Source organism: Streptomyces venezuelae, assembly GCF_008642355.1.
Lineage (GTDB): Bacteria > Actinomycetota > Actinomycetes > Streptomycetales > Streptomycetaceae > Streptomyces > Streptomyces venezuelae_B.
In genome coordinates this window covers 4,483,537-5,383,239 of record NZ_CP029193.1, presented here as the reverse complement: position 1 = coordinate 5,383,239, position 899,703 = coordinate 4,483,537, and the positions used below count along the sequence as shown (strand labels likewise).

861 protein-coding genes, 4 tRNA genes, 3 rRNA genes, 5 other RNA genes, 6 pseudogenes and 2 riboswitches (1 of these 881 only partly in view) are annotated in these 899,703 nt (G+C 70.4%); of the genes and pseudogenes, 348 read left to right on the top strand and 531 right to left on the bottom strand.

Translation table 11 applies throughout. From position 1 onward, the window contains the following. From DEJ47_RS25165 to DEJ47_RS25140, 5 genes are all read right to left on the bottom strand, one after another. Window positions 1-177: the 5' end (the start) of an ABC transporter ATP-binding protein gene (locus tag DEJ47_RS25165; protein ID WP_150171885.1), read on the bottom strand. It extends 765 nt beyond the left edge of the window; only the first 177 of its 942 coding nucleotides appear in the window; it begins with the start codon at window positions 175-177; its stop codon lies off the left edge, out of view. 108 nt (window positions 178-285) lie between these two features. Further along, window positions 286-2,394: a hypothetical protein gene (locus DEJ47_RS25160; protein ID WP_190415547.1), complete on the bottom strand. Its 2,109-nt coding sequence runs from the start codon at window positions 2,392-2,394 to the stop codon at window positions 286-288. Between the two features lie 165 nt (window positions 2,395-2,559). Then, window positions 2,560-3,036: a DUF6113 family protein gene (locus DEJ47_RS25150; protein WP_223828740.1), complete on the bottom strand. Its 477-nt coding sequence runs from the start codon at window positions 3,034-3,036 to the stop codon at window positions 2,560-2,562. Between the two features lie 2 nt (window positions 3,037-3,038). After that, window positions 3,039-3,962: an N-acetyl-1-D-myo-inositol-2-amino-2-deoxy-alpha-D-glucopyranoside deacetylase gene (mshB, locus tag DEJ47_RS25145; protein WP_150171883.1), complete on the bottom strand. Its 924-nt coding sequence runs from the start codon at window positions 3,960-3,962 to the stop codon at window positions 3,039-3,041. A gap of 22 nt (window positions 3,963-3,984) precedes the next feature. Continuing rightward, entirely contained in the window at window positions 3,985-4,179 is a 195-nt protein-coding gene (locus DEJ47_RS25140) for a hypothetical protein (RefSeq protein ID WP_055569071.1), read from the bottom strand. Between the two features lie 147 nt (window positions 4,180-4,326). Here DEJ47_RS25140 and DEJ47_RS25135 point away from each other — a divergent pair, with 147 nt between their 5' ends. Further along, a complete protein-coding gene (locus tag DEJ47_RS25135; RefSeq protein WP_150171881.1) occupies window positions 4,327-6,504 on the top strand; it encodes a prolyl oligopeptidase family serine peptidase in 2,178 nt (725 codons plus the stop codon). A 19-nt stretch (window positions 6,505-6,523) separates the two neighbouring features. On the opposite strand, the gene DEJ47_RS25130 is transcribed toward DEJ47_RS25135, so the two are convergent. The 5 genes from DEJ47_RS25130 to DEJ47_RS25110 are packed head-to-tail and all read right to left on the bottom strand — an operon-like array spanning window position 6,524 to window position 12,165. After that, the gene (locus tag DEJ47_RS25130; RefSeq protein WP_150171879.1) at window positions 6,524-7,585 is read right to left on the bottom strand and encodes an ABC transporter ATP-binding protein; all 1,062 of its coding nucleotides are present in this window, start codon (window positions 7,583-7,585) and stop codon (window positions 6,524-6,526) included. Then, complete coding sequence (locus DEJ47_RS25125) at window positions 7,572-8,618, bottom strand: ABC transporter ATP-binding protein (protein ID WP_150171877.1); 1,047 nt, start codon at window positions 8,616-8,618, stop codon at window positions 7,572-7,574. The genes DEJ47_RS25130 and DEJ47_RS25125 overlap by 14 nt, the downstream gene beginning before the upstream one ends. A 6-nt stretch (window positions 8,619-8,624) precedes the next feature. Next, window positions 8,625-9,599 carry an ABC transporter permease gene (locus DEJ47_RS25120; RefSeq protein WP_150171875.1) on the bottom strand — a complete coding sequence of 325 codons (975 nt, stop codon included), beginning with the start codon at window positions 9,597-9,599 and terminating at the stop codon, window positions 8,625-8,627. Further along, on the bottom strand, window positions 9,592-10,515 hold the full coding sequence (locus tag DEJ47_RS25115; protein WP_150171873.1) for an ABC transporter permease: 924 nt from the start codon (window positions 10,513-10,515) through the stop codon (window positions 9,592-9,594). The genes DEJ47_RS25120 and DEJ47_RS25115 overlap by 8 nt, the downstream gene beginning before the upstream one ends. Before the next feature lie 18 nt (window positions 10,516-10,533). Beyond that, window positions 10,534-12,165 carry an ABC transporter substrate-binding protein gene (locus tag DEJ47_RS25110; RefSeq protein ID WP_150171871.1) on the bottom strand — a complete coding sequence of 544 codons (1,632 nt, stop codon included), beginning with the start codon at window positions 12,163-12,165 and terminating at the stop codon, window positions 10,534-10,536. Between the two features lie 208 nt (window positions 12,166-12,373). On the opposite strand from DEJ47_RS25110, the gene DEJ47_RS25105 reads away from it, so the two are divergent. Then, window positions 12,374-12,958: a Uma2 family endonuclease gene (locus tag DEJ47_RS25105; protein WP_150171869.1), complete on the top strand. Its 585-nt coding sequence runs from the start codon at window positions 12,374-12,376 to the stop codon at window positions 12,956-12,958. Window positions 12,959-13,019: 61 nt separating this feature from the next. On the opposite strand, the gene DEJ47_RS25100 is transcribed toward DEJ47_RS25105, so the two are convergent. From DEJ47_RS25100 to DEJ47_RS25070, 7 genes are all read right to left on the bottom strand, one after another. Then, window positions 13,020-14,186, bottom strand: a complete 1,167-nt coding sequence (locus tag DEJ47_RS25100; RefSeq protein ID WP_150171867.1) for an ABC transporter ATP-binding protein — start codon at window positions 14,184-14,186, stop codon at window positions 13,020-13,022. Next, complete coding sequence (locus DEJ47_RS25095; RefSeq protein ID WP_398335909.1) at window positions 14,179-15,231, bottom strand: ABC transporter ATP-binding protein; 1,053 nt, start codon at window positions 15,229-15,231, stop codon at window positions 14,179-14,181. Before DEJ47_RS25095 ends, DEJ47_RS25100 begins: the two co-directional genes overlap by 8 nt. A gap of 20 nt (window positions 15,232-15,251) precedes the next feature. Next, window positions 15,252-16,247 carry an ABC transporter permease gene (locus DEJ47_RS25090; protein WP_150171863.1) on the bottom strand — a complete coding sequence of 332 codons (996 nt, stop codon included), beginning with the start codon at window positions 16,245-16,247 and terminating at the stop codon, window positions 15,252-15,254. Then, window positions 16,240-17,166: an ABC transporter permease gene (locus DEJ47_RS25085; RefSeq protein WP_150171861.1), complete on the bottom strand. Its 927-nt coding sequence runs from the start codon at window positions 17,164-17,166 to the stop codon at window positions 16,240-16,242. The genes DEJ47_RS25090 and DEJ47_RS25085 overlap by 8 nt, the downstream gene beginning before the upstream one ends. A gap of 145 nt (window positions 17,167-17,311) precedes the next feature. Beyond that, window positions 17,312-18,952, bottom strand: a complete 1,641-nt coding sequence (locus tag DEJ47_RS25080; RefSeq protein WP_150171858.1) for an ABC transporter substrate-binding protein — start codon at window positions 18,950-18,952, stop codon at window positions 17,312-17,314. Between the two features lie 479 nt (window positions 18,953-19,431). Next, window positions 19,432-21,339 (bottom strand): translational GTPase TypA, encoded by a 1,908-nt coding sequence (typA, locus tag DEJ47_RS25075; protein ID WP_150171856.1) that lies wholly within the window; start codon window positions 21,337-21,339, stop codon window positions 19,432-19,434. Window positions 21,340-21,619: 280 nt separating this feature from the next. Next, window positions 21,620-23,968: an ABC transporter family substrate-binding protein gene (locus tag DEJ47_RS25070; protein ID WP_150171853.1), complete on the bottom strand. Its 2,349-nt coding sequence runs from the start codon at window positions 23,966-23,968 to the stop codon at window positions 21,620-21,622. Window positions 23,969-24,337: 369 nt separating this feature from the next. Between DEJ47_RS25070 and DEJ47_RS25065 the strand changes: the two genes are divergently transcribed. Genes DEJ47_RS25065 through DEJ47_RS25050 form a run of 4 tightly spaced genes read left to right on the top strand, consistent with a single transcriptional unit; the run spans window position 24,338 to window position 28,268 of the window. Then, a complete protein-coding gene (locus DEJ47_RS25065) occupies window positions 24,338-24,649 on the top strand; it encodes a hypothetical protein (protein ID WP_150171851.1) in 312 nt (103 codons plus the stop codon). 43 nt (window positions 24,650-24,692) lie between these two features. Then, a complete protein-coding gene (locus tag DEJ47_RS25060; RefSeq protein ID WP_150171849.1) occupies window positions 24,693-25,529 on the top strand; it encodes a hypothetical protein in 837 nt (278 codons plus the stop codon). 16 nt (window positions 25,530-25,545) lie between these two features. Further along, complete coding sequence (locus DEJ47_RS25055) at window positions 25,546-27,498, top strand: fumarate reductase/succinate dehydrogenase flavoprotein subunit (RefSeq protein ID WP_150171847.1); 1,953 nt, start codon at window positions 25,546-25,548, stop codon at window positions 27,496-27,498. Further along, the gene (locus DEJ47_RS25050; protein WP_150171846.1) at window positions 27,495-28,268 is read left to right on the top strand and encodes a succinate dehydrogenase/fumarate reductase iron-sulfur subunit; all 774 of its coding nucleotides are present in this window, start codon (window positions 27,495-27,497) and stop codon (window positions 28,266-28,268) included. The genes DEJ47_RS25055 and DEJ47_RS25050 overlap by 4 nt, the downstream gene beginning before the upstream one ends. A gap of 344 nt (window positions 28,269-28,612) precedes the next feature. Here the strand turns inward: DEJ47_RS25050 and DEJ47_RS25045 are convergent. Beyond that, a pseudogene (locus DEJ47_RS25045) lies at window positions 28,613-30,067 on the bottom strand (VWA domain-containing protein); the annotation flags it as partial. Window positions 30,068-30,221: 154 nt separating this feature from the next. Continuing rightward, window positions 30,222-31,430: an AAA family ATPase gene (locus DEJ47_RS25040; RefSeq protein ID WP_161235619.1), complete on the bottom strand. Its 1,209-nt coding sequence runs from the start codon at window positions 31,428-31,430 to the stop codon at window positions 30,222-30,224. A 402-nt stretch (window positions 31,431-31,832) separates the two neighbouring features. On the opposite strand from DEJ47_RS25040, the gene DEJ47_RS25035 reads away from it, so the two are divergent. Continuing rightward, entirely contained in the window at window positions 31,833-32,660 is an 828-nt protein-coding gene (locus DEJ47_RS25035; protein ID WP_150171840.1) for a TPM domain-containing protein, read from the top strand. Beyond that, a pseudogene (locus DEJ47_RS25030) lies at window positions 32,609-32,866 on the top strand (PspA/IM30 family protein); the annotation flags it as partial. The gene DEJ47_RS25035 and the pseudogene DEJ47_RS25030, both read left to right, overlap by 52 nt. A gap of 26 nt (window positions 32,867-32,892) precedes the next feature. Here DEJ47_RS25030 and DEJ47_RS25025 read toward each other — a convergent pair. The 7 genes from DEJ47_RS25025 to DEJ47_RS24995 form a co-directional block, all read right to left on the bottom strand. Beyond that, complete coding sequence (locus tag DEJ47_RS25025; RefSeq protein ID WP_150171838.1) at window positions 32,893-35,685, bottom strand: SpoIIE family protein phosphatase; 2,793 nt, start codon at window positions 35,683-35,685, stop codon at window positions 32,893-32,895. Window positions 35,686-35,816: 131 nt separating this feature from the next. Beyond that, a complete protein-coding gene (locus tag DEJ47_RS25020) occupies window positions 35,817-36,233 on the bottom strand; it encodes an ATP-binding protein (protein WP_150171836.1) in 417 nt (138 codons plus the stop codon). A gap of 128 nt (window positions 36,234-36,361) precedes the next feature. Beyond that, the gene (locus DEJ47_RS25015; protein ID WP_150171834.1) at window positions 36,362-36,760 is read right to left on the bottom strand and encodes a (deoxy)nucleoside triphosphate pyrophosphohydrolase; all 399 of its coding nucleotides are present in this window, start codon (window positions 36,758-36,760) and stop codon (window positions 36,362-36,364) included. A 42-nt stretch (window positions 36,761-36,802) separates the two neighbouring features. After that, window positions 36,803-36,988 carry an SPOR domain-containing protein gene (locus DEJ47_RS25010; RefSeq protein ID WP_150171832.1) on the bottom strand — a complete coding sequence of 62 codons (186 nt, stop codon included), beginning with the start codon at window positions 36,986-36,988 and terminating at the stop codon, window positions 36,803-36,805. 319 nt (window positions 36,989-37,307) lie between these two features. Next, window positions 37,308-38,063, bottom strand: coding sequence for a GntR family transcriptional regulator (locus DEJ47_RS25005; protein ID WP_150171830.1), 756 nt, complete (start codon window positions 38,061-38,063; stop codon window positions 37,308-37,310). A gap of 112 nt (window positions 38,064-38,175) precedes the next feature. Next, a complete protein-coding gene (locus tag DEJ47_RS25000) occupies window positions 38,176-39,390 on the bottom strand; it encodes an alpha/beta hydrolase (RefSeq protein ID WP_150171828.1) in 1,215 nt (404 codons plus the stop codon). Between the two features lie 87 nt (window positions 39,391-39,477). Continuing rightward, window positions 39,478-40,707, bottom strand: a complete 1,230-nt coding sequence (locus DEJ47_RS24995) for a DUF4190 domain-containing protein (RefSeq protein ID WP_150171826.1) — start codon at window positions 40,705-40,707, stop codon at window positions 39,478-39,480. A gap of 133 nt (window positions 40,708-40,840) precedes the next feature. Here DEJ47_RS24995 and DEJ47_RS24990 point away from each other — a divergent pair, with 133 nt between their 5' ends. Then, window positions 40,841-42,073 (top strand): serpin family protein, encoded by a 1,233-nt coding sequence (locus tag DEJ47_RS24990; RefSeq protein WP_150171825.1) that lies wholly within the window; start codon window positions 40,841-40,843, stop codon window positions 42,071-42,073. Window positions 42,074-42,086: 13 nt separating this feature from the next. Here the strand turns inward: DEJ47_RS24990 and DEJ47_RS24985 are convergent, their stop codons facing one another. Beyond that, entirely contained in the window at window positions 42,087-43,661 is a 1,575-nt protein-coding gene (locus DEJ47_RS24985; RefSeq protein ID WP_150171823.1) for a S8 family peptidase, read from the bottom strand. Window positions 43,662-44,018: 357 nt separating this feature from the next. On the opposite strand from DEJ47_RS24985, the gene DEJ47_RS24980 reads away from it, so the two are divergent. Together DEJ47_RS24980 and DEJ47_RS24975 are read left to right on the top strand one after the other, a co-directional pair. Further along, on the top strand, window positions 44,019-45,164 hold the full coding sequence (locus tag DEJ47_RS24980; protein WP_317850837.1) for a threonine synthase: 1,146 nt from the start codon (window positions 44,019-44,021) through the stop codon (window positions 45,162-45,164). Between the two features lie 51 nt (window positions 45,165-45,215). Next, entirely contained in the window at window positions 45,216-45,596 is a 381-nt protein-coding gene (locus DEJ47_RS24975) for a hypothetical protein (RefSeq protein ID WP_150171821.1), read from the top strand. A gap of 20 nt (window positions 45,597-45,616) precedes the next feature. On the opposite strand, the gene DEJ47_RS24970 is transcribed toward DEJ47_RS24975, so the two are convergent. Genes DEJ47_RS24970 through DEJ47_RS24955 form a run of 4 tightly spaced genes read right to left on the bottom strand, consistent with a single transcriptional unit; the run spans window position 45,617 to window position 51,530 of the window. After that, on the bottom strand, window positions 45,617-46,909 hold the full coding sequence (locus DEJ47_RS24970) for a sulfate adenylyltransferase subunit 1 (protein WP_150171819.1): 1,293 nt from the start codon (window positions 46,907-46,909) through the stop codon (window positions 45,617-45,619). After that, complete coding sequence (gene cysD / locus DEJ47_RS24965) at window positions 46,910-47,839, bottom strand: sulfate adenylyltransferase subunit CysD (protein WP_190415820.1); 930 nt, start codon at window positions 47,837-47,839, stop codon at window positions 46,910-46,912. A gap of 23 nt (window positions 47,840-47,862) precedes the next feature. Beyond that, a complete protein-coding gene (gene cysC / locus DEJ47_RS24960) occupies window positions 47,863-48,432 on the bottom strand; it encodes an adenylyl-sulfate kinase (RefSeq protein ID WP_150171815.1) in 570 nt (189 codons plus the stop codon). A gap of 5 nt (window positions 48,433-48,437) precedes the next feature. Further along, window positions 48,438-51,530, bottom strand: coding sequence for a non-ribosomal peptide synthetase (locus DEJ47_RS24955; RefSeq protein ID WP_150171813.1), 3,093 nt, complete (start codon window positions 51,528-51,530; stop codon window positions 48,438-48,440). 287 nt (window positions 51,531-51,817) lie between these two features. Here DEJ47_RS24955 and DEJ47_RS24950 point away from each other — a divergent pair, with 287 nt between their 5' ends. Continuing rightward, entirely contained in the window at window positions 51,818-52,996 is a 1,179-nt protein-coding gene (locus tag DEJ47_RS24950) for an argininosuccinate synthase domain-containing protein (RefSeq protein WP_150171811.1), read from the top strand. Between the two features lie 94 nt (window positions 52,997-53,090). On the opposite strand, the gene DEJ47_RS24945 is transcribed toward DEJ47_RS24950, so the two are convergent. Genes DEJ47_RS24945 through DEJ47_RS24915 form a run of 7 tightly spaced genes read right to left on the bottom strand, consistent with a single transcriptional unit; the run spans window position 53,091 to window position 65,533 of the window. Continuing rightward, a complete protein-coding gene (locus tag DEJ47_RS24945; protein ID WP_150171809.1) occupies window positions 53,091-54,074 on the bottom strand; it encodes an aldo/keto reductase in 984 nt (327 codons plus the stop codon). 37 nt (window positions 54,075-54,111) lie between these two features. Then, complete coding sequence (locus DEJ47_RS24940; RefSeq protein ID WP_150171807.1) at window positions 54,112-55,701, bottom strand: condensation domain-containing protein; 1,590 nt, start codon at window positions 55,699-55,701, stop codon at window positions 54,112-54,114. A 12-nt stretch (window positions 55,702-55,713) separates the two neighbouring features. Beyond that, the gene (locus DEJ47_RS24935) at window positions 55,714-58,875 is read right to left on the bottom strand and encodes a non-ribosomal peptide synthetase (protein WP_150171805.1); all 3,162 of its coding nucleotides are present in this window, start codon (window positions 58,873-58,875) and stop codon (window positions 55,714-55,716) included. Further along, complete coding sequence (locus DEJ47_RS24930; RefSeq protein ID WP_150171803.1) at window positions 58,872-59,651, bottom strand: thioesterase II family protein; 780 nt, start codon at window positions 59,649-59,651, stop codon at window positions 58,872-58,874. The genes DEJ47_RS24935 and DEJ47_RS24930 overlap by 4 nt, the downstream gene beginning before the upstream one ends. Continuing rightward, the gene (locus tag DEJ47_RS24925; protein WP_150171802.1) at window positions 59,648-59,899 is read right to left on the bottom strand and encodes an MbtH family protein; all 252 of its coding nucleotides are present in this window, start codon (window positions 59,897-59,899) and stop codon (window positions 59,648-59,650) included. The genes DEJ47_RS24930 and DEJ47_RS24925 overlap by 4 nt, the downstream gene beginning before the upstream one ends. Window positions 59,900-59,939: 40 nt before the next feature. Beyond that, window positions 59,940-62,153, bottom strand: a complete 2,214-nt coding sequence (locus tag DEJ47_RS24920; RefSeq protein WP_150171800.1) for an acyl-CoA dehydrogenase family protein — start codon at window positions 62,151-62,153, stop codon at window positions 59,940-59,942. Window positions 62,154-62,185: 32 nt separating this feature from the next. Beyond that, complete coding sequence (locus tag DEJ47_RS24915; RefSeq protein WP_150171798.1) at window positions 62,186-65,533, bottom strand: non-ribosomal peptide synthetase; 3,348 nt, start codon at window positions 65,531-65,533, stop codon at window positions 62,186-62,188. 206 nt (window positions 65,534-65,739) lie between these two features. Here DEJ47_RS24915 and DEJ47_RS24910 point away from each other — a divergent pair, with 206 nt between their 5' ends. From DEJ47_RS24910 to DEJ47_RS24885, 6 genes are all read left to right on the top strand, one after another. Then, window positions 65,740-66,507 (top strand): sulfotransferase, encoded by a 768-nt coding sequence (locus DEJ47_RS24910; RefSeq protein WP_150171796.1) that lies wholly within the window; start codon window positions 65,740-65,742, stop codon window positions 66,505-66,507. Continuing rightward, window positions 66,504-67,457, top strand: coding sequence for a thioesterase domain-containing protein (locus DEJ47_RS24905; protein ID WP_150171794.1), 954 nt, complete (start codon window positions 66,504-66,506; stop codon window positions 67,455-67,457). Before DEJ47_RS24910 ends, DEJ47_RS24905 begins: the two co-directional genes overlap by 4 nt. Then, on the top strand, window positions 67,454-68,260 hold the full coding sequence (locus tag DEJ47_RS24900; RefSeq protein ID WP_150171792.1) for a class I SAM-dependent methyltransferase: 807 nt from the start codon (window positions 67,454-67,456) through the stop codon (window positions 68,258-68,260). Before DEJ47_RS24905 ends, DEJ47_RS24900 begins: the two co-directional genes overlap by 4 nt. Next, complete coding sequence (locus tag DEJ47_RS24895) at window positions 68,254-70,221, top strand: non-ribosomal peptide synthetase (protein ID WP_161236903.1); 1,968 nt, start codon at window positions 68,254-68,256, stop codon at window positions 70,219-70,221. Before DEJ47_RS24900 ends, DEJ47_RS24895 begins: the two co-directional genes overlap by 7 nt. Further along, window positions 70,218-71,561, top strand: a complete 1,344-nt coding sequence (locus tag DEJ47_RS24890) for an MFS transporter (RefSeq protein ID WP_150171788.1) — start codon at window positions 70,218-70,220, stop codon at window positions 71,559-71,561. The genes DEJ47_RS24895 and DEJ47_RS24890 overlap by 4 nt, the downstream gene beginning before the upstream one ends. Window positions 71,562-71,820: 259 nt before the next feature. Next, entirely contained in the window at window positions 71,821-72,498 is a 678-nt protein-coding gene (locus DEJ47_RS24885; RefSeq protein ID WP_150171786.1) for a response regulator, read from the top strand. Between the two features lie 2 nt (window positions 72,499-72,500). Here the strand turns inward: DEJ47_RS24885 and DEJ47_RS24880 are convergent, their stop codons facing one another. Genes DEJ47_RS24880 through DEJ47_RS24860 form a run of 5 tightly spaced genes read right to left on the bottom strand, consistent with a single transcriptional unit; the run spans window position 72,501 to window position 78,231 of the window. Further along, window positions 72,501-73,586 carry an ABC transporter ATP-binding protein gene (locus tag DEJ47_RS24880; protein ID WP_150171784.1) on the bottom strand — a complete coding sequence of 362 codons (1,086 nt, stop codon included), beginning with the start codon at window positions 73,584-73,586 and terminating at the stop codon, window positions 72,501-72,503. Continuing rightward, window positions 73,579-74,637 (bottom strand): ABC transporter ATP-binding protein, encoded by a 1,059-nt coding sequence (locus DEJ47_RS24875; protein ID WP_150171782.1) that lies wholly within the window; start codon window positions 74,635-74,637, stop codon window positions 73,579-73,581. The genes DEJ47_RS24880 and DEJ47_RS24875 overlap by 8 nt, the downstream gene beginning before the upstream one ends. Window positions 74,638-74,648: 11 nt before the next feature. Further along, window positions 74,649-75,602 (bottom strand): ABC transporter permease, encoded by a 954-nt coding sequence (locus DEJ47_RS24870; RefSeq protein ID WP_150171780.1) that lies wholly within the window; start codon window positions 75,600-75,602, stop codon window positions 74,649-74,651. Between the two features lie 36 nt (window positions 75,603-75,638). Next, window positions 75,639-76,565, bottom strand: coding sequence for an ABC transporter permease (locus DEJ47_RS24865; protein ID WP_150171778.1), 927 nt, complete (start codon window positions 76,563-76,565; stop codon window positions 75,639-75,641). Window positions 76,566-76,620: 55 nt separating this feature from the next. Beyond that, window positions 76,621-78,231, bottom strand: a complete 1,611-nt coding sequence (locus DEJ47_RS24860; RefSeq protein WP_161237664.1) for an ABC transporter substrate-binding protein — start codon at window positions 78,229-78,231, stop codon at window positions 76,621-76,623. A 356-nt stretch (window positions 78,232-78,587) separates the two neighbouring features. Here DEJ47_RS24860 and rsgA point away from each other — a divergent pair, with 356 nt between their 5' ends. After that, window positions 78,588-79,652: a ribosome small subunit-dependent GTPase A gene (rsgA, locus tag DEJ47_RS24855; protein WP_223828496.1), complete on the top strand. Its 1,065-nt coding sequence runs from the start codon at window positions 78,588-78,590 to the stop codon at window positions 79,650-79,652. 212 nt (window positions 79,653-79,864) lie between these two features. After that, window positions 79,865-80,155 carry a hypothetical protein gene (locus DEJ47_RS24850; RefSeq protein ID WP_150171773.1) on the top strand — a complete coding sequence of 97 codons (291 nt, stop codon included), beginning with the start codon at window positions 79,865-79,867 and terminating at the stop codon, window positions 80,153-80,155. A 34-nt stretch (window positions 80,156-80,189) separates the two neighbouring features. On the opposite strand, the gene DEJ47_RS24845 is transcribed toward DEJ47_RS24850, so the two are convergent. The 4 genes from DEJ47_RS24845 to DEJ47_RS24830 form a co-directional block, all read right to left on the bottom strand. Continuing rightward, complete coding sequence (locus DEJ47_RS24845) at window positions 80,190-80,603, bottom strand: PIN domain-containing protein (RefSeq protein WP_150171771.1); 414 nt, start codon at window positions 80,601-80,603, stop codon at window positions 80,190-80,192. Continuing rightward, window positions 80,585-80,869, bottom strand: a complete 285-nt coding sequence (locus DEJ47_RS24840) for a hypothetical protein (RefSeq protein WP_150171769.1) — start codon at window positions 80,867-80,869, stop codon at window positions 80,585-80,587. The genes DEJ47_RS24845 and DEJ47_RS24840 overlap by 19 nt, the downstream gene beginning before the upstream one ends. 309 nt (window positions 80,870-81,178) lie before the next feature. Next, entirely contained in the window at window positions 81,179-82,357 is a 1,179-nt protein-coding gene (locus DEJ47_RS24835) for a tyrosine-type recombinase/integrase (RefSeq protein ID WP_223828495.1), read from the bottom strand. After that, the gene (locus DEJ47_RS24830) at window positions 82,332-82,898 is read right to left on the bottom strand and encodes a hypothetical protein (RefSeq protein WP_150171767.1); all 567 of its coding nucleotides are present in this window, start codon (window positions 82,896-82,898) and stop codon (window positions 82,332-82,334) included. Before DEJ47_RS24830 ends, DEJ47_RS24835 begins: the two co-directional genes overlap by 26 nt. Before the next feature lie 121 nt (window positions 82,899-83,019). Here DEJ47_RS24830 and DEJ47_RS24825 point away from each other — a divergent pair, with 121 nt between their 5' ends. After that, window positions 83,020-83,202: a helix-turn-helix domain-containing protein gene (locus tag DEJ47_RS24825; protein WP_223828494.1), complete on the top strand. Its 183-nt coding sequence runs from the start codon at window positions 83,020-83,022 to the stop codon at window positions 83,200-83,202. 116 nt (window positions 83,203-83,318) lie between these two features. Then, the gene (locus DEJ47_RS24820; protein ID WP_150171763.1) at window positions 83,319-84,278 is read left to right on the top strand and encodes an AAA family ATPase; all 960 of its coding nucleotides are present in this window, start codon (window positions 83,319-83,321) and stop codon (window positions 84,276-84,278) included. 518 nt (window positions 84,279-84,796) lie between these two features. On the opposite strand, the gene DEJ47_RS24815 is transcribed toward DEJ47_RS24820, so the two are convergent. The 5 genes from DEJ47_RS24815 to DEJ47_RS24795 all read right to left on the bottom strand — a co-directional run bounded on the left by DEJ47_RS24815 (window position 84,797) and on the right by DEJ47_RS24795 (window position 94,440). Further along, on the bottom strand, window positions 84,797-86,791 hold the full coding sequence (locus DEJ47_RS24815) for an ATP-binding protein (RefSeq protein ID WP_150171761.1): 1,995 nt from the start codon (window positions 86,789-86,791) through the stop codon (window positions 84,797-84,799). A 207-nt stretch (window positions 86,792-86,998) separates the two neighbouring features. Continuing rightward, window positions 86,999-87,679 carry a M48 family metallopeptidase gene (locus tag DEJ47_RS24810; protein ID WP_223828493.1) on the bottom strand — a complete coding sequence of 227 codons (681 nt, stop codon included), beginning with the start codon at window positions 87,677-87,679 and terminating at the stop codon, window positions 86,999-87,001. Between the two features lie 34 nt (window positions 87,680-87,713). After that, complete coding sequence (locus tag DEJ47_RS24805) at window positions 87,714-90,806, bottom strand: type I restriction endonuclease subunit R (RefSeq protein WP_150171757.1); 3,093 nt, start codon at window positions 90,804-90,806, stop codon at window positions 87,714-87,716. After that, on the bottom strand, window positions 90,803-92,008 hold the full coding sequence (locus tag DEJ47_RS24800) for a restriction endonuclease subunit S (RefSeq protein WP_150171755.1): 1,206 nt from the start codon (window positions 92,006-92,008) through the stop codon (window positions 90,803-90,805). The genes DEJ47_RS24805 and DEJ47_RS24800 overlap by 4 nt, the downstream gene beginning before the upstream one ends. Beyond that, window positions 92,008-94,440, bottom strand: coding sequence for a type I restriction-modification system subunit M (locus DEJ47_RS24795; protein WP_150171753.1), 2,433 nt, complete (start codon window positions 94,438-94,440; stop codon window positions 92,008-92,010). Before DEJ47_RS24795 ends, DEJ47_RS24800 begins: the two co-directional genes overlap by 1 nt. 370 nt (window positions 94,441-94,810) lie before the next feature. Between DEJ47_RS24795 and DEJ47_RS24790 the strand changes: the two genes are divergently transcribed. Next, on the top strand, window positions 94,811-95,185 hold the full coding sequence (locus tag DEJ47_RS24790) for a hypothetical protein (protein WP_150171752.1): 375 nt from the start codon (window positions 94,811-94,813) through the stop codon (window positions 95,183-95,185). Window positions 95,186-95,429: 244 nt separating this feature from the next. Next, entirely contained in the window at window positions 95,430-95,702 is a 273-nt protein-coding gene (locus DEJ47_RS24785) for a hypothetical protein (protein ID WP_100571972.1), read from the top strand. A gap of 75 nt (window positions 95,703-95,777) precedes the next feature. Here the strand turns inward: DEJ47_RS24785 and DEJ47_RS24780 are convergent, their stop codons facing one another. From DEJ47_RS24780 to DEJ47_RS24635, 32 genes and pseudogenes are all read right to left on the bottom strand, one after another. Continuing rightward, window positions 95,778-95,984: a hypothetical protein gene (locus DEJ47_RS24780; protein ID WP_150171749.1), complete on the bottom strand. Its 207-nt coding sequence runs from the start codon at window positions 95,982-95,984 to the stop codon at window positions 95,778-95,780. Window positions 95,985-96,102: 118 nt separating this feature from the next. Then, window positions 96,103-96,324 (bottom strand): hypothetical protein, encoded by a 222-nt coding sequence (locus tag DEJ47_RS24775; RefSeq protein ID WP_150171747.1) that lies wholly within the window; start codon window positions 96,322-96,324, stop codon window positions 96,103-96,105. After that, on the bottom strand, window positions 96,324-96,527 hold the full coding sequence (locus DEJ47_RS24770) for a hypothetical protein (protein WP_150171746.1): 204 nt from the start codon (window positions 96,525-96,527) through the stop codon (window positions 96,324-96,326). The genes DEJ47_RS24775 and DEJ47_RS24770 overlap by 1 nt, the downstream gene beginning before the upstream one ends. 61 nt (window positions 96,528-96,588) lie before the next feature. After that, window positions 96,589-97,419 (bottom strand): helix-turn-helix domain-containing protein, encoded by an 831-nt coding sequence (locus DEJ47_RS24765; protein ID WP_150171744.1) that lies wholly within the window; start codon window positions 97,417-97,419, stop codon window positions 96,589-96,591. Next, window positions 97,416-97,962, bottom strand: a pseudogene (locus DEJ47_RS24760) (DUF6879 family protein). The gene DEJ47_RS24765 and the pseudogene DEJ47_RS24760 overlap by 4 nt, the downstream one beginning before the upstream one ends. Continuing rightward, on the bottom strand, window positions 97,946-98,122 hold the full coding sequence (locus DEJ47_RS36560) for a hypothetical protein (protein WP_190415546.1): 177 nt from the start codon (window positions 98,120-98,122) through the stop codon (window positions 97,946-97,948). Before DEJ47_RS36560 ends, DEJ47_RS24760 begins: the two are co-directional and overlap by 17 nt. A 448-nt stretch (window positions 98,123-98,570) precedes the next feature. Next, window positions 98,571-99,830, bottom strand: coding sequence for a tyrosine-type recombinase/integrase (locus DEJ47_RS36555; protein WP_190415545.1), 1,260 nt, complete (start codon window positions 99,828-99,830; stop codon window positions 98,571-98,573). A 35-nt stretch (window positions 99,831-99,865) separates the two neighbouring features. Then, complete coding sequence (locus DEJ47_RS24750; protein WP_150171742.1) at window positions 99,866-100,048, bottom strand: helix-turn-helix domain-containing protein; 183 nt, start codon at window positions 100,046-100,048, stop codon at window positions 99,866-99,868. Beyond that, entirely contained in the window at window positions 100,045-100,332 is a 288-nt protein-coding gene (locus DEJ47_RS24745; protein WP_150171740.1) for a hypothetical protein, read from the bottom strand. The genes DEJ47_RS24750 and DEJ47_RS24745 overlap by 4 nt, the downstream gene beginning before the upstream one ends. Further along, a complete protein-coding gene (locus DEJ47_RS24740) occupies window positions 100,329-100,565 on the bottom strand; it encodes a hypothetical protein (protein WP_150171738.1) in 237 nt (78 codons plus the stop codon). Before DEJ47_RS24740 ends, DEJ47_RS24745 begins: the two co-directional genes overlap by 4 nt. An 11-nt stretch (window positions 100,566-100,576) precedes the next feature. Further along, complete coding sequence (locus DEJ47_RS24735; protein ID WP_150171736.1) at window positions 100,577-101,005, bottom strand: hypothetical protein; 429 nt, start codon at window positions 101,003-101,005, stop codon at window positions 100,577-100,579. Continuing rightward, the gene (locus DEJ47_RS36550) at window positions 101,005-101,178 is read right to left on the bottom strand and encodes a hypothetical protein (RefSeq protein ID WP_190415544.1); all 174 of its coding nucleotides are present in this window, start codon (window positions 101,176-101,178) and stop codon (window positions 101,005-101,007) included. Before DEJ47_RS36550 ends, DEJ47_RS24735 begins: the two co-directional genes overlap by 1 nt. A gap of 27 nt (window positions 101,179-101,205) precedes the next feature. Beyond that, window positions 101,206-103,425, bottom strand: a complete 2,220-nt coding sequence (locus DEJ47_RS24730) for a DNA cytosine methyltransferase (RefSeq protein WP_150171734.1) — start codon at window positions 103,423-103,425, stop codon at window positions 101,206-101,208. After that, window positions 103,425-103,736: a hypothetical protein gene (locus DEJ47_RS24725; RefSeq protein WP_150171731.1), complete on the bottom strand. Its 312-nt coding sequence runs from the start codon at window positions 103,734-103,736 to the stop codon at window positions 103,425-103,427. Before DEJ47_RS24725 ends, DEJ47_RS24730 begins: the two co-directional genes overlap by 1 nt. Continuing rightward, window positions 103,733-104,092: a hypothetical protein gene (locus tag DEJ47_RS24720; RefSeq protein ID WP_150171729.1), complete on the bottom strand. Its 360-nt coding sequence runs from the start codon at window positions 104,090-104,092 to the stop codon at window positions 103,733-103,735. The genes DEJ47_RS24725 and DEJ47_RS24720 overlap by 4 nt, the downstream gene beginning before the upstream one ends. A gap of 34 nt (window positions 104,093-104,126) precedes the next feature. Beyond that, window positions 104,127-104,194, bottom strand: an RNA gene (locus DEJ47_RS24715) — hammerhead ribozyme type II. A 55-nt stretch (window positions 104,195-104,249) separates the two neighbouring features. Next, window positions 104,250-104,486, bottom strand: a complete 237-nt coding sequence (locus DEJ47_RS24710) for a hypothetical protein (protein WP_150171727.1) — start codon at window positions 104,484-104,486, stop codon at window positions 104,250-104,252. Window positions 104,487-104,599: 113 nt separating this feature from the next. Beyond that, window positions 104,600-105,019 carry a hypothetical protein gene (locus DEJ47_RS24705; RefSeq protein WP_150171725.1) on the bottom strand — a complete coding sequence of 140 codons (420 nt, stop codon included), beginning with the start codon at window positions 105,017-105,019 and terminating at the stop codon, window positions 104,600-104,602. Continuing rightward, window positions 105,016-105,219 (bottom strand): hypothetical protein, encoded by a 204-nt coding sequence (locus tag DEJ47_RS24700; RefSeq protein WP_150171723.1) that lies wholly within the window; start codon window positions 105,217-105,219, stop codon window positions 105,016-105,018. The genes DEJ47_RS24705 and DEJ47_RS24700 overlap by 4 nt, the downstream gene beginning before the upstream one ends. A 48-nt stretch (window positions 105,220-105,267) precedes the next feature. Then, window positions 105,268-105,666: a hypothetical protein gene (locus tag DEJ47_RS24695; RefSeq protein WP_150171721.1), complete on the bottom strand. Its 399-nt coding sequence runs from the start codon at window positions 105,664-105,666 to the stop codon at window positions 105,268-105,270. A gap of 80 nt (window positions 105,667-105,746) precedes the next feature. Further along, window positions 105,747-106,487, bottom strand: a complete 741-nt coding sequence (locus tag DEJ47_RS24690) for a DUF2786 domain-containing protein (RefSeq protein ID WP_150171719.1) — start codon at window positions 106,485-106,487, stop codon at window positions 105,747-105,749. 18 nt (window positions 106,488-106,505) lie between these two features. Next, window positions 106,506-106,574: hammerhead ribozyme type II (locus DEJ47_RS24685), an RNA gene on the bottom strand. Between the two features lies 1 nt (window position 106,575). Further along, window positions 106,576-107,079 carry a hypothetical protein gene (locus DEJ47_RS24680; protein WP_150171717.1) on the bottom strand — a complete coding sequence of 168 codons (504 nt, stop codon included), beginning with the start codon at window positions 107,077-107,079 and terminating at the stop codon, window positions 106,576-106,578. Between the two features lie 17 nt (window positions 107,080-107,096). Beyond that, window positions 107,097-107,162: hammerhead ribozyme type II (locus DEJ47_RS24675), an RNA gene on the bottom strand. Between the two features lie 82 nt (window positions 107,163-107,244). Beyond that, window positions 107,245-107,679 (bottom strand): hypothetical protein, encoded by a 435-nt coding sequence (locus DEJ47_RS24670; RefSeq protein ID WP_150171715.1) that lies wholly within the window; start codon window positions 107,677-107,679, stop codon window positions 107,245-107,247. Between the two features lie 19 nt (window positions 107,680-107,698). Next, an RNA gene (locus DEJ47_RS24665) (hammerhead ribozyme type II) lies at window positions 107,699-107,766 on the bottom strand. A 15-nt stretch (window positions 107,767-107,781) separates the two neighbouring features. Further along, a complete protein-coding gene (locus DEJ47_RS24660; protein WP_150171713.1) occupies window positions 107,782-108,432 on the bottom strand; it encodes a hypothetical protein in 651 nt (216 codons plus the stop codon). A 41-nt stretch (window positions 108,433-108,473) separates the two neighbouring features. After that, window positions 108,474-108,537, bottom strand: an RNA gene (locus DEJ47_RS24655) — hammerhead ribozyme type II. 400 nt (window positions 108,538-108,937) lie between these two features. Further along, on the bottom strand, window positions 108,938-109,222 hold the full coding sequence (locus DEJ47_RS24650; RefSeq protein ID WP_150171711.1) for a hypothetical protein: 285 nt from the start codon (window positions 109,220-109,222) through the stop codon (window positions 108,938-108,940). 1,389 nt (window positions 109,223-110,611) lie between these two features. Beyond that, window positions 110,612-110,878: a hypothetical protein gene (locus tag DEJ47_RS24645; RefSeq protein WP_150171709.1), complete on the bottom strand. Its 267-nt coding sequence runs from the start codon at window positions 110,876-110,878 to the stop codon at window positions 110,612-110,614. A 163-nt stretch (window positions 110,879-111,041) separates the two neighbouring features. After that, on the bottom strand, window positions 111,042-111,851 hold the full coding sequence (locus DEJ47_RS24640) for a hypothetical protein (protein WP_150171707.1): 810 nt from the start codon (window positions 111,849-111,851) through the stop codon (window positions 111,042-111,044). Between the two features lie 23 nt (window positions 111,852-111,874). Then, on the bottom strand, window positions 111,875-112,813 hold the full coding sequence (locus tag DEJ47_RS24635) for a hypothetical protein (RefSeq protein ID WP_150171705.1): 939 nt from the start codon (window positions 112,811-112,813) through the stop codon (window positions 111,875-111,877). Between the two features lie 774 nt (window positions 112,814-113,587). On the opposite strand from DEJ47_RS24635, the gene DEJ47_RS24625 reads away from it, so the two are divergent. The 25 genes from DEJ47_RS24625 (at window position 113,588) to DEJ47_RS24515 (ending at window position 133,799) form a co-directional block, all read left to right on the top strand. After that, window positions 113,588-114,025 carry a hypothetical protein gene (locus DEJ47_RS24625; RefSeq protein ID WP_223828492.1) on the top strand — a complete coding sequence of 146 codons (438 nt, stop codon included), beginning with the start codon at window positions 113,588-113,590 and terminating at the stop codon, window positions 114,023-114,025. 35 nt (window positions 114,026-114,060) lie between these two features. Further along, window positions 114,061-114,348, top strand: coding sequence for a hypothetical protein (locus DEJ47_RS37055; RefSeq protein WP_223828491.1), 288 nt, complete (start codon window positions 114,061-114,063; stop codon window positions 114,346-114,348). Then, window positions 114,345-114,710, top strand: coding sequence for a hypothetical protein (locus DEJ47_RS37050; RefSeq protein WP_223828490.1), 366 nt, complete (start codon window positions 114,345-114,347; stop codon window positions 114,708-114,710). Before DEJ47_RS37055 ends, DEJ47_RS37050 begins: the two co-directional genes overlap by 4 nt. Before the next feature lie 10 nt (window positions 114,711-114,720). After that, window positions 114,721-115,722 (top strand): terminase, encoded by a 1,002-nt coding sequence (locus tag DEJ47_RS37045; protein ID WP_223828489.1) that lies wholly within the window; start codon window positions 114,721-114,723, stop codon window positions 115,720-115,722. Between the two features lie 33 nt (window positions 115,723-115,755). Further along, window positions 115,756-117,171, top strand: a complete 1,416-nt coding sequence (locus DEJ47_RS24615; protein WP_150171704.1) for a phage portal protein — start codon at window positions 115,756-115,758, stop codon at window positions 117,169-117,171. Beyond that, window positions 117,168-118,310, top strand: coding sequence for a hypothetical protein (locus DEJ47_RS24610; protein WP_150171702.1), 1,143 nt, complete (start codon window positions 117,168-117,170; stop codon window positions 118,308-118,310). Before DEJ47_RS24615 ends, DEJ47_RS24610 begins: the two co-directional genes overlap by 4 nt. A 3-nt stretch (window positions 118,311-118,313) precedes the next feature. Continuing rightward, window positions 118,314-118,817: a hypothetical protein gene (locus DEJ47_RS24605; protein ID WP_150171700.1), complete on the top strand. Its 504-nt coding sequence runs from the start codon at window positions 118,314-118,316 to the stop codon at window positions 118,815-118,817. Between the two features lie 77 nt (window positions 118,818-118,894). Then, a complete protein-coding gene (locus DEJ47_RS24600) occupies window positions 118,895-119,956 on the top strand; it encodes a hypothetical protein (RefSeq protein WP_223828488.1) in 1,062 nt (353 codons plus the stop codon). A 71-nt stretch (window positions 119,957-120,027) separates the two neighbouring features. Further along, the gene (locus DEJ47_RS24595; protein WP_150171698.1) at window positions 120,028-120,486 is read left to right on the top strand and encodes a hypothetical protein; all 459 of its coding nucleotides are present in this window, start codon (window positions 120,028-120,030) and stop codon (window positions 120,484-120,486) included. Beyond that, window positions 120,483-120,818, top strand: a complete 336-nt coding sequence (locus DEJ47_RS24590; RefSeq protein WP_150171697.1) for a phage head-tail adapter protein — start codon at window positions 120,483-120,485, stop codon at window positions 120,816-120,818. Before DEJ47_RS24595 ends, DEJ47_RS24590 begins: the two co-directional genes overlap by 4 nt. After that, window positions 120,818-121,186, top strand: a complete 369-nt coding sequence (locus tag DEJ47_RS24585) for a DUF5403 family protein (RefSeq protein WP_150171695.1) — start codon at window positions 120,818-120,820, stop codon at window positions 121,184-121,186. The genes DEJ47_RS24590 and DEJ47_RS24585 overlap by 1 nt, the downstream gene beginning before the upstream one ends. Next, window positions 121,186-121,686: a hypothetical protein gene (locus tag DEJ47_RS24580; RefSeq protein WP_150171693.1), complete on the top strand. Its 501-nt coding sequence runs from the start codon at window positions 121,186-121,188 to the stop codon at window positions 121,684-121,686. Before DEJ47_RS24585 ends, DEJ47_RS24580 begins: the two co-directional genes overlap by 1 nt. A 75-nt stretch (window positions 121,687-121,761) precedes the next feature. Further along, window positions 121,762-122,514, top strand: a complete 753-nt coding sequence (locus DEJ47_RS24575; protein WP_150171691.1) for a hypothetical protein — start codon at window positions 121,762-121,764, stop codon at window positions 122,512-122,514. A gap of 104 nt (window positions 122,515-122,618) precedes the next feature. After that, window positions 122,619-122,957, top strand: coding sequence for a phage tail assembly protein (locus DEJ47_RS24570; RefSeq protein WP_150171689.1), 339 nt, complete (start codon window positions 122,619-122,621; stop codon window positions 122,955-122,957). 50 nt (window positions 122,958-123,007) lie between these two features. Continuing rightward, window positions 123,008-123,328, top strand: coding sequence for a hypothetical protein (locus tag DEJ47_RS24565; RefSeq protein ID WP_223828487.1), 321 nt, complete (start codon window positions 123,008-123,010; stop codon window positions 123,326-123,328). A 3-nt stretch (window positions 123,329-123,331) separates the two neighbouring features. Next, window positions 123,332-127,315 (top strand): hypothetical protein, encoded by a 3,984-nt coding sequence (locus DEJ47_RS24560; protein WP_150171687.1) that lies wholly within the window; start codon window positions 123,332-123,334, stop codon window positions 127,313-127,315. Beyond that, complete coding sequence (locus DEJ47_RS24555) at window positions 127,315-128,163, top strand: phage tail domain-containing protein (protein ID WP_223828486.1); 849 nt, start codon at window positions 127,315-127,317, stop codon at window positions 128,161-128,163. The genes DEJ47_RS24560 and DEJ47_RS24555 overlap by 1 nt, the downstream gene beginning before the upstream one ends. Next, the gene (locus DEJ47_RS24550; RefSeq protein WP_317850860.1) at window positions 128,164-129,372 is read left to right on the top strand and encodes a siphovirus ReqiPepy6 Gp37-like family protein; all 1,209 of its coding nucleotides are present in this window, start codon (window positions 128,164-128,166) and stop codon (window positions 129,370-129,372) included. Then, a complete protein-coding gene (locus DEJ47_RS24545; RefSeq protein ID WP_150171681.1) occupies window positions 129,372-129,674 on the top strand; it encodes a hypothetical protein in 303 nt (100 codons plus the stop codon). The genes DEJ47_RS24550 and DEJ47_RS24545 overlap by 1 nt, the downstream gene beginning before the upstream one ends. After that, window positions 129,674-130,675: a collagen-like protein gene (locus tag DEJ47_RS37420; RefSeq protein WP_150171679.1), complete on the top strand. Its 1,002-nt coding sequence runs from the start codon at window positions 129,674-129,676 to the stop codon at window positions 130,673-130,675. The genes DEJ47_RS24545 and DEJ47_RS37420 overlap by 1 nt, the downstream gene beginning before the upstream one ends. Before the next feature lie 22 nt (window positions 130,676-130,697). Beyond that, window positions 130,698-130,949: a hypothetical protein gene (locus DEJ47_RS24535; protein WP_150171677.1), complete on the top strand. Its 252-nt coding sequence runs from the start codon at window positions 130,698-130,700 to the stop codon at window positions 130,947-130,949. Between the two features lie 79 nt (window positions 130,950-131,028). Continuing rightward, window positions 131,029-132,303 (top strand): tail fiber domain-containing protein, encoded by a 1,275-nt coding sequence (locus DEJ47_RS24530; protein WP_150171675.1) that lies wholly within the window; start codon window positions 131,029-131,031, stop codon window positions 132,301-132,303. Next, entirely contained in the window at window positions 132,300-132,623 is a 324-nt protein-coding gene (locus DEJ47_RS24525) for a DUF2746 domain-containing protein (RefSeq protein WP_150171674.1), read from the top strand. Before DEJ47_RS24530 ends, DEJ47_RS24525 begins: the two co-directional genes overlap by 4 nt. Window positions 132,624-132,687: 64 nt before the next feature. Next, window positions 132,688-133,572 (top strand): N-acetylmuramoyl-L-alanine amidase, encoded by an 885-nt coding sequence (locus DEJ47_RS36545; RefSeq protein ID WP_190415543.1) that lies wholly within the window; start codon window positions 132,688-132,690, stop codon window positions 133,570-133,572. Further along, window positions 133,569-133,799 carry a hypothetical protein gene (locus tag DEJ47_RS24515; RefSeq protein WP_150171672.1) on the top strand — a complete coding sequence of 77 codons (231 nt, stop codon included), beginning with the start codon at window positions 133,569-133,571 and terminating at the stop codon, window positions 133,797-133,799. Before DEJ47_RS36545 ends, DEJ47_RS24515 begins: the two co-directional genes overlap by 4 nt. A gap of 48 nt (window positions 133,800-133,847) precedes the next feature. On the opposite strand, the gene DEJ47_RS36540 is transcribed toward DEJ47_RS24515, so the two are convergent. Next, complete coding sequence (locus tag DEJ47_RS36540; protein ID WP_190415542.1) at window positions 133,848-134,000, bottom strand: hypothetical protein; 153 nt, start codon at window positions 133,998-134,000, stop codon at window positions 133,848-133,850. 279 nt (window positions 134,001-134,279) lie between these two features. Between DEJ47_RS36540 and DEJ47_RS24510 the strand changes: the two genes are divergently transcribed. The 27 genes from DEJ47_RS24510 to DEJ47_RS24395 all read left to right on the top strand — a co-directional run bounded on the left by DEJ47_RS24510 (window position 134,280) and on the right by DEJ47_RS24395 (window position 148,386). Continuing rightward, on the top strand, window positions 134,280-134,735 hold the full coding sequence (locus DEJ47_RS24510; protein ID WP_150171670.1) for a hypothetical protein: 456 nt from the start codon (window positions 134,280-134,282) through the stop codon (window positions 134,733-134,735). 242 nt (window positions 134,736-134,977) lie between these two features. Next, the gene (locus DEJ47_RS24505; protein WP_150171668.1) at window positions 134,978-135,295 is read left to right on the top strand and encodes a hypothetical protein; all 318 of its coding nucleotides are present in this window, start codon (window positions 134,978-134,980) and stop codon (window positions 135,293-135,295) included. Further along, window positions 135,286-136,200, top strand: a complete 915-nt coding sequence (locus tag DEJ47_RS24500; protein ID WP_150171666.1) for a hypothetical protein — start codon at window positions 135,286-135,288, stop codon at window positions 136,198-136,200. The genes DEJ47_RS24505 and DEJ47_RS24500 overlap by 10 nt, the downstream gene beginning before the upstream one ends. A 74-nt stretch (window positions 136,201-136,274) precedes the next feature. Beyond that, complete coding sequence (locus DEJ47_RS24495; protein ID WP_150171664.1) at window positions 136,275-136,736, top strand: hypothetical protein; 462 nt, start codon at window positions 136,275-136,277, stop codon at window positions 136,734-136,736. Continuing rightward, window positions 136,733-136,864: a hypothetical protein gene (locus DEJ47_RS37415; protein WP_263398903.1), complete on the top strand. Its 132-nt coding sequence runs from the start codon at window positions 136,733-136,735 to the stop codon at window positions 136,862-136,864. Before DEJ47_RS24495 ends, DEJ47_RS37415 begins: the two co-directional genes overlap by 4 nt. A 30-nt stretch (window positions 136,865-136,894) precedes the next feature. Beyond that, window positions 136,895-137,329 carry a hypothetical protein gene (locus DEJ47_RS24490; protein WP_150171662.1) on the top strand — a complete coding sequence of 145 codons (435 nt, stop codon included), beginning with the start codon at window positions 136,895-136,897 and terminating at the stop codon, window positions 137,327-137,329. Between the two features lie 66 nt (window positions 137,330-137,395). Continuing rightward, a complete protein-coding gene (locus tag DEJ47_RS24485; RefSeq protein WP_223828485.1) occupies window positions 137,396-138,265 on the top strand; it encodes an AAA family ATPase in 870 nt (289 codons plus the stop codon). Window positions 138,266-138,280: 15 nt separating this feature from the next. Next, window positions 138,281-138,673: a hypothetical protein gene (locus DEJ47_RS24480; RefSeq protein ID WP_150171660.1), complete on the top strand. Its 393-nt coding sequence runs from the start codon at window positions 138,281-138,283 to the stop codon at window positions 138,671-138,673. Then, on the top strand, window positions 138,670-138,816 hold the full coding sequence (locus DEJ47_RS36535) for a hypothetical protein (protein ID WP_190415540.1): 147 nt from the start codon (window positions 138,670-138,672) through the stop codon (window positions 138,814-138,816). The genes DEJ47_RS24480 and DEJ47_RS36535 overlap by 4 nt, the downstream gene beginning before the upstream one ends. Beyond that, window positions 138,816-138,956, top strand: a complete 141-nt coding sequence (locus DEJ47_RS36530; RefSeq protein WP_190415538.1) for a hypothetical protein — start codon at window positions 138,816-138,818, stop codon at window positions 138,954-138,956. Before DEJ47_RS36535 ends, DEJ47_RS36530 begins: the two co-directional genes overlap by 1 nt. Next, on the top strand, window positions 138,953-139,372 hold the full coding sequence (locus tag DEJ47_RS24475; protein WP_223828484.1) for a CHC2 zinc finger domain-containing protein: 420 nt from the start codon (window positions 138,953-138,955) through the stop codon (window positions 139,370-139,372). Before DEJ47_RS36530 ends, DEJ47_RS24475 begins: the two co-directional genes overlap by 4 nt. 25 nt (window positions 139,373-139,397) lie before the next feature. Next, window positions 139,398-139,874 carry a toprim domain-containing protein gene (locus tag DEJ47_RS24470; RefSeq protein WP_150171656.1) on the top strand — a complete coding sequence of 159 codons (477 nt, stop codon included), beginning with the start codon at window positions 139,398-139,400 and terminating at the stop codon, window positions 139,872-139,874. Beyond that, the gene (locus tag DEJ47_RS24465) at window positions 139,871-140,233 is read left to right on the top strand and encodes a hypothetical protein (RefSeq protein WP_150171653.1); all 363 of its coding nucleotides are present in this window, start codon (window positions 139,871-139,873) and stop codon (window positions 140,231-140,233) included. The genes DEJ47_RS24470 and DEJ47_RS24465 overlap by 4 nt, the downstream gene beginning before the upstream one ends. Then, a complete protein-coding gene (locus DEJ47_RS24460; RefSeq protein ID WP_150171651.1) occupies window positions 140,230-140,451 on the top strand; it encodes a hypothetical protein in 222 nt (73 codons plus the stop codon). Before DEJ47_RS24465 ends, DEJ47_RS24460 begins: the two co-directional genes overlap by 4 nt. Beyond that, on the top strand, window positions 140,448-141,635 hold the full coding sequence (locus DEJ47_RS24455) for a hypothetical protein (RefSeq protein WP_150171649.1): 1,188 nt from the start codon (window positions 140,448-140,450) through the stop codon (window positions 141,633-141,635). The genes DEJ47_RS24460 and DEJ47_RS24455 overlap by 4 nt, the downstream gene beginning before the upstream one ends. Further along, window positions 141,632-141,940: a hypothetical protein gene (locus DEJ47_RS24450; protein WP_150171647.1), complete on the top strand. Its 309-nt coding sequence runs from the start codon at window positions 141,632-141,634 to the stop codon at window positions 141,938-141,940. The genes DEJ47_RS24455 and DEJ47_RS24450 overlap by 4 nt, the downstream gene beginning before the upstream one ends. Next, window positions 141,937-142,320 carry a hypothetical protein gene (locus tag DEJ47_RS24445; RefSeq protein WP_150171645.1) on the top strand — a complete coding sequence of 128 codons (384 nt, stop codon included), beginning with the start codon at window positions 141,937-141,939 and terminating at the stop codon, window positions 142,318-142,320. Before DEJ47_RS24450 ends, DEJ47_RS24445 begins: the two co-directional genes overlap by 4 nt. 197 nt (window positions 142,321-142,517) lie before the next feature. Continuing rightward, on the top strand, window positions 142,518-142,781 hold the full coding sequence (locus DEJ47_RS24440; protein WP_150171643.1) for a hypothetical protein: 264 nt from the start codon (window positions 142,518-142,520) through the stop codon (window positions 142,779-142,781). After that, complete coding sequence (locus tag DEJ47_RS24435) at window positions 142,759-143,271, top strand: DUF6879 family protein (RefSeq protein ID WP_190415536.1); 513 nt, start codon at window positions 142,759-142,761, stop codon at window positions 143,269-143,271. The genes DEJ47_RS24440 and DEJ47_RS24435 overlap by 23 nt, the downstream gene beginning before the upstream one ends. A gap of 19 nt (window positions 143,272-143,290) precedes the next feature. Then, entirely contained in the window at window positions 143,291-144,136 is an 846-nt protein-coding gene (locus tag DEJ47_RS24430; protein ID WP_150171641.1) for a helix-turn-helix domain-containing protein, read from the top strand. A gap of 94 nt (window positions 144,137-144,230) precedes the next feature. Next, a complete protein-coding gene (locus tag DEJ47_RS24425) occupies window positions 144,231-144,620 on the top strand; it encodes a hypothetical protein (protein ID WP_223828483.1) in 390 nt (129 codons plus the stop codon). Then, window positions 144,617-145,159, top strand: a complete 543-nt coding sequence (locus DEJ47_RS24420) for an NUDIX hydrolase (RefSeq protein WP_150171639.1) — start codon at window positions 144,617-144,619, stop codon at window positions 145,157-145,159. Before DEJ47_RS24425 ends, DEJ47_RS24420 begins: the two co-directional genes overlap by 4 nt. 149 nt (window positions 145,160-145,308) lie before the next feature. Then, on the top strand, window positions 145,309-145,488 hold the full coding sequence (locus DEJ47_RS24415; protein ID WP_223828482.1) for a hypothetical protein: 180 nt from the start codon (window positions 145,309-145,311) through the stop codon (window positions 145,486-145,488). A gap of 58 nt (window positions 145,489-145,546) precedes the next feature. Further along, window positions 145,547-146,353, top strand: coding sequence for a diaminopimelate epimerase (gene dapF / locus DEJ47_RS24410; protein WP_150171635.1), 807 nt, complete (start codon window positions 145,547-145,549; stop codon window positions 146,351-146,353). Continuing rightward, complete coding sequence (locus DEJ47_RS24405; protein WP_150171633.1) at window positions 146,350-147,441, top strand: ATP-grasp domain-containing protein; 1,092 nt, start codon at window positions 146,350-146,352, stop codon at window positions 147,439-147,441. The genes dapF and DEJ47_RS24405 overlap by 4 nt, the downstream gene beginning before the upstream one ends. A 37-nt stretch (window positions 147,442-147,478) precedes the next feature. Continuing rightward, complete coding sequence (locus tag DEJ47_RS24400; protein WP_150171631.1) at window positions 147,479-148,003, top strand: C39 family peptidase; 525 nt, start codon at window positions 147,479-147,481, stop codon at window positions 148,001-148,003. Further along, a complete protein-coding gene (locus DEJ47_RS24395; RefSeq protein WP_190415534.1) occupies window positions 148,000-148,386 on the top strand; it encodes a glutamate ligase domain-containing protein in 387 nt (128 codons plus the stop codon). The genes DEJ47_RS24400 and DEJ47_RS24395 overlap by 4 nt, the downstream gene beginning before the upstream one ends. A gap of 11 nt (window positions 148,387-148,397) precedes the next feature. Here DEJ47_RS24395 and DEJ47_RS24390 read toward each other — a convergent pair whose 3' ends face one another. Both DEJ47_RS24390 and ychF read right to left on the bottom strand, forming a co-directional pair. Next, window positions 148,398-149,609: a hypothetical protein gene (locus DEJ47_RS24390; RefSeq protein WP_150171629.1), complete on the bottom strand. Its 1,212-nt coding sequence runs from the start codon at window positions 149,607-149,609 to the stop codon at window positions 148,398-148,400. A gap of 298 nt (window positions 149,610-149,907) precedes the next feature. Next, entirely contained in the window at window positions 149,908-150,996 is a 1,089-nt protein-coding gene (gene ychF / locus DEJ47_RS24385) for a redox-regulated ATPase YchF (RefSeq protein ID WP_150171627.1), read from the bottom strand. 401 nt (window positions 150,997-151,397) lie between these two features. On the opposite strand from ychF, the gene DEJ47_RS37035 reads away from it, so the two are divergent. Then, the gene (locus tag DEJ47_RS37035; RefSeq protein WP_223828481.1) at window positions 151,398-151,880 is read left to right on the top strand and encodes a DUF6542 domain-containing protein; all 483 of its coding nucleotides are present in this window, start codon (window positions 151,398-151,400) and stop codon (window positions 151,878-151,880) included. Window positions 151,881-151,893: 13 nt separating this feature from the next. Here the strand turns inward: DEJ47_RS37035 and ppgK are convergent, their stop codons facing one another. Together ppgK and DEJ47_RS24370 are read right to left on the bottom strand one after the other, a co-directional pair. After that, entirely contained in the window at window positions 151,894-152,634 is a 741-nt protein-coding gene (ppgK, locus tag DEJ47_RS24375; RefSeq protein WP_150171625.1) for a polyphosphate--glucose phosphotransferase, read from the bottom strand. Between the two features lie 51 nt (window positions 152,635-152,685). Further along, window positions 152,686-153,678, bottom strand: coding sequence for a 4-hydroxy-3-methylbut-2-enyl diphosphate reductase (locus DEJ47_RS24370; RefSeq protein ID WP_190415531.1), 993 nt, complete (start codon window positions 153,676-153,678; stop codon window positions 152,686-152,688). A gap of 109 nt (window positions 153,679-153,787) precedes the next feature. Here DEJ47_RS24370 and DEJ47_RS24365 point away from each other — a divergent pair, with 109 nt between their 5' ends. The 4 genes from DEJ47_RS24365 to DEJ47_RS24350 all read left to right on the top strand — a co-directional run bounded on the left by DEJ47_RS24365 (window position 153,788) and on the right by DEJ47_RS24350 (window position 157,571). Beyond that, on the top strand, window positions 153,788-155,197 hold the full coding sequence (locus DEJ47_RS24365; protein ID WP_150171621.1) for an APC family permease: 1,410 nt from the start codon (window positions 153,788-153,790) through the stop codon (window positions 155,195-155,197). A gap of 121 nt (window positions 155,198-155,318) precedes the next feature. Beyond that, window positions 155,319-156,566: an exodeoxyribonuclease VII large subunit gene (gene xseA / locus DEJ47_RS24360; protein ID WP_150171619.1), complete on the top strand. Its 1,248-nt coding sequence runs from the start codon at window positions 155,319-155,321 to the stop codon at window positions 156,564-156,566. Window positions 156,567-156,575: 9 nt separating this feature from the next. Further along, on the top strand, window positions 156,576-156,833 hold the full coding sequence (locus DEJ47_RS24355; protein WP_150171617.1) for an exodeoxyribonuclease VII small subunit: 258 nt from the start codon (window positions 156,576-156,578) through the stop codon (window positions 156,831-156,833). A gap of 147 nt (window positions 156,834-156,980) precedes the next feature. Continuing rightward, window positions 156,981-157,571, top strand: coding sequence for a malonic semialdehyde reductase (locus tag DEJ47_RS24350; protein ID WP_150171615.1), 591 nt, complete (start codon window positions 156,981-156,983; stop codon window positions 157,569-157,571). A 76-nt stretch (window positions 157,572-157,647) separates the two neighbouring features. On the opposite strand, the gene DEJ47_RS24345 is transcribed toward DEJ47_RS24350, so the two are convergent. Further along, window positions 157,648-158,166 (bottom strand): DUF4245 domain-containing protein, encoded by a 519-nt coding sequence (locus DEJ47_RS24345; protein WP_150171613.1) that lies wholly within the window; start codon window positions 158,164-158,166, stop codon window positions 157,648-157,650. Window positions 158,167-158,356: 190 nt separating this feature from the next. Here DEJ47_RS24345 and glpX (DEJ47_RS24340) point away from each other — a divergent pair, with 190 nt between their 5' ends. Further along, on the top strand, window positions 158,357-159,388 hold the full coding sequence (gene glpX / locus DEJ47_RS24340; RefSeq protein WP_150171611.1) for a class II fructose-bisphosphatase: 1,032 nt from the start codon (window positions 158,357-158,359) through the stop codon (window positions 159,386-159,388). 94 nt (window positions 159,389-159,482) lie between these two features. Here the strand turns inward: glpX (DEJ47_RS24340) and DEJ47_RS24335 are convergent, their stop codons facing one another. Beyond that, window positions 159,483-159,860 (bottom strand): WhiB family transcriptional regulator, encoded by a 378-nt coding sequence (locus tag DEJ47_RS24335; protein ID WP_150171609.1) that lies wholly within the window; start codon window positions 159,858-159,860, stop codon window positions 159,483-159,485. Window positions 159,861-159,998: 138 nt separating this feature from the next. Beyond that, window positions 159,999-160,649, bottom strand: a complete 651-nt coding sequence (locus DEJ47_RS24330) for a DUF1707 domain-containing protein (protein WP_150171607.1) — start codon at window positions 160,647-160,649, stop codon at window positions 159,999-160,001. 167 nt (window positions 160,650-160,816) lie between these two features. Here DEJ47_RS24330 and DEJ47_RS24325 point away from each other — a divergent pair, with 167 nt between their 5' ends. After that, window positions 160,817-162,484, top strand: a complete 1,668-nt coding sequence (locus tag DEJ47_RS24325; protein ID WP_161238040.1) for a fumarate hydratase — start codon at window positions 160,817-160,819, stop codon at window positions 162,482-162,484. Window positions 162,485-162,536: 52 nt separating this feature from the next. Here the strand turns inward: DEJ47_RS24325 and DEJ47_RS24320 are convergent, their stop codons facing one another. Further along, entirely contained in the window at window positions 162,537-164,114 is a 1,578-nt protein-coding gene (locus tag DEJ47_RS24320) for a ricin-type beta-trefoil lectin domain protein (protein WP_150171603.1), read from the bottom strand. Window positions 164,115-164,236: 122 nt separating this feature from the next. On the opposite strand from DEJ47_RS24320, the gene DEJ47_RS24315 reads away from it, so the two are divergent. From DEJ47_RS24315 to DEJ47_RS24300, 4 genes are all read left to right on the top strand, one after another. Beyond that, window positions 164,237-165,649 (top strand): class II fumarate hydratase, encoded by a 1,413-nt coding sequence (locus DEJ47_RS24315; RefSeq protein WP_150171601.1) that lies wholly within the window; start codon window positions 164,237-164,239, stop codon window positions 165,647-165,649. Between the two features lie 42 nt (window positions 165,650-165,691). Then, window positions 165,692-166,378, top strand: a complete 687-nt coding sequence (locus tag DEJ47_RS24310; protein ID WP_150171599.1) for a DUF402 domain-containing protein — start codon at window positions 165,692-165,694, stop codon at window positions 166,376-166,378. Window positions 166,379-166,494: 116 nt separating this feature from the next. Continuing rightward, window positions 166,495-167,136: a class I SAM-dependent DNA methyltransferase gene (locus tag DEJ47_RS24305; RefSeq protein ID WP_223828480.1), complete on the top strand. Its 642-nt coding sequence runs from the start codon at window positions 166,495-166,497 to the stop codon at window positions 167,134-167,136. Between the two features lie 170 nt (window positions 167,137-167,306). Then, complete coding sequence (locus DEJ47_RS24300) at window positions 167,307-169,337, top strand: ATP-binding SpoIIE family protein phosphatase (protein ID WP_190415528.1); 2,031 nt, start codon at window positions 167,307-167,309, stop codon at window positions 169,335-169,337. A gap of 83 nt (window positions 169,338-169,420) precedes the next feature. Here the strand turns inward: DEJ47_RS24300 and DEJ47_RS24295 are convergent, their stop codons facing one another. After that, window positions 169,421-171,655 (bottom strand): transglycosylase domain-containing protein, encoded by a 2,235-nt coding sequence (locus tag DEJ47_RS24295; protein ID WP_150171595.1) that lies wholly within the window; start codon window positions 171,653-171,655, stop codon window positions 169,421-169,423. Between the two features lie 250 nt (window positions 171,656-171,905). Here DEJ47_RS24295 and DEJ47_RS24290 point away from each other — a divergent pair, with 250 nt between their 5' ends. Genes DEJ47_RS24290 through DEJ47_RS24280 form a run of 3 tightly spaced genes read left to right on the top strand, consistent with a single transcriptional unit; the run spans window position 171,906 to window position 175,458 of the window. After that, window positions 171,906-172,433 carry a PadR family transcriptional regulator gene (locus DEJ47_RS24290; RefSeq protein ID WP_150171593.1) on the top strand — a complete coding sequence of 176 codons (528 nt, stop codon included), beginning with the start codon at window positions 171,906-171,908 and terminating at the stop codon, window positions 172,431-172,433. Then, window positions 172,430-173,116, top strand: coding sequence for an ABC transporter ATP-binding protein (locus tag DEJ47_RS24285; RefSeq protein WP_150171591.1), 687 nt, complete (start codon window positions 172,430-172,432; stop codon window positions 173,114-173,116). The genes DEJ47_RS24290 and DEJ47_RS24285 overlap by 4 nt, the downstream gene beginning before the upstream one ends. Then, window positions 173,113-175,458 carry an FtsX-like permease family protein gene (locus tag DEJ47_RS24280; protein WP_223828479.1) on the top strand — a complete coding sequence of 782 codons (2,346 nt, stop codon included), beginning with the start codon at window positions 173,113-173,115 and terminating at the stop codon, window positions 175,456-175,458. The genes DEJ47_RS24285 and DEJ47_RS24280 overlap by 4 nt, the downstream gene beginning before the upstream one ends. A 99-nt stretch (window positions 175,459-175,557) precedes the next feature. Here DEJ47_RS24280 and DEJ47_RS24275 read toward each other — a convergent pair whose 3' ends face one another. After that, window positions 175,558-176,511 carry a LysR substrate-binding domain-containing protein gene (locus DEJ47_RS24275; protein ID WP_223828478.1) on the bottom strand — a complete coding sequence of 318 codons (954 nt, stop codon included), beginning with the start codon at window positions 176,509-176,511 and terminating at the stop codon, window positions 175,558-175,560. A 131-nt stretch (window positions 176,512-176,642) separates the two neighbouring features. Between DEJ47_RS24275 and DEJ47_RS24270 the strand changes: the two genes are divergently transcribed. Both DEJ47_RS24270 and DEJ47_RS24265 read left to right on the top strand, forming a co-directional pair. After that, window positions 176,643-177,197, top strand: a complete 555-nt coding sequence (locus tag DEJ47_RS24270; RefSeq protein ID WP_150171589.1) for a peroxiredoxin — start codon at window positions 176,643-176,645, stop codon at window positions 177,195-177,197. Window positions 177,198-177,212: 15 nt separating this feature from the next. Further along, window positions 177,213-177,743, top strand: coding sequence for an alkyl hydroperoxide reductase (locus tag DEJ47_RS24265; protein ID WP_150171587.1), 531 nt, complete (start codon window positions 177,213-177,215; stop codon window positions 177,741-177,743). A gap of 101 nt (window positions 177,744-177,844) precedes the next feature. Here DEJ47_RS24265 and DEJ47_RS24260 read toward each other — a convergent pair whose 3' ends face one another. The 4 genes from DEJ47_RS24260 to DEJ47_RS24245 all read right to left on the bottom strand — a co-directional run bounded on the left by DEJ47_RS24260 (window position 177,845) and on the right by DEJ47_RS24245 (window position 182,901). Next, window positions 177,845-179,218, bottom strand: coding sequence for an AI-2E family transporter (locus tag DEJ47_RS24260; RefSeq protein ID WP_150171585.1), 1,374 nt, complete (start codon window positions 179,216-179,218; stop codon window positions 177,845-177,847). Window positions 179,219-179,355: 137 nt separating this feature from the next. Then, complete coding sequence (locus DEJ47_RS24255; protein ID WP_190415526.1) at window positions 179,356-180,093, bottom strand: transglycosylase SLT domain-containing protein; 738 nt, start codon at window positions 180,091-180,093, stop codon at window positions 179,356-179,358. A 391-nt stretch (window positions 180,094-180,484) separates the two neighbouring features. Next, a complete protein-coding gene (locus DEJ47_RS24250; protein WP_150171581.1) occupies window positions 180,485-181,807 on the bottom strand; it encodes a PhoH family protein in 1,323 nt (440 codons plus the stop codon). Between the two features lie 332 nt (window positions 181,808-182,139). Further along, on the bottom strand, window positions 182,140-182,901 hold the full coding sequence (locus DEJ47_RS24245) for an isoprenyl transferase (RefSeq protein ID WP_150171580.1): 762 nt from the start codon (window positions 182,899-182,901) through the stop codon (window positions 182,140-182,142). Window positions 182,902-183,029: 128 nt separating this feature from the next. On the opposite strand from DEJ47_RS24245, the gene mgrA reads away from it, so the two are divergent. Further along, window positions 183,030-184,067, top strand: a complete 1,038-nt coding sequence (gene mgrA, locus DEJ47_RS24240) for an L-glyceraldehyde 3-phosphate reductase (RefSeq protein ID WP_150171578.1) — start codon at window positions 183,030-183,032, stop codon at window positions 184,065-184,067. Window positions 184,068-184,191: 124 nt separating this feature from the next. Here mgrA and DEJ47_RS24235 read toward each other — a convergent pair whose 3' ends face one another. From DEJ47_RS24235 to DEJ47_RS24170, 14 genes are all read right to left on the bottom strand, one after another. Beyond that, window positions 184,192-184,746, bottom strand: coding sequence for a hypothetical protein (locus DEJ47_RS24235; RefSeq protein WP_150171576.1), 555 nt, complete (start codon window positions 184,744-184,746; stop codon window positions 184,192-184,194). Window positions 184,747-185,347: 601 nt separating this feature from the next. Further along, window positions 185,348-186,178, bottom strand: a complete 831-nt coding sequence (locus tag DEJ47_RS24230) for a class I SAM-dependent methyltransferase (protein ID WP_150171574.1) — start codon at window positions 186,176-186,178, stop codon at window positions 185,348-185,350. A gap of 50 nt (window positions 186,179-186,228) precedes the next feature. Further along, window positions 186,229-186,870, bottom strand: a complete 642-nt coding sequence (locus DEJ47_RS24225) for an OmpA family protein (protein WP_150171572.1) — start codon at window positions 186,868-186,870, stop codon at window positions 186,229-186,231. A gap of 4 nt (window positions 186,871-186,874) precedes the next feature. Then, entirely contained in the window at window positions 186,875-187,480 is a 606-nt protein-coding gene (locus DEJ47_RS24220; protein ID WP_150171570.1) for a hypothetical protein, read from the bottom strand. A 32-nt stretch (window positions 187,481-187,512) separates the two neighbouring features. Continuing rightward, entirely contained in the window at window positions 187,513-188,067 is a 555-nt protein-coding gene (locus DEJ47_RS24215; RefSeq protein ID WP_241194251.1) for a pilus assembly protein TadG-related protein, read from the bottom strand. Window positions 188,068-188,120: 53 nt separating this feature from the next. Further along, window positions 188,121-188,339 carry a hypothetical protein gene (locus tag DEJ47_RS24210; RefSeq protein WP_190329637.1) on the bottom strand — a complete coding sequence of 73 codons (219 nt, stop codon included), beginning with the start codon at window positions 188,337-188,339 and terminating at the stop codon, window positions 188,121-188,123. Between the two features lie 287 nt (window positions 188,340-188,626). After that, window positions 188,627-189,517 carry a DUF5936 domain-containing protein gene (locus tag DEJ47_RS24205; RefSeq protein WP_223828477.1) on the bottom strand — a complete coding sequence of 297 codons (891 nt, stop codon included), beginning with the start codon at window positions 189,515-189,517 and terminating at the stop codon, window positions 188,627-188,629. Between the two features lie 36 nt (window positions 189,518-189,553). After that, complete coding sequence (locus DEJ47_RS24200; protein WP_150171568.1) at window positions 189,554-190,501, bottom strand: type II secretion system F family protein; 948 nt, start codon at window positions 190,499-190,501, stop codon at window positions 189,554-189,556. Beyond that, window positions 190,498-191,835, bottom strand: a complete 1,338-nt coding sequence (locus DEJ47_RS24195; protein WP_150171566.1) for a CpaF family protein — start codon at window positions 191,833-191,835, stop codon at window positions 190,498-190,500. The genes DEJ47_RS24200 and DEJ47_RS24195 overlap by 4 nt, the downstream gene beginning before the upstream one ends. Before the next feature lie 41 nt (window positions 191,836-191,876). After that, on the bottom strand, window positions 191,877-192,206 hold the full coding sequence (locus tag DEJ47_RS24190) for a TadE/TadG family type IV pilus assembly protein (RefSeq protein WP_150171564.1): 330 nt from the start codon (window positions 192,204-192,206) through the stop codon (window positions 191,877-191,879). Between the two features lie 83 nt (window positions 192,207-192,289). Then, window positions 192,290-193,912: a CpaE family protein gene (locus DEJ47_RS24185; RefSeq protein ID WP_150171562.1), complete on the bottom strand. Its 1,623-nt coding sequence runs from the start codon at window positions 193,910-193,912 to the stop codon at window positions 192,290-192,292. A 10-nt stretch (window positions 193,913-193,922) separates the two neighbouring features. Further along, entirely contained in the window at window positions 193,923-194,633 is a 711-nt protein-coding gene (cpaB, locus tag DEJ47_RS24180) for a Flp pilus assembly protein CpaB (RefSeq protein ID WP_150171560.1), read from the bottom strand. Between the two features lie 105 nt (window positions 194,634-194,738). Then, complete coding sequence (locus DEJ47_RS24175) at window positions 194,739-195,707, bottom strand: hypothetical protein (RefSeq protein WP_317850836.1); 969 nt, start codon at window positions 195,705-195,707, stop codon at window positions 194,739-194,741. A gap of 217 nt (window positions 195,708-195,924) precedes the next feature. Then, entirely contained in the window at window positions 195,925-197,244 is a 1,320-nt protein-coding gene (locus tag DEJ47_RS24170) for an Nramp family divalent metal transporter (RefSeq protein ID WP_150171558.1), read from the bottom strand. A gap of 272 nt (window positions 197,245-197,516) precedes the next feature. Here DEJ47_RS24170 and DEJ47_RS24165 point away from each other — a divergent pair, with 272 nt between their 5' ends. Then, a complete protein-coding gene (locus tag DEJ47_RS24165; protein WP_150171556.1) occupies window positions 197,517-198,860 on the top strand; it encodes a M14 family metallopeptidase in 1,344 nt (447 codons plus the stop codon). Between the two features lie 73 nt (window positions 198,861-198,933). On the opposite strand, the gene DEJ47_RS24160 is transcribed toward DEJ47_RS24165, so the two are convergent. After that, on the bottom strand, window positions 198,934-199,383 hold the full coding sequence (locus tag DEJ47_RS24160; protein WP_150171554.1) for a phospholipase A2: 450 nt from the start codon (window positions 199,381-199,383) through the stop codon (window positions 198,934-198,936). A gap of 165 nt (window positions 199,384-199,548) precedes the next feature. Here DEJ47_RS24160 and DEJ47_RS24155 point away from each other — a divergent pair, with 165 nt between their 5' ends. After that, the gene (locus DEJ47_RS24155; RefSeq protein WP_223828475.1) at window positions 199,549-203,463 is read left to right on the top strand and encodes a helix-turn-helix domain-containing protein; all 3,915 of its coding nucleotides are present in this window, start codon (window positions 199,549-199,551) and stop codon (window positions 203,461-203,463) included. Window positions 203,464-203,786: 323 nt separating this feature from the next. Here the strand turns inward: DEJ47_RS24155 and DEJ47_RS24150 are convergent, their stop codons facing one another. The 4 genes from DEJ47_RS24150 to DEJ47_RS24135 form a co-directional block, all read right to left on the bottom strand. Beyond that, a complete protein-coding gene (locus DEJ47_RS24150) occupies window positions 203,787-205,277 on the bottom strand; it encodes a GntP family permease (RefSeq protein WP_150171550.1) in 1,491 nt (496 codons plus the stop codon). A 115-nt stretch (window positions 205,278-205,392) separates the two neighbouring features. Beyond that, the gene (locus tag DEJ47_RS24145; protein WP_055570127.1) at window positions 205,393-205,803 is read right to left on the bottom strand and encodes a RidA family protein; all 411 of its coding nucleotides are present in this window, start codon (window positions 205,801-205,803) and stop codon (window positions 205,393-205,395) included. Beyond that, a complete protein-coding gene (locus DEJ47_RS24140) occupies window positions 205,800-206,564 on the bottom strand; it encodes an IclR family transcriptional regulator (RefSeq protein ID WP_150171548.1) in 765 nt (254 codons plus the stop codon). Before DEJ47_RS24140 ends, DEJ47_RS24145 begins: the two co-directional genes overlap by 4 nt. After that, window positions 206,561-207,613 (bottom strand): sugar kinase, encoded by a 1,053-nt coding sequence (locus DEJ47_RS24135; protein WP_398335920.1) that lies wholly within the window; start codon window positions 207,611-207,613, stop codon window positions 206,561-206,563. Before DEJ47_RS24135 ends, DEJ47_RS24140 begins: the two co-directional genes overlap by 4 nt. Before the next feature lie 137 nt (window positions 207,614-207,750). On the opposite strand from DEJ47_RS24135, the gene DEJ47_RS24130 reads away from it, so the two are divergent. After that, window positions 207,751-209,028, top strand: a complete 1,278-nt coding sequence (locus tag DEJ47_RS24130; protein WP_150171546.1) for an amino acid deaminase — start codon at window positions 207,751-207,753, stop codon at window positions 209,026-209,028. 384 nt (window positions 209,029-209,412) lie between these two features. Beyond that, complete coding sequence (locus tag DEJ47_RS24125) at window positions 209,413-211,029, top strand: N-acyl-D-amino-acid deacylase family protein (protein ID WP_150171544.1); 1,617 nt, start codon at window positions 209,413-209,415, stop codon at window positions 211,027-211,029. Between the two features lie 15 nt (window positions 211,030-211,044). Here DEJ47_RS24125 and DEJ47_RS24120 read toward each other — a convergent pair whose 3' ends face one another. Both DEJ47_RS24120 and DEJ47_RS24115 read right to left on the bottom strand, forming a co-directional pair. After that, a complete protein-coding gene (locus DEJ47_RS24120; protein ID WP_150171542.1) occupies window positions 211,045-211,929 on the bottom strand; it encodes a trypsin-like serine peptidase in 885 nt (294 codons plus the stop codon). Window positions 211,930-212,026: 97 nt separating this feature from the next. Then, a complete protein-coding gene (locus DEJ47_RS24115; protein ID WP_150171540.1) occupies window positions 212,027-213,478 on the bottom strand; it encodes a cellulase family glycosylhydrolase in 1,452 nt (483 codons plus the stop codon). A gap of 110 nt (window positions 213,479-213,588) precedes the next feature. On the opposite strand from DEJ47_RS24115, the gene DEJ47_RS24110 reads away from it, so the two are divergent. Beyond that, on the top strand, window positions 213,589-214,128 hold the full coding sequence (locus tag DEJ47_RS24110) for a hypothetical protein (protein ID WP_150171538.1): 540 nt from the start codon (window positions 213,589-213,591) through the stop codon (window positions 214,126-214,128). 11 nt (window positions 214,129-214,139) lie between these two features. Here the strand turns inward: DEJ47_RS24110 and DEJ47_RS24105 are convergent, their stop codons facing one another. The 3 genes from DEJ47_RS24105 to DEJ47_RS24095 form a co-directional block, all read right to left on the bottom strand. Continuing rightward, window positions 214,140-215,561 carry a DEAD/DEAH box helicase gene (locus tag DEJ47_RS24105; protein ID WP_150171536.1) on the bottom strand — a complete coding sequence of 474 codons (1,422 nt, stop codon included), beginning with the start codon at window positions 215,559-215,561 and terminating at the stop codon, window positions 214,140-214,142. A gap of 239 nt (window positions 215,562-215,800) precedes the next feature. Beyond that, entirely contained in the window at window positions 215,801-216,004 is a 204-nt protein-coding gene (locus tag DEJ47_RS24100) for a cold-shock protein (RefSeq protein WP_055568178.1), read from the bottom strand. Window positions 216,005-216,272: 268 nt separating this feature from the next. Further along, the gene (locus tag DEJ47_RS24095) at window positions 216,273-216,614 is read right to left on the bottom strand and encodes a MerR family transcriptional regulator (protein WP_150171534.1); all 342 of its coding nucleotides are present in this window, start codon (window positions 216,612-216,614) and stop codon (window positions 216,273-216,275) included. 137 nt (window positions 216,615-216,751) lie between these two features. Here DEJ47_RS24095 and DEJ47_RS24090 point away from each other — a divergent pair, with 137 nt between their 5' ends. The 3 genes from DEJ47_RS24090 to DEJ47_RS24080 all read left to right on the top strand — a co-directional run bounded on the left by DEJ47_RS24090 (window position 216,752) and on the right by DEJ47_RS24080 (window position 218,125). Continuing rightward, entirely contained in the window at window positions 216,752-217,129 is a 378-nt protein-coding gene (locus DEJ47_RS24090; RefSeq protein ID WP_150171532.1) for a hypothetical protein, read from the top strand. A 146-nt stretch (window positions 217,130-217,275) separates the two neighbouring features. Then, window positions 217,276-217,695 carry an Hsp20/alpha crystallin family protein gene (locus DEJ47_RS24085; RefSeq protein ID WP_150171530.1) on the top strand — a complete coding sequence of 140 codons (420 nt, stop codon included), beginning with the start codon at window positions 217,276-217,278 and terminating at the stop codon, window positions 217,693-217,695. 31 nt (window positions 217,696-217,726) lie between these two features. Next, window positions 217,727-218,125 carry a DUF2267 domain-containing protein gene (locus tag DEJ47_RS24080; RefSeq protein ID WP_150171528.1) on the top strand — a complete coding sequence of 133 codons (399 nt, stop codon included), beginning with the start codon at window positions 217,727-217,729 and terminating at the stop codon, window positions 218,123-218,125. Window positions 218,126-218,204: 79 nt separating this feature from the next. Here DEJ47_RS24080 and DEJ47_RS24075 read toward each other — a convergent pair whose 3' ends face one another. Further along, window positions 218,205-219,056, bottom strand: coding sequence for a serine protease (locus tag DEJ47_RS24075; RefSeq protein WP_150171526.1), 852 nt, complete (start codon window positions 219,054-219,056; stop codon window positions 218,205-218,207). Between the two features lie 220 nt (window positions 219,057-219,276). Between DEJ47_RS24075 and DEJ47_RS24070 the strand changes: the two genes are divergently transcribed. Next, window positions 219,277-220,488, top strand: coding sequence for a pyridoxal phosphate-dependent aminotransferase (locus DEJ47_RS24070; RefSeq protein ID WP_150171524.1), 1,212 nt, complete (start codon window positions 219,277-219,279; stop codon window positions 220,486-220,488). A 103-nt stretch (window positions 220,489-220,591) separates the two neighbouring features. Next, complete coding sequence (locus tag DEJ47_RS24065) at window positions 220,592-221,002, top strand: hypothetical protein (protein WP_150171522.1); 411 nt, start codon at window positions 220,592-220,594, stop codon at window positions 221,000-221,002. Between the two features lie 73 nt (window positions 221,003-221,075). Here DEJ47_RS24065 and DEJ47_RS24060 read toward each other — a convergent pair whose 3' ends face one another. Together DEJ47_RS24060 and DEJ47_RS24055 are read right to left on the bottom strand one after the other, a co-directional pair. Continuing rightward, complete coding sequence (locus tag DEJ47_RS24060; RefSeq protein ID WP_223828473.1) at window positions 221,076-222,821, bottom strand: Ig-like domain repeat protein; 1,746 nt, start codon at window positions 222,819-222,821, stop codon at window positions 221,076-221,078. 217 nt (window positions 222,822-223,038) lie between these two features. Further along, a complete protein-coding gene (locus DEJ47_RS24055) occupies window positions 223,039-224,883 on the bottom strand; it encodes a phosphoenolpyruvate carboxykinase (GTP) (protein ID WP_150171520.1) in 1,845 nt (614 codons plus the stop codon). Window positions 224,884-225,250: 367 nt separating this feature from the next. Here DEJ47_RS24055 and trhA point away from each other — a divergent pair, with 367 nt between their 5' ends. From trhA to DEJ47_RS24035, 4 genes are all read left to right on the top strand, one after another. Further along, window positions 225,251-225,895 (top strand): PAQR family membrane homeostasis protein TrhA, encoded by a 645-nt coding sequence (trhA, locus tag DEJ47_RS24050; protein WP_398335923.1) that lies wholly within the window; start codon window positions 225,251-225,253, stop codon window positions 225,893-225,895. Between the two features lie 112 nt (window positions 225,896-226,007). Then, window positions 226,008-227,609: an MFS transporter gene (locus DEJ47_RS24045; protein ID WP_150171516.1), complete on the top strand. Its 1,602-nt coding sequence runs from the start codon at window positions 226,008-226,010 to the stop codon at window positions 227,607-227,609. A 4-nt stretch (window positions 227,610-227,613) separates the two neighbouring features. Next, window positions 227,614-228,246 carry a TetR/AcrR family transcriptional regulator gene (locus DEJ47_RS24040; RefSeq protein WP_150171514.1) on the top strand — a complete coding sequence of 211 codons (633 nt, stop codon included), beginning with the start codon at window positions 227,614-227,616 and terminating at the stop codon, window positions 228,244-228,246. Between the two features lie 38 nt (window positions 228,247-228,284). Further along, window positions 228,285-229,052 (top strand): Mut7-C RNAse domain-containing protein, encoded by a 768-nt coding sequence (locus tag DEJ47_RS24035; RefSeq protein WP_150175830.1) that lies wholly within the window; start codon window positions 228,285-228,287, stop codon window positions 229,050-229,052. Here DEJ47_RS24035 and DEJ47_RS24030 read toward each other — a convergent pair. Together DEJ47_RS24030 and DEJ47_RS24025 are read right to left on the bottom strand one after the other, a co-directional pair. Next, window positions 229,024-229,341 carry a hypothetical protein gene (locus tag DEJ47_RS24030; protein WP_150171512.1) on the bottom strand — a complete coding sequence of 106 codons (318 nt, stop codon included), beginning with the start codon at window positions 229,339-229,341 and terminating at the stop codon, window positions 229,024-229,026. The two genes, DEJ47_RS24035 and DEJ47_RS24030, sit on opposite strands and share 29 nt — an antisense overlap. Window positions 229,342-229,362: 21 nt before the next feature. Beyond that, window positions 229,363-231,384, bottom strand: coding sequence for a thioredoxin domain-containing protein (locus DEJ47_RS24025; protein ID WP_150171510.1), 2,022 nt, complete (start codon window positions 231,382-231,384; stop codon window positions 229,363-229,365). Between the two features lie 122 nt (window positions 231,385-231,506). Between DEJ47_RS24025 and DEJ47_RS24020 the strand changes: the two are divergent. From DEJ47_RS24020 to DEJ47_RS36520, 5 genes and pseudogenes are all read left to right on the top strand, one after another. Further along, a pseudogene (locus DEJ47_RS24020) lies at window positions 231,507-231,854 on the top strand (Uma2 family endonuclease); the annotation flags it as partial. 47 nt (window positions 231,855-231,901) lie between these two features. Further along, window positions 231,902-232,804 (top strand): CBS domain-containing protein, encoded by a 903-nt coding sequence (locus DEJ47_RS24015; protein WP_223828472.1) that lies wholly within the window; start codon window positions 231,902-231,904, stop codon window positions 232,802-232,804. 105 nt (window positions 232,805-232,909) lie between these two features. After that, complete coding sequence (locus DEJ47_RS24010; protein WP_150171508.1) at window positions 232,910-236,176, top strand: tetratricopeptide repeat protein; 3,267 nt, start codon at window positions 232,910-232,912, stop codon at window positions 236,174-236,176. A 146-nt stretch (window positions 236,177-236,322) separates the two neighbouring features. Continuing rightward, window positions 236,323-236,565 (top strand): chaplin, encoded by a 243-nt coding sequence (locus tag DEJ47_RS24005; protein WP_150171506.1) that lies wholly within the window; start codon window positions 236,323-236,325, stop codon window positions 236,563-236,565. Window positions 236,566-236,732: 167 nt separating this feature from the next. Next, entirely contained in the window at window positions 236,733-236,924 is a 192-nt protein-coding gene (locus tag DEJ47_RS36520; RefSeq protein WP_161236359.1) for a chaplin, read from the top strand. Between the two features lie 82 nt (window positions 236,925-237,006). On the opposite strand, the gene DEJ47_RS23995 is transcribed toward DEJ47_RS36520, so the two are convergent. After that, a complete protein-coding gene (locus tag DEJ47_RS23995; protein WP_150175829.1) occupies window positions 237,007-237,219 on the bottom strand; it encodes a hypothetical protein in 213 nt (70 codons plus the stop codon). Window positions 237,220-237,238: 19 nt separating this feature from the next. Beyond that, the gene (mca, locus tag DEJ47_RS23990; protein WP_150171504.1) at window positions 237,239-238,120 is read right to left on the bottom strand and encodes a mycothiol conjugate amidase Mca; all 882 of its coding nucleotides are present in this window, start codon (window positions 238,118-238,120) and stop codon (window positions 237,239-237,241) included. 115 nt (window positions 238,121-238,235) lie between these two features. On the opposite strand from mca, the gene DEJ47_RS23985 reads away from it, so the two are divergent. Both DEJ47_RS23985 and greA read left to right on the top strand, forming a co-directional pair. After that, window positions 238,236-238,667, top strand: a complete 432-nt coding sequence (locus DEJ47_RS23985; protein ID WP_150171502.1) for a DUF4307 domain-containing protein — start codon at window positions 238,236-238,238, stop codon at window positions 238,665-238,667. Window positions 238,668-238,843: 176 nt separating this feature from the next. Continuing rightward, a complete protein-coding gene (gene greA, locus DEJ47_RS23980) occupies window positions 238,844-239,341 on the top strand; it encodes a transcription elongation factor GreA (RefSeq protein ID WP_150171500.1) in 498 nt (165 codons plus the stop codon). A 66-nt stretch (window positions 239,342-239,407) separates the two neighbouring features. On the opposite strand, the gene msrA is transcribed toward greA, so the two are convergent. Together msrA and DEJ47_RS23970 are read right to left on the bottom strand one after the other, a co-directional pair. Continuing rightward, complete coding sequence (gene msrA / locus DEJ47_RS23975) at window positions 239,408-240,118, bottom strand: peptide-methionine (S)-S-oxide reductase MsrA (protein WP_150171498.1); 711 nt, start codon at window positions 240,116-240,118, stop codon at window positions 239,408-239,410. 81 nt (window positions 240,119-240,199) lie between these two features. Next, complete coding sequence (locus tag DEJ47_RS23970) at window positions 240,200-241,318, bottom strand: hypothetical protein (protein ID WP_150171496.1); 1,119 nt, start codon at window positions 241,316-241,318, stop codon at window positions 240,200-240,202. A 101-nt stretch (window positions 241,319-241,419) separates the two neighbouring features. Here DEJ47_RS23970 and DEJ47_RS23965 point away from each other — a divergent pair, with 101 nt between their 5' ends. Beyond that, window positions 241,420-242,574: a cystathionine gamma-synthase gene (locus DEJ47_RS23965; RefSeq protein WP_150171494.1), complete on the top strand. Its 1,155-nt coding sequence runs from the start codon at window positions 241,420-241,422 to the stop codon at window positions 242,572-242,574. On the opposite strand, the gene DEJ47_RS23960 is transcribed toward DEJ47_RS23965, so the two are convergent. The 3 genes from DEJ47_RS23960 to DEJ47_RS23950 form a co-directional block, all read right to left on the bottom strand. After that, on the bottom strand, window positions 242,575-242,826 hold the full coding sequence (locus tag DEJ47_RS23960) for a hypothetical protein (protein ID WP_150171492.1): 252 nt from the start codon (window positions 242,824-242,826) through the stop codon (window positions 242,575-242,577). Further along, window positions 242,826-243,305 (bottom strand): sigma factor-like helix-turn-helix DNA-binding protein, encoded by a 480-nt coding sequence (locus DEJ47_RS23955; protein WP_150171490.1) that lies wholly within the window; start codon window positions 243,303-243,305, stop codon window positions 242,826-242,828. Before DEJ47_RS23955 ends, DEJ47_RS23960 begins: the two co-directional genes overlap by 1 nt. 64 nt (window positions 243,306-243,369) lie before the next feature. Beyond that, window positions 243,370-243,888 carry a MarR family winged helix-turn-helix transcriptional regulator gene (locus DEJ47_RS23950; protein WP_150171488.1) on the bottom strand — a complete coding sequence of 173 codons (519 nt, stop codon included), beginning with the start codon at window positions 243,886-243,888 and terminating at the stop codon, window positions 243,370-243,372. 156 nt (window positions 243,889-244,044) lie between these two features. On the opposite strand from DEJ47_RS23950, the gene ilvA reads away from it, so the two are divergent. From ilvA to DEJ47_RS23935, 3 genes are all read left to right on the top strand, one after another. Next, the gene (gene ilvA / locus DEJ47_RS23945) at window positions 244,045-245,286 is read left to right on the top strand and encodes a threonine ammonia-lyase (protein ID WP_150171486.1); all 1,242 of its coding nucleotides are present in this window, start codon (window positions 244,045-244,047) and stop codon (window positions 245,284-245,286) included. A 226-nt stretch (window positions 245,287-245,512) separates the two neighbouring features. Next, window positions 245,513-246,520, top strand: coding sequence for an ATP-binding cassette domain-containing protein (locus tag DEJ47_RS23940; protein WP_150171484.1), 1,008 nt, complete (start codon window positions 245,513-245,515; stop codon window positions 246,518-246,520). Then, entirely contained in the window at window positions 246,517-247,380 is an 864-nt protein-coding gene (locus tag DEJ47_RS23935) for an ABC transporter permease (RefSeq protein ID WP_161236355.1), read from the top strand. The genes DEJ47_RS23940 and DEJ47_RS23935 overlap by 4 nt, the downstream gene beginning before the upstream one ends. Window positions 247,381-247,393: 13 nt before the next feature. Here the strand turns inward: DEJ47_RS23935 and DEJ47_RS23930 are convergent, their stop codons facing one another. Continuing rightward, a complete protein-coding gene (locus DEJ47_RS23930; protein ID WP_223828471.1) occupies window positions 247,394-247,912 on the bottom strand; it encodes a hypothetical protein in 519 nt (172 codons plus the stop codon). Window positions 247,913-248,009: 97 nt separating this feature from the next. Between DEJ47_RS23930 and DEJ47_RS23925 the strand changes: the two genes are divergently transcribed. Beyond that, a complete protein-coding gene (locus DEJ47_RS23925) occupies window positions 248,010-248,657 on the top strand; it encodes a ClpP family protease (RefSeq protein ID WP_165283422.1) in 648 nt (215 codons plus the stop codon). Between the two features lie 17 nt (window positions 248,658-248,674). Further along, window positions 248,675-249,286 (top strand): ClpP family protease, encoded by a 612-nt coding sequence (locus DEJ47_RS23920; protein ID WP_150171480.1) that lies wholly within the window; start codon window positions 248,675-248,677, stop codon window positions 249,284-249,286. Window positions 249,287-249,295: 9 nt separating this feature from the next. Here the strand turns inward: DEJ47_RS23920 and DEJ47_RS23915 are convergent, their stop codons facing one another. Both DEJ47_RS23915 and DEJ47_RS23910 read right to left on the bottom strand, forming a co-directional pair. Next, on the bottom strand, window positions 249,296-249,691 hold the full coding sequence (locus DEJ47_RS23915; protein WP_150171478.1) for a helix-turn-helix domain-containing protein: 396 nt from the start codon (window positions 249,689-249,691) through the stop codon (window positions 249,296-249,298). Window positions 249,692-249,777: 86 nt separating this feature from the next. Beyond that, a complete protein-coding gene (locus DEJ47_RS23910; protein WP_150171476.1) occupies window positions 249,778-250,662 on the bottom strand; it encodes a helix-turn-helix domain-containing protein in 885 nt (294 codons plus the stop codon). Window positions 250,663-250,800: 138 nt separating this feature from the next. Between DEJ47_RS23910 and DEJ47_RS23905 the strand changes: the two genes are divergently transcribed. Both DEJ47_RS23905 and DEJ47_RS23900 read left to right on the top strand, forming a co-directional pair. Continuing rightward, entirely contained in the window at window positions 250,801-251,853 is a 1,053-nt protein-coding gene (locus DEJ47_RS23905; RefSeq protein WP_150171474.1) for an NAD(P)-dependent alcohol dehydrogenase, read from the top strand. Window positions 251,854-251,984: 131 nt separating this feature from the next. Next, window positions 251,985-252,371 (top strand): VOC family protein, encoded by a 387-nt coding sequence (locus DEJ47_RS23900; RefSeq protein WP_150171472.1) that lies wholly within the window; start codon window positions 251,985-251,987, stop codon window positions 252,369-252,371. A 9-nt stretch (window positions 252,372-252,380) separates the two neighbouring features. Here the strand turns inward: DEJ47_RS23900 and DEJ47_RS37665 are convergent, their stop codons facing one another. Beyond that, on the bottom strand, window positions 252,381-252,542 hold the full coding sequence (locus DEJ47_RS37665; RefSeq protein ID WP_398335387.1) for a hypothetical protein: 162 nt from the start codon (window positions 252,540-252,542) through the stop codon (window positions 252,381-252,383). A gap of 85 nt (window positions 252,543-252,627) precedes the next feature. Further along, window positions 252,628-255,975, bottom strand: a complete 3,348-nt coding sequence (locus DEJ47_RS23890) for a S8 family peptidase (RefSeq protein WP_223828737.1) — start codon at window positions 255,973-255,975, stop codon at window positions 252,628-252,630. A gap of 257 nt (window positions 255,976-256,232) precedes the next feature. On the opposite strand from DEJ47_RS23890, the gene DEJ47_RS23885 reads away from it, so the two are divergent. Next, the gene (locus DEJ47_RS23885; RefSeq protein ID WP_150171470.1) at window positions 256,233-257,834 is read left to right on the top strand and encodes an InlB B-repeat-containing protein; all 1,602 of its coding nucleotides are present in this window, start codon (window positions 256,233-256,235) and stop codon (window positions 257,832-257,834) included. 78 nt (window positions 257,835-257,912) lie between these two features. On the opposite strand, the gene DEJ47_RS23880 is transcribed toward DEJ47_RS23885, so the two are convergent. Further along, window positions 257,913-259,175: an Ig-like domain-containing protein gene (locus tag DEJ47_RS23880; protein ID WP_150171468.1), complete on the bottom strand. Its 1,263-nt coding sequence runs from the start codon at window positions 259,173-259,175 to the stop codon at window positions 257,913-257,915. A gap of 267 nt (window positions 259,176-259,442) precedes the next feature. Next, entirely contained in the window at window positions 259,443-259,772 is a 330-nt protein-coding gene (locus DEJ47_RS23875; protein ID WP_150171466.1) for a hypothetical protein, read from the bottom strand. Between the two features lie 110 nt (window positions 259,773-259,882). Here DEJ47_RS23875 and DEJ47_RS23870 point away from each other — a divergent pair, with 110 nt between their 5' ends. Continuing rightward, entirely contained in the window at window positions 259,883-260,215 is a 333-nt protein-coding gene (locus DEJ47_RS23870; RefSeq protein WP_150171464.1) for an LAETG motif-containing sortase-dependent surface protein, read from the top strand. On the opposite strand, the gene DEJ47_RS23865 is transcribed toward DEJ47_RS23870, so the two are convergent. After that, a complete protein-coding gene (locus DEJ47_RS23865) occupies window positions 260,209-260,730 on the bottom strand; it encodes a MepB family protein (protein WP_150171462.1) in 522 nt (173 codons plus the stop codon). The two genes, DEJ47_RS23870 and DEJ47_RS23865, sit on opposite strands and share 7 nt — an antisense overlap. A gap of 53 nt (window positions 260,731-260,783) precedes the next feature. Between DEJ47_RS23865 and DEJ47_RS23860 the strand changes: the two genes are divergently transcribed. Both DEJ47_RS23860 and DEJ47_RS23855 read left to right on the top strand, forming a co-directional pair. Further along, the gene (locus tag DEJ47_RS23860) at window positions 260,784-261,602 is read left to right on the top strand and encodes an inositol monophosphatase family protein (protein WP_150171461.1); all 819 of its coding nucleotides are present in this window, start codon (window positions 260,784-260,786) and stop codon (window positions 261,600-261,602) included. Window positions 261,603-261,725: 123 nt separating this feature from the next. Next, on the top strand, window positions 261,726-262,499 hold the full coding sequence (locus DEJ47_RS23855) for a polysaccharide deacetylase family protein (protein ID WP_150171459.1): 774 nt from the start codon (window positions 261,726-261,728) through the stop codon (window positions 262,497-262,499). Between the two features lie 12 nt (window positions 262,500-262,511). Here the strand turns inward: DEJ47_RS23855 and hutH are convergent, their stop codons facing one another. The 6 genes from hutH to DEJ47_RS23825 all read right to left on the bottom strand — a co-directional run bounded on the left by hutH (window position 262,512) and on the right by DEJ47_RS23825 (window position 269,592). Next, on the bottom strand, window positions 262,512-264,050 hold the full coding sequence (gene hutH, locus DEJ47_RS23850; protein ID WP_398335929.1) for a histidine ammonia-lyase: 1,539 nt from the start codon (window positions 264,048-264,050) through the stop codon (window positions 262,512-262,514). A gap of 84 nt (window positions 264,051-264,134) precedes the next feature. Further along, window positions 264,135-265,013 carry a hypothetical protein gene (locus DEJ47_RS23845; protein ID WP_150171457.1) on the bottom strand — a complete coding sequence of 293 codons (879 nt, stop codon included), beginning with the start codon at window positions 265,011-265,013 and terminating at the stop codon, window positions 264,135-264,137. 108 nt (window positions 265,014-265,121) lie between these two features. Next, the gene (locus DEJ47_RS23840) at window positions 265,122-266,288 is read right to left on the bottom strand and encodes a sensor domain-containing diguanylate cyclase (RefSeq protein WP_150171455.1); all 1,167 of its coding nucleotides are present in this window, start codon (window positions 266,286-266,288) and stop codon (window positions 265,122-265,124) included. A gap of 99 nt (window positions 266,289-266,387) precedes the next feature. Beyond that, entirely contained in the window at window positions 266,388-267,185 is a 798-nt protein-coding gene (locus tag DEJ47_RS23835) for an enoyl-CoA hydratase/isomerase family protein (RefSeq protein ID WP_150171454.1), read from the bottom strand. Window positions 267,186-267,262: 77 nt separating this feature from the next. Then, window positions 267,263-268,462 (bottom strand): adenylate/guanylate cyclase domain-containing protein, encoded by a 1,200-nt coding sequence (locus DEJ47_RS23830; protein ID WP_150171452.1) that lies wholly within the window; start codon window positions 268,460-268,462, stop codon window positions 267,263-267,265. Window positions 268,463-268,725: 263 nt separating this feature from the next. Continuing rightward, the gene (locus tag DEJ47_RS23825) at window positions 268,726-269,592 is read right to left on the bottom strand and encodes a biotin--[acetyl-CoA-carboxylase] ligase (RefSeq protein ID WP_150171450.1); all 867 of its coding nucleotides are present in this window, start codon (window positions 269,590-269,592) and stop codon (window positions 268,726-268,728) included. 126 nt (window positions 269,593-269,718) lie between these two features. Between DEJ47_RS23825 and DEJ47_RS23820 the strand changes: the two genes are divergently transcribed. The 4 genes from DEJ47_RS23820 (at window position 269,719) to DEJ47_RS23810 (ending at window position 272,462) form a co-directional block, all read left to right on the top strand. Next, entirely contained in the window at window positions 269,719-271,347 is a 1,629-nt protein-coding gene (locus tag DEJ47_RS23820; protein ID WP_161237081.1) for an acyl-CoA carboxylase subunit beta, read from the top strand. 17 nt (window positions 271,348-271,364) lie between these two features. Next, the gene (locus tag DEJ47_RS23815; RefSeq protein ID WP_150171448.1) at window positions 271,365-271,571 is read left to right on the top strand and encodes an acyl-CoA carboxylase subunit epsilon; all 207 of its coding nucleotides are present in this window, start codon (window positions 271,365-271,367) and stop codon (window positions 271,569-271,571) included. Between the two features lie 82 nt (window positions 271,572-271,653). Continuing rightward, the gene (gene mmpB / locus DEJ47_RS37410; protein WP_263398901.1) at window positions 271,654-271,782 is read left to right on the top strand and encodes a morphogenic membrane protein MmpB; all 129 of its coding nucleotides are present in this window, start codon (window positions 271,654-271,656) and stop codon (window positions 271,780-271,782) included. A 71-nt stretch (window positions 271,783-271,853) separates the two neighbouring features. Beyond that, window positions 271,854-272,462 carry a nucleoside triphosphate pyrophosphatase gene (locus tag DEJ47_RS23810; protein WP_150171446.1) on the top strand — a complete coding sequence of 203 codons (609 nt, stop codon included), beginning with the start codon at window positions 271,854-271,856 and terminating at the stop codon, window positions 272,460-272,462. A 19-nt stretch (window positions 272,463-272,481) separates the two neighbouring features. Here the strand turns inward: DEJ47_RS23810 and DEJ47_RS23805 are convergent, their stop codons facing one another. Continuing rightward, on the bottom strand, window positions 272,482-272,913 hold the full coding sequence (locus DEJ47_RS23805) for a hypothetical protein (RefSeq protein WP_150171444.1): 432 nt from the start codon (window positions 272,911-272,913) through the stop codon (window positions 272,482-272,484). Between the two features lie 373 nt (window positions 272,914-273,286). On the opposite strand from DEJ47_RS23805, the gene DEJ47_RS23800 reads away from it, so the two are divergent. The 4 genes from DEJ47_RS23800 (at window position 273,287) to DEJ47_RS23790 (ending at window position 277,086) form a co-directional block, all read left to right on the top strand. Continuing rightward, window positions 273,287-275,059, top strand: coding sequence for an acetyl/propionyl/methylcrotonyl-CoA carboxylase subunit alpha (locus DEJ47_RS23800; RefSeq protein ID WP_150171442.1), 1,773 nt, complete (start codon window positions 273,287-273,289; stop codon window positions 275,057-275,059). A 287-nt stretch (window positions 275,060-275,346) separates the two neighbouring features. Next, the gene (locus DEJ47_RS23795; RefSeq protein ID WP_150171440.1) at window positions 275,347-276,237 is read left to right on the top strand and encodes a hypothetical protein; all 891 of its coding nucleotides are present in this window, start codon (window positions 275,347-275,349) and stop codon (window positions 276,235-276,237) included. Window positions 276,238-276,242: 5 nt separating this feature from the next. Then, window positions 276,243-276,416, top strand: a complete 174-nt coding sequence (locus DEJ47_RS36515; RefSeq protein WP_161237085.1) for a hypothetical protein — start codon at window positions 276,243-276,245, stop codon at window positions 276,414-276,416. A gap of 52 nt (window positions 276,417-276,468) precedes the next feature. Next, complete coding sequence (locus tag DEJ47_RS23790) at window positions 276,469-277,086, top strand: TetR/AcrR family transcriptional regulator (RefSeq protein WP_150171438.1); 618 nt, start codon at window positions 276,469-276,471, stop codon at window positions 277,084-277,086. 59 nt (window positions 277,087-277,145) lie between these two features. Here DEJ47_RS23790 and DEJ47_RS23785 read toward each other — a convergent pair whose 3' ends face one another. Together DEJ47_RS23785 and DEJ47_RS23780 are read right to left on the bottom strand one after the other, a co-directional pair. Beyond that, window positions 277,146-278,117, bottom strand: coding sequence for a DeoR/GlpR family DNA-binding transcription regulator (locus DEJ47_RS23785; RefSeq protein WP_150171436.1), 972 nt, complete (start codon window positions 278,115-278,117; stop codon window positions 277,146-277,148). Window positions 278,118-278,293: 176 nt separating this feature from the next. Then, the gene (locus DEJ47_RS23780) at window positions 278,294-279,742 is read right to left on the bottom strand and encodes an NAD(P)H-quinone dehydrogenase (RefSeq protein ID WP_150171434.1); all 1,449 of its coding nucleotides are present in this window, start codon (window positions 279,740-279,742) and stop codon (window positions 278,294-278,296) included. A gap of 120 nt (window positions 279,743-279,862) precedes the next feature. Between DEJ47_RS23780 and DEJ47_RS23775 the strand changes: the two genes are divergently transcribed. The 4 genes from DEJ47_RS23775 (at window position 279,863) to DEJ47_RS23760 (ending at window position 284,607) form a co-directional block, all read left to right on the top strand. Then, window positions 279,863-280,300, top strand: a complete 438-nt coding sequence (locus DEJ47_RS23775) for a gamma-glutamylcyclotransferase (protein WP_055568517.1) — start codon at window positions 279,863-279,865, stop codon at window positions 280,298-280,300. A gap of 111 nt (window positions 280,301-280,411) precedes the next feature. Then, window positions 280,412-281,236: a purine-nucleoside phosphorylase gene (locus DEJ47_RS23770; protein ID WP_150171432.1), complete on the top strand. Its 825-nt coding sequence runs from the start codon at window positions 280,412-280,414 to the stop codon at window positions 281,234-281,236. 319 nt (window positions 281,237-281,555) lie between these two features. Beyond that, window positions 281,556-283,220 (top strand): phospho-sugar mutase, encoded by a 1,665-nt coding sequence (locus DEJ47_RS23765; protein ID WP_223828470.1) that lies wholly within the window; start codon window positions 281,556-281,558, stop codon window positions 283,218-283,220. 154 nt (window positions 283,221-283,374) lie between these two features. Next, the gene (locus DEJ47_RS23760; RefSeq protein ID WP_190415524.1) at window positions 283,375-284,607 is read left to right on the top strand and encodes a glycosyltransferase family 39 protein; all 1,233 of its coding nucleotides are present in this window, start codon (window positions 283,375-283,377) and stop codon (window positions 284,605-284,607) included. A gap of 45 nt (window positions 284,608-284,652) precedes the next feature. Here DEJ47_RS23760 and DEJ47_RS23755 read toward each other — a convergent pair whose 3' ends face one another. Then, the gene (locus DEJ47_RS23755) at window positions 284,653-285,288 is read right to left on the bottom strand and encodes a PH domain-containing protein (RefSeq protein ID WP_150171428.1); all 636 of its coding nucleotides are present in this window, start codon (window positions 285,286-285,288) and stop codon (window positions 284,653-284,655) included. 99 nt (window positions 285,289-285,387) lie between these two features. Here DEJ47_RS23755 and deoC point away from each other — a divergent pair, with 99 nt between their 5' ends. From deoC to DEJ47_RS23740, 3 genes are read left to right on the top strand one after another with little or no spacing between them, the layout of a single operon-like run. Then, window positions 285,388-286,326: a deoxyribose-phosphate aldolase gene (gene deoC / locus DEJ47_RS23750; RefSeq protein WP_150175822.1), complete on the top strand. Its 939-nt coding sequence runs from the start codon at window positions 285,388-285,390 to the stop codon at window positions 286,324-286,326. A 5-nt stretch (window positions 286,327-286,331) separates the two neighbouring features. Next, a complete protein-coding gene (locus DEJ47_RS23745; protein WP_150171426.1) occupies window positions 286,332-287,768 on the top strand; it encodes an aldehyde dehydrogenase family protein in 1,437 nt (478 codons plus the stop codon). Beyond that, window positions 287,761-288,648 (top strand): aldehyde dehydrogenase family protein, encoded by an 888-nt coding sequence (locus DEJ47_RS23740; protein ID WP_150171424.1) that lies wholly within the window; start codon window positions 287,761-287,763, stop codon window positions 288,646-288,648. Before DEJ47_RS23745 ends, DEJ47_RS23740 begins: the two co-directional genes overlap by 8 nt. Before the next feature lie 55 nt (window positions 288,649-288,703). Here DEJ47_RS23740 and DEJ47_RS23735 read toward each other — a convergent pair whose 3' ends face one another. After that, entirely contained in the window at window positions 288,704-289,444 is a 741-nt protein-coding gene (locus DEJ47_RS23735; RefSeq protein WP_150171422.1) for a TetR/AcrR family transcriptional regulator, read from the bottom strand. Between the two features lie 89 nt (window positions 289,445-289,533). Between DEJ47_RS23735 and DEJ47_RS23730 the strand changes: the two genes are divergently transcribed. Then, window positions 289,534-290,139 (top strand): NADPH-dependent FMN reductase, encoded by a 606-nt coding sequence (locus DEJ47_RS23730; protein ID WP_150171420.1) that lies wholly within the window; start codon window positions 289,534-289,536, stop codon window positions 290,137-290,139. A 29-nt stretch (window positions 290,140-290,168) separates the two neighbouring features. Beyond that, a complete protein-coding gene (locus tag DEJ47_RS23725) occupies window positions 290,169-291,731 on the top strand; it encodes an MDR family MFS transporter (protein WP_150171418.1) in 1,563 nt (520 codons plus the stop codon). On the opposite strand, the gene DEJ47_RS23720 is transcribed toward DEJ47_RS23725, so the two are convergent. Beyond that, window positions 291,728-292,114, bottom strand: a complete 387-nt coding sequence (locus DEJ47_RS23720) for a hypothetical protein (protein ID WP_150171416.1) — start codon at window positions 292,112-292,114, stop codon at window positions 291,728-291,730. The genes DEJ47_RS23725 and DEJ47_RS23720 overlap by 4 nt on opposite strands. 204 nt (window positions 292,115-292,318) lie before the next feature. On the opposite strand from DEJ47_RS23720, the gene DEJ47_RS23715 reads away from it, so the two are divergent. Then, the gene (locus DEJ47_RS23715; RefSeq protein WP_150171414.1) at window positions 292,319-292,960 is read left to right on the top strand and encodes a uridine kinase; all 642 of its coding nucleotides are present in this window, start codon (window positions 292,319-292,321) and stop codon (window positions 292,958-292,960) included. A gap of 181 nt (window positions 292,961-293,141) precedes the next feature. On the opposite strand, the gene DEJ47_RS23710 is transcribed toward DEJ47_RS23715, so the two are convergent. Next, window positions 293,142-293,867 (bottom strand): SigE family RNA polymerase sigma factor, encoded by a 726-nt coding sequence (locus DEJ47_RS23710; RefSeq protein ID WP_150171412.1) that lies wholly within the window; start codon window positions 293,865-293,867, stop codon window positions 293,142-293,144. Between the two features lie 224 nt (window positions 293,868-294,091). Here DEJ47_RS23710 and afsQ1 point away from each other — a divergent pair, with 224 nt between their 5' ends. The 5 genes from afsQ1 to DEJ47_RS23685 all read left to right on the top strand — a co-directional run bounded on the left by afsQ1 (window position 294,092) and on the right by DEJ47_RS23685 (window position 297,793). Beyond that, complete coding sequence (gene afsQ1, locus DEJ47_RS23705; RefSeq protein WP_030779097.1) at window positions 294,092-294,769, top strand: two-component system response regulator AfsQ1; 678 nt, start codon at window positions 294,092-294,094, stop codon at window positions 294,767-294,769. After that, window positions 294,766-296,304: a sensor histidine kinase gene (locus tag DEJ47_RS23700; RefSeq protein ID WP_150171410.1), complete on the top strand. Its 1,539-nt coding sequence runs from the start codon at window positions 294,766-294,768 to the stop codon at window positions 296,302-296,304. Before afsQ1 ends, DEJ47_RS23700 begins: the two co-directional genes overlap by 4 nt. After that, the gene (locus tag DEJ47_RS23695; protein ID WP_150171408.1) at window positions 296,301-296,900 is read left to right on the top strand and encodes a hypothetical protein; all 600 of its coding nucleotides are present in this window, start codon (window positions 296,301-296,303) and stop codon (window positions 296,898-296,900) included. Before DEJ47_RS23700 ends, DEJ47_RS23695 begins: the two co-directional genes overlap by 4 nt. 52 nt (window positions 296,901-296,952) lie before the next feature. Beyond that, complete coding sequence (locus DEJ47_RS23690) at window positions 296,953-297,501, top strand: VanZ family protein (RefSeq protein ID WP_398335429.1); 549 nt, start codon at window positions 296,953-296,955, stop codon at window positions 297,499-297,501. A 91-nt stretch (window positions 297,502-297,592) separates the two neighbouring features. After that, window positions 297,593-297,793, top strand: coding sequence for a PspC domain-containing protein (locus tag DEJ47_RS23685; protein WP_150171404.1), 201 nt, complete (start codon window positions 297,593-297,595; stop codon window positions 297,791-297,793). A gap of 67 nt (window positions 297,794-297,860) precedes the next feature. Here the strand turns inward: DEJ47_RS23685 and DEJ47_RS23680 are convergent, their stop codons facing one another. Then, the gene (locus DEJ47_RS23680) at window positions 297,861-298,187 is read right to left on the bottom strand and encodes an ATP-binding protein (RefSeq protein ID WP_150171402.1); all 327 of its coding nucleotides are present in this window, start codon (window positions 298,185-298,187) and stop codon (window positions 297,861-297,863) included. A 163-nt stretch (window positions 298,188-298,350) separates the two neighbouring features. Then, window positions 298,351-299,520 carry an adenosine deaminase gene (locus DEJ47_RS23675; RefSeq protein ID WP_150171400.1) on the bottom strand — a complete coding sequence of 390 codons (1,170 nt, stop codon included), beginning with the start codon at window positions 299,518-299,520 and terminating at the stop codon, window positions 298,351-298,353. 102 nt (window positions 299,521-299,622) lie between these two features. On the opposite strand from DEJ47_RS23675, the gene DEJ47_RS23670 reads away from it, so the two are divergent. Continuing rightward, window positions 299,623-300,387, top strand: coding sequence for an alpha/beta fold hydrolase (locus DEJ47_RS23670; protein ID WP_150171398.1), 765 nt, complete (start codon window positions 299,623-299,625; stop codon window positions 300,385-300,387). Window positions 300,388-300,433: 46 nt separating this feature from the next. Here DEJ47_RS23670 and DEJ47_RS23665 read toward each other — a convergent pair whose 3' ends face one another. Continuing rightward, a complete protein-coding gene (locus DEJ47_RS23665; protein ID WP_150171396.1) occupies window positions 300,434-301,405 on the bottom strand; it encodes a LysR family transcriptional regulator in 972 nt (323 codons plus the stop codon). A gap of 63 nt (window positions 301,406-301,468) precedes the next feature. Between DEJ47_RS23665 and DEJ47_RS23660 the strand changes: the two genes are divergently transcribed. Both DEJ47_RS23660 and DEJ47_RS23655 read left to right on the top strand, forming a co-directional pair. Beyond that, complete coding sequence (locus tag DEJ47_RS23660) at window positions 301,469-302,758, top strand: MFS transporter (RefSeq protein WP_150171394.1); 1,290 nt, start codon at window positions 301,469-301,471, stop codon at window positions 302,756-302,758. Between the two features lie 128 nt (window positions 302,759-302,886). After that, window positions 302,887-303,870 carry a sigma-70 family RNA polymerase sigma factor gene (locus DEJ47_RS23655; RefSeq protein ID WP_150171392.1) on the top strand — a complete coding sequence of 328 codons (984 nt, stop codon included), beginning with the start codon at window positions 302,887-302,889 and terminating at the stop codon, window positions 303,868-303,870. Here DEJ47_RS23655 and DEJ47_RS23650 read toward each other — a convergent pair. The 12 genes from DEJ47_RS23650 to DEJ47_RS23595 all read right to left on the bottom strand — a co-directional run bounded on the left by DEJ47_RS23650 (window position 303,781) and on the right by DEJ47_RS23595 (window position 316,398). After that, the gene (locus DEJ47_RS23650; protein ID WP_223828469.1) at window positions 303,781-304,152 is read right to left on the bottom strand and encodes an STAS domain-containing protein; all 372 of its coding nucleotides are present in this window, start codon (window positions 304,150-304,152) and stop codon (window positions 303,781-303,783) included. The genes DEJ47_RS23655 and DEJ47_RS23650 overlap by 90 nt on opposite strands. A 245-nt stretch (window positions 304,153-304,397) precedes the next feature. Continuing rightward, the gene (locus DEJ47_RS23645) at window positions 304,398-305,675 is read right to left on the bottom strand and encodes a thymidine phosphorylase (RefSeq protein WP_150171388.1); all 1,278 of its coding nucleotides are present in this window, start codon (window positions 305,673-305,675) and stop codon (window positions 304,398-304,400) included. Between the two features lie 130 nt (window positions 305,676-305,805). Further along, window positions 305,806-306,210 carry a cytidine deaminase gene (locus DEJ47_RS23640; RefSeq protein ID WP_150171386.1) on the bottom strand — a complete coding sequence of 135 codons (405 nt, stop codon included), beginning with the start codon at window positions 306,208-306,210 and terminating at the stop codon, window positions 305,806-305,808. Beyond that, window positions 306,207-307,469: an ABC transporter permease gene (locus DEJ47_RS23635; protein ID WP_150171384.1), complete on the bottom strand. Its 1,263-nt coding sequence runs from the start codon at window positions 307,467-307,469 to the stop codon at window positions 306,207-306,209. Before DEJ47_RS23635 ends, DEJ47_RS23640 begins: the two co-directional genes overlap by 4 nt. Then, the gene (locus tag DEJ47_RS23630; protein ID WP_150171382.1) at window positions 307,466-308,605 is read right to left on the bottom strand and encodes an ABC transporter permease; all 1,140 of its coding nucleotides are present in this window, start codon (window positions 308,603-308,605) and stop codon (window positions 307,466-307,468) included. The genes DEJ47_RS23635 and DEJ47_RS23630 overlap by 4 nt, the downstream gene beginning before the upstream one ends. Continuing rightward, window positions 308,602-310,176, bottom strand: coding sequence for an ABC transporter ATP-binding protein (locus DEJ47_RS23625; RefSeq protein ID WP_150175821.1), 1,575 nt, complete (start codon window positions 310,174-310,176; stop codon window positions 308,602-308,604). Before DEJ47_RS23625 ends, DEJ47_RS23630 begins: the two co-directional genes overlap by 4 nt. Window positions 310,177-310,388: 212 nt before the next feature. Next, complete coding sequence (locus DEJ47_RS23620; RefSeq protein WP_150171380.1) at window positions 310,389-311,441, bottom strand: BMP family protein; 1,053 nt, start codon at window positions 311,439-311,441, stop codon at window positions 310,389-310,391. Window positions 311,442-311,683: 242 nt separating this feature from the next. Continuing rightward, entirely contained in the window at window positions 311,684-312,805 is a 1,122-nt protein-coding gene (locus DEJ47_RS23615) for a BMP family protein (protein ID WP_150171378.1), read from the bottom strand. A 144-nt stretch (window positions 312,806-312,949) separates the two neighbouring features. Next, complete coding sequence (locus tag DEJ47_RS23610) at window positions 312,950-314,191, bottom strand: M20 family metallopeptidase (protein WP_150171377.1); 1,242 nt, start codon at window positions 314,189-314,191, stop codon at window positions 312,950-312,952. 325 nt (window positions 314,192-314,516) lie between these two features. Further along, window positions 314,517-314,912, bottom strand: a complete 396-nt coding sequence (locus tag DEJ47_RS23605; protein WP_150171375.1) for a GNAT family N-acetyltransferase — start codon at window positions 314,910-314,912, stop codon at window positions 314,517-314,519. Beyond that, window positions 314,909-315,469 carry a cysteine hydrolase gene (locus DEJ47_RS23600; RefSeq protein ID WP_150171373.1) on the bottom strand — a complete coding sequence of 187 codons (561 nt, stop codon included), beginning with the start codon at window positions 315,467-315,469 and terminating at the stop codon, window positions 314,909-314,911. The genes DEJ47_RS23605 and DEJ47_RS23600 overlap by 4 nt, the downstream gene beginning before the upstream one ends. A gap of 29 nt (window positions 315,470-315,498) precedes the next feature. Beyond that, the gene (locus tag DEJ47_RS23595; protein WP_150171371.1) at window positions 315,499-316,398 is read right to left on the bottom strand and encodes a LysR family transcriptional regulator; all 900 of its coding nucleotides are present in this window, start codon (window positions 316,396-316,398) and stop codon (window positions 315,499-315,501) included. Between the two features lie 100 nt (window positions 316,399-316,498). On the opposite strand from DEJ47_RS23595, the gene DEJ47_RS23590 reads away from it, so the two are divergent. Both DEJ47_RS23590 and DEJ47_RS23585 read left to right on the top strand, forming a co-directional pair. After that, complete coding sequence (locus DEJ47_RS23590; protein ID WP_150171369.1) at window positions 316,499-317,935, top strand: MFS transporter; 1,437 nt, start codon at window positions 316,499-316,501, stop codon at window positions 317,933-317,935. 9 nt (window positions 317,936-317,944) lie between these two features. Further along, window positions 317,945-318,391 carry a protein-tyrosine phosphatase family protein gene (locus DEJ47_RS23585; RefSeq protein WP_150171367.1) on the top strand — a complete coding sequence of 149 codons (447 nt, stop codon included), beginning with the start codon at window positions 317,945-317,947 and terminating at the stop codon, window positions 318,389-318,391. Between the two features lie 3 nt (window positions 318,392-318,394). On the opposite strand, the gene DEJ47_RS23580 is transcribed toward DEJ47_RS23585, so the two are convergent. Genes DEJ47_RS23580 through DEJ47_RS23565 form a run of 4 tightly spaced genes read right to left on the bottom strand, consistent with a single transcriptional unit; the run spans window position 318,395 to window position 323,214 of the window. Next, complete coding sequence (locus DEJ47_RS23580; RefSeq protein ID WP_150171366.1) at window positions 318,395-319,504, bottom strand: hypothetical protein; 1,110 nt, start codon at window positions 319,502-319,504, stop codon at window positions 318,395-318,397. Between the two features lie 38 nt (window positions 319,505-319,542). After that, the gene (locus DEJ47_RS23575; protein ID WP_190329415.1) at window positions 319,543-320,496 is read right to left on the bottom strand and encodes an N-acetylneuraminate synthase family protein; all 954 of its coding nucleotides are present in this window, start codon (window positions 320,494-320,496) and stop codon (window positions 319,543-319,545) included. Window positions 320,497-320,509: 13 nt separating this feature from the next. Next, the gene (locus DEJ47_RS23570) at window positions 320,510-321,838 is read right to left on the bottom strand and encodes an N-acylneuraminate cytidylyltransferase (RefSeq protein ID WP_150171364.1); all 1,329 of its coding nucleotides are present in this window, start codon (window positions 321,836-321,838) and stop codon (window positions 320,510-320,512) included. A 26-nt stretch (window positions 321,839-321,864) separates the two neighbouring features. Next, the gene (locus tag DEJ47_RS23565) at window positions 321,865-323,214 is read right to left on the bottom strand and encodes a DUF6716 putative glycosyltransferase (RefSeq protein ID WP_150171362.1); all 1,350 of its coding nucleotides are present in this window, start codon (window positions 323,212-323,214) and stop codon (window positions 321,865-321,867) included. 198 nt (window positions 323,215-323,412) lie between these two features. On the opposite strand from DEJ47_RS23565, the gene DEJ47_RS23560 reads away from it, so the two are divergent. The 3 genes from DEJ47_RS23560 to DEJ47_RS23550 are packed head-to-tail and all read left to right on the top strand — an operon-like array spanning window position 323,413 to window position 326,926. Beyond that, window positions 323,413-324,390, top strand: coding sequence for a glycosyltransferase family 2 protein (locus tag DEJ47_RS23560; RefSeq protein WP_150171360.1), 978 nt, complete (start codon window positions 323,413-323,415; stop codon window positions 324,388-324,390). After that, window positions 324,390-325,763 (top strand): polysialyltransferase family glycosyltransferase, encoded by a 1,374-nt coding sequence (locus tag DEJ47_RS23555; RefSeq protein WP_150171359.1) that lies wholly within the window; start codon window positions 324,390-324,392, stop codon window positions 325,761-325,763. The genes DEJ47_RS23560 and DEJ47_RS23555 overlap by 1 nt, the downstream gene beginning before the upstream one ends. Beyond that, the gene (locus DEJ47_RS23550; RefSeq protein ID WP_150171357.1) at window positions 325,760-326,926 is read left to right on the top strand and encodes an acyltransferase family protein; all 1,167 of its coding nucleotides are present in this window, start codon (window positions 325,760-325,762) and stop codon (window positions 326,924-326,926) included. The genes DEJ47_RS23555 and DEJ47_RS23550 overlap by 4 nt, the downstream gene beginning before the upstream one ends. Here the strand turns inward: DEJ47_RS23550 and DEJ47_RS23545 are convergent. Continuing rightward, a complete protein-coding gene (locus DEJ47_RS23545; RefSeq protein ID WP_150171355.1) occupies window positions 326,904-327,566 on the bottom strand; it encodes a TetR/AcrR family transcriptional regulator C-terminal domain-containing protein in 663 nt (220 codons plus the stop codon). The two genes, DEJ47_RS23550 and DEJ47_RS23545, sit on opposite strands and share 23 nt — an antisense overlap. A gap of 29 nt (window positions 327,567-327,595) precedes the next feature. On the opposite strand from DEJ47_RS23545, the gene DEJ47_RS23540 reads away from it, so the two are divergent. Together DEJ47_RS23540 and DEJ47_RS23535 are read left to right on the top strand one after the other, a co-directional pair. Further along, entirely contained in the window at window positions 327,596-329,062 is a 1,467-nt protein-coding gene (locus tag DEJ47_RS23540) for an FAD-dependent monooxygenase (RefSeq protein ID WP_190415522.1), read from the top strand. 34 nt (window positions 329,063-329,096) lie between these two features. Further along, window positions 329,097-329,567 (top strand): MarR family winged helix-turn-helix transcriptional regulator, encoded by a 471-nt coding sequence (locus tag DEJ47_RS23535; RefSeq protein ID WP_150171353.1) that lies wholly within the window; start codon window positions 329,097-329,099, stop codon window positions 329,565-329,567. 27 nt (window positions 329,568-329,594) lie between these two features. Here DEJ47_RS23535 and leuE read toward each other — a convergent pair whose 3' ends face one another. Together leuE and DEJ47_RS23525 are read right to left on the bottom strand one after the other, a co-directional pair. Then, a complete protein-coding gene (gene leuE / locus DEJ47_RS23530) occupies window positions 329,595-330,257 on the bottom strand; it encodes a leucine efflux protein LeuE (protein WP_150171351.1) in 663 nt (220 codons plus the stop codon). Between the two features lie 95 nt (window positions 330,258-330,352). Next, complete coding sequence (locus DEJ47_RS23525; protein WP_150171349.1) at window positions 330,353-331,933, bottom strand: methylmalonyl-CoA mutase; 1,581 nt, start codon at window positions 331,931-331,933, stop codon at window positions 330,353-330,355. A gap of 135 nt (window positions 331,934-332,068) precedes the next feature. On the opposite strand from DEJ47_RS23525, the gene DEJ47_RS23520 reads away from it, so the two are divergent. After that, window positions 332,069-332,944 carry a L,D-transpeptidase family protein gene (locus DEJ47_RS23520; RefSeq protein WP_150171347.1) on the top strand — a complete coding sequence of 292 codons (876 nt, stop codon included), beginning with the start codon at window positions 332,069-332,071 and terminating at the stop codon, window positions 332,942-332,944. 174 nt (window positions 332,945-333,118) lie between these two features. On the opposite strand, the gene DEJ47_RS23515 is transcribed toward DEJ47_RS23520, so the two are convergent. From DEJ47_RS23515 to DEJ47_RS23495, 5 genes are all read right to left on the bottom strand, one after another. Further along, window positions 333,119-334,300, bottom strand: a complete 1,182-nt coding sequence (locus DEJ47_RS23515; RefSeq protein ID WP_150171344.1) for a hypothetical protein — start codon at window positions 334,298-334,300, stop codon at window positions 333,119-333,121. Beyond that, a complete protein-coding gene (locus DEJ47_RS23510) occupies window positions 334,300-334,965 on the bottom strand; it encodes an RNA polymerase sigma factor (RefSeq protein ID WP_150171343.1) in 666 nt (221 codons plus the stop codon). Before DEJ47_RS23510 ends, DEJ47_RS23515 begins: the two co-directional genes overlap by 1 nt. Window positions 334,966-335,198: 233 nt before the next feature. Then, window positions 335,199-335,396, bottom strand: a complete 198-nt coding sequence (locus DEJ47_RS23505; RefSeq protein WP_150171341.1) for a hypothetical protein — start codon at window positions 335,394-335,396, stop codon at window positions 335,199-335,201. 19 nt (window positions 335,397-335,415) lie between these two features. Continuing rightward, window positions 335,416-336,006 (bottom strand): RNA polymerase sigma factor, encoded by a 591-nt coding sequence (locus tag DEJ47_RS23500; protein ID WP_150171339.1) that lies wholly within the window; start codon window positions 336,004-336,006, stop codon window positions 335,416-335,418. Between the two features lie 114 nt (window positions 336,007-336,120). Further along, window positions 336,121-336,942, bottom strand: coding sequence for a hypothetical protein (locus DEJ47_RS23495; RefSeq protein ID WP_150171337.1), 822 nt, complete (start codon window positions 336,940-336,942; stop codon window positions 336,121-336,123). 340 nt (window positions 336,943-337,282) lie between these two features. On the opposite strand from DEJ47_RS23495, the gene DEJ47_RS23490 reads away from it, so the two are divergent. Further along, window positions 337,283-339,880, top strand: coding sequence for an FG-GAP-like repeat-containing protein (locus DEJ47_RS23490; protein WP_223828468.1), 2,598 nt, complete (start codon window positions 337,283-337,285; stop codon window positions 339,878-339,880). Between the two features lie 21 nt (window positions 339,881-339,901). Here the strand turns inward: DEJ47_RS23490 and DEJ47_RS23485 are convergent, their stop codons facing one another. Next, window positions 339,902-341,491 carry an amino acid ABC transporter substrate-binding protein gene (locus tag DEJ47_RS23485; protein WP_223828467.1) on the bottom strand — a complete coding sequence of 530 codons (1,590 nt, stop codon included), beginning with the start codon at window positions 341,489-341,491 and terminating at the stop codon, window positions 339,902-339,904. Between the two features lie 51 nt (window positions 341,492-341,542). Further along, window positions 341,543-343,759, bottom strand: a complete 2,217-nt coding sequence (locus tag DEJ47_RS23480; protein ID WP_150171334.1) for a hypothetical protein — start codon at window positions 343,757-343,759, stop codon at window positions 341,543-341,545. 273 nt (window positions 343,760-344,032) lie between these two features. Between DEJ47_RS23480 and DEJ47_RS23475 the strand changes: the two genes are divergently transcribed. Next, window positions 344,033-344,422, top strand: a complete 390-nt coding sequence (locus DEJ47_RS23475) for a hypothetical protein (protein WP_150171332.1) — start codon at window positions 344,033-344,035, stop codon at window positions 344,420-344,422. Window positions 344,423-344,436: 14 nt separating this feature from the next. Here DEJ47_RS23475 and DEJ47_RS23470 read toward each other — a convergent pair whose 3' ends face one another. Continuing rightward, window positions 344,437-345,090: an RNA polymerase sigma factor gene (locus tag DEJ47_RS23470; RefSeq protein WP_223828466.1), complete on the bottom strand. Its 654-nt coding sequence runs from the start codon at window positions 345,088-345,090 to the stop codon at window positions 344,437-344,439. A gap of 170 nt (window positions 345,091-345,260) precedes the next feature. Beyond that, the gene (locus DEJ47_RS23465) at window positions 345,261-345,659 is read right to left on the bottom strand and encodes a hypothetical protein (RefSeq protein WP_150171328.1); all 399 of its coding nucleotides are present in this window, start codon (window positions 345,657-345,659) and stop codon (window positions 345,261-345,263) included. Between the two features lie 321 nt (window positions 345,660-345,980). Between DEJ47_RS23465 and DEJ47_RS37025 the strand changes: the two genes are divergently transcribed. Further along, complete coding sequence (locus tag DEJ47_RS37025; RefSeq protein WP_223828465.1) at window positions 345,981-346,496, top strand: hypothetical protein; 516 nt, start codon at window positions 345,981-345,983, stop codon at window positions 346,494-346,496. Window positions 346,497-346,505: 9 nt separating this feature from the next. Here DEJ47_RS37025 and DEJ47_RS23455 read toward each other — a convergent pair whose 3' ends face one another. The 3 genes from DEJ47_RS23455 to DEJ47_RS23445 all read right to left on the bottom strand — a co-directional run bounded on the left by DEJ47_RS23455 (window position 346,506) and on the right by DEJ47_RS23445 (window position 349,419). Beyond that, window positions 346,506-347,078, bottom strand: coding sequence for a hypothetical protein (locus tag DEJ47_RS23455; protein ID WP_150171326.1), 573 nt, complete (start codon window positions 347,076-347,078; stop codon window positions 346,506-346,508). A gap of 105 nt (window positions 347,079-347,183) precedes the next feature. After that, window positions 347,184-347,711 carry a hypothetical protein gene (locus DEJ47_RS23450; RefSeq protein ID WP_150171324.1) on the bottom strand — a complete coding sequence of 176 codons (528 nt, stop codon included), beginning with the start codon at window positions 347,709-347,711 and terminating at the stop codon, window positions 347,184-347,186. 106 nt (window positions 347,712-347,817) lie between these two features. After that, entirely contained in the window at window positions 347,818-349,419 is a 1,602-nt protein-coding gene (locus DEJ47_RS23445; protein ID WP_223828464.1) for a beta-N-acetylhexosaminidase, read from the bottom strand. Between the two features lie 299 nt (window positions 349,420-349,718). Between DEJ47_RS23445 and DEJ47_RS23440 the strand changes: the two genes are divergently transcribed. The 9 genes from DEJ47_RS23440 to DEJ47_RS23400 all read left to right on the top strand — a co-directional run bounded on the left by DEJ47_RS23440 (window position 349,719) and on the right by DEJ47_RS23400 (window position 359,729). Continuing rightward, window positions 349,719-350,255, top strand: coding sequence for a 2-oxo-4-hydroxy-4-carboxy-5-ureidoimidazoline decarboxylase (locus DEJ47_RS23440; protein WP_398335487.1), 537 nt, complete (start codon window positions 349,719-349,721; stop codon window positions 350,253-350,255). A gap of 149 nt (window positions 350,256-350,404) precedes the next feature. Then, window positions 350,405-350,785 (top strand): succinate dehydrogenase, cytochrome b556 subunit, encoded by a 381-nt coding sequence (sdhC, locus tag DEJ47_RS23435; protein ID WP_150171320.1) that lies wholly within the window; start codon window positions 350,405-350,407, stop codon window positions 350,783-350,785. An 8-nt stretch (window positions 350,786-350,793) separates the two neighbouring features. Then, a complete protein-coding gene (locus tag DEJ47_RS23430) occupies window positions 350,794-351,288 on the top strand; it encodes a succinate dehydrogenase hydrophobic membrane anchor subunit (RefSeq protein ID WP_150171318.1) in 495 nt (164 codons plus the stop codon). Between the two features lie 16 nt (window positions 351,289-351,304). Next, a complete protein-coding gene (gene sdhA, locus DEJ47_RS23425) occupies window positions 351,305-353,059 on the top strand; it encodes a succinate dehydrogenase flavoprotein subunit (protein ID WP_150171316.1) in 1,755 nt (584 codons plus the stop codon). Next, entirely contained in the window at window positions 353,059-353,829 is a 771-nt protein-coding gene (locus DEJ47_RS23420) for a succinate dehydrogenase iron-sulfur subunit (RefSeq protein ID WP_150171314.1), read from the top strand. The genes sdhA and DEJ47_RS23420 overlap by 1 nt, the downstream gene beginning before the upstream one ends. Before the next feature lie 123 nt (window positions 353,830-353,952). Further along, window positions 353,953-358,464 carry a DUF6531 domain-containing protein gene (locus tag DEJ47_RS23415; protein ID WP_150171312.1) on the top strand — a complete coding sequence of 1,504 codons (4,512 nt, stop codon included), beginning with the start codon at window positions 353,953-353,955 and terminating at the stop codon, window positions 358,462-358,464. 106 nt (window positions 358,465-358,570) lie between these two features. Then, window positions 358,571-358,915 carry a hypothetical protein gene (locus tag DEJ47_RS23410; protein WP_150171310.1) on the top strand — a complete coding sequence of 115 codons (345 nt, stop codon included), beginning with the start codon at window positions 358,571-358,573 and terminating at the stop codon, window positions 358,913-358,915. Window positions 358,916-358,998: 83 nt separating this feature from the next. Further along, complete coding sequence (locus DEJ47_RS23405; RefSeq protein WP_150171308.1) at window positions 358,999-359,220, top strand: hypothetical protein; 222 nt, start codon at window positions 358,999-359,001, stop codon at window positions 359,218-359,220. A 98-nt stretch (window positions 359,221-359,318) separates the two neighbouring features. Further along, a complete protein-coding gene (locus DEJ47_RS23400; RefSeq protein ID WP_150171306.1) occupies window positions 359,319-359,729 on the top strand; it encodes a VOC family protein in 411 nt (136 codons plus the stop codon). 31 nt (window positions 359,730-359,760) lie between these two features. Here DEJ47_RS23400 and DEJ47_RS23395 read toward each other — a convergent pair whose 3' ends face one another. The 3 genes from DEJ47_RS23395 to DEJ47_RS37020 form a co-directional block, all read right to left on the bottom strand. Next, complete coding sequence (locus DEJ47_RS23395) at window positions 359,761-360,159, bottom strand: ATP-binding protein (protein ID WP_150171304.1); 399 nt, start codon at window positions 360,157-360,159, stop codon at window positions 359,761-359,763. Window positions 360,160-360,312: 153 nt separating this feature from the next. Further along, on the bottom strand, window positions 360,313-361,641 hold the full coding sequence (locus DEJ47_RS23390; RefSeq protein WP_190415520.1) for a metallophosphoesterase: 1,329 nt from the start codon (window positions 361,639-361,641) through the stop codon (window positions 360,313-360,315). Window positions 361,642-361,643: 2 nt separating this feature from the next. Further along, entirely contained in the window at window positions 361,644-361,886 is a 243-nt protein-coding gene (locus DEJ47_RS37020) for an SCO4848 family membrane protein (RefSeq protein ID WP_055566125.1), read from the bottom strand. Between the two features lie 133 nt (window positions 361,887-362,019). On the opposite strand from DEJ47_RS37020, the gene DEJ47_RS23385 reads away from it, so the two are divergent. Then, a complete protein-coding gene (locus tag DEJ47_RS23385) occupies window positions 362,020-363,258 on the top strand; it encodes a D-alanyl-D-alanine carboxypeptidase family protein (RefSeq protein ID WP_263398923.1) in 1,239 nt (412 codons plus the stop codon). Here the strand turns inward: DEJ47_RS23385 and DEJ47_RS23380 are convergent. Genes DEJ47_RS23380 through DEJ47_RS23365 form a run of 4 tightly spaced genes read right to left on the bottom strand, consistent with a single transcriptional unit; the run spans window position 363,249 to window position 366,181 of the window. Beyond that, window positions 363,249-364,229, bottom strand: a complete 981-nt coding sequence (locus DEJ47_RS23380; RefSeq protein ID WP_150171300.1) for a YihY/virulence factor BrkB family protein — start codon at window positions 364,227-364,229, stop codon at window positions 363,249-363,251. The genes DEJ47_RS23385 and DEJ47_RS23380 overlap by 10 nt on opposite strands. Then, on the bottom strand, window positions 364,217-364,699 hold the full coding sequence (locus DEJ47_RS23375) for a GtrA family protein (protein WP_223828461.1): 483 nt from the start codon (window positions 364,697-364,699) through the stop codon (window positions 364,217-364,219). Before DEJ47_RS23375 ends, DEJ47_RS23380 begins: the two co-directional genes overlap by 13 nt. A gap of 11 nt (window positions 364,700-364,710) precedes the next feature. Further along, a complete protein-coding gene (locus tag DEJ47_RS23370; protein WP_150171298.1) occupies window positions 364,711-365,667 on the bottom strand; it encodes a decaprenyl-phosphate phosphoribosyltransferase in 957 nt (318 codons plus the stop codon). Continuing rightward, entirely contained in the window at window positions 365,660-366,181 is a 522-nt protein-coding gene (locus DEJ47_RS23365) for a phosphatase PAP2 family protein (protein ID WP_150171296.1), read from the bottom strand. The genes DEJ47_RS23370 and DEJ47_RS23365 overlap by 8 nt, the downstream gene beginning before the upstream one ends. 176 nt (window positions 366,182-366,357) lie before the next feature. Here DEJ47_RS23365 and DEJ47_RS23360 point away from each other — a divergent pair, with 176 nt between their 5' ends. Both DEJ47_RS23360 and DEJ47_RS23355 read left to right on the top strand, forming a co-directional pair. Continuing rightward, window positions 366,358-367,827 carry an FAD-binding oxidoreductase gene (locus tag DEJ47_RS23360; RefSeq protein WP_150171294.1) on the top strand — a complete coding sequence of 490 codons (1,470 nt, stop codon included), beginning with the start codon at window positions 366,358-366,360 and terminating at the stop codon, window positions 367,825-367,827. A 22-nt stretch (window positions 367,828-367,849) separates the two neighbouring features. Continuing rightward, window positions 367,850-368,605, top strand: coding sequence for a decaprenylphospho-beta-D-erythro-pentofuranosid-2-ulose 2-reductase (locus DEJ47_RS23355; RefSeq protein ID WP_150171292.1), 756 nt, complete (start codon window positions 367,850-367,852; stop codon window positions 368,603-368,605). A 91-nt stretch (window positions 368,606-368,696) separates the two neighbouring features. On the opposite strand, the gene DEJ47_RS23350 is transcribed toward DEJ47_RS23355, so the two are convergent. The 4 genes from DEJ47_RS23350 to trpS (DEJ47_RS23335) form a co-directional block, all read right to left on the bottom strand. Further along, on the bottom strand, window positions 368,697-369,887 hold the full coding sequence (locus DEJ47_RS23350; RefSeq protein WP_150171290.1) for a hypothetical protein: 1,191 nt from the start codon (window positions 369,885-369,887) through the stop codon (window positions 368,697-368,699). 9 nt (window positions 369,888-369,896) lie between these two features. Beyond that, a complete protein-coding gene (locus DEJ47_RS23345) occupies window positions 369,897-371,105 on the bottom strand; it encodes a hypothetical protein (protein WP_150171288.1) in 1,209 nt (402 codons plus the stop codon). A 35-nt stretch (window positions 371,106-371,140) separates the two neighbouring features. Further along, entirely contained in the window at window positions 371,141-371,722 is a 582-nt protein-coding gene (locus tag DEJ47_RS23340) for a 2'-5' RNA ligase family protein (RefSeq protein WP_150171286.1), read from the bottom strand. Window positions 371,723-371,808: 86 nt separating this feature from the next. Beyond that, on the bottom strand, window positions 371,809-372,822 hold the full coding sequence (gene trpS, locus DEJ47_RS23335) for a tryptophan--tRNA ligase (protein WP_150171284.1): 1,014 nt from the start codon (window positions 372,820-372,822) through the stop codon (window positions 371,809-371,811). 89 nt (window positions 372,823-372,911) lie between these two features. Between trpS (DEJ47_RS23335) and DEJ47_RS37015 the strand changes: the two genes are divergently transcribed. Then, window positions 372,912-373,538: an RNA polymerase sigma factor gene (locus DEJ47_RS37015; protein ID WP_223828460.1), complete on the top strand. Its 627-nt coding sequence runs from the start codon at window positions 372,912-372,914 to the stop codon at window positions 373,536-373,538. Window positions 373,539-373,561: 23 nt separating this feature from the next. Here the strand turns inward: DEJ47_RS37015 and glyA are convergent, their stop codons facing one another. Continuing rightward, complete coding sequence (gene glyA, locus DEJ47_RS23325; protein ID WP_150171282.1) at window positions 373,562-374,845, bottom strand: serine hydroxymethyltransferase; 1,284 nt, start codon at window positions 374,843-374,845, stop codon at window positions 373,562-373,564. Between the two features lie 39 nt (window positions 374,846-374,884). Next, window positions 374,885-374,975, bottom strand: a riboswitch (ZMP/ZTP riboswitch). 207 nt (window positions 374,976-375,182) lie between these two features. Here glyA and rocD point away from each other — a divergent pair. After that, window positions 375,183-376,364, top strand: coding sequence for an ornithine--oxo-acid transaminase (rocD, locus tag DEJ47_RS23320; protein WP_150175813.1), 1,182 nt, complete (start codon window positions 375,183-375,185; stop codon window positions 376,362-376,364). A 111-nt stretch (window positions 376,365-376,475) separates the two neighbouring features. Then, on the top strand, window positions 376,476-377,648 hold the full coding sequence (locus tag DEJ47_RS23315) for a serine hydrolase domain-containing protein (protein ID WP_150171280.1): 1,173 nt from the start codon (window positions 376,476-376,478) through the stop codon (window positions 377,646-377,648). A 232-nt stretch (window positions 377,649-377,880) separates the two neighbouring features. Here DEJ47_RS23315 and DEJ47_RS23310 read toward each other — a convergent pair whose 3' ends face one another. Genes DEJ47_RS23310 through DEJ47_RS23300 form a run of 3 tightly spaced genes read right to left on the bottom strand, consistent with a single transcriptional unit; the run spans window position 377,881 to window position 380,149 of the window. Next, window positions 377,881-378,513, bottom strand: a complete 633-nt coding sequence (locus DEJ47_RS23310) for a hypothetical protein (protein WP_150171279.1) — start codon at window positions 378,511-378,513, stop codon at window positions 377,881-377,883. A gap of 42 nt (window positions 378,514-378,555) precedes the next feature. After that, entirely contained in the window at window positions 378,556-379,740 is a 1,185-nt protein-coding gene (locus DEJ47_RS23305) for a glutathionylspermidine synthase family protein (protein WP_150171277.1), read from the bottom strand. Between the two features lie 34 nt (window positions 379,741-379,774). Next, window positions 379,775-380,149: a hypothetical protein gene (locus DEJ47_RS23300; protein ID WP_150171275.1), complete on the bottom strand. Its 375-nt coding sequence runs from the start codon at window positions 380,147-380,149 to the stop codon at window positions 379,775-379,777. A 163-nt stretch (window positions 380,150-380,312) separates the two neighbouring features. Between DEJ47_RS23300 and DEJ47_RS23295 the strand changes: the two genes are divergently transcribed. Beyond that, entirely contained in the window at window positions 380,313-381,158 is an 846-nt protein-coding gene (locus DEJ47_RS23295) for a hypothetical protein (protein ID WP_150175812.1), read from the top strand. A gap of 51 nt (window positions 381,159-381,209) precedes the next feature. Here DEJ47_RS23295 and DEJ47_RS23290 read toward each other — a convergent pair whose 3' ends face one another. Beyond that, the gene (locus DEJ47_RS23290) at window positions 381,210-382,616 is read right to left on the bottom strand and encodes a PLP-dependent aminotransferase family protein (RefSeq protein WP_150171273.1); all 1,407 of its coding nucleotides are present in this window, start codon (window positions 382,614-382,616) and stop codon (window positions 381,210-381,212) included. Window positions 382,617-382,663: 47 nt separating this feature from the next. Here DEJ47_RS23290 and DEJ47_RS23285 point away from each other — a divergent pair, with 47 nt between their 5' ends. Genes DEJ47_RS23285 through DEJ47_RS23275 form a run of 3 tightly spaced genes read left to right on the top strand, consistent with a single transcriptional unit; the run spans window position 382,664 to window position 384,353 of the window. After that, window positions 382,664-383,158: a carboxymuconolactone decarboxylase family protein gene (locus tag DEJ47_RS23285; protein WP_150171271.1), complete on the top strand. Its 495-nt coding sequence runs from the start codon at window positions 382,664-382,666 to the stop codon at window positions 383,156-383,158. A 59-nt stretch (window positions 383,159-383,217) separates the two neighbouring features. After that, window positions 383,218-383,619, top strand: a complete 402-nt coding sequence (locus DEJ47_RS23280; protein ID WP_150175811.1) for a carboxymuconolactone decarboxylase family protein — start codon at window positions 383,218-383,220, stop codon at window positions 383,617-383,619. Then, entirely contained in the window at window positions 383,613-384,353 is a 741-nt protein-coding gene (locus DEJ47_RS23275) for an isocitrate lyase/phosphoenolpyruvate mutase family protein (RefSeq protein WP_150171269.1), read from the top strand. Before DEJ47_RS23280 ends, DEJ47_RS23275 begins: the two co-directional genes overlap by 7 nt. A gap of 58 nt (window positions 384,354-384,411) precedes the next feature. Here DEJ47_RS23275 and DEJ47_RS23270 read toward each other — a convergent pair whose 3' ends face one another. The 7 genes from DEJ47_RS23270 to DEJ47_RS23240 all read right to left on the bottom strand — a co-directional run bounded on the left by DEJ47_RS23270 (window position 384,412) and on the right by DEJ47_RS23240 (window position 392,540). Continuing rightward, the gene (locus DEJ47_RS23270; protein ID WP_150171267.1) at window positions 384,412-385,377 is read right to left on the bottom strand and encodes an ABC transporter substrate-binding protein; all 966 of its coding nucleotides are present in this window, start codon (window positions 385,375-385,377) and stop codon (window positions 384,412-384,414) included. Between the two features lies 1 nt (window position 385,378). Beyond that, window positions 385,379-387,346: an ABC transporter permease gene (locus DEJ47_RS23265; RefSeq protein WP_150171265.1), complete on the bottom strand. Its 1,968-nt coding sequence runs from the start codon at window positions 387,344-387,346 to the stop codon at window positions 385,379-385,381. Beyond that, on the bottom strand, window positions 387,346-388,449 hold the full coding sequence (locus DEJ47_RS23260) for a glycine betaine/L-proline ABC transporter ATP-binding protein (RefSeq protein ID WP_150171263.1): 1,104 nt from the start codon (window positions 388,447-388,449) through the stop codon (window positions 387,346-387,348). The genes DEJ47_RS23265 and DEJ47_RS23260 overlap by 1 nt, the downstream gene beginning before the upstream one ends. Continuing rightward, a complete protein-coding gene (locus tag DEJ47_RS23255) occupies window positions 388,446-389,990 on the bottom strand; it encodes a GMC family oxidoreductase (RefSeq protein WP_150171261.1) in 1,545 nt (514 codons plus the stop codon). Before DEJ47_RS23255 ends, DEJ47_RS23260 begins: the two co-directional genes overlap by 4 nt. 137 nt (window positions 389,991-390,127) lie before the next feature. Then, window positions 390,128-391,657, bottom strand: a complete 1,530-nt coding sequence (locus tag DEJ47_RS23250; protein WP_190415516.1) for an aldehyde dehydrogenase family protein — start codon at window positions 391,655-391,657, stop codon at window positions 390,128-390,130. 101 nt (window positions 391,658-391,758) lie between these two features. Beyond that, the gene (locus DEJ47_RS23245) at window positions 391,759-392,295 is read right to left on the bottom strand and encodes a hypothetical protein (RefSeq protein WP_150171259.1); all 537 of its coding nucleotides are present in this window, start codon (window positions 392,293-392,295) and stop codon (window positions 391,759-391,761) included. Further along, window positions 392,295-392,540, bottom strand: a complete 246-nt coding sequence (locus DEJ47_RS23240; RefSeq protein ID WP_150171257.1) for a helix-turn-helix transcriptional regulator — start codon at window positions 392,538-392,540, stop codon at window positions 392,295-392,297. Before DEJ47_RS23240 ends, DEJ47_RS23245 begins: the two co-directional genes overlap by 1 nt. 79 nt (window positions 392,541-392,619) lie before the next feature. Here DEJ47_RS23240 and DEJ47_RS23235 point away from each other — a divergent pair, with 79 nt between their 5' ends. Next, a complete protein-coding gene (locus tag DEJ47_RS23235; RefSeq protein WP_150171255.1) occupies window positions 392,620-392,958 on the top strand; it encodes a hypothetical protein in 339 nt (112 codons plus the stop codon). A gap of 6 nt (window positions 392,959-392,964) precedes the next feature. On the opposite strand, the gene DEJ47_RS23230 is transcribed toward DEJ47_RS23235, so the two are convergent. Next, a complete protein-coding gene (locus DEJ47_RS23230; protein ID WP_150171253.1) occupies window positions 392,965-393,885 on the bottom strand; it encodes a LysR family transcriptional regulator in 921 nt (306 codons plus the stop codon). Window positions 393,886-394,033: 148 nt separating this feature from the next. Between DEJ47_RS23230 and DEJ47_RS23225 the strand changes: the two genes are divergently transcribed. Beyond that, entirely contained in the window at window positions 394,034-395,419 is a 1,386-nt protein-coding gene (locus tag DEJ47_RS23225) for an MFS transporter (protein ID WP_223828459.1), read from the top strand. 102 nt (window positions 395,420-395,521) lie between these two features. On the opposite strand, the gene DEJ47_RS23220 is transcribed toward DEJ47_RS23225, so the two are convergent. Together DEJ47_RS23220 and DEJ47_RS37405 are read right to left on the bottom strand one after the other, a co-directional pair. Continuing rightward, entirely contained in the window at window positions 395,522-396,511 is a 990-nt protein-coding gene (locus DEJ47_RS23220) for a malate dehydrogenase (protein ID WP_150171249.1), read from the bottom strand. A gap of 442 nt (window positions 396,512-396,953) precedes the next feature. Further along, the gene (locus DEJ47_RS37405) at window positions 396,954-398,699 is read right to left on the bottom strand and encodes an XRE family transcriptional regulator (RefSeq protein ID WP_263398900.1); all 1,746 of its coding nucleotides are present in this window, start codon (window positions 398,697-398,699) and stop codon (window positions 396,954-396,956) included. A gap of 527 nt (window positions 398,700-399,226) precedes the next feature. Between DEJ47_RS37405 and DEJ47_RS23205 the strand changes: the two genes are divergently transcribed. Further along, window positions 399,227-399,550, top strand: coding sequence for a hypothetical protein (locus tag DEJ47_RS23205; protein ID WP_150171247.1), 324 nt, complete (start codon window positions 399,227-399,229; stop codon window positions 399,548-399,550). Window positions 399,551-399,561: 11 nt separating this feature from the next. Here DEJ47_RS23205 and DEJ47_RS23200 read toward each other — a convergent pair whose 3' ends face one another. From DEJ47_RS23200 to DEJ47_RS23185, 4 genes are all read right to left on the bottom strand, one after another. Further along, window positions 399,562-400,263, bottom strand: a complete 702-nt coding sequence (locus tag DEJ47_RS23200) for a response regulator (protein WP_150171245.1) — start codon at window positions 400,261-400,263, stop codon at window positions 399,562-399,564. A 13-nt stretch (window positions 400,264-400,276) separates the two neighbouring features. Further along, window positions 400,277-401,440, bottom strand: coding sequence for a sensor histidine kinase (locus DEJ47_RS23195; protein WP_150171243.1), 1,164 nt, complete (start codon window positions 401,438-401,440; stop codon window positions 400,277-400,279). Window positions 401,441-401,722: 282 nt separating this feature from the next. After that, entirely contained in the window at window positions 401,723-402,232 is a 510-nt protein-coding gene (locus DEJ47_RS23190) for a DUF3017 domain-containing protein (protein ID WP_150171241.1), read from the bottom strand. Window positions 402,233-402,265: 33 nt separating this feature from the next. Beyond that, complete coding sequence (locus DEJ47_RS23185) at window positions 402,266-403,120, bottom strand: bifunctional methylenetetrahydrofolate dehydrogenase/methenyltetrahydrofolate cyclohydrolase (protein ID WP_150171239.1); 855 nt, start codon at window positions 403,118-403,120, stop codon at window positions 402,266-402,268. A 268-nt stretch (window positions 403,121-403,388) separates the two neighbouring features. Here DEJ47_RS23185 and DEJ47_RS23180 point away from each other — a divergent pair, with 268 nt between their 5' ends. Continuing rightward, a complete protein-coding gene (locus DEJ47_RS23180; RefSeq protein ID WP_150171237.1) occupies window positions 403,389-404,012 on the top strand; it encodes a hypothetical protein in 624 nt (207 codons plus the stop codon). A gap of 115 nt (window positions 404,013-404,127) precedes the next feature. On the opposite strand, the gene purH is transcribed toward DEJ47_RS23180, so the two are convergent. Together purH and purN are read right to left on the bottom strand one after the other, a co-directional pair. Next, window positions 404,128-405,663, bottom strand: a complete 1,536-nt coding sequence (purH, locus tag DEJ47_RS23175) for a bifunctional phosphoribosylaminoimidazolecarboxamide formyltransferase/IMP cyclohydrolase (RefSeq protein ID WP_150175808.1) — start codon at window positions 405,661-405,663, stop codon at window positions 404,128-404,130. Between the two features lie 74 nt (window positions 405,664-405,737). Continuing rightward, window positions 405,738-406,400, bottom strand: a complete 663-nt coding sequence (gene purN / locus DEJ47_RS23170) for a phosphoribosylglycinamide formyltransferase (RefSeq protein ID WP_150171234.1) — start codon at window positions 406,398-406,400, stop codon at window positions 405,738-405,740. 259 nt (window positions 406,401-406,659) lie between these two features. On the opposite strand from purN, the gene DEJ47_RS23165 reads away from it, so the two are divergent. Beyond that, window positions 406,660-407,499 carry a hypothetical protein gene (locus DEJ47_RS23165; protein WP_223828458.1) on the top strand — a complete coding sequence of 280 codons (840 nt, stop codon included), beginning with the start codon at window positions 406,660-406,662 and terminating at the stop codon, window positions 407,497-407,499. 2 nt (window positions 407,500-407,501) lie between these two features. Here the strand turns inward: DEJ47_RS23165 and DEJ47_RS23160 are convergent, their stop codons facing one another. Beyond that, complete coding sequence (locus DEJ47_RS23160) at window positions 407,502-409,226, bottom strand: DUF6350 family protein (RefSeq protein WP_223828457.1); 1,725 nt, start codon at window positions 409,224-409,226, stop codon at window positions 407,502-407,504. 152 nt (window positions 409,227-409,378) lie between these two features. Between DEJ47_RS23160 and DEJ47_RS23155 the strand changes: the two genes are divergently transcribed. Beyond that, a complete protein-coding gene (locus DEJ47_RS23155; protein ID WP_190415514.1) occupies window positions 409,379-410,698 on the top strand; it encodes a helix-turn-helix domain-containing protein in 1,320 nt (439 codons plus the stop codon). A 240-nt stretch (window positions 410,699-410,938) separates the two neighbouring features. Here the strand turns inward: DEJ47_RS23155 and sucD are convergent, their stop codons facing one another. The 5 genes from sucD to DEJ47_RS23120 form a co-directional block, all read right to left on the bottom strand. Continuing rightward, a complete protein-coding gene (gene sucD / locus DEJ47_RS23145) occupies window positions 410,939-411,823 on the bottom strand; it encodes a succinate--CoA ligase subunit alpha (protein WP_150171229.1) in 885 nt (294 codons plus the stop codon). 21 nt (window positions 411,824-411,844) lie between these two features. Beyond that, window positions 411,845-413,023, bottom strand: a complete 1,179-nt coding sequence (gene sucC / locus DEJ47_RS23140; RefSeq protein ID WP_150171227.1) for an ADP-forming succinate--CoA ligase subunit beta — start codon at window positions 413,021-413,023, stop codon at window positions 411,845-411,847. A 311-nt stretch (window positions 413,024-413,334) separates the two neighbouring features. Further along, window positions 413,335-414,435, bottom strand: coding sequence for a VWA domain-containing protein (locus tag DEJ47_RS23135; RefSeq protein ID WP_398335534.1), 1,101 nt, complete (start codon window positions 414,433-414,435; stop codon window positions 413,335-413,337). Window positions 414,436-414,961: 526 nt separating this feature from the next. Continuing rightward, window positions 414,962-417,415: a DUF5682 family protein gene (locus DEJ47_RS23125; protein ID WP_223828731.1), complete on the bottom strand. Its 2,454-nt coding sequence runs from the start codon at window positions 417,413-417,415 to the stop codon at window positions 414,962-414,964. A gap of 116 nt (window positions 417,416-417,531) precedes the next feature. Next, the gene (locus DEJ47_RS23120; protein WP_150171223.1) at window positions 417,532-418,686 is read right to left on the bottom strand and encodes an ATP-binding protein; all 1,155 of its coding nucleotides are present in this window, start codon (window positions 418,684-418,686) and stop codon (window positions 417,532-417,534) included. 153 nt (window positions 418,687-418,839) lie between these two features. Here DEJ47_RS23120 and DEJ47_RS23115 point away from each other — a divergent pair, with 153 nt between their 5' ends. Together DEJ47_RS23115 and DEJ47_RS23110 are read left to right on the top strand one after the other, a co-directional pair. Continuing rightward, window positions 418,840-420,264, top strand: coding sequence for an SWIM zinc finger domain-containing protein (locus DEJ47_RS23115; RefSeq protein ID WP_150171221.1), 1,425 nt, complete (start codon window positions 418,840-418,842; stop codon window positions 420,262-420,264). Window positions 420,265-420,371: 107 nt separating this feature from the next. Further along, a complete protein-coding gene (locus DEJ47_RS23110; protein ID WP_150175805.1) occupies window positions 420,372-421,946 on the top strand; it encodes a DUF5691 domain-containing protein in 1,575 nt (524 codons plus the stop codon). A 162-nt stretch (window positions 421,947-422,108) separates the two neighbouring features. Here the strand turns inward: DEJ47_RS23110 and DEJ47_RS23105 are convergent, their stop codons facing one another. Further along, complete coding sequence (locus DEJ47_RS23105; RefSeq protein WP_055569378.1) at window positions 422,109-422,522, bottom strand: cobalamin B12-binding domain-containing protein; 414 nt, start codon at window positions 422,520-422,522, stop codon at window positions 422,109-422,111. A 561-nt stretch (window positions 422,523-423,083) separates the two neighbouring features. On the opposite strand from DEJ47_RS23105, the gene DEJ47_RS23100 reads away from it, so the two are divergent. Further along, window positions 423,084-423,881 carry a lipase family alpha/beta hydrolase gene (locus tag DEJ47_RS23100; RefSeq protein WP_223828730.1) on the top strand — a complete coding sequence of 266 codons (798 nt, stop codon included), beginning with the start codon at window positions 423,084-423,086 and terminating at the stop codon, window positions 423,879-423,881. A 213-nt stretch (window positions 423,882-424,094) separates the two neighbouring features. Beyond that, window positions 424,095-425,528, top strand: a complete 1,434-nt coding sequence (locus DEJ47_RS23095; protein WP_317850835.1) for a M23 family metallopeptidase — start codon at window positions 424,095-424,097, stop codon at window positions 425,526-425,528. Window positions 425,529-425,769: 241 nt separating this feature from the next. Here the strand turns inward: DEJ47_RS23095 and pcrA are convergent, their stop codons facing one another. After that, window positions 425,770-428,292: a DNA helicase PcrA gene (pcrA, locus tag DEJ47_RS23090; RefSeq protein ID WP_150171215.1), complete on the bottom strand. Its 2,523-nt coding sequence runs from the start codon at window positions 428,290-428,292 to the stop codon at window positions 425,770-425,772. A 287-nt stretch (window positions 428,293-428,579) separates the two neighbouring features. Next, window positions 428,580-428,736: riboswitch (cyclic di-AMP (ydaO/yuaA leader) on the top strand. A gap of 6 nt (window positions 428,737-428,742) precedes the next feature. On the opposite strand from pcrA, the gene DEJ47_RS23085 reads away from it, so the two are divergent. Beyond that, window positions 428,743-429,945, top strand: coding sequence for a C40 family peptidase (locus DEJ47_RS23085; RefSeq protein ID WP_150171213.1), 1,203 nt, complete (start codon window positions 428,743-428,745; stop codon window positions 429,943-429,945). A 162-nt stretch (window positions 429,946-430,107) separates the two neighbouring features. Here the strand turns inward: DEJ47_RS23085 and DEJ47_RS23080 are convergent, their stop codons facing one another. Then, window positions 430,108-430,461, bottom strand: coding sequence for a hypothetical protein (locus DEJ47_RS23080; protein WP_150171211.1), 354 nt, complete (start codon window positions 430,459-430,461; stop codon window positions 430,108-430,110). A 195-nt stretch (window positions 430,462-430,656) separates the two neighbouring features. Here DEJ47_RS23080 and DEJ47_RS36510 point away from each other — a divergent pair, with 195 nt between their 5' ends. The 3 genes from DEJ47_RS36510 to DEJ47_RS23070 are packed head-to-tail and all read left to right on the top strand — an operon-like array spanning window position 430,657 to window position 432,526. Continuing rightward, window positions 430,657-430,794, top strand: a complete 138-nt coding sequence (locus DEJ47_RS36510) for a hypothetical protein (protein ID WP_161235163.1) — start codon at window positions 430,657-430,659, stop codon at window positions 430,792-430,794. 13 nt (window positions 430,795-430,807) lie between these two features. After that, window positions 430,808-431,854, top strand: coding sequence for an NlpC/P60 family protein (locus DEJ47_RS23075; protein WP_150171209.1), 1,047 nt, complete (start codon window positions 430,808-430,810; stop codon window positions 431,852-431,854). A 30-nt stretch (window positions 431,855-431,884) separates the two neighbouring features. Continuing rightward, window positions 431,885-432,526 carry a hypothetical protein gene (locus DEJ47_RS23070; RefSeq protein ID WP_150171207.1) on the top strand — a complete coding sequence of 214 codons (642 nt, stop codon included), beginning with the start codon at window positions 431,885-431,887 and terminating at the stop codon, window positions 432,524-432,526. 7 nt (window positions 432,527-432,533) lie between these two features. Here DEJ47_RS23070 and DEJ47_RS23065 read toward each other — a convergent pair whose 3' ends face one another. Together DEJ47_RS23065 and DEJ47_RS23060 are read right to left on the bottom strand one after the other, a co-directional pair. Beyond that, window positions 432,534-433,265 (bottom strand): LuxR C-terminal-related transcriptional regulator, encoded by a 732-nt coding sequence (locus DEJ47_RS23065; protein WP_150171205.1) that lies wholly within the window; start codon window positions 433,263-433,265, stop codon window positions 432,534-432,536. Beyond that, entirely contained in the window at window positions 433,262-434,551 is a 1,290-nt protein-coding gene (locus tag DEJ47_RS23060) for an ATP-binding protein (protein WP_150171203.1), read from the bottom strand. The genes DEJ47_RS23065 and DEJ47_RS23060 overlap by 4 nt, the downstream gene beginning before the upstream one ends. 184 nt (window positions 434,552-434,735) lie before the next feature. Here DEJ47_RS23060 and DEJ47_RS23055 point away from each other — a divergent pair, with 184 nt between their 5' ends. Both DEJ47_RS23055 and DEJ47_RS23050 read left to right on the top strand, forming a co-directional pair. Continuing rightward, window positions 434,736-436,115, top strand: coding sequence for a PspC domain-containing protein (locus DEJ47_RS23055; RefSeq protein ID WP_150171201.1), 1,380 nt, complete (start codon window positions 434,736-434,738; stop codon window positions 436,113-436,115). Next, window positions 436,102-436,353, top strand: coding sequence for a hypothetical protein (locus tag DEJ47_RS23050; RefSeq protein WP_150171199.1), 252 nt, complete (start codon window positions 436,102-436,104; stop codon window positions 436,351-436,353). Before DEJ47_RS23055 ends, DEJ47_RS23050 begins: the two co-directional genes overlap by 14 nt. Here DEJ47_RS23050 and DEJ47_RS23045 read toward each other — a convergent pair. The 3 genes from DEJ47_RS23045 to DEJ47_RS23035 all read right to left on the bottom strand — a co-directional run bounded on the left by DEJ47_RS23045 (window position 436,322) and on the right by DEJ47_RS23035 (window position 439,269). Beyond that, window positions 436,322-436,909, bottom strand: a complete 588-nt coding sequence (locus DEJ47_RS23045) for a DoxX family protein (RefSeq protein ID WP_150171197.1) — start codon at window positions 436,907-436,909, stop codon at window positions 436,322-436,324. The genes DEJ47_RS23050 and DEJ47_RS23045 overlap by 32 nt on opposite strands. Before the next feature lie 157 nt (window positions 436,910-437,066). After that, window positions 437,067-438,332, bottom strand: a complete 1,266-nt coding sequence (locus tag DEJ47_RS23040; protein ID WP_150175804.1) for a hypothetical protein — start codon at window positions 438,330-438,332, stop codon at window positions 437,067-437,069. A gap of 151 nt (window positions 438,333-438,483) precedes the next feature. Beyond that, window positions 438,484-439,269, bottom strand: a complete 786-nt coding sequence (locus tag DEJ47_RS23035) for a class II aldolase/adducin family protein (RefSeq protein WP_150171195.1) — start codon at window positions 439,267-439,269, stop codon at window positions 438,484-438,486. A 178-nt stretch (window positions 439,270-439,447) separates the two neighbouring features. Here DEJ47_RS23035 and DEJ47_RS23030 point away from each other — a divergent pair, with 178 nt between their 5' ends. Further along, window positions 439,448-439,927, top strand: coding sequence for a pyridoxamine 5'-phosphate oxidase family protein (locus DEJ47_RS23030; protein ID WP_150171193.1), 480 nt, complete (start codon window positions 439,448-439,450; stop codon window positions 439,925-439,927). A gap of 83 nt (window positions 439,928-440,010) precedes the next feature. On the opposite strand, the gene guaA is transcribed toward DEJ47_RS23030, so the two are convergent. After that, the gene (guaA, locus tag DEJ47_RS23025) at window positions 440,011-441,597 is read right to left on the bottom strand and encodes a glutamine-hydrolyzing GMP synthase (RefSeq protein WP_150171191.1); all 1,587 of its coding nucleotides are present in this window, start codon (window positions 441,595-441,597) and stop codon (window positions 440,011-440,013) included. A gap of 442 nt (window positions 441,598-442,039) precedes the next feature. Here guaA and DEJ47_RS23020 point away from each other — a divergent pair, with 442 nt between their 5' ends. Then, a complete protein-coding gene (locus DEJ47_RS23020; RefSeq protein ID WP_161235169.1) occupies window positions 442,040-442,327 on the top strand; it encodes a chorismate mutase in 288 nt (95 codons plus the stop codon). 638 nt (window positions 442,328-442,965) lie between these two features. On the opposite strand, the gene DEJ47_RS23015 is transcribed toward DEJ47_RS23020, so the two are convergent. The 3 genes from DEJ47_RS23015 to DEJ47_RS23005 all read right to left on the bottom strand — a co-directional run bounded on the left by DEJ47_RS23015 (window position 442,966) and on the right by DEJ47_RS23005 (window position 445,216). After that, entirely contained in the window at window positions 442,966-443,706 is a 741-nt protein-coding gene (locus DEJ47_RS23015; RefSeq protein ID WP_202456483.1) for a hypothetical protein, read from the bottom strand. A gap of 238 nt (window positions 443,707-443,944) precedes the next feature. Continuing rightward, window positions 443,945-444,691, bottom strand: coding sequence for a hypothetical protein (locus DEJ47_RS23010; protein WP_150171184.1), 747 nt, complete (start codon window positions 444,689-444,691; stop codon window positions 443,945-443,947). A 153-nt stretch (window positions 444,692-444,844) separates the two neighbouring features. Beyond that, complete coding sequence (locus DEJ47_RS23005; RefSeq protein ID WP_202456482.1) at window positions 444,845-445,216, bottom strand: hypothetical protein; 372 nt, start codon at window positions 445,214-445,216, stop codon at window positions 444,845-444,847. A gap of 255 nt (window positions 445,217-445,471) precedes the next feature. On the opposite strand from DEJ47_RS23005, the gene DEJ47_RS23000 reads away from it, so the two are divergent. Further along, window positions 445,472-446,509, top strand: a complete 1,038-nt coding sequence (locus DEJ47_RS23000; protein ID WP_150171180.1) for a hypothetical protein — start codon at window positions 445,472-445,474, stop codon at window positions 446,507-446,509. A 160-nt stretch (window positions 446,510-446,669) separates the two neighbouring features. On the opposite strand, the gene DEJ47_RS22995 is transcribed toward DEJ47_RS23000, so the two are convergent. The 7 genes from DEJ47_RS22995 to DEJ47_RS22965 form a co-directional block, all read right to left on the bottom strand. Continuing rightward, on the bottom strand, window positions 446,670-448,490 hold the full coding sequence (locus tag DEJ47_RS22995; protein ID WP_150171178.1) for a GMC family oxidoreductase: 1,821 nt from the start codon (window positions 448,488-448,490) through the stop codon (window positions 446,670-446,672). A gap of 42 nt (window positions 448,491-448,532) precedes the next feature. Then, complete coding sequence (locus tag DEJ47_RS22990) at window positions 448,533-450,149, bottom strand: succinic semialdehyde dehydrogenase (protein WP_150171176.1); 1,617 nt, start codon at window positions 450,147-450,149, stop codon at window positions 448,533-448,535. Window positions 450,150-450,293: 144 nt separating this feature from the next. Then, the gene (locus DEJ47_RS22985; RefSeq protein WP_150171174.1) at window positions 450,294-452,009 is read right to left on the bottom strand and encodes a serine/threonine-protein kinase; all 1,716 of its coding nucleotides are present in this window, start codon (window positions 452,007-452,009) and stop codon (window positions 450,294-450,296) included. A gap of 82 nt (window positions 452,010-452,091) precedes the next feature. Further along, the gene (locus tag DEJ47_RS22980) at window positions 452,092-453,762 is read right to left on the bottom strand and encodes a serine/threonine-protein kinase (RefSeq protein ID WP_150171172.1); all 1,671 of its coding nucleotides are present in this window, start codon (window positions 453,760-453,762) and stop codon (window positions 452,092-452,094) included. A gap of 114 nt (window positions 453,763-453,876) precedes the next feature. After that, on the bottom strand, window positions 453,877-455,580 hold the full coding sequence (locus DEJ47_RS22975; RefSeq protein ID WP_150175803.1) for a serine/threonine-protein kinase: 1,704 nt from the start codon (window positions 455,578-455,580) through the stop codon (window positions 453,877-453,879). Between the two features lie 144 nt (window positions 455,581-455,724). Next, entirely contained in the window at window positions 455,725-458,118 is a 2,394-nt protein-coding gene (locus DEJ47_RS22970) for a protein kinase (protein WP_150171170.1), read from the bottom strand. Window positions 458,119-458,246: 128 nt separating this feature from the next. Further along, window positions 458,247-460,313, bottom strand: coding sequence for a serine/threonine-protein kinase (locus tag DEJ47_RS22965; protein WP_150171168.1), 2,067 nt, complete (start codon window positions 460,311-460,313; stop codon window positions 458,247-458,249). A gap of 149 nt (window positions 460,314-460,462) precedes the next feature. On the opposite strand from DEJ47_RS22965, the gene DEJ47_RS22960 reads away from it, so the two are divergent. After that, entirely contained in the window at window positions 460,463-461,620 is a 1,158-nt protein-coding gene (locus tag DEJ47_RS22960; protein ID WP_150171166.1) for a serine hydrolase domain-containing protein, read from the top strand. 39 nt (window positions 461,621-461,659) lie between these two features. Here DEJ47_RS22960 and DEJ47_RS22955 read toward each other — a convergent pair whose 3' ends face one another. Beyond that, window positions 461,660-463,369: a glycerol-3-phosphate dehydrogenase/oxidase gene (locus DEJ47_RS22955; protein ID WP_150171164.1), complete on the bottom strand. Its 1,710-nt coding sequence runs from the start codon at window positions 463,367-463,369 to the stop codon at window positions 461,660-461,662. A gap of 227 nt (window positions 463,370-463,596) precedes the next feature. Between DEJ47_RS22955 and DEJ47_RS22950 the strand changes: the two genes are divergently transcribed. Continuing rightward, a complete protein-coding gene (locus tag DEJ47_RS22950) occupies window positions 463,597-464,850 on the top strand; it encodes a nucleotide sugar dehydrogenase (protein WP_150171162.1) in 1,254 nt (417 codons plus the stop codon). A 61-nt stretch (window positions 464,851-464,911) separates the two neighbouring features. Here the strand turns inward: DEJ47_RS22950 and DEJ47_RS22945 are convergent, their stop codons facing one another. The 4 genes from DEJ47_RS22945 to DEJ47_RS22930 form a co-directional block, all read right to left on the bottom strand. Continuing rightward, the gene (locus DEJ47_RS22945) at window positions 464,912-466,036 is read right to left on the bottom strand and encodes a GuaB3 family IMP dehydrogenase-related protein (protein ID WP_150171160.1); all 1,125 of its coding nucleotides are present in this window, start codon (window positions 466,034-466,036) and stop codon (window positions 464,912-464,914) included. 114 nt (window positions 466,037-466,150) lie between these two features. Next, on the bottom strand, window positions 466,151-467,668 hold the full coding sequence (guaB, locus tag DEJ47_RS22940) for an IMP dehydrogenase (protein ID WP_150171158.1): 1,518 nt from the start codon (window positions 467,666-467,668) through the stop codon (window positions 466,151-466,153). A 136-nt stretch (window positions 467,669-467,804) separates the two neighbouring features. Next, complete coding sequence (locus tag DEJ47_RS22935) at window positions 467,805-468,380, bottom strand: sigma-70 family RNA polymerase sigma factor (RefSeq protein WP_055563244.1); 576 nt, start codon at window positions 468,378-468,380, stop codon at window positions 467,805-467,807. Between the two features lie 245 nt (window positions 468,381-468,625). Continuing rightward, window positions 468,626-469,237, bottom strand: coding sequence for a response regulator transcription factor (locus tag DEJ47_RS22930; RefSeq protein ID WP_003948568.1), 612 nt, complete (start codon window positions 469,235-469,237; stop codon window positions 468,626-468,628). Window positions 469,238-469,627: 390 nt separating this feature from the next. Here DEJ47_RS22930 and DEJ47_RS22925 point away from each other — a divergent pair, with 390 nt between their 5' ends. Further along, window positions 469,628-469,957 (top strand): WhiB family transcriptional regulator, encoded by a 330-nt coding sequence (locus tag DEJ47_RS22925; protein WP_150171156.1) that lies wholly within the window; start codon window positions 469,628-469,630, stop codon window positions 469,955-469,957. Window positions 469,958-470,019: 62 nt separating this feature from the next. Here DEJ47_RS22925 and DEJ47_RS22920 read toward each other — a convergent pair whose 3' ends face one another. Then, the gene (locus tag DEJ47_RS22920; RefSeq protein ID WP_150171153.1) at window positions 470,020-470,916 is read right to left on the bottom strand and encodes a LysR family transcriptional regulator; all 897 of its coding nucleotides are present in this window, start codon (window positions 470,914-470,916) and stop codon (window positions 470,020-470,022) included. A gap of 81 nt (window positions 470,917-470,997) precedes the next feature. Here DEJ47_RS22920 and DEJ47_RS22915 point away from each other — a divergent pair, with 81 nt between their 5' ends. Both DEJ47_RS22915 and DEJ47_RS22910 read left to right on the top strand, forming a co-directional pair. Continuing rightward, the gene (locus DEJ47_RS22915) at window positions 470,998-471,687 is read left to right on the top strand and encodes an MOSC domain-containing protein (protein ID WP_150171151.1); all 690 of its coding nucleotides are present in this window, start codon (window positions 470,998-471,000) and stop codon (window positions 471,685-471,687) included. Window positions 471,688-471,696: 9 nt separating this feature from the next. Beyond that, complete coding sequence (locus DEJ47_RS22910; protein WP_150171149.1) at window positions 471,697-472,470, top strand: SDR family NAD(P)-dependent oxidoreductase; 774 nt, start codon at window positions 471,697-471,699, stop codon at window positions 472,468-472,470. Window positions 472,471-472,616: 146 nt separating this feature from the next. Here the strand turns inward: DEJ47_RS22910 and groL are convergent, their stop codons facing one another. From groL to DEJ47_RS22890, 4 genes are all read right to left on the bottom strand, one after another. Then, complete coding sequence (gene groL / locus DEJ47_RS22905; protein ID WP_150171147.1) at window positions 472,617-474,245, bottom strand: chaperonin GroEL; 1,629 nt, start codon at window positions 474,243-474,245, stop codon at window positions 472,617-472,619. 135 nt (window positions 474,246-474,380) lie between these two features. After that, on the bottom strand, window positions 474,381-474,689 hold the full coding sequence (gene groES, locus DEJ47_RS22900) for a co-chaperone GroES (RefSeq protein WP_006347174.1): 309 nt from the start codon (window positions 474,687-474,689) through the stop codon (window positions 474,381-474,383). A gap of 190 nt (window positions 474,690-474,879) precedes the next feature. Further along, window positions 474,880-475,167, bottom strand: coding sequence for a hypothetical protein (locus tag DEJ47_RS36995; RefSeq protein WP_223828456.1), 288 nt, complete (start codon window positions 475,165-475,167; stop codon window positions 474,880-474,882). Then, window positions 475,164-476,084, bottom strand: a complete 921-nt coding sequence (locus tag DEJ47_RS22890; protein WP_150171146.1) for a polysaccharide deacetylase family protein — start codon at window positions 476,082-476,084, stop codon at window positions 475,164-475,166. Before DEJ47_RS22890 ends, DEJ47_RS36995 begins: the two co-directional genes overlap by 4 nt. A gap of 82 nt (window positions 476,085-476,166) precedes the next feature. Between DEJ47_RS22890 and DEJ47_RS22885 the strand changes: the two genes are divergently transcribed. Beyond that, the gene (locus DEJ47_RS22885; protein ID WP_150171144.1) at window positions 476,167-477,411 is read left to right on the top strand and encodes a THUMP-like domain-containing protein; all 1,245 of its coding nucleotides are present in this window, start codon (window positions 476,167-476,169) and stop codon (window positions 477,409-477,411) included. An 8-nt stretch (window positions 477,412-477,419) separates the two neighbouring features. On the opposite strand, the gene DEJ47_RS22880 is transcribed toward DEJ47_RS22885, so the two are convergent. The 3 genes from DEJ47_RS22880 to DEJ47_RS22870 are packed head-to-tail and all read right to left on the bottom strand — an operon-like array spanning window position 477,420 to window position 480,718. Beyond that, window positions 477,420-478,742: an RNA polymerase sigma factor gene (locus tag DEJ47_RS22880; RefSeq protein WP_150171142.1), complete on the bottom strand. Its 1,323-nt coding sequence runs from the start codon at window positions 478,740-478,742 to the stop codon at window positions 477,420-477,422. A gap of 49 nt (window positions 478,743-478,791) precedes the next feature. Beyond that, complete coding sequence (locus DEJ47_RS22875) at window positions 478,792-479,145, bottom strand: YciI family protein (protein ID WP_150171140.1); 354 nt, start codon at window positions 479,143-479,145, stop codon at window positions 478,792-478,794. Between the two features lie 43 nt (window positions 479,146-479,188). Continuing rightward, a complete protein-coding gene (locus DEJ47_RS22870) occupies window positions 479,189-480,718 on the bottom strand; it encodes an MFS transporter (protein WP_150171138.1) in 1,530 nt (509 codons plus the stop codon). Window positions 480,719-480,799: 81 nt separating this feature from the next. Between DEJ47_RS22870 and DEJ47_RS22865 the strand changes: the two genes are divergently transcribed. Beyond that, complete coding sequence (locus tag DEJ47_RS22865) at window positions 480,800-481,516, top strand: TetR/AcrR family transcriptional regulator (protein ID WP_150171136.1); 717 nt, start codon at window positions 480,800-480,802, stop codon at window positions 481,514-481,516. A 32-nt stretch (window positions 481,517-481,548) separates the two neighbouring features. Further along, window positions 481,549-482,136 carry a class I SAM-dependent methyltransferase gene (locus tag DEJ47_RS22860; RefSeq protein ID WP_150171134.1) on the top strand — a complete coding sequence of 196 codons (588 nt, stop codon included), beginning with the start codon at window positions 481,549-481,551 and terminating at the stop codon, window positions 482,134-482,136. On the opposite strand, the gene DEJ47_RS22855 is transcribed toward DEJ47_RS22860, so the two are convergent. Genes DEJ47_RS22855 through tsaB form a run of 4 tightly spaced genes read right to left on the bottom strand, consistent with a single transcriptional unit; the run spans window position 482,133 to window position 484,666 of the window. Next, window positions 482,133-482,390 (bottom strand): hypothetical protein, encoded by a 258-nt coding sequence (locus DEJ47_RS22855; protein ID WP_150171132.1) that lies wholly within the window; start codon window positions 482,388-482,390, stop codon window positions 482,133-482,135. The genes DEJ47_RS22860 and DEJ47_RS22855 overlap by 4 nt on opposite strands. Continuing rightward, on the bottom strand, window positions 482,387-483,493 hold the full coding sequence (gene tsaD, locus DEJ47_RS22850; RefSeq protein WP_150171130.1) for a tRNA (adenosine(37)-N6)-threonylcarbamoyltransferase complex transferase subunit TsaD: 1,107 nt from the start codon (window positions 483,491-483,493) through the stop codon (window positions 482,387-482,389). The genes DEJ47_RS22855 and tsaD overlap by 4 nt, the downstream gene beginning before the upstream one ends. Beyond that, the gene (rimI, locus tag DEJ47_RS22845; protein WP_150175802.1) at window positions 483,486-483,968 is read right to left on the bottom strand and encodes a ribosomal protein S18-alanine N-acetyltransferase; all 483 of its coding nucleotides are present in this window, start codon (window positions 483,966-483,968) and stop codon (window positions 483,486-483,488) included. Before rimI ends, tsaD begins: the two co-directional genes overlap by 8 nt. Window positions 483,969-484,009: 41 nt before the next feature. Beyond that, window positions 484,010-484,666, bottom strand: a complete 657-nt coding sequence (tsaB, locus tag DEJ47_RS22840; protein WP_150171128.1) for a tRNA (adenosine(37)-N6)-threonylcarbamoyltransferase complex dimerization subunit type 1 TsaB — start codon at window positions 484,664-484,666, stop codon at window positions 484,010-484,012. A gap of 134 nt (window positions 484,667-484,800) precedes the next feature. Here tsaB and DEJ47_RS22835 point away from each other — a divergent pair, with 134 nt between their 5' ends. After that, window positions 484,801-485,349, top strand: coding sequence for a L,D-transpeptidase (locus tag DEJ47_RS22835; protein ID WP_150171126.1), 549 nt, complete (start codon window positions 484,801-484,803; stop codon window positions 485,347-485,349). Window positions 485,350-485,352: 3 nt separating this feature from the next. Beyond that, entirely contained in the window at window positions 485,353-485,541 is a 189-nt protein-coding gene (locus tag DEJ47_RS36505; RefSeq protein WP_161235813.1) for a hypothetical protein, read from the top strand. Window positions 485,542-485,763: 222 nt separating this feature from the next. Here the strand turns inward: DEJ47_RS36505 and tsaE are convergent, their stop codons facing one another. From tsaE to DEJ47_RS22805, 5 genes are all read right to left on the bottom strand, one after another. Further along, window positions 485,764-486,300, bottom strand: a complete 537-nt coding sequence (tsaE, locus tag DEJ47_RS22825) for a tRNA (adenosine(37)-N6)-threonylcarbamoyltransferase complex ATPase subunit type 1 TsaE (protein ID WP_150171122.1) — start codon at window positions 486,298-486,300, stop codon at window positions 485,764-485,766. A 50-nt stretch (window positions 486,301-486,350) separates the two neighbouring features. Next, window positions 486,351-487,586 (bottom strand): alpha/beta fold hydrolase, encoded by a 1,236-nt coding sequence (locus DEJ47_RS22820; protein WP_150171120.1) that lies wholly within the window; start codon window positions 487,584-487,586, stop codon window positions 486,351-486,353. Window positions 487,587-487,663: 77 nt separating this feature from the next. Next, window positions 487,664-488,815: an alanine racemase gene (alr, locus tag DEJ47_RS22815; protein WP_150171118.1), complete on the bottom strand. Its 1,152-nt coding sequence runs from the start codon at window positions 488,813-488,815 to the stop codon at window positions 487,664-487,666. A 75-nt stretch (window positions 488,816-488,890) separates the two neighbouring features. Then, complete coding sequence (locus tag DEJ47_RS22810; protein WP_150171116.1) at window positions 488,891-490,336, bottom strand: NAD(P)H-hydrate dehydratase; 1,446 nt, start codon at window positions 490,334-490,336, stop codon at window positions 488,891-488,893. Window positions 490,337-490,384: 48 nt separating this feature from the next. Continuing rightward, window positions 490,385-490,753: a holo-ACP synthase gene (locus DEJ47_RS22805; protein WP_150171114.1), complete on the bottom strand. Its 369-nt coding sequence runs from the start codon at window positions 490,751-490,753 to the stop codon at window positions 490,385-490,387. Between the two features lie 70 nt (window positions 490,754-490,823). Here DEJ47_RS22805 and coaA point away from each other — a divergent pair, with 70 nt between their 5' ends. Continuing rightward, complete coding sequence (gene coaA / locus DEJ47_RS22800; protein ID WP_317850834.1) at window positions 490,824-491,822, top strand: type I pantothenate kinase; 999 nt, start codon at window positions 490,824-490,826, stop codon at window positions 491,820-491,822. Window positions 491,823-491,870: 48 nt separating this feature from the next. Beyond that, window positions 491,871-492,818, top strand: coding sequence for a DUF389 domain-containing protein (locus tag DEJ47_RS22795; RefSeq protein WP_150171112.1), 948 nt, complete (start codon window positions 491,871-491,873; stop codon window positions 492,816-492,818). Here the strand turns inward: DEJ47_RS22795 and glmM are convergent. The 4 genes from glmM to DEJ47_RS22775 all read right to left on the bottom strand — a co-directional run bounded on the left by glmM (window position 492,815) and on the right by DEJ47_RS22775 (window position 496,734). Then, window positions 492,815-494,173, bottom strand: a complete 1,359-nt coding sequence (gene glmM / locus DEJ47_RS22790; RefSeq protein WP_150171110.1) for a phosphoglucosamine mutase — start codon at window positions 494,171-494,173, stop codon at window positions 492,815-492,817. The two genes, DEJ47_RS22795 and glmM, sit on opposite strands and share 4 nt — an antisense overlap. A 131-nt stretch (window positions 494,174-494,304) precedes the next feature. Next, window positions 494,305-494,826 carry a 30S ribosomal protein S9 gene (gene rpsI, locus DEJ47_RS22785; RefSeq protein WP_150171108.1) on the bottom strand — a complete coding sequence of 174 codons (522 nt, stop codon included), beginning with the start codon at window positions 494,824-494,826 and terminating at the stop codon, window positions 494,305-494,307. 42 nt (window positions 494,827-494,868) lie between these two features. Beyond that, window positions 494,869-495,312 carry a 50S ribosomal protein L13 gene (gene rplM / locus DEJ47_RS22780; protein ID WP_150171106.1) on the bottom strand — a complete coding sequence of 148 codons (444 nt, stop codon included), beginning with the start codon at window positions 495,310-495,312 and terminating at the stop codon, window positions 494,869-494,871. Window positions 495,313-495,522: 210 nt separating this feature from the next. After that, window positions 495,523-496,734, bottom strand: coding sequence for a glycosyltransferase 87 family protein (locus tag DEJ47_RS22775; protein WP_150171104.1), 1,212 nt, complete (start codon window positions 496,732-496,734; stop codon window positions 495,523-495,525). A gap of 74 nt (window positions 496,735-496,808) precedes the next feature. On the opposite strand from DEJ47_RS22775, the gene DEJ47_RS22770 reads away from it, so the two are divergent. After that, window positions 496,809-497,675, top strand: a complete 867-nt coding sequence (locus DEJ47_RS22770) for a hypothetical protein (protein WP_150171102.1) — start codon at window positions 496,809-496,811, stop codon at window positions 497,673-497,675. Window positions 497,676-497,690: 15 nt separating this feature from the next. On the opposite strand, the gene truA is transcribed toward DEJ47_RS22770, so the two are convergent. The 34 genes and pseudogenes from truA to DEJ47_RS22595 form a co-directional block, all read right to left on the bottom strand. Further along, window positions 497,691-498,545, bottom strand: coding sequence for a tRNA pseudouridine(38-40) synthase TruA (gene truA / locus DEJ47_RS22765; RefSeq protein WP_150171100.1), 855 nt, complete (start codon window positions 498,543-498,545; stop codon window positions 497,691-497,693). Between the two features lie 142 nt (window positions 498,546-498,687). After that, window positions 498,688-499,176: a 50S ribosomal protein L17 gene (gene rplQ, locus DEJ47_RS22760; protein ID WP_150171098.1), complete on the bottom strand. Its 489-nt coding sequence runs from the start codon at window positions 499,174-499,176 to the stop codon at window positions 498,688-498,690. Between the two features lie 81 nt (window positions 499,177-499,257). Then, window positions 499,258-500,280 (bottom strand): DNA-directed RNA polymerase subunit alpha, encoded by a 1,023-nt coding sequence (locus DEJ47_RS22755; protein WP_016645160.1) that lies wholly within the window; start codon window positions 500,278-500,280, stop codon window positions 499,258-499,260. A 124-nt stretch (window positions 500,281-500,404) separates the two neighbouring features. Beyond that, window positions 500,405-500,809 (bottom strand): 30S ribosomal protein S11, encoded by a 405-nt coding sequence (gene rpsK, locus DEJ47_RS22750; protein ID WP_003948617.1) that lies wholly within the window; start codon window positions 500,807-500,809, stop codon window positions 500,405-500,407. 65 nt (window positions 500,810-500,874) lie between these two features. Beyond that, window positions 500,875-501,255 carry a 30S ribosomal protein S13 gene (rpsM, locus tag DEJ47_RS22745; RefSeq protein WP_127912744.1) on the bottom strand — a complete coding sequence of 127 codons (381 nt, stop codon included), beginning with the start codon at window positions 501,253-501,255 and terminating at the stop codon, window positions 500,875-500,877. Between the two features lie 187 nt (window positions 501,256-501,442). After that, window positions 501,443-501,556, bottom strand: coding sequence for a 50S ribosomal protein L36 (gene rpmJ, locus DEJ47_RS22740; RefSeq protein ID WP_003948619.1), 114 nt, complete (start codon window positions 501,554-501,556; stop codon window positions 501,443-501,445). Window positions 501,557-501,614: 58 nt separating this feature from the next. Next, window positions 501,615-501,836: a translation initiation factor IF-1 gene (gene infA / locus DEJ47_RS22735; protein WP_003948620.1), complete on the bottom strand. Its 222-nt coding sequence runs from the start codon at window positions 501,834-501,836 to the stop codon at window positions 501,615-501,617. Between the two features lie 160 nt (window positions 501,837-501,996). Beyond that, a complete protein-coding gene (gene map, locus DEJ47_RS22730) occupies window positions 501,997-502,833 on the bottom strand; it encodes a type I methionyl aminopeptidase (protein WP_150171096.1) in 837 nt (278 codons plus the stop codon). 97 nt (window positions 502,834-502,930) lie between these two features. Further along, entirely contained in the window at window positions 502,931-503,584 is a 654-nt protein-coding gene (locus DEJ47_RS22725; protein WP_150171094.1) for an adenylate kinase, read from the bottom strand. After that, a complete protein-coding gene (gene secY / locus DEJ47_RS22720) occupies window positions 503,584-504,897 on the bottom strand; it encodes a preprotein translocase subunit SecY (protein WP_150171092.1) in 1,314 nt (437 codons plus the stop codon). Before secY ends, DEJ47_RS22725 begins: the two co-directional genes overlap by 1 nt. A 224-nt stretch (window positions 504,898-505,121) precedes the next feature. After that, complete coding sequence (gene rplO, locus DEJ47_RS22715; protein ID WP_062775150.1) at window positions 505,122-505,577, bottom strand: 50S ribosomal protein L15; 456 nt, start codon at window positions 505,575-505,577, stop codon at window positions 505,122-505,124. A gap of 1 nt (window position 505,578) precedes the next feature. Continuing rightward, window positions 505,579-505,761: a 50S ribosomal protein L30 gene (gene rpmD, locus DEJ47_RS22710; protein WP_005481207.1), complete on the bottom strand. Its 183-nt coding sequence runs from the start codon at window positions 505,759-505,761 to the stop codon at window positions 505,579-505,581. Next, entirely contained in the window at window positions 505,761-506,366 is a 606-nt protein-coding gene (gene rpsE / locus DEJ47_RS22705) for a 30S ribosomal protein S5 (RefSeq protein ID WP_055564834.1), read from the bottom strand. Before rpsE ends, rpmD begins: the two co-directional genes overlap by 1 nt. A 41-nt stretch (window positions 506,367-506,407) precedes the next feature. After that, entirely contained in the window at window positions 506,408-506,791 is a 384-nt protein-coding gene (rplR, locus tag DEJ47_RS22700; RefSeq protein ID WP_055564833.1) for a 50S ribosomal protein L18, read from the bottom strand. 3 nt (window positions 506,792-506,794) lie between these two features. Continuing rightward, window positions 506,795-507,334 (bottom strand): 50S ribosomal protein L6, encoded by a 540-nt coding sequence (gene rplF / locus DEJ47_RS22695; RefSeq protein ID WP_030782548.1) that lies wholly within the window; start codon window positions 507,332-507,334, stop codon window positions 506,795-506,797. 21 nt (window positions 507,335-507,355) lie between these two features. After that, on the bottom strand, window positions 507,356-507,754 hold the full coding sequence (rpsH, locus tag DEJ47_RS22690; protein WP_018528360.1) for a 30S ribosomal protein S8: 399 nt from the start codon (window positions 507,752-507,754) through the stop codon (window positions 507,356-507,358). Between the two features lie 220 nt (window positions 507,755-507,974). Further along, the gene (locus tag DEJ47_RS22680) at window positions 507,975-508,160 is read right to left on the bottom strand and encodes a type Z 30S ribosomal protein S14 (protein WP_003956452.1); all 186 of its coding nucleotides are present in this window, start codon (window positions 508,158-508,160) and stop codon (window positions 507,975-507,977) included. A gap of 5 nt (window positions 508,161-508,165) precedes the next feature. Beyond that, on the bottom strand, window positions 508,166-508,723 hold the full coding sequence (gene rplE / locus DEJ47_RS22675) for a 50S ribosomal protein L5 (RefSeq protein ID WP_062775145.1): 558 nt from the start codon (window positions 508,721-508,723) through the stop codon (window positions 508,166-508,168). After that, a complete protein-coding gene (gene rplX, locus DEJ47_RS22670; protein WP_016645174.1) occupies window positions 508,723-509,046 on the bottom strand; it encodes a 50S ribosomal protein L24 in 324 nt (107 codons plus the stop codon). The genes rplE and rplX overlap by 1 nt, the downstream gene beginning before the upstream one ends. Before the next feature lie 2 nt (window positions 509,047-509,048). Then, window positions 509,049-509,417 (bottom strand): 50S ribosomal protein L14, encoded by a 369-nt coding sequence (gene rplN / locus DEJ47_RS22665; RefSeq protein ID WP_003974257.1) that lies wholly within the window; start codon window positions 509,415-509,417, stop codon window positions 509,049-509,051. A 99-nt stretch (window positions 509,418-509,516) separates the two neighbouring features. Then, window positions 509,517-509,804, bottom strand: coding sequence for a 30S ribosomal protein S17 (gene rpsQ / locus DEJ47_RS22660; RefSeq protein WP_150171090.1), 288 nt, complete (start codon window positions 509,802-509,804; stop codon window positions 509,517-509,519). Further along, the gene (gene rpmC, locus DEJ47_RS22655) at window positions 509,804-510,028 is read right to left on the bottom strand and encodes a 50S ribosomal protein L29 (RefSeq protein WP_006347226.1); all 225 of its coding nucleotides are present in this window, start codon (window positions 510,026-510,028) and stop codon (window positions 509,804-509,806) included. The genes rpsQ and rpmC overlap by 1 nt, the downstream gene beginning before the upstream one ends. Beyond that, window positions 510,028-510,447 carry a 50S ribosomal protein L16 gene (gene rplP / locus DEJ47_RS22650; protein WP_055698227.1) on the bottom strand — a complete coding sequence of 140 codons (420 nt, stop codon included), beginning with the start codon at window positions 510,445-510,447 and terminating at the stop codon, window positions 510,028-510,030. Before rplP ends, rpmC begins: the two co-directional genes overlap by 1 nt. Window positions 510,448-510,452: 5 nt before the next feature. Beyond that, entirely contained in the window at window positions 510,453-511,286 is an 834-nt protein-coding gene (gene rpsC / locus DEJ47_RS22645) for a 30S ribosomal protein S3 (protein ID WP_055564829.1), read from the bottom strand. Beyond that, entirely contained in the window at window positions 511,286-511,633 is a 348-nt protein-coding gene (gene rplV / locus DEJ47_RS22640) for a 50S ribosomal protein L22 (RefSeq protein ID WP_004571827.1), read from the bottom strand. The genes rpsC and rplV overlap by 1 nt, the downstream gene beginning before the upstream one ends. 41 nt (window positions 511,634-511,674) lie before the next feature. Next, window positions 511,675-511,956, bottom strand: coding sequence for a 30S ribosomal protein S19 (gene rpsS, locus DEJ47_RS22635; RefSeq protein ID WP_030782571.1), 282 nt, complete (start codon window positions 511,954-511,956; stop codon window positions 511,675-511,677). Window positions 511,957-511,968: 12 nt separating this feature from the next. Beyond that, on the bottom strand, window positions 511,969-512,805 hold the full coding sequence (rplB, locus tag DEJ47_RS22630; protein ID WP_055564828.1) for a 50S ribosomal protein L2: 837 nt from the start codon (window positions 512,803-512,805) through the stop codon (window positions 511,969-511,971). A 39-nt stretch (window positions 512,806-512,844) separates the two neighbouring features. Beyond that, window positions 512,845-513,264, bottom strand: a complete 420-nt coding sequence (gene rplW / locus DEJ47_RS22625) for a 50S ribosomal protein L23 (protein WP_055564827.1) — start codon at window positions 513,262-513,264, stop codon at window positions 512,845-512,847. Continuing rightward, the gene (rplD, locus tag DEJ47_RS22620) at window positions 513,264-513,917 is read right to left on the bottom strand and encodes a 50S ribosomal protein L4 (RefSeq protein WP_150171088.1); all 654 of its coding nucleotides are present in this window, start codon (window positions 513,915-513,917) and stop codon (window positions 513,264-513,266) included. The genes rplW and rplD overlap by 1 nt, the downstream gene beginning before the upstream one ends. Window positions 513,918-513,925: 8 nt before the next feature. After that, window positions 513,926-514,570, bottom strand: coding sequence for a 50S ribosomal protein L3 (gene rplC, locus DEJ47_RS22615; RefSeq protein ID WP_030782583.1), 645 nt, complete (start codon window positions 514,568-514,570; stop codon window positions 513,926-513,928). A 14-nt stretch (window positions 514,571-514,584) separates the two neighbouring features. After that, window positions 514,585-514,893, bottom strand: coding sequence for a 30S ribosomal protein S10 (gene rpsJ, locus DEJ47_RS22610; RefSeq protein WP_003948644.1), 309 nt, complete (start codon window positions 514,891-514,893; stop codon window positions 514,585-514,587). A gap of 467 nt (window positions 514,894-515,360) precedes the next feature. Further along, window positions 515,361-515,540: a DUF397 domain-containing protein gene (locus tag DEJ47_RS22605; RefSeq protein WP_150171086.1), complete on the bottom strand. Its 180-nt coding sequence runs from the start codon at window positions 515,538-515,540 to the stop codon at window positions 515,361-515,363. Window positions 515,541-515,544: 4 nt separating this feature from the next. Then, complete coding sequence (locus DEJ47_RS22600) at window positions 515,545-515,754, bottom strand: DUF397 domain-containing protein (protein ID WP_150171084.1); 210 nt, start codon at window positions 515,752-515,754, stop codon at window positions 515,545-515,547. Continuing rightward, window positions 515,751-516,630: pseudogene (locus DEJ47_RS22595) on the bottom strand (helix-turn-helix domain-containing protein). The gene DEJ47_RS22600 and the pseudogene DEJ47_RS22595 overlap by 4 nt, the downstream one beginning before the upstream one ends. A gap of 160 nt (window positions 516,631-516,790) precedes the next feature. Between DEJ47_RS22595 and DEJ47_RS22590 the strand changes: the two are divergent. Next, the gene (locus DEJ47_RS22590) at window positions 516,791-517,261 is read left to right on the top strand and encodes an ATP-binding protein (RefSeq protein WP_150171082.1); all 471 of its coding nucleotides are present in this window, start codon (window positions 516,791-516,793) and stop codon (window positions 517,259-517,261) included. 216 nt (window positions 517,262-517,477) lie between these two features. Further along, window positions 517,478-518,422, top strand: coding sequence for a helix-turn-helix domain-containing protein (locus tag DEJ47_RS22585; protein WP_150171080.1), 945 nt, complete (start codon window positions 517,478-517,480; stop codon window positions 518,420-518,422). Window positions 518,423-518,789: 367 nt separating this feature from the next. On the opposite strand, the gene tuf is transcribed toward DEJ47_RS22585, so the two are convergent. The 17 genes from tuf to DEJ47_RS22490 all read right to left on the bottom strand — a co-directional run bounded on the left by tuf (window position 518,790) and on the right by DEJ47_RS22490 (window position 539,092). Next, window positions 518,790-519,983 (bottom strand): elongation factor Tu, encoded by a 1,194-nt coding sequence (gene tuf / locus DEJ47_RS22575; RefSeq protein ID WP_150171078.1) that lies wholly within the window; start codon window positions 519,981-519,983, stop codon window positions 518,790-518,792. 144 nt (window positions 519,984-520,127) lie between these two features. Continuing rightward, window positions 520,128-522,254, bottom strand: coding sequence for an elongation factor G (gene fusA / locus DEJ47_RS22570; protein ID WP_150171076.1), 2,127 nt, complete (start codon window positions 522,252-522,254; stop codon window positions 520,128-520,130). A gap of 39 nt (window positions 522,255-522,293) precedes the next feature. Continuing rightward, window positions 522,294-522,764, bottom strand: coding sequence for a 30S ribosomal protein S7 (rpsG, locus tag DEJ47_RS22565; RefSeq protein WP_003974303.1), 471 nt, complete (start codon window positions 522,762-522,764; stop codon window positions 522,294-522,296). 2 nt (window positions 522,765-522,766) lie between these two features. Further along, window positions 522,767-523,138: a 30S ribosomal protein S12 gene (rpsL, locus tag DEJ47_RS22560; RefSeq protein WP_003948652.1), complete on the bottom strand. Its 372-nt coding sequence runs from the start codon at window positions 523,136-523,138 to the stop codon at window positions 522,767-522,769. Window positions 523,139-523,402: 264 nt separating this feature from the next. Continuing rightward, window positions 523,403-523,819: a hypothetical protein gene (locus DEJ47_RS22555; protein ID WP_150171074.1), complete on the bottom strand. Its 417-nt coding sequence runs from the start codon at window positions 523,817-523,819 to the stop codon at window positions 523,403-523,405. 11 nt (window positions 523,820-523,830) lie between these two features. Next, window positions 523,831-524,589 carry a hypothetical protein gene (locus DEJ47_RS22550; protein ID WP_150171073.1) on the bottom strand — a complete coding sequence of 253 codons (759 nt, stop codon included), beginning with the start codon at window positions 524,587-524,589 and terminating at the stop codon, window positions 523,831-523,833. A 126-nt stretch (window positions 524,590-524,715) separates the two neighbouring features. Beyond that, window positions 524,716-528,630 (bottom strand): DNA-directed RNA polymerase subunit beta', encoded by a 3,915-nt coding sequence (locus DEJ47_RS22545; RefSeq protein ID WP_150171071.1) that lies wholly within the window; start codon window positions 528,628-528,630, stop codon window positions 524,716-524,718. A gap of 96 nt (window positions 528,631-528,726) precedes the next feature. Further along, window positions 528,727-532,212 carry a DNA-directed RNA polymerase subunit beta gene (gene rpoB / locus DEJ47_RS22540; protein ID WP_150171069.1) on the bottom strand — a complete coding sequence of 1,162 codons (3,486 nt, stop codon included), beginning with the start codon at window positions 532,210-532,212 and terminating at the stop codon, window positions 528,727-528,729. A gap of 573 nt (window positions 532,213-532,785) precedes the next feature. Further along, on the bottom strand, window positions 532,786-533,169 hold the full coding sequence (gene rplL / locus DEJ47_RS22530; protein WP_150171067.1) for a 50S ribosomal protein L7/L12: 384 nt from the start codon (window positions 533,167-533,169) through the stop codon (window positions 532,786-532,788). A gap of 110 nt (window positions 533,170-533,279) precedes the next feature. After that, window positions 533,280-533,810, bottom strand: coding sequence for a 50S ribosomal protein L10 (gene rplJ, locus DEJ47_RS22525; RefSeq protein WP_062780303.1), 531 nt, complete (start codon window positions 533,808-533,810; stop codon window positions 533,280-533,282). A gap of 261 nt (window positions 533,811-534,071) precedes the next feature. Continuing rightward, a complete protein-coding gene (locus DEJ47_RS22520; protein WP_223828455.1) occupies window positions 534,072-535,061 on the bottom strand; it encodes a hypothetical protein in 990 nt (329 codons plus the stop codon). A 121-nt stretch (window positions 535,062-535,182) separates the two neighbouring features. Then, on the bottom strand, window positions 535,183-536,076 hold the full coding sequence (locus tag DEJ47_RS22515; RefSeq protein ID WP_150171064.1) for a hypothetical protein: 894 nt from the start codon (window positions 536,074-536,076) through the stop codon (window positions 535,183-535,185). A 157-nt stretch (window positions 536,077-536,233) separates the two neighbouring features. Next, the gene (gene rplA, locus DEJ47_RS22510) at window positions 536,234-536,956 is read right to left on the bottom strand and encodes a 50S ribosomal protein L1 (RefSeq protein WP_055564539.1); all 723 of its coding nucleotides are present in this window, start codon (window positions 536,954-536,956) and stop codon (window positions 536,234-536,236) included. Between the two features lie 89 nt (window positions 536,957-537,045). Next, a complete protein-coding gene (gene rplK / locus DEJ47_RS22505) occupies window positions 537,046-537,480 on the bottom strand; it encodes a 50S ribosomal protein L11 (RefSeq protein ID WP_030782612.1) in 435 nt (144 codons plus the stop codon). Between the two features lie 167 nt (window positions 537,481-537,647). After that, on the bottom strand, window positions 537,648-538,550 hold the full coding sequence (gene nusG / locus DEJ47_RS22500) for a transcription termination/antitermination protein NusG (protein WP_150171062.1): 903 nt from the start codon (window positions 538,548-538,550) through the stop codon (window positions 537,648-537,650). A 77-nt stretch (window positions 538,551-538,627) separates the two neighbouring features. After that, the gene (gene secE, locus DEJ47_RS22495; RefSeq protein ID WP_150171060.1) at window positions 538,628-538,912 is read right to left on the bottom strand and encodes a preprotein translocase subunit SecE; all 285 of its coding nucleotides are present in this window, start codon (window positions 538,910-538,912) and stop codon (window positions 538,628-538,630) included. Window positions 538,913-539,019: 107 nt separating this feature from the next. Next, a tRNA-Trp gene (locus DEJ47_RS22490) sits at window positions 539,020-539,092 on the bottom strand. A 180-nt stretch (window positions 539,093-539,272) separates the two neighbouring features. Between DEJ47_RS22490 and DEJ47_RS22485 the strand changes: the two genes are divergently transcribed. Further along, entirely contained in the window at window positions 539,273-540,499 is a 1,227-nt protein-coding gene (locus tag DEJ47_RS22485) for a pyridoxal phosphate-dependent aminotransferase (protein ID WP_150171058.1), read from the top strand. Window positions 540,500-540,623: 124 nt separating this feature from the next. Beyond that, window positions 540,624-541,658 (top strand): adenosine deaminase, encoded by a 1,035-nt coding sequence (locus DEJ47_RS22480; RefSeq protein WP_150171056.1) that lies wholly within the window; start codon window positions 540,624-540,626, stop codon window positions 541,656-541,658. A gap of 6 nt (window positions 541,659-541,664) precedes the next feature. On the opposite strand, the gene DEJ47_RS22475 is transcribed toward DEJ47_RS22480, so the two are convergent. Continuing rightward, window positions 541,665-542,267, bottom strand: coding sequence for a TetR/AcrR family transcriptional regulator (locus DEJ47_RS22475; RefSeq protein WP_150171054.1), 603 nt, complete (start codon window positions 542,265-542,267; stop codon window positions 541,665-541,667). 88 nt (window positions 542,268-542,355) lie between these two features. Here DEJ47_RS22475 and DEJ47_RS22470 point away from each other — a divergent pair, with 88 nt between their 5' ends. Beyond that, the gene (locus DEJ47_RS22470) at window positions 542,356-542,994 is read left to right on the top strand and encodes an NAD(P)-dependent oxidoreductase (RefSeq protein WP_150171052.1); all 639 of its coding nucleotides are present in this window, start codon (window positions 542,356-542,358) and stop codon (window positions 542,992-542,994) included. A 24-nt stretch (window positions 542,995-543,018) separates the two neighbouring features. Here the strand turns inward: DEJ47_RS22470 and DEJ47_RS22465 are convergent, their stop codons facing one another. The 8 genes from DEJ47_RS22465 to DEJ47_RS22430 form a co-directional block, all read right to left on the bottom strand. Then, window positions 543,019-544,128 (bottom strand): UDP-N-acetylmuramate dehydrogenase, encoded by a 1,110-nt coding sequence (locus DEJ47_RS22465; RefSeq protein ID WP_150171050.1) that lies wholly within the window; start codon window positions 544,126-544,128, stop codon window positions 543,019-543,021. A gap of 37 nt (window positions 544,129-544,165) precedes the next feature. Continuing rightward, window positions 544,166-545,629 (bottom strand): MFS transporter, encoded by a 1,464-nt coding sequence (locus tag DEJ47_RS22460; protein ID WP_150171048.1) that lies wholly within the window; start codon window positions 545,627-545,629, stop codon window positions 544,166-544,168. A gap of 75 nt (window positions 545,630-545,704) precedes the next feature. Then, window positions 545,705-546,262, bottom strand: a complete 558-nt coding sequence (locus DEJ47_RS22455; RefSeq protein ID WP_190415511.1) for a TetR/AcrR family transcriptional regulator — start codon at window positions 546,260-546,262, stop codon at window positions 545,705-545,707. A gap of 110 nt (window positions 546,263-546,372) precedes the next feature. Beyond that, the gene (locus DEJ47_RS22450) at window positions 546,373-546,801 is read right to left on the bottom strand and encodes a MaoC family dehydratase (protein ID WP_150171046.1); all 429 of its coding nucleotides are present in this window, start codon (window positions 546,799-546,801) and stop codon (window positions 546,373-546,375) included. Between the two features lie 4 nt (window positions 546,802-546,805). Continuing rightward, on the bottom strand, window positions 546,806-547,270 hold the full coding sequence (locus tag DEJ47_RS22445; protein WP_150171044.1) for a MaoC family dehydratase N-terminal domain-containing protein: 465 nt from the start codon (window positions 547,268-547,270) through the stop codon (window positions 546,806-546,808). 104 nt (window positions 547,271-547,374) lie between these two features. After that, on the bottom strand, window positions 547,375-547,539 hold the full coding sequence (gene rpmG / locus DEJ47_RS22440; RefSeq protein ID WP_004571794.1) for a 50S ribosomal protein L33: 165 nt from the start codon (window positions 547,537-547,539) through the stop codon (window positions 547,375-547,377). 88 nt (window positions 547,540-547,627) lie between these two features. After that, window positions 547,628-547,700, bottom strand: a tRNA-Met gene (locus DEJ47_RS22435). 47 nt (window positions 547,701-547,747) lie between these two features. Continuing rightward, window positions 547,748-547,820 (bottom strand) — tRNA-Thr (locus tag DEJ47_RS22430). A 242-nt stretch (window positions 547,821-548,062) separates the two neighbouring features. Between DEJ47_RS22430 and DEJ47_RS22425 the strand changes: the two genes are divergently transcribed. Together DEJ47_RS22425 and DEJ47_RS22420 are read left to right on the top strand one after the other, a co-directional pair. Continuing rightward, the gene (locus DEJ47_RS22425) at window positions 548,063-549,358 is read left to right on the top strand and encodes an amidohydrolase family protein (RefSeq protein ID WP_150171042.1); all 1,296 of its coding nucleotides are present in this window, start codon (window positions 548,063-548,065) and stop codon (window positions 549,356-549,358) included. Window positions 549,359-549,488: 130 nt separating this feature from the next. Next, entirely contained in the window at window positions 549,489-550,145 is a 657-nt protein-coding gene (locus tag DEJ47_RS22420; RefSeq protein ID WP_150171040.1) for an NAD(P)H-binding protein, read from the top strand. Window positions 550,146-550,270: 125 nt separating this feature from the next. Here DEJ47_RS22420 and DEJ47_RS22415 read toward each other — a convergent pair whose 3' ends face one another. Further along, window positions 550,271-550,483 carry a hypothetical protein gene (locus DEJ47_RS22415; RefSeq protein WP_150171038.1) on the bottom strand — a complete coding sequence of 71 codons (213 nt, stop codon included), beginning with the start codon at window positions 550,481-550,483 and terminating at the stop codon, window positions 550,271-550,273. Window positions 550,484-550,773: 290 nt separating this feature from the next. On the opposite strand from DEJ47_RS22415, the gene DEJ47_RS22410 reads away from it, so the two are divergent. After that, window positions 550,774-553,494, top strand: a complete 2,721-nt coding sequence (locus DEJ47_RS22410; RefSeq protein WP_190415509.1) for an NACHT domain-containing protein — start codon at window positions 550,774-550,776, stop codon at window positions 553,492-553,494. Window positions 553,495-553,594: 100 nt separating this feature from the next. Here DEJ47_RS22410 and DEJ47_RS22405 read toward each other — a convergent pair. Next, a tRNA-Tyr gene (locus DEJ47_RS22405) sits at window positions 553,595-553,676 on the bottom strand. Window positions 553,677-553,873: 197 nt separating this feature from the next. Between DEJ47_RS22405 and DEJ47_RS22400 the strand changes: the two genes are divergently transcribed. Beyond that, window positions 553,874-554,362, top strand: a complete 489-nt coding sequence (locus DEJ47_RS22400) for a YajQ family cyclic di-GMP-binding protein (RefSeq protein ID WP_150171036.1) — start codon at window positions 553,874-553,876, stop codon at window positions 554,360-554,362. Between the two features lie 92 nt (window positions 554,363-554,454). On the opposite strand, the gene DEJ47_RS22395 is transcribed toward DEJ47_RS22400, so the two are convergent. The 14 genes from DEJ47_RS22395 to DEJ47_RS22330 form a co-directional block, all read right to left on the bottom strand. Continuing rightward, on the bottom strand, window positions 554,455-554,721 hold the full coding sequence (locus tag DEJ47_RS22395) for a GlsB/YeaQ/YmgE family stress response membrane protein (protein ID WP_150171034.1): 267 nt from the start codon (window positions 554,719-554,721) through the stop codon (window positions 554,455-554,457). A gap of 190 nt (window positions 554,722-554,911) precedes the next feature. Beyond that, a complete protein-coding gene (locus tag DEJ47_RS22390) occupies window positions 554,912-555,268 on the bottom strand; it encodes a barstar family protein (protein ID WP_223828728.1) in 357 nt (118 codons plus the stop codon). Window positions 555,269-555,359: 91 nt separating this feature from the next. Continuing rightward, window positions 555,360-555,755 (bottom strand): YccF domain-containing protein, encoded by a 396-nt coding sequence (locus DEJ47_RS22385; RefSeq protein ID WP_150171030.1) that lies wholly within the window; start codon window positions 555,753-555,755, stop codon window positions 555,360-555,362. Next, window positions 555,752-556,615 carry a zinc metalloprotease HtpX gene (htpX, locus tag DEJ47_RS22380; RefSeq protein WP_150171028.1) on the bottom strand — a complete coding sequence of 288 codons (864 nt, stop codon included), beginning with the start codon at window positions 556,613-556,615 and terminating at the stop codon, window positions 555,752-555,754. The genes DEJ47_RS22385 and htpX overlap by 4 nt, the downstream gene beginning before the upstream one ends. 181 nt (window positions 556,616-556,796) lie before the next feature. Continuing rightward, entirely contained in the window at window positions 556,797-558,338 is a 1,542-nt protein-coding gene (locus DEJ47_RS22375) for an NADH-quinone oxidoreductase subunit N (RefSeq protein ID WP_150171026.1), read from the bottom strand. After that, window positions 558,335-559,930 carry an NADH-quinone oxidoreductase subunit M gene (locus DEJ47_RS22370; RefSeq protein WP_150171024.1) on the bottom strand — a complete coding sequence of 532 codons (1,596 nt, stop codon included), beginning with the start codon at window positions 559,928-559,930 and terminating at the stop codon, window positions 558,335-558,337. Before DEJ47_RS22370 ends, DEJ47_RS22375 begins: the two co-directional genes overlap by 4 nt. Window positions 559,931-559,936: 6 nt before the next feature. After that, window positions 559,937-561,946, bottom strand: a complete 2,010-nt coding sequence (locus DEJ47_RS22365) for an NADH-quinone oxidoreductase subunit L (RefSeq protein WP_150171022.1) — start codon at window positions 561,944-561,946, stop codon at window positions 559,937-559,939. Continuing rightward, window positions 561,943-562,368: an NADH-quinone oxidoreductase subunit NuoK gene (nuoK, locus tag DEJ47_RS22360; RefSeq protein WP_150171020.1), complete on the bottom strand. Its 426-nt coding sequence runs from the start codon at window positions 562,366-562,368 to the stop codon at window positions 561,943-561,945. Before nuoK (DEJ47_RS22360) ends, DEJ47_RS22365 begins: the two co-directional genes overlap by 4 nt. Continuing rightward, complete coding sequence (locus DEJ47_RS22355) at window positions 562,368-562,976, bottom strand: NADH-quinone oxidoreductase subunit J (RefSeq protein ID WP_150171018.1); 609 nt, start codon at window positions 562,974-562,976, stop codon at window positions 562,368-562,370. Before DEJ47_RS22355 ends, nuoK (DEJ47_RS22360) begins: the two co-directional genes overlap by 1 nt. Further along, complete coding sequence (locus DEJ47_RS22350; RefSeq protein ID WP_150171016.1) at window positions 562,973-563,536, bottom strand: NuoI/complex I 23 kDa subunit family protein; 564 nt, start codon at window positions 563,534-563,536, stop codon at window positions 562,973-562,975. The genes DEJ47_RS22355 and DEJ47_RS22350 overlap by 4 nt, the downstream gene beginning before the upstream one ends. Beyond that, window positions 563,536-564,504, bottom strand: coding sequence for a complex I subunit 1/NuoH family protein (locus DEJ47_RS22345; RefSeq protein WP_150171014.1), 969 nt, complete (start codon window positions 564,502-564,504; stop codon window positions 563,536-563,538). The genes DEJ47_RS22350 and DEJ47_RS22345 overlap by 1 nt, the downstream gene beginning before the upstream one ends. After that, on the bottom strand, window positions 564,501-565,673 hold the full coding sequence (locus DEJ47_RS22340) for an NADH-quinone oxidoreductase subunit C (RefSeq protein WP_150171012.1): 1,173 nt from the start codon (window positions 565,671-565,673) through the stop codon (window positions 564,501-564,503). The genes DEJ47_RS22345 and DEJ47_RS22340 overlap by 4 nt, the downstream gene beginning before the upstream one ends. Beyond that, complete coding sequence (locus DEJ47_RS22335; RefSeq protein WP_150171010.1) at window positions 565,670-566,290, bottom strand: NADH-quinone oxidoreductase subunit B; 621 nt, start codon at window positions 566,288-566,290, stop codon at window positions 565,670-565,672. The genes DEJ47_RS22340 and DEJ47_RS22335 overlap by 4 nt, the downstream gene beginning before the upstream one ends. After that, window positions 566,281-566,670, bottom strand: a complete 390-nt coding sequence (locus DEJ47_RS22330; RefSeq protein ID WP_150171008.1) for an NADH-quinone oxidoreductase subunit A — start codon at window positions 566,668-566,670, stop codon at window positions 566,281-566,283. Before DEJ47_RS22330 ends, DEJ47_RS22335 begins: the two co-directional genes overlap by 10 nt. 222 nt (window positions 566,671-566,892) lie before the next feature. Between DEJ47_RS22330 and DEJ47_RS22325 the strand changes: the two genes are divergently transcribed. The 5 genes from DEJ47_RS22325 to DEJ47_RS22305 all read left to right on the top strand — a co-directional run bounded on the left by DEJ47_RS22325 (window position 566,893) and on the right by DEJ47_RS22305 (window position 574,561). Further along, window positions 566,893-568,095, top strand: a complete 1,203-nt coding sequence (locus DEJ47_RS22325; protein ID WP_150171007.1) for a sensor histidine kinase — start codon at window positions 566,893-566,895, stop codon at window positions 568,093-568,095. A gap of 265 nt (window positions 568,096-568,360) precedes the next feature. Next, window positions 568,361-569,725, top strand: coding sequence for a sensor histidine kinase (locus tag DEJ47_RS22320; protein WP_150171005.1), 1,365 nt, complete (start codon window positions 568,361-568,363; stop codon window positions 569,723-569,725). Window positions 569,726-570,358: 633 nt separating this feature from the next. Further along, entirely contained in the window at window positions 570,359-571,018 is a 660-nt protein-coding gene (locus tag DEJ47_RS22315) for a response regulator transcription factor (RefSeq protein ID WP_317850859.1), read from the top strand. Window positions 571,019-571,545: 527 nt separating this feature from the next. Then, window positions 571,546-573,477 carry a 2-oxoacid:acceptor oxidoreductase subunit alpha gene (locus DEJ47_RS22310; RefSeq protein ID WP_150171001.1) on the top strand — a complete coding sequence of 644 codons (1,932 nt, stop codon included), beginning with the start codon at window positions 571,546-571,548 and terminating at the stop codon, window positions 573,475-573,477. A 1-nt stretch (window position 573,478) separates the two neighbouring features. Further along, window positions 573,479-574,561, top strand: coding sequence for a 2-oxoacid:ferredoxin oxidoreductase subunit beta (locus DEJ47_RS22305; protein WP_150175796.1), 1,083 nt, complete (start codon window positions 573,479-573,481; stop codon window positions 574,559-574,561). A 46-nt stretch (window positions 574,562-574,607) separates the two neighbouring features. Here DEJ47_RS22305 and DEJ47_RS22300 read toward each other — a convergent pair whose 3' ends face one another. Further along, on the bottom strand, window positions 574,608-575,003 hold the full coding sequence (locus DEJ47_RS22300; RefSeq protein ID WP_150170999.1) for a winged helix-turn-helix transcriptional regulator: 396 nt from the start codon (window positions 575,001-575,003) through the stop codon (window positions 574,608-574,610). Between the two features lie 101 nt (window positions 575,004-575,104). Here DEJ47_RS22300 and DEJ47_RS22295 point away from each other — a divergent pair, with 101 nt between their 5' ends. Together DEJ47_RS22295 and rarD are read left to right on the top strand one after the other, a co-directional pair. Next, complete coding sequence (locus tag DEJ47_RS22295; protein ID WP_150170997.1) at window positions 575,105-575,980, top strand: SDR family oxidoreductase; 876 nt, start codon at window positions 575,105-575,107, stop codon at window positions 575,978-575,980. Window positions 575,981-576,149: 169 nt separating this feature from the next. Beyond that, the gene (rarD, locus tag DEJ47_RS22290) at window positions 576,150-577,166 is read left to right on the top strand and encodes an EamA family transporter RarD (protein WP_150175795.1); all 1,017 of its coding nucleotides are present in this window, start codon (window positions 576,150-576,152) and stop codon (window positions 577,164-577,166) included. 6 nt (window positions 577,167-577,172) lie between these two features. Here the strand turns inward: rarD and DEJ47_RS22285 are convergent, their stop codons facing one another. Beyond that, window positions 577,173-578,252: a hypothetical protein gene (locus tag DEJ47_RS22285; protein WP_150170995.1), complete on the bottom strand. Its 1,080-nt coding sequence runs from the start codon at window positions 578,250-578,252 to the stop codon at window positions 577,173-577,175. Between the two features lie 390 nt (window positions 578,253-578,642). On the opposite strand from DEJ47_RS22285, the gene DEJ47_RS22280 reads away from it, so the two are divergent. The 4 genes from DEJ47_RS22280 to DEJ47_RS22265 all read left to right on the top strand — a co-directional run bounded on the left by DEJ47_RS22280 (window position 578,643) and on the right by DEJ47_RS22265 (window position 582,754). Continuing rightward, window positions 578,643-579,095, top strand: a complete 453-nt coding sequence (locus DEJ47_RS22280; RefSeq protein ID WP_150170993.1) for a VOC family protein — start codon at window positions 578,643-578,645, stop codon at window positions 579,093-579,095. Window positions 579,096-579,145: 50 nt separating this feature from the next. After that, window positions 579,146-580,732, top strand: a complete 1,587-nt coding sequence (locus DEJ47_RS22275; RefSeq protein WP_150170991.1) for a hypothetical protein — start codon at window positions 579,146-579,148, stop codon at window positions 580,730-580,732. A 237-nt stretch (window positions 580,733-580,969) separates the two neighbouring features. After that, on the top strand, window positions 580,970-581,971 hold the full coding sequence (locus tag DEJ47_RS22270) for a M28 family metallopeptidase (protein WP_150170989.1): 1,002 nt from the start codon (window positions 580,970-580,972) through the stop codon (window positions 581,969-581,971). 189 nt (window positions 581,972-582,160) lie between these two features. Next, window positions 582,161-582,754 carry a flavodoxin family protein gene (locus DEJ47_RS22265; RefSeq protein ID WP_150170987.1) on the top strand — a complete coding sequence of 198 codons (594 nt, stop codon included), beginning with the start codon at window positions 582,161-582,163 and terminating at the stop codon, window positions 582,752-582,754. A 90-nt stretch (window positions 582,755-582,844) separates the two neighbouring features. Here the strand turns inward: DEJ47_RS22265 and DEJ47_RS22260 are convergent, their stop codons facing one another. The 4 genes from DEJ47_RS22260 to DEJ47_RS22245 form a co-directional block, all read right to left on the bottom strand. Continuing rightward, complete coding sequence (locus tag DEJ47_RS22260; RefSeq protein ID WP_150170985.1) at window positions 582,845-583,777, bottom strand: ABC transporter permease; 933 nt, start codon at window positions 583,775-583,777, stop codon at window positions 582,845-582,847. Next, complete coding sequence (locus DEJ47_RS22255) at window positions 583,764-584,723, bottom strand: ABC transporter ATP-binding protein (RefSeq protein ID WP_223828727.1); 960 nt, start codon at window positions 584,721-584,723, stop codon at window positions 583,764-583,766. Before DEJ47_RS22255 ends, DEJ47_RS22260 begins: the two co-directional genes overlap by 14 nt. A 207-nt stretch (window positions 584,724-584,930) precedes the next feature. Next, on the bottom strand, window positions 584,931-586,226 hold the full coding sequence (locus tag DEJ47_RS22250) for a LolA family protein (RefSeq protein ID WP_150170983.1): 1,296 nt from the start codon (window positions 586,224-586,226) through the stop codon (window positions 584,931-584,933). Between the two features lie 222 nt (window positions 586,227-586,448). Further along, a complete protein-coding gene (locus DEJ47_RS22245; protein ID WP_150170981.1) occupies window positions 586,449-587,459 on the bottom strand; it encodes a polyprenyl synthetase family protein in 1,011 nt (336 codons plus the stop codon). 316 nt (window positions 587,460-587,775) lie between these two features. Between DEJ47_RS22245 and DEJ47_RS22240 the strand changes: the two genes are divergently transcribed. Together DEJ47_RS22240 and DEJ47_RS22235 are read left to right on the top strand one after the other, a co-directional pair. Continuing rightward, window positions 587,776-589,290, top strand: coding sequence for a peptide MFS transporter (locus tag DEJ47_RS22240; protein ID WP_150170979.1), 1,515 nt, complete (start codon window positions 587,776-587,778; stop codon window positions 589,288-589,290). Between the two features lie 28 nt (window positions 589,291-589,318). Further along, on the top strand, window positions 589,319-591,310 hold the full coding sequence (locus tag DEJ47_RS22235; protein WP_150170977.1) for a CocE/NonD family hydrolase: 1,992 nt from the start codon (window positions 589,319-589,321) through the stop codon (window positions 591,308-591,310). A 15-nt stretch (window positions 591,311-591,325) separates the two neighbouring features. On the opposite strand, the gene DEJ47_RS22230 is transcribed toward DEJ47_RS22235, so the two are convergent. Then, window positions 591,326-592,135, bottom strand: coding sequence for an HAD family hydrolase (locus DEJ47_RS22230; RefSeq protein ID WP_150170975.1), 810 nt, complete (start codon window positions 592,133-592,135; stop codon window positions 591,326-591,328). A 320-nt stretch (window positions 592,136-592,455) separates the two neighbouring features. On the opposite strand from DEJ47_RS22230, the gene fahA reads away from it, so the two are divergent. The 3 genes from fahA (at window position 592,456) to DEJ47_RS22215 (ending at window position 595,098) form a co-directional block, all read left to right on the top strand. Beyond that, the gene (gene fahA, locus DEJ47_RS22225; protein WP_150170973.1) at window positions 592,456-593,745 is read left to right on the top strand and encodes a fumarylacetoacetase; all 1,290 of its coding nucleotides are present in this window, start codon (window positions 592,456-592,458) and stop codon (window positions 593,743-593,745) included. A 316-nt stretch (window positions 593,746-594,061) separates the two neighbouring features. Continuing rightward, window positions 594,062-594,709: a hypothetical protein gene (locus DEJ47_RS22220; protein WP_223828453.1), complete on the top strand. Its 648-nt coding sequence runs from the start codon at window positions 594,062-594,064 to the stop codon at window positions 594,707-594,709. Beyond that, window positions 594,706-595,098, top strand: coding sequence for a GntR family transcriptional regulator (locus tag DEJ47_RS22215; RefSeq protein WP_150170971.1), 393 nt, complete (start codon window positions 594,706-594,708; stop codon window positions 595,096-595,098). Before DEJ47_RS22220 ends, DEJ47_RS22215 begins: the two co-directional genes overlap by 4 nt. A gap of 141 nt (window positions 595,099-595,239) precedes the next feature. Here DEJ47_RS22215 and recQ read toward each other — a convergent pair whose 3' ends face one another. From recQ to DEJ47_RS22140, 15 genes are all read right to left on the bottom strand, one after another. Further along, window positions 595,240-597,279, bottom strand: coding sequence for a DNA helicase RecQ (gene recQ / locus DEJ47_RS22210; protein ID WP_150170968.1), 2,040 nt, complete (start codon window positions 597,277-597,279; stop codon window positions 595,240-595,242). A gap of 176 nt (window positions 597,280-597,455) precedes the next feature. Further along, entirely contained in the window at window positions 597,456-599,105 is a 1,650-nt protein-coding gene (nuoN, locus tag DEJ47_RS22205) for an NADH-quinone oxidoreductase subunit NuoN (protein ID WP_150170966.1), read from the bottom strand. Next, complete coding sequence (locus tag DEJ47_RS22200) at window positions 599,102-600,673, bottom strand: NADH-quinone oxidoreductase subunit M (protein WP_150170964.1); 1,572 nt, start codon at window positions 600,671-600,673, stop codon at window positions 599,102-599,104. Before DEJ47_RS22200 ends, nuoN begins: the two co-directional genes overlap by 4 nt. 5 nt (window positions 600,674-600,678) lie before the next feature. After that, window positions 600,679-602,625, bottom strand: coding sequence for an NADH-quinone oxidoreductase subunit L (gene nuoL / locus DEJ47_RS22195; RefSeq protein ID WP_150170951.1), 1,947 nt, complete (start codon window positions 602,623-602,625; stop codon window positions 600,679-600,681). 14 nt (window positions 602,626-602,639) lie between these two features. Beyond that, window positions 602,640-602,939: an NADH-quinone oxidoreductase subunit NuoK gene (nuoK, locus tag DEJ47_RS22190; RefSeq protein WP_003974374.1), complete on the bottom strand. Its 300-nt coding sequence runs from the start codon at window positions 602,937-602,939 to the stop codon at window positions 602,640-602,642. Then, window positions 602,936-603,775 (bottom strand): NADH-quinone oxidoreductase subunit J, encoded by an 840-nt coding sequence (locus tag DEJ47_RS22185; RefSeq protein ID WP_150170949.1) that lies wholly within the window; start codon window positions 603,773-603,775, stop codon window positions 602,936-602,938. The genes nuoK (DEJ47_RS22190) and DEJ47_RS22185 overlap by 4 nt, the downstream gene beginning before the upstream one ends. Next, window positions 603,772-604,431, bottom strand: coding sequence for an NADH-quinone oxidoreductase subunit NuoI (gene nuoI, locus DEJ47_RS22180; RefSeq protein ID WP_150170947.1), 660 nt, complete (start codon window positions 604,429-604,431; stop codon window positions 603,772-603,774). The genes DEJ47_RS22185 and nuoI overlap by 4 nt, the downstream gene beginning before the upstream one ends. After that, window positions 604,424-605,761 carry an NADH-quinone oxidoreductase subunit NuoH gene (gene nuoH / locus DEJ47_RS22175; protein WP_223828726.1) on the bottom strand — a complete coding sequence of 446 codons (1,338 nt, stop codon included), beginning with the start codon at window positions 605,759-605,761 and terminating at the stop codon, window positions 604,424-604,426. The genes nuoI and nuoH overlap by 8 nt, the downstream gene beginning before the upstream one ends. Before the next feature lie 38 nt (window positions 605,762-605,799). After that, the gene (locus DEJ47_RS22170) at window positions 605,800-608,313 is read right to left on the bottom strand and encodes an NADH-quinone oxidoreductase subunit G (protein ID WP_150170945.1); all 2,514 of its coding nucleotides are present in this window, start codon (window positions 608,311-608,313) and stop codon (window positions 605,800-605,802) included. Beyond that, window positions 608,310-609,674, bottom strand: coding sequence for an NADH-quinone oxidoreductase subunit NuoF (nuoF, locus tag DEJ47_RS22165; RefSeq protein ID WP_190415500.1), 1,365 nt, complete (start codon window positions 609,672-609,674; stop codon window positions 608,310-608,312). The genes DEJ47_RS22170 and nuoF overlap by 4 nt, the downstream gene beginning before the upstream one ends. Continuing rightward, window positions 609,671-610,522 carry an NADH-quinone oxidoreductase subunit NuoE gene (gene nuoE / locus DEJ47_RS22160; protein WP_150170941.1) on the bottom strand — a complete coding sequence of 284 codons (852 nt, stop codon included), beginning with the start codon at window positions 610,520-610,522 and terminating at the stop codon, window positions 609,671-609,673. The genes nuoF and nuoE overlap by 4 nt, the downstream gene beginning before the upstream one ends. Continuing rightward, window positions 610,519-611,853, bottom strand: a complete 1,335-nt coding sequence (locus tag DEJ47_RS22155; protein ID WP_150170939.1) for an NADH-quinone oxidoreductase subunit D — start codon at window positions 611,851-611,853, stop codon at window positions 610,519-610,521. Before DEJ47_RS22155 ends, nuoE begins: the two co-directional genes overlap by 4 nt. Further along, entirely contained in the window at window positions 611,853-612,575 is a 723-nt protein-coding gene (locus DEJ47_RS22150) for an NADH-quinone oxidoreductase subunit C (RefSeq protein WP_150170937.1), read from the bottom strand. Before DEJ47_RS22150 ends, DEJ47_RS22155 begins: the two co-directional genes overlap by 1 nt. Next, entirely contained in the window at window positions 612,572-613,126 is a 555-nt protein-coding gene (locus tag DEJ47_RS22145) for a NuoB/complex I 20 kDa subunit family protein (protein ID WP_150170935.1), read from the bottom strand. Before DEJ47_RS22145 ends, DEJ47_RS22150 begins: the two co-directional genes overlap by 4 nt. A 21-nt stretch (window positions 613,127-613,147) precedes the next feature. Next, complete coding sequence (locus DEJ47_RS22140; protein ID WP_003992243.1) at window positions 613,148-613,507, bottom strand: NADH-quinone oxidoreductase subunit A; 360 nt, start codon at window positions 613,505-613,507, stop codon at window positions 613,148-613,150. 804 nt (window positions 613,508-614,311) lie between these two features. Between DEJ47_RS22140 and DEJ47_RS22135 the strand changes: the two genes are divergently transcribed. Further along, window positions 614,312-615,130 (top strand): C40 family peptidase, encoded by an 819-nt coding sequence (locus DEJ47_RS22135; protein ID WP_150170933.1) that lies wholly within the window; start codon window positions 614,312-614,314, stop codon window positions 615,128-615,130. A 101-nt stretch (window positions 615,131-615,231) separates the two neighbouring features. Here DEJ47_RS22135 and DEJ47_RS22130 read toward each other — a convergent pair whose 3' ends face one another. Together DEJ47_RS22130 and DEJ47_RS22125 are read right to left on the bottom strand one after the other, a co-directional pair. Continuing rightward, window positions 615,232-615,561 carry a putative quinol monooxygenase gene (locus DEJ47_RS22130; protein WP_150170931.1) on the bottom strand — a complete coding sequence of 110 codons (330 nt, stop codon included), beginning with the start codon at window positions 615,559-615,561 and terminating at the stop codon, window positions 615,232-615,234. A 92-nt stretch (window positions 615,562-615,653) separates the two neighbouring features. After that, complete coding sequence (locus DEJ47_RS22125; protein ID WP_150170929.1) at window positions 615,654-616,940, bottom strand: geranylgeranyl reductase family protein; 1,287 nt, start codon at window positions 616,938-616,940, stop codon at window positions 615,654-615,656. A gap of 97 nt (window positions 616,941-617,037) precedes the next feature. On the opposite strand from DEJ47_RS22125, the gene DEJ47_RS22120 reads away from it, so the two are divergent. Then, window positions 617,038-617,589 carry a GNAT family N-acetyltransferase gene (locus DEJ47_RS22120; protein ID WP_223828452.1) on the top strand — a complete coding sequence of 184 codons (552 nt, stop codon included), beginning with the start codon at window positions 617,038-617,040 and terminating at the stop codon, window positions 617,587-617,589. A 129-nt stretch (window positions 617,590-617,718) separates the two neighbouring features. Here DEJ47_RS22120 and DEJ47_RS22115 read toward each other — a convergent pair whose 3' ends face one another. The 6 genes from DEJ47_RS22115 to DEJ47_RS22090 form a co-directional block, all read right to left on the bottom strand. Then, complete coding sequence (locus DEJ47_RS22115) at window positions 617,719-620,268, bottom strand: zinc ribbon domain-containing protein (RefSeq protein WP_190415496.1); 2,550 nt, start codon at window positions 620,266-620,268, stop codon at window positions 617,719-617,721. Between the two features lie 242 nt (window positions 620,269-620,510). Then, a complete protein-coding gene (locus tag DEJ47_RS22110) occupies window positions 620,511-621,206 on the bottom strand; it encodes a demethylmenaquinone methyltransferase (RefSeq protein ID WP_150170927.1) in 696 nt (231 codons plus the stop codon). Window positions 621,207-621,487: 281 nt separating this feature from the next. Beyond that, complete coding sequence (locus DEJ47_RS22105; protein WP_150170925.1) at window positions 621,488-622,087, bottom strand: imidazolonepropionase-like domain-containing protein; 600 nt, start codon at window positions 622,085-622,087, stop codon at window positions 621,488-621,490. Between the two features lie 17 nt (window positions 622,088-622,104). Further along, the gene (mqnC, locus tag DEJ47_RS22100; protein ID WP_150170923.1) at window positions 622,105-623,304 is read right to left on the bottom strand and encodes a cyclic dehypoxanthinyl futalosine synthase; all 1,200 of its coding nucleotides are present in this window, start codon (window positions 623,302-623,304) and stop codon (window positions 622,105-622,107) included. 80 nt (window positions 623,305-623,384) lie between these two features. Further along, window positions 623,385-624,104 carry a prepilin peptidase gene (locus DEJ47_RS22095; RefSeq protein WP_399552235.1) on the bottom strand — a complete coding sequence of 240 codons (720 nt, stop codon included), beginning with the start codon at window positions 624,102-624,104 and terminating at the stop codon, window positions 623,385-623,387. Window positions 624,105-624,133: 29 nt separating this feature from the next. After that, window positions 624,134-627,190 (bottom strand): bacterial transcriptional activator domain-containing protein, encoded by a 3,057-nt coding sequence (locus DEJ47_RS22090; RefSeq protein WP_150170919.1) that lies wholly within the window; start codon window positions 627,188-627,190, stop codon window positions 624,134-624,136. A 466-nt stretch (window positions 627,191-627,656) separates the two neighbouring features. On the opposite strand from DEJ47_RS22090, the gene DEJ47_RS22085 reads away from it, so the two are divergent. Both DEJ47_RS22085 and DEJ47_RS22080 read left to right on the top strand, forming a co-directional pair. After that, on the top strand, window positions 627,657-630,776 hold the full coding sequence (locus DEJ47_RS22085; protein ID WP_223828451.1) for a DUF6531 domain-containing protein: 3,120 nt from the start codon (window positions 627,657-627,659) through the stop codon (window positions 630,774-630,776). A 17-nt stretch (window positions 630,777-630,793) separates the two neighbouring features. After that, window positions 630,794-631,144 carry a hypothetical protein gene (locus DEJ47_RS22080; protein WP_150170915.1) on the top strand — a complete coding sequence of 117 codons (351 nt, stop codon included), beginning with the start codon at window positions 630,794-630,796 and terminating at the stop codon, window positions 631,142-631,144. A gap of 13 nt (window positions 631,145-631,157) precedes the next feature. On the opposite strand, the gene DEJ47_RS22075 is transcribed toward DEJ47_RS22080, so the two are convergent. The 9 genes from DEJ47_RS22075 to DEJ47_RS22035 all read right to left on the bottom strand — a co-directional run bounded on the left by DEJ47_RS22075 (window position 631,158) and on the right by DEJ47_RS22035 (window position 637,795). Next, a complete protein-coding gene (locus DEJ47_RS22075; protein WP_150170913.1) occupies window positions 631,158-631,634 on the bottom strand; it encodes a pilus assembly protein TadG-related protein in 477 nt (158 codons plus the stop codon). Beyond that, window positions 631,631-632,083: a TadE/TadG family type IV pilus assembly protein gene (locus DEJ47_RS22070; protein ID WP_150170910.1), complete on the bottom strand. Its 453-nt coding sequence runs from the start codon at window positions 632,081-632,083 to the stop codon at window positions 631,631-631,633. Before DEJ47_RS22070 ends, DEJ47_RS22075 begins: the two co-directional genes overlap by 4 nt. Beyond that, a complete protein-coding gene (locus DEJ47_RS22065; protein WP_150175790.1) occupies window positions 632,083-632,526 on the bottom strand; it encodes a TadE family protein in 444 nt (147 codons plus the stop codon). Before DEJ47_RS22065 ends, DEJ47_RS22070 begins: the two co-directional genes overlap by 1 nt. A 77-nt stretch (window positions 632,527-632,603) precedes the next feature. Continuing rightward, window positions 632,604-632,849: a hypothetical protein gene (locus tag DEJ47_RS22060; RefSeq protein ID WP_150170909.1), complete on the bottom strand. Its 246-nt coding sequence runs from the start codon at window positions 632,847-632,849 to the stop codon at window positions 632,604-632,606. 85 nt (window positions 632,850-632,934) lie between these two features. After that, window positions 632,935-633,864, bottom strand: coding sequence for a type II secretion system F family protein (locus DEJ47_RS22055; protein WP_161236079.1), 930 nt, complete (start codon window positions 633,862-633,864; stop codon window positions 632,935-632,937). Next, window positions 633,861-634,910, bottom strand: coding sequence for a type II secretion system F family protein (locus DEJ47_RS22050; protein ID WP_150170905.1), 1,050 nt, complete (start codon window positions 634,908-634,910; stop codon window positions 633,861-633,863). Before DEJ47_RS22050 ends, DEJ47_RS22055 begins: the two co-directional genes overlap by 4 nt. 7 nt (window positions 634,911-634,917) lie before the next feature. Further along, on the bottom strand, window positions 634,918-636,228 hold the full coding sequence (locus DEJ47_RS22045) for a CpaF family protein (protein WP_150170903.1): 1,311 nt from the start codon (window positions 636,226-636,228) through the stop codon (window positions 634,918-634,920). Continuing rightward, window positions 636,225-637,061 (bottom strand): hypothetical protein, encoded by an 837-nt coding sequence (locus DEJ47_RS22040; RefSeq protein WP_150170901.1) that lies wholly within the window; start codon window positions 637,059-637,061, stop codon window positions 636,225-636,227. Before DEJ47_RS22040 ends, DEJ47_RS22045 begins: the two co-directional genes overlap by 4 nt. 17 nt (window positions 637,062-637,078) lie before the next feature. After that, window positions 637,079-637,795: a hypothetical protein gene (locus DEJ47_RS22035; protein ID WP_150170899.1), complete on the bottom strand. Its 717-nt coding sequence runs from the start codon at window positions 637,793-637,795 to the stop codon at window positions 637,079-637,081. A gap of 360 nt (window positions 637,796-638,155) precedes the next feature. Between DEJ47_RS22035 and DEJ47_RS22030 the strand changes: the two genes are divergently transcribed. Continuing rightward, the gene (locus tag DEJ47_RS22030; RefSeq protein ID WP_150170897.1) at window positions 638,156-639,070 is read left to right on the top strand and encodes a hypothetical protein; all 915 of its coding nucleotides are present in this window, start codon (window positions 638,156-638,158) and stop codon (window positions 639,068-639,070) included. A 79-nt stretch (window positions 639,071-639,149) separates the two neighbouring features. Next, a complete protein-coding gene (locus tag DEJ47_RS22025) occupies window positions 639,150-640,016 on the top strand; it encodes a S1 family peptidase (RefSeq protein WP_150170895.1) in 867 nt (288 codons plus the stop codon). A 176-nt stretch (window positions 640,017-640,192) separates the two neighbouring features. Here DEJ47_RS22025 and DEJ47_RS22020 read toward each other — a convergent pair whose 3' ends face one another. Both DEJ47_RS22020 and DEJ47_RS22015 read right to left on the bottom strand, forming a co-directional pair. Further along, window positions 640,193-640,834: a hypothetical protein gene (locus DEJ47_RS22020; RefSeq protein ID WP_150170893.1), complete on the bottom strand. Its 642-nt coding sequence runs from the start codon at window positions 640,832-640,834 to the stop codon at window positions 640,193-640,195. Window positions 640,835-640,935: 101 nt separating this feature from the next. After that, the gene (locus tag DEJ47_RS22015) at window positions 640,936-641,493 is read right to left on the bottom strand and encodes a DinB family protein (protein ID WP_150170891.1); all 558 of its coding nucleotides are present in this window, start codon (window positions 641,491-641,493) and stop codon (window positions 640,936-640,938) included. Window positions 641,494-641,853: 360 nt separating this feature from the next. Here DEJ47_RS22015 and DEJ47_RS36500 point away from each other — a divergent pair, with 360 nt between their 5' ends. The 13 genes from DEJ47_RS36500 to DEJ47_RS21950 all read left to right on the top strand — a co-directional run bounded on the left by DEJ47_RS36500 (window position 641,854) and on the right by DEJ47_RS21950 (window position 653,951). Beyond that, a complete protein-coding gene (locus DEJ47_RS36500) occupies window positions 641,854-644,487 on the top strand; it encodes a hypothetical protein (protein ID WP_190415491.1) in 2,634 nt (877 codons plus the stop codon). Next, complete coding sequence (locus DEJ47_RS22005; protein WP_223828449.1) at window positions 644,477-646,042, top strand: hypothetical protein; 1,566 nt, start codon at window positions 644,477-644,479, stop codon at window positions 646,040-646,042. Before DEJ47_RS36500 ends, DEJ47_RS22005 begins: the two co-directional genes overlap by 11 nt. Next, a complete protein-coding gene (locus DEJ47_RS22000; protein WP_150170889.1) occupies window positions 645,982-646,278 on the top strand; it encodes a hypothetical protein in 297 nt (98 codons plus the stop codon). The genes DEJ47_RS22005 and DEJ47_RS22000 overlap by 61 nt, the downstream gene beginning before the upstream one ends. Before the next feature lie 42 nt (window positions 646,279-646,320). Beyond that, window positions 646,321-647,670, top strand: a complete 1,350-nt coding sequence (locus DEJ47_RS21995; protein ID WP_150170887.1) for a putative T7SS-secreted protein — start codon at window positions 646,321-646,323, stop codon at window positions 647,668-647,670. Between the two features lie 13 nt (window positions 647,671-647,683). Continuing rightward, window positions 647,684-648,103, top strand: a complete 420-nt coding sequence (locus DEJ47_RS21990) for a hypothetical protein (RefSeq protein ID WP_150170885.1) — start codon at window positions 647,684-647,686, stop codon at window positions 648,101-648,103. Next, window positions 648,093-648,788, top strand: a complete 696-nt coding sequence (locus DEJ47_RS21985; RefSeq protein WP_223828448.1) for a hypothetical protein — start codon at window positions 648,093-648,095, stop codon at window positions 648,786-648,788. Before DEJ47_RS21990 ends, DEJ47_RS21985 begins: the two co-directional genes overlap by 11 nt. Then, the gene (locus tag DEJ47_RS21980; protein WP_223828447.1) at window positions 648,785-649,414 is read left to right on the top strand and encodes a hypothetical protein; all 630 of its coding nucleotides are present in this window, start codon (window positions 648,785-648,787) and stop codon (window positions 649,412-649,414) included. Before DEJ47_RS21985 ends, DEJ47_RS21980 begins: the two co-directional genes overlap by 4 nt. Before the next feature lie 159 nt (window positions 649,415-649,573). Continuing rightward, complete coding sequence (locus tag DEJ47_RS21975; RefSeq protein WP_150170883.1) at window positions 649,574-650,179, top strand: hypothetical protein; 606 nt, start codon at window positions 649,574-649,576, stop codon at window positions 650,177-650,179. Between the two features lie 192 nt (window positions 650,180-650,371). Then, entirely contained in the window at window positions 650,372-651,046 is a 675-nt protein-coding gene (locus DEJ47_RS21970; RefSeq protein WP_190415489.1) for a hypothetical protein, read from the top strand. After that, on the top strand, window positions 651,037-652,134 hold the full coding sequence (locus tag DEJ47_RS21965) for a hypothetical protein (protein WP_150170881.1): 1,098 nt from the start codon (window positions 651,037-651,039) through the stop codon (window positions 652,132-652,134). The genes DEJ47_RS21970 and DEJ47_RS21965 overlap by 10 nt, the downstream gene beginning before the upstream one ends. 156 nt (window positions 652,135-652,290) lie before the next feature. Further along, a complete protein-coding gene (locus tag DEJ47_RS21960; RefSeq protein WP_150170879.1) occupies window positions 652,291-652,935 on the top strand; it encodes a hypothetical protein in 645 nt (214 codons plus the stop codon). Further along, entirely contained in the window at window positions 652,926-653,426 is a 501-nt protein-coding gene (locus DEJ47_RS21955) for a hypothetical protein (protein WP_150170877.1), read from the top strand. The genes DEJ47_RS21960 and DEJ47_RS21955 overlap by 10 nt, the downstream gene beginning before the upstream one ends. 117 nt (window positions 653,427-653,543) lie before the next feature. Continuing rightward, window positions 653,544-653,951 (top strand): hypothetical protein, encoded by a 408-nt coding sequence (locus DEJ47_RS21950; protein WP_150170874.1) that lies wholly within the window; start codon window positions 653,544-653,546, stop codon window positions 653,949-653,951. Between the two features lie 24 nt (window positions 653,952-653,975). On the opposite strand, the gene DEJ47_RS21945 is transcribed toward DEJ47_RS21950, so the two are convergent. The 5 genes from DEJ47_RS21945 to DEJ47_RS21925 form a co-directional block, all read right to left on the bottom strand. Then, on the bottom strand, window positions 653,976-654,572 hold the full coding sequence (locus tag DEJ47_RS21945) for a hypothetical protein (RefSeq protein ID WP_150170872.1): 597 nt from the start codon (window positions 654,570-654,572) through the stop codon (window positions 653,976-653,978). A 1-nt stretch (window position 654,573) separates the two neighbouring features. Further along, a complete protein-coding gene (locus DEJ47_RS21940; RefSeq protein ID WP_150170870.1) occupies window positions 654,574-655,254 on the bottom strand; it encodes a hypothetical protein in 681 nt (226 codons plus the stop codon). Next, the gene (locus DEJ47_RS21935) at window positions 655,254-656,627 is read right to left on the bottom strand and encodes a hypothetical protein (RefSeq protein WP_150170868.1); all 1,374 of its coding nucleotides are present in this window, start codon (window positions 656,625-656,627) and stop codon (window positions 655,254-655,256) included. Before DEJ47_RS21935 ends, DEJ47_RS21940 begins: the two co-directional genes overlap by 1 nt. Then, window positions 656,627-656,932, bottom strand: coding sequence for a hypothetical protein (locus tag DEJ47_RS21930; RefSeq protein ID WP_150170866.1), 306 nt, complete (start codon window positions 656,930-656,932; stop codon window positions 656,627-656,629). Before DEJ47_RS21930 ends, DEJ47_RS21935 begins: the two co-directional genes overlap by 1 nt. Before the next feature lie 116 nt (window positions 656,933-657,048). Beyond that, window positions 657,049-657,348 carry a WXG100 family type VII secretion target gene (locus DEJ47_RS21925; protein WP_150170864.1) on the bottom strand — a complete coding sequence of 100 codons (300 nt, stop codon included), beginning with the start codon at window positions 657,346-657,348 and terminating at the stop codon, window positions 657,049-657,051. 315 nt (window positions 657,349-657,663) lie between these two features. On the opposite strand from DEJ47_RS21925, the gene DEJ47_RS21920 reads away from it, so the two are divergent. After that, window positions 657,664-662,427 carry an FtsK/SpoIIIE domain-containing protein gene (locus tag DEJ47_RS21920; protein WP_150170862.1) on the top strand — a complete coding sequence of 1,588 codons (4,764 nt, stop codon included), beginning with the start codon at window positions 657,664-657,666 and terminating at the stop codon, window positions 662,425-662,427. Between the two features lie 306 nt (window positions 662,428-662,733). Here the strand turns inward: DEJ47_RS21920 and DEJ47_RS21915 are convergent, their stop codons facing one another. The 3 genes from DEJ47_RS21915 to DEJ47_RS21905 form a co-directional block, all read right to left on the bottom strand. Further along, entirely contained in the window at window positions 662,734-663,084 is a 351-nt protein-coding gene (locus tag DEJ47_RS21915) for a hypothetical protein (protein WP_150170860.1), read from the bottom strand. Continuing rightward, on the bottom strand, window positions 663,081-664,721 hold the full coding sequence (locus tag DEJ47_RS21910; RefSeq protein ID WP_150170858.1) for a serine/threonine-protein kinase: 1,641 nt from the start codon (window positions 664,719-664,721) through the stop codon (window positions 663,081-663,083). Before DEJ47_RS21910 ends, DEJ47_RS21915 begins: the two co-directional genes overlap by 4 nt. Before the next feature lie 199 nt (window positions 664,722-664,920). Next, the gene (locus tag DEJ47_RS21905) at window positions 664,921-665,757 is read right to left on the bottom strand and encodes a menaquinone biosynthetic enzyme MqnA/MqnD family protein (RefSeq protein ID WP_150175786.1); all 837 of its coding nucleotides are present in this window, start codon (window positions 665,755-665,757) and stop codon (window positions 664,921-664,923) included. A gap of 354 nt (window positions 665,758-666,111) precedes the next feature. On the opposite strand from DEJ47_RS21905, the gene DEJ47_RS21900 reads away from it, so the two are divergent. Beyond that, window positions 666,112-666,315, top strand: a complete 204-nt coding sequence (locus tag DEJ47_RS21900) for a cold-shock protein (RefSeq protein WP_006138897.1) — start codon at window positions 666,112-666,114, stop codon at window positions 666,313-666,315. Between the two features lie 152 nt (window positions 666,316-666,467). Here the strand turns inward: DEJ47_RS21900 and DEJ47_RS21895 are convergent, their stop codons facing one another. Beyond that, complete coding sequence (locus DEJ47_RS21895) at window positions 666,468-667,037, bottom strand: helix-turn-helix domain-containing protein (RefSeq protein ID WP_150170856.1); 570 nt, start codon at window positions 667,035-667,037, stop codon at window positions 666,468-666,470. 95 nt (window positions 667,038-667,132) lie between these two features. On the opposite strand from DEJ47_RS21895, the gene DEJ47_RS21890 reads away from it, so the two are divergent. Next, on the top strand, window positions 667,133-667,897 hold the full coding sequence (locus DEJ47_RS21890; protein WP_150170854.1) for an AzlC family ABC transporter permease: 765 nt from the start codon (window positions 667,133-667,135) through the stop codon (window positions 667,895-667,897). Continuing rightward, on the top strand, window positions 667,894-668,208 hold the full coding sequence (locus DEJ47_RS21885) for an AzlD domain-containing protein (RefSeq protein WP_150170852.1): 315 nt from the start codon (window positions 667,894-667,896) through the stop codon (window positions 668,206-668,208). The genes DEJ47_RS21890 and DEJ47_RS21885 overlap by 4 nt, the downstream gene beginning before the upstream one ends. A gap of 12 nt (window positions 668,209-668,220) precedes the next feature. On the opposite strand, the gene DEJ47_RS21880 is transcribed toward DEJ47_RS21885, so the two are convergent. Then, complete coding sequence (locus DEJ47_RS21880; RefSeq protein ID WP_150170850.1) at window positions 668,221-669,990, bottom strand: AMP-dependent synthetase/ligase; 1,770 nt, start codon at window positions 669,988-669,990, stop codon at window positions 668,221-668,223. 130 nt (window positions 669,991-670,120) lie between these two features. Here DEJ47_RS21880 and DEJ47_RS21875 point away from each other — a divergent pair, with 130 nt between their 5' ends. Continuing rightward, window positions 670,121-671,239, top strand: a complete 1,119-nt coding sequence (locus DEJ47_RS21875) for an AraC family transcriptional regulator (RefSeq protein WP_150170848.1) — start codon at window positions 670,121-670,123, stop codon at window positions 671,237-671,239. Here the strand turns inward: DEJ47_RS21875 and DEJ47_RS21870 are convergent. After that, window positions 671,140-674,265 (bottom strand): tetratricopeptide repeat protein, encoded by a 3,126-nt coding sequence (locus DEJ47_RS21870; RefSeq protein WP_150170846.1) that lies wholly within the window; start codon window positions 674,263-674,265, stop codon window positions 671,140-671,142. The genes DEJ47_RS21875 and DEJ47_RS21870 overlap by 100 nt on opposite strands. A 53-nt stretch (window positions 674,266-674,318) precedes the next feature. Then, window positions 674,319-674,816 carry a hypothetical protein gene (locus DEJ47_RS21865; RefSeq protein ID WP_150170844.1) on the bottom strand — a complete coding sequence of 166 codons (498 nt, stop codon included), beginning with the start codon at window positions 674,814-674,816 and terminating at the stop codon, window positions 674,319-674,321. A gap of 188 nt (window positions 674,817-675,004) precedes the next feature. Here DEJ47_RS21865 and DEJ47_RS21860 point away from each other — a divergent pair, with 188 nt between their 5' ends. From DEJ47_RS21860 to DEJ47_RS21850, 4 genes are all read left to right on the top strand, one after another. Continuing rightward, complete coding sequence (locus DEJ47_RS21860; protein ID WP_150170842.1) at window positions 675,005-676,234, top strand: lipase family protein; 1,230 nt, start codon at window positions 675,005-675,007, stop codon at window positions 676,232-676,234. A gap of 115 nt (window positions 676,235-676,349) precedes the next feature. Continuing rightward, complete coding sequence (locus DEJ47_RS36495) at window positions 676,350-676,538, top strand: hypothetical protein (RefSeq protein ID WP_161236066.1); 189 nt, start codon at window positions 676,350-676,352, stop codon at window positions 676,536-676,538. Next, complete coding sequence (locus tag DEJ47_RS21855; protein WP_161236065.1) at window positions 676,535-677,614, top strand: molybdopterin-dependent oxidoreductase; 1,080 nt, start codon at window positions 676,535-676,537, stop codon at window positions 677,612-677,614. Before DEJ47_RS36495 ends, DEJ47_RS21855 begins: the two co-directional genes overlap by 4 nt. A gap of 117 nt (window positions 677,615-677,731) precedes the next feature. Continuing rightward, a complete protein-coding gene (locus DEJ47_RS21850) occupies window positions 677,732-678,286 on the top strand; it encodes a phosphotransferase (RefSeq protein ID WP_317850858.1) in 555 nt (184 codons plus the stop codon). Window positions 678,287-678,360: 74 nt separating this feature from the next. Here DEJ47_RS21850 and DEJ47_RS21845 read toward each other — a convergent pair whose 3' ends face one another. Beyond that, window positions 678,361-679,269: a ScbA/BarX family gamma-butyrolactone biosynthesis protein gene (locus DEJ47_RS21845; RefSeq protein ID WP_223828445.1), complete on the bottom strand. Its 909-nt coding sequence runs from the start codon at window positions 679,267-679,269 to the stop codon at window positions 678,361-678,363. Window positions 679,270-679,471: 202 nt separating this feature from the next. Between DEJ47_RS21845 and DEJ47_RS21840 the strand changes: the two genes are divergently transcribed. From DEJ47_RS21840 to glpX (DEJ47_RS21825), 4 genes are all read left to right on the top strand, one after another. Beyond that, window positions 679,472-680,101 (top strand): ScbR family autoregulator-binding transcription factor, encoded by a 630-nt coding sequence (locus DEJ47_RS21840; RefSeq protein ID WP_150170836.1) that lies wholly within the window; start codon window positions 679,472-679,474, stop codon window positions 680,099-680,101. A gap of 60 nt (window positions 680,102-680,161) precedes the next feature. Continuing rightward, window positions 680,162-680,860, top strand: a complete 699-nt coding sequence (locus DEJ47_RS21835) for an HAD family hydrolase (protein WP_150170834.1) — start codon at window positions 680,162-680,164, stop codon at window positions 680,858-680,860. A gap of 49 nt (window positions 680,861-680,909) precedes the next feature. After that, window positions 680,910-681,698, top strand: coding sequence for an SDR family NAD(P)-dependent oxidoreductase (locus DEJ47_RS21830; RefSeq protein ID WP_190415487.1), 789 nt, complete (start codon window positions 680,910-680,912; stop codon window positions 681,696-681,698). A 208-nt stretch (window positions 681,699-681,906) separates the two neighbouring features. Continuing rightward, window positions 681,907-682,944, top strand: a complete 1,038-nt coding sequence (glpX, locus tag DEJ47_RS21825; RefSeq protein WP_150175784.1) for a class II fructose-bisphosphatase — start codon at window positions 681,907-681,909, stop codon at window positions 682,942-682,944. A gap of 31 nt (window positions 682,945-682,975) precedes the next feature. Here the strand turns inward: glpX (DEJ47_RS21825) and DEJ47_RS21820 are convergent, their stop codons facing one another. Next, window positions 682,976-684,172 (bottom strand): transposase, encoded by a 1,197-nt coding sequence (locus tag DEJ47_RS21820; RefSeq protein WP_150170832.1) that lies wholly within the window; start codon window positions 684,170-684,172, stop codon window positions 682,976-682,978. Window positions 684,173-684,416: 244 nt separating this feature from the next. On the opposite strand from DEJ47_RS21820, the gene DEJ47_RS21815 reads away from it, so the two are divergent. The 5 genes from DEJ47_RS21815 (at window position 684,417) to DEJ47_RS21795 (ending at window position 689,767) form a co-directional block, all read left to right on the top strand. Further along, window positions 684,417-685,016, top strand: a complete 600-nt coding sequence (locus DEJ47_RS21815) for a TetR/AcrR family transcriptional regulator (RefSeq protein WP_150170830.1) — start codon at window positions 684,417-684,419, stop codon at window positions 685,014-685,016. A 75-nt stretch (window positions 685,017-685,091) separates the two neighbouring features. Next, a complete protein-coding gene (locus DEJ47_RS21810; RefSeq protein ID WP_223828444.1) occupies window positions 685,092-686,396 on the top strand; it encodes a sulfotransferase family protein in 1,305 nt (434 codons plus the stop codon). Between the two features lie 57 nt (window positions 686,397-686,453). Next, complete coding sequence (locus tag DEJ47_RS21805) at window positions 686,454-687,824, top strand: sugar porter family MFS transporter (RefSeq protein ID WP_223828443.1); 1,371 nt, start codon at window positions 686,454-686,456, stop codon at window positions 687,822-687,824. Between the two features lie 100 nt (window positions 687,825-687,924). Continuing rightward, complete coding sequence (locus tag DEJ47_RS21800; protein WP_150170828.1) at window positions 687,925-689,103, top strand: acyltransferase family protein; 1,179 nt, start codon at window positions 687,925-687,927, stop codon at window positions 689,101-689,103. Between the two features lie 214 nt (window positions 689,104-689,317). Next, window positions 689,318-689,767: a MarR family transcriptional regulator gene (locus DEJ47_RS21795; RefSeq protein ID WP_150170826.1), complete on the top strand. Its 450-nt coding sequence runs from the start codon at window positions 689,318-689,320 to the stop codon at window positions 689,765-689,767. Window positions 689,768-689,852: 85 nt separating this feature from the next. Here the strand turns inward: DEJ47_RS21795 and DEJ47_RS21790 are convergent, their stop codons facing one another. From DEJ47_RS21790 to DEJ47_RS21775, 4 genes are all read right to left on the bottom strand, one after another. Continuing rightward, entirely contained in the window at window positions 689,853-690,668 is an 816-nt protein-coding gene (locus tag DEJ47_RS21790; RefSeq protein ID WP_150170823.1) for an alpha/beta fold hydrolase, read from the bottom strand. A 106-nt stretch (window positions 690,669-690,774) separates the two neighbouring features. Then, window positions 690,775-692,415, bottom strand: a complete 1,641-nt coding sequence (locus tag DEJ47_RS21785) for an FAD-binding oxidoreductase (RefSeq protein ID WP_150170821.1) — start codon at window positions 692,413-692,415, stop codon at window positions 690,775-690,777. A 76-nt stretch (window positions 692,416-692,491) separates the two neighbouring features. Beyond that, entirely contained in the window at window positions 692,492-693,730 is a 1,239-nt protein-coding gene (locus DEJ47_RS21780) for an MFS transporter (RefSeq protein ID WP_150170819.1), read from the bottom strand. A gap of 82 nt (window positions 693,731-693,812) precedes the next feature. After that, the gene (locus tag DEJ47_RS21775) at window positions 693,813-694,676 is read right to left on the bottom strand and encodes an NADP-dependent oxidoreductase (RefSeq protein WP_223828442.1); all 864 of its coding nucleotides are present in this window, start codon (window positions 694,674-694,676) and stop codon (window positions 693,813-693,815) included. A gap of 243 nt (window positions 694,677-694,919) precedes the next feature. Between DEJ47_RS21775 and DEJ47_RS21770 the strand changes: the two genes are divergently transcribed. The 8 genes from DEJ47_RS21770 to DEJ47_RS21735 all read left to right on the top strand — a co-directional run bounded on the left by DEJ47_RS21770 (window position 694,920) and on the right by DEJ47_RS21735 (window position 702,750). After that, window positions 694,920-696,230 (top strand): sedoheptulose 7-phosphate cyclase, encoded by a 1,311-nt coding sequence (locus tag DEJ47_RS21770; protein ID WP_150170815.1) that lies wholly within the window; start codon window positions 694,920-694,922, stop codon window positions 696,228-696,230. Further along, on the top strand, window positions 696,223-697,029 hold the full coding sequence (locus tag DEJ47_RS21765; RefSeq protein ID WP_150170813.1) for a cupin domain-containing protein: 807 nt from the start codon (window positions 696,223-696,225) through the stop codon (window positions 697,027-697,029). The genes DEJ47_RS21770 and DEJ47_RS21765 overlap by 8 nt, the downstream gene beginning before the upstream one ends. Next, window positions 697,026-697,454, top strand: a complete 429-nt coding sequence (locus DEJ47_RS21760) for a hypothetical protein (RefSeq protein ID WP_223828441.1) — start codon at window positions 697,026-697,028, stop codon at window positions 697,452-697,454. Before DEJ47_RS21765 ends, DEJ47_RS21760 begins: the two co-directional genes overlap by 4 nt. 16 nt (window positions 697,455-697,470) lie before the next feature. Beyond that, a complete protein-coding gene (locus DEJ47_RS21755) occupies window positions 697,471-698,568 on the top strand; it encodes a zinc-dependent alcohol dehydrogenase (RefSeq protein WP_202457088.1) in 1,098 nt (365 codons plus the stop codon). Window positions 698,569-698,661: 93 nt separating this feature from the next. Further along, window positions 698,662-699,447 (top strand): SDR family oxidoreductase, encoded by a 786-nt coding sequence (locus DEJ47_RS21750; RefSeq protein ID WP_150170811.1) that lies wholly within the window; start codon window positions 698,662-698,664, stop codon window positions 699,445-699,447. Window positions 699,448-699,481: 34 nt separating this feature from the next. Continuing rightward, entirely contained in the window at window positions 699,482-700,588 is a 1,107-nt protein-coding gene (locus DEJ47_RS21745; protein ID WP_150170809.1) for a VOC family protein, read from the top strand. A 34-nt stretch (window positions 700,589-700,622) separates the two neighbouring features. Further along, complete coding sequence (locus DEJ47_RS21740; protein WP_150170807.1) at window positions 700,623-701,633, top strand: ketoacyl-ACP synthase III family protein; 1,011 nt, start codon at window positions 700,623-700,625, stop codon at window positions 701,631-701,633. Between the two features lie 76 nt (window positions 701,634-701,709). Next, on the top strand, window positions 701,710-702,750 hold the full coding sequence (locus tag DEJ47_RS21735; RefSeq protein ID WP_150170805.1) for a transaldolase family protein: 1,041 nt from the start codon (window positions 701,710-701,712) through the stop codon (window positions 702,748-702,750). Between the two features lie 16 nt (window positions 702,751-702,766). On the opposite strand, the gene DEJ47_RS21730 is transcribed toward DEJ47_RS21735, so the two are convergent. Together DEJ47_RS21730 and DEJ47_RS21725 are read right to left on the bottom strand one after the other, a co-directional pair. Further along, window positions 702,767-704,308 carry an alpha/beta hydrolase gene (locus tag DEJ47_RS21730; protein ID WP_317850829.1) on the bottom strand — a complete coding sequence of 514 codons (1,542 nt, stop codon included), beginning with the start codon at window positions 704,306-704,308 and terminating at the stop codon, window positions 702,767-702,769. 107 nt (window positions 704,309-704,415) lie between these two features. Then, on the bottom strand, window positions 704,416-705,699 hold the full coding sequence (locus tag DEJ47_RS21725) for an acetyl-CoA C-acetyltransferase (RefSeq protein ID WP_150170803.1): 1,284 nt from the start codon (window positions 705,697-705,699) through the stop codon (window positions 704,416-704,418). A 72-nt stretch (window positions 705,700-705,771) separates the two neighbouring features. On the opposite strand from DEJ47_RS21725, the gene DEJ47_RS21720 reads away from it, so the two are divergent. Further along, window positions 705,772-707,088: a 3-oxoacyl-ACP reductase gene (locus DEJ47_RS21720; RefSeq protein ID WP_150170801.1), complete on the top strand. Its 1,317-nt coding sequence runs from the start codon at window positions 705,772-705,774 to the stop codon at window positions 707,086-707,088. A 263-nt stretch (window positions 707,089-707,351) separates the two neighbouring features. Next, window positions 707,352-708,239 (top strand): MaoC/PaaZ C-terminal domain-containing protein, encoded by an 888-nt coding sequence (locus DEJ47_RS21715; protein WP_150170800.1) that lies wholly within the window; start codon window positions 707,352-707,354, stop codon window positions 708,237-708,239. Here DEJ47_RS21715 and DEJ47_RS21710 read toward each other — a convergent pair. The 6 genes from DEJ47_RS21710 to DEJ47_RS21685 all read right to left on the bottom strand — a co-directional run bounded on the left by DEJ47_RS21710 (window position 708,169) and on the right by DEJ47_RS21685 (window position 713,768). Continuing rightward, complete coding sequence (locus DEJ47_RS21710) at window positions 708,169-708,834, bottom strand: TetR/AcrR family transcriptional regulator (protein WP_150175779.1); 666 nt, start codon at window positions 708,832-708,834, stop codon at window positions 708,169-708,171. The genes DEJ47_RS21715 and DEJ47_RS21710 overlap by 71 nt on opposite strands. A gap of 563 nt (window positions 708,835-709,397) precedes the next feature. Further along, window positions 709,398-710,780 carry a dicarboxylate/amino acid:cation symporter gene (locus DEJ47_RS21705; RefSeq protein WP_150170798.1) on the bottom strand — a complete coding sequence of 461 codons (1,383 nt, stop codon included), beginning with the start codon at window positions 710,778-710,780 and terminating at the stop codon, window positions 709,398-709,400. A 348-nt stretch (window positions 710,781-711,128) separates the two neighbouring features. Next, window positions 711,129-711,434 (bottom strand): DUF4229 domain-containing protein, encoded by a 306-nt coding sequence (locus tag DEJ47_RS21700; protein ID WP_150170796.1) that lies wholly within the window; start codon window positions 711,432-711,434, stop codon window positions 711,129-711,131. Window positions 711,435-711,545: 111 nt separating this feature from the next. Next, entirely contained in the window at window positions 711,546-712,070 is a 525-nt protein-coding gene (locus DEJ47_RS21695) for a GNAT family N-acetyltransferase (protein WP_150170794.1), read from the bottom strand. A gap of 16 nt (window positions 712,071-712,086) precedes the next feature. After that, a complete protein-coding gene (gene mqnE / locus DEJ47_RS21690; RefSeq protein WP_150170792.1) occupies window positions 712,087-713,250 on the bottom strand; it encodes an aminofutalosine synthase MqnE in 1,164 nt (387 codons plus the stop codon). A 62-nt stretch (window positions 713,251-713,312) separates the two neighbouring features. After that, a complete protein-coding gene (locus DEJ47_RS21685; RefSeq protein ID WP_030791839.1) occupies window positions 713,313-713,768 on the bottom strand; it encodes an Lrp/AsnC family transcriptional regulator in 456 nt (151 codons plus the stop codon). Between the two features lie 133 nt (window positions 713,769-713,901). Here DEJ47_RS21685 and DEJ47_RS37400 point away from each other — a divergent pair, with 133 nt between their 5' ends. Further along, on the top strand, window positions 713,902-714,024 hold the full coding sequence (locus DEJ47_RS37400; protein WP_263398899.1) for a hypothetical protein: 123 nt from the start codon (window positions 713,902-713,904) through the stop codon (window positions 714,022-714,024). On the opposite strand, the gene DEJ47_RS21680 is transcribed toward DEJ47_RS37400, so the two are convergent. The 3 genes from DEJ47_RS21680 to DEJ47_RS21670 are packed head-to-tail and all read right to left on the bottom strand — an operon-like array spanning window position 714,021 to window position 717,080. Beyond that, window positions 714,021-714,695, bottom strand: coding sequence for a UbiX family flavin prenyltransferase (locus tag DEJ47_RS21680; protein ID WP_150170790.1), 675 nt, complete (start codon window positions 714,693-714,695; stop codon window positions 714,021-714,023). The two genes, DEJ47_RS37400 and DEJ47_RS21680, sit on opposite strands and share 4 nt — an antisense overlap. Before the next feature lie 25 nt (window positions 714,696-714,720). Continuing rightward, complete coding sequence (gene mqnP, locus DEJ47_RS21675; protein WP_150170788.1) at window positions 714,721-715,623, bottom strand: menaquinone biosynthesis prenyltransferase MqnP; 903 nt, start codon at window positions 715,621-715,623, stop codon at window positions 714,721-714,723. Then, window positions 715,620-717,080 (bottom strand): menaquinone biosynthesis decarboxylase, encoded by a 1,461-nt coding sequence (locus tag DEJ47_RS21670; protein ID WP_150170786.1) that lies wholly within the window; start codon window positions 717,078-717,080, stop codon window positions 715,620-715,622. The genes mqnP and DEJ47_RS21670 overlap by 4 nt, the downstream gene beginning before the upstream one ends. 89 nt (window positions 717,081-717,169) lie before the next feature. Between DEJ47_RS21670 and DEJ47_RS21665 the strand changes: the two genes are divergently transcribed. Further along, window positions 717,170-717,511 carry a PLD nuclease N-terminal domain-containing protein gene (locus DEJ47_RS21665; protein ID WP_150170784.1) on the top strand — a complete coding sequence of 114 codons (342 nt, stop codon included), beginning with the start codon at window positions 717,170-717,172 and terminating at the stop codon, window positions 717,509-717,511. A gap of 6 nt (window positions 717,512-717,517) precedes the next feature. Beyond that, window positions 717,518-718,408 (top strand): annotated as a pseudogene (locus DEJ47_RS21660) (LysR family transcriptional regulator); the annotation flags it as partial. On the opposite strand, the gene DEJ47_RS21655 reads toward DEJ47_RS21660, so the two are convergent. Next, window positions 718,311-719,276, bottom strand: coding sequence for a DMT family transporter (locus DEJ47_RS21655; protein ID WP_223828440.1), 966 nt, complete (start codon window positions 719,274-719,276; stop codon window positions 718,311-718,313). The pseudogene DEJ47_RS21660 and the gene DEJ47_RS21655 sit on opposite strands and share 98 nt — an antisense overlap. 113 nt (window positions 719,277-719,389) lie before the next feature. On the opposite strand from DEJ47_RS21655, the gene DEJ47_RS21650 reads away from it, so the two are divergent. Then, window positions 719,390-720,346, top strand: coding sequence for an isopenicillin N synthase family dioxygenase (locus DEJ47_RS21650; RefSeq protein WP_398335823.1), 957 nt, complete (start codon window positions 719,390-719,392; stop codon window positions 720,344-720,346). 80 nt (window positions 720,347-720,426) lie between these two features. Here the strand turns inward: DEJ47_RS21650 and ccsB are convergent, their stop codons facing one another. The 7 genes from ccsB to hemL form a co-directional block, all read right to left on the bottom strand. After that, entirely contained in the window at window positions 720,427-721,518 is a 1,092-nt protein-coding gene (gene ccsB, locus DEJ47_RS21645) for a c-type cytochrome biogenesis protein CcsB (protein ID WP_150170780.1), read from the bottom strand. Next, window positions 721,515-723,275: a cytochrome c biogenesis protein ResB gene (locus DEJ47_RS21640; RefSeq protein WP_150170778.1), complete on the bottom strand. Its 1,761-nt coding sequence runs from the start codon at window positions 723,273-723,275 to the stop codon at window positions 721,515-721,517. Before DEJ47_RS21640 ends, ccsB begins: the two co-directional genes overlap by 4 nt. A 3-nt stretch (window positions 723,276-723,278) precedes the next feature. Continuing rightward, window positions 723,279-724,043, bottom strand: a complete 765-nt coding sequence (locus DEJ47_RS21635) for a cytochrome c biogenesis CcdA family protein (protein ID WP_150170776.1) — start codon at window positions 724,041-724,043, stop codon at window positions 723,279-723,281. Beyond that, window positions 724,043-724,678, bottom strand: coding sequence for a TlpA family protein disulfide reductase (locus tag DEJ47_RS21630; protein WP_150170774.1), 636 nt, complete (start codon window positions 724,676-724,678; stop codon window positions 724,043-724,045). Before DEJ47_RS21630 ends, DEJ47_RS21635 begins: the two co-directional genes overlap by 1 nt. An 84-nt stretch (window positions 724,679-724,762) precedes the next feature. Then, window positions 724,763-725,986 (bottom strand): hypothetical protein, encoded by a 1,224-nt coding sequence (locus tag DEJ47_RS21625; RefSeq protein ID WP_150170772.1) that lies wholly within the window; start codon window positions 725,984-725,986, stop codon window positions 724,763-724,765. Between the two features lie 226 nt (window positions 725,987-726,212). Then, a complete protein-coding gene (locus tag DEJ47_RS21620; RefSeq protein ID WP_150170770.1) occupies window positions 726,213-726,905 on the bottom strand; it encodes a histidine phosphatase family protein in 693 nt (230 codons plus the stop codon). Continuing rightward, window positions 726,902-728,227 carry a glutamate-1-semialdehyde 2,1-aminomutase gene (hemL, locus tag DEJ47_RS21615; RefSeq protein ID WP_150170768.1) on the bottom strand — a complete coding sequence of 442 codons (1,326 nt, stop codon included), beginning with the start codon at window positions 728,225-728,227 and terminating at the stop codon, window positions 726,902-726,904. The genes DEJ47_RS21620 and hemL overlap by 4 nt, the downstream gene beginning before the upstream one ends. Window positions 728,228-728,562: 335 nt before the next feature. Between hemL and DEJ47_RS21610 the strand changes: the two genes are divergently transcribed. Further along, the gene (locus tag DEJ47_RS21610) at window positions 728,563-729,000 is read left to right on the top strand and encodes a hypothetical protein (protein ID WP_016640275.1); all 438 of its coding nucleotides are present in this window, start codon (window positions 728,563-728,565) and stop codon (window positions 728,998-729,000) included. Window positions 729,001-729,009: 9 nt separating this feature from the next. Here the strand turns inward: DEJ47_RS21610 and DEJ47_RS21605 are convergent, their stop codons facing one another. The 3 genes from DEJ47_RS21605 to DEJ47_RS21595 form a co-directional block, all read right to left on the bottom strand. After that, the gene (locus tag DEJ47_RS21605; protein WP_150170766.1) at window positions 729,010-729,684 is read right to left on the bottom strand and encodes an FMN reductase; all 675 of its coding nucleotides are present in this window, start codon (window positions 729,682-729,684) and stop codon (window positions 729,010-729,012) included. Further along, window positions 729,681-730,784: an LLM class flavin-dependent oxidoreductase gene (locus tag DEJ47_RS21600; RefSeq protein ID WP_150170763.1), complete on the bottom strand. Its 1,104-nt coding sequence runs from the start codon at window positions 730,782-730,784 to the stop codon at window positions 729,681-729,683. Before DEJ47_RS21600 ends, DEJ47_RS21605 begins: the two co-directional genes overlap by 4 nt. 76 nt (window positions 730,785-730,860) lie before the next feature. Next, on the bottom strand, window positions 730,861-731,505 hold the full coding sequence (locus tag DEJ47_RS21595) for a TIGR03086 family metal-binding protein (RefSeq protein WP_150170761.1): 645 nt from the start codon (window positions 731,503-731,505) through the stop codon (window positions 730,861-730,863). An 89-nt stretch (window positions 731,506-731,594) separates the two neighbouring features. Between DEJ47_RS21595 and DEJ47_RS21590 the strand changes: the two genes are divergently transcribed. From DEJ47_RS21590 to DEJ47_RS21570, 5 genes are all read left to right on the top strand, one after another. Beyond that, on the top strand, window positions 731,595-732,440 hold the full coding sequence (locus tag DEJ47_RS21590) for a helix-turn-helix domain-containing protein (protein WP_150170759.1): 846 nt from the start codon (window positions 731,595-731,597) through the stop codon (window positions 732,438-732,440). Window positions 732,441-732,486: 46 nt separating this feature from the next. Continuing rightward, window positions 732,487-733,011, top strand: a complete 525-nt coding sequence (locus DEJ47_RS21585) for a GNAT family N-acetyltransferase (protein ID WP_150170757.1) — start codon at window positions 732,487-732,489, stop codon at window positions 733,009-733,011. A 92-nt stretch (window positions 733,012-733,103) separates the two neighbouring features. Continuing rightward, window positions 733,104-733,439, top strand: a complete 336-nt coding sequence (locus DEJ47_RS21580; protein ID WP_150170755.1) for a YnfA family protein — start codon at window positions 733,104-733,106, stop codon at window positions 733,437-733,439. A gap of 60 nt (window positions 733,440-733,499) precedes the next feature. Continuing rightward, window positions 733,500-734,267 carry an SDR family NAD(P)-dependent oxidoreductase gene (locus DEJ47_RS21575; RefSeq protein WP_150170753.1) on the top strand — a complete coding sequence of 256 codons (768 nt, stop codon included), beginning with the start codon at window positions 733,500-733,502 and terminating at the stop codon, window positions 734,265-734,267. Window positions 734,268-734,269: 2 nt separating this feature from the next. Then, window positions 734,270-734,479, top strand: coding sequence for a hypothetical protein (locus DEJ47_RS21570; RefSeq protein WP_150170751.1), 210 nt, complete (start codon window positions 734,270-734,272; stop codon window positions 734,477-734,479). A gap of 26 nt (window positions 734,480-734,505) precedes the next feature. Here DEJ47_RS21570 and DEJ47_RS21565 read toward each other — a convergent pair whose 3' ends face one another. After that, window positions 734,506-735,699 (bottom strand): RtcB family protein, encoded by a 1,194-nt coding sequence (locus DEJ47_RS21565; protein WP_150170749.1) that lies wholly within the window; start codon window positions 735,697-735,699, stop codon window positions 734,506-734,508. Window positions 735,700-735,879: 180 nt separating this feature from the next. Between DEJ47_RS21565 and DEJ47_RS21560 the strand changes: the two genes are divergently transcribed. The 3 genes from DEJ47_RS21560 to DEJ47_RS21550 all read left to right on the top strand — a co-directional run bounded on the left by DEJ47_RS21560 (window position 735,880) and on the right by DEJ47_RS21550 (window position 739,436). Continuing rightward, window positions 735,880-736,776, top strand: coding sequence for a DUF3558 domain-containing protein (locus tag DEJ47_RS21560; protein WP_317850828.1), 897 nt, complete (start codon window positions 735,880-735,882; stop codon window positions 736,774-736,776). A gap of 144 nt (window positions 736,777-736,920) precedes the next feature. Beyond that, on the top strand, window positions 736,921-737,844 hold the full coding sequence (locus DEJ47_RS21555; RefSeq protein WP_150170747.1) for a DUF3558 family protein: 924 nt from the start codon (window positions 736,921-736,923) through the stop codon (window positions 737,842-737,844). Window positions 737,845-738,083: 239 nt separating this feature from the next. Continuing rightward, the gene (locus DEJ47_RS21550) at window positions 738,084-739,436 is read left to right on the top strand and encodes a DUF2637 domain-containing protein (RefSeq protein ID WP_150170745.1); all 1,353 of its coding nucleotides are present in this window, start codon (window positions 738,084-738,086) and stop codon (window positions 739,434-739,436) included. A 39-nt stretch (window positions 739,437-739,475) separates the two neighbouring features. Here DEJ47_RS21550 and DEJ47_RS21545 read toward each other — a convergent pair whose 3' ends face one another. Continuing rightward, window positions 739,476-739,685 (bottom strand): hypothetical protein, encoded by a 210-nt coding sequence (locus DEJ47_RS21545; protein WP_150170742.1) that lies wholly within the window; start codon window positions 739,683-739,685, stop codon window positions 739,476-739,478. Window positions 739,686-739,782: 97 nt separating this feature from the next. Beyond that, on the bottom strand, window positions 739,783-741,591 hold the full coding sequence (gene lysS / locus DEJ47_RS21540) for a lysine--tRNA ligase (RefSeq protein WP_150170740.1): 1,809 nt from the start codon (window positions 741,589-741,591) through the stop codon (window positions 739,783-739,785). A 156-nt stretch (window positions 741,592-741,747) separates the two neighbouring features. Here lysS and argS point away from each other — a divergent pair, with 156 nt between their 5' ends. After that, window positions 741,748-743,508 (top strand): arginine--tRNA ligase, encoded by a 1,761-nt coding sequence (gene argS / locus DEJ47_RS21535; protein ID WP_150170738.1) that lies wholly within the window; start codon window positions 741,748-741,750, stop codon window positions 743,506-743,508. On the opposite strand, the gene DEJ47_RS21530 is transcribed toward argS, so the two are convergent. Next, window positions 743,486-744,718 carry a PLP-dependent aminotransferase family protein gene (locus tag DEJ47_RS21530; RefSeq protein WP_150170736.1) on the bottom strand — a complete coding sequence of 411 codons (1,233 nt, stop codon included), beginning with the start codon at window positions 744,716-744,718 and terminating at the stop codon, window positions 743,486-743,488. The genes argS and DEJ47_RS21530 overlap by 23 nt on opposite strands. Before the next feature lie 99 nt (window positions 744,719-744,817). Next, window positions 744,818-746,113: a helix-turn-helix domain-containing protein gene (locus DEJ47_RS21525; RefSeq protein ID WP_150170734.1), complete on the bottom strand. Its 1,296-nt coding sequence runs from the start codon at window positions 746,111-746,113 to the stop codon at window positions 744,818-744,820. A 185-nt stretch (window positions 746,114-746,298) separates the two neighbouring features. On the opposite strand from DEJ47_RS21525, the gene DEJ47_RS21520 reads away from it, so the two are divergent. The 3 genes from DEJ47_RS21520 to DEJ47_RS21510 all read left to right on the top strand — a co-directional run bounded on the left by DEJ47_RS21520 (window position 746,299) and on the right by DEJ47_RS21510 (window position 748,139). Further along, on the top strand, window positions 746,299-746,520 hold the full coding sequence (locus tag DEJ47_RS21520; RefSeq protein WP_150170732.1) for a hypothetical protein: 222 nt from the start codon (window positions 746,299-746,301) through the stop codon (window positions 746,518-746,520). 109 nt (window positions 746,521-746,629) lie between these two features. After that, window positions 746,630-747,103 (top strand): carboxymuconolactone decarboxylase family protein, encoded by a 474-nt coding sequence (locus DEJ47_RS21515; RefSeq protein ID WP_150170730.1) that lies wholly within the window; start codon window positions 746,630-746,632, stop codon window positions 747,101-747,103. Window positions 747,104-747,254: 151 nt separating this feature from the next. Next, window positions 747,255-748,139, top strand: a complete 885-nt coding sequence (locus tag DEJ47_RS21510; protein ID WP_223828439.1) for an NAD(P)-dependent oxidoreductase — start codon at window positions 747,255-747,257, stop codon at window positions 748,137-748,139. Window positions 748,140-748,158: 19 nt separating this feature from the next. Here DEJ47_RS21510 and DEJ47_RS21505 read toward each other — a convergent pair whose 3' ends face one another. The 7 genes from DEJ47_RS21505 to DEJ47_RS21475 all read right to left on the bottom strand — a co-directional run bounded on the left by DEJ47_RS21505 (window position 748,159) and on the right by DEJ47_RS21475 (window position 755,831). Beyond that, window positions 748,159-749,139 (bottom strand): zinc-binding dehydrogenase, encoded by a 981-nt coding sequence (locus tag DEJ47_RS21505; protein ID WP_150170728.1) that lies wholly within the window; start codon window positions 749,137-749,139, stop codon window positions 748,159-748,161. A gap of 92 nt (window positions 749,140-749,231) precedes the next feature. Further along, window positions 749,232-750,221 carry a porphobilinogen synthase gene (gene hemB / locus DEJ47_RS21500; RefSeq protein WP_150175775.1) on the bottom strand — a complete coding sequence of 330 codons (990 nt, stop codon included), beginning with the start codon at window positions 750,219-750,221 and terminating at the stop codon, window positions 749,232-749,234. A 127-nt stretch (window positions 750,222-750,348) separates the two neighbouring features. Continuing rightward, window positions 750,349-752,004 (bottom strand): uroporphyrinogen-III synthase, encoded by a 1,656-nt coding sequence (locus tag DEJ47_RS21495; protein WP_150170726.1) that lies wholly within the window; start codon window positions 752,002-752,004, stop codon window positions 750,349-750,351. Continuing rightward, window positions 752,001-752,960, bottom strand: coding sequence for a hydroxymethylbilane synthase (gene hemC / locus DEJ47_RS21490; protein ID WP_150170724.1), 960 nt, complete (start codon window positions 752,958-752,960; stop codon window positions 752,001-752,003). The genes DEJ47_RS21495 and hemC overlap by 4 nt, the downstream gene beginning before the upstream one ends. Next, a complete protein-coding gene (locus tag DEJ47_RS21485; RefSeq protein ID WP_150170722.1) occupies window positions 752,957-754,483 on the bottom strand; it encodes a glutamyl-tRNA reductase in 1,527 nt (508 codons plus the stop codon). Before DEJ47_RS21485 ends, hemC begins: the two co-directional genes overlap by 4 nt. Next, entirely contained in the window at window positions 754,480-755,235 is a 756-nt protein-coding gene (locus DEJ47_RS21480) for a redox-sensing transcriptional repressor Rex (protein ID WP_150170720.1), read from the bottom strand. The genes DEJ47_RS21485 and DEJ47_RS21480 overlap by 4 nt, the downstream gene beginning before the upstream one ends. A 305-nt stretch (window positions 755,236-755,540) precedes the next feature. Further along, a complete protein-coding gene (locus tag DEJ47_RS21475; RefSeq protein ID WP_150170718.1) occupies window positions 755,541-755,831 on the bottom strand; it encodes a glutaredoxin family protein in 291 nt (96 codons plus the stop codon). Between the two features lie 103 nt (window positions 755,832-755,934). On the opposite strand from DEJ47_RS21475, the gene DEJ47_RS21470 reads away from it, so the two are divergent. The 3 genes from DEJ47_RS21470 (at window position 755,935) to DEJ47_RS21460 (ending at window position 759,492) form a co-directional block, all read left to right on the top strand. Continuing rightward, window positions 755,935-756,888, top strand: a complete 954-nt coding sequence (locus DEJ47_RS21470) for an HAD family hydrolase (protein ID WP_150170716.1) — start codon at window positions 755,935-755,937, stop codon at window positions 756,886-756,888. A 317-nt stretch (window positions 756,889-757,205) separates the two neighbouring features. Next, window positions 757,206-758,000, top strand: a complete 795-nt coding sequence (locus DEJ47_RS21465) for an ECF subfamily RNA polymerase sigma factor, BldN family (RefSeq protein ID WP_150170714.1) — start codon at window positions 757,206-757,208, stop codon at window positions 757,998-758,000. A 238-nt stretch (window positions 758,001-758,238) separates the two neighbouring features. Further along, the gene (locus tag DEJ47_RS21460) at window positions 758,239-759,492 is read left to right on the top strand and encodes a DUF5667 domain-containing protein (protein WP_150170712.1); all 1,254 of its coding nucleotides are present in this window, start codon (window positions 758,239-758,241) and stop codon (window positions 759,490-759,492) included. Between the two features lie 126 nt (window positions 759,493-759,618). Here DEJ47_RS21460 and DEJ47_RS21455 read toward each other — a convergent pair whose 3' ends face one another. From DEJ47_RS21455 to DEJ47_RS21405, 13 genes are all read right to left on the bottom strand, one after another. Beyond that, window positions 759,619-760,689, bottom strand: a complete 1,071-nt coding sequence (locus tag DEJ47_RS21455; RefSeq protein WP_150170710.1) for a lysophospholipid acyltransferase family protein — start codon at window positions 760,687-760,689, stop codon at window positions 759,619-759,621. A 14-nt stretch (window positions 760,690-760,703) separates the two neighbouring features. Continuing rightward, entirely contained in the window at window positions 760,704-761,759 is a 1,056-nt protein-coding gene (locus tag DEJ47_RS21450) for an NAD-dependent epimerase/dehydratase family protein (RefSeq protein ID WP_150170708.1), read from the bottom strand. A 175-nt stretch (window positions 761,760-761,934) separates the two neighbouring features. Beyond that, the gene (locus tag DEJ47_RS21445; protein ID WP_003948845.1) at window positions 761,935-762,033 is read right to left on the bottom strand and encodes a 30S ribosomal protein bS22; all 99 of its coding nucleotides are present in this window, start codon (window positions 762,031-762,033) and stop codon (window positions 761,935-761,937) included. 147 nt (window positions 762,034-762,180) lie between these two features. Beyond that, window positions 762,181-762,390, bottom strand: a complete 210-nt coding sequence (locus tag DEJ47_RS21440) for a helix-turn-helix domain-containing protein (protein WP_157869005.1) — start codon at window positions 762,388-762,390, stop codon at window positions 762,181-762,183. Between the two features lie 132 nt (window positions 762,391-762,522). Then, window positions 762,523-763,338 (bottom strand): phosphatase, encoded by an 816-nt coding sequence (locus DEJ47_RS21435; RefSeq protein ID WP_150170705.1) that lies wholly within the window; start codon window positions 763,336-763,338, stop codon window positions 762,523-762,525. A 129-nt stretch (window positions 763,339-763,467) separates the two neighbouring features. Then, window positions 763,468-764,643: an acetoin utilization protein AcuC gene (locus tag DEJ47_RS21430; protein ID WP_150170703.1), complete on the bottom strand. Its 1,176-nt coding sequence runs from the start codon at window positions 764,641-764,643 to the stop codon at window positions 763,468-763,470. Further along, window positions 764,594-765,811, bottom strand: coding sequence for an MFS transporter (locus DEJ47_RS21425; RefSeq protein ID WP_150170701.1), 1,218 nt, complete (start codon window positions 765,809-765,811; stop codon window positions 764,594-764,596). The genes DEJ47_RS21430 and DEJ47_RS21425 overlap by 50 nt, the downstream gene beginning before the upstream one ends. Before the next feature lie 57 nt (window positions 765,812-765,868). Further along, window positions 765,869-766,000, bottom strand: coding sequence for a hypothetical protein (locus DEJ47_RS37395; RefSeq protein ID WP_263398898.1), 132 nt, complete (start codon window positions 765,998-766,000; stop codon window positions 765,869-765,871). Then, window positions 765,997-766,170 (bottom strand): hypothetical protein, encoded by a 174-nt coding sequence (locus DEJ47_RS36490; RefSeq protein WP_190415904.1) that lies wholly within the window; start codon window positions 766,168-766,170, stop codon window positions 765,997-765,999. Before DEJ47_RS36490 ends, DEJ47_RS37395 begins: the two co-directional genes overlap by 4 nt. Before the next feature lie 111 nt (window positions 766,171-766,281). Then, complete coding sequence (locus tag DEJ47_RS21420; protein WP_150170699.1) at window positions 766,282-766,926, bottom strand: HAD family hydrolase; 645 nt, start codon at window positions 766,924-766,926, stop codon at window positions 766,282-766,284. An 86-nt stretch (window positions 766,927-767,012) separates the two neighbouring features. Next, window positions 767,013-767,129 (bottom strand): 5S ribosomal RNA (gene rrf, locus DEJ47_RS21415). Between the two features lie 87 nt (window positions 767,130-767,216). Next, window positions 767,217-770,338: ribosomal RNA gene (locus DEJ47_RS21410) — 23S ribosomal RNA — on the bottom strand. A gap of 311 nt (window positions 770,339-770,649) precedes the next feature. After that, window positions 770,650-772,175 (bottom strand): 16S ribosomal RNA (locus DEJ47_RS21405). Together the 16S, 23S and 5S rRNA genes form the textbook arrangement of a ribosomal RNA operon. A gap of 862 nt (window positions 772,176-773,037) precedes the next feature. On the opposite strand from DEJ47_RS21405, the gene trpS (DEJ47_RS21395) reads away from it, so the two are divergent. Continuing rightward, window positions 773,038-774,048 (top strand): tryptophan--tRNA ligase, encoded by a 1,011-nt coding sequence (trpS, locus tag DEJ47_RS21395; protein WP_150170697.1) that lies wholly within the window; start codon window positions 773,038-773,040, stop codon window positions 774,046-774,048. Here the strand turns inward: trpS (DEJ47_RS21395) and DEJ47_RS21390 are convergent. Continuing rightward, on the bottom strand, window positions 774,003-775,019 hold the full coding sequence (locus tag DEJ47_RS21390; RefSeq protein ID WP_150170695.1) for a GlxA family transcriptional regulator: 1,017 nt from the start codon (window positions 775,017-775,019) through the stop codon (window positions 774,003-774,005). The genes trpS (DEJ47_RS21395) and DEJ47_RS21390 overlap by 46 nt on opposite strands. A gap of 89 nt (window positions 775,020-775,108) precedes the next feature. On the opposite strand from DEJ47_RS21390, the gene DEJ47_RS21385 reads away from it, so the two are divergent. Further along, on the top strand, window positions 775,109-775,696 hold the full coding sequence (locus tag DEJ47_RS21385; RefSeq protein ID WP_150170693.1) for a cysteine hydrolase family protein: 588 nt from the start codon (window positions 775,109-775,111) through the stop codon (window positions 775,694-775,696). A gap of 15 nt (window positions 775,697-775,711) precedes the next feature. Here the strand turns inward: DEJ47_RS21385 and proC are convergent, their stop codons facing one another. The 4 genes from proC to DEJ47_RS21365 form a co-directional block, all read right to left on the bottom strand. Continuing rightward, window positions 775,712-776,536, bottom strand: coding sequence for a pyrroline-5-carboxylate reductase (proC, locus tag DEJ47_RS21380; protein ID WP_150170691.1), 825 nt, complete (start codon window positions 776,534-776,536; stop codon window positions 775,712-775,714). 101 nt (window positions 776,537-776,637) lie between these two features. After that, window positions 776,638-777,375 carry an ABC transporter permease gene (locus tag DEJ47_RS21375; RefSeq protein ID WP_150170689.1) on the bottom strand — a complete coding sequence of 246 codons (738 nt, stop codon included), beginning with the start codon at window positions 777,373-777,375 and terminating at the stop codon, window positions 776,638-776,640. Continuing rightward, window positions 777,372-778,232 carry an ABC transporter ATP-binding protein gene (locus DEJ47_RS21370; protein WP_150170687.1) on the bottom strand — a complete coding sequence of 287 codons (861 nt, stop codon included), beginning with the start codon at window positions 778,230-778,232 and terminating at the stop codon, window positions 777,372-777,374. The genes DEJ47_RS21375 and DEJ47_RS21370 overlap by 4 nt, the downstream gene beginning before the upstream one ends. A gap of 462 nt (window positions 778,233-778,694) precedes the next feature. After that, window positions 778,695-779,234 (bottom strand): EamA/RhaT family transporter, encoded by a 540-nt coding sequence (locus DEJ47_RS21365; protein WP_150170685.1) that lies wholly within the window; start codon window positions 779,232-779,234, stop codon window positions 778,695-778,697. A gap of 148 nt (window positions 779,235-779,382) precedes the next feature. On the opposite strand from DEJ47_RS21365, the gene DEJ47_RS21360 reads away from it, so the two are divergent. After that, complete coding sequence (locus DEJ47_RS21360) at window positions 779,383-781,662, top strand: protein kinase domain-containing protein (protein WP_150170683.1); 2,280 nt, start codon at window positions 779,383-779,385, stop codon at window positions 781,660-781,662. Between the two features lie 54 nt (window positions 781,663-781,716). Here the strand turns inward: DEJ47_RS21360 and DEJ47_RS21355 are convergent, their stop codons facing one another. From DEJ47_RS21355 to DEJ47_RS21335, 5 genes are all read right to left on the bottom strand, one after another. Then, entirely contained in the window at window positions 781,717-782,055 is a 339-nt protein-coding gene (locus DEJ47_RS21355; protein ID WP_223828438.1) for an SH3 domain-containing protein, read from the bottom strand. A 109-nt stretch (window positions 782,056-782,164) separates the two neighbouring features. Then, the gene (ilvD, locus tag DEJ47_RS21350; RefSeq protein ID WP_150170681.1) at window positions 782,165-784,018 is read right to left on the bottom strand and encodes a dihydroxy-acid dehydratase; all 1,854 of its coding nucleotides are present in this window, start codon (window positions 784,016-784,018) and stop codon (window positions 782,165-782,167) included. Between the two features lie 180 nt (window positions 784,019-784,198). Beyond that, on the bottom strand, window positions 784,199-784,834 hold the full coding sequence (locus tag DEJ47_RS21345) for a TetR/AcrR family transcriptional regulator (RefSeq protein WP_150170679.1): 636 nt from the start codon (window positions 784,832-784,834) through the stop codon (window positions 784,199-784,201). Further along, window positions 784,831-785,655 (bottom strand): sugar phosphate isomerase/epimerase family protein, encoded by an 825-nt coding sequence (locus DEJ47_RS21340; RefSeq protein ID WP_190415485.1) that lies wholly within the window; start codon window positions 785,653-785,655, stop codon window positions 784,831-784,833. The genes DEJ47_RS21345 and DEJ47_RS21340 overlap by 4 nt, the downstream gene beginning before the upstream one ends. Before the next feature lie 68 nt (window positions 785,656-785,723). Then, entirely contained in the window at window positions 785,724-786,656 is a 933-nt protein-coding gene (locus DEJ47_RS21335) for a Ppx/GppA phosphatase family protein (RefSeq protein WP_150170677.1), read from the bottom strand. A gap of 71 nt (window positions 786,657-786,727) precedes the next feature. On the opposite strand from DEJ47_RS21335, the gene DEJ47_RS21330 reads away from it, so the two are divergent. Next, the gene (locus tag DEJ47_RS21330; protein ID WP_150170674.1) at window positions 786,728-787,675 is read left to right on the top strand and encodes a hypothetical protein; all 948 of its coding nucleotides are present in this window, start codon (window positions 786,728-786,730) and stop codon (window positions 787,673-787,675) included. Window positions 787,676-787,709: 34 nt separating this feature from the next. Here the strand turns inward: DEJ47_RS21330 and DEJ47_RS21325 are convergent, their stop codons facing one another. Continuing rightward, window positions 787,710-789,566: a BACON domain-containing protein gene (locus tag DEJ47_RS21325; RefSeq protein WP_223828437.1), complete on the bottom strand. Its 1,857-nt coding sequence runs from the start codon at window positions 789,564-789,566 to the stop codon at window positions 787,710-787,712. A gap of 197 nt (window positions 789,567-789,763) precedes the next feature. On the opposite strand from DEJ47_RS21325, the gene radA reads away from it, so the two are divergent. Next, the gene (gene radA / locus DEJ47_RS21320; RefSeq protein ID WP_150170670.1) at window positions 789,764-791,173 is read left to right on the top strand and encodes a DNA repair protein RadA; all 1,410 of its coding nucleotides are present in this window, start codon (window positions 789,764-789,766) and stop codon (window positions 791,171-791,173) included. Between the two features lie 78 nt (window positions 791,174-791,251). Further along, window positions 791,252-792,376, top strand: coding sequence for a DNA integrity scanning diadenylate cyclase DisA (disA, locus tag DEJ47_RS21315; protein ID WP_150170668.1), 1,125 nt, complete (start codon window positions 791,252-791,254; stop codon window positions 792,374-792,376). A gap of 30 nt (window positions 792,377-792,406) precedes the next feature. Here the strand turns inward: disA and DEJ47_RS21310 are convergent, their stop codons facing one another. Then, complete coding sequence (locus tag DEJ47_RS21310; protein WP_150170666.1) at window positions 792,407-793,225, bottom strand: hypothetical protein; 819 nt, start codon at window positions 793,223-793,225, stop codon at window positions 792,407-792,409. 172 nt (window positions 793,226-793,397) lie between these two features. Between DEJ47_RS21310 and DEJ47_RS21305 the strand changes: the two genes are divergently transcribed. Continuing rightward, window positions 793,398-794,159 (top strand): phosphatase PAP2 family protein, encoded by a 762-nt coding sequence (locus DEJ47_RS21305; protein WP_150170664.1) that lies wholly within the window; start codon window positions 793,398-793,400, stop codon window positions 794,157-794,159. A 28-nt stretch (window positions 794,160-794,187) separates the two neighbouring features. Here DEJ47_RS21305 and DEJ47_RS21300 read toward each other — a convergent pair whose 3' ends face one another. After that, a complete protein-coding gene (locus DEJ47_RS21300) occupies window positions 794,188-794,883 on the bottom strand; it encodes a response regulator transcription factor (RefSeq protein WP_150170662.1) in 696 nt (231 codons plus the stop codon). After that, on the bottom strand, window positions 794,880-796,484 hold the full coding sequence (locus DEJ47_RS21295) for a histidine kinase (protein ID WP_223828436.1): 1,605 nt from the start codon (window positions 796,482-796,484) through the stop codon (window positions 794,880-794,882). Before DEJ47_RS21295 ends, DEJ47_RS21300 begins: the two co-directional genes overlap by 4 nt. A gap of 921 nt (window positions 796,485-797,405) precedes the next feature. Here DEJ47_RS21295 and DEJ47_RS21290 point away from each other — a divergent pair. The 5 genes from DEJ47_RS21290 to cseC all read left to right on the top strand — a co-directional run bounded on the left by DEJ47_RS21290 (window position 797,406) and on the right by cseC (window position 802,095). Then, on the top strand, window positions 797,406-798,341 hold the full coding sequence (locus tag DEJ47_RS21290; protein ID WP_150170660.1) for an A/G-specific adenine glycosylase: 936 nt from the start codon (window positions 797,406-797,408) through the stop codon (window positions 798,339-798,341). A 239-nt stretch (window positions 798,342-798,580) separates the two neighbouring features. After that, entirely contained in the window at window positions 798,581-799,120 is a 540-nt protein-coding gene (locus DEJ47_RS21285; protein ID WP_055567865.1) for a SigE family RNA polymerase sigma factor, read from the top strand. A 29-nt stretch (window positions 799,121-799,149) separates the two neighbouring features. After that, complete coding sequence (locus DEJ47_RS21280; protein WP_150170658.1) at window positions 799,150-799,752, top strand: hypothetical protein; 603 nt, start codon at window positions 799,150-799,152, stop codon at window positions 799,750-799,752. Window positions 799,753-799,822: 70 nt separating this feature from the next. Then, window positions 799,823-800,536: a two-component system response regulator CseB gene (cseB, locus tag DEJ47_RS21275; protein ID WP_150170656.1), complete on the top strand. Its 714-nt coding sequence runs from the start codon at window positions 799,823-799,825 to the stop codon at window positions 800,534-800,536. 62 nt (window positions 800,537-800,598) lie between these two features. After that, complete coding sequence (gene cseC / locus DEJ47_RS21270; protein ID WP_150170654.1) at window positions 800,599-802,095, top strand: two-component system sensor histidine kinase CseC; 1,497 nt, start codon at window positions 800,599-800,601, stop codon at window positions 802,093-802,095. A gap of 75 nt (window positions 802,096-802,170) precedes the next feature. Here the strand turns inward: cseC and DEJ47_RS21265 are convergent, their stop codons facing one another. Continuing rightward, complete coding sequence (locus tag DEJ47_RS21265) at window positions 802,171-803,814, bottom strand: MDR family MFS transporter (RefSeq protein WP_150170652.1); 1,644 nt, start codon at window positions 803,812-803,814, stop codon at window positions 802,171-802,173. A gap of 142 nt (window positions 803,815-803,956) precedes the next feature. Between DEJ47_RS21265 and DEJ47_RS21260 the strand changes: the two genes are divergently transcribed. Then, window positions 803,957-804,556, top strand: coding sequence for a TetR/AcrR family transcriptional regulator (locus DEJ47_RS21260; RefSeq protein WP_150170650.1), 600 nt, complete (start codon window positions 803,957-803,959; stop codon window positions 804,554-804,556). A 22-nt stretch (window positions 804,557-804,578) separates the two neighbouring features. Here DEJ47_RS21260 and DEJ47_RS21255 read toward each other — a convergent pair whose 3' ends face one another. Beyond that, window positions 804,579-805,235, bottom strand: coding sequence for a M23 family metallopeptidase (locus tag DEJ47_RS21255; protein ID WP_150170648.1), 657 nt, complete (start codon window positions 805,233-805,235; stop codon window positions 804,579-804,581). A gap of 540 nt (window positions 805,236-805,775) precedes the next feature. Here DEJ47_RS21255 and DEJ47_RS21250 point away from each other — a divergent pair. Beyond that, window positions 805,776-808,892, top strand: a complete 3,117-nt coding sequence (locus DEJ47_RS21250; RefSeq protein WP_150170646.1) for an NACHT domain-containing protein — start codon at window positions 805,776-805,778, stop codon at window positions 808,890-808,892. Here DEJ47_RS21250 and DEJ47_RS37660 read toward each other — a convergent pair. Further along, window positions 808,871-809,038 (bottom strand): hypothetical protein, encoded by a 168-nt coding sequence (locus tag DEJ47_RS37660; protein WP_362640202.1) that lies wholly within the window; start codon window positions 809,036-809,038, stop codon window positions 808,871-808,873. The genes DEJ47_RS21250 and DEJ47_RS37660 overlap by 22 nt on opposite strands. Window positions 809,039-809,089: 51 nt before the next feature. Further along, complete coding sequence (locus DEJ47_RS21245) at window positions 809,090-809,278, bottom strand: hypothetical protein (RefSeq protein ID WP_150170644.1); 189 nt, start codon at window positions 809,276-809,278, stop codon at window positions 809,090-809,092. Between the two features lie 314 nt (window positions 809,279-809,592). On the opposite strand from DEJ47_RS21245, the gene DEJ47_RS21240 reads away from it, so the two are divergent. From DEJ47_RS21240 to DEJ47_RS21225, 4 genes are all read left to right on the top strand, one after another. Further along, entirely contained in the window at window positions 809,593-810,495 is a 903-nt protein-coding gene (locus tag DEJ47_RS21240; RefSeq protein ID WP_150170641.1) for a helix-turn-helix domain-containing protein, read from the top strand. After that, window positions 810,492-810,689 (top strand): DUF397 domain-containing protein, encoded by a 198-nt coding sequence (locus DEJ47_RS21235; RefSeq protein WP_150170639.1) that lies wholly within the window; start codon window positions 810,492-810,494, stop codon window positions 810,687-810,689. Before DEJ47_RS21240 ends, DEJ47_RS21235 begins: the two co-directional genes overlap by 4 nt. A gap of 179 nt (window positions 810,690-810,868) precedes the next feature. After that, entirely contained in the window at window positions 810,869-813,424 is a 2,556-nt protein-coding gene (locus DEJ47_RS21230; RefSeq protein ID WP_150170637.1) for an NACHT domain-containing protein, read from the top strand. A gap of 53 nt (window positions 813,425-813,477) precedes the next feature. Then, the gene (locus DEJ47_RS21225) at window positions 813,478-816,054 is read left to right on the top strand and encodes an NACHT domain-containing protein (RefSeq protein ID WP_150170635.1); all 2,577 of its coding nucleotides are present in this window, start codon (window positions 813,478-813,480) and stop codon (window positions 816,052-816,054) included. Between the two features lie 84 nt (window positions 816,055-816,138). Here the strand turns inward: DEJ47_RS21225 and DEJ47_RS21220 are convergent, their stop codons facing one another. Then, window positions 816,139-818,667, bottom strand: coding sequence for an ATP-dependent Clp protease ATP-binding subunit (locus DEJ47_RS21220; RefSeq protein WP_055564907.1), 2,529 nt, complete (start codon window positions 818,665-818,667; stop codon window positions 816,139-816,141). A 441-nt stretch (window positions 818,668-819,108) separates the two neighbouring features. On the opposite strand from DEJ47_RS21220, the gene DEJ47_RS21210 reads away from it, so the two are divergent. Further along, a complete protein-coding gene (locus DEJ47_RS21210; RefSeq protein WP_150170633.1) occupies window positions 819,109-819,699 on the top strand; it encodes an SCO3374 family protein in 591 nt (196 codons plus the stop codon). On the opposite strand, the gene DEJ47_RS21205 is transcribed toward DEJ47_RS21210, so the two are convergent. The 11 genes from DEJ47_RS21205 to DEJ47_RS21155 form a co-directional block, all read right to left on the bottom strand. Further along, window positions 819,678-820,013, bottom strand: coding sequence for a histone-like nucleoid-structuring protein Lsr2 (locus DEJ47_RS21205; protein WP_150170631.1), 336 nt, complete (start codon window positions 820,011-820,013; stop codon window positions 819,678-819,680). The two genes, DEJ47_RS21210 and DEJ47_RS21205, sit on opposite strands and share 22 nt — an antisense overlap. Window positions 820,014-820,245: 232 nt before the next feature. Then, window positions 820,246-820,797 carry an amino-acid N-acetyltransferase gene (locus DEJ47_RS21200; RefSeq protein ID WP_150170629.1) on the bottom strand — a complete coding sequence of 184 codons (552 nt, stop codon included), beginning with the start codon at window positions 820,795-820,797 and terminating at the stop codon, window positions 820,246-820,248. A 10-nt stretch (window positions 820,798-820,807) separates the two neighbouring features. Next, window positions 820,808-821,248, bottom strand: coding sequence for a BlaI/MecI/CopY family transcriptional regulator (locus DEJ47_RS21195; RefSeq protein ID WP_223828434.1), 441 nt, complete (start codon window positions 821,246-821,248; stop codon window positions 820,808-820,810). 155 nt (window positions 821,249-821,403) lie between these two features. Beyond that, on the bottom strand, window positions 821,404-821,583 hold the full coding sequence (locus DEJ47_RS21190; RefSeq protein ID WP_150170627.1) for a hypothetical protein: 180 nt from the start codon (window positions 821,581-821,583) through the stop codon (window positions 821,404-821,406). Between the two features lie 14 nt (window positions 821,584-821,597). Next, window positions 821,598-822,293 carry a hypothetical protein gene (locus tag DEJ47_RS21185; protein ID WP_223828724.1) on the bottom strand — a complete coding sequence of 232 codons (696 nt, stop codon included), beginning with the start codon at window positions 822,291-822,293 and terminating at the stop codon, window positions 821,598-821,600. Window positions 822,294-822,566: 273 nt separating this feature from the next. Beyond that, window positions 822,567-822,779 (bottom strand): hypothetical protein, encoded by a 213-nt coding sequence (locus DEJ47_RS21180; protein ID WP_150170623.1) that lies wholly within the window; start codon window positions 822,777-822,779, stop codon window positions 822,567-822,569. Window positions 822,780-822,884: 105 nt separating this feature from the next. Continuing rightward, window positions 822,885-823,691: a type III pantothenate kinase gene (locus DEJ47_RS21175; RefSeq protein WP_150170621.1), complete on the bottom strand. Its 807-nt coding sequence runs from the start codon at window positions 823,689-823,691 to the stop codon at window positions 822,885-822,887. Continuing rightward, a complete protein-coding gene (gene nadC, locus DEJ47_RS21170; RefSeq protein WP_150170619.1) occupies window positions 823,691-824,689 on the bottom strand; it encodes a carboxylating nicotinate-nucleotide diphosphorylase in 999 nt (332 codons plus the stop codon). Before nadC ends, DEJ47_RS21175 begins: the two co-directional genes overlap by 1 nt. A 2-nt stretch (window positions 824,690-824,691) precedes the next feature. Then, window positions 824,692-826,407: an L-aspartate oxidase gene (locus DEJ47_RS21165; RefSeq protein WP_150170616.1), complete on the bottom strand. Its 1,716-nt coding sequence runs from the start codon at window positions 826,405-826,407 to the stop codon at window positions 824,692-824,694. Further along, a complete protein-coding gene (panC, locus tag DEJ47_RS21160; protein WP_150170614.1) occupies window positions 826,404-827,414 on the bottom strand; it encodes a pantoate--beta-alanine ligase in 1,011 nt (336 codons plus the stop codon). The genes DEJ47_RS21165 and panC overlap by 4 nt, the downstream gene beginning before the upstream one ends. After that, window positions 827,411-828,370 (bottom strand): Rossmann-like and DUF2520 domain-containing protein, encoded by a 960-nt coding sequence (locus DEJ47_RS21155; RefSeq protein ID WP_150170612.1) that lies wholly within the window; start codon window positions 828,368-828,370, stop codon window positions 827,411-827,413. Before DEJ47_RS21155 ends, panC begins: the two co-directional genes overlap by 4 nt. Window positions 828,371-828,517: 147 nt before the next feature. Here DEJ47_RS21155 and DEJ47_RS21150 point away from each other — a divergent pair, with 147 nt between their 5' ends. After that, entirely contained in the window at window positions 828,518-829,711 is a 1,194-nt protein-coding gene (locus tag DEJ47_RS21150; RefSeq protein WP_150170610.1) for a threonine aldolase family protein, read from the top strand. Here DEJ47_RS21150 and DEJ47_RS21145 read toward each other — a convergent pair. Continuing rightward, a complete protein-coding gene (locus tag DEJ47_RS21145) occupies window positions 829,668-829,895 on the bottom strand; it encodes a hypothetical protein (protein ID WP_150170608.1) in 228 nt (75 codons plus the stop codon). The two genes, DEJ47_RS21150 and DEJ47_RS21145, sit on opposite strands and share 44 nt — an antisense overlap. A gap of 242 nt (window positions 829,896-830,137) precedes the next feature. Between DEJ47_RS21145 and DEJ47_RS21135 the strand changes: the two genes are divergently transcribed. After that, window positions 830,138-831,244, top strand: a complete 1,107-nt coding sequence (locus DEJ47_RS21135; RefSeq protein ID WP_150170606.1) for a DUF5937 family protein — start codon at window positions 830,138-830,140, stop codon at window positions 831,242-831,244. Between the two features lie 41 nt (window positions 831,245-831,285). Here DEJ47_RS21135 and DEJ47_RS21130 read toward each other — a convergent pair whose 3' ends face one another. Both DEJ47_RS21130 and DEJ47_RS21125 read right to left on the bottom strand, forming a co-directional pair. Beyond that, window positions 831,286-831,957, bottom strand: coding sequence for a response regulator transcription factor (locus DEJ47_RS21130; RefSeq protein WP_150170604.1), 672 nt, complete (start codon window positions 831,955-831,957; stop codon window positions 831,286-831,288). 52 nt (window positions 831,958-832,009) lie between these two features. After that, window positions 832,010-833,212, bottom strand: coding sequence for a sensor histidine kinase (locus DEJ47_RS21125; RefSeq protein WP_150170602.1), 1,203 nt, complete (start codon window positions 833,210-833,212; stop codon window positions 832,010-832,012). A gap of 106 nt (window positions 833,213-833,318) precedes the next feature. Here DEJ47_RS21125 and DEJ47_RS21120 point away from each other — a divergent pair, with 106 nt between their 5' ends. Beyond that, window positions 833,319-834,329, top strand: a complete 1,011-nt coding sequence (locus DEJ47_RS21120) for an SAM-dependent methyltransferase (protein WP_150170600.1) — start codon at window positions 833,319-833,321, stop codon at window positions 834,327-834,329. Window positions 834,330-834,351: 22 nt separating this feature from the next. Here the strand turns inward: DEJ47_RS21120 and DEJ47_RS21115 are convergent, their stop codons facing one another. After that, window positions 834,352-835,515 carry an NADH-quinone oxidoreductase subunit D gene (locus tag DEJ47_RS21115; protein WP_150170597.1) on the bottom strand — a complete coding sequence of 388 codons (1,164 nt, stop codon included), beginning with the start codon at window positions 835,513-835,515 and terminating at the stop codon, window positions 834,352-834,354. A gap of 55 nt (window positions 835,516-835,570) precedes the next feature. Here DEJ47_RS21115 and DEJ47_RS21110 point away from each other — a divergent pair, with 55 nt between their 5' ends. Together DEJ47_RS21110 and DEJ47_RS21105 are read left to right on the top strand one after the other, a co-directional pair. Then, on the top strand, window positions 835,571-836,080 hold the full coding sequence (locus DEJ47_RS21110; RefSeq protein ID WP_150170595.1) for a PH domain-containing protein: 510 nt from the start codon (window positions 835,571-835,573) through the stop codon (window positions 836,078-836,080). Between the two features lie 23 nt (window positions 836,081-836,103). After that, entirely contained in the window at window positions 836,104-837,447 is a 1,344-nt protein-coding gene (locus tag DEJ47_RS21105; protein WP_190415801.1) for a PH domain-containing protein, read from the top strand. A 180-nt stretch (window positions 837,448-837,627) separates the two neighbouring features. On the opposite strand, the gene DEJ47_RS21100 is transcribed toward DEJ47_RS21105, so the two are convergent. From DEJ47_RS21100 to DEJ47_RS21085, 4 genes are all read right to left on the bottom strand, one after another. Further along, entirely contained in the window at window positions 837,628-838,782 is a 1,155-nt protein-coding gene (locus DEJ47_RS21100; protein ID WP_150170593.1) for a hypothetical protein, read from the bottom strand. A 163-nt stretch (window positions 838,783-838,945) separates the two neighbouring features. Beyond that, complete coding sequence (locus DEJ47_RS21095) at window positions 838,946-839,917, bottom strand: ABC transporter substrate-binding protein (protein WP_150170591.1); 972 nt, start codon at window positions 839,915-839,917, stop codon at window positions 838,946-838,948. A 106-nt stretch (window positions 839,918-840,023) separates the two neighbouring features. Next, entirely contained in the window at window positions 840,024-840,686 is a 663-nt protein-coding gene (locus DEJ47_RS21090) for an ABC transporter permease (protein WP_150170589.1), read from the bottom strand. Further along, window positions 840,683-841,411, bottom strand: coding sequence for an ABC transporter permease (locus tag DEJ47_RS21085; RefSeq protein ID WP_150170586.1), 729 nt, complete (start codon window positions 841,409-841,411; stop codon window positions 840,683-840,685). The genes DEJ47_RS21090 and DEJ47_RS21085 overlap by 4 nt, the downstream gene beginning before the upstream one ends. A gap of 158 nt (window positions 841,412-841,569) precedes the next feature. Between DEJ47_RS21085 and DEJ47_RS21080 the strand changes: the two genes are divergently transcribed. Further along, complete coding sequence (locus DEJ47_RS21080; RefSeq protein ID WP_150170584.1) at window positions 841,570-842,724, top strand: ABC transporter ATP-binding protein; 1,155 nt, start codon at window positions 841,570-841,572, stop codon at window positions 842,722-842,724. A gap of 13 nt (window positions 842,725-842,737) precedes the next feature. Here the strand turns inward: DEJ47_RS21080 and DEJ47_RS21075 are convergent, their stop codons facing one another. Continuing rightward, window positions 842,738-843,856, bottom strand: coding sequence for an alpha/beta hydrolase (locus DEJ47_RS21075; protein WP_150170582.1), 1,119 nt, complete (start codon window positions 843,854-843,856; stop codon window positions 842,738-842,740). A 259-nt stretch (window positions 843,857-844,115) separates the two neighbouring features. Here DEJ47_RS21075 and DEJ47_RS21070 point away from each other — a divergent pair, with 259 nt between their 5' ends. The 6 genes from DEJ47_RS21070 to DEJ47_RS21045 all read left to right on the top strand — a co-directional run bounded on the left by DEJ47_RS21070 (window position 844,116) and on the right by DEJ47_RS21045 (window position 849,028). Further along, on the top strand, window positions 844,116-845,936 hold the full coding sequence (locus DEJ47_RS21070) for a phosphatidylglycerol lysyltransferase domain-containing protein (protein ID WP_150170580.1): 1,821 nt from the start codon (window positions 844,116-844,118) through the stop codon (window positions 845,934-845,936). Between the two features lie 30 nt (window positions 845,937-845,966). Beyond that, on the top strand, window positions 845,967-846,839 hold the full coding sequence (gene folP / locus DEJ47_RS21065) for a dihydropteroate synthase (RefSeq protein ID WP_150170578.1): 873 nt from the start codon (window positions 845,967-845,969) through the stop codon (window positions 846,837-846,839). Continuing rightward, a complete protein-coding gene (locus DEJ47_RS21060; protein ID WP_150170577.1) occupies window positions 846,836-847,372 on the top strand; it encodes a nuclear transport factor 2 family protein in 537 nt (178 codons plus the stop codon). Before folP ends, DEJ47_RS21060 begins: the two co-directional genes overlap by 4 nt. A 155-nt stretch (window positions 847,373-847,527) precedes the next feature. Beyond that, window positions 847,528-847,887, top strand: coding sequence for a dihydroneopterin aldolase (folB, locus tag DEJ47_RS21055; protein WP_055565731.1), 360 nt, complete (start codon window positions 847,528-847,530; stop codon window positions 847,885-847,887). After that, entirely contained in the window at window positions 847,884-848,495 is a 612-nt protein-coding gene (gene folK / locus DEJ47_RS21050) for a 2-amino-4-hydroxy-6-hydroxymethyldihydropteridine diphosphokinase (RefSeq protein WP_150170576.1), read from the top strand. Before folB ends, folK begins: the two co-directional genes overlap by 4 nt. Before the next feature lie 47 nt (window positions 848,496-848,542). Continuing rightward, the gene (locus DEJ47_RS21045) at window positions 848,543-849,028 is read left to right on the top strand and encodes a DUF3180 domain-containing protein (protein WP_150170574.1); all 486 of its coding nucleotides are present in this window, start codon (window positions 848,543-848,545) and stop codon (window positions 849,026-849,028) included. Between the two features lie 30 nt (window positions 849,029-849,058). On the opposite strand, the gene DEJ47_RS21040 is transcribed toward DEJ47_RS21045, so the two are convergent. The 7 genes from DEJ47_RS21040 to dacB all read right to left on the bottom strand — a co-directional run bounded on the left by DEJ47_RS21040 (window position 849,059) and on the right by dacB (window position 857,975). Further along, the gene (locus tag DEJ47_RS21040) at window positions 849,059-850,063 is read right to left on the bottom strand and encodes an aldo/keto reductase (protein WP_150170572.1); all 1,005 of its coding nucleotides are present in this window, start codon (window positions 850,061-850,063) and stop codon (window positions 849,059-849,061) included. 118 nt (window positions 850,064-850,181) lie between these two features. Further along, window positions 850,182-850,787: a GTP cyclohydrolase I FolE gene (folE, locus tag DEJ47_RS21035; protein WP_150170570.1), complete on the bottom strand. Its 606-nt coding sequence runs from the start codon at window positions 850,785-850,787 to the stop codon at window positions 850,182-850,184. 110 nt (window positions 850,788-850,897) lie between these two features. Next, window positions 850,898-852,922 (bottom strand): ATP-dependent zinc metalloprotease FtsH, encoded by a 2,025-nt coding sequence (ftsH, locus tag DEJ47_RS21030; RefSeq protein ID WP_150170568.1) that lies wholly within the window; start codon window positions 852,920-852,922, stop codon window positions 850,898-850,900. Window positions 852,923-853,102: 180 nt separating this feature from the next. Continuing rightward, a complete protein-coding gene (gene hpt / locus DEJ47_RS21025; protein ID WP_150175769.1) occupies window positions 853,103-853,663 on the bottom strand; it encodes a hypoxanthine phosphoribosyltransferase in 561 nt (186 codons plus the stop codon). Between the two features lie 54 nt (window positions 853,664-853,717). Then, window positions 853,718-854,800: a tRNA lysidine(34) synthetase TilS gene (gene tilS, locus DEJ47_RS21020; RefSeq protein WP_150170566.1), complete on the bottom strand. Its 1,083-nt coding sequence runs from the start codon at window positions 854,798-854,800 to the stop codon at window positions 853,718-853,720. A gap of 232 nt (window positions 854,801-855,032) precedes the next feature. Continuing rightward, window positions 855,033-856,160, bottom strand: coding sequence for a zinc-dependent metalloprotease (locus tag DEJ47_RS21015; protein ID WP_150170564.1), 1,128 nt, complete (start codon window positions 856,158-856,160; stop codon window positions 855,033-855,035). Window positions 856,161-856,475: 315 nt separating this feature from the next. Continuing rightward, complete coding sequence (dacB, locus tag DEJ47_RS21010; RefSeq protein ID WP_398336675.1) at window positions 856,476-857,975, bottom strand: D-alanyl-D-alanine carboxypeptidase/D-alanyl-D-alanine-endopeptidase; 1,500 nt, start codon at window positions 857,973-857,975, stop codon at window positions 856,476-856,478. 133 nt (window positions 857,976-858,108) lie between these two features. Here dacB and DEJ47_RS21005 point away from each other — a divergent pair, with 133 nt between their 5' ends. Continuing rightward, the gene (locus DEJ47_RS21005; protein WP_055701044.1) at window positions 858,109-858,600 is read left to right on the top strand and encodes an inorganic diphosphatase; all 492 of its coding nucleotides are present in this window, start codon (window positions 858,109-858,111) and stop codon (window positions 858,598-858,600) included. A gap of 118 nt (window positions 858,601-858,718) precedes the next feature. Next, complete coding sequence (locus DEJ47_RS21000; RefSeq protein WP_223828432.1) at window positions 858,719-860,392, top strand: threonine/serine exporter ThrE family protein; 1,674 nt, start codon at window positions 858,719-858,721, stop codon at window positions 860,390-860,392. An 18-nt stretch (window positions 860,393-860,410) separates the two neighbouring features. Here the strand turns inward: DEJ47_RS21000 and DEJ47_RS20995 are convergent, their stop codons facing one another. From DEJ47_RS20995 to DEJ47_RS20960, 8 genes are all read right to left on the bottom strand, one after another. After that, a complete protein-coding gene (locus DEJ47_RS20995; protein ID WP_150170560.1) occupies window positions 860,411-861,109 on the bottom strand; it encodes a DedA family protein in 699 nt (232 codons plus the stop codon). Window positions 861,110-861,256: 147 nt separating this feature from the next. Continuing rightward, window positions 861,257-862,015, bottom strand: a complete 759-nt coding sequence (locus DEJ47_RS20990) for a MerR family transcriptional regulator (RefSeq protein WP_150170558.1) — start codon at window positions 862,013-862,015, stop codon at window positions 861,257-861,259. 87 nt (window positions 862,016-862,102) lie between these two features. Then, window positions 862,103-862,882, bottom strand: a complete 780-nt coding sequence (locus tag DEJ47_RS20985; protein WP_150175767.1) for an ABC transporter permease — start codon at window positions 862,880-862,882, stop codon at window positions 862,103-862,105. 8 nt (window positions 862,883-862,890) lie between these two features. Beyond that, a complete protein-coding gene (locus tag DEJ47_RS20980; RefSeq protein WP_150170556.1) occupies window positions 862,891-863,826 on the bottom strand; it encodes an ATP-binding cassette domain-containing protein in 936 nt (311 codons plus the stop codon). An 81-nt stretch (window positions 863,827-863,907) separates the two neighbouring features. Next, window positions 863,908-864,549: a PadR family transcriptional regulator gene (locus DEJ47_RS20975; protein ID WP_150170554.1), complete on the bottom strand. Its 642-nt coding sequence runs from the start codon at window positions 864,547-864,549 to the stop codon at window positions 863,908-863,910. 34 nt (window positions 864,550-864,583) lie between these two features. Beyond that, window positions 864,584-865,135 (bottom strand): DinB family protein, encoded by a 552-nt coding sequence (locus DEJ47_RS20970; RefSeq protein WP_150170551.1) that lies wholly within the window; start codon window positions 865,133-865,135, stop codon window positions 864,584-864,586. Between the two features lie 143 nt (window positions 865,136-865,278). Beyond that, window positions 865,279-866,736, bottom strand: coding sequence for an aldehyde dehydrogenase family protein (locus DEJ47_RS20965; RefSeq protein ID WP_150170549.1), 1,458 nt, complete (start codon window positions 866,734-866,736; stop codon window positions 865,279-865,281). A gap of 77 nt (window positions 866,737-866,813) precedes the next feature. Beyond that, window positions 866,814-867,677: a helix-turn-helix domain-containing protein gene (locus DEJ47_RS20960; protein WP_150170547.1), complete on the bottom strand. Its 864-nt coding sequence runs from the start codon at window positions 867,675-867,677 to the stop codon at window positions 866,814-866,816. Window positions 867,678-867,990: 313 nt separating this feature from the next. Here DEJ47_RS20960 and DEJ47_RS20955 point away from each other — a divergent pair, with 313 nt between their 5' ends. Next, entirely contained in the window at window positions 867,991-868,479 is a 489-nt protein-coding gene (locus tag DEJ47_RS20955) for an ATP-binding protein (protein ID WP_150170545.1), read from the top strand. Between the two features lie 62 nt (window positions 868,480-868,541). On the opposite strand, the gene DEJ47_RS20950 is transcribed toward DEJ47_RS20955, so the two are convergent. The 5 genes from DEJ47_RS20950 to rpmG (DEJ47_RS20930) form a co-directional block, all read right to left on the bottom strand. After that, entirely contained in the window at window positions 868,542-868,781 is a 240-nt protein-coding gene (locus tag DEJ47_RS20950) for a DUF397 domain-containing protein (RefSeq protein WP_223828431.1), read from the bottom strand. Window positions 868,782-869,097: 316 nt separating this feature from the next. Then, a complete protein-coding gene (gene rpsR, locus DEJ47_RS20945; RefSeq protein ID WP_150170543.1) occupies window positions 869,098-869,334 on the bottom strand; it encodes a 30S ribosomal protein S18 in 237 nt (78 codons plus the stop codon). Between the two features lie 2 nt (window positions 869,335-869,336). Beyond that, entirely contained in the window at window positions 869,337-870,542 is a 1,206-nt protein-coding gene (locus DEJ47_RS20940; protein WP_398336551.1) for a CobW family GTP-binding protein, read from the bottom strand. Continuing rightward, window positions 870,542-870,805 carry a type B 50S ribosomal protein L31 gene (locus DEJ47_RS20935; RefSeq protein ID WP_150170541.1) on the bottom strand — a complete coding sequence of 88 codons (264 nt, stop codon included), beginning with the start codon at window positions 870,803-870,805 and terminating at the stop codon, window positions 870,542-870,544. Before DEJ47_RS20935 ends, DEJ47_RS20940 begins: the two co-directional genes overlap by 1 nt. A 5-nt stretch (window positions 870,806-870,810) precedes the next feature. Beyond that, window positions 870,811-870,975: a 50S ribosomal protein L33 gene (rpmG, locus tag DEJ47_RS20930; RefSeq protein WP_150170539.1), complete on the bottom strand. Its 165-nt coding sequence runs from the start codon at window positions 870,973-870,975 to the stop codon at window positions 870,811-870,813. An 81-nt stretch (window positions 870,976-871,056) separates the two neighbouring features. Here rpmG (DEJ47_RS20930) and rpmB point away from each other — a divergent pair, with 81 nt between their 5' ends. The 3 genes from rpmB to DEJ47_RS20915 all read left to right on the top strand — a co-directional run bounded on the left by rpmB (window position 871,057) and on the right by DEJ47_RS20915 (window position 872,195). Beyond that, window positions 871,057-871,293: a 50S ribosomal protein L28 gene (gene rpmB / locus DEJ47_RS20925; protein WP_150170537.1), complete on the top strand. Its 237-nt coding sequence runs from the start codon at window positions 871,057-871,059 to the stop codon at window positions 871,291-871,293. Further along, window positions 871,293-871,598 carry a 30S ribosomal protein S14 gene (gene rpsN, locus DEJ47_RS20920; protein WP_150170535.1) on the top strand — a complete coding sequence of 102 codons (306 nt, stop codon included), beginning with the start codon at window positions 871,293-871,295 and terminating at the stop codon, window positions 871,596-871,598. The genes rpmB and rpsN overlap by 1 nt, the downstream gene beginning before the upstream one ends. Before the next feature lie 66 nt (window positions 871,599-871,664). Further along, on the top strand, window positions 871,665-872,195 hold the full coding sequence (locus tag DEJ47_RS20915; RefSeq protein ID WP_150170533.1) for a hypothetical protein: 531 nt from the start codon (window positions 871,665-871,667) through the stop codon (window positions 872,193-872,195). 58 nt (window positions 872,196-872,253) lie between these two features. Here DEJ47_RS20915 and DEJ47_RS20910 read toward each other — a convergent pair whose 3' ends face one another. The 5 genes from DEJ47_RS20910 to DEJ47_RS20890 all read right to left on the bottom strand — a co-directional run bounded on the left by DEJ47_RS20910 (window position 872,254) and on the right by DEJ47_RS20890 (window position 878,729). Next, entirely contained in the window at window positions 872,254-874,878 is a 2,625-nt protein-coding gene (locus tag DEJ47_RS20910; RefSeq protein ID WP_150170531.1) for an FUSC family protein, read from the bottom strand. Window positions 874,879-874,973: 95 nt separating this feature from the next. Next, a complete protein-coding gene (locus DEJ47_RS20905; RefSeq protein ID WP_223828430.1) occupies window positions 874,974-876,182 on the bottom strand; it encodes an ABC transporter permease in 1,209 nt (402 codons plus the stop codon). Window positions 876,183-876,196: 14 nt separating this feature from the next. Then, on the bottom strand, window positions 876,197-876,871 hold the full coding sequence (locus DEJ47_RS20900; RefSeq protein ID WP_223828429.1) for an ABC transporter ATP-binding protein: 675 nt from the start codon (window positions 876,869-876,871) through the stop codon (window positions 876,197-876,199). A gap of 98 nt (window positions 876,872-876,969) precedes the next feature. Continuing rightward, window positions 876,970-878,046, bottom strand: coding sequence for an efflux RND transporter periplasmic adaptor subunit (locus tag DEJ47_RS20895; protein ID WP_150170525.1), 1,077 nt, complete (start codon window positions 878,044-878,046; stop codon window positions 876,970-876,972). Next, on the bottom strand, window positions 878,046-878,729 hold the full coding sequence (locus tag DEJ47_RS20890) for a hypothetical protein (protein WP_150170523.1): 684 nt from the start codon (window positions 878,727-878,729) through the stop codon (window positions 878,046-878,048). Before DEJ47_RS20890 ends, DEJ47_RS20895 begins: the two co-directional genes overlap by 1 nt. A 154-nt stretch (window positions 878,730-878,883) precedes the next feature. On the opposite strand from DEJ47_RS20890, the gene DEJ47_RS20885 reads away from it, so the two are divergent. The 3 genes from DEJ47_RS20885 to DEJ47_RS20875 are packed head-to-tail and all read left to right on the top strand — an operon-like array spanning window position 878,884 to window position 881,611. Then, window positions 878,884-879,585: a response regulator transcription factor gene (locus tag DEJ47_RS20885; RefSeq protein ID WP_150170521.1), complete on the top strand. Its 702-nt coding sequence runs from the start codon at window positions 878,884-878,886 to the stop codon at window positions 879,583-879,585. Continuing rightward, a complete protein-coding gene (locus DEJ47_RS20880) occupies window positions 879,582-881,063 on the top strand; it encodes a sensor histidine kinase (RefSeq protein ID WP_150170519.1) in 1,482 nt (493 codons plus the stop codon). The genes DEJ47_RS20885 and DEJ47_RS20880 overlap by 4 nt, the downstream gene beginning before the upstream one ends. 38 nt (window positions 881,064-881,101) lie before the next feature. Then, complete coding sequence (locus DEJ47_RS20875) at window positions 881,102-881,611, top strand: GerMN domain-containing protein (protein WP_150170517.1); 510 nt, start codon at window positions 881,102-881,104, stop codon at window positions 881,609-881,611. A gap of 16 nt (window positions 881,612-881,627) precedes the next feature. Here DEJ47_RS20875 and DEJ47_RS20870 read toward each other — a convergent pair whose 3' ends face one another. After that, window positions 881,628-882,794 (bottom strand): DUF2786 domain-containing protein, encoded by a 1,167-nt coding sequence (locus tag DEJ47_RS20870; protein ID WP_150170515.1) that lies wholly within the window; start codon window positions 882,792-882,794, stop codon window positions 881,628-881,630. Window positions 882,795-882,858: 64 nt separating this feature from the next. Continuing rightward, a complete protein-coding gene (locus DEJ47_RS20865) occupies window positions 882,859-883,701 on the bottom strand; it encodes a nitrilase-related carbon-nitrogen hydrolase (RefSeq protein WP_150170513.1) in 843 nt (280 codons plus the stop codon). Between the two features lie 192 nt (window positions 883,702-883,893). On the opposite strand from DEJ47_RS20865, the gene DEJ47_RS20860 reads away from it, so the two are divergent. Continuing rightward, complete coding sequence (locus tag DEJ47_RS20860) at window positions 883,894-885,627, top strand: bifunctional 3'-5' exonuclease/DNA polymerase (RefSeq protein ID WP_150170510.1); 1,734 nt, start codon at window positions 883,894-883,896, stop codon at window positions 885,625-885,627. A 65-nt stretch (window positions 885,628-885,692) separates the two neighbouring features. Here the strand turns inward: DEJ47_RS20860 and DEJ47_RS20855 are convergent, their stop codons facing one another. From DEJ47_RS20855 to DEJ47_RS20820, 8 genes are all read right to left on the bottom strand, one after another. Beyond that, window positions 885,693-888,938 (bottom strand): AfsR/SARP family transcriptional regulator, encoded by a 3,246-nt coding sequence (locus DEJ47_RS20855; protein ID WP_150170508.1) that lies wholly within the window; start codon window positions 888,936-888,938, stop codon window positions 885,693-885,695. A 293-nt stretch (window positions 888,939-889,231) separates the two neighbouring features. Next, complete coding sequence (locus tag DEJ47_RS20850; protein ID WP_399552237.1) at window positions 889,232-891,394, bottom strand: ATP-binding protein; 2,163 nt, start codon at window positions 891,392-891,394, stop codon at window positions 889,232-889,234. Then, the gene (locus DEJ47_RS20845) at window positions 891,303-892,133 is read right to left on the bottom strand and encodes a response regulator transcription factor (RefSeq protein ID WP_150170506.1); all 831 of its coding nucleotides are present in this window, start codon (window positions 892,131-892,133) and stop codon (window positions 891,303-891,305) included. The genes DEJ47_RS20850 and DEJ47_RS20845 overlap by 92 nt, the downstream gene beginning before the upstream one ends. Window positions 892,134-892,332: 199 nt before the next feature. Further along, window positions 892,333-893,130: an SDR family NAD(P)-dependent oxidoreductase gene (locus DEJ47_RS20840; protein ID WP_223828428.1), complete on the bottom strand. Its 798-nt coding sequence runs from the start codon at window positions 893,128-893,130 to the stop codon at window positions 892,333-892,335. Beyond that, a complete protein-coding gene (locus DEJ47_RS20835) occupies window positions 893,120-893,668 on the bottom strand; it encodes a cupin domain-containing protein (protein ID WP_150170504.1) in 549 nt (182 codons plus the stop codon). Before DEJ47_RS20835 ends, DEJ47_RS20840 begins: the two co-directional genes overlap by 11 nt. Before the next feature lie 131 nt (window positions 893,669-893,799). After that, window positions 893,800-894,705, bottom strand: a complete 906-nt coding sequence (locus tag DEJ47_RS20830) for a sulfotransferase domain-containing protein (protein WP_150170502.1) — start codon at window positions 894,703-894,705, stop codon at window positions 893,800-893,802. A 40-nt stretch (window positions 894,706-894,745) separates the two neighbouring features. Beyond that, complete coding sequence (locus tag DEJ47_RS20825; RefSeq protein ID WP_150170500.1) at window positions 894,746-895,537, bottom strand: class I SAM-dependent methyltransferase; 792 nt, start codon at window positions 895,535-895,537, stop codon at window positions 894,746-894,748. A gap of 146 nt (window positions 895,538-895,683) precedes the next feature. Further along, on the bottom strand, window positions 895,684-896,241 hold the full coding sequence (locus tag DEJ47_RS20820) for an adenylyl-sulfate kinase (protein WP_150170498.1): 558 nt from the start codon (window positions 896,239-896,241) through the stop codon (window positions 895,684-895,686). Between the two features lie 301 nt (window positions 896,242-896,542). Here DEJ47_RS20820 and DEJ47_RS20815 point away from each other — a divergent pair, with 301 nt between their 5' ends. After that, window positions 896,543-897,445 carry a LysR family transcriptional regulator gene (locus DEJ47_RS20815; protein WP_150170496.1) on the top strand — a complete coding sequence of 301 codons (903 nt, stop codon included), beginning with the start codon at window positions 896,543-896,545 and terminating at the stop codon, window positions 897,443-897,445. A 32-nt stretch (window positions 897,446-897,477) separates the two neighbouring features. On the opposite strand, the gene DEJ47_RS20810 is transcribed toward DEJ47_RS20815, so the two are convergent. Together DEJ47_RS20810 and DEJ47_RS20805 are read right to left on the bottom strand one after the other, a co-directional pair. Then, on the bottom strand, window positions 897,478-899,037 hold the full coding sequence (locus tag DEJ47_RS20810; RefSeq protein ID WP_150170494.1) for an MFS transporter: 1,560 nt from the start codon (window positions 899,035-899,037) through the stop codon (window positions 897,478-897,480). A gap of 54 nt (window positions 899,038-899,091) precedes the next feature. After that, entirely contained in the window at window positions 899,092-899,454 is a 363-nt protein-coding gene (locus DEJ47_RS20805; RefSeq protein WP_055563924.1) for a YybH family protein, read from the bottom strand. Window positions 899,455-899,703 lie beyond the last annotated feature (249 nt).

The window sequence follows — 899,703 nt, the reverse complement described above, 5'->3', positions numbered from 1 at the left end:
GTCGAGGGTGGAGGACTTGCCCGCGCCGTTCGGCCCGAGGAGCGCCACGGTCTCGCCGGGGCGGAGGGTGAGGGTCAGGCCGTCGACGGCGCGGACGTCGCCGAAGCTCTTGGTCACCCGCTCGAAGCTCACCACGTCGGCGGTGGGGGGTGCTGTGGTCGTGGTCATGCCGACCATCGTCACAAAAGCTCAGGTCACGGCGGCAGTGTCGGATGTGCCGACTCCGGCATGACAGATGTCATGCCGGAGTCGGTGACACACGTGCCACGGGTTGTGCGAGTGGGCTCAGCTCGCGTTCGTCTCGATGACCCCGATGCGCTCCGCGGGCGTCTTGCCGGTCAGCGCCTTGCCCATCGCCTGGGCCACGTCGGTCGGCTGGACCGGCGTCTTGTCGCCGTTGCCGCGCTGGATCAGGACGCCGTCGAACACGTTGCCGTACAGCTTCTTGAGCTCTTCGAGGTTGTAGTGCACCTGGAGGGTGCCGTCCTTGAGCGCCTTCGTCTCCAGGATCTTCGGCAGCGACCTCTCCGGGCCGAAGGGGATCGACTTGGCGCCCGCCTTGATGGTGACGTTGGCGGACATCGCCGGCTTGGCGAACGTGGTCATGAACTTGTCGACCGCGGCCTTGGAGATCGTCGGCTTGCGCGTGGTGACCGGCACCTGGACCGCGCCCGCGCTGCCCGTCTCGACCTGCTTCTCGTACGCCTCGGCGACCGCCTTGGTCGAGGCCTGCGGGTCGATGCCCTTGCCGACCTTGCCGTAGACCGGAACGGCCTTGCCGGGCACGAACTTGACCGTGCCCTCCTGCGCCGTGCCGGAACCGCCCGCGGCGCGCTCCAGGGCGGCCGCGAGCTTCTCCTCGTCGACGGGCATGACCGGCTCGACGACGCGCTGGTTGCCGAAGAGCGAACCGATCACGGAGACGGGGTTGTAGTCGCTGCCCGCGGCCTCGCGGACGGTGGCCTGGCTGTCGAGGGTCAGGCCCGCCTGGTCCGGCTTGAGGGTCACGGTGTCACCGCCGACCGACAGCTTCAGCGGCTTGGTGACACGCTCGTCGAGCGCCGCGTCGAGCTTCTGGACGGCCTCGTCGCGGGTGCCGCCGCCGATGTCGACGCCGAGCACGGTGGTGCCCTTCGGGACGTCGGCGTGGTTCATCAGCAGACCCGCGCCGTACGCGCCGCAGCCCGCGACCACGACGGCGGCCACGAGGAGGACCAGCTTGTTGCGGCCCTTCTTCTTTTTCGCCTTCGGAGCGGGCGCGGCGGGCGGCACGTCCGAGCGGACGGGGTCGGGCAGCTTCGGCGGGGTGTGCGGCACGGGGCCTTCACCCTGCGGTCCCGGCGCGAACGGCGAGGTGTCCTGCGCGGGCGGTACGACGGGGATGCCGCTGGTGAGGGTCTCACCGGAGACGTTGGAGCCCGGCGTGGGGGCTCCGGGGCCGCCGGGCGCACCCGGACCGCCGGGGCCACCCGGGCCGCCGGGCCCGCGGGGCGGCGAGACCGGCCCTGCCTTCTGCGGCGTGAGGATCGCGGTGTCGTCGCTCATGGCGCCGGAACGGGGCGGCCGGGGGCCGGAGTTCGCTGGGGCGCCGGGTCCACCGGGCGCACCGGGGCCACCGGGCGCGCCCGGGCCCTGGGGACGGCCCGGCGACGGGTTCGGGGGCGCCAGCGGGCTGTCACCCGTGACGGGGCCGCCGGTCGGCCCTGACGGGGGCCGGGAGCCCTCGGGGCCTTCGTTGAAGTAGGGCAGGTCGCCGCGGTTCGGGTCGCCCTGCGGGGCGCCCGTGCCGAGGGGGCCCGACGCCACGGCGCCGGACACGTCGAAGGAGCCGGTGCCGATACCGGTGCCGGAGGTACCCGTACCGTTTCCGCTGCCGCTTCCCGTCTCGCTCCGCGGCGGCTTGCGCGGCGCGAACCAGTCGCTCGTCTTCTCCTCCGGGGAGGAGGGAGCACCGCTCTCACCGGAACCGGAGGCGGAGGCGGCCGGAGCGCCGGGCGGACCGGGCTCGGCGCCGTCGCCGAAGCCACCGTCACCACGGCCGCCGTCACCACTGCCGCCGTCCCCACGTCCGGCATCCCCGCGTCCGCCGTCGCCCCGGCCGCCGTCCAGCGGCACGGACTCCCCGCGCGGACCCTCGTCGCCGACGGGCGTGCGCATGACGACCGGCGGGATGGGCCGCGAGCCGGGGATGTTGATCCGGATGCGGGTGGTCAGCGTGGTCTGGGTCTCGGGCTCGCCGGGCCGCTCCTCGGCGGCCTGCCGCCGCGCTCCGTCCCTGTCGCCGTCGGCGGCAGCACCTTGTGCCGGGGAGCCGTACGGCGGCGTCCCCGAGGGGTAGGCGGCTCCACCGCGCCCCTGGGGCCCGGAGGACGAACTGTCAGTTTCACGACTCAAGGCAGGTTCTCCTGGTTGACTCCGCCGCCCGTCTCGACCTCATCCGGGGTCCCCCCGGCCGGAGGTTGGGGGAGGCTCGGCGGCCGCACCACCATACTGGCCGCCGTCGGCACTCATCCCGTGACCGGCGTCAAACCCGTGCGCGACACGGGGCGAAGTGGTACGTCACTTGCCAAGTCGGGCGGCGGGCGCGGTCGGTTGCGGCCCCTGCCCGAGCGTGGCGCACATCACAGCGACGGCCATTCCGCCGAGCAGGTAGCCGTACGAGCCGATCCCCGCGGCGAAGAGGAAGTCGCCCTCGGGCCTGGTGGCGGTGAGCAGCATCACCGCCACCAGCCAGCCGGCCGCGGGCGCAACGGCCCCCGCCCTGGTGCCGATCGCCCGCGACCCGCCGTAGAAGAGTCCGGCGGCGCCGAGGAGCGCGAGCAGCAACCCGGCGGGGAAGAAGCCGCCTTGGACGAGCGCCCCGGCGACGCCGACGACGGCGCCGAGGACGAACAGGAGGGCGTAGGCGCCCAGGCGGCCGGCTCTCAGGGGTTGCGCGAGGAAGCTGCCGCCGGCGGCGGCGCCGGACCCCGCGGCGGGAGGGGCAGGGGGCTTCGAGGCCCCGGAACCGGCCCTCGACGACGCTCGCGAACGCATACTCACTGCGCGGTCACCTCAGCCATGTCCGTCACCCTTTCCACTCCCGCGAACAGATCCGTCTCGCGGGCCGTTCCCTCTGCCGACGCTTCTCCCCGCACCAGCTCGTAGTACTCCACATCGAAGATGGGCTGCGCGAGTTCGTTGGAGAGGATGAAGAGCGGGCCGCTGACCGTGATCTGGGTGACGTGCGCCGCCATCGCCGCGGCCTTGGCGGCCTTGTAGGGGCGGCCGTCGATCTCGGCGGTGATCCGCTCGTCGTCCGTGACGCCGGGCACATCGGCGACGGCGGCGGGCGTGCCGAACGGGGAGTGCCGCAGCGCGCCCGACATCCACCGGAAGCGCTCCTCGACCACGGACCGCGGGGCCCGGTTCCAGTAGATCTTGTCGATCGTGTGGGGCGCGCCGAGGTCGGCGTGGAAGGCCGGGTCGGCGGCGAGGTCGGCCGCGCGCATGGCGACGCGGTGCGCCTGGATGTGGTCGGGGTGGCCGTACCCCCCGTCGGGGTCGTACGTCACGAGGACCTGGGGGCGCACCTCGCGGATCACGGCGACGAGGTGGGCGGCGGCCTCGTCGAGGTCCGCCGACCAGAAGGCGCCGGGGCGGTCGTTCTGCTCGACGCCCATCATCCCGGAGTCGCGGTAGCGCCCGGGGCCGCCCAGGAAGCGGTGGTCGGTGACGCCCACTTCCTTCATGGCGGCCGCGAGCTCCCCGACGCGGTGGGCACCGAGGGAGTCGTCCCGGTCGGCCGCGAGATGGGCGAGCCCGTCCGGGATGACCTCGCCCTCCTCGCCCAGGGTGCAGGTCACCAAGGTGACGTGGGCACCCTCGGCCGCGTACTTGGCCATGGTCGCGCCGGTGGTGATCGACTCGTCGTCGGGATGCGCGTGCACGAGCAGCAGGCGCCGGGCGGGCAGTTCCGTCATGGGACCACCCTACGAGCCCGCGTCAGAACTTGATGTCCCCGATCATGCCCGCCACGTTGGTCGTCAGCTCGTTGATGGTCGGTGCGACGGACGAGCTCGCCAGGTAGAAGCCGAGCAGCGTACAGACGACGGCGTGCCCCGCTTTGAGACCTGACTTCTTGACCAACAGGAAGACGATGATCGCCAGCAGCACCACCGCCGAAATCGAGAGTGCCACGGCGGTCACCTCCAAGTCGTTGTCGTACCCCAGTGCGGACGTCAGCAGGTTCATACCCACCAAGCGCTACGGATCATAACTATCCGTGCGGACGCATGAGTCGGAGCACGGCAGCACAGGGGGGCGCATGAGCCATAGGCTCAGGGGATGACCACCGAGAACCCCGGAATTCCCAGGCCCGACGAGAGCCAGGCACAGCGGCTCTCCTTCCCGCGTCAGCACGCCCGCACCCAGCGCTTCACCCTCGGCGCGCCCCGTGCGTTCACCGTGGCGCCGGATGGTTCACGCGTTGTTTTCCTGCGCTCCTCCGACGGCACCGACCGGGCGAACCGGCTCTGGGTCCTGGACGTGTCGGACGGCGGTGCCGAGCGGGTCGCCGCCGACCCGCACGTGCTGCTCGGCGGCGCCGCCGAGAAGTTGTCCGCGGCGGAGCGCGCACGGCGCGAGCGGAGCCGTGAGGGCGGTGCGGGCATCGTCGGCTACGCGACGGACGCCGCCGTGGAACTGGCCGCGTTCGCCCTGTCGGGGCGCCTGTTCACCGCGGAGCTGCGCGCGGGCACGGCCCGTGAACTGCCCGTTCCGGGGCCGGTGATCGACCCGCGCCCCTCGCCGGACGGGCGTCATGTCGCCTACGTGGCGCGGGGCGCCCTGCGCGTGACGGGCGCCGACGGCGAGGGCGACAGGGCCCTCGCGGCGCCCGAGGCGGGCCAGGAGGCGACGGTCACGTACGGGTTGGCGGAGTTCATCGCGGCGGAGGAGATGGGCCGTTCACGGGGCTTCTGGTGGTCGCCGGACTCGACGCGGCTGCTCGTCGCGCGGGTGGACGACGCGCCCGTGCGGCGGTGGTGGATCGCGGATCCGGCGCACCCGGACCGGGCGCCGGAGCAGGTCGCGTACCCGGCCGCGGGCACGCCCAACGCGGAGGTCGGGCTGTGGGTCCTGGGCCTCGACGGGTCGCGGACCGAGGTGGTCTGGGACCGCGCCCGCTTCCCGTACCTGGCACGTGTGCACTGGTCGGCGGATGGTGCGCCGCTGCTGCTCGTGCAGTCCCGCGACCAGGGCAGCCAGCTGTATCTGGCGGTGGACCCGGACAGCGGGGCCACGCGGATGGTGCACGCGGAAGAAGATCCAGAATGGCTTGAACTTTTCCCTGGTGTGCCGTGCTGGTCGCCCAGCGGGAAGCTCGTGCGGATCGCGGACGAGGGCGGCGCGCGCGTCCTGGCGTGGGGGGAACGGCCGCTGACGGGGCCGCAGTTGCACGTACGTGCGGTGCTCGACGTCACCGAGGAGGACATCCTCCTCTCGGCGTCCGCGGGCGCCGCCGCGGCCGATCCGGAGACCGGTGAGATCCACGTCTACCGCGTCAACGAACTGGGCGTGGAGCGCGTCTCGCGGGAGCCGGGCGTGCACTCGGCCGTCCGTGCGGGCGGCCTCACCGTCCTGGTGTCCGCCACGCTCGACCGCCCCGGCGCGCAGGTGCAGGTGTTGCGCGAGGGCAAGCAGGTGGCGACGATCGCCTCACACGCCCAGCGCCCGGGGCTCACTCCGCGCGTGACCCTCACCGAAGGGGGCACGCGGAACATCCCGTGCGCCGTCCTGCTCCCCACGGATTACAAGGAGACGGACGGCCCTCTTCCGGTACTGCTCGATCCGTACGGCGGCCCGCACGGCCAGCGCGTGCAGCGTGCGCACAACATCTTCCTGACCTCGCAGTGGTTCGCCGACCAGGGGTTCGCGGTGCTCGTCGCGGACGGCCGCGGCACCCCGGGCCGCTCCCCCGGCTGGGAGAAGTCGATCAAGAACGACAAGACCCTCACCCTTGAGGACCAGGTCGACGCCCTCCACGCGCTCGCCGAGCGGTTCCCCTTCGACCTGGGCCGGGTGGCGATCCGCGGCTGGTCCTACGGCGGCTACCTCGCCGGCATGGCCGCCCTGCGCCGCCCCGACGTGTTCCACGCGGCGGTGGTCGGCGCCCCGGTCACGGACCTGCGGCTCTACGACACGCACTACGAGGAGCGGTACCTCGGCGATCCGAACCGGACCCCGGAGACGTACCGGCACAACTCCCTCATCTGGGACGACGGTCTCGTGGAGGCGGCCGAACCGCACCGTCCGATGCTCATCGTGCACGGCCTCGCCGACGACAACGTGGTGGTGGCGCACTCCCTGCGGCTGTCCTCCGCGCTGCTCGCCGCGGGCCGCCCGCACGAGGTTCTGCCGCTCTCCGGGGTCACCCACATGACCCCGCAGGAGCAGGTCGCGGAGAACCTGCTGCTGCTCCAGGTGGACTTCCTCAAGCGCTCCCTGGGCCTGACCGGGGAGTAGGCGGGAGCGGCCCCGCCGGCTACGGCACGACCTGCTTCTCCTCGGCGAAGTGGCAGGCCGAGTCGTGCGCGGCGGGGCTGTCGTCGAGCCGGAACTCCGCCGGCACGGCGAGCAGCGGCACCTCAAGGGCGCACCGCTCCCGCGCCTTCCAGCAGCGGGTGCGGAAGCGGCAGCCCGAGGGCGGGTCGGCGGGCGAGGGCACGTCCCCGGAGAGGATGATCCGCTCGCGGTGCTCGCGCGCCTCGGGGTCGGGGACGGGCACGGCGGAGAGCAGCGCCTGGGTGTAGGGGTGCGTGGGGTGGTCGTAGATCTCGGCGTCCGAGCCGATCTCGACGATCCGCCCGAGGTACATCACGCCGACCCGGTCGGAGATGTGCCGCACGATCGACAGGTCGTGGGCGATGAAGACGTAACTGAGGTCGAACTCGCTCTGGAGCTTCTCCAGGAGGTTGATGACCTGCGCCTGGACGGAGACGTCGAGGGCGGAGACCGGTTCGTCGGCGACGATGATCTCGGGCCGCAGCGCCAGACCGCGCGCGATGCCGATGCGCTGGCGCTGACCGCCGGAGAACTGGTGCGGATAGCGGTTGATGTACTCGGGGTTGAGCCCGACCACGTCGAGCAGCTCCTGCACCTTCTGGCGGCGCGAGCCCTTCGGGGCGACCTCGGGGTGGATCTCGTACGGCTCTCCGATGATGTCGCCGACCGTCATGCGGGGGTTCAGCGAGGTGTACGGGTCCTGGAACACCATCTGGATGTTGCGGCGCACCGCCTTGAGGGCGCGGCCGGAGAGCCGGGTGATGTCCTCGCCCTTGTAGCGGATCTCGCCCGCGGTCGGCCGCTCCAGGTTGACCAGCATCTTCGCGACCGTCGACTTGCCGCAGCCGGACTCCCCGACGATGCCGAGGGTCTCGCCGTGCCCCAGGTCGAAGTCGACGCCGTCCACGGCCTTGACCGCCCCGACCTGCTTGCGGAAGACGATGCCCTGGGTGAGCGGGTAGTGCTTGACGAGGCCGCGGACCTGGAGGATCGGCTCGCGGCCGGCGGGCGTGCCGACGTCGGCGAGCTCAACGTGACGCATCGAGCGTCTCCTTCCAGAAGTGGCAGGCGCTCCTGCGCTCGGCGGTCAGTCCCTCGTACGTCACCCGGGCGAGCGGCGGTTCGTCGGTGCGGCAGACGTCCTGGGCCATGGGGCAGCGGGGGTGGAAGGCGCAGCCGGGCGGGATGTTCATGAGGTTCGGGGGCAGCCCCTTGATCGCGTAGAGCTCCTGGCCCTTCTGGTCCAGGCGCGGGATGGATTCGAGGAGGCCGCGGGTGTACGGGTGGGCGGGCGCCCGGTAGATCTCGTGGACGGGGGCGCGTTCGACGATGCGGCCCGCGTACATGACGGCGATGGTGTCGGCGACGTCCGCGACGACGCCGAGGTCGTGGGTGATGAGGATCAGGCCCATGTTCATCTCGCGCTGGAGCTCGGCGAGGAGGTCCATGACCTGGGCCTGGACGGTGACGTCGAGGGCGGTGGTGGGTTCGTCGGCGATGATCAGCGAGGGTTCCAGCGCCATCGCCATGGCGATCATGATGCGCTGGCGCATGCCGCCGCTGAACTGGTGCGGGTACTGCCCGACGCGTTCCCTCGCGGCCGGGATGCGGACCCGGTCCATCAGCTCGACGGCCTTGGCCTTGGCGTCCTTCCGGGACATGCCCTTGTGCACGACGTACATCTCGCCGAGCTGTTCGCCGACGCTGAGCACGGGGTTCAGGGACGACAGCGCGTCCTGGAAGATCATCGCCATGCCCGCGCCGCGGACCTTGCGCCGCTCGTCCTCCTTGAGCTTCAGGAGGTCGCGCCCCTGGAAGAGGATCTCCCCGGAGGTGATCTTTCCGGGCGGGGTGTCGAGGATGCCCATGACGGCCTGGGCGGTGACGGACTTGCCGGACCCGGACTCGCCGAGGACGGCGAGGGTTTCGCCCGCGTCGACGCTGTAGTCCACTCCGTTGACGGCTCGGGCGACGCCGTCCCTGGTGCGGAACTCGACGTGCAGGTCCCGTACTTCGAGCAGTCTGGACGCCCCGGGTGTGCCGGACGCGGCCGCCTCGGATGCCACGGTTGCCATGGGCGCCTACCTCAGCTTCGGGTCGAGGGCGTCGCGCACCGCGTCGCCGAGCATGATGAACGCGAGGACGGTGATCGCGAGGGCTCCGGCGGGCCAGAGCAGCATGTGCGGGGCGTTGCGGATGTACTGGGAGGCGGCCGAGATGTCGATGCCCCAGCTGACGGTCGGCGGCTTCAGTCCGACGCCGAGGTAGGAGAGCGTGGCCTCCAGGGCGATGTACGTGCCGAGTGCGATGGTCGCCACGACGATCACGGGGGCGACGGCGTTCGGCGCGATGTGGCGGAGCAGCATCCGCGGGTTGGAGGCGCCGAGGGCGCGCGCCGCCTGCACGTAGTCGTTCTGTTTGGCGGTGATGACGGAGCCGCGGGCGATGCGGGAGATCTGCGGCCAGCCGAGCAGCACCATGAAGCCGATCACCGGCCAGACGGTGGAGCTGGTGACCACCGACAGGAGCACCAGGCCGCCGAGGACGACGGGGATCGCGAAGAAGATGTCGGTGATGCGGGAGAGGACCGCGTCCCATGCCCCGCCGAAGAACCCGGCGAGCCCACCGAGGACGCTGCCGATGAGCGCGACGCCGAGGGTGGCGCACACGCCGACGGTGACGGAGACACGGGTGCCGTACACGACCCGCGTGTAGACGTCGCAGCCCTGCTCGTTGAAGCCGAAGGGGTGCCCCGGGGCCGAGCCCTTCTGCGCGTTGCCGAGGTCGCAGTCGAGCGGGTTGCGGGAGGCGATGAGGGAGGGCCAGAGGGAGATGACGACGAGGAACAGGATGATGAGGCCCGAGACGATGAAGACGGGGTTGCGCCGCAGGTCCCGCCAGGCGTCGGACCACAGGCTGCGCGCGGGGGCCGAGGGTCCGCCCTCGGGCCCGCCCGGTGTCTTCTCCAGGGAGGTCGCCTCGCTGGTGGCGAGGTCCATCGCCCCGCCCATGCCGGTGGCCGCGATGGCGCGCTCCGGCTCCTGAGGTTCAGGCATAGCGGATCCTCGGGTCGAGTACGGCGTACAGGAGGTCGACGATGAGGTTGGCCACCAGGAAGACCAGGACGAGGACGGTCACGAAGCCGACGACGGTCTGGGTGCTCTGGCGGAGGATCCCCTGGTAGAGCTGGAAGCCGACGCCGTGGATGTTGAAGATCCGCTCGGTGACGATCGCGCCGCCCATCAGCGCGCCCACGTCGGTGCCGATGAAGGTGACCACGGGGATCAGCGAGTTGCGCAGCAGGTGCCGGGTGATGACGCGGCGGCGCGGGAGGCCCTTGGCGACGGCGGTGCGGACGTAGTCGGAGCGCCGGTTCTCCGCGATGGAGGTGCGGGTCAGGCGGGTGACGTACGCCAGGGAGACGGAGGCGAGCACGAGTCCCGGGATGAGCAGCTCGTTGAAGGGCGCCTCGCTCGACACGGAGGGTTTGATGACGCCCCACTCCACGCCGAGCAGGAGTTGCAGGACGAGTCCGGTGACGAAGGTGGGGATGGAGATGACGACGAGGGTGAGGAGCAGCACCACGGTGTCGACGGGGCGCCCGCGCCGCAGGCCCGTGAGGACGCCCAGCGAGATGCCGATGACGATCTCGAAGACGATCGCCACGATGGTGAGGCGGATGGTGACGGGGAAGGCGGCCGACATCAGTTCGGTGACCTTCTGGCCGTTGAACGCGGTGCCGAAGTCACCGGTGAAGACGTTGCCCATGTACGTCAGGTACTGCTGCCACACCGGCTTATCGAGGCCGAACTCCTTCTTGAGCCGGGTGGCCGTGGCGGGGTCGCACTTGCGGTCGCCGCACAGGCCCGCGACGGGGTCGCCCATCACGTTCACCATCAGGAAGATCAGCAGCGTGGCGCCGATGAAGACCGGGATCATCTGCAGCAGGCGCCGGATCACATAACGTCCCATGGGGCGGCTCCCGGCGTCTCAGTTGACCTTGATCTCGTTGTAGACCGGCACGCTGAACTGGTTCAGGGAGACGTCGGAGACCTTGTCCGAGTAGCCGGCGCTGCCGTTCTGGTACCAGAGCGGGATGGCGGGCATGTCCTTGGCGAGGATCTTCTCGGCGTCCTGGAACTTGCCGATGGCCTTGGTGGTGTCCGTCTCGCCGTTGGCCTCGTTGACGAGCTTGTCGAACTCCTTGTCGGAGTACTTGCCGTCGTTGGAGGGGGCGTCGGTGAAGTAGACCGGCTCCAGGAAGTTCTGGATCAGCGGGTAGTCCATCTGCCAGCCCGCGCGCCAGGCGCCGTCGAGCTCCTGCTTGGAGGCCTTGCTGCGGAAGTCCGCGAAGGTGCCGACGGGGTTGGCGACGCAGGCCTTGTCCTTGCCGAGGGCCTTGTTGATGGAGTTGCAGACGGCGTCGACCCACTCCTTGTGGGAGCCGGTGTCCGCGTTGTAGGTGACCTTGAGGGTGCCGCCGGGGATGCCGCCGCCCTCCTCGACGAGCTTCTTGGCCTTCGCGGCGTCGTAGGTGCAGGCGTCGCCGCAGAGCCCTTCCTTGTAGCCGCCCTTCTCGCCGAGGACCGGTGAGGTCCAGTCGGAGGCCGGTGTGCGCGTCTTCTGGAAGATCGTCTCGGTGATCTGCTCGCGGTTGATCGCCATGGACAGGCCCTGGCGGACCTTCTCCATGCCGTCCTTGTTCCACTTGCTGTCGTAGAACGGGAAGGCGAGGGTCTGGATGATGCCGGCGGGGGTGTTGATGTAGCGGTCGCCGAGGTCGTTCTTGGCGTTCTTGAGCTGCGAGGCGGGCACGTCGTCGACGAGGTCGAGGTTGCCGGCCATCAGGTCGGTGTAGGCGGTGTTGTTGTCGGTGTAGACCTTCATGTCCACACCGCCGTTCCGCGCCTTGTCGTCGCCGGGGTAGCCGTCCCACTTGCGCAGGGACATCTTGGAGCCCTTGGTGTACGAGTCCACGGTGTACGGGCCGTTGCCGACGGGCTTGGACAGCCAGCCGTCGTGGTCGTCGTAGAACGCCTTGGGCAGCGGGGCGAAGGCGGGGTAGCCGAGGGTGTCGGGCCAGGTGGAGAACTTCTGGCTCAGCTTGACCGTGAAGGTCCTCTCGTCGACGACCTTCAGGCCGGAGAGGGTCTTGGCGCTGGGGTCGCCCTTCTCGGGGTGGACCTTGTCGTAGCCCTCGATGTAGCCGAAGAAGTACGCGTTCTTCTGGTTGTTCTCGAGGTTCGCGCCGTAGTTCCAGGCGTCCACGAACGACTTGGCGGTGACCTTCTCGCCGTTGCTGAACTTCCAGTTGTCCTTGATCTTGACCGTGAAGTTCTGCGCGTCCTTGGTCTCGATCGACTCGGCGACCATGTCCTTGGCCTCGCCGGTCTTCGGGTCGTACCGCTTGAGCCCGCGGAAGACCATGTCGAGGATCTTGCCGCCCTGCACCTCGTTGGTGTTCGCCGGCTCCAGCGGGTTCTGGGGGTCGCCCCAGGAGGAGCTCACGATGCCGGAGCCGTCACCACCACCGCCGCCACTCCCCCCGCCACCGCAGGCCGTCGCGGCGAGAGCGACGGTCACCGCACATGCGGCCCACTTGGCGTGCGTGGCTCCACGCATGGAGTCCTCCTGTCCTCGGCTACCGCGATTGCTTACCGCCAAATATCGCCGCAACAGGAATGAACCGCATATTTACCCCACCCGTACGAGTCCGGAACCCATCCGGATGTACGCACCCCGGCACGCGTCCGTCGGCGTCCCCGACTCCTGTAATGCGGACGATCACAAGGGCCCCGCGCCGAGCTGGTCGTGCTCGTACTCTGACGGTATGGACTACGCCAGGATGCGTGCGATCGCAGAGGAGCTCGGGGCCTACGCCGAGCGCTTGGAGGGGAGCTGGAACGTCGAGATCGGACCGTCGGGTCCGATACTGGCCATGATGTGCCCCTCCAAGCGTCACGAGGGCACGGTCCGGCGCATCCGTGACCAGCTGAACAAGCAGCTCCCAGCCACACATCCCGGCTATGTCTGCGAGAACGGCCCCGAGATCGAACACCCCTCCATCGGCCGCATGCGCCGACCGGACGCCGTGGTCATCCCCGAGGCGGTGCTTGACGAAGACGGTCTCGCTGTCGACGCCACGAACGTACTGGCCGTCGTGGAGATCGTGTCCCCGTCCAACCCCGACAACGACTACGGCGAGAAGCTGTCCGAGTACCCGGCCATGGGCATCGGCCACTACCTGATCGTCGATCCCCGGACCGGAACGATCGAAGTGCACTCCGAACCCTGCGCAGGCCGCTACCGGTCCAAGGAGCCGTACATCTTCGGGGATGCCGTGCCCTTCGGCCCCTGGACCGTCGAGACCGCAGCCTTCCGGCGTTACGAGAAGCCGGGTGCGGGCGCGCGCTGAGCAGAACGCCCGTACCCCGCGAACACGAGGTTCGCGGGGTACGGGCGGTTCTGTGGGGCGGTTACGCCGCGTGTACGACGTCCTTCTCTTCGGCGAAGTGGCAGGCCGACTCGTGTGCCGCCGGGGTGTCCTGACCCTTGAAACGCTCGGGGATCGCCAGGAGCGGGATCTCCTTCGCGCACTTGTCCTCCGCCTTCCAGCACCGCGTGCGGAAGCGGCAGCCCGAGGGAGGGTTCGCCGGGGACGGGACGTCGCCGGTGAGGATGATCCGCTCACGCCCCTCGCGGGACTCCGGGTCCGGGACCGGGACGGCGGAGAGCAGCGCCTGCGTGTACGGGTGCGTCGGGTGCTCGTAGATCTGCTCGTCCGAGCCGATCTCCGCCATCTTGCCGAGGTACATCACGCCCACGCGGTCCGAGATGTGCCGGACGATCGACAGGTCGTGCGCGATGAAGAGGTAGGACAGGTTGAACTCGTCCTGGAGCTTGGCCATCAGGTTGATGACCTGCGCCTGGACGGACACGTCCAGGGCCGAGACCGGCTCGTCGCAGATGATGATCTCAGGGTTGAGGGCCAGACCGCGCGCGATGCCGATGCGCTGACGCTGACCACCCGAGAACTGGTGCGGGTAGCGGTTGATGTACTCCGGGTTGAGACCCACCACGTCCAGGAGGTCCTGGACCTTCTGACGGCGCGAACCCTTCGGGGCCACCTCCGGGTGGATCTCGAAGGGCTCCCCGATGATGTCACCCACCGTCATACGGGGGTTGAGGGACGTGTACGGGTCCTGGAACACCATCTGGATGTTCCGGCGGACCGCCTTCAACGCCCGCCCGGACAGCTTGGTGATGTCCTGACCCTTGTAGAACACCTCACCCGCCGTGGCGCGTTCGAGGGTCATGAGGAGCTTCGCGACCGTGGACTTGCCACAACCGGACTCGCCCACGATGCCCAGCGTCTCGCCCTGGTACAGGTCGAAGGAGACACCGTCGACGGCCTTGACCGCACCGATCTGCCGCTTGAACAGGATTCCCTGCGTCAGAGGGAAGTGCTTCACCAGGTTGCGGACCTGGAGGATCGGCTCACCGCGCTCGACGGGCGCCTCGATCGCGGCGACGGCCTCGGTCTCGGTGGCCGCCTCGACCGTTTCCACGTCGGAGACGTTCGGTGTGGCGTCGGTGGGCCCGTCCGTCTTCGAGAGCTTCGAAGCCTTCGTCGGCTCAGCCATGGATCGTCTCCTTCCAGAAGTGGCACGCGCTGCCGCGGCCCGGCAGCTCCGTGCCGTCCTGCTCGGTGACCGGCACGAGCGCCGGGATCTCCGTGCGGCAGATGTCCTGCGCCTTGGGGCAGCGCGGATTGAACGCGCAACCGCCGGGGATCTTGAGCAGGTTGGGCGGCAGCCCCTTGATCGCGTACAGCTCCTGGCCCTTCTGGTCCAGGCGCGGGATCGAGTCGAGGAGGCCACGGGTGTACGGGTGCGCGGGACGCTTGTACAGCTCGTGGACGGGCGCCGTCTCCACGATCCGGCCCGCGTACATGACGGCGATCTTGTCCGCGACGTCGGCGACGACGCCGAGGTCGTGGGTGATCAGGATCAGGCCCATGTTGTACTCGCGCTGGAGCTCCGCGAGCAGGTCCATGACCTGCGCCTGGACCGTCACGTCGAGCGCCGTGGTGGGCTCGTCCGCGATGATCAGATCCGGCTCCAGGGCCAGCGCCATCGCGATCATGATGCGCTGGCGCATACCGCCGGAGAACTGGTGCGGGTAGTCGTTCACCCGCTCCTTGGCCGCCGGGATCTTGACCTTCTCCATCAGCTCGATGGCCTTGGTCTTGGCTTCCTTGCGGCTCAGGCCCTCGTGCACGCGGAACATCTCGCCGAGCTGGTAGCCCACCGAGAGCACGGGGTTGAGCGAGGACAGCGCGTCCTGGAAGATCATCGCGATCTTCCGGCCGCGGATCTTGCGGCGCTCCTCCCCGCTCATCTTCAGCATGTCCTGGCCGCGGTAGAGGATCTCGCCCTGCGGGATCTTGCCGGGCGGCATGTCGAGGATGCCCATGATCGCCTGGGCGGTCACGGACTTTCCGGAGCCCGACTCACCGAGGACGGCGAGCGTTTCGCCGGCGTCCACGCTGTAGTTCACGCCGTTGACGGCCTTGACCACGCCGTCACGGGTGTGGAATTCGACGTGCAGGTCCTTGACGTCCAGGAGCCTGCCGCTCTTCTCCTCGCCCGAACGGGGCGCGGGGAAGGCGTCTTGTTTGAGGTCGATGCTGGTCACGTACGCCTCCCTCAGCGCAGCTTGGGGTCGAGGGCGTCGCGGACCGCGTCGCCGAGCATGATGAACGCGAAGACCGTGATGCTCAGCATGCCCGCGGGGAAGAACAGGGCGTGCGGGTTGTCCCGGATCGCCGTGCTCCCCTCGGAGATGTCGATGCCCCAGGAAATCGTCGGGTCGGCGAGACCGAGTCCGAGGTAGGAGAGGGTCGCCTCGGCCGAGATGTAGCCGCCCAGCGCGATCGTCGCGACCACGATGGTCGGCGCGATGGCGTTCGGCATCACATGACGGAACAGCATCCTCGTGGTCCCGGCACCGAGCGCCCGCGCGGCCGTCACGTAGTCGGCCTGCTTGGCGCTGATCACGGAACTGCGCGTCACACGGGCGATCGAGGTCCAGCCGAGGAACGCGAGGGACGCGATGACGACGTAGACCTTGCGCTCGGTGAAGGCGTTCAGGATGACCATCGTGCCGAGCAGGAAGGGCAGACCGAAGAAGATGTCCGTGATCCGGGAGATGACCGAGTCGATCCAGCCCCCGAAGTACCCCGCGAGCATGCCGAGCAGGCCGCCGAGCAGGGTGACGAGGACCGTCACGCCCACGCCGACCAGGACCGACGCGCGCGTCCCGTAGATGACCCGGGCGTAGATGGAGCGGCCCTGCGCGTCGTAGCCGAACCAGTCGGCCTGGAAGAAGTGGGTCAGTTCCGGCTTGCTCAGGAAGTGGTTGGTCAGGTCACCGTCGCGCGGGTCGGCGCCGGTGAACACTCCCGGGAAGGCGGCGATCAGGAGCAGCAGGACCAGCAGCGACGCCGAGATCCAGAACATCGGCCGGTGCCGGAGCTCGTACCAGGCGTCGCCCCACAGCGAACGGGCCTTGTTGCCCTGACCGCCGGCGGCGTTGCCCTTGGTGGCGGAGACGCCCGCGGCCGCGGTGTCCGCGCCGTCCTCCGGGCGTGCCGTCGCCGGGGAGACCTCGACGGCCGTCTTGCTCACAGGTGCGTCAGGCATACCGGATCCTCGGGTCCAGGACCGCGTACAGCAGGTCGATGATCAGGTTGATCAGCAGGATGACGAGGACGATGATCGTCACCACACCGACGATCGTGGAGCCCTCGCTCGTCTGGATCGCCCTGTAGAGCAGGTTGCCCACACCCTGCACGTTGAAGATGCCCTCGGTGATGACGGCACCTCCGATGAAGCCGCCGATGTCCGTGCCGATGAAGGTGATCACGGGAATCAGCGAGTTGCGCAGCAGGTGGACGCCGACGATGCGGCGGCGCGGCAGGCCCTTGGCCGTCGCGGTGCGCATGTAGTCGGCCCGCAGGTTCTCGGCGAACGTCGTGCGGGTCAGCCGTGCCACGTAGGCCATGGAGAGCATCGCGAGGACGAACGCGGGCAGGAAGAGCTGTGAGAAGTCCGTGGAGTCCTGCACGTTCGGCGGCAGCCAGCCGAGTTCGTCGGCGAAGATGAACCGGGCGAGGTAGCCGAGCACGAACACCGGGACGGAGATCACGAGCAGGGTGAAGACGAGGACACCTGAGTCCACCGTCTTGCCCGCCTTGAGGCCCGCCCACGCACCGAGACCGATGCCGATGATGATCTCGATGATGATGGCGAGACCGGCGAGCCTGAGCGTCACCGGGAACGCCTCCGACATGACGTCGACGACCTCGCGGCCACCGAACGTCCGGCCGAAGTCCCCTTGGAAGAGGTTGGCCATGTAGTCGAGGTACTGGTTCCACACGGGCTTGTCGAGCCCGAACTCATGGCGCAGTGCCGCGACCTGTGCGGGGTCTGCGGCCTTGTCGCCCCACATCGCCCGGATGGGATCTCCGGGAAGGATGTGGACCATGAGGAAAATCAACAGAGTGGTCCCGATGAAGATCGGGATCATCTGGAGCAGTCGCCTGGCGGCGTAGCGCCCCATCATGCCTCCATGCCGTGAGGGGTCGGCGACGGCCTACGCAATCTCCTCAACCGCAGGGTGGGGGTGGAGAGATACGGGCCTGCGCGCCTGCGGTCGGGTGCCGCCGCCCTGTTGGGACGGCGGCACCCGACGACGGTCCCGATGCTTACTTCTGCTTCACCTGAACGTCGGTGAAGATGGGGTCGCCGTCCTGGCCGTAGGGGATCTTGCCGAGGATGTTGGTCGACTGACCGCTGTTGACCTTGTAGAACCACAGCGGGATGGCCGGCATCTCCTTGACGAGGATCTGCTCCGCCTCCTGGTACAGCTTCACGGTCTCGTCGAGCGTGGCGGCCTTGTCGGCCTTGGTGCTCAGGTCGTCGAACTTCTTGTTGGAGAACCCGCTGGTGTTACCGGCGGCCTTGCTGCCGTACAGGTCCCGCATGAAGTTCGAGTTGACGGGGTAGTCGAGCACCCAGCCACCGCGGTACATGGACTTGACCTGCTTGTTGTCACGCGCGTTCAGGTCGGCCTGGAAGGTCGGCTTGGAGTCGCCGACGCACTCGACGTCGACCGACTTGCGGATGCTGTTGCAGACCGCGTCGACCCACGGCTTGTGGTCCTGGTCGGCGTTGAACTGGATCGAGATCTTGTTGCCCGGGACGCCGCCACCCTCCTTGATGAGGGCCTTGGCCTTCGCCGGGTCGAACTTCGCGACGTCGCCGAGGGCGCCGTCCTTGTGGCCGAGCACACCGCGGGCGACGAAGGAGTCGGCCGGGGTACGGGTGCCGTGCAGCACCTTCTTGGTGATCGTGTCGCGGTCGATCGCCATGGACAGACCCTGGATGACCTTGGGGTCGATGTCCTTGAACTGCTTCGAGTAGAACGCCGGGACGATCGACTGGACCGCGGAGTACTCCTGGTCGATCGCGCGGGGGCCGAGGTCCTGCTTGTAGTTCGTCAGCGCGGTGGTCGGAACCTGCTCGATCCAGTCGAGGTTGTTCGAGCGCAGGTCCGAGTACGCGGCGTCGGCCTTCGTGTAGTTCTTGAAGTCGATGCCGCCGTTCTTCGCCGCGTTCGGGCCCTTGTAGCCGTCGAACTTGCGGACCTTGATCAGCTTGTTGTGGTCCCACGAGACGAACTTGTAGGGGCCGTTGCCGATCGGCTTCTGGCCGAACGCCTTCGGGTCCTTGAAGAAGGCCTCGGGAAGCGGCGCCCACACGTCGTAGCCGAGCTTGTACGCGAAGTACGAGACGGGGCTGTTCAGCGTGACGGTGAAGGTGTTCTCGTCCACGACCTTCAGACCCGACATCTTGTCGGACTTCGGCTTGCCCTTCTCGGGGTGGACGTCCTCGTAGCCCTTGATGTCCGCGAACCAGCTGGAGTTGGTCTGGTTGTTCGCGACGTTGGCGGACCAGTTCCAGGAGTCCACGTAGGACTTGGCGGTCACCGTGGTGCCGTCGTGGAACTTCCATCCGGGCTTGAGCTTGATGGTCCAGACCGAGGAGTCCTTGTTCGGCTTGACCGACTCGGCGTTGATGTTCTCGAGCTCGGTGGAGCCGGGCTTGTAGTCGACCAGGCCCGAGAAGACGGTGCGCAGGACACGGCTGCCCTGGCTCTCCTTGGCGTTGGCCGGCTGCAGCGGGTTCTGCGGCTCGCTGAGCTGCGCGGTGACAATGCCCTTCGGGTCCGCCTTGCCCTTGTTCATGTCGTCACTGCTGTCGCTGCCGCCACCGCCGCAGGCGGTCGCCGCCAGAGTGACGGTTATCGCGCACGCGACCCACTTGGCGCTCTTGGCACCACGCATGGGGTTCCTCCTCATGAGTCCACTTGTTCACTACAAGAGGGGGTACGAGAAACCGCGCCGACACCCCTGACGGCGACGATCGAGTACCCCAGTGTGCTCGTGAGTCGGCGCTCCCCACAGCGCGTGACCCATTGACCCGAGCTATACGCGGTCAACTATTAGCCATGAGGTACCGGTCGACCACACCCTTTTGGTCTCGGTTCAATCACACCTGGCCCGTACAACTTCCAAAATCCGGACAAACCGATCCGAGATAGATGGTTGCGAAACGGACGTGTTACACATCTAACGGTCAGTGACGTCCGCATACCGGACACTTGGCGCACAAAAACCGGTTGCCGGGAGACCTCCGCGCGGCGGTGGCGACACCGTACCCGCCAGCGGAAACACCAGAGGCCGACTTCCGTCCAACTCCCTCGGGAGCGGCGGAAATCGGCCTCTCAGGCGGCTGTGTGCCGCCTTACGGCTGCCTCAGTGGGTCAGTTGTGCTTGGCGCGGGACGCGGAGCGGCCGCGCTCCTTCTGGTCCAGGACGACCTTGCGGATGCGCACGGCCTCCGGGGTCACCTCGACGCACTCGTCGTCGCGGCAGAACTCCAGGGACTGCTCGAGCGACAGCTTGCGCGGCGGCACGATCGCCTCGAACGAGTCGGCGGAGGCGGAGCGCATGTTGGTGAGCTTCTTCTCCTTGGTGATGTTCACGTCCATGTCGTCGGCGCGGGAGTTCTCGCCGACGATCATGCCCTCGTACACCTCGGTGCCGGGCTCGGTGAACAGCACGCCGCGCTCCTGGAGGTTCGTCATCGCGAAGGCGGTGACGGCACCGGCGCGGTCGGCGACCAGGGAGCCGTTGTTACGGGTCTTCAGCTCGCCGAACCACGGCTCGTGGCCCTCGTGGATGGAGTGGGCGATGCCCGTGCCGCGCGTCTGCGTCAGGAACTCCGTACGGAAGCCGATGAGGCCGCGGGACGGCACGACGAACTCCAGGCGGACCCAGCCGGAGCCGTGGTTGGACATGTTGTCCATGCGGCCCTTGCGGACGCCCATGAGCTGCGTGACGGCACCCATGTGCTCCTCGGGCACGTCGATGGTCATGCGCTCGACCGGCTCGTGCGTCTTGCCGTCGATCTGGCGGGTGACGACCTGCGGCTTGCCGATGGTCATCTCGAAGCCCTCGCGGCGCATCTGCTCGACCAGGATGGCCAGCGCCAGCTCACCGCGGCCCTGCACCTCCCAGGCGTCGGGGCGCTCGGTGTCGAGGACGCGCAGCGAGACGTTACCGATCAGCTCGCGCTCCAGGCGGTCCTTGACCTGGCGGGCGGTGACCTTGCGGTCCTTGACCGCGGACTTGGCGTCCGCGCCCTTGCCGGTGCCGCCGCGGCCGACCAGCGGCGAGGTGTTGGTACCGATGGTCATGGAGATCGCCGGCTCGTCGACCGTGATCAGCGGCAGCGCGACCGGGTTCTCCGGGTCGGCCAGGGTCTCGCCGATCATGATGTCGGGGATACCGGCGACCGCGCAGATGTCACCCGGGCCCGCCATCTCGGCCGGCTTGCGGGTGAGCGCCTCGGTCATCATCAGCTCGGTGATGCGGACGTTCGAGATGGTGCCGTCGCGCTTGATCCAGGCGACCGTCTGGCCCTTGCGCAGCTCGCCCTGCTCGACGCGGAGCAGCGCGATGCGGCCGAGGAAGTTGTCGGCGTCCAGGTTGGTGACGTGCGCCTGGAGCGGGGCGCTCTCGTCGTACGTCGGGGCCGGGACGTGCTCCAGGATCGTGGAGAAGAACGGCTCCAGGTTGGTGGAGTCCGCCGGGACCGTGCCGTCCTCCGGCTTGGTCAGCGAGGCGATGCCGTCGCGGCCGCAGGCGTAGACGATCGGGAACTCGATCTGGTCTTCGTCGGCGTCCAGGTCGAGGAAGAGGTCGTACGTCTCGTTGACGACCTCGTCGATGCGCGAGTCGGGGCGGTCCGTCTTGTTGATGCACAGGATGACCGGGAGGCGCTGCTGGAGCGCCTTGCGCAGCACGAAGCGGGTCTGCGGGAGCGGGCCCTCGGAGGCGTCGACCAGCAGCACGACCGCGTCCACCATCGACAGACCGCGCTCGACCTCGCCACCGAAGTCGGCGTGGCCGGGGGTGTCGATGATGTTGATCGTGATCGGTTCCCCGCCGTCCTTGGGGTGATACTTCACCGCCGTGTTCTTGGCGAGGATCGTGATGCCCTTCTCACGCTCCAGGTCGTTCGAGTCCATCATGCGGTCGTCGAGGGACTCGGCGGCGTGCGCGGCGAAGGAACCGGCCTGCTTGAGCATGGCGTCGACGATGGTCGTCTTGCCGTGGTCGACGTGAGCGACGATGGCGACGTTACGGATGTCGTGGCGCGTGGCCATAGTGCGGCGTACTCCTGGAGTGAGTGGATGGTCACACGCACCTCTGAAGTACGCGAACCCTGCCGGGCTGGACACGCCACGGCCTCACCCCAGTCTACGTGTCCCTCGCGGAGGCAGCCTCCGCGGGGGCTTCGCAGGGGTGCGGAAAGCCTCGGGAACTCTGGGGAAACAGCAGGTCAATGGGTAGACACGAGCTTGCCCGCCGGGACGGCCGGCGGGCAAGAGAGTTGAGCGGAATCTGAGGCGGGGCGCTGGTGCGAGCGGTGCCGGTCGCGGAGCGTTACTTCGCGGCCGGTCCGCCCGACGGCTTCGCGCCCGGCTTCAGGAAGCCGATGTCCTCGTAGCGCGGGGCCTGGAAGCCGAACGCGCCCGCGTTGGCCAGGTTCGGGCGGGCGGCCATCAGCTGGGGGCGCTGGTAGAGGGGGATGGAGCCCGCCTCCGCCCAGATGCGGGCGTCCGCCTTCTTGACCAGGGAGCGTGACGTTTCTTCGTCCAGCTCGCCGACCGCCTGGTCGAACAGCTGGTCGATGTGGTCCGTGCCGACACGGGTGTAGTTCTGCTCGACGTTCAGCGAGCCGTCCGCGGCCGGGACCGGCTTGGCGAAGATCGGTCGGGCGTCGGTGGCCGGGAAGGCCGAGGCGGGCCACGAGTAGAGGGCGAGGTCGTACTGGCCGGACGCGATGTGGTCCTTGAAGTAGCTCTCGTCGGCGACCTTCGCCGTCTCCGTGCGGATGCCGATCTTCTGCAGCATGCGCGAGATCCGGTCGGCCACCGTGCGCAGCTGTTCCGAACCGTCGCCGGAGGGCAGCACGAAGCGGAGGGTGAGGGGCTTGCCGTCCTTGGCGAGCGGGCCCGCCGCCGCGGCTCCCTTCGCGCCCGACCCCTTGGGGGCGGCGGTGCCCTTCGGGGCGTACGCGCCGGGGGCGCCGCCCTTGGCCTGGTCCCTTCGGTCCTGCCCGGCGTGGTCGGCGGGCTCCTTCTTCTTCTCCTTGTCGGCCTCGCGGCGGGGCAGGCCGAGGACATCGGCCTGGCGGTTCAGGACGGCGCGCTGGTAGGCCGCCGCGGGGGCGGGGGCGAGGACGGTGGTGCCGGTGTCGCCGGGTTTGCCGTCTTCTTCGCCGACGATGTAGGTGCCGTCGCTGTCGCTGTTGCCGCTGCTGCCGCTGTCGTCGCCGTCGCCTCCGTCGGCGGAGTCCTTCGGCTCCTTCCCGGCCTTCTCGTCCTTCGCGTCGGACTCGCCGCCCGCGGTCTTCTCCTTCTCCCCCTCTTCCTTCTCCCCCTTGAGGAGCGCGCCCGGCGTCCAGCCGGCGTCCGCGAGGAGCGCCCGCGCCTCGGCGGTGTCCTGTTCGCCGAGGGCCCCGCTGTTGTCCGCGTACGCCTGCTGCCCGGCGAGGGCGAGATGGCTGCCGACCGGCTCGGCGGGGAGGCCGAGCGGTTTGAGTACGGCCTTCGCGAGCTCCTCGCGGTCCAGGGCGCGGGCGACCGCGCGGCGCACCCGGTCGTCGGCGAGCGGTCCCTCGGAACCGTTGAGGGCGAGCTGCGTGTAGGCGGGCTCCAGGGACTTGCGTACGACGTAGCCGCGCAGCCCCTCCTGCTCCGTCGCGTACCTCTTGACCGCCTTGCGGGTCTTGGCGCGTGCCTCGATCTCCGTGTCGGCGGCCTCCTCGTCGGAGCCGTGGGCGATCGCCCAGGAGCGCAGGGCCCTCGCCGGGGTGATCGCGGCGCCGGGGCCATGGGTGAGCGGACCCTCGCTCCCCTTGTCCCTCGCGGCCTGGGAGATCCGCCCGGCCTCCGCCGCGTCGATCGCGGCGAGATCGACCCGGCCCTCGGCGAGCGCCTCGGCCCGCTCGGCGCGCCCCACCTCGCGCAGCACGATCTTGTTCAGCTTCGCCGGGCTGCCCCACCAGCGCGCGTTGCGCTCCAGCGTCACGTCGCCGGCCTTGCGGTCGGTGCCGCCGAGCGCGAAGGGACCCGCGGTCACCTTCAGCTTGCGGCGCGCGCCGTCGTTGAAGGAGTCGGGCGTGCCCATGATCTGCTTCGGATACAGCGGCGAGAAGAGGGAGCGCCAGTCCGCGTACGGCTTGGCGAAGGTGACCCGCACCTCCAGGTTGTTCGCGCCGCGCTCGATCTTCGCGATGCGGTCGTAGCCCGCGTTGCGTGCCGTCCAGTACGCGCTGTCCCTGCCGGAGAGGGCCCGCCACTGCGCCGCGAAGTCGTCGGCGCCGATCTCCCGGCCGTCGCTCCAGACCGCCTGCTGGTTCAGCTTGTACAGGACGACCTGCTGCGGCTCGCGCTCGACGACCTCCGCGGACTCCAGGAAGTCGGCGTTGCGCTGCGCCCTGCCCTGCGCGTCGAGGCGGAACAGGGACGGCAGGACCGCGCCCGCGACCCGGGCAGTGGCCTCGTCGGCGTCCGCCTGGAAGGAGTTGAACGTTTCCGGCAGCTCGTCGACCGCCCAGTTCATGGTTCCGCCGTCGGCGACCAGGTCCCGGGCGGCGGGGGCGACGTCCTGGCCCGCGACCGGCCGGCCGGCCTCGTCGTTCGAGCTGCATCCGGCGAGGGCGGGCAGAGCCAGCACCCCCGTCGCGAGGAACACGACAGATCGGACTCTGGCGCGGTCGTGGGACATGACTGGTACCTCCGGGGTCCGGGGCTCACCCGGCCGCCCGCTGCCAGGACCGGGCCGGGTTTGATCACGTTTGGGGGTATATGGAGCTGATCACATCTATCGCCCCACTGAAGGGGACGGGACGCGGGGCGCGGGGGAGCCACGGCGCGGGGGCACCCGGATGCCACTCGTGCGGCCCAACGGGGTGGCGGACGGTCGGTCGTGAAGCGGTCGCCGTCGGTCGAGGTCGGCGCGATCGGCACGTGATCCGGCGCATTCACCGCCCCCGATCCGGCAATCACTGCAGATCTCTTCACAAGCCGGGATGTGACGCGCGACACTCGCAGGCGCATGAGCGTTGCCACCGCACCCCCGAAGTGAGGGCAAGTAATGGCTCTGCACGATGAGTTGACGGCCGTACAACGTTGCGTGGACGACCTCGTCCGCACCGTCGGCAGGCTGGAGCAGCAGGCCGGCGACCGGATCGCGGACGTCGATGTGCGCCGGGTGCGCACGGACACCGACCACTTGCGCGAGAGCGTGGCGCTGTTGCGCGCGGCGGTCCCGCCACCCTCCCCCCTCGAACCGCACAAGCCCGAGTTCGTGACCATCCCCGACACGCCGTACGACCGCTCGCTGTGGACGAACACCGGCGATCTCGACGACGAGGGTCTGGGCGGCTGCGACCGCCACGCGCCCTGACGTCCCGCGTACTCCCCGTTCGAGAAGAAGGAGTGGAGCCTCGTTGGCCACCGGCACGGAACCCCAACCGAAGAGCGGACCGGCACCGGGCGGCGGCGTGCGCGACGGCACGCGCGCCGCCATCACGGCTGCCCATCTGCGTACGGACCGCTGGTGGCTGGCGCCCGCGGCGACCACCGCGGGACTGCTCGCCTTCATCGTCTACTCGACGTGGCGTGCCTTCGCGAACGCGGACTACTACGCGGCCCCCTACGTGTCGCCGTTCTACTCGCCGTGCCTCGCCGAGAACTGCGAACCCATGAAGGGCGGCCCCAACTGGGAGATCTTCGGCAGCTGGTGGGGCCTGTCCCCCTCCATCCTGATCCTGGTCTTCCCGCTCGGCTTCCGGCTGACCTGCTACTACTACCGCAAGGCCTACTACCGGGGCTTCTGGGCCTCGCCACCGGCCTGCGCGGTCGCCGAACCGCACAAGAGGTACACCGGCGAGACCCGCTTCCCGCTGATCCTGCAGAACATCCACCGGTACTTCTTCTACGCCGCCGTACCCGTGGCGGGCATCCTCACGTACGACGCCGTCCTGGGCTTCCGCGACGAGAACTACGAGTGGGGCCACATGGGGCTCGGCACGCTCGTCCTGCTCGTCAACGTCGTCCTGATCTGGATCTACACCCTCTCCTGCCACTCCTGCCGCCACGTCATCGGCGGCAAGCTCAAGCACTTCTCCCGGCACCCCGTGCGGTACCGCATGTGGCAGTGGACCGGGAAGCTGACCAACCGGCACATGCTGCTCGCGTGGACGTCGTTGGCGAGCGTGGCGCTCGCCGACCTCTACGTCTACCTGGTCGCGAGCGGCGCCTTCGACGATCCGCGCTTCTTCTGATGGACGGGGCCTTCTGATGTCTCAAGTGGAACGACAGCAGTGGGACGTCGTCGTGGTGGGGGCCGGGGGCGCGGGTCTGCGGGCCGCGATCGAGGCGCGCGAGCAGGGTGCCCGTACGGCCGTGATCTGCAAGTCGCTGTTCGGCAAGGCCCACACGGTGATGGCCGAGGGCGGCATCGCGGCCTCCATGGGCAATGTGAACTCGGGCGACAACTGGCAGGTCCACTTCCGCGACACCCTGCGCGGCGGCAAGTTCCTCAACCAGTGGCGCATGGCGGAGCTGCACGCCCGGGAGGCGCCGGACCGCGTGTGGGAACTGGAGACGTGGGGCGCGCTCTTCGACCGCACTCCGGACGGCCGGATCTCGCAGCGCAACTTCGGCGGCCACGAGTACCCGAGGCTCGCGCACGTCGGCGACCGCACCGGCCTGGAGCTGATCCGCACGCTGCAGCAGAAGATCGTCGCGCTGCAGCAGCAGGACCACAAGGAATTCGGCGACTACGAAGCACGCCTGAAGGTCTTCCAGGAGTGCACGGTCACGCGCGTGCTGAAGGACGAGTCGGGGGACGACGGGGCCGAGGGCGGCCGTGTCGGCGGTGCCTTCTGCTACGACCGGGAGTCGGGCCGCTTCTTCGTGCTCGAAGCGCCCAGCGTCGTCCTCGCGACCGGCGGCATCGGCAAGTCCTTCAAGGTGACGTCGAACTCGTGGGAGTACACGGGTGACGGGCACGCGCTCGCGCTGCTCGCCGGGGCGCCCCTGCTGAACATGGAGTTCGTGCAGTTCCACCCGACGGGGATGGTCTGGCCGCCGTCGGTCAAGGGCATCCTCGTCACCGAGTCCGTGCGCGGCGACGGCGGGGTGCTGCGCAACTCCGAGGGCAAACGGTTCATGTTCGACTACGTGCCCGACGTCTTCAAGGAGAAGTACGCGCAGTCGGAGGAGGAGGGCGACCGCTGGTACGAGGACCCGGACCACAACCGGCGCCCGCCCGAACTCCTCCCCCGCGACGAGGTCGCGCGCGCCATCAACGCCGAGGTGAAGGCGGGCCGCGGCTCCCCGCACGGCGGTGTCTTCCTCGACGTGTCGACGCGCATGCCCGCGGACGTCATCAAACGCCGACTGCCGTCGATGTACCACCAGTTCAAGGAGCTCGCGGACGTCGACATCACCGCGGAGGCGATGGAGGTCGGGCCGACCTGTCACTACGTGATGGGCGGCGTCGCGGTCGACTCCGACACCGCGGCCACGCGCCGCGTGGCGGGGCTCTTCGCCGCGGGCGAGGTCGCGGGCGGCATGCACGGCTCCAACCGGCTCGGCGGCAACTCCCTCTCCGACCTGCTGGTCTTCGGCCGGCGCGCGGGCCTGCACGCGGCCAGGTACGCCGCGGGGCTCACCGCACGCCCCGTGCCGGACGAGGTGCAGGTGGACACGGCGGCCGCGGAGGCGCTGCGGCCGTTCAGCGCCGAGGGCCGGGAGGACGGGGTGACCCCGGAGAACCCGTACACCCTCCACCAGGAGCTGCAGCAGACCATGAACGACCTGGTCGGCATCATCCGCCGCGAGGCGGAGATGGAGCAGGCCCTGGATAAGCTCGCCGAACTCCGGGTACGGGCGCGGCGCGCGGGCGTCGAGGGCCACCGGCAGTTCAACCCGGGCTGGCACCTCGCCCTGGACCTGCGGAACATGCTCCTGGTCAGCGAGTGCATCGCACGGGCCGCCCTGGAGCGCACGGAGAGCCGCGGCGGTCACACCCGCGAGGACCACCCGGCGATGAACCGCGAGTGGCGGCGGGTCAATCTCCTCTGCCGGCTCGCCGACCCGACGGGCGGCCTGGCGGCCACCGATCCCGTACGCGGCCAGATCGACCTCGTCCGCGTGACGACCGAGCCCATCCGCCCGGACCTGCTCGCCCTCTTCGACAAGGAGGAGCTGGTCAAGTACCTCTCTGAAGAGGAGCTGTACGAATGAGTTCGTCGTACGACGCGCGATTCAAGGTCTGGCGCGGGGACCTGAGCGGCGGGGACCTGGAGGACTTCAAGATCGAGGTCAACGAGGGGGAGGTCGTCCTCGACATCATCCACCGCCTCCAGGCCACGCAGGCCCCCGACCTCGCGGTGCGCTGGAACTGCAAGGCGGGCAAGTGCGGTTCGTGCTCGGCCGAGATCAACGGGCGCCCCCGCCTGATGTGCATGACGCGGATGTCGGTCTTCGACCGCGACGAGGTCATCACGGTGACGCCGCTGCGCGCGTTCCCCGTGGTGCGCGACCTGGTGACGGACGTCGGCTTCAACTACACGAAGGCGCGCGAGGTCCCGGCGTTTGTACCGCCCGCGGACCTCGGTCCCGGCGAGTACCGCATGCAGCAGTCGGACGTGGACCGTCCGCAGGAGTTCCGCAAGTGCATCGAGTGTTTCCTGTGCCAGGACACGTGCCACGTGGTGCGCGACCACGAGGAGAACAAGGGTGCCTTCGCGGGCCCGCGGTTCCTGATGCGCGTCGCCGAACTGGACATGCATCCGCTGGACGCGGCAGCGGAGACCGGCCTCGACCGCAAGCGCACGGCGCAGGACGAGCACGGGCTCGGCTACTGCAACATCACGAAGTGCTGCACGGAGGTGTGCCCGGAGGGCATCAAGATCACGGACAACGCGCTGATCCCGCTGAAGGAACGGGCCGTCGACCGGAAGTACGACCCGTTGGTGTGGCTGGGGAACAAGATCCGCAGGAGGACGGAGTAGAGGGGCGGGGTGCCGCCTCGCTGCCTCGGGTGTCTGCCACGCCACCCGTTCCGCGCGGGTCTGCCAGTGGGTGTACCGCTCGGCGAAGGTGACCCGGGCCGTGCTGTCGAGGAACTCGAACGGGACCACGTCCTCCCCTGCCGCGCGGACGTCCTGCCACATCGTGCCGCGCTCGGGGCCGGTCAGCACCAGCAGCGTGTAGGAGGCGCAGCCCTGTTCGCTCACGTGGAGCGCGCCTTCGGTCAGTGACACGTGGAGCGCGTCTTCGGTCAGTGAGTCGAGGAGTTCGTCGTCGCGGCCGTCACAGGCACCGTACGCGCTCCCCCGACCCGCCCCGGGTCGGGTCAGATGACGCGGAAGAGGTCGGCCGCGGCGTGCACATCGGTGAAGTCCTCCACGACACGGAGGTTGTCGCACAGCGCGTCCAGCACCGAACCGGCCTCCGCGGCGGGCGGCGCGCCCACCGCCAGGCCGAAGACCCGGAAGCCCAGCCGGTGCTTGGCGTCGTTCCAGCCGCGCATCCACTCCTCCGTCACGTCGCACTCGTCGTCCGTGAGCATCACGATGTCGCCGCGCGTGCGGGCGGCGGCGTCGAACTCCTCCGCCAGCAGCTCCAGGGCGGCCGACAACGGCTTCTGATAGCTGGTGCCGCCTCCCAGGAAGGTCTCCGCGAAGTCGACGACACGGTCGGCGTCGGCGGCCTCGTCGGCCGGGAAGCGGAAGACCTGGAGCTTGTCGGCGGCGGCGAACAGGATGCCCACGAAGTCCCGCCCACCGTGGCGTGCCTGGTCGAGGAGCGCCAGGGCGCACGCCTTGGCCCACGCCTCGCGGGTGACTCCACCGGGCCCCTCCGCGTACATGGAGTGCGACGTGTCGACGCACGCGATGACGGCGCCCCGCCCGGTGGTCCGCTCGCCCTCGCTGTCGTAGAGCATCAGCTGCCCGGCGGCGTAGCGGGCGGCGAACACCGCGCGTGATGCGGGCAGTCCGAGATGGGCGAGTTCCGAGGGGACGACACGCGAGAGGTCGTCGCCGAGCGTGACACCGATCAGCTCCCCGGAGGTGTGCTCCACCTTGCGGGCGCGCTCCCCGTCTGCCATCTGCCGGAAGCGGCCGATCAGCTCCGCCCACGCGGCGAGGCGGCTGCTGCGCAGCCGTTCGGCGAGCCGGGCACGCCGGTCGAAGGGCATCCGCTCCAACTCCCCGGCCCCGACACCCCATGCCCGCATGAGGGCGGCCTCCTCGCGCACGGCTTCGGCGGCCCGCGCCCCCGCGACGCGCGTGACGGTCCGGATGCCGGGTGCCGCGGCTCCCAGGGCCTGGGCGGCGTCCCGGGCGGCGTCCTCGGCGGCCTGGTGTGCCGTACGTTCGGTGTCCGGTGCCCCGTCGGTCTCCTGCGCCGCGCTCTCCGTTCTGTCCGCCCGCTCAGCCCGTTCCTGGGCGTCCCGGGTGTCGTCCAGCAGGCGGCGCAGCGCGGTGGCCTGTGCGAGTACGGCCATGGCGGCGGCGTAGGGGTCACCGACCGTCTCGCGGTGCAGCTCGGCGAAGGCCGGTGACTCCATCAGGGAGGCGACCACCTGGTGGTTGGCCATCCTGGAGAGGGCCATGTCCGTGCGCTCACGCAACCGGGGCCGGGCCTGGTAGGCCGCCAGGAACACGTCGGCCAGGAGGTCGGCGGCGCACTCGTGTCGTGCGCTCAGCTCATCGGTCAGCTCGCGCAGGGCCGCCGACTGCTCGTAGGTGTCGCGCCAGGTGAGCCGGTCGAACCGGTCCACGACCACGGCGGCGGTGTGCCTCTCGGGAAGGGGAAGGGGAACGGGGACGGGTACCGAGACGGGAACGGGTACCGGGGCGGGATCGGCCCCCGTGACAGGACCGGTCACAGGGACGGGTGCGGGCACCTCGCCGCGTCCGCTCGCCGCCTCGTCCATGGTTCCGTCGGCCCGCGCCCGCTCAGAACCGCGCCTGCACCGCGCTCGCGTCCACGCCGAGCGCCTCGGTGAGGACGCGGGCACGGACGGCGCGCTGGCGGCCGGTGACACGGTCGATGGCGGACGTGGAGCGCCCGGCGTTCGCCGCCTCCTCGCGCAGCTTCTCCAGCCGCTGCCCCGCCGTGGCGAGCTTGTTGTGGGCCTTTTTGATGACCCAGTCGCTCAGCGCCTCGCGCGACTGCCCGGCCATCGCGTCGAGCTGGGCCTCCAACTCGTCGATGGTGTCGGCCAGGTCGAGTGCTTCCTTGGCGTCGGGGTTGACCAGGTGCAGTACCTCGCGCTCGACGGTCGGCCGCTCGGCCGGCGAGTTCCACAGCACGTGCGTGAGCACCGACAGGTCGGTCTCCGCGACCGCCGGGCGTCCGTCGAGGTACGCGGACGCCTGGAGCAGGCCCACAGCCTGCCGCCAACGGCGGTCGGAGGCGACGAGTTCCTTGCGGCGCAGGGCGGCCCGCAACGTGCACACCGCGTCCACGATCGCGTCGGGGACCTCTACGGAGGGGACGCCCTCCGCCACGGCCTCCTGCAACGCGGCCAGTTCGACGGTGGTCCGCCGCGGTGCCGTCGGGCGGCTGACGGCGGAGCGGACCAGGGAGGCGAAGTTCGAGGGGTCTTCGAGGTAGCCGACCTCGATCCGTACGAGGAGCCGGTCGTAGATCGCGGCCGAATCCTCGCCGGTGGGCAGCTCGTTGCTCGCCGTGATGGCCCCGATGAGGGGGCAGTGGATCGGTTCGCCGCCGTTCTCCGGGTGGTAGATCCGTTCGTTGAGGTAGCCCAGCGTCTCGTTCAGCGCCGCCGTGGAGCACTTGAATATCTCGTCGATGAACGCGATGTGCGCGGTCGTGGCGCGGCCTTCGTAGACCTGTCGGTACTCGCCCCGGGCGAGCGCGGCGACGTCGATGGGGCCGAACATCCGCGTCGGCGCGGTGAACTTCGACAGCAGGATCTCCCAGTACGCCGCGCCGTCGATCCGGCCCGTGAGCTCCCTGGCCAGCTCGGACTTGGCCGTTCCCGGCGGGCCGAGCACGAGGGAGTGCTGCCCGGCCAGCAGCGTCACCAGCAGGGTCCGCACGACGTCGGCGCGCTCGAGGAAGCGGTCGGAGAGCTCGTCGCTGATCGCCCGAAGCCGCCCCGCGGTACCCCCGGGGCCCTGCCCGCCCGTCGCCCCCACGCTCAAAGCCCCCGCCTCTCCCAACTCCCGAAATCCCGAACCTCGAACCCTCGAACCCTCGAACCCTCGAACCCTCGAACCTCGGCAAACCGTCAACGGGACGGACCGGAACACAGTTCCCGGAGCCCCCCGGGATCTCCGGAGAAACCCTGCACGCCCGCGCCCCCAGGGTCGGCGGACAGACCCGGCACGCCCGGCGGTGCCCCCGACCGCCACGGCATCTCCCCGTAACTCGACTCGTCTCGGAGTTGCCGCGCCGTGCCCAGTCCCCGCAACGCGCTCAGGCGTGCACCCCGGTACGTCCGGGCGCCGCCCGGACCCGCTCCCGACCCCTCCCACCCCCACCGAAAGCCACCCCTCCCCAGGTCGCGAAGCCCCCCACACCCCCATACGCTCCCAGATGTGACGCCGCCCTCGTCGACAGCCGCACGGGCAGCAGCGGTCGCGGTGGCCGTGCTGCTCGCCTGGTTTCCGCCGCTGAGCGCCTCCCCCGCGGCCGCCGACGCCCCGGTCGCACTCGACCGGCTGTACGACGACCGGCGCGTGCAGCTCTTCGTCGTCTGCGTACGTGACCTCTCCGGGCGTCCCCCGCGGAGCCGGGCGGACGCCACGGCCGACCGCAACGGCCTCGGGCTCGACGACGTGCTGCTCGCCGGGCGCCCCGTGCCCACCCCGTCCGTCACGCCGGGCACGGCGGACCCGGGCGCAGACGTGTCCGGAGCGGACGACTCCGCGACGGGTGACCTCGTCCTCCCCGTGGCGGCGGCGTGCGCCGCCGGGGTCGCCGCCACCCTCGCGTACAGGCGGCGCAGGAAGCGCACCACCACCCGCACGACCCCCGGCGGCGGCTGGGGGCAGGGCGACACCGGCAAACAACCGACCCCGCTCCCCGACCTCGACGCGCAGGCCCGCCTGCTGCTCATGGAGACCGATGACGCGGTCCGCGCCAGCACCGAGGAGCTCGGCTTCGCCGCGGCGCAGTTCGGCGAGGACGCGGCCAGGCCCTTCGCCGACGCGCTCGCGTACGCCCGGACGGAGCTGACGGCGGCGTTCCGGCTCCGCCAGGAGCTCGACGACGCCTTCCCCGAGGACGATCCCACCAGGCGCCGCATGCTGGAGGAGATCGTGGCGCGCTGCACGGAGGCGGGCCGCCGCCTCGACGCGGAGGCCGATCGCGGCGCGATCAGGCGGTGGCCCGCGCGAAGACCGCCCAGACGCAGAACCAGATGATGGACGCGGCCCGGAGCATCGACGTCCTGGACCCGACCGGCGAGCTGAACCGCTTCGAGGAGCAGGTCCGGCGCGAGGAGGCACGGGCCCTCGGCAAGCAGGAGCTGGCCGCGTCCTCGCTCGACGCGCAGTTCGAGGAGCTGGACGCGCTGGGGGACGAGGCGGAGATCACCGCCCGTCTCTCCGCCCTCAAGGCGACCACCTGAGTCCCCGGCCCCCGAAGGACCCTGTGTCAGAACAGGCTCAGCAACGCCTCCGCCGCGTCCATCGGCTCCGAGTCCCCGTCCGGCAGCGCCAGTTCGAACCACACCGTCTTGCCGCGCGGTGTCCTGCGCGAGCCCCACGCCGCGCTGAGCAGCCCCACCAGCTGGAGTCCGCGACCGCCCTCGTCGGTGTCCCGCGCACGGCGGCGGCGCGGCTGCACGAAGCTCGCGTCCCACACCTCGCACACCAGCGTCCGGTCGAGCAGGAGACGCAGCCGGATGTCGCCGTCGCCGTACCGCAGTGCGTTGGTGACGAGCTCACTGACCAGCAGTTCCGCCGTGTCGCAGAGCCGTTCGAGGTCCCAGTCGCGCAGCTGGTCGCAGGCGAGTTCACGGGCGCGGCCGACCGACTTCAGGTCGCGTGGCAGCGTCCAGTCACCGACGTGGTCGGTGGGCAGTCCTTCGACGCGGGCCATCAGGAGGGCGATGTCGTCCTCCCCGTGGTGGGTGTCCAGCGTGTTCAGGACGTGGTCGCAGGCGTCCTCCAGGGTCGTCGGCGCGTCGTTCAGGGCGCGTACGAACGCGTTCAGGCCCTCGTCGAGCGGGTGGTCGCGGGATTCGACGAGCCCGTCGGTGTAGAGCGCGAGCAGGGCGCCCTCGGGGATTTCGACCTCGACGTCCTCGAAGGGTTCGCCCCCGACGCCGAGCGGCATGCCCGGCGGTACGTCGAGCATGAGCGCGGATTCGCCCGGCTCGACGAGGACGGGCGGGAGGTGGCCCGCGTTGGCGAACGTGCAGCGGCGCGTGACGGCGTCGTAGACCGCGTACACGCACGTGGCGAGGTAGACCTCGCTGAGGTCCGCGTCCGCGTCCGCCGCCTTGCGGGCGCCCCTGGTGGCCCGCTGGAGCCCCGCGGGGTTGCCGAGGCCCTGGGCGATCTCGTCGAGGGCGGAGAGCACCTCGGCGGGTTCCAGGTCGAGGAGGGCCAGCGTGCGGACGGCGGTGCGCAGCTCCCCCATGGCGACGGCGGCGCGCAGACCGCGTCCCATGACGTCACCGACGACGAGCGCGGTGCGGTGGCCGGGCAGCTCGATGACGTCGAACCAGTCGCCGCCGACCTCCGTGGCGGCGTTGCCCGGCAGATAGCGGCAGGCGATGTCGAGTCCGGACGCCTCCGGGTCGCCGGGCGGCAGCAGGGAGCGTTGCAGTATCAGCGCGCGCTCGTGCTCGCGGCGGTAGAGGCGGGCGTTGTCGATGCAGACGGCGGCTCGCGCGGCCAGTTCGACGGCGAGCGCCCGGTCGCGCTCCCCGAACGGCTCGCTTCCCTTCGTACGGGAGAACTGGGCGAGGCCGACCACGGTGTCGTGGGCGACCATCGGCACGGCGAGCGTCGACTGGACGAGGCCCTTGGTGAGGCGGCTCGCCGATTCGTCGTCGGCCCCCGTGACCAGGCGGGGCCGGGCCGCGCGGAGGGCGTCGGCGCAGGGTGACGTGAAGGCGAACCGGTGCACGGCGCCCACGTCTATGGGCGCGCTGCCGTCCGGGAACGGGGCGTCGGCGACGGCGCTCGCGAAGGCCACGCGGCGCAGGTCCGCGCTGCCGTCGGCGAGCCCCGGCGGCGTCTCGTCGCCGTCGAGGAGGCCTTGGTACAGGTCCACGGAGGCGAGGTCGCAGAAGCCGGGGACGGCGACGTCGAGCAGTTCCCGCGCGGTGGTCTCCAGGTCCAGCGAGTTGCCGATGCGGGCCCCGGCCTCGTTCAGCAGCGCGAGGTTGCGCCGGGCGTGGGCGGCCTCCCGCGCGGCGGCGTGCCGGCGGGTCACGTCGGTGCCGAGGCCGGCGACGCCGATGGGGCGGCCCGAACCGCTGTGCACGCGGTACAGGTTGATCGACCAGTGCCGTCGGTCGGTGCTGCCGGGTGCGGGTCCCACGATCTGCATGTCCGTCACGGAGTCGCCGGTCTCGAGGACACGCTTGAGGGCGGCGGCCATGCGGTCGGCCTCGTGGCGCGGCAGGTAGTCGTGGACGGTGCGGCCCCGCTGGTCCTCGACGCCCCCGCCGAAGACGGCGGCGAACCGACGGTTGGCGCGCTGCACCTTCAGGTCCGTGCCGAACAGCAGGAAGCCGAAGGGAGATTGGCCGAAAATGGCCTGGGACGCGGCGAGGTCGGTCTCGATCTGCCGGAGCACCCGGACATCGACGACGATGCAGACCGCGGCCCGCTCGCCCTCCTCGGTCACGGTCGGCATCACGTACACCTCGGCGACGCCTTCCAGGCCGCCCGTGCCCCGCTCACGGCCCGTGCGCGGGTCGTCGGGACCGCCGGGCGTCAGGACGTCCTCGGGCAGCCTGAAGGGCACCACGCCCGTCCACTCGCGTCCGTCGAGGATCTCCGCCATCTTGCGGTGGCCGCCCGAACGCAGTTCGGGCGGGACGAAGGCCTCGATGGGGTCCTTGCCGACGGCGTCCCGCGCGGCCACGCCGAACAGGCGCTCGGCGCGCACGCTCCACTGGTCGATGAGGCCGTCGGCCCCGATCGAGAACGACGCGACCTTGATGTAGTCGTAGATCGAACCGGGTGGGTTGCTCTGCCACGTCTCGTCGACCGGCACGTCCACCGCCGGCACGTCGGCGTTCGACACCTCGGCGTTCGACACCTCGGCGCTCGGCGCGTCAGCGTTCGGTACGTCAGCGTTCGGCTCGTCGCCGACCGTCGCGTCCTCGGCCGTCGCGTCGCCCGACGGACCGTCGCTCTCCGTCGCCTTCGCTGGTATCTCGCTCACGCGAACCGTCCCCTCCAGCTCACCGCGTCCGGCACCGGTCACCGCATACGGCTGACCGCAGTATCCAGCACTACGGTGCCGCGCCACACGGCGTTCACGATCACAGCACGGACTCGACGCTTTCCGGCCCGTGCCGCCCTTGTGCAGGACGCCTCTCGCACACTGCCAGTCTTCTAACCCGGCAGCGCCAGCTCGAACCACACCGTCTTCCCCGTCCTGCCCGTACGACCCGGACGTGTGCCCCAGCGCCGTGACGATCGGGACACCAGCTGGAGACCGCGGCCGCCCTCGTCGTCGAGGGCGGCGACGCGCTCCAGGGGCGGGTCGGGGAGTGGATCGGACACCTCTACGAGGAGGGTGCCGTCGGGGTCGACGGGGCGTACGAGGCGTACGCCGATGGGCCCGGAGGCATGACGCAGGGAGTTGGTCACCAGCTCGCTCACGAGCAACACGGTGATGTCGGCGACGGACGTGAGACCCCAGTCGGCGAGCTGTTTGCGGACGGCCGTGCGGGCGGTGCGGACGGCGCCGGGGTCCGCGGGGAAGGCCCACTCGGCGCAGTCGCCTTCGGTGTCGATCACGCCGATCACTTCCAGACCAGTAGCGGAACCTGCCCGGGAACCTGTCCGGTTTCATGGGGTTAATGGGCACATACCCGATATCCGGTCTGCTTTACCGCGTATTGGAGCGCGCTGTGGCACGAACGGCGTACGCCGGGTCAATGCGCGGCGTACGGCAGGGCGAGCGCCGCTTCGACGGCGGGCACGTCGGCGGCCAGCCAGTCGACGGACCACACCTGGTCGGGAGCGAGCCAGCGCAGCTCGTCATGGTCCTCCAGGGGCCTGGGCTCGCCCGACACGAGGCGGGCCGTCCACACCCGCAGGACGTATCCGCCCGGCAGCGGCCACTCTCCCGGGACCCGTCCTGTCGGTTCGGCCTCGACGCCCAGCTCCTCGCGGAGCTCGCGGACCAGCGCGTCCTCGCTCCGCTCCCCCGGCTCGACCTTGCCGCCGGGCAGCTCCCAGCCGCCGGCGAGCTCCGGGGGCGCGCTGCGCCGTGCGGCGAGCAGGCGTCCGCCGTCGTACAGGGCGGCGCCGACCACGATGCGTTCGTTCATGCGGGAGAGCGTACGGAAACCCTGGGCCCGCGCCGGACGTCCCTAGCGGCCGCTGCCGTTCTGGCTCAGTTTCTCGATGGAGTAGAGCTGCTTGTGCCCGCGGTCGTGGAGGCTGTCGGCGATCTTCTGGGCCTCGGCCTTCGTCGCGTACCTGCCCACGCGATAGCGGTTGCCGTTGTCGTCCTGACGTATCACGAACCAGGGCAGCAGAACTGTTCCGTCATTCATTGCGCCCCTCCGTTCGCCACCCCCGGCGCGCCCACGCCTCGGTCTGTAAGGAAACCGCAGTCCGCATATGCCCGAGCCTACGCCCGACCTTTACGCAGCGGATACGACTTTGCACAAGGAGATACGCAAGAGGGCCGCTATCGGCCAAGACCCCGGCTACGCGTGCAACAGGAGGAGCGCAGGGGCCGTGCGGTGACAGCCGAAACCCGCCCCCGCGCGAAGCGAAACGGGGGGCGGGCCGGGAGGAGCGGAGGTGTGCGCGCACGCGCCGATGGGGCGTGCGCGGCGGACGGGGAATGCGGAGGACTGGAGGGCCCGGCTACCTCACGGGCAGGTGATACGCGATGCGGTAGCGGTCGGCCGGCACCACGATGTCGGCCGTTTCCACGGCACGGCCCGATGCGTAGTACGTGCGGTGGACGACGATGACCACGTGCCCGGGGACGCCGCCGAGCGCCGTGAGCTCCTCCGCGAGGCCGGGGCGGGCGCCCACTTCCTCCGCGACGTTGTCCACGATCACGTCGATGGCGGCCATCCGGTCCACCACTCCGCAGCCGCCCAGCGGGCCCTCCTCGGGGAGCATCACGGGTGTGCGACCGGTGACGGCGAGGGGCTCCCAGGAGGTGGAGAGCATCATGGTCTCGCCGGCGTCCCGGAAGACGTACTTGGTGCACATCACGCGGTCGCCGACGCGGATGCCGAGGCGCTCGGCCACCCCGGCGTCCGCCTCGATCTGCTCGCTGCGGGACTCCCAGGTGCCGCGCACGCCGTCGGCGGCCTGCTCCTGGCGGAAGGGGGTCGAGCCGCCGTTCACCGCGCGGTACCCGGTGCGGGCGATCTTGCGCGGGACGGGGCGCTCGCGCACATAGGTGCCCGATCCGGAGCGGCCTTCGACCAGGCCCTCGGCCATCAGGACCTTGCGCGCCTCCAGGGCGACCGTGTCCGACACCCCGTACTCCTCGCGGATTCTGGCCTGCGAGGGGAGGCGGGTGTGCGGCGGCAGCGAACCGTCGGCGATCTTCTTGCGGAGATCACCCGCGACCCGCAGATACGCCGGCTGTTCACCGAAAGTCACTGGCCACTCCCATCAGGTTGACAGACAGCAACAGCCTGGCAACCGTGGGTTGTTGCATGCAACCCAAGGCCAAGGAATCACCCGAAGTGATGATTTCTGCTGGCGCAGGTCTTTACGCAGGACCTTTCCCCGGATATGGCGGACGGCCGACGACCTTGAGGAAACGTTCGGTCGCCGCCCGCGCGATCTGGCTCCCCCATCCTCCCCAGTTCACGTCGAAACAATGGTCGGCCCACGGCAGTTCGACGTACGTCGCCGGAGCGCCGGCCTCTTCGAGGCGCCGGGCCAGCTCGCGCGCCTGCGCGACCGGCACCGCGCGGTCCGCGCTCCCGTGCAGGAGCAGCGTGGGCGGTACGTCGCCCCGGACGAGCCGGGCGGGCGAGCCGAGGCGGTAGCGGGCTGGAGCGGTGGCGGCCGAACCGCCCATCAGGAGCGGGATCATGGGGTCGCGGCGCAGCGCGGTGCCCGCGATCAGGCGCCGCATGTCGGTGGGCCCGTAGAGGGAGAGGACACCGGCGACGGAACTGTCCCGCACCCCGCAGGACGCCGGGACCCTGCCGTCCCCCTCCGTGTAGGCGGCGGCGAGCGCGAGGTTGCCGCCGGCCGAACTGCCCGCGAGGAGCAGGCGGTCGGGGTCGACGCCGTACACCCGCGCGTGCCGCCGCACCCAGCCGACGGCGCACTTGACGTCGCCGATCTGGTCGAGCTGGGTGGCACGGGGTGCGAGGCGGTAGTCGATGTCGAAGACCGACCACCCGCGCGCGTTGAACCAGCGGTTCCACGCGGGGGTCTGGCTGCGGTGGCCCTTGTTCCAGCCGCCGCCGTGCACCCACACGACGGCGGGTCGCGGCGCGTCGGTCCGCTTGGGCGGCGCCCACAGGTCGAGCCGCAACTTCAGCCCCTTGGCGCGGGCCCTGTCACCGCGGCCCACGCGCGCGTAGGTGAGGGTGCGGGCGCGGTCGGGCACCTCGGCGTAGTTGACGCCGTCGAAGTACCGCGCGGGCGCGAGATGGAGCCCCTGCTGTCGCGCGGTGCCGGACGCGGCGGCGTACGGCATCACTCCGTGGACGAGGGCCGCGAAGGAGGCGAGCGCGGCGAGCCCCGCGCACCAGGGGTGGCGTCGCCCCGCGAGCGCGGCGCCCACGAGGCCGAGCAGCCCCGGCGGCAACAGCAGGAGCCCCCAGGAGGTGATGGCACCGGCGGCGAGCACCAGGAGCGGGACGCGGGGCAGCGGGGCGGCGACGAGGACGGCGAGCGCCGCGTTCAGCAGGCCGGTGGTCAGGAGCAGGACCCGGGCCACGGCGGGCGGCGGCACGACGGACGTCACGCCGAAGAACTATCACAGAAGCAGACAAAAGCCCCTTAGGGTGACCGTTCAGGGGTTGCCCGAACGGTCACCCGGGGTGCGGTCCGCTCACGCCTCCTCGCTGTCCCCGCCCGCTCCGTGGTCCTCGTCGAGACCGGTCTCCGGGCCGTCCCACGGAGTCGCGTCACGCGGCGAAGTCGTCCCCAGACGCAGGGACTTGCGAGCGGGGATGGCGCTCTTGTCACCCATTTTCCGGAAGCCCGCCAGGTAGTGCTTGTCGAAGGTGTCGGCATCGGAGGCCTCGGCCGCCTTCGCCCACTCCTTGCGGCCCTTCTCGATCTCGGTGACAAGCCTGTCGATGTGCTTCTGTGTGCCCGTCGGCCAGTCGTGCGCGCGCAACTGCCGTGCCTGTTCGGCGAGGCCCTTGTCGACGCGGGCGGCCCACTTCTTGTGCCCGTCGAGGTCGTCCTCGATCCGCTCCTCGGCGGGCGCCGCGAGGTACTCCTTGCTGAAGGCGCGGTCCGCCTTCACGTAGGCGAGCTGGTCCGCGTCGAGCGTCGTCGCGTCGCTGCGCAGGGAGCCTTCGAGCCGTTCCCCCGCGTCGACGGCACCGAAGATGCACGTCCCGTGGCGGTCACCGTGTCGCCAGGTGGTCCGGTCGGGCATGAAGTAGTAGATCTGGGCGTCGCCGAAGTCCGCCCAGGTGTCCATGACGTACGCCCACTGCAGGTCGGTGCACTTGGACTCCGCGAGGTCGATCATGGCGTCCTCCCCCGGGTACTCCGCACCGGTCACGCGGAACGACGCGAAGACCTCGCCGTCGTGCTTCCCGGCGCAGGGGACCTCGTCCACCTGGGCGGCGTACTCCATGGAGTCGATCTTCCCGTCGGGCGCGTCGAAACAGCCGCCCTTGTCGACCGGGAAACCGGTACCGCTCTGCCGGGACTCGCGGGCCGCGTCCTTGAACCCCTCGGCGAAGTCGCGGGCGGCGCCCGTGGCGACGGAGAGCACGAGCAGGACGACGCCCACCACGGAGAGGATGCCGCCTGCGATCGCGAGGCCCTTGCCGCGCTCGCCCTTCCTCTTGATCTGCGCGAGCCCGACGAGGCCGAGGACGAGGCCCACGGCGGGCACGAAGCAGAAGATCCCGAACACGAGCGACGCGATCGCGAAGCCGTTCACCGGCGGCCGGGAGTACGGCGAGTACGGGCCGGGCCAGGCCTGGTACGGGAGCTGTCCGTGCGGGGGCTGCGGCGGCCAGGGGGCGCCCGGCTGGTCCGGCTGACCCGGTGCGCCTCCAGGAGGGGCGTTCGGGCCGGGGGGCGGCGGTATGTCCACGGGTAACGTGCTCCTGGATTCTGGTACGGGTGGTGCTGGGGTGCCGTCAGCGGCGTCATGCGGGGGTCGTGCAGGCCGCGCAGGGCGTACGGAGAGCCTGGCGCATCGTAATCGGGGTGGGGGATAAAAAGTAATGCGGCGACAAAGCTCGACAACTCGGTCAGCCACGCGGAGCACCGTTCGGGCCGTCAACGACTTGACCGCGAAGTGGGCCGCCACGGCCTCCGCCGACCGCGGCACGGTCTTCTCGGCGCCCGGCGTCTGGCCCCTCCTGGCGTTCCTCGCCGACGGCGCGACCGGCGCGGCCCGCGCGGAGCTCTCCGAGGCGGTGGGACTCCCCGCGGACGAAGCGGCGTCGGGCGCGCGCGAGTTGCTGGCCGCGATGGACCGCGTGCGCGGCATGGACGCGGCCCTCGGCCTGTGGACCAGGCGCACCCTGACCCTGCGGGACGCGTGGCGCGAGGGGGTGCCGGTGGACGCGCTGGGGGTGCTGACCGGTGACCCGGCCGTGGACGCCGCGGCGCTCGACGCGTGGGCGGCGGAGCGGACGGGCGGGCAGATCCCACGGATGCCGGCCCGTCCCGACAAGGACACGGAGTTCGTCCTGGCGAGTGCGCTGGCGCTGCGCACCGCATGGCTCCAGCCCTTCGACGACGGCCTGATGGTCCCCGAAACGGGGCCGTGGCAGGGCCGTTCCCTGGCCGGCCTCCACCGGTCGACGTCGCTGCTCGACCGTGTCGGCGTCGCGCGGTCCGCCACGGGATCCGTGACCGAGTTGAAGGTGCTCGGCGACACCGGGGTCGACGTCCACCTGCTGCTCGGCGAGGACCACATGGGGCCGGGGGCGGTGCTCGGGGCGGGTGTGGACGCGCTGGCGCGCAGAATCCCGGTGGTACCGGGAACCCACATGCCGTACGGCGAGGCCGGCCCCGGTCTGGAGGTCCGCCGGGTGCGCGCCATGTCGCCGCGCCCGGCGACGCTGCACGTCGCCACCGTGCCGTTCACGTCGACGGCGCGGCACGACCTGATGGCGCGGCACGAACTGTTCGGCCTGACCACCGCGAAGGACATGACGGACGCGGCGGAGGGCCACTTCCCGGGGATCGCGGTCGAACCCCTGGCGCTGCAGAGGGGCGAGCAGGCGGCGACCGCGACGTTCAGCGCACTCGGCTTCCGGGCCGCCGCCGTCACGGTCTTCATGGCGTACGGCGCGGGCCTGCCCGAGGAGCGCTACGTCACCACCGACGTGAACGCCACCTTCGACCGCCCTTTCGGCTTCCTCGCCGTCCACCGCACCTCACGCCTCGTCCTCGCGGCGGGCTGGGTCACCGACCCGGAGCCGTACCGCGAGGACGAGCATCACTGAGGTACTTCAGCGGTCAGAACTGCAGACTCCAGGAGTCGATCTTCCCGGTGTCCTGCGCCGCGTTGTCGCTGACCCGCAGCTTCCACGTGCCGTTGGCCGTCTCCGAGGAGGCGTTCACCGTGTACGTGGTGTTGATGTTGTCCGAGCTGCCGCCGGTGCCGTAGCCCTTGAGGGTGTAGGCGGTCCCGTCGGGGGCGATCAGCTGGACCTGGAGGTCGCCGATGTACGTGTGCTGGATGGTCACCGGCACGCTCAGGGCGGCGGGCGCGTTGCCCGGGACCTCGGTCACGGTCACCGGGGACTCGGCGGTGGCGTTGTCCCTGATCGGGTAGTCCGTGTCGTTCGTGAACTTCTTGCCCGGCGGGTTGGTCGTACCCCCGGTGACGTTCAGGAGACGGTTCGGCGAGCCCGAACCCGGACTGGTGACGACGCCCGTCGAGGAGGCGCTGACGAGGGCCGAGGACACCTGGGCCGGGGTCGACGAGGGGTTCTGGCCCAGGTAGATCGCTGCCGCGCCCGCCACGTGCGGGGACGCCATCGACGTACCGGAGATGGTGTTCGTCGCGCTGTCGCCGGAGTTCCACGTCGAGGTGATCGAGGAGCCGGGGGCGAAGATGTCGAGGATGCTGCCGTAGTTCGAGTAGCTCGCCCTCGCGTCGGTGCTGGTCGTGGCACCGACGGTGATGGCCTCCGCCACGCGCGCGGGCGACTTGGTCGACGCGTCGGTCGACTCGTTGCCCGCCGCCACGGCGTAGGTGATGCCGGACGCGATGGAGTTGCGGACCGCCGTGTCGAGCGCGCTGTCGGCACCGCCGCCGAGCGACATGTTGGCCACGGCGGGCTTGACCGCGTTCTTGGTCACCCAGTCGATGCCCGCGACGACCTGCGCCGTGGTGCCCGAACCCTGGTTGTTCAGGACGCGGACGCCGACGATCTTGGCCTTCTTGGCGACACCGTGCAGGGTGCCCGCGACGGTCCCGGCGACGTGCGTGCCGTGGCCGTGGCCGTCCTGCGCGGTGTTGTCGTTGTCGATGGCGTCGTAGCCGTAGGAGGCGCGGCCGCCGAAGTCGGTGTGGCTGATGCGGACGCCGGTGTCGATGACGTACGCGGTGACGCCCTCGCCCGCGGAGTCCGGGTAGGTGTACTTCTGGTCCAGCGGCAGGGTCTTCTGGTCGATGCGGTCCAGGCCCCAGGACGGCGGGTTCGTCTGGGTCGCGGAGGCAGTGAACGTCCGGTTCTGGACGACCGCGTCGACGGCCGGATCGGCCGCGAACCTCTTCGCCTCGGCCTCGGAGAGCTCGACCGCGTAGCCGTTGAGCGCCTTGTCGTAGGTCCGCTCGATCTTCGCGCCGTACTCCTTGGCGAGGGCCTTGCCCGCGGCGGAACGGGCCTTGGGGCCGTCCTTGTCGAGGCTCACGATGTAGCTGTTCTTGATCGCGCCGGGAGTCCCGGCGTTCTCTATCGTGCCCTCCGCCCGGTCCGGCCGGGCGTTCGCCGGAAGGGCGGAGACGACGCCGAGGGCGAGGGCCGCGACCGCTGTCGCGCTGATCCCGGCCAGTCTTCGGCGGTTGTGACGCATCACTGCCATCTGAGGGGTCCTCCTCAATAGGTGGTGCGCTGGTGGGGGAATGGTGCTGTGGTGCCCACACTCACGGGGGAGGCGCGCGGCAGGGTGAAGTCGCACGGCAGGGTCGCGGCGCACGGCAGCATCAGGGCAGGGCCATGACAATCTGTTCATGCGGTTTGCCGAACCTTGCCGATCCCTTGTGGGCCCTTGCCTCCGCCCGGACGAAAGATTGGCTGATCCATAGGAATCCCACAAGGGTCAGGACAGGACGTAACACGCCCGCCACGAACCCCTCATGGCGCCCCGCCACCACAACGCCCTCACCCCCCACCCCCCATACGTCCCACCTTCAACAATCACCCCCCATAACCTGCGCGCATGACAGACATGCCCACGCACACCACAGAGGCGACCGCCCTGCCCGACCGCTGCTGCCCCGCCGACGGGACGCGCGTCCCCGCGGACTCCCTCGCATGGTCGTGCCCGGCCTGCCGCGGCCCCCTCGACCTGGACTTCTCCCCCGCGCCCGCGCCCCTGAAGGCGCTGACGGGCCGGGTGAACTCCCTGTGGCGGTACGCGGAGTGCCTGCCGCTGCCCGCCCCCGCGATCTCCCTCGGCGAGGGCCGCACCCCTCTCGTGGAGCTGGCGGGGCCGATTTCGGCCAAGTTGGACTTCCTGATGCCCACGCTGTCCTTCAAGGACCGCGGCGCGGTCATGCTCGCCGCCCTCGCGCGGCGTCTCGGCCCCGACCGGGTGATCGCCGACAGCAGCGGCAACGCGGGCACGGCCGTCGCCGCCTACTGCGCGCGGGCGGGCCTCGACTGCACCGTGTACGTCCCCTCCGGTACGTCACCGAAAAAGCTGGAGCAGATCACCGCACACGGCGCCCGCCTCCACATCGTCGACGGCGACCGGGAGTCCACGGCACGCGCCGCCCGCGCCGCCGCCGACGAACCCGGCACGTTCTACGCCTCCCACGTCCACAACCCCTACTTCCTCCACGGCACCAAGACGTACGTCCACGAGCTCTGGGAAGACCTCGGCGGCCACCTCCCCGACGCCCTCGTCGTCCCCGTCGGCAACGGCACGCTGCTGCTCGGCGCGGCACTCGCGATCCGGGAGCTGCACACGGCGGGACTCATCGCGCGCCGGCCCGCGCTGTACTCCGTGCAGTCCGCGGCGGTCGCCCCGCTCGCCGAGGCGTGGCGGGCCGGCGCCGACGACCTGGTCGGCGAGAGCCCGACGGCGCCGACCTTCGCCGAGGGCATCGCGATCCCCCGCCCCCCGCGCGCCCGCCAGATCCTGCACGCGGTACGGGCCTCGGGCGGCGGCTTCCTGACGGTGACGGAGGAACAGATCGTGACGGCTCAACGGGATCTGGCCGCACGCGGGTTGTACGTCGAGTCCACGGGCGTCGCCTGCTGGGCGGCCGTGCGGGACGGGGCGCTCGGGGAGCGGACGGCGGTGGTCCCGCTCTGCGGGGCGGGCGCGAAGACAGGGCTCGCGAACGCGGTGGAGGGCTGACGCAAAGCAGGGGGACCTGGACCGGACCTGGAGAAACCCCCGACCGACGAGATGGCGCTGGCGGCCCTCTTCCCGAAGGACGCACACAGCCGCTTCGACCAGGTCACGATCATGCTGGAGGACTCCCCCGCGAGCCCGGACCTGCGGGCGGCCCTGTTCCGGATCCTCGCGGGCACGCCCGGCATGAAGCTGGCGGGCGACGCGCGGGACAGCGAGGGCCGGGCGGGGGTCGCGGTGGAGATCACGCAGAAGTCGTGGGTGAGGATGGGCGAGGGCGCGGGCGACGACCTGACACTCCACACGCAGGACCGCTGCATCATCGCCCCCGACACGGGCCTCCTCCTGGAGACGACGCACAAGACCCTCGGCCGGGCCACCCCGGCGGACCGCTGCACCTGGCTGGAGGTGGGGCCCGCGGAGCGGGTGGAGTGAACGGCGACGGGTGAGTCCGGTCAGTCCGTGACGATGCCCGCCGCCAGCGTGGTCCCGTCGGCCGGGTCGATCAGCAGGAAGGAGCCGGTGTGCCGGGAGTCCGCGTAGGCGTCGAGGGCGACTGGTTCGGCGGTGCGCACCCGTACCCGGCCGATGTCGTTCGCCACCAGCTGCCCAGGGTCGGCGTGGTGCGTCAGGTCGTCCAGGGCGAGCCGTGAGGTGATCTCCTCGACAGTCGCCTTGACCGTGCGGGTGGTGTGCTTGAGCAGGACCCGCCGGCCCGCGGTGAGCGGGGTGTCGGCCAGGTGGCAGACGGTCGCCTCGATGTTCCGGCCGAGCGCGGGGACGTCGTGCGCGGGCACGATCAGATCGCCGCGGGAGATGTCGATGTCGTCCTCCAGGAGGAGCGTCACGGACTGCGGGGCGCTTGCGACGTCGACGCCCACACCGAGCAGGTCGATGCCGCTGATGCGCGATCCGATGCCGGAGGGGAGGACCTTCACCTCGTCGCCGACGCGGAAGGTGCCGGTGGCGATCTGACCCGCGTACCCCCGGTAGTCCGGGTGCTCCGGGGTGCGCGGCCTGATCACGACCTGCACGGGCAGGCGGGCGTGGCGGGCGGCCGACTCACGTCCGGTCGGCACGGATTCCAAATGTTCGAGGACGGTCGGACCGCCGTACCAGTCCATGGCGGCGGACGGCTCGACCACGTTGTCGCCGGCGAGCGCCGAGATCGGGATCGCGGTGATCTCCGGGACGCCGAGCCCCAGGGCGTACGCGGTGAACGTCTCAGCGATGCCGGCGAAGACGGGCTCGGCGTAGTCGACGAGGTCCATCTTGTTCACGGCGAGGACCACGTGCGGCACGCCCAGCAGCGCGGCGATGGCGGCATGCCTGCGGGTCTGCTCGACGACGCCGTGGCGGGCGTCCACCAGGATCACCGTCAGCTCGGCCGTGGAGGCACCGGTGACCATGTTCCGGGTGTACTGCACGTGGCCGGGGGTGTCGGCCAGGATGAACCGGCGCCGGGCCGTGGCGAAGTAGCGGTACGCCACGTCGATGGTGATGCCCTGCTCCCGCTCCGCACGCAGCCCGTCGGTGAGCAGCGCGAGGTCGGGCACGTCCTGGCCGCGGCTCGCGGAGACCTGCTCCACCGCCTCCAACTGGTCGGCGAAGACCGACTTGGAGTCGTGCAGGAGCCGTCCCACCAGGGTGGACTTGCCGTCGTCGACGGAGCCCGCCGTGGCGAACCGCAGCAGGGTTGCCTCCGCGGGGGCCGCCCGGCGGGCGGGCTGCTCGGTGCTGATGGTCATTTAGAAGTACCCCTCGCGCTTGCGGTCTTCCATCGCGGCCTCGGACATCTTGTCGTCGGCGCGGGTCGCGCCGCGCTCGGTGAGCCGGGACGCGGCGATCTCGGTGATGACGGCGTCCAGCGTCGTCGCGTCGGAGTCGACGGCGCCGGTGCAGGACATGTCACCGACCGTGCGGTACCGCACGAGCCGCGTCTCGACCGTCTCACCCGCCTTCGGCCCGCCCCACTCACCCGCCGTCAGCCACATCCCCGCACGCTCGAACACCTCGCGCTCGTGGGCGAAGTAGATCCCGGGCAGCTCGATGTCCTCGCGGGCGATGTACTGCCACACGTCCAGCTCGGTCCAGTTCGACAACGGGAACACGCGCACGTGTTCGCCGGGCGCGTGGCGGCCGTTGTAGAGCTGCCACAGCTCGGGGCGCTGGCGGCGCGGGTCCCACTGCGAGAACTCGTCGCGCAGCGAGAACACCCGCTCCTTCGCCCGCGCCTTCTCCTCGTCCCGGCGGCCCCCGCCGAAGACCGCGTCGAACCGCTCGCTCTGGATCTTCTCCGTCAGCGGCAGCGTCTGGAGGGGGTTGCGGGTGCCGTCCGGGCGCTCGCGCAGCACTCCGCGGTCGATGTAGTCCTGCACGGAGGCGACATGCAGCCGCAGCCCGTGCCGGGCCACCACCCGGTCGCGGTACTCCAGCACCTCGGGGAAGTTGTGTCCCGTGTCGACGTGCAGCAGCGAGAAGGGGATCGCCGCGGGGGCGAACGCCTTCAGCGCCAGGTGCAGCATCACGATCGAGTCCTTGCCGCCCGAGAACAGCAGCACCGGGTTCTCGAACTCACCCGCCACCTCGCGGAAGATGTGCACCGCCTCCGACTCCAGCACGTCCAGGTGCGAGAGCCGGAAAGGGTGACCGCCCCGGCTGTCGGCCCCCTCGGACACGGTCGTCGCGGTCGTCGCGGTCGTCACAGCAAACCTCTCTCACCCAGCAGTGCGTACAGCGCCCCCACCGACTCCTCCACCGACTGCTCGTGGGCCTCGATCCGCAGCTGAGGTGACTCCGGCACCTCGTACGGGTCGTCGACCCCGGTCAGACCGGAGATCTCACCGGCCGCCTGCCGGGCGTAGAGACCCTTCACGTCCCGCGCCGAGCACACCTCGACCGGTGTCGCGACGTGCACCTCCAGGTAGCGGGTGCCTTCCTTCTCGTGGTGGCGGCGCACCGCCGCCCTTCCGTCGGCGTACGGGGCGATCACCGGCACGAGGACCAGTACGCCGTGCGAGGCGAGGAGTTCGGCGACGAAGCCGACGCGCCGCACATGGGTCTCCCGGTCCGCCCGGCCGAAGCCGAGGCCCGCCGAGAGGAACGAGCGGACCTCGTCACCGTCGAGCACCTCGACCCGGCGGCCCTCGGCGCGCAGCCGCGCGGCCAGCCCGTACGCCAGGGTGGTCTTTCCCGCGCTCGGCAGCCCGGTGAGCCAGAGGGTGGTTCCCCCGGTCGCCGGCCCCGCGGCTGTGGTCCCGGTGCCGGGCATCGCGGTCACCACCCCACCGACCGGTAGTAGGCGGCGTACCGGCGGAAGAGTTCCTCGCCGACGGGCGGCCACGTCATGCCGGACGCGGCGGCCAGCTCCCCGGCCCGTTCCCTGGCGACCTCCGCCGGGTCCTGCCGGAAGAGCTCGGCCAGACTCTCCTTGACGTGTGCTTCGTCGTCGGCGGGCGAAGGGAGCAGCGCGAGGACCCGCACCAGGTCGTGGTCGTCCGGTGCCTCGGCGGAGCTGCGGCGCAGCTGTTCGTGGAACACGGAGTACGGCACCTCGGTGAGCCCGAACTCCCGCTGGAACACCGCCATCAGCGCGTCGAATCCGACGGCGTGCGGCTGTACCGCGTGCAGCCAGCCCCTCTCCCCCCGCCGGACGGCGGCGACGACCAGCGCGCTCACCCAGTCCACCGGCGTGTAGTCGGTGGCTATGGGGCTGGCGAACGACATGCCCGTCTGCAGCCACGCCTTGACGAGGAGGTCGTGCAGGCCCCGGCGGCTGGGGACGCCCGTCGTGGAGTGCGGGGTCACCTCCCCGAAGCGGTGGACGGTGATGTCGAGTCCGCGGTCGGCCGCTTCGGCGAGAAGACGCTCGGCCACCCATTTGGACTGGCTGTAGCCGTCGTCGGGGACGAGGTCGTCGTGCACGGGGCCTTCGGGGATCAGCCGTGTCCCGTACTCGCCGTGCGGGAACACGCCCAGGGTGGAGATGAAGTGCAGTTGCTTGCGGCGGTGGGCCGAGGTGAGCCGGAGGATCTCCAGGGTGCCGGCGACGTTGGCGCCCCGGTGGGCCTGGTAGCCGCGTGCGAGGTGGACCATCGCGCCGTTGTGGACGATGGTGTCGGCGTGTCGTGCGAGATCCGTGAACTCCGCTTCCGTGAGACCCAGTCGGGGAAGGCGCAGATCTCCCGGGACGGCCTTGATGCGGTCCTCGTACGCGTCGTCCCAGAGGCGGTACTCCCGCAGGTTGGCCACGACGCGGTGGCGGGCGGTCTCGGGGTTCTCGGCGCGCACCAGGCAGTGCACGTCGGCCGTGGTGCGCTCGAGCAGGTCGTGCAGGAGCTGACCGCCGACGAATCCCGTGGCGCCGGTGAGCAGCACCTCCCGCGGTTCCGACGGTCCGCAAGGGGTACCGAGGGCCACGATGTCCTCGGGAAGCACCGTGTCGGGCGCCAGAAGCGCCAAGCCCTCCCGGGCCGCTTGCTCCTCCGGTGCGTCGGCGCGCGGTGACTGCGCTCCGCCGGCGAGCAGGGCGGCCAGTTGGGGCGCGGTCGGCCGCTCGAAGACGTCCCGGACCGACACACGGATGCCGAAGCGCTCGGTCAGTGCCACGGCGAGGCGCTGCGCGCCGAGCGAATCGCCACCCAGGTCGAAGAAGTCGGCCCCGGGGTCGACGTTCTTGACGGGCAGGAAGTCCTGCCAGATGGCGCGGATCTCGGCCGCCGTCGACTGTTCCGGCGTCCCGGGCCCGTGTTCCCCGTCGTGCTGCCCCGGCCCCGCCTCCGCCGCGGGCTGCGCGGGGGACTCCGCGGCGAGCCGCTGGAGTTCCTTGCGGTCGGCCTTGCCGTTCGGCGTCAGCGGCATGGACTGCAGGACGACGTGCCGACGCGGCACCAGTGCGGGCGGCAACTGGGCGCGCGCGTGCTCCCTGAGCTCCGTCGGACCCGTTTCCGGGGACCGTACGGTGACGAAGGCGACCAGCGCGCGGAGGTCGCCCTCGCCATGGACGATGACCTTGGCCTCGCGCACCTGCGGATGACGCAGCAGCCCCGCCTCCACCTCGGACAGTTCGATGCGCACTCCGCCGATCTTGACCTGGTGGTCGCGGCGCCCGACGAACTGCAGGAGCCCGTCCGGACGCCGGTAGCCGAGATCGCCGGTGCGGTAGAGGCGGTCGCCCGGTATCTCCGGGAAGGGGTTGGGCACAAACACGCGTGCGGTCTTCCCCGGGTCCCTGACGTAGCCGAGGCCGAGGCACTCGCCGCCGATGCAGATCTCGCCGGTCTCTCCCCCGGGGACCGGCCGCATGAGGTCGTCCACGATCACGGCATAGGTGTTGTCGATGGGGGTGCCGATCGGGACGGGGTCGCGGTCGGTGTCGCACACGACGTGGAAGACGCTGCCGATCGAGGCCTCGGTCGGGCCGTAGGTGTTGATGATCGACACGTCCGGCAGGTACGACCGGAAGGCGCGCACGGCGTCCGCGGTCATCTCCTCGCCCCCGATGAGGAGGCGGCGCAGCGACGAGAGGCGCCGGATGAGGTCGGGTTCCGCGTGCAGCAGCTCCACCAGGGTGTTGAAGATGGAGGGGACGAAGTCGGTGGTGGTGACGGCGTGCCGGTGGATGACGTCCACGGTCGCCTCCAGGTCGAGGATGCCCGAGCGCTCGGGGATCACCACCTGGCTGCCGGTCGTGAGGGGCCACAGCATCTGCCAGAGGGACGAGTCGAACTGGTGCCTGCTGTTCTGCAGCACCACCTCGTCGGCGCGGGAACTGAGCCGTCGGCTCATGTACGCGAAGCGGTTGCGGAGCCCCCGGTGGACGTTGACGGTGCATTTGGGCAACCCGGTGGAGCCCGACGTGTAGAAGCCGTACACGACGTCGTCCAGGGTGGCGGCGGGAACAGACGGGGGCTCCGCGCGGGGTGCGAGGTCCAGGGGGTGGACGGTCAGCACCGGGACGTCGACCGGAGGTTCGGGTGCCCGCTGGGAGCGCAGCACCACCTTGGCGTCGAGCGTGGCGATCATGCGGACCACGCGTTCGACGGGGCTGGTGTCGTCGACGGGCACGAACGCCGCGGCGAGCTTCATCGAGGCGACCATCGACAGAAGCAGCTCCAGGCCGCCGTCGACGACGAGCGGCACGAAGTCCCCGCGTCCGACACCGTGCTCGTGGAGCACGTGGGCGACGGCGTTCGCCCGCTCGTCGAGCTCCCGGTACGAGAGGGTCACCGCGCCGTGCGTGGCGGCCGGTGCCTCGGGCGTCAGCGCGACCCGCGTTTCGAAGAGTTGCAGAACCGTATGGTGGTCCGGGTGGTCGAAGGACTGTCCCGCGACGCCACTCTGCGACCGGATTCGATACGCCTCGGACATAGCGGACGCCCCCTTGACGGGCCGCCTTATGGGCGGCCTACTGTGCCCCGAAAGTTCGGGCTCGACCAAATTTCCGGACCGGGAAAGCGAATGACCGTTCTCCCGAGCATTCCGGAACAAGGTAAGACCGCCTTCCGGCGCCGCGATACCTCTCTGCGCTTACCAATCACGTAATCACCGCAATTACAGAGGTGGCCGGGTAATAGGGACACCAACGTTCACGGCTCCCGCCATCATGGAAATTCAGTCTCCACATCTCGACGCATCGTCGCGGGGGTAATGCACAGATGGATTTGAAACAGCTCAAGGGTCTGCGGGTGGGTCTGTTCACGTCCGGCGGGCTTTCCGGCACCGCCGTCGCGGCCTGGCTCGCCGCGAACGACGTCGACGTCACCTGCTACGTCGCGGACATCGGCCAGCGGGCGCCGCTGCCCCCCGGCGAACTCGCCCGCCACCTCGCAGGACTGGGCCTGAAGACCAGGACCGTCGACCTCCGTGCGGAGATGGCGGACATGGCGCTGGACCTGGTGACGTACCAGGCCACGTACGAGGGCGGGTACTGGAACACGACGGGTGCCGCGCGTGCGGTCCTGGTGGCCGGCCTCGGTCCCGTGCTGCGCGAGGAAGGGTGCGACATACTCGCCCACGGGTGCGTGGGAGGCGGCAACGATCAGTCGCGGTTCGCCCGCTACGCCGCCCGCTTCACCCCTGACCTCACGGTCTTCACGCCGTGGACGGCGTCGTGGATGCTGGAGCGCTTCCCGACCCGCGCCGCCATGAGCACGTACCTGAGGGAGCTCGGCTACCCCAAGGAGCTCACGGACTGGGCCGACTACTCGATCGACGGCAACCTCGCCGGCTGCTCGCACGAGAGCGATCTGCTGGAGGACCTGGGCAACCCGCCCGCCTCCGTTGCACCTCTGATGACGGTATGGCCCCAGGCCGCGGCCGCCGAACCGGAGACGTTCACCGTACGGTTCGAGGGGGGCCGGCCGGTCGCGATGGACGGGGTCGGGGTCTCCCCGCTCGACGCCGTCCAGCGGGCCAACGCGCTGGGGGGCCGACACGGCGTCTCACTGCGCACGGTGGTCGAGAACCGTGTCAACGGAACCAAGTGCCGGGGCGTCTACGAGGCTCCCGGGCTCGACGTCCTGAGCCCGTGCCTGGACGCGCTCTACCACGCCTGCCTGGACAAGCCGTCGTCCCAGCTCTTCCGCAGGCTCTCCACCGAGCTGGGGACCGCCGTCTACGAAGGCCGCTTCCACGACACGTACGGCCGGGCCGCGGCAAGCGCCGTCGACCTCCTCGCGGGCGGCGTCAGCGGCACTGTGGAGGCGACCCTGTACCGAGGGAACATCCAGGTCACACGCCTGTTTGAGCTCACGGAGGCCCCGGGCACGGCCCGTCAGACGCGCTTCACCCACGGCGGCCACCACTGGATCACCCAGCCCGTGCACGCGGCCTGAGGAACAGCGGGCCGCACGAGTGAGGGGCGGGCGACACCGGACGACAGCGTCCGGTGTCGCCCGCCCCCCTCATGTGCGCGGCATCAGCCCCCGCTCACTGCGACCACGCAGTGGGCGTGCGGTCCCACCGGTGCCTGCGCAGCTCCGCGTAGAGCTCCGGCGACAGCGGCTCCCGACCGCTCACGCCGAGGTTCGAAGCGACGTGCCGGACACTGCGCATGCCGGGGATCACCGTGCTCACCGCGGGATGCTGCAGGATGAACCGCAGCGCCAGCTCCGGCATCGTCATGCCGTCGGGCACCACGGTCTTCAGCCGGTCCGCGTGCTCGACACTGGCTTCCAGGTTCTCCGGGACGAAGTACGAGGCTCGCCAGTCGTCCTGCGGCCAGGTCGTCCCGCGGGTCAGCGTGCCGGTCAGGGAGCCCTCGTCGAACGGGACCCGGGCGATCACGGCGATGTCCCGCTCCTGGCACGCGGTGAACAGCTCGTCCTCCGGGGCCTGGTCGAAGATGTTGTAGATGACCTGCACCGAGTCGATGAGCCCGGTGTCGAGGGCCTTGAGCACGTTGGTGGGCTCCCAGCGGTTGACGCTGATCCCCACCCCCTTGACGACGCCCTCGTCCCGCAGCCGGCGGATCGGTTCCTGCCAGGCCGCGTCATCGGCCCAGGCGTCCTCCCACACGTGGAACTGGAGCAGATCTATGGAGTCCGTTCCGAGCCCTTCGAGGCTATTCTTCGTGTATTCGAGAATATGGTCCTCGGGAAAGACGTCCTGGAGCCGTGAGTCGCGCCGCGACGGAAAGTTCCGGTCCTTCGGAGGAATCTTCGTCGCTACGTACAGGCGCTTCTCCTCGTGCCTGCGCAACAGGTCACCGAGCAACTCCTCGCTGTGCCCGCGTCCGTAAATCCAGGCCGTGTCGAAGAAGGTGCAGCCCAGCTCGACGCTCTTATCGAGCGCTTCTTGTCCCGTCGCGTCGTCCGCGCCGGTCCAGCCGCCCTCCCCGCCTGCTATGCCCCACATGCCATAGCCGACCTCACTGACCTGCCACCCGAGCCTGCCGAAGCGCCGGTACTCCATGTTCCACTCTCTTTTCTGCTTGTCCCCGAATGATGTCTCAGAGCGTTTCCCGCACGATCGCGGACAGAGCGTTCGTCCACAGTTCCCGCAGCCGCGCGGGCACATCCGCCGCCACCTCCGCCGGGTCCACCCGAATGCTCAGCTCGTAGGCCGTCCGCTCCTGGAGCCGGTTCACCTCGACGAGCACCGGGAAGTTCGTGCGGTCGGCGAAGCTCCACCCGTCCGCGGTGATGCGGCGCAACGACTCCGCGGCGCCGAACACGTGGAAATCCGTGTAGTTGAACATCGCCTCGAACGGCGCCTGCCCCAACTCCTTCGTGACGCGGGCCAGCGGATACGAGCGGTGCGGCAGGTGCTCACGCTCCGCGTCGAAGGCGGCCTGGACCAGCCCCTTCCAGCTGTGGTCCGTCACCTGTACCCGCACCGGGACCACGTTGAGGAACACCCCGAGCACGAGGTCCGCGCCCGCGGTCTCCGGACGCCCGTTCCCGCAGAGCCCCGTCACCACGTCCCCGGCATCGCACAGCTGCCCCATCGCCCAGAGGTGAGCGGCCAGGAAGACGCTCTTCACCGGCACGCCCAGGGCGGCGGAGACCCGCTGCGCCCCGTCCGCCAGCTCCGCCGGAACCTCCTCCACCAGTTCGCACGCGTCGGCGTCCGCCGCCGTGCCGGACGGTTCCGGGAGCGCCAACGGCCGCATGCCCTTGAGCAGTTCGCTCCAGTACGAACGGGAGGCGGTGTCCCGTGCCGCTCGCCGTTCGGCGGCCACGAAGTCCCGGTAGCGGGACGCCGGCATGGGCGCGAGCCCGTCGCCGCCGATCCGGTGGTCGTACGCGATCAGCAGCTCGGTGGCCAGCCGGGCGAAACTCCAGCCGTCGAGGAGGACATGGTGTACCGACAGCGAGAGCCGGAAGGACCGGTCGTCCAGGAGACCGACGTGGATGCGCAGCAGCGGAGCCGCCGTCACGTCGAAGGGCGTGGCGGACTCCCGCCGCCACCACGCGTCCAGGGCCCGGCGCTGCTCCGGCCCTCCGAGGCCACGCAGATCCTCGGTCTCCACGGGGACCGTGGCCGTGGAGTGCACGAGCTGGACCGGCTCCTGGAAGTCGGCGAGCTCGAAGGAGGTCCTGAGGATGTCGTGGCGTGCGACGAGATCCGCCAGGGCGCCCCGCAGCGCCGCCTCGTCCCACGGTCCCGTGACACGCACGCCGGTCAGGTCGTGATAGAGCCCCGCGTCCTCGCTCAACTCGCAGTGGTACAGGATGCCCAGCTGGAGCGAGGACAGCGGATAGGCGTCCTCCACTCCCTGCGGGACGAGGCCGGGATCGAGGTCGGTGAGCGACGTCATCGGCGGCCCCGCGTCCTGCGGGACACCGCCGGCCTCGGCGGGTGTCTCTCCGGGGCCCGCTGCCGCCCGGGCGAGTTCCCCGAGCGTCGGGTGCAGGAACACCTCTTCCACCCCGAACTCCAGGCCTGCCGCGCGCGCCTCGGCGACCAGCCGGATGGCGATGATCGAATCACCGCCGAGAGCGAAGAAGTTGTCGTCCGCCCCGATCGCGTCCCGGCCGAGCACCCGCAGCCAGACGTCCTCCAGCCGCTCGAACATCTCGTCCCGCGATACGTCCATGTCCCCCACCCCTCATGCTCCGTCGTAGTCGATGACGGCCGCGGCGAGCACCGCGACCCAGGAGTCCAGCAGGTTGCGCACGGTGTCCCGGCGGAACAGGTCCGTGCTGTACTCGGCGGTCGTCACCATCTCCCCGTCGACCTCCTCGACCTCCAGCGTGAGGTCGAACTTCGCGCCCCCGTTGTGCAACGGCACGGGTGCGGCCTCGATGCCCGCGAGGCGCGCCTCCGGCCGGCGCGGGCCCTGGTAGGCGAGGGCGACCTGCACGAGTGGCGGCACGGCCAGGCCACGTTCCGTGACGAGGTGCGGCACCAGCCGGTCGAACGGCGCGTACTCGTCCTCGATGGCGTCGAGGACCTGGCTGTGCGTCCTGAGCAGCGCGTCGCGGAAGCCGTTCGTGCCGCGGAAGTCGAGCCGCAGGACGACCGTGTTCACGAAGAACCCGATGACGTCCTCGTGCGCCGGGTCGGCCCGTCCCGCCGTCGGCGACCCGATGAGCAGTTCGTCCTGGCCGCAGAGGTCCCGGAGTACGGACCCGAGCGCGGTGAGGACGACGCTGTACGGGGTGGTGCCCTCCTGCGCCGCGAGCCGGGCGACCGCGTCGCGGAGCCCCGCGGGGGTGGCGCGTGTGACCTGGTCGCCGCGGTAGCTCATGGACCGGGGGCGGGGGTGGTCCGTGGGGAGGGCGAGCGTCGTCGGGGCGCCGCGCAACCGGTCCACGACGCGCCCCACCAGCGCGTCCACGTCCGGGGACGCGGCGAGTTCCCGCTGGGCGCGGATGAACTCGCGGTATCCGTGCGGGTTCGCGGTCGCCGGGGCGGGGCCCTGCCCGGTGCGGTGCGCGTACGCGAGGGCGAGCTCGCGGTCCAGGAGGTCGCTGCTCACTCCGTCCGACACGATGTGGTGCGTGACCAGGACGAGGAGGTGTTCGCCGGGCGCCGTCCCGATGAGCGCGGCACGCAGCAGAGGGGCACACGTCAGGTCGAAGGGGCGGCGGGCGAATTCCTCGGCGTGCTTCAGCGCGGCGGACTCGCCGTCCCCGGACGCCCCGAGGTCGATCACCTGGAGGGCGAGGGGCGGCACGTCGTCGGCGATCTCCGCGACCAGGCGCCCGGACCGGAAGTGGAACGTGGTGCGCAGCCGTTCGTGGCGGCCCACGACATCCCGCACCGCCTGTTCGAGCGCCGCGACATCCAGGTCGCCCCGCAGCCGCAACGCGCTCGGCACGTTGTAGGCGGTGGTCGCGGACTCCTTCAACTGCGCCAGGAACCAAAGGCGTTGCTCGCCGTGCGAGACCGCGTCGGCGGGTGCGGCGCACCGGCGGGCCGCGGCCGGTCCGGAAGCACTGCCGCCCAGGCGCGCCGCGAGATCCCGGACGGTGCGGGCCGCCATGAACTCCCGCGCGGTGATCCGGGTCCCGTGGGTCTGGGTGAGGCGCCCGAGGATGCGGGTCATGTGCAGGGAGTCGCCGCCCAGCGCGAAGAAGTCGTCGGTGCGCCCGACGCGGTCCACGCCGAGGACCTCGCCCCACAGGGCGGCGAGCCGCTCCTCGTCCGGTCCCTCGGGGCGGGCGTAGGGGCGTTCGCCGTCCCTCACGTCCCGCGGCGCGGGCAGGGCCGCGCGGTCCAGCTTGCCCTGGGGCGTGACGGGCAGCGCGGGCAGCGTGACGTACGCCGCCGGGACGGCGTAGTCGGGCAGGGTCCGGGCGGCCGCCTCGCGCAGTCGTCGCGGGTCGGCCTCCCCGACCACGTAGGCGATCAGCCGTACGTCGCCCGACGGGGACCGGTGCGGCACGACGGCGCACTCCCGGACTCCCGGCTCGCCTGCCAGGACCGCCTCCGTCTCCGCGGGCTCGACGCGGTGGCCGCGGATCTTCACCTGGTGGTCGTCCCGGCCCAGGAACTCGATCGAGCCGTCCTGGGTGCGGCGGGCCAGGTCGCCGGTGCGGTAGAGGCGTGCGCCGGGCCGGGCGGCGAACGGGTCGGGAACGAAGCGTTGTGCGGTGAGGCCGGGCCTGCCGGGGTAGCCGCGGGCCACCGCCTGTCCGCCGATGAACAGTTCGCCGGTCGTCCCGGGCGGGCACGGTTCCATCGCGGGTCCGAGGACGTGGGCGTCGACCCCGTCGAGGGGGGTGCCGATCGGCAGCGTGCTGCAGTCCGGGAGCGGGGCGTCGGGCGGGTAGAACGCGGTGGTGGCCGTGATGGTGGTCTCGGTCAGTCCGTACGCGTTGATGACCGGGACGGCACTGTGCCGCCGCCAGGCGGCCAGGTGGTGCGTCCGTGCGGTGTCGCTGCCGATGACGAGGAGGCGCAGGGTCGGCGGCAGGTCGCGGGGAGCACGGTCCAGTTCGGTGCACCACTGGGCCCAGTAGGGCGTGGGCAGGTTCGCGACCGTCACCCGGTGGTCCCGGATGAACTCGGCGAGCGCGTCGGGGGCGACCGTGGTGTCGTCGAGCACGACGACGGCGCCGCCGGCGGCCAGCGTCGGGAAGACCTCCTCGCCGAGCACGTCGAATCCGGGGTTGGTGAACTGCAGGACCCGGTCCGTCTCCGTCAGTCCGAAGCACGCTCGTACGGCCTGGGCGTGGTTGGCGAGGGAGCGGTGCTCGACGGCGACGGGCTTCGGGCGACCCGTGGACCCTGAGGTGTGGATGAGGTACGCGAGTCGCCCCGGGTAGTCGTCGTGGTGCGCGGCGGGACCGTCCCCGGCGGCGGGTGGTGTGGCGTGGGCGTCGTCGGACAGATCCAGCAGGGGGAGCGTGCCGAGGACGTCCGTGGATCCCGCGTCGGGAAGCCGCCTCCTGTCGCTGATCACCAGTCGGGCCCCGGCGGATTCCAGCAGCGCACGGGTGCGTTCCGGCGGCAGTCCGGGGTCGAGCGGAAGGTAGGCGGCACCGGACTTGGCGGCGGCGAGCAGCGCGGTGACGAGCCCGGCGCCGCGCGGGAGACGCACGGCGATCACGGGTTCGTCGCCCGGGGTGTGCGGGGCCGGCGGGCCGTCGCCCCGGCCGGGCTCCCGGAGCATGGACCGCAGGCTCCGGGCCACGGCGTCGGCGCGTGCGTCCAGCTCCGCGTAGTTCACGGGCATGCCGTCGCCGAGTACGGCAGGGGCGTCCGGGGACGCCGCGGCCCGCGCCTCGAAGAGGCGGTGCACCATACGTTGCGCTTCGCTCACTGGATCCGCTCGCTCCTCGGCCGTTCGCAGGCCTGCTCCCGTACGCAGTCGAAGACCTGCCGTGCCTGCTCGTCGTGCAGGTAGAAGTGGGCTCCGGAGAAGCTCCTCCGCCGGAACGTCCCCTCGGTGTACGCCTGCCACTCCTGCATGGCGTCGGCGGTGGCGTCGCCGTCGTCGGTCCCCGACATGGCCGTCAGCGGGGCGGCGATCCGGGTCCTGGTGCGGGGCCGGTAGGCCTCGCCGATCGCCAGGTCCGCGCGCATCGCCGGGAGCAGCAGCCCGACGAGGTCGGGGTCGGCGAGCACGTCCTCCGAGCTGCCGCCCATGGCCCGCATGGCCGCGACGAGTTCCGCGTCACTGGCGTCGGAGCGCATGCCCGGGGTCACGGACGGCAGGTGGGGCGCGGGCGCGCCGGAGACGATCAGGCGCGCGGGCCGGATCCCGTAGGTGCGTTCCAGCTCGACGGCGACCTCGAAGGCGACCAGGGCCCCCATGCTGTGGCCGAAGAGCACCAGTGGCAGGTCCGCGACCATCTGCAGGCAGGCGGCGATGTCGCGCGCGAGCGGCTCGCAGCGGGTGTACGGCGGTTCGGTGAACCGTCCGGCCCTGCCCGGGTACCGCACGGCGCGCACGTCGAGCCCGGGGTCCGCCCAGGCCTGCCACTGCCGGTACGCGCCGCAGGTGCCGCCGGCGTGCGGGAAGGCGATCACCCGGGCACGGGCCTGCGGTTTCCGGGTGCCGGAGAGCCAGCGGCCCGCCATCGGGTCGGCGTTCACGCGTGCCGGACCGCGGGGGCCCCGGCGGCGGTGTCCTGGCGCAGGCTGAGGGGGCGCATGTCGGTCCACACCTCGGCGATGTGGTCGAGGCACCGCGACTCCGGGCCGCTGACCTCCAGCGAGTGCCAGCCCGCGGGCACGTCACGGGTGAGCGGCCAGATCGAGTACTGCTCCTCGTCGTTGACGACCACGCGGTAGTGCGGCTCGCTCTCCGACTGCGGGGCGTCGGCTGCGACGGGTTCGGGCATGGGTCTCTCCTGGGTTCTCGGTCGGGTGTGGGGCTGTGCGTCAGTCGCTGTCGGCCGGCGCGGTCAGGAGCTCGAGGTCGGTCCGACCGGACAGCCTCAGCCGTCCCGCCTCGCGGAACAGGCGCGCCGCCGTCCCCATCCGGACGGCCTCGGTGCGGGCCAGGCGGTAGTAACGCTGCACGGGGAGTCCGGCCGTCAGTCCGCGTACGCCGCACAGGTGCACGGCAGCGGCCGTCACCCGGGCCGCGGTCTCGGCCGCCAGGGCGAGGGCGTCGACCGCGGCCCGCTCGCACGGCCTGCCCTCCTCCGCGAGACGGCCCGCGCGGTGGACGGCGAGGCGTACCGTCTCCGTCTCCGTCGCGGCCCGCGCGAGCGTGAACGACACGCCCTGGAAGTCGTGGAGCGCGCTGCCGAACTGCTGTCGGCGCAGTGCGTACGCGCGGGCCGCCCCGTGGGCGCCCTCGGCCAGACCCAGCAGGTGCGCGGCCTGCCGGAGCCGGGCGCGTGCCGTGACCTGTGTCCACAGGTCTTCCTGGAGCAGGCCGAGCACGGACTCGTGCGGGACGACGATGTCGCCGTCCCGCGCGTCGGGTCGCCGCTCTGTCGGGGCGGCCGGGACGAGTGCGGGCGCGATGCCGTCCGCCGTGCGCAGGAAGAGCAGCCGGTGCGTGGTGTCCGGGGTCTCCGGCACCCCGGCCGGTGCCTCCACGAGCCAGCCGTGCCGGTCCTCGCGTGCCTTCGGCGGGTCGCAGGCGCCGAACGCGTCGGCGGACACGGTGAGCTCGCCGGACCCGACGGCGTCCATGAGGTCCTGGTGCGCGCCGTCCGCCGCGCAGGCCCGCAGCACGTCCGCGGTCAGGGCCGTGGCCCGGTACGGGCCGCCGAGGGCGGCACGGCCGAGCTCCTCGCACGTCACCAGCGACGCGGGCAGCCCGAGATCGAACCCGCCGCGGTCCGCCGCCACCTCGAACAAGGGGGCGCCGAGTTCGACGAGCGCGGGCCAGCCGGGGCAGGACGCGCCGTCGGCCGCGGGCGGGCCCTGGACCGCGTCGGCCCCGCCGTGGTCGCGGGCGGCCGTGACCGCCGCGAAGCGTGTGCGGAACGTCTGGCGCAGCTGACGGGTGAGCGCGTCCTCGCCGGCCTCCCAGGCGGCTGCCACGCCGCCGCCCTCGCCCGAGGCGATGAGCTGCAGCATCATCTCGGAGGTTCCGGCGGAGAAGGTGAGGCCCGGCGCCTCCCGGTAGGCGGCCTCCAGCACGCCGGTGGGCGTCGGCGACGTCATGTTCGCCCAGGCGGCCACGGACCGCGCCAGTTCGCTGGTGACGTACTTCGCCGTCGCCGCGCAGGTGGGGTCGATGTCCAGCCCGTCCGCCAGCTGTCCGAGCACCCGCCAGGCGTGCAGGCGGGAGGCCTCGACCAAAGCGCCGTACCGTCCGCAGCGTTCGAGTTCCTCGGGGTCGAGGCCCCGGGCGAGCGTGGCGGCGTACCAGCGCTCCGCCTTCAGTGAGTAGTCCAGGCCGGTGCGTTCGACGGCGAGCGCCTGGGTGAGCAGTTCCCAGCCCTGCCCGACCGCTCCCACGACGTCGTCCGCCGGAACCCGCACGCCGTCGAGGACCACGCGGTGGAACTGTTCGTCGGCGATTCCGGGGATGGTCTCGCGGCGGACGCCCGGAGCGTCCATGGCGACCATGAAGAGCGTGATCCCCTGGTAGCGGCCCGCGTCCCGGTCGGTACGCGCCGCGCACAGCGCGACGTCGGTGAGGTCGCTCTTGAGGTTGTACGCCTTCACGCCGTCGAGGACGAAGTCGTCGCCGTCGCGCACCGCCGTGGTGCGCAGCCCCGCCAGGTCCGAACCGGCCTCCGGCTCGGTGTAGAGCACGCTCGCGAAGCTCCGGCCCTCCCCGATGGCGGGCAGGTAGCGGTCCTTGAGCCGCTCGGTGCCTGCGTGCAGCAGGAACATCCCGACGATCTGCACCGTGTTGACGTGCAGGGTGTCCGGTACGCCCGCGCGGGTCAGTTCCTCGGCGGCGATCGACGCCTCGACGGTGCCCGCGCCCCGGCCTCCGTACGGCCGCGGCCAGTCGACGGCGAGCAGGCCGCGGCGGCCGAGCGCCCGGTAGAGGGGGCGGACGTCCGGTTCTCTGCTGCCGTCCGTGTCCAGCGCGTCCAGCTCGGCACGGATGTCCGCGCCGCGCAGTTCCTCGCGTATCCCGGCGCGGAACGCGTCCTGGGCAGGGGTGAAGCCGAAGTCCATGCTGCTGCTCTCTTCTCGCTCGTGCGGTCCGCTCAGGCGCGGCCGGCGTGCCCTTGCCCGTCCGTCCACCGCGCCGCGTCGTCGTCCGACATGCTCTCGATGAGGGCGAGCAGGTCGTCGTCGTCAGCGGTGGGGGTGCGCAGCCGGTCCACGGCCTCCGCGAGGTGGGCCACCGTGGGCGACCGGAAGAAGTCGGACAGCGGGACACGGACCTGGCACCGTTCGGTGAGCAGCGTCATCAGCTGGGCGGCCTGGAGGCTGTTGCCCCCGATCGCGAAGAAGTCGTCATGGACGCCGACCCGGTCGAGCCGCAGGACCTGGGCGAAGACCTCTTCGGCCAGGATCCGTTCGGTCTCCGTACGAGGCGGAGTGTCGCCCCCCGCGACCCCCGCGTCCGGATCCGGTGCGGGCAGGGCCCGGTGGTCGACCTTGCCGCTGACGGTGAGCGGCAGGGTCGGCAGGACGACGAAGTACGACGGCACCATGTAGGCGGGGAGTTGGGCGGCGGTGTGGGCCCGTACCGCGGCCGGGTCGACGGCCGCTCCCGCCGCCGGGGCGGTGTAGGCCACCAGGTGCCGCTCGCCGTGCGGGTCCGTCCACGGCACCACGGCCACCTGGCCGACTCCGGGGCAGGTCGCGGTCGCGGCCTCCACGTCGCCGAGCTCGATCCGCAGGCCGCGGATCTTGACCTGCTGGTCCTTGCGGCCCACGAAGACGAGGCTGCCGTCCCGGCGCCTGCGGACCAGGTCGCCGGTGTGGTAGAGGCGGCCGTCGGCGGTGCTGCCGAAGGGGTCGGCGATCACCTTCTCCCGGGTGAGCTCCGGCGCGCCCAGGTATCCGCGGGTCAGTCCCTCGCCGCCGACGAGCAGCTCGCCGACCACGCCGAACGGCACGGGTTCCAGCCGCTCGTCCACGACGTGGGCCACGTGGTTGGCGATGGGCAGGCCGATGGGCGGGGACGCGTCCCACTGGCCGGGGCACTCGTGCACGACCATGGTGACGGTGCACTCGGTGGGGCCGTAGCCGTTGAAGAAGCGGTGGCCGTCGCGGTTCCAGCGGTTGACGAGTTCGCCGGGGAACGCCTCGCCGCCCACGAAGACGATCCTCAGGTCGGGCAGCCGGTCGGGCTCCAGCAGGGCCAGTACGGCGGGCGGCAGGTCCACGAGGCTGATCCGCTCCTTCTCCAGGAGCTCCTGGAGAAGGATGACATCGAGTCGCACCTCGTCGGGGACCAGGTGCAACTGCGCCCCGGTCAGCAGGGCGTTGAACATCTCGCCGACGGAGACGTCGAAGTTCGCCGACGCGTAACCGAGCACGCGGTCGTCGGGGGTGAGGTCGAAGAGGTCCCGCATGGCCTCGACGAACCCCACCACCGAGTGGTGCTCGATGAGTACGCCCTTGGGGCGGCCGGTCGTCCCGGAGGTGTACAGGACGTAGGCCACGTCGCGCGGGGACACGGCGATGCCGAGACCGGAGTCGTCCTGGCTGGCCTGTGGCTGCTCGTCGAGGACAAGCACGTCACCGCGGTCGCCCGGCAGGCCGGCGGCGCACTCCGCGTGCGCGACGACCGTGACCGGCGTCGCGTCGTCGAGGATGGCCGCCATGCGGGCCGTGGGATAGCCGGGGTCGACGGGCACGTAGGCGGCGCCCGTCTTCAGCACGGCGAGGATGCTCACGACGAGGTCGGGGGTGCGGCGCAGGCACAGCGCCACCCGCTCGCCGGGTGCGGCGCCGCGGGCGACGAGCACACGCGCGAGCCGGTTGGCCCGCCGGTCCAGTTCGTCGTACGTGAGGCGTTCCGCGCCCGCGACCAGGGCCACGGTGTGGGGAGCGGCCCGCACCCGCCGCTCGAACGCCGCGGGAACGGACAGGTCGGGGACGGGAAGCGCGGGGCCGTTCCACCGCGTCAGCATGTCCTCGCGGTCCTCTGCCGTGAGCAGCGGTGCCCCGGTCACGGTCAGTTCCGGGTCCGCGAGCACCGCCGTCAGGACGTGCTCGTACTGGACGAGGAGGGCCTCCACGGTCTCCGGGTCGAGCAGGTCGGTGTTGAACTCCGCCTCCAGCACGGTGCCTTGCGGGCGTACGGAGACGTTCCAGCTCAGCTCGAAGCGTGAGGTGCCCGCGTCGAGGCTCTCCTGTCGGACGTCGAGTCCGCCCAGGGAGAGGCCGTCGTCCGCCGTGTTGTGCAGCGCGAACACGACGCCGAACAGCGGGGAACGCGACGGGTCGCGCCGGGGGCGGGCCACTTCCACGATCTTCTCGAAGGGCAGCTCGCCGTGGGCGAACGCCTCGCGCGTCACGTCACCGACCCGGTCGAGCAGCGTCCGGAAGCTCGGGTCGCCCTTCAGGTCGGTGCGCAGCGGCAGCATGTTCACGAAGAAGCCGATCAGCTCCTCCAGTTCGAGCTGGTCGCGGTTGGCCGTGGGCGTGCCGACGACCAGGTCGTCCTGGCCGGTGTGGCGGTGCATGAGCAGCAGGAAGGCGGCGAGGTGGACCACGTACGGAGTGACGCCGTGGGAGCGTGCGAGTCCGGCAACCGAGGCGGTCAGTTCGGGTGCGAGGTTCCTGCGCAGGTACGTGCCGTCGTACGTCACCTCGGGTGGCCTCGGCCGGTCGGCGGGCAGCTCCAGGTGTGAGGCGCCCGCGAGGGTCTCGCGCCAGTACGCGGCCAGCTCGTCGTAGGTGTCGCCGGTCAGCCGGCGGCGCTGCCATTCCGCGTAGTCGCCGTACTGGACGGGCAGCGGCTCAAGGGCCGCGGCCTGTCCTGTGGTCTCCGCGGCGTAGGCGGCCGAGAGCTCCTTGCTGAACACTCCGGAGGACCAGCCGTCGAACACCACGTGGTGGACGACGAAGACGAGGAGGTGGTCGTCGTCGCCCAGGCGGGCCAGATCCGCGCGCCACAGCGGCCCCTCGGTGAGGACGAAGGGGACGCGGGCCCGCTCGGCGGCGAAGCTCCGCGCGGTCTCCTCGCGGGCCTCCTCCCCGGCGGCGGACAGGTCGTGCACCGTCACGGCGTCGCGGACGCGCGGGTCGTCCGTGGCCAGCACGCTCTGGACGACACCGGTGTGCGTGTCGGCGAGCGCGGTGCGCAGCGTCTCGTGGCGCGCGACCAGGGTCCGCAGGGCCCGGCCCAGGGCGTCCGTGTCGAGTGCTCCCCGGATCCGGTAGCCGCTCGCGACGTTGTAGGTGGCGCGGCCCGGTGCCAGCCGGTCGATGAACCAGAGGGTCTCCTGGGCGTAGGACAGCCGGGCGGGTCCTGTCGCGTCGCGCGGGACGAGTGTGTCCTGTGCGGGCTTCCCCGCCCCCGAGCGGAGCTGCGCAAGGAAGGCGGCCCTGCGCCCCTCGGGCAGTTTGGCCAGCCGCTTGACGAGCTCGCTCATGGCAGATCTCCATTCGCCCGGACTTCGGGTACGGTCCGGAACGATAAGAGGCGCCGCGGCGGCTGTCCTCACCCTCGCAGTTCAATACGCGTAAGCACAACGCTTACACGTCGGTGGACCAATGATGAGCGACTGCGTAAAGGGATTCAGTATTCCGCGGACGGGTCCCGAGATTAGTCTGCCTCCTCGAGGAAGAGGAGCCGGACATGAACGACTCACCGCGCGGCGGGAGTTCGGGCGAGCAGGTCATCGCCCTGTGGAGTGCGCCCAGGTCCCGTTCGACCGCGTTCCTGCGCATGATGATGGGGAGGGACGACGTCGCGGCCGTGCACGAGCCGTTCTCCCGTCTCGCCGACTTCGGATCGGCGGAGATCGAGGACCGTACGGTGCACTCCGAGGCGGAGCTGATCGACGCCATCACGACGCTGGGCGGAAAATCACGGCTGTTCTTCAAGGACACCACGGATTTCCACTATCCAGGCGTGCTCGCCGATCAGGATTTCCTGCGGAACGTGTGCCATACGTTCATCATCAGGGACCCGAAGGAAGTCATCGCCTCGCATTTCGCGCTGAATCCTGAGCTTCGGCGTGACGAGGTGGGGTTCGCCAGGCTGCACGAGCTGTTCCTGGCCGTCACGGAGGCTCAGGGCGCCGAACCGGTCGTGGTGGACTCCGACGACCTGATCGAACGTCCGGAGGACACGGTTCGGGCGTACTGCGAGAGCGTGGGTCTGCCCTTCGACGCCACGTCGCTGTCCTGGTCCCCGGGAATGCCGGACGACTGGAAGCTCACGGCGCGCTGGCACCAGGACGCGAGCACCACCAACGGTTTCGTGAAGAGCCGCAAGAACTACCCCGACACCGTCGACAACCATCCCGTGCTCGCCGAGCACTACCGGGCCGAACTGCCCTTCTACACCTACCTCCACGAGCGGCGGCTGCGGCCCCGAGGAGCGGTTCGGGGGGCCGTGTGACCCGGGGCGGCGGCACTCCTTCCCCGGACGCCCGGATCGACTCGCTGTCCCCGGCGCGACGCGAGCTGTACCTGCGGCTGCTCCGGGAGCGGGCGAACGCCCGGCCCGCGCGGGCGGGCGACGTGGGCGACGTGGGCGACGGTGTCGTGGTCCTCCGCGAGGGGGCGCCCGGTCGCACCGATCCGGTCGTGCTCGTTCATCCCATCGGCGGCGGCGTCTTCTGTTACGGGCCCCTGGCCCGGCTGCTCGACGGACCGCGCCCGGTGTGGGCCATCGCCGCCGACACCTCACCATCCGCTGAAAACGGCCGTACCGTCGCGGAGTTGGCGGAGCACTACCTGGAACTCCTCGCCGGACGCGGGGTCCGGCGTCCCGGCCTGCTCGGCGGCTGGTCCTTCGGCGGTCTGGTCGCCCACGAGATGGCACGCCGCCACCCGGCCGGCGTCGAGCGGCCCGTGCCGGTCACCCTGATCGATTCCGCTCCCTGGCCGCCCGGCACCGGAGCATGGTCGACCGCGGAGACCCTGCGCGCCTACATCGACGATCTGGTCGGATCCGGCGGCGCCGACGTCGACGTGGCGTCGCTGCCGGACACCCTCTGGCGCCTCCCGGTGCCCGAAGCCCTGGACCGGGCGTCCCACGAGCTGGCCGAGCGGGGCTTCGACCTCGCCCTCGGAGTGGACGAACTCCGGCGCCGGTACACGGTGTTCGAGGCCATGACCCGCGCCATGCAGCGCCACGCGCCGGGCGAGTACGCGGGGCCGGTGGCGCTCCTGTACGCGACGGCGTCCGGCGTCGGCCCCGGGATGTGGCGCCCGCTCAGCACGGGAGCCCCGCTCGTCCCGCATCCGCTGCCCGGCGACCACTTCAGCCTGCTGACAGGTGGGACCGTGCGCGACGTCGCCCGCCTTCTGCTGCACTCCGTCAACGACCTCTGGGAGCACCGGTGACCGGCACCACAGACGACTACCTCCACGAAGCGGAAATCTACGACGTCCTCTGGGCCGATCTGAACAGCTTCGATCTGCCCTTCCTGCTCTCCATGGCGGCCGAGTTCGGTGGCCCTCTGCTGGAGATCGGCTGCGGCACGGGACGCGTCCTGCTGCCCTGCATGGAGCACGTGGACCGTGCGGTGGGCGTCGACCGCTCGCCGTCGATGCTGGAACAGGGCCGCGCGAACCTGTCGGCGTCCGGGGTTCCCGAGGAGCGGGTCCGGCTCGTCGAGGCCGATCTGCGCTCCTTCGACCTGGGCGAGCGTTTCAACCTCGTGCTCGCGGGCGGGCAGACGATGTTCCACCTGGAGACCGACGACGACTGGCTCGCGGCGCTCGCCACGATCCGCGACCACCTGCAGCCCGGCGGCCGGTTCGTCGCCGGGGTTCCGGTATTCCAGGAGGCCGACTTCAGGGACTACCACAAGAAGCAGCTCTTCGTGGACGAGATCCGGCACCCGCGGACGGGCCTGCGCATCGCCCTGTGGGACTACAGCACCTTCGACTTCGAGAAGCAGTCCATCACCCGCCGCCGGGTCAGCGAGGTCCTGGACGAGCAGGGTCTCGTGATCGAGCGGCGCCACGACATCCGCAAGAACATCTACCGGTTCCCGCCGGAGATGCGGAAGTTGCTCGAACAGGCGGGCTTCCGGATCGAGGCCGAGTACGGCGACTACGACCGCGGTCCCTACACCGAGGAGTCCGAGGACTTCGTGTGGGTGGCCACGGTGGAGGGCCGGAAGGAGGACCAGCCGTGCTGAACGCGTCCACGAATACGGCGGACGAGCCGACCGCCCAGGCGGGTGTGTGCGGGGTGCTGGCCGGGGTGGTGAGCCGGTGGCCGGACCGAGAGGCCGTCTCGGACGGCGTGGAGTCCCTGACGTATCGCGAACTGGACCGTCGTTCCGGTGCGCTGGCGGAGCAGCTGCGGGCGGCGGGCGCCCGGCGCGGAGCGCTCGTGGGGGTCTGCGCCGACCGGGGCGTGGGGCTGATCGTCGCACTGATCGCCACGCTGCGGACAGGTGCGGGCTATGTGCCGCTGGACCCGGGGTATCCGGGCGAGCGGCTGCGGCTGACGGTGGAGGACGCCAAGTGCGTGGCGGTGGCCGCGCCGGGCCGCCTCGCGGGGGAGCTGGCGGGCGCCGCGGGCGCCTTCGTCGACCTCGACGAGCCGCTGCCCGCCGCGGACGCGCGTACACCGGGCACGGACGGCGACGGGAGCGTCGGGGAGACGCCGTTCACCGGGTGCGCGCGGGTGTCCGGCCAGGACACCGCGTACGTGATCTACACCTCCGGTTCCACGGGCCGCCCCAAGGGCGTCCGCGTCAGCCACGACAACCTCCTGCGGCTCTTCACCACCAGCGCCGGGCTGTTCGGCTTCGACGAGCACGGCGTGTGGAGCATGTTCCACTCCGCCGCCTTCGACTTCTCCGTCTGGGAGATCTACGGGGCCCTCCTGCACGGCGGCCGCGTCCACGTCATCCCGTACGCCACCACCCGCGACCCCGACGCCATGTGGAGACTGGTTCGCGACGAGAGCATCACCATGCTCTCCCAGACCCCGACGGCGTTCGCCCATCTCACCCACGCCGCCGCGCGGGCGGGCCACCCGCCCACCTCCCTCACGCACGTGGTGTTCGGCGGCGAGGCCCTGAACCCCGCCCAGCTCGCCGAATGGGCCGCCCACTACGGCACGGACACCCCCGAGCTCGTCAACATGTACGGCATCACGGAGACCACCGTGCACGTCACGCACCACCGGGTCACCGACGCCGACATCCACGACCCGCACCCCCACGGCAGCCCCATCGGAACGCCGCTGCCCGACCTGACGCTCCACCTCCTCGACGAGCACCTCGACCCCGTCGAAGACCTGACCGTCGCCGAGATCTACGTCTCCGGGCCCGGGGTCGCCCAGGGCTACCTGGACCGCCCCGCCCTCACCGCCGGCCGTTTCCTGCCCGATCCGCACCGGCCGGGCGGCCGCCTCTACCGCAGCGGTGACCTGGCCCACCGCACCCCCGACGGCCGGTACCACCACCACGGCCGTTCGGACCACCAGATCAAACTCCGCGGCTTCCGCATCGAGCCCGGCGAGATCGAGCGCATCCTCCTCGCCCATCCGTTCATCCACGCGGCCGCCGTCACCCTCGACCGCACGGACCCCGCGCACCCCCAGCTCGCCGCGTACGCCGTGCTCGCCGACGCCACCCCGGCCGCCCCCGCCACGCACAGAGAACTGCACGACCATCTCGCGCAGCACCTGCCGCCCCACATGATCCCCAGCACCATCACTCCGCTCCCCGCGCTCCCCACCACACCGAACGGCAAGCTCGACCCGGCCCAACTCCCGACGCCCATCCGGGCATGGCATGATGCGGGGCCGGTCGACGGGCCGCGCGACGACATCGAGGCGAGCGTCGCCGAACTGTTCACGGAGGTGCTCGGCGTCCAGCGGATCGGCATCCACGACGGTTTCTTCGACATCGGCGGAGACTCCCTGCTCGCCATTCGACTCATGGCCAGGGTGCGCCGCGTGTTCGGACTGCGGCTGCAGGTCCGTGCCCTGCTCGAAGCACCCACCGTGGCACAGCTCGCGGCAGTCGTGACCGAGACGTTGGTCGCGGAGATGGATCCCGCGGAACTCGAGGCCCTCCTGACCGCGGAGGAAGAGCATGCGGACGGTTCCCACGAAACGGCACCCGAGAAAAGGACGGCATGAGCATTCCGAGCGACAAGGCGACGTCACGGCGCGACAAACGACGGGGGGAACTCCGTGAGCTGCTCGGCCAACGAGAGTTCAGGCTCCTCTACATAGGCCAGACGAGCTCGATCATCGGCGACGCCATCGTGCCCGTCGCACTCGCCTTCGCCGTGCTCGAACTGACCGAGTCGGCCTCGGCCCTCGGTCTGGTGCTGGCCGCACGCGTGGTTCCGACGGTGCTGCTGCTCCTGCTCGGCGGGGTGATCGCGGACCGCATGTCGCGGCGCAGCCTGATGGTGCTGTGCGACGCGGCGTGCTTCCTGTCCCAGCTGGCCCAGGGCGTCATGCTGCTCACCGGCACCGCGTCGCTCCCGTCCATGATCGTCCTTCAGTTGATCGCGGGTTCCGCCGGCGCGTTCTTCCATCCCGCCGCCACGGGTCTGCTGCCAGAAGTGGTCAAGCCCGCGCAACTCCAGCGGGCGAACGGCCTGATGGGCCTGAGCGAGAACACCGCCTACACCATCGGTCCCGCGATCGCCGGTGTCCTCGTGGTGGCCTTCTCCCCGGGCGCGGCTCTGATCTTCGACGCGGCGACCTTCGCCGTCAGCGCGCTGGCGCTCTTCCTCATCCGTCTCGCTCCCGGCGCGGACAAGCCGAAGGCCGGGACCGAGGACGAGAAGTCGTCGTCGATCTTTCAGGATCTCAAGCTGGGCTGGGAGGAATTCCGTTCCAGGACCTGGCTCTGGACGATGGTCGCCTGGGCCGCCTCGTTCCATCTCCTGGTGCTGCCCGCCTGGCAGGTGTTCGGCCCCGCGGTGGCCCGTGACGATCTCGGTGGCGCGTCCGCGTGGGCGATCATCAGTGCGTGCACGGGACTCGGATCCATACTGGGCGGCGTCATCGCGCTCCGTATGCGACCGCGTTTCATCATGCGCGCCTCATTCATTCCCCTGGGCTTGTACGGATTGCAACTCCTGGCCCTTGCACTTGTCGCACCTGTACCGGTGATCGCGGTTTGCGCGGTCATCAGCAACATCGGTCTTTCCATGTTCAACGTTTTTTCGCTGACCGCAATGCAGCAGAATGTCCCCATCGGCTCGATGAGCAGGGTCAGTTCGTACGAGTGGCTGGGAAGCATCGGCCTTCTGCCGGTGGGGCAGGCCCTCGTCGGACCGGCCGGCGGACTGTCGTCCGCCACCTCGGTTCTCGTCGTGGGTGCGGTCTGGATGTTCCTCACACCTGCACTGTTGTTCGTCGTGCGGGATGCGCGGAACCTGGAGGCGGTCCACGAGTCCCACGGAGCGGACGAGGAAGAGGGCGAGATCAAGCCGTCGGCGAGCGTCACTTCCACGCCCTGAAGGCCGCCTTCGAACCCTCTTCCATGAAAGTCAAGCCTTGACCTGGCTACTTCGTTCCGCAATGCTTGAACCTGTCACACCTTTGCAGTTACGAAAGGTGCACACGGGGGAAAACTGGGAGTTCGGTCACGGGGGGCCACACCGCACACAGCCGCGAAATCATTGGGGACGTGTGCGGCTGCCCGAACAGTGCGTGTAGTCATTCCGGCAACGCCGTGCGTATTCCCGTGGAACCCACTCACGGGAGGCGAAATAGAGAATGCCCATAGATGTTCTCGTCTGCGACCAATTGCCGGTCGTGCGGAACGGAATCAGTGCGATTCTGGCTTCCGAAGAAGGAATTCGGGTCATCGACTCAACCGATTCCGGCATACACGCGATGATGATTGCGCGTACGCGCCGTCCGCACGTCATCATCACCAGTCTCGACCTGGTGGGGATCTCCGGCCTGGAAATGGTCAAGCGACTCCACGAGGAGAAGTTCTCGCCCGCCCCTCAGGTCGTCGCCTTCACGATGGACGACAGCGACGAAGTGATCTCCGCGGTCCTGCACGCGGGGGTGACCGGTCTGCTCGTCAAGGAGGTGGACCGCGCCGAGCTGGTCTCGGCGGTCCACTCGGCGGCCCAAGGACAGATGATGCTGGCACCCAGGGTCGCCGAGCGGCTGGTCAACTGGTTCCGGCGGCAGGACAGCAGGCCCGAGGGTCAACTGCAGCCTGTCGCCGCCGCGTTGACGCCCCGGGAGCGCCAGGTGCTGTCGCTGATCGCGAAGGGCCTGTCGACGGAGCAGGTGGCCATCGATCTCGCCATCGGCATCGCCACCGTACGCACGCATGTCTACCGGCTGCGCAACAAACTCGAACTCAAGGACAGGGCCCAGCTGGTCTCGTTCGCCTACCGCTCCGGTGTGATGCAGATGTCGGCGTCCGCGCGGTGACCTCAGGCGGATGAACCTCCTGTCGTGGCACGGCCACTTCCCTGACTGACGAGAACCGTTCTCTCTTCGGCGAAGTGGCAGGCCGACTCGTGTGCCGCCGGGGTGTCCTGACCCTTGAAACGCTCGGGGATCGCCAGGAGCGGGATCTCCTTCGCGCACTTGTCCTCCGCCTTCCAGCACCGCGTGCGGAAGCGGCAGCCCGACGGCGGATTCGCCGGGGACGGCACATCACCGGTGAGGATGATCCGCTCACGCCCCTCACGCGACTCCGGGTCCGGAACCGGCACCGCGGACAGCAGGGCCTGCGTGTACGGGTGCGTCGGGTGCTCGTAGATCTGCTCGTCCGAGCCGATCTCCGCCATCTTCCCGAGGTACATCACGCCCACGCGGTCCGAGATGTGCCGGACGATCGACAGGTCGTGCGCGATGAAGAGGTAGGACAGGTTGAACTCGTCCTGGAGCTTGGCCATCAGGTTGATGACCTGCGCCTGGACGGACACGTCCAGGGCCGAGACCGGCTCGTCGCAGATGATGATCTCAGGATTCAGGGCCAGACCGCGCGCGATGCCGATGCGCTGACGCTGACCACCCGAGAACTGGTGCGGGTAGCGGTTGATGTACTCCGGGTTGAGACCCACCACGTCCAGGAGGTCCTGGACCTTCTGACGGCGCGAACCCTTCGGGGCCACCTCCGGGTGGATCTCGAAGGGCTCCCCGATGATGTCACCCACCGTCATACGGGGGTTGAGGGACGTGTACGGGTCCTGGAACACCATCTGGATGTTCCGGCGGACCGCCTTCAACGCCCGCCCGGACAGCTTCGTGATGTCCTGACCCTTGTAGAACACCTCACCCGCCGTCGCCCGCTCCAGGGTCATCAACAGTCTGGCGACCGTGGACTTGCCACAACCGGACTCGCCCACGATGCCCAGCGTCTCGCCCTGGTACAGGTCGAAGGAGACACCGTCGACGGCCTTGACCGCACCGATCTGCCGCTTGAACAGGATTCCCTGCGTCAGAGGAAAGTGCTTCACCAGGTTGCGGACCTGCAGGATCGGCTCACCACGCTCGGCCGACGTCTCAGCCATGGATCGTCTCCTCCGGGAAGTGGCACGCACTGGCCCGGCCGGCCGGTGCCACGCCGTCCCGCTCCGTCACCGGCAGCAGCACCGGAACGTCCGCGCGACAGATGTCCTGCGCCCGCGGGCAGCGAGGGTGAAAGGCACAACCACTGGGCACACGCGTGAGGTTGGGCGGCAGCCCCTTGATCGCGTAGAGCTCGCGGCCCTTCTGGTCCAGGCGCGGGATCGAGTCGAGAAGGCCACGGGTGTACGGATGCGCCGGGCTCCGGTACAGCTCGTGCACCGGAGCGGTCTCGACGATCCGGCCCGCGTACATGACGGCGATCTTGTCCGCCACGTCGGCGACGACGCCGAGGTCGTGCGTGATCAGGATCAGGCCCATGTCGTACTCGCGCTGGAGCTCCGCGAGCAGGTCCATGACCTGCGCCTGGACCGTCACGTCGAGCGCCGTGGTGGGCTCGTCCGCGATGATCAGATCCGGCTCCAGGGCCAGCGCCATCGCGATCATGACACGCTGGCGCATACCGCCGGAGAACTGGTGCGGATAGTCGCCGACCCGCTCCTCGGCCGCCGGAATCCGCACCCGGTCCATCAGCTCGACGGCCTTGTGCCTCGCTTCCCTCTTGGACAAGCCCTGGTGCACCCGGAACATCTCACCGAGCTGGAAACCGACGGTGAGGACCGGGTTCAGGGCGGAGAGCGCGTCCTGGAAGATCATCGCGATCTTCCGGCCGCGGATCTTCCGGCGCTCCTCCCCGCTCATCTTCAGCATGTCCTGACCGCGGTAGAGGATCTCGCCCTGCGGGATCTTGCCGGGCGGCATGTCGAGGATGCCCATGATCGCCTGGGCGGTCACGGACTTGCCGGAGCCCGACTCACCGAGCACCGCGAGCGTCTCACCCGCGCCGACGCTGTAGTTCACGCCGTTGACGGCCTTGGTCACACCGTCCCGGGTCGTGAACTCCACGTGCAGGTCGCGGACCTCGAGCAGGGGCAGTCCCCTCTCGTCCGTGCCGCGCGGGCTCGGCGCGGGAGCCTTCTCAAAGATGGTCTTCACGTCCTCCTCCTTCAGCGCAGCTTGGGGTCAAGGGCGTCGCGCAGCCCGTCACCGACAAAGACGAAGCCCAGCACGGTCAGGATGATCGCCAGACTGGGGAAGACCCACAGGTGATCGCTGACGCCGATGAACTGGCGACCCTCGGCCAGGATGTTCCCCCACTCCGGGACGCCGGGTGCGACTCCGATGCCGAGGAAGGAGAGGGAGGCCACGCCGACGATCGCGGTTCCGGTGTTGAACGCGGCGTAGATGAGGACCGGGGAGATCGAGTTGGGCAGGATGTGCCGCAGCACGATCCGGGTGTGGCCGGCGCCCAAGGCGCGCGCCGCGGCGACGTAATCGGCCTCGCGGACGGTGAGGATCGAGCTGCGCAGCAGGCGAGCCACCGTCGCCCAGGAGAACAGCGCCAGCGCGACGATGACCGGCCAGACTCCCTGACCGGTCACGAGGATGATGGTGATCGCACCGACCAGCAGCGGAAACGCCAGGAAGACATCGGCCGTCCGCATGATCACAGAGTCGATCCAGCGGCCCGCGTATCCGGCGAGAGCTCCGAGCAGCACGCCGACGCCGCAGGTCAGCGCGATGGATGCCAGTCCGATCAGCAGGGCGAGACGTGTGCCGACGACCAGCCGCGCGAACAGGTCACGCCCCAGTCCGTCCGTCCCGAACCAGTGCTCGGCCGACGGCCCCGCCATCGTGTTGTTCAGATCCTGCGCGTAGGCGTCGTGCGGTGTCAGGAAGGGGCCGAAGGCGGCCGTCAGGGCCAGGACGGTGACGATGACGAGGCCCAGCACGGCAAGCTTGTTGTGCAGATAGGTGCTGCACACGACCTTCCAGTAGGACGTCGCCGGCCCGGCGGTCGTCTCCTCACCCGCCTGCTCCGCCGTTCCGCCCGCGGTGCGCGGGCGCGCCGGTGACGGGACGTCCGGGAGCTCGACCGGACTCTTGATCAGCTCACTCATGGGGTTCCTTCGTCGGGGCCGGTGCCACGGCCGTCGTCAGCTTTCCCGGATGCGCGGATCGAGGGCCGCGCAGAGCAGGTCCACGAGCATGCTGAGTACGACGAACACCGCGACGCCGTACGTCACCACCCCCAGGATGATGGGGTTGTTCTGCTGACGGACCGCGTCGACCAGGGCCAGGCCCACTCCGTCCCAGTTGAAGATCGCCTCGGTGATCAGGGCTCCACCCATCAGCAGGCCGAGGGAGATGCCCAGATACGTGACCACGGGGATGACGGAGTTGCGCAGCACGTGCCGGACCAGCACGACCCGGGGCGGCAACCCCTTGGCGACGGCCGTCTTGATGTAGTCGGCCCGCATCACCTCCACCATGGTTCCGCGCATGAGCCGGGCCACGAGCGCCGCGTCGACGATGGCCAGACTCACCGCCGGCAGCACCAGGGATCGGAGGTCGCCGGTGCTGAGCAGCGGGAACCACCCCAGTTCGACGACGAAGAACTTCTGCAGCAGGAAGCCGATGACGAACGTGGGGAAGCCGATCGCCAGCGTGGAGACGAACGTCGCCGAGACGTCCCAGATGCTGTTCCGCCGCAGGGCCGCGATCATGCCGACCGTCCCTCCGACGACGGCGTTGACCACGATCGCGGCGAGGGCGAGCTGAGCGGTGTTCAGCAGCTTCGGCGCGAGAATCTCGCTCACTTCACGCCGCTGTACGTAATCCTCGCCCAGGTCGCCGGAGAGAAGGTTGACCAGATAGTGGAAGTACTGCTGGTAGAGCGGCTCGCCGAGGCCGAATCGCTCCTTCAACTCGGCCACGACGACCGGGTCATGGGCGTTCTCGCCGCCGGCGAGAGAGCTGGCCGGGTCCCCCGGCAACACGAAGAGGCAGAGGAAGAGAACCACCGTCGTCCCGATGAGGACGAGCACCATCTGTCCGAGGCGCCGGGCGATATAGCGTCCCATGTTGTCCCTACTCCCGTACGCGAATGGTTCTCTGCACTCCCTGTCCGGCTGCCGGTTACTTCCGCAGCTCGATCCCCTCGAAGTACGGGCTCTCACCGAACGACAGGACGTCGAGGCCGGCGAACTTCTTCTTGTCCGCGAGCCGGTACTCGGACCTCTGGAAGGTGGGGATCAGCGCCATGTCGTCCATCGCGACCTTCTCGGCCTGCTTGTAGACGGCGATGCGCTTCTTCTCGTCCTTCGTGGCACGGCCCCGCTCCACCAGTTCGTCGAACTCGGGGTTGTGGTAGCGGCTGCGGTTGTCGCCCATGACCTTTCCGGACTTGTCCTTGGCGATCGAGTTCGAGTGCAGCAAGGGGTAGAGATAGTTGTCCGGCGTCGGGTAGTCGGCGCCCCAGGAGTAACGGAACAGGCCGGTGGCCTCGGCGCTCTGTTCCTTCTCGAGCCCTTCCGTGAAGGTCGTTCCCTTCACCTTCACCTTGAGCCCGAGGGTGTCCTCGATCTGCTTGGCCGCGGCCTGGATCCACTGGTCGTGCCCGACACCGGTGTTGAACACGAGGGACAGTTCGTCCCCCGGCTTCAGGCCCGCCTTCTTCGCGTGTGCCTTCGCCTTCGCGGCGTCCTGCTTGAGGCACGACGTGCACAGCCCGTCCTGGTACGACTTCGGCAGTGCGGGCGGGACGATGGACGAGGCCGGGCGCTGGTACCCCTTGTACAGGCCCTTGGTGATGGCCTGCCGGTCGATGGCGTACGAGATCGCGAGGCGGGCGTCCCGGCTCTTGAGCGGCCCCTGGTCGGTGATCGGCAGGAGGTAGTTCATGCCGTTGACGTCCTGGGACATCCACTTGCCGGCGGGCTTGTACTGCGCCTCGGCCTTGGAGAGCTGCCCCGGCGGCACGTGCGCGTAGTCGAAGATCCCCGTCTGGAAGCCCTGGTACTCGAGGTCGAACATGCTCTGGCTGTTGACGAGCGTGATGTCGATCCCGCCGAGCTTCGCCTTCTTGAGTCCATAGGCGTCATTGCGGACGAGGGAGATCTTCTTGTTGTGGTCCCACTTGCCCGCCATCTTGAACGGCCCGTTCCCGATGGGCAGGTCCGCGAACTCCTTGTCGCTCTTCGCGGCCGCCTCGGGAATGGGGCTGAAGGCCGTGTGCGCCGTCTTCTTGTCGAACTCACAGTCACTCGCGGAGAGGTCGACCCGCAGCGAGGTGGCGTCGGGTGCGGTCAGTCCGCTCATCCGCTTCGCTTTTCCGCTGCGGACCTTTTCGTACCCCTTGATGCCGTCGAGGTGGTACGAGACATCGGAGGCGAGTGCCGGGCTCACCGTACGGTTCCAGCCACGAATCAAGGATTCCGCGTCGACGGTCTCACCGTTGGTGAATTTCGTGCCGCCCTTGATGGTGAACTTCCACTGCGTGCAGTCGTCGTTCGTGCTGGCCGACGTGGCGAGCCGCGGCTCGAGTTCACCCTTCGGATTGACCCGGTACAGGCCGGAGAACAGCACCTCGGAGACGATGAGTCCCGTTGTCTCCGACGCGAGACCGGGGTCGATCGCGGCCGGTTCGGTCAAGCCGAAGCGGAAGGTCCCGCCGTCGGCTGCGGTCCGCTGGGTCTCCCCGCCGCCGCAAGCCGACATGGTCAGAACCAGGGCCCCCACCCCTGCCATCCATCCAGTGACCCTTATTGCACGCATGCAGTTCCCCGTCTCCTCGGTAACCCGCCCCACGGCCGCCAACTATGGAAAGGCCCGACCTCCGGGAACACCCGGACTGACATCACGTTTCTGTTACGCGGCAACACTTCAGGTGCCGAAACGGGAGCAAACGGAAAACACGTCACTGTCGATGAAACGGCGGAGTAATGACGAATGGACGGCCCGGCCCCATATGTTGACCGCACGGCGCGTACGGCGTTCACTCCCCATAAGCAGAGCGATGACAACAGCCGTAATCAGCGGACCTGCCGACGCAATCCGGACCGCGGGTACGCTCGGACGAAACTGCCGTATGAAGGGTGGATTCGTTGACAGAGCCCGAGGCCTCTCACCCACTGGCCGCGTACGGCTGGAACGCCGGGGTCGAAGCCGATTTCGCTCCGTACGCCGCGAAGGGGCTGTCGCCCGGACGGGTCGTCAGGGTCGAACGCGGCCTCTGCGAGGTGGTGACCCCCGCCGCCGACGGACGCTCCACCGTGCTGCTCGGATCCGACCCGAACCCCGTCGCCCCCCGCGACCCCATGTGGGCCGTCTGCGCCGGCGACTGGGTCGCACTCGACCGCGACACCGAACCGCCCGCGATCCGCGCCCTGCTGCCCCGCCGCACCGCCTTCGTGCGCTCCACCTCGACGAAACGCTCCGAGGGCCAGGTCCTCGCGGCCAACGTCGATCACGCCGTCATCGCCGTGTCGCTCGCAGTGGAGCTCGAACTGGAGCGGATCGAACGCTTCCTGGCGCTGGCCTGGGAGTGCGGTGCGCAGCCGATGGTCGTCATGACGAAGTCCGACCTCGTCGACGACGAGCAGACCCTGGACCACCTCGCCTCGGACATCCGCGGCGCGGCCCCGAACGTACCGGTGCTCGCCGTCAGCGCACGGACGGGGCACGGCCTCGACACCCTGCGCTCGCACGTGTCGCACGGCACGTCCGTGCTGCTCGGCCAGTCGGGCGCGGGCAAGTCGACCCTCGCCAACGTACTGGTCGGCGAGGAGATCCAGGAGGTGAGGGCGGCCCGGGACAGCGACGGCAAGGGCCGGCACACCACGACCCGCAGGGACCTGCTCCTCCTGTCGGGCGGCGGCACCCTGATCGACACCCCCGGCCTGCGTGGCGTCGGCCTGTGGGACGCGGCGGACGGCCTGGCCATGCTCTTCTCGGAGATCGAGGAACTGGCCGCCTCCTGCCGCTTCCACGACTGCTCCCACACCTCGGAACCCCGGTGCGCGGTGCTGGCCGCGGTCGAGGAGGGCGAGATCTCCCGACGCCGCCTGGAGAGCTTCCGCAAACTGACCGCGGAGAACGAGTGGATCGGCGAACGCATCGACGCCCGCCAGCGCGAACAGGTACGCCGCGACTGGAAACGCGGGTCGTGAGCCGCCTCGGGGGGCGCCTCACCGGGGCAACGAGACGGGCCCGACTCCGAGGAGCCGGGCCCGTGCCGGGCGCGTTGAGCCGGGGGAAAGGATGATCGGTGTGCGGCAGACGGACCCCGTGTCCGGTCGGCCTGCGCGGCGAAGCCGCGGAACGTAAACCTCTCGCAGACCGACAAGCCAGAGAGGTGCGGCAAAAGCGGTGGGAGGCCGCCATGCAGGAAGCCCGCGCCGACGACGCCCACGCCTGTCGCGTCAAACACCTCGGAGAACAGGCAGACGCCTGGCACAAGGCCAACCACCTGACCGAATACGTCACAGCAGTACGCGACCGCGCCACATCACTGCCGCCCGGACAGGGACGGACCGAGATCGGGGCGTGGCTCGCATTCGCGGACGCGCACCTCCAACACCTCACCGAGTCCGTCTCAGCACCAAAGCTGCCCACGCCGCCGAAGCCCAGCGGCGACGACCTCAAGCCCTTCCTCGGCCACTGGAGCCCCTAGGGGCCCCGCTCCTACTGAGCCGAACCAAGCGAAATCACACCGCCACGAGCCGGACCCGCTCACCGCACAGCTTGGCCATGTCGTCGATATCGGACGTCAGCATGACCACGGGACGGTGCTGCCGCAGCGCCGCCTCGGCGACCGCCGCATCGATCGCGTACTTGTGCCCGTGCAACCCGGCATTCGTCAGCAGCTTCGAGGCCGCCCTCGCCTCCTCGTCACCGACCGGGACGACCCGCAGCCCGGAAAGCACCCAATTCAGGCGGGACTTGTTCGTACGGGCATGGACCGCTTCGATGATGGCGAGCGCACTGATCACGACCTCCATGCCGCGCGAGCGTGCCTCGGCGATCAGAGCCACCACCTGCTCGTCGTCGGCGAGCAGCTTCGAGAGTCCCTCGCTGTCGAGGACCAACGTCCCCTCGTGACTCAGCCTGCGGCGGGCCACTCCGCCTCCTCGGCGAACACTTCGTCGAAGACCTGCCGCGCCCCCTGCCGAGCCTGCTCGGAGACCGGCCCCTTGCGGCTCTCGTAGTCCGCCAGGTACTCGTCCAGGATCTGCCCGCGCAGCTCACGCTCGACCGCCTGGGTGATGAACGCGGAGAACTCCCGTTTCCCCACCCGCGCCCGGATCGCCTCCGCGGTCCCTTCGGGCAGCGACAGGCTCACCCGCGTCGCCGGACCTTCCCCGATGCTGTACGTCGTCTCACCCATACCCCGAGTGTGTCAAACGAGTAGGAAAAGTGCCACGTCCGCACTACCGTCACAGCTCGGTCGGCGCCCCGCTCACACAAATCCCGGCACGGGCACCCCCATCCCAGCACGGGAAAAAAACCAAGGGCCCGACCCCGAAGAGCCGGACCCCACCTGACCTGCACGTTCGCCAGATCAGCGACGTGGTGCTGGATCAGCCGCTACACATTGAAGCGGAACGTTCATGGAACCCCTTTCTTCCCAGTGTTCCCAAGGCTTTCCGCCCCTTCGAGGGGTGCAGGGTCAGCACCGTGTCGTCGAGTCAGCACGTCACGCCGCCACGGCGAGTACCGGCGACGGCCGAAGCGCCTGCTGCATCCCGTCCCGGCACCGGTCCCACGCCTCCGGCACCAGGTGCCCGTACGTGTCGACGGTCGTCTTGATGTTCCGGTGACCGAGCCAGCGGCTCACTTCGTGGATCGGAACGCTGTTCGCGAGCGCGGCCGAGGCGAAGAAGTGGCGCAGGGAGTGCGGGGTGTACTTCGGCTTCTTGTCCGGGGTGACTACGCCCGCCGCCGCGCACGCCTTCCGCCAGTGATAGCCGTACGTCGACGCCGTGGGCATCTTCCCCTTGCCCCGCTCACGCGGCGCGAACAACGCCTCTACGCCGTCGACCTCGACCGTGCCCCAGCGCTTCAGGTGGTTACCGATCTCCCGGTCAAGGAACGTCGGCGTGGGCACGTCCCGGTACTCGTCCGCCGTGCGGTGCTTGAGCGGCACAAACCGCGTCACGCAGTCACCCTGGTTCGCCTTGGCGCTGATCTGCCTACGCAGCCGCAGGAAGCCTTCCCGCTGACAGTCGGAGGTCAGCCCCAGAGCCTCACTGATACGCAGCCCAGCACCCGCCTGGAGCCACACCGTGAGCCGGTATTGATCGGACATGGCGGCGGCGATGGCGTACACCTCCGTGAGCGTCGGTATCTCGTCCGGGTCGACGGCAGCGCCTGCCATCTTGATCGGGGGCACCCCGTCGCACGGGCTCTCGTATATGCGCCGTTCCTTGACGGCGGTCGCCATCATGGCGCGCAGGATGTTCATGCGGTCATTGACTGTCGATGCCGCCAATCCGCCGTTCACCATGGCCGTCTGAAGCTTCTTCACATCCGGGATGGTGACGCTGGCGAGGGTGCGGGCACCGAGCGCGGGAACCAGGTGGTTCGAGATGAAGCCCTGGTAGTTCCGTCGGGTCGACTCGTTCACCTGGTGCTGCGCGAGCCACTCTTCCGCCCACTTGCGCATGGAGATCTGCCCGAGCTGGTGGTCGATGTAGACCCCGGCCCGCTTGTCGTTCTCCGCCTTGACGCCGAAGCTCTCGGCCTCCCGCTTCGTGGGGAACGACTTCTCCCGCTGACGCCCCGTCCGCCCACCGGGCTCGCGGTACCGGACTGTCCACAGGTGCGCGCACCGGGTCTTGTTCCGGCAGTCACACTTCTTCAGTACCTGCGCCACTCTTCATCCCCCTGAGCACCTCGTCGGCCTTCTCCGTCAGCTGTCCGCCCGCCTTGCCCTCGACCTTGGTCAGGAAGCCGCGTTTCCGTGCAGCGCGCAGGTGCCCCTTGAGCGTGGCCTGCTTGATGTTCGTAATCTCCTCAAGCGCCTGGATCGGGGCCCGCTCACCGATCTCGACGACCCGCACATAGACCGCCGAGAGCATGGCCAGGTACCTATCGGTGACCCCTCTGGGCGCGTCGGCGAGCCACCCACGCAGGAGTCCTGCTTCCTCCTCCACGGCCTGGTCAATACCGGTCGGAGCTGCGTCGAGCATCTCCACGAACGATCTGGTGTCGATCTGCCGGAGCACCGTGCTGGACAGGCCGCGGGCGATCTCCTGCGGGTCGCCGTCTTCGTGAGGCTCGATCCGAATCTCCTGCGGCCCACCGCCCACGGAGTCGGCTGGCCGCCACATCGTCACCTTCCATGAGCCGATACGCCGGTGAATCTCGATGCCCGCACGCGACGGCGGACCGTCAGGGCTACGTGTGATCTCCATGCGAGGAACGTACGAACCCATTCAGCCCCAGTCAAGTCTAGAGGTGACACATCCAGCTTTGACAGAACCAGATGCATTGCTCAGGATGATGCCGGTACGACGAACCGAAGGAGATCCGCCTTTGCACGACAACCGCCTGATGACCGTTGACGAACTGGCTGAGTACCTGGGCAAGAAGCCCGCCTGGATCTACAACAACCACCGGATACTCGGCCTCCCGTCCCGGAAGGTCGGCGGCAGCCTGCGCTTCCGCATGTCCGAAGTCGACCGCTGGCTCGACCGGGGATGCCCGGCCTCCGCCTGACCTGCGGACCTCTCATCCGTACCCGACCGAATGGAGGTCACATGATCCCGCCATCCGGCGGGAGACAGCGGCGCATACCTGTGCCGCTCCGCTCAAAGGAAGGACGGCCACGCACGGTGGGAGCCACCAAGGACAAGGGGCGGCAGCTCCACGAAATCGAGCGGGTCCCGTACGAAGACGCGTTCCTGATCGGCGACCTCCTCACCACCCGGACAACATTGCTGGCGGGCGAGCCCAAGGCGGGCAAGACACTGCTCAGCGCGGGCATGGGCATAGCCCTGCTCAACGGCGAGCCGACGTTCCTCGGCCTGCCGGTACATCGAAGAATCGACCACATCGTCTACGGCCTGACCGACGACGGCGCGGCGGAGGAATTGAAGGAGCGGCTGGACGGTGCCGTACCGGACGACTCTGTGACCATCTTCCCCGTCCGGGACGCGCGGGACTCCGGCTACTGGAAGGGCATCTACGAAGACCTCGCGGACATCAGGCCGGGCCTGTTCGTCCTGGACAACATGCTCGGCGCGCTCGCACCGGGTGAGGACATCTCGTCCCCGGTGACAGCGCAACGGTTCGGGCACAGCTTGCGTCCGATCACGGACATGGGCATCCCCGTGCTGGTGGTGACGCACACCCCGAAGGGAACGGCGGAGGGAATGAGCGTCGCGTCCTCTCCCATCGGCGGACGGGCGATCGCGGCCGGCGCTCGCGGCATCATCACCTTGAGGAACTCCGGCAAGCGCGGGCGGCGCATCGAAGTCAAGATGAATCGCGCCCGAGAAGACCTCAACCTCGACGTCACCGTGTACCGGGCCAGCGCGACCAGCGAGGTCCCTGTCTGGAAGCGGGCGAGGCCCCAGATTAAGGCCGTCGACATGCCGAAGGCGAAGCCCTGGGACGAAGTGCTCGCAGCGCGGATCATCGAGGAGCAGCCGGAGGAGACGAACTACAGGCCGCTCGCCCAGCGGTACGCCCCGACGGTCGGCAAGAGCGTGGAGACCATTCGCCCCAAGCTCAGGGATGCCCTGGAGTACGTCGGTGGGCGCTGGACCCTGAGGCGCTCCGAGCCCGCCTGATCTGTGGTGGTGGTGATGCAGCCCCCTTACAGGAAGTGTCACCACCACCAGCTACCTCGCTCCGCTCGGCAAGCCTCGCTCCTCCTTCTACTTACGTAAGTACGTCAGGACATCTGGACACTGGCGGCCTGTGGCCGACCAGCACGCAGGCCACTGGGGGACTACGAAAGCCCGAAGCCTCGAAGCCCGCCTGACAAAGGCAGCGGCTCCCCGAACGAGCAAGACGACTTACGCAAGTACGCGATTGCGTCCAGCGGCGAAGCCGTAAGCCTGTGCAGCGGCGAAGAGCAAGTACGCGAAGCCGCGAAGTGGTCCAACCAGGAAGCGGCCTATCGGCCGTTCTTGATGTAGACGACTGACGAGGCTCGACTCGCGTACTTGCTCTTCGCCGCTGCCTTCCTCGGGGCCGCGGGGGCGGCCCTCTCGTCAGGAGTCCAGGCTCACGTCCAGTTTCTGACGCCGTTGCTCCTTGCCCATGCCCTTCCACCGTTGCCCTTCACCGTCGTAGGGATGGGGCCTCACGAGGTGGTGGCGGCTCCGATCGATCCGCTGTCCCCCGCCCTGGCCGCGGGCACCGTACCGTCACTCACCAGATCCATGACCGTGTCAGTGTGTTCCCTGATCAGATAGTCCATGGCGTGCTCGGTCGACGACTGGTACTCAAGCTGCTCGCTGTAGAAGCGGAGCCGCTCCTGCGCGTCCTCGATAATCTCGCCCCAGGTCCGTACCCAGATCCGGTACGTGGGCTGGTTGACAGCACATCCAGGCATCCGGTCTTGCTGGTGGGCGAGTTGGCGAAGACCGTCGTCCATGGCATTGCCGACGAGCCAGAAGTCCCAGGTTACCTTGGGGTCCCGGAACCGGTCGTCGTTCATAACCGCTTGCGCATAGCTGTTGATCTGCGTGAACTCGGACATGCCGAGGGTAACACTCGACCTCTTGAGTTCGATCACGAGGTGGTGACGCTCCCCTTTCCGCTGCCGGGCAGCACGGGACAGCATGAGGTCGACGATCCCCCGGCTCCCGTCCTCCCTCAGAACGGGGGCCGGTGCGGGTGTGTCCCGATCGAGAAGACGACAGTGCTGTCTCAGCACCTCGGTCAGACTGCGGTCGCTGACGTGCAGTCCGTACTCCTCGCCGAAGATCCAGCACTCGTTCTCCAGGATCCGGTGCAGCTCCGTGCGTTCCTTAACCCGCCCCTTGGCCACGGGGTCGAAGACGAGGTGCTCCAGGGCAGACAGGAAATCGAGGCGTCCGGTTGTCGCGGTCGACGCCTTGATCAGGGCGGACAGCGGCGTACGATCCAGCAGCCGACTGAGTTCTGCCTGCTCCTGCTTGGAAAGCGCGAATAGCTCCTCGGCGATGCGCAGCACTTCGCCCGGTTCGTGGGTCAAGACGGAGCGCAGAAGCGCGAAGGACACCTTCTGGGCCCTCTTGCTCGCCGGCAAGTGCCGGACGACCGCGGTCGCCACGGCGTCAAAGGTCTCGCGCTCCGCACGCTCCTGGTCGTTGGCGGGCTCACCTGTATACGGGTAGAAACCCTCCGCACGCCACGAGTCGACGAGCTCACGACGACGTTCGTCGGCGCGGGAGCGGAAGTGCTCACGCATACGCTCCCGGGCTTCGGCCAGCACCTCGGCAGCGGGCCCCTCCGGTGTCCAATCGGCGAAGGCGAGGTCGCCGACCGAATCGTCCTCGAACCCCGACCAGGACAGGTACGCCGTGAAGTGGAAGCCGGGAGCCTGGATCTCCGGCTTCAGCTGCGCCAAGGACATACCTCGGCCGTCGCAGAGGATCAGAGCCCGGGAGTACGGACGCGACCATTCGATGATCTTCAGCTGGGCCGGCGGGTGAGAACTGCCCGGTGGAGTCGCCACCTCGTACGTATCGACGTGCACTTGCTCCGAAGCCGGGTCCAGCCGCGTCCCGTCATAGGTGATGCAGATGTCCGGGTACGCCTCCAGGTGGAGCGCGAAGGCGGCAGTGAGCGCGGTACGGGCGGCGTCCTCGGTCAGCTTCTGGAGGTCCTCACCGCCGAACGCCTCGAAGACCGTCCCCGTTGCGTCGGCCGTCGGCTCGGGATCGCTGACGTCGAACTCGTCCATAGAGCTGCGGTCGGACTCGATGACCACACGACGGCGGATCCCCTGCGTACCGCTCACGCTGGTCCAGCGCACCTCACTGCCGAGCGCGAAGGCCCGGACACGGCCTCGCCCGTTCTTCCCGTGCAGCACGCGCTTCTTGACCTCGCTGACCTGCGTGCGCTTCTTCCAGGACGTACCGATCTGCTCGAAGTAGTCGCCGCACTTCTCCGCCGCGATACCAGTGCCGTCGTCGATCACGGCGACCCGGTCGACTCCACCGAAGTCGTTGCGCTCAAGCACGACGGTGACAGTCTCGGCGTCCGCGTCGAGAGAGTTCCAGATCAGCTCCTCGACGGCTCCGACGGGATGGCGCAGGCGTGCCAGCTCCTCGACGTGCCCCCGCCCTACGGTCAACCGAAGCTTCGCCATGGGGTCAGCACCTTCCGCGTCATCGTCATCTAATGGGACTGAGGGGAAGCTGAACACCTCCCCCATCTTTAACTCGCATAGCTGATAAACGTCACTCGATATTTTCGAGCAACGGAAATGCGTCCACTGTCCCTACGGGCTTCAGAGCAGACATGGGGCTGTTGCCGTGGAGAAGGCCCCGTCGGACACAAGTAGTCCTCGCTGCATTCAACGCCCCGTCCATAGCTCGTCAGAGAGCGGTGCGTCATTCAGGCGATCACGGCGACTACGCCAGTCCGGCAGGAAGCCATCCATCAGCTGGGCGAAGCGCTGGCCGTGTCCCCGTTCGAGATAGTGGACCATCTCGTGAACGACGACGTACTCAAGGCACTCTGGATGCTTCTTGGCCAGTTCGGAGTTGAACCACAGGCGGCGGGTCTCTCGGTTGCAGGAGCCCCACTTGGTCTTCATCCGGCGGATACCCCACCACGGCACCGAAACCCCGAGCTTGGTCTCCCAGCGCTCGATGAGCGCAGGGATCGCCTGACGGAGTTGCTCACGACACCACCGGTCGAGCAGGTCGCGACGGCGCTCCTCACTCGTCCCGCTCGGCACGTAGAGCACCATTCGGTCGCCGTCGAGTTCTACATGCGGGCGTCCGGGCCGCTCGATGACCTTCAAGCGTCGTCGCACACCCCACACGTAGTGGGACTCTCCGCTGACCATCTCGCGCACGGACTGACGCTCAGCCGAGCGCAGTTGATCCTGCTGACGCTTGATCCACGGCAACCGCTGGATGACGGCCAGGCGGACCTGATCGTCATCCAGCTGCTGAGGCGCGGCCACCCGAACGCGCCCTATGGGGGGGTACACACCGATGTGCAGGTTCTTGATGTCCTTGTAGACCACGTGGACGTCAATGCCCCGGACCGCGAAACGGGCGCTAGTGGTATTCATGCCTTGCCTTCACCAGTTCAAGGAGCTCATCAAGCCGGTCGAAATCGTCGGGCAGCGCTCGCTTCAGCGCGTTCCGAACCTTCCGCTCCCTTAACGGGTTACCCACCCATGCATGCGGCTTCGAGTGGAGCACCGCGGTGTCGACCTCGACAGCCAGTCGCTCATCGGGGAGGAAAAAGTCGACCAAGGCCCGCTTCGCCCCGTTGTTGGCCCAGGCGGGGTACTTGTACGTTTCGTCGGACTCTCCTCTACCGAGCTGCGCGGCAGTCTCCAACAGTTTGGCGAGGTAGTCCTGGTACTCGATCGCGCCCTGGCGCCGCTTCTCGATTATGGCGTCGAGCAGCTCCGACATCTTGTCGAAGTACTTCGGGTTCGTCGCATGCTCTTCAATGATCAGCTTGCGCATGTTGTTGGCGACCGTCTCGGCGACGGCCTCAGGGCTGCTCTTGATTCCCTTTGGCAGCTTGTCGAGGGCCCCGGCACCCAGTTCGACGATGAGTTGAACGAGGCCGGTGTCCTCGAAGTCGGACACGGTCTCGGACGCGTCCGCCTGGATGTAGGTGTCCAGAAGGAACCGCATACCGGCCTCGTACTGCTTGAAGTCAACGTCCTCGCCGGCTCCGAGCTTCACCTCGTCGCGGACATCCGTGTAATGCCGGATCTCAGCGCGGATGTCCTCTGCCTCCTGGCTGGTGTATCCGGCAGCTTCCATGTCGTTGGCCAGGTTGGCGAAGGCCCGCGTGACCGCGGCAACGGCCTTGTAGAGCTCGACACGCTTGGGCTCGTTGGCCTTGAGCTGCTCGGCATTACCGGGATCGGCCGCACAGAAGTACTGCTGGTACTGGAGCGTGTTCCGGGGCTGCGCAACCACCTCGCAGAGCGCGCGGATTCGTTCCAGCGCCTCATCGAGAGCCTCTCGCGCCTTCTCGATCCGGTCAGTCAGCAGGCCCTCGATGTCCTGTGGCTCGTACCCGTCGAGTGCACCAGACGTGTAGTCGGTGATGGCGTCCTGTAGGGAGTTGAACAGGTCGCGGTAGTCGACGATGCAGCCGAACTCCTTGTCGTCTCCGTCGAGTCGGTTGACCCGGCAGATCGCCTGGAACAGGCCGTGATCGCTCATCTTCTTGTCGATGTAGAGGTACGTGGCGCTCGGCGCATCGAACCCGGTCAGAAGCTTGTCGACCACGATGAGCAGGCGCATCCGGCCAGGCTCCTCGACAAACTGTCGCTTGACCTCTTTCTCGAACTCGTCAACCCTCGTCATGGCAGCGTCTTCGGACTCTCCGAAGTGGTCGGCGAGCATCCTTCGATAGATGTCGTACTGACGCAGCTTCTCCGTCTGGCCTGCGCCGGAGTCCTCCTTGGAGATATCTCCGGGACTCGGGGCGTAACTGGTGACGATGGCGCACTTCCCTCGGAAGCCCGCGTTGCAGAACAGCTCGTAGAACTTGCATGCCTGGTAGATGCTCTCGCCCACGAGCATGGCGTTACCGCGCCCGTCCATCAGGCGGGGCTTGGTCTCCATGTCGAGCAGGATGTCCTGCACGATCTGCTTCGCCCGAGGCTCGGAGGAGACGACCTTCTGCATCGTGCCCCAGCGCTTCTTCAGCTCTGCCTTGGACAGATCGGTCATGCCGCGAGTCTTGGCCTCGAACCACTTGTCCACCTGCGCCGGCGATGTCAGGTGCTGGTCGATGGAGCGGGCCTCGTAGCAAAGGTCGAGCACGACGCCGTCCTCGACGGCCTCGTCGAACTTGTAGGTGTGGATGAACGACCCAAATTTCTCGCTGCTGGTGGCCTTGTCCGCCTTGAGCAGCGGTGTCCCCGTGAACCCGATGAACATGGCACCCGGCAGTAGGTCCTTCATCGCGTCGTGCATCTTGCCCGACTGAGTGCGGTGGGCCTCGTCGACGAAGACGAAGAGGTTGCCCTTGGCCTTGAAGCCCCTGGGGATCCTGGCCTTGAGCTCCTTCATGAACTCGTTGCCAGCCTCGGTCCCGTCCCCACCATCCGCCGAGCTACCGAACTTGTGCACGAGAGAGCAGATGAGCCACTCGGCGGATTTGTTCAGAGTGTCCAGAAGGTCCACTCCACTACTGGTGCGATAGATCTGCTCGTTGACGCCGTTGAAGACCTTCTCAATTTGCTCGTCCAGCTCGGTGCGATCGGTGATCAGCAGGACTCGGGCGTCGTCTTGGTGCTCCCGGATCCACTTCGCCAGCCACACCATCGTGAGCGACTTCCCCGAACCCTGGGTGTGCCAGATGATGCCGCCCTCACGTCGACCGATACGTTCCTGCGCGGCCTTGACGCCGAAGTACTGGTTATGACGGCATGCCTTACGAACACCGGAATCGAAGACGGTGAAGTCATGGATCAGCTCAAGTAGCCGCTCCTTACCGCACATCTGGAGCAGTGCACGGTCCAAGGGCTCCCTGACGTCGGAGGGCTCCTTCCACTGCAGCCAGTATTTCTCAGGCGTATCGATGACGCCGTAGCGCAGGCCCTCCACGTCGTTACCGGCGAGCACAAGCTGGACCGTAGAGAAGAACGACCGGATGAATCCGGGCTTCTGATTCCCAATGGTCTGCCGGATGCCCTCGCTCACCGCCACCCGGGAGCGCTTGAGTTCCAGAGTCACCAGAGCCAGGCCGTTGACGTAGAGCACGATGTCGGGTCGCTTCGTCTGCTTCCCGACGATCGTCACCTCCTCGACGACGACGAAGTCATTGGCCTGTGGATCGCTCCAGTCGATGAGCCAGACCGTCTCGTACTGCTCGCCAGCACCCGGCTTGACCTTGACTCCGTAGCGGAGCAACTCATAGACGGCGCGGTTCGCCTCGTACAGATCACGACCACTACCGAGCGCGGCGGCCTTCTTGAGCTGATCGATCGCTTTGCTGACGAGGGTGCTGCCGTAGCCGCGGGCGCGAAGGTTTGACTCCAGTAGCTCGACCTCGATATGCGAGTTACCAGCGCGGCGCTCCCAGCCGCCGAGGTGGCGGTAGCTCAGCTGCTCCTTGAACAACCGTACGACTCGGTTCTGAGCCTCGCGCTCGACCTGCCCGACGTCGCTCATTCGCTGCCCTCCCCCTGAACAGGCAGGCGGGTTCGGCCGCTGAGCAGCGCCTGCATCATGCCCTGTTTCATGGCGACAGCTTTCACAGAACGACGCTTGAGCAGGGAAAGCTCCTTGTCGAAATCAGAAAGGACCGCCCCAATTGCTTGCTGCTCTTCGAGCGATGGAACCATGAACGTGAGCCTGCAGACGTCTGCGCTGGAAACGGCAGGATAGTTGGAGCCCGCAATAATTCGGCTGATCTGAACATCCGCCAGGTGGCTCATGAGGAGCTGGAACAAAAAGCCGGGATCGCTCGATGAACCAGTTCGCACAATAGCGAAACCGGTCGACGCAATCGGATGCTTCCAGTTGCCACGATACAGGGCATGCGACTGCAGATTTGGGCGCACTGTGCCAAACAGGATGTCATGACTCCGAATAACGCGCCTGGCCCGAGAAGGCGCGTCTTTGAATTCCATTTGAGTAGCGCCGAAAATATCGCCTCGTCGAACATCTTCAAGCGAGATGTAATCGACCTTGCGCCTTGGACTGGTTCCGCTCGCGAGAGACTCAGGGTTAACAGTAGAAAGCTCGGAAATTTTTTTCTCAGACCATTTTTCCGAGAATCCGGGAAGGCGCATCCTCCCCTCGAGAAGCTCCCTCATGAGCCCCTGCTTGATAGCCTGCTTCTTCGCCAAAGCCCTATCGAGTGACTTCAGCAGCCCGGAGATGTCCGAGAGCGCGTTCACAATCGCCTGCTGCTCGGGTTGCCCCGGGAGCGCGAGCGGCAGATCCAGCAACGCCGCTTTCGTTAGCTTGTAGCGACTGGCCCCTTGGCGCGTCAGATGCGTAGTGATGTCGCGATGCTCAAAGTACTGTTGAAACCATTCGACGAGATTGACGCCGTCCGAGCCGATGACGTGAGCGTGATTATTGACGTTGAAGCGCCCACTCGCCAGTAGAGTCATGGGGTGAGTGGCGAACTTGAGGAAATTATCACCGTCCTCACCAATCAAGGCAAACGTGCCGTCAAACCTGTACTCGTTGATATAGTCGAGCACCCCTGTCGGACCGTAGTAGGGGTACTGGCCTGACTTATCTCTCCGCCGCTCCCGGCTGATAGGCAATCGGTTCTGGTTGCAGATCTCGTACGCAGAACCGATAGTCGCGCATTTCCAGTCCGCCGGAATTTCCCCGATAATGGAATCCTGCATGGCCATCACTTGACCCCCATGTCAGCCAAGTGGCCAGCAACCCGACTCTCGAACTCGGCGCATTCACTATCGATTTCCCCAAGGGTCTCGGCGTAGCGGTCGCCGAGCTGCTGGATTCGGTTCACCAGGACGAGCGTCAGGGCCTCAGCTTCGGAGGTAACGCGCGCTGTGACCGTGAATTGCCACTTTGCATCCAGGACAAGCGCCTGCACATCCCTCTCGGTAAGGTCGCCGTACTTCTTCAGCGTGGCAAGGCTGAGCGCAGCTTCCGCTTCCTTGGCCGTCTTCTTCGCTACCGCCTCCGCGTTGTACAGCTTGATCAAATGCGACAGAGCTGCCACTTCGTCAGCGTCCGCACCCTCATGCCGTGCTCTCTTCAGCCGTGCTGAAGCCAGTACCTTGTTGATCTTTTCGTCGTCCATCGCTTCCGCTAGGAGCCCGCCCTCAATGGCATGCTCCTCGACGTACTCCTCGACCAGGCGACTCGCTTCCTCCGATACCGACGTGAGCTCATCAACCTCAGCGCGTTCCTTGGCGAAGTAACGCTCAACGATCAGATTCGGCGGGAGGAGATCCATCCTGTACTTCTCGGCGCTGCGGCCAGTGCCCACCACGAGATCAGGGGTCTCGAAGAGTTTTCGGTCCTTGTCGATCACGATCTTGCGCGGCTTGGCGGCTTCGAGCCAGCCGTCGTTCATGACCATGAAGACGTCATCGTGCATGACGTCGTGCCAGTACGTCATGAGCTGTTCGTAGATGTGGTACTCATCCAGCAACGGCACTGGTTTAAAGCGGCTGAGCAGGTCGTCGCCGAGGTCGGTGATGAGGTCGTTCGGCCGGGTAGTCTCGTCGATCGCTTCGAGCTTCTTGCGATGGGCGGCGAACCACTCGGTGGTGAACGCCCGGGCCTCTTGGGTGAACTTCTGGAACTCGGGCGATTCAAGGATCGTCTGCTGAACGTGGCTGACATCGATGGTCAGGTCGCTGTAGCCGGGACGGTTCGGCTGGAACAGCTGACTGCGCAGCTGCGGGAAGGCATCCCAGTAGCCACTGAGCGCGTCGAGGTCACGGTCAGGGATGCCGCCGTACAGGTGCGCGTGGAGGTCCTGGATGTCCTCGGGCTCGGAGGAGTCGATGTATCGGGGGATGTTGAGGTTGTAGTCGTTCTTCGGATCGGCGATCTCCGACAGCGGAACCATGCGCGAGTAGCGGTCGATCGTGGTCTGTCGCGTGAAGACGTCGACGATCTTGTGGATGTCCTGACTGCGGAGGCGGTTCTTGTTGCCGTCCTTGATGAAGCCCTTGGACGCGTCGATCATGAAGACGCCGGTACGGCCGACGGCGTTCTCCTTGTCCAGAACGATGATGCAGGCCGGGATGCCAGTCCCGTAGAAGAGGTTCGCGGGGAGGCCGATGATGCCCTTGATGAACCCCTGCTTCAGGAGGCGCTGGCGGATGTCGGCTTCGGCGTTGCCGCGGAAGAGCACGCCGTGCGGGAGGATGACCGCCGCCTTGCCCGTGCTCTTGAGCGACTTGAGGATGTGCAGCAGGAAGGCGTAGTCGCCGTTCTTCTCCGGCGGCCGGCCGTACTCAAAGCGGCCGTACTCCTGCTCCAGCCCGTTGCTCCAGGACTTGATCGAGAACGGCGGGTTGGCCACGGCGAAGTCGAACGTCTGGAGTGCGCTGCCGTTGGTGAACTGAGGGCTGGTGATCGTGTCGCCCTTGAGGATCTCGGCGTCCTCGTTCCCGTGCAGGATCATGTTCATCTTGGACAGCGCCCACGTGGCGTTGTCCTTCTCCTGGCCGTAGATCGTGATGCCGCGCGAGGTCTCGGCGGCGACCTTCAGGAGAAGCGAGCCGGAGCCACAGGTCGGGTCGTAGACCGTCTGGTCCTGGCGGGTGGCCTTGGTGATGCCGACCACCTTGGCCAGCACACGGGATACCTCGGCGGGGGTGTAGAACTGCCCCTTGCTCTTGCCGGACTCCGTGGCGAAGTGGCGCATGAGGTACTCGTAGGCATCGCCGAGGAGATCGTCGCCCTCGGCTCGAGAGCCTCGGAAGTCAAGGTCGCTGAAGATCGTGACCAGCTTGGACAGCCGGTCCTGGATCTCTTTGCCCTTGCCGAGCTTCTCCTCGTCGTTGAAGTCGGCGAGGTCGATGACGTTACGCAGGTCGTTCGCTTCGGCCAGCCGGCTGATGATCTTGTTGAAGCGGTCGCCGATCTCCTTGTCACCCTTGGCGGCGACCATGTCGTCGAAGGAGCCGCCGGGCGGTACGTCGATGAGACTGTCAGGGTCGGCCTTGGCCTTGTCGGAGACGTACTTCACGAAGAGCAGCGTGAGGATGTAGTCCTTGTACTGGCCGGCGTCCATCCCGCCACGCAGCTCGTCGCAGCTCTTCCAGAGCGAGCTGTACAGGTCTGTCTTCTTGAGGGCCAAGGCTCTTCTTCCCGGTATGTCATGGCGGTCGCGCGGGCCGCCAACCCTGATGCCTGCGGCGTGACCTTACGTCGCGCGGCCGTTTCCAGCCGTCGATGCGAGTTCCACGCAAGCGGCAGCCGAGTCCACCCGGGAAGCGTAGTAGAGAAAGCGGCAGAGCTGCCTTGTATGGGAAGAGAGGCACCTCGCGGCCGACGCCAAGCAGAGCCGCCCGGCGGGCGGGCCACAGAGCGAAGACGGCAGTCGGCTGCGGCGGCCAAAGGATGCACCTTCAAGAAGACGCGAAGACGTACGAGCGCCACGGAACCTGATCGGGCGATGTCAGGTGATTGCCTGACAGGCGAGGGACGGGTCCGGTAGATCTGTGCCCGTGACTGACTCCACGCCCAGCGAACCCATCCCCGAGGACGGCGAGCCCACCTCTTTCGCCAAGGCGAAGGGCTGGGTCAGCAAGCACAAGCCGAAGATCCTCGCCGTGGTCGGCACGGTCGGCGGCGCGGCTCTGGCCGTCGCCGTCCTGGCCGCTAGGCATGCCGAGGAACAGAACGTCGCCGAGGAGTCCCAGGACACCGGGTCGGCCGCCGACTCTGCAGAGGAGAAGGAGCAGCGGAACCCGCCCACCAAGCACAACGTCGCCCCGCACAAGAGACGGCTCGCAGACGGCCGCGAGATCGACGTGTCGGGTTACGAGCGGGGCGGCTCCTCGGAAGACGAGGACGAGGACCCCGGCGAAGCCGCGGCCTGAGCGCTTCTCATTCCTGTGCAGTGCCGACGGATGCCCTGCAGAACGGTTGGATCGCCGCTGACCTGCGGCTTCTATCGCCGCCGGAGGGAGCGCCACAGCTGCCCCGTCGCCCCTGGAACCGTGGCAGAACCCGAGCTGCTAAGACGCGGCGGCCGACGACGGGCCCCTTCGGGGGTCGTACCCCCCACCCCCGCTCTCACCTCTGGCTCTTCACGCCGCCCGAGGCCGTCCGTACGATCCGCGCATGATCAAGCTGACGTGGGCCCTGGTGGCCGAGCACGTGGACGAGTGGACCGGGGACGACGCGGCGCAGGGCGCGGCCGTACTCGAAGCCAGGGTGGGGGCCTCGGTCGAGGCGAGCGGCATGAAGCCGGAGGCCGTGCAGCATTGGCGTACGGACTTCCTGACCCCCGTGGTCACGTCGCTGCGCACGGAAGGCGCGGCAGCTCTCGCCAGGGGAGAATCATGGAGCCGGGCGGCCGGTCCGTTCATGGCCTGCGCATCCCCGCTCAGCTGAACACAGCCCGTCTCGTGAGCCAGGCAGGCTGACCGGCTCGCCGAGTGGCGCGGAGCCTTGGAGCCGCGATGAAGCTCAGGGCTCAGCTGTGCGCCTTGCGGCGCGTTCCTCCTTCTCCCGGAGCATCGCCTGGTAGGCCGCCTCCACCTGTTCCGTCGGGAAGCCGAACCTGTTGAGCACCCACCAGACATCCTCGGCCGTCGGCTCCGGGGCATTGGCCAGCTGTTGTTCGATCCACTCCCCCTTGGTCATCGTCTTCTTCGGCTCGGAACGCTTCGCCATGGGTTTCGTCCTGTTCGATCTCAAACGGAGGCCCGTGTCTGTGTCGCGTGCTGGGGGCCGTCGGCATCGCCTCCAGTGCGTCTGACGGCAGCTGAAGCAAGGGACGCTCGGGTCGTCGTCACCCCGCCCGCACCACCAGAGCGAACGACGTGCACACCCGCCTGAATCCCTCGTGGCTGGTGCGTCCCGTGTGCCCCATGCACTCGATGTCCACGGCCGCCCCGTCCTCGGAAGGCGTCGCCGACCAGTCGCAGCGGAGGCACTCGGCCTCGAACGTCATGTCGGTGTCTGGGTGCTGGGTGATCCGATGCGTGACGTACCGCAGCACAGCGCGGGGCATTACTCGCCCCCGTGCGCGTCCCGCAGGTGTGCGCGCAGGGTCACGTTCATGTCGGACACCTTGGAGTAGTCCCAGACCGACCCGGCGTTGGCCCGTTGTACCGCGAGGCCGGGGCAGTCCCGGCAGCCCGGGACGGGTTCCGGCCGTGCCGGCGGTAGGGAAGAAGCCACCGGCTCCGGCAGCGTCGACGGCTCTCCGTGCATCTCGTATGCCTCCCCGCATCTCGTCGAGAAGGCCATGGTCAGCCGGTCCGAGGGGCCGAAGCTAGGGCGTTTCCCGTTCGCGCAAGAACGCGTCCCGGATGCCCTCGACTAGGTCGCGCATTGCGTCCCCGGCAAGGGACACGGAGGCGAAGCGGTCGAACTTCTCGACGTACAGGGAGACGTCCCGTGGGTCGGTGACGACCACCTCGGCGTGTGTCGTCTCGACCGTCACCACACGGTCGTCCCGGATGACGAAGGAGTGACCGGGCACGTCGCGCTGCGGCGCGTCGAGGGGGACCACGCGCACGTCCACGTTCGGCAGGCGGGACACCGACACGATGCGGTCCAGCTGGCCCGCCATCATCGCGGGCGGAAGGAGACGCCAGCGCAGGACGGGTTCCGTAACCACGAAGTGCAGGGCTTTGCTGGTGTCGTACAGGACGCGTTGCCGCTCGATCCGGGCGGAGACCGTACGGGAGAGCTGTTCGTCCGTGAGGCCCTTCGGCTCCAACACTGCCCGGATGTACTCGGGCGTCTGGAGCAGACCGGGAACCAGGGACGGCTGGAAGAGGCGCAGGAGCGTCATCGAGGACTCCAACGCCCTGATCTGCTCCTGCTTCTTGTGGTAGCCCATGCGCCGAAAGAGGCGCCATGCGGTTGCCTCTGTGGCCTGTGCGCGGGCTACAGCAAGGTACTCGGCCTTGATCTCCGGGGACACGTCCAAAGCCGTGAGGATGCGTTCCACGTCCGCCGTCGCCGGGGCGACACGGCCGTTCTCGATCTTCGACAGCTTGGCGGTCGACATGACTGCGCTGCGTGCGACGGCCTTGGCCTCCTTGCCGGACGCCTGCCGCAGCGCCCGCAGCGCGGCGCCGAGTTCTGCCTGATTCACGCTGCTCCGTGCTTCCCCCACCGCTCGGTGAAGGGCACCGACATGGCCAGGGCGACGCTTCGATACGTCGCGTACTCGGACTCCTCGCCCGTGGGCAACGCCCCCTGTGCCGGGACGAACGTCGGCCCGCTGAACGCGCCGTTCTCGTCGTAGTTGAGCACCACAGGCTCGCGGCCGTCGAAGAGCCAGAAATCGGGCACACCCTCCAGCGGATTCGGGCGGTCGGTCGTGTCGAGGATGTGGAACTCCTCACCCGCCGTCATGTTCGTCTGGTAACCCCAACTCAGCTCGTAGCGGAGGTACGGCGTGAGCGGGCGGGACAGGACGTGGACGCGCACCATGCGCTTGCCGCTCCCCGTCGCCTTTCGTACGCTCTCCAGCCAGTCTGCGTTGTAGTCGGCGGGCTTGGTCTCCCCCCGCGAGGAAGGCACGGAAGGCCGCAGGGTTGCCCGAGTTGCTGTAGTCGTCGAGGGTCTCCAGCCGGAACGCCTCCTCCTGGAAGGTGGAGAAGCGGGCAGCCAGGTCGTTAGATGCGCTGATCACGGATTGCCTTCCGGATGAGGTCCATCGGGATTTCCACCAGGGATTCGCCCTCCGGCACGTCGAGACCGTGTCCCTGCACGATCAGGGTTCCCTTGTCGGTCGCATACAGGGTGGGACAGTCCCCGTTCTCACAGGTGGTGGCCAGCTTCGTCAGCCTCATACGGTGCCCCCTCGTTCCCGTGCTCCGGTGTCCCGTTCATCGTTCCCAGCCGGCGGCCTGCACAACAAGAGGTTCGGGTTTCCAGAACGGGAAACCGGTCCGCCGTCGCTTCGTCCGGGTCAATCCCTTCGGCTGTCCTCCCCTCTCCCACCGGAGCCCCAGGTCAGAGCCTCCGAGAGTCGCCGCCAGGGTCAGCACCGAGTCAGCACACGACCCGGAAACAGCCTGAATCCGTAGGAGAAAACAGGAAGGGGCCAGACCCGATGATCTGGCCCCTGACCTGGGGATTCATGCTCTGACCAGCCACGTTAGCCGATCAAGGAATCAGGCACTACACGTTGAAGCGGAACGTTCAATGCAGAGCTCCGACCTGCGAAAACGTGGCTTCTCAAGATCGCATCCAGCACAGATCCAGCACGGTAGGAACTTAACCAGCACACCCAGCACATCAGGCAGCCGGACCGTACTCGCCGGGCTCTTCTGGAGCCTCGCTCTCGACCTCGATGGGCACCGGCCCGATGGCCTTCTGCATGATCGCACGGCAACGGTCCCACGCCTCCGGGACGAGGTGCCCGTAGATGTCCACCGTGGTCTTGATCGACTTGTGGCCGAGCCACCGTGAGACCTCGTGGATCGGGATGCCGGCCGCCAGGGCGGTCGAAGCGAAGAAGTGGCGGAGCGAGTGCGGGTGGTACTTCGGCTTACCATCGGCGTCCACGAGCCCGGCCAGCCTGCACGCCTTCTTGAAGTGGTAGCTGTACGTGTTGGCGGTGGGCATGGTGCCCTTCCCGCGCTCGCGGGGCGCGAAGAACACCGCGACCTGCCGGGACTTCCCGGCCGCGTTCTGGAATGTGAGCGGGATCGGCTCCCACAGCTCAACGTGGGCATTGATCTCGTCACAGACGAACGGGGCCGCCGGTACGTCGCGGTACTCGCCCTCTTCGCGATGCTTGAGCGGCACCAGGCGGGTCTTGCAGTCGTCGCGGTGGGCCTTTGAGCTGATCTGCCAGCGGACGCGGATCACGTCGTTGCGCAGACATCCGGTGTGGAAGGCGAGGGCCTCGCTCACTCGCAGCCCGGCTCCGGCCTGGAGCCAGACGGTGAGCTTGTACTGCGGCGACATGTGCTCGTGGAGGAGGCGGACCTCGGGGAGGGTGGGGATCTCATCCTCGTCGACCGCGTGGTTGCCTGGCGCGGTCTTCACATCCTTGGTCGGGTCCTCCTGGATGACCTTCTCTTCCTTGGCCGACCAGAACATGTGCTTCACGAGCTTCATGCGGTCGTGGACCGTGCTGGCCGCGAGCTTCTTGCTGATGGCCGCCTTGAAGTGTTCGATGTCCCGCTTCGCGACTCCGGCCATGGTCTTCCGGCCGAGCAGGGGTATGAGGTGGGTGTCGATGAAGCCCCGGTAGTTCGAGTAAGTGGAGTCGCCGATCACCCGGCGGTTCAGCCAGTCTTCCGCGTAGGCTCGAACCGTGATCTTCCCGGCCTGTGGGTCGATGAAGGTTCCGTGGTCCTTGTCGTTCTCGACCTTGGCGGCGAAGGCGTCTGCCGCCGTCTTCTTGGTGAAGCTTTCTTCCCGCTGCCGTGCGGTGCGCCCACCCGGCTCTCTGTACCTGACGGTCCAGTCGTGGCCGCAGCGAACCTTCCCGCAGGGGTAAAGCGGGCTTCGCTTATCTGTCTTGCATCTCTGAAAAACGGTAGCCATGTGGCCCCCTTTCGTGCTGGGGCAGGGCTGTGCCGTTACCCGTAGTGTTCGTCGAGGTACGCGACGATGTCGCGCTCACGGAATCGGAGGAGGCGGCCGACCTTCTGGGGCCGCAGTCCCCACGTCCGGTACTTGTTCTTGACGGTGGTCTCGCTGACCTTGAGCCACGCGGCCACCTCTTCCGGCGTAAGGAGCCGGTTACTGCCGCCCTGGCTCAACGGGCGGGCCTCTCGCCTCGCTGCGCGTCGGTGAGCGAGTGCACTGTCTCCCAGGCCAGTGCTGCCGACTTCAGCGCGCGCTTCTGATCTGCCTTGAGCCTTCGGATGCGGGCCGGCACGAGCGCCGGATCGGAAAGGCCAAGGAGCTTGGCCGCCTCGGCGAGCAGTTCCTTCGGGTCCTCAACCGGGGCGTGGCCGGGCTGGGAGTACACCCGGCACTCCTGACCCGAGACGCCGAGGACCCAGCCCCAGCCGTTCGCGAGCGCCTTGTCGCTGTGCTTCAAGCGGCGGCCCCGGTGTACTCGGCACGGGACTGCGCGGTCAGGTGCCACATCCCGTAGTCGCATTCGTAGTACCGGTTCTCGCGGTACAGGCCGCGCCGGGAGCCCTTGCGGTCGACTGCGCGGTGCCGCATGGCCTGAGCACGACCGAGGGCCTTCTCGGCTGCCCGCTCGTCCTCGTAGGCGCGCTTGTTGCCGCACGGGCAAGTGCGGAACTCAACTGATCTGATACTCACGGCGGTTGTCCTCACTTCTCGAATCGGCTGCATGGGCAGGTGGGTATCTGGCAGGCGCCTCGGGCGGCGCTCGCGGCGGAGTGGGTGAACGGGGCGTGTCCGCACTCGGGGTGCTGGCAGTAGCCCTTCCAGCCCTTCTTGCCGTCGATGTTGGCGAGTGTGACGCCGGGGCTGTTGAGCTTGACGAGTCGTCCTGTGCCGCCGATGGCGAGCTTGGAGGCGAAACTCTTGGCCTCGGCCTCGTTGCCGAACGGCGCCCAGTTCAGCCCGCGGCTTCCGTCACTCCAGGTATGGACGAGGGCCACCCAGTCGCGCATCTGGAGGATGTCGGCGACTTGCTTGATGACCGCTTTGGCCATCTGGTCGGCACTGCTGAAGTCGGGGTCCTCCAGCAGTGCCTTGACCGCTTCGACCTCCTCCTTGCGGGGGGTCAGTCGCATCAGTCGTGGATCTTCACCGGGAAGGCGAAGAAGCGGGACGTGACGGCTGCTCCGACCCCGGTTACGAGGTAGGCGTCTGTGTCGATCTTGCGGGCGGTGTCTTCTTCGGCGTCGGTGAACACGGCTCCGATGGGCAGAGCATTCAGGTCTTCCGGCGTCGTGATGGTGGCCATGGGGCTCCTCCTCTTTCCTGGTTCAACTTACCCCTTCATGGGCACAGGTTCAAGTTTGCCATTCAAGTGCGCAGAGATCACCCGAAGCACCTCCCGGCCCAGCTCCTCGGGGCTACCGGTGTTCTCAAGGACCGCGTCGAAGTCCCACCCATCGAGGGCCGTTTCACTGCTGTGCGATGCCTCGCGGATGGCTGGCTGATCCGGGCGGACGAGCTTGATGACGATGCCGCCGCGCTTCCGGATCTCCTCGGCCTCGTTGGGGAAGCGCACGTCCGTGATCACTGTCGGCGCGTCGGGCTCCAGGTCGTTGAAGAGGGCCCTCACCCACACATCCTCGCCGAGCACGGTCCGGCCGGCCTCGGTCCCGCACCGCTGCATCAGGCCCCGGAGATCCCAACTGAAGTCCTTCACCCGCTCCCACCCGTGCTTGTCGACCTCTTGGGCCAGGCCGTCAGGCTCGGCCGTCTCCACGGTGTCGATCATGGGGTTGAGCGCGTACAGGAAGCGCTTCATGGGGTCGGCGAAGGCTCGGCGCTGCCAGGTGCGTTCCCCATCCAGCGCGGCGAGCGCCTGGGCGGCCGTGTCCTTGCCCGCTCGGGCTGCACCCGCGATGCCGATGAGGGGGGCGGCCGGTCGTACGGTCGGGGGTTCGTCCTGGGTGCTCTGCTCGGTGTCTGGCGCGCGGGCCGGGATCGGGTCGGGCATGGGGGCTTCGAGGAGCTCGACCTCCCACTCCGGGAGCGTCGTCACCCAGTTCTGACGCGTGGGTGCGGCTTCGAGGCGCGGGTCAACGTGCAGTCGGATGACCTTGGTTCGCGTGCCATCCCAGGCGGCCGTCTTGTGCATGGGGTCGGCCACGAGGTAGCCCTCTCGGGTGACGGTGTGGCCTCGGGTGTCGCGGCCGACCGCGCGGACCTTCTGTCCGGCCTTGAGGTCGGTGAGCTTGGCTTTCATGGTCACGGTGTCTTTCTTTTCGTTCGCAGCCACAGGCGCGGCGGGGTGGTTGTAGATCTCGGCGAGGTAGGTGCGGAGCGGCGGTTCCCATGGCACTCCGAGGAGGGCGCCCATCACGGCGCACCCCATCGGAGGGGCGACGACATCGCCGATCTGCTGCGTGCAGGACGAGCGGGAGCCGGTCCAGGGGTAGCCGGGGCGGAAGCCGACCAGGAGCGCGGCCTCGTCGAGCGAGAAGCGCCGGTCTTTGTCGTGCTCCCAGTACCAGCCGCGGATTTTCGAGGTGATGCCGGTCGCGGGCTTGTCCGCGCTCCAGCAGTTGCCGCCCGCTGTCTTGCGGACTCCTCTGGTGTTGACGCGGATGCCTTCGGGCCAGCCGAGCGCTTCGGCGGCCGTGGTGGTCGGGATCGGCTCCTTGGGGGTCAGGGCCTCCATGTCGACGTAGGAGTGTCGGGCCGCCATCAGGAAGACGCGCTTCCTGCGGCTGGCGAGGCCGTAGTCCACGGCATCCAGGACGCGGTACTCCGCGCTGCACCAGTCGGCCGACCACAGTTCCTCGCGTATTCCGTCGAGGATGCTCTCCGGCAGGGCCGAGCTCTGTTCCATGGCCAGCCAGCGGAGGTTGTCCCACTGGGCTGTCAGGGCGAGCGACCAGATCAGCACCTCGGCGATCAGGCCGATCCGCTCGTCCGTCATGTCGGCGATCGGTGACCGGACTTCGTCGAAGGTGAGGAGGGGCCCGGTGAAGCCCGAGTATCCGTCCCAGTCGGGGTTACCGCAGATCAGGCACTCGCCTTCCCACTCGCACGGGCCGCTGTCGTGCCAGTGCCCGAAGGTGGCTTCGAAGGCCATGGTGAACACGTCGAGAAGGAGTTCCTGGTTGCGCGGGTCCTGCCCGGCGCGCTTTCCGGCCGGTGTCCAGCACTGGCACGGCGCGGTGACGATCAGGCCGCGCACCCATCGAAGCGCCGGGTTCCAGGGGTCGAGATCGCGCACGTCCATGGTGATGCGCTGGAATCCGGCTGTCGTCGCGGTGGCCGAGGCGTCGCGGTTCAGCTCTACGCCCACGATGTCGAGCTGGAGGCCGAGCACGTCGCGGATTCCGACCTCCAGCCCTCCGGGGCCGCAGAAGAGGTAGACCACGCGGTCGGGTTCTCCGGGTTCGGGCTCGAACAGCCATCTGGCGGGGAAGGGGGCGGCTATCGCCTCCAGCTCCTCTTGGGATCGTCCGGTCAGATCCGGCTCGATCCTCGGGCCGAGGGCGCCAGCCGTGTCGAGACGGATCAGGGACATCAGATCGTCTCCGAGTGGGCCCAGGTATCAAGCAGCTCGGGCGTGCCCTTGAAGATGGCCTCGACCATGCACATCGGGTCGTCTTCGAAGATCCAGCTCGGCTCGATGGGCGCTTCGGCGTCGGAGGGACCGTTGGGGTAGCTGTCGACGATGCGCTGAGCCACCAGCGGGTAGGCGGCTTCCCGCATGTTTCCGCTGAAGCCGTGCGGCACCTCAACCGTGCAGACCATCGACGGCATGTCGTACGAGACGCCTTCGGAGTCGCTCTCCCAGCGCACGACGAACGTCACGGTGAAGGTGTCGGCGCTCACGCGGCCTCCCCCAGGCCGTAGGTCTCGCGGTGCCGTCGCGGCATGTCGACGGGAGCGTGCCAGACGAGGGGCTCGTGCTCCTGGCGGAGGGCGTGAACGGTCAGGTGCTCGGCGGCCTCGTCCCGGCCGGCCTGGTGGGCGTGGTCGAGTACGGCGGTCAGGAGGGCATCCGGGGCGACCTCGTACGGGGAACCAGCCCACTTGATCTCGTGGCGGAAGTCGATGGTCGGCTGGTGCTGGTAGATGTGCACCGTTGCCTTGCCTCCGCCCCACAGGAGTGTGATCCGGTAGGTGTCGTTCGTGAAGTAGCGGGCTTCGTCGCTGTTGAGCGCGACGGCGCCGTGCGTCGTGGCCATCAGGTACCGTGCCTTTCGTTGGGCTGGCGTGTTCATTTGGCTGGCATCGTCAGGCGGGGGACACCACTCCCCCGCGACCCGGCTCACCACCGGGTTTCGCCCACGGGCACCCCTCCCCACCTCGTATGGGGAGGGGTGCTTGCGTTGAAGCAGACGGTCAGAGGTCCGTGCCGTAGATGTCGGTCACGTCGCGGGAGATGTCGTGCGCGTCGTCGGTGTCGTGCGCGTCAAGCCACTCGTCCTCGTTCTCGTCGAGCCAGTCCTGAAGGGCCTCTTCGTCGTCGGCAATGTCGGCCGGGACGGTGACGGTGGCCTCCACGTCGGTGACCGTGGTCTCCGTGACCTCGAAGCGAACGGTCAGGGTGACGGTCTTGGGCTCGGTTACGGTCGTCACTTGCTCTCCAGTCGGATTCGTACGCGGCAGGGGGCGCAGGTCAGGTCTTCGTCGAGGAGCTCGGGCACGAGGCCGCACCCCAAGCACGGTTCGGTGTTGCGGTCGGTCATGAGCTAGCCCTTCAGCGCGCGGTCGAGGACCGGCCAGTAAGAGGGGCAATCCGAGTCGGGCCAACCGTTGCGCTTGCCCCACTCGCGGCGGGCCTGGGCGGCGCACTGCTCGCACATGAACTGGTCGCCGAGGACGTGCCTCGTCCAGGGGCCCCGGCCGCGCACCTTCCCCCGGCAGGTCTCGCAGGGACCACCACCGCGGATGTGCTGATAGACGAGCGTGGTCTTCCCGTTGAAGGGTGAGGTTGACCAGACGGCCGCGTGACCGTGCTCCTCGGCCCGCTCGTGGGCGAGCTTGAAGGCGTCGCGGTACCCGTAGTCATGGAAGGTGCCCTCGACCTGCTCCATGCGGTCGTGGCAGTAGAGGCCGTGGCTCGGCGCATCCGGGTCAGGGCAGACGTACACGTCGTATCGCCAGCTCACTTCGCTCCCTCCTTCGTGGCGTCCTGGAGGGCGTCGAGGATCTCGGCCATGGCGGGGCTCGGCCGCTCCTCCTCGGGGAGCAGCTCGGCGGGGAGGCTGATGAGGAGCCTGTGCGTCTCCTGGGAGAGAGCGAGCAGGGTGTACCACTCGGCCGTGCCGGGGTCGAAGTCCTCACGCCAGACGGTGACTTCGCGGCACATGCTGAGAACCCTGCGGATGGAGTCCTGGAGGTTTTCCATGTCGGCCTTTCAGGCTTCGGGAGGGGTGTCGTGGGCAATGCAGGTCGACCGGCGGCACGGGCGGCCGAGCGAGGCAATGAACTCGTGGTGGGCATCGAGCCCGGCCTTCAGCCAGTCGTCGCCCTCGACGAACTGGGGGCGCTTCTCGGCCCAGAGCTCTCGGGCCCACTCGATGTCGCGGACCTCGTGAAACTCCGAGGCCCCGTGTTGGCGGATCAGGTCGACCCAGGAGGCCCGAGCGCGGTCGTAGGCGCTGCGGGAGTGGTTGTATCCGGAGGCCGGATCGATGTCCTCCATGGGGACGCCAGACTCCAGGCAGAGGGCTATCCGGGCGTCGGCCATCGACGTGGCGCGGTCCGGGCACCGCAAGTTGGCGGCGGCGTAGAGGATGAGGGTGGCGCGGCGCATGGTGCCTTTCGGGCAGGGGGCCGCCCCGCCAGTGACAGGGCGGCCCAGGGCGTACGGGTGTGGTCAGGCAGGCGTGGGCGTCATGCCGCGATGGATCGGCCGGCACGGGTCCCGACGCGCTTCGCGCCTATGTCGGCCCGGCGACCGGCGGCCGAGCCCTCCTCGAAGGCGGAGGTCCGGCGTGTACGCGGCTTGTACTCGCCGACGCCGCTCGGGTTCGCCTCGTCGGCGGCCCGCTTGGCGATGGCCGCGCGGTCGGCGAGGACCAGGGCGACGGACGTGCCGTGCACGGCCTCGGCCTCTCCCTTGGCTCGCGCTTCGGCGTCCTTGATCCGCTGGACGACGGTGTACGTGAAGCCGCGCAGCCACGCCTTGCGGTGGGTGGCGAGGGTGGTGGACTCCCACCATTCGGGGCGCGTGGCCCGCAGCCCGTTGGACGCCTGGAGCGAGAGGGAGGCGTAGAGCATTTCGGCGCGCTCGATGTCGGACTCGAAGCCGTAGAGCTCGACCGTGTACGTGAAGCGCTTCTCTCCGCGCTTGCGCATCTGGCTCAGGATCGGTTCGACGCTAACCGCCTTGGCAATCAGCCCGGCCAGGAGTCGACGCTCCGAAGCGTACGAACCCTCAATCACGATGGTGCGCTGAATGACCTTGTCGGTAGTCGGGTCGGACGCGGCCAGCATGGCGCGCTCGATTCCGTACTTACCCATCAGTTCGGCGGCCTTGCCGAAGTACGCCTCCGATTCCTCGGGGGTGACTCCGGGGTCCTCCGCCTTGGCGAGAATGGCGCGGATCTTGGCAAGGGTTGCCTCGTTGGACATGTGACTCTCTTTCGTGCAATGCGGCTGGCATCATCAGGAGGCGGACACCACTCCGCCCCGACACCTCCTTCCGAAGGTGTTTCGCCAGTTACTTCGTCGGGGAATAGGCCATCAATTCGGTGAGCCAATTCTTAATGTCTGCAAGGGACTTGGCGTGCCTCGTGGCCGCGTCGGCACCCTGGGCGATGTAGGTACGAGCAGGGCCCTGCACATCCGGGAATTCGCGGTTAAGGCGGTCCGCTTCCACAAGGTCGGCAGCTTGGCGCCGAATGACGGCGACGTGCACGGCCTTGCCCGAGACCGCGACGAATTCGATAGCACGGTCACAGGAATCGATTTCATCGACAGCCCGGCCGAGACGCACGCGGGCGTCACGCATGTCGCTCGCTTCGGCCTTCCGTTCGCGGATTACGTCGAAGATGCCGGACAGAGTGCGCCCGTTGTTCCTCTCCGAGAATCGGCGGTGCTGGTTCCGCAGCTCGATCACGTTGTTCTCAAGCCGTTCGATCTCGATGCGTAGTGCCCGATCGAGCTCGGCGGCGTAACGCGCAACGAGCGCACCGCAGTTGTGACCGTAGGTTTCCGCGTTCATGGTGCCTCTTTCGTGTAATGCGGCTGGCATCGTCAGCACCCGGACACCACTCCGGGTGGACCTCCTTTCTGGAGGTTTCGCCATTGCTTACTTCATGTGTCCTTCCGTTTTTGGGCAGGGCGGAGTGCCGGCCTGGGGATAGACCGGCCCTTGGGATTTCGGGATTCAGGCCCCGATAACTTCGGCCTCTTCGATGTCGTCCGAGTTCTCCGACTCGTCCGGCTCCTTGCCCATCTCGTAGTGCTTCATCCAGAGCTCACCGGCGTCCGGGCGGCCAGCCGCAGCCAGCAGCGCGGAAAGCGCCGACACCTCGCCGTACGACAAGCCATCGGCCTGGTGCAGAGCGGTAAGCGAGTTGTCGAAGGCATCGGCGAACTGGGCAACGGCGCAATTCAGCGCACGGTGCGTCTGGGCCGTCACGCGGGCCTGCACCTCGGCCTCCATCGCCTTGCGTCGCTCCGCTTCGAGGAGCGCCTCCAGGGCGTCGATCTCGTCGAGGGAGTGGTAGAAGGCGTGCAAGGCCAGGCGGCTGACCTCGGCCCGAAGCTTGCGGCGCTGAACCCAGTTCGTAATGAAGGGAATTCGCATTTCATGCCTCACGTGCGGTGTGTTCTGCGTGCTTTGGCTGGCATCGTCAGCACCGGGACACCACTCCCGATGGACACCCCCTTTCAGGGTGTTTCGCCGGTTCAAGTTAGCCTTTCAGGACCGAGAAAGATCGTGATTGTGCGTGACCTCCTGGACGTGGATTCCGTGCGGGTGCATCACTCCGCAATCGGATTCGCCGCACTCGCACTCGTCGCGAAGGATCTGCGCGTGCATCTCGGCACAGCCCTGGGCGTACTGCCAGGCAGACCACAGGGACGTGAACACCGACTCGGCGTCCTTCTCGTACCCCTCGCGCTGCGTCACCCGGACGCGGCCGGACGCTTCGGCCTTGACCTCCCAGTGCCCCAGGAGTTCGGCGACCTCGTTCCAGACACGCACGTCGTGCGCAGGCTCGCATTCGCCCTCGAAGGTGCAACCCGTACCGTCACAGTGGCCCGTGAAGCAGTGCGCGGCTTGCGAGTTGTCGCAGTCGCCGTCTCGGTTGCAGCCCTCGCAGTAACGGCGACCGTAGACCGCGTTACCGCAGCAGTCGCAGTTGTGGGCTCCGCGAACGATCTCCTCGGACTCGTCTTCGAGCAGCTCCCACCCTTCGGGTACGAACAGCTCAACGTCGTCCGGCTCCTCGGAAAGGTACTCCTGGATGTACGTCGTCTGGGTCGCCCCCGGACAACCGGGGTACGGCTGAGCAACGATCAACATCAGGTTGTACGCCGCCTCGGACGGAGGGACGATCTTCGCGTTCATGTTGCCTCGTTTTCGTGTTCGTTTGGCTGGCATCGTCGGCACATCACCGACTCGTCAGGTCACGGGCACCACCCCGTGACGACGCTCGACTTGAGCGTTTCGCCACGAGGGACAGGCCGGCCGCGGGGCAGACCTGTCCCCCAGACCCCGCTACGAGCGGGGGCGGAAACCGTTCGCCGGTACGAGATCGCCGGACTCGGATCGGCGCAGCATGTTCGCCGTCCTCACCTCGATCTCGTCAGCAGGCAGGAGACACAGGCGACACCACCGCTTGAACTCCCCTGGTTTCGGTGCAGGGTTGGCGATCTCAATCACGTCCCCACACCGCGCCATCGGAGCGGACTCCGACACGTGGTCGAGGGTGTGGAGAACGCTCCCCTGGCGTCCCGGCTTGAACCCCACTTCAGACATCTGGACCCATCCCTCATGAGGGGCCACCCTCCCACCTCGTATAGGAGGGCGGTCCTCGTGGTTCAAGTTAGCCAATCAGCCGAAAAGAAGGGCGTCACGGCAGGATCGAGAGCAGGGTGGCCGTCAGCATGTCGGCCACGTCCCGCGCCTCGTCGCGCTCAGCACGGAGCACCTCCTCCTCCAGGATGGAGGCGAGGATGGTCACCGCGTGCGCCTCCCGCTCCTGGCGCAGCTCGGCCCGCGTCGCATCCAGCTCGCGCTGGACAGCGAACAGCCGCTCCGTCAGGTGCTCAGCCTGGACCGCGAAGTCGCAGCCCTGGACATCCGTGACCTTCTTCAGGTTCACACCGGGGTACGCCTTGAACGTGGTGCTGGACATGTGTCCTCTTCTCGTACGGGCCGGGACATGCCGGCCTGGAGATACACCCCACCTCTTGATGGAGTGCTGGCACCCAACCGACCGAAGCCGATTGGGTCTCAGCACACCACCGAGCCGAAGCCCGGCGGGTGCTCACACGTTCGTTGTAGGCAAGGTGTCGGGTGCGGAGTTCTGCCGCAGTCGCGGCCCTCACGCACCTTCGCAGTCATCTATCCATCGCAGCCCAGCCCGCCCCACGTGGGCATTAGAGGCTGGTGACGGGCGCTTTCGCGCTCCAGTCCGCTGCGGAAATTCGCGTTCACTATTGAGTTCTCAAGGGACAGCAGCTTGCTTTCTACTCACCACCCCGAAGGGCCGCTTTCGTCCGCGCCTACCAGGTCTTTCCCCTGGCGAGTCACCGCACTTCCGGCCGCAGTTTCCTGCCACCCGCCCTACTCCTCCCCAGGTAGTCAGCCACCTGAAAGGGGGCCCGCCGATCACCCGGCGGTGGTGCACCCGATGCCCGGATGCTGGCGTGAAGGTCATCCGCTCACCCCCTGGGGGCCTCGCGGTGGCTCCGACCCTAGCGGATCTTCGCCATTTGGTTCAAGTTCGCCTTTCGGCTTCGAGTGAAGCGGACCCCGCGACCCTTGCGAGCCCCGGCCTTCCGCTTCGGTCCGAACCGTATCAGGTCCGGGCCAGTGGTTCAAGTTCGCCTTTCGGCTTCGTTCCCACACTCCCCCGACCCTTACGAGCTGGGGTTTCTGCGGTGAGCCCCGACCCTAGCGGGCCAGTCCTCGTTGGTGCAAGTTGGCCTTTCGGCTTACTCGCAGCGTCCCCACTCCGGTCATTCGCTGGCCGTCCGGGTCCCGCCTCCATGGCTTCGTGTCTCGGTCGGCCGCTGCGGTGTCCGTCGTGGCGACGGGTCAGACATTGGCTTAGTTGAACCAAGCGGCGCAAGCCCGGCGTCCGCGATGTCCGAATAGTCTTCCGCATTGTCCGGATTCATCCTCGCCTCGCCTGCCCGGAATGCCCGGATTCAAGCGCGCCCGGCCCGGCCTACTCATGCCCCGGCCCGGATGAGGCGCGCGTTCCACTGCGCCGCGCGTCGCGCACACGGAAGATGTCCGGTCCACCCGTTCTCGCGCCGTTCTCGTGCGGCTTGGGGGGTTCGCCGGGTGAGTGGGGGTATGACCCCCGGTACGCGAGCGGCCGGACCGCCATGTCTTAGCCGCTCGGATTCTGCCACGGTTACAGGGTCGACCAACGGCCGAGACCCCGGCTGCCACCTGGGCAAACGGGGCCTCGACGGGCGCAAGGATCGGGCCCTTAGGCCGTTTCCTTCGGATCGCCTCGCCGGGCATCCGCTCGATGCGGGCCAACGGAGCGTCAGCCAACGTCACACGTCAATCAACGACCGTCGCACTCGTACTCGTTTCCGCCGAGCTGGTTGCCAAACCAACCGACAATGCCGCTGATCTTGCACATCTCTTCCCTCTCCTCCCACCGCGCGATCTCCTCCTCGGTAGGCCCGTCCTTGGCCGGTCCGAGGGTCTTGCTTGCTCCTGCCATAGGGGCAGGGGAGGAGGCGTGAGCCTGGGCAGGAATCGTGACGGTCGCGGTGGCCGCGAAAGCGATGACGGACATGGCAGCGAGCTTGAACAGCGTGGTCTTCATGACTGAAGAACGGGAGGTGACCGTTGCGGTTACGCGTCGTCTACCCGAAGGCGGTCCTCCCCAGCCTGACACCGCCCGTTCGCCGCACCCAGCACGCCGAGCCCTCACGTGATCCCAAGGGAACGGCCGAGCCCTCTCCGTCCTGCCTCACGCGAGTGCCGGGTCAGGCCGCTCGAACTTCGCCGAGGTACCGATACCCGGACCGCTTCGAGCAGCCGAGGCGCTCCGCGAGCGTCTCGCCGGTGACCTTCTCGCCCTTCGCCTGCATAGAGGCGACAGTGCTCTTGACGACTGCCAGCGGGACGGCCTTCCTGGCGGCGCCCTTCTGCCGGGGCTTCTGCTCCGCCCTCTCGGCCTCTGCCAGGTCGCCGGTCAGCTCGTCGGCGATCTCGTCGAGCTCGGCTGCCAGCTCGTCGGCGGCGGCTGACAGCTCCTCGTACTCGTTGAGGATGCCGTGGCTCTTGGCGACGAGCTGGCGGCCTGCCAGGTCGAGGGCCTCTGCCAGCTCGCCCGCCAGATAGGTGGCCGTCTCCTCCAGCTCGCGCATCTGCTCGGCGGCCGTGACTTCAGCGGCCGGCATCGCTGCCATGTGAAGCATGTGCGCCACGACGAGCGGCGGCACCGCGGATACGGCTGCCACGAGGATCGCCGAGGTTGCCATGTAGCCGCGATCGATCAGGTGCGCCACGACCTGAGCTGACAGTGCCAGGCCGAGGGCGGCCCCGGCGCCGATGGTGGCAGTGACACGGCCGGGCGCCTTGGCACGGCGGCGAATGTCGGAGATGACGGCCGCGCAGGCGGCGTAGGCGGAGACGCACACCGGCATGAGCCACGTCGTCCAGCCGTGCCAGCCCGCCAGTTCTGCCATGCGTATCTCGCCGGGGACGGACATGACGAGGGCGGCGACGAGGACGAGGGGCCTGCCAGCGGTGAAGACGACACGCGCGTACCAGGGCATGTGCATCGAAGACATGGGTTGCCTTTCCGGTACGGGGGTCAGGCCGCGACGGCGGCGCGGCAGAGCGCGCGGCCTCGGCGGGCGGTGTCGAGATCGTCGGTCTGGTCCTCGATGGCAGGGGTGCCAGACAGGAAGGCGGCGGCGCGATCGAGCTCTTCGCGGCAGGCGCCGCACACGGTGCCTCGGCGGCCGAGCGGGAAGGGCGCGGCGCAGACCTCGCAGCGGTCGCGGGTGTCCGGCGCCGGGGGCGCCTTCGGCTGCGGCTTCGCAGGCATCTGGTTCTTCAGCCGGTAGGAGACCAGTGCGGCAGCGCTGTCGACCTGCTCGGGCAGGCGGTTGGTCAGCACGTTGACGATCTTGAGCGGGCTGTGGCCCTCGGCGAGCCAGGCGGCGGCGAGCGGAGCGAGGCGGAGAACCTCGGCGGCGCTGAGCTTCAGGCGGCGGTCGGTGTCGCCGAGCTTCGAGAGCGTCTGGGCGGCACGGCCGATCTCGGCGTCAGCCGTGGCGGCCTGGTCGTCCTTGTTGCCGAAGGCTTCTCCCTCCTCCTCGCCGGCCTGTGCCCGCTCGTCGCCGTCGCTCTCGGCGGAGGGGTCGGGGAGGAGGTTCTTTTCCTGGTTCTTTTCTCCCTTGGGAGAGCCGCCGACGGACCGAGCCCCCGGTTCACCGACCGTCGGAATGTGGTCAGTCGGAAGATCAGAGACGTGCGTCTCGGTGCACCAGAGGCCCGTCTCGGGGGTCTGGAAGCGCTCGCGACGGAGGTAGCCCGCGGCTTCGAGCTGGTTGAACGCCTTGCTGACGAGGCGCTTGCCTTCCTCCACGTCGTCGGTCATGGACTCGACCGTGACCTTCGTGTTGTCGGGGAGGGACAGCAGGGTGACGAGGAGACCGCGAGCAGTCAGGGAGAGCTTCTTGTGCCGGGCGGCCTGGTTGGGCACGACCACGAACGAGTGGTCATGCCGGTTACGATGCACTCGCATTCAGAATCCAACCTTCTGAGTGTGCTTGATCAGGCCCCGGCCGGGTGTTCGCTGCACCAGGCCGGGGCCGCCTGCGTTGCAGGCAGGACCAGAAGGTACAAGTTCGCCTTTCGGATGTCTAGCCGGTTCAACTTCCCCCTTGCGCGGCCCCGCAGGGGGCCGCTCTTCGCCCGCCACCCTCCCCGCCGCCGTGGCGGCTCCGGCTGCCGCCGTCGCCTGTGGCCCAGATCACTCGAACTTCGTTTCCGGAACCAGGCCCCTCGTTCCCTATATATGAGTAGAAGGCAATAAGGATTACTTAGCGCCTTTCTATTGGCGGCCCCGAAGGGGCCGCACCGAGGGAAGTCACAAAAGGCTTGAGGGAGGCGCTATTCCTTCCTGGAGCTCTTCAGATAGGCGTTTTCGCCTGCCTCCGGATTGGCCACAGATTCGTAAGCGGATACTCCGCCGAGACGGTCATCGGTGCACAGCCAGAGACAACTACGGCGTGCGGTGTGCCGAGCTCGCCACGGATGTGGACCACATCATTCCCGGTGACGACCACCGAGAGCCCAACCTTCAGTCACTCTGCGGGTGGCATCACCGGGTCAAATCCTCCCGAGAGGGCGGTGCGGCTAAGGCCGCTGTTCGAAGGCGTCACGAACGCCGATTCCGCAGGACCGAGGATCACCCCGGCCTGATGTGACTGCGCTGGAGCTCCGGGCCCGTGCCCGTCGAGCCCGCGCCGGCCCCCGAGGTTCTCCCCTCCCTCGGGGGCCTTCGACCTGAAAGGAGGTGGGCGAGATCCCTGGCCCCGTACCGAATCGGGAGGCGGATCTCGCCCGCCCCCGAGAGCGTAAAGGTTCCGATGTCCAGCCCGTCACCAAGGGCGTGCTTCGGGAAGTCAAGATTCCTAACGCTGACCGGGACTGGCATCCGATTGCCCGCCGTCTCTGGGACTCCTTGAAGTCCAGCGGCCAAGCCGACTTCTACCAGAACAGTGATTGGGCCTTCGCCTATTCGCTCTGCGAAGACCTGAGCTTCTACAAGAAGTCCGGAAAGAGATCTGGCCAGATGCTTCAGACCATCTACAGCGCATTCGAGAGGCTGCTCGTCGCCGAGGGTGACCGGCGCCGGGTTCGTATCGAGCTGCATGAGCCCGAGCCCGAGGAGCAATCCGCGGCCGTACTCGCCATCGCCGATTACAAGAAGGAGCTGGGGCTCGCCGAGTGAGCCGCTCTCCGAGCGGCCCGACTCCATGAAGGGAGGTGAGTCCCATCTCAGCCCTGACCATAGAACAGATCGACGCTCTCGAACCGACCTTCCTCGGCCCGACGTGGCGGAAGGCGCCGGACGGCTCCTGGGCGCTGCCAGAGCGCACGCTCGGTTGGCAGATCGCCGGATGGTGCGCGGAATATCTGCGCGCCGAGGACGGCGGCCCTTGGAAGTTCACTCGTGAGCAACTGCGCTTCGTTCTCCACTGGTATGCGCTGGATGAGTCCGGCCGGTTCCTGAACCGGAAGGGTGTTCTCCAGCGCCTCAAGGGCTGGGGTTGAACGGCAAGGACCCCCTGCTTGCCGTCATTTCCCTGGTCGAATTCGTCGGCCCCTCCCGTTTTTCACACTGGGACGCCTCCGGTAACCCTGTAGGTGTTCCGCACCCTCAAGCCTGGGTGCAAATTGCCGCCGTTTCTCGCGACCAGACGAGAAATACCATGACGGTGATGCCTTCCCTCATGTCGGACAAGCTGATCGAGACGTACGGCATCAAGGCCGGCGCCGAGCTGATCCGGGCAAATGGCGGCCGTCAACGGCTTGAGGCGGTGACAAGTAGTTATCGCGCCCTTGAGGGGGCGCGGTCTTTAGCGGTCCACGTTTGTTGTGCTCAACGAAACCCATCACTGGGTGCGGGGCAATAACGGGGACAAGATGTATGAGACGATCGACGGAAATGCGACCAAGAAGGACAGTCGCTATCTGGCGATCACTAACGCGTTCCTCCCCGGCGAGGATTCCGTTGCGGAGAAGATGCGCGACGCTTTCGAGAAGATTGTCGAAGGCCGGGCGGCAGATATCGGGTTCCTCTACGACTCCGTAGAGGCTCACCCGAAGACACCGCTGACTCCGGATGCCATCAGGATTGTCCTGCCGAAAATTCGGGGCGACGCTGTATGGCTTCGCGTCGAGACGATTCTTCAAAGCATTCTCGACACCACTCTCTCGCCTTCGCGCAGCCGCCGTATGTGGCTGAACCAGATCGTGGCCGAGGAAGACGCCCTTTACGGCCCGGCCGAGTGGGATGCCCTCCGGGACGAGGCGAAGACGCTGGCCCCCGGCGACGAGATCGTGATGGGGTTCGATGGCGGCCTCCGCGACGACTCGACTTGTCTCATAGCTCTCCGCGTCTCGGACATGTGCGCCTTCGTTCTGGGCCTTTGGGAAAGGCCGGATGGCCCGTCCGGAAAAGATTGGGAAGTTCCCCGTGCCCAGGTCGACAGCGCCGTGCACGACGCCTTCAGCACTTTCGAGGTGCAGGGCTTCTATGCGGACGTTGCCCTCTGGGAGAGCTTCATCTCGGAATGGTCCGAGACGTACGGCGAGGGCCTGGCGGTGAAGGCGCCCGGTAAGGATTCGATCGGCTGGGATATGCGGTCGAGCCAGAAGGCTTCGACGCTCGCGCACGAGCGCCTGATGCGAAGCGTCTTCGACCAAAAGCTGTGCCACGACGGCGACTTGGCACTTCGCCGCCACGCGCTGAACGCGCGTCGGCGCACCAACAACTACGGGATCTCGTTCGGCAAGGAAAGCAAGGACAGTCCGAAGAAGGTCGACGCGTACGCGGCGCTCATGCTCGCGCATGAGGCCCTCTTCGACCTGCGGGCGCGCGGCAAGAAGGTGCGTAAGCGCACCGGTCGCGGCTTTTTCCTTTGAGTCGAACGGCTAACTTGAACCAGGAGGTATCGCGTGACCGACACGTCGCCTGCCGCGCTCGCGCGGCAGCTCCTCGGCATCCTCAACCGGGATGGCGACCGCCTGAAGCGGATCGACGACTACCTTCACGGCCGTCATGACGACCCGTACATGCCGCCCCAGGCTGACGACGAGTACCGGCTCCTCGCGCGCCGGTCGGTGTCGAACTGGCTGCCCCTGCTCGTCGGGACTCCGGCCCAGGCCCTCTACGTCGACGGCTTCCGTTCCGGGAAGCCTGCGGGCGGGCTCCCGGCTCCGGTCGAGACGAGCTCGCCCGAGTGGGAGCACTGGCAGCGGTCCCGGCTCGACGCCCGCCAGGCCGCCATCTACCGGGGCGCGTTGACGTACGGCCATAGCTTCACGGTCACCGAGAGAGGTCGTGCCGGCCAGGTGCGGACGAAGGGGCTGTCCGCGCTTCGTACGGCCGCGCTGTACGAGGACCCGGCGAACGATGACACCCCCTACGCCGCCCTGACCGTGACCGCCTGGCCTGCGGGCGATACGCGCGGCCGGGCTCGCATGTGGGATGCCCAGCACGAGTACACGGTGACGTTCCGCGGCCTGGACGACGAGAAGGGGATCGCGGTTGCGCGGCTGCGCCGCCACGGCGCTTCGGAGTGCCCGGTCACGCGCTTCGCCTCTCTGGTGGATCTGGAGGGGCGGACGCTCGGCGTCATCGAGCCCATGATCGCCTTGCAGAACCGCATCAACCAGACGATCTTCGATCTGCTGGTGGCCCAGACGTACGCCTCCGTGAAGGTGCGCACGGCGACCGGCATGGCCCCGCCCATTCGGCGCGACCCCGAGACTGGGGAGCCCGTTCTCGACGAGAACGGCAACCCCATTCCGCTGCCGATCAACCACAATGCGCGCAGGTTTTTGTTCGCTGAGGACCCGGATGTCAAATTCGGGAGCCTGGACGAAACTCCGCTCGGCGGATTCATCGACAGCGTGGATATGTCCATAAGGCACCTCGCCGCCGTCAGCCAGACCCCGCCTCACCATTTGCTTGGGCAGATAGCCAACCTGAGCGCCGAGGCCCTCCTAGCAGCGGAAACAGCTCTGAGCCGCAAGATTGCAGAATTCCGTACGGCCTTTGGCGAGTCCTGGGAAAGAGTTTTCCGACTGGCCGCCGAATTGACCGGCGGCAGCGGCTCGGAAGACTACAAGGGCGAAGTCATCTGGCGCGACATGGAATCGCGCTCCCTCGCCCAGGCCGCCGACGCGCTCGGCAAGCTCAAGGAGCAGCTCGGCATCCCGGCGAAGGGCCTATGGCGCCGCGTTCCGGGCGTCACCCAGACCGAATACGAGGACTGGGAGGAGCTCGCCGAGGACGAGGACTCGGTACGGCAGCTCTCCACCGCAATCACCCGCGCGACTCCCGATGAAGCGGTACCGGAGGCCGCGTGACGAGCACAGCGCGTCAGGCAGAGGCCGACCAGGTGTCGGCCGCCTTCCATGTCGCCCTGACGCAGATCGGCGTCGAGACCACGGCCGAGGCCCTGTCCTTGTGGGCGGAGGTCCCGGCCGCGCAGCGCGCGGCTACGGCGTCGAGCTGGCTGCGGCGGGCGATCACGCTGGTGATGTCGAAGCGGCGCATGTCGCGCGATCTGGCGCGGGCCTACTACAGGCTCGCGAGGGCTCTACAGACCGGTACGACGGTCGCCGACCCCTACCACCCGGAGCCGTCGCACGTGACGCTCGGCGACCTTCGCCGGGAGTTCGCAGCCCTGGCGGGAACGTACTCACCCCCTGCCCCCCGCCCTGTGGGCGAGGCCGCGACCGCCGAGCGCGGGGAAGCCTCGCCCACACCCTCCACAGAGCCGGACGACGCGAGTTCTGACGGGTCGACGGCGCCCTTGGCCGACGACGTGGAGGCCGAGCTCGACGACGAGCCGGAGGACTGGGAACGCATCCTCGTGGAGGAGCTCGAAGGGCTTCGCGAGGAAGAGGAGCGGATCGAGCGTGAGGCGGAGGACGAACTCCGCGTCGTCCTCGACGCGCTCGGCTCCCAGAACCTCGACCGGCGGGTGTCCCAGGTCGACGACCAACAGCCTGCCCGTGATGCAGATCGTCAGAGGGACGAGGCACACCAGCAGGCCGGCGCCCAGCAGGCAGCCGCCGCTTCCCGCGTCGCAATGAATGGCGGCCGATCAACCACCTGGAATCACATGAAACGCGACCGGCGCGCACTCGGGTACGTCCGGCTTTCGCGTACGGGAACCCCGTGCGGCTGGTGCGCAATGCTGATCAGTCGAGGCCCGGTCTACAAGTCCCGTGAATCCGCCACGTTCAACGACGGCGACAAATTCCACGACAACTGCCATTGCTACGCGATGCCCGTCTTCTCACGACAGCAGTACGGAGCATCCGAACTCTTCGCGCTGAACCGTGAATACGAGGCTCTGTGGCCGGAGGTCACAAAGGGCCACGCCGGTAAGAGCGCCCTCACCGTCTGGCGGCGGTTCATCCGCCAGAAGCAACGCGAACGGCAAAAGGCCGCAGCCCTGGCGGCGCGGCAAGCCACGACCACAGCCCAGGAGGCGTGACCCGTGCCCGAAGAGACCCCCGAGTCGTCCACCCCGGCGCCCCAGAGCGGCGAGACCGAGCAGCCCAAGGGCGAGGTCGAGCAGCCCGCGGAAAAGACCAGTGCGCAGGAAGACGAGCTTCCCGACTGGGCCCGCAAGGAGCTGGCCAAGGTCCGCAACGAGGCGGCCGGATACCGCACTCGGCTGCGAGACGCCGAGACCAAGCTCTCCGAGGCCAAGAGCCCGGAGGAGTTCGAGACCGCCCTTGCCGAGGTGAAGGCAAGGAACGCGGAGCTGGAGCACACGCTCGTCGTAGCCTCCGTGGCCCGGAAGTACGACCTCCCCGAGGAACTCGCCGGCCGCCTGCGCGGCAGCACGACCGAGGAGCTGGAAGCCGACGCGAAGGCCCTCCAGGCGCTCGTCTCCCCGAAGGTCCCCGAGGGCCTGGGCGGCGGCCTCGATCCGTCCGAGGACCCCGACGAAGAGATGGACCCGCGCAAGCTCGCTCGCCGCGCCCGGCGCTTTTAGCGCCTTGAAGAAACGTTTCCCCTAACCCCCGTGCCGCCCGGCCGGGGGTTTTTTAATGCCCCCGGAGGTAGCACCACTTGCCCACCGTCCAGCACCAGGTTGTAAAGCCCCAGAAGCTCGTCAACGCCGCCGTCGGAATGCTGGAGCAGGAGCTCGTCATTCCGAACCTGTTCCAGAAGCAGGGCGTCGACGCGTTCAAGGGTGCCGAGAATGACACCATCTCCATGAAGGTCGAGGGAATTCTTCCCTTCCACGACTACGCATGGCGGAACGACCGGTCGGCGCCGATCCAGTTCGACGAGTACAGCGAACGAACGATCGCCGTGACCTTCGGCGGCAACGTGTATTCCGCCGTCAAGCTGACCGACGAGCAGAACGATTTCGATATCGACAACTGGGCCAAGCTCCTGCGCCCCCAGTCGAAGGCCATCGCCCGTGGCCTTCAGCGTCGGGCGGTCAACACGCTGACCGGCCAGTCGTACAACGTCACCATCGGCAACGCTGGACAGAACCTTCGCGGTGCGCTGATCGAAGCCAGGCGCGTGCTGAACGCTTTCCACGCTCCGCGCGAGGGCCGATACCTCCTCGTCGGTACCGAATTCGAGTCGGCGCTCCTCACCGACGAGAAGCTGAACCTGGCCCAGAACGTCGGCGACAGCGAGGCCGAGTCCGCGCTCCGCACTGCCTCGATCGGCGAACGGTTCGGCTTCCGGATCGTGGTCGACCAGACCATTCCGGCTGACAGCGCCTACGCGTTCGCGTCCTCGGCGTTCATCTTCCTGTCCGGCGCCCCGAGCGTCCCGCAGTCGGTTCCGTACGGCGCGACCACGAGCTTCGAGAACATCGCGCTCCGCTGGGTCCGCGACTACGACCCGCTGTACATGCAGGACCGTTCCGTCGTGAACACGTACGCGGGCTTCCGCAGCGTGACGGACATCCTCGTCGGCTGGGACGCGGCCAACGAGAAGGAGATCATCTCGACCGGCGAGCACTTCGTGCGCGGCATCAAGCTCCAGCTCGATGGCAAGAGCGACTATCCCGAGGCCGCCTCCGAGCTGGCGAAGATCACCGGCGTCTCCGACGCGAAGGTTTGGACCCCGACCGGCGTGAAGCCGGAGGCCGATCCCGCCAACGCCTGATCCCCCGCCTCGTAGGGGCCGGTGCCACACGCGCCGGCCCCTGCTTGGCCTGCCCGAAAGGAGGTCGACGCGTGGCGTACGCGACGCTGGACGAGCTGAAGGGCCGCCTGGATTGGGAGCCCGATGAAGACGAACTCCGCATCGCAGTAACGGCGTTGGATGACGCGTCGGACCTGGCGGCTACCTACGGCCGCGACTGGCCCGAGGACTCGGCCCCCCGGCTGGTGCGCACGCTCGTGCTGAAGTCCGCGGCGAGGTACATGCGCAACCCGAACGGCTACACGCAGTCGAGGGCCGGTGACGAGACGCTTGCCTGGTCGGACGCCCACGGCCGCGACGCCGGGTCGGTGTACTTCACCCGCGAGGAGATCCGCCTCCTGGAGAACCTCGCCGGGAACCGCGCAGGGCTGGCCAGTGTGCCCGTCGTCGCCTGGGGCTCCAAGGCCCGCACGGGCCCCGGTTACGTGCCGGTCGACTACTCGACCGCCGCCCCCTTCCCTCTGTTCCCGGATGAGGTGGGGCCCTGGTGAGCGTCCAGCGGAGGCGCGGCCAGAAGGCGCGCGTCTGGCGAACGGTCGAGGTGGTCGACAACCGGGGCAACACCGTCATCGTGGCCGACCCCGAAGGCCCCATCGAGGTACGCGCCGCCTTCATCCCGCAGCGCTCCTCGAAGGCGGAAGTCCCCGGTCAGCAGCAGATCAACGTGACCCGGATGGTGGTCGACGCCCATCTTGAGGGCGTCTCCCTGTGGTCGCGCGTGGAGTACAACGGCCGGGAGTGGGACATCGTGTCCCCTCCCGCTTACCACCACGGCGACCGTCGTACCCGGCACTGGAGCATCGATATCCGGGAGCGGCCCTGATGGCTTACATGTACGAGAAGACGAACCGGGTCCTCGCCCGGCACCAGGACGTGCAAGACGAGCTGGAGCGGGTCACGTTCGAGATCGCGGTGAAGGCCGAAGAGATCCTTGCCCAGCACCACGTCGACTGGCACTCGCGGATCGAGGTCGAGGAAGGCCGCATCGACAAGTACGTGGTCCTCTCCGACGACGCGGGCCAGAAGGCGGCCCTGAGCATCGAGTACGGCCGCAAGGCGTACACCGTGACCCGCGAGGACAGGGACGGCAACGAGTACGAAGTCGAGGTCCCCGCGACGGACGGCCTCTACGTCCTCGCCACCGCCTCGGGCCTGCCCAAGAAGCGGAAGGGCAAGGTGAGGGTCGACTAGTGGCCGGCATTCCTGACCACATCAAGGCCATCGCCGAACTCAGCCCCGTCGAAGACCTCTTGCTCGTCGTCCTCCGCAAGGGCCTGCCGGGCATCCGGGTCAAGTCGCTCGTCGACCAGCATGAGACGTTTCCGCTCGTCCTGGTCCGCCGAGACCCCAGCTTCGGCGCGTGGGACGGTGACGCCCGTTTCACCGACGCCGCCCGCGTGGTGATCAACTGCTTCGCGGCTGACCCCAACGGTGATGAGGACTCGGCGATCTTGTCCGAGGCCGTCCGTGTCGTGCTGCGGGACGCCTGGCTCAACAACGAAGTCGTTCCCGGCCGGGGCCACATCACCCGAGTCGACATGAACTCTTCCCCACGCCGGGCCTCGGACTGGGCGACCGCGACCGGCCCCGTGCAGTACGCGGACCTGCCCACGGGCGTGTGGCGCTACGAGTCGATTTACGACATCCGTATCCGCAAGCCGCGGAAGCGCCCTTACCCCCTTCCCCACTAAGCACAGCAGACGAAAGGCCCGACCCCTTCCGGGGTGCGGGCCCTTTTTTATGCCCGCACGAAGGAACGTTTCTTCTTGGCGCTCAACGACCTTGCAACTCTCGTCGTCGGCTCCGGCAACTACCTGACGGCCCCCGTCGGTACGCCGATGCCTGACGATCTCCTCGTCCCCACTTCACCGTGGGAGCCGGTCGGCCACACCTCCCTGGAGGATGTCTTCGGCATCACCTCCGAAGGTGGCGAAGCCACCACGATCGGCAGCCTCCAGAACAAGACCCTCCGCACGAAGTACAGCGCCCGCACGGAGACGATGGCGCTGACCTTGCAGCAGTTCGACAAGGCCGCGCTGAAGCTCTACTTCGGCGCCAACGCCCCGACCCTGCCGGACGGCACGATCGGCGTCCCGGCCGACCCGCAGCCGACACAGGCGGCCTTCCTCGCGGTGTTCGTGGACGGCGAGAACCACTTCGGCTTCTACGCCCCGAAGGCCGAGATCTACAGGGCCGACGACATGGCGATTGCCGACACGGAGTCCCTCGCCGGCCTCCCGCTCGGCGTCAAGCCGATGGTCTACGGCAACAACACCTGGACCTACGCCGTGACGCCCCTGGGCGGCACCGTCGCCACTGGCGCGACCGCTGGCACGCCGGGCTCCTTCACCCCGGACGGATCTGTCGCCCCCGCGAACCTCGCTGCCCTGGCGACCGTCACCGCGAGCCCGCTGACGGCCTGGACCTCCGGCCAGTACGTCGCCCTCGGCGACGACTCCAACGCCTACTGGACCGGCTCCGCCTGGGCCTCCGGTACGGCGCCCGGCTCGGGCGCCTAACCCCTCGTCCCGGCGTGAGCGCTGCGGACCCGCTCGCGCCGGGCCCTTCCCTCTCTTCGGTCCGCCTCCCCCTTTCTCGTTCAATTCTGGAGGTCCGCACCCCCATGGCTTCTTACTCCCTCGACGACATCCGCAACGCCGCAGAGGCCAAGTACGGCAGCACTGACATCGAGCTCGGCGGCGAGACCGTCCGCCTGCTCAACCCGCTGCGCCTGACCAAGACCGCGCGGAACGAGCTCACCGCGCTTCAGGAACGGCTCGGTGACGACGGCGCCGATCAGGAGGAGCTTCTCTCCGAGGCGATCCGCCTGGTGGCCGAGCACACGAAGGCGGCCGATCGGCTGCTCAAGGCGGTCAACGGCGACCTCGCGGTCCTCGCGGAGATCTTCGACCGGTACGGCGAGGGCACCCAGGCGGGGGAAGCCTCGGCCTCGCAGGGCTGATCGACCAGTACGGGGAGGGGCTGTATCCCGACCTGCGCTTCTACTACGGCGTGGATCTCGCCGACGTGATCGCAGGCCGCGGGCCCTCCCCGTCCCTGGTCCTCTCGCTCTTGCAGAGGCTTCCCGACACGTCCCTGACCGTCGCCCTCGCGTCGGGCGGCAGGGAGTTCTTCGGCTGGGGCCAGGACCGCCACATGGCAGCCGACCTGTTCGACGCGCTCAACACCAACACCAGGGCCACGGGCCAGTGGGGCAAGGGCAAGGCGCCGAAGATCCCCGAGTACCCGCGCCCGAAGCCGAAGGCCAAGAAGAAGGCCGGCAAGCGGCCCGCCTCGGTGGCCGAGATCTACAAGCGGTTCGCCGGGAGGTAGCCCATGCCCGCCGGGCAGGTCATCGGGCGCGTGTCTGTGCGCGTCCTGCCTGACACATCCGACTTCAAGGAGCAGGCGAAGAGGCAGCTCGAAAAGATCGAGCAGCAGCTCAAGATCACGATCGGCACGAAGGTCGACGCCAGGGGCGCCCAGACGGGCGCGCTGGAAGCGGTGCGGGACATCAACCGTCACAACAAGACGACGGACGCCCGCAAGATCCGCTTCTACACGACCATCGCAACGCACGGTATAGCCACGGCTGTTGACAACGCGCGGCGTGAGCTCCAGAACAAGGCCAACAACCGCAAGGTGTCGTTCGAGGTCGACGACCTCAAGGCCACGGGCAAGGTCGAGCTCCAGCTCGACCAGCAGTCGGCGGACAAGACCAAGCGCGACATCGACGACTGGGTGAAACGTATCTCCCCGGTCAAGGTCGACGTAGAGCTGAACTGGCCTACCGGCGCCTCGGCCGCCGTCTCCACGCGCCTCGCCTACCTGACTCGGCCCCGCACGGTCTCGATCCTTCCGAAGCTGAACAACGCGGCGGTCGCGAAGGTCGCCGCCTCGCTCGCGGCCCTGTCCGGCATCCGCGTGCTGAACAACCTGTTCGAGAAGTTCGGCAACATCCTCAAGAACCTCGACAAGTCGGTTCCGGTCATCGGCTCTCTGGCCTCGGCCATCGCTGGTCTGACGGGCATCGCCATCGCCGGGACGAGCAACCTCTTCGCCCTGGCGGCGAGCCTCGCGCAGATCGGGCCCGCAGCCGCGCTTCTGCCCGGCCTCTTCGGCGGCTTCGCGGTCGGCCTGGGCGTCACGTTCGCCGCCCTGAAGGACTTCAACAAGGTCGTCCCTGAAGTCAAGGAAGCCCTGTCGAAGCTCCAGGACTCCATCAGCAAGAACTTCTGGGACAAGGCCGCTCAGCCCATTCGCGAGATGGTCGACGAGCTCCTCCCGGAGTTCACGGCCGGAGTCAACCGCACGGCCACCCAGCTCGGCGGCTTCTTCGGGGGCCTGGCGACCTCACTCAAGGGCGCGCTCAACCCGGCCCTGAACCAGATGTTCGTCGACCTGTCGAAGAGCATCGAGATCGCCACGACGGGCACTGACGCCTTCGCGAACATCATCGCGACACTCGGCAAGGTCGGCACCAGCTACCTTCCGTCGCTGGCTCAGTGGTTCGTCGACCTCTCGCAGCGGTTCTCCGACTTCCTCTCGCGCAAGGGCGAGAACGGCATCAAGGCCGAGATCGACGAGGGCATTGCCGCCCTGAAGGATCTCGGCGGCATCCTGTCGAACACCTACGGCATCCTCTCGGGCATCGCCCGCGCGGCGACCGAGGCCGGGGGCACGTCGCTCTCGACGCTGAACAAGTCTCTCCAGGCCATCCATGCCACGGTGGACAGCGAGGGCTTTCAGAACGGCCTCACGAACGTCTTCGCTGCCGCGCACGCGGCGATGCAGCAGATCGCCACGGTGTCCGGCCCGGCGGTCGAGAACTTCTTCATCACCTTCGGGCACCTCCTGACCGCCCTCCTGCCGCAGGTCGGCGCGATCATCGGTCAGGCCCTCGCCGCAGTGGCCGACGCCCTCGCCCAACCCGAGGTCTTCAACGGCGTCCTGGCCCTCTTCAACGGCATTCAGAACGCGGTCGGGGCGCTCGCCCCCGCGATGGCCCCTCTTGGCCAGGCGTTCGGCGCACTGATGGAGGTCATCGGGGCCTTCGCGACGATGCTCGGCCCGCTCCTGGCCGCAGCGCTGATCCCCCTGTCCAACGCCTTCGCCCAGCTCGCGCCGATGATCATCCCGATCATCAGCCTTCTCGGCGGCGCGCTGACGGGAGCGATTCAGCAGCTCGCCCCGCTCGTCATGCAGCTCGTCCCGGTCGTCGGGCAGATGCTCAACGCCGCCTTCACGGCGCTTGGGGCAATCCTGCCTCCAGTCGCCGAGCTGTTCATGACGATCATGAGCGCGGTCGCTCCGCTCGTCGCGCAGCTCGTTGCCGGCCTGGCCCCGATCCTGCCCCTGGTGGCCGAGGCGTTCACGGCGATCGTCACGGCCGTTACGCCCGTTGTCGACCTGCTCTTGCAGCTCGTCTCGGCGGTGATCACACCGCTGATCCCGCTGTTCGAGTACATCGTTGCCGCCTGCCTGCCGCCGCTGACCGAAGCGTTCCAGCGGGTCTCGGAAGCGCTTCAGCCCTTCCTTCAGGCGCTGATCCAGGTCGTCAACTTCATCATGCCGATCCTGGTCCCGGCGCTTCAGTTCGTCGCGGACTTCCTGATCGGCTCGCTCGCGATGGCGCTCGACGGCATCGTTGACGTGATCACCGGGGTCCTCGACGTGATCATGGGCGTCTGGAACGTCTTCGCTGGCGTCTTCACCGGCGACTGGTCCCGCGCCTGGGAAGGCGTCAAGCAGATCTTCTCGGGGATCTGGGACATCATCGTCGGCGCCTTCAAGGTGATCATCAACGTCGGCATCTTCGGTGTCCTGAAGAAGGGCATGGGCCTCATCAAGGCCGTCTGGACCGGCGGTTGGGGCGCGATCAAGTCCTTCTTCATCGGGATCTGGAACGCAATCCGCGGTGGCCTTGGCGTCGCTTGGACGGCGATCCGGGGCTACATCGACGATGGCCTCCGCAACGTCCGATCCATCTGGTCGTCGGGCTGGAACGCCGTCAAGTCCTTCTTCTCCGACGCGTGGGCCGCGATCAAGTCCAAGGCGGTCGAAGGGGCCAAGGCGCTCTGGCAGGCCGTGAAGGACGGCGTCACCCAGTCGATCAAGTTCGTCAAGGAGCTGCCCGGCAAGGCGAAGTCCGCCCTGTCGAACCTGGGCTCCACGCTCGTCAACGCGGGCAAGGAGCTGATCAAGGGCCTCATCAAGGGCATCACCAGCATGTTCGGTGGCGTCAAGGAGACCCTCGGCAACCTGACCTCCAAGTTCAAGGACTGGAAGGGCCCGCTCCCGAAGGACAAGATCCTTCTTTACGACGCGGGCCGCGCCATCATCAAGGGCCTCATCCGAGGTCTTGAGTCGCAGTACGACAACGTCAAGAAGTCGCTCAACGACCTGACCGCGAAGATCCCAAAGAACGCGTCCAAGGGACTCAAGGCCCGAGTCAACGCCGACCGCACGCAGCTCCTCAAGCTCCTCGCCCAGTGGGACGGAGTGGGGACCAAGCTCAAGGCGGCCCGCGACAAGCTCGACAAGCTCCGTGAGGAAGCCTCCAACTACGCGGAGCAAGTCGCCCGGAAGGTCATCGACACGGGCGACGTGACCAAGGTGGAGGACACCTCCTTCACCGGCATCACGGCCGCCCTCACCAAGGCGATCGAGCAGGCGAAGCGATTCGCCACCGCCCTGGACAAGCTCAAGAAGCTCGGCCTGAACAAGGAGACCTTCGACCAGATCGCGAGCGCTGGCCCGGATGCCGGCCTGGCTGCGGCGGAGTCGATCGCAGGCGCCGGAGCGGACGGAATCAAGGAGCTCAACAAGCTCCAGGCCGAGTTGGAGAAGTACGCCAACAAGGCAGGCAGCACGGCATCGAATGCCCTGTACGAGGCGGGTGTTCACGCAGCCGAAGGCATCGTGAAGGGCCTCCAAGCTCAGCAGGGCGCCATCGAGAAGCTGATGCTGAAGATCTCCGACTCGATGGTCAAGGCCATCAAGAAGTCGCTCGGCATCCACTCGCCCAGCCGGGTCTTCGCGAAGCTCGGCGGCTTCGTCGGCCGCGGATTCGCCAACGGCATCGAGAGCGAGTCCGGCCGCGTGGCTAAGGCCGTGGACGCGATCACCGCGAAGCCCAGCCGCTCGGACTACGCCAGCGCGGCCCGCTCCGTATCGGCTGCGGTGAACGGCGGCCTCGAAGGCCATACGGGCTCGACGGTGACCAAGGTCCTCAACTACTACGCGGCCCCCGGCTCCTCTATCTCGGCTGAAGAGGATCTGTTCGCGGCGGCCAACCGAGCACGAATGGTGGGCTGGTAGTGACATCACTCCTTCTAGAGACCGAGCGGGACACGCTCGACCTCGGAGAGGTACAGAGCACAGGCGCAGGGTTCCAGGCCACTGCCGGATTGACCGGCATGGGCCTGCCCTCCGTCAACGTCCAGTGGCTCGAAGGGGCCGGAGACGGCGCCCGATGGCGGGGGCAACGGGTCCTGCCCCGTGAGATCGACATGCCGTTGGACATCGTGGGCCGGGACCGGCAGCACCTCGGTCAGCTGATATCCCGGCTCGCTCGGGCCATGGCGGGTGAGATGCGCCTCGTCCTGGTCGACGACTCCGGGCGGCGTTGGTCCACGGTGGTCTACCGGACAGGCGGCGGCGAGATCGACCTCGGGTCCGGAGGGTCGGACATTCAGACCGTGCTCTCCCTCCGGGCCCCGGACCCGTACTTCACAGCGTCAGGTGTGTCCACACAGGCGGTCGGGGGCGATCCGGGAACCACTCCGTTCCTGTCGTCCCTGGCCTCGATGCCCCTGGCAGCATCCCAGGCCATCGGCGAGATGACGCTGACCAACAACGGGGATGCCGACGTCTACCCCGTGTGGGAGGTGTACGGGCCCGGCCGGGATCTCACGGTGAAGTCGCCCACTGGCGAAACGTTGCGCTGGACCGGCTCTCTCACCGCCTCGGAGCGACTGATCATCGATACCCGCAACGGGTCGGTGACGGACGCCAAGGGAGCCAACCGGTACGCCCAGCTCGCGCCGGCCCCTCGCTTCTGGACGATCCCGCCCGGCGTATCGACTGCTGACGTGACTCTGATCGACACCACGGCGGCCTCCAAGATCGTGTGCTCCTGGCGGGCCCGCAGGTGGATGGTGATCTGACTGAAGCTGCAAGACCTCACCGTCGAAGTCCGAGACAAGGCACTGACACGGCTGGGCCTGATCCGCCCCGAAGACCTGGCCCTCTCGATCGAGGACCAGTTCTGCAACGTCGGCACGTGGAAACTGACACTGCCCTCAGAACACCCCCTCGCCGAAGCCCTGCGCGCACCGGGAGCCGGGCTGATCATCACCGGCCCCACCGATGTGCTGATCTCCGGCCCCGTCGTCACCTCCGAGTACGCGGCGACGCCCGAGGACCGGCGCGGTTCCGTCAATTTCGACGGGGTGTCCGACTCGGTTGTCCTGTCGGACATGCTCGCCTGGCCGGAGCCGTCAAACGGCGACGTGTCCACACAGAAGGTCGGCCACGACGAGCGCACCGGCCCAGCCGAGACGCTCATGCACCAGTACGTGGCAGCGAACTGCGGACCGCTAGCTCCCGCCGCGAGACGACGCGCCGGACTCACCATGGGGGCCAACGCGGGACGCGGCCCCACCCTCACCAAGTCGGCTCGCTTCCCCGTACTGGGCGAGCTGCTGACGGAGATCGGCGCGGTGGCTGGCCTCGGCTTCCGCGTCGTCCAGCGCGGCAGCGTTCTCGTCTTCGAGACGTTCGAGGTCGCCGACCGCACCAAGGAAGTCCGGCTCGATGTCGTGACCGGCACCCTCGCCGGACAGCGCGTCTCCGTCTCACCCCCCGGCGTCACCCGTGTGATCGTCGCCGGTCAGGGCGAGCAAGAGGAGCGCACCTTCGTACCGGTCGACTCCGAGTCCTCCGTGACCGCCGAGGGCGTGTGGGGGCGGCGGATCGAACGCTTCGTCGACCAGCGCAACACCAACGACCGAGACGAGCTGACGCAGGCCGGGAACGAAGTCCTCGCCGACTCGGGTGACACCTCCATTGCCGTGCAGGCCGTGCCGGTCGAGGACGCGGCGTCCATGGAGTTCGGCCGGGACTGGGGGATCGGTGACCGCGTGGCGGTCATCGCGGGCGGCCAGGAGCTCGCCGCCACCGTGACCGGCATGGTCATCAAGGCCGACGAGGACGGCTTCCGGCTCGGCGCCACGCTCGGCGACCCCACGGGATTCGACCCCACGGCCCTGGCCGCGAAGCGAATGCAGAGCACCGAAACCCGAGTGTCCGCCCTGGAGCGGCACGCCGAAGGAGGCGGGTCAGATCCCGTCATGAGCCTCATGGGAGCGTGGTAGTGGCCAGCGCGCCAAAAGCCTTCTATCGGGCGGCACTTCCGACCGCCCTCACCGCCGTCTACACCGTGCCGGCCGCTGGCCAGGCCGTCATCACGAACATCGTCGCCACCAACTCCGCGACAACCAGCGCCAGCGTCACCGTCCGACTCGGCGGCGTCCCGCTCCTCGCCAACGTCGGCATCGCGCCGCACGGCGTGCTGACGCTCGACGTGCGCCAGGTACTCAACGCTGGCGACAAGATCGAGGTACAGGGCAACGCCGCACAAGCCCTGACGCACATCAGCGGCGTGGAGGTTTCCTGATGGGACTCTCCGTATGGCCCGCCCCCGAGGACGCCGGAGTCGTCGGCCCCACCGGAGCGACCGGCCCGGCCGGACCGCAGGGCCCGAAGGGCGACACCGGAGCACCCGGCCCAAAGGGTGACCCAGGCATGAAGGGCGACACCGGCCCCGCAGGTCCCCAAGGCGCGAAGGGCGACACCGGAGCGTCGGGCCCAGCCGGGGTACAGGGCCCGAAGGGTGACACCGGGCCCGCAGGACCGCAGGGCGCTCCCGGCCCGCAGGGCGAGAAGGGCGACCCCGGCTCGGTCGACACCGTCAACGGCCTCCCTGGACCGAACCCCGTGCTCACTGCGGCCCACGTGAACGCGGTGCCGACGAGCCAGAGGGGCGCGGCGAACGGCGTTGCCACCCTGGACAGCACGGGCAAGGTGCCGAGCTCGCAACTGCCCCCGATCTCAGATCCGTACGTACCGCCCAGCGAGTTCAGCCCCACCGACCTCGGCCTCAAGGCGTGGGCCTTCGATCCCGTGCTGACGGCCTCAACTCCCCTCTACTGCGGCACCACCCCCCGCTTCGCCGCCGTCAAGGTGGCAGCCTCGACCTCGGTCTCCAAGGTGGTGTGGCACTTCGGCGGCTACGCGGGCGGCCTGATCTCCGGGAGCTGGGCCGCGATCTACAACACGTCGATGGCTCGGGTCGGGATCGCCAGCACCATCGAGTCGGGCAACGAGCCGGCCGAGCAGCACGGCTCTGGCGGTAACGCCTCTTCCACGGCGCTTGACGCGGCCGTGACGCTCGCGCCCGGCATCTACTACGTCGTCTGGCGCTTCAACTACAACACGACCACGGGCGACGGCCCGATGGTCCTCGGCGCGGAGAACACCTTCGGCGCCCCGGCCAACACCTTTGGTCTGAACAACCTGTGGCGCTTCGGCCGCCTCTCCACCTCGCCGACCACCCCGCCGACCACGCTCTCCGGCATCGCCAACGAGAGCAACCGCTTCTGGGTGGCCCTGGCGTGAGCACACACCACGAGGAGCACCAGTGACCGTTTCCGGCGGAACCCTCAACGCCGCACGCGGCGGCGAGGAGTACAAGGCCCCCATCCGCCTCTCCGTCTTGCTGCCAGACGACACGGACCTGTACCCCGACGACCGCCTGACCGACGAGGAGCGCGCGGCCGTCGTTACCGCCGTGCTGCGCGCCGCCGTCTCCGCTCTACCGGAGCGGTTCACGATCGCCTTCGCCCGGCAGACCACGGAGGCGCGCACCGTCACCGAGGTCGCCCGCCGATAGCGCTGCCGCACCGCTTACCGCTGGCCCCCGTAGCTCATGCGCTCGGGGGCCTTCCCCATGCCGCAGGAAGGAACCCTTCTTGGCGATCACCGCCTACCCCTTTGACTCGCAGGCCGTCACGGAGACCCAGTTCAGCTACCTGTTCCGAGAGCTCTCCTCTGGCGTCGCCGCCTCGTCCGACTCGTCCGCGTTCCGTGTCTCGGCTGCCGGGACCTCCATGGCCGTGACCGTGCAGCCCGGCTTCGCTCTCGTTCGGGGGCACGCCGTTCTCTCGACTGCGGTGGAGACGGTGACGATCCCGGCCGCCGACACGGCCACCCGTACCGATGCGGTCGTGCTCCGCCTCGACCCGACCGCGAACACGATCACGCTGGCCGTGCTGAAGGGTGCCCCCGGCTCTCCGTCTCCCTCATTGACCCAGACGGACAGCGGTATCTACGAGCTGCGGCTCGCCTGGGTGACCGTGCCCGGCAACGCAACCTCCATCACCGCCTCGAACGTGGCCGAGGGCCGCCAGTTCACGCGCGGCTACGTCGGCTCCTGGTGGAACTCGACCCGCCCGACCTCACCGCGGCTTGGGGACCTCGGCTTCAACCGCAGCACCTCGGCGTGGGAGTTCTGGAACGGAAGCTCCTGGGCGAACCTCGCCCCGTCCGTCTCGTGGCCGAGCGTCACCGACAAGCCGTCCGTTTTCCCCCCGGCGGCCCACACGCACTCGTGGTCCCAGATCAGCGACGCTCCGAGCACCATCGCCCCGTCTGCGCACAAGCACGCGTGGGGCGACATCACCGGCACGCCCTCGACCTACCCCCCGTCGAGCCACTCGCACTCGTGGAGCTCGATCACGTCGAAGCCCTCCACCTTCCCGCCGAGTTCCCACTCCCACTCGCAGTACCTCACGTCAGGGAGCACGATCTCTTGGGCCAACGGCACCAAGCGCGCGCACGCCTACCACGTGGGCGGGTCCGGCACCTACTACGCCGTGTGGGTCGACGGCTCCGGGGACTTCGGCCGTAACACCAGCTCGATTCGGTACAAGACCAACGTCCGCGACTCCGAGGTGACCTCGGGCGACGTGCTCGCGCTGCGCCCGCGCGTCTACGACCGCAAGGACTACGAGAAGCCGGACGGCACGCCGGTCACCGGCCGTAAGAACGAGTTCGGCCTCATCGCCGAGGAGGTCTTCGAGACCCTCCCCGAGATCGTCTGCTTCAACGAGGAAGGCGAGATCGAGACTGTCCGCTATGACCTTCTCGGCGTGGCCCTCCTGCCCGTCGTGCAGGACCAGGAGGCGCGGATCAAGGCCCTCGAAGAGCGCCTGTCTGCCCTCGAAGGTCAGGTGAGCGCTACGTGACCACCTCGACCTCAGCCGCTCTGATCTCGGCCGCTGGGACGGTGGCCGTGGCCCTGATCGGCGCCCTCGTCGAGCTGCTGCGCCGCCAGCACCGAGTCATGGGGGAAGTCCGCGATCAGGTGTCCAACACGCACACCACCAACTTGCGCGACGACGTGGACCGCGTGATTACCGGCCTCGGCCAAGTGCTCGAAGGCCAGGCGCAGCACAGCCGAGAGATGGCCGGCATCCGCGATGACCTGGCCCACGAGCGGGCCGAGCGTCTGGCGGTCGCCGAACGCCTCGACCGCCACGTCTCCGCCACGTCCGACCACCACTGACCCCACCCCCCTTCGGGCCCCGCATCCGGCGGGGCCTTTGTCATGCCCGAGGAGGCAGCACTTCTTGACCGCGCACATCTACCCGAAGGCGGACGCCACGTCGCAGTGGTACGGCAAGACGTACCCCGGCGACACCATGCCGCACCCGAACGTGATCGTCCTGCACACGACCGAGGGCGGTTCGTTCCCGACGTACGGCGGCGGCGGCTCGGCTCCGAACTTCACGATCAAGGGCGGCGTCGTGCGTCAGCACTTCTACGCCAACCACAGCGCGCGGGCGCTGGTGAACAAGTCTGGCGGCGTCCAGACGAACACACTCAACGTCGTCCAGATCGAGCTCGTAGGCACGTGCGACAAGGGCGGCCCTGGCCTGTACTGGCCGAACGCCTCGGATGCCGATCTGGCGGCCTTGGTCGACCTCGTGAAGTGGCTGACCGACACGTACCCGATCCCGCTGGTCTCCACGTCGAAGCCCTGGCTGTCGTACCCGTCCTCGTACGGGTCGCGGAACGGTCAGCGCATGTCGTTCGCCGAGTGGAACGACTTCCGAGGGATCGCCGGTCACCAGCACGTTCCTGAGAACGATCACGGTGACCCTGGAAACTTTCCGATCAAGCGCCTGATCGAGCTGGTGAAGGCGAAGAAGGCTGGCACGTCGCCCGAGCCGTCGAAGCCCTCGAAGCCCGCGTCCTCGATCGTCGCCCTGAAGGAGGGGGTGAAGCCCGGCGCCACGCACGCACAGGTGGCCGAGCTTCAGCGGCTTCTGATCGCGGCCGGGTACGGCCCGATCCCTGGCGCGGTCACCACGTTCTACGGCAAGAACACGCAGGCCGCAGTGGCGCGCTTCCACAACAAGAACCCTCACCTGAAGACCTCGGGCCGTTCGTACGACCCGGCCATAGGCGCCCGCGGCTTCAAGGAGCTCCAGAAGGAGGCTGGTCGCCGATGAGCAAGATGCAGATGCCCGGCTCCAAGCCGATCAGCCTCGTGAACCTGCTTCCGGTTCGGTACCGCACCCGCGTGGGCGCCGTTCTGGCTGCGGTCGGTGTGCTCGTCAGCATCGCGTCCATCGTGTACGCGGACAGCCCCGAGGTGGCCGTGATCGTCCAGATCCTCACCGCGCTCGGCGTGGTCGAGACGGGCAGTCCCGACCCCGACCCCGGCGACGAGGGCTGACACGAAGAACCCCCTGCTGGTCTCCGCCAGCAGGGGGCTTTCGTCGTTTCACTGCCCGGCGCCCTTTCGCTGGGCCGCCTTCAGCTCCTCGATCTCCTCAAGGGTCATGACCTTGCGCTTGCTGGAGCGCCGACGAGCTGGGGCAGGCGCAGCGCTGGTGCCCTCGGCGTCCGCTGCCGGTTCGGCGGTATGCGCGAGCACGTCCTCGACCGGCGTGGCGTGATCCGGGCATAGGTCGACGACCCTTTCGGTTGCACCTACACGTTCGATTCGATACTTCCGCGTAGGCAAACCGGGCGTTTTGCAGACATTACAGACTGTGACAGTCATCTCGATTTGCCTCTCCGGTACAACCAAGCGCAAGTTCCACGTTGACGAGTCTAACGTGTATGTGTAACCGTAGGTTGGGATAGGCGAGCGTCCTTGGCGCTCAACACCCCGCGCAGCCTGCGGGATTCAAGATCCAAGCCAAGGGGAGACATGCCCGCACCGTCGAAGATCGTCGACGAAGCCGAAGTCGAGAAGTGGTTCCAGCAGAAGAAGACCTACGCATGGATGGTCCAGGAGTACCAGCGGAAGTACAACCGGAAGACCTCCATCTCCATGTGGGGCAACTACAGGCGCCGGCACAGGATGCAGAGACGGATCACGCGCGATGACAACCTGATCCCGTGGGCCGTCGAGGAGAAGCACCGCTTCCGGTACGAGGTGATCATGCTTCGCCTGGAGGCGCGCGTGCGCGATGGCCAGGAGCTCGCGGACCGAGACGCCAAGAAGCTGCGTTCGTGGCTCGCTGACCTGGAGGAAAAGAATGCCGTCGTCCACTACGACCCCGAGACTGAAGAGGGCTTCTTCCTCATCCCACGGGAAGAGCAGGACACCGACATCATCCGCCAGCCCGCAGAGAAGACGACGAAGCGCCGCCGCGCCGACTGAACCGAGAAGCCGTTAACCCCCAGGGACATCGATTCCCTGGGGGTTTTTGCGTTTGCGCCGGTCACGAGGCCACGCGCCGGGCGGGCGCGCGCCCGGTCCGGGTTAGATCCCGGCTCCTCCGCGAGTGTTCGAACAAGCTATCGAACATCCTCCTGTGGGGTGATCCCGATGTCAGATGTGGCGGTTAGGATTCCGCTAAGTAAGGCAAACTTGCACCAAGCACGACAGAGGGGCCAAGTCGAGTGGAGGAGCAGCGCGAGGCAACCACAGTCCTCGCTCACTCGGGGGAAGCCTGGCGGGAGGCCGGGGTTCAGCGGATCACGGAGGGCGGTGCCGTCCTCTGTGTGGACGCCGACGCGTTCGAGTTCCACCTGACCCTTTCGCTGGACTACACAGAGCGCGACTTTCAGTGGGGTGTCGCGCAGGCGGCGGCCCTCGACCTCGCCCTGATACCCGAGACGGAGGAGGAGGCCGAGCTCATAGGCGACGGCCCCGACTTCGTGCGCATCCACTTGGTCCCCACCTGGACGAACCAGAAGGAGCCCCCTATATGGCCCTGACCATCACCGCACTGCCCGCCCCCGCACCGTCCGTTCCGCGTGATGGGTGGGGGCGGCCCCTCGTGGTACCGAAGGAGGGCGGCAAGCCCCGCGGCCTCACCAGGACGACGACGTTCATCGACGCCATCGAGGACAAGAGCGGGCTGATGTCTTGGAAGCAGCGAATGACCCTCGTGGGCGCCGCTCGCGAGGGTTCTCTTTTGCGCGAAGTGGCTAACTTGAACCCAGAGACGCGCGAAGGGAAGGCTCGCCTGGACGCGCTCGCTGAGCGAGCGGTCACGGTGGCCGGAGCGAACGCAAAGCGGGAGCGCGGCACACACCTGCACACGCTCAGCGAGTTCGTAGACCGGGGCGAGCACCTGCCTGCGGGGGTCGCCACTTCCGACGTGGCGGACATGGCGGCCTACAAGATGTCGACCGCGCCGTTCGATGTCGTCGCTGTGGAGACGTTCGTGGTGGTGCCGGAGCTGGGCGTCGGCGGCACCTTCGACCGCATGGTGAGCTACAGCGGCCCCGGCCCGGACGGCGAGCATGTCGAGGGCCTGTTCATCGCGGACTTGAAGACGGGCTCGATCGAGTACAGCCGCCTCAAGATGGCGAGCCAGCTCGCGGTCTACAGCCGTGGCGAGCTGTACGACCACACCCTCTTCCCCGTCAACGACCGGGACAAGAAGGCGCTCGCCGCCTGGAAGCGCCGGGAAGTGCCGGCCGATCTCGCGAGGGCTGCGTACGCCCCGATCCCGGCCGTCTCCCAGGACTGGGGCATTATCCTCCACCTCCCCGCAGGCTCCGGGGAGTGCACGCCCTATTGGGCTGACCTGCGGCTGGGCTGGGAGGCAGCGAAGGCCGCGCAGAACACGCGCTCCTTGCGCGGCAAGAACAGGAGTGCTCTTCGTCCGTTTTGAGTTGTTTTCCATGACCTGAACGTGTAATTTGAACCTGGCGCCGGACGGTTCGGCGCTACACGAGAGGGGTGAGTTTGAGCGACACACAGCGGTCGGTGACCGTGACCATCAAGTCGGGCCCAGAACGCGACGACTGGGCCGCAGCCTTCAAGGGAGCCGCGTACGAGGTGTACGACGACGTGGCCACTTTTTTTGGCTTCGAACGTGAAAGTGTAACCACGCTCAGCCTTCACGAGCTGGTCAGCGAGGCGTCCAAGACGGCTCAGGGCGTCGCGACTGTCGTCCGCGACCTGGGCGCCACCGTCGTTCCCGCCGCGCAGCCTGCGGCGCCTGGCGAGGACCCGTGGACAGCCGCCCAGACGGCCCCGGCCCGCGAACAGGGCTCCGCGGCCTCTCTCCTGGAACAGATCAACGCCTGCGTGACCACGGAGGACCTGAAGAGGCTGTGGGCGCGGAACCAGGACGCGTTCGCCGACCAGGCCGTGATGGACGCGTGGAAGGCGCGAGGCCGAGCCCTCAAGGCGGCCTCCGAGTGAAGCCCCTGGGCCTGGCCCTGGCCGTGGTCTCGCTCCTGCTGGCCGTCTGGCTCTGGACGGCCGCCCCCTGCGAGCTGTGGACCTTCTCGAAGGCGGGCGACATGCCCGCCCGATGCATCAGCCGATAACTCGACCTCAAACACAAGGAGTTCCCCTTAGTGGCACTGAATCTCGCTTCTCTCCCCCAGGCCAACGGCGGCTGGTTCAAGCCAAAGGACAACATCGACGCGGTGGCGATCCTCGTCGAGGTCAAGGACTTCCAGCGCCAGAGGCCCACGCCGAACGGCCCCAAGGACAGCGCCCTGTGCGACATCTCCATCTGGAAGTCGCGCGAGCAGCTCGGCGCTGCCCCGGAAGTCAACCTCGGTCAGCGCATCGAGCAGACGGTTCTTGCGCGCGACCTGGAGACCGTCGTGGGTCAGGCCGTGCTCGTCACCGTCGATCAGGTGCCGTCCAAGAAGCCTGGCGGCAACCCGGCGTGGGTCTGGAAGCCGGTGACGGACCCGGAGATCGTCGCGGCCGTCGTGGCATACGGCGAGAAGCGCGACGCGGCCGTGACCGAGGCCGCCGCAGCGGCGCCCGACTTCGACTGACGCGGAAGGCCGGCACGGGGGCGGCCGTCCTGGTCGCCCCCGCCTCACCCAGAAAGGAGACACCGAGTGCTGACCCCTGGTCGCTCGCTGACGATGCACGCAGAATCCGGCCGCGAGCTGCCGCGCGTGGAGGCGTTCGAGGCGCTGTACAACCTGGGCTGCCGTCCGCGTCACGGTGAAGTCGTGATGATCGCCGGGCGGTCCGGCACCCAGAAGAGCGGGCTCGCTTTGTTCTGGGTCGCCCAGATGAACTTGCCGACCCTGTACTTCAGCGCGGATATGTCGGCCTTCACTGCGAGTAGCCGCCTCGCGAGCATGGCGACCGGCGACACGACGGAGATGGTCGAGGCCGGGATGTCTGCTGGCGGCCGGTATCGCGAGACGTACGTGAACGCCTTGCGGGGCTCGCGGATCACCTTCTCGTTCGGCAGCCCGATCACGTGGCGCGCGGTCGACGAGGAGCTGGAGGCGTACGTCGAGCTCTGGGACGCCTACCCAGAGGTCTTCGTCTTCGACAACCTCATGGACTTCGAAGGCGCGGAAAGCGACTACACCGAGCAGATGGCCGTGATGTCCAACGCGACCGAGCTGGCCCGCGCGACGGGCGCGACCGTGATCATCCTTCACCACGCGTCAGACAAGTCCTGGGAGGCCAAGAGCGATCCGTGGGCACCGCCGAGTCGCGACCAGGTGAAGGGCGGCTTGAGCGAGAAGCCGGAGCTCTCGCTCTCCGTGGCGCTGGACCCGAACAGCCTGGAGTACCGGATCGCGGTGATCAAACAGCGCATGGGCCCGTGCGATCCCACGGCCCGCCGATATGCCTCCCTGCGATGCCACCCAGACGTGACCCGCTTCTCGAAGCTGGAGCGGATGACCCTCTTCAACCCCCCGGAGCCGAAGCCCTGGTCCCCCACGGCCGTGCTCGACAAGGCTTGACCCGAAAGGCTAAGTGTGACCGACATAGCGGCGAGGAACCGCAGGAACCGGCGCGCAGGCGCCCGTTGGGAGGCCGAGTTCCGCGACGAACTTCGCCAGGCCGGATACGACATCGAACGACTGCGGCTGACCGGCACCGAGGACGAGGGCGACCACGTGATTCGCCGCCAGCCGGTTCGGCACCGTCCGTTCCTGATCACCGAGACGAAGAACGCGAAGTTCGAGCCGGGCACCTTCATCAAGGAGGCCCTTCGCGAGCGGGACAACTACGCGAAGCACCGCGACCTCGATCCGCGAGACGTAGACGTGGCTGTGATCGTCCGGCGACGGGGCGCGAGCTGGCGCCACGCCTACGTGCTCAGCACGGTCGAGGAGTTCTTCGACCTCCCCCCGGAGGCCGCCTCGTGAGGCTGTACGAGGAGGTCGAGGAGCAGGCCCGCATCTGCCGCGAACTCGTCGAGCTGCTGGACGACTTCACCACTCCGCAGGGCCTCGACGAACTCGGCTACGACGTCCACGCCCGCTCCTTTCGGGGGGAGCGCGTCGCGTGATGCCGGCCGAGGAGGTCTGCGGGTTCGAGGCGTTCCTCGACTGCCTCAACGATCTCGACTTCGACGGCCAACTCCTCTTGGAAATCGAGGAGTTCTTCGAGATCCCGATGCACGACCTCGACGAATGGATGCTGCCGTGAACCTTGGCCGCCTCCGGGACGGCTTCGAGGACCAGGAGCACGAGAAGCCCACACTCGCCGCCGTCCTCGATCACTACGAAATCGACTACAACCCCGAGCGCACGACGGGCATGGCCCCGTGCCCTCTCCACGACGACAACACGCCGTCGTTCTCGTACCACCTCGACCGCGGATTGTGGAAGTGCCACTCGTGCGGCGAAGGCGGCGACAGCTACACGCTGCTGATGAAGAAGGAGCCCACAGACTTTGCCGGAGCACGAGCCCTTGCGACCTCTCTCGCCCTCGCAACGGGCGATGCTGGAGGAGGCGACGAGCGCGTATCAGGCAGCGCTTACGCCGGACGCCGCGCGGTATCTCCTCGCTCGCGGAATCAGCAAGGACGAGGCGGCTACGTACCGGCTTGGCGTCGTCGCTGACCCTCACCCCGGCCACGAGCGGCAGGTGGGCCGCCTTGCGATCCCGTACCTGGCGCACGACGGGCACCCGCTCACGATCCGCTTCCGCTGCCTGGAAGACCACGACCACCGGGCCTACTGGCACGGGAAGTACAACACCCTGAAGGACGACCCGCCCCGGCTGTACGGGGTGGAGGCGATCCACGCGGCGGGCGACGAGATCCACGTGACGGAGGGCGAGCTCGACGCGATCACCCTCCGCCGCCTCGGTCTCCACGCGGTCGGCGTACCAGGGGCCGCCCTGTGGCAGCCGAGGCACCGCCGGATGCTGGCGGGCTTCTCTCGGGTGTGGGTCTGGGGCGACCCGGACGAGGCGGGGGCCGAGCTGGTCACCCGCGTGTGCAAGTCCCTGCGAACGGCCCGAGGCGTCCGCCTGCGCGATGGCGACGTGACCGAGACGTACAAGGCCGGAGGCGCTGACGCCCTCCTCTCCCTGATCGACGAAGCGAGCAAGACGAAGTGACCGAGACGACCGCGAAGAAGACGACGACCAAGAGGCCGGCGCGGAGGCCCGATCCCGCGACGGCCGTCCTCGCGGAGGTGAAGGCGGCCCGCAAGGCGTACTCCGGCCAGTCCATGCCGGTCGCGGGCGGCCATAACCCGCTGAAGGGCCGGGAGCACCACGAGCGCGAGGCGAATCGGTGGATGGCAGCGGACACAGCCCGCAAATTCGACGGCGTTCCCGGCTGGGACTCCGCCGTCCTGGCGCAGGCGTACCGCACGCTCGCTGAGTGCGAGCCGGAGCACGTCCGGGCCGGGCTGATCCGCCTGGCGGCCCTCGCTGTCTCGGCGGTGGAGTCCCTCGACCGGGAGGCGCCGTGACGACCCGCTGTGACCTGCCTGGGCGTCCGGGCCCTCGGCTTCAAGCGATCTGGGCGGCCCTCGACGGGGCCGAGAGGAAGGCGTTCGAGCGCCACCTCATGAACGACACGGCCGCCGAGGATCTCGTCTGGATTCTCGACCGCTACGGACACCGTGTGTCCGCCTCCACCATCCGCACGTATCGGCGCCGACTGCGCCAGGAAGCGAACGATTCTTGAGCGACCTTCTCGAAGAGCTCCTGTCGAAGCCCGTGGGCCCGACCATCCCGGCTCGCCAGACCGATCCGGACAGGGACTTCACCCGGCAGATCGAGGTGAGCGGCGACGCGGCCGAAGTCACCGTTCGCGGCCCCGAGAGCATGGACCCGCAGGGCAGCGCGGCGGCCTGCTTGAAGGCGCAAGGCCTCGACCCGGCCGACTGGGAGGTGAAGGGCTTCCGGTCGAGCGAGTGGACGATGCCGAACGGCGAGACTGGCGTCTCGGCGCGCTTCCAGTTCGCGAAGAAGACGCCCGCTGACCGGTCCGGCCTGGACGTTGACGAGCTCCTGGCGGCCATCGATAACCACCAGCCTCGACAGCTCGCCACGGCCGAAGAGGGTGACCACACGTTCGTGATCGCGCTCGGCGACATGCAGTTCGGCAAGGCGGACGGTGACGGCCCGGCGGGCACCCTGAAGCGCACGATCGAGTGCATCGACCGCGCGGCCGACCTGTTGGACGTGTACCGGAAGCGGTTCGACATCGGGCACGTCCACATGGGGTGGCTCGGTGATCATGTCGAGGGCTTCGTGTCGCAGGGCGGCTCGAACTCGTGGCGGACCTCGCTGACGCTCACGGAACAGATCCGCCTCACCCGCCGCGTGATGCTGCACGGAGCGCTCACCATGGCGCCGCTCGCCTCCCGCGTGTCGATGGCCGCAGTGCCCGGCAACCACGGCGAGGCCGTCCGCATCGCGGGCCGGGGCGTAACGCGCTACGACGACTCCCACGACACCGAGTCCTTGATCTGCGTCCGCGACGCCCTGGCGCTGGCCCCCGAGCGCTTCGGCCACGTGGAGTTCTACGTCCCAGACACCGACGAACTGACCGTGGTCGTCGACTGCTCGGGCACCACCGTGGCTCACGCCCACGGGCACCAGTGGAGGCCCGGCCGGCACTTCGAGTGGTGGAAGGGGCAAGCCTTCAACAAGGCGTCCGCCATGCACCAGGCAGACCTTCTCCTTGCCGGTCACCTTCACCACGAACACGTGGACACGGACGGCCCGCGCACCTTCCTTCAGCCCCCGGCCATGGAGAGCGAATCGACCTGGTGGCGGCACGCGAAGGGCACCACGGGAGCGCCGGGCCTGATGGTCGCGGTGACGAAGAACGGCCACACCCCCGTGAAGGAAGTGGTCCGGTGAGCGCTTCCCACGACTGGACGCTCCTCGACGACCCGCAGGTTCAGCGCGTGATCGATGTGGTGGCCCGCAAGTTCGGCACGGAGTACGGGCTCGCCCTGGAGCGGGATGACGCCCGGCAGGAAGCCGCGCTCGTCGTCGCCGAGAAGGGCAGCGAAGCACGCCAGATGCTCGCGGCCGGTCCCGGCCTCCTGCACCGCTGGCTGTGTCAGCAGCTCCGGAACGCGTGGCTCACGGACCTTCGCCACCAGTCGCGACACCTGTCCTACGAGGCGGCCCTGAACGGGGCCGAGAAGGGTCTCCTGTGAGTACGTACGACCGCCGGGTCATCGAGCACCTTCTCCCGGCCGTGTGGTCACCCGAAGCCGCGTACGGCATCCGGAACCCGGCCGCCCCGGACGCTGACATGCCGAAGGGCACCGTCGACAAGCGGGCCGCGGATTCCCTCTTCGCCCACCTCGCCGACATCCGCCGAGCCTGGGCGGCCTGCCCGCTCGAACTGGGCGAGCGCCGGGCCCTGTTCCTGCGGTTCGCCCTCGACTGGCCAGACGCCCTGATCGCTGCCCGAGACGGAGTGACCGACCGGGCGGTGCGGTACCGCGTCGAGCGCGGCGTGGGCAAGCTCGCCGCGTGGCTGAACGGCCGGACCTACATCGACGGGTACGACGAGCTGGAGGCCGCCGCATAGGCCAGGACGCGGCGGTGAGGGATCAGATTGGGCCAGGTCACAGCCGTATGCGGCTGATCAACTGCTCGTCCCTCCCGCCTCGTCCGCCTAGGGTCTTCTTCGAAGTCCTGGCAAGTTCTGGCAAGTTCCTCGCCCCACGGCGATGTCGCGGGCAAGCTCAGGCACACAGATCGTCACGGACGTTCGAGGAGGACATCATGGCCCTGGTTATGCTCGGCAAAGACCCGGAGAGTCCTAGCGGCGGATCGCCCACCATCTACCTCGACGATGAGAAGGACACCTACCTCGTTCAGGGGTGGAAGGTGGAGGAGACCGAGCGCCTCAAGGTGATGGACATTCCCGGCCACGAGTCGGTGGTGGAGATCCCCCGGCGCATGGTGCAGTTCTTCATGGAGCTGAGCCAGGAGACCAAGGACGCCGACCCGGAGGTGAAGAAGGATGACGCGGACCCCGACGTTTGAGGAGCTGTTCCGCGACTGCCAGAGGACAGCCGTCCATCTGGAAATGCGCGACGCCTACATGAAGTCCGACCCAGCCTTCGTCGACTGGAAGGCCGGCATGGCTCTCGACCCCGCCGAGCGCTGGGCTGACTGGCACGCGATCGTCACAGAAGCGACCTCGCGGGGCGTCGAGGTCCGGCGGGCGCGCATTGTTTCGACGCCCGTCAGCGAGTACATCCGCTTCGAGTACGAGGTGACCGACGGGCTGAACATCGCCGCCGGGGAAAGCGTGCGCTGGCTCTCGCGCCGCGACGCCACCAGCCTGGCGCTTCCGGGCAACGACTTCTGGCTGTTCGACTCCAGCCTTGTACTCGTCAACCACTTCGACGGCGAGGGCGAGAACATGCTGTTGGAACTGACAGAGGACCCAGAGGTGGCCAAGCTCTGTGACTCGGCCTTCGAAGCCGTGTGGCAGCGAGCGACTCCACACGCAGAGTTCGAGCTGATCTGACAGCTCTAGCCGCATCGACATGACATCACCATCTTCGAGCGTCCAGGAAGCCCGCAAAGCGCTCGGGAAGCGACTGGCCGACATCCGCCTTGCAGCCGGAATCACCAAGCGGGAGTTGGCCAAACGTTGCGGCTGGCACGAATCGAAGGCTTCGCGCTTCGAGAGGGGCACTCGCGCCCCCTCGGAGCGCGACCTTCGCGCTTGGTGCGCGGCCTGTGACGCGCAAAGCCAAGCGGAAGACCTCATCTCGACGGCCCGCGGAATCGAGGGCATGTACGTCGAGTGGCGAGACATGGAGGCCAGCGGCCTCAAGCTGGCGCAGGAGTCTGTGGTTCCTCTCTGGGAGCGCACAGAACGCTTCCGCATTTACTCGCCCTGGCTCATTCCTGGCCCCGTACAAACGGCCTCGTACATCACTGCCCTTTTGACTTCCCTCCGCGACCGTCGAGGAACCATCGACGACGTGCCGGCCGCAGTGAAAGTACGCGTCGAGAAGCAACAGGTCGTCTACGGGAAACACAAGTTCGCCATCATCCTGGAGGAGAGCGTCCTCCGAACCCGCATCGGCGGCACTGACGTGATGGCGGGGCAGCTCGGTTACCTGCTGAGCGCTATGGCGCTGCCGTCCATCAGCATCGGCATCATCCCCCAGGACGCCGACCGCTCGGGCCTGTGGCCCGTCGAGGGATTCTTCCTCTACGACGACGAGCTGGTGAACGTCGAGCTGATCTCGGCCCACCTCACCATCGTCCAGCGGCACGAACTTGCCATGTATGCCAAGACGTTCGCTGAACTGGCCGAACTTGCCGTCACGGGCGCCGCTGCGCGTGAACTCATCACCGCGGCCATCGAATCTCTAGGGTGAATCACTGGCAAGTCCGGGCACACTCGTGGCCCCCCACATGCCCCCTTTCCTAACTTCATTGGCACGGCTCAAAACGTGCCCGGAGGGGGCAGTGATGGCGTTGGCAAGTATCGGCAAGGAAAAGGGACTAGTCGGGAACACGGTGGACGGGCCCCCGGCTGTCATCGACGTTGAGGCGATCTCCTCGCACACCGACTCCGTACTCACCATGCGGATGGACTCCTCGACCCGTGCAGACATAGACGGCGTCACGCCGGCCATCGTCCGGCAGCTCAACTCTCTGCTCGGTGAGGACTTGGGTGCGGAGGATGACCCGCAGGTGCGGGAGCTCGTCCGCAAGGGCAACAACCTGATCGACCCCAAGAACCGGCCGACCGAGAACACTCCGGCTTTCGGGGCGTTCCTCTACCTTCGGGACGCGGCAACGCTCACTCGACGACTCCTCTGGATCTACACCGAACGCAACGGGCTGGGCACGCCGTGAGCGTCAAGGAAGCCCAGATCATCCGAGAGCTCTCGCACTACATCCACGAGCACCAGGACGAGCGGATGGCACTGATGCCGGTGTATGACGCCGCCGTTGACCACTCACGGCGCCGAGCTTGCACCCACGAGCAGCGTTGCCCTCTCGTCGTCACGGGGGCCGTCGTCGTGAACGAGGATGGCCGCGTCCTCTGCCTGCGGAACGGGCCCCGCTTCGCCCTGGCCGAGGCCGAGCCGGAAGACGAGGACGACACGCTCAGCGGTGCCGCTCTGCGCCTGCTGGCTGAGCAGGTCGGTATTCGGGACGTGTGGACCCAACCGGGCGCCGAGGGGGCCTTTCTGGTCGACGTGACCAGGCCGGGACACCACCACTACGGCCCTCGGCTCCGAGTCGGCCTCCGCTACCTGTTCCGCGCGCACTCCGGCGCCGTCTTCCCCTCAGCGATCGAGATGGGCGCAGCCGCCTGGATGCCTCTCTCCGAGATCGGTATCGAGGCGGTTCAAGAGCGCGTCGAGAGCCTCTTGGTCGGAGCCCGATGAGCCACCGTGCCCAGCAGTTCGCTTACATGGCTGCCGTCTTCTTGATCGGTGGCGCCATCGTGTTCGGAATCTGGAGGGACTGAATGCGGTACGTCCACCAGAGCAGCAAGGCTGCGCGCGCTGAGGCGCCGCCTGCCCCAGTCGGGACCGTGAAGACGCACAGCACGCCCAACGAGGTCCGCATCGGCGACTTCGTACTTCTCGACGGCCAGTACCAGCGGATACGGGACATGCGATCCCTGGGCACCGCTTCCGTTCGCGTCCTGCACTTCGCCGGACGGCCGCCCTGGATCATGCGCAAGGCGCGCACCGTCTGCCGCCCCATTTGATCAGCCCGCTCGGGCTTCGTACCAAACACCTTCACCGCACGACGCGAGGAGCTTTGGCATGGAATTTCGCAAGGTCCATGGGGCGGGCAACGACTTCGTCCTCGTCACCAACGCGGAGCCGAGAGACGCCACGGTCTGGGCCAAGACGGCAGAGCGCCTGTGTGCGAGGCGTACCGGCGTCGGCGCCGATGGCCTGGTCATCAGCCGTCCCGCCGAGGACGACACCGACGTGCTCGAAGTCGCCTGCTTCAACGCGGACGGGTCGGCGGCAACGATGTGCGGCAACGCGCTGCGGTGCGTGGCGTGGGTCGCCTACGACGAGAGCTCGGGGTCGACGACCGCCATGAAGCTCCGCATGGCGGGAGTCATGCACGAGGCGCTCGTCGACCAGGCAGCCGTATGGGTCACGGCCGAAGTGGGCGCCATCCAGCCCCGCGTTGTGCAGACGATCATCAACGGCAGGCCGACGTGGTTCGACAGCGCGCACACCGGCACGGAACACGTCGTCGCCGTCGTGGACGACGTGGACGCCATCCACGCGGAAGTGGTCGGCCGAGTCGTGCGGCACCACAAGAACGTGGCGCCGCTCGGCACGAACGTCAACTTCGTCCAGCGCCTCGGCCGCCAGGCGCTCAAGATCCGCACCTACGAACGCGGTGTCGAAGCCGAGACGCTCTCCTGCGGCAGCGGGGCCGTCGCAGCCGTCGTCGTCGCCACCATGCGCGGTCTCGTCGCCAAGCGCGAGGTCATCGTTCACAACCGGGCCGGTGAGCCGCTCACCGTCCGTCCGCACGACGACCGCCCGAATCGGGCCGCCTGGGTTGGCGGGCCGGTCACCCAAACCTTCGAAGGGGTACTCGCATGACCGTCTTTCTCGACTCCAGCTCGAAGCAGGCGGCACACAAGGCCGCCGAGGAGCTCCGCTCGTGGGGGCAGAGCCGACAGGGCCTCGGCGTCGCCCTCATCTACGGGCCGGTGTCCGCCGAAGACAGGCTCTACCACTCCGAGTGCCCCGTCGAGCAGCGGTCCGTGACCGCCCTGGGCGAGGCACTCGAAGAGATCGGCGCTCGGTGGAAGGAGCTGGACCCCACTCAGCCCGACTTCATCCGGGAGCTGGTCTCGTACGACGTGGCCCTCTCGAACCTGCACGGTCCGTACGGCGAGGACGGCCGCCTTCAGGGCCTGCTCGACTACCTTCGCGTGCCCTACTGCGGCAGCGGGGTCGCGGCCTCCGCGGTCGCCGCCGACAAGATCCTCTGCAAGCGGATCATGCTGACCCTGGGCGTCCCGACGCCCGGCTGGCGCGTCTGGTCCGGCGGGCCTGTGAACTGGGGCAGCCGGGCCGTCATGGTGAAGCCTCCCTTCGGGGGGTCCAGCGTAGGCATGAGCCTCGTCCGCGACGTGGCCGAGCTGCCCCGCGCCCTGGCGGAGGCCGCCGGCGAAAGCGGCGACGAGGTGCTCGTCGAGGACTACGTCGTCGGAACCCCCGTAACCGTGGGCATGCTGGAGCTTCCCGGCGGCTCCGTCATGGTCTTCCCGCCGCTGACCACCGAGGCGACCGATGCCGAGTTCTACGACGCCGACGCCAAGCTCGACGTGGACTCGAAGGGCGCCGTCACCGTCCGCGCCGCCGAGCTGGAGACCGTAGCGATGAACCGGATCGCCATGGACGCCCGGACGCTGTGGGAAGGGATCGGACTGCGCGGCTCGGCCCGCATCGACTTCATCGTCACCGAGAAGGGCGACGCGTACGTGCTGGAGGTCAACAGCACGCCGGGCATGTCCCGTGACAGCAACTTCGCGGTCGGGGCGGCGATGGTCGGGCTCACGCACACGGATGTCGTACTGGCGATGCTTCATGAGGCCCTGACCCGGCCGCCGTACGATGTTCCTCTGCCCACTCCCGTGTTCTCCAGCACCACGGTGACGCGGGAGGCTGCCGTCTCCCTGTAGGAGCAATGCCGCTGTGCCGCGCGCCCACGAAGTCCCCATGTGCCGACAGCTCATCACCCCCGCCGAATGGGATCTCCACGGAGGGTGGGCACTGGGAGACAGGATCGAATGGTCCAACCGGGCGTGCGGCCTGGCGTCGCTCCGGATGATTCTCCTGGCCTACGGTCAGGAAGCGCCCACAGTGACGGAACTCCTGAAACTGGCTGTCAAGAACGAAGTGCTGACGCCCCGCGGAGCCCTGCACGCAGGGATCGCAAGCCTGGCCACCGAGCTAGGAGTTCCCTCGACCGCTGAACCCGTCCTCGTCGAGGAACTGCCGGCCAGACTCTATGAAGCACCACTCATCGTGTCCGTGACCGAGCAGTTCCCCGACGATGGACGTTCGGGCGGCCACCTCGTCATCCTGCGCGGATACGAAGACGGCCCAGATCCAACCATCCACTTCCGCGACCCGTCCGCGTGGGGCCAGAGGCACGACAGCGTTCCACTCAGCCGCCTGGCCCCCTCTTACACGGGCCGCGCGATTACCTTCGCTCCCCTGACCAACGGAGAGTTCCGATGACCGAGGCAGACGGTTCGACCGCCACCGGCGTAACCGATGCAGAAGCCCAGCCTGTAGGCGGACGGACGATCGCTGTACTGGGCGAGATGCTGGAGCTGGGCGACGAAGCCGTAGAGGCCCATCGTTCCGTTGGTCGCATGGCTGGCGAGCTGGGCGTTGACATGGTGATCGGCGTCGGCGGGGACATGGTGAAGCAGCTCGTTCTATACGCGGGCGCGGCCGGGGTGCCTGAACTCGCGATGGTCGCCGACAACAAGACCGCCGCAGAGCTACTCGAAAAGATCCTCCTACCTGGTGACAAGGTGCTCGTGAAAGCGTCGCGCGGCGGCATGTTGTGGCAGGTCGCCCAGCGGTTGACTGGGCAGCCCGTCACCGGCTTCTGATAGTCCATCGCCTAGAGATCGCGAGCGTCCGCGAGGTCTTCGACGGCCTCCCGGACCACCTCCTCCTCGGCCCCCGCCCCGTCGCTGGCCTCCAAAACCGCGTCGACAACTTCGTTCACAGCCACTCGTGGAACGTCGTCTGGGTCGTGCACGATCGCCGTACTCTCCGACTTCACGACGCCCGTCTCTGGGTGCTTCACGGTCGTCGTAATCGTGCACGGCTTCCGCTCACCGGGTCGCGACTCCTCGACGGGTACCTCCGCCTCGACGGTGACAGCCACGTCGTCGCTGACCGTCGTGGAGCCCGTGACCGTGACCGTGTCGGTTACCGGGTCAGGCTCGGACACCTCAAGCTCGACATCGGCGCCGTACATGCTCAGGTCTGCCAGGAAGGCACGGAACGGGTTGAAGGGCCCGAGAACATCCTCGATCGGGTCCGGAATCTGGTCCTTGAGCTCCTGCTCGAAGACATCGGCGACTGATGGCTTCTCACGCTTCTCCGGCGGGCGGCCCTGCCCCTTCCCGTCCCCCGCTTGCCGTTCCTCGTCCCGTCGCCCCTGAGTGCCGGCGCCTTCACGTCGCCCCTGGTTCACCGGCTTGCCGCCACCCGCGCTTCGAGCTGGGGCGTCTACCGATGCGTGGTCGACCTCGGTAGGCGCAACCTTCCGGTAGACGGGCTGGCGTGCGCCCCCGTCCGCCAAGACGGTGTCCTCGCCGACAGTCTCAGAATCCGCGCCGTACGCAAGATCGTGCGCCGCTTCCTTCGGCATCCCCCGGCGCATGGCCTCGGCCACAACGGCGCGGCACTGCTCCTCGGTCAATGGGACACCCGCGATGCCGCCGTGCCCGTCGAAGTACGTGGGGACATACCCGTCGCGCTCGTCACCGCTGAAGACCGGCGCGGGCTGCGCCTGCCCCTTCGAGGGGACCGCCTCTTCGCCCGTCTCCACGTTGTTGCCGGGCATGTCGGCCTCAGTGGGCCCATGGTCGGGCACGGCGGCGAAGGGGGTCCTTTTCGCTGCCTGCCCGTGACCGTCCTCGACGACCGCCATGGTTCCCGTGAAGACGACGGCGGTGGCCAGTAGGCCGTATCCGAGAGCCGCTGACGCCCGATGCTCGTGGCCTCGCTCGGGTATGGCGAGCAGGTCAACAAACGCGGACTTCATGCGGCTGGACAAGGCAGTCCTCCCCCTTCGGAACGTCATGTTCCGCCAGTAGAACATGGAACGCCTGTTCGAGAGCAAGGAGTATTTGAGTGCCTTCCGGTCTCATCCTTCAGTCGTACAGAAAGCGGACATAAGGAGGATGCGGACGGCCCGCGAGACGCTCTCCAAGACAGGCAGAGTCACCCAGCACCGATCCAGCACGGTGCAGGTGATGAGGGGTGATGACAGGTGACGAGGTGTCAGATTATCCAGCACCGATCCAGCACGGGAAAAACTTAGGGGCCCAGCCTCGAAAGGCTGGACCCCTTCTGACCTGCATGTTTGCCAGATCAGCGACGTGGTGGTATGTCACCCACTAAACATTGAAGCGGAACTCCACCACATCCCCGTCCTGCATCACATACTCCTTGCCCTCCATGCGCGCCTTGCCCGCCGCGCGGGCCTCGGCGACCGAGCCCGTCTCGACCAGGTCCTCGAAGGAGATGACCTCGGCCTTGATGAAGCCCTTCTGGAAGTCCGTGTGGATGACGCCGGCCGCCTCGGGGGCCGTGGCTCCCTGGGGGATCGTCCAGGCGCGGGATTCCTTCGGGCCTGCCGTGAGGTAGGTCTGGAGGCCCAGGGTGCGGAAGCCCACGTGGGCGAGGGTGGCGAGGCCGGGCTCTTCCTGGCCCACCGACTGGAGGAGTTCGAGGGCCTCGTCCTCGTCCAGCTCCGCGAGGTCCGACTCCAGCTTCGCGTTGAGGAAGATCGCCTCCGCGGGGGCGACCAGCGCGCGCTGGTCGGCCTTGAACGCGTCGTCCGTCAGCTCGTCCTCGTCCACGTTGAAGACGTAGAGGAAGGGCTTGGTGGTGAGGAGGTGCAGGTCGTGGAGGAGCTCCTCACGGCCCGAGCCCTGGACGATGCCCGCGGAGAACAGCGTGTCGCCCTTCTCCAGGATCGCCTGGGCCTCCTCGACCGCCTTGACCTTGGGCGCCACGTCCTTCTTGATGCGCGACTCCTTCTGGAGGCGCGGCAGGACCTTCTCGATCGTCTGGAGGTCCGCGAGGATCAGCTCGGTGTTGATCGTCTCGATGTCGTCCTTCGGAGACACCTTGCCGTCCACGTGGACCACGTTCTCGTCCTTGAAGGCACGGATGACCTGGCAGATCGCGTCCGACTCGCGGATGTTCGCGAGGAACTTGTTGCCGAGGCCCTCGCCCTCGCTCGCGCCGCGCACGATGCCCGCGATGTCGACGAAGTCGACCGTCGCCGGGAGGATCTTCTGGGAGGAGAAGATCTCGGCCAGTTTCGTGAGACGGGCGTCAGGTACGCCGACGACGCCGACGTTGGGCTCGATCGTGGCGAACGGGTAGTTGGCCGCCAGCACGTCGTTCTTGGTCAGGGCGTTGAACAGGGTCGACTTGCCGACATTGGGCAGACCGACGATTCCGATCGTGAGCGACACGTTGCGACTTCCCGTACGTGAGGGCTGTGGGTGGACGGCCCGGAGGGCCGGAGCGACCGTGGGGCGATCCCCCAGTCTACGGCGTGCGTCCGGCGCCCCCGCCTGCCCGTCGCCTCCGCTTCGAACGGATGGCCAAGGTCGGCCCAAGGGCGTGTCCCGTGCCGGATTCCGCGCCGCGCCCCGCCTAGGTTGGTCCAGTGGAGCAACACAGGACGCGTCCCCCTCAGTCCGGCCCAAGGACCACCTCACCGGCCCGGCCCCGCCGGCCTGCCCCGCTGCCCCCACAGGGACGGCCCGCCGCGGCGGGCACGACGTACCGGTCCGCGCCCCGTCCGCGCCGCCCCGTTCCACCGTTCGTCCGGGCCCTGCGCAGGGCCCCGCTGTACCGCGCGCTGCGGCGCATGCCCAACCCCCGTCTGACGGGGCTCGGCAGCGGTCTCTTCTGCACGGCGGTGATGTTCCTGCTCGCCTGCCTGCTGCATCTGATCGGCGACGGTTCCGTCGTCGCGTACGGCGTGCTGTTCGTGCCCGTCGCCGCGCTGACGGCCCTGTGGGTGCGCCCCGCCGACCTGGTCACCGCCCCGGTGGCCGTGCCGATCGCCTTCGCCGCCGGGGTGCTGCCCGTGGCGGAGGGCACGGCCGGGTTCGGCGGTCGGTTCATGGGGGTCGTGACGACGCTGGCGCTCCAGGCCGGCTGGCTGTACGGCGGGACGCTCGTCGCCGGACTCATCGTGACCGTACGGAAGATTCGGCTGATGGTGTCGCGGAGGCAGGGCGCACGGCCCGTGCAGCCGACGCGTCCGGCCCAGGGCGGGGGCACGGCTTCCGCCGGCAACGGCGCCGGGGGCACCGGTACCGCCGGGAAGCGCCTGCCCACCGCCTAGACCGGCGCCGGCGTCACGCCTCCGCCGCCGCCATCGCCGCTCCCACGATCCCCGCGTTGTTCTGCAGCTGCGCCGGGACGATCTCCGCCGAGATGCCCTTGATGAGCGGCAGGAACTTGTGCGACTTGCGGCTCACGCCGCCGCCGATGATGAACAGCTCGGGCGAGAACAGCATCTCCACGTGCGCCAGGTACTTCTGGACGCGTCGCGCCCAGTGCTCCCAGCTCAGGTCCTCGTCCTCGCGCGCCTTGGAGGAGGCCTTCTTCTCCGCGTCGTGGCCGTGCAGCTCCAGGTGGCCGAGTTCCGTGTTCGGGACCAGGCGGCCGCCGGTGAACAGCGCGCTGCCGATGCCCGTGCCGAGGGTGAGCAGGATGACCGTGCCGGTACGGCCGCGGCCCGCGCCGAAGTGCATCTCGGCGACGCCTGCCGCGTCCGCGTCGTTCAGGACGGTCACCTGGGTGCCGCCGAGCCGCTCGGAGACGAGCTTCCGGATGTCCGTGCCGATCCAGCTCTTGTCCACGTTGGCGGCGGTACGTGCCGTGCCGTTCGTGATCACGCCCGGGAAGGTGGCGCCCACGGGGCCCGTCCAGCCGAAGTGCCGGACGACCTCGCACACGCCGTCGACCACGGCGTCCGGTGTCGCGGGTTGGGGGGTCAGCACCTTGTGGCGCTCTTCTGTCAGGTCTCCACGATCCAGGTCAACGGGAGCGCCCTTGATCCCGGATCCGCCGATGTCCACACCGAAGATCTGCATGGCTCCCACCGTACGGCGCCCGCGCCGTGCGCGCGGGGCGGCCCGGCCGCCTCAGCTCTGCGACAGCTGCGCCGCCTCGGCGCGCAGGTCCCTGCGGAGCTCCTTGGGCAGCGAGAAGGTGATGGACTCGTCGGCCGTCTTGACGGTCTCCACGTCGCCGTAACCCCGCTCGGCGAGCCACTCGATGACGCCGTCGACCAGCACGTCCGGCACGGAGGCTCCCGAGGTCAGGCCGACCGTCGTCACACCCTCCAGCCACGCCTCGTCGATCTCGCCGGCGTTGTCCACCAGGTACGAGGCGGCGGCGCCCGCGTCCAGGGCGACCTCGACCATGCGGATGGAGTTCGAGGAGTTCTTGGAGCCGACGACGATGACGAGCTCGGCGTCCTCGGCGAGCTTCTTCACCGCGATCTGACGGTTCTGCGTGGCGTAGCAGATGTCGTCGCTGGGCGGCGAGAGCAGGTTCGGGAACTTGCCCTTCAGGGCGTCGACGGTCTCCATGGTCTCGTCCACGGAGAGAGTGGTCTGGGAGAGCCAGACGACCTTGTCCGGGTCGCGGACCTCGACGTTCGCGACGTCCTCGGGGCCGTCGACCAGCGTGATGTGGTCAGGCGCCTCACCCGACGTACCGATGACTTCCTCGTGGCCCTCGTGCCCGATGAGGAGGATGTCGTAGTCCTCCTTGGCGAACCTGACCGCTTCCTTGTGGACCTTCGTGACCAGCGGGCACGTCGCGTCGATGGTGGCGAGCTTGCGCTCGGCGGCCTCCGCGTGGACGGTCGGGGCGACGCCGTGCGCCGAGAACATCACGATGGACCCCTCGGGCACCTCCGCCGTCTGGTCGACGAAGATCGCGCCCTTCTTCTCCAGGGTCTGCACCACGTACTTGTTGTGGACGATCTCGTGGCGTACGTAGATCGGGGCCCCGTACTGCTCCAGGGCCTTCTCGACGGCGATCACGGCACGGTCCACGCCCGCGCAGTAGCCACGGGGAGCGGCGAGCAGGACACGGCGGGAGCCAGGCGTAGCAGTCATGCCCCCCATCGTAAGGCCGCGTCCAGCGCGTCAAAGATCGCCCGGTTGGGGACACTGGGGACCTGCGTCGATCTACGCGGATCCACGCGGCCTTGATCCACGGAGGCACGGAGGCACGATGTCCGGACAGTCCGCCAGTACGGGAGCCCACGCCGAGCCCGCGGGAGGCGCCGGGTCCCCAGGGGGCGGCGGGGGCGACGGGCTGCGGCGCAGCCTCGGCTTCCGCGACCTCGTCGTCTACGGCCTGCTGTTCATCGCCCCCATGGCGCCGGTCGGCGTCTTCGGGACGCTGGACGCGAAGTCGCACGGCGCCGTCGCCCTCGTCTATCTGATCGCCACGGTCGCGATGGCGTTCACCGCTTTCAGCTACGCGCAGATGGTGCGGGTCGTCCCCCAGGCGGGGTCCGTGTTCGCCTACGCGCGCGCGGGGCTCGGAAAAGGGCCCGGGTTCATCGCCGGGTGGATGGCGATGCTCGACTACCTCCTCATCCCGGCGGTCGCGTACCTCTTCTCCGGCATCGCCATGAACTCGCTGGTCCCGTCGGTGTCCCGGTGGGTGTGGACGGCTCTCGCGGTGCTCATCACGACCGCGCTGAACCTGTGGGGCGTGCGGACGGCGGCGCGGGTCGGGTTCGCGGTGCTGGCCATGGAGGTCGTGGTTCTGCTGGTCTTCGTCGTGGCGGCGGTGGTCGTGCTGGTCAGGGACGGCGCCACGCGCGACTGGCTGTCGCCGCTGACCGGGGACGGGTCGCAGGGTGCGTTCGCGCTGTCGGCGGTGGTCGGCGCGGTGTCGATCGCGGTCCTCTCCTACCTGGGCTTCGACGCGATCGCCTCCTTCGCGGAGGAGGTGACGGGCGGGTCGGCGAAGGTCGCGCGGGCGGTGCTCGTGTGTCTGGCGCTCGCGGGCTTCCTGTTCATCCTCCAGACGTATCTGGTGGCCCTCCTGGAGCCGCTGTCATCGGCCGAGCTCGCGTCGGACCCGGGGAAGCAGGGCACGGCGTTCTACGACTCCGTGGACTCCGCCGCGGGGTCGTGGCTGCACGATCTGGTGGCCGTCAGCAAGGCGATCGGTGCGGCGTTCGCGGCGCTGGCCGGGCAGGCGGCGGCGGGGCGGCTGCTGTTCGCGATGGCGCGGGACCGGCGACTGCCGAAGGCCCTCTCCAAGACGGACTCCGGTACGCCGCGGGTCGCGCTGCTCTGTGCGGCGGTCATCACGCTGGTGGCGGCGGTGTGGGCGGCGCGGCGGGACGACGGGATGGACCACCTGGTGTCGGTGGTCGACATCGGGGCGCTCACGGCGTTCCTGCTGCTGCACGCGAGCGTGGTGGGTTGGTTCGCGCTGCGCCACCGGGACGCTGCGTTCAGCTGGTGGCGGCATGTGCTGATCCCCGTGCTGGGGGCGGCGATCGTGGTGGCGGTCATCTGGGAGGCGTCCGGCTCCGCGCAGGTGGTGGGGGCGGTCTGGCTGGGGGTGGGGCTGGTGGTGCTGCTGGCGCAGGGCCGCAGACGGGAACGGCTGGGGGCCTGAGGTCCCGCCCCGGGTGCGGGTCGGTCGTGGTCACTCGCGCAGTTCCCCGCGCCCCTGAGCGGTGCCTGGCCCCCGTCCACCGTTTCGCGGGGTTGTCCGTGGGGGCCGTTACGCTCGGTGCATGGCTCTCAACACGTCCGCCGACGCGCCGATCCCCGTCGGTGAGGTGTCGCGGCTCATCGGTGGGTGGATCGACCGGCTCGGTGCCGTCTGGGTCGAGGGGCAGATCACGCAGCTGTCCCGGAGGCCCGGCGCCGGCGTCGTCTTCATGACGTTGCGCGACCCGTCGCACGACATCTCCGTGAGCGTCACCTGTTACCGCCAGGTGTTCGACGCGGTCGCGGACGTCGTGTCCGAGGGCGCCCGCGTCGTCGTACGCGCGAAGCCGGAGTGGTACGAGCGGCGCGGGCAGCTGTCGCTGCGGGCCGCCGAGATAAAGCCCGTCGGCGTCGGCGAGCTGCTCGCCCGGATCGAGCAGCTGAAGAAGAGCCTCGGTGCCGAGGGCCTCTTCTCGCCCGAGCGGAAGAAGCAGCTGCCCTTCCTGCCGCAGCTCATCGGGCTCGTCACCGGCCGCGCCTCCGCCGCCGAGCGCGATGTCCTGGAGAACGCCCGGCACCGCTGGCCCGCCGTCCGCTTCGAGGTGCGCAACGTCCCCGTCCAGGGCATCCACGCCGTGCCGCAGGTCGTGCAGGCCGTGAAGGACCTGGACGCGCACAACGAGGTCGACGTGATCATCGTGGCGCGCGGCGGCGGCAGCGTGGAGGACCTGCTCCCGTTCTCGGACGAGCAGCTCGTGCGCGCCGTGGCCTCATGCCGTACGCCGGTCGTGTCCGCCATCGGCCACGAGCCGGACAACCCGCTCCTGGACCACGTCGCGGACCTGCGCGCCTCCACCCCCACCGACGCCGCCAAGAAGGTCGTGCCGGACGTCGGCGAGGAGTACGAGCGCGTGCAGTGGCTCCGCGACCGCGCCCGCCGCAGCATGGACGGCTTTCTGGAGAGGGAGGCCCGCGGCCTCGCCCACGCCTTGGCACGGCCCTGCATGGAGCATCCGCACCGCATGGTCGAGGAGCGCGAGGAGCAGGTCGCCGCGCTCGTCGACCGCAGTCGGCGCACGCTCGGGCACCTTCTCGACCGCGCGGGTTCGGAGCTGACGCACACCCACGCGCGCGTGGTGGCCCTCTCCCCCGCCGCGACCCTCCAGAGGGGGTACGCGGTGCTGCAGAAGCCGGACGGTTCGGTCGTCCGCGCCCCCGGGGACGTGGACACCGGCGACGAGCTGAAGGCGCGCGTCGCCGAGGGCGACTTCACCGTACGGGCCGTAGCGGCGGCGCGAACCGCGCAGAGCGACGACAAGGACGAGAATTAGGGTGGGCGCATGACCAGCACAACGGACGACGTCACCGGCTCCACGGACGCGCTCGGCTACGAGCAGGCGCGGGACGAGCTCATCGAGGTGGTGCGCCGCCTGGAGACCGGCGGCACGACCCTGGAGGAGTCGCTCGCCCTGTGGGAGCGCGGCGAGGAGCTGGCGAAGATCTGCCGGCGCTGGCTCGACGGCGCCCGTGCCCGGCTCGACGCGGCCCTGGCCGGCCCGGAGACGGGCGACGAGGCGGACCCTGAGGATGACGCCTGAGGGAAAACAGCGCTGACCTGCGGTTTGTGAACCGGATCACGCCGATCCAGTTTTGATTGAAAGTTGAACAGTGGCGGCGTACTGTCGTAGTCGCGAGCCCGGTGACGGGTTCCGCAAGACACCCCGTACGTTCAAGAAGGTTGATCCATGTCTCTCGCACTTGACCCCGCCGCCCAGGACCTGCTCTTCCGCGAGGCCCGCACCGCGAACACCTTCACCGACGAGCCGGTCACCGACGAGCAGGTCCAGGCCATCTACGACCTGGTCAAGTACGGCCCGACCGCTTTCAACCAGTCGCCGCTGCGCGTCACCCTGGTCCGCTCCCCCGAGGCCCGCGAGCGCCTGGTGCAGCACATGGCCGAGGGCAACCGTCCGAAGACGGCCGCCGCGCCGCTCGTCGCGATCCTCTCCGCGGACAACGAGTTCCACAACGAGCTCCCCGCCCTGTTCCCGCACTTCCCGCAGGCCAAGGACGCCTTCTTCTCGGAGCGCCCGGTCCGCGAGCAGGCCGCCCAGCTGAACGCCGCGCTCCAGGCCGCGTACTTCATCGTCGGCGTCCGCGCCGCCGGTCTGGCCGCCGGCCCGATGACGGGTTACGACGCGGCCGGCGTCCAGAAGGAGTTCCTGGACGACGACCACACCCCGCTGATGATCGTCAACATCGGCAAGCCGGGCGAGGACGCCTGGTTCCCGCGCTCCCCTCGCCTGTCCTACGAGGACGTCGTCACCACGGTCTGACCGCACGACGCCACGACACGCACGAAGGGCCCCCGGCGCGCCGCCGGGGGCCCTTCGTGCGTGTACGACCGAGCGGTCAGGACATCTTCAGTGACTCCGCCATCTTCGCCAGCTGATCGAAGGACGCCGTGCCCGTGACCACCGTCGTGGCGCCCTCGCCCTCGATCACCAGGGCGTCGTACTTCGAGCCCTCGTACCGCTGCCAGGTGCGGCCGCCGATCTCGTCGGCGGCGTCGGTCTTCGAGGCGTTCTGCGTGACCCTCTTGATGAACGCGGACGGCTTCTCCGTCGACTGCTCGACCGCCACGTACTCCTCGTCCGGGTCGAGGAAACCCAGGTGCCAGGTGTCGTGGTCGGCGCCGTTGAACCGCACGGACGTCGGCTTCCACGCCTTGGCCAGGCCTTCGGGCGCCGCCACCGGATAGGCCGCGGCCCGGCGGGCCGTCAGGAGCTCCACGCGGTAGTCGACCCGCTTCACGGAGCTCTTGGACTCGTTGTGCGGGATGAAGATGTAGATCACACCCGCGGCGAGTGCGATCACCACCAACGACCACAGCATGTTCTTGACGGTCTGAGTGCCTTGTCTTCCTGCCACGCCCCCATCGTCTCAGGCGCGGACCGCGCACCTTCCCCCGCCCTTCCTCTCCGACCCCTCCCCCGGTCCCGCCCTCGGCACCCCGGCCGCTCATGCGTGGGGCCCTCTGCTCATTTTGTCGGCCTACGGATAGAGTCGTTCACAATCCCTCATCCGGCCGTCGTCGTATCAAGCAGAAAGGTGCGCTCCGATGACCGAGCATCATCTCCCGTCCGAGCTCGAGGTCTCCCCCGAGGCTCCCGACCGCAACCTCGCCCTGGAGCTCGTCCGGGTCACCGAGGCCGCCGCCATGGCCGCGGGCCGCTGGGTCGGCCGCGGCGACAAGAACGGCGCCGACGGCGCAGCGGTCAGGGCCATGCGGACCCTCGTCCACACCGTCTCGATGAACGGCGTCGTCGTCATCGGCGAGGGCGAGAAGGACGAAGCCCCGATGCTCTTCAACGGGGAGCGCATCGGCGACGGCACCGGCGCCGAGGTCGACATCGCCGTCGACCCGATCGACGGCACGACGCTCTGTGCGAAGGGCATGCCCAACGCCATCGCCGTCCTCGCCGCCGCCGACCGCGGCGCCATGTTCGACCCGTCCGCCGTCTTCTACATGGACAAGCTGGTCACGGGACCCGAAGCCGCGGACTACGTCGACATCAACGCGCCCGTCTCCGTCAACATCCGCCGTGTCGCCAAGGCCAAGAACTCCTCTCCCGAGGACGTCACGGTCATGATCCTGGACCGCCCCCGGCACGAGGGCATCGTCAAGGAGATCCGCGAGACGGGCGCGCGCATCAAGTTCATCTCGGACGGCGACGTCGCGGGCTCGGTCATGGCCGTCCGCGAGGGCACGGGCGTCGACCTGCTGATGGGCATCGGCGGCACCCCCGAGGGCATCATCTCGGCCTGCGCCATCAAGTGCCTGGGCGGCACCATCCAGGGCAAGCTGTGGCCCAAGGACGACGAGGAGCGCCGGCGCGCCATCGACGCGGGCCACGACCTGGACCGCACGCTCTCGACGGACGACCTGGTCAAGGGCGACAACGTCTTCTTCGTCGCCACCGGCATCACCGACGGCGAGCTGCTCCAGGGCGTCCGCTACCGCGCGGCGACCGCTTCGACGTCGTCCCTGGTGATGCGCTCCAAGTCGGGGACGATCCGCAAGATCGACTCCGACCACCGGCTCTCGAAGCTGCGCGCGTACAGCGCCGTCGACTTCGACCGCGCGAAGTAGGACCGGTCGGCGGTCCGACCCGGACAGCCGTACGTCGATGGGGGCGTCCCGTGCGGGGGACGCCCCCATCGGCGTACGCACACGGAATGGGGCCCTATCCCGCCGCGGCTATCCCCGCGGCGTGCGCCGCCTTCTGCAGTTCGAGGTCGCGCCTGCGGCGCCGGGCCAGGACCACGCGGCGCTCGGCGGCGGTGAGGCCGCCCCACACGCCGTACGGCTCGGGCTGCAGGAGGGCGTGCTCGCGGCACTCGACCATGACGGGGCAGCGGGCGCAGACGCGCTTCGCGGCCTCCTCGCGGGAGAGCCGCGCCGCGGTCGGTTCCTTGGACGGGGCGAAGAAGAGTCCGGCCTCGTCACGGCGGCACACGGCCTCCGTGTGCCACGGGGCGTCATCGTCCCGATCTCGCACTGGCTCACGCTGGGCCGGGACAGCGGCGACCTGCAGAGACTGATGCGGCGACGGTTGCAGCACGGTCTACTCCTGACGACGGCTTCGCGAGCGAGAGACGATGCAGCAAGCTCTACCCGCTGTGTGCGCGCCTATGCACTGAGTTCCGATGTCCGGAAGTCCGGACTCCCCGCGCCCCCTGCGCGCCCCCGCGTACGCCCCTCAGTGCCCGAGGTGCTTGCGCAGCTGCCGGTGGAGGTCGCGGACGAACTTGCCGCGCCTGGGGGTGGCCTCGATGCTGCCCATGACCGCCACGCCGTCCACGAAGACGACGGGGGCGTCCTGGTCCGGGGAGTCGAGCGTGTCCACCTCATAGCTGCCGAGGACGCCCGTGCCGCTGCCGCGCAGCGAGACGTTCTCCGGGACGCGGACCTCGACCGAGCCGAAGATCGCGAACGCCTTGATGACGACCTGGCGGTGCTCGAAGATCGCCTCGCTCAGGTCGATCTCGACGCTGCCGAACACGGCGTACGCGTGGGTGCGCCGGCCCACACGCCAGCGGCCGCGGCGCACCGAGCCGCTCAGCACCGCGACGAGGTTCTCGTCGGCGACCGGCGGGACGACGCCCGGGGACGGGCGGGACGGCGCGGGGGCGGGTCGGCGGGCGGACGGCTGCTCGTGTGCGGCCGGCAGGTCCCGCACCAGCGGCTGGAGCTCGGCCATCGTCTTGGCGCGGTAGACCCCGTCGATCCGCTCGGCGTGCTCGTCGGCGGTCAGGCGGCCCTCGGCCAGGGCCTCCCGGAGTATGTCCGCGGTGCGGTCCCGGTCGGCGTCGGAGGCACGGAGCGCTGAGGGCTGCTTTTCGAGGTCCACACCGGCAGCGTACCCAAACGCGATAGATCGCGACTACCCCTGTGGACAACCCGCTCCGGCCTACTGAGCCTTACCTCACAAACCCGGCCGGGTCAGCGCGCTCTACGCTGGTTGACGCGTCGCCAATGGAGGCCGCGCCGCTGTCTGCCGAGTGAGGAATGGCCGTAATGCCAGAGTTTGAGTACTCCGATCTGCTCCCGCTGGGAGAGGACACCACCCCGTACCGGCTGGTGACCTCCGAGGGTGTCTCCACCTTCGAGGCCGACGGGCGGACGTTCCTCAAGGTCGACCCGGAGGCCCTGCGCAAGCTCGCCGCCGAGGCCATCCACGACATCCAGCACTACCTGCGGCCCGCGCACCTCGCCCAGCTGCGGCGCATCGTCGACGACCCGGAGGCGTCGTCCAACGACAAGTTCGTGGCGCTCGACCTGCTGAAGAACGCGAACATCGCGGCGGCCGGCGTGCTCCCGATGTGCCAGGACACCGGCACCGCCATCGTCATGGGCAAGCGCGGCCAGAACGTCCTCACCGAAGGTGAGGACGAGAAGGCGCTGTCCAAGGGCATCTACGACGCGTACACGAAGCTGAACCTGCGCTACTCGCAGATGGCTCCGCTCACCATGTGGGAGGAGAAGAACACCGGCTCCAACCTGCCCGCCCAGATCGAGCTGTACGCGACCGACGGCGGTGCCTACAAGTTCCTCTTCATGGCGAAGGGCGGCGGCTCGGCCAACAAGTCGTTCCTCTACCAGGAGACGAAGGCCGTCCTGAACGAGGCCTCCATGATGAAGTTCCTGGAGGAGAAGATCCGCTCGCTCGGTACGGCCGCGTGCCCGCCGTACCACCTGGCGATCGTCGTCGGCGGCACGTCCGCCGAGTTCGCCCTGAAGACCGCGAAGTACGCCTCCGCGCACTACCTGGACGAGCTGCCCGCCGAGGGCTCCCCCACCGGCCACGGTTTCCGGGACAAGGAGCTGGAGGAGAAGGTCTTCGAGCTGACGCAGAAGATCGGCATCGGCGCGCAGTTCGGCGGCAAGTACTTCTGCCACGACGTGCGCGTGGTGCGCCTGCCCCGGCACGGCGCCTCGCTGCCCGTCGCGATCGCAGTCTCCTGCTCGGCGGACCGCCAGGCCACCGCGAAGATCACCGCGGAGGGCGTCTTCCTGGAGCAGCTGGAGACGGACCCGGCGCGCTTCCTGCCGGAGACCACGGACGAGCACCTGGGCGAGGAGGAGAACGTCGTCAAGGTCGACCTCAACCGGCCCATGGACGACATCCTCGCCGAGCTCACCAAGCACCCGGTGAAGACCCGCCTTTCGCTCACCGGACCGCTGGTCGTGGCCCGCGACATCGCGCACGCCAAGATCAAGGAGCGGCTCGACGCGGGCGAGGAGATGCCGCAGTACCTGAAGGACCACCCCGTGTACTACGCGGGTCCCGCGAAGACCCCCGAGGGTTACGCGTCCGGTTCCTTCGGCCCGACCACCGCCGGGCGCATGGACTCCTACGTGGAGCAGTTCCAGGCCGCGGGCGGCTCCAAGGTCATGCTGGCCAAGGGCAACCGGAGCAAGCAGGTCACCGACGCGTGCGACGCGCACGGCGGCTTCTACCTCGGCTCGATCGGCGGCCCGGCCGCGCGCCTCGCGCAGGACTGCATCAAGAAGGTCGAGGTCGTCGAGTACGAGGAGCTCGGCATGGAGGCGGTCTGGAAGATCGAGGTCGAGGACTTCCCGGCCTTCATCGTCGTCGACGACAAGGGCAACGACTTCTTCCAGAACCCGGCCCCGGAGCCGACGTTCACGCACATCCCGGTGCGCGGACCGGGTCTGGCGTAGCAACTCGCGGCGGGGCCCCTTCACGCGCGCGTGAAGGGGCCCCGCCGCGTTCTCAGGCGAACCGCTGGTTCGCCGCTCCCGTGCACTTCTGCAGCCGCACCGGCTCCTTGGCCCCCGCGAGGGTCAGGCAGAGCCCGGTGTCGGCGGCGGGACGCACCGTTCCCGCGTCACGGACGAACTTCTGGTTGGCGCCGCCGTGGCAGTTCCAGAGCACGACCGCGGTGCCTTCCTTGTAGGCACTGTCGGGCACGTCCAGGCAGCGGTCCTGGGTGAGGCCGGTGTGCAGCGAGCGCTGCCCACCGGAGGTGCCGTCGTGCCACCAGGTCTGGTTGCGGTTGTCGGTGCAGTCCCAGCCCTGGACCCTGGTCCCGTTGCCGCTCCTGGAGGCGTCGACGTCCACGCAGGTGCCGGTGGCCTCGTTCCTCAGCGGCTTGTACACGTCGTCCCAGGCCACCGGGTACAGCTTCGGGCTGCCCGTGCTCGCGGGGTCGGCGCAACTGCCCTCGCGCCGGTCCGAGTTGTGGATCTGCGTGAGGCAGGACGCGAAGGCGGCGTGGCCGCGGGCGTTGGGGTGGAACGACTGGCGCACCGAGTTGGAGTCCGGCGGGAACGGGTTCGACAGGTCCACGTACAGACCGCGCGCCCAGGTGTCCTCCATGCAGACCTCGTGGCCGTGGAAGAGGCGCGAGTTGTCGAGGTAGGTGGCGCCGGCGTTCCGCGCGGCCCTGCGCATGCCGGTCTCGAAGGCCGGTACCGCGATGTTGCGGCCCCACTCGGTGTCGGAGTCGTAGCCGAGTCCGCCGCAGGCGAGCTTGCCCGGGAACTTCGGGTTGTCGCGGAAGTCGGGGCCGATCGGGCTCGGGTAGCCCATGGCGACGAGTTTGTAGTCGCCCTCCTGGTATCCCGCGTCCTTCATGACGGTCTTCAGGTCGCGGATGGACTGCTCGACCTTGGGGACGAGGGCGTCGACACGCGCCTGCCAGCCGTCGTCGTACTTGCCGGCGCAGGGCCCCTGGAGGAGCAGGTAGCGGGTGACGCAGTCCGTCATCACGGGGGCGAACTGGAGGTCGTCGTTGGCGCCGATGACGAGCAGGATCGTCTTGATCCTCGTGTTGCGCGCCTTGATCGCGAGGTTGTCGCTCTGGACCAGCTCGTCGGCATATTGCTTCTGGCCGCCGATCCTGATGTTGACGGTCTGCGCACCGGAGCAGGCGACGTTGTACGTCACGTCCGCGGGGATGCCGGTGCGGTGGATCGCGGCGTCCGGTGAGCGGTGGCACCAGTTGTCGGGGCCGTCCGTGCCCGGTTCGTACGTGCCGACGCCCTCACCCGAGATCTCGCTGTCGCCGAGCGAGATCAGGCCGGTCTTGCGGTCGGCCATGGGGCGCTCCGCGGGGCTGCCGTAGAGCTTGGTGGCCTCGGCCGCCCGGATCTTCTCCAGCTCGGGCGGCAGGGGCGTCGCGGCGGCGGTCTGCGCCCCGCCGCCGTCCGCCGCCTGGGCGGGCACGGCCGCGGCCGTGCCGAGCACGGCCGCCATCGCGACCGCCGCCGCGAACGAACATCGCAGGCGTCCCCTGCCGCTGCTTCGCCTCCCGCCGCCGCTTCGCCCGCTGCGTCTGTTGCGCTCCATTGCGCCTCCCCGGTGTGGTGTTACCCAGGGTTTTTACTGGTCAGTAGCAGACTTGGGAATACCTGGAACAAGACAAGTGCTCAACTTTCCACGGGGTTTGAGCGGAGAGGTAGGTTCAGCGCATGACCAGCGACGCCAGCGAAGGCCGCACCGGCGAGTACCGGACCGAGCACGACTCGATGGGCGAGGTGCGGGTCCCCGCGCACGCCAAATGGCGTGCCCAGACGCAGCGGGCGGTGGAGAACTTCCCCATCTCGGGACAGGTCCTGGAGCGCGCCCACATCGCCGCGCTCGCCCGGATCAAGGCGGCCGCCGCGAAGGTCAACGCGGAGCTCGGGGTGGTCGACAAGGACGTCGCCGACGCCATCGCGGACGCGGCGGCCGAGGTCGCCGAGGGACGCTGGGACGACCACTTCCCCGTCGACGTCTTCCAGACCGGCTCGGGCACGTCGTCCAACATGAACACCAACGAGGTCATCGCCACCCTCGCGACCGAGCGCCTCGGCCGCGACGTGCACCCCAACGACCACGTCAACGCCTCGCAGTCCTCGAACGACGTCTTCCCGTCCTCGATCCACATCGCGGCGACGGGCGCGGTCAGCAACGACCTCATTCCCGCGCTCGAACACCTCGCCGCCGCCCTGGAGCGCAAGGCAGAGGAATTCTCGGACGTCGTGAAGTCCGGGCGCACCCACCTCATGGACGCGACACCGGTGACGCTCGGCCAGGAGTTCGGCGGGTACGCGGCCCAGATGCGGTACGGCGTCGAGCGGCTCCGCGCCTCGCTCCCCCGCCTCGCCGAACTGCCGCTGGGCGGCACGGCCGTGGGCACCGGCATCAACACGCCGCCCGGTTTCTCCGCGGCCGTCATCGCCGAGGTCGCGCGGACCACCGGGCTGCCGCTGACGGAGGCGCGCGACCACTTCGAGGCGCAGGGCGCGCGGGACGGCATCGTCGAGACCAGCGGGCAGCTGCGCACGATCGGCGTCGGCCTGACGAAGATCGCGAACGATCTGCGGTGGATGGCGTCGGGCCCGCGCACCGGCCTCGCCGAGATCGGCCTGCCGGACCTCCAGCCCGGCTCCTCGATCATGCCCGGCAAGGTCAACCCGGTCATCCCGGAGGCCGCGCTGATGGTCGCCGCGCAGGTCACCGGCAACGACGCGACGGTCGCCGCGGCGGGCGCGGCCGGCAATTTCGAGCTGAACGTCATGCTGCCGGTCATCGCCAAGAACGTCCTGGAGTCGATCCGGCTCCTCGCCAATGTGGCGCGCCTGCTCGCCGACCGCACCGTCGACGGCATCACCGCCAACCGCGAGCGCGCCAGGGAGTACGCCGAGTCGTCGCCGTCCGTCGTGACGCCCCTGAACAAGTACATCGGGTACGAGGAGGCGGCGAAGGTCGCCAAGAAGTCCCTCGCCGAGCGGAGGACGATCCGCGAGGTCGTCCTCGAATCCGGGTACGTGGAGCGGGGCGACCTCACCCTGGAACAGCTGGACGAGGCACTGGACGTCCTGCGGATGACGCATCCGTAGCGACACCGCCTCCCGCGGGAACCGGGCGTCTAGTATCTGTGCATGACAGACCTCGACGGGAAGACGGCGGCCGGTGACGGGGTGGCGCGGTGGGCGCCCGGGGACCACATCCTGTGGCGGTACCGGGAGAACTCCGGGAACCGGGTCCACATCTGCCGCCCCGTCACCGTCGTGCGGGACACCGACGAGCTGCTCGCCGTGTGGATGGCGCCCGGCACCGAATGCGTGAAGCCGGTGCTCGCCGACGGCACCCCCGTGCACGACGAGCCGCTCGCCACCCGCTACACCAAGCCGCGCGCCGTCCGCCGCGACCACTGGTTCGGCACCGGCGTCCTGAAGCTGGCGAGACCGGACGAACCGTGGTCGGTCTGGCTGTTCTGGGAGCCGGGCTGGCAGTTCCGGAGCTGGTACGTCAACCTGGAGGAGCCGCGCGTCCGTTGGTCCGGAGGCGTGGACTCCGAGGATCACTTTCTGGACATCTCCGTGAGCCCGGACCGCAGCTGGCGCTGGCACGACGAGGACGAGTTCGCCGAGGCCCGCAGGGTCGGTCTGATGGACGCGGGAAAGGCCGCTGACGTACGTGCGGCGGGTCGCGCCGCGCTCGACGTGATCGCCGCGTGGGGGGCGCCGTTCTCGGACGGCTGGCAGCACTGGCGTCCCGATCCGTCCTGGGTCGTACCGCCCCTTCCGGATGACTGGGACCGTACGCCCGCGCATGTGTCCTCATGAGACCCTTGATGCGCCCCCGTGGTTCAAACGTAGGATCGTCCTCCGCAAGGGCGCACAGCAGTAACTCCGAGGGTCTGCGCGGTGCCTGACAGGAAGTCATCGAGGGGCGGCAGAACGTGAGCGAGGACCGCAGGGGTCAGGCCGAGGCCTTTGATGCCATCGGGCAGCACTACGACGACGCCTTCCCGCACAAGGAGGGCCAGCTCGCCGCGGGACGCCGGCTCGCGACGGCGCTTCCCGCCGGTTCCCGCGTTCTCGACGTGGGCTGCGGCACCGGTCTGCCGACCGCCCGGCAGCTGACCGAATCCGGCCACTCGGTGCTCGGCACGGACATCTCGACGGGCATGCTTGAGCTGGCGGGAAAGAACGTGCCGGCCGCCGAGTTCCGGCAGCTCGACATAGCCGACCTGAGGGCCGAAGGACCCGGTGGTGTCGGCAGGTTCGACGGCATCGCGTGCTTCTTCGCCCTCCTGATGCTGCCGCGCGCCGAGATCCCCGAAGCGCTGCGGCTGCTGCACGGGCTGCTGCGACCGGGAGGCCTGATGGAGCTGTCCATGGTCGAGGCCGACCTGGACGACGCGGCAATTCCGTTCCTGGGGCACACGATCCGGGTATCGGGTTACCTGGCGGACGAACTGCGGCAGGTCGTGCGGGACGCGGGATTCGAGATCACCGGCGAGGACACGTATGCGTACGCCCCCGCAAGCACCGACGCACCACCCGAGCACCAGGTCTTTCTGCACTGCCGACGCGGCTGAGAGCCTGTCTGTGAACCCCCGTCGTCCGCGCGGAGCGCGGGCGCGGCGGCGGTCGGGGCGTGTGTGCCGGGCGTCGGCGTGCAGCCGGGGTTCGAAGACAGGCTCTCAGCAACGTGCAACGCTGGACGGCGCGCACCGCGCGCAGCCCCGGACGGACGGATTCAGAACGCGTGACGGAGCACCTCACCCCCCACGAGGGTCGCAAGGCACCAGCTGCCCGGCCGACCGCCCCCGCGGATCCCCGCGGGGCGCTGCTGCGTTCCCCGGAGACCTCGGAGGGCGGTGGCAGCACAGCCGTGCCGTCCTCCGATGAGCACACCCAGTCCCCGGCCGCCGAGCCCGACCCGCACCGCCCGCGCCCCGTGCCCGAGAGCGGCGTGCCCTCGCAGCCGGGCCCCGCACCGGTGGGACCGCCGGACGGCGAGGAGCGGCGCTCCGGCCGGCCGAGGCCGCCCGGCGCGGGCCCGGTGGCGATGCGGCGCGACGGCGACCGGCTCCGTTTCGTGGGCGCCGCGACGCGGCGCATCGCCCGCGGCATAGACCTCGACGAGATCGTGATGGGCCTGTGCCGGGCGACGGTGCCGACGTTCTCCGACGCGATCCTGGTCTACCTGCGCGATCCGCTGCCGGTCGGCGACGAGCGGCCCACGGGCCCGCTGGTGCTGCGGCTGCGCCGCTCCGACCGGCTGCGCTCCATCGAGGAGGGCGGCGAGGAACCGGACACCGACGGCGGTGGCACGCTGCCCGCGCCGCAGACGGCGCAGGCCGACATCACCGATGTGATGGGCAGCGCCGAGCTGTGCGAGGTGCGGCCCGGCGGCGCGCTCGCCGAGGTGCTGCGCGGGGTGCGCCCGGTCTTCGCCGACTCGGCGGCGGCCCGCGCCGCGCTGCCCGAACTGCTCGGCGAGGGACGCACCCTGCCGGGCGGGCAGCGGGGCATCCTCGCGCCGCTGCGGGGGCGCCGCCGGGTGATCGGCGCGGCCGTGTTCCTGCGCCGCCCCGACCGGCCCGCGTTCGAGGCGGACGATCTCCTCGTCGCCGCCCAGCTGGCCACGCACAGCGCGCTCGGCATCGACAAGGCGGTCCTGTACGGCCGCGAGGCGTACATCGCCGACGAGTTGCAGCGCACCATGCTTCCCGAGACGCTGCCGCGCCCGACCGGCGTGCGGCTCGCCTCGCGCTACCTCCCGGCCGCCGAGACCGCCCGGGTCGGCGGCGACTGGTACGACGCGATCCCCTTGCCCGGCAGCCGCGTCGCCCTGGTCGTCGGTGACGTCATGGGGCACTCCATGACGTCGGCGGCCATCATGGGCCAGCTGCGGACGACCGCGCAGACCCTCGCCGGGCTCGACCTGCCGCCCCAGGAGGTCCTGCACCACCTGGACGAGCAGGCGCAGCGGCTCGGCTCCGACCGCATGGCGACCTGCCTGTACGCGGTGTACGACCCGGTGTCGCACCGCATCACCATCGCCAACGCGGGCCACCCGCCGCCCGTCCTGCTGCACCTGGGCGGCCGGGCGGAGGTCCTGCGGGTGCCGCCGGGCGCCCCCATCGGCGTGGGCGGCGTCGACTTCGAGGCCGTGGAGCTGGACGCCCCCGCGGGCGCGACCCTGCTCCTCTACACGGACGGGCTCGTCGAGTCCCGTCTGCGCGACGTGTGGACCGGCATAGAGCAGCTGCGCGAGCGGCTGGCCGCCACCGCCCAGTTGACGGGCCCGGACCACCCGCCGCCCCTTGAGGCGCTCTGCGACGAGGTGCTCGACATGCTCGGTCCGGGCGACCGGGACGACGACATCGCGCTGCTCGCGGCCCGCTTCGACGGGATCGCGCCGAGCGACGTGGCGTACTGGTTCCTCGAACCGGAGAACGCGACGCCGTCCCGGGCCCGCAGGCTGGCGCGCAGCGCGCTGGCCCGCTGGGGTCTCGAAGAGCTGACCGATTCGGTGGAGCTGCTGGTCAGCGAGGTCGTGACGAACGCGGTGCGGTACGCGTCGCGGCCGATCACGCTGCGGCTGCTGCGGACCGACGTGCTGCGCTGCGAGGTCGGCGACGACGTGCCGCAGCTGCCGCGGCTGCGGCAGGCGCGCGCCACGGACGAGGGCGGCCGTGGCCTGTACCTGGTCAACAAGATGGCGCGGCGCTGGGGTGCCACGCGGCTGAGCACCGGCAAGGTGGTCTGGTTCGAGCTGAACCGGAGCTGACCGGCACCGGTTCCGTACGCAAGAAGAGGCGCCCCGGACCTTTACGGTCCGGGGCGCCTCTTTCTCGTCTCGGCGACGGGTTCTCAGTCCCTGCTGGGCCTGCCGTCCTCCGGGTCCGGGGGCCCGCCGGTGTCCGTCGGGTCCGGGTCGGCCGTCGGCGTCGGCGTCGTCTTGGTCGGCGTCGGGGTCGGGGTCGGCGACGTGGACGACTTCGTCGGGGTCGGTGTCTTCGACGGCTTCTTCGTCGGCTCGTCGTCGTCCTCCGGCGCCGTCGGCGTGCTCGACGGGTCCTTCGGGGCCTTCGACGACGGGTCAGGGACCGGCGCGATGGCGGCGCCCATGTTCGTGTCGAGGTCGAACGAGCTCGGCGAGCCCATGGCGTCGAACGTGTAGGCCGCCCAGATCTTGGCGGGGAAGCCCGAGCCGTTGATGCGAGGGAAGCCGCCCGCGCCCTTCATGGACACCTGATCGCCCTTGGCGCCCTCGCCGAACAGGCCGACGGCGGTGACGAGCTTCGGCGTGTAGCCGGCGAACCAGGCCGACTTGTTGTCGTCGGAGGTGCCCGTCTTGCCCGCGACGTCCTGCGCGGGGTTGCGGACCGCGCTGCCGGTGCCGTCGTCGACCACGCCGGTCAGGACCGACGTGATGGAGTCCGCGGTGCCCCGCTGGACGACCTGGTCGCCGATCGGGTCCGGCAGGTCGACCGTGCGGTCCTTGTGCTCGACGGAGCCGACCAGGGCCGGGGTGACCTTCTTGCCGTGATTGTCGAGCGTGGCGTAGACACCGGCCATCTCCAGCGGGCTCGCGCCCATGGAGCCGAGGGTCTGGGCGGGCACGGCGGGCAGTCCCTTGACGTCCATGCCGAGCTTGCCCGCCGTCTCCATGACCTTGGGCATGCCCACGTCCACGCCCATCTGCGCGAAGACGGAGTTGACGGACTTGTTCATCGCCTTCTGGACGGTGACGGGGCCGTAGCTGATGTTGTCCTCATTGGGCGGTGCGAAGGCCACGTCGCCGCCCTTGACCGGCCGCCTGCTGGTGCCGTCGTAGACGGTGCTCGCGGTGATCGGCAGGCCTTCCTGCGTCCTGGCGCCGTTCTCCAGGGCCGCGGCGAGGATCAGCGGCTTGAAGGTGGAGGCCGGCTGGTAGTCGCGGCGGGTGGCGTTGTTCGTGAAGTGCTTCACGTAGTCCTCACCGCCGTACATGGCGAGGACCTTGCCCGTTTTGGGGTCGACGGACGCGGCGCCCGCCTGGACGCGTGCGTCCGCCTTGTTCTTCTTGCGGTCGAGCTTGTCGTTCAGCTGCGCGTCGACGGCCTTCTCGAGCTGCTTCTGCTTCTTGGGGTCGATGTTCAGGGTGACGGTGTAGCCGCCGGCCTCGAACTCGGCCTCGCTGAGGTTGCTGTTGCGCAGGACCTCACGCTTGGCCTCCTCCACCAGGTAGCCGATCTGGCCCTCGCGGCCGGGCGGCGCCTTGGGATCCTTCGGCTTGGGGAAGGTCAGGCCCTCGCGCTTGCCGGAGTCCAGCCAGCCCTCCTCGACCATGTTGTCGAGGACATAGTTCCAGCGCTGCTTGACGAGCTTCTTGCCGGTCGGCGTCGCGGCGGCCCAGTCGTACTGGCTCGGGGCCTGGAGCAGGGCGGCGAGGTAGGCGCCCTGCTGGACGTTCAGCTCCTTGGCGTCGACGCGGTAGTACGCCTGGGCGGCGGCCTGGATGCCGTACGCGCCGCGGCCGTAGTAGCTGGTGTTGATGTAGCCCGCGAGAATGTCGTCCTTGCTCTTCTCGCGGTCCACCTTCAGCGAGATGACGAGCTCCTTCAGCTTGCGGCTGACGGTCTGGTCCTGGCTGAGGTAGTAGTTCTTCACGTACTGCTGGGTGATCGTCGAGCCACCCTGCTTGCCCTTGCCGGTCAGCGTGTTCAGGACACCGCGGGCCGTGCCCTTGAAGTCGATGCCCTCGTCCTTGTAGAAGGACTTGTTCTCCGCGGCGACGAAGGTCTTCTGGACGTCCTCGGGAACCTTGTCCAGGTCGACGATTTCGCGGTTCACGTCTCCGGTACGCGCGATGACATCGCCGTTGCTGTACTTGTAGACGTTGCTCTGCATCTTCGCCGCGGCGTTGCCCTTGGGGATGTCCACGACGAGGTAGAGCACGACGAAGCCGAGCATGCCGAGCAGGCAGAACCCGAGGAAAGTTCCGAGGATCTTCTTCCAGGTGAAGAAGCGGCGTATGCCGGTGCGCTTGCCGCCGGACGGGCGCTTGCGCGCTGCCCTGCGGGCCCCGCGCTGCCGCGCTTGTCGTTCTTCGGCTCGGCCCATGACTGAGATTGCTCCGCTTCGGTCTAGTCAACATGCGTACGTCGAGTCAGCTCATGAAGCTAACACCGCACCCTGGGACAAACGTCTGCCGATCCGGTCTTTTGCGGACGTGACAATGAGCACCTGCCCCTCAGGAACCGACGTCCATGGGGCCCGGATGGTTGCCCGGCCTCGCACAAGTGTGCTCCACGACTGGTGTATGCACCGGGCGTATACACCGCACGTATACACACCGTGTAGAGTGCTCCGCATGTCCATTGGCCACACCCTTCTGGGACTCCTGGAGTCCGGCCCCCGGCACGGATACGACCTCAAGCGCGCCTTCGACGAGAAGTTCGGGCACGACAAACCCCTGCACTACGGCCAGGTCTACTCGACCATGTCCCGCCTCCTGAAGAACGGCCTCGTCGAGGTCGACGGCATAGAGGCGGGCGGCGGTCCGGAGCGCAAGCGGTACGCGATCACCGAGGCCGGCATCACGGATGTCCAGCGGTGGCTCGCCACCCCGGAGAAGCCGGAGCCCTACCTCCAGTCCACCCTCTACACCAAGGTCGTCCTCGCGCTCCTCACCGAACGCGACGCCGCCGAACTCCTCGACGTCCAGCGCGCCGAACACCTGCGCCTGATGCGCATCCTCACCGACCGCAAGCGCAAGGGCGACCTCGCCGACCAGCTGATCTGCGACCACGCGCTGTTCCACCTCGAAGCCGACCTGCGCTGGCTGGAGCTCACCGCCGCGCGCCTCGGCAAGCTCGCCCAGGAGGTGCGCTCCGCATGACCCCCGCAGGTTCCCTTCTCGTGGCCCAAGGACTCCGCAAGTCGTACGGCCCCACCACCGCGCTCGACGGCGCCGCCTTCTCCATCCACCCCGGTGAGGTCGTCGCCGTCATGGGTCCTTCCGGCTCCGGAAAGTCGACCCTGCTGCACTGCCTCGCCGGCATCGTCCGTCCCGACGAGGGCTCCATCACGTACAACGGCCGCTCCCTGACCGGCCTCTCGGACGCCGAGCTGAGCGCCCTGCGCCGCAGCGAGTTCGGGTTCGTCTTCCAGTTCGGCCAGCTCGTCCCCGAGCTCACCTGCGTCGAGAACGTCGCGCTCCCGCTGCGCCTGAACGGCGCGAAGCGCAAGGAGGCCGAGGCCACCGCCCGTACCTGGATGGAGCGCCTGGAGGTCGACGACGTCGCCGCCAAGCGGCCCGGCGAGGTCTCCGGCGGCCAGGGCCAGCGTGTCGCCGTCGCCCGCGCCCTCGCCACGAGCCCGCGCGTGATCTTCGCCGACGAGCCGACCGGCGCCCTCGACTCGCTCAACGGCGAACGCGTCATGGAGCTCCTGACCGACGCGGCCCGCTCCACCAACGCGGCCGTCGTCCTCGTCACCCACGAGACCCGCGTCGCCGCCTACTCCGACCGCGAGATCATCGTGCGCGACGGCCGCTCCCGCGACATGGAGCGGATCGTATGAGTGCCTGGACACGCGACCTCGCCATGGGCATACGGTTCGCCGCGGGCGGTGGTCGCGAGGGCTGGATCCGTACGATCCTGACGGCCGTCGGCGTCGGCCTCGGCGTCGCCCTGCTGCTCGGCGCGGCCTCCGTGCCGAACATGCTGCAGAACCGCGACGACCGGTCGGTCGCCCGCACGCCGGCCACCGCGATGGACGGCAAGCCGCCGAAGGCCGACGACACGACGATCTTGGTGCGCGACACCGGCACCGAGTTCCACGGGCGCACGCTGACCGGCAGGTTCCTGAAGGCGGACGGCGACCACCCGGTGCTGCCGCCGGGGCTCGACAAGATCCCCGCTCCCGGCGAGATGGTCGTCTCGCCCGCCCTGCGCGACCTGCTCGACGACCCGTCGAACACGCTGCTCAAGGAGCGCTTCGGCAAGTACCGCCAGACCGGCACCATCGGCGAGGCGGGGCTCATGTCCCCCCTTGAGCTCTACTACTACGTGGGTGCCGACCCACTGACCTCCGCGCACGGCGCCCACCGCGTCTCGGGCTTCGGCCAGGACGACTCCCTGCCCCTCGACCCGTTCCTGATGGCGCTCGTCGTGCTGATCTGCGTCGTCCTGCTCACCCCCGTGGCGATCTTCATCGGCACCGCGGTCCGGTTCGGCGGCGACCGGCGCGACCGGCGGCTCGCCGCCCTGCGGCTCGTCGGCGCGAGCGCCCGCTCGGTGCGCAGGATCGCCGCGGGGGAGGCGCTGTTCGGGGCGCTGCTCGGGCTCGTCGCCGGCGCCGTGCTCTTCCTGCTCCTGCGCGAACTGGTGGGCGTGGTCGACCTGACGAACGTCAGCGCGTACCCGTCCGACATGGTGCCCGCGCCCGGCCTGGTGGCGCTGGTCGTGGTGGCGGTGCCGGTGTCGGCGGTCCTGGTGACGCTGATCTCGCTGCGCTCGGTCGCCATCGAGCCGCTCGGCGTGGTCAGGGGCGGCAAGCAGCGCAAGCGCAGGCTGTGGTGGCGGCTCGTCGTGCCGGCCGCCGGTATCGCCATCCTGCTGCTCTCCGGCCGCATCGACGCCGACATGGGCAACGACGCCGTCAACGTGACCGCGATCGCGGTGGGTTCGGCGCTCGCCCTGATCGGGCTCAGCGCGCTGCTCCCCTGGCTCGTCGAGGCCGCCGTGGGACGGCTGCGCGGCGGTCCCGTGCCGTGGCAGCTCGCCGTCCGCAGGCTCCAGTTGACGTCGGGCACGGCGTCCCGCGCGGTCAGCGGCATCACCGTCGCGGTGGCGGGCGCGGTGGCCCTGCAGATGATGTTCGCGTCCATGCACGACGAGTTCAACCAGATCACCGGGCAGGATCCGACGCGCGCCCAGCTGACGGTGCACAGCATGACCGGCGACGGCCCGCTCGCCCAGCGCATGATCGACGACTTCGCCGGGACGGAGGGCGTCACGAAGGTCATCGGGACCGTCCAGGCGTACGTCACGCGGCCCGGCGGCAAGAACGCCGACGGCATGACGCCGACCACGGAACTGACCATCGGCACCTGCGCGACCCTCCGCGAGCTCGCCGAGCTCCGCTCCTGCGAGGACGGCGACACCTTCGTCTCGCACACGGGCAGCCGGGAGCAGAACGACTGGGTCGACACGACGGCACGCCCCGGCAAGCCGGTCAACGTCGGACCGGACCCCGACTTCAACAAGGGTGCGAAGCCGGTCCTGTGGACGCTGCCGAAGGACACGCCCACGGTTCAGGCCCGGCGCAACCCGTCCGGCACGAAGTTCGACGGCATCTTCGCCACCCCCGGCGCGGTCGACATCAAGATGCTGGACGACGCGAGTACGAGCTCCTGGGTCAAGCTCGACCCGAACACGCCGGACGCCGACGAGCACGTACGCAACGCGGCGGCCCGCATCAGCCCCTTCCTCGGCGTGGACTCGCTGAAGGCGGTGGACCGCGACAAGCAGTACGCGTCGATCGCGCGCGGCCTGCAGATCGGCGCGAGTGTCACGATGGCGCTGATCGCCGCGTCGATGCTGGTGTCGCTGATGGAGCAGCTCCGCGAACGCAAGCGGCTGCTGGCGGCGCTCACCGCGTTCGGCACGCGGCGCTCGTCGATGGCGTGGTCGCTCCTGTGGCAGACGGCGATCCCCGTCGCCCTCGGCCTGGCCCTCGCCATCGCCGGCGGCCTGGGCCTCGGCGTGGTCATGACCCGCATGATCGGCAAGAGCGTCACGGACTGGTGGTCCTTCATCCCCTTGACGGGCGCGGGAGCGGCGATGGTGGCGGCGGTGACGCTGCTGAGCCTCCCACCACTACGCAGAATGATGCGCCCGGACGGCCTGCGGACGGAGTGACTCCCCGAGCGCCCCTGGGGGCCCGCAGGGGCCCTTCCAGGGGCGCGGGGCTGTCACATCCGCCACGTGGGCGCGGTCAGCCCCCACCGGCCCGCGGAATCAGACGACCCGCACCGGCAGGGGCCGCACCGCCTCCTTGAGGGCGGAGGCCAACTCCTCATACTCGGCAGCCCGCGCAGCCCCCGTACGCATGGCGAGCGCGATCCGCCGAGTAGGAGCGGGATCCGCGAAGTACCCCGTCAGGAGCTGGTTGCTGCGCGTGGTCTCCACGCGCACCGCCGTCCGAGGCAACAACGTCACCCCCAGCCCACCCGCGACCAACTGAACAAGCGTCGAGAGCCCCGCGGCCGTCGTCGTGACGGGCGCGTCCGCGCGGCCCGCCTCCCGGCAGATGTCGAGCGCCTGGTCCCGCAGACAGTGGCCCTCGTCCAGGAGCAGCAGGTTCAGCTCCTTCAGCGCCTCGCGCGGAATCCCCTCCCGGCCCCCGAGCCAGTGGTCGAGGGGGGTCACGAGCACGAAATCCTCGTCGAAGAGCGGGAGTTCGGTGACGCCCTGCATGCCGAGGGGCACGGCGAGGAGCAGCAGGTCGAGCCGGCCCGCGGTGAGCCCTTCGAGAAGCGAGGAGGTCTGCTCCTCGTGGACCTGGAGGTCGAGGTCCGGATACCTCTCGTGGACCAGGCCGATCACGGTCGGCAGGAGATACGGCGCGACCGTCGGGATGACGCCGAGCCGCAGGGCGCCCGTGAACGGCGCCTTCACCGCGTCGGCCTCCTCCATGAGCGCCTCGACCTCGTCGAGGACCGCCCCGACCCGCACCGCGAGCCGCTCCCCCGCGGGCGAGAGGAGCACCTTGCGCGTGGTCCGCTCCAGGAGCTGGACACCCAGTGCCTCCTCCAGCGCGGCCACGGCCCCCGAGAGCGCGGGCTGGCTCATCCCGATCGCCGACGCGGCATCGCGGAAGTGCAGATGCTCGGCCACGGCGGCGAACGCGCGCAGCTGCGCCAGGCTGGGTTGTTTGCCACTGGGCTGCTTGCCCCTATTTATGGCTCGCACTGATAGCTACCTCCGATCAACACGACCCACTCTAGCTATTTCCCTAATCAATGCACCCTGTGCCACCATCGACATCAGTCCAACCCCACAGGAAAGTCCTCAAAAGGGACTCTCTCGCGCAAGGAGTACGTGTGCTCACTGTCGGTGACAAGTTCCCCGAGTTCGACCTGACCGCCTGCGTCTCGCTGGAGCAGGGCAAGGAGTTCGAGCAGATCAACCACAAGACCTACGAAGGCAAGTGGAAGATCGTCTTCGCGTGGCCCAAGGACTTCACCTTCGTGTGCCCGACCGAGATCGCCGCGTTCGGCAAGCTGAACGACGAGTTCGCCGACCGTGACGCCCAGATCCTCGGCTTCTCCGGCGACTCCGAGTTCGTGCACCACGCCTGGCGCAAGGACCACCCGGACCTGACGGACCTGCCCTTCCCGATGCTGGCCGACTCGAAGCACGAGCTCATGCGTGACCTCGGCATCGAGGGCGAGGACGGCTTCGCGCAGCGCGCCGTCTTCATCGTGGACCAGAACAACGAGATCCAGTTCACGATGGTGACCGCCGGTTCCGTGGGCCGTAACCCCAAGGAGGTCCTCCGGGTCCTCGACGCCCTGCAGACCGACGAGCTGTGCCCGTGCAACTGGAGCAAGGGCGACGAGACCCTCGACCCGGTCGCGCTGCTCTCCGGCGAGTGAACGGAGTCTTCTGACATGGCACTCGACGAACTGAAGTCCGCCGTACCGGACTACGCCAAGGACCTGAAGCTGAACCTCGGCTCGGTCATCGGCAACTCGGACCTGCCGCAGCAGCAGCTGTGGGGCACCGTGCTGGCCTGCGCCATCGCGTCCCGCTCCCCGAAGGTGCTGCGCGAGCTTGAGCCCGAGGCGAAGGCGAACCTCTCCCCCGAGGCGTACACGGCCGCCAAGTCGGCCGCCGCCGTCATGGCGATGAACAACGTCTTCTACCGCACGCGTCACCTGCTCTCCGACCCGGAGTACGGGACGATGCGCGCCGGTCTGCGGATGAACGTCATCGGCAACCCCGGGGTCGAGAAGGTCGACTTCGAGCTGTGGTCCCTCGCGGTCTCCGCGATCAACGGCTGCGGCCAGTGCCTGGACTCGCACGAGCAGGTCCTGCGCAAGGCCGGGGTCGACCGCGAGACGATCCAGGAAGCCTTCAAGATCGCCGCGGTCATCCAGGCGGTCGGCGTCACGCTGGACTCCGAGGACGTCCTCGCGTAACGCGCCGTACGACACGACAGTGGGCCGGAACCCTCGGGTTCCGGCCCACTTCGCGTTTCCGACGCCGTCGCATTCGATTCGGGGAGTCGTTCGGGGAGTCGTCAGTCCGTACGTGCGGACTGCGGCGGCTCGTCCGTCGGCGCCGCGCCCTCCCGCGCCTCGTCCGCCCCCGCCGCGCCCACCGGCGAAGCGTCCATCGCCGTCGCACCCCGCGGCTGCGGCGCCTGCTTGAGCGCGGCCTCGCGGGAGTACGCCCGCAGATAGCCGACGACCGTGTTCGTGACGGCCACCAGCGGCACCGCCACGACCGCGCCGCCGACCCCGGCGATCATGCCGCCCGCGGCGACCGAGAGGATCACCGCCAGCGGGTGCACCCGCACCGCGCGGCCGAGGATGAACGGCTGCAGGATGTGGCCCTCGATCTGCTGCACGGCGAGGACCACCACGAGCGCCATCACCGCGGTGAACACGCCCTGCGTGACCAGCGCGACGACGACCGCGAGGGCGCCGGAGACCACGGCACCGACCAGCGGCACGAACGCGGCGAGGAAGATGATGACGGCGAGCGGCACCGCCATCGGCACACCGAGGAAGTAGATGCCGAGGCCGATGAAGATGGCGTCGATCAAGGCCACTATCACCGTGCCGCGCACGTACGCGGTGAGGGTGCGCCACGCCCGCGGGCCCGCGCCCGCGATGCCGGGCCGCGCCTGGGCGGGCACCAGCTTCAGGAACCACTGCCAGATGCGCTTGCCGTCGTAGAGCAGGAAGAGCGTCGAGAACATCGCGAGCAGGATGCCGGTGAGCGTCTCGACGATGACCGTGACGCCTTCGAGGCCCGCGGAGGTGAGCTCCTCCGTGTTGGCGCCGACCGCGTCCCGCAGGCTCTTGGCGATGTCGTTGATCTGGTCCTCGGTCACGTGGAACGGGCTGTTGAGGAGCCACTTGCGCAGGTCCTCGATGCCGTCCTGGATCTGCCGCGACAGTTCGTCGGCGTTCTCCATGACCTGCCACACCACGAACCAGCCGACCAGGCCCATGATGACGAAGCCGAGGATCGCGGTGACCGCCGTCGCGAGACCGCGCGGCAGACCCATTCTCCTGAGCCGGGCCACCGTGGGCTGGAGCAGTGCGGTGATCAGCAGCGCGGCCACGAACGCGAGCACGACCAGCTGGACCGCGCTGATGACCTTCATCAGGACCCAGAGGGTGCCCGCGAGGATCAGGAGCCGCCAGCCGGCCTCCGCGGCGACGCGCATGCCCCAGGGCACGGCGTCCACGGGGTCGGGTCTGGCCGCTATGGCCGGCGCGTACGCCGGTGGCGCGGGCACCTGGTCGTAGTCCTCCGTGGAGGCGTCTCTCGGCTCGTCGGTGTCCGAGTCGGCGTCCCTGTCGCGGCGCTGCTCGTTCAACCGCTCGCCCATCCCGCTCAGTCCGGCGCCGAGCCGGCCGAGCCACCCTGGCACTCGCGACATGATCCGTCCTCTACCCCCGTCTTTCCCCACCACTCCCCCCTGGAGCTGTCCGGACCGACCGTACACGGGCGAGGCCCCTCACCGTAGGACGGTGAGGGGCCTCGCGAGGTTGAGCGCGGTACGGCCGCACGAGGGGCCTAGTACCAGTTGTTCGCCTGCCAGAAGCTCCATGCTCCGCACGGGCTTCCGTAGCGGTCGTTCATGTAGTTCAGGCCCCACTTGATCTGCGTGGCCGGGTTGGTCTGCCAGTCGGCGCCCGCCGAGGCCATCTTGGAACCGGGCAGCGCCTGGACGAGGCCGTAGGCACCCGAAGAGGCGTTGACCGCCTTGTAGTTCCACGTGGACTCGTGGTTGACGATGTTGCTGAAGCACTGGAACTGGTCCCCGGGGACCATCTGCCGTGCCATCGCCTGGACCTGAGCGACCGTGTAGGAGCCCTGGGGCTTGAAGCTGGAGGCGTCGCGGGCGGAGGAGCGGCTGGCCTTGGTCTCGGCCTTCTCCTCACGCTCCTTCTTGAGCGCGGCCTTCTTGGCCGCCTCTTCCTTCTCCGCGGCCTTCTGCTTCTCGATCGCCGATGCGGCGGCCTGCTTGCGGGCCTCCTCCGCTGCGGTCTTCTTCGCTGCGGTGTCGGCGGCCATGGCCTGCGCGTCGGCCTGCTGCGTCAGGGACGCGGTCTGGACCTGGGCCTGCTGACCCGCGGGTATGTCTGCGAGGAGCGTCGCGTCGCTTGCCGCTGCCTCGATGTCGTTCGTGTTCGAGGGCTGGGTGTCGCCCGAGGCGACACCCACGACAGCGCCGACGGTGGTGACCGCGGTGGCAGAAGCCACGGCGAATCCCCGGACCGAAATCCGGCTCACACGGTTTCCTTCCAGCATCGCCCGCATAGGTGACCTCGCGGACGCAATCGTGCCCCTGGCACTGGCCTCCGCTGGTCCATCGGTCACGGGAGGCACGGACCCGGTGGACAACTCCCGTGACGGGAGCGTCGCGTGATGCTTCGGGCGGCATGCGACAGTCACTATGAAGTTCTGTGGTGCTCGAGTTGTCGTACCGCTGGGGGTACACGTGTGTCGCATGCGGGGCCTGACAGGACCCAGACTCTGCCCCAGCCGGACACCGCAAGGCAATTCTCCGTTGCGTGGGAAAGCTCACACCCCGTTTGCCCCAGGAGTTTTCCGGAAACAGGGGTGCAGCAAGACGCCGCCCGGCTAGGCTCCTTCGCTTTGCCGGACGGCGTCCTGAGTGGTGCAACTGCCATGTACTGCCTCAGATGTGACCGTCCTCCAGCATTTCGGTCACCAGGGCCGCGATCTGCGACCGCTCCGAGCGGGTGAGCGTCACGTGCGCGAAGAGCGGATGCCCCTTCAGCTTCTCGACGACGGCGACCACGCCGTCGTACCGCCCCACGCGGAGGTTGTCGCGCTGCGCCACGTCATGGGTCAGTACGACACGGGAGTTCGCCCCGATTCGGGACAGAACGGTCAACAGGACGTTCCGTTCCAGGGATTGCGCCTCGTCCACGATCACGAACGCGTCGTGCAGCGAGCGTCCGCGGATGTGGGTGAGCGGGAGCACTTCGAGCATCCCGCGCGCGGTGACCTCCTCGATGACCTCCTTGCCCGCCACCGAGCCCAGCGTGTCGAAGACCGCCTGCGCCCAGGGCCCCATCTTCTCGGCCTCGGTGCCGGGCAGATAGCCGAGCTCCTGCCCACCCACCGCGTACAGCGGCCGGAAGACCATCACCTTCTGGTGCTGCCTGCGCTCCAGGACGGCCTCCAGGCCCGCGCAGAGGGCGAGCGCCGACTTGCCGGTGCCCGCGCGCCCGCCCATCGAGACGATGCCGACGTCCGGGTCGAGGAGCAGATCGAGCGCGACCCGCTGCTCCGCGCTCCTCCCCTTCAGCCCGAATGCCTCGCGGTCGCCGCGCACGAGCCGGACGTTGCCCTCCGCCGTGACCCGGCCGAGGGCCTTGCCCCGCTCGGACTGGATGGTGAGGCCCGTGTGCACGGGCAGCTCCGCCGCCTCGGGGACATAGAGGGTGTCCTCCTCGAAGAGGAGATCCACCTGTTCACCGGAGAGCGTCAGTTCGGACATGCCGGTCCAGCCGGAGTCCGTGATGGCGAGCTCGGCGCGGTACTCCTCGGCGAGGAGCCCCACCGACGACGCCTTGATCCTGAGCGGCAGGTCCTTGGAGACGACCGTGACGTCGTACCCCTCCGCCTGGAGATTGCGTGCTACGGCGAGAATCCGTGAGTCGTTGTCCCCCAACCGGTAGCCGGCCGGGAGCACGCCGGGATCGGAGTGGTTGAGCTCGACGCGCAGCGAGCCGCCCAGGTCCCCGATGGGGATCGGGGCGTCCAGGCGGCCGTGCCGGATACGGAAGTCGTCCAGCAGGCGCAGCGCCTGCCGGGCGAAGTAACCGAGCTCCGGGTGGTGCCGCTTGGCCTCCAGCTCCGTCACCACGACGATCGGCAGCACGACTTCGTGCTCGTCGAAGCGGGTCAGGGCGTTCGGGTCGGCCAGCAGGACGCTGGTGTCGAGAACGTAGGTGCGCCTGTCGGGCATGCGGCGCTTTGTGCTGTTCACCACGGAAGGACGTACCCCCTCGGATGAGGTCGGGGAGCGACGGGAGGGATACCGGGGGCGATCCGGCGGCTGTGAACCGGACCGGTCACGGGCCGCGATGCGCGGGCCGAGTACCGGCCCTCCACGTCGCCCGCGCTGCTCACACGGTCGTCCTGGTGCAAAGGACCTCCCGGGCGGACGGCCCATGCCGTCCGCTGAGATACGACGTCCCTGTCGGACACTGCTCGGACGTCGACCTGGAAGGGGTATTCCCTCGAACATGCGCAGCCATGCCAGGGCATATGACGACGCGTTGGTTAACTCTGGGTGGCCCCGACCTCAGGGGCGCCGCGGAGTCATCCCCCGTAACGGCGGTGGCGGGCCGCGTAATCACGCAGCGCACGCAGGAAATCGACCTTGCGGAAGGCCGGCCAGAAGACTTCGCAGAAGTAGTACTCGGAGTGCGCGGACTGCCAGAGCATGAATCCGGAGAGCCGCTGCTCACCACTCGTACGGATCACCAGGTCGGGGTCCGGCTGGCCGCTGGTGTAGAGGTGCTTGGAGATCTGGTCGATGTCGACGCTCTCCGCGGCCTCCTCCAGGGTACGGCCCTTGTCCGCCTGCTCCAGGAGCAACGAGCGGACCGCGTCGGCGATCTCCTGGCGCCCGCCGTAGCCGACGGCGACGTTGACCAGTATCCCGGTGTTGGTGCGGGTCGCCTCCTCGGCTTCCTTCATGACCATCTGGGTGTGGGCGGGCAGCAGGTCGAGCGCGCCGACGTGGTGCACGCGCCAGCGGCCGTCGGCGACGAGCGAGCGGACGGTGGCCTCGATGATGCCGAGGAGCGGCTTCAGCTCGTCGTCGGGACGGTCGAAGTTGTCGGTCGAGAGCATCCACAGCGTGACGACCTCGACGTCCGTCTCCGCGCACCAGCCGAGGAACTCCTCGATCTTGTGTGCGCCCGCCTGGTGGCCCTGTGCGGTGGTCCCGCCCGCAGCCTTCGCCCAGCGACGGTTGCCGTCGAGGATGACCCCGATGTGCTTCGGCACCTGGTCGTGGTCGAGGCGGCCTTCCACCCGGCGTGCGTAAAGTCCGTACACCAGGTCGCGCAGGTTCACGTGTGTCAGCCTCCAGCAGATGGCGATCTCCAGGGGCGCGCCCAGAGCAACCCCGAGGGCGACACCCTACCGCCGCTCAAGCGTCCCTCCACAGTCGGGTACTAGGACGCTGAAGTAGCTTCGTACCCATGAACGACACGTCTATGTATCGCGCGGCACAGGACCGGTACGACTCGATGGAGTACCGCCGTACGGGCCGCAGCGGCCTGAAGCTGCCCGCCGTCTCGCTCGGTCTCTGGCACAACTTCGGCGACGACAAGGCCCTCGACACGCAGCGCGCGATCCTGCGCCGCGCCTTCGACCTGGGCGTCACGCACTTCGACCTGGCGAACAACTACGGTCCGCCGCCCGGTTCCGCGGAACTCAACTTCGGCAAGCTCTTCGCCCAGGACTTCGCCCCCTACCGCGACGAGCTGGTCATCTCGACCAAGGCGGGCTACCTGATGCACCCGGGCCCGTACGGCGAGTGGGGCAGCCGCAAGTACCTGCTGTCGTCGCTGGACGCGTCACTCGACCGGATGGGTCTCGACTACGTAGACATCTTCTACTCCCACCGCTTCGACCCGGACACCCCGCTCGAGGAGACGATGGGTGCGCTCGCCTCCGCGGTGCAGCAGGGCAAGGCGCTCTACGTCGGCGTGTCGTCGTACAACAGCGAGCAGACCGCGGAAGCGGCGCGGCTGCTGCGGGAGATGGGCGTGCCGGCGCTCATCCACCAGCCGTCGTACTCGATGATCAACCGCTGGACGGAGGACGACGGGCTGCTCGACACGCTGGAGGCGGCGGGCATGGGCTGCATCTCCTTCGTCCCGCTCGCGCAGGGCCTGCTCACGAACAAGTACCTGAACGGCATTCCGGAGGGCTCGCGCGCGACGCAGGGCAAGTCCCTGGACCCGGATCTCCTGAGCGACGAGGTCGTACGCCGCCTCAACGGCCTGAACGACATCGCGGCCGGCCGCGGCCAGTCCCTGGCCCAGCTCGCCCTCAACTGGGTGCTGCGCGACGAGCGGATGACGTCGGCGCTGATCGGCGCGTCCAGCGTCCGGCAGCTGGAGGAGAACGTGGCGGCGCTCGCGGGCCCGAAGCTGACGGACGAGGAGCTGACGGCGATCGACACGTTCGCGGTGTCGACGCCGGGCACGAACATCTGGGCCGGGCGGGGCTGATCCGGCGGGGCGGACGTGAGGGAGCCCCGGGCGGAGACACGTGCTCCGCCCGGGGCTCCCTCACGTCTGTCCCGGGCGTGCCGGGCGCGCCGGGCGTACCGGCCGAGCCGGGCGTGTCGGTCCGTCAGGCGCGCGGGCGCTTGAACCAGGCGCCGGCGGCGCTCTGCGAGAGCAGGATGACCGTGGCGATCGCGCCGAGCATCGGCAGCAGACCGCCCGGGTTGCCCCCGGCCGTGCCGCCGAGCCCGAAGAGGATCTGCACGCTCATCAGGACGATGCACGTCACCCGTATGCCGTGACCCGCGCTGCCGAACCGGAAGGCCATGCCGGCCGCGACGAGAAGGCAGACGTTCACGCCGAGCGCGGCGCCGCCCGTCTCCGGGTTGACGGCGGCTATCAGGATGATGCTGCCGAGGACGGTGAGCCCGGCGAGCACCCATATGACGATCTGCGCGGCGCGGACGACGCCGGGCATCTTCGGAGGACCCATCGGCCCTGCCCCGTAGCCGTACCCGTACCCGTACCCCTGTCCGTAGCCTTGCCCGTACCCCTGTGCGTATGCGTGGGCGGGGTCCTGGGCGGGGCCCTGGTAGGTGGGGAGGCCGGGCTGGGCCGGGGCCTGCTGCGGAGGGCCGGGCTGGTGGGGCGGGCCAGGGGGTGGGGGGAATGGGTTCGACATGTCCCTGACGATAACGGGATGTCGATCTTCCGCGGATTTCCGGCCGCTCCCCGGTGGCACAAAAAATCGGGCCGGTCCGTGGGGGGGAGACGGACCGGCCCGAGGGGGGGTTTCCACCATAACCCTTCGTAAGTGCTGCTGGGTGCATTGGCGCCCCACAACTACTCTCCGAGACCGGCCGACGACTGCGCGATCCCGTTCTACCGGCGGAATTACGGGTTCGGGGGCGAATTTCGGCCGGGCGTGGCGGTAACCCCGAAGAGGGACCCCTCGGATGTCGCGTGCTTGACGCGCCGGAGTGCCGGGCCGCTATTTGCGCCGGGGCGCGCGGATCGTCGCGGACGGCGCCGGGAGCAGTGGCGGGCGGGGTGGTGAGTGACGGCTCGCGGTGCCGCGCGGTCCCCTCCACTGCGCGGCACCGCACGCGCGGTTTGCTCACGCGAATTAGCCTTGGTCTGAACTTACGCGACACCCGGGGACGGAACGAGCCAGTATTGATAACGATGCGGAATCAAGGCTTCTAGTTCGGTGGGTACATGGTGATGTAGCGATATTTGGATCGTTACGCCCGCTTGCAGGGTCCGAGCGGCTTTAGGCGCCCCTATTCCGGCTTGCGGAGCTCGAAGAGGTGCCGCGTGCTGTGGGCCACGAAGGGGCCTTCCGCCCGGATGCGGTCGTGGAGTTCACGCAGCCGCGGCCGGTACGCCTCCACGGTGAAGCCCGGGACCATCCACACCACCTTGCGCAGGAAGTGGACGACCGCGCCGATGTCGCGGAACTCCATGCGCAGCCGCTCCGCGCGCAGCTCGACGACTTCGAGCCCCGCGGCTTCGGCCTCGGCGCGCTCCTGGTCCGGGTGGCGGGCGTTCCTGACGTCCTCCGCCTGCGGACCGAGAAAATACTCCACGACTTCGAAGACGCTGGCGGGTCCGACGTGCTGCGCGAAGTACGTACCACCGGGCCGCAGGACACGGGTGATCTCGTCGAAGCGGGGCTTCACCGGGTGACGGCTGGTGACGAGGTCGAACGCGCCGTCGGCGAACGGCAGCGGTGCGTCCTCCGGTGCCGCGACGACCACGACCCCGCGCGGGTGCAGCAGGGCGGTGGCCTTCGCGACGTTCGCGGGCCAGCCTTCCGTGGCGACGGCGAGCGGCGGAAGCGTGGCGGCGGAGGCCAGCACTTCGCCGCCACCGGTCTGGATGTCCAGGCTCGCGGAGGCGCGGGCGAGCCGTCGGGCCATCGCCTCCGCGTATCGCCACGAGGGCCGTTCCTCGGTGGCCCGCCCCTCGAACCAGGAGAAGTCCCACCCTTCGGTGGGCGCGGCCTCGGCCTCGGCCACGAGGTCGTCGAAGGTACGGGGCGCTTGGCGCGGACCCTGAACCTGGCCCTCGCCGCTCTTGCCCCGGCCCTGGTCTGCGGGATTGCTGTTCATGGGGCAATCCTGGCATTGGGGGCGGGGTGGGGCGAGGGCGGGCGTGGGGCTCAGCCGGTGGTTTCCGTGCCGGGGGCGTCGTCCGTCGTGCCTCGGGGGAAGGACACCTCGACGCGGCGGTTCTTCTTGCGGCCCTCCTCTGAACCGTTGTCCGCGATGGGGTAGTCCTCGCTGTAGCCGCGAACGGAGTACGTGACGTCCGGGCCGAGGTGGCTCGCGAGCCTGTCGTGGACCGCTTCGGCGCGTTCGCGGGAGAGTTTCTTGCCGTGGCTGTAGGAGCCGAGGTTGTCCGTGAAGCCGAAGACGCGGACGTCCGTGGCCTTCTGGGCCTCGGCCTCCTCCGCGATCGCCTGGATGCGGGCGTTCGCCTCGGGGTTCAGCTTCGAGCTGTCCTTGGGGAACAGGACTTCCGCCTGCAGCGCGAACTTCACGTCGGTGTTGGTGTCCTCGCGGCGCTCCTCGCCGCCGAGGTCCTCGACGACGGACTTGATGTCCAGCACCTTGGCCGGCGCGAGCGTGGCGCCGTCGGCGAGCTTCAGCCCCGGACTGTTGGCGTCCACCTTCGGGGGTGGGGAGGTGGTGGTGCTGCCGGGTGGGGCGGGGGGGTCTTCGTCGGCGTGGGCCGACGGGGCGATGAGGATCAGGGTCGTGAGGGTGGCGGCGCCCGCGAGGTGGCGGAGGTGGCGGGTCATGCGGTCACTCGCCCTGGGAGATCTCGATGGGGGCGGGCGGCATCGACCCCACCTGGAAGGTGACCTTGTCCGTTCCTTCTGGGGGGGCGGGGAACTGGGCGAACCAGTCGGCTGTCTGACTGGGTTTGACGCCGCCGGTGAACTTCGTGCACAGGCATCGCCCCTCGGTGTCCCGCAGCACCAGGTACTTCTTCTTGCCCACGTTGTCGATCAGGTTCGCACCTGCCACGGAGGAACCATTCTTGTTCAGCTCACGTTCCTCGCCACGCCAGTTGGCAGCTGCCCAGAACCTTCCACCGTTGTTCGTCACCTTGCCGGAGACCGTGACAAAACCGCCCGCATCCCGGACGGCCGAGGTGACCGTCAGGGTGATGTTTTCCTCACCCTTGACCTCAGCCAGGACTTCGTCCGTCTCGGGCGTCTGTTCGCTCCCATCCTTACCGCCGCCCCCTTTGCCCTGCCCAGAAGACGATGTCGAGGTCGCGCTTTTCTCGGCTTCGTCGCCGTCACCGTCTCCGCCGCCGCAACCGGCCACCGTGAAGACCAGCCCAGTCGTGATCGCGACAGCGGTCATTGCCCTGCGGGTCGTCGCGGTACGCCGAATGTTCATCGCTACGGCTTCCTTCTCTCGTCGATCGCTTGTCAGTCGGCCAGGTGGACAGAGAAGAGAACGGAGGCGTCCGGGAGATCTTCCGGCTCGAAGTCTTCGGGGTCGATCTCGAAGGATTCGCCGCCGTCGCAATCGAATTCCACGACCTTCTCAGGATCGCTCGAGGGGTCCATGTCACAACGCGGTTTGATGACGGCAGTGGCGTCAGCCTTGGCGTGCTGTGTCTCCGTACCGGGAATGACGGAGTCGCCCACCGTGTAGTTGGTCCGGATCGACACCTTGTAACCGGGGGACCCGTTCACCACGGTCGATGTGAGGTCTTTGACCTGTGCGTCGTTGTCGGCGGCGAGTACGTCGGCCGCCGCTCGGGCGGCCCCGGCATCGGTGGGCGGGACACCCGTGAGCCAGTCGAGCCAGCCATCGCCCTCGCCGATGGACAGACCGAGCTCTTCCGCCAGTTCATCCCTGGACTCCTGCGCGGCAGCCAACGCTGCGGCGTCGGCTGCGGACTGGGCACCGTTGCGCGCCGACGCCGCCTGGGCGAAGGCAAAGAAGGCCAGGGCGGCGAAGAGCAGAATGCCCGTCAGCCAGATGTAGATGGGGAGCGTCTGCCCACTGTCAGCGCGAGAAAGGCACCGCGTCAGCCGCCGACCACGTCGGAGACGGCATCCTGGATGGCTCCTGAGATCTGGCCGTCGAGCCCCAGACCGTCGATCAGGACGAAGATCCCCGCAATAAGAATCATCAGCCCCGCATACTCCACAAACCCCGCCCCCGAATCCCGCCCTTCCCCCCGAACCCGCGACGCCACGGAGACCGACCAGTCGACCCAGACTTTGAGCACGCGTTCCTTCAGCACGACGGACCCTTCTTTCCCACCCGATACCGCGCCCTTTGTGGTCAGAGGCAACGTACGCCACACGGCGTGCGTCGGCAGCAACTCTGCGCGACGTATGCGGTAACCGGCGTGCCGGGCCCGCAAGTTGGCGGGTTCTCTTCCCCCTCGTCGAGATCACCATGCACGAAGTCCCCTCACGCGAACCGTGAACTCAGTCCTGACTGTCCCACATCGAGTTGCATCCGCGAAGAGCTTTCGCGAAGTCGTTCATTGCGTTCATCTCAGCGGCCCCCGCCATACGCCTCCGCTCAACGGTCCAGAATGGAGCCGAAGTCGGAGCCCGAGCCCAGGAACATGCCCGCCGCGATCAGGATCATCGTGGCGGGGAGCATGAAGACGAGCGTCACCATCGTCGCCTTGGGGATCGTCTTCGCCGCCCGGCGGCGGGAGTTCTGCGCGTCCGTGCGCCGCATGTCCGTGGCGATCTGGATCAGCGTGTCAGCGATCGGCGAGCCCAGCTCCTCCCCCTGTTGGAGCGCCGAGACGAACTGGGCGACCTGCTCGGACGCGTTGCGGCGGCGCAGGTCGTCGAAGGCCTGGCGGCGGCTCACGCCCATGTCCATCTGGCGCAGCGTGATGCGGAGTTCGTCCGCCCACGGACCCTCGTACCGTTCAGCGACGCGGTCCAGCGCCTGGCGGAAGCCCAGGCCCGCCGAGACCACGACGGCCAGGACGTCCAGGAAGTCGGGGAGCGTGCGGTCGATGACCTCGCGGCGTTCGCGGATCGCCTGCCAGATCAGCGCGTCCGCCGCCACCGCGCCGAAGGCGAGGGTCAGCAGGCCGAAGAGCGGGGAGCCGTTGGTGAGAAAGACCAGGCCGAGGACGAGGCCGAAGACGCCGTAGACCGCGCGCCGAGCGGCGTAACGGTCGATCGTCAGGCCGCCGGGGTTGCCCGCCATGTCTATCCGGCGGCGCTTGGCGTCGACCCGTTTCGGGCCCATCAGCCGCAGGACGAGGGGCGCGAAGCGCATGCCGAGGCGGTCCACCGCCGAGCCGGCCACCGACACCCGGGTCGCGCCGACCTCCAGGGCCACGGCCAGGTCGGTCGGCAGCTTCGCGTCCGCGCGGTACATGCGGATGCCCAGGCAGACGCCCGCCACGGCGAGGCCCATCACAGCCGCTAGGAGCAGGCTCAGCACGGGGACTTCCTCCTTCCTCGACTTCCCACCGGACACCTACACTTCGATCTTTCCCAGGCGGCGGATCACGAAGAAGCCGACGCCGTACAGGCCCAGGGAGATCAGGATCAGCGTCTGGCCGAGCGGTGAGCCTGTGACCCGCGCCAGCGCGCCCTCGTTCGACGAGTTGATGAGGAGCAGGGAGCCCAGGCCCAGGAGCGGGACCGTGAACGCCGTCGCGTTGACCTCCGAGAGCATCGTGCGGACCTCGCGCCGTGTCTCCTTGCGGTCCTCCAGGGTCTGCGTGAGGTTCCGCAGGGAGTTGACCACCGTGCCGCCCGCCTTGTTGGACAGGACGAGGGTTGTGACCAGGACGACCAGTTCGCGGGAGGGGAGGCGGGCGGCGAGTTCGCCCAGTGTGTCGTCGATGGAGCGGCCCATCGTCAACTGGTCGGCCACATGGGAGAGCTCCTCGCCCGCGGGGGCTTCCAGTTCCTCCGCCGCCATCGCCAAGGACGTGCGCAGCGCCAGGCCCGCCGCCGTCGCGTTCGCCAGGATGCGCGCCACGTCGGGGAGCTGGTTGATGAACGCCTCGATGCGTTTCTGGCGCTGCCAGTTGAGGAACGCCACGGCCCCCCATATCGCCACGACGCCGGCGATCGGGCCGAAGAACGGGGCCAGGGTCGCGGCCGCGATCAGCCAGAGGGCGGCGACGACCGCGACGACGTACGTGAAGAACTCCCCCGCCGTGAGGTCGAGGCCCGTCGAGGACAGGCGCAGGTGGATCGCGCGGCCGAGGCGGGTGCGGCGCAGGCGGCGGTCGACGGCGGCGAAGCGGCGGGTGCGGGCGGGCGGGCCTCCGTCGCCCGTGCCGGGGCCGAGCGCGAGGCGGTCCACCAGGGCTTGGCGCTGGGCGCGGCCCGACGCGTACGTGTGGACGCCGGCGACCGCGAGCGTGCCCGTCAGGAGGGTGGCGCCCAGGGCGATGAGGGCGGGGTCGTTCATCCGATGGCTTCCCTCGTGTCCAGTACGTCGATGGCCTCCGCCACCCCGAAGGCCGGTGGCACCGGTTCGTTCGCCACGTACAGCTTGTCGGCGACCTCGCGCGGCAGCGGCAGGTGCTCGAAGTGGCCGTGCACGACGCGGTCCGCGCCGAGCGGGCGGGGCACGAAGCGGGAGACCGGGACGATGCGGAAGTGCTGGCGGCCGTGGGAGACGAGCAGCACGATCTCGGCGACCTTGCGGGAGCCGTCGCCGTGCCGGGCGAGCTGGACGACGACGTCGACGGCCGAGTTGATCTGGTCCTTCAGCGCCTCGAAGGGGATCTGGACCTCCGACATGGAGCCGAGGGTCTGGAGGCGCATCAGGGCGTCCTCCGCGGTGTTCGCGTGGACGGTGGCGAGTGAGCCGTCGTGGCCCGTCGACATGGCCTGGAGCATGTCGAGGGTCTCGCCGCCGCGGACCTCGCCGACGATGATGCGGTCGGGCCGCATGCGGAGGCTGTTGCGGACGAGGTCGCGGATGGTGATCTGGCCCTTGCCCTCCACGTTCGGGGGGCGGGACTCCAGGCGGATCACGTGTTCCTGCTGGAGCTGGAGTTCCGCCGAGTCCTCGATGGTGATGATGCGTTCGCGGGCCGGGATGAGGCCGGAGAGCGCGTTGAGCAGGGTCGTCTTGCCGGTGCCGGTGCCGCCGCTGACGATGAGGTTGAAGCGGGCGCGCACGAACGCGGAGAGCAGCATCAGCATGTGCTCGTCGAGGGAGCCGAGGCCGATGAGTTCGGGGAGGGTGTAGGCGCGCGGGAAGCGGCGGATCGTGAGGGTGGCGCCGGTCAGGGCGAGCGGCGGGATGATCACGTTGACGCGTTCGCCGGTGGGCAGGCGGGCGTCGACCATGGGGTTCGACTCGTCGACGCGGCGGTTGACGGTCGACACGATGCGTTCGATCGTCTGCATGAGCTGGTCGTTCGAGGCGAAGCGGAGGGGGAGCTGTTCGACGCGGCCCGCGCGCTCCACGAAGATCGAGTCGGGGCCGTTGACCATGATCTCGGTGATGGAGGTGTCGGCGAGGAGCGGTTCGAGCACGCCGAGTCCGAGGGCCTCGTCGACGACGCGGCGGATCAGCTGGGAGCGTTCGGAGGTGGAGAGGACGGGGCCTTCGCGGCTGATGATGTGGCCGAGGACGCGCTCCAGGCGGACGCGGCGGTCCGCGGCCGTGAGCGACGACATCTCGGCGAGGTCGATCTCCTCCAGGAGCTTGGAGCGGTAGACGGCGACGAGGCCGTCGTCGCGGCTCGGCTCGGTCTGGTGGGTGGGGGCCACGCGGTCGCGCAGACTCATGTCGTCCTTCAACCTCCCTCGTGGATACGGGCCGTACCGGGTCAGTCCGTGTCCGGTGCGTCGTCGTTCGGCATCGTCGCCTCCTTGGTGACGCTCCAGTCCGTGTCGATGAAGGGGAGCAGGGTGGGCACCTGGACCTCGACCGTGGCGGTCGTCGTGGCGCCGCCCTTGCTGACGCCGACGGACGCGGTCAGGCCGTCGTCCATGGCGGCGGCGCCCGCGGCTTCGCCGGAGTCGCCCTGCGAGGCGGCGCGGGCGGCGGCCCTGGCGCCGGAGCCCGCCTGGTTGGCGGCGTAGCCTATGAGGCCGAGCTGGATCGCGGCGAGGCCGATGAGCAGCAGGATCGGCAGGAAGCCGGCGAACTCCAGCATGGAGACGCCGTGGTCGCCCCAGCGGCGGCGCGGGTGACGGTGACAGTGCCCGGCGCGGGCCCGGGGCCGTGTCCATGACCTCCTCACCCGTCCTCCCCCTCCTTCGCCGCCCCCGCTTCCCCGTCCACGTGCCATCCCGCGTCGAAGCCCGGGAAGAACACGGGTACGTCCACCGAGACGTGGGCCTTCCACACCGTGCCCTCGTCCGTGCAGGACACCGACGCGTCCTGCCAGGCGTCGGGGAGGTGCTGCCGGGCGGCGTCGGAGCAGGCCCCGTCCGCGCCCTCGCCCGCCGCGTACGCCGCCGTGGCCGCGCGTGCCGCCTCGTCCGCCGCGTTTCCGGCGAGGGAGTACGTGTAGCCGTACAGCGCGCACTGCCAGAGGATCGCCATGACGGCGAGCAGCAGCGGGAACATCCCGGCGAATTCGAGGGTGACGGCGCCGCGGTCGCCGGTCGTCGCCTTCCTGCGCAGGGCGAGGCCGCGTTTGCCGCCGGTGCCCGCCGCGTCCGGGTCGACGAGGCCGAGTTCGCCCGCGAGGCCCCAGAGGGCCTGTTTGACGGAGGAGCGGCTTTCGAGGTCCTGCATGCGGCCCGCGTCGACGGCTGCCTGCAGTTCCTTGAAGTTGGCGGGCACGGTGGTCCGTGCGGTCTTGGTTCCCGTGACGCGTTCGACGAGGACGGGCTGGATCTCCGCGGTCTTGCCGTGCCGGTTGACGACGGTGACGGTCTCCTCCGCCTTGCGGATCTGCAGCCGGTCCCAGAGGCGGACCATCCGTTTGGCGGCGCGGACGGCGACGACGTCGGGGGTGACGAGCAGCAGGGCGCGGTCGGCGAGTTCGACGGCGGTGGCTCCGGCGCCGGTGACGTAGGTGCCGCAGTCGACGATGACGACGTCGTAGCGGGCGCGGAGGGCACCGATGGTCTGGCGGGCGACGCGGTCGGTGACCTCTTCGCCGCGTTCGCCGTCGGCGGGGGCGAGGAGCAGGCCGATGCCGGTCTCGTGGGTGTAGACGGCGTCCTGGAGGACGCGGGGCGTGATGTCGGAGATGGCGGCGAGGTCGGCGATGGAGCGGCGGAACTGCACGTCGAGGTAGGAGGCGACGTCGCCGGACTGGAGGTCGAGGTCGACGAGGGCTACGCTGTGGCCGGACGCGCGGGAGGCAAGGGCGAGGTGGACGGCGGCGAGGGTGGTGCCGACGCCGCCCTTCGCTCCGCTGACGGTGACGACGGTGCCCGCGCCCGCCCCGCCCCCGCCGCCCGCGTACAGCTCCAGCCCCCCGCCGTTGCCGTTGCCCAGGTGCCTGCGCATCCCGGTGGACCAGGAGGCGGCGGCCTGGACGCGTTCGGCGAGGGCTTCGTAGGCGAGCGGGAGGCCGACGATGCCGCGGGCGCCGGAGTCCATGGCGGCGGTGAGGAGCCCGGGGCTGGTGTCGGCGGTGATGAGGACGACACCGACCGCGGGGAAGCGCAGGACGAGGTCGCGGATGAGGTCGAGGGCGGGGACGGGCCCGATGCGCTCGTGGACGAGGACGACTTCGGGCAGCTCGTCGACGGACTCTGCGGCGAGCCGCGCGAGGGTGTCGAGGAGCTCCGTGGAGTCACCGACGGGCAGGGCGGGCTCGGTATCGGGAAGCTGCCCGGCAAGGGTGGACAGCGCACGGGCCGCGTCGATGTCACCGACCGCGGGGAGGATCCGAGTGGTCATGCCTGACCTCCTACTTGTCCTCGTCGAGGGTGTATGTCCGGTCGCGGGGCGGCACGGTGGCGTCGCCGCCCGCGCCGACCAGGGCGAGTCGGACATGCGTGGCGAACGATTCGGCGTACGCGACGCGCTGGGCGTCCGCCGTGCCGAGGGCGAAGGTGATCGGAACCGCTTCCATGGCCCTGCGGCGCGTGCGGTCGTCCTGGTCGGGTTCGAGCGGGGTCAGTTTGCCGACGTCCAGCACCTTGGCGCCCTCCACGATGACTTTGGACTGGTCCTCGGCGTTGTCGGTTTCGCCCTTGAACGTGGCGTAGATGTTGACCTTCGAGCCGGGGGTGATCTTGCCCGCGACGCCGGTGGCCGCGTCGATCATGATGGCGATCTCCTGCTGGCCCGGGCCGAGTTCGGGGCGTCTGACGATCATGTCGGACTGCAGCAGCGAGCCCTCGCGCAGCTGGGTGACCGCGATCTTGCCGCGGATCTCGCGCAGGTCGGTGACCGCGTTGTCGGACAGCCACCGCTCGGGCATCTCGACCTTCTCGAACTGGTCGGCGGTGAGTTCCTTGTAGGGCGCGATGTCGCCCTTCAGCTTGTACGCGGGGACCTCGGGTCCGACCTTCGAGTTCGCGTCGCGGATCACCGAGAGGACGCCCGCGAACGCGCCGATCGCGCACAGGACCGAAAGGACCAGCAGGATGACGCCGCGGCGCTGGCGTGAGTTCATAAGCCGGACTACCTCGATCGAGTGCGATTGGCTACGGACAGTGAGCGGGGTGGCGCACGTGCGGTCGTCGGTCGCGTACGAGGAGCGGGGGCGGGCGGGTGCGGGCTACGTGGCGCCGCCCAGGGCGGTGGTGTCCGGCGCGGGGGCCGGGCCCGCGGCCGGGCGGAGCCGGTGGCTCGCGGGGACGAGGGTGCGCGTCGGCTGTGCGGGGCGCTCGCCGGGCGGCGGCAGGGGCGCGGCGCAGAACGCGCAGCGGTCACCGATGAGTTCGAGTCCGCACCAGTGACAGTCGTCGCGGCGGACGGACGACACCAGCTGGTAGAGGACGGAGATGTCGGGGATCGCCGCGGCGAACTCGACGAGTCTGCCCGTGGCCCACCAGCGTTCGGACTCGGCGGGCAGCCGCGTCTCGGTGACGTCCTGCGCCTTCCAGGCGGGGGCGAGCGTGCCGGTCACCCAGCCGGGGGCGAGGCGGCCGGGAGCGTAGAGGAGTCGCGTGGCGAAGCCGGGGGCTGCCAGCTCGGTCTCCTCGCCGCCGCCCGTCACCTTCACGAGCTCGGGGCTCGGCGTGGCGAGCGCCGCGAACTGGCTGCCGGGGAGCCAGGACTTGGCGTGCGACTCCAGGGTGACGTCGATCCTGCCGCGGTCGAGGCGGGCGACGGAGCCGAGGAGGGCGCCGGCGTAGATGTAGTGGGACAGGAGGCGGGCCGCGGAGGCCAGGACACCCGGACTGAAGTCGCAGACGGACAACTGCCGCAGCTGCAGGGCGAGTACGGCGAGGCCGAGCGGCGGCAGGTCGGAGCGGACGATGGCGATGCGGTCGCTCTCCAGGACGGAGCGGACGGCGTGCAGGCGCCGGGCGACGGACGCGGGCGCGGAGGACGGGCACAGCGCGATCACGTAGCCGTGGTGCTCGACGAGGGTGTGCGTCTCCGTGAGCGCCTGGTCCAGGGAGTACGTCCGCGGGGACCGCACGGCCGACTGGAGGACGGCGGCCGACGGGGTGTGCCGGTCGGGTGACGGCAGCACGAGGTCGGGGTCGGTGACGGCTATGGCGGTCGGCAACGCGTACACCCCCGGTGGTCGTGCACTCCTGCCTCAGCACCATATCCACGTCATGGTCGCCTCAACACCCAACTTCGCACTGTTCATGTGGAGGTGGGCGCGCACCGCCGGGCACCAAGTGATGTTTGGGGCCTTGACAACGCAATTGGTCTGGACCAGCTTGGACGACCACAGCGCCGCCGCTCCCCCGGCGGCGCTGCGCGCGTCCCGGTTCCCCCCGCCCCCGTCACCAGGGCAGGTCGCGCACCTGTTGCACGCACAGGACCAGGAAGAGCAGGCCCGCCCCCGCCAGCATCACGTTGCTGAGGATGCCGTTGCGCCACTGCTGGGGCGTGCGCGAGGAGTTGAGGAGCCAGAGCAGGGTGAGGGCGAGGAACGGCATGAAGAACGCGCCGAGGACGCCGTAGGCGATGACGAGGCCGAAGGGCTCGTCGAGGAAGAGCAGGCCCATCGGCGGGAAGGTCAGCCAGAGCAGGTACGCCCGGAACGGCGCGGACTTCTCGCGACGGCCGGCCGCGACCTCCTCGACCATGTTGCCCCCGTCGGCCGCCGCCGCGCCGCCGCGCTCGCGCCGCAGCCGCTCCACGAAGTCCGCGAACATGAGGCTCACGCCGTGCCACACGCCCATCAGCGCACCGAAGGACGTGGCGAAGAAGCCGACGAGGAAGAGGTTGGCGGTCACCGCGCCGAACTTGTCCTCAAGGACCTTGCCGAGGTCGATGAGGCCCCGGTCGCCGGAGGTGAGGGCGATGTTCGTGGAGTGCAGGAGCTCGGCGCCGATGATCATCATGGCGACGACGAAGACGCCGGTCGTGATGTAGGCGACGCGGTTGTCGAGCCGCATCACCTTGAGCCAGGTGATGTCGGTCCAGCCCTTGGAGTTCACCCAGTAGCCGTACGCGGCCATGGTGATGGTGCCGCCGACGCCGCCGATGAGGCCGAGCGTGTAGAGCAGCGAGCCGTCGGGGAGGGCCGGTACGAGGCCCGCGACGGCGTTGCCGAGGTCGGGGGCGACGCGGATGGCGACGTACACGACGATCAGGAACTTCATGCCGATGACGACCGTCATGGCCTTCTCGAAGACGGCGTACCGGTTGAACCAGACGAAGGCGAGGCCGAGCAGGCCGCAGAGGATCGCCCACGTCTTCAGGCTCGGCCCGTCCGGGAAGAGCGCGACGAGCGGGAGCGCGCTGGACGACATGGCGGTGGCTCCGTAGACGAAGCCCCAGATGACGACGTAGACGGCGAAGTAGTACGTGGTCCACTGGCCAAGGCTGCGCCAGCCCTCGAAAAGGGTGCGGCCGGTGGCCAGGTGCCAGCGGCCGGTCGCCTCGGCGAGGGAGATCTTCACCAGACAGCCGATGATGGCGGCCCACAGCAGGGTGTAGCCGAATTTGCTGCCCGCGATGAGGGTCGCGACCAGGTCTCCCGCGCCCACTCCGGTGGCCGCGACGACGATGCCGGGCCCGACGTATTTCCAGCTCGCCTTGCGGAGCCGAGGTTCCGCTTCGCCGGCGGTGGTGCCACTGCCTGTGCTTTCAGCCATGCCGATCAAGAAAGCGCATCGCGGTCCCGGGCACAAGAGGTTGGCCAAAGACAGCATTGACCGGTGCATGCCACGCATCGACGATGGGCCCGCGCGACCGGCAATCCGCGCGTCGCGCGCCGCGCATCGCACGCCCGCGCATCACGCCCTGCACGCCCGCACACCGCACGTCGCGCACCGCACCCCGCGCATCGCACGCCCGCACGTCGCGCACCCCGCACGTGACAGCCCCGCACGTCGCACTGAACAACCCCCACCCCTCAGGAGACTTCATGCGACTCCGCATACGCGGCAGGAGATCCGCGGCCCTCGCGGCGCTTCTCGCCCTGGCCGTGGCGGCTCCCCTGACCGCCAACGCCTCGACAGGACAGGCCGACCCGGCCCCCCGCAGCGCGGCGACCGCCGCCGACGAAGAAACGCGCCAGTATGAGGTCCCCCTGCGCGACGACCGCGCCGCCCGCACCGCGCTCGCCCGCACCGGTGTCGCGATCGACGAGGTCGACGCCCGCGCGGTGGTGGTCTCGGCGGACGCGGCCGAGGCGGCGGCGCTCCGGAAGGCGGGCTACGAACTCAGGCCACTGGCCGGGCCCCCGAAGCGGGCGAACGGGGAGGAAGTGAAGATCAAGGACTTCCCGCCCGCCGACGCGAGGTACCACAACTACGCCGAGATGAACGCGGAGATCGACCAGCGCGTCGCGGCCCACCCGAACCTGTTCAGCAAGAAGGTCATCGGCAAGTCCTACTCGGGCCGGGACATCGTCGCCATCAAGATCAGCGACAACGTGAACACCGACGAGGCCGAGCCCGAGGTCCTCTTCACCCACCACCAGCACGCGCGCGAGCACCTGACGGTGGAGATGGCGCTCTACCTGCTGCGCGAGCTGGGCGACGACTACGCCACCGACGCGCGGGTCAAGAAGATGGTCGACGAGCGCGAGATCTGGATCGTGCCGGACGTGAACCCGGACGGCGGCGAGTACGACATCGCGACCGGCTCGTACCGCAGCTGGCGCAAGAACCGGCAGCCCAACACCGGCTCGTCGAACGTCGGCACCGACCTGAACCGCAACTGGGCCTACCGGTGGGGCTGCTGCGGCGGCTCGTCCGGCTCCACGGGCTCCGAGACGTACCGCGGCCGCAGCGCCGAGTCCGCCCCCGAGACGCAGGTCGTCGCCAACTTCGTGCGCAGCCGCGTCGTCGGCGGCAAGCAGCAGATCAGGGCGTCCATCGACTTCCACACGTACAGCGAGCTCGTCCTGTGGCCGTACGGCTACACATACAGCGACACGGGCCCCGGCCTCACCCAGGACGACCGCGACGCGCACGCCGCCGTCGGCCGCAGGATGGCCGCGAGCAACGGCTACACGCCCCAGCAGTCCAGCGACCTCTACATCACCGACGGGTCGATCAACGACTGGCTGTGGGGCAGCCAGAAGATCTTCAGCTACACCTTCGAGATGTACCCGTCGTCCGCGGGCGGCGGCGGTTTCTACCCGCCCGACGAGGTGATCGAGCGGGAGACGAGCCGCAACCGTGACGCGGTGCTGCAGCTCCTGGAGAACGCGGACTGCATGTACCGCTCCATCGGCAAGGAACAGCAGTACTGCACGGGCTGACGAAGTGTGCGGTGCCGCGGCCCCGGACCCGTGACGGGTTCGGGGCCGCGGCCGTACGGTCGCGGCGTACGGCCTAGTAGAAGGCGCCGTCCGCCACACCGGCCCGCAGGCCGTCGTACATGAGCTTCGCCTCGCCGAGGCAGAGGTTCTGCGCGCCGCCCGGCCGGTGGTGCTCCAGGCAGGACGCCCGCATCTGGTGCCAGAAGTGCTCGTCGATCCAGGCCTTGACCTCCGGCGTGGCGCTCAGCTTCAGCGCCCCGTGATTGCCGTAGTTGCGGTACCCGAAGTCGTGCTGCGCGCAGGCCTCGAAGAAGATGCCGTCCGGCCACCACGTGCAGCCGTCGTTGCTCCAGTCGAACGGCGGGTTGTGCGGGTGGTTGATGAAGTCGAGCCGGTTGAGGTTCATGATGCGGTCGGCCTCGCCGCGGACGTCCTGCGCGGTGGCGGGGACGGCACCGGCCGTCAGGGCGACGCAGGCGGTCGCGGCGAGCAGGGTTTTGGACAGGGCGTTTCGTACACGCATGACGGGGGTTCCTTTCGTGGAAGCGGTGGAGCGTCCGCCGCGGATCACTCCATAGAGGTGAGGGGCGCGAAACGAGCACACCCAGAGGGCGGCGCTGCGTAGCTTTTCGCTCACGCAGCGTTGCCGGGTCCCAGCGTGGGGCACCCGAGGCGGGCGGCCTAGGAGGTGCCTGTCGCCTTGTCCGACGGGAAACGGGAAACACCATCTGACCAGCGAGGACACCAGCTACGTCGCCCGACGCGCGAGACCTTCGGGGAGTGCCTGCGGAGGCTGCGCGTTGACCGGGGGATGTCGTTGGCGGATCTGTCACGCGTCGCGCACTACAGCCGCGGCTACCTGAGCAAGGTCGAGACCGGGCAGAAACCGCCCACGGCGGACGTGGCCCGCGGCTGCGACGAGGCGCTGGGCGCGGCAGGGGCGCTCATCGCGCTCGCCCCGCCGCAGCCGGGCGCGCGGGGACGGGAGGAGTGTCCGTACCCGGGCCTCGCCGCCTTCGGCCCCGGGAACGCGGCGTGGTTCTTCGGCCGTGAACGGGCCACGGCGGCGCTGACGTCCCGGCTCGCCGACCGGCTGCGGGTGCCGGGTCCGGTGGTGGTCGTCGGCCCGTCCGGGGCGGGCAAGTCGTCGCTGCTGCACGCCGGTCTGGTCCCGGCGGTGGCGCGTGGCGCGCTGCCGGTGCCGGGGTCGCGGTCGTGGCCGGTGGTCTGTTTCTCGCCGGGGGCGCGTCCGCTGGACGCTTTGGCGGGGGCGCTCGCGGGGGTGGCAGGCACCACGGACGCTCCCGTCACCCGGGAGTCGTGCGTCGACGACGCGCGCGCCGTCGCCCTCCGCGCCGGTGGACTCGTCCTGGTCGCCGACCAGTTCGAGGAGGTGTTCACGCTGTGCGCCGCCGAGCGGGAGCGGCGGCGGTTCATCGAGGTCCTGAGTGCGCTGGCCGGGCCCGACGGTGGCCACGCGCGGGCGCCCGTCCTGGTCGTCATCGGGGTGCGTGCCGACTTCTACGCCACCTGCCTGGAGCACCCCGAGCTGGTCTCCGCCCTGCGGGACGGGCAGCTTCCGTTGGGCCCCATGACGCGGGAGGAGCTGCGCGAGGCCATCGAAGGGCCCGCCCTGCGGACGGGGCTCACACTCGACCCCGGGCTCCCGGAGCTGCTCCTCGCCGAGCTGGGCGTCCACGGCGACGACGGCCGGCCGCCGCACGACGCGGGCGCGCTGCCCCTCCTGGCCCACGCGCTCCTCGCCACCTGGCAGCAGCGGGACGAGCCCGACGCCCGGATGAGTGTGGGCGGCTACCGGCTCACCGGCGGCATCCGGGGCGCCGTCGAGGCGACCGCCGAGCGCGTGTACGGCCGGCTCGCGCCCGCCGAACGGACGGCGGCCCGGCACCTCCTCCTGTCCATGGTGCGGATCGGCCCGGGACGGCAGAGCACGCGCCGCCGTGTCACCCGCGACGACCTGGCGGCCCTGCTGCCCGACACGGACACCACGTGTCGCGTCGTCGACGTCTTCGCCGACGCCCGGCTCCTCACCCTGGACGAGGAGGGCGCCCAACTCGCCCACGAGGCACTCCTGTCGGCCTGGCCACGGCTGCGCGGCTGGATCGACGCCGACGCCGCGCTGCTGCGCGAACGGCAGCGGCTCGCCGAGGCCGCCGACGCGTGGGCGTCCTGCGGGCACGACCCGGCGGTCCTCTACCGCGGCACGCAACTCGCCCTGGCCACCGAGGCCCTGTCCGGTACGCACACCGACCGCGAGACGCCCGAGCGGCGCTTCCTCGCTGCCGCGCGCGCCGCCGAGGGGCGCCGGACGCGCAGACGCCGTACCACCCGGGCGGGTCTCGTCGTGCTCACCGTCCTCGTCCTCCTCGCGAGCGTCACCGCGTGGCAGCAGCACCGGAGCGGCATCCAACGGGACGTCGAGACGGCCTCGCGCAGGCTCGCGTCCCGCGCCGAGAGCCTGCGTTACACGCAGCCGGTGGCCGCGATGCGGATGAACGTGGCGGCGTGGCGTCTCCATCCCACGCCGGAGGCGGCGGCCGGGCTCGTGGCCGCGGCGGCCCAGCGGGAACAGGACGCGTTCCGGCCCCCCGTGGGCAAGGGCGACGACGAGTACCACGGCGCGCACCTCAGCGCAGACGGCCGCGTCGTCCTCACCCGAGACGCCGGACACATCCATGTATGGGACGTCGTACGTCACCGGCGCACGGCCCGGATCAGCCATCACGGGCGGCAGATCCAGGACCTGTCGGCGGGAGGGGATCGTCTGATCCTCGGCAAGGGCGGGCGTTCACGGGTGCACGACGCGCGGTCCGGGAAGCCCGTCGGCCCCGCGTTCCGCTCCTCGTACGAACCCGCGTCCTTCTCCCCGACCGGACGCCACGTCGTCGTCCACGACCTGACCGCGCTGCGGGTGCTGCGCACGGGGAGTGGGCACGTCACGCGCCGGATCGCCCTGACGCCGTACGCGGACGTGGCGGAGGCCGTGGTCGGCCGCGACGACCGGATCATGGCGTTCTGCCGCGCCGACGAGCGCGAAGGGCCGCGCGCCCTGGAGATCCGCGCGGCGGCGGGCGGTCCTGCCGCCACCGCCGCGCCGACGGGCCTCACGGCCGGTGCCCGGCGGGCGGTGTGCGGTACCGAACGCCTCGGTCACCGGATCGTCCTCGACCCCGGCGGGCGCTTCATCGCCTCCGTGGGCGACGACGTCCGCGTCTGGAACCTGCGGACCGGTGCGTCGTGGCGGGCCGCGCCGGTCCACGCGAGCGTCGCGTTCAGCGACGACGGGGCGTTCCTCGGCGTGACCACGGACGAGGAGATCCTTTTGTACCGCACGGCCGACGCGACGGCTCCGCGGCGTCCGGTCCTCCGGCACTCCCTCAACGGCGGTTCCGCCGCGCAACTCCGTATCGACACGGAGGACCGGGCCGTCCGTTACTGGGAGGACGGCACGACCGTGCGCACCCTCGCCCTGGGCAACGCCCTCACGCCGTCCTGGCGGCGCGCGCCCGTCGTCGAGGCGCGGTACGGACCCGACGGCGAGCACGTGGCCCTCGCCCGCAGGGAAGGCGACCAGATGCGCTTCGAAGTACGGTCCACGGGCACCGGACAGGCCGCGCCCCGCCATCCGGCCCCCGAGGAGTGCCATCTCTCCGAGAAGGGTGACATCGACCGGGCGGACCGTCGCTGCGACGCGCTCCTGTCGTTCAGCGCCGACGGGAACCGGCTGGCGCTCGGCGTCCGCGCCCGGCACAGCCACGGGGTTCGGCGGCACGCCCAGACGGTCCGCGTATGGGACGTACGCGAGGCACGCGAGCGGGGTCGGCACGTCCTGGCCCGCGCGGGCAGCAACGGCGAGGACGTGTCGGCTTTCGCCCTCATCCCGGACGGCGCCGCTCTCCTGACGCGCCGTGAGAACGCGGTGCGCCTTGAGCGCCTGAAGCTCCACGCCGGTGCGGCGGCGCCCTCCCCGGAGGGCCTGCTGAGCGGCTGGTCGTCGGGCACGGATCACCTGGTGGTACGTCCCGACGGGGCCTATGCGGCGGACGGCGGCGGCCTCTACGGCCTCCGTTCCGGCCGCCGCCCCGCCCGCGACCCGCTCCTGTCGCGGGGCGCGCACCGCGTCGCCTTCAGCCCCGACGGCACGCTGCTCGCCGTGGGCGGGTACTCGGGCCGGGTCGCCCTGTGGAACGGCGACGGAACCCGCCTGATCGCGGACCTCCCCGGCACCTTCACGGTGACCGGGGACGGCTCGGGGTCGCCGGTCACGGCCCTCGCCGTCAGCCCGGACGGCAGAACCCTGGCCGTGGGCGACGACGGGGGCCGGGTGGCGCTGCACGACGTGCCGTCCAGCAGGCTCCTGGTCTCCTCCCTGCCGACCGGCGGTGACGTGATCCGCGCGCTGGCGTTCACCCGGGACAGCGGCACGGTCCTGGCCACGGGCGAACACACGCCACCCTTCGCCTACCGGATCGACCGCCCCTACCTGGTCGACCGCGTCTGCGCCCGCACCGGTGGCGGCTTCTCCCCCACGGAGTGGGCGGAGCACATCCCGGACATCCCCTACGCCGAGACGTGCACGTGACGCCACGCGACCTTCCCTCATGCCGCGTAGGTCGCACCCCCGCCGTACGGCGGGGTCGCCCACATCCGCGTACGACCGCCGGGTTCCCTCGCCGCCCCGAACCCCCAGTCGCCCCCGCACGCGCGGGCCACGCGGCCGAGCAGCCGCAGAGCGGACCCACGCCGGGCGTCGCAGGCCGCGATGAGGCGGGGGGTGCCTGTGCCTCGGGTGCCAGTCGTGGACGACGACGTGGAGAGCTTCTGCGGGCCCCCCTCACCGACACCTGCTCTGACGCAGACGGGGCACCCAGCAGGTTCGCCGGGTGCCCCACCGCTTCCGTACCGCTACACGAACAAGCTCACGACCGCCGCCACCGCGAAGCCCGCGACCGACAGGACCGACTCCAGGACCGTCCATGTCTTCAGCGTGTCCCGCTCGCTGATGCCGAAGTACTTCGCGACCATCCAGAAGCCGCCGTCGTTGACGTGCGAGGCGAAGATGGAGCCCGCCGAGATGGCCATGATGACCAGGGCCACGAACGCCTGGGAGTAGTCGCCCTCGGAGAGGAGGGGGGCGACGATGCCCGCCGTCGTGACGATCGCCACCGTCGCCGAGCCCTGGGCGACGCGCAGGATCAGGGAGAGCAGGTAGGCGAGGACGATGATGGGCAGGCCCACGTCCTGGAACGTGTCCGAGATCGCGGCGGCCACGCCGCTCGCCTTCAGGACCGCGCCGAAGATCCCGCCCGCGCCGACGACGAGGAGGATGTTGCCGACCGGCTTGAGGGAGGACGTGGACACCGTCTCCAGGGACTTGCGGGACCAGCCGCGCCGGATGCCCAGCAGGTAGTAGGCCATCAGCAGGGCGATCGTCAGGGCCACGAACGGGCTGCCGAAGAACTCGATGACCGAGCGGAACGTGGAGGGGTCGAAGGCGATCGAGGAGAACGTGGCGAGGAGGATCAGGAACAGGGGCGTACCGATGATCGTGAAGACGGTGCCCAGCGGCACCGGCTTCTCCTGCGGCGCCACACCCGCCGCGCGCTGCTCCGCGACGACCGCCGCCTTCGCCTCGTCCGCCGCCTCGACCATGTCCTGCGGCACGGGCACGAAGATGCGCTTGCCGATCCATGCGGAGTAGACCCAGGCGGCAAGGACCGCGGGGATACCGCAGACGATGCCCATGAGGATGACCCAGCCCAGGTCCACCTTGAGCAGTCCCGCCGCGGCCACCGGGCCGGGGTGCGGGGGCAGGAACGCGTGGGTCATGGAGAGACCCGCGAGCAGGGGGAGGCAGTAGAGGAGGATCGATTTGCCGCTGCGCTTCGCCGCCGCGTACACGATCGGCGCGAGGACGAAGATGCCGACGTCGAAGAAGACGGGGACACCGAAGATCAGACCCGTCAGGCCCATGGCCAGAGGCGCGCGCTTCTCACCGAAGAGGCCCAGCAAGCGGGAGGCGAGGACCTCCGCTCCGCCCGAGACCTCCAGGATCGCGCCGAGCATCGTGCCGAGGCCGATGATGATCGCCACATGGCCGAGGATCCCGCCCATGCCCGATTCGATGACCGAGACGGCGTCGGACTTCTGGACGGTGCCGAAGAGTTCGGTGACGGAGAGGCCGGCCGCGAGGCCGACGGCTATGGAGACCGCCAGGAGCGCCACGAAGGGCTGCAGCCTGATCTTGATGATCAGGAAAAGGAGAAGGACGATGCCCAGCGCGGCGACGGTCAGCAGGCCTGCCGTGCCGTCGATCAGGGCGAGCAGTCCGCCGGTGTGCGGGGGCGGTTCTGCGGCGGGGGCGGCCGCGAGCACGGCGGTGTGGGACGGGGACATCGTTGACCTCGTAAGTGCATGGGGCTTTCGGAGCAGGGGGGATCGCGGCACGGCGCCCCGGGGGTGGGCGCCGTGCCGTGACGACGTACGGCTTGCCGGTGGAGAGGGATGTGCGTCAGCCGAGGACGGCGAGCGCGTCGATCTCGATGAGGAGGCCCGCCGGAAGACCGACGTAGACCGTGGTGCGGGCGGAGGCGGGGGCCTTCAGGCCCTGCTCCTCGAAGTACGCGTTGTAGATCTCGTTCATCTCCGCGAAGTGGTCCACGTCCGTGAGGTAGACGCGCATCATCATCACGTCGTCCCAGGTCGCGCCGCCTTCTTCGAGGATCGCCTTGACGTTGGCGAACGTCTGGAGGGTCTGCTCGCGCAGGGTCGGGCCCGCGGGGGTGGGCGCCTTGCCCTCCTCGGCGGGCAGGAAGCCGACCTGTCCCGCGACCTGAAGGATGTTGCCCTTCTTCACGCCGTGGGAGAACTTCGCGGGCGGGGTGGTGTGGGTGGCCGGGGTGAGGGCGGTCTTCTCGGTCATGAACGTGCTTCCTTCAGAGGGGCGTTGCCGGAGTACTCCCGGCTGATGGCGTCCGCCGTGCGGCGCACCAGTGGGAGCAGGGAGAGGAGTTCCTCGGCGGTGACGACGACATTCGGTGCGGACACCGACATGGCGGCGACGACGCGTCCGTCCGCACCGCGGATGGGGGCCCCGATGCAGTTGATGGACTCCTCGTGGCCACCGAGGTCGGTGGCCCAGCCCTGTTCGCGCACGGCCGCCAGCTCCTTGAGGAACGCGGCGGCGTTCGGCGTCGAACGGGACGTGTAGGTGGGGTAGTCGAGCTTCTCCGCGATGGCGCGGCGCTCGGCCTCCGGGAAGTCGGCGAGCAGCAGCTTCGCGACGGCGGCGACGGTGATCGCCACCGGCTTTCCGATACGGGAGTACATCCGCACCGGATAGCGGCTCTCGACCTTGTCGATGTACAGCACCTCCTGCTCCTCGTACACGGCGAGGTGGACCGTGTGGCCGCACTTCTCGTTGAGGGCGAGGAGATGGGGGTGGGCGATCTCGCGCACGTCGAGGTTCTCGACGGCTTCCTGGGCGAGCGCGAAGAGGCGCGCGCCGAGGCGGTAGCGCTGGTCGGACTGGCGGAAGACCAGGCCGTGCTCGTGGAGGGTGCGCAGGAGCCGGAGCGCGGTCGACTTGTGGACGTCGAGCCGGTCGGCCACCTGTCCCAGATCGGCGGGGCCCTCGGCGAGCAGCGGCAGGATCGAGAGCGCGCGGTCGACGGTCTGGCTCATGGGGTACGTACCTCCTCCTCGGCCCCGGTGTCCTCCGGGACGCGTTCCGTCCAGCCGGGGCCGAGACGAAGTGTCTCCCAGGCTGCGTCGTCCAGGGCGGCGAGGCGGTCGGCGTGGGCGCGGGCGGGGGGCGGTGCGAGATCACCGGGGACGGTGAGGGCGGCGGCGGCCATGAGGTGGCCGTGCCGCAGGCGCTGCGCGGCGGGCAGGCCCCGCAGGGTGGCGGAGAGGAAACCGGCGGCGAAGGCGTCGCCGGCGCCGACGGGCGCGACGACGTCGACCTTCAGCGCGGCCTGGAAGACGGGGTCCTCACCGTGGCGGTGGACGGTGGCGCCGCGGCTGCCCTGCTTCACGACGAGGGTGTCGGGTTCGGGCAGGGCGGCGCGGATGGCGTCGGGTCCGCCGGTGACGCCCCAGGCCGCGGCGGCCTCGTCCTCGCCGACGAAGACGAGGTCGGTGCCGCGCGCGAGGTCGAGAAGGACGGAGGGGTCCGCAGGGGCGTCGTCCTTCCAGAGGCCGGGGCGGTGGTTGACGTCGAAGGAGACGAGCGGTCCGCGGTCCGCGCGCCGGGCGCAGAGGTGACGTACGAGCGCGAGGCAGTCGGCGGACAGCGCGGGGGTGATGCCCGACAGGTGCAGGATGCGGCCCGAGGCGAGGGCGTCCTCGTCGACGGAGCCCGGCGCCATGGCGGAGGCGGCGGAACCCGCGCGGTAGTAGACGACCTCGTGGGCGTCGGTGTCGCGGTCGTCGGCGGTGCGGAAGTAGATGCCGGTGGGGCGGTGCGGGTCGCGGCCGACGGCGGAGGTGTCCACTCCGTAGCGCGCGATCGCCTCGACGAGGTGGTCGCCGAAACCGTCGGCGCCGACGCGGCTGACCCAGCGGGTGGTGTGCCCGGCGGCGGCGAGCGCGCAGACGACGTTCGACTCGGCGCCGCCGATGCCGCGGTCGAAGGACGGCACGTCGGCGAGGCGGCCGGGCCGGGCGGGGAGGAAGGTGACCATGGACTCGCCGAGCGCCACGACGTCCACGGGTGCCTGTGCGGTCACGATCTTCCAACCCCTTCACCGGCTCGCCTGATCCGTTGACCCGGCGTTGGCTCGGATGTTAGACAGCAGTAAGCGACATACGCAATGAGCGTTGCAAATGTTGCAACGCGCTCTTGAATGCACTCCTGGAGGAGGCGCCCATGGCCGCCGACGACGTCGTCGACACCGCCCTCGCGGACGAGCGAGTGGACCACCGCTTCAAGGGGCTTCCTCCGGACGCCGAAGGACTGACGGTCGGCGAACTCACCGCCCAGCGGCGGAACCTCTTCACGGGCGGCTTCACCACGCCCGTCCTCGCGCTCTCCGCCGAACGCCTGGAGCACAACCTCGCCCTCATGGAGACGTACGCCGAACGCCACGGCCTCGCGTTCGCGCCGCACGGCAAGACGTCCATGGCCCCGCAGCTCTTCGCCCGCCAGCTGGAGCGCGGCGCCTGGGGCATCACCCTCGCCGTCCCCCACCAGGTGCGCGTGGCACGGAAGTTCGGCGTGGAGCGGATCTTCTTGGCCAACGAACTCGTCGACGCGGCGGCGCTGCGCTGGCTGGCGGGCGAGCTGGATGCGGATTCCTCCTTCCGTTTCGTCTGTTACGTCGACTCCGTACGCGGCGTCGAGCTCATGCACGCCGCCCTCGGCGAGGCGGGCGCGAGCCGTCCGGTGGACGTGGTCGTCGAGCTCGCCGCGGGTGACGGCGCGCGGACCGGGGCGCGCACCGAGGCCGAGTGCTTCGACATCGCCAACGCGGTCGCCGCGGCGGACACGCTGCGGCTGGTGGGTGTCGCGGGGTACGAGGGGGAGGTGCCGGAGGCGTCCAGCGAGACGGTGACGGCTTGGCTGCGGCGGCTCGTCGCGCTGCTCGCCGACTTCGACAAGTCCGGGTGGTTCGCGGACCTGCCGGAGGTCGTGGTCAGTGCGGGCGGCAGCGCGTGGTTCGACGCGGTCGCGGCGGTCTTCGCGGAGATCCCCGAACTGTCGCGGCCCGTCCTGAAGCTCCTGCGCTCCGGCGCGTACGTGTCGCACGACGACGGCCACTACAAGCACCTGACCCCGTTCAACCGGGTCCCTGAGGAGGGCGCCCTCGAACCCGCGTTCCGGCTCTGGGCGCAGGTCGTGTCGCGGCCGTCCGCGGAGCAGGCGTTCACCAACGCGGGGAAGCGGGACGCGGCGTACGACCTCGACCTGCCCGAGGCGCAGGTCGTCCGCCGGGACGGGGTGGAGCGGGCGGCGACGGGGATCACGGTCACCGGCCTGTCCGACCAGCACGGCTGGCTCCGCACGTCACCGGAGGCGGACCTGGCGGTCGGCGACTGGGTGGGCATGGGCCTCTCGCACCCGTGCACGGCGTTCGACAAGTGGCAGTTGATCCCTGTGGTGGAGGGGGATGGGACGGTCTCGTCCTACGTCCGAACGTATTTCTGACCGGGGGTCTTGGGCGGTCCCCTGCCCCGCCGCTCCGCGGCGGATCACACCCGTGGGGGCTGCCCTGCCCCGCCGCTTCGCGGCGGATCACATCCACCCACCCGCCCGTTCACCCCACATCGCATAGCCGCCCCAGGAGACAAGGGCAGGACCGCCCGTTCGCCCCCCTCGCGCAGCGCGCGCTGGGTCCCGAATTGTTTGTTTCGCCCGTTCGCGCCACCACCCCCTCCCCACCGTTCGCCGCCCACGGCGGGACCGTCCCACCTGGGCCACCCGCACCCGACGACGAAAGTCGCACGGGTGGTGCGGGTGGGAACAGAAACACCCGGCCGGAGGCCGGGTGCGCCACAACCGTCCCGCAGCCGACCCCAGAAAGGCTCCCCCATGGACCTGGTGATCCGAGACGCCCGCGTCATAGACGGCACCGGAGGTGCCTCCTACCGCGCCGACGTCGGCGTACAGGACGGAAGGATCGCCGCGATCCACCGGGAGGGGGAGGAGAGAGCGCCCCGCCTCACGGGGCAGGCCAATCTCGATGCCCAGGGCCTCGCGCTGGCACCCGGTTTCATCGACATGCACGCCCACAGCGACCTCGCCCTGCTCCGCGACCCCGACCACTCCGCGAAGGCAGCCCAGGGCGTCACCCTGGAAGTCATCGGCCAGGACGGCCTCTCCTACGCCCCCGTGGACGACCGCACGCTCGCCCAGGTCCGCCAGGCCATCACCGGCTGGAACGGCGACGGAAGCGACATCGACTTCACGTGGCGCACCGTCGGCGGATATCTCGACGCCCTCGACTCCGCCCACGGCGGCCACGGCATCGCGGTGAACGCCGCGTACCTCATCCCGCAGGGCACCGTCCGCATGTATGCGATGGGCTGGGAGGACCGGCCGGCCACCCCCGCCGAGCTGGACCGCATGAAGCGGCTCGTCGCGGAGGGCATGCGGGAGGGCGCCGTCGGCATGTCGTCGGGGCTCACGTACACGCCCGGCATGTACGCCGACGACTCCGAGCTCACCGAGCTGTGCAAGGTCGTCGCGGCGCACAAGGGCTATTACTGTCCCCATCACCGGAGTTACGGAGCCGGGGCCCTCCAGGCCTACGAGGAGATGGTGAACCTCACCTGTACCGCCCACTGCCCCCTCCACCTCGCCCACGCCACCATGAACTTCGGGGTGAACAAGGGGAAGGCTCCTGACCTCCTCACCCTCCTCGACGCCGCCCTCGCCGACGGCGCCGACATCACCCTCGACACGTACCCCTACACCCCCGGCTGCACCACCCTCGTCGCCATGCTGCCCAGCTGGGCGAGCGAGGGCGGGCCCGACGCGATCCGCGCCCGGCTCCTGGACGACGCGACCGCCGAGAAGATCCGCCACCACATGGAGGTCATCGGCGCGGACGGCTGCCACGGCGTGCCCATCGAGTGGGACACCATCGAGGTGTCGGGCGTCAGCGACCCGGGGCTCGCGTCCTGCGTCGGCAAGACCATCGCCCAGTCCGCCGCCCAGCGCGGCGAGGAGCCCTGGGTCACGGCCCGGCGGCTGCTCCTCAACGACAACCTCGGGTCCACGATCCTTCAGCACGTCGGCCATGAGGAGAACGTGCAGGAGATCATGCGGCACCGCGTGCACACGGGCGGCAGCGACGGCATCCTGCAGGGGTTCAAGCCGCACCCGCGCGCGTACGGCACGTTCCCGCAGTACCTGGGAAAGTACGCCAGGGAGCTCGGGGTGATGTCCGTGGAGGAGACCGTCGCGCACCTCACCTCCCGGCCCGCCGCCCGCCTCCGCCTGCCCGACCGGGGCGTCGTCCGCGAGGGCTACCGCGCCGACCTCGTCCTCTTCGACCCGGAGACCGTCGCGGCCGGCTCCACCTTCGACGCTCCTCGTACGCTGCCCGTCGGCATCCCGCACGTCCTGATCGACGGGCGGTTCGTCATGCGGGACGGCCGGCGCACGGACGTCCTCGCGGGACGCTCCGTACGCCGGACCCCCTGACCAGCGACCGAGTGGCTACCTCGTGGCCGTCGGCCTCGGCAGCTTGCAGCCCTTGCGGCCCAGGTCGATCTTGCTGCCCTTGCCGACGCACGGCACGATCCCGTACGTCTGCTGCGCGTAGTTGATGCCCTGCCGCACCGTCACCCTGCCCTTGCGGTCGATCTCACAGGGGTTGTTGAGAGTGCAGCGCTCGCCGTCCTCGTTGCCCGTGTTGTTGACCGCGGTGACCTTTCCGGTCTTGTGGTCGATGACGGGCGACCCGGACGTGCCGCCTATGGTCTGGCAGGCGGGGGTGTAGCGGACGGAGTCCTTCCAGGTCCACTCCCCCTCCTTCATCCGGTACACGAACCCGTCGATGTCGCAGCTGTAGGTCTTCTTCCAGTAGCCGGAGACGACCGTGATGGCGCGCCCCTTCACCGGGTGGTCGTCCTCCAGCTCCAGCGGCTTGATGCCGTACTTCTTGGTGATGTCGCCGTAGGACTGGGTGAGTCGGTAGAGCGTGATGTCGGTGTCCGTCATGGTCGTGTAGGACACCTTGGACGCCTTGAGCGTGGCGACGTCATTGGCCTTCGCGTCGAGCAGTTTGAAGGTACGGGTGGACGGCTGGTCGACGATGACCTCACCGGCGCCGGGGAAGCCCGTCTCCAGACAGTGTCCGTTGGTGAGGACGAGTGCCGGGTCGCCCGCCTTGGACTTCGGCATGCGGACCACCGACCCGGAACAGTTGCTGAGCGCCACCGTTCCCGCGAAGTCGACGGCCTTGGTCTTCGCCGGGGCCTTCGTCGGCGCCCGGTCCGCCCCCTGACCCTGCCCGTTGCCCGCGACCGCCGGTGCCGCTCCCGCGCCGGCCAGTGCGAGGGCGAGCAGTCCGCCCGCGACCGCTCTGCTCTTCTGTCCCATGATGTGGAGCCCCCCTCGTGTACGCCAAAAGTGCGATTGTCAGGGGCATTCTTGGGGGCGCTGTTGCGGGCGTACAAGGGGTGGGAACCCTTCCCTTTCACGCATGTGGCGTGATGCGGACAGAGTGCGTCCCCGGGCCCGAAGTGAGGGTGAGGATGCGGGACTTGGGGTCCCAGGAGGCCGCCTCCCCGCCCTGCGCACGACCGCCCCTCGGGAAGTGCCGGGCCGGCAGCCGGACCTCCGTGCCGCCCCGCACGCCCTCCGTTCCGCGCCAGCTCACCGTCAGCGCCTTCCGTTTCGCGTCCCAGCGGTACGCGACCGGATCCCCCGCGACGGCCAGCGGGGCGGGGCGGTCGAGTACGGGCAGCAGCCGTGTCGGACGCAGTTTCGCGTCCCACGGGGCCCATGTGCCGGGGTCGTTGGACCAGTACGCGAAGCCCGCCCCCATGTCGTCGGCCATGCGCTGCACCTTCTCGACGTACTCCATGGCGCCCGGCAGCCCCACGTCGAGGCCGAACTCCCCGATGACGACGGGCGCGCCGAGGCGTCGCGCGGTCTTCTCGGTCTGGTCGCGCCAGGCCCGCAGCGATCTGTCGACCTGCGCCTTGGTGCTGCCGGTGTAGCCGCCGCCGAGGTCCATGGGGAGGGGGTAGAGATGTGGCGCATACGCGATGCGTGCCGCGTCGCCGTCGCCGCGCGGGTCGTCCAGGCGGGGCAGGCCCGTGGCGAAGCCCCAGTTGGAGCCGATGGCGGACGGCTCCACGAACAGCCAGTGGTCGCGGTCGACGGTGCGGATGGCGTCGATGGCGTCCTGGTAGAGCCGGGCGAGCGGCCCTGACTCGAAGGCGGGGCCCTGGACGCTGCCGCCCCAGGGCTCGTTCATCAGGTCGTAGCCGATGACGGCGTCGTCGGCGGCGAAGTGCCTGGCGACCTCCCGCAGCGCACCCACGTAGTGCTTGCGCAGGTCACGTCCGTCGCCTTCGACCGTCCCCCAGAAACGGTCGAAGGCGCGGACGGTCCCCGGCTCGACGTAGCCGAGTTCCCAGGGGTCGGTGGGGGCCGAGGTCAGCCCGTCGGTCCCGGTCGCCCACGCGGGGGCGCCGTTGCCGCCGACGCGCGGCCCGTACAGGTCCTGGTGCATGTCGAGCAGGACGTGGTGGCCCCGCTTCCCGTACCAGCGCACCCGCTCGGCGACCTGCCGCAGATACGTCCTGTCGTACGTTCCCGGCGACGGCTCGACCTTGCGCCACTGGAGGAGGAAGCGGACGAAATTCGTGCCGAGCTCGCGGCGTTCACGCGCGACGTCCTTCTCCTCGATCCACGGCATGCCGTCGGGCGCGCCCTTGGTGCTGCTCGCGGTGGACAGGCCGCGCAGGACCAGTGCGCGACCCTGCCGGTCCGTGATCCAGCGGTGGCCGCTTGCGGTGTCGGCGGGCGCGGCACCGGCACCTCGCGGGCCCACGGCGACCAGCAGTGCCGCCGCGACGGCCAGCACGACCGCGCCGACCGCTCCGGTCACCCAAGTGGGCCGCGCCGCAGGGGACTTCATGGCCGGGATGGTAGATCGCGGCACCCGCCCCGCAACAGACCTGAGCGTTGTTCACTTTTTCCGGCCGGGCCCCTGTCCCCGGCACCTCTCGCGCCCTACAGTGGCGCGCCATGCGGACGACGAGGGTGATCGGCGCGTTGCGGGCCCGGATGGATGCCTCGGCCGTGGTGGCGAGCGTCTGCCTGCTGCTCGTCCTCGCGCACGGCAGCGCGACGCTGCTGACCGCGTTCACGGCGCGGGCGGGTCTGTCGGTCGTGCCGAGCGCGCTCGGCGTGCCCTTCGCGCTGCCGGGACTGCGGGCGACGCCGCTGGGCGCGACGGACTGGCCCTGGCAGCTCTGCGAGAACTTCGCCGCGCTGCTCCTGGTCGCGACCGCCACTGCCCGGATGCGCCGCCATCTGCGCGTACGCCCGGCCGCACGCCGCGTCCGCCGCCTGCTCGCGGGCTGGACGGCGCTGATCGCGGGCACGGCGGCGGCGGGCACCTGGCGCGGCATGGTCGCGGCCCGCATGGTCGAGGCGGGCCTGTGGGGTTGGCTGCTGCTCCCCCTGGCCGGCGCCCTGTTCGGGGCGCTGTGGGGTCTGGTGCTTGGCTGGCTGCCCGGGGTTGCGGCCCTCGCGAGGCCCGGCCCGCCCCGGGCCGCTCACTGAGGAAGCGCGGTTCAGGCCGCCGCGTCCGTGCGGGTGCGGGCCGCGTAGGCGCGGCGGGCTCGGCCGTCGCGGGGGCGTCGGCCGCGGGGGCCGCCTCGGTCGGAGGGCGCCTTCGACGGGGCCGGGATGGTCACCGGTGTGCCGGAGGGGGCCTGTGCGCCCGTGATGCGCGCCAACTCCGCCTCGCCCGAGCGGACTGCGGCGGTGTGGGGACGGATGCCCGCCGCGGCCATCAGCCGGGTCATGCCGCGCCGCTGTGCGGAGGTGACCAGGGTGACGACGCTGCCGGAGCCGCCCGCGCGTGCGGTGCGGCCGCCCCGGTGCAGGTAGTCCTTGTGGTCGGCGGGCGGGTCGACGTTGACGACGAGGTCGAGGTCGTCGACGTGGATGCCGCGCGCCGCGACGTTCGTGGCGACGAGCGCGGTGACCTGGCCGGACTTGAACTGGGCGAGGGTGCGCGTGCGTTGGGGCTGGGACTTGCCGCCGTGCAGGGCCGCTGCCCGTACCCCGCTGTTCAGCAGGTGCGTGGTGAGCCGGTCGACCGCGTGCTTGGTGTCGAGGAACAGGATGACCCGGCCGTCGCGGGCGGCGATCTCCGTCGTCGCGGCGGTCTTGTCGGCGCCGTGCACGTGCAGCACGTGGTGTTCCATCGTGGTGACCGCGCCCGCGGACGGGTCGACGGAGTGGACGACGGGGTCGTTGAGGTACCGGCGGACCAGGAGGTCGACGTTGCGGTCCAGGGTGGCGGAGAACAGCATGCGCTGCCCGTCGGGCCGCACCTGGTCGAGGAGCTCGGTGACCTGCGGCAGGAAGCCCATGTCGGTCATCTGGTCGGCCTCGTCGAGAACGGTGACGGCGACCTGGTCCAGGCGGCAGTCGCGCCGCTCGATGAGGTCCTTGAGCCGTCCCGGAGTGGCGACGACGACCTCGGCGCCGGTGCGCAGCGCCCCCGCCTGCCGCCCGATGGACATGCCGCCGACGACGGTGGCCATGCGCAGCCGCACCGATTTGGCGTACGGGGTGAGGGCGTCGGTCACCTGCTGGGCGAGCTCGCGCGTGGGGACGAGGATGAGGGCCAGGGGGCGGCGCGGCTCGGCGCGCTGCCCCGCCGTGCGGGCGAGTGCCGCGAGGCCGAAGGCGAGCGTCTTGCCGGACCCGGTGCGCCCGCGACCGAGCACGTCCCGGCCCGCGAGGGTGTTCGGCAGCGTGGCCGCCTGGATCGGGAAGGGCGTGGTGACGCCGAGCGCCGTGAGGGTCGTGAGCAGGCCGTCCGGCAGGCCGAGCGCGGCGAAGTCCTCGACGGGCGGCAGGGCCGGGGTGAGGGTGGCCGGAAGCGTGAACTCTCCCTGGGGGGCGGCGGTCCTGCGCGTGCGGGCGCCGGAGCCCTTGTATCCCTGGGCGTATCGGCTGTTCGTGCGAGTTGAGCGGTTCATGTGGACCTCGAACCTTCCTCGATGCGGCGCGTGTCGAGGAATTCTCACCGGGCACAGTTCGGTGCCGAGATTCGCAGGAACGGCCGGATAAATGAAAAACAATTCCGGCCACCGGGTTTTACCGCGGTCACGGCCGGGAAAGAGCGGCGAGGGCCGGTCTGCCCCCGCAAAACACAACGAGCTGGGGCCCGCACCCAAGGTGCGGGCCCCAGCTACGAAATACGCGTCAGCGTCAGGCGTCAGGCGGGAACGATGTTCTCGGCCTGCGGGCCCTTCTGGCCCTGCGTGACGTCGAAGGTCACCTTCTGGCCCTCCTGCAGCTCACGGAAGCCCTGGGTGGCGATGTTCGAGTAGTGGGCGAAGACGTCCGCGCCGCCACCCTCCTGCTCGATGAAGCCGAAGCCCTTTTCCGAGTTGAACCACTTCACGGTGCCAGTAGCCATGTCATATCTCCTTCGGGGCAATTGCCCGGAAGTCCGCACTGTGCGGACTCCACGTCGCCGCGATGATTACCCTGTCCGGACATGACCGGCAAAACAAAGTGCCCTGTCGGCGCGGATTGCCGACGGAGCACTTGGAGTCTTTGGAAACCACAACTGCAACTGATAACGACAGTAGCACGCGACGACCACACGTGCAGGGTTTTCATATCGTTGGGCCTGTCGGCCGATTAACCCTCAGGGCACACCACGCGAAATTCTGTTTTTGCCGTCACAGATATTCGGTGCCGGCCGCGGGACGGCTGCGCAGCTCTTCGTTGATGCGCAGGGCGTCCTCCAGCTGGTCCTCCAGGACGACGATGCGGCAGGCCGCCTCGATCGGTGTGCCCTGGTCGACGAGCTCGCGGGCGCGCGCGGCGACGCGCAGCTGATAGCGGGAGTAGCGGCGGTGGCCGCCCTCGGACCGCAGTGGCGTGATCAACCGGGCCTCGCCGACCGCCCGGAGGAAGCCGGGCGTGGCACCGATCATCTCGGCGGCCCGGCCCATGGTGTACGCGGGAAAGTCTTCGTCGTCGAACCGGTCCTGGTCGCGCGAGGGAGTCTCCGGGGGCATCTGCACCTTTTCCTTGGCTACGGCAGGCACCCTAGCAACGGAGCCGCGCATGCCTGACGCAGCCGTGACAGTTTTTCGCAGACGGACAGGGGAGGTATGGGACCGGGCGGTCGCGCACCTCGGTAAGCTGACCAGTCATGTCGATCCCTGACGAGCTGCTCGTCGACATCGCCGCCCTGGTGGAGTCCGAGCACAGCAATCAGATGTCCCTCACCGTGGTCGTCGGCGGTGCCGTCATCACCGGGCGGCTGGCCCCCGAGGCCCTGTGGCGGCGGCGCGTCGCCGAAGTCCTGAAGGACTCCGACCGGCTGGGCCCCTTCGCCGCCGCGTTCGTGTCCCCCGAGGCGGATCCGGGTCCGCCCGTCGCATCCAAGCCGCCCACGCACCTCCACTTCCACCTGGCCCGGATCCTCCAGGGCAGCCTGGGCCTGCCGGAGACGGGCGGGATGTACCGCATCGCCCTGGCGGACGTGAGCGCCTGGACCGTGGGCGACCTCAGCTACTCCGACTCCTGACCTTCACCCCGTACCCGCCCGGACAGCGGTCCGGAACGACAGGCCCCGGCTCAACGTGAGCCGGGGCTTGTCAACTTTCCTCCCCCCGAGCTATATAAAAGACGTAGGGCATCGCACCCAACATCTGAGGAGAGGAGTGACCCGTGATGCTCATGCGTACCGACCCGTTCCGCGAATTCGACCGACTCGCGCAGCAGGTCTTCAGCAGTTCCCGCCCGGCCGGAATGCCGATGGACGCCTACCGCTCGGGGGACGAGTTCGTCGTCCACTTCGACCTGCCGGGCGTCGACCCCGAGTCGATCGACCTCGACGTCGAGCGCCACGTGCTCAACGTGCGGGCCGAACGCCGCTCCCCCGCCCCCGAGGGTGTGGAGATGATCGCGGCCGAGCGGTCCACCGGGAGCTACTCGCGCCAGCTCTTCCTCGGCGACACCCTGGACACGGAGCGCATCGACGCCTCGTACGAGGCCGGCGTCCTGACGCTGCGCATCCCGGTGGCCGAGCGGGCCAAGCCCCGGAAGATCCACATCAGCGGCGGAAACGACCGCAAGCAGATCGACGGCTGACGAGACGGACGAGACGGAGGAGAACGGCACGATGAGGTGGAGCGAACTCATCGAGACGGTGCGGGAGACCGGCCAGTACGACGGTGCGGCGGACGCGGAGCGCGTGACACGCGCCGTCCTGTCCGCCCTCGGCGGCCACGTCGTCGGGGACGTACGGGTCGAGCTGGCACGGCAGCTGCCGACGGAGGCGGCGCGGATCGTCGCGGACCGCATCCCCGCCGTCCGGCCGCTGACGGCCGCGGAGTTCGTGGAGAGCGTGGCGAAGTGTCTGCCGGGCGCGACTCCCGCCACCGCCCGATGGGACGTCAGCTCCGTCCTCACGGCCCTGACGCGGGCGGTGGACGAGGAGCTCGTCGACCGCCTGCTGGACCTGCTGCCGTCCGGTTACGCCCTGCTGTTCGGCAGGGCGGAGCTGGTGCGGGCGGCCTGAAGGGCCACTGAAGGGCATGACGTGCGGGTGCCGTCCGAGAACCCCGGCAGGGGCTTTCGGACGGCACCCGCACCGGTGACTAACGCCGCGCCGAGGGCTTGGGCAGCTGGCAGCCCGCACGGTTCAGGTCGATCTTGTTGCCGGCGCCGACGCACGGCACGATCCAGTAGGTCTGCTGCGCGTAGTTGATGCCTTCGCGCACGGTGACCTTGCCGTTCTCGTCGACCTCGCACGGGTTGTTGTCCGTGCACCGCTCGCCGCTCTCGTTGCCGGTGTTGTTGACGGCGACGACCTTGCCGGTCTCGTCGTCGATCACCGGGGAGCCCGAGGTGCCGCCGATCGTCTGGCAGTCGGGGGTGTAGCGGACCGAGTCCTTCCAGGTCCAGTTCCCCTCCTTGAGACGGTACGCGAAGCCGTCGACGCTGCACTTGTACAGCTTCTTCCAGTACCCGGAGGCGACGGTGATCTTCCGGCCCTGCTCGGGCCGCGCCGCGTTCAGCTCCAGCGCCTTGATCCCGTAACGGCTCTCGATGTCCCGGTAGGTGCTGGTGGTCTGATAGAGCGACATGTCCGTGTCGGTCATCGTGCCGTACGCGATCTTGCTGGCCCGTATGGTCCCGAGGCGGCCGCCCGAGCTGTTGAGCAGTGTGAAGCTGCGGGACGAGGCCTTGTTGACGATGACTTCGCCCGGTGCGGGGAAGCCGCTCTCCAGGCAGTGTCCGTTGGACAGGACGAGGGCCGGGTCGGTGGGCCTGGAATCCGGTACGCGGACCACGGAGCCGGAGCAGTTGCTGAGCGCCACCGTTCCGGCGAGCGTGACGGCCTTGACCCTGGGCTTCGCGGACGTTCCGTCGCCGGCGGCAGTCGCGGGCGCCGCGGTCGCTCCGATGAGCAGAGCCGCGAAGCACGCACCGACGAGAGGCTTCTTCATGTGGGGGTCCCCTCAGATGACTAAGTGACCGAAGTTCCTTCGGTGTTGTCATGCGCATTGTTGGGGCGCCACGCCGTGAGGACAAGACCACAAACGGACACAACTGACCGCTGACAGGACGCCGTCGAGCGGAACTACACGCTCCGCCGGGCCCCCGGGGACACCCCTTGTGTCCGAAAACACGAGGCGGCCCGCGATACCCGCCCGTAAGCTCGCGGACATGCAGGTCATCCAGTCGACGAAGCTCTCCAACGTCTGTTACGAGATCCGGGGCCCGGTGCTCGAGGAGGCGATGCGGCTGGAGGCGGCCGGTCACCGCATCCTGAAGCTCAACACCGGCAACCCCGCCGCCTTCGGCTTCGAGTGCCCGCCCGAGATCCTCGAAGACGTCCTCCGCAACGTCGGCACCGCGCACGGCTACGGCGACGCGAAGGGCCTCCTCGCCGCCCGCCGCGCGGTCGTCATGCACAACCAGACCATCGGCATCGAGACCGACGTCGAGCACGTCTTCATCGGCAACGGCGTCTCCGAGCTCATCGTCATGGCCATGCAGGGCCTCCTGGACGACGGCGACGAGGTCCTCGTACCGGCACCGGACTACCCCCTGTGGACCGCGGCCGTCTCCCTGTCCGGCGGCACCGCCGTGCACTACCGCTGCGACGAGCAGTCGGACTGGATGCCGGACCTCGCCGACATCGAGCGCAAGATCACCGACCGCACCAAGGCGCTCGTGATCATCAACCCGAACAACCCGACCGGCGCCGTCTACGACGAAGCGATGCTGCGCGGCCTCACCGACATCGCGCGCCGCCACAATTTGCTGGTCTGCTCGGACGAGATCTACGACAAGATCCTCTACGACGGCGCCACGCACACGCCGACCGCCGCCGTCGCCCCCGACCTGCTGACCCTCACCTTCAACGGCATGTCGAAGGCGTACCGCGTGGCGGGGTACCGCGTCGGCTGGATGGCGATCTCGGGCCCGAAGGCGCACGCGTCCTCGTACATCGAGGGCCTGACGATCCTCGCGAACATGCGCCTGTGCGCGAACATGCCGGGCCAGCACGGCGTCGTGGCGGCGCTCAGCGGGCGGCAGACCATCAACGACCTCGTCCTGCCGGGCGGCCGGCTCCTGGAGCAGCGCGACACGGCGTACGACCTGCTGACGCAGATCCCCGGCGTGAGCTGCGTGAAGCCCAAGGGGTCGCTCTACCTCTTCCCACGGCTCGACCCGAAGGTCTTCAAGATCAAGGACGACCGGCAGATGGTCCTGGACCTGCTGCGCGCCGAGAAGATCATGGTCGTGCACGGCACGGGCTTCAACTGGCCCGAGCCCGATCACTTCCGCGTCGTGACGCTGCCGACGGCGACGGACCTCGCGGAGGCGGTCACCCGGATCGGCACGTTCCTGGACGGGTACAGCCAGCCCTGACGACAGCCCTGACCAGCACCGACCGCCCAGAACTGGGCCCGACTCAACTTTAGACAGGATCTAAGCTAGGATGGCTTTCAAGCAACCGTCTGGAGGCCATCCCATGTACGAGCCGATCCGCACCAAGTCGGTCCACACGATGGCCGACGACGCGAGCTATCCGCACCGCTCCCGCGAAGAGGAGCTGGACATCCAGCTCGCCGGACACCTCGCGGCGCTGCTCGCCCTCACCGACGAGCTGCGCGCCCTGTCCCCGTCGGCCGCCCTCGATGACGCCGCCGAGCAGCTCGCACTGCAGGTGGCACGGCTGCGCGGCGGCGCTCTCCCGCCCCGGTCCGCCGTCGCAGCCGCCGTCCACGAACCCCACCTGTCCGCCCTGCACCAGCGCGCCCACGCCCTCGCGGGCCGCGCCCTGGTGGTGGCGGCGTCCCGCGCCGACACCGCGGCGGCGATCCTGGCCGCCGAGCGCATGGACGCGCACGCGGACGCCTCGCGCCTCGTCGGCGCCTCCTGATCGGCCCCGGTCCGCGGCCGGGGAGGCCGCGGACCGGGTGCCACCAACCCGGCGACAGCCGGGGGCACAGGCCCTAGGCGGTGATCTTCACGGTCGCCGTGGCGGACGAGCCCTCGTGCAGGGCGTCACCCGCGTAGCTCACCGTGTACAGCGTCCTGCCCCGCTTGCCGGGCAGGTCCTTGACGCCGAACGTGCCGTCCGCCGCGACCGACGCCGACGTCAGCTCGCCCGTCGTGCCGAACCGGTCGGTCCGCGTCACCTTCAGGCTGATCCCGGACGGCAGCGCGCGCCCCTGCCCGGTCAGCCTGCCGGTGATCGAGACGCCGCCCGCGCGGGTCGCCTCGGCGGGCGCGGTCAGCTCGATCCCCGTCGACGCCTTGGCCACGTCCACCGTGAGCGTGACGTCCTCGGCGGGGCGGTGCGTGACATCGCCGAGGAAGCGCAGCGTGTACGTCGCCTCGCCGACCCGGTCCGGCACGTCCAGGACAGTGAAGCTGCCGTCGGCCGCGACCCTGGCGGCCGCCACCTCATGCGTGCCGTCGGCGTCCTTGCGGACCGCGGCGACCTTCACGGGCTCGGCGGGCGCGGGCCCGTCCAGCTCCAGCCTGCCGCGGATGCCGACGGGTTCGCCGACGACGGGCTTCGCGGGCATGGTGGTGAGGGTGCCGGTGAAGCGCGAGTCGTACTGCGCGGCCGGCGGCTTGATGACGTGCAGCCAGTGCCCGTTGCCGCCGTCGGAGGTCACGGCGAAGAGCCGCGAGCCGTCCTTGGCCCAGCCGAGCCCCTGCGGCACGACCCGCGTCCCGTCGAGGTCGCCCTCGAAGGCGAACTCCAGCGGTGTGGTGCCGTCCTCCGGGTCGGCGGGCTGGATGAGCAGGTCCGCGGCGCTGCCGGTGGCGGCCGCGCCCCGTGCCACGTACTTGCCGTCGCCGCTGAACGCCACCGCCGACGCCTTCGCGCCCTCCGGCAGCGGCTGGTACGCCGTCGGGGCGTCCGCCAGATCACCGGCGTCGAGCAGCCGCGTGCCGTAGGCGGCGTCCGCCACGGCGATGCGCTTGCCGTCGACGCTCTGCGCGATGTCCTTCAGGTCCATCGCGCCCTTGCCCTCGGCGTCGGCGAACCGCCGCGAGGGGCCCCGCACGAGGGTGTCGCCGCTCGCGTCGAACGCGGTGAGGAACGCGTCGGCCGTGGGACCCGCGCCCGCCTGGCCCATCACGAGCCGGTCGGGAGCGCCGGGGCCCGCCTCCAGGCGCAGCCGCCCCTGGCTGTTCCACCCGGTGTTGACCGAGGACGTGCCCTTGACCCCGTACAGCAGGGCCGTGTTCTCGGGCCGGTCGCAGTACGAGGAGCCGGAGTACGGCGTCTCCGTGAACCACGTCTTGCCGCCCGCGAACGCCACCTCGCGGCCACAGGTCACGTCGTAGGGCGTGCTCGCGGCGCCGGTCCTGGTCTGTGTCGCCGTGTCGAACGTCAGGATGCGGTTGGACTGCGACACGTGCAGGGTCGCGCCGTCCGCGCTGAGCGCCATGCCGGACGCCGGCCAGTCGGTGGCGAGCGAACCGACGCGCTGACCCGCGAAGTTGTAGACCAGGACCTCGCTCGGTCCGGAACTGCTCCTGCGTCCGTCGGTGACGTAGACCCGCTCGTGCGCGTCGTCGACCACCATCGCCCCGAACGACGCGATGGGCAGCTTCGCCGCCTCGTCGGACGGTGTCGCCGCGGACGCCGCGGGCGCCCCGACAGCGACCAGCCCCGCCGAGCCGAGGGCCACCGCGAGCGCGGCGCCCGTCACCCGTCGTAAGCCCGGAGATCTCTTCAACTCGTCCCCCCCACAGGATCGTTCGACGGCCCGCAGTGATCAGCGGGCCGACATGCGGACCCATGAAACATGTGTGAGGGATGTGAAGACAAGGTGTTCAAGATGCGGGTGTGTCACACGGCCGGTGCGGGTGTGTGACACGGCCGGGCCCCCGCACGCCGTTGTGCGGGAGCCCGGCCGGAGACGGAACGCCGAGGGTCGAGGGACGGCCGGGGGATCAGCCGAGGCGCTGCACGAGCGCGCGGTACTCGTCCCACATCTCCTTCGGCGTGTGCTCACCGAAGGTGTTGAGGTGCTCGGGAACCAGGGAGGCCTCGTCGCGCCACACCTCCTTGTCGACCGTGAGCAGGAACTCCAGGTCGTCCTTGGCCAGGTCGAGGCCGTCGGTGTCCAGCGAGTCGACGGTCGGCAGGATGCCGATGGGGGTCTCGACGCCCTCGGCGCGGCCGTCGAGGCGCTCCACGATCCACTTCAGGACGCGGGAGTTCTCGCCGAAGCCGGGCCACACGAACTTGCCGTCGGCGTTCTTCCGGAACCAGTTGACGTAGTAGATCTTCGGCAGCTTGGCCTGGTCGGCCTTGTCCGCGCCGACCTTCACCCAGTGCGCCATGTAGTCGCCCATGTTGTAGCCGCAGAACGGCAGCATGGCGAACGGGTCGCGGCGCAGCTCGCCGACCTTGCCCTCGGCCGCGGCGGTCTTCTCGCTCGCCACGTTCGCGCCGAGGAAGACGCCGTGCTGCCAGTCGAAGGACTCGGTCACCAGCGGCACGGCGGAGGCGCGGCGCCCGCCGAAGAGGATCGCCGAGATCGGCACGCCCTTGGGGTCCTCCCACTCGGGCGCGATGATCGGGCACTGCGAGGCGGGGGTGGTGAAGCGGGCGTTGGGGTGCGCGGCGGGCACGCCGGAATCCGGCGTCCAGTCGTTGCCCTTCCAGTCGGTGAGGTGGGCGGGAGTCTCCTCCGTCATGCCCTCCCACCAGACGTCGCCGTCGTCGGTCAGCGCGACGTTCGTGAAGACGGAGTTGCCCCACAGCGTCTTCATGGCGTTGGCGTTGGTGTGCTCGCCGGTGCCGGGCGCGACACCGAAGAAGCCCGCCTCGGGGTTGATCGCGTAGAGGCGGCCGTCCTCGCCGAACCGCATCCAGGCGATGTCGTCGCCGATGGTCTCGACGGTCCAGCCGGGGATCGTCGGCTCCAGCATGGCGAGGTTCGTCTTGCCGCAGGCGGACGGGAACGCGGCGGCGACGTACTTGCTCTCGCCCTGCGGCGGGGTGAGCTTCAGGATCAGCATGTGCTCGGCGAGCCAGCCCTCGTCGCGCGCCATGACGGAGGCGATGCGCAGCGCGTAGCACTTCTTGCCGAGCAGGGCGTTGCCGCCGTACCCGGAGCCGTACGACCAGATCTCGCGGTCCTCGGGGAAGTGCGAGATGTACTTGGTGGAGTTGCAGGGCCACGGCACGTCGGCCTCGCCCTCCGCGAGGGGGGCGCCCAGCGTGTGGACGGCCTTCACGAAGAAGCCGTCGTCGCCGAGCTCGTCCAGGACGGCCTGGCCCATGCGGGTCATGGTGCGCATGGAGACGGCGACGTACGCCGAGTCGGTGATCTCGACGCCGATGGCGGAGAGCGGCGACCCGAGGGGGCCCATGCAGAAGGGCACGACGTACATCGTGCGGCCGCGCATGGAGCCGCGGAAGACGCCCTGCTCCCCCGCGAAGATCTCCCGCATCTCGGCGGGAGCCTTCCAGTGGTTGGTCGGGCCCGCGTCCTCCTCCTTCTCGGAGCAGATGAAGGTGCGGTCCTCGACGCGCGCGACGTCGGTGGGGTCGGAGGCCGCGTAGTACGAGTTCGGGCGCTTGACCGGGTCCAGCTTCTTGAACGTGCCCTTGGCGACGAGCTCCTCGCACAGGCGCTCGTACTCGGCCTCGGACCCGTCGCACCAGACCACACGGTCCGGCTGCGTCAGTTCGGCGATCTCGTTCACCCAGGAGGCGAGCTCCTGGTGGTTGGTCGGGGCAGTGCCCAGGGGCTCTGCCAGAAGGGGAGCCGCGATGTCGCGCGCCACGATTGCTCCTAATCGAGGGGTTTTTGGATGTATGCCCCGTGGGGGCTGCGACCCGGACGCTTCACGTGTACTTCCTTTGGCGCTCATCCGGTGCCGACCGCACTCATTTGATCATCCGACGCGTACGCGCATCTGTCCAGAGGGCCTCACACTTGAGCGGCGTGAGCATCGCCACTTGTACGGGTACGGGGGTGTGGGCGCCGATCCGCCCGATTGGCGTTCGCGTCGCCGGCCCCCGACCGTTCGACATCACTTGACGTTTGACTTACGGGGCCGTAGGTACCATGCCGTCATGACCGCCCCTGTCCCCGAAGCGACACCGCACTCCGCGGACAACAACCCTTCACTCGTGCCGTCCCCCGACACCATGCCGCTGCCGGTGAAGCCGGCCATGCGCGGCTGGCTGCACGCGGGCATGTTCCCCGCGGTGGTGATCGCCGGCCTGGTGCTCACGGCCTTCGCGGACTCCACCCGCGGCCGGATCGCCTGCGGCATCTTCGCCCTCACCGCCTGCCTGCTGTTCGGCACCAGCGCGCTGTACCACCGCGGCAACTGGAGCCCCAGAGCCGACGCGGTGCTGCGCCGCCTCGACCACTCCAACATCTTCCTGATCATCGCGGGCACGTACACCCCGCTGACCCTGCTGCTCCTGCCCGAGGCGAAGGGCCAGTGGCTGCTGTGGGGCATCTGGGGCGCGGCGCTCGCCGGCATCGCCTTCCGCGTCTTCTGGGTCGGCGCCCCGCGCTGGCTCTACACACCGTGCTACATCGCGATGGGCTGGGCCGCCGTCTTCTTCCTGCCCGACTTCATGCGGACGGGGGGCATCGCCGTCCTCGTCCTGGTCATCGTCGGCGGGGTGCTCTACAGCGTCGGCGGCGTGATCTACGGAATCAAGCGCCCGAACCCCTCCCCCCGGTTCTTCGGCTTCCACGAGGTCTTCCACTCCCTGACCCTGGCGGCCTTCGTGATCCACTACGTCGGCATCTCCCTGGTGGCCTACCAGCACGGCTGACCCCTCCCCCGTTTTCCACCCGAGTGGCCGCGGTCCGACCGTGGCCACTTTTTTCGTGCCCGCACCCGGCCGATATTGACAGTAAGCATCTTTTGAGAGCTACTCTCATTTCATGGCTGCTGTCACCATCTCCGCCGACGCGCGGCAGGACCCCCGCCGCTGGTGGGCTCTCGGCGCCCTGGTCGCGAGCATGCTCGTGCTCGGTTTCGACATGACGATCCTCAATGTCGCCCTGCCGACGATGGCCGCACGGCTCGGCGCGAGCACGGGCGAGCAGCAGTGGATGGCCGACGCGTACGTCGTCGTCTTCGCGGCACTGATGCTCCCCGCCGGACTCCTCGGCGACCGGTTCGGGCGGCGCCGGATGCTGATGGCCGGGCTCGGGATCTTCCTGGCGGGGTCGCTGCTCGGCACCCTCGCCGACGACGTCTCTCTCGTCGTCGTCGCCCGCGCCGTCATGGGCATGGGCGGCGCCCTCGTCATGCCCCTCGCGATGGCCGTGCTGCCCGCGCTGTTCGAGCCCGGCGAGCGGACCAGAGCGGTCGGCATCGTCTCCGCCGCCTCCGCGCTCGGCGCCCCGCTCGGGCCGATCATCGGCGGCTGGCTGCTCGACCACTTCTGGTGGGGCTCGATCTTCCTGATCAACATCCCGATGGCCGCCATCGGGATCGCCGCCTGCCTGTTCCTGCTGCCCGAGACCCGCGATCCCGCGTCCCCCAGGGTCGACGCCGTCTCCACGGCCCTGACCGCCGCCGGACTCGGCGGGCTCATCTTCGGCATCATCGAGGCGCCCGGACGCGGCTGGGGCGACCCGCTCGTCCTCGGGACGCTCGCGGGCGGCGCCGTGTCCCTCACCGCTCTCGTCCTGCGCGAGCGCCGCATGACGCGGCCGATGCTCGACCTGCCGCTGCTGCGCGACCGCGCCTTCTTCCTCAACGCGATGGCGGCGACGCTCGTCATGTTCGTCCTGTCGGGCCTCATGTTCGTACTGCCGCAGTACCTCCAGGCGATCCTCGGCAACGACGCGTTCGGCACCGGCCTGCGGATGCTGCCGATGATGGGCGGGCTGCTGGTCGCCGCGAAGGGCGCGGAGCCCGTCGTGCGGCGGTTCGGGGCGCGGGCGGTGATCAGCGGCGGGCTCGTCGTCCTCGCGTTCGCCGCGATCCTCGGCAGCCGCACCGGCATCGACAGTGGCTACGGCTTCACCGCGCTGTGGCTCTCGGTGGCCGGTCTCGGCTTCGGCTTCGCCGTCGTGCCGTCCATGGACTCGGCGCTCGGCGCGCTGCCCGTGGAGCGGGCGGGGTCCGGCTCGGGGCTGCTCATGACGGTACGGCAGGTGGGCAGCGCCCTCGGGATCGCGCTGCTCGGCTCGCTCCTCGCGGCGGCCTACACCGACCGCCTCGACACCGAAGGTCTGCCGGGCCCCGCGGCGGACGCGGCCGGCGACTCGGTGGTCGCCGCGCACGGGATCGCCGAACGGCTGGGCGTGCCGGGGCTCGTGGCGTCCGCGGACTCCGCGTACCTCGCGGGCATGAGCCTCGTCCTGCTGGTCAGCGGTGTCGCCGCGCTGGTGACGGCGCTGTGCGTGGCGGCGCTGCTGCCGGGGCGGGGGCCGGCCGGGGACGGGCAGAAGACGGCCGACGGTGGGCAGGGGACGGTCGGCGGCAGGCAGGTGACGGCCGAGGGCGGGGCCGTAGGCGATGGCCGACAATGACGTCATGACGGCCGTACGCACCTCCGCCCCCGCGGGCGCCCCCAAGCCGGGCCTCCGCGAGCGCAAGAAGCTCAAGACCCGCCTCGCGATCCGGGACGCGACGTACCGGCTGATCCGGGAGCAGGGGTACGAGGCGACGACGGTCGAGCAGATCGCGGAGGCGGCGGAGGTCTCCCCGTCCACCGTCTTCCGCTACTTCCCGACCAAGGAGGACATCGTCCTCACGGACGAGTTCGACCCCTTCTTGGAGGAGCAGTTGCGGGCGCGGCCCGCCGACGAGCCGATCGTGGAGTCGCTGCGGCTCGTGCTGCGCCGGGCCGTCTCCTTCGGCTTCGCGGAGGAGCCCGAGGTCTCGCGGCTGCGGACGAAGCTGATGACCGAGGTGCCCGCGGTGCGCTCCCGGATGCTGGAGAGCATGTCGGTCACCGGCGGCATCCTGTGCCGGGTGATCGCGGAACGCACCGGCCGCGACGCCGGCGACCTGGAGGTGCGGGCCTTCTCCATGGGCCTGATCGGCGCGCTCACCGAGACCGCGGCGTACTGGGCGGAGCGCGATCACGAGGACGACCTGCCGACGCTGGTCGACCGGACACTGGACATGCTGGTGACGGGGTTCGCGGGACCGGCGAAAACCTGAGGTGACCCCCGCGCGGGGCATGCCATCCTGACCGCATGATGAACGGTCCGGAGATCCTCCTCGACTTCGCCCCCGAGCTGGGGATTTTCGTCCCGCACGAGCGAAGGAACGGCCCCAGCCGGGCCGTTACGGACGGCGCGTCCACGCTCGGGCACGTCGTCGAGTCCCTCGGCGTCCCGCTGACGGAGGTCGGCGCGCTGGTCGTCGACGGCCGCGAGGTGCCCGCCGGGCACGTCCCCGCGGCGGGCGAGAGCGTGTCCGTCCGCGCGGTGACCCGCCCCCAGGAGGTGCCGGGCGCCCCGCTCCGCTTCCTCCTCGACGTCCATCTCGGCACGCTCGCCCGCCGCCTGCGCCTCCTCGGCGTCGACGCGGCGTACGAGAGCACGGACATCGGCGACCCGGCCCTCGCCGCGCGTTCGGCGGCCGAGCGGCGCGTCCTGCTGAGCCGCGACCGCGGCCTGCTCCGGCGCAGGGAGCTGTGGGCGGGCGCGTACGTCTACAGCGACCGCCCCGACGACCAGCTCCGCGACATCCTCGGGCGCTTCGCCCCCGTGCTGCGCCCCTGGACCCGCTGCAGCGCCTGCAACGGCACGCTGCGCGCGGCCACGAAGGACGAGGTGGCGGACCGTCTGGAGGGCGGCACCCGCGGCACGTACGACGTGTTCGCGCAGTGCGGGTCCTGCGACCGCGTGTTCTGGCGGGGCGCCCACCACGACCGCCTCGAAGGCATCGTGACGCGGGCGCTGGAGGAGTTCGGCGACGCGGGGACGGCCGGCCTCACGGCTCGTACAACGGCAGGAAGTTGATCACGGGCTCCTCGTAGGGATGAGCGGCCCGCACCGCCTCGAGGACGCCACGCGCCTGCTCCTCCCCACACACGGACTCCACCCGGCACTCCGCGCCCCGCTGCACGACGCCGACCTCTCCGTCGTAAGGGTCGGCACCGGGCAGCGGCAGCCACGTCCCGTTCACGGGCCACCAGCTCACGCACCGCGCGTAATCCCCGACCCGCCCCGCCCCGGCCGCGTGCAGCGCGTCGACGACCTGCTCCACATGGCTCTCCGGGACGGCTATCTCAATCTTCAGACGCACCATGCGGGGACCCTAACCGGTGCCCTACGACAGCTGTTCGGCCAGTTCCGCCGGATTCGTCGTCGGCGCACCGCACACGAAGCCCCGGCAGACGTACGCCGCGGGGACGCCGTCGATCAACGGGCGGTCGGCGAGGAGGGGGAGTTCGGTGCTGCCCTGCGGGCCCGCCGCGACGACCGCTCCCGGGGCCGTGCCGAGCAGGGCCGTGCGGTGCAGGTCTCCCAGGACGTCACCGATGACGGCGACCTCGCGCGGGCCGTCGAGCGCCGCCTCCGCGACCGCGAGGCCGTGGCCGATGAAGCGCGGCACGCGCGGGCCGAGCGTCTTGACGATGCCCAGTGCGCGCTCCGCGGCGGTGCGGTGGGGTTCGGCGCCCGTGTGCGCCGCGTAGGAGAGGAGCGCGCCCGCGGCCGCCGTCCAGCCGGAGGGCGCCGCGTTGTCCGTGGGGTCCTGCGGGCGGCGGATGAGCTGCTCCGCGTCGGCCGCCGTGTCGTACAGCGCGCCGCTCTCCGCGTCCACGAACTGCGCGAGGACGTGGTCGAGGAGGAACCCGGCGAACTCCAGCCACACGCCCTCGCCGGTGACCGCCGCCAGTGCGAGGAAACCCTCCGACACATCGGCGTAGTCCTCCAGGACGCCCGCGTTGGCGCCGGCCCTGCCGTCCTTGGAGGTGCGGGCGAGGCGGGCGCGCGGGTCCATGTGGAGACGTACGAGGAGGTCGCCCGCGCCCACCGCGGCCGCGATCAGGTCCGGCCGGTCGAAGTACGCGCCGACCTCGGCGAGCGCGGCGACGGCCAGGCCGTTCCACGCGGCGACCACCTTGTCGTCGCGGCCGGGAGCGGGCCGCTCGGCACGCGCCACGAGGAGCCGCCGCCGGATGGCGGCGAGCCGTGACGCGTCCGCCATCGGCCCCTCCGGGCGCGGCAGTTGCAGCACGGAGGCGCCCTTCTCGAAGGTGCCCTCCTCCGTCACGCCGAAGCAGTCCATCGCCAGCCGCGCGTCGTCCTCCCCCAGCACGTCGACCAACTGCTGCGGCGTCCACACGTAGTACGCGCCCTCGACATGCTCACCCGTCGCCGGGTCCTCGCTGTCCGCGTCGAGCGCGGAGGCGAAACCGCCCTCGTTGGTGCGGAATTCGCGGACCATGAAGTCCGCCGTCTCCAGGGCGACACGGCGCGCGAGCTCCGACCCCGTGGCCCGCCACAGGTGCGCGTAGGCACGGCACAGCAGCGCGTTGTCGTAGAGCATCTTCTCGAAGTGCGGCACCACCCACTCGCGGTCCACGGAGTACCGCGCGAAGCCACCGCCGAGCTGGTCGTAGATGCCGCCGCGCGCCATCCGCTCACACGTGTCGGCCGCCATCTGCAGCGCGCCCTCGGCGCCCACGCGCGCGTAGTGCCGCAGCAGGAACTCGATCGCCATGGACGGCGGGAACTTCGGCGCGCCGCCGAAACCGCCGTGCGCCGCGTCGTAGTCCCGGGTCAGCCCGAGCAGCGCCTGCGCGAGCTCGTCCTCGCCCGGCTTCTCGTCGGTGTTGTGGGTGAGCTGCCGCTCCCCGAGATCACGGGCGATCTTCCCCGCCACCTCGTCGACCTCGCCGCGCCGGTCCGTCCACGCCCGGTGGACGCCGTCGAGGATCTGCGGGAAGGACGGCATGCCGTGCCGCGGCTCCGGCGGGAAGTACGTACCGAAGTAGAACGGCTCGGCGTCGGGCGTGAGGAAGACGGTCATGGGCCAGCCGCCCTGTCCCGTCGCGGCCTGCACGGCCTCCATGTACACGGCGTCGACGTCGGGCCGCTCCTCGCGGTCCACCTTGATGTTGACGAAGTTCTCGTTCATGAGCGCGGCGGTCGCCCCGTCCTCGAAGGACTCGTGCGCCATGACGTGGCACCAGTGGCAGCTGCTGTATCCGACGCTCAGCAGCACCGGCACACCCCGTTCGCGCGCCTGATCGAAGGCCTCGGCCGACCAGGGCCACCAGTCGACGGGGTTGTCGGCGTGCTGCAGGAGGTAGGGGGACGTCTCTTGGGCCAGTCGGTTCGGCATGCCCCCATCCTGCCGGAGTCCACCCCCGACCCGTCGGAGCACGGCGCCCCACCGCTCCGGGAACAATACGCTGGGCCCAGCGGCACCGGACCCGGCGAACGCCCTCGAGAAGGAGGTACGCCATGGCCGCCGAGATGGTGGCGCCCGCGTGGATGCACACGCAGATCAGCGCGGAACAGTACGACTCCTGGTCCGAGGAACAGTGTTCCGGCATCGAGATCGTGGACGGGATGGTCGTCGTGAGCCCCAGCGCGTCCATGCGGCACGACCGGCTGGCCCGGATCCCGGCCAATGCCCTGGACGCCGCGGCGGGCCCCGACTGGAACGCCGACACGGACTTCGATGTTCGACTGCAAGACGCCCCGCTCACGAACCGCCGCCCGGACGTCACCGTCTACCGTGCGGAGACCATCGACCTCACACCCACCCGCCCCGAGCACGTACTTCTGGTGGTCGAGGGCAGGTCTCCGCCGAACTGGCCAACCACGGCCTCTCCACCATCCCGGATTTCGCGGCCGTGGGGCTCGACGACCGCGTCACCCTGACGGGGCCGCCCGAGGAGAGCGAGGGCGATCACGAGACGACAGCCGAGCCCGAGTCGGGCCCGGAACAGGAAGGGGCGGCGGCAGGACAGGGGGGAACCGGGACGACGGGCGCGCCGAAGTCTGCGGACTCCGACGAAGAGGAGGGGGACGAACCCATCCAGGGGCAGACGGTGGGCAATCTGCCCTCGGCGCTTCGGGGCGTGGAATCGGTGACTTCCTCTGCGAAGTTCGAGGAAGCCTTCACCAAGATGCGGCTCAACGGGTACTCGCAACTGCCGGTACTCAACGGGCCACGCAACCTCCAGGGGGCCGTCACCTGGGAGTCCATCGCCCTGGCACGTCACTCCGACAGCGAGGCCCCGTTCTCCCGGGCCATCGTCCAAGCACACGCCGTCAGCTACTCCGACCACCTCATCGACGTTCTGCCCTATCTGGAACAGTTCGGCTTCCTCCTCGTCAAGGACCAGACGAACAAGATCGCAGGAATCATCACGGTGGCAGATGTGGCCGCCGAATACGGGGCCACGGCCCGGCCGTTCCTGCTCATCGGCGATCTCGACCGGCAACTCCGCCGGCTCATCTCCCAGGGCCTGGACCTCCAGGACGTCATCGCTCTCTGTGACCCGGACGGACTCCGCAATCTCAGCTCCTTCGACCAGCTGTCGTACGGGGACTATCAGCAAGTTCTCGGCAATGAGCAGCAGTGGAACAAGCTGGGGTGGCCGCTGGACCGCAAGTCCTTCATCAAGCGCCTCGACGAACTGCGCGAAGTACGCAACGAGTTGATGCACTTCAACGACAAGGACAAAGTCGGGGACGCGGCGATACCGATGCTCCGCAACATGATTGATCTGCTGCGCGAGTACGGGGGCTGAGGTACCGCGTCGACGACGGTTGCCCGCAGTCACCCTCGCTTCCGCGCCCCGTACGCAGGACACTTGTGGCCGCAGGGAACTGTTGCTCTCGGAGGGGGAACCCATATGCGGGACAGCCATCGGGCCGAGGCCGAGCGGCTGTTGGTGCGGGCCGTGGAGGAGGAGGTCCGCCGTTCGGGCGGGCGCCTCGACGGGAGCGTGCTGCTGTCGCGGGCACGCGGCGCGCTCGACGCCATGGCGCAGACGGCGGCGGAGGAGTACGGCGCGTACACCGGAGCGCTCGACGAGGCGGACGCCGGGCGGCTCAGCTTCCGGCAGCGGTACGCGAAGGAGGGCGCGGGAACTCCGCTGCTCGTCGCGGTGGTTGCGGCGCTCGCGGCAGGCGTGTCCGACCTGTCGTTCGGGACCAGCGTCGGCACCGCCCTCGGGACCGGTGCGGTCGTCGCCGTGGCGGGCGCGGCGGCCACCGTCCTGAAGGTGACGGCCTCCCACGTCCCGGCGGCCAGCCGCCGCGCGGGCGAGCTCAGCAGGCCGGGCGGCCCCGAGCAGCTGCGGCTGCAGTGGCTGACGGCTCTGGAGGTGCGCGGCATCCGGCCCTTCCTCGACCAGCAGCGGGTCCTCGCCGCGTCGACGGGCGCGCACGCGGCGAAGAAGTCCGCGCCGCAGTTGCGCGGCACGGACAAGAGCGCCGCGGCGCGCAGGCGCAGCGTCCTGCAGCAGTCCTTCACCCAACTCACCGAGACGGCGGCACCCTTCGTGGGGCGCAGGGCCGAGCTGGGCCGGATCGCACAGTGGGTGCACGCGGCGCGCGCCAGCACCGACACCAGGCCCACGGTGGTCGTGCTGCACGGCGTGCCGGGCTCGGGGCGGACCTCGCTCGCGGTGCGCGCCGCCCACGACCTGCGGGACCAGTTCCGCGGCGCGTGCGTCGTGGACCTGCGCGGCGACACCCCGCAGGAGTCCCCGATGTCCACGCGTGACGCGCTGCTGCACCTGCTGAATCGATTGGGCGCCCCGCGCGAGCAGCTCCTCTTCCGCGAGCGCGCCTCGCAGGAACAGCAGCTCAAGCGGCTCAGCGAGCTCTACCACCAATACCTGACCGGTCTCGCGGTGACGATCGTGCTCGACGACGCCGGCGACGCCGAGCAGGTCCGCACGCTGGTTCCGGAGCGCTCCGACAGCCTCGTCCTCGTCACCGCCAGGGAGCCCCTCGAACTGCCCGGCGACCTGCCCGCGTGGGTGCACTCCCTGCCGGTCGAGGCGCTGGACGAGGCGGGCGCGGAGGACTTGCTCCGCGCGTCCGCGCAGGACACCTCCGGGCCCTACGACGCCGAGTCGGCCGACACGATAAGGGAGTTGTGCGGCGGGCTGCCGCTCGCGCTGCGCGCCGCGGGCTCCTCGCTCGGTCCACGGACGCCGAGCCGGCTCGCGTCGGACCTGTCGGCGTACGGCCCGGCGGACAAGGTCGGGCCGGTCGAGCGCGTCCTGTGGCTGCGCTACGCCGACCAGTCGGAGCAGGCCAGGCGGCTGCTGCGCCGCCTCGCGCTCGCGGGGCGCGCCTCGCTGGGCGTGGCCGCCGCCGCCGCGCTGCTCGGCACGGACGAGCAGGAGGCGGCCCGGCAGCTGACCGCCCTGTCCCACGCGGGCCTCGTCGAAGTGCCCCGCCCCCGCGACCACGGGGGCGACGGGGCCCCGCCCGGCAGCCGCTACCGCCTGCACGACGTCGTCCGCTCCTTCGCCCGCACCCGGCTCCTCGACGAGGAGGAGCCCGCCGAGCGCACGGCCGCCCAGGAACGCCTCATCGCCAGCTACGGCGAGCTGGCCGACACCGTGATCCGCCTCGTCGACGGCAAGACCTCCACCCGCGCCGACACTCTTTTGAAGGGCGCGGCCGGGCAGCACGGATTCGCCTCCCTCGACGCGGCGCTGCGCTGGCTCGACGACGAGTCGACGTTCATCACGGCGGCGCTGCGGCACGCGGAGGGCGTCGACCAGCGCGCCGTGCTCAACCTCCTGGGCGCCCTGTGCGACTACTGCCTGCTGCGCGGCGACCTCTACCGGCTCGGTGAGATCAACGAACTCACCCAGGCCATCGACCAGGGCCTTCTCGGCCGTAGCGTCCAGTGGCGCACCGGTATCGCCGCCCGCCAGCTGGGTGAGCTCGACCAGTCTCGTACGACGCTGAACTCGGTCGTCGACCTGTACTTCGAGGCCCACCAGGACGCCGCCGCCGCCCGCGCGCTCGGCTCCCTCGGCATCACCCTGCACCACCAGGGCAACCTGGCCGAGGCCGCGGCACGGCTCACCGAGGCGCTCGACCTGCAGGCCGCCGAAGAACTGGCAGGTGACCGCGCCTGGACGCTGCACGCCCTCGCGGCGGTCGAGCGGGACCGCGCCCACCTCGCGCATGCCCTCGACATGCTGGAGACGGCGCTCACCCTGCACCGGCGGAGCGGCTCCGTGCACGGCGAGGCCTGGACGCACTTCCAGCTCGGCCAGCTCTGCCTGCGCATGGGCGACGTACCGCGCGCGGAGGGCGAGCTGCGCGACGCCCTCGACCTGTACGGCCGCACCCGCGACCAGCGCGGCGAGGCCTGGGCCATGACCCAGCTCGCGCGGGCCCGCCTCGTCGACGGCGATCCGTCACCGGCCGTGGACGGGCTGCGCCAGGCGGTGTCCCGGCACCGCGACAACGACGACGCGCGCGGCGTGGCGTGGTCCCTGTACTACCTGGGCCAGGCCCTGGAGGAGGCGGGCAGCCTCGACCAGGCGGTCCGCGACCTGGAGCGGGCCCGCACGATGTTCTCCCGGATGCGGGACGTGTACGGCCTGGCCTGCGCCCGGCACCACTCGGCGCGCGTCACCCGCGACCAGCGGGCCGCCCAGACCGGTTCGCTGCGCAACTCCGGGTTCGCGCGGCAGCTCCTGGTGGACGCCCGTGCCGACTTCCAGCGCATCGGTGTCGCGCACGGCGAGGCGTGGACGTGCCTGGAGCTGGTGGTCGTGGACGCGGGCAACAATCGCAGTCAGCAGGCGCTCGGCCTGTGCGACGAGGCCATCGGGCTCTTCGCGTCGTACGGCGACCGCCGCGGCGGCGACTGGGCCCGTTTCCTGCGCTGCACCCTGCTGCCGTACGCCTCACCGGGCGGCTGGGAGATCGGCACGGCGGTCGCGCAGGAGGAGCTGAGCCAGTTGTCCCGCGAGGATCATCCGACGCGCGACGGGAAGCTCACCGAGTGCCTGGAGGCGTACGCGCTGCTCCTGGAGCGCGGCGCGGATCTGGAGGCGGGCTGGCAGGCGTGGCGCCTGGGGATGGTGCCGAGCCGGCATGCGCGGGAGGTCATGGGGGTGGACGTGCCGGAACGGCGCTGAATCACCGGTGGCACCCCCGGGGGGTGGGTGCCCGCTTTCCCCCAAACGAAGTGTTGTCACCACTGACGGGCTACGGCCGAGAGCGCGCGCGGCCGTCCCGGGTGACGCTCACATGGACCGCCTTCTCCTTCTGTGAAGAGGTATCCATGCGTACGCGCAGCATCGTCACCGCAGCCGCTCTCACGTTCGTCACCGTGCTCGGTGGCGCCGGCGCCGCGATCGCCGACGGCCCGGACGCCGTGGGCACGACGGGCAACTCGCCGGGCGTCCTCAGCGGCAACAACGTCCAGGTCCCGGTCGACCTCGGCCTGAACCTCTGCGGCAACACCGTCGACGTGCTCGGCCTGCTGAACCCGGCGACCGGCAACCACTGCAAGAACCACGGCTGACGGCCCGCCACCCCATGTGCGCCCCCCGGACGCGCTCCGCGTATCGGACGCATGAGCGATGCGGACGGGTGGGTTTCAGCGGAAGGCGGTGTGCGGCCGGAACCGGCCGGACAAGCCTTCTCGCGATCTTCACACCCAGAGATCACACCCAAAGGAAAGGACGCTTCATGCGTATCCGCACTGCTGCAGCCACCACTGTCCTGGCCGCCCTCACCGTCCTCGGCGGCGCGGGCGTCGCCTCCGCCAACGGCCACGACGGAAACGACGGCGTCGGCTACGGCATCGAGAGCGGCAGCGACATCAACACCGTGCACAACGAGGCCAACATCGCCTCCTTCGGCGACCTGGTCATGGACTGACCGGAAGCACCGCGGCAGCACAGGCACAGAACTCAGTCCCCTCTCGCCTTCGGGCGGGAGGGGTCCGGGTTTTCCAGGAGCCCTAGCTCCGGGAGGCCGACTCCTTGGCCGACTCCTTCGCCGACTCCGTGTCGCTCTCCGGGTCCTTGAAGTCGACCTTGCGCATGTGCTTGTTCATCGACTTCATGAGGCCCCAGACGGCCAGCGCCATCACCGCGAAGACGATGAAGCCGAGCACGCCGGGCGTCACCTTGTCGTCGTCGACCTCCTTGGCAAGAGGGACGAGATGCGTCATTGCCAGATGTACGTTCACGCTAGGCATTGTCGCGGATGCCCGCAAAGAGGTCGTCCTCGGGGAGGGAAGTATCGACGAGCGACTTCGCGAGCTCGTACTCCTCCGTGGGCCAGACCTCCTTCTGGATCTCCATCGGCACCCGGAACCAGCCGCCGTCGGGGTCGATCTGCGTGGCGTGCGCGATCAGGGCCCTGTCGCGGGTCTCGAAGTAGTCGGCACACGGAACGTGCGTGGTCAGCGTGCGCTCGACCCGCTCGAACTCGTCCCAGCGCTTGAGCCAGTCCCCGTAGGGCGACTCCAGGCCGCGGTCGAGCATCGCCTGGTGCAGCGCCTCGGTGCGCGGACGGTTGAAGCCCTGGTTGTAGTAGAGCTTCTGCGGCTGGAAGACCGGGCCGAACTCGCTCTCGGGGTACTTCTCGGGGTCCGCGGCACCGTCGAACGCCACCATCGTGATCTTGTGGGTCATGATGTGGTCGGGGTGCGGGTATCCGCCGTTCTCGTCGTAGGTCGTGATCACCTGCGGACGGAAGGAGCGGATCTGGCGGACCAGCTCACCGGCCGCCTTGTCGACGTCCTCCAGGGCGAAGCAGCCCTCGGGCAGCGGCGGCAGCGGGTCGCCCTCGGGCAGACCGGAGTCGACGAAGCCCAGCCAGTCCTGCTTGACGCCGAGGATCTCGCGGGCCTTGTCCATCTCCTTCCTGCGCACCTCGTGGATGTTCTCCTGGATGTAGGTGTCACCCTGGAGCTTCGGGTTGAGGATGTCGCCGCGCTCCCCGCCCGTGCAGGTCACGACATGCACATCCACCCCTTCGGCCACGTACTTGGCCATGGTGGCCGCGCCCTTGCTCGACTCGTCGTCGGGGTGGGCGTGTACGGCCATCAGTCGCAGCTGCTCAGTCAAGACTCGATCCTCAAGGTATTGGGCGCCCTCGTGATTCCGGCGCATCAGGCGGCTTCTATAGTGACGGAACCGGGGGGCGGAAAATTCCGGCATCCCCTGTTCCTGGAGGACGATCATGGCGGCGGCGGGCTCGAAGCTCCCCGAGGGGCACGCACCGGGGCTTCCCGAAGGGCGGTACGGCCGCTCGCGCACGGCCGACGAAGCCGCCGACCGCAAGCTGAAGATCGTCGGTTCGGTGCTCGGCGTCGTGCTGCTCGGCGTCGTCGGCTGGTTCGGATACGACTACATCAACGGTACGAAGCTCAGCGGCGAGGTCATCAAGTTCGACGTCGTCTCGGACCACGCCGTCAAGGCGCACCTGGAGGTCCGCAAGGACGCCGGGGCCAAGGGCTACTGCACCCTGCGCTCGCAGGCCGAGTCGGGCGACGAGGTGGGCCGCAAGGACTTCCGCTTCGACGAGCACACGGACCGCGTCGACCGCGTCGTCACCCTCCGCACGACGAAGAAGGCCACCAGCGTCGAGCTTCTGGGCTGCCACTCCGACTGACGTCGGGCAGCTTCACGGCCGCCACCTGCGTCGACCTGCGCCTACGCAAATCTGATGGCTTATGTCCTCCCCCTTGGGCGCCTGAATTGTTAGGCTCGTGGTTTCGCCCACCCGAGAAGGAACATTCTTCTGGGTAGGGCGATGCTTTGTATTCCCAGTACCTACGAGGAGCACCTGTGACCCAGACCAGCGACAACGTCACCTGGCTGACCCAGGAGGCGTACGACAAGCTCAAGGAAGAGCTTGAGTACCTGTCTGGTCCCGCGCGCACCGAGATCGCGGCGAAGATCGCGGCAGCGCGTGAGGAGGGCGACCTGCGTGAGAACGGCGGGTACCACGCGGCCAAGGAGGAGCAGGGCAAGCAGGAGCTCCGCGTCCGCCAGCTGACCCAGCTCCTGGAGCACGCGCGGGTCGGCGAGGCCCCGGCCGACGACGGCGTCGTGGAGCCCGGCATGGTCGTCACCATCGCCTTCGACGGCGACGAGGACGACACGCTGACGTTCCTGCTCGCCTCCCGTGAGTACGCGAGCGCCGACATCGAGACGTACTCGCCGCAGTCCCCGCTGGGCACCGGCGTGAACGGCAAGCGGGTGGGCGAGGACGCGCAGTACGAACTGCCGAACGGCAAGTTCGCCTCGGTCAAGATCCTCGCGGCCAAGCCGTACTCCGGCTGACGCCTGACTTCTCGGACCTGACAGAGCCCCGGCGCGAAGCGCGCCGGGGCTCTGTCGTGTTCCCGCCTACTGCTCCGCCGTCTGCGGCGCGGGCGCGATCCCCGTCGGGCAAGCACGGCCCCAGTTCGTCTCGGACGGGCTGTCCAGCTGGAGCCCCGTCCCGCCGATGCCGCAGTACCCGTCGGGGTTCTTGTCCAAGTACTGCTGGTGGTACGCCTCCGCCGGCCAGAACGTGCGGTCGGCCGCCGGGAGGACCGTCGTCGTGATCGTGCCGTGGCCCGCGGCCGTCAGGACCTTCTGGTACGCCGCCAGGGACGCCGTCGCCGTCTCCTCCTGCTCGGGGGAGTGCGTGTAGATCGCCGAGCGGTACTGCGTGCCGACGTCGTTGCCCTGGCGGAAGCCCTGCGTCGGGTTGTGGGACTCCCAGAACAGCTTCAGGAGCTCGGCGTACGTGACCTTCGTCGGGTCGAAGACGACGCGGACCGCCTCCGTGTGGCCGGTCAGGCCGGAGCACACCTCTTCGTAGGAGGGGTTCTCCGTGAAGCCGCCCTGGTAGCCGACGTACGTCGTCCAGACGCCCTCGGTCTGCCAGAACTTGCGCTCCGCGCCCCAGAAGCAGCCCAGCGCGAAGTCCGCGACCTCCAGGCCGTCGGGGTAGGGGCCGAGCAGCGGGTTGCCGAGGACCGTGTGGCGCGAGGGGACCTCGAATTCCGGGGTCGCCCGGCCCTTCAGGGCCTGCTCGGCGGTGGGGAGCTCGGGCGTGCGGCCGAAGATCATGCGGTCTCTCCTCGTGCGTGACTGGGGTCTACCTCGTCAACGTATGGACGGGGTGACGCATTCCGGCCGGGGCGGCCCCGCTCAGTGCGGGAGCGTCGCCGGGCTGCCGCCGTTCGCCTCGTATCCGGCGACCGCCAGGGCCCGGTACACCGCGTAGTCGGAGGCGGGGTCCTCGGAGAGCGTCCAGGGCAGTGCGCCCACGTGGCCGTCCACGTGGACCAGCTGGTTCATCGCCTCCGACCAGCGCTGGCAGCGGACCAGGAAGAAGACCAGGAGGTGCCGGACGTGCGCCAGCATGGGGTCGTCCGCGCGCGCGGAGTGCACCGCGAACAGCGCGCCCTCGACGGCCTTGGTGACGACCTCGCTCTCGTAGAACCCGCGCACGAGGTTGACCTCGGGCAGGTGCTCGTACACCGCGAAGAGGGGCAGCGCCGCGAGGAGTGAGCCGCGCGGCGCGCGGGCAGCGGCGGCCTCCGCGAAGTCGTACGCCAGGTCGCGCGAGCCGTGCCACTTCTCGCACCAGTAGTGCAGGGCCGCGAGGTGCGCGCCCATGTGCGCGGGCGCGCGGTCCAGGATCTTCAGCCACAGCTGCTCGAACTCCTCGCGCGGGTACGCGAGTCCGCGCGCGATGGAGAGCTCGATGATGTACGGGACCGGGTCACCGGGGGCGAGCAGCGCCGCCTGCGCGCACGCGTCCTTCGCCTCCTCCAGGATGATCCGGAACTCGTCGGTGCCCTGCTCCGCCGTGCGCCATGCCTGCTGGACGAGGAACTCGGCGTGCACCGCCGCGCCGCCCGCGTCCTTGGGCGTCTCGGCGCGCCATACCCGCAGCCACTGACCGCCGGGGTTGTCGCTGACGCCGCCGGGCCGCTGCTGCAGCTCCAGCGAGGCCGCGCCCGCGAAGGCCTGCACGCGCTGCCAGCGCCGCTCGCCGTGCGTCTCCGTGCCGGCGAGCAGCTGCGACGCGGCCTTCCACTCCTGGGTGCGCTGCACGAGGTCGAGCACTTCGAGGAGGTCGGTGTCCGGTCCCGGCATGCGGATGTCCAGCTCCTCCTGGCGGAGGAATCCGTAGTTCGCCGGGTCCGCGGCGTCCGGCGAGCCGGGGGCCACCTGCCGGATTCCGCCGCGCCTGCGCAGCAGTACGGGCCCGAGGACCGCACCGATCATGATCACCGCGAACAGGAACCAGAGAATCTCCATGACACAAGCGAACCAGACGCGTCGGACAATTGGCCAACCTGCCGGGACGTACCCGGACCGACCCGGCAGAAGGGCCCGTGCGCGCACTACGCTCAGGCCGCATGAGTGACTCGCACAGCACGCAGAGCTTCGAAACCGTGGCCATCCACGCGGGCAACACCGCCGACCCCCTCACCGGCGCCGTCGTCCCGCCCATCTACCAGGTCTCGACCTACAAGCAGGACGGCGTCGGCGGCCTGCGCGGCGGCTACGAATACAGCCGGAGCGCCAACCCGACGCGAACCGCCCTCGAGGCGAACCTGGCGGCGCTGGAGGGCGGCAGCCGTGGCCTCGCGTTCGCGTCCGGTCTCGCGGCCGAGGACTGCCTTCTCCGTACGCTGCTCAGCCCCGGCGACCACGTCGTCATCCCCAACGACGCGTACGGCGGCACCTTCCGTCTCTTCGCGAAGGTCGTCTCGCGGTGGGGCGTGGAGTGGTCCGTCGCCGACACCTCCGACCCGGAGGCCGTGCGCGCGGCGCTGACCGACCGCACGAAGGCGATCTGGGTGGAGACCCCCTCCAACCCGCTGCTCGGCATCACCGACATCGCCGCGGTCGCGCAGATCGCCCGCGAGGCCGGCGTGCGCCTCGTCGTGGACAACACGTTCGCGAGCCCCTACCTCCAGCAGCCGCTGGCGCTCGGCGCGGACGTCGTCGTGCACTCCATGACGAAGTACATGGGCGGCCACTCGGACGTCGTCGGCGGCGCGCTGGTCGTCAACGACGCGCAGCTCGGCGAGGAGTTGGCGTACCACCAGAACGCGATGGGCGCCGTCGCCGGGCCCTTCGACGCCTGGCTGGTGCTGCGCGGCATCAAGACCCTCGCGGTGCGCATGGACCGGCACAGCGAGAACGCCACCAAGGTCACCGAGATGCTGACCCGTCACGCGCGCGTGAGCAGCGTTCTCTACCCGGGTCTTCCGGAGCACCCCGGTCACGAGGTCGCCGCCAAGCAGATGCGGTCCTTCGGCGGCATGGTGTCGTTCCGGGTGGAGGGCGGCGAGGAGGCGGCCGTCCAGGTCTGCAACCGGGCGAAGCTGTTCACCCTGGGCGAGTCCCTCGGCGGCGTCGAGTCCCTCATCGAGCACCCGGGCCGCATGACGCACGCCTCCGTGGTGGGCTCCGCCCTGGAGGTCCCCGGTGACCTCGTACGCCTCTCGGTGGGCATCGAGTCGGCGGACGACCTCGTCGCCGACCTGCAGCAGGCGCTGGGCTAGTCACCAGCGGGTCAGGGGTGGAGTCGTGTCCGTCGGCGGCTCCACCCATGGCCGGGCGACGGACGCCCACACGACGAACACCACCGCGGCGACGAACAACAGGGTCCAGAACGCCCGTCGCGCCGCCGTACGGCGCCGCAGCGCCCGGCTGCCGCGCCGTACCGCGTCGTCGAGGAGTTCGGGCGGCACAGCGGGCGTCGCGCCCTCCAGGATCCGCCGGATCGCCTCTTCCTTGCGCTCGTACTGGCTCATCACGGCGCCGCCCCGCTCAGTGCCCGGGCCGGCGCGGGCCCGCGCGGCGGGTGCAGCACCGCCGTGATCGCGCGGGCGCACATCACCCGGACCCGCTCGGCGGGCAGCCCGAGGAGCGCCGCGGTCTGCTCCTCCGCCACGCCTTCGTACACGCGCAGGACGAGAATCAGCCGTTGCTGGGGGCTCAGCGGCCCCAGGACCCCGCCGTGGCCGCGGTGGCGGCGCCAGGCAGCGCGCGCGAAGCGCAGGGCCACCTGCTGGCGGGTGCGGTCGTACGGATCCTCGCCGCGCAGCCGGTCCCACGACGCGTACGTGTGCGCGAGCGCCGCGGTCAGCAGGGCACGCGCGCGTGGGTTGTCGTCGGGTGGTTCGGCGGTGAGCAGTGTCGCGGCATGCAGGAGCCGCCCTGCCGCGCCCGCGACGAACGCCTCGAACTCCCGGGCACGGCGGGCGCTCTGGAGCGCCTGCCGTTCTCGCACCGTGCCTCCCGGCTGGAAGGAAGGGGGATCCCGGTCTCATATGAGGCCAGAGGCGGGGCCGGGGTCAAGACTCCGGAGTGGCCGGACCCTCTCCCCCGGGTGCCGCCTGGGAGGTCTGCCGCGCGGAGAGGGCGGAATTGAAGCGGGTGAGGAGCGCACAGAAGCTCTCGCGCTCCGCCGGGTCCCAGTCCTGCGTCAGCTCGGCCATCAGCTCGCGCCGCGAGGAGCGCACCTCGTCGAGTCTGGCCTGGCCGCGCGGCGACAGCTGGAGCACCACGGCCCGGCCGTCCTCGGGGTGCGAGGTCCGCTTGACGAGGCCGGTGTCGACGAGCGGCGCGACCTGCCGGGTCACCGTCGAGGAGTCGATGCCCATGCTCGCCGCGAGCGCCTTGACGCCCATCGGCCCCTCTTTGTCGAGGCGGTTGAGCAGCAGGTACGCGGCGCGGTCCATGGAGTTGCGGACCTGGCCGACGCCGCCGAGACGGGTCTGCTCCGCGCGGCGGGCGAAGACCGCCACCTGGTGTTGCAGGCTGTCCAGGAGGGCGGGATCGCTGGCGGTCGTCATGTCCGGAGTTGTGGGCATGGCCGGGGGCTCACTTCATGCGAGGGCGATGGGTTGGGGGACAGGGTACGCGGCCGGGGCGCGGACCGTACCTGCGCTGCGCAAACCCACCCGATAACGGTCTCGATCCCTGGTCGTCCCAGGAGGACTCGGGCAGGGGCTGCAAGACTTGCCGTCATGAGCTACCGCACGCCGCACTCCTTGCCGAAGTCCCTCCATACGGTGACCCTCGATGACGTACGCGGTGCGCAGAAGATGCTCTCCGGAGTGGCCCGGACGACGGCGATGGAGGGCAGCAGGTACCTGTCGGGCCTGGTCGGGGCGCCCGTGCACCTCAAGTGCGAGAACCTCCAGCGGACGGGTTCGTTCAAGCTGCGCGGCGCGTACGTACGGATCGCGGGTCTGCTCCCCGAGGAGCGCGCCGCCGGGGTGGTCGCCGCCAGCGCGGGCAATCACGCCCAGGGTGTGGCGCTCGCCTCCTCGCTCCTCGGCGTGCGCTCCACGGTCTTCATGCCCGCCGGTGCGCCACTGCCCAAGGTCGCCGCGACGCGTGACTACGGAGCGGAGGTGCGGCTGCACGGTCAGGTGGTCGACGAGACGCTGGCCGCCGCGCAGGAGTACGCGTACCGGACGGGCGCGGTTTTCATCCACCCCTTCGACCACCCCGACATCATCGCGGGGCAGGGCACGGTCGGCCTGGAGATCCTTGAGCAGTGCCCCGAGGTGCGCACGCTCGTCGTGGGCATCGGTGGCGGCGGGCTCGTGGCGGGCATCGCCGTGGCGGTGAAGGCGCTGCGCCCCGACGTGAAGGTGATCGGCGTCCAGGCCGCCGGGGCGGCGGCCTATCCGCCGTCGCTCGCCGCGGGCCACCCGGTGTCGATCAGGAACCCGGCGACGATGGCCGACGGCATCAAGGTGGGCCGCCCCGGCGACGTACCGTTTCAGCTCGTCGGGTACCTCGTCGACGACGTCGTCACGGTCTCCGAGGACGAGCTCTCCAGCGCGCTGCTGCTCTGCCTGGAGCGGGCCAAGATGGTCGTCGAGCCGGCCGGGGCCAGCCCGGTGGCGGCGCTGATGAGCGACCCGAAGGCGTTCGAGGGTCCGGTGGTGGCGCTGCTCTCGGGTGGCAACGTGGACCCGCTCCTGATGCAGCGGATCCTGCGTCACGGCATGGCGGCGGCGGGCCGCTACCTCTCGCTGCGGCTGCGCCTGACGGACCGGCCGGGCGCTCTCGCCACGATCCTCGGCGTCCTGACGGAGGTGGACGCGAACGTTCTGGACGTGAGTCACGTGCGCACGGACCCCCGGCTCGGGCTGACCGAGGCCGAGGTCGAGCTGCACCTGGAGACGAAGGGTCCGGAGCACTGCGTGGAGGTGCGGTCGGCGCTGCGGGCGGCGGGTTACACGGTCATCGACTGAGGCGGGGCGCCGACGCCGTCCCTCACGCGACCTCGCCCCTCACGCGACTTCGGAAAAATAGCTGAGCCAACGCGATGTATCGCGTTATGGTGTGCTCCTCGTCACCTGTCCGCCCACCCCAGCTGTCGCCGGGCGTCGGAAGTCCGGCAAATCTAAGCTTTTGCGTAGCAATTCGCCCGAACGCTGGAAACCACCCGAAGTGAATCCACAACAGGGGAGAACCCACATGCCAGGCGCCATCTACGCCGAAGGTCTGGTGAAGACCTTCGGTGACGTACGGGCTCTGGACGGCGTCGATCTGGATGTCCCGGAAGGTACCGTGCTCGGCCTCCTCGGGCCCAACGGCGCGGGGAAGACCACGGCGGTCCGCTGTCTGACGACGCTGCTCACGCCCGACAGCGGCAAGGCGGTCGTCGCGGGCATCGACGTGCTGAAGCACCCCAACGAGGTCCGCCGTTCCATCGGGCTGTCCGGCCAATTCGCCGCTGTCGACGAGTATCTGACGGGCCGCGAGAACTTGCAGATGGTCGGTCAGCTCTATCAGATGCGGGCCAAGGAGGCGAAGGCCAGGGCCGCCGAACTGCTCGACCGGTTCAACCTCTCCGACGCGGCCGACCGCCCCTCCAAGACGTACTCCGGAGGCATGCGCCGCCGCCTCGACCTGGCCGCGGCGCTCGTCGTCTCGCCCCCCGTGATGTTCATGGACGAGCCGACCACCGGGCTCGACCCGCGCAACCGCCAGCAGCTGTGGGAGGTCATCCAGGAACTGGTCTCGGGCGGCACGACTCTGCTCCTCACCACGCAGTACCTCGAAGAGGCCGACCACCTCGCGCACGACATCTGCGTCGTCGACCACGGCCGCGTCATCGCCCGCGGCACCTCCGACGAGCTCAAGGCGCAGACCGGCGGCGAGCGCGTCGAGGTCGTGGTGCACGACCGCGAGCACATCGCCGCCGCCTCCGAGGTCCTGCGCGGCTTCGGCAAGGGCGAGGTCGCCGTCGCCGAGCACACCCGCAAGCTGACCGTCCCCGTCACCGGTGGCGCCAAGCTCCTCGCCGAGGTCATCCGCGAGCTGGACGTCCGCGGCATGGAGATCGACGACATCGGCCTGCGCCGCCCGACCCTCGACGACGTCTTCATCTCCCTCACGGGGCACGTCGCCGAGGCCGCGGACGACACCGACGGAGACGGGGCCGCCGCAAAGACCAAGCGCAAGAAGGAGGCCGACAAGTGAGCACGGCAACTGAGGCGAGGCAGTCCCTGGCGCCCCGGCCCACCGGCGGCATCGGTCAGTCCGTGCGGGACTCGCTGGTCATCGCCCGCAGGAACCTGATCCGGATGTCACGCATCCCGGAGATGGTCCTGTTCGGGGTCATCCAGCCGGTGATGTTCGTGGTCCTGTTCACGTACGTCTTCGGCGGGTCCATGAAGATCGGCAACAGCACCGACCCCGATGTCTACAAAGACTTCCTGATGGCGGGCATCTTCGCGCAGACCGTCACCTTCGCCACGGCGGGCTCGGCGGCGGGCATCGCCGACGACATGCAGAAGGGGCTGGTCGACCGATTCCGCTCGCTGCCCATGGCGCGCGGCGCGGTCCTGACCGGACGCACGGTCGCCGACCTCGTGCAGACCGCGATCACCCTCGTCGTCCTCGCGGTCGTGGCGCTGCTCGTCGGCTGGCGGACGGGCTCGGCGGAACCGACCAACGCGGGCCGGATCCTCGCCGGCTTCGGGCTCCTGCTCCTGCTCGGGTACGCGTTCACCTGGATCGGCGCCCTGATCGGCCTCTCCGTCCGCACGCCGGAGGCGGCCACGTCGGGCGGCATCATCTGGCTCTTCCCCGTCACGTTCATCTCGAACGCGTTCGTGGACTCCAGCCAGATGACGCCCTGGCTGCGGCACGTCGCCGACTGGAACCCGTTCAGCGCCATCGTCCAGGCCTGCCGCCAGCTCTTCGGCAACCCGGGGGTCTCACCGTCCGACGCCTGGCCCATGCAACACCCGGTCTGGGCCTCGCTGCTCTACTCGGTCCTGATCGTCCTGATCTTCCGCACGCTGGCGGTACGCAAGTACCGGTCGGCGCACGGCTGATCGCCGGGGTTCCTCAGTCGACCCCCAGATCGCGCCGCATCACGCGGCGTAGCTCCGCGACCGTCGCGTCGTTCTCCGCCTCCAGCCTCTCGAAGGCCTCGCTGTCCGCCGTCACGCCGATGAAGGCGGATCTGGCCGCCGCGACGACTTCGGGCGGGGCGGTGATCGCAAGCTGGTGACGGAGCTCGTACGCGCCGGGGGCCAGGAAGCGGGCACGCACCTCACGGGCGTGCTCCGCACTGCCGGGCCCCGGGCCGTCCGCGGTCCGCGCCGCTTCGTGCAGCGCCGTGCGGACGCGGGAGAGCGCCGCCGTGTACTCGGCGTACAGCTGTCGCCGCGTCGCCGTCTCACTTTCCGCGCTCTCGCGCCGCCACCGGTTCCGGTCGGCCGGCAGCGTGGCGCCGACGCCGATCCCCGCGCCCAGCAGCGTACTTACGGGCGATATCCACTCCACGAAGACCCTCCACCGGGACCCGACCTCGGCGCCCGGCTCCGCCCTGCCCCGCCGCTCTGCCCTCAGCGAATCTGCCACGGGCCGAGATTTCTGACAGCGGGCTTCGGCGCGGGCAACAGTGGTGGTGAAGCGGGGCGTTGGGCCTCGCTTCGGGGAAGCGGGAGGCGTTATGGGCATGAGCGTACGGGACAGGGAGCGGGACGTGCGGGGGGAGGACGGGGAGACCGTGCCGTCGCGGTTCGACGATCACCTCGCCGCGCAGTTGCTCAACCAGCGCATCGTGTTCCTCGGGACGCAGGTCGACGAGGTGTCCGCCAATCGCGTGTGCGCGCAGATGCTGTTGCTGTCCGCGGAGGATCCGAAGACTGACATCTCCCTCTACATCAACAGCCCCGGCGGGTCCGTCACCGCCGGGCTCGCCATCTACGACACCATGCGGCTCATCCCCAACGACGTGGCGACCCTCGCCATGGGGTTCGCCGCCAGCATGGGGCAGTTCCTGCTCAGCGTCGGCACGCACGGCAAACGGTTCGCGCTGCCCAACGCGCGGATCATGATGCACCAGCCCTCCGCCGGCATCGGCGGCACCACCGCGGACATCGCCATCCAGGCCGAGAACCTGGAGTTCACGAAGCGGACCATCGAGCGGCTCACCGCCGAGCACACCGGGCAGAGCGAGGAGACGATCTCGCGGGACGGCGACCGCGACCGGTGGTTCACCGCCGAGCAGGCCAAGGAGTACGGGATGGTCGACCACGTGGTCGCCTCGCTGGACGACGTACGGCCCGCCGGGTCGAAGCGCCGTATCGGGCTCGGCATCTGAGAACGGGAGGAAGAGCGATGAGTCAGTACACCATTCCCACCGTCGTCGAGCGCACCCCGCAGGGCGGAGAGCGCGCCTACGACGTCTACAGCCGGCTGCTCTCCGAGCGGATCATCTTCCTCGGCACGGAGATCGACGACGGAGTCGCCAATGTCGTCATCGCGCAGCTGCTGCATCTGGAGTCGTCGGCCCCCGAGCGCGAAGTCTCCCTCTACATCAACTCGCCCGGCGGGTCCTTCACTTCACTCATGGCCATCTACGACACGATGAGCTTCATCAGCGCGCCGATCTCCACGTTCTGCGTCGGACAGGCCGCGTCCACCGCCGCCGTCCTGCTCGCCGGGGGCGACCCCGGGCGGCGGTTCGTCCTCGACCACGCGCGCGTGCTCCTCGGGCAGCCCGCCAGCCGCGGGCGCCAGGGGACGGTCTCCGATCTCGCCCTGGAGGCGCAGGAGATGCTCCGGATCCGCTCCCAGGTCGAGGAGGTCCTCGCCCGCCACACGCACCACGACATCGCGACGCTCCGCGCCGACATGGACCGCGACAAGGTCTTCACGGCGCAGGAGGCCGTCGTGTACGGGCTCGCCGACCAGGTGCTCAGCAGGCGGTCGCTGCCCGCCGCCGCCTGAGGCGGCGCGTCACGCCGCCAGGCGCACCTCGCCCTGGAACGACGCCCTGGCCGGCCTCGCGCGGGGAAGGCCGGCCAGGCGCGTCTGGGCCAGGGAGAGCAGGTCGGGCAGGCCGAGGCCGAGCGCGTGGGCGGCGGCCGCGAGGACCTCGGAGGAGGCTTCCTTGCGGCCGCGCTCCAGCTCGGAGAGGTACGGCATGGAGATCCGGGCGGCGTCCGCCACGTCCTTGAGCGTGCGCTCCTGCGCGAGCCGCTCACTGCGCAGGACGTCGCCCACGACGTCCCGCCAGAGCGGCTCCTTGCCCGCCGCGGGCTCCTTGGACGGAGCGGGGTTCGGCGCCGCCTTGACCGGGCGCAGGTGGATGACGCGGGCTTCGTTCGCCTTCTGGCGCTCTTGGCTGCTCACGGCCCCAGCGTAGGAGCGATACGGTCGTCGGTGCAGAGTGGAGCGTTCCGCCTCCCGCGAAATCAGCCGGACCCGGCACGCACCGCTCACTTCCGCTGCGAACCCACCGCCGACGCGTCCCGCCCCCAGCTGGCGAGCAGCCGCAGGCCCTGAGCGGACGCCGAGTCCGGCTCCGCGTGGTACATCAGCAGGGACTGGTCGCAGTCGTCCGGCAGCCGCAGTGTCTCGAAGGACAGGGTCAGGTCGCCCACCAGCGGGTGGTGCAGGCGCTTCACGCCGTGGCCCTTCTCGCGGACGTCGTGCGTGGCCCACAGGCTCCTGAACTCCTCGCTCTTCACGGAGAGTTCACCGACCAGGGAGGAGAGTTCGGAGTCGTTCGGGTAGCAGCCCGCGTCCATGCGCAGGTAGCTGACGATGTCCGACGCCTTCTGCTCCCAGTCCACGAAGAGATCGCGCGAACGCGGGTCGAGGAAGCAGATGCGCGCCCAGTTCCGGTCGGCCGGCGCGAGCTCGCCCCAGTCGCCGAAGAGCGCCGCGGCGAGCGCGTTCCAGCCGAGGATGTCCGTGCGGCGGCCCACCACGTACGCGGGCACGGACTGGACGGAGTCGAGGAGCTGCTGCAGCGCGGGCCGCATGTGCTGCTGGCGCGCCGCCCGCTTCTTCTTGAGCGTCTTCGGCTTCGCGAGCCGCGTCAGGTGGGCGTGCTCGGCGTCGGTCAGGCGCAGGGCACGCGCGATGGCGTCGAGCACCTCGCCGGAGACGTTGCGGCCGTTGCCCTGTTCGAGCCGGGTGTAGTACGCGACGGAGACCCCGGCGAGCTGGGCGAGCTCCTCGCGGCGCAGGCCGGGCACCCTGCGGTGCCGGCCGAAGTTCGGCAGGCCGACGTCCTGGGGCTGCAGCCGCGCCCTGCGGGTGCGGAGGAATTCGCTCAGCTCCGCCCGACTGTCGAGGAGCGCGGGGTTCTCGTCCATGCTGTCCAGTATCCAGGCTCGCCGGCCGGGAAACGGGGGCGCAGGCCCGGGAGCCTGTCCCCGCCAGTGGTAGGCACAGTGGTCGTAGGCAGAACGGGTGTCTGGGTGACATCGCAGGTCAGTGGCAGCCTCGATGGCATGACTGAGCAGATCACCACCGTTTCCGCCTACGCCGCTCCCGCCCCCGAGGCGCCCCTGGAGCGGACCACCGTGCCGCGCCGCGCCGTCGGCGAGTTCGACGTCCTGATCGACATCAAGTACGCCGGTATCTGCCACTCGGACATTCACCAGGCCCGCGACGGCTGGGGCGAGGGCATCTACCCGATGGTGCCCGGCCACGAGATCGCCGGTGTCGTCACCGAGGTCGGTCCCCGTGTCACCAAGTTCACCGTGGGTGACCGCGTCGGGGTCGGCTGCATGGTCGACTCCTGCCGCGCGTGCGAGAACTGCAAGGCGGGCCTGGAGCAGTACTGCGTGCGGGGCAACGTCCCGACGTACAACGGGATCGGCAAGGACGGCGAGCCGACGTACGGCGGTTACTCCACGCACATCGTCGTGGACGAGGCGTTCACCGTCCGCATCCCCGACGGGCTCTCGCTCGACGCGGCCGCGCCGCTGCTCTGCGCCGGCATCACCACGTACTCCCCGCTGCACCGCTGGCAGGCGGGCCCCGGCAAGAAGATCGCCGTCGTCGGTCTCGGCGGCCTCGGCCACATGGCCGTCAAGATCGCGCACGCCATGGGCGCGGAGGTCACCGTCCTCTCGCAGACCCTGCGCAAGAAGGACGACGGCCTGAAGCTGGGCGCCGACCACTACTACGCGACCAGTGACGACGCCACGTTCGAGCAGCTCGCCGGCTCCTTCGACCTGATCCTCTCGACGGTCTCCGCACCGCTGCCGCTGGACAAGTACCTGGGCCTGCTGCGCTCGGAGGGCGCCTTCGTGAACGTCGGCGCCCCGGAGGAGCCGGTTTCCCTCAACCTCTTCTCCGTCATCGGCGGCGGCAAGACCCTCGCCGGCTCCATGATCGGCGGCATTCAGGAGACCCAGGAGATGCTGGACTTCTGCGCGGCGCACGGGCTCGGCTCCGAGATCGAGCTGATCCGCGCCGACCAGATCAACGAGGCGTACGAGCGGGTCCTCGCCAGCGACGTGCGCTACCGCTTCGTGATCGACACGGCGACGATCTGACTCGTCCCCGGGCCCTAGGGCCTGTGGCGCACCACGGCGGGCCCGGCGACCGATGTGTCGCCGGGCCCGCCGGTCCTACCGTGGTCCCCGTACCGGACAACGGCAGGACCGGCAGACCGGGAGGTCGCACGATGTCGATCGAGCTCAACCACACCATCGTCACGGCACGGGACAAGAAGGCGTCCGCGCAGTTCCTCGCGGACATCCTCGGCCTGGAGGCGGGCCCCCAGTACGGGCCCTTCATTCCCGTGGAGATCCCCAACGGCGTGACCCTCGACTACTACGAAGGCGACGGCGGCCCGATCGTGCCGCAGCACTACGCATTCCTCGTCTCCGAGGACGAGTTCGACGAGATCTTCGGCCGCATCAAGAGTCGCGGCCTCCCCTACTGGGCCGACCCGTACCACCGCCAGGTCAACGAGATCAACACGAACGACGGCGGTCGAGGCGTCTACTGGGAGGACCCGGACGGCCACAACCTGGAGATCATCACGAGGCCGTACGGCGCCGAGGGCTGAGCCCGCGCGTCACTTCCGCGTCGGTCGGCTCTCCCGCGGGTCGGCCACGAGCCTGAAGCGTTCCAGGACGCACTGCGCCCCCACCACGGGCAACGGGTCGCCCGCGTGTTCGCAGTCGGCGACGAGGCCTGTCGTCGAGGTCTTGGTGCCGTCGAGGACCCCGCCCGGCACCGGCCGGTGAACCGACGAGACGCGGCACCGACGGGTGCCGGCGACACGTGGTCGCCGGTCCCTTCGGTGCCGCGTCAGGGCAGGACTACTTCGCGTAGAACGCGTTGTAGATCGACAGCGTCGACTTGTTGCCCTTCTTGTCCGCGATCTTGGCGTGGAACGAGATCGCCTTGTTCTTCGCGGGGTTCTTCACGGAGATCTTGCCGCCCGTGACCGTGACCTTCTTCCAGGTCTGGCCGTAGTCGTAGGAGACGTACACGGCGAGGGACTTGAGGTTCGAGCCCGCGGCCGCGCCCTGGACCGTCACCGGCACGGACTGCTTCTCGTCGGCCTTCACGCGGCTGCTCAGGTCGGTCTTCGCGCCGAACCGCACCGTGGAGACCGGCAGCTTCGCCTCGTCGGCCTTCTTGGAGCGGAAGCTGAAGCTCGCGTCGATGCGCGTGGAGGCCGCGCCCACCTTGACGCTGCGCTTCACGGACGTCGACAGCTTGTACGCGGCGTCGCCCGACGGCACCTTGAACGGCTTCTCGCCGGCCAGCGGGTCCGTGGTCTCACCGATCTGCGTGCCGTTGCGGGTCAGCGTCGTCTTCACCGACGTGTACAGCGAGTAGCCCGCGTGGGTCTGGCCGTCGGCGAAGACGGGCAGGTCGCCCACGATCTCGTTGCCGCGCCGGTAGACGCCGTAGACGCCGCCGACGCGCGGACCGAAGACGGCCGTGTTGAACGTCTTCTCGTACGTCGCGCCCGGCTTGAAGGTCTGCGGGGCGCCCAGCCTGTAGGCGGTCTCAAGGGTCGGCCAGCCCTCCGGGTCGGACGGGTTCGGCGGACCGTTCTGCTCGAACTCCAGGCCCCACTTGACCTTGTCGCCCGTCGACACGTACAGCCTGCGCTCGGCCGGCAGCTTCGTCGGGACCGAGACGGACCAGCCGCCGCTGACGTCGGGCAGCTCGGGGGCCGCGCTCAGCGTACCCGTCTTGCCGCTCGCGGCCGCGCCGAGCCCGACCTTGAGGGTGGCCAGGTCGGCCGCCTTGTAGTGCTTGGTGTAGCCGGTGGCGAGCTGCTTCACCTTGCCGCCGGAGGTGACGTTGTACTCGGTGTTGTCACCCTTGGTCCAGACGGCGGGCCACGACTGGCTGAGCGTGACGCCGGTCGGGGCGGCACCGATGGAGGCGGTGCGGAAGTTCTTGTACTCGTCCATCAGCCAGCCGAAGCCCGCGCTGAAGTCCGGCGTGTCGACGCTGTAGTCGGGTGCCGCGAGGACGCCCTTGAGGTCGGTCGCGGGCACGGTGACGTCGACCGGCTTGGCCGTCCGCGCGTCCACCGTCACCGTCAGGTTCTTGGTGACGTCCACCTTCGGCTGGGCGAGCCAGTCGATGCCCTTGCCGAGGTCCTCCAGGTCGACCGCGACGTTGGCGTCGAGGACGTAACTGCCCTTGGGCACACGGAGCTTGACGGTGCCGGACGGGTCGTACGAGCCGTGGTCGGTGCCCTTCGCGCTGCCGGTCAGGCCGACGAACGAGTCCATGTAGTGCTTCGTCGGCTGTCCGTCACGCCCGAGGTGCTTCACGGTGACGTCGTACGACTCCACCTCGCGGTCGACCGCGGCCGCGGTGCGCACGGACTGGCCGCCGCCCTCCGCCACGACGAACGCGGAGTACGCGCCGTCGACCGTGCCGCCGAGCTTGGAGTCGGCCGTCAGGTCCACGGAGGCGGTGCCGCCCGCGGGGACCGTGACCTTCTTCGCGCCGAGGGTGAAGAAACCGGCGGGGGCCGGACGGCCCTTCGGGTCGGTGGCGGACACCGTCAGGTCGAGGGTGACCTCGTCCTTGCCGAGGTTCTTGTAGGTGACCTTCTTGGTGACCGGCTTGTCGTCGGTGTGCGGCCACTGCTGCGTGCCGAAGCTCACCGACACCGGGTCGGCGATGACGGTCTGCTTGATGGCCTTGTCGACGGCGATACGTCCCGAACCCTGCTGGAACGCCGTGTACTTGCCGCCCTTGGTGGAGCCGGCGAGCGCGCCCTTCAGCTCCGTGTACTTCCAGTCCGGGTGCTGCTGCTTGAGCAGCGCGGCGGCGCCCGCGGCGTGCGGGGTCGCCATCGACGTACCGGAGATCGTCAGGTATCCCGGAGGGTTCTGGCCGACTTCCTTGTCGATGACCGAGCCGTCCGCTGCGGCGGCCGTGATGTCCACGCCGGGCGCGGTCACGTCGGGCTTGATCGCGCTGTCGCCGACCCGCGGGCCCTGGCTGGAGAAGTCCGCCAGCTTGTCGTTGTCGTCGACGGCGCCGACGGTGAGGGCGGTGTCCGCGCTGCCAGGGGAGCCGACCGAGCCGGGCTCGCCGTCGTTGCCCGCCGCGATCGCGAAGAGGATGCCCTTCTCCGCGGAGAGCTTGTCGACCTGCGCTTCGAGCGGGTCGACGCCGGGGGCGTCGGGGCCGCCGAGGCTCAGGTTGACGACGTCGGCACCCTGGGCGGCCGCCCAGTCCATGCCCGCGATGATGCCGGAGTCGTCGCCGTAGCCGTCGTCGTCGAGGACCTTGCCGTTGAGGACCTTGGCGCCGGGTGCGACGCCCTTGAACTTCCCGCCGGACTTGGCGCCGGTGCCGGCCGCGATGGACGCGACGTGCGTGCCGTGGCCGTAGCGGTCCTTGGCGTCGGCGGACTCCGTGAAGTTCTTCTCGGCGATCACCTGACCCTTGAGGTCGTCGTGCGTGGCGTCGACGCCGGTGTCCAGGACGGCGATCTTGACGCCCTTGCCGTCGTACCCGGCGGCCCACGCCTTGTCGGCGCCGATCTGCTTCACGCTCTTGTCGAGGCTCGCCTTGCGGACGCCGTCGAACCAGACGTGAGCGATCCCGGACGCCGCGCCGCGGTCGGTGCCGTCGCCGTTGGTGAGGGCGGCCCACAGGTCGCCCGCGTCCCGCTTCGGCGTGCTGAGCGCGTCGGCGTTCAGCGCCTTCAGGCTCCTGCGGACGGTGGTGTCACCGGCGCCGCGCACCTCGGCCTTCGCCGCGGCGGCCGAGCCCTTGTAGCCGACGATGACCTTGAGGGCCTTCTTCTGCGCCGCACGGTTGCGCTTCTTGTTCAGCTCCGTGACGTCGAAAAGGCGCTGGTCGAGGGTGCCGTCGGCGATCAGGCGCCGCGCGTCGGCGGGTATCAGCAGCGTGTGTCCGCCGCTGCGCCGCACCTGTACGGGTATGTGTTCCCGGCCCTTGGCGCGGTCGATGCCGACCACGCGTCCTTCGGCGTCGAGGACGGCGCGGTCACCGGTGATCAGCGTGACGCGGTCCTTGCCCGCGCCCTTGCCGAGCCCGCCCCCTGCCGTGGCCGACTGTCCCGCGGTCGCCGGGTCCGCCGCCGCGGGGCTGGTCATGCCCGCGGCGAGGGCCACGGCGACCGCCGCGGCGATACTGGCCCCGCACGCTCTCTTCACTTGTCTGTGCAAGTCTCCCCCTGGAGGTTAAGGGGCTACGGCCCCTCGGACCTCGAAGTATGCCGAGGGGCGAACACGTGCTCAATAGCGGGACAGAAGTACAGAGTTGAGGCTGTCCTAAATTCATGACGCCTTAACGGCAATTGGCCGGATCCGGCCAATTCGGACGCGGCCGTGTGAGTGCCGCGGCCGCGCGCTCGGGTGACGTACCCGGGCCCGCGATTGCCGCCCACCCCCGCAGTGGAACGACAAGCGCCATGATCCCGACGCCCTCCTCGCGCCCCCGCGGCTCGATCCGGCTGGCCTGCCTCTGTGCCGCCGCCCTCACCCTGTCCACGGCCGCCGCGGTGGCCGAACCCCACCCGTCGGACCCACGCCCCTCGGACCCGCGCCCCGCCGCGCACGGGAAGGACGTCCTGCGGGAGCGCACCGTCGCCCTCGACGTCGCCGACTACCAGTGGCTGTGCGCGTCCGGCGGCTTCGGCCGGGCCCCCGAGCACGCCCTCGACCTCTTCCGCGGCGTACGGATCACCCTCGTCCAGGACGGCCGCTCGGCGAACGGGGACACCATCACGTGGTTCGGCCACGTGAAGGGGGCGCCGGACCAGCAGGCGGTGATCTCGGCGAGCCACGTGTGCCGGCCCGCGAAGGGCACCCGCCCCGCCGTGGAGACCCGCCCCCTCCGCCCCGAGCCCGTCGTCGACGCCATGATCGACCTCGGCACCCGCACGTACCACCTCACCACCCTGTCCGACGGCGACCGCCCGCGCCTGCGGATCACGGAGGAGGACCCCGGCGCGCGCCGCCGCCCCGCGGCCGACAACGGCGCCCTCGACGACCGCGCGGCCCGCGACCTGCACGACTCCCTCACCCACCGCGCCCCGGCCGATCCGGCGAACCCCGTCGTCATCGACGTCCTCGCCGGGTACACGCCACCCGCGGTACGGCGGGTGGGCGGGGAGCAGGCGATGGCGGCGCGCATCGGGATGGCCGAGTCCTACATGAACCAGGCCCTCGCGGACAGCGACATCGCGGCGAGGATCGACATCGTCGAGACGTACGACACCGGGTACAGCGGCGACCAGACGGCCGCCGAGATGCTGGAGAAGCTCTCCGACCCGCAGGACCGCGAGCTGGGCGCGACCGCGCACCGCAAACGCGAGGAGCTCGGCGTCGACCTGGTCACCGTGGTCAACGACGTCCCCGTCGGCTCGTCGGGCCAGGCCAGCCTCCCCACGAAGGGCCAGTTCGACGACGAGCTGGCGTACTCGGCCGTCGACGTCGAGTCCCTCACCAAGTGGTACAACCTCGGCCACGAACTCGGCCACAACCTGGGCCTGTTCCACGACCGCGCCACGCTCGAACGGCAGGCGGGGCCGGAGGGCTACCGCGAGTACCTGAACTCCCCCAGCGGCACCGGATGGATCACCCCGCGCCGCGACCACCACACCGTGATGGCGTACGCGCACAGCTGCGGGCAGCCCTGCAAGCCCGTCAACCAGTACTCGAACACCGAGAACACCATCGAGGGCCAGCCCCTCGGCGACGAGAACAACGACAACGCCGCGCTGGCCCGGAGGTCCGCTCCCGTCGTGGCGGGCTACCGCACGCTGAAGGCGACCCGCGCCCGGCACCGGCTCACGCTCGCCGCGAGCCCGAACGGCACGGTCCGCCCCGCCGTCCACGGGCCCTACACCCCCGGCACCACGGTGGGCCTCACGGCGAAGCCCGCCGCCGGCTACCGCGTCAGCGCCTGGATCGTCGACGGCAGGCGCCACGAGATCACGGACGAGAACGTGACGATGACGATGGACCGGCCGTACGAGGTCAGCGCGGTCTTCACGCCGGCCGCGGCGTGAGAGCCGGACGCGGAAGCGGCCCGCGCCCCACAAGGGGGTGCGGGCCGCTTCCGTGCGACGTGGCGCGGGAACCGCGGGTCAGAGCGCCGAACCGGCCTTCCACTGCGCCCAGTCCATGTTCCAGCCGTTGAGACCGTTGTCCGGAGCGATGGTCTTGTCGCCGGTGTTGCGGACGTCGACGACGTCACCGGTGATCGAGTTCTCGTAGAACCAGGAGCCCGGCGTGCTCTTGTCGTTCGCACCCTTGGCGTCCTGGAGGCCGATGCAGCCGTGGCTGGTGTTGGCGCCGCCGAAGATGGACGGCGAGCCCCAGTAGTTGCCGTGGATGAACGTGCCGGAGCTCGACAGGCGCATGGCGTGCGGGACGTCCTTGATGTCGTACTCGCCCTTGCCGTCGCCGTCCTTGAAGCCGACGGTCGCGCCGTCCATCCGGGTCTCCTTGAACTTCTCGGAGATCACCATCTTGCCGTTGTACGTCTTGTTCTCGGGCGAGCCCGCGGAGATCGGGATGGTCTTGACGACCTTGCCGTCCCGGGTCACCTTCATCTGCTTCGTCTTGGCGTCGACGATGGAGACCTGGTTGCGGCCGATCTTGAACTGGACGGTCTTCTGCTGCACGCCGTAGACCCCGTCGGCGCCCTCGACGCCGTCGAGGTTCAGCTTCAGGGTGACCGTGGAGTTGCCCTGCCAGTACTTCTCGGGCCGGAAGTCGAGGCGGTTCGCGCCGAACCAGTGGCCGACGATCTCCTGTCCGCTGCTGGACGAGACCTTGACGGCGGACTGGACTTCCTTCTTGTTCGTGATCGCCTTGTCGAAGTTGATCGACACGGGCATGCCCACGCCGACGGTGGAGCCGTCCTCGGGCGTGAAGTTGCCGATGAAGCTGTTGGCCTTCGAGACCGTCGTGAACGCCGAGTTCTCGTGCGCCTTGCGGCCCTCGGAGTCCTTGGCGGTCGCCGAGATCCGGTACTTCGTGGCGCGCTCCAGCTGGGCACTGGGCTTCCAGCTCTTCTTGTCCGCGGATATCTCGCCGGCGACGGCGGTGCCGTCGTCGGACTTCATCGTCACGTCCGTGAGCGTTCCCTCGCTCACCGTGACAGCGGCCGCGCTGTTGATGCTTGCGTTGTCGGAGCCGTTCTTGGGCGCGATCTTGATCTGGGCGGCAGAGGTCTTCTTCGCCGCCGCCTCGTCGACCTGGTTCTGCGACTCCTTGCCGCCCGAAGCCTTGTCGCCGTCGTCGCTGCTGCATGCCGAGAGCACGAGCACGCCGCTCACCAGAGCGGACACGGCCGCGGCGCTCCTGCGCCCACGTCCGAGCCTACGAGGCCTACTGTCCGTCATCACACGCATCTCCATAGTTGCCGAATCCCAGAATCAACCCCGAGAGTCCCCCGTAATCCCGCATAACGTCCTGCCCGGTTCGTCCCGTTCCACTACCGCGAAGAGTGTGGGGAACACCACGTTCCCGGTACTGGAATTGTCTCCCGTCCCCCCTCGGGCTCCCGTCGCCCCCTCGGGCCGGGGAGGCGGACCGTGCGGGGTGAGACGACGGAACCCCGGGCGGCGGTTGCTGCCCGGGGTTCCCGATTCCGCATTCTTCAATCCGGACTACAAGTCGTCGTCCTCGTCATCATCCTCGTCCGGGTCCCACTCCGGTGCGTCGGGGTCGTAGTCGACCGACTCGCTGCTCCACGAAGCCTGGGTGAGCTCGGTGCCCGGCACCTGGCTGACCAGGTCGAAGGGGTCCACGAGGTAGGCGAGTGCCTCGGCGACGTCCTCCTGGACCGCGGTCTCGGCGTGCGCCCGCTCCTCGGCGGGCATCTGCTCGTCCCCGGCGATGTGGCCGAGGGCGGCGGCGGTCAGCTTCTCCGCGTCACCCACCTCGACGACCATTTCAACCTTGAGCCGTACAAACCGTGATGTCTCGTCTCCAGTCATACGACGGAGGGTACGGCCCCCGGACCTCGCGACTTTCCCGCGACCCGCACCTTTCATTAGCATCGCCCCACACGGCCAATTCGCCAGCGCCACAAGGGGGATCCGATTCCGTGTCCGCACGCCGATCACTGCTGACCACCGCCGCCGCCGGAGCCCTCCTCGGCGCCCTGTGCTTCGTCCCCTCCGCCAACGCGACGTCGCCCGCGACCCACGAGGCCCCCCGGAACGAGAACGCCGCCTCCCAGCACACGACCGCATCCGGGACCACGTCCGAGACCGCTTCGGAGACGACCACCGAGGCCTCCGACCGCCTCGCGGAGACGGGCGGCTTCGACACGACCCCCTACGTCGTCGGGGGCACCGCGTTCCTGAGCCTCGGCGCGGGATTCGTCGCCTTCTCGGCCCGCAGAGAGCGCACGAGCGGCGGCAAGGTCTCCTACTGAGCCGTGCGCCGGTAGAGCCCCTGGGCGCGGGCCAGGTCCACGGGCTCGCGCAACGGCAGGAAGAACTCCACCTGCCACGACTGTGCCTTCTCCGCCTGGCGGTTGGCGGTGGTCACCCAGGGCGGATAGACCCGGAAGGCGCGCTTCCCGCCGGAGCCGTTCGTCGCCACGACACCCTGCGCGCGCAGCGCCTCCCGGGGGAAGACGAACTGGCCGAAGTGGCCCTGGTCGCGGCTGCCGATGACGAAGAGGTCGATGGGGTCCGTGTCGTCGAAGGGCTGGATGGGCCCGGCGGCGGACCTCTTCCAGACGGTGACGAACTGGCCGGGCTTCGTCGGCGTGGTCCTGGCCTCGCGGTAACGGACGCGCGCCCCGTCGAGGGTGAGTGCGTGGGCGGCGTAGTCGGCGCCCTCCGGCTCGGGCCGCGGCTGTGACCAGGTGAATCCGCAGGGGTCGTAGACGAGTGCCTTCGCCGTCATGAGGTCGGACGGCGGGTGCGGCCGGTTCGCTGTCATCCGGCCACCCTGTCACGGGGAGTGGCCGCGCCCCGGGTCGCTACGCTGCGGCGATGATCACCACAGAGACGTGTCCCGGTGACACGGATGTCGCGGTCGCCGCGGCACGTGCCGGGGCGGATGTCGTACGGGGCCTGTACGGCCGACGGCTCGCCCGCATCGACAAGGGCGCGGGCGACTTCGCCACCGAGGCCGACGTGGCGGCCGAGCAGGCGATCCTCGACGTCATACGGGCGGCGCGGCCGGACGACACCGTGCTCGGCGAGGAGGGCGGGCGGCGCGGCGCCGCCGACGCCGCGCGCGAGTGGCTGGTGGACCCGCTGTGCGGAACCCTGAACTACGCCGTCGGCACCATGCTCGTCGCCGTCAACGTGGCGCTGCGCGACACGGCGGCGGGGGTGACGGCGGCGGTGGCGGACCCGTTCGGCGGCGAGGTGTTCCACACGGACGGGACGTCCGCGTGGGTGCGGGACGGCGGGGCCGACGCGCCGCTGGTCCCCTCCCCCGGCACCCGGCTCGTCGACGTCAACCTCGACCCGCCCTTCCCGAGCGCGCCCGGCTTCCGCGGCGTGGACCTGCTGGCCCACCCGGAGTTCGCCGCGCGGTTCCGGCCGCGGGTCGTGTCGACGTCGCTGGCGCTCGCCTGGGTCGCGGCGGGCCGGCGTGCCGCGTACGTCACCGACGGCGGGGACCTGTCGGGGAGCGTGCACTTCGCGGCCGGTATCGCCCTGTGCCGGGCGGCGGGCTGCGTGGTCACCGGAGTTGACGGCGCGGCACCCGGTGAGGGCGGACGCGGGCTCGTGGCGGCGGCCGACGCGGAGACCCACGAGCTGCTGATGTCGATGATCGGTCTCCGGCGGGATTGTCAGTGATCTCCTGCGGAATTGTCCGTGATCCGTAACAGACGCATCCTCTCGCCTCCCTGACTCGTCCTGCCGGGTGGCCGCACGGCGGCGACCGGGGGAAACGACGAGGATCTGGTGAGAGGGGCGGGCATGGCACGGCACAGCGGCGGGCGGGGCTGGTACGGCAGGTTGATCGGGGCGGCACTCGGGGTGACGATGCTCGCCACCGGCGCTTCCGTGTGGACCGCGCAGGCCGGTGACGTGGACGACGCGCCGCCGGAGGCCACCGCGCCCGCCGACCCGGGCCAGAACGTGAAGCCGGTGTCGAGGACCATCGCGCACGCCTCGGAGCAGGGCAAGCGCGGCATCAACATCACCATCGACGACGGCCCCGACCCCAAGTGGACCCCTCAGATGCTCGACCTGCTGCGGCAGAACGGGGTCAAGGCCACGTTCTGCATGGTGGGGACGCAGGCGCAGGCCCACCCCGACGTCGTGAAGAAGGTCGTCGCGGACGGGCACCGCCTCTGCGACCACTCGATCTCGCACAACACCGGCATGGACAAGGAGTCCAACGCCTACCAGGCGAAGCAGATCCTCGACGCCGAACGCATGATCACCAAGGCGTCCGGCGGCGTCCGCCCCATGTACTACCGCGCGCCCGGCGGCGCGTTCACCCCGTACAGCCGCAAGCTCGCCGCCGACCGCGGCATGCGCCCGCTGGGCTGGAACGTCGACACCAAGGACTTCGAGCTGCCGGGCACGGACGCCATCGTCGCGACCGTCGAGCGTGAGCTGCCGGGCGGTCCGACGCTCCTCTTCCACGACGCGGGCGGCGACCGCACCCAGACCGTCGAGGCCCTGCGCCGGCTGCTCCCCCGGCTGAAGGCGCAGGGCTACACCTTCGGTTTCCCGGTCCGGTAGACGGCCCTCGCGCTAGGCCAGCGGCCCCGTCACCGGCTCGACCGCCGTCACCAGCTCGCCCGACCTGACGAACGCGTCCGCCGCCGCCAGGTCCGGCGCGAGGAAACGATCCGGCCCGGGACCCTCCACGCCCGCCTTGCGGACGGCCTCGATGACCGCCTGCGTCGCCGGTGCGGGGGTGAGGCCCTCGCGGAGTTCGACGGCGCGCGTGGCGGCGTACAGCTCGATCGCCACGATGCGGGTGAGGTTGTCGACGGCGGTGCGCAGCTTGCGGGCCGCGGACCAGCCCATGGAGACGTGGTCCTCCTGCATGGCGGAGGACGGGATGGAGTCGGCGGAGGCCGGGACGGCGAGCCGCTTCATCTCGCTGACCAGCGCGGCCTGCGTGTACTGGGCGATCATGAGGCCCGAGTCGACACCCGCGTCGTCCGCGAGGAACGGCGGCAGGCCGTGCGAGCGGTTCTTGTCGAGCAGCCGGTCGGTGCGGCGCTCGGCGATCGAGCCGAGGTCGGCCGCAGCGATCGCGAGGAAGTCCAGGACGTACGCGACCGGGGCCCCGTGGAAGTTGCCGTTGGACTCGACCCGGCCGTCGGGAAGCACGACGGGGTTGTCGACGGCAGCGGCCAGCTCGCGCTCGGCGACGAGCCGCGCGTGGGCCATCGTGTCCCGGCCCGCGCCCGCGACCTGCGGCGCGCACCGCACGGAGTACGCGTCCTGGACGCGCGGCGCGTCGTCCTGGTGGTGGCCGGTGAGGCCCGAACCGGCGAGCACCGCCAGCATGTTGGCCGCGGAGGCGGCCTGGCCCGGGTGCGGGCGGATGGCGTGCAGCTCGGGCGCGAGGACCTTGTCCGTGCCGAGCAGCGCCTCCAGCGTGAGGGCCGCGGTGATGTCGGCCGACTTGTAGAGCGTCTCCAGGTCGGCGAGGGCCATCACGAGCATGCCGAGCATGCCGTCGGTGCCGTTCAGGAGGGCGAGGCCCTCCTTCTCGCGCAGCTCGACCGGCGTGATGCCGTGCGCGGCGAGCAGTTCGCCGGCGGGCCGCACCTCCCCGTCGGGGCCCTCGGCGTCGCCCTCGCCCATGAGCGTCAGCGCGCAGTGGCTGAGCGGCGCGAGGTCGCCGGAGCAGCCGAGGGAGCCGTACTCGTGGACGACGGGCGTGATGCCCGCGTTGAGCACGTCGGCCATGGTCTGCGCGACCTCGGGGCGTACGCCGGTGTGGCCGGAGCAGACCGTCTTGAGCCGCAGGAACATCAGCGCGCGCACCACTTCGCGCTCCACCCGCGGGCCCATGCCGGCCGCGTGCGAGCGAACGATGTTGCGCTGCAGCTGGGCGCGGAGGTCCGGGCCGATGTGGCGGGTGGCCAGGGCGCCGAAGCCGGTCGAGACGCCGTAGACGGGCTCGGGCTTGGCCGCGAGCGCGTCGACGATCTCGCGGGCGGCGGCGAGGGCCGCCAGCGCGTCGGCGGTGAGTTCGATCCGTGCGTTGCCGCGCGCGACGGCGATGACGTCCGCCGCGGTCGTCCCGGAGGTCCCAAGGGCCACGGTGCCCACGCTGTGCATATCCATATTCAGCAGCGTACGGACTGAATCGCCAGGTGTCACGGGTGGAATCGACGGGAGCCACTTACCGCGAGGTCAGCCTCGTCCCAGCGCCCCGCGGAACGTCATGCCGTAGCGGGTGCGGAGCCTGCGGATCTCCCACACGGACAGCGCGGTCACCGAGACCGGCGCCCCGAGCATGAACGCGTGGAGCACGGCGGGAGGCGCGGCCACCGCGGCGTCGTCGAAGTACTGCAGGACCGCGAGGCCCCACAGCAGCACGGGTGAGAGGACGGGAGGCAGGAGCTCGTGGATCGCCCCGGCGCGGAAGCAGCTGTTCACCGCGTACACGAGCAGCGCGATCGTGTAGAGCAGGCCGACCAGGACGCCGACGAGGGCGGCGAGTCCGGCGGCGAAGGAGAGCAGGTGGTAGAAGAGGACCTCCAGGAACGCGCCCTGGTTGTCGGTGAGCCCGAGGCCCTCGCGCAGCACGTACCAGCAGAGCCACACCACGCCCGCGCCTGCCGCGAGCGCGAGGAGCGTGCCGAGCGGCTGGACGGCGCGGCGCAGGTAGACGCGGCGCAGCGAGGCGTCGGCGAGGCCGATGAAGAGCGTGGCGGCGACGAGGATCGCGACGACCGCGAGGCCCGCGGCGACGAGGAGGTCCTCGACCTTGCCCATGACGAACTCCTCGCGCCCCTGACGCAGCGGGTAGGCGAAGACGAGCCACACGGTCGCGCCGAGCCCGAGGAGCGTACGTCCGGACTGCAGGGCGGTGATGGTGCGGTCCTCGACGGCGCCGGGCCGGTCGGGGCTGCCGAAGCGTCGGGCGAGGTTGAGCGGCTGGGAAGCGGCACCGCGGACACCGCGGGCGGGCCGGGGGTGCGGCGGGTCGTACGGGGCCGGGGTGCCGTTGTACGCCGCCGGATCCCCGTCGTACGTCGCGTACCCGTGGCCATGGTGCTGATCGCTCAACGTCCGCTCCCCCGTGCGGGCTTCAGCGGTCCCGCGTACCGCGCGGCCCGGCTCGGAGCGGGCGCGGCACACCCTAACTGATCATGCTCATGGCGCCGAAAGCCGCCGTCAGCCGCCGGTGGGCCGCGGCCCCCGCCCCCGGAACGCGCGCCGCTCCCCCGTCCGAGGGTCCCCCGCGGGCGCGTCCGCGAGCCGGACCACCGGGTCGTCCACGCCCTCGCGCCCCGCCACCACCGGCTTCGCCGCGCGCGCGGCCTTGGCCCGGTACTGCGCCGCGTCGGCGAGCCGGAAGAGGCGGCGGGCCGAGCGCACCGCGCCGATCGGGTCCCCGGTCGACGCGACCCCGCACGCCACCCCGTCGCCGAGCTCCAACTCGTACGCTCGTACGCAGAGTTCGTCCGCCACCCGTACCACCTCGTCGGCGGTGGGGCCGACCGCGACGAGGCAGAACTCGTCGCCGCCGAGGCGGGCCGCGAGCGTCCCCGGCAGCATCGCGCCGCAGAGCGAGAGGACCGACCCGAAGCGTTCGAGGAGGCGGTCGCCGACCGCGTGGCCACGGGTGTCGTTGACCCGCTTGAGCCCGTTGACGTCGCACACGACCAGGCTCACCACGGCGCCTTCGGCGAGGTGCCGCTCCACCGCCTCGTCGAGGCGCAGGTCGACCGCGCGGCGGTTCGCGAGCCCCGTGAGCGCGTCCGTGAAGGCGAGGCGGCGCGCCTCCTCCAGGCGCTCGGTCTGCGCGATCCCGGCGGCCACCACCGCGGTGAGGACCGTCGCGAAGTCCGCGTCGGCCCGCTCGAAGACGGGCTCGCCCGGGGGCCGCGCCACGTACAGCTCGCCCCACGCCCGCCCGTGCAGCACGACCGGGGCGACCACGCAGCAGCCGCGGCCCCGACGGCGCAGAGCGGCGACGCGCTGGTGGCAGTAGCCGGGCTCACGGGCGTCGGCGGGGCCCTCGGCGGTCTCGACCCAGGCGTGCGGTTCGCCGCCGCCCGCCCAGTGCTCGTGCAGGAACTCGGTGATCTCCGGGAACTGGTGGACGGGGTACGCCTCGTTCTCCGGGAACTCCTCCTCGCCGTGGACGCGTCGCCCGGCGTTCACGAGGACCCGCAGCCGGCCCATGTCCCGCTCCCACACGGACAGCGCGGCGAAGCTCCCGCTGAGCGCGCGGCAGGTGCCGAGAGCGGCCGCCCGCCAGGACTCGCGCGGAGTGTGCGCGGCGGCCATTCCCTGCGCCAGCTCGACCACGGCCCGCAGCCGGACATCCTCTCCCATTTCCCCAGATTAGGAGGTTTGCCGCATTTTGGAAGGTCGAGACATGACAGAACGTGAGCGCGGCGGGGCTGTCCCCCCCGCGGCTCCGCCACCCGCCCGCTACACGCCGGGCCACTGCGGCTTCCGCTTCTCGTTGAAGGCCGCGACGCCCTCCGCGCGGTCGGCGGAGAACGCCACCGTCCGCCACGCCGCGTCCTCGACCTCCAGGCCCGCCCGCAGATCGAGGCCGTGTCCGAGGCGCAGGGCACGCTTGGCCGCGCGCAGGCCGACCGGCGAGTTGGCGGCGATGCGGGCGCCGAGCGCCAGCGCCTCCGTACGGGCCTCACCCTCCGCCACCAGCAGGTCCACCAGGCCCAACTCCCTTGCCTCCGCCGCCTCCACGCGGCGCGCGGAGAAGATCAGCTCGGCGGCGCGGGCGGCGCCCACGCGGCGCGGCAGGAGCTGAGTACCGCCACCGCCGGGGATGACACCGACGGACACCTCGGGAAGTCCCACGACCGCGGTCCCGTCCGCGACGATGATGTCGCAGGAGAGCGCGAGCTCGAACCCGCCGCCGAGTGCGAAGCCGTGCACCGCGGCGACGGTGGGCATCGGCAGGTCGAGGACGCCGGTGTACGAGGCGCGGGTCGTGGGGCGCTGGCGGCGCAGCTCGTCGTCGCTGAAGGAGTTCCGCTCCTTCAGGTCGGCGCCCACGCAGAACGCCCGCTCGTGGGTGGAGGTCAGGACGACGACGCGGGCGTCGGAGTCCTCGGACAGGGCGGCGCAGGCGGCGGCGATGGAGCGGGCCATCTCCGAGGAGACGGCGTTCATCGCCTCGGGACGGTCCAGGACGAGCTCGACGACGTGGCCGTGCCGTCTGACCGCCACGTACTCCCCGTACCGCTGCTCGTCACCCATGACGCTCCTCCACCTCCGGTTAACGACCGTTACCCCGGGATCATGTCACCGGGCCGGTCCGGGAGGGAAGGGACTCCTCAGCCTCTCCGCGCCAGGAGCCAGGGCTCGACGACGCCGAGACCGCGGACCGGACGCTGCCACATGGGCTGGAGCGCGAAACGGTACGAGGGGGGCTCCTCGCCCTCCTTCTCCGCCGCGGCGGCCTCCTCCGCGGCCTGCGTCTCGGAGGCGGGCGCGTCGCCCGTGCGGGTCAGCTCCTCCGCGAACGCGCCGTCCACGAGGACCGCGTCCCGCGGCGCTATCGACGTGAGGCGGCTCGCGAGGTTCACGGTCGTGCCGAAGACGTCGCCCATGCGGGTCGTCACGGTGCCGAAGGCGATGCCGACGCGGAGCTCCGGCATCGTCTCGTCGTTGGCCATCGTCTCGATGAGACGGAGGGCGATCTCCGCTGCCACGCCCGCGTCGTCCGCGGCGTAGAGGACTTCGTCGCCGAGGGTCTTGATGAGCCGTCCGCCGTGCGCGGCGACGAGGTCCGCCGCGGTCGTCTCGAAGGCCTCGACGAGCTCGCCGAGCTCCTCCTCCTCCATGCGCCGGGTCAGCCGGGTGAACCCGACGAGGTCGGCGAAACCGACGGCGAGGCGCCGGTCCACCATCTCCTCGTCGTCCGCGGCCTGCACGACGCGGCCGGTGGCGGCGGCGAGCTGGCGGCGCCACACGTAGACGAGGAACTCCTCCAGCTCGGGCAGGAGCAGCTCGATCAGCGGGTACGTGACCTCGGTCCGCGTCATGCCCGGCTCGGGAGGCTCGGTGAGCCCCTCCAGGAAGGAGTCGATCTGCCACTCGGCGAGGCGGGCGGTGGTCTGGCCCGTGGACCGGGCCACCTGTACGGCCATGGCCTCGCTCAGCAGGCCCGCCTCGACGAGGCCCGCGAGGCGGCGCAGGGCGAGTACGTCCGCCTCGGTGAGGGCCTTGGCCTGGCCGATGTCCGGGAAGCCCATGGCCCGCCAGAAGCGGGACGCCAGCTCCATGGAGACGCCCGCGCTGCGGGCGGCCTGGAAGGGGGTGTAGCGGCGGTCGGCGCCGAGGATGAGCTGTTCGAGGCGGAGCGCGAGCGGGTCCTTCGCCGCGTCGTCCTCGCTCTTCTCGTCCACGTCGGACACTTCGGGCACGCCGAAGCCGTCCTTCCCGCGGCCGGCCACGGGACCCGGGGTACGGCCGTCCCCGCCGTCCGGGGCGGGGTGCTCGCCCTCGCCCGATCCCGTGTCGTCGACGGTCACGCCTGCTGCCCTTCCGATCTGCCGCGGTCAGGTATCGACCGGCGCCAACTTTACGGCAGGTGTGCCGCAGCTCACTCCCGACTCCCGGGACGCGCTTCTTGACGACGGGGGTATCGGTCACCCTGCGCCGCGCGGGCCGCCTTCGCATCCGCCGCGGGTGCCCTTCGGGCGGGTGCGGGTGCCCTTCGGGCGGGTGCGGGTCCGTCGTGGCCGGTCGCGCAGTGCCCCGCGCCCCCAAGAGCGTGCCCCTTGTCCCGTACCCCTCAGGGGGTCGCCGGGCGGAGGTGGACGATGTCGCCCGCGCCCACCGGTTCCTGGACGCCCTCCTGCGTGGCCAGGATCAGGCGGCCGTCGGCGTCCACCGCCACCGCTTCGCCCGCCACCGCGCGGTTGCCGGGGAGTTCCGCTCGGACCCGGCGGCCCAGGGTCGCGCAGCCCGCCGCGTAGGTCTCCTGGAGGCGGGAGGCCGTCGGGTCGCCGTCCGCGTCGCGCCACGAGGTGTACCAGTGCTCAAGGGAGCGGAGTACGGACCGGAGCAGCGGGTCCCGGTCCGTGACCTTCGCGCCGGCCAGGGCGAGCGAACCCGCCGTCGGCACGGGCAGCTCGTCCTCGCGCAGGGTCACGTTGAGGCCGATGCCGATGACGATGCCGCCGCCGGACGCGGAGCCCGCTCGCTCCGCGAGGATGCCGCCCGCCTTCCGTTCCTGGTCACCGACCGTTACCAAGAGGTCGTTCGGCCACTTGAGTGCCGTGTCGACGCCGGCGACACGGGAGAGGCCCGTCGCCACCGCGACGCCCGCGAGGAGGGGGAGCCAGCCCCACCGTTCGACCGGCACCTCCGCCGGTTTGAGCAGCACGGAGAAGAACAGGCCCGAGCGCGCGGGCGCGGACCAGCGGCGGTCGAGGCGGCCGCGCGCCGCGCTCTGCTCCTCGGCGACCAGGACCGCCCCCTCGGGGAGCTCGTCCGCGCGCGCCGCGAGGTCGGAGTTGGTGGAGCCGGTGACGGGCACCACGTCCAGGGAGGACCACAGGCCGCCGTCCCTGAGGAGGGTCCGACGGAGCGAGGCCGCGTTGAGCGGCGGCCTGTCGAGGTCGGACCAGCGGTTGTCTTCAGCATCTGACGGCGTCATGCAAGCCACCTTAGGTGTGGTAAACGCCGCACTGCCGAACGGTATCGGCGCCGATACGCTACGGACCAGTAGCCAGCCGCACAGCCGTAGACAAGCACCTTTGAGCAGGCAGGGAGCCGCATCCCGATGTCCGAGCCGGAACAGCCCAACGTGCCCGCGTCAGACCGCACCGCCGAAGACGGCGCCATCGACATCCATACGACCGCGGGGAAACTTGCCGACCTGCAGCGCCGCATCGAGGAGGCCAAGCACGCGGGCTCGGCCCGAGCGGTCGAGAAGCAGCACGCCAAGGGGAAGCTGACGGCGCGCGAACGCATTGAACTGCTGCTCGACGAGGGTTCCTTCGTCGAGCTCGACGAGTTCGCGCAGCACCGGTCGACCAACTTCGGCCTGGAGAAGAACCGGCCGTACGGCGACGGCGTGGTGACCGGCTACGGCACCGTCGACGGCCGCCCGGTCGCCGTGTTCTCGCAGGACTTCACCGTCTTCGGCGGCGCGCTCGGCGAGGTCTTCGGCCAGAAGATCGTCAAGGTCATGGACTTCGCGCTGAAGACCGGCTGCCCGGTCATCGGCATCAACGACTCCGGCGGCGCCCGCATCCAGGAGGGCGTCATGGCCCTCGGGATGTACGGCGAGATCTTCCGCCGGAACACCCACGCGTCCGGCGTGATCCCGCAGATCTCCCTGGTCGTCGGGCCGTGCGCGGGCGGTGCCGTCTACTCCCCCGCGATCACCGACTTCACCGTCATGGTCGACCAGACCTCGCACATGTTCATCACGGGACCCGACGTCATCAAGACCGTCACGGGCGAGGACGTCGGCTTCGAGGAGCTGGGCGGCGCCCGCACCCACAACACCACGTCGGGCGTGGCGCACCACATGGCGGGCGACGAGAAGGACGCGATCGAATACGTCAAGTCGCTCCTGTCGTACCTGCCTTCGAACAACCTCAGCGAGCCGCCCGCCTTCCCCGAGGAGGCGGACCTGGAGCCCACGGACGAGGACCTGGCGCTGGACACGCTGATCCCGGACAGCGCGAACCAGCCGTACGACATGCACGGCGTCATCGAGCACGTCCTGGACGACGCCGAGTTCTTCGAGACGCAGCCGCTGTTCGCGCCGAACATCCTCACCGGCTTCGGCCGGATCGAGGGCCACCCGGTGGGCATCGTCGCCAACCAGCCGACGCAGTTCGCGGGCTGCCTGAACATCGACGCGTCGGAGAAGGGCGCCCGCTTCGTCCGTACCTGCGACGCGTTCAACATCCCGGTCATCACCTTCGTCGACGTGCCGGGCTTCCTGCCGGGCGTCGAGCAGGAGCACACGGGCATCATCCGCCGCGGCGCGAAGCTCATCTACGCGTACGCGGAGGCCACCGTCCCGCTGATCACGATCATCACGCGCAAGGCGTTCGGCGGCGCGTACGACGTCATGGGCTCCAAGCACCTGGGCGCCGACCTGAACCTGGCCTGGCCGACCGCGCAGATCGCCGTGATGGGCGCGCAGGGCGCGGTCAACATCCTGCACCGCCGCACGATCGCCGAGGCCGGGGACGACGTCGAGGAGGTCAGGGCGCGGCTCATCCAGGAGTACGAGGACGCCCTGCTCAACCCGTACACGGCCGCCGAGCGCGGCTACGTCGACGCGGTGATCATGCCGTCCGAGACCCGCTCCCACCTCGTGCGCGGCCTGCGTCAGCTGCGGACGAAGCGGGAATCCCTTCCTCCGAAGAAGCACGGCAACATCCCCCTCTAGTCCCTCAGGGAGGGCTCATGATCAAGGTCGTACGCGGAAACCCGACCCCGGAGGAGCTCGCCGCCGCCCTGGCGGTGGTCCAGGTGCGCGCCGCGGCGGTGACGGACGGACCGTCCGGCGCGCCCGCGCCGTCCGACTCCTGGGCGGATCCCGCGCGGGTGGCCCGCCACCGCCTGCCCGCCCCCTCCCCCACGGCGTGGGGCCGCAGCTACTGGCCCGGCTAGGGCGACCGTGACGGTCCGGGTCCGGGGAACTTGAGTACGCGTACTCAGGCGCCCCGGCCCGCCAGGCCGCAGTATCGGTTGCATGCTGTGGTCGGACCCGGAGAACGATCCTCCGAAGGACATGCGGGACCTGCAGGCGAAGATGCGCCGCGCGGGCCTCGTCCTCGCCCTGGCGATGGTCATCGCGATGTTCGTGCTCAACGCCCACTGAGGCGCAGCGTCCACTGGGGCACACCCCCACTGAGGCGCAACCCCCGCTGAGGCGCTCGCTACGCTGACCGCATGAGTGATCAGCCCCGCCGTCTCGTCCTCGCCTCCCAGTCGCCCGCCCGGCTCGGCCTGCTCCGGCAGGCGGGCCTCGCCCCCGAGGTCATCGTCAGCGGCGTCGACGAGGACAAGGTGTCCGCGCCGACCCCCGCCGAACTCGCCCTCGCCCTGGCCGAGGCCAAGGCGTCCGTGGTCGCCGCGCGACCCGACGCCGAGGGCGCACTGGTCATCGGCTGCGATTCGGTCCTGGAGCTGGACGGCCGGGCCCTCGGCAAGCCCGCCGACGCCGAGGAAGCCACCGCCCGCTGGAAGGACATGCGCGGCCGCGCGGGCGTCCTGCAGACCGGTCACTGCGTCCGGGACACCGTCTCCGGGCGGTACGCGTCGGCGACGGCGTCCACCGTCGTCCGTTTCGGTGAGCCCTCCGACGCCGAGATCGCCGCGTACGTGGCGAGCGGCGAACCGCTCCACGTGGCCGGGGCGTTCACGCTCGACGGCCGCTCGGCGCCGTTCATCGAGGGGATCGAGGGCGACCACGGCAACGTCATCGGTCTGTCGCTGCCGCTGCTGCGCCGCCTCCTCGTGGAACTGGGCGTGGGCATCACGGAGTTGTGGCACCAGTAGCCCGTGCGCCCGCGGCGGCTCAGGCCGTCTGCGGCTCGCCCACCGCGGCGTCCTGCTGCGCCTTCCTCTCGTACGCCATGAGCGGCAGGACGATCAGGCCGAGCACCACCATCATGAACGCGAACGCGGCCCAGCCCAGCAGGCCGACGCAGAAGGCACCCAGGAGCGCGTGCAGGACGGCGCAGCTGATGAGGAGGATGCGGCCGAAGGTGCCCGGGGCGCGGTCGCGCACGGCCGTGCGGGCCAGGACGATGCCGCACAGCGCGAGGTAGCCGCCGAAGAGGCCGCCCGCGATCCAGGTGGACACGGTCATCGCGTGCGGGTCGAGACCGGCGAGCGACATCTTCTGGTTGTCGACGACGTGGCCGAGGATCCAGTTCAGGAGCGCGATGCCGACCGCCTCCGCCAGGAGAATGATCGCGCCCACCCAGGCCACCGGTCTGCGCGCCACGGCGCCCCACCCACTTCCCTCTGCTGTTGCTCAAGCTGTTGCTGTTACCCCTAGTACGTTCGAGCCATCGCGAACGCTACTAACGGGTAAACCCCGGGACAAGAGCTGTGCCGCAGGCAAAGAATCATTGGGCCATTCGTAGGGACTCCACAAAGAAAGCCGCGCGTCCGCAGCGCTGACTCACAGAGACCTTGACCACATCGGAGGGCTACGCTGCCGTGGAGGGACCCTGCGTACCGCGGTGCGACAAGGGTTTTCGCGAACCTAGCCGGTCTCGAGTGACACTCCGTGTGGGCAAGCTCACCATTGGGGACGGGTCGTAAGGCCGTGTCGGCAGTCCCTAAACTCGGCTTGTTTCAAGGAGGGAGCCATCGTGCGCAAGGTGCTCATCGCCAACCGTGGCGAAATCGCTGTCCGCGTTGCCCGGGCATGCCGGGATGCAGGGATCGCGAGCGTAGCCGTCTACGCAGACCCTGACAGGGACGCGCTGCATGTACGGGCAGCCGATGAGGCGTTCGCGCTGGGCGGTGACACTCCGGCCACCAGCTACCTGGACATCTCCAAGGTGCTGGCCGCGGCCAAGGACGCGGGGGCGGACGCCATCCACCCCGGCTACGGCTTCCTTTCGGAGAACGCCGACTTCGCGCAGGCCGTCATCGACGCGGGCCTGAACTGGATCGGCCCGCCGCCGCAGGCCATCCGTGACCTCGGCGACAAGGTCGCCGCGCGGCACATCGCGCAGCGCGCGGGCGCCCCGCTGGTCGCGGGCACGCCCGACCCGGTGTCCGGCGCCGACGAGGTCGTCGCCTTCGCCGAGGCGAACGGCCTGCCGATCGCCATCAAGGCGGCGTTCGGCGGTGGCGGCCGCGGTCTGAAGGTCGCCCGCACGCTCGAAGAGGTCCCGGAGCTGTACGACTCCGCGGTGCGCGAGGCCGTGGCGGCGTTCGGCCGCGGCGAGTGCTTCGTGGAGCGCTACCTCGACAAGCCGCGGCACGTCGAGACCCAGTGCCTCGCCGACAAGCACGGCAACGTCGTGGTCGTCTCGACCCGTGACTGCTCGCTGCAGCGGCGCCACCAGAAGCTCGTCGAGGAGGCGCCCGCGCCGTTCCTCACCCCCGAGCAGAACGCCGAGCTGTACGCCGCCTCCAAGGCGATCCTCAAGGAGGCCGGCTACGTCGGCGCGGGCACCGTCGAGTTCCTCGTCGGCGTCGACGGCACGATCTCCTTCCTGGAGGTCAACACCCGTCTCCAGGTGGAGCACCCGGTCACCGAGGAGGTCTCCGGCATCGACCTGGTCCGCGAGATGTTCCGCATCGCCGACGGCGAGGAGCTCGGTTACGGCGACCCCGAACTGCGCGGCCATTCCTTCGAGTTCCGCATCAACGGCGAGGACCCGGGCCGCAACTTCCTGCCCGCGCCCGGCACCGTCACCACCTTCGCGCCGCCGTCGGGCCCCGGTGTCCGCCTGGACGCGGGCGTCGAGTCCGGCTCGGTCATCGGTCCGGCCTGGGACTCGCTCCTCGCCAAGCTGATCGTCACCGGCGCGACGCGTGAGCAGGCGCTGCAGCGTGCCTCGCGGGCCCTGGCGGAGTTCGACGTCGAGGGCATGGCCACGGCCATCCCCTTCCACCGTGCCGTCGTCACGGACCCGGCGTTCGCGCCCGAACTGACCGGCTCGACCGACCCGTTCACGGTCCACACGCGGTGGATCGAGACCGAGTTCGTCAACGAGATCCCGCCGTTCACGGCCACCGGGGACGCCGAGACGGACGAGGAGCCGGGCCGCGAGACGGTCGTCGTCGAGGTCGGCGGCAAGCGCCTCGAGGTCTCCCTGCCGTCCTCGCTCGGCATGACCATCGCGCGCACCGCGGCGGCGGGCGGCGCCCGTCCCAAGCGGCGCGCGGCCAAGAAGTCGGGCCCCGCGGCGTCCGGCGACACCCTCGCCTCGCCCATGCAGGGCACGATCGTCAAGATCGCGGTCGAGGAGGGCCAGGAGGTCAACGAGGGCGACCTGGTCGTCGTCCTGGAGGCCATGAAGATGGAACAGCCCCTGAACGCGCACCGTTCGGGCACGATCAAGGGCCTCACCGCGGAGGTCGGCGCGAGCCTGACGTCCGGCGCGGTGATCTGCGAGATCAAGGACTGACCCGCAGCAGACGCGTACACCGACGGGCCGGGCCGGAACTCTTCCGGTCCGGCCCGTCGGCGTTCCCGCCGACTGCGGCCCGGTGGAGGGCTGATCGCGCAGTTCCCCGCGCCCCTGAGTCGTCCGCCGCGCCCCGCACCGTTGCGTGCGGGGCGCGTGCGGTGAGGCGTCACGCAGGACCAGTCAGGGGCGCGGGGAACTCGCACTCCGTCCGGCACCAGCGCAACCGCCCCCGCCCCGCCCCGCGTCCTCCCCCGCGTAGAGCCGAAGGCCACGGGGGGACTTCAGTGAAACGCACGGGGGACGTCATCGGGCTGCTCGCGGCGGCAGCCGTCATCGGTACGACCGGATGGTTCGCGGGCGCCGCGGACGCCGGGCAGCGCTTCGAGGCCGGGCTCGTCCTCGGCCTGTCCACGGCCCTGTCCGTCGCGCTCCTGCGCCGCTTCACCCACCTGCCGCTGGGCAGACGCCGCCCCTACACCTTCGCGCTGCCCCTGCCCGCACCCGACTGGTCGGCCCCGCCGCCGGACCCGGACGGCGACCCGGAGGCGCTGCGGCCGTACGCCGAACGGCAGGCCGGGCTGCTCGGCGACGCGTCCGCGCTCGGCGACACGCTCCGCCACACCTGCGCGCTCGCGCCGCACCTGCGCGCGGAGCTCGCCTCGTACGCGGTCACCGCGTCGATCCAGGCGAGCAACTCGGTGATCGCCCCGGTCGGCGAAGGACCGCGCAGCCCCGACCCGGCATACGACGCGGCCCATGCCCTCGGCGAGCTCGTCGCGGCCGTCGAGTTCAGCCGCATCGGGATGCGCGCCCTGGAGGCGCTGGTCACGGAGCGGCCGCTGCGGCCCGACCCGCCCTGCTACTTCAACCCGCTGCACGACCGCGGCCACGCGCGCGTGGCACACCCGGGCGCACCCGAGGGCGTCGAGGAGGTCGCCGCCTGCCACGGCTGCGCCAAGGGGCCGGAGCCGCTCCTGGTGCCGTCGGCGGGCGGCCCGGTGCCGTACTACGACAGCGACGCGGTCGACGCCCGCTGGCGGCTGCTCGGCTACGGCGCGGTCGTCCCGGACAACGGCGCCACGATGATCGCGACCGCGCGGGACGGCTTCCGCGCCCCGGGGCCGGCGGCACCCTCCGGGGGCGGTCTCAAGAAGTTTCGTACGAAGGTGAGTTGATGATCATGAGTGACCTGGTCACCGGTGTGCTGAGCGGACTCGTCCTCGGCACCTGTGTCACGTACCCGCTGGTCCTGTGGCTGACCAGGAACCTGAGCGGCGGCTCCCTGCCGCCGCACCGCCGCGAGCGCAGGGCCCGCGCGGAGCTGGACGCCTTCTTCGCCCGCCAGGATCCCTGACCACGGGCAGTGGCATCCTTGGGGGACGCGTACGTTCACGAAGGGTGCGGGGATGACGACCGGCACGGGCCAGCAGGCGAGAGCGCCGCAGCAGGCGGCACAGTCGGCGCGCACCATGCGGGCCGACGCCCGCCGCAACTACGACCGGCTGCTCGCCGAGGCGCGCTCCGCCTTCGCCGAGCACGGCACGGGCGCGTCCCTGGAGGACGTGGCGCGCCGCGCGGGCGTCGGCATCGGCACGCTCTACCGGCACTTCCCCAACCGGCACGCGCTGATGAGCGCGGTCTGGAAGGACGCGGTGTGCGACCTGCTCGCGCGTTCGCACGCGCTGCTCGACGACCCGCAGCCGTGCTCCGCGCTGGTGGCGTGGCTGCGCGCCATCATCACTCATGCGGGTGAGTATCGCGGCCTGTCGAGCGCGCTCATGTCGGCGTCGCACGACGACACTTCGGCGCTCGCGCAGTGCAGCCTGCCCATGCGCGAGGCCGGGGCGGCCCTGCTGCTGCGCGCGCAGGAGGCGGGGACCGTACGGCCCGATGTCTCCATCGGCGACCTGCTCCAGCTGACCAACGCGATCTCCCTGGCGGCCGAGGAGACTCCGGACGATCCGGAGCTGGCCGACCGCCTGCTCACGCTGACCCTGCGGGGGCTGAAGGCCGACGGGGGCTGAAGGCCGACGGGCGGACACCGGCGCAACACCGGCGCCCGCCCGGGATGACGCCGCCGGAATCAGCGGCGGCGCAGGTCCGCGACCCGCGCCGCCCGTTCCCCGGGGGGCTGCTCCCCGAGGAGCGCACTGCGCAACTGCTGGCCCGGTCCCGCCCCGTGGTTGCGTCGCTGACCCGGCAGGGGCACGTCCCGGCGCTGCTGGCGCCCCGCCGGGACGGAGTCGACACCGGGCGCGGAGCTAGGGCCTGCGGCACCGCCCGCCACCGTGATCTGCACGCCCTGGTCGGCCAGGGCCTGCAGTTCCGTCGCGGCGCGGTCGTCGTGCCCCGGCGGTTCGTCGGTGACCAGGCGGGTGATGACGTCCGTCGGCACCGTCTGGAACATCGTGTCGGTGCCGAGCTTGGTGTGGTCCGCGAGGACCACGACCTCGGCCGCCGCCTGGACCAGCGCGCGGTCCACGCTCGCGGAGAGCATGTTGGACGTGGAGAGGCCGCGCTCGGCGGTCAGACCACTGCCCGACAGGAAGGCCCGTGACACCCGCAGCCCCTGGAGGGACTGCTCGGCCCCGCTGCCCACCAGCGCGTAGTTCGAGCCGCGCAGGGTGCCGCCGGTCATGACGACTTCCACCCTGTTGGCGTGTGCCAGCGCCTGTGCCACCAGGAGGGAGTTGGTGACGACGGTCAGGCCGGGCACCCGCGCGAGCCGGCGGGCCAGCTCCTGCGTGGTCGTACCCGCCCCGACGACGATGGCTTCGCCTTCTTCGACGAGGCCCGCCGCGAGATCGGCGATAGCCGTCTTCTCGGCGGTCGCGAGATGTGATTTCTGCGGAAAGCCGGACTCCCGCGTGAATCCGCCCGGCAATACCGCACCGCCATGTCGGCGGTCGAGGAGTCCTTCTGCCTCCAGCGCGCGCACGTCCCGCCGTACGGTCACTTCGGAGGTCTGGACGACGCGGGCGAGCTCACGGAGCGATACCGCCCCGTTGGCCCGCACCATTTCGAGGATCAATTGGCGACGTTCTGCAGCGAACACGAAACTGACAGTAACCCCAACGACCGTCTGCTTTCAGCAGTTTGCGCCGAATTACAGAAGTTGTTCGCACGGCAGGGTGGGAAGTGGTATAGGTGCTTACTCTCCCCGCCTATGCCGCGCGAATGGGCGGCAACAGTGCGTGACCTGCAAAGAGTTGTTTCAGGCCGCCGACAGGATCAGCCTTCGCCCGCCGTCTTCCGCGTGTGCAGCTGACGCGCCACCTCCGCGATCGACCCCGAAAGCGACGGGTACACGGTGAACGCATTCGCGATCTGCTCGACCGTCAGATTGTTGTCGACCGCGATCGAGATGGGGTGGATCAGTTCCGAGGCGCGCGGTGCGACGACCACACCGCCGACCACGATGCCCGTGCCGGGACGGCAGAAGATCTTGACGAAACCGTCGCGGATGCCCTGCATCTTCGCGCGCGGATTGCGCAGCAGCGGCAGCTTCACCACGCGGGCGTCGATCTTTCCGGCGTCGACGTCGGCCTGGCTGTAGCCGACGGTCGCGATCTCCGGGTCGGTGAAGACGTTCGCGGAGACGGCCTTCAGGTTCAGCGGCTGCACGGCGTCGCCGAGGAAGTGGTACATCGCGATGCGGCCCTGCATGGCGGCGACGGAGGCCAGCGCGAAGATCCCGGTGACGTCACCGGCCGCGTACACGCCGGGGGCCGACGTGCGCGACACCTTGTCGGTCCAGATGTGCCCGGAGTCCTTCAGCTTGACCCCGGCCTCCTCCAGGCCCATGCCGCTGCTGTTCGGGATGGCACCGACGGCCATCAGGCAGTGCGAGCCGGAGATGACGCGGCCGTCGGCGAGGGTGACCTCGACCCGGTCCCCGACGCGCTTGGCGGAAGCGGCGCGGGAACGGGACATGACGTTCATGCCGCGGCGCCGGAAGACGTCCTCGAGCACGGCGGCGGCGTCCGGGTCCTCGCCGGGAAGCACCCGGTCACGACTCGACACCAAGGTCACGTTCGACCCGAGCGCCTGGTAGGCACCGGCGAACTCGGCACCGGTCACACCCGAACCGACGACGATGAGCTCCTCGGGCAGCTCGTCGAGGTCGTACACCTGGGTCCAGTTCAGGATGCGCTCGCCGTCGGGCTGGGCGTCCGGCACCTCGCGCGGGTGCCCGCCGGTCGCGATCAGCACGGCGTCGGCGACGAGGGTCTCCTCGCTCCCGTCCGCGGCGCGCACCACGACCTTCCGCGACCCGTCGACGTCCTGCTGCCCCTCCAGACGGCCCCGGCCGCGCAGCACGCGCGCGCCCGCCCGCGTCACCGACGCGGTGATGTCGTGGGACTGCGCGAGCGCCAGGCGCTTCACACGGCGGTTGACCTTGCCCAGGTCGACGCCGACCACGCGCGCGGGGGTGTCGATGTGCGGGGTGTCGTCGGCGACGATGATCCCCAGCTCCTCGTACGAGGAGTCGAAGGTGGTCATCACCTCGGCCGTGGCGATCAGAGTCTTGGACGGCACACAGTCGGTGAGCACCGACGCCCCGCCCAGACCGTCGCAGTCGACGACGGTCACCTCCGCACCGAGCTGGGCGGCCACAAGAGCCGCCTCGTATCCGCCGGGTCCGCCGCCAATGATCACGATCCGAGTCACGTACTCCATTGTCCCGCACGCTTCAAGATGCTCACGCCCCGGGGGCCTCCGTCCGTGGCACGCCCCCCGTCCGGGCGGTCCTCCCGTTCCAGGAGGGGCGCACTTGATTGCTGCCGTACCCTCGACCACATGTCGCTCTACGCCGCGTACGCCGGCAATCTGGATCCGCGGCTCATGTCACGCCGCGCACCGCACTCACCGCTGCGCGCGACCGGGTGGCTGACGGGCTGGCGGCTCACGTTCGGCGGGGAACACATGGGCTGGGAGGGCGCGCTCGCCACGCTCGTCGAGGCACCGCGCTCCCAGGTCTTCGTCACGCTCTACGACATCGCCCCCATGGACGAGGACTCCATGGACCGCTGGGAGGGCGTCGGCCTCGACATCTACCGGCGCATGCGGGTCCGCGTGGACACGCTGGAGGGCGAGGAACCCGCTTGGGTGTACGTGCTCAACGGTTACGAGGGAGGCCTCCCGTCAGCCCGTTACCTGGGCGAACTGGCGGACGCGGCGGAATCGGCGGGCGCGCCGCACGACTACGTGATGGAACTCCGCAAACGCCCCTGCTAGCCCCGGGGGCCGCCGCGCCGCCCCTCTCGTCGGAAACGACAAGACAACGATCGCAATCCCGTGGGCATCGTCATCTACGCGCGTAGGCCATGAGCCGCTACTCTCGTCCGCGTGAACGCTTCAGTTATTCCGGACGACATCCAGGGCGACCCGTACGCCGCCGCCGACGCCGCCGCCGCGCGCCTCCGCGAGCTGACGGGCGCCGAGACCCACGACGTCGCCCTCGTGATGGGCTCCGGCTGGGCGCCGGCCGTCGACGCGCTGGGCGAGCCCGAGGCGGACTTTGCCGTCACCGAGCTGCCCGGCTTCCCGCCGCCGGCGGTCGAGGGGCACGGCGGCCGCATCCGCTCCTTCAAGATCGGCGCCAAGCGCGTGCTGGTCTTCCTGGGCCGCACCCACTACTACGAGGGCCGTGGCGTCGCCGCCGTCTCGCACGGCGTCCGCACGGCCGTCGCCGCGGGCTGCAAGACGATCGTGCTGACCAACGGCTGCGGAGGCCTGCGCGAGGGCATGCGCCCCGGCCAGCCGGTCCTCATCAGCGACCACCTCAACCTCACGGCGACGTCCCCGATCGTCGGGGCCAACTTCGTCGACCTGACGGACCTGTACTCCCCCCGTCTGCGCGCCCTCTGCAAGGAGATCGACCCGACCCTAGAAGAGGGCGTCTACGCGCAGTTCCCCGGCCCGCACTACGAGACTCCGGCGGAGATCCGCATGGCCCGCACGATCGGTGCGGACCTGGTCGGCATGTCCACGGTCCTCGAGGCGATCGCGGCGCGTGAGGCGGGTGCGGAGGTCCTCGGCATCTCCCTGGTCACGAACCTCGCCGCGGGCATGACGGGCGAGCCCCTCAACCACGAGGAGGTCCTCCAGGCGGGCCGCGACAGCGCGACCCGCATGGGCGAGCTCCTGGGCCAGGTCCTGGGCCGCGTCTGACGCTCCGCGAACGGGTGGGGTGGTCACCCCGCGCGTCCCCGCACGGCGGGGGCGGGCGGGTGCTCCTCCCGCCCGTTCGCCCCGCACCGTCCTGTGCGGGCAGGAGCACCCCCACCGGGCCGCAGGCGCCCGCGCTCGCGAGGGGCCATGGGGGTATGTCGGTCGGGACGCAGGGATGGCAAGTACGTACATACCCCCGCGGCCCCGCACCACAGACGAACCCGAGGCGCGCCCACCCCCACCACCCCGCACCCACCGACAAGCCCCCGAGGCGCAGACTCCGCCCGAGGCGCCCCCGCCAGGAAAGGTTGAAGCCCCCGTGCAGGACGACACCCCCGCCACCGCAGAGCTCATCGCGCAGGCCCGGTCCTGGCTCGCCGAGGACCCGGACCCGGAGACCCGCGAAGAGCTCGGCAAGCTCATCGACGCCGAAGACGTCAACGAGCTCAGGACCCGCTTCGCCGGCACCCTCCAGTTCGGCACCGCCGGCCTCCGCGGTGAACTCGGCGCAGGCCCCATGCGCATGAACCGCTCCGTGGTGATCCGCGCCGCCGCCGGCCTCGCCGCGTACCTGAAGGGCAAGGGCCGGGCCGACGGCCTCGTGGTCATCGGCTACGACGCCCGCCACAAGTCCGCCGACTTCGCCCGCGACACCGCCGCCGTGATGACCGGCGCGGGCCTCCGCGCCGCCGTCCTGCCCCGCCCCCTCCCCACCCCCGTCCTCGCCTTCGCCATAAGGCACCTGGGCGCCGTGGCGGGCGTGGAGGTCACGGCCAGCCACAACCCGCCGCGCGACAACGGCTACAAGGTCTACCTCGGCGACGGCTCCCAGATCGTCCCGCCCGCCGACGCGGAGATCGCCGCGGAGATCGACGCCGTCGCGAGCCTCCACGACGTACCCCGCCCCGACTCCGGCTGGGAGACCCTCGACGAGGCCGTCCTGGAGGCCTACCTGGCCCGCACGGACGCCGTCCTGTCCCCCGGCTCCCCCCGCACCGCCCGCGCCGTCTACACGGCCATGCACGGCGTCGGCAAGGACACCCTGCTCGCCGCGTTCGCCCGCGCGGGATTCCCCGCGCCCGCACTCGTCGCCGAGCAGGCCGAGCCGGACCCGGACTTCCCGACGGTCGCGTTCCCGAACCCGGAGGAGCCGGGCGCGATGGACCTGGCCTTCGCGACGGCTGCCCGCACCACCCCCGCCCCCGACCTGGTCATCGCCAACGACCCGGACGCGGACCGCTGCGCGGCGGCGGTCAAGACGGGCCCCGGCGACGCGGACTGGCGGATGCTCCGCGGCGACGAGGTGGGCGCCCTCCTCGCCGCCCACCTGGTCAAGCGCGGAGCGCACGGCACCTTCGCCGAGTCGATCGTCTCCTCCTCCCTCCTCGGCCGTATCGCCGAACACGCGGGCCTCCCCTACGAGGAGACCCTCACCGGCTTCAAGTGGATCGCCCGCGTCGACGGCCTCCGCTACGGCTACGAGGAGGCGCTCGGCTACTGCGTCGACCCCGAGGGCGTACGCGACAAGGACGGCATCACCGCGGCGCTCCTGCTCGCGGAACTCGCGTCCGAGCTGAAGGAGGAGGGCCGCACGTTCCTCGACCTCCTCGACGACCTCGCCCTGGAGCACGGTCTGCACGCCACCGACCAGCTGTCGGTCCGCGTCGAGGACCTGTCTCTGATCGCGGACGCGATGCGCCGCCTGCGCGAGCAGCCGCCGACGGAGCTCGCGGGTCTGCCCGTGTCGAAGGCGGAGGACCTGACGCGCGGCACGGAGACGCTGCCGCCCACCGACGGCCTGCGCTACACGCTCGACGGCGCCCGCGTCATCGTCCGCCCGAGCGGCACCGAGCCGAAGCTCAAGTGCTACCTCGAAGTGGTCGTGCCGGTGGCGGACAGGGCCGCGCTGCCCGAGGCCCGCACCCGCGCGACAGACCTGCTCGCAGCGATCAAGCGCGACCTCTCCGCGGCGGCGGGCATCTGACTCGACCCACCGCAACCACCCGCGCCACCCCGGCCGCCCCGGCCACCCGTCCGAGTGGTTCCACGACGCGACTGCCGCAGTGACCCGGTGCGCTGCCGGTCTTCCCAGGAAGGGACGACCGGTAGCGCACTTTCACGTTCCGGGAGCCGCCGCAGTGCCGTACGGATTCTCCGAGCCCTCGACCGCCGCCCCCACCCGCGTCCCCGCGCCCGCGTCCAGGCCCCCGCACGGCACCGCGCCCACGCCGCCGTGCCTGAGGGCCCGCACCGCCGCCGCCCTCCGCCACGCCTGGCCCGCCCTCGCCGCGTACACGGCCGTCCGCGCGCTCGGCCTCCTGGTGTTCACCGTGTGGGCCCACCGCGACCGCCGGAGCGTACGGCACCTGCTCATGGAGTCGTGGGACTGCGACTGGTACCTGAAGATCGCCCAGAACGGTTACGCCCACGAGCTCGGCACCCGCATCGACGGCAACAACCTCGCCTTCTTCCCGCTCTACCCGCTGCTCGTCAGGGCGGGCGACGCCCTCGTGCCGTGGCTGCCGCGGGGCGCCGCGGGCCTCTCGGTGTCGGTGGGCGCCTCGGTGCTCGCCGCGTGGGGGATCTTCGCGGTGGGCGACCGGCTGTACGGCCGCAGGGCCGGGGTCGTCCTGGCCGTGCTCTGGGGCAGCCTGCCCGTGGCGCTCGTGCAGTGGATGGGCTACACGGAGTCCCTGTTCACGGCGCTGTGCGCGTGGTCGCTGTACGCGGTCCTCAGCGGTCGATGGCTGTGGGCGGGCTCCCTCGCCGCACTGGCGGGTCTCACCCGGCCCACGGGCGTGGCGGTGGCCGCGGCGGTCTCCCTGAGCGCCCTGCTCACCCTGCCCCGCCCATCCGACGCCCGCACACCCCGCCCCGTCCGCCCGCTCATCGGCGCCCTCATCGCCCCCCTCGGCTGGCTCGCGTACGTCGGCTGGGTGGGCCTGCGCCTCGGCCGCTGGGACGGGTACTTCGCCGTACAGAAGCTGTGGCGCAACGAGTGGGACGGCGGCGTCGCGACGTGGCGGCGGATGCGGGACCTGTTCGTCACCGAGCGGCCCGCGCTGTTCGTGGCGATGGTGACGGTCGTCCTGCTGGGCGCCGTCGTGCTGTTCGTGCTCTCGGTCGGCGACCGACAGCCGCTGCCCCTGCTGATCTTCAGCGGTCTGCTGCTCGTGATCGTGCTCGGCAGCAGCGGCGTCTACTTCCCCCGGGCCCGCTTCCTGCTGCCCGGCTTCCCGCTGCTGCTGCCGGTCGCCGCGGCGCTGGCGCGCGCGAGGGCACACGTACTCGTGACGGTGCTGACCGCGGCGGCGCTCACGTCGGCGGTGTGCGGCGGCCACATGCTCCTGGGCTGGCACGGCCCACCGTGACCGGGCCCGGCGCGGACGCCCGGCACCACGGCAACCGACCGCGCCTCAGGTCACCGCGAGCAGCACCGCGAGGAGCACCGCCCCCGCCGCGCACGGCGCCACGATCTCGTACGCCCAGCGCACCACCGGCTCGCCCTGCGCGGACTCCTCCTGGGCGCGCCGTTCGGCGAGTTCGCGGAGCTCGTCCATGGAGAGGTCGCCCGGCGCGCGGGTGGGCGGCGCGTGGGGGTCGAGGAAGGGACGGCCGCCCGTCGGGTCGCCCGCCGCGGCGGCCTGCGACTTCCTGCGCGCCGCCCGCTTGCGGCCGCGCAGCGAGACGGGGATCGCCCAGAGCTGGTACTTGGCGCCGTCGTTGGTGAGGACCTCGTTGGAGTAGCCGGAGCGGAGCGACGCGACGGACGCCCACGGCAGCGTGATGGTGCGGAAGGGGTTGCGGATCCGGAGCCGGTCGTCGTTGGCGTACACGACGGGCCGTACCGTGAAGGCGACGACAAGGGGCACCGCGAGGAGCAGCCCGGCGAGCGCGAGCCACGGGGTGCGGCCCTCGCCGCGGATCACCGCGTCGACGCCGAGCCAGGCGCCGAGGGCGAGCAGCAGGACGCCGCCGGCGATGCCGGCCGGGGACCGGAAGGTGCGGTCCTTGTAGGCGGGCTCCGCCACGGGGTCTCGAGGGTCGCTCATACCCTGATTCTGCCTGAAGCCGGTGCGGGCGCCCCGGGGCCTCCCCCCGTACTCCCCCTGTACAGCAGCTACGCGCGTAGATATGCTCCCCTCGTGACCATGCCCACTGCATTCGCTGACGTGACAGCGTCCGACAGCACGCTCCGCCGCTTCCTTCACGGGCTGCCCGGCGTCGACGCGGTCGGCCTGGAGGCGCGTGCCGCCTCGCTCGGTACCCGTTCGATCAAGACCACGGCGAAGGCGTACGCCATCGACCTGGCCATTTCGATGATCGACCTGACCACGCTGGAGGGCGCCGACACCCCGGGCAAGGTCCGGGCGCTCGGCGCGAAGGCCGTGAACCCGGACCCGACCGACCGCGGGACCCCCCGCACCGCGGCCGTCTGCGTCTATCCGGACATGGTCGCCACCGCCAAGGAGGCCGTCGGGAACAGCGGCGTGAAGGTCGCGTCCGTCGCGACCGCCTTCCCCGCGGGCCGCGCGGCGATCGAGGTGAAGCTGGGCGACGTGCGCGAGGCCGTCGCGGCGGGCGCCGACGAGATCGACATGGTCATCGACCGGGGCGCGTTCCTGTCGGGTGACTACATGACGGTGTTCGAGCAGATCCGCGCCGTGAAGGAGGCCTGCGGCACCGCCCGCCTGAAGGTCATCTTCGAGACCGGTGAGCTCTCGACGTACGACAACATCAAGCGCGCCAGCTGGATCGGCATGATCGCGGGCGCCGACTTCATCAAGACCTCGACCGGCAAGGTCGGCGTCAACGCCACCCCGGCCAACACCCTGCTCATGCTGGAGGCCGTCCGCGACTTCCGTGCGCAGACCGGGGTGCAGATCGGTGTGAAGCCCGCGGGCGGCATCCGGTCGACCAAGGACGCGGTGAAGTTCCTCGTGCTGGTGAACGAGACGGCCGGTCCCGACTGGCTGGACAACCACTGGTTCCGCTTCGGTGCCTCTTCGCTCCTCAACGACCTGCTCATGCAGCGTCAGAAGCTGGCCACCGGCCGCTACTCCGGCCCCGACTACGTGACGGTGGACTGATCACCATGACTTCCCCCTTCGAGTACGCTCCGGCGCCCGAGTCGCGCTCCGTCGTCGACATCGCGCCGAGCTACGGCCTGTTCATCGACGGCGAGTTCACCGAGGCCGCCGACGGCAAGGTCTTCAAGACGGTCTCCCCGTCCACCGAAGAGGTCCTCTCCGAGGTCGCGCAGGCCTCCTCCGAGGACGTCGACCGCGCGGTGAAGGCCGCCCGCAAGGCCTTCGAGAAGTGGTCGGCGCTGCCGGGCGCCGAGCGCGCCAAGTACCTCTTCCGCATCGCCCGGATCATCCAGGAGCGCAGCCGCGAGCTGGCCGTCCTGGAGACCCTCGACAACGGCAAGCCCATCAAGGAGACGCGCGACGCCGACCTCCCCCTGGTCGCCGCGCACTTCTTCTACTACGCGGGCTGGGCCGACAAGCTCGACCACGCGGGGTACGGCCCGAACCCGGCACCCCTGGGTGTCGCGGGCCAGGTCATCCCGTGGAACTTCCCGCTCCTGATGCTGGCCTGGAAGATCGCCCCGGCGCTCGCGACCGGCAACACGGTCGTCCTGAAGCCCGCCGAGACGACCCCGCTGAGCGCCCTGTTCTTCGCGGACATCTGCCGCCAGGCGGGCCTGCCCAAGGGCGTCGTCAACATCCTTCCCGGATACGGCGACGCGGGCGCGGCCCTGACCGCCCACCCGGACGTGAACAAGGTCGCCTTCACCGGCTCGACCGCCGTCGGCAAGGCCATCGCGCGCCAGGTCGCGGGCACCGACAAGAAGGTCACGCTCGAACTGGGCGGCAAGGGCGCGAACATCGTCTTCGACGACGCGCCCATCGACCAGGCCGTCGAGGGCATCGTCACCGGCATCTTCTTCAACCAGGGCCAGGTCTGCTGCGCGGGCTCGCGTCTCCTCGTGCAGGAGTCGGTCCAGGACGAGGTGCTCGACGCCCTGAAGCGCCGCCTGTCCACACTCCGCCTCGGCGACCCGCTGGACAAGAACACCGACATCGGCGCCATCAACTCCGCCGAGCAGCTCGCCCGCATCACCGCCCTCGCCGACACCGGCGAGGCGGAGGGCGCGGAGCGCTGGTCCGCCCCGTGCGAACTGCCCTCGTCCGGCTACTGGTTCGCGCCGACGCTCTTCACCAACGTCACGCAGGCGCACACCGTCGCCCGCGACGAGATCTTCGGCCCGGTGCTCTCGGTGCTGACCTTCCGTACGCCGGAAGAGGCCGTCGCCAAGGCCAACAACACCCAGTACGGCCTCTCCGCCGGCATCTGGACGGAGAAGGGCTCCCGCATCCTCGCGGTCGCCGACCGCCTGCGCGCGGGCGTCATCTGGGCCAACACGTTCAACAAGTTCGACCCGACCTCGCCCTTCGGCGGCTACAAGGAATCGGGTTACGGCCGCGAGGGCGGTCGTCACGGCCTGGAGGCGTACCTCGATGTCTGACCGTTTGAGCGTCTTCAAGACCTACAAGCTGTACGTGGGCGGTAAGTTCCCGCGTTCCGAGAGCGGCCGGGTGTACGAGGTGACGGACTCGAAGGACAACTGGCTGGCCAACGCCCCGCTCTCGTCCCGCAAGGACGCGCGTGACGCGGTCGTCGCCGCGCGCAAGGCGCAGGCCGGCTGGGCAGGCAGGACGGCCTACCTGCGCGGTCAGATCCTCTACCGCGTCGCGGAGATGCTGGAGGGCCGCAAGGAGCAGTTCGTCCGCGAGGTCGCCGAGGCGGAGGGCCTGTCCAAGTCGAAGGCCGCCGCTGTGGTGGACGCGGCGATCGACCGCTGGGTCTGGTACGCGGGCTGGACCGACAAGGTCGCCCAGATCGTGGGCGGCGGCAACCCCGTCGCGGGCCCCTTCTTCAACCTCTCCTCGCCGGAGCCGACGGGCGTGGTGACGGTCGTCGCCCCGCGGCAGTCGTCGTTCCTCGGCCTGGTCTCGGTGATCGCCCCCGTGATCGCGACGGGCAACACGGCCGTGGTGATCGCGAGCGAGGACTCCCCGCTTCCCGCGCTCTCCCTCGGCGAGGTGCTCGCCACCTCCGACCTGCCCGGCGGCGTCGTGAACATCCTGTCGGGCCGTACGGCGGAGATCGCCCCGTCGCTCGCCGCGCACCAGGACGTGAACGCGATCGACCTCGCGGGCGTCGAGGACGCCGTCCTGGCCAAGGAGCTCGAGGCCGCCGCGGCGGACAACCTCAAGCGCGTCGTCCGTCCACAGCCTGTGGACTGGTCGGCCGACCCCGGCACGCACCGCCTGACGGCCTTCCTGGAGACCAAGACGGTCTGGCACCCCACGGGGTCGCTGGGCGCGTCCGGCTCGGCGTACTAGCCACTCCCCGCACCACGGAGCCCCGGCCCCCTCCGTCCAGGAGGCCGGGGCTCCGTCACGCCCGCGATTCCAGGCCGAGCCGGACCGCGATGCCGTCCAGGACGCAGTCGAGGCCCGTCTCGAACTGCCAGTCGGCGTCGTCCTTGCGGCCCGCACCGAGTGCGTAGCGCCGGTAGGCCGGGTAGCGGCCGGTGCCCATCAGGTACATCATCTGCGGCGCGAGTCCGGCGCGCGCCTCTTCACCACTGGTCCAGTTGTTGTCCTGCATGTACTGGCGCAGCGCCACCTCCGACTGGCTGACGCCGTGCACGTACGCACCGACGGTGCGGAACGCCGTCATGATCGTGTCGGAGTCCAGGCCGTGGTTCTCCAGCGCCGCCAGCTGCCGGTCGGCCAAGGCCATCCGGTTCGGCGTCAGGGCGAAGTGCGGCGTGGGGAGCTGGGCGAGCCAGGGGTGCGCCAGCATCAGGTGGCGGCTCCCGACGGCGTACGCGCGCAGCACCTCGCGCCAGCCGGTCACGTCCTCGGGGACGACGACCTCGGCGGTGACCCGGTCGACCATCAGCGCGTACAGATCGTCCTTGCCGGAGACATGGCGGTACGCGGCCATGGGGGCCACGCCCAGCTCGGCGGCGAGGCGGCGCATGGTGACCGCCGCGAAGCCCTCGGCGTCGGCGACCTTCACCGCGACCTCCGCGATCTTCTGCGGCGTCAGCGCGGTCCGCTGCGCGGCTGTCGGGCGCTCCAGGCGTTCCCAGAGCGTGATCTCGGGCTCGGCCTTCTTCTGTGCTGCCATGCGTACACCGTATCCCTTGTAGACGCCGTACACATCGGTGTGTACGTTGTACGCGAACGATACGCCGTACACATCCCCGGGGGACCCCCATGACCGCATCCACTTCCCGCCCCGCCGCGCTCCGCGTCGCGATCCTCGTCGGCAGCACCCGCGAGGGCCGCTTCGCACCCGTCGTCACCCGCTGGATCAAGGGCCACCTCGACCAGCGCGAGGACATGGACGTCGACGTCATCGACCTCGCCGAGACCCCGCTCCCCTCGGTCCTGCCCGCCTTCGGAGCGCCGCCCGAACCCGCCACCGCCGAGGCCCTCGCGCTGGTCAGCCCGCGCCTGGCGGCGGCCGACGCCTTCGTCTTCATCACGCCGGAGTACAACCACAGCTACCCGGCGTCCCTGAAGAACGCCATCGACTGGCACAACGAGCAGTGGCACGCCAAGCCGATCGGCTTCGTCTCCTACGGCGGCCTCTCCGGCGGCCTCCGCGCGGTCGAGCACCTCCGGGTCGTGATGGCCGAGCTGAACGCCGCGACGATCCGCAACACCGTCAGCCTGCACAACGCCTGGGGCTCCTTCGACGAGGAGCACGGGATCACGGAGCCGGCGAGTGACGCCGCGGTCAAGACCATGCTCGACCAGCTCGCGTGGTGGGCGCTCGCGCTGCGCGACGCGAAGGCCGTGCGCCCGTACGCCGCCTGACGCACCGTCGACCGACCCGCGAGGACGCCATGAACCAGCGCACGGAGCCCACCGCACCCACCACCGCCCAGGAGACGTCCCCCGCACCGCCCGAAACCCCGGACCCGCCCTCCCGGCTCGCCGTCCTCGGCCTGCTGCTCGGCATCATCCTGGCGACGCTCGACGGCACCATCGTCGGCACCGCCCTCCCGACGATCGTCGGCGACCTCGGCGGGCTCGGACACTTCTCCTGGGTCGTGACGGCCTACCTGCTCACCGCCGCCGTCTCCACCCCCATCTGGGGCAAGATCGGCGACCTGTACGGCCGCAAGGGCAGCTATCTGACCTCGATCACGGTCTTCCTCGTCGGCTCCGTGCTCTGCGGACTCGCGCAGAACATGGAGCAGTTGATCGCTTTCCGCGCCCTCCAGGGGCTCGGCGCGGGCGGCCTCTTCGTCGGCGCGATGTCCCTCATGGGGACGCTCCTGACACCCGCGCAGGCGGGCCGCTCGCAGTCCATGATCGGTGTCATGCTGCCCGTCGCGATGATCGGCGGGCCGCTCCTCGGCGGCTTCCTCACCGACCACCTCGACTGGCGCTGGGTCTTCTACGTCAACGTGCCCGTCGGCGCGGTCGCGCTCCTGCTCGTCGGCCTCCTCGTCCGGCTGCGCGGCGAGCGCAGCACCGCCCGGATCGACTGCGCGGGCGCCGCTCTCCTGACGGCGGGCATCCTGGCGCTGACGCTGCTCGGCACCTGGGGCGGCACGACGTACGACTGGCTGTCGCCGCAGATCGGCGGTCTCGCACTGCTCGCCGCGGCCTCGCTCGCCGCCTTCGCCCGCGTGGAGCGGCGCGCGCCCGAGCCGGTCGTCCCGCCCCGCCTGTTCCGCGACCGCAACTTCACGCTCGCGCAGGTCCTGACCTTCCTGGCGGGCGCGGCGATGATGGGGGCGGCCAGCTACCTGCCGCAGTACATGCAGTTCGTCCGCGGCATGTCGTCGACGGAGAGCGGCCTGCTGCTGCTCCCCCTGATGCTGGGCATGATGGGCGCCCAGCTGTACATCGGCCGGGCGGTCGGCAAGGGCGGCGGATACCGGGCGTATCCGATCGCGGGCGGCGCCGTCGCCACAGTGGGCGCCCTGGCGCTCCTGACGGTGGACGTGGGCACCGCAACCGCCGTGCCCTCCGCCCTGACGTTCGTCCTCGGCGCGGGCCTCGGCTGCCTGATGCAGCCCTCACTCCTGATCACCATGAACAGCGCGGAGCTCCGCGACATGGGCGCGGCCAGCGGCACCAACGCGCTGCTGCGCACCATCGGCGGCTCGCTCGGCGTCGCGGTCCTCGGCTCTGTCTACACCGGCCGCCTGACCGACACCCTCACGGAGCACCTGGGCCGGAACGGCGACCGCCTCGCGGGCGGCGAACTGACCCCCGCACTCCTGAACGACCTCCCCGAACCGGCACGGGACGCCTTCCGGGCCGGGGTCACCGGCGGCCTGCACGGCGTCATGACCGGCACAGCCGTCCTCTGCGTACTCGCGCTCGCGACGGCATGGCTGATCCGCGAAGTACCGCTGCGCACCGAGCGGGAACCCGCGGTGCCCGCCGATTAGCTCGGCAGCAGCTTGGTCACCCCGCCCACCACCGGCAGGTCGGCCAGGGAGCCACCCGAGGTCAGCGGTCCTGTGACGAAGCCCGTGTCGACCGGCTTGAAGTCCGCGACCTGCGTACCGAGCGTGTTGTCGAGGGGGTCGGCGCTCGTGTTGGCCAGCGGGTCCAGCTGCAGGTCCTTGACCGGCCCGAGCCCGCCCGCGGCCGATTGATGCACTGCCGTCGAAAGCCCCTGAAACGGCGAGGCCGAGGGCCCCGGCTCCACCGCACCGGCACTCGCCGCGCCCCCCACCCCGAGCGCCGCCCCCGCCGTCACGGTGAGCCCCGCCCGCAGCAGAGCGCGCGAACCGGTCCGGGGGAGCTTCTTCACTGCGTGTCGTGCCATGGGTTCCGCTCACATCCGTGCGTCGTCGGGTGGTCCGATTCTGTAATCATGCGAGCACGTAGCGTAGTTGAAGGGGGCCACCGGAACCAAAGGCCGACTCGCGGGGCACCCCCTTCCCGGCGCCTCGGTTGATAATGGCTCCCGTCCACACGGACGCGCCGTGTCGGGAGATGCGGTCCACTCCGGCTGCAAAGGCTCAGAGAATTGGGTTCCCATCCCCCGATACCGACCCGCGTCGTGCTGCTGACGGGCCCCTCCGGCTCGGGGAAGTCGTCGTTCGCCGCCCGCTCGGGACTGCCCGTGCTGTGTCTGGACGACTTCTACAAGGAAGCCGGCGACCCCACGCTGCCGCTCGTGCCGGGCAGTTCGGACATCGACTGGGACTCCCCGGACTCCTGGGACGCCGACGTGGCGGTCGCCGCGATCGAGGAGCTGTGCCGGACGGGACGCACGAACGTACCGGTGTACGACATCTCCGTCAGCGCACGCGTCGGGCAGGAGGCCCTGGACATCGAGCGCACGCCGCTCTTCGTCGCCGAGGGCATCTTCGCGGCGGACATCGTGGAGCGGTGCCGGGAGCTCGGCGTGCTGGCCGACGCGATCTGTCTGCGGGGGCGGCCCTCGACGACGTTCCGGCGGCGGCTGCTGCGGGACCTGCGGGAGGGCCGCAAGTCCGTGCCGTTCCTGCTGCGGCGCGGCTGGCGGCTCATGCGGGAGGAGCGCGCCATCGTGGCGCGGCAGACCGCGCTGGGCGCTCACCCCTGTGCGAAGGACGAGGCGTTGGGACGGGTCGCCGCGGCGGCGGCCGGCCGGTGCGTGAAGGCGCGGGCGCAGGCCTCCACGTAGAACGACCGGAGCGGCCGGAGCAGCCCATGCGGCCGGAGCGGTCCCGGAAAAGCAGAGGGACCGGAAAGACCCCCCTGGCCTTCCGGTCCTCCACTTGTTTCCCCCGTGGGGTCCCCCGTGCATCCGTCGCAACCCCCCGGAGCGACGGCCCCCGTACTCCCCCCGTGTTTCCCCCGGCCCCTCAGGCGACCAACTCGCCGAAGGACTCCTCCTCGTCACGGCCGAAGCTGAGGACCTCGTCCTCGCGCAGCCGGCGGAGCGACCGCCAGATGCTGGACTTCACCGTGCCGACGCTGATGTCGAGGATGTCCGCGATCTCGGGGTCCGTACGGCCCTCGTAGTAGCGGAGCACGAGCATCGTGCGCTGCAGTTCGGGGAGGCGGGCCAGGGCCTGCCAGAGAACCGCGCGCAGCTCCGTGCCGCGCATCGCGTCCGTGTCGCCCACCGTCTCCGGCAGTTCCTCGGTCGGGTACTCGTTCAGCTTGCGGCGGCGCCACGCGCTGATGTGCAGATTGGTCATGGTGCGGCGGAGGTAGCCCCCGACCGCGGCCTTGTCGCTGATCCGGTCCCAGGCCCGGTACGTCGAGAAGAGGGCGCTCTGCAGCAGGTCCTCGGCCTCGAACCGGTCGCCGGTCAGGTGGTAGGCGGTTGCGTACAGGGAGGCGCGTCGTTCCTGTACGTAGGCGGTGAACTCCGCCTCCGACAGGGACTTCCGCTCCCCCGAGCCCTCCCCGTACGCGGCTCCCCCGTGAGCCCTGTCAACCACCGTCATGAACCCGGTGTGCTGACGCCCGGTGCCGCGAGCGCACCCCCGCCCGCTCACGGCACCGGACTTCTCAGACCCCCGTCCGACGTCGTGGAGACGCGTGACAACTGCGCTCGAGCTGGTGCTGTGCAGCGTATTCATCTTGCGCCCCCCGTCGGTGGAGTCCGGCTTCTTCCGTGTGACCAGAACTCTGCCGCAGTGACTTCATGGCGGTGTCCGTCGACTGTCACAGGCCTGTCACAGGGGCCGGGGAGGCCTTCCACCTGTGAAGGTCACGTGTGGGTGCGGGCATTCACCTGCCCATTACGAGCCCGGGGAGCCTCCGGCAGTCGAACTGGGCCGTGGCATGGGACAGAATGACGTCCGTGCCTTCCCTGTTGCTGATCGAGGACGACGACGCCATCCGGACGGCCCTGGAGCTTTCGCTGACGCGCCAGGGGCACCGGGTGGCCACCGCTGCCACCGGCGAGGACGGTCTGAAGCTGCTCGGCGAGCAGCGGCCCGACCTGATCGTGCTGGATGTGATGCTGCCGGGCATCGACGGCTTCGAGGTGTGCCGTCGCATCCGGCGCACCGACCAGCTGCCGATCATCCTGCTGACCGCGCGCAGCGACGACATCGACGTGGTCGTCGGTCTGGAGTCAGGCGCCGACGACTACGTGGTCAAGCCCGTGCAGGGGCGGGTCCTCGACGCCCGGATCCGTGCCGTGCTGCGGCGCGGTGAGCGCGAGGCGAACGACGCGGCGACGTTCGGTTCGCTGGTCATCGACCGGGCCGCGATGACGGTCACGAAGAACGGCGAGGACCTGCAGCTCACGCCCACCGAGCTGAGGCTGCTCCTGGAGCTGAGCCGCAGGCCGGGGCAGGCCCTGTCGCGGCAGCAGTTGCTGCGTCTGGTGTGGGAGCACGACTACCTCGGCGACTCGCGGCTCGTCGACGCGTGCGTGCAGCGGCTGCGCGCCAAGGTCGAGGACGTGCCCTCGTCGCCGACCCTGATCCGTACGGTGCGCGGCGTCGGATACCGGCTGGACACGCCTCAGTGACCAAACCGCACGACAAGCTCCGCGGCTGGGCCGCGGCGCGCAAGGCGATACTGGCGGGTCTGCGTTTCACGAGTCTGCGGCTCCGGCTCGTCGTGGTGTTCGGGCTCGTGGCGCTCACGGCGGCGGTCTCCGCGTCCGGCATCGCGTACTGGCTCAACCGTGAGGCGGTCCTGACGCGCGCGCAGGACGCGGCGCTGAAGGACTTCAGGCAGCAGATGCAGAACCGTGCGGGCGCGCTGCCCGCCGACGTCTCGCAGGCCGAACTGCAGGCGACCGCCGAGCAGATGGCGAACAGCAGCCAGCGCTACAGCGTGCTCCTGGTCGCCGAGAAGAAGGGCGGCGGACAGCTCGTCGGCTACTCCGACCTGGACGCCTTCACGCTCGCCAAGGTGCCGGCCTCGCTGCAGCAGGCGGTGAACAAGAAGCAGCCGCTGACGTCGGGCAACAAGAGCCCGTACCACCTGTACTGGCAGCGGACCGCCGACCACGGCACCCCGCATCTGGTGGGCGGCGCCAAGGTGATCGGCGGCGGCCCGACCGGTTACATGTTCAAGTCCCTGGAGCCGGAGGCGAAGGACCTCAGTTCGCTGGGCTGGTCCCTGGCCATCGCGACGGGGCTCGCGCTGATCGGCTCGGCGCTGCTCGCGCAGGCCGCCGCGACGACCGTGCTGAAGCCCGTGCACCGGCTGGGTGTCGCGGCGCGGCGGCTCGGCGAGGGGAAGCTGGACACGCGGCTGCGGGTGTCGGGGACCGATGAGCTCGCGGACCTGTCCCGTACGTTCAACAGGACCGCGGAGAACCTGGAGAAGAAGGTCGCCGACATGAGCGCCCGCGACGAGGCGTCCCGGCGCTTCGTCGCCGACATGTCGCACGAGCTGCGCACCCCGCTGACCGCGATCACCGCCGTGACGGAGGTCCTCGAGGAGGAGCTCGACGCGGAGACGGGGTCCGTGGACCCGATGATCGAGCCGGCCGTACGCCTCGTGGTGAGCGAGACCCGCCGCCTGAACGACCTCGTGGAGAACCTCATGGAGGTCACCCGCTTCGACGCGGGGACCGCGCGCCTCGTCCTGGACGACGTGGACATCGCCGACCAGATCACGGCGTGCATCGACGCGCGTGCCTGGCTGGACGCGGTCGAGCTGGACGCCGAGCGCGGCATCATGGTCCGACTCGACCCGCGCCGCCTGGACGTGATCCTGGCGAACCTCATCGGCAACGCCCTCAAGCACGGCGGCTCCCCGGTGAACGTGTCGGTCCGCCTGGAGGACGCGCAGCTGGTCATCGCCGTGCGCGACCACGGTCCCGGTATCCCCGAGGACGTGCTGCCGCATGTCTTCGACCGGTTCTACAAGGCGTCCGCGTCCCGGCCGCGGTCCGAGGGCAGTGGCCTCGGGCTCTCCATCGCGCTGGAGAACGCGCACATCCACGGCGGCGAGATCACCGCCGCCAACTCGCCGGAGGGCGGCGCGGTCTTCACGCTGTGGCTGCCGCGCGACGGCGGGGACGCCGCCGCGGAAGGGGGCCAGGCGTGAACGGGCGCCGTCTACGTGCCGTGGCCGCCGTCGTGGGGCTCGCCGGTGTGCTCGCCGGGTGCGGGATCAGGACGACCGAGGTTCCGACGGACTACGGCGCGGCGCCGTCGCGGGTGCCGTGTGTGACGTCGGGCTCCACCCTCGCGTCGCAGTCCGGCAGCGGGGTTCCGGTGGAGGTCTTCCTGGTGTGCGCGTCGCAGCTGGTGAACGTCGACCGCAACGTCCAGCTGCCCACGGACAAGGCGACCACCGACCGGGTGCGCATCGCGCAGGCCCTCCTCGACGAGCTGGCGAAGGCCCCCTCGGACGAGGAGAAGCAGGCGGGCTTCGCCACGGACGTGCGCGGCGGCACCGGCGCCTCCGGGCCGCGCAAGGGCGACCCCGCCGACGCGCTGCGGCTGAGCACTCCGCCGGAGAACCTGTCGACGTTCGCGCTCGCGCAGATCGTGTGCACGCTGGCCGACAACGCGTCGTCGGACGGCGGCACGGTGGTCATGGGAGGCCCGGGAAACAGCCCCCTGCGGCGGTACGAGTGCACTCCGGAGGTGCGGTCCCGCCCGGGGACCGAGGCTCCGCCCGTGCAAACCGTCGAGTAACCGTCGTCGGGTACGCGGAACCGATCCTGCCGCCCCGGGCGTCTTGGGGGGCGTGCGTCAAGGCTCGGGCGGCCACAGTGCCGCCATCCGCTTCCGTGCGGCGGGGGGACTCCTCCTCGTCGCACATCTTCTGCTCGTCGGGTGGATCACGCTGCGCCCGCTGGACGTCCCCTGGGTGAGCGCCGCGAACGTGGAGCCGCTCGCCGGTATCAAGGCGGATCTGGCGCTGGGCGGTGTGCAGGCGGCCCGCCGGATCGGCGAGAGCGTGCTGCTGCTCGCCCCGCTGGGTGTGCTGCTTCCGCTGGCCGGCGGCCGGCTCGAGGTCTCGCCGTGGGGTTCGCTGGTGCGCACGGTCGCCGCCGGGGCGATGCTGTCGCTCGGCATCGAGCTGCTGCAGACCGGGGTGCCCGGTCAGGTCGTCGACATCGACTCGCTGCTCCTGAACACCTTCGGGGTGGCCGTCGCGCATGTCGCCGTCGTGCCCGCGGCCAGGGCCCGGCTCCGTCGCGGTGGTGACGGGAGGCCCCGGGTGCCCCTTCCCCGGGAGGACACGTCTCAGGGTCCGACCCCGACGATTCCCAGGGTCGGTATCGCACCGTAGAGCGATGCTTTGACCTGGTTCGTGAACGTACTGTCGTCGTATCGGGGTACACGGAGACTCCCCGCACCTACGGTTCACGAAGGAGCCCGACATGGCCGCCCTTGCCCGCCCCACCCACGGCCGGATGATCGGCGGAGTGTGCGCAGCTCTCGCCAAGCGCTTCGGCACGTCCGCGACGACGATGCGCGTGATCTTCGTGGTCTCGTGCCTGCTGCCCGGCCCGCAGTTCCTGCTCTACATCGCGATGTGGATCCTGCTGCCCTCGGAGAGCAAGGCGCGCCAGGCCTGGTGATCGCGGTACGACGATGGGGCGCCCCTCCGGGGAGGGGCGCCCCATCGGGCGTTCGGACGGGGTCCGGTCAGCCGAGCGGCAGGCCGTTGAGGCCGGTGCCGCCGGTGGGCAGGCCGCCGAGCAGACCGGAGACCGGGGAGGTGGGGCCGCCCGGCTTGGGGCTCGTGGCGTTGCCGAGGACGGGCTCGGCGGCGTTCAGGCCGCTGCCGAGGGCGTTCTGCCCGGCGGCGAGGGACTGGGTGGCGCCGGCGGCGGGGACCACGGAGGAGACGGGGCCGAGTGCGGCCGCGGGGTCGGCGACGGCGGGGGCGGCGTTCGCGGCACCGGCGCCCGCGGCGGCGAATGCGGCGCCGAGAGCGGCGACACCGAGGGACTTGGCGGCAGACTGCTTCATCTTCAATGCGTCCTTGCGTCTTTGCTTACGGATGTGGGGAGGGGGGTTTGAGCGGTTCAACGACCGTAAGCAGTCCCAATCACGGGGCGGGCGCAAAAAGGAAAGCGGCCGGGGTGTGCGCACCCCGGCCGCTCACGCGTCGTGCGACGCGGACGTGAATCCGTCAGCTCCCGACAGAAGCGCTGGTCGAGACGGTCTGGCGGAACAGCCATTCGGACTTCAGCTCGGCATAGCCGGGCTTGATCACGTCATTGATCATGGCCAGTCGTTCATCGAAAGGAATGAATGCTGATTTCATCGCATTGACCGTGAACCACTGCATGTCGTCGAGCGAGTAGCCGAACGTGCCGACCAGGTGCTCGAATTCGCGGCTCATGCTGGTGCCGGACATCAGACGGTTGTCGGTGTTCACCGTCGCACGGAAGTGCAGCTTGCGCAGCAGCCCGATGGGGTGTTCCGCGTAGGAAGTGGCGGCACCCGTCTGCAGGTTCGAGGTGGGGCAGAGCTCCAGCGGGATGCGCTTGTCCCGTACGTACGACGCGAGGCGGCCGAGACGGACGGTGCCGTCGTCGGCGATCTCGATGTCGTCGATGATGCGTACGCCGTGGCCGAGGCGGTCGGCGCCGCACCACTGCAGGGCCTGCCAGATCGACGGCAGGCCGAAGGCCTCGCCCGCGTGGATCGTGAAGTGGTTGTTCTCGCGCTTCAGGAACTCGAAGGCGTCGAGGTGGCGGGTGGGAGGGAACCCGGCCTCGGCGCCCGCGATGTCGAAGCCGACGACGCCCGCGTCGCGGTAGCGGTTGGCGAGTTCGGCGATCTCCAGGGCGCGGGCGGCGTGCCGCATCGCGGTGAGGAGGGCGCCGACGCGGATGCGGTGGCCGTTCTCCTTCGCGCGCCGCTCGCCCTCGCGGAAGCCGTCGTTGACGGCCTCGACGACCTCTTCGAGGGTGAGGCCCTGCTCCAGGTGCTGCTCGGGGGCGTACCGGATCTCGGCGTAGACGACACCGTCCTCGGCGAGGTCCTCGGCGCACTCGGCGGCCACGCGCTTGAGTGCGTCCTTCGTCTGCATCACCGCGCAGGTGTGGGCGAAGGTCTCCAGGTACCGCTCCAGGGAGCCGGAGTCGGCCGCCTCGCGGAACCAGATCCCGAGCTTGTCGGGGTCGGTCTCGGGCAGTCCCTCGTACCCGTTCTCGCGGGCGAGGTCGACGACCGTGCCGGGGCGCAGGCCGCCGTCGAGGTGGTCGTGGAGGAGCACCTTCGGGGCGCGGCGGATCTGCTCGGCGCTGGGCTTCTCACGGTCCGTGTGACCGGTCGTGTGTGTCTGGCTCGTCATTTCGGCATGCTAGCGCCTACGCGCGTAGAACTCACTGGTCGATACGTAACAGTGACCCTGCGGAAGGGTGGCGTACACCATCACTTCTGACACTGTTCTGTCATGGCACAGGAAGGGACCGCGGGGCCGGCGGGCGCGGCCAGGCTCGGGCGGGCGATCGGGACGGCGCCTTCGGCGGTCGGCGGAGTGGTGCTTCTGCTCCCCGGCGGCGCGGAGACCTCCAGCCGCAGGCCGTCGCCGCTTGCCGGGGCCGGGGTGCGTGCGCTGGGCCGCAGACTGGCGCAGGACGGCCGCGAGGCGGGGCTCGTCACACACGTCGTGCACTACCGCTGCCGGGGGTGGAACGGCGCGCAGGCGGAGCTGGCCCGCGACACGAACTGGGCCGCCGACGAAATCGTACGTCTCTACGGCGACGTCCCCGTCTGTCTCGCCGGAGTGGACATGGGCGGCCGGGCGGCCCTCCGCGCGGGCGGGCACGCGGCGGTCAATTCCGTGCTCGCGATGGCGCCTTGGCTGCCCGAGGACGATGTGGCGGCGCCGCCCGAGCCGGTGAAGCAGCTCGCGGGGCGTCGGGTGCTCATCGTGCACGGCACCAACGACGAACGGACCGATCCCGAGCTGTCGTTCCGGTTCGCCGAGCGGGCGAAGAAGGCGAACCGGGACGTGTGCCGGTTCGAGGTGCACTCGGACGGGCACCGGCTGCAGCAGCATCAGGCCGAAGTCCTCGCGCTCGCCTCGGACTTCGTGATGGGGACGCTGTTCGGGGCGGACTTCGCCCGCCCCTTGGAGGACGCGCTGGCGGCTCCGCCGCCGCTGGGGCTGCGGATGCCTCTTGCCTCCGGCTTCGGGCGGTCGCTGCGGAGGTGACCCCGCGACGGGGTGCTGTCGATCACCGGCTCCGCCGAGTTCGTCCTCAGTCGCCGGACGGGCTCATCCCCGCCAGCAGTCTCCCCTTCCTGCTGAGCAGGAACTCCTTGAACGCCGCCACCGGTGGCGTGTCCGGGTGGCCGTCCAGCCAGGCCACGCCGATCTCGCGCACCGCCCGCTGGCCCGTCACCGTCAGCTCCACCACTCCGGGACGCGGCACCGCGGGCGGCGGCAGCAGGGCCACGCCCAGGCCCGCCGCGACCAGGCCGCGCAGCGTCTCCGCCTCCTCGCCCTCGAAGGCGACGCGGGGCTTGAAGCCCGCTTCGCGGCAGAGGTCGTCCGTGATGCGGCGCAGGCCGTACCCGGGCTCCAGGGTCACGAACGCCTCCTCCGCGGTCTCGGCGAGACGGACCCGCTTGCGGGACGCGAGGCGGTGGTCGTCGGGGACGACCAGGCGCAGGCGCTGCTCGTCGAGGCGGCGGGCGACCAGGTCGGGGGCGTCGGGCACGGGTGAGGTGAGGCAGAGGTCGAGCTCGCCCGCGCGCAGCCGCTCCAGCATCGCCTCGCCGTAGTTCTGGACGAGGCTGAAACGGATGCGCGGATGATCGGCGCGGAAGGCGCGGATGAGGCCGGGGACCGTCTCCGAGCCCATGGTGTGCAGGAAGCCGAAGGCGACCTTGCCGGAGGCCGGGTCGGCGTCGGCGCGCACCGACTCGGCGGCGCGCTCCACCTCGCCGAGGGCCCGCTCGACCGAGCCGAGGAACGTGCGGCCCGCCGGGGTGAGCGAGACCGTGCGGCCGCGGCGCGCGAACAGGTCGACGCCGAGGTCCCGTTCGAGGCGGACCAGGGCGCGGGACAGCGTCGACTGGGGGATGCGCATCTGCTCGGCGGCGCGCGTGACGTGCTCGGTGCGGGCGACGCCCGCGAAGTACGCGAGGCGTGGCGCGAGCAGCGTCACGATGTCCTCCACGTCACTGTCGTGTGACACGCGCGGCTGTGACCTCCGCTGATGCTGCATGGGAACGATTATGGGGTTTCCATGCATTGGACGCATCAAAAAAGCAGCCGTACGTTTCTGGACATGCCTGCTGCCAGTAGCGGGGCGTCCGTCACCCATGCGGTCGCCCCTGCCCCGTCGTCCCCCGCCGCCGATACCCGACTGACTCCGGGCGGGCCCGGCTACCGCCGGATGAGCTTCGCGCTCTTCCTCGCCGGCGTCGCCACCTTCGCCCTCCTCTACTCCACGCAGGCCCTCCTCCCCCTCGTCTCCGCCGACTTCGGCGTCAGCGCGAGCACGGCGAGCTGGACGGTGTCGGGGGCCACGGGCGCACTGGCCCTGTTCGTCCTGCCGCTGAGCGCGCTCAGCGAGCGCTACGGGCGGCGCGCGATGATGACCGCCTCGCTGACCGTCGCCGTCGCCGTCGGGCTGCTCGTGCCCTTCGCGCCCTCGGTCGAGGTGCTGATCGCGCTGCGGGCCGTGCAGGGCGCCGCCCTCGCCGGGCTTCCCGCGTCCGCGATGGCGTTCCTCGCCGAGGAGGTGCGGCCCAAGGCGCTGGTCGCCGCGATCGGCCTGTTCGTGGCGGGCAACTCCATCGGCGGGATGAGCGGGCGCATCGTCACGGGCTGGGTCGCGCAGGCGTGGGGCTGGCGCGCGGCCGTCGGAGTGATCGGCGTCGTCGCGGTGCTGTGCGCGGTCGCGTTCCGCGTACTGCTGCCCGCGCCCCGGCACTTCGCCCCGGGACCGCTCAGCCCCAAGTCGCTGGCGCGCACGGTGCGCACGCACCTGTCGAACCCGCTCCTGTGCAGGCTGTACGCGATCGGGGCGCTGTTCATGACCGTGTTCGGCGCGGTCTACACGGTGATCGGATACCGCCTCACCGAGGCGCCCTTCTCGCTGCCGCAGGGCGTCATCGGCTCGATCTTCCTGGTCTACCTCGTCGGCACGGTCTCGTCGGCCGCCGCGGGTCGGCTCGTGGCACGCCTCGGGCGGCGCGGCGCCCTGTACCTGGCGGTGGGCACGACGGCGGGCGGCCTGCTGCTCTCCCTCTCCCCCTCGCTCGTCCTGGTGCTGCTCGGGCTCGTGCTGATCACCGCCGGGTTCTTCGCGGGGCACGCGGTCGCGTCCTCGTCGGTGAGCCGGACGGCGACGACCGGACGCGCGCAGGCGTCCGCGCTCTACCAGTCCGCGTACTACCTGGGCTCCAGCGCGGGCGGCACGCTCGGCGCGGTCGCCTTCCACGCGGGCGGCTGGGCCGGGACGGTCGGGCTCGGCCTGCTCGCGGTGCTCGGCGTCGTGTCGGTCACCGTGTGGGGGTCGCACGCGGCACGGGTGCAGGAGCGGCGCGCGTTCGTCGCGGCACGGTCCTGCTGATCCTCTGTGGCTTCTCCTGATTCACCTGCGGGTTTTCCCACTCGGGGGGCCGTTGTCAGTGGGCTGCGGTAGCTTCCGATGTGTTGGGCCTCACGTAGGGCTCTCTCGCAGCGCAGGGGTGGGTTGGGATGAGCGACATCGCAGGGACGACGGCCGATCTGGACGTCACGCTGGAGAAACACCGGGTCGAACTGACCGGGTACTGCTACCGGATGCTCGGCTCGGCCTTCGAGGCCGAGGACGCCGTGCAGGACACGATGGTGCGGGCCTGGCGCAGCTTCGAGAAGTTCGAGGGCCGCTCCAGCGTCCGGTCCTGGCTGTACCGCATCGCGACGAACGTCTGCCTGGACATGCTGAACGCGGGCAACCGCCGCGCCCGCCCCATGGACCTGACCGCCGCGGCGCCGCTCGCGCAGGCCGCGCTCAATCCGCGCCCGGACAACACCTGGCTGGAGCCGATCCCGGACGCCCGCGTCCTGCCGACCGTCGGCGACCCGGCGGAGGCGGCGGTCGCCAAGGAGTCGGTGCGCCTCGCGTTCGTCGCCGCGCTGCAGAGCCTGCCGCCCAAGCAGCGCGCGGTGCTCATCCTCCGCGAGGTCCTCGCGTGGAAGGCCAGCGAGGTCGCCGAGCTGATCGACACCTCCGTCGCCTCCGTGAACAGCGCGCTGCAGCGGGCGCGTGCCACCCTCGCCGAGCGGCCGGAGGACGACACGGCCGTCTCCGACCCGCTCGACGAGGAGCAGCAGAAGCTCCTCGAGCGGTACGTCGCCGCGTTCGAGGGCTATGACATGGCCGCCCTGACCGCGCTGCTCGCCGAGGACGCCGTCATGACGATGCCGCCGTTCGACCTGTGGCTGCGCGGCACGGAGGACATCACGGGCTTCATGACGACGATCGGCGCGTCGTGCGCCAACAGCCGTCTGGTGCCGGTGAACGTGAACGGCACGCCGGGCTTCGCGCACTACAAGCCGGACCCCGACAACGGCGGGTTCGCGCCGTGGGCGATCCAGGTCATCGAGATCTCAGAGGGCCGGATCACCGGCTTCCACTGTTTCCTGGACACGCCCCGGTGGTTCCCGCTCTTCGGCATGCCCCTCCATCTCGACGACTAGCCCGAGGAGCTCGACGAGGCCCACGAGACCGAGCAGGGCCAGCAGGGCGGGGGTGGGGTTCCTGAGCCGGATCCGGCCCCCTGCCCTGCGGGCGGCGAGGTGCAGGCGGGCGATTGCGTCGACGGTGGCGAGGTCGGCGGTGGTGACGGCGGAGACGTCGCAGATCACGTCACCGCCGTCCGGTCCGTGCCGGGATGCGGCGACGCGTTCGCTCAGGTGCGGGACGTCGGCGGGGCCCAGTGGTCCCGCGATGCGGATGAGGTTCTCTTCGTAAGCAGCCACGCAGGGGTGACTGGCCGGACGGCCCGAACTCATCGGTGGGACGGTTCAGCCAGGCGCACGGGGCTCAGTCGCAGGGGAACGCGCTGGTGCCGAGATCCAGGCCGCAAGGGCCCGGCAAGGTGATCGGCTCGCCGAACGGGGCCGGTGGCGGTCCACCGATCCCGTTCACCCGTACGAGCCCCGTCAGGGGCGCGGGGAACTGCGCGACCAGCCCCTACGCGCCCGCAGCAGACGAATCAGCCGGATCAGCCGATGCGGTCCAGGACGATCGGCGTCGCCGAGAAGTCCTTGCCCGCCGGGGCGATGTCGAACGCGCCCTCCACGGACTGGAGCGCGTACTCGAACCGCTCCGGCGTGTCCGTGTGCAGGGTCATGAGGGGAGCCCCCGCCTCGACGGAGTCGCCCGGCTTGGCGTGGAGTTCGACACCCGCGCCCGCCTGGACCACGTCCTCCTTGCGCGCACGCCCCGCGCCGAGACGCCACGCGGCGACGCCGACGTCGTACGCGTCGAGGCGTGTCAGGACGCCGGACGAGGGGGCCGTCACCACGTGCCGCTCCCGTGCCACCGGCAGCTCCGCGTCCGGGTCGCCGCCCTGTGCCGTGATCATGCGGCGCCACACGTCCATCGCGGAGCCGTCCGCCAGCGCCTTCGCGGGGTCCGCGTCCTTCAGGCCCGCCGCGTCGAGCATCTCGCGGGCAAGGGCGAGGGTGAGCTCGACGACGTCCGCCGGGCCGCCGCCCGCGAGGACCTCCACGGACTCGCGGACCTCAAGGGCGTTGCCCGCCGTCAGGCCCAGCGGGGTCGACATGTCCGTGAGGAGCGCCGCCGTGCGGACGCCGCTGTCCGTGCCGAGCTCCACCATGGTGGAGGCGAGCTCGCGCGCGTCGTCCAGGTTCTTCATGAACGCGCCGGTGCCGACCTTCACGTCGAGGACGAGCGAGCCGGTGCCCTCGGCGATCTTCTTGGACATGATGGAGGAAGCGATCAGCGGGATCGCCTCCACCGTGCCGGTCACGTCGCGCAGGGCGTAGAGCTTCTTGTCGGCGGGGGCCAGGCCGTCGCCGGCCGCGCAGATCACCGACCCGACGCCCTCCAGTACGTTCAGCATCTCCGCGTTGGACAGCAGCGCCCGCCAGCCGGGGATGGCCTCCAGCTTGTCGAGCGTGCCGCCCGTGTGGCCGAGGCCGCGGCCCGACAGCTGCGGGACGGCCGCGCCGCACGCGGCGACCAGCGGGGCGAGCGGCAGCGTGATCTTGTCGCCGACGCCACCGGTGGAGTGCTTGTCGGCGGTGGGGCGGGAGAGCGAGGAGAAGTCCATGCGCTCGCCGGAGGCGATCATCGCGGCGGTCCAGCGGGCGATCTCCTTGCGGTTCATGCCGTTGAGGAGGATCGCCATCGCGAGGGACGACATCTGTTCGTCGGCGACCGTGCCGCGCGTGTACGCGTCGATGACCCAGTCGATCTGCTCGTCGCTCAGCTCGCCCCGGTCGCGCTTGGTGCGGATGACGGAGATGACGTCCATTGGCATGTCCTTCCGGCGGTACAACGGCGTACGTACGTACATATATGGGTTCGCCGCGACTCTACGCGCATAGAGCCCGGAGATGAAGGCGGCCCCGCTCCCGAGATCGTCAAGGGGGCGGGGCCGTCCGTCAGTTGAGGTGCTGCGGACCGAACGCGTCCGGGAGCATGTCACCGAGCGTCCGTACGCCCGACGGTGTCTCCATGACGAGTTCGGCGCCGCCGAACTCGTACAGCAGCTGGCGGCAGCGGCCGCAGGGCATCAGGATCTCGCCCTTGCCGTCCACGCACGTGAAGTGCGTCAGACGGCCGCCGCCGGTCAGCTGGAGCTGCGAGACCAGACCGCACTCGGCGCACAGGCCGAGGCCGTACGACGCGTTCTCGACGTTGCAGCCGGAGACCGTCCTGCCGTCGTCGACCAGGGCCGCGGCCCCGACCGGGAAGCCCGAGTAGGGCGCGTACGCGCGGGACATCGCCTCGCGCGCGGCCTCACGGAGGGCGTCCCAGTCGGTGTCGGCGGCAGCAGCAGTCGTCACTTGCCTTGTCCCTTTCGGTACGGCATTCCGTCCGCCTTCGGCATCCGGAGCCGCTGGGCGGAGAGCGAGAGGACCAGCAGGGTCACCACGTACGGAGTGGCGGTGACGACCTGGTTGGGCACCTCGTCGGTCAAGCCGTACCACAGGAACATCAGCGCGGAGACGGCCGCGGTGATCACCGCGGGGACGTACTTCTTGCGCCAGGCGAGGTAGATCGCGCCGATGACCAGCAGGATCGCGATGAGCAGGAGCAGCGCGTGGACGTTGGTGCCGCCGCCCCGGAGCTTCAGGCTGTCGGTGTAACCGAACAGGCCCGCGCCGAGCGCGAGTCCGCCCGGCATCCAGTTGCCGAAGATCATCGCGGCGAGGCCGATGTAGCCGCGGCCGCCGGTCTGGCCCTCCAGGTAGATGTTGGAGGCGACCAGGGAGAGGAAGGCGCCGCCGAGTCCGGCGAGGCCGCCGGAGATGACCACGGCCAGGTACTTGTACTTGTACACGTTGACGCCGAGCGACTCGGCCGCGACCGGGTTCTCGCCGCAGGAGCGCAGCCGCAGGCCGAACGAGGTGCGCCACAGGATCCACCAGCTCAGCGGGACCATGGCGACCGCGACCACGGTCAGCGGGGACAGGTCGGTGATGAGACCGCCGATGAGGCCCGCGAGGTCCGAGACGAGGAACCAGTGCTTGTCGTTGAGGTCCTGGAGCCAGTCGGACAGGCCCGGCACGGAGAAGTTGCCGAGCGACTCGACGGGCGGCGACTGCTTCGACGTACCGCCTTCCTCGCCCTCGAAGGCGAAGGTGGCCAGGTAGCGCGTCGCGCCCAGGGCGAGGATGTTGAGGGCCACACCGGAGACGATGTGGTTGACGTTGAACGTGATCGTGACGATCGCGTGCAGCAGTCCGCCGAGCGCGCCGCCGACGATGCCGAAGAGGACGCCCACCCAGGGGCCCCACTGGAAACCGGCCCAGGCGCCGAACCAGGTGCCGAGGATCAGCATGCCTTCGAGGCCGATGTTGACGACGCCCGCGCGCTCGGCCCAGAGGCCGCCGAGACCGGCGAGACCGATCGGCACGGCGAGCTTGAGTGCCGTCGACATCTGTCCGGTGGACGTGATGCCGTCGGCGCCGGTGATCATGCGGACCACGGAGGTCAGCACGAGGACACCCGCGATGATCAGCAGGAGGACGGGGAGCGAGACGCGGCGGCGGCCCGGTGCGGGCTGCTCGGCCGGGGCCTTGGCGACGGTTGCCGAGCTCATCGGGCAGCCACCTCCTTCACGGAGTCGTTGTTGCCGTTGTTGCCGTTCGCCCGTGCGGCGGCGGCCAGTTCCTCACCGACGCGGCGCTGCTGGCGGCGCAGACCCCAGCGGCGCACCTCCTCGTAGGAGACGACGACCGCGATCACGATGAGGCCCTGCATGATCACCGCGATCTCCTTGTCGTACGCCTCGGGCTGGGCGTAGTCGAGGGCGGGCGATGCCTTGTCGAGGAAGGCCCAGAGCAGCGCCGCGAAGGCGATGCCGACCGGGTTGTTGCGGCCGAGGAGCGCGATGCCGATGGCGGTGAAGCCGAGGCCCGCGGGGAACGAGAGGCTGTAGGTGTGGGTGTCGCCGAGCAGGATCGGCAGACCGGCGAGGCCCGAGACCGCGCCGGAGATCAGCATCGCGCTGAGCACCATGCGCTTGGCGTTGACGCCGGAGGCCGCCGCGGCGGACTCGGAGGCGCCGGTGGCGCGCAGGTCGAAGCCGAACCGGGTGCGGTTGAGGACGAGCCAGTACAGGACGCCCGCGAGCACCGAGATGATCACGAAGCCGTAGATCTCGCCGCCCGCCACCTTGATGCCGGGGAACCAGCCGGACTTCTCCATGACGCCGGTGGTCTGGTTGTTGCCGACCGGGACGCCGAAGTTCTCGGTGAGGGTGAGGTAGGCGATGACGCTCGTCGCGATGGCGTTGAGCATGATCGTGGCGACCACCTCGCTGACGCCGCGCGTGGTCTTGAGGACGCCCGCGATGCCGGCCCAGAAGGCGCCGGTGAGCATGGCGACCGCCATCAGCATCGGGATCTGCAGGAACGACGGCAGCGCGAGGTGCGTGCCGACGACGGCGGTCACCATCGCGGCGAGCCGGTACTGCCCGTCGACGCCGATGTTGAACAGGTTCATGCGGAAGCCGATGGCCACCGCGAGCGCCGCCAGGTAGTACATGCCGGCCTGGTTGAGGATCAGCACCTGGACGTCGGAGAAGGTGGCCTGCTCCAGCATCAGGCTGTACGGCTCGATCGGGCTCTTGCCCGAGGCGAGCAGCACGACCGAGGTCAGCGCCACGGCCGCGATCAGTGCGATGACCGGTCCGGCCACCGCGAGGAGCACGCGCTCCTTGTCGAACTTCTTCATCGGGCCTCGTCCTCCGGGGCGTCTTCTTCCACGTGCTCCAAGTGACCCGAGGCGGCACCGGTCATGGCCGAACCGAGCTCCTCCGGCGTGATGGTGGCCGGGTCGGCGTCCGCCACGAGCCGCCCGTTGTAGATCACGCGGAGGGTGTCGGAGAGGCCGATCAGCTCATCCAGGTCGGCGGAGATGAGGAGCACCGCGAGGCCTTCGCGGCGGGCCTCGCGGATCTGGTCCCAGATCTGCGCCTGCGCGCCGACGTCCACACCGCGGGTGGGGTGGGCGGCGATCAGGAAGCGCGGCTTGTGGCTCATCTCGCGGCCGACGATCAGCTTCTGCTGGTTGCCGCCGGACAGGGAGGCGGCCGTCACGTCGATGCCGGGCGTACGGACGTCGTACTCCTCGACGATGCGGCGCGTGTCGGCCTGGGCGCCCTTGGGGTCCAGCCAGAAGCCGCGTGCGTTGGGCTTCTCGGTGACGTGGCCGAGGATGCGGTTCTCCCACAGCGGGGACTCCAGGAGGAGTCCGTGGCGGTGGCGGTCCTCGGGGATGTAGCCGATGCCGTCCTCGCGCCGCTTGCGGGTCGCCGTGGCGGTGATGTCCTCGCCCGCCATGCGGATCACGCCGGAGTCGGCGTGCTTGAGGCCGATGAGCGCGTCGATCAGCTCGGTCTGGCCGTTGCCCTCGACGCCCGCGATGCCGAGGACCTCGCCCTCGTGGATCGTGAAGGAGATGTCGTCGAGCAGGGCGCGCTGCGACTCGCCGCCCGCGAGCAGCTTCAGGTTCTCGACCTGGATCATCGGGCGATCGGTGACCGTCGACTCGGCCGTCTCGGGCGTGGGGAGTTCGCTGCCGACCATCAGCTCGGCGAGCTGGCGGGGCGTCGTCTCCGACGGGACCGCCGTGCCGACGGTCGTGCCGCGCCGGATGACGGTGATGTCGTCGGCGACGGAGAGGACCTCGCCCAGCTTGTGCGAGATGAAGATGACGGAGAGGCCCTCGGACTTCAGCTCGCGCAGGTTGTCGAAGAGCGCGTCGACCTCCTGCGGCACGAGGACGGCCGTCGGCTCGTCGAGGATCAGCGTGGTGGCGCCGCGGTAGAGGACCTTGAGGATCTCCACGCGCTGCCGGTCGGCGACGCCGAGGTCCTCCACGTACGCGTCGGGGCGCACGCCGAGGCCGTACCGCTCGGAGATCTCGGCGATGCGGCGGCGGGCCGCGCCGCCGATGCCGTGCAGCTTCTCGCTGCCGAGGACGATGTTCTCCAGGACGGTGAGCTGGTCGGCGAGCATGAAGTGCTGGTGCACCATGCCGATGCCGCGGGCGATGGCGTCCGCGGGGCTGCCGAAGGCGACCTGCTCGCCGTCGACGGTGATGGTGCCCTCGTCCGGCTTCTGCATGCCGTAGAGGATCTTCATCAGCGTCGACTTGCCCGCGCCGTTCTCGCCGACGAGGGCGTGCACGGTGCCCTTGCGGACGGTCAGGTGGATGTCGTGGTTGGCCACGACACCGGGGAAGCGCTTGGTGATGCCGACGAGTTCGACGGCGACGGGCGGAGGGTTGGTGGACGCGTCGATGGCGCACTCTCCTCGGGGGCCTGAAGGAAAGGGGCCGCCTACGCGCGCAATGCCCCTGCTGGTACCGGGAAGTCCCTGCCGCGAAATCCCTTCGCGGCTGGGGGTGTTGAGATGTTGCTCGCGCGAACGGGGCGCGGGTGAACCATCGTCCCCCACACCCCGTTGCACGTGAATCACGCTGCCGTTACGGCAGTCGGCAAGGCGGTTGCGCCTTACGGAGCGGTCTTGACCTTGATCTTGCCGCCCTTGATGCCCTCTTCGGCCTTCTTCAGGGCCTCCTGGACATCCTTCATCTTCATGAACTCGGGGTTCGAGTCGGCGAGCGCGACGCCGCCGGACTTGAGGTCGGCGCGGACGACGCCGCCCTTTGCGGTGCCGTCCTCGACGGCCTTCGCGAGGTTGTACACCGAGCCCGCGACGTCCTTGGTCGCCGAGGTCAGGATGTACTTCTTGTACTTGGCGAGGGCGTCCTGCTTGTACTGGTCGGAGTCGACACCGATCGCCCAGACCTTCTTGGCGGCGGCGGCCTCGATGACGCCCTGACCGGAGAGGCCCGCGGCGTGGTAGACCACGTCGGCGCCCTTCTCGATCTGGCCCTGCGCGGCGGTCTTGCCCTTGTCGGGGCTGGAGAAGCCGCCGTCCTCGGCCTTCTCGGTCAGGTACTGCTTGACGACCTTGACCTTGGGGTTGGTGTCCTTGACGCCCTGCGCGAAGCCCGCCTCGAACTTGTGGATCAGCGGGACGTCCACGCCGCCGACGAAGCCGACGGTCTTGGACTTGGTGGCCTTGGCGGCGACGACGCCCGCGAGGTAGGACGCCTCCTGCTCGCTGAAGACCAGGTCGGAGACGTTGTCGGCCTTGACCGTCTCGTCGTCGACGATGCCGAAGGTGGTCTTCGGGAACTTCTCCGAGACCTCCTTGATGGCGGGCGCGTACGCGTAGCCGACGCCGATCACCGGGTTGTAGCCCTGCTTGGCCAGCTGGGTCAGGCGCTGCGTCTTGTCGGCGTCCGACTCGCCGTCGACGGGCTCGACGGCCTTCTCGCCGGTCTTGAACTCCTTGGCGGCCTTCTTCATGCCGACGGTCGCGGCGTCGTTGAAGGACTGGTCGCCGGCGCCGCCGACGTCGTAGGCGATGGCGACGCCCTTGTTCTTGTCGTCCTTGCTCGCGGCGGCGTCGCTGGACGTGCCACCACAGGCGGAGACGGTTACGGCAAGAGCGGCGGTCGCGGCGCCCGCGACAGCTATTCGAGACACCCGGCGCATAGAGACGAACTCCTTAGTACAAGCAAGCACAAGCACGTTCGAGCGCCTCACCCGGCGCTGATTTCGCCGCAGCGTAACGCGCGTAGACCTGACATAAGAACCCTTCTGTCCGGTCCGTTATCGAGCTGTGGCCACCGGGTGTCGGGGGGCCGAACGACGGGTGGGCGCCCCCCAGATGGGGAGCGCCCAGTCGCCACACGCAGTACTACGTAAAACGTCCCGGACCGTGCGCTACCGGCGCGCTACGGAACGATCTTGACTTTCACCTTGCCGCTGACGATGTCCTTCTCGGCCTTCTCCACGGCGGCGACGACATCCTTCATCGCCGTGTACTTCGGGTTCGAGTCGGAGAACCCGACGCGGCCCGACTTCAGGTCGTACCGCTGCTCGCCCGTCATCGGCCTGCCCTCGACGACGGACTTCGTGAGGTCGTACACGGCGCCGCCGACGTCCTTGAACGCCGAGCCGAGGATGTAGTCCTTGTACTTGGCGAGGGCCTTCTGCTTGTACTGGTCCGAGTCGACGCCGATGGCCCACTTCTTCTGCGAGCCGGCCTCCTGAATGACTCCCTGCCCGGACAGCCCCGCCGCGTGGTAGATCACGTCGGCGCCGGACTCGATCTGTCCGCTCGCCGCGTTCTGTCCCTTGTCGGGGCTGGAGAATCCACCCTCCTCGGGTTTCTCGGTCAGATACCGCTTCTCGATCTTGATCTTGGGGTCGACGGATTTCACGCCCTGCACGAATCCGGCCTCGAATTTGTGGATGAGCGGAATGTCCACGCCTCCGACGAATCCGACGTGTTCGGCCTTGCTCGCCTTGGCGGCGGCGACGCCCGCCAGATAGGAGCCCTGTTCCTCGTGGAAGACGAGGTCGGCGACGTTGTCGGCCTTCACGGTGTTGTCGTCGATGATCCCGAAGGTGGTCTTGGGGAACTTCTTGGCGGCGGCCTCGACGGCGGGCGCGTAGACGAAGCCGACGCCGATGACCGGGTCGTACCCCTGCCGGGCGAGCTGTTCGAGGCGCTGGATCTTGTCGGCGCTGGACTCGCCGTCGCCCGGCTCCATGTCCACGCCGCCGATCTTGAACTCGTCGCGGGCCTTTTTGTACCCCGCGTATGCGGCGTCGTTGAAGGACTGGTCGCCCTGGCCCCCGATGTCGTACGCGAGACCGATGCCCTTGCCTTTGTACGAGGAGCCCGCGGGGCCGTTCTCCTTGCCTCCGTCTTCCTGCGAGGCCTCGTTGCTCGTCTTGCCGCAGCCGGCCGCCGCGAGGGCGAGGACGGCGACGGCGGCGGTGAGGTGAGTGGTGGCGCGAGATGTACGGGACGTACGGGAATTGCGGGATGTCGAAGAGAGACGACGCACAGGAAGCACCCCTTGATCGCCAACGCGCCGCGCACGGCGCTGATTTCGGCGCACATTAACGCGCGTAGAAAGGCGAGGGAACGGTTTTCCGCGGTGCCGTTACCTCTTCGTGCTTTTGGCCCGTACGTCGCCCACGTCGTGCCTCTACTGCATCGCGTCCAACAGCGCGGCGGCGGTGAAGAGTTCGACGCCCGCGGTGATCGCCGTCTCGTCGACGTCGAAGTCGCCCTGGTGGAGGTCGCGGACGGTGCGCTCTCCCGGGTGGCGCACGCCGAGGCGGGCCATGGCGCCGGGCACGCGCTCCAGGTACCAGGAGAAGTCCTCGCCGCCGAGGCTCTGCTCGGTGTCCTCGACGGAGTGCAGGCCGCGCCGCTCGACCATCGCGTCGCGCAGCAGGTCGCTGACGGTGGCGTCGTTGACGACGGGCGGCACGCCGCGGATGTAGTTGATCTCGGACTTCGCGCGGTAGAGGTCGGCGACCTCCTGGACGGCGCCGTGCACGAGGTCGGGCGCGTCCCGCCAGGCCCGCAGGTCGAGGCAGCGCACGGTGCCCGAGAGCTCGGCGTGCTGCGGGATGACGTTCGGGGCGTGGCCCGTCTCGATGCGGCCCCAGGTCACGACGAGCCCGGAGCGGGCGTCGGCCCTGCGGGAGACCAGGGCGGGGACGTCGGTGGCGACCTTGGCGGCGGCGGTGACGAGGTCCGTGGTGAGGTGGGGGCGCGCGGTGTGCCCGCCGGGTCCGTCGAGCGAGACCTCGAGGCGGTCGCAGGCGGAGGTGATGGGGCCGTGCCGCAGGCCGACGCGGCCCGCGTCGACCCGGGGGTCGCAGTGCACGGCGATGATCCTGCCGACGCCTTCGAGGGCGCCGGACTCGATGGCGTCGGTGGCGCCGCCGGGCAGGACCTCCTCGGCGGGCTGGAAGATCAACCGCACCGGAAAGGGCAGCTGCCCCTTCTCCGCGAGGTCGGCGAGGACGAGCCCGGCGCCGAGGACGACGGTGGTGTGCACGTCGTGGCCGCAGGCGTGGGCGCGGTCGGGGACGGTCGAGCGGTACGGGACGCCGAGCTTGGTGTCCGGGATGGGCAGCGCGTCGATGTCGGCGCGCAGGGCGAGCATGGGGCGGGTGGACGGCCGGCCGATGTCACAGATGAGCCCCGTGCCGGTGGCGAGGACACGGGGCTCGAGGCCCGCCTCCTCCAGGCGGGCCTTGAGGGCCGCGGTCGTACGGAACTCCTGGTGGCCGAGCTCTGGGTGCATGTGCAGGTCGCGACGGAAGGCGACCAGTTCGGCACGGAGCGCTTCGGGCAGCGTGCCGGGGAGCGGTGCCGCGAGTGCGGACTCCGCTCCGGGCACGCCGTCGGACACCTCTTCGGACACACTGGACATCAGTTGGTTCACCCTCTGAAGGGTAAGGCGATGCAACGGCCAACTAACCCACGATCAACAAAAGTTCAGCCCGATAGGGGAAGAATTACTGGCCTCGTGGCGCATGGCCGCCGATCGGGATGGGTAGATTCTTGGGCCGCCTCGGAGGATGCGTACGTCGTCCGGCGCCTGTAATAGGCGAGGGCGACCGCTGTCAGCGAGGGCGGCCACGCGATCAGCGGTATACAGCAGAACACGAGTGGGGTGGTTTGCGCTGTTCCGCCCGTCACACCCGTTTCGCTCCCCGTACGTGCCGTCAAGAGCACGCGGGCCTCGTCCAGCGGGCTCACAGCGCGATGAGCCCCGCCCCCGTCTCCCGGAACCCGCACGCCTCCAGGTAGAAGTCTCGGTGTTCGTCGTCGAAGTCGACGTGCAGCCACTCGCAGTGGGCGTCCCGGGCGCCCTGTGCCGCGCGGGCGACGAGTCCGGCGCCGACCCCCTGTCTCCGGCACCGCCCCGCCACGACCGTGTCGAGGACGAACGCGTGTACGCCGCCGTCCCAGGCGACGTTGACGAACCCGACGAGTGCCCCGTCCTCGTCCCGCGCGCAGACCCACCCGAGGCTGTGCCCGTGCAGTTGCTCGTGCCACCCGATGTCCAGCACCGGGTGCCCGAAGCCCTCGGCGTGCAGGGCGTTGACCTCGGGGTCCTCGAAGGCGCCCCGCCATTCGTACGTGATCATCGGGCGATCGACTCCGCCCAGGACGCGGCCGTCGTGACTTCCGCCCACTGCGGGAACAGTTTTTCGGTGAGGGTGCGGTGGACCTCCGGGTCCAGGTCCAGGCACGCGTCCGACAGGACGGTGAAGGGGAGGTCCGTGTCGTTCGCGCGGCACGCTGTGTGCAGGACTACGCCGCTGGTGGCGATGCCCGTGAGGATCAGGTGGTCGACGTCGTGGGTGCGCAGGACCAGGTCCATGTCGTTGCCCGAGAACGCGCCGGCCCGCCGCTTGGTCACCACGGTCTCGCCGGGCAGCGGTGCGACGTCGGGGTGGATCTCGCTGCCTCGGGCGCCCTCTGTGAACAGCCCCGCCTCCTCGACGGTGCGGATGATGCGCGTGGAGCGGGCCGCGTCCGGCACGTCCGGGCGCAGGCCCATCACCACGTAGATCACCGGGATGCCCGCCGACCGTGCCGCGTCGATCGCCGTGCGCAGTCGCGGCAGGTAGCCCGAGCCGTCGTCCGCCAGCTCCACGACGTCGCGTTGGACGTCCATCACCAGGAGCGCGGTCTTCGCCATGGTGTCTTCCTTCCGTCGATGTCCAGTGGTCACGCGGGCACTCCCCGCGCCGTGACGTCCCATGCCGTCCGCGCGAACGCCGCCACGGCCCCCGTCTCGTGGCCGAGCCGCCACACCAGGCCGTAGCCCGTCGGCTCCGCGTCGGCGAAGGGGACGTAGGTGATGCCGGGGCGGGCGAAGTACGTCGCCGTGTGGGCCGGTGCCGGGAACGCGCCCCGCCCCGCCGCCACCAGCGTGAGCGCCTCCTGCAGGTTCGTCACGGCGGGGCCGTGGGCGACAGGGCGACCGCTCGGGGTGCGGGAGGGGGCGTGGTGGTCCAGCCAGTACGTGGGGACCGGGCCCTCGATGGTGAGGAGGGGGACCTCCGCCAGGTCCTCCAGGGTCACCGAGGTCCTGGCCGCCAGGGGGTGCGTCGCCGGGAGGGCGAGCACGCGGTCCTCCGAGAGCAGCACCGCGCCGCCGCCCAGGTCGTCCTCCCGTACCGGGAACTCGGTGAGCTGCACGTCGAACTCGCCCTTGCGCAGCGGCCCGTACGGATCACCCAGCGGCACCTCGCAGACCTCCACGGAGATCCCGGGATGGCTGACGCGCAGGGCCTCCGTCGTCTTCATCACGATCTCACCGGTGAGGGGGTTGGCGAAGCCCACGTGCAGCACCGAGTCGATGCCGCGTGCCGCGGCCACGGCACGCTCCAGGGCGGCCTCGATGGCACGGTGGTGCGGTTCGAGGTCGGCGCGGAGCCGACGGCCCAGCGCGGTGAGGGCGACCACGCGGCTGCTGCGGACGAAGAGCGGTGCTCCTACGCGGCGTTCGAGGCGTTGTACGAGCTGGCTCACCCTGGCCCTGGACAGCCGCATGCGCTCCGCCGTGCGGCCGAAGTGCAGTTCCTCCGCGAGCAGGAGAAAGCACTCCAGTTCGTCACGCTCCATCGACGTACCCCCAGGTCGTTGCGGATCGGTCAGCCTGGCTGAACGAACGTTGCGATGTTCGCCGTTGTTCCGTCCGCCCGCTCCCGCCGAGGGTGGCCGCATGAGTCAGAACCTTGCGTCCCGCCCTCCCGAATCCCCCGGCACCTCCTTCACCGGCCGCGAGTGGGGCACCCTCCTCGTCCTCTGCGGCGCGATCTTCCTGGAGGGCATCGACGTCGCGATGCTCAACATCGCCCTCCCCTCCATCCGGGCCGACCTCGGGCTGTCCACCGGCTCGCTGCAGTGGGTCATGAGCGCCTACGTCCTCGGGTACGGCGGTTTCATGCTGCTCGGCGGGCGGGCGGCCGACCTGTTCGGGCGCCGTCAGATGTTCGTCCTCTGGCTCTCCGTCTTCCTGCTCTTCTCCGGGCTCGGCGGCCTGGCGACGGAGGGGTGGATGCTGATCGCCGCCCGCTTCGTCACGGGCGTCGCCGCGGCGTTCATGACCCCGGCCGGGCTCTCCGTCATCACCACCGGGTTCGCGGAAGGTCCGCGGCGCAACAAGGCGCTGCTCTTCTACTCCGGCACCGCGGCCGGCGGTTTCTCGGTCGGCCTGGTCGTCGGCGGTCTGCTCACCTCGGTGGGCTGGCGCTGGGTGTTCTTCGCGCCCGTCGTGCTCTCCGCCGTGATCCTGCTCGCCGCCCTCGCCGTCGTGCCGGAGTCGCCGCGCCCGGAGAGGCCGGAGCGGCGTGTCGACGTGGCGGGCGGGGTCGCGATCACCACCGCCATCGTGCTGCTCGTCCTCGGCGTGGAGCGCGCCACGCACGCCGGGTTCGCGTGGACCGCGCTCACCGTCGGAGCGGGACTCGTCCTACTGGCCGTGTTCGTCGCGGTCGAGCGCCGCGCGGCGGCCCCGCTGATACGGCTCGGCCTTCTGCGGTGCGGTCCGCTGGTCCGCGCCAACCTCTCGGGGCTGCTCTTCGCCGCGGGCTTCTTCGGCTTCCAGTTCCTGGTGGTGCTGTATCTGCGGGAACTGCGGGACTGGTCGACGCTGCAGACCAGTTTCGCGATGCTCGTCCTCGGCGTCGACGCCGTCCTCTCCCCCGTCCTGACCCCCCGGCTGGTCGGTCGCTTCGGCAACCAGCGGGTGATCTTCGGCGGGCTGCTGCTCGCCGCGTCGGCGTACGCGCTGTTCCTGCCGCTCGGCGCCGACTGGACGTACGCGATGATGCTGCCGAGCCTGATCGCCGTCGGCGTCGCCTTCTCCCTCGCGTACGGCCCGCTGACCATCGTGGCCACGGAAGGCGTGGCCGAGGACGAGCAGGGCGTCGCGGGTGCGCTGCTCTACACGTCGTTCCAGTTCGGCGCCGCGCTGGGTCTTTCGACGGTCACGGCGGTCAACGTCGCGGCGACCGCGTCGGGTTCGCCCCCGGACCTCCTGGACGGCTACCGGGCCGCGCTCTGGGTACCGGTGGCCGCCGTCCTGCTCGCCGCGCTGATCAGCGCCTTCGGGCTCCGCACGACGAAAGGGAACGTGCCGGTCGCGGCGGTCGCCTAGCCTCCAGGCATGACCACGAGCGGTGAGACACGTACATGGGAGAGCGCAGCCGCAGGAGTCCTGCGGCTGCCCTCCGGGCGACTCGTCCGGGGGCGGGGGCTCCGGCATCCGTTGCCCGACGGGGACGTGCCCGACTTCGGGGTGTATCTGCTGGGAAAGCAGCCGCCCGAAGTGGCCTGGGAGACCCGGTGGCTGCCGTGGCCGGACTTCCGGTTGCCGAGCGACCGGGAGCTCGCGCGGAAGGTGCTGCGCGAGGTGTGGGACCGGGCCGCCGGGGAGCGGGTCGAGGTCGCCTGCGGGGGTGGGCGCGGGCGGACCGGGACGGCCCTCGCCTGCGTCGCCGTGCTCGACGGGGTGCCGGCGGCCGAGGCCGTGTCGTACGTGCGGGAGCACTACGACCGGCACGCGGTGGAGACGCCCTGGCAGCGGCGGTACGTCCAGAGGTTCACCCCCTAGGCGTCACGCCGGTGCCGTGTGGCGTACGGATGTCAGGCGGTGGACGTCGCGAGCCGTGCCCGTCACGCCCGACAGGAAGCCCTGGGCGCGCGGGGACGCCGTCTCCGTGAGCCACGCCGGGTCGATGTCGCAGACCGCCACCTTGACCTCCGTGCCCGCGAGGGCCAGGGGCAGGGTGTGGACGACGGTCGAGGGGAAGCTGAGGATCGTACGGCCGATGGGGCCGCGGCGGGCGATGAGTTCCAGGGGGAGGTCGGGGCGGACCACCTGGAGGCCCGTCTCGACCGCGAGCCGGTGGAGTTTCTCCGCGCTCTCGCGGCGGTGCGCGAAGTAGCGGGTCGCGCCGTGGGCGCGGGAGAGGGCGATGACCGCTTCGACGTAGCGGTCGGGGTCGACCACGCCCGTCTCCACCAAGGACGTGCCGACCAGGTCGGAGCCGCGGGTGAGGAGGGGAGGGCCGAAGCGCTCCCGGGTCCAGGCGAAGGCGTTGGCGGTGACCGTCACGCCGTCCGGTGCGCTGTCGATCGGCATGGAGGAGAAGACCTCCACCGTGCGCGTACCGCCCGGCGTGAGTCGGCGGCGCGCCGACGCCGAGACCGGGGCGAAGAGCAGGTCGCGGGGGCCGGGACGGCCGCCCTTGCGGTGCCAGCGCTGGAGGCGCTCGCCGCGGGCCAGCTGGGCGATGAACTCCATCGTGGCCGTGCCGTCGTCGACGACGACCAGGGAGCGGGCCCGGGTGATCGTCAGCATGAGTTGTACGTAGCGGGAGAACGGGTCGCCGATGACGACCCGGTCGGCCCGCCGCAGGGCGCCCGCGAGGCCGCCCACCGTGTGGAAGGGCGCCGACGCGCCGCCGCGCGCCTCCTCCCAGCGGACTTCGACGCCCTCGTCGCGGGCGAGCTGCGCCATGCGGCGCAGCTGGCCTCGCGTCATGGGGTCGTTCGGGGAGAGGACGACGACGGTGAGTCCCCCGGCCGGACCGGTCGCATGCGCCGCGTGCGCCCACTCCAGGACGTTCAGGAGCTGCACCGGGCTCTCCACGAAGGCGAGCGTGGAGTCCGCACCCTCGGGGGCGGATGTGGTGTCGGCGGCTCGGCCGGCTCGGGGGCTCATCGTCGTGTGTCCGTCTCCCGTTGATGCGGGCCGCGTGCTCAGACCGCGACCGGCTCGGTGTCCGCGGCGGTCTCGGCCTCGGCCACGACGCCCGCGACGCGGCGCAGCTTCTTCATCGGGCCGAGCTCGGACTCGTAGACCTTCTTGACGCCGTCACCGAGGGACGCCTCGATGGTGCGGATGTCGCGGACGAGGCGGGTCAGGCCCTGCGGCTCGACGGAGGCGGCCTGGTCGGAGCCCCACATCGCGCGGTCGAGGGTGATGTGGCGCTCGACGAAGGTGGCGCCGAGGGCGACGGCGGCGAGCGTCGTCTGCAGGCCCGTCTCGTGGCCGGAGTAGCCGATCGGCACGTTCGGGTACTCGGCCTGGAGGGTGTTGATGACGCGGAGGTTGAGCTCCTCCGCCTGCGCCGGGTACGTCGACGTGGCGTGGCACATCAGGATGTTGTCGCTGCCCAGGACCTCGACCGCGTGGCGGATCTGCTTCGGGGTCGACATGCCGGTGGAGAGGATGATCGTGCGGCCCGTGGCGCGCAGGGCGCGGAGCAGCTCGTCGTCGGTGAGCGAGGCGGAGGCGACCTTGTGGGCGGGCAGGTCGAACTTCTCCAGGAAGGCGACGGCCTCGGTGTCCCACGGGGAGGCGAACCAGTCGATGCCGCGCTTGGCGCAGTGCTCGCTGATGGCCTGGTACTCGGACTCGCCGAACTCCACGCGGTGGCGGTAGTCGATGTACGTCATGCGGCCCCAGGGGGTGTCGCGCTCGATGTCCCACTGGTCGCGCGGCGTGCAGATCTCCGGGGTGCGCTTCTGGAACTTCACCGCGTCGCAGCCCGCGTCGGCGGCCACGTCGATGAGCGCGAACGCGTTCTCCAGGTCGCCGTTGTGGTTGATGCCGATCTCGCCGGTGATGTAGACGGGCTGACCGGGACCGGCCGTCTTCGAACCGAAGCGGCGGAGGCGGGAGTTGGCGCCGATGGAGGTGATGTTGCTCATGGCAGGAAATTCCTTAACTGTGGAGGGAGTCGAGAGAGGGGCCGAGGATCCAGGTGGCGATCTCTCGGATCGCGCCCTCACCACCGGGGACGGTGGTGACCGCGCGTGCGGCGCCGCGTACGACGTCGTGGGCGCTCGCGACCGCCACGGGCCAGCCCACGAGGGCGAAGCACGGGAGGTCGTTGACGTCGTTGCCGACGTAGAGCACGCGCTCGGGAGCGATGCCCTGCTCCTCGCACCACTGCTTCAGTGCGAGGTCTTTCCGGTCGATGCCGTGCAGCACGGGGAGCTTCAGCTTCCTGGCGCGTGCGGCGACGACCGGGTTCTGTTCCGTGGACAGGATCAGCATGTTCAGGCCGCTCCTGCGGAGGGCCGCGATGCCGAGTCCGTCGCCGCGGTGCACGGAGACGAACTCCCGTCCCTCGGAGTCGATCAGCACCCTGTCGTCGGTCTGGGTGCCGTCGAAGTCGAGGACGACCGCGTCGATGTCGGCGGCGGTCGGGAGGGCGGCGTCGCCTTCGGGGAGGTCCGCGTCGAAGAGCGGGGCGAGCGCGCGGGCCCGCGCGAGGTCGTGCGGGTCGTCGACCTCCAGGACGCGGGCCGGGTCGGTGCGGACGGGTTCGGTGCGGCCGAAGAAGCGGTGCTTCTCGGTGCGGAAGCCCGCCGCGTCCATGGCGTAGGCGGCGCCGGTCTCCAGGAGGTCCTGGGGGCGGTCCTGGCGGCGCGGACGGAACGACTTGTCGTGGTTGACGCCGTAGCCGCCGCGGGTCCGGGTGGAGTTGGCGAGGGTCGCGGTGCCGCCCACGGAGTCCGTGTGGTGCGCGCCGAGTCCCTTCTGCAGACCGGTGCCGTCCTCCGTGGCGTCGTCCGCCGCGTCGCGCCAGATGAAGCCGTGGAAGGGCGCCACCGTGACGGCGGTGTCGGCGCCGTGCTCGGTGACCGCCGAGGCCACCCCGTCGACGTCCTCAGCGGTGAGGAAGGGGCTGGTGCACTGCACGAGCAGGACGACGTCCACGGCACTGCCGTGCAGCGCCTCGTGGGCGTCCATGGCGTGCAGCACGGCGGCCTCGCTGGTCGCGGTGTCCCCGGCGATCGCGGCGGGGCGCAGCACCACTTCGGCACCCGCGTGCCGGGCGGCCTCGGCGATCACGTGGTCGTCGGTGGAGACGACGACGTCGGTGACGAGCCGGGCGGCCAGGCAGGCGCGGATGGCGCGGGCCACCAGCGGCACGCCGCCGACGGGGGCGAGGTTCTTGGCCGGTACGCCCTTGGAGCCGCCGCGGGCGGGGATGACGGCGAGCACGCGGCGGGCCTGCGTACCTGCTGGGCCGGGGTGGGACATGGGGGCTCCTTGGAAGGGGTGAGGGCTCACAGCTCGCCCATCCGGCGGATGACGGGGGCCACGCGCTGCACTCCGTGGCGGTAGGCGCCGCGGGCGGCGCGGCGCACGATCTGCCGTACGGGGCCGGGGTCCTTGTCGCCCGTGGGGGCGCCCGGCAGCGGGGCGCCGTCCGGGCCGAGGTGGTGGCGGGCGAGGATGCCGGGCAGGTAGCCGCCGGCCGTGGCGGGCGTGTAGTACGGCGCGATGGGCGGGAGGCCGCCCGCGGCCGCGGTGTCGAGGAGGTCGGCGACCCGCTCCCGTGCCGCGTCGAAGGCGTTCTCGTACGCTCCGTCGGCGGCGACGCCCTGCCGTGCCAGCCACCTTTCGTCGGGCACGGGCAGGTGGCCCGCGTCCAGCTGGTCCCAGGAGGCGAGGCAGCCGGAGCCGGTGAAGTGGTGGTTGCCGAGCGCCTCGCGCACCCCGAGGTCGGTGAGGACGGCGGTGGGGATGCGGCGGTGCAGGGATTCGAGGGCGGCCGTGGAGCTGACGGTGACCAGGAGGTCGGTGCGGTCGAGGACCTCGCCCATGTGCCCGTACACGAGCCGGCAGTTGGGCGGCAGGCCGCCGTCGAGGCGCTGCGACAGCTTCTGGTAGGGCAGTTCCTCGATGTGCGTGGTGTGCTCGCCGGGCTTGCTGCGCAGCTTGAGCAGGACCTCGCGGTCGGGGTGCATGCGGGCGTGCTCGGCGAGGCGGCGCAGGAGGTAGGTGCGGTGCGCGGCGGTCTCGGGGACGGAGGGCTGGGCGGCGAAGACGACGGTGTAGGGGTCGTCTCCGTCGCGCCGGTCGCGCTCGTCGTACGGGGCTCCGCCGAGGAACGGCAGCGCCGCCTCGGTCACCGCGGACGCGTCGGCGCCCACTCCTTCGTACACCGCGCGGAAGCGTTCCGCGTCCTGCCGCGAGTTGGCGAGGACGACGTCGGCGCCGTGCCGCAGGAGGAGGCCGTCGGCGAGCTTCTCGTAGACGACGCCGACATAGCCGGTGACGACGACGGAGCGGCGCGCCGGGCCACCCGTGAGGCGGGCGTCCTGCGTGATGCGGGCGAGTCCGTGCAGCACCGCCTGGACCGCCCCGCCCACCAGGGCGAGCACGATCACGTCGGGTGCGTCCCGCTCCATCTCGCGCAGGAACTCGACGGCGGTGACCTCGCGCAGCGCATCGGCGCGCACGCCCACCTCGTCGAGCTGCCGGGGGGTGGGAGTGGCCCGGCCGCGGAGCAGGAAGCCGCTGAGCCGACTGTCCGATACGATGCGGTTCGCGGTGAGAGCGCCCCATTTCCATCGCGTATCGGAGTCGGCGAGTACGGCGACCCGCAGCGGGTTTCGATGACTTCCTTGCACGTCCCAGACGCTAGGAAGGCATTTCGATTCGCGGCCCAACTCAGGTGCAACAAACGGTTAACAGCATGCCGACGAATGGCGAATCGGCCCGGGAAATGCCTCCCTGGCGGCCCGGTTAACCATTCCGCCACACGTCGTTCACCTGGCATACCGCTGCGGGTCGACACGAATGACGGGCCGACACCTAACGTCACCCACGTGGTTAAGCTCTCCGTCATCGTGCCGTTCTACAACGTGCAGCAATACGCGCCCGACACTCTGAGGAGTCTGCGTGCGAACGCACGTGACGACTTCGAATTCATTCTCGTCGACGACTGCTCGCGCGACGAGACCCCGGACATCCTGGAGCGTGCGGCGCGGGAGCTTCCCGGCGCCGTCCACCTCCGCCATGAGACGAACGGGGGCCTCGCGACCGCCCGCAACACGGGACTCGACGCGGCCCGCGGCGAGTACCTGACCTTCCTGGACGGCGACGACTGGCTCGCACCCGGGTATTTCAGCCGACTCGTCGCCGCCATCGAGGACTTGGGCTGCGACTTCGTCCGTACCGACCATGTGCAGTGCACCGCGCGGGCCCGTTCCGTGCACCGCGTCCCGCACGGCAGGCGCGGTGTCGTCATGAACCCGCGCGACGTGATACTGCCCGCCGACCGCTCGACCTCCGTCGACTACGCGTACGCCTGGGCCGGCATCTACCACCGCCGTCTCGCGGACGCGGGACTGCTCCACTTCACCGACGGGCTGCGCACCGCCGAGGACAGGCCGTGGATCTGGCGGCTGCACCGCGAGGCGGAATCCTTCGCCGCGGTCGGTCTGCTCGGCGTGTTCTACCGGCGCGGCGTCGCCTCTTCACTGACCCAGATCGGTGACGTACGCCAGCTCGATTTCATCAAGGCATTCGACCAGGTCGTACAGGAAACAGCGGCGGACCGGGACGCGGACGAACTGCTGCCGAAGGCCGTACGAACATATTGCGCGATCATCTCCCACCATTTGGGATCCATCGAAAGGTTCGAGCCACCCGTGGCGCGGAAATTGAAGTCAATGAGTGCGGCCGCCCTGAAGCGGATGCCGCAGGGCGTTCTCGACGACGCGCTCGACTCCATGGACCTCCAGCGTGCGACGCGGCTGCGCAGGCTGCGGCGGCGCCCGGTCTCGGCGGAGGTGGCCGCGTAATGGCGTCCCCTTCCCCCGGCAGGACGCAGATCTTCCTCGCGTCCACGCTGTACGGCGTCGCCACGCTCGCCGCTGCCCTGGACGCCGACCGGTTCGGGCCCGCCGACCGGCGGATCCTCCTGGTCAGCAACAACGCGGCGACGCCCGAGACGACGACGCCCCTCGACGAGATGCCGGGCTTCGAGCGGCTGCGCGGCCGGTTCGACGAGGTGCGCTCCTGGAACGAGGCCATCGCCCCCTTCCACCCCGGCGGCTGGGCCCCGCGCGGCGACGACGTCGTGCTCTGGGAGCGCTACGTACGGATGCTCTGGGACCTCGGGGACGACGAGATCGAGCTGGCCGTCGAGTCCATCCAGGTCAACCCGGCGCTCGCGCTCGCGCAGATCTTCACGGGCGTCCCCGTGGACGTCTACGCCGACGGCCTGATGAGCTACGGCCCCACCCGCAACAAGATCGACCCGCTGGTCGGCACGCGCGTGCGGCGCCTGCTCCACCTGGACCTGGTGCCGGGGCTCACCCCGCTCCTGCTCACCGAGTTCGGCGTCGCCCCCGAGGTCGTACCGACCGACGCGTTCCTGAAGGTGCTCGCCGAACTGACGGAGGAGCCGGTGGAGTTGCCGGAGCTGCCCGACGGCGAGGCACCCGTCCTCGTCCTCGGCCAGTACCTCTCCGCGCTCTCCATCCTCACCGCCGAGGAAGAGGAGGAGCTGCACATCCGCATGGTGCGCGGCGCCGCCTCGCTCGGTCACCGGCACGTCGTGTTCAAGCCTCACCCCACGGCGCCGGCCCGTTGGTCGCGCGCCCTGGAGAAGGAGGCACGGACGATCGGTGTCGAGCTGACCGTGCTCGACTCGCCCGTGCTCGCCGAGGTGCTCTACCAGCGGATGCGGCCCGCGCTCGTCGTCGGCTGCTTCTCCACGGCGCTGCTCACGGCGTCCGCGCTGTACGGCCTGCCCGCCGCCCGCACCGGCACGGACCTCCTCCTGGAGCGCCTCGCGCCCTACCAGAACAGCAACCGCGTCCCCGTCACGATCGTCGACGCGCTGCTGCCCGAGATCACCGACGGCACGGCGGTCGCCGCACAGGAGGCCGGTCTCGGCACCGGCGAGCTGACGAACCTCCTCAAGGCCGTCGGTTTCGCGATGCAGCCGCAGATCTATCCGCGGCTGCGCCCCGAGGCCGAGCGCTACCTCGCCCGGAACCTGGACGCCCACACCTGGCGCTACTTCAAGCGGCGCCGGCTCACCGCGCTCGCCCTGCCCGGCGCCGTCCCCTCGCAGCTCGCGTTCATCCCGCGCAACGCGGCCGTCCGGCGCGTCGCGCGCCGTGCGCGCTCCGTGCAGCGCTCGCTCAAGCGGACCGCGCTCGGATGACCACTCCCGGACCCACGCTCCCGAAGCTCATACCGGGCGCGGAACATGCCCGACGTACGGTTCCGGCCGCTGCCGCCGTACCCAAGCGCGGCAAGCCGCGGCTGCGCGCCCTCGACGGGCTGCGCCTCGTCGCGGCGCTCATGGTCGCCGCGTACCACTACGGCGGCCGTGACGGCGAGATCGCCGAGGCCTGGGGCAGCTCCCCCAAGGCACAGTTCCCGACGGCGAGCGAGTGGTTCGCGTACGGCTGTCTCGGCGTGCAGATCTTCTTCGTGATCAGCGGCTTCGTCATCTGCATGAGCGGCTGGGGCAGACCCATGCGCTCGTTCTTCGCGTCCCGCGCCTCCCGTCTCCTGCCGTCGTACTGGGCGGCGATCGTCCTGGTGACGGCGGTCTTCGCGCTGCCCGCCGTCACCTACGCGGCGGTCTCGCCGAGCGACGCGCTGGTCAACCTCACCATGCTGCAGCAGCCGCTGGGCGCGGACCGGGTGCTCGGCGTGTGCTGGACGCTCTGGGCCGAGCTCCGCTTCTACGCGCTGTTCGCCCTGTGCGTGGTCATGCCGGGCGCGACCCGCGCGCGCGTGGTGCTGTTCTGCGCCGTGTGGACGCTGGCCGCGGCCATGTCGGAGGCCGCGAACGAGCCGCTCCTCGACCTGGTCCTGATGCCCGAGTACGCGCCCTTCTTCGTCGGCGGCATCGGCATCTACCTGATCCACCGCGACCGACGCGACCTCACGGCGTGGGGCATCACCGGGGTGAGCTGGCTGATCGGCCAGCACTACGCCGTCGACCGGCTCTGGCACGCGCCGAACCCGGACTTCTTCTCCTACCGCTCCTCCGTCGGGATCATGGCGGTGGTCACGGCCGGTTTCCTCGCGGTGCTCCTCATCGCGCTCGGGCACCTGGACCGGGCGAACTGGCGGTGGCTGACCGTGGCCGGCGCGCTGACGTACCCCTTCTACCTGGTGCACGAGCACCTGGGCTGGGTGACGGTCGAGGCGCTGCACCGGCACGTGGGCCTGCCGTCCCACGCGACGTTCGGCCTGACGATCGTCGCCATGCTGGCCCTCGCGTGGCTCCTGAACCGGTACGTCGAGGAGCGGCTGACCCCGCTGATCCGCAACGGCCTCAACCGGAGCCTCACTCCGGGCCCGTCGAAGTAGCGAGCGTCGCGCCGATCCCCGTCACGATCGCCGCGAGCCCTTCCTCGAAGCCGCGGTCGTGCGAGCGGAACATCACCTCGCCCGCCGCCGCGGCCAGCGGGTACGCGGCGAGGCGCTCGGCGCGCGCCGCGAGGTCGTAGCCGCCTTCGCCGCGGCCGGGCGCCGGGCCCGCCGCCTGCTCCTCGACGACGAACCCGATCGTGTAGCTGTACGCGGTGACCCAGGCGCGCGCGGCCGCGTCCGGCGCGAATCCCGCTCCGGCGAGGACCCGCAGATGGGCCTCCATGGGGGCCGCGTACGACAGGTCCGTGTAATGCGTACCGCTGAAGACCTTCGCGCCGTCGCGGTAGCGCAGCAGGTGGGCGCGCAGGCCCCGCATCGCGGCGGTGAGCGCGACCCGCCAGTCGGCGTCCGGCGTGGACAGGAAGTCCTCGCTCATCCGCCGCATCATCTCGGTCGCCATCTCGTCGAGCAGCGCCTGCTTGTCCTTGAAGTGCCAGTACAGCGCGGGAGCCTTGACGTCGAGGCGCTGGGCGATGGCGCGCAGCGTCAGCCCTTCCAGGCCCGTGTCGTTCAGCAGGTCGAGCGCGGTGCGCGCCACTCGGGTCCGGTCCAGTTTCGTCGTCGCCACCTTGACAATTTAACACCGTTAAGCTCAGGCTTCGACGCATGGAACTTAACGACGTTAAGGAAACAGTCGGCACCGCCGTGCCGACCGGCGTGCTCATCGTGGGCGCGGGCCCCACCGGCCTCGCCCTCGCCTGCGACCTGGCGCGCCGCGACGTGCCCGCGCTCGTCGTCGAGCGCGCCCCCCGCCTCTTCCCCGGCTCGCGCGGCAAGGGGCTGCAACCCCGCACCATGGAGATCTTCGACGACCTGGGCGTCGTCGGCGCGGTCCTCGCGTCGGGTGGCCGCATCCCCGTCGGCATGGTGTGGCGGGACGGGGAACGGCAGGGCGAACACCGGATGTTCGACGAACCCGAGCCGACGGAAACCGCGCCGTACACCACGCCGTGGATGCTCCCCCAGTGGCGCACGCAGGAGATCCTCCTGGCCCGCCTGCGGGAGCTGGGCGGCGACGTCGCGTTCGGCACGGAGGTGACGGGCCTGGCCCAGGACGCCGACGGGGTCACCGCACGGCTCTCGACGGGGACGTCGGTGCGCGCGGCGTACGCCGTGGCGGCGGACGGCGGCCGTTCCTCCCTCCGCCGGGAGCTGGGCATCACCATGTCCGGCGAGACCGTGGACCCGAACCCCGTCCTCGTGGCGGACATCCGCGTCCCCGCGCTGGACCGCGACAACTGGCACATGTTCCCGGCGGCCGACGACAGCGGCCCGCAAACGGCGCTCTGCCCGCTCGCCGGTACGCACGACTTCCAGCTGACCGCGCAGCTCCCCGCGGGGACGACGCCCGACCTGTCCCCCCAGGGCGTACGCGACCTCGTCGCCGCCCGTACGCACCTGACCGCGGACGACGTGACCGAAGTCCGCTGGTCCTCCGACTTCCGGCCGCGCGCGGCGCTGGCGGCCCGCTTCCGCGAGGGGCGCGTCTTCCTGGCCGGGGACGCGGCGCACGTCCACTCGCCGGCGGGCGGCCAGGGCCTCAACACGAGCGTCCAGGACGCGTACAACCTGGGCTGGAAGCTGGGTGCGGTGCTGCGGCACGGGGGGCCGGACGCCCTTCTCGACACGTACGAGGAGGAGCGGCTGCCCAACGCCGCGCAGATGCTGGGCCTGTCCACCCGCATCCACCGCGGCGAGGCGCGCCGCGGCGCGGCCACGCGCCAGCTCGGCATCGGCTACCGCGAGAGTTCACTGGCGGCGGAGACGCGCGAGAACGTCCCGGAGGGCGCGCTGCGGGCGGGTGACCGGGCGCCGGACGGCCCGTACGGCACGGGCACCCTCTTCGACGCGTTCCGGGGCCCGCACTTCACACTGCTGGCGGTGGGCACGGACACGGAACGTCCGCCACTTCCCGGCGAGTTGGTGCGCTCCCACGCGATCCCGGCGTACGAGCCCTACGGCAAGGGGCTGTTCCTCGTCCGCCCGGACGGATACGTCGGCTGGGCGGGCACGGACGCGCGGGACGGCCTCACCGCGTACCTGGCGCGTTGTGGAGTCCCCGTCACCCCTTGACCTCAAGTCTTCTTGAGGTTCTACGTTCAGGGGCATGACAGCATTCGCGTACTCGCACAGTGACCGGGACCTCGTCGACCAGCCCGTCGGCTACTGGAGTTCCGCCGCCGGCACGGCCGTCGTCCACCACATCCGCACCATGCTCGCCGAGATGGGACTGACCCAGCCCCAGTGGTGGATCCTCAACCAGCTCCTCCAGGCCCCCGAGGGCAGACCCCGGGACGAGGTCGTGGCCGTCCTGAAGGGCTACCTGGAGGTCGGTGAGGGCGCCCTGGTGCACAACATCGACGCCCTGCGCGACCGCGGCCTCGTCAGCGAGGTCCCCGGGACCGGCCGCATCACCCTCACCGACGAGGGCCGCGCCCTCCGGGCGCGCGTCGCCGAGCGCCAGAAGGCGGTCCGCGCCCAGATCCACGAGGGCATCACGGACGAGGACTACGTCCGCACGCTGAAGGTCCTCCAGCGCATGATCCACAACGTGGGGGGCTCGGCCTGGCACCACTGAGAGCCACGACGCGTCACCGGGCGGCGGTCACACGCTGCTGATCGACAGCTTCACCGCGAAGCCGAGGAACAGGGCGCCCGCCGCCGACGTGGCCCCGGCCGAGAGGCGCTTGCGGCGGCGGAACGCGGCCGAGAGCCTCGTACCGCTGAAGATCAGAGCCGTGAGGTAGAGGACGCTCGCGATCTGGGCGAAGGCGCCGAGCACGATGAAGGAGAGGGCGGGGTAGGCGTAGCCCGGGTCGACGAACTGGACGAAGAAGGCGATGAAGAACAGGATCGCCTTCGGGTTGAGCAGGCTGATCACCAGCGCCCTGCGGAACGGTCGCTCCCCCGCCGCCGCGTCGCCCCGCTCCGGCCCCGCCGCACTCTCCGCGGTCCGCTCCTGCCGCGCCTTCCACATGCTCCACGCCGCCCGCATCATCCCGACCGCGAGCCAGGTCAGGTACCCGGCGCCCGCGTACTTCACGATCCCGAAGAGCAGCGCGTTGGCCTGCAGCAGCGAGGCGACGCCTGCCGCCGACAGCGTCATCAGGACGGCGTCCCCGCACCAGACGCCCGCGGCGGCCGTATAGCCGGTGCGGACGCCGCGGCGGGCGGCGACGGAGAGCACGTACAGCGAGTTCGGCCCCGGCAGCAGAATGATCAGGGCGAGGCCCGCGAGATAGGTCGGAAGATCGGTGACACCCAGCATGGCCGGAGTGTCGCACGGGTGTGCGGCACGGGACGTGTGTGTCCGTTTGACGGACACGGGCACCGGGGTGGAGAAGTCCGGCCCGCCGCATCCCCTCAGAACGCGTCCGCCGGCACGTAGGCCCCCCACACCTCCCGCAGCGCGTCGCACACCTCGCCCACGGTGGCCTTCGCCCGCAGCGCCTCCTTCATCGGGTACAGGACGTTCGTCTCCCCCTTCGCCGCCTCCTGGAGAGCCGCGAGGGCCGAGCGCACCGCGCCGCCGTCCCGCTCCGCGCGCAGCCGGGCGAGGCGGGCGGCCTGCTGGGCCTCGATGGCGGGGTCGACGCGCAGCGGCTCGTACGGTTCCTCCTCGTCGAGGCGGAAGCGGTTGACGCCGACCACGACGCGCTCGCCGCTGTCCGTCTCCTGCGCGATGCGGTACGCGTTGCGCTCGATCTCGGCCTTCTGGAAGCCCTGCTCGATCGCGTGCACGGCGCCGCCCAGGTCCTCGACGCGCCGCATCAGATCGAGTGCCGCGCCCTCCACGTCGTCGGTCATGCTCTCCACGACGTACGACCCGGCGAAGGGGTCCACCGTCGCCGTCACATCCGTCTCGTACGCGAGGACCTGCTGGGTGCGCAGCGCGAGGCGGGCCGACTTGTCTGTGGGGAGCGCGATGGCCTCGTCGAAGGAGTTGGTGTGCAGCGACTGGGTGCCGCCGAGGACCGCGCCGAGTCCCTGGACGGCGACGCGGACGAGGTTCACCTCGGGCTGCTGGGCGGTGAGCTGGACACCCGCCGTCTGCGTGTGGAAGCGCAGCATCAGGGACTTGGGGTTCCGCGCGCCGAACTCCTCCCGCATCACGCGGGCCCAGATGCGCCGGGCCGCACGGAACTTGGCGACCTCTTCCAGGATCGTCGTACGCGCCACGAAGAAGAAGGAAAGGCGCGGCGCGAAGTCGTCCACATCCATGCCGGCCGCGACCGCCGTGCGGACGTACTCGATGCCGTCGGCCAGCGTGAACGCGATCTCCTGCGCGGGCGAGGCACCCGCCTCCGCCATGTGGTAGCCGGAGATCGAGATGGTGTTCCACTTCGGCAGCTCGGCGCGGCAGTACCGGAAGGTGTCCGCGACCAGCCGCAGGGACGGCTGGGGCGGGAAGATGTACGTGCCGCGCGCGATGTACTCCTTGAGCACGTCGTTCTGGATGGTGCCGGTCAGCCGGTCGGCGGCGATGCCCTGTTCCTCGGCGACCAGTTGGTAGAGGAGGAGCAGCAGCGCGGCCGGTGCGTTGATCGTCATCGACGTGGAGACCTTGTCCAGCGGGATGCCGCCGAACAGGACCCGCATGTCGTCGAGGGAGTCGACGGCGACGCCCACCTTGCCGACCTCGCCGCTCGCGATCGGGGCGTCGGAGTCGTGGCCCATCTGGGTCGGCAGGTCGAAGGCGACGGACAGGCCGGTGGTGCCGTGTTCGATCAGCTGCCGGTAGCGGGCGTTGGACTCGGCGGCGGTGCCGAAGCCCGCGTACTGGCGCATCGTCCAGGGGCGGCCGGTGTACATCGTGGGATACACGCCACGGGTGAAGGGGTACGCGCCGGGGGCGCCGAGCTTCTCCGCCGGGTCCCAGCCGGCCGGATCCCCGGGGCCGTACACGGGTTCGATGGGCAGTCCTGATTCCGACTTGTGGGTCATGCGTCCAGCTTGCGCCCGCGTCGGCGACGCGTCACTCGCGGCAAACCGGGAAACACTTCGAGGTGTGTGGGGCATGGTGTCCATGGAGTTGTCCACGAAGCAGTCCACGAAGTCGTCTATGAGCACGGGGGCGTGATGGGCAGGGGCGCGATATCTGCGGGGGCCGTGGCGGCACTGGTCCTGGTGGCGGGGTGCAAGGCCGTCGCGGTGGACGCGGAAGGGGGGCCGGGCGGCGAGGACGGGAAGCCGGGAAGGACGGCGACGCGTACACCGGACCGGGCACCGGACCGGACTACGGCGCAGAAACCCACGAAGACCCCGGCGCGGGATCCGGCGCCGCGCACCCCGACACACACTCCCCCACCCGCGCCCGAGCCCGGGAGGACGCTCATGGAGCAGGGGGACGAGGGCAAGCAGGTGCGGGAGCTGCAGGCGAGGCTGCGGCAGATCGCCTGGTTCGGCGGGAACCCGACCGGGACGTACGGGCCCGTCACCGCCGCCGCGGTCAAGGGCTTCCAGGCCAAGCGCGGCCTGGCCGTCACGGGCGTCACGGACACCGTCACCTGGGGCAGGCTGCTCGGCATGACGCGCGAGCCGACGCGGTCCGAGCTGTACGCGGCAGGCGGGATGCCGCCCGCGAAACCCGACAAGCGGTGTCTGACGGGACGGGTCCTGTGCATCGCCAAGAGCAGCCGCACCCTGACGTGGATGATCGACGGCAGGGCGGTCTCGACGATGGACGTGCGGTTCGGGTCGCAGTACACGCCGACCCGCGAGGGCACGTTCGACGTCTACTGGAAGTCCCGGCACCACGTCTCGACGCTCTACGACACCCCCATGCCGTACGCGATGTTCTTCAGCGGCGGCCAGGCCGTGCACTTCTCGGCGGACTTCGCGGCCAGGGGGTACGCGGGCGGCTCGCACGGGTGCGTGAACGTCAGGGACAAGAAGAAGATCGCGAGTCTGTTCGCGCAGGTGCGGACCGGCGACCGGGTCGTCATCTACAAGTGAGGCGGCGTGGGCGGGATCGGGGGAACGTATCCCGCCCACGCCGGTGGCACGGAGCCGAAGGTACGGGGGGAACCCCCGGCTCGTGCGCGGGCCGATGACCAGTCGGCTCACTACTTACTGCGCCGGACGCTCGAAAAACGTCACACCTTTGCTGGAGCGGGGCGGCGGCGGACGTCAGGAGAAGTAGGGCAGCGCGCTGCGCGACGTCGTGGGGCCGGGGTAAGGAGCGGTGGGAGAGGTGACGGGCGGCACCTGGCCGCCGTCGCCGCCGGAGCCCCCGTCCTCCTCACCACCGTTCTCGCCGTCGTGGCCGCCGTCGTCCCCGTCGTGGCCGCCGTCGCCGCCGCCCTGGCCGCCGCTCTGGTCACCGCCACCGGGCCGGCCGCCACCGGCCCCACCGCCGCCGAGGATCCGGCCGCAGAACTCCTCCACCCGCTCCGGCCCCTTGGCCGCCTCTTCCAGGCGGCGGCGCTTCTTGCCCTGGAGGTCGCCGCTGCGGTAGGCGCGGCAGGCGACGACCACCTTGCGGTACCACTTGCGCGCCTCGTCGCGGCGGGGCGGCGCCGTCCTGTCGCCGGTCGGCTGCTGGGGTACGCCGGTGTGCTCGTCGTCCGCCTCGGCCTCCTGGGTCGGGCTGCTCACCGGTTCCTGGGACGACGTCGGGGTGTCGTCGGGTGCCGTCGTCTCGTCGGGCGAGAGGTCCTCGGACGGTTCGCGCGTCTCGCCGGGCGGGGTGGGCGGCGACTCCTCCGGGGTCGTGCCGGGCGACGCGGACGCGGCGGGGCCCGGACTGCTGTGCCCGCCGAAGGGTGAGGGAAGTACGCCCGTTCCCGCGGCCACCGCGACGCCGCCGAGCATGCAGGCGGCGAGGGCCGCGGCGACGCCGAGGCGTACGGGTCTTCCCCAGCGGGTGGGGCGCGGACGGTTGCCCGCGCGCCCCAGACGTACGGTCTCGCCCGCGGCGGCCTCGTGCGCGGGCGTCGCGAAGGGCGCGGTCCTGGAGCTGCCGCCGCGGACGGCGCCCGCCGCGTCCGCGCGCGCGGCACGGAAGGCGGCCAACGCGGCGGCCTCGCCCGGGAGCTCACCAAAGGAAGCAGGTTCACCGGAAGACGCGGGCTCACCGGAAGAAGCAGCTGCACCGGAAGAAGCGGCCACGCCCTGCTCGCCCGCGCCGCTCAGCGCCGACAGCGCCCGCGCGAGCCGCTCGGCCGCCGCGTTCGCCCGCGCATTCGCCTGCGCGTCCACTTCCGTGTCCGCATCCCCGTCCGAGGAGGAATCGATGCCTTCGAGGGGCTCCCCGCGCAGCAGACGCTCCGCCGCGTCGCGGTCCAGCCACTTGTGGTGCTCGTCGGCCATCACATGTCCTTCTGCGTCCGCGTACGCGATTGCGTCACACCGGCGGACGTCACCGCGCACCCGCGCGGTTCTCTCTGTGGCGGTACGGCGCCCAGCGCCTCCTTGGGATCGGCCCCCTCGGGACCGAGAAGTTCGGCGAGCCGCTTCAGGCCGCGGTGCGCCGCCGTGCGGACGGCTCCGGGCCGCTTGCCGAGGGTCCGCGCCGCGGTCTTCGCGTCGAGACCGACGACGACGCGGAGCACGACGGCCTCCGCCTGGTCCTGGGGGAGCTGCGCTATCAGGGCCAGCGCCTCGCTGGTGGCGAGGGACTCCATCGCCTCGCCCGCGGTGTCCGCGTCGGCCGGTTTCCCGGCCAGCTCCGACTCGTCGCCGCCCACGGCGGGCCTGCGGCCCCGCATGCGTATGTGGTCGAGGGCGCGGTTGCGCGCTATGCGCGCCGCCCAGCCCCGGAACCGGTCCGCGTCACCGCTGAACCGGTCGAGATCGCGCGCTATCTGCAGCCAGGCCTCGGAAGCGACGTCCTCGGCGTCCGGGTCGGCGACCAGCGTGCGTACGTACCCCAACAGCCGCGGGTGCACGGCGCGGTACACAGTCCGGAACGCGGTCTCGTCCCCGTCCTGCGCCGCAAGCACCGCGGCGGTCAGCTCCGCGTCGTCCCCCAGCACTCTCTCAATCCTGCCACTCGGAGATCTGCGCCCGGCCCCGGCGCGAACCAGCACGCTACGGGCTCGGACAGGCCTACGTCCATGTTTGTACAACGTGCAACTAGCGGGTGACAGCACGCGGTGTGACAGAAAACGCACGCGCGGCGCTGAAGAGAGTACGGACCGCACGCGGTTCGTACCGTGTACCGGCCGGGGCCTCTCCTGTGGGGGGTGGCGGCCCCGGCCGGCTCGGTTCACTTCACGCGGAGCCGTTCAAGGCCTCCTGCGACGATCTTCCGCCATCGGACGGGCACCGCGCTGTCCGCGCTCGGAGTGGCGAGCAGCCGCACCGTCCCTGCTTCCGCGGCACTCTCCACCGCCCCGTCCCCTTCGAGATCGATCCCGACCTCGGCGAGCTCACGCCTCCCCGCGCCGGCTGAGAAGCCCCGCACCCTGTCCGCGATCCCGCCTTCAGCTCCCGGACGCCCCCAGCCACTCCCCCAGCCTCCGCAGCCCCCGATGCGCCGCCGTCCGTACCGCGCCGGGTCGTTTGCCCAGGACCTGGGCTGCCGTCGGCGCGTCCAGGCCGACGACGACGCGGAGCAGGACCGCCTCCGCCTGGTCGGGGGGCAGGGCGGCGACCAGGGTCAGGACCCGTTCCGTGGAGATCGCCTCCAGGGCCGCCGCCGACGTGCTCGCGGGGTCCGGGAGTTCGAGGAGTTCGCGGTCGAGCGGGGCGGGGCGCGGGCGGGTGTTCAGGCGGCGCAGGTGGTCGAACGCGCGGTGGCGGGCGATCGTCGCGGTCCAGCCGCGGAACCCCGCGCCGTCCCCGCGGAACCGCCCGAGGTCCCTCGCGATCTCCAGCCACGCGTCGGCGGCGACGTCCTCCGCCGTCTCGCCGTCCGTGCCGACGAGGCCGCGCAGATAGCCGACGAGCCCCGGCTGGACCAGGCGGTACGCGACCGCGAACGCCGCCTCGTCGCCCTCCTGGGCCGCCGCGACGGCCCTGCCCAGCTCTTCGTCGTGCGCCTGTGCGCGACGGGGTCCCCCACCCTGGCCCAACCCGCTCCCATCCGGCCCGCTCGGGCACAGGTCCCCGTGCCTGTGCCTTCACGGTCGACTGCGTCGGAGGGGGCGGAAATGTCACAGCGGGACGTCCGCCGGGGGCCACGCGGGTCAGACCTCGAAGAGACCGCCGCCGGCCGGGCCGACCTTCGAGATGTCGACCGTCTCGGCGGCCGTCGGGGCCACCGCGGAGACCGGTTCCCCGTACTCCGACATGCGCATCTCCATGGTCCGGCCGTTCTCCTCCACCTCGGCGCCGAGGAGGTACGGCTTGCCCTTCGCCGCCACGTACACCGACGTCCTGTCCCCCTCCTCCTCGTTCTCGACGAGCGGGATGACGGCCGCGCCGTGCCGACGCGTCGCGGGGAGGGCCTTGATGACGTCGTTCGGGCCGGGGCTTCCCGGCATCGCACCGGTGAACTTGTCGAGGTCGCAGCTGTTCACCGGCATCACGCGCCTCGCGCCGCCGCCGGGTCCCGTCGGGATCTTCAGGTACTTCCCGCTCGCCAGCGCCGTCCGCTCCCGGACCCGCGCCGCCGTCTCGGGGCCGCGGGCCGCCGCCATCCGCCGGATCTCCGCGAGTGCCGCCTCGCTGAACCGCACGTACGTCGAACCGCCCGCGATCATGATGATGTCGCCGCGCTGCGCGGGCCCCGCGTCGAAGGTCCCCGTGCAGTTGCTGTTCCGGTCCATGAGGAGCGAGACCTTCTGGTGGCCCTTCGGGGTGTCCATCTCGACGCCGATGCGGACGGAGTCCGCGTCCCGGAACAGCGTCATCGCCTCGGTCGCGAGCTCCCTGCCGCGCCTCTCGTCCTCGGGCACGAGCTTTTCGAGGGTGCCTCCGGCGTACGTGACCTCGCGGTCCGTGCCGCAGGACGCGAGACCGCCCACGGCCGCGCCCACCGCGACGACACGGACCATGGTCCTGCGCAACCGCCCTCCGGCCGCCCACGCCCCGGTCCGCACTCGGTTCCCCACCCGTTCCCCCACTTCAAGCCCCGCCCGCGTCATGTACACGCGCATCAGCGCGCACCACTGTCACATGACCCAGCGCAGCGGCCCGCCTCCATGTCACCGCTGGGGCGTGCGGGATAGATCACGCGACAAATCGTCCGCGCCCCTACAACCCTTTCATCGCTTGATCAGTCTTACGGACTCGCTGTGTTCACCAGTTTTTCGCTGAGGGGTGGGGCAATTGAGCCCGCGCAAACCGCGCCAAAAGGCGCGTACCACGCATGCGTACCGACCGCTGAGTCTCAGGCGCAGGGCGTGGTTGACGATCGGAGCCGTCGCACTGAGCGGTGCGGGTGCGGTGACGTACGCGGTGGCCGGTCCCGGCGACGGGGAGGGGCCGGATCTCGATCCGCGCGCCAAGCGGCCGACGCGCGTGCACGACCTTCCGCTGGAGGCCGACGGCGCGACGAAGCGGGAGCTGCCGCGCACGTCGACCGAGCTCTTCTCCCTCCTCGGCGTCTCGTGGGACGGGGCCGGTGAGGAGCTTTCGGGCACGGCGCAGGTGCGCACGCGTGCCGTCGGCTCCGAGGTGTGGAGCGCCTGGCGGGCCCTCGACCTGGAGCGGCCACCCGCGGGGAAGGGCGAGGGCGGCAGGCGCGCCGCGTCCGATCCGCTGTGGGTCGGTCCCTCCGACGGCGTCGAGGTCCGCGTCGTCGCGGCCGACGGGTCGGCGAGCTCCGAGCTGCCCGAGGGGCTCCAGGTCGACCTCGTGGACCCGGGGGTGACGGCCGAGGAGGCGAAGAACCCGGCGCTCGACGGCGGTACGGGGACGCCCGGCGCCAAGCCCGGCACCTCCGGCACGCCCGCCCAGGGCACCGCCATGGCTCCCGCGGCCTTCGCCGCCGACGCCCCGTCCCCGACCCCCGCCGAACCGGACCCCACCCCCACCAAGCCGACGGCCCCGCCGTCGACGGTCACCCGGCCGCCCGTGATCGGCCGCGCGGCGTGGGGCGCCGACGAGTCCAGGGTCAAGGCGCCGCCGGAGTACATCGAGAAGGTCAAGGCGGTCTTCGTCCACCACACGGCCGGCTCGGACGACTACAGCTGCGCCGAGTCCCCGGCGCTGGTCCGCGGCATCATGACGTACCAGCTGGAGGTCGAGCACGGGAACGACCTCGGCTACAACTTCCTCGTGGACAAGTGCGGTCAGGTCTTCGAGGGCCGCGCGGGCGGCATCGACCTGCCGGTGCGGGGTGCGCACACCGAAGGCTTCGACGGTGACTCGACCGGTATCGCCGTCCTCGGCGACTTCGAGGGCGACCCGGCGACGAACAAGCCCGCGGGGAAGCCGAGCCGTGCCGCCGTGGAGTCGGTGGCGCGCGTGGCGGCATGGAAGCTCGGCCAGTACGGCGGCGACCCGGCCGGCAAGGTGACGCTGACCGCGGCGGACGACACCGGCGTGTGGAAGAAGGGCGACCAGGCGTCGCTGAACACCGTCTCCGGCCACAAGGACGGCTTCGCGACGCCCTGCCCCGGCAAGAACCTGTACGCGAAGCTCGGCGAGATACGCCGCTTCGCCAGCAGCGCGGGCCGCAACTCCGCCGCCCCGACCGCCGACTACAACCGCGACGGCATCACCGACCTGATCGCGGGCACCCCCAAGGCGTCCTCGAACCGCGGCAGCGTGACGGTCGTCCCCGGCGGCATCGGCGGACCGGTCGGCGCGTCGAAGATCTCCCTGACGCAGGCGAGCGAGGGCGTCCCCGGCGCCTCCGAGACCGGCGACGACTGGGGCGCGGCCACCGCGTGGGGCGACCTGAACGCGGACGGGTACGCCGACCTCGTGATCGGCGCCCCGGGCGAGGACGACACGTCCAACAAGGACCGCGGCGCGGTCACGATGCTGTACGGGCCGACGTTCACGTCCGGCACGGACATGCAGTTGTCGCCCGACTTCCACTACCCCGGCGCCCGCTTCGGCGCCGCGGTCGCGTCCGGCGACTTCAACGCCGACGGCAAGGCGGACGTGTTCGCCGCGTCGACCGGCACCGGCGGCTCGTGGGCCGCGCGGCTCGACCCGGAGCACGAGTCGGGCGGCAGCCTCACCAGGGGCGACACGGCCGTCTCGTACCCCGACGCCGCGTCCGGTGACTTCAACCGGGACGGTTACGCGGACGTCGCGCTGACCTACCGCGATCAGGCGGGCAAGGGCAAGGTCGCCTGGTTCAGGGGCGGTCGCTCGGGCCTCAGCCGGGTCGGCGTGCTCTCCGTGCCCGGTGGTCGCTCGGTCGCCGTGGGCGACGTCAACGGCAACGGCTACGACGACCTGGTCATCGGCCAGCCGTACACCGCCGAGTCGGGTGCCCACGCGGGCGGTCAGGTCACGGTGGTCCCCGGCACGTCGACGGGGTTCACGACGACCGGCATGAAGACGGTCCACCAGGCGACGTCCGGAGTCCCCGGCGCCGCCGAGTCGGGCGACGCCATGGGCTGGTCGGTCGCGGCGGGCGACTACGACCTCGACGGCTACGCGGACGTCCTGACGGGCGCCCCGGGCGAGGACATCACCCGCGCCGACAAGAACCGCGCGGACGCGGGCACGTCGCTGCTCCTGAAGGGGTCGGCGTCCGGTCTGACCGGTACGGGCGCGCGGGCCTTCTCGCAGGACGAGCCGGACGTGCCCGGTTCCACCGAGGCGGGCGACCGTCTCGGCTCGTCGGTGACGCTGGCCGACCTGTCGGGCACCGGCCGCGCGGACCTGGCGATCGGTGTCGAGGGCGAGGACGCCGGCGACGGCACGATCCTCCAGCTGGACAGCGGACCTTCGGGCGTTCCCGGTGCGAGCGGGGTCTACTACGGCCGTACCCTCCTGGGCACTCCGGCGGGCGCGAAGCTGGGCCAGTCGCTGACGCCGTAGCGGCGCCACCAGCCGGGTGTCTCAGGTGTCGCTGGGCACCCGGCAGTCGTCGGGCTGCGCCTTCCCCTCGGGCCAGCCCACGCCGACGTACCGCAGCTCCTCGGTGCGCGGGTCGAGTTCGACGACGGCCACGGGTTTGTCGTAGGCGTTCCCCGCGTTGGTCAGACAGATCCAGCCGCTGGTCCCGCGGACGCGGTTGACCGCTTCGAGGCGCTGCCACATGTCGGAGACGCGCTTCAGGGGCGGCACCGTGCCCTCGGTCTGGGCGTTGGCGAGCAGCACCGCCTTGGCGATCGTGCGCGTGCCGTCGTACACCAGCATGGTGCGCGAATCCTCCAGCGGGACGGGCCCGATGTCCCCGGCGCCGCCCTTGTCGATCAGCGCGCGCAGCTTGTCCAACTCGGCCCGGGGTTCGGTGAAGTGGTCGCGGCGGTCCCGTGCGCCCTTCGTGCGGCGCAGCTCGTGGTCCCAGGCGTCGGGGTGACCCGGCGCCGCGTACTGCACCCTGACGACGGGCTCCTTGCCGCCGCCGCGCAGCCGCTCCCAGTCGCCGTCCTTCATGTAGCGGTTGAGGGTGGCCGCTCCCGAGCCGCTGACGATCGTGTACTTCTTGCCGCGGCACTGCACGTCGGCCAGCTTCAGGGCGAAGAGCCGCAGGTGGACGGGGCGTCCCGCGAAGTAGACGTAGCGTGCCGTGGACTGGCAGATGTTCTGGGCGATGAGCGTGAAGTCGTTGCCGGTGTCACCGGGGTCGGTGATGGAGGGCGATTCGAACGTCTGGTCCTTGGGTCCCGGCGGCCCGTCCTCGTCGCGGCTGAAGGCCTTGGCGAGCGAGTCGTTGTAGATGTCGTGCGCCCGCTTGTCCCTGACGAGCACGGTCTGGTCGTCCCTGAGTTCGCCGTGGAAGCTGGCCAGCGCGTCGGCCTGCTGGCGGTTGGTCGGGATGATGCGGGCGAGGCCGGGATAGGGGTCCTTGGCGCCGCCCTCGGGGTTGGCGAGTTCGTCCGCACTGACGCGGCTCGCGAGGACCGGGATGTGCAGGTCGTTGGTGAGGCGTGCGATGGCCTTCTTCGTGGCGTCCAGGCTGAGGTTGAAGCCGGTGACGGCGCGGAGGTTGTCCTTCTTGTCGTCCGCCATCTTTGCCAGCTGGTCGACGACGCGTTCCTGTTGCGCGTACGAGTCGCCGGGGTTGGCGAGGACGAGCCGCAGCAGCGGGGTGTTCTCCTCACGGTTGGCCCGGTACTGGGCCAGGTAGGCGCCCTGGATCTCGCTGCGCAGCTGTATGCGCTCGGCATCGATGTCGGGCTGGAGCGGCAGCATCAGGGCGACGGTGACGTGCGGTTTGTCGCCGACGAACTCCTCGTTCTCCTTGGCGATCGCCCGGGCCACCTTGTCGATCTCCGGCGTCCCGAAGGCATAGCCGGTGCCGTTGACGCCGATGCATTCGCCGCCGTGCTTCTCGACGCCCGCGGCGCAGCTCTCGGCCTCGCCGATCGGGGGCAGGAACACGTACAGGAGCACGCCCGCGGCCACGAGGCCGAGCAGCGTGAGGATCCTGCGCATCCAGTTGGCCAAGAACGTGTTGTACAGCCAGTTCCCGAACTGCCTCAACGCTGCCCTCCCTCGGGTGACGCCTGGTGGTGCCCGTATGGAATCGCTCGGTCAGCCGAAGCCGATGTGTTCCGTGCACACGCACCGCTTCAGCGGCTGCTTGTCCTCGGCCCGGTCCCCCCAGTCGCGGGCCATGCGGATGAGGAGCGCGGCCCCGTCCGCCGCCCGCGCCACGTCGGCCCCTTCGGGCCCCTGGTGGCGCACCGCCTCGTCGGCGATCCGCGCCAGCTCCTCACTGAGCTCCCGCAGGGGCCCGCGCAGCACGCCGGGCACGATCTCCTCCAGCGGCTGCGTCCGGTCCTCGGTGAGCCACACGGCGTGCAGGAGCCGGTCGACCCGGCGCCGCAGGGTGTCGCCGCGCACCTGCGTCTCGCCGAGGGCACGCGCGTACCGGTCGTCGGCGGTGCCGATCAGTGCGGCGTCGGCGATGGCGAGGAGTTCCTCGCACCACTCGTCGACGGGGCGGGTGCGGAAGGCGTCCGCGAGGTAGCGGGTGACGAGGTCGGCGCCGTCGGAGGCGAGGAGGTGGTGCATGCGGTGGGCGGCGGCGGTGACGAACAGCGGGTCGGGGTGGCGGTCGCCGAGGTCGCGGTAGTGGCCCTGGAGCAGCGCGTGGTCGGCGTGCCAGGCGGCTCCCCCGTCGCGCAGCCGGTACAGCCGCCGCGTGAGCAACCGTCGCAGGCCGAGGTCGCCGATGAAGTGCCGGGGGCAGCGGGGCCAGCCGGTGTCCTCGAGGAGTTCGGCGATGCGGTAGGCGTTCAGGCGCTCGGTGCGGTCCTCCTGGACGGCGCGCATCAGGGTCTGGGCGCACTCCACGTCGTGCGCGACGGACAGGTGGGTGAGCAGGTCGAGCCAGTGGCCTCGGTGTTCGGGCGGCAGCTCCTCGGGGCGCTCGCGGTCGACGAGTTCGTCGACGAGTACGTCGGCCACGGGGCGGTCGTCGACGGGGCGGCCCTGCTCGTCCTCGCTCGCGCGGACGCGGGCGTCCAGGATCGCCCAGTCGGTGCACTGCTCGGGCGTCGGGAAGACGGTGGCGGCGGTGGCCTCGCCGAGCCGGGTCACGAACCGGGGCCGGCCGCCGCTCAGCCGGTGCACACCGCTGTGGACACGCAGCCGGACGGCGTTGTCGGGCTGCTCGTGGCCGCCCCGCAGCCGGGCGATCTCGTCCTTCTGCCGGTCGCGGGTGAGCACGGGCATGCGGACGAGGAGGACGCCGCGCCACAGGGGCGCGTGGTCGGGGACGCCGCCTGGCGGACGGCTCCACTCGGGGAGCGTCCCGGTGAAGGGCTGCCAGACCGCCATGCCTTCGTGGGTGCTGCCGGCCCGGTGGAGGAAGCGTCCGCCGTCCTCGCGGCGGGCCGTCGCGAAGACGACGAGGCGGTCGTGGTGTCCCCGCTCCCGGTCCTCGAGGGCCGGTTTCAGCAGGCGTCGGCCCAGCGAGCCGTCCGCGTGGTCGAGGAGCAGGGCGGGGCGCCCCACGCGTGACATGCGGCCGCGCACCCCGTGGTAGGCGGCGTCGATGTCCTGCCGCAGCGCCCGGAACAGGAAGCCCTCGGCGATCCTGCGCGCCTCGCCGCCCTGCTGGAAGTCCTCGCCGAGCGCCCGGAGTCCGGCCTGGGGGTGACCGCCCGCGCCGGGGTACTCGCCGTAGCAGGCGGTGAGCGCGGCCCTGCCCTCCGTGGAGACGCGGGCGAAGAGGCCTTCGAGCAGCGCGTTGAGGAAGGGCCCGGCGAGCGGGCTGGTGACGAGCCCCGCCACGTACCCCACGTAGTTCCTCGCCGTCCCTTTCAGCACTCCGCGCCAGAAGGAGCCGGGCGGCAGGATTCCTTCGAGCCGTCCCACCTCGTCGACCAGGGGCGCGGCGCGGGCGAGCCGGTCGCCGGCGGCGACGGCCGCGAGTCCGGCGTACAGCCGCGGCACGGCGATCCCGCCGCCGTCGCCGCCCCAGTCGCCGTACTGCAGCGCGATCTTGCGCAGCGCCTCGGTCACCTCCGAGCGGCTGCCGGGCCGCTCCTCGGCCAGCTCCCGCGCGTCGGTCTGGGCGCAGTCCAGGTACGCGGTGGGCACGCGCGGCCCGAACCGGGTCCGTATGCAGCGCAGCAGCCGTCCCTTGCCCATGCCGGGTCCGCCGACGAGGAGGACGACGGGCAGGTCGGTGCCGTGGCCGTAGAGCAGCTCCCGCTTGCGCCCGGCCGCGGTCTTCCCGAGCAGCCGGGCGATCAGGCCGCCGTCGTCGAGCAGCTCGTCGAATCCGAGTTCGTCAGGCACGGGCCTCTCCGTGGCCGGGTCGGCCGACCGGCACGCGGCCGTTCGGACAACGCATGAGGGGCCGTCAGATTAGCGGCGTGACCGGCCATTTGAGGAGAGTTCACCACTCCTCGACCGTTGTCACCACCCGTCTCAGGATCTCCAGCGGGAATCAAGGAAACATGGACGCCCCGCCAGCACACTCTCAGCCATGGCGCGAACCTTCCGCCATGGCGGGAACCATCCGCCACACCCGGGCCGCGACGCGGCCCCACCGAGCAGATGGGACCCCCCATGGCCAGATCCACCTTCACCCGTGCCGCCGTGATCGGCGCTGCCGCCGCCACGCTGTTCGCCGTCTCCTCGGGCCCGGCTCTGGCCGCCGACGTCCGCGTGAGCGACAAGACGATCAAGCTGCCCGACGGGCGCGGCTACATGAAGTTCATCGACGACGGCGACGTCTTCGAGATCTGTGACACGAAGGCGGACGGCAACGGTGTCACCGGCACCCTGAAGAAGCAGTACGTGGCCGGAAACATCTCCACGCTGTGGACCGACGGCGACGGCGGCGACAACGGCTGCGACAAGCACCCGTACAACGTCGGCAACGACGGCTGGTACCAGATGACGCTGAAGTGGAACGGTGGCGGGGCGACGGTCACGTCGGAGTGGTTCAACGAGTAGGAGCGGACCCGCCCCTACGAAGCACCATGACAGAGAACGGGACATCCCCGCGGTCGCGGCGGTGGGGATGCCCGTTCGCCTTCCGCCCCGTCCGGCGGGCGCCCCAACTGCCGCCCCATGCGCAGGATTCCGCGCCGGGTGGCCGCCCGCACCGCTCCGGGCCGCTTGCCGAGGACCCGCGCGGCGGACGGGCCGTCGAGCCCCACGACCACCCGTAACAGGACCGCCGCGCCCTGGTCGGGCGGCAGGTCGGCGACCATGCGCAGCACGCGTTCCGTCGACAGCGTCTCCAGGGCGCGGGCGGCCGTGTCGTCCTCGGCGGGGATGTCGAGCAGTTCCCGCTCGATCAGCGTGCCGAGGGGCCTGCTCCGGACCCGCCGCAGGTGGTCGATCGCGCGATGGCGTGCGACGGTCGCGGCCCATCGCCGGAAGTCGGCGCCGCTGCCCCGGAACCGGTCCAGGTCGCGCACGATCTGCAGCCAGACCTCCGAGGCCACGTCCTCCGCGTCGTCGTGGACGAGGCCGCGCACCTGTCCGAGGAGCCCGGGATGAACGCGCCGATAGACGAGGGCGAAAGCGCTCTCGTCCCCTTCCCGCGCCGCCCTCAGAGCCCGCGTCAGCTCCTCGTCGGAAACCGTCGGACGGCGATGTACCCCACCCTGCGCCACGCTCTCCTCTTCACCCCGCCGACACCGCCGACCGTGCCCGTGCCCTGCCCAGCGCCCACGCCTCCCCGCACCCGCTCGCCCACACTTACCCGCACCGCGGCCAACTGTGCCGCGGCTCCCCATATTTCAAGAAGCCTCGATAAACCGACCTCATGCCGACGCCACCGACTTCACGCCACATGGCGCAGGCGGCCCGGCAAGGTGAGGTAAAAGTTCTGGAGCGACACTTCGGAGCCGTTCGTTCCGCCTCGTTCGAGGCAATTGACGACCTTCCCGAGGGGATTCCACACCCGCCCGTCCGGCATCCGGACACCGACGGACTGCCCGAATAATTGCCGCTGATCCTGGTCGAAGTCGACCCACACGGCACCGGCCCGCCGCACGAGGACTTCCCCGACATAGGCGCCGAGCCCGAAGAGCGTCCCGGCGATCTCGGCCCGCGGCCTGCCGCCCTTGCGGAGTCCGTCGATGAGGAAGTCGACGATGCGGAGACTGGCGACGGAGAAATCGAGCGGCAGCCGATTCCGAGCGGTCACGCGAGAGACAAACCCCTGGGCCCGCCCCCTCATCTCCGCGGCTCCCACGACCTGTTCACATCCGCTCTCTCCACCCACGGCCCCACCCCTTCACCCTCGACCTCCGAGAGCGCGCACCGCGCCCTCCACTTGACAAGCGGAAGGAAGCCCGCCGCCGTGACGGCTTCGCCCAGTGCTTCTTTTCACACGGACAAGTGCCGCGTCACGTACAACCATCGGCGCATCTGAAGTGTCTCACCGCGCACGGGAAGGCTTTTCCTTGGCGCCGGGAAAAAGTCCGATTTCTCCGTAGCCTGGTATTCACCCTTCTCCGTGCTGTATAACCGCCCCCGATTCATCCAGGGGTGGGGGAACATGCGGACCGAGAGCGCGGCCGAAAACGCGATGGGGAGCGGAGAAAGCGACGAGCTGGGAGAAGTCGTCGTTCCGGAAGATCCGGACGATCCGACCGTGGTCGGCGAGATATCGAACCGGCGGGTGTTGGCCGTGGGCGGGGTGCTGTTCGGTATCTGTGCCGGGTTCGTCGTCTACGGCTTCGTCGGCGGGGACGAACCCGGGCGACGGCCCGCGCCGACGGCGTCGGTGACGTATCGCGTCACCGGGACGGATACGGGCGCCGCGGACGTCTCGTACGTCGCGGAGGATGCCGCGGGGAGCGGCGGCGAGGCGCGTGTCGAGCTTCCGTGGCAGAAGACCGTGCGTGTCCCGCTCGGCAAGGACCCGGCCGTCCGCATCCGCCTCGGCAAGCAGGGCGGCGAGGTGAGCTGCGCGCTCTCCGTCGGCGGAGAGCACCGGCAGCGCGCCACCGCGTCCGGCGCCTACGGGCGAGCGACCTGCTCCGCCGAGCTGCCGGGCGACAGGAAGGGCTGAGGCCGGTACTCAGCGGCGGACACGCGCGCGGCGCGACATCACCGCACGCAGGACGCGGCGGCCCTCCATCGACACGTCCAGGGCCTGCCGCAGTCCGCCCGCGGGGCCCGCGCCCTTGTCCGCGAGGAGTTCGAGGATGCGTACCTGACGGCGGAGCTCCGCCGCGACCAGTGGGGACGTGAGGGTGGCCGCCGCGTCCGTGCCGTCGCCCGGTGCGGTGTCGAGGAGGCGGTGGACCTGAAGGGCGGCGACGGAGCAGCCGTCGGCCCACTCCCGGACCTCCGCGCCGGACGGACCGGCGGGGACCGCGTCGAGCATGCGCCGGGTCAGCGTCGCCGCCTCGTGGGCCGCCCCGGTGCCCGGCACCGAGCCCGCACCCGCGACGCCGGCCGCCGCTGCGAGCGCGGAGCGCGCCTCGGCCAGCGGGCCCCGCCAGTCGCCGCCCTCCGCGAGCCTCGCCCACAGCGGCCGCAGCACCTCGTCGTCGCCGCCGAGCACCGGCACGCACCGGTCGAGGCAGGCCAGCCCGCTCGCCGCCAGGCCCCGTTCATCGGCCTGCGCGATCAGTTCCACCAGGCTCATTGCCGTACGTCTCCCCCGTCACGGGTCCCGTCACAGACCCTTCGGCACGGATCCCCCGTCACGGACCCTGCGCTGCCCCTTACTGCGTGCGCCGCCCCGGGAACGTCACTGCGGCACGACACCGAGCCGGTCGAGGAAACGGAAGAAGAGCTCCTCCGCCGAGGGTTCCGCGTCCGCTTTCAGTACGTCGAGCAGTGGGCCCGCGGGCACCGTCCTGCCCGACTCCGCCGCCCAGGCCACCGCGCGCTCGGCGGCGTCGCGCGGCTCCAGGAAGTAGTCCTCGACGGTCAGGTCGGCGGCGGCGCCGCCGATGTAGTCCGCCATCGCGCGCCGCGCCAGGCACGTCGTCCACGCACCGCTCTCGGGCGCCGCCGCCTCGATGATCACGCAGGAGCTGTCCATGACGTACCCGAAGAGCGCGGGCGCGCCCGACTCGCGGGCCAGCGTGTTCATGTTGCCGACGTCCGGCACGCCGTCCCCGTCGCCGTTGTTGCCGCCCGGCATCTCCCACACCTGCCACCCGTCGGGCCGCCGGTCCAGGAGGGTCAGCTCGTCGCGCAGGCCCTCCACCGCCGCGAGCTCCACGAGCGGGCGCTCGCTTCTGCCGACGACGTAGTACCCCCAGTAGCCCATGCCGCTTCCCCCCGCCGCGCCGCAATCTTGTCGTTCCCGGCCGAATACACCACAGATACCGGCAAGTTCGCCACCGAAAGGGAAAAACGCGGCGACCGGACCCCGACTAGCGGAGCTCGTCCGCGAGCTTCACGAAGTCGTTCCAGGCCAGTGCCGGTTTCCTCGGGTCCCAGAGCTTCTGGACGGTGGCGCGCAGCGGCATGCGGATGCCCGACGCCACCTGCTCCTGGGTCTGCGCGTCCGCCAGGTCGCCCCAGACCGCGAACGTGCCGCCGAGGATCTGGTCGTCGTACCGCTCGCTCACCGGCTTCGTGCCGCGGACGACCAGCGGGGTCCAGCTCTCGTAGATCCGCTGCCCGGTCGGGTAGCGGAAGGTCTGGGGCTGGCCGAGGACGTAGTAGAGGTACTCGTCGTTGTAGTTGACGAGTTTTCGGCCCGCCTTCAGGTATTCGTCGGGCTCGCGCGCGCCGATCTCCTTGCCGGTCCAGTAGGCGACCTCGATGTCGTCGGCGGCCTGGGTGCTGCCGCCCCGGAAGAACCCGTCGTTCCAGGCCCTCGGCTTCTTGCCGGAGGGGCGCACGGTGTCGGCGCGGTCGTTGAGCCAGCCCGTGGCCAGGTCCTGGACGCGTCCGCCCGCGCCGTAGCGTTCGCGGGCGGCGGCGGCCAGCTGCGGGTAGGACGCCTCGGGGTCCTTGGCCGTGAGGGCGAGGTATTCATCGGCGCCGAGGTGCCAGTACGCGCCGGGGAACAGCTCGGCGTACTCCTTCAGGAGATCGTCGACGATCTTCGCCGCCTCCGGTTTCGAGATGTCGACGGCACCGCGCGTGACCGCGCCCCGCGCGTTGCGGAGCTGGAGGGAGGGGTGCTGACGGGTGACCGCGCCGAGGTGTCCCGGCGAGTCGATCTCCGGGACGACGGTGATGTGGCGACTCGCGGCCAGCTTCACGAGGCCACGGACCTGGTCCTTGGTGAGATGGTCGGAGGCGACGATCTCGGGGTGCGAGTCCGACTCGATGCGGAACGCCTGGTCGTCGGAGAAGTGCAGACCGAGCTGGTTGTACTTGAGGTCGCCGAGGTCGCGCACGCGGTCCTCGAGCCACTTCAGGTCGAAGTGCTTCCTGGCCACGTCGATCATGAAGCCGCGCTGCGGCTTGGCCGGGCGGTCCCGTACGACGCCCTCGGGGGCGGTCCTGCCGTGGCTCACCGCCTGCTTGAGGGTGCGGGTGCCGTAGAAGACGCCGGCCTCGGCGGGCGCGGATATCCGTACCTGTTCGCCCTTGACGGTCAGGGTGTACGACTCGTCGCCCCCCTTCTTCCCGCTCTTCTCCCCGTCGTCCAGCGTCAGCTGCACGTCGCCCTTGCGCGGGTCGGAGTCTCCCCCGTACTTCAGCTTGAGCTCGTCCGCGAGCAGCTTCGCCTCGTCGGCGAGGGCGCCGTCACCGACCACGACCCGGCCCTCGCCCTCGTCGGGGCGCCAGCCGGGGCCGCGCGCCGCGGTGTGCTCGCGCACGGAGGGGATGGTCGCCGGAGCCTTGGACAGCGCGTAGCTCTTGCCGGGGCTCGTCGAGGGCGCCGCCGCGGACCTGCCGCCGGACGGCGCCGCGCGGTCGGAGCCGCCACCGTCGCCACCCGGCCAGAACCCGACGGCCAGCACCACGGCCCCCGCGACGGCGACGCCGCCCGCCGCGGCGGCGGGGCCGCGCCTCACCGGTCACCTCGCGCCGCGGAGCGGGCCGAACCTGCCGCGCAGCGGGCCGAATCTGACGTCGGAGTCGAATCCAGAGTCGGAGCCATACCGCCACGCTACGACGCGTCGCCACAGGCGGCTCGTCCACATCGTGGAGCCAAACTCTCCCATTCGGGTGAAATTCGCTCACCCGTCGCACAGCTGACAGCACGTCTCGATACCGTTGCGTCACCCCCACACCCACCCGGCCCCACCGCTACAGGGCCCCACCCCTGCCGCCCCCTGCCCAGGAGCGCACGCTGCACCCGCACCCGCACCAGTTGAACTCCGCCACGCCGGACGCGGCCGAAGCCGTCCTCCTCACCTGCTGCGGCAGCCGGCGCTGGGCCCGCCGCCTCACCGCTCACCGGCCCTACCCCGACCTGGACGCCCTGCTCGCGGCCTCCGACGAGGCCGCGTACGACCTGTCGGACGCCGACCTCGCCGAGGCCCTGGCCTGTGAACCGCTCGACGCCGTGCTGCCCCAGGTCCCGCACCAGGGCGCACCCAGGACCGGCTCCACCGCGGCCCACACCGCCCTGCGCGCCGCCCACGCCGCCTACGAGAGCCGATTCGGACACACGTTCGTCATCTGCCTCGACGACGTCCCGCCGAGCGAGGCACTCGGCCAGCTGCTCGCCGGCATCCGGTCACGCCTCGGCAACGATCCGGAGGACGAGCGGGCCGTCGCCGCCGAGGAACTGCGCCGCCTCGCCCGCGGCAGGCTGGCCCGCCTCACCCTCGGCGACGTGCCCGGACACGCCGCACGGGACAGCCGATCGCAGACCCGTCCCGATAGCCCGTACGTGCCTGTTTGATTGCCTGTTTGATCACACCTGCGGACCCGGGGCAGGGCTACCGACAACTCGTCGATACGATGACGAGCGGCCGGTGGACCGTACCCGGCCGGGCCCGTCCGACCACCCAAGCCGGCTGGCCCCAATCCCCGCTCCCGGAGGGTTCTGCCGTGCCGGCTGGAACGCTGTACCGCGGCCGGGAAGGAATGTGGTCCTGGGTGGCTCACCGAGTCACCGGCGTCCTCATCTTCTTCTTCCTGTTCGTGCATGTGCTGGACACCGCTCTCGTCCGCGTCTCCCCGGAGGCGTATGACGATGTCGTCAGCACCTACAAGACGCCGATCGTCGCACTCCTCGAGTACGGCCTGGTCGCCGCCATCCTCTTCCACGCGCTCAACGGCCTGCGTGTCATCGCCGTCGACTTCTGGTCGAAGGGTCCCCGCTACCAGAAGCAGATGCTCTGGACCGTCGTCGGCATCTGGGTCGTCCTGATGATCGGGGCGCTCTACCCCGTCCTCGGCCACGCCGTACGCGAAGTCTTCGGGAGCTGATGCCGGACATGTCTGCTGACACCACGCTTGAGAAGTCCGGAACGTCCGGTATCGGTCCCGTCGAGGGCGCTTCGCTCTACGACTCCGACAACCCGGCCCCGGTCATCGAGGCGCCGCGCAAGCGCACCTCCAAGACCCCGCGCTCGACCCGCGGCAACTTCGAGATGGCCGCATGGCTCTTCATGCGCCTGTCCGGCGTCGTCCTGGTCGTCCTCGTCCTCGGCCACCTGCTGATCCAGCTGGTGCTCGACGGCGGTGTCTCGAAGATCGGCTTCGCGTTCGTCGCGGGCCGCTGGGCCTCGCCGTTCTGGCAGGTCTGGGACCTGCTGATGCTGTGGCTCGCGATGCTGCACGGCGCCAACGGCCTGCGCACGGTCATCAACGACTACGCGGAGCGCCCGAACACGCGTCTGTGGCTCAAGGGCCTGCTGTACACCGCCACGGTGTTCACCATCCTTCTGGGCACGCTGGTGATCTTCACCTTCGACCCGAACATCCGCTAAAGCCGAGGCGACTTCCGTGAAGATTCACAAGTACGACACCGTCATCGTCGGCGCGGGCGGCGCCGGCATGCGCGCCGCCATCGAGGCGACCAAGCGCAGCCGCACCGCCGTGCTCACCAAGCTCTACCCCACGCGTTCCCACACGGGCGCCGCGCAGGGCGGCATGGCCGCCGCGCTCGCCAACGTGGAGGAGGACAACTGGGAGTGGCACACCTTCGACACGATCAAGGGCGGCGACTACCTGGTCGACCAGGACGCCGCCGAGATCCTGGCGAAGGAGGCCATCGACGCGGTCCTCGACCTGGAGAAGATGGGCCTGCCGTTCAACCGCACCCCGGACGGCACCATCGACCAGCGCCGCTTCGGCGGTCACACCCGTAACCACGGCGAGGCCGCCGTGCGCCGCTCCTGCTACGCCGCGGACCGCACCGGCCACATGATCCTCCAGACCCTCTACCAGAACTGCGTCAAGGAGGGTGTGGAGTTCTTCAACGAGTTCTACGTCCTCGACCAGCTCATCGTCGAGGTCGACGGCGTCAAGAAGAGCGCGGGCGTCGTCGCGTACGAACTGGCGACCGGCGAGATCCACGTCTTCCAGGCGAAGTCCGTGATCTACGCGTCCGGCGGCACCGGCAAGTTCTTCAAGGTGACCTCGAACGCGCACACGCTCACCGGTGACGGCCAGGCGGCCTGCTACCGGCGCGGTCTGCCGCTGGAGGACATGGAGTTCTTCCAGTTCCACCCGACCGGCATCTGGCGCATGGGCATCCTTCTCACGGAGGGCGCCCGCGGTGAGGGCGGCATCCTCCGCAACAAGGACGGCGAGCGCTTCATGGAGAAGTACGCGCCGGTCATGAAGGACCTCGCGTCCCGTGACGTCGTGTCCCGCTCCATCTACACGGAGATCCGTGAGGGCCGCGGCTGCGGTCCCGAGGGCGACCACGTCTACCTCGACCTCACGCACCTCCCGCCGGAGCAGCTGGACGCGAAGCTGCCGGACATCACGGAGTTCGCCCGCACCTACCTCGGCATCGAGCCCTACACGGACCCGATCCCGATCCAGCCGACCGCGCACTACGCCATGGGCGGCATCCCGACGAACGTCGAGGGCGAGGTCCTCGCGGACAACGAGACGGTCGTCCCGGGCCTGTACGCCGCCGGTGAGGTCGCCTGCGTCTCGGTGCACGGCGCCAACCGCCTCGGCACCAACTCGCTCCTCGACATCAACGTCTTCGGGCGCCGCGCCGGCATCGCCGCCGCGGAGTACGCCGCGAAGAACGACTTCGTCGAGCTGCCCGAGAACCCGGAGGAGCTCGTCGTCTCCCAGGTCGAGCGCCTGCGCGACGCCTCGGGCAACGAGCGGGTCCACGAGATCCGCAAGGAGCTCCAGGAGACCATGGACGCCAACGTCATGGTGTTCCGCACGGAGCAGACGATCAAGACGGCCGTGGAGAAGATCGCGGAGCTGCGCAAGCGCTACCTCAACGTCTCGATCCAGGACAAGGGCAAGCGTTTCAACACGGATCTCCTGGAGGCCATCGAGCTGGGCAACCTGCTCGACCTGGCCGAGGTCATGGCGCAGTCCGCGCTCGCCCGCAAGGAGTCGCGCGGCGGTCACTACCGCGAGGACTTCCCCAACCGCGACGACGTCAACTTCATGCGCCACACCATGGCGTACCGCGAGGTCGGCGACGACGGCACGGAGACGATCCGTCTCGACTACAAGCCGGTCGTCCAGACCCGCTACCAGCCGATGGAGCGTAAGTACTGATGGCTACCCCGACCCTCGACAAGGAAGACGTCAAGCCCGAGGCGGGCTTCGCCGACTCCCCGTACATCACGATCACCCTGCGCGTGCGCCGCTTCAACCCCGAGGTCTCCGCGGACGCCACGTGGGAGGACTTCCAGCTGGAGATCGACCCCAAGGAGCGTGTCCTCGACGCCCTCCACAAGGTCAAGTGGGAGCTGGACGGCACGCTCACGTTCCGCCGCTCCTGCGCGCACGGCATCTGCGGCTCGGACGCCATGCGGATCAACGGCAAGAACCGTCTCGCCTGCAAGACCCTGATCAAGGACATCAACCCGGGCAAGCCGATCACGGTCGAGCCCATCAAGGGTCTGACGGTCCTGAAGGACCTGGTCGTCGACATGGACCCGTTCTTCCAGGCGTACCGCGATGTCATGCCGTTCCTGGTGACGACGGGCAACGAGCCGACGCGCGAGCGTCTGCAGTCGGCGGAGGACCGCGAGCGCTTCGACGACACGACGAAGTGCATCCTCTGCGCGGCCTGCACGTCGTCGTGCCCGGTCTTCTGGAACGACGGCCAGTACTTCGGCCCGGCCGCGATCGTCAACGCGCACCGCTTCATCTTCGACAGCCGTGACGAGGCGGGCGAGCAGCGCCTGGAGATCCTCAACGACAAGGACGGCGTGTGGCGTTGCCGCACGACGTTCAACTGCACGGACGCGTGCCCGCGTGGCATCGAGGTCACGAAGGCGATCCAGGAAGTGAAGCGCGCGCTGATCACGCGTCGCTTCTGATCAGGCTTCCGCCTGTACGTCCCCTTGGCCCCGCTCCCCTCCGGAGCGGGGCCTTGGCGTTTCCGGCCGCGCCGTGGATATCGTGCATTCGCACAGGGAAAGTTCGCACATCGGGGGAAGCGCATGGGGGGCCACCGGCCGTCGGATTGGCATGTCCTTGATCTTGAGAAGGATCCGACGCCGGGTGATCCGCACCGGGTGCGCTCGCTGGCGAAGAACCTCCACGACTTCGCCGACGACGTGGGCAAGGTCCTCCGTGACATCAAGGGAATGGCGGGCGACGAGGCCATCCTGAAGTGGGTGGGCAAGACCGCCGACGCGTTCACGGAGAAGTTCGAGGACGCCCCGGACAAGCTGAAGAAGCTCCGCAAGTCCTACGAGATGGCGGGCGACGCGCTGTCCGCGTACTGGCCGGAACTGGAGCGCGCGCAGACCCTGGCCGACAAGGCGCTGGTCAAGGGCCGCGAGGCACAGGCAGACCTGAGCAGCGCCAAGTCCCGGCTCTCCTCCGCCGATTCCTGGGTGGAGCGGGCGGGCAAGGAAGCCGACAAGTACAAGGACAAGCCCGGTGGCGGCAAGGACGTGCCCAAGCCGGACGAGGACAAGGTCCGCGCCGCCACCCGCAACGCGAACTCGGCGGAGAAGGCGCAGAAGTCCGCGCAGGGCGACGTGGATGCCGCCAAGAGCGCGCTGGAGGCGGCGAAGAAGATGGCCGCCGATGCCCGCAAGATGCGCGAGGAAGCCGCGGGCACGGCGAAGAAGAAGATCGACGAGGCGTCCGACGCGGGTATCCCGAACCGCAAGTGGTGGGAGGAGGTCGGCGACTGGGTCTCCGACAACTGGGACACCATCGTCGCGGTCTGCAAGGTCGTCGTCGCCGTCGTCGGGATCATCGCGATGATCGTCGGCGGGCCGATCCTCGCCGCCATCGTGATCGTCGCGGGCGCCATCGTCCTGGCCGACACCTTGAGCAAGTACGCGAAAGGCCAAGCGGGCCTGATGGATGTGGCGTTCGCCGCCCTGGACTGCGTGCCCGGCATGAAGGGCCTGACCACCGCCGCCAAACTCGGCAAGGGGCTGAAGGGGCTCAAGGGCGGCCTGAAGGGGTTCAAGTCCGCGCGCACCGCAGTCAAGGACGGGGCGAAGGGCGCTTACAACCGCGCCAAGACCAAAATCAAGGGCTGCGGCGACCCGGTCGACGTCGCCACCGGTCACATGTACCTCCAGGCCACGGACGTCACCCTGCCCGGCACGCTCCCGCTGTCCTTCACCCGCCGCATGACCTCCGGCTACCGCACCGGCGGCTGGTTCGGCCCCAGCTGGACCTCCACGGTCGACCAGCGTCTCGAACTCGACGAGGACGGCGTCGTCTTCGTCACCGAGGACGGCATGCTCCTCACGTATCCGCACCCCGCGGGGCCGGGCGCCCCCGTCCTGCCCGATGCGGGGCCGCGCAGACCTCTGGAACGGCTGGACGACGGCGGTTATCTCATCAGCGACCCGGTCGGCGGCCGCACCTTGCGCTTCGCCGCGCCCGACGACGACACGGCGCCGCTCACCCGGGTGTCGGACCGCAACGGCAACACCGTCGACATCGAGTACGACGACGGCAGGCCGCTGGCCTTCCGGCACTCCCACGGCTACCGCCTCACCCTCGCCGTCACGGACGACCGGGTCACGGCTCTCGCCCTGGCGGGTGCGGGGCCGGAGGGCGCGGATGTCGTGCTCAAGCGGTACGCCTACACGGACGGCAACCTCACCGCCGTCGCCGACTCGTCCGGCCTCGCGACGCGGTTCACGTACGACGACGAGCTGCGCGTCACCTCATGGACGGACTCCAACGGCAGCCGTTACGACTACACGTACGACGACCGGGACCGGTGTGTCGCCCAGGGCGGTGAGGCCGGCCATCTCGCCAACACCTTCACCTACGACGTGCCCGATCCGGACCGGCCCGGCCACCGCGTCACGGAGGTGACCACCTCCACGGGTGCCACCTCACGCTTCGTCATCAACGACCGCTGTCTGATCGTCGCCGAGACGAACCCCCTGGGCCACACCGTCCTGCACGCGTTCGACGAGCGTGACGAGGTCGTCTCCAGGACCGACGGCCTGGGCCGCACCACCCGCTACGAGTGGGACGGGCTCGGCAACCTCGTCGCGGTCCACCACCCCGACAGGACCAGCAGCAGGATCGTCCACAACGAGCACAGCCGTCCCGTCGAGGTCGTCGAGTCCGACGGCCGGATCTGGCGCTACACCTACGACGAGCGGGGCAACCACCTCAGTACCCTCTCCCCCACCGCCGCGCTGACCCGGTTCGCCTACGACGACCACGGGCGGCTGACCTCGGTCACCGACCCGCTCGGCCACACCACCCGGATCGAGTGCGACGCGGCGGGACTTCCCCTGCGGACGGTCGACCCGACGGGCGGTACGACCCGGTACACGCGGGACGGCTTCGGCCGTCCGACGACCGTGACCGCGCCGTCCGGCGCCGTCACACACCTGGAATGGACCGTCGAGGGCCGCATGGCCCGGCACGTCGCCGCGGACGGCGGCACCGAGTCGTGGACGTACGACGGGGAGGGCAACTGCACCTCCCACACCGACCCCATGGGCGGCGTGTCGACGTTCGAGTACACGCACTTCGACCTCCTGTCGGCCCGCACCGGCCCCGACGGCGCCCGGTACACCTTCGAGCACGACGCGGAGCTCAAGCTGCGCAGGGTCGTCAACCCGCTGGGGCTGACCTGGAGCTACGAGTACGACCCGGCTGGACGCCTGGTGGCGGAGAACGACTTCGACGGCCGCGTCCTCCACTACGTCCACGACGCGGCGGACCAGCTGACGGCGCGCACGGTGCCGTCCGGCGAGACGATCCGGTTCGAGCGGGACGTGCTGGGGCGCACGGTGGCGAAGGACGCGGCGGGGGACGTCACCACGTACACGTACGACGATGCGGGCGACCTGATCGGCGCGGTCGGCCCCGACGTGGTCCTCACCCTGGAGCGCGACGCCGCGGGGCACATCACGTCGGAGACGGTCGCGGGGCGCACGTCGACGTACACCTACGACGCCCTGGGCCGCCGCACCGGCAGGACCACGCCGTCCGGCGCGGTGAGCACGTGGACGTACGACGCCGCGGGCAACCGCGCGGAGCTCGTCACATCCGGCCGTCGCCTGAGCTTCACCCACGACGCGGACGGCCGGGAGCTGTCCCGCAGGCTCGGCGAGGACGTCGCCTTCACGCAGGGCTTCGACGTCATGGGCAGGCTGACCGGCCAGGAGATCGTCGGAGCGGCCGGCCGGGTCCAGAGCCGCGCCTACATCTACCGCGCCGACGGCCACCTCGTCGGCGTCGACGACCTGCTGAACGGATCGCGCCGCTTCGACCTCGACCCGGCAGGGCGGGTCACCGGCGTCCACGCGGCGAGCTGGTCCGAGTCGTACGCCTACGACGCGGCCGGGAACCAGACCAGCGCCTCCTGGCCCTCCCCCATGCCGGGACGGGAAGCCGTCGGCACGCGCACGTACACCGGCACGCGCATCCGCACCGCCGGAGGCGTCCGCTACGCATACGACGGGGCCGGGCGCATCGTCCTGCGGCAGAAGACCCGGCTGTCCCGCAAGCCGGACACCTGGCGCTACGCGTGGGACGCGCAGGACCGGCTCACCTCGGTGGTCACTCCGGACGGGACGCGCTGGCGTTACCAGTACGACCCGCTGGGGCGGCGGACGGCGAAGCAGCGGCTGGCACCGGGCGGGGAGAACGTCGTCGAACAGGTGGACTTCACGTGGGACGAGACCAATCTGTGCGAGCAGACCAGCTACGTCCCCGGTACGGCGGATCAGGCGCCCGGCGCGGTGGACACGGTCACCCTTACCTGGGAGCACAAGGGTCTGCACCCGCTGACGCAGGCCGAGACCAAGAGGACGTCCGACGCCGCCACCGCGACACAGTACGAGGTCGATCGCCGCTTCTACGCGATCGTCACCGATATCGTCGGCGCCCCCACCGAACTCCTCGACGAGCAGGGCGGCATCGCCTGGCGCACCCGGTCCAGCCTCTGGGGCGCGACCGCCTGGAACCGGGGGGCGACCGCGTACACGCCGCTCCGTTTCCCGGGCCAGTACCACGACGCCGAGACCGGCCTCCACTACAACTACTTCCGGCACTACGACCCCGAGACGGCTCGGTACCTCACCCCCGACCCGCTCGGGCTCACCCCCGACCCGAACCACGCCACCTACGTACACAATCCGCACACGTGGTCCGACCCGCTCGGGCTGACCCCCTGCGAAGACGAGATCCTTCCCAAGGGATACACCTCGTCACCCGCGCTGGAGAAGGACCCCTACCACCCGGACATGGTCGGAAAGCGCAGCGAAAGGAGCCGGGAGCTCTACGCCGCGACGCCGAAGGACCGTGCGGCCGAACTCGGCTACAAGACCCGAATTCCTCCCCAGCGGGCGCCTTTCCACTCCCATGGCCAAGAGGTGTTCTCCAACGGCAAGAACTACATCACTCCCGACGTCGACGGCCACAACGTCTCCGACGGCTGGAAGGTGTTCAACAAGAAGGGGCAGAGAATTGGCACCTACGACGCAGACCTCAACTACATCAAGAAGTGACGCCTTCTCGATCCGGGTGGTCTCGGGACCGTCGACGGACCGGTCCACGAACGCCGCCGAGGCCGTCGGCAGGATCACGGTGGGGGATTTCTCGGAGGACTTTCCGATGGACCTCTCCTACTGGAGCACCGACGACTACCGGGACAGCTGGCTGCGCGCACTGCGCCGCGTCGACGCGGCGCAGGACGAGGTCGACTCGTGCCTGGTCACGTCGGTCTCGGAGCCGGCGACCGCGAACTTCGTCCACGCCTGGCCGCTCTACCGGCGCGGCACGGACGTGTACGTACAGAACTCGGTCATCTTCCTCACCGAACTCACCGAGGAGTTCCGTCCGGCCGAGCCGTGGCTCTCGATCGAGCCGCGCGCCACGGTCGACGAGGACGGAAACGAGATTTCCGAGTGGCGGACGACCATCGAAGAAGTCCGAGCGTTCCTTTCCACTTGCCAATAGCCCCCCTCCCCCCTCTCGCTTTTCCCCCCGACGCCGTCGACCGCCCGAAGATCGAGCTTCCGTCGGAGTTCAGGGCGAACTTCGTGCGCTGGACGAAGAGCGACCCGAAGCTGCGGGGCATCCTGGACGACGGCCAGGAGGAGTTGCGGGCGAAGTACGCGGCGATCATCGAGGCCGACCCGAACTCCAAGGCGGTCGCCTTCTACGACGCGGGCAGCTCCCTGACCACCGCCCGCAGATGGATCAAGAGCTTCGTCGGGACCGACGACAGCCTGACCGGCGAGATCCAGGCCATCAACCGGTAGGCGCCACGTGGGGCCGTACGGCCGAAGAATCGCACGGGCACGGTGCGCTCCATGCGCGCCTGCGCCCGTGCGACGGCCCGCATTCCTACCCTGACGGAATGTCAGACAACCAGCCGGTCGGACTGCTCGGCTTCGACAACGTCCTGTTCCCCGTCGGCGACCTCGGCGAGGCCGTCGGCTTCTACGAGCGGGCCGGCTTCCCCGTCGCGGCCCGCATCGACGAACTCGGGCTCGCCATCCTGAAGGTCGGCAAGGAGACACCGGGCCTGCTCCTGCGCGTGGAGGACGGCATCGTGCCGCGTACGCCGCCGTGGCCCTCCCCCCGCATCTGGCTTGAGGTCCCCGACGCCCGCGCGAAGGGCCAGGCACTGGCGGCGGCGGGCATCCCCCTGCTGAGCGAACCGTTCTCCGTGGCCACCGGCTGGACCGTGGAGATCACCGACGCGTGGGGGAACATCGTCGGCTTCACGGACTACCTGAAGCGGCCCGAGCTGGCGCGCACCGGCTGACGGCACCGCCACCCACGCCCCTGCCCCGCCCTCATCCCCGCACCAGCGCCCACACCGTCTTCCCGCACCCCCCGCGCCGCCACACCCCCCATGCCTCCGCCGTCGCATCGAGGAGGCACAGGCCGCGGCCGTGTTCGTCCTGGCAGGCGTCGGGTCTGCGGATCTGCGGCTCCGCGGGGCTCTCGTCGGACACCTCTATGAAGCAGGCGCCGTCGGCGAGCACGGTCACCGCGACCTCGAACTCTCCCTCGCCCGCGTACCCGTGGACGATCGCGTTGGTCGCGAGTTCCGACACGAGGAGCACGGTGTCGTCGAGCGCCCCGTCGTCCGCGGTGTGTCCCCAGGCCGACAGATGGTCGTGCACCCGTGTCCGGGCCAGCGGCACCGACGCCGGGTGCGGCGGCAATCTGAAGGCATCACGTCTCAGCACGTCCCCTGTACCCCCACCCCATGGCCCCTGTTCTCCCTGCCTCCCCGTGCCCCTCCGATGTGTCAATGCTGCGCGGCGTCACCGCGCGTGTCACTGCGGCACCCCCGGACCACGTACATCTGGCCAGTTCTGGACCACGCGGGCCCTGGCGCGTCAGGCCTGGCGTGACGCCAGTTCCACGACGGTGATGTCCGAGGGCGCCCCGACGCGCACCGGCGGGCCCCAGGCGCCCGCGCCGCGAGTGACGTAGAGCTGTGTGTCGCCGTACCGTTCCAGACCCGCGAGCGTCGGGTTGGCCAGGTCCGCGATCAGGCTGCCGGGCCAGAGCTGTCCGCCGTGCGTGTGGCCGGACAGTTGTAGGTCCACGCCGTGTTCGACCGCGTCGTGGATGACGACCGGCTGGTGGGCGAGGAGCACGGACGCCCGCGAGCGGTCCCGGTCGCCGAGTGCCTTGGCGAAGTCGGGGCCCTTGCCCTCGTCCTCACCCGCCACGTCGTCGACGCCCGCCAGGTCGAAGCCGGGGAGCTCGGTGCGGGCGTTGCGCAGCGGGTGCAGGCCTAGTTCGCGTACGTGATCGACCCACTGCTCGGCGCCGGAGAAGTACTCGTGGTTGCCGGTGACGAAGTACGCGCCGTGCCGCGCGCGCATTCCGGCCAGCGGCGCCGCCGCGGGGGCGAGATGCTCGACGCTGCCGTCCACCAGGTCGCCCACCACGGCGATCAGGTCGGGCTGCGTGGCGTTGACGGTGTCGACCACGCGCCGGGTGAAGCCGCGGCCGAGGATCGGGCCGAGGTGGATGTCGCTGACCACCGCGATCCTGAACCCGTGTGCCGCGCGCGGCAGTTTCGCCAGCGGCACGGTGACGCGCTTCACCTTGGGGCCACGGAGCACGCCGTACGTTCCGTGGCCCACGGTTCCGGCGGCCACGGCCGCCGCGGTGCCGCCGACGACGCGGGAGACGAAGAGGCGGCGGGAGGGGGAGGCGGTCGGCCTCTCCGGGGCAGGTGCGGGGCCGGACGCGGAAGCAGGTGCGGGACCGGACGCCGAGGCAGCCGCGGGGGCAGGCTTTTCGGCCTCGGGGGCAGTGTCGGCCGGGTCCGGCGCCGCGGACTCCGCCGCACCCGCACGTACGGATTCCGCTGCGGCCTCCGGAACCGTCCCCTCCCGTTCCACCCACCGCCGCAGCAGGGGACGCGCGAGCTCCCCCACGACCAGCGCGAGCAACAGGTAGAGCGACAGGGCCATCCACATGAAGCCCGGCCAGGCAAGCACCCGCTGGAGCAGGAACGGCGCCCCGGTCCGCTCGGCCACGAGCGCCGCGAACATCGTCAGGGGAGCCGCGACGAAGACCACCGTCCCGGCGCGCCGGGCGAACCCGGGCCCGGCCGTGGTGTCCCGGACGAGGCGGCGCCACGCGTACCAGTGGAGGGCCGCGAAGGCCGTCAGGACGGCCAGGCCCACGAGGACCATGAGGGCAACCACGGCTATGACGTTCTGCGCAGAGCACGGACTCCGCGGAACCCGATGGTGCCCACCACCGTCCCCAAGACAAAGGAGACAACGGCAAGCGTCAGGTGCACCCAGAAGTACCCGGTCGGGTTGTCCGCGTCGTCGAAGGCGAGCCCGCTGCCGTCCTTCCACAGGTTCTTGACGAAAGTGATCCAGATGAACCAGCTCCACACCCCGAAGGCGAGCAGGAACCAGGAGACAGGGCGGCTGAGCTTCATACGTTCAGTATCGCGAGCCTCCCTGCCGCACCGCCGCCGGGGTGGGGACGAGGGGACACAGCGGACCTCGGGAGCGACTTGCACAGCCCCGCCCTGTACGTTCTCGTCCGTGCCTGCCGTAAAAAAGACCGCCATGTTGGTCGCTTCCGCCGCATTGCTGACCATGTCGACCGCAGCGCCCGCGCTCGCGGACGGAAAGCCCAAGGACGACGACGGCCACCCGAAGCCGCCCGCCAAGATGTCCACCGTCGGCGGTGCGCAGCTCGGTGAGGCGGGCACCCAGGTGAAGCTCAAGCCGGGCGCGCCGGTGCTGCCGAAGGACCTGACGGGGCGTTCGTGGATCGTCTCGGACGCCGAGACGGGTGAGGTCATGGCCTCGCACAACGCGCACTGGCGGCTGCCCCCGGCGAGCACCCTGAAGATGCTCTTCGCCGACACGGTCCTGCCGAAGTTCCCCAAGTCGCAGAAGCACAAGGTCGCGCCCTCCGACCTGGAGGGCATCGGCGCGGGCAGCAGCCTGGTCGGCATCAAGGAGAACGAGACGTACAGCGTCCACGACCTGTGGCTCGGCGTCTTCCTGAAGTCGGGCAACGACGCGGTGCACGTCCTGTCCGCGATGAACGAGGGTGTCCCGAAGACCGTCGAGGACATGCAGAAGCACGCCGAGGAGCTCCAGGCCCTCGACACGCACGTGGTCTCCCCGGACGGCTACGACGCCAAGGGGCAGGTCTCGTCGGCGTACGACCTGTCCCTGTTCGCCCGCTCGGGGCTGCAGAAGAAGGACTTCCGCGAGTACTGCGCGACGGCCACGGCCCAGTTCCCCGGACAGATCAAGAAGATCGAGAAGGGCAAGGACAAGGGCAAGACGAAGCGCGGCACCTTCGAGATCCAGAACACCAACCGGCTGCTCACCGGCGCGCCCGGCATCAGCGCGTACAAGGGCATCGCGGGCGTCAAGAACGGCTACACCTCGAACGCGGGAAACACGTTCACCGGTGTTGCCGAACGGAACGGCAAGGTCCTCCTCGTCACCGTCATGAACCCCTCCTCAGGCGAGGCGCACGCGGTCTACAAGGAGACCGCCGGCCTCTTCGACTGGGGCTTCAAGGCCGCGGGCAAGGTCGACCCCGTGGGCCGGCTGGTCGCCCCGAAGGGAGCCACGGGCGGCGCGGGCAAGGGCGCCCCGGGCAGCGGCGGTGAGGGCACGGACGCGGAGAAGGCCGCGCACTCCTCCGACAGCGGGGGCAGCGGCATGGGAACCGCGCTCGCGATCACGGGCGGTGTGCTCGTGGTGCTCGCGGGCGGCGCCTTCGTGATCCGTCGCCGGCTGCCGCTGCCGGGCCAGTCGGGACGCCGTACGTCTCAGGACTGAGGCCGACGACCGCCTTTGTGGACGGTGGCTCCGGAAGCGGTCTCTACGGAGGACTCGGTGGTGGAGGCGGTCTCTACGGAGGCCGCCTTCTCGCCGTCACCGGCCTCCTCCTCGTCCGTACGTGACGCCCTGCGCGTCGCCGTCCACGCCGCGCAGAACAGCAGCAGCTTCGCCGTGAAGTTGATCCACAGGAGGAGCGCGACGGGCACCCCGAAGGCGCCGTACATGTTCTTCGCGGCGACGCCCTTCATGTACCCGCCGAGCAGCAGCTTGAGCAGTTCGAAGCCGGCCGCGCCGATCAGCGCGGCGGTGATGAGCCTGCGCCGGTCGGGCTGTACGCCGGGCAGCAGCGTCAGGACGTAGAGCAGCAGCAGGAAGTCCGCGAGGACGGCGATGGCGAACGCGAGGACCTGGAGCAGCACCGTGCCCCAGCCCTGCTCGTCGATGCCGAACAGGTCGGCGGTCCGCCCGACGGCGGTCGAGGCGAGCGCGGACGCGGCGAACGACGCGAGTCCCGCGCCGCCGAGCCCGAACAGCACGCCCGCGTCCTTGACCTTGCGCAGGACGGGGTTCTCCTCCTCGTCGGGCAGCTCCCAGACGGCCCGCAGGCACTCCCGCATCGAGCCGACCCAGCCGATGCCGGTGAAGAGCAGCAGGGCGCCCGCGACGAGCCCGACGGTGCCCGCGTTCTCGACGAGGGCGTCCAGGTTCAGCTGGTCGGAGATGCCGGGGACCTGCTCGGAGATCTTGCTCTCCAGCGAGTCCTGCTGCTTCTTCGAGAGCGTCGCCGCGGCGATCGCGGCAGCGACGGTGAGCAGCGGGAAGAGCGCGAGGAAGCTGATGAACGTCATGGCGGCCGCGAGGCGCGTCCAGTGCACCTCGTCGAGCCGTTCGTAGGACTGCCACGCGTGCGTGCGCATGCCTTTCGCGACGAGCGGCCCGATGCCGGGAAGTTTCTTCAGCCAGTCCATGACGCCTCCGTGCCTGCTGTCCTGCCTGTTGTCCTGCCCGCCCCGCGGAAGACCAAGGTCCGGGTACCCCAGAAGCGCAGAACAGTGGCGAGTGCCATACCGATGCCGGCGCCCGAGACGGTGTCCGCGCGCTGTGAGGTGAAGCCGAGTCCGTAGTGGGACACGGCGATGCACAGCAGCTGGACGAGGGCGCCCGCGATGTTGACGGCGAAGAAGACCGCGTACTGGCGCAGCCGCGAGATCTCCGCGGTCCTCCCGCGGTAGGTGCCGAGGGCGTTGCCGGCGTACGCCACGGAACAGCCCGCTACGAAGGAGAGGGATTTGGCGGTGAGCGGGTCGAGGCCGACGGGTCCGCGCAGCCAGATGAAGAGGCCGAGGTCGGCGGCGTACGCGCAGATCCCGGCGGCGGCGAAGCCGAGCAGTTCGGGCCCGAGCGCGCGCAGCCGTGCGCTCGGGGAGGTCACAGCCACCGGTCGACGACTCACCAGTCCGCGACCGCGAGCCCGTACATGGCGAGCCACACCACGCCGATCACGGCGAGGGCCCTGTCCCTCAGGACGACGTCCTCGGGCTCTCCCGCGGTGCCCCGGTCGGCGAAGACGGCGTAGCGCAGGATGGCGAGGATGAACGCGGCCATGGACAGCTGGCGCCAGGGCAGGGAGCCGTTGTCGGCGGTGCCGCCCTCCTCCATCGCCCACAGGCAGTACGCGAGGACGGCGACGCCCGCGGCCAGCTGCCACACGAAGCGCAGGTAGCCGGTGGTGTATTCGGTGAGCAACGCGCGCGTGGCGCCCGGTTTCCCGGAACTCGCGGCCATCTGGACGGCCTCGGAGTAGCGCTTGGCGGAGACCATGAAGAGCGCGCAGAAGCCCGTGGTGATCAGGAACCAGCGCGACAGCGGGATGTCGAGCGCGAGGCCGCCGATCATGGCGCGCATCAGGAAGCCGGTCGTGACGATGGTGAGGTCGACGACGAGGACGTGCTTGAGGCTGATGCAGTAGGCGAGTTGCATGCCCACGTACGCGGCCAGGAGCGCCGCCGTGAGCGGCGTGCACAGGACGGTGGCCGCCGTGGGCGCGAGGACGGCGAGGAGCCCTCCCACGGCGTACGCGACGGGGACCGGCACCTGTCCGCTGGCGACCGGTCTGCGGCACTTGGTGGGGTGGGCGCGGTCGGCGTCTGCGTCGCGCGCGTCGTTGATCAGGTAGACGGCGGACGCGGCGGCGGTGAACAGGACGAAGACGACGGCGACTTGTGTGACGGCGTGGCGCGAGAAGAGCTCACCGGCGGCGGCGGGGGCGGCGACGACGAGGACGTTCTTCACCCACTGGCGGGGGCGTGCGGTCTTCAGGAGGCCGAGGGGCAGGCCGACGGCGCCCGGCCGCGGTGTCCGGGGCGGTCCGGGCCGTTCGAGGAGCGTGGAGACGGGTTCAGGCATCGGTGCGGCCTCCGTTCATCCAGGCCGCACCCGCGCGCGCGGTGAGCGCGCCCAGCGCCGCGCCCGCGGCCACGTCCGAGGGGTAGTGGACGCCGACGACCATCCGGGAGACGCACATCGCGGCGGCCAGGGGCGGCAGAAGGTGGGTTCCGACGGGGCGCAGCGCGCCGTAGGCGACGACGGCCGCGGCGGCGGACGTGGCGTGGGAGCTGGGGAAGGAGTGCCGGCCCGCGGTGCGCACGAGGGGTTCGATGCCACCGACGGCGGCGGGGCGTGGGCGGCGCACGACGCGCTTGACGCCCATGCTGGCCAGGTGGGCGGCGGCGGTGAGGGCGGTGCCGCGCAGCCAGGCGCCGCGGCGCTCGCGGTCGACGGCGGCGCCCGTCAGGCCGGCGACGATCCAGAGCGCGCCGTGTTCGCCGGTGCGGGACAGGGCGCGGGCGGCGGCTGCCACGCGCGCGTCGCTGCCGCAGTCGCGCAGGGCCGACAGCAACCGGTGGTCCATGTCGTGCATGTCGCCTCTATTCCGAAGACGTTCGAGAGCGGTCGGTGGCCGGTCATCTCGACTCTTCTAGGCAACATCGGAATAATTACGTCAATCTAGGATGACACTCGCTCAATCACCCATTTCGGTGAGAGCTGGGATGGGTATGAGTGAAACGCCCAGGTATGGGCGATACGGTCACAGGCATGCCTGCCGACTCCCCCGCCGATTCCCGTACTCGCGCTTCGGCCCCGACGTCGCCCGCCGCATCCGTCCCCCCGGCGGCCGCTCCGCCCGTCCCCTCGGCGGCCGTGTCCGTCTCGGGCTGGGGCCGCACCGCACCGACGACCGCCCTCCTGGTGAGACCCCGGACCCAGGAGGAGGCCGCGGCGGCGGTGCGCGAGTGCGGGGAGCGCGGCGGCATCGCCCGTGGCCTGGGGCGTGCCTACGGAGACGCGGCACAGAACGCGGGCGGCGCCGTCTTCGACATGACGGGCCTCGACCGGATCCGCGTCATCGACACCACGCGGACGTCGGACACCGGTGCCCCCGCGGCCACCGTCGTCTGCGACGCGGGCGTCTCGCTGCACCACCTGATGGAAGTCCTGCTCCCCCTCGGCTGGTTCGTCCCCGTGACGCCCGGGACCCGCTACGTGACGGTCGGCGGGGCCATCGGCGCCGACATCCACGGCAAGAACCACCACGTCTCGGGATCCTTCTCCCGGCACGTCCTCGCGATGGACGTCCTGACCGCCGACGGCTCGGTGCACACGGTCGGGCCCGGCAGCGCCCTGTTCGACGCCACGGCCGGCGGCATGGGCCTGACCGGCGTCATCCTCTCTGCCACCGTGCAACTCCTTCCCGTGGAGACCTCCTTGATGGCGGTCGACACGGAACGGGCGACGGACCTCGACGACCTGATGGCCCGCCTCACCGCGACCGACCACCGATACCGCTACTCGGTCGCCTGGATCGACCTCCTCGCGCGCGGCGCGGCCATGGGCCGCTCGGTCCTCACCCGCGGCGACCACGCCCCTCTGGACGCGCTCCCGGAACGGGCACGCGCGCGTAGAGCCCCTCTCGCGTTCCGTCCCGGACAGCTGCCCGCCGCCCCCTCCTTCCTCCCGGAGGGCCTGCTCGGCAAGGCGTCGGTGGGTCTCTTCAACGAGCTCTGGTACCGCAAGGCGCCCCGCTCCCGCACCGGCGAGCTCCAGAAGATCTCCACCTTCTTCCACCCGCTGGACGGTGTCCCCCACTGGAACCGCATCTACGGCCGCAGCGGCTTCGTGCAGTACCAGTTCGTCGTCGGGTACGGCAAGGAGGAGGCCCTGCGCCGCATCGTGCGACGCATCTCGGAGCGCGGCTGCCCGTCCTTCCTCGCCGTACTGAAGCGCTTCGGAGAGGGCGATCCGGGCTGGCTCTCCTTCCCGATGCCGGGCTGGACCCTCGCACTCGACATCCCGGCCAACCTGCCCGGCCTCGGCGCCTTCCTCGACGAGCTCGACGAGGAGGTGGCCGCCGCCGACGGCCGCGTCTACCTCGCCAAGGACTCGCGCCTGCGGCCCGAGATGCTCGCCGCGATGTATCCGCGGCTCGACGACTTCCGCGCCCTGCGGGCCGAGCTCGACCCGCGCGGCGTCTTCCGCTCGGACCTCTCCCGCCGCCTCGCCCTCTGAGCCCCCTAGGAGACCGGTACACATGAAAGACGCCTTCGGCACCCCCCAGTCCCTCCTCGTCCTCGGCGGCACCTCCGAGATCGGCCTCGCCACCGCGCGGCGCCTCGTCGCCCGCCGCACGCGCACCGTGTGGCTCGCCGGACGCCCGTCACCGGCCCTGGAGAAGGCCGCCGCAGGACTGCGCGACATGGGCGCGGACGTGCGGACCGTCGCGTTCGACGCGCTCGACCCCGAGTCCCACGAGGAGTCCCTCGGCAAGATCTTCACCGAGGGCGACATCGACATGGTGCTCCTCGCCTTCGGCGTCCTCGGCGACCAGGCCCGCGACGAGGACGAGCCCCTCGCGGCGGTGCGCGTCGCCCAGACCAACTACACGGGCGCGGTCTCGGCCGGTCTGGTCTGCGCGCGGGCCCTCCAGTCGCAGGGGCACGGCTCCCTGGTGGTGCTCTCCTCGGTGGCGGGCGAGCGGGCGCGCCGTTCGAACTTCATCTACGGCTCCAGCAAGGCCGGTCTGGACGCGTTCGCGCAGGGCCTCGGCGACGCGCTGCACGGCACGGGGGTTCATGTGATGGTGGTCCGCCCCGGCTTCGTGCGCTCGAAGATGACGGCGGGCATGGAGGAGGCCCCCATGGCGACCACCCCGGACGCGGTGGCCGCAGCCATCGAGACCGGGCTGCGGCGGCGCTCGGAGACGGTGTGGGTGCCGGGGGCGCTGCGGTTCGTCATGTCGGCACTGCGGCACGCGCCGAGGCCGGTGTTCCGCCGACTGCCTCTCTGACTTCCTTCCGGAGCCCGCCGCGCGGCATGTCCCGTCTGCGCCGCCCCAGGAGCCCGCCGGGCGGCTCGTCCTCTGCGCCCGTCGCGCCTCGCTAGGGGCTCCTGGGCGGCTCGTACGTGGCGATCGTGGGCATGGTCAGCGGGTTGCCGCTCTGCATCACGTAGACCTTGCCCACGCCGATGAACTTCCTCGTGCCGGGCACCGGCACGACGGGGTCGAGCCAGAGCTGCTGCCTGCCCTTGGCCGTGACCTCGCCCTCGGCGGGCAGGTGCGGCCAGGACAGCTTCGTGCAGCGACCCTCCGGGGAGCGGTAACGGCGTACTCCGAAGAGCAGCCCTCCGTCCTCCCCATGGGTGACGATGTTCCGGGAGAGGCAGTCGTCTCCTCGGGCGACCTTCCGCTCGTGCCAGCGGGAGCCGTCCCAGCGCAACAGGATGTGCTCGATGGGCGGCTCCTCCTCGACCTCGCCGTGGTTGAACGTGTGCGACCCGAACGCCCACGCCTCCTTCGGAGAGACCACCTCCACGCCGTCGAGGGACGCTCCCGGCTCGGGCGGTACGGGCTCGGGGAAGCGGTAGGACGGTGTCGGCGTGGACGTCCATGACGTGCCGTCCCAGTGCATCGCGGCGGGCTGGCTGAGCTCGCCTCCCGCACCGTCGACTCCTGGCCCGCTCGTACGGAATCCGACCGCCCACAGGTCGTCCCCCGCCGTGCCGTCGAGCGCGTTGGCCGCGGCGGGCAGCGCGTGGGTGGTCCAGCGGCGGCCGTCCCAGTGCTGCGCCTGCCGTTCGCCGAGCAGCACCCACACGTCGTCGGGTGCGAAGACCTTCGTCTCGGAGACCGTCCCCGAGCCCGGGGGCCGCGGCACGCGCTGCCAGCGGTCGCCGTCCCAGCGGGCCACGCCGACCGCGAAGTCGGCGCCGGATCCGAAGATCCACACGTTGTCCGGCCCCGAGGAGTCGAGCCGCGGATGGAAGATGTTCCCGTCCAGCTCGGCGGGCGGCTTCCGCCGCTGCCATCCGCCGCCTTCGTAGCGCATCAGAAACTGGCCCCGGGGGTCGCTCATGTCGCCGTTGTCCGACTCCCAGCCAGCGGCCCAGATGTCGTCCTCGGACGCCGCGGTGACGGTGGTCATCTCGCCCCTGACCGTCTTGTCGACGTGCTCCAGCTGCCAGGAGCGGACCTTCGCGGGAGCACTGGTCTCGGGACGATCGCCGGAGTCCGCGCCGCATCCCGCCACGGCGAGGACCAGCACGGCCAGAGTGGCGGAGGTCTTCTTCACAGCCCGTTCCTAACGCTTCAGGGAGACGACGACGGCCTTGTGCGGGGCGGCGCCGCTCTGCAGGACCTCGACCGCGCCGAAGCCGAGCACCCGGCCCGTGCCCGGCACGGTGACGATCTTCTTGACCCACAGCTGCTGCCGGGACTCCGGGCGCGCGCCCTGCCCCTCCGGCAGCCGCCGCTTCGTGATCCTGGTGCAGGCACCGTCGGTGGTCAGGTGCCGGTTGCCGTTCATGAAGAAGCCCCGGTCACCGTCCCGGGCCACGGGATGCCGGTACGCGCACGCTCCGGGGAAGGGCTCGGATTCCTTCCAGCGGCTGCCGTCCCAGCTCAGCTCGACGGCCTCCGCCTCGGGGCGGCGGGCCTCTTCGCCGTCGTACCCCTTGTAGGAGTGCCCTCCGCGGGCACGGACGTACGTTTTCGAGGCGACGTCGATCCCGGTGAGCTCCGCGTACGGCTCGGGCGGCACCGGGTCGGGGAAGCGCAATGCGGGCGTCCTGGTCAGTGACCACTTCGACCCGTCGTAGTGCATGGCGGCGAGCTGCCTGACCTCGCGGCCCCGGCCGCCGATGCCGGGGCCCGTCGTACGGGAGCCGACCGCCCACACGTCGTCGGAGGCCGAGCCCGCGAGGGCGACGACGTCGGCGGGCATCGGCGTCACCGTCCACCGCTCACCGTCCCAGTGCGTCACCTCACCGCCGCCTTGGAGCACCCACACGTCGTCCGGAGTGATGACCTCGACATCCGTGATCTGTCCCCGTGGAGCGTCACCGGCCGACCCCTCCGTGCCGCCGTCCACGGGCGCCCAACGGGCACCGTCCCAGAGCGCGTACCGTCGCGTCTCCGAAGTCGCGCCCTTCACCACGGTGCTCAGGCGGATGCCCGCCGATCCCAGCGAGTCGAGCCGCGAACGGTGCGGGTCGCCGTCGACCGGCATGGGCTCACGTGCCCACTCCTTGCCGTCGAAGTGCAGCAGATGCCCTCGCGCGAGCCGCCCGTCACCGACGTCGTCGCTGCCCAGGGCCCAGATGTCGTCCGCGGCTCGCGCGGCCCCGTCGATCAGCTCGCCGTCCCGGTCGTCGATGCGCTCGTACGCCCAGGAAAGGCCGTCCGCGCGGGGCTCGCCGGCCCCGTCGTCCGCGTCCCCGCCGGACTTCTGCGCCCCGCAGCCGACCGCGAGCAGAGCGAGTACGGCAACGGCCGCCGCCGCGTTGCGCATGGTCCCCCCCAGCACGATCGGCCGGGGCTCCCCGGTCAGCGAGCGGGCAGCGTACCCCGTGCCGAGCGGGACGGGGCCTGAGGGGGCACCACGGTGCCGCCGAAAGCGAAGTCGCGCAGCTTGCGCCAGACGCCGTCGGCACCCTGCTCGTACAGGGCGAAACCGGTGCAGGGCCACTCGGCCTCGTACTCCGAGAGCTCCTCGTACGCACGGTCCATGGCCTCTTCGGAGATGCCGTGCGCCACCGTGACGTGCGGGTGGTAGGGGAACTGCAGTTCGCGTGCCATCGGGCCGGAAGCGTCCCGCACCCGCTCCTGCAGCCAGGAGCAGGCCGACCCGCCCGCCACCACCTGCACGTAGACCACAGGGGACAGCGGGCGGAACGTGCCCGTTCCGGAGAGGCGCATCGGGAAGGGACGGCCGGCCGCCGCCACCGAGAGGAGATGCGCCTCGACCGCGGGCAGCGCCGACGCGTCCACCTCGGTGGGCGGCAGCAGGGTCACGTGCGTGGGGATGCCGTGCGCCGCGGGGTCCCCGAAACCCGCACGGCGCTCCTGGAGCAGGCTGCCGTGAGGCTCCGGAACCGCGATCGAGACGCCGATCGTTACGGTCCCCACGTCGTACTCCTGTCGTCGTGTCGATGGGCAGGGGCGCGGCCCGGCGGGCAGCGCGGTGCGGTTCTGGTCGTGCCGGGTGCGGTGACTCAGTGCTTGGCGGGCAGGAAGCCCACCTTGTCGTACGCCTGCGCGAGGGTCTCGGCGGCGACGGCACGGGCCTTCTCCGCGCCCTTGGCCAGGATCGAGTCGAGCGTCTCCGGGTCGTCCAGGTACTGCTGGGTGCGGTCCCGGAAGGGAGTCACGAACTCGACCATGACCTCGGCGAGGTCGGTCTTCAGCGCACCGTAGCCCTTGCCGGCGTACTTCTGCTCCAGTTCGGCGATACCGGTGCCCGTGAGCGTGGAGTAGATGCTGAGGAGGTTGCTGACGCCCGGCTTCTCCGCCACGTCGTAGCGGATCACCGTGTCGGTGTCGGTGACGGCGCTCTTGACCTTCTTGGCGGTGGCCTTGGGCTCGTCGAGCAGGTTGATGAGGCCCTTCGGCGTGGACGCCGACTTGCTCATCTTGATCGACGGGTCCTGAAGGTCGTAGATCTTCGCCGTCTCCTTGAGGATGTACGCCGACGGCACGGTGAACGTCTCACCGAAACGGCCGTTGAAACGCTCCGCGAGGTCACGGGTGAGCTCGATGTGCTGACGCTGGTCCTCGCCGACCGGGACCTCGTTGGCCTGGTACAGCAGGATGTCCGCGACCTGCAGGACCGGGTACGTGAAGAGGCCGACGGACGCGCGGTCGGCGCCCTGCTTGGCGGACTTGTCCTTGAACTGCGTCATGCGGGAGGCCTCGCCGAATCCGGTGAGGCAGTTCATCACCCAGGCGAGCTGGGCGTGCTCGGGGACGTGGCTCTGGACGAAGAGCGTGCAGCGCTCCGGGTCGAGGCCGGCTGCGAGGAGCTGGGCGGCGGCGAGCCGGGTGTTGGCGCGCAGCTCGGCGGGGTCCTGCGGGATCGTGATCGCGTGCAGGTCCACCACCATGTAGAAGGCGTCGTGGGACTCCTGCAGCGCCACCCACTGGCGGACCGCACCGAGGTAATTGCCGAGGTGGAACGAGCCGGCGGTGGGCTGGATTCCGGAGAGCACACGAGGTCGTTCAGAGGCCATGGCGCCCATTCTCTCAGGTGACTCTCATAGCTCGGAAACAGGTGTGTGACGGGTGGGAACCGATCGGCCACGGCCGGTGCAGCAAAGGTGTGAGGGCACAGGGGGAGGTCCTGGAGGGGGGCCGCGTCGTCGACGAGGGTGCGGTGACCGCCCGCGTGCGCGCCGGAGAGCCGGAGGCGTACGCGGAATGGGTGCGCGCGTTCACCGGCATCGCACTCAGGGCGGCGGTGGCACTCGGCGCGGGATCGGAGGCGGAGGACGTGGTGCAGCAGGCGTTCTTCAAGGCGTACTGCTCACTCGGACGGTTCAGGGACGGCGCGGCGTTCGAGCCGTGGCTGCTCACGATCGTCGCCAATGAGACGAGGAACACAGTGCGTTCGGCGGTCCGGCAGCGGTCGGTCGGCCCCGGGGAAGAGCGAGGAGGGGCAGGGGGCAACCGCTGCGGGAGACGGCGGCGGGCCCGGGAATTCCGGCACGGACTGGTGGTGGGCGATACCGGGTGCGGGAGCCGGCGCGGTGGCCGTGCTGTTGTTGCGGGGCCCGGTGGCCGGGCGCTGGGCGGCGGTGTCGGCGTGGCGACGGCGGCCTCACGAGCCGGGCCCCCGGCAGGAGCTGCGGGACCCGTGATCGTGGGCCGGGCGTCACGGCGCCGCCGCTCCCGAACGGCACGCCCGGCCGGGAGCGGCGGTTGGTGCGGCGGCCGGCGCGGCGGCTGACGCGGTGTGTCGGGCGGGGCGGGTCAGGTGGTCGGCAGGCCCGGGGCGGGGTGTGCGGCCATCAGGTCGGCGACCTCGGACCTGATCTTCGTCAGGGCGTCCTCGTCCTCGGTTCGGGCGGCGGCGACACCGCGGTCGATCCATTCGGCGACGGTCGCCATGTGCTCCGTGCGCAGTCCGCGGGAGGTGAGGGAGGGGGTGCCGATGCGGACGCCCGAGGGGTCGAAGGGCTTCCTCGGGTCGAACGGGACGGTGTTGTAGTTGACGACGATCCCGGCCCGGTCCAGGGCCTTCGCGGCGATCTTGCCGGGGACGTCCTTGGGGGTGAGGTCCATCAGGATCAGGTGGTTGTCGGTGCCGCCGGAGACCAGGTCGAAGCCGCGGGCGAGCAGGGCGTCGGCGAGGGCCTTGGCGTTGTCGACGACCGCGTGGGCGTAGTCGCGGAAGGAGGGCCGGGACGCCTCGTGGAGGGCGACGGCGATGGCGGCGGTGGTCTGGTTGTGCGGGCCGCCCTGGAGGCCGGGGAAGACGGCCTTGTCGATGGCCTTGGCGTGTTCCTCGCGGGACATGAGCATCGCGCCGCGCGGGCCGCGCAAAGTCTTGTGGGTCGTCGTGGAGATCACGTCGGCGTGCGGCACCGGTGAGGGGTGGGCGCCGCCCGCGATCAGTCCGGCGATGTGCGCGATGTCGGCCACCAGGACGGCGCCGGCTTCCCGGGCGATCTCGGCGAAGGCCGCGAAGTCGATGGTGCGAGGGAGGGCGGTGCCGCCGCAGAAGATCAGCTTGGGGCGCTCCTTGAGGGCGATGTCGCGGACCTCGTCGACGTCGATGCGGCCCGTGTCGTGACGGACGCCGTACTGCACGCCGCGGAACCACTTGCCGGTGGCGGAGACGCCCCAGCCGTGGGTGAGGTGGCCGCCCATCGGCAGGGCCATGCCCATCACGGTGTCGCCGGGCTCGGCGAAGGCGAGGTAGACGGCGAGGTTGGCCGGGGAGCCGGAGTAGGGCTGGACGTTGGCGTGCTCGACGCCGAAGACGGCCTTGGCGCGGGCGACGGCCAGGCGTTCGACGGGGTCGATGTTCTGCTGGCCCTCGTAGTAGCGGCGGCCGGGGTAGCCCTCGCTGTACTTGTTCTGCAGGACGGTGCCCGAGGCTTCGAGTACGGCGGTGGAGACGTAGTTCTCGCTGGGGATCAGCCGCAGCGTGTCGGCCTGGAGCTGCTCCTCGGCGACGACCAGGGCGGCGAGTTCGGGGTCCTCGGCGGCGAGGGCGGGATGGTTCGAAGACGGAGAGGAAGGGAGAGTCATGGTGTCCTCCGGGGCGAGCGGTGAGTTTCCGGTCGGGTCCCGGGGTGCCCAGGCGGGCGGCACCTCGAAGGTTGTGCCTCGCACGGCTTCATCGGGGTCGGTTCCCCGTGCGCCAGTCACCGTGCTGTCAGGGCCACCCTAACGGGCACGCCGATCCGGCAGGTTTCTTCGTCCGCGATGCGAGCGACGATAGGAATTGGGCGCCACACCCGCCCCCAGCCGCAGGACGAACGGAGACCCCGTGTCGAGTACGCCAGCTCCCTTCACGTCATCGTCTGCCTCAGTCGCGTCGACATCCGCTGCCGGAGCCGGTGGCCGCTCGGCCGGCGAGCGGCTCATCGCCGCCGCCGAGGCGCACAGCGCGCACAACTACCATCCGCTGCCCATCGTGGTCTCCTCGGCCGACGGGGCCTGGATGACCGATGTCGAGGGGCGCCGCTACCTCGACATGCTCGCCGGGTACTCCGCGCTCAACTTCGGGCACGGCAACCGCCGCCTGATCGATGCCGCGAAGGCGCAGCTGGACCGGGTGACGCTGACGTCGCGGGCGTTCCACCACGACCGGTTCGCCGAGTTCTGTACGCGCCTCGCGGAGCTCTGCGGCAAGGAGATGGTGCTGCCGATGAACACCGGCGCGGAGGCCGTCGAGACGGCCGTGAAGACCGCGCGGAAGTGGGGGTACCAGGTCAAGGGGGTGCCGGACGGCCGGGCGAGGATCGTGGTCGCGGCCGGCAACTTCCACGGCAGAACGACGACCGTCATCAGTTTCTCCACGGACGAAGAGGCGCGGGCGGACTACGGGCCGTACACGCCGGGCTTCGAGATCGTGCCGTACGGCGACCTGGAGGCGTTGCGGGCGGCGGTCACCGACGACACCGTCGCCGTGCTGATCGAGCCGATCCAGGGCGAGGCCGGGGTGCTGGTCCCGCCGGCCGGTTATCTGCCCGGGGTACGGGAGCTGACCCGGGAGCGCGGGGTCCTGTTCATCGCGGACGAGATCCAGTCGGGTCTGGGCAGGACGGGGCGTACGTTCGCGTGCGAGCACGAGGGTGTGGTGCCGGACGTGTATCTGCTGGGCAAGGCGCTCGGGGGCGGGGTCGTGCCGGTGTCGGCGGTGGTGGCCGACGCGGATGTGCTCGGCGTGTTCAAGCCGGGTGAGCACGGCTCGACGTTCGGCGGCAATCCTCTCGCCTGCGCGGTGGCGCTTGAGGTGGTCGACATGCTGTCGACGGGTGAGTTCCAGCAGCGGGCCACGGAGTTGGGCGAGCATCTCCACGCCGAGCTGGCGCTGCTGGCAGGCACGGGGGCGGTGACCGAGGTGCGGGGACGCGGGCTGTGGGCGGGTGTCGACATCGCTCCGTCGTACGGCACGGGACGGGAGATCTCGGAGAAGCTGATGGAGAGGGGGGTGCTGGTCAAGGACACCCATGGGTCGACGATCCGCATCGCTCCCCCGCTGGTGATCAGCAAGGAGGATCTGGACTGGGGGCTCGGGCAGTTGCGGGCGGTGCTGAGCTAGTCACGGGGGTTACCCCTACGGACAGTGGGCGGTTGGCAGGATCGTCCCGGGCTGCCGCATCCGGAAGCGTGGGGGGCCCGGCGTGAAGCGCCGGGTTCCCGACGGATCCAGATGTGCAGGAGTGGGCCAGTGCGTGTGCGTGGGCAGGCAGGGCAGAGGTTGCGTCGTACGGCGGCGATGGCGGTGGGCGTCGTGGCGGCGGGTGTGTTGGTGGCGCCCGGCGCGTCGGGCGCCTCCGCCGCCGGGACGGACTCCGTCCAGCGGGGGCTCGACCGGCTGGTGCGTACCGATGGCGTGCCTGCCGCGCTGGCGAGCGTACGGGGGGCGGGGCAGCGGGACAGGGAGCGGACCCGGGACTACACGGCAGGGGTCGGCGACCTGGCGACCGGAGCCGCCGTGCCCAGGGACGGGCAGGTGCGGATCGGCAGCAACACGAAGGCCTTCACGGCGGTGGTCGTGCTGCAGCTCGTCGCCGAGGGGAAGATCCGGCTCGACGACCCGGTGGAGAAGTATCTGCCGGGGCTCGTGCGCGGGGACGGGATCGACGGCCGGAAGATCAAGGTCCGGCACCTGCTCCAGCAGACCAGCGGGCTGCCCAACTACACGAAGGGCGATCTGCAGCCCCGGTACTACGAGCCGCGCGAGCTGCTGGACATCGCGCTGGAGTACGAGGCGGACTTCGCCCCCGGGAAGGACTGGGCGTACAGCAACACGAACTACGTCCTGGCCGGGATGATCGTCGAGAAGGTCACGAAGCACACCATCGCCGAGGAGATCGACCGGCGGATCGTCAAGCGCCTCGGGCTGCGCCACACCTACTTCCCCGCGCCCCGTGACGCGACGATCCGCGAGCCTCACCCCAAGGGGTACCTCCAGGAGGCACCGGGTGCGCCCCTGCGGGACATCACGGAGCTGGACCCCTCGTGGACGTGGGCGGCGGGCCAGTTGATCTCCACCAACTCCGACGTCAACCGGTTCTACGCCGCCCTGCTCACGCCGGGCCGTCTCCTGCCGAAGCCCCAGCTCGACCAGATGCGCACGACGGTCCGCGCGGACTACTTCGGGAAGGGCGCCCGGTACGGACTGGGGATCGTGAGCAGGCCGCTGTCCTGCGGCGGCCTGTACTGGGGCCACGGCGGGAGCTACCCGGGTTACGAGACGCGGGGCGGGGCCACGGACGACGGCCGCGCCGCCAACGTCGCGGTGACGGTGCAGCCGACAGACGAGGCGGTCATGTCACACGTGGACGAGGTCGTGGACACGGCGCTCTGCCGGCGTCGCTGAGGGCGCGGGCGGCTCACGACCGGGTTTCCTGGGCGTAGGCCGAGTTCCTCGGCGGCGTCGAGGTCGCCGCGGAGGCGTGCGCCGAGGGCGCGTGAGCCGGAAGTCCCTCGCGGGTACGTGTCCGTGCTCGACGGCGTCGGCCCAGCTCGCCGTCACCCCCGCCGCCTGGGCGGAGTTCATAGGCCGTCACGTGAAGTGAACGCAGGAACGGTGCCCCCGAGCCTCCGTACCGCTACCGCACCGCCCACTTGACCGGCGCCTTGTAGTAGCCCTGCGAGTACGTCACCGCCTTCAGCGTGGCGTCGGACGGGATCAGGTACGGCTCGCACACCGTGCGTGTCTCGCCCTTCTTCCAGATGTCGTCGCCCTCCAGGCTCTTCGCCGCGTCGTTGCCGTGGCAGTCCGCGGGGCGGCTGGAGAGGTCGCCGATCAGGAGGAACTTCGTCGCGGGCTGCCCCTTGGACGTCTCGCCGCTCACGTCGCTCATCACCATCGGCTCCTTCACCGCGGCGCCGCCCACGTGCTGGGCCTTGACGTAGATCCACGCGACCTTGAGGTCCTTGTACTTCTTCTTGTCGTTCAGCTCGTCGAGGTCCGCCGGCTTGCCGAGGGTGACCTTCGTCGGGGTGAGCGAGAACTTGCCGGTCTTGTTGTACTTGGTGATCTCCTGCACCGGACCGGCCTGGCCCAGCTTGAGGTTCTTCGGCGCCTCGGTCGACTCGGAGGAGCCTGCGGCGGCCCCGTCGGAACCGCCCGACCTGCTCTTCTTGCCGGAGCCGCCGCCGCACGCCGCCAGGGACACGGCGGTGAGGGTGGCGACGGCCGCGAGGGCGAGACGACGGCGGTACCGGGTGTTGCTGTGCATGCTCATGTGCTTCCTGGTGCGTGAATCGTGCTCGTGCGTGAGTCAGAGAATTACGTGGGGGACGAACCGCGCGTACTCGTCCGTGATCAGGCCCGACGACTCCCTGATGCCGAGCCCGGCCGCCTCGTCCTCCACGACCCACGCGCCGAGCACGACCCGGTTGCCGTCGAAGTCGGGGAGGGGCGCCAGTTCCTGGTAGCAGCAGCGCTCTTCGCGGGGTACGGGGGCCGCGCCCGGCTCGTGCACCGTCACGCCCGCGCCCTCGCGTCCGAGCAGCGGTTTGGCCACGTGACCACGGCCGGAAGCGAGTTCGCGCGGACCGTCCAGGTAGGCCGGGAGCAGGTTCGGGTGGCCCGGGTACAGCTCCCACAACACGGCGAGCAGCGCCTTGTTGGACAGGAGCATTTTCCATGCCGGTTCGATCCAGAGCGTCGAACCCGTGCCGCCGCCGTTGTCCAGCGTCTCCAGGACGTGCGGCGCGAAGCGGTCCGTGGTCAGCCACTCCCACGGGTAGAGCTTGAAGCAGCTCCGCATGAACCGGAGCTTCTTGTCGACGAAGCGGCGCGAGAGCCGGTCCCAGCCGATGTCCTCCATGGAGATGGAGTCCGTGGCGAGGCCCGCCTGTTCCGCCGTCTCGCGCAGGTACGCCACCGTCATGAGGTCCTCGCCGAGCTCGTCGGCGGCCGAGTGGGCGAAGTACAGGGGGCCGCCGGGCGGCAGGAGCGCGGCCTGCTTCTTCCACGCGTCGACCAGGCGCTCGTGGAGGGAGTTCCACTGGTCGGCGCCGGGGAATCGTTCCTCCATCCAGAACCACTGCGGGCTCGCCGCCTCGACCAGGGAGGTGGGGGTGTCGGCGTTGTACTCCAGCATCTTGGCGGGGCCCGTACCGTCGTAACGGAGGTCGAAACGGCCGTACAACGACGGGAGTTCCGCGCGGCGGTGCCACGCCTCCGTGACGGCGGACGCGACCCTCGGGTCCGTGATGCCGAGGTCGCCGAGACGGCCCTGCTCGACGATGTGCGCGGCGGCGGCCAGGCACATCGCGTGCAGTTCCTCGACGACCTCCTCCAGCGCCTCGACCTCCGGCAGTGAGAACACGTAGTAGGCGCTCTCGTCCCAGTAGGGGCGCAGGGTGCCGTCGGGATAGCGCGTGAGCGGGTAGATCAGGCCCTGGTCCTCGACGGTCTGCTGCCAGCCGGGGCGCGGGGCGATGGTGCGGCGTTCCATGGCGTACGTGTCCGGTTCCGGTCCCGTGCCGTCCTCAGCCGCCGCCGCTGCCGCTGCCCGAGCAGCCGAAGCCGTCACGGTCCACGGCCTCGCTGCGGCTGAACGTGCCGTAGTCGGCGTAACGGCCGTCGACGTCGGCGTCGTAGTACCAGGCGGGGTCGGGGCGGCTCGACGACTTTCCCGTGCCGTACGCACCCTTGCGGGACTTGGACGCGGAACCGGCCGAGCCCGACCCGCCGCACTTGCTGTCGGCGACGATGCGGTAGCCGTTGACGAGGTCGTAGCTGTCGCGGTCGACGCAGCGGCGGTCCGGGTCGGAGCCGCAGGAGGTCAGCGCCGCCGCGAGGACGCCCATGCCGCCGAGTGCGACGGTGCTCGATCGCAGCCGTCGTGGTTGCTTCTGTGCCATGTCGCGCCGTCCCCCGTAGCTCTGCTTCGTACGTCGTACGTGATCAGGGTCAGCGTAGGTAGGCCCCGGCACTCCGTGCCAGCCGCCTGCACCAGATGTCCCTGACGTCTCCCTTGGTCTCCCTTGACTCACCCTCCTCTACAGTCACTTCGTGTCTCTTGGGATGATTTGCGCACTCGGCTCAGCGGTCTGCTTCGGTACGGCCTCCGTTCTCCAGGCGGTCGCCACGCGCGCCACCGCGCCCGGCACCGGCTCCGGCGTCGACCCCGCGCTGCTGCTGCGGGCCGCGCGGCAGTGGCGGTACGTCGCCGGGCTCGCCCTGGACGGACTCGGCTTCCTGCTCCAGGTCGTGGCGCTGCGCTCCGTGCCGATCTACGCCGTGGGCGCCGCGCTCGCCGCGAGTCTCGCCGTCACGGCGGTGGTCGCGGCGCGGCTGCTGCGGGTGCGGCTGAGCGGCGTCGAGTGGGGCGCGGTCGGCGTCGTCTGCGCGGGGCTCGCGATGCTGGGCCTGGCGTCCGGCGACGAGGGCGACCGCACCGGATCGACGACCCTGCGGTGGGTGATGCTCGGCATCGCCGTCGCCGTGCTGGTGCTCGGCGCCGTCGCGGGGCGGCTGCCCGACCGGGGGCGGGCGCTCGCGCTGGGACTCGGGGCGGGGTGCGGGTTCGGGGTCGTCGAGGTGACCGTGCGCCTCATCGACGACGTGTCGCCGGGCGCGCTGCTCGCCAACCCGGCGACGTACGCGCTGCTGGTCGGCGGAGGCGCGGCGTTCCTGCTGCTCACGTCGGCGCTGCAACGCGGGTCCGTGACGACGGCCACGGCGGGCATGGTGATCGGCGAGACGATCGGCCCCGCGCTGGTGGGCGTCGTCTGGCTGGGCGACCGGACGCGGGACGGGTTGGGGTGGCTGGCGATTCTGGGGTTCGCGGTGGCGGTTGCCGGGGCGTTGGCGCTGGCGCGGTTCGGTGAAGCGACGGCGGATGTGAATACCAGCCCGTCCGGCGTTTGAGGACGAACGCGGCGGAGCCGGTGATGTACGGCAACGGAGGCTCAGGGAACCTCACGGAAGCACCCGGCACAACGCCCCCAACGCCCCCGCCCACGCATGCTCCGCCGGCGTCCCGTACCCCACCACCAGTGCGTCCTCCCGCGGCACCGTCGCCAGCGGGTGGCGGAAGCCGGTCAAGCCGTGGACCGCCAGGCGCTCCCAGTTCGCCGCCTGGACGATGGACCGCTCCGTGCCCGGCGGCAGTCGCAGCACCGCGTGCAGGCCCGCCGCGATGCCGGTCGCGCGGACTTCCGGGGACCGTTCCGCCAGCGCCGCGACCAGTTGGTCCCTGCGGCGCCGGTACCGCAGCCGTGCGGCACGGACATGGCGGTCGTACGCCCCCGACGTGATGAACTCCGCGAGCGTCAGCTGGTCGAGCGCGCCGCAGGACGCGCCCCCCGCCTCCTTCTCGGCGAGGACCTCGTCGTGCAGGCCGGACGGCAGCACCATCCAGCCGAGGCGCAGGCCGGGGGCGAGGGACTTGCTCGCCGTGCCGAGGTAGACCACGTGCTCGGGGTCGAGGCCCTGGAGCGCGCCGACCGGCTGACGGTCGTAGCGGAACTCACCGTCGTAGTCGTCCTCGATGATCACCCCGCCCTCGCGCCGCGCCCAGTCCACGGCGGCGGCGCGCCGGTCGGGGTGGAGCGGCACGCCCATCGGGAACTGGTGCGCGGGGGTGAGCAGCACCGCCCTTGCGGAACGGGAGCCGAGGCCCGACACGTCGGTGCCCAGGGCGTCGAAGGCGAGCGGCACCGTACGCAGCCCCGCGTGATGCAGCAGGTTCCAGTGCAGGTCGAGGCCGTACGACTCGACGGTCACCTCCCGCTCCCCGCGCGCCCGCAGCACCCGGCCAAGGACCGCGAGGGCGTGCACGAACCCGGCCGTGACGACGATGCGGTCCGGGTCGGCGTGCACGCCCCGCGCCCGTGCGAGGTACCCGGCGAGTGCGGTGCGCAGCTCGACACGGCCTCGCGGGTCCGCGTACCCGAGGGCGCTGTGCGGGGCCGCCGCCAGCGCGCGCCGGGCCGCCTTGAGCCACTCCGCGCGCGGGAACGACGCGAGGTCCGGTGAGCCGGGAGTCAGGTTGTACGTGGGCGTCCCGCCCGTCCTGCGCGGCGGCGCGGGCCGCACCGGGGGCGCGACCTCGCGCTCGGCGACCCGCGTGCCCGAACCCTGGCGCGCGGTGAGCCAGCCCTCGGCGACCAGATCCGCGTACGCGTCGGCGACCGTGTTCCGTGCGATGCCGAGGTCGACGGCGAGGGAGCGGGAGGAGGGGAGGCGGGTGCCTGGAGCGAGACGGCCGCCGCGTACCGCCTCCCGCAGCGCGTCCGTGAGGCCCTTGCGGACGCCGTGGCGCGACGCGTCACCACCCGTCTCCAGGTGGAGGTCGACACCCAGAGTGGCCCACGTTTCTCCCATGGAAATGGACCATACCCGTGGGCTACTCCGTGCGTACCGTCGACACCATGAGTACTTCCTCCGAACCCCACGTCCACGAGCACACCCCCCGCCTCGCCTGGGCCCAGCACGCCCCCGAGGTCTTCAAGGCCATGATCAAGCTCGACGCGGCCGCCCGTAAGGGCCTCGACCCGGTGATCTACGAGCTCGTCAAGATCCGCGCCTCGCAGATCAACCGCTGCGCGCTCTGCCTCGACATGCACTCCAAGGACGCCCTGGCGGCGGGTGAGAGCGTCGAGCGGATCATCCAGCTCAGCGCCTGGGAGGAGTCGCAGCACTTCTACACGGCGAAGGAGATCGCCGCGATCGAGCTGACCGAGGCCATCACGGTCCTGACCGACGGTTTCGTGCCCGACGAGGTGTACGCGAAGGCCGCCGCGCACTTCGACGAGGCGGAGCTGACCCAGCTCATCGCCGCGATCACCGTCATCAACGCGTGGAACCGCTTCGGCGTCAGCACGCGCCAGGTGCCGGGGCACTACAAGGCCGAGGGCGCCAAGTGAGCCCTGGCACCACCCACTTGGCCCGCACCACCCACCTGGACCGGGGCGTCGCGAGTGCCATGAGCGCGCTGGGCGCCGCCGCGAAGAAGGGCCTCGGCGACCCCGTCCTCGCCGAACTCGTCATGATGCGGGCCTCACAGATCAATGCCTGCGCCTTCTGTCTCGACATGCACGTGGACATCGCCCTGGAGCACGGCGAGACCCCGAAGCGCATCGCCCTCCTGAACGCCTGGGAAGAGGCGGGCGCGCTGTTCAGCGAGCGCGAACGCGCCGCCCTCGCGCTCACCGAGGCCGTCACCGTCCTCACCGAGGGCTTCGTGCCCGACGCCACGTACGCGAAGGCCGCCGAGCACTTCACCGTAGGTGAACTCGCCCATCTCCTCGGCGTGATCACCGTCATCAACAGCTGGAACCGGCTGATGGTCAGCCGCCGCATCGCGCCCGGAGGCCCGGCATGGTGACCCCTTCCGCCGCCGCGCTGCGCGCCCTGCACCACGGCCGCTCGCCCGGCGACCCACTGGTCCTGCCCGGACCGTGGGACGCCGCGAGCGCCCGCGTCTTCGAGGAGGCGGGGTACGAGGCGCTCGCCACGCCCAGCGCCGGCATCGCGCTCTCCCTCGGGTACGAGGACGGGCAGGTGCCGCCGAAGCTGATGTTCGAGGCGGTGGCCCGGATCACCCGGGCCGTCGGCGTGCCCGTGACGATGGACGCCGAGACCGGCTACGGCCTCACGGCCGAGGAGCTGGTCGACCGTGTCCTCGAAGCGGGCGCCGTCGGCTGCAACCTGGAGGACTCGTACGAGGGCAAGGGCTCCACGGGTGTCCTCAGGGACCCGCACGAGCAGGCCGACTGGCTGGCGCGGGTGCGGGAGGCGGCGGGCGACCGGCTGGTGATCAACGCGCGTGTCGACACGTTCGTCCGCGGGGTCGCCGACCCGGAGCGGGCGATCGAGCGGGCCCGCCTCTATGTGGCGTCGGGCGCGGACTGCGTCTACCCGATCCTCGCGCCACCCGAGGCGATCCCCGCCCTGCGCGCGGGCATCGAGGGGCCGGTCAACGCGCTGGCGATGCCGGACGGGCCCTCCCCGCGCGAGCTGGGCGAACTCGGCGCCACCCGCGTCACGTTCGGGCCCGGTCTGCTGCGCCGCACCATGGCGGCGCTGCGGGAGATCGGCGACGGACTGCGCCGGGCGTGACGGTGCCGGGCCCCGTACGCCTGTACGGAGCCCGGCACCACGAAGCGTCAGACGGCCGCTACTTGGGCAGCCACGCCTTCCACTTCGACTCGTTCTTGTCGATCCACGCCTTCGCCGCGTCGTCCGGCGACATCTTCTTGTCGGCGATCATCAGGGAGACCTCGTTCTGGTCCTCCTCCGACCACTTGAAGTTCTTCAGGAACTCCGCGGCCTTGCCGCCGTTCTTCGCGAAGTCCGCGTTGAAGTACTTCTGCAGCGGCGTGTGCGGGTAGGCGCACTTGATCTTCGCCGGGTCGGCGTCGCAGCCCTCCTTGTACTCGGGCAGCTTCACCTCCGTCATCGGCACCTTCTCGAAGAGCCACTGCGGCTTGTACCAGTACGTGAGGAACGGCTTCTTCTGCTTGGCGAACTGCTCGATCTGCGTGATCTGTGCCGCCTCGGAGCCCGCGAAGACGACCTGGTAGTCCAGGCCGAGGTTCTGCACGAGCGCCTTGTCGTTCGTCACGTACGACGGGGAGCCGTCCATGAGCTGGCCCTTGCTGCCGCTCTCGGACGTCTTGAACCGGTCGGCGTACTTGTTGAGGTTCCGCCAGTCGGTGACGTCCGGGTGCTTCTTCGCGAAGTACGTGGGGACGTACCAGCCGATGTGCCCGGTCACGCCGACGTCGCCGCCGGGCACGATCGTCTTCTTGTCCTTGACGTACCGCTGTTCCTGGTCGGGGTGGCCCCAGTCCTCCATGATCGCGTCGACGCGGCCCTGGCTCAGGGCGTCCCAGGCCGGGACCTCGTCGATCTGGACCTTGTCGACGCGGTAGTCCAGCTCGTTCTTGAGCAGGTACTCGGCGACGGCGACGTCCGCCTGCGCGCCGACCCACGACTGGACCGAGAGGGTCACCGTCTTGGCTCCCTCGGCGTTCGCGTACGGCGACGCCTGCTTGCTCATGTCGGCGGCGCCGCAGCCGGAGAGCGCGAGGAGCGCGCCGCCGGCCGTGACGGCACTCATGACACGCGTACGAACTCGCATGTCACGCTCCCTTCTTGACGCGGCGTTCCGTCGGCTGGGTGACCCGGTCGAGCATCAGGCCGAGGCAGACGATGGCGGCACCGGCCACCAGACCGGTCGCGAGGTCGCCCTGCGCGATGCCGAAGACGACGTCGTAGCCGAGCGCGCCACCGCCCACCAGGCCGCCGATGACGACGACGGCGAGGACCAGGACGACGCCCTGGTTGAGGGCGAGCATGAGCGCGGGCCGGGCCAGCGGCAGCTGGACCTTGCGCAGCTGCTGCCAGCTCGTGGCGCCGAGTGAGCGCGTGGACTCCATCGCGGCGGCGTCGACCTGGCTCAGGCCCTGCGTGGTGATGCGGACGACGGCGGGCAGCGCGTAGACGACGGCGGCGGCCACCGCGGGGGCACGGCCGATGCCGAAGAGGGCGACGACCGGGATGAGGTACACGAACTGCGGCATCGTCTGGAACACGTCGAGCACCGGGCGCAGCATGCTTTCGAACCGCTTGCTGCGGGACGCCGCGATGCCGATGGCGAAGCCGAGGATCAGCGTGACGGCGACGCCTGCGAGGACCTGGGCGAGCGTGTCGAGGGACTTGTCCCACACGCCGAGCACGCCGATCGCGGCCATCGCGGCGACGGCGGTGAGCGCGGTCTGCCAGGTGCCGATCAGCCAGGCGAGCGCGGCGACGACAAGGAGCACCGACCACCAGGGCAGGCCCTGCAGGCCGTCCCTGAGCGGGTTCAGGAACCAGCTGGTGAAGTTGGCCGCCCAGTCCGCGGTGCCGCCGACGACGGGCACGCCGGTGTAGATGTGGTCGACCATCCACTCCTTGGCGGTGTTGACGGACGGGGCGATGTTGACGACCCAGCCGGTCGGCCAGTCCACGCGGTCCGCGAAGCGGGCGGCGAGCGCGACGGCGACCGTCGCGACGGCGGCGACCGACCAGCCGCGCCAGCCGCGCAGCGGCGACGTGTTCTCGGCGTGCGCGCCCGAGCTCTCACCGGCCGCGCCGGTCACCCGGTCGAGGACCACGGCGAGCAGCACGATCGGGATGCCGGCGGCGAGCGCCTGACCGACGTCGACGGTGGAGAGCGCCTGGTAGACGCGGTCACCGAGACCGCCCGCGCCGATCACCGAGGCGATGACGGCCATGGAGAGCGCCATCATGATCGTCTGGTTGAGGCCGAGCAGGAGTTCCTTGAGGGCGAGGGGCAGGCGCGCGGAGAAGAGCCGCTGCCTGCCGGTCGCGCCGAGCGAGGTCACGGCCTCCATGACGCCGCCGTCGGCGCCGCGCAGACCGAGCGCGGTGAGGCGGGCCATGGGCGGGGCGGCGTAGACGACGGTCGCGATGATGGCGGCGGGGACGCCCATGCCGAAGACGAGGGCGAACGGCAGCAGGTAGGCGTAGGCGGGCAGCACCTGCATGGTGTCGAGGACCGGCCGCAGGATGCGGAAGATCCGGTCGTTGAGGCCGCCCGCGAGGCCGAGGAGCAGGCCGATGACGACCGAGGCGAGGACGGCCACGATCATCAGCGCGAGGGTCTGCATGGTCGGCACCCACATGCCGAGCAGGCCGCACACGGCGAACGCGGACGACGCCAGGACGGCGAGCCTGACGCCCGCCACGCGCCAGGCGACCAGCCCGGCGCCGATGGTCACGCCGGCCCAGCCCGCGGCGAGCAGCACGAGGTAGACGCCGCGCACGGAGAGCACGATGGCGTTGCTGACGTGGCCCAGGAAGTAGATGAACAGCGGGTGGCTGTCGCGGTTGTCGATGATCCAGTCGGTCGTCTTGCCGAGCGGCTCGGTCAGGTCGACGGTGAGCGCGTCCGGCCAGGCGCCGGAGGCCCACTTGGCGTTGGCGATCGGCACGAGGATCGCCGCGGCGAGGGCGAGCAGCAGGAGCTTGCCGACGGCACGGTGACGCAGGAGCGCGCCGATTCCGGTATCTCGTACGGGACTGGAGGCGGTGGCGGTGGCCATCAGGCGACCACCTCGCCCTTGCCGGAGGCTGTCGGGGCCGTGCCCGCGACGACGGCGAGCAGCCCCGCGTGGTCGACCACGCCGAGGCAGCGCTTGCCGTCCATGACACGCACCGGGAAGCCGGAGCGGGCGACGGCCTCGATGGCCTCGGAGACCTTGGCGTCGGGTGCGAGAGCCGCGCCGCGGTTCTCCTCGTCGTCGTCGGCCGGGCGCATGGCGCTGCGGACGCTCATGACGTCGGCGCGGACGACGTCGCGGACGAAGTCGCGGACGTAGTCGTCGGCCGGGGAGCCGACGATCTCCTCGGGGGTGCCGACCTGGACGACGCGGCCGTCGCGCATCAGGGCGATGCGGTCGCCGAGCTTGAGGGCCTCGCTGAGGTCGTGGGTGATGAAGACCATGGTGCGGCCCTCGTCGCGGTGCAGGCGGACGACTTCTTCCTGCATGTCGCGGCGGATCAGCGGGTCGAGGGCGCTGAACGGCTCGTCGAAGAGGAGGACCTCGGGGTCGACGGCGAGGGCGCGGGCGAGGCCGACGCGCTGCTGCTGGCCGCCGGAGAGCTGGCCGGGCTTGCGCTGTTCGAGACCCTCCAGGCCGACCTTCTTGACGACTTCGAGGGCCTTCGCGCGGCGCTCGGCCTTGCCGACGCCCTGGATCTCCAGGCCGTACGCCACGTTGTCGAGGACCGTGCGGTGCGGCAGGAGCCCGAAGTGCTGGAAGACCATGGCGGCGCGGTGGCGGCGGAGTTCGCGCAGGCGGGCCTTGTCCATGGCGAGGACGTCCTCACCGTCGATGGCGAGGGTTCCGGAGGTCGGCTCGATGAGCCGGGTCAGGCAGCGTACGAGGGTGGACTTGCCCGAGCCAGACAGGCCCATGACGACGAAGACCTCGCCCTTGTTGACCTCGAAGGACACATCGCGCACGGCGGCGGTGCAGCCGGTCTGTTCCCGCAGTTCGGCGGGGCTCAGGTCGTGCAGCGAGGTGTCGTCGGGTATGCGTTCGGCCTTGGGGCCGAAGACCTTCCAGAGGTTCTCGACGGCGAAGACGGGCCCGTTCCCGGGCGTCTCGCGCTGGTCCGCGGTCGTCACGGTGGCCTCGCTCATCGGCCGTCACCACCAAGGATCTCGGCACATTTCTCCCCGACCATGAGTACTCCGATCATCGGGTTCACGGCGGGCATCGTCGGGAAGACGGATGCGTCCGCGATACGGATTCCTGCCAGGCCCCGGATCTTCAGTTCCGGGTCGACCACGGCGAGTTCATCAGTGGAGGCACCCATTCGGCAGGTGCCTGCGGGGTGGTAGACGGTGTGGGCGGCCTTGCGGACGAGTTCGCTGATCTCGGCGTCGTCGGTGACGTCGGGGCCGGGGAAGACCTCGCGCTTGAGCCACTTCTTGAACGGCTCGGCCTCGGCTACCTTGCGGGCCAGCTTGATGCCGTCGACGAGGGTCTGCCCGTCGTAGTCGACCCCGTTCTCGTCGTACTCGAAGTACTTGAAGTCGAGGGCGGGCTTGACCTCGGGGTCCGCCGACGTCAGGTAAAGACGGCCGCGGGAGCGGGACTTGGGGATGTTCGGGGTCATCGAGACGCCGTGCTCGGGGCGTTCGTAGCCGAGACGCTCCGGATTGTCCGTGAACGGGATCTGGTAGAAGTGGAACATCAGGTCCGGGCCCTTGTGGTCCGGGTCCCGCTTCACGAACAGACCGGCGTCCGAGTCCATCGCGGAGTTGCCGGGGATCGGTCCGTTGGTCTCCCAGACGATGACCGACTCGGGGTGGTCGATGAGGTTCTCGCCGACGCCCGGCAGGTCGTGCACGACCGGGATGCCGAGGGCTTCGAGGTCCTTCTTCGGGCCGATGCCGGAGAGCATGAGCAGCCGCGGCGTGTCGACGGCACCGGCGCAGACGAGCACCTCGCGGCGGGCGGTGAACAGCTTCTCCGCGCCGTCCTTGGTGCGGATGTGGACACCGCGGGCGGTCTTGCCGTCCAGCTCCAGCTTGGTGGCCCAGGTCTCCAGGAAGAGGTGGAGGTTGGGGCGGTCGCCGGACTCCATGTGGGGGTGGAGGTAGGCGACGGACGCGGAGGAGCGCTTGTTGTTCTCCGGGTGGTACGAGAGGTCGAAGAAGCCGACGCCCTCGTCGAAGGGCTTGTCGTTGAAGCCGATGACCTCGGGGACGCCCAGCGCGGTCTTCGTCGCCTCGACCCAGTCGGTGGCGATCTGGTTCTGGTCCTTCTTGGCGACGCGCACGATGTTGTTGCGCAGCTTGCCGAAGTACGGGTCCATGGCCTTGGCGTTCCAGCCGGTGGCGCCCGCCGCCTCCCACTCGTCCCAGTCGGACGGCAGCGGCTTGAAGGAGATCAGCGTGTTGTGCGACGAGCAGCCGCCGAGGACCTTGGCACGGCTGTGCAGGATGTGCGAGTTGCCGCGCGGCTGCTCGGTGGTCGTGTACTCGTAGTCCAGTTCGCCGCCGAGCAGGCCGAGCCACTTGCGCAGCGTGAGGACGTCCTCCCGGTCGATGTCGCTGGGGCCGCCCTCGATGACGGCGACGGTGACGTCCGGGTTCTCGGTGAGGCGGGACGCGATCACCGATCCCGCGGTGCCGCCACCGACGATGACGTAGTCGAACTCGGTCTGGTCAGACATGCGTACGTGCTCCTCTTCCTGCGAGGTCGTGCCAAGGTGCTTGCGCGTAATGAGCGGGGGGTGCTCGAACGTGGTGCGCGCGGGGCGGACCTCCCGCCCCGCGCGTATCCCTTTCGGCCGGTGCTGTCCGGCTGCTGTCAGCCGGCGAACCAGCGCACGGGCGCCGGTGCCAGGTTCTGGTAGACGTGCTTGGACTCGCGGTACTCGGCGAGGCCCGCGGGACCGAGCTCGCGCCCGACGCCGCTCTTGCCGAAGCCGCCCCACTCCGCCTGCGGAAGGTAGGGGTGGAAGTCGTTGATCCAGATCGTGCCGTGGCGCATCCGGCGGGCCATGCGGCTCGCGCGGCCCTGGTCGCTGGTCCACACGGCGCCCGCGAGGCCGTACTCGGTGTCGTTGGCGAGCGCGACGGCCTCGTCCTCGGTGCGGAACGTCTCGACGCTGAGGACGGGCCCGAAGACCTCTTCCCGCACGACCTTCATCTCGCGGTGGCACTGGTCGAGCACGGTCGGCTCGTAGAAGTACCCCTCGGCGGGGCGCACGTCGCTCGGCTCGGGGCGCTTGCCGCCGGAGCGGAGCACCGCGCCCTCCTCCAGGGCGGAGGCGACGTACATCTCGGTCTTCTCGCGCTGCTGCGCCGAGACGAGCGGGCCGCACTCGACACCGTCCTCGGTGCCGCGCCCGAGCTTGATCTTCCGCGCGCGACGGGCGAGTTCGGCGACGAACCGCTCGCGGACGGACTCCTCGATGATGAGGCGGCCACCGGCGGAACAGACCTGCCCGCTGTGGATGAAGGCGGCGTTCAGGGCCTGGTCGACCGCGGTGTCGAAGCCTTCCTCGGTGGCGCAGGCGTCGGCGAACACCACGTTGGGGTTCTTGCCGCCGAGCTCCAGGGCGACCTTCTTCACGCCGAGCGCGGCGGCCTGGGCGACCTTGGTGCCGGAGACGAGGCCGCCGGTGAAGGAGACCAGGTCGACGTCGGGATGGTCGGCGAGGCGGGCGCCGACGGTGTGGCCGGGGCCGGTCACGATGTTCGCGACGCCCGCGGGCAGCCCCGCCTCGACGAGCAGCTCGACGAGGGCGACCGTCGTCAGCGGGGTGATCTCGCTGGGCTTGATGACGAAGGTGTTGCCGGCGGCGAGCGCGGGCGCGATCTTCCAGCTGGCCTGGAGCAGCGGGTAGTTCCAGGGCGTGATCATCGTGCAGACGCCGACGGGCTCGTGCACGACGACACTGTGGATGTCGTCGGAGCCGGCGTCCACGACGCGGCCCGCGCCCTCGCCGATCACCAGGTCGGCGAAGTAGCGGAAGGCGTCGGCGACGCAGTCCACGTCGACGCGGCCCTCTTCGAGGGTCTTGCCCGCGTCACGGCTCTCCAGGAGGCCGATCTTCTCGCGGTCGCGCACGAGCAGGTCGGCGACGCGGCGCAGGAGTGCGGCGCGCTCGGCCACGGGCGTGGTCGGCCACGGGCCCTCGTCGAAGGCCTTGCGGGCGGCTGCGATGGCGGCGTCCGCGTCCTCCGATCCGCCCTCGGCGATCACGGCGAACGGCTTGGCATCCGCCGGGTCGAGGATCTCGCGGGTGGCACCGGAGGTGGCGGCTCGCCACTCTCCGTCCACATGGATGGTCAGTTGTGCGGACACGTCCCGTTTGCCTTCCGTTCCTGTCATATGCCCCGCCTGTCACTCGCGGTAGCCGGGTGCACCTGCCCTGAGCGGAAGAAAGCATGCACGTTCGATGGCCGAAAGTGCGCCGTGTCACTGCACGCGTCTCAGACCCCCTCCTCCGCCGGGTCCTCCTCCGGCAGGTCGTCCGCCGCCATGAGCCCCGCCAGCCACAGCGGCATCAGCCAGTGCACGACAAACACGCTGAACAGCACGGGGAAGATCAGCCCTTCGATCTCCACCCCGGCGAAGCCGGCCAGACCCGTGCCGACGGTCACGGCGAGCAGCAGCCACATCATCACGTACTGCGCACGGGCCGCCACGCGGTTCTTCTCCGCGCGCTGCCGCTCGTCGAGGACGCGGACGCGGAGTTCGAGCAGGCCACGGGTGGCACCGTTGATCACGCCGGTCGCCACACACCAGGGCAGCAGGACGCCGAGCATCCCGAAGGTCGCCCAGCGCTCGTCGCCGAGGACGGAGTAGAGCCAGCAGGCGATGCCGACCGCGGTCAGCGCGATGTGCGTGACGACGACGGTCCTGCGGCGGGCCGCGGTGGCGTGCAGCGGGGCACCCTCGCGGCGGTTCATGATCGCGTACATGCGCCGGTCGTAGCCGGTGATGGTGGGCTGCTCGTCGGTCTTCATCAGTGGTCCCTCCCGTAGACCTCGTCCGTGAGCGGGCGGAACGGTTCGAGGGAGAACAGGGCCTCGACCGGCAGCGCGAAGTACTTCGCGATCTTCAGCGCCAGGTCGAGGCTCGGGTTGTACTGCCCGCGCTCGATGTAGCCGATGGTCTGGTAGTGGACGCCCACTGCCTCGGCCAGGCTCTGACGCGACACCTTCCGTTCGGCGCGCACCATCGCCAACCTGTTGTGCACTTGCTCGCTCATGTATAAGAAGTACTACATTCGTGAGTACGACAGCAATGACCATGTGCGGCGACAACGGCGACGTCAGGGAGCGGGAAACATGTTCGGCACCAAGCGGGAACTCATGGTGATCGCCCTGCGCGACACGGACGCGGTCGCGGACGAGCTGCGTGCGGCACTCGCGACGGCCGACGACAGGGACCGCCCCGGGCTCGAACGCGCGGTGGAGATCCTCGCCCGCACGGCCGCCGTCCCGGACACCGAGGTACGCGGCCGCTGGGCCCTGAACCAGATGGCCGCCGCCGGGCACACGGGCCCCGCCGACTCGGTCCACGCGGTCAAGGCCCTGCGCCAGGCCGAGCCGGGCCTGAGCCTGGTGGCGGCGGTGCAGCTGTCGAAGGAGGCGGCGGCGCTGCAGGCAACACTCCCGCAGGCCTGAGCAGCTCTACTCCTGTGCCGCGAGGAGGTCCCGCGCGCACGCCCGGAGCCACGCGTGCGCCGGGTCCGCGTCGTGGCGGGGGTGCCAGGCCATGCCCAGCGGGAGGGGCGGCAGGTCGACCGGCACCTCGAAGGTGACCAGCCCCAGGGCCTCCGAGAGAGGGCGCGTCCACGACGCCGCCAGTCCCACCAGGTCCGTGCGCAGCAGCACGAAGACGGACGACGAGAACGTCGCCATGCTGCCCACCACCCTTCTGGCCAGGCCGAGTTCGGCGAGCGCGGTGTCCAGCGGACCCGACAGACGCCCTCTGCGCGAGACGGTCACATGGTCGGCGGCAGCGAACCGACGGGCCGTCAACTTCCCCTTCAGCAGCGGGTGTCCGGGCCGCGCCATGCCGATCATCCGGTCCTCGCGGATCGTCTCCACGAGCACCTCGGGCGCCGTCGTGTCGATCACACCGAGCTCCAGATCGGCGGTGCCCTGCCGCAGCATGGGTTCGTCGACGTGGCTCTCGCCGAGGAAGCGGAGACGTACGCCGGGGGCTTCCTCGGCGGCGCGGGCGAAGAGCGCGGGGCCGTACGCCGCGGCGATCGCGTCGGAGCCGAGGATCGACAGGGTGCGGGAGACCGTGCGCAGGTCGACGGCGCCGGGCCCCGCGAAGAGCGCCCGTGCGCGCTCGACCACCGCGCTCACCTCCGCCTGCACGGCCAGCGCGTGCGGCGTCGGCACCATCTGCCGCCCGGCCCGTACGAGGACGGGGTCGCCGAGTGCCTTGCGGATGCGGCCGAGGGTACGGCTCATCGCGGGCTCCGACAGATGCAGCCTGCGGGCCGCGCCGGACACGCTCTGCTCCTCGAGCAGGACGTCGAGGGCGACCAGCAGATTGAGATCGAGGCCCCCCGCTCCACTGGATTGCGTCACACGCATTCACCCCTTGTGAAAGTTGCACTGGAAAGCAAGTCAAGAGCGAGCCTACGGTGACAGGGCATCCCACACGCATCCACGACGCTCCCGAGGAGGAGCCTTGCCCTCGCCTGCCCTGAAGCCGCCGACATCCCCGACACCATCGACACCGGTGGCCCCGCCCGCGTCCACCGACCCCGCCCCGGCCCCGGCCCCGCTGAAGCGGTCGACGCTGTTCATCCTCTGCGCCTGCGTCCTCGTCGCGCAGGGCATGGTCGCCGCCGTCAACCTGCTCGTCCCCCAGCTGAGCTCATCAGGACTGCACCCCTCGTCCAGCGAAATCCTGTGGACGGTCGACGCCTACGTGATCGTCTTCGCGGGGCTCCTCATCCCGGCCGGCGCGCTCGGCGACCGGTACGGCCGCAAGGGCGCGCTGCTCACCGGACTCGGGCTCTTCGCCGCGGGCGCGACCGTCAGCGCGCTCGCCGTCTCCCCCGCGATGCTGATCGCCGGACGCGGCGTCTCCGGCGCGGGCGCCGCGCTGATCATGCCCGCGACCATGTCGATCCTGATGCGCGTCGCAGCACAGGAGGACCGGCCCCGTGCCATCGCCTCCTGGACGCTCGCCGCCGGGCTCGGCGGCCTCACGGGCAACATCGGCGGCGGGCTCGCCGGCCAGTACCTGTCCTGGCGCGCGCTGTTCTGGGTGGTGGTGCCCCTCGCCGCGCTGCTCGCCCTCGCCGCGGCGCGGGCCGTTCCCCGTACGGACAAGACGGCCGGGGCCCCCGCCCTGGACCCCCTCGGCACGCTCCTGCTCACCGGCGGTCTGCTCGCGCTGCTCTTCGGCATCATCGAGAGCCCGATGTACGGCTGGACGTCCGCGCGCATCCTGGCCGCCTTCGCGCTCGGCGCGGCCCTCGTCGCGCTCTTCGTGACACACGCCCTGCGCTCGCGCGCCCCGCTCTTCGACCCGCGGGTCTTCACCACGCCGCGGCTGCGCGCCGCGACGCTCGGCACGGCCGTGAGCTTCTTCGGTCTCTTCTCGCTCTTCTACGTCAACTCGCAGTACCTGCAGTACGAGAAGGGGTACGGTGCCGCACGCGCGGGCCTCGCGATCATCCCGCTCACCATCGGCATGGTGCTCGTGCCCAAGCTCGCCGCGCGCTGGTCGGGACCGCCGCGCGCGGTGGCGGGCGGAGGCCTGCTCCTGATCGGCCTCGGCCTGCTCGGCGCGTCCACCGCGGACGGCTCGACGCCGTACGCGCTCTACGCCTGCTGGCTCCTGGTCATCTCGGCGGGCACGGGCCTGTGCATGCCCGCACTCACGCTGAGCGTCGTCGGCTCGCTCCCGCCGCACCAGGCGGGCCTCGGCTCAGGGCTCAGCACCTCGGCGCGCGAGGTCGGCGCCGCGCTCGGTGTGGCCGTGACCGGCACGACCCTGGCCTCGCACGCCTCGGACGGCTTCCTCGGCGGCATGGAGGCGGCGCTGCGCGTCGTGGCGTTCGTGGTGATCGCGGCGGCGGCGGTGGTCACGCTCGGCTACGGCAAGAAACGATGAACACCCTCGCGGAACAACGACGACCGCCCCGGCAGATCCCTGCCGGGGCGGTCGTCGTGCACAGTCGTGCGACTCGAGTCGTGCGACTCGAATTCGTACGACTCAGATGAGGCCGAGACCGCGGACGGCCTCGCGCTCCTCGGTGAGCTCCTGCACGGACGCGTCGATGCGCGCACGCGAGAACTCGTTGATCTCCAGGCCCTGGACGATCTCGTACTTGCCGTCCTTCGTGGTGACGGGGAAGGAGGAGATGAGGCCCTCCGGAACGCCGTACGAACCGTCCGACGGGATACCCATCGAGGTCCAGTCACCGTCGGCCGTGCCGTTGACCCACGTGTGGACGTGGTCGATGGCGGCGTTGGCGGCGGACGCGGCCGACGAGGCGCCACGGGCCTCGATGATCGCGGCACCGCGCTTGGCGACGGTCGGGATGAAGGTGTCGGCGAGCCAGGCCTGGTCGTTGACGACCTCGGCGGCGTTCTTGCCGGCGATCTCCGCGTGGAAGATGTCCGGGTACTGGGTGGCCGAGTGGTTGCCCCAGATGGTGAGGCGCTTGATGTCGGCGACCGAGGAGCCGGTCTTCTTCGCGAGCTGCGAGAGCGCGCGGTTGTGGTCCAGGCGGGTCATCGCCGTGAAGCGCTCGGCCGGTACGTCCGGGGCGGCGGCCTGCGCGATGAGCGCGTTGGTGTTGGCGGGGTTGCCGACGACCAGGACCTTGATGTCGTCCGCGGCGTGGTCGTTGATGGCCTTGCCCTGCGGCTTGAAGATGCCGCCGTTGGCCTCCAGGAGGTCGCCGCGCTCCATGCCCTTGGTGCGGGGGCGGGCGCCGACGAGCAGGGCGACGTTGGCGCCGTCGAAGGCGACGTTCGGGTCGTCGCTGATCTCGATCGAGTTCAGCAGCGGGAAGGCGCAGTCGTCGAGCTCCATGGCGGTGCCCTCGGCGGCCTTGAGCGCCGGCGTGATCTCGAGAAGGCGCAGGTTGACCGGCACGTCCGCGCCGAGCAGGTGGCCCGAGGCGATGCGGAAGAGCAGCGCGTAGCCGATCTGGCCGGCCGCGCCGGTGACGGTGACATTCACGGGAGTGCGGGTCATGGCGATCTCCGTAAGACAGCTGGCGGTGGGGTCCCGTGTCCCTCTACTGGATCCCCTGATTCCTGGATCCCCGCCGACGCCTCGTCGAGTCCTCGATCGCCTCTCGATGATCGATCTCTTGGCATCAAGAGAGATCCGCCGTCAGGCTATCGCGCCCCGGCCACCCCTTGGCGCCGGGTCGGTGTGGCCCGGCCCACAGCGTCGGCCACTTGGTCGGCCGCCTCGTGCGCCGCTCCGTCGGCCGCCCCCTGAAAAAAGGGGGGCGGCCGCCACGAGGGGGGGGAGCGTGGCGGCCGCCGTGGGGGTGTGACCACTCCCGTGGGGGTACGGTTCGCCTGCCCTCGGAGTCACATGTCATGCCCCCAAATTCTCAACTTTCTGCCCGGCTCCTGGATTTGGGCCCCTGACCAGGGGTTTCGCCCGACAATCGGCGCCGGGACGGCTACGCCGTGCAGCCCGTCCGGCCGGTCGTGAGCGTCGCGCACGCCTTCGCCGCGGTTCCCGACTTGGCCGCCACCATCGGCGTGTACGCGTCGAAGTCCTCGTTCACCGTGCTGTTCTGCTCGGCCTCGGCACCGCCGCCCGGCCCCGTGATCGTCAGCTCGTCCCCGGGCGTCGCCTGGGTGATCCGCGCCCACGCGGCGCCGCACACCTTGCTGTACCGGACCTCGACCAGCGTCCTCCCGATCGTCGCCCGCGACGTCGTCTTCGCCAGCTCGCCGCCGCAGCCCATGTTCTCGGGGTCCTTGCCCGCGCAGTCCTTGCCGCTGCACTCGACCCCGGCGGGCAGTTTTGTGTCCTTCTTGGTCGGCGTCACGGACGGCTTCGCCTTGTCGTCGCCCTTGTCGCCGCCGAACCCGGTCATGAGGACGGCGGCGGCGATGACCACGAGGGCGCCGACGATGCCCGCGAGGAACATCGTCAGCTTGCGTCGCCGCCGCTGCCGGTCCGGCGACCCGCCGGGACCACCGGGCCCGCTCGGTCCTCCGGGGCTCCCCGCCTCACCGAACGCGGACGCCGACACATCACCGTACGAACTGGAGGCCCCGTACGAACCGACCGAGGGTGGCCCCACCGTGGGCGAAACCCCGGCGGGCCCCGCCACCCCGGTCACCGGCCCGACGCCCCCGCCGGACCCGTTGCGCGCCGCGCCCCTGCCCTCCGGGACCGACGGCCACGGAGACGACTTCCCGGGGAGGGAGGACTGCGAAGGCTGCGACGGCGGCGAGGGCCACGGCGAGGACGCGTTCTCCGGCACGCTCCGCCCCACGGCCTGCCCACCCGACGCCGCTCCTGCCGAAGCGCGCCCGCCCGGCCCCACCCCTCCCGGAGCCTGACCGCCCGGAGTCGGCCTGCCGGGAGTTCGGCCACCCGGGCCCTCTCCCCCAGGAACCTGGCCGCCGGGCACCTGATCCCCCGGTGCCTGCCGATCCGCGGCCCGACCGCCCGGAGAGGACCCGCCGGGGGCCTGCGCACCCGGTGCCTGCCCGCCGGAAGTCTGGCCACCGGGAGTCGGCCCTCCGGGAGCTTGCCCACCCGGCGCCTGTGCGCCCGAAACCTGCCCACCGGGTGCCGTCCCGCCCGGACCCGTCCCGCCCGGAACCTGACCCCCCGAAACCCGCCGACCCGGAGCCTGACCCCCCGGAACCTGCCCACCCGGTGCCGTCCCACCGGGTGCCGTCCCGCCGGGTGCCGTCGCGCCCGGCGCCTGGCCGCCCGGCGACATACGACCCGGCGTCTTTCGGTCCGGCTTCGCGTCCGTTCGGGCGTCCCTCTTGGCGCCCGACCTCCCCGGCTTGGATGCCTTGCCGGACGCCTTGCCGTCCGCCTTCCCCGACGGGTCGGCGCCCAGTTCCCCCAGGGCGGCCCGCGCCTGCGAGATGCGGATCGCCTGCATCGTCATGTCGTGCCGCATCTCGGAGCGGCTCCACGCCCGCTCCGCGAGCTCCCACATGGTGATGAGGTGCACGGGCGGCGTCCCCGTCACCTCCGCGAGCGCGACGATCGCGCCCTTGGGGGCGAGCAGCCGCCCGTTCAGATAGCGCTCCCACGACGTCTTGCTGTAGCCGGTCCTGTCGGACACCGCCGCAATGCTCAGGCCACTGCGGTCGACCAGCATGCGCAGCTGGCCGGCGAACTCCCTGACCTCCGGGTCGAGCTCGTCCGGTAGCGCCTTCCAACGAGGCATTGCTCCCCCTATCCCCCCGTGCGTTCCTGTTCTGCCCCCGCGCCGTCCCCGTGTCGACCCCGCACCGTCCCCGGCCTGGACTACCCAGAGGGATGCGCGAAGCCGGGATGTCAGTTCCCGGATGAGGGGCGCACGAGAGCATTCGGGCCACCGGCGGCCTCTGCCGCACTCCCCGCGCTCCGCGCGGTCCAGGGCCCAGTGTCCCACCGCGGCGCCCCTCCACGATGCGGAACCCCGGCCACCGGCCGAGACCTCCCGAACCTTCCGGAATGCATGATTCGCCCCACGTCACCCGTTGCGGAATGGTCACCTCCGTGCCACAGGGATCAACGTCCCTTGATCGCACTTGGCGGGTGCATGACTCTGGATCAGCCCGAACGGCGGTGCCCGTCCTCTCTCGGGGGTGAGGACGGGCACCGTCCCCGAAAGGGCGATGTCGGCTGTTCAGCGCATGTCTTGCGGCCCTGGGGGCCCACGTACCCGGCAGAGTCGGTACACGGCAGACCCCGGACCCCAAGGAGCCCGACATGAAGCACCGACAGCGCCTCGCCGGCGGCGTACTCGCCGCGGCCACCCTCCTCGGCGCCACCCTGGCGACGCCCGCCGCCTCGGCGGCCACCACCGCCACGGCCACCGCCTCCGCGACCTCGGGCACCGCGCCCGCCTGCGTCAAGCGGGACGTCGTCAAGCACCGCAAGTACGTCAAGGTGACCAACCTCTGCGGCCACGCCATGCACCTGAAGGTCGTCATCGACTGGGGCAACGACTCGCCGTGCCTGACGTACCAGAACAAGGAGCAGTGGGAGTGGAACTGGGGCCGCGGCTCCTACGGCAAGGTCGTCACCTGCTGATCAGCGGGTGATCACTGCCCGTTCTCCGGTCCCGCCCCCGGCGTCACGAGCCCCGTCTCGTACGCCACCACCACCGCCTGCGCCCTGCTGTCCAGGTCGAGTTTGCTCATCGTGCGGTTGAGGTGGGTCTTGACCGTGGCCTCACTGATGTAGAGCCGCTCCGCGATGTCCGCGTTGGTGAGGCCGCGCGCGATCAGCTTCAGGACCTCGACCTCGCGCAGGGTCAGCACCCCGAGGTCGGGCGGCGTCTCCGCGTCGTCGGCGCCGGGACCCGCCGTCTGCCGGGCGAACGCCTCGACGAGGCGCCGCGTCACACTGGGCGCGAAGAGCGCGTCACCGCCACCGACCGCCGCCACGGCCGCGAGGAGCCGCTCGGGCCCGGAGTCCTTGAGCAGGAACCCGGACGCGCCGGCCCGCAGCGCCCCGTACACGTACTCGTCGAGGTCGAACGTCGTCAGGACAAGGACGCGCGGCGCCGGTTCGGCCGCCTGCCCCAGGATCTTCGCGGTGGCCGTGATGCCGTTCATGCCCGGCATCCGGATGTCCATGAGGACGACGTCGGGGCGGGTCTCCGCGGCGAGCGCCACCGCCTCCTCGCCGTCGCCCGCCTCTCCCACGACCTCGATGCCGGGCGCGGCGCGCAGCAGGCCCACCAGCCCCGCGCGGATGAGGAACTGGTCGTCGACGACGAGCACCCTGATACGTGAGCTCATCCGGTCACCCGGCTCATTCCGTTGCGTCGTCCCCCCGCGCCGCGGCCCGCGCCGAGGTCGGCAGGGTGAGTCGCACGGCGAATCCCCCCTCGCTCAGCGGGCCGATACTGATCGCCCCGCCGTAGAGCTTGGCCCGCTCCCGCATCCCAATCAAGCCGTGTCCACTCCCCGTCCGTACTCTGTCCTGAATCACCCCCTTCCCGTCATTGATGACCGAGACCTCGATGTGCCCGCGCCGGTAGGCGAGTTCGACGGTCGCGGCGGCTCCATGGGCGTGTTTCAGTACGTTGGTGAGCGCCTCCTGCACCACGCGGTACGCGCACAGTTCGACGCCGGGTGCCACCGGCCGCGGGGTTCCCGTGACCCGAAGTTCGACGTCGACTCCCCCGGCGCGGACCCGCTCGACCATGTCGTCCAGGCGGGCCAGGCCCGGCATCGGGGCCGCGGGAGCGTCGCCGGTGTGGTCGCCGTCCTCGGCGCGCAGGACCCGCAGCATGCGGCGGAGCTCCTCGAGGGCTTCGCCGCTGGTCCCGGAGATGGTGCCGAGCGCCGCGCGCGCGGTCGCGGGGTCGGAGCCGAAGACGAACGTCGCGAGGCCCGCCTGCACGGAGATCACCGACATGTGGTGGGCGACGACGTCGTGCAGTTCACGCGCGATGCGTCCGCGTTCCTCCGCGACCTCGCGGCGGGCCCGCTCGTCCTGCTCGCGCTTCAGCTGCCGCGCGAGTTCGGCGGACCGGCGTGCGACGTACCCGAAGCGCCACAGGACGAGGGAGAAGCCGACGGCCTGGCCGACGACGGACGGCATCGAGGCGTCCTCGCTGATCGCGCCGGCGTAGATCCACAGGGCGGCCATCAGCGCGGCGCAGGCGAGGGAGACGCGTGAGGAGCAGAGGGAGGCGACCGTGTAGACGGTGAGCATGGGGCCGAAGGTGCCGACGACCGGCCAGTAGCCGACGGTGACGTAGACGAACCACGCCAGATGGACGACGAGCAGCACGGCGAGCGGGGCTTTGCCGCGGACCGCGACGGGCACGCAGACGAGCGCGACCAGCGCGTATCCCAGGGGGTCGAGGGCGGGCCAGCCCTGCGCGACGGACTCCTGGCCGAGCAGCACGGCGACCGTGGTCAGGGCGACCGCGATCAATGCGTCGACAGCGAGGGGGCGGATCCGCATCGCCGCAGCGTAACGCGCATATGGGGGGCGGAACGTCAACCAGTCGCGGTACCGCGGAAGTTGTAGGAACCGGCCGTCTACCGCCAGAGGAGCAGGGGGAGTTCCACCCGGCGCGGGACGACGGGAGCCGCGGGGCACCCGTAGTTTGTGGGACCAGCACCACAGGACCGCGGCCGTCGGGGGGAACCGCACGGGGGAAGGCCCGGTCCGTACGGCGGTGGCCCGTCCCCTCGGGGGAGGACGGGCCACCATCGCGCACAGCGCACCTGCGAAAGCGCGGGGCTAGATCGTGTAGTGCAGCGTGTCGTCCAGGAACGGGATCACCAGCCAGGGCTCGGGCTGCGCCATCATCGCGAGGAGCGCGATGGCGACGCCCAGGACCCCGTACGTGACCATGTCCGTGAACCGCGAGCGCACCGCGAGCATGCCGACGTCCGGCAGCGCCCAGCGCAGGACGGCACCGCCGATGAGGGCGACGCCGATCAGCAGCGTGCCGACGCGGAACACGTCGAACGCGGTGAGCAGCAGCCCGAGTCCGACCAGCGAGACGACGCTGAGCAGCGGCCACTGCCGGGCCGGTGCGGGCGCGTCGCCCGCCGCGGCGCGGCCGCCGCCCTCGGGCCGCGCGGTGTCACGCGTGAACAGCGGGAAGCGGCGCGACACCTTCCGCGGCTGCCCGTCCGGACCCGGCGCGCTGACCGCGCCCTCGGCCAGGGGAACGTCCGCGGTGCTGCCCTCACCGGCTTCCGGGCTGCCGCCCCGCTCGGCCTCGGGGCCCGTGGTCTCGCTCATCACCCTCGTCCCTCTCCTGTTCGGTGCGCGGCTTCAGCGCGCGGCGCGTTCCGCGGCCTCGACGACGTTCACCAGGAGCTGGGCGCGGGTCATCGGGCCGACGCCGCCCGGGTTCGGGGAGATCCAGCCCGCGACCTCGGCGACGCCCGGGTGGACATCGCCGACGATCTTGCCGTTCTCGTCGCGCGAGACGCCGACGTCCAGGACGGCGGCGCCCGGCTTCACGTCCTCGGGCTTGATCAGGTGCGGCACGCCCGCGGCGGCGACGATGATGTCGGCCCGCTTGAGGTGGGCGGCGAGGTCCCGGGTGCCGGTGTGGCACTGGGTGACCGTGGCGTTCTCGGACTTGCGGGTGAGCAGCAGCGGCATGGGCCGGCCGATGGTGACGCCGCGGCCGACCACGACGACCTCGGCGCCCTTGATCTCCACGTCGTGCCGCCGGAGCAGCCGGATGATCCCGTACGGGGTGCAGGGCAGCGGCGCGGGCTCGTTCAGGACGAGACGGCCGAGGTTCATCGGGTGCAGGCCGTCGGCGTCCTTGTCCGGGTCCATGAGTTCCAGGACGCGGTTCTCGTCGATGCCCTTGGGAAGCGGGAGCTGGACGATGTACCCGGTGCAGGCCGGGTCCTCGTTGAGCTCGCGGACGACCGCCTCGATCTCCTCCTGGGAGGCGGTGGCGGGCAGTTCGCGCTGGATGGAGGCGATGCCGACCTGCGCGCAGTCGCGGTGCTTGCCCGCGACGTACTTCTGGCTGCCGGGGTCGTCGCCGACCAGGACGGTACCGAGTCCGGGCGTGACGCCCTTCTCCTTCAGGGCCGCCACGCGGGCGGTCAGTTCGGACTTGATCGCGGCTGCGGTGGCCTTGCCATCGAGAATCTGGGCGGTCATGCCCCCATCTTCCCGGATGAGACCCGCCCGGTACCAATCAGGGCGCTCCCCGGGCGCGACAGCGGTCCGCCCGGCAAGTGCACCCGCTGATCAGCGAGGTTGCACTTGCACAACACATACCGAATGCGGCTGGACAAATAAGCCAAGCCTAAAGAACGATATGCGGCACAGTGCCGCGGGCAGTGTCGGGGGGACGGACCGCATCTGTAGAACCTTCCTCCGTGGTGTGCCGCGTCGTCCCCGCACCACCCGACGGAGGAAGACCGCCATGAGTTACGGCGACCCGAACAACCCATACGGGCAGCCGCCCCAGCAGCCCCCGGCCGCTCCCGGATACGGCTACCCCCAGCAGGGCCCGCCCGGCGTCCCGCCGCAGCAGCCCTACGGCTACCCGCAGCAGCCGGCGTACCCCGGATACCCGGGCGGCAACATGATGCAGCAGTCGATGCCGGGGCTCCTGGTCACCGCGCGGGTCTTCCTGTTCCTGATCTCGGCGGTGCAGATCCTGGGTGCGATCGGCTTCCTCTACCTCGCCGCCATCGCCAACGACGTCTCCGACAGCGCCGACGACTTCGGCCTCGACGACGCGGGGATCGGTGACGCGGCGGCCGGCGTGTTCGTCGTCCTCGGACTCATCGCCGCGGGTCTCGCCACGCTGTCGATCACGCTCGGCGTGAAGTTCAGCCGCGGCGGCCAGGGCGTGCGCATCACCACGGTGGTGTACGGGGCGCTCGGCGCCATCGTCGGCCTGATCTACCTCTTCGTCGGCCTGGACACGGGTCTCGCCTCGGCGATCATCGGCCCGCTGATCTGGCTGGTCTTCGGCGTCATCATCACCCTGGCGCCGGTGGTCCCCAGCGGCACGGCGTGGTTCAACCGCCCGCGCTACTGAGCGAGTCGGACACGTACGACGGTGGCCGCGCCCCCTGCGAGGGGCGCGGCCACCGTCGTTTCTGCCGCGTCGGGGCCACTCAGCGGAAGAGGCCCGCTCAGTGGAAGAAGTCCGCTCAGTGGAAGAAGTGCCGCGTCCCCGTGAAGTACATCGTGACGCCGGCCTTCTTCGCCGCCTCGACCACCAGCTCGTCACGGACCGAACCGCCCGGCTGCACCACGGCCTTGACGCCCGCGGCCGTCAGGATCTCCAGGCCGTCGGGGAAGGGGAAGAACGCGTCGGACGCGGCGTAGGAGTCGCGGGCCCGCTCCTCGCCCGCCCGCTCGACGGCGAGCTTCGCGGAGTCGACGCGGTTGACCTGGCCCATGCCGACACCGACGGACGCGCCGTCCTTGGCGAGCAGGATCGCGTTGGACTTGACCGCGCGGGACGCCTTCCAGGCGAACGCAAGCTCCGCGAGCTCACCCTCGTTGAGCGCGTCGCCCGTGGCGAGCGTCCAGTTCGCCGGGTTGTCGCCCTCGGCCTGCAGCCGGTCGGTGACCTGGAGCAGCGCGCCGCCGTCGATCTGCTTGACCTCGACCGCGTTGGACGGCGCCTGATGGGCGCGCAGGACGCGGATGTTCTTCTTCTTGGTGAGGACTTCGAGAGCGCCGTCCTCGTACTCCGGCGCGACGATGACCTCGGTGAAGATCTCGGCGACCTGCTCGGCCATCTCCTTGGAGACGGGGCGGTTCACGGCGATGACGCCGCCGAACGCGGAGAGCGAGTCACAGGCGTGCGCCTTGCGGTGCGCCTCGGCGACGTTCGCGCCGATCGCGATGCCGCACGGGTTGGCGTGCTTGATGATCGCGACGCAGGGCTCGTCGTGGTCGTACGCGGCACGGCGCGCGGCGTCCGTGTCCGTGAAGTTGTTGTACGACATCTCCTTGCCGTGCAGCTGCTCGGCCTCGGCGAGGCCGCCCGTGCCGTCGACGTAGAGGGCCGCGCCCTGGTGGGGGTTCTCGCCGTAGCGGAGCACGTTCTTGCGCTCGTACGTGGCACCGAGGAAGCCGGGGTGGCCGGAGTCGTCCGACGCCGCGTAGTCCGCGGCGAACCAGCTCGCCACGGCGACGTCGTACGCGGCGGTGTGCTGGAACGCTTCTCCGGCGAGCCGCTTGCGCGCCGTCAGGTCGAAGCCGCCGGCCCTGACCGCGGCGAGCACGTCGGCGTACCGCTTCGGGTCGGTGACGACCGCGACCGAAGGGTGGTTCTTGGCGGCGGCGCGGACCATGGAGGGGCCGCCGATGTCGATCTGCTCGACGCACTCGTCGGGGGTGGCCCCGGAGGCGACGGTCTCCTTGAAGGGGTAGAGGTTCACGACGACGAGCTGGAAGGGCTCGACGCCGAGCTCCGTGAGCTGCTTGCGGTGGTCCTCCAGGCGCAGGTCGGCGAGGATGCCGGCGTGGACCTTCGGGTGCAGGGTCTTGACCCGGCCGTCCAGGCACTCGGGGAAACCGGTGAGCTCCTCGACCTTGGTGACGGGCACACCGGCGGCCGCGATCTTCGAGGCGGTGGAGCCGGTGGAGACGAGCTCGACGCCCGCCTCGTGGAGCCCGCGCGCGAGCTCTTCCAGGCCGGTCTTGTCGTAGACGCTGATCAGCGCGCGCTTGATGGGGCGCTGCGCGGCGTTCGCGTTCGCATCGTGCGCGTTCGCGGTCGCGTTCGCGGCGTTCGTAGCTTCGGCGGTCACGGGATAAGAACCTTTCGTCCCTCAATGCGGTAGCCGTGCCGGGCCAGACGCCCCACGACATCGACGAGCAACGTGCGCTCGACTTCCTTGATGCGCTCGTGCAGAGCGCTCTCGTCGTCCTCGTCCCGGACCTCGACCACGCCCTGGGCGATGATCGGGCCGGTGTCGACGCCGTCGTCGACGAAGTGGACGGTGCAGCCGGTGACCTTCACGCCGTACGCGAGCGCGTCGCGCGCGCCGTGGGCCCCCGGGAAACTGGGCAGCAGCGCGGGGTGCGTGTTCACGAACCGCCCGCCGAAGCGCGCGAGGAACTCCTTCCCCACGATCTTCATGAACCCGGCGGAGACCACCAGGTCGGGGTCGTGCGCGGCCGTCGCCTCGGCCAGGGCCGCGTCCCACTCTTCGCGGGTCGCGTGGTCCTTCACCCGGCAGACGAACGTCGGGACGCCCGCGCGCTCGGCGCGCTCCAGGCCCGCGATGTTGTCCCGGTCCGCGCCGACCGCGACGATCTCCGCGCCGTAGCCCTCCGGGCCCTCGGCGCGGATGGTGTCCAGCAGGGCCTGCAGATTCGTGCCCGACCCGGACACCAGCACGACGAGGCGCTTGACGGGGCGCGCGACGGGGCGCTCGGGGCGCGCGACCTCAGCGCTCTTGGCCACAGCTGGCCCTTTCTCGGAGGATGCCTTTGTACGGTCGTACGAAGGCTTCGGGGCCCGCGATACGGGGAACCCTACGAAGCGGCCGACCGCCAGCAACGATACCGGCACACGGAACCGCCCCTCACGGGACGGGGGCGCGGGCGGAAGGTAGCGTCTGTGGGGAAGCGCCTGAATACCGAAGAACGCCGCGTTGTCGAGCCGCGCGACGGCTCCGCCACGGCCCTGCCAAGGGCCCTACCAAGGGGAAGACGCACACCTGATGCCGGACCGTAGCCGCCCTTCGTCTCCGCCGCAGGACCCGGAGTCCCAGGGACCCGAGTCCCCGGGCCCGGGTGCCCAGGGAACGGGCAAGGACGACGACAACCCCTTCGCGCCGCCACCGGAGGGGACACCGGACCGGCCGTGGCAGCCGCGCCGCCCCTCGGGCGACTCCGCCCCGGACGGCGACGACTCCGGCGGCGGTCACGGGCCCCAGGGACCCCACGGATCGCCGTGGGGCAGCCAGTGGAGCGACCGCCAGCCCGGCCGCTCGCAGGGTGGTTTCGGCGACCGCCCCCGCCCGCAGAACGGCCCCGGCAAGGAGGACCCCTCCTCGGCGGGCGGCAGCGGGGCGGGCATGCGCTGGGACCCCACGGACCCGGCCCAGCGCCGCGCGCGTTACGCGCTGCTCTCCGGCATGTGGGGCTTCTTCTTCGCCCTGTTCGGCTGGCGGTACGTGGCGCTGCTGCTCGGCGCGCTCGCGGTGATGTGGGCGGTCCAGTCGCTGCGCGCGAAGCCGCGCAGACCGGACCCGACGGCGCCCGCGACGGCGCCCTCGCCGACCCCGGCCGCTCCGGCGCCCACCGCGCCCACCACGGCCGCCCGGCCGCCCCAGTCCGACCCGTCGGCGACCAGCACGAGGCCGCAGACGACGGCCGCGATCAGCGGCCTGGTCACGGGCGCGCTGGCGCTCCTGATGGTGGCGGGGACGTTCACGGCGCAGCTCGTGTACCGGGACTACTACACGTGCGTGGACGACGCCCTGACGAGCGCGTCGCAGTCGTCCTGCGAGGACCTGCTGCCGAAGCAGCTGCGCCCGCTCCTGGGCGAACAGGACTGACGTCACGGCGCCTCCGGGGGCGGCATGCGCCGCTCCCAGAGCCGCTCCCCTTCCTCCTTCAACGCCTCCCAGCGAGCCTCGCGGGCGGCTTCGTCGCGCGAGGTGAGGGGCGGGACGTCCGTGGTGCGGCTCACGGTCGGCTCCGGCGTGCTGTCCTGACCTTCGGTCGGGTGGTTCACGGGGGCGTGCGCGGGGGCATCCATGTCCACGTCCACGGGAGCGTGCGCGGGAACGTTCACGAGGGCGTCCACGGCAGACTCAGCCGCCTCCCCCGGCAGCGGCGATCTCCGGGGCCGCGGCAGCCGCAGCCGCCACGAGGGCAACGAGGGCAACGAGGGCAACGAGGGCAACGAGGGCACCCTGAGCCACGCCGGCCGAGCCCGCCCCCGCTCCCCGCCGGCCCCGCGCCCCTTCCGCAGGCGCCACCCCCGCAGACCGAGGGAGGCAGGCACTCCGAGCAGCAGCGCCCAGCTCAGTGCCGCCGCTCCCGTCTGCCACCACACCGGGCCGAACTCGGAGAGGACCGCCACGCCCATCGGCCCGCCCGCCAGGGCCGCGAGGAGCGCCGTCAGCAGCCCGCACATCACGGCCGCCAGCGCCGCGCCCGCGGCCGTGCGGCCCGGCGACCACGCCTCGTCCCGGTCACCGAACGCGGGCGCCGCCTCGTGGACCGTGCACCAGGCCACCGCGAGCCCCGCGCACACGGGCACCGCAGCGGACGCCCAGGTCAGCGGCGACCCGGGACCCGGCGACGGCAGTGCCGCGAGCAGCGGGAAGGGCGGCAGCAGTGGCGCCGAGCCCGCCGCGAGAGGCCCGGCGACGGCTCCCGTGCCGAGTGCGAAGCCGGGGCCGAGGCCGTAGGCGGCGCCCCACACAGCGGCGTTGGGCACCAGCGCCAGGGCCAGCAACAGCACCGCGAGCCGCCCCGACCATACGCTCGTGAGCTGCAGGAACGACGCCTGCGCCGACCCCGCGTGCAGCACCAGCGACACCGCGACGAGCAGCGCACCGCCGCCCACGAGGACCCCGGTCGCCGCCGCCCCGGCCCGTACGACGGTCGCCGTCAGGCGCCGCGCGAGGAATCCCCGTACGAGAAGGGCACGGAGAAAGCCACGCACCCCGTCGGGCAGCGCGGCCAGCGGGCGGCGCAGGAACGCCGGGAGCGGCCCGCGCGGACGCCCGCGCGCCGTCCATACGCCGAGTCCCGCCGCCCCCGCCGCCAGTACCGGCAGGTGCACGGCCACACTGATCCAGTCGGGCCGCAGCTCACCATCCGTCGCATAGAGCGCCGCGGCCAGGCCGACCAGCAGGTATCCGGCCACCACCCCGGACCAGGCCGTGCCACCCGGGTGCCCTCGCTCCTCGGGCGCCGCCGCGTCCCGCGCCGCCCGGTGCAGCAGCCACGTCGGCAGGACGACGAGGAGCAGGGGCGTCACACCGATCGGGGCGGGCGCGCCGGACAGCGTGTCCGTCCTGATCAGCTCCGTGCCGTGCGCGAGGAGCCACAGTCCCGCCGCGACGTGCAGCGCCCCCTCGGGCCCGCTGTCCGGGTACGGCGAGCTGATCCACAACATCATCACCAGCACGGCGAACGAGCCCAGTCCCAGGCCCGCGGCGACAGCCCCGCCCAGCACACAGGTGGCCAGGGCGGGAGAACGGTCGCGGGCCCGTCCGCGCAACGGTTCCACGGGCGGCGACGAGGCGTGGGGATCGGTCGTCTGGGTCACCCGGCCATGCTCCCAACGACACGCGCTTTCTTCCCGTAACAGGCGAATATCGGATGTGTCGCTCAATATACGTTTATGTACTTTTTCGTACGGCAGGTCGGCTCCGCCCGGCCCGCCCGCCGTACGTCGGCCCACGGTGCGGAGATTCCGAGATGCCCCAGAGCCCTGCCACGCCTCTGCCGTCCCCCAAGGAACGCCGCAGGCTGCGCGAGGCGAAGTCGCTGAGCCATGCCGACCTCGCGGCGAGGATCGGCGTCACCAGCGAAACGGTCCGCTCCTGGGAAACCGGCCGCTCCGCCCCGCGCGGCCGCAAGCGCGAGACGTACGCGAAACTCCTGACGGCGAACGCGGGTGCGAACGCAGACCAGGAGGAGCGGACGACCACGACCACGACGATCAGAACGTCCACGACGACCGTCGATAAGGCCGCCACCGAGGCAGGCCCCACGCCCCCCGCGCGCACGCACCCCCTCCGCACGAAGCCCTCCCCAGGCACCAGGTCGACTTCACGCCCGCAACCAGCGGCCAAGCGCGCGGCGAAGCCGCTCACGCCGGCTCCCATGACGTCCCCCGCCCACGCCCACGCTCACGCCCCCGCCTCCGCCCCCGCTGCCAACGGCCACATTCGCCCGCTCCCCGTCCGCGTGACGCGCCCTCAGGCCGCCCGGCCCCCGGACCAGACCCCCGCCCAGGCCTTCGACGCCCTCTGCGCCCACTGCGCCCCCGGCCTCGTACGCCAGACCTACCTGCTCACCGGACGGCGCGGCCTCGCCCACGAGTCGGTGGAGCGCGCCTTCCAGCTGGCGTGGCAGCGCTGGCCCGAGGTGGCCGTCGACCGTGACCCGGCGGGCTGGGTCCGCGCGGCGGCGTACGAGTACGCGATGTCCCCCTGGCACCGCTTCCGCCCCAGCCTGCGCCACCCGGACGCCCCGCCCGCCCAGCCGGCCGACCGCGCCTTCCTGGACGTACTCCTGAGCCTGCCGCCCGCCCAGCGCCGCGCCCTGATGCTCTACGACGGCGTCGGCCTAGACCTGCCCGAGACCGCGGCCGAGACGGAGGCGAGCACGCCCGCCACCGCGAACCGCCTCCTGAACGCGCGCGAGACGATCGCCGAGCGACTCCCCGACCTGGCGGACCCCGAGGCACTCCACCGGCGCCTCGCCGAGGTCGGCAAGGCCGAGAAACTACGACTCCCGAAGGCCGACCGCGTCCGCACGGGAAGCGAGTACCGGGCGCGCTTCTGGACCCGCGCGGCCATCGCGTTCACGGCTCTGATCATCGGTGCGACGGCCCTGACCCTGAGGAACGCCCCCACCCACTACGAGCCCCCACAGGCCCCCGGCCGCGCCATCAGCGGCGTCCCGCCCCGCATGGGCCCGGGCCCCCTCACCTACGAGGACACCACCCTCCGCGAAAAGCTCCGAGCAGAACTCCCCAACGGCCAGGACCGCCTGGCCCCGCAGGCAAGGTAGCGGGCGGCAGGGGCGGTCAAGGGCATGGGGGCCGGGCGCCGGGCGCAATCCAGGCACACGGGGGCGCGGGCGCCGGGCGCACATCAGGCGCGCGGGGCGCAGGCGCGGTCAGGGGCGCGGGGAACTGCGCGACAGGCCCCCACCGCCCGCAGCCGAAGAACACCACAGGCGGAGGCAGAAAAGTGGGCCCGCACCGGAAAGGTGCGGGCCCACTCACAGACACTGCTCAACCGACGGACGTCATCCCGCCAGGATCTCGCGCGCCAGCTTCGCCGTCTCGGTAGGCGTCTTGCCGACCTTCACGCCGGCGGCCTCGAGGGCCTCCTTCTTCGCGGCAGCGGTGCCGGAGGAGCCGGAGACGATGGCGCCCGCGTGGCCCATCGTCTTGCCCTCGGGCGCCGTGAAGCCCGCGACATAACCGACGACCGGCTTCGTCACGTTCGCCTTGATGAAGTCCGCCGCACGCTCCTCCGCGTCGCCGCCGATCTCACCGATCATGACGATCAGGTCGGTGTCGGGGTCGGCCTCGAAGGCCTCAAGCGCGTCGATGTGCGTCGTGCCGATGACCGGGTCGCCACCGATGCCGACGGCCGAGGAGAAGCCGATGTCACGGAGCTCGTACATCATCTGGTACGTCAGCGTGCCGGACTTCGAGACCAGGCCGATGCGGCCCGGCTTCGTGATGTCGCCCGGGATGATGCCGGCGTTCGACTGGCCCGGGGTGATGAGACCGGGGCAGTTCGGGCCGATGATGCGGGTCTTGTTGCCCTTCGCCTTCGCGTACGCCCAGAAGGCGGCGGAGTCGTGGACGGCGATGCCCTCGGTGATGACGACGGCGAGGGGGATCTCCGCGTCGATCGCCTCGACGACGGCGGCCTTGGAGAATGCCGGCGGCACGAAGAGGACGGACACGTTGGCACCCGTCTTCTCCATGGCCTCCTTGACGGAGCCGAAGACCGGGACCTCGGTGCCGTCGAAGTCGACGGACGTGCCGGCCTTGCGCGGGTTCACGCCGCCGACGATGTTCGTGCCGTCACCCAGCATGAGCTTGGTGTGCTTCATGCCCGTGGCACCGGTCATGCCCTGGACGATGACCTTGCTGTCCTTGTTGAGGAAGATAGCCATGGCTGTTCTTTCCCTCGTCCCTTACTTCGCGGCCGCGAGCTCGGCGGCCTTGTCGGCCGCGCCGTCCATGGTGTCCACACGCTGCACGAGCGGGTGGTTGGCGTCGCTCAGGATCTTGCGACCCAGCTCCGCGTTGTTGCCGTCGAGGCGCACGACCAGCGGCTTCTCGACCTTCTCGCCCTTCGAGGCGAGCAGCTCCAGGGCCTGCACGATGCCGTTGGCGACCTCGTCGCACGCGGTGATGCCACCGAAGACGTTGACGAAGACGGACTTGACGTCCGGGTCGCCGAGGATGATCTCCAGGCCGTTCGCCATGACCTCGGCGGAGGCGCCGCCACCGATGTCGAGGAAGTTGGCGGGCTTCACGCCGCCGTGCGCCTCACCGGCGTACGCGACGACGTCCAGGGTCGACATGACCAGACCGGCACCGTTACCGATGATGCCGACCTCGCCCTCGAGCTTGACGTAGTTGAGGCCCTTGGCCTTGGCAGCAGCCTCGAGCGGGTTGGCTGCGTCCTTGTCCTCGAGCGCCTCGTGGTCGGCCTGGCGGAAGTCGGCGTTCTCGTCGAGCGAGACCTTGCCGTCCAGAGCCAGAATGCGGCCGTCCTTGGTCTTGACCAGCGGGTTGACCTCGACGAGGAGCGCGTCCTCGGCGACGAAGGTCTCCCACAGGGTCACCATGGCCTCGGCGACGCCCTCGGCCACGTCGGCCGGGAACTTCGCCTGCGCGACGATCTCGCGGGCCTTCTCGATGGTGACGCCCTCGTTGGAGTCGACCGGAACCTTGGCGAGCGCCTCGGGGGTCTTCTCGGCGACCTCCTCGATGTCCATGCCGCCCTGCACGGACGCCATGGCGAGGAAGGTGCGGTTGGTGCGGTCGAGGAGGTACGAGACGTAGTACTCCGCCTCGATCTCCGGGGACAGCTCGGCGATCATCACCTTGTGGACCGTGTGGCCCTTGATGTCCATCCCGAGGATGTCCGTCGCGCGGGCGACGGCCTCGTCCGCGTTCGCCGCCAGCTTCACGCCGCCGGCCTTGCCGCGGCCACCGACCTTCACCTGGGCCTTGACGACCGACTTGCCGCCCAGCTTCTCGGTGGCCTCGCGCGCCGCCTCAGGCGTGTCGATGACTTCACCGGCCAGCACCGGTACACCGTGCTTGGCGAAGAGGTCCCTCGCCTGGTACTCGAACAGGTCCACGCGCGTCCGTCCCTTTTCCGTGATCTCGCTGCGATCTCGCTGCTTTGTGGTCAGCTGTCTGCGTGGGCGTGCCGCGGAGGGCAACGTGACTGCGCTGTCACAGGGGAGGCGTAGGACGGAGTCCGGTACGCGGCATGTCCGTCTCGCAGGTTATCGCCGCGGGACGTAGGTCCCTAAATCACAGATCACATTTGGGCGGTGATGACGGTCACAGATCATGCGGTCACCGCGGCAAAAGCCGCGGCGCCCGTGGTGGCCGGGCGGCCTCTGTGGCGTCGGACACCCCTCGTTTGCTCCCGTTGCTCCCGCGATCAGGCGGTCGTCTCGGGGTAGGCGGTCGTCTTGGGGTAGGCGGTCGTCTCGGCGTCGGGTATCGGAAGGGGACGCTTCTCGATCGCCGCGGCCATCACCTCCGGGAAGAGGTCCGGTGTGCAGGCGAAGGCAGGCGCGTCGAGGGCCGCGAGTGCCGCCGCGTGCTCGCGGTCGTACGCGGGTGTCCCCTCGTCGGAGAGCGCGAGCAGCGTCACGAACTGCACCCCGGACGCCTTCATGGCCGCGACCCGCTTCAGCATCTCGTCGCGGATGCCTCCTTCGTAGAGGTCGCTGATGAGGACCACCACCGTGTCGGCGGGCCGGGTGATCTGCGACTGGCAGTAGGCGAGAGCGCGATTGATGTCGGTACCGCCGCCCAGTTGCGTGCCGAAAAGCACGTCCACGGGATCGTCGAGCTGGTCGGTCAGGTCGACGACGTTCGTGTCGAAGACGACGAGCCGGGTGTCGAGCGACCGCATGGACCCGAGCACAGCACCGAAAACCGAGGCATAGACGACGGACGCGGCCATCGACCCCGACTGGTCGATGCAGAGGACGACCTCCTTCTTCACGGACCGGGAGGCCCGCCCGTACCCGATGAGCCTCTCGGGGACGATCGTCCGGTGCTCCGGCAGGTAGTTCTTGAGGTTGGCCGCGATCGTGCGGTTCCAGTCGATGTCGTGGTGGCGCGGCCTGCTGACGCGCGCGCTGCGGTCGAGCGCGCCGGTGAGCGTGGAACGGGTCCGCGTCGCCAGGCGCTTCTCCAGATCCTCGACGACCTTGCGCACGACGGCCCGCGCGGTCTCCTTGGTCGTCTCGGGCATGGCCTTGTTGAGGGAGAGCAGCGTGCCCACGAGGTGCACGTCCGCTTCGACGGCCTCCAGCATCTCGGGCTCCAGGAGGAGCGTGGAGAGGCCCAGTCGGTCGATGGCGTCCCGCTGCATCACCTGCACGACGGACGAGGGGAAGTACGTCCGGATGTCCCCGAGCCAGCGCGCCACGGACGGCGCGGACGCCCCGAGCCCCGCCGACCGTTCCCGCCGCCCCCGGTCGTCCCTGCCGTCCGCGCCCCCGTACAACGCGCCAAGGGCAGCGTCCATCCCGACGTCCCGCCCCCCAAGCACACACCCGGTCCCGTCACCGCCCTCCCCACCCAGCACAAGCCGCCACCGCCGCAACCGCTCCCCACTCCCCCGAGCCCCCTGATCCTCAACCCCGACCACAGCCTCTCCCCCGATTCCGGCCCCGGCTGCATCTCCGGCCCCGACCGCAGCTCCGGCTACGGACTCGCCCCCGACTACGCCAACCCTCGTCTCGCCCCCGCCTTCGACCTCAGCCCCAACCCCAGCCCCCGTCACAACTCCAGCCCCGGTTACGCCTCCGGCCCCGCCCCCGACCTCAGCCCCGACCCCGGCCCCGCCCGCCGCTACGGTCCCGCCGACGGCCGCCTCGGCCACACCCACGACCACGCCAACCCCGTCAGACATCCCGCCCACCCCAGTCACTCCAGCCGCCCGTTCATCCCGCCACCCCACACAGACGTCACCCGCCGCCCGCACCACGCCGAGGCCCCATACCTGCTTCCGCTCCCGATTCCGGTTCCGCTCCCGATTCCGCTTCCGCCTCTCACCCCACCCCGACCCCAGTCCCTGCCCCTGCCCCTGCCCCCGTAGGCAACCCAAGAAGCAGGCGGACGATCGGCACCACGGCGTCCGCGCGCGTGGGGTCGAGCTCGCTTGCGAAGCCGGGCAGCCCCGCGCCCGCCAGAGCACCAGCCCCGCCCCTACCGCCGATGCCGCCACCCGCACCGGCCGCCCCTCCGACCGGCCCCCGCCGCACCAACTCGCCCAACGTCCGCCGCACCCCCGGTTCGTACGCCGAGAACGTGCGGCGCAGCAGCGGCAGTACGTCGGTGAAGGCGTCGTCCGACACCCCGCACAGCCAGTCGTCGACCAGCCCCAGGAGCCGCCCGTCGTGCACGAGCAGCATCCCGCCCCCGGAGCCGCCCCCGACGAACCCCTCGATCCAGGCGGCCCCTTCGGCCGGCGCGCTTCCTCGGGACAGCGCGAGCCCCATGAGGCGGGCGACTTCCTCGTCCCCCAGTTCCCCGCCGTCCAGCAGCAGCCGCACGCACCGCCCCCGCACGACTCCCGCGGCGGACTCCCGCCCGGCGAGCGTCCGCAGTACGGAGAGCCACCGCGCGCGAACCCCCGGCGGCTCCCCGGAACCGAAACGCGAACCGAAACCCGAACCGGGACCCGTACCGAACTCCCCCAGCAGTCCCACCGCCTGATGCACCGCATCGACATGACGCCGCATCTCCAGAGCCGCGTCCGCGTCCAGTCCCGCGCATGCGGGCGGCAGTCCGACGAAGATCCGCTCGGCGAGCCCGAGGGCAACCTCTCCGAGGGCCTCCGTGCCGGTCCCCCGGACATCCCCGTACCGGAGTGACCGCACGAGCGCGGGCAGCGCCTGGGCGAGGTGTCCGACATCCGCGTCCAGCGCCGCACGGTCCGCGAGGACCCTCATCACCACGGGCAACGCGTCCGGCAGCTCCGCCAGCAGACACCGCTCGGCGAGAGCGGTGACATCGGCGAGCGCTCCCGCCCCCACCGCGTCGGCGGACGCCTTGCCCGTCGCCGCGCCCAGGACCGTCGTCCCCCACACCCCCGCCTCGGCGACCCGCACGGCGAGCTCCGGTTCCCACCGCAGCCGCCAGGTCTCCCGGAACGTACCCGTGCTCCCCCGGGACGCCGTCGGCTCGCCCCAGGCCACGCCCAGGAGCCGCAGCCGGTGCAGCAGTCTGCTGCGCGCGGCGTCCGTCTCCTTGCGGAGGTCGAGTTCCAACTCCCGCTCCAGCGCCTCCGGTTTCAGCCGCAGCCTGCGCTGAAGTCTGGTGAGGTCCCGTTGCAGCGGGACCGCGGGCGCCGCCTCGGGCACCTCGCCCAGCACATCCCCCACGACGAGCTTGTCCCGGACGAGCGCGAGCGGTACGTCCGAGCCCTCGCACATCACCGCCCGCACCGCATCCGTCGTCTCGGTGAGTCCGGCCAGCGGCCGCCCCCGCATCGCGGCGAGCGTCTCGGCGAGCCGCACCGCCTCGATGACGTGCGCGGACGAGACGAGTCTGTCCTCGTCGCGGAGCAGCCGCGCGACCTTCGTCATCCAGCGCTCGACGGGCCGGTCGGGCGCGCCGAACAGGTGGGCGTACCAGCCGGGAGAGGTGATCCCCGCGCCGTATCCGCTGGCACGCGAGAGCCTGCGGTGGGTCCACGGCACCCACGTCATCTCGGCCTTCACCTTGGGCAGCCCTTTGAGCAGGGCCCGGTCGGCGGTGACGGTGGTCTTCTGCAGCAGTGCCGGTACATGCCAGGCCCCGCAGACCACGGCGACCCGGTCCGGTCCGAACTCCTTCCGCGCGGCCCGCACCTGGATCCGCATGTACGCCTCGCGCACCAGGTCGCGGCTGTGCCCCCCGTCTCCGTAGGCCTCGCGCAGCGCTCCCATCGCCTCGCCCAGCGCTTCGAACGGCGCGAACGCGTCGCCGGCCGTCCCCCGGTGCTCGACGACGTCCTCCCACCAGCGTTCGGGATCGTCGTAACCGGCGGTCTCGGCGAGCACGCCGAGCGGATCGACCCGGACTCCCCCTTGCTCACCACCGCCACGACCGTCACCGCCGTCCTCACCGTCCTTCTGTCCCTCGCCTCCGTCCTCCGTGCGGAGGGCGAGGGAGTGCGCTGCCGGGAGGTCGATGAACCGCACCGGCACCCCGTTCCGGAGGGCCCACCGGATGGCGACCCACTCCGGGGAGAACCCGGCGAGCGGCCAGAACGCCGAGCGGCCCGGCTCGTCCACGACGTGCGCGAGCAGCGCGACCGGTGGCCGCATCCCCTCGTCGGCGGCCAGCCCCACGAGGGCATCGGCCTCCGGCGGGCCCTCCACGAGGACGACGTCCGGCCGCCCCGCGTCGAGCGCGGCCCGCACGGCACGGGCCGAGCCGGGCCCGTGGTGCCGCACACCGAGGAGCAACGGCCCCCGCACCCGCGCCCCCGCCGTGCCCATCACCCCCGCCGCAGCCATCGCCCCGGCCGCGTCCAGCGCCCCCGTCGCGGTCTGCGCCCGTGCCGCCTCCGCCGCGCTCCCCGTTCCCATCGCCCTCCCGACCTCCGCTGCCCTCTCCGCCCCCGCCGCCCCTGTCATGCGCTCACCTCGCGGCACGCGCGGTAGAAGTCCTTCCAGCCGTCGCGCTCGCGCACGACCGTCTCCAAGTACTCCTGCCAGATCACGCGGTCCGCCGCCGGGTCCCGGACGACGGCGCCGAGGATGCCCGCCGCCACGTCTCCGGAGCGCAGCACACCGTCACCGAAGTGGGCTGCCAGAGCCAGGCCGTTGGTGACGACGGAGATCGCCTCGGCCGTGGACAGGGTGCCGCTGGGCGACTTCAGCTTCGTACGCCCGTCCGCCGTGACGCCGTCGCGCAGTTCACGGAAGACGGTGACGACTCGGCGTATCTCGTCGATGCCCTCGGGGCCCGCGGGCAGGTCGAGCGAGCGGCCGATCTGGTCGACGCGCCGCGAGACGATGTCGACCTCGGCCTCGGCGCTCTCCGGCAGCGGCAGGACGACCGTGTTGAAGCGGCGGCGCAGGGCGCTCGACAGGTCGTTGACGCCGCGGTCGCGGTCGTTGGCCGTCGCGATGAGGTTGAAGCCGCGCACGGCCTGCACCTCCTGCCCCAGCTCCGGGATGGGCAGCGTCTTCTCCGACAGGATCGTGATCAGCGTGTCCTGCACATCGGCGGGGATGCGGGTCAGCTCCTCGACGCGCGCCGTCATGCCCTCCGCCATCGCCCGCATGACGGGGCTCGGCACGAGCGCGTCGCGGCTGGGGCCGTGGGCGAGGAGCTGGGCGTAGTTCCAGCCGTACCGGATCGCTTCCTCCGGCGTGCCCGCCGTGCCCTGCACGAGCAGGGTCGAGTCGCCGCTGACCGCCGCCGCGAGGTGTTCGGACACCCAGGTCTTGGCGGTGCCCGGCACGCCGAGCAGCAGCAGGGCGCGGTCGGTGGCGAGGGTGGTGACGGCGACCTCGACGATGCGGCGCGGCCCCACGTACTTCGGCGTGATCACCGTGCCGTCGGGCAGGGTCCCGCCGAGCAGGTAGGTGGCGACGGCCCACGGCGAGAGCTTCCACCGCTGCGGCCGCGGCCGGTCGTCCTGGGCGGCCAGCGCGGCGAGTTCGGCGGCGAAGGCGTCCTCGGCATGCGGCCTGAGCGCTTCCGCACCGTCGGCGGAACCGGGCGCGGGCGCCGCCGGATTCGCGGTCGCGGACGTCGTCGAGTCGACGGAAACGGTCATGGAGCGATCCCCCTCCAGCTCGTCCGGACACATCTGGCCCGGAGATGTCTCCACCGTGCACCACGCCACTGACAATCGCCGTCCGCACGACTCTGACCTGGGCGAACGCCTGGACTCGAACCGATTGTCAGTGGCGGCACCTACCTTCGAGACATGACTCAGCAGGGGGTGCGCTGGACGGCGGATCAGGTGCTGGCACTGGCTCCTGATGCCCCGTCACGCAAGGCGGGCAGCAAACTCGGCGTCGCAGGGCCGTGGTCGGAAGCGGGCAGTACTGGCGAGGGGGCGGTGTGGGGACTGTACAAGGGCAGTGGCAGCAAGCCGTATCAGACGATTGTCGACATCGCGGACGTCGCGGGCCCGGCGTACAAGTGCAGTTGTCCGAGCCGTAAGTTCCCGTGCAAACACGCGCTGGGGCTGCTGCTGGTGTGGGCGGGATCGGACGGCACCGTGCCGGACGGCGGCGAGCCGCCGGCCTGGGCCGAGGAGTGGCTGGCCGCGCGCCGCAAAAGAGCGGACGGCAAACAGAGTCCGTCCGCCACGCCCTCCGCTCCGGCCGACCCGGAGGCCGCGCGCAGAAGAGCGGAGAAGCGCGCCGAACGCATCACCGCCGGGGCGACGGAGCTGGAGCAGCGCCTGTCCGACCTGCTCCGCGGCGGCACGGCGTCGGCGGAGCAGATGGGGTACGGCCTGTGGGAGGAGACGGCGGCCCGCATGGTCGACGCCCAGGCGCCGGGTCTGGCCGCCCGCGTGCGCGAGTTGGGGGCCGTACCGTCCTCCGGACCCGGCTGGCCCGTTCGCCTCCTGGAGGAGTGCGCGCTGCTTCACCTCCTCGACCAGGGCTGGCTCCACCGCGACCGGCTGCCGGACGGCCTCGCGGCCACGGTCCGGTCCCGCGTCGGCCTGCCCGCCCAGGCGGAGGGCCCGCCGGTGCGCGACCACTGGGTGGTCCTCGCCCAGTACGACACGGCGGACAGCAGACTCACCACACGCCGCATATGGCTGTACGGCACGGAGTCCGGCCGCACCGCGCTCCTCCTCTCGTACGGGGCGGCGGGCCGGGCACCCGCGCTCGCCCTGCCCGTCGGCCTCGCGCTCGACGCCGAGGTGACCGGGTATGCGGGGGCGGGGCAGCTGCGCGTGGAGCTGGGCGAACAGTTCGCGGCACCGGTGCCGACCGCGCGGCGGCCGGCGGGCGTACGTCCCGAAGAGGCCGTCGCCCGTTACGGCGCGGCGCTCCGGGACGACCCGTGGCTGGAGTCCTGGCCGGTGACGCTCGCCGAGGTGATTCCGGCCCGTTCACGGAACGCGCGGGACGCACAAGGCAGGCAAGGCGCACAGGGCACACACGCCACGCAAAGCACACCGAGCACGCCGGACTCCTGGCAACTGGCCGATCCGGTGACCGGCTCCGCCCTCCCCCTCGCACCGTCCGCCGCGTCCCGGCCGGGCCTGTGGCGTCTGATCGCCCTCTCCGGAGGCACACCGCTGACGGTGTTCGGCGAGTGCGGCCACCGAGGCTTCACCCCACTGGCGGCCTGGCCGCAGGACTCAGGAGAGACGGTGTCGCTGTGCTGAAGAACGCCCCCGAGAACGCGCCCGAGCACACCCCCCAGGAACCCGCCCCGCCCACGGCAGGCGGAGCCCACGTCACCAGCGCGGCGACCGAACCCTCGTGGGACGACCTGGTCACGACAGCCCTGCTCGGCACCGATCGCCGCGCGCTGCCGGCCTCCGTGCACACACCCGGCAAGGAAGCCCCGATCGCCCTCCTGGACGCGGCGGCCCTGCAGACGGTGCGCCGCCGGGCGGGGCTGCGCGCAGCACCGGCCGCCGCACTGCCCGAGCCCGCGGCGGGCGACCCGAGGCCACCGCTGCCCCCAGCGGCCCGGCGCAGGCTCGCGACGCTGCTCACCGATCAGCCCGGCACGGGCGGCGGCGGCCGCAGGGGTGCGGCGCCCGACCTGATGGAACTCCTGCCCCAGTGGCTCGCACTGGCCAACGCGCGGGGGTACGGCGCACCGCCGGAGCTGCTGCCGGCGCTCCTGAACGCGGCACGCGGCCGCACGGACCTGCGTCCCCAGGCCCTCACCTTCGCGGGCCCGAGAGCTCTCTGGCTGGCCCGTCTCAACCCGGACTGGAAGTTCGCACTCAGGGCCACCCCGGGAGGCGGCGTGACCCTGCCGTCCGCCGACGACGCCCCGGAGGTGCAACGCCTCTGGGAGGAAGGCCTCTTCGCCGAGCGCGTCGCCCTCCTCACCGCGTTGCGCGCGCACCACGCCGGGACGGCCCTGGACCTGCTCGTGTCCACGTGGTCGACGGAGCGGGCGGAGGACCGCCTGATGTTCCTCGACTCCCTGCGCACCGGCCTGTCCTCCGTGGACGAGCCGTTCCTCGAGCAGGCCCTCACGGACCGCAGCCGCAACGTCCGCGCCACCGCCGCGGAACTGCTGTCCGCGCTCCCCGACTCGGCCCTGGCCGGCAGGATGTCGACCCGCGCTGCCTCCTGCGTAGCCGTCGACCACACCTCCGACACCCCGACCCTCACGGTGGAGGCTCCGCACGAGTGCGACGCCGGCATGGAGCGGGACGGCGTCACTCCGAAGCCTCCCGCCGGCCGCGGCGAGCGCTCATGGTGGCTGGGCCAGCTCGTGGAGGCGGCCCCGCTCACCACCTGGCAGCCCCGGCTCGGCAACCGCACACCGGCGGAGATCGTGGCACTCCCCGTGGCAGACGACTGGCGGAGCGAGCTGCACGCCGCATGGTGCCGCGCGGCGGTGCGTCAACGGGACGTCGCCTGGTCCCGTGCGCTGCTCGGCACCCCCGCCTCGCCCGACGCCGCGGGCCCCGGCGCCGTGTCGCTCGCCGAACGGGCCAAGCTCCTCGCCTCGCTTCCCGCAGCCGAACGGGCCGACTGGGTGGCCGGCTTCATCGCCGCGCACGGCCTGTCGGAGGCGTTCCAGCTCCTCGGTGTCTGCGCGGTCCCCTGGGCGGAGCCATTGGGCCGCGCGGTGGTGGACTCCCTGAACATCGCGCGCGACGCCGGAAGTTACCCCTGGAGCTTCAGCGGCGTGATGGGCCTGGCGGAGCGCTGCCTCGACCCGTCGGAAGCGGTACGCCTGGAGGCGCTCACCGCGATACCCGACGAGCCGGAGAACGCGTCACCCGGCGCGGGCGGCTACTGGTCGGAGGCGTTCCAGCGCCTCGTGACCACGCTGCGCCTGCGCGCGGCGATCCGCGACGAACTCCCGCCCCCGTGACACGAGCCACCGTGACACAAGCCGCAGTGACACAGCCACGAGCCGCCGTGACACGAGGACGCGGGCACCCGCAGGTACGTACACGTACCTGCGGGTCGCGGGTGGCGACGCACACGCCCCCGCGACCCGCGTTCACACCTCACGGCCCTTCCGCCGGAAGGGTCAGACCGCGGCCTGCCGCACGTTCCCCCGGACCCACTCCACGATCGACGTGGTGGTGGCGCCGGGCGTGAAGATCTCCGCGACACCCTTCTCCTTGAGCGGCGCGATGTCCGCCTCGGGGATGATGCCGCCGCCGAACACCTTGATGTCCTCCGCGTCCCGCTCCTTCAGCAGCTCCAGCACGCGCGCGAACAGCGTGTTGTGCGCCCCGGACAGGATGGAGAGACCGATCGCGTCGGCGTCCTCCTGGATCGCGGTGTCCACCACCTGCTCGGGCGTCTGGTGCAGCCCGGTGTAGATGACCTCCATACCGGCGTCACGCAACGCCCGCGCGATCACCTTGGCCCCGCGGTCGTGCCCGTCGAGCCCCGGCTTCGCGACGACCACGCGGATCGGCCCGGCTGCCACACCCATCACTGCCTCCATGTACCGATATCCGTACCGACAACTGTCTGTCCCGGCACAGATACCCCGCACCGCACCGGCCGGGGAAGTGAACGAACGTTATCCCCAGCATCGCGCAAGCGGCAGTTTCGCGGTGGAGAGCGAGGGGGAAATCACACGTGGGACACGTTCGCTGCGCGCCGTCCGCAATCGAGGGGCTCACGCTCCGCATCCGGATCCGGCGCGAGGGGAGCCGCAACGAGACGCCGGTCCACCGCGCCGGCAGCCGCACGGCGTGGTGACACCGCACATCGGCGATGCAACGGGGGCACGGGGCCGCCTCGGAAGGGTGGCCCGGACAGCCATCGCACCTGCCGTCTCCTCGGCCACGACTCCCCCTAGGGCACACGGGGGACAGAGGCGTCCTTCCGTGCGCCAATCGGGAGGTCGACGATGTTGTTCACCGGGGCCCGCCCCTTTCGCCCACTCGGCTCACTGCTGCCGAGAATCGTCGGCCTCGGCCCACCCCCCTCGCTCCCGCACCTCCCCGCGCTGACGGCCCTGCTCCCGCTCCCCGCGCTCCCGTCGAAGATGGCCGGTCTGTCCGTGGCCCTTCTGAAGGCGACAGCCCTGGAGGTGGCGATCCTCGCCGGTCACCTCCTCCTCTATCCCTCCGGCATCGCCCAGGAACGTCGGGTGACACCCGTCCTGCCGCCCCCGGGCGCGCCCCGCCTCCCGTCGGACGACAGGCCTCCGGTTCTGCTGCTTCACGGCTTCATCGACAACCGCTCCGTGTTCGTGCTGCTCCGCCGCGCCCTGTCCCAGCAGGGCGGGCGCCGCGTCGAGTCCCTCAACTACTCCCCGCTGACCTGCGACGTCAGGGGCGCCGCCGAACTGCTCGGCCGCCACATCGAGGAACTCTGCGAGCGCACGGGACACGCCCGGGTCGACGTCGTCGGTCACAGTCTCGGCGGGCTGATCGCCCGCTACTACGCGCAGCGACAGGGCGGCGACGCCCGCATCCGCACCCTGGTCACGCTCGGCACGCCGCACGCGGGCACCCGCGTGGTGCCGCTCGCGAACGCGCACCCCATCGTCCGGCAGATGCGTCCGGGCTCCGATGTCATCGAGGAGCTCAAGGAACCGGCGCCGGACTGCCGCACTCAGTTCGTGAGTTTCTGGAGCGATCTCGACCAGATCATGGACCCCCTGGAGACGGCCTGCGTGGACCACCCCGACCTGACCGCGCAGAACGTCCGCGTCACCGGCATCGGCCACCTCGCGCTGCCGGTGCACCCCGCAGTCGCGAACGGAATACGCCAGGCACTCGACCTGGCGAACCCGGGGGCCGATGCCCAGAGCGCACCGGGCGGACTGACGGTCGCCTGACCGCCGCCAACTATCGAACGGATCTCGAACGCAAAGCCAAGGTCGTGTTCTCAGACCGCCGAAAGGCGGCCGAATGCCCGTTTCCTGCGAGCACGAAACCTGGGGAAGATTGTCGCGCCCGTATACCGCCGGGTACAGTCGCCGCACTGCTCTGCCCCTGCTGCCGAGGCGAAAGAGAAGTTGGTGAACGACCGTCACCCGTCGGGGAGCTCAATGCCCCCGTCCTCGGCACCCGGCGCCGACTACGCGCACTACGCGACGTACGACGAACAGAGTGCCCAGCACAACGGCTACGGCCACGACACCTATTCCACCGGAAGTTTCGACACCGGCAGCCTCGCCACCGGCAGTTTCGACACCGGAACGTTCGCGGTCGACCCCCTCTTCGGCGACATGCCGGACAACGGGCACGACACGGGCCAGTGGGCGACCACGACGAGCCCGCAGCAGACGGCCACTTACGACGCGTACGCCGAGCAGTACTACGCGGCCACCTACGACGGCAGCTACGACACCGCCTCGATGTGGTCGACCGGCGGTCATCAGCAGGTCGCAGGCATCCCCGCCCAGCAGGGCCCGGACTCCACGGGCCAGTGGGACACGACCGCCTGGCACGAGGACCCGCAGAACGGCCCCCAGACCGGCCAGTGGGACACGCAGACCTTCGACACGGGTGCGTACGACGCGACGGCGTGGAACGCCGCCGACGACACCCCCGAGTCACACCAGGCGCACGACGCCACCGACTTGCTCGGCTCGCCCGTCCCGCACGACGCGTCCCACACGTACGACACCGAGGGCGACGCGGCGTACGAACCCGCGGACACCGAGTCGGCCGACTCCCCCAGCCCCGCGCCCCGTTCCTCCCGCGGAAGGAACGCCGGACCCGCGGCGGGCGGCCGCTCCAGGACCCGTCGCCGTACCCCTGCCAAGCGTTCCGCGCTCTTCACCATCGCGGTTCCCTCGGCCTGCGTGATGGGGGTCGCCGGAGTGGCGGCCGCGTCCGTCGGGAACTTCGGCGGGGACGACACGCAGGACTCGACGACGACGGCATCGGCTCCCGACGCCACGTCCGTGCAGCCCTCCGCCGCCAACAGCAAGCTGGACACGCAGCTGGCGAACCTCTCCGCGGACGCGGGCGACTTCGCGGACCGCGCCAGCCGCACGCAGGAGCGCATCGACCTCAAGGCCGAGAAGGCAGCCGCCGAGAAGAAGGCGGCCGCGGAAGCCGCGCGCAAGGAGCGGCTGCGCCCCAAGTTCGCCCTGCCGGTGAAACAGCACGGCCTCAGCGCGCAGTTCGGCCAGGCGGGCGTCAACTGGATGTCGGCGCACTCCGGAATCGACTTCCCGGTGTCGTACGGCACCGAGGTCCTCGCCGCGACCGACGGCACCGTGACGACCAAGTGGAACAGCGCCTACGGCAACATGGCGATCGTCACCGCGAAGGACGGTACGGAGACGTGGTACTGCCACCTCTCCACGCACAAGATCTCCAGCGGTCCCGTGAAGGCGGGCGAGACCATCGCCTTCTCCGGGAACTCCGGCAACTCCACGGGCCCGCACCTGCACTTCGAGGTGCGGCCCGCAGGCGGCTCGGCGATCGACCCGCTGCCGTGGCTCCGCAGCCACGGCCTCGACCCGACGTAACGTAACTCCGGCCGCCGGCCTGCGTCTCAGAGCCTGTCTGTGAACCCCCGCCCGCGCCCCGACGCACGGCACGCGCTCCCCCAAGCTCTCGGCTGCGTCGAGCAGGGGGACCCCCATGCCGCACGGCGTCCCAGGACAGGTGGCTCCGCCACATGACCTGGGACGCCGCACACCGATCGCACGCACCGACCGCCGCTGCGTCCTCGCTCAGCGCGGACGGCGGGGGTTCACAGACAGGCTCTTACAGCTTCTCCACCGGTGCGTACCGCAGCAGGAGGCGCTTCGGCTTGGGCTCGCCGAAGTCCACCGTCGCCTCGGCGTTCGCACCCGTCCCCTTCACGCCGACCACGGTCCCGAGGCCGAACTGGTCGTGCGTGACACGGTCACCGACGGCGAGCGACACGACCGGCTTCTCCGACGCGCGGCGCGTCGCGAAGCCCTGTGCGCCGCCGGTCCGCGACCGCGACGAGGACAGCGACGAAGCGATGCCCGCGGCGGGCCCGGACGCGGCCGGCGCGCCGACCGAACCGGTCCGCTTCCAGTCCAGGTGCGTGTCCGGGATCTCCTCGAGGAAGCGCGACGGCGGGTTGTACGACGGCGTGCCCCAGGCGCTGCGCATGGACGACCGCGTCAAATAGAGCCGTTCACGCGCGCGGGTGATGCCCACGTACGCGAGACGACGCTCCTCCTCCAGCTCCTTGACCTGCCCGAGGGAGCGCATGTGCGGAAAGACGCCGTCCTCCATGCCGGTCAGGAACACGACGGGGAACTCCAGGCCCTTGGCGGTGTGCAGGGTCATCAGCGTGATGACTCCGGAGCCGTCGTCCTCCTCGTCGGGGATCTGGTCGGAGTCTGCGACCAGGGCGACGCGCTCCAGGAAGTCCGAGAGCGTGCCGGCCGGAGCGGCGCCTTCACCGGCGTCGCCTCCCTCGCCCTCGCCTGCGTCCGCCCCGCCCTGCGTGGTGTCCGCGGCCTGATTGTTGTCCTGCTCGAACTCCAGGGCCACGGCGGCGAGCTCCTGGAGGTTCTCGATGCGGGTCTCGTCCTGCGGGTCGGTCGAGGCCTGCAGCTCGGCCAGGTAGCCGGTCCGTTCGAGCACGGCCTCCAGGACGACTGCCGGGCCCGCGCCCGACTCGACGACGGTCCGCAGCTCCTCCATGAGCGTGTTGAAACGCTTGACGGCGTTGGTGGAGCGGGCCGCCATTCCGTACGCCTCGTCGACGCGGCGGAGCGCCTGCGGGAAGGAGATCTTCTCGCGCTGCGCCAGCGCGTCGATCATGGCTTCGGCACGGTCGCCGATGCCGCGCTTCGGTACGTTGAGGATGCGGCGCAGCGGGACCGCGTCCTCGGGGTTGGCGAGAACGCGCAGGTAGGCCAGCACATCGCGGACCTCCTTGCGCTCGTAGAAGCGGACGCCGCCGACCACCTTGTAGGGCAGGCCGACGCGGATGAAGATCTCTTCGAAAACACGGGACTGGGCGTTCGTCCGGTAGAAGATCGCCACGTCGCCGGCCTTCGCGTCGCCCGCGTCGGTGAGGCGGTCGATCTCGTCGGCGACGAACTGCGCCTCGTCGTGCTCGGTGTCGGCGACGTATCCGGTGATGCGTGCGCCCTCGCCCTGGTTGGTCCACAGGTTCTTGGGGCGGCGGCTCTCGTTCCGCTCGATGACCGCGTTGGCGGCGGTCAGGATCGTCTGGGTGGAGCGGTAGTTCTGCTCCAGGAGGATCGTCGTCGCGTCCGTGTAGTCCTCTTCGAACTGGAGGATGTTGCGGATCGTGGCGCCGCGGAAGGCGTAGATGGACTGGTCGGCGTCGCCCACCACGCACAGCTCCGCGGGGTCGTCACCCTCGCCGCCGGAGGGCCCGACCAGCTCGCGCACCAGCGCGTACTGCGCGTGGTTCGTGTCCTGGTACTCATCGACCATCACGTGCCGGAAACGGCGCCTGTAGTGCTCGGCGACGTCCGGGAAGGCACGCAGCAGGTGGACCGTCGTCATGATCAGGTCGTCAAAGTCCAGCGCGTTCGCCTCGCGGAGGCGCGACTGGTACATGGCATAGGCCTGGGCGAGGGTCTTCTCGAAGCCATCAGCGGCCTGACCTGCGAAGTCCTCTTCGTCGATCAGCTCGTTCTTCAGGTTCGAGATCTTGGCGCTGAACGACTTCGGCGGGAACTTCTTCGGGTCGAGGTCCAGATCACGGCAGACCAGGGCCATGAGGCGCTTGGAGTCGGCGGCGTCGTAGATCGAGAAGGAGGACGTGAAGCCCAGCTTCTTGTACTCACGGCGGAGGATGCGGACACAGGCGCTGTGGAAGGTCGACACCCACATGGCGTTCGCCCGGGGACCCACGAGCTGCTCGACGCGCTCCTTCATCTCGCCCGCGGCCTTGTTCGTGAAGGTGATCGCGAGGATCTGGCCGGGGTGCACGCCGCGCTCGGCCAGCAGGTACGCGATGCGGTGGGTCAGCACGCGGGTCTTGCCGGATCCGGCACCGGCGACGATGAGCAGCGGGGAGCCCGCGTGCACGACGGCCGCGCGCTGGTTCTCGTTCAGCCCGTCGAGGAGCGTCGCCGGGTCGATGACCGGGCGGGCGGCGCCGTCGCGGTAGTGCGTGTCCCGGGTCATGGGCGCGTCGAACTTCCCGTCGAACAGGTCGTCCGGAATGGGCTCCGGAGCGCTGTCCTCGGGCGGCGGCGGGGGCGCTTCGTCCGCGGCCCGGGAGGGCTGCAGGTCCGCCAGGAAGCTGTCATCAAAGAGGCTGCTCATCGCCTCCCGAGTCTAGGCGGCCCCACTGACAACCCGCTGCGGGTTCCGGACAGACCGGTCCACGTCACACGACGCGCCGGTCCACGCCACAGGACACGCCGGGCCGGGTCACGCCCTGCCCGCGGACGATCACACTCCGACAAGACCGCCCGCGCGCCGCACACGCCCGCGAGAGATAACGAAAATGTATCGGGCATATCGAACATCAACCTTCACAGGCACCACACGAGTTGGCTAGCGTGCCCGGCGGGCCACTCGTCCCCCCACCGGCGAACCCCGCCGGGAACGGGCGGCCTCCGCCGAGTCCGACGTGTTCGGAGCCGGGGACCCACCGAGAACTTGGGGTGAATCGGTCCCGTACTTCGTACGGGACCGTAGGGCAGCCTTCCGAACCATCCGCCCGAACCCGACAGCTAACCCGGTAGGCGGTCTACGGAAGGAGTCGCCTCCTTGGCGTCGCACCGCAAGCCGCGGGACCGGGCAGCCGGCATTCGTACGGCCCCCGCCATCGGCATCACGACGGCAGCCCTCACCTCCGTCGCCCTCCTGTCGCAGAGCGCACAGGCCGCGCCCTCGGCGCCCACCAGGCCCAGCCTCGAAGAGGTGCAGAAGAAGGTCGACGAGCTCTACCAGCAGGCGGGGGTCGCCACCCAGAAGTACAACTCGGCCAAGGAGCGCACCGAGAAGCAGCGCAAGAAGGTCGACCGGCTCCTCGACGACGTGGCGCGGCGCACGGACAAGCTGAACGACGCACGCCAGGAGCTGGGCTCGTTCGCCGCCGCGCAGTACCGCACCGGCGCCGTCTCCGAGACGGCCACGATGATGCTCGCGAACGACCCGCAGGGTTACTTCGACCAGAACCACCTGGCGGACCGGCTCACCACGCGCCAGAAGAAGGCGGTCGACGCCTACCAGGCGGAGCAGGCGTCGGCGACGAAGCAGCGCACGAAGGCCGCGAAGAGCCTGGAGACGCTGACCGACTCCCGGGACGAGCTCAGGACGAGCAAGAAGACCGTCCAGAAGAAGCTGGGGGACGCGCGCGAGCTCCTCTCGAAGCTGACCGCCGAGGAGAAGGCGCGGCTCGCGGAGATCGAGCGGAAGAAGAAGCAGGAGGCCAAGCGCAAGGCGGAGAAGCTGGCGCGCGAGCAGGCCGCCGAGGCGGAGCGCAAGCGCAAGGCGGAGGAGGCGGCCCAGCGGGAGAAGGAGCGGGAGGGAGGCCAGGGCACCGGTTCGGACTCCGGCACCGGCTCAGGTTCCGGTTCCGATTCCGGTTCGGGCTCCGGAAGCTCGGACGGCGGCTACGCCACCAAGGCCGCGAAGGTCATCGCCTTCGCGGAGGCCCAGATCGGCAAGCCGTACGTCTGGGGCGCCACCGGCCCCGACTCCTACGACTGCTCCGGCCTCACGCAGGACGCGTGGAAGGCGGCGGGGATCTCGCTGCCGCGCACCACGTGGGACCAGGTGAAGGTCGGCACGACGGTGAAGACCGCCGACGCTGAACCGGGTGACCTGGTGTTCTTCTACGACGACATCAGCCACGTGGGGATCTACATCGGCGACGGCAAGATGATCCACGCCCCGAAGCCGGGCGCGAACGTCCGCGTCGAGTCGATCTACTACATGCCGATCCACAGCGTGGTCCGCCCCGCCTGACGCGGCGGCGCCCGTTCCACGCGCGCGTGGCCCGTATCCGGGAGGGATACGGGCCACGCGCGCGTAGAGGCCGAAAACTCAGGGTCGGATCGGGGCCGCCCCAGGACCGGCTCAGGGCCGACTCAGGACCGGCTCGGCCCCTCAGGTCCGCCCCCGGCCCGCTCAGGTCCAGAGCACAGCGATGAAGATGTTCGCCGTGGTCAGCAGGCCGACCGCCCCGAACATGCCCTTGTCGACCTTCTCCTCGTCGCGCTTCACGTAGACCAGCGCGAGGATCACGATCAGCACGGCCAGCTTGACGCCGATCTTGACGTTGTTGACCGTGTGGTCGTCCGCCTGGTTGAGGCCCACCAGGGCCACACCGGTGACGAGCATGGTCAGCGCGCCGTGCAGCATCGCGGGGCTGAAACGCGCGGTGCCCTGGCCCATCTGCTTCATCTGGGTCAGGAAACCGCCCAGGAGCGAGGCGATGCCGATGATGTGCAGGCCGACGAAGAGATGGATGAGTACGTCCATGAGGCCGGAGCCTAGCCGGGCCCTCCGCCGCACCCGGCAGGCGCCCCTGTAGCACCGCCCCGTCTTCGGATACGCAGGAAACGAGCCATCGGTCAGACCCGCGAGCGAAACGGCCACCACCCCACGACGCACACGGTCACGCCCGGACACCGTTCCGCCCACTTCCGTCTATTGCGCACAATCCATCACCAACCCGTGACGGCCAGGTTTAGCGTCCTCCACCAGGTGACCGGCTCCCCACCGCCGTCCGACCCGGGACGGCCGTCGGTCACCACCGCCGAGAAACCCGGCGGCGGCCTGCTCCCCCTGTGCGGGCCGCCGCCGGACACGTGAGGAGCCCTTCTTCGTGCCAGCGCACCGCAAGCCCCGACAGCGCTCGCTCAGCGGCAGCACGGTCCGCACCGCCGCCACCCTCGCCCTCGCCGGCGCCGCCTCGGCCACCGCCTTCGACGGCACGGGACACGCAGATCCCCGGCTCGGCCCCGCCGAGGTGAAGTCCAAGGTCGACTCGCTCTACCGCGAGGCGGAGACCGCCACCGAGAAGTACAACGGCGCCAAGGAGAAGGCGGAAAAGGCCGAAAAGACACTCGGTAACCTGCGCGACGAAGCCGCCCGCAAGACGGAGAAACTCAACACCGCCCGCAACAGCCTGGGTTCGTACGCCGCCGCCCAGTACCGCGCGGGCGGCATCGACCCCTCCCTACAGCTCGCGCTCTCCTCCGACCCCGACCAGTTCCTGGACCGCGCGTCACGTGCCGATCGCGCCGGCAGCCGCCAGGCCGTGGCCGTCGGCGAGGTACGGGACCAGGTGCGGGAGCTCGACCGACTGCGCGACCGGGCCGACGACCGGCTCGAAGCTCTCCGCACGCGCCAGGCGGAGCTGCGCAAGCACAAGAAGACGATCACCGGAAAGCTCGGTGAGGCGAAGCGCCTCCTGTCCCGCCTCACCGCCGAACAGCGCGCCGAGCTCGCCGGCCCCTCGGACGATCGCGCCACCCGCTCCACCGCCCGCGAGGCTGCCCTGGGAGCCGCGAAGGCGCCCGACGCCCGCGCCGCAGCCGCCGTCTCCTACGCGTACAAGGCTCTCGGCAGCCCCTACGTCTGGGGCGCCACCGGCCCCGACGCCTTCGACTGCTCGGGGCTCACCCAGGCCGCCTACCGTTCCGCGGGCGTCGCGCTACCCCGTACCACCTACTCCCAGATCGCCGCCGGCCAACGCGTCCCCCGCTCCGAACTGCGCCCCGGCGACCTGGTCTTCTTCTACTCAGGCATCAGCCACGTCGGCCTCTACGTCGGCAACGGTCAGATGATCCACGCCCCGAACCCGAGCGCCCCCGTCCGGCTCGCCCCCATCGACCAGATGCCGTTCGCCGGAGCCACACGCGTGTCCTGACCTGCGGGCCCCGCCAGTATTGTCACGCGCATGCCTAGCCGTACGCTGCCTCCGCCCCCGCCACCCGTGTACCTGCGCACCTGGCCGGACCGGCAGACGCTGCTCACCGACCGCGCCATGGCCCTCCAGGAGCTGCAGAGACGCCACCTCGGAGTGAGCCGGCTCCTGCTGCTGTGGCTGTGCGGACTCGGCGGCGTCACCGGCTGGGCGCTGCTGATCCAGCCGATCCGGTACATCGACGACAAGGACCCCAGCGCCTTCCTCCTGGGCCCGGTCCTCATGGTCCTGGGTCTCGCGCTGCTGGCCCCCGCGGTCATCGGCGTCGTCCTCGGCATCCGCCGTGATCGGCGCATACGCCAACTCACCCACGCCTGGCTCGCCTTGGACAGCCATCCCCCGTCCGAGACCCGGCTGCGCTCCCCCGGCCTCAGCCTCCTCTGGCTCCTGTCGTCCCTCGCCGTGTGCACGCTCGGGCTCTGGACGTCCTTCTCCTCGGCCGCGTACGCCGAACCGGGCGAAGAGACCTACGCCGACGTCATCCTCGGCATGGGCGCGGGCCTGCTCGTCTGGCTGACCGGCCTCTTCGGCGCCGCGAAGGCGGTCGGCCACTACCGCTGGGCGCTGCGCAACCTCGGCCCCTCGCTACCGGTCACCACCGCCGCCCGCCGCTAGCGCCCGCTCAGACCAGCCGTCGCGCCGTCGCCCACCGCGTCAGCTCGTGGCGGTTGGAAAGCTGCAGCTTCCTCAGCACTGCCGACACATGCGACTCCACCGTCTTCACGGAGATGAAGAGCTGCTTGGCGATCTCCTTGTACGCGTATCCGCGCGCGATGAGCCGCAGGACCTCGCGCTCGCGCTGCGTGAGGCGGTCCAGGTCCTCGTCGACCGGAGGCGCGTCGGTCGAGGCGAAGGCGTCCAGGACGAATCCGGCGAGGCGCGGCGAGAACACCGCGTCACCGTCCTGCACACGGAAGACGGAGTCCACCAGGTCGGTGCCGGTGATGGTCTTGGTGACGTAGCCACGGGCGCCGCCGCGGATGACTCCGATGACGTCCTCCGCGGCATCGGACACCGACAGCGCGAGGAACCGCACCGGGTTCTCCGCGTCGGCCATCAACGGCGCGCACCGGCGCAGGACTTCGACGCCTCCGCCGCCCGGCAGGTGCACGTCCAGGAGGACGACCTCGGGGCGCGTGGTCGTGATGACCGTGACCGCCTGGTCGACGTCGGCCGCCTCGCCGACGACTTCGACACCGGTGACGTCGGTGCGGCCGATCTCCGCCTGCACTCCGGTGCGGAACATCCGGTGGTCGTCGACGAGGACGACTCTCACACGACGCCCGTCCGCACCGCCGCCCTCGTCCGTCCCGGTCGGCTCCGTGGGCCCGCTCGCCCCGGTCGCGTCGCTCATGTCGTCGCCGTCCTCTCCATCTCCAGCTCGACTTCCGTGCCGCCGCCCGGCACCGCGCGCAGCCGCGCCGTGCCGCCGTTGCGCTGCATACGGCCGATGATCGATTCTCGTACGCCCATGCGGTCGTCCGGCACGGAGTCCAGATCGAAGCCGGGACCCCGGTCCCGTACGGACACGAACACCGTCTCCCCCTCGACTTCGGCGAAGACCTGCACCGCGCCGCCCTCGCCACCGTACTTGGCGGCGTTCACCATCGCTTCCCTCGCGGCCTGCATCTGCGCGGTCAGCCGCTCGTCGAGCGGGCAGTCGCCCACGACGACGACCTCGATGGGAACACCGTGCTTGTCCTCGACCTCGGCGGCGCTGCGGCGCACCGCCTCGGCGAGGGTGTCGGGTTCCTCGTCATCGTCCTTGCCGGTGCCCTCGGGTTTGTAGAGCCAGGCGCGCAGGTCGCGCTCCTGGGCGCGGGCGAGACGGCGCACCTCGCTCGCGCTCTCCGCGTTGCGCTGGATCAAAGTCAGGGTGTGCAGCACGGAGTCGTGCACATGGGCAGCGACCTCGGCTCTCTCCTGGGCGCGGATGCGCATGAGCCGTTCCTCGGAGAGGTCCTGCATCATGCGGACGAGGTAGGGACCGGCGAGCAGCGCGACGCCGACGAGCACGGCGAGCGAGGCCTGCAGCACGGCGCCCAGGTGCGCGGCGGAGCCCTGCAGCACGAAGATGCCGGACACCCCCGCGCCGACCAGCAGCACTCCGGCCGCGGAGCGGGCGATCGTCAGGGTGCGCCTGCGACGGCCGACGGCCATCCAGCGGGCCCTGCGGGCGTTGTCCGCCTGCCGCCAGACGAGGGCGACGCCGGCGGCGACGAGCAGCGTCGGTACGACGTACGCCTTCGTCGAGCCGTCCAGGTCCACGTTGCTGACGAAGACCATGGCGACGACGAGCATCGCGAGGAGCGCGACGAGTTGCCCCTTGTCGGGTTTGCGGGCGACGAGTCTTCGGCGCCCGTCCGGCGCTGTCTCGGCCGTGACGGCCGCGGGCGGCCGTTGGGCGTCCACTCCGCCCACGCCGAGCGGGACGAAGAACCAGAACGCCGCGTAGAGCAGACCGCCGAGGCCGTCCGCCGTGAACAGGCCGACGAAGATCAGGCGGACCCAGATCACAGGTAGTCCGAGGTGTCCGGCCAGACCGCGTGCGACACCGCCGAGCCAGCGCCCGTCACCGCTGCGATAGAGCTTGCGCAGCGGTCGGACGTCGTCGATGGGCGGTGCAGCGGCTTCCGGCATGTTCTCGATATTCACACGCGGGCGCGGGTGGGAGCATCAGGGTCGACCCCCGAGACTTCCCTGATCCGTTCCCCTGCCTCGCCCCTGTCAGGGGTGCGGCCCGCAGCCTCTCAGGGCCGATATCAGGGTTCGTCCAGGGTCGTCCCGACTGCCGTGGCGGCCCCGTGGCGGTCACCATGGACACATGACAGATCAGCAGCCCGCCGAGACGGAGACCGAGGCCGCCGTGCGCGGCGCCTCGCGCGCCGCGCACGGCGTCCCGGGCGGTCCCGCGGACGCTTCTGACTCGGGCCTGCCCGCGGAGGAGCGCAAGTTCCGCCGCGACCGTCGGCAGAAGAGGATCGGCGGCGTGTGCGCCGGTCTCGGCCGGCACTGCGACATGGACCCGGTGATCTTCCGCATCGGCCTGGCCGTGCTCGCGCTCACGAGCGGGCTGGGTCTGGTGTTCTACGGCTTCGCGTGGCTCTTCGTGCCGTACGAGGACGAGGAGGAGAACGAGGCGCGCAGGCTCCTCTCCGGCCGGGTCGAAGGCCAGGCGCTGACCGCCGTTCTGTTCGCCCTCGTCGGCTGTGGCGTCTTCCTGACGCTGCTGAACAACGGCGGGGCGCTGACGTTCGCCGCCGTGCTCGCCCTGCTCCTCGCGGGCGCCGGGTACTGGTCGCAGCAGCGCGACACCCTCGATCCCGATCCGGTGGCGGCGCAGGCCGCGGCGGACGCACCGCCGGAGGCAAAGGCACCGCCCGTCGCCGGGGGCCCTTCGTGGTGGCGTGACCCGATCATCAAGGACGGGACGTACGACGGTATCTCGGGCTACTTCTGGGGTCCGGAGGGTCTCAAGCCCGAGGGTCTCACCGTCGAGTACCGGGTGGCGGGCCACCGGGCGGGCGTGTATCGCGAGGCGAAAGAGCCCAGGCCTGCGCCCGCACCCCGCGGGCCGCGCTGGATCGGCGGCTGGGTGTTCCTGACCGCCCTGCTCGCGGGCGGCCTCGGGACCGGGCTTACCTGGGAAGATCACCCGCTCGGCACCTCTTTGCAGGTGGGCCTCGCGTGCGCGCTCGGGGTGTTCGGTCTCGGTATCGCGGTGAGCGCCTTCCTCGGGCGCACCGGGGCGGGCTCGATCGTGCTGGCGGTGCTGACCGCCGGCCTCCTGGCCGCGTCGGCGGCCCTGCCGAAGAACATCACGACGCACTACACGCACACGGACTGGATACCGACCGCGGTGGCGGACGTCCGGCCTCGGTACGAGGTGGGGCTCGGCAGCGGCACGCTCGATCTGAGCAAGCTCGACGTCGGCAAGGGTGAGACGTTGCGGACGGGTGCCGAGATCGGCGCGGGCAGCATCGATGTGATCCTGCCGAAGGACGCCACCGTGCGGCTCGACGTGGAGGTGGGCGTCGGCGACATCACGTTGCCGGGCGACAGGGACAAGGACCTGGACGTCGCTCCGGGGCGGGAGAAGACGGTGACGCTGCGGCCGCCCTCGGGTGGCGACGGCGGCGGCACGATCGATCTGCGCCTCGAAGTCGGCGTCGGACAAGCGAAGGTGATCCGTGCTACGTCATGAATTCCACCCCGGCAAGCTGATCGCAGGGCTCTGCCTGCTGACGGTCGCGGTCGTGTACGCGGGTGACGCGGGCGGTGCCTGGGATGCCCCGTGGTTCGTCGCGCTGCCGCTCATGATGGTCGGCCTGTTCCTGGCGGGTGTGGCGGCGGCGATCCATGGGATACGTCCGAGAGGGGCGGCCCGTTCCGGTGGTGGTGGCGGCAGCGTCAGGGAGCCGCGGGACCAGGGTCTGTCCTAGCGGGCATGTCCGGGCCCCGGGGCGTTCGGCGGCGGGCGGTGCGAAGGGCGTCGACGGAGAGGACTGCGGCTCCGGCGAGGATCAGCGGCAGCCAGGCCATCAGGTAGGCCAGATCGTTGCCGTAGTAGTAAGGCTCCTCGTGCCAGCTGACGGTCAGCCAGAGGCTGAGCGAGATGAGCGCGCCACCGACTGCGGCGACCCGGGCGAACAGTCCGATCAGGGTGCCGATGCCGACGGCCAGCTCTCCGAGGGCGATGGCGTAGCCGAAGCCGACGGGGCTCTTGAGGGAAAGGTCGACGAGAGCGGGGATCGCGGAAATGTCGCGGACGCCCTCCATCTGGGCGCCGATAGAGCCCGCACCGCTCGCCTGCATGAAGGTGCTGTCGGTGAGCTTGTCCAGGCCCGCGTAGATGAAGGTGATGCCGAGGAAGATCCGCAGGGGGAGCAGGGCGTAGCGCGTGGCGAACTCCCGCCAGTCGTCGCGCCTGGTGCGGCCTTTGTGACCGGCGGGCCCGGTCTGACCGGTGTGGCTGTTCGTACGCATGCCGTGCGCCATGGCACTCCGCCGCCTCTCGCGTGGTCCCGTCATCTGACGATACGTACGAGGAGGGGCTGCTGCTCAGTGGCGTGCAGGGGGATTCCGTCGGCGGTCCGGGCAACAGGCCCGGGGCAGGCCTTGGGAGGCCGTGGGTGGGGAGGGGGGACGTTGTGGGTCAGTCCGTTACGTCGATCGTGACGCGGTTCGTCTCGACGCCCGCGGCCGTGACGACTTGGACCTCGACGCGGCCGGGTTCCACGTCGACGGGGACGGGGACGGTGAGGACCGCGTCGGTCGGATTGGTGAAGCCGCCCGGCACGGGGACGAGTGGCACGTGGACGTGGACGGCGCCGATGCGGACGACCGTGCGGGCGAGCCGGTCCGCGTCCCCGGCGCCGGGCGGGACGAAGCCCGCGCCGCGGATCTCGATGTCGTCGCCCGTGCGGATGGGGGCGTCGAGGTCGCCGGCCTCCCGCGCGCGGACGACGGAGAGGATCACGGGACGGCCGCCCTCGGCGTACTTCCCCGCCAGGTATGTCGCGGCGGAGACCAGCACGAGCAGGGCGAGGCCCCACGGCAGGTCAGGCAGCTGCTCGGGGCGGCGGGCCAGGCGCACGGCGGCGAAGATCACGGCGACGGCGCTGATCAGAACGTACTGCGCGTCGGTGAAGCTGCCGCGGCCCGCGTCGTCCGTGAGTGGGTCGGAGGCCCGGGGCCGGTCCGCGCGGACCTTCTGCAGGCGCTGGCCCAGCACGCGCAGGCCGACGACCCTGCGCACCAGGACGGCGACCGCGCACACCACGGCGAGGACGGTCACTGTTCCCGCGGCACGGGCGAGTTGGAGGCCGTCGATCAGTTCGTCGCGTTCCGTGTGTCCCGAGGCGGCGGCGAGTTCGCCTGCGAGGACGAGTACGGCGAAGACGACGAGGAGCACCCAGGAGGCGGCCACAACGCGCGAGGTGGAGAGCCGGTTGTCCTCGCCGATCACCGGGGCGAGGACTCCGCCGCGTGCCCGGTGCGCGTATGCGGCGCCGGACAGCAGGGCACCCATGACGAAGGCGGCGAGGAGGCCTGCTGTGCGCGCGTGCGACCAGCCGGCGCCGATCGCGGTGAGCGCCTGGACGAGGAGGAGTACGCCGAAGGAGCTCCAGACGACGCCGAGCGTGCGGGCCCACAGGCGGCCCAGCCAGGCCTCGCCCTCGGCCCTGCCGCGCTCGGAGACAGTGCGCGCGGACTGGGTCAGCTCGTCCGACACCCACTGCCTGGAGGCCATCGCCGAGTGTGCGACGGCCGCCGGCAGTCCCTCCCCCGCCGCGAACCCGTCGCGCTGGGCGAGGAACGCGGCCACGGCACGCCGGTGTCCTTCACGCGCCCCGTGCGGGCAGCCGCCGCACGTGCAGCCACCCCCGTGCACGCCCTGCCCCGCCTCCTGCACCGCCACCGCGTACGCCGCCTTCCCCACCCTCGAAGCCTCTGGGGCTTCCCGCGAACTTCCCCGCAGAGAAAGGGAATTGTGCCGTACTGGAGGGCGAACGAATGCCCGGGGTCAGGTCAGCGGGGGTGAATGGCGCGGCTCGGCGTTGACGCCGAGGTCAGGCCAGCAGATCGGGTTCGCTGCGGCTGATGTCCTGCCACAGGTACTGGTAGTTGATCCACGCGACCAGGTCGCTGCCGAGTTGTTCGCGGGTCTGCACCGCTTGCTTGTGGCCGATCAGCACGGGGCGCCCGGCCGCCCGTGCGCTCAGCTGGACCTGGCAGGAGCGGTCCATGGAGATGAACCACCAGGCGGCGGCGTCGACGGAGTCCCCGACCGTGAGCAGGCCATGGTTGCGCAGGATGACCGCCTTGTGGTCGCCGAGCGCGGTGGCGATCCGCCGGCCCTCCTCGGCGTCGACGACGACGCCGGTGTAGCCGTCGTACAGCGCGTGGCTCTCGTAGAAGGCACAGGCCTCCTGGGTGATCGGGTCCAGGAGTTCGCCGAGCGTGGAGAGCGGGCGGCCGTGCAGGGAGTGGCAGTGTGCGACGGCGACCACGTCGGGTCGTGCCAGGTGGGCTTGGGCGTGGACGGTGAACGCGGCCTGGTTGACGTGGTGGCGCCCCTCCACGACCTGACCGTCCGCGTTGGCGAGGACGAGGTCGCCCACGGTGATGTGCTTGAAGGGCATCCCGAAGGGGTTCACCCAGAAGCAGTCGGTGTACTCCGGGTCGCGTGCGGTGATGTGGCCGGAGACCCCGTCCTCGTAACCGAGCCGACCGAAGATCCGCAGTGCGCCTGCGAGCCGCTCCTTGCGGTGGCGCCGTTCGTCCGCCACGGAGGTGTGGACGGGCGGCATCGCGAACTGCAACCGCTCGACGGGTATCGGTGTGGGCGCCTGCATGTGTCCTCCATCCGTGGTCGTACGGGGCGGAAGTTACCGGCGGGAAGCACAGGAGGACAGAGGTGCGACGCGATCAAGGGTGCGAGGTGCGGCACGTTCGGAGGGTCGGTGAGGGGCGATGGGAGCGGGGCGGTGAAAGGCGACAGGAGGTGTCGGGTATCGGCGGCAGACTCGTCGTATGACGTGCAAGTGGAAAGCCTTCGCCACCGCAGAGCCCGACCTCGCCGCGACCGTCGAGAAGCGGTTCGGCGCGTTCACGCACCACGTTCTCGCGACGCTCCGCAAGGACGGGGCGCCGCGCACGACCGGGCTCGAGGTCCGCTTTCTGCACGGGGAGCTGTGGCTCGGCATGATGCCGAACTCCCTCAAGGCACTCGACCTGCGCCGCGATGGGCGCTTCGCGCTGCAGGCGAACCCGGGGGCGGGCACGGAGATGGCGGGCGGCGACGTCCGTATCGCGGGGCGGGCGGTGGAGGTGCGGGACCCGGCGACCGTCGCGCGGTACGCGGACACGGTGAATCCGCCGGACCCGGACGCCTTCCACCTCTTCCGCACCGAGCTGACGGAGGTCGTGCGGACCTTCATCGAGGACGAGAAGTACCTGGCGGTGCAGCTCTGGAAGCCGGGTGCCGGGGTGCGCGTCACACGCCGGACGTGAGAACGCCGGTGCCGCCCCTCCGTGACGAAGACGGAAGAGCGGCACCGGCGCTCAGCAAGGCGTGGGGAGGTCGACCGCGGGGGTCACTCCCACTCGATGGTCCCCGGCGGCTTCGACGTCACGTCGAGCACGACGCGGTTCACGTCGGCGACCTCGTTGGTGATACGCGTCGAGATCTTCGCGAGGACGTCGTACGGCATGCGGGTCCAGTCGGCCGTCATGGCGTCCTCGGACGAGACGGGGCGCAGGACGATCGGGTGGCCGTACGTACGGCCGTCGCCCTGGACGCCGACGCTGCGGACGTCCGCGAGCAGCACGACCGGGCACTGCCAGATCTCGCGGTCGAGACCGGCCGCCGTCAGCTCCTCGCGGGCGATGGCGTCGGCTTCGCGCAGCAGGTCGAGGCGGTCCTTGGTGACCTCGCCGACGATGCGGATGCCGAGACCGGGGCCGGGGAACGGCTGGCGCTGGACGATCTCGTCCGGCAGACCGAGCTCGGCACCGACCATCCGGACCTCGTCCTTGAACAGCTTGCGCAGCGGCTCGATGAGCTGGAACTCGAGGTCCTCGGGGAGCCCGCCCACGTTGTGGTGCGACTTGATGTTCGCGGTGCCGGTGCCGCCACCGGACTCGACCACGTCGGGGTAGAGGGTGCCCTGGACCAGGAACTCCACCGGCTGGTCGCCGGGGGCCTCGGCGACGATCTCCGCCTGGGCTTGCTCGAAGACACGGATGAACTCGCGCCCGATGATCTTCCGCTTCTCCTCGGGGTCGGAGACCCCGGCGAGCGCGGCGAGGAAGCGCTCCTGCGCGTCGACCACCTTCAGCTGCACGCCGGTCGCGGCGACGAAGTCCTTCTCGACCTGCTCGGTCTCGCCCTTGCGCATCAGGCCGTGGTCGACGTAGACGCAGGTCAGCTGCGAGCCGATGGCCTTCTGCACGAGGGCAGCGGCGACCGCGGAGTCCACACCGCCGGAGAGGCCGCAGATCGCGCGCTTGGTGCCGACCTGCTCACGGATCGCGGCGACCTGCTCGTCGATGACGTTGTCGGTCGTCCAGTCCGGCTTGAGGCCGGCGCCGCGGTAGAGGAAGTGCTCGAGGACCTGCTGACCGTGCGTGGAGTGCATGACCTCGGGGTGGTACTGCACGCCGTACAGCTTCTTCTCGTCATCCTCGAAGGCGGCGACCGGCACGACGTCCGTGGACGCGGTGACCGTGAAGCCCTCGGGCGCGGCGCTGCACGCGTCGCCGTGGGACATCCACACGGACTGCTCGGTCGGGGTGCCCTCGAAGAGCGTGGAGCCGGCCTTGGAGACGGACAGCGGGGTGCGGCCGTACTCACGGGCGCCGGTGTTGTCGACCGTGCCGCCGAGGGTCGTGGCCATCAGCTGGAAGCCGTAGCACATGCCGAAGACGGGGACGCCGGCCTCGAAGAGCTGACGGTCGACGGTGGGCGCGTGCTCCGCGTACACCGACGAGGGGCCGCCGGAGAGGATTATGGCCGCGGGCTTCTTCGCGAGCATCTCGGAGACGGGCATCGTGCTCGGCACGATCTCGCTGTAGACGCGGGCCTCACGGACGCGACGGGCGATGAGCTGGGCGTACTGCGCTCCGAAGTCGACGACCAGAACGGTGTCGGGAGCGGCGGCAGCGGGGGGCGCTGATGGCACGGCGGCGGCCTTCCGGCGTTGAGCTTGAGCGGTGCGTGAGCAGAGGCTCGTGCGTGAGCAGGGGGTCTGTGTTTGTCAATTCTAACGGGCCCGGCGCGGCGCCTTCGTCGTATCCGACGGTCGCCCCGACTCACACCGACGCGGCCCCCATCCCTCCCGGCGGGTGCCCTCGCACAACGGTGGCCGTCTCAGCATCCGAGCCGCGGGGAGTCCCGATTGACCCGGCACGCGCGCGTGGGGGCATACTGGCTGCGTGACCAAGCACCTCAGCTTCCTCTTTACCTATGGCAACCGGCCTGCCGGCTGCCATGGTCGAGCTGCTTGATCCCACCGACAAGCGACTTACCGGGCGCCCCGGGCCGACAAGGCCCGGGGCGCTCTGTCGTACGCGGGTCCTGCCGATCCGGGGGCACCTCTTCAGACGAAGGAGACCCCCATGACGATGACGACCACCACCGCGGACAAGACCGGCGCCCGCACCCCCGAGGCCGCCGGCGTGATCGAGAACGCACGTGAGCGGATCGACGCGCTCGACGACCGGATCATCGGTCTCGTACAGGAACGCATGGCCGTTTCGGCCGTCATCCAGGAGGCCCGCATCACCTCGGGCGGCCGCCGTGTGAACCTCTCCCGCGAGATGGAGATCCTCGGCCACTACAGGGACGCGCTCGGCAAGCCCGGCACCGCGCTCGCGATGACGCTCCTGGAGCTGTGCCGGGGCCGCGTCTGACGGCCGTCGTTCCCGGGCCGGGCCCGGTGGCAGCTGCGGATCTGAGTTCGGATCCGCTCTCACCCGTACGGCGCGTGACCGGTCCCGGAGGCGCTTCGTTGGTCTCAATGTCCGTGTCAGCCAGGTGCGGGCCCGCAAGAACCACGCGTGGCTCCACTGGAGCGATGAGGCGCAGGGATCGCTCCTTGCGCCGTGGGACCTCGCTCCAGTGACGTGACCGGACGGCAGGGGACAGCAGCCCGGTCACCCAAGAGAACGGTCGGCTTCGGGGACGCCCGGAGCCGGCCGGCCTCCGTCCCGGCACCCGGGCCGAATCCCCGGCCCTTCCCCCCCAGATGTGGTCCAAACGGTTGCGCAGCGAACAACCCATCCAGCACGATGCGTAGAAGGACGGGCAGCGAATCCCGCCGTCCACAACTTCATTGCCAGTGGTCGATACCACGCGAGCGCCCCTCATGCGCCGGGTCGGCCACCGGCACCTCCACCAGAGCGGCGCACTCCCCCCGGCGCCGTCCCGAGGCATCGACGCGGCCCTGACGTCGGTGCGACAGCCAAGGGCCCCGCGGATCCGTCCCGCGGGGCCCTTCGCTCTGTCGGTGACCGATGCCGATCAACCGACGCCGATCAGCCCACGCCGATCAGGCGCCCTTGTCGCCGTTCTCCAGCTTCTTCACCTGCGCCTCGACGATCTCCGCCGGCACGCCGAACTTCTTCGGCTTGAGCAAATTGATCGAGTAGAACGCCGCGAGCGTCGCGCCACTGCGTACGACGGTGAAGCTCATCGGCGTCTTCTGGCCCTCGATGAGGCCGACCACCTTGTACGAGACCGCCTCGTCGCCCGCTTTCGGCGTGGGCAGCGCGGCGACGTCCCGGTACTTCGAGTCCGCGTGCTCGTACGCGGTGCACTTCTTCGTGGCGGCCCGCAGGCCGTCCATGACCTTCTCCGCGTCGGGCTGCTCGTGCGCGAGCAGGGCGAGCGAGATGACCGTGGCGTCCAGCTCGTCCGGGCCGGTCATGGTGCGGCCGACACGGGCCTTCGACGACGGCTGGGTCGCGAACATGAACATGTCGGCGAACGGCTGGCAGGCGGCCGGGTCGGCGGGCACGGTCTGCGAGGGCATGTCCGCTGCGGACATCTTCTCGACCTTGTAGCCCTTGAGGTCGCCCTTGGCGAGCACCGCCTTCTCCAGGTCGGTGGCGGACAGCGCGGTCGACTTCTCCGCGGCCGGCTTCTGCTTGGCCTGCTGCCCGGACGACTTCTTGTCGTCGGAGCCGCCGCTGTCGCCGCCACTGCCCTTGTCGCTGCCGCACGCTGCGGTCAGGCCCAGCGCGACCGTGACGGACGCGGCCACGACGGCCCGAGACACAGATGACTTCACGTTTCCTACCTTCACGTTTCACGGCGCGGGCGACGGCCCGCGCCGAGGCGACATGAAAGCGGCAACCACACGTCTCTGACCAGCGTTTTCGGTAACGATCAGGAACCGCCGAAAAGGTTGTACGGCCCGTTGGGTTTTGCCGACATCAAATTTTGCCGACGCCGGAACTTGCCGACGCCGGAACTTGCCGACGCCGGAACTTGCCGATGCCTGATCTTGCCGACGCCAGACACGGACGTCAGATCTTGTCGAGCTGCGCGGTGACGATCTCGGGCGCCACCTTCGGGTCCTGGTCCGCCGTGGGCGTGCCGATGCCGCCGATGCCCCCCGTGCCGTCCTTCTCGGCGTCCTTGTCGCGCTGGACGCCTTCGGGGTCGTACAGATTCGACGCGTCGAAGACGGCGAGCGTCGCACCGGTGCGCACGACCGTGACGCTCTCCCGCATCACGTACTCGCCCTTGCGGTGGGCGATCTTGTACGAGACGGACTCGTCGCCCTTGGCCGACTTGTCCTGCGTGGGCAGTGACCGTACGCCGATGTAGCGCTGCTCCCCGATCCGGAAGGCCGAGCACTTCGTGGACCGTGCTGCCGCCCGCAGGTCCGCCATCATCTGTTCGGCGTCCGACCCGGCGTAGGAGGACAGGCCGACGCGGGTCGTCGTGAAGTCCTTGTCGTCGGTGGCGGTCAGGACGCGGCGGACGTGGTCCTTGGACTTCCCCGCCGTGCGTACGTCGAGCATCGCCGCGAGTGAGCCGCACTCCGCGGGAGACGGCTTCGCCGCGGGCGGCGCGGCGGCGGAGGACCCGGACTCGTCCGGCGCCTCGACCTCGTAGCCCTTCACGTCGCCCGCGGCGAGGGCCGCCTTCTCCAGCTTCGAGGGGCCCGCACTCGCGCGCGGCTTCGCGTCCTTCCCGGCGTCGCCGCCACCCTCACCGCTGCAGGCCACACTCGCTCCGAGTGCGACCACGACCGATACAGCCGCCACGACGCGCGACACCGCTGACTTCACGTTCTGTTCCCCTGCCGATCCTGCCGATCCACCGTTTCCGGACGCAACCTACGACGGAGGAAGATCGAATCTGGTTCCCCGCACCTCACCGGCGACGCCCCACCGCCTCACCAGCGATGTCCTGCTGTCTCACCAGCCCCAGATCCAGAAGCGGAACGGGCTGAGCAGGACGATCGCGAGCGCCATGCCGCCGACGACGATCACCACGCTCCACACGCGACGGCTCCGCTCGGACCTCCCACCACGGGCACCCGTCCCACCCGTCGGCATCGACCGCCAGTCGTCCGGGCGCCACCGCGCGGACTCGGCCTCGCGCTTCGCGCGCCTGCGGCGGAACCGGCCCGCCTCATCGACCCGCCGTCGCGCGGCCTCCTCGTCCAGGCGCCGCAGCCGTTCCGCCACCATGCGTGCCCGCGCGGACGGTTCCTTCGGCGCCGACGAGCGGATCTCCCGCTCGCTGTCGTTCTCGAACCTCTCCCACACCTCGTCGGGTATGGCCACGCTGTCCCCTCCCCCTGTTCTCCGGATGCCCTGTCAGCTGCCCTGAGAGCGGGGGAAGTTCTAGCACGGGCCACCGACAACACGGCCTGGTGTGAGGCACACCACATAAGAATTATGTGAAAGCGAGGACAACCATTCACAGGGATCACATGTCATGCATGCAGTAACAAGAGGCAGTACCAGTCAGTACCCAGCACGTGTCAGTACCAGTCAGTACCCAGAGCCACCCCGCGTCTCCGACTTCCTGAGGTCTTCATGAAGCTTCGTCGTGCCATGGCTGCCGCGGCCGCTACGGCTGCCATAGCCCCGATCGCGCTGCTGTCGGCCCCGGCCGCTTCCGCGGCCGAGGGCACGTCCACTCCGCCCGCCCCGGCCGCGGGGGCCCCGACGGAGTCCGCCACGCCGACCCCGTCCGCGACGCCGCCCGCGCAGACGCCCGAGCCGGAGAAGACGCCCGGCACGCCGACCCCGCCTGCGGAGCCCCCGGCGCCCGGGAAGCACACGGCCGAGGTCGAGGTCCCGAAGACCGCGAAGACTCCCGAGGTCCCCGAGGTCCCGGACGAGGACGCCGAAGAGGCGCCTCCCGCCTGCGAGTCCGACGACGGCGACACGGACCCCGACTCCGTCCTGGAGATCGACCTCCTCGGACTGCCCAAGAAGATCGTCGCGGGCAGCGGCTGGCACCAATTCAAGCTGAGCGCGGCCAACCCCACCGACGAGCCGCTCGGCGAGGTCGAGTGGACCGCGTTCGTGAACAACCTCGGCGCGGACCCGGACAAGAAGGACGGGCTGCGGTACTTCACCGACGTGCAGTTCTTTGACCAGGACAAGGACGAGTGGACCACGGTCAAGAGCCCGCGCGGTGAGGGCCTGGCCTACGACACCGTCGAGCTGGACGCCGAGGACAAGGCCGTCGTCAAGCTGCGGGCCAAGGTCAGCGCCAAGGCTCCGGCCATCGACGGCTACACGGTCGGTCTCGGCAGCTATGTCGACCCCGAACTCGACTGCACGCACACGTCGTCCAAGTACCGGCCGCTGACCATCGTCAAGGCCGGCAGCGACGACGAGTCGACCAAGCCCACGCCGAAGCCGTCCCCGTCCAAGACCGCGCAGGCCGCGCCCGCGCCGCAGGGGAGCGCTTCGGAGACCCCGGCGCCGGTCGACGGCAGCCTCGCCGAGACCGGCTCCAGCTCGATGCTGCCGACCGTCGGTGTCATCGGCGGTATCGCCGTCGTCGCCGGTGCGGGCGTCGTGTTCGCCGTACGCCGCGGGAAGGCCGACGGCACCGTCTAGCCGACTCGGCCACATCGGCCCGGCGACACCGGCCACATCGGCCGCCTGATCACGCGGAAGGACCTGCGCTCGGAGGGGGGTGCAGGTCCTTACGTGTGTCCGGGGGTGTGCCCCAAGACCCGTGTCCGGGGGTGTGCCCCAAGACGCGTGTCCGGTTCGCCTACTTCTTGGCCGGCACCGTCGGCATCCCCAGGAACGGCAGCTTCAGCGCGCCGAACGCGTCCGCGGGGACCGCGGGGGTCTTCGGTTCGACGGCCGCGATCCGCACGTACCGCGTGCCCTGTGCCGGACGCGGGTCCTCCCCGCCCTTGTTGGGCCAGAACGACATGGCGCGCTCGGCCTGCGCGGTGATCGTCAGGGACGGGTTCACGCCCAGGTTCGCGGAGACCGCGGCGCCGTCGACGACCGAGATGCCGGGGTGGCCGTAGAGCCGGTGGTACGGGTCGATGACGCCGGTCGCGGCGGAGTCGCCGATCGGGCAGCCACCGAGGAAGTGCGCGGTCAGCGGCGTGCCCATGAGCTCGCCGACGTTCGACCCGGGGAAGCCGTTGATCTCCTCGGAGAGGAGCGTCGCCGCGCGGGTGGCCTCGGGGATCTGGTCGGGGTTGGGCGCGCCGTGGCCCTGCCGGGCGGTGAGCAGTCCCTTTCCGACGCCCTTCTCCTTGCGGTACGTGGTCAGGGAGTTGTCGAGCGACTGCATGACCAGGCCGATGATGGTCCGTTCCGACCAGTGCCGGTTGGAGAGCGAGCGGACCATCAGCCACGGGTGGCGTGCCACGTTGCCGAGCCAGCCGGCGACCCGCGCCTTGCCGCCTCGCACGCTGTACGGGACCTGAAGCACGGTGAGGCTGCCCATGGCGTTGGACTTCTTGCCGTAGCGGACGGGCTCGATGTGGGTGTTGCCGTTCGGGTGGATCGACGAGGTGATCGCGACGCCCTTGGTGAAGTCGGCCTTCTGGGTTCCGTGCTTCTGGCGGTAGCGGCGGTCGGTGGTCTGGGCGCCCACGAGGGCCTCGGAGTTGGTGCGGGTGAGGCTGCCGAGGCGGGCGGAGATGTGCGGCAGCAGGCCGGTGTCCTTCATGCGGTGCAGGAGTGTCTGCGTCCCGTACGTGCCGGCGGCCACGACGACCTTGCGGGCCGTGAACGTACGCCCTTTGCCCTTGCGCCTCTTGTCGGTCGGCAGGGTCGCGACGGCGAAGCCGCCCCGGGAGTCCTCGGTGACGGCGACGACCGACGTCATCGGGTGGACGACCGCGCCGGCCTTCTCCGCCAGGTACAGGTAGTTCTCGTTCAGGGTGTTCTTCGCGCCGTGGCGGCAGCCGGTCATGCACTCGCCGCACTCGGTGCAGGCCCTGCGGGACGGGCCCGCGCCGCCGAAGTAGGGGTCGGGAACTTCCGCGCCGGGCTTGCACGTTGTAGAGCCGTCCGCGTCCTTCTCGTCGCCGAAGAAGACGCCGACGGGTGCCATGTGGAAGCTGTCGCCGACCCCCAGTGCCTGGGCGGTGGCCTTCAGGTGGACGTCCGACGGTGTCATCGTCGGGTTGAGCCGCACCCCGAGCATGCGTTTGGCCTGCTCGTAGTAGGGGCGCAGCTCGTCCTGCCAGTCCGTGATGTCCTTCCACTGCGCGTCCTTGAAGAACGGCTCCGGGGGCACGTAGAGGGTGTTGGCGTAGTTCAGCGAGCCACCGCCGACACCCGCGCCGGCGAGGACCATCACGTTGCCGAGCAGGTGGATGCGCTGGATGCCGAACAGGCCGAGCGCCGGCGCCCACAAGTAGTTCTTCAGGTCCCAGGAGTTCTTGGGCAGCGTCGCGCGCGTGAAGCGGCGGCCCGCCTCCAGTACGCCGACGCGATAGCCCTTCTCCGTCAGACGCAGCGCGGACACGGCCCCGCCGAAGCCGCTGCCTATGACGACGACGTCGTAGTCGTAGTCGTGTTCCTGGGCGCTGCTCCGGTTTTGGGCAGAGCTCTCCTGTGACATTGACTCTCCTCGTTGAGAACTAGCGCATTTCCGACACAGGCCCTAACGGAGGCGAAGCGCCTTCATGACCTTCAGGCTGGTGCTCATGAACGCCGCGTACTTCTCGTCGTCCAGGCCGAAGGACGGCGCCAGCGGCATGACCCGCTGGGTCGCGACGGTCTGCGCCTCGGTGTACTTGAGGATTCCCTCGGAGCCGTGCCGTCGGCCGAGACCGGAGTCCTTCATGCCGCCCATCGGGGACTGCACGCTGCCGTAGGCGGGCGCGAAGCCCTCGTTGACGTTGACCGTGCCGGTGCGCAGCCGGGCGGCGACCTTGCGGCCGCGGCCGGTGTCCTTCGTCCAGACCGAGGAGTTCAGGCCGTACGGCGTGGCGTTGGCGAGCTCGATGGCCTCGTTCTCGTCCGTGAAGCGGTAGAGGGAGACGACCGGACCGAAGGTCTCCTCGGTGCAGACAGCCATCGGCGCCTCGACGCCGTCGAGGATCGTCGGCTCGTAGAAGTAGGGGCCGATGTCGGGGCGCGCGACGCCGCCCGCGACGAGCGTGGCGCCCTTGGCGACGGCCTCCTCGACGTGCCGGGTCACCGTCTCCAGCTGCCGTTCGCCGACGAGGGAGCCCATGTCGGCGCCGTACGCGAGGGACTTGCCGAGCCGCATCGCCTTCGTGCGCTCGGCGAAGCGCGCCACGAACTCGTCCGCGATCGCCTCGTGGACGTAGAGCCGCTCGATGGAGATGCAGAGCTGTCCCGCGGAGGAGAAGCAGGCACGCACCGCGCCCGACGCGGCCTTGTCGATGTCGGCGTCGTGCAGCACCAGCATGGCGTTCTTGCCGCCGAGTTCGAGTGAGACGCCGACCAGGCGGGCGGCGGCGCCCTGCGCGACCTCGCGGCCGGTGCGGGTGGAGCCGGTGAAGGAGACGTAGTCGGCGTGCTTGACGACCTCGGGGCCGACGACGGGACCCTCGCCGATGACGACCTGGAAGACCTCCGCGGGCAGGCCCGCCTCGATGATCAGGTCGCGGGCCCAGAGCGCGGTCAGGCAGGTCTCCGTGTCGGGCTTCATGACCAGCGCGTTGCCCGCGACGAGGGCCGGCAGCGCGTCGCCGACGGACAGTTCGAGCGGGTAGTTCCAGGGGGCTATCTGCCCGACGACGCCGCGCGGCTGGCGGTTCTCGGTGACCTTGGTGAGGACGGGGACGACGCCGGTGTGCCGCTTCGAGGCCAGGTAGGAGGGGGCCTTGCGGCCGTAGTGCCGGGCGGCGACCGCGACGGCCTGGACCTCCTCGTGCGCGTGCAGCCGGGACTTGCCGGTCTCCAGCTGGATGAGGTCGAGGACCTCGGCCTGGCGCTGCAGCACCAGGTCGTGGAAGCGCAGCAGGACGGCGGCGCGCTGCTTGACAGGCGTCCTCGCCCAGGCGATCTGGGCGGTGCGGGCCCGCTGGAAGGCGGTGGTGACGTCCTCGGGGGTGGACTCGGGCAGGTCGGCCAGCTTCTCGCCGGTGAGCGGCGAGTGGTTGGCCGTCCGTCCCGACCCGATGACGTCACGGGTGAGCTGCGCGATCAGCTCGGGCGTGACCACGTCGGCGGCGGTGCGGGCGCCGTCGGGGGCCGGGGCGGTCGGGTTCGTTCCGAGGGGCGCTGCGGTGGCCTGCGAGTCCGTCATGCACGTGAGAGTAGGCCTCCACCAGGCTTTTGGGTACCCATCGGTAACGGGGGTTCACGGCCTCCGCACATGACGCCAGTGATTGCTGGCGACAAAGCCGCTGATCAGGCCGTTACGACCGTTGCCGCTGCGCCGAGCGACGTCTCAGAGTTTGTCGAGCTCCAGGTCCGCGATGGCGGTCTCGGCGACCTCGCGGCCCCGCCCGGTGAAGTCGCCCTTGCCGGGATAGTCGATCCACAGCCGGTACATGTCCCCGGACTTGGTCCGGTAGTACAGGATCTTCGCCTCGTGCGGAAGCTCGGTCTGCGAGTCGGTGTACGTGACCGTGTTCTCGGCGGCGCTCCGGTCCCTGTACGTCGTCTCCTTGGTCTTCACGACGGGCGCGGGGTCGCTCGCCATGTCGCTGAACGACGTCTCGCCGCTCTCCTCGAACTTCTCCGCGTCCGCGTACGCCTGGGCCGCCGCGGTCCCCGCGACCTCCAGGGACGTGTCCTTCTCCTCCGCGAGGTCGAGCGTGACGAAGACGGCGCCGCTCGGGTCGGTGTACCGGACCCAGGACTTGTCCGTGTCGGTGGCCTGCGGCTTGCTCTCCACGTACCCCTTCGGGACGGCGACGGTGGCGGAGACCGCCTTCGCCTCGTGCTTCACCCAGCCCTCCGTGTCCGAGCCCCCGAAAGGACTCAGCGCCACGAGCACGCCCGCGGCCACCGCCGCGACGGTCACTCCGGCGACGACGGCGAGCGCCTTGCGGCTCAGGAAGATCCCCTTGCCGCGCCCCCGGTCGGCGCCGTCCACGACGGTGACGCGCTGCGTCGGCACCGCGGGCCGCGGAGGCTCGGCCGCCTCCTCCAGGAGGGCGCGGACCTGTGCGGCGTTCGGGCGGTGTGCGGGGTCCTTGGCCAGCAGGCGGTTGATCGCCTCGGCGAGCGGGCCCGACGCCGAGGCGGGCGCGGCGGGCGTCGCGTTCAGGACGGACTGGAGCGTCGCGGGGGTGTTGTTGCGGCGGAACGGGGAGACGCCCTCGGTCGCCGCGTACAGGACGACGCCGAGCGACCAGAGGTCGGACGCCGGTCCAGGGCGCTGGCCGAGCACGCGCTCCGGCGCGATGAACTCGGGCGACCCGACGAAACCGCCGGTGTCCGTCAGGTTGGTCTCGCCCTCGATCTGGGCGATGCCGAAGTCGGTGAGGACGACGCGGTCGTGCCGTCCGAGCATCACGTTGTCGGGCTTCACGTCGCGGTGCAGGATGCCCGCCTGGTGCGCGGCGTCGAGGGCGTTCAGGACGTCGAGGCCGATCCGCGCGGCCTCGCGGGCGCCGAGCGTGCCCTCCTGGAGTGCGGCGCCGAGGGAACGGCCCTGGACGAGCTCCATCACGATCCACGGCTGGCCGTCCTCGACCGCCACGTCATGGACGTTGACCACGGCCGGGTGGTCGAGGCGGGCGGCGGCGCGGGCCTCGCGGCGCATCCGCTCGAAGACGTTGGCGCGCTCGCGCTCCGGCAGGTGGTCGGGGACGCGCGGCTCCTTCACGGCGACCTCGCGGTCCACCGTCTCGTCCTTGGCACGCCACACGGTACCCATGCCGCCGTGGCCGAGCTTGCCGAGCAGCCGGTAGCGGTGTGCGATCAGGCGGCCGGTGCCGGGTTCCTGCGCGGACGGCTGCGACGGCGACGGTTGGGACACGGGCGGCTGGTTCGGCACGCCCTGGCTCGGCGGGACGTACGGCTGCGCGTACGGGTTGTCGGGATGAGCCGCACCGCCCTGGCCGGATTGCCCCGGTACGCCCCGCTGTTGTGGCGGCTGGAGGCCGAAGCTGGTTGGTTCGTACGGCCCGTAGGAGGCTCCCCCGTCGTTACTCATGCCCCCATGCCTATCGCGCGGGACACCCCGGTTTCCAGCCAGGCCCCGCATTGTGACCGGGGTGATGCACGTGGACGGGGCGTCACCGGCGTACGAACGTGTCCACCGCCGCGTCGAAGTACCTCCGCGCCTGCGCCGCCTCCCCCACCGGCGCCGACACCCACACGTCGAACCTCCGGCCGCCCTCCTCCCAGCACAGGTCGAACGAGCGACGGTCGCCCTTCCCGTCGCGGAGCCCGTCCCAGGTGAACTCGCGCAGCGCGGCCGGCCTGCCGTTGCGCGTGGTCTCGGAGACCCTGCCGTCGCGGTAACCGGGGTTGTCGCGCGGGCCGCTCGCATCGGCGCGGCGCTGCGCGGCGAGCGGGCCGCCCCGACCGGCAGCGGCTTCCTCGATGCCGATCCGGTACGTCCCGTCGGATGACTCGTAGAAGACGCGGGCCCCTTCCACCTGGCGCCGGAAGCCCTCCGGGACGGCGAGCGCGAAGCCCTTGGGGTCCTTCGCGATGCGGTAGCCCTGGGGCGCCTGCGGCGAGGACGGCCGCGCCGTGGGGCTCGTCACGGTGACCGTCGGCGTCGGCGAGCTCTGGGTCGCCGTGGCGGAGGCCGGGGGAGCCGGTGTGCCCCCGCCGTCGCCGTCCCTGGTCAGCAGCAGCGCGGCGGAGACCCCCGCACCCGCGAGGGCGGCCACCAGAGCCGCGGCGATCATGAAGGTCCTGCCGTGCTTCTCCGGCTTCACGAGCCCCGCGGCGGCCTGCGCGGCGAGCAGCTCACGCTCGGCCGGCGTCGGGGCACCCCGGCCCGACCGCCCCGGCAGCCCGTGCAGCCCCGGAAGCCCGGACCGCCCGGAGTGCCCCGGCAGCCCGGCCCCCGGTCTCTCCCGCACCACCGCCGGCATCCGCCCCGTCTCCACGTACACCCGCAGCAGCCCCTCCGCCTCCGCCGCGCCCATCCGCTGATCCGGATCGCGGTCGAGGAGCCCGAGCACCACGGGCAGCAGCGGATCGACGGCCGCGGATGGCCGGATCTCGTCGAAGACGACGGCGTGCAGGACCCCGCCGATGGAGTCGCGGCGGAACGGCGACTCACCGGCGAGCGCGGTGACAAGGAGTGCGCCCAGCGACCACAGGTCGGACTCGGGGCCCGTCCGCTCCCCCGCCATCCGCTCCGGCGCGGTGTACTCGGGCGAGCCCACGAACGACCCGACCTCCGTGAGCGTCGTCGCCCCCGAGAGCTGCGCGATGCCGAAGTCGGTGAGCACGACACGGTCGGTGCCCCGCTCCAGGAGTACATTGGCGGGCTTGAGGTCGCGGTGCAGGATGCCCGCATCGTGCGCGGTGCTCAGGGCGCCCAGCAGGTCGATGCCCATCCGCGCCACGGCGTGCGCGTCCAGCGGCCCGCCCCGCGCGATGCGCCCGGCCAGCGAACCGCCCTCGATCAACTCCATGACGATGTACGGCTGCTCGTCCTGCACCACGACGTCGTGGACCACGATCACGTGCGGATGCCGCAGCTGCGCCACGGCCCGCGCCTCGCGCAGGGTCCGCTCGCGCCGCTGCTCCGCCTCGGCGTCGGAGAGGGTCTCGTCGCGCGCGAGTTCCTTGACGGCCACCCGGCGGCCGAGCAGCAGATCGGTGGCGCGCCACACCACCCCCATGCCGCCCCGGCCGAGCGGCGCCTCCAGGCGGTAACGGCCCGCGATCACCCGGGCGTTGCCTCCACCTGCCGCTCCGGCGTGGTCTCCCAGGCTCCCCATGCGGCCATCATGCCCCACACGTGTGCGAACGGAATGGGTGTCGCCGCCGGGCGGCTGGTTCCGGCCGCCACCCCCGGGCGCCCCACCCGTACGACGGGGCGCTCGGGGCCCGTATCAGCCCTCCCGCCAGCCCCGGAGCATCGAGTCGAACTGCTGTCGGGACTTGTCCCAGCCCGCGGCGGGGGCCGAGAGATAGATGGCGTACTCGACGCCGTCTTTGCTCACGTAGGTCTGCTCGATGGCCCGGCGCGGCCCCTTCGTCCTGTTGTTCACTCCGGACGTCCAGCTGAATTCCCAGAGCGCTCCGTGCTGCCCCCGGAACGTGTTCGAGTCCAGGTGCAGCCGTTTGTAGTCCTTGTAGTTCAGCAGGCCCTTCTCCAGCTGCAGCTGGTGCGCGTACGGCGACTCGGCCTGCGGGGACTTGTCGACGCCGATCCGCAGGAAGCTCCGGCCGTCGTCCGGCGTGTAGTCCACCTGGGTGCCGTTCGCCCGGCGCTGCCAGCCCTCGGGCAGCATGAGGCTGAAGCCGTCGGGGTCGTACACGCGCTTCCAGTCGGCCGGGATGCCGCGCGGGGCCTTCCCGTCGTCCTGGCCCGTGCGCTGCTCCTGACCGCCCTCGTCGGCGGTGAGGCGCAGGAAGCCGAAGACACCGGCGCCGCCGAGCAGGGCGGCCGCGATCACGAGGGCGGCGACGGCGAGCACGCGGCGGTACCGCTTGGCCGGGGCGGGTGCCGACGCGTGGGCGTAGGTTTCGTGGCCTTCGCGGCCGCCGTGGGAGCCCTGGACCGCCGTGCTGGAGCCGTGGTGGTGCGGGGCGGTGGGGTCGTGCGGGCCAACGTGGTTGTACGGGGTGTCCTGGGCGTACGGCATGGCCTGGTTGTACGGGGTGGCTTGGTTGTACGGGGTGTCCTGGGCGTACGGCGTGGCCTGGTTGTACGGGGTGGGCGTCGTGTTCGCCCGGGTCGGCGCATGCGTCTGCGCCCGGCCCTGCGCCACGCTCGGCCGCCGCCCCTCCGCCGCCTCGGCGAGCAGCGCCTCGGCCTCCTCCGCGGTGGGCCGGGCGGCCGGGTCCTTGCGCAGGAGCGCCTCGATGATGGGGGCGAGGAGCCCCGCGTGCTGAGGCGGTTCGGGCTCTTCGGTCACCACGGCCTGCATCGTGCCGAGCGGCGACGTACGGCGGAACGGCGAGTTCCCCTCCACCGCCGTGTACAGCGTCGCCCCGAGCGCCCACAGGTCGGACGCGGGACCCGGGTTGGCTCCGCTGACGCGCTCGGGCGCCAGATAGTCGACGGAGCCGACGACTTCCCCGGTCCGCGTGATCGTGGAGTCCCCCTCGATCGCGGCGATCCCGAAGTCGGTGAGGAGGATGCGGCGGTCGTCGGCGAGAAGGACGTTGCCGGGTTTCACGTCGCGGTGCAGCACCCCGGCGGCGTGCGCGGCCCGCAGCGCCTTGAGGGTCCACAGGCCGATCCGGGCGGCCTCGACGGGTTCGACGCGGCCGTCGTCCTTGACCGCGTCCGCCAGCGAACGGCCCTCGACGAGCTCCATCACGATCCAGGGGCGGTCGTCGTACTGCAGGACGTCGTGGACGGTGACGACGGCGGGGTGGTTGATGCGGGCGGCGGCGCGCGCCTCCGTCTGGGTACGCGTGAAGAGGACCGCGCGGTCGGCTTCCTGCACGTACTGCGCGGCCGTCAGTTCCTTGACGGCGACGGCCCGGTGCAGCACCTCGTCCTGTGCGCGCCACACCCGTCCCATGCCACCGCGGCCGATGGACTCAGCGAGTCGGTAGCGGCCCGCGAGGACCAGGCCCTGCATCTGATTCACGTTTCCCCACAATGGTCTTGACTGGGCCAGGTTAAGGAGCGGGAGGCGTGCAGGGAACCGCAGGGGGGCCTAGGAGACCGCACTGTGACGCATGCGGTGCATGTCCCGATGGCCGGATACGTGGCCGGATACGCCTCAGTCGGTGACCCGGTAAGTGGCCGAAGCCTGCTCGTACAGCCGTGTCACTTCGTCCCGTTCGGCCTCCGGCCCCCGCACCTGGACCACGTGGTACCTGCCGCCAACGATCATCGCGAGATTGCGTACGAAGACCTCGCGGCCCGCGTCGTCCTGCCAGGTGAACTGACCCTCCGCCATGACCCGTCCACCGACGTCGATACGGCGCATGCCGCTGGACGTCGCCCAGGAGGAGTCGCGGAAAGGCTGCAGCTCACGCTCGTGCTCGCGCTGGTACTTCATGGGATCGTCGCCGTAGCTGTCCGTGGTGTCACGGCCCGGCACCAGCAGCAGTTCGAAGCCGCCGTGTGTGTAACGGACCTGGCCCCTGCCGTTCTTGGGCTGCCGGTCCCAGCCGCCCGCGACAGCCACGTGGAAGCCTTCGGGATCCTTGCGGACGACGAAACCCTGCGGCACTTCGGGGCCGGACGTCTGCGGCTTCTGCGAGCCGGGGCTCCTGCCCGACCCGTCCTTCTCCTTGCCCTCGTTCTTGTCCTCGCTCTTGTCCTTTTCCCCGTCCTTCCCGTCCTTGCTGTCGCCCGGTCGGGGGGCCGAGCTGACCTCACCCGCTGTCCCGGCGCGGTCACTTGAGCGGTCGTCGGACTTGGGCATGAAGACCATGGCGTACGCGATCGCCGCGGCGAGTCCGAGCAGGATCGCGATCAGGAGCAGACGGCCCAGCGAACGGGGGCGCGCGGGTCCGCGCGGGTGCGCCTCACGGGGTGCGCGCGGGCCGCTGTGGCCCTGGAGGGGCGAGACGTCGGGCACGTCGTGTCCGGGCCTGCTGCCCTGCGCCCTGCCGCCGCGTCCCCGGCCGCGCTTGTGCCGCCCGTGCCCCTCGGTGTTCCTCGCGGGGCTCTTCCGCCTGCGCACGACTTCGCCCCGGCGGCGCACCACGGGCAGCCTGCCCGCGTCGTACGGCGGGACCGGTACCACGTGCGCCCCCGCCTCCGGTTCGGGCGCGGACCGCACCAGGGAGCGCAGCCAGCCGCTGAGCTCCTCGAAGTCGGGCCGTTCAGTGGGGTCCTGACGGAGCAGGGACTCGACGACGGGGCGCAGTGGGCCGCACTCCTCGGCGAAGGCGGGCGGCTCGGCGCAGACGAGCTGGACGAGTTCGGCGGTGCTGTCCTCCGGGTACGGCGCGTGTCCCTGTACGGCGCGGTAGAGCAGCGCTCCCAGGGCCCACAGGTCGGTGGCGGGGGCGATGGGCGCGGCGAGCTGCCAGTTCTCGTGCACGGGCCCGGCCTGCTCGGGCGCCCAGCGCTCGGTGACGGCTCCGACGACCACCATGCGGGCGAGCCGGGCGCGTTCGGCGGCGAGGGCGGTGGCGGGGCCGCGCAGGGGGGTGCCTTCGCCGTCTCCGTCGTCCCACCCGCCGCGCGCGTTCCCGTACGGCACCTCGCTGTCGCGGCGGTCCTCGCTCCGACGGGGAGCCTCGTTCGCGTCCCGGCCGCGTGCCCCCGGAACCCCGCCCCGCGGCACCGCCCCGTGCCACGGCTTCTTGTCCGCGACTCCGTAGGGGTCCGATATCCGTCCCGCGGGCTCGGACTCGGGTTCCGGCGCGGGTTCGAGCGCCACATCGCCGTCCTCGTCCTCGTCCGCGGCGCCATACCCCCTCCCGAGCCCCGTCGCGTGCCCCGTCTCGTACTCCGCGACATTGCCGACCGACCCCGCCGAGCCCGTCGCCTCCCCCGCCTCCACCGGCCGCGGGTCGTACCCGCAGAGGGCCTCCTCGGCGGCGCCCGCCGCGAGCCCCGTCAGCATCACCCGGCCGTCGTCGCAGATCAGGACGGTCCGGGCGGTGATGTTCCGGTGCACCCAGCCGTACGCGTGCAGCACCCGCAGGGCGGCCAGGACGTCCGCCGCGACCTCCGCCGCGCGGTACGGACTCAGCGGCCGGTCCGCGAGAAGCGCCGCCAGCGGCCGCGCCGCGACCAACTCGCTGACTATCCAGAGCGAGCCGTCCTCCGCGAACACGTCGAAGACCTGGTCGAGCCGGGGGTGGTCGGGTATCTGCGCGGCGGTCTGCGCCGCCTCGATGGCGCGCCGCACCGCCGGGTCCGTGGGCCTGCGCGTGGTCCTGGTCCCGGGCCTCCTTGCCCCGGATCGCCGCCCTCCGGGGCCGCCCGCGCCCGCCCGCGGCAGGAACCCGTCGGGCAGGCCGTCCAGATCGTCCAGGCCGTCCTCGCCGACCACCTCCGCCTCGACGATCTCGGGCAGCGGCACCTGACGGACGAGGACTTCCTGACCGCTGTACGTGTCGAAAGCGCGCGACTCGGCGAATTCGTACACGTCGGAGGGCGGGAGCGGCAGGCGGTAGCGGTCGGCCAGCACCCGTCCCGCGTAGTCGTCCACGATGCCTTCCCCGTCCGCCCGGTGGTCAAATCCGTTCGTCTTGCGGCGCGTTGCGGCTGCTTACGGTCCGCAAGCACTCACGATACGTGCCGTCGGTGAACCGTATTGAGGGGATTCGAGATCCCGGCTCAGGACTTCGGCTCGAACGTCTTCGTCAGGGTCCGCCACGTGGCGCGACGCTTCTCGCTGCCCCAGTCGTCCGCCTTGGCCGTGTACATCATTCCGTAGCCGAGTCCGCCGTTGACGACGAAGCCGCGGTCTATCGACCGGTACTTGGTCCCGCCGTCCACGTAGGTGAACTCCCAGTCGGCCGTGTTCCAGCCGCGGAAGCCGACCTTCTCTATACGGATCCGGTCGTACTGCGGCCGGACCATGAACTTCTCCTGGTTCTTCCAGTCGGCCACCGGGTTGTCCTTGGGCGTCGTCGTCCAGCCGACAAGCAGCTTCTGCCCGTCGGGGCCGCCGAACCGCGCGCCCGCCCGACCCGTGGACTGGTACTTCCAGCCCTTCGGGAGCCCGATCTTGAAGCCCTGGGAGTGCTTGTACGTCGACTCGGCGCCGTCCTCCGGCTTCTTGGCGTCGTCGTCCTTGCCCGGGTCGTCGCTCTTGCCGTCGTCCGGACCGGAACTCTCGTCCTTGCCCGGATCCTTGCCGTCGTCGCCCGTACCGGTGCCGGTGCCCTGGCCTGAGTCCTTGCCGGAGTCCTTGTCGTCGTCCTTGCCCGGGTTCCCGCCGGTCGCTCCGGCGGACGCAGCCTTGTCGCCGCCCTTGTTGTCCTTGCTGTCCGCGTTGTCGTCGCCGAGGGCGAGGGCGAGCACCGTGCCGAGCACGGCGAGCACGACCACCATGGTCACTATGACCAGCGTCCGGCGCGGCACCACGTCGGTGAGCGACGCCTTGGCGGGCACCCGCGGCGGCCCGCCCGCGGACCCGTTGGGCGTGGAGCCGTAGGCCGCGGTCCCGCTGGTCGCGGTCCCGTTCGTGGCTCCGGCCGCGCCCCCAGCGCCGCCCGTGCCGCGCGCGGTGGCGGAGGCGGCCGCCTTGCGCACGGACTGCAGGGCGCCCTTCAGCCGCTCGGCCGTCTCCCCGGCCTTGCGCCCCTCGGGACGCGCTTTCCCGTACGTCGTCGCGGTCCCGGCACTGCCGGTGGGGGCGGAGGACCCGACCGACCCGTGAGCGGCACCGGCCGCACCCGTCGCACCGGCAGCGGCACCCGCACCCTTCGGCGCCTTCGTCAGCCTGCTCGGCTTCGGCACCCTCGACGCCTTCGGCGCGTTGGGCGGGGCCGGAGGCAGCGGCACGACCTTGGTCGCCTCGACCGGTTCGGGGACCGGCTTCGTCTCGGGGGCGTGGATGACGTCCATGAGGAGCGCCCGCGCTCCGGCGTCGTCGAGCCGCTGCTCCGGATCCTTGGCGAGCAGGCCGTAGATGACCTTCTCCAACGGCCCGGCGTTGACGGGCTGTTCGACGTCCTCGGTCATCACCGCGGTGAGGGTCGCGATGGCCGACCCCTTGTCGTACGGGGGCACGCCCTCCACGGCCGCGTACAGCAGCCCGCCCAGCGACCACAGGTCGGCGGCGGGGCCCGGCTTGTGACCCCGGGCGCGCTCCGGCGAGATGTACGAGGGTGCGCCCACGAGCATGCCGGTCGACGTGATCGACGGGTCGCCCTCGACCTGCGCGATGCCGAAGTCCGTGAGGACGACCCGGCCGTCCTCGGCGATCAGCACGTTGGACGGCTTCACGTCGCGGTGCAGGATGCCCTCGCGGTGCGCGGAGCGCAGCACGTCGAGCACGGCGAGCCCGACCTCGGCCGCGCGCCGCGGCGTGAGCGTGCCGTCCTCGCGGATCGCCTCGGCGAGCGACTTGCCCTCGACGAGTTCCATCACGATCCACGGCCGGTCGTCCTCGTCGACCACGTCGTAGACCGTCACGGCACTGGTGTTGCGGATCCGCGCGATCGCCTTGGCCTCACGCAACGTACGCGTGATGAGCCGTCGCTTCTCCTCCTCGTCGATGCTCGAGGGGAACCGCAGCTCCTTCACCGCGACCGTACGCCCAAGGGTTTCGTCCTTGGCGCGCCAGACGGTGCCCATGCCTCCGCGGCCGAGCACCTCTCCCAGCCGGTACCGGCCGGCGAGGAGACGTTCGCTCTTGTCCCGACGGGCGTCACCCGTCTGCTCCGCGTCCGACATGCGTCCCCTCTGCTGCTACCGCTGCTACCCGAGCAACCCGCCCTGACAGAGCCTTCATTGTCCCTTACTCGGGGACCGGTCGGTGCCCAGGGTCCGCCGGCCCCCCATCCCGTGCCCCATGATGGACCGCGCACGAGGAGGGACCCGCCTTGCCGACACCACGCTCGATACCGGCCATCCTGCTGGCGGCGGCGCTCATCGGCCTGACGGCGGGCCGCCCGCAACCCGCGGCACCGGCCACGGACGCCACTCTTCCGCTGCTCACCACCCGGGGCAAGGCCCCGGCCGCGGCACTCCTGAGTCGTACTCAGCCCGAACCGCCCCCGGGTGCACGCACCCTACGCCACCAGCCATCTCCCGTCTCCGTGCGACGCCCCGCACGGCCGGACTCCGAACGGCAGGACCCCGCCGCCGCGCCGAGCCCGCGCCCCTATCTCCACTTCGCCCGCACCGGCCCCTCCCTCTCCCGCGCCGACCACTTCAGGGTGGGCAGCATCACCAAGACATTCATCGCGACGGTCGTCCTCCAACTCGCCGCGGAGCACCGTCTGTCCCTGTCCGACCCGGTCGCACACCATCTGCCCGGACTCGTCCGCGGACCGGGCGTCGACGGCCGCACGATCACCCTGCGTGCCCTGCTCACCCACACCAGCGGTCTCCACGACTTCGCTGCCGTCACCAAAGGCACCGTCCCCCTCACTCCCGTCCTGGCCGTCCGCACCGCCCTCGCCCACCGCCCGTCCCCCAAGGGCCGCTGGGCATACTCCAACACCAACTACGTCGTCCTGGGCATGGTCATCGAACGGGTCACCGGCAACTCGTACGCCACCGAAGCCGAACGCCGCATCCTTCACCCCCTCCGTCTCACCGGCACCTCGTTCCCCGGCGCCCGCACCTCCCTCCCCTCCCCGCACGGCCGCGCCTTCACGGGCGACGGGCGGGACGTCACCGCGCTCGACCCGCGCGTGGCCGGCGCCGCGGGCGAGCTGATCTCCACCCTCGCCGACCTGAACCGCTTCTACGCCGCCCTGCTCTCCGGCCGGCTCCTGCCCGCACCCCTGCTGCGGGAGATGCTCAACACCCGTCCCGCACAAGGCCACTACGGCATGGGCCTCTCTCCGCGGACGCTTCCCTGCGGCACGACCGTCTGGGGCCACAACGGTCGCATCGCGGGCAGTTACGTCCGCTCGGCCGCCACCCGCGACGGCCGACACGTCGTCACCTTCCGGGTCAACACGGACAAGCCGACCGTCCCGGCTCTGGAATCGGCCGTCCTCACGGCCGAGTTCTGCCCCCGCTCCCCATAAGGCCCGAACGCCCGCCCTGCGGGCCCGCCCCGGGTCCTTCTAGTTGAGGGGCACGATGTCGGGCGCGCCGAGCCGTGCCGCGTCCGCCGTCAGGTCGTCCGGCTGCCGCTGCGACTCCCGCTCGGCCTCCACCCGCTTCTCGTAGTGCTGAACCTCCCGCTCGATCTGGTCCTTGTCCCAGCCGAGGACCGGCGCCATCAGCTCGGCGCACTCCCGGGCGCTGCGCGTGCCCCGGTCGAACGTCTCGATGGAGATGCGGGTCCGCCGGGTCAGCACGTCGTCCAGGTGACGGGCGCCCTCGTGCGACGCCGCGTAGACCACCTCGGCCCGCAGGTAGTCGTCGGCCGCCTGCAAGGGGGCGCCGAGGGCCGGGTCCGCGGCGATGAGTTCGAGTACCTCTTCGGCCATGGAGCCGTACCGGTTCAACAGGTGCTCCACCCGCACCACATGAAGGCCCGTCCGGGCGGCGATCCTCGCGCGGGCGTTCCACAGCGCCTTGTACCCCTCGGCGCCGACCAGCGGGATGTCCTCCGTGACGCAGTCGGCGACGCGCTGGTCCAGGGCGTGCACCGCCTCGTCCACGGCGTCCTTGGCCATCACGCGGTACGTCGTGTACTTGCCGCCCGCGACGACGACCAGACCGGGCGCCGGATGCGCGACCGTGTGCTCACGGGAGAGCTTGCTCGTGGCGTCCGACTCGCCGGCGAGCAGCGGCCGCAGCCCCGCGTACACCCCTTGCACGTCGTCCCTGGAGAGCGGCCTGGCGAGCACCGAGTTCACGTGCTCCAGGAGGTAGTCGATGTCGGCGCTGGAGGCCGCCGGGTGGGCCTTGTCGAGGTCCCAGTCCGTGTCGGTGGTGCCGACGATCCAGTGGCGGCCCCACGGAATGACGAAGAGGACGCTCTTCTCGGTGCGCAGGATCAGTCCGGTCGTCGCGTTGATGCGGTCCTTCGGCACGACCAGGTGGATGCCCTTGGACGCCCTGACGTGGAACTGGCCGCGCTCGCCGACCATCGCCTGGGTGTCGTCCGTCCATACGCCGGTCGCGTTCACGACCTGCTTGGCCCGGATCTCGTACTCGCCGCCGCCCTCGACGTCCTGCACCCGGGCGCCGACGACACGCTCGCCCTCGCGCAGGAAGCCGGTGACCTTGGCGCGGTTGGCGACCTTCGCGCCGTACGCCGAAGCGGTGCGGACCAGCGTCGCTACGTAGCGGGCGTCGTCCATCTGGGCGTCGTAGTACTGCATGGCACCGACCAGTGCGTCCTTCTTCAGGCACGGAGCGACGCGCAACGCGTGGCGGCGGGTCAGATGGCGGTGCATGGGCAGCCCGCGGCCGTGTCCGCGGGACATCGACATCGCGTCGTAGAGCGCGACGCCCGATCCCGCGTACAGCCTCTCCCAGCCCTTGTGCTGCAAGGGGTAGAGGAACGGGACCGGTTTCACGAGGTGCGGGGCGAGGCGCTCCAGGAGCAGACCGCGTTCCTTCAGCGCCTCCCGCACGAGGGCGAAGTCGAGCATCTCCAGATAGCGGAGGCCGCCGTGGATCAGCTTGCTCGACCGGCTCGACGTGCCGGACGCCCAGTCGCGGGCCTCGACCAGGCCGGTGGACAGGCCGCGTGTCACCGCGTCGAGTGCCGTGCCCGCGCCGACCACTCCCGCGCCCACGACCAGGATGTCCAGCTCCCGTTCGGCCATTCCCGCCAGTGACTCGGCGCGCTCCGCCGGCCCCAGTGTCGCTGTCCTCACCGCTGCCTCCCGCTGTGATCGGGTGTGGTCGGACTCACATCATGCCCAGATTTCTCCGTCGCCCGCTGAACACGGCCCCAGCCTGTGGACAACACTCCGGAGCCCCGCGCGGTGCAATACCGCAAATCGGTCATATTTACTCCTAGTCTGACATTGCGCTGGTCCGCCTTGTCCACAGGGCTTGCGCACTCGTCCCACTCCGGCTATTGGGAGGACGGCCCACCGCCATGCCCGCAGATCTCGCCGTCATCGGTCTCGGCCACCTCGGCCTGCCCCTCGCCCAGGCCGCCGTCGCACGCGGCATCGACACCATCGGCTACGACCCGGCCCGCGCCGCGGACCTGGCCGGCGGCCGGTTGCCCTGCGACGGCGCCGAGTCCACCCTCACCGCCGCCGACGTCCGCCGGATGCTCTCGGGGGGCTTCCGGCCGACCGTCGACCCGGCCGCGCTCGGCCGGGTCCGCACCGCTGTCATCTGCGCCCCCACTCCACCGGCGGCCGACCGCTCGCTCGACCTCGGCCAGGTGGCCGAAGCGGCCCGGGCGCTGGCCGCCCGTCTGCGCCCGCACACCACCGTGATCCTCGAGTCCCCCGCGTACCCGGGGACCACCGAGGAATTCCTCCGTCCGATTCTGGAATCCGGCTCGGGCCTGCGGGCCGGGCGGGACTTCCACCTCGCGTACTCGCCCGGCCGCCTCGACCCCGGCAACCGCTCGCACGGCTACGCGGGCACCCCCAAGGTCATCGGCGGCCTCACCCCGGCGTGCACCGAGTCCGCCGCCACCTTCTACGGCCGCCTCACCGACAAGGTCGTCCGCGCCCGCGGCCCCCGCGAGGCGGAGACCGTGCACCTCCTGGAGACCAACTACCGGCACGTGAACATGGCTCTGGTCAACGAGATGGCGGTGCTCTGCCACGACCTCGGCATCGACCTGTGGGACGTCATCCGCTGCGCCGAGACCAAACCCTTCGGCTTCCAGGCGTTCCGCCCCGGGCCCGGCGTCGGCGGCCACGGCGTCCCCCTGGACGTCCCGAACCCCTCCCGCGGCGCCCGCCCCCTGCGCATGGTCGAGCTGGCCCAGCAGGTCAACGACCGCATGCCCCAGTACGTGATCCAGCGCTCGGCGACCCTGCTCAACGAACACGGCAAGTCCGTCCGCGGTGCCCGCGTCCTGCTCCTCGGCGTCACCTACAAGCCGGACCTCGCCGACCAGCAGGGCGCCCCCGCCCAGGAGGTGGCGACCCGCCTCATGGAGCTCGGTGCCGCCGTCAGCTACCACGACCCGTACGTGCCCAACTGGAGCGTCCTCGGCCGCCCCGTCCCGCGCGCGGACTCCCTCTACGAAGCCGCGGCCGACGCCGACCTCACCATCCTGCTCCAGCACCACCGCACGTACGACCTCCAGGGCCTCGCCGTGAAGGCGCAACTCCTCCTGGACACCCGGGGCGCGACCCCGGCGGGCGCCGCACACCGCCTGTGACGACGAAAAGGGCCCCGGTACGAAGTACCGGGGCCCTTCCGCGCAGGGTGCGAGCGACGCGTCAGCGCTTGTGCTGCGAGTCCGCGACCGTCACCTCGACGCGCTGGAACTCCTTGAGCTCGCTGTAGCCCGTGGTCGCCATGGCGCGGCGCAGCGCTCCGAAGAAGTTCATCGAGCCGTCCGGGATGTGCGACGGACCGGTGAGGATCTCCTCCGTGGTGCCGACCGTGCCGAGGTCGACCTTCTTGCCGCGCGGCACGTCCTCGTGGACGGCCTCCATGCCCCAGTGGTGGCCCTTGCCGGGCGCGTCAGTGGCGCGGGCCAGCGGGGAGCCCACCATCACGGAGTCGGCGCCGCACGCGATGGCCTTGGGCAGGTCGCCCGACCAGCCCACGCCGCCGTCGGCGATGACGTGGACGTAGCGACCGCCGGACTCGTCCATGTAGTCACGGCGGGCCGCCGCGACGTCGGCGACCGCCGTGGCCATCGGCACCTGGATGCCGAGGACGTTGCGCGTGGTGTGCGCGGCACCGCCGCCGAAGCCGACCAGGACACCCGCGGCGCCGGTGCGCATCAGGTGCAGCGCGGCCGTGTACGTGGCGCAGCCGCCGACGATGACGGGGACGTCCAGCTCGTAGATGAACTGCTTCAGGTTCAGCGGCTCGGCGGCGCCGGAGACGTGCTCGGCGGAGACGGTGGTGCCGCGGATCACGAAGATGTCGACGCCGGCGTCGACGACGGCCTTGGAGAACTCGGCGGTGCGCTGCGGGGAGAGCGCGGCGGCGGTGACCACACCGGCGTCGCGCACCTCCTTGATGCGCTGCCCGATGAGGTCGGCCTTGATCGGGGCCGCGTAGATCTCCTGGAGGCGCCGGGTCGCGGTCTCCGCGTCCAGCTCGGCGATCTCGTCGAGGAGGGGCTGCGGGTCCTCGTATCGCGTCCAGAGGCCTTCGAGGTTCAGGACGCCGAGGCCGCCCAGCTCACCGATGCGGATGGCGGTCTGCGGGGAGACCACGGAGTCCATCGGGGCGGCCAGGAAGGGCAGCTCGAAGCGGTAGGCGTCGATCTGCCACGCGATCGAGACCTCCTTCGGGTCGCGGGTGCGCCGGCTCGGTACGACGGCGATGTCGTCGAAGGCGTACGCGCGGCGGCCGCGCTTGCCGCGCCCGATCTCGATCTCAGTCACGTTGTGGGGCCTTTCCCTCTTGGTCTGCCTGTCCAGTATCCCCGACGCACACGGAAGGGGCGGTCCCGGCTGATTCCGGGACCGCCCCTCCACGCGCGCGTGGAGCGCAGGAGACTACTTCGTACGGCTGTAGTTCGGCGCCTCGACCGTCATCTGGATGTCGTGCGGGTGGCTCTCCTTGAGACCCGCGGACGTGATGCGGACGAAACGGCCGTTGGCCTGCAGGTCGGGGACGGTGCGCCCGCCGACGTAGAACATCGACTGGCGCAGTCCGCCGACCAGCTGGTGGACGACCGCCGAGAGCGGGCCGCGGTAGGGCACCTGGCCCTCGATGCCCTCGGGGACCAGCTTCTCGTCGGAGGCGACGCCCTCCTGGAAGTACCGGTCCTTGGAGAAGGAGCGCTGGTCGCCACGCGTCTGCATGGCGCCGAGCGAGCCCATGCCGCGGTACGACTTGAACTGCTTGCCGTTGATGAAGAGCAGCTCTCCGGGGGACTCCTCGCAGCCCGCGAGGAGCGAGCCCAGCATGACGGTGTCCGCGCCGGCGACGAGCGCCTTGGCGATGTCCCCGGAGTACTGCAGGCCGCCGTCGCCGATGACCGGGACACCGGCCTCCTTGGCGGCGAGCGACGCTTCGTAGATGGCCGTCACCTGCGGTACGCCGATGCCGGCGACCACGCGCGTGGTGCAGATGGAGCCGGGTCCGACGCCGACCTTGATGCCGTCGACACCGGCGTCGATGAGCGCCTTGGCGCCGTCGCGCGTGGCGATGTTGCCGCCGATGACGTCGACGCGCGGGGCGTCGGACTTGATCTTGGCGACCATGTCGCCGACCAGCCGGGAGTGGCCGTGCGCGGTGTCGACGACGATGAAGTCGACGCCCGCCGCGACGAGGGCCTGGGCGCGCTCGAACGCGTCGCCCGCGACACCCACGGCGGCGCCCACCAGGAGGCGGCCCTCGCCGTCCTTGGCGGCGTTCGGGTACTTCTCGGCCTTCACGAAGTCCTTGACCGTGATCAGGCCCTTGAGGACGCCCGCGTCGTCGACCAGCGGAAGCTTCTCGATCTTGTGGCGGCGCAGCAGCTCCATGGCGTCCACGCCGGAGATGCCGACCTTGCCGGTGACGAGGGGCATGGGCGTCATGACCTCGCGCACCTGGCGCGTGCGGTCCGACTCGAAGGCCATGTCACGGTTGGTGACGATGCCGAGCAGCTTGCCTGCCGCGTCGGTGACCGGGACGCCGCTGATGCGGAACTTCGCGCAGATCGCGTCGGCCTCGGCGAGCGTCGCGTCCGGGTGGACCGTGATCGGGTCGGTGACCATGCCGGACTCGGAGCGCTTCACGAGGTCGACCTGGTTGGCCTGGTCCGCGATGGAGAGGTTGCGGTGCAGCACACCGACGCCGCCCTGCCGCGCCATGGCGATCGCCATGCGGGACTCGGTGACCTTGTCCATCGCCGCGGACAGCAGCGGGACGTTCACCCTGACGTTCTTCGAGACGAGCGAGGAAGTGTCGATCTGGTCGGGCGCCATGTCCGACGCACCCGGCAGCAGCAGCACGTCGTCGTAGGTCAGCCCGAGTGTCGCGAATTTATCGGGCACCCCAGTCGAAGAACCGCCGTTTGCAGTCATGACACCTTCCCCAAATGGCCTTGATCGGTGCGGATGTCCATGCTAACGGGCTCCGAGGGTGTCTCATTCCACGAGCAAGATCATCAGCAAGCTTTGTACGTTCACACGTACGACCCGAGCCCGTGAAATTCCGGGGTCACTGCTCCGCGAGCGCCCGCAGCCTGCTCAGTGCGCGGTGCTGTGCGACCCGCACCGCTCCCGGTGACATCCCCAGCATCTGCCCGGTCTCCTCGGCCGTGAGGCCGACGGCGATGCGCAGGAGCAGCAGCTCGCGCTGGTTGTCCGGGAGGTTGGCGAGGAGCTTCTTGGCCCACTCGGCGTCGCTGCTGAGCAGCGCGCGCTCCTCGGGGCCGAGCGAGTCGTCGGGCCGCTCGGGCATCTCGTCGGAGGGCACGGCGGTGGACCCGGGGTGGCGCATCGCGGCGCGCTGCAGGTCGGCCACCTTGTGCGCCGCGATCGCGAAGACGAACGCTTCGAAGGGGCGGCCCGTGTCCTTGTAGCGCGGCAGGGCGAGGAGGACGGCGACGCAGACTTCCTGTGCCAGGTCCTCGACGAAGTGCCGTGCGTCACCGGGCAGCCGGGACAGACGGGTACGGCAGTAGCGCAGCGCCAGGGGGTGGACGTGGGCCAGCAGGTCGTGCGTGGCCTGTTCGTCACCCTCCACAGCGCGGAGAACGAGGGCACCGATCACCGTCGTCTTGTCATCGCGCATCGGTCCATGGTGCCTTGGCGGCGGCTGATCCGTGGCACCGCGTCCGTAGTTGTGCACTGAAGCGTTATGAGCAGGTGCGCCGGAACTCATCTCCTGCGCCCTCCCCTCCCGCTCGATCGACTCGTCCCCGAGGAACTCCACATCTCAAGGATGCGGCATCGGCGGCGAAACAGGCGTCGCCGGGCGTACGTCGCCCCGCCCGCCGGACGGCGGGCGGGGATCGCCGTGCCCCCGCGACGGCACACTCAGCGCACCAGACCCCAGCGGAAACCGAGCGCCACGGCGTGCGCGCGGTCCGAGGCGCCGAGCTTCTTGAACAGCCGCCTGGCGTGCGTCTTCACGGTGTCCTCGGAGAGGAAGAGCTCACGTCCGATCTCCGCGTTGGAGCGGCCGTGACTCATGCCTTCGAGGACCTGGATCTCACGCGCGGTGAGGGTGGGCGCGGCGCCCATCTCGGCCGAGCGCAGTCTGCGCGGGGCGAGCCGCCAGGTCGGATCGGCGAGCGCCTGGGTGACGGTCGCGCGCAGTTCGGCGCGCGAGGCGTCCTTGTGCAGATAGCCGCGGGCACCGGCGGCGACCGCGAGCGCGACGCCGTCCAGGTCCTCGGCGACGGTGAGCATGATGATGCGCGCACCGGGGTCGGCCGACAGCAGCCGGCGGACGGTCTCCACACCGCCGAGACCGGGCATGCGTACGTCCATCAGAATCAGGTCCGAGCGGTCGGCGCCCCAGCGGCGGAGGACTTCCTCGCCGTTGGCCGCCGTGGTCACGCGCTCGACGCCGGGCACGGTCGCGACCGCGCGGCGGAGCGCCTCTCGGGCAAGCGGGGAGTCGTCGCAGACGAGGACCGATGTCATGACTGTCCTCCGCGGCTCTCACAGCTGCTGCGCGTCACCTTGAGCCTCCAGGCTGGTACTTATTCGTCACCTGTGCGGTTGACGCTCTCGGACACCTGCCCGAGCGCTTGTTCTTTCAACCGCCTCCGCACTCTCAACGACGGTCACCCGAAAGAGTTACGGGGCAGTCGGACACCTTCGGCACTCTACGTGAGGGCGCCGACACAGCGGAGAGCGCGCCGGAGACCCTCAACGTTTCATCACAAGCTATGCCCCATTTAGCGCCTTTTCTTCCCTTTTCCTGGTGTCTATGGCTAGATTCGCAATGAGTCATATTTTCATCTCCTTAGACAGTAGATGTACGGTCGTGGGCACCGTATCCGCGTCAGAACGGCATCAAGGGGACCAGCAATGGCAGATTTCTCCCGCCTTCCCGGACCGAACGCAGATCTGTGGGACTGGCAGCTCCTCGCGGCCTGCCGCGGGGTCGACAGCTCGCTCTTCTTCCACCCGGAGGGCGAGCGGGGAGCGGCGCGCAGCGCACGTGAGAACTCCGCCAAGGAGGTCTGCATGCGGTGCCCGGTGCGGGCGGAGTGCGCCGCTCACGCACTCGCGGTGCGCGAGCCGTACGGCGTGTGGGGCGGGCTGACCGAGGACGAGCGCGAGGAGCTCATGGGCCGCGCGCGCAATCGGCTCGTCACGGCGGCCGCTTCGGCGGGCAGCGCCGTGTCGCACAGCTGAAGGAACGTTTCTTCGAACAACCCTTCCGCCGCGGCGGAAGGATCAGCGGGGATCAGCCGGGATCAGCGGGCGGCGGCCCGCGCGAGGTGGTCCAGCGTGGCGGCGACGGCCGGCACCTGCGCCAGGTCCGGCAGCGTGAGCGCGACGATCTCCCGCTGCACGGCCGGCTCCACCGTCACGGTGCGGGCGCCCATCGGGCGCACCGACTCGATCGCGAGCTCGGGCAGCACCGCCACTCCCAGACCGGCGCCGACCAGGCCGATCACCGCCGGATAGTCGTCGGTCGCGAAGTCGATCCGCGGCACGAAGCCCGCGCTCTCGCAGACCTCCACCAGTTGCCTGCGGCAGCGGGGGCACCCCGCGATCCACGACTCGTCGGCGAACTCGCCGATGGTGACCGAGTCCGCCCCGGCGAGCCGGTGCCCCTCCGGCACGAGCCCGACGAGCCGGTCGGCGAGCAGCGGGCGCACGACGAGATCGCTCCACTCCTCGGCGGCCGTCGCCCCTTCGTACCGGAAGGCGAGCGCGACGTCGCAGTCCCCTTCGCGCAGCATCTCCACCGAGCGCGGGGGCTCGGCCTCGACCAGGGAGACGCGGGTGCCGGGGTGGGCCGCGCGCAGTGCCGCGAGGGCGCACGGGACAAGGGTGGAGCTGCCGCTGGGGAAGGAGACGAGCCGGACCCGGCCCGCACGCAGGCCCGCGATGGCGGCGACCTCCTCCTCGGCCGCGGTGAGCCCGGCGAGGATGCCCGCGGCGTGCCGGACCAGGGCCTCGCCCGCCTGTGTCAGACGCATCTCGCGGCCGGTGCGGATCAGCAGCGGCGTGCCCGCCGAGGATTCGAGGGCCTTCATCTGCTGGCTGACGGCGGGCTGGGTGCAGCCGAGCTCGCGTGCCGCGGCGGAGAAGGAGCCGGTGGCGGCCACGGCGCGCAGGACACGGAGGTGACGGGCCTCGATCATGGTTCGAGCATAAGCGACGCTTGGACCCATCGCGAAATAACGCGTCGCTTCTTTGAGGTGAACTGGCCTAGCCTGCCTGCCATGGAGCTTCTTTCTGTGAATGTGGGCCGCCGCAAGGATGTCGCGTACACGGCCTCGCCCACCGGCAGCACCGGCATCGACAAGCGGCCGGTGCCGGGTCCGGTGCGGGTGGCCGCGCCCGGTCCGAAGGGGGTCGGCGGCAGCGGGGTGGCCGGTGACGAGATCGGCGACCTGCGGCACCACGGCGGCGACGACCAGGCGGTGTACGCGTACGCCCGCGAGGACCTCGACGCGTGGCAGCGCACCCTGGGCCGCTCCCTGCCCGACGGCTCCTTCGGCGAGAACCTCACGACGTCGGGCGTCGACGTGAACGGCGCGCTGATCGGCGAACGCTGGCGGATCGGCGCGGATCTGGTGCTGGAAGTGACGAGCGGGCGCATCCCCTGCCGTACGTTCCAGGGCCACCTCGACGAGAAGGGCTGGGTGAAGCGGTTCACGGACGAGGGGGCCTGCGGCGCGTATCTGCGGGTCGTCGAGCCCGGTGAGATACGGGCCGGGGACCCGATCGAGATCGTGCACCGGCCGGCACACGGCGTCACCGTCGCCCTTGAGTTCCGTGCCGTCACCAGGGAGAAGAACCTGCTGCCCGAGCTGCTCGCGGCGGGGGACGCGCTGCATCCCGGGACGGCGAAGCGTGCGCGGCAGTACGTGGCGCAGCGCGGCGACGCGGTGGTCACGCGATCTCACTAGCCTTGGGCCATGACTACGGCTCTGATCACAGGATCGACCTCCGGCATCGGCGCGGCCTTCGCGCGGCGCCTCGCGGGTGACGGGCACAACCTCGTGCTGGTGGCCCGCGACACGAAACGGCTGCGGGAGCAGGCGACCGAGCTGCACGACCGGCACGGCATCGAGGCGGAGGTGCTGACCGCGGACCTTGCGACGGACGGCGGCATCGAGGCCGTCGAGAAGCGGCTCGCCGACCGCAGGAACGCGGTCGACCTGCTGGTCAACAACGCGGGGTTCGGCAACAAGGGCCGCTATCTGGAGGTCTCGCTCGCCGACGAGCTGACCATGCTCAAGGTGCACTGCGAGGCGGTGCTGCGGCTGACGTCGGCCGCGACGGAGGCGATGCGGGAGCGCGGCCGGGGCGGTGTCGTGAACGTCGCGTCGGTCGCGGCGTTCGTGCCGCGCGGGACGTACGGCGCCTCGAAGGCGTGGGTCGTGCAGTTCACCCAGGGCGCGGCGAAGGACCTGGCCGGGTCCGGGGTGCGGCTGATGGCGCTCTGCCCCGGCTTCGTACGGACGGAGTTCCACGAGCGGGCCGGGATGGGCACGTCCAACATCCCCAGCTGGATGTGGCTCGACGCGGACAAGCTCGTGACGGTCGCCCTCGGCGACCTCGCCCGCGGCAAGACGGTGTCGATCCCGGACCCGCGCTACAAGGCTCTGATGGGCGTGGTGAAGGTGACGCCGCGTGCCCTGCTGGGCGGCGTCACGTCTCGCACGGGCCGCAAGTACGGCCCGCAGTAGCCCGCGCCCCTGAAGGGGCGCGGGGAACCGCGCGAGGACGGACCACGGTCCGCGCCCGGCAGCGAAGGGCCACCCGGCAGACGCGTCCCCGCAAAACCCTGAGGCCCGGCTCCCTCAACAGGGAGCCGGGCCTCGGGCGACTCAGGTCAGTGGGAGTGACCGTGGCCGTGGCCGTGACCGGCCTCCGCCTCTTCCTCGGCCGGCTTCTCGACGACGAGCGTCTCGGTCGTCAGGAGCAGCGAGGCGATCGACGCGGCGTTCTCCAGCGCGGAGCGCGTGACCTTGACCGGGTCGATGACGCCGGCCTTGACCAGGTCGCCGTACTCACCGGTCGCGGCGTTGAAGCCGAAGCCCTTGTCGAGCTCGGCGACCTTCGAGGTGATGACGTAGCCCTCGAGGCCGGCGTTCTCGGCGATCCAGCGCAGCGGCTCGACGGCGGCGCGGCGGACGACGGCCACACCGGTGGCCTCGTCGCCGTCCTTGCCGAGCGAGTCGCCGAGCACCTTGGCGGCGTGCACCAGCGCGGAGCCACCACCGGAGACGATGCCCTCCTCGACCGCGGCGCGGGTCGCGGAGATGGCGTCCTCCAGACGGTGCTTCTTCTCCTTGAGCTCCACCTCGGTGGCGGCGCCGACCTTGATGACGCACACGCCGCCGGCGAGCTTCGCGAGGCGCTCCTGGAGCTTCTCGCGGTCCCAGTCGGAGTCCGTGGCCTCGATCTCGGCCTTGATCTGGGCGACGCGGCCCTCGACGTCGGCCTTGTTGCCGCCGCCGTCGACGATCGTGGTGTCGTCCTTGGTGATGGTGACGCGGCGGGCGGTGCCCAGCACGTCGAGGCCGACCTGGTCGATCTTGAGGCCGACCTCTTCGGCGATGACGGTGGCACCGGTGAGGGTGGCCATGTCGCCGAGCATCGCCTTGCGGCGGTCGCCGAAGCCGGGGGCCTTCACCGCGACGGCGTTGAAGGTGCCGCGGATCTTGTTCACGACCAGGGTCGACAGGGCCTCGCCCTCGACGTCCTCGGCGATGATCAGGAGCGGCTTCGAGGAGTTGGCCTGGATGACCTTCTCGAGCAGCGGCAGGAGGTCCTGGATCGAGGAGATCTTGCCCTGGTGGATCAGGATGTACGGGTCGTCGAGGACGGCCTCCATACGCTCCTGGTCGGACACCATGTACGGCGACAGGTAGCCCTTGTCGAAGGCCATGCCCTCGGTGAAGTCGAGCTCCAGGCCGAAGGTGTTGGACTCCTCGACGGTGATGACACCGTCCTTGCCAACCTTGTCCATCGCCTCGGCGATGAGCTCGCCGACCTGCGGGTCCTGGGCCGACAGACCGGCGACGGCCGCGATGTCGGCCTTGTCGTCGATCGGGCGGGCGGTGGCGAGGAGCTCCTCGGAGACGGCCGCGACGGCGGCGTCGATGCCCTTCTTCAGGGCGGCCGGGGAGGCGCCGGCGGCGACGTTGCGCAGGCCTTCCTTGACCAGGGCCTGGGCGAGCACGGTGGCGGTGGTGGTGCCGTCACCCGCGATGTCGTTGGTCTTGGTCGCCACCTCCTTCACCAGCTGGGCGCCGAGGTTCTCGTACGGGTCCTCGACCTCGACCTCACGGGCGATGGTGACGCCGTCGTTGGTGATGGTCGGGGCGCCGAACTTCTTGTCGATGACGACATTGCGGCCGCGGGGGCCGATCGTCACCTTGACCGTGTCGGCAAGCTTGTTGACGCCGCGCTCAAGGGCGCGACGGGCGTCCTCGTCGAACTTCAGGATCTTCGCCATGGGAGCGATTCAGCCCTCTCGAAAACTCGGTGAACGAACTGCGCCCCTCGCCGCCCGGCAATCAGCGGGGTGACCAGGGGCGCAGCTCAAAAGCAAATCTGCTGGTGAAGCAGGTGATGCGGGTGAAGCGGTGGCTTACTTCTCGACGATCGCGAGGACGTCGCGAGCCGAGAGGACGAGGTACTCGTCGCCGTTGTACTTCACCTCGGTGCCGCCGTACTTGCTGTACAGCACGACATCGCCGACCTTGACGTCGAGCGGCAGGCGCTCGCCGTTCTCGAAGCGGCCCGGGCCCACGGCGAGGACGGCGCCCTCCTGGGGCTTCTCCTTCGCGGTGTCCGGAATGACCAGGCCGGAGGCCGTGGTCTGCTCGGCGTCGAGCGGCTGGACCACAATGCGGTCCTCGAGCGGCTTGATGGCAACCTTGGAGCTTGCGGTCGTCACGATCCGGTCTCCCCCTTCGGAGATCTCACGGGGTTAAGAGTCTGAGGTGTGGCGACCAGGTGGATCCGTCGTCGCGGGTGCCGGACCTGCCCGTCGCTGTCTGGCACTCTCCAGTGGGGAGTGCCAGAAGCGAGACTAGGACGGGGATTAGCACTCGGTCAAGCGGAGTGCCAATCCACTGCGTCGGGCTTCAGTCGGAAGGGGTGCGGAGCACCCCTTCGGGGCAACGTACGGCGGGCGGTGCCGGTTCCGCCCGCGGGAGCCAGGGCGGCCGTACCGCAGCCCGGTCCCCGGCGCAGGCGACCGGGCCCGCCACCCCCCTGTCCGGTGAGCGCGGCACCTTCTGCGCGGCCTTCCTGCCGAGCCTCTCGATCGGGTCGACCGACTCGGCGCACCCCGTGAGCGGCGCGGGCGCGAGCACTCCGCACAGCAGGGCCCCGGCGAGGAGGCGGCGGCGCGCCCGCGCCCGCGCGGTCACAGGTAGTCCTCCAGCCTGGCGACCGCGTACCCCTTGTCGGTGACCGTCTTCATGACCTTGCGGACCATGTCGGGCATGGTGCCCTTCCAGTCCTCGCGCCCCCGGAAGTGCGTGAGGATGATGTCGCCGGGGTGCAGGTCGCGGTCCCACTCGCGCCACTCCATGTGGTCGGCGAAGGCCTCGGACGCCCACAGGGGCACCGCCTTGATGCCGCAGGACTTGGCGGCGCGCAGCGTGTCGCGGTTGTAGTTGCCGTACGGCGGGCGGAAGAGCTCGGGGCGCTTGCCGTAGTGCTTCTTGATGACGTCCTGCATGCCGCAGATCTCGCGGCGCTGGCCCTCGTACGAGAGGCCGGGCATGTAGCGGTGGTTGAGCGTGTGGTTGTTCAGGGTGACGCCGCGGTCCTGCATCTTCTTGAAGTAGGTGTAGTCCTCGTTGACCAGGTAGTCGCTGAGGAACGCGGTGTACGGGAGCCGCAGTTCGCTCATCATCCTGAGCAGCGCCGGGTCCTTCTCGGCGCCGTCGTCGATGGTGAGGAAGACGACCTTCTCCTTGGTGGGGATCGTCGTGAAGACCGGCGGCAGGTTCGCCTGGCCCTTGACCTCGAACCCCTTGCGGGTGGTGATGCGGGGTTTGACCGCGGGTGGCGGGGGCGCGGGCAGCGGGGTCTTGGCCAGGCCCCAGCGCTTGGCGGCCATGGTGCGGGCGACCTGGGTGGCGGCGAGCTTCTGGGCGTAGGAGTCGAGGGCGCGGGCGGGCGGGGCGTTGAGCGGCTCCTGGCCGTGGGCGGGCTTCGCGGAGCCGCCCCCGGAGGCGCAGCCGGACGCGATCGCCGCTACGGAGAGGGCGGCCACCAGAGCGCGCGCCTGATTCTTCCGCCTTCTGGCGCATTCTTCCTTTTGTCGTACTAGTTGCATGGCGCCGGATCCTCGCAGCTCAAGGCCGTGTCGAGGGCCCGACACCGCCGCCGGACGCGCACCATCCACCGACTGGCCCACAATGGGGCGGGTGAACGACCCGAACACGCCGAGCGCCCACGAGACCGACCTCGGCGACCCCCTCGCCGCCTTCGCCGCCCTGCGCACCGAAGAGGGCCGGGCCCTGCTCGACGAGGTGCGGGACGTCGCACCGGCCGATGAGCTCGCCGCCGCCACCAGGCTGCGCCGCACCCACCCGGCGCCCCTGGTCTCCGCGGCGCTCGCCCAGGCCCGGCTGCGCACCCGGGCCGCCGCCAAGTTCGGTGCCGAGGACGCGGTCCGCATGTTCTTCACGCCGAACGGCGTGGAGCAGTCCACGCGCGCGTCCGTCGCCGCGCACCGCGCGGAGAGCTTCAAGGCCTTGGGCGTACGTTCACTCGCCGACCTGTGCTGCGGCATCGGCGGCGACGCCATCGCCCTCGCGCGCGCCGGGATCTCCGTGCTCGCCGTCGACCGCGACCCGCTGACCTGCGCGGTCGCCCGCGCCAACGCCGAGGCGCTCGGGCTCGCCGACCTGATCGAGGTGCGCGAGGCGGACGTCGCCGAGGTGGACACGTCCGCGTACGACGCCGTCTTCGTGGACCCCGCGCGGCGGGGTGGCCGCGGCCGGATCTTCGACCCGGAGGCGTACTCACCACCCCTCTCCTGGGCGGTCGGTGCGGCACTCGCGGCCCCGCTCGCCGCGCTGAAGATCGCCCCCGGCATCCCGCACGAGGCGATCCCCGCCGAGGCCGCGGCCGAGTGGATCTCGGACGGCGGCGACGTGAAGGAGGCCGTGCTCTGGTTCGGCACGGACACGCCCGCCTCGCACCGCGCCACGCTCCTGCCCGGCGGCGCCTCCCTGTGGACCCCGCTCGCCACGATGCTGCCCGACCCGGAGGTGCGTCCCGTCGGGCGCTACCTGTACGAGCCCGACGGCGCCGTCATCCGCGCCCACCTGGTCGCCGAGGTCGCCGCCCGGGTCGAGGGCGGACTGGTCGACGAGACCATCGCGTACGTCACCTCCGACACCCTGCACGCCACCCCGTACGCGACGGCGTACGAGATCACCGACCGCATCCCGTTCAACGTGAAGAAGCTGAAGGCCCTGCTGCGCGAGCGCGAGGTCGGCATCCTCACCGTGAAGAAGCGCGGCTCCGCAGTCGAGCCGGAGGAGCTGCGGCGCAAGGTGAAGCCGCAGGGCGGGAACGCGGCGACCGTCTTCCTGACGCGGGTGTCGGGCGCCCCGACGATGCTGATCGGCCACCCGGCGCCCCCACCCGCATAGACGCCGCCTCACGAGGCGCTCTCCGCGGGCCTGGCCCCGCGCCCCGATCCCGCCCAGCAGTCGGCGGCCCGCGCCAGGAGCAGTTCCCGTTCCCGTTCGTTGCGCGCCAGCGACGCGGCGCGCTCGAACTCGGCGTGGGCCTCGTCGGCGCGTCCGAGCCGCTCCAGGAGGTCGCCGCGGACGCTGGGCAGCAAGTGGTAGTCCTTCAGGACGGGTTCGGCGGTCAGCGCGTCGACGAGGACGAGCCCGGCCTCCGTGCCCTGCGCCATCGCCACCGCGACCGCGCGGTTCAGCTCGACGACCGGGGACGGGGCGCGGGCGGCGAGCAGGCCGTAGAGGGCGGCGATCTGCTGCCAGTCGGTCTCCTCGTAGCTGTGCGCGTGGGCGTGGCAGGCGGCGATCGCGGCCTGCAGCGCGTACGGGCCGAGGGCGCCGGCGGGTGAGGGCGCCGTGGCCTGGGCGCGTGCCAGGGCGGCGAAACCGCGCCGGACCAGCATCTGGTTCCAGTGGGCGCGGCTCTGGTCCTTGAGCAGCACCGGTTCGCCGGCCGGGCCCGTGCGGGCCGCCGTGCGCGAGGCCTGGAGTTCGAGGAGCGCGGCCAGGCCGTGCGCCTCGGACTCCTCGGGCATGAGGGCGGCGAGCACCCGGGCCAGGCGCAGCGCGTCCTCGCAGAGGGCGGGGCGCACGAGGTCGTCGCCCGCCGTGGCCGCGTACCCCTCGTTGAAGATCAGGTAGATGACTTCGAGGACCGACCCGAGGCGGGCGTCGCGGTCGGGTCCGTAGGGGACCTCGAAGGCGACGGCGCGGGCGGCGAGGGTGCGTTTGGCGCGCACGATCCGCTGCGCCACGGTCGGTTCGGGGGCCAGCATCGCGCGGGCGATCTCCGCGGTGGACAGGCCGCCGAGGAGGCGCAGCGTGAGCGCCACGCGGGCCTCGGTGGAGAGCACCGGGTGGCAGGCGATGAAGACGAGCCGCAGGAGGTCGTCGTCGATGGCGTCGGGGTCGGGCGGTTCGAGCGGGCCCGCGTGCGCCGGGGCGGTCTCCAGGTCGCGGCCGACCTCGGCGAGCTTGCGCGCGTAGCGCTCGCGGCGGCGCACCAGGTCGACGGCGCGGTTCCTGGCGGTGGCCATGAGCCAGGCGCCCGGGTTGTCGGGGACGCCTTGTGCGGGCCACTGTTCGAGGGCGGCCACGAGGGCGTCCTGGGCCAGTTCCTCGGCGATGCCGACGTCTCGTACGATCCGCGTGACACCGGCGATGATGCGTGGCGACTCCATGCGGAAGACGGTTTCGATGGCCTGGCGGGGGTGCTCCGGGGGATGGCTCACGGCCATCCATCAGAGCACCCCGGCGCCACCGCCGCAAAGGCAACAGGGGCGAGGTTCAGCCCTCGATCTCCCGGACCTCCGCGGTGATCGTCCAGTAGTCCTCGTGGGTCTTGAGGAACCGCTTGGTCCACTCGACGGCTTCCGCCATGTTCTTGGCCTGGCAGATGGAGTAGCCGCCGATGACCTCCTTGGTCTCGGTGAACGGGCCGTCGGTCGTGGACAGTTCGCCCTTGTCCCAGGTCACGCGGGTGCCTTCGGAGGTCGGCCGCAGGCCCGCGGTGTCGAGCATGACCCCGGCCCTGGTGATCTCCTCCAGGAGCGCGCCCATGCGCTCCTGGAGTTCGGGGCTCGGGCCGCCCTCGGGCGCGTTGTTCTCGTCGATGCGGATCATCGTCAGGTAGCGCGGCATGGTGGTCTCCCCTTCGGGTGGCGGCGGGGCTTCTCCTCGCCTCTCACCCCTGCGTCGAACGGGAGACGCCCGTTTCGACATCGTCGCCGAGATTTCTCGAAGTTTCTTTTCCGACGGCTGTTTCCGCAGGTCGCGGCGGTGTGGCCGGGGTGTCGGCAGGAGGCGTACGACGCCCGTGCAGGGCCGCGGTCGCGAGGGCGGCCGCCACCAGGAGCCCCGCGGAGACCGCGAAGGCGGCCGCGTACCCGTCGGCGAGGGCGCCCCTGCCCCACTCCTCCCCCGTGGCGCTCGCCGCGACGGTGACCAGGACGGCGAGGCCGAGGGAGCCGCCGAGCTGGCGGGAGCTGTTGAGCAGCCCGGAGGCCATGCCGGTCTCCTCGGGCGCGACGCCGCCGGTGGCCGCCGTGCCGAGCGGTACGAAGCACAGGCCGATGCCGACGCTCGCGACCAGCGAGGGCCCGAGGATGGAGCCGAGGAACGTGCCGCCCGCCTCGACGGTCAGCGCGAACCATCCGAACCCGGCGGCGCCGAGCAGCCCGCCCGCCACGAGCAGTGCCCGCTCGCCGAACCGCCCGACCGTGCGCGTCGCGACCGTCGACCCGGCCACGACGCCCGCACAGAACGGCAGGAACGCGGCGCCGGCCGCCGTCGGCCCGTACCCCATCACCTGCTGGAGGTGGAGCGAGGTGAAGTAGAACGCGGCGAACTGTCCCGAGGACATCAGCAGGGCGAAGACGTTCGCGGAGAGCACGGGCCGGTGCGCCGGACCGAGCAGGCCCAGCCGCAGCAGGGGTTCACGCTTGCGGGCCTCGACGGCGACGAAGGCGGCGAGCAGCACGGCGGCGGCGGCGAGCGTGCCGAGGGTGGTGCCCGACGTCCAGCCGTGCGTCTCCGTGCGCACGAGGCCGAGGACGAGCAGCGTCGCCCCCGCCGTGACGAGCAGGGCGCCGGTGACGTCGAGGCGGGGCGCGGGTCCCGTACGGCGGTCTGCGGGCACGCCGTGCCGGGCGGCGAGGAGTGCGGCGAGCACCACGGGGACGTTGATCAGCATCACGGAGCGCCAGCCCACCCAGTCGGTGAGCACGCCGCCCGCCATGATCCCGACGGCGCCGCCGAGCGCGCCGGAGACGCCCCAGAGGCCGAGCGCGCGGGACCGCGCGGGCCCCGCCGCGTAGTTCACGGTGATCAGGGCGAGCGCGACGGGTGCGAGCGCCGCCGCGCCCGCGCCCTGCACCGCGCGCGCCGCGATGAGCTGCCCCGGCGCGAGGGCGAGCCCGCCCGCGAGGCTCGCGACACCGAAGACTGCGAAGCCCCACGTGAGCGTGGTGCGCCGTCCGATCAGGTCGGCGAGGCGCCCGCCGAGCATGAGCAGACCGCCGAAGGCCAGCGCGTAGGCGTTGACGACCCACAGCAGCGCATCGGGCGCGAAGCCGAGGTCGTCGCCCATGTCGGGCAGGGCGATGTTGACGACGGACATGTCGAGGGAGACGAGGAACTGCACGGTCAGCAGCACCGGCAGCAGCAAACGCCCGGGTTGAGCGTTCGGGCTCGGGTTCGGGTTCACGTTCACCATGCGACGGACATTACTATACGCGTATAGAAATAGCGCAAGGGCTGTGTCCCGCCGTCCGGGGGCAGGCGCGACAATGACCGGGTGGCAGCAGAGGACAGCGAGCAGACGGCACCCGCGAAGAAGACCGGGGCGCCGGCGAAGAAGCGCGGTGTGGGCCGCCCCCGCCGCATCGACCCGGAGACGATCGTCGCGACGGCCCGCCGGATCCTGGAGGCGGAGGGCGTCGCGGGCCTGAGCATGCGCCGGGTCGCCAAGGAGGTCGGCACGACGCCGATGGCGCTCTACCACCACGTCCGGGACAAGGACGAGCTCCTGATGCTCACGCTCGCCGGTACGGCCGCCACGGTCCCACGCCCCGAACTCCCCGACGACCCGCGCGACCGTCTTCTCGCCGTCTCCCTGCACATGCACGGCACGCTGGCGCGGATGCCCTGGGTGGTCGAGGTGCTCAGCCTCGGCGACCTCACCGACGAGGGCGCCCTGTGGATGGTCGAGGAGATCATCGCGTGCGGCATCGCGTGCGGACTCACTCCCGAGGAGGCTGTGCGCGCGTACCGGACGATCTGGCACTGCGTCTACGGAGACCTCGCCTTCCGCCACGCGATGGAACGCCGCGCCGAGGACCCGGGCCGCAAGCGGCACTTCCCGGACCTGCTCGCCGACGTGGACGCGACCGAGCTCCCCCATCTGGCGGCGCTGGCGGGCCGCTGGTCCGAACTCACCGAGGACTACGACGTGACGGGCCAGCTCGGGGCGGTCGTCGACGGACTGCTGGGCAGGCCGAGAAGCGTTCCGTGATCGATCCGGGCGGCTGTGCGAGGCTCCCCCGCATGCCCTTCGACCACAACGACCACTACCACCCGCTGCTCCTCCGGAACCTGCCGCCGGGCGGCCGCACCGCCCTCGACGTCGGCTGCGGCACGGGCCGCTTCGCCCGCCGTCTCGCGGCCCGCGGCTACGAGGTCGACGCGCTGGACCCGTCGGCGGAGGTCATCGCCGAGGCGCGGGCGGTGGGCGGCGGCCCGCGCTTCCGCCGGGCGGACGTGACGGAGGAGGCCCTGCCCGCGGCCCACTACGACGTCATCACCTGCCTGGCGAGCCTGCACCACATGCCCTTCGACACGGTGACCCGCCTCCGCGACGCCCTCGCCCCGGGCGGCACGCTGCTCGTCCTCGGCTGCTACGCGGGCGCGACCTGGTGGGACGTCGTGGCGTCCCCCGCGAACGCGGCGGCGCGAGCGGCCGTGTACGCCTCGGAGCGCCTGCGCGGCGAGCGCACGCCCCCGCTCAGGCCCCCCGTGCAGCGGCCGGACATGCGCCTCCCCGACATCCGCAGGGAGGCGGCCCGCCTCCTGCCGGGCAGCAGCGTGCGCCACCTCCTGTTCTGGAGGTACCTGTTGACGTACGAGAAGACCTAGACCCGCTCCACCGACTCGAACCGCCACCGGTGCACCGCCCGCGTCACGAGCTCCCCCGCCGGCTCCGGGAGTTCGGGCAGCTCCGCGTCGTACGCGGCGTCCCACCACGTGATGACGAGGACCCGGTCCTGCGGCGCGCGGAACGTCTCGCGGCGGACCGGGGCGCCGTCGAGCTTCTGGGACTTCGCCCAGGCCAGCAGGTCGTCACCGCGCCCCTCGGCCGCCCGCGCCTCCCACATCAACGCGACCGTCACGAGTACAGGTTCTCCTTGCTGACCTCATGCACGTGATCGTGGTCGTGCGAGTGCCCCGGCACGTGCGGTTCCGTCACCGGGAGCGACGAGTCCGCCGACAGGTCCCAGGACGACGCCGCCCTGTTGCGGGCCACCATCTCCGCGCCGAGGGCCGCCACCATCGCGCCGTTGTCCGTGCAGAGCTTGGGCCGCGGCACGCGCAGCCGGATGCCCGCCTTCTCGCACCGCTCCTGGGCGAGGGCGCGCAGCCGCGAGTTGGCCGCCACGCCGCCGCCGATCATCAGGTGGTCGACGCCCTCGTCCTTGCAGGCCCGTACGGCCTTGCGGGTCAGCACGTCGACGACCGCTTCCTGGAAGGACGCCGACACGTCACGTACCGGCACCTCCTCGCCCGCGGCCCGCTTCGCCTCGATCCAGCGCGCGACGGACGTCTTCAGGCCGGAGAAGGAGAAGTCGTACGCCGCGTCGCGGGGGCCGGTGAGACCGCGCGGGAAGGCGATCGCGTTCGGGTCGCCCTCGCGCGCGTACCGGTCGATGACGGGGCCGCCGGGGAAGCCGAGGTTCAGCACGCGTGCGATCTTGTCGAAGGCCTCGCCCGCCGCGTCGTCGATCGTCGAGCCGAGGGGCCGGACGTCGGACGTGATGTCCGCGGACAGCAGCAGCGACGAGTGGCCGCCCGAGACCAGGAGCGCCATCGTCGGCTCGGGCAGCGGCCCGTGCTCCAGCTGGTCGACGCAGATGTGCGAGGCGAGGTGGTTGACGCCGTACAGCGGCTTCCCGAGGGCGTACGCGTACGCCTTCGCGGCCGAGACGCCGACGAGCAGCGCGCCCGCGAGGCCGGGGCCCGCGGTGACCGCGATGCCGTCGAGGTCCTTCGCGCTGACGCCCGCTTCCTTCAGGGCGCGGTCGATGGTGGGCACCATCGCTTCGAGGTGGGCGCGGGAGGCCACCTCGGGCACGACGCCGCCGAAGCGTGCGTGCTCGTCGACGCTGGAGGCGACGGCGTCCGCGAGCAGCGTGGTGCCGCGGACGATGCCGACGCCCGTCTCGTCGCAGGAGGTCTCGATGCCGAGGACGAGGGGTTCGTCGCGCGTGCTAGCCATGGATCTCGGTTCCTTGTACGCCGGATGCGGGGGTGGAGGGATCGGTGCGGCGCATGACCAGGGCGTCCACGTTGCCGGGCTGGTAGTAGCCGCGCCGGAAGCCGATGGGCTCGAAGCCGAAGCGTTCGTACAGCTTCTGCGCCCGGGTGTTGTCGACCCGCACTTCCAGCATGACCTCGGCGCACTCGAAGGCGGTCGCGGCCTGGAGCAGGTCGGTGAGGAGCCGGGCGCCGAGGCCGGTGCCCCAGTGGTCGCGGGCCACCGCGATGGTCTGGACGTCCGCGAGGTCCCCTGAGGCGGCGAGGCCCGCGTACCCGACGAGACGGTCGCCGTCCGTGGCGACCACGTACCGCCGGGTGGCCTGCGGCCCGCGCGCGTGGGCGAGCTCGGACCAGAACATCCCGCGCGACCACGCGTCGTCCGGGAAGAGCTCCTTCTCCAGGACGAACACCGCGTCGATGTCCCACCAGCGCATCTCGCGGAGCACGGCGGAGTCCGTCACCTGGGTCACCTCGGTCACTTCGGGGTGACCACCTTGTAGTTCTTGGGGACCTGCGCGTCGGGGCGGCGCAGGTAGAGCGGCCGGGGCTCCAGGAGCTCCTCGCCCGCGGCCAGCTTCTCCGCGGCGAGTGAGGCCAGCGCGGCGGCCGAGACGTGCTCGGGGGCGCGGGCGTCGGGGAACGTGTCGGGGTAGAGCAGCGCGCCCACGCCGACGGCAGGCAGCCCCTCGACCTGGGCGGCGATCTCCGCGGGACGGTCCACGGCGGGCTCGCCCGCGCGCGTGCGCACGTCTTCGTAGCGGGCCCAGTAGACCTCCTTGCGGCGGGCGTCGGTGGCCACCACGAAGGGGCCGCCTTCGATGCCCGAGGCGTACGCGAGGCCGTCCAGCGTGCACACGCCGTGCACGGGGACGCCGAGCGCGAGACCGAAGGTGTCGGCGGTCATCAGGCCGACGCGGAGGCCGGTGTAGGGGCCGGGGCCCACGCCGGCGACGATGCCGGTCACGGCGTCGAGCTTCAGGCCGGCCTCGGCGAGCACACGGTCGACGGCCGGAAGCAGCAGTTCCCCGTGGCGGCGGGCGTCGACCTGGCTCGACTCCGCGACGACGGAGGAGCCGTCGTGGAGGGCGACGGTGACAGCGGGCGTTGCGGTATCCAGAGCGAGCAAGAGCACGCGAACAGCCTACGGCTCCCGGGCGCCGCGCACGGCCCGCACCGGGATGAGGTGCGGCTGCCGGGGGATGGGGCACGGCTGCTGCTACCGTCACTCCGTAGCCGTACGCAGTACGAAGAGGTGGGTGGCGCAAGGTGTCAAGGAGCAGCTCGGGATTCGTGGCCGGGCTCACCGCTGCCGCGCTCGCCGCGGTCGGGTTCCTCGCCTTCCAGGCATCGGCCAGCGCGCCGGACCACTCGGAGAAGGCCGACAAGTCGCCGTCCGCCTCCGCGTCGCGCTCCCCCAAGGACAAGAAGAACCCCGCCGCCGTGCCCGCGCAGTCCGGCACCGGCGAGCGCGTCGTGTACTCGCTCGAGGACGACCGCGTCTGGCTGGTCGAGGCGTCGGGCAAGGCCAAGCAGACGTTCAAGGTCACGCCGGGCACGGTCGACCCGGCCCCGGGCACGTACGCCGTCACGTCCCGGACAGCTCGTGTCCCGGGCACGGACGGTGTGCCGGTCGAGAACGTCGTGATCTTCACGCTCACCGACGGCGTCGCGATCGGCTTCAGCGCCGCGGTCGACGGTTCGACGCCGAAGCCGGACCCGTCGAAGAAGACGGGCGGCATCCGTCAGTCGCGCGAGCAGGCCAAGGCGATGTGGGAGTTCGCGCTGCGCGACAAGAAGGTCGTCGTCGTTCCCTGATCAGTGCCGCTTCAGCGCCGCTTCACGGGCGTGGACGCACGCGCGGGCTCGGGGTCGCTCGGCGGCGTGGAGACGGCGCTCGCGGCGGCGCACGACGCGAGCAGATCGCTCATCGACAGGTTCGAGGGTTCCGAGGAGTGCGAGGAGTCCACGGCGGCCGATGGTCCGGGCAGCCTCTTCCCGCGCGGCTGAGCGCAGGCGTCACGTTCTGTAGCCGTCATGGATGCCTCCTGGGGGCTCCGGGGGCAGACGTGGTTAGGTAGACCTAACCAAGACCGGTATCCATGTGACCACGCCCGACGCTCGCAACGCAACATTTTGCCGACGTCTTGTCGGAACGTTCGGTCGAACGTACGAGAAACGCCCCGGACCAGAGGCCCGGGGCGGGGTTGCGGGCGCGGGGCGCGAGGGCCGTCAGGCGCCCAGCGACGCCAGATCCGCGTCGGCCCAGCGCGCGCCGAGCCCGGTGATCGTCACGTCGCGCACCTCGTCGGCCGCGCCGTCCGCCGCGTCACCCCCCGTGCCGCCCACGGCACGGTCGATGACGACCCGCAGCCGGTCGTCCGACAGCTCCTCGACCTTGCCGTCGCCCCACTCGACGACGACCACGGACTCGGGCAGCGAGACGTCGAGGTCCAGGTCCTCCATCTCGTCGAGCCCGCCACCGAGGCGGTACGCGTCGACGTGGACCAGCGCGGGTCCTTCGCCGAGCGACGGGTGCACGCGGGCGATGACGAAGGTCGGGGAGGTGACGGCGCCGCGCACACCGAGGCCCTCGCCGAGGCCACGGGTCAGCGTCGTCTTCCCGGCGCCGAGCTCGCCGGTGAGCATGACGAGGTCGCCCGGGCGCAGCAGCTTGGCCAGACGACGCCCCAACTCGCCCATCTGTTCGGGGGAGTTGACGGTGATCTTGAGTGTGACGGCCGGAGCCTCGTGGTGCGGTGCTTCCATACCGCCCACGGTAGCGGCTGGGAGCACGCGCTCGGGCCCACCGCCTGCGCTCAGGCCCGCCGCCCGGCCCCCCGCCCGGCCCCCGCCCGCACGAGCAGGTCAGCGAGGCGGTCCATGACGACCTCCGGGTGCTCCAGCATCACCAGGTGGCCCGCGTCCGGGACCAGGACCAGCTCCGCGTCGGGGAGCAGGTGGGCGATGGCCTCGCTGTGCTCGCTGGGGGTGACCAGGTCCTCGTCGCCCGCGAGCACGAGCACCGGCAGTTCGGCGAAGTGCTTGAGGGCCGCCGCCTTGTCGTGCTCGGCGAAGGCCGGGTAGAACTCCGCGACCACGTCGATGGGCGTCGCCTCGATCATCCGCTCCGCGAACCGCGCGATCGCCGGGTCCACGTCCTTGCGCGAGAACGAGTACCGCTTGATGACACCCGCGAAGAGGTCCGCCGTGGCCCGCCGCCCCCGCTCCACCAGCTCCGCCTGCGAGCCGAGCGCCCGCAGCAGCCCGGGCAGCACCCGCCGGACCGCGTTCATCCCGGCGACCGGAAGGCCGAAGTTCACCTCGCCGAGCTGCCCCGACGACGTGCCGATCAGGGCGACGCCCACCACGCGCTCGCGGATCAGCTCGGGGAACTGGTCGGCGAGCGCCATGGTCGTCATGCCGCCCATGGAGTGCCCGACGAGGACGAGCGGCCCCTCGGGCGCAGCGGCGTCGATGACGGCCTTCAGATCGCGCCCCAGCTGGTCGATGGAGACCGGCACACCGTGTTCGACCTGGTCGACCCCACGCGCCGAACGGGCGTGGCTGCGCTGGTCCCAATAGACGGCGCGGACGACACCGCGCAGGGCGGCCCGCTGGAAGTGCCAGGAGTCCTGGCTCAGGCAGTAGCCGTGGCTGAAGACGACGGTGAGGGGCGCGGGGTCCCGGCGCCCGAAGAGGCGGCGCCGCCGCGGGGCGCGGTCGCCGTCCCCGCCGGCTCCGGCCCTGCCGCCGTCCTCGGCCGGTTCGACCTCTTCGACCTCGTACGAGAGCTCCGTGCCGTCGTCCGCGTATGCCGTGCCGGGCATGCCGCGCAGCGAGCCGTACGGCCCCGACGCGTCGAGCGCCAGCCGTGCCTTCTTGCGCATGCCGCGGCCGACGGTGAGCCGCTCTATGGCGACGCCGGCGGCCGCACCCGCGGCCAGGACGCCTATCGCCGCGCCCGCGACGCCCGCCCGGCGCCAGTTCCCGGCCGCGGCGGCGGCCTCCGACACCGCTTCCGCCGCGGCCGCCCCCGTGCTGCTCTCGCTCACGTGCCGCTCCTCGTCAGTTCCCGGTCGGTTCCGATCGGTCCCGGTCGGTTACCCGTCAGTTCCCGGTCGGTATCCGGTCAGTCCTCAGGCCGCTCGTTCACATAGACGCGCGGGACGCGCGATCCGATGCGGGTGACGATCTCGTACGCGATGGTGCCCGCGGCCTGCGCCCAGTCCTCGGCGGTCGGCTCGCCCCGGTCGCCGGGGCCGAACAGCACGGCCTCCGCGCCCACTGCGGGCTCGTCCCCGCCGAGGTCCACGACGAACTGGTCCATCGCGACGCGTCCCGCGGCGGTCCGCAGCTTGCCGTCGACGAGGACGGGGGCCGTGCCGGAGGCGTGGCGCGGGATCCCGTCGCCGTAGCCCGCCGGGACGAGGCCGAGGGTCGTCTCGCCGGGCGTGACGTAATGGTGGCCGTAGCTGACGCCGTGGCCGGCCGGGGCGCGCTTCACGTGGGCCAGCGAGGCGGCGAGCGTCATGACGGGCCGCAGCCCGAAGTCCTGCGAGGTGCCCACCTCGGGGCTCGGCGAGACGCCGTACATCGCGATGCCCGGACGCACGAGGTCGAAGTGCGCCTCCGGAAGCGTCAGCATGCCCGGGGAGTTGGCGATGTGCCGCACCTCGGGACGCAGCCCCCGGTCCTCGGCGTACGCCACCATCTCGCGGAAGACGGTGAGCTGCGCGGCGATCGACGGGTGCCCGGGTTCGTCGGCGCACGCGAAGTGCGACCAGAGCCCGGTGACCGTGACCAGGCCTTCGGCCTCGGCACGCAGGACGCGGTCGACGAGATCGGGCCAGTCCGCGGGCATGCAGCCGTTCCGCCCCAACCCCGTGTCGGCCTTGAGCTGGACACGCGCGGTCCGCCCCGCCGCACGCGCGGCGGCCGTCACCTCCTCCAGCGCCCACAGCGCGCTGACCGACATGTCGAGGTCGGCCTCGACGCCCTCCCGCCAGGGCCCGCCGGGCGTCCACAGCCAGCACATGATGCGGCCGGGCAGCCCCGCGGCGCGCAGGGCCAGGGCTTCTTCGGGAGTGGCGGTGCCGATCCACGTGGCGCCGGCCTGACGTGCGGCCCTGGCGCAGGGCACCATCCCGTGGCCGTAACCGTCCGCTTTCACCACGGCCATGAACGCGGCGTCCGGCGCGTGGGCGCGCAGCGCGCGCACGTTGGCGCGGAGGGCGGCGAGGTCGATCTCGGCCCGGACACGGAAGGGTGCTGTCTCGTTCATCGCGGACAAGTGTCTCAGAGCCCGCCGACACCCCCTGCTCCCGCAGGCCTTGGCCCCGACCGGGGCCCGGCCCGCTCACCCCCGATCGGGCCGCCCCACCTCCCGCCACACCGCCGGAATCGCGTTCGCCACGTCGTGCGCCCCCACGGGTGCCCCCTCCGACGCGTACCGCCCGGCGAGCCCGTGGAGGTAGGCGCCCACGGACCCCGCGTCCCGCGCGTCGAGACCGGCCGCGAGGAGGGACCCGGCGAGCCCGGACAGCACGTCGCCGCTGCCCGCCGTGGCGAGCCACGGTGTCCCGGTCGGGTTGACCCGTACGGGGCCCTCGCCCGAGGCCACCAGCGTCGTCGACCCCTTCAGCAGCACCGTCGCCCCGTACCGCCGCGCCAGCTCCCGTGCGGCGGAGAGCCGCCCCGCCTCGACCTCTTCCCTGGCCACGCCGAGCAGCGCGGCGGCCTCCCCGGCGTGCGGGGTGAGGAGCGTCGGGGCCCGCCGCTCCCGTACGTCCCGTTCCCCGGCGAGCCGCAGCCCGTCGGCGTCGATCAGCACGGGCACATCCGCGGCGAGCACCTCGCCGAGCCGTTCCGCGTCCTCGCCGAGCCCGGGGCCCACGACCCACGCCTGCACGCGCCCCGCCTTGGAGGGCGGCCCCGTCGACACCAGGGTCTCGGGGAACCGCGCGATGACGGCGTCCGCGGCGGGACCCACGTACCGGACGGCTCCCGCGCCCCCGCGCAGCGCGCCCGCGACGGCGAGCACGGCGGCGCCGGGATACCGCTCGGACCCGGCGACGATGCCCACGACCCCGCGCCGGTACTTGTCGCTCTCCCCGCCGGGCACCGGCAGCAGCCGCTCGACGTCCGCGAACTGCAGCGCCTCCGCCTCCGCCCGCCCCAGGTCCGCCGGTGCGAGCCCGATGTCGACGAGCCGCACGACACCGGCGTACTCCCGGCCCGGATCGATGAGAAGACCCGGCTTGTACGCGCCGAACGTCACCGTCACATCGGCCCGCACCGCGTCCCCGTGCACCTCACCCGTGTCGGCGTCGACGCCGCTCGGCAGGTCCACAGCGACGACCACGGCGTCGCGCACCGCCGCCACGAGCCGCGCGGCGTCCTCCCGCAGCCCGCCCCGGCCCCCGATCCCCACGATCCCGTCCACGACGAGCCCGGCCCGCGCGACCACACCCTCGGCCCGCGCCTCGTCGGCGCCCACCACGAGGCCGCCGGCTGCCCGCAGCGCGGCGAGCCCTCCGGTATGCGCGCGCTCGGGGGCGAGCAGCACGGCACTGACCCCGGCGCCGCGCCGGGCGAGCCGGGCACCGGCATACAGGGCGTCACCCCCGTTGTCCCCGCTGCCCACGAGCAGCGTGACTCTCGCCCCGTACACCTTGCCGAGCAGCCGGGCGCACTCGGCGGCGAGACCGGCCGCCGCACGCTGCATCAACACACCTTCGGGCCCCCGGTCCATGACGACCCGCTCGCCCGCCCTGACGCTCTCCACGCTGTACGCAGTACGCATACGCCCAGTCTGCCCCCGCGCGAGGCGTCCCCGCCGAACGGAGCCCGCCTAGCCCTCCGCCACCACCACCGCGGAGGCGACCCCCGCGTCATGGCTGAGCGACACGTGCCAGGACCGCACACCGAGCGCCGAGGCCCGCTCGGCCACCGTCCCCTTCACCCGGACCCGGGGCTGCCCGCTCTCCTCGACGTACACCTCGGCGTCGGTCCACCGCAGCCCCGCGGGCGCCCCCAGCGCCTTGGCCAACGCCTCCTTCGCCGCGAACCGCGCCGCCAGCGAGGCGATGCCCCGCCGCTCCCCGCCCGGCAGCAGCAACTCGCTCTCCACGAAGAGCCGATCCGCCATCCCGGGCGTCCGTTCCATCGCGGCGCCGAACCGCTCGATCTCCGCGACATCGATGCCAACCCCAATAATCACCGGCTCAGCGTGACACACCCCACCCCCCACCCCACCCCCCGTCCTGTTCGGACAGCCGTAACAATGGACTGTGATCTCTTCGGTCTCCGTGCCCCCGACGGCACCCCGGAGCGCCCACCGGCCCAGGCCGGAGGCGACTCCCTACGTCGACCTCACCCGCACCGAGTGGAGCGCGCTTCGCGAGAAGACGCCGCTCCCCCTGACGGCGGAAGAGGTGGAACAGCTCCGCGGCCTCGGTGACGTCATCGACCTGGACGAGGTCCGCGACATCTACCTGCCGCTCTCGCGCCTGCTGAACCTGTACGTGGGCGCGACGGACGGCCTGCGCGGCGCCCTCAACACCTTTCTCGGCGAGAAGGGGTCCCAGTCCGGCACGCCCTTCGTCATAGGAGTCGCCGGTTCCGTGGCGGTCGGCAAGTCCACCGTCGCCCGGCTCCTCCAGGCACTGCTCTCCCGCTGGCCGGAGCACCCCCGCGTGGAGCGCGTCACGACGGACGGCTTCCTCCTGCCCACGAAGGAGCTGGAGGCCCGCGGCCTGATGTCGCGCAAGGGCTTCCCCGAGTCGTACGACCGCCGTGCGCTCACCCGTTTCGTCGCGGACATCAAGGCGGGGAAGGACGAGGTGACGGCGCCCGTCTACTCGCACCTGATCTACGACATCGTCCCGGACCGGCGTCTCACGGTCCGCCGCCCCGACATCCTCATCGTCGAGGGCCTGAACGTCCTGCAGCCCGCGCTCCCCGGCAAGGACGGCCGCACCCGCGTGGGCCTCGCGGACTACTTCGACTTCAGCGTGTACGTCGACGCCCGCGCGGACGACATCGAGCGCTGGTACCTGAACCGCTTCAAGAAGCTGCGCCTGACGGCGTTCCAGAACCCGTCGTCGTACTTCCGCAAGTACACGCAGGTGTCGGAGGAGGAGGCGCTCGACTACGCCCGCACCACCTGGCGGACCATCAACAAACTGAACCTCGTGGAGAACGTGGCGCCCACCCGGAGCCGCGCCACCCTGGTCGTCCGCAAGGGCCCCGACCACAAGGTGCAACGCCTCAGCCTGCGCAAACTGTAGGAGCGCCGACGCGGATCGCGGGCGCCGCGGCCCGGCTAACCTGCGTCCATGCTGCACCTGCGCCTGATCACGCCCCCGGACCGAACCGACGACGTCGTCGACCTGATCGAGGGGACGGTCGGCACCACCCACCTCGCGGTGCTCCCTGGCGCGGCCCGCAACCCCGCGGGTGACGTCGTCATGTGCGACGTGGCGCGTGAGGCGGGCGACGAGCTGATCGGCGGCCTGCGCGGGCTCGGCATCGACGAGTCGGGCTCGATCGCCGTGGAGACCATCGACCTGTCGCTGTCCCGGCGCGCGGAGGAAGCCGCCGACGACGCGCCCGGCGAGGGCGCGGACGCGGTCCTGTGGGAGCAGCTGGCCGACGCGACCCACGAGGAGTCGACGCTCTCGGTCACGTACGTCGCGTTCATCACGCTCGCCACGATGATCGCGGCGTGCGGTGTCGTCCTCGACAACGCGATCCTGATCGTGGGCGCGATGGCGGTGGGCCCGGAGTTCGGCCCGCTGGCCGGTTTCTGCACGGCCCTGGTACGGCGCGCTCCCCGCCTGGCGCTGCGCTCGCTGATCGCGCTGCTCGTCGGCTTCGCGGCGGCGATGGCGGTGACCGTCGGGTTCAGCTACCTCATGGACGCGATGGACCTGTTCACGCACGACGCCCTGAAGGCCGAGCGTCCGAACACGAACTTCATCTACCGGCCCGACTGGTTCTCGTTCGTGGTGGCCGTCCTCGCGGGCGTCGCGGGCACGCTCTCCCTCACCTCGGCGAAGTCGGGCGCACTGGTGGGCGTGGCCATCTCCGTGACGACGGTCCCGGCCGCCGCGAACGCCGCGGTCGCCTTCAGCTACGACGAGTACAAGCAGGCCTGGGGCTCCACCGAGCAGCTCCTGCTGAACCTGCTCGGCATCATCCTCGCGGGCACGCTCACGCTGCTCGCCCAGAAGTTCTTCTGGGCGGCGCAGCGCGAGCGCACCGCGAAGTCGGCGCGCGTCTAGCCCAGCGCGGACTTCACCACGTCGGCGAGGCGGCCGGCCACGGACCGGGCCTGCTCGATGTCGGCGGCCTCCACCATGACCCGCACCAGCGGCTCGGTCCCGGAGGGACGCAGCAGCACGCGACCGGTGGAGCCGAGCTCGCGCTCGGCGTCGACGACCGCGGCGGACAGCTCGGCGGAGGTCTTCACACGCGACTTGTCGACGTCGGGCACGTTGATGAGGACCTGCGGGAGCCGCTCCATGACGCTCGCGAGGTCCGCGAGGGAGCGGCCCGTCTCGGCGACGCGCGCCGCGAGCAGCAGCCCGGTCAGCGTGCCGTCGCCGGTCGTCGCGTGGTCGAGGACGATGACGTGCCCGGACTGCTCGCCGCCGAGGGCGAAGCCGTGCTCCTTCATCGACTCCAGGACGTAACGGTCGCCGACGGAGGTCTGCACCAGGGAGAGTCCCTGGCCCTCCATGGCGAGCTTGAAGCCGAGGTTGGACATGACCGTGGCGACAACGGTGTCGTGGCGCAGCGTGCCGTGCTCCCGCATGGCGAGGGCCAGCACGGCGAGGATCTGGTCGCCGTCGACCTCGGCACCCGTGTGGTCCACGGCGAGGCACCGGTCGGCGTCGCCGTCGTGCGCGATGCCGAAGTCGGCCTTGTGCTCGACGACGGCGGCCTTGAGCAGGTCGAGGTGCGTGGACCCGCACCCGTCGTTGATGTTCAGGCCGTCGGGCTGGGCGCCGATCGTGATGACCTCGGCACCGGCCCGCGAGAACGCCTCGGGCGAGACGCGCGCGGCGGCGCCGTGCGCCTCGTCGAGGACGATCTTCAGCCCGTCGAGACGGTTCGGGAGGACCCCGATGAGGTGGGCGACGTACTGGTCGAGGCCCTGGTCGTACGACTTCACGCGGCCGACACCCGAACCGGTGGGCCGCTGCCACGGGGCACCGGTGCGGTGCTCCTCGTAGACGGACTCGATGCGGTCCTCCAGCTCGTCGGCGAGCTTGTGGCCGCCGCGGGCGAAGAACTTGATGCCGTTGTCGGGCATCGCGTTGTGGCTGGCGGAGAGCATCACACCGAGGTCGGCGCCCAGCGCACCGGTGAGATGCGCCACCGCGGGGGTGGGCAGCACACCGACGCGCAGGACGTCCACGCCCGCGCTCGCGAGACCCGCGACCACCGCTGCCTCCAGGAACTCCCCGGACGCGCGCGGATCACGCCCGACCACCGCCACCGGGCGATGGCCTTCAAAGGTGCCCGCCTCGGCCAGTACGTGCGCCGCCGCCACGGAGAGACCGAGCGCGAGCTCGGCCGTCAGATCCGCGTTGGCGACACCGCGCACGCCGTCCGTGCCGAAGAGTCGTCCCACTGCTGTCCTCCGAACGTTCAAGAAAAACGATTGCCTCAGGGGGTTCCTGATCAGGGTGTTCCTGAATAGACGAACGCCCCGGCAGCACGGTGAGTGCCGCCGGGGCGAACGAAAGTACGAGCAGGCAGCGATTAGCGCTTGCTGTACTGCGGGGCCTTGCGGGCCTTCTTGAGACCGGCCTTCTTGCGCTCGACCGCACGGTCGTCACGCTTGAGGTAACCGGCCTTCTTCAGGGCGCCGCGGTTGTTCTCGACGTCGGCCTCGTTCAGCGCACGGGCGACACCGAGACGGAGCGCACCGGCCTGACCGGAGACGCCGCCACCCGCGATGCGGGCGATGACGTCGTAGCGGCCGTCGAGCTCGAGCACCTTGAAGGGCTCGTTGACTTCCTGCTGGTGGACCTTGTTCGGGAAGTAGTCCTCGAGCGTGCGCCCGTTGACCTTCCACTTGCCGGTGCCCGGGACGATCCGGACGCGGGCGATGGCGTTCTTGCGACGGCCCAGGCCGGCGGCCGGCTGGGGGTCGCCGAAGCGCGCGGCGTTCGACTCCGAGGTGTACTCGCCCTCGACGGGCGCCTCGGACTCGGTGGTGTACTGCTCTACGTCGACACCCTCGGTCTCTTCGACCGGCTGCTCAACGGTGGTCTCGGCCACGATTCTCCTCAGATTTCTTTACGTCTTAGGGGGTGGCCGGAACTACTGCGCGACCTGGGTGATCTCGAACGGGACCGGCTGCTGAGCGCCGTGCGGGTGCTGGTCGCCCGCGTAGACCTTCAGCTTCGAGAGCATCTGACGGCCCAGGGTGTTCTTGGGGAGCATGCCCTTGACGGCCTTCTCGACAGCCTTCTCGGGGCTCTTCTCGAGCAGCTCGTCGTAACGGACGGAACGCAGACCACCCGGGTAACCGGAGTGGCGGTACGCCATCTTCTGGGTCTTCTTGTTGCCGGAGAGGTGCACCTTCTCCGCGTTGATGATGATGACGAAGTCACCGGTGTCGACGTGGGGGGCGTAGATCGCCTTGTGCTTGCCACGCAGGAGGGTGGCAGCGGTGGTCGCCAGACGACCCAGGACGATGTCCTGAGCGTCGATGACGTGCCACTGGCGGGTCACGTCGCCGGGCTTGGGGCTGTACGTACGCACTTAGTAGCCTTCGCTTCTTCAGTGGATGGGGTCCAGACACACGGCACCCAGGAAGCGATCATGCAGCTGGGGCTCACAGTGCCGGGGACGCTGCCCGTATGCGAGCCACTGGTAACTGCTCCAGGGAACCTACGTAAGGGCCCTTTCGCGTGAGATCGAGGACACCAATACGTATCAATCGTCGAGAGTACCCGCGGTGGCCCGTACCGGTCAAAACGCGGTCCTGGACCCCGGCACCGACGACTCCCTCGCCGCGGGCGGGCCCGCGCTCACCGGCGTGACGGCCCGTGCGCATGCCCACCCGACCGTGCCCGCGAGCACGCACAGCGTCACCGCGTCCTTGAAGGCCCGCCGCGTCCCGGGCTCCAGCCACGGCCACGTGAACCCCGGCACCTGCGGCACCAGCGCCACCCAGAACCACGGACCGCGCGCGGCCGCCCCCGGCGCCAGGACCCCCGCGAGCAGCAGCGGAAGCACGACCAACAGATAGTGGTCGTACGAGGGCCGGGAGACGAGAAAGGCCGAAAGCATCAGCATCACGGCGCATTCCACGACCCTCGCCGCCGCCCCGCCCTCTTCCTCACCTCTCCCCCACCGCCGCCACGCACACCACACCCCGGCCGCCGCCGCACCCCCGGCCAGCAGCGCGGCGCCCGACTCCGGCACCCCGAGCCGCGCGAGCACCGCGGCGGGCGAGGCCTCATAGAGGCGTACGAAGGAGTCCTCGCCGCGCAGCAGGAAGGGCAGCGTCCGCGTGAAGAACCCGGCGGGGTCCGGCATGGCGAGCGCGGCGACCGCCGACACCAGCGCGGGCACGCCCACGGCCGCCGCGAGCGCCCGCCACCTGCGCGCGAACACGAAAAGAAGGAGGACGGGCGCGAGCAGCGGCTTCACGGCGACGGCCGCCCCGATGACGAGCCCGGCCGCGACCCACCGGCCTCGGCACACGAGGAGCAGCGCGCACGGCAGCGCGAGCGCGGAACCCGCCGTCCAGTTGCCGAGCTGGACGAGGTGCCCGAACGGCGCGAAGCCGAGCGCGAGCCCGAGCAGCCCGTATCCGGCGAACCGACTCCGCAAAGGCACTCCGTACACACGCAGCGCACACACCCACCCCCCGACGAGTCCCGCCGTCACCCCCGCGGGCACCAGGAATCGCACCACGTCCGCGGGCAGCAGCGCCTGCGGCACCGCCGCGAGCACGGCGCCGGGGAGATAGAGGAAGTGCCGGTCGGCGTAGGGCGAGCGCCCGTCGAGCCAGGCCTCGGCGGCCCGCACCACGATGGCGTTGTCCATCCCGCCCTGCGGCGAGGCGAGACCCACCCGGACGACCGCGGCGACGAGCACCACTGCGAGCACCCACCGGACGTACGACTCGGCCGGGCGCAGCAACCACCCGCAAACCGCCGAATTGCCCATGTTCATACGCTTCAGGCTAGGCCTGGGCCCCCGCACAACCCCCGCTCAACATCCCGGGAAGCCCGTCTAAGATGCGCCCCATGAGCTTTGGGCAAGGGGGACCTCAGTGGGGTCCGGGCGGAACGGGCGGGCCCGGCGGCGGGCCCACGCCCGACTGGGCGGCGCTCGCCGAGGCCTCCGAGGCGCGTACCCGCCGTCGCAAGTGGCTGCTGATCGGCGGCGGAGTCTTCGCGACCGTCGGCATCGCCGCCGCCGTCGCCATCACCGTCGTCACGGCGAACAGCGACGAATCCTCCGCGTCGAACAAGCCGGCCGGCGAGCTGCCGACGGCCGCGGACATCCCCGGTGCGAGCAAGGAGGCGGAGCCGTCCTTCGAGGCGACCACGCCGCCGCCCCCGCCGGACCCCAAGGACTTCATCTCCAGCGCCAAGAAGGACAAGGCGCCGCTGACCCCCGAGGGCATGTTCCCCGGCAAGTCGTGGCGGACCGGCGAGCGCCTCTACAAGAAGGGCGCGACCGACAGCACCACGAAGTGCACGTCGGTCGCCCAGCCCGCCCTCGCCTCGGTCCTCGCCAGGAACGACTGCACGCGCATGATCCGCGCCAGCTACATCAGGGACGGTGTCGCGGTCACGATCGGCGTCGCCGTCTTCGACACCGCGGCGGACGCGAAGAAGGTCAAGGAGCAGGCCGAGAAGGGCCTCGTGAACTCGCTGTCCGGCAAGGGCGTGCCCGCCTTCTGCCGCACGGGCGTGTGCCGCGGCACCTACAACGCCTACGGCCGCTACGCCTACTTCACCACCACCGGCTACACCAGCGGCAAGGACGTGACGACGGGCGACCGCAAGGCGTACGGCGTCGGCGACGACCTCGCCCGCTTCGCGTTCCAGCGAATCCACCTGCGGGGCCAGGTCCAGGCTTCGGCCGCCGCCGAAGCCCCCCAGTAGTCGGACCCACGGAACTCAGCAGCACCCGGCCCCGGGCAGCGTCCGCTTGTTGCGCGCCTCCTTGCTGCGCGCGGCGAGCAGCTCGTCGGCCGGGTAGCCGACCTCCTCCAGCGTCAGCCCGTGCGGGCGCACGACGTGCACGGCGGAGTCCCGCACGCCCGCGCGGAGCACCTTCTCCGGCCACTCCACGGGCCGGTGCCCGTCCCCCACGAACAGCATGGCGCCGACCAGCGAGCGCACCATGTTGTGGCAGAACGCGTCGGCCCGCACGGTCGCCTCGAAGATCCCGTCCGGCCGCCGCTCCCACCGCAGTTCCTGCAGCGTACGAATGGTCGTCGCACCCTCACGCTTCTTGCAGTACGCGGCGAAGTCATGCTCACCGACGAGCCGCTCGGCGGCGGCGTTCATCGCGTCGAGGTCCAGCGGCCAGTCGTGCCAGAGCACGTGTCCCCGCAGCAGCGGGTCGACGCCGCCGGGGTGGTCGGTCACGCGGTAGGCGTACCGGCGCCACACGGCCGCGAACCGGGCGTTGAACCCGGCGGGCGCCTCGGCGGCCTTCCACACCCGCACGTCGTGCGGCAGCCGTCCGGCGAGCCTGCGCAGCAGCTTGTCGCTGTGCTCGGCCCACACGCTCTCCGGCAGGTCGACGTGGGCTACCTGCCCCCGCGCGTGCACGCCGCTGTCGGTCCGCCCCGCGACGGTCAGCTCGTACGTCTCCTGCGACCGCGTCACCGTCCGCAGCGCGGCCTCGATCTCCCCCTGGACGGTCCGCTGCCCCTGCTTCTGCTTGGCCCAGCCGGAGAAGTCCCTGCCGTCATACGAAAGATCCAACCGCACCCGCACGAACCCGGGCTCTACTTCATCGCTCACACGTGGATCCTCTCAGGCAACGAAAAAGCGGGCCTACCCCGGCAAGGGGGAGGCCCGCGGCGCGCCCTGAAGGGGCGCGGGGAACTGCGCGGCCAGCCACGGCGAGGCCGCAGCCGATGACGCGCAGTCCCCGGCAGAACGCTTACGCGTCCTTCGACTCCTCGGCAGCCTCGTCGGCCTTGGCCGTGTCGACCTTGGCGTCGGTGGCCTCGGCGTCCTTGGCGGCGCGCTTGGTCGCGGCCTCGGCCTCACCGGTGGCCTCCTGGGCCACGGTCAGGGCCTCCACCAGCTCGATGATCGCCATGGGCGCGTTGTCGCCACGACGGTTACCGATCTTGGTGATACGGGTGTAGCCACCCGGGCGGTTCTCGTAACGCGGGCCGATCTCCGTGAAGAGCGTGTGCACGATGCTCTTGTCGGTGATGACGGACAGCACCTGGCGGCGGTTGTGAAGGTCGCCCTTCTTCGCCTTGGTGACCAGACGCTCCGCGTACGGACGCAGACGACGGGCCTTGGCCTCGGTCGTCGTGATCCGGCCGTGCTCGAAGAGCTGCTTGGCGAGGTTCGCCAGCAGGAGCTTCTCGTGCGCGGCGCTGCCGCCCAGACGGGCACCCTTGGTGGGCTTCGGCATGGTGTTTCTCCTAGTGATCTGCCCCGGCCGTATCAGGTACCGGGGACAGGGCCCCGAGGGCGGACGCCCTCGGGCAGTTCATCAGTACTGCTCGGTCTCCACGAAACCGGCATCCGCGTCGTCGTCCGCGCCGAACGCGTCGGCCGCGGCGGTCGGGTCGAAGCCGGGAGGCGAGTCCTTCAGCGCGAGACCCATGCCGTTGAGCTTCATCTTGACCTCGTCGATCGACTTCGCACCGAAGTTGCGGATGTCGAGCAGGTCCGCCTCGGAGCGGGCCACGAGCTCACCCACGGAGTGGATGCCCTCGCGCTTGAGGCAGTTGTACGACCGAACGGTGAGCTCCAGCTCCTCGATCGGCAGCGCGAGATCGGCGGCAAGCGCGGCATCGGTCGGGGACGGACCCATGTCGATGCCCTCGGCGTCGATGTTCAGCTCGCGGGCGAGACCGAACAGCTCGACGAGCGTCTTACCGGCGGAGGCCATGGCGTCACGCGGACGCATCGCCTGCTTGGTCTCGACGTCGACGATCAGCTTGTCGAAGTCGGTGCGCTGCTCGACACGGGTCGCCTCGACCTTGTACGTGACCTTGAGGACCGGCGAGTAGATCGAGTCGACCGGGATGCGGCCGATCTCCTGGCCGACCTGCTTGTTCTGCACCGCGGAGACGTAGCCGCGACCGCGCTCGACGGTCAGCTCCATCTCCAGCTTGCCCTTGCCGTTGAGCGTGGCGAGGACGAGGTCGGGGTTGTGCACCTCGACACCGGCCGGCGGGGCGATGTCAGCGGCGGTCACGAGGCCCGGACCCTGCTTGCGCAGGTACATCACGACGGGCTCGTCGTGCTCGCTGGACACGACCAGCTGCTTGATGTTGAGGATGAGGTCGGTGACGTCCTCCTTGACACCCGGCACGGTGGTGAACTCGTGCAGGACGCCGTCGATGCGGATGCTGGTGACAGCAGCGCCGGGGATCGACGAGAGCAGGGTGCGGCGGAGGGAGTTGCCGAGGGTGTAGCCGAAGCCCGGCTCCAGCGGCTCGATCACGAACCGGGAGCGGAATTCGTCGACGACCTCTTCGGTCAACGAGGGACGCTGAGCGATCAGCATGAAGTGATTCCTTCAGTTCAGGGGCACCCACTATTTGATGCCCTGAGGTGTTTCAAGGGTACGGGCGGCACGGCCCCGAAGAGCCGTACCGCCCGAAGACCTCAAGTCAAGCGACGTACGAACGTCAGACGCGACGACGCTTGGGCGGACGGCAGCCGTTGTGCGGCGTGGGCGTCACGTCCTGGATCGAGCCGACCTCGAGGCCGGTCGCCTGGAGCGAACGGATGGCGGTCTCACGACCGGAACCCGGGCCCTTGACGAACACGTCGACCTTGCGCATGCCGTGCTCCTGGGCGCGACGGGCAGCCGACTCGGCAGCCATCTGCGCGGCGAACGGCGTGGACTTGCGCGAGCCCTTGAAGCCGACGTGGCCGGCGGAGGCCCACGAGATCACGTTGCCGGTCGGGTCCGTGATGGACACGATCGTGTTGTTGAACGTGCTCTTGATGTGAGCGTGCCCGTGGGCGACGTTCTTCTTTTCCTTGCGGCGCACCTTCTTGGCAGCGCCCTGACGACCCTTGGGGGGCATCTATAACTCCTACGGGAGGTGGTCGGTCCTGCAGCGTCAGCTGTCGATAGACCGCTGAGCGAGGACTACTTCTTGCCCGGCTTCTTCTTACCGGCGATGGCGCGACGCGGGCCCTTGCGGGTGCGGGCGTTGGTGCTGGTGCGCTGACCGCGGACGGGCAGACCACGACGGTGACGGAGACCCTGGTAGCAACCGATCTCGACCTTGCGGCGGATGTCGGCCTGGATCTCGCGACGGAGGTCACCCTCGGTCTTGATGTTGGCGTCCACGTACTCACGGATCTTGACGAGGTCTTCCTCGGTCAGGTCGCGGACGCGGGTGTTGCGGTCCACCTCGGTGGCGTCCAGCGTCTGCTGGGCCAGCGTGCGGCCGATGCCGAACACGTAGGTGAGGGCGACCTCGATGCGCTTGTCGCGCGGGAGGTCAACGCCTTCAACGCGTGCCATTCATGGCTCCTGTTGATTCTTCGGAGGTCTTCGGCAGAACCACTCCCAGTGGCCGTACTAGGTACCGGCTGGGTCCCCGGCCTCCGACCGGGGGTGTCGCCCTCCATTACCGATGGATCTGAAGAGGGACGTGCTCTGCGTATTGATTACGTGCGTCGCGCGAAAATCTGCGAACTGCAGTCGTGCGTCAGCCCTGGCGCTGCTTGTGGCGCGGGTTGTCGCAGATGATCATGACCCGGCCGTGACGGCGGATCACCCTGCACTTGTCGCAGATCTTCTTGACGCTCGGCTTGACCTTCATTGGGTGAGGTTCTCCGGGTCAGTGCCACCACCCCGCGCGAGCGGGATGCGGGCAAGATCTACTTGTACCGGTAGACGATCCGGCCACGCGTCAGGTCGTACGGAGACAGCTCCACCACGACCCGGTCGTCAGGGAGGATGCGGATGTAGTGCATGCGCATCTTGCCGCTGATGTGTGCCAGGACCTGGTGGCCGTTCTGGAGCTCCACCTTGAACATGGCGTTCGGAAGAGACTCGACGACAGTGCCTTCGATCTCGATGGCACCTTGCTTCTTGGCCACGCTTCGCCCTTCGAATCGACTACCTTGATCGACTACATGCTCCGTATGCAGACACACGGATGCACGAGAGCCGACGCGTCAGTCTACGTCAGTGCACTCGGAAAGACGAATCGAGAAAGTCTGCCCCACGACGAAGATCCTTAAGCAGGAGGGTCCCGCCTCAGCCCAGCGGGTCCGGGGCCACCGTCACGCCGTGCTCCGCCAGCTTCGCCTTGCCGCAGTCCGGGGCCGTCAGGACGATCGGGCCCTCCTCCGTGAGCGCGATCGTGTGCTCCCAGTGCGAGGACCAGGTCCCGTCCGTGGTGATGACGGTCCAGTCGTCCTCCAGGACCTCCGTGCGGGGGGTGCCGAGGGAGACCATGGGCTCGATGGCGAGGCAGAAGCCGGGGACCAGCTTGGGGCCCTTGCCGCGGCGGCGCTCGACGTAGTTCAGAAGGTGCGGGTCCATGTGCATCTCGGTGCCGATGCCGTGGCCGCCGTAGTCCTCGACGATCCCGTACTTGCCGCCGCCCGGCTTCGGCTGCCGGCGGATGTACGTCTCGATGGCGCGGGAGATGTCGACGAGCCGGTTGCCCTGCTTCATGGCGGCGAGACCGGCCCACATGGACTCCTCGGTCACCCGGGAGAGCTCGATCAGCTCCGGAGCGTGACCGGTGCCCACGAACGCGGTGTACGCCGCGTCGCCGTGCCAGCCGTCGACGATGGCGCCCGCGTCGATGGAGATGATGTCGCCGTCCTTCAGGACGGTCTTGTCGTCGGGGATGCCGTGCACGACGACCTCGTTGACCGACGTGCAGATCGTGGCGGGGAACCCGCCGTACCCGAGGAAGTTCGACTTCGCCCCGTGCTCGGCGATCACCTTGCGGGCGACCTCGTCCAGATCCTTCGTGGTGGCGCCGGGCACCGCGGCCTCACGGGTCGCGGCGTGAATCGCGGCGACGACAAGGCCCGCCTCACGCATTTTCGCGATCTGCTCGGGGGTCTTGATCTGCACCATGGGGTTCCGCTCTCCGTCTTCCGTCCGACAACCGACGTATACAACACTACGGCCGCGGTCCCCCGAGGGGCACCGCGGCCGGAATCAGCGTACTGAACTACTTGTCGCCCTTGAGCGCGTCCATCGCGCGCTCGGTGACCTCGTCCACCTTGCCGAGTGCCGAGATCGTCACGACCAGACCCTGGGTCCGGTAGTAGTCGATGATCGGCTCGGTCTGCGTGTGGTAGACCTCGAGGCGCTTGCGGACGGTGTCCTCGCTGTCGTCCTCGCGCTGGTAGAGCTCGCCGCCGCAGACGTCACAGACGCCTTCCTGCTTCGGCTTGCTGTACGTCACGTGGAAGACGTGGCTGGAGTCCTTGCGGCAGATCCGCCGGCCCGCGATCCGCTTGACGACCTCGTCCTCGGGGACCTCCAGGTCCAGGACGGCGTCGAGCTTCACGTCGTCGGCCTTGAGCGCGACGTCCAGCGCCTCCGCCTGCGACACGTTGCGCGGGAACCCGTCGAGCAGGAAGCCGTTCTCGGCGTCCGGCTGCGCCATGCGGTCCTTCGCCATGCCGATGGTCACCTCGTCGGGGACCAGGTTCCCGGCGTCCATGTACGCCTTCGCCTGCTTGCCCAGGTCCGTGCCCTGGCTGATGTTGGCACGGAAGAGGTCGCCCGTGGAGATGTGCGGGATCGACAGGTTCTTGGCGAGGAACGCGGCCTGCGTTCCCTTGCCCGCACCGGGCGGCCCGACGAGGACGATTCGCATCAGCGGAGGAACCCTTCGTAATTGCGCTGCTGGAGCTGGCTCTCGATCTGCTTCACGGTCTCCAGACCCACACCCACGATGATGAGGATGCTCGTCCCGCCGAACGGGAAGTTCTGGTTTGCCTGGAAGCCAACCAACGCCATCGTCGGCACAAGAGCGATCAGACCCAGATACAGCGAACCCGGCCAGGTGATCCGGTTGAGTACGTAACTCAGGTACTCAGCGGTCGGACGGCCAGCCCGGATGCCCGGGATGAAGCCACCATACTTCTTCATGTTGTCGGCGACTTCCTCGGGGTTGAAGGAGATCGCGACGTAGAAGAAGGCGAAGAAGACGATCAGGATGAAGTACGTGGCGATGTAAATCGGATGGTCACCCTTGGTCAGGTTCGCCTCGATCCACGTCTTCCATCCCGAGTTGCCGCCCGCGAACTGGGCCACGAGCGCCGGAATGTAGAGCAGCGAGGAGGCGAAGATCACAGGGATGATGCCCGCCTGGTTGACCTTCAGCGGAATGTACGTCGACGTACCGCCGTAGGACCTGCGGCCGATCATTCGCTTCGCGTACTGGACCGGAATGCGACGCTGTGCCTGCTCGACGAAGACCACCAGGCCGACCATCACGAGACCGACCGCGATGACGGTGCCGAACTCGATCCAGCCGTTCGCCAGGTCACCCTGCTGCTTGATGGCCCACAGTGCGCTCGGGAAGGTCGCGGCGATCGAGATGAACATCAGGATCGACATGCCGTTGCCGATGCCGCGGTCCGTGATGAGCTCACCGAGCCACATGACGCACGCCGTACCGGCGGTCATGGTGATGACCATCGTGATGGTGACGAAGATCGACTGGTCGGGCACGATCTCGCTGGCCACGGGGCAGCCCTGGAAGAGGGTGCCGGTGCGGGCGGTGGCCACGAGGCCGGTGCCCTGGAGGATCGCGAGCGCGATGGTCAGATAGCGCGTGTACTGCGTGATCTTCGCGGTGCCGGCCTGGCCCTCTTTCTTGAGGGCTTCGAGGCGCGGGATCACCACGGTCAGCAGCTGCAGAATGATGCTCGCCGTGATGTACGGCATGATGCCGAGCGCGAAGATCGTGATCTGGAGCAGCGCGCCACCGCTGAACATGTTGACGAGACCGAACAGGCCCTGGTTCGCATTGGCGTTGTCGATACAGGTCTGGACGTTCCGGTAGTCGACACCGGGAATCGGCACATGCGTACCCACCCGATAGATCACGATGATGCCGAGTGTGAAGAGCAGCTTCTTGCGCAGGTCGGGCGTCTTGAACGCCCGGGCGAACGCGGTGAGCACGGTGCCTCCTGCGACCCCCGCGCGCGTGCGTCAGAGGTGGTGGTCTGAGGTTCGACGAATACGTATCAGTCAAGAAAACCGTGCGGGCAGACCGCACGGAGCTTAGACAGTGCACGCCACCTTACCGGCGACCGTGCCCCCCTAGGAACGACCAACCGGGGATGCCCCTTTTGTGGGGCATCCCCGGCTGGGAATCGCTCATGTCATCGACACGTCTGGATGAATCAGACGAGCTCGGTGACGGTACCGCCGGCGGCGGTGATCTTCTCCTTGGCGGAGCCGGAGACGGCGTCGACCGTCACCTGCAGCGCCACGGTGAGCTCACCCTGGCCGAGCACCTTGACGAGGCTGTTCTTGCGAACGGCACCCTTGGCGACGAGACCCTCGACGGTGACCTCGCCACCCTCCGGGTACAGCGCGCTCAGCTTGTCGAGGTTCACGACCTGGAACTCGGTCTTGAACGGGTTCTTGAAGCCCTTGAGCTTCGGGAGACGCATGTGGAGGGGCATCTGGCCACCCTCGAAGCGCTCCGGAACCTGGTAACGGGCCTTGGTGCCCTTGGTACCACGACCAGCGGTCTTACCCTTGGACGCCTCACCACGACCCACACGGGTCTTGGCGGTCTTGGCGCCCGGGGCGGGCCGGAGGTTGTGGACCTTCAGCGGGTTCTGCTCCGCCATGTCAGTCGACCTCCTCAACCGTCACGAGGTGGCGGACGGTGTGCACCATTCCGCGGAACTCGGGGCGGTCCTCCTTGACGACCTGCGTGTTGATGCCCTTGAGACCAAGGGAACGCAGGGTGTCGCGGTGGTTCTGCTTGCTGCCGATGTACGACTTCGTCTGCGTGATCTTGAGCTGTGCCATTACGCACCCGCTCCCGCACGCGCACGAAGCAGAGCCGCGGGGGCGACGTCCTCGAGGGGCAGACCACGGCGAGCCGCGATCTCCTCGGGACGCTGCAGGCCCTTGAGGGCCGCCACGGTCGCGTGCACGATGTTGATCGCGTTGTCGGAGCCCAGGGACTTCGACAGGATGTCGTGCACGCCCGCGCACTCGAGCACGGCACGCACCGGGCCACCGGCGATAACACCGGTACCGGGGGAAGCAGGCTTGAGCAGGACGACGCCCGCGGCCTTCTCACCCTGGATGGGGTGCGGGATGGTGCCCTGGATACGGGGGACCTTGAAGAAGTGCTTCTTGGCCTCCTCAACACCCTTGGCGATGGCGGCCGGCACCTCCTTGGCCTTGCCGTAACCGACACCCACGGTGCCGTCACCGTCGCCCACTACGACGAGCGCAGTGAAGCTGAAGCGACGACCACCCTTCACAACCTTGGCGACGCGGTTGATCGCGACAACGCGCTCAACGTACGCGGTCTTCTCGGCGGCGGCGTTGCCACCGTCGCGACCCTTCCGGTCCCGCCGCTCGCCGCCACCGGCACCGCCACCGCGGCGCTGGGGTCCAGCCATTGGAATTACCTCTCTCTGTTTCCGCTAGCTACGGAACCGACTCAGAACTTGAGTCCGGCTTCGCGGGCGGCGTCCGCCAGGGCGGCGATGCGCCCGGCGTACTGGTTACCACCACGGTCGAACACGACAGTCTCGACACCGGCGGCCTTGGCGCGCTCGGCGACCAGGGCGCCGACCGACTTGGCGGCCGCGGACTTGTCGCCCTCGGCGCCGCGGATCGTGGTGTCCAGGGTCGAAGCCGACGCAAGGGTGTGACCCTTGATGTCGTCGATGACCTGGGCCACGATGTGGCGGTTCGAGCGCGTCACGACCAGGCGCGGACGCTCAGCCGTACCCGAGATGTGCTTACGGATGCGGATGTGACGACGCTTGATGGCAGCACGCTTGTAAGCGTCGCCCTTAGCAATCTTGACACCGTATGCCATGGCTTACTTACCCGCCTTTCCGACCTTGCGGCGGATGACTTCGCCTTCGTACTTGACGCCCTTGGCCTTGTACGGGTCGGGCTTGCGCAGCTTGCGGATGTTGGCCGCAACCTCGCCGACCTTCTGCTTGTCGATGCCCTCGACCGAGAACTTGGTCGCCGATTCGACCTTGAAGGAGATGCCCTCGGGCGCCTCGATCAGGATCGGGTGGCTGTAGCCGAGCGAGAACTCCAGGTTGGAGCCCTTCGCCAGGACGCGGTAACCGACACCGCTGATTTCGAGCTTCTTCACGTAACCCTGGGTCACGCCGGTGATCATGTTCGCCACCAGCGTGCGGGACAGGCCGTGGAGGGCCTTGTTCTGACGCTCGTCGTTCGGGCGGGTGACGTTCAGGACGCCGTCCTCACCCTTAGCGATCTCGATCGGCGCGACGATGGTGTGGCTCAGGGATCCCTTGGGGCCCTTGACCGCGACCGTCTGGCCGTCGATGGTGACGTCCACGCCGGCGGGAACCGTGATGGGGAGCTTGCCAATACGCGACATTAGCTATTCCTCCGTTCCCGACTACCAGACGTAGGCGAGGACTTCCCCACCTACGCCCTTCTTGCCTGCCTGCTGGCCGGTCAGGAGACCGTGCGACGTGGAGATGATCGCCACGCCGAGGCCGCCGAGGACCTTCGGCAGGTTGGTGGACTTCGCGTAAACCCGGAGACCGGGCTTGGAGATCCGCTTGATGCCCGCGATGGAGCGCTCACGGTTCGGGCCGAACTTCAGCTCGAGAACGAGGTTCTTGCCGACCTCGGCGTCCTCGACCTTCCAGCCCGTGATGAAGCCCTCCTGCTGGAGGATCTCCGCGATGTGAGACTTGATCTTGCTGTGCGGCATCGCCACGGTGTCGTGGTACGCCGAGTTCGCGTTACGCAGACGAGTCAGCATGTCCGCGATCGGATCAGTCATGGTCATGAATTGGCCTTCGGCCTCTCTCGCCGGGGTTTCCTATCTGCGCCATCCCTCTCCCCACTCAGAGGCGGGACGGGTGCGGCGCGGGGACCTACGGCGTAGTAAGTCGGTCAGGGCGGCAGACGCCCAACCCTCCTAGCCTAAGCCATGGAGAGGCGGGCCTCTGCCGACCCTTTACTTACCGAGAGATCCAGGAGTCCTTTGAACCCTTGAAAAGGGAGGACTACCAGGAGCTCTTGGTCACGCCCGGGAGCTCGCCACGGTGAGCCATCTCACGAAGGCACACGCGGCAGAGGCCGAACTTGCGGTAGACGGAGTGCGGACGGCCGCAGCGCTGGCAGCGGGTGTACGCACGCACACCGAACTTGGGCTTACGAGCAGCCTTGGCAATGAGAGCCTTCTTCGCCATCTCGCTTACGCCTCCTTGAACGGGAAGCCGAGGTGACGAAGGAGCGCACGGCCCTCAGCGTCGTTGGTCGCCGTGGTGACCACGGTGATGTCCATACCCCGGACGCGGTCGATCTTGTCCTGGTCGATCTCGTGGAACATGACCTGCTCCGTGAGACCGAAGGTGTAGTTGCCACGGCCGTCGAACTGCTTGGGGGACAGACCACGGAAGTCGCGGATGCGCGGCAGCGCGAGCGACAGGGTGCGGTCCAGGAACTCCCACATGCGGTCGCCACGGAGCGTGACGTGGCAGCCGATCGGCTGGCCCTCGCGCAGCTTGAACTGCGCGATGGACTTCCGGGCCTTCGTCACGGCCGGCTTCTGGCCGGTGATCGTGGTGAGGTCGCGGATGGCGCCGTCGATCAGCTTCGAGTCACGGGCGGCGTCGCCGACACCCATGTTGACCACGATCTTGACCAGGCCGGGGATCTGCATGACGTTCTCGTACGAGAACTCCTCACGCAGCTTGCCCGCGATCTCCTCGCGGTACTTCGTCTTGAGACGCGGAGTGGTGGTGGTCGTCATCAGATGTCCTCACCCGTCCGCTTGGCAACGCGGATCTTGTTGCCCTCGTCGTCGAAGCGGTAACCGACGCGCGTGACGACCTTGTTGCCGTCCTTCTCCACGACCAGCTGGACGTTGGAGACGTGGACGGGGGCCTCGGTGGTCACGATGCCGCCGGCCTGCGAGCCGCTGGCGGTCGGGCCGGCCTTCGTGTGCTTCTTGACCCGGTTGACACCCTCGACCAGGACGCGCTCGTCGCGCGGGTAAGCGGCAATGACCTTGCCCTGCTTGCCCTTGTCCTTACCGGTGATGACCTGGACCAGGTCGCCCTTCTTGATCTTCATGCTTACAGCACCTCCGGCGCGAGCGAGATGATCTTCATGAACTTCTTCTCGCGCAGCTCACGGCCGACGGGGCCGAAGATACGGGTGCCGCGAGGGTCGCCGTCGTTCTTCAGAATGACGGCGGCGTTCTCGTCGAAGCGGATGTACGAGCCGTCCGGACGGCGGCGCTCCTTGACGGTGCGAACGATGACCGCCTTGACGACGTCACCCTTCTTCACGTTGCCACCGGGGATCGCGTCCTTCACGGTGGCGACGATGACGTCACCGATGCCCGCGTAGCGGCGACCCGAGCCACCGAGAACACGGATGGTGAGAATTTCCTTCGCACCCGTGTTGTCGGCGACGCGCAGTCGCGACTCCTGCTGGATCACGTCTATCTCCTGATTGTCTGCCGGTTCCCCCGGGGCAGTTCGGCGAACTGCCCCGGGAGCCTGGCGGAACGAACTCCGAGGGGGGTGCCCCTCGGAGAATTACTTGGCCTTCTCGAGGATCTCGACGATGCGCCAGCGCTTGGTGGCGGACAGCGGACGCGTCTCCATCAGGAGGACGCGGTCGCCGACGCCGGCAGCGTTCTGCTCGTCGTGCGCCTTGAGCTTGTTCGTACGGCGGATGACCTTGCCGTACAGCGCGTGCGTCACGCGGTCCTCGACAGCGACGACGACGGTCTTGTCCATCTTGTCGCTGACGACCAGACCCTGACGGGTCTTGCGGAAGCCGCGGGCGGCCTTCGTCTCTTCAGTCACGTTGCTCTCGCTCATCAGGCGCTCTCCACCGTCTCGATGCCCAGCTCGCGCTCACGCATGAGGGTGTAGATCCGCGCGATGTCCTTACGGACGGCCTTGAGCCGGCCGTGGTTCTCGAGCTGGCCCGTCGCCGCCTGGAAGCGGAGGTTGAACAGCTCTTCCTTGGCCTCGCGAAGCTTGTTGACAAGCTCCTCGTTGCCCAGCTCGCGCAGCTCGGACGCCTTGGTACCGGCCGACATCACGACTCACCTGCCTCGCGCCGGACGATGCGGCACTTCATCGGAAGCTTGTGAGCAGCGCGGGTGAGCGCCTCACGAGCAATCTTCTCGTTCGGGTACGACAGCTCGAACATGACGCGTCCGGGCTTGACGTTGGCGACCCACCACTCCGGCGAACCCTTACCGGAACCCATGCGGGTCTCGGCAGGCTTCTTGGTGAGGGGGCGGTCCGGGTAGATGTTGATCCAGACCTTGCCGCCACGCTTGATGTGACGCGTCATCGCGATACGAGCTGCCTCGATCTGACGGTTCGTCACGTACGCCGGGGTCAGCGCCTGGATGCCGTACTCGCCGAACGCAACCTGCGTGCCACCCTTGGACATACCGCTGCGCTTCGGGTGGTGCTGCTTGCGGTGCTTGACCCTACGGGGGATCAGCATTTCGGTCAGGCCTCCGTTCCGGTGCTCTCAGCAGCCGGAGCAGCGGCGGGCGCCTCGGCCTTGGGGGCCTCGGCGGCCGGAGCCGACTGCTGCGGCTTGCGACCGCGACCGCCACGCTCGCCACCGCGGCCACCACGGGCCGGGCGGTCGTTGCCACCACGGGCCGGGCGGTTGCCGGCGCGGGCAGCGGCGTTCTCGGCGCGGACCTCGGCGATGTTCTTGACGTCGCCCTTGTAGATCCAGACCTTCACGCCGATGCGGCCGAAGGTCGTCTTGGCCTCGAAGAAGCCGTAGTCCACGTTGGCGCGGAGCGTGTGCAGGGGCACACGGCCCTCGCGGTAGAACTCCGAGCGGGACATCTCGGCGCCGCCGAGACGACCGCCACACTGGATCTTGATGCCCTTGGCGCCCGCCTTCATCGCCGACTGCATGCTCTTGCGCATGGCACGACGGAAGGAGACGCGGGAGGACAGCTGCTCCGCGACGGCCTGGGCCACGAGCTGAGCGTCGACCTCGGGGTTCTTGACCTCGAGGATGTTCAGCTGGACCTGCTTGCCCGTGAGCTTCTCGAGGTCACCGCGGATGCGGTCGGCCTCGGCGCCACGGCGGCCGATGACGATGCCGGGACGGGCGGTGTGGATGTCCACACGCACGCGGTCACGGGTGCGCTCGATCTCAACCTTCGAGATGCCGGCGCGCTCCATGCCGGACGTCATCATCCGACGGATGGCGACGTCTTCCTTGACGTAGTCCTTGTACAGCTTGTCGGCGTACCAACGCGACTTGAAGTCGGTCGTGACACCGAGCCGGAACCCGTGCGGGTTTACCTTCTGGCCCATTACCGGGTTCCTTCCTTGCTGCTGACGACCACGGTGATGTGGCTGGTCCGCTTACGGATCCGGTAGGCACGGCCCTGAGCACGCGGACGGAACCGCTTCAGGGTCGGGCCCTCATCCACGTACGCCTCGCTGATGACCAGCGAAGAGGCGTCGGTGTGGTCGTAGTTGTGCGCGGCGTTGGCAATGGCGCTGTCCAGCACCTTGCCGACCGGCACGCTCGCGGCCTGCGGGGCGAAACGCAGGACCGCCTGAGCCTCCGTGGCATCCATGCCACGGATGAGGTCCACCACGCGGCGGGCCTTCATGGGCGTGACGCGGATGTACCGCGCCTGGGCCCTGGCTTCCATGGTTGTCCCTTCGGTGTTAGTCATAGTCGTTCCACCCCGCACTAGCGGCGCTTCGACTTCCGGTCGTCCTTGACGTGGCCGCGGAAGGTGCGAGTCGGCGAGAACTCGCCGAGCTTGTGGCCGACCATCGACTCGGTGACGAACACCGGGATGTGGGTCTTGCCGTTGTGCACCGCGATCGTGTGACCCAGCATGCTGGGGATGATCATCGAGCGCCGGGACCAGGTCTTGATGACGTTCTTGGTGCCTGCTTCGTTCTGGGCGTCCACCTTCTTCACGAGGTGGTCGTCGACGAAGGGCCCCTTCTTGAGACTGCGCGGCATCTAAACCCGCTCCTAGCGCTTCTTGTTCGACTTGCGGCGACGGACGATGTACTTGTTGCTCGCCTTGTTGCGATCACGAGTACGACCCTCCTTCTTGCCCCACGGCGAGACCGGGTGACGACCACCGGAGGTCTTGCCTTCACCACCACCGTGCGGGTGGTCGACCGGGTTCATCACGACACCACGCACGGTCGGGCGGACGCCCTTCCAGCGCATGCGGCCGGCCTTGCCCCAGTTGATGTTCGACTGCTCGGCGTTGCCGACCTCGCCGATGGTGGCGCGGCAGCGGACGTCGACCAGGCGGATCTCACCGGACGGCATGCGAAGGTGCGCCATGGCGCCTTCCTTCGCGAGCAGCTGCACGGAGGCACCCGCGGAGCGGGCGAACTTCGCGCCGCCGCCGGGCCGCAGCTCGATGGCGTGGATCGTCGTACCCACGGGGATGTTGCGCAGCGCCATGTTGTTGCCGGGCTTGATGTCGGCACCGGGGCCGCTCTCAATCCGGTCACCCTGCTGCGTGCCGCGCGGGGCGAGGATGTAGCGCTTCTCGCCGTCCGCGTAGTGCAGCAGCGCGATGCGCGCCGTGCGGTTGGGGTCGTACTCGATGTGCGCGACCTTGGCCGGCACGCCGTCCTTGTCGTGGCGACGGAAGTCGATCACGCGGTAGGCGCGCTTGTGGCCACCACCCTGGTGGCGAACGGTCACACGACCGGAATTGTTACGGCCGCCCTTGCTGTGCAGCGGGCGAACCAGCGACTTCTCCGGCGTGGACCGCGTTACCTCGACGAAGTCGGCTACGGAGGAGCCACGACGGCCCGGCGTAGTCGGCTTGTACTTGCGGATTCCCATTTCTCAGTCCTCGTCCGATATTCGGACCAGGGCGCTCCGTTAGGAGGCCTGGCCGAAGATGTCGATACGGTCGCCCTCAGCAAGGGTCACGATGGCGCGCTTGGTGTCGGCACGCTTGCCGAAACCGGTGCGCGTACGCTTCCGCTTGCCCTGACGGTTGATCGTGTTGACGCCGGTGACCTTGACCGAGAAGACCGCCTCGACGGCCTGCTTGATCTGGGTCTTGTTGGCGCCCGGAGCCACGATGAACGTGTACTTGCCCTCGTCGAGCAGCGCGTACGACTTCTCGGAGACGACCGGCTTGACGAGGACGTCGCGCGGGTCCGAGAAGGACTTGCTCAGCGGGGTGGGCTCAACGGCGATCTTGCCCTCGGTCGCGATGCGCTTCGCCTTGGCGACGCGCGCGGCCTTGGCGGCCTTCGCGGCCTTGGACGCGATGCTCTGGTGACGGATGGCCATCAGGCTTCGCTCCCTTCGGTGTCAGTGGCCTTCGGGCCGGACACGAAGGACTCGAACGCGGCCTTGGTGAAGACCACGTCGTCCGAGACGAGCACGTCGTACGTGTTCAGCTGGCCCGGCTCCAGGATGTGGACCTGGGGCAGGTTGCGGGCGGAGAGCAGCGACAGCTCGTCCGAGCGCTCGATGACCAGGAGCACGTTCTTGCGCTCGCTGACCTTGCCGAGCAGGCTCTTCGCGGCCTTCGTCGAGATCTCGCCCTCGACCACGCCGGAGACGACGTGGATGCGGGAGTTGCGCGCCCGGTCGGTGAGGGCGTGACGCAGGGCGGCAGCCTTCATCTTCTTGGGGGTGCGCTGGGAGTAGTCACGCGGCACGGGGCCGTGGACGACGCCACCGCCGGCGAACTGCGGCGCACGGGTCGAACCCTGGCGCGCGCGGCCGGTGCCCTTCTGGCGGTAAGGCTTCTTGCCACCACCACGGACTTCACCGCGGGTCTTGGTCTTGTGCGTGCCCTGACGGGCCGCGGCCAGCTGCGCGACGACGACCTGGTGGATCAGCGGGATGCTGATCTTCTCGACGTCGAAGATCTCCGCGGGGAGCTCGACCGTCCCGGTCTTGTCGCCTGCCGGCGAAAGGATGTCAATGGTGCTCATGGGTTACCTCAGGCCCCCTTGGCCGCGGTACGGACCAGGACGAGGCCGCCGTTCGGACCGGGGACCGCGCCCTTGATGAGCAGCAGACCCTTCTCCGCGTCAACGGCGTGGACGGTCAGGTTCTGGGTGGTGACCCGCTCGTTGCCCATGCGACCCGCCATGCGCATGCCCTTGAAGACACGGCCGGGGGTGGCACAGCCACCGATGGAACCGGGCTTGCGGTGCACGCGGTGGGCACCGTGGGAGGCCTTGCCGCCGTGGAAGTTGTGACGCTTCATCACACCGGCGAAGCCCTTGCCCTTGCTCTTGCCGGTGACGTCGACCTTGATACCGGCCTCGAACGTCTCGGCAGTCAGCTCCTGGCCGAGGGTGTACTCGCTGGCACCAGCGGTACGGATCTCGACGAGGTGGCGACGGGGGGTCACGTCGGCCTTGGCGAAGTGGCCCTTGAGGGGCTTGTTCACCTTGCGCGGGTCGATCTCGCCGAAGGCGATCTGGACCGACTCGTAGCCGTCGCTGTCATTCGTACGGACCTGGGTAACGACGCAGGGCCCGGCCTTGACCACGGTCACCGGGACGACACGGTTGTTCTCGTCCCAGACCTGGGTCATGCCGAGCTTCTCGCCCAGGATGCCCTTGATCTGCTTGGTCATCTTCTTCGCGCCCTTCAGAGCTTGATCTCGATGTCAACGCCGGCCGGAAGGTCCAGGCGCATCAGCGAGTCAACGGTCTTGGGGGTCGGGTCGAGGATGTCGATCAGGCGCTTGTGCGTGCGCATCTCGAAGTGCTCGCGAGAGTCCTTGTACTTGTGCGGCGACTTGATGACGCAGTACACGTTCTTCTCAGTGGGCAGCGGCACCGGGCCCGCGACCGACGCACCAGTGCGGGTCACCGTCTCGACGATCTTCTTCGCCGAGGAGTCGATGACCTCGTGGTCGTAGGCCTTGAGCCGGATGCGGATCTTCTGTCCCGCCATGGCTACTTAGTAGTCCTTCGTCTCGAACGCTCTGGCTCCCGGGAGGCCCTTTTTTCTACCTCCTCCGACCCACGCGGTCGGGCGTGTCGCAGTCCCGCTCACACAGTTCTCCCGAAGGAGTTCCCTGCTAGGGGCTGCGGCCCTCGCTGACCGCGGGTCCGGGGGAAGAAACCCACCGGGCGCCTGGCCGAGCAACCGCACCGCACTTCCCGAAAGATTCCCGTACGTCCGCCAAAGCGCTGCCTGCGGGCCTTTGCGGGCCCTGCGACAGATAAGGCGACGAGTACTGTGGGACTCGCTTCCGGTCCTCCCGGCGGGAGGCGCGCAGCATCGGCACTCAACCGAGCAACCATGACAGTCTGCCATACGGGGCACGTGTGGTGCCAATCGAGCGGAAGACCTTACCCGCTGGGTGACGGAGATCAAACCCGGGCGGGGCCCGACGCGCCGGTGACGGCCGTCGCGGGTCAGCGTGGGGCGGCGTATCCCAGGAACGCGGTCCAGGCGGCGCCGCTGAGGGCGAGGCGGGGGCCTTGGGCTTCTTTGGAGTCCCGGACGTGCACGGTGCCGGGGGTGTGGGCGACCTCGACGCAGTCGGGTTCGTTGCTGTTGCTGCTGTAGCTGCTCTTGCGCCAAGCGAGCTTCATGGGATCAGCTCCCGGAGGCGTACCTCACAAAGTGCGACCACGCGGCCCCCTGCACGGTGAGGATCGGCCCCTGCGTGTTCTTGGAGTCACGGACATGCACCAGATCGTTTATCTCGGCGGCCTCTACGCAGTCGGCTTCGCTGCCGTTGCTGCTGTAGCTGCTCTTACGCCATTCCAGCTCGGCGCTGCCCTCAGCGGAGACCTGACGGTTCATGTTTCTCCCAGCAGTTGCTCGATGAAGGCCAGCGACTCCCTCGGAGTGAGGGCTTGGGCCCGGATCATGCCGTAGCGCAGTTCAAGGATTCGGAGCTGTTCAGGCTCGTCCACCAGCCGCCCTGCGGCCACACCTGGTGAACGCCCGACTGCCGATCCATCCCGGAACTTCAGCATCTCGATACTCCCGTCCACGCCCGCATGCTCTTCCCTGCGTGTAGGCATGACCTGGAGTGAGGCGGTGCGCAACTGCCCGATTTCCAGGAGGCGTTCAAGCTGCCGACGCAGAACCATTCTGCCCCCCCAGCGGGCGCTGCAGCGCTACCTCCTCCAGCACAAAACTGAGGGCCGGAGCCGGACACCGGTCGAAGATCGCCTGCCGGGCCATGCGTGACGCCACAGCTCGTTCGATCTGCGCCTCGTCATACGCAGGCTGCCGCATCTCGAACAAAGCCCTCATGTACTCCACGGTCTGCAACAACCCGTGGATGTCATGAGCGCCGTACCACTGAAGGTCAACGGCCTTCGCTTCCTTGCGGGCCCGGTCCCGAAGCCGCTTCGGATACCTGGCCTCCGCCACGTCCTGCTTCATCGCCGCGACGGAACCGCCCGCTCTCAGGACCTGATCCGCCTTGTCGAGATACTCGGCCCGAGGGATCCGCGTCCCGCCCTCGACCTTGTAGACGAGCCCCTCCCCGTACCCCATGGCCGCCGCGAACTCCGCCGCCCGCATCCCCGCGGCCTCCCGGCGGGCCCGCAGCTGCCGCCCCACGAACGCGACGATCGCCACGCCCTGCTCGTCCTCCGGGTCGACCTCCCACCCCGGCTCCTCCGACTCCCGCTCCCGCTCACCCTCCGGAACCGCCGACCGCTCCATACGCCCGCCTCCCGTCCCACCAAGCCGCTACGTACGGTCAGCGCCGTACCCACAGAGACCGCTGGACAGCCTGTACAGCCCTGGACAAACGAAGGACAGTGACTGTACGCAGCCGCCAAGACACTGCGCAGCGTACGAGCGGGAGACCACGCTGAGTGACGTGAACCAGGAAACCGCCGCGCTCCCCCACACCACCCGTCACTTCACTGTCCTGCTCTCCCCCACGCCCCGAGGAGCCCGCCTGGCCCGACTCCTCGCCACCGAGCAGCTCCACTCGTGGGGGCTCCCCCTGGACCCGGCGCGCCACATCGTCGCGGAACTGGCGGCCAACGCCGCGACCCACGGCCGCGCACCGGGCCGCGACTTCCGACTCGCACTGCACGCCACGGCGGAAACGCTCCGCATCGCGGTCACGGACACGCACCCCGAAAGGCTCCCCGCACCCCAACTCCCCTCCCCAGACGCCGAATCCGGGCGCGGCCTGCTCCTCGTAGAAGCGCTGGCACACCGCTGGGGAGTGAAGGAAGACCGCTTCCCGCGCAAGACGGTGTGGGCGGAACTGGGCCTCACGCCACCGGAACCCGACTCCCCGTGCTCCGGTACCGCAGGCGCCTTTCCCCAAGGAACGTGAGACGGAGAAAAAGCACCCCACCAAACCCCACCAGGCCCCGCCACCGCCGACTCACTCCGGCGAGTGAACATCACCGGCTCGGCTGGCTTTCCGGCCCCCCAATGGCCCTACTCTCAGCCCCAGTAGCCGAGCAACAACACCAGACATGCGACGGCCCCCGCCGGGACGGCAATCCCGAGGCGAGGGCCTGACCACCGAGGAAGAGGCAACTTCCCGATGGACACCCAAAACCCTAGCGCGCCCCCGCGCCCCCAGTCCGCCCCTGGCGGCAATCAATCCCACGCACGGGCGACCCGGCACCCCCGCAGCCGAACGGACACGCGTCGACGGCCCACCGCCTCCGCACCCACGTCCGGCGTCACGCACGAGAACACCCGCCACACCACCCGCTTCACGGTGGTCGGCAACCACCTCACCCAGCACCAGGAGCTCTCCCTCCTGGCGATCGGCCTGGGCTGCCACATCCAGTCGCTGCCCGCCGGTGCCCACGTGGACATCAAGAGCCTCACCAAGCGCTTCCCGGAGGGCGCGACCCGCATCGCCGGGGCCCTGCGCGAGCTGGAGACCCACGGCTACCTGCGCCGGGACCGCGAACGCACCGCGTCCGGCCGCATCGTCACCCGCACGATCTCCTGCAACCAGCCGCAGGGCACCGCCCGACGCACCCCCACCCCGCCACGGAGGCAGCCCGCCCCCATCGCAGCGGTCCCACCCCGCACCAGCGAGACGCCACCCGCCCACGCACCCCGCACACACCCCCGCCCCCTCCCCGCCGTACCGCACCCGGCACACCCCACCCCGGCACTGCTCGAACAGGCCACCGCCACCCTCACGGAGCTGTGCCGCGAAGCCCCCCACCTGCTCCTCACCGCCCGCGATACGGCCCACCTCACCCCTGGCGTCGCCGCCTGGCTGGAACGAGAGGCATCCCCCGCCTCCGTGCGCCACGCCCTGACCCACGCCCTCCCACCCGACGGCCCCCGCCACCCCGCCGCACTCCTGTCCCACCGCCTGACAGCCCTGCTCCCACCCCCACCCCGCTTCCACCCCCCGCAGCGCACCCCCCACCCACTCCAGAACTGCGAAACCTGCGACCGCGCCTACCGAGCCCCGGAACCGGGCCGGTGCCGCGACTGCCGCATCCCTCCGTGCACTGCCTGACCAACGGACTTGAGCTGGAGTTGGGAGTACGCCTTCGCCTTCGCGGCAGAGGAAGCCGCCCGAACTGTGTCACCGGCCTTCCTCGCCGCAGTCCAGCGCAAGGCCGCAGAGCTGGTCAGGGCGGCCGAGACCCTGTACGTCCACGGCCGCGCCCACCAAGACGTCGACCCGAAGGGCGGCGACGTCACCGTCCCAGGCGGCATGTTCCGCTACCCACCTGGGCTTCTGAGGCCACACGGGCCCCCTGGCCAACACAAAAGGGCCCGTACGACCGAAGTCGTACGGGCCCTTCCGCTACTGCGTGTACTGCGATGCGCTCAGTTCAGAGCAACCGGGTTACCCCGATCCGCAAGCAAGTCGGGAGGACTTACTTGTTGATCTTGGTGACCTGGCCGGCGCCGACGGTCCGGCCACCCTCACGGATGGCGAACTTCAGGCCCTCTTCCATGGCGACGGGCTGGATGAGCTCGACGCTCATCTCGGTGTTGTCGCCCGGCATGACCATCTCGGTGCCCTCGGGGAGGGTCACGACGCCGGTCACGTCCGTGGTGCGGAAGTAGAACTGCGGGCGGTAGTTGTTGAAGAACGGGGTGTGACGGCCACCCTCGTCCTTCGACAGGATGTAGGCCTGGGCCTCGAACTCGGTGTGCGGCGTGACCGAACCGGGCTTGATGATGACCTGGCCGCGCTCGACGTCCTCGCGCTTGATGCCACGGAGGAGCAGACCGACGTTCTCACCGGCCTGGCCCTCGTCGAGCAGCTTGCGGAACATCTCGATGCCGGTGACCGTGGTGGTGGTCTTCTCGGTCTTGATGCCGATGATGTCGACGGTCTCGTTGACCTTGAGGACACCACGCTCGATACGACCGGTGACGACGGTGCCACGACCGGTGATCGTGAAGACGTCCTCGATCGGCATCAGGAACGGCTTGTCGACGTCGCGCTCGGGCTCCGGGATGGACTCGTCCACGGCCTTCATGAGCTCGAGGACGGTGTTGCCCCACTCCTTGTCGCCCTCAAGGGCCTTCAGAGCGGAGACCTTGACGACCGGCAGGTCGTCGCCCGGGAACTCGTACTCGGAGAGGAGCTCACGGACCTCGAGCTCGACGAGCTCCAGGATCTCCTCGTCGTCCACCATGTCGGCCTTGTTCAGGGCGACGACGATGTACGGAACGCCGACCTGGCGGGCCAGGAGCACGTGCTCCTTGGTCTGCGGCATCGGGCCGTCGGTGGCGGCAACCACGAGGATCGCGCCGTCCATCTGCGCGGCACCCGTGATCATGTTCTTGATGTAGTCCGCGTGACCGGGGCAGTCGACGTGGGCGTAGTGACGCGCCTCGGTCTGGTACTCGACGTGCGCGATCGAGATCGTGATACCGCGCTGGCGCTCCTCGGGAGCCTTGTCGATCTGGTCGAAGGCCGAGGCCTCGTTCAGGTCGGGGTACGCGTCGTGCAGCACCTTGGTAATGGCGGCCGTGAGGGTCGTCTTACCGTGGTCAATGTGACCGATGGTGCCGATGTTGACGTGCGGCTTAGTCCGCTCGAACTTCGCCTTCGCCACTGGGTCCTCCTGTGGAGTGGTTCTGTACGCCTTGCTTCATCGGCGCCAGGTGATCTTTGCTGGGAAGCCAGCCGCCGGGGTTCTCGCCCTGCGGGGTCGAACCCCGGCGGATGGTGTCAAGCCTAAAGCGTGAACTCGGGTGAGTTACTCGCCCTTGGCCTTCGCGATGATCTCCTCGGCGACGTTCCGCGGAACCTCGGCGTAGGAGTCGAACTGCATTGAGTAGCTTGCGCGACCCGACGTCTTGCTGCGGAGGTCTCCGACGTAGCCGAACATCTCCGAGAGGGGCACGAGGCCCTTCACGACGCGAGCGCCGCTGCGCTCCTCCATGGCCTGGATCTGGCCACGGCGGGAGTTGATGTCGCCGATGACATCGCCCATGTAGTCCTCGGGCGTGGTGACCTCGACGGCCATCATCGGCTCGAGCAGCACGGGGGACGCCTTGCGCGCGGCCTCCTTGAAGGCCTGCGAACCGGCGATCTTGAAGGCGAGCTCCGAGGAGTCGACCTCGTGGTAGGCACCGTCGATGAGCGTGACGCGGACGCCCGTCATCTCGTAGCCCGCGAGGATGCCGAACTGCATGGCTTCCTGCGCACCGGCGTCGACCGACGGGATGTACTCCCGCGGGATGCGGCCACCGGTGACCTTGTTGACGAACTCGTACGACGCGTCGCCGTCCGTGATCGGCTCGATCGCGATCTGCACCTTGGCGAACTGACCGGTACCACCGGTCTGCTTCTTGTGCGTGAAGTCGACGCGCTCGACGGCCTTGCGGATCGTCTCGCGGTACGCCACCTGCGGCTTGCCGACGTTCGCCTCGACGCGGAACTCGCGCTTCATGCGGTCGACGAGCACCTCGAGGTGGAGCTCACCCATACCACCGATGATGGTCTGGCCGGTCTCCTCGTCCGAGTGGACGCGGAAGGAGGGGTCCTCCTCCGAGAGACGCTGGATGGCGACACCCAGCTTCTCCTGGTCGCCCTTGGACTTCGGCTCGATGGCGACCTCGATCACCGGGGCCGGGAAGTCCATGGACTCCAGGATGACCGGAGCCTTGTCGTCGGAGAGCGTCTCACCCGTGGTGGTCTGCTTCAGGCCCATGACGGCGACGATGTCACCGGCGCCCACCGACTCGATCTCCTCACGCTTGTTCGCGTGCATGCGGTAGATCTTGCCGATGCGCTCCTTCTTGCCCTTGACGGAGTTCAGCACCGCGGTGCCGGAGTCCAGGCGACCGGAGTAGATCCGGACGAAGGTGAGCTTGCCGAGGTGCGGGTCGCTCGCGATCTTGAACGCGAGGGCCGACAGCGGCTCGTCGTCGGACGGCTTGCGCTTGACGACCAGCTCCGGGTCCTTGACGTCGTGGCCCTCGATGGCCTCGACGTCCAGGGGGGAGGGAAGGTAGCGCACGACCGCGTCGAGCAGGGGCTGGACGCCCTTGTTCTTGAACGCGGTACCGCAGAAGACGGGGGTGACGGTGGTGTCGCCGCCCTTGCCGGAGGCGATGGTGATGCGACGGATCGCCGCGTACAGCTGCTCCTCGGTGGGCTCCTGGCCCTCCAGGTACAGCTCCATCATCTCTTCGTCGTTCTCCGCGACGGCCTCGAGCAGCTTGCCGCGGTACTCCTCGGCAGCCTCGGTGTGCGTGTCGGGGATGTCGACGATGTCGTAGGCCTCGCCCATCTTGGTCTCGGCGGACCAGACGAAGGCCTTCATGGTGACGAGGTCGACGACGCCCTTGAAGTCAGCCTCTGCGCCGATGGGCAGCTGCATGACGATCGGGGTCGCACCGAGGCGGTCGACGATCATGTCGACACAGCGGTGGAACTCGGCACCGGTGCGGTCGAGCTTGTTGACGAAGCAGATACGCGGGACGCCGTAACGGTCCGCCTGACGCCACACGGTCTCGGACTGGGGCTCGACGCCGGCAACGCCGTCGAACACCGTCACGGCACCGTCGAGCACGCGGAGCGAACGCTCCACCTCGACGGTGAAGTCGACGTGGCCCGGGGTGTCGATGATGTTGATCGTGTGATCGACGTCGTTCAGCGGCCAGTGACAGGTGGTGGCAGCAGAGGTGATCGTGATGCCACGCTCCTGCTCCTGCTCCATCCAGTCCATCGTGGCGGCGCCGTCGTGGACCTCACCGATCTTGTACGACACACCGGTGTAGAACAGGATCCGCTCGGTGGTCGTCGTCTTGCCCGCGTCGATGTGGGCCATGATGCCGATGTTGCGCACCTTGGCCAGGTCAAGTGAAGTGGTAGCCATGTCGGCTCAGTCTTCTCTCGGTCTCGATGGGGGTAGCGACTACCAGCGGTAGTGCGCGAAGGCCTTGTTGGACTCGGCCATCTTGTGGGTGTCCTCACGCTTCTTCACAGCGGCACCGAGGCCGTTGGAGGCGTCGAGGAGCTCGTTGAGCAGACGCTCGGTCATGGTCTTCTCGCGACGGGCGCGGGAGTAACCGACGAGCCAGCGCAGGGCGAGCGTGTTCGCACGGCCCGGCTTGACCTCGATCGGGACCTGGTAGGTCGCGCCACCGACACGGCGGGACTTGACCTCGAGGGTCGGCTTGATGTTCTCGAGCGCGCGCTTCAGCGTGATGACCGGGTCGTTGCCGGTCTTCTCGCGCAGGCCCTCCATGGCGCCGTACACGATGCGCTCGGCGGTGGAGCGCTTGCCGTTCAGCAGCACCTTGTTGATGAGGGAGGTCACCAGAGGAGAACCGTAGACCGGGTCGATGATGACCGGGCGCTTCGGGGCGGGGCCCTTACGAGGCATTCTTACTTCTCCTTCTTGGCGCCGTAGCGGCTGCGGGCCTGCTTGCGGTTCTTGACACCCTGGGTGTCGAGCGAGCCGCGGATGATCTTGTAACGAACACCAGGCAGGTCCTTCACACGGCCACCGCGCACGAGCACGATGGAGTGCTCCTGCAGGTTGTGTCCCTCACCCGGAATGTAGGCCGTGACCTCGATCCCGGAGGTCAGACGCACACGCGCGACCTTACGGAGGGCCGAGTTCGGCTTCTTCGGGGTGGTCGTGAACACACGCGTGCAGACGCCACGGCGCTGGGGCGAACCCTCGAGTGCGGGCGTCTTGTTCTTCTCGACCTTGTCCTGCCGGCCCTTACGGACCAGCTGCTGGATCGTAGGCACTACTTCTCCGGTTTCTGTGTGCCGAATAGTAAAGCTAACCCGGAACTTCGCCGACCCACGCGGTCGGGTGTGTCGAATGCTGCGGACTCCCGCCACAGGGCGGAAAGGAGCGCAGATTACGGTGGCCTTTCTCGGACTCCCGCAGCGGTTGATGACACGCGCGCGAGCCCAGGCACACCCCAGGCACAAGGTCTGAGCGTACCTACCTCATCGAGTCTGGTCAAAACAAATGCGATGGGGGGCGACACGCCGGACATCTGCAGATCAAGTCCGATGCAGAAAGTCCTTGATCAATTGGACATCCGCCTGATCCTTCGGTCGCAGCGAGCGCTCTTTCCACATGAGGACCTGGGACAAGGGGCAGAACGGGATGCCCGACATCCACTCCGCATCCTTGATCAGGACGTCCGGCTCGGGCGTGCCGGGCAACCAGCGGTCAAAGACGTCGATGGCGCCGCCGAACAGTGGCACCACGCGGCCGTGACCGGACGGAGCGACCACAGGGTCGGCCAAACCCTCCGCGATCTTCCACGCGGCCCCACGAGCGACGACATCCAGGTCTCCGACACGCTCCCTGATGCCGTGCGCCAGCAGCGGCCCGCTGCCCGCCACCACGTAGTCCGAGGACGGCAGATTCAGGGACAGCAGCTTCTGGATCAGTGGGTGCCTTCTCAGCTCCAAGGCAGCTTCTCCTAGAGGATGGGCAGCCCGACCGCCGAGCGAGCAGCCATGCTCATCCCGAGCGAGGCGATGACACTGGCCAGCGTACCGATGAGGAAGTACTCGGACGCGTGCTTGCCGTGTTCACTCGTGGGGACCCGAGCCAGCGACTTCGCCGCCAGCACCAGAGCTGCGGCCTCGGGCTGGCCTGCGGCGAGGAAGGCGAAGAGAAGCCCCCGCTCCAGCAGCCCGATCGCCCGTCCTGCGCTCATGAACTCCACAGCAGCACGCCGCTCCGGACTGTCCGGCAGTGCCAGAATCTCCCGGCGTACGGGACCGGTCACCGACCTCGCCAGAGCCCCACCGCCGAATACGGAGACCAGCGCGGCCGAAAGGAAGACCGCGATCTCATCACTCAGAGCGGCTTCCCTCATCAGAGGCACCACCGTTGCGCCGGCGGCCCACAGAGCCAGGAAGACGGCCCCCACGAGAACCGCGACACTCGCCCGGCGCGTACGGGCCAACCGCCCCACCATCAGCGGCATCGTCACGGTGAAGCCCACCTCCGGCATACCTGCGGGGTGCTTCCACAGGACGCAACCCAGGGACAGCAGCACAGCCACCGCCAGCGCGACCCACGGTCTCTGGCCATCGGCGTACGGAGCAGCCGCATACACCCCGTAGGCCAGCGTGAAGAGCACCGTCCGCCAAGGGCGCGATCCGGGCCATGCGAGTCCCATCGGGACCAGTACCGCCGCCGCCAGACCGAAGGACAGCCGAGCCGTCTCCACTTCCCCAACTCCCCCTGCCTGCCCGGCACTACGGTTGACGCGCCAACGCCGCGCATCTTAGGTCTCGGGAACGCCAAAGGGCGCCCACCCCCAAAGGAGGCAGACGCCCTTCAACAAACGCAGGTCCTACTGGTTGTACGGCCCGTAGTCGTAGTCCTCCAGCGGAACGGCCTGACCCGACCCCGTCCCGAAGGGCGAGTAGTCGATGTCGTCGTAGCCGACGGCCGAGTACATCGCGGCCTTGGCCTCCTCGGTCGGCTCGACCCGGATGTTGCGGTAGCGGGAGAGCCCCGTACCGGCCGGGATGAGCTTACCGATGATGACGTTCTCCTTGAGGCCGATGAGGCTGTCGGACTTGGCGTTGATCGCCGCATCCGTCAGGACTCGGGTCGTCTCCTGGAAGGAGGCGGCCGACAGCCAGGATTCCGTCGCCAGCGAGGCCTTGGTGATACCCATCAGCTGCGGACGGCCGGAGGCCGGGTGGCCGCCTTCCGTGACCACACGACGGTTCTCGGTCTCGAACTTCGAGCGCTCCACGAGCTCGCCCGGCAGCAGCTCCGCGTCGCCGGACTCGATGATCGTCACGCGGCGCAGCATCTGCCGGATGATGATCTCGATGTGCTTGTCGTGGATCGACACACCCTGCGAGTTGTAGACCTTCTGGACCTCGCCGACCAGGTGGACCTGGACCGCGCGCTGACCGAGGATCCGCAGCACGTCGTGCGGGTTCGTCGCACCGAAGGTGAGCTTCTGGCCGACCTCGACGTGGTCGCCCTCGCGCACCAGGACCTTGGCACGCTTCGAGATCGGGAACGCCGTCTCGTCGCTGCCGTCGTCCGGGGTGACGACGATCTTCTTGGTCTTCTCGGTCTCCTCGATACGGACGCGGCCTGCCGCCTCCGAGATCGGGGCGACACCCTTGGGCGTACGAGCCTCGAAGAGCTCGACGACACGGGGCAGACCCTGGGTGATGTCGTCACCGGCCACACCACCGGTGTGGAAGGTACGCATCGTCAGCTGCGTGCCGGGCTCACCGATGGACTGGGCGGCGATGATGCCGACCGCCTCACCGATGTCGACCAGCTTGCCGGTGGCGAGCGAACGGCCGTAGCAGAAGGCACAGGTGCCGACCGCGGACTCACAGGTCAGGACCGAGCGGGTCTTGACCTCCTCGACGCCGTTGGCGACCAGGGCGTCGATGAGGACGTCACCGAGGTCGACGTTGGCCGGCGCGATGACCTTGCCGTCGATGACGACGTCCTCGGCCAGCATGCGGGCGTACACCGAGGTCTCGACGTTCTCCGTCTTGCGGAGCACACCGTCCTCGCCCTTGACCGCGATCTTGAGCTTCAGACCGCGCTCGGTACCACAGTCCTCCTCGCGAATGATGACGTCCTGCGAGACGTCGACCAGACGACGGGTGAGGTAACCGGAGTCGGCGGTACGGAGAGCCGTGTCCGCCAGACCCTTACGGGCACCGTGCGTGGAGATGAAGTACTCGAGAACGGTCAGGCCCTCACGGAACGAGGCCTTGATCGGACGCGGGATGGTCTCGTTCTTCGCGTTCGACACCAGACCACGCATACCGGCGATCTGACGCATCTGCATCATGTTTCCTCGGGCACCCGAGTCAACCATCATGAAGATGGGGTTCGTCTTCGGGAAGTTCGCGTTCATCGCCTCGGCAACCTCGTTGGTCGCCTTGGTCCAGATCGCGATGAGCTCCTGCGTGCGCTCGTCCTTGGTGATGAGACCGCGCTCGTACTGCTTCTGGACCTTCTCGTCCTGGGCCTCGTAGCCCGCGACGATCTCCTTCTTGGCCGCGGGGACCACGACGTCGGAGATGGCCACGGTGACGCCGGAACGGGTCGCCCAGTAGAAGCCCGCCGCCTTCAGGTTGTCGAGCGTCGCCGCCACGATGACCTTGGGGTAGCGCTCGGCGAGGTCGTTGACGATCTCGGAGAGCTGCTTCTTGCCGACCGAGTAGTCGACGAAGGGGTAGTCCTCGGGCAGCAGCTCGTTGAAGAGCGCACGGCCAAGCGACGTACGCAGCCGGAAGCTGTCGCCCTGCTGGTACGGCCGCTCCTCGACGCCGTCCTCGCCCGCCTCGGAGACCGGCGGGGTCCAGCCGCGCGGCGGGATGGTGCCCACCGGGAAGCGGATGTCGACGGTCGACTGCAGCGCGAGCTCACCGGCGTCGAACGCCATGATCGCCTCGGCCGTGGAGCCGAACGCGCGGCCCTCGCCCTTGGTGTCACGGAGCTCACCGTCGGTGGTCAGGAAGAACAGACCGAGGACCATGTCCTGGGTCGGCATCGTGACCGGACGGCCGTCGGCCGGCTTGAGGATGTTGTTCGAGGACAGCATCAGGATGCGGGCCTCGGCCTGCGCCTCCGCGGAGAGCGGCAGGTGCACGGCCATCTGGTCACCGTCGAAGTCCGCGTTGAACGCGGTGCAGACGAGCGGGTGGATCTGGATGGCCTTGCCCTCGACCAGCTGCGGCTCGAAGGCCTGGATGCCGAGGCGGTGCAGCGTGGGCGCACGGTTCAGCAGAACCGGGTGCTCGGCGATGACCTCTTCGAGGACGTCGTACACGACCGTGCGGCCGCGCTCGACCATCCGCTTGGCGCTCTTGATGTTCTGCGCGTGGTTCAGGTCGACCAGGCGCTTCATCACGAACGGCTTGAAGAGCTCCAGCGCCATGGCCTTCGGCAGACCACACTGGTGCAGCTTCAGCTGCGGACCGACGACGATCACGGAACGCGCGGAGTAGTCCACACGCTTGCCGAGCAGGTTCTGACGGAAGCGGCCCTGCTTGCCCTTGAGCATGTCGGACAGCGACTTCAGCGGACGGTTGCCGGGGCCCGTCACCGGGCGGCCACGACGGCCGTTGTCGAAGAGCGCGTCGACGGCCTCCTGGAGCATGCGCTTCTCGTTGTTCACGATGATCTCGGGCGCACCGAGGTCGAGAAGGCGCTTCAGGCGGTTGTTGCGGTTGATCACGCGGCGGTACAGGTCGTTCAGGTCGGAGGTCGCGAAGCGGCCACCGTCCAGCTGCACCATCGGACGCAGGTCCGGCGGGATGACCGGCACGCAGTCCAGAACCATGCCCTTGGGGCTGTTGCTGGTCTGCAGGAACGCGGAGACGACCTTGAGGCGCTTGAGCGCACGGGTCTTCTTCTGGCCCTTGCCGGTACGGATGATCTCGCGGAGGCGCTCGGCCTCCTCGTCGAGGTCGAAGGACTCCAGGCGCTTCTGCAGCGCCGCGGCACCCATCGAGCCGTCGAAGTACGTGCCGAAGCGGTCACGCAGCTCGCGGTAGAGCAGCTCGTCGCCCTCGAGGTCCTGGACCTTGAGGTTCTTGAAGCGGTTCCACACCTCGTCGAGACGGTCGATCTCGCGCTGCGCACGGTCGCGCAGCTGCTTCATCTCACGCTCGGCGCCCTCGCGCACCTTGCGGCGCACGTCGGCCTTGGCACCCTCGGCCTCGAGCTCGGCCAGGTCGGTCTCGAGCTTCTTGGCGCGGGCCTCCAGGTCGGAGTCGCGACGGTTCTCGATCTGCTGACGCTCGACGGAGACGTGCGCCTCCAGGGACGGCAGGTCGCGGGTGCGACGCTCCTCGTCCACGAACGTGATCATGTACGCCGCGAAGTAGATGACCTTCTCGAGGTCCTTCGGGGCGAGGTCCAGCAGGTAGCCGAGGCGCGACGGGACGCCCTTGAAGTACCAGATGTGCGTGACAGGGGCGGCCAGCTCAATGTGGCCCATCCGCTCACGACGCACCTTGGCGCGAGTGACCTCGACGCCGCAGCGCTCGCAGATGATGCCCTTGAAGCGGACACGCTTGTACTTGCCGCAGTAGCACTCCCAGTCCCGGGTCGGACCGAAGATCTTCTCGCAGAAGAGTCCGTCCTTCTCGGGCTTCAGCGTGCGGTAGTTGATGGTCTCCGGCTTCTTGACCTCGCCGTGGGACCACTGTCGGATGTCGTCCGCGGTGGCAAGGCCGATCCGCAGCTCGTCGAAGAAGTTGACGTCGAGCACTTTGTCGTCAATCCCTCTTTCGGGGTCGAGTCTCAATCATGGTCTGAACGGGTCCGGGGAGAGCCGGCCGGACACGGGGTCCGGCCGGCCAACCCGTCAGACCTCTTCGACGCTGCTCGGCTCGCGCCGGGACAGGTCGATGCCGAGCTCCTCCGCCGCGCGGAAGACGTCCTCGTCGGTGTCGCGCATCTCGATGGACATGCCGTCCGAGGACAGCACCTCCACGTTGAGGCACAGGGACTGCATTTCCTTGATGAGCACCTTGAAGGACTCGGGAATGCCGGGCTCGGGGATGTTCTCGCCCTTGACGATGGCCTCGTAGACCTTCACGCGGCCGGTCACGTCGTCGGACTTGATCGTCAGCAGCTCCTGGAGGGCGTACGCGGCGCCGTATGCCTCCAGCGCCCACACCTCCATCTCACCGAAGCGCTGGCCACCGAACTGTGCCTTACCACCCAGCGGCTGCTGGGTGATCATCGAGTACGGACCGGTCGAACGAGCGTGGAGCTTGTCGTCGACCAGGTGGTGCAGCTTGAGGATGTACATGTACCCGACCGAGATCGGGTCCGGGAACGGCTCGCCGGAGCGGCCGTCGAACAGCTGCGCCTTGCCGGACGGGAGCACCATGCGCTCGCCGTCACGGTTCGGGATGGTGTGCTGCAGCAGACCGGCGAGCTCGTCCTCACGCGCACCATCGAAGACGGGGGTGGCGACGTTCGTGCCGGGGTCGACCTGGTCGGCGCCGATGGCCTGCAGGCGCTGCGCCCACTCGTCCGCGAGGCCGGAGACGTCCCAGCCGCGGCTGGCGAGCCAGCCGAGGTGGATCTCCAGGACCTGTCCCGGGTTCATTCGGGACGGCACACCCAGCGGGTTCAGGATGATGTCGACCGGAGTCCCGTCCTCGAGGAACGGCATGTCCTCGATCGGAAGGATCTTCGAGATGACACCCTTGTTGCCGTGGCGGCCGGCGAGCTTGTCACCGTCCGTGATCTTGCGCTTCTGCGCCACGTAGACACGAACCAGCTGGTTCACGCCCGGCGGCAGCTCGTCGCCCTCTTCACGGTCGAAGACGCGGACGCCGATGACCTTGCCGATCTCGCCGTGCGGCACCTTCAGGGAGGTGTCGCGGACCTCGCGCGCCTTCTCACCGAAGATCGCGCGGAGCAGGCGCTCCTCGGGGGTCAGCTCGGTCTCACCCTTGGGCGTGACCTTGCCGACGAGGATGTCACCGGCGACGACCTCGGCACCGATACGGATGATGCCGCGCTCGTCGAGGTCGGCGAGGACCTCCTCGGAGACGTTCGGGATGTCCCGGGTGATCTCCTCCGGGCCGAGCTTGGTGTCACGGGCGTCGACCTCGTGCTCCTCGATGTGGATCGAGGAGAGGACGTCGTCCTGCACGAGGCGCTGCGACAGGATGATCGCGTCCTCGTAGTTGTGGCCCTCCCACGGCATGAACGCCACGAGCAGGTTCTTGCCGAGGGCCATCTCGCCCTCTTCGGTCGCGGGACCGTCGGCCAGGACCTGGCCCTCGATCACGCGGGCGCCCTCGTCGACGACAACCTTCTGGTTGACGGAGGTGCCCTGGTTCGACCGGGAGAACTTGGCGATGCGGTACGTGGTGTACGTGCCGTCGTCGTTGGTGACCGTGACGTAGTCCGCGGAGACCTCCTGGACCACACCGGCCTTCTCGGCCTTGATCACGTCACCGGCGTCGACCGCGCAGCGGTACTCCATGCCGGTGCCGACGAGGGGAGCCTCGGCGGTGATCAGCGGCACGGCCTGACGCATCATGTTCGCGCCCATGAGCGCGCGGTTGGCGTCGTCGTGCTCCAGGAACGGGATCATCGCGGTCGCGACGGACACCATCTGGCGCGGCGAGACGTCCATGTAGTCGACGTCGCCACCGGGGACGTAGTCGATCTCGCCGCCGCGGCGACGGATCAGGACGCGGGCCTCGGCGAAGTGGAGGTCGTCCGTCAGCGGCGCGTTGGCCTGCGCGATGACGAAGCGGTCCTCCTCGTCGGCCGTCAGGTAGTCGACGTCGTCGGTGACCTGGCCGTCGACGACCTTGCGGTACGGCGTCTCGACGAAGCCGAACGCGTTGACGCGGCCGTACGAGGCGAGCGAACCGATCAGACCGATGTTCGGGCCTTCAGGCGTCTCAATGGGGCACATGCGGCCGTAGTGAGACGGGTGCACGTCACGGACCTCGAAGCCGGCCCGCTCACGGGACAGACCACCGGGACCCAGCGCCGAGAGGCGACGCTTGTGCGTCAGACCCGACAGCGGGTTGTTCTGGTCCATGAACTGCGACAGCTGCGAGGTGCCGAAGAATTCCTTGATCGACGCCACGACCGGGCGGATGTTGATCAGGGTCTGCGGCGTGATCGCCTCGACGTCCTGGGTCGTCATGCGCTCGCGGACGACGCGCTCCATACGAGCCAGACCCGTGCGGACCTGGTTCTGGATGAGCTCGCCGACGTTGCGCAGACGACGGTTGCCGAAGTGGTCGATGTCGTCGGTCTCGACGACGATCGACGTGCCGCTGTCGCCAACGGTCTCGGTCTCACCGGCGTGCAGCTTCACCAGGTACTTGATCGAGGCGATGATGTCCTCGACCGTGAGGATGCCCGCGTCGAGCGGAGCGTCCGCACCCAGCTTCTTGTTGACCTTGTAGCGGCCGACCTTCGCGAGGTCGTAGCGCTTGGGGTTGAAGTAGAGGTTCTCGAGCAGCGTCTGAGCGGCCTCACGGGTCGGCGGCTCGCCCGGACGGAGCTTGCGGTAGATGTCGAGCAGCGCGTCGTCCTGGCCCTGGGTGTGGTCCTTCTCCAGGGTGGCGCGCATGGACTCGTACTCGCCGAACTCCTCGAGGATCTGCTCGGTCGTCCAACCGAGAGCCTTGAGCAGAACGGTGACCGACTGCTTGCGCTTGCGGTCGATGCGGACACCGACCATGTCGCGCTTGTCGATCTCCATCTCCAGCCAGGCACCCCGGGACGGGATGATCTTGGCGGAGAAGATGTCCTTGTCGGACGTCTTGTCGATGGAGGAATCGAAGTACACACCGGGCGAACGGACCAGCTGCGACACAACGACACGCTCGGTGCCGTTGATGACGAAGGTGCCCTTGTTCGTCATGAGCGGGAAGTCGCCCATGAAGACCGTCTGAGACTTGATCTCGCCGGTCTCGTTGTTGGTGAACTCGGCGGTGACGAAGAGCGGGGCGGCGAACGTGAAGTCGCGCTCCTTGCACTCGTCGATCGAGTTCTTCGGAGGCTCGAAACGGTGGTCGCGGAACGTCAGGGACATCGACCCGGAGAAGTCCTCGATCGGGGAGATCTCCTCGAAGATCTCCTCCAGACCGGACTTGGTGGGGACGTCCTGTCCGCTTTCCAGAGCCGCCTCGACACGAGCCTTCCACGCGTCATTGCCGAGCAGCCAGTCAAAGCTCTCGGTCTGCAGCGCAAGAAGGTTCGGAACCTCGAGGGGCTCCTTGATCTTTGCAAAGGAGATGCGCAGCGGGGCGGTGCTGGCGCCGTTGTTCGTATTCGCGGTCGAGGCAGTGCGCGAGGCGGCCAAGAGGGGGTCCTTCCGAGGGCTCGGACTCACTACGCGCGTACCGGTCCCAGGCTGGACACAGAGACGGACATCCCAGGTCAGGGAGGTTCGGATCCACAGTGCTCAAGCATGGGCATGCCCCTGGTGACGGGCAGGAGGCAGCTAACAGGCAGCGCAAAGGGTCAGTGTAGCCACTCGGCCCACTGATGTCCAGTGCGGGTTTTTGAAGACCCTCGTTGTTCTCAACCCCTGCTGCAAGCCACGCCCTCGATGCACATCGATACTGCCCTCTTCGCCGCCGATCCATGCCTCGGATCCGGATCGTTGTGACGACGCGTCCTGAGAATTGCGCGCTGCGTGCGGTTCGTCAAGGCCCCCCAGCCCCGACATCACTCAGAGATCGTCACCGTCACGGGCCGTCCCGAGGCACGACGAAGATCACCATACTCGCCGGGACCGACATCGCAAGGCACCCTCCGCGGGACGCCGGTGAACGCCGAAAGGCGACCACCCACATGGGTGATCGCCTTTGGCGACCCGTGCGTTACAGCCTCAGCCGTACGGACGGGAAAGAGAGTCAGACGACTCGTGAGGTCACTTGACCTCGACGGAGGCGCCGGCGCCCTTGAGGGCCTCGGCGGCCTTCTCCGCGGCGTCCTTGGCGACCTTCTCGAGGACCGGCTTCGGGGTGCCGTCGACGAGGTCCTTGGCCTCCTTCAGGCCCAGGGAGGTCAGCTCACGCACGACCTTGATGACCTGGATCTTCTTCTCGCCGGCGCCCGTGAGGATGACGTCGAACTCGTCCTGCTCGGCCTCGGCCTCGGCCGGGGCGGCAGCGGCGCCACCAGCGGCAACGGCGACCGGAGCGGCGGCGGTGACGTCGAACTTCTCCTCGAAGGCCTTCACGAACTCGGCGAGCTCGATGAGCGTGAGCTCCTCGAACTGGGCAAGCAGGTCTTCCTGGCTGAGCTTCGCCATGATGGGCGATCCTTCCACTAATTCGGCTGGTGCCGGGTGTATATGAAGGCGGGCGTACGTTGGGCCCGCGGTGACCGTCGCCTCAGGCGGCGGTCAATGTGCGAGCCGAATTACTCGGCACCGCCCTGCTCGGCCTTCTTGGCACGAAGCGCCTCCGCGGTGCGGACGAACTTCGAGGGAAGCGCCTGGAAGAGCGCGGCAGCCTGCGACTGCTTGCCCTTCATGGCGCCCGCCAGCTTGGCGAGCAGAACCTCGCGGGACTCGAGGTCCGCGAGCTTCTTGAACTCGTCGGCGGACAGCGCCTTGCCGTCAAGGACACCGCCCTTGATGACGAGGTTCGGGTTCTCCTTGGCGAAGTCACGAAGACCCTTCGCCGACTCCACCGGGTCACCGGTGACGAAGGCGACCGCCGTCGGACCCGTGAACAGGTCGTCCAGCGTGTTGATCCCGGCCTCGTTGGCCGCGATCTTGGTCAGCGTGTTCTTCACCACGGCGTACTCGGAGTTCTCACCGAGCGAACGGCGCAGCTGCTTGAGCTGGGCCACGGTGAGACCCCGGTACTCGGTCAGCACGGCGGCGTTCGAGCTGCGGAACTTGTCCGTGAGCTCGGCTACCGCGGCAGCCTTGTCGGGCGTCGGCATAGAGCGTCGGCCTCCTTCCGGGTGATGAGGACCGCTCAGAAGGGGCCGACAAAACGAAACGCCCCGGCGCAGGCGCACGGGGCGTGAGCTCAACCGAATCGCATACGATCCAGGAGCACATCCACAGTCACCTGCGCGGGTCGTCCGCCGTTTCAGCGGATCCTTCGGCCACCGCACCCTCTAGCGAGAACACGGCAACGACCAGCGGTCTTTGGCTTCTGTGGAAGAGTACGCGAACGGGGTCGCGTCAAGCAAATCCGGTCAGAAGGCGCTGTCCGAACCGGCGCCCTTGCCGTCCTCGCCGAGCTTTCCGAGCTCCTCGAACATCTTCATCATGTCGAAGGTGTCCTTGGCCGGCGGCGGCGTCACCTTGGCCGTCGCGCCGTAGTCGGAGAAGGTCTGCGACGTCTTCACCGTGCCCTCGGGGGTCTTGATGTCGATGTCCATGCGGACCGGGTAGTCGTCCTCGTTGACCCAGACCTCGGTGTCGTAGCCCTTGATGCCCGACTTCTCGATGTTCTTGAACAGCTGCTCGCGCTCGCTCTTGCTGAGCACGTCCTTCAGGCCCTTGTTGGACTCCGCCATCTCCTTGACGGTGAGCCGGCCCTTGTAGCGCTGGGCCTGCGCGCCGTCGATCTGCGCGGAGCCCAGGTGCTTCAGGTTCGGCGAGTCCAGGAGCATGGCGAGCTGCTGCGCCGGGTCCTGGTTCATGCTGTCCAGGCCGCCGGTCATCTGCTTGGCGAGCTTGTCGTCACCGGCCTTCTCCATGATGGACTTGAGGTCCATCTTGACCCAGCTCTTGCCGCCCATGTCCTTGGCCGCCTTGGCGCCCATGTTCATGTACATGACGTTGTCGCTCCAGAGCATCCGGATCTTCTCCGGAGCCTCCGGGTCACCCTCGGTGAGCGCGGAGCCCGAGACCGTCACGTCCATGACGGTCGGGTCCCAGCCCATGACGCCGGTCATCTTCATCTCGCCGGCGCCGCCCATCGCCTTGCCCATCTCACCGGGCGGCGTGGACATGGTCATCTTGACCTTGGCCGACTTGGCGGCCGAGGTCTTCTTGTACGCCGCCGTGATGACCTCGGTCACCTGCGAGCGCGACTGGGTCTTCCCCGAGTCCGCCGCGTTGTCGGACTTGTCGTCCGAGCCCCCGCACGCCACCGCGCCGACACAGAGCAGCGCGGTGCTCAGCACGGCCCCCGCCACCCGCTGACGCCCTCTGCGTCCCCGAACGACACCTGCAGTCATGACCCCACCCCTTGGAACGCCTTGGAACAAAGAACACATGATCGACACATGTTTGTGTGACCGAGAGTACCCGAGGGGTGGGACAGCCAGCGCGGGAGTTATACGGCGGCCGGCGCGGGCGTCATACGGCGGGCTGCTTGTTCATCAGGTCCTTGAAGCTCATCGTGTCCGACGCCGGCGGCTTCTCCACGTTCAGCTCGGTGCCGTAGTCGCTGTAGTAGGCCGTCTGCGAGAAGGTGCCGTTCTTCGTCTCGCCCTTCTCGCTCTTCTTGACCAGCAGGTCGTCCTCGTCCACCCAGATGTCGATCGTCTCGGTGCTCAGACCTGCCTGCTCGAACTGCTTCCGCAGCTGGGCCAGCTTGTCCGCGTCCAGGTCCGAGTTCTTGGCGGTGAAGTCCGCGACGTCGACCTTGCCCGAGTAGTGGACCGCCTTCTTCCCGCGGACCTCCTCCTCGCCGACGCGCTTCACGTCGCCGGAGGCCAGCAGCATCTTCACCGACTGGTTCGGGGTGGTGTTCTGCATCTGGTCCTTGAAGGCCTCGCCCGCGGCGCCGCTGAGCTCCGCCAGCGTCTCGTAGTCGTACTCCACCCAGTGCTTGCCACCGCCGGCCTGGGACGCGAACGTGTCCCCCATGTTCGCGTAGAAGCCGTTCTTCAGATAGCGGTAGTCGAGCTCCGTGGCGCCCAGCTGCTTCATCTGCTGGGCCTGGGTGCCGCCGGTGAAGGTCACCGTCACGTTGCCCGTGATGCCGTCGGACCAGCCCATGACGCCCTTCATGTCCATGGAGCTGAGCGAGCCCATCGTGGTCGTGCCGTCGACCCGGGCGGTGTCCGCCTTGTCGGTCGACTTCTCGACGGTCCGCAGGGCGGCTATCGGGCTGAGCTTGATGCCGCCCTTGTCCTCGCCGCCGTCCGCCTTGTCGGAGGAGTCACCCGAACCGCAGGCCGTGAGGCCGGTCAGCGCGGCGACCACCGCGATCGAGAGACCGGCACGGCGCATGGTCGTGCTGTTCATGTTGTCCCACCCCTTGGCATTCATGGAGCCTGCACGCTAGCGCAGCCCACTGACACACGTATCCGAAAGGCCCGTACACAAACAGGACGGGCCCCGCACCTCGAAAGGTTGCGGGGCCCGTCCACAGAACGCGTACGCGACGCGGCTGCCGTCAGATTCAGACGGCGGCCGGGTCCTCCTCGGTGAGGAGGTTGCGGGTGCGGTTCGAGTCCAGCGGAATGCCGGGGCCCATCGTGGTGGTGATGGCGGCCTTCTTGATGTAGCGACCCTTGGCGGCCGACGGCTTCAGACGGAGGATCTCCTCCAGGGCCGCGGCGTAGTTCTCCACCAGCTTGGTGTCGTCGAAGGACACCTTGCCGATGATGAAGTGCAGGTTCGAGTGCTTGTCGACGCGGAACTCGATCTTGCCGCCCTTGATGTCGTTGACAGCCTTCACGACATCGGGGGTCACGGTGCCGGTCTTCGGGTTCGGCATCAGACCACGCGGACCGAGCACGCGGCCGAGGCGGCCGACCTTGCCCATGAGGTCCGGGGTGGCGACGACGGCGTCGAAGTCCAGGCGGCCCTTCGCGACCTCGTCGATGAGCTCGTCGGCGCCGACGATGTCGGCCCCAGCGGCTTCCGCGGCCGCAGCACGGTCACCGGTCGCGAAGACCAGGACCCGGGCGGTCTTGCCGGTGCCGTGCGGGAGGTTCACGGTGCCGCGGACCATCTGGTCGGCCTTGCGCGGGTCGACACCCAGACGCATGGCGACCTCGACGGTGCCGTCGAACTTGGTCGAGGAGGTCTCCTTGGCGAGACGGACGGCCTCGAGCGGGGCGTACAGCTTCTCCCGGTCGATCTTGGCGTCCGCAGCGCGGAGAGTCTTGCTGCGCTTCACTTCTGCTCCTGGTTTGTTCAGGTATGGAGTCGTGGTTCGGGCCAGCGCTTGGCCCTACCACTGAGAAAGGTCAGACGGGGGGAGGAGGCTCAGCCCTCGACCGTGATGCCCATGGAACGGGCGGTGCCGGCGATGATCTTCGACGCGGCGTCCAGGTCGTTGGCGTTGAGGTCTTCCATCTTGGTCTGCGCGATCTCGCGGATCTGCGCCTCGGTGACCTTGGCGACCTTGGTCTTGTGGGGCTCGCCGGAGCCCTTCTCGACACCAGCGGCCTTCAGGATCATCTTGGCGGCCGGCGGCGTCTTGGTGATGAAGGTGAAGGAACGGTCTTCGTAGACCGTGATCTCCACCGGGATCACCCAGCCACGCTGCGACTCGGTCGCGGCGTTGTAGGCCTTGCAGAACTCCATGATGTTGACGCCGTGCTGGCCCAGCGCGGGACCGACCGGCGGGGCCGGGTTGGCGGCACCAGCCTGGATCTGGAGCTTGATCAGCCCCGTGACCTTCTTCTTCTTGGGAGGCATTGCTCTCTCCGGGTCCTAGTGAGAGTTTTCAGCCGACCACCCGGTCATCCGGATGGAGGCATACCGCACAACGATAACGGGTATAGTCGCGCGGCTAAAAACCGAGCAGGTCAGACCGGCTTTGACAGCCTGTCTGACCTGTTCGGAGGCGTGTGTTCCAGGGAACGTCAGTTCTTCTGGATCTGGTCGAAGCTGAGCTCGACCGGGGTCTCGCGGCCGAAGATCTCGACGAGGCCCTTGACCTTCTTCGAGTCGGCGTTGATCTCGTTGATCGTGGCCTGCAGCGTCGCGAACGGGCCGTCGGTGACGGTGACCGAGTCGCCCACCTCGAAGTCCAGCACCTGGACCTCGACCTTGCGGGCCGGAGCCGGCTTGCCCTCGGCCTCCGCGGCCTCGCGGGCGGCCTTCTCCTCGGCCTCCGGGGCGAGCATCTTGACGATCTCGTCCAGGGTCAGCGGGTACGGGTCGTAGGCGTTGCCGACGAAGCCGGTGACGCCCGGCGTGTTGCGGACGACGCCCCAGGACTCGTTCGTCAGGTCCATGCGCACCAGCACGTAGCCGGGGAGCTTGTTCTGACGGATGGTCTTGCGCTCGCCGTTCTTGATCTGCGCGACCTCTTCCTGCGGCACCTCGGCCTGGAAGATGAAGTCCTCGACGTTCAGCGAGACGGCACGCTGCTCGAGGTTGGTCTTCACGCGGTTCTCGTAACCGGCGTAGGTGTGGATGACGTACCACTCGCCGGGCAGGGTGCGGAGCTCCTCGCGGAGGGCCACGATCGGGTCGACCGGCTCGGCCTCCTCCTCGGGCTCGTCCGCGGCGGCCTCGGCGTCCTCCTCGTCGGCGACGTCGGCGGCGGCGGTCTCGTCCTCCTCGGACTCCGCTACGGCCTCGGCATCGCCCTCGAGGTGGATGGCGGCCTCTTCGGCGGGCTCACCCGCGGCGGCGTCGGCAGCGTCGGCCTGGTCCGGGTCCTCGGCGTCCGCCGCCTCGACGATGTCGAGCTGGTCCTCCACGGACTCCGCGCTCTCTTCGCGAGGCTCGACGGCGTCGTTCAGGTTCGGGTCAGACACGGTGGCTGCTTCTTCCTGGATACAGAGGGGTGGAACGCGCGAAAGGGGCGCCGGGAACGGCGCCCTTCGCTCTCGGCTCAGCCGAAGATGTACTTGACAGCGTGGCTGAAGCCATAGTCAATCACGGTCACGAGACCGATCATGATGACGACGAAGACAATCACCACTGTGGTGTAGGTCGTGAGCTGGCTGCGAGTCGGCCAGACGACCTTGCGGAGCTCCGCGATGATCTGACGGTAGAAGAGCGCGAGACGGCCGAGGGGGCCCTTCTTGCCGCGCTTGCCGCCCTTGCGGGCCTTCTTGGATTCCGTCGACTCGTCCTGGGCATCAGGCTTGTCGATGGAGCCCACGGCGTCCGTCACTCGTCCTCACCTGATTCCGGGTCGTGGCCGTGCCGCGCCCGGTTGAGCCGCACGGCGGTGCATTGCAGTACGTACATGCGCACACATCCTGGCGAAGGAGTGTGTAGCAGGGCCGGAGGGACTTGAACCCCCAACCGCTGGTTTTGGAGACCAGTGCTCTACCAATTGAGCTACGACCCTTTGTTTCCCCCAACCTACCGCATCCGCCCATGTGCACGGAGTGCGCTGAGAGAGAGCGGCCGGTGAGGGCCAACGAGCAGTGAGTGTACGTGCTCTGCGGCGCCCCGTCGAACAGAAAGGACCGCGACGGTCTGGGAAACCCGCGCACCGGGGCCGTTTCGGGTCTGGAACGATGGGGCCATGAGCGCTGCTACTTCTCCGACCGAGCGCCGGGTGTCCGCGCGCATCGGCGCGATCTCCGAGTCCGCGACCCTCGCTGTCGACGCCAAGGCCAAGGCCCTCAAGGCCGCGGGACGTCCGGTGATCGGCTTCGGGGCGGGCGAGCCCGACTTCCCGACTCCGGACTACATCGTCGAAGCGGCCGTCGAGGCCTGCAAGAACCCGAAGTTCCACCGCTACACGCCGGCCGGGGGCCTCCCCGAGCTCAAGGCGGCGATCGCCGCGAAGACCCTCCGCGACTCGGGTTACGAGGTCGACGCGTCGCAGATCCTGGTGACCAACGGCGGCAAGCAGGCCATCTACGAAGCGTTCGCCGCGGTCCTCGACCCGGGCGACGAGGTCATCGTGCCCGCGCCGTTCTGGACCACCTACCCGGAGTCGATCCGTCTCGCGGGCGGTGTCCCGGTCCCGGTCGTCGCCGACGAGACCACCGGCTACCGCGTCTCGGTCGAGCAGCTCGAGGCCGCGCGCACGGAGCGCACGAAGCTCGTCCTCTTCGTGTCGCCGTCGAACCCGACGGGCGCCGTCTACAGCGAGGCCGACGCCGAGGCGATCGGCCGCTGGGCCGTCGAGCACGGCCTGTGGGTCATGACGGACGAGATCTACGAACACCTCGTCTACGGAGACGCGAAGTTCACCTCGCTCCCCGCCATCCTTCCCGAGCTGCGCGACAAGTGCATCGTGGTCAACGGTGTCGCCAAGACGTACGCGATGACCGGCTGGCGGGTGGGCTGGATCATCGGCCCGAAGGACATCGTGAAGGCCGCGACGAACCTGCAGTCGCACGCCACGTCCAACGTCTCCAACGTCGCGCAGGCCGCCGCGCTCGCGGCCGTCTCCGGTGACCTGGTCGCCGTCGAGAAGATGCGCGAGGCCTTCGACCGGCGCCGCCGGACCATCGTGCGGATGCTCAACGACATCGCGGGCGTGGTCTGCCCCGAGCCCGAGGGCGCCTTCTACGCGTACCCCTCGGTGAAGGGCCTCCTCGGCAAGGAGATCCGCGGCAAGCGCCCGCAGGACTCCGTCGAGCTGGCCGCGCTCATCCTGGAGGAGGCCGAGGTCGCGGTCGTTCCCGGCGAGGCCTTCGGGACGCCGGGCTACCTCCGCCTCTCGTACGCGCTCGGCGACGAGGACCTCGTCGAGGGTGTCTCGCGGATCCAGAAGCTGCTCGCCGAGGCCCGCGACTAGGACCTGCACCGGCACGTGCGGGCCGTCTCTCCTTCGGAGAGACGGCCCGTTTCTTCGTTCGGACGGGGACCCGAAGGGGGAAAGCAGCTACCGGGACACCAGGTGCATACGGCAAGATCCTCGAATGGAGCGTGTACGAGACGAGCGTGTACGGGACGTACGAGAACTGCCGAAGGCCCATCTCCACCTGCACTTCACCGGGTCGATGCGGCCCGCCACCCTGCTTGAGCTCGCCGACAAGTACGGAGTGCGTCTGCCGGAGGCGCTGACCGGTGCCGAGCCGCCGAAGCTGCGCGCCACGGACGAGCGCGGCTGGTTCCGCTTCCAGCGGCTCTACGACGCCGCGCGCTCCTGTCTGCGCGAGCCGGAGGACATCCAGCGCCTGGTGCGCGAGGCCGCCGAGGAGGATCTGCGCGACGGGTCGGGGTGGCTGGAGATCCAGGTCGACCCGACGTCCTACGCGCCGCGGCTCGGCGGCCTGATCCCGGCCCTTGAGATCATCCTGGACGCCGTCGAGAGCGCCTCGCGGGAGACCGGCCTCGGGATGCGCGTCCTGGTCGCCGCGAACCGCATGAAGCACCCGCTGGACGCCCGCACGCTGGCGCGGCTCGCGGTGCGGTACGCGGACCGGGGCATCGTGGGCTTCGGGCTCTCCAACGACGAGCGGCGCGGCATGGCGCGGGACTTCGACCGCGCCTTCGCCATCGCGCGCGACGGCGGTCTGCTCGCGGCGCCGCACGGCGGTGAACTGACCGGCCCCTCGTCGGTGCGGGACTGCCTGGACGACCTCGACGCGGCGCGCATCGGGCACGGGGTGCGGGCCGCCGAGGATCCGCGGCTCCTGAAGCGCCTCGCGGACCGGGGCGTCACGTGTGAGGTGTGCCCGGCGTCCAACGTCGCCCTGGGGGTCTACGAAAAGCCGGAGGACGTCCCCCTGCGCACGCTGTTCGAGGCCGGGGTGCCGATAGCCCTCGGCGCCGACGACCCGCTGCTCTTCGGGTCGCGGCTCGCCGCCCAGTACGACATCGCGCGCGACCACCACGACTTCACGGACGCGGAGCTCGCGGAGCTCGCCCGGCAGTCGGTCCGCGGCTCGGCCGCGCCCGTCGACGTACAGCGGAAGATGCTGGCCGGGGTGGACGAGTGGCTGGCGGGCTGACGGTTCTCAGCCGCCGGTGATGCCCCTGAGCAGGGTGCGGGCGAGGGCGGCGGCGAACTCCTCGACGGGCTGCGGGGGGCGCTTGCCGACCGTGGCGTCGTAGGCGAAGGCCCGCTGCGCGCAGGCGCCCATGAGGAGTGAGGCGGCCGCGAACGTGTCGGCGTCGGGAGCGATCCGGCCGGCGTCCCGCTCGGCCCGCAGGTAGGCGTCCAGGGCCTCGATGGGCATGTGGGGGCCCGTGCCCATCTCGCGCATGGAGTCCTCGTGGCGCCGCTTCAGTTGCGTCTCCGCGTACAAGGAGGCCGCGATCGGGAAGCTCTCCGCATAGAAGTCGCTGGCCAGCCTCGCGATCTCCGTGAGGTTCTCCAGGACGCTGCGCTCCCCCGGCTTCTCGACGAGCTCGCTCAGGAGGGGGTTCAGGCGGGGCAGCCGCTCCTTGAGCACGCTCACGAACAGCTCCTCCTTGCTCGCGAAATGCTTGTAGAGCGCCGCTTCGGAGCAGCCCGCCGCCTTGGCGATCTCCTTGGTGGTGGCGCGGGCCAGGCCGCGGGTGAACATGAGCTCGTGGGCCGCGTCGAGGATGCGGGCCCGGGTGGGCTTCTGCTGCATGGGCCGTCCAACCTGACTTGACGGAGGGGTGAGTGCTTACTCACTCTAGTGGGTGAGTGAATACTTACCCACCTTGGGAGGGTGCGCGATGAGGATCACGGTGTTCGGTGCGACCGGTGGCGTCGGTCAGGAGATCGTCCGGCAGGCGCTCACGGCAGGGCACAAGGTCACGGCGGTGGTGCGGGACCCGGCGCGCCTGACGGTGACCGGTGAGGGGCTCGAGGTGTTCCGCGCTGACGTCCGGGATCCGGAGGCGGTGCGCCCCGCGGTCACGGGCCGGGACGCGGTCCTTTCCGGGCTCGGCGCCCGCAACCGCGCGGACGCGGCCCGGGGCCTCGCGACGGAGCTGACGCGTGGTGTGCTGCGGGCGATGGACGCGGAGGGCGCGCGGCGGCTGCTGGTCGTGAGCGCGGCCCCGGTGGGCCCGGAGCCCGCGGACTCGCCGTTCTTCGACCGCGCCCTGCTGGGTGTGGTCGGCCGGGTCCTCAGGGACGTCTACACCGACCTGACGGCCATGGAGGCCGAGCTGGCGGCGAGCGCGACGGACTGGACCTCGGTCCGCCCGCCGCGCCTCACGAACAAGCCCGTCACCGGCCGCTACCGCAAGGTGGTGGGTGGCTCGCCACGTTCGGGGCGCGTGATCGGGCGCGCGGACGTGGCGCACGCGATGCTCGGCATGATCGACGACCGGGACACCGTGCGGCGGGGTGTGGGCGTGGCCTACTGACCCGCCCTGCGTGGCGCGCGTGTCCTACAGGCTGACGCCCACCGTCACCGGCTCGTTGACGAGGGTGACCCCGAAGGCGTCCCGCACCCCTGCGACGACCTCACGGGCCAGCTCCAGCAGGTCCTCGGTGGTCGCGCCGCCGCGGTTGGTGAGCGCCAGTGTGTGCTTGGTGGAGATGCGGGCCCGGCCCTCTCCGTAGCCCTTGGTGAACCCCGCCTTGTCGATGAGCCAGGCGGCGGAGGTCTTCACGCGGCCGTCGCCGGTCGGGAAGGCGGGTGGGGTGATGTCCGCGCCGAGGCGTTCGGTCACGCGCGCGTGGAAGGCGGCGAACTCGTCCTCGGTGAGGATCGGGTTGGTGAAGAACGACCCGGCGGACCAGCTGTCGTGGTCCTCGGGGTCGAGCACCATGCCCTTGCCCGCGCGCAGCTTGAGCACGGTCTCCCTGGCGACCGCGGCCGGGACCCGCTCCCCCGCCTCGACGCCGAGCGTGCGTGCCGTCTCGGGGTACTTGAGGGGCGCGCTCATCCCTTGCGCGTCCTCGAGCTCGAAACGGACCCGCAGCACCACGAAGCGGTCGGGATCGGCCTTGAAGCGGCTGTGCCGGTACGAGAAGTCGCACTCGGCGTTCGCGATCACGACCGTCTCGCGGGTCTGCCTGTCGTACGCGACCACCTCGGTGATCGTCGAGGAGACCTCCTGGCCGTACGCTCCGACGTTCTGGATCGGCGTCGCGCCCGCGGAGCCGGGGATTCCGGCGAGGCACTCGATGCCCGCGAGCCCCGCTTCGACGGTGCGGGCGACTGCGTCCGTCCAGACCTCGCCGGCGGCGAGCTCCAGCTTCGTGCCGTCGAGCGCGAAGCCCCGGGTGGCGATGCGCAGGGCGGTGCCGTCGAAGCCCTTGTCGCCGATGACCAGGTTCGAGCCGCCGCCGATGAGCAGCAGCGGGGTTCCGGAGTCGTCGGCCTCACGGACGGCGGCGATCACCTCGGCGTCGGTCGTCGCGGTGATCAGACGGGTCGCGGGACCGCCGAGCCGGAAGGTGGTCAGCGGGGCGAGCGGGGCATCGTGGAGTTCCTGCACGTGCTCAAGAGTACGAGAACGGCCCTGCCGGTCGGGGCGGGGCCGTTCTCGTATGTCGGTCGTACGCCCCTGAGACGTCGTCGTACGTCTCTCAGACGGCGATCAGCTCGTCCTGCGGTGCGGCGGGCGTCCCGGCCCCTCCGGCCGTCCGTCGACGTGACGGGATGCACAGCGCCGCGACCGCCGCGAGGGCCACCACCGCGGAGCCCACCCACAGCGCGGGCTCGATGCCGTTCACGAAGTCCCATCCGGACTCGTAGCCGCCCTGCGCCGAGAAGATCGAGGACATCACGGCGATGCCGAGGGCGCCGCCGACTTCACGGAGCGCGTTGTTGGCGCCGGACGCGATGCCCTGCTCCTGGGGTCGCACGCTGGACATGACCAGGTTGGAGGCCGGCGCGAAGTACAGGGACATCCCGACGCCGCTGATGATCAGCGCCGGCAGCTGGGCGGCGTACGAGGCGTCGGGTGCCACGACGACGGCGTACCAGGCCAGGCCCACGGCCTGGAGGAAGAGGCCCGCGGCGACGACCGGACGGCCGCCGATCCGGTCGGAGAGGTAGCCGGCCAGCGGCGAGACGAGCATCGGCATGCCGGTCCAGGGCAGCATGCGCAGCCCGGCCTCGGTGGGCGAGTAGCCGAGGACGATCTGCATGTACTGGCTGAGCAGGAAGATCGAGCCGAACATCCCGAGGAACATCAGCAGGCTCGCCGCGTTGATGCCCGCGAAGGCACGACTGCGGAAGAGGCGCATCGGCAGCATCGGCGCCTTGTGGCGCATCCCGTGCCGTACGAAGCCGCCGAGCAGGACGACGCCCGCGCTCAGGCTGACGAGGACGGTGGCGCTGGACCAGCCGTCGATGGGGCCGCGGACCAGGGCGTACACGATGCCGAAGAGACCACCGCTCGCGAGCAGGGTGCCGACCGCGTCCAGGCGGGCGCCGGGGGCGTGGGACTCGGCGAGGCGGAGCCGGGCGAGCGGCAGCAGGACAAGCCCGAGCGGGACGTTCAGCCAGAAGATCCACTGCCAGGAGACGTGTTCGGTGAGGCTGCCGCCGATCAGCGGGCCACTGGCGACCGCGAGGCCGTTGACGGCGCCCCATATGCCGTACGCCATGCCCCGCTTGGCCTGCGGTACGGCCGCCGTGAGCAGGGTCAGCGTGAGCGGCATCATGATCGCGGCGCCGACGCCCTGCACCGCGCGGGCGGCGATCAGTGCGTCCAGGCCGGGCGCGAGCGCCGCGGCGGCGGAGGCGGCGGTGAAGACCGTGATCCCGACGGTGAAGAGTCGACGGCGCCCGAAACGGTCCCCCAGGGCCGCGCCGAACATCAGCAGCACGGCGAAGGTGAGGGTATAGGCGCTCACGGTCCATTCGAGGTCGTGCAGGGCGCCCCCGAGGTCCTCGCGGATGGCGGGCAGGGCGGTGGTGACGACGAGGTTGTCGAGTGCGGCCATGAACCCGGCGACGCTCGTGATGACGAGGGCCCAGACCATCCCCCCGCGCGATGTCGTCTCTTCGGTCGGCGCTTGTGCCCGCGCTTTCTGGTCCGTCATTGCTTCCCCTGTGGTTAGTTATTGATGACTAACTTTTGTGGGCACAGAAGGAGACCCCCTGCCCCGCGGCACGGCTCACCCCTTGGGCTGCGCCGAGTCGTAGAAGCCGGTCCACACCCGGTGGTCCGGCTGGAACCCCATCGACACCAGGACGTTGATCAACATCCCGTACGCCAGGAACTGCGTCGTCTCGTCGACGTCCGCCCCCAGTGCGAGGCGGACCGTGTCGTACATCTCCATCCAGGCGGCCCGCAGCGCGTCGCCGAACTCCCGGTCGCCCGACGCCTCCGCGGAGGCCACGGCGACGTACATCTGCATCTGCATGAGGAGCTTGTCCGGATCCTCGGCGATGAGAGCCTGATAGGCCTGCCCCATGGCATGCAGGGCCTCCTCCCCCTCAAGCCCTTCGGACGCCTTGCGGAAGACCTCCGTGACCTCCTGGCAGCACCGCCCGGAGGCGGCGAGAAAGATGGACTGCTTCCCCGGGAAGAGGCGGAAGAGATACGGCTGCGAGACACCCACCCTTTTGGCGATCACCTCGGTGGACGTGCCGTTGTAGCCACCGCGGGCGAACTCGACCATCGCCGCGCGGACGACGCTCTCGCGCCGCTCCTCTGCGCTCATCCTGACCATGCGAGTAAGTTAGTGGCCAATCACTAAGTCGTCAACCAGGGCGGTGGGCCGACGTCACGGCATACGTAAGGGGCGCCCCCCATGGAGGACGCCCCTTACCCAGACCGTCGTCAGGCGAGCTGCACCACGGCCCGCGACATGCCGAGAACCTTCTGGTCCCCGCTCTTCGCGAGCAGGTCGACTCGCACGCGGTTGTCGTCCAGTACTGCCGCGACCTTGGCGCTGACCTCTATGGTGGCGCCCTTGTCGTCGTTCGGGACGATGACGGGCTTGGTGAAGCGGACGCCGTACTCGACGACGGCTCCCGGGTCACCCACCCAGTCGGTCACGACGCGGATCGCCTCGGCCATGGTGAACATGCCGTGCGCGATGACGTCGGGGAGTCCGACCTCGCGCGCGAACTTCTCGTTCCAGTGGATCGGGTTGAAGTCCCCGGAAGCACCCGCGTACTGCACGAGAGTGGCGCGTGTCACGGGGAAGGTCTGGGCCGGCAGCTCGGTGCCGACCTCGACGTCGCCGTACGCAATCTTCGCCGTCATCGCCTCAGGCCCCTTCCGCCGCAGTCTCCGCCGCCCGTGCGACGAGCTTGGTCCACGCGGTCACGACGTGCTCGCCGGCCTCGTCGTGGACCTCTCCGCGGATGTCCAGGATGTCGTTGCCCGCCATCGACTTGATGGCCTCGATGGTCGAGGTCACCGTGAGCCGGTCGCCCGCGCGCACCGGGCGGGTGTAGGCGAACTTCTGGTCGCCGTGCACGACGCGGCTGTAGTCGAGCCCCAGCTGCGGATCCTCGATGACCTGTCCCGCGGCCTTGAAAGTGATCGCAAACACAAAAGTCGGGGGCGCGATCACATCGGGGTGACCGAGCGCCTTGGCCGCTTCCGTGTCGGCATACGCGGGATTGGTGTCACCCACGGCCTCGGCGAACTCGCGGATCTTCTCCCGGCCGACCTCATAAGGATCAGTGGGGGGATAGGAACGCCCCACGAAGGACTGGTCGAGCGCCATGGACTCGGCACCTCCTGCGGATGGTTTCGTTGCGGATGGCTTCGCGGAACACGACGCGAGGCCGCCCCCAAGAATCGGGGACGGCCTCGTGTACGAGCCTGTGTTTAGCGCGTTTCGCGGTGCGCAGTGTGCGCGTTGCAGCGCGGGCAGTGCTTCTTCATCTCAAGACGGTCCGGGTCGTTACGCCGGTTCTTCTTGGTGATGTAGTTCCGCTCCTTGCACTCCACGCAGGCCAGCGTGATCTTCGGGCGGACGTCGGTGGCAGCCACGTGAGTGCTCCTTGACGGACGGATGGACGGATGAACGCATAAAAGAGTAGCCGATCGAAGGACCGACCCCACAATCGGCTACCGTTAGTAGCGGTGACCGGACTTGAACCGGTGACACAGCGATTATGAGCCGCTTGCTCTACCGACTGAGCTACACCGCTGCGATGCCGGATCCCCTCGCCCGAGGGCGAGGATCACTCGACATCAGAGCCCCAATGCGGAATCGAACCGCAGACCTTCTCCTTACCATGGAGACGCTCTACCGACTGAGCTATTGGGGCGAGCGATGAAGACATTACACGGTTGGTCGCCGATCGCCCAAATCCGTTTCGCCGGGGCTGTCCGAGGGCAGCGAACGGCCCGCCTCAGGGGTCTGTGAACACCTCGTCCGTGCCCTCACACCACACCGGTACGACTATTCCGCTCCTCCTCGAAGCGGGCCTTTCACCGTCCTAGGCTCGACACGCGCTGCGTGATCTTGACGCCTCGACGACTGCAGCCGCCCCCGAGACCGAGGAGCGCGATGCCCGACAGCCAGCCGCAGCAGCCCCACTCCTCCGGCGCCTCCGGATCCTCCGGTTCCGGTCCCGCCGCCGACTCCGGGGCCCTGCTGCTCAGCGGCGCCCGGCTCACCGACGGCCGGACCGTGGACGTCCGGCTCGGCGGCGGACGCATCGAGGCGGTCGGCACGGCGGGCAGCCTGAGCGCGCACACCGCGCGCGTGGACCTCGCCGGTTACCTCCTGCTGCCCGCGGCCGCCGAGCCGCACGCCCACAGCGACACGGCCCTGTCGGCGGACACGGCGGGCCCGGTCTCGTACGACGCGCCGGACGTCCAGCGCCGGGCCACCGAGGCGGCGCTGCTGCAGCTCGGGCACGGCGCCACGGCGCTGCGGTCGCACGTGCGGATCGGCGACGTGCAGGGGCTCGGCCCACTGGAGGCGGTGCTGCAGGCGCGGCGCTCGCTCCGGGGCCTGGTCGACCTGACGGCCGTCGCCGTACCGCGGCTGCTGACCGGCGTCGCGGGCGCGGACGGCCTGGCGATGCTGCGGGACGCGGTGAAAATGGGCGCCTCCGTAGTGGGCGGTTGCCCCGACCTGGACCCCGATCCCACGGGGTACGCGGAGGCGGTCCTGGAGATCGCCGCGGAGCACGGTTGCCCCGTCGACCTGCACACGGACGGTGACGATCCGGCGCGCCTCGGACGGCTCGCCGCGATGGCGGGGGGCCTGCGGGCCGGTGTGACGCTCGGTCCGTGCGCGGGGCTCGGACGGCTGCCGGAGGACGTGGCCTCGCGCGCCGCCGAGCAACTGGCCGCGGCCGGGGTGACGGTGGTCTGTCTGCCGCAGGGCGGTTGCGGGAGCGCGGAGCGGCGCGGGGCGGCGCCGGTGCGCCTGTTGCGGTCGGCCGGGGTGCGGGTCGCTGCGGGCAGCGGGGCCATGCGGGACGTGTCGAACCCGGTGGGGCGCGGGGATCCGCTGGAGGCCGCGTACTTGCTGGCCTCGCGGAGCGGTCTGCGTCCGGAGGACGCGTACGGCGCGGTCAGCGGGGCCGCTCGGGCGGCCATGGGGTTGCCGGAGGTCCGCGTGGAGGCGGGCTTCCCGGCCGAGTTGCTCGCCGTGCGCGGTGACCGACTCTCGGGTGCGCTGTCGCTCGCGTACAGCCGGATCGTGGTGCACCGGGGCCGGGTCGTGGCGCGGACCAGTGCGGTGCGCGAGTACTGCGACTCGGCGGCGGCGGTGGCGTTGGACCTGCCGCGTCAGGGGCGGTCGACGGGGGCGGCGCCGGGGCGGCCCGCGGGGGACGAGCCGTCGGCCTAGGGCGGCACGGCCCGCGTGCGCGGCATGGCCCGCGTGCGCGGTCGTCTCCGGCCGGGTGCGTGGAGACCTGTCGGTGGTCCCCCGCGCGCGTGTTGAGCGCTTGCGTCCGCCCTGCCGTACGGTCGGGAGTATGCGCATTGTCATCGCTGGAGGTCATGGTCAGATCGCGCTGCGGCTGGAGCGTCTGCTCGCCGCGCGCGGTGACGAAGTCGCCGGGCTGATCCGTAACGCCGGGCAGGAGTCCGATCTGCGCGAGGCCGGCGCCGAACCGGTGCTGTGCGACCTGGAGTCGGCGTCCGTCGACGAGGTCGCGGGGCATCTGCGCGGCGCCGACGCGGCCGTCTTCGCGGCGGGCGCGGGGCCCGGCAGCGGCGCCGACCGCAAGAACACCGTGGACCGGGGCGCGGCCGTCCTCTTCGCGGACGCGGCGGAGCGGGCCGGAGTGCGGCGCTACATCATCGTGTCGTCCATGGGCGCCGATCCCGCGCACCAGGGCGACGAGATCTTCGACGCCTATCTGCGGGCCAAGGGCGAGGCCGACGCGGACGTACGCGCGCGTGCCGCCCTCGACTGGACGATCCTGCGTCCCGGGATGCTGACGGACGACGCGGGCACGGGCCTCGTGCGCCTGGAGGCGTCGACCGGGCGCGGCCCTGTTCCGCGGGACGACGTGGCGGCGGTCCTCGCGGAGCTCGTGGAGACGCCGGCGACGGCCGGGCTGACACTGGAGCTGGTCAGCGGGTCCGTGCCGGTGTCGGTGGCGGTCAAGTCGGTCGCGGGAAACTGACGCGGGGGCCGGCGCGGGCGACTGGCGCGGGCGGAGGCGGCGGCAAGGTGGCCGAGAACGGCTCTGAAGGCCCCTCAGAGCACCGCGGAGCCTCTGAGCGCCCCTGAGTGCCCCTCAGCGCCCCGTCAGAACAGCGGGAGTTGTCCGGGGCAGTCCGGGACCGTGTAGCCGTCCAGAGCCGGTTGTGCGGCGCCCAGGGGGGCCTGCCTGCGGGACCCGGGGCAGGAGACCAGGTCGCCGCTGCCGCGTGGGCCGGGCGGGTCGTGGCGGGCGAAGCGTCCGGCGACGACGGCGATCTCGCGGCGGCACTCCGGGCAGTTTCTGCGACGGGACGACATGTGATCAGTGTGCCCATCGCGGCCGCCCGAGCCGCATCGGCCCGCGCGGAACGTACCGGCGCGCGCCGGACGCACCTGCGTCAAGCAGGCCGGAGTGGACGCACGTACGACAAGACACGCGGGCCGGACGCACGTACGAGAAGACGCGCAGGCCGGACGCACGTACGTACGAGGAGGCACCCGGGCCGCACGCCCGCGCCACCCGCACGTCAACACCTCGCACGCCAACTACACCACGTATGAGCTCAGTTGGCCGCCTCCCGCGCGGGCGCGGCCCTATTCTGGCCCGCATGGAACCCGCCGTGATCGGAGCCCGGCTCGCGTCGAGCATCGTGGGGCCGCTGATCAGAAAGCTGTTCCAGGCCGAGGGCGCCGGGGCCGATCTGGTCGACAAGCCCGTTCGCGTGGCCCACCTCGTCTCCTTCCGCGGTGAGAAGCGCACGCTCTCCGACAAGGACCTGCACAAGATCGCGGAAGAGCTGGTGAAGCGGGCCGCGCACTCGACCGGGGTGGAGGAGCTGCTTCCGTCGTTCGAGAAGCAGGCCGTCATCCACGCCGTCACCGACTCGCTGCGGTCCCTCGGAACGCTAGAGATGGACGACGTGCAGGCGGTGCGCCTCGGCCATCTGGCGCTCTCCCAGCATCTGCGCGCGCAGAACAGGACGGCGACACTTGGCCTGTCCCACGACGCGGTCACGCTGCACGCGGGCGTCCTGGACACGGCCTGCCTGCACATCCTGAACTTCTTCACCCAGCGCTCCACCTTCGTCCCGCGCACCCTGCTCGAACAGAGCCGCGGCATCGAGGAGTTGACCCGGAAGATCGACTCGCTGATCACCCGGTCCCCGTCCCCGGCCGACGGCCCCTTCGAGGACCGGTACGCGCACTACATCGCGACCAAGCACGGCAAGCTGAGCATCTTCGGCCTCGACCTGTCGGGCGCGCCGGAGAGCTGGCGGCTCGACGTGGCGTATCTGCGGCTGAACGCGGCCGCCGACGGACTGAGCGGCACGCCCTCCCTGGTGCCGGCCGATCATGTCCTGGCGGGCCGCAACCGTGTGCTCCTGCGCGGACTCGCCGGATCCGGCAAAACCACCCTCATTCAGTGGCTTGCGGTTTCGACGGCGAAGCGGTCGCTCGACGAGCAACTGCTCTACCTCTACGGTCTCGTGCCGATCGTCCTCCCTCTGCGCACTCTCACGCGCAGCGGCGCACCTCTTCCGACGCCCGACAAGTTCTTGTCGGCCGTGGACTGCCAGATCGCCGGGGGGCAGCCGCACGGGTGGATCGACAGGGTGCTGCAGGCGGGGCGCGGGCTCATCCTGATCGACGGGATCGACGAGATCCCCGAGGACGACCGCAACGACGCGCGTCGCTGGCTGCGGGAGCTGCTGAGCGCCTACCCCGACAACCGCTGGCTGGTCACCTCGCGGCCGTCCGCCGTGCGGGAGCGCTGGCTGACCGACGACGACTTCGCCGAGCTCGACCTCGCGCCCATGAAGCGCGACGACATCGCCGAGTTCATCCACCGCTGGCACAAGGCGGCCGGCATCAGCGATCGCTACGCCACCGAACTGCTGCGTGCGGTGCGGGCCCAGCAGGACCTGAGCCAGCTCGCGACCAACCCTCTGATGTGCGGTCTGATCTGCGCCCTGCACCAGGACCGCCGCGGGTACCTCCCCGAGGGGCGCAAGGAGATCTACGACGCGGCTCTGTCGATGCTGCTCTTCCGGCGCGACCGCGAACGCGGTGTCTACAAGAGCGGGCCCATTCATGTCAGCGAGGCCGAGCACATCCAGCTGATCCAGAAGCTGGCCTATTGGATGATCCGCAACGGCCGTTCGGAGATGACCCACTGTGACGCGGTGGAGCTGCTGCGGCAGGTCCTGCCCGCCATGCCCAAGGTCGCCGAACAGGGCACCCCGGAGGCGGTGTACAAGCATCTGCTCGTCCGTAGTGGCCTGCTTCGGGAGCCGAGCGCGGACTCCATGGACTTCGTCCACCGCACCTTCCAGGACTATCTCGGGGCGAAGGCGGCGGTCGAGGAGCTCGACTTCGACTTCCTGATCGCCAACGCGCACCTGGACCAGTGGGAGGACGTCATCAGGATGGCCGTGGCCCATGCTCGGCCCACGGAGCGCACGCGCCTGCTCACCGGCCTGATCCGGCGCGAGGACGCCTCCCGGCGGGGCAGGGACCGTCTGCACCTCCTCGCGGCGGCCTGCCTGGAGCACGCGACAGAGCTGGCGCCCGCGGTGCGGGCGGAGGTGCAGGAGCGGGCGGCCGCCCTCATCCCGCCCCGCTCACCGGACCAAGCACGCGCCCTGACGGCGATCGGGCCGTTCGTGCTGGGGCTGCTGCCCGGCCCGCGCCGGCTGCCGCCGCTCCCGAGCGCCCCGGGCCCGTTCGCCACGGAGCTGCAGAGGGCGGAGGCCGCGGCGGAGGAGGAGGCCTACAGGGCGGCGGCCGACGAGGCGTACTTCACGGTGCTCACGGCCACGCCGCTGGGGACGGACGCGGCGATCGAGCTGCTCTCCAAGTACCGCGACCATCCGGACCTGCGGGTCCGTAATGAGCTCGCACGCGCGTGGGGCAGGTACGAGACGGACCTGTACGGCCAGGAGGTGGTCGCGCACCTCGCCGAGGACGGTCTCTACTTCCCGGTGTCGAACCTGCGCGAGCTGCGCGCGCTCCGCAGCTACGGCGGACGCTCCCACATCAAGATCACCGGCGAGTTCACGGTGGACGAGTTCGTGGCGACGTGCCCGGGGCAGCGCCTCACTCACCTGTGGGTGGAGGCCGACATGGGGGCCACGTGGGGCTGGCTGGGCCTCTTCCCGAAGCTCTGCGAACTCACCATCGAGACGCTCCACCCGAGCATCGACCTCAGCACCTTGGAGCGCGTCCGCAGCTTGCTCACGCTCCGTGTCCCCGAGGAGGCGACCCTCATCGGCACGGACCTGCTCCCGGAGTCCACGACGGTCGTACGCGGCCGCCTGGACCCGCTCTGACGCCTTCCCCGACCCGCTGCGGTCGCGCCCCGCCGCCGGACACGAAGAAACCCCCCTCAGATCAACGTTTCCGCAGATCGGAGGGGGGTTTACCTTCATGTGGCGGCGCCAGGATTCGAACCTGGGAAGGCTGAGCCGGCAGATTTACAGTCTGCTCCCTTTGGCCGCTCGGGCACACCGCCGGGTTTGCTGCCCACACTCCGCTTTCGCGGCGCTCCGTGGCAACGACGTAAACGATACCTGATGCACGGGGGTGCTTCGCCACCCGATTGATCGCCACCCCGTCCGGGGGCGGTGGCTAGGCTTTGCGGATGCGGCCCGCGTCAGTCGGCCGTGTATCCGCTGAGTACGCATACCCCGATACAAGGAGCCACAGGACATGGCCGACTCCAGTTTCGACATCGTCTCGAAGGTCGAGCGGCAGGAGGTCGACAACGCCCTCAACCAGGCCGCCAAGGAGATCTCGCAGCGCTACGACTTCAAGGGCACCGGTGCCTCGATCTCGTGGTCCGGCGAGAAGATCCTGATGGAGGCGAACGGCGAGGAGCGGGTCAAGGCGATCCTCGACATCTTCCAGTCCAAGCTGATCAAGCGGGGCATCTCGCTGAAGTCGCTGGACGCGGGTGAGCCGCAGCTGTCCGGCAAGGAGTACAAGATCTTCGCCTCGATCGAAGAGGGCATCTCCCAGGAGAACGCGAAGAAGGTCGCCAAGATCATCCGCGATGAGGGCCCCAAGGGCGTCAAGGCGCAGGTCCAGGGCGACGAGCTGCGGGTCAGCTCGAAGAGCCGGGATGACCTGCAGGCCGTGCAGGCGCTGCTCAAGGGGCAGGACTTCGACTTCGCCGTGCAGTTCGTGAACTACCGGTAGGTCGCGTTCGCCGTCGTACGGACGGCTGAGGGCGGGCACCCCTGACGGGGGCGCCCGCCCTTTGCTGCTGGCCGCAGACGTGGGACGGCGTCTCAGCGCCGAGAGTGTCCGAAGAGGATGCGGTAGGCGACGAGCAGGACGAGCGACCCTCCGATGGCCGCCACCCAGGTGGCGCCGTCGTAGAAGTCGTCGGCGATCGGGCGGTCCAGGTAGCGGGCTGATATCCAGCCGCCGACGAAGGCACCGGCGATGCCGATGACGGTCGTGCCGATGAAGCCGCCCGGGTCGCGGCCGGGCAGCAGCAGTTTGGCGGCGGCTCCGGCCAGCAGTCCCAAGACGATCCAGCTGATGATGCCCATGTGATGACCCGGCCTTTCCCGCGCGGTGAGCTTTGTGCGGTGTTGTCCTGTAGGACGTCTCTACGTAGAGGCGCGGTTGCGGTGATCGGTCAGGTGCGGCGCATGCCACAGCGGGTCCTGCCTGGCCTCTGGCCCTTGGGCTTACCCCTGGCGCCTTGGGCCTGAGGCCTTGGGCCTGGGGCCTGGGGCTCTATGCCAGGACTACCTCGATGTTCGTCTGTCTCAGCAGCGTCAGGAGTTCCTCGAAGGTCCGTGCACGGTCGTCCGTGCGGGGCGTGACGCCCAGGCAGGTTCGGGCCGTGTGGGCGGTGTGCCAGATCAGGGTGCGGGGTGACGGGGTGGCCGTGGTGTGGCGGAGGCAGTCCGTCAGCATGTCCCGCAGCGTGTCCGGGCTTCGCCCGGCGTAGCCCCCGGGGCCGTGCACCGCCTCGCCGAGTGCGCAGTAGAAGGCGGGTTCGTCGGTGATGTGGCGGCCGTCGAGGTGGTACGTCGTGGTGGGGGCGCGAACCGGGGCGAGTTGCCGCGCGTACTCGCGGGCGACGGCCAGCCAGTGGGCTCTTCCGTCCGCGCCTGTGCCGTCGCGCGCCCACAGGTTGGGCTCCGTGGGCCGACCGGACCACCAGGCGTCCCAGACCCTTTCAGCGGCGCGCGGCGAAGGGCTGGTCGGTGCGGACGATGTCGCGGCCGAGGGGGAGCAGCGAGACGGGGATCAGCTTGAAGTTGGCGACGCCCAGGGGGATGCCGATGATCGTGACGCAGAGCAGGAGGCCTGTGACGATGTGGCCGATGGCGAGCCACCAGCCGGCGAGGATCAGCCACAGGACGTTGCCCACGCACGACGGCGCGCCCGCGTCGCGGCGCTCGACCGTCGTGTACCCGAAGGGCCACAGGGCATAGCGGCCGATGCGGAAGCTGGCCAGGCCGAACGGGATGCCGATGATGGTGATGCAGAGCAGCGCGCCCGCGACGAGGTACGCCAGGAACATCCAGAAGCCGCAGAGGACGAGCCATATGACGTTGAGGATTGTCTTCACTGTTGGCGACCTGCCATCTGCTCGAGTCGGGCGATGCGCTCCGCCATCGGCGGGTGCGTGGAGAACATCTTGGACATGCCCTGTCCCGGACGGAAGGGGTTCGCGATCATCATGTGACTCGCGGTCTCGAGTCGGGGCTCGGGCGGCAGCGGCAACTGCTTCGTCCCTGTTTCGAGTTTACGCAGCGCGCTCGCGAGGGCGAGGGGGTCGCCGGTGAGCTGCGCCCCGGACGCGTCGGCCTCGTACTCCCTGGAGCGGCTGATCGCGAGCTGGATGATGGAGGCCGCCAGTGGGCCGAGCAGCATGATCAGGAGCATCCCGAAGATGCCGGGGCCTTCGTTGTCGTTCGAGCGGCCGACGGGGATCAGCCAGGCGAAGTTGACCAGGAACATGATCACGGACGCGAGGGCGCCCGCGACCGAGGAGATCAGGATGTCCCGGTTGTAGACGTGGCTGAGCTCGTGGCCGATGACGCCGCGCAGCTCGCGCTCGTCGAGGAGCCGCAGGATGCCGTCGGTGCAGCACACCGCCGCGTTGCGGGGGTTGCGGCCCGTCGCGAACGCGTTCGGCGCCTCGGTGGGCGAGATGTACAGGCGGGGCATGGGCTGGCGGGCCTGTGTGGAGAGCTCGCGGACCATGCGGTACAGCTCGGGGGCCTCGAATTCGCTCACCGGGCGGGCACGCATGGCGCGCAGGGCGAGCTTGTCGCTGTTCCAGTACGCGTACGCGTTGGTGCCGACCGCCACGAGCAGCGCGACGATCAGGCCCGTACGCCCGAAGAAACTGCCGATGACAAGGATGAGCGCGGACAGTCCCCCGAGGAGTACGGCGGTCTTCAATCCGTTGTGCCGGCGGTGCACGGTACGCCCTCCTGGTGGTGCGTGGGGGAACCCTCTGCTGACTGGTGCTTCCACTGTTCAGTGGACCCTCCCGTACTGGTCAACGCCAGGCGGGGAGCACTAGTTCCCTTGTGCACGCATGAGCGATGTAGGCCGCGCGGGTGAAGGCCGCGCGCCGTGCCGCGACCGGTCGCGGTCTGTCTCAGAACAGACCGGTGTCCGAGAACCTCAGGATCAGCTGGGGCGCTCCGGAGAGGGCGATCCCGAGGACCGCCGTGAGCGCGATGGCCGCGGTGAGCGGGGCGGGGACACGGTGCTCGACCGGCTCGCCTTCGGGGGCGCGGAACAGGAGCGCGGTCCACTGGAGGTAGTAGAAGAGCGCGATCACCACGTTCGCGGCCATCACCACGGCGAGCCAGCCGAGGCCCGCGTCGACGGCGGCGGAGAAGACCGTGACCTTTGCGAAGAGGCCGATGATGCCGGGCGGCAGACCGGCCAGGCAGAGCAGGAAGAAACCGAGGACGAGGGCGGCCAGGGGCTTGCGCGCGTACAGCCCGCGGTAGTCGCTGACGCGGTTCAGGCGCTGCGTACGTCCGACCAGTGCCGCGACGGCGAAGGCGCCGAGGTTCACGGCCGCGTACATCAGGGCGTAGGCGACGGTGGAACCGATGGCCTTCTCGGCGTCGGCGGTGTCGTCGGCGTAACCGGCGGCGGCGATCGGCACCAGGAGGTAGCCGGCCTGGCCGACCGAGGACCAGGCGAGGAGGCGCACCGCGCTGTACGCGCGCGTGGCCTGCTGGCGCAGGGCCGCCACGTTGCCCGCGGTCATGGTGAGTGCGGCGAGGACGGCGAGTGCCGGGCCCCAGACGTCCGCGTACGCCGGGAAGGCCACGACGGTGACCAGGATGAGGCCGGTGAAGCCGACGGCCTTTCCGACGACCGAGAGGTAGGCGGCGACGGGCAGCGGCGCGCCTACGTAGGTGTCGGGCACCCAGAAGTGGAAGGGCACGGCCGCCACCTTGAAGGCGAAGCCGACGAGGGTGAGGGCGACGCCCGTCTGCGCGAGGGTGTGCAGCTGGCCGTCGATGTTCTGGAGGTCCTGCAGTTCTGTGGCGATCTCCGTGAGGTGCAGGGTGCCGGTGGCGGCGTACACGAAGCTGACGCCCATGAGGCTCACCGCGGTGGCGGTGACGGAGGAGAGGAAGAACTTCAGGGCCGCTTCGGAGGAGCGTTTGTCGCCGCGCTTGAGGCCGACAAGGGCGAACGCCGGGAGGGAGGCCACTTCGAGGGCGACGACGAGCGTCGCGAGGTCGCGGGAGGCGGGCAGCAGGGCGGCGCCCGCCGCGGACGACAGCAGCAGGAACCAGTACTCCCCCGCGGGCAGTTCGTCGCCGGAGTCCTTGAGGGTGCTCATCGAGAGCAGGGCGGCGAGCAGGGCGCCCACGAGGACGAGGAGCTGGATGACGAGGGTGAAGCGGTCTGCGGTGTAGCTGCACGCGTGCGTGCCGCCGCCGGTGAGGCAGAAGGTCGAACGGTCGTCGTTCAGGAGCGGCAGCAGGGCGAGCGCGGCGGCGGCCAGGCCCGCCACGGAGATCCAGCCGAGGAGCGCCTTCCTGCCGTCCTTCACGAAGAGGTCGGCGACGAGCACGACGAGGCCGACGACCGCCGCGATGGTCGGCGGCGCGATCGCGAGCCAGTCGACGGACTGGACGAGGCTTGCGGCGCTTTCGGCGGCCACGGTCACGACTTGCCTCCAGTGAGGAGCTTCTGCACGGCCGGGTCGGTCAGGCCGAGGAGAGCCGCGGGCCAGAGTCCGGCGAGGACGGTGAGGGCGACGAGCGGGGTCCAGGCGGCGAACTCGTAGCCGCGGACGTCGGGGAGGGCCTTGGGCGCGGGCTCGTCGGCCGTGGTGGTCTGCGGCATCGGGCCCATGCAGACACGGCGTACGACGATGAGCATGTACGCGGCCGTGAGCAGCGTGCCGAAGGCGGCGATCGCCATGAAGGTGAGGAAGGCGGGCCGGCTGAGGTCGGGGGCGGGCTCGAACGCGCCGAACAGCGCCAGCATTTCGCCCCAGAACCCTGCGAGGCCCGGCAGGCCGAGCGAGGCGACGGCGCCGAAGGCGAGGAGTCCGCCGAGGCGCGGCGCCTTGCCGTAGAGCGCGGCGCCGGAGCCCTGCGCGAGGGTGTCGAGGTCGGTCGTACCGGTGCGGTCCTTCAGCGCGCCGACCAGGAAGAAGAGCAGGCCGGTGATGAGGCCGTGGGCGATGTTGGCGAACAGGGCGCCGTTCACGCCGGTGGGGCTCATCGTGGCGATGCCGAGCAGGACGAAGCCCATGTGGCCGACGGACGAGTACGCGATGAGGCGCTTGAGGTCGCCCTTCGCGCCCTGCTTGGCGAGCGCGAGGCAGGCGAGGGAGCCGTAGATGATGCCGACGACCGCGAAGGCCGCGAGGTACGGCGCGAACTCCCGCATTCCGTCCGGCGCGATGGGCAGGACGATCCGGACGAACCCGTACGTACCCATCTTCAGCATGACGCCGGCCAGCAACACCGATCCGACGGTCGGCGCGGCGGTGTGGGCGTCGGGCAGCCAGCTGTGCAGCGGCCACATCGGCGTCTTGACCGCGAGCCCGATGCCGATCGCCAGAACCGCGATGACCTGCACGGATGTGGTCAGGTTCCGGCCGTTGTCAGTGGCGAGTGCCACCATGTCGAATGTGCCGGACTTGAGCCCGATGAGGAGCAGGCCCAGCAGCATGACGACGGAGCCGAGCAGTGTGTAGAGGATGAACTTCCAGGCGGCCTGGACGCGTTGCTCACCGCCCCAGCGGGCGATGAGGAAGTACATCGGGATGAGCACCACCTCGAACGCCAGGAAGAACAACAGCAGATCGAGGACGGCGAAGGTCGCGAGGGTGCCGGACTCGAGCATGAGGATCAGTGCGACGAAGGCCTTGGGGGAAGGCCCGGCCGGCATTTTGCAATAGGAGTACAGCGCGCACAGGAACGTCAGCAGCGCGGTCAGGACCAGAAGGGGGAGCGAGATGCCGTCGATGCCGAGATGGATGCGCACGTCGAGTGCGGGGATCCAGCTGATATCGGTCGTGGCCTGCATCTTCGACGGCTGGTCGTGGTCGAAGCCGAGCGCGAGGACGATCGCGGCGAGCAGAATCACGCCGGTCACGCTCACGCCGTGGCGCAGCACGGCCTGGTCGGGCGACTTTCCCTTCAGTCCGGGCGGGGCCGGCAGGAGAGCGGCCACGGCGCCGATGAGCGGGCCGACGACGATCAACGCCAGAAGAAACTGCATCACGGACTCACTGATACCGATCACGGCTGCTCACGCTCCGGCGGTGGCGACGAGGACGGCGGCGACGGCCAGGACGACCGTGCCTGCGAGCAGCGCGCTCAGATAGGTCTGCACGTTGCCGGTCTGCGCGCGGCGGACGGCCGCGCCGAGCCAGCGGGGTGCGGCGCCGGCGCCGCGCACGTACGTCTCGACGACCTCGCGGTCCAGGAAGCGGACCAGGCTCGCCGCGGCGCGGACGGGGCGTACGAACAGGGCGGTGTAGACGGCGTCGAGGTGGAAGCCCGCGGCGGCGTGCCGGTGCAGTGGGCCGAGCAGCAGGCGGCCGGGGTCGGCCGGGTCCGGCGCCGAGGCGACGTCTCCGTACGCGGGTGTGTGGGTGGCGATGGCCTCCGCTTCGACCTGGGCTCCGTCACCGTCCGGGGTCGCGGCGACCGCGCCCATCGGGACGCGGGCGGCGAGAGCCGTCGTGTGCCGCCACGCGCCATAGGTGAGCAGGGCACCGACGAGCGCGACGCCCGTGCCGAGCACGGAGGTGGCGAGCGTCGGGGCGAGCGAGTGGCCGTCGAACCAGTCCGGCAGGGCACCGACGGCGAGACCGAAGGCGAGGGAGGGCACGGCGAGCACCCAGAGCACGGCGGTCATGGCGACGGGCTGGCGCCCGTGGTCGGGGGCCCGGTCTCCCCGGCCGTGGAAGGCGAGCAGCCACAGGCGCGTCGCGTAGGCGGCGGTGAGGAGGGCGGTGAGCAGACCGGCGACGAGGACGATCCAGCCCGCCGCGGTGGGCACGGACTCGGCGTGGCCGGTGGCCGTGTGCTCGGCGGCGCCGAGCACCGCCTCCTTGGAGAAGAAGCCGCTGAACGGCGGGATCGCGGCGAGCGCGAGGAGCGCCACGGTCATCGTCCAGTACGCGTCGGGGATCCGGTCGCGCAGACCGCCCATGCGGGACATGGCGGCCAGCGAGTTGGTGCCGGCGGCGTGGATGATCACGCCCGCCGCGAGGAACAGGAGCGCCTTGAAGGCGCCGTGCGACAGGAGGTGGAAGACGGCGGCGCCGCGGTCGCCGACGGCGAGGGCGCCGGTCATGTAGCCGAGCTGACCGATCGTCGAGTACGCGAGGACGCGCTTGATGTCGTCCTGGGCGAGCGCGGCGAGTGCCGAGCCGGCCATGGTGACGGCGGCCATGACGGCGAGGACGACCAGGGCCGCGCCGGAGAGGGCGAAGACGGGGAGGAGCCGGGCCACGAAGTAGACACCGGCGGCGACCATCGTCGCGGCGTGGATCAGCGCGGAGACGGGCGTGGGGCCTGCCATCGCGTCGGGCAGCCAGGTGTGGAGCGGGAACTGCGCCGACTTGCCGGCGACGCCCGCGAGCAGCAGCAGGGCGATCAGCGTCGGGTGGTCCAGGCCGTTGTCCGCGACCGTCGACAGGATCGTGGTGATGCGGAAGGAGCCCGTGTCGGCGGCGAGTGCGAACAGGCCGATCAGGAAGGGGACGTCGCCGAGTTTGGTGACGAGGAAGGCCTTCAGGGAAGCGGCGCGCGCCTCGGGAGTCTCCCAGTAGTGGCCGACGAGGAAGTACGAGCAGATGCCCATGATCTCCCAGCCGACCAGGAGCACCATCAGGTCGCCGGAGTAGACGACGAGCAGCATCGCGGAGGTGAAGAGGGAGACGAGTGCGGCGTACGAGGGGTAGCGCGGGTCCTCGCGGAGGTAGCCCGTCGAGTAGATCTGCACGCACGACGCGACGACGCCGACCAGGACGGCGACGAGGGCGGCGAAGCCGTCGATGTGCAGAGCGAGCTCGATGGGGACCGAGCCGGTCGGGGTGAGCTCGGTGGCGGCGTCGACCGGGGCCGTTCCGCCGCCGGTGCCGCCGCCCTGACGGACCGCCACGAGCACGGCGAGCAGGAGCGCCGTCAGTGTGGGCAGGACGGCGAGGGGGCGTACGAGACCGGGGATGCGCCGGCCGAGGAGCAGACCCGCGGCCGCGCCCAGGAACGGAAGGAGAGGGACGAGGACGGCGAGGGTGGTCGTGGTCACGCGGTGGCCTCAGCCTTCTGCGCCGGTGCGGCCTCTGCGTCGGGGGCGCCCGGACCGTCGTCTCGGTTGCCGTCGCTGTCATCCGGGGCGTCGCCCGGATCATCGTCAGGGCGCTCGGCGGTGTCGCGGAGGTCGTCGACGGCGGAGCTGCCGCGGTTGCGGTAGACGGCCAGGACGATCGCGAGGCCGATGCCGATCTCGGCGGCGGCGATGGCGATGGTGAAGAGGGTCAGGGCCTGCCCTGCGTGGAGGGAGTCGCGGAGCCAGACGTCGAAGGCGACCAGGTTGAGGTTGACGGCGTTGAGCATCAGCTCGACGGACATCAGGACCAGGATCGCGTTGCGCCGGGCGAGGACGCCGTACAGGCCGACGCAGAAGAGAAGGACGGCCAGGACCGCGGGATAGGCGAGGTGGAGGTGCATCAGTTGTTCTCCTCCTGGTCCTGGGGCCGGGCTCGGGTCTGGTCCTGGGGCCGGCCTTGGGTCTGGTCCTGGGCGGTGTTCTTGCGGGACAGGACGATCGCGCCGACGAGGGCGGCGAGGAGGAGGACCGAGAGGGCTTCGAAGGGAAGCACCCAGTGCCGGAAGAGGATCGAGCCGGTCACGTCGGTGGAGCCTTGGGCGGCGCCGCCCAGGTCGATCACCGTGGTGCGGAACGCGTCCACGACGACCCAGACCAGGGCGGCCGCGGCGACGAGGGCCACCGCGAGCGCGACCGGGCGGTTGCCCGAATCGGCTTCCGGGGAACGGCCGATGGGCGCCCGGGTGAGCATCAGTCCGAAGAGGAGGAGTACGACGACGGAACCGACGTAGATGAGGACCTGGACCCAGGCGATGAACTCGGCGGTCAGGAGGAGGTACTCGACGGCGAGCCCGCCGAGCGCGACCACCAGCCACAGCGCGGCGTGGACCAGCTGCCGGGTCGTGACCGTGATGACGGCCGCGCCGAGGGTGACGAGACCGACCAGGAGGAAGGCGATCTCGACGCCTGTCGGGGACAGGAAGCCCTGTGTTTCGGCGGCGATGGTCACGACTCCTCGCCCTTCGTGTCGGCCTCAGCGACTGCCGAGGTCGCGGCCAGCTTTTCCGCCGTCTTGCGGGCGGCGGCGAGTTCCTTCGGCTCCTCGGCGGCGGGGTCCAGGGCGGGCGGGGCCGGGACCGTCCACATCCACTCGCGGAGCTTGTCGCGCTCGTGGGTGAGTTCGTGGATGTCGGTCTCGGCGTACTCGAACTCGGGCGACCAGAAGAGGGCGTCGAAGGGGCAGACCTCGATGCAGATGCCGCAGTACATGCAGAGGGCGAAGTCGATGGCGAAGCGGTCGAGGACGTTGCGGCTGCGCTCGCGGCCGCCGGGGGCGGCGGGCGGGACCGTCTCCTTGTGGGAGTCGATGTAGATGCACCAGTCGGGGCACTCACGGGCGCAGAGCATGCAGACCGTGCAGTTCTCCTCGAAGAGTCCGATGACGCCGCGGGTGCGGGGCGGAAGTTCGGGCTGGTGCTCGGGGTACTGCTCGGTGACGGTCTTCTTCGTCATCGTGCGCAGGGTGACGGCGAGGCCCTTGGCGAGGCCCGAGCCTGGGATCGGGGGCATCAGTTGATCGCCACCTTCACGATTCCGGTGAGCGCGATCTGCGCGAGGGCGAGCGGGACGAGGAGGGTCCAGGAGAGCTTCTGGAGCTGGTCCTCACGGAGACGGGGGTAGGACACGCGCAGCCAGATCACGACGAAGGCGAGGACGGCCGTCTTCAGCAGGGTCCAGACCCAGCCGAGACCGTCGGCGCCCCAGGGTCCGTGCCAGCCGCCCAGGAAGAGGACGGTGGTCAGGCCGCACAGGACGACGATTCCGGCGTACTCGGCGAGGAGGAAGAGGGCGAAACGCAGGCCCGTGTACTCGGTGTAGGCACCGAAGATGATCTCGGAGTCGGCGACCGGCATGTCGAAGGGCGGGCGCTGCAGTTCGGCGAGGCCCGCGACGAAGAACACGAGCGCGCCGACGATCTGCCAGGGCAGCCACCACCACTCGAAGGCGTCGACGATGCCGGGCAGGGAGACCGTGCCCGCGGCCATCGCGACGGAGGCGGCGGCGAGCAGCATCGGGAGTTCGTACGCGAGGAGCTGGGCGGCGGTGCGGAGGCCGCCGAGGAGGGAGAACTTGTTGGCGCTGGCCCAGCCGGCCATGAGCGAGCCGAGTACTCCGACACCCATCACCGCGAGCACGAAGAAGATGCCCGCGTCGACAACCTCCCCGACCGCGCCCTCGCCGGGGCCGATCGGGATGGCGATCAGGACGAGGAGGTAGGGCAGCAAGGCGATGGCGGGTGCGAGCTGGAAGACACGGCGGTCGGCCTCGGCGGGGACGACGTCTTCCTTCTGGGCGAACTTGACGCCGTCGGCGACGAGTTGTGCCCAGCCGTGGAAGCCGCCCGCGTGCATCGGGCCGAGGCGTCCCTGCATGTGGGCCATCACCTTGTGCTCGGTCTGGCCGACGACGAGGGGGAGGACCAGGAACACGGCGAAGACGATGACAAGGCGCAGGGCGACGTCGAGGGCGTCGTTCACTCGGTGCCTCCGGGGGTGTCGCCGGTGTCTCCGGGAGTATTGCCGGTGTCCCCGGGGGCGTTACCGGCGTCTTCGGCCTGTCCTGTGTGTCCGGCCTGTCCGGTTTCCCTGGTCTCCCTGGTCTCCCTGGTTTCCCTGGTTTCCCTGGTTTCCCTGGTCTTCTCAGCTTCTTTGGTGCGGGGGGTCTCCGGCTCGGGCGTGGGCTTCGGCTGCTCCGGGTCCGCGAATGCCGGACGGGCGTGGTGCCACGGGGCGTCGGACTTCGGCTCGGGGGTGGCCTTCGGCTCGGGGGCGGTTTCCGGGGCCGGGGTCGTCGGTTCCGGGGCCGGGGTCGTCGGTTCCGGGGTGGCCGGTCGTTGGGATGCCGAGCCCTGGCTCGCGCTGCGGGTGCGGCGCGCGGGGCGGGCGGGAGCGTCCGGCGTCTCCGGAGTCGCAGTCGCCGCGGGTTGTGCCGGTGCTTCGGGGGCCGCCTGGCTCGCCGAGCCCTGGCTGACCGAGCGGGTCCGGCGCGGCGGGCGTTCACTCGCGCCCGCACCCGCGCGAGAGCCCGCACCCGCACCCGCGGCGCGGCCCGCGCCGCGGGCCGGGCGGGCCGGGGCCGCCGGGAGCTGGCCCTTCAGGGGACCCCATTCGTTCGGGTCGGGTACGCCGGGCGGCAGCATCTGGCGGCGCTTGGGGCCGCCGTGCTCCGACTCGCCCGGCTCCTTGGCCCCCGGCCAGGCCTTCGCGACGCGGGCCGCGAGCACGAAGTCCTTGCGGAGGGGGTGGCCCTCGAAGCTCTCGGGCAGGAGCAGCGGGGTCAGTCCGGGGTGGCCCTCGAACGTCACGCCGAACATCTCGTGGGTCTCGCGCTCGTGCCAGGCGGCGCCCGCGTACACGTCGACCGCGGAGGCGAGCACGGGGGCTTCGTGGGCGACCGTCGTACGGATGAGGAGGCGGCGTACGGGAGCGAGCGCGACGACGTGGGCGGCGACGCGGAAGCCCGTGCCGGGTTCGTCGACCGCGCTCAACCAGTCGAAGTAGGTGCAGGCGAGGGTGGTGCGGGCGGTGTTCAGGGCCGTGGTCCAGGAGGACGGGGGGACGTCGACGGTCAGGACGTCGTACGACTCCTCGGCGGTCGCCTCCGCGCCGAAGAGCTCCTCGACGGGGCTCGGCAGCCAGCCGGTCATGCCGTGCCCTCCCCCGGCGCGGGCGGCCGCACGAGGCCGCTCTGCAGGGCGGCCGCCGACGGGCGGGCGCCGGAACCGTTGCCGTACCGCTCCTCCAGGGACTCGCGCGCGATCTTCTCCTGGAGCTTGAGGATGCCCTGGAGCAGCGCCTCGGGGCGGGGCGGACACCCGGGGACGTACACGTCGACCGGGATGATCTGGTCGACGCCCTTGGTCACGGAGTACGAGTCCCAGTAGGGGCCGCCGCAGTTCGAGCAGGCGCCGAACGAGATGACGTACTTCGGCTCGGGCATCTGCTCGTACAGGCGCTTCACCGCGGGCGCCATCTTGTCCGTGACCGTGCCGGAGACGACCATCAGGTCGGCCTGGCGCGGCCCGGGGGCGAAGGGGATGACGCCGAGCCGGATGAAGTCGTGCCGTGCCATGGACGCGGCGATGAACTCGATGGCGCAGCAGGCGAGGCCGAAGTTGAAGACCCAGAGGGAGTACCGGCGGCCCCAGTTGAGGACCACCTTCATGGGTTCGGGCGCGAGCCGGGCGAGCGCGCCCAGCCTCTTCGGCTCGGGGAGCAGCACGGGCCGCGGCTGCTGCCCTTCGGTTTCCGGGGTCACGTCCACGTCAGGACGCCCTTCTTGTATGCGTACAGCAGGCCCACGGCGAGGAAGCCGAGGAAGATGAACATCTCCACGAGCGTCGTCGCGCCGTAGCCGGGCGCGGCGAAGATCGTCGCCCAGGGGAAGAGGAAGATCGAGTCGACGGCGAAGATCACGTAGAGGAACGCGTAGACGTAGTAGCGGACCTGGGTGTGGGCCCAGCCCTCGCCGACGGGGTCGACGCCGCACTCGTACGTCAGGAGTTTCTCCGGGGTCGGCACCACGGGCCGCAGCAGCCGCCCCGCGCCGAAGGCCACTGCGACGAACAGCACGCCGACGACGGCGAGCAGTCCGACGACGGAGTACGACTGGTAGTAGCTCGCCGCGACATTCGTCACGTGCACGTCAGCCCCTCACTCCCTGAACTCCTTGACCTTCCTGGCCCTTTTCGACGATCTGTACGCACGGGAGTCTAGGGCCTGCTAAAGGTTCGGTAAGCAGAGCGTCACGCATCGGTCGCCCCCAGGGGTCGGGATCGGGGCGCGGACCGGGGTGGGGTTATCCCCCGGCCGTCCGGGCGGTCCCCCTCATGGCGCCGCGGCGGCGGGCCGGGCACCCTGGCGCGTATGACCGCACGCACCACGCCTCTGCACGACGACCGGCCGCCGCCCGCACGCTTCGCGTACGACGCCTACACCTGGAAGGAGATCGTCCACCTCCTGGTGAACCTGCCGATGGGCATCGTCGGGTTCGTCTACACGGTGAGCGTGCTGTCCATCGGCATCGGCATGACGGTCACCGTGGTCGGTCTGCCGCTGCTCGCGGTGGGGCTGCTCGGCGCGCGCGTCCTGGGCAGGGCGGAGCGGGCGCGGGCCAGGAAGCTGCTGGGCCTGCACGTGGACGAGCCGAGTCCGATGCCGGGGCACCGGGGGCAGGGTTTCCTCGGGCGGCTGTGGTCGAATTTGAAGGACCCGGTGGGCTGGCGCACCATGCTGTACGGGTTCATCCGGCTGCCCTGGGGCGTGCTGACCTTCGCCGTCGTCGCCGTCGGACTCTTCGTGCTCTGGCCGGTGCTGCCCTTCATCGCGCGTGGGCTCACCAACGCGGACCGGGCGATGGTACGCGGACTGCTCTCGCCGTCCGACGAGTTGGAGCGACGGATCGCCGAGCTGGAGTCCGACCGGGGCGTGGTCGTGGACACCGCCGCGGCCGACCTGCGCCGCATCGAACGCGACCTGCACGACGGCGCGCAGGCCCGCCTCGTCGCCCTCGCCATGGGCCTCGGCCTCGCCAAGGAGAAGCTCCTGGAGGACCCCGACGCCGCGGCCTCCATGGTCGACGAGGCGCACGGCGAGGTGAAGCTGGCGTTGCAGGAGCTGCGCGACCTGGCCCGCGGCATCCACCCCGCCGTCCTCACCGACCGCGGCCTGAACGCCGCCCTCTCCTCGGTCGCCTCGCGCTGCACGGTGCCGGTCAAGGTGACCGCCGACCTGCCTGCGCGCCCGGCGGCGGCCATCGAGGGCATCGCGTACTTCACCGTCTCCGAGCTGCTGCAGAACATCAGCAAGCACAGCGGGGCGCGGAACGCGAGCGTCGACGTCTGGCGGGCGGACGAGCGGCTTCTCATCCAGGTGTGGGACGACGGGCGCGGCGGGGCGCGGCTCGACGGCGGCACGGGCATGTCGGGGCTCGCCGACCGGCTCGGCGCGGTCGACGGGCTCTTCGTGATCGAGTCGCCCGAGGGCGGCCCCACGACGATCACGGCGGAGCTGCCGTGGCGCGACCGCTCGACGGATGCGGCTCCGGGCCCGCACAAGGTTCGGGGGTAGGGAAAACCCCCGGTTCAAGACGCCGACCGGCTGCATGGCCCGGGGGTGCCGCGTCGACGAGTCTGTAAGCAAGCACGGCGGGCAGACAGCCGCGAACCCGAGGACCCAGGTCCGACTCGGGCCCGGATATAGGCCGGAGCCCGGATATAGGCCGGAGCCCGGATATACGCCTGGGCCCAGCTAGACACCCGCACCCGGATATGCGCCCGAGCCCGGGTCTACGCCCGAGCGCGCATATACACAGACGCAGAAACGGACGGCAGCGATGGCCACGGACTACGGACAGGGGTACACGCACATGGACCGGCCGGACTTCCGGGGAACGGATGTCGAGGAGCGGCGGCCCCACCGGCTGCCCGTCGGACTGCGCGCCCCGGTCGAGGCCCGCACGTGGCGGGAGTTCGGCTACACCATGCTGAGCCTGCCGATCGGCATCACGTCGTTCGTCTTCGCCGTCACCATGCTCTCGCTCGGCGTGGGCCTGCTGATCACCTTCATCGGCATTCCGGTGCTCGCGGCCGGTCTCGCCGGCTGCCGCGGCATCGGCGCCCTGGAGCGGACGCGGGCGCGCGGACTGCTCGGCCTCGACGTCGCCGCGCCGGAACCGCTGCGCCCCAAGGGCGGCGGGCCGATGGCGTACATGGGTGCGGTCCTCAAGAGCGGCGCGTCCTGGCGGCACGTCCTGTACTCGCTGCTGATGCTTCCGTGGTCGGTCTTCTCCTTCACGGTGGCGATCGTCTTCTGGGCGTACGGCTGGCTGATGCTCACCTATCCGCTGTGGTTCTGGCTCTTCCCGATGTACGGAGGACAGGACGGCATCCAGTTGTACGGCGGGGACGACGGGCACCGCATCTACCTCGACAACCCCTTCGAGATCGGCATCACCGCAGCGACGGGCCTCCTCGTCACGCTGGCCACGCCGTGGATCCTGCGGGCCCTGACGACCGTGGACCGCGTGCTGGTGTACGGGCTGCTCGGGCCCTCGCGGCTCGCGACGCGCGTCGTGGAGCTGGAGTCGGACCGGGGCGTGGTCGTGGACACGGCCGCCGCCGACCTGCGGCGCATCGAGCGCGACCTGCACGACGGTGCACAGGCCCGCCTCGTCGCCCTCGCCATGGACCTGGGCCTGGCGAAGGAGAAGCTGGCCGAGGACCCGGAGGCGGCGGCGCGGATGGTGGACGAGGCGCACGGCGAGGTGAAGGTGGCCCTGCAGGAGCTGCGCGATCTGGCCCGCGGCATCCATCCCGCCGTCCTCACCGACCGCGGTCTGGACGCCGCCCTCTCCGCGCTGGCGGCGCGGTGCACGGTGCCGGTCCAGGTGGAGGTGGACCTGACGAGCCGGCCCGCGGCGGCCATCGAGGGCATCGCGTACTTCACCGTCTCCGAGCTGCTGCAGAACATCAGCAAGCACAGCGGGGCGCGGAACGCGGGCGTCGACGTCTGGCGGGCCGAGAACCGGCTGATGCTCCAGGTGACCGACAACGGGACGGGCGGCGCCGACGTATCGGCGGGCTCCGGCCTCGCGGGGCTCGCGGAGCGGCTCGACGCGGTCGACGGAATCCTGGTGGTCGACTCGCCGCAGGGCGGCCCGACGACGGTCACGGCGGAACTGCCGTGGCGCCAGCCGTAGGCGTGACGTCTGACCACCGGCCTCTGGTTCTTAGCGGGGCGAAGGGGGCTGGCCTCTGGCCTCTGGTTCTTAGCGGGGCGACGGGGGGCTGGCCTCTGGCCCTGAGCGGCGGGGGTGGCTCCTGGCCCCGTACAACGAGTCGGTCCCCGTCCAACGGGTCGGGCCCTGGCCCGGTGCGGAGCTCAGCCCCGCCTCGCCCCCTCAGCCCAGCCCTGAGCTGGGCTGCGCCTCGCCTCTGAGCTGACCCCGGTACCGACCCGAAGTTGCCCGGCTGGAGCCCCCTACTGACCTGCCTTTCCCCCCAGCACCAGCACCTGCACCTGCACCTGCACAGCCCTCGCCTCCCACGCCACCCCACTCCCACCCATCCACTCCCTCGCCACCCCACCACGTACCCCCCGAAGGTGCCCCCCCCGCGCCCGAATGAGGCAGGGCAGTCCGGCGAGCGGGGCGGTGGGTCGGGGTGGAGCACGCGATACTGAGGTGCCAAGTGTTCGGCGCCACGCGTCGGCGCCATGCGTCCGGCCGGTGCCACCACCGTCGGCCGGACGCGGACCAGACAAGCGCGCCGGGGGGCCAAAAGTGCCCGGGGGCCAGAAAAAAGTGCCGGGGGGCCGAAAAGTGGAGGACAAAGTGCGGGTGGTCATCGCCGAGGATTCAGTGCTGCTCAGGGAGGGCCTGACCCGGCTGCTGACCGACCGCGGGCACGACGTGGTCGCCGGCGTGGGAGACGCCGACGCCCTGATCAAGACGATCACCGATCTCGCGGCGCAGGACACGCTGCCCGACGTGGTCGTCGCCGACGTGCGGATGCCGCCGACCCACACCGACGAAGGCGTGCGCGCCGCCGTGTACCTGCGTCACCAGCACCCCGGCCTCGGGGTCCTGGTCCTTTCGCAGTATGTCGAGGAGCAGTACGCCACCGAACTGCTCGCCGGTTCGAGCCGCGGCGTGGGCTATCTGCTCAAAGACCGGGTCGCCGAGGTGCGGGAGTTCGTCGACGCCGTGGTGCGGGTGGCGGACGGCGGCACGGCGCTCGATCCGGAGGTCGTCGCGCAGCTCCTCGGCCGCAGCCGCAAGCAAGATGTGCTCGCGGGGCTTACTCCGCGCGAACGTGAGGTACTCGGCCTGATGGCCGAAGGACGGACCAACTCGGCGATCGCCCGGCAGCTCGTCGTGAGCGACGGTGCCGTCGAGAAGCACGTCAGCAACATCTTCCTGAAGCTCGGTCTTTCGCCGAGTGACGGGGATCACCGCCGTGTGCTTGCGGTCCTCACCTATCTCAACTCATGAATAACTGACACCCTGTCAGATACGTGGAAACCAGCGGAAGCTGCCGATCCGGAACTGTGGCCACAGTCCCGGTCGGGTGCCACTGGAGCCCCGGTCGGGTGCCGTCGGACCCCTCGTCAGAGCCATCGGGGGGACCGCGGGACACGCCCGGGAGCCCTCGGCGCACCACCGAATGCACGGGCGCGACCAGTGGAATCAGGACGGGCCGGGGCGGGAAACAGCAGCGGGATCAGGAGCGGGATCAGGGGAAGCCACGGAGCGTGACCGATCGTCGCAAGCAGCCGGAGTCGGCCGGAAGCAGGCCCCAGGGACGCAAGTCGTAGAACCAAAGGATGAGCGGGGAGCGTCATCCACGAAGGACCGGGGGGCGAGGCAAACCATGGCAAATCAGTGCAACACGGTGTCTCAGAAGTGCATCCACCATGCGAACAACCCCAGGAAGGCGACCCTTACAGACGTAGGGTGGACCTTGGGAGCGCCGGTCGTCCCGGCGATCCGCTCAGTCGCCTCGAGGGAGGTCCAGTTCAGTGACCAGCCAGGTCAGTAGCGAAGCCGAGCAGGCCGACGGGGCTGTCGTCGGAGAGCAACGCAAGGCCGCAGGTGACAAGGACGTGCGGCGTCTGGACCGGGTGATCATCCGCTTCGCGGGAGACTCCGGTGACGGTATGCAGCTCACGGGTGACCGGTTCACCTCGGAGACGGCGTCCTTCGGCAACGACCTGTCGACGCTGCCGAACTTCCCCGCCGAGATCCGCGCGCCCGCAGGAACACTGCCGGGCGTGTCGTCCTTCCAGCTGCACTTCGCCGACCACGACATCCTGACGCCGGGCGACGCCCCGAACGTTCTGGTGGCGATGAACCCGGCGGCGCTGAAGGCGAACATCGGTGACGTGCCGCGCGGCGCCGAGGTCATCGTCAACACCGACGAATTCTCCAAGCGCGCCATGCAGAAGGTCGGTTACGCGACCTCCCCGCTGGAGGACGGCTCCCTGGACGGCTACAGCGTGCACCCGGTGCCGCTGACCACGCTGACCGTGGAGGCCCTCAAGGAGTTCGACCTCTCCCGCAAGGACGCGGGGCGCTCGAAGAACATGTTCGCGCTCGGGCTCCTTTCGTGGATGTACCACCGGCCGACCGAGGGAACCGAGAAGTTCCTTCGCGCCAAGTTCGCCAAGCGCCCGGAGATCGCCGAGGCGAACATCGCGGCGTTCCACGCGGGGTGGAACTTCGGCGAGACCACCGAGGACTTCGCGGTCTCCTACGAAGTCGCCCCGGCCGCCCAGGCGTTCGCGACCGGCACCTACCGCAACATCTCCGGCAACCTGGCCCTCTCGTACGGCCTGATCGCGGCGGGCCGACAGGCGGATCTGCCGCTCTACCTGGGCAGTTACCCCATCACGCCCGCCTCGGACATCCTGCACGAGCTGTCCAAGCACAAGAACTTCGGTGTGCGGACCTTCCAGGCCGAGGACGAGATCGCGGGCATCGGTGCGGCACTGGGCGCGGCCTTCGGCGGCTCGCTCGCCGTGACGACGACCTCCGGTCCCGGTGTGGCGCTCAAGTCGGAGACCATCGGCCTGGCCGTCAGCCTCGAACTGCCGCTGCTGATCGTGGACATCCAGCGCGGCGGGCCGAGCACGGGTCTGCCGACGAAGACCGAGCAGGCCGACCTGCTCCAGGCGATGTACGGGCGCAACGGCGAGGCGCCGGTGCCGATCGTGGCGCCGAAGACCCCGGCGGACTGCTTCGACGCGGCGCTGGAGGCGGCCCGGATCGCGGTGACGTACCGGACGCCGGTGTTCCTTCTCTCCGACGGCTACCTCGCCAACGGCTCGGAGCCCTGGCGCATCCCCGAGATCGACGAACTGCCCGACCTGCGGATCCAGTTCGCCTCCGGGGCCAACCACACCGAGGCCGACGGCACCGAGGTGTTCTGGCCGTACAAGCGCGATCCGCGGACCCTGGCCCGACCGTGGGCGATCCCGGGCACGCCGGGTCTCGAGCACCGGATCGGCGGCATCGAGAAGCAGGACGGCACGGGCAACATCTCGTACGACCCGGCCAACCACGACTTCATGGTCCGCACCCGTCAGGCGAAGGTCGACGGGATCGTCGTGCCCGACGTGGAGGTCGACGACGCCGGCGGGGACGCCGACACGCTGGTCCTCGGCTGGGGTTCGACGTACGGGCCGATCACCGCTGCCGTGCGGCGGCTGCGCGCCGCCGGTGAGTCCGTGGCGCAGGCCCATCTGCGCCACCTCAACCCGTTCCCGCGGAATCTGGGCGACGTCCTCGCGCGTTACGACAAGGTGGTGATCCCCGAGATGAACCTCGGTCAGCTCGCCACGCTGATCCGGGCGCGGTATCTGGTGGACGCAGTCTCGTACAACCAGGTCAACGGAATGCCGTTCAAGGCCGAGCAGCTCGCCACGGCTCTCAAGGAGGCCATCGATGGCTGACATGAAAACGGCCGGGCCGGAGGGGACCGGGAGCACGATCGAAGCGCTTTCCCTGGTGCCCAAGGCCGAGGCCCAGCAGTCCATGAAGGACTTCAAGTCCGACCAGGAGGTGCGCTGGTGCCCCGGCTGCGGTGACTACGCCGTGCTGGCCGCGGTGCAGAGCTTCATGCCGCAGCTGGGTCTGGCGAAGGAGAACATCGTCTTCGTCTCGGGCATCGGCTGCTCCTCCCGCTTCCCGTACTACATGAACACGTACGGGATGCACTCCATCCACGGCCGTGCCCCGGCCATCGCCACCGGCCTCGCGTCGTCGCGGCGGGATCTGAGCGTGTGGGTGGTCACCGGTGACGGCGACGCGCTGTCCATCGGCGGCAACCACCTGATCCACGCCCTGCGCCGCAACGTGAACCTGAAGATCTTGCTGTTCAACAACCGGATCTACGGCCTCACCAAGGGCCAGTACAGCCCCACGTCGGAAGTCGGCAAGATCACGAAGTCGACGCCGATGGGTTCCCTGGACGCACCCTTCAACCCGGTCTCGCTGGCCATCGGCGCCGAGGCGTCGTTCGTGGCGCGCACGGTGGACTCCGACCGCAAGCACCTCACCGAGGTGCTGCGCGAGGCCGCCGAACACCCCGGCACGGCGCTCGTGGAGATCTACCAGAACTGCAACATCTTCAACGACGGCGCCTTCGAGGTCCTCAAGGACAAGCAGCAGGCGGAGGAGGCGGTGATCCGTCTCGAGCACGGGCAGCCCATCCGCTTCGGCACCGAACGGTCGAAGGGTGTCGTACGTGACGCGGTGACCGGTGACCTCAAGGTCGTCGCCGTCACACCGGAGAACGAGGGCGACATCCTGGTCCACGACGCGCACTCCACGTCGCCGACCACGGCCTTCGCACTCTCCCGGCTCGCCGACCCGGACACGCTGCACCACACGCCGATCGGCGTCTTCCGCAACATCGAACGCCCGGTCTACGACACGCTCATGGCCGACCAGCTCGACACCGCCATCGAGCAGAACGGCAAGGGCGACCTGGCCGCGCTGCTCGCCGGCGGCGACACATGGACGGTCGTCGGCTAGTCCCGACCTTCCCACGTGCGAGGCCCGCGAGGCCCGGTCCTGACCCTCAGGACCGGGCCTCGTCGTATGCCTGCCGCGCCTTCTGGTCGTACGCCTCCCGTGCCTTCTGTACGTCGCCCATGCGCCGGTCGGTCCAGGCCGAGAGGGCCCTGACCTGCGCTGCCGCCTCGCGGCCGAGCGCCGTGAGGGAGTAGTCGACGCGGGGCGGGATGACCGGCTTGGCGTCGCGGTGCACGAGGCCGTCGCGCTCCAGGGTCTGCAATGTCTGCGCCAGCATCTTCTCGCTGACGCGGCCTATGTGCCGCCGCAGCTCGCTGAACCGGTACGAGCGCTCCTCCAGGGCGAGCAGGACGAGGACGCCCCACCGGCTCGTCACATGTTCCAGAACGAGCCGGTGGGGACACATGTCCTCACCGGCGACATTCCACGTGCTTACGTTCATGCTAGTACCTTACTTTGAAGTGGGTACTTTCGTAAAGTTAGCGCCCCTCCTAGAGTGAGTGGCAGATCGACTGAACCGCCACTCAACAGGAGATTCCAGACATGAGCATCGTCGTCACCGGAGCCACCGGAAACCTCGGCCGTCTCGTCATCGAGGGGCTGCTCGCCGCCCAGGTCCCCGCCGGGGACATCGCGGCCGTCGTACGCGACAAGAGCAAGGCCGCGGACCTCGCCGAGCGCGGCATCGAGCTGCGGATCGCCGACTACAACGCCCCGGAGACCCTGTCCGGCGTCTTCGCCGCAGGCGAGCGGGTACTGATGATCTCCGGCAGCGAGGTCGGGCAGCGCGTGCCGCAGCACCGCGCGATCGTCGACGCCGCGAGCACGGCGAACGTCGCGCTCCTCGCCTACACGAGCATCCTCGGCGGTCCCGACGCCGACTTCGAGTTGGCGGCCGAGCACAACGTCACCGAACAGCTCATCCTCGACTCCGGCCTGCCCTACACCTTCCTTCGCAACGGCTGGTACCACGAGAACTACACCGAGCACCTCGCCCCGGTCCTCGAGCACGGCGCCGTCGTCGCCTCCGCGGGCGAGGGCCGGGTCGCCTCCGCCTCCCGCGCCGACTACGCAGCGGCCGCCGTCGCCGTCCTGACCGGCGAGGGCCACGAGGGCCAGGTGTACGAACTGAGCGGCGACGTCGCGTGGAGCTTCGCCGAATACGCCGCGGAGATCGCCGCCCAGAGCGGCAAGGACATCTCGTACGCGAACGTTCCCGCCGAGCAGCACCTCGCCGTACTGACCGGCGCCGGCCTGCCGGAGCCGTTGGCCGCTGTCCTCGTCGATGTGGACGCGGGGATCGCGCGGGGCCGCCTGGCCCGGACGACCGGGGAGCTGGCGCGCCTGATCGGCCGCCCCACGACGCCGATGTCCGAGGCCATCGCGGCGGCGCTCGAAGGCCTGAACCGCCAGTCATGACTGTCTCCCGTTTACGGGCATGACAGGCGAGGGCTCGCGGCGCTACCTTCAGTGCGGCAGCAGTGGGACTGCCGTGCATCGAGGAGGAGCCGTGGACAGCGGAGCAGCCGGGAAGTCGGTAAAGAGCGAGCAGCGTGCCGGGCTGCTGAACGGCTTCGCCGCCTACGGGATGTGGGGCCTCGTCCCCCTCTTCTGGCCGCTCCTCAAACCGGCGGGCGCCGCGGAGATCCTCGCCCACCGGATGGCCTGGTCCCTCGTGGTGGTGGGCATCGCGCTGCTCTTCATACGTCGCTGGGACTGGGCGCGCGAGCTGCTCCGCCAGCCGCGCAGGCTGGGACTGGTGACGATCGCCGCGGCGGTCATCACCGTCAACTGGGGCGTCTACATCTGGTCCGTGAACTCCGGCCACGTCGTCGAAGCCTCCCTCGGCTACTTCATCAACCCGCTCGTCACCATCGCCATGGGCGTCCTGCTCCTCGGCGAGCGGCTGCGGCCGGTGCAGTGGGCGGCGGTCGGCGTCGGCTTCGCCGCGGTGCTCGTCCTCGCGTTCGGCTATGGCAGGCCGCCGTGGATCTCCCTCTGCCTCGCCTTCACCTTCGCGACGTACGGGCTGGTGAAGAAGAAGGTCAACCTCGGCGGCCTGGAGTCCCTCGCCGCCGAGACCGCCGTCCAGTTCCTGCCGGCCGTCGGCTACCTGGTGTGGCTCGCCACACAGGGCGACATCGTCTTCGGCACGGAGGGTGCGGGGCACGCGGCGCTGCTCGCGGCGACCGGCGTCGTGACCGCCGCGCCTTTGGTCTGCTTCGGAGCGGCGGCCATCCGTGTACCGCTCTCGACGCTGGGTCTCCTCCAATACCTCGCTCCCGTCTTCCAGTTCCTTCTCGGCATCCTGTACTTCCACGAGGCCATGCCCCCCGAGCGCTGGGCGGGCTTCGCCCTGGTCTGGCTCGCCCTCTCCCTCCTGACCTGGGACGCCCTCCGCACGGCCCGCCGCAACGCGTCCCGCCTCGCGGCGGCGCGGGTGGCGGCGACGGCGGCGGGTACGTCTTCGGCCACGGCAACCGCGACGGGGGCGACGGGGGCGACGGCGTCGGTGGTTGAGGCGGGAGGCACGCAGTCCGCTCCCACTCACCGCCCAGGACCTGAACTTGCGGGTGAAGCAACGGGAGACCGTGGCCGCCCGTGACGACGACTACACCGTGCGGGTCGTCGCGGGGGCGGGTACGGGGGTGGAGGCGGGGGTCTGGTTGGCTCCGGTCGGGGTGCGCTGCGCGCTGAGGAACGCGGATATCACCCAGAGCAGGGCCAGGTCGACGCCCAGCTCCACCACCGCGGCGAACTGGTCCATCGTGAACTTGAATATCTGGCCGATGAACATGTCCGCGAGCAATGCCGCCTGAAAGAGCCGGAAAGCCGTCGCCCGGTCGCTGCGCAGACGTATCAGCCCGATGATCCCCAGGACCGCCGAGACCACTTCGGTGAGCGCGACCGCGAGGTGGGCGCCCGGCTGGGGCTCCCGCGTCAGCTGTCCTGCGAAGAGGTCCACGGACATCCAGACGGAGAACAGCAGAGCTTCGGTCAGCAGGCAGAGCACGGCCAGAGCGAGCGCGATCCTGGTCCGCGCCAGCCATCGCAGTGCGCGTCCCACGCCGGATGCCCACCTCCGCCACCACGCGGGCGCCGCGGGCGGACGGTCCGGTGCGGCGGCGATCAGCCGTGCGAGTGCCGCGTCCACCTCACTGTCCGAGCCCTCGACGAGGCGCAGTGCCGCGCGGCGCTGCTCGGCGGTGAGCCCGTCGGCGACACCGGTCAACGCGAGGTCGGCGGCGTGCACGGAGCGCTGTCGCGCGTCGAGGCCGGTGCTCTGCGCGGCGCGGCGGCGTATGAGGTGGGTGAGGAGGAGCAGCAGTGCGAAGCTCAGGTAGATGATCCCGGCGGCCGGTTGGTAGAAGTAGCCCGGCTCGTCCGTGATCTGTTTGCCGACCTCGTCGATGAAGAGACCGAAGCCGATGCCGCCGACGACGGCGCCGGCGAGCCGGGCTCCTACGCCGAGGAAGCCGAGCGTGAGCAGGATCGCGGCCATCATCAGCAGCCCGCCCCACAGCATGTGGGCGATGTGCAGCGAGCTGTCGCCGCCCCCGCCCAGTTTGGGATAGCCCGCCTGGGCCAGGAAGGCACGGGTGATGAGGACCGTGGCGATGCCGGTCAGGGCGAAGAGGTTGACGTAGGTGGCCGCGTCCGCGACGCGCACGAGTGAGCGCCTGTGCCTCATGTTCCGCTCCCCCCTCCTGTCGTCATTCGTACTTCGCGATTCGCGGCCCCGGTTCTCGGCCCTCGGCTCGCGTTTGTCGGACCGCAGTTCTCGGTTCGCGGCCCTCGGTTCGCGCTCGTTGGATCGCGGTTCTCCGTTCTCAGCCCTCCTTTCTCGGCCCTCGGTTCGCGGCCATCGGTTCGCGGCCGCCATCCGCGGTCCGCCGTGCGAGTCCGGACTCCCGCGCAATTCCAGAGTGACGCCTGCCTCACCGCCGCACGATCCGGGATCACCCCGACCCACCCCGCAAACGCCCCTTAGGTGGCGGCAGTTCGGCGGCAGCAGGGCATCGACGACAGTTCATCGCGAAAGACGTGCAGGGGACCCGCGTAACCGCTATAACTGGTTACCATGACCACCTTGCACTGGAAGCTCGTCATCGACGCCGCCGACCCGCACGCCCAAGCCGCTTTCTGGGCGGAGACGTTGGGCTACGAGATCGAGGACAACAGCGCGCTGATCGAGCGCCTGCTCGGCCTCGGCGCCGCCCCCGAAGCCGCGACCCTCGAGTTCCGCGGCCGCCGTGCCTGGCGGGACCTGATCGCCGTCCGGCACCCCGACGACCCGTACGACGAGGCGAGCGGTACCGGTCTCGGCCGCCGGATCCTCTTCCAACGCGTGCCCGAGGCCAAGACCGGCAAGAACCGACTCCACATCGACGTGCACAGCGAGCCGGGGACCCGTGCGGACCAGGTGACCCGCCTTGAAGCGCTCGGCGCCACCGTGGAACGGCACGTCAAGGAGCCGGGAGGCGAGTGGGTGCTCATGACGGACCCGGAGGGGAACGAGTTCTGTGTGCACTGACACGCCGCCGCACAGGTGACCCCGGCACATCGGACCAGGAAGGCCGCCTCATGGCACCGCAGCCGCGCCCCCATCACCTCCTCCTGGGCGTCTGCGGTGCCTTCGCCGTGCTGTCCCTCGTCCTCGTACCGCTCACCCTGCCCCTCGGCTGGGACGAGACCGTCTACGCGAGCCACTTCTCGCCGTACGCCCCCGCCACTCCGTTCAGCGCGCCGCGCACGCGAGGCGTGCCGTTCCTCATCGCGCCGGTGGCCGCCTGGAGCGACTCCGTCGTGCTGCTCAGGGTGTGGCTGACGCTGCTCGCGACGACCGCTCTCTATGCGGGGTTCCGGCCCTGGCTGCGGTTCCTCGGCCGCCCTTCGGCGGCCGCGGTCGCCGCCGCGCTCTACGGCGGGCTGTGGTTCGTGCTGTTCTACGCCGGCGCGGCGATGCCCAACCACTACACCGCCATGGGCGCCGTCGGGGCGGTCGGACTCTTCCTGCGGTCACGTCAGTCCCCCGTGACCTGCGCCGGAGTCGTCGGCGGCCTCGCCCTGGCGATCCTGATGCGACCCAACGACGGTGTCGCCCTCGGCGCGCCTCTCCTGGCCGCCACGTTGCTGGTGCCGGACTGGCGGAGTTGGAGCCGCGTCCTCGCTGTGCTGGGTGGGCTCGCGGCAGGCGTGCTGCCGTGGATCGTCGAGGCGTACGTCCGGTTCGGCGGGGTCCGCGCCCGGCTGACGGAGGCCAGTGAAGTGCAGGGGGAGCTGCGTCCTCTGCTCTCCGTCGTCCACCACTTCACCGTCATGGACGGGCCGCTCCTCTGCCGCCCCTGCGACGGCGACACCGTCCGCCCACTCTCGGCGGAGTGGTGGCTCGTGCTGCCCTTGCTGGTGACAGTGGGGCTCTGGAGTGCGCGCGCCGGAAGTGGGGGCACGCGCGGTGGAGGGCGAAGAACGCGTGCCGCCAGTCCGGACACGCGTAGCGGAGGGCGAAGAACGCGGAGCAGTGGAGATCGCGGCACTCCCCACACGGCCCGCGACGCGCGCCGGGAGCACCAGGGTGGGCCACCCCAGTCCGGCACCACGACCCTCCGCGGGTGTCTGCTCGCCACGGTCGCCGCCCTGTCCGTCGCCCTCCCCTACCTCGCCCTCGTCCCCTACGCCGCCCCACGCTTCCTCGCCCCTGCACACGCCCTGCTGGCCCCGGTCGCCGCCCTCGGCGTACTCGCGCTCGTCGACGCCGTCCGTGCGTCCCGTCGGCCACGTATCGGCTTCGCCGCTCTGGGGCTGGCCCTCGCCGGGCATCTCGCCGTCCAACTCCCCCTCGCCCACGGCAACGCCAAGATCCAGGCGGGTGCCCGCGGCGACTGGGCCCGGGTCGCCGAAGTCCTGCACGAGCACGGCGTCGGAGGGAAACCCTCCACCCACGAAACCCCGCGGAACGGGGCGCCTCCCCCCTGCGTCCTGCGCGGCAACACCTCCGTCATTCCCGTCGCCTACGTAGCGGGCTGTTTCCCCGGCCGCGCCGGTGACGCACGCCGTCCCACCGCCCTGGTCATGCGCGAAGCGGAACCCCCGCCCTGGGCCCGCTCCTGGCCCCGCCACCGCGTACCCGACACGTACGCGCCAGGGTGGGTCGTCCACGTACGCCCGTAGAAAACTTGGGCAGCACGGGTCCGACACGAGCCGCACGGACAGACGTGCCCGACGAGGCTCCACGCACCCGGGCGCACGCTATCCGGAATCCCACGCCCGTTTTGCGGTCTTGACGTCACCTCAGTCCCACCAGCACCATCAGGCAACTCCGAACTCGTGCGCGACTCCCCCCACCCCCCAACCCACGCACAGTGCGCGCGAGTTCGTACGACAACCACGGAAACCGGAGCCCCCCACATGAAACTCTCCGTTCCCGGACGTACCGCCGCGGCCGCAGCCATAGCCGTCGCCGGACTCCTGACGACCACCGCGATATCCAACGCGGCACCCGCTCCGAAGGCGGCTGCCCCAAAGACGGATGTCCCGCAGACAGCTGCCCACAAGGCCACCTCCAAGGCAGCCGCCGCCCCCGACATCTCCGTCGACAACGTCAAGGCCCACCTCGCCGACCTCCAGTCCGTCGCGGACGCCAACGGCGGCAACAGGGCGCACGGCAGCGCCGGGTACAAGGCGTCCGTCGACCAGCTGAAGAAGAAGCTCGACGGAGCCGGATTCACCACCTCCGTCCAGGAGTTCACGGCAGGCGGCAAGACCGGCTACAACCTGATCGCCGACTGGCCCGGCGGTGACGACGGGCAGGTCGTCATGGCCGGCGCCCACCTCGACAGCGTCTCCGACGGACCCGGCATCAATGACAACGGATCCGGCTCGGCCGCCATCCTGGAGACCGCGCTCACGGTGGCCCGGGAGAAGTACCAGCCCAAGAAGCACCTGCGCTTCGCGTGGTGGGGCGCCGAGGAGATCGGAATGGTCGGCTCCTCGCACTACGTCGACAGCCTGGCCGGTGGCGACCGTTCAAAGATCAGCGCCTACCTGAACTTCGACATGCTCAGCTCCCCGAACGCGGGCTACTTCGTCTACGACGACGACCCCACGATCGAGAAGACCTTCAAGGACTACTACGCGGGCAAGAACGTCGCCACGGAGCCCGACGACGAGGGTGACGGACGCTCCGACCACGCGCCGTTCCAGCAGGCGGGCGTGCCGGTCGGCGGGCTGTTCAGCGGCGCCGAGACCACCAAGTCGGCCGAGCAGGCGGAGAAGTGGGGCGGGACGCCGGGAGAGGCGTTCGACAAGTGCTACCACTCGTCCTGCGACGGCGTGTCGAACATCGACGGGACCGCGCTCGACCGCAACACTGACGCGGTCGCGTACGCGGTGTGGGGACTGTCTTCATAGGCGCGGAGACTGTGGGTGCTGTAGCCCCTGATCGGGATATCCCCCTGAACCGCCGCAGCCCCTGACCGAGATATCCCCCTGGCCGCTGCAGCCTGCAGCCTGCAACCCACGAGCGAGATACCCCCTGGACCGCGTTGCTTGCGTGTGCATATAGTGCACGTGCAAGCACCTGCATCCAGGGGGATTTCCATGACCCGCAAGTTCCTCTTCGTCCTCGGCAGCGCACGCCCCGAGGGCAACTCCGAGATCCTGGCCCGCAAGGCGGCCGAGCAGCTCCCCTCCGACGTAGAGCAGCGCTGGCTGAACCTGGCGGATCTGCCCCTGCCCGACTTCGAGGACCGGCGCCACGACGACAGCCGCCCCCGGGCACGCCCCCGCCCCGTCGGCGACAACGAAGCGGAGCTTCTGGACGCCACTCTGGAGGCCACGGACATCGTCATCGTGTCGCCCCTGTACTGGTACTCCCTCTCGGCCACCGTGAAGCGTTACCTCGACTACTGGGACGCATGGCTGGAGACTCCTGAGGTCGCCTTCCAGGACACCCTCAAGGGCCGCACCCTGTGGGGCGTCACTGCACTCGCGCACCGTGAGGAGGAGGTCGCCGAGCCGCTGATCGGCACGCTCCGCAACACGGCCGCCTTCTTCCCCATGCACTTCGGCGGCGTCCTGCTGGGCAACGGCACCAGGCCCGGCCACGTCCTGGAGGACGCCGAGGCCCTGGCGCGCGCCAAGACCTTCTTCGCCCAGGAGCCGCCGCTGGCCCGCTACCCCTACGACAGCTGAGGCGAACGGGGACCTCTACGCCACCACGCGCCTGCGCCCCCGCGCCTGGGACTCCCTCACCTGCGATGCCACGTCCTACGCCATCACGTCCTACGCCATGACGTCCTTCGCCCCGAACCGTGCCCACGCGGCCGAGCCGAACACGGCCGCGTACAGCCCCTGCATCTGCAGGTTCTTGATGATGTCGTCCCAGTAGACGGGCTCACGCATCAGATCGGCGAAGGACAGCCAGTAGTGCGAGAAGAAGTACGGGTGGAGGGCGTGGAGCTGCGGGATCTGGTCCAGGATCTGGACCGTGATCAGCAGGCCGACGGTCGTCGCCATGGCGGCGATGCCGCTGCTCGTGAGCGTCGACACGAACAGCCCGAGCGCCGCCACCCCGATCAGTGACACGGCGACCACCAAGGCGATCATCAGGGCTCTCAGCAGCCCTTCACCGAAGCTCATACGGGTGCCGGAGATCGTGGTGACCTCGCCGAGCGGGAAGAGCAGCGCACCGGTCGCGAGCGCGGACGCGGCCACGACCAGAGTCGCGACCAGGCAGAACGTCAGCGTGGTCGCGTACTTCACGAGGAGCAGCCGGGTCCGCCCCGCGGGCGCGACGAGCAGGTAGCGCAGCGTGCCCGCGCTGGCCTCACCCGCGACCGCGTCCCCCGCGACGACACCGATCGCCATCGGCAGGAAGACCGGCAGGGTCGCGGCGAGGGCCGTGAAGACCAGGAACAGGCCGTTGTTGGTGATCTGTGCGATGAAAGCGGGCCCGCCTTCCTCACCGCCTCCGCCGATCGTGGAGCCGTCGCTGGTCTCGATCTTGACAGCGATGCCGACGAGGATCGGCACGGCGGCCAGCACGCCGAGCAGTGCGAGGGTCCGCCAGCGGCGGAAGGTGATCCCCAGCTCGCTGCGGAACAGGCCGAGCGTCCAGATCCACCGCGTCTCCCGCCCGGCACCCGCCGACGCCGGGTCGGAGGTGCTCTCGCCTTCCGTGACCCCGGCCGCCTCGACCGTCTCAGCCCGCGACATCGAACCCCTCCCCCGTCAGTGCCACAAACGCATCCTCGAGAGAGGCCCGTTCGAGTCCGAAGCCGCGGACGCGTACGCCCGCACCGACCAGTGCCGCGTTCAACTCGGCCAGCTCCATTTCCTGGCCGGACCCGTCCTGAGCCGGTGGTTCGCCCGTGACGCGGTCGTCCGACACGACGAGGTCCGTCACGCCGTGCTCCTTCAGGACGCGCGCCGCGTCGCCTGCGTCCGGTGTCGTCACGACGAGCCTGCCGCGCGCACCGGCCGCGAGCTCCGCGACAGGACCCTGCGTGATGAGGCGGCCCCGCGTCATCACGGCCGCGTGCGTGCAGACCTGTTCGATCTCGTCGAGGAGGTGCGAGGAGAGGAAGACGGTCGTGCCCTCGGCCGCCAGCTCCCGCACCAGGGTGCGGATCTCGCGCATGCCCTGCGGGTCGAGGCCGTTCGTCGGTTCGTCGAGGACGAGGAGCCTGCGCGGCTGGAGCAGCGCCGCCGCGAGCCCGAGCCGCTGCTTCATACCGAGGGAGTACGCCTTCGCCTTCTTGCCGGCGGCCGCGGTGAGCCCGACCCGGTCCAGTGCCGCCTCGGCCCGTGCGCGGCGCGTCCGCGGGTCGGCGGTCGGGTCCGCGGAGTCGTACCGCAGGAGGTTGTCGCGGCCCGACAGAAAGCCGTACAGGGCGGGTCCCTCGATGAGCGCCCCTACGTGCGGCAGCACACTGCGCGTGGAGCGTGGCATGGGGCGGCCGAGGACCTGGGCGCGGCCGGAGGTCGGCTCGATGAGGCCCATCAGCATGCGGATCGTGGTGGTCTTGCCCGAGCCGTTCGGCCCGAGGAAACCGAAAACGCTGCCTACGGGGATGGTGAGGTCGAGCCGGTCGACAGCGAGGTGCTTTCCGTACCGCTTGGTCAGCGCGTGCGTCTCGATGACGTGCTCCACGGAGCCCACCGCACCCGCCGAGCCCGCTGCACCCGCCGGGCGCGCGCGCTCCACCGAGCCCACCGCACCCACCGAGCTGCCGTTGGTACCCGGCACGTTGCCTCCCTCTTGCCCACGTGCGACGAGACGGACGGAAGGTGCCCCGGCATGCGCCGACAGGCACCTTCCATCCGCCGTTCCCTACGTCAACGCGCGAGACGTGCCGCGCGTGCCGCATCAGTGCGCGTCGTTCGCCGCCTTTACCAGCGCGTCCTTCGTGACCGCTCCTACGTAGACGGTGCCGTCGTCGGTGACGAGGGCGTTGATGAGTCGGGTCGAGAAGACCGTGCCGGAGCCGAACTTGCCGTCGACCTGGTCACCCAGCGAGTCAAGGAGCTTCTGCGCGTCCGGCGGGACATCGCCCGAACCGGCCGTCGGGAGGCCCTGGCCGCCCGGCAGCTTCAGCTCGGCGATGGTGCTCCAGCCCTCACCGATGATCCTCGGCTCGTTGAGGTCGCCCTTGTCGAACTCCTGACCGTCCTTGCCGCCCTTGTCCCGGAAGTCGCGGCCTTCCTTGCCGTGCTCGTCGGCCTCGGTGACCTTCGTGCCCTTCGGGGGCGTGAAGTCGAAGGTGGACGCCGACGGCTTGTCGAAGTCGACCTTCGTGAAGCCCGCGTCGACGACGGCCGCGCCTCCGGAGGCGGGGGTCAGAGTGAACTTGAGCGGTGTGCCGGTCTTCTCGTCCACCGCGACCGTGATCTGGCCGACCGTCGAGCCGGACTGCTTCGGCTTGATCACCAGCCGGTACGCGTCACGGCCGGCGACCTGTGCGGTGCCGTCGACCTTCACGGACGTGGTGTCGTCGACCGCCTTCAGAGCCTGCTCGGCAAAGTCCGCGGGGGTGGCGGGAAGCTCACCGTCGTGCCCCTTGAGCCCGCCCTTGTCGCCCTTCTCCGAAGAAGAGCCCTTCTCCGAAGAGGACCCCTTCTCTGAAGAGGCGCCCTTCTCCGTGGCGTGATACGCCTCGTTCGACGCGCTGTCGTACGCCCACACCTCGTCGCCGTCGTGGATCACGCTGTACTCGGAGGCGTCCCCGAGGACGGACACCTTCTGCTTGTCGGGGCCGTCGGCCGCGACGCGCAGCGTGTGCGTGCCGGACGCCAGCTCCATCAGCTTGCTCTTGGGGTCGGCCGCCGAGCCCTTGTCCTCGCCGTCCTCGCCCCGGTCCGCACCGCCGCCTCCGCCGAAGCCGCCCGCCATGCCGCCCATCGACGGCAGTCCCAGGTCGGTGCTGATCTTGACGTTGCCGGACAGCTGCTGCGTGTCCGACGCGGCGATCTTCTCGATGAGTTCCTGCGCGGTGACCTTCGGCAGGTCCGGGTCGCCCGACGTGGCGAGCGCCGGGACGAGCCCGATGGTCGCCGCCGCCACCCCCGCCACCGCGATCGGGACGGCGTAACGGGCCGCCTTGCGGCGTCCTGCGCGCAGCTCCCCGGCCTCGCTGGTGTCCTTCTCCGGTTCGTACGGTGCCATTGTCTGCCTTACCTCCGTGGTCGGCGGCGGCCTTACCTGTACGTGCCTGCGTCCACCCTGTGCCGCCATTCTCACCCGAATTGGTCAGGAGTGGTTGTTCTCGCTGGACTCCATCCGACCAAATCGGCCAACGAGAAGCGTCAGACCCCGGGGGCAACTCCACGTACTGCCACGGGATGACATGAAACGGCGGCACCTCCCCCATCCCGTAGGGGATCGGGCTCAGCCCGCCCGGTGCACGACCAGGTCGCAGAGCTCCAGCAGGGACGCCTTGGCGTCGCCCTCCGGCAGCGGCCCCAGGGCGGCGCGTGCGCCCTCCGCGTAGCACACGGTGTCCCTGCGGGCGTCCTCCAGCGCGGGGTGCGCACGCAGCCTGTGGAGGGCCTCCGCGTGCCGTGCGTCGTCCGTGAGGTCGGAGTCGAGGAGCTCGCACAGGGCGATGTCCTCGGCGAGACCGAGCCGCGCGGCCCGCTCGCGCAGCCTCAGGACCGGCAGCGTGGGGATGCCCTCGCGCAGGTCGGTGCCGGGCGTCTTGCCGGACTCGTGCGAGTCGGAGGCGATGTCGAGCACGTCGTCGGCGAGCTGGAAGGCGACGCCGAGCCGCTCCCCGTACTGGGTGAGGACGTCGACGACGGTCTCGTCGGCGCCGGACATCATCGCGCCGAACCGGCAGGCCACCGCGACCAGGGAGCCGGTCTTGCCCCTGAGCACGTCCAGGTAGTGGTCGACCGGGTCGCGGCCCTCCGCGGGGCCCGCGGTCTCCAGGATCTGGCCGGTGACCAGGCGTTCGAACGCCTCGGCCTGGATGCGGACGGCCTCGGGGCCGAGGTCGGCCAGGATGTAGGAGGCGCGGGCGAAGAGGAAGTCGCCGGTCAGGACGGCGACGGAGTTGCCCCAGCGCTGGTTGGCGCTGGCGACGCCGCGGCGTACGTCCGCCTCGTCCATGACGTCGTCGTGGTACAGCGTCGCGAGGTGCGTCAGCTCGACGACAACGGCGGAGGGCACCACACGCGGCGCGTAGGGGTCACCGAACTGGGCAGCGAGCATCACGAGCAGCGGACGGAAACGCTTGCCCCCGGCACGGACGAGGTGCTGGGCGGCTTCGGTGATGAAGGGCACCTCACTCTTGGTGGCTTCGAGCAGTCCCTCCTCGACAGCCGCCAATCCGACCTGGACATCGGCTTCGAGAGCCTGGTCCCGCACGCTCAGCCCGAAAGGCCCGACGACGGTCACGAGAGGTTCTCCTGTCTGCTGACGATCACACGGCCAACTCGGTCGATCATTGGTTCTCGTTCGATGACACGGGTTTGTCGATGTGTCGCTGCCATCACTCAAGTCAGCGTATCCGGTCGACTTTCGATCACGGCGAGCACCTGCCCGCCCGTCGCACGTCGCGGCCCAGGTCGGCACGGTGCACCGGCCTCCGCGGCCCGCTCGGCAGACCAGCCCGCGCGGTGGCCGAAGGTCACCGGTATGTTCTTGATCAGCCCATACGACCGACAAGCCCGTCCCGCACCACAACCACCGTAACGATCGGGAGCAGCCCCCTTTGTCCCGTACTACGGCCGAGTACGAGCCGCCTGCCGAGCCGCCCGGTGACCCAGCGCCGGGCGACGACCACGCCTTCTTCGGGCAGCCGCGCGGCCTGCTCACGCTCTCGGGCCTGGAGGTCTGGGAGCGTTTCTCGTTCCTCGGCATGCAGGCCATCCTGGTCCTCTACTTCGCCGACGCCGTCACGAACGACGGCATGGGGATGGATGCCGGGACGGCCGCGTCGGTATCAGCGGCGTACGGCACTCTGGTCTACCTCGTCTCCGTGGCCGGCGGCTGGCTCGCCGACCGCATCCTCGGCTCGTACCGGGCGGTGCTGTGGGGCGGCGTCCTCATCGCCTGCGGGCACTACTCGATGGCCGTGCCGACGGCGACGATGACCTGGGTGGGCCTCGGCCTCATCAGCGCGGGCACCGGATTGCTCAAGCCGAACGTCGCCTCCATGGTCGGCAAGCTCTACCGCACCGAGGACCAGCGGCGCGACGCCGGCTTCGCGCTGTACTACATGGCGATCAACGTGGGCGCCTTCGCGGGCCCGCTGATCACCGGCTGGCTCGGCGACCACAAGGGCTGGCACTGGGGCTTCTCGGCGGCCGCGATCGGCATGACCTTCGGTCTCGTCCAGTACGTCCTGGGACGGCGCCACCTCGCCGGACGGAAGGCCTCCGCCGAGTTCGCGCTCCCCAGGGACGCGATGCGCCGGGCCGTCCTCATGATCGTCGCCGGCTGCCTCGTGGCCGCCGCCCTCGCGGGGCTGCTCGCCGCCGTGGGCTGGCTGACCATGGACCGCTTCGTCGACCTGCTCACCCTCATCTCGGTGATCGCGCCGGTCATCTACTTCGCGGTGATGTTCCGCAGCCCGCGCGTCACGGGTGACGAACGGCGCAGACTGCGCCCCTACGTAGTCCTCTTCGCCGCCTCCGTGGTCTTCAACTTCATCCTCTTCCAGGCGTACTCGACGATGATGCTCCTCGCCGCGTCGAACGCGGAGACATCGATCCTCGGATACCACTTCCCCGCCAGCTGGTACGCGTCCGCGCTCGGCGCCTTCGAGGTGGCCCTCGCGCCGGTCGTCGCCGCCGTCTGGGCGCGGATGGGACCCCGCCAGCCGCACGCGTCCAACAAGATCGCGTTCGGCGTGATCCTGGGCGGCCTGTCGTTCCTCCTCATGGTGCTGCCCACCTCGGGGCACGCCGACGACACGTACAAGATGGCGGCCTGGTGGATCGTCGGCTCGTACCTGCTGCTCGGGCTCGGCGACGTCCTCCTGGAGACGTCCGGGATGTCGGCGACGACGAAGCTCGCCCCCAAGGCCTTCGCCAGCCAGACCATGGCGCTGTGGTTCCTCTCCCTCGCGCTCGCCAACGGCATCCAGGCGCAGGTCGTGAAGGTCTACGGAGAGGTCTCCCATCCCGCGTACTTCGGCGTGAACGGCGCCGTCGCCGTGGTCGCGGGCATCGCCGTGATCGCCCTGGCGCCGTGGCTGCGCCGCACCATGCACCCCGTCCACTGAGGACACCCCGTCCACTGAGGTTCCACTCATGCAGATCCGCGACTCCTACCCGTACGAGACGACCCGCGAGGACTTCCGCGTACCCCTCGCCGACGGGACCACGCTCTACGCGCGCGTGTGGCGCCCCGTGACCGACGAACCCGTGCCCGTGCTCCTCGAGTACCTCCCGTACCGACTCAGCGACTGGACGGCGCCGCGGGACTGGCAGCGGCACCCCTGGTACGCGGGCCACGGCTACGCCTCCGTGCGGGTCGACGTCCGCGGGCACGGCAACAGCGAGGGCCTGCCCACCGACGAGTACTCGGCGCAGGAGCTGGCCGACGGCGTGGAGGTGGTGAACTGGCTGGCCGCCCAGGAGTGGTCGACCGGCAAGGTCGGCATGTTCGGCATCTCCTGGGGCGGTTTCAACTCCCTGCAGATCGCGGCGCTCGCCCCCGAGCCGCTCAAGGCGATCGTCACGGTCTGTTCGGCCGACGACCGCTACGACAACGACGTGCACTACATGGGCGGGTCCGTTCTCGCGGTGGACATGCACGCGTGGGCGGCGACCATGCTGGCCTTCGTCTCGCGTCCGCCGGACCCGCACTTCGTGGGCGACGCCTGGCGCGACATGTGGCTGACGCGCCTCGCGGCCGTGGAGCCCTTCATCCACACCTGGCTGGACCACCAGACCCGGGACGACTACTGGCGGCACGGCAGCGTCTGCGAGGACTACTCCGCGATCGGCGCCGCGGTCCTCGCGGTGGGCGGCTGGCACGACCCGTACCGCGACACAGTCCTGCGCCTCGTCGAGCACCTCCCCGACGACAGGGTGCGCGGCCTCATCGGTCCCTGGTCGCACCAGTACCCGGACCGCGGGCTGCCCCCGGGACCCTCCATCGGTTTCCTCCAGGAGACCCTGCGCTGGTGGGACCACCACCTCAAAGGCATCGACTCCGGAGTGATGGCCGAGCCGAAGCTGCGCTCCTGGATCAGCGATTCCCACCCGCCGGCGACGGTCTACCGGGAGCTGTCCGGCGGCTGGGTGGGCGACCCCTCCTGGCCGTCCCCGAACGTCACCCCCGTCCCGTACGCCCTCCAGGGCACCCCCGTAGTCGTCGCCTCCCCCCAGCACACGGGCCTGGACGCGGGCCGCTACTTCCCCTTCGGCAACGACGCGGACCTGCCGCCGGACCAGCGGGACGAGGACGCGAAGTCGGCGTGCTTCGAGTTCGAGGTGCCCGCGCGGGTACGCATCCTGGGGCGCCCCAAGGTGACCCTGCGGCTGCGGATGGACGTGCCGTACGGCCAGGCCGTCGCACGACTCTGTGACGTCGCGCCGGACGGCTCGTCCACCCTCGTCACCCGGGGTGTCCTGAACCTCTCCGCACGGAACGGCAGGGACCGCGCGGACGCCTGGCCCCTCGGCGCCACCGAGGACGTCACGTTCGAGCTGAACGGCATCGGCCACACCTTCCCGCCGGGCCACCGCATCCGGCTCGCCGTGTCCTCGGCCTACTGGCCCTGGATCTGGCCGCAGGCCGACTCGGTGGGCTTCACCCTGGAGCCCGTCGGCAGCACCCTGGAACTTCCGGTTCGAGACGGCGACTTGGACCCGTCGATCACCTTCGCACCCGCCGAGCAGTCGGAGCCGCTGGGCGTGGTGTATCCGGCGACCCTGGACGAGCAGCGGCCCGAGCGCCTGGTCGTACGCGATGTCGCCAAGGGCGAGTGGCGGCTCGAGGTCGACCCGCGGTACGGCGGCACGCGCGTGTACCCCGATGGGCTGGAGTTCACCGAGGACGCCCTGGAGACGTACACGATCCAGGAGGGCGACCCGCTGAGCGCCCGCACCCGCTCGGACTGGACGATCCGACTGCACCGGCCCGACCTCGGCTGGGACACGCGCGTGGAGACACGTTCGGAGATCACCTGCGACGCGGCGGACTTCATCACGTCGAACGAGGTGGTGTGCAAGGACGGTGACGAGATCGTCTTTCACCGCACCTGGGAGAAGCGGATCCGGCGGACGGCCGGCTAGAGCCTTCGTAAGACGTCAGAACCCCATGAGACGTTCGAGGACGACGGCGATGCCGTCGTCCTCGTTCGAGAGGGTCAACTCATCGGCCACCGATTTCAGTTCCCCGTGGGCATTGGCCATGGCCACGCCGTGCGCGGCCCACAGGAACATGGGGATGTCGTTGGGCATGTCCCCGAAGGCGATCGTGTCGGCGGCCGTCAGTCCGAGCCGCTCGGCGGCCAGCGCGAGCCCGGTCGCCTTGGTCACCCCGCACGGCTGGAGCTCCACCGTGCCCGGCCCTGACATGGTCACCGACGCCAGCGAGCCCGCCGCGCCCCGCGCCACCGCCGCCAACTCGTCGTCGGCCAGCGTCGGATGGCGCAGCAGCACCTTGCTGATGGGCTCCTCCCACAGCACGTCCCGCCCAGGCACCCGCACCGCGGGCAGCGTGGGGTGCGGCATCTCGTACCCCGGCTCGATGAGCGTGAGGCCCTCCACGCCGTCCTGGTCCACGGCCGCGTGGACCTGCCCGACCTCTGCCTCGATCTTTCCGAGCGCGACTTCGGCGAGCTCGCGGTCGAGCGTCACCGACCACTCCATCCGGTGCGCGCCCGCGTCGTACAGCTGGGCTCCTTGACCGCACACGGCCAGGCCGTCGTACCCGAGTGCGTCGAAGAGCGGCCGCACGCGTGGGGCCGGACGGCCTGTCACCACGAGGTGCCGGGCGCCCGCCCCGCCGGCGGCGGCCAGCGCCCGCCGCGACCGGTCCGAGACCGTGTCGTCGCCGCGCAGCAGCGTCCCGTCCAGGTCAGTGGCGATGAGTGCATATGCGAGGGAGGCGGACATGATCCAGAGAATACGGATCCTGGGCCCGGCCGGAAGCTGCTTGGCAAGGTGCGCATACGGGCGGGTGAGCCCGGACCGTATCCGGTGCCCGCCGGTTCACCGAAAAGTGGAGGATTACATTCCGGCATGCCTCGTTCCGACTATGCCGCGCCGCCCGTGCCGGGTAGTCATATGCGAGCGCCAAGTGCGCCGCACACGAGGTGGAATCGAAGGGTTCAGCGGGTCTTATCCGCACATTGCTGACTCTTTAGACACTGCCGCAACTGGGGTATCCACACGTAACGTGTGGCACATCCCTATGGAAAGCGAGGCAGGTACGCATGTCCGAGCAGACCCCGCTCGACCCCGCCGCCGGTGACTCCGCCGACCTTCCCGGAGGCGATCCCTTCGGACTTCCCGAGGGCGACCCCTTCGGCCCCCACAACCTTCCCTACGGCGTGTTCTCCCTGGCCGGGGAGGCGGACGGCCGACGCAGGGTGGGGGTACGGCTCGGCTCGTACGTCCTGGACGCGGGCGCCGCGGCCGCCGCGCTCGGCTCCCCCTACGTCTCACTCCTCGCCCGGACCACGCTGAACCCGCTCCTCGCCGCAGGCCGCAGGGCCTGGTCCGACGTGCGGCGCGCACTGACGGCATGGGTGACGGTGCCCGCCCACCGTGAGGCCGTACGCCCCCTGCTGCACCCCCTCTCCGACGTGACCCTGCACCTGCCCTTCGAGGTCGCGGACTACGTCGACTTCTACGCCTCCGAGCACCACGCCTCCAACCTGGGGCAGATGTTCCGGCCGGACGCGCCGTCACCGCTGACGCCCAACTGGAAGCACCTGCCCATCGGTTACCACGGCCGGTCCGGCACGGTCGTGGTGTCCGGCACGGACGTCGTCCGCCCGACGGGCCAGCGCAAGTCACCCGCGGACCCGGTCCCCGTCTTCGGCCCGTCCGTCCGGCTCGACATCGAGGCGGAGGTCGGGTTCGTCGTCGGCGCCTCATCGGAGCAGGGCACCGCCGTCCCCCTCGCGGACTTCCGGGAGCACGTCTTCGGACTGACCCTCCTCAACGATTGGTCCGCACGCGACATCCAGGCATGGGAGTACGTGCCGCTCGGCCCGTTCCTCGGCAAGTCGTTCGCCACGTCGGTGTCGGCATGGATCACCCCGCTGGAAGCACTGGACTCGGCGCGGATCGCACCCCCCGAGCGCACGCACCAGCTCCTGCCCTACCTGGACGACTCCGCGGAGTCCGCGGCGGACGAGCCGGGCGGCTATGACCTGCGCATGACCGTCACCCTGAACGGCCAGGTCATCTCGGAACCGCCGTTCTCCACGGTGTACTGGACGGCCGCGCAGCAGCTCGCGCACATGACGGTCAACGGCGCCTCGTTGCGCACCGGCGACCTGTACGGCTCGGGCACGGTCAGCGGCCCCGAGCCCGGCCAGTTCGGCTCGCTGATCGAGATGACCTGGAACGGTCGCGACCCCCTCGAACTTCCGGACGGCAAGCGGACTTTCCTGGAGGACGGCGACGTGGTCACGCTCTCGGCTTGGGCACCGGGCCCGAACGGCACGAAGGTCGGACTGGGCGAGGTGACGGGCCGGATCGCGGCAGCGCGCTGACCCCCACTCCACGAGCTTGTACCAAACACTTGACACAAAACTCCGAGTGAGGTGAACTTGTACTCAGCGCTTGATACAAACGGGCGCTGAGTACAGGTCCGGGCCCGACCACCCGGCACCGATCACTCGGGGGTTCACCATGCAGCACACCGACACCGACACGAGTACCGCCACGACCCGTACCGCGTCAGCGCTCTCACCTCCCTCATCCCCCTCGCCTGCCCCTCCTCTCCCGCCAGAGGAAGCCGCGCGCGCCCGCGTAGATCTGTACGCCCGGTGGGCCGGCCTCGCCGCAGGTGCCGCCGCGGCCTGGGCGGTGGCGTCCCGCGACGACGGCCTGGGCATCGGGATCCTGTACGCCATACCGGCGTTCGGCCTCTGCGCCGTCGCCGGAGTACTGCTCGGCGACGCCCTCACACCTCCGCCCCGCGGCCCGATCCGCAGCGCCGGCCTCACCCCGCGCAGAGTCAGGGACTACGTACCGCGCCGGACAACACACCTGCTCGTCGCACAGGCGCTGGCCCTCATCGCCCTCGTCGTCACGGCCGCCGTCATGGCCTCGCCCGACGACCAGGGCCGAGCCGGACGCACCCTGTCCGCCACCTGCCAGGGCATGACCCAGACCGTCGGCCCCTGGCCCGGCCTCTTCTACGGAGGCCCGGTCCTGGCCTCGCTCGCCCTCGGCACAGCCGCGTGCGCGTGGTCCCTGCGCCGGATAGCCCGCCGCCCCTCGGAGGAACAGCCACGCCGTGACCGGGCGCTCGCGATCACCGCGGCCTGGGGGCTGCTGGTCTCCACTCCCCTGCTGGGAACGACGACCTTCGCCGCAGGCTCGCTTCTGGGCCTCGACTGCATGGGCGCGTCCGGGTCGGCCTGGATACTCGTCCCCGTGGCCCTGTCCGCGGCATCCACGATGGCGTGGTCCCTGACCACGATCGTCGCTCCCCGGGCGGGCCGCCGATGACGGGCCCGGCCAGAGGCCCCGCCGTCCGGGTCGACACCACGAGCCCCGTCCCGCCCTACGAACAGATCCGGGCGCAACTCGCCGCCCTCATCACCACGGGCCGCCTCGCCGAGGGTGAACGCCTCCCACCCGTCCGCCAACTCGCCGCCGACCTGGGCCTGGCAGCAGGAACGGTGGCCCGCTCCTACCGCGCGCTGGAAGCGGCCTCCCTCATCCACACGCGCCGCGGCGCCGGCACGAGGGTCGCCCCGCTTCCGGCGGGCACGGCCACTCCTGACCCCGGGCAACTCGCCGTGCTGGCGGCACAGTTCGTAGCCGAAGCCCGCTCCCTCGGGGCGGACGACGCGGCGGCCTTGCGGGCGGTGAGGGAGGCGCTGGACCACGCGTGATCCCATCACACGTACGTGCACGCCTCGGTGGTTCCCGACCGATACGCCGCTCCGACCCGCGAAACTCCGCCCTGTGGAAGCGCCGATGAGCGCCGCCCCAGAGACCGCCGCACCCACGTGATCTTCGTAGGCAGGGGGCGCCTACCAGTCCGGCTCCTCGGCCCCCCAGTCCGGCTCCTCCTCATCACTGAGCGGTGCCTCCGGCATGGCAGGCGCCCCACTCGTCGCAACCGCCCTGCCCGCCGCAGGCGCCCCGTCTGTCGCAACCGCCCCGGCCGCCGCAGCCGCCCCGCCCAAGAACTCGGCGACAACTCCGACCACGCCATCCCCGTACGTCGCCCGCTTCTTCTCGCCGACTCCGCTGATGCCCGCCAGGTCCCCCACGGACGTGGGACGCAATGTGGCGATCTCTCGGAGCGTGGCGTCGTGGAAGATCACGTACGCCGGGACTCCCTGTTCCTTTGCCTGGGCCGCGCGCCAGGCGCGCAGTGCCTCGAACAGGGGGACCGCTTCCTGGGGGAGCTCGGCGACCGCCGCCGCCGACTTCGCCTTGCGGTCACTCTTGGCCGCCCGCGCCGCCGGTGCCCGCTTCGGCTCCTTCCGCAGGCGCACCTCGCGCTCACGGCCGAGGACGGAGCCGCTCGTGTCCGTGAGCACCAGCGTGCCGTACTCCCCCTCGACCGCGATCAGGCCCTGGGCAAGCAGCTGGCGGATGACGCCACGCCACTCGGCCTCCGCCAGCTCCTCGCCGATGCCGAAGACCGAGAGCTGGTCGTGGTCGAACTGGATGACCTTCGCGGTCTTCTTGCCGAGGAGGATGTCGATGATCTGGCCCGCACCGAACTTCTGGCCCCGCTCACGCTGCAGGCGCACGACCGTGGAGAGGACCTTCTGCGCCGCCACCGTGCCGTCCCACGTCTCGGGCGGGGTCAGGCAGGTGTCGCAGTTGCCGCAGGACTCCGCGCCCGCCTCCTGGCCGAAGTAGGTCAGGAGCTGCGCGCGGCGGCACTGGGCGGTCTCGCAGAGCGCCAGCATCGAGTCCAGATGGGAGGAGGCGCGGCGCCGGAACGCCTCGTCTCCCTCGCCGCCCTGGATGAGCTTCCGCTGCTGCACGACGTCCTGGAGGCCATACGCCATCCAGGCCGTCGACGGCAGTCCGTCGCGGCCCGCGCGGCCCGTCTCCTGGTAATACCCCTCAACCGACTTGGGCAGGTCGAGGTGGGCGACGAAGCGAACGTCGGGCTTGTCGATGCCCATGCCGAAGGCGATCGTCGCGCAGACGACGAGGCCGTCCTCCCGCAGGAAGCGGGACTGGTGCGCGGCGCGCGTGCCGCCGTCCAGACCCGCGTGGTACGGGACGGCCTCGATGCCGTTCTTGCAGAGGAACTCGGCGGTTTTCTCCACCGAATTGCGCGAAAGGCAGTAGACGATCCCGGCGTCGCCGGCGTGCTCCTCCTTCAGGAAGGCGAGGAGCTGCTTCTTCGGCTCGGCCTTCGGCACGATGCGGTACTGGATGTTGGGCCGGTCGAAGCTCGCCACGAAGTGCCGGGCGTCGGGCATGCCGAGCCGGTGCGTGATCTCCCGGTGCGTGGCGTCGGTGGCCGTCGCGGTCAGGGCGATCCGCGGCACGTCCGGCCAGCGCTCCCCGAGGAGGGAGAGGGCGAGGTAGTCGGGGCGGAAGTCGTGGCCCCACTGGGCGACGCAGTGCGCCTCGTCGATGGCGAAGACCGAGATCTTGGCCCGCCCGAGGAGGTCCAGAGTCGCGTCCAGGCGCAGCCGCTCCGGTGCCAGATAGAGCACGTCGAGTTCGCCCGCGAGGAACTCCGCCTCCATCACGCGCCGCTCGTCGAAGTCCTGCGTGGAGTTGATGAACCCGGCCCGCACACCGAGCGCCCGCAGCGCGTCCACCTGGTCCTGCATCAGCGCGATGAGCGGGGAGATCACGACGCCGGTGCCGGGCCTGACCAGGGCCGGGATCTGGTAGCAGAGGGATTTGCCGCCGCCGGTCGGCATGAGGACGACGGCGTCCCCGCCGGCCACCACGTGGTCGATGATCGATTCCTGCTCGCCGCGGAAGGCGTCGTACCCGAAGACGCGGTGGAGCGTGCGCAGCGCGTCGCTCTCCGTCACGGTGCCGGTCGCCGCGCCCGGCGCCACTGTCGGCGCCGTCACCTCGCTCATGCCTTGAGTCCCATCCATCGCCCTGTCCCCCGCCGTGCTTCCTGCCTCGGCCACTACCTCGACCACTGCCTCCACGATAGGGCTCCCCACCGACACCCCGGACAGTTATCCACAGGCCGCCGCCCGGCACCCCTTCTCGGGATGCCGGGCGGCAGCGTGCAGACGAAGGACCGTGGCTAGCGGACGAAGACTCCCGCCTGGTTCGCCAGGTCCAGGAAGTACTGCGGGGCCACACCGAGCACGAGCGTCACCGCGACGCCCACGCCGATCGCCGTCATCGTCAGCGGCGAGGGCACGGCGACCGTGGGGCCGTCCGCCTTCGGCTCGCTGAAGAACATCAGCACGATCACGCGGATGTAGAAGAACGCGGCGATCGCCGACGACAGCACACCGACCACGACCAGCGGGCCCGCGCCGCCCTCCGCCGCCGCCTTGAAGACCGCGAACTTCCCGGCGAACCCGGAGGTCAGCGGAATGCCGGCGAAGGCGAGGAGGAAGACCGCGAAGACCGCTGCCACCAGCGGGGACCTGCGGCCGAGCCCCGCCCACTTGGAGAGGTGCGTCGCCTCGCCGCCCGCGTCCCGCACCAGCGTGACGACCGCGAAGGCGCCGATGGTCACGAAGGAGTAGGCACCCAGGTAGAAGAGGACGGAGGAGATGCCGTCCGGGGTGGTGGCGATGACACCGGCGAGGATGAAACCCGCGTGTGCGACGGACGAATACGCGAGGAGCCGCTTGATGTCGGTCTGCGTGATCGCGATGATCGCGCCGCCCAGCATCGTGATGACCGCGACACCCCACATGACCGGCCGCCAATCCCAGCGCAGCCCGGGAAGGACCACGTAGAGGAGGCGCAGGAGGGCACCGAAGGCGGCCACCTTCGTCGCCGCCGCCATGAAGCCGGTGACCGGTGTCGGGGCGCCCTGGTACACGTCCGGGGTCCACATGTGGAACGGCACCGCGCCCACCTTGAAGAGCAGCCCCATCACCACCATCGCGACGCCGATGAGGAGCAGCGCGTCGTTGCCCATGGTGTCGGCGAGCGCAGGGTCCACGGTCTTGACGTTGCCCTCGACGACGTCCGCGACCGTCGCGTACGACACGGAGCCCGCGTATCCGTAGAGGAGCGCGATGCCGAAGAGCGTGAACGCCGATGCGAACGCGCCGAGCAGGAAGTACTTGACGGCGGATTCCTGCGACATGAGGCGCTTGCGGCGGGCGAGGGCGCACAGCAGGTACAGCGGCAGGGAGAAGACTTCCAGTGCGATGAAGAGCGTCAGGAGGTCGTTGGCCGCCGGGAAGACGAGCATGCCGCCGATGGCGAAGAGCGCCAGCGGGAACACCTCGGTGGTGGCGAAACCGGCTTTGGTGGCGGCCTGTTCGCCCTCACTGCCCGGGACGGACCCGGCCTGCGCCACGAACGAGTCGACGCGGTTGCCGTGCGCCACCGGGTCGAGACGCCGCTCCGCGAAGGTGAAGATCGCGACGATTCCGGTGAGCAGGATCGTGCCCTGGAGGAAGAGGGCTGGTCCGTCGACGGCGATGGCACCCATCGCGGCGATCTGCGCCTTGGTGGTCCCGAAGCCGCGGGCCGCGAGCCCGACGACCGCGGCGAAGGCGGCGGCCAGGGAGACCACGGAGAGGAACAGCTGGGCGTAGTAACGGGACTTGCGCGGGACGAAGGCCTCGATGAGCACTCCGATGACGGCCGCGCCGATGACGATCAGCACCGGCGACAGCTGCCCGTACTCGATGGTGGGCGCGTCGATCTTGTCGATCGGGTCGGCCGCCGTTGTCCACAGGCTGTGGACGGCTGTTGCGCTCACTTGGCCGCCTCCACATCGGGCTTGGGGTCTTTCTTCTGTACGTCGGACATCGTGTGCTCGACCGCCGGGTTCACCAGATCGGTGAGCGGCTTCGGGTAGACGCCCAGGCCGATCAGGAGGGCGATCAGCGGGGCGACGACGACCAGTTCACGCACCCGCAGGTCGGGCATGGCCGAGACCTCCGCCTTCACGGGCCCCGTCATCGTCCGCTGGTAGAGGACGAGCGTGTACAGCGCGGCCAGCACGATGCCGACGGTCGCGATGATCCCGACCACCGGATAGCGCGCGAACGCGCCGACGAGGACCAGGAATTCGCTGACGAACGGTGCGAGGCCGGGCAGCGAGAGCGTGGCCAGGCCGCCGATCAGGAAGGTACCGGCGAGCACCGGTGCGACCTTCTGCACCCCTCCGTAGTCGGCGATCAGACGCGAGCCGCGCCGCGAGATCAGGAAGCCGGCGACCAGCATCAGCGCGGCGGTCGAGATGCCGTGGTTGACCATGTAGAGCGTCGCGCCGGACTGGCCCTGCGAGGTCATCGCGAAGATGCCGAGGATGATGAAGCCGAAGTGCGAGATCGACGCGTACGCCACCAGGCGCTTGATGTCGCGCTGGCCGACCGCGAGCAGCGCTCCGTAGATGATGCTGATCAGCGCGAGGACGAGGACGACCGGCGTCGCCCAGTCGCTCGCCTCCGGGAAGAGGCCGAGGCAGAACCGCAGCATCGCGAACGTGCCGACCTTGTCCACGACCGCGGTGATCAGGACGGCGACCGGGGCGGTGGACTCCCCCATCGCGTTCGGCAGCCAGGTGTGCAGCGGCCACAGCGGCGCCTTCACCGCGAAGGCGAAGAAGAAGCCGAGGAAGAGCAGCCGCTCCGTGTTGGTCGCCATGTCGAGCGAGCCGTCCGCGCGCGCGGCGGAGATCTCCTGGAGGGAGAAGTTTCCCGCCACTACGTAGAGCCCGATCACGGCGGCCAGCATGATGAGGCCGCCGACGAGGTTGTACAGGAGGAACTTCACGGCCGCGTACGAGCGCTGCGCCGAGGCGTTCTCGTCCGTGCCCGCGTGGGCGCGGTCACCGAAGCCGCCGATGAGGAAGTACATCGGGATGAGCATGGCTTCGAAGAAGATGTAGAAGAGGAAGACGTCCGTCGCCTCGAAGGAGATGATCACCATCGCTTCGACGGCCAGGATCAGGGCGAAGAAGCCCTGGGTCGGGCGCCAGCGGGACGACTTCGTCTCCAGGGGGTCGGCGTCGTGCCAGCCCGCCAGGATGATGAAGGGGATCAGGAGCGCGGTGAGCGCGAGGAGCGCGACGGCGATGCCGTCGACCCCGAGCTCGTAGCGCACCCCGAACTCACTGATCCAGGCGTGCGATTCGGTCAGTTGATAGCGGTCGCCGTCGGGGTCGAACCGTACGAGCACGGTCAGCGCGAGACCGAGCGTGGCGAGCGAGACGAGCAGGGCGAGCCACTTGGCGGCGGTCCGCCGGGCGGCCGGGACGGCTGCCGTGGCGATCGCGCCGACCGCGGGCAGGACCGCCGTCGCTGTCAGCAGGGGAAAGGACATCGGTATCAGACCGCCCTCATCAGCAGGGTCGCGGCGATGAGCACCGCAGCGCCGCCGAACATCGAGACCGCGTAGGAGCGGGCGTAGCCGTTCTGCAGTTTGCGCAGCCGCCCGGAGAGGCCGCCGACCGAGGCCGCCGTGCCGTTGACGACGCCGTCGACCAGGGTGTGGTCCACGTAGACCAGGGACCGCGTGAGGTGCTCGCCGCCGCGCACCAGGACGACGTGGTTGAAGTCGTCCTGGAGGAGGTCGCGGCGGGCGGCACGGGTGAGCACCGAGCCGCGCGGGGCCGTGACCGGGACGGGCCTGCGCCCGTACTGCACGTAGGCGAGGGCGACGCCGATGACGAGGACCACCATGGTGGCGCCCGTGACCGTGGCCGCGCTCAGCGGCGAGTCGCCGTGGTCGTGCTGGGTGACCGGCTCGAGCCAGTGCGTGAAGCGGTCGCCGATGCTGAAGAAGCCACCCGCGAACACCGAACCGAAGGCGAGCACGATCATCGGGATCGTCATGGACTTCGGGGACTCGTGCGGGTGCGGCTCGTCGTGCGCGCCCCGTGTCTCGGCGGCGGGCTCGACGTCCGGCTGGGCCGGGGAGGCCGTGGGCCGGTTACGCCAGCGCTCCTCTCCGAAGAAGGTCATGATCATCACGCGCGTCATGTAGTACGCGGTGATGGCCGCGCCCAGGAGCGCCACCGAGCCGAGGATCCAGCCCTCCGTGCCGCCCTTGGCGAACGCCGCCTCGATGATCTTGTCCTTGGAGAAGAAGCCGGACAGACCGGGGAAACCGATGATCGCGAGGTAGCCGAGGCCGAAGGTGGCGAAGGTGACCGGCATGTACTTCCTCAGGCCGCCGTACTTCCTCATGTCGACCTCGTCGTTCATGCCGTGCATGACCGAACCGGCGCCGAGGAAGAGCCCGGCCTTGAAGAAGCCGTGCGTCACCAGGTGCATGATCGCGAAGACGTAGCCGATGGGGCCGAGGCCCGCGGCCAGGATCATGTACCCGATCTGGGACATCGTCGAGCCGGCGAGGGCCTTCTTGATGTCGTCCTTCGCGCAACCGACGATCGCACCGAACAGGAGCGTGACCGCTCCGACGACGGTGACGACGAGCTGCGCGTCCGGTGCCCCGTTGAAGATCGCGCCGGAGCGGACGATCAGGTAGACACCGGCGGTCACCATCGTCGCGGCGTGGATCAGGGCCGAGACCGGGGTCGGGCCCTCCATCGCGTCGCCGAGCCAGGACTGCAGCGGCACCTGTGCGGACTTGCCGCACGCGGCGAGCAGCAGCATCAGGCCGATGGCGGTGAGCTTGCCCTCCGACGTGTCACCCGTGGCCTCCAGGACGGGCCCGAAGGCGAACGTCCCGAAGGTGGTGAACATCAGCATGATGGCGATGGACAGGCCCACGTCGCCGACCCGGTTGACCAGGAAGGCCTTCTTCGCGGCGGTGGCCGCGCTGGGCTTGTGCTGCCAGAAGCCGATCAGGAGGTACGAGGCGAGGCCCACGCCCTCCCAGCCGACGTACAGGAGCAGGTAGTTGTCGGCGAGGACCAGGAGGAGCATCGCCGCGAGGAACAGGTTCAGGTAGCCGAAGAAGCGGCGGCGCCGCTCGTCGTGCTCCATGTACCCGATCGAGTAGATGTGGATCAGGGTGCCCACACCGGAGATCAGCAGGACGAACGTCATCGACAGCTGGTCGAGCTGGAAGGCGACGTCCGCCTGGAAGCCCTCGACGGGGATCCAGCTGAACAGGTGCTGCGACAGGGAGCGGTCCTCGGCGCCCTTGCCGAGCATGTCCGAGAAAAGCACCACGGCGATGACGAAGGAGGCGGCCGCGAGCAGCGTGCCGAGCCAGTGGCCCGCGCGGTCCAGTGCCCGCCCGCCGCACAGCAGTACGGCCGCTCCGAGCAGAGGCGCCGCGACGAGCAGCGCAATCAAGTTCTCCACGATTCAGCGACCCCTCAGAGCTTCATCAGGCTGGCGTCGTCGACCGAGGCCGAGTGGCGGGAACGGAACAGCGACACGATGATCGCGAGCCCGACCACGACCTCCGCGGCGGCGACGACCATCGTGAAGAACGCGATGATCTGGCCGTCGAGGTTGCCGTGCATCCGGGAGAACGCCACGAACGCGAGGTTGCAGGCGTTGAGCATGAGCTCGATGCACATGAACACCACGATCGCGTTCCGCCTGATGAGCACGCCGGTCGCACCGATCGTGAACAACAGGGCGGCGAGGTACAGGTAGTTGACGGGGTTCACTTCGACGCCTCCTCGGTCCGCCCGATGTCGCCGCTCCGCACGTCGGGCCGCTCCAGACGGTCGGTGGAGCGCTGTTCGAGCGCCCGCAGGTCGTCCAGCGCCTCGTTCGACACGTCGCGGATCTGGCCGCGGTCACGCAACGTCTTGTTGACCGTGAGCTCCGACGGGGTGCCGTCGGGGAGCAGGCCCGCGATGTCCACGGCGTTGTGCCGCGCGTACACACCAGGGGCGGGCAGCGGCGGCAGGTGCTTGCCCTCGCGCACGCGCTGCTCGGACAGCTCGCGCTGAGTCTGGGCGCGCTCCGTGCGCTCGCGGTGGGTCAGCACCATCGCGCCGACCGTCGCCGTGATGAGCAGGGCGCCGGTGATCTCGAAGGCGAAGACGTACTTGGTGAAGATGAGCCCCGCGAGGCCCTCCACGTTTCCGCCGGCGTTCGCCTTGCCGAGGCCGTTGAACTCCTTCATGGAGGCGTTCCCGATGCCCGCGAAGAGCAACACCGCGAAGCCGAGCCCACACAGGAGCGCCAGCCAGCGCTGCCCCTTGATGGTCTCCTTCAGGGAGTCCGCCGCGGTGACGCCGACGAGCATGACGACGAAGAGGAAGAGCATCATGATCGCGCCGGTGTAGACGACGATCTGGACGATGCCCAGGAAGTACGCGCCGTTGGCCAGGTAGAACACCGCGAGGATGATCATGGTCCCGGCCAGGCAGAGCGCGCTGTGCACGGCCTTCCTCATGAGGATGGTGCACAGGGCGCCGATCACCGCGACCGTGCCGAGCACCCAGAACTGGAAGGCCTCGCCGGTCGAGGTCGAGTAGGCGGCGAGCTGCGTCATCGGCCGACCACCTTCTCCGAGGCGGGCTCGCCGTCTCCGAAGTCCGCGGCCGCCTCTTGCGGCGTCTCGCCCTTGGAGACGGCGACCTGCGGCACGGTGCCGGGCGCGGCCTCGGTGACCAGGCCGCGGTAGTAGTCCTGCTCGTCCGTGCCGGGGAAGATCGCGTGCGGCGAGTCGACCATGCCCTCTTCGAGGCCGGCGAGCAGCTGCTCCTTGGTGTAGATGAGGTTCTCGCGGCTGCTGTCGGCCAGCTCGAACTCGTTCGTCATCGTCAACGCGCGCGTGGGGCACGCCTCGATGCACAGGCCGCACAGGATGCAGCGGGCGTAGTTGATCTGGTAGACGCGGCCGTACCGCTCACCGGGCGAGTACCTCTCCTCGTCCGTGTTGTCCGCGCCCTCCACATAGATGGCGTCCGCGGGACAGGCCCAGGCGCAGAGCTCACAGCCGACGCACTTCTCCAGGCCGTCCGGATGGCGGTTCAGCTGGTGCCTGCCGTGGAAGCGGGGAGCAGTGGTCTTCTGCTGCTCGGGATACTGCTCGGTCAGCCGCTTCTTGAACATGGCCTTGAAGGTCACGCCGAAGCCCGCGACAGGGTTCTGGAACCCCTGGTTCGATTGGTTCGACTCGTGCGACTCCTGGTTCGACTCAGCCATCGGACGCCTCCTTTCCGTCACTTCGGGTTCCGTCACTTTGAGTATCCGGTCCACCACTGACAATCAGCTCCCGCTCCTGGCGCGAGCGTCGGCGCGGGACGGGTGGCAGGCTCTGGCCGGGCAGCGGCGGCACGGGGAATCCGCCGGCCATGGGGTCGAAGGCGACCGGCTTCTCCTCCTCGGCGGCGGCTTCCTTCTCGCGCCTGTCGCGGAAGATGTCGACGACGACGGAGAGCAGCAGCAGCGCGATGACCCCGCCGCCGACATAGAGCGCGATCGAGGTGAATTCGTAGTCCTCGTTCCGCATCGCCCTGACCGTGGCGACCAGCATGAGCCAGACGACGGAGACCGGGATCAGGACCTTCCAGCCGAGCTTCATCAGCTGGTCGTAGCGGACGCGGGGCAGCGAGCCGCGCAGCCAGATGAAGAAGAACAGCAGCAGCTGGACCTTGATCACGAACCAGAGCATCGGCCACCAGCCGTGGTTCGCGCCCTCCCAGAACGTGCTGATCGGATACGGCGCCCGCCAGCCGCCCAGGAAGAGCGTGGCCGACACCGCCGAGACGGTGACCATGTTGATGTACTCGGCGAGCATGAACATCGCGAACTTGATGGACGAGTACTCGGTGTTGAAGCCGCCGACGAGGTCGCCCTCGGACTCCGGCATGTCGAACGGCGCGCGGTTCGTCTCGCCGATCATCGTGACGATGTAGATGATGAAGGAGACGGGAAGCAGCAGGACGTACCAGCGGTCCGCCTGCGCCTCGACGATCGCCGACGTCGACATCGACCCGGAGTAGAGGAAGACGGAGGCGAAGGCCGCGCCCATCGCGATCTCGTACGAGATCATCTGCGCGCAGGAGCGCAGGCCGCCGAGGAGCGGGTACGTCGATCCGGAGCTCCAGCCCGCGAGCACGATGCCGTAGATGCCGACCGAGGCGACCGCGAGGATGTAGAGCATCGCGATCGGCAGGTCCGTGAGCTGCATCGTGGTGCGATGGCCGAAGATCGAGACCTCGTTGCCCGCTGGCCCGAACGGGATCACCGCGATCGCCATGAAGGCCGGGATCGCAGCGATGACCGGGGCAAGGATGTAGACCACCTTGTCCGCGCGCTTGACGATCACGTCTTCCTTGAGCATCAGCTTGACGCCGTCCGCGAGGGACTGCAGCAGACCCCAGGGGCCGTTCCGGTTGGGGCCGATGCGCAGCTGCATCCAGGCGACGACCTTGCGCTCCCAGACGATGGCGAGGAGAACCGTCACCATCAGGAACGCGAAGCAGAAGACCGCCTTGAAGGCGACCAGCCACCAGGGGTCGCGGCCGAACATGGACAGGTCTTCCGCCGCAAGCGGCACCAGGGTGTGCGTCACGACGTCACCTCCGGGGCCTCAGTGGGCTCCGGCAGGACCGCCGGGCCGATGCGGACGAGGTCACCGGGACGGGCGCCGGTGTCCGACGTGACGCCTCCCCCGGTCGAGTTCAGCGGCAGCCAGACCACGCGGTCGGGCATCTCCGTGATCTGCAGCGGGAGTTCGGTCGCTCCCGCCGGTCCGGAGACCGACAGGAGATCGCCGTCCTTCACGCCCGCTTCCGCCGCGGTGGCCGCGGACACGCGCGCGTGGGCGGCGTGCCGCGTACCGGCGAGGGCCTCGTCGCCGTCCTGGAGGCGGCCCTGGTCGAGCAGCAGCCTGTGCCCCGAGAGGACGGCTTCGCCGACGGCGGGCCGCGGCGGCTGGGTGCCGGTCTCCAAGGGGTTCGAGGCGTGCGGCCCGTCCCAGCCGCCGAGCCGGTCCAGCTCGCGGCGGAGGGTCAGCAGGTCGGGCAGGCCCAGGTGGATGTCACCCGCGTCGGCGAGCATGTGCAGCACGCGCGCGTCGGTGGGCGCCAGCCTGCGCGTCATCTGGTCCGGCTTCAGCGCGGCGTCGAACATCCGCGCCCTGCCCTCCCAGTTGAGGAAGGTGCCCGGCTTCTCCGCGACGGCGGCGACGGGCAGGACCACATCGGCCCGGTCCGTCACCTCGCTGGGCCTCAGCTCCAGGGAGACCAGGAAGCCGACCTCGTCGAGCGCCGCACGCGTGCGTGCCGGGTCCGGCAGGTCGGCGACCTCGACACCCGCCACCAGAAGGGCACCGAGCTCGCCGGTCGCGGCGGCCTCGATGATCTGGCCGGTGTCACGGCCGTAGCGGTGCGGGAGTTCGGCGACGCCCCAGGCGGCCGCGACCTCGTCCCGCGCGCGCGGGTCGGTGGCCGGGCGCCCGCCGGGCAGCAGTGACGGCAGGGCGCCCACCTCGACGGCGGCGCGCTCCCCGGCCCTGCGCGGAATCCACACCAGCCGGGCGCCGGTCGCCGAGGCGGCCCGCACCGCGGCGGTGAGTCCGCCGGGCACGGCCGCGAGCCGCTCACCGACGACGATGACCGCGCCCTCGGCGCGCAGCGCCTCGGACGCCTCGGTGCCGGGAGCCTCCAGGCCGACGCCCGCGGCGAGCGCGTCCAGCCACTCGGTCTCGGTGCCCGGCGCCGCGGGCAGCAGCGTGCCACCCGCCTTCTCCAGGCCACGGGTCGCGTACGGGGCGAGGGAGAAGGTGCGCTGACCGTGCTTGCGCCAGGCCTTGCGCAGCCTCAGGAAGACGCCGGGCGCCTCCTCCTCGGCCTCGAATCCGGCGAGCAGGACGGCGGGCGCCTTCTCCAGGAGGGCGTACGTGACGCCGGTCCCGTCGAGGTCCCGGCCCCGGCCCGCCACCCGCGCCGCGAGGAAGTCGGCCTCCTCGCTGCTGTGCACGCGCGCACGGAAGTCGATGTCGTTCGTGTCGAGCGCCACGCGCGCGTACTTGCTGTACGCGTAGGCGTCCTCCACGGTGAGGCGGCCGCCGACGAGGACCCCGGCCCGGCCGCGTGCGGCGGCGAGACCGTTGGCCGCGATCTCCAGGGCCTCGGGCCAGCTCGCCGGCTCCAGCTCACCCGTCGAGGAGTTCCGCACCAGGGGCGTGGTGAGCCGGTCGGGGCGCTGCGCGTAACGGAAGCCGAAGCGTCCCTTGTCGCACATCCACTCTTCGTTGACCTCGGGGTCGTCCGCGGCGAGCCGCCGCATGACCTTGCCGCGCCGGTGGTCCGTACGCGTGGCGCAGCCGCCCGAGCAGTGCTCGCACACCGAGGGCGACGACACCAGGTCGAACGGGCGGGAGCGGAAGCGATACGCCGCCGAGGTCAGCGCTCCGACCGGACAGATCTGGATGGTGTTCCCGGAGAAGTACGACTCGAAGGGGTCGCCCTCGCCGGTGCCGACCTGCTGGAGGGCACCGCGCTCGATGAGCTCGATCATCGGGTCGCCCGCGATCTGGTTGCTGAAGCGGGTGCAGCGCGCGCAGAGCACGCATCGCTCGCGGTCGAGCAGCACCTGGGTGGAGATCGGCACCGGCTTCTGGAACGTCCGCTTCTTGCCTTCGAAGCGGGTGTCCGAGTCGCCGACCTGCATCGCCTGGTTCTGCAGCGGGCACTCGCCGCCCTTGTCGCAGACGGGGCAGTCCAGCGGGTGGTTGATGAGCAGCAGCTCCATCACGCCGCGCTGCGCCTTCTCCGCGACGGGCGAGGTCAGCTGCGACTTCACGACCATGCCGTCGGTGCAGGTGATGGTGCAGGACGCCATCGGCTTGCGCTGGCCCTCCACCTCGACGATGCACTGCCGGCAGGCACCCGCCGGGTCGAGCAGCGGGTGGTCGCAGAACCGCGGGATCTCGATGCCGAGCAGCTCGGCCGCCCGGATCACCAGCGTCCCCTTGGGGACGCTGATCTCGATGCCGTCGATGGTCAGCGAGACGAGATCCTCGGGCGGAACCGCCGCCTCCCCGCCCCCGGAGGGAGCGTTGTTGGTGGTCACTGTCATGCGTTCACCTGCGCGCTTTCAGCGGGCCGGTCGGCCCAGAGAGTCGACTTGGCCGGGTCGAAGGGGCAGCCCTTGCCGGTGATGTGCTGCTCGTACTCCGCACGGAAGTACTTGAGGGAGGAGAAGATCGGCGAGGCCGCGCCGTCGCCCAGGGCGCAGAAGGACTTGCCGTTGATGTTGTCGGCGATGTCGTTCAGCTTGTCCAGGTCGGACATGGCGCCCTTGCCGGCCTCGATGTCACGGAGCAACTGCACGAGCCAGTACGTTCCTTCACGGCAGGGAGTGCACTTGCCGCAGGACTCGTGGGCGTAGAACTCGGTCCAGCGGGTCACGGCCCGCACGACGCACGTGGTCTCGTCGAAGCACTGCAGCGCCTTGGTGCCGAGCATCGATCCGGCGGCGCCGACGCCCTCGTAGTCGAGAGGGACGTCGAGGTGCTCGTCGGTGAACATCGGCGTCGAGGAGCCGCCCGGCGTCCAGAACTTGAGGCGGTGCCCGGCGCGCATGCCGCCGCTCATGTCGAGGAGCTGGCGCAGTGTGATGCCGAGCGGCCCCTCGTACTGTCCGGGGTTGGTGACGTGCCCGCTCAGCGAGTACAGCGTGAAGCCCGGCGACTTCTCGCTGCCCATCGACTTGAACCAGTCTTTCCCCCGATTGAGGATCGCGGGAACGGACGCGATGGACTCGACGTTGTTGACGACAGTGGGGCACGCGTAGAGGCCCGCGACGGCAGGGAAGGGGGGACGCAGTCGCGGTTGGCCGCGGCGGCCTTCGAGCGAGTCGAGCAGTGCGGTCTCTTCACCACAGATGTACGCGCCCGCGCCCGCGTGCACGGTGAGTTCGAGATCGAGTCCGCTGCCCAGCACGTTCTTCCCGAGGTAGCCCGCCGCATAGGCCTCGCGGACGGCCTCGTGCAGCCTGCGCAGGACGGGGACGACCTCGCCCCGCAGATAGATGAAGGCATGCGACGACCTGATCGCATGGCACGCGATGACGATCCCCTCGATGAGGGAATGCGGGTTCGCGAAAAGGAGCGGGATGTCCTTGCAGGTTCCCGGCTCCGATTCGTCGGCGTTGACAACTAGATAGTGCGGCTTGCCGTCTCCCTGCGGAATGAACTGCCACTTCATTCCAGTGGGGAATCCCGCGCCGCCCCTGCCCCGAAGGCCGGAGTCCTTCACGTACGCGATGACGTCGTCCGGGGCCATGGCGAGCGCCTTGCGCAGGCCTTCGTACCCCTCGTGCCGCCGGTAGGTCTCCAGCGTCCAGGACTTCTCCTCGTCCCAGAAGGCGGAAAGGACCGGTGCGAGCAGCTTCTCGGGGCTGGTCTCGTGGTCGATCTCGGCTGCCAAGGTCATCACTCCCCCTCCTCGGCGGCGGGCCCTGCCGGGTGCGCCGGGTCGGACGCCGAGGTCTCCTGCGGTGCGTCGTGCGAGCTGAGGTGCTCGGCGGGGGCCTCGTCCTGGGGGCCTCCCGCGCGGGGGTGGACCACGCGCGGCTGCGGCTCCTCGCCCTTGGCCAGACGGAGTCCGATGAGTGAGGCGGGGCCGGCCCCGCCGCTCGCCTCGACGGCACCGGGGCGCTGGTCGGGGAAGCCCGCCAGGATCCGGGCGGTCTCCTTGTACGTGCAGAGCGGCGCCCCGCGCGTGGGCTCGACCGGTACGCCCGCGCGCAGGTCGTCGACGAGCTGCTTCGCGGACTCGGGGGTCTGGTTGTCGAAGAACTCCCAGTTGACCATCACCACCGGGGCGAAGTCGCAGGCGGCGTTGCACTCGATGTGCTCAAGAGTGATCTTGCCGTCCTCGGTCGTCTCGTCGTTGCCGACGCCGAGGTGCTGCTTGAGTTCGTCGAAGATCGCGTCGCCGCCCATGACGGCGCACAGCGTGTTGGTGCAGACACCGACCTGGTAGTCACCGGACGGCTTGCGCCGGTACATGGTGTAGAAGGTCGCCACGGCCGTGACCTCGGCGGTGGTCAGGCCCAGCATCTCGGCACAGAACCGCATGCCCGTGCGGGTGACGTGGCCTTCCTCCGACTGCACCAGGTGCAGCAGCGGGAGGAGGGCGGACCGGGACCCGGGGTAGCGGGCGATGACCTCCTTGGCGTCCACCTCCAGGCGGGCCCGCACGTCGGCCGGGTAGTCGGGGGCGGGGAGTTGGGGCATGCCCAGGCTGACGCCCGTGCCCTGTTCCGAAGGAGTGGTGGTCACCGGTCGACGCCTCCCATCACGGGGTCGATGGACGCGACGGCGACGATGACGTCGGCGACCTGGCCGCCTTCGCACATGGCCGCCATGGCCTGCAGGTTGGTGAAGGACGGGTCGCGGAAGTGGACCCGGTAGGGGCGGGTGCCGCCGTCGGAGACGATGTGCACGCCGAGTTCACCCTTGGGCGACTCGACCGCCGTGTACGTCTGGCCGGGCGGGACCCGGAAGCCCTCGGTCACCAGCTTGAAGTGGTGGATGAGGGACTCCATGGAGGTGCCCATGATCTTCTTGATGTGGTCGAGCGAGTTGCCGAGTCCGTCGGGCCCGAGGGCCAGTTGGGCGGGCCAGGCGATCTTCTTGTCCTCGACCATGACCGGCCCGGGGGCGAGCCGGTCGATGCACTGCTCGATGATGCGCAGTGACTGCCGCATCTCTTCCAGGCGGATCAGGAAGCGCCCGTAGGAGTCGCAGGTGTCGGCGGTCGGGACATCGAACTCGTAGTTCTCGTAGCCGCAGTAGGGCTGGGACTTGCGCAGGTCGTGCGGGAGTCCCGCCGAGCGCAGGACCGGGCCCGTGGCGCCGAGGGCCATGCAGCCGGTGAGGTCGAGGTAGCCGACGTCCTGCATGCGGGCCTTGAAGATGGGGTTCCCGGTGGCGAGCTTGTCGTACTCCGGGATGTTCTTCTTCATGGTCTTCACGAACTCGCGGAGCTGGTCGACCGTGCCGGGGGGCAGGTCCTGGGCGAGTCCGCCGGGACGGACGTACGCGTGGTTCATGCGCAGGCCCGTGATGAGTTCGAAGACATCGAGAACGAGTTCACGATCCCGGAAGCCGTAGATCATGATCGTTGTGGCGCCGAGCTCCATGCCGCCGGTGGCGATGCACACCAGGTGCGAGGAGAGGCGGTTGAGCTCCATGAGGAGCACGCGGATGACCGAGGCGCGGTCCGGGATCTGGTCCTCGATGCCGAGGAGCTTCTCGACCCCGAGGCAGTACGCCGTCTCGTTGAAGAACGGCGTCAGGTAGTCCATGCGCGTGACGAACGTCGTGCCCTGCGTCCACGTGCGGTATTCGAGGTTCTTCTCGATGCCGGTGTGGAGGTATCCGATGCCGCAACGGGCTTCGGAGACGGTCTCGCCCTCGATCTCCAGGATGAGGCGGAGCACGCCGTGCGTGGACGGGTGCTGGGGGCCCATGTTGACGATGATGCGCTCGTCGTCGGCCTTGGCCGCCGACTGGACGACCTCGTCCCAGTCGCCGCCGGTGACCGTATATACGGTCCCCTCGGTCGTCTCGCGGGGGGAAGCGTGGGAAGTTCCCTGAGTGGCAGACATCAGCTGTACGACCTCCGCTGGTCCGGAGCCGGGATCTGGGCGCCCTTGTATTCGACGGGGATGCCGCCGAGGGGGTAGTCCTTGCGCTGCGGGAAGCCCTGCCAGTCGTCCGGCATCATGATCCGCGTGAGCGCCGGGTGGCCGTCGAAGATCAGGCCGAAGAAGTCGTACGCCTCGCGCTCGTGCCAGTCGTTGGTCGGGTAGACCGCGACCAGTGAGGGCACGTGCGGATCGGCCTCGGGGACGCCGACTTCGAGCCGGATCAGCCGGTTGTGGGTGATCGAGCGCAGGTGGTAGACGGCGTGCAGCTCGCGGCCCTTGTCGCCGGGGAGGTGCACCCCGCTGACGCCCGTGCAGAGCTCGAAGCGCAGCGCCGGGTCGTCGCGCAGGGTCCTTGCCACGCGGACGAGGTGCTCGCGTTCGATGTGGAAGGTGAGCTCGCCGCGGTCGACGACCGTCTTCTCGATCGCGTTCTCCGGGACGAGGCCCTGCTCTTCGAGGGCGCCTTCCAGTTCGTCCGCGACTTCGTCGAACCAGCCTCCGTAAGGCCGCGAGGAGGCGCCGGGCAGGGTGATGGTCCGTACGAGCCCGCCGTAGCCGGAGGTGTCGCCGCCGTTGTTGGCGCCGAACATGCCCTTGCGTACGCCGATGACCTCGCCGGCCTCGTCGCGCGGCGCGGGGACGCCGTTGCCGTTCAGGTGCTCGTCGTGCGCGTCGCTCACCGCAGCAGCCCCTTCATCTCGATGGTGGGGAGCGCCTTGAGGGCCGCCTCCTCCGCCTCACGGGCGGCTTCTTCCGCGTTCACGCCGAGCTTGGTGTTCTGGATCTTCTCGTGGAGCTTGAGGATCGCGTCCAACAGCATCTCGGGGCGCGGTGGGCAGCCGGGCAAATAGATGTCGACCGGGACAACATGGTCGACACCCTGCACAATGGCGTAATTGTTGAACATTCCACCCGATGACGCGCAAACACCCATGGAGATGACCCACTTGGGGTTGGGCATCTGGTCGTAGACCTGGCGGAGCACCGGCGCCATCTTCTGGCTCACCCGGCCCGCCACGATCATCAGGTCGGCCTGGCGCGGTGAGCCGCGGAACACCTCCATGCCGAAGCGCGCCATGTCATAGCGCCCGGCACCGGTCGTCATCATCTCGATGGCGCAGCAGGCGAGGCCGAACGTGGCGGGGAAGACGGACGACTTCCGCATCCAGCCCGCGGCCTGCTCGACGGTGGTCAGCAGAAACCCGCTCGGCAGCTTCTCTTCGATTCCCATGCTCTTTGACCCCTCAGACCCTTAGTCCCATTCCAGGCCGCCGCGCCGCCATACGTACGCGTACGCAACGAAGACGGTGAGCACGAAGAGCAGCATCTCCACGAGCCCGAAGATCCCCAGCGCGTCGAAGGTGACGGCCCAGGGATAGAGGAAGACGATCTCGATGTCGAAGACGATGAAGAGCATCGCCGTCAGGTAGTACTTGATGGGGAATCGTCCGCCGCCTGCCGGCGTCGGCGTCGGCTCGATGCCGCACTCATAGGCCTCTAGCTTCGCGCGGTTGTACCGCTTTGGACCGATAAGCGTGGCCATGACCACGGAGAAGATCGCAAAGCCTGCCCCGAGGGCTCCCAGCACGAGGATGGGCGCATAGGCGTTCACGCTCCTCGCTCCTCTCAGTCGGCACTGACTGTTGGCGGTTGCATCGGACCGCGCCCTGCTCCCCTTCGAAGATCGCTTACATGTGAAGCAGGTCACAAGCCCAACTGCCCCGCATCCTATGCCCGGCGGTCTGTGATCTGCGACACGGGGTACGACAACGGCTTTGTGATCTCCACCACCTGACGAAGGATCATGAAGTCGGATGAGCGGTGACCTTCGTACGCGAAGCGCCTGAGTGATCACTAGAGGTGACATCTCAGCGCGTCGTTGCTGGTCGAAGACGTGTCGCACTATCAAGCGATGGCAGCCACAAGCAAATTGGCGCTGGACGGGTTCGCTTGATAGAGAGCCGCGTTCACACTTTGGCGGCAGGCGTGTGGACGCATGTGGACGCGTGCGCGGATTCACGAGCGGCGGTCGCGGTGGAGTGGAGGAGTCCGGCGGGCCCCTGCGGGCCGGGGCGGTGACCCCTATGAACCAGTGCCGGAATCTTCGGGAGATCTCAGGGATGTCTCAGCGAGATCTCAGGGAGATCCCCAGGAGCCCACGCTGTGACCTGTGCCACACCCGCCACTTCCGTGAATAAACCGGGCTTGGCCAACGGACTCAACGGGTGGTAGACCGAGGGCAATTCGGGCGTATCGCAGAAAACCCATGATCACAGGCGTGATCGACACTGTCCGCATTGCCCGTTACGGCGTCAATAAGAAGCGACACGCCCGGGATTCGAGCTCAGAAACCGCAACTGTGGCGCAGCACACGTTTCTTGAAGGGAACCGTGGGTCCCTGCTAGCAGTTGTTCTCATGTCCCACACCGCTCACATACCCAGCCACCGGAAGCCCCGTCGCAGCGCCTCGAAGATTGCCCTGCGTGCCGGAGTTGCCGGTGGCGTCCTCAGCACCCTGGCAGTGGCCGCGGCGGCCGGTACGGCTAACGCTGCCGAGTCGGTGTCCGAGACCATCGAGATGCCCACCCTCTCCACCGATCTGTCCGCTCAGATCGCGCAGTCGGCCGACGCCACCCAGCAGGCCGCCGACACCTACGAGTCGCGCGCCGAGCAGGACGCCGCCGCCTCCAAGGCCGCCAAGCAGGCCAAGGAAGACCTCGCGAAGGCGGAGAAGAAGGCCGAGGCCGAGCGCAAGGCCGAGGCCGCCGCGAAGAAGAAGGCCGAGGAGGAGCGCGCTTCGCGTTCCGCCGAGCGCACGAACCTCTCCACGCAGTCCGGTGGCGGTTCCACGAGCGCCTCCGACTCCGTCGCCCCCGCGAGCGGCAGCGTCGGCAGTGTCATCAGCTTCCTCAAGGCTCAGCTGGGCGACGCTTACGTGATGGGTGCCTCGGGCCCGAACGCCTGGGACTGCTCCAGCCTGGTGCAGGCCGCGTTCAAGCAGGCGGGTGTGGACCTTCCGCGCGTCTCGCAGGACCAGTCGACGATGGGCACCGAGGTGGGCACCTCGAACCTGCAGGTCGGCGACATCCTGTACTGGGGCGGCAAGGGCTCCGCGTACCACGTCGGTGTGTACATCGGCAACGGCCAGTACCTGGACGCCGCCAACCCCAGCAAGGGTGTTGTCATCCAGGACCTCTCGGGCTACCCGGCCTCGGGCGCCGTGCGCGTCCTCTGACGGCCTCTTAGAGCCACGACCAAGGGCCGGAACCCCCCTGGAGGGGTTCCGGCCCTTGGTGTGCCCTGAGACGCCTTCTCAGGCGTTCCGTGAGGTCTGCTTCACGCGTTCTTCGGCTTCAGCTCCGCCATCTCGGACCAACCGCTGCCCTCGATCTCGGTGTTCACGATCTGCGGGACAGACGCGATGAGCTCGCCCATCGTCTCCAGACCGGCCTTGAAGTGGTCGGAGTTCACGTGCGCGGCGCCCGCGTCCCCGTCGGCGAAGGCCTCCAGGAGCACGAACTGGTTCGGGTCCTCCACCGAGCGGGACCACTCGAAGAAGATGTTGCCCGGCTCCGCGCGCGTGGCGGCGGTGAATGCGGCGGTCCGCTCGAGCCAGCTGTCGCTGTGCTCGGGCCGGACGGTGAACTTGACGGCAATAAATATCATGCGTCCATTTTGCACCGTACTGCGCGGACCGCCCACCGGGGTTACGCCTTCGGAGCGCCTACCGGGCTTACGCCTTCGGTGCCGCCCCCGGGTTACGCCTTCGGAGCCACCTTGCTGAGGCCGTTGATGATGCGGTCCATCGCGTCGCCGCCCATCGGGTCCGTCAGGTTCGCCAGCATCTTCAGGGTGAACCGCATCAGGACCGGGTGGGTCAGGCCGCGCTGGGTCGCGATCTTCATGACCTTCGGGTTGCCGATGAGCTTCACGAAGGCACGGCCCAGCGTGTAGTAGCCGCCGTAGACCTCCTTCAGCGTCTTCGGGTAGTTCTGCAGCGCCAGTTCACGCTGGGCAGGGGTGGCACGCGCGTGTGCCTGCGCGATGACGTCCGCCGCGATCTGCCCGGACTCCATGGCGTACGCGATGCCCTCGCCGTTGAAGGGGTTCACCAGGCCGCCGGCGTCGCCGACGAGCAGCAGCCCCTTCGTGTAGTGCGGCTGACGGTTGAAGGCCATCGGCAGGGCGGCGCCGCGGATCGGCGTCGTCATGTTCTCCGGGGTGTAGCCCCAGTCCTCCGGCATCGACGCGCACCAGGCCTTGAGGACCTCGCGCCAGTCCAGCTCGCGGAACGACTTGGAGGAGTTGAGGATGCCGAGGCCGACGTTGGACGTGCCGTCGCCCATGCCGAAGACCCAGCCGTAGCCGGGCAGGAGGCGGTCCTCGCCGGGGCCGCGGCGGTCCCACAGTTCCAGCCAGGACTCCAGGTAGTCGTCGTCGTGGCGGGGCGAGGTGAAGTACGTGCGGACCGCGACGCCCATCGGGCGGTCCTCGCGTCGGTGCAACCCCATGGCGAGCGAGATCCGCGAGGAGTTGCCGTCGGCCGCGACGACGAGCGGGGCGTGGAAGGTGACCGGCGTCTTCTCCTCGCCCATCTTGGCGTGCACGCCGGTGATGCGACCGGTCCGGTCGTCGAGGACGGGCTCGCCGACGTTGCACCGCTCGTACAGACGTGCGCCCGCCTTCTGTGCCTGCCGCGCGAGCTGCTCGTCGAAGTCGTCACGCTTCCGGACGAGGCCGTAGTCGGGGTAGGAGGCGAGTTCCGGCCAGTCCAACTGGAGCCGCACACCGCCGCCGATGATGCGCAGGCCCTTGTTCCGCAGCCAGCCCGCCTCTTCGGAGATGTCGATTCCCATGGACACCAGCTGCTTGGTGGCGCGGGGCGTGAGCCCGTCACCGCAGACCTTTTCCCGTGGGAACGCGGTCTTCTCAAGGAGGAGTACGTCGAGACCGGCCTTCGCCAGGTAGTACGCCGTCGTCGAACCGGCGGGGCCGGCGCCGACGACAATCACGTCCGCGGTGTGTTCGGAGAGGGGCTCGGTCACGGCGGGTTCTCCCCAAGGCTCGAAATCTGTGTGCCGACAGGCACGGGATATGGGCAGTCTATGAGGCGGTACTGATCAGCCAGCCGAAGGGCCACACGTGACCGAGCAGACCGATACCCTGCCCGCGCCGCTCCTCCCCACCGTGGAGCTGCGCGTCCCCACACATGAGGACGCCTTTGCCTGGCACCGGCTCTTCGACGACCCCGAGGTCATGCGGTTCTTCGGCGGGTTGTCGGCGGAGCTCTCCGTGTACGAGGAGCTGACCGCCCGCCAGCGCAGACACGACGCCGAACTGGGCTACTGCCTGTGGACCATGCTCGACTCGGCCGGCGCGCCCATCGGCTTCACCGGCGCCCAGCCCTGGCCCAGGACGTGGGGACCGGTGGGAGAGATCGAGATCGGCTGGCGGCTCGGCCGCGCGGCCTGGGGCAAGGGGTACGCGACCGTCGCCGCGGAGGCGACGGTCGAGCGGGTGCGGGCCGCGGGGGTACCGAGCGTCGTGGCGATGATCGACACCGAGAACGAACGGTCCATCGCGGTCGCGCGGCGGCTCGGCATGGAGCCGGCCGAGTCGTTCACCACTCCCCCGCGGATACCGGGCGTCGAGTCGTCGCGGCGGACGGCGCGCTGTTTCCGGCTCACCCTCTGAGCACGTGTGGAGCGCGTGCGCTCTACGCGAGCTTTCGCGTGCGCTCTACGCGCGCGCTTGCTGGTTCCCGCTCTAGCGAGCCTGCAGCAAGCCTGAGGGCTGCCGCAGGCCCGAGCCACCGAACCGGCGTCAGTCCGTGAGGCGCCACGTGTCCAGTGCGGTCGTGTGTGTCTTCGCGCCCTCGCCCGCGGGCCAGAAGTCCTCGCGCCAGGAGAGCTGGATCGCGTACTCCGTGCCGTTCTCCGCGACGTAGCTCTGGTTGAGGGCGTGGATCGTACGGCCGCCCTTGTCGGTGTACGTGTACTCCCAGATCGCCCCGTCACGCCCCTGGAAGGTGTTCTCCTCCATCCGGATGCGGTCGTAGTCCGACTTGTCCGGCGCGGTCTTGGTGTGCCGCTCGATGTTCCTGAAGTTCTCGTACGAGGTGTAGGGGGCCTCGGCCACGACGCCGACGAGGAACTCCTCGCGCCCCGTCGAACCGGCATAGGTGATCTGCCCGGGTCGCTCGGGGTTGACGGGGCGGCGGGACCACCCTTCGGGCACGGCGAAGGAGAAGCCTTCGGGGTCGGTGATGCGTTCGGTGCCTTCGGGGACCGGGCCGGGCGAGGCGGCCGGGGCCGGATCGGCGCTCGGGGCGTCGGTCGGGTGCTCGGACGGGGTGCTCGACGGGGTGGTGACCGGATCGTCGGAGCGGCTGACGGCGGGCCTGTTGTCCTTGTTCGCGTTGTCCGCGCCGCTTGTCTTGTCGTCCCCCATGTCCCGCCAGAGCAGCGCGCCGGCGGTGGCGCCGCCTCCGACGACGAGGGCCACGGCGATGGTGACCACCCAGACGGTGGCCCGGTTGCGCGGCTTGGTGGGGAGGGGGTGGGGGCCCGGGACCGGGTAGCCGGGGTGGGGGGTGTAGGTGGCGGCCGTTTGGGTGGGGGCGTTCGGAGCGGGGGGTGTCTGGGCCGGGGGCGTCAGGGCCGGAGGGGTCTGAGCCGGAGGGGTCTGAGCGGCTGGGGACTGGGCTGCAGGGGTCTGAGCCGGTGGGGTGTGAGCCGGTGGCGTGTGGGGGGCCGCGGGGAGGGGCGCGTACGCCGGTGGGGTGGTGGGGGGTGCGGACTGGCGGCCCGTCATCTGGAGGAGGTAGGGGCCCAGCAGCGCCGCGGGGAAGATCCAGAGCAGGCCGAACAGCAGCGTCTCCGGGACGCTCAGGCCCGTCTCCACACCACCGCCGCCACCGCTGCTCGATCCGCCGAACCCCGAACCGCTGTCGAACGCCTGCCCGGACACCTCGACGCCGATCCCGCTGAACCCGGCGAGCAGCAGGACGAATCCGAAGAAGACGCCCGCGGCGAGGAGCTGCTCACCACGGCCCACGCAGCGCCGCGCGGCGAGTACGCCGAGCGTCAGCGCGCAGACCAGACCGAGCGCCAACGCGCCCACGATCGCCCAGTCATTGGTGACGTCACCGAGTTCGGAGAGCCCGAACGACCCGCTCTCGCGCCTGCTCCCGTACATCGAGGTACTGCCGCGCACCGAGGCCTCCGCACCCGCTCCCCAGCCGATGCCGAGTGCGGTCACCGCGAGGTTCGGCAGGATCAGGAGCGCGACCAGGAGCGGTGAGACGCCGGAGTCGTCGAGGTCCGTGATCTCGGACAGGTCGTCCACCTGGGCGAGGCTGATGAAGGCGACGACCGAGCAGAGGACGAGTACGACGACCAGTGCGCGCAGTGCCGTGCCTGTCGCCCGAATGAGGGACTGTGCTCCGGGGCGCGCGGTCACCTTCGTCCAGAGCTGCGTGTCCGCGCGGAGCAACACCGCGCCGGAGACGACGAGTCCGAGCAGGAGTGCGCCGAGCGCGGCGAGTACCGGTGACGACGACAGTTGTACGCCCTCGATCTCGGGCTGCGCGAAGAGCGCGAGTGCGAGTACGCCGAGGGTCACCAACAGGGCGACGCGCACGGCGGCTTCGAGGCCTGCGGTGGGGGTCGGGGCGGGTGTGGAGGTGGGGGTGGGGGTGCTGCTGTTCTGGGCTGCGGCGCGGGTGGTGATACGGGTCCGGAGCACGCGTACGCCGATGTAGAGCGCCACGATCCACAGGGCGGTCATCGTGAGCGGGACCAGGTGCAGGGAGGCGGTGCCTTCGACGGTCGTGGCCGTGGAGTCGGAGCCCGAGCCGAAACCCGTACCCATGTCCGTGCCCGAGTCCAGGCTCAGGCCGTCGCTTCCGGACCCCGAGCCGAAGTCCGGGCCCTCCTCGCGGCCCGTGAACTCGAAGCCGCCGCCGACCGATTGGAGCAGGAGCGCGAGGGCGATGCGGAGCCGGTCGGTGAAGCCGAAGACGGCGTCGTCGTCCTGGCCGTACGCCGGGGTCGCGAGCGCGGCGGCGCCGACCAGCAGCAGGACGACGGGCCAGAGCGCGGCCTGTACTGAGCCGACCCAGTCGCCGCGGAAGGTGCGGGTGAGGAAGGCGGCGAGAGGGGTGGGCGAGGGGGTGGCGTGGGCGGGAGCGGGGGCCAGTGCGGGGGCCTGGGCGGGTGGTGGTGGGGTCTTCGGTGCGGGTGGGGCTTGCTCCGGCGGGGTCTCCGGAGTCTCCTTCGCCTCTGGCGCCGGGAGGCGTTCGCGGCCGCACTTCATGCAGAAGCGGGCCTCATCGGGGGTGGGTACCCCGCAGTGTGGACAGTACGACGCCATCAAGACGCTCCGTGGATGCAGGAGTTCGGCAAGGAATGCGGACCGGCCCGTAAGCGCCGTATAAGTAAACGGCAGGGTCGTATCAACGGACACATCTTGCCCGGTGGCCGGTTCCCTCGGGTCCGCGCAATCCGAGTCTCAACTGGAGCGTTACGAAAGGGGTCTGTCGGTCAGCGCCGAGTGGTCAGCTTTGAATGGTCGGCTCCGAGTGGTCAGCCCTGTCTGGTCACAGCTCTGAGTGGTCAGCTCTGCTTGAAGCCGCGGTGCAGCGCCACGACGCCGCCCGTCAGGTTCCGCCAGGCCACCTTCGACCAGCCCGCGTCCTGCAGCAGGGCGGCCAGCGCCGGCTGGTCCGGCCAGGAGCGGATCGACTCCGCGAGATAGACGTACGCGTCCGGGTTCGAGGAGACGGCGCGGGCGACCGGGGGCAGCGCGCGCATCAGGTACTCCTCGTACACCGTGCGGAACGGGGCCCACGTCGCGTGCGAGAACTCGCAGATCACGACGCGGCCGCCGGGTTTCGTCACGCGGTACATCTCGCGGAGCGCGGCGCTCGTGTCCTGGATGTTGCGCAGCCCGAAGGAGATCGTGACGGCGTCGAAGGAGTCGTCCTTGAACGGCAGCTTCATGCCGTCGCCCGCGGTGAACGGCATCCAGGGGTGACGCTGCTTGCCGACGCGCAGCATGCCGAGGGAGAAGTCGCACGGGACGACGTAGGCGCCGGCCTGGGCGAAGGGCTGGGAGGAGGTGGCCGTGCCGGCGGCGAGGTCCAGGACCTTCTGGGCGGGGCGGGCGTCCACTGCCTTTGCGACTTCCTTGCGCCAGAGGCGGGTCTGGCCGAGGGAGAGCACGTCGTTGGTGAGGTCGTAGCGTTCTGCGACGTCGTCGAACATGGTGGCGACGTCGTGCGGCTGCTTGTCCAAGGTGGCTCGGGTCACCCGGCCCATTGTGTCAGGCCGGTCTTCTGCCTTGGCGGCGGGCTCTTTCGCCTGCGGCGGGCTGTGATCGCCTGCGGCGGGCTGTTGCGCGGGAGCGTCTGCCCCGCGCGGGCGCGTTCGCGAGTGCCGGTTCGTCTTGGTTGTTCGCGCAGTTCCCCGCGCCCCCAAAACCGCCGCGGCCCGAACCCCCAGGGGTTCCCTCCGGCTCGCGCCCCCCCAAAAAAACCACCGCGGCCCGCAAGCCCTTAGTCCCCCCCCAGCCCGCCCCTCAGTCCCTCTCCTCACCGTGCCCTGTACACCAACCGGCCCTCCACCACCGTCGCCACACACGTGCTCGCGCCGCGGCTCACCAGGTCTCGGCGGTCTTGGACGTCGAAGATCGCGAAGCGGGCCGGGGAGCCCGGCGAGAGGGGTGGGAGGAGGATCAGAGGGGACGGGGAGAGGGATGGGGGGCCCGGGAGGGACGGGGGGCGGTGGGCCTGGGCCAGGGAGGCTCTGCGGAGCGCGTCGATCGCCGGGCGGGCGCGGAGGTCGCCGGCCACCGCCACCGTGCCGTGTGCCAGGAGGCGCTGGACGCCGCGGCGGGCGCTCGCGCCGAGGCGGGCGGGGTCCGCGGCGAAGAGCGCGCGGGCGCGTTCGCCGCCGATGGGATCGACGCCGAGCGTGTCGGCCTCGCGCGGGTCGGGGTGGTACGTCGCCTCGAGGAGTTCGGGGGCGTATGGATTGAGGAGGCCCGGCGTCAGGATGCCGGGCCAGCGGCGGACGCGGGCCGACGGGTGCGACGCGGCCAGGTCGTCGTACGGACCGACCGCCGCGACGCTCGCGCCGGAGACCAGGACCGCCGTCTCCGGGGTGTGCTCGGCGACGTGGAGAGTGAGCAAGGCAGGCTCGGTCGCGCTCAGTTGGAGGCGAGGAGCTTGAGCTCCGGGTGAGCCGTGCCGCCCTCGATCGCCGTGGAGGAGATGTGCGAGGCGACACGGTCGTCGACCGGGTCGTTCGCCGGGTCGTCGTGCACGACGAGGTGCTCGTACGTCGTGGCGCGCTGCGCCGGGACCCGCTCCGCCGTGCGGATCATGTCGATCATCTCGCGGAGGTTCGAGCGGTGCTTGGCGCCGGCCGACGAGACGACGTTCTCCTCCAGCATGACCGAGCCGAGGTCGTCCGCTCCGTAGTGGAGGGTGAGCTGGCCCGCCTCCTTGCCGGTCGTCAGCCAGGAGCCCTGGATGTGCGCGACGTTGTCGAGGAAGATCCGGGCGATCGCGATCATGCGGATGTACTCGAAGATCGTCGCCTGCGTGCGGCCCTTGAGGTGGTTGTTCTCGGGCTGGTACGTGTACGGGATGAAGGCGCGGAAGCCTCCCGTCCGGTCCTGCACGTCGCGGATCATCCGGAGGTGCTCGATGCGCTCGGCGTTCGTCTCGCCCGTGCCCATGAGCATCGTGGACGTGGACTCGACGCCCAGGTTGTGGGAGATCTCCATGATCTCCAGCCAGCGCTCGCCGGACTCCTTGAGGGGGGCGATGGCCTTGCGGGGGCGGGCCGGGAGCAGCTCGGCGCCGGCGCCCGCGAAGGAGTCGAGGCCCGCCGCGTTGATGCGCTGGATGGCCTCCTCGACCGAGACCTTGGAGATGCGGGCCATGTGCTCGACCTCGGACGCGCCGAGGGAGTGGATGACCAGCTGCGGGAAGTTCTCCTTGATGGCGGAGAAGTGCTTCTCGTAGTACTCGACGCCGTAGTCCGGGTGGTGACCGCCCTGGAACATGATCTGGGTGCCGCCCAGCTCGACGGTCTCCGCGCAGCGGCGCAGGATGTCGTCGAGGTCGCGGCTCCAGCCCTTCTTCGTGTCCTTCGGAGCGGCGTAGAAGGCGCAGAACTTGCAGGCCGTGACGCAGACGTTCGTGTAGTTGATGTTGCGCTCGATGATGTACGTCGCGATGTGCTCCGTACCGGCGTACCGACGGCGGCGCACGGCGTCGGCGGCGGCGCCGAGCGCGTGCAGCGGGGCGTCGCGGTAGAGGGCGAGCGCCTCTTCCGGAGTGATCCGCCCACCTGCGGCGGCGCGGTCGAGGACGGACTGAAGGTCGGCCTTCTCGGTCACCGGGGCGTCCCTTTCGTAAGTTTCGTAAGGGTTGTGGACGGACCCAGCCAGCGTACGCCAGGGGTGGGGAACGTCCGACGTCAGGCGGTGCAGCCCCCCAGCAGCAGCCCCACGAAGGCGCCGCCGATCAGGAACGGGCCGAACGGGATCGCCGTCTTGCGGCTCGCGCGGCGGGCGACGACCAGGGCCGCGCCGTACAGCGAGGCCAGCAGGAAGCCCGCGAACGTGCCGACGAGGAGGACGCCCCAGCCGTACCAGCCGAGCACGGCGCCCAGACCGAGCGCCAGCTTCACGTCGCCGAACCCCATGCCGTTGGGGTTGATGAGGAAGAGGACGAAGTACGCGCCTGCCAACGCGAGGGCTCCGTAGAGGGACGCCATCCATGAGCCCGCCTGCTCCGGTACGAGCGTCACCGCTGCCAGCAGCGCGAGCGACGCGGCCGCGAGCGGGAGCGTCAGGACGTCCGGCAGGCGGTGCACGGTGAAGTCGACCAGGGCGAGGAGCACGCCTGCGGGGGCGAGCAGGAGCCAGACCGCCAGCTCGGGGCGTGTGCCCGTGGTCGCGGCCAGCGCGGCGCAGACCAGGGCCGTGGTGACGGCCGTGGCGGAGGTCCGGGGGCCGTATCCCGCTCCCCCCTCCCTCCCGCACCGGGCGAGGCCCAGCCACGAACCGAGCGCGTGCCCCTCCGGGCACTCCGCGCGCCACGGCTCGCCCGGCGGCACCGACAGGCGGTACGCGGCCCTCGGCACGAAGAGGCCCGCGAAGGCGCCCCACAGGGCGCCCCCCAGGATGAGTGTCAACAGCAACGGCTACAGCTTCCCTCGTAGGCTCAGCCCGCCGCCGACACGCCGCTGCGCCACGTCGGCAGGAGCTCGTCCAGGAGCGCCTCCGTGCGCGGCGGGAGGCCGCGCGCCCCGCTGCGGGCCATGAGGTCCGCGGCGACCTGCTGGAGGCGGGCCGGGTCCTCCGTGGCGTGTGTGGCGCGCAGCAGCTCGTTCCAGAGCCGCTCGTCGCCGGGCGCCGAGCCCAGCGCCGCGTCGAGCGCCTCGATCGCCTTCTCCGCGCGGCCCTTCTCCAGGTGGAACTCGGAGAGCGCGAGTCCGATGTCGGCGACGAGCAGCGGGAGCTGTGCGTCGATGATCTCGTGCGTGAGCCAGCCGTACCGCCCCCGCGGGCGGTCGGCGAGCAGCGGGCCGCGCACGAGAACCAGGGCGTCCGTGAGCATCCGGCCGCGCACCGCGCGGTTGCCGGCCCCGCGGCCCTGCGTCGCCTCGTGGTAGAGCGACCGCAGCACGTCCAGGTCGGAGACCACCGACTTGGCGAGCGTGAGCCTGCCGGTGTCGTCGGTGCGCAGCCGGGGCGAGCCGTCGGGTTCGTTGCCGAGCCAGTCGCGCAGCCGGTCGAGGAGCGCGTCCCGCACGTCGTCGGTGACACCGCGCGGCCACAGCGCGGAGGCGAGCACCCGGGGGTGGACTCCCTCGCGGTGCAGGAGCAGCAGGGCCAGCGCCTCGTGGAGCAGCGGGCTGCGCTCGCCGTCCGGGGTTTCGAGGCCGATGATCTCGTACGTGCCGACGAGGCGGGCGTAGACCGCGGGGCGGCCCTGCTCCGTGACGTCGACGAGGAACGGCGGCGCGGCGCCCGTGGGGCCGTCGTCCGGGCCCGTGGGGTTGCCGGAGCCCTCCGGGTCGGCGTCCGTGAACAGCTGGACGACGGCGCGCTGCTGGGCCTCGGGCAGCGACTGCGCGGCCAGTTCGAGCCCGAGCAGCGGTGCGAGGAGTTTGCCGTCGCGGGTGATCTCCATCTCCCAGGCGGCGCCGGGCAGGTCACCCGTCTCCGCGCCGACGAGGTAGCCGATGCCCAGACGGCTCGCGTCCGCGGCGAGTTCGGCGAGCTTGACGGCGTCATCGGCGGTCGGCTCGGCGGCGAGCAGCACCAGGTGCGGGGCCCAGCGGGTGTGCTGGGCGGGGCCGGTGCGGCCGGTGAGCACGGAGTCGTGCCCGGCGGCGCCGAGGGCGCCGCGCCGCTGCCGCGTCTCGGCCTCCATCGTCTCGATGAGGGCCTCGACGTCCTCCAGGTGGCGGAGGCGGTTGGGCGCGAGCGGGGTGAGGTCCTGGCCGAAGCCGACGACGGTGATCGTCATGCGGTCCGACCAGCCGTTGGTGGCGAGTTCGGCGGCGACCGACGCGAAGACGGCGGCACGGTCGGCGGCGCTGCCGCTCAGCGACACGATGCCGGGCACGGCCTCCAGGTTGAGGAGGAGCCGCGAGTCGTCCAGGGTGCCCAGGCAGACGAGGCCGGGGTAGGGCGCGGCGGTGTCCACGTCCTCGTACCGTTCGGCGTCGGCGCGCGACAGCACCCAGAACGTCTGGTCCTGGCCGAGCTGCCAGGGCGCGGGCGGGCGTCCGGCGGGTGTGGCGAGTTGCAGGTGCAGGTCACCGTTGGTCAGCCAGGCCGCGTACACGGTCGGCAGGGGACGGTTCTCCTCGGTGAGCGAGGCGGCGAGGCCGCGCAGCGACCGGTCGAGGAGGCGTACGCCCTCGGGGTCGGCGCCGACGAGCAGCGCGTCCTGCACGTCGGCCGCGGCGCCGGTCGGCGTCGGCGGCTGCATGCCTCCGCGTCCGCCGACGGCACCCATGGCCGACTGCCACAGGGCGTGGCGGCGACGGCGGCCGAGGGCGCCGAGCAGGCCGGCGGCGAGGAGGGGGGCGCCGAGGAGCGCTTCGGGCAGTCCGAAGTCGAAGCCCTCGGAGCCGCTGTTCGCGGTGGCGGCGGGCGCCCGCGGGGTCTCCGCCTCGGGGGTGGCCGGGGCCTGCGGCATGGCGGGCTTCTCCGGCGCGGCGGGGCGCTGCTCGGGCAGGACGATGTGGGCGGTGTCGTGGTCGACGGAGCTGCCGCCGCCCTGCTGCCGACCGCCCTGCTCCTGGCCGCCGCCCTCTTGGGCGCCGCCGCCCTGCCGCTGGTCGCCCGTCTTGGAGTAGTCGGAGATCTGCTCCTTGACGTCCTCGGAGACCTTGGGCGCCTCGTCGGGCATCTCGACGAGCTCGCCGCCGTGCGCGTCCGCGGGCATCTCCATGATCCAGCCGGGCCGGATGAGGCTCGCTTCGCTGAGCTTCGAACCGTCGGGCTGCTCACGGTCCTTGTTGAGCTGGTAGATCTCCTTGTACCGGCGGCCGTCGCCGAGGTGCCGCTCCGCGACCTCCCACAGCGAGTCGTGGTGGCGTCCCTCGGGGGGCTGGATCCGGTAGTACTTCGTGTCCCCGTCCCTGGCGGCGTTGCCGCCACCGGCGTGCGCGGCGGCCTGGTCGGCCTGCGCGGCCAGCGCGTCGGCGGCGGACGCCGCGGCCTGCTGTTCCTGCCCGAAGAGACCGGGGGTCTGCTGGGCGCTCGCGGCGGACGCATGCTTCTGGTTGCCCTCCAGGGACTGCCCGAACTGCGAGAGGCCCGGCGCGAAACTGGCCGCGGTGGCACCCACGAGCAGCACGGCGGCGACGAGTTGCCGCGCCAGCATCTGGCTGCCGCCGGCACCCGGCACCCGGCCCGGGATGCCGACGCCGGAGAGGGCGGCCTTTATCTCGACGAGCACGCAGGCGGTGAACTGCGCCCAGGCGAACCAGACGACGACGGTCAGTACGTTGATGAACGTACTGACGGTGATCTCCTGCTGCAGCCAGCTCAGTGAGGGCGTGCCGCCCGGCAGCGGCCACCCGACGAAGACGACGAGGGCTCCCGGTACGCCGACGAGGAGCACGGCGAGCGCTACGAACGCGAGGAAGGCCTTGACGAAGTCCCCGACCGTGCGCCGGCGCCGCGGCAACGGCTGCGGCGTCCGGTTCCGCGGGGACTGCGGGTTCGGCGGGCTCGTCGAGCGTGAGGTGGTGCGCGCCATGGCAGGTGTCCTGGTGTCCTGTGGGGAGGAGTGGATGGTCAGAGGGGGCGGGTGAGCCTACTGAGGTGATGTTACGGAAGGGGTCGGACGTCAGACAGGCCCGTACGGCCCCGGCCACCGGCCCCGCGGCCCGCTTCCTCCCGCCGCACCCGATAGGCCCGTTTCCTTCGTGGGCCGGGTGCGCCGCCCGCGGACCGCGCTGAGCTCGCGGTTGTACGGATCGGGGGTTCCCGTCACAGTTCCGGTACGGATCCCGGGGCTTCGGCTCCCCGGCCACACACGGATTCCCCTGTCACAGTCCCGGCACGGGAGCGTCGCGCCCGCGCACCATTCACTTCCGTCGCCCCGCACCACCGTGGATCCTTCAAATGAAGTGCCGATACTGGGCATGCAAGGCGCGCAGGACACGCGAAGGACCAGGTCGGCCCGGACGGGACGCGGCCACTCCCGGAAAGGGGTTCAGGGGTTGAAGGACGGGCTCAGGGGATCCAAGTCGGCCCGTACCGCGGTCAAGGAGGGGCGGAAGGGCGCGTACGACCGCGTCAGGAGCAGGATCAAGGGATGCGGCGGCCCGGTCGACGTCGCCACCGGCCAGGTGTTCCTGGAGGAGACGGACCTCTCGCTGCCCGGCACGCTGCCACTGGACTTCACCCGGCGGGTCGCCTCGGGCTACCGGTCCGGCGGCTGGTTCGGGCCGATGTGGACCTCCACGATCGACCAGCGTCTCGAAGTCGACGGGGACGGGGTCGTGTTCGTGACGGAGGACGGCATGCTCCTCACGTATCCGCACCCGGCGGGATCCACGGCAACGCCCGCGGAACTCGTCCTGCCCGAGTCCGGCCCCCGGTGGCCCCTGAAACGCCTCGCCGACGGCGGCTACCGCATCACCGACCCGGTCACCGGCATCGCCCGCCGTTTCACCGCGCCCCGCGAGGACGACGGCGTGGCCCTGCTGACCATGGTCTCGGACCGCAACCGCAACACCGTCGACTTCGACTACGACACGGAGGGCACCCCGCGCGCGATCCTCCACAGCGGCGGCTACTACGTGATGCTGACCGTCGAGGACCGGCGCGTCACCCTGCTCAGCGTGGCGGGCGCGGCCGCGGACGGCAGCGGCGACGATCTCGTCGTCAAGCGGTATGGCTACACCGACGGCAACCTCACCGCCGTCACCGACTCCTCCGGCCTGCCGACGCGGTTCACGTACGACGAACGGCTGCGCCTCACCGCGTGGGAGGACACGAACAACAGCCGCTCCACGTACGCCTACGACGACCGGGACCGCTGTGTCGCCCGGCGGGGCATGACCGGGCACATGGCCCACACCTTCACGTACGACGTGCCCGACCCCGCCCGGCCCGGCTGCCGCGTCACCGAGGTGACCACGGCCGAGGGCGCCACCTCCCGCTTCACCGTCGACGACCACTGCCTGGTCGTCGCGGAGACCGACCCGCTCGGCGGCACGGTCACGACCACGTACGACGCGCTGCACCACGTCGCCGCCACGACGGACCAGCTCGGGCACACCACGGCGTACGTCAACAACGAACTGGGCCTGCCGACCCGGGTGACGCGGCCCGACGGCGCCGTCCTTCGCGTCACCTACAACGACCTGAACCTCAAGACGGCCGTCGACCTGCCCGACGGCACGAAGTGGCAGTACACGTACGACGAGCGCGGCAACTGCACGTCGGTCACCGAGCCGTCCGGTGTCACCGTCCACCACGCCTACACGCCCGCCGGGCACCCGCTCTCGGTGACCGACGAGGCCGGCCACACGACCACCGTGCGGTGCGACGGCGCGGGCCTGCCGCTCAAGGTCACGGACCCGCTGGGCGCCGTCACGGTCTGGCAGCGCGACGCGCTGGGGCGCCCCACGGCCCTCACCGACCCCCTCCGTCACACCACGCACCTGGCGTGGTCGCCGGAGGGGCGGCTCGTCCGGCGCACGGCCCCTGACGGCGCGGTGGAGTCCTGGACGTACGACGGAGAGGGCAACTGCGTCGCCCACACCGACCAGCTGGGCCAGGTCACGTCGTTCGAGTACACCCACTTCGACCTGCTCGCCGCACGTGTCGGCGCCGACGGAACGCGCCACCACTTCGACTACGACGCGTCCCTGCGCCTCACCCGCGTGGACAACCCGCGGGGCATGTCCTGGACATACCGGCACGATGCCGCGGGCCGCGTGACCGCCGAGACGGACTTCGACGGCCGGACCCTGTCCTACGCGTACGACGCGGCGGGCCGCCTGGTGCGGCGGACGAGCGCCGACGGAGAGTCGATCTCCTTCTCCCACGACGCGTTGGGCCGGCTGGTCCGCAAGGAGAGCGCCGAGGCGGTCACCACTTTCGTGTACGACCTGCTCGGCAACCTGGTCGAAGCGGTGCGCCCCGACTGCGGACTCACTTTGGAGCGGGATGGTTCGGGTCGCCTGCTCGCCGAGACGGTCGACGGGCGCGGGCCGCTCACGTACGCGTACGACGAGGCGGGCCGTCGTACGGGACGGACGACTCCGACGGGGGCGACCAGCAGCTGGGAGTACGACGCGGCGGGCCGCCGCACCCGACTCACCACGTCCGGTGGCGGGACGGTGGAGTTCGAGCGGGACGCGGCGGGCAGGGAGGTGAAGCGGCGGGTCGGGACCGACGCTCGCGTGACCCTGGAACGCGCCTACGACGAAGTCGGCCGCCTCACCGCCCAGACGGTGACGGCACCGGACGGCAGCCCGGTCCAGCACCGCACGTACACCTACCGCGCCGACGGGGCCGTCACCGCCCTCGGCGACCAGCTCTCCGGCGGACGCCACTTCGACCGCGACCCGGCGGGCCGGGTGACGGCGGTGTACGCCCACAACTGGACGGAGACCTACGCCTACGACGCCGCGGGCAACCAGACGTACGCGGCCTGGCCCGACATCCACCCCGGCCACGAGTCCACGGGCCCGAGGGAGTACACGGGAACACTCCTCACGCGCGCGGGAAGCACCCGCTACGAACACGACGCGCTCGGCCGCGTCGTCCTGCGACGGAAGGCCGGGCAGTGCTGGCGGTACACGTGGGACGCGGAGGACCGGCTCACGTCGGTGGTCACCCCGGACGGCACGCGCTGGCTCTACACGTACGACCCGCTGGGCCGCCGCATCACGAAACAGCGGCTGGCACCCGGCGACGACAAGGACACGGTGGACGAGCGAACCGACTTCACCTGGGACGGCACGACGCTCTGCGAGCAGACCACGACGGCCCGGAACCTGCCGCGCCCGGTGAGCCTGACCTGGGACCACGAGGGCGGCCAGCCCCTCGCCCAGACGGAGCGCATCCACTCGGTCGACTCGCGCTCCTTCACGTTCGTCACCGACCTGACCGGCACACCCACCGAACTCGTCGACGACCGGGGCACCGTCACATGGCGGACCCGCAGCACGCACTGGGGAACGACGGCATGGCCGGCGAACAGCACGGCGTACACCCCCCTGCGTGCCCCCGGCCAGTACTTCGACCCGGAAACGGGCCTGCACTGCGACGGCTTCCGTTACTACGACCCGGAGACCGGCCGACACCTAAGCTGTTCGGGCACCTGAGGGAGGGGACAACAATCATGGGCGCCAAAGGCAAGAGCGACCTCTCGATTCCGCTCACCGATCTTGAGGACTACGGCAGCAGGCTGCGCTCCATCAAGACCCGTATGAACCGTACGAAGAAGACCTTCGAGTCCTACAAGGACGACATCGGTGACGGCGGCGTCTACGACTCGTTGGACGACTTCGAGTCCAACTGGGAGGACGGGCGCGAGGACATCGGTCAGCAGCTCGACCAGCTCGCCGATCTGTCCGACGCGGTGGTCCGCGAGTTCAAGAAGCTCGAGGACGACCTGACGAAGAAGATCAACGACGCGGTCAAGGAGAAGGAGGGGAAGGGCGGCGGCAAGGGCAAGGACGGCGGCAAGTAGCCTGCGCGGGGCCTCAGCCCACCTCGTTCTCCGCCACCGCCCGTCCCTTCACCGTCACGTCCCCGCCGTAGAACATCCCCGTGAACACCGGGCTGTACGTCATCTGGACCTCGACCTCGACCTGTTGCGCGTTCGCCGTCACGCAGCGCGTGTTGGCCACGTCCGCGCCCTTGAGGCCCGCCTCCGTCACGTAGGCCGCCACCCGCGCGTCGCAGTTCTGGAAGTTGATGGGGGCGCCCTTGACGCCCTCGTATATGTCTTCCAGGTCGAGGTCCTGGGCCGCGTAGCGCGCGGCCTGTTCCGCGATGTCCGCGGCGCGTTCCCGCTTGGAGATGGACAGGCCGCCGTCGATGACGAACGCCGCGAGCGCGAGGAAGACGATCGCGAAGACGATGACCGCGCCGGCGCCCGAGCCGCGGTCGTCGAGGCGCGCGCGGCGGGACGCGATCCAGTCGCGTACGGCGGCGACGGTGACGGTGTGGCGTGTCACGCCTGCCTCCGGTACGGGTCCAGCGGGGAGCTGAAGGTGGCCTCCAGCGTCGTCGGGATGTCCAGGCCCAGCATGGCGAGTCCCCTGACCTCGCAGCTGACCTCCACCGTGAAGAACGGGTCGATCTTCTCGTCGAACCCCTGGCTCTTCTGGACCACCGAGACCGGGCCCGAGCAGACGTCCGCCAGGTCGGCCCGCGCCGCCGCTCGCGCTTCCGCCAGCGCCGTGCCGTGCTCCTTCTGGATCGAGCCCGCGCGTGCCGCGTCGCGTGCGGCGCCGTCGATGGCTCCGCGGCCGTCGACCAGCTGGCCGAAGGCCACGAGGACCAGGATGAGGAGGATCATCACGGGGGCCAGGATCACCACTTCGACCGTGGAGAGGCCCCGGTCGTCGCGCAGCCGGACGGCGCGCGGGCGAACGTCGCGCAGGCGAAGGCGTACGTTCCGCATCAGCCGTTGTCCTCCACGAACCGCTCGACGGGACCCGCCGACCGCGCGTGCACGTCCAGGTCGAGGCCGGGGAAGACCGTGGGGACCCGTGCCGTGATCTCCACGCCGACCGTGTTCTGCTCCGGCTGGATCGTCTTCACGTCCGGGCCGAGCACGAGCTTCGGCCCGAGCTGGCGGATGTACGCGTCGGCCACGTCACGCGCCTCGCCCCGCCAGCCGCCCGCGTTCTCGTCGGCCGTGGCACGGGCCTTGCGCGCGCCCGCCTGCGCCGCCGCCTGGGCGACGTGGTCAGCGAAGAAGTACAGGGCGAACTGCACCGTCGCGAAGATCATGAAGAACAGCACCGGGGTGAGCAGCACGAACTCGATCGCGGTCATGCCGGATTCGCCGCGGGTGGAGGCTGCCTCCACCCTGCGGCGTACGAATCCCCGTAGTCCCCGCAGTCCCCGCGGTCTCCGCGATCTCCGCACTCGAACCCCGTCGCCTCTCACGATGCCGCGAACAGTGAACCGTCCGACGGTCAGCAGGTGCTGCCCGCGTCCGCGCCCTCGATGCAGTCGCTGACCTTGTCCGCGCCGCCCTTCAGCGCCGCGTTGATGACCGCGGCGACCACGCCGACGATCGCCACGACGACCGCCGAGATGATGACCCACTCGACCGCGGACGCGCCGCGGTCGAGCTCGCCGGAGCGGGCCCGCTCCACACGGCCCTTGAGGAAGGCCACGAGGAAGTCGACAGCCGGGTGACTGAAGTTCCGTCCGTTCATGATGAGTAGTCCTCTCAGAGTTGGTGGGGGGAAGAAGCGCCGACCCCCGTTGTCGCCGGCGCCACCTGGTCCTGGCACACGCGCGTCAGACCTGGAACACGCGCATCGCCGCCGGGAAGATGAGGAAGACCAGGAAGCCCGCGCACAGAAGCAGCTGCGCGACCAGCATCGACTGGGATTTCTCGCCCGCACTGCCCTCGATCTCGGCCAGTTCGCGGTGTCGCATCGTCTCCGCGCGGGAGGCGAGGGACTCGCGCACCTTCGCGCCGTCGTCCGCCACCAGCGCCAGGGACGCCGACAGGTCCTTCAGCTCCTCGACGCCGAGTTCCTCGCCGAGCGAGCCGAGGGCCTGCCACTGGCTGACGCCGGTGATGCGGGCGTCGGCCAGAGCGCTTCGGATACGTTGCGTCGCCCATCCGTCGGAGACCTCCGCCGCCGCCATGAGCGCCTCGGGGAGACCGCGGCCGCCCGCGAGGCTCATCGACACCAGGTCCAGATAGGCGCCGATGACGCGGCGCAGGTCGCGCCGCTTGTCCGCCGCGTCCCTGCGTACCTCCAGGTCCGGCAGGAAGAAGAAGAGCGCGCCGAACATCAGCGCCAGCCACACCGGGATGATCGGGCTGCGGCCGACGCCGAGCGTGTAGATCACGGCGAAGAGGAACGGGCCGAAGAACACGCCTGCCGCGGCGAGCAGCACCTTTGTCGCCAGGAACTTCTCCCAGCTGCGGTCGAGGACCGCCAGGTCGGCGCGGAGGGAGCGCTGTTCCCAGCCCTGCTGGAGGTAGAACTCGGCGACCCGCTGACCCACGCGGCCGCGCATCGTGCCGAACCGGCCGGGGCTCTCGGTGTCCCCCGTGGCCCGGTGCGACTCGTACGCCGCGCCGCGCGCCCGCATCGCGTCGATGCGCGCGACAGTGGCGATCGCGCTGCGCTTGGACGGCATCAGGGCGCGGATGAGGGCGAAGACGCCGAGGCCGAGGACCGCGCCTATCACTACGGGCATGGTCAGGCTCATCGCCGTACCCCCTCGGACGGGTTGGTGTACCCCGGCAGGGTCTGCGGGGCGGCGCCGGGGCGGCCGAACTGCGGGGCCTGCTCGGGGCCGCCGGGCACGGGTGCGCCGCCGGGACCCCGGGGACGTACGAACTGGACGCCCGGCTCGTCCTTGACGAGGAAGCGGTCCGGGGTCTCCACCGTGGACAGCTTCCGAAGCCACCAGAAGCCGAGTGCGAACAGCGCGCAGACCATGGCGAGGACGAGCTGGCCGACGGGCGTGCCGTACGGCTCGACGAACTCGCGGTTGAAGATGGACAGGCCGAGCACGAAGGCGATGGAGACGGCGACGACGATCTGCACCGAGCGGCGGGTCGAGGCGCGCTGCGCCATGACGCGCTGGCGCATGTCGACCTCTTCGCGCGCCGACTTGGCGAGCGCGCCGAGGACCTGGCGCAGGCCGGGGCCGCGCAGCTTGGCGTTGAGGATCAGGGCGGCGACGATGATGTCGGCCGAGGCGTCGTCGATCTCGTCGGCCAGTATCTGGAGGGCCTCGGGCAGCGGGGTGCGTGCGCGGAGGCGGTCCACGAGCGCGTCCAGGTGCGGGCGGAGCACCGGGGCGGCGGCGCGAGCGGATGCGGGGATCGCCTGTTCGAGGCCGACCGCTCCCGCGATCGTGTCGCGCAGCGACTCCGTCCAGGCGGCGAGGGCCTCGACGCGCTTCATCTGGGCGCGCTCCTCGGCCGCGCCGCCGAACAGCTTGTCCCAGAAGAAGACGAGGATGCCGGAGGCGATGCCCGCGACGGCCCAGCGGGTGAGGAGCAGCACGACCAGGCCCACGCCGATGGCGGCGGAGCCGCGCCGGCCCACGAAGCGGACCAGTTCACTCGCGCGCTCGCTGGCCCGGTGCTTCTCGTGCGCGGGCTTGGGCGGCAGGCCGCGGATCGCGACGGCGAGCAGCGCGAGGCCGCCGCCGGCGGCGACGCCGCAGCCGAGTGCGTACAGGACGGGCAGTGAGAACAGCCCGCCCATGGAGCCGAGGCCGCCCTGAGCGGCGAGTGTGTTCATGTCGTGCTCACCCCCACTGCCCGGCGGGGCGGTAGCCGAACGCGGCCAGCTCGTCCATGCAGGCGATCGGCGCGTGGGCGACGACCCGTCCGTCGGGGGCCTCCGCGAAGACCTCGCTGGACAGGACGCGGCCGTCGACGCCGTTGACCTCGCGGACGGAGGTCACCATGCGCTGGAGCTTGCCGCCGGACTGGTAGTTGTTGCGCCGCTGGATGAAGACGACGAAGTTGACGGCGCCCGCGACGAGCATCTGGCTCGCCTCGATGGGAAGCCGCTCGGAGGCCTGCAGCGCGTAAGTGGAAATACGGTTGAAGACCTCGCTGGAGCTGTTGGCGTGGATCGTGGAGAGCGAGCCGTCGTTGCCCTGCGACATCGCGTTGAGCATGGTCACGATCTCGTCGCCGAGGACCTCACCGACGATGACGCGGGAGGGGTTCATGCGCAGGGACCGGCGCACGAGCTCCGCCATCGAGATCTCGCCCTGACCCTCGGAGTTGGGCAGCCGCTCCTCGAACGCGACGACGTTCGGGTGCAGGTCGGCGAACTGGTCGAGGCCGAGTTCGAGGGCGCGCTCGACGGTGACGAGGCGCTCGTGCGGCGGGATCTCGTTGGCGAGGGCGCGCAGGAGCGTGGTCTTTCCGGCGTTGGTCGCGCCCGCGATCATGATGTTCTTGCGGGCGCGGACGGCGCAGGCGAGGAAGTGCCCGATCTCGGGCGTCAGCGTCCCGTTGCCCACCAGGTCTGACATGAAGACCTTGCCCATGCGCGCACGGCGGATGGACAGGGCGGGGCGGCGCGTGACGTCCATGACGGCCGACAGACGCGAACCGTCGGGCAGCCGCAGGTCGAGCTGCGGGTTGGCGGAGTCGAAGGGACGCGACGACAGACCGGAGTAGGCGCCGAGCACCTGGATCAGCTCGACGAGCTCCTCGTCGGTCTCGGCGACCGGGTCGGCCTTGACCTCGCGGCCGTCGGCGTACCCGACGAACACCTGGTCGCAGCCGTTGATGTCGATGTTCTCGACCTCGGGGTCGTCGAGCAGCGGCTGGAGCCGGCCGACGCCGAAGAGCGCGGCGTGCACGGCGGCCGCGTACTGCTCCTCGGTCTCCGCGTCGAGAGGGGTGCGCCCGGCGTTGATCTCCGCGCGCGCGTACTCCTCCAGGATCTGCGCGATGACGGCGCGGGCGTAGTGCCGCTCGTCCTCGCCCGACATCGGGGTGACGCCGGAGACCTGGTCGAGGCGGCGCTGCTCGGCGATGCGGTCACCGGCGTCCTGCCGGAACCGCTTGACGAGCTGGTGATCGACGGGTGCGCTCATCGGCCCGTCCCGGGCTGCTGCGCGACGGGGTTGGTCCAGGCGGCGCCGTACTGCTGGTACAGGTCGACGGTCACCTTGCGCGCCGAGCGGATGAGCAGCGACTTGTCGAGCCGTCCGCGGCGGCGCCCGGCCAGTTGGTCGGCGCCCGCGGGGTCGTCGGCGAGGGTGCCCACGACACGCGCACCGGTCTGCGCGGCCATCAGCATGTCGTTGACCTGGTGGACGAGTTTCGCGGATGTCGAGGGGTCGGCGATCAGGAGTACGCCGATGAGCGGCTGCGCCAGGGAAGCGGCGCCCCTCGGGCCGCCGTGCAGCTTCGTGGCGAGGGCCGCTGCGCGGTCGCGGACGCGCGCGATGGCCTCGGGCTCGGTGCGCGAGACGAGCAGCACGAGCGCCGCGTGCGGGAACAGTTCGACGACCGGGCCGTCGCCGCTGATCCGGCCGCAGTCCGCTATCACGTCGGCGGGCGCGTTCGGGGAGTCCGCGAGCTGCGAGAAGGCGCGGCCGAGGGTGGGCCAGAGCCCCGCGAGACCTGCGGCCTGCTCGGCGATGCCGAGGCCGACGAGGACTTCGAGGCCGCCGCTCAAGGGCTGTGTGTGGTCCCAGAGTTGGTCGGGCACGAGGCCGCGGCGCGCGGTGGCCGCGATGGAGAGCATGCCGGTGTTGGGGTTGAGCGGGCCGCCGTGCGCGGCGGCACTGCGGTAGACCAGGTCGCCACCGGCGGGGTCGGTCTCCGCGACCAGCACGCGGCGCGGCCAGACGGCGGCGAGTGCGACGGCCGCTGTGGTGACACCGGGGGAACCCTTGTCGGCGGCGAGAGCGATGAGCGCCATGTCTCTTGTACTCGACTCTAGTCGGCGTCGGAGACGCGGGCGACGACGGCCTTGCCCTCGGACGCCGCGCTCGCCAGAGCCGCGGCCTCCTCCTGCGGGACGACGAGGGTGATGTTGAGGTTGCCGGTGCTCACGGTGGCGTCGCTCTTGGCGGCGATGGTGTTCACCTTGGCGTCGGCGACCAGGGGGGTGCCGCTCGCGGAGCTGCCGCCGCTGGACCCCTTGCCGGTGGAGGTGCCGGAGAGCACGGGGTAGACGGCGACGGTGTCGCCGCTCTTGATGTCGGAGGGGTACTGCCCCTCCTTCAGGGAGAGGCCGACGGAGGCCTTGCCTGCGGGCAGCACGGCCTTCTTGGCGAACATCTCGCCGACGGCGACGGCACCCGCGGGGATGTCGCTCTTCGCCTTGAGCTTCGCGAGGACGCCGCGCTGCTCCCACTTCACGTAGTTGATGGAGTCGTCCTCGGCGACCATCACGCCGGTGATGTTCGTCTTCTCGTCGACGGCTTCACCGGCGGCGATCGGCTTGGTCACCTTCACGACCTCGATCCGGTCGCCCGCGCGCAGCACGAGCACGGTGGCGCCGAGGGCACCGACGAGGATGAGGAGGACGGCCAGAGCGGCGAGCGCCGGTTTGCGCTCGCGAGGCGGCGCGGGAAGTCGCTCACCGACCGCCGGCTGAGCCGGCGCGGCGGAACGGTTGTTGCCCGCCCCCGTACGCTCCTGGATCTTCACGCAACTGCTCCCCGCACACCCAAGAAGATTCGGTCAAATATCGTCATCTGTGACACTCGCGGGTTTCTCACCCGGTCTCGGACGGGCTATTCAGTCCCAGGTCCGGTGTCAAGTCATCGCACCGTATCAGCAGCACATAAGCCCCTCAAGGCGCGTTAAAGATCGCGAACCTCACCGCTGTCATCGTTATCCACGCGCGATCGACACTGTTCGGTTCCGGCGGCTGCCGAGAGGTCTCCGAGGAGCATCCGAGGGGTTTCAAGGGGCGGGATTTGCCCTGTGCCATGATCCGTCAGCCTCCAAGTCGACGCTTCGGAGGGCCGGGCCGGTTCCCCACGCGCGAAGGGACACGACGCCACTATGGGCACACCCACGGAACACCCGTCACTCCTCCCCATAACCCACGCAACTCTGGCCGCCGACCCGAGACTTCTCGCGGCCGCCCGCGACATCGGCGCCCGGCACGGCTTCGACTACACGGACGACGCGTCGACGGCGGCGCTCCTGCGTGAACGCCGGAAGGCGGTCCGCGGAGCGGGCAACAGCGCGCCGGCCTGGCTGGGCGCGCTGGCGATCATCGCAGCGATCTGCTGGCCCCTCGCCGCCTCGGGGGTCCCGTCCTTGGCGGACCGCTCCCCGATCGTCCGGTTCGGCCCGGGGGCCCTCCTGCTGACCCTGACGGTCTGGCTCTGGGCGCTCGTGTGGCGGCGCTGGAAACGGGAGTTGCGGCATCCGCTTCTTGTCGGGTACCGCGAGGTGATCGCGGCGGCGACGGCGTACGGGGCGCCGGTGACGCAGGTGCCGGACTGGTTGGTGGGGCGCTCGGACGGGGGGACGGGGAAGGGGGTGGCGCCGATCCCGTCGTACGAGTTCGCCGGTAGCCCCCCACCCCGGCCCGACTGCGGCACCCCCAACCCCAATATCCCGATTCCAGCGAAATCAGCGGCCGTATCCCAATATGAGGCAAGGGCGGACGAGGGCGGCTGGCACGACGAGGCGGGCTGGATCCTCCTGATCGCCGGAGGCATCGGGATCGGCTGGGGACACACGCAGCAAGCCCCCGTCGGCTACCTGGCGGGCGCGCTCATCCCCCTGGCCATCGTGACGTGGCTGGCGGGCCACCGGCAGGGCAACGAGAAGCGGGCGTTGCGCGAGGAGGCGCTGGCGTACGTACGGGCACTCGCGGCGGCGCAGGCGGCCGGCGCGAGTGCCCCCGAACTGTCGACTCCGCTGCGGAAGTTGTACGCGGAGGATTCCGAGGAACGAAAAGAATGAACCCTTCGCACGCATTCCCCCTCTCTCCAGTGATTCGTCATTCCTCTCACACGGACGCACGAAAGAGACATAACCCCCCATGAGAACCCCCACGCGCAAGTCCTCCATGGCCGCCGGTATCGCCGCGACAGGCGCGGCACTGGCGATGGTCGCCACCTCGGCCCCCGCAGCGCACGCGATCATCGGCGGCACGGAAGTGCCCAACGACGCCTACCCGTTCATGACGGCGGTCCTGGAGAAGGGCCCCGGCGGTGCGCGCGACCGCCAGTTCTGCGGCGCGAGCCTGGTCACTCCCGACACGGCGGTGACGGCGGCGCACTGCCTGGTCGACGACGCGGGCAAGCCGGTGAAGCCGAAGACGCTCCAGGTGGCCGTGGGCCGCACGGTCCTGTCCTCGCGACAGGGCCAGATACGCGACATCGCCAAGGGCGGCGTGGTCGTGCACCCGCGCTACCTCAAGGGCAAGGAGGCGTACGACGTCGCCTTCCTGCAGCTGGAGAAGCCGGTCCGCGGCATCTCGCCCGTGGCGCTCCCCACGCAGGGCACGGACGCGCTGATCCGACCGGGCCAGAAGGCGACGGTCGCGGGCTGGGGCAACACGGACACGGATCTGACGCACACGCCGGACCGCCTGCGTCAGGTGAAGGTGCCGATCCTGTCCCACGCCGAATGCGGGACGAGCTACAAGGAGTATGACGCGAAGGTCAACTTCTGCGCGGGCGTCGAGACGAAGGACTCCTGCCAGGGCGACAGCGGAGGCCCCATCTTCCGCAAGGTCCCCGGCCGCGAGGCCCCGATCCTCATCGGCGTCGTCTCCTACGGCGACGGCTGCGGCGCGCAGGGCGCCCCCGGCGTCTACACGTCGCTCAGCTCGGCGAAGCTGTGGAAGACGCTGGATGAGTCGACGGCGGGGAAGAAGATCAAGCGGGCGATGAACCGCCGCTGAGGCGTGCGCGGTCCGGGGCGCGAGTCTGCGGCGCTCCGGACCGAGGGCTGACCGTCCCGAAATTCTTCGGGAAGTCGACAGCCCCTCACGTGTCATCCCCTTTCGAACACAGCGTCAGCAAGTGCACGCATCACGGGGCTTCCGGTCGGCGCGAAGATGGCGAAGGGCGGCTCTTTCTACTCCACAAAGCGGAACGTAGAAGTCACCGCGTCGAAGATGTCGAAGAACGAGTCCGCGAGTTCGAGGAGCTGGCTGCTGCCGGAGACCAGGGCCACCTTGCCCTCCTGGCCGGGGACCGGGATGAAGGTCTGCATGAGGACGACGCGGATGGTGCGCTCGTCGCCGGGGACGGAGACGTCCTCGATGCCGTACGTGCGGGCCGCGAGGCCGACGCCCGGGATGTCGACCGTCTCGACCTTCCGCCACGCGTCCCCCTCCCGCCTGGCCTCACGGACGCCGAGCTGGGCGACGATGCGGTCCGGGTCGGTGGGGAGGACGTCGCCGTCCGGCGTGCGGGCACCGACCAGGGAGACGGTCACCGAGCCCGTCACCGGCGTATCGCCGCCGAAGCTCTCCGCCATGCAGCCGCAGTACAGCGCTCCGGACTGCCACGCGTCCTTCGACGCCTTGCGCAGGAACGCCTCGAACGTCTCCCGGTGCGGGGCGAGCTCCGGGCGGGCCCGGACGCGGTCGTTGATCATCTGGCGGATCGCCGCGTCGCGCGACTCGGGGCGCACGTCGAACTCCCACCACGTCTCCGGCACCTTGATGCTGAAGCCGCCGCGCGCGATGGTCTGCGGTGCTGTGTAGCGGGCCATGACTGGCACCCTCTCCGTCCCCGGTCCGGCTGTTCTCGGCTGTTCTCGGCTGTTCTCGGCCGTCAGCCTACGGGGGCCGTTTCGGGGGCGCGCTCCCGGATCTACTCGCCGGTGGCGCCGTCGATCCGCTCCCTGAGCAGGTCGGCGTGCCCGTTGTGGCGTGCGTACTCCTCGATCAGGTGCGTGAGGATGTAGCGCAGCGAGTACGTGTCGCCGCGGAAGTCGACGGTGGTGTCGAGGGAGCCTGGGCCGTTCAGGGCCTCCACGATGCCGCGGGAGCGGGCGCACTCCGCGTGCCACGTCTCGAACGCCTCGTCGGGGTCCGCGTCCGCCACGTCGAAGTCGGCGGGCTCCCCCGGGACCCGGCCCTGCCAGTGCGCGTGCGCCGCCTCACCGTTCAGCACGTTCCGGAACCAGGAACGCTCGACCTCGGCGAGGTGCCGGACGAGCCCGAGCAGTGACATGTCCGAGGGCGGTACGGCCCGCTCCTTGAGCTGCTCGGCGGTCAGCCCCGCGCACTTCATCGCGAGCGTCTCGCGCTGGTACTGGAGGAAGGCGGTGAGCGAGGCGCGTTCGTCGGCGGCGGCGTGCGGGGGGTCGGTTCTGCGGGGGGTGGGCTGTGGGGCGGGGGCGGGGGTGGGGGTCTCTTCGGGCGGCATCGGGCCATCATGTGGGATGCCGGGCGGACGCCGCGCGGGAATTCTCGTTCCGAATGTTGGCGTGGGCGTGGGTGTTGGTGTTGGGGTTGGGGTCTCGACGAGAGTGGCAGTTGGGCCGCGCCTCCGGGTGGACGCGGACGCCCCCGCATCCCGCAGCGTGGTGCCTGTCCCGCCGCCCGCCGCCCGCCGCCGACCGTTCCGTTTTCGTGTCCCACCGACGGTGGTCGGGGCGTGATCGGGGCCACGATCGGGGCTGTTCGTTCCTGCTCAGTACGCCGTCCCGGCACCCGCACGCCACCCTCACACCGCCCTCCCCACCACCCATGGTCCTCCGTCCGTCGCGACAGTAAAGTGCGGCGAATGAACGAGGGGGACGCTGTGGCCGTGGAGGCGGAGGGCGTGGAGCTCGCGTGGGGTGGTCCGGTTCGCCACGGCAACGGGATGGGGAACGCCCGGGGCGAGGGAGCTGTCACTGCTCGGGGCACCGGAGTGCGGAGTTCCCTGCGTGACGAAGCGAGGGCCGCTCACCGTGGCCGAGGCGGCGCCCCGCTGCGCGCGGAGAGCGGGCCCCGCGCCGGGCGCCGTCACCCCCGCCCCCCGGCCGCCGGGCCCGCCACCCTCCTCACCCCCCTTCCCCACCTGCTTTCCCTCCTGCTTCCCCTTCTCCTTCTCCTCCCCTTCCTCACAGCCGCTCCCGCCCTCGCCGCCCCCAGCCCACCCCCGCACGCGTCCACCCAGGCCGCCGTCCTCGCCGCTCACCTCCGCGAGAACCCCGTCTACGTCACCGACCAGCTCCCCCGCGCCGTTCCCCGCTCCACCGCCCCCGATTACGCGCGGATCGCCGAGGGCGTCACCAGGCGGACCGGTGTGCGGACCTACGTGCTCGTGATGCCGGAACCCGGGGCGAGCATGGAGAGCAAGGCGTTGCTCGGTGCCGTGCACGACCGACTCGGGCGGGACGGGCTGTACGTGCTCATCGATGAGCACTCCGTCTCCCAGGCCGTCGCCTTCGGTGTACGCGCGCCCGCCGAGGACGCCTGGTCGGTCCAGCTCCATGAACTCCCGTACGACGCCGGGCCCCTGCTCAGCTTCGAGCGGTTCGCCGACGTCGTCGCGATGGGTCCGGAGAAGGCCGCGCAGCGGGCGGAGGCCGCCCGCGAGAAGTACGGGTCACACGGCGCGAGCGGCGACGAACGCGGCGAGGAGCCCGACGAGCTGCACATCGGTCCCACCGACCGCCGCAACCAGTCCTTCCTCACCGGCATCGCGCTGACCGGGCTCCCGCTGCTCGTCCTGCTGATCTCCCCCTACGTACGCCGGTGGTGGCGGCGCCGACAGCCGCGGACATCCGCCGTCGACGTCGTCTCTCTGAGCAAGGGGGAGGAGGGAACCGCCAAGCCCCAGTCACGGCCCCGAACCCGTAGCTGGAACTGGAACCGGACCCGGCCTCAGCCCCGGACCCGGACCCGCCTGCCCCACTGGACCGAAGCCGCCCTCGCCCTCGTCCTCGCCGCGGCCGTCGCCCTCACCGCCACCGCTCTCTTCGACGAGACCACCTCCAGCGCCTCGCCCCCGCCCACCGCCGCCGACATGGCATCACGCGTCGACCGCGTCACCGACGGGCTGCGCCGCGACCCGGTCTACAGCGACCCCGAGAGCCCTCGGCCCCTCACGGACCGGCAGCTCGACGGCCTCCGTTCCCGCATGAAGGACGCCGACTACGGCTCCGTATACCTCGTCCTCGTGCCCCAGATGCCCGAGGACGAGTCCGCCGGCGACCCCGAGGCCTTCGCCGACGCGGTCCAGCGCGGGCTCGGCAGGTCCGGCGTGTACGTCGTCGCCGATCCCCTCTCGGGAGACATCGACGTCGTCACGTACGACGTGCGCATCGACGCGAACCGCGTCGCCCTCGACCTGCCCGACGGCATCAGCTACGACGCGTCGGACGAGCGTTCCGAAGACCACCGGCTGGGCGAACGCCTCGGCAGGCTCCTGACGTTCCTCGACGACTCGCCCCGCACGGACACCCCCGAGACGTCGTCGATCGGCACCGACGCACCCGACCCTGTCGAGGACACCGCCCTGCCCCGCCTCTTCAGCACCGACTTCTGGCCCGGCCTGCTGGTGGGCGCGATCGCGGCCGTGATCGTCTTCGGCGTGGTCGCGGGCGTCCTCGGGATCCTGGGGCGTACGGTGCCGGGGCTGCGTCCCGCGGCCGCGGGCATCCGCCTCATCCGACCCTGGCCCGAAGCCGGAGCCGGGCCTAGGCCCGGGAGTGGCGTAGGGCCCGAGAGTGGCCGGGGGACCGGGAACGGCCGAGGGACCGGGAACGGCCGAGGGACCGGAAATGGCCGAGGGACCGGGAGCGGCCGAGGGGCCGGAAATGGCCGAGGGACCGCGGGGAGGAGCAGGACGCTCGTCGGCTTCGACGCCCCGACCGACCCCTCCCCCTCCTACCTCCGCCGCACCGCCCAGGAGGAACTCGCCGCTCTGTCCCGCGAGTTCGACCCGGACGCCGCGCTGCCCTCAGCTCTGCGCACCCGCGTGTGGGACTGCCTCGACACCGCCACCCTGCTCGCCGACCGGGACGCCGACGGGCCCGACGGGCGCGTGGACGACGATGTACCGGCCGCCGACCTCGCCGCCGCCGTCACTCTCGCCCGCATGGGCCGCGCCGCGCTCGCGAACCGCGACACCGACAAGCCCTGCTGCGCGCTCAACCCGCTGCACGGCCCCGCCACCGGCTGGCGCGACGCGCGGTACGCGCCGGAGGACAGCCGGCGCCGCACCATCCCCGTCTGCGACGCCTGCCGCGCCTTCGTCACCGAGCGGCCGGACCTCGCCCACACGCGCCGCCTCACGCTGCCGGCGCCCGGGGGCCGACGCGGCGCGGGTCGCGTCCCGTACGAGGACGCCGCGGGACCGATGCCCGCCGCGCGCAAGGGCGTTCCACAACTCATCCGCCAGGTACGGGAGTACGCCGGTGTCCAGTGACCCGAACCGTCCGACCGCTTCGCCCGCGCGTCGCCGCCCGGTGGGGGCGTCCGGAGCCGCCGCGCTGATCACCGGCACCGCCGTTCTCGCCCTCCTGACGTCCGCCGGACCCGTGCTCGCCGCTCCAGCCGCCCCGCCCGCCCCCGGCAAGGCGATCGCCCGGGCCCTGACGAAATCCCCGGTGTACGTCGACCCTTCGTACGCCGCGTCCGCCGTGCCCCCGGCCCGCCAGAAGGAACTCGTCCGGCAGATCGAGGCCACAGGTCTGCCCATCAAGGTCGTCCTCGTACCGCTGGCCAAGGGAGATGCGTACAACGGGGACGCGGACACGCTCGCGGGCGTCGTACGCGACCGTCTCAAGGACGGCGCCGACCGCGCCCCCTCGGCGGACGGCAGGCCCGCGACGGACGTCGACGCTCCACCGGACGACGACCTCATCCTCCTCACCACCGACGGCGAGTTCCCCGACTCGATCCGCGGCCACGAGTGGCCCGGCGAGGCGCACCAGGCCGAGGACGCCGCCGACGCGGTCGGCCTCATGGACGAACTCGACGACGCGAGCCTCGCGGACCTGACCGCCGAGGCCGTGACGGTGATCGAGCGGGGCAACGGCACGGCGGAGTACGAGAAGGAGAGGAAGAAGCTGGACGAGAGCCTGGCCGGGGACGGCGACCCGGACGGCCGCCGAGAGGACCGCGGCGGCCCCTCCTGGCCCCTCATCGCCGCCGTCGCGATCCCCGCGCTCGCCCTCGCGCTCCCAGCGGCCTTCCTCGTACGTTCCGCACGCCGCCGCCACGCCGGATCGGCCGCCGCCCCCTTCGCCCTCCCCCAGGCCGTCTTCGCCGCGGCACGCGCCGCCGACGAGGCCGAACTGCGCCGCCGCGCGGAGGCGGAGGTCCTCGCGCTCGGGGAGGCGGCGCGGGCGGCGGACACCGGGACGACGCCGGGCCTCCAGCGGGCCCTTGACGCGTACGCCGCCGCAGGCACGGTGCTCGACTCCGCGCGCGGGCTGCCCGACCTGGCCGGGGTCCTCGCCCTGGTCACGGAGGGCCGCGACGCCCTGGCCGGCACCCCGGACCCGCTCCCCCTCTGCTTCTTCAACCCCCTGCACGGCCTGCGCCCACGCGATCCGCACCCGCCGCGCCCCGGAGGTCCTCACCGACACGGCACCCCCGGACGGCCGCCCCATCCCCTACTTCGAGGCGGAAGCCGACTCGAGCGTGTGGGCGGCGACGGGGTACGGATCCTTGCTGGGCAACGACGCGGAGGATGGGCTTGCGGGGCGGGTGGGGCGGGGGGACTTCTCGCGCAGGGCGCGTGGCTGAAAGTCCTACGGCGCGCCCACGGCAGCCGTGATCATTCGGTCACGCCGAATCGTGCCGTGCCGTCGTACTCCCTCGGGACTTCCACGGAACCGAGACCTACAGGCCAGAGTGATCATGGCAAAGTAGTGCGCGCACAAGGCAGTACGCCGAGCCTGAACCACGGAGTGACATGTCCGGATCCGACCTGGTCGTCGACTTCCAGCTGCTCGACAAGTCGGCGAAACAATTGAATGCCATCGAGAAGGAGTTCAAGAACCTCGACGATTGGAAGGACGACGTCAAAACCGCGGTCGGCGCTTCCGATATCAAGGACGCCATGGGCGAATTCGTCGACAACTGGGACAAGAACCGCAAACGGCTTCTCGAAGACCTCGAGAAAGTCGGGAAGCAGGTGGAGGGCACCCGGGACGCCTTCCAGAAGCTTGAGGACCAGTTGTCAAAAACTGGCAAGAAGAAGGACAAGTAGCGCGGCACAGCCGCGGCGCACGATCACGGCTTCGGGGGAGAGATGGCACGGCCCAAGGACTGGCAACCACTGCGCGAGAGCGATCCCGTACCGGGCGATCCCGAGGGGGTCCGCGGTCAGGTCAAGCATATGAAGAAGATTGCCGAGTACCTGCGCACGCAGGCGGCCGCGCTCACCGCCATGGCCGATGCCGACAACCTCAAAGGCCAGTACGCGGACAAACTGGCTGAGGACGCCCGTGGGCTCGGCCGCAAGCTCGACGAGGCAGAGGACCGCTACCGCGAAGTCAAGAACCATCTGTCCGGCTGGGCCGAGGACTTGGAAGGCTTCCAGAAGCGGGCGGACAAGGCTCTCGACGACGCCAAGGAAGCCCAGCGCATCATCGATGCGCACGAGAACAAGCCGGACGACGACAAGAAGGCCAAGGACGGCGAAGAGAAGGACAAGAAGGACGACAAGGGTTCCGACTCCGAGGACCCCGCCCTCAAGAAGGCCAAAGAAGACCTGTCGGACGCCCGCAGGCGTCTCAACTCCGCGGCCGGGGATTACGACGAACGTGCGAGCCACTACGCCGGCAAGATCCGCAAGTCCATCGACGACGACATGGAAGACAGTTGGTGGAATGACGTCAAGGCGGCGATCGGAGATCTCGACTGGCTCAGCACCCTGGCTGACGCCCTGAGCTGGGCCGCCACAGCGCTGGGTATGGCAGCACTGCTTTTCCCTGGACTCGGCGTCGTCGCGCTCATCCTGACCGGTATCGTCGCCGGAATTCACCTCTTGCAGGCCGCAACCGGGAACGGTTCATGGTTCGACGTCCTCATGGACCTCGGCGCCCTCAAGTTGGCCCGTCAGGGGATCAAGGCCGGTAAGGCGATCAAGGCTCTGCAGCAGAGCTCACGCAAGATCGCGGCAGGAACGGCCGACGACACCGCCAAGACAGCTGCGAATCAGGCGCGCAAATCGACGATCGACAACGGCAAGAAAGGCAGCCGTAAGGGTGGGGGCAGGTCGGGCAACGACCGGAGGAAGAACCGCGCACGCCACCTGAACGCGCTCCAGAAGTCAAGGGCGGAGGGGCAGAAGGCGGGCAAAGAAGTCAAGGAAGCGGCTATGCCCCAGGTCACGGCGCAGGAGAAGAGAAGCGTGCTGGGTGATGCCGAGCTCGGTAGCCAGTTGAAGGACATCAGAAAATGGCGGGACCGGTATCCCGACAACACCCAGCTCAGTCAGAACGCCACGCAGGCGGAACGGCATGCGGGCGAGGTCCGTTCCGCATGGGGTGTGAGTACCACTCTCGACCTTGGCGACAAGAGTGGAGACAGCGTTTCGGACGGCGAGTACAGCCGTATGAAGGACCGCATGACACGTCCTGTGGGTTCACGGTGGTGAGGAAGGCGATTCGATGATTTCCGACAACGGCGTCGAGCCGGACGGGCAGTCAGCGGTGAGGCAGCGGCGCATGGCGTGGCAGGTCGGCGTCTTCAAGTGCGTTTTCCTGCTCTCCATGCTCCGTATGTTTGCGGCTCCCGCGACCAAGGACTTCTTCGACAGGTATGTGGTGTCGTGGCCGACATGGGAGTGGCCCCTCTATGCGCTCGTACCGATCGCCCTGATCTACCTGTACCGGCGACCAGGCGACTGGGACGCGCTCCGAGGTGAGCGGGGTCTCATCAAATGGGCTCTCCTCCTCTACCTCTTCTATGCGCTGCTCTTCGCCGTCGGTGCCGCCGTCTGGATTCTCTGGGCCGCTGTGGTCATTTGCGTCTCCGGTCTCATCGGTATCTGGTACCTCAACCGCAAGGAACGACTCCGTGCTGCCTAAACAGATCGAACCGGATGCGGCACCTGTCGGCACAGGCGAGGCCGCGGAAACAATCCCGCCGGTCACTGGCTACCGCCTCATACTCCCCGGCGACTGGGCTCATATCCCTCTCCGTCAAGGAACGGAGGACGCGATCCGCGGGGTCCTCGACGAAGCGTACGCCCGTATCCCCGCCGATGCGCCGGCCGACAAGATCGGCCCCTACAAACGCGAATGGGAACGTCGCTTTCGCGCTTCGGTAGCCAATGCCCAAAAGAACAAAGCTTTGGACCTCTATCTGCCGGTTCGGCCGAAGGGCGACTTCAACATCGGCGCGTCGCTCCTCGTTACCGAATGCCACGTGCCCAGAGCTCCTGGTCGGCCGCCCGGCGCAGTCGAGCCGACCGAGGTGGCCGTCCAACTGCTCGCCAGGGACGGCGTGGAGAACGCCGACCTGAGCTCGGGCGAGATCGACCACGCGCTCGCCGTACGCCGCGAGCACGTGGCCGAGGCGTCACCCGAGAAGGGCGCCGAGCTCGCCTCTCGGCGGGTGGAGTACATGGTGTCCGTACCAGGTGACCCGGACCGCTGGTTCGTAGCCGCGTTCTCCACCGTCGGGGGCGGGGATCCTCGGGACGAGCTGGCCGAAGCGCTCGTCGAGTGGTTCGACGCGGTGATGGCAACCTTCCGCTGGAGCCGAGGGTGACCAACGAAGTGCAGAACTACTTCTGGAGCGTTCTCGACATCGGAGACATTGACGCGGACCCCTGGGTCATCGTCCCTCCGAGAGCCGGGCTGAGCGCTCCGTTCGACCTCTGGGACGACATCGGTGCCTGGGCCCGTGAGATTGCCGAGGAACTGTGGGAGGACTTCGACCTCGACCCCGGCCCCAACGGCGTCGACTTCGTCGCAGGCACCCTGCAGCGCACCGCGGAGGCCCTCGCCCCACCCGGCTCGGACCACTGGCTCTTCCTGCACCTCGACCATCCGGCGGACGTCCCGCTCCCCGTCTGCGCGGCACTCGGCCCGGCGGCGGGCCCCCGCGAGGAGACGCTCCGTGCCCTCACCGAGGCGGACGACAAGAGCGCGGTCGAGCCCCCGGTCGTGAAGACGGTCAAGTCCGATCGGCTCGGCAAGGGCATGACCACGTTCCGCTACGTCCCGCAGGAGGACTCCCCACACCTGCTGGCCTGCGTGCGGTACGCGTGGCAGGTCGAGGAGCACGGCGCGGACGTCGTCATCTGGACGGCCTCGGAGGACATCGCTCACGTCATACGGGCGGCGGAGGACCTGGAGAACCTGGCGCGCACGCTGAGCGTCTGGACTCCCTGAGAACGGGACGGGGCGAGGCGGGGGCGGGGGCGGGCACCATGATCGCGACGTCGCGCCCAGCCGGGTCATGGCTTCACCGCCATGGCACGGAAGCGACCGCAACGAGATCCTCGTCGAGCGCTTCGCCGCCGCCATGACTACGTTCCCCCGGAGGACCGAGTGACCGTCACCTTCTCCCTCGACTCGGACAGCGACGCCACCGTCTGGCTCGCCATGCCCCTCCTGGGCGACGGGCGCGGGGTGGCACGGGAACGCAAGAAGTGGGCCCGCCGCACCTCGGAGCTGCTCTGGTCGCTCGTCGACGACGAGCCGGTCGACAAGAAACAGGTCAAGATGCTGGCCTTCGAGCTGGACTCCGTGGCGGAGCAGCTTCCCCGGACCGTCTCGGTCCACCAGGTCTTCCTCTACGTACCGGACCCCCGCAGGGAGTTCCTGACCTTCCTCGTCCACGCGGGCCCGAGCGAGGACGACGTCGACGCGACCTTGGACGAGCTCGTCCAGAAGGACGCGCCTGGCGCCGTTCAGGACCCCGAGGTCATCGACTTCGACACCGAGCGTCTGGGGCGCGGCAAGCGCTCCATCCGCTACTTCGTCGCGTCCGAGGCCGGCGCCATGTGCTGTTCGGTGAACTACGCCTGGCGCCTGGAACCCCTCGGCATCGACGTGATCGTGCGCACGGTGGGTGAGGACATCGGGTGGATCACATCCAACATCGACGAGTTCGACGAGTTCGCCCGAAGCCTTTTCGTGAACCTCGACACCTGAGCTCGCACTCTGCCGCCTGTCTCGTGTGGTTGCACTGGTGACGGGTTCCTGACCCGGGTTCTCAGCGTCACGACACGGTGACAGTCCGCTGGAATCAGGCGACTTGCCCCGCTATCGACCCTGGCGGAACCAAGAACCCCGCGGTTAACGTCGGCACGCTGGAGACACCCCTCGCCCCACCGGGAGCCGACCGTGAACCGCCGCACCCTGCCCGTCACCGCCGCGCTCGCCGCGACCGCTGCCCTGCTCCTGACGGGATGCGGCGGCGGGAGCGACAGTGACTCCAAGGACAACGACAAGATCGCCGGAGCCGACGACGGCTCGGCGAAGCCGAAGAAGTCGGCCGACCCGTCGGGCGCACCGGTCGCGGACAAGCCGGACGGCGTCGACGTGTCGCTGCCGAAGAGCATGAACCTCGTCTTCGACTGGGACAGGCCGAAGGACAAGAACGAGGCGGCGGCGATGGATGACGCCGCGAACTTCATGCGGGCGATCTACCGGGGCGTCGACAAGCGCACCTCGAAGGATGCGGCGGTGTCCGCGTACTCCACCGGCGGCGGACTGCACTACGCGAAGGTGCAGATCGACGACCGGATCGAGGGCGGCTGGACGGCCACTGGAACGCGGCGCCACTACCAGGCCACCACCCGGTCCGCTCCGAACGGCAAGTCGGTGGAGGTCGCCTTCTGTGTGGACTCGAGCAAGTTCTACGGCAAAGAGGTCAAGACCGGGAAGGTGCTGAAGAGCAAGCCCAGCATCAAGGACTACGACCACTTCAAGATCGTGATGGTCAAGTACCCCACGGGTGACGGCCTGTGGCAGGCCTCCAAGGTGTTCGTCGAGACGAAGGCGAAGCAATGCCAGTGAACAGATCACGGCGCACGACGCTCGCTACCGGTGCTGCGGCCCTGACACTCGCCGTCGGCGCGCTCGCCCTCACACACCCGGCGTACGCCGCGGAGCCCAGCAGCAACGGCGAGGGCGGAAGCACCGAACAGCAAGGCGGCACCGACAAATCCGGCACAGGCATCTACGCCGCCGCAAAAGTCACGTACTCCGGCTCCGTGGCCAAGGGCGGAGGAGGCGGCAACGTGACCTCCTCAGACGTCAACTGGACGCCGCCGCCCTGCTGGTACGCCCCCATGTACGGCGCCAAGGAATTCAAGAAGAAGATGTCGAAGGAGCTCAAGGACGCCGCGAACGCGCCCGGCATGTCCGGACACGCGGGTGCGGCGATCAATGAGCTCCAGCGTCATTACGAGGACGACTACGGCTGGACGGACACCCCCGGCTACAAGGACTACAACGTCGACAAGGACGGCGAGGGGATGTTCTGGGCGGCGGTCGAGAACCCCGACGAGCCGGACTACCTCAAGCGGACGTCGTGCAGTGACATCCCCTTCTGGGTCGAGAACGGCGAGGCGCCGCCGCCCCAGTACGAGGAGGCCATCAAGCCGGAGATGCTCGCGGCGCTCGCCTACCAGCACATGGAACTGCCGAAGACGAAGGTCAGCCTCGCCCCCGACGGTGCGACCAAGGTGAAGCTGCCGACGTGGGCCTGGCTCGACAAGGCGGCCTTCGACGACGTGGAGGCGACGGCGGCGATCGACGTCCCCGGCTTCCACCTCGAGGCGACGACGACCGCGAAGCCCAAGTCGCTGACGCTCGATCCCGGCACCGCGGACGCGACCACGCTCCCCGCTAACGGTGAGTGCCTCATCGTCGGTGACACGATCGGGGAGCCGTACGCGAAGGGCAAGTCCAAGGAGACCCCGCCCTGCGGCATCGTCTACGGCCGCTCGTCCGCCGGTTCCACGTTCCCCCTCAAGGCCTCCCTCACGTGGGAGATCAGCTGGACGGGCACGGGCCAAACCGGGGCGGTGCCCATGCCCGACGGCAAGATCGAGGCGGTCCAGGACGTCACGGTCGAGGAAATTCAGGCGATCAACCGTTGAGGTCTCCTGCGGGGGCGCGGACAGACGAACCCGAGGCTTGCACACCTCAGTGAAGGTGCTGCTCCGTGTCGCAATAGCAACTGGAGTAGCGCAGACCCCCTTGGGTAGCGTCGCCCCGTTGGAGACACCTCCCCTCGCCCCACCTGGGGTCCGATCGTGAACCGCCGCACCATGCCCGCGACCGCCACCCTTGCCGCCGCGGTCGCGTTGGTACTGACAGGCTGCAGCAGCGACTCCGAACCGGACGACCGGATCAAGGGAGCCGGGCAGGGAGAAGACACGAGCTCACCGAGCGCGAGAGCCACTCCGACCGCGCCGGCCAAGATGGCCGACTTCGGCCTTCCCGACGACCTCGACGTCGAGATCGAGTCCAACACGACGGGCGACAAGGCCAAGGACCAGATCCTCAAGGAGCAGGCCGAGAGCCTCATGGCCCGGCAGCGTCTCTACGTCGATCTCGACACCAACTCCCGTTACCTCACGCGGTACTACGGAGGCGAGGCACGCGAGTTCTACGTCGCGGATGTGAAGAAGGCGAAGTCGGAAGGCCGGACCATCACCGGGACCTACCGGTACTACGACCGGAAGGTCACGAAGAACACGGACGACCTCGTGATCGTCACCTATTGCGAGGACCGTTCAAGGGCGGACGCGAAGGACGTCACGTCTGGAAAGACCAGGAAGACGAAGCCGAGCCCAGAGGACTTCATCTTCAACACCGCGACCCTCAGGAAGACCGAGCACGACACCTGGCTGGTCCAGTCCTTCCGCGGAGAAGGAGGGGCGGCGGCATGTCGATGACCCGCCTGTCTCGATCCGCGGCGGTCCTGAGTGTGACAGCCCTGCTGACCATCGGATCAGCAGGTGCCGCGGCCGCGGGTGATGGCACCGGAAGCTCGGGAAAGCCGCCTGCCGGCGGAAGCGGTGGCGGAGGCGAAGGCTCGTCCGGCGGTGGCTCGATCGGCGCCCAGGTCCAGTACAAGACCGATTTCAAGGGTACGAAGGCGTCCAGCCCCATCGCCCCGAGCGGCGGACCGTGGAAGCCGCCCTTGTGCTGGACCCAACCGAAATTCACACCCGAGCAGTACAAGGAAGAGCAGAAGAAGACGGCTCCCATCGACCCCGGTACCGGAAAGACGCTTCCCGGCTGGAACGACGGCAAGGACTTCCACGAGGGCGACAAGGGCGCGTGGTGGTTCCGAACCTACGCCGTCGACCAGCTCAAGTCGGGCAACATCGAGCTCGGCGACATGGAGAAATGCACCACGGTCAAGGGTGTGCAGTGGGTCTAGGCAGGCGAGCCGCCCGCGGATGCCATCTCACCTCTTGCCCTGGCAGGGCTTGCCTACGCCGAGACGAAGCTCCCCGCGCCACCGGTCACGCTGCGCCCCGCGGCCGACAACCAGATCGTGAACCTGCCCACGCACGTCAAGTTCGACGTTCCCCTTGAGCGGGTCTGGGTGACGGCACGCTTCAACCATCTCGGTGTGGACCTCGCCGCGACCACGGTCGCCACGCCCGTCGCCCTGCGCGTCGACGCGGGCACCGACTTCGCGGACCCGAGGACCTGCGAGTACGACCTCAGCTCGGGCAAGTCCGGCTACCAGGTGGACACGTCCAAGGCGGACTGCAGCATCGCCTTCAAGAAGTCCACGGGTGGCGGGTCCTACCCGCTGCAAGCGCGGGTCACCTGGAAGGTGACCTGGACGGACTCCGCGAACCCTGACGGCGCTCCCCGCGAACCGGACCTGCCTGCAGGCCTCTCCACCTTCGAACAGGACGTCGCGGTCAAGGAAGTCCAGTCCGTGAACCGATGATCCGGGCCCCGCAGCCCGGCCTCCCTATTCCCAGTGAAGCGTGCCGGCCACGGTGTCGAAAAGCTCCACCATCTGTCGCGCCAAGCCCTCCATGGGGGTGGAGAAGGTGAGGTTCAGCCACTGTCTGCTCGCGGGGACGGGGACGTTGTAAGTCACCGTTGTCGTCGCGAGCGTGTTGCCCATCTGGTGCTCGGGGTCGGCCGCCTCGGTCTTCTCGGTCCGGACGGCGTCACCCGCGGCCTCCAGCTTCCGCACTTCGGCGGGACGCCCCGTGTCCCCGAGCCTGCGGGCCAGGTCGTGGGCCGTGCCGCAGCCCGGATATCCGTCCGGGATCAGGCTCACGAGCAGCGACGACGCCAGTGGCAGGCCATCGACGGTCAGCAGCGAGATGTACAGCTCGACGCCGCCCTGGCGATGGGCGGCCTTCGCCTGCTTCTGCAGGTCCCGCATCAGGCGTTCTTTGAGGAGAGGCGCGTTGTCGATGCCCTCGAATTGGCGGTCGGCCAGTGCGGCGATACCGCGGTCACGTTCCTCGGGGTCGAGGTGCAGTTGGAACCAGCCCGCGGGGACGAAAATCGTGTAGTCGCTGGGCGGGGTGTCCCATTCGGTACGCAGGGGCATATCAGAGCTCGCCGGGGGATTCGGGTGCGGACGGGCCGGGTTCCGCGGGGACGGGCACCAGACGCAGGGAAGGCATGACCCGGTCCACGAGATCGGTCAGTTCGTCCGTCCGCTCGAAGTTGAGCCACCGAGCTTCGACCAGCAGGATCTCTTCGTGTCCGGTCGGCCAGACCCAGTACCTGACGCATTCACTGAGCTTCTTGCCCCAGCCGAAGCGTCGCTTTTCGACGAGCACGGCCTGCACCCGGACGGCAGGGCCGATCGGCAACTCGACCTCGGTGATCTGGGGGTCGCCCTTCACTTCTGCGTAGGACCACTTCAGCAGCATCCCCTCGTACTCCTTCGGGGAAGGCCGTGTGACACCGTCCTCTCCGTAGGCGAGGACCGACATGTCCGCCAGGAACACGCCGCTGTCGGTATAGGCGACCGCGGTCAGCAGCGGGCCGGACTCGTGGACCGACAGCGCGTGCTCCTCCAATTCCCGCTGAAGCACTGCCTTGCTGACCCCCAGGCGCAGCGGGTCGAACTGCTCGACCAAGTCCGCGGCCACCTTTCGGGCTTCTGCCCTGGTGCCCTCGTGCAGAGTGAGCCCGAGCCAGTTGCCGTCGAAGTCGAATTCGACGAGGAAGTCATCTTCCGGGGCGGCTGAGTTGCCGTCTTTACTCTGCTGCTCTTGCTCCATCACGACACCTCGTCGATAAATAGGCCGCCGGCGGTGACTCCACTGCCGGCCACGCTCAGCTGTGTCGCCCTGCGCGACAGCTTGTTGACGTCGAATCCGACGTCCTTGAGACCCTTGCCCAGGTCCTTGGCCTCACTGAGGGATGATGCCGCGGATGAATCAGCCAAGGTGAAGGACTTGCCGATCCCCTTCATATAGCTTCCGTTGCCGCGTTCCTTCAAAACCCGGCCCATCTCACGGTACCCACCCTTGAAACCGTCCTTCCAGGTCGAACCCTTGAAGAGCTCGGTCACGGGCTCCCGGATGGACTTGCCGATGTCACCCTTTTCCAGCCCCTTGACGACTCCCGCGTCACGGTTGAACTTCTGGCGGTTCCGCTTGAGCTGCCGGCCGGTCAACTTACCGCTCTTTGCGGCCTGCATACGGTCGACCAGCCCCTTGGCGTACCGCCCGCTGACCTTCGTCATCGCCTTGCCGGCGCCCATCATCAGCAGGCCGACCGCAGCGGTGGCGAGCGCCGTCCACGACTCATCACCCATGCCGACCTGGATCGCCGTACAGGCGATGTTGATGATGGTGGCCACCATGGAAACGGCCCCCAGGAATCCCGCCAGTCCCTGACCCACGATCGGAATCCAGCCGACCGCGAGAGCGGCGATGCCGGCCCATTTCGAGATGTTCTCCGTCCAGTTCGCCACGACGTCCACGACCTGAGCGAAGTCATCCCAGAACCCATCCTTGAGCGCATCGTCGGAGATGACGTCGTCGATGGCGTTTCGCGCCTTGCGGGCCGCCTCGTCGCGGATGCTCTGCGCTTTCTTCAGCTTGTTGCGGGCCGATTCCAAGGACTTGGCGGCAGCCTCCGCCTGGTCCTCCAGCTTCTCCTTGCGGCCCTTGTCGTCCCCCTTCGCGCCGTCGCCCTTTCCGGATCTGCCGGAGAGGCCGTCCAGGTTCTTCTCGGCGGCACTCTTGTCCGCCTCGGCCTCCCGCGCCTCCTGCCGGGCGATCTCGGCGATCCGCTGGGCGCGGTGGAGTTCCGTGGCGTAATTGCCGGGAGTGGCCGCGGCGTTGGACTCGTAGTCCGGCCCGTGGTCCACGATCCGGTCGCCGACCGCGTCGGCCACCGTCTTGTAGCGCTTGTGCGCGGCCTCCAGACGGCCGCGGCACTTCTTGGCCTTCTCGCGGAACTCTTTTCCTGCGTCGCTGTCCCACGACGTCACCTCGGACGCCGCCTTGAGGTGGCGTACCTGGCGTTCGAGTTCGTTCGCCGTCTTGCGGAGTTTGCGTCCCAGCTGTTCCAGGCGGTCCGGATCACCGGGGACCGGGTCCTGGTCGGCGAGCGGCTGCCAGTCCCTTGGGCGTGCGCCGGCCATCAGGACTTCTTCTTGTCGGAGTCGCGGAGCGCCTTGGCCAGCTCGCTGTCCATCTTCTCGTACGTCTTCGCAGCGGCCTTCGCGATGTCGCCGAGGCGCTTGATCTCGTCGCCGAGCTCCTCGCGATGTTTGTCCCAGTTGTCCACGAAGTCCCCGAACTGCCACGACAGGTCGTGTTCACCGAAGTCGTCCTCGTACTGGCCCTTCAGCTTGCCCAGGCCGTCGAACGCTTCCTTGATCTTGCCCAGTCCGACACCCATCTCGCGGATGACGTTCAGGTCGTCGATCCTCGCGTACTCCCCCACGAGCCGTCCCCTCTCTCACGCCGTGGTCCTGCAGCTTCTCGTATGCGAACAACGAGGGCGGGGCGGAGGCGCCGGGCTTGCCCCGCCGCCTCCGCCCCGAAGGAGCCGAGCCCTGGCTACTTGCGCGCAGCCCGCCCCAGCTCGTCATCGATCTGCTCGTACTTGTCCGCGGCGTTCGTCAGGTAGTCGCCCATGCCGTCGAGGCCGTCGATCGTCTTCTTCGCGCCCTCGACGAACTCGTCGAAGTTCTCGTCGAACGCCTTCGAGGCGCTCTTCGTGACGAAGCCCGTCTCGACGAGGTTCTTGATGTACTTCTTCAGGCCGTCCAGCTTCTCGTTGAGCTTGTCCTTCTCCTTGACCACGTGCTTGGCCGCGTCTCGCATGTCCTGATATGTGACATCAAGGTCCTTGGCCATGAGGCTCTCTCCCAATCAACTCGCCGCAGGGCCAACCCCCGTGGCTCCCGTAACGCGGATGGTGTGATCGTCCGCTCTTGCGCCAGCAGCTTACGGGTGGGGCTGGTGGGAGCACAGCCCGGTTCAGTCACAGCTCTGCTATGAGCGACTGCGAAGAGATGTGAAGAACCGAGTGCGACCGGATGTGAAGAAATGTGAAGGGAGAGGCGTTGTGGGGCGGGAAGTGCCGAGGGGTGGGTGGGTACGGGGCGTTGCCTGTGGGAAGGGGGGAGCGGATATCGTCAGGCGCATTGTTCAGCTCCGGGGAGGACGATCGTGCGCCTGACTCTGACCGTCGTCGATCCGTTCGGCGGGGACTCCGCCGACGTGGTTCTCGACGCCGATCCCGAGTCCACCGTGCAGGACATCGCGGTGGAACTGGCCCGGCAGGTCGGCCACAGCGGCGCGCAGGTCATCCCCATCGGGCACGGGCAGCAGGCGCCCGGGGGTGGTGCTCCGGTCATCTACGTGGACGGGTACGCCGTCGATCCTTCCGCCACCGTCGTCACCTCGCCGCTGCGCGAAGGTGCCGTCGTCAGCCTCAACGATCCCGCGGGGTGCCTGCCCGGTGAGCCGTCCGGGCTCGTCGAGCTGCGCGTCGCGAGCGGGGCCGCCGCCGGCGCCGTGCACCGGCTCGGGATCGGGCGGTACGACATCGGCAGCGGGCCCGCCGCGTACATCCGCGTCGACGATCCGGAACTGCCCGCCCGCGCCCTGACGTTGTCAGTCGCAACCGACGGCACCTGTCAGGCCACCCTCCACGGCACCCCGGAGGAGAGGGAGGGGGTGACGCTCGACGGCGCTCCCTTCGGCGTGGAGGAAGAGGAGGAGGAGCCGGTCGCGGCGGCGGTGCCGCTCGAGGGCGAGTCCAAGAAGGACCGCAAGGCGCGGGAGAAGCGGGAGCGGCAGGCCCGCAAGGAGTGGAAGGAGCGGAAGGAGGCCCGCGCCAAGCTGGTGAAGGAGAGAGCCAGAGGCGGCGACGGGCGGCTCGATACCGTCGCCTGGCCGCTCGGCGCTCAGATCGCGCTGGGAAACACGCTGCTCGAACTTGTCCGTTACACGCCTCCCAACGCCGCCCTCAAGTGGTCCGAGGACGGTGCCGGGCTCGACTACAACCGGCCTCCGCGGCTGCGTCCGCCCGAGCGGCAGACCGCTTTTCGGCTGCCCAGCCCGCCCCGTGAGTTCGAGGCACGGCCGCTGCCGTGGCTGATGGCGCTGTTTCCGCTGGTCGGTGCCGTCGTCGCAGCGATGATCTTCAATCGCTGGTACTACCTGATCATGGCGGGTCTGAGTCCCATCATGCTGTTCGGCAACTACTTCATGGACAAGAAGCACGGGCGCAAGTCCCATGCCAAGCAGGTCAGGGAGTACAAGGAGACCAAGGCTCGGATCGAGCGGGATGCGCGGGACGCCTTGGTGGCCGAGCGGATCGACCGGCGCAACGCCGTGCCCGATCCCGCCTCGGTGCTCGCCCTCGCCACCGGGCCGCGTACGCGGTTGTGGGAGCGGCGGCGGACCGACGGTGACCATCTGCTGCTGCGCTTCGGGACCGGGCAGCTGCCCTCCGAGGTCGTCCTCGACGACCCGGAGAAGGACGACCACCGGCGCCAGGTGACGTGGAAGATCGAGGACGCGCCTGTCGCGCTGCCGCTGAAGGGGCTCGGGGTCATCGGCATCGCGGGGCCCGACGACTCCGCCACCGCGCTCGGGCGCTGGGCCGTCGCGCAGACCGCGACCCTGCACAGCCCGATGGACGTGCAGTTCTACGTGCTCACCGAGGTCACGTCCAAGGAGAGCTGGGACTGGGTGCGGTGGCTGCCGCACGCCCGTCCTTCCGGCGGCCAGGACATCAACGTACTCATCGGGACGGACGCCGAGACAGTCGGCGCCCGCATCGGTGAGCTGACCCAGATCCTCGACGCCAGGATCAAGGCCGCCGAGGAGAACCGGGGCCAGGGCGCCGACTTCTCCGATCCGGACATCGTCGTGGTGTGGGACGGGTCCCGGCGGCTGCGGTCGCTGCCCGGTGTGGTGCGACTGCTGCGCGAGGGGCCCGCCGTGCACATGTACGCGCTCTGCCTCGACACAGAAGAACGGTTCCTGCCAGGTGAGTGCCAGGCCTTCGTGGTCGCCGAGCCGAAGCCGGACCCGAACGCCTACGGCCAGGCCCATCAGCGTCCCATGAACGCGTCCGCCCCACCCCAGCACGCCCCCGGCGGCTTCCCCTCCTTCCAGGCCTGGCACACCACCGCGCCCGACCCGCAGGAGGCGGGCGCCCCGCGCGAGCTGCGGCTGCGCGTCGAGATGAGCGGCGCCGAGCGGCTCCTCGACGTACGGCCCGACTTCGTGACGCCCGCCTGGTGCCTGCGCCTCGCCCGCTCCGTCTCCCCGCTGCGCGACATCAGCGGGGAGACGGAGGACTCCGCGCTGCCCGGGTCCAGCAGGCTCCTCGACGTGCTGCAGTTGGAGCCGCCGACCGCCGGGGCGATCACCGCGAGGTGGCAGGCGGGCGGGCAGTCGACGATGGCGGTCATCGGTGAGTCGTACGACGGGCCCTTCGGCATCGACATGCGCAAGGACGGACCGCACGGCCTCATCGCCGGTACCACCGGCTCCGGTAAGTCGGAGCTGCTGCAGACCATCGTGGCCGCGCTCGCCGTCGCCAATACGCCCGAGAACATGACCTTCGTTCTCGTGGACTACAAGGGTGGGTCCGCCTTCAAGGACTGCGTGAAGCTGCCGCACACCGTCGGCATGGTCACCGACCTCGACGCGCACCTCGTGGAGAGGGCCCTCGAATCGCTCGGCGCCGAGCTGAAGCGACGCGAGCACATCCTCGCCGACGCCGACGCCAAGGACATCGAGGACTACCAGGATCTGGTGCGGCGCGACCCGTCGCACGCGCCCGTGCCGCGACTCCTCATCGTCATCGACGAGTTCGCCTCCATGGTGCGCGACCTGCCCGACTTCGTGACGGGGCTCGTCAACATCGCCCAGCGAGGGCGGTCGCTCGGCATTCATCTGCTGCTCGCCACGCAGCGGCCCTCCGGTGTCGTGTCGCCCGAGATCCGCGCCAACACCAACCTCCGCATCGCGCTCCGCGTGACGGACGGCGGCGAGTCCACGGACGTCATCGACTCCCCCGAGGCCGGGCACATCAGCAAGAACACGCCCGGTCGCGCCTACGTGCGCCTCGGGCACGCCTCGCTCGTCCCCTTCCAGTCGGGCCGCGTCGGTGGCCGCCGTCCCGGCGCCGTCGACCCGACGCTGCTCGCGCCCTGGGTCGACTCCCTGGACTGGGCGGCCCTCGGCCGCGCCACGCTGGTGAAGCCGAAGGCGCAGGCCCGCGAGGAGGAGGAGATCACCGACCTGAAGGTCCTCGTCGACGAGATCATCGAGGCCAACCGGGTCATGGGCATCCCCGCCCAGCACAGTCCGTGGCTGCCCGCGCTCGGCGAGACCCTGCTGCTCGACGAGATCCCCGCCCCGGCGCCCCGCACGGCCCCGGGCGCGCTCACGCCCGCCCCGTACGGCGTCGAGGACCTGCCCGCCGACCAGGCGCGCCGCCCGGTCGTCGTGGACTTCGCGAGCTTCGGTCACCTGATGATCGGCGGCGCCCCGCGCTCCGGACGCTCGCAGGTCCTGCGCACCATCGCGGGCTCGCTGGCCCGCACCCACTCCAGCGCCGACGTGCACCTCTACGGCATCGACTGCGGCAACGGCGCGCTCAACGCGCTGACCCGGCTGCCGCACTGCGGCGCCGTCGTCGGCCGCAACCAGACCGAGCGCGTCGTACGCCTCATCAACCGCCTCAAGGGTGAGCTGACCCGCCGCCAGGACCTGCTGGCGGACAAGGGGTACGCGGACATCGGCGAGCAGCGGTCCGACGCCCCCGAGGACGAGCGTCTGCCGCACATCGTCACGCTCCTCGACCGCTGGGAGGGCTGGCTGCCCACGCTCGGCGAGGTCGACCACGGGGCGCTGACCGACGAGATCACGACGATCATGCGGGAGGGCGCGAGCGTCGGCCTCCACATGGTGATGACGGGTGACCGCCAGATCCTGGTCGGCCGCATCTCGTCCCTCACCGAGGACAAGTACGGCCTGCGCCTCGCCGACCGCTCCGACTTCTCGATGCTCGGCATCCCGGCCCGCAAGGTCCCCGAGGAGATCGCGCCGGGCCGCGCGTTCAGGAACGAGAGCGGCACGGAGACGCAGTTCGCCCTCCTGTCGGAGGACTCCACCGGTCAGGGGCAGGCCGCCGCGATCGCCGCGATCGGCGAGCGGGCCGCGGCGCGCGACGCGGACGTGCCGCGCCACCGCCGCCCGTTCCGCGTCGACACGCTGCCGAGCCGCATCACCTTCGAGGAGGCGTGGGAGCTGCGCGACCCGGACGCCTCGCGCTCCAAGCTGTGGGCGCTGGTGGGCATCGGCGGCGACGAGGTCATGGGCCACGGGCCCGACCTCGCGCAGGGCGTGCCGGCGTTCGTCATCGCGGGCCCGGCCAAGTCGGGGCGCTCGACGGTCCTGATGAACATGGCGCGTTCGTTCCGTACGCAGGGTGTACGTCTCGTCGTCGCGGCGCCGCGCCAGTCGCCGCTGCGTGCGCTCGAAGGCACCGAGGGCGTGCTGAAGGTGTTCACCGGGGACGACATCGACGAGGACGAGTTCGAGGAGCTCATCGACGAGGCGGACGCGTCGACGGACGACCCGGTCGTCGTGCTCATCGACGACGCCGAGATCCTGGAGGACGCGGACGCGGCGAGCCACTTCAAACGGATCATCCAGCGCGGCACCGACCTGGGGCTCGCGATGGTCCTCGCCGGTGACGAGGAGGACGTCTGCAGTGGTTTCTCCGGGTGGCAGGTCGACGCGAAGAAGGGGCGGCGCGGCATTCTGCTCTCGCCGCAGGACAGCTCCAGCGGTGATCTGATCGGGCTCAGGATCTCGCGCAGCATGGTCGGTGGGCCGGTGGCGCCGGGCAAGGGCATGCTGCACCTCGGGACGGGCGAGATCTCCACGGTGACGACGCCGCTGTAACGGATGCCGTGACGCATGCCGTGGCGGCAGGGAGGGGTTGGCGGTGGGGAGTTCACGGCGGCGCGCGGCGGGGCCCGCGCTGCGGTACGAGCATGTGCCCGGGGCGCGGACCTCTGGCCGGTCGGGGGAGCGGAAGAAGAAGGGTGAGCGGGAGAGGCGGAGCTTTCGGGAGCGGCTGCGCTCCCTGAGGTTCGGTCTCTTCGTGTGCGCCTGTGTGATCGCCGGGGGCACGGCGCTCGCCCTCGGTCCCATCCGCTGGGCCGGTGAGCTGTGGCACGACCACGCGCCGGGCTGGCCCGGCGAGGGCTACGGCTTCGCCGCCACGGCAGGACTCCTCCTGCCTGCGGCAGGGGCACTCATGGTCATGGCCCTGCTCCGCACGAACTGGCGCAAGGAGAAGCTGCGTTCGTCGTTCTGGACCGCGCTGGCACTGCCGAACGCCTTCGCGGCGCTCATGCTCCTCTCCGTACTGATGGAGACGGTCCGCCCGAAGAACAGCCGACGGCGCGGCACGTGCTCGGCAGCAGGCGAGTACTGCTGGATCAGCAGCCAGTACCCGTACGTCTGGGTCGTCGCCCTCGTGGCGACCGTCCTGGGCGTGGTGGCCGTCGCGGGCGCGTACGACCTCCGCGGCAGGATGCGGAACCGCCGCCTCACCCCACCCGGGACAGCCGCGCCCTGGGGTCGCCCGCGTCGGGGTCGTCCGACGTGTAGACGAGGGTCTCGCCGGTGAGGCGCAGACGGACCGTGTGGGGGGTCTGCGCGCACTGGCCGCCGTTGCCCTCGGCGCCCTTGCCGACCGCGACGATCTGCGTCTTCCCGGCCGACTTGAGGGTGAGGACGTCCGTGCACGTGTTGCCGATGGGGTCGCGTTGCAGGACCGTGCCGAGCCGGTCGCCCGGTGTCGCCTGGCGCAGGGTGACCGTGAACGTGCCGAGGGGGACCCGGCCGCCGCTCGCGTCGGCGTCGCCGCGCCACGTGCCGAGGTACGCCGCGGGGACCTTGCCCGAGGCCGCGGAGTCCCCCGGGGCGCTCGGCCTGCCGGACGACGCCGGCGGCTGCCCGCCCTGGTCGCCCCCCGCGTAGTCGTCGTCCTGCCGCAGCATCCCGAGGACGAACACCGAGCCGACCGTCACGGCCGCCAGCGCTCCGGCCACGGCGAGCGCGACCGTGCAACTCACCTTGCGGCCGCGCCCGTCCGGGCCCTCGGGTACGGAGGTCGCCGCCACGGAGACGGAGAACTTGCCGGGTGCGGCGGGGGCGGACACCGGTGCGGGAGTCGGCGCGGGCGCGTACGACGGGTCCGGGGGGCCGAAGCTGCCCTCCACCGACGGGGAGTTGAACGCCACCGGGCCCGAGGGAGCCTCCCGCGGAGCGGGTGGCTCCCCCGCGCCCGCCCCCGTGTCCAGGTCGAGGAGCCGCACCGCGCTCCGGCTCACCCGCTCCACCACGGGACCGGGCAGCCAGCCCGCCGCCACCAGCGGCGCCGCGCCCTGCGGGGCGAGACGGCGGGCGAGTTCACCGGGGGCGGGGCGCGCGGACGCGTCCTTGGCCAGGCAGGCGGCGGCGAGGTCGCGCAGCTCGCCGCGGAGCGCGCCGAGTTCGGGCTGCTCGTGGACGACCTTGTAGAGCAGGGCCGCCGACGAGTCGCCGGGGAACGGTGACTCCCCCGTCGCCCCGTACACCAGGACCGCCCCCAGCGAGAAGACGTCCGCGGCGCCCGTGACGCCCTTGCCGAGGATCTGCTCGGGTGACATGTAGCCGGGCGAGCCGATGGAGACGCCGGTGGAGGTGAGCGAGGCGGTGCCGTCGGTGGCGCGTGCGATGCCGAAGTCGATGAGGCGGGGGCCGTCGAGGGTGAGCAGGACGTTCGACGGCTTCACGTCCCGGTGGACGAGCCCCAGGCCGTGCACGTGCGCCAGCGCCTCGGCGAGGCCCGCGCCGAGGACGCGTACGGAGTGCTCGGGCAGCGGCCCGCCGTCCCGCACCGCCTCGGTGAGCGAGGGCCCGGCCGCGTACCCCGTGGCGACCCAGGGGACGGACGCGTCCGGGTCCGCGTCCAGGACGGGCGCCGTCCAGTCGCCGCCGACCCTGCGTGCCGCGTCGACCTCGCGGCGGAAGCGCGCACGGAACTCCTCGTCGAGCGCGAAGTGCGGGTGCACGACCTTGACCGCGACGGTGCGGCCACCCGCGCTGCGCCCCAGATAGACCCGTCCCATGCCGCCGGAGCCGAGCCGGCCGAGCAGCCGGTAGGGCCCGATCACGGTGGGTTCGTCGGCTTCGAGCGGATGCATGACCTTGGCCTCCCCCAGGCACGGCGCCCGACACCTCGCGCGCCTCGGCCAATTATCGGACAGGGACCGACCTCGCCTCATGGTGATGCCTGGATGCCGGATGCCCGGATGCCTTACTCAATTCGGGCGCAAAGAACTATTGCGACGGCGGCGATATTCCGGGGCGGCCGGAATGGGAACGCGGTCGGTGAATTCCCGGTCACGTCTCCAGGAGTGCGACCCGCACGTCCGGGGGGAAGCCCGTCGTCGGGCCGACCCGGCGGGCGAACTCGGTCACGCCCTCCAGCTGCGCGCCGCCGAAGCGGAAGTCGAGGGTCGTGAAGTACCGCTCCAGGACGCCCGCGTCGAAGGACTCCCAGCGCGCGGCCTGCTCCGCGACCTTGCCGACCTCCTCCAGGGAGAGGTCGCGGGAGGAGAGGAACGCCTTGTGCACCGCGCGGACGACCTCCGGCTCGCGCGTCGCGTAGTCGCGCCGCGCCGCCCAGACGGCGAAGACGAACGGCAGGCCCGTCCACTCCTTCCACATCTGCCCGAGGTCGTACACGTCCAGACCGAGCCGCGGTCCGTCGATGAGGTTCGCGCGGAGCGCCGCGTCCCCGATGAGGACGGCGGCGTCCGCCTCCCGCATCATCAGGCCCAGGTCGGGCGGGCACGTGTAGTAGTCGGGACGCACTCCGTGCCGCTCGGCGAGCAGCAGCTGCGCGAGGCGTACGGAGGTCCGGGACGTCGAGCCGAGCGCGACGCGGGCGCCGTCCAGCTGGTCCAGCGGCACCTGCGAGACGATCACGCACGACATGACGGGGCCGTCGCAGCCGACCGCGAGGTCGGGGAAGGCGACGAGGTCGTCGGCGTTCTTCAGGAACTCGACGAGGGTGACCGGCGCGATGTCCAGCTCGCCCCTGACCAGCTGCTCGCTGAGCTTCTCGGGGGTGTCCTTGGTGAGCTCGAAGTCGAGGAGGGTCCCGGTCCGTGCGAGGCCCCAGTAAAGAGGCATGCAGTTGAGGAACTGGATGTGGCCGACGCGCGGCCGGGGAATGCGACGGGAGTCGTGCGGCTGTTCGGCGCCTGCCCCCGCGAAGGCGTTCAGGGGAGAATTGTCCACATCGGCGAGGCTAGCCCCCTTGCGGTACGGCTGGGGCGCCGGGGCCGGGACGCGCCCCGTCAACCCCACTGGGGGACGCGTCAAACCTCCGGGTGACGTGATCTTGCCCCCTATTGCATTCCCCTGCCTGCGTGCTAAGCTCGCCGCAAGTTGCAGTTTGGTTTCCCTTGCAGTACAGAGCCTGCGGAGCATGTAACTCCGTGGGCTCTCGTCGTTTTCAGACTTATGCAGTTGTTTAAACAATCGCTGGTTCTGGAGCAGGGCAACCCTTTGGCCCAAGGAGGGCTTATGGCTACCGGAACCGTGAAGTGGTTCAACGCTGAAAAGGGCTTTGGCTTCATTGCCCAGGAAGGCGGCGGCCCGGACGTCTTCGTCCACTACTCCGCGATCAACGCGAACGGCTTCCGCTCCCTCGAGGAGAACCAGGCCGTTTCCTTCGACGTGACGCAGGGTCCGAAGGGCCCGCAGGCGGAGAACGTCACCCCGATGTAATCGGGCGCCCCACGCGAGTGGGGCGTGTGGTTGCTCCGGTGACCAGATCCGGAGATTGATGAGCAGTACCCAAGGAGCCCCGCTCCCCCGCGCAAGCGGAGGACGACGGGGCTCCTGCCTTTTGTCGGCCCCGGGCCTCGGGCGGCCCGGCCTCACACGTGTTGCATGATCATGACGAACGTCGTGTTCGGCTCCAGGGCCTCGTACGAGTGGGGGACGTCGCCGCGGTACGACATGTAGTCGCCGGGGGACAGTTCCACCGTTTCGCCCCGGGGTCCCGCCAGGAGGCGGCCCGTGCTGATGACCAGGTGTTCCACCGAGCCCGGGATGTGCGCGTCGGACTCGCGGGGCGCGCCCGGCTCCAGGGCGCCGTGGTAGATGTCGCGGCGCACGCCCGTCGGGCCCGCCGAGAGCAGCGTGCCCGCGTACGAGGAGTTCTCCGCGTGCATGGTCGGGCCCTCGCCCGCGCGGATCACCGTCACCGCGGGCGCCGGTGACTCCACGAGCACGCTGAACGGCACGCCGAGCGCGACGGCCAGCGCCCAGAGCGTCTCGATGCCGGGGTTGCCCGTGGCCGCTTCCAACTGGGACAGCGTGGATTTCGCGATGCCCGCGCGCTTGGCCAGCTCGGAGAGGGAGAGCCCGGCCCTGGTGCGCTCGCGGCGCAGCGCCGCGGCCACCCACTCGCGGGGCATGCGGGACCCGCCGGACCCGTCGGTCATCGTCTGCTCTCCCTCGCCTCTTCCCCGTGCGTTCGGTACAGGGGACCGTTCGTTCGGCTTGACGAACGCGATCCTCTCCGCCCATCCTACGACGCATGTGTTCGCCACACCGAACAGACGACCCGTCCCACCGAACAGGCGAGGGGGCCACCGGTCTCGTCCGCTTCTCCGACCTGCCGCCAGGCGTCCTGCGCGACATCGCGCTCGTCTGGCTCGCCGACGCCGTCGTCGGCGTCTCCTTCGGCGCCATCGCCGTCGGCGGCGGACTGCCCGTCTGGGTGCCGGTCCTCATGTCGCTGCTCGTGTACGCGGGCTCCGCCCAGTTCAGCGCGGTCGGTGTCCTGACCGCGGGCGGCGGACCCGTGGCCGCCGCCGCGACCGGGCTGCTGCTCAACTCCCGTACGGCCGCGTTCAGCCTCGCCCTCGCCGACGACCTCGGCCGGTCCTGGACCGCGCGGCTCATCGGCGCGCACCTCGTGACCGACGAGACCGCCGCGTTCGTCCTCGCCCAGGAGGGCCGCAGGCAGCGCAAGGCGGCGTTCTGGATATCCGGGGTCGGCCTGTTCGTCGCGTGGAATCTCTCCGTGCTCGCGGGCGCCCTCGCCGGGTCCGCGCTCGGCGACACCGACCGGTTCGGGCTCGACGCCGCGTTCCCCGCGGTGCTGCTCGCACTGGTGCTGCCCGCCCTGCGCGGCGACAGCGCGGCACGGCGGGCCTCGGCCGTCGGCGCGGTCGTCGCGGTGGCCTCCGCGCCGCTGCTGCCCGCGGGGGTGCCCGTACTCCTCGCCCTGCTGGGGCTGCTCGCGGCCCGCCGCGGGCCCCGCCGCCCCCGTACCGCCTCTTCGAGGAGCGCCTCATGAACGCCACGCTCGCCTGCGTCCTCGCGCTGGCCGCGGGAACGTACGTCTTCCGGCTCGCCGGGCCCGTCCTGCACGGGCGCGTCGAACTCCCCGCCCGCGTGCAGGAACTGCTGACGGTGGGCGCCACCGTGCTGCTCGTCGCGCTGCTCGCCACCGGCGCGCTCACCGAGGGGCAGGGCTTCGCGGGATGGGCGAGGCCCGCCGGGGTGCTGGCCGGCGGGGTGCTCGCCTGGCGCAGGGCGCCGTTCGCCGTGGTCGTGGTGGGCGCGGCGGCGACGACGGCGCTGCTGCGGCTGGCGGGGGTGCAGTAGCGCGGGGTGCCTCTATCGAGGCGCGGTCCCCCGCTCGTACAACTCCTCCACCACCTCCGCGTACCGCTCCGTCACCGCCTTCCTGCGCACCTTCAGGCTCGGTGTGAGCAGGCCGCCCTCCACCGTGAAGTCCTCGTCGAGGACGGTGAAACCGCGGATGCGGGCGGGCCGCGAGGCCGTGGCGTTGGCGGCGTCCACCGCCTCCTGGACCAGGGCGCGCACGCGGGGGTCGCGGGAGGCGGGCGCGGTCAGCGTCACGCCCTCCCGCTCCGCCCAGCCCGCGACCTCCTCCGCGTCCAGCGTGACGAGCGCGACCGGGTAGGGCCGGTGGTCGCCGACCATCACGGCGCGGGAGACGAACCGCGATGACTGGATGGCGAGTTCGGTCAGGGAGGGGGTGAGGTTCTTGCCGCCCGAGGTGATGATGAGGTCCTTCTTGCGGCCGGTGATCGTGAGGAACCCGTCCTCGTCGAGCGCGCCCAGGTCGCCCGTGTGCAGCCATCCGTCGGCGTCGAGCGCGTCGCGGGTGGCCTCGGGGTTGTTGTGGTAGCCCCGGAAGACCATGGCGCCCCGGGCCAGGACCTCCCCGTCGTCGGCGATCCGCAGCTCGACCCCGTCGACGGGCCGGCCGACCGTCCCGTACCGCACCGCCTCCGGATGGTTGAGGGTGAGGACGCCCGCCGACTCCGTCATGCCGTACCCCTCGTAGACGGCGATGCCGCAGGCCCGCAAGAAGTCGACGGTGTCCGGCGCGATGGGCGCGCCGCCGGTCAGCGCCCACCGGACCCGGCCGCCCAGTGCCTGCCTGACCAGGCCGTAGAGCGCCTTGTCGGCCGCTTCGTACGCGTCCCGCAGCTCGTCGGGCAGGGCGCCCTCGGCGGCGAGGACGCCGATACGGACGGCTTCCTCGAACCGTTCGCGCCCGCCCTCCCGCGCCTCGGCGAGCGACAGCACCACGGACCGCACCTTCTCGAACAGCCGCGGCACGGACGGCAGATGCGTGGGCCGCGCCTCGGCGAGTTCGGACACGACGTCCTCGACGCGCCCGCCGAAGTAGATGAGCGTGCCGCCCGCGATGAGCGTCGTGAACTCGATGAGCTGCGCGAGGAGATGGGCGAGCGGCAGATAGAGGTACGTGGACTCGCCGGGGCCGCCGTCCACGAGCGGGAGGGTGGCGGCCTGCACGGCCAGCAGGTTGCCGTGCGTGAGCAGGCACCCCTTGGGCGGTCCCGTGGTGCCCGACGTGTAGATGATGGTGGCGAGGTCCGTGTCCCGGCAGGCGGCCGCTCGCTCCAGCAGTTCGTCCGCGGGACCGGGTCCGCCGGGCGGCTCCGTCATGAGCAGCACGTGCCGCAGCCCGGGGAGCCGGTCCCGCAGCCGCTCCACCTTCGCCGCCTGTGCCGCGTCCTCGCAGAGCGCGACCTCCGCGCCCGAGTCCGAGAGGACCCACGCGACCTCGTCGTCCCCTGCCGTCGGATAGACCGGCACCACGACGGCGCCCGCCGCGAGGACGCCGAAATGCGTGCAGGTCCACTCGGGGCGCGTCTCGGCCAGGATGGCGACGCGGCCGCCGGGCGGGACGCCCAGCGCGAGCAGCGTCCGGCCCACCCGGCGTGCGGCGTCGCGGAGTTCCGCGTACGTCGTCTCGGTCCACTCCCCGTCGCGCCGGAAGCGCAGGGCGGGGAGGTCGGTGTGGCGCTCCGCCGCCCACTCCGCGAGGAGCGCGAGGGTGCCGGGCAGTTCGGACGGCGGCTCTGTCGGGTCCTTCCGCGTCTGCTGCATGCGTACGACGCTAAGGAGCCCACCCCGGCGCCGGGGATGACGGGAAACGTCAGCACCACTGGCCGGGGCGCTCAGCCGTTCTCGGTTCGCGGTGTTCTGGGGCGGGCCTCCCGGCGCTAACGTCGTGCACATGGCGAGGCGGACGATCACCGTGCACCACGTGCGGGCCGTGCTGCGCGGCGCGGAGCGGCACGGGGTCGACACGGTGCCGCTGCTGCGGGGAGCGCAGATCCCGCCGCTGCTGCTCGGGGACGACCTGGCCCGGGTCACGGCGCCCCAGTTCGCGCGACTCTTCCGGGAGCTGTACCGCGCGACGCAGGACGAGTTCCTGGGGCTCGGTTCCGCCGTCAGCAGGCCGGGGACGTTCGCGATGATGTGCCGGGCCGCACTGGGCTGCCGCGATCTCGGGTCGGCCGTCGAGCGGGGCGTGACGTTCTACGGCCTGTTCCCCGGCGGGCCGGACCTCGTCCTCGAACGGCGTGGCGGCGACGCCGTGTTCGGCGTGTGCAGCGACCTCGAACAGGACTACTTCCTCGCCGAGTGCCTCGTCATCATCTGGCACCGGCTGTGCAGCTGGCTGATCGGACGCCGCATCCCGCTGCGGTGGGCCGAGTTCGGGCATCCGCCGCCCCCGCACAAGGACGAGTACGAGCTGCTCTTCGGGTGCCCCGTGCGGTTCGGCGCCGAGCGGACCGGCGCGGGCTTCGCCCCGCACTGGCTGGACGCACCGCTCGTCAGGGACGAGGACGCACTGGACGAGATGCTGCGCCGGGCCCCCTTCGAACTCCTCAGCCGCCGCGAGTACGGCACGACGGTCGCCGAGCAGGTGCGCCGCGTCCTCGCCGGCGCCCTGCGCTCCTCGCCGCGGCTGCCCTCCCTCGGGGATATCGCGGCGCGGCTCGCGGTGAGCCCGGCGACGCTGCGGCGCAGGCTCGCCCAGGAGTCCACGTCGTACCAGCAGCTGAAGGACGCGGTGCGGCGCGACGCGGCGATCGCGGGTCTGGTGGAGGGCCACGAACCGATCGCGGAGCTCGCGGCCCGGCTCGGCTTCTCCGAGGACACCGCGTTCCACCGGGCGTTCCGCCGCTGGACGGGTACGACGCCGGGCGCCTACCGCACGGAGACGGAACGCCCGCCCGGCGCCTTTCCCTACGACTCGTCGTCGCCCGGCGCGGGCGCGTCCGGCGGCGGCGCGTCCGGCGTCGGGGCCGCGTCCGACAGGGCATCCGGGGAGGCTCCGCGCGGCTGAGACGGCGCGGCGGCGAAGCGCGCGCCGTTGACCGCCGCGCCGTCACCGGACACCGTCGTCTCCCCCTCCCGTTTGCCGAGCCGCCTGCTGGTGCGGCCGAGGGCGATCAGGACGGTGATCAGCGAGGTGGACGTGGACTCGATGCGGCGGGTGTAGCGGACGGCCTCCTCGTACGCGGCGTGGGCCTGCGGCAGCATGTCCTGCGCGTCGTAGACGTCACCCATGTCCTTGAGCACGGACGCGTACCAGCCCGGGTCGGACGCGCCGTCGATCAGGGCGAGCACCGCCCGGCAGGCGGACACCGCGTCGGCGTAGGCGCGCTCGACGCCCATGCGGCCCAGCTCCTCGTAGGTGAGGGCCATGTTGTGCAGGACGGCGGCCCGCCGCTCGGTGTCCCCGATCTTCGGGACCTCCGCGGCGAGCTGTTCGAGCACCTCCCGCGCCTCGGTCCGCTCGCCCATCGCGACCAGCGTGTTGGCGAGCGCCGTCATCGTCGTGGCGAGGTCGCTCGGGTTGTCCGCCTGCTGCTTGTACGAGACCGCCTGCCGGAAGTGTTCGACGGCTTCCTTCAGGTCGTGGGCGTCGCGGTAGGTGTCGGCGATGTCGTGCAGGATGATGCCGTAGACGCCCGGCGACTCCTCGGGGTCGGTCAGGCCGCGCGCCTCGTTGAAGCAGGCGAGGGCCTGTTCCAGGCGGGCGGGCCGCGGCTGGCTGGTCTCTTCCGGCATGGCGGTTCTCCGTTCGGGGTCGGATGGTGGAGTCCTGCTTCCGTCGCGCAGTTCCCGTCCGCGGCCGATCAGCGCGTGCGTCAGCGTCACGGCGGCCTCCGCCGTCTGGGCGTGGTCGGGCCCGAAGGCGCCGCGGACGTCGTCGAGTTGCTGCCGGTGGGCGAGGACGGAACCCGCGGTGTCACCCGCCTCCTCCCAGCACCAGGCGAGGCTGCGCTGCACGCCGAACAGCTCGATGTGGCACGTACCGAGCACCCGCTCCATGTCGACGACGAGCCGCTCCAGCGCGAACAGCGCCTCGGTGTTGCGGCCCGACTCCCGTAACCAGTAGGCGTGTTCGGCACGGTTGGCCAGGGTGTCGGTGTGGTCGGGGCCGAGCACCCGTTCCCGGTCGGCGAACAGGTCCTCGTACGCGCTCACGGCACCGGCCGTGTCCCCCGACCGCCCCCGGTACGCGGCGAGGTTGTGGCGGGCCCAGAACAGCTCGGGGTGGTCGCGGCCGAGGAGTTCCTCGCGGTCGGCGACGAGCTGTTCGAGGGCGGTGATCGCCCCTGCCGTGTCGCCCGCCGCCCCCCACCACAGGGCGAGGAAGCTGCGGGCGCCCAGCGTCTCGGGCGCCTCGTCCCCCAGCTCGCGCTGGAAGTCGCAGAGGACCTGCTCGAACTCCACGAGGGCCCCGGGCACGTCCTCGGCGAGTGCCCGCGCGTGGGCGAGGGAGTGCCGGGCCCGCAGCGTGTCCGCGTCGTCGCGCCCGCACACCCGCGCGGTGTCGCCGACCACCTGCCGGAGCTCGTCGGCGGCGACCAGCGGGTGACCGGACATCGCCCACATCTCGGCGCGTTCGAGCCGCGCCCTGAGGGTGTCCCTGTGGTCGGGCCCGAGGCGCTGCGCCGCCTGCCGCGCCAGGGTCCCGAACTGCTCCATCGCGTGCGTGTAGTGACCTGCCGCCGCGACGCTGTTCGCCGACCGGAAGATCACGTCGTGCGCCTGCCCCGCCCACAGCGCACCGTCCGCCACCCGCCGCAGCGCGTCGGTGTTCGCCCGCAGCGCCCGGCCAAGCGCGGGGTCCCGCTCGACCTCGGGCCAGGCCTCGACGAGCGCGTCGGCGGCGGCCACCGCGGCCTCGTCGAGGCGGTCGCGGGAGAGGGTCTCGCGGATGCTGCGCTGGACCAGTTGGTGGACGCGTACGGCCTGATGGGGGACCCCGGGGGTGTGATCGACGAGATGCATGCGGTGCAGGGCGCGGAGCGCGTCGACGGCGTCGAAGGCCTCGACGGTGTCCTCCGCGGCAGGCTCATCGGGCTCATCGGGCCCGTCACGCCCGGTGCGGTGCCGGGCCAGGTAGCGGCACGCGGCCTTCCCGGTGAGCACGGACGCGGGGATGCCGTTCGGGTCGAGCAGGGCGATGAGGACGAGCAGGGGGCTCGCCAGGCCCCGCGGCCGCATCCGGTCGGCTCGGTCGACGGACAGCGACCAGGTCGCGGCGAGGGTGACGGTCTGCGCGTCGGGCAGGGAGCCCGGCTCGGGGAGAAGGCGGGCCAGGGCCCGGGTGCGGCCGGCGAGGAGGGCGCGGTAGCGGGCACAGTCCAGGCCGGTCTCCAGGAGGTACGCGGCGGCCTGCGACAGCGCGAGCGGCAGGTCCCCGAGGTCCTCGGCGAGCCGCGCGATGCAGTCGGGCGGCTGTGCCACGTTCGCCCGCGCGCCGTTGCCGCTGTCCCCGCGCTCCCCCGCGAGCACCTGGGTGAGGTACGCGACCGACTCCGCCCGGTCGAACAGGCCGACGTCGATGCAGCGGTGCCCGTGTCCGGTCAGGACGGCGTCGCGGCGCCGTGTCGTGACCAGCGTCCTGCCGTGCGGCCCCGCGGGCGGCCACAGGGCGATGCGGGGCGTGACGGGGTCGGCGAGCAGGTCGACCGGGTCGGCGAGGTCGTCGAGGACCACCATCCAGCCGGGGCCCCGCTCCCCGTCGCCGCCGGGCGGGCGCGGCTCCAGCCAGGCGAGGAAGCGGGCGGCGGCCTGCTCCGAGTCGGCGAGGGTGATGCCGAGGACATCCTCCGCGGCCTGTGCGTACGCCGCGACGACCGCCTCGCGCTTCACCGCGGTCACCCACAGGAGCAGGTCGACCTCGCCGCTGCGCAGCAGGTCGCGGGCGTACCGCGCGGCCAGCTGGGTCTTGCCGACGCCTCCGGTGCCGGCGAGGACCTGGCCGAGCACGGCGGTGCCGCCGTCGGCCATCTCGCGCGCGAGGCGTCTGCCCACGCCGCGGTCCTGGAAGCAGTGCGCCTCCTGGGGCAGCACTCCGACGATGTGCGGGCTGTGCCGTGTGAACGGCCTGGCACCCGCCGGTCCGCTCAGCCCTCGGCCGGATCCGGCGGGGAAGGGCGGTCCAGCCACAGATCCCCGTGCATCTCGCCGATGTTGACCGGGCTGCCGTGGTTCACGACGGAGCCGAGAACGGCCTGCCCGCCGGGGCCGGACGCCGTCAGGTGCCCGACGGTGGGCGCGCCCCGCGCGAGGACGGACCGCAGCTCCCGCACGAGCTCCCGCAGTCCGTCGCCGAGCGCCCGGCGCACGCCGTCGTCCAGGTCGTCCAGAGCGATCTCGAAGCGCGTGCGCCAGGAGATCTGCTCTTCGCCGCGCAGCCGCCGCCCCACCTCGCCCTCCACCCCCTTGAGGTGGGCGTCCGTCCGGTCCAGACGGGCCAGCTCGGCCTGCTCGCGGGCCGGGTCGCCGCGGCCGAACCACCGGGCCACCGGTCCCCGTACGTCCCGCCACGCCTCCGTCCCCGCGGCCTGCACGACGGCGGTCGAGCCCTCCGCCGCCAATGCCGTCATGGCGTCATCGAGCATCCGCCACACCCCCATCGCTCCGAGCCCCGCGGCTCCCCCTCTGCGAACGTAGCGCCGAGACGGCGGCCTGGATACCTGCGAGCCGAGGTCAACGAAGGTGAGCGTCCCGGTCATCCCGGCGATTACCCGCCGGTCTCTACGGTCGTTGACAGAACACCCCTGCCCCTGAGGAAAGTTGGGAGAGCCGCATGCACACACGTACCAGCGCCGCGGCGTGGGCCGTGGTGGCCGCGCTCGGCCTGTCGGCCATCACCCCGCTCACCGCGGCACAAGCCGCCGCACCCACCGGCGCCCCCACGACCACCGCGACCGCCGCCGCCCCCGCGGCCCCCGCGGCCCCCGCGGCCCCCGCGACCGCCGACTCCCCCGGCGACATCGTGTCCTCCGAACCCAGCAGCTTCCACCCGCTGCCCCACCAGCCGACCGACACCAAGGCCTGGAAGATCCACTACCGCTCGACCACGGCCAAGGGCGAGCCGAACACCGTGTCGGGCACGGTCATCGTGCCCCAGGACGGCAGGAAGGGCCCCCGCCCCCTGATCACCTACGCCGTGGGGACCGTCGGAGTCGCCGACCGCTGTGCACCCAGCGCGGGCTTCCCCAAGGGCACCACGCTGGAAGGCAACCTGATCCAGCAGCTCACCCTGCGCGGCTGGGCGGTGGCCGTCACCGACTACGAGGGCCTCGGCACACCGGGCGACCACACCTACACCGTGGGCCGCGCGGAGGGCCAGGCCATGCTGGACGCCGCCCGCGCCGCGATCCGGCTGCCGGAGGCGGGCCTCGGCAAGGACACGCCGGTCGGCATCATGGGCTACTCGCAGGGCGGCCAGGCCTCGTCGTGGGCGGCCGAGCTGCACGGCACGTACGCCCCCGAACTCGACGTCAAGGGCACGGCGACCGGTGGCGTACCCGGTGACCTGCTGAAGGTCGCGAAGTTCAACGACGGCCTGTACGGCTCGGGCCTGATCTTCATGGCGGCGATCGGTCAGGACGCGGCCTTCCCCGAGCTGAGGCTCGACTCCTACCTCAACGACAAGGGCAGGAAGCTCATCGGCGCGCTGCGCGACTCCTGCGTCGCGGACGGCTCGGTGCTCGGCTCGTTCAAGACGATCGCGTCCATGACGACGAAGAACCCCCTCGAACAGCCGGACTGGAAGCAGCGTCTGACCGAGTCCCGGGTCGGCGGGGCCAGGCCGGACGCGCCCGTGTACCAGTACCACGCGTTCGCCGACGAGCTCATCCCGTACGCCGTGGGCACCAAGGTCCGCGCCGACTGGTGTGCGCGGGGCGCGAACGTCGAGTGGCACACGGTGCCCGTCGGTGACCACGTCAGCGCCGTGATGACGCAGTCGCCGTACGCGGCGCAGTGGCTGGCGGAGCGGTTCGCGGGGAAGGAGGCGCGCGGCAACTGCTGAGGCGCGGGGCGGCGGCGCGGCGGGCCGGGGCGGAAAATGAGTGGGGCCACGCGGGGAAGTCCCCCTAGGATCTCGAGGTTTGCACGACTTCGAGAACCCGGGGGGAATTCTCGTCATGCTCATCACGCCCACGGCCCTGTCCCTGACCATGCTGGCCCTGTTCGTCCTGGCGATGAAGGCGTCCGACACGGCGCCGCACCGCGGTGGGACGGAGCCGGGCGCCGAACCCGATGGCCCCGGCGCCCCCGGCAGCTCCGGAGTCCCCGGCAGCTCCGGAGGCATCGGAAAGGGAGCCGCCGGATGACCGCACACACCTCTACGCCCGCACCCGCCTCCGCGCCCGCACCCGCCTCCTCCTCCACGCCGCCGCTGGTCCCGCCGCCCGATGACCCCTCGCACGGGGACCCGGCCCCCGGCCCCGACTTCATCACCCCGGTCGACAACGTCTTCGTCCGCAGCCACCTCGGCGGCTGCCCCGACATCGACCCCGCGGCCTGGAGCCTGACGGTCGAGGGCCTGGTCGACCGGCCCCTGCGCCTCGACCTCGCGACGCTCCTCGCCCTGCCGTCGGACCACCTCACCGCCGTCCACGAGTGCTTCGGCAGCCCGTACCGGCCCGACACGCCCACGCGCGCGGTGACGAACGTCGAGTGGACGGGTCTGCCCCTGGCCGCGCTCCTGGACCGCGCGGGCCCGCTGCCCGCCGCACGGCACGTGCTCTTCGAGGGCGCGGACACCGGCTCCTTCCAGGGCGAGGACGGACTCTCGTACGTGAAGGACCTCCCCCTGGAGACCGCCCGCCGTGACGTGTTCCTCGCGCACGGCATGAACGGCGAGCCGCTGCGCGTCCGGCACGGGTACCCACTGCGGGCGGTCGTGCCGCGTATGTTCGGCACGAACTCGGTGAAGTGGCTGACCCGGGTCGTCCTGACGGACGAGCGACCGGAGCACATGTTCACGACGACCCTCTACACGCGGACGCTCCCCGGGTACGACACCCCGCAGCCGGTGCGCGCGCTGGACGTCAACAGCAAGATCCTCTCGCCCGAGCAGGACGCCCGACTCCCCTGCACGGGCCGGGCGTTCAGGGGTCGTACGTGGAGCACGACGGCGGTCGTCCGCCTCGACCTCTCCTTCGACGGTGGCCCCTGGGAGCCCGCCACGCTCGACGTCCCCGGCGCCGACCCGGCCTGGCAGGCCTTCTCCCTGCACCGAACGCTCGCACCGGGGCCGCACACGGTCCGCTCGCGCGCGACGGACGCGGCGGGCCGGGTCCAGCCGCCGCCGGGCGCGCGGAACTCCGTGCACGAGGTCCGGTTCACGGTGGACGCTCCCGCGAGCCGACCGCCACACGCGTACTCGCCCGCCGCCGAGGAGTAGTCATCGAGCACCCGAGAGCCAGATCACGGAACCCTTGCGGCGTGCCCTCCTGAAGGAGAAGCACCCGGACCTGGCGGACCTGGAGATCCGCCGGACCGCCCGGGGCCGGGACAACGAATTGCGGCGCCTCGGCGAGGACTTGGCGCTGCGCATGCCGCGCCCGCGACGGCACCTCGGCACCAGGGCAGGGGCTGCCCGTCGGCGCCCCTCGCAGCCGACTTCCCCGGACGCCTCGCGGACCTGTCACCCGAGGACACCGGCATCGGCCCGGACGACGCGCACGCCCTCCGCGCCCTCTGGGAGGACGCCGTGGCGGCACCCGCGTGGCAGGGCCCGCCCAGTTGGCTCCACCGCGACCTGCACCCCGCGAACGTCGTGGTCGCCGACGGCGCCCTCACCGGCGTCCTCGACTTCGGTGAACTCTGCGCGGGCGACCCGGCGACGGACCTCGGAGCAGCATGGCTGATCCTCCCGGCCGGGTCCGCCCCCCGCTTCTTCACCGCGTACGGCCGCGCCGACGACCCGATGATCCGCCGCGCCAAGGGATGGGCGGCCCTCCAGTCCCTGTCCCTCATCGACATCGGCCGCAACGGCGAACGCGGCCTGCCCGGCGGGAAGGTGACGTGGGGCCATGCGTGGCGGGCCACGCTTCAGAGGCTGATCGGCCGGTAGCGCTGTCCTGGTGCCGGGCCCGGCGGGTCTTCCGTCCGCCGGGCCCGGGGGTCACCGGGTCGCGCGGGTCGGGGTCACCGGGTTGCGCGGGCCAGGGTCACTCGGCAGGAGAAGGCCTCGTTGTCCTCCTGGAGGGCTGTGACCGAGACGCCCAAGTGGCCTTCCGGGTAGGCGGACGGTTCGACGTGGGCGGTGATCACGCAGGGCGCGTCGAACTCGACGTAGCGGAAGAACGCCGACTCGAAGCGGATCGGGAAGACGGCTCCGCCCAGCGGGTCCTGGACGGCGTGGGCGGCTTGGCGGGCCGCTTCGAGCAGGAGCATGCCCGGTGCGTGGTCGACGGGGTGGTCGAACAGGATGGGGTGCGTCTGGTCGACGCGCAACTGCCACTGGTGCGGGAGCGAAAGCGGCGGCGAGAGCGGCTCCGGCGTGGGTGAGAGCACGACGTCCTTGGCGTGGGCGCGGGCCACCGGGGCGGGCGGCGCAGGGGGCCCGGCCGGAATCGTGTCGCCGGAGGGTGTGCAGCGGTCGCCGCGGAGTCTGCGGTAGATCGCCGGGGCGTGGCTGCTGAACCGGGTGTGCGCGGTACCGAGGTGACGGCCGTCGCGCAGGATCTCGATGTCCATCGTCAGGGCGGCGAGACGACCGCCGCGCCGGGCGATGTCGCCGCAGGCGATGCGGAGTTCGACGTCCATCGGGCCGACGTCGAGGAACATCGCCCCGGGCGCGACCTCGAAGGTGAAGTGCTGCCAGATGAGGTGGTGGCCGAGCGGCACGTCGTAGAGGGCGTGCGAGATCAGCGGGATGCTCTGCCGCAGCGTCTCGGCGAGCAGCATCGGGTCGTGCCGTCCGGTGACGGGCGCGTAGAAGGCGTGGCCGCGCGGCCACCGGGCGGTGACCGTCACGCGGTCCTCACCGGCGGGCGCCCAGCCCGTGAGCAGTACCTCCGCGGCGTCCAGCTTGTGGACGTACTCCTGCGGCACGGGCCGCAGTTGTGTCGCCGGTGTGGTCCGAGCAGTGGTGCGCGCAGCGCTCGGCGCGGTGTTCTGTGCATGCGAAACGAAAGGCATGGGTCCCCCCCAGGGATGTGTGATGCCCGATCGAAGTGCGCGGGCTCTGGTCACCCAGAACCATGACGCGTAAAGTAACGTGCGTTCTTTTTGTTTGTCGAGAGAGGCCGTCCGGATGCCGGAACCGAAGCAGGAGCGGGCCCAGAAAACGCGCGAGGAGATCCTTCGCGCCGCCGCTGAGGTCTTCGACGAGCGCGGGTACAGCGGTGCCGGCATGCGGGAGATCATGAACCGCGCCGGTGTGACGCTCGGAGCCGTCTACTTCCACTTCCCCAACAAGGAGGCGCTGGCCCTGGCGGTGATGCGCGCCCAGCCCGCGAGCATCGTGCCCGCCCTGAAGTCGCAGGGCCTGCAACGCCTGGTGGACATCACGTTCGTGTGGGCGCACAAGCTCCAGACGGACCCGATGCTGCGCGCGGGTGTCCGGCTCACCAGCGAGCAGACCGGTTTCGGACTCGACGACGCCACGCCCTACCGGGAGTGGGCCCGGATCATGGAGGAGTGCCTCGCCGACGGCCGCACGGCGGGCGACGTCCGTGCGGACGTCGACGTCCGCACGCTCGCCGAGTTCATCGTGTCCGCGTGTACGGGCCTCCAGGCGTACTCCCTGCTCGCGAGCGGCCGCGAGGACCTGCCCGAACGGACCCGGGCCATGTGGCGGCTCCTCATGCCCGCCATTGCCACGGGGAACGCCGCCGACACCATCGACGTGAGCGAGGCGAGGGAAGCCGCGGTCAACGCCTGACGGCACCTCCTCCGACCCACCGCAGCACCTTCCTGACCGACCAGCAGCCAAGGACGTTCCATGCACCAGCACTTCGACCGCCTGCGCCTCGTCGCGCTCAACATCGACGGCGTTCTGCTCAACGACACGTTCAGCCCGGTCATCGGCAACTTCATCACCAGCCGCGGAGGCGTGTACGACGCCGGGACCGAGCGGCGCATCCTGTCCCAGCCGCGCCGCGTCGCCGGTGGCGAGATGGCCCGTGCGGCCGGCCTCGACATCACGGGCGACGAGGCCCTGGAGCTCTACTTCGCCGAGCGCGACCGCTACGTCGCCGAGCACCCGGTGCGGCCGAACCCGGGCGCCGCCGACCTCATCGAGCGGGTACGCGGCCTGGGCCTCCAGGTCGTCTGCTACGGCGGCCTGAGCAAGCCCCACTTCGACACGCACCTGGGACCGTGGGCGCACCTCTTCGACGGCCCCGGCTACGTCTGCACCGACTCGTTCCGCCCCGGCATCAGGGAGATCGCCGAGGACGTGTTCTCGCTGGGCCTCGACGAGGTCCTGTTCGTGGACGACGTCGCGCGGGTCGCCGAGACGGCGAAGGGACTCGGCGTGCCGTTCATCGGCCATCCCTGCAGTTTCCAGCGCACGTTCATGGAGGAGCTGTCGGTCCGGCACATCGTCGGCTCGCTGGACGCGATCGACGAGGAGCTCATCCGCACTCTCGACGCGGAGGCCGCGGCGGGCACTGTCTGGCCCGCGAACGTCGCGCTGTGAGGTTCGGCACCACCACACGCATCACCACAACCAGGGGGACGGCAAGACGATGAACGACACCACGACGCCCGGCGGAGACGGCATGCTGGCCGGCAAGACGGTCATGATCACCGGCGCTTCGAGCGGCATCGGCGCGGCGGCGGCACGGCTGTTCGCCGCGGAGGGCGCCGCCGTGGTCCTCACGGCACGCCGTGAGCAGCTGATCGAGAAGATCGCCGCGGAGATAGCGGAGACCGGCGGGCAGGCCCTCGCGGTCGCCGGGGACGTGACGGTCCCGGCGGACGTACGGCGGGTGGTCGACGCGGCGGTGGAGACGTACGGCCGGCTGGACGGCGGGTTCAACAACGCGGGGTGGGCCACCGCGGGCACCCCGTTGCACGAGACCGACGACGCCGTCTTCGACCAGGTGATCGACGTCAACGTACGCGGTGTCTGGAACTGCATGAAGGCGCAGATCACCGCGATGCTGGCGGACGGCCGAGGGGGCGCGGTCGTCAACACCTCCAGCGCGGCGGGCGTGGTCGCGACGGGAGCCACGGCGTCGTACATCGCGGCGAAGCACGCCGTGCTGGGGCTGACGAAGGCGGGCGGCGACGAGTACGGGCGGCGCGGGATCCGGGTGAACGCCCTGGTGGTGGGGAGCACCCGCACGGAGCTCATGGACCAGGTGCTCGCGGACACGCCGTCCCTGGAGGAGAGCTTCGTCTCCCGCTCCATGCAGAAGCGGATGGCCGATCCGGTGGAGGTGGCGCAGGCCGCCGCGTGGCTGCTCAGCGACCGCTCGTCGTTCGTCACGGGCGGGTCCGTACCGGTCGACGGCGGGTGGACGGCGGCCTGAGGCAGGGCGGTCGTACGGCTGTCGTACGCGTGGGCCGGGGCACAGGAGGGGGGTGCCCCGGCCCGCGTGCGCCGGGGGCGGCGGGGCCTCGGGGAGTTGCCAAAGGCGTGGGGAGCTCGCGGTCCGGGCGGGTGTCGCGGCGGCCGGGGGACGTAACGTCCGGACGGAAGCTGCCCGTTCACGGAATCGGAAGGTCTCACCGGTGCCTCTGCTCACCTCCCCCGTCCCGACGTCCTCCCCGCTCGCGGTAGCCGCGGAGGCTCCCGACCGCAACCTCGCCCTGGAGCTCGTCCGGGTCACCGAGGCCGCCGCCATGGCCGCGGGCCGCTGGGTCGGCCGCGGCGACAAGAACGGCGCCGACGGCGCGGCCGTGCGCGCCATGCGGACCCTCGTCTCCACCGTCTCGATGAACGGCGTCGTCGTCATCGGCGAGGGCGAGAAGGACGAAGCCCCGATGCTCTTCAACGGGGAGCGCGTCGGCGACGGCACCGGCGCCGAGGTCGACATCGCCGTCGACCCGATCGACGGCACCACCCTCACCGCGAAGGGCATGCCCAACGCCGTCGCCGTCCTCGCCGCCGCCGACCGCGGCGCCATGTTCGACCCGTCCGCCGTCTTCTACATGGACAAGCTGGTGACAGGACCCGAAGCCGCGGACTACGTGGACATCGACGCGCCCGCGTCGGTCAACGTCCGCCGCGTCGCCAAGGCGAAGAACCTGGCCCCCGAGGACGTCACCGTCGTCGTCCTCGACCGGCCGCGGCACCGGGCGGTGATCGACGAGGTCCGTGCGACGGGCGCCCGCATCAAGCTCATCTCCGACGGCGACGTCGCGGGTTCCGTCCTCGCCGTCCAGGAGGACAGCGGCGTCGACCTGCTGCTCGGCGTCGGCGGCACCCCCGAGGGCATCATCTCGGCCTGTGCCATCAAGTGCCTGGGCGGCACCATCCAGGGCAGGTTGCGGCCCAGGGACGACGAGGAGCGCCGGCGCGCCATCGACGCGGGCCACGACCTCGACCGTGTCCTCGCCACGGACGACCTGGTCAAGGGCGACAACGTCTTCTTCGTCGCCACCGGCATCACCGATGGCGAGCTGCTGCGCGGCGTGCGCTACGGTGCGGCGAGCGCCACCACCGAGTCCCTGGTGATGCGCTCCCGCTCCCGTACGATCCGCCGCATCGGCTCCACGCACCGGCTCACGAAGCTGCGCGCGTACAGCGCCGTCGACTTCGACCGGGCGAGCTGACCCCGCGTCACCCGGCGGGCGGTGGCCGTCCTCAGGCGATGCGCCGCTGCGGCCACTGCTCCGCCGGGTCCCCCGCGACGAGCCGCCGGTACGCGTACGCCGCGGACGCCAGCGTCATGTGGTGGTGCCAGCCGGGGAACGAGCGGCCCTCGAAGTCGCGCAGGCCGTAGTTCTCGGTGAGGTCCGCGAGGGCGGAGACGGTGCCGGAGTGCGCCTGCACCAGTGGCAGCAGATCGTGCAGGCGCGGGTTGACCAGGCTGGTCAGCCAGATGCGCCCCACACCCGGGGACCCGGGACGGCGCCGCGCGAAGACCCGGTACACGCCCGGCGAGACACCCCGCCGTCCGGGCAGCCGCACCAGCGCGGAGACCAGCCGGTCGGCGCGCGGCGCGCCGTGCCGGAAGTCCACCGCCGCCGACACCGCCCCCTTGGGCGACAGGAGTTGCAGGAGCCGCCCCGCCGTGAGGACGCCGTCGGGCGTGCCGGGCGCGAGGACGCGCTGGCCCTCCGGCACGACCCGCAGGCCGTGCGGCACGGCGATCACGCTGTGGCGCCCGCGCGCGGTGAGCTCCGTGGCCAGGTGCGCGCCCGACGTCGGGTGGTGGCTCGTGTCGGCGACCACGGGAACCGGTTCGCGGCCCGAGTGCGGGGCGAGGGAGTCGACGAGGTGCAGGACGTGCTCGGTGGGCGAGCAGTGCCGCACGGTGTCGGGGATGCGCGTCCGCGCCCGCAGCTCCGCGTCCTCGTCCCACTCCTTGGGGAGCCGCAGCCGCCAGTCCACGGGAATGTGCGCGGTGTCCGACGACGCGAAGAGCCCTATGCCCATCTGGCAGTTGACGGTGCGGCCCGTGGCCCGCTCGAACCGCTGGTGCACGCCGCAGGAGTGGTTGCCGCGCTTGGGCAGCACCGCGACGCCGACGGTCCAGGCGCGGACCCGGGTGCGGCGCTCGGCGAGCCGCAGCAGTTCGTACCGCGCCGGGTCCCACTCCCAGGGGCTGGCGTTGGCGAACTGGTGCAGGGACTGGGCGGCCGTGGGGCCCGCGTGCAGCTGTGCCGCGAGCCGCTTGACCGACTTCCTGCCGGGCGTGGTGAGCAGTCCCAGTACGTAGGCGGCGGCCCAGCGCCGCTGGTCCGCTCGGCGCAGATGGCCGAAGACGGTCTCCGCGTACGAGGTGATGGACCCGTCCGCGATCAGCTCGGGCAGCCGGTGATCCTGCAGCTCTGTCATGGCATTCCCTCCCCGTGATGGCGCCTGACCCCTCCAAGAATAGAGAACGTTCGTTTTCTTTTGAAGTCCGGGGTGCGGATGGAAGTGCGGAAGAGCGCTACTTGGCCAAGTCCGGCCCCCGCCGTGCGGCACGAGGGGCGACTTTCGGAAGTCGGCGTTGTCGGCGACGCGCCCAGTGCCCACAGTGGCTGTGGCGTGCAGGACCGGAGCGGATTGCCGGGCTCCGGGGACAGGGAAGGGCGAGATGGTGAAGCAGGAACGGGCCGCGAGGACCCGGGAGGCGCTGGTCCGCGCGGCGGCCCACGAGTTCGAGCACACCGGGTACGAGGGCACGTCCCTCACCCGGGTCGCCGGGGCCGCGGGCATCTCGGTCGGCGCCCTCACCTTCCACTTCTCGTCCAAGGCGGGGCTGGCACAAGCGGTGCGGACGCGCGGCGACGCCGCGGTCCGGGCGTGCGTCGCCGAGGCGGGCGCGGGCACGGAACCGGCGCTCGACAGCGTTGTCGCGCTCACCCTCGCGCTCGCGCGGCTCCTGGAGGAGGACGAAGTGGTGCGGGCCGCCGTCCGGCTGTGGCGCGAGGTCCCCGACGGCGACGGCACGTGGTCCGGTCTCTGGCTGCCCGCGGTGGCGGAGACCCTCGACCGCGCGGGCGGAGCCGGACTCGGCGCCGACGTCGCCGAACACGACGTGGTGCTGCTCGCCGAGTACCTCCTGGCGGGTGCGGAGTCCCGGCTGCGGGAGCGGCTGCACGGGCCGCCGGCCGCCGGCGAGGGCGAGGGCAGCGTGGAGGGGCACCTCTCCCGCCTCTGGGCGCTCGTCCTGCCGGGCCTGTCCAAGCACTGAGGCCGGGCGACACGTACGCGAAGACATCACAGGAGCGGGAGCGGTCAGTGACGCACGTATCAGGAAGGCGGTTCGGTGAGCAGACGGAGTGAACCCGCGGTCCTCGCACGCGAGTCGGCCGTTCCCTGGGGCGGCACCGGGGGCGGTCCCGTCTGGGGGCGCCGCACCGGCCGTCCGCGACGGATCACGGGCGACCTGCCGCGGACGGCGGAGATCGGGGCGCCCGGCGCGCACCCGGGCCCGCGCGACCGCGACGTGCTCGCCGTGGACGACCTCCTGGACCGGGTGCGCGAGGACGGTGGCGGAGACGCCGTCGCGCTGCGCTTCCTGCCGGCGCTGGACCGGCTGCTGCACTCCCTCGACACGGAGGCCGGCCTGCATGCGGAGGGCCGCGCGGCCGCACGCTCCGCGCTCGTCGCGGCCCTCCTGAAGCAGCAGCAGATGATCAGGCTGCTGCGGGACCGGCCCGAGATCGCACTGAACGACATCCGCGCCCCGATCTTCGTCACCGGACTGCCGGGCAGCGGCGCGGCGATGCTGCACAACGCCCTCGCCGAGCACCCCGGGCTCGACGCCCCGACGCTCGCGGAACTCCACGACCCGGCGGGCCGCCCCACCACGATCCGCCGGCGCCGCGCCGCCATCGAGCGGGCCGGGAGCGTCGCGCGGGACACCGCGCTCGCCACCGCCGGGCGCGGTTCCGGACTGCTCATCGGCGCCACGCGGCCCGGCGGCTGCCACCGGCTGCTCGGCAACGCGTTCCACGGCATGGCCGCGACGCTCTCCTGGCGGGTGCCCGGGTACGCGTCCTGGCTGGAGACGGCCGACACGACCGAGGCGTACGCGTTCCACCGCGCCCAGCTCCAGGCCCTCACCTGGCGCGTCCCCGCCTCCCGCCTGGTCCTGCGCGACTCCTTCCACGCCCGCCACCTGCAGCAGCTCCTGCGGGTCTACCCCGATGCCAAGGTCGTCCAGGTGCACCGCGATCCGGCGGACACCGTCACCGCGTGCGCCGGGATCGCGACGGCGCTGCGTGGCCGCACGACACGTCAGGTGCGGCCCGCCGGGCAGGAGTGGGCCGACCGCGTCGAGCGGCATCTCGTGGCGGCCGAGCGGGCCCGGCTCGACGTACCGCGCGGACGCCTGCTCGACCTGCGCTTCGACGACCTGGTGGCGGACCCGGCCGGGCAGGTGCGGGCCGTGCTCGCCTTCGCGGGCGTGACGGCGACGCCGATGTTCGACCGCGTCGTCGCGACGTTCGTCGCGGGGACGGCCCGCGAGGCCCGCCGTGCCCGCCCCTTCCAGCCCGCCGAGTTCGGCCTCTCACGCCGCGAGCTGCACAGCCGCTATGCGGTGTACCGGACGAGGTACGGCGTGTGACACCCCCATCCCCCGTACGCAGACCCCTGCGCAGACCCAAGAAAGCGAGTGCCGCCGGTGACCGTGACATCTGACGAGGCGACCTCCCTCACCCCTCCGGGGCCGGAGGCGCCCGAAGGACTGGAACCAGCCATTCCTGCCTGGCGGCTCGCGCTCACCGTCGGCGTCGTCGCCCTGGGCGGACTGCTCTTCGGCTTCGACACGGGCGTCATCTCGGGAGCACTCCTGTTCCTCAAGGAGGACTTCCACCTGACGTCCTTCCAGGAAGGCGCGGTGATCTCGTCCCTGCTGCTCGGCGCGGCGGCGGGCGCCCTGGGGAGCGGCGGGCCCGCCGACCGCTGGGGACGGCGCAGGACGCTGATCGTCATCGCCGCCGCCTTCACACTCGGGCTGCTGCTCGCCACCCTGGCCACCGGCTTCTGGACCCTGGTCGCCGCCCGCGTGATCCTCGGGCTCGCCGTCGGCTCCGCCTCCTCGCTCGTCCCGCTCTACCTCGCCGAGGTGGCACCGCCCCGGCTGCGCGGCCGTCTCATCACGGTGAACCAGATCCTGCTCACCGCGGGCATCCTCGTCTCGTACCTGATCAACCTCTGGTTCGCCGGGGACGCCAACTGGCGTGCGATGTTCGGCGCGGGGCTGATCCCGTCCGTCCTGATGCTGGTCGGTCTCTTCTTCGTCCCCGAGAGCCCGGTGTGGCTCCGGCGGCGGAGAGAGGGCGGCGAGGTGACGGCCCGCGAAGAGGACGGGAGGGGCGGGAGCCACCGCACCCTGCGCGGGATGCTCGCCGTGCCCGTCGTACGGCGTGCGCTGCTGATCGGCGTCACGATCGGCGCGGTGCAGCAGTTCGCGGGGATCAACACGATCATCTACTACGCCCCCAGCATCATGCAGCGCGCCGGGCTCCCCGCCACCAACTCGATCATGTACTCGGTCGCCATCGGCGTGGCCAACCTGCTGATGACGGTCGCCGCGATCCCGCTGGTCGACCGGGCGGGCCGCAAACCGCTGCTCGTCCTCTCTCTGGTGGGCATGGCGGCGGCGCTCGTGCCGCTCGGGTGCGCGCTGAACGGCGCGTTCGGCGGTGCGTCGCACGCGGTCAGCCTCGTCTCCATGGGGCTGTACGTCTCCGCTTTCGCGGTCGGCATCGGGCCGGTGTTCTGGATCCTCGCCGCCGAGGTCTTCCCGCCGGACGTACGCGCCAAGGGGGTCGCGCTGTGCGTCCTCGTCAACTGGTCCGCGAACTTCGTCGTCGGTCAGCTCTTCCTGCCCGCCGCCGACCTGTTCGGCGAGGCGAGCGTCTTCTGGTTCTTCGCCGCGGTCTGCGGCGCGGCGCTGGTCTTCGTGGTGCGCACGGTCCCGGAGACGAAGAACCGCTCGTTCGACGAGATCCAGCGGGAGCTGGCGACGGGCGCGAGACAACAGCTCTAGTCCTTGCATCAGGATGCAATTTCTTCCCGGTCACGGACTTACGGATTCACGGACACACGGACTCACGGACTCACAGACACACGGACTCATGGAGGTCCCCATGGCGACGAACGTCGCACCCCTCGGCAGTACGGCCAGTACGACCGGCACAGCCCCCGCCCCGGACATCAGACCCGCCGGCTTCGCCCGGCTCCCCTCGCTGACCGGCCTGCGCTTCATCGCGGCGGTGATGGTCTTCCTCTTCCACGCGTCCCTGACCACCGAGCCGCCCCTGAACCCCTTCAGCGGCGACGTCTCGGACTTCTTCCACGCCGCCGCCAGCAAGACGGGGTGGATGGGCGTCACGTTCTTCTTCCTGCTCAGCGGCTTCATCCTCACGTACTCCGCCCGCCCGGACGACACGCCCCGCAGGTTCTGGCGCCGCCGCCTCGTCAAGCTCTACCCCAGCCACGTGGTCGGCTGGATCGGCGCGATGGTGCTGTTCGCGGCGGCGACCGCGACCTGGCAGCAGTGGCTGCCCAACCTGCTCCTGCTGCAGACGTGGATCCCGGACTACCACACGTACCTGAGCATCAACCCGCCCAGCTGGTCGCTCTCCTGCGAGGTCTTCTTCTACCTCTGCTTCCCCCTGCTCCACCGCTGGATCTCCGCGATACGGCCCGAGCGCCTGTGGGCGTGGGCCTGCGGCCTGATCGCCACCATCACCGCGATCCCGGCGCTCGGCTACCTGCTGCTGCCCGACGGCACGATGTCCAACGGCTTCCCGGTCTCCGAGGTCCAGTACTGGGCCGTCTACATGCTGCCGCCGGTGCGCACCCTCGACTTCGTCCTCGGCATCGTCATGGCGCGCATCCTCATGACCGGCCGCTGGATCAACCTGGGCATGCTGCCCGCCTGCGGTCTCGTCGTCGTCGGGTACGCGGCCGCCAACGCCACCCCGTGGCTCTTCGGCCTCAACGCGGCGGCGCTCATCCCGTTCGCGCTGCTCATCCCGGCCGTCGCCGCCACCGACCTGCGCGGTGACCGCTCGCCGTTCCGCGGGCGCGTGATGGTGTGGCTCGGCGAGGTGTCATTCGCCTTCTACATCGTGCACAACGTCCTCCTGGTGCACGTCCGTTCGCTGATCGGCGAGACCCGTCAGTTCGGGTTCGCCGGGGGCATGGGCGTCATGGCCCTGTACTTCGTGGTGTGCATGGCCTTCGCGTGGCTGCTGCACAAGGGCGTCGAGATGCCGCTGATGCGCAGGTTCGCCAAGCCGCGCGCCGAGCGGCGTCCGTAGCGGCGCCCGCGGCAGTGACGCAGGAGAGCCGGCGCACCTCGAAAGGGGTGCGCCGGCCCTTGCGTGCGTCCACATGCTGGTCTCGTGACGCACCTTGACCTATGCTTGCAAAGGCAAGTATTTCACACTGCTGTGACGACACCGTGGGGCGCCGAGCCGCCTCCAAGGGGGCCGGGGTTCGGGCGCAGGCGAGAACAGGACGGTGAACGACGGCATGGCGACTGCCGCGCGCGGAAGGCTCAGTGGCGAACTCGAACTGTGGAGGCAGCTGCTGCTCCTGGTGAACGGGGTGAGCACGACGCTCGACAAGAAGCTCCAGCGCCAACACGGCGTGACGGCATCGGAGTTCACGGCCCTCTCGGTCCTCGGGCGCGGCGCGCTGCGGATGCAGGAGCTCGCCGACTCGGTGGGGTCGAGCCAGTCCACGATGAGCCGCCTCGTCACCCGCCTGGAGAACGAGGACCTGGTCGCCCGCACGGTCGGCGAGGAGGACCGGCGGGTGATGTTCGCCCACCTCACCCCCGAGGGCAAGAAGCTGGTCGCCCAGGCGCAGGGCACGTTCGCCAAGGAGCTGTCGCTCGCCCTCGACATGGCGTCCTTCGAACCGGAGACGGCGTCCCTGGTGAACCGGCTCCGGCACACGCCGACGCCTCCTGCCCGGTAGCGGAGGCATACGACAGAGCCCGGCGGGGCGGCTCTCACCGCCCCCACCGGGCTCTGTGCGGACGTGGCTCTGTCCGGCAGGCGGCTCAGGCCGCCTCGGTACCGGCCTTCGCCTCGTCCTCCGCCTCCTCCTCCGCGAGGAACTCCCCGATCAGCTCGGCCAGTTCGGCGGGCTTCTCGAAGACCGCGAAGTGACCGGCGTCCAGCTCGGCGTACCGGCTGCCCTTGATGGCCTCGTGCAGCGCGCGGGAGTGCTGGACCGGGATCATGTTGTCGTGCGTGGCGCCGATGACCAGGGTCGGCGCGGTGATCTTCGGCAGGTGCTCGGTGATGTCGAGCTCCAGGTTGAGCGCGATCTGCCGGCCGATGCCCGCGGGGATGCCGCCGGAGACCATCTCCTCGACGCCCGCGACGCCGAAGGAATTGACCTGCGTCGTGGTCCAGCCGTTCAGCTGGAGGAACCGGCCGAACGTCTCGTGGTCGAGCTGGTCGAGGCGGTGCCACAGGTCGAAGTAGAGCTGCTGGCGCGCGTCGTTCTTGATCCAGCCGGTGAGCAGGACGAGGCGGCGCACCTTCTCCGGGTGCACGGCCGCGTAGGCGGCGACGGCGAGCGCGCCCTGCGACCAGCCGACCAGGTCGACGGGTCCCTGGGCGCTGCTGTCCTCGATGGCCGCGTCGATCTGGGCGATGAGCAGGTCCAGGGTGAGGGGGCCGCCCTCGTCCTCGGTGGCGCCGCTGCCCGAGTAGTTGGGGACGACGACGGTGCGGCGGTCACTGAAGGTGTCGCGCAGCTGGTCGTACGTTCCCGCGTCGCCGCCGGTGCCGTGGACCAGGACGAGGCCGGGGCCGGTACCGGTCTCGAAGTACTCCACCTTGGAGCCGTGCGTCGAAGCGAAAGGCATCGCTTTCTCCTTGTCGTCGTGTTGCTGTCGTGCGGGAGGGGGAAGCCGCGCCGGTCGTGGCCGGCGCGGCACCGCGGCCCGGGGAGGGACCGCGGAGATCAGGGGGTCAGTCGGCGGCGGGCTCGACGGATTGGGCGTGCCGCAGGATGCCGCGGGGGTCCCAGGCGGCCTTCACACGCTGCAGGCGCGGGTAGTTGTCCTTGTAGTAGAGGGCGTGCCACGGCGTCTTCGACGTGTTGTGCGCCGGGTCGCCGAGGTCGACGTCCGCGTAGTTCACGAAGCAGCCGTCGTTGACGCGGCCCGGCACGGGGACACCGCCGGAGGCGGCGTAGACGTCCCGGTAGAACTCGCGGACCCACGCCAGGTGCCGCTCGTCCTCGGCGGCGTCCTGCCAGAAAGCGAGGTACTGCAGCTTCATCACCGAGTCCCGCTGGGCCACCGCGGTCGCGTCCGGCGCGACGGCGTTGACGCGCCCGCCGTACCCCGCGATCAGCAGCAGCGCCGCCGGATTGGTGTAGTCGGTGCGGGTCAGGTGGTGGTACGCGGCGGACAGCTGGTCGTCGGGGAAGCCCGCCCGCATGTACGCGGACTTGTCCTCGAAGCGCAGTGTGGGGTCGCCGCCCGCGAACCCCGGCCACTTGGTGGCGTGCAGGAACGGCAGCCGCTGCGTGCTGACCTGAGGCTTGACGGGCACGCCCGCGCCGACGGCGGCGACGAACGCGTCCAGGTCGGCCTCGGCACCGGAGCGGGTGGCGTCGAGCTGCGTCACCATCGTGATCGCGCCCGCCGCCCTGTGGGCCGCCTTGAGCTGGCTGAACAGGTCGAGGTGGGCGGCGTCGGGGCCGCCGTGGGCGACGAACCAGTCGCCGAAGTTCTTCACCAGGCGCTTGAAGCCCGTCTGCGTCAGACCGTCCCAGGACCAGGTGACGGTGGACGTGAGGAGCTCGGCGGGCGGGCGGGGCAGGAGCTTCGCCGGGTCGGAGCCGGTGGCGCCCGGGGTGCGGAGCAGGTACTTGGTGACGATGCCGAAGTTGCCGCCGCCGCCTCCGGTGTGCGCCCACCACAGGTCGCGCAGCCGGGCGTCGGTGCTGTCGCGGGTGGCGACCACCTTGCGCACCGTCTTGTCCTTGTCCACCGTCACGACCTCGACGCCGTGCAGGTGGTCGACGGTGAGCCCGAACAGGCGGGACAGGGCGCCGTAGCCGCCGCCGACGATGTGGCCGCCGGCCGCCACCGACGGGCAGGAGCCACCGGGCAGCGTGACGCCCCAGCGCTTGAACAGGGTGCTGTAGACGTCGGAGAGCCACGCGCCGGGCTCCACGACGAAGACCCGCTGCCCGGCGTCGTACGTCACCGACGCGAGCTGCGACAGGTCGATGACGACCTTGATGTCGGAGCTGGTGGTGAAGTTCTCGTAGCAGTGGCCGCCGCTGCGCACCGCGACGCGCTTGCCCGCGGCGACGGCCTCCTTGACGGCGTCGACGACCTGGTCGGCGCTGGTCACCAGACGGACGTAGTCGGGGCTGCCGACCCAGCGCTGGTTGGTGCCGCGGATCAGCTCCGGGTAGCGGGCGTCGTCGGGGCGCACGGTGACGGCCGACGGGGCGGGGGCGGACTCGGCGCGGACGGACGCGGCCCGTACGGGCGCGGCCTGCGCGAGGCCCGCACCGGGGACCGTCGCGCCGAGGGCCACGCCGCCCGCCACCGCGGAACGCCGCAGGACCTTGCGCCGGGTGAGCTCACTCATCAGTGCTACTCCAGAGAAGTCGGGTGCCACAGGTGGTTGCTGCGGCAGGTGGGGCCTCGGACGACGGGGGCCTGCCTCAGTCGGTCGAGGCGTCGGCCGTGGCGGGAACGCGCGGGACGGGCGCGGGGTCCACAGGGCTGGGGACGGCGGCGGTCCGCTCGGCGCGCCGGTCCTTCCGCAGCTCGTTGGCGGCGAGGGACATGGCGAGCCAGGAGAGGAGCGCCGAAGCGGCGATGACGACGCGCAACCCGAGGTCCCAGCCGAGGAGTTGGCCGCCGAACCAGGCGCCGAAGGCGATGCCGATGTTGAACGCGCCGATGTTGATGGCGATGGCGAGGGTGGGCGCGCCGTCTCCCGCACCCTTGAGGATGCGTGCCTGCAGCCCCGGCATGACGGCGAAGTAGGCGGCACCGAAGACGACGAGCAGGACGAGCAGGAGCCAGGGCACCTCGCCGCCGAGCGCCATCAGGGCGAGGTCGGCGCCGAGCACCGCGAGGACGCCGACGAGCGAGGGCATCAGCGCGCGGTCGGCGAGCTTGCCGCCGATGAGGTTGCCGATGAGGGAGCCGCAGCCGACGAGCAGCAGCAGCCAGCTCACCGTCGAGTCGTCGAACCCGCCCATCGAGGTGAGGATCGGGTTCACGAAGGTGTACGCGGTGAAGACGCCCGCCATGGCGAGCGCGGTGAGCAGGATGGCGATCTGGACGGTGCGGTTGCGCAGCACCCGCAGCTCGGCGGCGACGCCACCGGACTCACCGGCGACCGGCACGGGCGCGGCGGGCGGCCGCCAGGCGACCAGGGCGAGGGCGATCAGGCTGAGACCGGCGATGCTCCAGAACGCCGAGCGCCAGCCGAAGTGCTCCTCCAGGAGGACGCCGAGCGGCACGCCGAGCACGGTGGCGAGGTTGAGGCCGACGGCGACCCGCGACACGGCCGAGGCCTCCTTGCCCTTCTCCGCGAGCGACCCCGCGACGACGATGCAGACCGCGAACAGCGTGCAGTGGGTGATCGCCGAGAGCACGCGGGCGGTCATCAGGACCGCGTACGTGGGGGCCAGCGCGGCGAGCACGTTGCTCGCCGTGAACAGCCCCATCAGGCCGAGCAGCAGCGGGGTGCGGGGCACCCGGCTGCTGGCGAGGGTGACGAGCGGGCCGAGGACCACGACGCCGAGCGCGTACGCCGTCACGAGCAGCCCCGCGTCGGACAGGGAGACGTCCAGGTCACCGGCGATGGCCGGCAGGACACCGGCGACGACCAGCTCCGCGCTGCCGACGCTGAAGACGCAGAGCATCAGGGGGAAGAGGGCAAACGGCATGGCTGTTCCAATGCACGGGTCGGGGAACGGGTCGGGGCACGGACCTGGGCGCGGTCACGTCACGACGGGCGCCGGGGCCGGGTCAGTCCCAGGGAGAGACCAGGAGCTTGCCGCGGGAGCCGCCCGCCGCGAGCCGCCGGTGCGCCTCGCCCACCTCGGCCAGTGGGAACGTCTCCGCGACCCGCAGGGTGAGCACGCCCTCGTCCACCAGGGCCGAGAGCTGTGCGAGGCGCTCGCCGTCCTGCTCCACGAACGACATGCGTACGTCGATGCCGCGTTCCGCGACGGGCGGTGCCGTCGGCACGATGGAGACGGCGTTGCCGCCGTCCCGCACCCCGGCGATCGAGCCGGGCAGTCCCGCCGTCTCCAGGAGGCTGTCGGCGGCGCCGGGCGGCACGGGCCGCTCGTCGGAGTACGCCTCGTGGGCGCCGAGGGCGTGCAGCCGGTCGGCGTCGCCGGGCCGCCCGTACGCGAGCACCTTGAGGCCGCGGGCGACGGCGAGCTGGACGGCGAACCCGCCGACGGCGCCGGTCGCACCGGTGACGAGCAGGGTGCCGCCGTCCTGCGGTGCGAGGGCTTCGAGCGCCTGGTGGGCGGTGAGCCCGGCGAGCGGCAGCGCTGCGGCGTCCCGGAGTTCGGCGGTGCGGGGGGCCTTCGCGGCCAGGTCCGCGTCGAGCGCGACGTACTGCGCGTGGGTGCCGACGCCGGTGGCCATCTGCGCCGACATGGCGACGACCCGGTCCCCCGCGGCGAACCGGTCCACCCCGGTGCCGCACTCCTCGACGACGCCGGAGAGGTCCCAGCCGAGGACCATCGGGAAGCCGTGGCCGACGTTCTCGGCATGCGAACCCGAGCGGACCTCCAGGTCGACCGGGTTCACGGCCGACGCCGCGACGCGGACCAGGATCTGACCCGGGCCCGGCGTGGGGCGGGGCAGCTCGGCCACGGTCAGCAGCCCCCGTACCGGGGCAGGGTGCTGGCACGCACGTAGATCCTCCTGCGAGTTATGTGATTACGGCAGAACGTAGCAGTCGTTCTGTTCTCCGCTCCCACCTCTGAGCGCTACGCACTCCTACTTCGCCAAGTCCAGAAAATGGCCGATCGCACTTGCCGTTGATTGCTTGAGAATGCATAGATTAAGCCGCTCTCCACAACCGAGAGGCTCACTCCGAACCAGTTGAGGTGACTTGTGTCCGGGAACAATTCGGCACTTCTGGGCCGACCCAGCGAGCGCGTCCAGACCGTCGGGTACGGGGCGGCCGGCACCGCCGGTGACGCAGCCGTCGCGGCTCAGCACGGCGCCGGGCTGTACGCCTACAGCGAGCGCGTCGACTCGTGGGTCGTCCGCACCGCCAAGCCCGTCAGCTACGAAGTGCGCGTCGCCGACGGCCTGTTCGACTTCGAGCGCACGGACCTCCTGGAACCGGCCGCGGCCCCCGGCAAGCGTCTGCGCCGGTTCGTCGTGCTCGACTCCGACGTCGACCTGCTCCACGGCAACCGTATCCGCGCCTACTTCGACTACCACGACGTCGAGCACGTCATCTGCGTCGTCCCCGCCGACGAGACCGTCAAGAGCTTCGAGACCGCGGCCCGCATCGTCGAGGAACTCGACGCGTTCGGCGTGGACCGGCGCCGTGAGCCCCTCATCGTCATCGGCGGCGGCGTCCTCATGGACATCGTCGGCCTGGCCAGCAGCCTCTACCGCCGCGGCACCCCGTTCATCCGCGTCCCCACCACCCTCATCGGCCTGGTCGACGCGGGCGTCGGCGCCAAGACCGGCGTCAACTTCAACGGCCACAAGAACCGGCTCGGCACCTACTTCCCCGCCGACCTCACCCTCCTGGACCGCACCTTCCTCGCCACGCTCGACCGCCGCCACATCGGCAACGGCCTGGCCGAGATCCTCAAGATCGCCCTGATCAAGGACGCCCGCCTCTTCGACGTCCTGGAGAGCCACGGACCGCTGCTCCTGAACGAGAAGTTCCAGGGCGAGAGCGAGGCCGGCGAGGACGCCGCCCGCGAGGTCGTGCACCGCGCCATCCAGGGCATGCTCGAAGAGCTGCAGCCCAACCTGTGGGAGACCAAGCTGGAGCGCTCGGTCGACTACGGCCACACCTTCAGCCCCACCGTCGAGATGCGCGCCCTGCCCGCACTGCTCCACGGCGAGGCCGTCTGCGTCGACATGGCGCTGACCACCGCACTCGCCCGCCGCCGCGGCCTGATCGACGACGCGGACGCACGACGCGTCTACGACGTGATGCACGGCCTCGAACTCCCCGCCTGGGACGACCTCCTCGACCAGCCGGAACTCCTGACGGCCGCCCTGCTCGACACCGTCCGCCACCGCAACGGCCAGCAGCGCCTGCCGCTCCCCGTGGGCATCGGCGACGTCACCTTCGTCAACGACGTCACCGAGCGGGAACTCCTGGACGCGGTCGCCGAGTTGCGGGTCGCGGGACGCGGGCGCGGGCGCGACCTCGTGGAGGGGCAGCATGTCTGAGACCGCCTACGCACCGGCCCCCGAGGCGCACACCCTCTCCGCGTACGGCGGCGGTGACGTGATCATCGGCGACGTCAGCGGCCCCGCCCACATCCACGGCGTGCACGGCACCACCGGCGTGACCCGGTGGAAGGCCCTCGCGTCCGGCGCGGACCTGCGCGGCGGCTGGGAGGCCGTCGAGTGGGCGTGCGTCCCGCCGGGCGGCGTCAGCGGCGAGCACCTGCACACCCGGACCGAGGAGGTCTACTTCATCCTCTCCGGGACCGGCGAGATCTATCTGAACGGCACCGCCCACCCGATCGCCCCGGGCTCGATGGTCCTCACCGGCCTCGGCACCGTCCACGGCCTGCGCAACACGGGCGACAGCGACTTGGCCTGGCTCGTCATCGAGATGCGGTCGCCCCGCTTCAGCGACGCGCTCGGCGCGACCGCGCCCGCCCACACCCCCGTCGCCTCCGAGGAGGAGCCCCCCGTGTCCACCGCACGCCTTCACGACCTACGAGCCGAGCGCACCATCTCCCCCGCGGGTGTCTTCACGGGCCCGCTGCGCACGCTCGCCCTGGAGACGGTCGACGCCTCGGGCACCGTCGAGCTGGCGGCCGAGGGGCGCGAGCACATGGTGTTCGTGCTCTCCGGCACCGGCTGGGTCGAGAACGGCAGCGACACCGCGGAGCTCAATCCGGGCACGGCCGTGACGCTGCCGCTCGGCACCCGCGCCCGCATCGGCGCGGACCGCGGAAACGGCCTGGAGTTCTTCCACGCCGAGGTCGCCGTCGCGTCGCCGGGGTCCGACCGGTGATCGTCAGCGAACCCGCCCCGCCCTCCCTGCGCGGCTCCAGCGGCACCTGGCGCTGCCTGGCCCGCCGCGGCATGTTGCACAGCGAGTGCGAGTCCTTCGAGCAGATCCGCCTCTCCCCCGGCGCCTCCTGGGCGCACGAGCCGGCCCATGGCACCGAGGCCGCGCTGTACGCCGTCGCCGGGTCGGCGTCGGTGGACGTCTCGACCGGCACGGACCCCGGCGGGCGCGTGCTCGACGCCGGTGGCGCGCTGCTCGTCGAGGCACGCGCCGCGGTGACGGTCACCGCGGGGGCCGAGGGGCTCGACCTCCTCGCCGTACGCGTGCTGCCCGCCGACGTCGCCTCCCTGCTCCCCGTGCGGGTGCCGGAGCTGCCGACGGGCGAGCAGACCCCGATTTTCCGCCCGCCGACCGAAGACGGGCGCTGATTGAGGAGCAGACACGTTGGCTGATCACCACGAAAAAGTGCTGCCGCCCACGGACGACCTCCTGTGCGGCCGCTGGCCGAACGGCTCCATGAAGGCCGCCGCGGTCATGGACGTCAACAAGGTCGGCCAGGTGGAGGTGGAGATACCGGGCCCCGAGCTCGGCTATGTCCTGGTCGCCCCCACCACGGTCGGCATCTGCGGCACGGACCTCGAACTCCTGCACGGCACGGCCAGTTACGTGCGGGACGGCAGGGCCACCATGCCCCACGTGTTCGGCCACGAGTGGGTCGGGCGTGTGGTGGCGATCGCCGGGAACTGCCAGTACTCCCGGCAGCTGGAGATCGGCGACCGCGTCGTCGGGCAGACCATGCTCTCCTGCGGGGGCTGCCGGGCCTGCCAGCGCGGCCACCGCAACGAGTGCTCGCAGCTCAAGGAGGTCGGCCTCTACGGGCAGCAGGGCGCGGCGGCGGAGTTCATCAGGCTCCCCGCCCAGTCCCTGACGAAGGTCCCGCCGGGCGTCGACGACTTCGCGGCGGCCCTCGCGGAACCCGCGGTCACGGTGCTCGCGGCGCTGGACAAGGTCGGGGTCTTCCCCGGCGAACGCGTCCTCGTCTTCGGCACCGGCACGATGGGCCTGCTCGCCGTGCAGATGGCGCGCCGCGTCGCGGGCACGGTCGACGTGGTCGGCATCGACGACGCGGGCATCGGCGCCGCACTGCGCATGGGGGCGGAGCACGCCTTCCTGCCCGGTGAGGCGCGTGACGGCGACTACGACGTCGTCATCGAGGCGTCCGGCGCGGTGCCGGCGCTCCTCGAAGCGCTGCGGGTCGCCGACGTCGGCGGCCGGATCGCGGCGGTCGGCGTGCCCAACGACCCGCTGCCGGCCGTCGACGCCTCGGAGCTGGTACTGCGCGGCGTCACCATGACCGGCGTACGGCACGGGCTCGACTACTACGAGCGGGCGCTGCGGCTCTTCTCCGAAGGCGTCCTGTCGGCGAAGGGCATGATCGCCGACGTCTTCGAGCTGGCCGACGTCGACAAGGCGTTCGAGCTCCTCGAGAGGGGGCGTCGGGCCGCTCCCAAGGTGGCCCTGTCGCTGACTCCCCGCCCCTGAAGGGGACGTGGCCGGCAACCGCCCCTGACGCTTCCTCCCCCGGCTGCGTCAGGGGCTCCCGGCCCCCCACAATCCACCAGGAAGGACACCCGTATGAACCGCCCCATCGCCGTCGTCACCGGCGCCAGCTCGGGCATCGGCGCCGCCGTGGCCGAAGCGCTCGCCGCCACCGGCTTCGACCTCGTCGTCGGCTACGGACGGCAGGCGGACGCCGCCAAGGAGATCGCCGACGGGCTCGCCGTGCGGCACGGCGTACGCGCCGAGACCCTCGGGCTCGACCTGACCGACCCCGCCGCCGCGGGCGACGCCCTGCGGGACCGCGTCGACGCGTTCGGCGGCATCGACGTCCTGGTCAACAACGCGGGCCTGAACCGGCGTGCCTCCGTCGTCGAGGAGACCCTCGACGACTGGCAGCGCATCCTCGACGTCAACCTGACCAGCCCGTTCCGGCTCAGCCAGGTCGCCGCCGAGCGCATGATCGCGCAGGGCCGCGGCGGCCGCATCGTCAACATCACCAGCATCCACGAGCACATCCCGATCGGCGAGGGCAGCACCTACTGCGCCGCCAAGGGCGGACTCGGCGCGCTCACCAAGGCCATGGCGCTCGACCTCGCCGCGCACGGCATCACCGTCAACGCCGTGGCGCCCGGCGAGACCGCGACGCCGATGAACAACGTGCCGGCGGGACTGGACGCCGCCCGCATCGCCCGTCCCGCCATCCCCGCGGGCCGCCCCGGCCGCCCCGACGAGGTCGCCGCCCTCGTCGCGTACCTGGCGTCGCCCGCCGCCGCCTACACCACCGGCACGTCGATCCTCGTCGACGGCGGCATGGCGCTCTCCGCGGCCGTCGCCAACGCCGCCCACGCCGGCACCGTCTGACCCCGGCCGCCCGCCCCCAACCCTGGAGCAGAGCATGTCACCCACCGCCCCGCCGAAATCCCGGGCCGACGCGGACACCCTGTCCATCCCCACGGCCCGCAACGTCGACCACTACGCCTACACCGTCGCGGACCTGGACGCGGCCGTGGACTTCTGCACCACGGTGCTCGGTGCCGACGTCCTCTACCGGCTCGGCCCGGTCGAGGAGCCGGACAGCGACTGGATGGCCCGCCAGCTGGGCGTCCACCCGCGGGCCAGCACGCACATCGCGATGCTGCGGCTGGGCCCGGACAGCAACCTGGAGCTGTTCCAGTACACCGCGCCCGAACAGCGCACCCAGGCGCCCGAGTTCACGGACGTGGGCGGCCACCACATCGGCATCCACGTGAGCGACCTGGACGTGGCGCTCGCCAAGGCCGAGCGGTCCCCGCACGTCCGCGTCCTGGGCGAGCCGCAGACCGTCCCGAGCGGCCCGACGGCGGGCAACCGCTGGATCCACCTGCTCACCGACTGGGGCATGCGCCTGGAACTCCGGGAGCTCGCCCCCGAGTTGCCGTACGAGAAGGAGACCGCGGCACGCGTCTACCGCCCGGCGGGCGACTGGCCGCGCGGCCTGCCCGGCGCCCTCGGCGTCGGCCACGTCGGCTACTCGGTGGCCGACCTGGACGAGGCCGTCGCCTTCTTCACGGGCCCGATGGGCGGCGAACTCGCCTACCGCACCACCGAATCGGTGGACGCGCGGACGGCCCGCCGCCAGTACGCGGTCCAGGCCCCCTTCCGCAAGGACACCGCGGCGATCCGCCTCGGCCCGGTCACCACCGTCGAGCTCAGCAGCCACGAGATCGAGGGCCGCCGCACGGAACGCCCCCGCAACAGCGATGTGGGCGGCCACCACCTGGCGTTCTTCGTCGACGACGTGGAGCGGGCCGCCGCGTGGCTCGCGGCGACGGACGGCGCCGAGGTGCTCGGCGAGCCGCAGCTCATCGAGGACGGCGGCCCGATCCACGGCGACCGCTGGGTCTACTTCCGCGGCGTCGGCGGATTCCAGCTGGAGGTGCTCAACATGCCGCCCGGCATGCCGTACGAGCAGTACACCGCGGCCCGCAGGTTCGGCCCGAGCCCGCGGTGGACCAACCGCTGACCGCGGCGCACGAGCGACAGAGAGGGGTGGGGGAATGCGCTGGAGCGACATCTACGTGGAGAGCGCGGCCGCCGAGTTCGGGGAGCCGCAGACCGGTCAGGAGGCGGTGGACCTCGGTCTGCTGCCCGCCGAGGAGGTCGAGCGGAGCGAGCAGCGCTCCGTGTCGGTGAGCGACGGGCGCAGCGGGCCCGAGCTCGCCGTCGCCGCGGGCCGCACGGCGCTCGCGCGCAGCGGCAGGGACGCGCAGGACGTGGGGCTGCTCATCCACGCGGACTGCTGGTACCAGGGCCTGGAGTTCTGGAACACGGCCGCGTACGTCCAGGACCGGGTGCTCGGCCACGGCGACTGTGTGGCGTACGAGCTGCGGCAGATGTCCAACGGCGGGATGAGCGCCCTGGAGAACGCGGCGGCCCGGCTCACCGCGATCCCCGCGACGCGGGCGGCGCTGGTCACCACGGGCGACCGGTTCGCGGACCCGGCGTTCCCCCGCTGGAGCACCGACCGTGGCCTCGCGTTCGGCGACGCGGGGACGGCCGTCGTCCTGTCCCGCACGCCGGGCGCGCTGCGACTGGTCGCCACGTCGTCGTACTCGCAGCCGATGCTGGAAGGCCTGCACCGGGGCGACGAGCCGTTCCTGCCGAGCGGCAGCGGGACGGGCCCGCTCGACCTGGTGGCGCGCAAGAAGGGGTTCCTGCGCGGGCGCTCCCATGAGGAGATCACGACGCGCAACGAGACGGGCATGGTGTCCGCCGTCAAGACGTGCCTCGCGGAGGCGGAGGCGGACATCCACGAGATGACGGCTGTGGTCGTCCCGTTCTTCGGCGCCCGCCTCTCCCGCCTCCAGTGCCTGGCCCCGCTCGGCATCCAGGCCGAGGTGACGCTCCAGGAATTCGGCCTGACGGTCGGCCACTTGGGCGCGGGAGACCAGGCGGCGGGCCTGGCGAAGCTCCTGGAGGACGACACGCTGCGGAGCGGCGACCGGGTGCTGCTCGTGGGGGTGGGCGCGGGCTTCAGCTGGACCTGCGCGGTCCTGGAGCGGAGCTGACTCCGGTGACACACGTGCGGCATGTGACGACATTCGACGCGAGAGACACGAGAGAGACGGGGAGAGGGTGGGGGCGATGAATCACGCCTGGAAGCGATTGCGGGCCGAGGGCGTCGACGTGTGGATCGACGTGTCGGCCGCCGCCGGGGGCGCGGCGCGCGAGGTCCGCCGCGCCCTCGCGCAGGGCGAGGTGGCCGGGGCCCGCATGGGTGCCCCGCAGGGCGACCCCGCGGCCGGCCACGCCGCCGAGATCGGGCGGGTCTGCGACCAGCTCCTCCCCCGCCACCGGGCGAGCGGCGGAACGAAGGGCTTCGTTTCCGTCCCCCTCCCGGCGGGCCCGGCGGACGGCGCCGACGCCTGGGCGGCGCGGGCCCGTGCCCTGCGCGACGAGATCGACCGCCCCAACCTCGTCGTGCGCGTCCCCGCGGAGGCTGCCGACACGGCGACCCTGCGGGCCCTGTTCGCGCTGGGCGTGGCCGTGGAGGTGTCCGGGGTGTGCTCCCCGCGCCGCTACGGTGAAGCGGCCACGGCCCTCCTGGCGGCGCTGTCCACGCCGGACGGGCCGACCCGCACGGCCTCCTTCCTCTCCTTCGACGTGACCGGCGTCGAGCGCCATGTGGACGCCCGCCTGGACCTCATCGGCTCCGACGAGGCCAAGGCGCTCCGCGGCCGTGCCGGTCTGGCGTGCGCCCGCCTGGCGCACCGTACGCACGAGATGACGTTCTCCTCCGCGCGCTGGGGTGCGCTCGCGGCCGCGGGCACCCCGGAGCCGAAGCTGCTGTGGGTGACGGGCGGCGCCTCCCCGTACCGCTCGGCGCACTGCGTACAGGAGCTGGTGACCCGGGGCACGGCGACGGCGATGCGCCCGGCCGCGGCGCGGGCGCTCGCGGAGGCGGGCACGGTGAGCGGCGACCGGGTGTGGCGGCACTATGCCGACGCGGAACGGACGCTGGCGTACCTGAACTGGTTCGGCATCTCGGTGGAGTCGGTGACGCAGACGCCGGAGAAGCCCACGGAGATGGCGGCACCCCGCGAGGACCGACCGCACGCGACCACCCGCCCGCTCAGAGCGCCGCACCAGCCGCACCAGCCCCACAGACGGCTGACCCCGGCCTGACCCGCCGACGGTCACCTCACCCGGCGTCATCGGCCGCGCAGGACTCCCCGTTCTTGGGCGTCTCCCCGTACAGCAGGAACCCGTTCACCTTGTCCTGCACGCACGTGGAGCCCAGGTAACCGGTGTGCCCGTCGCCCTTGTTGTCGAGGACGACGGCCTGCGGGCCGAGTCGGCGCGCGGTCTCCTCCGTCCACCGGTAGGGCGTCGCCGGGTCGCCGCGCGTGCCGACGAGCAGCAGCTCGGGCGTCTTCACGTCACGTACGTCGTCCCGGATGTACCGCGTCCCGGGGGGCCGCCCGAAGCACAGCAGGACGGGCATCAGCATGGACTTGCCGAAGACGGGTGACGCGTCGTCGAACTGCTTCTGCAGCCTGCCGACTTCCTTCTCTATGTGTGCGGCGTCGGGCCGGTCGGGGTCGTCGGCGCAGTTCACGCCCATGAGAGCGGCGGCCATGTTGTCGGCGGGCACATCCTGCCCCGTCGGCCGGTGCCCGAGCCCCCCGCTCATCCGGATCAGCGCCCGGGGGTCGCCGTCGGCGAGCAGCGCTCCCAGCGCCTGCGAGAGCGCGGGCCACGCCTGCCTGCTGTACAGGGCCTGGCCGAGTACGCCGACGACGTCCTGCCCGGTGAACTCGGCGCCGTCCGTGGAGCGCAGCGGCATCTGGTCCATGTCCTCGATGAGCCGGACGATGGCCTTGCGGGCGCTGCGCGAGTCCGTGCCGAAGACGCAGCCCGCGTTGCCCGTGCACCAGGTGAGGAAGTTGTCGAGGGCGGTCTGGCGGCCCTCGGCGGTCACGAGGGACTGCTCGGCGACGGGTTCGGTGAGCGTGTCGACGCCGTCGAGGACCATCCGCCCGACGTTCTTCGGGAACTGCGCGGCGTACACGGCTCCGAGCCGTGTGCCGTACGAGAACCCCAGGTAGTTGAGCTTCTTGTCGCCGAGGGCCTGACGCATGACGTCGAGGTCGCGGGAGACGTTGACGGTCCCCATGTGCGGCAGGACCGGCCCCGACTTCTTCGCGCACTCCGCGGCGACCTTGCGCATCTCCGCGAGCACGGCGGCCGCGTCGCCCGTTCCGCCGGACGAGGGATCCGTGCTCCGGTCGGCGTCGCCGCAGCTGACCGGTTCGCTCAGGCCGACACCGCGCGGGTCGAAGGAGACGACGTCGTAGTCCTTGCTGAGGAAGCCGAAGTCCTTCTGGGCCCCGGCGAGCGCGGAGACGCCGGGTCCGCCGGGCCCGCCGAAGTTCAGCAGCAGGGAGCCGCGCGGCTTGCCGCTCGCGCTGGACTTCATCCGGATCATCGCGACGTCGACGTCGCCCGCGTCGGGGTCCGCGTAGTCGAGCGGCACGCTCACGTGCCCGCACCGGACGTCCTCGGCGCCGCCCGTGGCCTCCGCCATGGCTTCGGTGTCGCCCTTGCAGGTGCCCCATTTGATCTTCTGCGTGTAGTAGCGCGCCAGATCGGGCCGCCCGCTGTCGTCGTCGTCGGCGGCGGCCATGCCCGCTCCCACGACGACCAGCACGGTGACGCCGGCGACTGCACAAGCTCCGCGCACGGCAACCTCCCAGGGTGTGCCCCTCGGCTCACCCTAAACGCGCCCCACGCCCCTCGCCCGTTCGGCGCAGGCCCTGGCTCACCCTCCGTGACGGCCTTCACCCAGCGTCACGCCTCCTGCCGCTCCAGGATCGCGGTCACCCCCTGCCCGCCCGCCGCGCAGATGGAGATGAGCCCGCGCCCGGGCCGTCCCCGCTCGGCGAGGAGCTTGGCCAGCGTGGCGACGATCCGCGCACCGGTGGCGGCGAAGGGGTGCCCGGTCGCGAGCGAGGACCCGGCGACGTTCAGCCGCTCCCGGTCCACCGTGCCGAGCCCCCGCTTCTCCCAGGCGGCGAGGGTGGCGAGCACCTGCGAGGCGAAGGCCTCATGCACCTCCACGAAGTCGAAGTCGTCAAGACCGAGCCCGGCGCGCTCCAGCATGCGGGGCACGGCGTACGCGGGAGCCATCAGCAGCCCGTCCTCGCCCCCGGCGACGTCTCCGTGCACGAAATCCACCGCCGCGGTCTCGCAGGCGACGAGATGCGCCATCGGTTCGAGCCCCCGCCCGGCGGCCCACTCGTCGCTCCCCAGCAGCACGACGGCCGCGCCGTCCGTCAGCGGAGTGGAGTTCCCGGCGGTCATGGTGGCCCCACCGCCCGCGACCCCGAACACGGGCTTCAACCGGCCCAGTCGCTCCACGGTGGACCCGGGCCGCAGATTCTGGTCCCGGGTGAGCCCCGCGTACGGCACGACGAGATCGTCCATGAACCCCCGCTCGTACGCCGCCGCGAGCCGCTGGTGACTGGCCGCGGCGAGCTCGTCCTGCGCCGCCCGCGTGATCCCCCGCTTCCGCGCGGTCACGGCGGCGTGTTCGCCCATGGAGAGCCCGGTCCGCGGCTCGGCGTTGCGCGGGATGTCGGGCACGAGGTGCCGCGGCCGTACGCCGCCGAGGGCCCGGAGCCGCCCGCCCAGGGACGTGGCGCGCCGGGCCGCGAGCAGCACCCGCCGCAGCTCGTCGTTGACGCCGAGCGGCGCGTCGCTCGCCGTGTCGGAGCCGCCGGCGATGCCGGACTCGACCTGTCCGAGCATGACCTTGTTGGCGACGGCGACGACGGCCTGCAGCCCGGTTCCGCAGGCCTGTTGCAGGTCGTAGGCGGGCGTACGGGAGTCCAGGGCGGATCCGAGGACGACCTCCCTGGCGAGGTTGAAGTCCCGGCTGTGCTTGAGCACGGCCCCCGCCACGAACTCACCGACGGCCCCCTCCCCTTGAAGGCCGTACCGCTCGACCAGTCCGTCGACGACGGCGGTCAGCATGTCCTGATTGGACGAGGTGGCGTACGGCCCGTCGGAGCGGGCGAACGGAATGCGGGTGCCTCCGAGGACGGCGACGCGGCGCACAGAGGGAAGACTCATGTCTCGACCAGCTCCTGACCCTTGAGTAACCTTACTCAGAAGTAAATTTACGACCGAGCTGGGAGTTGGACAATGGCCGACCGCTACCTGACCTTCACCGCCACCGGACCCGGCCGCTTCCTCACCCGCCGCCTGGGCCTGCCCCGCCCCACGGAACTGCGCCGCTGGGCCCCGGAACACCCCTCCCTGACCGGCGACTTGCTGCTCCTCCCCCTCTCCCCCGCCTCCCCCTACACTCCGGACCTCGCCACCCTGCTGACGCCGACGTCGCTGACCGTCACGACAACCTCCGCCCGCCCCACGGGAGTTGTCGTCGACGCCACGGCCGTCACGGACACGCGCACACTCACCGAGGTGTACGCGGCACTGCACCCCGTCGTCCGCGACGTGGCCGACAACGGCCGCGTCGTGCTCCTCGGCTCCCCGCCCGACCCCGCGGACCACCATCAGGCCGCGGCGCAGCAGGCCCTGGACGGGTTCGTACGTTCCCTCGCGAAGGAACTCGGCCGCGGCCGCACCGCCAACCTCGTCCGCGTCAGCGGCCCGATAGCCACCGCCGAGTCGACGCTCCGCTTCCTGCTCTCCCCCAAGTCGGCGTACGTCACCGGCCAGGTCATCGAGACCGGCCCCACCGAGACGGTGGCCGCGCCCGCCGACCGGGACCGCCCCCTCGCCGGCCGCACCGCGCTCGTCACGGGTGCGGCGCGCGGCATCGGCGCGGCGGCCGCGGAGGTCCTCACCCGCGACGGCGCCCGGGTCACGCTCCTCGACGTACCGTCCGCCCGGCCGGACCTGGCCCGCCTGGCCGACCGCCTCGACGGCGGCACGGCACTGCCCCTCGACATCACGGCGCCCGACGCGGGCGAGCGGATCGCCGCGGCACTGCCCGACGGCCTCGACATCCTCGTCCACAACGCGGGCATCACGCGGGACCGCAAACTGGCCAACATGGAGCGGGACCGCTGGACGTCGGTCATCGACGTCAACCTCACCTCCGTCCTCACCGTCACCGACACGCTCCTCAAGACCGGCACGATCCGACGCGGCGGCAGCGTCGTCGCCACGGCGTCCATCGCCGGCATCGCGGGCAACGCGGGCCAGACGAACTACGCGGCGAGCAAGGCGGGCGTCATCGGACTCGTACGGTCGCTGGGGCCCCGTGCGCTCGCGGAGCACGGGGTGACGGTCAACGCGGTGGCGCCGGGGTTCATCGAGACGAGGATGACGGCGGCGGTTCCCCTCCTCATCCGCGAGGCGGGCCGCCGCATGAACTCCCTCGCGCAAGGGGGCCTTCCCGTCGACGTCGCCGAGACGACGTCCTGGCTGGCCCAGGGAAGCCTCAACGCACAGACGGTCCGGGTGTGCGCCCAAAGCGTGCTCGGCGCGTAACCGTTGCCCCTGCGACGCCGTCGCGGGCAGGAGCGCCCCCCACCTCCACCGGGCCGCGGGCGCAAGCGCGCGCGAGGGGACGTGGGGGTATGTGCGCACGGAGCACCGAGCACACGAAGGCGGCAAGGAACATTCCACGCGGCGCAGGGATGGCGAGTACGTACACACCCCGCGGCCCCGCCCCGCAGACGAACCCAAGGCGCCCCCGCCCCCGCCGACCCGCAGGCGGAGCCCAAATGCTCCGCCACCACCGGAAGGACGCAATGACCGCCCTGGCCCTCCTCCGAGCCGTCCTCAGGCGACCCCGTCCCCACCCCGTCGACCCGTCCACCCCGGCACCGACAACCCGGCTCACCACCACCCGCACCCCGGACCCCGCCCACCTCGCCGCCTACCGGCGCGTCTGCGGGTTCGAGGCGAGCCCAGGCGGCGTCCTGCCACCCACCTACCCCCACGTCCTCGCGTTCCCGCTCAGCATGCGGCTCATGACCGCACCGGACTTCCCGCTCCCCCTGCTCGGCCTCGTGCACACCAGCATCGAGATCGACCGGCACCGGCCGATCAGGCCCACCGACGCACTCCACCTCACCGTCCGCACCACCGCCCTCACCCCCCACCGCCGCGGCACCGAGGCCACCCTCCTCACCGAGGCCGCCTCCGCCGACGGCGAGCTGCTCTGGGAGTCCCGCAGCACCTACCTGGCCCGCCACAAGACGGCACCGACCACCACCCCGGCCTCAGCGCCGGACCACGCCCGCACCCGCACCCACACCCACAGCGAACCGTGGCAGCTACCCGCCGGTCTCGGTCGGCGCTACGCCGCCGTCAGCGGTGACCGCAACCCCATCCACCTGCACGCCCTCACCGCCCGCCCCTTCGGCTTCCCCCGAGCGATCGCCCACGGCATGTGGACCGCGGCCCGCTGCCTGGCGGAACGGGAAGACCAACGAACCCCGAGCCACACCCCCACCCACACCCGCATAGAGTTCAAGGCCCCTGTCCCCCTCCCCTCCACCGTGACCTACTCCACCCCCACCCCGCACACCTTCGAACTCCGCGGCCCGGAGGGCAGACTGCATCTCACAGGGACGACGACGGAACCGGGAGCGGCGCCGGGACGGGGGACGGTACCCAGCGACGTCCTTCCATGAGTCCCCCGAGCCCCGCCCACGCGAAGTTCATGAGCGTCGCCGCCGCCTCCTTCGCGGAGACGGAGTCCTCCACATTGGCCCAGCCCGCCAACGACTCCGCCGCCCCCACCAACGCCTGCGCGAGTCCGGCGACCTCCCGCTCGGGCAGGGACGGGTCACCGTGGGCGGACCGTGCCGCCTCCGCGATGAGCGTCGTGACGAACGAGACGATCTCCTCGCGCATCGCGGCGACCTCCGCAGCGAACGGCTCCCCCTGTGTTCGCGCCTGACTGTGCAGCACGGCCCACCCGTCGGGCCGCTCGGCCGTGTGCGTGAAGAACGCGGTGAGCCCGTCCCACAGTTGCCGGTCGGCCGGCACCGGGGGCACCGAGGTCCCGCCCGCGGCTCCCCGCACCGCCGCGACCAACGCCGCCGCCTCCCGGCGGATGCACGCGCTGAAGAGCTGTTCCTTGGAGTTCAGGTACAAGTACACGAGCGGCTTGGAGACACCGGCGAGCTCCGCGATCTCGTCCATGGACGCGGCCCGGTACCCCCGCTGCCCGAACGTCCGCACCGCCGCGTCCAGCATCTGCTGCTCACGCACGGCCCGAGGCATCCTCGTCTGCTTCGGCTGCCCCACCTGCTTCGGCTGCCCCGGCCGCTTCTGCCGCCGCTTCTCGCCCACCCCGGCCCCCGCCTTCCCACGCTGTCCGTTCACACGTCAGCGTACGGTCAACGGGGACCGGGTCACGATTACCGGAACCGCGGCCGCCCAAGCCGCTCAACCGCCCACCGGGGCGATCAGCACCTCCACTCTCTCCCCGAGCTTCTCCGCGGTCTCGTCCCGGAGCGGCCCGTGCACGTCCTCGTTCATATGCTGCTCGAAGAGTTCCCTCGGCCACCGGCTGAGCGAGCAGAAAGGAATACAGGACGTCCTGTGCGTGCTGCCCGGAAAGCCCGCCCGTCAGGACGACGAGGCTGCCGCAGTCGACCACAGCCGCGGACTCACCCTCCCAGCTCTCGGACACGGCCCCGGATCTCCGGGTCGTGGATGAACTGGCTCGCCTTGTCGCCGGGCTTCTCAACGAAAGAACCCCACTCCGGAATTGTTCCGGGGTGGGGTTCCCATGACCGGCAAGGGTCAAAGGGACGCAAGAAGTCCCAGCGTCGTGGACCGCCTCACGCGGTCGCAGGCACCGTCCGCGACGGCCGCGCGTCCTCCGGCGAGTCCGCGGAGTCGAAGTCCTCCAGCGCCGACGCCGACGCACGCTCGTACGCCTCGCGGTCGAGGATCTTCTCGCGGGCCGCGACGATGACCGGGACCAGCGCCTGGCCGGCGACGTTCGTCGCGGTGCGCATCATGTCGAGGACCGGGTCGATGGCGAGGAGCAGGCCCACGCCCTCCATCGGGAGGCCGAGCGTCGACAGGGTCAGCGTCAGCATGACCGTGGCGCCGGTCAGACCCGCCGTCGCGGCGGAGCCGACGACCGACACGAACGCGATGAGCAGGTACTCCTTGATGCCCAGGTTCACGTCGAAGATCTGCGCGACGAAGATCGCGGCGATCGACGGGTAGATCGCGGCGCAGCCGTCCATCTTCGTGGTCGCGCCGAAGGGCACGGCGAAGGACGTGTACTCCTTCGGGACGCCGAGGCGCTCGGTGACCTTCTGGGTGATCGGCATCGTGCCGACCGAGGAGCGGGAGACGAACGCCAGCTGGATCGCGGGCCAGGCGCCCTTGAAGAACTGGAGCGGGTTGACCTTGGCGACGAACGCGAGGAGCAGCGGGTAGACGCCGAAGAGGACCAGCGCGCAGCCGATGTAGATGTCGGCGGTGAACGTCGCGTACTTGCTGATGAGGTTCCAGCCGTAGTCCGCGATGGCGAAGCCGATGAGGCCGATGGTGCCGATCGGGGAGAGCTTGATGACCCACCACAGGGCCTTCTGGAGGAGGGCGAGCACCGACTCGCTCAGCTCCAGGATCGGCTGCGCCTTGTCGCCGATCTTCAGCACGGCGATACCGGCGACGGCGGCCATGAAGACGATCTGCAGGACGTTCAGGTCGGTGAAGGGCGTGATGACGTCCGTCGGGATGATCCCGGTGAGGAAGTCGATCCAGGAGCCCGCGTGGTCGGGGGCCTTGCCGTCCTTCGGGGTGAGGCCGGTGCCGGAGCCCGGGTTGGTGATCAGGCCGATGGTGAGGCCGATGGCCACCGCGATCAGCGACGTGATCATGAACCAGAGCAGCGTGCGGGTGGCGAGCCGTGCGGCGTTGTTGACCTTCCGCAGGTTGGTGATCGACACCAGGATCGCGAAGAAGACGAGCGGGGCGACCGCGAGCTTCAGCAGGCCGATGAAGGTGTCGCCGACCTTGGAGAGGGTCGTGACGAGCCAGGAGATGTCCTGGCTGCGGGCGAGCCAGCCGAGCAGGACGCCCAGCACGAGGCCGCCGAGGATCTGGGCCCAGAAGGGAAGCTTGAGGAACCTGGGTATCCGGAAGCCGGACTGGGGCTTCTCGGGCTGGCTCGCCTTGTCGGCGGGCGTCGCGGAATTCGCGGACACGGACACACTCCGGTGAGGAAAGTTCAGGGGGAGGGGGACGTACGGGAGCGGCGACCGCGAAGGGTCAGCGGGGCCGCTGCAGCGGGGGTCACGTTCAGATGTGACAGGCCGCGGACATGCAGCGGCAGAGGTCGACATGCAGGCGCGCCACGAGCGGGACGCTCATGGCGTTGCGGTGCGCTGCTGCTGTCTTCATGTCGAACACGTTAACACTCGTGCTTTGAGAACATCAAAGGTCTTGTTTGAGGTAAGGGTGCGCGAGGGTGCGGTCGGCACCCCACAACGCACGGAACCCCGGCCCCGGAGCGCTGCTCCGGAACCGGGGTCCCCGAAAGTGTGTGACGTAGCTTACGAACCCTGCGCCTGCGCCCGCGCCCGCGCCACGTCGTCCGCCTCGTCCTCCTGCGTGCGGTTCGCCTCCAGGTTCGCCTTGGCGCGGTCCACGCGCGCCACGACGGTCTCCGAGGCGCGGTCCCGCTCCTTGCGGAGGACGACGAAGCTGATGGGCGCGGAGACGACCAGCGCGAGCAGCAGCACCCAGAGCAGGTTCGAGTCGCCGAGGCCGCGCGGCAGGATCTCGGAGTAGACGAGGCCCCAGACGACCAAGAAGCAACCCACGAAGATCCCGAGGCGCATCAGCGTGTAGCGGAGCATGTCAATCCACTCTTCCGTTCCGAAATGGGCCCGAGCAGGACGAGCCTCTCCAGTGAAGCATGGAGAACTCGGCCCCCCGCAAGGGGGTCGGCCCGCTCGACGAGAGACGGTCTACCGGAGCTGCCGCAGAAACATGATGTCGTCGCGGTCGTCGCCCGGCGCGACCCGTATGGCGCCGGGCACCCGACCGACCTCCTTGTAGCCGCACGACGCGTAGAAGTGCTCCAGGCCCGTGCCACCGCGGCAGGTGAGCCGGATCGCGTCCGTGCCCTCCAGCGTGCGGGCCGCGTCCTCGACGGCCGCCATCAGGTCGCGGCCGTACCCCTTGCCCTGGTGCCGGGGGTGGACCATGACCGTGTAGAGCCATATCCAGTGCCGCATGAGGCGGTGCGTGTTGTGGGTGAGGAACGCGGTCGCGGCGACGGCCCCGTCCTCGTCGAACCCCACGAGGAGGCGGGTCCGGCCCTCGCTCATCGCGGCGAGGTGCCGGACGAACTCGGGGCGTACCTCCTCGGGCGTCGTGGGCGGCACGAAGCCGACGGCCCCGCCCGCGTTGGTGACGTCGGCCCACAGGGCGAGGACGCCGTCACGCAGCGCGGGGTCGACCGGCGGATCCAGCCGAAAAGTGAGCGACACGATACGAGCGGCCCGCTCAGACCCGCATGGCCTGCGGGGTCTCCCGCAGCAGCGGGTCGGGACCCTCGTACTCCCGGATCGCCTCGTACCGCGTGTTCCGCTCGACCGGGCGGAAGCCGGCCTCGCGGATCAGGCCGAGCAGGTCCTCGCGGGTCAGCTTGTTCGGCGTGCCGAAGTTGTCCGCGTCGTGCGTGATCTTGTACTCGACGACCGAGCCGTCCATGTCGTCCGCGCCGTGCTGCAGGGCGAGCTGTGTGGTGTGCAGGCCGTGCATGACCCAGAAGACCTTGACGTGCGGGACGTTGTCGAAGAGGAGCCGCGACACCGCGAAGGTCTTCAGCGCCTCCGCGCCGGACGCCATGGTCGTCCGCGCCTGGAGGCGGTTCCTGACCTTGCCGTCCTGCATGTCGACGAAGTCGTGCTGGTAGCGCAGCGGGATGAAGACCTGGAAGCCGCCGGTCTCGTCCTGCAGTTCACGCAGGCGCAGGACGTGGTCGACGCGGTGGCGGCGCTCCTCGATGTGGCCGTACAGCATCGTGCTCGGGGTCTTGAGACCCTTCTCGTGCGCGAGGCGGTGGATGCGCGACCAGTCCTCCCAGTGGGTGCGGTGGTCGACGATGTGCCGGCGGACCTCCCAGTCGAAGATCTCCGCGCCGCCGCCGGTGAGCGATTCGAGGCCCGCCTCGATCAGCTCGTCGAGGATCTCGGAGGCGGGCATCCCCGAGATCGTCTCGAAGTGGTGGATCTCGGTGGCGGTGAAGGCCTTCAGGGAGACGTTCGGGAGCGCCTTCTTGAGCTCGCTGAGCGAACGCGGGTAGTACCGCCACGGCAGGTTCGGGTGCAGGCCGTTGACGATGTGCAGTTCGGTGAGGTTCTCGCCCTCCATCGCCTTCGCGAGGCGGACGGCCTCCTCGATGCGCATCGTGTACGCGTCCTTCTCGCCCGGCTTGCGCTGGAACGAGCAGTACGCGCAGGACGCGGTGCACACGTTGGTCATGTTGAGGTGGCGGTTGACGTTGAAGTGCACGACGTCGCCGTTCTTGCGGGTGCGCACCTCGTGGGCGAGCCCGCCGAGCCAGGCCAGGTCGTCCGACTCGTAGAGCGCGATGCCGTCCTCGCGGGACAACCGCTCCCCGGCCCGGACCTTGTCTTCCAGCTCGCGCTTGAGTCCTGCGTCCATGCCTCGCCCTTACCTCTCCCTACGACCTGCCACAAACTCTCGCCAACGGTACGCCCCGGGGCTCACTCCTCTTCGGGCAGCTCTCCGACCCGGTTCTCCCACTTGGTGGAGAGCACGATGGTCGTCCGCGTGCGGGAGACGCCCCGCGTGCCGCTGAGCCTGCGGATCGTCTTCTCCAGACCGTCCACGTCGCTGGCCCTGACCTTGAGCATGTACGAGTCGTCGCCCGCGATGAACCAGCAGTCCTCGATCTCGTGCAGGTCCTTCAGGCGCCGCGCCACGTCCTCGTGGTCGGCGGCGTCGGAGAGCGAGATGCCGATGAGGGCGATGACGCCGAGGCCGAGCGAGGCGGAGTCGACGGTCGCGCGGTAACCCGTGATGACACCGGCCGCCTCCAGGCGGTTGATCCGGTCCGTGACGCTGGGCCCGGAGAGGCCGACGAGCCGGCCGAGTTCGGCGTACGACGCCCGTCCGTTCTCCCGCAAAGCCTGGATGAGCTGCCTGTCCACGGCGTCCATAGGTGCGATGCCTTTCATTATTCAGCGATACCGCGAGTCTATGTGTAGAATCTAAGGCGCAACAGGGTCTAGACCCTGCGAATCTTTCTCAATCTCAGCAGATCAACGACGATCCTTCAGGAGTGAGTCACCCGTGTACTCGATCGAGATGGCCTACGCCCGCATGCGCGAGCTCCAGGACCTGGCCAACCGCTCGCGTGCCCACAAGACCGCCGCGCCCAAGGCCCGCGCGAAGCGAGCCGCCAAGAAGCGCTAACCCCCCTGGGAGCCGGAGCCCAGCTCTCCCTCCCACCGGCGGTACAGGCTGTGCGGCACCCGCGCCGCGTCCAGCACCCGCCCGGCGACGAAGTCCACCAGATCCTGGATGTGCGTCGCCCCCGCGTAGAACGCCGGAGAGGCGGGCAGCACGATCGCGCCCGCCTCGTCCAGGCTCACCAAGTGCTTCAGCGTCTGACCGTTCAGCGGCGTCTCGCGTACGCAGACCACGAGCCGTCGGCCTTCCTTCAGCGTCACGCTCGCCGACCGCTGCAGCAGATCCTTCGAGAGCCCCAGCGCCACCCCGGCCACGCACGCCGTGGACGTCGGCACGATCAGCATCCCCTTCGTCGCGTACGACCCGGAGGAAGGTCCCGCCGCCAGGTCACCGGCCGACCAGTACCGCACGTCGGACACGTCCGGGTCGAACACCCCCGGCTTGCCGTCCGCGCCGCGCCCCAGCCACTGCCGCAGGTCGTCCCGCCAGTGCGCGTCCCGGAAGGCGATGCCCGTCTCGTCGAGCAGCGTCAGCCGCGAGGCCCGGGACACGACGAGGTCCACGCTCTCCCCCGCCGCGAGCAGCGCACGCAGCACGGCGGCGGCGTACGGAGTGCCCGAGGCACCCGAGACCCCCACGATCCAAGGCCTACGCTGTGTATCTCCTGGGTTCACGCTGCGAAGCCTATCTTCGGGCCGTTCAGACGGTGAGGCCGCGTACGAGCAGATCGAGCAGCGCGCACGCGAACAGGGCGATCCCGATGAATCCGTTCACCTGGAAGAAGGCACGGTTCAGACGGGAGAGGTCGTGCGGGCGCACGATCGAGTGCTCGTAGACAAACGCTCCGGCGACGATCGCGAGACCGAGCCAGAAGAACACGCCCGCGTCGGTGGACGCCGCGTACCAGACGAAGAGCGCCGTCGTCACCAGATGGCAGGCGCGGGCGCCCCGGATCGCGGCGGGGATGCCGAACCGCGCCGGCACGGACTTCACGCCGACCTCGCGGTCCGTCTCCACGTCCTGGCAGGCGTAGATCAGGTCGAAGCCGCCGATCCAGACGCCGACCGCGAGCCCGAGGATCACCGCCTGGCCCGACCACTCGCCGGTGACCGCGATCCACGCGCCGACCGGGCCCATCGCCTGGGCGAGGCCGAGGATCGCCTGCGGGAAGTTCGTGAACCGCTTGCCGTACGGATAGACGACCATCGGCACCACCGCGACGGGCGCCAGCGCCAGACAGAGCGGGTTGAGCAGCGCGGCCGACGCGAGGAACACGGCGAGCGCGATCAGCGCGCCCGTCCACGCCGACTTCACCGACACCGCGCCCGTGACGAGCTCGCGGTGGGCGGTGCGCGGGTTGCGGGCGTCGATCTCGCGGTCGATGATCCGGTTCGCCGCCATCGCGAACGTCCGCAGCCCCACCATGCAGATCGTGACCAGGAGCAGCCGCCCCCAGTGGATGTTCTCGTCGAGCCGGTACATCGCGGTCAGCGCGGCGATGTACGCGAACGGCAGCGCGAACACGGAGTGCTCGATCATCACGAGCCGAAGAAATGCCTTGGTGCGCCCCGGCTGCGGGATCGCGGCTGATGCTGAACTCACGAGAGTCCGTACTCCTTCCAGCGACGGTCGACCTTCGCCGCGACGGCCGGGTCGGACTCGACCATGTTCGGCCAGCCGCCGTCCCGGGTGTAGCCCTCCTCGGGCAGCTTCTTCGTCGCGTCGATGCCCGCCTTGCCGCCCCAGAACTGCTGGTAGGAGGCGTGGTCGAGGTGGTCGACGGGGCCCTCGACGACGGTGAGGTCGCGGGCGTAGTCCGTGTTGCCGAGCGCGCGCCAGGACACCTCGTGCAGGTTGTGCACGTCGCAGTCCTTGTCCACCACGATGATCAGCTTCGTCAGGGACATCATGTGTGCGCCCCAGATGGCGTGCATGACCTTCTGCGCGTGCTTCGGGTACTTCTTGTCGATCGAGACGATCGCGCAGTTGTGGAAGCCGCCGGACTCCGGCAGGTGGTAGTCGACGATGTCCGGGACGATCACCTTGAGGAGGGGGAGGAAGAAGCGCTCCGTCGCACGGCCCAGCGGGCCGTCCTCCGTCGGCGGGCGGCCGACCACGATGGACTGGAGCAGCGGCCGCTTCCGCATCGTCACGCAGTCGATCTTGAGTGCGGGGAAGGGTTCCTGCGGCGTGTAGAAGCCGGTGTGGTCGCCGAAGGGACCCTCGGGAAGCATCTCGCCCGGCTCCAGCCAGCCCTCGATGACGACCTCGGCGTGCGCGGGCACCTGGAGCGGCACCGTCTTGCAGTCGACCATCTCCACGCGCTTGCCCTGGATGAACCCGGCCAGCATGTACTCGTCCATGTCACCGGGCAGCGGCGCCGTGGAGGCGTACGTCACGGCGGGCGGGCAGCCGAAGGCGATCGCGACCGGCAGCTTCTCGCCGCGGCGGGCGGCCACCTGGTAGTGGTTGCGGCTGTCCTTGTGGATCTGCCAGTGCATGCCGATGGTGCGCTTGTCGTGCCGCTGCAGGCGGTACAGACCCAGGTTCCGCACGCCGGTGTCGGGGTCCTTGGTGTGGGTCAGGCCCAGGTTGAAGAAGGAGCCACCGTCCTCGGGCCAGGTGAACAGCGCGGGCAGCCGCTCCAGGTCCACGTCGTCGCCGGTGAGGACGACCTCCTGGACGGGCGCGCTGTCGGACTTCACCTTCTTCGGCGGTACGTGCGTCATCGCGCCGAGCTTCCCGAACGCCTCGCGCACCCCGACGAAACCGTGCGGCAGCTCCGGCTTGAGCAGCCCGCCGATCTTCTCGCTGATCTCGTCGTACGACTTCAGGCCGAGCGCCTTCAGGAGGCGGCGGTCCGTCCCGTACACGTTCATCGCCAGGGGCATCGCGGAGCCCTTGACGTTCTCGAAGAGGAGCGCGGGACCGCCGGCCTTCTGCACCCGGTCGACGATCTCACCGACCTCCAGGTACGGGTCGACCTCGGCCTTGATGCGCTTGAGATCGCCCTCGCGGTCCAGTGCCCGGAGCAGGGAGCGAAGATCGTCGTAAGCCATGCGTTCCAGTATCCGGCACCGGTTACCCTGGCCCCGTCACCGGGGGCACGCACGCCACCCGCCGCAACCGCTTGGGGGATCGCGCCACCATGCTCAGGTATCTGCCGTTCCTGCTGGTCCTGGCGGTGTGGATCTACGCCTTCATCGATGTCCTGAACACTCCGGAGAAGGAGGTCAGGCATCTGCCCAAGGTGGTGTGGGTCATCATCGTCCTCCTCTTCGGAGAGGTCCTTCTCGGCCCCGTCGCCTGGTTCGTCACCGGCAAGAAGCGGCAAGCGCCGGGCACCTCGGGAGGCGGCAGGACCCGCTGGGTCGCGCCCGACGACAACCCCGAGTTCCTCAAGTCCCTGCGCGAGGAGCGCCCGGACGAGAACAACCGCGACGAGAACAAGCGCGACGAGAACAACCGTGACAAGGGCACCGAGGGCTGAGGGACCGTGGAACTGCGGCTCCTCGTGACCTTCGAGAAGGTCGCCACCGTCCTCAGCTTCACCCGCGCCGCCACCGAGCTGAAGTACGCGCAGTCCAGCGTCACCAGCCAGGTCCGCGCCCTGGAGACCTCCCTCGGCACGGAGCTCTTCGACCGGCTCGGCAGCCGCATCCGGCTCACCGAGGCGGGCGAGCGGCTGCTGCCCTACGCCCGGCAGATCATCGACCTCGCCGACGAGGCGCGGGCCACCGTCGTCGGCGCCGAGGAACCCTCCGGCACCATCGCGGTCGGCACCATGGAATCGCTGACCTCCTACCGGCTGCCGCCGCTCCTCGAACTCTTCCACCACCGCTACCCGAAGGTGCGGCTCTCGCTGCGCCCCACGCTGGGCGACGAGACCCGGCAGGCGCTGCGGCAGGGGACGTACGACGTGGGCTTCCTGATGGAGCCCGATACCGAGCACCAGGGCCTGGAGACCGAGGTCCTCGCCCGTGAGCCGCTGGTCCTCGTCTGCGCGCCCACCCATCCCCTCGCGGGGCGCGGCGCGGACGCCCTCACCACGGGCGACCTGGCGTCGGCGCAGCTCGTCGGCACCGAACCCGGCTGTCCCTACCGTGACCTCTTCGAGAGTGAACTGCGCGAACAGACCGGCACGCCACCCCCCTTCATGGAGTTCGGCACCATCGAGGCGACGAAGCAGGGGGTGGCGGGCGGTCTGGGTGTCGCGCTGCTGCCTGCCGTGACGGTGGCCAGGGAGCTCGCGGCCGGCACGCTCGTCCGGCTGGACTGGGAGCCGCCGTTCACCCTGTGGACGCAGCTCGCGTGGCGGTCGGGGAAGCGTCTCGCTCCGCAGGTGCGGCTGTTCGTCGAGCAGGCCGTGCGGCTCGTGCGGGAGCAGGGTTCGCCGTCCGGGCCAGCGTGACCTTGAGGCTCGCGGCGACGATCAGCGGGACGCCGAGGGCCTGCACGAGCCCGATGCCGTGGCCGTAGACCGCCCAGTCGGCGACCATCGCGACGGCCGGGTAGGTGAAGGCGAGCACGGCGATCTTGGCGGTGGGCAGCTTCGCGTACGCCGCGTACATCAGGACGTACATGAGGCCGGTGTGGATCACGCCGAGCCCGGCGAGCCAGGCCCATCCCGCGCCGGTGCCGCTCATCGCGCCGAAGTCGGTGAAGGGCAGCAGCAGCGGGATGCCGACGACGACCTGGACCAGGGCGATCAGGTGCGGCCGAACGCCGGTGACGCGCTTGGTGACGAGGGTGGACAGGGCGTAGAGGACGGCGGCGAGGAGCGCGAGCCCGATGCCGGCGAGCGATCCCGCGTCCCCGGACCTCACCCCCGAGACGAGGATGAGCCCCGCGAACGCGACGACCAGCCAGCCCAGTTGGGAGCGGGACAGGCGCTCGCGCAGGACGAGGGCGCTGAGCAGCACCAGGAAGAACGGCTGCGTGTGGTAGACGACGGTGGCCAGGGAGATCGAGGTCGCCTCGTACGCCGTGAAGAGGAACACCCAGTTGAAGACGATGAACACCCCGCCGAGAGCGGCGAGTCCGAGCTTCTTGCGGGTGAGGCCGTGGTCGCGGAAGTAGCCGCGGGCGAACGCGTACGCGCCGAGGGCGAGGGCGCCGAACAGGACGCGGAAGAAGACGACGTCGAAGGCGGAGGCGCCGGACTCGACGACGAAGATGCCGAGGGTGCCGGACAGCATCATGGCGGCGGTGAGCTGGGCCGTGCCCAGGCGCTCGGAGAGCTTGGTGGAGGTCATGTCCATGAAGCTACGAGCGGACGTACGCGCTGGTCCAAGCGCCAGTGGGGCGTCCTTCCGATGGCTCCATCGGTGCTGCCGATGAGGCCTGACAGAGGGCGCGGGCGGGCACGATGGACGACATGAGCAGCGCATCGGCGAACAGCGCGTCCGGCATCCCGACCATCGACCTGCGGCCCTGGCTCTCCGGCGACGCCGAGGCGCGCGCACGGACGGCACGGACCGTCGACGAGGCGCTGCGCAGCGCCGGTTTCCTCCTCGTCACCGGGCACGGCGTCGACCCGGCGCTGCGCGCGGCGATCCGGGCCTCGGCGCGTGGCTTCTTCCGCCTCCCCGAGCGGGCGAAGCGGCCGTACGCGGTGAAGGTCGGCGGTCGCGGCTGGCTGGGCCCCGGCGCAGAGGCGAACAGCTACGCGGAGGGCACGGCCGCTCCCCCGGACCTCAAGGAGTCCCTGTCCTTCGCCGCCGACGAGCCGACGGGGGACGCGGCGGTCGACGCGGAGTGGTTCGCGGCGAACACGTGGCCCGAGGAGACGCCGGAGCTGCGGGCCCTGGTGACGATGTATCTGCGGGAGATGCGGACGCTCTCGGACCGCCTCCTCGGACTCCTCGGCGTGGCGCTGGGCGAGCCCGAGGACTTCTTCACCCGCCACACCGGGCACCCCACGTGGGGCTTCAACATCAACTGGTACCCGGGCCGCGACACCGTCGGCGAGCCGGAGCCGGGCCAGTTCCGCATCGGCCCGCACACGGACTTCGGCACGGTCACGGTCCTCGACCGCGAGGCGGGCCGGGGCGGCCTCCAGGTCTTCACGGACGAGGAGGGCTGGCAGGACGCCCCCTTCGACCCGGAGGCGTTCACGGTCAACATCGGCGACCTGATGGCCCGCTGGACCGACGGCCGCTGGCAGTCGGGCCGCCACCGCGTCCTGCCCCCACCCTCCGACCTGCCCGCGGAGGAGCTGATGTCCCTCGTGTACTTCTACGAGTGCGACCCGGGCACGGACGTACGCGGCGTCGACTCGCACGTGTACCTGCGGGGGCAGCTGGACGCGATCACGGCGGACTAGCCATCCGCGTCCCTGATGCGACGGAAGCCGGTTCCCGTGACCTGGGTCACGGGAACCGGCTTCTTCCGGATGCGCTTCGCTCAGACTCCGGCGTACGAGTGCTTGCCGGTGACGAAGATGTTCACGCCGTAGTAGTTGAACAGCCAGCAGCCGAAGGCGATCAGGGCCAGGTAGGCGGCCTTGCGGCCCTTCCAGCCCGCCGTGGCGCGGGCGTGCAGGTAACCGGCGTAGGCGACCCACGTGATGAAGGACCAGACCTCCTTGGGGTCCCAGCCCCAGTAGCGGCCCCACGCGTCGCCCGCCCAGATCGCGCCCGCGATGATCGTGAACGTCCAGAGCGGGAAGATCGCGGCGTTCAGGCGGTACGAGAACTTGTCGAGGGAGGCCGCCGAGGGGAGGCGCTCCAGGACGGAGGTGGCGAACTTGCCGGGCTGTCCGCCGCCCGCCAGCTTCGTCTCGTAGCTGTCGCGGAAGAGGTAGAGCATCGTCGCGACGAACCCGACGTAGAAGACCGCGCCGCAGAAGATCGCGGTGGAGACGTGGATCCACAGCCAGTACGAGTGGAGGGCCGGGACCAGCTGGTCGCTGTCGGTGTACAGGACGGTGACGGCGAGGCCGAGGTCGAGCAGGACCGTCGTGACCAGCGGGAGGCCCAGCCAGGCGATGGGCTTCTTCAGCGCGAGCAGCACCAGGTACACGCCGACGGCGACGGTGGAGAAGGTGATGCTGAACTCGTACATGTTGCCCCACGGCGCGCGCTGCACCGACAGGGCGCGGGTGAGGACGCCGCCGAACTCCAGGAGGAAGGCGAGCACCGTGAGGGAGACCGCGATGCGGCCGTAGAGGTCGCCCTTCTCGTCCCCGGCGGAGGCGCCGGGACCGTCCGGCACGTCACGCGTACCGGCCACGGACCGGGTGACGACCTTCGGCCGCTCCAGGGTGGCGGTGCCGCCCTTGGCCTGGGCGGTGACGGCGGGCGCGGCAGCTGCGGTCTTGCTCGGGGTGAGCGCCGCGGCGGTGCGGGCGACCTTGCTGCGGCTGCCGAAGAGCCACTCCGCCATGTGCGCGAAGAACGCCAGCAGATAGACGGCCATCGCGGAGTAGATCAGCACGTTGCTGATGTGCGCGAGGTTCTCGTTGGGCTCGGCGGCCAGGGTGGTGGCGAGATTCACTTCTCAGCCCCTTCGGCAGGTACGACATCGGGGTCGGAGTCGGAAGAGGCTTCCGGCTTGGGGTCGGACTCGGGCGCGGTCGGCGCCTGATCGTGCAGGTGCGCGGCGAGCTGGGCGAGCTCCTCGGGAACCTTGGCGGACTCGCTGCGGCCGAGGCCCGCCATCTCGACGACGGTGACGCCGTCGGCGCCCTTGACCGCCCGCACCCACACGCGGCGGCGCTGGATGAACAGCGAACCGGCGAGACCGGCGACGGCGGCGATCGCGCCGCCCAGCGCCCATCCGGTGCCGGGCTGCTGCGAGATCTGGAAGGTCGCCCACTCCTTGAGATTCTTCTCGAAGGTGATCGACCCGGCGCCGTCGGGGAGCTTCATGGTCTCGCCGGGGCGCAGCCGCTGCTTGAACAGCTGCCCGTCGGCGTCCTTGAACTTCTTCATCTTGCGGGTGTCCAGCTGGTACACGTTCTGCGGGACACCGGCGTCGACGCCCAGGCTGCCGTGGTACGCGGACAGCGCGAGCACCGGGTACTCCGCGGCGGGGAACTGCGAGAACATCTGGCCCTTGCCGACGCCCGCGAAGGTCGGCACGAAGAAGGCGTTGAAGCCGAGCTGGTCGGGCTTGCCGTTCTTGTCGCGGTAGTTGTCCATGACCTTGATGGCGCCGGTCGCGGTGCCGTTCTGGTCGATGGGAAGCACCGGCACGGACGCCTGGTAGACGATCTTGCCCTTGCCGTCGCGGACGGTGACGGCGGGGGCGAAGCCGTGCCCGATGAGGTAGACCTTCGAGCCGTCGATCTCCAGCGGCTTGTTGACCTCGATGGACTTCTTCTTCTCGGGGCCGTCGGCGCCCTCGCTGTAGGTGACGTCCGCCCGGTAGGTGCGGGCCGTGCCGCGGTTGGGGCCCGACTTCTCGTACGTACCGACGAACTCGTCGAGCCTGAAGCTGAACGGCGCCAGGTTCGAGGAGTCGAAGAGGCTGCCGGACTTGAAGTCGTCGTACTGGCTGAGGGTGTTGGCGAAACCGTCACCCTCCATGATCAGCTTGCCGCCCTCGGACTTGAAGAGCTGTCCGGCGGCGAACGCGACCAGCATCACGATCAGCGCGATGTGGAACATGAGGTTGCCGGCCTCACGCAGATAGCCCTTCTCCGCGGCGACCGAGGCACCCGCGCCGGAGCCCGCGGTGTGCGCGCGGAAGCGGCGCTGTCTGAGCATCGTGAGCGCGGCCTCGTGCACCTGCTCGGGCTCGGCCTCGGTGCGCCACGTCGTGTACGCGGGCAGTCGCGTCAGCTTCTTCGGCGCGCCCGGCGGGCGACCGCGGAGCTGGCCGACGAACTGCCAGGTGCGCGGCACGATGCAGCCGATGAGGGAGACGAACAGGAGGATGTAGATCGCGGAGAACCACACCGAGCTGTAGACGTCGAAGAGCTGCAGCTTGTCGTAGATCGGGGCGAGCGTGGTGTGCCGCTCCGTGAAGTCCTGGACCTTGAGCTCGTCGACGTTGTTCTGCGGGATCAGCGAGCCCGGGATCGCGCCGAGGGAGAGCAGCAGGAGCAGGATGAGCGCGACCCGCATCGAGGTCAGCTGCCGCCAGAACCAGCGCAGCCAGCCGATGACGCCGAGCCGCGGCAGGTTGGGTGCCGGGTCCTCGCGGTCCCGGTCCCGGGGGGCGGTGGACATGCTGGCACCGGCGGCACCGAATTCACCCTGCTCGTCAGGGGTTCCGGTCTTGCCCGCGGGCGCTTCCGTCTTGCTCATGGATCAGATCCCCACCGTGTAGCTGCTGGTCCAGACCTGCATGTCCTGGACGATGCTGTCCCACGCACCGGTGACGAGGAGCAGGCCGGTCGCGATCATCATGATGCCGCCGACGCGCATCACCCATGCGTAGTGCCGCTTCACCCAGCCGAACGCGCCGAGCGTCTTGCGGAAGGCGACGGCCGCGAGGATGAACGGAATGCCGAGCCCCAGGGAGTACGCGACACCGAGGATCGCGCCGCGCTCCGCGTTGGCGCTGTCGGCGGAGAGCGCCATGACCGAGGCGAGGGTCGGGCCGATGCACGGCGTCCACCCGACGGCGAAGAGCGCGCCCACGACCGGCGCGCCGGCCAGCCCGACGGCGGGCCGCTTGTGGAAGCGGAACTCGCGCTGCGTGAGCCAGGGCATGAGTCCCATGAAGAAGAGCCCGAGCGCGATCATCACCACGCCGAGCGTCGTGTTGATGACGCTCTGGTGCTCCTTGAGCGTGCGGCCGAGGGCGCCGAAGAAGACGGTGGCGGAGACGAAGACGACGGTGAACCCGGCCACGAAGAGACCGGCTCCCGCGGCCATCCGGCCGCGCCGCGCCTCGCCGAGGTCCTGGCCGCCGACCCCGGTGACGTACGACAGATAGCCGGGCACGAGCGGCAGGACGCAGGGCGAGAAGAAGGAGACGAGTCCGCCCAGCAGGGCGACGGGGATCGCGAGGAGCAGGGCCCCGCTCATGACGGTCTGGTTCGTACCGGTGACGGCCGCGAGCGCCGACATCACTTCTCCGCGAGCACGGGGTCGATCATCTTCCGCAGCTTCTCCTCGCTCAGCGGCTGCTGCGCACGGGCCGCGATCTTCCCGTCCCGGTCGACGACGAGCGTGGAGGGGATGGCGTTCGGGTTGAGCGAACCCTGGGGGAAGCGCAGCATCAGCTTCCCCGTCGGGTCGTACAGGCTCGGGTAGGGAACCTTGTGCTGCTTCTCGAACGAGATCGCCGGGCTGCGCTCGGGATCACGCGTGTTGATCCCGACGAATTCGACGCCCTTGGACTTGGTCTCCTTGGCGAGCTTCACGAAGTTCGGCGCCTCGGCCCGGCACGGAGCGCACCAGGAACCCCAGACGTTGATGACGACGATCTTGCCCTTGTAGGCCTCGGTGATGTCCAGCTTCTTGCCGTCGAGGGTCTCGCCGTCGAGCGACGGGTTCGGCTTGCGGTCGCCCTTCTCGACGGTGGCGATGCCATCGGACCCGGCGACGAAGTTGGTGTTTCCGGAACCGCCCGACACGCCGCCTGAGCTGCAAGCGGTGAGAGCCAGCGCCGCGACCGCGGCGCCTGCGGTGAGCAGGACGGCACGGCTGCGACGGTGACTGCTGCTATCGACGCGGTGTGGGGCACGGCAGGCAACACTCATGTGAAAAGTTTCGCATGTCCATTTCGGGGATCTTCCGCACCCCCTCCACCGAACGAATCGCCCACTTCAGGCGCCCCGAGAGGCCTAGCGGAGGCTCTTCCAGCCCCCTGCGGGCTGCTGGCCGACCTCCAGGCCCTGGAGCTTGGCGAGGATCTTCGGGTCCTGCACGTCGAGCCAGTCGACGAACTGGCGGAACGAGACGAGCCGCACGTCCTTCTTGCCCGCGATGTGCTTCAGCGCCTCCTCCACGGCATCCATGTAGATGCCGCCGTTCCACTCCTCGAAGTGGTTGCCGATGAAGAACGGCGCACGGTTGGACTCGTAGGCCCGCTTGAAGCCGGCTATGTACGCCTCCGTGGCCTGCTTGCGCCAGCCCGGGTAGTTGTACGAGGGGGCCTTCGTGGAGTTCTTCGACTGGTTGGCGAGGATGTTGTAGTCCATCGACAGGACCTCGAAGGAGTGCCCGGGGAAGGGCACGGCCTGCAGCGGCAGGTCCCAGACGCCCATCTTCTTCTGGGGCCAGCGCTGGCGGCCGCCGGGCGAGGACGCGTCGTAGCGCCAGCCGAGCTTCTTCGCCGTCGGCAGCAGGTTGTCCTGGCCGAGCAGACACGGGGTGCGGCCGCCGACGAGTTCCTTGTCGTAGTCGAAGGGCAGCGAAGGCAGGTCGGTCCAACCCGTGTTCGTACGCCACTTCTTCACAAAGGACTTGGCCTGGTCGATCTCGTCCTGCCACTGTGCGGGAGTCCAGTTGGCGACCGAACCCGTACCCGCGCAGAAGTGCCCGTTGAAGTGCGTGCCGATTTCATGGCCGTCGAGCCATGCCTCACGCACGTACTTCAGAGTGTCCTTGATGTGACCGTCGGTGAGATAACCGATGTCGGAAGCGCCGACCCCGTTGTTCGGCGGACGGTACATCCGCTTCTTCGATTCCGGGAGCAGATAAAGCCCCGAGAGGAAGAACGTCATGTGCGCTTCGTGCTCCTTGGCGAGCTTCAAAAAGCGCGGGAACAGTCCGTTCCCCACTTCGCCCGCACCGTCCCAGGAGAAGATCACGAACTGCGGCGGCGTCTCGCCCGGCTGCAGCGGCACGGGCTTGCCCGGCTGGTGGGGCTGCTTGCCGGTGTACGAGGTCGAGCCGTCACCGATCGGCTTGGCGGGCTGCTTGTTCGCGCCGCCCTGCTCGTCCCCGGCCTTTCCCGCGGGCCCCGACGAATCGCCGCCGCCCCCGGAGCCGCATGCCGCGAGCCCGAAAGCGGCGGCCGTCCCGGCTCCGAGTCCGAGCATTCCCCTGCGGCTGATGTCGCGCATTCCATCCCCAATCGTCGCGCCCTTGGGTCCGGCCCTGCTCTATCTGCCATGCAAGACGGACGACCAGTTAGAGGGCGCGACGATCACCGGGGTTCCGGTAAGTCGCAGTTATTTGTCTTGTTTTACCGGAAGAGGACATACAGTCGCTGCGCGATTACGCGACGTCGATAATCAGGGATGTTCAGGGAGGCCTCAAGCGATGCCCTAAAGGGAAAAGCAGGTGCCCTCAGGCGCCGAATGCCTTGCCCTTGCCCTTCACCGGCTTGGCACCGGCGAGGAGATGCGCGGGCACCAGATCCCGTGCCGGCTCCGTGTATCCCACCGAAACGATCCTGTCGCCGCGGTAGGTGAACGTCGTCAGCGACGCGAGCGTGCACTGCCGCTTGCGCGGGTCGTGCCACAGGCGTCGCTTCTCCACGAAGCTGCGCACGATCCAGATCGGCAGCTGGTGGCTGACGCACACCGCCTCGTGCCCGCGGGCCGCGTCCTTCGCCGCGTCCAGGGCGCCCATCATCCGCACGACCTGCTCGACGTACGGCTCGCCCCAGGAGGGCTTGAAGGGATTGACGAGGTGCTTCCAGTTGTCGGGGTTCTTCAGCGCGCCGTCCCCGACACCGAAGGTCTTGCCCTCGAACACGTTGGCCGCCTCGATGAGCCGCGCGTCCGTGGCGAGGTCCAGGCCGTGCGCCTTCGCGATCGGCGTGGCGGTCTCCTGGGCGCGGTCCAGCGGCGATGCCACGACGTGCGTGACATCGCGCTGCGAGAGGTGCTCGGCGACCCGGTCCGCCATCTGGCGGCCCAGCTCGGACAGGTGGTAGTCGGGAAGCCGCCCGTACAGGATCCCGTCCGGGTTGTGCACCTCGCCGTGGCGCATCACATGGACGACGGTCAGCTCGTCGCCCGCCGGAGTGCCGGTCATGCGGAGACCTCCGTGGCTTCCGCGGCCGCGCGCGCGGCACCCGGCAGGGCGGCGGCGATCCGCTCGATCGCCCGCTCGTCGTGGGCGGTGGACACGAACCAGGACTCGAAGGCCGACGGCGGCAGGTACACACCCTGCGACAGCATCGAGTGGAAGAACGCGGTGAAGCGGAACGACTCCTGCGCCTTCGCGCCCTCGTAGTCACGGACCTCGCGGTCGGTGAAGAAGACGGAGAACATGTTCGACGCGTTCTGCAGCCGGTGGGCGACGCCCTCCTTGCCCAGCGCCTCCGTCACGAGCGAGCGCAGCTCCGCGGAGACCGCGTCCACCTTCTCGTACGCCGCGTCGTCCAGGAGCCGCAGCTGCGCGAGGCCCGCGGCCGTCGCGACCGGATTGCCGGACAGCGTGCCCGCCTGGTAGACGGGGCCCGCCGGGGCGAGGTGCGCCATGACGTCCGCGCGGCCGCCGAAGGCCGCGGCGGGGAAGCCACCGCCCATGACCTTCCCGAAGGTCATCAGGTCGGGCGTCACGCCGTCCACACCGAACCAGCCGGCCTTCGACGTACGGAAGCCGGTCATCACCTCGTCCGAGATGTACAGCGCGCCGTTCTTGGCGCAGGCGGACTTCAGGCCCTCGTTGAACCCCGGGCGCGGCGGCACCACGCCCATGTTGCCCGGCGACGCCTCGGTGATCACACAGGCGATCTCACCGGGGTACTTGTGGAAGGCCTCGTGCACGGCCTCGATGTCGTTGTACGGCACGACGATCGTGTCGCCCGCCTGGGCACCGGTGACACCCGGCGTGTCCGGCAGGCCGAACGTCGCCACGCCCGAACCGGCGGCGGCGAGCAGCGCGTCGACGTGCCCGTGGTAGCACCCCGCGAACTTGATCACCTTGGCGCGGCCGGTGAAGCCGCGCGCGAGCCGGATGGCGGACATGGTCGCCTCGGTGCCGCTGGAGACGAGCCGCACCTGCTCGACGGGCTCGACGCGGGCCACGATCTCCTCGGCGAGGGCGACCTCGCCCTCGCCGGGCGTGCCGAAGGAGGTGCCGCGCGCGACGGCCTCCTGCACGGCGGCGGTCACCTCGGGGTGGCTGTGCCCGAGGATCATCGGACCCCACGAGCACACGAGGTCGACGTACTCACGGCCGTCGGCATCAGTCAGGTACGGACCGGCACCGGACACCATGAAACGGGGCGTACCACCCACAGCGCGGAACGCGCGCACGGGAGAGTTCACACCGCCGGGCGTCACGGCCGCCGCACGGTCGAAAAGAGTCTGCGAAACTGGGGCGCTATACGGGAAGCTCACACGAGCCATGGTGTCAGAGGGCGCGGACATCCTGCGGACAGGTGTTTCACTCCACGTTTTAGCGGGTGAGCGTGGGGGAGGTCACTGACACGATGATCGGGTTGCGTGGCGGGGGCCGCGAGGCCTAGAAAAGACAGGGCCGTGCCGCCCTGGCAAAGCAGTCGGGTGGAGATATGCATCGCGGTGGCGGACTGGGCGAGGGGACCGACGGCCTGGGCCCCCGGCGTGCCCGGCGGGGCAAGCACCGACGCGAAGCGGAAGCGGAACCGGCGCAGGCGTCCGACCAGACGCCCGGCGCTTCCGGCGAGTCCAGGCGGGACCGGGTGAGCAGCAGGAGTGGCGGGGTGGGGGTGACGTACAAGTACTTCGGCGCCCCGGACGGCGCGACCGCCGCCCGCGTGCCGATCTCGATGCGGCCCGAGGAGCTCGGCGGGGACGAGCTCGGCATGGGCGGCATGTTCACGAAGATCAAGCCGGAGACGATGGCCGCGATGGTCCTGACCGGCATCGAGGGCATACCCCTGCACAAGGTCCCCCCGCTCGAACTGGTCGTCCTCCACCCCGACTACGCCGTGGTGAAGCTCCCCATGACCGTCGTCGACCCGCTGCGCGGCATCGGCGAGGAGTCGGTGGGCGCCGCGGCGTTCATATGGTCCACGGTCCCGGACCGCGGCGGCCCGCGCGACGCCTTCAACGTGTACCAACTCCTGCACGAATGGCAGGATTTCAGCCACCGCCTGCACGACGCGGGCCACCAGGCGTACTGCCTGGTGTGGCCCTGACCGTTCCGGCTACGACTGCCGCAGCGCGGCGAGTTGCTGCTCGAACGGGACGACCTCGAAGCCGTCGGCCGGGTCCACCGAGGTGATCGCACCGGTCAGCGAGCGGGGCGCGATCGCCGCGGCCGTGTCGGTGTCGGGTGCCGCGCCCCGTGACGGCGCCGCCTCGCTCCCGGGCGCCATGAAGCGCGCCAGCTCCGCCCCCGCACGGGTGATCCGCGCCGCGAGGCCCTCCTCGCCCCACTCCTCCGACGCCGCGTACACGGCGGTCGGCAGGACCAGCGCACGCAGATGGCTGAAGAGCGGGCGCAGGGCATGCTCGGTGACCAGCGAGTGGCGCGCCGTGCCGCCGGTCGCGCCGATCAGCACCGGCTTCCCGGTCAACGCGTCCTTGTCGAGCACGTCGAAGAACGACTTGAACAGTCCGCTGTACGACCCCGAGAACACCGGCGTGACGGCGATCAGCCCCTGGGCGCCGGCCACCGTGTCGAGCGCGGCGGCCAGCCGGGCGGTCGGGAACCCGGTGACGAGGTGCTGGGCGATCTCCGTCGCCAGGTCCCGCAACTCGACCACTTCGACCTGGGTGTCGATGGCGGCGTGGCGAGTCGTGGCGGCCGTGAGCCGGTCGGCGAGCAGCCGGGTGGACGAGGGCACGCTCAGCCCTGCGGACACGACGACGAGCTTCATGCGGTGACCTCTTCCTGTGCGGTGGCCTGCTGGGCCGCGGCGGTCCTGGAGGCGTGCGTGGGGGCGTCCGGGACATCGGCCGGACGGTTCTTGGCGAACTCCTCGCGCAGCACGGGGACGACCTCCTCGCCGAGGATGTCGAGCTGCTCCAGGACGGTCTTCAGGGGCAGTCCGGCGTGGTCCATCAGGAACAGCTGCCGCTGGTAGTCGCCCACGGTGTCGCGGAACGACAGGGTCCGCTCGATGACCTGCTGCGGGGAGCCGACGGTGAGCGGGGTCTGCGCGGTGAACTCCTCCAGCGAGGGACCGTGTCCGTAGACGGGCGCGTTGTCGAAGTAGGGACGGAACTCGCGCACCGCGTCCTGCGAGTTCTTCCGCATGAACACCTGGCCGCCGAGCCCGACGATCGCCTGCTCGGGCGTGCCGTGTCCGTAGTGCGCGTACCGCGAGCGGTACAGCTCGACCATCTTCGCCGTGTGCTCGGCGGGCCAGAAGATGTTGTTGTGGAAGAAGCCGTCTCCGTAGTACGCGGCCTGCTCGGCGATCTCCGGGGACCTGATGGAGCCGTGCCAGACGAAGGGCGCGACGCCGTCGAGCGGCCGGGGCGTCGAGGTGAAGGACTGCAGCGGCGTACGGAACTTGCCCTCCCAGGTGACGACGTCCTCGTCCCAGAGGCGGCGCAGGAGGGCGTAGTTCTCGATGGCGAGGTTGATGCCCTGGCGGATGTCCTTGCCGAACCACGGGTAGACGGGCCCGGTGTTGCCACGCCCCATCATCACGTCCACGCGGCCGTCCGCGAGGTGCTGGAGCATCGCGAAGTCCTCGGCGATCTTCACCGGGTCGTTGGTGGTGATGAGCGTGGTCGAGGTGGAGAGGACGAGGCGCTCGGTACGGGCGGCGATGTAGCCGAGCATCGTGGTCGGGGACGACGGCACGAAGGGCGGGTTGTGGTGCTCGCCGGTCGCGAAGACGTCGAGGCCGACCTCCTCGGCCTTGAGCGCGATGGCGACCATGGCCTTGATCCGCTCGGCCTCGGACGGCGTGCGGCCGTTGGTCGGGTCGGTGGTCACGTCGCCGACGCTGAAGATCCCGAACTGCATGGCTTGCTCACTCTCCGCGGGTCCGCGTGTTTGTTGACGGTTCAACTATACCCACGGAACGAGGAGCCCGGACCGGCTATTCCCGAGACGCCCGCACCCGGCCGGGCGTCCAGTACGGATCGCGCCCCGTCGACGCAAGCAGCCGCTCGAAGGCGGAGGTGCGGGCCTCGTCCACCGGGACGGCCTCTCCGAAGACGCCCATCTTCCGGGCCATGGGCGCCATGCCCTCGACGGCGCCGGTGAGCCGCACCACGACGGGGTCGCCGTCCCCGTCCCCCTGTGCGTACTCCTGCCCGGTGGCCCGAGCCAGGTCCCACGCGTGCACGGTCAGGTCGAGCAGCACCATGCAGCCGACGGTTCCGGCGGGCATGTCCATCGCCCCGGTGGTGCCCTCGTCCGCGCCGGGCTCGCCCCAGGCCCCGACGAGCTTGTCCGCCTCCTCCAGAAGGCGCTCCCGCCAGTCGTCGCCGTGTTCCGCCAGGTGGTCGGGCGTCCCGGAGAAGTCCGCGTCGCGCTTGGCCGCCAGCTCCTGGAACTGGACGACGACATGGAAGAGGTGGTTGACCAGGGCGCGCACGTCGTAGTCGGCGCACGGGGTGGGCGCGCCGAGACAGTCGTCGGGAAGGCCGCGCACGACAGGCGCGGCGCGCTCGACGGCCAGGGCGAGCAGCTCGCTGATCCGGAGATCGGAGGGGGCGGTGGGAGTGCGTGAAGTGTCCATGCGCCGACGGTACGAAGGGCGAGGGACCCGCGGCTTGAAGAAACGCGACACTCCGGGCGGACGGGCCGCACGGGCTCTACCATCCCTCCATGCCAGACGCCCCCGCAGCCGGTGACGGCCCCCGCCGCGACACCCGGGGGATCGTGGACGCGTCCGGACTCCTCTCCAGGGTCCGCTTCCGCCGCCACGCCGCCGCCGCACCGCTCCACCCCTACGTGGAGCACTACTGGCTGATCGACTGGGACCTGCCCGAGCCCTACGCCACGCACGTCGTCCCGCACCCGTCGGTGAACATCGTCTTCCAGCGGTACGCGACCGAAGCCCTTGAGACCGCCTTCGGCGAGGTCGCCGGCGTCGGCCTGAGCCTCTTCACACAGAAGCTGGAAGGGCGCGGGCGGGTGTGCGGGGTGCAGTTCCGCCCCGGCGGGTTCCGCCCGTTCGCGCCGGACCGCCCGCTGTCGGACCTGACGGGCCACAGGCTCCCCCTGGACGACGTGTTCCCGCACACGGTCAAGCAGGCCGCCGAAGCCGTGACAGCGGTCCTCTCCCCCGCCGACGAGCACGCGCGCGTGGCGGCACTCGACGCCTTTCTGCTGAACCTCGCCCCCACGCGGGACCCGCAGGCCGACCTGGCGGCGACCCTCGTCGACCGCATCCGAGGCGACCGCTCGATCCGGCGCGTGGACGCTTTCGCGCGCGAGGAGGGCATGTCGGTGCGGGCGCTGCAACGGCTGTTCTCCGCGTACGTCGGCGTCGGACCGAAATGGATCATCCTGCGGTACCGCATCCACGAGGCCCTGGAACGGGCCGAGTCGGAGCGGGACGTGGACTGGGCGGACCTGGCGGCCACGCTCGGGTACGCCGACCAGGCCCACCTCGTACGGGACTTCACGACGACGGTGGGCGTCCCGCCGACGGCGTACGCACCGCACTGAGCCCCGGGGGCGGGCCGTTGTCAGACCCCCCGCCTACCGTGAGGACATGAAGCGATCACCGGCACGAGACCTGCGACTCGAACCCTGGTCCGAGGACGACGGCCTGGCGCTCCTCCACCGTCTCAACACCCCGGAGATGACGGCCCACTTGGGCGGCCCCGAGCCCGAGGAGAAGGTCGCGGACCGCCACCGCCGCTACCTCGCGCTCGGCGACGGCAAGGGTCAGATGTTCCGCATCGCGGTGGACGGGCACACCGCGGGCTCGATCGGGTACTGGGAGACGACCTGGCAGGGCGAGCAGGTCTGGGAGACCGGCTGGGGCGTCCTGCCCGAGTTCCAGGGCATGGGCGTCGCGGCGGACGCGGCGCGGCTCGTCATCGAGCAGGCCAGAGGGGCGGGCCGCCACGCCCACCTGCACGCGTTCCCTGCGACGGACCACGGCGCGTCGAACGCGGTGTGCCGCAAGGCAGGCTTCACGCTGCGCGGCGAGTCGACGGTCGAGTACCCGAAGGGGAACTGGCACGCGTGCAACGACTGGCGCGTCACGCTGAGCACGGACACGGACCGCTGACACCGGCACGTGGCCCCACACCCTCGTCCCGCGCGTCGGACACCGCTCGTACGACCGCACGTACGCGCGTACGCTCTGCCACCCTGTCGACCATGCTCATCGCACGCTCCGCCGCACTCTTCGTCCTGGCCGCACTCTTCGAGATCGGCGGCGCCTGGCTCGTCTGGCAGGGCGTGCGGGAGCACAAGGGCTGGGCGTGGATCGGCGCGGGCGTGCTCGCGCTCGGCGTCTACGGCTTCGTGGCCACGCTGCAGCCCGACGCCGAGTTCGGCCGCATCCTCGCCGCGTACGGCGGAATCTTCGTCGCGGGCTCGATCGCCTGGGGCATGGCCGCGGACGGCTACCGGCCCGACCGGTGGGACGTCGCGGGGGCGCTGATCTGCCTCGCGGGCATGGCCGTGATCATGTACGCGCCGCGGGGCCGCTGAATCGCACGCATATCCTGACCGAACCACCTGCCTGACTGCCTGCCCGCCCGAGGAGCGCCCATGACCGCCGCCGCAGCCACCCGCATCGCGATCGTCACCGGCGCGAGCAGCGGTATCGGCGCCGCCACCGCCCGCGGCCTCGCCGCCGCGGGCTACCGCGTCGTCCTCACCGCGCGCCGCAAGGACCGCATCGAGGCGCTCGCCGCCGAGCTGACCGACGCCGGACACGACGCGGTCGCGTACGCCCTCGACGTCACCGACCGCGCGGCCGTGGACGAGTTCGCCACCGCGTTCCGCAAGATCGCGGTCCTGGTGAACAACGCGGGCGGCGCGTTGGGCGCGGACCCCGTGGCGAGCAGCGACCCGGCGGACTGGCGCCAGATGTACGAGACGAACGTCATCGGCACGCTCAACGTCACCCAGGCCCTCCTGCCCGCCCTCACCGCGAGCGGCGACGGCACGGTGGTCGTCCTGTCGTCGACCGCCGGGCACGGCACGTATGAGGGGGGCGGCGGCTACGTGGCCGCGAAGCACGCCGAGCACGTACTCGCCGAGACCCTCCGCCTGGAGATCGTCGGCACGCCGGTCCGCGTCATCGAGGTCGCCCCCGGCATGGTCAAGACGGACGAGTTCGCCCTGACCCGCTTCGGCGGCGACGCCGACAAGGCCGCGAAGGTCTACGCGGGCGTCGCCGAGCCGCTCACCGCGGACGACGTGGCGGACACGATCACGTGGGCGGTCACACGGCCTCCGCACGTCAACATCGACCTTCTGGTGGTCCGCCCCCGCGCCCAGGCCTCCAACAGCAAGGTCCACAGGGAGTCCTGACGATGCGCCTTCCCGGCGACGACCCCGGCCGCCCCGCGTACTCCGCGGACTCCTCCGACCCCCTGGAACGCCTCACCCACGAACACGAGGCCCGCTCGCTCGCCGCAGAGGCGAAGAACGAACGCCTGGTGTGGTGGTACCTGGCGTACTTCCTCTTCGGCATCCACATCGTCGCGTTCATCATGATCTACGCGGTCACCCACGCGAAGTGACGGACGGCGGACGCTCCGCGTGAACCTCAGCCCTTCACGCAGACGACCTGCTTCAGCTTCGCCACGACCTGGACGAGGTCCCGCTGCTGGTCGATGACCTGCTCGATCGGCTTGTACGCGCCCGGGATCTCGTCCACGACGCCTGAGTCCTTGCGGCACTCGACGCCCCGCGTCTGCTCCTCCAGGTCCTTCGTCGAGAAGCGGCGCTTCGCCGCGCCCCGGCTCATCCGGCGGCCCGCGCCGTGCGAGGCCGAGTTGTAGGACGCCTCGTTGCCGAGACCCTTCACGATGTACGAGCCGGTGCCCATGGAGCCCGGGATGATGCCGTAGTCCCCGCTGCCGGCACGGATCGCGCCCTTCCGGGTGACCAGCAGGTCCATCCCTTCGTAGCACTCCTCGCTGACGTAGTTGTGGTGGCAGGAGATCTCCTGCTCGAACGTCGGCCTGGCCTTCTTGAACTCCTTGCGGACCACGTCCTTGAAGAGCGCCATCATGATCGCGCGGTTCTTCTTCGCGTACTCCTGGGCCCAGAACAGGTCGGTACGGTACGCCGCCATCTGCGGGGTGTCCGCAATGAAGACCGCGAGGTCCCGATCGACAAGGCCCTGGTTGTGGGCGAGCCCCTGCGCCACCCCGATGTGGTGGTCGGCGAGCTCCTTGCCGATGTTGCGGGAGCCGGAGTGCAACATCAGCCAGACCGAACCTGACTCATCCAGGCAGAATTCGATGAAGTGGTTTCCTCCGCCGAGCGTTCCCATCTGCTTCGACGCACGCTCATGACGAAACTTGACCGTTTCGGCGATCCCGTCGAACCGCCCCCAGAAGTCGTCCCACCCAGCCGTGGCCATCCCATGGAAGCGCCCCGGCCCCACGGGGTCCTCGTGCATGCCCCGCCCCACCGGAATCGCCTGCTCGATCTTCGACCGCAGCCGCGAGAGGTCACCGGGAAGATCGTTCGCGGTCAGGGACGTCTTGACCGCCGACATGCCGCAGCCGATGTCCACGCCGACCGCCGCCGGGCACACCGCGCCACGCATGGCGATCACCGAGCCGACCGTCGCGCCCTTGCCGTAGTGGACGTCCGGCATGACCGCCAGGCCCTTGATCCACGGCAGCGTGGCCACGTTCTGGAGCTGGCGCATCGCCGAGTCCTCGACCGTGGCCGGATCCGTCCACATCCGTATCGGAACCTTCGCCCCGGGAACCTCTACATACGACATATCGTCCTCATTCCCCCGTAAACAACTACAAGCCTAGAAGCGCAAATACCGGCGCCAAGGTCAACGAAAGGGGTGACGGACCGGCGTCCACGGCAGCGCGTGCGATACACATTGTGTCCACCGGCCGCCCACCAGCGGCAACCCATTAACCAGGCAGAGCCAGGCGAGAGGAGCCATACGGTGCAGCTGAAGGCCAAGGCCTGTGTACCGGGCGTCGCCGCGCTCCTCGCGGTCGTGCTGACCGGCTGCAGCGGCGGGTCCGGCAGCGATGACGGGAGCGACGACTCCAAGCCGGGCGACAGCGGAAGCGCGAACGCCCCGGCGCAGCCCGGCAAGTACCGCACCCTCCCGGAGCCCTGTGGCGAGGTCGACGAGGACACCCTCGACTCGATGCTGCCCGGCATCCCGGAGATGACGGACCCCGAGCAGCGCGAGAAGGCGTACGAGGGCACGCCGACGGTGACGTACGACACGGACCGCCGTGTGGGCTGCAACTGGAAGATCGAGTCGACCGGCGCCTCGCACCACCTGCTCATCGACTTCGAGCGCGTCGTGTCGTACGACGGCTCGGTCAGCGACGACGCGCGCGCCGCGGAGGTCTACGCCACGAAGCTGCGCGAGGCGGGCCTCTCCCGCCCGTCCGACGCGCCCACGGAGGGCACAGAGAGCCCGAAGAGCACAGAGAGCACCAAGGGCGGCGCGAGTGAGAGCCCGGACAAGGACGACAAGGACGACAAGGGTGAGGGTGAGAAGGCCGGTGCCAAGCCGCAGGGCGGCAAGAACGCCCGCTTCCTCGACGGCACCGCCTCCTCCGAGCCCGCGACCCCGCCCCCCGGCCTGGAGCCCCGCACCCTCTCCGACCTCGGCGACGAGGCGTTCCTCGACGACGTCCTCACCACCGCCACCTCCGCCTCCCGTCACCGCACCGTGACTGTGGTGTTCCGCACGTCGAACGTCATCGTGACCATCGAGTACGACGAGCAGCCCGGCCGTCGCACGGATGTCCCCGACAGCAAGGAAATGCAGGACAAAGCGCAGGACCTGGCCGACAGCCTGGCCGGCGAGTTCGACGAGTAGGGAGCGGCCGGGGCGGGCAAGGGCGGGGCCCCCGCTCCCCTGAAGCGGAGTCGTCCGCCGTCCCATGCGCGTACCGTGGCCCCTCGGACCCGACGACGTCACGAGACGAACTGGACGTCACGAGACGAACAGAGTGAAGGAACCATGCACCGACCTGCACAGCGAAAGCGACAGCTCCGCAGCCGCCTCCTCGTCTGCGCGGCCGCCGTACCGGTGATCCTCGTCGCCGGCTGCTCCTCCGACTCCGGCTCCGACTCCGGATCCGACGCGTCGAAGAAGGACTCGGGCGCCAAGGCCTCCGCGTCGGCCAAGTCCGGCGACGAGTCCGAGAGCGTGGAGAAGGCCGCGTACGCCAAGCTTCCCGAGCCCTGCGACGTCCTGTCGAAGAAGACGCTCGAGGACCTCGTGCCGCAGGCGAAGGACAAGTCCGGCAAGGCCGGCACGTCCAGCGACACTGCGCTGCGCGGCAGCTGCTCCTGGGACAGCCTCGACAACAACGGCGTGGACGGTTCGCAGTTCCGCTGGCTGCGCGTCTCGCTGATGCGTTTCGAGTCGGACGCGTCGCTGGGCAGTGGCGCCAAGCGCGCGCAGGACAGCTTCGCGAAGCAGGTCGCCGACGCGCAGGCGACGAAGGACGCGAAGAACGTCAAGGCGGAGCCGGTGCAGGGTGTCGGCGAGCAGGCGACGCTCGTGCGGTACGACCTGAAGAAGGACAAGGACACCTTCAAGCAGCAGACGTTCGTGACGCGCGTGGAGAACGCGGTCATCACCGTCGACTTCAACGGTGCGGGCCTCGCGGGCGACAAGACCCCGGACGCGGGCAAGCTGGGCAAGGACGCGCAGAAGGCCGCGAAGGAGGCCGCCGACGCGGTCGTCGCGGCCAACGGGGGCGGCGGCAAGGCGTCGTCGGGCGCGAGCGAGAAGCCGAAGACGGACGACAAGAAGTCGGACGACAAGAACTCCGAGGACGCGAAGTCCGATGACAAGAAGTCGGACGACGCCACGTCCGACGACTCCACGGCCGACGACTCCGACGCCAAGAAGAAGAGCGGCAGCAGCAAGTCCTGACGCTCCCGCACATGCCCAACACCCGCTGTCAACAGGCGGGTTGACGGAGCCCGGCCCCTCACGGGCCGGGCTCCCGGCGTACCGGCACACGCCCCCGCACACCTACCGGCACACAGCGTTCCGCACGTATGTGCCAGGCTGTCGCTCGCACTACGGCGCCGCACGGCGCCACCAGCCGTCACAAGCCGATTCAAGCCGACACACGGTCTTGCACAGGGAGGGGTTCGCGGGTGGCCGCGATGCAGCTGACACGCACGCACCGGATACTCATCGGAGTGGTCGTCGCCGGAGCGGTCGTCATCGCCGGGATCGGCTTCGCGGGGTCGTACGCGGCCGTGCGCGAGCTCGCCGAGGAGAAGGGGTTCGGCGACTTCTCGGTGGTCTTCCCCATCGGCGTCGACGCGGGCATCTGCGTGCTGCTCGCCCTGGACCTCCTGCTGACCTGGCTCCGCATCCCCTTCCCGCTGCTGCGCCAGACGGCGTGGCTGCTGACGGCGGCGACGATCGCGTTCAACGCGGCGGCGGCCTGGCCCGACCCGCTGGGCGTGGGCATGCACGCGGTGATCCCTGTGCTGTTCGTCGTGGCCGTCGAGGCGGCGCGGCACGCGGTGGGCCGGATCGCGGACATCACCGCCGACAAGCACATGGAGGGCGTGCGTCTGACGCGCTGGCTGCTCTCCCCCGTCCCCACGTTCAAGCTGTGGCGCCGCATGAAGCTGTGGGAACTGCGGTCGTACGAGCAGGTCATCAAGCTCGAACAGGAGCGCCTCGTCTACCAGGCGCGCCTCCAGGCCCGTTTCGGCCGCGGCTGGCGCCGCAAGGCGCCGGTGGAGTCCCTGATGCCGCTGCGTCTGGCCCGGTACGGCGTTCCGCTCGCCGAGACGGCCCCGGCGGGCCTGGCGGCGGCGGGCATCGACCCGGTCCTGCTCCCGCCCGCCCCGCAGACCTCGCAGGTCTCGCAGGTCTCGATGACCAAGGCGCCCGAGGCGGAGTCACCGCAGCACCCCCAGCTCACCGCGGCCCCGGAGCCCGAGCAGGCACCCGCCCCGTCCCCCGCCCAGCCGCCCCAGTCGGACCCGGACCCGGAGCCGGAGCCGGAGCAGTCCGCGCCCCCGGAGGAAGCCCTCCCGATCGCGAACCACGCGAGCCCCTGGTTCGCGGCGCACAACGCGTCGTACGCCCCCGTGGCCCCGTACGACGAGTGGTACGCGGAGCAGGAGCGGCAGCAGGCGCCCGACGGACCGCCCCACGCCCAGGAGGAACAGCAGCCGTTCCCCGTCCCGAACGGCGCGGGCGGCACCCGGCCCCTCGGCGACGGCGCCGAACAGCAGCCCCAACTCCCCTTCCAGGGCCCGGCCCAGGACCAGGCCCCGGTCCAGGGTCCGGCCCCCGCCCCGGCCCCCACCGACGAGGACCTGTACCAGGTGTTCCGGCACTCGATAGAGGGCGAGGGCATGCCGACTCCGGGCGCGTTCGCGGCGAACGCGGAGGCGGCGTTCGGTCTGCGTCTCCAGTCCCGTGAGCTGAACAACTACATGGACCGCTTCACGGCCCGCCTGGAGAACGAACTGATGGAAGACCACATCGCGTAGTCACCCGGCGGAGAGCGCGGGCAGGCGGAAGGCGCGGGCTCAGGCCCGTGCCTTCCGCCTTTTCTTCGCCGTCTCGCCGTAGACCGCGAGGGCCACGCCCACCACGATGAGCGCGGCGTAGAGGGGCGTGGGCACGTCCCACCACTTCTTCAGCATCCCCCAGGGCTCGTCCCCGAAGGTCCGTCCCGCGACGCCGAGTGCTCCCTGGATGCCGACGACCCAGCCGACGATGGCGATGATTTCTTTCATACGTCCACCATCGGCCGGGAATCGGCCGTTCACGTCCTGCCTCCGGCCGAACCGGAGGTAGTCCGAAGGATGCAGCGGGCGCCGCCCGCGAGCGGTCCTACGCGGCCAGCAGCTTGCGCACGCGGTCCGCGCCGACCGCGAGGAGCAGCGTGGGCAGGCGCGGACCGGTCTCGCGGGTGACCAGGAGGCGGTAGAGCAGGGCGAAGAAGGAGCGCTGGGCGACCTTGATCTCCGCCGGGAGCTCCTTCGCCGTCGCGTCCGCGGAGAAGCCCGCCTGCACCTTCGGCACGCCGTAGACGAGGTGGGTGAGGCCGTCCAGGGACCAGTGCGAGTCGAGGCCCTCGAGAAGCAGCCTCAGCGATTCGCGGCCCGCGTCGTCCAGGGAGGCCAGCAGCTCCGTGTCCGGCTCGGAGCGGACGATGGTGCGGGCCTCGGCCGGGACCTGGGTGGTGATCCAGTTCTCGGCGCGGTCGAGGCGCGGCCGGGTCTCGTCGAGGGACGTGATCGGGTCGGAGGGGTCCAGGTCCCGCAGGATGCGCAGCGTCTGGTCCTCGGCGCCGGCGGTGATGTCGGCGACGGAGGCCAGCGTGCGGTACGGCAGGGGGCGCGGGGTGCGCGGCAGCTCGCCGGCGGCCGTGCGGACGGCCCGCGAGTGGGCTGCGGCGTCCGCGGGCAGCGCGGAGCCGTCGGCGACCTTCGCCTCCAGCTTGTCCCACTCGTCGTAGAGCCGCTGGATCTCCTGGTCGAAGGCGATCTTGAAGGACTGGTTGGGCTTGCGGCGCGCGTACAGCCAGCGCAGCAGCGGCGCCTCCATGATCTTCAGGGCGTCGGCCGGGGTGGGCACGCCGCCCTTGGAGGACGACATCTTGGCCATGCCCGAGATGCCCACGAAGGCGTACATGGGGCCGATGGGCTGCACGCCGTCGAAGATCTGGCGGACGATCTGGCCGCCGACGACGAAGGAGGAGCCCGGGGACGAGTGGTCGACGCCGGACGGCTCGAAGACGACGCCCTCGTACGCCCAGCGCATCGGCCAGTCGACCTTCCAGACCAGCTTGCCGCGGTTGAACTCGCTCAGCAGGACCGTCTCGCCGAAGCCGCACGCCGTGCAGGTGTAGACGAGCTCGGTGGTCTCGTCGTCGTAGGAGACGACGGTCGTCAGGTCCTTCTCGCACTGGCCGCAGTACGGCTTGTACGGGTAGTACCCGCCGGTGCCGCCGCTGCCGTCGTCCTCGGAGGCCGCGCCGGACCCCTCGGCGGCCTCCAGCTCGGCCTCGTCGACGGGCTTCTGCTGCTGCTTGCCCTTGCCGGCCTTGGCGGGGTCCTTCTTGGTGCGGTACTGGTCGAGGATCGCGTCGATGTCGCCGCGGTGCTTCATGGCGTGCAGAATCTGCTCGCGGTAGGCACCGGAGGTGTACTGCTCGGTCTGGCTGATCCCGTCGTACTCGACGCCGAGCTCGTCCAGGGACGCGGTCATCGCGGCCTTGAAGTGCTCGGCCCAGTTCGGGTACGCGGAGCCCGCGGGCGCCGGGACGGACGTCAGCGGCTTGCCGATGTGCTCGGCCCAGGACTCGTCGATGCCGGGGACGCCGGCCGGGACCTTGCGGTACCGGTCGTAGTCGTCCCAGGAGATCAGGTGCCTGACCTGGTATCCGCGGCGGCGGATCTCGTCGGCGACCAGGTGCGGGGTCATGACCTCGCGGAGGTTGCCGAGGTGGATCGGGCCCGAGGGGGAGAGTCCGGAGGCGACGACGACCACGGGCGCGGCGGCGCCTTCCGTGCCGTCCGTACCGTCCGTGCCGTCCTGTTTCGCGCCCGCGGCACGACGCTCCGACTCGGCGATGACCTCATCCGCATAGCGGGAGACCCAGTCGGTGGTATCGGTGCTCTGAGCCACGATCGGCACGCCTTTCTTCTACGTGTTTCTTCTACGCGAGTACCGCTTGACGGAGCCATTCTCCCAGGTCGCCCCCTAACCGCGAAAACCGCTTTTCACCGCGTGGGATACTCGGTTTCCGTAGCTTCAGCACACCCAGGCACCCGAGCAGAACGGCACCCATTCATGGCCTCGGTCACGTCCCTCACCGCCTCCGTCCACCAGCGCCTCGCGGACGCCCTCTCGGCTGCCCTGCCGGAGGCCGGCGCCGCCGACCCGCTGCTGCGACGTAGCGACCGGGCGGACTTCCAGGCCAACGGCATCCTGGCACTCGCGAAGAAGGCCAAGGCGAACCCGCGTGAGCTGGCCGCGCAGGTCGTCGAGCGGATCACGCACGGCGAGCTGCTGGCCGACGTCGAGGTGTCGGGCCCCGGGTTCCTGAACGTCACGGTCACCGACAAGGCGATCACGGAGACGCTCGCGGCCCGCGCCGCGGACGGCGACCGGCTCGGCGTGCCGCTGAACCCGCACGCGGGCACGACGGTGATCGACTACGCGCAGCCGAACGTGGCGAAGGAGATGCACGTCGGCCACCTGCGCTCCGCCGTCATCGGCGACGCGCTGCGCCACATGCTGGACTTCACGGGCGAGAAGACGATCGGCCGCCACCACATCGGCGACTGGGGCACCCAGTTCGGCATGCTCATCCAGTACCTCATCGAGAACCCGGGCGAGCTGGCCCCGGCCGACGAGGTCGACGGCGAGCAGGCCATGTCGAACCTGAACCGGATCTACAAGGCGTCGCGTGCCGTCTTCGACACGGACGAGGACTTCAAGGAGCGGGCCCGCAAGCGGGTCGTCGCCCTGCAGTCCGGCGACAAGGAGACGCTGGAGCTGTGGCAGCGGTTCGTCGACGAGTCGAAGGTCTACTTCTACTCGGTCTTCGAGAAGCTGGACATGGAGGTCCGCGACGACGAGATCGTCGGCGAGTCCGCGTACAACGACATGATGCCGGAGACCGCCCGTCTCCTGGAGGAGTCGGGCGTGGCCGTCCGCTCCGAGGGCGCGCTCGTCGTGTTCTTCGACGAGATCCGCGGCAAGGACGACCAGCCGGTCCCGCTGATCGTGCAGAAGGCGGACGGCGGCTTCGGGTACGCGGCGTCGGACCTCTCCGCGATCCGTGACCGCGTCCTGGGCCTGAACGCGTCGACGCTGCTGTACGTGGTGGACGTACGCCAGTCGCTGCACTTCAAGATGGTCTTCGAGGCGGCCCGCCGGATGGGCTGGCTGAACGACGACGTCACCGCGCACAACATGGGCTACGGCACGGTGCTCGGCGCGGACGGCAAGCCGTTCAAGACCCGTGAGGGCGAGACGGTGCGCCTGCAGGACCTCCTCGACGAGGCGGTGCAGCGCGCCGCCGAGGTGGTGCGGGAGAAGGCGCGCGACCTCACCGAGGAGGAGATCCAGGAGCGGGCGTTCCAGGTCGGCATCGGCGCCGTGAAGTACGCGGACCTGTCGACGTCGGCGAACCGCGACTACAAGTTCGACCTCGACCAGATGGTCTCCCTGAACGGCGACACGTCGGTCTACCTCCAGTACGCGTACGCGCGCATCAAGTCGATCCTGCGCAAGGCGGGCGACAGCGCGCGTCCCGCCGCGCATCCGGAGCTCGAACTCGCCCCGGCCGAGCGGGCGTTGGGTCTGCACCTGGACGCGTTCGGCGACACGGTCGCGGAGGCCGCCGCGGAGTACGCGCCGCACAAGCTGGCCGCGTACCTGTACCAGCTGGCGTCGTTGTACACGTCGTTCTACGACAAGTGCCCGGTCCTGAAGGCGGACACCCCGGCGCAGGTCGAGAACCGTCTGTTCCTGTGCGACATCACGGCCCGCACGCTGCACCAGGGCATGGCGCTGCTCGGCATCAGGACGCCCGAGCGCCTCTGAGCCCGCCGCGGAGCGCGGCTCCGAGCCTGCGCAGTCCCTCGGCGATCTCGTCGGGGGACTGCGTCACGAAGCACATGCGCAGGGTCGACCGGTCCGGTTCCCCGGCGAAGAACGGCGCGCCCGGCACATAGGCCACGTCGTGCGTGATGACCGTCCGCAGCAGCTCCGTCGTGTCGTATCCGTCGGGGAGCTTCGCCCACACGAACATGCCGCCTTCGGGACGGATCCAGGAGGACCCCTCGGGGAGCGCGTCCGCGAGGCCCGCGAGCATCGCGTCGCGCCGCTCGCGGTAGACACCGGCCACGTGCGCGACGTGCGCGTCCAGGTCCCGGTCGGCCAGGTAGCGGGCCGCGGCGAGCTGGTTGACGGTGGGGGTGTGCAGGTCCGCGGCCTGCTTGGCGACGGCGCAGGCGCGCAGGAGCCCGGCGGGGGCGCGCAGCCAGCCGAGCCGCAGGCCGGGCGCCATGACCTTGGAGAAGCTGGACAGGAGCACGGTCCGGTCCCCGGCGCCGGGGTACGTGGCGATCCACGGCACCCGCTCCCCCTCGAAGCGCAGCTCGCCGTACGGGTCGTCCTCGACGATCCACAGTCCGAGCCGTTCCGCGACGCGGGCGATGGCGGCGCGCCGGTCGGCGGGCAGGGTGCGTCCCGTCGGGTTCTGGAAGGTGGGGACGGTGTACAGGAGCTTGGGGCGGTGCAGGGCGACGAGGTCTTCGAGGGCGGCGGGGTCGATGCCCGCTTCGTCGCACGGCACGGGCACCACGCGGGCGCCGGCGAACGCGAAGGCCTGGAGGGCCGCGAGGTAGCAGGGGTTCTCGACGAGGACGGTGTCGCCGGGCTCGACGAGCGCGGTGGCGAGGAGCGAGAGCGCCTGCTGCGATCCGGTGGTGACGAGCACGTCGTCGGCTCCGGTTGGCAGCCCCCGGACGGTCGTACGGGCGGCTATGGCGGTACGCAGGGCGGGCTCGCCCTCGGTCGTCGCGTACTGGAGTGCTCGCTCGGGCGTCTCTTCGAGGACCGCGCGGAACGCCGCCGCGATGCCTTCGCCGTCGAAGAGGCCGGGGGCGGGCAGGCCGCCCGCGAAGTTGATGACCTCGGGCCGCGCGGTGACCGCGAGGATGTCCCGTACCGGCGAGCCCCCGACGGCCGCGGCGCGCGCGGCGAGCGGCGGCAGGGGGGCTGCGGTGCGGGAGGGCTCGGTGACGGTCACGGCGACGGCTCCTTCGGCTCTGGCGGCTGTGCCCGCACCCTAAGCACGTACGTGCGGGCTACACACGCCATTCCGGGATGCGGACCCGGCCGTTGCCGGTCAGCCGTCCTGCAGCTGCCTGGACCATTTGTCGGAACCGGGCGGCCAGCCGTAGGTGGGGCGCCCCTTCTTGCCGCTGGTGCGGAACGGCTTGCTCTGGTCGTCGATGCGCAGGGAGTCGTGCCGCTTGCCGCTGGACCACTCCAGCTCCAGGTACCACCGCACGTCGTGCAGATCGGTGTTGGCGATGATGAAGAAGACCTCGGGGTCCTTCTCGCTGACCTTGTACGGGAAGTCGCGCTGCCCCGACTGGGGTTTGACCTGCGGCGACCCGTCGTCGAGGTCGATGGAGAAGGACTTGGGGTCGACGTCGCCGCCGCAGCCGGTCGCCATCTGGAAGTTGTTCCAGGCCAGCGGCGCGCTGGTGCTCTGCACCCGGACGTTCATGTCCTGCAGGACGACGGTCTCGTCGCCCGTGCCCTGCACGGTGACCTCGATGAGCTGCCGGCCCGCCGGGACGGCGCCCAGGTCGCCGACCCAGCCTGCCGCGTCCTGCACGGCGGGCTGCTCCGGCACCTCGGAGGCCTTGCGGTTCACGAGGAAGTCCTGCATGCAGGGGTCGTCCATGGCGTACGGCCTCGTGCGCACCGTCACGGGTACGTCGAAGGTGCTGCCGCTGTTGCCGCCCGCGGAGGCCGGACCCTTGCCGGGGCCACGGGTGGTCTTGTGATCGGGGCCGCCGCTCCTGGAAGGCGACGCGGAGGCGCCGTCCTCCTTCTCGTCGTCGTCCTTCTTCTGGTCGTCGCCCTTCTTCCTGTCCTTGCCGGTGGGGGCGGCGTCGGGCGAGTCGCCGGGGCGGGGCGAGGCCGCCGCGCCGGTGTCCCGCTTCTTGCCGCTGTCGCTGTCGCCGTTCATGGCGAGGGCGACGGAGCTGATGCCGACGACCGCGGCGACGGCTGCCGCCAGGATGAGGGGGCGCCGCCTGTGGGCCGGGGAGCGCCGCGGCCGGTCGGTGACCGACTCGGCCTCGGCGTCGGGGTTTTCCCGTCCTGGTCCGGGGGGCGTCTGCGCGGGTTCAGGCCGTGCCGGCGCGGGTTCGGCGCGTTCCGGTTCCGCCTTCCTGCCGCGCGCCGCGTCCGCGAGGATCCACCGCCGGTGGACTTCGACGAGCTCGTCCGGGGACGCCTTGCAGAGGCGGGCGAACCGCTCCACGGGAGCGAACTCGGTCGGCACGGCGTCCCCGTTGCAGTACCGGTGCAACGTCGACGTGCTCATGTGGAGCCGCTTGGCCAGCACTCCGTAACTGAGCCCGGACCGGTCCTTGAGCTCCCGCAGCAGCTCCGCGAGAGTCGCCATCTCCGCCCTCCACCATTCCATTCACGCATTCCAAGGGGATGTCGTTCCCCCAGTTCAGAGCCGGTACGGACGTTCCGGCGTCCCCAACTCCCCCACAGCCGTGGCGTCCAGGGACCGCCACGGCACAAGCTGTGCCCTCCAGCTCATCCAAGCACTCCGCATCCGGCACACAGTAAGGACCAGCCATGCCCCTCACCGGTTCCCGGATCGCCCCCGTTGTCCGCAGCGTCACGGTCACGGCCCTGGCCCTCGGCGCCCTCTCCCTGACGGCCTGCACCGACGGAACCGGCATCCGGGACGAGGGCGCGGCGAGGCTCGTGGCGCGGACGACGGACCAGCACAGCACGGTTCCGCTCCCGTGCTCCAACCGGCGCACCGCACCGCATCCGGTTTCCCCGAGCCGCTGAGAGGAGGGGGAGACGCAGGTCACATCCGCTCTTGTCACATTCCGGCCGGGCTCGTCCGTCCTCACTGTGTACCACCGAGAATCACCGGCCAACGGCACAGGAGCACATCATGGAAGCCCGTTTGAACGTCTTCGCCAGCCCGTCCGCAGGCAAGGCCCTGAAGCACCTCACCGCGGTCGGCAAGGTCGTCTCGGACACGGGGCTGCCGGCCACCACGCAGGAACTGGTCAAGATCCGCGCGAGCCAGATCAACGGCTGCGGCTTCTGCCTCGACATGCACACCAAGGAGGCGATCGCCGCCGGGGAGAACGCGACACGCCTGCACCTGGTCGCCGCGTGGCGCGAGGCCAAGGTCTTCACCGACGCCGAGCGCGCCGCCCTGGAGCTGACGGAGGAGGGCACGCGCATCGCCGACGCGGCGGGCGGCGTATCGGACGAGGTCTGGGCCAACGCCGCCAAGCACTTCGACGAGGAGCAGCTCACCGGCCTGACGATGCTGATCGCCCTCATCAACAGCTACAACCGCCTGAACGTCATCGTGCAGCAGCCCGCCGGTGACTACCAGGTCGGCCAGTTCGGCTGACCCGCCCGGCACGGGGAGCTCCGGCCGGCTCACGCACCTTTTGGTGAGTACCGCACAAAAAAGTCGGTACTTGTCCGGCCTGTGGAGCCGAACGAGGATCGATCACGTACCCGGAGGAACGTCCGACGGGACGCCTCGAAGGAGCTCCCCCGTGCCCGACACCCCTGCGCACAGCCCCGTCTCCGTCCTGGGCCTCGGCCTGATGGGCACCGCCCTCGCCGCGGCCCTGATCAAGGCCGGGCACCCGACGACCGTATGGAACCGGACGGAGTCCAGGACCGGTCCGCTCGTGGCCCAGGGCGCCACCCCCGCCGCGACCGCGCGGGACGCCGTCACGGCGGGCGGCCCGGTCATCGTCTGCCTCACGACCAACGACGACGTACGCGCCCTGCTCGAACCCGAGGCCGACGCCCTCACCGGCCGCACCGTCGTGAACCTCACGAACGGCACGCCGGGCCAGGCACGGGAGTTGGCCGACTGGGCGGCGGCGCACGGCGTCACGTACATCGACGGCGGCATCATGGCCGTCCCGCAGATGATCGCGACGCCCGGCGCGTACATCCTCTACAGCGGCACCGACGAGGCCGCCTTCGAGGTGCACCGCCCGACGCTGGCCGCGCTGGCCGACACGAAGTGGGTCGGCAAGGACCCCGGCCTCGCCGCCCTCTACGACCTGTCGCTGCTCACCGGCATGTACGGCATGGTGATGGGCGTCGCGCAGGCGAACGCGCTGATCCGCAGCGAGGGCATCCCGGCCCGCGAGTTCGCGCCGCTCCTGACCGGCTGGATCGTCGCGATGACGCGGGGCCTGGTGGCGGGCGGTGCCGAGGCGCTGGACTCCGGCCGGCACCTCACGGACGTGTCCAACCTCGCCATGAACAAGGCGGCGTTCCCCAACTTCACGCGCGCGTTCGCCGAACAGGGCCTGCGCACGGAGCTGTTCGAGCCGCTCCAGGACCTCCTCGACCGCGCGGTGGAGCGGGGCCACGGCGCCGACGGCCTCTCGCGCCTGACGCTGCTGCTCGAGAAGGACTGACTCGGGGGGGGCGGCACAGCTACGGAACCAGCACCACCTTCCCCGTCGTCTCCCGCCGCTCGATGGCGGCGTGCGCCTCGGCCGCCCGCTCCAGCGGGAACGTCTGGACCGCGGGCACCAACTCCCCCTTCGCGGCGGCCTCCAGGGCGCGGCGCTCGTGCGCCGGGCCGTCGCCGGGGTTCTCGAGCAGGTGCAGCAGCGCGTTGGTGAAGGTGATGCCCCGCTCCGCGAGCACCTTCGGGTCGGGTTCGAAGGCGTCCTGCGACGACCAGCCGATGACGACGTACCGCCCGCCGTCGGCGATCAGTTCGAACGCGGCGGCACCCTTCTCCCCGCTCACCCCGTCGAGCACGGCGGTGACGCGCCGCCCGCCGCCGAGACGCTCGGCGACATCGCGCTCCCAGCCGGGCCGGTCGTAGTCGACGGCGATGTCGGCGCCGAGCGCACGTACGGCGTCGACCTTGACGGGCCCGCCCGCCGCGCCGACGACCGTGGCCCCGAGGGAGCGCGCGTACTGCACGACCAGCCGCCCCACGCCCCCGGCGGCGGAGGTCACCAGCACCACGTCGTCGGACCGGAGTCGGGCGACACCGAGCAGCCCCATGGTCGTGGCCCCGGTCATCACCATGGTCACCGCGGCCTCGAAGCCGAGCCCGTCGGGGACGGGATGCGCCTGCCCGACGTCGGCGACGGCCAGTTCGGCGTACCCGCCGGGGACCGCGCGCGGGACGACGACGGAACGCCCGAGCCACGCGGCGTCGACGCCGGGCCCCACGGCCTCCACCGTCCCCGCGACCTCACCGCCGAAGACCGCGGGCAGGTCGGGCAGGGGTGGCGCCATGTCGGACGCCTCGCCCCGGCGCATGACGGTCTCGACGAAGTGAACTCCCGCCGCCCGCACGGCGATCCGCACCTGGCCCGGCCCCGCGACGGGGTCGGGCAGGGTCTCGTACCGCAGGTTCTCGGCGGGTCCGAACTCGTGCAGGACGACAGCGCGCATGGTGTGCTCCTCGGAACGTGGAAACGTACGTCGATGCACACCACCCTCCGACCTCAACCCAACTTGAGGTCAAGGTCGTCCGGCCGCGGATCTCAGAGCTGGCGCGCGACCTCGGTCGCCCAGTACGTGAGGATCATGTTGGCGCCCGCGCGCTTGATCCCCGTCAGGGACTCCATGATCGCCCTGTCCCGCTCGATCCAGCCCCGCTCGGCGGCGGCCTCGATCATCGCGTACTCGCCACTGATCTGGTACGCCGCCACCGGCACGTCGACCGCGTCGGAGATGCGGGCGAGGATGTCGAGGTAGGGGCCGGCAGGCTTCACCATCACCATGTCGGCGCCCTCTTCGAGGTCGAGGGCCAGCTCCCGCAGGGACTCGCGGGTGTTCGCCGGGTCCTGCTGGTAGGTCTTGCGGTCCCCCTTCAGGGACGACCCGACGGCCTCCCTGAACGGGCCGTAGAAGGCGGAGGAGTACTTCGCGGTGTACGCGAGGATGGAGACGTCCTCGTGGCCGACCTGGTCCAACGCGTCACGGATGACGCCGATCTGACCGTCCATCATGCCGCTCGGGCCCACCACGTGGGCGCCCGCGTCGGCCTGCACCTGCGCCATCTCCGCGTACCGCTCCAGGGTCGCGTCGTTGTCCACGCGCCCCTGGTCGTCCTGGACACCGCAGTGCCCGTGGTCGGTGGTCTCGTCCAGGCACAGGTCCGACATGACGATGAGGTCGTCGCCGACCTCGTCGCGCACGTCGCGGAGCGCGACCTGCAGAATCCCGTCCGGGTCGGTGCCCGCCGTGCCCAGAGCGTCCTTCTTCGACTCCTCCGGCACACCGAACAGCATGATCCCGGCGACCCCGGCCTCCAGCGCCTCGACGGCGGCCTTCTTCAGGCTGTCGCGGGTGTGCTGGAAGACCCCGGGCATGGCCCCGATCTCCACGGGGTCACTGATCCCCTCGCGCACGAACGCGGGCAGGATCAGATCGGCCGGATGCAGTCGCGTCTCGGCGACCATGCGCCGCATGGCGGGCGTGGTCCGCAACCGCCGCGGCCGCGCCCCGGGAAACGATCCGTACTTGGTCACTGTCTCTCTCACCTCACGAAAGGTTCTGGTCCCGACTGAAAGTTCTCAGCCGGGACCAGGGAAATTCAGCCCGTCCGGCGTTTGAGGACGAACTCGGCGAAGCCGGTGATCAACGGTGCCGGACCGCTCAGGGTGCCGTACGCCTCCGACGCGAACCGGGCCGACGCTCACTGGGCCGCGTGACAGGGTCGCCCGCGTCCAGCGCCGCCGCACGCCGCGCCGTACCGAACTCCGCAAGGGCCTCGGCCAGTTTGTGGACCGACGGCTCCGGAGCCATCACATCCACCCGCAGCCCGTGCTCCTCCGCGGTCTTCGCCGTCGCGGGCCCGATGCAGGCGATGACCGTGACGTTGTGCGGCTTCCCGGCGATGCCGACAAGATTCCGCACCGTGGACGACGAGGTGAAGAGCACCGCGTCGAACCCACCGCCCTTGATCGCCTCACGCGTGTCCGCCGGCGGCGGCGACGCCCGCACCGTCCGGTAGGCGGTGACGTCGTCGACCTCCCACCCGAGGTCGATGAGCCCGGCGACCAGCGTCTCCGTGGCGATGTCGGCCCGCGGCAGGAACACCCGGTCGATCGGGTCGAAGACCGGGTCGTACGGCGGCCAGTCCTCCAGGAGCCCCGCGGCCGACTGCTCACCGCTCGGCACCAGATCAGGCTTCACGCCGAAGGCGACCAACGCCGCGGCGGTCTGCTCACCGACGGCCGCGACCTTGATCCCGGCGAAGGCACGCGCGTCGAGCCCGTACTCCTCGAACTTCTCCCGCACCGCCTTGACGGCGTTGACGGAGGTGAAGGCGATCCACTCGTACCGCCCGGTGACCAGGCCCTTGACCGCGCGCTCCATCTGCTGGGGCGTGCGCGGCGGCTCGACCGCGATGGTCGGGACCTCGTGGGGCACGGCGCCGTAGGACCGCAGCTGGTCGGAGAGCGAGGCCGCCTGCTCCTTCGTACGCGGCACGAGGACGCGCCACCCGAAGAGCGGCTTCGACTCGAACCACGACAGCTGGTCGCGCTGGGCGGGGGCCGAACACTCGCCGACCACGGCTATGACGGGCCGGCCGCCGTCCGGCGAGGGCAGCACCTTCGCCTGCTTGAGGACCTGCGCGATGGTGCCGAGCGTCGCGGTCCAGGTGCGCTGGCGCGTCGTCGTACCGGCGACGGTCACCGTCATCGGGGTGTCCGGCTTGCGGCCCGCGGCGACCAGCTCACCGGCGGCCGCGGCCACGGAGTCCAGGGCCGTCGAGACGACGACGGTCCCGTCGGACACGCCGACCTCGCTCCAGCAGCGGTCGGAGGCGGTACGGGCGTCGACGAAGCGGACGTCCGTGCCCTGCGCGTCCCGCAGCGGCACACCCGCGTACGCGGGCACACCGACGGCGGCCGCGATGCCGGGCACCACCTCGAAGGGGATGCCGGCGGAGGCGCAGGCGAGCATCTCCTCGGCCGCGTACGTGTCGAGGCCGGGGTCGCCGCTCACCGCACGCACGACCCGCCTGCCGCCTCTCGCGGCCTCCATGACAAGATTGGCCGCAGCTCGGAACGGCGTCGCGTCGGCGGTCATTGACGCGTCGTCAGCCGCAGGCTGGGGTGTGTCCACACCTCCCCTGGCGTGCACGCGGACGACGTCGAGCACATCCGGCTCGGCGATCAGCACATCCGCTCGGGCCAGCGCCTCGACGGCGCGGAGGGTCAGCAGTCCCGGATCTCCGGGTCCGGCACCGAGGAAGGTGACGTGCCCGTGTGCGGGAAGGCCGGGAAGGTTCGAGGTGGGGCTCAAAGTGCTCGCTCCCCCATCAGACCGGCCGCGCCCTTGGCGAGCATCTCGGCCGCGAGTTCGCGGCCCAGCGCCATGGCTTGGGTCTCCGTCTCGGGCACGGGACCGGTGGTGGACAGCTGCACCAGCGACGAGCCGTCGGTCGTACCGACGACGCCGCGCAGGCGCATTTCCTTGACAATCTGCCCGTCGGCCAAGAGGTCGGCCAGCGCGCCCACGGGCGCGCTGCAGCCGGCTTCCAGGGCGGCGAGCAGGGACCGCTCGGCGGTCACGGCGGCCCGGGTGTACGGGTCGTCGAGCTCGGCGAGCGCGGCGGCGAGTGACGCGTTGTGCGCGGCGCACTCGACCGCCAGTGCCCCCTGGCCGGGGGCGGGCAGAACGGTGTCGACCGACAGGAGCTCGGTCACCTCGTCGGCCCGGCCGACGCGGTTGAGTCCGGCGGCGGCGAGGACGACGGCGTCGAGCTCACCCTTGTGCACGTATCCGATGCGGGTGTCGACGTTCCCGCGGATCGGCACGGTCTTGATGGACATGCCGTGGTTGCGCGCGTAGGCGTTCAGCTGCGCCATGCGGCGCGGCGAACCGGTGCCCACGCGAGCGCCGTCGGGCAGCTCCGCGAACGTCAGACCGTCGCGCGCCACCAGCGCGTCGCGCGGGTCCTCGCGGACCGGCACGGCGGCGAGGGTCAGCTCGGCGGGCTGCGCGGTGGGCAGGTCCTTGAGCGAGTGGACGGCGAAGTCGACCTCGCCACTGGCCAGCGCCTCGCGCAGCGCGGCGACGAAGACGCCGGTGCCACCGATCTGCGCGAGGTGCTCGCGCGAGGTGTCGCCGTACGTCGTGATCTCCACGAGCTCGACGGGTCGCCCCGTCAGCCTCTGGACAGCCTCGGCCACGTGGCCGGACTGGGTCATGGCCAGCTTGCTGCGCCTGGTCCCGAGTCGATAGGCCCTCTCGGTCATGCCCGGCCTCTATTCGGGTCGTCGTTCTCGTTGTTCATGTGGTCGGCCCTGCTGACCGCCGCGACCGTCTGCGGGTCGAGGTCGAAGAGCGTGCGCAGGGCGTCCGCGTATCCGGCGCCGCCGGGCTCGCTCGCCAGCTGCTTGACCCGCACCGTGGGTGCGTGGAGCAGCTTGTCGACGACGCGCCGGACGGTCTGCGTGATCTCCGCGCGTTGCTTGTCCTCCAGGCCGGGCAGGCGTCCTTCGAGCCGCGCCATCTCACCGGCCACCACGTCGGCGGCCATGGTGCGCAGGGCGACCACGGTCGGTGTGATGTGCGCGGCGCGCTGGGCGGCACCGAAGGCGGCGACCTCGTCGGAGACGATGCCGCGGACCTTCTCCACGTCGTCGGCCATCGGGGCGTCCGCGGACGCCTCGGCGAGCGACTCGATGTCGACGAGCCGCACCCCGTCGATGCGGTGGACCGCGGCGTCGATGTCGCGCGGCATGGCGAGGTCGAGGAGCGCGAGTGACGCCGTACGCCCGTCGGCGGCGTCGCCGTCGCGCGCGGCGGCCGGCGCCGGCCCCTCGCCCTGCGCGTTCTCCAGCCACGCGGCGTGCTGTTCGAACCCGGTGGCGTCGCCTCCGGTGGTGCCGGCCTGGTCGGCGGAGGGCGCGAGGGTGTCACGCACGGCCGGCGGCGGGGTCGCACGGCCCACGGCGGCGGCGACGGCCTCGGCCGTGAGGACGAGTCCGGTCGCGCCGGTGCAGGAGACGACGACGTCGGCACGTGTCAGTTCGTCGGACACGTCGGCCATGGGGACGGCGCGTGCCAGGGCCTCGGTGCCGGAGTCCGCGAGGATCTCCGCGAGGCGCCGGGCCCGCTCCTCGGTGCGGTTGGCGATGACCAGCTCGCGGACGCCCGCGCGCGCGAGCGTCGCCGCGGCCAGCGAGGACATCGATCCGGCGCCGATCACCAGCGCCCGCTTGCCCTCGGCCCAGGCCTCCACGGGCGCGCCCGCGGCGAGCTGCTCCAGGCCGAAGGTCACGAGCGACTGCCCGGCCCGGTCGATGCCGGTCTCGGAGTGCGCGCGCTTGCCGACCCGCAGGGCCTGCTGGAACAGGTCGTTGAGGAGCTTGCCCGCGGTGTGCAGCTCCTGCGAGCGCGCCAGGGCGTCCTTTATCTGGCCGAGGATCTGGCCCTCGCCGACGACCATCGAGTCGAGTCCGCACGCCACCGAGAAGAGGTGGTGGACGGCACGGTCCTCGTAGTGGACGTAGAGATAAGGGGTGAGCTCCTCCAGGCCGACGCCGCTGTGCTGCGCGAGCAGCGTGGACAGCTCGGCGACGCCCGCGTGGAACTTGTCCACGTCGGCGTAGAGCTCGATGCGGTTGCAGGTGGCGAGCACGGCCGCCTCGGTGGCGGGCTCGGCGGCCAGGGTGTCCTGCAGGAGCTTGGCCTGCGCGTCGACGGACAGCGCGGCGCGCTCCAGGACGCTCACCGGGGCGCTTCGGTGACTCAGCCCCACGACCAGGAGACTCATGCCGGCATCACGGCGGGGACGTCCCCGTCGGGTCCCTTGCGCTGCTGCTTGGCGGAGACGGGCGGGACGGGCCCCTCGGGGGCGGCGTCCTCACCGGCCTTGCGCTGCTCGTGGAAGGCGAGGATCTGCAGCTCGATGGAGAGGTCGACCTTGCGCACGTCGACGCCGTCCGGCACGGAAAGGACCGTCGGCGCGAAGTTCAGGATGGAGGTCACACCGGCGGCGACGAGCCGCTCGCAGACCTGCTGGGCCGCGCCGGCGGGGGTCGAGATCACGCCGATCGAGACGCCGTTGTCGCTGATGATCTTCTCGAGCTCGTCGGTGTGCTGCACCGGCATGCCGGCGACCGGGGTGCCCGCCATCGCGGGGTCGGCGTCGATGAGCGCGGCGACACGGAACCCGCGCGAGGCGAACCCGCCGTAATTGGCGAGCGCGGCGCCGAGGTTGCCGATGCCGACGATGACAACCGGCCAGTCCTGGGTCAGACCGAGTTCACGGGAGATCTGGTAGACGAGATACTCGACGTCGTAGCCGACGCCGCGCGTCCCGTAGGAGCCCAGGTACGAGAAGTCCTTGCGCAGCTTCGCGGAGTTGACTCCCGCGGCGGCCGCGAGCTCCTCGGAGGAGACCGTGGGCACCGAGCGCTCCGACAGTGCGGTGAGGGCTCGGAGGTACAGCGGAAGCCTGGCGACGGTGGCCTCGGGAATCCCTCGGCTGCGGGTCGCCGGTCGGTGAGTTCGGCCAGTTGCCACGGTGCTCCTGCGGGTAGAGCGGGGCTGCAGGCGGTCACTCGTCCCCAGACCGCCCCGTCGAATGCAGGCTATGTCTTTGTGAACGCGTGCACAAAGATGGTGTCCGATTTGCCCGGCCAACGTGACCGGGGTCACGCGCTCCCGGCGCGCGATCGTGGAACCGGCGCACGGACGGCATCGTTGCTCATTTGATGGGGGCAAAACCGCACACTCTCCTCACGATCATCGCCCCCGAGACCAAAACCGCCCCAAAGCGTAATCGACTTCGCGGGCACTTTGGACTGACCGGTCAGTGCCGGACGGCCCTACCCGCCGAGCTCGCGCCGCAGCCGCGCCTCGTCCACGCGCCAGAAGGTGTGCTGCTCCCCGTCCACCAGAACGACCGGGATCTGCTCCCAGTAGGCCCGGTGGAGTTCCTCGTCCCGCGTGATGTCCTTCTTCTCCCACGGAGTGCCGAGCTCCCCGCAGACCTTCTCGATCACCGACTGTGCGTCATCGCACAGATGGCACCCCGGCTTCCCGATGAGTGTGACGAGCCGCTCCTGCGGCTTCTTCTTCTCCGTACGACTGCTGCTGCGACGAAAAATCGGACTCATGCCGCCATTCTCGCCCGCCCTCCCACGACCCGGACACAGAGAGTTCACAGGCCCGATTCCTCCCGACTCCGGAACCACCGAACAAACTGGCTATGCTCACCGCATGGCCGCTCTCGGATGGCTCACCCCCCGTAGGCGCTCCGCCACGGCGCGGAGCGTGTTGGCAGGCGAGGCCTCTGCCGAGGCCGCGCGCAAGTCCTCCCAGGAGCAGGAGGAGCTCGACGCCCTCGCCGCGCGGACCGCGCCCGACGAAGGCGAGCGGGAACCGGAGTTCCCCGTCGTCGGCGACGACAAGGCCGCCGCCTTCTTCGACCTCGACAACACCGTGATGCAGGGCGCCGCGATCTTCCACTTCGGCCGCGGGCTCTACAAGCGCAAGTTCTTCGAGCGCCAGGAGCTGTTCCGGTTCGCCTGGCAGCAGGCCTGGTTCCGGCTCGCGGGCGTCGAGGACCCCGAGCACATGCAGGACGCACGCGACAGCGCCCTGTCCATCGTCAAGGGCCACCGGGTCGCCGAGCTGATGTCCATCGGCGAGGAGATCTACGACGAGTACATGGCCGAGCGCATCTGGCCGGGCACCCGCGCCCTCGCCCAGGCCCACCTCGACGCGGGCCAGAAGGTCTGGCTGGTCACCGCGGCGCCGGTGGAAATCGCCACGGTCATCGCTCGCCGCCTCGGCCTGACCGGCGCCCTCGGCACCGTCGCCGAGTCCATCGGCGGCGTCTACACCGGAAAGCTCGTCGGCGAACCCCTGCACGGGCCCGCGAAGGCCGAGGCCGTCCGCGCGCTGGCCGCCGCCGAGGGCCTGGACCTGGGCCGCTGCGCCGCGTACAGCGACTCGCACAACGACATCCCGATGCTCTCCCTCGTCGGGCACCCGTACGCGATCAATCCTGACGCCAAATTGCGCAAGCATGCCCGCGAGCGGGACTGGCGGCTGCGGGACTATCGCACCGGCCGCAAGGCCGCGAAGGTCGGCATCCCGGCCGCCGCCGGCGTCGGCGCACTCGCGGGCGGCGCCGCCGCGGCCGTGGCCCTGCACCGCCGCCGCCACTGATTCCGCGCCCCACCACTGATTCCGTCGGTCCTACCCCGCTGTGCCGCCCGCCAGTCACGCCGGTAGCACTCGGCCACAACACGCCTCAGGCCGACACGGAATGTGAACCGATTCGATCAACAGTTGCTCACTCTGCGGTACTTGACCGGGCGTCAATCGGTAACAGAAGCGACGTAATCGATGATTTGAGCAACTGGGTGTAGCGCTGCCTGTACGAAGCGTTATTCTCCTCAGACGCATAACGGACCCCACACGTCGCTACGACGGGTGAATGGTCCCGCACTGCACGTGATGGAAGCTCTGCCTCTGGGAGTCCCGTGTACCCACACGTCGGGGTTGACGCCTCGGGCCTGGCTACGCTGCGCGCAACGGTCATCGACCGCTTGCGCGGCTTCGTCCCCACCGCGTACGCCGTCCCCGCCGTCCCCGCCCTTGCCGTCCCCGCACCCGCCGGGCCCTGCTACGCCCTGGCGAACAGCGGCGCGGCAGTCAGCAGACGGGCCCGTTCCGGTTCCGCTGCCGCCACCTCGGCCCCCACCCCCCGCCGCCCCGCGGCGGACAGCGACAGCGCCCGCATGATGGACCTGGTCGAACGCGCCCAGGCCGGCGAGTCCGACGCCTTCGGACGCCTCTACGACCAGTACAGCGACACGGTCTACCGCTACATCTACTACCGCGTGGGCGGCAAGGCGACCGCCGAGGACCTCACCAGTGAGACCTTTCTGCGCGCCCTCCGCCGCATCGGCACCTTCACCTGGCAGGGCCGCGACTTCGGCGCCTGGCTGGTCACGATCGCGCGCAACCTGGTCGCCGACCACTTCAAATCGAGCCGATTCCGCCTCGAAGTGACCACCGGCGAAATGCTCGACGCCAACGAGGTCGAGCGCAGCCCCGAGGACTCCGTCCTGGAGTCCCTCTCGAACGCCGCCCTCCTCGAAGCCGTCCGCCGCCTCAACCCCCAGCAGCAGGAGTGCGTGACCCTGCGCTTCCTCCAGGGCCTCTCCGTCGCCGAGACCGCGCGGGTCATGGGCAAGAACGAGGGCGCCATCAAGACCCTCCAGTACCGCGCGGTGCGCACGCTCGCCCGACTCCTGCCCGACGACGCCCGTTAGCGCTCCGCAGTGCCCAACTCACCTTCCGTGGCGGCCGGATGGGCGCCACGGAATTGTCGCGGTCCGATCATCTTTCGTCCGTAACCCAAGTGCCGCGACGCTCGTTGTGCGGGATGCAGGCTCCCTGTGGTCGCTACCTGGCTGGCTCCGCTCACTCGATCGTGTGGAAATGGTCAGGACATGCAACCCTCAGGACCCCCTGGGGAGTCGACCGTCTTGACGAGAGGAGGTGCCGCCAGTGATCGCGAACGTATCGGCCCACCGGCGGGCGAACGCCTTCGCCCAGGCCCTGGAGGAGCATTCCGACCAGGGTCCGGCGGCCGAGCAGTCCGTGGACTCCGCGCCCGTACCCGCGGCCGCACCCGTGGAGTCCCCCGAAACCACCGGCCGCGCCGGACCGTCCGAGCAGAGCCACCTGCTGGCCCTGGCGGACGGTCTCGACGCGCTGCCCAAGCCCGCCCTGGACCCCGAGGTCAAGGTCGTCCAGCGCGCCCAGCTCGTGGCCGCGATGGAAGCCATGTTCCTCGAGGGCGGCAGTCCCACCGTGCCCGAGCAGCGGTCCCGCAAGGGTGCCCACCGAGCGGGTGCCCTGCGGAAGTTGCGGCCGCGGACCCGTCTGTCCAAGGGCATCGCGGCGGGCGGCCTCACGGTCGGCGTCGCCGCCGGCGCGTTCGGCGGAGTGGCCGCGGCCAGCTCCGACGCACTCCCCGGCGATTCGTTGTACGGCCTCAAGCGCGGCATGGAGGACTTCAAGCTGGGCCTGGCCGACGACGACACCGACCGCGGCCAGATCTATCTGGACCACGCGTCGACCCGCCTGAACGAGGCTCGCAGGCTCATGGAGCGGGGCCGCTCCGGCCCGCTGGACCACGAGTCCCTCGGTGAGGTCAGGCGCGCTCTCTCCGGCATGCGGCACGACGCCGCGGAGGGCCACCGCCTGCTCCTCGAGGCGTACGAACGCGACGGCTCCCTGGGCCCCATCCAGGCCCTCTCCGCGTTCTCCCGGTCGCACCGCGAGGCTTGGACCGACCTCCAGGGCCGCCTGCCCGTCCAGCTGGGCGACGTCGGAGAGCAGGTGAACTCCGTCTTCGACGCCATAGACGAAGAGGTCGACCCGCTGCGCTCCCTCCTGCCCAGCGCACCGGAGAAGGGCGGCTCCGGCGGGCGTACGTCACAGAGCCCCAGCGGCTCCGACAAGGCCGAAGGCCGGACCTCCCACCCCTCGGGCGGCGGCAGCTCGCACACCGGCGGCGCGGGCAGCGACAGCAGGCCCAAGCCCTCCACGTCGGACCGCAAGGACGACGGCCTGCTCGGCGGCACCACCGGCGGCCTTCTCGAACCACCGGACGAGAAGACCAGCCCGGAGCCCTCGGACGGCAAGAGCAAACCCGGCCAGCACAGCTCCCCGGCTGAACCGGACGTCACCCTGCCCCCGCTCCTGCCGGGCCTCGAGCTCCCGGAACTCGGCATCAAGGGTGAGGACGCGAACTAGTCCCTACCCGTACGTGCCTGGGGGCGCCCTCCACACAGGAGGGCGCCCCCAGGCACGTACCCGCACTCAAAAGAACACGGCCAAGAAGAAGACGGCCCGGACGAACTCGGCCCGGACGAACTCGGCCTAGAAGAACACCGACCGCCGCTGCACCAACAGCTTGTACAACGAGTGCTGGATCTGCTCCCGCACCTGATCCGTCAGGTTGAACATCAGCATCGGGTCCTCCGCCGCCTCCGGCGGATACCCGTCCGTCGGGATCGGCTCGCCGAACTGGATCGTCCACTTCGTCGGCAACGGCACCGCCCCCAACGGACCGAGCCACGGAAACGTCGGCGTGATCGGGAAGTACGGGATGCCGAGGACCCGCGCCAACGTCTTGGCGTTGCCGATCATGGGGTAGATCTCCTCCGCCCCGACGATCGAGCACGGCACGATCGGCGAGCCCGTCCGCAGCGCCGTCGACACGAAGCCGCCGCGGCCGAACCGCTGCAGTTTGTAGCGCTCGCTGAACGGTTTCCCTATGCCCTTGAAGCCCTCCGGCATCACGCCCACCAGCTCGCCCCGCTCCAGGAGCCGCTCCGCGTCCTCCGCGCATGCCAGCGTGTGCCCTGCCTTGCGGGCCAGTTCGTTGATCACCGGCAGCATGAAGACGAGATCCGCGGCGAGCAGCCGCAGGTGCCGGCCGTCGGGGTGGTTGTCGTGCACCGCGACCTGCATCATCAGGCCGTCCAGCGGCAGCGTCCCGGAGTGGTTGGCGACGATCAGCGCCCCGCCGTCGGCGGGGATGTTCTCGATGCCCTTCACCTCGACCCGGAAGTACTTCTCGTAGAAGGGCCGCAGCATCGACATCAGGACCTGGTCGGTGAGCTCCTCGTCGTAACCGAAGTCGTCGACCTCGTACTCCCCCGTCAGCCGCCGCCGCAGGAACGCCAGGCCGCCCGCGATGCGCCGGTCCCAGCCGTCACCGCCGCCGGCCCGCGGCCCCGGCACCCGGCCCTGCGGCTCGGCGGGCGCCGGCTGCTCCTCCGCGAGCTGCTGCGCGCCCTGCGGCTGCCCCTCCTGCTGTCCGGGCAGCGCCGCGACCCCGGCCACGGGGTCCCCCTTGCGCCGGGGCGCGGACCTGCGGCGCGAGGTGCGCTGCGCGCTGCCGCGCGACCGGTCGTCGTCGAACGGAATGACCTTGGCGTCCGCCATCGTTGACGCTCTCCTCAGTTGGCGCTCGGGTGGCCGCCCGCGAGGGGCAGCGCGGCGATCCGGTCGACTGCCCTCGCGAGGGCACCTGGTGGCAGCAGCCCGGGGCCCCGGCTGCGTACGAAGTCCGCGAAGGTCTCCGCGGTCGTGTACTTCGGCTCAAACCCCAGTGTCTCGCGCATCTGCCGGGTGGCCACGACCCTGCCGTGGGTGAGCAGCCTGATCTGCTCGGGCGAGAAGTCCGTCGCGCCGAGCGTGCGCAGCGCCGAGCCGACCCAGGTGACGGCCGGCAGGAACATCGGCACCGTGGGGCGGCCGAGCCGCCGCGAGCACTGGGACAGAAGCAGCTGGCCGTCGCCCGCGATGTTGAACGTGCCGCTGTTGAGCGTGCCGCGCCGGGGCTCGTGCGAGGCGAGCCGCAGCACCTCGACCGCGTCGTCCTCGTGGACGAACTGGAGGCGCGGGTCGTAGCCGAACACGGTCGGCAGGACCGGCAGCGAGAAGTACTCGGCGAGCGGGGAGTCCGCGGCGGGGCCGAGGATGTTCGCGAAGCGCAGCACGCACACCGCGACGTCCGGGCGGCGCCGCGCGAAGCCGCGCACATACCCCTCGACCTCGACGGTGTCCTTGGCGAAGCCACCGCTCGGCAGCGACTTGGGCGGCGTCGTCTCCGTGAAGACAGCGGGGTCCTTGGGCGCCGACCCGTACACGCTGGTGCTCGACTTCACCACGAGCCGCTTGACCGTCGGCGACTTCTGGCAGGCGCCGAGCAGCTGCATGGTGCCGATGACGTTGGTCTCCTTGACCGAGCCACGCCCGCCTCCGCGGCCGCCGAGGGCGGTCGCCGTGACGTCCATGTGCACGACCGTGTCGACGCCGTGTTCGGCGAGGATCCTGGCGACCGTGGGCTGGCGGATGTCGGCCTGGACGAAGTCGGCGCCGCCCAGATGGTGCTCGGGCGGTACCGCGTCGACGGCGACCACCCGGTCGACGTCGGGGTCTCGCTGGATGCGCCGGACGAACCGTCCGCCCAGCTGTCGGGCCACCCCGGTCACGAGCACGACCTTGCCCAAGATCAGCGCCTGCCTTTCCCCAAACCCTCGCCTCAGCGGCGTCGGCTGTGTCCCGGACCACGCTATCGGGTGGACGTTGCGCTGTGATGTCCGTGCACCCGGAGACGGCCGAAAACACCGAAGCCCTCCCGCCGGATGACGGGAGGGCTTCAGAACGCGCTGTTACAGCGGTCGCCTACTTCTTGTTGCGACGCTGAACGCGAGTGCGCTTCAGCAGCTTGCGGTGCTTCTTCTTGGCCATCCGCTTACGCCGCTTCTTGATAACAGAGCCCACGACTACCCTCGCTCACTTCTCTTCACTCGGTGCGGGGCAGCAGACTGGGCCCACACGACCTACGTCGGCCTAGCCTACCCGTCCCGGCGTGAGGGACGTAATCGAGGGGCCATGACCCCTGCGCGACGGGCCCTCGGGGCCCCTCGCTCAACCTGCTTCGACCCCCACATAGGACTCGCGGAGGTACTCGTGAACCGCCTGCTCCGGAACCCGGAAGGACCTTCCGACCCGGATGGCGGGCAGATGACCGCTGTGCACCAGCCGGTACACGGTCATCTTGGACACTCGCATCACCGAGGCGACTTCCGCCACGGTCAGAAACTGAACCTCGTTCAGCGGCCTCTGGTCTGCAGCCATGACACCCCACCTGAACCTTCCGCACATGACGGGCACCGGCTTCCCCTTCCGGTGACTCTTCGTCGCTGCGCGCTCACTCCCCAGACTAGGGGCGGATGATGCGAGTGGGGAAGAGGAGCAGCCATCGGCCGCCTACTGTGACAGACACGCTCGATTGAGTACATAGCGAGTAAGCGGTCGGTAGTAATCAGACCGCACAGCGTCATCAAGCGGAACGACGACGGACACCCGCCCCTCGGCCTCCCCGACGAACAGCGCGGGATCGTCCGTATCCGCCAGACCGATCGCCTCAAACCCCAGCTGACCTGCTCCGCAGACCCATCCGTGGTCCCCCACGACCAACCCGGGAAGCGGTCCGCCGGCCTCCGCCGCCGCATCCAGAGCGGCTCGAACCGGGAGCGGCGAGTGGGTGTGTGCGCCGGTCTCACTCCCGGTCGGGCGCACGCCGGGTTCGCGCACCAGCGCGACTCCTTGTACGTAGTCAAGGTTGTACGTGCGTAGGCCAAACCGGGTCGTTATGTCGACACTGTTGCCCTGCGCGGGGGTGAGGACGGGACATCCGGCCGCCGACAAGGCGTCCGCCAACGCGACGTAGAACCCGAGCAGCCGATGCGGGTGACCGGTCCCGAAGAGGACGGGGAGCCGCCTCCGCGCGGCGGCCGCGAGCCGTTCCGCGAACGCGTCGAGCGCCGCCAACGTCCGTTCCGGATCGATGACGTCGGCTCCCGAGGTGCACCGCGGATCGGCCGACACTCCACACTTGTCCGACATCAGCCGCAACAGGTCGCCCGAGCCCCAGCTCCACTCGGGGTCCAGTCCGAGCAGTATCCGCGGGTCGCGGGCCGCGAACAGCCGGTAGCTCCGCAGGCTCTCCTCCCGAGAGGTCGCCACGGGCCCGGCCAACCGAGCCGCCAACAGGTGCGCACGCAGGGCGCCGGTGCTCAACACGCTGCCGATGCTGGCGCATCCACGCCCGGCCGTCCCCAAAACCCCGGAAACCACCCACAGTTGGGCTAACACGGGCACAATCGGGGCTGGCCCCTCCGCTGAGGCGCCCCCGGGCCTTTGGACGCGCTGCTACGCCAGCAGCCCCCGCAGCGGAAACACGGCACGCCGCGCGGCAAGCACCGCCTGGTCGAGGCGGTCAGCCGGGTCGTATCCCGACTCCCACCCCTTCCAGTCCACCGGCCACCGGCCGTCCGTCATCCGCCCCGGCGCCAACTGCCGCGTCCGCGCGAAGACTTCCTGCCGCCAGGACTCGGGGATGTCCGCCGTCGGCTCGACGGGCCGCCCCGCGGCGATGGCGACAAGATGCGTCCAGGACCGCGGCACCACGTCCACCACGGCGTACCCCCCGCCGCCGAGCGCGACCCACCGACCGTCCGCGTACTCGTGGGCCAGCTCGTGGCACGCCACTTGCACCGCCCGCTGCGCGTCCAGCGACACGGCGAGGTGCGCCAACGGATCCTCGAAGTGCGTGTCCGCACCGTGCTGCGTGACGAGGACCTGCGGCCGGAACTCGGCGAGCAGCTCGGGCACCACGGCATGGAAGGCCCGCAGCCATCCCGCGTCCCCCGTACCGGCGGGCAGCGCGATGTTCGCGGCCGTCCCCTCCGCCGCTCCGTCCGCTCCCGTCTCCTCGGGCCATCCGGTCTGCGGGAAGAGCGTCCGCGGATGTTCGTGGAGCGAGACCGTGAGGACCCGCGGGTCCTCCCAGAAGGCGGCCTGCACCCCGTCGCCGTGGTGCACGTCGACGTCCACATACGCGACGCGCTCCGCGCCCAGTTCCAGGAGCCGGGCGACGGCCAGCGCCGCGTCGTTGTAGATGCAGAACCCGGAGGCACTGCCGGGCATCGCGTGGTGCAGCCCACCCGCGAAGTTCACGGCGTGCAGCGCGTCCCCGCGCCACACGGTCTCGGCCGCGCCTACGGACTGGCCGGCGATGAGCGCCGACACGTCGTGCATCCCGGCGAACGCCGGGTCGTCCTCCGTGCCGAGCCCGTACTCCCCCCGCGCGGACGCCGGATCCACGGAGGCGGCCTTCACCGCGTCCACGTAGTCCCCGCGGTGCACGAGCCGCAGCGTCGAGTCACCGGCGCGCTTGGCCGAGACCACCTCCACATCCCGGTCGAGCCCGAAAGCGCCGACCAGACTTCGGGTCAGCCCGAGCCGGACCGGGTCCATCGGGTGACCCGGGCCGAAGTCATAGCCCGTTACTGCCTCGTCCCACATCAGCTGTGCGCGGCCACTCATGCCCGTCACCGTACCGGTCCGGTCCCGGGGCGAAGGAACGGGCGTACAGCAAGGTCAAGAGCACCAACACCATGGGAACGACCATGGCCCCCCGGTAGTTCCAGGCATCCCCAAGTGCTCCCACCAGCGGCGAACCGATCAGGAACCCCACATAGTTGAAGATGTTCAGTCGCGCGACGGCCACATCCGAAGCATCCGGGAACAGCCTCCCCGCCGCGGCGAACGTCTGCGGAACGATCACGCACAGCCCGAGGCCGAGGACCGTGAACCCGGCGATCCCGACCCATGCCCCCGGCGCCGCCGCCACGACCGCGAACCCGAGCGCCGCCACCACGGACCCGGCCCGCACCACCGCCACGGCCCCGAAGCGCCGCACGCCCACATCCCCGAGCCCGCGCCCCACCAGCGTCATGACCATGTAGACGTTGTACGGAACGGTGGAGACCTCCTCCGAGCTCCCCAGCACGTCCTCCAGGTATTTGGCGCTCCAGTTGGAGACGGTCGAGTCGCCGATGTAGGCGAAGGTCATCACCAGGCAGAGCGGCAGCAGCGCCTTGAACACGACACCGCCCCCGCGCCCGCCCACCTCGCCTGCCCCTGACGCGACACCCTTCCCGTCGACGTACCACCGACTTCCGACCAACGCGGCCGGCAACAAGACTCCAACGACCGGGAGATAGGAGACGAAGAGCGACAGGTCCCAGTGCGCCCCGGCCCACGCCAGCGACGCCCCCATGATCCCGCCGAGGCTGTACGCGGCGTGAAACCCGAGCATGATGCTCCGCCCGTACGCCCGCTGAAGACTGACCCCGAGCATGTTCATGGACGCGTCCAGCGCACCCACCGCGAGACCGAACGCCCCGAGCGCCACGGCGACCTGCCACAGCGCGTCGCCCGCGCCCACTCCCAGCAGCGCCAGCAGCACGACAGGCTGCGACCACCGCAGCACCGCGCTCGGCGGCCCCTTCTTGACCAGCTGCTCGGCGCCCACGCTCCCGACCCCCGCCAGGATCGGCACCGCCGCGAGGAAGACGGGCAGCAACCCGTCGGATATTCCGTAACGGTCCTGGATCGCCGGGATCCGCGTCACGAGCAGGGCAAAGGTCACGCCCTGCACCAGGAAGGCGAACGCCAACGAGGCCCTGCCGCGCCGCAGCACTTCGGTCATGGCTGCAGAGCGTAGGGCCCCGGACTACCCGTGGGTAGATAGATCACTCGACCAGATTCAGCGGCCCACGCGCCCCTCGAAGCCCTCGCAGCCCACTCCGCCCGGCGCCTCGGCGGCCTTCCCGACCATCCGCTCCATCGGCGCGACGACCAGCGCACCACTGGCCGACACGGTCAGCGTGAGCGTCACGGCCGCGATCGCCCACCGAGCCACACCATCGTGTCGACGGGCAGCGTGTAGGCCCCCACGACCCGCAGCACCGCCTCCCCGAACAGCGCCGCACCCCACACGACCGAGAACATCCGCTCCAGGGGACGGGGCAGGACCGCGACAGGGGCGTCGGTGGCGAGCTGGCGCATGATCGGGTTCCTCCGCGACGACCTCAGCTTCGCGCCCGGGGCCCGCCCACCGGCAGAAACGATCGTCCGGACCTCCTCATGACAAATGTCGGCCCCGCAGCCCGGCCGTCGTCATACGAGCAGGTCAGGCAACTCCCGCAGGTCACTGAAGAGTTCAGTCGCCCCCACGAGCCTCTCGGCGGGCGTCATGGCGGTGTACCCGAGGACATCCATTCCGGCGGCGACAGCGGCCTGCACCCCGAGGGGACTGTCCTCCACGACGACACATTTCTCCGGCGCCACGCCCATGCGCTCGGCGGCATACAGGAAAAGGTCGGGCGCCGGCTTGCCACGCCCGACGTCCTGCGAACTGAAGACCCGGTCCTCACTGAACCACTTGTCGAGTCCAGCCTTGCGGTGCCCGACCCGAATCCGCTCGTGACTCCCGGAAGAGGCCAGACAGTAGACAACGCCGTCCCCGGCAAGCTTCTCCAACACGTCCACGGCGCCGTCGACGGGCTGCAGCTCCCGCTCGAACGCGGCGAACACACGCCCGTGGAAGACCTCGTCGAAGTCGTCGGGCAGCCGCCGGCCACTCCGCTCGAGAATCAGATCGTGAATGCGGTGCATGGCGGACCCCATGTAGTCGCGCAGGGATTCCTCGTACGTGGTGGGGTGCCCGCATTCGGTCAGGTAGCGGGCCAGGATCGTATTGGAGAGCGGCTCGCTGTCCACCAGAACGCCGTCGTTGTCGAAGATGACGAGGTCGTATCGCATGCTTCCGACCCTAATCGTTCTCCATAAATTCCCCTGGAACGCAGAAAACCCCCGCACCGTGAGGTGCGGGGGTTTTCCCAAAAAAAGTTCGGCGGCGTCCTACTCTCCCACAGGGTCCCCCCTGCAGTACCATCGGCGCTGTGAGGCTTAGCTTCCGGGTTCGGAATGTAACCGGGCGTTTCCCTCACGCTATGACCACCGAAACACTATGAAACTGTCAACCGCACCATGCGTGACCATGCATGGGGTTGTTCGTGGTTTCAGAACCAACACAGTGGACGCGAGCAACTGAGGACAAGCCCTCGGCCTATTAGTACCAGTCACCTCCACCCGTTACCGGGCTTCCAGATCTGGCCTATCAACCCAGTCGTCTACTGGGAGCCTTAACCCCTCAAAGGGGGTGGGAATACTCATCTCGAAGCAGGCTTCCCGCTTAGATGCTTTCAGCGGTTATCCTTTCCGAACGTAGCCAACCAGCCATGCCCTTGGCAGGACAACTGGCACACCAGAGGTTCGTCCGTCCCGGTCCTCTCGTACTAGGGACAGCCCTTCTCAATATTCCTACGCGCACAGAGGATAGGGACCGAACTGTCTCACGACGTTCTAAACCCAGCTCGCGTACCGCTTTAATGGGCGAACAGCCCAACCCTTGGGACCGACTCCAGCCCCAGGATGCGACGAGCCGACATCGAGGTGCCAAACCATCCCGTCGATATGGACTCTTGGGGAAGATCAGCCTGTTATCCCCGGGGTACCTTTTATCCGTTGAGCGACGGCGCTTCCACAAGCCACCGCCGGATCACTAGTCCCGACTTTCGTCCCTGCTCGACCCGTCGGTCTCACAGTCAAGCTCCCTTGTGCACTTACACTCAACACCTGATTACCAACCAGGCTGAGGGAACCTTTGGGCGCCTCCGTTACCCTTTGGGAGGCAACCGCCCCAGTTAAACTACCCATCAGACACTGTCCCTGATCCGGATCACGGACCGAGGTTAGACATCCAGCACGACCAGAGTGGTATTTCAACGTTGACTCCACGAACACTGGCGTGCCCGCTTCACAGTCTCCCACCTATCCTACACAAGCCGAACCGAACACCAATATCAAACTGTAGTAAAGGTCCCGGGGTCTTTCCGTCCTTCTGCGCGAAACGAGCATCTTTACTCGTAGTGCAATTTCACCGGGCCTATGGTTGAGACAGTCGAGAAGTCGTTACGCCATTCGTGCAGGTCGGAACTTACCCGACAAGGAATTTCGCTACCTTAGGATGGTTATAGTTACCACCGCCGTTTACTGGCGCTTAAGTTCTCAGCTTCGCACGCCCGAAAGCGCACTAACCGGTCCCCTTAACGTTCCAGCACCGGGCAGGCGTCAGTCCGTATACATCGCCTTACGGCTTCGCACGGACCTGTGTTTTTAGTAAACAGTCGCTTCTCGCTGGTCTCTGCGGCCACCCCCAGCTCAGAGTGCAAAACTCATCACCAGGAATGGCCCCCCTTCTCCCGAAGTTACGGGGGCATTTTGCCGAGTTCCTTAACCATAGTTCACCCGAACGCCTCGGTATTCTCTACCTGACCACCTGAGTCGGTTTAGGGTACGGGCCGCCATGAAACTCGCTAGAGGCTTTTCTCGACAGCATAGGATCATCCACTTCACCACAATCGGCTCGGCATCAGGTCTCACCCACATGTCATCCGGATTTACCTAGATGACGGGCTACACCCTTACCCCGGGACAACCACCGCCCGGGCTGGACTACCTTCCTGCGTCACCCCATCACTCACCTACTACCACCTTGGGTCAGCGGCTCCACCACTCCCCTTTGCCCGAAGGCTCCAGGGCGGCTTCACGGCCTTAGCATTAATGGGCTCGATGTTTGACGCTTCACAGCGGGTACCGGAATATCAACCGGTTATCCATCGACTACGCCTGTCGGCCTCGCCTTAGGTCCCGACTTACCCTGGGCAGATCAGCTTGACCCAGGAACCCTTAGTCAATCGGCGCACACGTTTCTCACGTATGTATCGCTACTCATGCCTGCATTCTCACTCGTGAACCGTCCACCACTGCCTTCCGGCGCAGCTTCACCCGGCACACGACGCTCCCCTACCCATCCCAGCCCCCGTTGGGGGTATGTGCTGGAATGACACGACTTCGGCGGTACGCTTGAGCCCCGCTACATTGTCGGCGCGGAATCACTAGACCAGTGAGCTATTACGCACTCTTTCAAGGGTGGCTGCTTCTAAGCCAACCTCCTGGTTGTCTCTGCGACTCCACATCCTTTCCCACTTAGCGTACGCTTAGGGGCCTTAGTCGATGCTCTGGGCTGTTTCCCTCTCGACCATGGAGCTTATCCCCCACAGTCTCACTGCCGCGCTCTCACTTACCGGCATTCGGAGTTTGGCTAAGGTCAGTAACCCGGTAGGGCCCATCGCCTATCCAGTGCTCTACCTCCGGCAAGAAACACACGACGCTGCACCTAAATGCATTTCGGGGAGAACCAGCTATCACGGAGTTTGATTGGCCTTTCACCCCTAACCACAGGTCATCCCCCAGGTTTTCAACCCTGGTGGGTTCGGTCCTCCACGACCTCTTACAGCCGCTTCAACCTGCCCATGGCTAGATCACTCCGCTTCGGGTCTTGAGCGCGCTACTAAACCGCCCTATTCGGACTCGCTTTCGCTACGGCTTCCCCACACGGGTTAACCTCGCAACACACCGCAAACTCGCAGGCTCATTCTTCAAAAGGCACGCAGTCACGAGGATGAAGCAAGCTCCATCCCGACGCTCCCACGGCTTGTAGGCACACGGTTTCAGGTACTATTTCACTCCGCTCCCGCGGTACTTTTCACCATTCCCTCACGGTACTATCCGCTATCGGTCACCAGGGAATATTTAGGCTTAACGGGTGGTCCCGCCAGATTCACACGGGATTTCTCGGGCCCCGTGCTACTTGGGTGTCTCTCAAACGAGCCGCTGACGTTTCGACTACGGGGGTCTTACCCTCTACGCCGGACCTTTCGCATGTCCTTCGCCTACATCAACGGTTTCTGACTCGTCTCACAGCCGACAGACTGTGAAAGAGAGATCCCACAACCCCGTATGCGCAACCCCTGCCGGGTCTCACACGCATACGGTTTGGCCTCATCCGGTTTCGCTCGCCACTACTCCCGGAATCACGGTTGTTTTCTCTTCCTGCGGGTACTGAGATGTTTCACTTCCCCGCGTTCCCTCCACACTGCCTATGTGTTCAGCAGCGGGTGACAGCCCATGACGACTGCCGGGTTTCCCCATTCGGAAACCCCCGGATCAAAGCCTGGTTGACGACTCCCCGGGGACTATCGTGGCCTCCCACGTCCTTCATCGGTTCCTGGTGCCAAGGCATCCACCGTGCGCCCTTAAAAACTTGGCCACAGATGCTCGCGTCCACTGTGCAGTTCTCAAACAACGACCAACCACCCATCACCCCGGACCAGTAGCCCGAGTGCACTGGGGTCGGCATTGAGGTCGGGAACAAGTCCGTACCCTCAGATACCCAACAGCGTGCCCGGCCGGACTCTGTCCGGAGATCGTGCTTTCCACACTCTGACGAGTAGTACTTGCAGCCTCCGGCCCAGGTTCAGGCCGAGTAGTCAACGTTCCACCCATGAGCAACCACCGTCGGACGTTTGCCGACGTAGTGGCCTCTGAACCAGGCAAGCCTGGTTTAGAAGTGCTCCTTAGAAAGGAGGTGATCCAGCCGCACCTTCCGGTACGGCTACCTTGTTACGACTTCGTCCCAATCGCCAGTCCCACCTTCGACAGCTCCCTCCCACAAGGGGTTGGGCCACCGGCTTCGGGTGTTACCGACTTTCGTGACGTGACGGGCGGTGTGTACAAGGCCCGGGAACGTATTCACCGCAGCAATGCTGATCTGCGATTACTAGCAACTCCGACTTCATGGGGTCGAGTTGCAGACCCCAATCCGAACTGAGACAGGCTTTTTGAGATTCGCTCCACCTCGCGGTATCGCTGCTCATTGTACCTGCCATTGTAGCACGTGTGCAGCCCAAGACATAAGGGGCATGATGACTTGACGTCGTCCCCACCTTCCTCCGAGTTGACCCCGGCGGTCTTCTGTGAGTCCCCATCACCCCGAAGGGCATGCTGGCAACACAGAACAAGGGTTGCGCTCGTTGCGGGACTTAACCCAACATCTCACGACACGAGCTGACGACAGCCATGCACCACCTGTACACCGACCACAAGGGGGGCACCATCTCTGATGCTTTCCGGTGTATGTCAAGCCTTGGTAAGGTTCTTCGCGTTGCGTCGAATTAAGCCACATGCTCCGCTGCTTGTGCGGGCCCCCGTCAATTCCTTTGAGTTTTAGCCTTGCGGCCGTACTCCCCAGGCGGGGAACTTAATGCGTTAGCTGCGGCACCGACGACGTGGAATGTCGCCAACACCTAGTTCCCACCGTTTACGGCGTGGACTACCAGGGTATCTAATCCTGTTCGCTCCCCACGCTTTCGCTCCTCAGCGTCAGTAATGGCCCAGAGATCCGCCTTCGCCACCGGTGTTCCTCCTGATATCTGCGCATTTCACCGCTACACCAGGAATTCCGATCTCCCCTACCACACTCTAGCCTGCCCGTATCGACTGCAGACCCGGGGTTAAGCCCCGGGCTTTCACAACCGACGTGACAAGCCGCCTACGAGCTCTTTACGCCCAATAATTCCGGACAACGCTTGCGCCCTACGTATTACCGCGGCTGCTGGCACGTAGTTAGCCGGCGCTTCTTCTGCAGGTACCGTCACTTTCGCTTCTTCCCTGCTGAAAGAGGTTTACAACCCGAAGGCCGTCATCCCTCACGCGGCGTCGCTGCATCAGGCTTTCGCCCATTGTGCAATATTCCCCACTGCTGCCTCCCGTAGGAGTCTGGGCCGTGTCTCAGTCCCAGTGTGGCCGGTCGCCCTCTCAGGCCGGCTACCCGTCGTCGCCTTGGTGAGCCATTACCTCACCAACAAGCTGATAGGCCGCGGGCTCATCCTTCACCGCCGGAGCTTTTAACCCTCCCTCAGGAGAGGGAAGGTGTTATCCGGTATTAGACCCCGTTTCCAGGGCTTGTCCCAGAGTGAAGGGCAGATTGCCCACGTGTTACTCACCCGTTCGCCACTAATCCCCACCGAAGTGGTTCATCGTTCGACTTGCATGTGTTAAGCACGCCGCCAGCGTTCGTCCTGAGCCAGGATCAAACTCTCCGTGAATGTGTACCGGTAATCCGGTGACACAGCACGAGAGCGGAACGGTCGGGAGGAATAATCCCGTCCGTTCACAGCGTCCTCGCTGTGTTTTTCAAAGGAACCTCCAACTCACCGAAGTGAGCCGGGGTTATCAACATATCTGGCGTTGACTTTTGGCACGCTGTTGAGTTCTCAAGGAACGGACGCTTCCTTTGTACTCACCCTCTCGGGCTTTCCTCCGGGCGCTTCCCTTCGGTGTTTCTTTTGTTCTTGCGTTTCCGACTCTATCAGACTCTTTCGTGTCCGATTTCCTCGGTGCCTTTCCGGTTCCCGCTCCGGCCTTTCGGCTTTCGCGTTTCCCTTTCCGGCGGTTCCGACTCTATCAGATCCTTTCGGGCCTGATCCCCGGTCAGCGGGGTTTGTCTTTGCGGCTGTTGGGCCGTTCCGACGAGTGAGACTTTAGCGGAACCCTGGCTCCCGACCTAATCGGGGGCGTCCTTTCGAACGCCGATTCCTCATTTCGCAAATACGCATGAAAACGAAGCGAAGGCGAGACCCGGGAGGGCACACGACGTCGATCGTTGTAATGGTTCTTGCGGAATGGCCGCCCGGGGACCGACCATGTGGTCGACGCTCACGTCGGGCAACTCGGAGAACACTACGTAGCCCCCACCGGAGTGTCAACTCATGACGACGGGCCTGAGTCAGGTCTACTCTGGGTCACGTGACTACACGTGCGTACGCCCAACTGTGGTGGGCCGCCTGAGGGCGGCCGTACATACGCATGTACTCAACGGCCGCCGCCTCGGCGGCCGTTTCTCGTTCTCCCCCTGGAGGACCCGGAGCCCGGTCGCCGGGCCGGCGGTCCTGACCAGGAGGCGGAGAAATGACGAGGATCTTCAGCGGGATCAAGCCGACCGGGCACCTGACCTTGGGGAACTACCTGGGAGCCGTCCGGCGGTGGGCCGAGGTCGACCAGTTCCGGGCCGACTCCCTCTTCAGCATCGTCGACCTGCACGCCCTGACCGTGGACCACGATCCCGGGCGGGTGCGCAGGCTCAGTCGGCAGGCGGCGACGCTGCTGCTCGCGTCGGGGATCGATCCCGAGCGGGCGACCGTCTTCGTCCAGAGCCACGTGGACGAGCACGCCCGGCTCTCGTATCTGCTGGAGTGCGTCGCGACGGACGGCGAGATGCGACGGATGATCCAGTACAAGGAGAAGTCCGTGCTCGAACGGGCGCGGGGCGGGAGCGTGCGGCTGTCGCTCCTCACCTATCCCGTACTGATGGCCGCGGACATCCTGGCGTACGACGCGGACGAGGTGCCGGTCGGTGAGGACCAGACCCAGCACGTCGAGCTGACCCGGGACCTGGCGGTGCGGTTCAACCAGCGTTACGGGCAGACCTTCGTCGTGCCGCGGGCCACGCCGCCCAAGGTGGCCGCGCGGGTCATGGACCTGCAGGACCCGACGTCGAAGATGGGCAAGTCCCACGAGGCCGGGGCCGGGATCGTGTATCTGCTCGACGAGCCGGACGTGATTCGCAAGAAGATCATGCGGGCCGTCACGGACAGCGGCAGCGAGATCGTGTTCGACCCCGAGTCCAAGCCGGGGGTCTCGAACCTGCTGGAGATCCTCGCGTCTTGCCAGGTTGGCAACCCGGAAGCCCTGAGCGGTGCATATGAGTCGTACGGCGCGCTGAAGAAGGACACCGCGGACGCCGTGGTGGAACTCCTCAGGCCCGTACAGCAGCGGCACAAGGAGCTGGTGGCGGACCCCGGGTACTTGGAGGAGGTGTTGCGGCGGGGAGCGGAGCGGGCGCGGGGCATGGCCAAGCCGACGGTGGACGGGGCCTATCGGGCGATCGGGCTGCTGCCGCCGGTGAAGGCGGCGCGGTAGGCGCGGGGGCTGGTGGCGAGGCGCGATGCGAAGTGCTGGCGCATCGTGACCTCGCTGCCGAAGCCCGCGCGGCGGGCGACCTCGGGCATGGGGAGGTCGGTGCGTTCGAGGAGTTTCTGCGCGGCCGCCATGCGCTGCTCCAGGAGCCAGCGGAGCGGGGTCGTGCCGGTGGCCGCCGTGAAATGGCGGGCGAAGGAGCGTGCCGACATGCCCGCGCGGTCGGCGAGGTCGGTGACGGTGAGCGGTTCGTGGAGGTGACGGAGGGCGTATTCGCGGACGGAGGCGAGGGCATCGGCGTCGCGGTCGGCCCGCGGGGTGGGGTGCTCGATGAACTGGGCCTGGGTGCCGGAGCGGAAGGGGGCGGTGACCATCGATCGAGCGATGGTCGCGGCGGCTTCGGAGCCGTGGGTGGTGCGGACCAGGTGCAGGCACAGATCGATGCCGGCCGCTGTGCCCGCGGCGGTCCAGATGTTGTCGTCCTCGATGAAGAGGGCGTCGGGTTCCACGGTGACGAGGGGGTGATGGGCGCGGAGCAGGTCGACGAGGTTCCAGTGGGTGATCGCTCTGCGTCCGTCGAGCAGTCCTGCCTGGGCGAGGGTGAAGGCGCCGCCGCAGAGCGCGGCGACGGTGATGCCTCGGGTGTGCGCCTCGCGCAGGGCTTGGAGGACGGGCTGTGGGGCGGGCGTGAGGTGGTCGTCCAGGCCGGGGACGACGATCAGGTCCGTGCCGGTGAGGCCGGTCAGCCAGTCGAGGGTGCGATCGGGGGTGAGGGTCAGGCCGCCTCGGATCGGTACGGGCGTGGGGTCGGCGGCGACACGGCGCAGGTCGAAGGCGGGTGCGCCCCGGTCGGTGCGGTCGGTGCCCCAGACCTCGGTGATGACGGAGATGTCGAACGCGCGGATGCCGGGAAAGGTGAGGAGGGCGATGCGCTGGGGGGCTGGTTCCCGCGCTGGAGCGGGGTGATTCGGCACCCGGTGATGCGGCACCTTGGCAGTAAACCATCGATCGCTGGCTTTTGCGCCTCTGGGGCGGAGGTGCGCCGGGCGGCAGCATCGGGGGCATGGAGATCGCGGAGAACGCAGCGCTGGTCGTGGTGGACGTGCAGAAGGGGTTCGAGGAGGAGGAGTTCTGGGGGGCGCGGAACAATCCGGCGGCCGACGACAACATCGCGTCGTTGATCGACGTATGGCAGGCGACGGGACGGCCGGTGGTCTTCGTCCGGCATGACTCGCCGAAGCCGAAGTCGCCGCTGCGGACCGGGTACGTGGGCAACGACTTCAAGGAGTACGTCGAGGAGCGGCGTGGGAAGGGGGCGGGGGCCGAGCTGTTGGTGACGAAGACCGTGAACTCGGCCTTCTACGGGACGCCGGATCTGGACGCCTGGTTCAAGGCGGAGGGGATCAGGCAGTTCGTGGTGGCCGGGATCCAGACCAACATGTGCGCGGAGACGACGGCGCGGATGGGAGGGAACCTGGGGTACGAGGTGGTGTTCGCGTGGGACGCGACGTACACCTTCGACCTGGCGGGGCCATTTGGCTGGCGGTGCGGGGCCGAGGAGTTGGCGCGGGCCACGGCGGTTTCCCTGCACGGTGGGGGCTTCGCGCAGGTGGTGACGGCGGAGACGGTGCGGGGCGCGGCCGCGCGGTAGGCGACCGCCCGGGATTCAGGTGTTGTTGCCGGAGGCCAGTTCGCGGCTGCGGTCGCGGGCGGCTTCCAGGGCTGCGATGAGGGCGGCGCGTACTCCGTGGTTCTCGAGTTCGCGGATGGCGTTGATCGTGGTGCCCGCGGGGGACGTGACGTTCTCGCGGAGCTTCACGGGGTGTTCGCCGCTGTCGCGGAGCATCACGGATGCGCCGATCGCCGCCTGGACGATGAGGTCGTGGGCCTTGTCGCGGGGCAGGCCGAGGAGGATGCCTGCGTCGGTCATGGCTTCGACGAGGAAGTAGAAGTACGCGGGGCCCGAGCCGGAGAGGGCGGTGCAGGCGTCCTGCTGGGTCTCGGGGACGCGGAGGGTCTTGCCGACGGCGCCGAAGATGGCCTCCGCGTGAGCCAGGGCCGCGGAGGAGGCGTGGCTGCCGGCCGAGATGACGGACATGCCTTCGTCGACGAGGACGGGGGTGTTGGGCATGACGCGGACGACGGGGGTGGATTCGGTCAGGCGCTCTTCGATGAAGGCGGTGGTGATACCGGCGGCGGCGCTGATGACGAGGCGGTCGGGGGTGACGTGGGGGGCGAGTTCGTCGAGCAGCTTGGCCATGTCCTGCGGCTTGCAGGCGAGGATCAGGGTGTCGGCCTGCTTGGCGGCTTCGGCGTTGGTGACGGGGGTGACGCCGTAGCGGGTGCGGAGTTCGTCGGCGCGTTCCTGGCGGCGGGTGGTGACCAGGAGGTCCGCGGGTGCCCAGCCGCCGCGGATCATGCCGCTGAGCAGGGCTTCACCGATCTTTCCGGTGCCGAGGACTGCGACTTTCTGGCTCGTGTTGCTGCTCATGGGCGGGGGCCTCCGGGGTTGCTTCGTCCGGGGGCCATCCTCGCATCGGTGCGGCTGAGGGAGGCGTGGTGTCCGGTGGGCGGGACGCGTGGTGGGGGGCGTCAGGTGGTGCGGCGGCGGAGGGTGGCGGCGCCGAGGGCGAGGACGAGGAGGGCGCTGCCGGCGACGATGACGATGTCGCGGATGAAGTCCCCGGTGATGTCGGGGTTGCGGAGGACTTGGTTCATGCCGTCGACGGCGTACGACATGGGGAGGGCGTTGGAGATCCACTCCAGGAGCGGCTGCATGGTGTCGCGGGCGGCGAACAGGCCGCAGAGGAGGAGCTGGGGGAAGATCACGGCCGGCATGAACTGGACGGCCTGGAACTCGGAGGCTGCGAAGGCCGAGACGAAGAGGCCGAGTGCGGTGCCGAGGAGGGCGTCGAGCAGGGCGATCAGGAGGAGCAGCCACGCGGAGCCGGTGACGTCGAGGCCGAGGGCCCAGAGGGCGAGTCCGGTGGCGAGGACGGACTGGACGACGGCGAGGGCGCCGAAGGCGAGTGCGTAGCCGGCGATGAGGTCGCCTTTGCCCAGGGGCATGGCGAGGAGGCGTTCGAGGGTGCCGGAGGTGCGTTCGCGCAGGGTCGCGATGGAGGTGACCAGGAACATCGTGATGAGCGGGAAGATGCCGAGGAGTGAGGCGCCGATGGAGTCGAAGGTCTGCGGGTTGCCGTCGAAGACGTAGCGCAGGAGGAGCAGCATCACGCAGGGGACCAGGATCATCAGCGCGATGGAGCGTGGGTCGTGGCGGAGTTGGCGCAGGACTCGCGCGGCGGTGGCGAAGGTGCGGTAGGCGTTCATGGGGTGCTCCTGGGCTTGGTGTTGCCGGGGGCTGTGGGGGTGTGGCGTGGGGTGTGGCGTGCGTCTGCTTCGTCCACGAGGTGGAGGAAGGCCCCTTCGACGGTGTCGGAGTGGGTGCGGGAACGCAGGGCGTCGGGGGTGTCGTCGGCGAGGAGTTCGCCGCCCCGCATGAGGAGGAGGCGGTGGCAGCGTTCGGCCTCGTCCATGACGTGGGACGAGACGAGGATGGTCGCCGCGCGGTCGGTGGCGATGGCGTGGAAGAGCTGCCACAGGTCGCGGCGGAGTACGGGGTCGAGGCCGACGGTCGGCTCGTCGAGCACGAGGAGTTCGGGGGTGCCGAGGAGGGCGACGCCGAGTGAGACGCGGCTGCGCTGGCCGCCGGAGAGCCGGCCGGCGAGGGAGTCGGCGTGCGAGGTGAGGGCGACGTCGTCGAGTACGCGGGTGACCTGGTCGCGGCGGCGGTCGGCGGCGGTGCCTGTGCCGGGGTCGAGGACGGCGGCGAAGTAGTCGAGGTTCTGGCGGACGGTGAGGTCGTCGTAGACGGACGGGCTCTGGGTGACGTAGCCGATGCGGGAGCGGAGGGTGGGGGCGCCCGCGGGGTGGTCGAGGACCTGCAGGGTGCCGGTGACCTTGGCCTGGGTTCCGACGATCGCGCGCATGAGCGTGGACTTGCCGCAGCCGGAGGGGCCGAGGAGTCCGGTGATCTGGCCTCGGGGGACGGTGAAGTCGAGGCCGCGCAGGACGGTGCGGGGGCCTCGGACGACGGTGAGGTCGCGGGCGAGGACGGCGGTGGCCGCGGGTGCGGGTGCGGGTGCGGGTGCCTTGGACTCGGCCGCCGGACTCCTTTTATTCATCATGCGATGAATAATCCTCCCGGCGGTCGGGGTCGTCAACCCGGTCGGGGCGGGTGTTGTGGGGGAATCGAGGGGTGGCCACGAGTCGGTGCTGGGAGCGCGCGGGGCTCATGAACGTCTTCCCGGACGCGTCGGCAGAGGAGCACTGCGCCGTGGAGGACCAGGGACGGGGAGTGCGTGGCGAAATGGGTGAGGTGGGTGCGGAGTGGGACGCGGCGGGGGTGGTGGGGCCGTCGGCGCATGGCGGCTACCCGGGCGGGCCACACGGAGTGCCTGCTGCCGGGTCGGCGATGGGGCTACGCCGCGCGCAGCGTGGGAACTGCCGGGCCCCGGGGGGGGGCGGCCCGGGACGGTGTGAGATGGGCACGGCTCCGACCCCGGCGGGAAGCCCACTCAGTACGGAGCCGAACCAGTACTAGGGTCTGCCCGCGCCGGCGCGGGGCCTAGGGCATCGCAGGTTCGCGTTCAGCGCTTGCGCTTCTTGCGGGAAGGGTTTCCCGTGCGGCGGGACGTGCGCTTTTCGTACTGGGTGCGGGCCGTTTCGTACTCCTCGCGATGGAGTTTCTCGCCCGGAGCCTCCGCGAGGGAGCGGAAGAAGTACGCGAGGAGGGTGCCGACGAAGCCGATGGTCATCAGGCCTCGGGTCGAGGACTGGGACGCCGGGTCGTGGCGGCGGGAGAACCCCTCCCATGTGCGGCGGAAGGCGAGGGCGCTGCAGATCGCGAACATCACGACGACGAGGAGGTTCACGAACGTACCGACGGCCGCGATGGCCAGGCCCTCGTAGGCGAAGCGCAGCACGAAGCAGCCCGCGGCCGCCGCCACGAGTGAGCCGACGGCCACGCCGACGCGGCGGGCGCCGTAGCCGCCGTCGTGGGCCACCCAGGTCGTCCCGAAGAAGCGGAGGGGTTCCGGTTGCGGGCCCGGGGCCGTGCCGGAAGGGGTGGCCGTGCCGGAGGGGGTGGGTGTGCCTGAGGAGGGCTGGGGGGCGGGGTCTTCGGTCACCCCTTGATTATTGCGTGTCGCGCCGCGAGGTCCCCGGCGCGCGTGCAGGCACGCCCTATTCGTCCCCCGCCTTGCCAGGGCGCACGGCCCGGCCGCTAGTTTGGGCAGCGAAACGTTGCATCGGTGAACGCGGGGGAGGTCGGTGAGCATGTCGCTCCGTGGAGGTGACCCGGAGGAGATCGGCGGATACCCGCTCGAGGCGCGTCTCGGTTCTGGCGGCATGGGGACGGTGTTCCTGGGCCGTTCCGCCTCCGGACGACCCGTCGCGATCAAGCTGATCCATCAGCAGTTCGCGGACGACGACGAGTTCCGGATCCGCTTCCGGCAGGAGGTCGCCGCCGCCCGCCGGGTCAGCGGCGCCTTCACCGCCGCCGTCATCGACGCCGATCCCGAGGCCCAGCACCCCTGGATGGCGACCACGTTCATCGAGGGCCCCACCCTCGCCCAGCGCATCACCGAGCAGGGACCCTTCGGCGGCGCCGAGCTGCGCAGGCTGGCCATCGGGCTCACCGAGGCGCTGCGCGACATCCACCGCGCCGGCGTCGTGCACCGGGACCTCAAGCCGTCCAACGTGGTCCTCTCCCCCGAGGGCCCGCGCGTCATCGACTTCGGCATCTCGCGCGCCGCGGACCAGCAGACCCTGACGATGACGGGCCGGGTCATCGGCACGCCGCCGTTCATGTCGCCCGAGCAGCTGCAGACGCCGCGCGGTGTCGGGCCGCGCTCCGACGTCTTCTCGCTGGCCACGCTGTTGGTGTACGCGGCGACGGGGCAGGGGCCCTTCGACGCGGACAGCCCGTACATGACGGCGTACCAGGTCGTGCACGAGCCGCCCTCGTTGGGTGAGGTTCCGGGTGCGCTGCGGGCCGTGGTCGAGCCGTGCCTCGCGAAGGACCCCGACGACCGTCCCTCCGCGGACGAGCTTCTCGTACGGCTGCGGGATCTGCCGTCCGATCTCGGCGGTGCGGCGGGGGCGGTCATCGCGGGGCCGCGCTGCACGCGTGAGACCGACACGCAGCACCACCTGCCCGCGGATGACGCCACCCCGGCTCCAACCGCTCCTGCGCCCGTCGCTCCGGCGCCGACCGCCGTTCCGGACGCCGCGGAGACCGGGACCCCGGCGCCCCTCGGGCGTCGGCTGCGTCGCCGTTGGCGTCCCGCGCTCGCCGCCGCCCTCGCCGTCGCCGCCATCGGTGGCGGAGTCGCCGTGCTGCGGGCGGGAGACTCGGACGGGCCCGGCGGCGGCACCGGGGACCAGGGCCAGGACATCGCCGCCGCCGGGGCGCGGCTGCCCGGCGGGTTCGAGCCGTGGCGCAAGACCGTGCCGGGCGGCCGGGCCGACATCCCGGACGAACTGCGCTGCGAGGCACGCGGCGACGCGCTGTTCTGCGGGGGCGGCGGTGTCGTCGCCACCCGGATCAGGCTCTCCGACGGGTCCCGGGTCTGGACGGAGAAAAGCCCCGGCGTCCCCATGCAGGGCATGCACATGGTGGGCGTCACCGACGACACCGTGCTCGGTTTCCGCCTCGCCGCCCAGGACGACCCCGCCAACCCCGCCACCGAAGTGGTCGCCATCGACGCGGACAAGGGCAGGGAACTGTGGTCCGTGCAGTCCGGCGCCCAGTCGACGGCCGTGACGAACCGTACGCAGGACGCCGTCGTCGTCGGCACGACCGTCGTGACGGTCGACGCGGCCAACAGCCGCTTCGAGGCGCGGCGGGCGCACAGCGGCAAGGTCACCTGGAAGCAGCCGTTCCCCGCGGGCAGGCAGTGCGCCCCGGTCACGGCGGGCACCCGGCTGTACGCGATGTGCGCGCCGCGCGCCGAACTGGCCGCCACCGACGTGCGCCACCCCGACCTGCGCGCCGTCGACCTCACGTCGGGCAGCCTCGGCGAGCCCGTCGCCGTCCGGGGGCCCGCCGTGCCGGTCGGCACGTCGGGCGACAGCCTCGTACTCCTTCACGAGCGGCACGAGGGACCCGCGATGGTCGGCTACGACGGAGTGACGCGGGTCGACCGGGACACGGACGAGGCCACGTACACGCGGCTGCCGAAGACGTACGACGGGACGCCCGGGATGGCGGACGGCACCGTCTTCGTGACCGGGCGGACCGGGCTCGTCACCGCGCTCGACCCGGCGACCGGCAGAAAGAAGTGGTCGCGGCAGACCGGCGTGGAGGGACTGTCCGGGCCGGTGTCCGGGGACGGCGACGGACTGCTGTACTTCAGCTCGGCCAGCGGCCGAGTCGCCGCACTCACCAGCCGCAAGGGTGAGCAACGGTGGTCCACGAATCCGCGCGCCGACGGCCTCGCGGGCGAGGTGGGCGCCAGCGCGCGCGTGAGCGTCGAGGGGAGTGTGGTGGTCGTGGCCGCCGCCAAGAACACGGTGTTCGCCTTCGACGCGACGAAGCCGCCGAAGTCCGGCTGAGCGCACACGTCCTGCCGGACCCCGCGGCCGGGCGCAGGAATCAAGGACAGGCTCTCAGCAGCGCGGTGCCACGTATCCGCTGCTGCCCGTGCGCACGTACGTGTCCGAGACGTACCGGCCGCTGCCGATGCGGTCCCATATCTTCGACGTGCCGGTCGGGCCCGTCACCGTCTCGCCCGGCTTCTGGCAGGCGATGGTGACGCGCGAGCCCGCGCTGAGGCGGCCGACCTTGCGGTACGACGTGCCCGGACCTGAACGGACGTTGACGTCCGCGACGATCGAGTAGGTCCCCGCGGCCAGGGCCTCGGCGGTCTCCCCCGGCTCGGCCGCCTCGACGGTCCCCACCGCCTCGACCGCCTCGGTCTCTTCCGGCGCCATGACGTTCTCGCTCACAGTGCTCTCCCCCGTACCCCGTACGCACCCCGTACACGGAGGCGCGGGTGCGCCCTCGGTGCGTGTCTCACACCAAGGACGCACCCGCGCCCCGAAAAGTTTCCGTGTGTCAGCCCAGCTTCGACACGTCCCGGACCGCGCCCTTGTCGGCGCTGGTCGCCATCGCCGCGTACGCGCGCAGGGCCGCGGAGACCTTGCGCTCGCGGGCCCTCGGCGCGTACACGCCGCCGAGCGCCGCGCGGCGTGCGGTCAGCTCCTCCTCGGGGACGAGGAGTTCGATCGAGCGGGCGGGGATGTCGATGCGGATGCGGTCGCCGTCCTCGACGAGCGCGATCGTGCCGCCGGCCGCCGCCTCGGGGGACGCGTGGCCGATGGACAGGCCCGACGTACCGCCGGAGAAGCGGCCGTCGGTGACCAGGGCGCAGGTCTTGCCCAGGCCGCGGCCCTTCAGGAAGGACGTCGGGTAGAGCATCTCCTGCATGCCGGGGCCGCCCTTGGGGCCTTCGTAGCGGATGACGACGACGTCGCCGTCCTTCACGACCTTGTTGAGGATCTTCTCGACGGCTTCTTCCTGCGAGTCGCAGACGACCGCGGGGCCCTCGAAGGTCCAGATCGACTCGTCGACGCCCGCGGTCTTCACGACGCAGCCGTCCACGGCGATGTTGCCCTTGAGGACGCCGAGTCCGCCGTCCTTGGAGTAGGCGTGCGCGACGTCGCGGATGCAGCCGCCCGCGGCGTCCGTGTCGAGGGTGTCCCAGCGCTCGGACTGAGAGAAGGCCTCGGCGGAGCGCTTGCAGCCGGGCGCCGCGTGCCACAGCTCGTTCGCCTCGTCGGACGCGGAGCCGGAGCGGATGTCCCAGGTGTCCAGCCACTCCTTGATGGACGGCGAGTGGACGGTGTGCACGTCCTCGTTGAGGAGGCCGCCGCGGTACAGCTCGCCGAGGAGGGCGGGGATGCCGCCCGCGCGGTGCACGTCCTCCATGTAGTACGTCGTGGTGGGCGCGGCGTTCGGGGCGACCTTGGCGAGACAGGGGACGCGGCGCGAGACGGCGTCGATGTCGTTCAGGTCGTAGTCGACCTCGGCCTCGCGGGCGGCGGCGAGCAGGTGCAGGATCGTGTTGGTGGAGCCGCCCATGGCGATGTCCAGGGCCATGGCGTTCTCGAAGGCGGCGTGTGTGGCGATGCTGCGCGGCAGGACTGAGGCGTCGTCCCCGTCGTAGTACCGCCTGGTGATGTCGACGACCGTCCGCCCGGCCCGCTCGTAGAGCTTCTTGCGGGCGGTGTGCGTGGCGAGGACCGAGCCGTTGCCCGGCAGGGAGAGGCCGATGGCCTCGGTCAGGCAGTTCATCGAGTTGGCCGTGAACATGCCGGAGCAGGAGCCGCAGGTCGGGCAGGCGTTCTCCTCGATGCGGAGGATGTCCTCGTCCGAGATGCTCTCGTTCACCGCGTCACTGATCGCGTTGACCAGGTCGAGCTTGCGGACCGTGCCGTCGACCAGGGTGGCCTTGCCGGCCTCCATCGGGCCGCCGGAGACGAAGACCGTGGGGATGTTGAGGCGCAGGGCGGCCATCAGCATGCCGGGGGTGATCTTGTCGCAGTTGGAGATGCAGATCAGGGCGTCGGCGCAGTGCGCCTCGACCATGTACTCCACGGAGTCCGCGATCAGGTCGCGGGACGGCAGCGAGTACAGCATGCCGCCGTGGCCCATCGCGATGCCGTCGTCCACGGCGATGGTGTTGAACTCGCGCGGGATGCCGCCGGCCTCGCGGATCGCCTCGGAGACGATGCGGCCGACGGGCTGCAGGTGCGTGTGGCCGGGCACGAACTCCGTGAAGGAGTTGGCCACGGCGATGATCGGCTTCCGCCCGATGTCGGCCCCGGGTACACCGGAGGCGCGCATCAGGGCGCGGGCGCCCGCCATGTTGCGGCCGTGGGTGACTGTGCGGGACCTGAGCTCGGGCATGGTCGCTCGCTCCTTCAGGGATTTCAGCGATCTGAGCGATCTGTCTGCGGGTCTGTGTCTCCGCGCTTCCACGGAGAGATGTGACTGCTGTCGAGCGTACGCCGCGGCTCCAGGATCCGGACAGGCTGTCCGAATCGCGGGACGGCCGTCTCACGCGCTCCGGGGCGCGCGGCCCCGCGCTCACGCCCCCGTCAGATGCCCCTGCACCACCGGAGCCACCCGCGCGACGAGGTGCTCCACGTCCGCCGAGGCCAGCGGCTCCACCTGGATCACGTACCGCAGCATCGCGATGCCCACGAGCTGCGCGGCCGCGAGCTCGGCCCGCAGTTCCGCGTCCGGCAGGCCGAGGCGGCCCGCGATGTGCCCGAGGAGCTGGGTGGAGATGAGGCGGCGGAAGATCGCGGCGGCCGTTTCGTTGTCGACGGCGGAGCGCACGATGGCGAGCAGCGGGGCGCGCGTCGCGGGGTCCTCCCAGACGCCGAGGACGAACCGGGTGAGGCGCTCGCCGACCCCGTCGAGCGGCCCGTCGTCGATCGCTGCGGGCGCCTGCAGCGCAGGGGCGAAGGCGACGGTGATGGCCGCCTCGAAAACCTGCTCCTTCGTACCGAAGTAGTGGTGCACGAGCGCCGGGTCCACGCCCGCGGCCTTGGCGATGCCGCGTACGGACGTCTTCGCGTAGCCGTGTTCGGAGAATTCCTCGCGGGCCGCCCGCAGGATCTGGTCGCGCGTGGCGGGGCCGTTCCCCGTCTGCGTACGGGAGGGACGTCCCCGGCGCCGCGGGGCGGCGGCCTCCGACGGCGCGCCGGCGGCGGTCATGAGCGCGGCACCTTCACGGCGGACGCCAGGTGCAGGCGGGTGAAGGCGAGGGCCTCGGCGAGGTCGGCCTCGCGTTCGGCGCTGGACATCGCGCGGCGCGTGTTGACCTCGATGACGACGTGTCCGTCGAAGCCGTTGACCGCGAGGCGTTCCAGGAGCTCGGCGCAGGGCTGTGTGCCGCGGCCCGGTACGAGGTGTTCGTCCTTGGCGGAGCCCTTGCCGTCGGCGAGGTGGACGTGGCCGAGCCGGTCGCCCATGCGCTCGACCATGTCCATCGCGTCGGTGCGGGCGGTCGCGGTGTGCGAGAGGTCGACGGTGAAGTGGCGGTAGTCGTCCTTGGTGACGTCCCAGTCGGGTGCGTACGCGAGCATCTCGCGGTCGCGGTAACGCCAGGGGTACATGTTCTCGACGGCGAACCGTACGTCCGTCTCGTCCGCCATGCGCCAGATTCCGTCGACGAAGTCGCGGGCGTACTGCCGCTGCCAGCGGAACGGCGGGTGGACGACGACGGTCGACGCGTCGAGCTTCTCCGCGGCGGCCTTGGCTCGCTGCAGCTTGGTCCACGGGTCCGTGGACCAGACGCGCTGCGTGATGAGCAGACAGGGCGCGTGCACGGCGAGGATCGGGATGCGGTGGTAGTCGCTCAGTCTGCGCAGGGCCTCTATGTCCTGGCTGACGGGGTCGGTCCAGACCATGACCTCGACGCCGTCGTAGCCCAGGCGTGCGGCGATCTCGAAGGCCGTCGCCGTCGACTCCGGATAGACCGAGGCCGTCGACAGGGCGACCTTCGCATCCGGGATGCGCACCACTGGTTCTGCCACGAGAGACAGCGTACGGGCCGCGTCGGGGCGCCGGGGAGGTGGCCTCGTACCGTCCTGGTCGGGGCCCGTCACGATGCGGGGAGGTGGTCGAGCTTGCGCAGGATCACGCCCTCGCGCAGCGCCCACGGGCAGATCTCCAGGGTCTCGACCCCGAAGAGGTCCATCGCACCCTCCGCGACGAGCGCCCCCGCGAGCAGCTGTCCGGCCCGCCCCTCGGAGACGCCGGGCAGCTCGGAGCGCTCCTGTGTGGTCATCGCCGCGAGCTGCGGAACCCAGTCCTCCAGGGATTTGCGCTTCAGTTCGCGTTGTACGTAGAGGCCGTCGGCGGAGCGTGCCGCGCCCGCGAGCCGGGCGAGCTGCTTGAACGTCTTCGACGTGGCCACGATGTGGTCGGGCGCGCCCAACCTGCTGAACTCGCCGACCGTCCGCGCGATCTGCGCGCGCACATGGCGGCGGAGCGCCTTCACGTCGGCGGGGTCCGGCGGGTCCGTCGGCAGCCAGGCGGCGGTGAGGCGTCCGGCGCCGAGGGGCAGGCTGGCCGCCGCGTCGGGCTCCTCGTCCATGCCGTACGCGATCTCCAGGGAGCCGCCGCCGATGTCGAGGACGAGGAGCTTGCCCGCGGACCAGCCGAACCAGCGCCTGGCGGCCAGGAAGGTGAGCCGGGCCTCCTCCTCGCCGGTCAGGACCCGCAGGTCGACGCCGGTCTCGTCCTTGACCCTGGCGAGCACCGCGTCGGCGTTGCTCGCCTCGCGCACCGCCGAGGTGGCGAAGGGCAGGACTTCCTCCACGCCCTTGTCCTCGGCGGCCACCATCGCCTCGCGGACGACGGTCACCAGGCGGTCGACGCCCTCGGGGCCGATCGCACCCGCGGGGTCGAGGAGTTGGGCGAGGCGCAGATCGGCCTTGTGGGAGTGCGCGGGCAGCGGGCGCGCGCCGGGGTGGGCGTCGACCACGAGCAGATGCACCGTGTTCGACCCCACGTCGAGGACACCGAGTCTCATGTACGGAACGCTACGCCGGATGGGGCGATCGACCGGCCTCGGCCGGTCGACCGCACGCATACCCTGGAGACGTGCCAAAGACGAAAAAGGCGAAGACCGACAAATCGAAGTCGGGGAAGCCGTCGATCCAGCAGGCCGCGTCGGAGTTGCCGACGGAGAAGTCGGAGAAGCCGACGGAGAAGGGGAAGCCGGAGAAGCCGGGGAAGGTGGCGAAGAGGGAGAAGCCGGGGAAGTCCGGGAAGCCGGCGAAGGTGGCGCGGGCCGAGCCGGACGAGAAGGGGCTCGACTTCGCCCGTGCCTGGGTGGAGTTCCCTGATCCCGCGGACGACGAGCAGACGTTCCGCTGCGATCTGACATGGCTGACCTCTCGCTGGAACTGCATCTTCGGCAGCGGCTGCCAGGGCATCCAGCCGGGTCGTGCCGCCGACGGCTGCTGCACGCTGGGTGCCCATTTCTCGGACGATGACGACGAGAAGCGGGTCGCCGGGTACGTCGAGCGGCTCACGCCCGACATTTGGCAGCACCACGACGTGGGCCGGGAGACCGGCTGGGTCTCCACGGACGAGGACGGCGACCGTCAGACCCGTCCGTACAACGGCTCGTGCATCTTCCAGAACCGCCCCGGTTTCGAGGGCGGCGCGGGCTGTTCGCTGCACATCCTGGCGCTGCGGGAGGGCCGCGAGCCGTTGGAGACGAAGCCGGACGTGTGCTGGCAGCTGCCGGTGCGCCGGACGTACGAGTGGATCGACCGGCCCGACGACACGCGCGTGCTGCAGGTGTCGATCGGTGAGTACGACCGGCGGGGCTGGGGTCCCGGCGGCCACGATCTGCACTGGTGGTGCACGTCGGCGACGTCGGCGCACGGTGCGGGCGACCCGGTGTACGTCTCCTACCGGCCCGAGCTGATCGAGCTGATGGGCAAGGAGGGGTACGACCGGCTCGTGGAGCTGTGCGAGGAGCGCCTGGCCTCCCAGCTTCCGCTGCTCGCACCGCATCCGGCGGATCCCGTAAAGCGCTGAGGCCTGTGGGGCGGGCGGCACTTCCGGCACCGGCCTAGCTCGGGCCGGTGCCGCCGCCGCTGTCGCCCTGGGGCGGTGACGTGTCGCCCGAGCCCGGACCCGGGTCCGTCGGGGTGGGGGTCGGGTCCGTCGGGGTCGGTGTGGGGTCGGGGTCGGACGGGCCCGGGTCGGACGGGCCGGGATCCGAGGGGCCGGGGTCGGAGGGGCCCGGGTTCGAGGGACCGGGGTCGGACGGACGGGGGTCCGTGGGCCGTGGGCCCGGTCCGGGGCGGCCCGGCGGGCGCCCGTCCCCGTAACCGTCGATGGCGATGATCGCGCCCGAGGGGGCGATGGAGACCCTCGCGCGCCAGTGCCCGGCCGGTTCGCGGTTGTGGTCGACGTACACCTGGACGGTGACCGACTGGCCCGGCGCGAGCGTCCCCGACGAGCGGCTCAGATAGAGCCACGACGCGCTCTCGCTCGCCGACCAGTGGACGGGTGAACCACCCGACGCCGTCAGCGTGATGAGCGTCGTGTCGCCGCTGGGCTGCGCCTCGACGGTGAGGCGGCCCGGACCGGTCGACGAACCCGATCCGCCGCTGATGACCTCCACGGAGACGTCGGGTGAGTGGCTGCCCTTGGTGAAGCGGGGTTCGGGGCCCTTGCGGGCGTTGCCCGCGTTCTCGTACCCGTCCACGCGGTCGCCGCCGATGCCTCCGGCGCCGCCGTCCTCGCTCGCGGTGACCGAACGGCCGTCGTGGCCCTCGCCGGTGAGCGGCGCCCCCCGGTACGCGGCCCAGAGCGCGAGCACCGGGGCGGCCACCACGGTGGCGACGACGGTCGTCGTGACGGCACGCGCGCGGAAACGGTCGCGGCGGGCCGCGTGGTCCTTGGGGTCCATCGGGAAACCGCGCCGGTCATAGCGGGGGCCACCACCGCGCGCGCGTGGGACGTGCGCCATCGCCCTGTGGAGCGCGGCACGCGGGGCCTCGATGACGGGGAGCGCGGCCGGGCTGACGGCGGTGCCGGGCCAGGCGGTCGCGCCGGCGCGCTCGGCGGTGCGGCGGCAGCGCGGGCAGTCGTCGACGTGCCGGACGAGCTCGCGGCGCAGGGCGGTGCCGAGCAGGAGCTGGTTGTCGCCGGTGAGGCGGGCCACGATGGGGCAGCTGCCGGTCTCCACGACGGCGAGGGCGGCGCGGGTGCGCTCCACCTCGCAGGCCGCGGAGGCGAGCAGGCCGCGGGCCTTGGTGAGGTCCATGCCGAGGACGGCGGCGACCTGTGCGGGGGTGAGCTGGTGGCGGACGGCCAGTTCGAGGGCCTCGCGCTGCTCGGGGGTGGTGCCTGCGGCCTCCGGCCAGGCGAGCTGGGCGAGTTCGCGGCGGCGTTGGCGAGTGGTTTCTTCGTCTGTGGTGGGGGCCGGGGCGGCAGGGGCCTCTGTGGCCGCGCGGGCGGTGGCGGCAGCGGGGGCGGTGGGGGCCGACGGGGTCTCTGTGGGTCCCGGGTCCGTCGGGGCACCTGAGGTCTTGTCGCCGTCGGCGCCGTTCGAAGTCGTTCCGGCCGCCCCCTGCGCGTGCCTGCCGCCGCCCTCCCGGCTGCGCTTCGCCTCGGCCAGTCGGCGCAGGCAGACCCAGCGGGCGAGGGCGTAGAGCCAGGTCTTCAGCTCGCTCTCGGCCGCGGGGCCGCGGGCGCCGCGGCGCTCGGCGTGGTGGAGCACGTCGCCCAGCGCCGCCGTCGCCGCGTCGTGGTCGCAGAGCACGGACAGGCAGTACGTGAACAGGCCGTCCAGACACGGTTCGTAGCGCGCCGGAGGCATGGTCCGGGGCGCCGGGCGGGGCACCACGCGCTTGCGCGCATCACGGTGCGCCCGGTGTGCGCCGGTCGTGTTCGTGGGAGATTCCGGACTGCTGCTCATCACCCGTGCGAAGTTATGCGGATGATGCAGCGCGCTTCCTCCCCCTTGAGCACATTTAATCCTTACGGGTGAACAGATCCCTCAAAAGGGGACAGGAAGCCCCGATTCCGTGGGCCCGGCCCGCACACGTGACGGACGTGGGGTCTTCGTCGGTGGGCTCGGCGGCGTTGTCAGTGGGCTCGGCTACGGTTTCGACCATGGCTGCCCGTACGAAATCCACCAAGGACCGTCCGTCCTACCGCTGCACGGAGTGCGGCTGGCAGACGGCCAAGTGGCTCGGCCGCTGCCCCGAATGCCAGGCGTGGGGGACGGTGGAGGAGTACGGCGCGCCCGCGGTCCGCACCACCGCCCCCGGCCGCGTCACCTCCTCCGCCGTCCCGATCGGCGAGGTCGACGGGCGGCAGGCCACCGCGCGCTCCACCGGCGTGCCCGAGCTGGACCGGGTGCTCGGCGGCGGTCTGGTCCCCGGCGCCGTGGTGCTGCTCGCGGGCGAGCCGGGTGTCGGCAAGTCCACGCTGCTCCTGGACGTCGCGGCGAAGGCGGCGAGCGACGCGCACCGCACGCTCTATGTGACGGGTGAGGAGTCGGCGAGCCAGGTGCGGCTGCGCGCCGACCGCATCGGCGCCATCGACGACCACCTGTACCTCGCCGCCGAGACCGATCTCGCCGCGGTCCTCGGGCACTTGGACGCGGTCAAGCCCTCCCTGCTGATCCTCGACTCCGTCCAGACGGTCGCCTCCCCCGAGATCGACGGGGCGCCCGGCGGCATGGCGCAGGTCCGCGAGGTCGCGGGCGCGCTGATCCGCGCCTCCAAGGAGCGCGGCATGTCCACGCTCCTGGTCGGACACGTCACCAAGGACGGCGCCATCGCGGGCCCCCGCCTCCTGGAGCACCTCGTCGACGTGGTCCTGCAGTTCGAGGGCGACCGGCACGCGCGCCTGCGTCTGGTCCGCGGCGTCAAGAACCGGTACGGGACGACGGACGAGGTCGGCTGCTTCGAGCTGCACGACGAGGGCATCACCGGACTCGCCGACCCCAGCGGCCTCTTCCTCACCCGGCGCGCCGAGCCCGTTCCCGGGACCTGTCTGACCGTCACCCTGGAGGGCCGCCGCCCGCTGGTGGCCGAGGTCCAGGCGCTCACCGTCGACTCGCAGATCCCCTCCCCCCGCCGCACCACGTCCGGCCTGGAGACCTCCCGCGTCTCGATGATGCTGGCCGTCCTGGAACAGCGCGGCCGGATCACCGCGCTCGGCAAGCGCGACATCTACAGCGCGACGGTCGGCGGCGTGAAGCTCTCCGAGCCCGCGGCGGACCTCGCCGTCGCCCTCGCCCTGGCCAGCGCCGCGAGTGACACTCCGCTGCCGAAGAACCTCGTGGCGATCGGCGAAGTGGGCCTGGCGGGCGAGGTCAGACGGGTCACCGGCGTCCAGCGCAGACTGGCCGAGGCGCACCGTCTGGGCTTCACCCACGCCCTCGTGCCGGCCGACCCCGGGAAGATCCCCGCCGGTATGAAGGTCATCGAAGTCGCCGACATGGGGGACGCCCTCCGTGTCCTTCCGAGGTCGCGTCGCCGAGAGGCCCCACGGGAGGAGGAACAGCGCCGGTAGACTTTGCCCTGGTCTCGCCCATCCGTACGAAGCAAGGTGCCGGCGAAGGCCTGGAGAACCTGCGACCGAGGGAGTGCAGTGGCAGCCAACGACCGGGCATCGGTTCCCGGCAAGCCGGGTTCGGGCTCCGGTGCCGATGGGCTGATGCGCGCCTCCCTGAGCGCCGTCGCGCCCGGGATGGCACTGCGGGACGGCCTGGAGCGCATCCTCCGCGGCAACACGGGCGGCCTGATCGTCCTCGGCTGGGACAAGACGGTCGAGTCGATGTGCACGGGCGGCTTCATCCTGGACGTCGAGTTCACGGCGACGCGCCTGCGTGAGCTGTGCAAGCTCGACGGTGGCATCGTCCTCGACAAGGACATCACGAAGATCCTGCGTGCCGGTGTGCAGCTCGTGCCGGATCCGACGATCCCCACGGAGGAGACGGGCACGCGGCACCGCACGGCGGACCGCGTGAGCAAGCAGGTCGGCTTCCCCGTGGTCTCCGTCTCCCAGTCCATGCGGCTGATCGCGCTGTACGTGGACGGCCAGCGGCGCGTCCTCGAGGACTCGGCGGCGATCCTGTCCCGCGCGAACCAGGCGCTCGCCACTCTTGAGCGGTACAAGCTGCGGCTCGACGAGGTCGCGGGCACGCTGTCGGCGCTGGAGATCGAGGACCTGGTGACGGTGCGGGACGTCACCGCCGTCGCGCAGCGCCTCGAGATGGTGCGCCGCATCGCGACGGAGATCGCCGAGTACGTGGTGGAGCTCGGCACGGACGGGCGTCTCCTCGCCCTCCAGCTGGACGAGTTGATCGCGGGTGTCGAGCCCGAGCGCGAGCTGGTCGTGCGGGACTACGTGCCCGAGCCGACGGCCAAGCGGTCGCGCACGGTCGACGAGGCGCTGGCCGAGCTGGACTCCCTCACGCACGCGGAGCTCCTCGAACTCCCCACGGTGGCGCGGGCGCTCGGCTACACGGGCTCCCCCGAGGCGCTGGACTCCGCGGTGTCCCCGCGGGGCTTCCGCCTCCTCGCGAAGGTCCCCCGCCTCCCCGGCGCGATCATCGACCGCCTGGTCGAGCACTTCGGCGGCCTCCAGAAGCTCCTCGCCGCGAGCGTGGACGACCTCCAGACGGTGGACGGCGTCGGCGAGGCCCGAGCGAGGAGCGTCCGCGAGGGCCTGTCGCGGCTGGCGGAGTCGTCGATCCTGGAGCGGTACGTCTAGCCTCCGGCGGGCGGCACCGCTCCGCGCGGGCTAGTCCTTTTCGAGGACGAAGGAGGCCTGGGCCTTGCCGAGGCCGGGGGCATCCGCTTCGACCAGGTACGTGCCCGGAGACGCCTTCCCCGCCGAAGGCGTCGCGCACTGCGGCTCGCTGGCCCGCCGGTCCCACTGCACGGAGTGCGTGATCCGGCCCTCCGCCGGCACGCGCAGCAGCAGGCTCCCGCTGTCCTCGGGGCAGTCCGCCGAGGACCAGAACTCGTCGTCGCCCTCGGCCTGAGTGATCGTCAGCACCGTGCCCTTGCCGCCGAGATCGACCTTGCACGCCTTGCCGCCGCTGTTCTCGGCGATCAGCTCGAACTTCGGCTTCTCGTCGACCGCGTACCGGTTCTCGATGCTGCGCACCGTCAACTTCACGTCGTCACTGGTGCAGTTGGGGAGCTTCGTACCGGCCGGAAGCCGGTCGCCCGACCCTCCGCCGCCCTTCGCGTCGTCACCGGAGCCCCCGCCGCCGGTGCCCTCCGCGCCGCCGGAGCCGCCCGATCCACCGGAGCCCGACCCGCCCCCCGAACCACCGGAACCGCCCGAGCCCGAGCCGGAGCCCTCGCTCGACTCGTCCCGTCCGCCCGGGTGTTCACTGATCGCGGGGCCGGACTCGCCGGGGCCCGGAGTGATGGACGTGGCGGGGCCGTTGCCGCCCGGCCCGTCCGCGTTGTTGCCGCCGCCCCCGCCACCCGAGGTGACGATCCAGACGACGAGGAGCACCAGGAGGCCCAGTACGGACAGCAGAACGGCCCTCCGACGCCAGTAGATGGTGGAGGGAAGCGGCCCGACCGGATTGCGCAGAGATCCCACGCCCAAACCTTACGAGAGAACCGCCGCTTCTCCCGCCCCACCCGCCGCCTTGAGCGACAAAGTTTCCGGATCATCATCCCGGGACGCCTCTTGTCCCCTGTCCATCGTCAGGTGCGTGATCGGACGATCGCCAGGTGTGACGATTCGGCCGCACTACGTACCGTCCGTAATCATGGACACCATGACCGACGATCTCTACCGCGATATCACCGAGTTCGCCCACGACACACCCTCGTGGTTCCAGCACCTCGCCGAGGTGTGGACGGAGCTCGGACTGCTGCTGTTCGGGGTGCTCTTCATCGTCGCCTGGTGGCGGGCCAGGCGCGGGGATCCCCGTGCCCTGGCGGTCGCGGTGCTCGCTCCTCTCGCCACGGCGGTGGCGTACGTGTGCAGCGAACTGGCCAAGTCCGCGATCGACGAGGAGCGTCCGTGCCGGGCGGTGTCCGGCGCGCTGACGCCGCTCGTCGAGTGCCCGCCGCACGGCGACTGGTCCTTCCCCAGCAACCACTCGACCATCGCGGGCGCCGCCGCCATCGGTCTCGCCCTGGCCTGGCCGCGCATCGCGGCGCTGACCGTTCCGATGGCCGTTCTCATGGCCTTCTCGCGGGTGTTCGTCGGTGTCCACTACCCGCACGACGTGGCGGTGGGTCTCGTCTTCGGCGCGCTGATCGTGTTCCTGCTCGTACGCGTCGCGACGCGTCCGGTGGCGCGGATCACGCTGGCGATGCGCGGGTCGTCCACGGGGATCGTGACGTGGTTCGCGGGCCCGGGTCCCGGCCGGGGACGCGGTCGAGGCCGCGCGCACATCCCCGCTCAGGCATCCGCCCCGGCGCCGGCACCGGCGCCCTCCCACCAGCCGCCGGTCCACAACCCCGGCGCGTACGACCCGCCCACCATGACGATCCGCCGGGACGACACGCAGCGGCCCCACTGAACCGGACGCCCCGTCCCGGAGCGCGGAGTCAGTCCGTCTCCGGGACGAGTTCCGCCTCGTACGCGACGATCGCCGCCTGAACGCGGTTCCTGACCCCGAGCCGGTCGAGGACCGCGCTCACGTACGCCTTGACCGTGCCCTCGACGAGGTGCAGGCGCGCGGCGATCTCCGGGTTGGACAGGCCCGCGCCGACCAGGCCGAGCACCTCGCGTTCGCGCGGGGTGAGCGCCTCGACGCGGGCGCGGGCGGTGGCGCCGCGGCCCATGCGGCGGGCGCCGAAGCCGTCGATGACGTGCCGGGCGACCTTCGGCGAGAGGAAGGCGGCGCCGCCCGCCACCGCCCGTACGCCCGCGATGAGTTCGTGCGGGTCGCCGGACTTCAGCAGGAAGCCGGTGGCTCCGCCGGCGAGGGCGCGCGCGATGTACGCGTCCTCGGAGAACGTCGTCAGCATCGCCACCGCGGTGCCGGGCGCCGTCCGTACGATCTCCTCCCCCGCGGTCAGGCCGTCGAGGAGCGGCATGCGGATGTCGAGCAGCGCGACGTCGGGCCGGTGGGCCTGCGCCAGCGCCACGGCCTCCCGCCCGTCGCCGGCCTCCGCGACGACCTCGATGTCCCGCCCCGCGGCGAGGATGGCGCGCACGCCGGCCCTGATCATGGCCTCGTCGTCGGCGAGGAGGACGCGGATGGCAGGGGAGCCGTCCGCCGCAGGTCGCACCTCGTTCATCGCACACGCTCCCTGTTCTGTTGATCCTGGTTCTGTTGGTCCTGGGTGGTCGGGATGACCGCCTTGTCCACGAGACGGGCCTCCCGGTCGTCGCCCTCGAAGCAGAGCCTGAAGTGCGCCACTGAGGTGAAGAGTTCGCCGCTCGACCGGTAGTACGCGCAGTCGGCGCCCCGCGGGGGCGGGGTCGGCGCGCGTTCGAGGGGTGGGTCGGCGACGGTCCGGTCGGGGAGGACGCGTTCGACCTCGGCGCGGGGGTCGCCGACGCGGAGGCGTGCGTAGTCGGTGGGGTCGAGGACGGAGTGCGTGCGGGTGTACGCGTACCAGGCGAAGGTGCCTCCGACGAGCAGCGCTCCCGTGGCGACGGCGGCGCCGAAGCCGAGGGCGGTACGGCGGCGGGCCTCGGTGAGGCGGGGTGCGGTGGGCGCGGTGGGCGCGGCGGGCCGTGGGGTGATGCCCCGGTCGGGGAGACGGGCGGTGACCCGGAAGCCGTCGCCGTGCGGGCCCGCTTCGAGCGTGCCGTCGAGGTCCGTGACACGGGTGCGCAGGGCGCGGAGGCCTGAGCCGCCGCCGGACGGGGGCGCGGGAACATCGGAACCCTGCGCTCCGCTACGGCCGTTGGTGACGGTCACCTTCGTCGCGGGGCCGTCCCGCGTGACCGTGACGGTGACGTGGGCGCCCGGCGCGTGCTTCGCGGCGTTGGTCAGGGCTTCCTGGACGACGCGGTGGACGGTCCCCTCGGTCCGCTCGGTCCCCTCGGTCGACTCCCGGCGCGCCGGGCCTCTCTGCGCCCCCGGACGACCCCGCTCATCCACGTACGTGATGCGCAGCCCCGATTGCTGGGCGCGCGCGACCAGTGCCTCGACGCTCTCGCCCACGGGGGCCAGTGGCGCCTGTTCGTCGCCCTCCTCGCGGAGCAGGCCGATGATGGTGTGCAGTCGGTCGGTGGCCTGCGAGGCGGCCGCGCGGAGGTCGGCGGCGGCCGCGCGGTGCGGGTCCGGCAGGTCGGGGGCGACCTGGAGTGCCCCCGCGCGTACGGCGATCAGGCTCAGTTCGTGCCCCAGGGAGTCGTGCATGTCCTGGGCGATGCGGGCCCGTTCGCGCAGCCGGGCGCGGTCGGCGACGATGCGCTGCTCGCGTTCCAACTGGTCGGCGCGGGCCCAGCCGGCCGCGGCCAGTTCCCGGCCCTGGCGCCAGTAGCGGCCCGCGAGCCAGGGGAAGACCGCGCCGAAGACGAGCGTCGCCATGAGGACGGCCCACTCGACGGTCGGGTCGACGCCGCGTACGGCGACCTTGAGCGTGCCGACGACGGCGATGCCGCCGAAGCCGATGAGCGCGGTCCTCGCGCGGTCGGCGCGGCGGCCGAGGAACAGTGCGAGGACGGCGAAGGCGGGGCCGTAGGCGAGGGTGAAGAGGGAGGGGGCAGTGGCGAGGCCGAGGGCGGCGGTGAGGAGGAAGGCGGGGAGGGGGTGGGCTCGGCGGAGGGTGACGGCGGCGGCGAGCACGACGAGCCCGGCGAGCTGCTGTCCGGCGGAGCGGGGTTCGTTGAGGCCCAGTCGGTCGACGCTCACGACGGGGGTGGCGAGTGCGATCCAGAGCAGCACGCCTCTTGTACCTCTGCCGAGGCTTCTCCCTGCGCGGTTCCCCGTTCCCTGATCCACGCCGCCGACGCTACTGGCCGCCGGCGGTTCCCCGCCTCTGCCGATCGTCAGGTCCCGCCCGACGGCCTCCGACCGCAGGCCCACCATGGCCACTCGCGCAACACCCCGCGCCCCCTGACCCACCCCGCTCCGAGGCCGACCGCAGACCCGTCGTCGCTGGTCGCGCAGTTCCCCGCGCCCCTGACCCACCCCGCTCTGACCCCGACCGCAGGCCCGTCGTGGCCGCTCGCGCAGTTCCCCGCGCCCCTGACCCACCCCACACCCGCACCCACCAGAAGGCTGGCCTGCACCGATGCCGAGCGGCCCACCCGGCACGACCCGCACCACCAGCCGCACCCGCCTCCCCTGCCCGACCTTCACCGCCGACCACAGGCCCACCATGGCCACCCGCGCAACACCCCGCACCCACTGACCCACCCCGCTCTGACCCCGACCGCAGGCACGTCGTCGCTGGTCGCGCAGTTCCCCGCGCCCCTGACCCACCCCACACCCGCGCCCACCAGAAGGCTGGCCTGCACCGATGCCGAGCGGCCCACCCGGCGCAACCCGCAACACCAGCCGCACCCGCCTCCCCTGCCCGGCCTTCGCCGCCGACCACAGGCCCACCGTGGACGCTCGCGCAGTACCCCGCGCCCCCTGACCCACCCCGCCCGTCGTGGCTGGTCGTGCCGTTGCCCGTGCGCCCAGGATGGTCCCCGCGCTCCCGGTGCTGCGCGGGCGGGCACGGTGTTCCCCGGCCTCTGGGACGCCCCGTACCCGCGGCCCCAGGAAGTCGCCGGCGAGCGGCCGGCCCGGCGAAAACCGCAGCGCGAGCCGCGCGGTTGGCTCGTGTGTCGGCGGGGCCGTGGCAGGATCGGACGTGCCATGACTGCGCCCACGAAGCCCCTGCCGAACAGCCCCGTCCCCGGGGACGCCCCCGAGCCCGCAGGCGAGTCCCTGCACCGTCCCGTCATCGCGTGGTTCGACACGCATGCCCGTGATCTGCCGTGGCGTCGTGAGGACGCCGGGCCGTGGGGCGTGATGGTCAGCGAGTTCATGCTCCAGCAGACGCCCGTCAGCCGCGTCCTGCCCGTGTACGAGCAGTGGATGGCCCGCTGGCCCCGCCCCGCCGACCTCGCCAAGGAAGCGCCCGGGGAAGCCGTGCGCGCCTGGGGGCGGCTCGGGTATCCGCGTCGCGCCCTGCGGCTGCACGGCGCGGCCGTCGCCATAACGGAACGGCACGGCGGCGACGTACCGCGGCAGCACGCCCAGTTGCTCGCGCTGCCCGGCATCGGGGAGTACACGGCGGCGGCCGTGGCCTCGTTCGCGTACGGGCAGCGGCACGCCGTGCTCGACACCAACGTGCGCCGCGTCTTCGCGCGGGCCGTGACCGGCGTGCAGTACCCGCCGAACGCGACGACCGCCGCCGAGCGCAAGCTCGCCCGCGCCCTCCTGCCCGAGGACGAGGAGACCGCGTCCCGCTGGGCGGCGGCGTCCATGGAGCTGGGCGCCCTGGTCTGCACGGCGAAGAACGAGAACTGCGGGGCGTGTCCGATCGCCGCGCAGTGTGCCTGGCGGGTGGCGGGGAAGCCCGCGCACGAAGGACCGGCGCGCCGCGGTCAGACGTACGCGGGAACGGACCGGCAGGTGCGGGGCAAGCTGCTCGCCGTCCTGCGCGAGGCCGTCGCGCCCGTGCCGCAGACCGTGCTCGACCGGGTGTGGGACGAGCCGGTGCAGCGGGCCCGCGCGCTGGACGGTCTGGTCGCGGACGGTCTCGTGGAGCCGCTGCCGGACGGTTTGTACCGACTGCCTCTCACCTGACCGGTTATCGCACGGTTTCCCCGACCTGTGCGCCTTCGACCCGATGGCCGGGGCGCTTGAGGCCCTGGTAAACGCAGGCATTTACTCAGGGCCTACTTCTGTTACACAACCTACGTACAGCCGTGCGTCCGCCGCTGGCTGCTCCGCACAACCTCGTGACAACGCCTCCGTAGCTTCTTACCTGTACCGCACAGCAGGGACGGCGGTCGGCAATGGGGACGGAACGGAGGCGGTTTGATATGGCGCACGGCGAGGTGCTCGAGTTCGAAGAGTACGTCCGCACTCGGCAGGATGCCCTGCTGCGCAGTGCCCGGCGCCTGGTCCCGGACCCCGTGGACGCCCAGGACCTGCTGCAGACCGCTCTCGTGCGGACGTACGGCCGCTGGGACGGCATAGCCGACAAGCGGCTCGCGGACGCCTACCTGCGCCGCGTCATGATCAACACCCGCACCGAGTGGTGGCGCGCCCGCAAGCTCGAAGAGGTGCCCACCGAGCAGCTGCCCGACGCGAGCGTGGAAGACTCCACCGAGCAGCACGCGGACCGCGCGCTGCTGATGGACATCATGAAGGTGCTCGCACCCAAGCAGCGCAGCGTGGTCGTGCTGCGACACTGGGAGCAGATGTCCACGGAGGAGACGGCCGCCGCCCTCGGCATGTCGGCCGGAACGGTCAAGAGCACGCTGCACCGGGCGCTCGCCAGGCTCCGTCAGGAGCTGGAGAGCCGTGACCTGGACGCGCGCGCGCTCGAACGTGAGGAGCGGGAGAGTTGCGCGGCCTAGGCCCCCGGGTCGGACCCAACGTGCAGGCGGTGAGCGCGGCGACGGCCGGGTTCGCCGCCCTCGGCCTTTTGCTCTCCGCCTGTTCGACGGGCGGATCCGGCGCGCGGGACGAGGGTCCCGCCCACAGCGAGCCCGTCGTCTCCACCGCGCCGTCCTCATCGCCCTCCGCGTCCGTGCCCGCGAAGAAGATCGACGCGGTGCGGCTCGTCAAGGAGGACCCGAAGGTCAGCCCGTCGATCAAGCGGGACCTGAAGCCGTGCGTGGGCAAGGCCTACCCGGTCGACGTGTCGTACGGGAACCTGACCGGAGGATCCGCGTCCGATGTCGTGGTGAACGTGCTGACCTGCGGTGACGCCGTGGGGATCGGTAGTTACGTCTATCGCGCCCAGGGCGATGGGTACGAGAATGTCTTCCAGGCCGAGGAGCCCGCCTCCGTCTACGCCGAGATCGACCGGGGCGACCTGGTCGTGACGAAGCAGTTGTACGAGTCGGGCGACTCGGTGGCGTATCCCTCCGGCGAGGAAGTGATCACGTACCGCTGGTCGACGAACCGTTTCACGGAGTCGGGGCGTACGCGCAACGACTTCGGAAACGCGGTGGGCGACGGGCCGACCGAGCCGTCCGTCGACTGACGCATCCCGTGACGACCGTTCGTGACGCATCCGACGCACCCGACGCACCGAGAAGGACTGAGAGCACCCGATGGCAGAGCAGACCCACGTCCTGTTCGTCGAGGACGACGACGTCATCCGTGAGGCCACCCAGCTCGCCCTGGAGCGCGACGGTTTTGCCGTGACCGCCATGCCGGACGGTCTCGCGGGCCTGGAGGCGTTCCGCGCCGACCGGCCGGACATCGCGCTGCTCGACGTGATGGTGCCCGGCATGGACGGCGTCTCGCTGTGCCGCCGCATCCGCGAGGAGTCGACGGTCCCCGTGATCATGCTGTCGGCCCGCGCCGACTCCATCGACGTCGTGCTCGGCCTGGAGGCGGGCGCCGACGACTACGTGACCAAGCCGTTCGACGGCGCCGTCCTGGTCGCCCGCATCCGCGCCGTCCTGCGCCGCTTCGGACACGCCAGTGGCCCCGGCTCGGCGGGCGGCGGCCACGACGAGGGCGACGCGGAGGACGGCGGGGTGCTGACCTTCGGCGACCTGGAGATCGACACGGTCGGCATGGAGGTGCACCGGGGCGGGGCGCCGGTGGCCCTGACGCCGACCGAGATGCGGCTGCTGCTCGAATTCTCGTCCGCGCCCGGCACGGTCCTCTCCCGCGACAAGCTCCTGGAGCGGGTGTGGGACTACGGCTGGGGCGGTGACACCCGCGTCGTCGACGTCCACGTGCAGCGGCTGCGCACGAAGGTGGGCCAGGACCGCATCGAGACGGTCCGCGGCTTCGGTTACAAGCTCAAGGCGTGAGCGGGACCCGTGCCGCACCCGGCAACGATCAGGGAACACAGGAAACACAGGGGACAGCGCATATGAACGGGGGGCGCAGAGCGGCCGGGCGTGTCCGCGAGGTGTTCCGGCCCGGCGGGACCTCCCGGGCCGACGACGGCTTCCGGCCCGGCGGGGGCTCCCGGTCCGACGACGGCTTCCGGTCCAGCGGGGGCTCCCGGACCGGCCGGGGCTTCGGCGGGCGGCTCCGTCGCCACGGCGTACAGCTGCGCACCGGCGTGCGCTGGAAGATCGCCGCCGCGATCGCCCTGGTCGGCGCGCTGGTCGCGATCGCCCTGAGCCTGGTCGTGCACAACGCCGCGCGCGTCTCGATGCTCGACAACGCGCGCGACGTGCAGGACGAGCGCATCCAGTTCGCGCTGCGCCTCTATTCCTCCGCGTCCCAGCGCCAGACGCTGCAGTTCGGCACCAAGGTCGACGACCCCGAGCTGCCCCAGGAGCTGCGGCAGAAGGTCCTCACCGGCCGCCGCGCCACGTACGTCGAGCAGAAACCGGACGGCGTGCCCGACATCTGGGCCGCCGTGCCGCTCGCGGACGGCCACGTCCTGTCGCTGCACTCCCGCTTCACCGACCGCAGCGCCACCGTGATGAAGGACCTCGACCAGGCCCTCGTCATCGGTTCGATCGCGGTCGTCTTCGGCGGCTGTGCCCTCGGCGTCCTCATCGGCGGGCAGCTGTCGCGGCGGCTGCGCAAGGCGGCGACGGCGGCGAGCGAGGTCGCGCAGGGCCAGACGGACGTGAGCGTCCGCGAGGCGATCGGCGGTGTCGTGAAGGACGAGACCGACGACGTGGCGAGCGCCGTGGACGCCATGGCCGACGCGCTCAAGCAGCGCCTGGAGGCCGAGCGGCGGGTGACCGCGGACATCGCGCACGAGCTGCGCACTCCGGTGACCGGGCTGCTGACGGCCGCCGAGCTGCTGCCGCCCGGCCGGCCGAGCGAGCTGGTCAGGGACCGCGCGCAGGCGATGCGCACCCTCGTCGAGGACGTGCTCGAAGTGGCGCGTCTCGACTCCGCCGCCGAGCGCGCGGAGCTGCAGGACATCACGCTGGGCGAGTTCGTGTCCCGGCGCATGTCTGTCCTGTCCACGGACGTGACGGTGACGGTGGTGCACGAGTCGGAGGTCACCACCGACCCGCGCCGCCTGGAGCGCATCCTCGGCAACCTCGTCGCGAACGCGGCCAAGCACGGCAGGCCGCCCATCGAGGTCAGCGTCGAGGGCCGCGTGGTCCGGGTGCGCGACCACGGGCCCGGCTTCCCCGAAGCGCTCCTGGACGAGGGCCCGAGCCGGTTCCGCACGGGCAGCACGGACCGCGCGGGTCACGGGCACGGCCTCGGTCTGACGATCGCGGCGGGCCAGGCGCGGGTGCTCGGCGCGCGGCTCACCTTCCGCAACGTACGCCCCGCGGGCGCGGCTCCCGATGTGCCGTCCGAGGGCGCGGTCGCGGTGCTCTGGCTGCCGGAGCACGCGCCCACGAACACGGGCAGCTATCCGGTGCTGAAGCTGCCCGACAACCTCTGAGGACGCACGTATACGGACGACGGCCCCCGGCGCATCGCGCGTCGGGGGCCGTCGTCCGCCGGGGCGGGGGTGGGATCAGACCGGCTCCGCGACCGTCGTCCGTCCGGCCGCCCGCGCGGAGTCCCCGTCCGCGTTCCCGGCCAGCTTGTCCGCGTCTCCGGCGGGCTTGTCAGCCGGGCCCGAGCCGCGCAGCGGCACCTCCTTCACGAAGAACGACGCGATGAGGGCCACGACGCTGATGGCGGCGCCGAGCAGGAAGGCCGAGTGCGTACCGGCCGACACCGCGTGCTGGTAGGCGTCCCGAATGGCGGCGGGCAGCATCTTCAGGTGCTCGGCGTCGAGCTGCGCGGACGTCTCGGTGACCTTGCCGCCGAGCTTGCCCGCACGCTCGGCCATCACGTCGTGGACGCGGTTGTTGAAGAGCGCGCCCATGATCGCGACGCCGAAGGAGGAGCCGAGCGTACGGAAGAGCGTGGCCGAGGACGAGGCGACGCCCATGTCCTTCATCTCGACGCTGTTCTGCGCGACGAGCATCGTGATCTGCATCAGGAAGCCCATGCCGGCGCCGAGCACCGCCATGTACAGGCCCGAGGTGAGGCGCGAGGTGCCGGTGTCCATCTGGGCGAGCAGGTAGAAGCCGGTGACCATCAGGACGGTGCCCGCGATCGGGAAGAGGCGGTACTTGCCTGTCGATGTGGTGACGCGGCCCGCGACCATCGAGACGGCCATCATCGAGAGCAGCATCGGCAGGAGCAGGAGACCGGAGTTGGTCGCGGACGCGCCCTGCACCGACTGCTGGAAGAGCGGCAGGAACAGCATCGCGCCGAACATCACGAAGCCGGTGATGAAGCCGATCACAGCCATCAGCGTGAAGTTGCGGTTGTGGAAGATGTGCAGCGGCAGAATCGGTTCGGCGGCCTTCTTCTGTACGAAGAGGAAGCCGATGAGCGAGGCGACGCCGATGCCGATGAGCTCCATGATCACGGCCGAGCCCCAGGCGTACTCCGAGCCGCCCCACGTGGTGACGAGCACGAGCGCGCTGATGCCCACGGTGAGCAGGGCCGCGCCGAGGTAGTCGATGCGTCCCTGCGCCTTCTTCTTGGGCAGGTGCAGCACGGAGGTCACCATGGCGAGGGCGACGGCGCCCAGCGGCAGGTTGATGTAGAAGGCCCAGCGCCAGCCGAAGTGGTCGGTGATGGAGCCGCCGACCAGCGGTCCGCCGATCATCGCGACCGCCATGACGCCGGTCATCATGCCCATGTACTTGCCGCGGTCCCGCGGCGGCACCAGGTCACCGATGATCGCCATGACGCCGACCATCAGACCGCCCGCGCCGAGGCCCTGGATGCCCCGGAAGCCGATGAGCTGGCCCATGCTCTGCGCCATGCCGCTCAGCGCGGAGCCGACGAGGAAGATGACGATCGCGGTGAGGAAGGAGCCCTTCCGCCCGTACATGTCGCCGAGCTTGCCCCAGATGGGGGTGGAGGCCGCGGTCGCCAGTGTGTAGGCGGTCACGACCCATGACAGGTGTTCCATGCCGCCGAGGTCGCCGACGATCGTCGGCATCGCGGGACCCACGATCATGTTGTCGAGCATCGCGAGCAGCATCGTGATCATCAGGGCCATCAGCACGACGCGCACGCTGCGCGGCTGCGGCTCCGCTTCCTGCTGTACCGCCTGGGTCTTCCGCGGTACCGCCTCGGTCCGTTTCTCCGGCATGTTCCCCACTCCCCGCACGATGCCGGGCTCCCCGACGCTTACTTGCCGCCCGGCTAGTTGATTACACTGGGGAAGGTAGACCCGTAACTAGCCGGGCGTCAAGTAAGTTATTCGAAGTTCAGTGGAGCCGAGGAGCACCCCGATGGGCACGGGCACGGGCACAGGCACGAGCAAGCAGCAGCGCCGCGGGAACACGCGCCAGCGGATCCAGGACGTGGCCCTCGAGCTCTTCGCCGAGCAGGGGTACGAGAAGACGTCGCTGCGCGAGATCTCCGAGCGCCTGGAGGTCACGAAGGCGGCGCTCTACTACCACTTCAAGACCAAGGAAGCCATCCTGACCAGCATCTTCGATGACCTCACCAGGCCCATCGACGAGCTGATCGCCTGGGGCCACGAGCAGCCGCGGCCGGTCTCCCTGGAGACCAAGCAGAAGACCCTCACCCGGTACAGCGAGATCCTCGTCGACGCGGCGCCGCTCTTCCGCTTCATGCAGGAGAACCAGGCGACGGTGCGCGACCTGAAGACCGGCGAGAGCTTCAAGGACCGCATGCTCGGGATCTACGAGATCCTGAAGGACCCGGAAGCGCCGATGACCGACCAGGTGCGGTGCTTCAGCGCGTTGTTCACCATGCACGGCGGGATGTTCGTGCTCAAGGACGTCGAAGGCGACCCCGAGGAGAAGCGCAAGGCCATCCTGGAGGTCGCCATCGATCTGGTGACACGGGCGCACACGGGCGCCTGAGGGGTCATGGTGGGTCTGGTCGTCAGACCTTCACGCCCACCGACGCGAGGAACTTGACCGGGTCCACGGCCGTGCCGTAGTTCGGCGTCGTACGGATCTCGAAGTGCAGGTGCGGGCCGCTGGAGTTGCCGGTGTTGCCGGAGAGGGCGATGCGCTGGCCGGTGCCCACGGCCTGACCCACCCGGACGTCGACCTGCGAGAGGTGCGCGTACTGGGAGTACGTGCCGTTGCTGTGCTTGATCACGACGGCGTTGCCGTACGCGGGGCCGTCACCGGCGCCGTTCGGGCCGGCCTTGACGACGGTGCCGCCGTGCACGGCGCCGACCGCGGTGCCGACCGGCACGGCGAAGTCCTGGCCGGAGTGCTTGTGGGACCACATGGTGCCGCCGAGGCCGAAGCTGGCGGAGAGCGTGTAGTTCTTGACCGGGTCGACCCAGGCGGCGGCCTTCGCGGCGGCGGCCTTCTTGACGTCCGCGGCCTTCTTCGCCTGGGCGGCGGCCTGGGCCTGGACGGAGTTCACGGCGACGCCGGGCAGGGCGCCACCGCTCTTGGTGTCACCGGCGGCGACCGAGACCCCCGCACCGAGGGCCGTCGACACTCCGACGCCGGCGGCGACGACCGCCACGCGGGTACGGAAGAACGACGGGCCGGGACGGTGGGACTTGGTGCGCTTCGACATGGGGATGTCCTCCGGGGTGTGACGGCTGCGGTGACGTGACGCCTGCGACGGCGTGACGACTGCGATGACGACTGCGGCGACGCCTGACGCGTACGACCGAGGGGGGCATGAACGGACCCGGCAGGCGGGGCGGGCGGTTCGCCCGCTGACCACGCTTCGCCGGGTCGGCCATCCCTTGGTAACCCCCACCCGCCCCGGGGCCCAAACCCCCCATCTACTACCGAAAGCCGTAGCGAGAGGCAGGGATTTAGACCGCTTGACACCCTCAAATCCGGACAATTACCCCACAGTCAGGTAACGGAATTTCATCCGGCTCCACACGTTTAACCGCACGTCGTGGCAGCTCCCCACCCGCACCAGGAGCACACGTTCCGACGCCGGACGCGCCCGAGGTCCCGGAGGTTGCGGGCCGAAGGTCCCGGACGGGGACCCCGTCGTATCTCCTATTCCGCCTAGTACCGGTCAAATCGCCTGTGCGGCATGTCACCGGGGCCCGAGATCCACCCCGCCCCGAATGTGACCCCCACTACGCTCACGCCCATGGATCCCGCGGTCATGGGCACCCGCCTGGCGTCGAGTGCCGTCGCCCCCCTGGTCAAGCGCCTGTTCGTACGGGAAGGCCCCGGCGCGGGCCTGGTGGAGAAGCCGGTCAGGCTCTCCTCCCTGGTCTCCTTCAAAGGGGAGAAACGCACGCTGGGCCGCCGGGACGTGCGACGCCTCGCGGAGCGGCTCGTGACGGCCTCCCTGTCCGCTCCCGGCGAGCGCTCCTTCCCGCCGGACGAGGCGGAAGCGGTCACCGACGCCCTGACCCGGGCGCTCCTCTCGCTCGGCGACCTCGACATGGACGACGTCCAGGCGGTCCGACTCGGCCACCGTGAACTGGCCCGCACCCTGATCGGCGGCGCGTCGGCGTCCGGCCTCTCCGCCGACGCCGCCCTCTACCTCGATTCGGTCACCGAGTGGGCGTGCCTGCACATCCTGCAGTTCTTTACCCAGCGCTCCACGTTCGTCGCGGCGACCCTGGTCGCGCAGAGCCGGGGCCAGGACGAGCTGATCGCGAAGGTCGACGAGCTGATCGCCCGCAGGCCGACCGCGGGTGCGCAGGACGTCACCTTCGAGCGGCGCTATCTGGCGTACGTGGCGAAGAAGCACTCCAAGCTGACGATCTTCGGCATCGATCTGACGGGGTCGCCCGGGAAGTGGCCGCTGGACGCGGCGTACATGTCGCTGGAGGCGGTGGAGCCGGGGCGGGTGGCGACGGCGCGGTTCCTGTCGGGGGCGGAGTACCACGCGGAGGAGGTGGAGATCGTCGAGCACGCGCCGCCGGTCCCGGCGGACCAGGCGCTCGCCACGCACGACCGGGTCCTGCTGCGGGGTGAGGCGGGTTCCGGCAAGACGACGCTGGTGCAGTGGCTCGCGGTGAGTGCGACGCGGCGGGACGTGGCGGGCCCGGCCCCGTCTTCGACACACCCGTCCATGGCGTACCTCGACGACCACGTCCCCTACGTACTCCCCCTGCGCACCCTCACCCGCCACGGCGAGCGTCTCCCCGCCCCCGCGGACTTCCTGACCGCCGTCGGCTGCCCGCTCGCGGGGACCCAGCCGAAGGGCTGGGAGGCGCGCGTCCTGGCGGCGGGCCGCGCCCTCGTCCTGATCGACGGCATCGACGAGATCCCGGACGCCGAGCGCGACCGGACCCGGGCCTGGCTGAGCGACCTCATCGACGCGTTCCCCGGCAACCGCTGGCTGGTGACGTCACGCCCGGCGGCCGTACGCGAGGACTGGCTCACCGACGAGGGTTTCACCGAGCTGACGCTCTCCGCGATGCGGCAGGAGGAGGTGACGGCGTTCATCGAGCGCTGGCACACCGCGGCGACCACGGGCGTCCCGGAGGAGGACGCGGAACTCGCCGCGTACGAGGGTCAGCTCCTGGACGCCGTGCGGTCGAAGCCGGATCTGGGCCGCCTCGCCACCAACCCGCTCATGTGCGGCCTGATCTGCGCCCTGCACAGGGACCGGCGGGGCTTTCTGCCGCTGGGCCGCAAGGACCTGTACACGGCGGCTCTGTCCATGCTGCTGGTACGCCGCGACCGCGAACGCCACATGGCCGTACCGGAGTTGCGCGAGGAGCCACAGCTCCAGCTCCTCCAGCGCCTCGCGTACTGGCTGATCCGCAACGGCCGTACGGAGATGGACCGTTCGCGGGCGGAGGCCATCATCGCGGACGCGCTGCCCGCGGTGCCGGAGCTGGCCCCGCTCGGCGACGCGCGGGCGGTCTACACGCACTTCCTGCACCGCAGCGGCCTGCTGCGCGAACCCGGACCCGGCACGGTCGACTTCGTCCACCGCACCTTCCAGGACTTTCTGGGGGCGCGGGCGGCGGTCGACGAGGGCGACTTCGGCGTACTCGCCCGGCACGCGGCGGACGACCAGTGGGAGGACGTCATCCGCATGGCCGTGGCGCAGGCGCGCCCGCGCGAACGGGCGGAGATCCTCGGCGACCTGCTCGCGCACGGAGACCGCCACCCGGACGAGGCGGCCCGCAAACGCATCCACCTCCTCGCGGCGGCCTGCCTGGAGCACGCGGCGGAGCTGGCGCCCGCGGTGCGGGAGGAGGTGGAGCGGCGGACGGCGGCGCTGATCCCGCCGCGCGACGTGACGGACGCGAAGGCGCTGGCGAAGGTCGGACCGATGGTGCTCGACCTGTTGCCGGGACCGGACGGCCTGTCGGACGACGAGGCCACGCACGTGACGATCACCGGGACGCGGGTCGACTCGGACGCGGCGATCCCCTTCCTCGCCCGGTTCGCGCGGCACCGGAGTCTTGGGGTCCGCAGCCAGCTGATGTGGGGGTGGCAACGGTACGACCGCCGTGCGTACGCGGAGCAGATCATCGCGCGGCTCGACGGCACGGACATCCACTTCACCCTGCGCACCGACGAGCAGGTCGCCGAACTGGACCGGCTGGGCCTGCGCCCCCGGAAGCTGGACATCAGACCGGGCGTCACCCCGGCCGTGGCCTCCCGCTTCATAGCGGCCTGCGAGCCCACGTTCCTGCTGCTCAACAGGTTCCCGCCGGCTCTGCTGACACCGGAGGCCCTGCGCGCCCTCGACCAGCTGGACGGACTCAGCGTCGTCGGCGCGTACGAACCGTGGAGCCTGGCCCCGTTCCCCGCCGAGGCCCCCTTGCGCTTCCTCGGCCTCGTGGGCTCCCGGGGTTCCCTGGTCGACCTGCACCTCGCGACCCGGTGGCCGGCGCTGGAGCGGGTGACGTTCGACGACGACGATGTGCTGTCGGCGACGGATTGGGAGGTGTTCGCCGCCCTGCCGGGCCCCCTGGCCCTGCACCTCCCGACGCACGCCCTCACCCTGGCCCCACCGGACCTGGCCCTGCCCGGCCTGGCCGACCTGCAACTCGTCCCCGACGCGTCGTGGACAGTAGCCGCCACCCGCATCGCGGCGCTCGCGCCGAGGCTCAAGCGCCTGTTCCTGCAGAACCGCCCCGAGGGCACCCCCGACCGCCACGCCCCTCTCGACGTCTCGGCCCTGGCCCACCACCCTTCCCTGACGGAACTGACGGTCCCGGCGGTGGCGGTGGGCCTGGACGCCATGCCCGCCCACATCGACGTACAGGTCTACGGATCGCTCACCGATTGAGCTGAAACCACACGCCCTTGCCCGCGCTCGCGGGGGTCACCCCCGCACACGTCCGACAGCGCGGTCACGAGGAAGAGCCCGCGCCCGCTTTCCTCGGCCGCGTCGGGCCTGCGGGGCTTGGGCAGTTGGTCGCCGCCGTCGTACACGGCGATGCGTACATGGGTGGTGGCGACGGCGGCCCGCAGGTGGACGTCGCTCTACGTGTGCTGGTGCACGTTGGTCACCAGCTCGGAGGTGCAGAGGGCGGCGGTGTCCCCGAGGTGGCCGAGGCCGAGGGTTTCCAGGGTGCGTTGGACGAAGTCGCGGCAGATCTTGGCGGAGTGGGCGTTGCCGGGGGTGAAGAGGGTGTAGGTGTCCGACGTGAGGTCATGCGGGGGTACGCCCATGAGACGCCTCCATGGCGTGGGGGTTCGCTGGTTCGACAGTTGGATGACCGGCCCCACGTGGCCCGACCGCAGTGGCCTACCGCTCCTCGCGAGCAACCTCCCGTCCGGCACGGGGGGTTGGATCGGGCGGTGCGCTTCTGTGGGCGGGCGGGGTGGGGGAATGCGTCGACAGCGAGGCTTCCGACATGGTTGCGTGAGCGTCGCCTCACTCAACGTAGGGAGTGCGGTCCCACTAGTGCAACCTTCTTGGCCGAATCGGTGGAACCTTCACCCTTGAGACGCCAAACTGAGCTGAACTCCCGGGAGGTCCACCCTTGGCACTGCGGCAGCACATCACCGAGCGCCAGCGACGGCTCGGCGTCGAGCTCCGAAAGCTGCGCGAGAACGCGGGGCTCAACCTCATCGAGGCGGCCGCTCTGATCGGTGTGGGACGACCTCACATGACGCACATCGAGGCAGCCAGGACCGGCATCCCAACAGAACGTCTCCGCACCCTCGTGGCCAAGTACGGGTGCACTAGTGAGACCTATGTCAGCGAACTGGTGCATCTGTCGGAAAGCAACGGCAAGGGTTGGTGGTCCGAGTACCGCAAGGAGCTGCCCCAGCAGCTACTTGATCTCGCCGAATTGGAGAATCGAGCGACCAGCATCGCGAGTTACGAGACGCTGCTCGTCCCCGGTCTGCTCCAGACCGAGTCGTACATGCGCACGCTGTTCCAGAACGCTAGGCCCAGCGCCAGACCCGCCGAGATCGACAGGCTGGTGCGCTTCCGCCTCGCGCGCCAGCGCATCCTTGCCGGGGAGCACCCGCCTCAGCTGCACGTCGTTATTCATGAGGCCGCCCTACGCATGGTCGTCGGCGATCCTCAGATCATGCGCAACCAACTTGCGCACCTGATCCGTAGCTCCAGCAACCCACATGTCACGATCCAGATCCTGTCGTTCGACCAAGGGACGCAGGCCTGGCGCAGCGCCCCCTTCCTGCTCCTCTCACCGGGAGTGCCGGGACTGGAAACGGTCTTTGTCGAGCACCCCGCCGCCGGGATGACCCTGCACGACAGCGAGGCGATCTCCCAGTACCAAGCGACCATCGCCGCCCTGGGCGCCAGCGCCCTGGCACCCATCGTGAACGAGAGCACACCGGATCGCCTCGAAGACCGAGACTCCCTGGGTCTCATCCAGCACATCCACTACGCCCACAGCGGAGCCCGACGATGACTGAACTCATCTGGCAGAAGTCCTCCTTCAGCGAGGGAGCCGGCGCGAACTGCGTCTACGTGGCCGCACACCCCACCGGCCGGATCCACCTCCAAGAGAGCGACGCCCCGGCCACCACACTCACCACCACCCCCACCGCCTTCGCCGCCCTCATACGCACTCTCACCTCGTCCGACCGCACATCTCGCCCTTGATCGGCAGGTACAGGAGGGATGGGGCACGAAGGTCGTCCCCCCTGGCCCAAGTGGCCGGGACCATTTGTGCAACAGCCCGTTGCACAAATGCCCTGGGGACGCGTCATCGTCCTCAGGCCGACCGAACCGGAAGCCCTTAACCCCCTCTCCCTATGGGCCCGTTGACCTAACCTCGACCTATGGTCGACCCCAGCGCCCTCGGCGCCCGACTCGCGTCCAGCGCGGTCGCGCCCCTCGTGAAGAAGCTCTTCGTGAAGGACCAGCCCGGCGCCGCGCTGGTCACCAAACCCGTGCGGATCTCCGGGCTCGTCTCGTTCAAGGGCGAGAAGAAGGACGTCACCCCTAAGGACGTCGAGAAGATCGCGGACGAACTCGTCCGCAGGGCGCTCAAAGCCGCCGGACCCGGCGAAATCCCCGTGGACGCCGCCGAAGCCGTCGCCGTCAGGACCGCCCTCGCCCACTCCCTCGCCGCCCTCGGCACCCTCACCATCGAGGACTACGAAGCCGTCGCGCTCGGCCCCGACGAGTTCGCGCGGACCCTCCGCTCCCACTCGGCCGTGACCGTCGCGACCTTCGCGCTCAGCCGCGACGCCGAACTGTTCCTCGACCGCCTGCTGCACACCGCGTCCCTGCACATCCTGAACTTCTTCACGCAGCGGTCGACGTACGTGGCCCGGCAGCAGACGCAACAGAGCCAACAGCTCGCACAGCTGGTCAAAGCCGTCGACGTGCTCCTCGAACGGCTGCCGTCGCAGTCAACCGAGGACGCCGCGTTCGAGGCGCAGTACGCGTCGTACATCGCCTCACACCACGGCACCCTCACCATCTACGGCCTCGACGTCTACGCGGGCACCAGCGAGTGGCCCCTCGACACGGCCTACCTCAGTCTGGAGGCGACCAGGGACCGCCCCGGCGAGGGCGCGACCCAGGTCGCCGCCGAACAGGTCCTCGCCCAGCACGACCATGTACTGCTGCGCGGAGTCGCCGGTTCCGGCAAGACGACCCTCGTCCAGTGGCTCGCCGTGACGGCCGCCGACCGGACGTACGAGCACGGGCTGACCCATCTCATTGGGCGTGTGCCGTTCGTGCTGCCGATGCGACGGATCGTACGGCCGGACGCGGAACTCCCCATTCCGGCCGACTTCCTCTCCGCGGTCGGATGTCTGGTCGCCGGAGGCCAGCCGCCCGGATGGGTGGACCGCGTGCTGCGGGCCGGACGCGGCGTGCTCCTCGTGGACGGGCTCGACGAGATCTCCGAGGACCGGCGCGAGTCCGCCAAGCGGTGGCTGCGCGATCTGACCCGCACCTTCCCCGGCAACCTGTGGCTCATCACGACCCGCCCTTCCGCCGTCCCGGACCGCTGGCTGGACACCACCGGCTTCGCCGAGCTCACGCTGTCACCGATGACCCGCGACGACGTCGAGACGTTCGTGCGGCGCTGGCACCGCGCCGCAGGCGCCGACGAGGGCATCGGGACCGCGCTGCTTGCGGCCGTGCGGGGCGCGTCCGAGCTGAACCGGCTCGCCACCAACCCGCTCATGTGCGGCATGCTCTGCGCGCTCCACCGCGAGCGGCGCGGTTTCCTGCCGCAGGACAGGAAGTCCCTGTACGAGGCCGCGCTGACGATGCTCCTTGAGCGCAGGGACGTCGAACGGGATGTCAGGGCCACGGCACGGCTGCCGTTCGCCACGCAGGTGCAGCTGCTCCAGAAGCTCGCGTGGTGGCTGATCCGCAACAGCCGTGCGGAGATGGACCGTTCGGAGGCGGTGCACATCCTCGGGGAGGCCGCTCCCTCGATGAACCTCGACGGCTGTGGCGAGGAGGTGTACGGCTCGCTGTTGCTGCGGTCGGGGCTGCTGCGCGAGCCTGCGCACGGCCGCGTGGACTTCCTGCACCGCACGTTCCAGGACTACCTGGGCGCCCGTCTCGCCGTACAGGAGCTGGACTTCGACCTGCTCGTGAACAACGCGGACCGGACGGAGTGGGAGGACGTCATCCTGCTGGCGGTCGCGCACGCGCGGCCCAGGGAGGCGGAACGGATGCTTCAGCGGCTGGTGGCGAGCGGGACGGCGCGGGGGAAGCTGCTTGCGGCGGCGGGGGCGGCGTACGCGGCGGAGCTTGCGCCTGCCGTGCGGCAGGGCGTCGAAGACGGAGTGCGGACGCTGATTCCGCCGCAGACGGACCTCCAGGCCGCCAACCTGGCGGAGGCGGGCCGCGATCTCGCGCTTCACCTGCTGCCCGGCCCCGACGAGGTCGACGACAGACACGCCCGCCTGGTGGTCGTCGCGGCCGCCAAGGTCGGCAGCCCCCAGGCCCTGCACTTCCTGACACGCTTCCGTGATCACCCCGACCGCTGGGTCCAGTTGTCCCTGGCCCAGCACTGGGCGGTCTTCGAACGCGAGCTCTACGCCCAGGACGTGCTCGCGTACCTGTCCTTGCGGCCAACCGTCCCCGTCCACGCCCCGGAGGACCTCCGCGCCCTGCAGGCCATCGGCGGCTGGCCGGACATCCATGTCACCGGTGCCTACCGTGTCGAGGACCTCACCGAGCTCATCGTGCCCGAGCAGCTCATTCGTCTCACGCTGGAAGCTCCTCACCCCGTCGAGGGCCTCGCCTGGCTCTCGGCCTTCCCACGTCTGACCGAAGTCGTGGTGCACACGGACGTGAGTGCGGCCGAAGCCCAGCGGTTGCCGGGTCGTATTAGGCTCAACAGCCCTCTGTCACCCGGGAATTGACCTACGGTTGATCCCCCGCAGCTCGCACCCGCGAACCAGGGACCCCGATGCCCATGGAGCCCGTAGTACGCACCCCGTCGGCCCGCACCATGCCCCTCGTGCAACGGTTCTTCCGCACCCCCTCCCGGCCCCCCACCACCCCCGACCTGATCGCCGCCCTCACCACCTGGCGCGGACCCGACGCCACCACCGACCCGGACCACGTCCACCGCACCGCCGCCGACTTCATCCAGCTGGCCGCCGAGCGGCACACCGCGCCCACCGGCGAGCTCCCGGCCGTCGCCGACGTGCTGACCCGCACCCTCCTCGCCATCGGGGAGCTCGACCTCACCGACGCCGACGCCGTGCGGCTCGGCCCGCAGGACTACGCACGGCGGCTGCGCGGCGCCGTACAGGGCGCCGACCGCGGGCTGAGCCCCGACGCCGCCTGGTTCCACGACGAGCTGCTCGTCGCCGTCTGTCTGCACGTGCTGCACCACTTCGTGCGCCGCTCCCCGTACATCCAGCGCCACATGCCCGAGCGCGCCAGCCGCATCCGGCAGCTCGTCGACCTCAACGACGCCGAGGTGGCGGCCGCCGCCCGACGGAGCGAACCGTCCCGCGAGGACGCGGAGTTCGAGGTCGCGTATGCCCAAGAAGTCGTGCGGCAGCACGGCTGGCTGACCATCGTGGGCGTCGACTTCGCCAACGCGCCCAACAGGTGGCCCCTGGAGGACACGTATCTCAGCCTCCAGGCGGAGGAGAGCAGCGGCGGACCGGCCACCGGGGCAGGCGGGCAGCAGCGTACCGTGCTGCTCGCCGACCGCGCCCTGGAAGGGCACGAGCGCGTGCTGCTGCGCGGCGTCGCGGGCTCCGGGAAGACGACGCTCGTGCAGTGGCTGGCCGTCGACGCGGCCCGGGACGGCGCCCGCGTGCCGTTCGTCCTTCCCGTACGCCGCTTCGCGCGGGAGGGCTTTCCCGCGCCCGACGACTTCCTGCACGCCATCCGTCACCCCCTGGCGGACCAGGCGCCCGAAGGGTGGGTCGTGCGGACCCTTCTCGCCGGTCGCGCCCTGCTCCTCGTCGACGGGATCGACGAGGCACCCGAGGAGACCCGCGGCGCCCTGCGCGACCAGCTCCGCAGGCTCCTGCGCATCTTCTCCGGGACCGCCTGCCTGGTCACCTCGCGGCCCTCCGCCGTCGAGGACGGCTGGCTCTCGCAGGAACGCCTCGCCGAGGAGGGGTTCACCGAGCTGTCGCTGGCCCCCATGTCCCGCGACCAGGTCACCCACTTCATCCGCGACTGGCACACCGCGGCCATGGGCGACGAGCAGTGCAGGGAGCAGCGGGACCGGGACGCCCTCAAGGAGTACGAGCAGCGCCTGCTGCACTCCGTACGGATCTACCGCGAGCTGCGGCGCCTCGCCACCAACCCCCTGATGTGCGGCCTCATATGCGCCCTCAACCGGGACCGCTCCGGCTCCCTGCCCAAGGGCCGCAAGGAGCTCTACGACGCCGCCCTGGAGATGTTGCTCCAGCGCCGTGACCCCGAAAGGGACGTGCTGTACGCCGACGACGTACGGCTCCAGCAGGGCGCCCGCGAGCTGCTTCTGCGCAAACTCGCCCACGCCATGCTCGACGAGGGTCTGTCGGAGCTGCCGCGCTCCCGCGTCATCGACGTCCTCAACGGCGCCCTGCCCGCCATTCCCTCGGCCCGTGCCGCGGGGGACGGCGAGAAGATCTTCCGGCATCTGCTGCACCGCACCGGGCTGCTGCGCGAGCAGGCGGGCGTTTCCGTCGACTTCATCCACCGCACGTTCCAGGACTACCTGGCCGCCAAGGAGATCGTGGCGCGCGGCCGTCTCAACACCCTCGTCGACCACGCCCACCAGCCGGAGTGGGAGGAGGTCATCCGGATGTCCGCCGCCCACGCCCGCCCTGACGAGTGCGCGGCCTTCCTGGAGCGCCTGCTCGCCGCCGCCCCCGGCCTGCGCAGGCCGCACGTCAACCACCGGCGCCTGATGGCCGCGGCCTGCCTGGAACACGTCAGCGAGCTCGACCCGGCCGTCCAGGAACTCGTCCACCGGCGCACGAAGAACCTGCTGCGGCCCACGACGGAACAGGGCGCCCGCAGCCTCGGCTGGGTCGGACCCATCGTCCTGGAGCAGCTCCCGGACCCCGAGCAGGTGCCCGGCGACCAGCAGGCGCTGCTCCTCGCCATCACGGCGACCCGCGTCCAGGAGGACGCCGCGATCGACTACCTCGCCCGGCTGCGCGGCCGCTCGTCCCTCGCGATCCGCACCGAGCTGGCCCGCCCCTGGCGGCACTTCGACACCGAGCGGTACGCGCGCGAGATCATCGCCCACCTCGATCCGGCGGGCCTGTACTTCCCGGTGTCCGACGCGGCCGAGCTGGCCGCCCTGCGCGGGCTCGGCGGGCGCCCCCGCATCCAGGTGGCCGGCGTCATGCGCACCGACGAGCTCCTCGCGGGCCTCGTCCCCGAGCGGCTCACCCACCTGTGGATCAACGCGGAACTGCCCGACCCGGACATGTCGTGGCTGGCCCGCTTCCCCGGCCTGCGCGTCCTGCGCGTCAACCCGCGCCTGCCGCGCGTACGGAACGTACCGGAGGGCGTGACGATCACGGCCTGACCCCCGCGCACAGAGAAGGGGCTGCCCCGGACCGTACGAAACGGTCCGGGGCAGCCCCTTCGAACGTTCAGCCCAGCGCGGGCGTCACGCGTCCTTGCTCAGGTTCGGGCCCGCGCCGCCACCGGCGGCCGACTCGATCGGCGGCACGTCGGGCAGCGCCGCCTTCTCCTCGCCGCGGAAGGTGAACGTGGCGTTGTCGCCCTCGCCCTCCGTGTCGACGACCACGATGTGGCCGGGACGCAGCTCGCCGAAGAGGATCTTCTCGGAGAGGGTGTCCTCGACCTCGCGCTGGATCGTGCGCCGCAGCGGACGCGCGCCGAGCACCGGGTCGTAGCCCTTCTTCGAGAGGAGCTCCTTCGCGGACTGGGAGAGCTCGATGCCCATGTCCCGGTCCTTCAGGCGCTCGTCCACCTTGGTGATCATCAGGTCGACGATCTGGAGGATGTCGTCCTGGCTGAGCTGCGGGAAGACGACGACGTCGTCCACGCGGTTCAGGAACTCCGGGCGGAAGTGCTGCTTCAGCTCGTCGCTGACCTTGTTCTTCATCCGCTCGTAGTTGGACTTCGTGTCGCCCTGGGCCGCGAAGCCCAGGTTGAAGCCCTTCGAGATGTCACGGGTTCCAAGGTTGGTCGTCATGATGATGACCGTGTTCTTGAAGTCCACGACGCGGCCCTGGGAGTCGGTCAGGCGACCGTCCTCCAGGATCTGCAGGAGCGAGTTGAAGATGTCCGGGTGGGCCTTCTCGACCTCGTCGAACAGGACGACGGAGAACGGCTTGCGACGGACCTTCTCGGTCAGCTGGCCGCCCTCTTCGTAGCCCACGTAGCCGGGGGGCGAACCGAAGAGACGCGAGACCGTGTGCTTCTCGCTGAACTCCGACATGTCGAGGGAGATCAGCGCGTCCTCGTCGCCGAAGAGGAACTCGGCGAGCGCCTTGGACAGCTCGGTCTTACCGACACCGGACGGACCGGCGAAGATGAACGAGCCACCGGGACGCTTCGGGTCCTTCAGACCCGCACGCGTACGCCGGATCGCCTTCGAGAGCGCCTTGACGGCGTCCTTCTGGCCGATGACGCGCTTGTGGAGCTCGTCCTCCATGCGCAGCAGACGGGAGGACTCCTCCTCGGTCAGCTTGAAGACCGGAATGCCGGTCGCCGTGGCCAGGACCTCGGCGATCAGCTCGCCGTCGACCTCGGCGACGACATCCATGTCGCCGGCCTTCCACTCCTTCTCCCGCTTGGCCTTGGCGGCCAGGAGCTGCTTCTCCTTGTCGCGGAGGGAGGCGGCCTTCTCGAAGTCCTGCGAGTCGATCGCGGACTCCTTGTCGCGGCGGACGCCCGCGATCTTCTCGTCGAACTCGCGGAGGTCCGGCGGCGCGGTCATCCGGCGGATGCGCATCCGGGAACCGGCCTCGTCGATCAGGTCGATCGCCTTGTCCGGCAGGAAGCGGTCCGAGATGTACCGGTCGGCCAGCGTGGCGGCCTGCACCAGGGCCTCGTCCGTGATGGAGACGCGGTGGTGCGCCTCGTACCGGTCGCGGAGGCCCTTGAGGATCTCGATGGTGTGCGGCAGCGACGGCTCCGCGACCTGGATGGGCTGGAAGCGGCGCTCCAGCGCCGCGTCCTTCTCCAGGTGCTTGCGGTACTCGTCGAGCGTCGTCGCACCGATGGTCTGCAGCTCACCGCGGGCCAGCATCGGCTTGAGGATGCTGGCGGCGTCGATCGCGCCCTCGGCGGCACCCGCACCCACCAGGGTGTGGAGCTCGTCGATGAACAGGATGATGTCGCCGCGGGTGCGGATCTCCTTGAGGACCTTCTTCAGGCGCTCCTCGAAGTCACCGCGGTAGCGGGAGCCTGCGACCAGGGCGCCCAGGTCGAGGGTGTAGAGGTGCTTGTCCTTGAGGGTCTCGGGCACCTCGCCCTTGACGATGGCCTGGGCGAGACCCTCGACGACGGCGGTCTTGCCGACGCCGGGCTCACCGATCAGGACCGGGTTGTTCTTCGTACGGCGGGACAGCACCTGCATGACCCGCTCGATCTCCTTCTCGCGCCCGATGACCGGGTCGAGCTTGGACTCACGAGCGGCCTGGGTGAGGTTCCGGCCGAACTGGTCGAGGACCAGGGACGTGGAGGGCGTGCCCTCGGCAGGACCGCCGGCGGTGGCGGTCTCCTTGCCCTGGTAGCCGGAGAGCAGCTGGATGACCTGCTGCCGCACCCGGTTGAGATCGGCGCCCAGCTTGACCAGGACCTGGGCGGCGACGCCCTCGCCCTCACGGATCAGGCCGAGCAGGATGTGCTCCGTGCCGATGTAGTTGTGGCCCAGCTGAAGGGCCTCGCGGAGCGACAGCTCCAGGACCTTCTTGGCACGGGGGGTGAAGGGAATGTGACCGGACGGAGCCTGCTGGCCCTGCCCGATGATCTCCTCCACCTGCTGGCGGACCGCCTCGAGCGAAATCCCGAGGCTCTCCAGGGCCTTAGCGGCGACACCCTCGCCCTCGTGGATCAAGCCCAGGAGGATGTGCTCGGTGCCGATGTAGTTGTGGTTGAGCATCCGGGCTTCTTCCTGAGCCAGGACGACAACCCGCCGCGCGCGGTCGGTGAACCTCTCGAACATCGTTAATCGCTCCTCAGAGCGGTCAGGCAGTAAAGGGGTCGGTCCCCTCCCTGTCCTTCCGCAGCTTAGTCCCGCAAGCGGGGACCGCTCATTCCAACTGCCGACACCCGGACCCCAACTCGGAGGATCTCCTGACCCCGAACGCCGACAACTGCTCCAACCCGATGGTGCGAGACGATGTTCCCGCAGGCCAGGCAGTTACCCCCACCAGCACTACGCCGATGGCGAACGTGTGGCGCCCGGGACCGCGTGTCGCCCCTCCCCACTAGGGATGTCTTACCCGTAAGGACTGACACTCCATGCGGCGCGCCCCGGTTCCCTCAGCTACGGGCGAACACCCTTGCGCCGCCGAACACGTCCTCACGCCCTCTTTCCGGCCACACACCGCACACATGCCGCCACCCTGCGTAACCCGGGCGCCGTCGCGACTGTTGCCCCGACATGGCCCCCACAGTTCCTCAGCCCCGGGTACCGGTCGAGCAGAGCGACCCGGTGCGGCAGTGGTACGAGAACGAACTCGGCTGGGCGACCGCCCCCGAGCCAGGACCCGCGCGGCTCCTCACGGGGCTCCGCTTCGACGTCCTGGAACTTCCCGCGGAGGCGGGTTTCGCGGCGCTGCGCCACCTCGGACCGAAGGCGCCGGTGGCACTGCGCGGGGAAACGATGCGCCTCTGGGTGAGCGCCGGCAGCGCGGACGAGCTGCCGGGGCTGCTCGACTGGCTGGAGTGGGGGGACATCCCCCTCGGGCTCACCGCGGTCGGGGCGGGCGGGCGGATCGTCGCGCCGACGCCCCCGGGGTGGTCCGGCTCGCGGGGGGCCGCCGTCTGGCTGCGACCCCCGGAGCCCGGCTGTGAGGTGGAGCCGACGCTGCCCGCGCTCCCGTCCCTGCCCGGGGTGGGGGAAGGAGGGACGGCGCACCACAGCGATCCCGCCGTGGGCTCCGGTCTCGTACGGCTCGTGGACACGGCGGCAACGCAGTGCCACCGGGTCCGGCTGCGGCGTCGCAGCCGTCAGCCGTTGGCCTTCTCGTAGGCCTCGCGAATGGACGCGGGAACGCGGCCGCGGTCGTTGACCTCGAAACCGTTCTCCTTCGCCCAGGCACGGATGGCGGCCGTGTCCTGGCCACCGCTCGTGGCGGCGGCGCGCGCCTTGCCGCGACCGCCCGCACGGCCACCGGTACGCCGGCCGGCCTTGACGAAGTCCTCAAGGGCACCGCGGAGCTTGTCCGCGTTGGCCGTGGTGAGGTCGATCTCGTACGACTTGCCGTCCAGCGCAAACGTCACGGTCTCGTCTGCCTCGCCACCGTCGAGGTCATCGACAAGAAGGACCTGAACCTTCTGTGCCACCGGATTTCCTTTCATCGATAACTGTGAGACCGGGCCGCAAGCCGCACGACACGCGCCGTCGATTCACCGGCCCCTGTTATATGCAGTACTGCAGTACGTCGGAAAGCAAACCGCTTTTGCTGGAAAAACACAAACCCCTGGGAGAGACCGGGCACCCCTAGAACCCTGGAAACGTGCGCGTTTCGGACATAGCCCACCTGGGCAGGGGACGGTCGGGAATACCGGGTGACGATCACAGATGCAGAAGCATCCGGCTGTTGCCCAAGGTGTTCGGTTTCACTCGTTCGAGGCCGAGGAACTCGGCGACGCCCTCGTCATAGGAACGCAGGAGCTCGCTGTAGACATCTCCGTCGACCGGAGTCTCGCCGATCTCCACGAAGCCGTGCTTCGCGAAGAAGTCGACTTCGAAGGTGAGACAGAAAACCTTGCGGACGCCGAGCCACCCGGCGGTCTGCAGCAACTTGCCCAACAGCTGATGCCCCACTCCGGCACCCCTGACCTCGGGATTCACCGCGAGTGTGCGTACTTCGGCGAGGTCTTCCCACATGACGTGCAGAGCGCCGCAGCCGACCAACTCCGCGTTGTCGTCGCGTTCCGCCACCCAGAACTCCTGGATGTCCTCGTAAAGCGTCACCGTCGCTTTGTCCAGGAGGATGCGCTCGCGGACGTAGGAGTCGAGGAGGCGGCGGACGCCCGGCACATCGGAGGTTCGCGCCCTCCGGACGGAGACCGCTTTTGCGCTGAGTTCGCTGACTTCGTTGCGTTCGGGGACCTCTGCTGGCATGAAGCGGACGCTATCGCTCTGCATCGCGCTCGACGGAGGCGGGGTTCTCGGGGGGTCGGGTGACTTCAGGGGGTTGGGCGACTTCGGAGCGTTGCGCGACTTCGGGGCCTTGGACGATACGCATCGCGTCGCTCAGCGCTTCCCGCTGTTCCGCCGACATCATGCCGAAGAAGGCGACGAGTGCGGCGGCGGGGTTGTCGCTCCGGGACCAGGCTTCGTTCATCAGTGCGGCTGCGTAGGCGGCACGAGTGGAGACCGCCTCATATCGATAGGCGCGGCCTTCCGCTTCGCGACGCACCCAGCCCTTCTGATGGAGATTGTCCAAAACGGTCATCACGGTCGTGTACGCGATGGACCGTTCCTCCTGAAGGTCTTCCAGGACTTCTCGAACGGTCACGGGGCGGTTCCACTTCCACACCCGCGTCATGACTGAGTCTTCGAGTTCTCCCAATGGACGAGGCACAGCAGAACAATAGTGGGAGACGTCACTATTGGCGTGATCCGTGAGGGACGTGGCGTACCTCTAATTTATGCAACTTCCGCAACAAAAAGGGCGTACGACTCGAAGGACACACGAGTCGTACGCCGGGCCCCGAGGGGGGCGGGTCAGGCGCTGCCGGTCTTCGGGGTCTGCCGGACGGCTTCGGCGCGGGAGATCGCGGCGTCGACGGCCGCGTCCTCCTTGGCCTTGTTGGCACCGCCCTGGGTCTTCACGATCGTCACGATGAGCCCCGTGAAGAACACGGCCATCACTACGGGGGGCACGAGCGCGGAAACGTAGTCCATGCCCTCCAGAGTAGCTAGCCCGCGACGAGCTGCTGCGGCGGGTCCGCGGGAGCGGCTGGCGTGCCGGGAGCGGCTGGCGTGCCGGGCGCCTCGGGCCGCCGCTTGGGCGGGAAGACCTCGGCGGGGGTGGGGACGGGGCGCGGAGAGGCGGGGTCGGGGCGTTCGGACGGCTGACGCGGTCCGGGTGCGGCGGCGGTGACACCCGTGGCCCCCGTCGCTCCCGCAGCGGCCGTGGCACCTGTGGCGCCCGCCCCACCCGGTAGGGCGAGGAGGCGGGTGCGGGAGGCCGGGATGGGGAGGGGGGACAGGGGGGCCGCGGGGGCGGTCACGGGGACGGCCCGGCCCGCGAGGCGCGCGCGTACGGCGCGCTCGGCGATGCCGCGGCACCGGTCCAGCAGTGCGGCGGCGGTGGCGTTGCCGCGCAGGGCGCGCAGGGCGGCGAGGTCGTCGGGGGTCGGCTGGTAGCCGCCGCTCAGGACGTCGTCGAGGAGGGCGAGGTAGCCGGCGGCGGTGCCGGGCAGGGCGGCACGGTAGCGGGCGAGGTCGGCCACGAGGAACGCGCGCAGCCTGGCGCCCTCGCGCACCGCTTCGTCGACCGATTCGGCGAGCCGGAGACAGTCCTGGACGTCCTCGTCGCGGACGGGGCTGGGGTGCAGGGCGAGACCCAGGGCGCGACGGAGCACACGAAGCTCCTCCGCGCTGAAGGCCATGCCGCCCCGGGATCCGTATGGCGTGGGCATGGACTGACGATACGCGCTAATCGGACAAAATCCGCTTAACGCCAATTCTGGCGGGTCGCCTTGGGTGGGGGCGGCCCCCACGTCCCCTCCGGCGCGTGGGCGGCTGCGGCCCGGTGGGGATGCCCCTCCTCCCGCTGAACGTCGCGGGGCGAACGAGCGGGCGGGCGGGAGTGATCCGTTGCGAAGCGGCGGGCTTGGGCTCCGGCCCGAGGAGGCGCCGCGGGGGCCCCGCACCCCGGAGGGTCAGTCCGCGCGGCGACGAGCCAGCGCGTAGGCCACCGCGCCGACACCGAGCGCGGCGACCGCCGCGACGGCGAGCCAGGGAAGGACCCCCGCCCCGGCCCCCGCAAGGGGGGCCGAGGCGGGCGAAGCCGCGTACGCCGCCGGCGCGGAGCCGAAGAGCACCGCGGCCACCGCCACAACACCCACCCACCACAGTCGTTTCTTGTGCCTCATCCGCCCCAGCCCGCCCCACACCCACTCAAGTCCCCGTCCAGCGCAGACTCTTGCAGAAGCGGCGGCGTAGTGCACACAGGCCGAGCACCGATCGGCGGCAATCGGTCAGCTACGGGCAACGTTCCGCTCGTAGACGAGCCGGAGCCCGATCAGCGTCAGCCACGGTTCGTGCTCGTCGATGACCGACGCCTCGCCGAGGACCATGGGGGCCAGGCCACCCGTGGCGATGACCGTGACGTCGTCCGGATCGCCGCCCGCGCCCGCCAGCTCGCGGGCCATCCGGTTCACGACCCCGTCGACCTGCCCCGCGAAGCCGTACAGAATGCCCGCCTGCATGGCCTCCACCGTGTTCTTGCCGATGACGCTGCGCGGTCGGGCCAGTTCGATCTTCCGGAGCTGAGCGCCTCGTACACCGAGAGCCTCCACGGAGATCTCGATGCCGGGAGCGATGACCCCGCCCGCGTACTCCCCGCGCGCGGACACCGCGTCGAAGGTCGTGGCGGTGCCGAAGTCGACGACGATCGCCGGGCCGCCGTAGAGCTCGACCGCCGCCACCGCGTTGATGATGCGGTCGGCGCCGACCTCCTTGGGGTTGTCCATGAGGATCGGCACGCCGGTCTTGATGCCGGGCTCGACGAGGACGGCGGGCACGTCTCCGTAGTAGCGGCGCGTGACCTCGCGCAGTTCGTGCAGGACCGAGGGGACGGTCGAGCAGATGGCGATGCCGTCGATGCCGTCGCCGAGCTCGTCGCCGAGCAGGGGGTGCATGCCCATCAGGCCGTTGAGGAGCACGGCCAGTTCATCGGCGGTGCGGCGCGCGTCCGTGGAGATCCGCCAGTGCTCGACGATGTCCTCGCCGTCGAAGAGGCCGAGGACGGTGTGGGTGTTGCCCACGTCGATGGTGAGGAGCATCAGTCGCGCACCGCTTCTCGCAGGTCGAGGCCGATGTCGAGGATCGGGGACGAGTGGGTGAGGGCGCCCACGGCGAGGTAGTCGACGCCCGTCTCGGCGTACGCGCGGGCGTTCTCCAGGGTGAGGCGGCCCGAGGACTCCAGGAACGCGCGGCCGTCGACGAGGGCGACGGCCTCCGCCGTCTCGCCGGGCGTGAAGTTGTCCAGGAGGATCAGGTCGGCGCCCGCGTCGACGACCTCGCGCAGCTGGTGGAGCGTGTCGACCTCGACCTCGATCGGCACCTCAGGGAACTGCTCGCGCACGGCCTCGAAGGCCTGGGCGACGCCGCCCGCGGCGACCACGTGGTTGTCCTTGACCAGGGCCGCGTCGGCGAGCGACATGCGGTGGTTGACGCCGCCGCCCATGCGGACCGCGTACTTCTCCAGGGCGCGGTAGCCCGGCGTCGTCTTGCGGGTGTCGCGGACCTTCGCCTTCGTGCCGTCGAGGGCGTCGGCCCACGCGCGCGTGGCGGTCGCGATGCCGGAGAGACGGCACAGGATGTTCAGCGCGCTGCGTTCGGCGGTGAGCAGGTCGCGGGTGCGGGTGGTGACGCTGAGGAGCACGTCACCGGCGGCGACGCGGTCGCCGTCCTCGACGTGCCGCTCGACCTCGAACTCCTCCTCGCACACCACGGAGATGACGGCCTCGGCGACGCGGAGACCCGCGACGGTGCCCGCCTCGCGCGCCGCGAAGTCGGCGGTGGCGACGGCGTCCTCGGGGATGGTGGCCGCCGTGGTGACGTCCACCCCGCCCGCCAGGTCCTCCTCGATGGCCATGTGCGCGATGTCCTCGATCTGCACGGGATCGAGTCCTGCTTCGGTCAGGAGCTGTACGAGCGCGGGGTCGAGGCCGCACTCCAGGGCGTCGTAGGCGTCGTCACCGCCGCAGCCGCAGGCGTCGCCGCAGCCACCGCCTGCGGCTGAGGGGGCGGCGAGGGGGAGGTCGTCGGGGGTGCTCACGGTCACTGCTCCTGGGGACTGGGACGGGTCGGAGGGAAGTCGTGGGTCTCGGTCGTGTGCGCCGCCAGGGTCCTGTCCGGATTGAGGCGTACGACGATGTGGCGCCGCCAGGCCGCGTCGTCGCGGTCGGCGTGGTCCTCGCGCCAGTGGCAGCCGCGGGTCTCCTCGCGGCGCTGGGCGGCGGCCACCAGGACGCGGGCGACGCACAGGAGGTTGGTGGTCTCCCAGGTGTCGACGCCGGGCTCGGCCGTCTTGCCGTGCTCGGCGAGGGCGCCCGCCGCCTCGGCGTGGATGCGGGCCAGCTGTGCGGCGGCCTCGCTGAGGGACGAGGCGGAGCGGAGGACTCCGGCGCCTTCGGTCATGACGCGCTGGATGGCGAAGCGGGCCTCGGCCGGGAGGAGGGGGTGCGTCGGGGGCCCGGAGGGTGTGACGGGAGCCGGCACGCGCGCGTGGAGGGTGTTCTCCGCGTGCTGCGCCACGATGTCGTCGGCGATGCGCTCGGCGTAGACCAGGCCTTCGAGGAGGGAGTTGGAGGCGAGCCGGTTGGCGCCGTGCACGCCGGTGCAGGCGACCTCCCCGCAGGCGTAGAGCCCCGGGACGGTGGTGCGGCCGTGCCGGTCGGTGCGGACGCCGCCCGAGGCGTAGTGCGCGGCGGGGGCGATGGGGATGGGCTCGGTGACGGGGTCGATGCCGTGCGCGCGGCAGGCGGCCAGGATCGTCGGGAAGCGGTTCTCCCACATCTCGGCGCCGAAGTGGCGGGCGTCGAGGAACATGTGGTCGGCGCCCTTCTCCTGCATGCGGCGCATGATGCCCTTGGCGACGATGTCGCGGGGCGCCAGCTCGGCCAGCTCGTGCTGTCCGACCATGAAGCGCACGCCGTCGGCGTCCACGAGGTGCGCGCCCTCGCCTCGCACGGCCTCGGAGACCAGCGGCTGCTGGCCCTCGGCGTCGGTGCCGAGGAACAGCACCGTGGGGTGGAACTGCACGAATTCGAGGTCGGAGACCTCCGCGCCCGCGCGCAGGGCGAGCGCGACGCCGTCGCCCGTGGAGACGGACGGGTTCGTGGTCGCGGAGAAGACCTGGCCCATGCCGCCGGTGGCGAGGACGACCGCGGGGGCGTGGACGGCGCCCACGCCGTCGTGCTGGCCCTCCCCCATGACGTGCAGGGAGACACCGGCGGTGTGACCGTCGGCGTCGGTGAGGAGGTCGAGGACCAGCGCGTTCTCGATCGTCGGGATGCCGCGCGCGCGGACCGCCTCGACGAGGGCGCGGGAGATCTCCGCGCCGGTCGCGTCGCCGCCCGCGTGCGCGATGCGGCGCCGGTGGTGGCCGCCCTCGCGGGCCAGCTCGATGGCGCCTTCGGAGTCCCTGTCGAAGTGCGCGCCGGTCTCGATGAGGCGGCGTACGGCACCGGGGCCCTCGGTGACGAGGGTCCGCACGGCCTCCTCGTCGCAGAGGCCCGCGCCCGCCACGAGCGTGTCGTCCAGGTGCTCCTCGGGTGTGTCGCCCTCGCCGATCGCCGCGGCGACACCGCCCTGCGCCCAGCGCGTGGAGCCCGCGTCCAGGCGGGCCTTGGTCACCACGACCGTCCTGAGTCCCGCGGCAGCGCCGCGCAGGGCGGCGGTCAGCCCGGCCACTCCGGAGCCGACGACCACGATGTCGGCGTCGAGGGACCAGCCGGGGGCGGGCGCATGCAGCCGTATGCCGGTGGCACTCATGCGGGGACTCCGAACGTCAGCGGGATGTTGTCGATGAGGCGCGTCGAGCCGACCCGGGCGGCCACGGCGAGGACGGCCTCACCGCGGTGGTCGGGGCGGACCTCGGTGAAGTCGGCGGGGTCCACCAGCGCCACGTAGTCCAGCTCCAGCGGGGGGACCAGGCGGGCGGCCTCGTCGAGAACGAGGCGGGCCGCGGCGACGACGGCGGCGGGTCCGCCGGTCGCGGAGGGCTCGGCGGACTCCGCCACGGCGTGTGCGTCGGCCGCCGCGCGGGACTCGCCGATCTCGCTCAGGGCGACGGCACGCGCGCGTGAGGCGGGGGCACTGGCGGCCCGTGCGCGCAGCGCCTCCTGGGCGGCGTGCCGGTCGCGGCCCGCGAAGAGGGCCTGGGAGAGGGCGAGCGCGGTGCGCCGCTCGGCCGGGGCGAGGTAGCGGTTGCGGCTGGAGAGGGCCAGGCCGTCTTCCTCGCGGACGGTGGGGACGCCGACGATCTCGACCGGGAAGTTGAGGTCGCGGACCATGCGGCGGATCAGGGCGAGCTGCTGCGCGTCCTTCTGCCCGAAGAGCGCCACGTCGGGCGCGGTGAGGTGCAGCAGCTTGGCGACGACGGTGAGCATGCCGTCGAAGTGCCCGGGGCGCGTGACGCCTTCGAGGACGGTGCCCATGGGGCCCGCGCCGACGCGGACCTGGGGTTCACCGCCCGGGTACACCTCGTCCACGGAGGGGGCGAACACGATGTCCGCCCCGGCCTGCTCGGCGATCTTGAGGTCGGCTTCGAGGGTGCGCGGGTAGCGGTCGAGGTCCTCGCCGGCGCCGAACTGGAGCGGGTTCACGAAGACCGTGACGACGACCTCGCCCTCGGGTCCCGCGACGCGGCGTGCGGCCCGGACCAGGGAGGCGTGTCCCTCGTGCAGGGCACCCATGGTCATGACGACGGCCCGGCGGCCCGCACGCGCGCGCGTGCGGAGTGACTCCGCGGTGTGCAGCAGCGTGGTGCGCGTGCTCATCGGTTTCCCCCTTCGGGTCCGCCGCCGGTTCCGGTGGCGCCGCGGCCCCCGTCGCCTCCGTCGGCGAGGACCCCGAGGAGGTCCTCGGCGAGCTCGGGCTTGAGCAGGCCGTGGGCGAGCGCGCGGTCGGCGGTGGCGCGGGCCATCGCGAGGTACCCAGCGACGGTCTGCGGCGCGTGCTCGCGCAACTCGGCGACATGGGCGGCGACGGTGCCCGCGTCCCCGCGCGCGACGGGTCCGGTGAGTGCCGCGTCGCCCGAGCGGAGCGCGTTGTCGAGGGCGGCGCCGAGCAGCGGTCCGAGCATGCGGTCGGGGGCGGCGACGCCCGCGTCGCGCAGCAGGTCCATGGACTCGGCGACCAGGGTGACCAGGTGGTTCGCGCCCAGCGCGAGGGCCGCGTGATAGAGCGGGCGGTTCTCCTCGGCGATCCACTCGGGCTCGCCGCCCATCTCGATGACCAGGGCTTCGGCGGCGAGCCGAAGCTCCTCGGGGGCGGTCACCCCGAAGGAGCATCCGGCGAGGCGCTGCACGTCGACGGCGGTGCCGGTGAAGGTCATGGCGGGGTGCAGCGCGAGCGGCAGGGCTCCGGCGCGCAGGGCGGGTTCGAGGACCTGTGTGCCGTACCGCCCGGAGGTGTGGACGAGCAGTTGGCCGGGGCGGACGGCGCCGGTCTCGGCGAGGCCCTCGACGAGGCCGGGGAGCGCGTCGTCGGGGACGGTCAGGAGCACCAGGTCGGCGCGTTCGAGGACCTCGGCGGGCGGGACGAGGGGGACGTCGGGGAGCAGGGCGGCGGCCCTTCGCACCGACGCGTCGGACACGCCGGACGCGGCCACCGGACGGTGGCCCGCGAGCTGCAGTGACGCGGCGAGCGCGGGTCCCACCCGGCCCGCTCCCACGACTCCCACGGTGAGCCTCGCGGGGCGGTCCCGCGGGTCTGGCTGATGCGATGCGTTCACGCGGCGGCGCCTTCCGTTCCAGTCCGCTCGGGGTACCGGACGATTTCTCGTCATGTTAACGCGATTGGTTGGCGCCGCGTCTTCGGCTGTCCACAGGCTGTGGTTATTCATATGACCGGTGAGCGGTGAACGGGCCATGCTCGGAGGATGCCCTTCGAAAGCGCAGTAGAAGACCGGCCGGACCCTCAGGCGACGCCCGACACGCCCGACGCCGACGAACTCGAGGCAGCCCGCCGACGTGCCGCCGCCGTGGGCGCCGCCCGGACCCTGCACCGTTCCGTCCTGAACGTCCCCTTGACCGAGCGCCTGTCGGCGCTGGCCGCGGCGGCTCCCGACGTGGTCGGCCCCGAGGCCTCCACCGACGTGTACGGCAACGGCGTCGTCGCCACCCTGGAGGGCGAGGTCGCGCGGCTGCTCGGCACGGAGGACGCCGCGTTCTTCCCGACCGGCACGATGGCGCAGCAGGTCGCGCTGCGCTGCTGGGCGGGCCGTACGGGGAACGCGACGGTGGCACTGCACCCCAAGGCACATCCCGAAGTGCACGAAGGGTCCGCGTTCTCCGTGGTCAGCGGGTTGCGGACGGTGCATCCGACGCGTGAGCCGCGACTGCCGACGGCGGACGAAGTGCGGGACTTCGAGGAGCCTTTCGGGACGCTGATGCTCGAACTGCCGCTCCGGGACGCGGGTTTCGTCCTGCCGGAGTGGGAGGAGCTGGAGGCGGTCGTGGCGGCGGCCCGCGAGAGGGACGCGGTCGTGCACTTCGACGGCGCGCGGCTGTGGGAGTGCACGGCGCATTTCGGTCGCGGCCTCGCGGAGATCGCCGGTCTCGCCGACTCCGTGTACGTGTCGTTCTACAAGTCCCTCGAGGGGCTGAGCGGCGCCGCGCTGGCCGGTCCGCGCACGCTCGTCGAGGAGGCGAGGGTGTGGCGCCACCGCTACGGAGGGCAGCTGTTCCAGCAGTTCCCCGTCGCGGTCTCGGCCCTCGTCGGCCTGAAGCACACGCTGCCCCGGCTGCCGGAGTACGTCGCCCACGCGCGCGTGGTGGCCGACGCGCTGCACGAGGGGTTCGCGGCCGCGGGGGTGTCCTGGTCGCGGGTGCATCCGGAGCGCCCGCACACGCACCAGTTCCAGGTGTGGCTGCCGTACGCCCCCGACGTACTGAACGAGGCGTGTCTCGGGCAGGCGGAGGAGACCGGCACGCTGCTGTTCGGGCGCTGGTTCCCGGACGGGCCGCCCGGCCTCTCGGTCACGGAGGTCACCGTGACCGAAGAGGGCCTCAAGTGGGCGGCCCATGACGTCAGGGAAGCGGTCGCGGAGTTCGTACGACGGATCCCCGGGTGAGGCGGGCCAGGGCGGCGCGGACCCGGCCGCGTGCGGGACGTTCGGCCAGGACCGCGCGGAAGCGGCCGTAGTCGCGGACCTCGCGGACCGCCTGCCAGTCGTGCTGTCCGGGCGCGGGCGGCGTCGGCCCGCCGTGCTGCGCGGCGCGGTAGGAGTCGAGGAGGAACTGCTGGGTGACGCTCATGACGGACAACCTCTCGGTATAAATAGTACTTAACGGACATCGATGGGCTGGTCGTGCCCCTGCTCGGTCGTCGACAGCGACGGATGGGGTCGGGGATGACAGCCGGGGGCCGGCCACGGCGGCGCTGCCGCGGCCTCCCTGCGACCACAAGCCTGCGCCCCTCCCGCCGTCCGCGTCGCGTCGATTGACGAGCGCCGTCAATCGGCGGCCACGCTGTCGGTGGCGAGGTGCACCATGGGGCCATGAGCGTGAGCATCGACATCAGCGGGCTGGCCCTGGAGCGCATCCACGTCGTGCCCTCGCCCCTGTCCGAACTCGGCATGTCGCTGCACGCCCTGTCCGAGCCCGGCCACCACCCGGGGCTGCAGGGCTGGGTGACCGCCGTGTCCACGCGCCTGGACCCCTGCCTCGCGGACCGCCTCTGCGAGGCCGACTTCCTGTGGCGCACGACGTTCTCGGACGTGTTCGCGCCCTTCGCCGGGCTGCCCGGCCAGAGCGAGCTCCCTGGGGCCACGCTCGCCGAGGAGCTCGACCAGCTGGACAAGCTGAGCGACGAACAGTTCGTGGACGCGGCCCTGGAGTTCACCTGCCAGTCGACGTACACGGAACCGGACCGCAAGCTCCTCTCCGACCCCGCCGTGCAGCGGCGCGCACTGGACCTCGCCGCCGCGCGCGGCCCGCACCAGGTGCGCTTCACCAAGCGGCTCCTGGAGGATCCGCCCGTCGTCCGCGCGTGGTTCCGCACGCTCATGGAGGACTGCGACGAGGCCTTCTTCGCCGACACCTGGGCCCGCGTGCACCACCAACTGGCCGCGGACGCCCGGCACAAGACCGAACTGCTGCGGCGCAAGGGGCTCGCGGAGGCCCTGAAGGCCATCTCCGGGGCGGTGTCCCTGGACGAGAGCGGTCAGGTCATCACCGTGGACAAGATGTCCGACGGCCGGACCACCACCGGCTCAGGAGGCCTGACGATCGTGCCGACGAGCCTCGGCTGGCCGCATCTGTGGGTGCTGCACCGCAGGGGCTGGCAGGCGTCGATCACGTACCCGATCAGCACCCCCGGCCTCACCTCGCCGCCCACCGTGGAGCAGCTGACCCGCCGCATGTCCGCGCTCGCCCACCCGGTGCGGATGCGCCTGTGCCGCCACCTCGCGCGCGGGGCGTACACCACGAGCGAGCTGGCCGACGCGCACGGCATGACGGCGCCGGAGATATCCCGGCACCTGAGCGTCCTGAAGAAGGCGGACCTGATCACCACGCGCCGCAGGGGGCGCTACGTCCAGCACCAGCTGGACATCAGCGTCGTGTCCCGCCTGGGCAGCGACTTCATAGAGGGCGTGCTGCGCTAGCCCGCCCCAGCGCTCGGCCTGCCCCGCAGGGCTCGTACGCCCTAGGAGCCGCCCCCGGCCCGCACGAGCCCCGTCTCGTACGCGAGGACCACCACCTGCACCCGGTCCCGCAGGTCCAGCTTGGTCAGGATGCGTCCGACGTGCGTCTTCACGGTCGCCTCCGACAGGACGAGCCGCGCGGCGATCTCGCCGTTCGACAGGCCCTGCGCGACCAGCACCATGACCTCGCGCTCGCGGTCCGTGAGGCGCTCCAGGTGCTTGTGCTGCGGCTGCCCGCCGGCGTTCGGCAGCATCGGCGCGAAACGGTCCAGGAGCCGCCTCGTCGTGGACGGCGCGACCACCGCGTCACCGCTGTGCACGGACCGGATCGCGGCGAGCAGCTCCCCCGGGGGCACGTCCTTGAGCATGAAGCCGGACGCCCCGGCCTTCAGCCCCGAGAAGGCGTACTCGTCGAGGTCGAACGTGGTCAGGATCAGGACCTTCGGCGGGTTCGCGTCCTGGCAGATGCGCCGGGTCGTCTCCACGCCGTCGAGCTTCGGCATGCGGACGTCCATCAGGACCACGTCGACCTCGGTCCCGCGCAGCACCTCCAGAGCCTCCACGCCGTCGCCCGCCTCCGCGACGACCTCCATGTCCGGCTGGGCGGCGAGCACCATCCGGAACCCGGTGCGCAGCAGCACCTGGTCGTCGACGAGCATCACACGGATCGACATCAAGGGTCCTTCCAAAGGGCTGTGGGGTCGAAAAGCCTGTGGGGCGATGTGCTCAGTGTGCGGGTTTCAGCGGCAGCAGCGCACTGATCCGGAAGCCGCCGCCGGGACGTGGCCCCGCGTCGAGTGTGCCGCCGACCATGCCGACCCGCTCGCGCATGCCGATCAGGCCGTGCCCGCTGCCGTCTGCCCCGCCGTCCTCGTACAGCTCGTGCGGGGCGCCCTTGCCGTCGTCCTCGACCAGCAGCCCGAGGCCGTCGTCGAAGTAGACGAGGCGCACGCTCGCCCCGGCGTTCTCACCCCCGTGCTTGCGGGTGTTGGTGAGGGCTTCCTGCACGATGCGGTACGCGGTGAGCTCGACGCCGCTGGGCAGGGGGCGCGGGGTGCCCTCCACCTTGTAGTCGACGGGCAGGCCCGCCGTGCGGACCTGTTCGATGAGTTCGTCGAGCTGCTCGACGTCGGGCTGCGGGACGTACTCGCCGCTCTCCTCGGGCTCCCCGGTGCGCAGCACACCGAGCAGCCTGCGCATCTCCGCGAGGGCCTGGCGGCCGGTGCCCGAGATGGTCTCCAGGGCCTTCTTCGCCTGGTCGGGAGCCGTGTCCATGACGTACGCGGCGCCGTCGGCCTGGACCACCATCACCGAGACGTTGTGCGCCACGACGTCGTGCAGCTCGCGGGCGATCCGGGCCCGCTCGGCCGCCACCGCGACCTTCGCCTGCGCCTCGCGCTCCTTCTCCAGGCGGTCGGCGCGCTCCTCAAGCTGCGCGAAGTAGGCGCGGCGGGTGCGGATGGAGTCGCCGAGGACCCAGGCGAGCGCGAACGGCACGATCTGGAACATCGTGAAGAGGACGAGCCCGAAGGCGCTGGTGTTCTCCGCGGGCCAGCGCATCATCGCCAGCGGGGCCGCGCACAGCCCGCCGATCAGCGCGAAGCGCGACGCCCAGCGGGGTCCGTCGGCGGCGGCGGTGTAGACGATCACCAGCATGGCGAAGTTCGCGGGCATCGTCTCCACGTTGAAGACGAGCTGCAGGAATCCGAGGACCGCGGCGAGCACCAGCATCTTCTCGGTGGCGCGGCGGCGCAGCGTCATCACCAGGGCGAACCCGATGGCGACGGGGACCGACAGGGCCTGCGGACCGCGCCCGGCCCCCTCGGCCATGGAGACCAGGCCGATCCCGGAGATCCCGAGCAGGACGAAGGCCCAGAAGCCGTCGACCCATGTCGGGTGTCTGCGGAGGAAGTCATAGAGGCGCTGCACGTAACCCAGCGTAGGCAGGCCATCGGCGCCCCCGGGTCAACCGAAGGTCCGATCCGTAGCAGGTACATGTACTCCCCAAGGTGGAGGCCCGCTTAGCCTGCGGTCTGTGACGAACGACAAGGAAGCGCAGCGCACCGCCGTCGCGCGCGGCTGGCGCGAGGCCACGGAGGCAGCCCTGTACGGCCCTCAGGGCTTCTACCGCCGCCCCGAGGGCCCCGCCGGTCACTTCCGGACTTCCGTGCACGCCTCGCCCCTCTACGCGGGCGCCGTGGCCCGTCTGCTGTCCCGCCTGGACGCGGCACTCGGTCACCCGGACGAGGTGGCCTTCGTGGACATGGGGGCGGGTCGCGGCGAACTCACCACGGCCGTCCTCGCCGCGCTTCCCCCGGAGGTGGCGGCACGCGTGCGTGTGTACGCCGTGGAGCTCGCCGAGCGCCCGGCGGACCTCGACCCGCGCATCGAGTGGCGCAGCACCCCACCGGTCGGCGTCACGGGTCTGCTGTTCGCCAATGAGTGGCTGGACAACGTCCCCGTGGACGTCGTCGAGGTGGCCGCCGACGGGGTGCCGCGCCGGGTGCTCGTGGACGGTGACGGCGCCGAGACGCCGGGCGGGCCGGTGGACGGGCCCGACGCGGAGTGGCTGGCGCGCTGGTGGCCCCTCGGCCCCGAGCCGGGCCTGCGCGCGGAGATCGGTCGCCCCAGGGACGAGGCGTGGGCGTCCGCCGCGGCAGCTGTGAAGCGCGGCCTCGCGGTCGCCGTCGACTACGCCCACACCCGTGACGCACGCCCGCCCTTCGGGACGCTGACGGGCTTCAGGGAGGGCCGCGAGACGGCGCCCTTGCCCGACGGCAGCTGCGACATCACGGCCCATGTGGCGCTCGACGCCTGCGCGGGGGACGGCGCCGCGCTGCTCACCCAGCGGGCCGCGCTCGGCGCCCTCGGGGTGCGCGGCGGGCGCCCGCCGCTGGCGCTCGCCTCCAGCGACCCGACGGCGTACGTCCGCGCCCTCACGCGCGCGGGAGAGGCCGCCGAGCTGACCGCGCCCGGCGGACTCGGCGACTTCGGGTGGCTGCTGCAGCCCGTGGGTGTCGCTCTGGACCCACTGCTCGCCGAATGACGCCCTGCCTGCCGCCGACGCCTTACTTGTCGATGTCGCCGACCACGAAGAACAGCGACCCCAGGATGGCCACCATGTCCGCGACCAGCTGCCCCGGGAGCAGTTCGGTCAGCGCCTGGATGTTGTTGTACGAGGCCGAGCGCAGCTTGAGGCGGTACGGCGTCTTCTCGCCCTTGCTGACGAGGTAGTAGCCGTTGATGCCGAGGGGGTTCTCGGTCCACGCGTACGTGTGGCCCTCGGGGGCCTTCAGGACCTTCGGCAGGCGCTGGTTGACCGGCCCCTGCGGAAGCTCGCCGAGCCGGTCCAGGCAGGCGTCCGCGAGATCCAGGGCGTTGTGGGTCTGCTCCAGGAGGCACTCGAAGCGGGCCAGGCAGTCGCCCTCCTCACGCGTGACGACCTTCAGCGTGTCCTGGAGCTCGCCGTACGCCAGATACGGCTCGTCACGGCGCAGGTCGAAGTCGACTCCGGAGGCGCGGGCGATGGGCCCGCTCACTCCGTAGGCATGCACCGCCTCCGGAGTGAGGACGCCGACGCCGCGCGTGCGGCCCCGGAAGATCTCGTTGCCGAGGACGAGCCGGTCGTACACGTCCATGCGCGACCGGACCGACGCGACCGCCTCCCGCGCGCGGGTGGTCCATCCGGCGGGCAGGTCCTCCTTGAGGCCGCCGACGCGGTTGAACATGTAGTGCATGCGGCCGCCGGAGATCTCCTCCATCACGTTCTGGAGCTCCTCGCGCTCGCGGAACGCGTGGAACACCGGCGTGATGCCGCCCAGTTCGAGCGGGTAGGACCCGAGGAACATCAGGTGGTTCAGTACGCGGTTGAGCTCGGCGAGGAGCGTGCGCATCCAGACGGCGCGCTCCGGGACCTCCATGCCGAGCATCCGCTCCACGGCCAGGACGACGCCCAGCTCGTTCGAGAACGCCGAGAGCCAGTCGTGGCGGTTGGCCAGCATCACGATCTGCCGGTAGTCCCGCGCCTCGAAGAGCTTCTCCGCACCGCGGTGCATGTAGCCGATGACCGGCTCCGCGTGCTGGATGCGCTCGCCGTCCAGGACCAGGCGGAGGCGGAGCACGCCGTGCGTGGACGGGTGCTGGGGGCCGATGTTGAGCACCATGTCGGTGCTCTCGGCCGCTCCGCCGATGCCGAGCGTGGTCTCCGTGGTGGTCTCCGTCGTGGGACTCATGGCCACAGTCTCTCGCACGCGCCGCCGTGTCAGCGGCGCTACGTACGCTTGAGCCATGAACACGGGGACAGCGGGGCCCGCAGGGCCGGCTCGGGAGCGGACCGAGCCGGTGTGGACGGGACTGCCGCGGGGACTGCTGAGGCTGCGCCGGCTCCTGCTGGTGGTCTGGTTCGTGCCGCTCGCGGCGGCCGTCGGAATCCCGCTCGGCCTGTTCGTGGGCCCTGCCTGGGCCGCGTTCGCGCTGATACCGCTCGCCGTCGTCGCCTGGGGCTGGCCGGTGCTCGGCCGCAACTGGCGCTCGTGGCGGTACGCGGAGCGGGCCGACGACCTGCTCATCAGCCGGGGCGTGCTCTGGCGCGAGGAGACGGTCGTGCCGTACGGCCGGATGCAGCTCGTCGAGGTGACCTCGGGGCCCCTGGAGCGCCGCTTCGGACTCGCGAGCGTCCAGCTGCACACCGCCGCGGCGGCCACCGACGCGCGTATCCCCGGGCTCCTCCCCGAGGAGGCGGAACGGCTGCGCGACCGGCTGACGGAACTCGGCGAAGCCCGATCGGCGGGGCTGTGAAGGGCGCACGGGACGACGGCGCCGTGAACGGCGTACGGGAAGCGGCGGACGCGGCCCGCCCCGGGGCGGACGACACCGTGCCCGAGCGGCGCCTGCACCCCGTCACGCCGCTGCGCCGCGCCTGGGCGCCCTGCGCGGTCCTGGTGGGCTGGGCCGTCCACGACCCGAACGGCACGCAGCAGCGCCTCTCCGCGCTGACCGCCACCACCCTCCTCCTCGGCAGCGTCGCCGTGGTCGTCGGCGGCGCCCTCTACGGCTTCCTGAGCTGGTGGTTCACGCACTTCTCGGTCACCGACACCGAGCTGCGCATCCGCACCGGCCTGTTCTTCCGGCGCACCGCCCACATCCGCCTGGACCGGCTCCAGGCCGTCGACGTGACACGTCCGCTGCTCGCCCGCATCGCGGGGGTCGCCAAGCTCAAACTGGACGTGGTCGGGGCGGAGAAGAAGGACGAGCTGGCTTACTTGGGCGAGCGCGAAGCGGCCGAACTGCGGGCCGAACTCCTCGCGCGGGCGGCCGGTTTCGTCCCCGAGGAGGCGCGCGAGGTCGGCGAGGCGCCCGTCCGGGGACTGCTGCACGTCCAGCCGCGCATGCTCGCCCACTCCCTGCTGCTCACCGGCGCGCCCTGGGGGGCACTCCTCGCGGCGTCCCTGGTGCCCGCCTTCATCTGGTTCGGCACCCACAGCCTGTGGACGACCCTCGGGGCCGCCGTCCCGATGCTGGGCGGCGCCTTCGCGAGCAGCGGCGGGCGTTTCATCAAGGAGTACGACTGGACGGTGGGCGAATCGCCCGACGGCATCCGCATCGACCACGGGCTGCTCGACAAGGCCCACGAGACGGTGCCGCCCGGCCGGGTGCAGACGGTGCACGTGGTGCAGCCGTTGCTGTGGCGGCGGCGCGGCTGGGTACGGGTGGAGCTGGACGTGGCGGGCTCGGCGAACAGCGTGCTGGTCCCGGTCGCGCCGCGGGAGCTCGCCGACGAGGTGATCGGGCGGGTCCTGCCGGGGGTGCGCGTGCCGGAGCCGACGGAGCTCGTGCGGCCTCCCGCGCGTGCGGCGTGGTGTGCGCCGCTGTGGTGGAGGGGTTACGGCCTGGCGGTCACCGACGAGGTCTTCGCGGCCCGCCACGGTCTGCTCAGACGCCGCCTGTCCCTCGTCCCGCACGCGAAGGTCCAGAGCGTACGGCTCTCCCAGGGCCCCTGGGAGCGGTTCAAGGGCGTCGCGGACGTACGGGTGGACACGGGCGCCAACAAGACGGTGGCGGCCCGCCTGCGCCCCGCGGACGAGGCGGCGACACTCCTCCACGCCCAGGCGGACCGCTCCCGAACGGGCCGCAGGGAGGCCATCCCTGACCGCTGGATGACCTGACGCGCGGGGACACGGCTGCGCTGCCCCCGCCTTTCGTGGCGGGCCCGTCCTCGCGGCTGCGGGCGCGTCCGGCGGCTGCGGGCGCGTCGTGGCCGGGTGCGCGGTTCCCCGCGCCCCTGGTCACCCCGCGCCGCCGCCACCGATGGTCACGCTGCGCCGCCGCCGAACAGCAGCCAAGCGTTACGCCCGCAGGGCGGTCCGCAGCTCCCCCACGTCGATCTGCTCCGTCTCGTCATGGGCCGTCAGGTCGATGACCTGGCCCACGCCACGTGCCGCGTCCCCCTCGGGCGCGTCCTTGAACTCGCCCTCGGTCTCCGCCTTGTGGACCGCGAGGGCCTCCTCGCCCACCACGTCGGCGAGGTCCTCGTTCTGCACGGACTCCAGCGCGGCCGGGGCCACGTTCTTCGTGCCGAAGAAGTCGAACCCGCCCTGCGGAGCCTGACGGCGCGACTGCGCGGGCGGCGCGACGGCGACCGCGCGCTCGTGCCCGGCGTATCCATCGGCCGCCCCGGGCTTCCCCCGCGACTCGTCCTCCGCGTCCGGCGCGGCTCCTGGCGCCGCCTGCGGTGGCTTGGTCCGGGACATGCGGTCGAGCGCCGCGTTGGCCCGCAGGAAGAGGGAGGGCGTGGGGGACGCACCCGGCCTGCCGGAGGCCTGCGCACGCGCGGCGGAAGCGTCCTTGGGCGGGGCAGTCTCCGTACGCGGGGCGTCCTCCGTACGCGGACCGGTCTCCGTGGGCGAAGACGGCTCCGTCCGCGGCGCCGACGCGCCGGGAACACGCCCCGGCGCCCCCGAGCGCACCGCGGGCACCAGGTCCTCGGCGCCGGATCCCGAGGCCGCCCCCGACGAAGGCGAAGGCAGTGCGGGCGCCTCCGGAGACGTCGCCTCGATGGCGAGCAGCCGCCGCCCCTCCAGAGCGCTGGCCCGCTCCGTCTCCGCCGTGGCGTACCGGCGCAGGAGCGCGGCGTGTTCGTTGCGCAGGGCCGCGAGCTCCGCACGCTTGGCGCGCAGCTTCGTCTCCAGTCTGCCCCGCAGTTCGCGGGACTCCTCGAGGTCGGACTCGGCCTCGGCCATCCGTTCCTCGTGGCGCCACTCGTCGCTCGCGCGGGCGCGGGTGAGCTCGGCGACGCGCTTGCCGGCCGTCTGGTCCCAGCGGCGCATGACGACCGAGCCGACGACGGCAGCGGCGGCCGCGGCCGCGACGAGCCCGCGGAGCACGACGGGTTCCGCGAACATCCAGGCGCCGCCGGCGCTGAGAATCGAAACGCCTGCGACCGTCGTAGGAGGAAGCAGCCGGTGCAGGGGTGGGGAATGGCGGTGGCGTCCACGTGGCATGGCCAGAAACTTACCGCGCGTAGGCGAAGTGTGGTGCCCCGCCCGGCAAAAAGCAGTCACCGCGGTCGTGACTCGTCGCAACTCCCCACCCCTCTTCCGCTCTGATTCAGCGATCAACTTCCGCTGTGACCGGGGAACTTCCCGGCGCTTTTCTTGATCATCTTCAGATGAGGCCCTTCGACTTCAGATACTCGGCGGCGACATCCGCTTCCTTCTGACGCTCCTCGTCGACCTTCCGGTTGAGTTCGATGAGGTCGTCCGTCGTGAGCGTCTTCGTGAGCTTGCCGAGGGCCTCGGCTATCTCCTTGCCGCCGGCCTCCTTCGCGTTCACCACGGGAAGGATGTTGTCCGCGTTCTGGAGCTTCTTGTCGTCCTCGAGGATGACGAGGTCGTAGTTCTTCAGCGTCGCGTCGGTCGTCGTGGTCAGCACCAGTTGGTCCGTGCCGTTCTTGACGGCCTGCTTGGACTGCGTGGTGCCGACCCCCTTGGGGTCGATTCCGGTGACGTCGATGCCGTACTTCTTCTTCAGTCCCGGCGCGCAGAACGGGCGGGACTCGCATTCGTCGCCCGCCGCGATCTTGACCTTCTCACCGGACCTGCCGAGATCCGAGAGCGTCTTGAGCTTGTGCTCCTTCGCGTATTCCTTGGAGACCGCGAACGCGTTCTGGTCGACCGCCTCACCGGCCGGGAGCACCTTCAGGCCCTCCGGCTCCGCGAGCTTCTCGAGCGCGCTCACCGTGGCGTCCAGATCGCTGGAGGCAACCGTGTCGGCCTTCGGGCCGTTCTTCTCCAGGTTGAGGAATTCCGCGAGGGTCGCCGCGTATTCGGGAGCTACGTCGATCGAGCCATTCTTGAGTTCGGGCTTGTAGATCTCGCGGTTCTGCACGGTCTTGACCTCGGCGTCGTAACCGGCCTTCTCCAGGACGCCCGCGTAGAGCTCGGCGAGCACCTTCTGTTCGGTGAACCGCGCGGAACCCACCACGAGCGAGCCCTTCTTGTCACCGCCCGCCTTGTCCGACCCCTTGCCGTCGTCCTCCAGGCTGTCCCCGCCGCACGCGGCGAGACCCGCGGTCAGCGCCACGACGGCCGCGGCCGCCCCTGCCATCCGTCGCGCGCGACGCGTTGTGCTGTTCATCGGTGAACCACCATTTCGAAAGGAAAGAAAGAAACTCGGAACTCACAGCCGACCGCGGGCCGACGCCCACCGCCACGGACCGACTCCCACCGTCACCGGCCGCCGCCTACCGCCGCATCGGATCGAAGAGCCGCCCCGCCACCACAAGGACCCCCTCCACGAGGAGCGCGAGCAGCGCCACCAGGACGGCGCCCGCGACCACTTGCGGGGTGTTCTGCAGGTTGAACCCGGCCGTGATGATCCGGCCGAGACCGCCCTCACCCGCCATCGCGGCGAGCGTGGCCGTCGCGACGACCTGCACGCCCGCGGACCGTATGCCGGTCATGATCAGCGGGTACGCCAGCGGCAGCTCGACCCGCGCGAACAGCTGCCCGCCGCTCATCCCCATCCCGCGCGCGGCCTCCACCACCGCGCGGTCCACCTCCCGCATCCCGAGGTAGGCGTTGGTCAGCAGCGGCGGGACGGCGAAGAGCACCAGCGCGATCAGCGTCGGCGCGTCACCGTGCTCGCCGAGGGGCGTGAGCGTCAGCAGGATAAGCAGGGCCAGCGTGGGCACCGCGCGGCCGACGTTGGAGATGTTGACGGCAAGCGCGCCGCCCTTGCCGATGTGCCCGAGACACAGCGCCAGGGGCAGCGCGATGGCGCAGGCCACGGCGAGGCAGACCCCGCTGAAGTACAGGTGCTCGGCGAGGCGGTGCCAGACGCCCTTCTCGCCCTGCCAGTTGGCGCCCGTGGTCAGCCAGTCCCACGCCCCCGTGATCGCGTTCATGCGGGCTCAGCCACCTTCGTCACGGCCGCCTTGCGCGACGCCCGGCTCGTCCGTGTGCGATGGGCTCTCGTCCACGGCGTCAGCAGCCGCTGGAGCCCGAGCAGCAGCAGGTCGGCGGTGACGGCGAGGAGCACGCAGAGCACCGAGGCGGTCAGGACCTGCGCCTTGAAGGTCGTGTCCAGGCCGTCGAGGATGAGGGTGCCCAGGCCGCCGTAGTCCACGATCGCGCCGACGGTGGTCAGGGCGACCGTGGAGACCGTGGTGATGCGCACGCCGGCGAGGAGCGCGGGCAGCGCGAGCGGCAGCTCCACCTCCCACAGCAGCCTCAACGGGCCGTACCCCATGCCCTTGGCGGCGTCCCTGGCCTCCTCGGGGACGGCCTGGAGGCCGGCCAGGATGTTCCGCACCAGAACCGTCAGCGAGTACAGGACGAGGCCCGTGACGACCAGGGAGACGGACAGCCCGAAGAAGGGCAGGAGCAGCGAGAACATGGCGAGGGAAGGGACCGAGTAGAGCACGGTCGTCACGCCGAGGATCGGACCCGCGAGGAAGCGGAAGCGCCGTGCGAGCAGCGCGAGCGGCAGGGCGACGGCGACCCCGATCGCCACGGAGGCGACGGTGATCCCGACGTGCTCAAGGGTCGCGTCGATCAACTCCTGGCTGCGGGAGCGGAGATATTCCCCGCAGATCCAGTCGTTCGTCACCAGACAGTTCTGCTCGGCCACGCGCCCCACCTCCCCCGAAATCCCGAACGTATGCCGTACACACGTCCCCCCGTGTCTGGCGACCCTAACGCGCACCACCGACAATCGCAGTGAGTCGTTGTACGGCCGCAACACGGCCGTCACGCAAAGCCCCTCGCCGCCCTCCACAATGGGGAACCATGATCCGGTTCGAGCACGTCACCAAGCGGTACGCGGACGGCACCACGGCCGTCGACGATCTGTCCTTCGAGGTCGCCGAGGGCGAACTGGTCACGCTCGTGGGCCCGTCGGGCTGCGGCAAGACGACGACGATGAAAATGGTGAACCGGCTCATCGAGCCGAGCGAGGGCCGGATATTCGTCGACGGCGACGACATATCCGGAATCGATCCCGTGCAACTGCGGCGCCGTATCGGCTATGTGATCCAGCAGGTCGGTCTCTTCCCGCACAAGACGGTCCTCGAGAACACGGCGACCGTCCCGCATCTCCTCGGCGTCAAGCGCGGCAAGGCCCGCGAGCGCGCCGCCGAACTCCTCGACCTGGTCGGCCTCGACCCCGCCGTCTTCGGCGACCGCTACCCCGAGCAGCTCTCGGGAGGCCAGCGCCAGCGCGTGGGCGTGGCACGCGCGCTGGCCGCCGATCCGCCGGTGCTGCTGATGGACGAGCCCTTCGGCGCGGTCGACCCCGTCGTCCGCGAGCACCTGCAGAACGAGTTCCTCCGGCTCCAGCAGGCGGTGCGCAAGACGGTGCTCTTCGTCACACACGACATCGAGGAGGCGGTCCGCCTCGGGGATCGCATCGCGGTCTACGGAGAGGGCCGTATCGAGCAGTTCGACAGCCCGTCGACGGTCCTCGGGGCGCCCGCGAACGACTACGTGGCGGACTTCGTCGGCGCGGACCGGGGCCTGAAGCGCCTCTCCGTGACACCGATCGAGGAGGGCGACCTGGAACAGCCGCCCGTGGTGCACCTCGACGACACGCTGCCGAAAGAGCTCGACGCGCGCTGGGCCGTCGTCCTGGACGGCGGGAACAACCTGCACGGCTGGATCTCCGCCGAGCACGCGCGCGCGGGGAGCGGGACGGTCCGCGAGCACGCCCGCCGCATGGAGGCGTGGCTGCCGGTCGGTGCGAGCCTGAAGCAGGCGTTCGCGACGATGCTCCAGCACGACGCGGGCTGGATCGCGGTCATCGACAAGGACAGCGAGGGCCGCTTCCTGGGCGTCCTGACACCGGCCCGGCTGCACGAGGCGCTGCGCCGCTCGACGGCTGCGGACGCGCGGGACATCGCCCGCGCGGAGGTCGAGTTGGAGACGGTGGCGGCGATCAGGAGCTAGGGAGGCCTGTGCCCTAGTCGGCGCTCAGCCGCCCGCTGATCCACTCCAGCGTCGCGGGGATCTCACGGCGCCAGGTGTTGAAGTTGTGCCCACCGCTCTCGAGCGTGATCGACGAGACGCGCGTGGGCGCCTTCACCTTGTCGATGAACTTCAGGGTGTCGCGGTAGTTGCCCTCGCCCTTCTTGCTCGTGGTCACGAGGAGGGATGTCTTGGGCGGCGGCATGTGGTCCAGGTACCAGTCCAGGTCGGCGTGGCGCTCCAGCTCCTTGTCGCCGTGGAAGAGGTCACCCGTGGTGACGTCGATGGGCGCCTTGTAGTACGCGGAAAGGCCCGCTCCCGCGCCGTAGGTGGCCGGGTGGTGCATGGCGAGCTTCAGCGCGCAGTAGCCGCCCGTGGAGTCGCCGATGACGCCCCAGTTCTGTCCCTTGCCGCCCACCCTGTAGTGGCTGGATATCGCTCGGGGCAGGTCCTTGGCGAAGAACGTCTCGGTCTGCGGTCCGCCGGGCACGTCGACGCACTCGGTGTCGCGCGGCGGCGCCACGGTCGGCCGCATCATGACGAGGATCATCGGCTGCATCTTGCCGTCGGCCGCCTGTTTGTGGGCGGTCTGCGGGTAGTGCAGGCCCTTGATGAGCGCCTCGGCGGTGCCCGGGTATCCGGTGAGCACCACGGACGCGGGGAACTTGCGGTCCTTGTACTGCGGCTGGAAGTACTCGGGCGGCAGGTAGACGTAGGCGGGGCTGCCTATTTTGGAGACCTGTCCGCCGATCTCGATCTTCTGGATCTGCCCGCCGACGGAGGGCCGGCCGCCGCCCGGCACGTTCACCGTCTGGGTGCCGACGACCTTGACGGGCCCTGCTCCTTTGGCCGGATCGTGGTCCACCACCACTCCGGGAGCCGTCTCCTGGCCGAAGAGGTCCGCCCACGTGGCGTAGAAGCCGAAGGCCTGGTTGGCCGCCAGGCCCACCGAGGCGAAGACCGCGACCTGCGTGGCGAGCAGCAGCCCGACACGGCCCGCCACCGCCTTCCAGCTACGGCGGGCGAGCCGCGGCCAGAGCCAGATCGTGCCGACGATGAACAGCACCGCCAGCAAGACCGCAAGGGCGAGGACCTTGTTGCTCGTGAGACCCATGGGGAGTTCTGCCTGCGCTTTCTAACCTGTGCCGGGCATGTGCCCCGGCTCGACCGGACCCTGGACGGCCCGGCCGGCGGAGATGCCGGGGGCCCACCGGGCCTGCCACAGCATTTCCAGCCGTTTCCGGTCGGGAATGAACCCGTCTCCCTGAAGGACCGTCCTAGAGGGCGCAATGTAGCCGGATGCGCTTTTGGCACCGGATTAAAGCTCTCTCGCAGAACTACGGGATGCGATGTCTGTCAGGATAGATGGGGAAATGTCGGGCGGGGTTCCGGACAGTGAGGTGCGCCACCGCGACGGCCGACTGCGCAAGGTGCTGCGCGGGCCGCGCCCCGAGGCAGTGCCCACCTGGGTCGCCAGAGCCTGCACCCTCGTCGGCCTCCTGAACGTCGCGGCGGGCGTCTTCCCCCGTTTCCGGCACAGCCGCATGCACGCCATCGCCGAGGTCCTGCCCGGCGCGCTCGGTCCCTTCGCGGCAGCGCTCGCGCTCAGCTCCGGCATCCTGCTGCTCCTGCTCGCCCACGGTCTGCGGCGTCACAAGCGGCGGGCCTGGCGGGCCGCCGTGGTGCTGCTGCCCGCGGGCGCCGTGGCGCAGTTCGCGTACCGGCACTCGGTCATCGGCGTCGTGATCTCCCTCGCGCTGCTGGCGCTGCTGTTGCGCCATCGGAGTGAGTTCACCGCCCTGCCCGACCCGCGCAGCCGCTGGCGTGCCCTCGCCAACTTCGTCCTCCTCGGTGCCGGATCGATTCTGCTGGGTCTGGTGATCGTCAGCGTCCACCCCGGCAAGACCATCGGGGACCCCAGCATCACCGACCGCCTGGAGCACGTCCTCTACGGACTCTTCGGTTTCGAGGGCCCGGTCGACTACTACGGACGCACGTCCTGGACGGTCGGTTTCTCCCTCGGCGCCCTCGGCATGCTCACCGCCCTCACCACCGTCTACCTGGCCTTCCGCCCCGAGCACCCGGCCGCGCGCCTCACCGAGGACGACGAGACGAAGCTGCGCGCGCTGCTCGACAAGCACGGCGGCCGCGACTCCCTCGGCCACTTCGCGCTCCGCCGCGACAAGGGCGTCGTCTTCTCCCCCAGCGGCAAGGCCGCCGTCACCTACCGCGTCGTCTCCGGAGTGATGCTCGCCAGCGGCGACCCGATCGGCGACGTCGAGGCCTGGCCCGGCGCGATCGAACGCTTCATGGACGAGGCGAAGGCCCACTCCTGGACGCCGGCCGTCATGGGCTGCTCCGAGACGGGCGGCGAGGTGTGGACCCGCGAGACCGGCCTGGACGCCCTGGAGCTGGGCGACGAGGCGGTGGTGGACGTCGCGGATTTCTCCCTGTCCGGGCGTGCGATGCGCAACGTACGCCAGATGGTCAAGCGGATCGAGCGCAATGGCTACGAGACGCGCGTACGGCGCATCCGTGACCTGGGCGAACAGGAGCTCACCCGGATCCAGCGGGCCGCCGAGGACTGGCGCGGCACCGACACCGAGCGCGGTTTCTCCATGGCCCTCGGCCGCATCGGCGACCCGGACGACGGCGACTGTCTGATCGCCACCGCGCACAAGGCCGACGAGGACCCTGGCCCCTACGGCGACCTGAAGGCTGTCCTCCACTTCGTCCCGTGGGGCAAGGACGGCGTCTCCCTGGACCTCATGCGCCGCGACCGCGCGGCCGACCCCGGCATGAACGAGCTCCTCATCGTCGCCGCCCTCCAGGCGGCCCCGAAGCTCGGCATCGCCCGCGTGTCCCTCAACTTCGCCATGTTCCGCGCGGCCCTCGCCCGCGGCGAGAAGATCGGCGCGGGCCCGGTCCTGCGCGCCTGGCGCGGCCTGCTGGTCTTCCTCTCCCGCTGGTTCCAGATCGAGTCCCTGTACAAGTTCAACGCGAAGTTCCGCCCCCGCTGGGAGCCCCGCTTCGTCGTCTACCGCTCCAGCAAGGACCTCCCCCGCATCGGCTTCGCCGCGATGCAGGCCGAGGGCTTCGTCACGCTCGCCCTGCCGCGCTTCCTGCGCCGGGGCACGCCCCAGCGCCGCCCCTGCCCGCACCGGGCCGCGGAGCGGGAGGTCCAGGCGGCGTAATCGCGCCGCTTCCGGGCCTAGGCTGGAGGCATGAGTACGTTGCGCGGGCGGGGATCGGTCCAGGGGCTGCCGGAGTGGGACCGCTGTGCGGTCATGGGCGTGGTGAACGTGACGCCGGACTCCTTCTCCGACGGCGGCCGCTGGTTCGACACGACGGCCGCCGTGAAGCACGGCATCGACCTGGTCGCGCAGGGCGCCGACCTCGTCGACGTCGGCGGCGAGTCCACCCGCCCCGGCGCACCCCGCGTGGACGAGGACGAGGAGCTCAAGCGCGTCGTGCCCGTCGTGCGCGGCCTGGCCGCGGAGGGCGTCACGGTCTCCGTGGACACGATGCGCGCCACCGTCGCCGAGCAGGCGCTCGCGGCGGGCGCCGTCCTCGTCAACGACGTCAGCGGCGGCCTCGCCGACCCGCGCATGGTCCCGGCGGTCGCCGCCGCGCACGCCCCCTTCGTGGTCATGCACTGGCGCGGCTTCCTCACCGACATCCACGCCGAGCCGCACTACGACGACGTGCTCTCCGAAGTCGTCGACGAGCTCCACGCGCGCGTGGAGGCCGCCATCGAGGGCGGCATCGCCCCCGAGCGCATCGTCGTCGACCCGGGCCTCGGCTTCTCCAAGGAGGCCGAGCACGACCTGACGCTCCTCGCCCACCTGGAGCGGCTGCGCGACCTCGGCCACCCGGTCCTCGTCGCCGCCTCCCGCAAGCGGTTCCTCGGCCGCGTCCTCGCGGGCCCCGAGGGCGCTCCGCCGCCCGCCCGCGAGCGCGACGCCGCCACCGCCGCCGTCTCCGCCATCGCCGCCCACCAGGGCGCCTGGGCGGTCCGTGTGCACGAGGTGCGGGCGACCGCCGACGCGGTCCGCGTCGCCCGCGCGGTGACCGGCGCGGCTGGCGGCCCTCGGTGACCGCCGCCAGGACCGACGTCGAGCAGGTGCAGCTCGCCAACACGGCGTTCTACGAAGCGCTGGAACGCGGCGACTTCGACGAGGTGTCCGACCTCTGGCTGGACTCCGAGGACACCCCGGAGGGTGCCGGGGACACGGAGGACGCCGAGGGCACGGAGAGCGCGCGGAACGGCGAAACGGCCGGTGACGCGGTCTCCTGCGTCCACCCCGGCTGGCCGGTCCTGACGGGCCGCGGCGAGGTCCTCAGGTCGTACGCGCTGATCATGGCGAACACCGAGTACATCCAGTTCTTCCTCACCGACCTGAAGGTCGGCGTGGCCGGCGACACCGCTCTGGTGACGTGCACCGAGAACATCCTCAGCGGCGGCCCGCCCCCGGAGGCCGGCGGCGAGCTCGGCCCGCTCGTGGGCCAGCTCGTGGTCGCCACGAATGTGTTTCGCCGCACACCCGACGGCTGGAAGCTGTGGTCGCACCACGCCTCGCCGGTCCTCGCGGAAACCGATGACGAAGAGGGTGAGGAGACCCCCACCTGAGTGGGTAGGCGCCGTTCGACCAGTGTGCGCCGAGGCGCTCGACGGGGCCCGCGGGCGAGTGCTGTCAGTGCGCGCAGGTAGATTCGAACGAGGCTGGTGTGCCGACCGCACTCGGTGCAGGCCTGCCGATACCGACGATTGCAGGAGTGATTCGCGTGGATCGTGTCGCGCTGCGCGGCCTCAAGGCCCGCGGGCACCACGGTGTCTATCCGCGGGAGCGCGAAGAGGGCCAGACCTTCATCGTGGACCTGGTGCTTGGCCTGGACACGCGAGCGGCCGCGGCCGACGACGACCTGGCGAAGACCGTGCACTACGGAATCGTGGCCGAAGAGGTCGTGGCCGTCGTCGAGGGCGAACCCGTCGACCTCATCGAGACGCTCGCGGAGCGCATCGCCCAGGCGTGTCTCAAGCACGACGGAGTTCTGGAGGTCGAGGTCTGCGTCCACAAGCCGGACGCCCCGATCACCGTCCCGTTCGACGACGTGACCGTCACCATCACCCGGAGCCGAGTATGACTGTGCCCTTCAAAGCAGGTCAGAGCGACCCCACCGTCCAGCCGGTGCCCACCTCCGTCGTCGCGCAGGTGGACGCCGCGGACTCGACCCTGTCCAACCCCAAGCGTGCCGTGATCTCCCTCGGCAGCAACCTCGGCAACCGCCTGGAGACGCTGCAGGGCGCCGTCGACGCCCTGGAGGACACCCCCGGCCTGCGGGTCAAGGCGGTCTCCCCGGTGTACGAGACCGAGCCCTGGGGCGTCGACCCCGGCACCCAGCCCTCGTACTTCAACGCGGTCGTCGTGGTGAAGACGACGCTGCCGCCCGCCTCGCTCCTGGAGCGCGCGCAGGCGGTCGAGGAGGCCTTCCACCGCGTACGGGACGAGCGCTGGGGCCCCCGCACCATCGACGTGGACATCGTGGCGTACGCGGACGTGGTCTCCGAGGACCCGGCCCTCACGCTGCCCCACCCGCGCGCCCACGAACGCGCCTTCGTCCTCGCTCCCTGGCACGATGTGGAACCCGAGGCACAGCTGACCGGCCGGGGCCCGGTCGCGAAGCTGCTCGACGCGGTCACCCTGGACGGTGTGGCTCCCCGCGCCGACCTGGAACTCCGACTGCCGGAGTAGTCGTTGGAGAAGGCGGTCGAGACAAGCAAGCCGATGAAGGGTCACCCGTGAAGGAACTGCGCATCAGGACACTGGTCGGCCTCTTCCTCGTGGCCGGGGTGCTGTCCTGGTCGGGCGCCCGCCTCTGGGACTCCGTCGGCACGCTGCCGCGCGTTCCGCTGGCCGCGCCCATCGTGCTCGCGGTCATCGCCGTCACCCTCCTCGCGACGGCGCTGTCCCTGCGTTCCCGGCTGAAGGCCCAGCGCGAGCGGCGCCCCGGAGCGAAGGGCGTCGAGCCGATGATGGCCGCCCGCGCCGTCGTCTTCGGCCAGGCGAGCGCCCTGGTCGCGGCCCTGGTCGCGGGGATGTACGGCGGGACGGGTGTGTTCCTGCTCGAGTCCCTCGACATCCCGCCCCGCCGCGACCAGGCGGTGTACGCAGGGCTTTCGGTTCTGATGGGCATCGCGGTGATAGCGGCCGGCTTCTTCATGGAGCGGGTCTGCAAGCTCCCCGAGGACGACGACGAGAACGGCGAGACGCCGGCCGCGGCGTAGGCCACGCCCCCAGAAAGGCGCCGACGGGCGCTACAGCAGCGTGCCGCCCTCGACCTCCGTCTCCCCCAGGATCCGCTCCAGACGCCGCAGGACGTCCGCGTCCAGCCGTACGTGCGCGGCCGCGAGGTTCTCCTCGATGTGCTTCGGCGTACGGCTGCCGGGGATCGGCACGACGTTCGGGTCCTGGTGCAGCAGCCAGGCGAGCGCGAGCTGCGCCGGGGTGATGTCCAGCTCCTCCGCGACGCCCCGCACGGGCGCGAAGCGGTCGTTGTTGGCCTTCAGGTTCGCCGCGTCGAAACGCGGCGCGTTCTGCCGGAAGTCGCCCTCCGTGACCTGGCCGACCGTGCCGGTGAGGAAGCCTGCGCCCAGCGGCGACCACGGCACGAGCCCGACGCCGAGCTCGCGCGCCGCAGCGAGGAGTTCCGGCTCGGCGGGCTTCCACATCGACCACTCGATCTGCACCGCCGACACGGGGTGCACGGCGTGCGCGGCCCGCAGCTGGGCGGCCGTGACGTTCGAGAGGCCCAGGTGCCGCACCAGCCCCTCCCGGATCAGCTCGGCGACCGCGCCGACGGTGTCCTCGATCGGGACCTGCGGGTCGGGGAAGTGCGGGTAGTACAGGTCGATGTGGTCCGTCTCCAGGCCCCGCAGGCTCGCCTCGGCATAGCCGCGTACGTGCTTCGGGTCGCCGTTGACCGCCAGCTCACCGAAGGCGTAGCCGATGGGGAACGGGTGCGGCTCCACGCCCTCCGGCAGCCGGAAGCCGAACTTGGTGGCTATCGCGACCTGGTCGCGGCGCCCCCGCAGGGCCTTGCCGATGAGGCGTTCGTTGTGGCCGTCGACGCCGTACCCGTCGGAGGTGTCGATGATCGTGGCGCCCGCGTCGACCGCCGCGAGGAGAGCCCGCTCGCCGCGCTCGTCGTCGACCTCGCCGTAGACCCCCGGGGAGAGCACCATGGCGCCGTAGCCGAGAGCGGAGACCTCCAGGCCGCCGAGCTTGCGGGTGGGCAGAGGCTGCGTGCTCGTATTCGTCATACACGCAGTCTTTCGGCCACCGCCCCCATCGTCCACCGCTTTCGGCCACAACAGCCGCACACGGAAAGCGAGTTGAGCGGAACGAAAGACTCCCGACCACCCGGATCCCGCCGTCGTTTCAGCGGGCCATGATCAGGCTCATCGCCTCGTTGCGCGTCGCGGGGTCGCGCAGCTGGCCGCGGACCGCGGAGGTGATGGTCTTGGCGCCGGGCTTGCGGATGCCGCGCATCGACATGCACATGTGCTCGCACTCCACGACGACGATGACGCCGCGCGGCTCCAGGATCTCCATCAGCGAGTCCGCTATCTGCGTCGTCATGCGCTCCTGCACCTGCGGCCGGCGCGCGTACACGTCCACGAGGCGGGCAAGCTTCGACAGACCGGTGATCTTGCCGGAGGTGGACGGGATGTACCCCACGTGCGCCACACCGCGGAACGGCACCAGGTGGTGCTCGCAGCAGGAGGTGACCTCGATGTCCTTCACCAGGACCATCTCGTCGTGGCCGAGATCGAACGTCGTCGTCAGCACGTCCTCGGGCTTCTGCCAGAGCCCGGCGAATATCTCCTTGTACGCCCGTGCGACGCGCCCCGGAGTCTCCCGCAGCCCCTCCCGGTCGGGGTCCTCCCCCACGGCGATGAGCAGCTCGCGTACGGCGTTCTCGGCCCGCTTCTCGTCGAACTCGCCGATCAGGCCGTCGCCGTCCAGCGTCACCGGGTCGGTCATCTTGTGCCTCGTTCCTGTGCGTCACACGCGGGCGTACGAAATAAGCCGCGCCCCCCAGGCTAGAACCAGGGGGGCGCGGCATCCATTCCGGGCCTGCTGAGGCGCGCGGGTCAGCTCTCGGGGCGGTCCTCCGGGGCCACCTCGAGGGGCTGCTCCGTGCTGCCCGACGTCACCGCGGGGGTCGCGCCGTTCGCACCGTTCGTCAGCGACAGCTCCTTGGGGGAGAGCACCGGCGGGCGGGTCGAGGGCGTGCGCCGCGAGGAGCCGGTCCACGCGGGGCGGGCCGGGCGCTTCACGATGGTCGAGAAGATCTCGGCGATCTCTTCCTTGCCGAGGGTCTCCTTCTCCAGGAGCTGGAGGACCAGGTTGTCGAGGACGTCGCGGTTCTCGACGAGAATCTCCCACGCCTCGTTGTGCGCGGTCTCGATGAGCTTCTTGACCTCTTCGTCGACCAGCGCCGCGACCTCTTCCGAGTAATCGCGCTGGTGGCCCATCTCGCGACCGAGGAAGGGCTCCGTGTTGTCGCCGCCGAACTTGATCGCGCCGAGCCGCTCGGTCATGCCGTACTGCGTGACCATCGCGCGGGCCGTGCCCGTGGCCTTCTCGATGTCGTTCGCCGCGCCCGTCGTCGGGTCGTGGAAGACGAGCTCCTCGGCCGCGCGCCCACCCAGCATGTATGCCAGCTGGTCCAGCATCTCGTTGCGCGTGGTCGAGTACTTGTCCTCTTCGGGCAGGACCATGGTGTAACCCAGAGCCCGGCCGCGGGACAGGATCGTGATCTTGTGGACCGGGTCCGAGTTCGGTGAGGCCGCCGCGACCAGGGCGTGTCCGCCCTCGTGGTACGCGGTGATCTTCTTCTCCTTGTCGGACATGATCCGGGTCCGCTTCTGCGGGCCCGCCACGACGCGGTCGATCGCCTCGTCGAGCATGCTGTTGTCGATCAGCTTCTTGTCGCTGCGGGCGGTGAGCAGCGCGGCCTCGTTGAGGACGTTGCTCAGATCCGCACCGGTGAAGCCCGGCGTGCGACGGGCGACCGCGGAGAGGTCGACGTCCGGGGCGACCGGCTTGCCCTTCTGGTGAACCTTGAGGATCTCCAGGCGGCCCTGCATGTCCGGGCGGTCGACGGCGATCTGCCGGTCGAAGCGGCCGGGGCGCAGCAGCGCCGGGTCGAGGATGTCGGGGCGGTTCGTGGCGGCGATCAGGATGACGCCGCCCTTCACGTCGAAGCCGTCCATCTCGACGAGCAGCTGGTTCAGCGTCTGCTCGCGCTCGTCGTGGCCACCGCCGAGACCGGCACCGCGGTGACGGCCGACGGCGTCGATCTCGTCGACGAAGACGATCGCCGGGGCGTTCGCCTTGGCCTGCTCGAAGAGGTCACGCACACGGGAGGCACCGACACCGACGAACATCTCGACGAAGTCGGAACCGGAGATCGAGTAGAACGGGACTCCGGCCTCACCGGCGACGGCACGCGCGAGGAGCGTCTTGCCGGTACCGGGCGGGCCGTAGAGCAGCACACCCTTGGGGATCTTGGCGCCGACGGCCTGGAACTTCGCCGGCTCCTGCAGGAACTCCTTGATCTCGTGGAGCTCCTCGACCGCCTCGTCGGACCCCGCCACGTCGGCGAACGTCGTCTTCGGGGTGTCCTTGGTGATGAGCTTCGCCTTGGACTTCCCGAAGTTCATGACCCGGGAGCCGCCGCCCTGCATCTGGTTCATCAGGAACAGGAAGACGACGACGATGAGGACGAAGGGGAGCAGGGAGAGCAGGATCCCGACGAACGGGTTCTGCTTCGACGGCGAGACGGTGTAACCGTCCGGGATGTCCTTGGTCTGGTACTTGGACTGCAGGGTCTTGGCGAGGTCGACGCCCTGGTCGCCGATGTAGCTCGCCTGGATCTTGCTGCTGTCCTTGACCTTCTGGCCGTCCTTGAGCTCGACCTTGATGATCTGTTCGTCACCGGTGGTGAGCTTGGCGGACTCGACCTTGTTGTCGTTGATCGCCTGGACGACCTGGCCGGTGTCCACCGTCTTGTAGCCGCCGGACGAGCCGACGACCTGCATCAACACGACCACGGCAAGGACGGCCAGCACGATCCACATGACTGGCCCACGGAAGTATCGCTTCACGTCCATCCATACGGAGCGATGACGCCCCGTCCCTCCTGCCATAGTGAGTTTGATAAAGACTGTTCTTCGGACGGTACCCCAGCATTGTGACCCGAAGCTGCCCGGGACTGCTGGCAATCCGGCCTTCGCATGCTCCAACGTCGGGAAACGGGTGAGGGTTCCCCTGCGTCGTACGCGCTACGGGAGTCAGCCGCCGTAGACGTGCGGAGCGAGCGTTCCGACGAACGGGAGGTTGCGGTACTTCTCGGCGAAGTCGAGGCCGTACCCCACGACGAACTCGTTCGGGATGTCGAAGCCGATCCACTTCACGTCGATCGCGACCTTGGCCGCCTCCGGCTTGCGCAGCAGCGTGCACACCTCGAGGGAGGCGGGCTCGCGCGAGCCGAGGTTGGACAGCAGCCAGGACAGCGTCAGACCGGAGTCGATGATGTCCTCGACGATCAGGACGTGCTTGCCCTTGATGTCGGTGTCCAGGTCCTTGAGGATCCGCACGACGCCGGAGGACTGGGTCCCCGCGCCGTACGACGAGACGGCCATCCAGTCCATCGTGACGGGAGTGGACAGGGCGCGCGCCAGGTCCGCCATGACCATCACCGCGCCCTTGAGGACGCCGACGATCAGCAGGTCCTTGCCCGCGTACTCCGCGTCGATCTTGGCGGCCAGCTCGGCCAGCTTCGCGTCGATCTCTTCCTTGGTGATGAGCACCGACTGGAGGTCGGTGCCCATGTCTTTCGCGTCCACCCGCATCACTTTCGGTCGTCCCACCGGCCGACTCGGCCCGTCAGTCACACGGGGCTCTCGTCAGCCTTGCCGGATCACCAGTCTGCCACCCTGGCGCTGAGCCACGACTTTGCCCGGGAGGTTGATGGCTCCCTGGCCGCGCCAGCCCGTGATCAGGCGGTCGACCTCTTCGATGTGCCGGGCGAAGAGCGAACCCGCGGGGGCGCCCGCGTCGATGGCGGCCCGGCGGACGATGCGGCGGCGCACCGCGGGGGGCAGCGCGTAGAGCTTCGCGCACTCCAGGAGGCCGGTGGAGTCGCGCACGGTGGTCTCGGCCTGGGCGGCCCAGGTGTCGAGGGCGTCGGCGTCGTCCCTGGACAGCTGGGCCGTGCGGGCGAGCGCCTCGACGACGCCCTTGCCGAGTGCCTTCTCCAGGGCGGGCAGGCCCTCGTGGCGCAGGCGGGAGCGGGTGTACGCCGGGTCGGCGTTGTGCGGGTCGTCCCAGACGGGCAGCGACTGGACCATGCAGGCCTTGCGGGCGGTCTGCCGGTCGAGGTGCAGGAAGGGGCGGCGGTATCGGCCGGCGACCCCCGAGGTCGCCGCCATTCCGGACAGTGAGCGGATCCCGGAGCCGCGGGCGAGGCCGAGCAGGACGGTCTCGGCCTGGTCGTCCCGGGTGTGGCCGAGCAGGACGGCGGCTGCCGAATGCCGTTCGGCGGCGGCGTCCAGGGCCGCGTAGCGCGCGTCGCGGGCGGCGGCCTCGGGGCCTCCCTCGCGGCCCACGTCCACGGCCACGGAGTCGACCGGGGTCAGGCCGAGCGCGGTGAGGCGCACGACGACTTCGGCGGCGCGCAGATCGGATCCCGGCTGCAGGCCGTGGTCGACGGTGATGCCGCCGGCGCGCAAGCCGAGCTTGGGGGCCTCGAAGGCGAGCGCGGAGGCGAGCGCCATGGAGTCGGCGCCGCCGGAGCAGGCGACGAGCACGAGCGGCGACGCGGCCTGGTCGTGCGGCGTGTGTGGGGGGTGCGGCGGGCGTGGGGGGTGCGCGGCGCGCCGGTCGTGCGGCGGGGGCGCGTCGGGGGTGCGCTGGAGGTCGGTCAGGACGTCGTGGAGTACGCGGCGGACCGCCAGGCGTATCGCCGCGACCGCAGGATGGGGACCCATGTCCGGTTCCCTTCGTGAAGTTCGGGGGGTGAGCTCGGGCCAGTCACTCAGGACCCACTCGGGTCGTCCGGCCCTCGGGGGGCCTCACTTCCCACGCGTTCGGTCACTCAGAGTGTGTCGATGGTGACAGAGCCGAGCCGTTACCCGAGCATTGCACGCCTACCCATCGCCTACGGTCCCTCGGACGGGTGATTACGGGGGCGTTCTCCTGCCATCGGCCGCATCCGGCCTCTCAGTCTCCTTTACGGTGCACCCGCGCGACCCAGTCCGCGGGTTTGGCGATCTCCGCCTTCGTGGGCAGCGTGTTCGGCGACGTCCACACGCGGTTGAAGCCGTCCATGCCGACCTGGTCGACGACGGCGCGCACGAAGCGTTCTCCGTCGCGGTACTGGCGCAGTTTCGCGTCGAGGCCGAGGAGCTTGCGCAGCGCCTGGTCGAGGCGGCTCGCGCCGCGGGCCCTGCGCTGCTGGAACTTCTCCCGGATCTCGCCGACGGACGGCACGACGTCCGGGCCGACGCCGTCCATCACGAAGTCCGCGTGGCCTTCGAGCAGGGACATCACGGCCGTCAGGCGGGCGAGGATCTCGCGCTGGGCGGGAGTCTGGACGAGCTCGACGAGGGAGCGCCCGCCCTCGGACTCCTCGCCGTCCGCCGCGTCGGTGCGGCCGCCCGCGAACGTCTGGGCGGCCTCCCTGACGCGCTCGAGGACCGTCATCGGGTCGACCTCGGTCTCGCCGAGGAACGACTGGATCTCGGCCTCCAGGTGGTCGCGGAGCCACGGCACGGCGGTGAACTGCGTGCGGTGCGTCTCCTCGTGGAGGCAGACCCAGAGACGGAAGTCGTGGGGGTCCACGTCGAGCTCGCGCTCCACGTGCACGATGTTCGGGGCGACCAGGAGGAGCCTGCCGCCGCCGTTCGCTCCCGCGGGGAGTTCGCGGGTGGCCGGGGCGAACGTCTCGTACTGCCCGAGGACGCGGGAGGCGAGGAACGACAGGAGCATGCCGAGCTCCACGCCCGTCACCTTGCCGCCGACCGCGCCCAGCACGGCGTTGCCGGGGCCCGTGCGGCGGTCCTGCATCTTGTCCAGGAGGGGCTTGAGGATCTCCCTGAACCCCGCGACGTTCGCCCGGACCCAGCCGGCCCTGTCCACCACGAGGACGGGGGTGTCGTGGGTGGCCTCCGTCCCCATCCTCGTGAAGGAACGGACGTGTTCCTCCGAGGATTTGGCGTGCCGACGGAGCTCCGCGACGACGGCTCGCGCCTCGTCACGGCTCACCTCCGGGCCCGGCCTCACGAGGCGGGTCGCGGTCGCCACCGCGAGATTCCAGTCGACCATCTCGGCACCACCGATGCTCGTCATGCGGTCAACGGTACGTGCTGGCTCCCTCCTGTGGAGGGGCTGGCACCCCTGACATTGCCCTGGGGCCTGCCCCTAGGGAGCGTGTGGGGTGGGTGGGCCTCGGTGTTCACGTGCGGGTCCGGCGGGGGGGGGCTCGCGCAGTTCCCCGCGCCCCTGAGCGGCGACTCCTGGGCGGCGGCCGTTCAGAGATCGGCGATCAGCGGCCCTTCGTGCGCGGGTCCGGTGGGGGTGCTCGCGCAGTTCTCCGCGCCGCTGGGGCGCGAACCCTGGGCGTCCGGGTTCCAGGACCCGGCGATCAGCCGTTGACGGGGCCTTCTAGCGGCAGCCGCAGTTCGCCACCGTGGACGCCATGTGGTCCAGGGCCTTCTGGGCCGATTGGGGGTCCGTCGTGCCGGTGGTCATGAAGGCGAAGACCAGGAGGCGGCCGTCCGCGTCCACCACCGTTCCCGCGAGGCTGTTCACGCCCGTCAGCGTGCCGGTCTTGGCGCGGACCACGCCCGTGCCCGGGGAGTCCTTGGGATAGCGGTCGACGAGCGTGCCGGTGAAGCCCGCCACGGGCAGGCCCGTGACGACCGGACGGAGTCCGGGACGGCCCGGGTCCGCCGCGTGGTCCAGGAGCGCGGCGAGGAGCTCCGCGGAGACGCGGTCGGCGCGGTCCAGACCGCTGCCGTCGGCGAACTTCGTGCCGGAGAGGGGGAGTTTCTGCTTGGAGAGGGCGTCGCGCACCGCCTTGCCCGCGCCGTCGAAGCTCGCCGGTTCCTTCGCGGCGATCGCCGTCTGGCGGGCCAGCGCCTCGGCGATGTCGTTGTCGCTGTGCGTCAGCATCCGCTCGACCAGCGCCGACAGCGGCGGCGACTCGACCTTCGCCAGCGCCTCGGCGCGGTCCGATGCCTTGGAGGGGCCGGGTGTCGTGTCGGGGGGTGTGGTCGTGGTGATGCCCTTGTCGCCGAGGAACTGCGCGAATTTCCTCGTCGCCTCGCCGGCCGGGTCGGCCGTGCGCGGTGCGGGGCCGCTCGTGGAGTCGTCCAGGCGGCCCTCGTCGGCCATCAGGGCGGTGACCGGCGTGATGTTCTCGTTCGGGCCGATCGGGTGCTGCACGGGTCCGGAGTACAGCGACGTGTCGTACGAGAGCTTGATCTTGTCGATGCCGCGGCTCTCGAGGGAGCGTGCCGTGTCCTCGGCGAGCGTGCGCAGGCTCGCCGCCGTGTCCGTGTAGCGGCCGTCCTTGCGGGCGGTGAGGGTGGGGTCGCCGCCGCCGACCAGGACGACGTCGGGCGCCCCGGAGGCGTCGGGCTCGATCACCGTCTTCGTGGCGATGCGGTGGTCGGGGCCCACCGCGGACAGTGCCGCGACGGCCGTGGCGATCTTGATGGTCGACGCGGGCGTCAGGCCGTCGCCCGCGTTCTTGCCGTACACCGGCTTCCCGGAGGCCGCGTCGAGCACGACGGCGGACCGCTTCGGGCCGAGCGCCGGATCCCGCATGAGCGGATCGAGCACCTCCGCCAGGGCGGAGTCCGTCGGTGCCGGTGCCACCCCCGCGGGCGCGCCGAGCCCCGCGAGCACCGAAGGGGCGCTCGGCGCCGCCTCCGGCTCGCTTCCGGGCGCCCGACCAGCGTGATCTGCGCCACCCCAGGCGTCCTGGGAAGCGGCCCGGTCCCGCTCCGCCGTACGCTGACCGGAGGAGTCCCAAGGGCCGGCCGCGGCCACCGCCCCGGCCGCGATGACCAGGCCGAAGGCGGCGGACCCAGCTGTGAGCTGCCAGGTCGTGAGCTTCCCGGAGAACCCGGAGAGCTTGGTGGCGGAAGGCTTTGCCAGCTGTCTCAAAAGCTGTCGAGGCCGCTGCCAAGGCTTGAGCTCCGGCACGACGACCAGCCCCTTTCGCGATCACACATCTGCGTGAGGGACACTTAATCACCCGAAGTATGTGCTGATCATGGAGGAGCCACCCGTGGAGTTCGACGTCACCATCGAGATTCCGAAGGGTTCGCGGAACAAGTACGAGGTGGACCACGAGACCGGCCGGATTCGTCTGGACCGTCGCCTCTTCACGTCGACCAGCTACCCCGCGGACTACGGCTTCGTCGAGAACACCCTCGGCGAGGACGGTGACCCGCTGGACGCCTTGGTCATCCTGGACGAGCCGACCTTCCCGGGCTGCCTCATCAAGTGCCGCGCGATCGGCATGTTCCGGATGACCGACGAGGCGGGCGGCGACGACAAGCTGCTCTGCGTCCCGGCCTCGGACCCGCGCGTGGAGCACCTGCGCGACATCCACCACGTCTCCGAGTTCGACCGCCTGGAGATCCAGCACTTCTTCGAGGTCTACAAGGACCTGGAGCCCGGCAAGTCCGTCGAGGGCGCCGACTGGGTCGGCCGCGCGGACGCCGAGGCCGAGATCGAGCGTTCCTACAAGCGCTTCAAGGACGAGGGCGGCCACTGAGCCACTCGCCCCGGGCGGGCCGCGCGACCCACGGGGGTCGCGCGGCCCGTTCGTGTATCTGTGCCCATACTGGCCATACGGAGGGTGCGTACGAGTCGTATGAGAAGTGAGGGCATCAGTGGCCGAGCAGGAGGCCGAGGACCGCAAGCCGCAGTCGGACGAATCACGCAGCGCGTTCGTGCAGCCCAGCGGCGTGATGGCGCAGCCACCGGCCCCTGAGGACGAGTCCCAGACGACGTCCGAGTTCGCCATTCCCACCGGCCTCGCGACGCCGTCGTCGACGACGCAGGAGACCGAGAAGTCGGCGTTCACCACGCCGCACACCTACACCTCCCGCAACGCCCCGCAGGCGTTCACGCCCGCGCAGGGCATACCCCTGGTGAAGCTCACCAAGGACGTGCCGTGGCAGGACCAGATGCGCACGATGCTGCGCATGCCGGTCACCGAGCGGCCCGCTCCGGAGCCCGCGCAGAAGCAGGAGGACGACAGCGGGCCCGCCGTGCCGCGCGTGCTCGACCTGACCCTGCGTATCGGCGAGCTGCTCCTGGCGGGCGGTGAGGGCGCCGAGGACGTGGAGGCGGCGATGTTCGCGGTCTGCCGTTCGTACGGCCTCGACCGCTGCGAGCCGAACGTGACGTTCACGCTCCTGTCGATCTCGCACCAGCCCTCCCTGGTCGACGACCCGGTCACGGCTTCCAGGACGGTCCGCAGGCGTGGCACCGACTACACGCGTCTCGCGGCGGTCTTCCACCTGGTGGACGACATCAGCGACCCGGATCTGGAGATCTCCCTGGAGGAGGCCTACCGCCGGCTCGCGGGCATTCGGCGTAACCGTCACCCCTATCCCGGATGGGCCCTGACGGCCGCCAGCGGGCTCCTCGCGGGCTCCGCCTCGGTGCTCGTGGGCGGTGGCGCGCTGGTCTTCCTGGTGGCCGCCGTGGGCGCGATGCTCGGCGACCGTCTCGCCTGGCTGTGCGCGGGGCGCGGACTTCCGGAGTTCTACCAGTTCGTGGGCGCCGCGATGCCGCCCGCGGGGATGGGCGTGGCGCTCAGCTTCGTGCACACCGAGGCGTCCATGGCCTCGGCGGTGATCACGGGTGGGCTCTTCGCGCTGATCCCGGGGCGGGCCCTGGTGGCGGGCGTGCAGGACGGTCTGACCGGCTACTACATCACCGCGGCCGCACGTCTCCTGGAAGTCATGTACCTCATCGTGGGCATCGTCTGCGGTGTGCTGCTCGTGCTGTCGCTCGGCGTCATGCTCGACGCGACGAACCTGACCCCGGAGACGAAGTTCGGCGTGACGTCGTCGCGGCCGGTCATCCAGATCCTGGCGTCGATGGCGCTGAGTCTGGCGTTCGCGATCCTGCTTCAGCAGGAACGTAACACCGTGCTGATGGTGACCCTCAACGGCGGCATCGCCTGGGTGATGTTCGGGGCGCTCGCGCAGACGCCGCTGGAGCTCTCGCCCGTCGCCGCGACGGCCGTCGCGGCCGGTCTGGTCGGTCTGTTCGGGCAGCTCTTCTCGCGGTACAGGTTCGCGTCGTCGCTGCCCTATGTGACGGCGGCGATCGGGCCGCTGCTGCCGGGTAGCGCGACGTACTTCGGGCTGCTCGCGCTGGCGCAGAACGACCTGAACACGGGCATGAACTCGCTCACCAAGGCCGTCGCGACGGCTCTGGCCATCGCGATCGGCGTGAACCTGGGGAGCGAGGTCTCCCGGCTGATCCTGAAGGTGCCGGGCGCGGCCTCGGCGGCGAACCGCCGCGCGGCCAAGCGGACGCGCGGCTTCTGAGACCTGTTCCGGAGTGCGTCAGCGCTTGGCGTGACGGCCGCGCTGCTGCGCGGGCGGCGTGCCCGGCGCCCCCGCGCCCTCGTCGGACGCGGCCTTCTTGGACTTGCTGCGCGCCCGCAGGAACTCGATGGCGATCGGCACCACCGAGATGAGGACGATCAGGATGAGGATCGCCTCGATGTTCTTGTGCACGAACTCGATGTTGCCGAGCCAGGCGCCGAGCAGCGTGACGCCCGCGCCCCACATGACGCCGCCGATGATGTTGAACGTGATGAACGAGCGGTACCGCATGCCGGAGACACCGGCGATGATCGGCGTGAAGGTGCGCACGATCGGCACGAAGCGGGCCAGGACCAGGGACTTGGGGCCGTACTTCTCGAAGAAGTCGTGGGCCTTGACCACGTTCTCCTGCTTGAAGAGCTTGGAGTCCGGGCGGTTGAAGAGCGAGGGGCCGACCTTCTTGCCGAAGAGGTAACCCGCCTGGTCGCCGAGGATCGCGGCGATGCAGATCAGCAGGCAGGCCAGCCACAGCGGGGTGTCCAGCTTGTCCGTGGTGATCAGCAGGCCCGTGGTGAACAGCAGCGAGTCACCGGGCAGGAAGAAGCCGATGAGCAGGCCCGACTCGGCGAAGACGATCACCAGCAGGCCCCAGAGACCGAACTGGTTGAGCAGGTAATCCGGATCCAACCAGCTTGGTCCGAGCGCAAGCGTCGTCACGGTTCCGGGCTCCTGAGGGGTGAGGGGGCGGGGCGGCGGCAGATGCAGCCCCCCAAATTTATCAACGCGGGGCGGCCCGGCCAGGTTCCAGTGCCCTTCTCCGGCCGTACTGTGCGACAACTGGAACATAGCCGGGCCGCATGCGCCTCACCCGTTGCGTGCCGCGTTCGCGAGGATCGCGTCCCTTAGGTACACCGCCAGGCCGGGCCTGATGGCTTCGTAGAAGGCCGTGAACCGCTCGTCGGCGACGTACATCTCACCGAGACAGGTGTGCATCTCGTGCGAGCAGGTGTAGTGGTTCGCCGTGATGAGGCGGCGGTGCTCCTCCGCGGCGTCCATGGCCTCCTCGGAGTCGGGGGGCACGCCGCGGCCGAGAAGCTCCCCCACGCGCGCGTGGACCGTGTTCAACTCGTCGTTGATCCGCTTCCAGTCGTCCTTGGTGTACGAGGCGGCCTTGCGCTGCGACTCGCGGTAGGCGTCCGTGTCGCCCCAGCGCTGTTCGACCTCCTCGGCGTACTGGTCGGGATCGTGGTCTCCGAAGACCTCGAACTTCTCCTCGGGCGTGAGGTTGATGCCCATCTTCTTCGCCTCCATGGCGGTCTCGACGGCGGCGGCCATCTCCTGGAGCCGGTGAATCCGCGCGGTCAGCAGCCTGTGCCGGCGGCGCAGGTGCTCCCGCGGGTCCGTGTCCGGGTCGTCCAGGAGGGCCGCCACCTCGTCGAGGGGGAAGCCGAGCTCCCGGTAGAACAGGATCTGCTGCAGCCGGTCGAGGTCGTCGTCGCCGTAGCGCCGGTGACCCGCGTGGCTGCGCCCGCCGGGCACCAGCAGTCCGATCTCGTCGTAGTGGTGCAGCGTGCGCACGGTCACTCCGGCGAAAGCGGCGACCTGTCCCACGGACCAGCTCATGGCGTCCGCCCTTCTTCTCTCGGTACGCGGACCACCCTGTGTCCTCACGTCGCGTGAGGTGCAAGCGGGAAAGCCTGGCGGCCGGTGCTACCTGCTCAGCGCCGTGAACCTGCGGACCGCCAACGGCAGGAATACCCCTACGAGCACCACGGGCCACAGCACCGCCAGGAGCCCCGCGTGTTCGGCGGCCCAGGACGTGCCGGCCACCCCCGGGTCGTTGCCGAAGAGGTCACGGGTGGCCGTCGCCGTCGCCGAGAGCGGGTTCCACTCGACCAGGGCGCCCAGCCAGCCCGGCATGTTCTCGGGGACCGTGAAGGCGTTGGAGAGGAACCCGACCGGCCACACCAGGATCTGCACGGTCATGACCAGCTCCGGCCTCCCCGCCACCATCGCCAGGTGGATGCCGAGCCACAGCATCGCGAACCGCAGCATCAGGAGCAGCCCGACGGCCCCGAGGACCGCCCCGGACGAACCGTGCCAGCGCCAGCCGATCGCGAGCCCGACGCCCATCATGACCAGGAGCGAGACGAACGACTGGAGCATGTCGGCGACCGAACGCCCCACCAGGACGGCACCGTTGGCCATCGGCATGGAGCGGAACCGGTCGATCACGCCCTTGTTGAGGTCCTGGGTGACCGCGACCATCGTCGCGTCGAGCCCGAAGACCATCGTCAGCGCGAACATGCCGGGGACGAGGAACTCGGCGTACTCCCCCGCGATGCCTTTGCCGCCGCCGATCAGGTAGGTGAACATCAGCAGCATCATCACGGGGAAGACGAGTCCCACGAGGACCTGCACGGGTTGCCGTGCCCAGTGGGCGAGTTCGCGCCGTGTCATCGTCCAGGAGTCGGTCACGGCCCAGCTCATCGGCGTACTCACACGGGCTCCTTCGTACGTTCCGTCAGGCTCAGGAAGACCTCGTCCAGCGTGGGCCTGCGCAGCGCCACGTCCTCCGCGTCGATGCCGGCGTCCCGCAGGCCCCGCACGACGGCTGTGAGGGCCTCCATGCGGTCCGTGACGGGCGCGGAGGCCATTCTGCGGTCCGGGTCCACCGTGGCTCCGGGAGGCAGCACAGCGGCCGCACGGGCCAGTTGGGCCGCGTCCCGGACCACGACGTCGATGCGGTCGCCGCCCAGCTTCGCCTTCAGGGCGTCCGCCGTGCCCTCCGCGACGACGTGCCCCTCGTCGATCACCGACATGCGGTCGGCCAGCTGATCCGCCTCCTCCAGGTACTGCGTCGTCAGGAGCACGGTCGTGCCGCCGCCGACCAGTGAGCGCACCGAGTCCCACACCTCCGCGCGACCGCGCGGATCGAGGCCCGTGGTGGGCTCGTCGAGGAAGAGCACCTCGGGGTCGGTGACGAGGGACGCCGCGAGGTCCAGGCGGCGCCGCATCCCGCCGCTGTACTGCTTGACGGCCTTGCGTCCGGTGTCCGCGAGACCGAACCTCTCCAGGAGCTCGTCGGCCCGCACGCGCGCGTGGCGGGCGCCGATGTGGTGGAGCCTGGCGAACATGTCCAGGTTCTGCCGGCCGCTCAGCTCCTCGTCGACCGCCGCGTGCTGGCCGAGCAGCCCGATGCGCCTGCGCACTTCGTCGGGGCTGCGCCGCGCGTCGTGGCCCGCGACCTCCACGCGCCCCGCGTCGGGCCGCAGCAGGGTCGCGAGCATCCGCACCGCCGTGGTCTTGCCCGCGCCGTTCGGTCCGAGCACCCCGTGCACGGTGCCGCGCTCGACCCGCAGGTCGAGGCCGTTCAGTGCCTTCTTCCGCCCGTACGTCTTGTGTGCGCCCTCGACGACGATCGCGTCCGTCATCCGGCCCCCCTCGACGATCTTGTAGTCAAACTTGACTAGAAGTGCGAAGGTAACCGAGACCCGCTCATTCGTCAAACTTGATTAGCTGTTCTCCGGGGAGGTCCGGTCCCCCGTCGCGTACGGGTTCTCCTGTCCGTCCGCGAGCACGGCCACGAAGGGTTCGCCCTCGCCCGCGAAGGTGTACGCGCCGCCCTCGATGCGGGCGATGAGACTCTTGGTCCACTCGGCGCCCGTGTCGGCCGAGTGCACCCAGTAGTTCATGATCTCGCCGATGTGCCCCAGCTGCCCGGGGCCCTCCGCGGGTGTGTAGTACTCGGTGACGGAGGCCCGCCACTCCTCCATGCGCCGCACCCGCTCCTTGAGGAGAGCGACGGCCTCCTCGCGCGGCAGGTCCACCATGAAGCCGAGCGCGGCCGTGAGGATGTCCGGCCGCTGGTCGTACATCGTCAGGGACTCACGGAGCAGGGTGAGGAATTCCTCCGTGCCCTGCTCCGTGATCTCGTACTCCGTGCGGGGCGGGCCGCCTGCCGTGGAGGGGGCGACCTCGTGCGCGCGCAGCATGCCCTGCTTCGCCAGCTGCTTCAGGGCGTGGTAGATCGAGCCCGGCTTGGCGTTGGACCACTCGTGGGCGCCCCAGTACTCCAGGTCGTTGCGCACCTGGTAGCCGTGGGCGCGGCCGTGCTGACGCACGGCCCCCAGGACAAGGAGCCGGATCGCTGACATGTACCGCGCCCTTCCATTCGGCCCCCCCGGGTCATCAATTTTGACTAGGGTAGCCCCGCTCCAGCGCCACCAGCTCGAAGGCCGTCTTCCCGTCCAGCGACTCCCGGATGATGTCGGCATGGCCCGCGTGCCGCCCGATCTCCTCGACCAGGTGCAGCATCAGCCAGCGCATCGACACGGCGCCGTCCTTCGGGAACCACGGCGCGTCGGGCAGCGGGAAGGTGTCGTCGAGGCTCGGCACCTCGCGGATGAACGCCTCGGTCTCACGGGCGACACCGTCCCAGAACGCCAGTGTCTCCGCGAGCGTCTCGCCCTCCACGAGGCGGAACCCCTCGCCCCATGTCTCCTGCGTGCGGGCCCTCTCGTTGGGCTTCCGCTGCGCCATGCGGAGCCAGTTGAGTTCGACTTCCGCGACGTGCTTCACGAGGCCGCCGAGGGTGAGCTCGCTGGCGCTCGGGCGGGCCTTCGCCTGTTCGTCGGTGAGGCCGATGACCGAGCGGCGGACGCCGCCGCGCTGTGCCTCCACGAAGGCGATCAGGGCGCCGCGCTCGTCGCCGTGTGCTTCCGCGCTGACGTGGGTGACCATGGTGTCCGCCTCTCTCCCGCCCGCTGTCACGGGCTGTTCCACCCGGCTCATCCGCCGGGCTTCTCGACACCCCAGACGTTACGGAGCCTTGCGGTCAGGTTCTGTCCGCAAGGCTCCGGTGTCCCACGGACGACTGAGGCGGATCAGAACGGGAAGCGCGACCTGCCGTGCTGCACCGAGATCCACTTCTGCGTGGTGAACGCGTCCACCGTCGACTCACCGTTCAGCCGTCCGAGGCCGCTGCTCTTCTCGCCGCCGAACGGCACGATCGGCTCATCGTGCACGGTGCCGTCGTTCACGTGGATCATGCCGGTCCTGACGCGCTTGGCGATGCGTACGCCGCGCTCGGTGTCGGCGGTGTGCACGGCGCCGCTCAGCCCGTACGGAGTGTCGTTGGCGATGCGGACCGCCTCGTCCTCGCCGTCGAAGGGCAGCAGCAGGGCGACGGGGCCGAAGATCTCCTGCGTGAGGACCGGGGAGTCCTCGGGGAGGTCGGTGAGGACCGAGGGGGCGACCAGGTTGCCGTCGGTGCGCCCCTGCAGCAGCGCCTTCGCGCCGGCCGCGACGGCCTGCTCGACCACAGCCGTGACGGCGTCCGCCTGCGAGGAGTTGATGAGCGGGCCGATGTGGGTGGCGGGGTCGGCCGGGTCGCCGACCTTCAGGCCCGCGACCTTGGCGACGAACTTCTCGGTGAACTCCGCCAGCACGGACCGGTCCACGAGGATGCGGTTGGCGGCCATGCAGACCTGGCCCTGGTGCACGAAGCGGCTGAAGACCGCCGCGTCGACCGCGTAGTCGATGTCGGCGTCGTCCAGGACGATCAGCGCGCTGTTGCCGCCCATCTCCAGGATGGAGCGCTTGAAGTGCGAGGCGCAGACCGTCGCGACGTGCCGGCCCACGCGGTCCGAGCCGGTGAAGGAGATGACGCTCGGCACGGTGTTCTCGAGGAAGGCGTCGCCTATCTCGGCTATGTCCGTGATCACCACGTTGAGCAGGCCGGCCGGCAGGCCCGCGTCCTCGAAGACCTTGGCCACCAGGCTGCCGCCGAGCACCGGCGCGTTCTGGTGCGGCTTCAGCACCACGGCGTTGCCGAGGGCGAGGGCGGGAGCGACGCTCTTGATCGACAGGAGGAACGGGAAGTTGAAGGGGCTGATGACGCCCACCACGCCGACCGGGACGCGGTAGAGACGGTTCTCCTTGCCCTCGTCCGGGGACGGCAGGACGCGGCCCTCGGGGCGCAGGGCGAGATGGATGGCCTCGCGCAGGAACTCCTTGGTGAGGTGGAGCTCGAAGGCGGCCTTGAGGCGGGTGCCGCCCAACTCGGCGACGATGGCCTCGCCGATCTCCTCCTCGCGGTCCTCGACGATCCGCAGGGCACGCTCGAACACGGCACGGCGCGCGTAGGGGTTCGTCTCCGCCCAGTCCCGCTGCGCCCGCTCGGCCGCGCGGTAGGCCTGGTCGACCTCGTCCGCCGTGGCGACCGTGATGGACGCCAGCTTCTCCCCGTCGTACGGATTGAAGTCGATGATGTCCCAGGAACCCGACCCGGCCTTCCACTCCCCGTCGATGTACTGATGAGCCAGGTCGGTGAAGAAGGACATGAGCGGACCCCTTGCCGCGGCAGCAGACGGCCGCAAACGGAAGCAGACACCTGATCTCGCGTCATAGTACTTATGTTTCAGGTGAGTTGGAGCAGACCGCGAAGAAGATCCCGGCTTCCGACCGGATCGGGGCTGTCCTTCTGCAGCTGCGCGACCACCCGCTCGTACTGGGCGACTTCCTCCGCCTTGTCGAGGTAGAGGGCGCCGGTGAGCTGCTCCACGTACACGACGTCCGAGAGGTCGGACTCCGGAAAGCTCAGCATGGTGAAGGCGCCGCTCTCACCGGCGTGCCCGCCGAAGCTGAACGGCATGACCTGGAGGGTGACGTTGGGGCGCTCGGAGATCTCGATGAGGTGCTGGATCTGTCCCCGCATCACCTCGCGGTCGCCGTACGGACGCCGGAGCGCGGCCTCGTCGAGGACGCAGTGGAAGCGGGGCGCGTGCTCGGAGGTGAGGAGCTTCTGGCGTTCGAGGCGCAGGGCGACGCGGCGGTCGATCTCGGCCCGGCTCGCGCCCTTCATGCCACGGGCGACGACCGCGTGCGCGTACGCCTCGGTCTGCAACAGGCCGTTCACGAACTGGACTTCGTAGACGCGGATGAGCGAGGCCGCGCCCTCGAGACCGATGTATGTCTGGAACCAGCCGGGCAGGACGTCCGAGTAACTGTGCCACCAGCCCGTGAGGTTGGCCTCTTTGGCGAGCGAGAGCAGCGCGCCGCGCTCGGCGTCGTCGGTGACGCCGTAGAGCGTCAGCAGGTCCTCGACATCCCTGGACTTGAAGCTCACCCGTCCCAACTCCATGCGGCTGATCTTCGATTCGGAGGCACGGATGGAGTACCCGGCCGCTTCGCGGGTGATGCCGCGGGATTCCCTGAGCCGCCTCAGCTGCGAGCCCAGCAGGATGCGCCGTACCACCGAGCCGCTCGACTCCCCTGCGGTCACTTCGCTCAATCCTCCCGATCGACTGGAAGCCAGCAGTCTGCCATTAAACGCTTCGGGCGGTACACGTCCGGTTACAGAAACAGAAACGGTCCGAAAGGTCTCCTCAAGAAGTCGCGGGAAGAAATGGGCAAGAAGTGGCACGGGATCGACCAAGTCCGGCGCGTGCACGTGCATCTGCCCTTGCATCTGCTGTGCGCATTCGGAACCATGGTCCGCGCGCCACTGCTGTACCGACCGCGTACCACCGCACCATCGGCGACCGACCGCGCCACCGCTCCATCGCTACGTACCGCGAAACCGGGGAGTGCCTCGCATGGGGACGAATGGATCGACCATGCTCGAGCCGTTAAGGCAGGGGCTACCTCCGATCGACCCCTCCGCCGTCTCGGACGCGGCCTCCGTCGCCCTCCCCGCCCGCTACGAAGCAGTGGGCAGCGCCCGGCAGTTCACCCGCAAGACACTGGGCCAGTGGGACCTCGACGAGCGGTTCGACGACATCGCGCTGGTGGTCTCCGAACTCGTCACCAACGCGCTGCGGCACGCGCTGCCCGCCGACACCCCGCGCGATCACCAGGAGCCGCCGGTGCGGCTGCACCTGATGCACTGGGCGACGCGGCTCGTGTGCGCGGTGCGCGACCCCAGTGACGAGAGCCCGGTCGCGCGCGACACGGACGACGACTTCTCCGCGGAGTCCGGGCGGGGCCTGTTCCTCGTGGACTCGTTCAGCGACAGCTGGGGCTGGCACCCGCTCGCCGGCGCGCTGCGCGGCAAGGTGGTCTGGGCGCTGTTCAGCCTGGGCTGAGCCCGGGACCGCGCGAACGGCGCCGGCCGCCAGGGCCGGCGCCACTGCCCGTCCGGGTCGAGTCAGCCGCCTATCAGGTGGTCGAACTCCCCGTCCTTCATCCCCAGCAGCATCGCCTCGATCTCGGCGCGCGTGTAGACGAGCGCCGGGCCGCCCGGGAACCGCGAGTTGCGCACGGCGACGTCGCCGCCCGGCAGTTTCGCGAACTCCACGCACGAGCCCTGCGAGTTGCTGTGTCTGCTCTTCTGCCAGACGACCCCGTGAAGCTCCGTGGCCGCCATGCCGTTAAACGCGTGGTGCACAGGTCGCTCCCCGGGTCATGCGGTGCCGTGTGTGGCTCTAGATGCAGTGGTCAACTGTCCCGGATCATAGCTGTGTTCACATGCAGATGCATGGGCAGATGCACGTGCACGCCGGGTGTTCCCCTGATTACAGCCCTGCCGGCACCTCGTCGGCCTGTCGAAACCTCGCAGGCCTGTCGGTACCTCGTAAGCCTGTCGGTACCTCGCACAGGAAGAGACGCACGCGGCGCCCTTCCTGTTCCCTCGGACACGAGACCGGCCCCCTGCGGCACCCGGAGGTGCCGGCAGGAGGCCGGTGCGGGGAGAACAGGTCCGGTCAGCGAGGCGACCCGTACGGCAGGAGCGCCATCTCGCGGGCGTTCTTGACCGCCGCGGCGATCCGCCGCTGCTGCTGGGCCGTCACACGCGTCACCCGGCGGCTGCGGATCTTGCCCCGGTCCGAGATGAACTTGCGGAGCAGCTCCGTGTCCTTGTAGTCGACGTACGTGATCCCGGCCTGGTCCAGGGGGTTGGGCTTCGGCTTCTGCGGGCGCGGGGGCTTGCGCGGGGACAAGGTCAGACCTCCAGGAGGGTGTCGAAGGCGGGGGGCAGGTGTCTCCAGGCGTCGCGCCCGGCGGCGTACTCCTCGTCCGTCAACAGGCAGGACTCCAGGACCTGTTCGAGTCCGTCGCGATCCAGGCCCGGCGAGGTGAACACCAGGTGGTTGCAGCGGTCGCCGTGCTCCGGATGCCAGTCGAGGGCGGCGGCCGCGCGGCGCACCGGCGGGACCATCTCCCACGCGGCGTCCGGCAGCGAGGCCAGCCACGGCCCGGCGCTCTCGACGCAGAGCGCGCCGCCCGCCGCGTCCCACCCGAGCAGCGTGTCCGGGTGGTCGGCGAGCCAGAACCGGCCCCGGCTACGGGCGGCGGCGCAGGTCAGGTCCTCCAGCGCGTCGTACAGCCGCTCCGGATGGAACGGCCGCTCCCTGCGCCATACGAGGGTCACGACCCCGCACGCGTCCGCCTCGGCCGGCAGCAGTGCGCAGGCGGGATGCTGCGCCGCCGCGGCGGCCTCGACGTCGAACCCGGCGAGGGCGGCGGCGGCCAGCTCGCCCCGCCCGACCGGCACCTGTCGCGCCGTGGGGTGGAGCTGGGCGAGGAGGGCGCGGTCCTCGTCGTCCGGCTCGGCGCCGTCGGCGTCGTCGCCCTCCGCCACGGCGAGCACGGGTGCGTACTCGAGCTGGCGCGCCCAGGTGTCGGCGACGGTGCGCTGATCGCTCGGGGCGGCGGCGAGACCGGCGTCCATGAGGTCGTCGCCGTTGCTCAGGCAGGGCAGGAGCAGCGCCGGGTCGACGGCCGTGACGACGCCGCTGAGGACGAGGGCGTCCCCGGCGTGCGCGGCGACGACCTCGGCCATCGCCTTGGGCTCGACCGAGTCCCACAGCTCGACGACCGCGAGCCGGGTGAGGCCCGCGTCCGCGAGGCGGTCCAGCTCGGGCATCAGGTCCTCGCGGAGCGCGCAGCACGCGCAGTCGTTGACGAGGGGCGCGTCGCCGGTGGAGAGCACGCCGGTGGTGTCGCGGACCGTGCGGACGACGGTGCCGTGCACGGCGGTCGACAGGTCGTGGTGGAGGGCCACGCTGTCGGGGACGGTCGCGAGGAGCTCGTCGACGGCCGCTTTGCGGGCGACCGCGTGCAGACCGCCGACGATCACGACGTCCATACGGCGCGACGAGTCCATGGGGAGCGACGAGTCCATGGGCGGCGGGTCCGTGGGTGCCATCAGCGCTTGCCGAACCGGCGCTCGAAGCGCTCGACGCGGCCCGCCGTGTCCATCACACGGGACGTGCCCGTGTAGAAGGGGTGACTCGCGGACGAGACCTCGACGTCGATCACGGGGTAGGTGTGGCCGTCCTCCCACTCGATCGTCCTGCCGCCGGTCGCGGTCTCGCTCCCCGCCGCCGTCGAGCGGGTGAGGAAGGCGAAGCCCGCGGCCTTGTCACGGAAGACGACCGGGCCGTACGGGGGGTGGATGTCCTTGCGCATGACGGTCAGCGCTCCTCTCGGAAGTCGACGTGGCGGCGGGCCATGGGGTCGTACTTGCGGATGGTGAGGCGGTCGGGGTTGTTCCGCCGGTTCTTACGGGTGACGTACGTATAGCCGGTCCCTGCCGTCGAGCGGAGCTTGATGACGGGGCGGAGTTCGTTGCGGGCCATGGGGCTAGTATATGAAAATGACTCTCGTTTTCAACAGGGAGTCCTGTCCATCGCCGCTTTCCGACCGAGAGGTGCGTCACCTTGTCCGCCCACTGCCAGCTGACCGGAGCGGAACCCCGCTTCGGCAACAACATCTCCCACTCGCATCGGCGTACGTCCCGCCGCTTCGACCCCAACGTCCAGCGCAAGCGGTACTGGCTGCCGAGCGAGAGCCGGTACGTGCGGCTGCGGCTCAGCACGAAGGGGATCAGGACCGTCGACCGCATCGGGATCGAGGCGGCCGTCGCCAGGATCCGTGCGCGCGGGGTGAGGATCTGATGGCCAAGAAGAGCAAGATCGCGAAGAACGAGCAGCGGCGCGTGATCGTCGCGCGGTACGCGGCGAGGCGTGCGGAGCTCAAGGAACTCATCCGCAGGCCGGGCACGTCTCCGGAGCAACGGCTCGCTGCACGAAGGGAGTTGGCGCGGCAGCCGCGGGACGCGAGCGCGACGCGGGTACGGAACCGGGACAGCGTCGACGGGCGCCCGCGCGGATACGTCGGGGCGTTCGGGCTGTCGAGGGTCAACCTGCGTGAGCAAGCGCACGCCGGATTTCTCCCCGGCGTGCGCAAGTCGTCCTGGTAGCTTGGCGCGCGATTTGGCCGGGCCGTGACCGCCCGGCGCACACTGCGTCGACCAGGGGGACTTCAAGTGCGTACGTACGTCCGTAATGGCCGGGTGCTCGGTACGGCGGTGGCGGGCCTCGCCGCTGCGCTGGTGCTGAGCGGGTGCGGGAGTGACGGGGACGGCGATGGCGGTGGCGGTGGCGGCAAGAAGGACCGCGGATCGTCGGGCTCGTCGGGCTCGTCCGGTTCCTCGGGTTCGTCCGACGGCGGCTCCGGTGGGTCCGGTGGCTCCGGCTCGAAGGGCGGCAGCCTGGAGGGTTCGTGGATCGCCACGTCCGGTGGGAAGCCGCTCGTCCTCGCGGTCGAGGGCAAGACGGCGACGCTCCTCGGCGAGGACGTGCTGTGCAACGGCAGCGTGGGCGGCGAGACGGGCTCGCAGACGCTCTCCCTCAAGTGCCCGAAGGGCGACGGGGACCGTACGGCGGGCCGGATCGAGTCCGTGGACGCCAAGTCGATGAAGGTCGCCTGGGGCAGTGCGGGCACGGACGAGTTCCTGAAGACGGAGGGCGGCAAGCTCCCCGAGGGGCTGCCGACGGCGGGAATGCCGCAGTCCTGAGCGGCGGCACCTGAGGCAGTGCCGTACCTGCCGTACCTGTCGTACCCACTCTGTGCCTTCAACGGGCCGCGGGACCCTCCGGGTTCCGCGGCCCGTCGTCGTCCGGGCGCTTCGTCGACGTACCGTCGACCAGCATCGGCGGAGGCGAGGTGTCCAGGGCGTCGGACAGTTCGTCGAGGGTCTCCAGGAGCAGCCCCGCGCCTCTGCGGACCACGCGGTCGGGGACGCCCTCGCCGTCCCACTCGTCCAGTGCGGCGCGGACCGCCTCCCATTTGGGCACCCGGCGTTCGCGCAACGCCTTGGCGCCCTGCTCGGTCGACTTGCGCAGCGCCTCGGCGAGGCGGGCCGCCGCGGGGACGGGGGTGTCGCCGCGCTCCGGCAGGTGCGCCTCCATCAGCATGGCGACGCGGCCCAGTTGGGCGAGGGTCTCCTCCGCGTCGGCGGCCGCGGCGCGGGAGAGGCCGCGGTGGCGCACCGGCTCGTTCTTGGCCCGGTCGACGGCTTCCTGCCAGGCGACGCGGGCGTCGCGGGCGGCGAGCAGAGCCTCGCGGACGTCGGGACAGGCCTTGCCGGCGGGGTGGGCGTAGCGGTCGACGACGGCGGCCGCGTAACGGCCGTCGGCGATCAGCCAGTCGGCGAGGCGGGTGCGGAGGCGGGGGGTCTCCCAGGCGGGGTAGAGGGCGTACGCGATCATCGCGAGGACGCCGCCGAGCAGGGTGAGGACGACGCGCTCCGGGACGGTCTGCGTCCACTGCTGGCCGCCCATGCCGAGCAGGAAGACGACGTACGCGGCCACGCAGGCCTGGGCCGCGACCTGTCCGGTGCGCATCAGCAGGTACATCATCCCGGCGCAGAGCACGGCGAGCGCGGCGGAGAGGCCGGTGCCGGGGTGGGCGAGCTGGACGAGGCCCGTGGCGAGGGCGACGCCGACGAGGGTGCCGCCGAAACGGGCGACCGCGCGGGAGTACGTCTGGGAGAAGTCGGGCCGCATCACCATGACGGAGGCCATGGGGGCCCAGTAGCCGTGCCCGAGGGGCAGCAAGTGCCCGAGCAGATACCCGGCGGCGGCCACGGCGGTCACGCGGATGGCATGCCGAGTGATCGGCGACTCGTGCCGCAACTCCCCCCGCACGGCCCGGATCGCGGCAGGGACCAGCGCGAAGAGGGTGGGGCGGAGGAGGGGGGCGTGGGGCACGGCGGGGGCTGGGGTGGGGGCGGTGCCGGGGGCTGTGTCGGGGGCCGCGGCAGGGCCTGTGCCGGGGGCGGCCCCGGGGGCCGTGGTGGGGGCGGCCCTGTGGGCTGTGTCGGGGTCGGCCCCGGGGGCCGTGGCGGGGGCCGCCTTCGGAGGTGCGGACTCTGCGGGGGGAGGAGGGGTGGGAGGGGGGTCTGCGGGGGCGCGGCCGGTGGGAGGGGGATCCACGACAGCGGGCTCCGCAGGAGCAGACTCCGCGGCAGCAGGCCCGGCAGGAGCAGGCCCCGCAGGAGCAGACTCCGCGGCAGCAGGCCCGGCAGGAGCGGGCTCCGCAGGAGCGGGCTCCGCAGGAGCAGGCCCCGCAGACGCAGGCTCCGCAGGAGCGGGCTCCGCAGGAGCAGGCCCCGCAGACGCAGGCCCCGCAGGCGCAGGCCCAGCAGGAGCGGGCTCCGCAGGCGCAGGCCCCGCAGGCGCAGGGGGCGGGGGTGAAGGGGGCGTTGGGGTGTTGGAGGTGCCCGCTGTTTCCAGGACGTCCTTCAGGAGCGCGCCCAGGCGGGTTGCCGCGCGGTACGCCGGGCCCGTGAGGATCGCCCCCGTGTCCGGGGTCCGGAGCGCGGCCTCCGCCTCCGGGGGGATCTTGACCGGCTCGCCGTGCCGGATCGCCCGCGCCGCCGCGTCCAGGACCGCGCCCGCCGCCGCCAGGAGTTCCCTGACCCGGTCCCGCTCCTTGCCCTCCACGGGGACGCCCACCGCCGGGTCCGCCAGGGAGGCGAGCACCGGGCGGATGCGTTCGGCGACGCCCCGCGCCCCGTGCAGCTCGGCGGGGCGCGTGCGGGCCTGACGTGCGGTGATCGTCGCCGCGTCGCGCGCCGCCATGAGGGGTTCGGGGTCGAACGGGGCCACGGGATCGTGGCGGAGCCGGCGCGCGTAGTCCGCCTCGGCCGCCAGCGCGTCCGCCAGCGCGTCCCGGTGGGCGCCCCATCGGCGTACCGGAAAGAGGATCACCAGCGCCGCCTGCACGCAGCCGCCCACGATCATCATCGCCGCGTGGCCCGCCGCCGCGGCGACGGACGTCGGGATCGTGACCGTCACCAGCATGATCGCGACGTTGGACGACGCGATGATGCCGACCGTGGGTCCCGCCGCCCAGCTCATGCCCGCCAGGAACGTCCACAGGCAGAGCAGGGCGAGGAAGAGGAGCAGATGGGAACCGGTGAGGTAGCCGAGGAAGGTCGAGACGGCGAGGCTCGTGCCGGAGGCGAGCGCCAGTTCGGGCCGCGGCCGCCAGCTGCGCTGGAACGTGGCGATGGCCGCCTGGAACGCGCCGAACGCGGAGCTCGCCGCCACCGCGGGCCCGAACAGCGTGAGGCTGAGGCCGATGACGACGGCGAGGCCGGCGGCGCCGCGCAGGGCGACGAGGGGTTCCAGACGTTTGCGCTCGACGGTCAGGCCCGCGCGAGCTGTCTCTTTCAGCGCGCGGAGCCAGGTCACTCTGTGATGATACGGGGCATATCGGGCGGAGCGAGAAAGGGGAGCATGAGAGGGCGGGGTCAGAGGGAAGCGTGAGGGGGCGCCCGCGGAGCGGGTCACGTTGCGTTGAGCGCCACCGTCGGGTGCAGCCGTGCCGCCCGTACCGCCGGATAGAGGCCCGCCACCATGCCGATGACCAGCGTCGCCGCGAAACCCGCCGTCAGCGACCACGGCGGCACCACCGGTACCCACTCCCGGCTCAGCGCGAACGCGTACGTCGCCGCCGCCCCGAGCACCGCGCCCACCGCCCCGCCCAGCGCCGACAGGAGCAGGGACTCCGTCAGGAACTGGAGACGTATCGCCCCCTTCGTGGCGCCCAGCGCGCGGCGCAGACCGATCTCCGCGCGACGCTCCAGGACGGAGATCACCATCGTGTTGGCGACCCCGACGCCCCCGACGAGCAGCGCCACAGCGCCCAGGCCGAGCATGAGTGCCGTCAGGCCCTCGTCCGTCGCCGCCTTCGCGGCCAGCGCGTCCGAGGGGCGCGAGACCTTCACGGAGCCCTCGTCACCGGGGCTGACCGTGCGGGCCAGGACCTCCCGTACGTCCTCCACCGTGCCGTCGGGCGACCGCTCGAAGATCATCGACGGGTGTCCGTCGAAGCCGAAGTACTTCTCGGCCGCCGGAAAGCCGACCAGCGCGACGCGGTCCAGCGTCGGGACCAGCTCGACCGGCTCCAGGATGCCGACGACGACCACGTACGAGTCGCCCATCATGATCTTCTCGCCGGGGGCCCGGACGCCGAGCCGTTCCGCCGCCACCGAACCGAGAACGGTGACGGGAAGCCGCTCGCCGGCCCGGTCCAGCCACCGGCCCTGCCTTACGCGCGCGTTGAGGGCCGTCAGGAGGTCGGTGCGGGCCGCCTGCGCCGTCACGCCCGCCGTCCGTTCCTGGGGGACGACATCACTGCGACGGATGCGGGTGTCCACGTTCCCTGTGGCCGTGGCGTGCCGGACCGGACCGATGCGCTCCACCATCGCCACCGCCGACTTGGGCAGCGGCACGTGCCGGCCCACCGCGTCCTTGCCCGCCTCCGCGGTGAGGAGGTTCGTGCCGAGCCGGTCGAGCTTCGCCATCAGGTCCGACTTGCTGGACTGGGAGAGGCCGACGACCGCGACCATCGTGGCGATGCCGATCGCGATGCCGAGCGCGGAGAGGACGACCCGGGTGCGGCGGGCGCGCAGGCCCACCGCGCCGACGCGCAGGATGTCGCCGGGTGAGAGGCGGGCGGGCTTCACCCGGTCCCTTGCCCTTTCTCCTGTCATCGGTCCTTCTTCGGTCATCGGGCCGCGTCCGTCACGATTTCGCCGTCCCGGAAACGGACGCGGCGCGGCAGGGCGGCGGCTATGTCGTGGTCGTGCGTGATCACGCAGACCGTCGTGCCGGTCGCGTTGAGCTCGTGGAGCAGCTCCATGACCACCGCGCCGGACGCCGTGTCCAGGGCGCCCGTCGGCTCATCCGCGAGGAGGAGGGACGGCTCGCCCACGAGTGCGCGGGCGATCGCCACGCGCTGCTTCTCGCCGCCGGACAGTTCGGCGGGCCGGTGGCCGAGGCGGTGGCCGAGCCCGACCCGTTCCAGCGCCGCGCGGGCGCGGGCGCGGCGCTTCTTGAGGGGCACGCCCGCATAGAGCAGTCCGTCCGCGACGTTGTCGACCGCGTCGCGGCCCGCCGCGAGGTGGAAGTGCTGGAAGACGAAGCCGATGTGGCGGGCGCGCAGCGCCGACAGGCGGGCATCGGAGAGTGCGCCCACGTCGTGGCCCGCGACGCGGACCGTGCCGGACGTGGGCTTGTCGAGCGTGCCGATGACGTTCAGCATCGTCGACTTGCCGGAGCCGGATGGCCCGACGATCGCGAGGAGCTCGCCCGCGCGGACGGTGAGGTTCACGCCGCGCAGGGCGTGGACGCCCCCGGCGTACGCCTTGGTGACGTCCCGGAGTTCGACCAGGGAGGTCACATGCTTCGTAGTCGCATGCTTCGTAGTCGCATGCTTCGTAGTCGTGCGCTTCGAAGCCGCATGCTTCGTAGTCGCATGCTTCGTAGTCGTGGGTTTCGTCATGGCGTCGCCACCCCGACCTTCGTCCCCTCCGTGATGCCGGAGCCGCTGACCTCGATCCTGCCGTCGGCGGTCATGCCCGTCTTCACCCGCACCATGCGCGAGGTGCCGCCGCTGACCGTCTGGAGGCCGTAGCCGCCGTGCGCGCCGCGCAGGGCCACCACAGCCTCCACCGGGACGGTGAGGACGTTCTCGCGGGACTCGCTCACGAACTTCACGGTCGCCGTGGCCTTCGCGTCCTCGCCCGCCGCGGCCGACCGGCCCCCGTCCAGCGTGACCTCGACCGTGATGCCGTCGCCGGACCCGCCTCCCCCGGCCCCGTCCTGCTCCTCCGGTCGTGCCGTGCCCGAGACGCGGCCCGGTTCCGTTCTGCCGCTCGGCAGCGTGACCTCGACCTTGGTGCCCCGCGCGGTCAACTGCGCGTCGGACTCGTCGAGCTCGGCGCGTACGACCGGCTGCGTCGAGGCGACCGTGAGGACCGGACCGTCGGGTCCCACCTGGTCCGCGAGCGCCGCGTCCGCGGAGACCACCTTGACCCGGTCGGGCTGGAAGACCACGTCTCCCTCGCCGACCCGGCCCGTCGGTGTGCGGTTGAGGGATTTCTGCCACCGTTTGACGGCGGCCTCGGTCGCGGCGTCGTAACGCGGGTCTACGTAGAGGCCCGTTCCGTAGCCGAGGGCGGCCAGGTTGCGCTCCAGCTGGAGCACGTCGCTGCCGCGATCGCCCGCCTTCATCTCCCGGAACGCCGGTACGGGCCCGTACATGAGCGTCACCGGTTTGTCGTCCCGTTCGTAGAGGGTCTCTCCGCGCGCGACGGTGGCGCCCTCCCGCGCGGCGACCGTCACCGTCCCCTCGACCGGCGACTTCACGGCACGCCGTCCCGCGAAGTCGATCTTCCCGTCGGCCGTCTCGGACCGCACGAGGTCGGTGCGGGTGACCTCGGCGGTGGCGGCAGGGGGCGCGGCGTCCCCGCTTCCCGCGCCCGACTCGTCGGAGGTGACGGTGAGGAGAGCGGCCCCGGCCGCCGCGGCGGTGAGTACGGCCGCGCCCAGAAGAAGCCCCGTACGGCGTCGCATCACTGCATTCCGTCCAGGCCTTCGAGGAGCTTGTCCTTGCAGGCCTCGCGGGCCGCCTTGTACGCGGGCGAGCGGCGGTCCATCGACGGGTCCGTCGGGTTCGGCTCGCCGCCCGGCATGACGTTGCCTCCGGACATGGTCGGGTTGGCGAACTTCGTCATGCCGTTCTCCCGCATGCACGTGGCGTGCGCGAGCATCGACTCGTAGTCCTTCTGGGCGTCGCGCTCGGGCTCCAGGTTCATGGCGGCCCGCAGCTCGGGGGCACAGACGCCGTCCTTGCCGCCCTTGTACTCCTCGCCGCCCCCATCCGGGTCGACGAGCTCGTCGATCTTCGGCCAGTCGAGGTAGCCGCTCAGCAGGGGGTCCGGGTAGTCCTTCAGACCGGCCTTGGAGCGCATGCACTGGACGTACTCGAGCTGGGCGTCGTAGAAGGCACCCTTGCCCGCGCCCTTCCCGTCGGCCTCGCCCTTCTCCTTCGACTCGTCCTCGCCCTTGCCCTGGCCCTGCGCGCCGGACTCGTCGGGCACCGAGGCGACACCGGCGTCCTTCGCCCCACCACCGTCGCCGTCCCCGTCACCCCCGCAGGCGGTCGAGAACACCAGGACGGGGAGGGCGACGAGGCCGGCGAGGCGGAGGCGGCGCCGGGCGGTCGCGCCCGTTGCCGTGTGGGAGCACTTGTTCATGGCCGCAATGTGCCGCCGCCACATGGTGGCCGCTGCACGGGCGCGTGATGGACGCGTAACGCCACATGATGAGCACGTAACAATGCCCCGTCCGGCGTGGATCCCCGCCCCGACCCGCCCTGAACCGGGCAAACCCTCGCCCATAATCGTCGGCATGCCCCGAGTCCCCCACGTCCTGCTGATCGAGGACGACGCGTCCGTGCGCGACGGAATGGAGCTCGTGCTGCGCCGTCACGGGTACGCCGTCGACACCGCCGCCACCGGTGAGGACGCCCTCGCGCTGCTCGCCAGGCCCGCGGGGCAGGACATCGAACTCGCCGTCCTCGACCTGATGCTGCCCGGCATCGACGGCTTCGAGGTCTGCCGACGGATCCGCGCCTCGGGGTCGACGATCCCCGTCATCATGCTGACCGCGCGCGGCGACGACAGCGACATCGTGCGGGGCCTGGAGGCGGGCGCCGACGACTACGTGGTCAAACCCGTGACCGCGCCCGTCCTCGAGGCGCGGATACGGGCGGCGCTGCGGCGGGCCGAACCGGTGCGGGTGCGGCCCGGCGAGGACACGTACGCCGGACTCGTCATCGACCGTGCCGGACTCACCGTGTCCAAGCGCGGCACGCCGATCCCGCTTCCCCCCACCGAACTGAGGGTCCTGCTGGAGCTCTCCGCGTCGCCGGGGCAGGTGTTCAGCCGCGAACAGCTGCTGCGCTCGGTGTGGGAGCACGACTTCCTCGGGGACTCGCGGCTCGTGGACGCGGCGGTCGGGCGGCTGCGCGCCAAGATCGAGGACGTGCCCGCCCGGCCGGTGTTCGTGCAGACGGTGCGGGGCTTCGGGTACCGGTTCGGGCCGGTATGAGACGGGGATCCGGGCCCCGAAAGGACGCGCCGAATCCGCGGGCGCCGTGGAAGGTGTGGGGCGGGCTGCGGGGGCGGCTCCTCATCGGGTTCGTGCTCGTCGCGGTCGTCAGCGCGGTCACCGCCACCGGGCTCGCCTACCGCGAGTCCCGCAACGCCGTCCTGGAACGCAAGCAGGACGCCGTGCGCACCGACTTCAGGAACCGCGTCGACCAGGCCGCCGCCGACCTCGCCGTGCCGCCCGACGAGGTCTCCCTCACCCGCTTCGCGACGGGGATCGCGGACGGGCTCGGGGACACGGTGGTCGTCGCCGAGTACCGCACGCTGCGGGCGTCGTCGGACGCGTCGGCCGACCGTACGCGGATCTCCCGCGCACTCCGCGACGCCGTCCGCACCCACAACCGGATGAGCCTCCAGCGGGTCGACCGGCACGGCAGCCCCTACCTGGTGGTCGGCACGCCGGTCACCTTCGACTCGGGGACACCGTCCGGGCTCGACGTCTACGCCATCAGCTCGCTGCGCGCCGAGCAGGACGACACGGCGGGCATCCTCGACGCGGTGCGGGACGGTCTGCTGCCGGTGCTGCTGCTCACCGTCGCGCTCGCGCTGCTCGCCGCCCGCACGGTGCTGCGACCCGTACGGGAACTGGGGCGGGCGACCCGCAGGCACGCCGCCGGGGACCTGACCTCGCGGGTCACCGTTCCGAAGGGCCGGGACGAACTCGCCGACCTCGCACGGGACTTCAACCACACCGCCGAGGCGCTCGAAACGTCCGTCGCCGAGTTGCGCGAGCAGGAGGCGAAGGCGCGGCGGTTCGTCGCCGACGTCTCGCACGAGCTGCGGACACCGCTCGCCGCGATGACGATGGTCGCCACCGTCCTCGACGAGGACGCGGACCGGCTCCCGCCGGACGCGGCACACGCCGCCCGCACGGTCAGCGCTGAGACGGCACGGCTCTCCCGGCTCGTGGACGACCTGATGGAGATGTCCCGCTTCGACTCGGGCGCGGCACGCCTCAACGTCGGCGAGGTCGACCTCGCGGGGACGGTGCGGAACACGTTGGCGCTGCGCGGCTGGACGGAACGGGTACGGGTCGAACTCCCTGACGGCATACGGGCGGTGGTCGACCCGCGCCGCATCGATGTGGTCGTCGCGAACCTCGTCGGGAACGCGCTGCGGCACGGGGCGGAGCCGGTGACGGTGACGCTGGCGGCGTCGCCCGGGGGCGACTGGGTGACGGTGGAGGTCGCCGACCGCGGTCCGGGCCTCGCCCCCGACGTGCTCCCCCATGTCTTCGACCGCTTCTACAAGGCGGACAGCGCGCGGACCCGCTCGGAGGGCAGCGGTCTGGGCACGGCCATCGGGCTGGAGAACGCGCGGCTGCACGGGGGCACGATCGAGGTGGCCAACAGGCCGGACGGCGGCGCGGTGTTCACACTGCGGATGCCGTGGCGGCGCGGAGAAGGGGCCGGGGGATGAGGGGAAGGGGCCGGGGGGAGCGGGGAAGGGGCCGCGGGATGAGGTACGTACGCGCGGGCCTGTCCGCGGTCCTGGCCGGACTGGTCCTCGCGGGGTGCGGGGTGCGGCCCACCGGTGTGGTGGACGCGGGCGAGGCGGCGGGCGGGCTCACCAAGGGCCTGCGGATCTACTTCGTCTCCGAGACGGGCCGGCTGGAAGGGGTCACCCGTACGCGCGCGGTCCGCGTACCGGCAGACGTCATCAAGCTGTTGATGTCCGGCCCCTCGAAGGCGGAGCAGCAGGCCGGGCTGACCACGCTGGTGGAGGGCGGCCGGTTCGACGTCACGGGCAAGGGCGACCACCTCACGGTGAGCGTCCCCGACATCCTCCTCGACCCCACCGCACTGGACGACCGCAACCTCACCGGCCAGCTCGTGTGCAGCCTGGCCCGCGCGCAGGCGGTCCTGGACAAGCGCGGGCGGACCCGGCCGGACGACGTGCGGGTGACGGTGCGGGCCGCGGAGGGCGCGGAGTCGGGCCCGTACGTCTGCTCGGACTTCTTGAAGTAGAGGCGTGGGCGCCGGGTCAGGGCAGTGCGGGGCCGCGGTCGCGCGGGGTGACGTGGGCGCGGTCGGCGGCGGCCGTGCCGTGGTGCCAGCCCTCGGCGTCCGTCACTCCTCGTACGCGCGTCGTGGTCGTCTCGGGGAACATCCGCTCCGCGTGGTCCGTGACGGCGACGTCGCGGGCGGCGAGGACGGGGAGCAGCGCCGCCGCGTCCCGGGACGCCTCCGCCGCTTCGGTCGCCGCCTCCCGCACCGCGTGCTCGCCCGCCTCCGCGAGCCGGCCGCCGATGCGGTGCGCGTACGCCATCAGGAAGGCCTGCCGGAACGTCTTCGTGCGCTTGCGTCCCGCGGCGCGCTGCCCGGCCTCCGCCCTGGTCATCGCGGCGGTGCCCTGCACGAGCAGGGAGGTGTGGAGAAGCTCGACCGACTCCAGGTCGGCGTCGAAACCGACGACGGTCGAGAAGCCGTACGCCTCGTTCCACACCGCGCGGCAGTGGTTCGCGGCGGCGACGGCGTCGAGCAGGATCGCCTTCGCCGTCTCGTACGGGGCGTCCACGCCGATCCGGCACGCCGTCGGGACGTCCTTCGCGCGGGTGCGGGCCGCGAGCAGCGCGTCGTCGAGCGAGTGCCGTGCCATCAGCTCCTGCGCCTTGGCGGTGAGCGCCTCGGCCTCCTCCGGGTAGCCGGTCGCCTCGGCCTTGGCGAGGAGGGCGCGGATACGGGTGAGCGTGCGGGGCTCGCCGTGGACCGGTCCCGGGACGGTGTCGCCGGGCAGGGGGCCCGCCGGTTCGATCGGGGGGAGGCGCAGGAGGAGGCGGTACAGCTGGAGGTGGACGGTGGCGCGGGTGAACCGGTCCCTGTGATCGCCTCCGGGCCCGGTGTTCGCGTCGAGGTCGGCGAGCTGGGCGGGCCAGCGGGGCGGCAGATGGGCGTAGCGGGCGGTCTGGGCGCGGATGAGGTCCGCGGCGAGGCGTACGTGCGGGTCGTCCAGGTCGCGTCGGACGAGACGCAGCACATCGGCGGGCTGCCAGCCGTGCCGCCAGGCCCTATGCAGGTACTCCTCCCCGCGTCTGCGCAGGTCGGCGTCCGTTTCGGGGGCGGCGGCGAGGAGGGACGCGCCGGTGTCGAGACCGTCGTCGCCGTCGCCGTACAGCGCCGCCGCGAACGCTCTGTCGATCACCGAATCCATGGGATCAGGGTAGGCGGCGCGGGCGGAGCGACCCCACCCGCTCCATCCACAGGCTGTGGATGGATCAGCTGTCGCCGCCCTCGTCGATCAGCCGCCGCACCTCACGGTCCACCAGGCCGAGCCGCGCCTCCGCGACGAGCGGTACGGCGCGGCGCTGTCTGCGCGCCTCGTGTACGTCGATGTCGACCGTCACCAGCCCCGGCTCCCACTTCGGGGCCTGCGCGACGACCGTGCCGCGCGGGTCGACGACGCGGGAGCCGCCCCAGAAGGAGGCGCCGTTCTCGTTGCCGACGCGGTTCACGAAGACGACCCAGCACTGGAGCATGCGGGCGGTGTACGAGAGCAGTGTGTCCCAGTACAGACCGGTGTCCATCGCCTCCGGGTCCAGGCTCGCCGCGCTGTTCGTCGGTACGACGATGACCTCGGCCCCGTCCTGCACGGCGAGCCACGGCAGCACGGGCTGCCAGGCGTCGTTGCAGACGAGGGTGGCGGCGCGGCCGTGCCCGCCGGGCAGATCGTACGCGCGCAGGTGCTGGCCGGGGCTCACGTGCTTGCGTTCCTCCCAGGCCAGGTAATTGGGGAGGTACAGCTTCCGGTGCACGTGGAGGAGGCGGCCGCCCGTGTAGTACGCCGCGGTGTTGTACGCGCGCAGGCTGGTGTGCTCGTGGAGGCCGACCAGGACGTCGGGGCCGCCGGGGGCGGAGAGGGCGAGCAGGCGCGGGTCGTCCGTCGTGACCGACGTGTCCTTCTTCAGGCCGCCCAGGTGGTAGCCGTGCAGGCTCAGCTCCGGGAAGACGACGAGGTCCGCGCCCTGGGTCGCGGCCTGGGCGATGTGGTCCCGTGCGGTGTCCAGGTTCCGGCCGATGTCTCCCAGGGCGCAGTCGGTCTGTGCCAGCGCGACTCGCATGCGTTGAGCTTCGCAGTGGGTCTGCGGCCGCGCGAGCGGGGGTCCTCCGGACGGGGCGGGGTCACAGGCCCGCCGCTTCGCGTCGGGTGCTTGCTCCCCACCCGCCCACTCGTTCGCCCCGCACCGTCCAGTGGGAGTAGGGGTGTCCCCCGGTCCCCGCCCGATGTCAGTGGTGGGTGCGAGACTCCGTGCATGGGTGGTCAGCGGTGGGTCGTCGCCGTGGGGGAAGGACGGGGCGCCGACCTCGTCCCCCTCGGCAGCGACGCCCTGCCCGCGGGCCCCGCCGTCCGGGAGCCCGACCTCGCCGAAGCCGTCCGCTCGCGCCCGGACGTCGACCGATGGGTCTGGCGGTCCACCGCCGAGATCTATCCCCGCCTCCTCGCCGCCGGCGTCCGCGTCCCCCGCTGCTACGACATCGAGGCCGCCGAACTCCTCCTCCTCGGCCACGAAGGCCGCCTCGGCGAGCCCCGTTCCGCCGCCGCCGCGCTCGCCCGGCTCCGCAACACCCCCGTGCCGCCGGACCCCCCGCCCCGCGCCGCCGAGCCCGGCACACAGGACTCCCTCTTCGAGCCGCGCCCCGGCGGTGTCCCCGTCACGGTCGACGACCTCGTCGAGGTCCACGCCGAGCAGCAGCGAAGACACGACGCCACCGCCCACCCCGGCCGGATGCGGCTGCTCACGGCCTCGGAGTCCGCGGGCATGCTCGTGGCCGCCGAGATGAACGCGGCGGGGCTGCCCTGGCGTGCCGACGTGCACAGGCAGCTCCTGAACGAACTGCTCGGCGAGCGGTACGCGGGCCGGGGCGAACCCCGCCGCCTCGCCGAGCTCGCCGACGACGTGTCCGCCGCGTTCGGCCGCCGCGTCCGCCCCGATCTGGCGGCCGACGTGGTGAAGGCCTTCGCGCAGGCCGGCATCAGGGTGAAGTCGACGCGGCGCTGGGAGCTGGAGGGGCTCGACCACCCGGCGGTGAAGCCCCTGATCGAGTACAAGAAGCTGTACCGCATCTGGACGGCCCACGGCTGGAGCTGGCTCCAGGACTGGGTGCACGACGGACGCTTCCGCCCCGAGTACACCCCGGGCGGCTCCGTCAGCGGCCGCTGGACGACGAACGGCGGCGGCGCGCTGCAGATCCCGAAGGTCATCCGCAGGGCCGTCGTCGCCGACCCGGGCTGGCGGCTCGTCGTGGCCGACGCCGACCAGATGGAGCCGAGGGTCCTCGCCGCGATCTCACGGGACCGGGGCCTGATGGAGGTGGCGGGCAGCGAGGAGGACCTGTACACCCGCCTCTCGGACCGCGCGTTCTCCGGCGACCGCGACCACGCGAAGATCGCGCTGCTGGGCGCGGTGTACGGGCAGACGTCGGGCGACGGCCTGAAGAATCTCGCCGCGCTGCGCCGCCGTTTCCCGCTGGCCGTGGCGTACGTCGACGACGCGGCGAGGGCGGGCGAGGAGGGCAGGCTCGTACGGACCTGGCTGGGCCGGACGAGTCCCCCGGCGGCGGGGGCGGGCGAGGACGACGAGGCGGGCATCCCGCAGGAGGAAGCACCGAGCGGTCCGGGCAACCCGGGTGACTTGGGCGGATTCGGCTCCGGCGACGGGGAGTTCGTTCCCGGGTACGCCTCCACCAACGCCCGTGCGCGGGGCCGTTTCACGCGCAACTTCGTCGTGCAGGGCAGCGCGGCGGACTGGGCGCTCCTGATGCTGGCCGCCCTGCGAAGGACGATCGCGGAGGGCGGGCTGCGGGCCGAGCTCGTGTTCTTCCAGCACGACGAGGTCATCGTGCACTGCCCCGCCGAGGAGGCGGAGACGGTCGCGCTGGCCGTGCGCGAGGCGGGGGATCTCGCGGGCCGGATCGCGTTCGGGGAGACACCGGTCCGCTTCCCGTTCACCACGGCGATCGTGGAGTGCTACGCGGACGCGAAGTAAGTGGAGTGCTACGCGGACGCGAAGTAACAGGTGGCCGGTTGCCAGTTGCCAGTTGCCAGGCAGCGCTACTGCGCGAGCAGGGTCCTGAGTTCGTCCGCCACCCTGCTGTCCGTGCCGTCCAGCGCCGCCAGCGCCGTCCGCCACTGTTCGTACGCCTCCTCCTCGCGCCCCTCCGCCCGGAGGAGGAGCCCGCGCTGGTGCCCGGCCAGGCCCGTCATGTGGGTGTCGCCGCGGTGTTCGGCGCGGTCGAGCAGCGCGGCGCACTCGTGGGTCGCGTCCGCGGTGCGGGACAGTCCGCGCAGGGCGCGGACCAGACCGAGGCGGGCCTGGGAGGCGCCGTGCCAGTCCTCGTACTCGCCGTGCAGTCGCAGGCTCTCCTCGAAGTGGCCGAGGGCGGCGGCGGGTTCGCCGAGGGTGAGGTGGGCGTAGCCGATGTTGCAGTGGGCGGACTGGCGTACGACGGCGTGCCCGAGGGTGTCGCCGATGGCGAGGCTGCGTTCGTGGTGGGCGATGGCGGCGCGGGCGTCCGTGTGCTCGTACAGGTTGCCGAGATGGCTGAGGGTGATCGCCTCGCTGAGCGGGTCGGCGAGTTCCCTGGCGAGGTCCAGGCTCCGGTGGAGGGACTCGGCGGACTCGGCGTGCCGGCCGAGGCCTTCGAGGAGGAGGCCGCGGTTGTTGAGGCCGCGGCGTACGCAGGACACGTAGCCGAGTGTGCGCCAGAGGGTGAGGGCCTGGTCGTTCAGGGCCAGCGCCTCGCTGCTGCGGCCGGACATGAAGTGCACGCCCGCGGCGTCAGTGAGGGCCTGCGCCTCGGCGGCGGTGTCGCCCTGGCGGCGGGCGGCGTCCAGGGCGAGCGTGCCGAGTGCGGCGAGTTCGGTGAGTCGGCCGCGGCGCTGGAGGTACGGGAAGAGACAGCGGACCAGGACCGGGAGCAGGCCCGCGGAGTCGGAGTGCCGTTCGGTGAGGGCGAGGACGTTGGCGAGTTCGGTGTCGCCCCAGGCGAAGGCGGACTCGGCGGTGAGGGGCGGGCCCTCGTCGGGGGCGGGCAGGCCGGGGCGCGTCAGCGCGGCGTCCACGCCGCGGAGGCGGTCCGTGCGGTCGAGGCCGTCCGGGAGGATGGCGAGGAGGGTGCGGCGGGCGCACTCCGCGTACCACCGGAAGGCTTCCTCGACGAGGCCCGCCCCCGTACCCATCCCTACGGGGCCGGTTCCCCTGCCCGCCCCCGTCTCCATTGCCTTGCCCGTCTCCGTGTCCGTCGCCGTGCCCGTCTCCGTGGCCGCGCCCGCCGCCGTCTCCCTCGCGAAGTCGCGTACGAGGTCGTGCGGGGTGTAGCGGCCGTAGGACGTCTCGTCGAGGAGGGCGACGTCGACGAGGCGGTCGAGGGCCGCGCCCGCGCGCAGTTCGTCGGTGCCCAGCAGGCGGGCCAGGAGCGGCACTCCGTACGTGGGGAGGTCGAGCGCGCCGATCCGGGCGAGGGCGCGGGCCGCGTCGCGGTCGGTCTCACGCTCGGAGGTCCGCAGGGCGTCGAGGGCGACGGCGAGCGAGCGGCGCACGCTCAGGTCGTCGTACTCGAGGTGGTGCAGGCGGCCACCGCTGACCTTGAGGAGTTCGGCGAGGGCGTCCGGGGTGAGGGCACGCCGGGCGGCGAGGCGGGCGGCGACGATGCGCAGGGCGAGGGGGAGACGGCCCGCGAGCTCGACGAGGGGGTGCCCGGCATCGAGCCCGGCACGACCGGAGACGGCGCGCAGGAGCGCGGCGCTGTCCCCGTCGGAGAGCGGCTCCAACGGGAAGCGTTCCGCGCCGTCGAGGGCGGTCAGCGGGGAGCGGCTCGTGACCACGACCGCGCACCCGTCGCCCGCGGGCAGCAGGGGCCGCACCTGTGCGGCCGTGGCGGCGTCGTCGAGGACCATGAGGGTGCGGGTGGGCGCGAGCAGCGACCGCAGCAACGCGCTCGCGGCGGCGGGGTCTTCGGCGCCGTCCCGGGCACGCCGGGGTTCGGCACCGAGGTCGCGCAGGAGCGTGGCGAGGGCCTGGGAGGGGGTGAGCGGGGTCATGCCGGGGGTGGCGCCGCGCAGGTTGACGTAGAGCTGCCCGTCCGGGAACTCCGCGCGCAACGCGTGCGCGACGTGCACGGCGAGAGCACTCTTCCCGACCCCGGCCATCCCGGACACGACAGCGACGCGTGCCCCGCCGCGCAGGGCGCGCCTCAGCTCCCGCACGGCCTCCTCCCGGCCGGTGAAGTGGGCGGGAGCAGGGGGCAATTGTGCCGGGCCGGTGATCTCGGCGGGGCCGGTGGTTTCGGCGGGGCCGGTGGACTCGACCGACACCGTGGCCTCGTCCGACACGGTGGACTCGTCCGACACGGTGGACTCGTCCGACACGGCAGCAGCAGACGCTTCCGGCTCCGTCGCATCAGGCTCCGCAACCCCCGCCGCCGCCTCGACAGTTACAGGCACCCGCACCGCAGGCACCCGAGCCGCAGGCACCCGCACCGCAGAAGCCCCAGCCGCAGGCACCCGCACCGCAGAAGCTCCAGCCGCAGGCCCAGGCACAGCCGCCCGCCCCCGCAACACCTCCCGGTGCGCCTCCCGTACCGCCTCCCCCGGCTCCGTGCCGAGTTCCTCGATCAGGCGGCGGCGGAGTTCGCGGTGGACGGCGAGAGCCTCCGCCTGGCGGCCCGTGCGGTGGAGCACCAGCATCAGCTGGCGGTGGAAGACCTCACGGAGGGGGTGCTCCGCGACCAGCGCCGCGAGTTCGGGTGCCAGCGCCGTCAGCCCCGTGCCGAGTTCGAGTTCGGCGTCGTACCGCCACTGCAGCGCGAGGAGCCGCGCCTCTTCCAGGCGCGGTACGAGCGGGTGGCCGTCCAGCGAGTCGGGGAGCCCGCTCAACGGCGTGCCGCGCCACAGCGCGAGCGCGTCCGTGGCGCACTCCGCCACCCGCGCCCAGTCCCGCTCCGCGTGCGCCGCCCGCGCCCGTGCCACGAGGCGCTCGAAGACCCGTACGTCCAACTCGTCCTCGCCGACCCGCAGCCGGTACCCCGGCGGAACCGCGTGCAGCCGCCCCGGGTCGTCCAGGAGCCGCCGCAGCCGCGTCACATGGTTCTGGAGGGACGCCTGCGCCGAGACGGGCGGGAAGTCGCCCCACAGGGCGTCCTTCAGAGCGCCGAGGGACACGACGCGGTCGGGTTCGAGGAGGAGCGCGGCCAGCAACGCGCGCCCCTTCGCACTGCGCACGGGATGCGGCACGCCCTCCGCGTCGTACACGGCGGGAGCCCCGAGCAGACCGAACCGCAGTCCGCACCGCTCGCTCAACGCCTTCTCCCCGTGCCATGTCGCGCCGTGTCGCGCCCGGTCGCGCCGTACCGCAGGACCGTTGGCCACATGTTAGCGATCTGTTGGCGTGGCCTGATGTGATCTCTTCATCGGACCTGGCCCGCCGGTACTCGCGCACAGCGCGTTGCTCGGGGGAGTGTCGCCGCCGCGGCTGGGTCCGGGGGCAGAGAGAGCCCCGGTCGGCGGAGGTGACCGACCGGGGCTTTCGCCCTGCCCTGCACGCGGTCACCACGTGCTCCCCACCACGCCCCACCACTCCCGCGTGCCCGCCCTCACCCCACCGGCAGCCGCACCGTGAACAGCGAGCCCTTCCCCGGGACGCTCTGCGCCGACACCGCTCCGTCGTGCGCCTCCACCAGTTTCCGCACGATCGACAGCCCCAGCCCGCTGCCACCCGTCGCCCGCGTCCGCGACTTGTCCGCCCGCCAGAAGCGGTCGAAGACGTGCGGAAGGTCGGCGGCCGCGATTCCCGTACCCGTGTCGGCGACCTCGATCAGCACCGCCTCCGGCGTCGTACGGCAGCTGATGCGGACGCTGCCGCCCTCCGGGGTGTGACGGACGGCGTTGGAGACGAGGTTGCCGATCGCCTGCCGCAGCCGCAGCGGATCGGCGGTCACCCACGGGTCGCCGAACGCCGTGGCCCGGAGCCGTACCCCCGCCCCGTCCGCGCGCGCCTGGTGCGCCGCCGCCACCTGGTCGGCGATCTCGGCGGCCCGCACCGGCTCGCGGTGCAGCCGGAGCGTTCCGGCGTCGGCGGCCGCCAGATCCTGGAGGTCGTCGACGATGTGCTGGAGCAGCAACGCCTCTTCGAGGAGCGAGGTGACCAGTTCGGGGTCGGTGTCGACGACCCCGTCCTCCGCCGCCTCCAGCCAGCCGCGGATGTTGGACAGCGGCGTACGCAGCTCGTGGGCCACGTCGCTGACCATGGCCTTCCGCTGTTCCTCCAGGGCCGTGCGGTGGGCCGCCATGTCGTTGAAGGCCTCGGCGAGTTGGCTGATCTCGCCCGCGGACCGCGTGGCTCTCGCCGGGACCGGTTCGCTCGACTCCCCCGACTTCATGCGCCGTGTCGCGGCGGTGAGCGCGCGCAGCGGCCGGGTCAGCCGGGTCGCGGCCAGCGCCGTGACGGCCACCGTGACGGCCAGGACGGCCGCGGCGAGCCCGGCGAGACGGATGGTGTTGGCCCGCGAGAGGCTGAAGGCCGGGGCGCTCCGGGTGCCGTCGGAGCTGGTGATGAAGAGGAGCGCGGGCGACGAGACGTAGGGGCCGAGCTGTTCGCGGCGCGCGGTGTCGACGCAGGACGCGGTGGCGGCGGTGGTGGACTCCGGACCGACGGACCCGGCGCCCGGCCGGATCGCCGTGGGCTCGCCACCGGGCCGGACACCGCTGTCGGGCTCGCCGGGTACGTCGGGTACGGCGCGCTCCGCCACCGGCATCGACGGTACGGAGGCGGCGACCGGCTTCGGACCGCCCCGCCCCTCCAGGTCGAGGCCGACCGGCACGGGGTCGAGGCCCTGCCGCTTCAGACAGGCGCCGGTCAGGGCGTTGAGCTTCTTGAGGGCCTTCTGCTCGGTCTCGGTGGGCATCTCCAGAGGAGGCGTACGGCACTGGGAGCGCAGGAATTCGCCCGGGTCGTGGTCGAGGCGGACGGTGGGGCGGCCGCCGGGTCCGACGACGACCCGCGGAGTCATGCCGAGGTCCGTGAGGCAGGCCGCGCGCCGGTCGGCGGCGTCCTTCAGGCGCGTACGCTCCGTTTTGGTGAGCCGGTACGGGCCGACCGCCCGCGGGTCGATGCGGTCGGCGGCGCCGGCGGTGCCTTCGTCCGCCGCGGTCTCGTCCGTACGACCCGGGGCGAGCGCGCTGTCGACGGAGAGCGGGTCCAGGACGGCGGAGGCGGTCGGGGGGAGGGGCGCGGCGGACTTGGCGTCGGCTTGGGGGGTGTCGGTGGCTTCAGGGGTGTTCTTCAGGTCTCGCCCGGCCTTGCCTCCGGCGGATGACGCGGGGCTGCCCGAACCCCCTTCCTTTTCGGCGCCGCCCCGTCCCCGCGGGGCCGCCGAGTCCGCGATGACCTTGCGTTCCTGCGTGGTGAGGGCGATGCGGCGGCCGGTCTGCCGGGACAGTTCGCGGACGGCCCCGTCGGCGCCACGCCACTGCGGGGAGGTCGCGCCGACGCCCAGGAGCCTGTCGTAGATACGGGCGTCGTCGGCGAGAACCTGTCCCTGTTCCTGCCGCAGCGCGCCGGACGTGGTCTGCGCCGCGAGCCACGCGGTGGCGGCGATGGAGCCGATGGAGACCAGGACGGATACGGCGAGCAGCCGGGCCAGGAGGCTCTTGCGCAGCGGAACGTCACGCGCCACGCGTCGCCCCCGCGCCGGGGCCGGCACCCGCAACGACACCAGCACCAGCACCAGCACCAGCACCAGCGTCCACACCTGCACCCGCGCCCGCACCCGCGCCCGCGCCCGACCCCGCCAGCTTGTACCCCACCCCGAACACCGTCAGAAGACGGTCGGGACGCCGCGGGTCGGACTCGATCTTCTTGCGGAGGTTCAGCACGTGCACGTCGACCGTGCGCGCGGATATGTAACCCGACGACCCGTGGATCCGGTCGAGGAGCTGCGGGCGCGTGAAGACCCGGTCCGGCTCCTCCGCGAGGGCGGTGAGCAGGTCGAACTCGCCCGGCGTGCAGTCGACGTGCCGCCCGTCGACCGTCACCTCGTGCCGCAGCGGGTCGACGACGAGGCCGCCGACCCGCAGGATCCGCCGGTCGGTGCCGGGCAGCGGCGGGTGGATGCCGCCCGCGCGGCGCAGCAGGGTCCGGACCCGGGCCATGAGTTCGCGGGGACTGTACGGCTTGGTGAGGTAGTCGTCGGCGCCCGTGTCGAGGCCCACGAGGAGGTCGTCCTCGGTGGTGCGGGCGGTCAGCATCAGGACCGGGAGGCGGGTCAGCTCGGCGGGACCGTTGCCGTCCCGGAGGAAGCGGGTGACTTCGAGGCCGTCGGTGCCCGGCATCATCACGTCGAGGATCAGCAGGTCCGGCAGCCTGCGCCGCACCTCGGCGAGGGCGGCTGACCCGTCGTGGACGACGGCGACCTCGTGGCCCTCGCGTTCCAGGTAGCGGCGGACCAGCTCGGCCTGTTTCTCGTCGTCCTCCGCGACCAGGACAAAAGCGCACATGGCGTCGAGGATAGGCACGGCCCGACGGATTCCGGTGGGGCAAATGGGATCGCGACGGCGGCCTGACAGGATCCTCACAAGTTGCTGCGAGGCTGCCCCGGCCCGCGCCAGGCCCTTTTCGCCCCGACACCGCGGGACGCGCCCTGCACCGCGAGACGTACGAACACGCACGGCCCTGCGCACGCCGCACGCGCCCGCGCTACCAGGTCGGCCGCGCCCCCACCCCTCCGTCCACCACCAGATCCGTCCCCGTGATCCAGGACGCCGCGTCCGAGGCGAGGAACACGCACGCGCTGCCGATGTCCTCCGGCGTGCCGAGCCTGCCGAGCGGTGCCGCCCTGCCCCACCGCTCCACGCCCTCGGGCCAGTCCCCCGCGAGTCCCGGCCGGTCGATGAGGCCCGGCGAGACACTGTTGACGCGGATGCCGCGCGGTCCGTACTCCAGGGCGGCGGAGCGGGCGAACATGATCAGGGCGGCCTTGGACGCGCTGTAGTGCGCGTGACCGGGTGCCGGGTGCGAGCCCTCGATGGACGCGATCTGCGTGACCGTACCGCCGCCGTCCTGCTCCCCCATGACCTCCGCGGCCGCCTGCGTGCAGCAGAACGCACTCGTCACGTTCGCCTCGGACAGCTCACGCCAGTCCGCCGCCGACATGCCGGCCAGTTCCTGCAAGGGCTGGATCCCGGCGTTGTTGACCAGCGCGTCGAGCCGTCCCCGCCAGGCCCGCGCCTCCTCTACCAGGCGGTGGCACTCCTCCTCACGCGTGAGGTCCGCCGGTACGGCGACGGCGTCACCGCCCGCCGCGACGATCCCCCCGGCCACCTCCTCGGCCCGCTCCTTGCCCCGCCGGTAGTGCACGACGACCGCCGCGCCCGCCTGCGCGAACCGCCGGGCGATCCCGGCGCCGATCCCCCCGCTGGCCCCGGTGACCAGCGCGACCCGGCCGCCCAGCCAGGGCAGCGTCTCGTCCCGCGGCGAACCCGCCTCACTCACCACGTCCGGCACCCTCCTTGTCGTCACCCGAAGTCATCCGCAGCGGCTCCCCCGCCCGGCACAGCCGCCGGATGAGCCCGGCCCGCCCCGGATACCGCGCACTCAGCTCCTCCGCGTCCCCGCCCTCGTAATCCTCCTCGACGAAACCGGGTGCCATGGTCGTCCCGAACAGCGCCCAGCCGTGCGGCCCGCCGCCGACCGGGACGTGCGCGCCCATCCACGTGCCCGCGGGGACGACCAGCTGCACGGCGCCCCCGGGCCCCAGGACGGCCGTGCGGTCGCTGCCGTCGGGGGCGAGGAGGAGCAACTCCAGTGCGTCGCCCTCGTAGAAGTGCCAGACCTCGTCGGTCGGCAGGCGGTGCAGGGCGGAGAAGTCGCCGGGGGCGGTCGTCAGGAGCACGATGATCGCCGAGCCCGCGGGGCGCCCGGACGCGTCGGGTGGTCCCGCCCAGGTCCGCCGGTACAGTCCGCCCTCCACCGGCAGCGGCCGCAGCCCGTGCCGGGCGGCGACCTCCTCAGCTGTCAGCACTTTCTCGACCATGGTCGATCGCTCCCCACCCGGTGGCCGTCATAACCGCGGAGGCTGCCTCTCCCGCGCCGGACAGCAGAGCGGCGGAGGGCCGGGTCACGTGACGGATGACCCGGCCCTCTCCACTGCTCGCGCGTACGCGGCTACTTCGTCGGCGTCGCGTCGTACCCGAACCGCGCCGCCGTGGCGACCAGACCCGGGTGGGCGAAGCGTTCCGCCAGGTCGCCCTCCCCGATCCACTCGCGCCACTCGCCCACCTGACCGCGCCGCATGATGCGCGCGTTCTTCGTGGTGTCGTCCTCGCCCGCGGACGCCGCGTCCTCACGGGCCCGCATCGCCTTGAACGAGCTGCGTTCGGCGGCCTGCTCGACGACCTCCGGCGGCACCGCGAGCCCCAGCGCCGCCAGCATCGCGGTGATGGCGCCCACGGGGTGGGACTTCAGGTCCTCGAACCGTACGACGGCGAACTTCGAGAAGTCCGGCGCCGCCTCCAGCCAGCTCCGGTAGAAGCGGGCCCAGCCGGGGATCGAGGGCTCCCCGTCCCCGAGCCTGACGCGGTCGAGGAAGTCGGGGTAGGTGAGCTTCCCGATCATGTCCGCGGCGTCCGGTATCCAGGAGCCGCCGAAGGACGAGAACCACTTGTACGACGAGTAGATGGTGTCGCGCGGGTCCCGCACCACCAGGATCGCGGAGTTCACCGAGGACTCGGCGAACACCTCGGGGTAGAAGTGCGTCTTGATGAACCTCTTGGCGACGGCGCCGCTCGCCGCCCGGTCCAGAGCGGCCTGGCTCTTCTCGGACGTGGCCGCGAGACGCTGCCGGTAGTAGTCGAGACGGCTCTCCACCGACTGCGACGCGCCGTCCGCCTCGTTGGGCGACTCGACATACGGGTCGAGGTAGTCGAAGCCGAGCTCGAACACGATGTTGGCCACGAGCGCCTGCCCGGAACCCGGGTCACCGGCCACGACGATGTCGTCCTCGCCCAGCAGGCGCGCGCTGCGCCGCGCCAGCTCGTCCGGGCGCAGTTCCCGGGCGGAGTCCTCGGTCATGTCAGAAGTCCTGTCTCTCGTCAGTCCTGTCGCTCGCCGGTCACTTCTTGGCGCGGGCCGCGACCGCCCTGGTCAGGTAGGTGACCTCGAGCTTGTCCGCGTCCGCGAGGCGCTCGCGGATGTAGTCGAGGAACTGCTCGAACTTGGCGTCGCCGAGCTGGACCCGCACGTCGTTCACCGACTGCCACAGGCCGATGTAGTGGTCGACGGTCTGCTCGACGGAGTGCCGGCCCTCCAGGACGACGACGTCGTCGAAGCGCGGGCTGGCGTTGAACTTGTCCGACAGCTCCTTGATCATCTGCGGGTGGGCCGAGGTGATCCGCTTGCGCTCGCCCATCAGGCGCTTGAGCTCGTTCTCGATGTCCACGAGGACCGGATTGACCTCGATCAGCCGCGGGTTGTAGAGCGCGACGAACCAGCCGCCGGGCCGCAGGACGCGGCAGAACTCGGCGGTGCCCACCTCGAAGTCCACCCAGTGGAAGGAGGACGCCATGCTGATCAGGTCGGCCGAGTTGTCGTCGAGCCCCGTCTCCTCGCCCTTTCCGGCACGCCAGGAGATCGAGTAGCCCTTGGAGTCCGAGATGCCTTCGGCCCGCATGTTGTCGTTCGGCTCGACGGCGGTGACCGAACGGAATCCGCCGTCCGCGACGATGCGGGTCCACAGACCGGTGCCGGCGCCGACGTCGACGGCGTCGAGCTCGGCGGCCGGGCGGCCCACGAGTCCGATGAGCGCGTCCCGCACCGAAGTCGCGTACCCCTCGCGGTACTTCGAGTAGTCCTTCGCCAGGTCGGTGAAGTCTCCGTGCTTGAGCTTGGTGGTCGACGTCGTCATGCGGCACAGCTCCTTATGAGTTACCGAAAAGATTCAATGGAACGCCCCACTGAAACGCTTCAATGAAACGTTTCGATGAAACACTGAGATCTGAATTACGCAGGGAAAGCCCGAGCGCCACGAATAAGCGACGCGAATACGCTCCGCTAGGCCACCCGCGCCGACAAACGATCCTCGTGCGCGAGGCGAATCATCGTGGCCGCGGCCTTCGGGTCGACGTCTCCGTAGTTGGTGACGACGAGATCCGGGTCGGTCGGGAACTCGGCGGACTGACCGATTCCGACCACGTCTTTCTCGTCGTTCCCGCTGTAGACGCCCTTGCTGTCGCGTCGCTTGAGTTCCTCGACGGGCACGTCGAGCAGCACCTCGAAGTAGTCGGGCTGGTTCTCCCGGTTGTGCCGCTGCACCTCGTGGAACAGCGAGATGGTCGCGACGACCACGAGGTGCCCCTGCTCCGCGAGCAGCTGCGAGAGGCGCGCATAGGTCATGGACGTCTTTATCCGGCTTTCGCGGTCGAATCCGGAGGTCATCATGGACAATGCCGTCCGCACCTCATTGCCGTCGAGCAGAATCGGCTGGTGTCCGCGCTGGTTCAGTTGACGGACCAGTTCACGGGCGACCGTCGTCTTGCCGGCCTCGGCAAGCCCGGTCACCCAGATGACCGCGCCGCCGGAATCGGCGCCTCCAACTCCCGTGGTTCCCATGGATGGCTCCCCTCGATGGACGTACGGTGGCCCGTTCGGCGCGGACGAACTCTTCACAGCACGACGGCACTGCTGTAAAATTCCTCAGAAAATTTTGGCACGCCGAAAAAACTCAGCATGCATGACTCGGAAAACCTCGAGTATCCCCGTGAAGAAAGGCCGCTGCCCGGCCGTTGATTGGTCGCCCTTTCCCGCGCCCCACTCGGTCGAGCGGACACTGATCGAGCGACCCCGTCAGTATTGTCCCGGCGTTTACCGGGCGTCCAATATCTGTTCGTACTGAAGCCTAGATCGGTCAGTTATGGAGATACGCCAACTCGAGTACTTCGTCGCTGTCGTCGAGGACGGCAACTTCACCAGAGCGGCGGCCAGGTTGCATGTGACGCAGCCGGGAGTGAGCGCGCAGATCCGCAGGCTCGAACGGGAACTCGGGTACGAACTGCTCGACCGGTCCGGACGCACGGTCCGCCCCACCGCGGTCGGCGAGGCCCTGCTCCCCTACGCCAAGGCCGCGCTCGCCGCGATCCGCGACGCCAGACTCGCGGTCGACCAGGTGGCGGGCCTGCTGCGGGGCCAGGTGAACGTCGGCATGGTGACGGTGGTCGCGACCCTGGACGTGCCCGGCATGCTCGCGGAGTTCCAGGCGGAGCACCCCACCGTGGAGGTCGCGCTGCGCCAGGGCAGCACCGACGACCTCGTCGACGCGCTGAAGGACGGTGAACTCGACATGGCCTTCCTCGGGTTGGCCGGCGAGCCCCCGTCGTTCCTGCGCACGGAGGTCATCCTGGCCGACCCGCTCGTCGCGGTGCTGCGCGCGGACGACGAGTACGCGGAGCGGGAATCCGTGCTGCTCAAGGAGCTCGCGTCCCGGCAGTTGCTCTCGCTGCCGAGCGACAGCGGTACCCGGCGTCAGCTCGACGCCTCCCTCGCCATGGCCGGCATCGACGCGCCCATCGCGTTCTCGGCGAGCGATCCGCAGGTCCTGGTGGACATGGCCGCGCGCGGGTTCGGCGTGGCGATCCTGCCGCGGGGCGCGGTGCGGCCGACCGACGAGGAGCTGCGGCTCGTCCCGTTCGCCGATCCGGACATGCACGGCCGGCTGTATCTGGCGTGGCCCGACGACCGTACGATCGACCCCGCGGCGCAGGCGGTCATCCAGCACGCGCTGGACCGCATTCAGGCCCGCCCGCACTCGGGAACGTAACCCCACGCTCTACGCCGGGCGCTGAGGTTACGTCACTTCACGGGCTGCGGCTCGCCCGTCTCGACGCCCGCGTCCTGCGGCGGCGGCTTGGCGGCCAGGAAGTCCTTCGCGCGGATCAGGAAGAAGGAGAAGACCGCGCCCGCCAGCGCGAGGACACCGGTCATGATCAGGAGGTCGTTGAGCGCCTCGGCGTAACCGGAGTGCAGAGCGGTGGCGACCTGGTCGCGCAGCGGCGCGGGCACCTTCTCGTCGAGGCCCGATACGTTGCCGTGCTCGACGGCCGCCGCGATCGCCGGGGCGCTGCCCGCCAGTTCGGGGACGCCCGACAGGTTCCGCAGGACGTCGTCGTGGAGCGATGCCGTGAAGACGGAGCCGAGCACCGGGATGCTGGCCGCCATGCCGACCTGCCGGAAGGTGATGTTGATGCCCGACGCGGTGCCCGACCGGTCCGGCGTGACCACGCCGACGGCGGTCGACGCGAGCGGCGGGTTGACGATGCCGCTGCCGATACCGGCGACGACGAAGCCGGGGATGAGGTGGGTCCAGCCGCTCGACGCGTCGTTCCCCGACATGAGGAGCAGGCCGATGCCGACGAGGAGGAGACCCGGTCCGATCAGCCACTTCACCGGCAGCTTGCTGCTCATGCGGCCCGCGAGGGTCGACGCGACGAGGGCGCACACGCTGATCACGAGGAGCCGGACGCTGGACTCCAGGACGGAGTAGCCGAGTCCGTTCTGCAGGTAGAGGACCAGGTAGAGAAGCATCGCGAACAGCGAGCCGTTCATGGTGAACGCGGCGATCGAACCGCCCACGAACGTCGGGGTGCGGAACAGCGACAGGTCGAACAGCGGTTCCGCCGAGCGGAGTTCCACGATCAGGAACGTGACCAGGAGCAGGACCGCCGCGCCCAGCCACATCACGACGTCCGTGTTGCCCCACTCGGTCTCACCGGCCTTGATCAGACCGTAGATCAGCGCGACGAGACCGCTGGTGAAGAGGACGAAGCCCGGCCAGTCCAGCTTGAGCCTGCCCCGCGACGGCGACTCGTCGACCTTCCACAGCGTCACCAGGATGGCGAGGATGCCGATGGGGATGTTGATGAGGAAGATGCCGCGCCAGCTGATGTGGGCGGCGATCAGCCCGCCGAACACGGGCCCGAGACCGGAGGCGAGACCCGTCACGGCGCCCCAGACGCCGAACGCGACGCCCCGCTCCTTGCCGGCGAAGGTCCGCGCGAGCAGCGCCAGCGAGGTGGCGTACATGACGGACCCGCCGATGCCCTGCGCGGCCCGCGACAGGATCAGCATGAGCGGCGAGGAGGCGATGCCGCAGAACAGGGAGCTGACGGTGAAGACGGCGAGGCCGACCAGGAACAGCTTGCGGTAGCCGAACCGGTCGGCCAGCGAGCCGCCGACCAGCAGCGCCGCGGCGAGGGTGAGCGAGTAGGCGTCGACCACCCACTGCGCGTCGGCGAAGCTGCTGTCGAGCCCGTCCTGGATCTGCGGCAGGACGACCGTGACGATGGTGGCGTCGAGCAGGAGCATGAAGGTCGACGCGCAGACGACCACCAACGTCCACCATCGTTTGGCCATGACGGGTCTCCCCCGATACTCGATGCTCGACAGTCGATACGCGGCTGGTCTCGGTTACTTGGGCTGGATGAACTCGGGCTGGTCGAGGATGCGCAGCCACGAACCGTCGGGCTGACGGCGCACGACCTGGGCGCGCGCACCGGTGCCGTCCTTCGGCGGGGTGGACGTGAGCGCGATGTCACCGTTGATCAGAGTCGGAAGGGGCTCCTCCGGCTCGAACTTCGGGTTGCGCGTCATCGCCATCTCCCACAGCTTGCGGATGGCCTCGCGCCCCTGCGTGATCTGCCCGGGCGGGAAGGCGACAACGGCGTCCTCCGCGTAGAGCTCCGCGACGCCGGTCGCGTCGCCCTTGTTGGCGCGCTCCACGAACAGACGCGTAATGTCTTCCGGCTTGTATGCCTTCTCATATTCGGACACAGGGGGGCCTCTCGTTCAGAGCTGATTTCCAGCACCGACCAGCTTGGTCGCGCGGAACTGACAAGTCCAACTCCCTTTGGTTCTGGTTACTAGAAGCAATGGATCTGGTTCGCGCCCGGTGTGCACATGGGTTGCGCCTGTCCGCTGCCGCGGGGGCCCCGCGACAGCGCGACTGAGGAATTCCTCAGTCGCCACCCGGGCGACGGAGCCGCGTCCCCCGTACGCTCACTGGCTTCCCGCCCCACCGCC

Bases quoted from the DNA above. Each gene is read 5' to 3' on its own strand.
- DEJ47_RS24785 (WP_100571972.1), top strand. From the start codon at position 95,430: ATGATCAAGCTGACGTGGGCCCTGGTGGCCGAGCACGTGGACGAGTGG.
- DEJ47_RS23865 (WP_150171462.1), bottom strand. From the start codon at position 260,730: ATGACAGCGAACCGGCCGCACCCGCCGTCCGACCTCATGACGGCGAAG.
- DEJ47_RS23575 (WP_190329415.1), bottom strand. From the start codon at position 320,496: ATGAGCAACATCACCTCCATCGGCGCCAACTCCCGCCTCCGCCGCTTC.
- DEJ47_RS23725 (WP_150171418.1), top strand. From the start codon at position 290,169: ATGAACCAGCGCACGGAGCCCACCGCACCCACCACCGCCCAGGAGACG.
- DEJ47_RS24185 (WP_150171562.1), bottom strand. From the start codon at position 193,912: ATGACCACTCGGATCCTCCCCGCGGTCGGTGACATCGACGCGGCCCGT.
- DEJ47_RS22770 (WP_150171102.1), top strand. From the start codon at position 496,809: ATGAGCTTTGGGCAAGGGGGACCTCAGTGGGGTCCGGGCGGAACGGGC.
- DEJ47_RS22170 (WP_150170945.1), bottom strand. From the start codon at position 608,313: ATGACAGTGACCACCAACAACGCTCCCTCCGGGGGCGGGGAGGCGGCG.
- DEJ47_RS22920 (WP_150171153.1), bottom strand. From the start codon at position 470,916: ATGATCGAGGCCCGTCACCTCCGTGTCCTGCGCGCCGTGGCCGCCACC.
- DEJ47_RS24100 (WP_055568178.1), bottom strand. From the start codon at position 216,004: ATGGCTACTGGCACCGTGAAGTGGTTCAACTCGGAAAAGGGCTTCGGC.
- DEJ47_RS24720 (WP_150171729.1), bottom strand. From the start codon at position 104,092: ATGGCCACGACGCACGGCGCCGTCGCGCTCAACAGCGACGAAGCCCGC.
- DEJ47_RS21305 (WP_150170664.1), top strand. From the start codon at position 793,398: ATGGACACCATGACCGACGATCTCTACCGCGATATCACCGAGTTCGCC.
- DEJ47_RS21525 (WP_150170734.1), bottom strand. From the start codon at position 746,113: ATGGCGACTCTCGCGGAGCTGCTGCGGGAGCTCAAGGACCGGTCCGGG.
- DEJ47_RS23230 (WP_150171253.1), bottom strand. From the start codon at position 393,885: ATGCGTGTGACGCAATCCAGTGGAGCGGGGGGCCTCGATCTCAATCTG.
- hpt (WP_150175769.1), bottom strand. From the start codon at position 853,663: ATGCGGGTGGACGCGAAAGACATGGGCACCGACCTCCAGTCGGTGCTC.
- DEJ47_RS21110 (WP_150170595.1), top strand. From the start codon at position 835,571: ATGAACACGGGGACAGCGGGGCCCGCAGGGCCGGCTCGGGAGCGGACC.
- DEJ47_RS22585 (WP_150171080.1), top strand. From the start codon at position 517,478: ATGGACACCCAAAACCCTAGCGCGCCCCCGCGCCCCCAGTCCGCCCCT.
- DEJ47_RS21835 (WP_150170834.1), top strand. From the start codon at position 680,162: ATGCACCAGCACTTCGACCGCCTGCGCCTCGTCGCGCTCAACATCGAC.
- DEJ47_RS23285 (WP_150171271.1), top strand. From the start codon at position 382,664: ATGAGTACTTCCTCCGAACCCCACGTCCACGAGCACACCCCCCGCCTC.
- DEJ47_RS21565 (WP_150170749.1), bottom strand. From the start codon at position 735,699: ATGTCGTATGTAGAGGTTCCCGGGGCGAAGGTTCCGATACGGATGTGG.
- DEJ47_RS22450 (WP_150171046.1), bottom strand. From the start codon at position 546,801: ATGACGGCGAAGATTGCGTACGGCGACGTCGAGGTCGGCACCGAGCTG.
- DEJ47_RS24500 (WP_150171666.1), top strand. From the start codon at position 135,286: ATGGCCCTGACCATCACCGCACTGCCCGCCCCCGCACCGTCCGTTCCG.
- DEJ47_RS23370 (WP_150171298.1), bottom strand. From the start codon at position 365,667: ATGCCTGAACCCGTCTCCACGCTCCTCGAACGGCCCGGACCGCCCCGG.
- groL (WP_150171147.1), bottom strand. From the start codon at position 474,245: ATGGCGAAGATCCTGAAGTTCGACGAGGACGCCCGTCGCGCCCTTGAG.
- DEJ47_RS24265 (WP_150171587.1), top strand. From the start codon at position 177,213: ATGGCACTCGACGAACTGAAGTCCGCCGTACCGGACTACGCCAAGGAC.
- DEJ47_RS22985 (WP_150171174.1), bottom strand. From the start codon at position 452,009: ATGAGTAACGACGGGGGAGCCTCCTACGGGCCGTACGAACCAACCAGC.
- DEJ47_RS24440 (WP_150171643.1), top strand. From the start codon at position 142,518: ATGGCCCTGGTTATGCTCGGCAAAGACCCGGAGAGTCCTAGCGGCGGA.
- DEJ47_RS23260 (WP_150171263.1), bottom strand. From the start codon at position 388,449: ATGAGCGAGGCCACCGTGACGACCGCGGACCAGCGCGAGACGCCCGGG.
- DEJ47_RS22420 (WP_150171040.1), top strand. From the start codon at position 549,489: ATGCGCATTGTCATCGCTGGAGGTCATGGTCAGATCGCGCTGCGGCTG.
- rpsS (WP_030782571.1), bottom strand. From the start codon at position 511,956: ATGCCGCGCAGTCTCAAGAAGGGGCCCTTCGTCGACGACCACCTCGTG.
- deoC (WP_150175822.1), top strand. From the start codon at position 285,388: ATGCCCACTGCATTCGCTGACGTGACAGCGTCCGACAGCACGCTCCGC.
- DEJ47_RS23105 (WP_055569378.1), bottom strand. From the start codon at position 422,522: ATGGGTGTGGCAGCCGGGCCGATCCGCGTGGTCGTCGCGAAGCCGGGG.
- DEJ47_RS22460 (WP_150171048.1), bottom strand. From the start codon at position 545,629: ATGACGGACCAGAAAGCGCGGGCACAAGCGCCGACCGAAGAGACGACA.
- DEJ47_RS23200 (WP_150171245.1), bottom strand. From the start codon at position 400,263: ATGAGCTCACGTATCAGGGTGCTCGTCGTCGACGACCAGTTCCTCATC.
- DEJ47_RS24890 (WP_150171788.1), top strand. From the start codon at position 70,218: ATGAGCATTCCGAGCGACAAGGCGACGTCACGGCGCGACAAACGACGG.
- DEJ47_RS21990 (WP_150170885.1), top strand. From the start codon at position 647,684: ATGATTTCCGACAACGGCGTCGAGCCGGACGGGCAGTCAGCGGTGAGG.
- DEJ47_RS24065 (WP_150171522.1), top strand. From the start codon at position 220,592: ATGTACGAGCCGATCCGCACCAAGTCGGTCCACACGATGGCCGACGAC.
- DEJ47_RS24140 (WP_150171548.1), bottom strand. From the start codon at position 206,564: ATGAGCCAGACCGTCGACCGCGCGCTCTCGATCCTGCCGCTGCTCGCC.
- DEJ47_RS24190 (WP_150171564.1), bottom strand. From the start codon at position 192,206: ATGCTGGAGTTCGCCGGCTTCCTGCCGATCCTGCTGCTCATCGGCCTC.
- DEJ47_RS23295 (WP_150175812.1), top strand. From the start codon at position 380,313: ATGATTTGCGCACTCGGCTCAGCGGTCTGCTTCGGTACGGCCTCCGTT.
- DEJ47_RS21655 (WP_223828440.1), bottom strand. From the start codon at position 719,276: ATGACCTCCACCAAGCTCTCCGAGCGCCTGGGCACGGCCCAGCTCACC.
- DEJ47_RS23095 (WP_317850835.1), top strand. From the start codon at position 424,095: ATGCCCCCGTCCTCGGCACCCGGCGCCGACTACGCGCACTACGCGACG.
- DEJ47_RS22300 (WP_150170999.1), bottom strand. From the start codon at position 575,003: ATGAACGTAAGCACGTGGAATGTCGCCGGTGAGGACATGTGTCCCCAC.
- DEJ47_RS22055 (WP_161236079.1), bottom strand. From the start codon at position 633,864: ATGAGCCTGACCATGCCCGTAGTGATAGGCGCGGTCCTCGGCCTCGGC.
- DEJ47_RS22925 (WP_150171156.1), top strand. From the start codon at position 469,628: ATGGCAGATTTCTCCCGCCTTCCCGGACCGAACGCAGATCTGTGGGAC.
- DEJ47_RS24800 (WP_150171755.1), bottom strand. From the start codon at position 92,008: ATGGCCATGCAGGATTCCATTATCGGGGAAATTCCGGCGGACTGGAAA.
- DEJ47_RS20980 (WP_150170556.1), bottom strand. From the start codon at position 863,826: ATGACGGACGCGATCGTCGTCGAGGGCGCACACAAGACGTACGGGCGG.
- DEJ47_RS23060 (WP_150171203.1), bottom strand. From the start codon at position 434,551: ATGCCGGAAGCCGCTGCACCGCCCATCGACGACGTCCGACCGCTGCGC.
- DEJ47_RS21800 (WP_150170828.1), top strand. From the start codon at position 687,925: ATGGCGACGAACGTCGCACCCCTCGGCAGTACGGCCAGTACGACCGGC.
- DEJ47_RS20815 (WP_150170496.1), top strand. From the start codon at position 896,543: ATGGAGATACGCCAACTCGAGTACTTCGTCGCTGTCGTCGAGGACGGC.
- DEJ47_RS22980 (WP_150171172.1), bottom strand. From the start codon at position 453,762: ATGGGGAGCCTGGGAGACCACGCCGGAGCGGCAGGTGGAGGCAACGCC.
- DEJ47_RS23380 (WP_150171300.1), bottom strand. From the start codon at position 364,229: ATGGACTGGCTGAAGAAACTTCCCGGCATCGGGCCGCTCGTCGCGAAA.
- DEJ47_RS21890 (WP_150170854.1), top strand. From the start codon at position 667,133: ATGTGTTCGCCACACCGAACAGACGACCCGTCCCACCGAACAGGCGAG.
- DEJ47_RS24070 (WP_150171524.1), top strand. From the start codon at position 219,277: ATGCAGGTCATCCAGTCGACGAAGCTCTCCAACGTCTGTTACGAGATC.
- DEJ47_RS22400 (WP_150171036.1), top strand. From the start codon at position 553,874: ATGGCCGACTCCAGTTTCGACATCGTCTCGAAGGTCGAGCGGCAGGAG.
- DEJ47_RS20860 (WP_150170510.1), top strand. From the start codon at position 883,894: ATGGGTGGTCAGCGGTGGGTCGTCGCCGTGGGGGAAGGACGGGGCGCC.
- DEJ47_RS21820 (WP_150170832.1), bottom strand. From the start codon at position 684,172: ATGACAGAGCTGCAGGATCACCGGCTGCCCGAGCTGATCGCGGACGGG.
- DEJ47_RS22115 (WP_190415496.1), bottom strand. From the start codon at position 620,268: ATGGCGTCGTACTGTCCACACTGCGGGGTACCCACCCCCGATGAGGCC.
- DEJ47_RS24080 (WP_150171528.1), top strand. From the start codon at position 217,727: ATGAGGTGGAGCGAACTCATCGAGACGGTGCGGGAGACCGGCCAGTAC.
- DEJ47_RS23825 (WP_150171450.1), bottom strand. From the start codon at position 269,592: ATGACGCCGTCAGATGCTGAAGACAACCGCTGGTCCGACCTCGACAGG.
- rpsK (WP_003948617.1), bottom strand. From the start codon at position 500,809: ATGCCCCCCAAGGGTCGTCAGGGCGCTGCCAAGAAGGTGCGCCGCAAG.
- DEJ47_RS24075 (WP_150171526.1), bottom strand. From the start codon at position 219,056: ATGAAGAAGCCTCTCGTCGGTGCGTGCTTCGCGGCTCTGCTCATCGGA.
- DEJ47_RS24860 (WP_161237664.1), bottom strand. From the start codon at position 78,231: ATGGCAGGGGTGGGGGCCCTGGTTCTGACCATGTCGGCTTGCGGCGGC.
- DEJ47_RS21605 (WP_150170766.1), bottom strand. From the start codon at position 729,684: ATGAAGCTCGTCGTCGTGTCCGCAGGGCTGAGCGTGCCCTCGTCCACC.
- DEJ47_RS24570 (WP_150171689.1), top strand. From the start codon at position 122,619: ATGGCTTCTTACTCCCTCGACGACATCCGCAACGCCGCAGAGGCCAAG.
- DEJ47_RS20935 (WP_150170541.1), bottom strand. From the start codon at position 870,805: ATGCGCAAGGACATCCACCCCCCGTACGGCCCGGTCGTCTTCCGTGAC.
- DEJ47_RS23685 (WP_150171404.1), top strand. From the start codon at position 297,593: ATGGCCGCCCTTGCCCGCCCCACCCACGGCCGGATGATCGGCGGAGTG.
- DEJ47_RS24775 (WP_150171747.1), bottom strand. From the start codon at position 96,324: ATGCCCCGCGCTGTGCTGCGGTACGTCACGCATCGGATCACCCAGCAC.
- DEJ47_RS21630 (WP_150170774.1), bottom strand. From the start codon at position 724,678: ATGAGTGTTGCCTGCCGTGCCCCACACCGCGTCGATAGCAGCAGTCAC.
- DEJ47_RS23835 (WP_150171454.1), bottom strand. From the start codon at position 267,185: ATGGGTGACGAGCAGCGGTACGGGGAGTACGTGGCGGTCAGACGGCAC.
- DEJ47_RS21515 (WP_150170730.1), top strand. From the start codon at position 746,630: ATGGAAGCCCGTTTGAACGTCTTCGCCAGCCCGTCCGCAGGCAAGGCC.
- tsaD (WP_150171130.1), bottom strand. From the start codon at position 483,493: ATGGCTAGCACGCGCGACGAACCCCTCGTCCTCGGCATCGAGACCTCC.
- mmpB (WP_263398901.1), top strand. From the start codon at position 271,654: ATGCTGTGGTCGGACCCGGAGAACGATCCTCCGAAGGACATGCGGGAC.
- DEJ47_RS22475 (WP_150171054.1), bottom strand. From the start codon at position 542,267: ATGCAGCAGAAGCCCACCCGGGCCCGCATCCTCGACGCGGCCCACGAG.
- DEJ47_RS36550 (WP_190415544.1), bottom strand. From the start codon at position 101,178: ATGGCCACCATCACGACGCCGGAAGACCTGAATGCTCTGCCCATCGGA.
- DEJ47_RS25070 (WP_150171853.1), bottom strand. From the start codon at position 23,968: ATGTCCCACGACCGCGCCAGAGTCCGATCTGTCGTGTTCCTCGCGACG.
- DEJ47_RS24660 (WP_150171713.1), bottom strand. From the start codon at position 108,432: ATGAACGCGAAGATCGTCCCTCCGTCCGAGGCGGCGTACAACCTGATG.
- DEJ47_RS21555 (WP_150170747.1), top strand. From the start codon at position 736,921: ATGCACCGACCTGCACAGCGAAAGCGACAGCTCCGCAGCCGCCTCCTC.
- DEJ47_RS24805 (WP_150171757.1), bottom strand. From the start codon at position 90,806: ATGAGCGACGTCGGGCAGGTCGAGCGCGAGGCTCAGAACCGAGTCGTA.
- DEJ47_RS21780 (WP_150170819.1), bottom strand. From the start codon at position 693,730: ATGCCGTTTGCCCTCTTCCCCCTGATGCTCTGCGTCTTCAGCGTCGGC.
- DEJ47_RS21180 (WP_150170623.1), bottom strand. From the start codon at position 822,779: ATGAGGCACAAGAAACGACTGTGGTGGGTGGGTGTTGTGGCGGTGGCC.
- DEJ47_RS23020 (WP_161235169.1), top strand. From the start codon at position 442,040: ATGACGACCACCACCGCGGACAAGACCGGCGCCCGCACCCCCGAGGCC.
- rplR (WP_055564833.1), bottom strand. From the start codon at position 506,791: ATGGCATACGGTGTCAAGATTGCTAAGGGCGACGCTTACAAGCGTGCT.
- DEJ47_RS24195 (WP_150171566.1), bottom strand. From the start codon at position 191,835: ATGAGTCTGCGCGACCGCGTGGCCCCCACCCACCAGACCGAGCCGAGC.
- DEJ47_RS23840 (WP_150171455.1), bottom strand. From the start codon at position 266,288: ATGGGAGAGGATGTCCGGCTGCGGGCCGTGGTCGAGCTGGCGCAGGGA.
- DEJ47_RS24915 (WP_150171798.1), bottom strand. From the start codon at position 65,533: ATGAGCGAGCTCGTCAAGCGGCTGGCCAAACTGCCCGAGGGGCGCAGG.
- DEJ47_RS20895 (WP_150170525.1), bottom strand. From the start codon at position 878,046: ATGCGACGCCGTACGGGGCTTCTTCTGGGCGCGGCCGTACTCACCGCC.
- DEJ47_RS21210 (WP_150170633.1), top strand. From the start codon at position 819,109: ATGGCCCCCACAGTTCCTCAGCCCCGGGTACCGGTCGAGCAGAGCGAC.
- DEJ47_RS24680 (WP_150171717.1), bottom strand. From the start codon at position 107,079: ATGAACGCGGAAACCTACGGTCACAACTGCGGTGCGCTCGTTGCGCGT.
- DEJ47_RS22480 (WP_150171056.1), top strand. From the start codon at position 540,624: ATGGAGCGTGTACGAGACGAGCGTGTACGGGACGTACGAGAACTGCCG.
- DEJ47_RS24355 (WP_150171617.1), top strand. From the start codon at position 156,576: ATGACCAGCACAACGGACGACGTCACCGGCTCCACGGACGCGCTCGGC.
- DEJ47_RS25065 (WP_150171851.1), top strand. From the start codon at position 24,338: ATGGCTCTGCACGATGAGTTGACGGCCGTACAACGTTGCGTGGACGAC.
- DEJ47_RS23595 (WP_150171371.1), bottom strand. From the start codon at position 316,398: ATGGAGCGTGACGAACTGGAGTGCTTTCTCCTGCTCGCGGAGGAACTG.
- DEJ47_RS22445 (WP_150171044.1), bottom strand. From the start codon at position 547,270: ATGGCGCTCGACCAGTCCTTCGTGGGGCGTTCCTATCCCCCCACTGAT.
- DEJ47_RS22090 (WP_150170919.1), bottom strand. From the start codon at position 627,190: ATGGCGCGCACCACCTCACGCTCGACGAGCCCGCCGAACCCGCAGTCC.
- folP (WP_150170578.1), top strand. From the start codon at position 845,967: ATGAGTACGTTGCGCGGGCGGGGATCGGTCCAGGGGCTGCCGGAGTGG.
- panC (WP_150170614.1), bottom strand. From the start codon at position 827,414: ATGAGCACGCGCACCACGCTGCTGCACACCGCGGAGTCACTCCGCACG.
- DEJ47_RS21700 (WP_150170796.1), bottom strand. From the start codon at position 711,434: ATGCTCCGCTACACGCTGATGCGCCTCGGGATCTTCGTGGGTTGCTTC.
- DEJ47_RS23180 (WP_150171237.1), top strand. From the start codon at position 403,389: ATGAGTTACGGCGACCCGAACAACCCATACGGGCAGCCGCCCCAGCAG.
- DEJ47_RS23960 (WP_150171492.1), bottom strand. From the start codon at position 242,826: ATGAGCCAGTACGAGCGCAAGGAAGAGGCGATCCGGCGGATCCTGGAG.
- DEJ47_RS23970 (WP_150171496.1), bottom strand. From the start codon at position 241,318: ATGGAGATTCTCTGGTTCCTGTTCGCGGTGATCATGATCGGTGCGGTC.
- rplW (WP_055564827.1), bottom strand. From the start codon at position 513,264: ATGGCCATCCGTCACCAGAGCATCGCGTCCAAGGCCGCGAAGGCCGCC.
- DEJ47_RS21095 (WP_150170591.1), bottom strand. From the start codon at position 839,917: ATGAACAGCACAACGCGTCGCGCGCGACGGATGGCAGGGGCGGCCGCG.
- DEJ47_RS25055 (WP_150171847.1), top strand. From the start codon at position 25,546: ATGTCTCAAGTGGAACGACAGCAGTGGGACGTCGTCGTGGTGGGGGCC.
- DEJ47_RS23630 (WP_150171382.1), bottom strand. From the start codon at position 308,605: ATGAAGAAGTTCGACAAGGAGCGCGTGCTCCTCGCGGTGGCCGGACCG.
- DEJ47_RS21135 (WP_150170606.1), top strand. From the start codon at position 830,138: ATGAGCGTGAGCATCGACATCAGCGGGCTGGCCCTGGAGCGCATCCAC.
- DEJ47_RS23855 (WP_150171459.1), top strand. From the start codon at position 261,726: ATGGCACGGCACAGCGGCGGGCGGGGCTGGTACGGCAGGTTGATCGGG.
- DEJ47_RS37420 (WP_150171679.1), top strand. From the start codon at position 129,674: ATGGGACTCTCCGTATGGCCCGCCCCCGAGGACGCCGGAGTCGTCGGC.
- DEJ47_RS24280 (WP_223828479.1), top strand. From the start codon at position 173,113: ATGAGTGCCTGGACACGCGACCTCGCCATGGGCATACGGTTCGCCGCG.
- map (WP_150171096.1), bottom strand. From the start codon at position 502,833: ATGGTGCAGATCAAGACCCCCGAGCAGATCGCGAAAATGCGTGAGGCG.
- DEJ47_RS23080 (WP_150171211.1), bottom strand. From the start codon at position 430,461: ATGGACGTACTCATCCATCTCTTCGTCGGCCTGCACATCATCGGCATC.
- DEJ47_RS24350 (WP_150171615.1), top strand. From the start codon at position 156,981: ATGTCTCTCGCACTTGACCCCGCCGCCCAGGACCTGCTCTTCCGCGAG.
- DEJ47_RS21600 (WP_150170763.1), bottom strand. From the start codon at position 730,784: ATGCAGTTCGGGATCTTCAGCGTCGGCGACGTGACCACCGACCCGACC.
- DEJ47_RS23255 (WP_150171261.1), bottom strand. From the start codon at position 389,990: ATGTCTGACCAGACCGAGTTCGACTACGTCATCGTCGGTGGCGGCACC.
- rpsH (WP_018528360.1), bottom strand. From the start codon at position 507,754: ATGACCATGACTGATCCGATCGCGGACATGCTGACTCGTCTGCGTAAC.
- DEJ47_RS21815 (WP_150170830.1), top strand. From the start codon at position 684,417: ATGGTGAAGCAGGAACGGGCCGCGAGGACCCGGGAGGCGCTGGTCCGC.
- DEJ47_RS22305 (WP_150175796.1), top strand. From the start codon at position 573,479: ATGAAAACGGCCGGGCCGGAGGGGACCGGGAGCACGATCGAAGCGCTT.
- ilvD (WP_150170681.1), bottom strand. From the start codon at position 784,018: ATGCCCGAGCTCAGGTCCCGCACAGTCACCCACGGCCGCAACATGGCG.
- DEJ47_RS23000 (WP_150171180.1), top strand. From the start codon at position 445,472: ATGAAGCTTCGTCGTGCCATGGCTGCCGCGGCCGCTACGGCTGCCATA.
- DEJ47_RS22340 (WP_150171012.1), bottom strand. From the start codon at position 565,673: ATGACCGGCTGGCTGCCGAGCCCCGTCGAGGAGCTCTTCGGCGCGGAG.
- DEJ47_RS20985 (WP_150175767.1), bottom strand. From the start codon at position 862,882: ATGAGCTGGGCCGTGACCGACTCCTGGACGATGACACGGCGCGAACTC.
- DEJ47_RS21720 (WP_150170801.1), top strand. From the start codon at position 705,772: ATGGCCGACCGCTACCTGACCTTCACCGCCACCGGACCCGGCCGCTTC.
- DEJ47_RS23420 (WP_150171314.1), top strand. From the start codon at position 353,059: ATGGCTACCCCGACCCTCGACAAGGAAGACGTCAAGCCCGAGGCGGGC.
- DEJ47_RS23035 (WP_150171195.1), bottom strand. From the start codon at position 439,269: ATGCAGGCGCCCACACCGATACCCGTCGAGCGGTTGCAGTTCGCGATG.
- DEJ47_RS22890 (WP_150171146.1), bottom strand. From the start codon at position 476,084: ATGCAACTAGTACGACAAAAGGAAGAATGCGCCAGAAGGCGGAAGAAT.
- DEJ47_RS22410 (WP_190415509.1), top strand. From the start codon at position 550,774: ATGGAACCCGCCGTGATCGGAGCCCGGCTCGCGTCGAGCATCGTGGGG.
- DEJ47_RS24085 (WP_150171530.1), top strand. From the start codon at position 217,276: ATGCTCATGCGTACCGACCCGTTCCGCGAATTCGACCGACTCGCGCAG.
- DEJ47_RS21715 (WP_150170800.1), top strand. From the start codon at position 707,352: ATGACCGCCCTGGCCCTCCTCCGAGCCGTCCTCAGGCGACCCCGTCCC.
- DEJ47_RS22080 (WP_150170915.1), top strand. From the start codon at position 630,794: ATGGGCGCCAAAGGCAAGAGCGACCTCTCGATTCCGCTCACCGATCTT.
- DEJ47_RS21260 (WP_150170650.1), top strand. From the start codon at position 803,957: ATGGGCACGGGCACGGGCACAGGCACGAGCAAGCAGCAGCGCCGCGGG.
- DEJ47_RS21475 (WP_150170718.1), bottom strand. From the start codon at position 755,831: ATGAGTCCGATTTTTCGTCGCAGCAGCAGTCGTACGGAGAAGAAGAAG.
- DEJ47_RS23245 (WP_150171259.1), bottom strand. From the start codon at position 392,295: ATGAAGACCGACGAGCAGCCCACCATCACCGGCTACGACCGGCGCATG.
- nuoI (WP_150170947.1), bottom strand. From the start codon at position 604,431: ATGGCTGAGTCGAACCAGGAGTCGCACGAGTCGAACCAATCGAACCAG.
- DEJ47_RS21595 (WP_150170761.1), bottom strand. From the start codon at position 731,505: ATGGACACTTCACGCACTCCCACCGCCCCCTCCGATCTCCGGATCAGC.
- DEJ47_RS21750 (WP_150170811.1), top strand. From the start codon at position 698,662: ATGAACCGCCCCATCGCCGTCGTCACCGGCGCCAGCTCGGGCATCGGC.
- DEJ47_RS23400 (WP_150171306.1), top strand. From the start codon at position 359,319: ATGTCAGACAACCAGCCGGTCGGACTGCTCGGCTTCGACAACGTCCTG.
- DEJ47_RS21685 (WP_030791839.1), bottom strand. From the start codon at position 713,768: ATGGACGCCGTGGACAGGCAGCTCATCCAGGCTTTGCGGGAGAACGGA.
- DEJ47_RS20905 (WP_223828430.1), bottom strand. From the start codon at position 876,182: ATGACAGGAGAAAGGGCAAGGGACCGGGTGAAGCCCGCCCGCCTCTCA.
- DEJ47_RS21945 (WP_150170872.1), bottom strand. From the start codon at position 654,572: ATGCCCCTGCGTACCGAATGGGACACCCCGCCCAGCGACTACACGATT.
- tsaE (WP_150171122.1), bottom strand. From the start codon at position 486,300: ATGGAAGCACCGCACCACGAGGCTCCGGCCGTCACACTCAAGATCACC.
- DEJ47_RS22795 (WP_150171112.1), top strand. From the start codon at position 491,871: ATGCTGCACCTGCGCCTGATCACGCCCCCGGACCGAACCGACGACGTC.
- DEJ47_RS24130 (WP_150171546.1), top strand. From the start codon at position 207,751: ATGGCCGCCGACGACGTCGTCGACACCGCCCTCGCGGACGAGCGAGTG.
- DEJ47_RS21860 (WP_150170842.1), top strand. From the start codon at position 675,005: ATGCACACACGTACCAGCGCCGCGGCGTGGGCCGTGGTGGCCGCGCTC.
- DEJ47_RS23030 (WP_150171193.1), top strand. From the start codon at position 439,448: ATGACGTGCAAGTGGAAAGCCTTCGCCACCGCAGAGCCCGACCTCGCC.
- DEJ47_RS21725 (WP_150170803.1), bottom strand. From the start codon at position 705,699: ATGAGTCTTCCCTCTGTGCGCCGCGTCGCCGTCCTCGGAGGCACCCGC.
- ftsH (WP_150170568.1), bottom strand. From the start codon at position 852,922: ATGGACGTGAAGCGATACTTCCGTGGGCCAGTCATGTGGATCGTGCTG.
- DEJ47_RS24235 (WP_150171576.1), bottom strand. From the start codon at position 184,746: ATGTCGAACCCATTCCCCCCACCCCCTGGCCCGCCCCACCAGCCCGGC.
- DEJ47_RS23620 (WP_150171380.1), bottom strand. From the start codon at position 311,441: ATGCGCCGGGTGTCTCGAATAGCTGTCGCGGGCGCCGCGACCGCCGCT.
- DEJ47_RS23790 (WP_150171438.1), top strand. From the start codon at position 276,469: ATGACGACCGGCACGGGCCAGCAGGCGAGAGCGCCGCAGCAGGCGGCA.
- DEJ47_RS23710 (WP_150171412.1), bottom strand. From the start codon at position 293,867: ATGAATACGCTGCACAGCACCAGCTCGAGCGCAGTTGTCACGCGTCTC.
- DEJ47_RS21925 (WP_150170864.1), bottom strand. From the start codon at position 657,348: ATGGCCAAGGACCTTGATGTCACATATCAGGACATGCGAGACGCGGCC.
- ppgK (WP_150171625.1), bottom strand. From the start codon at position 152,634: ATGCAGATCTTCGGTGTGGACATCGGCGGATCCGGGATCAAGGGCGCT.
- DEJ47_RS20965 (WP_150170549.1), bottom strand. From the start codon at position 866,736: ATGTCCTTCTTCACCGACCTGGCTCATCAGTACATCGACGGGGAGTGG.
- DEJ47_RS21580 (WP_150170755.1), top strand. From the start codon at position 733,104: ATGCTCATCGCACGCTCCGCCGCACTCTTCGTCCTGGCCGCACTCTTC.
- DEJ47_RS22130 (WP_150170931.1), bottom strand. From the start codon at position 615,561: ATGATATTTATTGCCGTCAAGTTCACCGTCCGGCCCGAGCACAGCGAC.
- DEJ47_RS22215 (WP_150170971.1), top strand. From the start codon at position 594,706: ATGACGGGCCCGGCCAGAGGCCCCGCCGTCCGGGTCGACACCACGAGC.
- DEJ47_RS23940 (WP_150171484.1), top strand. From the start codon at position 245,513: ATGCCAGGCGCCATCTACGCCGAAGGTCTGGTGAAGACCTTCGGTGAC.
- DEJ47_RS21200 (WP_150170629.1), bottom strand. From the start codon at position 820,797: ATGCCAGCAGAGGTCCCCGAACGCAACGAAGTCAGCGAACTCAGCGCA.
- DEJ47_RS23535 (WP_150171353.1), top strand. From the start codon at position 329,097: ATGACAGCATTCGCGTACTCGCACAGTGACCGGGACCTCGTCGACCAG.
- DEJ47_RS21375 (WP_150170689.1), bottom strand. From the start codon at position 777,375: ATGAACGCCTACCGCACCTTCGCCACCGCCGCGCGAGTCCTGCGCCAA.
- DEJ47_RS24925 (WP_150171802.1), bottom strand. From the start codon at position 59,899: ATGCCCGAACCCGTCGCAGCCGACGCCCCGCAGTCGGAGAGCGAGCCG.
- DEJ47_RS21875 (WP_150170848.1), top strand. From the start codon at position 670,121: ATGGCGAGGCGGACGATCACCGTGCACCACGTGCGGGCCGTGCTGCGC.
- DEJ47_RS21885 (WP_150170852.1), top strand. From the start codon at position 667,894: ATGAACGCCACGCTCGCCTGCGTCCTCGCGCTGGCCGCGGGAACGTAC.
- DEJ47_RS21370 (WP_150170687.1), bottom strand. From the start codon at position 778,232: ATGATGAATAAAAGGAGTCCGGCGGCCGAGTCCAAGGCACCCGCACCC.
- DEJ47_RS25130 (WP_150171879.1), bottom strand. From the start codon at position 7,585: ATGCGTCACGTTGAGCTCGCCGACGTCGGCACGCCCGCCGGCCGCGAG.
- DEJ47_RS36495 (WP_161236066.1), top strand. From the start codon at position 676,350: ATGCTCATCACGCCCACGGCCCTGTCCCTGACCATGCTGGCCCTGTTC.
- DEJ47_RS24005 (WP_150171506.1), top strand. From the start codon at position 236,323: ATGCGTACGCGCAGCATCGTCACCGCAGCCGCTCTCACGTTCGTCACC.
- DEJ47_RS24310 (WP_150171599.1), top strand. From the start codon at position 165,692: ATGACAGACCTCGACGGGAAGACGGCGGCCGGTGACGGGGTGGCGCGG.
- DEJ47_RS20880 (WP_150170519.1), top strand. From the start codon at position 879,582: ATGAGACGGGGATCCGGGCCCCGAAAGGACGCGCCGAATCCGCGGGCG.
- DEJ47_RS21290 (WP_150170660.1), top strand. From the start codon at position 797,406: ATGACTGCGCCCACGAAGCCCCTGCCGAACAGCCCCGTCCCCGGGGAC.
- DEJ47_RS24260 (WP_150171585.1), bottom strand. From the start codon at position 179,218: ATGTCGCGAGTGCCAGGGTGGCTCGGCCGGCTCGGCGCCGGACTGAGC.
- DEJ47_RS24285 (WP_150171591.1), top strand. From the start codon at position 172,430: ATGACCCCCGCAGGTTCCCTTCTCGTGGCCCAAGGACTCCGCAAGTCG.
- DEJ47_RS23590 (WP_150171369.1), top strand. From the start codon at position 316,499: ATGAGTCAGAACCTTGCGTCCCGCCCTCCCGAATCCCCCGGCACCTCC.
- DEJ47_RS24990 (WP_150171825.1), top strand. From the start codon at position 40,841: ATGCGGCGACAAAGCTCGACAACTCGGTCAGCCACGCGGAGCACCGTT.
- proC (WP_150170691.1), bottom strand. From the start codon at position 776,536: ATGAGCAGCAACACGAGCCAGAAAGTCGCAGTCCTCGGCACCGGAAAG.
- hemC (WP_150170724.1), bottom strand. From the start codon at position 752,960: ATGACCGAGAGGGCCTATCGACTCGGGACCAGGCGCAGCAAGCTGGCC.
- DEJ47_RS24035 (WP_150175830.1), top strand. From the start codon at position 228,285: ATGAACGGTCCGGAGATCCTCCTCGACTTCGCCCCCGAGCTGGGGATT.
- nuoK (WP_150171020.1), bottom strand. From the start codon at position 562,368: ATGCACCTCCACCTCGCCTATCCCGCGGTCCTGGCCGTCCTTCTCTTC.
- DEJ47_RS23205 (WP_150171247.1), top strand. From the start codon at position 399,227: ATGAAGCACCGACAGCGCCTCGCCGGCGGCGTACTCGCCGCGGCCACC.
- DEJ47_RS23910 (WP_150171476.1), bottom strand. From the start codon at position 250,662: ATGGACGAGAACCCCGCGCTCCTCGACAGTCGGGCGGAGCTGAGCGAA.
- rplL (WP_150171067.1), bottom strand. From the start codon at position 533,169: ATGGCGAAGCTCAGCCAGGAAGACCTGCTTGCCCAGTTCGAGGAGCTC.
- dapF (WP_150171635.1), top strand. From the start codon at position 145,547: ATGGAATTTCGCAAGGTCCATGGGGCGGGCAACGACTTCGTCCTCGTC.
- DEJ47_RS23950 (WP_150171488.1), bottom strand. From the start codon at position 243,888: ATGCCCACAACTCCGGACATGACGACCGCCAGCGATCCCGCCCTCCTG.
- DEJ47_RS23280 (WP_150175811.1), top strand. From the start codon at position 383,218: ATGAGCGCGCTGGGCGCCGCCGCGAAGAAGGGCCTCGGCGACCCCGTC.
- DEJ47_RS25015 (WP_150171834.1), bottom strand. From the start codon at position 36,760: ATGAACGAACGCATCGTGGTCGGCGCCGCCCTGTACGACGGCGGACGC.
- DEJ47_RS21790 (WP_150170823.1), bottom strand. From the start codon at position 690,668: ATGCCTTTCGCTTCGACGCACGGCTCCAAGGTGGAGTACTTCGAGACC.
- DEJ47_RS22470 (WP_150171052.1), top strand. From the start codon at position 542,356: ATGAGGATCACGGTGTTCGGTGCGACCGGTGGCGTCGGTCAGGAGATC.
- DEJ47_RS23610 (WP_150171377.1), bottom strand. From the start codon at position 314,191: ATGTCCAGTGTGTCCGAAGAGGTGTCCGACGGCGTGCCCGGAGCGGAG.
- DEJ47_RS21505 (WP_150170728.1), bottom strand. From the start codon at position 749,139: ATGCGCGCTGTCGTCCTGCACGAGTTCGGACCCGCCGAGAACCTGCGG.
- DEJ47_RS23195 (WP_150171243.1), bottom strand. From the start codon at position 401,440: ATGCGGATCCGCCCCCTCGCTGTCGACGCATTGATCGCGGTCGCCCTG.
- DEJ47_RS24400 (WP_150171631.1), top strand. From the start codon at position 147,479: ATGTGCCGACAGCTCATCACCCCCGCCGAATGGGATCTCCACGGAGGG.
- DEJ47_RS24975 (WP_150171821.1), top strand. From the start codon at position 45,216: ATGGCGCTGGCGGCCCTCTTCCCGAAGGACGCACACAGCCGCTTCGAC.
- DEJ47_RS22755 (WP_016645160.1), bottom strand. From the start codon at position 500,280: ATGCTGATCGCTCAGCGTCCCTCGTTGACCGAAGAGGTCGTCGACGAA.
- DEJ47_RS24640 (WP_150171707.1), bottom strand. From the start codon at position 111,851: ATGTCTTCGATGCACATGCCCTGGTACGCGCGTGTCGTCTTCACCGCT.
- DEJ47_RS24115 (WP_150171540.1), bottom strand. From the start codon at position 213,478: ATGAAGTCCCCTGCGGCGCGGCCCACTTGGGTGACCGGAGCGGTCGGC.
- DEJ47_RS22350 (WP_150171016.1), bottom strand. From the start codon at position 563,536: ATGCCCCCGATCCCAGGCTCGGGCCTCGCCAAGGGCCTCGCCGTCACC.
- DEJ47_RS20810 (WP_150170494.1), bottom strand. From the start codon at position 899,037: ATGGCCAAACGATGGTGGACGTTGGTGGTCGTCTGCGCGTCGACCTTC.
- rplQ (WP_150171098.1), bottom strand. From the start codon at position 499,176: ATGCCGAAGCCCACCAAGGGTGCCCGTCTGGGCGGCAGCGCCGCGCAC.
- fusA (WP_150171076.1), bottom strand. From the start codon at position 522,254: ATGGCTACCACTTCACTTGACCTGGCCAAGGTGCGCAACATCGGCATC.
- cseC (WP_150170654.1), top strand. From the start codon at position 800,599: ATGAACGGGGGGCGCAGAGCGGCCGGGCGTGTCCGCGAGGTGTTCCGG.
- DEJ47_RS24980 (WP_317850837.1), top strand. From the start codon at position 44,019: ATGACAGACATGCCCACGCACACCACAGAGGCGACCGCCCTGCCCGAC.
- DEJ47_RS24395 (WP_190415534.1), top strand. From the start codon at position 148,000: ATGACCGAGGCAGACGGTTCGACCGCCACCGGCGTAACCGATGCAGAA.
- DEJ47_RS24090 (WP_150171532.1), top strand. From the start codon at position 216,752: ATGTCGATCCCTGACGAGCTGCTCGTCGACATCGCCGCCCTGGTGGAG.
- DEJ47_RS22045 (WP_150170903.1), bottom strand. From the start codon at position 636,228: ATGAGCGCACCCGTCGATCACCAGCTCGTCAAGCGGTTCCGGCAGGAC.
- DEJ47_RS21935 (WP_150170868.1), bottom strand. From the start codon at position 656,627: ATGGCCGGCGCACGCCCAAGGGACTGGCAGCCGCTCGCCGACCAGGAC.
- DEJ47_RS23880 (WP_150171468.1), bottom strand. From the start codon at position 259,175: ATGACGGACAGTAGGCCTCGTAGGCTCGGACGTGGGCGCAGGAGCGCC.
- DEJ47_RS22910 (WP_150171149.1), top strand. From the start codon at position 471,697: ATGACTACGGCTCTGATCACAGGATCGACCTCCGGCATCGGCGCGGCC.
- DEJ47_RS23645 (WP_150171388.1), bottom strand. From the start codon at position 305,675: ATGGACGTCATCTCCGTCATCCGCACCAAGCGCGACCGGGGCGAGCTG.
- guaB (WP_150171158.1), bottom strand. From the start codon at position 467,668: ATGACTGCAAACGGCGGTTCTTCGACTGGGGTGCCCGATAAATTCGCG.
- DEJ47_RS20970 (WP_150170551.1), bottom strand. From the start codon at position 865,135: ATGGTCACCCACGTCAGCGCGGAAGCACACGGCGACGAGCGCGGCGCC.
- DEJ47_RS24120 (WP_150171542.1), bottom strand. From the start codon at position 211,929: ATGGGACAGAAGAGCAGAGCGGTCGCGGGCGGACTGCTCGCCCTCGCA.
- DEJ47_RS24585 (WP_150171695.1), top strand. From the start codon at position 120,818: ATGGCTTACATGTACGAGAAGACGAACCGGGTCCTCGCCCGGCACCAG.
- DEJ47_RS21635 (WP_150170776.1), bottom strand. From the start codon at position 724,043: ATGTCGGCGCTCGCGGCCGTCACCGGTACGAACCAGACCGTCATGAGC.
- xseA (WP_150171619.1), top strand. From the start codon at position 155,319: ATGGCTCTCAACACGTCCGCCGACGCGCCGATCCCCGTCGGTGAGGTG.
- DEJ47_RS21830 (WP_190415487.1), top strand. From the start codon at position 680,910: ATGAACGACACCACGACGCCCGGCGGAGACGGCATGCTGGCCGGCAAG.
- DEJ47_RS21265 (WP_150170652.1), bottom strand. From the start codon at position 803,814: ATGCCGGAGAAACGGACCGAGGCGGTACCGCGGAAGACCCAGGCGGTA.
- DEJ47_RS21855 (WP_161236065.1), top strand. From the start codon at position 676,535: ATGACCGCACACACCTCTACGCCCGCACCCGCCTCCGCGCCCGCACCC.
- radA (WP_150170670.1), top strand. From the start codon at position 789,764: ATGGCTGCCCGTACGAAATCCACCAAGGACCGTCCGTCCTACCGCTGC.
- glyA (WP_150171282.1), bottom strand. From the start codon at position 374,845: ATGACTCTCCCTTCCTCTCCGTCTTCGAACCATCCCGCCCTCGCCGCC.
- DEJ47_RS23720 (WP_150171416.1), bottom strand. From the start codon at position 292,114: ATGGCACGACACGCAGTGAAGAAGCTCCCCCGGACCGGTTCGCGCGCT.
- fahA (WP_150170973.1), top strand. From the start codon at position 592,456: ATGTCCGAGCAGACCCCGCTCGACCCCGCCGCCGGTGACTCCGCCGAC.
- DEJ47_RS25150 (WP_223828740.1), bottom strand. From the start codon at position 3,036: ATGCGTTCGCGAGCGTCGTCGAGGGCCGGTTCCGGGGCCTCGAAGCCC.
- rplB (WP_055564828.1), bottom strand. From the start codon at position 512,805: ATGGGAATCCGCAAGTACAAGCCGACTACGCCGGGCCGTCGTGGCTCC.
- pcrA (WP_150171215.1), bottom strand. From the start codon at position 428,292: ATGAGCAGCCTCTTTGATGACAGCTTCCTGGCGGACCTGCAGCCCTCC.
- DEJ47_RS25100 (WP_150171867.1), bottom strand. From the start codon at position 14,186: ATGGCTGAGCCGACGAAGGCTTCGAAGCTCTCGAAGACGGACGGGCCC.
- DEJ47_RS22880 (WP_150171142.1), bottom strand. From the start codon at position 478,742: ATGGCCGTGAGCCATCCCCCGGAGCACCCCCGCCAGGCCATCGAAACC.
- mshB (WP_150171883.1), bottom strand. From the start codon at position 3,962: ATGACGGAACTGCCCGCCCGGCGCCTGCTGCTCGTGCACGCGCATCCC.
- DEJ47_RS21585 (WP_150170757.1), top strand. From the start codon at position 732,487: ATGAAGCGATCACCGGCACGAGACCTGCGACTCGAACCCTGGTCCGAG.
- DEJ47_RS23065 (WP_150171205.1), bottom strand. From the start codon at position 433,265: ATGAGCGACGCGACCGGGGCGAGCGGGCCCACGGAGCCGACCGGGACG.
- DEJ47_RS21345 (WP_150170679.1), bottom strand. From the start codon at position 784,834: ATGACCGCCGCCGGCGCGCCGTCGGAGGCCGCCGCCCCGCGGCGCCGG.
- DEJ47_RS23775 (WP_055568517.1), top strand. From the start codon at position 279,863: ATGTCGCTCTACGCCGCGTACGCCGGCAATCTGGATCCGCGGCTCATG.
- DEJ47_RS20875 (WP_150170517.1), top strand. From the start codon at position 881,102: ATGAGGTACGTACGCGCGGGCCTGTCCGCGGTCCTGGCCGGACTGGTC.
- DEJ47_RS25050 (WP_150171846.1), top strand. From the start codon at position 27,495: ATGAGTTCGTCGTACGACGCGCGATTCAAGGTCTGGCGCGGGGACCTG.
- DEJ47_RS24315 (WP_150171601.1), top strand. From the start codon at position 164,237: ATGACCAGCGACGCCAGCGAAGGCCGCACCGGCGAGTACCGGACCGAG.
- DEJ47_RS22025 (WP_150170895.1), top strand. From the start codon at position 639,150: ATGAGAACCCCCACGCGCAAGTCCTCCATGGCCGCCGGTATCGCCGCG.
- DEJ47_RS24815 (WP_150171761.1), bottom strand. From the start codon at position 86,791: ATGGCGAAGCTTCGGTTGACCGTAGGGCGGGGGCACGTCGAGGAGCTG.
- DEJ47_RS36490 (WP_190415904.1), bottom strand. From the start codon at position 766,170: ATGCGCCAGCTCGCCACCGACGCCCCTGTCGCGGTCCTGCCCCGTCCC.
- DEJ47_RS23810 (WP_150171446.1), top strand. From the start codon at position 271,854: ATGAGTGATCAGCCCCGCCGTCTCGTCCTCGCCTCCCAGTCGCCCGCC.
- DEJ47_RS22070 (WP_150170910.1), bottom strand. From the start codon at position 632,083: ATGCGGAACGTACGCCTTCGCCTGCGCGACGTTCGCCCGCGCGCCGTC.
- DEJ47_RS21955 (WP_150170877.1), top strand. From the start codon at position 652,926: ATGTCGATGACCCGCCTGTCTCGATCCGCGGCGGTCCTGAGTGTGACA.
- DEJ47_RS21910 (WP_150170858.1), bottom strand. From the start codon at position 664,721: ATGCATCCGCTCGAAGCCGACGAACCCACCGTGATCGGGCCCTACCGG.
- DEJ47_RS21250 (WP_150170646.1), top strand. From the start codon at position 805,776: ATGGATCCCGCGGTCATGGGCACCCGCCTGGCGTCGAGTGCCGTCGCC.
- DEJ47_RS22775 (WP_150171104.1), bottom strand. From the start codon at position 496,734: ATGAACATGGGCAATTCGGCGGTTTGCGGGTGGTTGCTGCGCCCGGCC.
- DEJ47_RS24320 (WP_150171603.1), bottom strand. From the start codon at position 164,114: ATGGAGCGCAACAGACGCAGCGGGCGAAGCGGCGGCGGGAGGCGAAGC.
- DEJ47_RS24650 (WP_150171711.1), bottom strand. From the start codon at position 109,222: ATGTCCAGCACCACGTTCAAGGCGTACCCCGGTGTGAACCTGAAGAAG.
- DEJ47_RS21470 (WP_150170716.1), top strand. From the start codon at position 755,935: ATGGCCGCTCTCGGATGGCTCACCCCCCGTAGGCGCTCCGCCACGGCG.
- DEJ47_RS22425 (WP_150171042.1), top strand. From the start codon at position 548,063: ATGCCCGACAGCCAGCCGCAGCAGCCCCACTCCTCCGGCGCCTCCGGA.
- DEJ47_RS24780 (WP_150171749.1), bottom strand. From the start codon at position 95,984: ATGGCGAAGCGTTCCGAGCCGAAGAAGACGATGACCAAGGGGGAGTGG.
- DEJ47_RS37405 (WP_263398900.1), bottom strand. From the start codon at position 398,699: ATGCCTCGTTGGAAGGCGCTACCGGACGAGCTCGACCCGGAGGTCAGG.
- DEJ47_RS22295 (WP_150170997.1), top strand. From the start codon at position 575,105: ATGAGCATCGTCGTCACCGGAGCCACCGGAAACCTCGGCCGTCTCGTC.
- DEJ47_RS37020 (WP_055566125.1), bottom strand. From the start codon at position 361,886: ATGAAGCTCAGCCGCCCTGTCTCCTGGTTCCTGCTCGCCTTCGGGGTG.
- DEJ47_RS23235 (WP_150171255.1), top strand. From the start codon at position 392,620: ATGTTCGGCACCAAGCGGGAACTCATGGTGATCGCCCTGCGCGACACG.
- DEJ47_RS22320 (WP_150171005.1), top strand. From the start codon at position 568,361: ATGGCCACGGACTACGGACAGGGGTACACGCACATGGACCGGCCGGAC.
- DEJ47_RS22060 (WP_150170909.1), bottom strand. From the start codon at position 632,849: ATGAACGGACGGAACTTCAGTCACCCGGCTGTCGACTTCCTCGTGGCC.
- DEJ47_RS22050 (WP_150170905.1), bottom strand. From the start codon at position 634,910: ATGAACACACTCGCCGCTCAGGGCGGCCTCGGCTCCATGGGCGGGCTG.
- DEJ47_RS23665 (WP_150171396.1), bottom strand. From the start codon at position 301,405: ATGCAGCATCAGCGGAGGTCACAGCCGCGCGTGTCACACGACAGTGAC.
- sucD (WP_150171229.1), bottom strand. From the start codon at position 411,823: ATGGCTATCTTCCTCAACAAGGACAGCAAGGTCATCGTCCAGGGCATG.
- DEJ47_RS24560 (WP_150171687.1), top strand. From the start codon at position 123,332: ATGCCCGCCGGGCAGGTCATCGGGCGCGTGTCTGTGCGCGTCCTGCCT.
- DEJ47_RS24430 (WP_150171641.1), top strand. From the start codon at position 143,291: ATGACATCACCATCTTCGAGCGTCCAGGAAGCCCGCAAAGCGCTCGGG.
- DEJ47_RS22030 (WP_150170897.1), top strand. From the start codon at position 638,156: ATGGGCACACCCACGGAACACCCGTCACTCCTCCCCATAACCCACGCA.
- DEJ47_RS25085 (WP_150171861.1), bottom strand. From the start codon at position 17,166: ATGGGGCGCTACGCCGCCAGGCGACTGCTCCAGATGATCCCGATCTTC.
- DEJ47_RS24870 (WP_150171780.1), bottom strand. From the start codon at position 75,602: ATGAGTGAGCTGATCAAGAGTCCGGTCGAGCTCCCGGACGTCCCGTCA.
- DEJ47_RS23310 (WP_150171279.1), bottom strand. From the start codon at position 378,513: ATGCACAGCAACACCCGGTACCGCCGTCGTCTCGCCCTCGCGGCCGTC.
- DEJ47_RS23820 (WP_161237081.1), top strand. From the start codon at position 269,719: ATGTCCGAGCCGGAACAGCCCAACGTGCCCGCGTCAGACCGCACCGCC.
- DEJ47_RS25120 (WP_150171875.1), bottom strand. From the start codon at position 9,599: ATGCCTGAACCTCAGGAGCCGGAGCGCGCCATCGCGGCCACCGGCATG.
- DEJ47_RS22155 (WP_150170939.1), bottom strand. From the start codon at position 611,853: ATGTCTGCCACTCAGGGAACTTCCCACGCTTCCCCCCGCGAGACGACC.
- trpS (WP_150171284.1), bottom strand. From the start codon at position 372,822: ATGGCCTCTGAACGACCTCGTGTGCTCTCCGGAATCCAGCCCACCGCC.
- DEJ47_RS21335 (WP_150170677.1), bottom strand. From the start codon at position 786,656: ATGAGACTCGGTGTCCTCGACGTGGGGTCGAACACGGTGCATCTGCTC.
- DEJ47_RS23730 (WP_150171420.1), top strand. From the start codon at position 289,534: ATGACCGCATCCACTTCCCGCCCCGCCGCGCTCCGCGTCGCGATCCTC.
- DEJ47_RS22965 (WP_150171168.1), bottom strand. From the start codon at position 460,313: ATGTCGGACGCGGAGCAGACGGGTGACGCCCGTCGGGACAAGAGCGAA.
- DEJ47_RS23475 (WP_150171332.1), top strand. From the start codon at position 344,033: ATGGCCAGATCCACCTTCACCCGTGCCGCCGTGATCGGCGCTGCCGCC.
- folK (WP_150170576.1), top strand. From the start codon at position 847,884: ATGACTGTGCCCTTCAAAGCAGGTCAGAGCGACCCCACCGTCCAGCCG.
- DEJ47_RS21130 (WP_150170604.1), bottom strand. From the start codon at position 831,957: ATGTCGATCCGTGTGATGCTCGTCGACGACCAGGTGCTGCTGCGCACC.
- DEJ47_RS23115 (WP_150171221.1), top strand. From the start codon at position 418,840: ATGACTCAGCAGGGGGTGCGCTGGACGGCGGATCAGGTGCTGGCACTG.
- DEJ47_RS24295 (WP_150171595.1), bottom strand. From the start codon at position 171,655: ATGGGCCGAGCCGAAGAACGACAAGCGCGGCAGCGCGGGGCCCGCAGG.
- DEJ47_RS21995 (WP_150170887.1), top strand. From the start codon at position 646,321: ATGGCACGGCCCAAGGACTGGCAACCACTGCGCGAGAGCGATCCCGTA.
- DEJ47_RS23885 (WP_150171470.1), top strand. From the start codon at position 256,233: ATGATCCCGACGCCCTCCTCGCGCCCCCGCGGCTCGATCCGGCTGGCC.
- DEJ47_RS24220 (WP_150171570.1), bottom strand. From the start codon at position 187,480: ATGAACATTCGGCGTACCGCGACGACCCGCAGGGCAATGACCGCTGTC.
- DEJ47_RS22000 (WP_150170889.1), top strand. From the start codon at position 645,982: ATGTCCGGATCCGACCTGGTCGTCGACTTCCAGCTGCTCGACAAGTCG.
- DEJ47_RS24125 (WP_150171544.1), top strand. From the start codon at position 209,413: ATGGACCTGGTGATCCGAGACGCCCGCGTCATAGACGGCACCGGAGGT.
- DEJ47_RS23525 (WP_150171349.1), bottom strand. From the start codon at position 331,933: ATGACCCACAAGTCGGAATCAGGACTGCCCATCGAACCCGTGTACGGC.
- DEJ47_RS21255 (WP_150170648.1), bottom strand. From the start codon at position 805,235: ATGTCGAAGCGCACCAAGTCCCACCGTCCCGGCCCGTCGTTCTTCCGT.
- DEJ47_RS21440 (WP_157869005.1), bottom strand. From the start codon at position 762,390: ATGGCTGCAGACCAGAGGCCGCTGAACGAGGTTCAGTTTCTGACCGTG.
- DEJ47_RS21795 (WP_150170826.1), top strand. From the start codon at position 689,318: ATGGCGACTGCCGCGCGCGGAAGGCTCAGTGGCGAACTCGAACTGTGG.
- DEJ47_RS23780 (WP_150171434.1), bottom strand. From the start codon at position 279,742: ATGGAGTACGTGACTCGGATCGTGATCATTGGCGGCGGACCCGGCGGA.
- DEJ47_RS24025 (WP_150171510.1), bottom strand. From the start codon at position 231,384: ATGCCGAACCGACTGGCCCAAGAGACGTCCCCCTACCTCCTGCAGCAC.
- DEJ47_RS23520 (WP_150171347.1), top strand. From the start codon at position 332,069: ATGGGCAGGGGCGCGATATCTGCGGGGGCCGTGGCGGCACTGGTCCTG.
- DEJ47_RS22270 (WP_150170989.1), top strand. From the start codon at position 580,970: ATGAAACTCTCCGTTCCCGGACGTACCGCCGCGGCCGCAGCCATAGCC.
- DEJ47_RS21550 (WP_150170745.1), top strand. From the start codon at position 738,084: ATGCAGCTGACACGCACGCACCGGATACTCATCGGAGTGGTCGTCGCC.
- rpsM (WP_127912744.1), bottom strand. From the start codon at position 501,255: ATGGCACGCGTTGAAGGCGTTGACCTCCCGCGCGACAAGCGCATCGAG.
- DEJ47_RS36500 (WP_190415491.1), top strand. From the start codon at position 641,854: ATGAACGAGGGGGACGCTGTGGCCGTGGAGGCGGAGGGCGTGGAGCTC.
- rpmC (WP_006347226.1), bottom strand. From the start codon at position 510,028: ATGTCGGCCGGTACCAAGGCGTCCGAGCTGCGCGAGCTGGGCAACGAG.
- rplO (WP_062775150.1), bottom strand. From the start codon at position 505,577: ATGGCGGAGCAGAACCCGCTGAAGGTCCACAACCTCCGGCCCGCCCCG.
- DEJ47_RS23635 (WP_150171384.1), bottom strand. From the start codon at position 307,469: ATGAGCTCGGCAACCGTCGCCAAGGCCCCGGCCGAGCAGCCCGCACCG.
- DEJ47_RS23270 (WP_150171267.1), bottom strand. From the start codon at position 385,377: ATGCGAGTTCGTACGCGTGTCATGAGTGCCGTCACGGCCGGCGGCGCG.
- DEJ47_RS23120 (WP_150171223.1), bottom strand. From the start codon at position 418,686: ATGACCGTTTCCGTCGACTCGACGACGTCCGCGACCGCGAATCCGGCG.
- DEJ47_RS24940 (WP_150171807.1), bottom strand. From the start codon at position 55,701: ATGGACGTATCGCGGGACGAGATGTTCGAGCGGCTGGAGGACGTCTGG.
- DEJ47_RS21670 (WP_150170786.1), bottom strand. From the start codon at position 717,080: ATGGCTTACGACGATCTTCGCTCCCTGCTCCGGGCACTGGACCGCGAG.
- DEJ47_RS22145 (WP_150170935.1), bottom strand. From the start codon at position 613,126: ATGGGAATCGAAGAGAAGCTGCCGAGCGGGTTTCTGCTGACCACCGTC.
- rarD (WP_150175795.1), top strand. From the start codon at position 576,150: ATGTGGGGCCTCGTCCCCCTCTTCTGGCCGCTCCTCAAACCGGCGGGC.
- DEJ47_RS22285 (WP_150170995.1), bottom strand. From the start codon at position 578,252: ATGAGGCACAGGCGCTCACTCGTGCGCGTCGCGGACGCGGCCACCTAC.
- DEJ47_RS21420 (WP_150170699.1), bottom strand. From the start codon at position 766,926: ATGCGATACGACCTCGTCATCTTCGACAACGACGGCGTTCTGGTGGAC.
- DEJ47_RS20975 (WP_150170554.1), bottom strand. From the start codon at position 864,549: ATGTCAGCGATCCGGCTCCTTGTCCTGGGGGCCGTGCGTCAGCACGGC.
- trhA (WP_398335923.1), top strand. From the start codon at position 225,251: ATGCCGCTGCCGGTGAAGCCGGCCATGCGCGGCTGGCTGCACGCGGGC.
- DEJ47_RS23925 (WP_165283422.1), top strand. From the start codon at position 248,010: ATGAGCGTACGGGACAGGGAGCGGGACGTGCGGGGGGAGGACGGGGAG.
- rpsN (WP_150170535.1), top strand. From the start codon at position 871,293: ATGGCCAAGAAGAGCAAGATCGCGAAGAACGAGCAGCGGCGCGTGATC.
- DEJ47_RS23220 (WP_150171249.1), bottom strand. From the start codon at position 396,511: ATGACCCGCACTCCCGTGAATGTCACCGTCACCGGCGCGGCCGGCCAG.
- DEJ47_RS21765 (WP_150170813.1), top strand. From the start codon at position 696,223: ATGTCTGAGACCGCCTACGCACCGGCCCCCGAGGCGCACACCCTCTCC.
- cpaB (WP_150171560.1), bottom strand. From the start codon at position 194,633: ATGAACTCACGCCAGCGCCGCGGCGTCATCCTGCTGGTCCTTTCGGTC.
- DEJ47_RS23655 (WP_150171392.1), top strand. From the start codon at position 302,887: ATGAGCGACATCGCAGGGACGACGGCCGATCTGGACGTCACGCTGGAG.
- DEJ47_RS22280 (WP_150170993.1), top strand. From the start codon at position 578,643: ATGACCACCTTGCACTGGAAGCTCGTCATCGACGCCGCCGACCCGCAC.
- DEJ47_RS22515 (WP_150171064.1), bottom strand. From the start codon at position 536,076: ATGAACAGCACGACCATGCGCCGTGCCGGTCTCTCGATCGCGGTGGTC.
- DEJ47_RS24225 (WP_150171572.1), bottom strand. From the start codon at position 186,870: ATGACCCGCCACCTCCGCCACCTCGCGGGCGCCGCCACCCTCACGACC.
- DEJ47_RS23045 (WP_150171197.1), bottom strand. From the start codon at position 436,909: ATGGCGCACGGCATGCGTACGAACAGCCACACCGGTCAGACCGGGCCC.
- DEJ47_RS23250 (WP_190415516.1), bottom strand. From the start codon at position 391,657: ATGACAGGAACGGAAGGCAAACGGGACGTGTCCGCACAACTGACCATC.
- DEJ47_RS25105 (WP_150171869.1), top strand. From the start codon at position 12,374: ATGGACTACGCCAGGATGCGTGCGATCGCAGAGGAGCTCGGGGCCTAC.
- DEJ47_RS23070 (WP_150171207.1), top strand. From the start codon at position 431,885: ATGCCTAGCCGTACGCTGCCTCCGCCCCCGCCACCCGTGTACCTGCGC.
- DEJ47_RS24635 (WP_150171705.1), bottom strand. From the start codon at position 112,813: ATGCGAGTGCATCGTAACCGGCATGACCACTCGTTCGTGGTCGTGCCC.
- DEJ47_RS21185 (WP_223828724.1), bottom strand. From the start codon at position 822,293: ATGGCCTTCAGCGCGGAGGAGCTTCGTGTGCTCCGTCGCGCCCTGGGT.
- rpmG (WP_150170539.1), bottom strand. From the start codon at position 870,975: ATGGCCCGCAACGAACTCCGCCCCGTCATCAAGCTCCGCTCGACGGCA.
- DEJ47_RS24970 (WP_150171819.1), bottom strand. From the start codon at position 46,909: ATGACCATCAGCACCGAGCAGCCCGCCCGCCGGGCGGCCCCCGCGGAG.
- DEJ47_RS22235 (WP_150170977.1), top strand. From the start codon at position 589,319: ATGCAGATCCGCGACTCCTACCCGTACGAGACGACCCGCGAGGACTTC.
- DEJ47_RS23745 (WP_150171426.1), top strand. From the start codon at position 286,332: ATGACTTCCCCCTTCGAGTACGCTCCGGCGCCCGAGTCGCGCTCCGTC.
- DEJ47_RS24945 (WP_150171809.1), bottom strand. From the start codon at position 54,074: ATGGAGTACCGGCGCTTCGGCAGGCTCGGGTGGCAGGTCAGTGAGGTC.
- DEJ47_RS23455 (WP_150171326.1), bottom strand. From the start codon at position 347,078: ATGAGCCTGGTGGAACTGATCGCGCAGGCCGATGAACGGGGCCTGGCG.
- DEJ47_RS22230 (WP_150170975.1), bottom strand. From the start codon at position 592,135: ATGTCCGCCTCCCTCGCATATGCACTCATCGCCACTGACCTGGACGGG.
- DEJ47_RS23920 (WP_150171480.1), top strand. From the start codon at position 248,675: ATGAGTCAGTACACCATTCCCACCGTCGTCGAGCGCACCCCGCAGGGC.
- DEJ47_RS24515 (WP_150171672.1), top strand. From the start codon at position 133,569: ATGAGCAAGATGCAGATGCCCGGCTCCAAGCCGATCAGCCTCGTGAAC.
- DEJ47_RS21220 (WP_055564907.1), bottom strand. From the start codon at position 818,667: ATGTTCGAGAGGTTCACCGACCGCGCGCGGCGGGTTGTCGTCCTGGCT.
- DEJ47_RS24230 (WP_150171574.1), bottom strand. From the start codon at position 186,178: ATGAACAGCAATCCCGCAGACCAGGGCCGGGGCAAGAGCGGCGAGGGC.
- DEJ47_RS24510 (WP_150171670.1), top strand. From the start codon at position 134,280: ATGCCCGCACCGTCGAAGATCGTCGACGAAGCCGAAGTCGAGAAGTGG.
- rpsG (WP_003974303.1), bottom strand. From the start codon at position 522,764: ATGCCTCGTAAGGGCCCCGCCCCGAAGCGCCCGGTCATCATCGACCCG.
- DEJ47_RS21225 (WP_150170635.1), top strand. From the start codon at position 813,478: ATGGAGCCCGTAGTACGCACCCCGTCGGCCCGCACCATGCCCCTCGTG.
- DEJ47_RS37025 (WP_223828465.1), top strand. From the start codon at position 345,981: ATGCGGACCGAGAGCGCGGCCGAAAACGCGATGGGGAGCGGAGAAAGC.
- DEJ47_RS23360 (WP_150171294.1), top strand. From the start codon at position 366,358: ATGCCTGCCGACTCCCCCGCCGATTCCCGTACTCGCGCTTCGGCCCCG.
- DEJ47_RS24150 (WP_150171550.1), bottom strand. From the start codon at position 205,277: ATGTCCCCGTCCCACACCGCCGTGCTCGCGGCCGCCCCCGCCGCAGAA.
- hemL (WP_150170768.1), bottom strand. From the start codon at position 728,227: ATGGCTCGTGTGAGCTTCCCGTATAGCGCCCCAGTTTCGCAGACTCTT.
- DEJ47_RS23900 (WP_150171472.1), top strand. From the start codon at position 251,985: ATGTCGATCGAGCTCAACCACACCATCGTCACGGCACGGGACAAGAAG.
- msrA (WP_150171498.1), bottom strand. From the start codon at position 240,118: ATGATCTTCGGCCGCACGCCCGAGCTCCCCACCGCCGAGCAGGCCCTG.
- DEJ47_RS24910 (WP_150171796.1), top strand. From the start codon at position 65,740: ATGAACGACTCACCGCGCGGCGGGAGTTCGGGCGAGCAGGTCATCGCC.
- DEJ47_RS24390 (WP_150171629.1), bottom strand. From the start codon at position 149,609: ATGTTCTACTGGCGGAACATGACGTTCCGAAGGGGGAGGACTGCCTTG.
- DEJ47_RS21190 (WP_150170627.1), bottom strand. From the start codon at position 821,583: ATGGACTACGTTTCCGCGCTCGTGCCCCCCGTAGTGATGGCCGTGTTC.
- DEJ47_RS21865 (WP_150170844.1), bottom strand. From the start codon at position 674,816: ATGCTCGATGACGCCATGACGGCATTGGCGGCGGAGGGCTCGACCGCC.
- DEJ47_RS22520 (WP_223828455.1), bottom strand. From the start codon at position 535,061: ATGACTGCAGGTGTCGTTCGGGGACGCAGAGGGCGTCAGCGGGTGGCG.
- DEJ47_RS21785 (WP_150170821.1), bottom strand. From the start codon at position 692,415: ATGAGTGAGCTCACCCGGCGCAAGGTCCTGCGGCGTTCCGCGGTGGCG.
- DEJ47_RS24840 (WP_150171769.1), bottom strand. From the start codon at position 80,869: ATGGGTGAGACGACGTACAGCATCGGGGAAGGTCCGGCGACGCGGGTG.
- rplJ (WP_062780303.1), bottom strand. From the start codon at position 533,810: ATGCCGACGCCCGACAAGGCTGCCGCGGTAGCCGAGCTCACGGACAAG.
- DEJ47_RS23675 (WP_150171400.1), bottom strand. From the start codon at position 299,520: ATGACGAGCCAGACACACACGACCGGTCACACGGACCGTGAGAAGCCC.
- DEJ47_RS21900 (WP_006138897.1), top strand. From the start codon at position 666,112: ATGGCTACCGGAACCGTGAAGTGGTTCAACGCTGAAAAGGGCTTTGGC.
- DEJ47_RS23755 (WP_150171428.1), bottom strand. From the start codon at position 285,288: ATGAGCGACCCTCGAGACCCCGTGGCGGAGCCCGCCTACAAGGACCGC.
- DEJ47_RS21520 (WP_150170732.1), top strand. From the start codon at position 746,299: ATGCCCCTCACCGGTTCCCGGATCGCCCCCGTTGTCCGCAGCGTCACG.
- DEJ47_RS21075 (WP_150170582.1), bottom strand. From the start codon at position 843,856: ATGGGTCTCACGAGCAACAAGGTCCTCGCCCTTGCGGTCTTGCTGGCG.
- DEJ47_RS20955 (WP_150170545.1), top strand. From the start codon at position 867,991: ATGGGGACGAATGGATCGACCATGCTCGAGCCGTTAAGGCAGGGGCTA.
- DEJ47_RS23680 (WP_150171402.1), bottom strand. From the start codon at position 298,187: ATGAAGCAGTCTGCCGCCAAGTCCCTCGGTGTCGCCGCTCTCGGCGCC.
- DEJ47_RS20940 (WP_398336551.1), bottom strand. From the start codon at position 870,542: ATGGCACCCACGGACCCGCCGCCCATGGACTCGTCGCTCCCCATGGAC.
- DEJ47_RS21165 (WP_150170616.1), bottom strand. From the start codon at position 826,407: ATGAGTGCCACCGGCATACGGCTGCATGCGCCCGCCCCCGGCTGGTCC.
- DEJ47_RS24955 (WP_150171813.1), bottom strand. From the start codon at position 51,530: ATGTCCGAGGCGTATCGAATCCGGTCGCAGAGTGGCGTCGCGGGACAG.
- DEJ47_RS24165 (WP_150171556.1), top strand. From the start codon at position 197,517: ATGCGACTCCGCATACGCGGCAGGAGATCCGCGGCCCTCGCGGCGCTT.
- DEJ47_RS22995 (WP_150171178.1), bottom strand. From the start codon at position 448,490: ATGTCACAGGAGAGCTCTGCCCAAAACCGGAGCAGCGCCCAGGAACAC.
- rpsJ (WP_003948644.1), bottom strand. From the start codon at position 514,893: ATGGCGGGACAGAAGATCCGCATCCGGCTCAAGGCCTACGACCACGAG.
- DEJ47_RS37035 (WP_223828481.1), top strand. From the start codon at position 151,398: ATGCCCAACCCCCGTCTGACGGGGCTCGGCAGCGGTCTCTTCTGCACG.
- DEJ47_RS21235 (WP_150170639.1), top strand. From the start codon at position 810,492: ATGACTGAACTCATCTGGCAGAAGTCCTCCTTCAGCGAGGGAGCCGGC.
- DEJ47_RS20835 (WP_150170504.1), bottom strand. From the start codon at position 893,668: ATGGTCGAGAAAGTGCTGACAGCTGAGGAGGTCGCCGCCCGGCACGGG.
- DEJ47_RS24695 (WP_150171721.1), bottom strand. From the start codon at position 105,666: ATGCGCCGCGCCACCCTCATCCTCTACGCCGCCGCCAACTTGCGGTGC.
- DEJ47_RS21740 (WP_150170807.1), top strand. From the start codon at position 700,623: ATGCGCTGGAGCGACATCTACGTGGAGAGCGCGGCCGCCGAGTTCGGG.
- DEJ47_RS23290 (WP_150171273.1), bottom strand. From the start codon at position 382,616: ATGGGAGAAACGTGGGCCACTCTGGGTGTCGACCTCCACCTGGAGACG.
- DEJ47_RS36520 (WP_161236359.1), top strand. From the start codon at position 236,733: ATGCGTATCCGCACTGCTGCAGCCACCACTGTCCTGGCCGCCCTCACC.
- DEJ47_RS21100 (WP_150170593.1), bottom strand. From the start codon at position 838,782: ATGCCACGTGGACGCCACCGCCATTCCCCACCCCTGCACCGGCTGCTT.
- DEJ47_RS22950 (WP_150171162.1), top strand. From the start codon at position 463,597: ATGCCCGCAGATCTCGCCGTCATCGGTCTCGGCCACCTCGGCCTGCCC.
- leuE (WP_150171351.1), bottom strand. From the start codon at position 330,257: ATGCTGGGTGTCACCGATCTTCCGACCTATCTCGCGGGCCTCGCCCTG.
- DEJ47_RS22185 (WP_150170949.1), bottom strand. From the start codon at position 603,775: ATGACGCAGCTCGCCGCCTACTCGACCTCGACCGGCGAGGCCTTCCAG.
- DEJ47_RS23875 (WP_150171466.1), bottom strand. From the start codon at position 259,772: ATGACTGGAGACGAGACATCACGGTTTGTACGGCTCAAGGTTGAAATG.
- rplX (WP_016645174.1), bottom strand. From the start codon at position 509,046: ATGAAGATCAAGAAGGGCGACCTGGTCCAGGTCATCACCGGTAAGGAC.
- DEJ47_RS23580 (WP_150171366.1), bottom strand. From the start codon at position 319,504: ATGAGCCCCCGAGCCGGCCGAGCCGCCGACACCACATCCGCCCCCGAG.
- DEJ47_RS21625 (WP_150170772.1), bottom strand. From the start codon at position 725,986: ATGCGCGACATCAGCCGCAGGGGAATGCTCGGACTCGGAGCCGGGACG.
- DEJ47_RS24170 (WP_150171558.1), bottom strand. From the start codon at position 197,244: ATGGCTGAAAGCACAGGCAGTGGCACCACCGCCGGCGAAGCGGAACCT.
- DEJ47_RS22975 (WP_150175803.1), bottom strand. From the start codon at position 455,580: ATGCAGGGCCTGGTCCTCGCGGGCCGCTACCGACTCGCTGAGTCCATC.
- DEJ47_RS23365 (WP_150171296.1), bottom strand. From the start codon at position 366,181: ATGCACGACATGGACCACCGGTTGCTGTCGGCCCTGCGCGACTGCGGC.
- DEJ47_RS20865 (WP_150170513.1), bottom strand. From the start codon at position 883,701: ATGCGAGTCGCGCTGGCACAGACCGACTGCGCCCTGGGAGACATCGGC.
- DEJ47_RS21245 (WP_150170644.1), bottom strand. From the start codon at position 809,278: ATGGGCGTACCCCCGCATGACCTCACGTCGGACACCTACACCCTCTTC.
- rplE (WP_062775145.1), bottom strand. From the start codon at position 508,723: ATGACGACCACCACCACTCCGCGTCTCAAGACGAAGTACCGCGAGGAG.
- DEJ47_RS23190 (WP_150171241.1), bottom strand. From the start codon at position 402,232: ATGAGCGAGACCACGGGCCCCGAGGCCGAGCGGGGCGGCAGCCCGGAA.
- DEJ47_RS21620 (WP_150170770.1), bottom strand. From the start codon at position 726,905: ATGACCGGCACTCCGGCGGGCGACGAGCTGACCGTCGTCCATGTGATG.
- DEJ47_RS25115 (WP_150171873.1), bottom strand. From the start codon at position 10,515: ATGGGACGTTATGTGATCCGGCGCCTGCTGCAGATGATCCCGGTCTTC.
- DEJ47_RS21665 (WP_150170784.1), top strand. From the start codon at position 717,170: ATGCTCAGGTATCTGCCGTTCCTGCTGGTCCTGGCGGTGTGGATCTAC.
- DEJ47_RS24095 (WP_150171534.1), bottom strand. From the start codon at position 216,614: ATGCCCCCGGAGACTCCCTCGCGCGACCAGGACCGGTTCGACGACGAA.
- DEJ47_RS23265 (WP_150171265.1), bottom strand. From the start codon at position 387,346: ATGGCCACCGCCACCGCCTCCAGTCCCGTACGAGATACCGGAATCGGC.
- DEJ47_RS24735 (WP_150171736.1), bottom strand. From the start codon at position 101,005: ATGCGACTGACCCCCCGCAAGGAGGAGGTCGAAGCGGTCAAGGCACTG.
- DEJ47_RS36530 (WP_190415538.1), top strand. From the start codon at position 138,816: ATGCCGGCCGAGGAGGTCTGCGGGTTCGAGGCGTTCCTCGACTGCCTC.
- DEJ47_RS23570 (WP_150171364.1), bottom strand. From the start codon at position 321,838: ATGTCCCACCCCGGCCCAGCAGGTACGCAGGCCCGCCGCGTGCTCGCC.
- DEJ47_RS23600 (WP_150171373.1), bottom strand. From the start codon at position 315,469: ATGGCGAAGACCGCGCTCCTGGTGATGGACGTCCAACGCGACGTCGTG.
- DEJ47_RS23985 (WP_150171502.1), top strand. From the start codon at position 238,236: ATGGCGGCGGCGGGCTCGAAGCTCCCCGAGGGGCACGCACCGGGGCTT.
- DEJ47_RS22935 (WP_055563244.1), bottom strand. From the start codon at position 468,380: ATGCGCGATGACAAGACGACGGTGATCGGTGCCCTCGTTCTCCGCGCT.
- DEJ47_RS24730 (WP_150171734.1), bottom strand. From the start codon at position 103,425: ATGTCCCTGATCCGTCTCGACACGGCTGGCGCCCTCGGCCCGAGGATC.
- DEJ47_RS21650 (WP_398335823.1), top strand. From the start codon at position 719,390: ATGGACGACATGAGCAGCGCATCGGCGAACAGCGCGTCCGGCATCCCG.
- DEJ47_RS21230 (WP_150170637.1), top strand. From the start codon at position 810,869: ATGGTCGACCCCAGCGCCCTCGGCGCCCGACTCGCGTCCAGCGCGGTC.
- DEJ47_RS24700 (WP_150171723.1), bottom strand. From the start codon at position 105,219: ATGTGCCGCGAAGTCACCGTCTGGCGTGAGGACTTCGACCCCGGCACG.
- DEJ47_RS22265 (WP_150170987.1), top strand. From the start codon at position 582,161: ATGACCCGCAAGTTCCTCTTCGTCCTCGGCAGCGCACGCCCCGAGGGC.
- DEJ47_RS24690 (WP_150171719.1), bottom strand. From the start codon at position 106,487: ATGTCCAACGAGGCAACCCTTGCCAAGATCCGCGCCATTCTCGCCAAG.
- DEJ47_RS20845 (WP_150170506.1), bottom strand. From the start codon at position 892,133: ATGTGCGCTTTTGTCCTGGTCGCGGAGGACGACGAGAAACAGGCCGAG.
- DEJ47_RS23165 (WP_223828458.1), top strand. From the start codon at position 406,660: ATGCCGGACCGTAGCCGCCCTTCGTCTCCGCCGCAGGACCCGGAGTCC.
- DEJ47_RS23515 (WP_150171344.1), bottom strand. From the start codon at position 334,300: ATGGCCGACGAGCACCACAAGTGGCTGGACCGCGACGCGGCGGAGCGT.
- DEJ47_RS21545 (WP_150170742.1), bottom strand. From the start codon at position 739,685: ATGAAAGAAATCATCGCCATCGTCGGCTGGGTCGTCGGCATCCAGGGA.
- rpmJ (WP_003948619.1), bottom strand. From the start codon at position 501,556: ATGAAGGTCAAGCCGAGCGTCAAGAAGATCTGCGACAAGTGCAGGGTG.
- mgrA (WP_150171578.1), top strand. From the start codon at position 183,030: ATGAACGACACGTCTATGTATCGCGCGGCACAGGACCGGTACGACTCG.
- DEJ47_RS21285 (WP_055567865.1), top strand. From the start codon at position 798,581: ATGGCGCACGGCGAGGTGCTCGAGTTCGAAGAGTACGTCCGCACTCGG.
- rplF (WP_030782548.1), bottom strand. From the start codon at position 507,334: ATGTCGCGTATTGGCAAGCTCCCCATCACGGTTCCCGCCGGCGTGGAC.
- rpmD (WP_005481207.1), bottom strand. From the start codon at position 505,761: ATGGCACAGCTCAAGATCACGCAGACGAAGTCGTACATCGGCAGCAAG.
- DEJ47_RS23125 (WP_223828731.1), bottom strand. From the start codon at position 417,415: ATGGCTGCGGCGGGGGTGATGGGCACGGCGGGGGCGCGGGTGCGGGGG.
- rplD (WP_150171088.1), bottom strand. From the start codon at position 513,917: ATGAGCACCATTGACATCCTTTCGCCGGCAGGCGACAAGACCGGGACG.
- DEJ47_RS25110 (WP_150171871.1), bottom strand. From the start codon at position 12,165: ATGCGTGGAGCCACGCACGCCAAGTGGGCCGCATGTGCGGTGACCGTC.
- DEJ47_RS20890 (WP_150170523.1), bottom strand. From the start codon at position 878,729: ATGAACAAGTGCTCCCACACGGCAACGGGCGCGACCGCCCGGCGCCGC.
- argS (WP_150170738.1), top strand. From the start codon at position 741,748: ATGGCCTCGGTCACGTCCCTCACCGCCTCCGTCCACCAGCGCCTCGCG.
- DEJ47_RS24200 (WP_150171568.1), bottom strand. From the start codon at position 190,501: ATGAACGACCCCGCCCTCATCGCCCTGGGCGCCACCCTCCTGACGGGC.
- DEJ47_RS23385 (WP_263398923.1), top strand. From the start codon at position 362,020: ATGTTGGTCGCTTCCGCCGCATTGCTGACCATGTCGACCGCAGCGCCC.
- DEJ47_RS22395 (WP_150171034.1), bottom strand. From the start codon at position 554,721: ATGGGCATCATCAGCTGGATCGTCTTGGGACTGCTGGCCGGAGCCGCC.
- typA (WP_150171856.1), bottom strand. From the start codon at position 21,339: ATGGCCACGCGCCACGACATCCGTAACGTCGCCATCGTCGCTCACGTC.
- DEJ47_RS23670 (WP_150171398.1), top strand. From the start codon at position 299,623: ATGGCACAGGAAGGGACCGCGGGGCCGGCGGGCGCGGCCAGGCTCGGG.
- DEJ47_RS21070 (WP_150170580.1), top strand. From the start codon at position 844,116: ATGTCGGGCGGGGTTCCGGACAGTGAGGTGCGCCACCGCGACGGCCGA.
- DEJ47_RS21840 (WP_150170836.1), top strand. From the start codon at position 679,472: ATGCCGGAACCGAAGCAGGAGCGGGCCCAGAAAACGCGCGAGGAGATC.
- DEJ47_RS21590 (WP_150170759.1), top strand. From the start codon at position 731,595: ATGCCAGACGCCCCCGCAGCCGGTGACGGCCCCCGCCGCGACACCCGG.
- DEJ47_RS21145 (WP_150170608.1), bottom strand. From the start codon at position 829,895: ATGAGCGTCACCCAGCAGTTCCTCCTCGACTCCTACCGCGCCGCGCAG.
- DEJ47_RS24110 (WP_150171538.1), top strand. From the start codon at position 213,589: ATGCGGACGACGAGGGTGATCGGCGCGTTGCGGGCCCGGATGGATGCC.
- DEJ47_RS23240 (WP_150171257.1), bottom strand. From the start codon at position 392,540: ATGAGCGAGCAAGTGCACAACAGGTTGGCGATGGTGCGCGCCGAACGG.
- DEJ47_RS24645 (WP_150171709.1), bottom strand. From the start codon at position 110,878: ATGAAGACCACGCTGTTCAAGCTCGCTGCCATGTCCGTCATCGCTTTC.
- DEJ47_RS24920 (WP_150171800.1), bottom strand. From the start codon at position 62,153: ATGGACTTCGGCTTCACCCCTGCCCAGGACGCGTTCCGCGCCGGGATA.
- DEJ47_RS22860 (WP_150171134.1), top strand. From the start codon at position 481,549: ATGCCCTTCGACCACAACGACCACTACCACCCGCTGCTCCTCCGGAAC.
- DEJ47_RS21640 (WP_150170778.1), bottom strand. From the start codon at position 723,275: ATGAGCAAGACGGAAGCGCCCGCGGGCAAGACCGGAACCCCTGACGAG.
- mqnE (WP_150170792.1), bottom strand. From the start codon at position 713,250: ATGGACGCAGGACTCAAGCGCGAGCTGGAAGACAAGGTCCGGGCCGGG.
- DEJ47_RS21385 (WP_150170693.1), top strand. From the start codon at position 775,109: ATGGAGATCGCGGAGAACGCAGCGCTGGTCGTGGTGGACGTGCAGAAG.
- DEJ47_RS23550 (WP_150171357.1), top strand. From the start codon at position 325,760: ATGACCACTCCCGGACCCACGCTCCCGAAGCTCATACCGGGCGCGGAA.
- DEJ47_RS23410 (WP_150171310.1), top strand. From the start codon at position 358,571: ATGGACCTCTCCTACTGGAGCACCGACGACTACCGGGACAGCTGGCTG.
- DEJ47_RS21940 (WP_150170870.1), bottom strand. From the start codon at position 655,254: ATGGAGCAAGAGCAGCAGAGTAAAGACGGCAACTCAGCCGCCCCGGAA.
- DEJ47_RS20990 (WP_150170558.1), bottom strand. From the start codon at position 862,015: ATGAGCTGGTCCGTGGGACAGGTCGCCGCTTTCGCCGGAGTGACCGTG.
- DEJ47_RS23355 (WP_150171292.1), top strand. From the start codon at position 367,850: ATGAAAGACGCCTTCGGCACCCCCCAGTCCCTCCTCGTCCTCGGCGGC.
- DEJ47_RS24325 (WP_161238040.1), top strand. From the start codon at position 160,817: ATGCCAGAGTTTGAGTACTCCGATCTGCTCCCGCTGGGAGAGGACACC.
- rplC (WP_030782583.1), bottom strand. From the start codon at position 514,570: ATGACCAAGCAGATCAAGGGCATCCTGGGCGAGAAGCTCGGCATGACC.
- DEJ47_RS23540 (WP_190415522.1), top strand. From the start codon at position 327,596: ATGGAACTTAACGACGTTAAGGAAACAGTCGGCACCGCCGTGCCGACC.
- DEJ47_RS21300 (WP_150170662.1), bottom strand. From the start codon at position 794,883: ATGAACGAGGTGCGACCTGCGGCGGACGGCTCCCCTGCCATCCGCGTC.
- DEJ47_RS23135 (WP_398335534.1), bottom strand. From the start codon at position 414,435: ATGGACGCTGCCCTTGGCGCGTTGTACGGGGGCGCGGACGGCAGGGAC.
- DEJ47_RS22020 (WP_150170893.1), bottom strand. From the start codon at position 640,834: ATGGCCCGCTACACAGCACCGCAGACCATCGCGCGCGGCGGCTTCAGC.
- DEJ47_RS21115 (WP_150170597.1), bottom strand. From the start codon at position 835,515: ATGAGTCCCACGACGGAGACCACCACGGAGACCACGCTCGGCATCGGC.
- DEJ47_RS23155 (WP_190415514.1), top strand. From the start codon at position 409,379: ATGCCCCAGAGCCCTGCCACGCCTCTGCCGTCCCCCAAGGAACGCCGC.
- DEJ47_RS22680 (WP_003956452.1), bottom strand. From the start codon at position 508,160: ATGGCGAAGAAGGCTCTCATTGCCAAGGCTGCTCGTAAGCCCAAGTTC.
- DEJ47_RS22915 (WP_150171151.1), top strand. From the start codon at position 470,998: ATGGAGCTTCTTTCTGTGAATGTGGGCCGCCGCAAGGATGTCGCGTAC.
- DEJ47_RS23740 (WP_150171424.1), top strand. From the start codon at position 287,761: ATGTCTGACCGTTTGAGCGTCTTCAAGACCTACAAGCTGTACGTGGGC.
- DEJ47_RS20825 (WP_150170500.1), bottom strand. From the start codon at position 895,537: ATGACGACGTCGACCACCAAGCTCAAGCACGGAGACTTCACCGACCTG.
- cysC (WP_150171815.1), bottom strand. From the start codon at position 48,432: ATGCCCGGCACCGGGACCACAGCCGCGGGGCCGGCGACCGGGGGAACC.
- DEJ47_RS21080 (WP_150170584.1), top strand. From the start codon at position 841,570: ATGATCCGGTTCGAGCACGTCACCAAGCGGTACGCGGACGGCACCACG.
- DEJ47_RS22015 (WP_150170891.1), bottom strand. From the start codon at position 641,493: ATGCCGCCCGAAGAGACCCCCACCCCCGCCCCCGCCCCACAGCCCACC.
- DEJ47_RS23100 (WP_223828730.1), top strand. From the start codon at position 423,084: ATGGCCGGTCTGTCCGTGGCCCTTCTGAAGGCGACAGCCCTGGAGGTG.
- trpS (WP_150170697.1), top strand. From the start codon at position 773,038: ATGACGAGGATCTTCAGCGGGATCAAGCCGACCGGGCACCTGACCTTG.
- DEJ47_RS25010 (WP_150171832.1), bottom strand. From the start codon at position 36,988: ATGAATGACGGAACAGTTCTGCTGCCCTGGTTCGTGATACGTCAGGAC.
- DEJ47_RS36555 (WP_190415545.1), bottom strand. From the start codon at position 99,830: ATGGCTACCGTTTTTCAGAGATGCAAGACAGATAAGCGAAGCCCGCTT.
- DEJ47_RS21455 (WP_150170710.1), bottom strand. From the start codon at position 760,689: ATGGCGGACGCCAAGGTCATTCCGTTCGACGACGACCGGTCGCGCGGC.
- recQ (WP_150170968.1), bottom strand. From the start codon at position 597,279: ATGAGCGAGGTGACGGCGCCGACAGTGGCGCCGGGCGCGGCGACCGGC.
- DEJ47_RS24030 (WP_150171512.1), bottom strand. From the start codon at position 229,341: ATGGTGCGTCTGAAGATTGAGATAGCCGTCCCGGAGAGCCATGTGGAG.
- DEJ47_RS22990 (WP_150171176.1), bottom strand. From the start codon at position 450,149: ATGACGGACTCGCAGGCCACCGCAGCGCCCCTCGGAACGAACCCGACC.
- DEJ47_RS22875 (WP_150171140.1), bottom strand. From the start codon at position 479,145: ATGCCGCGCTACCTGACGATGATCCGCATCGACGAGAACAACGCGCCC.
- DEJ47_RS24145 (WP_055570127.1), bottom strand. From the start codon at position 205,803: ATGACCGAGAAGACCGCCCTCACCCCGGCCACCCACACCACCCCGCCC.
- DEJ47_RS37045 (WP_223828489.1), top strand. From the start codon at position 114,721: ATGTATGAGACGATCGACGGAAATGCGACCAAGAAGGACAGTCGCTAT.
- DEJ47_RS21325 (WP_223828437.1), bottom strand. From the start codon at position 789,566: ATGAGCAGCAGTCCGGAATCTCCCACGAACACGACCGGCGCACACCGG.
- rplK (WP_030782612.1), bottom strand. From the start codon at position 537,480: ATGCCTCCCAAGAAGAAGAAGGTCACGGGGCTGATCAAGCTCCAGATC.
- DEJ47_RS22600 (WP_150171084.1), bottom strand. From the start codon at position 515,754: ATGAACCGTCAGGTCTCCGCTGAGGGCAGCGCCGAGCTGGAATGGCGT.
- DEJ47_RS22885 (WP_150171144.1), top strand. From the start codon at position 476,167: ATGGGGCGGGTGAACGACCCGAACACGCCGAGCGCCCACGAGACCGAC.
- rpsQ (WP_150171090.1), bottom strand. From the start codon at position 509,804: ATGAGCGAGAGCAACGTGACTGAAGAGACGAAGGCCGCCCGCGGCTTC.
- DEJ47_RS21880 (WP_150170850.1), bottom strand. From the start codon at position 669,990: ATGCAGCAGACGCGGAAGGACCCGACAGAGCCGCCGTCCGAACTGCCC.
- DEJ47_RS23905 (WP_150171474.1), top strand. From the start codon at position 250,801: ATGACTGAGCAGATCACCACCGTTTCCGCCTACGCCGCTCCCGCCCCC.
- DEJ47_RS21040 (WP_150170572.1), bottom strand. From the start codon at position 850,063: ATGACGAATACGAGCACGCAGCCTCTGCCCACCCGCAAGCTCGGCGGC.
- DEJ47_RS36515 (WP_161237085.1), top strand. From the start codon at position 276,243: ATGAGTGACCTGGTCACCGGTGTGCTGAGCGGACTCGTCCTCGGCACC.
- DEJ47_RS24160 (WP_150171554.1), bottom strand. From the start codon at position 199,383: ATGCGTGTACGAAACGCCCTGTCCAAAACCCTGCTCGCCGCGACCGCC.
- DEJ47_RS21090 (WP_150170589.1), bottom strand. From the start codon at position 840,686: ATGAACGCGATCACGGGGGCGTGGGACTGGCTGACCACGGGCGCCAAC.
- DEJ47_RS23965 (WP_150171494.1), top strand. From the start codon at position 241,420: ATGAGTGACTCGCACAGCACGCAGAGCTTCGAAACCGTGGCCATCCAC.
- DEJ47_RS24880 (WP_150171784.1), bottom strand. From the start codon at position 73,586: ATGGCTGAGACGTCGGCCGAGCGTGGTGAGCCGATCCTGCAGGTCCGC.
- tilS (WP_150170566.1), bottom strand. From the start codon at position 854,800: ATGGGTCCCCATCCTGCGGTCGCGGCGATACGCCTGGCGGTCCGCCGC.
- DEJ47_RS20870 (WP_150170515.1), bottom strand. From the start codon at position 882,794: ATGGATTCGGTGATCGACAGAGCGTTCGCGGCGGCGCTGTACGGCGAC.
- DEJ47_RS24105 (WP_150171536.1), bottom strand. From the start codon at position 215,561: ATGAACCGCTCAACTCGCACGAACAGCCGATACGCCCAGGGATACAAG.
- DEJ47_RS24985 (WP_150171823.1), bottom strand. From the start codon at position 43,661: ATGGCAGTGATGCGTCACAACCGCCGAAGACTGGCCGGGATCAGCGCG.
- DEJ47_RS21150 (WP_150170610.1), top strand. From the start codon at position 828,518: ATGCCCTTCGAAAGCGCAGTAGAAGACCGGCCGGACCCTCAGGCGACG.
- DEJ47_RS21015 (WP_150170564.1), bottom strand. From the start codon at position 856,160: ATGACGAGCATCGGTGGTGCCGAGATGGTCGACTGGAATCTCGCGGTG.
- DEJ47_RS24885 (WP_150171786.1), top strand. From the start codon at position 71,821: ATGCCCATAGATGTTCTCGTCTGCGACCAATTGCCGGTCGTGCGGAAC.
- DEJ47_RS22455 (WP_190415511.1), bottom strand. From the start codon at position 546,262: ATGGTCAGGATGAGCGCAGAGGAGCGGCGCGAGAGCGTCGTCCGCGCG.
- DEJ47_RS36560 (WP_190415546.1), bottom strand. From the start codon at position 98,122: ATGAGGCTGACGAAGCTGGCCACCACCTGTGAGAACGGGGACTGTCCC.
- DEJ47_RS23055 (WP_150171201.1), top strand. From the start codon at position 434,736: ATGACAGATCAGCAGCCCGCCGAGACGGAGACCGAGGCCGCCGTGCGC.
- DEJ47_RS24435 (WP_190415536.1), top strand. From the start codon at position 142,759: ATGACGCGGACCCCGACGTTTGAGGAGCTGTTCCGCGACTGCCAGAGG.
- DEJ47_RS24950 (WP_150171811.1), top strand. From the start codon at position 51,818: ATGGATTTGAAACAGCTCAAGGGTCTGCGGGTGGGTCTGTTCACGTCC.
- DEJ47_RS23555 (WP_150171359.1), top strand. From the start codon at position 324,390: ATGGCGTCCCCTTCCCCCGGCAGGACGCAGATCTTCCTCGCGTCCACG.
- DEJ47_RS24405 (WP_150171633.1), top strand. From the start codon at position 146,350: ATGACCGTCTTTCTCGACTCCAGCTCGAAGCAGGCGGCACACAAGGCC.
- DEJ47_RS22725 (WP_150171094.1), bottom strand. From the start codon at position 503,584: ATGCGAATCGTCCTCGTCGGGCCGCCCGGTGCGGGCAAGGGAACGCAG.
- DEJ47_RS24830 (WP_150171767.1), bottom strand. From the start codon at position 82,898: ATGGAGATCACACGTAGCCCTGACGGTCCGCCGTCGCGTGCGGGCATC.
- DEJ47_RS23815 (WP_150171448.1), top strand. From the start codon at position 271,365: ATGATCAAGGTCGTACGCGGAAACCCGACCCCGGAGGAGCTCGCCGCC.
- DEJ47_RS24770 (WP_150171746.1), bottom strand. From the start codon at position 96,527: ATGCACGGAGAGCCGTCGACGCTGCCGGAGCCGGTGGCTTCTTCCCTA.
- DEJ47_RS23315 (WP_150171280.1), top strand. From the start codon at position 376,476: ATGTGCAGGAGTGGGCCAGTGCGTGTGCGTGGGCAGGCAGGGCAGAGG.
- DEJ47_RS24045 (WP_150171516.1), top strand. From the start codon at position 226,008: ATGGCTGCTGTCACCATCTCCGCCGACGCGCGGCAGGACCCCCGCCGC.
- folE (WP_150170570.1), bottom strand. From the start codon at position 850,787: ATGACCGACCCGGTGACGCTGGACGGCGACGGCCTGATCGGCGAGTTC.
- DEJ47_RS20885 (WP_150170521.1), top strand. From the start codon at position 878,884: ATGCCCCGAGTCCCCCACGTCCTGCTGATCGAGGACGACGCGTCCGTG.
- DEJ47_RS24255 (WP_190415526.1), bottom strand. From the start codon at position 180,093: ATGCTGGAAGGAAACCGTGTGAGCCGGATTTCGGTCCGGGGATTCGCC.
- DEJ47_RS22200 (WP_150170964.1), bottom strand. From the start codon at position 600,673: ATGTCCTTTCCCCTGCTGACAGCGACGGCGGTCCTGCCCGCGGTCGGC.
- DEJ47_RS22415 (WP_150171038.1), bottom strand. From the start codon at position 550,483: ATGTCGTCCCGTCGCAGAAACTGCCCGGAGTGCCGCCGCGAGATCGCC.
- DEJ47_RS22135 (WP_150170933.1), top strand. From the start codon at position 614,312: ATGTCCCACACCGCTCACATACCCAGCCACCGGAAGCCCCGTCGCAGC.
- DEJ47_RS25135 (WP_150171881.1), top strand. From the start codon at position 4,327: ATGACCACCGAGAACCCCGGAATTCCCAGGCCCGACGAGAGCCAGGCA.
- DEJ47_RS22040 (WP_150170901.1), bottom strand. From the start codon at position 637,061: ATGGCGCTCATCGCTCTCGCCGCCGACAAGGGTTCCCCCGGTGTCACC.
- DEJ47_RS22485 (WP_150171058.1), top strand. From the start codon at position 539,273: ATGAGCGCTGCTACTTCTCCGACCGAGCGCCGGGTGTCCGCGCGCATC.
- DEJ47_RS23430 (WP_150171318.1), top strand. From the start codon at position 350,794: ATGTCTGCTGACACCACGCTTGAGAAGTCCGGAACGTCCGGTATCGGT.
- DEJ47_RS21425 (WP_150170701.1), bottom strand. From the start codon at position 765,811: ATGACCGAAGTGCTGCGGCGCGGCAGGGCCTCGTTGGCGTTCGCCTTC.
- DEJ47_RS20820 (WP_150170498.1), bottom strand. From the start codon at position 896,241: ATGGGAACCACGGGAGTTGGAGGCGCCGATTCCGGCGGCGCGGTCATC.
- rplP (WP_055698227.1), bottom strand. From the start codon at position 510,447: ATGCTGATCCCCCGTAGGGTCAAGCACCGCAAGCAGCACCACCCGAAG.
- DEJ47_RS21895 (WP_150170856.1), bottom strand. From the start codon at position 667,037: ATGACCGACGGGTCCGGCGGGTCCCGCATGCCCCGCGAGTGGGTGGCC.
- alr (WP_150171118.1), bottom strand. From the start codon at position 488,815: ATGAACGAGACAGCACCCTTCCGTGTCCGGGCCGAGATCGACCTCGCC.
- DEJ47_RS24290 (WP_150171593.1), top strand. From the start codon at position 171,906: ATGTCCATTGGCCACACCCTTCTGGGACTCCTGGAGTCCGGCCCCCGG.
- DEJ47_RS23275 (WP_150171269.1), top strand. From the start codon at position 383,613: ATGGTGACCCCTTCCGCCGCCGCGCTGCGCGCCCTGCACCACGGCCGC.
- DEJ47_RS21710 (WP_150175779.1), bottom strand. From the start codon at position 708,834: ATGCCTCGGGCCGTGCGTGAGCAGCAGATGCTGGACGCGGCGGTGCGG.
- rplV (WP_004571827.1), bottom strand. From the start codon at position 511,633: ATGGAAGCCAGGGCCCAGGCGCGGTACATCCGCGTCACGCCCATGAAG.
- DEJ47_RS21430 (WP_150170703.1), bottom strand. From the start codon at position 764,643: ATGAGTGGCCGCGCACAGCTGATGTGGGACGAGGCAGTAACGGGCTAT.
- DEJ47_RS21575 (WP_150170753.1), top strand. From the start codon at position 733,500: ATGACCGCCGCCGCAGCCACCCGCATCGCGATCGTCACCGGCGCGAGC.
- rimI (WP_150175802.1), bottom strand. From the start codon at position 483,968: ATGCGCTGGTGGGACATCGACGCGGTGTTCGTCCTGGAGAAGGAGCTC.
- DEJ47_RS23450 (WP_150171324.1), bottom strand. From the start codon at position 347,711: ATGGGCTACTGGGGGTACTACGTCGTCGGCAGAAGCGAGCGCCCGCTC.
- DEJ47_RS23300 (WP_150171275.1), bottom strand. From the start codon at position 380,149: ATGGCACAGAAGCAACCACGACGGCTGCGATCGAGCACCGTCGCACTC.
- DEJ47_RS25090 (WP_150171863.1), bottom strand. From the start codon at position 16,247: ATGCCTGACGCACCTGTGAGCAAGACGGCCGTCGAGGTCTCCCCGGCG.
- glpX (WP_150171611.1), top strand. From the start codon at position 158,357: ATGACCGAGCATCATCTCCCGTCCGAGCTCGAGGTCTCCCCCGAGGCT.
- DEJ47_RS24425 (WP_223828483.1), top strand. From the start codon at position 144,231: ATGGCGTTGGCAAGTATCGGCAAGGAAAAGGGACTAGTCGGGAACACG.
- DEJ47_RS21570 (WP_150170751.1), top strand. From the start codon at position 734,270: ATGCGCCTTCCCGGCGACGACCCCGGCCGCCCCGCGTACTCCGCGGAC.
- DEJ47_RS25080 (WP_150171858.1), bottom strand. From the start codon at position 18,952: ATGCGTGGTGCCAAGAGCGCCAAGTGGGTCGCGTGCGCGATAACCGTC.
- DEJ47_RS23305 (WP_150171277.1), bottom strand. From the start codon at position 379,740: ATGGAACGCCGCACCATCGCCCCGCGCCCCGGCTGGCAGCAGACCGTC.
- DEJ47_RS23660 (WP_150171394.1), top strand. From the start codon at position 301,469: ATGCCTGCTGCCAGTAGCGGGGCGTCCGTCACCCATGCGGTCGCCCCT.
- DEJ47_RS22325 (WP_150171007.1), top strand. From the start codon at position 566,893: ATGACCGCACGCACCACGCCTCTGCACGACGACCGGCCGCCGCCCGCA.
- DEJ47_RS23465 (WP_150171328.1), bottom strand. From the start codon at position 345,659: ATGAGGGGGCGGGCCCAGGGGTTTGTCTCTCGCGTGACCGCTCGGAAT.
- DEJ47_RS23415 (WP_150171312.1), top strand. From the start codon at position 353,953: ATGGGGGGCCACCGGCCGTCGGATTGGCATGTCCTTGATCTTGAGAAG.
- DEJ47_RS22250 (WP_150170983.1), bottom strand. From the start codon at position 586,226: ATGGCACCGTACGAACCGGAGAAGGACACCAGCGAGGCCGGGGAGCTG.
- DEJ47_RS22275 (WP_150170991.1), top strand. From the start codon at position 579,146: ATGGCACCGCAGCCGCGCCCCCATCACCTCCTCCTGGGCGTCTGCGGT.
- DEJ47_RS21175 (WP_150170621.1), bottom strand. From the start codon at position 823,691: ATGCTCCTCACCATCGACGTGGGCAACACCCACACCGTCCTCGGCCTC.
- DEJ47_RS21965 (WP_150170881.1), top strand. From the start codon at position 651,037: ATGCCAGTGAACAGATCACGGCGCACGACGCTCGCTACCGGTGCTGCG.
- DEJ47_RS21360 (WP_150170683.1), top strand. From the start codon at position 779,383: ATGTCGCTCCGTGGAGGTGACCCGGAGGAGATCGGCGGATACCCGCTC.
- DEJ47_RS21745 (WP_150170809.1), top strand. From the start codon at position 699,482: ATGTCACCCACCGCCCCGCCGAAATCCCGGGCCGACGCGGACACCCTG.
- DEJ47_RS22870 (WP_150171138.1), bottom strand. From the start codon at position 480,718: ATGGTGAACGTGAACCCGAACCCGAGCCCGAACGCTCAACCCGGGCGT.
- DEJ47_RS24010 (WP_150171508.1), top strand. From the start codon at position 232,910: ATGCGGGACAGCCATCGGGCCGAGGCCGAGCGGCTGTTGGTGCGGGCC.
- DEJ47_RS21735 (WP_150170805.1), top strand. From the start codon at position 701,710: ATGAATCACGCCTGGAAGCGATTGCGGGCCGAGGGCGTCGACGTGTGG.
- ilvA (WP_150171486.1), top strand. From the start codon at position 244,045: ATGAGCTACCGCACGCCGCACTCCTTGCCGAAGTCCCTCCATACGGTG.
- DEJ47_RS24040 (WP_150171514.1), top strand. From the start codon at position 227,614: ATGACGGCCGTACGCACCTCCGCCCCCGCGGGCGCCCCCAAGCCGGGC.
- DEJ47_RS24365 (WP_150171621.1), top strand. From the start codon at position 153,788: ATGTCCGGACAGTCCGCCAGTACGGGAGCCCACGCCGAGCCCGCGGGA.
- DEJ47_RS21485 (WP_150170722.1), bottom strand. From the start codon at position 754,483: ATGAGTCTCCTGGTCGTGGGGCTGAGTCACCGAAGCGCCCCGGTGAGC.
- cseB (WP_150170656.1), top strand. From the start codon at position 799,823: ATGGCAGAGCAGACCCACGTCCTGTTCGTCGAGGACGACGACGTCATC.
- DEJ47_RS23185 (WP_150171239.1), bottom strand. From the start codon at position 403,120: ATGACCGCCCAGATTCTCGATGGCAAGGCCACCGCAGCCGCGATCAAG.
- DEJ47_RS23585 (WP_150171367.1), top strand. From the start codon at position 317,945: ATGACCACGAGCGGTGAGACACGTACATGGGAGAGCGCAGCCGCAGGA.
- DEJ47_RS22810 (WP_150171116.1), bottom strand. From the start codon at position 490,336: ATGCGTACTGCGTACAGCGTGGAGAGCGTCAGGGCGGGCGAGCGGGTC.
- DEJ47_RS20830 (WP_150170502.1), bottom strand. From the start codon at position 894,705: ATGACCGAGGACTCCGCCCGGGAACTGCGCCCGGACGAGCTGGCGCGG.
- DEJ47_RS25125 (WP_150171877.1), bottom strand. From the start codon at position 8,618: ATGGCAACCGTGGCATCCGAGGCGGCCGCGTCCGGCACACCCGGGGCG.
- DEJ47_RS24865 (WP_150171778.1), bottom strand. From the start codon at position 76,565: ATGGGACGCTATATCGCCCGGCGCCTCGGACAGATGGTGCTCGTCCTC.
- DEJ47_RS24370 (WP_190415531.1), bottom strand. From the start codon at position 153,678: ATGGGGGGCATGACTGCTACGCCTGGCTCCCGCCGTGTCCTGCTCGCC.
- DEJ47_RS22605 (WP_150171086.1), bottom strand. From the start codon at position 515,540: ATGAAGCTCGCTTGGCGCAAGAGCAGCTACAGCAGCAACAGCAACGAA.
- DEJ47_RS23860 (WP_150171461.1), top strand. From the start codon at position 260,784: ATGATCACCACAGAGACGTGTCCCGGTGACACGGATGTCGCGGTCGCC.
- DEJ47_RS23995 (WP_150175829.1), bottom strand. From the start codon at position 237,219: ATGACGCATCTCGTCCCTCTTGCCAAGGAGGTCGACGACGACAAGGTG.
- DEJ47_RS23735 (WP_150171422.1), bottom strand. From the start codon at position 289,444: ATGGCAGCACAGAAGAAGGCCGAGCCCGAGATCACGCTCTGGGAACGC.
- DEJ47_RS24850 (WP_150171773.1), top strand. From the start codon at position 79,865: ATGCAGGAAGCCCGCGCCGACGACGCCCACGCCTGTCGCGTCAAACAC.
- DEJ47_RS23345 (WP_150171288.1), bottom strand. From the start codon at position 371,105: ATGCGCAACGCGGCGGCGGCCGTTGCCGTACTCGCTCTGCTCGCGGTC.
- DEJ47_RS22260 (WP_150170985.1), bottom strand. From the start codon at position 583,777: ATGTCGCGGGCTGAGACGGTCGAGGCGGCCGGGGTCACGGAAGGCGAG.
- DEJ47_RS22930 (WP_003948568.1), bottom strand. From the start codon at position 469,237: ATGACATCGGTCCTCGTCTGCGACGACTCCCCGCTTGCCCGAGAGGCG.
- DEJ47_RS23605 (WP_150171375.1), bottom strand. From the start codon at position 314,912: ATGATCACGTACGAATGGCGGGGCGCCTTCGAGGACCCCGAGGTCAAC.
- nuoH (WP_223828726.1), bottom strand. From the start codon at position 605,761: ATGTTCGGCCGCGACCCCTGGTGGCTGGTCGCCTTCAAGGCGGTCTTC.
- rpsC (WP_055564829.1), bottom strand. From the start codon at position 511,286: ATGGGCCAGAAGGTAAACCCGCACGGGTTCCGGCTCGGTGTCACGACC.
- rpsE (WP_055564834.1), bottom strand. From the start codon at position 506,366: ATGGCTGGACCCCAGCGCCGCGGTGGCGGTGCCGGTGGCGGCGAGCGG.